Origin of the sequence: Prochlorococcus marinus CUG1435, assembly GCA_017644375.1 — a bacterium.
GTDB lineage: Bacteria > Cyanobacteriota > Cyanobacteriia > PCC-6307 > Cyanobiaceae > Prochlorococcus_A > Prochlorococcus_A marinus_AH.
Map to the genome: position 1 here is coordinate 458,008 of JAEPLP010000001.1, position 922,746 is coordinate 1,380,753.

The 922,746-nt window shown below is 31.7% G+C and carries 1015 protein-coding genes, 21 tRNA genes, 3 rRNA genes, 3 other RNA genes, 1 pseudogene and 1 riboswitch (2 of these 1044 cut by a window edge); of the genes and pseudogenes, 502 read left to right on the forward strand and 541 right to left on the reverse strand.

Translation table 11 applies throughout. The annotated features are described in order from the left end of the window. The 28 genes from rpsI to JJ844_02780 all read right to left on the reverse strand — a co-directional run. A protein-coding gene (gene rpsI / locus JJ844_02645) for a 30S ribosomal protein S9 (GenBank protein ID MBO6974576.1) crosses the window boundary here: on the reverse strand, positions 1–331 show its 5' portion. Its footprint begins 80 nt before the window's first position; 331 of the gene's 411 nt are visible here — the first part of the coding sequence; it begins with the start codon at positions 329–331; the stop codon falls past the left edge of the window. Between the two features lie 9 nt (positions 332–340). Further along, on the reverse strand, positions 341–772 hold the full coding sequence (rplM, locus tag JJ844_02650; protein MBO6974577.1) for a 50S ribosomal protein L13: 432 nt from the start codon (positions 770–772) through the stop codon (positions 341–343). Positions 773–887: 115 nt separating this feature from the next. After that, a complete protein-coding gene (truA, locus tag JJ844_02655) occupies positions 888–1,694 on the reverse strand; it encodes a tRNA pseudouridine(38-40) synthase TruA (GenBank protein MBO6974578.1) in 807 nt (268 codons plus the stop codon). A 37-nt stretch (positions 1,695–1,731) separates the two neighbouring features. Further along, positions 1,732–2,082 carry a 50S ribosomal protein L17 gene (gene rplQ / locus JJ844_02660; GenBank protein ID MBO6974579.1) on the reverse strand — a complete coding sequence of 117 codons (351 nt, stop codon included), beginning with the start codon at positions 2,080–2,082 and terminating at the stop codon, positions 1,732–1,734. Positions 2,083–2,096: 14 nt separating this feature from the next. Beyond that, positions 2,097–3,035, reverse strand: coding sequence for a DNA-directed RNA polymerase subunit alpha (locus tag JJ844_02665; protein MBO6974580.1), 939 nt, complete (start codon positions 3,033–3,035; stop codon positions 2,097–2,099). 52 nt (positions 3,036–3,087) lie between these two features. Continuing rightward, complete coding sequence (rpsK, locus tag JJ844_02670; GenBank protein ID MBO6974581.1) at positions 3,088–3,480, reverse strand: 30S ribosomal protein S11; 393 nt, start codon at positions 3,478–3,480, stop codon at positions 3,088–3,090. A 39-nt stretch (positions 3,481–3,519) separates the two neighbouring features. Further along, positions 3,520–3,885, reverse strand: coding sequence for a 30S ribosomal protein S13 (rpsM, locus tag JJ844_02675; GenBank protein MBO6974582.1), 366 nt, complete (start codon positions 3,883–3,885; stop codon positions 3,520–3,522). 40 nt (positions 3,886–3,925) lie between these two features. Beyond that, positions 3,926–4,042 (reverse strand): 50S ribosomal protein L36, encoded by a 117-nt coding sequence (rpmJ, locus tag JJ844_02680; protein MBO6974583.1) that lies wholly within the window; start codon positions 4,040–4,042, stop codon positions 3,926–3,928. Between the two features lie 45 nt (positions 4,043–4,087). Next, positions 4,088–4,636, reverse strand: coding sequence for an adenylate kinase (locus JJ844_02685; protein ID MBO6974584.1), 549 nt, complete (start codon positions 4,634–4,636; stop codon positions 4,088–4,090). Beyond that, positions 4,636–5,955 carry a preprotein translocase subunit SecY gene (gene secY, locus JJ844_02690; protein MBO6974585.1) on the reverse strand — a complete coding sequence of 440 codons (1,320 nt, stop codon included), beginning with the start codon at positions 5,953–5,955 and terminating at the stop codon, positions 4,636–4,638. The genes JJ844_02685 and secY overlap by 1 nt, the downstream gene beginning before the upstream one ends. A gap of 31 nt (positions 5,956–5,986) precedes the next feature. Then, the gene (locus JJ844_02695; GenBank protein ID MBO6974586.1) at positions 5,987–6,442 is read right to left on the reverse strand and encodes a 50S ribosomal protein L15; all 456 of its coding nucleotides are present in this window, start codon (positions 6,440–6,442) and stop codon (positions 5,987–5,989) included. Positions 6,443–6,447: 5 nt separating this feature from the next. Then, positions 6,448–7,068 carry a 30S ribosomal protein S5 gene (gene rpsE, locus JJ844_02700; protein ID MBO6974587.1) on the reverse strand — a complete coding sequence of 207 codons (621 nt, stop codon included), beginning with the start codon at positions 7,066–7,068 and terminating at the stop codon, positions 6,448–6,450. A gap of 15 nt (positions 7,069–7,083) precedes the next feature. Next, positions 7,084–7,452: a 50S ribosomal protein L18 gene (locus JJ844_02705; protein MBO6974588.1), complete on the reverse strand. Its 369-nt coding sequence runs from the start codon at positions 7,450–7,452 to the stop codon at positions 7,084–7,086. 14 nt (positions 7,453–7,466) lie between these two features. Next, positions 7,467–8,006: a 50S ribosomal protein L6 gene (gene rplF, locus JJ844_02710; GenBank protein ID MBO6974589.1), complete on the reverse strand. Its 540-nt coding sequence runs from the start codon at positions 8,004–8,006 to the stop codon at positions 7,467–7,469. 12 nt (positions 8,007–8,018) lie between these two features. Further along, positions 8,019–8,420 carry a 30S ribosomal protein S8 gene (gene rpsH / locus JJ844_02715; GenBank protein ID MBO6974590.1) on the reverse strand — a complete coding sequence of 134 codons (402 nt, stop codon included), beginning with the start codon at positions 8,418–8,420 and terminating at the stop codon, positions 8,019–8,021. 9 nt (positions 8,421–8,429) lie between these two features. Then, the gene (rplE, locus tag JJ844_02720; protein ID MBO6974591.1) at positions 8,430–8,969 is read right to left on the reverse strand and encodes a 50S ribosomal protein L5; all 540 of its coding nucleotides are present in this window, start codon (positions 8,967–8,969) and stop codon (positions 8,430–8,432) included. Positions 8,970–9,043: 74 nt separating this feature from the next. Then, complete coding sequence (locus JJ844_02725) at positions 9,044–9,400, reverse strand: 50S ribosomal protein L24 (protein MBO6974592.1); 357 nt, start codon at positions 9,398–9,400, stop codon at positions 9,044–9,046. Further along, positions 9,401–9,766: a 50S ribosomal protein L14 gene (gene rplN, locus JJ844_02730; protein MBO6974593.1), complete on the reverse strand. Its 366-nt coding sequence runs from the start codon at positions 9,764–9,766 to the stop codon at positions 9,401–9,403. Next, a complete protein-coding gene (gene rpsQ / locus JJ844_02735) occupies positions 9,763–10,029 on the reverse strand; it encodes a 30S ribosomal protein S17 (protein MBO6974594.1) in 267 nt (88 codons plus the stop codon). The genes rplN and rpsQ overlap by 4 nt, the downstream gene beginning before the upstream one ends. 9 nt (positions 10,030–10,038) lie before the next feature. Then, a complete protein-coding gene (locus tag JJ844_02740; protein MBO6974595.1) occupies positions 10,039–10,257 on the reverse strand; it encodes a 50S ribosomal protein L29 in 219 nt (72 codons plus the stop codon). Continuing rightward, positions 10,254–10,736 carry a 50S ribosomal protein L16 gene (gene rplP, locus JJ844_02745; GenBank protein ID MBO6974596.1) on the reverse strand — a complete coding sequence of 161 codons (483 nt, stop codon included), beginning with the start codon at positions 10,734–10,736 and terminating at the stop codon, positions 10,254–10,256. Before rplP ends, JJ844_02740 begins: the two co-directional genes overlap by 4 nt. Before the next feature lie 11 nt (positions 10,737–10,747). Further along, on the reverse strand, positions 10,748–11,479 hold the full coding sequence (gene rpsC / locus JJ844_02750) for a 30S ribosomal protein S3 (GenBank protein MBO6974597.1): 732 nt from the start codon (positions 11,477–11,479) through the stop codon (positions 10,748–10,750). Beyond that, positions 11,479–11,865: a 50S ribosomal protein L22 gene (rplV, locus tag JJ844_02755; protein ID MBO6974598.1), complete on the reverse strand. Its 387-nt coding sequence runs from the start codon at positions 11,863–11,865 to the stop codon at positions 11,479–11,481. Before rplV ends, rpsC begins: the two co-directional genes overlap by 1 nt. Next, positions 11,862–12,140 (reverse strand): 30S ribosomal protein S19, encoded by a 279-nt coding sequence (rpsS, locus tag JJ844_02760; protein MBO6974599.1) that lies wholly within the window; start codon positions 12,138–12,140, stop codon positions 11,862–11,864. Before rpsS ends, rplV begins: the two co-directional genes overlap by 4 nt. A gap of 37 nt (positions 12,141–12,177) precedes the next feature. Next, the gene (gene rplB / locus JJ844_02765; protein MBO6974600.1) at positions 12,178–13,041 is read right to left on the reverse strand and encodes a 50S ribosomal protein L2; all 864 of its coding nucleotides are present in this window, start codon (positions 13,039–13,041) and stop codon (positions 12,178–12,180) included. A 12-nt stretch (positions 13,042–13,053) separates the two neighbouring features. Further along, positions 13,054–13,356 (reverse strand): 50S ribosomal protein L23, encoded by a 303-nt coding sequence (locus JJ844_02770; GenBank protein ID MBO6974601.1) that lies wholly within the window; start codon positions 13,354–13,356, stop codon positions 13,054–13,056. Continuing rightward, on the reverse strand, positions 13,353–13,985 hold the full coding sequence (rplD, locus tag JJ844_02775) for a 50S ribosomal protein L4 (protein MBO6974602.1): 633 nt from the start codon (positions 13,983–13,985) through the stop codon (positions 13,353–13,355). Before rplD ends, JJ844_02770 begins: the two co-directional genes overlap by 4 nt. Then, positions 13,982–14,635: a 50S ribosomal protein L3 gene (locus JJ844_02780; protein ID MBO6974603.1), complete on the reverse strand. Its 654-nt coding sequence runs from the start codon at positions 14,633–14,635 to the stop codon at positions 13,982–13,984. Before JJ844_02780 ends, rplD begins: the two co-directional genes overlap by 4 nt. Positions 14,636–14,914: 279 nt before the next feature. Here JJ844_02780 and JJ844_02785 point away from each other — a divergent pair, with 279 nt between their 5' ends. The 5 genes from JJ844_02785 (at position 14,915) to recA (ending at position 18,572) form a co-directional block, all read left to right on the forward strand. Next, a complete protein-coding gene (locus tag JJ844_02785; protein ID MBO6974604.1) occupies positions 14,915–15,391 on the forward strand; it encodes an NAD(P)H-quinone oxidoreductase subunit N in 477 nt (158 codons plus the stop codon). Between the two features lie 5 nt (positions 15,392–15,396). Next, positions 15,397–16,404 (forward strand): Fe-S cluster containing protein, encoded by a 1,008-nt coding sequence (locus JJ844_02790; GenBank protein ID MBO6974605.1) that lies wholly within the window; start codon positions 15,397–15,399, stop codon positions 16,402–16,404. Between the two features lie 93 nt (positions 16,405–16,497). Then, a tRNA-Gln gene (locus tag JJ844_02795) sits at positions 16,498–16,569 on the forward strand. Positions 16,570–16,585: 16 nt separating this feature from the next. Beyond that, positions 16,586–17,362: an HAD family hydrolase gene (locus JJ844_02800; protein MBO6974606.1), complete on the forward strand. Its 777-nt coding sequence runs from the start codon at positions 16,586–16,588 to the stop codon at positions 17,360–17,362. 112 nt (positions 17,363–17,474) lie between these two features. After that, positions 17,475–18,572, forward strand: a complete 1,098-nt coding sequence (gene recA, locus JJ844_02805) for a recombinase RecA (GenBank protein ID MBO6974607.1) — start codon at positions 17,475–17,477, stop codon at positions 18,570–18,572. 2 nt (positions 18,573–18,574) lie between these two features. On the opposite strand, the gene JJ844_02810 is transcribed toward recA, so the two are convergent. Both JJ844_02810 and JJ844_02815 read right to left on the reverse strand, forming a co-directional pair. Then, positions 18,575–18,820 carry a DUF2839 domain-containing protein gene (locus JJ844_02810; protein MBO6974608.1) on the reverse strand — a complete coding sequence of 82 codons (246 nt, stop codon included), beginning with the start codon at positions 18,818–18,820 and terminating at the stop codon, positions 18,575–18,577. 29 nt (positions 18,821–18,849) lie between these two features. After that, entirely contained in the window at positions 18,850–20,298 is a 1,449-nt protein-coding gene (locus tag JJ844_02815) for a DNA helicase (GenBank protein MBO6974609.1), read from the reverse strand. Positions 20,299–20,393: 95 nt separating this feature from the next. Between JJ844_02815 and JJ844_02820 the strand changes: the two genes are divergently transcribed. After that, positions 20,394–21,233: a prephenate/arogenate dehydrogenase gene (locus tag JJ844_02820; GenBank protein MBO6974610.1), complete on the forward strand. Its 840-nt coding sequence runs from the start codon at positions 20,394–20,396 to the stop codon at positions 21,231–21,233. On the opposite strand, the gene crtD is transcribed toward JJ844_02820, so the two are convergent. Next, positions 21,223–22,728, reverse strand: coding sequence for a C-3',4' desaturase CrtD (gene crtD / locus JJ844_02825; protein MBO6974611.1), 1,506 nt, complete (start codon positions 22,726–22,728; stop codon positions 21,223–21,225). The two genes, JJ844_02820 and crtD, sit on opposite strands and share 11 nt — an antisense overlap. A gap of 4 nt (positions 22,729–22,732) precedes the next feature. On the opposite strand from crtD, the gene JJ844_02830 reads away from it, so the two are divergent. Beyond that, a complete protein-coding gene (locus JJ844_02830) occupies positions 22,733–23,611 on the forward strand; it encodes a fructosamine kinase family protein (GenBank protein ID MBO6974612.1) in 879 nt (292 codons plus the stop codon). A 7-nt stretch (positions 23,612–23,618) separates the two neighbouring features. Here JJ844_02830 and JJ844_02835 read toward each other — a convergent pair whose 3' ends face one another. Beyond that, positions 23,619–23,984, reverse strand: a complete 366-nt coding sequence (locus JJ844_02835) for a CAAD domain-containing protein (protein MBO6974613.1) — start codon at positions 23,982–23,984, stop codon at positions 23,619–23,621. A 286-nt stretch (positions 23,985–24,270) separates the two neighbouring features. Between JJ844_02835 and moeB the strand changes: the two genes are divergently transcribed. Then, positions 24,271–25,422, forward strand: coding sequence for a molybdopterin-synthase adenylyltransferase MoeB (gene moeB, locus JJ844_02840; GenBank protein MBO6974614.1), 1,152 nt, complete (start codon positions 24,271–24,273; stop codon positions 25,420–25,422). Positions 25,423–25,435: 13 nt separating this feature from the next. Here the strand turns inward: moeB and JJ844_02845 are convergent, their stop codons facing one another. Continuing rightward, positions 25,436–26,596: a cob(I)yrinic acid a,c-diamide adenosyltransferase gene (locus JJ844_02845; GenBank protein ID MBO6974615.1), complete on the reverse strand. Its 1,161-nt coding sequence runs from the start codon at positions 26,594–26,596 to the stop codon at positions 25,436–25,438. Positions 26,597–26,704: 108 nt separating this feature from the next. On the opposite strand from JJ844_02845, the gene larE reads away from it, so the two are divergent. Next, entirely contained in the window at positions 26,705–27,529 is an 825-nt protein-coding gene (gene larE / locus JJ844_02850) for an ATP-dependent sacrificial sulfur transferase LarE (protein ID MBO6974616.1), read from the forward strand. A gap of 15 nt (positions 27,530–27,544) precedes the next feature. Here larE and JJ844_02855 read toward each other — a convergent pair whose 3' ends face one another. Further along, positions 27,545–27,979, reverse strand: coding sequence for an adenosylmethionine decarboxylase (locus JJ844_02855; protein ID MBO6974617.1), 435 nt, complete (start codon positions 27,977–27,979; stop codon positions 27,545–27,547). Between the two features lie 51 nt (positions 27,980–28,030). After that, complete coding sequence (gene recF / locus JJ844_02860; GenBank protein MBO6974618.1) at positions 28,031–29,122, reverse strand: DNA replication/repair protein RecF; 1,092 nt, start codon at positions 29,120–29,122, stop codon at positions 28,031–28,033. A 77-nt stretch (positions 29,123–29,199) separates the two neighbouring features. Here recF and JJ844_02865 point away from each other — a divergent pair. Then, positions 29,200–29,273: transfer RNA gene (locus JJ844_02865), tRNA-Arg, on the forward strand. Between the two features lie 11 nt (positions 29,274–29,284). Here JJ844_02865 and JJ844_02870 read toward each other — a convergent pair. From JJ844_02870 to JJ844_02905, 8 genes are all read right to left on the reverse strand, one after another. Continuing rightward, a complete protein-coding gene (locus JJ844_02870; protein ID MBO6974619.1) occupies positions 29,285–29,731 on the reverse strand; it encodes an N-acetyltransferase in 447 nt (148 codons plus the stop codon). Positions 29,732–29,734: 3 nt separating this feature from the next. Beyond that, positions 29,735–32,704, reverse strand: coding sequence for a phosphoenolpyruvate carboxylase (gene ppc, locus JJ844_02875; protein MBO6974620.1), 2,970 nt, complete (start codon positions 32,702–32,704; stop codon positions 29,735–29,737). Between the two features lie 53 nt (positions 32,705–32,757). Beyond that, on the reverse strand, positions 32,758–33,876 hold the full coding sequence (gshA, locus tag JJ844_02880) for a glutamate--cysteine ligase (GenBank protein MBO6974621.1): 1,119 nt from the start codon (positions 33,874–33,876) through the stop codon (positions 32,758–32,760). Next, complete coding sequence (locus JJ844_02885; GenBank protein ID MBO6974622.1) at positions 33,877–35,397, reverse strand: anthranilate synthase component I family protein; 1,521 nt, start codon at positions 35,395–35,397, stop codon at positions 33,877–33,879. It abuts the gene before it with no gap. A 59-nt stretch (positions 35,398–35,456) separates the two neighbouring features. Next, entirely contained in the window at positions 35,457–35,879 is a 423-nt protein-coding gene (locus tag JJ844_02890) for a photosystem I reaction center subunit II (GenBank protein ID MBO6974623.1), read from the reverse strand. Positions 35,880–35,990: 111 nt separating this feature from the next. Next, a complete protein-coding gene (locus JJ844_02895; GenBank protein ID MBO6974624.1) occupies positions 35,991–37,355 on the reverse strand; it encodes a HAMP domain-containing histidine kinase in 1,365 nt (454 codons plus the stop codon). Next, positions 37,352–38,623, reverse strand: coding sequence for a rod shape-determining protein RodA (gene rodA, locus JJ844_02900; GenBank protein ID MBO6974625.1), 1,272 nt, complete (start codon positions 38,621–38,623; stop codon positions 37,352–37,354). Before rodA ends, JJ844_02895 begins: the two co-directional genes overlap by 4 nt. A gap of 3 nt (positions 38,624–38,626) precedes the next feature. After that, on the reverse strand, positions 38,627–39,697 hold the full coding sequence (locus tag JJ844_02905) for an Mrp/NBP35 family ATP-binding protein (GenBank protein ID MBO6974626.1): 1,071 nt from the start codon (positions 39,695–39,697) through the stop codon (positions 38,627–38,629). Positions 39,698–39,855: 158 nt separating this feature from the next. On the opposite strand from JJ844_02905, the gene hemF reads away from it, so the two are divergent. After that, a complete protein-coding gene (gene hemF, locus JJ844_02910) occupies positions 39,856–40,884 on the forward strand; it encodes an oxygen-dependent coproporphyrinogen oxidase (GenBank protein ID MBO6974627.1) in 1,029 nt (342 codons plus the stop codon). Between the two features lie 28 nt (positions 40,885–40,912). Here the strand turns inward: hemF and JJ844_02915 are convergent, their stop codons facing one another. After that, a complete protein-coding gene (locus JJ844_02915) occupies positions 40,913–41,470 on the reverse strand; it encodes a cofactor assembly of complex C subunit B (protein ID MBO6974628.1) in 558 nt (185 codons plus the stop codon). 164 nt (positions 41,471–41,634) lie between these two features. Here JJ844_02915 and JJ844_02920 point away from each other — a divergent pair, with 164 nt between their 5' ends. Next, complete coding sequence (locus tag JJ844_02920) at positions 41,635–42,270, forward strand: ribonuclease D (protein MBO6974629.1); 636 nt, start codon at positions 41,635–41,637, stop codon at positions 42,268–42,270. A gap of 3 nt (positions 42,271–42,273) precedes the next feature. Here JJ844_02920 and JJ844_02925 read toward each other — a convergent pair whose 3' ends face one another. Continuing rightward, on the reverse strand, positions 42,274–42,540 hold the full coding sequence (locus JJ844_02925) for a hypothetical protein (GenBank protein ID MBO6974630.1): 267 nt from the start codon (positions 42,538–42,540) through the stop codon (positions 42,274–42,276). 35 nt (positions 42,541–42,575) lie between these two features. Continuing rightward, positions 42,576–43,883 carry a hypothetical protein gene (locus JJ844_02930; GenBank protein ID MBO6974631.1) on the reverse strand — a complete coding sequence of 436 codons (1,308 nt, stop codon included), beginning with the start codon at positions 43,881–43,883 and terminating at the stop codon, positions 42,576–42,578. Here JJ844_02930 and JJ844_02935 point away from each other — a divergent pair. After that, a tRNA-Cys gene (locus tag JJ844_02935) sits at positions 43,848–43,918 on the forward strand. The genes JJ844_02930 and JJ844_02935 overlap by 36 nt on opposite strands. Before the next feature lie 201 nt (positions 43,919–44,119). Here JJ844_02935 and JJ844_02940 read toward each other — a convergent pair. From JJ844_02940 to JJ844_02950, 3 genes are all read right to left on the reverse strand, one after another. Further along, positions 44,120–44,287: a hypothetical protein gene (locus JJ844_02940; protein ID MBO6974632.1), complete on the reverse strand. Its 168-nt coding sequence runs from the start codon at positions 44,285–44,287 to the stop codon at positions 44,120–44,122. Next, complete coding sequence (locus JJ844_02945) at positions 44,274–44,918, reverse strand: histidine phosphotransferase (protein MBO6974633.1); 645 nt, start codon at positions 44,916–44,918, stop codon at positions 44,274–44,276. The genes JJ844_02940 and JJ844_02945 overlap by 14 nt, the downstream gene beginning before the upstream one ends. A gap of 136 nt (positions 44,919–45,054) precedes the next feature. Beyond that, positions 45,055–46,098 carry a phosphoribosylformylglycinamidine cyclo-ligase gene (locus JJ844_02950; protein ID MBO6974634.1) on the reverse strand — a complete coding sequence of 348 codons (1,044 nt, stop codon included), beginning with the start codon at positions 46,096–46,098 and terminating at the stop codon, positions 45,055–45,057. 97 nt (positions 46,099–46,195) lie between these two features. Here JJ844_02950 and JJ844_02955 point away from each other — a divergent pair, with 97 nt between their 5' ends. Next, the gene (locus tag JJ844_02955; GenBank protein ID MBO6974635.1) at positions 46,196–47,719 is read left to right on the forward strand and encodes a bifunctional pantoate--beta-alanine ligase/(d)CMP kinase; all 1,524 of its coding nucleotides are present in this window, start codon (positions 46,196–46,198) and stop codon (positions 47,717–47,719) included. Between the two features lie 11 nt (positions 47,720–47,730). On the opposite strand, the gene JJ844_02960 is transcribed toward JJ844_02955, so the two are convergent. Genes JJ844_02960 through JJ844_02980 form a run of 5 tightly spaced genes read right to left on the reverse strand, consistent with a single transcriptional unit; the run spans position 47,731 to position 50,915 of the window. Then, entirely contained in the window at positions 47,731–48,204 is a 474-nt protein-coding gene (locus tag JJ844_02960; GenBank protein MBO6974636.1) for a low molecular weight phosphotyrosine protein phosphatase, read from the reverse strand. A gap of 32 nt (positions 48,205–48,236) precedes the next feature. Continuing rightward, a complete protein-coding gene (locus tag JJ844_02965) occupies positions 48,237–48,998 on the reverse strand; it encodes a phycoerythrobilin:ferredoxin oxidoreductase (GenBank protein ID MBO6974637.1) in 762 nt (253 codons plus the stop codon). Next, positions 48,999–49,709 carry a 15,16-dihydrobiliverdin:ferredoxin oxidoreductase gene (locus JJ844_02970; GenBank protein MBO6974638.1) on the reverse strand — a complete coding sequence of 237 codons (711 nt, stop codon included), beginning with the start codon at positions 49,707–49,709 and terminating at the stop codon, positions 48,999–49,001. A 6-nt stretch (positions 49,710–49,715) separates the two neighbouring features. Continuing rightward, positions 49,716–50,426, reverse strand: coding sequence for a heme oxygenase (biliverdin-producing) (locus JJ844_02975; protein ID MBO6974639.1), 711 nt, complete (start codon positions 50,424–50,426; stop codon positions 49,716–49,718). A 57-nt stretch (positions 50,427–50,483) separates the two neighbouring features. Then, positions 50,484–50,915 (reverse strand): hypothetical protein, encoded by a 432-nt coding sequence (locus JJ844_02980; GenBank protein MBO6974640.1) that lies wholly within the window; start codon positions 50,913–50,915, stop codon positions 50,484–50,486. Between the two features lie 210 nt (positions 50,916–51,125). On the opposite strand from JJ844_02980, the gene JJ844_02985 reads away from it, so the two are divergent. Continuing rightward, a complete protein-coding gene (locus JJ844_02985; protein ID MBO6974641.1) occupies positions 51,126–52,550 on the forward strand; it encodes an NADP-dependent isocitrate dehydrogenase in 1,425 nt (474 codons plus the stop codon). Here the strand turns inward: JJ844_02985 and JJ844_02990 are convergent. The 4 genes from JJ844_02990 to JJ844_03005 are packed head-to-tail and all read right to left on the reverse strand — an operon-like array spanning position 52,547 to position 57,091. Beyond that, positions 52,547–53,902: a hypothetical protein gene (locus tag JJ844_02990; GenBank protein ID MBO6974642.1), complete on the reverse strand. Its 1,356-nt coding sequence runs from the start codon at positions 53,900–53,902 to the stop codon at positions 52,547–52,549. The genes JJ844_02985 and JJ844_02990 overlap by 4 nt on opposite strands. A gap of 13 nt (positions 53,903–53,915) precedes the next feature. Continuing rightward, positions 53,916–54,770: a galactose mutarotase gene (locus JJ844_02995; GenBank protein ID MBO6974643.1), complete on the reverse strand. Its 855-nt coding sequence runs from the start codon at positions 54,768–54,770 to the stop codon at positions 53,916–53,918. Between the two features lie 9 nt (positions 54,771–54,779). Continuing rightward, a complete protein-coding gene (locus tag JJ844_03000; protein MBO6974644.1) occupies positions 54,780–55,679 on the reverse strand; it encodes an alpha/beta fold hydrolase in 900 nt (299 codons plus the stop codon). Between the two features lie 44 nt (positions 55,680–55,723). Continuing rightward, positions 55,724–57,091, reverse strand: coding sequence for a cation:proton antiporter (locus tag JJ844_03005; protein ID MBO6974645.1), 1,368 nt, complete (start codon positions 57,089–57,091; stop codon positions 55,724–55,726). A 150-nt stretch (positions 57,092–57,241) separates the two neighbouring features. On the opposite strand from JJ844_03005, the gene JJ844_03010 reads away from it, so the two are divergent. Then, a complete protein-coding gene (locus JJ844_03010) occupies positions 57,242–59,788 on the forward strand; it encodes a glycogen/starch/alpha-glucan phosphorylase (GenBank protein MBO6974646.1) in 2,547 nt (848 codons plus the stop codon). Here JJ844_03010 and JJ844_03015 read toward each other — a convergent pair. The 3 genes from JJ844_03015 to JJ844_03025 form a co-directional block, all read right to left on the reverse strand. Further along, complete coding sequence (locus JJ844_03015) at positions 59,781–60,236, reverse strand: hypothetical protein (GenBank protein ID MBO6974647.1); 456 nt, start codon at positions 60,234–60,236, stop codon at positions 59,781–59,783. The two genes, JJ844_03010 and JJ844_03015, sit on opposite strands and share 8 nt — an antisense overlap. A gap of 31 nt (positions 60,237–60,267) precedes the next feature. After that, entirely contained in the window at positions 60,268–60,600 is a 333-nt protein-coding gene (locus tag JJ844_03020; GenBank protein ID MBO6974648.1) for a hypothetical protein, read from the reverse strand. Between the two features lie 78 nt (positions 60,601–60,678). Then, a tRNA-Arg gene (locus JJ844_03025) sits at positions 60,679–60,752 on the reverse strand. Positions 60,753–60,790: 38 nt separating this feature from the next. Between JJ844_03025 and rnpB the strand changes: the two genes are divergently transcribed. Both rnpB and JJ844_03035 read left to right on the forward strand, forming a co-directional pair. Then, positions 60,791–61,173: RNase P RNA component class A (rnpB, locus tag JJ844_03030), an RNA gene on the forward strand. A 22-nt stretch (positions 61,174–61,195) separates the two neighbouring features. Continuing rightward, entirely contained in the window at positions 61,196–61,945 is a 750-nt protein-coding gene (locus JJ844_03035) for a ribonuclease III (protein ID MBO6974649.1), read from the forward strand. A gap of 3 nt (positions 61,946–61,948) precedes the next feature. Here the strand turns inward: JJ844_03035 and JJ844_03040 are convergent, their stop codons facing one another. Then, positions 61,949–62,134: a DUF3252 domain-containing protein gene (locus JJ844_03040; protein MBO6974650.1), complete on the reverse strand. Its 186-nt coding sequence runs from the start codon at positions 62,132–62,134 to the stop codon at positions 61,949–61,951. A 24-nt stretch (positions 62,135–62,158) separates the two neighbouring features. Here JJ844_03040 and rimM point away from each other — a divergent pair, with 24 nt between their 5' ends. After that, positions 62,159–62,698 (forward strand): ribosome maturation factor RimM, encoded by a 540-nt coding sequence (gene rimM / locus JJ844_03045; protein MBO6974651.1) that lies wholly within the window; start codon positions 62,159–62,161, stop codon positions 62,696–62,698. Positions 62,699–62,721: 23 nt separating this feature from the next. Here rimM and glmS read toward each other — a convergent pair whose 3' ends face one another. Together glmS and psaC are read right to left on the reverse strand one after the other, a co-directional pair. Then, a complete protein-coding gene (gene glmS / locus JJ844_03050) occupies positions 62,722–64,617 on the reverse strand; it encodes a glutamine--fructose-6-phosphate transaminase (isomerizing) (GenBank protein ID MBO6974652.1) in 1,896 nt (631 codons plus the stop codon). 79 nt (positions 64,618–64,696) lie between these two features. Next, positions 64,697–64,942, reverse strand: coding sequence for a photosystem I iron-sulfur center protein PsaC (gene psaC, locus JJ844_03055; protein ID MBO6974653.1), 246 nt, complete (start codon positions 64,940–64,942; stop codon positions 64,697–64,699). A gap of 133 nt (positions 64,943–65,075) precedes the next feature. Between psaC and acpP the strand changes: the two genes are divergently transcribed. From acpP to tkt, 3 genes are read left to right on the forward strand one after another with little or no spacing between them, the layout of a single operon-like run. Further along, positions 65,076–65,315 carry an acyl carrier protein gene (gene acpP, locus JJ844_03060; protein ID MBO6974654.1) on the forward strand — a complete coding sequence of 80 codons (240 nt, stop codon included), beginning with the start codon at positions 65,076–65,078 and terminating at the stop codon, positions 65,313–65,315. Between the two features lie 6 nt (positions 65,316–65,321). Then, complete coding sequence (gene fabF, locus JJ844_03065) at positions 65,322–66,566, forward strand: beta-ketoacyl-ACP synthase II (GenBank protein MBO6974655.1); 1,245 nt, start codon at positions 65,322–65,324, stop codon at positions 66,564–66,566. Positions 66,567–66,609: 43 nt separating this feature from the next. Then, on the forward strand, positions 66,610–68,616 hold the full coding sequence (gene tkt, locus JJ844_03070) for a transketolase (protein ID MBO6974656.1): 2,007 nt from the start codon (positions 66,610–66,612) through the stop codon (positions 68,614–68,616). Between the two features lie 14 nt (positions 68,617–68,630). Here tkt and thiC read toward each other — a convergent pair whose 3' ends face one another. The 5 genes from thiC to ruvB all read right to left on the reverse strand — a co-directional run bounded on the left by thiC (position 68,631) and on the right by ruvB (position 73,430). Next, positions 68,631–70,001 carry a phosphomethylpyrimidine synthase ThiC gene (gene thiC / locus JJ844_03075; GenBank protein MBO6974657.1) on the reverse strand — a complete coding sequence of 457 codons (1,371 nt, stop codon included), beginning with the start codon at positions 69,999–70,001 and terminating at the stop codon, positions 68,631–68,633. Between the two features lie 34 nt (positions 70,002–70,035). Continuing rightward, a riboswitch (TPP riboswitch) is annotated at positions 70,036–70,134 on the reverse strand. Positions 70,135–70,196: 62 nt separating this feature from the next. Then, the gene (locus tag JJ844_03080; GenBank protein MBO6974658.1) at positions 70,197–70,412 is read right to left on the reverse strand and encodes a DUF3188 domain-containing protein; all 216 of its coding nucleotides are present in this window, start codon (positions 70,410–70,412) and stop codon (positions 70,197–70,199) included. Further along, a complete protein-coding gene (locus JJ844_03085; protein ID MBO6974659.1) occupies positions 70,412–71,593 on the reverse strand; it encodes an amidohydrolase in 1,182 nt (393 codons plus the stop codon). Before JJ844_03085 ends, JJ844_03080 begins: the two co-directional genes overlap by 1 nt. Before the next feature lie 3 nt (positions 71,594–71,596). Next, positions 71,597–72,385: a tetratricopeptide repeat protein gene (locus JJ844_03090; GenBank protein MBO6974660.1), complete on the reverse strand. Its 789-nt coding sequence runs from the start codon at positions 72,383–72,385 to the stop codon at positions 71,597–71,599. Next, on the reverse strand, positions 72,372–73,430 hold the full coding sequence (gene ruvB / locus JJ844_03095; GenBank protein MBO6974661.1) for a Holliday junction branch migration DNA helicase RuvB: 1,059 nt from the start codon (positions 73,428–73,430) through the stop codon (positions 72,372–72,374). The genes JJ844_03090 and ruvB overlap by 14 nt, the downstream gene beginning before the upstream one ends. Before the next feature lie 52 nt (positions 73,431–73,482). On the opposite strand from ruvB, the gene smpB reads away from it, so the two are divergent. Continuing rightward, positions 73,483–73,977, forward strand: coding sequence for an SsrA-binding protein SmpB (gene smpB, locus JJ844_03100; GenBank protein MBO6974662.1), 495 nt, complete (start codon positions 73,483–73,485; stop codon positions 73,975–73,977). 24 nt (positions 73,978–74,001) lie between these two features. Here smpB and JJ844_03105 read toward each other — a convergent pair whose 3' ends face one another. From JJ844_03105 to JJ844_03130, 6 genes are all read right to left on the reverse strand, one after another. Next, positions 74,002–74,250, reverse strand: coding sequence for a hypothetical protein (locus JJ844_03105; protein MBO6974663.1), 249 nt, complete (start codon positions 74,248–74,250; stop codon positions 74,002–74,004). Positions 74,251–74,279: 29 nt separating this feature from the next. Next, positions 74,280–75,818: a lysine--tRNA ligase gene (gene lysS / locus JJ844_03110; GenBank protein MBO6974664.1), complete on the reverse strand. Its 1,539-nt coding sequence runs from the start codon at positions 75,816–75,818 to the stop codon at positions 74,280–74,282. A 50-nt stretch (positions 75,819–75,868) separates the two neighbouring features. Then, the gene (locus JJ844_03115) at positions 75,869–76,615 is read right to left on the reverse strand and encodes a response regulator (protein ID MBO6974665.1); all 747 of its coding nucleotides are present in this window, start codon (positions 76,613–76,615) and stop codon (positions 75,869–75,871) included. Positions 76,616–76,774: 159 nt separating this feature from the next. Continuing rightward, positions 76,775–77,314, reverse strand: a complete 540-nt coding sequence (locus JJ844_03120; protein ID MBO6974666.1) for a hypothetical protein — start codon at positions 77,312–77,314, stop codon at positions 76,775–76,777. Continuing rightward, complete coding sequence (gene mreC, locus JJ844_03125; GenBank protein ID MBO6974667.1) at positions 77,314–78,063, reverse strand: rod shape-determining protein MreC; 750 nt, start codon at positions 78,061–78,063, stop codon at positions 77,314–77,316. The genes JJ844_03120 and mreC overlap by 1 nt, the downstream gene beginning before the upstream one ends. A 4-nt stretch (positions 78,064–78,067) precedes the next feature. Then, entirely contained in the window at positions 78,068–79,117 is a 1,050-nt protein-coding gene (locus JJ844_03130; GenBank protein MBO6974668.1) for a rod shape-determining protein, read from the reverse strand. A 136-nt stretch (positions 79,118–79,253) separates the two neighbouring features. On the opposite strand from JJ844_03130, the gene JJ844_03135 reads away from it, so the two are divergent. Further along, positions 79,254–79,625, forward strand: coding sequence for a single-stranded DNA-binding protein (locus JJ844_03135; GenBank protein ID MBO6974669.1), 372 nt, complete (start codon positions 79,254–79,256; stop codon positions 79,623–79,625). On the opposite strand, the gene JJ844_03140 is transcribed toward JJ844_03135, so the two are convergent. Together JJ844_03140 and JJ844_03145 are read right to left on the reverse strand one after the other, a co-directional pair. Beyond that, a complete protein-coding gene (locus JJ844_03140) occupies positions 79,622–80,278 on the reverse strand; it encodes a DedA family protein (protein ID MBO6974670.1) in 657 nt (218 codons plus the stop codon). The genes JJ844_03135 and JJ844_03140 overlap by 4 nt on opposite strands. A 2-nt stretch (positions 80,279–80,280) precedes the next feature. Next, on the reverse strand, positions 80,281–81,699 hold the full coding sequence (locus JJ844_03145; protein MBO6974671.1) for an adenosylhomocysteinase: 1,419 nt from the start codon (positions 81,697–81,699) through the stop codon (positions 80,281–80,283). 51 nt (positions 81,700–81,750) lie between these two features. Here JJ844_03145 and tsaE point away from each other — a divergent pair, with 51 nt between their 5' ends. Further along, entirely contained in the window at positions 81,751–82,188 is a 438-nt protein-coding gene (gene tsaE / locus JJ844_03150; protein MBO6974672.1) for a tRNA (adenosine(37)-N6)-threonylcarbamoyltransferase complex ATPase subunit type 1 TsaE, read from the forward strand. Here tsaE and JJ844_03155 read toward each other — a convergent pair. Beyond that, the gene (locus tag JJ844_03155; protein ID MBO6974673.1) at positions 82,146–83,144 is read right to left on the reverse strand and encodes a carbohydrate kinase; all 999 of its coding nucleotides are present in this window, start codon (positions 83,142–83,144) and stop codon (positions 82,146–82,148) included. The two genes, tsaE and JJ844_03155, sit on opposite strands and share 43 nt — an antisense overlap. 90 nt (positions 83,145–83,234) lie before the next feature. Between JJ844_03155 and JJ844_03160 the strand changes: the two genes are divergently transcribed. After that, positions 83,235–84,149, forward strand: coding sequence for an alpha/beta fold hydrolase (locus JJ844_03160; protein ID MBO6974674.1), 915 nt, complete (start codon positions 83,235–83,237; stop codon positions 84,147–84,149). Here JJ844_03160 and JJ844_03165 read toward each other — a convergent pair. The 5 genes from JJ844_03165 to gyrB all read right to left on the reverse strand — a co-directional run bounded on the left by JJ844_03165 (position 84,134) and on the right by gyrB (position 89,677). Then, positions 84,134–85,135 carry an RpoD/SigA family RNA polymerase sigma factor gene (locus JJ844_03165; GenBank protein ID MBO6974675.1) on the reverse strand — a complete coding sequence of 334 codons (1,002 nt, stop codon included), beginning with the start codon at positions 85,133–85,135 and terminating at the stop codon, positions 84,134–84,136. The genes JJ844_03160 and JJ844_03165 overlap by 16 nt on opposite strands. A 100-nt stretch (positions 85,136–85,235) precedes the next feature. Then, complete coding sequence (mgtE, locus tag JJ844_03170) at positions 85,236–86,642, reverse strand: magnesium transporter (protein ID MBO6974676.1); 1,407 nt, start codon at positions 86,640–86,642, stop codon at positions 85,236–85,238. A 369-nt stretch (positions 86,643–87,011) separates the two neighbouring features. Then, positions 87,012–87,380 carry a CrcB family protein gene (locus JJ844_03175; protein ID MBO6974677.1) on the reverse strand — a complete coding sequence of 123 codons (369 nt, stop codon included), beginning with the start codon at positions 87,378–87,380 and terminating at the stop codon, positions 87,012–87,014. 3 nt (positions 87,381–87,383) lie between these two features. Beyond that, complete coding sequence (locus tag JJ844_03180; protein ID MBO6974678.1) at positions 87,384–87,713, reverse strand: hypothetical protein; 330 nt, start codon at positions 87,711–87,713, stop codon at positions 87,384–87,386. Beyond that, positions 87,710–89,677: a DNA topoisomerase (ATP-hydrolyzing) subunit B gene (gene gyrB, locus JJ844_03185; GenBank protein ID MBO6974679.1), complete on the reverse strand. Its 1,968-nt coding sequence runs from the start codon at positions 89,675–89,677 to the stop codon at positions 87,710–87,712. The genes JJ844_03180 and gyrB overlap by 4 nt, the downstream gene beginning before the upstream one ends. A gap of 150 nt (positions 89,678–89,827) precedes the next feature. Here gyrB and miaA point away from each other — a divergent pair, with 150 nt between their 5' ends. The 4 genes from miaA to cysE all read left to right on the forward strand — a co-directional run bounded on the left by miaA (position 89,828) and on the right by cysE (position 93,155). Then, positions 89,828–90,727, forward strand: coding sequence for a tRNA (adenosine(37)-N6)-dimethylallyltransferase MiaA (miaA, locus tag JJ844_03190; GenBank protein ID MBO6974680.1), 900 nt, complete (start codon positions 89,828–89,830; stop codon positions 90,725–90,727). Positions 90,728–90,776: 49 nt separating this feature from the next. Continuing rightward, on the forward strand, positions 90,777–91,349 hold the full coding sequence (locus tag JJ844_03195; GenBank protein MBO6974681.1) for a translation initiation factor IF-3: 573 nt from the start codon (positions 90,777–90,779) through the stop codon (positions 91,347–91,349). Positions 91,350–91,428: 79 nt separating this feature from the next. Further along, on the forward strand, positions 91,429–92,415 hold the full coding sequence (locus JJ844_03200; GenBank protein ID MBO6974682.1) for a GntR family transcriptional regulator: 987 nt from the start codon (positions 91,429–91,431) through the stop codon (positions 92,413–92,415). Positions 92,416–92,417: 2 nt separating this feature from the next. Next, positions 92,418–93,155, forward strand: a complete 738-nt coding sequence (cysE, locus tag JJ844_03205) for a serine O-acetyltransferase (protein ID MBO6974683.1) — start codon at positions 92,418–92,420, stop codon at positions 93,153–93,155. Positions 93,156–93,163: 8 nt separating this feature from the next. Here cysE and secA read toward each other — a convergent pair whose 3' ends face one another. After that, positions 93,164–95,995: a preprotein translocase subunit SecA gene (gene secA, locus JJ844_03210; protein ID MBO6974684.1), complete on the reverse strand. Its 2,832-nt coding sequence runs from the start codon at positions 95,993–95,995 to the stop codon at positions 93,164–93,166. Positions 95,996–96,169: 174 nt separating this feature from the next. On the opposite strand from secA, the gene JJ844_03215 reads away from it, so the two are divergent. Then, positions 96,170–96,625: a GNAT family N-acetyltransferase gene (locus JJ844_03215; protein ID MBO6974685.1), complete on the forward strand. Its 456-nt coding sequence runs from the start codon at positions 96,170–96,172 to the stop codon at positions 96,623–96,625. A gap of 23 nt (positions 96,626–96,648) precedes the next feature. On the opposite strand, the gene JJ844_03220 is transcribed toward JJ844_03215, so the two are convergent. The 4 genes from JJ844_03220 to psbZ all read right to left on the reverse strand — a co-directional run bounded on the left by JJ844_03220 (position 96,649) and on the right by psbZ (position 97,983). Continuing rightward, positions 96,649–97,080 (reverse strand): nuclear transport factor 2 family protein, encoded by a 432-nt coding sequence (locus tag JJ844_03220; GenBank protein ID MBO6974686.1) that lies wholly within the window; start codon positions 97,078–97,080, stop codon positions 96,649–96,651. A gap of 45 nt (positions 97,081–97,125) precedes the next feature. After that, a tRNA-Gly gene (locus JJ844_03225) sits at positions 97,126–97,197 on the reverse strand. Between the two features lie 62 nt (positions 97,198–97,259). Beyond that, complete coding sequence (locus JJ844_03230) at positions 97,260–97,736, reverse strand: 6,7-dimethyl-8-ribityllumazine synthase (protein ID MBO6974687.1); 477 nt, start codon at positions 97,734–97,736, stop codon at positions 97,260–97,262. A gap of 49 nt (positions 97,737–97,785) precedes the next feature. Further along, positions 97,786–97,983: a photosystem II core protein PsbZ gene (gene psbZ, locus JJ844_03235; protein ID MBO6974688.1), complete on the reverse strand. Its 198-nt coding sequence runs from the start codon at positions 97,981–97,983 to the stop codon at positions 97,786–97,788. A 141-nt stretch (positions 97,984–98,124) separates the two neighbouring features. Between psbZ and mutS the strand changes: the two genes are divergently transcribed. Further along, entirely contained in the window at positions 98,125–100,866 is a 2,742-nt protein-coding gene (gene mutS / locus JJ844_03240; GenBank protein MBO6974689.1) for a DNA mismatch repair protein MutS, read from the forward strand. A gap of 31 nt (positions 100,867–100,897) precedes the next feature. Here mutS and JJ844_03245 read toward each other — a convergent pair whose 3' ends face one another. Beyond that, the gene (locus tag JJ844_03245) at positions 100,898–101,521 is read right to left on the reverse strand and encodes a precorrin-8X methylmutase (GenBank protein ID MBO6974690.1); all 624 of its coding nucleotides are present in this window, start codon (positions 101,519–101,521) and stop codon (positions 100,898–100,900) included. A gap of 58 nt (positions 101,522–101,579) precedes the next feature. Between JJ844_03245 and holA the strand changes: the two genes are divergently transcribed. Continuing rightward, complete coding sequence (gene holA, locus JJ844_03250; protein ID MBO6974691.1) at positions 101,580–102,581, forward strand: DNA polymerase III subunit delta; 1,002 nt, start codon at positions 101,580–101,582, stop codon at positions 102,579–102,581. Positions 102,582–102,620: 39 nt separating this feature from the next. After that, positions 102,621–104,381: an aspartate kinase gene (locus tag JJ844_03255; protein MBO6974692.1), complete on the forward strand. Its 1,761-nt coding sequence runs from the start codon at positions 102,621–102,623 to the stop codon at positions 104,379–104,381. A gap of 7 nt (positions 104,382–104,388) precedes the next feature. Here the strand turns inward: JJ844_03255 and uvrB are convergent, their stop codons facing one another. Both uvrB and JJ844_03265 read right to left on the reverse strand, forming a co-directional pair. After that, entirely contained in the window at positions 104,389–106,428 is a 2,040-nt protein-coding gene (gene uvrB / locus JJ844_03260) for an excinuclease ABC subunit UvrB (GenBank protein ID MBO6974693.1), read from the reverse strand. Between the two features lie 29 nt (positions 106,429–106,457). Further along, positions 106,458–107,234 carry a DUF561 domain-containing protein gene (locus JJ844_03265; protein MBO6974694.1) on the reverse strand — a complete coding sequence of 259 codons (777 nt, stop codon included), beginning with the start codon at positions 107,232–107,234 and terminating at the stop codon, positions 106,458–106,460. 85 nt (positions 107,235–107,319) lie between these two features. Between JJ844_03265 and tilS the strand changes: the two genes are divergently transcribed. After that, positions 107,320–108,330 carry a tRNA lysidine(34) synthetase TilS gene (gene tilS, locus JJ844_03270; protein MBO6974695.1) on the forward strand — a complete coding sequence of 337 codons (1,011 nt, stop codon included), beginning with the start codon at positions 107,320–107,322 and terminating at the stop codon, positions 108,328–108,330. Here the strand turns inward: tilS and JJ844_03275 are convergent. From JJ844_03275 to JJ844_03285, 3 genes are all read right to left on the reverse strand, one after another. After that, complete coding sequence (locus JJ844_03275; protein MBO6974696.1) at positions 108,327–110,312, reverse strand: ribonuclease J; 1,986 nt, start codon at positions 110,310–110,312, stop codon at positions 108,327–108,329. The two genes, tilS and JJ844_03275, sit on opposite strands and share 4 nt — an antisense overlap. Positions 110,313–110,392: 80 nt before the next feature. After that, positions 110,393–111,295, reverse strand: a complete 903-nt coding sequence (dapA, locus tag JJ844_03280; GenBank protein ID MBO6974697.1) for a 4-hydroxy-tetrahydrodipicolinate synthase — start codon at positions 111,293–111,295, stop codon at positions 110,393–110,395. Continuing rightward, a complete protein-coding gene (locus tag JJ844_03285; GenBank protein ID MBO6974698.1) occupies positions 111,292–112,323 on the reverse strand; it encodes an aspartate-semialdehyde dehydrogenase in 1,032 nt (343 codons plus the stop codon). The genes dapA and JJ844_03285 overlap by 4 nt, the downstream gene beginning before the upstream one ends. 124 nt (positions 112,324–112,447) lie before the next feature. Here JJ844_03285 and JJ844_03290 point away from each other — a divergent pair, with 124 nt between their 5' ends. The 4 genes from JJ844_03290 (at position 112,448) to JJ844_03305 (ending at position 117,880) form a co-directional block, all read left to right on the forward strand. Next, entirely contained in the window at positions 112,448–113,881 is a 1,434-nt protein-coding gene (locus JJ844_03290; GenBank protein ID MBO6974699.1) for a trigger factor, read from the forward strand. 101 nt (positions 113,882–113,982) lie between these two features. Further along, complete coding sequence (clpP, locus tag JJ844_03295) at positions 113,983–114,591, forward strand: ATP-dependent Clp endopeptidase proteolytic subunit ClpP (GenBank protein MBO6974700.1); 609 nt, start codon at positions 113,983–113,985, stop codon at positions 114,589–114,591. A 106-nt stretch (positions 114,592–114,697) separates the two neighbouring features. After that, entirely contained in the window at positions 114,698–116,065 is a 1,368-nt protein-coding gene (gene clpX, locus JJ844_03300; GenBank protein MBO6974701.1) for an ATP-dependent protease ATP-binding subunit ClpX, read from the forward strand. A gap of 57 nt (positions 116,066–116,122) precedes the next feature. Further along, complete coding sequence (locus tag JJ844_03305; GenBank protein MBO6974702.1) at positions 116,123–117,880, forward strand: DNA polymerase III subunit gamma/tau; 1,758 nt, start codon at positions 116,123–116,125, stop codon at positions 117,878–117,880. 1 nt (position 117,881) lies between these two features. On the opposite strand, the gene JJ844_03310 is transcribed toward JJ844_03305, so the two are convergent. Both JJ844_03310 and JJ844_03315 read right to left on the reverse strand, forming a co-directional pair. Further along, positions 117,882–119,183 (reverse strand): glycosyltransferase family 2 protein, encoded by a 1,302-nt coding sequence (locus JJ844_03310; protein MBO6974703.1) that lies wholly within the window; start codon positions 119,181–119,183, stop codon positions 117,882–117,884. Positions 119,184–119,209: 26 nt separating this feature from the next. Beyond that, the gene (locus JJ844_03315; GenBank protein MBO6974704.1) at positions 119,210–120,748 is read right to left on the reverse strand and encodes a SpoIID/LytB domain-containing protein; all 1,539 of its coding nucleotides are present in this window, start codon (positions 120,746–120,748) and stop codon (positions 119,210–119,212) included. Positions 120,749–120,839: 91 nt separating this feature from the next. On the opposite strand from JJ844_03315, the gene rpmI reads away from it, so the two are divergent. The 6 genes from rpmI (at position 120,840) to JJ844_03345 (ending at position 125,328) form a co-directional block, all read left to right on the forward strand. After that, the gene (gene rpmI, locus JJ844_03320; GenBank protein MBO6974705.1) at positions 120,840–121,037 is read left to right on the forward strand and encodes a 50S ribosomal protein L35; all 198 of its coding nucleotides are present in this window, start codon (positions 120,840–120,842) and stop codon (positions 121,035–121,037) included. Positions 121,038–121,065: 28 nt separating this feature from the next. After that, entirely contained in the window at positions 121,066–121,413 is a 348-nt protein-coding gene (rplT, locus tag JJ844_03325) for a 50S ribosomal protein L20 (protein MBO6974706.1), read from the forward strand. 36 nt (positions 121,414–121,449) lie between these two features. Then, a complete protein-coding gene (locus tag JJ844_03330) occupies positions 121,450–122,007 on the forward strand; it encodes a tetratricopeptide repeat protein (protein MBO6974707.1) in 558 nt (185 codons plus the stop codon). A gap of 2 nt (positions 122,008–122,009) precedes the next feature. Then, positions 122,010–122,804 (forward strand): thiazole synthase, encoded by a 795-nt coding sequence (locus JJ844_03335; protein ID MBO6974708.1) that lies wholly within the window; start codon positions 122,010–122,012, stop codon positions 122,802–122,804. Between the two features lie 169 nt (positions 122,805–122,973). Then, positions 122,974–124,167: an NAD-dependent epimerase/dehydratase family protein gene (locus JJ844_03340; GenBank protein MBO6974709.1), complete on the forward strand. Its 1,194-nt coding sequence runs from the start codon at positions 122,974–122,976 to the stop codon at positions 124,165–124,167. A gap of 27 nt (positions 124,168–124,194) precedes the next feature. After that, positions 124,195–125,328 (forward strand): glycosyltransferase family 1 protein, encoded by a 1,134-nt coding sequence (locus JJ844_03345; GenBank protein ID MBO6974710.1) that lies wholly within the window; start codon positions 124,195–124,197, stop codon positions 125,326–125,328. A 12-nt stretch (positions 125,329–125,340) separates the two neighbouring features. On the opposite strand, the gene JJ844_03350 is transcribed toward JJ844_03345, so the two are convergent. The 5 genes from JJ844_03350 to JJ844_03370 all read right to left on the reverse strand — a co-directional run bounded on the left by JJ844_03350 (position 125,341) and on the right by JJ844_03370 (position 131,076). Next, entirely contained in the window at positions 125,341–125,589 is a 249-nt protein-coding gene (locus tag JJ844_03350) for a hypothetical protein (protein ID MBO6974711.1), read from the reverse strand. Positions 125,590–125,719: 130 nt separating this feature from the next. Next, on the reverse strand, positions 125,720–128,629 hold the full coding sequence (gcvP, locus tag JJ844_03355; protein MBO6974712.1) for an aminomethyl-transferring glycine dehydrogenase: 2,910 nt from the start codon (positions 128,627–128,629) through the stop codon (positions 125,720–125,722). 45 nt (positions 128,630–128,674) lie between these two features. Then, positions 128,675–129,064: a glycine cleavage system protein GcvH gene (gcvH, locus tag JJ844_03360; protein ID MBO6974713.1), complete on the reverse strand. Its 390-nt coding sequence runs from the start codon at positions 129,062–129,064 to the stop codon at positions 128,675–128,677. Between the two features lie 2 nt (positions 129,065–129,066). Further along, a complete protein-coding gene (locus JJ844_03365) occupies positions 129,067–130,359 on the reverse strand; it encodes an aminotransferase class I/II-fold pyridoxal phosphate-dependent enzyme (protein MBO6974714.1) in 1,293 nt (430 codons plus the stop codon). Between the two features lie 18 nt (positions 130,360–130,377). Further along, entirely contained in the window at positions 130,378–131,076 is a 699-nt protein-coding gene (locus JJ844_03370; protein ID MBO6974715.1) for a hypothetical protein, read from the reverse strand. A 75-nt stretch (positions 131,077–131,151) separates the two neighbouring features. Here JJ844_03370 and JJ844_03375 point away from each other — a divergent pair, with 75 nt between their 5' ends. The 5 genes from JJ844_03375 to JJ844_03395 are packed head-to-tail and all read left to right on the forward strand — an operon-like array spanning position 131,152 to position 136,611. Further along, the gene (locus JJ844_03375; protein MBO6974716.1) at positions 131,152–132,090 is read left to right on the forward strand and encodes a fatty acid desaturase; all 939 of its coding nucleotides are present in this window, start codon (positions 131,152–131,154) and stop codon (positions 132,088–132,090) included. 20 nt (positions 132,091–132,110) lie between these two features. After that, positions 132,111–132,566, forward strand: a complete 456-nt coding sequence (rplI, locus tag JJ844_03380) for a 50S ribosomal protein L9 (protein ID MBO6974717.1) — start codon at positions 132,111–132,113, stop codon at positions 132,564–132,566. A gap of 58 nt (positions 132,567–132,624) precedes the next feature. Then, the gene (gene dnaB, locus JJ844_03385) at positions 132,625–134,007 is read left to right on the forward strand and encodes a replicative DNA helicase (protein MBO6974718.1); all 1,383 of its coding nucleotides are present in this window, start codon (positions 132,625–132,627) and stop codon (positions 134,005–134,007) included. 12 nt (positions 134,008–134,019) lie between these two features. Next, the gene (gene mnmG / locus JJ844_03390; GenBank protein MBO6974719.1) at positions 134,020–135,987 is read left to right on the forward strand and encodes a tRNA uridine-5-carboxymethylaminomethyl(34) synthesis enzyme MnmG; all 1,968 of its coding nucleotides are present in this window, start codon (positions 134,020–134,022) and stop codon (positions 135,985–135,987) included. 48 nt (positions 135,988–136,035) lie between these two features. After that, a complete protein-coding gene (locus tag JJ844_03395; protein ID MBO6974720.1) occupies positions 136,036–136,611 on the forward strand; it encodes a chorismate lyase in 576 nt (191 codons plus the stop codon). Here the strand turns inward: JJ844_03395 and JJ844_03400 are convergent. Together JJ844_03400 and JJ844_03405 are read right to left on the reverse strand one after the other, a co-directional pair. Beyond that, positions 136,591–137,154, reverse strand: coding sequence for an RNA helicase (locus JJ844_03400; GenBank protein ID MBO6974721.1), 564 nt, complete (start codon positions 137,152–137,154; stop codon positions 136,591–136,593). The two genes, JJ844_03395 and JJ844_03400, sit on opposite strands and share 21 nt — an antisense overlap. 84 nt (positions 137,155–137,238) lie before the next feature. Further along, complete coding sequence (locus JJ844_03405) at positions 137,239–137,766, reverse strand: SprT family zinc-dependent metalloprotease (protein MBO6974722.1); 528 nt, start codon at positions 137,764–137,766, stop codon at positions 137,239–137,241. Between the two features lie 85 nt (positions 137,767–137,851). Between JJ844_03405 and JJ844_03410 the strand changes: the two genes are divergently transcribed. From JJ844_03410 to JJ844_03420, 3 genes are all read left to right on the forward strand, one after another. Beyond that, positions 137,852–138,271: a hypothetical protein gene (locus JJ844_03410; protein MBO6974723.1), complete on the forward strand. Its 420-nt coding sequence runs from the start codon at positions 137,852–137,854 to the stop codon at positions 138,269–138,271. 24 nt (positions 138,272–138,295) lie between these two features. Further along, positions 138,296–139,609 (forward strand): ATP-dependent DNA ligase, encoded by a 1,314-nt coding sequence (locus JJ844_03415; GenBank protein MBO6974724.1) that lies wholly within the window; start codon positions 138,296–138,298, stop codon positions 139,607–139,609. Between the two features lie 117 nt (positions 139,610–139,726). Then, positions 139,727–139,879: a hypothetical protein gene (locus JJ844_03420; protein ID MBO6974725.1), complete on the forward strand. Its 153-nt coding sequence runs from the start codon at positions 139,727–139,729 to the stop codon at positions 139,877–139,879. Positions 139,880–139,883: 4 nt separating this feature from the next. Here the strand turns inward: JJ844_03420 and JJ844_03425 are convergent, their stop codons facing one another. The 4 genes from JJ844_03425 to JJ844_03440 all read right to left on the reverse strand — a co-directional run bounded on the left by JJ844_03425 (position 139,884) and on the right by JJ844_03440 (position 143,764). Next, positions 139,884–140,480, reverse strand: coding sequence for a TVP38/TMEM64 family protein (locus JJ844_03425; GenBank protein MBO6974726.1), 597 nt, complete (start codon positions 140,478–140,480; stop codon positions 139,884–139,886). Between the two features lie 2 nt (positions 140,481–140,482). Next, a complete protein-coding gene (locus JJ844_03430) occupies positions 140,483–143,239 on the reverse strand; it encodes a valine--tRNA ligase (protein MBO6974727.1) in 2,757 nt (918 codons plus the stop codon). Between the two features lie 96 nt (positions 143,240–143,335). Next, on the reverse strand, positions 143,336–143,722 hold the full coding sequence (locus tag JJ844_03435) for an AIR synthase (GenBank protein ID MBO6974728.1): 387 nt from the start codon (positions 143,720–143,722) through the stop codon (positions 143,336–143,338). After that, positions 143,693–143,764, reverse strand: a tRNA-Val gene (locus JJ844_03440). Before JJ844_03440 ends, JJ844_03435 begins: the two co-directional genes overlap by 30 nt. Before the next feature lie 100 nt (positions 143,765–143,864). Between JJ844_03440 and mazG the strand changes: the two genes are divergently transcribed. The 10 genes from mazG (at position 143,865) to JJ844_03490 (ending at position 154,665) form a co-directional block, all read left to right on the forward strand. Then, positions 143,865–144,719: a nucleoside triphosphate pyrophosphohydrolase gene (mazG, locus tag JJ844_03445; protein MBO6974729.1), complete on the forward strand. Its 855-nt coding sequence runs from the start codon at positions 143,865–143,867 to the stop codon at positions 144,717–144,719. Next, complete coding sequence (speE, locus tag JJ844_03450) at positions 144,716–145,567, forward strand: polyamine aminopropyltransferase (protein MBO6974730.1); 852 nt, start codon at positions 144,716–144,718, stop codon at positions 145,565–145,567. Before mazG ends, speE begins: the two co-directional genes overlap by 4 nt. Before the next feature lies 1 nt (position 145,568). After that, the gene (gene speB, locus JJ844_03455; protein MBO6974731.1) at positions 145,569–146,450 is read left to right on the forward strand and encodes an agmatinase; all 882 of its coding nucleotides are present in this window, start codon (positions 145,569–145,571) and stop codon (positions 146,448–146,450) included. A gap of 50 nt (positions 146,451–146,500) precedes the next feature. After that, positions 146,501–147,613 carry a glycine cleavage system aminomethyltransferase GcvT gene (gene gcvT / locus JJ844_03460; GenBank protein ID MBO6974732.1) on the forward strand — a complete coding sequence of 371 codons (1,113 nt, stop codon included), beginning with the start codon at positions 146,501–146,503 and terminating at the stop codon, positions 147,611–147,613. Positions 147,614–147,668: 55 nt separating this feature from the next. Next, on the forward strand, positions 147,669–149,465 hold the full coding sequence (aspS, locus tag JJ844_03465; protein ID MBO6974733.1) for an aspartate--tRNA ligase: 1,797 nt from the start codon (positions 147,669–147,671) through the stop codon (positions 149,463–149,465). Between the two features lie 75 nt (positions 149,466–149,540). Next, the gene (locus JJ844_03470; GenBank protein MBO6974734.1) at positions 149,541–151,151 is read left to right on the forward strand and encodes a CTP synthase; all 1,611 of its coding nucleotides are present in this window, start codon (positions 149,541–149,543) and stop codon (positions 151,149–151,151) included. Positions 151,152–151,175: 24 nt separating this feature from the next. Continuing rightward, a complete protein-coding gene (locus JJ844_03475; protein MBO6974735.1) occupies positions 151,176–151,847 on the forward strand; it encodes a 7-carboxy-7-deazaguanine synthase QueE in 672 nt (223 codons plus the stop codon). Positions 151,848–151,853: 6 nt separating this feature from the next. Next, a complete protein-coding gene (gene queC / locus JJ844_03480) occupies positions 151,854–152,528 on the forward strand; it encodes a 7-cyano-7-deazaguanine synthase QueC (GenBank protein ID MBO6974736.1) in 675 nt (224 codons plus the stop codon). After that, positions 152,525–153,841, forward strand: coding sequence for an anthranilate synthase component I family protein (locus JJ844_03485; protein ID MBO6974737.1), 1,317 nt, complete (start codon positions 152,525–152,527; stop codon positions 153,839–153,841). Before queC ends, JJ844_03485 begins: the two co-directional genes overlap by 4 nt. After that, positions 153,838–154,665 (forward strand): aminotransferase class IV, encoded by an 828-nt coding sequence (locus JJ844_03490; GenBank protein ID MBO6974738.1) that lies wholly within the window; start codon positions 153,838–153,840, stop codon positions 154,663–154,665. The genes JJ844_03485 and JJ844_03490 overlap by 4 nt, the downstream gene beginning before the upstream one ends. Here the strand turns inward: JJ844_03490 and cobA are convergent. After that, positions 154,638–155,441: a uroporphyrinogen-III C-methyltransferase gene (gene cobA / locus JJ844_03495; protein ID MBO6974739.1), complete on the reverse strand. Its 804-nt coding sequence runs from the start codon at positions 155,439–155,441 to the stop codon at positions 154,638–154,640. The two genes, JJ844_03490 and cobA, sit on opposite strands and share 28 nt — an antisense overlap. 57 nt (positions 155,442–155,498) lie before the next feature. On the opposite strand from cobA, the gene JJ844_03500 reads away from it, so the two are divergent. From JJ844_03500 to JJ844_03515, 4 genes are all read left to right on the forward strand, one after another. Beyond that, positions 155,499–156,767, forward strand: coding sequence for an MFS transporter (locus tag JJ844_03500; GenBank protein ID MBO6974740.1), 1,269 nt, complete (start codon positions 155,499–155,501; stop codon positions 156,765–156,767). Continuing rightward, complete coding sequence (gene ppk1, locus JJ844_03505) at positions 156,767–158,884, forward strand: polyphosphate kinase 1 (GenBank protein ID MBO6974741.1); 2,118 nt, start codon at positions 156,767–156,769, stop codon at positions 158,882–158,884. The genes JJ844_03500 and ppk1 overlap by 1 nt, the downstream gene beginning before the upstream one ends. Before the next feature lie 167 nt (positions 158,885–159,051). Continuing rightward, a complete protein-coding gene (locus tag JJ844_03510) occupies positions 159,052–160,068 on the forward strand; it encodes an RpoD/SigA family RNA polymerase sigma factor (protein ID MBO6974742.1) in 1,017 nt (338 codons plus the stop codon). A gap of 5 nt (positions 160,069–160,073) precedes the next feature. Continuing rightward, on the forward strand, positions 160,074–160,715 hold the full coding sequence (locus tag JJ844_03515) for a dolichol kinase (GenBank protein ID MBO6974743.1): 642 nt from the start codon (positions 160,074–160,076) through the stop codon (positions 160,713–160,715). Here JJ844_03515 and JJ844_03520 read toward each other — a convergent pair. Further along, entirely contained in the window at positions 160,708–161,775 is a 1,068-nt protein-coding gene (locus JJ844_03520; GenBank protein ID MBO6974744.1) for a 3-deoxy-7-phosphoheptulonate synthase, read from the reverse strand. The genes JJ844_03515 and JJ844_03520 overlap by 8 nt on opposite strands. Positions 161,776–161,872: 97 nt before the next feature. On the opposite strand from JJ844_03520, the gene acnB reads away from it, so the two are divergent. Together acnB and JJ844_03530 are read left to right on the forward strand one after the other, a co-directional pair. Further along, entirely contained in the window at positions 161,873–164,446 is a 2,574-nt protein-coding gene (gene acnB / locus JJ844_03525; protein ID MBO6974745.1) for a bifunctional aconitate hydratase 2/2-methylisocitrate dehydratase, read from the forward strand. Between the two features lie 9 nt (positions 164,447–164,455). Next, entirely contained in the window at positions 164,456–165,814 is a 1,359-nt protein-coding gene (locus JJ844_03530; protein ID MBO6974746.1) for a ClC family H(+)/Cl(-) exchange transporter, read from the forward strand. Positions 165,815–165,824: 10 nt separating this feature from the next. On the opposite strand, the gene purU is transcribed toward JJ844_03530, so the two are convergent. Continuing rightward, positions 165,825–166,679: a formyltetrahydrofolate deformylase gene (purU, locus tag JJ844_03535; GenBank protein MBO6974747.1), complete on the reverse strand. Its 855-nt coding sequence runs from the start codon at positions 166,677–166,679 to the stop codon at positions 165,825–165,827. A gap of 47 nt (positions 166,680–166,726) precedes the next feature. On the opposite strand from purU, the gene JJ844_03540 reads away from it, so the two are divergent. After that, positions 166,727–167,809, forward strand: a complete 1,083-nt coding sequence (locus JJ844_03540; protein ID MBO6974748.1) for an FAD-binding oxidoreductase — start codon at positions 166,727–166,729, stop codon at positions 167,807–167,809. Here the strand turns inward: JJ844_03540 and dnaK are convergent. Further along, positions 167,806–169,716, reverse strand: a complete 1,911-nt coding sequence (gene dnaK, locus JJ844_03545) for a molecular chaperone DnaK (GenBank protein MBO6974749.1) — start codon at positions 169,714–169,716, stop codon at positions 167,806–167,808. The genes JJ844_03540 and dnaK overlap by 4 nt on opposite strands. 117 nt (positions 169,717–169,833) lie before the next feature. On the opposite strand from dnaK, the gene JJ844_03550 reads away from it, so the two are divergent. Then, positions 169,834–170,715: a shikimate dehydrogenase gene (locus tag JJ844_03550; protein MBO6974750.1), complete on the forward strand. Its 882-nt coding sequence runs from the start codon at positions 169,834–169,836 to the stop codon at positions 170,713–170,715. Between the two features lie 83 nt (positions 170,716–170,798). Beyond that, positions 170,799–171,260, forward strand: coding sequence for a 30S ribosomal protein S6 (locus tag JJ844_03555; protein MBO6974751.1), 462 nt, complete (start codon positions 170,799–170,801; stop codon positions 171,258–171,260). A gap of 3 nt (positions 171,261–171,263) precedes the next feature. Here JJ844_03555 and JJ844_03560 read toward each other — a convergent pair whose 3' ends face one another. Beyond that, a complete protein-coding gene (locus JJ844_03560) occupies positions 171,264–172,478 on the reverse strand; it encodes an argininosuccinate synthase (GenBank protein MBO6974752.1) in 1,215 nt (404 codons plus the stop codon). Positions 172,479–172,762: 284 nt separating this feature from the next. Here JJ844_03560 and JJ844_03565 point away from each other — a divergent pair, with 284 nt between their 5' ends. From JJ844_03565 to JJ844_03575, 3 genes are read left to right on the forward strand one after another with little or no spacing between them, the layout of a single operon-like run. Beyond that, entirely contained in the window at positions 172,763–173,044 is a 282-nt protein-coding gene (locus JJ844_03565) for a DUF3134 domain-containing protein (GenBank protein ID MBO6974753.1), read from the forward strand. Continuing rightward, on the forward strand, positions 173,028–174,104 hold the full coding sequence (locus JJ844_03570; GenBank protein ID MBO6974754.1) for a phospho-N-acetylmuramoyl-pentapeptide-transferase: 1,077 nt from the start codon (positions 173,028–173,030) through the stop codon (positions 174,102–174,104). The genes JJ844_03565 and JJ844_03570 overlap by 17 nt, the downstream gene beginning before the upstream one ends. Before the next feature lie 11 nt (positions 174,105–174,115). Continuing rightward, entirely contained in the window at positions 174,116–174,361 is a 246-nt protein-coding gene (locus JJ844_03575; GenBank protein ID MBO6974755.1) for a hypothetical protein, read from the forward strand. On the opposite strand, the gene JJ844_03580 is transcribed toward JJ844_03575, so the two are convergent. From JJ844_03580 to JJ844_03590, 3 genes are all read right to left on the reverse strand, one after another. Then, positions 174,295–175,704 carry a glycosyltransferase gene (locus tag JJ844_03580; GenBank protein MBO6974756.1) on the reverse strand — a complete coding sequence of 470 codons (1,410 nt, stop codon included), beginning with the start codon at positions 175,702–175,704 and terminating at the stop codon, positions 174,295–174,297. The two genes, JJ844_03575 and JJ844_03580, sit on opposite strands and share 67 nt — an antisense overlap. 201 nt (positions 175,705–175,905) lie before the next feature. Beyond that, positions 175,906–178,809, reverse strand: a complete 2,904-nt coding sequence (gene uvrA / locus JJ844_03585) for an excinuclease ABC subunit UvrA (GenBank protein ID MBO6974757.1) — start codon at positions 178,807–178,809, stop codon at positions 175,906–175,908. 53 nt (positions 178,810–178,862) lie between these two features. Then, positions 178,863–180,539 (reverse strand): AAA family ATPase, encoded by a 1,677-nt coding sequence (locus JJ844_03590; protein MBO6974758.1) that lies wholly within the window; start codon positions 180,537–180,539, stop codon positions 178,863–178,865. A 68-nt stretch (positions 180,540–180,607) separates the two neighbouring features. Between JJ844_03590 and JJ844_03595 the strand changes: the two genes are divergently transcribed. The 7 genes from JJ844_03595 to purF all read left to right on the forward strand — a co-directional run bounded on the left by JJ844_03595 (position 180,608) and on the right by purF (position 190,203). Then, a complete protein-coding gene (locus JJ844_03595) occupies positions 180,608–182,464 on the forward strand; it encodes an AarF/ABC1/UbiB kinase family protein (GenBank protein MBO6974759.1) in 1,857 nt (618 codons plus the stop codon). Between the two features lies 1 nt (position 182,465). Beyond that, a complete protein-coding gene (locus JJ844_03600) occupies positions 182,466–183,038 on the forward strand; it encodes an alpha/beta hydrolase (GenBank protein MBO6974760.1) in 573 nt (190 codons plus the stop codon). 6 nt (positions 183,039–183,044) lie between these two features. Further along, the gene (locus JJ844_03605) at positions 183,045–184,148 is read left to right on the forward strand and encodes a threonine synthase (protein ID MBO6974761.1); all 1,104 of its coding nucleotides are present in this window, start codon (positions 183,045–183,047) and stop codon (positions 184,146–184,148) included. A gap of 337 nt (positions 184,149–184,485) precedes the next feature. After that, a complete protein-coding gene (locus JJ844_03610; GenBank protein ID MBO6974762.1) occupies positions 184,486–185,643 on the forward strand; it encodes a DNA polymerase III subunit beta in 1,158 nt (385 codons plus the stop codon). 1 nt (position 185,644) lies between these two features. Continuing rightward, a complete protein-coding gene (locus JJ844_03615) occupies positions 185,645–186,352 on the forward strand; it encodes a PRC-barrel domain containing protein (GenBank protein MBO6974763.1) in 708 nt (235 codons plus the stop codon). 3 nt (positions 186,353–186,355) lie between these two features. Next, complete coding sequence (gene purL, locus JJ844_03620) at positions 186,356–188,695, forward strand: phosphoribosylformylglycinamidine synthase subunit PurL (protein ID MBO6974764.1); 2,340 nt, start codon at positions 186,356–186,358, stop codon at positions 188,693–188,695. 47 nt (positions 188,696–188,742) lie between these two features. Beyond that, complete coding sequence (purF, locus tag JJ844_03625) at positions 188,743–190,203, forward strand: amidophosphoribosyltransferase (protein MBO6974765.1); 1,461 nt, start codon at positions 188,743–188,745, stop codon at positions 190,201–190,203. Here the strand turns inward: purF and JJ844_03630 are convergent. The 3 genes from JJ844_03630 to queG all read right to left on the reverse strand — a co-directional run bounded on the left by JJ844_03630 (position 190,200) and on the right by queG (position 194,535). After that, on the reverse strand, positions 190,200–192,641 hold the full coding sequence (locus JJ844_03630) for a DNA topoisomerase 4 subunit A (GenBank protein ID MBO6974766.1): 2,442 nt from the start codon (positions 192,639–192,641) through the stop codon (positions 190,200–190,202). The genes purF and JJ844_03630 overlap by 4 nt on opposite strands. A 77-nt stretch (positions 192,642–192,718) precedes the next feature. After that, on the reverse strand, positions 192,719–193,582 hold the full coding sequence (locus JJ844_03635; GenBank protein ID MBO6974767.1) for a pilus assembly protein TadD: 864 nt from the start codon (positions 193,580–193,582) through the stop codon (positions 192,719–192,721). Further along, complete coding sequence (gene queG / locus JJ844_03640; protein ID MBO6974768.1) at positions 193,579–194,535, reverse strand: tRNA epoxyqueuosine(34) reductase QueG; 957 nt, start codon at positions 194,533–194,535, stop codon at positions 193,579–193,581. The genes JJ844_03635 and queG overlap by 4 nt, the downstream gene beginning before the upstream one ends. 145 nt (positions 194,536–194,680) lie before the next feature. Between queG and JJ844_03645 the strand changes: the two genes are divergently transcribed. The 6 genes from JJ844_03645 to JJ844_03670 all read left to right on the forward strand — a co-directional run bounded on the left by JJ844_03645 (position 194,681) and on the right by JJ844_03670 (position 201,051). Beyond that, on the forward strand, positions 194,681–195,415 hold the full coding sequence (locus tag JJ844_03645) for a DUF502 domain-containing protein (GenBank protein MBO6974769.1): 735 nt from the start codon (positions 194,681–194,683) through the stop codon (positions 195,413–195,415). Between the two features lie 3 nt (positions 195,416–195,418). After that, positions 195,419–196,048: a transcription antitermination protein NusB gene (gene nusB, locus JJ844_03650; GenBank protein MBO6974770.1), complete on the forward strand. Its 630-nt coding sequence runs from the start codon at positions 195,419–195,421 to the stop codon at positions 196,046–196,048. A 57-nt stretch (positions 196,049–196,105) separates the two neighbouring features. Next, positions 196,106–197,485, forward strand: a complete 1,380-nt coding sequence (gene ftsY / locus JJ844_03655; GenBank protein MBO6974771.1) for a signal recognition particle-docking protein FtsY — start codon at positions 196,106–196,108, stop codon at positions 197,483–197,485. A 67-nt stretch (positions 197,486–197,552) separates the two neighbouring features. Beyond that, a complete protein-coding gene (locus JJ844_03660; protein MBO6974772.1) occupies positions 197,553–198,896 on the forward strand; it encodes a serine/threonine-protein phosphatase in 1,344 nt (447 codons plus the stop codon). Between the two features lie 61 nt (positions 198,897–198,957). Further along, positions 198,958–200,337 carry an argininosuccinate lyase gene (gene argH, locus JJ844_03665; GenBank protein ID MBO6974773.1) on the forward strand — a complete coding sequence of 460 codons (1,380 nt, stop codon included), beginning with the start codon at positions 198,958–198,960 and terminating at the stop codon, positions 200,335–200,337. Between the two features lie 111 nt (positions 200,338–200,448). Further along, complete coding sequence (locus JJ844_03670) at positions 200,449–201,051, forward strand: RNA-binding protein (protein MBO6974774.1); 603 nt, start codon at positions 200,449–200,451, stop codon at positions 201,049–201,051. Here JJ844_03670 and dusA read toward each other — a convergent pair. Continuing rightward, positions 201,048–202,052, reverse strand: coding sequence for a tRNA dihydrouridine(20/20a) synthase DusA (gene dusA / locus JJ844_03675; GenBank protein ID MBO6974775.1), 1,005 nt, complete (start codon positions 202,050–202,052; stop codon positions 201,048–201,050). The two genes, JJ844_03670 and dusA, sit on opposite strands and share 4 nt — an antisense overlap. Positions 202,053–202,075: 23 nt before the next feature. On the opposite strand from dusA, the gene msrB reads away from it, so the two are divergent. The 5 genes from msrB to rsgA all read left to right on the forward strand — a co-directional run bounded on the left by msrB (position 202,076) and on the right by rsgA (position 205,655). Further along, positions 202,076–202,570, forward strand: coding sequence for a peptide-methionine (R)-S-oxide reductase MsrB (msrB, locus tag JJ844_03680; GenBank protein MBO6974776.1), 495 nt, complete (start codon positions 202,076–202,078; stop codon positions 202,568–202,570). A gap of 74 nt (positions 202,571–202,644) precedes the next feature. Continuing rightward, positions 202,645–203,364: a nucleotide exchange factor GrpE gene (grpE, locus tag JJ844_03685; protein ID MBO6974777.1), complete on the forward strand. Its 720-nt coding sequence runs from the start codon at positions 202,645–202,647 to the stop codon at positions 203,362–203,364. Positions 203,365–203,393: 29 nt separating this feature from the next. Further along, positions 203,394–204,518 carry a molecular chaperone DnaJ gene (gene dnaJ / locus JJ844_03690; GenBank protein ID MBO6974778.1) on the forward strand — a complete coding sequence of 375 codons (1,125 nt, stop codon included), beginning with the start codon at positions 203,394–203,396 and terminating at the stop codon, positions 204,516–204,518. Beyond that, positions 204,518–204,748 carry a sulfurtransferase TusA family protein gene (locus tag JJ844_03695; GenBank protein MBO6974779.1) on the forward strand — a complete coding sequence of 77 codons (231 nt, stop codon included), beginning with the start codon at positions 204,518–204,520 and terminating at the stop codon, positions 204,746–204,748. The genes dnaJ and JJ844_03695 overlap by 1 nt, the downstream gene beginning before the upstream one ends. Continuing rightward, positions 204,738–205,655 carry a ribosome small subunit-dependent GTPase A gene (gene rsgA, locus JJ844_03700; protein MBO6974780.1) on the forward strand — a complete coding sequence of 306 codons (918 nt, stop codon included), beginning with the start codon at positions 204,738–204,740 and terminating at the stop codon, positions 205,653–205,655. Before JJ844_03695 ends, rsgA begins: the two co-directional genes overlap by 11 nt. Here the strand turns inward: rsgA and JJ844_03705 are convergent. From JJ844_03705 to murC, 3 genes are read right to left on the reverse strand one after another with little or no spacing between them, the layout of a single operon-like run. Next, complete coding sequence (locus JJ844_03705) at positions 205,621–205,971, reverse strand: YbaB/EbfC family nucleoid-associated protein (GenBank protein MBO6974781.1); 351 nt, start codon at positions 205,969–205,971, stop codon at positions 205,621–205,623. The two genes, rsgA and JJ844_03705, sit on opposite strands and share 35 nt — an antisense overlap. Before the next feature lie 17 nt (positions 205,972–205,988). Further along, entirely contained in the window at positions 205,989–206,882 is an 894-nt protein-coding gene (murB, locus tag JJ844_03710) for a UDP-N-acetylmuramate dehydrogenase (protein MBO6974782.1), read from the reverse strand. Between the two features lie 15 nt (positions 206,883–206,897). Continuing rightward, complete coding sequence (gene murC / locus JJ844_03715; GenBank protein MBO6974783.1) at positions 206,898–208,307, reverse strand: UDP-N-acetylmuramate--L-alanine ligase; 1,410 nt, start codon at positions 208,305–208,307, stop codon at positions 206,898–206,900. 194 nt (positions 208,308–208,501) lie between these two features. Here murC and gap point away from each other — a divergent pair, with 194 nt between their 5' ends. Further along, entirely contained in the window at positions 208,502–209,524 is a 1,023-nt protein-coding gene (gene gap / locus JJ844_03720; protein MBO6974784.1) for a type I glyceraldehyde-3-phosphate dehydrogenase, read from the forward strand. Here gap and thiL read toward each other — a convergent pair whose 3' ends face one another. Both thiL and JJ844_03730 read right to left on the reverse strand, forming a co-directional pair. Then, complete coding sequence (gene thiL / locus JJ844_03725) at positions 209,525–210,511, reverse strand: thiamine-phosphate kinase (GenBank protein ID MBO6974785.1); 987 nt, start codon at positions 210,509–210,511, stop codon at positions 209,525–209,527. Further along, positions 210,504–211,595, reverse strand: coding sequence for a peptidylprolyl isomerase (locus tag JJ844_03730; GenBank protein ID MBO6974786.1), 1,092 nt, complete (start codon positions 211,593–211,595; stop codon positions 210,504–210,506). The genes thiL and JJ844_03730 overlap by 8 nt, the downstream gene beginning before the upstream one ends. A gap of 43 nt (positions 211,596–211,638) precedes the next feature. Here JJ844_03730 and efp point away from each other — a divergent pair, with 43 nt between their 5' ends. Both efp and accB read left to right on the forward strand, forming a co-directional pair. After that, complete coding sequence (gene efp, locus JJ844_03735; GenBank protein ID MBO6974787.1) at positions 211,639–212,199, forward strand: elongation factor P; 561 nt, start codon at positions 211,639–211,641, stop codon at positions 212,197–212,199. Then, positions 212,199–212,705: an acetyl-CoA carboxylase biotin carboxyl carrier protein gene (gene accB / locus JJ844_03740; GenBank protein ID MBO6974788.1), complete on the forward strand. Its 507-nt coding sequence runs from the start codon at positions 212,199–212,201 to the stop codon at positions 212,703–212,705. The genes efp and accB overlap by 1 nt, the downstream gene beginning before the upstream one ends. Here accB and pdxA read toward each other — a convergent pair. After that, complete coding sequence (pdxA, locus tag JJ844_03745) at positions 212,682–213,716, reverse strand: 4-hydroxythreonine-4-phosphate dehydrogenase PdxA (GenBank protein MBO6974789.1); 1,035 nt, start codon at positions 213,714–213,716, stop codon at positions 212,682–212,684. The genes accB and pdxA overlap by 24 nt on opposite strands. A gap of 15 nt (positions 213,717–213,731) precedes the next feature. Further along, on the reverse strand, positions 213,732–214,628 hold the full coding sequence (locus JJ844_03750) for an NAD-dependent epimerase/dehydratase family protein (protein ID MBO6974790.1): 897 nt from the start codon (positions 214,626–214,628) through the stop codon (positions 213,732–213,734). A 32-nt stretch (positions 214,629–214,660) separates the two neighbouring features. On the opposite strand from JJ844_03750, the gene JJ844_03755 reads away from it, so the two are divergent. Next, on the forward strand, positions 214,661–214,891 hold the full coding sequence (locus tag JJ844_03755; protein ID MBO6974791.1) for a transcription factor TFIID: 231 nt from the start codon (positions 214,661–214,663) through the stop codon (positions 214,889–214,891). On the opposite strand, the gene JJ844_03760 is transcribed toward JJ844_03755, so the two are convergent. From JJ844_03760 to JJ844_03770, 3 genes are all read right to left on the reverse strand, one after another. After that, positions 214,892–215,290, reverse strand: a complete 399-nt coding sequence (locus JJ844_03760) for an HNH endonuclease (GenBank protein MBO6974792.1) — start codon at positions 215,288–215,290, stop codon at positions 214,892–214,894. Positions 215,291–215,437: 147 nt separating this feature from the next. Further along, a complete protein-coding gene (locus tag JJ844_03765; protein MBO6974793.1) occupies positions 215,438–215,887 on the reverse strand; it encodes a secretion system protein in 450 nt (149 codons plus the stop codon). A gap of 56 nt (positions 215,888–215,943) precedes the next feature. After that, positions 215,944–216,456 carry an AbrB family transcriptional regulator gene (locus JJ844_03770; GenBank protein ID MBO6974794.1) on the reverse strand — a complete coding sequence of 171 codons (513 nt, stop codon included), beginning with the start codon at positions 216,454–216,456 and terminating at the stop codon, positions 215,944–215,946. Positions 216,457–216,589: 133 nt separating this feature from the next. Between JJ844_03770 and JJ844_03775 the strand changes: the two genes are divergently transcribed. Beyond that, entirely contained in the window at positions 216,590–216,787 is a 198-nt protein-coding gene (locus JJ844_03775; GenBank protein ID MBO6974795.1) for a hypothetical protein, read from the forward strand. A gap of 1 nt (position 216,788) precedes the next feature. Here the strand turns inward: JJ844_03775 and JJ844_03780 are convergent, their stop codons facing one another. Next, complete coding sequence (locus JJ844_03780; protein ID MBO6974796.1) at positions 216,789–217,925, reverse strand: alanine--glyoxylate aminotransferase family protein; 1,137 nt, start codon at positions 217,923–217,925, stop codon at positions 216,789–216,791. A gap of 87 nt (positions 217,926–218,012) precedes the next feature. On the opposite strand from JJ844_03780, the gene JJ844_03785 reads away from it, so the two are divergent. The 10 genes from JJ844_03785 to mrdA all read left to right on the forward strand — a co-directional run bounded on the left by JJ844_03785 (position 218,013) and on the right by mrdA (position 229,636). Then, on the forward strand, positions 218,013–219,125 hold the full coding sequence (locus JJ844_03785; protein MBO6974797.1) for a cobalt-precorrin-5B (C(1))-methyltransferase: 1,113 nt from the start codon (positions 218,013–218,015) through the stop codon (positions 219,123–219,125). 53 nt (positions 219,126–219,178) lie between these two features. After that, positions 219,179–220,765, forward strand: a complete 1,587-nt coding sequence (gene guaA / locus JJ844_03790) for a glutamine-hydrolyzing GMP synthase (GenBank protein ID MBO6974798.1) — start codon at positions 219,179–219,181, stop codon at positions 220,763–220,765. Positions 220,766–220,964: 199 nt separating this feature from the next. Next, positions 220,965–221,669, forward strand: a complete 705-nt coding sequence (locus JJ844_03795) for a tetratricopeptide repeat protein (protein ID MBO6974799.1) — start codon at positions 220,965–220,967, stop codon at positions 221,667–221,669. 42 nt (positions 221,670–221,711) lie between these two features. Then, the gene (locus JJ844_03800; GenBank protein ID MBO6974800.1) at positions 221,712–222,284 is read left to right on the forward strand and encodes a hypothetical protein; all 573 of its coding nucleotides are present in this window, start codon (positions 221,712–221,714) and stop codon (positions 222,282–222,284) included. Between the two features lie 184 nt (positions 222,285–222,468). After that, a complete protein-coding gene (locus JJ844_03805; protein MBO6974801.1) occupies positions 222,469–223,476 on the forward strand; it encodes a tetratricopeptide repeat protein in 1,008 nt (335 codons plus the stop codon). 397 nt (positions 223,477–223,873) lie between these two features. Beyond that, on the forward strand, positions 223,874–224,383 hold the full coding sequence (locus JJ844_03810; protein ID MBO6974802.1) for a hypothetical protein: 510 nt from the start codon (positions 223,874–223,876) through the stop codon (positions 224,381–224,383). A gap of 353 nt (positions 224,384–224,736) precedes the next feature. Then, positions 224,737–225,576, forward strand: a complete 840-nt coding sequence (locus JJ844_03815; protein ID MBO6974803.1) for a hypothetical protein — start codon at positions 224,737–224,739, stop codon at positions 225,574–225,576. 599 nt (positions 225,577–226,175) lie between these two features. Then, complete coding sequence (locus tag JJ844_03820) at positions 226,176–226,889, forward strand: PD-(D/E)XK nuclease family protein (GenBank protein MBO6974804.1); 714 nt, start codon at positions 226,176–226,178, stop codon at positions 226,887–226,889. A gap of 78 nt (positions 226,890–226,967) precedes the next feature. Then, positions 226,968–227,567 carry a hypothetical protein gene (locus tag JJ844_03825; protein MBO6974805.1) on the forward strand — a complete coding sequence of 200 codons (600 nt, stop codon included), beginning with the start codon at positions 226,968–226,970 and terminating at the stop codon, positions 227,565–227,567. A 278-nt stretch (positions 227,568–227,845) separates the two neighbouring features. After that, a complete protein-coding gene (mrdA, locus tag JJ844_03830) occupies positions 227,846–229,636 on the forward strand; it encodes a penicillin-binding protein 2 (protein MBO6974806.1) in 1,791 nt (596 codons plus the stop codon). A gap of 23 nt (positions 229,637–229,659) precedes the next feature. On the opposite strand, the gene JJ844_03835 is transcribed toward mrdA, so the two are convergent. The 8 genes from JJ844_03835 to JJ844_03870 all read right to left on the reverse strand — a co-directional run bounded on the left by JJ844_03835 (position 229,660) and on the right by JJ844_03870 (position 239,595). After that, a complete protein-coding gene (locus JJ844_03835; GenBank protein ID MBO6974807.1) occupies positions 229,660–230,184 on the reverse strand; it encodes an NAD(P)H-dependent oxidoreductase in 525 nt (174 codons plus the stop codon). Between the two features lie 17 nt (positions 230,185–230,201). After that, positions 230,202–232,004, reverse strand: a complete 1,803-nt coding sequence (locus JJ844_03840) for a diflavin flavoprotein (GenBank protein ID MBO6974808.1) — start codon at positions 232,002–232,004, stop codon at positions 230,202–230,204. Positions 232,005–232,498: 494 nt separating this feature from the next. Next, positions 232,499–232,717: a hypothetical protein gene (locus tag JJ844_03845; protein ID MBO6974809.1), complete on the reverse strand. Its 219-nt coding sequence runs from the start codon at positions 232,715–232,717 to the stop codon at positions 232,499–232,501. After that, a complete protein-coding gene (locus tag JJ844_03850; protein MBO6974810.1) occupies positions 232,714–232,899 on the reverse strand; it encodes a hypothetical protein in 186 nt (61 codons plus the stop codon). Before JJ844_03850 ends, JJ844_03845 begins: the two co-directional genes overlap by 4 nt. Further along, positions 232,889–233,629 carry a hypothetical protein gene (locus JJ844_03855; protein ID MBO6974811.1) on the reverse strand — a complete coding sequence of 247 codons (741 nt, stop codon included), beginning with the start codon at positions 233,627–233,629 and terminating at the stop codon, positions 232,889–232,891. Before JJ844_03855 ends, JJ844_03850 begins: the two co-directional genes overlap by 11 nt. Before the next feature lie 674 nt (positions 233,630–234,303). Then, the gene (locus JJ844_03860) at positions 234,304–235,797 is read right to left on the reverse strand and encodes a ParB N-terminal domain-containing protein (GenBank protein ID MBO6974812.1); all 1,494 of its coding nucleotides are present in this window, start codon (positions 235,795–235,797) and stop codon (positions 234,304–234,306) included. Positions 235,798–236,030: 233 nt separating this feature from the next. Then, positions 236,031–237,224: a site-specific integrase gene (locus JJ844_03865; GenBank protein MBO6974813.1), complete on the reverse strand. Its 1,194-nt coding sequence runs from the start codon at positions 237,222–237,224 to the stop codon at positions 236,031–236,033. A gap of 595 nt (positions 237,225–237,819) precedes the next feature. Further along, the gene (locus JJ844_03870; protein ID MBO6974814.1) at positions 237,820–239,595 is read right to left on the reverse strand and encodes a diflavin flavoprotein; all 1,776 of its coding nucleotides are present in this window, start codon (positions 239,593–239,595) and stop codon (positions 237,820–237,822) included. Between the two features lie 119 nt (positions 239,596–239,714). Between JJ844_03870 and alaS the strand changes: the two genes are divergently transcribed. Beyond that, the gene (gene alaS, locus JJ844_03875) at positions 239,715–242,375 is read left to right on the forward strand and encodes an alanine--tRNA ligase (protein MBO6974815.1); all 2,661 of its coding nucleotides are present in this window, start codon (positions 239,715–239,717) and stop codon (positions 242,373–242,375) included. Here the strand turns inward: alaS and speA are convergent. Beyond that, the gene (speA, locus tag JJ844_03880) at positions 242,360–244,306 is read right to left on the reverse strand and encodes a biosynthetic arginine decarboxylase (GenBank protein MBO6974816.1); all 1,947 of its coding nucleotides are present in this window, start codon (positions 244,304–244,306) and stop codon (positions 242,360–242,362) included. The two genes, alaS and speA, sit on opposite strands and share 16 nt — an antisense overlap. Before the next feature lie 121 nt (positions 244,307–244,427). Between speA and ndk the strand changes: the two genes are divergently transcribed. Further along, positions 244,428–244,886 carry a nucleoside-diphosphate kinase gene (gene ndk / locus JJ844_03885; protein ID MBO6974817.1) on the forward strand — a complete coding sequence of 153 codons (459 nt, stop codon included), beginning with the start codon at positions 244,428–244,430 and terminating at the stop codon, positions 244,884–244,886. Between the two features lie 3 nt (positions 244,887–244,889). On the opposite strand, the gene thiO is transcribed toward ndk, so the two are convergent. Beyond that, on the reverse strand, positions 244,890–245,999 hold the full coding sequence (gene thiO / locus JJ844_03890) for a glycine oxidase ThiO (protein ID MBO6974818.1): 1,110 nt from the start codon (positions 245,997–245,999) through the stop codon (positions 244,890–244,892). Positions 246,000–246,078: 79 nt separating this feature from the next. Between thiO and gatB the strand changes: the two genes are divergently transcribed. Next, positions 246,079–247,551 (forward strand): Asp-tRNA(Asn)/Glu-tRNA(Gln) amidotransferase subunit GatB, encoded by a 1,473-nt coding sequence (gene gatB, locus JJ844_03895; GenBank protein MBO6974819.1) that lies wholly within the window; start codon positions 246,079–246,081, stop codon positions 247,549–247,551. A 4-nt stretch (positions 247,552–247,555) separates the two neighbouring features. Here the strand turns inward: gatB and JJ844_03900 are convergent, their stop codons facing one another. Continuing rightward, entirely contained in the window at positions 247,556–248,173 is a 618-nt protein-coding gene (locus JJ844_03900) for a dephospho-CoA kinase (protein MBO6974820.1), read from the reverse strand. A 75-nt stretch (positions 248,174–248,248) separates the two neighbouring features. On the opposite strand from JJ844_03900, the gene argJ reads away from it, so the two are divergent. Then, positions 248,249–249,487, forward strand: coding sequence for a bifunctional glutamate N-acetyltransferase/amino-acid acetyltransferase ArgJ (argJ, locus tag JJ844_03905; GenBank protein MBO6974821.1), 1,239 nt, complete (start codon positions 248,249–248,251; stop codon positions 249,485–249,487). A gap of 64 nt (positions 249,488–249,551) precedes the next feature. Here argJ and JJ844_03910 read toward each other — a convergent pair whose 3' ends face one another. Further along, positions 249,552–249,725: a hypothetical protein gene (locus JJ844_03910; protein ID MBO6974822.1), complete on the reverse strand. Its 174-nt coding sequence runs from the start codon at positions 249,723–249,725 to the stop codon at positions 249,552–249,554. A 273-nt stretch (positions 249,726–249,998) separates the two neighbouring features. Here JJ844_03910 and JJ844_03915 point away from each other — a divergent pair, with 273 nt between their 5' ends. Further along, positions 249,999–250,292, forward strand: a complete 294-nt coding sequence (locus JJ844_03915; protein MBO6974823.1) for an MTH1187 family thiamine-binding protein — start codon at positions 249,999–250,001, stop codon at positions 250,290–250,292. Positions 250,293–250,668: 376 nt separating this feature from the next. Continuing rightward, positions 250,669–250,986 (forward strand): hypothetical protein, encoded by a 318-nt coding sequence (locus tag JJ844_03920; protein MBO6974824.1) that lies wholly within the window; start codon positions 250,669–250,671, stop codon positions 250,984–250,986. Positions 250,987–251,158: 172 nt separating this feature from the next. Here JJ844_03920 and JJ844_03925 read toward each other — a convergent pair whose 3' ends face one another. Together JJ844_03925 and JJ844_03930 are read right to left on the reverse strand one after the other, a co-directional pair. After that, positions 251,159–251,398 carry a hypothetical protein gene (locus JJ844_03925; GenBank protein MBO6974825.1) on the reverse strand — a complete coding sequence of 80 codons (240 nt, stop codon included), beginning with the start codon at positions 251,396–251,398 and terminating at the stop codon, positions 251,159–251,161. Next, positions 251,332–252,003, reverse strand: coding sequence for an AAA family ATPase (locus JJ844_03930; protein ID MBO6974826.1), 672 nt, complete (start codon positions 252,001–252,003; stop codon positions 251,332–251,334). Before JJ844_03930 ends, JJ844_03925 begins: the two co-directional genes overlap by 67 nt. Before the next feature lie 150 nt (positions 252,004–252,153). On the opposite strand from JJ844_03930, the gene JJ844_03935 reads away from it, so the two are divergent. After that, a complete protein-coding gene (locus tag JJ844_03935) occupies positions 252,154–253,116 on the forward strand; it encodes an aldo/keto reductase (GenBank protein ID MBO6974827.1) in 963 nt (320 codons plus the stop codon). A gap of 309 nt (positions 253,117–253,425) precedes the next feature. On the opposite strand, the gene ssrA is transcribed toward JJ844_03935, so the two are convergent. Further along, positions 253,426–253,698: a transfer-messenger RNA gene (gene ssrA / locus JJ844_03940) on the reverse strand. A 46-nt stretch (positions 253,699–253,744) separates the two neighbouring features. Between ssrA and JJ844_03945 the strand changes: the two genes are divergently transcribed. Further along, positions 253,745–254,869, forward strand: a complete 1,125-nt coding sequence (locus JJ844_03945; GenBank protein ID MBO6974828.1) for a class I SAM-dependent RNA methyltransferase — start codon at positions 253,745–253,747, stop codon at positions 254,867–254,869. A gap of 1 nt (position 254,870) precedes the next feature. Here JJ844_03945 and JJ844_03950 read toward each other — a convergent pair whose 3' ends face one another. Then, positions 254,871–255,257 (reverse strand): phage holin family protein, encoded by a 387-nt coding sequence (locus tag JJ844_03950; protein ID MBO6974829.1) that lies wholly within the window; start codon positions 255,255–255,257, stop codon positions 254,871–254,873. A gap of 1 nt (position 255,258) precedes the next feature. Then, positions 255,259–255,720: a hypothetical protein gene (locus JJ844_03955; protein MBO6974830.1), complete on the reverse strand. Its 462-nt coding sequence runs from the start codon at positions 255,718–255,720 to the stop codon at positions 255,259–255,261. A gap of 190 nt (positions 255,721–255,910) precedes the next feature. Between JJ844_03955 and JJ844_03960 the strand changes: the two genes are divergently transcribed. From JJ844_03960 to JJ844_03975, 4 genes are all read left to right on the forward strand, one after another. Beyond that, the gene (locus tag JJ844_03960; GenBank protein ID MBO6974831.1) at positions 255,911–256,048 is read left to right on the forward strand and encodes a hypothetical protein; all 138 of its coding nucleotides are present in this window, start codon (positions 255,911–255,913) and stop codon (positions 256,046–256,048) included. An 84-nt stretch (positions 256,049–256,132) separates the two neighbouring features. Then, positions 256,133–256,495: a hypothetical protein gene (locus JJ844_03965; protein ID MBO6974832.1), complete on the forward strand. Its 363-nt coding sequence runs from the start codon at positions 256,133–256,135 to the stop codon at positions 256,493–256,495. Between the two features lie 83 nt (positions 256,496–256,578). Then, positions 256,579–260,163, forward strand: a complete 3,585-nt coding sequence (gene smc / locus JJ844_03970; GenBank protein MBO6974833.1) for a chromosome segregation protein SMC — start codon at positions 256,579–256,581, stop codon at positions 260,161–260,163. 45 nt (positions 260,164–260,208) lie between these two features. Continuing rightward, a complete protein-coding gene (locus tag JJ844_03975; GenBank protein ID MBO6974834.1) occupies positions 260,209–261,252 on the forward strand; it encodes a PRC-barrel domain-containing protein in 1,044 nt (347 codons plus the stop codon). A gap of 3 nt (positions 261,253–261,255) precedes the next feature. Here JJ844_03975 and JJ844_03980 read toward each other — a convergent pair whose 3' ends face one another. Further along, the gene (locus JJ844_03980) at positions 261,256–262,542 is read right to left on the reverse strand and encodes a glycosyl transferase (GenBank protein MBO6974835.1); all 1,287 of its coding nucleotides are present in this window, start codon (positions 262,540–262,542) and stop codon (positions 261,256–261,258) included. A 4-nt stretch (positions 262,543–262,546) separates the two neighbouring features. Beyond that, a tRNA-Leu gene (locus JJ844_03985) sits at positions 262,547–262,628 on the reverse strand. 261 nt (positions 262,629–262,889) lie between these two features. Between JJ844_03985 and accC the strand changes: the two genes are divergently transcribed. Next, complete coding sequence (gene accC, locus JJ844_03990; GenBank protein ID MBO6974836.1) at positions 262,890–264,239, forward strand: acetyl-CoA carboxylase biotin carboxylase subunit; 1,350 nt, start codon at positions 262,890–262,892, stop codon at positions 264,237–264,239. An 18-nt stretch (positions 264,240–264,257) separates the two neighbouring features. Here the strand turns inward: accC and JJ844_03995 are convergent, their stop codons facing one another. Continuing rightward, positions 264,258–264,563, reverse strand: a complete 306-nt coding sequence (locus JJ844_03995; GenBank protein ID MBO6974837.1) for a YggT family protein — start codon at positions 264,561–264,563, stop codon at positions 264,258–264,260. A gap of 90 nt (positions 264,564–264,653) precedes the next feature. Between JJ844_03995 and JJ844_04000 the strand changes: the two genes are divergently transcribed. Together JJ844_04000 and JJ844_04005 are read left to right on the forward strand one after the other, a co-directional pair. After that, positions 264,654–264,839, forward strand: a complete 186-nt coding sequence (locus tag JJ844_04000; protein MBO6974838.1) for a photosystem II reaction center X protein — start codon at positions 264,654–264,656, stop codon at positions 264,837–264,839. 79 nt (positions 264,840–264,918) lie between these two features. Continuing rightward, complete coding sequence (locus JJ844_04005; GenBank protein ID MBO6974839.1) at positions 264,919–265,851, forward strand: Ycf66 family protein; 933 nt, start codon at positions 264,919–264,921, stop codon at positions 265,849–265,851. Here the strand turns inward: JJ844_04005 and JJ844_04010 are convergent, their stop codons facing one another. Genes JJ844_04010 through def form a run of 5 tightly spaced genes read right to left on the reverse strand, consistent with a single transcriptional unit; the run spans position 265,852 to position 269,438 of the window. Then, the gene (locus JJ844_04010) at positions 265,852–266,127 is read right to left on the reverse strand and encodes a high light inducible protein (protein MBO6974840.1); all 276 of its coding nucleotides are present in this window, start codon (positions 266,125–266,127) and stop codon (positions 265,852–265,854) included. 8 nt (positions 266,128–266,135) lie between these two features. After that, on the reverse strand, positions 266,136–268,118 hold the full coding sequence (locus tag JJ844_04015; GenBank protein ID MBO6974841.1) for an ABC transporter ATP-binding protein/permease: 1,983 nt from the start codon (positions 268,116–268,118) through the stop codon (positions 266,136–266,138). A gap of 42 nt (positions 268,119–268,160) precedes the next feature. Beyond that, on the reverse strand, positions 268,161–268,439 hold the full coding sequence (locus JJ844_04020) for a hypothetical protein (protein ID MBO6974842.1): 279 nt from the start codon (positions 268,437–268,439) through the stop codon (positions 268,161–268,163). Between the two features lie 47 nt (positions 268,440–268,486). After that, a complete protein-coding gene (locus JJ844_04025; GenBank protein ID MBO6974843.1) occupies positions 268,487–268,828 on the reverse strand; it encodes a histidine triad nucleotide-binding protein in 342 nt (113 codons plus the stop codon). A gap of 4 nt (positions 268,829–268,832) precedes the next feature. Continuing rightward, on the reverse strand, positions 268,833–269,438 hold the full coding sequence (gene def / locus JJ844_04030; GenBank protein ID MBO6974844.1) for a peptide deformylase: 606 nt from the start codon (positions 269,436–269,438) through the stop codon (positions 268,833–268,835). 76 nt (positions 269,439–269,514) lie between these two features. Between def and JJ844_04035 the strand changes: the two genes are divergently transcribed. Next, positions 269,515–271,440: a S9 family peptidase gene (locus tag JJ844_04035; GenBank protein MBO6974845.1), complete on the forward strand. Its 1,926-nt coding sequence runs from the start codon at positions 269,515–269,517 to the stop codon at positions 271,438–271,440. On the opposite strand, the gene JJ844_04040 is transcribed toward JJ844_04035, so the two are convergent. From JJ844_04040 to sufB, 4 genes are read right to left on the reverse strand one after another with little or no spacing between them, the layout of a single operon-like run. Then, positions 271,437–272,690: a SufS family cysteine desulfurase gene (locus JJ844_04040; protein ID MBO6974846.1), complete on the reverse strand. Its 1,254-nt coding sequence runs from the start codon at positions 272,688–272,690 to the stop codon at positions 271,437–271,439. The genes JJ844_04035 and JJ844_04040 overlap by 4 nt on opposite strands. Beyond that, positions 272,690–273,907 carry a SufD family Fe-S cluster assembly protein gene (locus tag JJ844_04045; protein ID MBO6974847.1) on the reverse strand — a complete coding sequence of 406 codons (1,218 nt, stop codon included), beginning with the start codon at positions 273,905–273,907 and terminating at the stop codon, positions 272,690–272,692. Before JJ844_04045 ends, JJ844_04040 begins: the two co-directional genes overlap by 1 nt. 4 nt (positions 273,908–273,911) lie before the next feature. Then, positions 273,912–274,697, reverse strand: a complete 786-nt coding sequence (gene sufC / locus JJ844_04050) for a Fe-S cluster assembly ATPase SufC (GenBank protein MBO6974848.1) — start codon at positions 274,695–274,697, stop codon at positions 273,912–273,914. A 21-nt stretch (positions 274,698–274,718) separates the two neighbouring features. Continuing rightward, entirely contained in the window at positions 274,719–276,161 is a 1,443-nt protein-coding gene (gene sufB / locus JJ844_04055; GenBank protein MBO6974849.1) for a Fe-S cluster assembly protein SufB, read from the reverse strand. 96 nt (positions 276,162–276,257) lie between these two features. Here sufB and JJ844_04060 point away from each other — a divergent pair, with 96 nt between their 5' ends. The 5 genes from JJ844_04060 (at position 276,258) to JJ844_04080 (ending at position 281,157) form a co-directional block, all read left to right on the forward strand. Beyond that, positions 276,258–276,611 carry a hypothetical protein gene (locus tag JJ844_04060; protein MBO6974850.1) on the forward strand — a complete coding sequence of 118 codons (354 nt, stop codon included), beginning with the start codon at positions 276,258–276,260 and terminating at the stop codon, positions 276,609–276,611. A 269-nt stretch (positions 276,612–276,880) separates the two neighbouring features. Continuing rightward, complete coding sequence (locus JJ844_04065; protein ID MBO6974851.1) at positions 276,881–277,981, forward strand: DUF4912 domain-containing protein; 1,101 nt, start codon at positions 276,881–276,883, stop codon at positions 277,979–277,981. A gap of 12 nt (positions 277,982–277,993) precedes the next feature. Further along, entirely contained in the window at positions 277,994–278,164 is a 171-nt protein-coding gene (locus tag JJ844_04070) for a hypothetical protein (protein MBO6974852.1), read from the forward strand. Positions 278,165–278,196: 32 nt separating this feature from the next. Next, positions 278,197–279,834, forward strand: a complete 1,638-nt coding sequence (locus tag JJ844_04075; GenBank protein MBO6974853.1) for an alpha-D-glucose phosphate-specific phosphoglucomutase — start codon at positions 278,197–278,199, stop codon at positions 279,832–279,834. Positions 279,835–279,867: 33 nt separating this feature from the next. Continuing rightward, positions 279,868–281,157 carry an AAA family ATPase gene (locus tag JJ844_04080; GenBank protein MBO6974854.1) on the forward strand — a complete coding sequence of 430 codons (1,290 nt, stop codon included), beginning with the start codon at positions 279,868–279,870 and terminating at the stop codon, positions 281,155–281,157. Here the strand turns inward: JJ844_04080 and JJ844_04085 are convergent. Then, positions 281,154–281,810 (reverse strand): 4-phosphopantetheinyl transferase, encoded by a 657-nt coding sequence (locus tag JJ844_04085; GenBank protein ID MBO6974855.1) that lies wholly within the window; start codon positions 281,808–281,810, stop codon positions 281,154–281,156. The two genes, JJ844_04080 and JJ844_04085, sit on opposite strands and share 4 nt — an antisense overlap. Between JJ844_04085 and bcp the strand changes: the two genes are divergently transcribed. Continuing rightward, on the forward strand, positions 281,810–282,277 hold the full coding sequence (gene bcp / locus JJ844_04090; GenBank protein ID MBO6974856.1) for a thioredoxin-dependent thiol peroxidase: 468 nt from the start codon (positions 281,810–281,812) through the stop codon (positions 282,275–282,277). The two genes, JJ844_04085 and bcp, sit on opposite strands and share 1 nt — an antisense overlap. Here bcp and JJ844_04095 read toward each other — a convergent pair. Further along, on the reverse strand, positions 282,269–282,961 hold the full coding sequence (locus tag JJ844_04095; protein ID MBO6974857.1) for a type III pantothenate kinase: 693 nt from the start codon (positions 282,959–282,961) through the stop codon (positions 282,269–282,271). The two genes, bcp and JJ844_04095, sit on opposite strands and share 9 nt — an antisense overlap. Before the next feature lie 15 nt (positions 282,962–282,976). After that, a complete protein-coding gene (locus tag JJ844_04100) occupies positions 282,977–283,699 on the reverse strand; it encodes a phosphoadenylyl-sulfate reductase (protein MBO6974858.1) in 723 nt (240 codons plus the stop codon). Between the two features lie 95 nt (positions 283,700–283,794). On the opposite strand from JJ844_04100, the gene JJ844_04105 reads away from it, so the two are divergent. From JJ844_04105 to JJ844_04120, 4 genes are read left to right on the forward strand one after another with little or no spacing between them, the layout of a single operon-like run. Further along, positions 283,795–284,988: an FAD-dependent oxidoreductase gene (locus JJ844_04105; protein ID MBO6974859.1), complete on the forward strand. Its 1,194-nt coding sequence runs from the start codon at positions 283,795–283,797 to the stop codon at positions 284,986–284,988. Between the two features lie 49 nt (positions 284,989–285,037). After that, complete coding sequence (locus JJ844_04110; GenBank protein MBO6974860.1) at positions 285,038–286,846, forward strand: SLC13 family permease; 1,809 nt, start codon at positions 285,038–285,040, stop codon at positions 286,844–286,846. A gap of 5 nt (positions 286,847–286,851) precedes the next feature. Beyond that, positions 286,852–288,255 carry a potassium transporter TrkG gene (locus tag JJ844_04115; protein ID MBO6974861.1) on the forward strand — a complete coding sequence of 468 codons (1,404 nt, stop codon included), beginning with the start codon at positions 286,852–286,854 and terminating at the stop codon, positions 288,253–288,255. Positions 288,256–288,273: 18 nt separating this feature from the next. Continuing rightward, positions 288,274–288,978 carry a TrkA family potassium uptake protein gene (locus JJ844_04120; protein MBO6974862.1) on the forward strand — a complete coding sequence of 235 codons (705 nt, stop codon included), beginning with the start codon at positions 288,274–288,276 and terminating at the stop codon, positions 288,976–288,978. A gap of 5 nt (positions 288,979–288,983) precedes the next feature. Here JJ844_04120 and JJ844_04125 read toward each other — a convergent pair whose 3' ends face one another. Beyond that, positions 288,984–289,286 (reverse strand): hypothetical protein, encoded by a 303-nt coding sequence (locus tag JJ844_04125; GenBank protein MBO6974863.1) that lies wholly within the window; start codon positions 289,284–289,286, stop codon positions 288,984–288,986. A 117-nt stretch (positions 289,287–289,403) separates the two neighbouring features. Here JJ844_04125 and JJ844_04130 point away from each other — a divergent pair, with 117 nt between their 5' ends. Further along, positions 289,404–289,742, forward strand: a complete 339-nt coding sequence (locus JJ844_04130; protein ID MBO6974864.1) for a hypothetical protein — start codon at positions 289,404–289,406, stop codon at positions 289,740–289,742. Between the two features lie 34 nt (positions 289,743–289,776). Beyond that, positions 289,777–290,007: a hypothetical protein gene (locus tag JJ844_04135; GenBank protein ID MBO6974865.1), complete on the forward strand. Its 231-nt coding sequence runs from the start codon at positions 289,777–289,779 to the stop codon at positions 290,005–290,007. On the opposite strand, the gene JJ844_04140 is transcribed toward JJ844_04135, so the two are convergent. After that, positions 289,985–290,161, reverse strand: a complete 177-nt coding sequence (locus JJ844_04140) for a hypothetical protein (protein MBO6974866.1) — start codon at positions 290,159–290,161, stop codon at positions 289,985–289,987. The two genes, JJ844_04135 and JJ844_04140, sit on opposite strands and share 23 nt — an antisense overlap. Before the next feature lie 72 nt (positions 290,162–290,233). Between JJ844_04140 and JJ844_04145 the strand changes: the two genes are divergently transcribed. Both JJ844_04145 and JJ844_04150 read left to right on the forward strand, forming a co-directional pair. Continuing rightward, positions 290,234–291,853 carry an ABC-F family ATP-binding cassette domain-containing protein gene (locus tag JJ844_04145; GenBank protein MBO6974867.1) on the forward strand — a complete coding sequence of 540 codons (1,620 nt, stop codon included), beginning with the start codon at positions 290,234–290,236 and terminating at the stop codon, positions 291,851–291,853. A 118-nt stretch (positions 291,854–291,971) separates the two neighbouring features. Then, entirely contained in the window at positions 291,972–292,115 is a 144-nt protein-coding gene (locus tag JJ844_04150) for a hypothetical protein (GenBank protein MBO6974868.1), read from the forward strand. A gap of 5 nt (positions 292,116–292,120) precedes the next feature. Here JJ844_04150 and JJ844_04155 read toward each other — a convergent pair whose 3' ends face one another. Beyond that, positions 292,121–293,242 (reverse strand): trypsin-like peptidase domain-containing protein, encoded by a 1,122-nt coding sequence (locus JJ844_04155; protein MBO6974869.1) that lies wholly within the window; start codon positions 293,240–293,242, stop codon positions 292,121–292,123. Between the two features lie 161 nt (positions 293,243–293,403). Between JJ844_04155 and JJ844_04160 the strand changes: the two genes are divergently transcribed. The 3 genes from JJ844_04160 (at position 293,404) to JJ844_04170 (ending at position 294,291) form a co-directional block, all read left to right on the forward strand. After that, on the forward strand, positions 293,404–293,667 hold the full coding sequence (locus JJ844_04160; GenBank protein ID MBO6974870.1) for a DUF2973 domain-containing protein: 264 nt from the start codon (positions 293,404–293,406) through the stop codon (positions 293,665–293,667). Positions 293,668–293,691: 24 nt separating this feature from the next. Then, on the forward strand, positions 293,692–294,075 hold the full coding sequence (locus tag JJ844_04165; GenBank protein ID MBO6974871.1) for a hypothetical protein: 384 nt from the start codon (positions 293,692–293,694) through the stop codon (positions 294,073–294,075). A gap of 69 nt (positions 294,076–294,144) precedes the next feature. Continuing rightward, a complete protein-coding gene (locus JJ844_04170; protein ID MBO6974872.1) occupies positions 294,145–294,291 on the forward strand; it encodes a high light inducible protein in 147 nt (48 codons plus the stop codon). A gap of 4 nt (positions 294,292–294,295) precedes the next feature. On the opposite strand, the gene JJ844_04175 is transcribed toward JJ844_04170, so the two are convergent. The 5 genes from JJ844_04175 to JJ844_04195 all read right to left on the reverse strand — a co-directional run bounded on the left by JJ844_04175 (position 294,296) and on the right by JJ844_04195 (position 299,295). Beyond that, positions 294,296–294,637 carry a hypothetical protein gene (locus JJ844_04175; protein ID MBO6974873.1) on the reverse strand — a complete coding sequence of 114 codons (342 nt, stop codon included), beginning with the start codon at positions 294,635–294,637 and terminating at the stop codon, positions 294,296–294,298. 5 nt (positions 294,638–294,642) lie between these two features. Then, a complete protein-coding gene (locus tag JJ844_04180; GenBank protein MBO6974874.1) occupies positions 294,643–295,569 on the reverse strand; it encodes a YihY/virulence factor BrkB family protein in 927 nt (308 codons plus the stop codon). 90 nt (positions 295,570–295,659) lie between these two features. Further along, the gene (locus JJ844_04185) at positions 295,660–296,460 is read right to left on the reverse strand and encodes an inositol monophosphatase family protein (GenBank protein ID MBO6974875.1); all 801 of its coding nucleotides are present in this window, start codon (positions 296,458–296,460) and stop codon (positions 295,660–295,662) included. A gap of 2 nt (positions 296,461–296,462) precedes the next feature. Beyond that, entirely contained in the window at positions 296,463–297,890 is a 1,428-nt protein-coding gene (locus tag JJ844_04190; GenBank protein ID MBO6974876.1) for a TolC family protein, read from the reverse strand. A 25-nt stretch (positions 297,891–297,915) separates the two neighbouring features. Beyond that, positions 297,916–299,295, reverse strand: a complete 1,380-nt coding sequence (locus tag JJ844_04195; protein ID MBO6974877.1) for a TIGR03279 family radical SAM protein — start codon at positions 299,293–299,295, stop codon at positions 297,916–297,918. A gap of 178 nt (positions 299,296–299,473) precedes the next feature. Here JJ844_04195 and JJ844_04200 point away from each other — a divergent pair, with 178 nt between their 5' ends. Both JJ844_04200 and nadB read left to right on the forward strand, forming a co-directional pair. Beyond that, on the forward strand, positions 299,474–300,241 hold the full coding sequence (locus JJ844_04200; GenBank protein MBO6974878.1) for a DUF3120 domain-containing protein: 768 nt from the start codon (positions 299,474–299,476) through the stop codon (positions 300,239–300,241). Next, a complete protein-coding gene (nadB, locus tag JJ844_04205; protein ID MBO6974879.1) occupies positions 300,241–301,908 on the forward strand; it encodes an L-aspartate oxidase in 1,668 nt (555 codons plus the stop codon). Before JJ844_04200 ends, nadB begins: the two co-directional genes overlap by 1 nt. Here nadB and JJ844_04210 read toward each other — a convergent pair. Beyond that, positions 301,898–302,833: a thioredoxin gene (locus JJ844_04210; GenBank protein MBO6974880.1), complete on the reverse strand. Its 936-nt coding sequence runs from the start codon at positions 302,831–302,833 to the stop codon at positions 301,898–301,900. The two genes, nadB and JJ844_04210, sit on opposite strands and share 11 nt — an antisense overlap. 105 nt (positions 302,834–302,938) lie before the next feature. Here JJ844_04210 and rimO point away from each other — a divergent pair, with 105 nt between their 5' ends. Next, positions 302,939–304,303 carry a 30S ribosomal protein S12 methylthiotransferase RimO gene (gene rimO / locus JJ844_04215; GenBank protein MBO6974881.1) on the forward strand — a complete coding sequence of 455 codons (1,365 nt, stop codon included), beginning with the start codon at positions 302,939–302,941 and terminating at the stop codon, positions 304,301–304,303. A 5-nt stretch (positions 304,304–304,308) separates the two neighbouring features. Here rimO and JJ844_04220 read toward each other — a convergent pair whose 3' ends face one another. The 5 genes from JJ844_04220 to JJ844_04240 form a co-directional block, all read right to left on the reverse strand. After that, positions 304,309–304,401 carry a cytochrome B6 gene (locus JJ844_04220; protein MBO6974882.1) on the reverse strand — a complete coding sequence of 31 codons (93 nt, stop codon included), beginning with the start codon at positions 304,399–304,401 and terminating at the stop codon, positions 304,309–304,311. 64 nt (positions 304,402–304,465) lie between these two features. Beyond that, positions 304,466–304,852 carry a DUF4346 domain-containing protein gene (locus tag JJ844_04225; protein MBO6974883.1) on the reverse strand — a complete coding sequence of 129 codons (387 nt, stop codon included), beginning with the start codon at positions 304,850–304,852 and terminating at the stop codon, positions 304,466–304,468. A gap of 59 nt (positions 304,853–304,911) precedes the next feature. Then, the gene (locus JJ844_04230) at positions 304,912–306,066 is read right to left on the reverse strand and encodes an N-acetyltransferase (protein ID MBO6974884.1); all 1,155 of its coding nucleotides are present in this window, start codon (positions 306,064–306,066) and stop codon (positions 304,912–304,914) included. 17 nt (positions 306,067–306,083) lie between these two features. Then, entirely contained in the window at positions 306,084–306,734 is a 651-nt protein-coding gene (locus JJ844_04235; protein ID MBO6974885.1) for a dihydrofolate reductase family protein, read from the reverse strand. Next, positions 306,731–307,657: a 6-carboxytetrahydropterin synthase gene (locus tag JJ844_04240; protein MBO6974886.1), complete on the reverse strand. Its 927-nt coding sequence runs from the start codon at positions 307,655–307,657 to the stop codon at positions 306,731–306,733. The genes JJ844_04235 and JJ844_04240 overlap by 4 nt, the downstream gene beginning before the upstream one ends. 50 nt (positions 307,658–307,707) lie before the next feature. Here JJ844_04240 and JJ844_04245 point away from each other — a divergent pair, with 50 nt between their 5' ends. Continuing rightward, positions 307,708–308,265: a shikimate kinase gene (locus JJ844_04245; GenBank protein ID MBO6974887.1), complete on the forward strand. Its 558-nt coding sequence runs from the start codon at positions 307,708–307,710 to the stop codon at positions 308,263–308,265. Here JJ844_04245 and JJ844_04250 read toward each other — a convergent pair. Beyond that, on the reverse strand, positions 308,262–308,519 hold the full coding sequence (locus tag JJ844_04250) for a chlororespiratory reduction protein 7 (GenBank protein ID MBO6974888.1): 258 nt from the start codon (positions 308,517–308,519) through the stop codon (positions 308,262–308,264). The genes JJ844_04245 and JJ844_04250 overlap by 4 nt on opposite strands. Before the next feature lies 1 nt (position 308,520). On the opposite strand from JJ844_04250, the gene JJ844_04255 reads away from it, so the two are divergent. Next, entirely contained in the window at positions 308,521–309,228 is a 708-nt protein-coding gene (locus JJ844_04255; GenBank protein ID MBO6974889.1) for a POLO box duplicated region, read from the forward strand. Here JJ844_04255 and JJ844_04260 read toward each other — a convergent pair. Further along, the gene (locus JJ844_04260; protein MBO6974890.1) at positions 309,215–309,940 is read right to left on the reverse strand and encodes a glutathione S-transferase family protein; all 726 of its coding nucleotides are present in this window, start codon (positions 309,938–309,940) and stop codon (positions 309,215–309,217) included. The two genes, JJ844_04255 and JJ844_04260, sit on opposite strands and share 14 nt — an antisense overlap. A 54-nt stretch (positions 309,941–309,994) precedes the next feature. On the opposite strand from JJ844_04260, the gene JJ844_04265 reads away from it, so the two are divergent. The 3 genes from JJ844_04265 to JJ844_04275 are packed head-to-tail and all read left to right on the forward strand — an operon-like array spanning position 309,995 to position 311,380. Beyond that, the gene (locus tag JJ844_04265) at positions 309,995–310,204 is read left to right on the forward strand and encodes a DUF751 family protein (protein ID MBO6974891.1); all 210 of its coding nucleotides are present in this window, start codon (positions 309,995–309,997) and stop codon (positions 310,202–310,204) included. Next, a complete protein-coding gene (gene rbfA / locus JJ844_04270; protein ID MBO6974892.1) occupies positions 310,204–310,596 on the forward strand; it encodes a 30S ribosome-binding factor RbfA in 393 nt (130 codons plus the stop codon). The genes JJ844_04265 and rbfA overlap by 1 nt, the downstream gene beginning before the upstream one ends. After that, positions 310,583–311,380, forward strand: coding sequence for a uroporphyrinogen-III synthase (locus JJ844_04275; GenBank protein ID MBO6974893.1), 798 nt, complete (start codon positions 310,583–310,585; stop codon positions 311,378–311,380). The genes rbfA and JJ844_04275 overlap by 14 nt, the downstream gene beginning before the upstream one ends. Here JJ844_04275 and JJ844_04280 read toward each other — a convergent pair. Together JJ844_04280 and zds are read right to left on the reverse strand one after the other, a co-directional pair. Continuing rightward, positions 311,373–311,843 carry an SRPBCC family protein gene (locus JJ844_04280; protein MBO6974894.1) on the reverse strand — a complete coding sequence of 157 codons (471 nt, stop codon included), beginning with the start codon at positions 311,841–311,843 and terminating at the stop codon, positions 311,373–311,375. The genes JJ844_04275 and JJ844_04280 overlap by 8 nt on opposite strands. A 3-nt stretch (positions 311,844–311,846) precedes the next feature. After that, positions 311,847–313,301 carry a 9,9'-di-cis-zeta-carotene desaturase gene (gene zds, locus JJ844_04285; protein MBO6974895.1) on the reverse strand — a complete coding sequence of 485 codons (1,455 nt, stop codon included), beginning with the start codon at positions 313,299–313,301 and terminating at the stop codon, positions 311,847–311,849. A 99-nt stretch (positions 313,302–313,400) separates the two neighbouring features. Here zds and JJ844_04290 point away from each other — a divergent pair, with 99 nt between their 5' ends. From JJ844_04290 to JJ844_04305, 4 genes are read left to right on the forward strand one after another with little or no spacing between them, the layout of a single operon-like run. Further along, the gene (locus JJ844_04290; protein MBO6974896.1) at positions 313,401–313,793 is read left to right on the forward strand and encodes an iron-sulfur cluster assembly accessory protein; all 393 of its coding nucleotides are present in this window, start codon (positions 313,401–313,403) and stop codon (positions 313,791–313,793) included. A gap of 6 nt (positions 313,794–313,799) precedes the next feature. Then, positions 313,800–314,228 (forward strand): hypothetical protein, encoded by a 429-nt coding sequence (locus tag JJ844_04295; GenBank protein MBO6974897.1) that lies wholly within the window; start codon positions 313,800–313,802, stop codon positions 314,226–314,228. Position 314,229: 1 nt separating this feature from the next. Beyond that, positions 314,230–315,432 carry a hypothetical protein gene (locus JJ844_04300; protein MBO6974898.1) on the forward strand — a complete coding sequence of 401 codons (1,203 nt, stop codon included), beginning with the start codon at positions 314,230–314,232 and terminating at the stop codon, positions 315,430–315,432. After that, a complete protein-coding gene (locus tag JJ844_04305) occupies positions 315,425–315,694 on the forward strand; it encodes a hypothetical protein (protein MBO6974899.1) in 270 nt (89 codons plus the stop codon). The genes JJ844_04300 and JJ844_04305 overlap by 8 nt, the downstream gene beginning before the upstream one ends. On the opposite strand, the gene JJ844_04310 is transcribed toward JJ844_04305, so the two are convergent. Further along, complete coding sequence (locus JJ844_04310) at positions 315,645–316,571, reverse strand: TIGR01777 family oxidoreductase (GenBank protein ID MBO6974900.1); 927 nt, start codon at positions 316,569–316,571, stop codon at positions 315,645–315,647. The two genes, JJ844_04305 and JJ844_04310, sit on opposite strands and share 50 nt — an antisense overlap. Before the next feature lie 137 nt (positions 316,572–316,708). Here JJ844_04310 and JJ844_04315 point away from each other — a divergent pair, with 137 nt between their 5' ends. Continuing rightward, entirely contained in the window at positions 316,709–316,942 is a 234-nt protein-coding gene (locus tag JJ844_04315; GenBank protein ID MBO6974901.1) for an NAD(P)H-quinone oxidoreductase subunit O, read from the forward strand. Between the two features lie 28 nt (positions 316,943–316,970). Here the strand turns inward: JJ844_04315 and JJ844_04320 are convergent, their stop codons facing one another. Then, entirely contained in the window at positions 316,971–317,648 is a 678-nt protein-coding gene (locus JJ844_04320; GenBank protein MBO6974902.1) for a DnaJ domain-containing protein, read from the reverse strand. Between the two features lie 16 nt (positions 317,649–317,664). Next, positions 317,665–318,633 (reverse strand): cysteine synthase A, encoded by a 969-nt coding sequence (cysK, locus tag JJ844_04325; GenBank protein MBO6974903.1) that lies wholly within the window; start codon positions 318,631–318,633, stop codon positions 317,665–317,667. A 152-nt stretch (positions 318,634–318,785) separates the two neighbouring features. Between cysK (JJ844_04325) and JJ844_04330 the strand changes: the two genes are divergently transcribed. The 3 genes from JJ844_04330 to JJ844_04340 all read left to right on the forward strand — a co-directional run bounded on the left by JJ844_04330 (position 318,786) and on the right by JJ844_04340 (position 319,863). Beyond that, a complete protein-coding gene (locus JJ844_04330; GenBank protein ID MBO6974904.1) occupies positions 318,786–319,058 on the forward strand; it encodes a hypothetical protein in 273 nt (90 codons plus the stop codon). A 9-nt stretch (positions 319,059–319,067) separates the two neighbouring features. Further along, positions 319,068–319,742: an ABC transporter ATP-binding protein gene (locus tag JJ844_04335; protein MBO6974905.1), complete on the forward strand. Its 675-nt coding sequence runs from the start codon at positions 319,068–319,070 to the stop codon at positions 319,740–319,742. Between the two features lie 49 nt (positions 319,743–319,791). Next, positions 319,792–319,863 (forward strand) — tRNA-Asn (locus JJ844_04340). A 214-nt stretch (positions 319,864–320,077) separates the two neighbouring features. Here JJ844_04340 and JJ844_04345 read toward each other — a convergent pair. Next, entirely contained in the window at positions 320,078–320,437 is a 360-nt protein-coding gene (locus JJ844_04345) for a hypothetical protein (protein ID MBO6974906.1), read from the reverse strand. A 404-nt stretch (positions 320,438–320,841) separates the two neighbouring features. On the opposite strand from JJ844_04345, the gene JJ844_04350 reads away from it, so the two are divergent. Next, entirely contained in the window at positions 320,842–321,624 is a 783-nt protein-coding gene (locus tag JJ844_04350; protein ID MBO6974907.1) for a response regulator transcription factor, read from the forward strand. Here JJ844_04350 and JJ844_04355 read toward each other — a convergent pair. The 3 genes from JJ844_04355 to JJ844_04365 are packed head-to-tail and all read right to left on the reverse strand — an operon-like array spanning position 321,621 to position 325,518. Next, complete coding sequence (locus tag JJ844_04355) at positions 321,621–322,589, reverse strand: DNA polymerase III subunit delta' (GenBank protein ID MBO6974908.1); 969 nt, start codon at positions 322,587–322,589, stop codon at positions 321,621–321,623. The two genes, JJ844_04350 and JJ844_04355, sit on opposite strands and share 4 nt — an antisense overlap. Continuing rightward, positions 322,582–323,223, reverse strand: coding sequence for a dTMP kinase (locus JJ844_04360; protein MBO6974909.1), 642 nt, complete (start codon positions 323,221–323,223; stop codon positions 322,582–322,584). Before JJ844_04360 ends, JJ844_04355 begins: the two co-directional genes overlap by 8 nt. Further along, positions 323,224–325,518, reverse strand: a complete 2,295-nt coding sequence (locus tag JJ844_04365; GenBank protein MBO6974910.1) for a cation-translocating P-type ATPase — start codon at positions 325,516–325,518, stop codon at positions 323,224–323,226. A gap of 121 nt (positions 325,519–325,639) precedes the next feature. On the opposite strand from JJ844_04365, the gene JJ844_04370 reads away from it, so the two are divergent. Continuing rightward, entirely contained in the window at positions 325,640–326,161 is a 522-nt protein-coding gene (locus JJ844_04370) for a photosystem I assembly protein Ycf3 (protein ID MBO6974911.1), read from the forward strand. A 5-nt stretch (positions 326,162–326,166) separates the two neighbouring features. Here the strand turns inward: JJ844_04370 and radA are convergent, their stop codons facing one another. Further along, positions 326,167–327,519 (reverse strand): DNA repair protein RadA, encoded by a 1,353-nt coding sequence (gene radA / locus JJ844_04375; protein ID MBO6974912.1) that lies wholly within the window; start codon positions 327,517–327,519, stop codon positions 326,167–326,169. 108 nt (positions 327,520–327,627) lie between these two features. Here radA and JJ844_04380 point away from each other — a divergent pair, with 108 nt between their 5' ends. The 5 genes from JJ844_04380 to JJ844_04400 are packed head-to-tail and all read left to right on the forward strand — an operon-like array spanning position 327,628 to position 332,396. Beyond that, positions 327,628–328,374, forward strand: coding sequence for a response regulator transcription factor (locus tag JJ844_04380; GenBank protein ID MBO6974913.1), 747 nt, complete (start codon positions 327,628–327,630; stop codon positions 328,372–328,374). Then, a complete protein-coding gene (gene plsX / locus JJ844_04385; GenBank protein MBO6974914.1) occupies positions 328,375–329,793 on the forward strand; it encodes a phosphate acyltransferase PlsX in 1,419 nt (472 codons plus the stop codon). A 54-nt stretch (positions 329,794–329,847) separates the two neighbouring features. Beyond that, entirely contained in the window at positions 329,848–330,855 is a 1,008-nt protein-coding gene (locus tag JJ844_04390; GenBank protein MBO6974915.1) for a ketoacyl-ACP synthase III, read from the forward strand. Between the two features lie 18 nt (positions 330,856–330,873). Next, the gene (fabD, locus tag JJ844_04395) at positions 330,874–331,770 is read left to right on the forward strand and encodes an ACP S-malonyltransferase (GenBank protein MBO6974916.1); all 897 of its coding nucleotides are present in this window, start codon (positions 330,874–330,876) and stop codon (positions 331,768–331,770) included. Positions 331,771–331,775: 5 nt separating this feature from the next. Beyond that, positions 331,776–332,396, forward strand: coding sequence for a 1-acyl-sn-glycerol-3-phosphate acyltransferase (locus tag JJ844_04400; GenBank protein ID MBO6974917.1), 621 nt, complete (start codon positions 331,776–331,778; stop codon positions 332,394–332,396). A gap of 4 nt (positions 332,397–332,400) precedes the next feature. Here JJ844_04400 and JJ844_04405 read toward each other — a convergent pair whose 3' ends face one another. Together JJ844_04405 and JJ844_04410 are read right to left on the reverse strand one after the other, a co-directional pair. Further along, entirely contained in the window at positions 332,401–333,057 is a 657-nt protein-coding gene (locus JJ844_04405; protein MBO6974918.1) for a molecular chaperone, read from the reverse strand. 9 nt (positions 333,058–333,066) lie between these two features. After that, on the reverse strand, positions 333,067–333,318 hold the full coding sequence (locus JJ844_04410) for a Ycf34 family protein (GenBank protein ID MBO6974919.1): 252 nt from the start codon (positions 333,316–333,318) through the stop codon (positions 333,067–333,069). Between the two features lie 14 nt (positions 333,319–333,332). On the opposite strand from JJ844_04410, the gene JJ844_04415 reads away from it, so the two are divergent. After that, positions 333,333–334,550 (forward strand): CCA tRNA nucleotidyltransferase, encoded by a 1,218-nt coding sequence (locus JJ844_04415; protein MBO6974920.1) that lies wholly within the window; start codon positions 333,333–333,335, stop codon positions 334,548–334,550. A gap of 59 nt (positions 334,551–334,609) precedes the next feature. Then, entirely contained in the window at positions 334,610–335,029 is a 420-nt protein-coding gene (locus tag JJ844_04420) for an RNA-binding protein (GenBank protein ID MBO6974921.1), read from the forward strand. On the opposite strand, the gene JJ844_04425 is transcribed toward JJ844_04420, so the two are convergent. Both JJ844_04425 and pds read right to left on the reverse strand, forming a co-directional pair. Next, positions 335,030–335,938, reverse strand: coding sequence for a phytoene synthase (locus JJ844_04425; protein ID MBO6974922.1), 909 nt, complete (start codon positions 335,936–335,938; stop codon positions 335,030–335,032). Between the two features lie 40 nt (positions 335,939–335,978). After that, the gene (gene pds / locus JJ844_04430; GenBank protein ID MBO6974923.1) at positions 335,979–337,379 is read right to left on the reverse strand and encodes a 15-cis-phytoene desaturase; all 1,401 of its coding nucleotides are present in this window, start codon (positions 337,377–337,379) and stop codon (positions 335,979–335,981) included. A 90-nt stretch (positions 337,380–337,469) separates the two neighbouring features. Here pds and ndhM point away from each other — a divergent pair, with 90 nt between their 5' ends. Both ndhM and JJ844_04440 read left to right on the forward strand, forming a co-directional pair. Further along, positions 337,470–337,817, forward strand: coding sequence for an NAD(P)H-quinone oxidoreductase subunit M (gene ndhM, locus JJ844_04435; GenBank protein ID MBO6974924.1), 348 nt, complete (start codon positions 337,470–337,472; stop codon positions 337,815–337,817). After that, positions 337,814–338,437: a DUF3172 domain-containing protein gene (locus tag JJ844_04440; GenBank protein ID MBO6974925.1), complete on the forward strand. Its 624-nt coding sequence runs from the start codon at positions 337,814–337,816 to the stop codon at positions 338,435–338,437. Before ndhM ends, JJ844_04440 begins: the two co-directional genes overlap by 4 nt. A 6-nt stretch (positions 338,438–338,443) precedes the next feature. Here the strand turns inward: JJ844_04440 and JJ844_04445 are convergent, their stop codons facing one another. Then, entirely contained in the window at positions 338,444–339,388 is a 945-nt protein-coding gene (locus tag JJ844_04445) for a LysR family transcriptional regulator (protein ID MBO6974926.1), read from the reverse strand. 83 nt (positions 339,389–339,471) lie between these two features. Here JJ844_04445 and JJ844_04450 point away from each other — a divergent pair, with 83 nt between their 5' ends. From JJ844_04450 to JJ844_04470, 5 genes are all read left to right on the forward strand, one after another. Then, complete coding sequence (locus JJ844_04450) at positions 339,472–340,200, forward strand: hypothetical protein (protein MBO6974927.1); 729 nt, start codon at positions 339,472–339,474, stop codon at positions 340,198–340,200. Between the two features lie 33 nt (positions 340,201–340,233). Then, positions 340,234–342,255: an NAD(P)H-quinone oxidoreductase subunit 5 gene (locus JJ844_04455; protein MBO6974928.1), complete on the forward strand. Its 2,022-nt coding sequence runs from the start codon at positions 340,234–340,236 to the stop codon at positions 342,253–342,255. Between the two features lie 121 nt (positions 342,256–342,376). Beyond that, positions 342,377–343,981, forward strand: coding sequence for an NAD(P)H-quinone oxidoreductase subunit 4 (locus JJ844_04460; GenBank protein MBO6974929.1), 1,605 nt, complete (start codon positions 342,377–342,379; stop codon positions 343,979–343,981). A gap of 123 nt (positions 343,982–344,104) precedes the next feature. Then, entirely contained in the window at positions 344,105–344,926 is an 822-nt protein-coding gene (locus tag JJ844_04465) for a segregation/condensation protein A (GenBank protein MBO6974930.1), read from the forward strand. A 51-nt stretch (positions 344,927–344,977) separates the two neighbouring features. Further along, positions 344,978–346,156 carry an NDP-sugar synthase gene (locus JJ844_04470; protein MBO6974931.1) on the forward strand — a complete coding sequence of 393 codons (1,179 nt, stop codon included), beginning with the start codon at positions 344,978–344,980 and terminating at the stop codon, positions 346,154–346,156. Here JJ844_04470 and JJ844_04475 read toward each other — a convergent pair. Then, the gene (locus JJ844_04475; GenBank protein MBO6974932.1) at positions 346,140–347,030 is read right to left on the reverse strand and encodes a methylenetetrahydrofolate reductase; all 891 of its coding nucleotides are present in this window, start codon (positions 347,028–347,030) and stop codon (positions 346,140–346,142) included. The genes JJ844_04470 and JJ844_04475 overlap by 17 nt on opposite strands. Before the next feature lie 77 nt (positions 347,031–347,107). Here JJ844_04475 and JJ844_04480 point away from each other — a divergent pair, with 77 nt between their 5' ends. Continuing rightward, positions 347,108–347,386 (forward strand): helix-turn-helix transcriptional regulator, encoded by a 279-nt coding sequence (locus tag JJ844_04480; protein MBO6974933.1) that lies wholly within the window; start codon positions 347,108–347,110, stop codon positions 347,384–347,386. 242 nt (positions 347,387–347,628) lie between these two features. On the opposite strand, the gene JJ844_04485 is transcribed toward JJ844_04480, so the two are convergent. The 8 genes from JJ844_04485 to JJ844_04520 form a co-directional block, all read right to left on the reverse strand. Next, positions 347,629–348,096 carry an adenylate cyclase gene (locus tag JJ844_04485; protein MBO6974934.1) on the reverse strand — a complete coding sequence of 156 codons (468 nt, stop codon included), beginning with the start codon at positions 348,094–348,096 and terminating at the stop codon, positions 347,629–347,631. Further along, on the reverse strand, positions 348,097–349,008 hold the full coding sequence (locus JJ844_04490) for an NAD(+) kinase (protein ID MBO6974935.1): 912 nt from the start codon (positions 349,006–349,008) through the stop codon (positions 348,097–348,099). Between the two features lie 9 nt (positions 349,009–349,017). After that, complete coding sequence (nuoK, locus tag JJ844_04495; GenBank protein MBO6974936.1) at positions 349,018–349,338, reverse strand: NADH-quinone oxidoreductase subunit NuoK; 321 nt, start codon at positions 349,336–349,338, stop codon at positions 349,018–349,020. A gap of 17 nt (positions 349,339–349,355) precedes the next feature. Then, a complete protein-coding gene (locus JJ844_04500; protein ID MBO6974937.1) occupies positions 349,356–349,955 on the reverse strand; it encodes an NADH-quinone oxidoreductase subunit J in 600 nt (199 codons plus the stop codon). A 13-nt stretch (positions 349,956–349,968) separates the two neighbouring features. After that, positions 349,969–350,595, reverse strand: coding sequence for an NAD(P)H-quinone oxidoreductase subunit I (gene ndhI, locus JJ844_04505; protein MBO6974938.1), 627 nt, complete (start codon positions 350,593–350,595; stop codon positions 349,969–349,971). Between the two features lie 69 nt (positions 350,596–350,664). Beyond that, positions 350,665–351,783: an NADH-quinone oxidoreductase subunit NuoH gene (gene nuoH, locus JJ844_04510; protein MBO6974939.1), complete on the reverse strand. Its 1,119-nt coding sequence runs from the start codon at positions 351,781–351,783 to the stop codon at positions 350,665–350,667. Between the two features lie 75 nt (positions 351,784–351,858). Further along, positions 351,859–353,004, reverse strand: a complete 1,146-nt coding sequence (locus JJ844_04515; GenBank protein MBO6974940.1) for a citrate synthase — start codon at positions 353,002–353,004, stop codon at positions 351,859–351,861. Positions 353,005–353,128: 124 nt separating this feature from the next. Further along, entirely contained in the window at positions 353,129–354,589 is a 1,461-nt protein-coding gene (locus JJ844_04520; GenBank protein ID MBO6974941.1) for a hypothetical protein, read from the reverse strand. Positions 354,590–354,678: 89 nt separating this feature from the next. On the opposite strand from JJ844_04520, the gene JJ844_04525 reads away from it, so the two are divergent. Beyond that, a complete protein-coding gene (locus JJ844_04525) occupies positions 354,679–355,029 on the forward strand; it encodes a rhodanese (protein MBO6974942.1) in 351 nt (116 codons plus the stop codon). Here JJ844_04525 and trpB read toward each other — a convergent pair whose 3' ends face one another. Beyond that, positions 355,030–356,274: a tryptophan synthase subunit beta gene (gene trpB, locus JJ844_04530; protein MBO6974943.1), complete on the reverse strand. Its 1,245-nt coding sequence runs from the start codon at positions 356,272–356,274 to the stop codon at positions 355,030–355,032. A gap of 48 nt (positions 356,275–356,322) precedes the next feature. Here trpB and JJ844_04535 point away from each other — a divergent pair, with 48 nt between their 5' ends. Both JJ844_04535 and cysC read left to right on the forward strand, forming a co-directional pair. Then, a complete protein-coding gene (locus JJ844_04535) occupies positions 356,323–356,634 on the forward strand; it encodes a translation initiation factor SUI1 (GenBank protein MBO6974944.1) in 312 nt (103 codons plus the stop codon). Between the two features lie 42 nt (positions 356,635–356,676). Beyond that, a complete protein-coding gene (gene cysC, locus JJ844_04540; GenBank protein ID MBO6974945.1) occupies positions 356,677–357,300 on the forward strand; it encodes an adenylyl-sulfate kinase in 624 nt (207 codons plus the stop codon). Between the two features lie 14 nt (positions 357,301–357,314). On the opposite strand, the gene purE is transcribed toward cysC, so the two are convergent. Further along, complete coding sequence (purE, locus tag JJ844_04545; protein MBO6974946.1) at positions 357,315–357,806, reverse strand: 5-(carboxyamino)imidazole ribonucleotide mutase; 492 nt, start codon at positions 357,804–357,806, stop codon at positions 357,315–357,317. A 134-nt stretch (positions 357,807–357,940) separates the two neighbouring features. On the opposite strand from purE, the gene JJ844_04550 reads away from it, so the two are divergent. Further along, positions 357,941–358,642 carry a magnesium protoporphyrin IX methyltransferase gene (locus JJ844_04550; protein ID MBO6974947.1) on the forward strand — a complete coding sequence of 234 codons (702 nt, stop codon included), beginning with the start codon at positions 357,941–357,943 and terminating at the stop codon, positions 358,640–358,642. A gap of 1 nt (position 358,643) precedes the next feature. On the opposite strand, the gene JJ844_04555 is transcribed toward JJ844_04550, so the two are convergent. Continuing rightward, positions 358,644–359,372 (reverse strand): response regulator transcription factor, encoded by a 729-nt coding sequence (locus JJ844_04555; GenBank protein ID MBO6974948.1) that lies wholly within the window; start codon positions 359,370–359,372, stop codon positions 358,644–358,646. 59 nt (positions 359,373–359,431) lie between these two features. Between JJ844_04555 and JJ844_04560 the strand changes: the two genes are divergently transcribed. Beyond that, positions 359,432–360,577: a cysteine desulfurase gene (locus tag JJ844_04560; protein ID MBO6974949.1), complete on the forward strand. Its 1,146-nt coding sequence runs from the start codon at positions 359,432–359,434 to the stop codon at positions 360,575–360,577. A 13-nt stretch (positions 360,578–360,590) separates the two neighbouring features. Here JJ844_04560 and rsmH read toward each other — a convergent pair whose 3' ends face one another. Then, complete coding sequence (gene rsmH / locus JJ844_04565) at positions 360,591–361,493, reverse strand: 16S rRNA (cytosine(1402)-N(4))-methyltransferase RsmH (GenBank protein MBO6974950.1); 903 nt, start codon at positions 361,491–361,493, stop codon at positions 360,591–360,593. A 38-nt stretch (positions 361,494–361,531) separates the two neighbouring features. Between rsmH and JJ844_04570 the strand changes: the two genes are divergently transcribed. Both JJ844_04570 and JJ844_04575 read left to right on the forward strand, forming a co-directional pair. Continuing rightward, on the forward strand, positions 361,532–362,719 hold the full coding sequence (locus JJ844_04570; protein MBO6974951.1) for an NAD(P)H-quinone oxidoreductase subunit H: 1,188 nt from the start codon (positions 361,532–361,534) through the stop codon (positions 362,717–362,719). 9 nt (positions 362,720–362,728) lie between these two features. Continuing rightward, entirely contained in the window at positions 362,729–363,181 is a 453-nt protein-coding gene (locus tag JJ844_04575) for an acyl-CoA thioesterase (protein ID MBO6974952.1), read from the forward strand. Positions 363,182–363,184: 3 nt separating this feature from the next. Here JJ844_04575 and JJ844_04580 read toward each other — a convergent pair whose 3' ends face one another. From JJ844_04580 to JJ844_04590, 3 genes are read right to left on the reverse strand one after another with little or no spacing between them, the layout of a single operon-like run. Then, on the reverse strand, positions 363,185–364,396 hold the full coding sequence (locus tag JJ844_04580; GenBank protein MBO6974953.1) for an AMP-binding protein: 1,212 nt from the start codon (positions 364,394–364,396) through the stop codon (positions 363,185–363,187). Continuing rightward, on the reverse strand, positions 364,381–365,346 hold the full coding sequence (locus JJ844_04585) for an o-succinylbenzoate synthase (protein ID MBO6974954.1): 966 nt from the start codon (positions 365,344–365,346) through the stop codon (positions 364,381–364,383). Before JJ844_04585 ends, JJ844_04580 begins: the two co-directional genes overlap by 16 nt. Then, positions 365,343–366,260 carry a 2-carboxy-1,4-naphthoquinone phytyltransferase gene (locus JJ844_04590; protein ID MBO6974955.1) on the reverse strand — a complete coding sequence of 306 codons (918 nt, stop codon included), beginning with the start codon at positions 366,258–366,260 and terminating at the stop codon, positions 365,343–365,345. Before JJ844_04590 ends, JJ844_04585 begins: the two co-directional genes overlap by 4 nt. 100 nt (positions 366,261–366,360) lie before the next feature. Here JJ844_04590 and JJ844_04595 point away from each other — a divergent pair, with 100 nt between their 5' ends. After that, positions 366,361–367,773 (forward strand): chorismate-binding protein, encoded by a 1,413-nt coding sequence (locus JJ844_04595; protein MBO6974956.1) that lies wholly within the window; start codon positions 366,361–366,363, stop codon positions 367,771–367,773. Here JJ844_04595 and gshB read toward each other — a convergent pair. Further along, on the reverse strand, positions 367,766–368,689 hold the full coding sequence (gene gshB / locus JJ844_04600; protein ID MBO6974957.1) for a glutathione synthase: 924 nt from the start codon (positions 368,687–368,689) through the stop codon (positions 367,766–367,768). The genes JJ844_04595 and gshB overlap by 8 nt on opposite strands. Before the next feature lie 5 nt (positions 368,690–368,694). Next, positions 368,695–368,949 (reverse strand): glutaredoxin 3, encoded by a 255-nt coding sequence (gene grxC, locus JJ844_04605; protein ID MBO6974958.1) that lies wholly within the window; start codon positions 368,947–368,949, stop codon positions 368,695–368,697. Between the two features lie 76 nt (positions 368,950–369,025). Here grxC and prfB point away from each other — a divergent pair. The 6 genes from prfB to JJ844_04635 all read left to right on the forward strand — a co-directional run bounded on the left by prfB (position 369,026) and on the right by JJ844_04635 (position 372,651). Next, positions 369,026–370,148, forward strand: a protein-coding gene (gene prfB, locus JJ844_04610) for a peptide chain release factor 2 (GenBank protein MBO6974959.1) whose coding sequence is annotated in 2 segments (ribosomal slippage) — positions 369,026–369,100 and positions 369,102–370,148 — 1,122 coding nt in all. Because the reading frame shifts where the segments join, the coding sequence is not laid out codon by codon here. A gap of 3 nt (positions 370,149–370,151) precedes the next feature. Continuing rightward, positions 370,152–370,334, forward strand: coding sequence for a DUF3285 domain-containing protein (locus tag JJ844_04615; protein MBO6974960.1), 183 nt, complete (start codon positions 370,152–370,154; stop codon positions 370,332–370,334). A gap of 6 nt (positions 370,335–370,340) precedes the next feature. Then, complete coding sequence (gene ybeY / locus JJ844_04620) at positions 370,341–370,880, forward strand: rRNA maturation RNase YbeY (GenBank protein MBO6974961.1); 540 nt, start codon at positions 370,341–370,343, stop codon at positions 370,878–370,880. 6 nt (positions 370,881–370,886) lie between these two features. Continuing rightward, positions 370,887–371,306: a diacylglycerol kinase family protein gene (locus tag JJ844_04625; protein MBO6974962.1), complete on the forward strand. Its 420-nt coding sequence runs from the start codon at positions 370,887–370,889 to the stop codon at positions 371,304–371,306. A 2-nt stretch (positions 371,307–371,308) separates the two neighbouring features. Further along, positions 371,309–371,905 (forward strand): aminodeoxychorismate/anthranilate synthase component II, encoded by a 597-nt coding sequence (locus tag JJ844_04630; GenBank protein ID MBO6974963.1) that lies wholly within the window; start codon positions 371,309–371,311, stop codon positions 371,903–371,905. A 20-nt stretch (positions 371,906–371,925) separates the two neighbouring features. Further along, positions 371,926–372,651, forward strand: coding sequence for an MBL fold metallo-hydrolase (locus JJ844_04635; GenBank protein MBO6974964.1), 726 nt, complete (start codon positions 371,926–371,928; stop codon positions 372,649–372,651). Here JJ844_04635 and JJ844_04640 read toward each other — a convergent pair. From JJ844_04640 to mnmE, 4 genes are all read right to left on the reverse strand, one after another. Next, complete coding sequence (locus tag JJ844_04640) at positions 372,648–373,757, reverse strand: histidinol-phosphate aminotransferase family protein (GenBank protein ID MBO6974965.1); 1,110 nt, start codon at positions 373,755–373,757, stop codon at positions 372,648–372,650. The genes JJ844_04635 and JJ844_04640 overlap by 4 nt on opposite strands. Further along, entirely contained in the window at positions 373,757–375,571 is a 1,815-nt protein-coding gene (gene argS, locus JJ844_04645; GenBank protein ID MBO6974966.1) for an arginine--tRNA ligase, read from the reverse strand. Before argS ends, JJ844_04640 begins: the two co-directional genes overlap by 1 nt. A gap of 26 nt (positions 375,572–375,597) precedes the next feature. After that, positions 375,598–376,464 (reverse strand): carboxylating nicotinate-nucleotide diphosphorylase, encoded by an 867-nt coding sequence (gene nadC / locus JJ844_04650; GenBank protein ID MBO6974967.1) that lies wholly within the window; start codon positions 376,462–376,464, stop codon positions 375,598–375,600. A gap of 81 nt (positions 376,465–376,545) precedes the next feature. Further along, positions 376,546–377,928 carry a tRNA uridine-5-carboxymethylaminomethyl(34) synthesis GTPase MnmE gene (gene mnmE, locus JJ844_04655; GenBank protein MBO6974968.1) on the reverse strand — a complete coding sequence of 461 codons (1,383 nt, stop codon included), beginning with the start codon at positions 377,926–377,928 and terminating at the stop codon, positions 376,546–376,548. 61 nt (positions 377,929–377,989) lie between these two features. On the opposite strand from mnmE, the gene JJ844_04660 reads away from it, so the two are divergent. Then, on the forward strand, positions 377,990–378,430 hold the full coding sequence (locus JJ844_04660) for a DUF2062 domain-containing protein (GenBank protein MBO6974969.1): 441 nt from the start codon (positions 377,990–377,992) through the stop codon (positions 378,428–378,430). Positions 378,431–378,448: 18 nt separating this feature from the next. On the opposite strand, the gene JJ844_04665 is transcribed toward JJ844_04660, so the two are convergent. Then, on the reverse strand, positions 378,449–380,758 hold the full coding sequence (locus JJ844_04665) for a bifunctional (p)ppGpp synthetase/guanosine-3',5'-bis(diphosphate) 3'-pyrophosphohydrolase (protein ID MBO6974970.1): 2,310 nt from the start codon (positions 380,756–380,758) through the stop codon (positions 378,449–378,451). 54 nt (positions 380,759–380,812) lie between these two features. Between JJ844_04665 and JJ844_04670 the strand changes: the two genes are divergently transcribed. Next, positions 380,813–382,411: an ABC transporter ATP-binding protein gene (locus JJ844_04670; GenBank protein ID MBO6974971.1), complete on the forward strand. Its 1,599-nt coding sequence runs from the start codon at positions 380,813–380,815 to the stop codon at positions 382,409–382,411. Here the strand turns inward: JJ844_04670 and JJ844_04675 are convergent. After that, positions 382,404–383,363, reverse strand: a complete 960-nt coding sequence (locus tag JJ844_04675; GenBank protein ID MBO6974972.1) for an RluA family pseudouridine synthase — start codon at positions 383,361–383,363, stop codon at positions 382,404–382,406. The two genes, JJ844_04670 and JJ844_04675, sit on opposite strands and share 8 nt — an antisense overlap. Continuing rightward, entirely contained in the window at positions 383,354–384,226 is an 873-nt protein-coding gene (gene ylqF / locus JJ844_04680; protein ID MBO6974973.1) for a ribosome biogenesis GTPase YlqF, read from the reverse strand. The genes JJ844_04675 and ylqF overlap by 10 nt, the downstream gene beginning before the upstream one ends. Positions 384,227–384,439: 213 nt before the next feature. Between ylqF and JJ844_04685 the strand changes: the two genes are divergently transcribed. Beyond that, a complete protein-coding gene (locus JJ844_04685) occupies positions 384,440–385,648 on the forward strand; it encodes a phosphoglycerate kinase (GenBank protein MBO6974974.1) in 1,209 nt (402 codons plus the stop codon). A 1-nt stretch (position 385,649) separates the two neighbouring features. On the opposite strand, the gene JJ844_04690 is transcribed toward JJ844_04685, so the two are convergent. Then, positions 385,650–386,375 (reverse strand): hypothetical protein, encoded by a 726-nt coding sequence (locus JJ844_04690; GenBank protein ID MBO6974975.1) that lies wholly within the window; start codon positions 386,373–386,375, stop codon positions 385,650–385,652. A gap of 40 nt (positions 386,376–386,415) precedes the next feature. Between JJ844_04690 and JJ844_04695 the strand changes: the two genes are divergently transcribed. Further along, the gene (locus JJ844_04695; GenBank protein ID MBO6974976.1) at positions 386,416–387,507 is read left to right on the forward strand and encodes a UDP-N-acetylglucosamine--N-acetylmuramyl-(pentapeptide) pyrophosphoryl-undecaprenol N-acetylglucosamine transferase; all 1,092 of its coding nucleotides are present in this window, start codon (positions 386,416–386,418) and stop codon (positions 387,505–387,507) included. Here JJ844_04695 and JJ844_04700 read toward each other — a convergent pair. From JJ844_04700 to JJ844_04745, 10 genes are all read right to left on the reverse strand, one after another. After that, positions 387,486–388,571 carry an aminotransferase class I/II-fold pyridoxal phosphate-dependent enzyme gene (locus JJ844_04700; protein MBO6974977.1) on the reverse strand — a complete coding sequence of 362 codons (1,086 nt, stop codon included), beginning with the start codon at positions 388,569–388,571 and terminating at the stop codon, positions 387,486–387,488. The two genes, JJ844_04695 and JJ844_04700, sit on opposite strands and share 22 nt — an antisense overlap. A 55-nt stretch (positions 388,572–388,626) precedes the next feature. Next, complete coding sequence (locus tag JJ844_04705) at positions 388,627–389,796, reverse strand: quinone-dependent dihydroorotate dehydrogenase (GenBank protein MBO6974978.1); 1,170 nt, start codon at positions 389,794–389,796, stop codon at positions 388,627–388,629. Next, positions 389,793–390,521, reverse strand: coding sequence for a ribonuclease HI (gene rnhA / locus JJ844_04710; GenBank protein ID MBO6974979.1), 729 nt, complete (start codon positions 390,519–390,521; stop codon positions 389,793–389,795). The genes JJ844_04705 and rnhA overlap by 4 nt, the downstream gene beginning before the upstream one ends. A gap of 47 nt (positions 390,522–390,568) precedes the next feature. Continuing rightward, complete coding sequence (gene rplL, locus JJ844_04715) at positions 390,569–390,964, reverse strand: 50S ribosomal protein L7/L12 (protein ID MBO6974980.1); 396 nt, start codon at positions 390,962–390,964, stop codon at positions 390,569–390,571. Between the two features lie 28 nt (positions 390,965–390,992). Then, positions 390,993–391,520 carry a 50S ribosomal protein L10 gene (locus tag JJ844_04720; GenBank protein MBO6974981.1) on the reverse strand — a complete coding sequence of 176 codons (528 nt, stop codon included), beginning with the start codon at positions 391,518–391,520 and terminating at the stop codon, positions 390,993–390,995. A gap of 189 nt (positions 391,521–391,709) precedes the next feature. Beyond that, positions 391,710–392,417, reverse strand: a complete 708-nt coding sequence (rplA, locus tag JJ844_04725) for a 50S ribosomal protein L1 (protein MBO6974982.1) — start codon at positions 392,415–392,417, stop codon at positions 391,710–391,712. Positions 392,418–392,483: 66 nt separating this feature from the next. Beyond that, complete coding sequence (gene rplK / locus JJ844_04730; protein MBO6974983.1) at positions 392,484–392,909, reverse strand: 50S ribosomal protein L11; 426 nt, start codon at positions 392,907–392,909, stop codon at positions 392,484–392,486. A 67-nt stretch (positions 392,910–392,976) separates the two neighbouring features. After that, positions 392,977–393,588 (reverse strand): transcription termination/antitermination protein NusG, encoded by a 612-nt coding sequence (gene nusG, locus JJ844_04735; protein ID MBO6974984.1) that lies wholly within the window; start codon positions 393,586–393,588, stop codon positions 392,977–392,979. 53 nt (positions 393,589–393,641) lie between these two features. Further along, positions 393,642–393,884, reverse strand: a complete 243-nt coding sequence (secE, locus tag JJ844_04740) for a preprotein translocase subunit SecE (protein MBO6974985.1) — start codon at positions 393,882–393,884, stop codon at positions 393,642–393,644. A gap of 61 nt (positions 393,885–393,945) precedes the next feature. Next, the gene (locus JJ844_04745; protein MBO6974986.1) at positions 393,946–396,702 is read right to left on the reverse strand and encodes an AAA family ATPase; all 2,757 of its coding nucleotides are present in this window, start codon (positions 396,700–396,702) and stop codon (positions 393,946–393,948) included. Between the two features lie 258 nt (positions 396,703–396,960). On the opposite strand from JJ844_04745, the gene eno reads away from it, so the two are divergent. Beyond that, positions 396,961–398,253 (forward strand): phosphopyruvate hydratase, encoded by a 1,293-nt coding sequence (gene eno / locus JJ844_04750; protein ID MBO6974987.1) that lies wholly within the window; start codon positions 396,961–396,963, stop codon positions 398,251–398,253. A gap of 4 nt (positions 398,254–398,257) precedes the next feature. Here the strand turns inward: eno and JJ844_04755 are convergent, their stop codons facing one another. Next, positions 398,258–399,925, reverse strand: coding sequence for an AarF/ABC1/UbiB kinase family protein (locus JJ844_04755; protein ID MBO6974988.1), 1,668 nt, complete (start codon positions 399,923–399,925; stop codon positions 398,258–398,260). Further along, positions 399,922–400,239, reverse strand: coding sequence for a hypothetical protein (locus tag JJ844_04760; GenBank protein MBO6974989.1), 318 nt, complete (start codon positions 400,237–400,239; stop codon positions 399,922–399,924). Before JJ844_04760 ends, JJ844_04755 begins: the two co-directional genes overlap by 4 nt. A 252-nt stretch (positions 400,240–400,491) precedes the next feature. Between JJ844_04760 and JJ844_04765 the strand changes: the two genes are divergently transcribed. Further along, the gene (locus JJ844_04765; protein MBO6974990.1) at positions 400,492–401,448 is read left to right on the forward strand and encodes an FAD-dependent oxidoreductase; all 957 of its coding nucleotides are present in this window, start codon (positions 400,492–400,494) and stop codon (positions 401,446–401,448) included. A 20-nt stretch (positions 401,449–401,468) separates the two neighbouring features. Here the strand turns inward: JJ844_04765 and JJ844_04770 are convergent, their stop codons facing one another. The 3 genes from JJ844_04770 to JJ844_04780 are packed head-to-tail and all read right to left on the reverse strand — an operon-like array spanning position 401,469 to position 404,411. After that, positions 401,469–401,750: a transcriptional regulator gene (locus tag JJ844_04770; protein MBO6974991.1), complete on the reverse strand. Its 282-nt coding sequence runs from the start codon at positions 401,748–401,750 to the stop codon at positions 401,469–401,471. Positions 401,751–401,753: 3 nt separating this feature from the next. Beyond that, positions 401,754–402,752, reverse strand: a complete 999-nt coding sequence (locus JJ844_04775; GenBank protein MBO6974992.1) for a sodium-dependent bicarbonate transport family permease — start codon at positions 402,750–402,752, stop codon at positions 401,754–401,756. A 3-nt stretch (positions 402,753–402,755) separates the two neighbouring features. After that, on the reverse strand, positions 402,756–404,411 hold the full coding sequence (locus JJ844_04780; GenBank protein ID MBO6974993.1) for a SulP family inorganic anion transporter: 1,656 nt from the start codon (positions 404,409–404,411) through the stop codon (positions 402,756–402,758). A 222-nt stretch (positions 404,412–404,633) separates the two neighbouring features. Between JJ844_04780 and hemB the strand changes: the two genes are divergently transcribed. The 5 genes from hemB to JJ844_04805 all read left to right on the forward strand — a co-directional run bounded on the left by hemB (position 404,634) and on the right by JJ844_04805 (position 409,802). Further along, positions 404,634–405,635 carry a porphobilinogen synthase gene (gene hemB, locus JJ844_04785; protein ID MBO6974994.1) on the forward strand — a complete coding sequence of 334 codons (1,002 nt, stop codon included), beginning with the start codon at positions 404,634–404,636 and terminating at the stop codon, positions 405,633–405,635. 62 nt (positions 405,636–405,697) lie between these two features. Then, on the forward strand, positions 405,698–406,084 hold the full coding sequence (locus JJ844_04790) for a VOC family protein (GenBank protein MBO6974995.1): 387 nt from the start codon (positions 405,698–405,700) through the stop codon (positions 406,082–406,084). A 13-nt stretch (positions 406,085–406,097) separates the two neighbouring features. Further along, positions 406,098–408,509 carry an endonuclease MutS2 gene (locus tag JJ844_04795; protein ID MBO6974996.1) on the forward strand — a complete coding sequence of 804 codons (2,412 nt, stop codon included), beginning with the start codon at positions 406,098–406,100 and terminating at the stop codon, positions 408,507–408,509. Positions 408,510–408,549: 40 nt separating this feature from the next. Then, complete coding sequence (obgE, locus tag JJ844_04800) at positions 408,550–409,533, forward strand: GTPase ObgE (protein ID MBO6974997.1); 984 nt, start codon at positions 408,550–408,552, stop codon at positions 409,531–409,533. 86 nt (positions 409,534–409,619) lie between these two features. Next, on the forward strand, positions 409,620–409,802 hold the full coding sequence (locus tag JJ844_04805; protein ID MBO6974998.1) for a hypothetical protein: 183 nt from the start codon (positions 409,620–409,622) through the stop codon (positions 409,800–409,802). A 71-nt stretch (positions 409,803–409,873) separates the two neighbouring features. On the opposite strand, the gene JJ844_04810 is transcribed toward JJ844_04805, so the two are convergent. Next, positions 409,874–410,092, reverse strand: coding sequence for a hypothetical protein (locus JJ844_04810; protein ID MBO6974999.1), 219 nt, complete (start codon positions 410,090–410,092; stop codon positions 409,874–409,876). A gap of 127 nt (positions 410,093–410,219) precedes the next feature. Then, complete coding sequence (locus JJ844_04815; GenBank protein ID MBO6975000.1) at positions 410,220–411,164, reverse strand: glutathione S-transferase family protein; 945 nt, start codon at positions 411,162–411,164, stop codon at positions 410,220–410,222. 23 nt (positions 411,165–411,187) lie between these two features. On the opposite strand from JJ844_04815, the gene JJ844_04820 reads away from it, so the two are divergent. The 3 genes from JJ844_04820 to aroC all read left to right on the forward strand — a co-directional run bounded on the left by JJ844_04820 (position 411,188) and on the right by aroC (position 414,817). Beyond that, positions 411,188–412,093 carry an aspartoacylase gene (locus JJ844_04820; GenBank protein MBO6975001.1) on the forward strand — a complete coding sequence of 302 codons (906 nt, stop codon included), beginning with the start codon at positions 411,188–411,190 and terminating at the stop codon, positions 412,091–412,093. 435 nt (positions 412,094–412,528) lie between these two features. Next, positions 412,529–413,611, forward strand: a complete 1,083-nt coding sequence (gene psbA, locus JJ844_04825) for a photosystem II q(b) protein (protein ID MBO6975002.1) — start codon at positions 412,529–412,531, stop codon at positions 413,609–413,611. A 108-nt stretch (positions 413,612–413,719) separates the two neighbouring features. Then, entirely contained in the window at positions 413,720–414,817 is a 1,098-nt protein-coding gene (aroC, locus tag JJ844_04830) for a chorismate synthase (GenBank protein ID MBO6975003.1), read from the forward strand. Positions 414,818–414,851: 34 nt separating this feature from the next. Here aroC and JJ844_04835 read toward each other — a convergent pair whose 3' ends face one another. The 6 genes from JJ844_04835 to JJ844_04860 form a co-directional block, all read right to left on the reverse strand. Then, complete coding sequence (locus tag JJ844_04835; protein MBO6975004.1) at positions 414,852–415,478, reverse strand: bifunctional 4-hydroxy-2-oxoglutarate aldolase/2-dehydro-3-deoxy-phosphogluconate aldolase; 627 nt, start codon at positions 415,476–415,478, stop codon at positions 414,852–414,854. A gap of 20 nt (positions 415,479–415,498) precedes the next feature. After that, the gene (gene ftsH / locus JJ844_04840; GenBank protein MBO6975005.1) at positions 415,499–417,352 is read right to left on the reverse strand and encodes an ATP-dependent zinc metalloprotease FtsH; all 1,854 of its coding nucleotides are present in this window, start codon (positions 417,350–417,352) and stop codon (positions 415,499–415,501) included. Between the two features lie 46 nt (positions 417,353–417,398). Next, on the reverse strand, positions 417,399–418,574 hold the full coding sequence (gene sat, locus JJ844_04845; protein MBO6975006.1) for a sulfate adenylyltransferase: 1,176 nt from the start codon (positions 418,572–418,574) through the stop codon (positions 417,399–417,401). A 70-nt stretch (positions 418,575–418,644) separates the two neighbouring features. After that, a complete protein-coding gene (locus JJ844_04850) occupies positions 418,645–419,439 on the reverse strand; it encodes a photosystem II manganese-stabilizing polypeptide (GenBank protein ID MBO6975007.1) in 795 nt (264 codons plus the stop codon). Positions 419,440–419,664: 225 nt separating this feature from the next. Continuing rightward, complete coding sequence (coaBC, locus tag JJ844_04855) at positions 419,665–420,912, reverse strand: bifunctional phosphopantothenoylcysteine decarboxylase/phosphopantothenate--cysteine ligase CoaBC (GenBank protein ID MBO6975008.1); 1,248 nt, start codon at positions 420,910–420,912, stop codon at positions 419,665–419,667. Next, a complete protein-coding gene (locus tag JJ844_04860; protein ID MBO6975009.1) occupies positions 420,902–421,123 on the reverse strand; it encodes a DUF2555 domain-containing protein in 222 nt (73 codons plus the stop codon). The genes coaBC and JJ844_04860 overlap by 11 nt, the downstream gene beginning before the upstream one ends. Before the next feature lie 217 nt (positions 421,124–421,340). Between JJ844_04860 and JJ844_04865 the strand changes: the two genes are divergently transcribed. Together JJ844_04865 and JJ844_04870 are read left to right on the forward strand one after the other, a co-directional pair. Next, a complete protein-coding gene (locus JJ844_04865) occupies positions 421,341–421,541 on the forward strand; it encodes a hypothetical protein (protein ID MBO6975010.1) in 201 nt (66 codons plus the stop codon). Between the two features lie 11 nt (positions 421,542–421,552). Then, entirely contained in the window at positions 421,553–421,894 is a 342-nt protein-coding gene (locus JJ844_04870) for a DUF565 domain-containing protein (protein MBO6975011.1), read from the forward strand. 2 nt (positions 421,895–421,896) lie between these two features. Here the strand turns inward: JJ844_04870 and JJ844_04875 are convergent, their stop codons facing one another. After that, complete coding sequence (locus JJ844_04875; protein MBO6975012.1) at positions 421,897–422,913, reverse strand: aspartate carbamoyltransferase catalytic subunit; 1,017 nt, start codon at positions 422,911–422,913, stop codon at positions 421,897–421,899. A 21-nt stretch (positions 422,914–422,934) separates the two neighbouring features. Then, the gene (locus tag JJ844_04880; GenBank protein MBO6975013.1) at positions 422,935–423,519 is read right to left on the reverse strand and encodes a DNA-3-methyladenine glycosylase; all 585 of its coding nucleotides are present in this window, start codon (positions 423,517–423,519) and stop codon (positions 422,935–422,937) included. Positions 423,520–423,690: 171 nt separating this feature from the next. On the opposite strand from JJ844_04880, the gene gatC reads away from it, so the two are divergent. Beyond that, positions 423,691–423,984 (forward strand): Asp-tRNA(Asn)/Glu-tRNA(Gln) amidotransferase subunit GatC, encoded by a 294-nt coding sequence (gene gatC, locus JJ844_04885; GenBank protein MBO6975014.1) that lies wholly within the window; start codon positions 423,691–423,693, stop codon positions 423,982–423,984. Position 423,985: 1 nt separating this feature from the next. On the opposite strand, the gene JJ844_04890 is transcribed toward gatC, so the two are convergent. Beyond that, positions 423,986–424,849, reverse strand: a complete 864-nt coding sequence (locus JJ844_04890) for a fatty acid desaturase (protein MBO6975015.1) — start codon at positions 424,847–424,849, stop codon at positions 423,986–423,988. Positions 424,850–425,172: 323 nt separating this feature from the next. On the opposite strand from JJ844_04890, the gene JJ844_04895 reads away from it, so the two are divergent. From JJ844_04895 to ileS, 3 genes are all read left to right on the forward strand, one after another. Next, positions 425,173–425,254, forward strand: a tRNA-Leu gene (locus JJ844_04895). Positions 425,255–425,326: 72 nt separating this feature from the next. After that, positions 425,327–425,773 carry a hypothetical protein gene (locus tag JJ844_04900; protein MBO6975016.1) on the forward strand — a complete coding sequence of 149 codons (447 nt, stop codon included), beginning with the start codon at positions 425,327–425,329 and terminating at the stop codon, positions 425,771–425,773. A gap of 118 nt (positions 425,774–425,891) precedes the next feature. Beyond that, on the forward strand, positions 425,892–428,798 hold the full coding sequence (gene ileS, locus JJ844_04905) for an isoleucine--tRNA ligase (GenBank protein ID MBO6975017.1): 2,907 nt from the start codon (positions 425,892–425,894) through the stop codon (positions 428,796–428,798). Here ileS and JJ844_04910 read toward each other — a convergent pair. Together JJ844_04910 and JJ844_04915 are read right to left on the reverse strand one after the other, a co-directional pair. Beyond that, the gene (locus JJ844_04910) at positions 428,795–429,130 is read right to left on the reverse strand and encodes a hypothetical protein (GenBank protein MBO6975018.1); all 336 of its coding nucleotides are present in this window, start codon (positions 429,128–429,130) and stop codon (positions 428,795–428,797) included. The two genes, ileS and JJ844_04910, sit on opposite strands and share 4 nt — an antisense overlap. Beyond that, complete coding sequence (locus JJ844_04915; GenBank protein MBO6975019.1) at positions 429,090–429,713, reverse strand: DUF3177 family protein; 624 nt, start codon at positions 429,711–429,713, stop codon at positions 429,090–429,092. Before JJ844_04915 ends, JJ844_04910 begins: the two co-directional genes overlap by 41 nt. A gap of 120 nt (positions 429,714–429,833) precedes the next feature. Here JJ844_04915 and trmB point away from each other — a divergent pair, with 120 nt between their 5' ends. Next, positions 429,834–430,463: a tRNA (guanosine(46)-N7)-methyltransferase TrmB gene (gene trmB, locus JJ844_04920; protein ID MBO6975020.1), complete on the forward strand. Its 630-nt coding sequence runs from the start codon at positions 429,834–429,836 to the stop codon at positions 430,461–430,463. 7 nt (positions 430,464–430,470) lie between these two features. On the opposite strand, the gene glmM is transcribed toward trmB, so the two are convergent. Beyond that, the gene (gene glmM / locus JJ844_04925) at positions 430,471–431,823 is read right to left on the reverse strand and encodes a phosphoglucosamine mutase (protein MBO6975021.1); all 1,353 of its coding nucleotides are present in this window, start codon (positions 431,821–431,823) and stop codon (positions 430,471–430,473) included. A 135-nt stretch (positions 431,824–431,958) separates the two neighbouring features. Here glmM and JJ844_04930 point away from each other — a divergent pair, with 135 nt between their 5' ends. Further along, on the forward strand, positions 431,959–432,504 hold the full coding sequence (locus JJ844_04930; protein MBO6975022.1) for a thioredoxin fold domain-containing protein: 546 nt from the start codon (positions 431,959–431,961) through the stop codon (positions 432,502–432,504). Between the two features lie 3 nt (positions 432,505–432,507). Here the strand turns inward: JJ844_04930 and JJ844_04935 are convergent, their stop codons facing one another. Genes JJ844_04935 through JJ844_04945 form a run of 3 tightly spaced genes read right to left on the reverse strand, consistent with a single transcriptional unit; the run spans position 432,508 to position 434,321 of the window. Continuing rightward, positions 432,508–433,140 carry an FAD-dependent thymidylate synthase gene (locus JJ844_04935; GenBank protein MBO6975023.1) on the reverse strand — a complete coding sequence of 211 codons (633 nt, stop codon included), beginning with the start codon at positions 433,138–433,140 and terminating at the stop codon, positions 432,508–432,510. A gap of 1 nt (position 433,141) precedes the next feature. Next, on the reverse strand, positions 433,142–433,735 hold the full coding sequence (locus JJ844_04940) for a dCTP deaminase (protein MBO6975024.1): 594 nt from the start codon (positions 433,733–433,735) through the stop codon (positions 433,142–433,144). A 4-nt stretch (positions 433,736–433,739) separates the two neighbouring features. Further along, positions 433,740–434,321, reverse strand: a complete 582-nt coding sequence (locus tag JJ844_04945; protein ID MBO6975025.1) for a cob(I)yrinic acid a,c-diamide adenosyltransferase — start codon at positions 434,319–434,321, stop codon at positions 433,740–433,742. Between the two features lie 202 nt (positions 434,322–434,523). Between JJ844_04945 and ntcA the strand changes: the two genes are divergently transcribed. From ntcA to JJ844_04960, 3 genes are read left to right on the forward strand one after another with little or no spacing between them, the layout of a single operon-like run. Continuing rightward, the gene (ntcA, locus tag JJ844_04950; protein MBO6975026.1) at positions 434,524–435,258 is read left to right on the forward strand and encodes a global nitrogen regulator NtcA; all 735 of its coding nucleotides are present in this window, start codon (positions 434,524–434,526) and stop codon (positions 435,256–435,258) included. 39 nt (positions 435,259–435,297) lie between these two features. Further along, positions 435,298–436,257: a DUF3084 domain-containing protein gene (locus JJ844_04955; protein MBO6975027.1), complete on the forward strand. Its 960-nt coding sequence runs from the start codon at positions 435,298–435,300 to the stop codon at positions 436,255–436,257. 6 nt (positions 436,258–436,263) lie between these two features. Further along, on the forward strand, positions 436,264–436,701 hold the full coding sequence (locus JJ844_04960; GenBank protein ID MBO6975028.1) for a hypothetical protein: 438 nt from the start codon (positions 436,264–436,266) through the stop codon (positions 436,699–436,701). Here the strand turns inward: JJ844_04960 and JJ844_04965 are convergent. The 3 genes from JJ844_04965 to psbH form a co-directional block, all read right to left on the reverse strand. Further along, the gene (locus JJ844_04965; protein ID MBO6975029.1) at positions 436,682–436,939 is read right to left on the reverse strand and encodes a DUF3146 family protein; all 258 of its coding nucleotides are present in this window, start codon (positions 436,937–436,939) and stop codon (positions 436,682–436,684) included. The genes JJ844_04960 and JJ844_04965 overlap by 20 nt on opposite strands. Before the next feature lie 3 nt (positions 436,940–436,942). Then, the gene (locus JJ844_04970) at positions 436,943–437,545 is read right to left on the reverse strand and encodes an aminoacyl-tRNA hydrolase (protein ID MBO6975030.1); all 603 of its coding nucleotides are present in this window, start codon (positions 437,543–437,545) and stop codon (positions 436,943–436,945) included. 130 nt (positions 437,546–437,675) lie between these two features. Then, positions 437,676–437,876: a photosystem II reaction center protein PsbH gene (gene psbH, locus JJ844_04975; GenBank protein MBO6975031.1), complete on the reverse strand. Its 201-nt coding sequence runs from the start codon at positions 437,874–437,876 to the stop codon at positions 437,676–437,678. A gap of 80 nt (positions 437,877–437,956) precedes the next feature. Here psbH and psbN point away from each other — a divergent pair, with 80 nt between their 5' ends. The 3 genes from psbN to JJ844_04990 all read left to right on the forward strand — a co-directional run bounded on the left by psbN (position 437,957) and on the right by JJ844_04990 (position 440,373). Next, positions 437,957–438,109, forward strand: a complete 153-nt coding sequence (gene psbN, locus JJ844_04980; GenBank protein ID MBO6975032.1) for a photosystem II reaction center protein PsbN — start codon at positions 437,957–437,959, stop codon at positions 438,107–438,109. 107 nt (positions 438,110–438,216) lie between these two features. Further along, a complete protein-coding gene (locus JJ844_04985) occupies positions 438,217–438,345 on the forward strand; it encodes a photosystem II reaction center protein I (protein ID MBO6975033.1) in 129 nt (42 codons plus the stop codon). A gap of 18 nt (positions 438,346–438,363) precedes the next feature. Continuing rightward, entirely contained in the window at positions 438,364–440,373 is a 2,010-nt protein-coding gene (locus JJ844_04990; GenBank protein MBO6975034.1) for a DUF3769 domain-containing protein, read from the forward strand. Here JJ844_04990 and leuD read toward each other — a convergent pair whose 3' ends face one another. The 5 genes from leuD to JJ844_05015 form a co-directional block, all read right to left on the reverse strand. Then, entirely contained in the window at positions 440,374–440,997 is a 624-nt protein-coding gene (leuD, locus tag JJ844_04995; protein MBO6975035.1) for a 3-isopropylmalate dehydratase small subunit, read from the reverse strand. It lies immediately after the preceding gene. Next, positions 440,997–442,403 (reverse strand): 3-isopropylmalate dehydratase large subunit, encoded by a 1,407-nt coding sequence (gene leuC, locus JJ844_05000; GenBank protein MBO6975036.1) that lies wholly within the window; start codon positions 442,401–442,403, stop codon positions 440,997–440,999. Before leuC ends, leuD begins: the two co-directional genes overlap by 1 nt. Positions 442,404–442,416: 13 nt before the next feature. Next, entirely contained in the window at positions 442,417–443,691 is a 1,275-nt protein-coding gene (locus JJ844_05005; protein MBO6975037.1) for a competence/damage-inducible protein A, read from the reverse strand. Then, complete coding sequence (locus JJ844_05010; GenBank protein MBO6975038.1) at positions 443,688–444,959, reverse strand: serine hydroxymethyltransferase; 1,272 nt, start codon at positions 444,957–444,959, stop codon at positions 443,688–443,690. Before JJ844_05010 ends, JJ844_05005 begins: the two co-directional genes overlap by 4 nt. Positions 444,960–445,036: 77 nt before the next feature. Next, positions 445,037–445,110: transfer RNA gene (locus tag JJ844_05015), tRNA-Arg, on the reverse strand. Positions 445,111–445,196: 86 nt separating this feature from the next. Between JJ844_05015 and JJ844_05020 the strand changes: the two genes are divergently transcribed. Both JJ844_05020 and JJ844_05025 read left to right on the forward strand, forming a co-directional pair. Next, positions 445,197–445,448, forward strand: coding sequence for a hypothetical protein (locus JJ844_05020; GenBank protein MBO6975039.1), 252 nt, complete (start codon positions 445,197–445,199; stop codon positions 445,446–445,448). Positions 445,449–445,462: 14 nt separating this feature from the next. Next, positions 445,463–445,753: a DUF3181 family protein gene (locus JJ844_05025; protein MBO6975040.1), complete on the forward strand. Its 291-nt coding sequence runs from the start codon at positions 445,463–445,465 to the stop codon at positions 445,751–445,753. On the opposite strand, the gene murJ is transcribed toward JJ844_05025, so the two are convergent. Then, entirely contained in the window at positions 445,750–447,333 is a 1,584-nt protein-coding gene (murJ, locus tag JJ844_05030) for a murein biosynthesis integral membrane protein MurJ (GenBank protein ID MBO6975041.1), read from the reverse strand. The genes JJ844_05025 and murJ overlap by 4 nt on opposite strands. A 70-nt stretch (positions 447,334–447,403) precedes the next feature. Here murJ and sfsA point away from each other — a divergent pair, with 70 nt between their 5' ends. The 4 genes from sfsA to JJ844_05050 all read left to right on the forward strand — a co-directional run bounded on the left by sfsA (position 447,404) and on the right by JJ844_05050 (position 451,736). Then, positions 447,404–448,144, forward strand: coding sequence for a DNA/RNA nuclease SfsA (gene sfsA, locus JJ844_05035; protein ID MBO6975042.1), 741 nt, complete (start codon positions 447,404–447,406; stop codon positions 448,142–448,144). 180 nt (positions 448,145–448,324) lie between these two features. Further along, positions 448,325–449,785, forward strand: coding sequence for an ammonium transporter (gene amt / locus JJ844_05040; GenBank protein MBO6975043.1), 1,461 nt, complete (start codon positions 448,325–448,327; stop codon positions 449,783–449,785). Positions 449,786–449,874: 89 nt separating this feature from the next. Further along, positions 449,875–451,071, forward strand: a complete 1,197-nt coding sequence (locus tag JJ844_05045) for a 4-hydroxy-3-methylbut-2-enyl diphosphate reductase (GenBank protein ID MBO6975044.1) — start codon at positions 449,875–449,877, stop codon at positions 451,069–451,071. A 104-nt stretch (positions 451,072–451,175) separates the two neighbouring features. Beyond that, positions 451,176–451,736, forward strand: coding sequence for a DoxX family protein (locus JJ844_05050; protein ID MBO6975045.1), 561 nt, complete (start codon positions 451,176–451,178; stop codon positions 451,734–451,736). Position 451,737: 1 nt separating this feature from the next. Here the strand turns inward: JJ844_05050 and purH are convergent, their stop codons facing one another. Continuing rightward, a complete protein-coding gene (gene purH, locus JJ844_05055; GenBank protein ID MBO6975046.1) occupies positions 451,738–453,291 on the reverse strand; it encodes a bifunctional phosphoribosylaminoimidazolecarboxamide formyltransferase/IMP cyclohydrolase in 1,554 nt (517 codons plus the stop codon). Positions 453,292–453,324: 33 nt separating this feature from the next. Between purH and JJ844_05060 the strand changes: the two genes are divergently transcribed. Further along, positions 453,325–453,942 carry an esterase gene (locus JJ844_05060; GenBank protein ID MBO6975047.1) on the forward strand — a complete coding sequence of 206 codons (618 nt, stop codon included), beginning with the start codon at positions 453,325–453,327 and terminating at the stop codon, positions 453,940–453,942. Here JJ844_05060 and JJ844_05065 read toward each other — a convergent pair. After that, positions 453,939–454,307: a DUF3155 domain-containing protein gene (locus tag JJ844_05065; GenBank protein MBO6975048.1), complete on the reverse strand. Its 369-nt coding sequence runs from the start codon at positions 454,305–454,307 to the stop codon at positions 453,939–453,941. The two genes, JJ844_05060 and JJ844_05065, sit on opposite strands and share 4 nt — an antisense overlap. 252 nt (positions 454,308–454,559) lie before the next feature. Here JJ844_05065 and JJ844_05070 point away from each other — a divergent pair, with 252 nt between their 5' ends. Next, positions 454,560–455,696, forward strand: a complete 1,137-nt coding sequence (locus JJ844_05070; protein ID MBO6975049.1) for a sensor histidine kinase — start codon at positions 454,560–454,562, stop codon at positions 455,694–455,696. Here the strand turns inward: JJ844_05070 and JJ844_05075 are convergent. Then, entirely contained in the window at positions 455,674–456,414 is a 741-nt protein-coding gene (locus JJ844_05075; protein MBO6975050.1) for an adenosylcobinamide-GDP ribazoletransferase, read from the reverse strand. The genes JJ844_05070 and JJ844_05075 overlap by 23 nt on opposite strands. 98 nt (positions 456,415–456,512) lie before the next feature. Between JJ844_05075 and tgt the strand changes: the two genes are divergently transcribed. Then, entirely contained in the window at positions 456,513–457,631 is a 1,119-nt protein-coding gene (gene tgt / locus JJ844_05080; GenBank protein ID MBO6975051.1) for a tRNA guanosine(34) transglycosylase Tgt, read from the forward strand. A 33-nt stretch (positions 457,632–457,664) separates the two neighbouring features. Further along, complete coding sequence (locus tag JJ844_05085) at positions 457,665–457,805, forward strand: photosystem II reaction center protein K (GenBank protein MBO6975052.1); 141 nt, start codon at positions 457,665–457,667, stop codon at positions 457,803–457,805. A gap of 26 nt (positions 457,806–457,831) precedes the next feature. Here the strand turns inward: JJ844_05085 and JJ844_05090 are convergent, their stop codons facing one another. The 3 genes from JJ844_05090 to JJ844_05100 form a co-directional block, all read right to left on the reverse strand. Beyond that, on the reverse strand, positions 457,832–458,836 hold the full coding sequence (locus JJ844_05090) for a Gfo/Idh/MocA family oxidoreductase (GenBank protein MBO6975053.1): 1,005 nt from the start codon (positions 458,834–458,836) through the stop codon (positions 457,832–457,834). Between the two features lie 53 nt (positions 458,837–458,889). Beyond that, a complete protein-coding gene (locus tag JJ844_05095) occupies positions 458,890–460,152 on the reverse strand; it encodes an HlyC/CorC family transporter (protein MBO6975054.1) in 1,263 nt (420 codons plus the stop codon). Positions 460,153–460,170: 18 nt separating this feature from the next. After that, positions 460,171–460,243, reverse strand: a tRNA-Ile gene (locus tag JJ844_05100). A 141-nt stretch (positions 460,244–460,384) separates the two neighbouring features. Here JJ844_05100 and pyrE point away from each other — a divergent pair. Further along, positions 460,385–460,945 (forward strand): orotate phosphoribosyltransferase, encoded by a 561-nt coding sequence (pyrE, locus tag JJ844_05105; protein ID MBO6975055.1) that lies wholly within the window; start codon positions 460,385–460,387, stop codon positions 460,943–460,945. A 10-nt stretch (positions 460,946–460,955) separates the two neighbouring features. After that, positions 460,956–461,792, forward strand: a complete 837-nt coding sequence (locus tag JJ844_05110; GenBank protein ID MBO6975056.1) for a tRNA-modifying protein YgfZ — start codon at positions 460,956–460,958, stop codon at positions 461,790–461,792. On the opposite strand, the gene JJ844_05115 is transcribed toward JJ844_05110, so the two are convergent. Then, a complete protein-coding gene (locus tag JJ844_05115) occupies positions 461,778–463,193 on the reverse strand; it encodes a TM0106 family RecB-like putative nuclease (protein ID MBO6975057.1) in 1,416 nt (471 codons plus the stop codon). The two genes, JJ844_05110 and JJ844_05115, sit on opposite strands and share 15 nt — an antisense overlap. Positions 463,194–463,272: 79 nt before the next feature. On the opposite strand from JJ844_05115, the gene JJ844_05120 reads away from it, so the two are divergent. Together JJ844_05120 and rdgB (JJ844_05125) are read left to right on the forward strand one after the other, a co-directional pair. After that, positions 463,273–464,727 carry a phosphoglucomutase/phosphomannomutase family protein gene (locus JJ844_05120; GenBank protein ID MBO6975058.1) on the forward strand — a complete coding sequence of 485 codons (1,455 nt, stop codon included), beginning with the start codon at positions 463,273–463,275 and terminating at the stop codon, positions 464,725–464,727. A gap of 2 nt (positions 464,728–464,729) precedes the next feature. After that, the gene (gene rdgB, locus JJ844_05125; protein MBO6975059.1) at positions 464,730–465,305 is read left to right on the forward strand and encodes an RdgB/HAM1 family non-canonical purine NTP pyrophosphatase; all 576 of its coding nucleotides are present in this window, start codon (positions 464,730–464,732) and stop codon (positions 465,303–465,305) included. 2 nt (positions 465,306–465,307) lie between these two features. Here rdgB (JJ844_05125) and JJ844_05130 read toward each other — a convergent pair whose 3' ends face one another. The 3 genes from JJ844_05130 to fabI all read right to left on the reverse strand — a co-directional run bounded on the left by JJ844_05130 (position 465,308) and on the right by fabI (position 468,274). Beyond that, positions 465,308–466,792 (reverse strand): carotenoid oxygenase family protein, encoded by a 1,485-nt coding sequence (locus JJ844_05130; protein MBO6975060.1) that lies wholly within the window; start codon positions 466,790–466,792, stop codon positions 465,308–465,310. 67 nt (positions 466,793–466,859) lie between these two features. Continuing rightward, entirely contained in the window at positions 466,860–467,471 is a 612-nt protein-coding gene (gene hisB, locus JJ844_05135) for an imidazoleglycerol-phosphate dehydratase HisB (GenBank protein MBO6975061.1), read from the reverse strand. 20 nt (positions 467,472–467,491) lie between these two features. Further along, positions 467,492–468,274, reverse strand: coding sequence for an enoyl-ACP reductase FabI (fabI, locus tag JJ844_05140; GenBank protein MBO6975062.1), 783 nt, complete (start codon positions 468,272–468,274; stop codon positions 467,492–467,494). Positions 468,275–468,379: 105 nt separating this feature from the next. On the opposite strand from fabI, the gene JJ844_05145 reads away from it, so the two are divergent. Further along, a complete protein-coding gene (locus tag JJ844_05145) occupies positions 468,380–468,973 on the forward strand; it encodes a thioredoxin family protein (GenBank protein ID MBO6975063.1) in 594 nt (197 codons plus the stop codon). A 52-nt stretch (positions 468,974–469,025) separates the two neighbouring features. After that, positions 469,026–470,231, forward strand: a complete 1,206-nt coding sequence (locus JJ844_05150; GenBank protein ID MBO6975064.1) for a DegT/DnrJ/EryC1/StrS family aminotransferase — start codon at positions 469,026–469,028, stop codon at positions 470,229–470,231. Here JJ844_05150 and JJ844_05155 read toward each other — a convergent pair. From JJ844_05155 to folK, 3 genes are read right to left on the reverse strand one after another with little or no spacing between them, the layout of a single operon-like run. Next, positions 470,216–471,649 (reverse strand): deoxyribodipyrimidine photo-lyase, encoded by a 1,434-nt coding sequence (locus tag JJ844_05155; GenBank protein MBO6975065.1) that lies wholly within the window; start codon positions 471,647–471,649, stop codon positions 470,216–470,218. The genes JJ844_05150 and JJ844_05155 overlap by 16 nt on opposite strands. Beyond that, positions 471,646–472,209 (reverse strand): NUDIX hydrolase, encoded by a 564-nt coding sequence (locus JJ844_05160; GenBank protein MBO6975066.1) that lies wholly within the window; start codon positions 472,207–472,209, stop codon positions 471,646–471,648. Before JJ844_05160 ends, JJ844_05155 begins: the two co-directional genes overlap by 4 nt. Before the next feature lie 51 nt (positions 472,210–472,260). Then, the gene (gene folK, locus JJ844_05165; GenBank protein MBO6975067.1) at positions 472,261–472,824 is read right to left on the reverse strand and encodes a 2-amino-4-hydroxy-6-hydroxymethyldihydropteridine diphosphokinase; all 564 of its coding nucleotides are present in this window, start codon (positions 472,822–472,824) and stop codon (positions 472,261–472,263) included. A gap of 48 nt (positions 472,825–472,872) precedes the next feature. Here folK and bchD point away from each other — a divergent pair, with 48 nt between their 5' ends. Next, positions 472,873–475,056 (forward strand): magnesium chelatase ATPase subunit D, encoded by a 2,184-nt coding sequence (gene bchD / locus JJ844_05170; protein MBO6975068.1) that lies wholly within the window; start codon positions 472,873–472,875, stop codon positions 475,054–475,056. Between the two features lie 6 nt (positions 475,057–475,062). On the opposite strand, the gene JJ844_05175 is transcribed toward bchD, so the two are convergent. Together JJ844_05175 and JJ844_05180 are read right to left on the reverse strand one after the other, a co-directional pair. Next, entirely contained in the window at positions 475,063–475,908 is an 846-nt protein-coding gene (locus JJ844_05175) for an MCE family protein (GenBank protein MBO6975069.1), read from the reverse strand. A gap of 5 nt (positions 475,909–475,913) precedes the next feature. Continuing rightward, the gene (locus tag JJ844_05180; protein MBO6975070.1) at positions 475,914–476,699 is read right to left on the reverse strand and encodes an ATP-binding cassette domain-containing protein; all 786 of its coding nucleotides are present in this window, start codon (positions 476,697–476,699) and stop codon (positions 475,914–475,916) included. A gap of 132 nt (positions 476,700–476,831) precedes the next feature. Between JJ844_05180 and JJ844_05185 the strand changes: the two genes are divergently transcribed. Continuing rightward, on the forward strand, positions 476,832–478,214 hold the full coding sequence (locus tag JJ844_05185) for a YvcK family protein (GenBank protein ID MBO6975071.1): 1,383 nt from the start codon (positions 476,832–476,834) through the stop codon (positions 478,212–478,214). Here JJ844_05185 and JJ844_05190 read toward each other — a convergent pair whose 3' ends face one another. From JJ844_05190 to JJ844_05200, 3 genes are read right to left on the reverse strand one after another with little or no spacing between them, the layout of a single operon-like run. Next, complete coding sequence (locus JJ844_05190) at positions 478,215–478,745, reverse strand: NAD(P)H-quinone oxidoreductase subunit J (protein MBO6975072.1); 531 nt, start codon at positions 478,743–478,745, stop codon at positions 478,215–478,217. It lies immediately after the preceding gene. Next, complete coding sequence (locus JJ844_05195; GenBank protein MBO6975073.1) at positions 478,745–479,452, reverse strand: NADH dehydrogenase subunit K; 708 nt, start codon at positions 479,450–479,452, stop codon at positions 478,745–478,747. Before JJ844_05195 ends, JJ844_05190 begins: the two co-directional genes overlap by 1 nt. 31 nt (positions 479,453–479,483) lie before the next feature. After that, positions 479,484–479,846 carry an NAD(P)H-quinone oxidoreductase subunit 3 gene (locus JJ844_05200; protein ID MBO6975074.1) on the reverse strand — a complete coding sequence of 121 codons (363 nt, stop codon included), beginning with the start codon at positions 479,844–479,846 and terminating at the stop codon, positions 479,484–479,486. A gap of 77 nt (positions 479,847–479,923) precedes the next feature. Here JJ844_05200 and JJ844_05205 point away from each other — a divergent pair, with 77 nt between their 5' ends. The 6 genes from JJ844_05205 (at position 479,924) to JJ844_05230 (ending at position 482,250) form a co-directional block, all read left to right on the forward strand. Next, positions 479,924–480,352, forward strand: coding sequence for a rubredoxin (locus JJ844_05205; GenBank protein ID MBO6975075.1), 429 nt, complete (start codon positions 479,924–479,926; stop codon positions 480,350–480,352). Between the two features lie 9 nt (positions 480,353–480,361). Then, on the forward strand, positions 480,362–481,378 hold the full coding sequence (locus JJ844_05210) for a photosynthesis system II assembly factor Ycf48 (protein MBO6975076.1): 1,017 nt from the start codon (positions 480,362–480,364) through the stop codon (positions 481,376–481,378). 136 nt (positions 481,379–481,514) lie between these two features. Then, positions 481,515–481,763, forward strand: a complete 249-nt coding sequence (locus JJ844_05215; GenBank protein ID MBO6975077.1) for a cytochrome b559 subunit alpha — start codon at positions 481,515–481,517, stop codon at positions 481,761–481,763. Between the two features lie 2 nt (positions 481,764–481,765). Beyond that, on the forward strand, positions 481,766–481,912 hold the full coding sequence (locus JJ844_05220; protein ID MBO6975078.1) for a cytochrome b559 subunit beta: 147 nt from the start codon (positions 481,766–481,768) through the stop codon (positions 481,910–481,912). Between the two features lie 11 nt (positions 481,913–481,923). Beyond that, positions 481,924–482,043 carry a photosystem II reaction center protein L gene (locus JJ844_05225; GenBank protein MBO6975079.1) on the forward strand — a complete coding sequence of 40 codons (120 nt, stop codon included), beginning with the start codon at positions 481,924–481,926 and terminating at the stop codon, positions 482,041–482,043. Positions 482,044–482,052: 9 nt separating this feature from the next. Continuing rightward, positions 482,053–482,250: a photosystem II reaction center protein J gene (locus tag JJ844_05230; protein ID MBO6975080.1), complete on the forward strand. Its 198-nt coding sequence runs from the start codon at positions 482,053–482,055 to the stop codon at positions 482,248–482,250. A 42-nt stretch (positions 482,251–482,292) separates the two neighbouring features. Here the strand turns inward: JJ844_05230 and mtnP are convergent, their stop codons facing one another. Next, positions 482,293–483,186 carry an S-methyl-5'-thioadenosine phosphorylase gene (mtnP, locus tag JJ844_05235; protein ID MBO6975081.1) on the reverse strand — a complete coding sequence of 298 codons (894 nt, stop codon included), beginning with the start codon at positions 483,184–483,186 and terminating at the stop codon, positions 482,293–482,295. Between the two features lie 10 nt (positions 483,187–483,196). Here mtnP and selD point away from each other — a divergent pair, with 10 nt between their 5' ends. Next, on the forward strand, positions 483,197–485,368 hold the full coding sequence (gene selD, locus JJ844_05240; protein MBO6975082.1) for a selenide, water dikinase SelD: 2,172 nt from the start codon (positions 483,197–483,199) through the stop codon (positions 485,366–485,368). Here selD and JJ844_05245 read toward each other — a convergent pair whose 3' ends face one another. From JJ844_05245 to JJ844_05255, 3 genes are read right to left on the reverse strand one after another with little or no spacing between them, the layout of a single operon-like run. Beyond that, the gene (locus JJ844_05245) at positions 485,369–486,616 is read right to left on the reverse strand and encodes a CCA tRNA nucleotidyltransferase (protein MBO6975083.1); all 1,248 of its coding nucleotides are present in this window, start codon (positions 486,614–486,616) and stop codon (positions 485,369–485,371) included. A 5-nt stretch (positions 486,617–486,621) separates the two neighbouring features. Further along, positions 486,622–489,030, reverse strand: a complete 2,409-nt coding sequence (locus JJ844_05250; GenBank protein MBO6975084.1) for a UvrD-helicase domain-containing protein — start codon at positions 489,028–489,030, stop codon at positions 486,622–486,624. 22 nt (positions 489,031–489,052) lie between these two features. Continuing rightward, positions 489,053–489,259, reverse strand: a complete 207-nt coding sequence (locus tag JJ844_05255; GenBank protein ID MBO6975085.1) for a hypothetical protein — start codon at positions 489,257–489,259, stop codon at positions 489,053–489,055. A gap of 178 nt (positions 489,260–489,437) precedes the next feature. Here JJ844_05255 and JJ844_05260 point away from each other — a divergent pair, with 178 nt between their 5' ends. Next, entirely contained in the window at positions 489,438–489,950 is a 513-nt protein-coding gene (locus JJ844_05260; GenBank protein ID MBO6975086.1) for an R-phycoerythrin subunit beta, read from the forward strand. Here JJ844_05260 and JJ844_05265 read toward each other — a convergent pair. From JJ844_05265 to JJ844_05275, 3 genes are all read right to left on the reverse strand, one after another. After that, positions 489,934–490,485 (reverse strand): phycobiliprotein lyase, encoded by a 552-nt coding sequence (locus JJ844_05265; protein MBO6975087.1) that lies wholly within the window; start codon positions 490,483–490,485, stop codon positions 489,934–489,936. The genes JJ844_05260 and JJ844_05265 overlap by 17 nt on opposite strands. After that, entirely contained in the window at positions 490,460–490,639 is a 180-nt protein-coding gene (locus JJ844_05270) for a hypothetical protein (GenBank protein ID MBO6975088.1), read from the reverse strand. Before JJ844_05270 ends, JJ844_05265 begins: the two co-directional genes overlap by 26 nt. A 117-nt stretch (positions 490,640–490,756) precedes the next feature. Then, a complete protein-coding gene (locus tag JJ844_05275; GenBank protein MBO6975089.1) occupies positions 490,757–491,392 on the reverse strand; it encodes a VTT domain-containing protein in 636 nt (211 codons plus the stop codon). Positions 491,393–491,540: 148 nt separating this feature from the next. Between JJ844_05275 and JJ844_05280 the strand changes: the two genes are divergently transcribed. Next, the gene (locus JJ844_05280; GenBank protein ID MBO6975090.1) at positions 491,541–491,960 is read left to right on the forward strand and encodes a hypothetical protein; all 420 of its coding nucleotides are present in this window, start codon (positions 491,541–491,543) and stop codon (positions 491,958–491,960) included. 87 nt (positions 491,961–492,047) lie between these two features. Here the strand turns inward: JJ844_05280 and JJ844_05285 are convergent. The 7 genes from JJ844_05285 to psbB form a co-directional block, all read right to left on the reverse strand. After that, positions 492,048–492,120: transfer RNA gene (locus tag JJ844_05285), tRNA-Phe, on the reverse strand. Positions 492,121–492,212: 92 nt separating this feature from the next. Beyond that, entirely contained in the window at positions 492,213–493,442 is a 1,230-nt protein-coding gene (locus tag JJ844_05290) for a sugar kinase (GenBank protein ID MBO6975091.1), read from the reverse strand. A 13-nt stretch (positions 493,443–493,455) separates the two neighbouring features. Next, positions 493,456–494,697, reverse strand: coding sequence for a methionine adenosyltransferase (locus tag JJ844_05295; GenBank protein MBO6975092.1), 1,242 nt, complete (start codon positions 494,695–494,697; stop codon positions 493,456–493,458). A gap of 136 nt (positions 494,698–494,833) precedes the next feature. Further along, on the reverse strand, positions 494,834–495,925 hold the full coding sequence (locus JJ844_05300) for a 30S ribosomal protein S1 (GenBank protein MBO6975093.1): 1,092 nt from the start codon (positions 495,923–495,925) through the stop codon (positions 494,834–494,836). Between the two features lie 108 nt (positions 495,926–496,033). Then, positions 496,034–496,513, reverse strand: a complete 480-nt coding sequence (gene nrdR, locus JJ844_05305; GenBank protein MBO6975094.1) for a transcriptional repressor NrdR — start codon at positions 496,511–496,513, stop codon at positions 496,034–496,036. 98 nt (positions 496,514–496,611) lie between these two features. Continuing rightward, complete coding sequence (locus JJ844_05310; GenBank protein MBO6975095.1) at positions 496,612–496,710, reverse strand: photosystem II reaction center protein T; 99 nt, start codon at positions 496,708–496,710, stop codon at positions 496,612–496,614. A 23-nt stretch (positions 496,711–496,733) separates the two neighbouring features. Next, positions 496,734–498,257 carry a photosystem II chlorophyll-binding protein CP47 gene (psbB, locus tag JJ844_05315; GenBank protein ID MBO6975096.1) on the reverse strand — a complete coding sequence of 508 codons (1,524 nt, stop codon included), beginning with the start codon at positions 498,255–498,257 and terminating at the stop codon, positions 496,734–496,736. 223 nt (positions 498,258–498,480) lie between these two features. Here psbB and JJ844_05320 point away from each other — a divergent pair, with 223 nt between their 5' ends. From JJ844_05320 to JJ844_05335, 4 genes are all read left to right on the forward strand, one after another. Beyond that, entirely contained in the window at positions 498,481–498,843 is a 363-nt protein-coding gene (locus tag JJ844_05320; protein ID MBO6975097.1) for a (2Fe-2S)-binding protein, read from the forward strand. 102 nt (positions 498,844–498,945) lie between these two features. After that, complete coding sequence (psbM, locus tag JJ844_05325) at positions 498,946–499,098, forward strand: photosystem II reaction center protein PsbM (protein ID MBO6975098.1); 153 nt, start codon at positions 498,946–498,948, stop codon at positions 499,096–499,098. Positions 499,099–499,109: 11 nt separating this feature from the next. After that, positions 499,110–499,979, forward strand: a complete 870-nt coding sequence (gene prmC / locus JJ844_05330) for a peptide chain release factor N(5)-glutamine methyltransferase (GenBank protein MBO6975099.1) — start codon at positions 499,110–499,112, stop codon at positions 499,977–499,979. A 23-nt stretch (positions 499,980–500,002) separates the two neighbouring features. Continuing rightward, positions 500,003–500,584, forward strand: a complete 582-nt coding sequence (locus JJ844_05335; protein ID MBO6975100.1) for an L-threonylcarbamoyladenylate synthase — start codon at positions 500,003–500,005, stop codon at positions 500,582–500,584. Positions 500,585–500,762: 178 nt separating this feature from the next. On the opposite strand, the gene JJ844_05340 is transcribed toward JJ844_05335, so the two are convergent. The 6 genes from JJ844_05340 to JJ844_05365 form a co-directional block, all read right to left on the reverse strand. Then, a tRNA-Thr gene (locus JJ844_05340) sits at positions 500,763–500,834 on the reverse strand. Between the two features lie 65 nt (positions 500,835–500,899). Beyond that, positions 500,900–501,244: a cell division topological specificity factor MinE gene (gene minE, locus JJ844_05345; protein ID MBO6975101.1), complete on the reverse strand. Its 345-nt coding sequence runs from the start codon at positions 501,242–501,244 to the stop codon at positions 500,900–500,902. A gap of 1 nt (position 501,245) precedes the next feature. Then, the gene (minD, locus tag JJ844_05350) at positions 501,246–502,061 is read right to left on the reverse strand and encodes a septum site-determining protein MinD (GenBank protein MBO6975102.1); all 816 of its coding nucleotides are present in this window, start codon (positions 502,059–502,061) and stop codon (positions 501,246–501,248) included. A gap of 111 nt (positions 502,062–502,172) precedes the next feature. After that, positions 502,173–502,835 (reverse strand): septum site-determining protein MinC, encoded by a 663-nt coding sequence (locus tag JJ844_05355; GenBank protein ID MBO6975103.1) that lies wholly within the window; start codon positions 502,833–502,835, stop codon positions 502,173–502,175. A gap of 10 nt (positions 502,836–502,845) precedes the next feature. Beyond that, a complete protein-coding gene (locus JJ844_05360) occupies positions 502,846–504,102 on the reverse strand; it encodes an HD domain-containing protein (GenBank protein MBO6975104.1) in 1,257 nt (418 codons plus the stop codon). 37 nt (positions 504,103–504,139) lie between these two features. Next, the gene (locus JJ844_05365; GenBank protein MBO6975105.1) at positions 504,140–505,426 is read right to left on the reverse strand and encodes a peptidase S41; all 1,287 of its coding nucleotides are present in this window, start codon (positions 505,424–505,426) and stop codon (positions 504,140–504,142) included. Between the two features lie 71 nt (positions 505,427–505,497). Here JJ844_05365 and JJ844_05370 point away from each other — a divergent pair, with 71 nt between their 5' ends. Continuing rightward, the gene (locus JJ844_05370; GenBank protein ID MBO6975106.1) at positions 505,498–506,154 is read left to right on the forward strand and encodes a cytochrome b6; all 657 of its coding nucleotides are present in this window, start codon (positions 505,498–505,500) and stop codon (positions 506,152–506,154) included. Positions 506,155–506,188: 34 nt separating this feature from the next. Continuing rightward, positions 506,189–506,671, forward strand: coding sequence for a cytochrome b6-f complex subunit IV (locus tag JJ844_05375; GenBank protein MBO6975107.1), 483 nt, complete (start codon positions 506,189–506,191; stop codon positions 506,669–506,671). A 1-nt stretch (position 506,672) separates the two neighbouring features. On the opposite strand, the gene JJ844_05380 is transcribed toward JJ844_05375, so the two are convergent. Then, positions 506,673–508,112, reverse strand: coding sequence for a glycoside hydrolase 100 family protein (locus JJ844_05380; GenBank protein MBO6975108.1), 1,440 nt, complete (start codon positions 508,110–508,112; stop codon positions 506,673–506,675). Positions 508,113–508,722: 610 nt separating this feature from the next. Here JJ844_05380 and JJ844_05385 point away from each other — a divergent pair. The 5 genes from JJ844_05385 (at position 508,723) to rrf (ending at position 513,802) form a co-directional block, all read left to right on the forward strand. Next, positions 508,723–510,207: ribosomal RNA gene (locus JJ844_05385) — 16S ribosomal RNA — on the forward strand. Positions 510,208–510,330: 123 nt separating this feature from the next. Next, positions 510,331–510,404: transfer RNA gene (locus tag JJ844_05390), tRNA-Ile, on the forward strand. 12 nt (positions 510,405–510,416) lie between these two features. Then, a tRNA-Ala gene (locus JJ844_05395) sits at positions 510,417–510,489 on the forward strand. A gap of 256 nt (positions 510,490–510,745) precedes the next feature. Then, positions 510,746–513,621, forward strand: a 23S ribosomal RNA gene (locus tag JJ844_05400). Positions 513,622–513,685: 64 nt separating this feature from the next. Next, a 5S ribosomal RNA gene (gene rrf, locus JJ844_05405) occupies positions 513,686–513,802 on the forward strand. The 16S, 23S and 5S rRNA genes sit together here with 2 tRNA genes alongside, the layout of an rRNA operon. Positions 513,803–513,845: 43 nt before the next feature. On the opposite strand, the gene JJ844_05410 is transcribed toward rrf, so the two are convergent. The 4 genes from JJ844_05410 to JJ844_05425 all read right to left on the reverse strand — a co-directional run bounded on the left by JJ844_05410 (position 513,846) and on the right by JJ844_05425 (position 517,241). Next, entirely contained in the window at positions 513,846–514,727 is an 882-nt protein-coding gene (locus JJ844_05410) for a DNA-formamidopyrimidine glycosylase (GenBank protein MBO6975109.1), read from the reverse strand. A 4-nt stretch (positions 514,728–514,731) separates the two neighbouring features. Then, positions 514,732–514,941: a photosystem I reaction center subunit IV gene (locus JJ844_05415; protein ID MBO6975110.1), complete on the reverse strand. Its 210-nt coding sequence runs from the start codon at positions 514,939–514,941 to the stop codon at positions 514,732–514,734. An 80-nt stretch (positions 514,942–515,021) separates the two neighbouring features. Then, positions 515,022–515,777, reverse strand: coding sequence for a LysM peptidoglycan-binding domain-containing protein (locus JJ844_05420; protein MBO6975111.1), 756 nt, complete (start codon positions 515,775–515,777; stop codon positions 515,022–515,024). Between the two features lie 72 nt (positions 515,778–515,849). After that, positions 515,850–517,241: an aldehyde dehydrogenase family protein gene (locus JJ844_05425; GenBank protein ID MBO6975112.1), complete on the reverse strand. Its 1,392-nt coding sequence runs from the start codon at positions 517,239–517,241 to the stop codon at positions 515,850–515,852. A 157-nt stretch (positions 517,242–517,398) separates the two neighbouring features. Here JJ844_05425 and JJ844_05430 point away from each other — a divergent pair, with 157 nt between their 5' ends. Beyond that, complete coding sequence (locus tag JJ844_05430; GenBank protein ID MBO6975113.1) at positions 517,399–518,289, forward strand: GNAT family N-acetyltransferase; 891 nt, start codon at positions 517,399–517,401, stop codon at positions 518,287–518,289. A gap of 72 nt (positions 518,290–518,361) precedes the next feature. Here JJ844_05430 and JJ844_05435 read toward each other — a convergent pair whose 3' ends face one another. Then, a complete protein-coding gene (locus tag JJ844_05435) occupies positions 518,362–518,610 on the reverse strand; it encodes a DUF3104 domain-containing protein (GenBank protein ID MBO6975114.1) in 249 nt (82 codons plus the stop codon). A gap of 459 nt (positions 518,611–519,069) precedes the next feature. Continuing rightward, on the reverse strand, positions 519,070–519,207 hold the full coding sequence (locus JJ844_05440) for a hypothetical protein (GenBank protein MBO6975115.1): 138 nt from the start codon (positions 519,205–519,207) through the stop codon (positions 519,070–519,072). A gap of 356 nt (positions 519,208–519,563) precedes the next feature. Here JJ844_05440 and JJ844_05445 point away from each other — a divergent pair, with 356 nt between their 5' ends. Then, positions 519,564–519,998, forward strand: coding sequence for an NADH-quinone oxidoreductase (locus JJ844_05445; protein ID MBO6975116.1), 435 nt, complete (start codon positions 519,564–519,566; stop codon positions 519,996–519,998). On the opposite strand, the gene JJ844_05450 is transcribed toward JJ844_05445, so the two are convergent. Next, positions 519,995–520,504 carry a plastoquinol terminal oxidase gene (locus tag JJ844_05450; protein ID MBO6975117.1) on the reverse strand — a complete coding sequence of 170 codons (510 nt, stop codon included), beginning with the start codon at positions 520,502–520,504 and terminating at the stop codon, positions 519,995–519,997. The two genes, JJ844_05445 and JJ844_05450, sit on opposite strands and share 4 nt — an antisense overlap. A 153-nt stretch (positions 520,505–520,657) precedes the next feature. Here JJ844_05450 and JJ844_05455 point away from each other — a divergent pair, with 153 nt between their 5' ends. Next, on the forward strand, positions 520,658–520,798 hold the full coding sequence (locus JJ844_05455) for a hypothetical protein (GenBank protein MBO6975118.1): 141 nt from the start codon (positions 520,658–520,660) through the stop codon (positions 520,796–520,798). 283 nt (positions 520,799–521,081) lie between these two features. On the opposite strand, the gene JJ844_05460 is transcribed toward JJ844_05455, so the two are convergent. Then, positions 521,082–521,390: a hypothetical protein gene (locus tag JJ844_05460; GenBank protein ID MBO6975119.1), complete on the reverse strand. Its 309-nt coding sequence runs from the start codon at positions 521,388–521,390 to the stop codon at positions 521,082–521,084. A gap of 302 nt (positions 521,391–521,692) precedes the next feature. Between JJ844_05460 and JJ844_05465 the strand changes: the two genes are divergently transcribed. After that, positions 521,693–521,899, forward strand: coding sequence for a hypothetical protein (locus JJ844_05465; protein MBO6975120.1), 207 nt, complete (start codon positions 521,693–521,695; stop codon positions 521,897–521,899). A gap of 90 nt (positions 521,900–521,989) precedes the next feature. Beyond that, positions 521,990–522,280, forward strand: a complete 291-nt coding sequence (locus JJ844_05470) for a TIGR03894 family protein (protein ID MBO6975121.1) — start codon at positions 521,990–521,992, stop codon at positions 522,278–522,280. Between the two features lie 11 nt (positions 522,281–522,291). Here the strand turns inward: JJ844_05470 and JJ844_05475 are convergent, their stop codons facing one another. Then, positions 522,292–522,495, reverse strand: coding sequence for a hypothetical protein (locus JJ844_05475; GenBank protein MBO6975122.1), 204 nt, complete (start codon positions 522,493–522,495; stop codon positions 522,292–522,294). 116 nt (positions 522,496–522,611) lie between these two features. Beyond that, on the reverse strand, positions 522,612–524,141 hold the full coding sequence (locus JJ844_05480) for an NAD(P)/FAD-dependent oxidoreductase (protein MBO6975123.1): 1,530 nt from the start codon (positions 524,139–524,141) through the stop codon (positions 522,612–522,614). Between the two features lie 322 nt (positions 524,142–524,463). Between JJ844_05480 and JJ844_05485 the strand changes: the two genes are divergently transcribed. Beyond that, on the forward strand, positions 524,464–524,949 hold the full coding sequence (locus JJ844_05485; protein ID MBO6975124.1) for a hypothetical protein: 486 nt from the start codon (positions 524,464–524,466) through the stop codon (positions 524,947–524,949). 1 nt (position 524,950) lies between these two features. Here the strand turns inward: JJ844_05485 and JJ844_05490 are convergent, their stop codons facing one another. Further along, a complete protein-coding gene (locus JJ844_05490) occupies positions 524,951–525,166 on the reverse strand; it encodes a Nif11-like leader peptide family natural product precursor (GenBank protein ID MBO6975125.1) in 216 nt (71 codons plus the stop codon). Positions 525,167–525,257: 91 nt separating this feature from the next. On the opposite strand from JJ844_05490, the gene JJ844_05495 reads away from it, so the two are divergent. Further along, positions 525,258–525,575 (forward strand): hypothetical protein, encoded by a 318-nt coding sequence (locus tag JJ844_05495; protein MBO6975126.1) that lies wholly within the window; start codon positions 525,258–525,260, stop codon positions 525,573–525,575. Between the two features lies 1 nt (position 525,576). Here JJ844_05495 and JJ844_05500 read toward each other — a convergent pair whose 3' ends face one another. Continuing rightward, positions 525,577–525,969 carry a hypothetical protein gene (locus JJ844_05500; GenBank protein MBO6975127.1) on the reverse strand — a complete coding sequence of 131 codons (393 nt, stop codon included), beginning with the start codon at positions 525,967–525,969 and terminating at the stop codon, positions 525,577–525,579. A 4-nt stretch (positions 525,970–525,973) separates the two neighbouring features. After that, a complete protein-coding gene (locus tag JJ844_05505; protein ID MBO6975128.1) occupies positions 525,974–526,240 on the reverse strand; it encodes a TatA/E family twin arginine-targeting protein translocase in 267 nt (88 codons plus the stop codon). A 405-nt stretch (positions 526,241–526,645) separates the two neighbouring features. On the opposite strand from JJ844_05505, the gene JJ844_05510 reads away from it, so the two are divergent. The 3 genes from JJ844_05510 (at position 526,646) to JJ844_05520 (ending at position 527,975) form a co-directional block, all read left to right on the forward strand. Then, positions 526,646–526,885 carry a non-structural protein (NS2)-like protein gene (locus tag JJ844_05510; GenBank protein MBO6975129.1) on the forward strand — a complete coding sequence of 80 codons (240 nt, stop codon included), beginning with the start codon at positions 526,646–526,648 and terminating at the stop codon, positions 526,883–526,885. A 300-nt stretch (positions 526,886–527,185) separates the two neighbouring features. Continuing rightward, positions 527,186–527,635: a peroxiredoxin gene (locus tag JJ844_05515; protein ID MBO6975130.1), complete on the forward strand. Its 450-nt coding sequence runs from the start codon at positions 527,186–527,188 to the stop codon at positions 527,633–527,635. Positions 527,636–527,702: 67 nt separating this feature from the next. Then, entirely contained in the window at positions 527,703–527,975 is a 273-nt protein-coding gene (locus JJ844_05520; GenBank protein ID MBO6975131.1) for a DUF4090 family protein, read from the forward strand. Between the two features lie 98 nt (positions 527,976–528,073). On the opposite strand, the gene JJ844_05525 is transcribed toward JJ844_05520, so the two are convergent. After that, positions 528,074–528,418, reverse strand: coding sequence for a hypothetical protein (locus JJ844_05525; GenBank protein ID MBO6975132.1), 345 nt, complete (start codon positions 528,416–528,418; stop codon positions 528,074–528,076). Between the two features lie 229 nt (positions 528,419–528,647). After that, entirely contained in the window at positions 528,648–528,884 is a 237-nt protein-coding gene (locus JJ844_05530; protein ID MBO6975133.1) for a hypothetical protein, read from the reverse strand. 204 nt (positions 528,885–529,088) lie between these two features. On the opposite strand from JJ844_05530, the gene arfB reads away from it, so the two are divergent. Both arfB and JJ844_05540 read left to right on the forward strand, forming a co-directional pair. Continuing rightward, a complete protein-coding gene (gene arfB, locus JJ844_05535) occupies positions 529,089–529,517 on the forward strand; it encodes an aminoacyl-tRNA hydrolase (protein MBO6975134.1) in 429 nt (142 codons plus the stop codon). A gap of 72 nt (positions 529,518–529,589) precedes the next feature. Beyond that, positions 529,590–529,838 carry a DUF1651 domain-containing protein gene (locus JJ844_05540; protein ID MBO6975135.1) on the forward strand — a complete coding sequence of 83 codons (249 nt, stop codon included), beginning with the start codon at positions 529,590–529,592 and terminating at the stop codon, positions 529,836–529,838. Positions 529,839–530,092: 254 nt separating this feature from the next. On the opposite strand, the gene JJ844_05545 is transcribed toward JJ844_05540, so the two are convergent. Beyond that, complete coding sequence (locus tag JJ844_05545) at positions 530,093–530,953, reverse strand: CPBP family intramembrane metalloprotease (protein ID MBO6975136.1); 861 nt, start codon at positions 530,951–530,953, stop codon at positions 530,093–530,095. A gap of 17 nt (positions 530,954–530,970) precedes the next feature. Next, positions 530,971–531,168 carry a hypothetical protein gene (locus tag JJ844_05550; GenBank protein MBO6975137.1) on the reverse strand — a complete coding sequence of 66 codons (198 nt, stop codon included), beginning with the start codon at positions 531,166–531,168 and terminating at the stop codon, positions 530,971–530,973. Between the two features lie 377 nt (positions 531,169–531,545). On the opposite strand from JJ844_05550, the gene JJ844_05555 reads away from it, so the two are divergent. The 3 genes from JJ844_05555 (at position 531,546) to pip (ending at position 533,330) form a co-directional block, all read left to right on the forward strand. Then, positions 531,546–531,686 (forward strand): hypothetical protein, encoded by a 141-nt coding sequence (locus tag JJ844_05555; GenBank protein ID MBO6975138.1) that lies wholly within the window; start codon positions 531,546–531,548, stop codon positions 531,684–531,686. Between the two features lie 2 nt (positions 531,687–531,688). Continuing rightward, the gene (locus tag JJ844_05560) at positions 531,689–531,871 is read left to right on the forward strand and encodes a hypothetical protein (protein ID MBO6975139.1); all 183 of its coding nucleotides are present in this window, start codon (positions 531,689–531,691) and stop codon (positions 531,869–531,871) included. A 508-nt stretch (positions 531,872–532,379) separates the two neighbouring features. After that, positions 532,380–533,330, forward strand: a complete 951-nt coding sequence (pip, locus tag JJ844_05565) for a prolyl aminopeptidase (protein MBO6975140.1) — start codon at positions 532,380–532,382, stop codon at positions 533,328–533,330. 23 nt (positions 533,331–533,353) lie between these two features. Here the strand turns inward: pip and JJ844_05570 are convergent, their stop codons facing one another. Together JJ844_05570 and JJ844_05575 are read right to left on the reverse strand one after the other, a co-directional pair. Continuing rightward, positions 533,354–533,527, reverse strand: a complete 174-nt coding sequence (locus JJ844_05570) for a hypothetical protein (protein ID MBO6975141.1) — start codon at positions 533,525–533,527, stop codon at positions 533,354–533,356. Between the two features lie 127 nt (positions 533,528–533,654). Continuing rightward, positions 533,655–535,151, reverse strand: a complete 1,497-nt coding sequence (locus tag JJ844_05575) for a deoxyribodipyrimidine photo-lyase (GenBank protein ID MBO6975142.1) — start codon at positions 535,149–535,151, stop codon at positions 533,655–533,657. Positions 535,152–535,237: 86 nt separating this feature from the next. Here JJ844_05575 and JJ844_05580 point away from each other — a divergent pair, with 86 nt between their 5' ends. Both JJ844_05580 and thiD read left to right on the forward strand, forming a co-directional pair. Further along, positions 535,238–535,861, forward strand: a complete 624-nt coding sequence (locus JJ844_05580) for a TenA family protein (protein MBO6975143.1) — start codon at positions 535,238–535,240, stop codon at positions 535,859–535,861. Positions 535,862–535,910: 49 nt separating this feature from the next. Beyond that, positions 535,911–536,690 carry a bifunctional hydroxymethylpyrimidine kinase/phosphomethylpyrimidine kinase gene (gene thiD / locus JJ844_05585; GenBank protein ID MBO6975144.1) on the forward strand — a complete coding sequence of 260 codons (780 nt, stop codon included), beginning with the start codon at positions 535,911–535,913 and terminating at the stop codon, positions 536,688–536,690. Positions 536,691–536,708: 18 nt separating this feature from the next. On the opposite strand, the gene JJ844_05590 is transcribed toward thiD, so the two are convergent. After that, positions 536,709–536,894: a hypothetical protein gene (locus JJ844_05590; protein MBO6975145.1), complete on the reverse strand. Its 186-nt coding sequence runs from the start codon at positions 536,892–536,894 to the stop codon at positions 536,709–536,711. 182 nt (positions 536,895–537,076) lie between these two features. Here JJ844_05590 and JJ844_05595 point away from each other — a divergent pair, with 182 nt between their 5' ends. The 3 genes from JJ844_05595 to JJ844_05605 all read left to right on the forward strand — a co-directional run bounded on the left by JJ844_05595 (position 537,077) and on the right by JJ844_05605 (position 538,219). Further along, positions 537,077–537,220 carry a hypothetical protein gene (locus JJ844_05595; protein MBO6975146.1) on the forward strand — a complete coding sequence of 48 codons (144 nt, stop codon included), beginning with the start codon at positions 537,077–537,079 and terminating at the stop codon, positions 537,218–537,220. Between the two features lie 84 nt (positions 537,221–537,304). Further along, on the forward strand, positions 537,305–537,772 hold the full coding sequence (locus tag JJ844_05600; protein MBO6975147.1) for a cupin domain-containing protein: 468 nt from the start codon (positions 537,305–537,307) through the stop codon (positions 537,770–537,772). 69 nt (positions 537,773–537,841) lie between these two features. Next, on the forward strand, positions 537,842–538,219 hold the full coding sequence (locus JJ844_05605; GenBank protein MBO6975148.1) for a phosphoenolpyruvate carboxykinase: 378 nt from the start codon (positions 537,842–537,844) through the stop codon (positions 538,217–538,219). Between the two features lie 36 nt (positions 538,220–538,255). Here the strand turns inward: JJ844_05605 and JJ844_05610 are convergent, their stop codons facing one another. Continuing rightward, positions 538,256–538,438 carry a hypothetical protein gene (locus tag JJ844_05610; protein ID MBO6975149.1) on the reverse strand — a complete coding sequence of 61 codons (183 nt, stop codon included), beginning with the start codon at positions 538,436–538,438 and terminating at the stop codon, positions 538,256–538,258. A 171-nt stretch (positions 538,439–538,609) separates the two neighbouring features. On the opposite strand from JJ844_05610, the gene JJ844_05615 reads away from it, so the two are divergent. The 6 genes from JJ844_05615 to JJ844_05640 all read left to right on the forward strand — a co-directional run bounded on the left by JJ844_05615 (position 538,610) and on the right by JJ844_05640 (position 541,158). Continuing rightward, positions 538,610–538,930, forward strand: a complete 321-nt coding sequence (locus JJ844_05615; protein MBO6975150.1) for a DUF3303 domain-containing protein — start codon at positions 538,610–538,612, stop codon at positions 538,928–538,930. 51 nt (positions 538,931–538,981) lie between these two features. Beyond that, the gene (locus JJ844_05620) at positions 538,982–539,260 is read left to right on the forward strand and encodes a DUF3764 family protein (protein MBO6975151.1); all 279 of its coding nucleotides are present in this window, start codon (positions 538,982–538,984) and stop codon (positions 539,258–539,260) included. Between the two features lie 35 nt (positions 539,261–539,295). Further along, entirely contained in the window at positions 539,296–539,577 is a 282-nt protein-coding gene (locus JJ844_05625; GenBank protein ID MBO6975152.1) for a DUF3303 domain-containing protein, read from the forward strand. A gap of 31 nt (positions 539,578–539,608) precedes the next feature. Next, positions 539,609–539,866, forward strand: coding sequence for a DUF1651 domain-containing protein (locus JJ844_05630; GenBank protein ID MBO6975153.1), 258 nt, complete (start codon positions 539,609–539,611; stop codon positions 539,864–539,866). A 397-nt stretch (positions 539,867–540,263) separates the two neighbouring features. Next, positions 540,264–540,461, forward strand: a complete 198-nt coding sequence (locus JJ844_05635; protein ID MBO6975154.1) for a hypothetical protein — start codon at positions 540,264–540,266, stop codon at positions 540,459–540,461. Positions 540,462–540,843: 382 nt separating this feature from the next. Further along, a complete protein-coding gene (locus JJ844_05640; GenBank protein MBO6975155.1) occupies positions 540,844–541,158 on the forward strand; it encodes a hypothetical protein in 315 nt (104 codons plus the stop codon). Here the strand turns inward: JJ844_05640 and JJ844_05645 are convergent. From JJ844_05645 to JJ844_05665, 5 genes are all read right to left on the reverse strand, one after another. After that, positions 541,155–541,340, reverse strand: coding sequence for a hypothetical protein (locus tag JJ844_05645; protein MBO6975156.1), 186 nt, complete (start codon positions 541,338–541,340; stop codon positions 541,155–541,157). The two genes, JJ844_05640 and JJ844_05645, sit on opposite strands and share 4 nt — an antisense overlap. Before the next feature lie 27 nt (positions 541,341–541,367). Next, positions 541,368–541,505 (reverse strand): hypothetical protein, encoded by a 138-nt coding sequence (locus JJ844_05650; GenBank protein ID MBO6975157.1) that lies wholly within the window; start codon positions 541,503–541,505, stop codon positions 541,368–541,370. Between the two features lie 161 nt (positions 541,506–541,666). Then, entirely contained in the window at positions 541,667–541,831 is a 165-nt protein-coding gene (locus JJ844_05655) for a hypothetical protein (GenBank protein ID MBO6975158.1), read from the reverse strand. 88 nt (positions 541,832–541,919) lie between these two features. Continuing rightward, positions 541,920–541,991, reverse strand: a tRNA-Thr gene (locus JJ844_05660). Positions 541,992–542,001: 10 nt separating this feature from the next. After that, positions 542,002–542,083: transfer RNA gene (locus JJ844_05665), tRNA-Tyr, on the reverse strand. A gap of 102 nt (positions 542,084–542,185) precedes the next feature. Between JJ844_05665 and aroQ the strand changes: the two genes are divergently transcribed. The 10 genes from aroQ to proC all read left to right on the forward strand — a co-directional run bounded on the left by aroQ (position 542,186) and on the right by proC (position 549,324). Further along, positions 542,186–542,626, forward strand: coding sequence for a type II 3-dehydroquinate dehydratase (aroQ, locus tag JJ844_05670; GenBank protein MBO6975159.1), 441 nt, complete (start codon positions 542,186–542,188; stop codon positions 542,624–542,626). Further along, on the forward strand, positions 542,627–543,235 hold the full coding sequence (locus JJ844_05675) for a tRNA-(ms[2]io[6]A)-hydroxylase (GenBank protein MBO6975160.1): 609 nt from the start codon (positions 542,627–542,629) through the stop codon (positions 543,233–543,235). Positions 543,236–543,251: 16 nt separating this feature from the next. Continuing rightward, positions 543,252–544,007, forward strand: a complete 756-nt coding sequence (gene cobI / locus JJ844_05680) for a precorrin-2 C(20)-methyltransferase (GenBank protein ID MBO6975161.1) — start codon at positions 543,252–543,254, stop codon at positions 544,005–544,007. Beyond that, entirely contained in the window at positions 544,007–544,492 is a 486-nt protein-coding gene (locus tag JJ844_05685; GenBank protein MBO6975162.1) for a DUF1823 family protein, read from the forward strand. Before cobI ends, JJ844_05685 begins: the two co-directional genes overlap by 1 nt. A gap of 73 nt (positions 544,493–544,565) precedes the next feature. Beyond that, entirely contained in the window at positions 544,566–545,939 is a 1,374-nt protein-coding gene (der, locus tag JJ844_05690) for a ribosome biogenesis GTPase Der (protein MBO6975163.1), read from the forward strand. Beyond that, entirely contained in the window at positions 545,939–546,853 is a 915-nt protein-coding gene (locus tag JJ844_05695; GenBank protein MBO6975164.1) for an energy-coupling factor transporter transmembrane protein EcfT, read from the forward strand. Before der ends, JJ844_05695 begins: the two co-directional genes overlap by 1 nt. Before the next feature lie 18 nt (positions 546,854–546,871). Next, the gene (locus tag JJ844_05700; protein ID MBO6975165.1) at positions 546,872–547,138 is read left to right on the forward strand and encodes a PipX family protein; all 267 of its coding nucleotides are present in this window, start codon (positions 546,872–546,874) and stop codon (positions 547,136–547,138) included. A gap of 3 nt (positions 547,139–547,141) precedes the next feature. Then, positions 547,142–547,777 carry a YggS family pyridoxal phosphate-dependent enzyme gene (locus JJ844_05705; protein ID MBO6975166.1) on the forward strand — a complete coding sequence of 212 codons (636 nt, stop codon included), beginning with the start codon at positions 547,142–547,144 and terminating at the stop codon, positions 547,775–547,777. Between the two features lie 151 nt (positions 547,778–547,928). Continuing rightward, complete coding sequence (locus JJ844_05710) at positions 547,929–548,504, forward strand: cell division protein SepF (GenBank protein MBO6975167.1); 576 nt, start codon at positions 547,929–547,931, stop codon at positions 548,502–548,504. Positions 548,505–548,511: 7 nt separating this feature from the next. Then, positions 548,512–549,324, forward strand: a complete 813-nt coding sequence (proC, locus tag JJ844_05715; protein MBO6975168.1) for a pyrroline-5-carboxylate reductase — start codon at positions 548,512–548,514, stop codon at positions 549,322–549,324. A gap of 5 nt (positions 549,325–549,329) precedes the next feature. Here proC and JJ844_05720 read toward each other — a convergent pair whose 3' ends face one another. The 4 genes from JJ844_05720 to raiA form a co-directional block, all read right to left on the reverse strand. Continuing rightward, the gene (locus JJ844_05720; protein ID MBO6975169.1) at positions 549,330–550,487 is read right to left on the reverse strand and encodes a glycosyltransferase family 4 protein; all 1,158 of its coding nucleotides are present in this window, start codon (positions 550,485–550,487) and stop codon (positions 549,330–549,332) included. An 85-nt stretch (positions 550,488–550,572) separates the two neighbouring features. Beyond that, the gene (gene recO, locus JJ844_05725) at positions 550,573–551,358 is read right to left on the reverse strand and encodes a DNA repair protein RecO (protein MBO6975170.1); all 786 of its coding nucleotides are present in this window, start codon (positions 551,356–551,358) and stop codon (positions 550,573–550,575) included. Then, positions 551,359–552,018: a 2-deoxyribose-5-phosphate aldolase gene (locus JJ844_05730; GenBank protein ID MBO6975171.1), complete on the reverse strand. Its 660-nt coding sequence runs from the start codon at positions 552,016–552,018 to the stop codon at positions 551,359–551,361. Between the two features lie 7 nt (positions 552,019–552,025). Next, on the reverse strand, positions 552,026–552,610 hold the full coding sequence (gene raiA / locus JJ844_05735; GenBank protein ID MBO6975172.1) for a ribosome-associated translation inhibitor RaiA: 585 nt from the start codon (positions 552,608–552,610) through the stop codon (positions 552,026–552,028). Positions 552,611–552,654: 44 nt separating this feature from the next. On the opposite strand from raiA, the gene lipB reads away from it, so the two are divergent. The 5 genes from lipB to queA all read left to right on the forward strand — a co-directional run bounded on the left by lipB (position 552,655) and on the right by queA (position 558,475). Further along, on the forward strand, positions 552,655–553,305 hold the full coding sequence (lipB, locus tag JJ844_05740; GenBank protein ID MBO6975173.1) for a lipoyl(octanoyl) transferase LipB: 651 nt from the start codon (positions 552,655–552,657) through the stop codon (positions 553,303–553,305). A gap of 27 nt (positions 553,306–553,332) precedes the next feature. Further along, positions 553,333–555,276, forward strand: a complete 1,944-nt coding sequence (locus JJ844_05745) for an AMP-binding protein (GenBank protein ID MBO6975174.1) — start codon at positions 553,333–553,335, stop codon at positions 555,274–555,276. A gap of 38 nt (positions 555,277–555,314) precedes the next feature. Beyond that, on the forward strand, positions 555,315–555,758 hold the full coding sequence (locus tag JJ844_05750) for a YlqD family protein (GenBank protein MBO6975175.1): 444 nt from the start codon (positions 555,315–555,317) through the stop codon (positions 555,756–555,758). 218 nt (positions 555,759–555,976) lie between these two features. Then, a complete protein-coding gene (locus JJ844_05755) occupies positions 555,977–557,344 on the forward strand; it encodes a 2-oxo acid dehydrogenase subunit E2 (protein ID MBO6975176.1) in 1,368 nt (455 codons plus the stop codon). Positions 557,345–557,350: 6 nt separating this feature from the next. Further along, the gene (gene queA / locus JJ844_05760) at positions 557,351–558,475 is read left to right on the forward strand and encodes a tRNA preQ1(34) S-adenosylmethionine ribosyltransferase-isomerase QueA (GenBank protein MBO6975177.1); all 1,125 of its coding nucleotides are present in this window, start codon (positions 557,351–557,353) and stop codon (positions 558,473–558,475) included. A gap of 2 nt (positions 558,476–558,477) precedes the next feature. On the opposite strand, the gene cysK (JJ844_05765) is transcribed toward queA, so the two are convergent. The 4 genes from cysK (JJ844_05765) to rpsD all read right to left on the reverse strand — a co-directional run bounded on the left by cysK (JJ844_05765) (position 558,478) and on the right by rpsD (position 562,869). Then, complete coding sequence (gene cysK / locus JJ844_05765; protein ID MBO6975178.1) at positions 558,478–559,464, reverse strand: cysteine synthase A; 987 nt, start codon at positions 559,462–559,464, stop codon at positions 558,478–558,480. A gap of 84 nt (positions 559,465–559,548) precedes the next feature. After that, positions 559,549–561,018, reverse strand: coding sequence for a PLP-dependent transferase (locus tag JJ844_05770; protein MBO6975179.1), 1,470 nt, complete (start codon positions 561,016–561,018; stop codon positions 559,549–559,551). A 3-nt stretch (positions 561,019–561,021) separates the two neighbouring features. Further along, complete coding sequence (locus tag JJ844_05775; protein ID MBO6975180.1) at positions 561,022–562,185, reverse strand: PLP-dependent transferase; 1,164 nt, start codon at positions 562,183–562,185, stop codon at positions 561,022–561,024. 75 nt (positions 562,186–562,260) lie between these two features. After that, positions 562,261–562,869 (reverse strand): 30S ribosomal protein S4, encoded by a 609-nt coding sequence (gene rpsD / locus JJ844_05780; protein MBO6975181.1) that lies wholly within the window; start codon positions 562,867–562,869, stop codon positions 562,261–562,263. 95 nt (positions 562,870–562,964) lie between these two features. On the opposite strand from rpsD, the gene yidD reads away from it, so the two are divergent. The 4 genes from yidD (at position 562,965) to JJ844_05800 (ending at position 565,838) form a co-directional block, all read left to right on the forward strand. Continuing rightward, positions 562,965–563,201 carry a membrane protein insertion efficiency factor YidD gene (gene yidD, locus JJ844_05785; GenBank protein MBO6975182.1) on the forward strand — a complete coding sequence of 79 codons (237 nt, stop codon included), beginning with the start codon at positions 562,965–562,967 and terminating at the stop codon, positions 563,199–563,201. Between the two features lie 4 nt (positions 563,202–563,205). Continuing rightward, complete coding sequence (locus JJ844_05790; protein ID MBO6975183.1) at positions 563,206–563,508, forward strand: glutaredoxin family protein; 303 nt, start codon at positions 563,206–563,208, stop codon at positions 563,506–563,508. A gap of 9 nt (positions 563,509–563,517) precedes the next feature. Next, complete coding sequence (locus JJ844_05795) at positions 563,518–565,053, forward strand: UDP-N-acetylmuramoyl-L-alanyl-D-glutamate--2,6-diaminopimelate ligase (protein MBO6975184.1); 1,536 nt, start codon at positions 563,518–563,520, stop codon at positions 565,051–565,053. Between the two features lie 80 nt (positions 565,054–565,133). After that, positions 565,134–565,838, forward strand: a complete 705-nt coding sequence (locus JJ844_05800; protein MBO6975185.1) for an SDR family NAD(P)-dependent oxidoreductase — start codon at positions 565,134–565,136, stop codon at positions 565,836–565,838. Positions 565,839–565,868: 30 nt separating this feature from the next. Here the strand turns inward: JJ844_05800 and JJ844_05805 are convergent, their stop codons facing one another. The 3 genes from JJ844_05805 to JJ844_05815 all read right to left on the reverse strand — a co-directional run bounded on the left by JJ844_05805 (position 565,869) and on the right by JJ844_05815 (position 568,126). Next, the gene (locus JJ844_05805) at positions 565,869–567,044 is read right to left on the reverse strand and encodes an aminotransferase class V-fold PLP-dependent enzyme (protein ID MBO6975186.1); all 1,176 of its coding nucleotides are present in this window, start codon (positions 567,042–567,044) and stop codon (positions 565,869–565,871) included. 36 nt (positions 567,045–567,080) lie between these two features. Then, the gene (locus tag JJ844_05810; protein MBO6975187.1) at positions 567,081–567,875 is read right to left on the reverse strand and encodes a methyltransferase domain-containing protein; all 795 of its coding nucleotides are present in this window, start codon (positions 567,873–567,875) and stop codon (positions 567,081–567,083) included. A 77-nt stretch (positions 567,876–567,952) separates the two neighbouring features. Further along, positions 567,953–568,126, reverse strand: coding sequence for a DUF4278 domain-containing protein (locus JJ844_05815; GenBank protein MBO6975188.1), 174 nt, complete (start codon positions 568,124–568,126; stop codon positions 567,953–567,955). A 255-nt stretch (positions 568,127–568,381) separates the two neighbouring features. On the opposite strand from JJ844_05815, the gene JJ844_05820 reads away from it, so the two are divergent. Next, positions 568,382–568,639: a hypothetical protein gene (locus tag JJ844_05820; protein MBO6975189.1), complete on the forward strand. Its 258-nt coding sequence runs from the start codon at positions 568,382–568,384 to the stop codon at positions 568,637–568,639. 21 nt (positions 568,640–568,660) lie between these two features. Here the strand turns inward: JJ844_05820 and JJ844_05825 are convergent, their stop codons facing one another. After that, complete coding sequence (locus tag JJ844_05825) at positions 568,661–568,906, reverse strand: NifU family protein (GenBank protein MBO6975190.1); 246 nt, start codon at positions 568,904–568,906, stop codon at positions 568,661–568,663. Between the two features lie 70 nt (positions 568,907–568,976). Here JJ844_05825 and JJ844_05830 point away from each other — a divergent pair, with 70 nt between their 5' ends. The 3 genes from JJ844_05830 to JJ844_05840 all read left to right on the forward strand — a co-directional run bounded on the left by JJ844_05830 (position 568,977) and on the right by JJ844_05840 (position 573,261). Beyond that, positions 568,977–570,473, forward strand: a complete 1,497-nt coding sequence (locus JJ844_05830; GenBank protein MBO6975191.1) for a malate:quinone oxidoreductase — start codon at positions 568,977–568,979, stop codon at positions 570,471–570,473. Between the two features lie 55 nt (positions 570,474–570,528). Then, positions 570,529–572,337 (forward strand): elongation factor 4, encoded by a 1,809-nt coding sequence (gene lepA / locus JJ844_05835; protein MBO6975192.1) that lies wholly within the window; start codon positions 570,529–570,531, stop codon positions 572,335–572,337. A gap of 168 nt (positions 572,338–572,505) precedes the next feature. Next, entirely contained in the window at positions 572,506–573,261 is a 756-nt protein-coding gene (locus tag JJ844_05840) for an ABC transporter permease (protein MBO6975193.1), read from the forward strand. A gap of 2 nt (positions 573,262–573,263) precedes the next feature. On the opposite strand, the gene trmH is transcribed toward JJ844_05840, so the two are convergent. Beyond that, the gene (gene trmH, locus JJ844_05845) at positions 573,264–573,935 is read right to left on the reverse strand and encodes a tRNA (guanosine(18)-2'-O)-methyltransferase TrmH (GenBank protein MBO6975194.1); all 672 of its coding nucleotides are present in this window, start codon (positions 573,933–573,935) and stop codon (positions 573,264–573,266) included. Between the two features lie 95 nt (positions 573,936–574,030). Between trmH and JJ844_05850 the strand changes: the two genes are divergently transcribed. The 7 genes from JJ844_05850 to JJ844_05880 all read left to right on the forward strand — a co-directional run bounded on the left by JJ844_05850 (position 574,031) and on the right by JJ844_05880 (position 578,478). Then, positions 574,031–574,234, forward strand: a complete 204-nt coding sequence (locus JJ844_05850; GenBank protein MBO6975195.1) for a hypothetical protein — start codon at positions 574,031–574,033, stop codon at positions 574,232–574,234. A 177-nt stretch (positions 574,235–574,411) separates the two neighbouring features. Beyond that, positions 574,412–574,804, forward strand: a complete 393-nt coding sequence (locus JJ844_05855; protein ID MBO6975196.1) for a DUF393 domain-containing protein — start codon at positions 574,412–574,414, stop codon at positions 574,802–574,804. Positions 574,805–574,806: 2 nt separating this feature from the next. Continuing rightward, entirely contained in the window at positions 574,807–575,043 is a 237-nt protein-coding gene (locus JJ844_05860; GenBank protein MBO6975197.1) for a TIGR03643 family protein, read from the forward strand. Positions 575,044–575,046: 3 nt separating this feature from the next. Then, a complete protein-coding gene (locus JJ844_05865) occupies positions 575,047–575,178 on the forward strand; it encodes a DUF2256 domain-containing protein (GenBank protein ID MBO6975198.1) in 132 nt (43 codons plus the stop codon). Beyond that, positions 575,175–576,665: a cryptochrome/photolyase family protein gene (locus JJ844_05870; GenBank protein MBO6975199.1), complete on the forward strand. Its 1,491-nt coding sequence runs from the start codon at positions 575,175–575,177 to the stop codon at positions 576,663–576,665. The genes JJ844_05865 and JJ844_05870 overlap by 4 nt, the downstream gene beginning before the upstream one ends. A 104-nt stretch (positions 576,666–576,769) precedes the next feature. After that, positions 576,770–576,949, forward strand: a complete 180-nt coding sequence (locus JJ844_05875; GenBank protein ID MBO6975200.1) for a hypothetical protein — start codon at positions 576,770–576,772, stop codon at positions 576,947–576,949. 212 nt (positions 576,950–577,161) lie between these two features. After that, on the forward strand, positions 577,162–578,478 hold the full coding sequence (locus tag JJ844_05880; protein ID MBO6975201.1) for a 16S rRNA (cytosine(967)-C(5))-methyltransferase: 1,317 nt from the start codon (positions 577,162–577,164) through the stop codon (positions 578,476–578,478). A 14-nt stretch (positions 578,479–578,492) separates the two neighbouring features. Here the strand turns inward: JJ844_05880 and JJ844_05885 are convergent, their stop codons facing one another. From JJ844_05885 to JJ844_05895, 3 genes are read right to left on the reverse strand one after another with little or no spacing between them, the layout of a single operon-like run. Continuing rightward, a complete protein-coding gene (locus tag JJ844_05885; GenBank protein MBO6975202.1) occupies positions 578,493–580,256 on the reverse strand; it encodes a transglycosylase domain-containing protein in 1,764 nt (587 codons plus the stop codon). Between the two features lies 1 nt (position 580,257). After that, on the reverse strand, positions 580,258–581,205 hold the full coding sequence (chlG, locus tag JJ844_05890; GenBank protein ID MBO6975203.1) for a chlorophyll synthase ChlG: 948 nt from the start codon (positions 581,203–581,205) through the stop codon (positions 580,258–580,260). Between the two features lie 8 nt (positions 581,206–581,213). Beyond that, on the reverse strand, positions 581,214–581,438 hold the full coding sequence (locus tag JJ844_05895; GenBank protein ID MBO6975204.1) for a DUF2862 domain-containing protein: 225 nt from the start codon (positions 581,436–581,438) through the stop codon (positions 581,214–581,216). A gap of 59 nt (positions 581,439–581,497) precedes the next feature. Here JJ844_05895 and hisF point away from each other — a divergent pair, with 59 nt between their 5' ends. Both hisF and ubiE read left to right on the forward strand, forming a co-directional pair. Then, positions 581,498–582,268 (forward strand): imidazole glycerol phosphate synthase subunit HisF, encoded by a 771-nt coding sequence (gene hisF, locus JJ844_05900; protein MBO6975205.1) that lies wholly within the window; start codon positions 581,498–581,500, stop codon positions 582,266–582,268. 44 nt (positions 582,269–582,312) lie between these two features. Continuing rightward, positions 582,313–583,014, forward strand: a complete 702-nt coding sequence (gene ubiE / locus JJ844_05905; protein MBO6975206.1) for a bifunctional demethylmenaquinone methyltransferase/2-methoxy-6-polyprenyl-1,4-benzoquinol methylase UbiE — start codon at positions 582,313–582,315, stop codon at positions 583,012–583,014. 5 nt (positions 583,015–583,019) lie between these two features. Here the strand turns inward: ubiE and JJ844_05910 are convergent, their stop codons facing one another. Then, positions 583,020–583,481, reverse strand: coding sequence for a DUF721 domain-containing protein (locus JJ844_05910; GenBank protein ID MBO6975207.1), 462 nt, complete (start codon positions 583,479–583,481; stop codon positions 583,020–583,022). A 99-nt stretch (positions 583,482–583,580) separates the two neighbouring features. On the opposite strand from JJ844_05910, the gene JJ844_05915 reads away from it, so the two are divergent. Continuing rightward, positions 583,581–584,330, forward strand: coding sequence for a biotin--[acetyl-CoA-carboxylase] ligase (locus tag JJ844_05915; GenBank protein MBO6975208.1), 750 nt, complete (start codon positions 583,581–583,583; stop codon positions 584,328–584,330). A gap of 1 nt (position 584,331) precedes the next feature. On the opposite strand, the gene JJ844_05920 is transcribed toward JJ844_05915, so the two are convergent. Both JJ844_05920 and JJ844_05925 read right to left on the reverse strand, forming a co-directional pair. Then, positions 584,332–585,018 (reverse strand): ABC transporter ATP-binding protein, encoded by a 687-nt coding sequence (locus tag JJ844_05920; GenBank protein ID MBO6975209.1) that lies wholly within the window; start codon positions 585,016–585,018, stop codon positions 584,332–584,334. A gap of 16 nt (positions 585,019–585,034) precedes the next feature. Continuing rightward, positions 585,035–586,555 carry an NAD(P)H-quinone oxidoreductase subunit N gene (locus JJ844_05925; protein ID MBO6975210.1) on the reverse strand — a complete coding sequence of 507 codons (1,521 nt, stop codon included), beginning with the start codon at positions 586,553–586,555 and terminating at the stop codon, positions 585,035–585,037. Between the two features lie 175 nt (positions 586,556–586,730). Between JJ844_05925 and topA the strand changes: the two genes are divergently transcribed. From topA to JJ844_05950, 5 genes are read left to right on the forward strand one after another with little or no spacing between them, the layout of a single operon-like run. After that, positions 586,731–589,337, forward strand: coding sequence for a type I DNA topoisomerase (topA, locus tag JJ844_05930; GenBank protein MBO6975211.1), 2,607 nt, complete (start codon positions 586,731–586,733; stop codon positions 589,335–589,337). Between the two features lie 8 nt (positions 589,338–589,345). Further along, the gene (locus JJ844_05935; GenBank protein MBO6975212.1) at positions 589,346–589,942 is read left to right on the forward strand and encodes a hypothetical protein; all 597 of its coding nucleotides are present in this window, start codon (positions 589,346–589,348) and stop codon (positions 589,940–589,942) included. A gap of 27 nt (positions 589,943–589,969) precedes the next feature. Then, positions 589,970–590,608 carry a DUF2232 domain-containing protein gene (locus JJ844_05940; GenBank protein ID MBO6975213.1) on the forward strand — a complete coding sequence of 213 codons (639 nt, stop codon included), beginning with the start codon at positions 589,970–589,972 and terminating at the stop codon, positions 590,606–590,608. 11 nt (positions 590,609–590,619) lie between these two features. Then, entirely contained in the window at positions 590,620–591,777 is a 1,158-nt protein-coding gene (locus JJ844_05945; protein MBO6975214.1) for a TIGR00303 family protein, read from the forward strand. Continuing rightward, complete coding sequence (locus JJ844_05950; protein ID MBO6975215.1) at positions 591,778–592,776, forward strand: hypothetical protein; 999 nt, start codon at positions 591,778–591,780, stop codon at positions 592,774–592,776. Here JJ844_05950 and JJ844_05955 read toward each other — a convergent pair. After that, the gene (locus JJ844_05955; GenBank protein MBO6975216.1) at positions 592,765–593,907 is read right to left on the reverse strand and encodes an aldo/keto reductase; all 1,143 of its coding nucleotides are present in this window, start codon (positions 593,905–593,907) and stop codon (positions 592,765–592,767) included. The two genes, JJ844_05950 and JJ844_05955, sit on opposite strands and share 12 nt — an antisense overlap. Before the next feature lie 112 nt (positions 593,908–594,019). On the opposite strand from JJ844_05955, the gene JJ844_05960 reads away from it, so the two are divergent. Then, a complete protein-coding gene (locus tag JJ844_05960) occupies positions 594,020–594,673 on the forward strand; it encodes a riboflavin synthase (GenBank protein ID MBO6975217.1) in 654 nt (217 codons plus the stop codon). 9 nt (positions 594,674–594,682) lie between these two features. Here JJ844_05960 and JJ844_05965 read toward each other — a convergent pair whose 3' ends face one another. The 4 genes from JJ844_05965 to coxB all read right to left on the reverse strand — a co-directional run bounded on the left by JJ844_05965 (position 594,683) and on the right by coxB (position 598,169). Then, the gene (locus JJ844_05965) at positions 594,683–595,036 is read right to left on the reverse strand and encodes a transcriptional regulator (GenBank protein MBO6975218.1); all 354 of its coding nucleotides are present in this window, start codon (positions 595,034–595,036) and stop codon (positions 594,683–594,685) included. 98 nt (positions 595,037–595,134) lie between these two features. Then, entirely contained in the window at positions 595,135–595,737 is a 603-nt protein-coding gene (locus JJ844_05970) for a heme-copper oxidase subunit III (protein ID MBO6975219.1), read from the reverse strand. Positions 595,738–595,743: 6 nt separating this feature from the next. Continuing rightward, positions 595,744–597,369 (reverse strand): cytochrome c oxidase subunit I, encoded by a 1,626-nt coding sequence (gene ctaD / locus JJ844_05975; GenBank protein MBO6975220.1) that lies wholly within the window; start codon positions 597,367–597,369, stop codon positions 595,744–595,746. Then, on the reverse strand, positions 597,366–598,169 hold the full coding sequence (gene coxB / locus JJ844_05980; protein ID MBO6975221.1) for a cytochrome c oxidase subunit II: 804 nt from the start codon (positions 598,167–598,169) through the stop codon (positions 597,366–597,368). The genes ctaD and coxB overlap by 4 nt, the downstream gene beginning before the upstream one ends. 264 nt (positions 598,170–598,433) lie before the next feature. Between coxB and JJ844_05985 the strand changes: the two genes are divergently transcribed. The 5 genes and pseudogenes from JJ844_05985 (at position 598,434) to JJ844_06005 (ending at position 602,679) form a co-directional block, all read left to right on the forward strand. Then, positions 598,434–599,360, forward strand: coding sequence for a heme A synthase (locus JJ844_05985; GenBank protein MBO6975222.1), 927 nt, complete (start codon positions 598,434–598,436; stop codon positions 599,358–599,360). Next, positions 599,357–600,358 (forward strand): protoheme IX farnesyltransferase, encoded by a 1,002-nt coding sequence (locus JJ844_05990; GenBank protein ID MBO6975223.1) that lies wholly within the window; start codon positions 599,357–599,359, stop codon positions 600,356–600,358. Before JJ844_05985 ends, JJ844_05990 begins: the two co-directional genes overlap by 4 nt. A 39-nt stretch (positions 600,359–600,397) precedes the next feature. Then, positions 600,398–601,414, forward strand: a complete 1,017-nt coding sequence (locus JJ844_05995) for an ATP-binding cassette domain-containing protein (protein MBO6975224.1) — start codon at positions 600,398–600,400, stop codon at positions 601,412–601,414. Between the two features lie 46 nt (positions 601,415–601,460). After that, positions 601,461–602,285 carry an ABC transporter permease gene (locus tag JJ844_06000; protein ID MBO6975225.1) on the forward strand — a complete coding sequence of 275 codons (825 nt, stop codon included), beginning with the start codon at positions 601,461–601,463 and terminating at the stop codon, positions 602,283–602,285. A gap of 26 nt (positions 602,286–602,311) precedes the next feature. Further along, a pseudogene (locus JJ844_06005) lies at positions 602,312–602,679 on the forward strand (hypothetical protein). 4 nt (positions 602,680–602,683) lie between these two features. Here JJ844_06005 and groL read toward each other — a convergent pair. Next, positions 602,684–604,429: a chaperonin GroEL gene (groL, locus tag JJ844_06010; GenBank protein MBO6975226.1), complete on the reverse strand. Its 1,746-nt coding sequence runs from the start codon at positions 604,427–604,429 to the stop codon at positions 602,684–602,686. Positions 604,430–604,560: 131 nt separating this feature from the next. Here groL and JJ844_06015 point away from each other — a divergent pair, with 131 nt between their 5' ends. After that, positions 604,561–604,740: a hypothetical protein gene (locus tag JJ844_06015; GenBank protein ID MBO6975227.1), complete on the forward strand. Its 180-nt coding sequence runs from the start codon at positions 604,561–604,563 to the stop codon at positions 604,738–604,740. Here the strand turns inward: JJ844_06015 and fabG are convergent, their stop codons facing one another. After that, complete coding sequence (fabG, locus tag JJ844_06020; GenBank protein ID MBO6975228.1) at positions 604,741–605,490, reverse strand: 3-oxoacyl-[acyl-carrier-protein] reductase; 750 nt, start codon at positions 605,488–605,490, stop codon at positions 604,741–604,743. A 92-nt stretch (positions 605,491–605,582) separates the two neighbouring features. Here fabG and JJ844_06025 point away from each other — a divergent pair, with 92 nt between their 5' ends. Next, the gene (locus tag JJ844_06025) at positions 605,583–606,254 is read left to right on the forward strand and encodes a 2-C-methyl-D-erythritol 4-phosphate cytidylyltransferase (GenBank protein MBO6975229.1); all 672 of its coding nucleotides are present in this window, start codon (positions 605,583–605,585) and stop codon (positions 606,252–606,254) included. Here the strand turns inward: JJ844_06025 and JJ844_06030 are convergent, their stop codons facing one another. After that, on the reverse strand, positions 606,255–607,124 hold the full coding sequence (locus JJ844_06030) for an LD-carboxypeptidase (GenBank protein MBO6975230.1): 870 nt from the start codon (positions 607,122–607,124) through the stop codon (positions 606,255–606,257). 9 nt (positions 607,125–607,133) lie between these two features. Continuing rightward, positions 607,134–608,021: a 4-hydroxybenzoate polyprenyltransferase gene (locus tag JJ844_06035; GenBank protein ID MBO6975231.1), complete on the reverse strand. Its 888-nt coding sequence runs from the start codon at positions 608,019–608,021 to the stop codon at positions 607,134–607,136. A gap of 121 nt (positions 608,022–608,142) precedes the next feature. Between JJ844_06035 and JJ844_06040 the strand changes: the two genes are divergently transcribed. After that, a complete protein-coding gene (locus JJ844_06040) occupies positions 608,143–609,738 on the forward strand; it encodes a Ppx/GppA family phosphatase (GenBank protein MBO6975232.1) in 1,596 nt (531 codons plus the stop codon). On the opposite strand, the gene JJ844_06045 is transcribed toward JJ844_06040, so the two are convergent. The 5 genes from JJ844_06045 to JJ844_06065 are packed head-to-tail and all read right to left on the reverse strand — an operon-like array spanning position 609,731 to position 613,429. Next, the gene (locus tag JJ844_06045) at positions 609,731–610,225 is read right to left on the reverse strand and encodes a helix-turn-helix domain-containing protein (GenBank protein MBO6975233.1); all 495 of its coding nucleotides are present in this window, start codon (positions 610,223–610,225) and stop codon (positions 609,731–609,733) included. The two genes, JJ844_06040 and JJ844_06045, sit on opposite strands and share 8 nt — an antisense overlap. A 56-nt stretch (positions 610,226–610,281) precedes the next feature. After that, positions 610,282–611,037, reverse strand: coding sequence for a precorrin-4 C(11)-methyltransferase (cobM, locus tag JJ844_06050; protein ID MBO6975234.1), 756 nt, complete (start codon positions 611,035–611,037; stop codon positions 610,282–610,284). Next, positions 611,030–611,923: a prolipoprotein diacylglyceryl transferase gene (locus JJ844_06055; protein MBO6975235.1), complete on the reverse strand. Its 894-nt coding sequence runs from the start codon at positions 611,921–611,923 to the stop codon at positions 611,030–611,032. Before JJ844_06055 ends, cobM begins: the two co-directional genes overlap by 8 nt. A gap of 10 nt (positions 611,924–611,933) precedes the next feature. Next, positions 611,934–612,887, reverse strand: coding sequence for an apocytochrome f (locus JJ844_06060; GenBank protein MBO6975236.1), 954 nt, complete (start codon positions 612,885–612,887; stop codon positions 611,934–611,936). A 5-nt stretch (positions 612,888–612,892) separates the two neighbouring features. Continuing rightward, positions 612,893–613,429 (reverse strand): cytochrome b6-f complex iron-sulfur subunit, encoded by a 537-nt coding sequence (locus JJ844_06065; protein MBO6975237.1) that lies wholly within the window; start codon positions 613,427–613,429, stop codon positions 612,893–612,895. 123 nt (positions 613,430–613,552) lie between these two features. On the opposite strand from JJ844_06065, the gene JJ844_06070 reads away from it, so the two are divergent. Further along, on the forward strand, positions 613,553–613,870 hold the full coding sequence (locus JJ844_06070) for a DUF3067 family protein (protein ID MBO6975238.1): 318 nt from the start codon (positions 613,553–613,555) through the stop codon (positions 613,868–613,870). On the opposite strand, the gene tatC is transcribed toward JJ844_06070, so the two are convergent. From tatC to JJ844_06085, 3 genes are all read right to left on the reverse strand, one after another. Then, a complete protein-coding gene (gene tatC, locus JJ844_06075) occupies positions 613,839–614,597 on the reverse strand; it encodes a twin-arginine translocase subunit TatC (GenBank protein MBO6975239.1) in 759 nt (252 codons plus the stop codon). The two genes, JJ844_06070 and tatC, sit on opposite strands and share 32 nt — an antisense overlap. An 80-nt stretch (positions 614,598–614,677) precedes the next feature. Continuing rightward, positions 614,678–614,938 (reverse strand): hypothetical protein, encoded by a 261-nt coding sequence (locus JJ844_06080; protein MBO6975240.1) that lies wholly within the window; start codon positions 614,936–614,938, stop codon positions 614,678–614,680. A 29-nt stretch (positions 614,939–614,967) separates the two neighbouring features. Further along, entirely contained in the window at positions 614,968–616,668 is a 1,701-nt protein-coding gene (locus tag JJ844_06085; protein MBO6975241.1) for a DUF814 domain-containing protein, read from the reverse strand. A 74-nt stretch (positions 616,669–616,742) separates the two neighbouring features. On the opposite strand from JJ844_06085, the gene gmk reads away from it, so the two are divergent. After that, positions 616,743–617,297: a guanylate kinase gene (gene gmk / locus JJ844_06090; GenBank protein MBO6975242.1), complete on the forward strand. Its 555-nt coding sequence runs from the start codon at positions 616,743–616,745 to the stop codon at positions 617,295–617,297. A 14-nt stretch (positions 617,298–617,311) separates the two neighbouring features. Here the strand turns inward: gmk and psaJ are convergent, their stop codons facing one another. After that, on the reverse strand, positions 617,312–617,446 hold the full coding sequence (gene psaJ, locus JJ844_06095; protein ID MBO6975243.1) for a photosystem I reaction center subunit IX: 135 nt from the start codon (positions 617,444–617,446) through the stop codon (positions 617,312–617,314). Positions 617,447–617,474: 28 nt separating this feature from the next. Beyond that, a complete protein-coding gene (locus tag JJ844_06100; protein MBO6975244.1) occupies positions 617,475–618,029 on the reverse strand; it encodes a Photosystem I reaction center subunit III in 555 nt (184 codons plus the stop codon). A gap of 74 nt (positions 618,030–618,103) precedes the next feature. Here JJ844_06100 and tsaD point away from each other — a divergent pair, with 74 nt between their 5' ends. The 3 genes from tsaD to JJ844_06115 all read left to right on the forward strand — a co-directional run bounded on the left by tsaD (position 618,104) and on the right by JJ844_06115 (position 620,724). Further along, positions 618,104–619,174: a tRNA (adenosine(37)-N6)-threonylcarbamoyltransferase complex transferase subunit TsaD gene (tsaD, locus tag JJ844_06105; protein ID MBO6975245.1), complete on the forward strand. Its 1,071-nt coding sequence runs from the start codon at positions 618,104–618,106 to the stop codon at positions 619,172–619,174. Positions 619,175–619,179: 5 nt separating this feature from the next. Next, the gene (locus tag JJ844_06110) at positions 619,180–619,356 is read left to right on the forward strand and encodes a high light inducible protein (GenBank protein MBO6975246.1); all 177 of its coding nucleotides are present in this window, start codon (positions 619,180–619,182) and stop codon (positions 619,354–619,356) included. A 162-nt stretch (positions 619,357–619,518) separates the two neighbouring features. After that, positions 619,519–620,724: a cation:proton antiporter gene (locus tag JJ844_06115; protein ID MBO6975247.1), complete on the forward strand. Its 1,206-nt coding sequence runs from the start codon at positions 619,519–619,521 to the stop codon at positions 620,722–620,724. Here the strand turns inward: JJ844_06115 and JJ844_06120 are convergent, their stop codons facing one another. The 6 genes from JJ844_06120 to JJ844_06145 all read right to left on the reverse strand — a co-directional run bounded on the left by JJ844_06120 (position 620,725) and on the right by JJ844_06145 (position 623,563). Continuing rightward, entirely contained in the window at positions 620,725–622,155 is a 1,431-nt protein-coding gene (locus tag JJ844_06120) for a glutamate--tRNA ligase (GenBank protein MBO6975248.1), read from the reverse strand. Positions 622,156–622,172: 17 nt separating this feature from the next. Continuing rightward, a tRNA-Asp gene (locus tag JJ844_06125) sits at positions 622,173–622,246 on the reverse strand. A 149-nt stretch (positions 622,247–622,395) separates the two neighbouring features. Then, complete coding sequence (locus tag JJ844_06130) at positions 622,396–622,590, reverse strand: hypothetical protein (protein ID MBO6975249.1); 195 nt, start codon at positions 622,588–622,590, stop codon at positions 622,396–622,398. Between the two features lie 35 nt (positions 622,591–622,625). After that, positions 622,626–622,698 (reverse strand) — tRNA-Trp (locus tag JJ844_06135). A gap of 53 nt (positions 622,699–622,751) precedes the next feature. Further along, positions 622,752–623,090 carry a 50S ribosomal protein L19 gene (gene rplS / locus JJ844_06140; GenBank protein ID MBO6975250.1) on the reverse strand — a complete coding sequence of 113 codons (339 nt, stop codon included), beginning with the start codon at positions 623,088–623,090 and terminating at the stop codon, positions 622,752–622,754. A gap of 164 nt (positions 623,091–623,254) precedes the next feature. After that, on the reverse strand, positions 623,255–623,563 hold the full coding sequence (locus tag JJ844_06145) for a PepSY domain-containing protein (protein MBO6975251.1): 309 nt from the start codon (positions 623,561–623,563) through the stop codon (positions 623,255–623,257). 95 nt (positions 623,564–623,658) lie between these two features. Here JJ844_06145 and map point away from each other — a divergent pair, with 95 nt between their 5' ends. Continuing rightward, positions 623,659–624,498 carry a type I methionyl aminopeptidase gene (gene map, locus JJ844_06150; protein ID MBO6975252.1) on the forward strand — a complete coding sequence of 280 codons (840 nt, stop codon included), beginning with the start codon at positions 623,659–623,661 and terminating at the stop codon, positions 624,496–624,498. Positions 624,499–624,501: 3 nt separating this feature from the next. On the opposite strand, the gene JJ844_06155 is transcribed toward map, so the two are convergent. Next, the gene (locus tag JJ844_06155; GenBank protein MBO6975253.1) at positions 624,502–625,221 is read right to left on the reverse strand and encodes an NAD-dependent epimerase/dehydratase family protein; all 720 of its coding nucleotides are present in this window, start codon (positions 625,219–625,221) and stop codon (positions 624,502–624,504) included. Between the two features lie 149 nt (positions 625,222–625,370). Between JJ844_06155 and JJ844_06160 the strand changes: the two genes are divergently transcribed. The 5 genes from JJ844_06160 to JJ844_06180 all read left to right on the forward strand — a co-directional run bounded on the left by JJ844_06160 (position 625,371) and on the right by JJ844_06180 (position 628,731). Next, positions 625,371–626,480: a phosphotransacetylase family protein gene (locus JJ844_06160; GenBank protein MBO6975254.1), complete on the forward strand. Its 1,110-nt coding sequence runs from the start codon at positions 625,371–625,373 to the stop codon at positions 626,478–626,480. 25 nt (positions 626,481–626,505) lie between these two features. Then, positions 626,506–627,018, forward strand: a complete 513-nt coding sequence (locus tag JJ844_06165; protein MBO6975255.1) for a DNA recombination-mediator protein A — start codon at positions 626,506–626,508, stop codon at positions 627,016–627,018. A gap of 67 nt (positions 627,019–627,085) precedes the next feature. Further along, the gene (locus JJ844_06170; GenBank protein MBO6975256.1) at positions 627,086–627,583 is read left to right on the forward strand and encodes a YajQ family cyclic di-GMP-binding protein; all 498 of its coding nucleotides are present in this window, start codon (positions 627,086–627,088) and stop codon (positions 627,581–627,583) included. Positions 627,584–627,610: 27 nt separating this feature from the next. After that, entirely contained in the window at positions 627,611–627,817 is a 207-nt protein-coding gene (locus JJ844_06175; GenBank protein ID MBO6975257.1) for a hypothetical protein, read from the forward strand. Positions 627,818–627,927: 110 nt separating this feature from the next. After that, positions 627,928–628,731, forward strand: coding sequence for a prohibitin family protein (locus JJ844_06180; protein ID MBO6975258.1), 804 nt, complete (start codon positions 627,928–627,930; stop codon positions 628,729–628,731). Positions 628,732–628,767: 36 nt separating this feature from the next. On the opposite strand, the gene hemL is transcribed toward JJ844_06180, so the two are convergent. After that, positions 628,768–630,069, reverse strand: coding sequence for a glutamate-1-semialdehyde 2,1-aminomutase (gene hemL / locus JJ844_06185; GenBank protein ID MBO6975259.1), 1,302 nt, complete (start codon positions 630,067–630,069; stop codon positions 628,768–628,770). A gap of 229 nt (positions 630,070–630,298) precedes the next feature. Continuing rightward, complete coding sequence (gene xth / locus JJ844_06190) at positions 630,299–631,144, reverse strand: exodeoxyribonuclease III (protein MBO6975260.1); 846 nt, start codon at positions 631,142–631,144, stop codon at positions 630,299–630,301. Between the two features lie 72 nt (positions 631,145–631,216). On the opposite strand from xth, the gene JJ844_06195 reads away from it, so the two are divergent. The 4 genes from JJ844_06195 to JJ844_06210 are packed head-to-tail and all read left to right on the forward strand — an operon-like array spanning position 631,217 to position 634,374. Next, complete coding sequence (locus JJ844_06195) at positions 631,217–631,510, forward strand: hypothetical protein (GenBank protein ID MBO6975261.1); 294 nt, start codon at positions 631,217–631,219, stop codon at positions 631,508–631,510. Positions 631,511–631,541: 31 nt separating this feature from the next. Further along, positions 631,542–632,141: a hypothetical protein gene (locus JJ844_06200; protein ID MBO6975262.1), complete on the forward strand. Its 600-nt coding sequence runs from the start codon at positions 631,542–631,544 to the stop codon at positions 632,139–632,141. Positions 632,142–632,194: 53 nt separating this feature from the next. Further along, positions 632,195–633,421 (forward strand): nickel pincer cofactor biosynthesis protein LarC, encoded by a 1,227-nt coding sequence (gene larC, locus JJ844_06205; GenBank protein MBO6975263.1) that lies wholly within the window; start codon positions 632,195–632,197, stop codon positions 633,419–633,421. Further along, positions 633,418–634,374 carry a flippase-like domain-containing protein gene (locus tag JJ844_06210; GenBank protein MBO6975264.1) on the forward strand — a complete coding sequence of 319 codons (957 nt, stop codon included), beginning with the start codon at positions 633,418–633,420 and terminating at the stop codon, positions 634,372–634,374. Before larC ends, JJ844_06210 begins: the two co-directional genes overlap by 4 nt. Here JJ844_06210 and JJ844_06215 read toward each other — a convergent pair. The 4 genes from JJ844_06215 to JJ844_06230 are packed head-to-tail and all read right to left on the reverse strand — an operon-like array spanning position 634,371 to position 637,859. Next, positions 634,371–635,909 carry an iron ABC transporter permease gene (locus JJ844_06215; GenBank protein MBO6975265.1) on the reverse strand — a complete coding sequence of 513 codons (1,539 nt, stop codon included), beginning with the start codon at positions 635,907–635,909 and terminating at the stop codon, positions 634,371–634,373. The two genes, JJ844_06210 and JJ844_06215, sit on opposite strands and share 4 nt — an antisense overlap. Positions 635,910–635,937: 28 nt before the next feature. Beyond that, positions 635,938–637,047, reverse strand: a complete 1,110-nt coding sequence (locus tag JJ844_06220) for a GTP-binding protein (protein MBO6975266.1) — start codon at positions 637,045–637,047, stop codon at positions 635,938–635,940. A gap of 29 nt (positions 637,048–637,076) precedes the next feature. Next, positions 637,077–637,367, reverse strand: coding sequence for a 4a-hydroxytetrahydrobiopterin dehydratase (locus tag JJ844_06225; protein ID MBO6975267.1), 291 nt, complete (start codon positions 637,365–637,367; stop codon positions 637,077–637,079). Between the two features lie 36 nt (positions 637,368–637,403). Further along, the gene (locus JJ844_06230) at positions 637,404–637,859 is read right to left on the reverse strand and encodes a YjbQ family protein (protein MBO6975268.1); all 456 of its coding nucleotides are present in this window, start codon (positions 637,857–637,859) and stop codon (positions 637,404–637,406) included. Positions 637,860–637,967: 108 nt separating this feature from the next. Between JJ844_06230 and JJ844_06235 the strand changes: the two genes are divergently transcribed. Further along, complete coding sequence (locus JJ844_06235) at positions 637,968–639,473, forward strand: carboxypeptidase M32 (GenBank protein ID MBO6975269.1); 1,506 nt, start codon at positions 637,968–637,970, stop codon at positions 639,471–639,473. A 63-nt stretch (positions 639,474–639,536) separates the two neighbouring features. After that, complete coding sequence (locus tag JJ844_06240) at positions 639,537–640,124, forward strand: inorganic diphosphatase (protein ID MBO6975270.1); 588 nt, start codon at positions 639,537–639,539, stop codon at positions 640,122–640,124. Between the two features lie 6 nt (positions 640,125–640,130). On the opposite strand, the gene hemC is transcribed toward JJ844_06240, so the two are convergent. Beyond that, positions 640,131–641,081 carry a hydroxymethylbilane synthase gene (hemC, locus tag JJ844_06245; protein MBO6975271.1) on the reverse strand — a complete coding sequence of 317 codons (951 nt, stop codon included), beginning with the start codon at positions 641,079–641,081 and terminating at the stop codon, positions 640,131–640,133. 97 nt (positions 641,082–641,178) lie between these two features. After that, positions 641,179–642,360, reverse strand: a complete 1,182-nt coding sequence (gene rpoD / locus JJ844_06250; GenBank protein MBO6975272.1) for an RNA polymerase sigma factor RpoD — start codon at positions 642,358–642,360, stop codon at positions 641,179–641,181. Positions 642,361–642,680: 320 nt separating this feature from the next. Between rpoD and priA the strand changes: the two genes are divergently transcribed. Continuing rightward, positions 642,681–644,957 carry a primosomal protein N' gene (gene priA / locus JJ844_06255; GenBank protein MBO6975273.1) on the forward strand — a complete coding sequence of 759 codons (2,277 nt, stop codon included), beginning with the start codon at positions 642,681–642,683 and terminating at the stop codon, positions 644,955–644,957. Here priA and JJ844_06260 read toward each other — a convergent pair whose 3' ends face one another. The 3 genes from JJ844_06260 to JJ844_06270 form a co-directional block, all read right to left on the reverse strand. Beyond that, positions 644,958–646,067 (reverse strand): DUF3153 domain-containing protein, encoded by a 1,110-nt coding sequence (locus JJ844_06260; GenBank protein MBO6975274.1) that lies wholly within the window; start codon positions 646,065–646,067, stop codon positions 644,958–644,960. A gap of 3 nt (positions 646,068–646,070) precedes the next feature. Next, positions 646,071–646,922: an acetylglutamate kinase gene (argB, locus tag JJ844_06265; GenBank protein MBO6975275.1), complete on the reverse strand. Its 852-nt coding sequence runs from the start codon at positions 646,920–646,922 to the stop codon at positions 646,071–646,073. A 64-nt stretch (positions 646,923–646,986) separates the two neighbouring features. Continuing rightward, positions 646,987–647,517, reverse strand: coding sequence for a DUF2854 domain-containing protein (locus JJ844_06270; protein ID MBO6975276.1), 531 nt, complete (start codon positions 647,515–647,517; stop codon positions 646,987–646,989). Between the two features lie 42 nt (positions 647,518–647,559). Here JJ844_06270 and JJ844_06275 point away from each other — a divergent pair, with 42 nt between their 5' ends. Then, positions 647,560–647,742, forward strand: coding sequence for a hypothetical protein (locus tag JJ844_06275; protein ID MBO6975277.1), 183 nt, complete (start codon positions 647,560–647,562; stop codon positions 647,740–647,742). A 1-nt stretch (position 647,743) separates the two neighbouring features. Here JJ844_06275 and JJ844_06280 read toward each other — a convergent pair whose 3' ends face one another. Continuing rightward, a complete protein-coding gene (locus JJ844_06280) occupies positions 647,744–648,169 on the reverse strand; it encodes a single-stranded DNA-binding protein (GenBank protein MBO6975278.1) in 426 nt (141 codons plus the stop codon). A gap of 28 nt (positions 648,170–648,197) precedes the next feature. Here JJ844_06280 and cobK point away from each other — a divergent pair, with 28 nt between their 5' ends. Further along, positions 648,198–648,995 (forward strand): precorrin-6A reductase, encoded by a 798-nt coding sequence (gene cobK, locus JJ844_06285; protein ID MBO6975279.1) that lies wholly within the window; start codon positions 648,198–648,200, stop codon positions 648,993–648,995. A 13-nt stretch (positions 648,996–649,008) separates the two neighbouring features. After that, on the forward strand, positions 649,009–649,314 hold the full coding sequence (locus JJ844_06290; protein MBO6975280.1) for a divalent-cation tolerance protein CutA: 306 nt from the start codon (positions 649,009–649,011) through the stop codon (positions 649,312–649,314). A gap of 18 nt (positions 649,315–649,332) precedes the next feature. On the opposite strand, the gene JJ844_06295 is transcribed toward JJ844_06290, so the two are convergent. The 4 genes from JJ844_06295 to JJ844_06310 form a co-directional block, all read right to left on the reverse strand. Continuing rightward, positions 649,333–650,337 carry an adenosine kinase gene (locus JJ844_06295; GenBank protein MBO6975281.1) on the reverse strand — a complete coding sequence of 335 codons (1,005 nt, stop codon included), beginning with the start codon at positions 650,335–650,337 and terminating at the stop codon, positions 649,333–649,335. Positions 650,338–650,352: 15 nt separating this feature from the next. After that, positions 650,353–651,663, reverse strand: coding sequence for an adenylosuccinate synthase (locus JJ844_06300; GenBank protein ID MBO6975282.1), 1,311 nt, complete (start codon positions 651,661–651,663; stop codon positions 650,353–650,355). 81 nt (positions 651,664–651,744) lie between these two features. Beyond that, complete coding sequence (gene psb27 / locus JJ844_06305; protein MBO6975283.1) at positions 651,745–652,182, reverse strand: photosystem II protein Psb27; 438 nt, start codon at positions 652,180–652,182, stop codon at positions 651,745–651,747. Positions 652,183–652,206: 24 nt separating this feature from the next. Further along, a complete protein-coding gene (locus JJ844_06310; protein ID MBO6975284.1) occupies positions 652,207–654,009 on the reverse strand; it encodes a proline--tRNA ligase in 1,803 nt (600 codons plus the stop codon). Positions 654,010–654,183: 174 nt separating this feature from the next. Between JJ844_06310 and JJ844_06315 the strand changes: the two genes are divergently transcribed. The 5 genes from JJ844_06315 (at position 654,184) to lepB (JJ844_06335) (ending at position 656,471) form a co-directional block, all read left to right on the forward strand. Continuing rightward, a complete protein-coding gene (locus JJ844_06315; protein ID MBO6975285.1) occupies positions 654,184–654,534 on the forward strand; it encodes a resolvase in 351 nt (116 codons plus the stop codon). 98 nt (positions 654,535–654,632) lie between these two features. Further along, complete coding sequence (locus JJ844_06320) at positions 654,633–654,887, forward strand: hypothetical protein (GenBank protein ID MBO6975286.1); 255 nt, start codon at positions 654,633–654,635, stop codon at positions 654,885–654,887. Further along, the gene (locus tag JJ844_06325; protein MBO6975287.1) at positions 654,877–655,425 is read left to right on the forward strand and encodes an inorganic diphosphatase; all 549 of its coding nucleotides are present in this window, start codon (positions 654,877–654,879) and stop codon (positions 655,423–655,425) included. The genes JJ844_06320 and JJ844_06325 overlap by 11 nt, the downstream gene beginning before the upstream one ends. A 1-nt stretch (position 655,426) precedes the next feature. Beyond that, positions 655,427–655,783 (forward strand): Spx/MgsR family RNA polymerase-binding regulatory protein, encoded by a 357-nt coding sequence (locus tag JJ844_06330; protein MBO6975288.1) that lies wholly within the window; start codon positions 655,427–655,429, stop codon positions 655,781–655,783. A gap of 28 nt (positions 655,784–655,811) precedes the next feature. Continuing rightward, entirely contained in the window at positions 655,812–656,471 is a 660-nt protein-coding gene (gene lepB, locus JJ844_06335; protein ID MBO6975289.1) for a signal peptidase I, read from the forward strand. A 54-nt stretch (positions 656,472–656,525) separates the two neighbouring features. Here the strand turns inward: lepB (JJ844_06335) and JJ844_06340 are convergent, their stop codons facing one another. Continuing rightward, on the reverse strand, positions 656,526–657,854 hold the full coding sequence (locus tag JJ844_06340; GenBank protein MBO6975290.1) for a histidine phosphatase family protein: 1,329 nt from the start codon (positions 657,852–657,854) through the stop codon (positions 656,526–656,528). Positions 657,855–657,970: 116 nt separating this feature from the next. Here JJ844_06340 and JJ844_06345 point away from each other — a divergent pair, with 116 nt between their 5' ends. The 4 genes from JJ844_06345 to tal all read left to right on the forward strand — a co-directional run bounded on the left by JJ844_06345 (position 657,971) and on the right by tal (position 662,689). Then, positions 657,971–659,332 carry a CPBP family intramembrane metalloprotease gene (locus JJ844_06345; protein MBO6975291.1) on the forward strand — a complete coding sequence of 454 codons (1,362 nt, stop codon included), beginning with the start codon at positions 657,971–657,973 and terminating at the stop codon, positions 659,330–659,332. 85 nt (positions 659,333–659,417) lie between these two features. Further along, on the forward strand, positions 659,418–659,846 hold the full coding sequence (locus JJ844_06350) for a hypothetical protein (protein MBO6975292.1): 429 nt from the start codon (positions 659,418–659,420) through the stop codon (positions 659,844–659,846). Continuing rightward, entirely contained in the window at positions 659,846–661,597 is a 1,752-nt protein-coding gene (locus JJ844_06355; protein ID MBO6975293.1) for a penicillin-binding protein 2, read from the forward strand. Before JJ844_06350 ends, JJ844_06355 begins: the two co-directional genes overlap by 1 nt. A gap of 90 nt (positions 661,598–661,687) precedes the next feature. After that, on the forward strand, positions 661,688–662,689 hold the full coding sequence (gene tal, locus JJ844_06360; protein ID MBO6975294.1) for a transaldolase: 1,002 nt from the start codon (positions 661,688–661,690) through the stop codon (positions 662,687–662,689). A 24-nt stretch (positions 662,690–662,713) separates the two neighbouring features. Here tal and JJ844_06365 read toward each other — a convergent pair whose 3' ends face one another. From JJ844_06365 to JJ844_06385, 5 genes are all read right to left on the reverse strand, one after another. Then, positions 662,714–663,847 carry an NAD(P)/FAD-dependent oxidoreductase gene (locus JJ844_06365; GenBank protein MBO6975295.1) on the reverse strand — a complete coding sequence of 378 codons (1,134 nt, stop codon included), beginning with the start codon at positions 663,845–663,847 and terminating at the stop codon, positions 662,714–662,716. Further along, entirely contained in the window at positions 663,844–664,392 is a 549-nt protein-coding gene (gene frr, locus JJ844_06370; protein MBO6975296.1) for a ribosome recycling factor, read from the reverse strand. The genes JJ844_06365 and frr overlap by 4 nt, the downstream gene beginning before the upstream one ends. 23 nt (positions 664,393–664,415) lie before the next feature. Then, positions 664,416–665,120: a UMP kinase gene (locus JJ844_06375; GenBank protein ID MBO6975297.1), complete on the reverse strand. Its 705-nt coding sequence runs from the start codon at positions 665,118–665,120 to the stop codon at positions 664,416–664,418. A 126-nt stretch (positions 665,121–665,246) separates the two neighbouring features. After that, entirely contained in the window at positions 665,247–665,942 is a 696-nt protein-coding gene (gene cobO, locus JJ844_06380; protein MBO6975298.1) for a cob(I)yrinic acid a,c-diamide adenosyltransferase, read from the reverse strand. Positions 665,943–665,975: 33 nt separating this feature from the next. After that, positions 665,976–667,145, reverse strand: coding sequence for a site-specific integrase (locus tag JJ844_06385; protein MBO6975299.1), 1,170 nt, complete (start codon positions 667,143–667,145; stop codon positions 665,976–665,978). A 65-nt stretch (positions 667,146–667,210) separates the two neighbouring features. Here JJ844_06385 and JJ844_06390 point away from each other — a divergent pair, with 65 nt between their 5' ends. The 3 genes from JJ844_06390 to JJ844_06400 all read left to right on the forward strand — a co-directional run bounded on the left by JJ844_06390 (position 667,211) and on the right by JJ844_06400 (position 670,706). Then, positions 667,211–668,386 carry a ferrochelatase gene (locus tag JJ844_06390; protein MBO6975300.1) on the forward strand — a complete coding sequence of 392 codons (1,176 nt, stop codon included), beginning with the start codon at positions 667,211–667,213 and terminating at the stop codon, positions 668,384–668,386. A 137-nt stretch (positions 668,387–668,523) separates the two neighbouring features. Further along, on the forward strand, positions 668,524–670,287 hold the full coding sequence (ilvB, locus tag JJ844_06395) for a biosynthetic-type acetolactate synthase large subunit (GenBank protein ID MBO6975301.1): 1,764 nt from the start codon (positions 668,524–668,526) through the stop codon (positions 670,285–670,287). Positions 670,288–670,355: 68 nt separating this feature from the next. Beyond that, complete coding sequence (locus tag JJ844_06400; protein ID MBO6975302.1) at positions 670,356–670,706, forward strand: hypothetical protein; 351 nt, start codon at positions 670,356–670,358, stop codon at positions 670,704–670,706. A gap of 6 nt (positions 670,707–670,712) precedes the next feature. Here the strand turns inward: JJ844_06400 and pgeF are convergent, their stop codons facing one another. The 3 genes from pgeF to JJ844_06415 are packed head-to-tail and all read right to left on the reverse strand — an operon-like array spanning position 670,713 to position 673,622. Next, on the reverse strand, positions 670,713–671,459 hold the full coding sequence (pgeF, locus tag JJ844_06405) for a peptidoglycan editing factor PgeF (protein ID MBO6975303.1): 747 nt from the start codon (positions 671,457–671,459) through the stop codon (positions 670,713–670,715). A gap of 58 nt (positions 671,460–671,517) precedes the next feature. Beyond that, complete coding sequence (locus tag JJ844_06410; GenBank protein ID MBO6975304.1) at positions 671,518–672,423, reverse strand: Tab2/Atab2 family RNA-binding protein; 906 nt, start codon at positions 672,421–672,423, stop codon at positions 671,518–671,520. After that, a complete protein-coding gene (locus JJ844_06415) occupies positions 672,420–673,622 on the reverse strand; it encodes a S1 RNA-binding domain-containing protein (protein MBO6975305.1) in 1,203 nt (400 codons plus the stop codon). Before JJ844_06415 ends, JJ844_06410 begins: the two co-directional genes overlap by 4 nt. A 66-nt stretch (positions 673,623–673,688) precedes the next feature. On the opposite strand from JJ844_06415, the gene JJ844_06420 reads away from it, so the two are divergent. From JJ844_06420 to JJ844_06445, 6 genes are all read left to right on the forward strand, one after another. Beyond that, positions 673,689–674,483, forward strand: coding sequence for a creatininase family protein (locus JJ844_06420; GenBank protein MBO6975306.1), 795 nt, complete (start codon positions 673,689–673,691; stop codon positions 674,481–674,483). A gap of 112 nt (positions 674,484–674,595) precedes the next feature. After that, on the forward strand, positions 674,596–675,324 hold the full coding sequence (locus tag JJ844_06425) for an aldehyde oxygenase (deformylating) (protein MBO6975307.1): 729 nt from the start codon (positions 674,596–674,598) through the stop codon (positions 675,322–675,324). Between the two features lie 109 nt (positions 675,325–675,433). After that, the gene (locus JJ844_06430) at positions 675,434–676,474 is read left to right on the forward strand and encodes a long-chain acyl-[acyl-carrier-protein] reductase (GenBank protein ID MBO6975308.1); all 1,041 of its coding nucleotides are present in this window, start codon (positions 675,434–675,436) and stop codon (positions 676,472–676,474) included. Between the two features lie 3 nt (positions 676,475–676,477). Beyond that, a complete protein-coding gene (locus JJ844_06435; GenBank protein MBO6975309.1) occupies positions 676,478–677,485 on the forward strand; it encodes an acetyl-CoA carboxylase carboxyltransferase subunit alpha in 1,008 nt (335 codons plus the stop codon). Further along, positions 677,460–678,194 (forward strand): SDR family oxidoreductase, encoded by a 735-nt coding sequence (locus tag JJ844_06440; protein ID MBO6975310.1) that lies wholly within the window; start codon positions 677,460–677,462, stop codon positions 678,192–678,194. The genes JJ844_06435 and JJ844_06440 overlap by 26 nt, the downstream gene beginning before the upstream one ends. Before the next feature lie 153 nt (positions 678,195–678,347). Continuing rightward, a complete protein-coding gene (locus JJ844_06445; protein ID MBO6975311.1) occupies positions 678,348–679,088 on the forward strand; it encodes a GTP cyclohydrolase I in 741 nt (246 codons plus the stop codon). Here the strand turns inward: JJ844_06445 and JJ844_06450 are convergent. Continuing rightward, entirely contained in the window at positions 679,085–679,741 is a 657-nt protein-coding gene (locus tag JJ844_06450) for a phosphoribosylanthranilate isomerase (GenBank protein MBO6975312.1), read from the reverse strand. The genes JJ844_06445 and JJ844_06450 overlap by 4 nt on opposite strands. Before the next feature lie 55 nt (positions 679,742–679,796). Here JJ844_06450 and JJ844_06455 point away from each other — a divergent pair, with 55 nt between their 5' ends. Continuing rightward, positions 679,797–681,020: a site-2 protease family protein gene (locus JJ844_06455; protein MBO6975313.1), complete on the forward strand. Its 1,224-nt coding sequence runs from the start codon at positions 679,797–679,799 to the stop codon at positions 681,018–681,020. On the opposite strand, the gene JJ844_06460 is transcribed toward JJ844_06455, so the two are convergent. Then, complete coding sequence (locus JJ844_06460; GenBank protein MBO6975314.1) at positions 681,017–681,772, reverse strand: protein ligase; 756 nt, start codon at positions 681,770–681,772, stop codon at positions 681,017–681,019. The genes JJ844_06455 and JJ844_06460 overlap by 4 nt on opposite strands. Before the next feature lie 101 nt (positions 681,773–681,873). Between JJ844_06460 and JJ844_06465 the strand changes: the two genes are divergently transcribed. Beyond that, positions 681,874–681,978, forward strand: coding sequence for a photosystem I reaction center subunit XII (locus JJ844_06465; protein ID MBO6975315.1), 105 nt, complete (start codon positions 681,874–681,876; stop codon positions 681,976–681,978). Between the two features lie 482 nt (positions 681,979–682,460). Further along, positions 682,461–683,465, forward strand: coding sequence for a protochlorophyllide reductase (locus JJ844_06470; GenBank protein MBO6975316.1), 1,005 nt, complete (start codon positions 682,461–682,463; stop codon positions 683,463–683,465). A gap of 6 nt (positions 683,466–683,471) precedes the next feature. On the opposite strand, the gene JJ844_06475 is transcribed toward JJ844_06470, so the two are convergent. The 4 genes from JJ844_06475 to JJ844_06490 form a co-directional block, all read right to left on the reverse strand. Beyond that, positions 683,472–684,359, reverse strand: a complete 888-nt coding sequence (locus tag JJ844_06475) for a ferredoxin:protochlorophyllide reductase (ATP-dependent) iron-sulfur ATP-binding protein (GenBank protein ID MBO6975317.1) — start codon at positions 684,357–684,359, stop codon at positions 683,472–683,474. 190 nt (positions 684,360–684,549) lie between these two features. Next, on the reverse strand, positions 684,550–686,121 hold the full coding sequence (locus tag JJ844_06480; protein MBO6975318.1) for a ferredoxin:protochlorophyllide reductase (ATP-dependent) subunit B: 1,572 nt from the start codon (positions 686,119–686,121) through the stop codon (positions 684,550–684,552). A 5-nt stretch (positions 686,122–686,126) separates the two neighbouring features. Next, complete coding sequence (locus JJ844_06485) at positions 686,127–687,383, reverse strand: ferredoxin:protochlorophyllide reductase (ATP-dependent) subunit N (protein ID MBO6975319.1); 1,257 nt, start codon at positions 687,381–687,383, stop codon at positions 686,127–686,129. A 157-nt stretch (positions 687,384–687,540) separates the two neighbouring features. Beyond that, complete coding sequence (locus tag JJ844_06490; protein ID MBO6975320.1) at positions 687,541–687,909, reverse strand: hypothetical protein; 369 nt, start codon at positions 687,907–687,909, stop codon at positions 687,541–687,543. 97 nt (positions 687,910–688,006) lie between these two features. Here JJ844_06490 and JJ844_06495 point away from each other — a divergent pair, with 97 nt between their 5' ends. Then, the gene (locus tag JJ844_06495) at positions 688,007–688,777 is read left to right on the forward strand and encodes a BMC domain-containing protein (GenBank protein MBO6975321.1); all 771 of its coding nucleotides are present in this window, start codon (positions 688,007–688,009) and stop codon (positions 688,775–688,777) included. A gap of 7 nt (positions 688,778–688,784) precedes the next feature. Here JJ844_06495 and rdgB (JJ844_06500) read toward each other — a convergent pair whose 3' ends face one another. Then, a complete protein-coding gene (gene rdgB, locus JJ844_06500; protein MBO6975322.1) occupies positions 688,785–689,369 on the reverse strand; it encodes an RdgB/HAM1 family non-canonical purine NTP pyrophosphatase in 585 nt (194 codons plus the stop codon). A 327-nt stretch (positions 689,370–689,696) separates the two neighbouring features. Here rdgB (JJ844_06500) and JJ844_06505 point away from each other — a divergent pair, with 327 nt between their 5' ends. From JJ844_06505 to JJ844_06540, 8 genes are all read left to right on the forward strand, one after another. Continuing rightward, positions 689,697–690,008 carry a BMC domain-containing protein gene (locus JJ844_06505; GenBank protein MBO6975323.1) on the forward strand — a complete coding sequence of 104 codons (312 nt, stop codon included), beginning with the start codon at positions 689,697–689,699 and terminating at the stop codon, positions 690,006–690,008. Between the two features lie 69 nt (positions 690,009–690,077). After that, positions 690,078–691,493, forward strand: a complete 1,416-nt coding sequence (locus JJ844_06510) for a form I ribulose bisphosphate carboxylase large subunit (GenBank protein MBO6975324.1) — start codon at positions 690,078–690,080, stop codon at positions 691,491–691,493. Positions 691,494–691,582: 89 nt separating this feature from the next. Then, positions 691,583–691,924 carry a ribulose bisphosphate carboxylase small subunit gene (locus JJ844_06515; protein MBO6975325.1) on the forward strand — a complete coding sequence of 114 codons (342 nt, stop codon included), beginning with the start codon at positions 691,583–691,585 and terminating at the stop codon, positions 691,922–691,924. An 81-nt stretch (positions 691,925–692,005) separates the two neighbouring features. Next, positions 692,006–694,294 (forward strand): CsoS2 family carboxysome shell protein, encoded by a 2,289-nt coding sequence (locus JJ844_06520; protein MBO6975326.1) that lies wholly within the window; start codon positions 692,006–692,008, stop codon positions 694,292–694,294. A 7-nt stretch (positions 694,295–694,301) separates the two neighbouring features. After that, positions 694,302–695,831 carry a carboxysome shell carbonic anhydrase gene (locus tag JJ844_06525; protein ID MBO6975327.1) on the forward strand — a complete coding sequence of 510 codons (1,530 nt, stop codon included), beginning with the start codon at positions 694,302–694,304 and terminating at the stop codon, positions 695,829–695,831. Between the two features lie 2 nt (positions 695,832–695,833). Continuing rightward, on the forward strand, positions 695,834–696,085 hold the full coding sequence (locus tag JJ844_06530; GenBank protein MBO6975328.1) for a carboxysome peptide A: 252 nt from the start codon (positions 695,834–695,836) through the stop codon (positions 696,083–696,085). A gap of 18 nt (positions 696,086–696,103) precedes the next feature. Then, on the forward strand, positions 696,104–696,352 hold the full coding sequence (locus JJ844_06535) for a carboxysome peptide B (protein MBO6975329.1): 249 nt from the start codon (positions 696,104–696,106) through the stop codon (positions 696,350–696,352). Between the two features lie 74 nt (positions 696,353–696,426). Next, complete coding sequence (locus tag JJ844_06540) at positions 696,427–696,666, forward strand: 4a-hydroxytetrahydrobiopterin dehydratase (protein MBO6975330.1); 240 nt, start codon at positions 696,427–696,429, stop codon at positions 696,664–696,666. Between the two features lie 6 nt (positions 696,667–696,672). Here the strand turns inward: JJ844_06540 and JJ844_06545 are convergent, their stop codons facing one another. From JJ844_06545 to gloB, 3 genes are all read right to left on the reverse strand, one after another. Beyond that, positions 696,673–696,900, reverse strand: coding sequence for a DUF3136 domain-containing protein (locus JJ844_06545; protein ID MBO6975331.1), 228 nt, complete (start codon positions 696,898–696,900; stop codon positions 696,673–696,675). An 85-nt stretch (positions 696,901–696,985) separates the two neighbouring features. Next, positions 696,986–697,378: a RidA family protein gene (locus tag JJ844_06550; protein MBO6975332.1), complete on the reverse strand. Its 393-nt coding sequence runs from the start codon at positions 697,376–697,378 to the stop codon at positions 696,986–696,988. 24 nt (positions 697,379–697,402) lie between these two features. Continuing rightward, positions 697,403–698,143: a hydroxyacylglutathione hydrolase gene (gene gloB, locus JJ844_06555; protein MBO6975333.1), complete on the reverse strand. Its 741-nt coding sequence runs from the start codon at positions 698,141–698,143 to the stop codon at positions 697,403–697,405. A gap of 40 nt (positions 698,144–698,183) precedes the next feature. Between gloB and JJ844_06560 the strand changes: the two genes are divergently transcribed. Genes JJ844_06560 through JJ844_06570 form a run of 3 tightly spaced genes read left to right on the forward strand, consistent with a single transcriptional unit; the run spans position 698,184 to position 701,161 of the window. Further along, on the forward strand, positions 698,184–698,822 hold the full coding sequence (locus tag JJ844_06560) for an ATP phosphoribosyltransferase (GenBank protein MBO6975334.1): 639 nt from the start codon (positions 698,184–698,186) through the stop codon (positions 698,820–698,822). A 12-nt stretch (positions 698,823–698,834) separates the two neighbouring features. Continuing rightward, positions 698,835–700,631 (forward strand): ABC transporter ATP-binding protein, encoded by a 1,797-nt coding sequence (locus JJ844_06565; GenBank protein MBO6975335.1) that lies wholly within the window; start codon positions 698,835–698,837, stop codon positions 700,629–700,631. Next, positions 700,631–701,161 (forward strand): GNAT family N-acetyltransferase, encoded by a 531-nt coding sequence (locus tag JJ844_06570; GenBank protein ID MBO6975336.1) that lies wholly within the window; start codon positions 700,631–700,633, stop codon positions 701,159–701,161. The genes JJ844_06565 and JJ844_06570 overlap by 1 nt, the downstream gene beginning before the upstream one ends. Here JJ844_06570 and JJ844_06575 read toward each other — a convergent pair whose 3' ends face one another. Together JJ844_06575 and JJ844_06580 are read right to left on the reverse strand one after the other, a co-directional pair. After that, positions 701,162–701,845 carry a TIGR04283 family arsenosugar biosynthesis glycosyltransferase gene (locus JJ844_06575; protein MBO6975337.1) on the reverse strand — a complete coding sequence of 228 codons (684 nt, stop codon included), beginning with the start codon at positions 701,843–701,845 and terminating at the stop codon, positions 701,162–701,164. 5 nt (positions 701,846–701,850) lie between these two features. Next, positions 701,851–702,462 carry a TIGR04282 family arsenosugar biosynthesis glycosyltransferase gene (locus JJ844_06580; protein ID MBO6975338.1) on the reverse strand — a complete coding sequence of 204 codons (612 nt, stop codon included), beginning with the start codon at positions 702,460–702,462 and terminating at the stop codon, positions 701,851–701,853. 186 nt (positions 702,463–702,648) lie between these two features. Between JJ844_06580 and dnaA the strand changes: the two genes are divergently transcribed. Then, positions 702,649–704,043, forward strand: a complete 1,395-nt coding sequence (gene dnaA, locus JJ844_06585; GenBank protein MBO6975339.1) for a chromosomal replication initiator protein DnaA — start codon at positions 702,649–702,651, stop codon at positions 704,041–704,043. 8 nt (positions 704,044–704,051) lie between these two features. Here the strand turns inward: dnaA and JJ844_06590 are convergent, their stop codons facing one another. Continuing rightward, complete coding sequence (locus JJ844_06590; GenBank protein MBO6975340.1) at positions 704,052–705,281, reverse strand: glutathione S-transferase domain-containing protein; 1,230 nt, start codon at positions 705,279–705,281, stop codon at positions 704,052–704,054. 52 nt (positions 705,282–705,333) lie between these two features. On the opposite strand from JJ844_06590, the gene gorA reads away from it, so the two are divergent. Further along, the gene (gene gorA, locus JJ844_06595; GenBank protein ID MBO6975341.1) at positions 705,334–706,698 is read left to right on the forward strand and encodes a glutathione-disulfide reductase; all 1,365 of its coding nucleotides are present in this window, start codon (positions 705,334–705,336) and stop codon (positions 706,696–706,698) included. A gap of 2 nt (positions 706,699–706,700) precedes the next feature. Here gorA and JJ844_06600 read toward each other — a convergent pair whose 3' ends face one another. Beyond that, the gene (locus JJ844_06600) at positions 706,701–707,780 is read right to left on the reverse strand and encodes a calcium/sodium antiporter (protein MBO6975342.1); all 1,080 of its coding nucleotides are present in this window, start codon (positions 707,778–707,780) and stop codon (positions 706,701–706,703) included. 118 nt (positions 707,781–707,898) lie between these two features. On the opposite strand from JJ844_06600, the gene pyrC reads away from it, so the two are divergent. The 5 genes from pyrC (at position 707,899) to JJ844_06625 (ending at position 710,639) form a co-directional block, all read left to right on the forward strand. Beyond that, positions 707,899–708,948, forward strand: a complete 1,050-nt coding sequence (gene pyrC / locus JJ844_06605) for a dihydroorotase (protein ID MBO6975343.1) — start codon at positions 707,899–707,901, stop codon at positions 708,946–708,948. Positions 708,949–709,048: 100 nt separating this feature from the next. Then, positions 709,049–709,134: transfer RNA gene (locus JJ844_06610), tRNA-Leu, on the forward strand. Positions 709,135–709,212: 78 nt separating this feature from the next. Beyond that, on the forward strand, positions 709,213–709,446 hold the full coding sequence (locus JJ844_06615) for an NAD(P)H-quinone oxidoreductase subunit L (GenBank protein ID MBO6975344.1): 234 nt from the start codon (positions 709,213–709,215) through the stop codon (positions 709,444–709,446). A 4-nt stretch (positions 709,447–709,450) separates the two neighbouring features. Then, positions 709,451–709,771, forward strand: a complete 321-nt coding sequence (locus JJ844_06620; protein ID MBO6975345.1) for a DUF3007 family protein — start codon at positions 709,451–709,453, stop codon at positions 709,769–709,771. Between the two features lie 28 nt (positions 709,772–709,799). Further along, positions 709,800–710,639 (forward strand): tryptophan synthase subunit alpha, encoded by an 840-nt coding sequence (locus JJ844_06625; GenBank protein ID MBO6975346.1) that lies wholly within the window; start codon positions 709,800–709,802, stop codon positions 710,637–710,639. Between the two features lie 83 nt (positions 710,640–710,722). Here JJ844_06625 and JJ844_06630 read toward each other — a convergent pair whose 3' ends face one another. Further along, positions 710,723–711,091 carry an AbrB family transcriptional regulator gene (locus JJ844_06630; protein MBO6975347.1) on the reverse strand — a complete coding sequence of 123 codons (369 nt, stop codon included), beginning with the start codon at positions 711,089–711,091 and terminating at the stop codon, positions 710,723–710,725. A gap of 94 nt (positions 711,092–711,185) precedes the next feature. Here JJ844_06630 and JJ844_06635 point away from each other — a divergent pair, with 94 nt between their 5' ends. Beyond that, positions 711,186–711,455: a YciI family protein gene (locus JJ844_06635; GenBank protein ID MBO6975348.1), complete on the forward strand. Its 270-nt coding sequence runs from the start codon at positions 711,186–711,188 to the stop codon at positions 711,453–711,455. Positions 711,456–711,685: 230 nt separating this feature from the next. Here JJ844_06635 and JJ844_06640 read toward each other — a convergent pair whose 3' ends face one another. The 4 genes from JJ844_06640 to JJ844_06655 all read right to left on the reverse strand — a co-directional run bounded on the left by JJ844_06640 (position 711,686) and on the right by JJ844_06655 (position 714,169). Then, the gene (locus JJ844_06640) at positions 711,686–712,006 is read right to left on the reverse strand and encodes a hypothetical protein (protein ID MBO6975349.1); all 321 of its coding nucleotides are present in this window, start codon (positions 712,004–712,006) and stop codon (positions 711,686–711,688) included. After that, entirely contained in the window at positions 712,007–712,375 is a 369-nt protein-coding gene (locus JJ844_06645) for a DUF1232 domain-containing protein (protein ID MBO6975350.1), read from the reverse strand. 37 nt (positions 712,376–712,412) lie between these two features. Continuing rightward, complete coding sequence (locus JJ844_06650; GenBank protein ID MBO6975351.1) at positions 712,413–713,336, reverse strand: sigma-70 family RNA polymerase sigma factor; 924 nt, start codon at positions 713,334–713,336, stop codon at positions 712,413–712,415. Between the two features lie 173 nt (positions 713,337–713,509). Then, complete coding sequence (locus JJ844_06655) at positions 713,510–714,169, reverse strand: bifunctional phosphoribosyl-AMP cyclohydrolase/phosphoribosyl-ATP diphosphatase HisIE (GenBank protein ID MBO6975352.1); 660 nt, start codon at positions 714,167–714,169, stop codon at positions 713,510–713,512. 63 nt (positions 714,170–714,232) lie between these two features. Here JJ844_06655 and JJ844_06660 point away from each other — a divergent pair, with 63 nt between their 5' ends. Continuing rightward, positions 714,233–714,703 carry a 6-carboxytetrahydropterin synthase gene (locus tag JJ844_06660; protein ID MBO6975353.1) on the forward strand — a complete coding sequence of 157 codons (471 nt, stop codon included), beginning with the start codon at positions 714,233–714,235 and terminating at the stop codon, positions 714,701–714,703. A gap of 49 nt (positions 714,704–714,752) precedes the next feature. Here the strand turns inward: JJ844_06660 and JJ844_06665 are convergent, their stop codons facing one another. The 9 genes from JJ844_06665 to JJ844_06705 all read right to left on the reverse strand — a co-directional run bounded on the left by JJ844_06665 (position 714,753) and on the right by JJ844_06705 (position 725,052). Beyond that, positions 714,753–717,335 (reverse strand): AAA family ATPase, encoded by a 2,583-nt coding sequence (locus tag JJ844_06665; protein MBO6975354.1) that lies wholly within the window; start codon positions 717,333–717,335, stop codon positions 714,753–714,755. A gap of 66 nt (positions 717,336–717,401) precedes the next feature. After that, a complete protein-coding gene (locus JJ844_06670; GenBank protein ID MBO6975355.1) occupies positions 717,402–717,752 on the reverse strand; it encodes a plastocyanin in 351 nt (116 codons plus the stop codon). A gap of 59 nt (positions 717,753–717,811) precedes the next feature. Continuing rightward, a complete protein-coding gene (locus JJ844_06675) occupies positions 717,812–718,795 on the reverse strand; it encodes an NAD(P)-dependent oxidoreductase (protein MBO6975356.1) in 984 nt (327 codons plus the stop codon). 8 nt (positions 718,796–718,803) lie between these two features. Next, positions 718,804–719,844 carry a uroporphyrinogen decarboxylase gene (locus JJ844_06680; GenBank protein ID MBO6975357.1) on the reverse strand — a complete coding sequence of 347 codons (1,041 nt, stop codon included), beginning with the start codon at positions 719,842–719,844 and terminating at the stop codon, positions 718,804–718,806. Positions 719,845–719,962: 118 nt separating this feature from the next. After that, positions 719,963–722,227, reverse strand: coding sequence for a 1,4-alpha-glucan branching protein GlgB (gene glgB / locus JJ844_06685; GenBank protein MBO6975358.1), 2,265 nt, complete (start codon positions 722,225–722,227; stop codon positions 719,963–719,965). Positions 722,228–722,286: 59 nt separating this feature from the next. Continuing rightward, the gene (locus tag JJ844_06690; GenBank protein MBO6975359.1) at positions 722,287–723,861 is read right to left on the reverse strand and encodes a CocE/NonD family hydrolase; all 1,575 of its coding nucleotides are present in this window, start codon (positions 723,859–723,861) and stop codon (positions 722,287–722,289) included. A 7-nt stretch (positions 723,862–723,868) separates the two neighbouring features. Continuing rightward, the gene (locus JJ844_06695; GenBank protein MBO6975360.1) at positions 723,869–724,135 is read right to left on the reverse strand and encodes a hypothetical protein; all 267 of its coding nucleotides are present in this window, start codon (positions 724,133–724,135) and stop codon (positions 723,869–723,871) included. A 54-nt stretch (positions 724,136–724,189) separates the two neighbouring features. Further along, the gene (locus JJ844_06700) at positions 724,190–724,597 is read right to left on the reverse strand and encodes a DUF4332 domain-containing protein (GenBank protein ID MBO6975361.1); all 408 of its coding nucleotides are present in this window, start codon (positions 724,595–724,597) and stop codon (positions 724,190–724,192) included. 11 nt (positions 724,598–724,608) lie between these two features. Further along, positions 724,609–725,052, reverse strand: coding sequence for a hypothetical protein (locus tag JJ844_06705; protein MBO6975362.1), 444 nt, complete (start codon positions 725,050–725,052; stop codon positions 724,609–724,611). A gap of 115 nt (positions 725,053–725,167) precedes the next feature. On the opposite strand from JJ844_06705, the gene JJ844_06710 reads away from it, so the two are divergent. From JJ844_06710 to JJ844_06725, 4 genes are all read left to right on the forward strand, one after another. Beyond that, positions 725,168–729,070: a translocation/assembly module TamB domain-containing protein gene (locus JJ844_06710; protein MBO6975363.1), complete on the forward strand. Its 3,903-nt coding sequence runs from the start codon at positions 725,168–725,170 to the stop codon at positions 729,068–729,070. A 64-nt stretch (positions 729,071–729,134) separates the two neighbouring features. After that, entirely contained in the window at positions 729,135–730,445 is a 1,311-nt protein-coding gene (locus JJ844_06715; protein ID MBO6975364.1) for a glutamate-5-semialdehyde dehydrogenase, read from the forward strand. A gap of 11 nt (positions 730,446–730,456) precedes the next feature. After that, the gene (folB, locus tag JJ844_06720) at positions 730,457–730,819 is read left to right on the forward strand and encodes a dihydroneopterin aldolase (GenBank protein MBO6975365.1); all 363 of its coding nucleotides are present in this window, start codon (positions 730,457–730,459) and stop codon (positions 730,817–730,819) included. Between the two features lie 5 nt (positions 730,820–730,824). Next, positions 730,825–731,418 (forward strand): lipase, encoded by a 594-nt coding sequence (locus JJ844_06725; GenBank protein ID MBO6975366.1) that lies wholly within the window; start codon positions 730,825–730,827, stop codon positions 731,416–731,418. Here JJ844_06725 and JJ844_06730 read toward each other — a convergent pair. From JJ844_06730 to JJ844_06760, 7 genes are all read right to left on the reverse strand, one after another. Then, positions 731,411–733,498, reverse strand: a complete 2,088-nt coding sequence (locus tag JJ844_06730; protein ID MBO6975367.1) for a M3 family metallopeptidase — start codon at positions 733,496–733,498, stop codon at positions 731,411–731,413. The two genes, JJ844_06725 and JJ844_06730, sit on opposite strands and share 8 nt — an antisense overlap. A 13-nt stretch (positions 733,499–733,511) precedes the next feature. Continuing rightward, complete coding sequence (locus JJ844_06735) at positions 733,512–735,053, reverse strand: NAD(P)H-quinone oxidoreductase subunit 4 (GenBank protein ID MBO6975368.1); 1,542 nt, start codon at positions 735,051–735,053, stop codon at positions 733,512–733,514. A 79-nt stretch (positions 735,054–735,132) separates the two neighbouring features. Beyond that, positions 735,133–736,080, reverse strand: a complete 948-nt coding sequence (locus JJ844_06740) for a homoserine kinase (GenBank protein MBO6975369.1) — start codon at positions 736,078–736,080, stop codon at positions 735,133–735,135. A gap of 9 nt (positions 736,081–736,089) precedes the next feature. Continuing rightward, positions 736,090–737,124, reverse strand: coding sequence for a glucokinase (locus JJ844_06745; protein ID MBO6975370.1), 1,035 nt, complete (start codon positions 737,122–737,124; stop codon positions 736,090–736,092). Positions 737,125–737,134: 10 nt separating this feature from the next. After that, positions 737,135–739,051, reverse strand: coding sequence for a threonine--tRNA ligase (thrS, locus tag JJ844_06750; GenBank protein MBO6975371.1), 1,917 nt, complete (start codon positions 739,049–739,051; stop codon positions 737,135–737,137). Positions 739,052–739,054: 3 nt separating this feature from the next. Then, positions 739,055–740,071: a tryptophan--tRNA ligase gene (trpS, locus tag JJ844_06755; GenBank protein MBO6975372.1), complete on the reverse strand. Its 1,017-nt coding sequence runs from the start codon at positions 740,069–740,071 to the stop codon at positions 739,055–739,057. Beyond that, positions 740,061–740,483 (reverse strand): hypothetical protein, encoded by a 423-nt coding sequence (locus JJ844_06760; protein ID MBO6975373.1) that lies wholly within the window; start codon positions 740,481–740,483, stop codon positions 740,061–740,063. The genes trpS and JJ844_06760 overlap by 11 nt, the downstream gene beginning before the upstream one ends. Positions 740,484–740,647: 164 nt before the next feature. Between JJ844_06760 and JJ844_06765 the strand changes: the two genes are divergently transcribed. From JJ844_06765 to JJ844_06785, 5 genes are read left to right on the forward strand one after another with little or no spacing between them, the layout of a single operon-like run. Further along, complete coding sequence (locus JJ844_06765) at positions 740,648–741,982, forward strand: YcjF family protein (GenBank protein ID MBO6975374.1); 1,335 nt, start codon at positions 740,648–740,650, stop codon at positions 741,980–741,982. A 20-nt stretch (positions 741,983–742,002) separates the two neighbouring features. After that, on the forward strand, positions 742,003–742,902 hold the full coding sequence (locus JJ844_06770; GenBank protein ID MBO6975375.1) for a metal ABC transporter substrate-binding protein: 900 nt from the start codon (positions 742,003–742,005) through the stop codon (positions 742,900–742,902). Positions 742,903–742,905: 3 nt separating this feature from the next. After that, positions 742,906–743,670 (forward strand): metal ABC transporter ATP-binding protein, encoded by a 765-nt coding sequence (locus JJ844_06775; protein MBO6975376.1) that lies wholly within the window; start codon positions 742,906–742,908, stop codon positions 743,668–743,670. Between the two features lie 12 nt (positions 743,671–743,682). After that, a complete protein-coding gene (locus JJ844_06780; protein MBO6975377.1) occupies positions 743,683–744,558 on the forward strand; it encodes a metal ABC transporter permease in 876 nt (291 codons plus the stop codon). Continuing rightward, positions 744,552–745,724 (forward strand): DUF4336 domain-containing protein, encoded by a 1,173-nt coding sequence (locus tag JJ844_06785; GenBank protein MBO6975378.1) that lies wholly within the window; start codon positions 744,552–744,554, stop codon positions 745,722–745,724. The genes JJ844_06780 and JJ844_06785 overlap by 7 nt, the downstream gene beginning before the upstream one ends. A 6-nt stretch (positions 745,725–745,730) precedes the next feature. Here JJ844_06785 and JJ844_06790 read toward each other — a convergent pair whose 3' ends face one another. After that, the gene (locus tag JJ844_06790; protein ID MBO6975379.1) at positions 745,731–746,066 is read right to left on the reverse strand and encodes a DUF760 domain-containing protein; all 336 of its coding nucleotides are present in this window, start codon (positions 746,064–746,066) and stop codon (positions 745,731–745,733) included. 45 nt (positions 746,067–746,111) lie between these two features. Next, the gene (gene lepB, locus JJ844_06795) at positions 746,112–746,696 is read right to left on the reverse strand and encodes a signal peptidase I (protein MBO6975380.1); all 585 of its coding nucleotides are present in this window, start codon (positions 746,694–746,696) and stop codon (positions 746,112–746,114) included. A 50-nt stretch (positions 746,697–746,746) separates the two neighbouring features. On the opposite strand from lepB (JJ844_06795), the gene menD reads away from it, so the two are divergent. Genes menD through JJ844_06815 form a run of 4 tightly spaced genes read left to right on the forward strand, consistent with a single transcriptional unit; the run spans position 746,747 to position 752,275 of the window. Then, the gene (gene menD, locus JJ844_06800; GenBank protein MBO6975381.1) at positions 746,747–748,510 is read left to right on the forward strand and encodes a 2-succinyl-5-enolpyruvyl-6-hydroxy-3-cyclohexene-1-carboxylic-acid synthase; all 1,764 of its coding nucleotides are present in this window, start codon (positions 746,747–746,749) and stop codon (positions 748,508–748,510) included. Between the two features lie 35 nt (positions 748,511–748,545). Next, on the forward strand, positions 748,546–749,403 hold the full coding sequence (menB, locus tag JJ844_06805; protein MBO6975382.1) for a 1,4-dihydroxy-2-naphthoyl-CoA synthase: 858 nt from the start codon (positions 748,546–748,548) through the stop codon (positions 749,401–749,403). A gap of 35 nt (positions 749,404–749,438) precedes the next feature. Then, a complete protein-coding gene (glgA, locus tag JJ844_06810) occupies positions 749,439–750,890 on the forward strand; it encodes a glycogen synthase GlgA (GenBank protein ID MBO6975383.1) in 1,452 nt (483 codons plus the stop codon). An 11-nt stretch (positions 750,891–750,901) separates the two neighbouring features. Then, complete coding sequence (locus JJ844_06815; GenBank protein MBO6975384.1) at positions 750,902–752,275, forward strand: UDP-N-acetylmuramoyl-tripeptide--D-alanyl-D-alanine ligase; 1,374 nt, start codon at positions 750,902–750,904, stop codon at positions 752,273–752,275. A gap of 1 nt (position 752,276) precedes the next feature. On the opposite strand, the gene glmU is transcribed toward JJ844_06815, so the two are convergent. From glmU to aroA, 3 genes are read right to left on the reverse strand one after another with little or no spacing between them, the layout of a single operon-like run. Next, on the reverse strand, positions 752,277–753,623 hold the full coding sequence (glmU, locus tag JJ844_06820; protein ID MBO6975385.1) for a bifunctional UDP-N-acetylglucosamine diphosphorylase/glucosamine-1-phosphate N-acetyltransferase GlmU: 1,347 nt from the start codon (positions 753,621–753,623) through the stop codon (positions 752,277–752,279). Positions 753,624–753,646: 23 nt separating this feature from the next. Continuing rightward, positions 753,647–754,552 carry an SAM-dependent methyltransferase gene (locus JJ844_06825; GenBank protein MBO6975386.1) on the reverse strand — a complete coding sequence of 302 codons (906 nt, stop codon included), beginning with the start codon at positions 754,550–754,552 and terminating at the stop codon, positions 753,647–753,649. Positions 754,553–754,564: 12 nt separating this feature from the next. Then, positions 754,565–755,875, reverse strand: a complete 1,311-nt coding sequence (aroA, locus tag JJ844_06830) for a 3-phosphoshikimate 1-carboxyvinyltransferase (protein MBO6975387.1) — start codon at positions 755,873–755,875, stop codon at positions 754,565–754,567. Between the two features lie 132 nt (positions 755,876–756,007). Between aroA and JJ844_06835 the strand changes: the two genes are divergently transcribed. The 6 genes from JJ844_06835 (at position 756,008) to acs (ending at position 762,547) form a co-directional block, all read left to right on the forward strand. Beyond that, positions 756,008–756,736, forward strand: a complete 729-nt coding sequence (locus tag JJ844_06835; GenBank protein ID MBO6975388.1) for a 2-phosphosulfolactate phosphatase family protein — start codon at positions 756,008–756,010, stop codon at positions 756,734–756,736. A gap of 30 nt (positions 756,737–756,766) precedes the next feature. After that, positions 756,767–757,594: a carbon-nitrogen hydrolase family protein gene (locus JJ844_06840; GenBank protein ID MBO6975389.1), complete on the forward strand. Its 828-nt coding sequence runs from the start codon at positions 756,767–756,769 to the stop codon at positions 757,592–757,594. Then, positions 757,594–758,679 (forward strand): N-acetylmuramoyl-L-alanine amidase, encoded by a 1,086-nt coding sequence (locus JJ844_06845; GenBank protein MBO6975390.1) that lies wholly within the window; start codon positions 757,594–757,596, stop codon positions 758,677–758,679. The genes JJ844_06840 and JJ844_06845 overlap by 1 nt, the downstream gene beginning before the upstream one ends. Continuing rightward, positions 758,676–759,470, forward strand: a complete 795-nt coding sequence (murI, locus tag JJ844_06850; GenBank protein MBO6975391.1) for a glutamate racemase — start codon at positions 758,676–758,678, stop codon at positions 759,468–759,470. The genes JJ844_06845 and murI overlap by 4 nt, the downstream gene beginning before the upstream one ends. Before the next feature lie 27 nt (positions 759,471–759,497). Continuing rightward, positions 759,498–760,469, forward strand: coding sequence for a solanesyl diphosphate synthase (gene sds / locus JJ844_06855; protein MBO6975392.1), 972 nt, complete (start codon positions 759,498–759,500; stop codon positions 760,467–760,469). A gap of 95 nt (positions 760,470–760,564) precedes the next feature. Further along, positions 760,565–762,547, forward strand: coding sequence for an acetate--CoA ligase (gene acs / locus JJ844_06860; protein ID MBO6975393.1), 1,983 nt, complete (start codon positions 760,565–760,567; stop codon positions 762,545–762,547). Here the strand turns inward: acs and JJ844_06865 are convergent. Beyond that, positions 762,544–763,266 (reverse strand): DUF1350 family protein, encoded by a 723-nt coding sequence (locus tag JJ844_06865; GenBank protein MBO6975394.1) that lies wholly within the window; start codon positions 763,264–763,266, stop codon positions 762,544–762,546. The two genes, acs and JJ844_06865, sit on opposite strands and share 4 nt — an antisense overlap. 118 nt (positions 763,267–763,384) lie before the next feature. Between JJ844_06865 and JJ844_06870 the strand changes: the two genes are divergently transcribed. Beyond that, positions 763,385–764,164 (forward strand): 3'-5' exonuclease, encoded by a 780-nt coding sequence (locus JJ844_06870; protein ID MBO6975395.1) that lies wholly within the window; start codon positions 763,385–763,387, stop codon positions 764,162–764,164. 30 nt (positions 764,165–764,194) lie between these two features. Here JJ844_06870 and JJ844_06875 read toward each other — a convergent pair whose 3' ends face one another. Further along, entirely contained in the window at positions 764,195–764,617 is a 423-nt protein-coding gene (locus JJ844_06875) for a hypothetical protein (protein MBO6975396.1), read from the reverse strand. Positions 764,618–764,715: 98 nt separating this feature from the next. Between JJ844_06875 and JJ844_06880 the strand changes: the two genes are divergently transcribed. From JJ844_06880 to JJ844_06895, 4 genes are all read left to right on the forward strand, one after another. Then, on the forward strand, positions 764,716–766,008 hold the full coding sequence (locus JJ844_06880; GenBank protein ID MBO6975397.1) for a histidine--tRNA ligase: 1,293 nt from the start codon (positions 764,716–764,718) through the stop codon (positions 766,006–766,008). Continuing rightward, positions 765,999–766,280: a glycoprotein gene (locus tag JJ844_06885; protein MBO6975398.1), complete on the forward strand. Its 282-nt coding sequence runs from the start codon at positions 765,999–766,001 to the stop codon at positions 766,278–766,280. The genes JJ844_06880 and JJ844_06885 overlap by 10 nt, the downstream gene beginning before the upstream one ends. A 12-nt stretch (positions 766,281–766,292) precedes the next feature. Next, complete coding sequence (locus JJ844_06890) at positions 766,293–766,592, forward strand: TIGR02450 family Trp-rich protein (GenBank protein MBO6975399.1); 300 nt, start codon at positions 766,293–766,295, stop codon at positions 766,590–766,592. Between the two features lie 136 nt (positions 766,593–766,728). After that, positions 766,729–766,962: a hypothetical protein gene (locus JJ844_06895; protein ID MBO6975400.1), complete on the forward strand. Its 234-nt coding sequence runs from the start codon at positions 766,729–766,731 to the stop codon at positions 766,960–766,962. Between the two features lie 46 nt (positions 766,963–767,008). On the opposite strand, the gene JJ844_06900 is transcribed toward JJ844_06895, so the two are convergent. Next, on the reverse strand, positions 767,009–767,185 hold the full coding sequence (locus JJ844_06900; protein ID MBO6975401.1) for a hypothetical protein: 177 nt from the start codon (positions 767,183–767,185) through the stop codon (positions 767,009–767,011). A gap of 331 nt (positions 767,186–767,516) precedes the next feature. Here JJ844_06900 and JJ844_06905 point away from each other — a divergent pair, with 331 nt between their 5' ends. From JJ844_06905 to JJ844_06915, 3 genes are all read left to right on the forward strand, one after another. Beyond that, positions 767,517–768,575 (forward strand): chlorophyll a/b binding light-harvesting protein, encoded by a 1,059-nt coding sequence (locus JJ844_06905; protein ID MBO6975402.1) that lies wholly within the window; start codon positions 767,517–767,519, stop codon positions 768,573–768,575. Positions 768,576–768,668: 93 nt separating this feature from the next. Beyond that, positions 768,669–770,057 carry a sodium:solute symporter gene (locus JJ844_06910; protein MBO6975403.1) on the forward strand — a complete coding sequence of 463 codons (1,389 nt, stop codon included), beginning with the start codon at positions 768,669–768,671 and terminating at the stop codon, positions 770,055–770,057. A gap of 36 nt (positions 770,058–770,093) precedes the next feature. Continuing rightward, positions 770,094–770,351, forward strand: coding sequence for a hypothetical protein (locus JJ844_06915; protein ID MBO6975404.1), 258 nt, complete (start codon positions 770,094–770,096; stop codon positions 770,349–770,351). Here JJ844_06915 and JJ844_06920 read toward each other — a convergent pair. Next, complete coding sequence (locus tag JJ844_06920; GenBank protein MBO6975405.1) at positions 770,348–771,007, reverse strand: glutathione S-transferase; 660 nt, start codon at positions 771,005–771,007, stop codon at positions 770,348–770,350. The genes JJ844_06915 and JJ844_06920 overlap by 4 nt on opposite strands. A 74-nt stretch (positions 771,008–771,081) precedes the next feature. Here JJ844_06920 and JJ844_06925 point away from each other — a divergent pair, with 74 nt between their 5' ends. Then, on the forward strand, positions 771,082–771,624 hold the full coding sequence (locus JJ844_06925; GenBank protein MBO6975406.1) for a GIY-YIG nuclease family protein: 543 nt from the start codon (positions 771,082–771,084) through the stop codon (positions 771,622–771,624). Here JJ844_06925 and JJ844_06930 read toward each other — a convergent pair. Next, positions 771,621–772,328, reverse strand: coding sequence for an SDR family NAD(P)-dependent oxidoreductase (locus JJ844_06930; GenBank protein ID MBO6975407.1), 708 nt, complete (start codon positions 772,326–772,328; stop codon positions 771,621–771,623). The genes JJ844_06925 and JJ844_06930 overlap by 4 nt on opposite strands. A 7-nt stretch (positions 772,329–772,335) precedes the next feature. Further along, positions 772,336–773,619, reverse strand: a complete 1,284-nt coding sequence (locus tag JJ844_06935) for a lycopene cyclase family protein (GenBank protein ID MBO6975408.1) — start codon at positions 773,617–773,619, stop codon at positions 772,336–772,338. Positions 773,620–773,844: 225 nt separating this feature from the next. Here JJ844_06935 and JJ844_06940 point away from each other — a divergent pair, with 225 nt between their 5' ends. Beyond that, positions 773,845–774,846: an SDR family NAD(P)-dependent oxidoreductase gene (locus tag JJ844_06940; GenBank protein ID MBO6975409.1), complete on the forward strand. Its 1,002-nt coding sequence runs from the start codon at positions 773,845–773,847 to the stop codon at positions 774,844–774,846. On the opposite strand, the gene JJ844_06945 is transcribed toward JJ844_06940, so the two are convergent. Together JJ844_06945 and JJ844_06950 are read right to left on the reverse strand one after the other, a co-directional pair. Then, positions 774,817–775,848 carry a mechanosensitive ion channel gene (locus JJ844_06945; GenBank protein ID MBO6975410.1) on the reverse strand — a complete coding sequence of 344 codons (1,032 nt, stop codon included), beginning with the start codon at positions 775,846–775,848 and terminating at the stop codon, positions 774,817–774,819. The two genes, JJ844_06940 and JJ844_06945, sit on opposite strands and share 30 nt — an antisense overlap. Positions 775,849–775,926: 78 nt before the next feature. Next, positions 775,927–776,493 (reverse strand): hydrolase, encoded by a 567-nt coding sequence (locus JJ844_06950; GenBank protein MBO6975411.1) that lies wholly within the window; start codon positions 776,491–776,493, stop codon positions 775,927–775,929. A gap of 119 nt (positions 776,494–776,612) precedes the next feature. Here JJ844_06950 and JJ844_06955 point away from each other — a divergent pair, with 119 nt between their 5' ends. Continuing rightward, a complete protein-coding gene (locus tag JJ844_06955; GenBank protein MBO6975412.1) occupies positions 776,613–777,065 on the forward strand; it encodes a transcriptional repressor in 453 nt (150 codons plus the stop codon). 6 nt (positions 777,066–777,071) lie between these two features. On the opposite strand, the gene arsS is transcribed toward JJ844_06955, so the two are convergent. Together arsS and stpA are read right to left on the reverse strand one after the other, a co-directional pair. Continuing rightward, positions 777,072–778,004, reverse strand: a complete 933-nt coding sequence (arsS, locus tag JJ844_06960) for an arsenosugar biosynthesis radical SAM protein ArsS (protein MBO6975413.1) — start codon at positions 778,002–778,004, stop codon at positions 777,072–777,074. Between the two features lie 40 nt (positions 778,005–778,044). Further along, positions 778,045–779,265 (reverse strand): glucosylglycerol 3-phosphatase, encoded by a 1,221-nt coding sequence (gene stpA / locus JJ844_06965; GenBank protein MBO6975414.1) that lies wholly within the window; start codon positions 779,263–779,265, stop codon positions 778,045–778,047. 165 nt (positions 779,266–779,430) lie between these two features. Between stpA and JJ844_06970 the strand changes: the two genes are divergently transcribed. From JJ844_06970 to JJ844_06985, 4 genes are all read left to right on the forward strand, one after another. Further along, complete coding sequence (locus JJ844_06970) at positions 779,431–780,939, forward strand: hypothetical protein (protein ID MBO6975415.1); 1,509 nt, start codon at positions 779,431–779,433, stop codon at positions 780,937–780,939. A 91-nt stretch (positions 780,940–781,030) separates the two neighbouring features. Then, a complete protein-coding gene (locus tag JJ844_06975) occupies positions 781,031–781,690 on the forward strand; it encodes a hypothetical protein (protein ID MBO6975416.1) in 660 nt (219 codons plus the stop codon). 72 nt (positions 781,691–781,762) lie between these two features. Further along, on the forward strand, positions 781,763–783,091 hold the full coding sequence (locus JJ844_06980) for an O-acetylhomoserine aminocarboxypropyltransferase/cysteine synthase (GenBank protein ID MBO6975417.1): 1,329 nt from the start codon (positions 781,763–781,765) through the stop codon (positions 783,089–783,091). A 13-nt stretch (positions 783,092–783,104) separates the two neighbouring features. Next, on the forward strand, positions 783,105–783,995 hold the full coding sequence (locus tag JJ844_06985; protein MBO6975418.1) for a homoserine O-succinyltransferase: 891 nt from the start codon (positions 783,105–783,107) through the stop codon (positions 783,993–783,995). Between the two features lie 5 nt (positions 783,996–784,000). Here the strand turns inward: JJ844_06985 and JJ844_06990 are convergent, their stop codons facing one another. Then, on the reverse strand, positions 784,001–785,566 hold the full coding sequence (locus JJ844_06990) for a SulP family inorganic anion transporter (GenBank protein ID MBO6975419.1): 1,566 nt from the start codon (positions 785,564–785,566) through the stop codon (positions 784,001–784,003). 30 nt (positions 785,567–785,596) lie between these two features. Further along, complete coding sequence (locus JJ844_06995) at positions 785,597–786,871, reverse strand: FAD-binding protein (protein ID MBO6975420.1); 1,275 nt, start codon at positions 786,869–786,871, stop codon at positions 785,597–785,599. Here JJ844_06995 and JJ844_07000 point away from each other — a divergent pair. Together JJ844_07000 and JJ844_07005 are read left to right on the forward strand one after the other, a co-directional pair. Then, on the forward strand, positions 786,841–788,073 hold the full coding sequence (locus JJ844_07000) for a sirohydrochlorin chelatase (GenBank protein MBO6975421.1): 1,233 nt from the start codon (positions 786,841–786,843) through the stop codon (positions 788,071–788,073). The genes JJ844_06995 and JJ844_07000 overlap by 31 nt on opposite strands. A 352-nt stretch (positions 788,074–788,425) precedes the next feature. After that, positions 788,426–788,683 carry a DUF2811 domain-containing protein gene (locus JJ844_07005; GenBank protein ID MBO6975422.1) on the forward strand — a complete coding sequence of 86 codons (258 nt, stop codon included), beginning with the start codon at positions 788,426–788,428 and terminating at the stop codon, positions 788,681–788,683. On the opposite strand, the gene JJ844_07010 is transcribed toward JJ844_07005, so the two are convergent. Continuing rightward, on the reverse strand, positions 788,670–790,310 hold the full coding sequence (locus JJ844_07010) for a GMC family oxidoreductase (protein MBO6975423.1): 1,641 nt from the start codon (positions 790,308–790,310) through the stop codon (positions 788,670–788,672). The genes JJ844_07005 and JJ844_07010 overlap by 14 nt on opposite strands. A gap of 106 nt (positions 790,311–790,416) precedes the next feature. Between JJ844_07010 and JJ844_07015 the strand changes: the two genes are divergently transcribed. After that, complete coding sequence (locus JJ844_07015) at positions 790,417–790,890, forward strand: pentapeptide repeat-containing protein (protein ID MBO6975424.1); 474 nt, start codon at positions 790,417–790,419, stop codon at positions 790,888–790,890. Between the two features lie 2 nt (positions 790,891–790,892). Here the strand turns inward: JJ844_07015 and JJ844_07020 are convergent, their stop codons facing one another. The 3 genes from JJ844_07020 to gloA form a co-directional block, all read right to left on the reverse strand. Beyond that, positions 790,893–791,285 carry an LEM domain-containing protein gene (locus tag JJ844_07020; protein ID MBO6975425.1) on the reverse strand — a complete coding sequence of 131 codons (393 nt, stop codon included), beginning with the start codon at positions 791,283–791,285 and terminating at the stop codon, positions 790,893–790,895. 2 nt (positions 791,286–791,287) lie between these two features. Next, positions 791,288–791,785, reverse strand: coding sequence for a VHS domain-containing protein (locus JJ844_07025; GenBank protein ID MBO6975426.1), 498 nt, complete (start codon positions 791,783–791,785; stop codon positions 791,288–791,290). A 261-nt stretch (positions 791,786–792,046) separates the two neighbouring features. Then, positions 792,047–792,436: a lactoylglutathione lyase gene (gene gloA, locus JJ844_07030; protein MBO6975427.1), complete on the reverse strand. Its 390-nt coding sequence runs from the start codon at positions 792,434–792,436 to the stop codon at positions 792,047–792,049. A 133-nt stretch (positions 792,437–792,569) separates the two neighbouring features. Here gloA and JJ844_07035 point away from each other — a divergent pair, with 133 nt between their 5' ends. After that, entirely contained in the window at positions 792,570–793,004 is a 435-nt protein-coding gene (locus JJ844_07035) for a hypothetical protein (protein MBO6975428.1), read from the forward strand. A gap of 28 nt (positions 793,005–793,032) precedes the next feature. On the opposite strand, the gene JJ844_07040 is transcribed toward JJ844_07035, so the two are convergent. The 11 genes from JJ844_07040 to JJ844_07090 form a co-directional block, all read right to left on the reverse strand. Then, positions 793,033–793,362 (reverse strand): hypothetical protein, encoded by a 330-nt coding sequence (locus tag JJ844_07040; GenBank protein ID MBO6975429.1) that lies wholly within the window; start codon positions 793,360–793,362, stop codon positions 793,033–793,035. A gap of 7 nt (positions 793,363–793,369) precedes the next feature. Then, positions 793,370–793,954: a hypothetical protein gene (locus JJ844_07045; GenBank protein ID MBO6975430.1), complete on the reverse strand. Its 585-nt coding sequence runs from the start codon at positions 793,952–793,954 to the stop codon at positions 793,370–793,372. 52 nt (positions 793,955–794,006) lie between these two features. Then, complete coding sequence (locus tag JJ844_07050) at positions 794,007–794,207, reverse strand: hypothetical protein (protein ID MBO6975431.1); 201 nt, start codon at positions 794,205–794,207, stop codon at positions 794,007–794,009. 172 nt (positions 794,208–794,379) lie between these two features. Then, the gene (locus JJ844_07055; GenBank protein MBO6975432.1) at positions 794,380–795,060 is read right to left on the reverse strand and encodes a pectate lyase; all 681 of its coding nucleotides are present in this window, start codon (positions 795,058–795,060) and stop codon (positions 794,380–794,382) included. A 654-nt stretch (positions 795,061–795,714) separates the two neighbouring features. After that, positions 795,715–796,437, reverse strand: a complete 723-nt coding sequence (locus JJ844_07060; GenBank protein MBO6975433.1) for a hypothetical protein — start codon at positions 796,435–796,437, stop codon at positions 795,715–795,717. A gap of 265 nt (positions 796,438–796,702) precedes the next feature. Further along, on the reverse strand, positions 796,703–797,272 hold the full coding sequence (locus JJ844_07065) for a VTT domain-containing protein (protein ID MBO6975434.1): 570 nt from the start codon (positions 797,270–797,272) through the stop codon (positions 796,703–796,705). A 105-nt stretch (positions 797,273–797,377) separates the two neighbouring features. Beyond that, positions 797,378–797,464 (reverse strand) — tRNA-Ser (locus tag JJ844_07070). A gap of 118 nt (positions 797,465–797,582) precedes the next feature. After that, positions 797,583–798,578: a hypothetical protein gene (locus tag JJ844_07075; protein ID MBO6975435.1), complete on the reverse strand. Its 996-nt coding sequence runs from the start codon at positions 798,576–798,578 to the stop codon at positions 797,583–797,585. A 447-nt stretch (positions 798,579–799,025) separates the two neighbouring features. Then, on the reverse strand, positions 799,026–799,946 hold the full coding sequence (locus tag JJ844_07080) for a hypothetical protein (GenBank protein MBO6975436.1): 921 nt from the start codon (positions 799,944–799,946) through the stop codon (positions 799,026–799,028). Between the two features lie 147 nt (positions 799,947–800,093). Continuing rightward, positions 800,094–800,243: a hypothetical protein gene (locus tag JJ844_07085; protein MBO6975437.1), complete on the reverse strand. Its 150-nt coding sequence runs from the start codon at positions 800,241–800,243 to the stop codon at positions 800,094–800,096. Positions 800,244–800,377: 134 nt separating this feature from the next. Continuing rightward, positions 800,378–800,479, reverse strand: a complete 102-nt coding sequence (locus JJ844_07090; protein ID MBO6975438.1) for a DUF4278 domain-containing protein — start codon at positions 800,477–800,479, stop codon at positions 800,378–800,380. 306 nt (positions 800,480–800,785) lie between these two features. On the opposite strand from JJ844_07090, the gene JJ844_07095 reads away from it, so the two are divergent. After that, positions 800,786–800,980, forward strand: coding sequence for a hypothetical protein (locus tag JJ844_07095; protein MBO6975439.1), 195 nt, complete (start codon positions 800,786–800,788; stop codon positions 800,978–800,980). Here the strand turns inward: JJ844_07095 and JJ844_07100 are convergent. After that, complete coding sequence (locus tag JJ844_07100) at positions 800,977–801,243, reverse strand: RNA recognition motif-containing protein (GenBank protein ID MBO6975440.1); 267 nt, start codon at positions 801,241–801,243, stop codon at positions 800,977–800,979. The genes JJ844_07095 and JJ844_07100 overlap by 4 nt on opposite strands. A gap of 89 nt (positions 801,244–801,332) precedes the next feature. Then, entirely contained in the window at positions 801,333–803,666 is a 2,334-nt protein-coding gene (gene nrdJ, locus JJ844_07105) for a ribonucleoside-triphosphate reductase, adenosylcobalamin-dependent (protein MBO6975441.1), read from the reverse strand. Between the two features lie 134 nt (positions 803,667–803,800). Between nrdJ and JJ844_07110 the strand changes: the two genes are divergently transcribed. From JJ844_07110 to JJ844_07120, 3 genes are read left to right on the forward strand one after another with little or no spacing between them, the layout of a single operon-like run. Further along, positions 803,801–804,496 carry a methyltransferase domain-containing protein gene (locus tag JJ844_07110; protein ID MBO6975442.1) on the forward strand — a complete coding sequence of 232 codons (696 nt, stop codon included), beginning with the start codon at positions 803,801–803,803 and terminating at the stop codon, positions 804,494–804,496. Between the two features lie 31 nt (positions 804,497–804,527). Continuing rightward, positions 804,528–806,165, forward strand: coding sequence for a peptide chain release factor 3 (locus tag JJ844_07115; GenBank protein ID MBO6975443.1), 1,638 nt, complete (start codon positions 804,528–804,530; stop codon positions 806,163–806,165). Between the two features lie 51 nt (positions 806,166–806,216). Beyond that, on the forward strand, positions 806,217–806,891 hold the full coding sequence (locus JJ844_07120; GenBank protein ID MBO6975444.1) for a CPP1-like family protein: 675 nt from the start codon (positions 806,217–806,219) through the stop codon (positions 806,889–806,891). Here JJ844_07120 and hslO read toward each other — a convergent pair. Next, positions 806,886–807,794, reverse strand: a complete 909-nt coding sequence (hslO, locus tag JJ844_07125) for an Hsp33 family molecular chaperone HslO (protein ID MBO6975445.1) — start codon at positions 807,792–807,794, stop codon at positions 806,886–806,888. The genes JJ844_07120 and hslO overlap by 6 nt on opposite strands. Further along, entirely contained in the window at positions 807,784–808,431 is a 648-nt protein-coding gene (locus JJ844_07130; protein MBO6975446.1) for an ABC transporter ATP-binding protein, read from the reverse strand. The genes hslO and JJ844_07130 overlap by 11 nt, the downstream gene beginning before the upstream one ends. A gap of 84 nt (positions 808,432–808,515) precedes the next feature. Here JJ844_07130 and JJ844_07135 point away from each other — a divergent pair, with 84 nt between their 5' ends. Genes JJ844_07135 through JJ844_07145 form a run of 3 tightly spaced genes read left to right on the forward strand, consistent with a single transcriptional unit; the run spans position 808,516 to position 810,492 of the window. Beyond that, the gene (locus JJ844_07135) at positions 808,516–808,959 is read left to right on the forward strand and encodes a DUF3531 family protein (protein ID MBO6975447.1); all 444 of its coding nucleotides are present in this window, start codon (positions 808,516–808,518) and stop codon (positions 808,957–808,959) included. 9 nt (positions 808,960–808,968) lie between these two features. After that, entirely contained in the window at positions 808,969–809,742 is a 774-nt protein-coding gene (locus JJ844_07140; protein MBO6975448.1) for a 16S rRNA (uracil(1498)-N(3))-methyltransferase, read from the forward strand. Between the two features lie 6 nt (positions 809,743–809,748). Continuing rightward, positions 809,749–810,492 carry a TIGR00297 family protein gene (locus tag JJ844_07145; protein MBO6975449.1) on the forward strand — a complete coding sequence of 248 codons (744 nt, stop codon included), beginning with the start codon at positions 809,749–809,751 and terminating at the stop codon, positions 810,490–810,492. A 16-nt stretch (positions 810,493–810,508) separates the two neighbouring features. On the opposite strand, the gene JJ844_07150 is transcribed toward JJ844_07145, so the two are convergent. From JJ844_07150 to JJ844_07170, 5 genes are all read right to left on the reverse strand, one after another. Next, a complete protein-coding gene (locus JJ844_07150; protein MBO6975450.1) occupies positions 810,509–811,153 on the reverse strand; it encodes an arylesterase in 645 nt (214 codons plus the stop codon). 49 nt (positions 811,154–811,202) lie between these two features. Then, the gene (locus JJ844_07155; protein ID MBO6975451.1) at positions 811,203–812,330 is read right to left on the reverse strand and encodes a phosphonate ABC transporter; all 1,128 of its coding nucleotides are present in this window, start codon (positions 812,328–812,330) and stop codon (positions 811,203–811,205) included. Positions 812,331–812,706: 376 nt separating this feature from the next. Continuing rightward, positions 812,707–813,447 (reverse strand): ATP-binding cassette domain-containing protein, encoded by a 741-nt coding sequence (locus JJ844_07160; protein MBO6975452.1) that lies wholly within the window; start codon positions 813,445–813,447, stop codon positions 812,707–812,709. Continuing rightward, a complete protein-coding gene (locus JJ844_07165) occupies positions 813,444–814,337 on the reverse strand; it encodes a putative selenate ABC transporter substrate-binding protein (protein ID MBO6975453.1) in 894 nt (297 codons plus the stop codon). The genes JJ844_07160 and JJ844_07165 overlap by 4 nt, the downstream gene beginning before the upstream one ends. A 13-nt stretch (positions 814,338–814,350) precedes the next feature. Beyond that, on the reverse strand, positions 814,351–815,529 hold the full coding sequence (locus JJ844_07170; GenBank protein MBO6975454.1) for a pyridoxal phosphate-dependent aminotransferase: 1,179 nt from the start codon (positions 815,527–815,529) through the stop codon (positions 814,351–814,353). 161 nt (positions 815,530–815,690) lie between these two features. Between JJ844_07170 and JJ844_07175 the strand changes: the two genes are divergently transcribed. The 3 genes from JJ844_07175 to JJ844_07185 are packed head-to-tail and all read left to right on the forward strand — an operon-like array spanning position 815,691 to position 818,842. Beyond that, positions 815,691–816,194, forward strand: a complete 504-nt coding sequence (locus JJ844_07175) for a uracil-DNA glycosylase (protein ID MBO6975455.1) — start codon at positions 815,691–815,693, stop codon at positions 816,192–816,194. A 35-nt stretch (positions 816,195–816,229) separates the two neighbouring features. Next, a complete protein-coding gene (ispG, locus tag JJ844_07180; protein MBO6975456.1) occupies positions 816,230–817,447 on the forward strand; it encodes a (E)-4-hydroxy-3-methylbut-2-enyl-diphosphate synthase in 1,218 nt (405 codons plus the stop codon). Between the two features lie 60 nt (positions 817,448–817,507). After that, on the forward strand, positions 817,508–818,842 hold the full coding sequence (locus JJ844_07185; GenBank protein ID MBO6975457.1) for a PDZ domain-containing protein: 1,335 nt from the start codon (positions 817,508–817,510) through the stop codon (positions 818,840–818,842). Here JJ844_07185 and nadA read toward each other — a convergent pair. Next, positions 818,839–819,753: a quinolinate synthase NadA gene (gene nadA, locus JJ844_07190; GenBank protein ID MBO6975458.1), complete on the reverse strand. Its 915-nt coding sequence runs from the start codon at positions 819,751–819,753 to the stop codon at positions 818,839–818,841. The genes JJ844_07185 and nadA overlap by 4 nt on opposite strands. A gap of 124 nt (positions 819,754–819,877) precedes the next feature. On the opposite strand from nadA, the gene JJ844_07195 reads away from it, so the two are divergent. Beyond that, positions 819,878–820,696: a TIGR04168 family protein gene (locus JJ844_07195; GenBank protein ID MBO6975459.1), complete on the forward strand. Its 819-nt coding sequence runs from the start codon at positions 819,878–819,880 to the stop codon at positions 820,694–820,696. 19 nt (positions 820,697–820,715) lie between these two features. Here JJ844_07195 and JJ844_07200 read toward each other — a convergent pair whose 3' ends face one another. Then, a complete protein-coding gene (locus JJ844_07200; GenBank protein MBO6975460.1) occupies positions 820,716–821,513 on the reverse strand; it encodes a TPM domain-containing protein in 798 nt (265 codons plus the stop codon). A 31-nt stretch (positions 821,514–821,544) separates the two neighbouring features. Between JJ844_07200 and JJ844_07205 the strand changes: the two genes are divergently transcribed. Beyond that, entirely contained in the window at positions 821,545–822,735 is a 1,191-nt protein-coding gene (locus JJ844_07205) for an SAM-dependent methyltransferase (GenBank protein ID MBO6975461.1), read from the forward strand. Here JJ844_07205 and JJ844_07210 read toward each other — a convergent pair. Continuing rightward, a complete protein-coding gene (locus tag JJ844_07210) occupies positions 822,732–823,823 on the reverse strand; it encodes a 3-dehydroquinate synthase (protein ID MBO6975462.1) in 1,092 nt (363 codons plus the stop codon). The genes JJ844_07205 and JJ844_07210 overlap by 4 nt on opposite strands. A gap of 125 nt (positions 823,824–823,948) precedes the next feature. Between JJ844_07210 and JJ844_07215 the strand changes: the two genes are divergently transcribed. From JJ844_07215 to JJ844_07225, 3 genes are all read left to right on the forward strand, one after another. Further along, positions 823,949–825,139, forward strand: a complete 1,191-nt coding sequence (locus JJ844_07215; GenBank protein MBO6975463.1) for a 5-(carboxyamino)imidazole ribonucleotide synthase — start codon at positions 823,949–823,951, stop codon at positions 825,137–825,139. Positions 825,140–825,156: 17 nt separating this feature from the next. Next, a non-coding RNA gene (gene ssrS, locus JJ844_07220) (6S RNA) lies at positions 825,157–825,341 on the forward strand. A 131-nt stretch (positions 825,342–825,472) separates the two neighbouring features. Then, the gene (locus JJ844_07225) at positions 825,473–825,721 is read left to right on the forward strand and encodes a DUF1651 domain-containing protein (GenBank protein MBO6975464.1); all 249 of its coding nucleotides are present in this window, start codon (positions 825,473–825,475) and stop codon (positions 825,719–825,721) included. A 190-nt stretch (positions 825,722–825,911) separates the two neighbouring features. On the opposite strand, the gene JJ844_07230 is transcribed toward JJ844_07225, so the two are convergent. Beyond that, positions 825,912–826,193: a hypothetical protein gene (locus JJ844_07230; protein ID MBO6975465.1), complete on the reverse strand. Its 282-nt coding sequence runs from the start codon at positions 826,191–826,193 to the stop codon at positions 825,912–825,914. A 302-nt stretch (positions 826,194–826,495) separates the two neighbouring features. Between JJ844_07230 and JJ844_07235 the strand changes: the two genes are divergently transcribed. Genes JJ844_07235 through JJ844_07245 form a run of 3 tightly spaced genes read left to right on the forward strand, consistent with a single transcriptional unit; the run spans position 826,496 to position 827,074 of the window. After that, complete coding sequence (locus JJ844_07235) at positions 826,496–826,795, forward strand: DUF1651 domain-containing protein (protein ID MBO6975466.1); 300 nt, start codon at positions 826,496–826,498, stop codon at positions 826,793–826,795. Continuing rightward, positions 826,792–826,932, forward strand: coding sequence for a hypothetical protein (locus JJ844_07240; protein MBO6975467.1), 141 nt, complete (start codon positions 826,792–826,794; stop codon positions 826,930–826,932). Before JJ844_07235 ends, JJ844_07240 begins: the two co-directional genes overlap by 4 nt. Next, positions 826,922–827,074 carry a hypothetical protein gene (locus tag JJ844_07245; protein ID MBO6975468.1) on the forward strand — a complete coding sequence of 51 codons (153 nt, stop codon included), beginning with the start codon at positions 826,922–826,924 and terminating at the stop codon, positions 827,072–827,074. Before JJ844_07240 ends, JJ844_07245 begins: the two co-directional genes overlap by 11 nt. A 123-nt stretch (positions 827,075–827,197) precedes the next feature. On the opposite strand, the gene JJ844_07250 is transcribed toward JJ844_07245, so the two are convergent. The 4 genes from JJ844_07250 to JJ844_07265 form a co-directional block, all read right to left on the reverse strand. Then, a complete protein-coding gene (locus JJ844_07250) occupies positions 827,198–827,947 on the reverse strand; it encodes an NAD-dependent DNA ligase (GenBank protein MBO6975469.1) in 750 nt (249 codons plus the stop codon). Continuing rightward, the gene (locus JJ844_07255; GenBank protein MBO6975470.1) at positions 827,948–828,154 is read right to left on the reverse strand and encodes a hypothetical protein; all 207 of its coding nucleotides are present in this window, start codon (positions 828,152–828,154) and stop codon (positions 827,948–827,950) included. Between the two features lie 31 nt (positions 828,155–828,185). Beyond that, entirely contained in the window at positions 828,186–828,443 is a 258-nt protein-coding gene (locus tag JJ844_07260) for a Notch domain-containing protein (GenBank protein MBO6975471.1), read from the reverse strand. A gap of 69 nt (positions 828,444–828,512) precedes the next feature. Next, a complete protein-coding gene (locus JJ844_07265; GenBank protein ID MBO6975472.1) occupies positions 828,513–828,749 on the reverse strand; it encodes a hypothetical protein in 237 nt (78 codons plus the stop codon). Positions 828,750–828,941: 192 nt separating this feature from the next. Here JJ844_07265 and JJ844_07270 point away from each other — a divergent pair, with 192 nt between their 5' ends. Next, positions 828,942–829,232, forward strand: a complete 291-nt coding sequence (locus tag JJ844_07270) for a DUF1651 domain-containing protein (protein ID MBO6975473.1) — start codon at positions 828,942–828,944, stop codon at positions 829,230–829,232. Between the two features lie 2 nt (positions 829,233–829,234). Further along, positions 829,235–829,468, forward strand: a complete 234-nt coding sequence (locus JJ844_07275; GenBank protein ID MBO6975474.1) for a hypothetical protein — start codon at positions 829,235–829,237, stop codon at positions 829,466–829,468. Positions 829,469–829,964: 496 nt separating this feature from the next. On the opposite strand, the gene JJ844_07280 is transcribed toward JJ844_07275, so the two are convergent. The 8 genes from JJ844_07280 to JJ844_07315 form a co-directional block, all read right to left on the reverse strand. Then, entirely contained in the window at positions 829,965–830,147 is a 183-nt protein-coding gene (locus JJ844_07280) for a hypothetical protein (protein ID MBO6975475.1), read from the reverse strand. A 6-nt stretch (positions 830,148–830,153) separates the two neighbouring features. After that, the gene (locus JJ844_07285) at positions 830,154–830,351 is read right to left on the reverse strand and encodes a hypothetical protein (GenBank protein ID MBO6975476.1); all 198 of its coding nucleotides are present in this window, start codon (positions 830,349–830,351) and stop codon (positions 830,154–830,156) included. Positions 830,352–830,450: 99 nt separating this feature from the next. Continuing rightward, complete coding sequence (locus JJ844_07290; protein MBO6975477.1) at positions 830,451–830,705, reverse strand: high light inducible protein; 255 nt, start codon at positions 830,703–830,705, stop codon at positions 830,451–830,453. Positions 830,706–831,227: 522 nt separating this feature from the next. Continuing rightward, a complete protein-coding gene (locus tag JJ844_07295; protein MBO6975478.1) occupies positions 831,228–831,401 on the reverse strand; it encodes a hypothetical protein in 174 nt (57 codons plus the stop codon). Between the two features lie 99 nt (positions 831,402–831,500). Continuing rightward, positions 831,501–831,713, reverse strand: a complete 213-nt coding sequence (locus JJ844_07300; protein MBO6975479.1) for a TIGR02450 family Trp-rich protein — start codon at positions 831,711–831,713, stop codon at positions 831,501–831,503. Positions 831,714–831,895: 182 nt separating this feature from the next. Beyond that, on the reverse strand, positions 831,896–832,105 hold the full coding sequence (locus tag JJ844_07305; GenBank protein MBO6975480.1) for a hypothetical protein: 210 nt from the start codon (positions 832,103–832,105) through the stop codon (positions 831,896–831,898). 10 nt (positions 832,106–832,115) lie between these two features. Further along, complete coding sequence (locus JJ844_07310) at positions 832,116–832,286, reverse strand: hypothetical protein (protein ID MBO6975481.1); 171 nt, start codon at positions 832,284–832,286, stop codon at positions 832,116–832,118. A gap of 63 nt (positions 832,287–832,349) precedes the next feature. Further along, positions 832,350–832,556, reverse strand: coding sequence for a hypothetical protein (locus tag JJ844_07315; GenBank protein ID MBO6975482.1), 207 nt, complete (start codon positions 832,554–832,556; stop codon positions 832,350–832,352). 173 nt (positions 832,557–832,729) lie between these two features. Between JJ844_07315 and JJ844_07320 the strand changes: the two genes are divergently transcribed. Then, on the forward strand, positions 832,730–833,395 hold the full coding sequence (locus tag JJ844_07320; protein ID MBO6975483.1) for an SDR family oxidoreductase: 666 nt from the start codon (positions 832,730–832,732) through the stop codon (positions 833,393–833,395). Positions 833,396–833,496: 101 nt separating this feature from the next. Here the strand turns inward: JJ844_07320 and JJ844_07325 are convergent, their stop codons facing one another. The 4 genes from JJ844_07325 to JJ844_07340 form a co-directional block, all read right to left on the reverse strand. Further along, a complete protein-coding gene (locus tag JJ844_07325) occupies positions 833,497–833,637 on the reverse strand; it encodes a hypothetical protein (protein MBO6975484.1) in 141 nt (46 codons plus the stop codon). 291 nt (positions 833,638–833,928) lie between these two features. After that, entirely contained in the window at positions 833,929–834,183 is a 255-nt protein-coding gene (locus JJ844_07330; GenBank protein MBO6975485.1) for a hypothetical protein, read from the reverse strand. After that, positions 834,183–834,410 carry a hypothetical protein gene (locus JJ844_07335; GenBank protein MBO6975486.1) on the reverse strand — a complete coding sequence of 76 codons (228 nt, stop codon included), beginning with the start codon at positions 834,408–834,410 and terminating at the stop codon, positions 834,183–834,185. Before JJ844_07335 ends, JJ844_07330 begins: the two co-directional genes overlap by 1 nt. A gap of 263 nt (positions 834,411–834,673) precedes the next feature. Further along, positions 834,674–834,925 (reverse strand): molecular chaperone DnaJ, encoded by a 252-nt coding sequence (locus JJ844_07340; GenBank protein ID MBO6975487.1) that lies wholly within the window; start codon positions 834,923–834,925, stop codon positions 834,674–834,676. A gap of 947 nt (positions 834,926–835,872) precedes the next feature. Here JJ844_07340 and JJ844_07345 point away from each other — a divergent pair. Continuing rightward, on the forward strand, positions 835,873–836,109 hold the full coding sequence (locus JJ844_07345; protein ID MBO6975488.1) for a hypothetical protein: 237 nt from the start codon (positions 835,873–835,875) through the stop codon (positions 836,107–836,109). A 21-nt stretch (positions 836,110–836,130) separates the two neighbouring features. Continuing rightward, positions 836,131–836,373 (forward strand): hypothetical protein, encoded by a 243-nt coding sequence (locus tag JJ844_07350; protein ID MBO6975489.1) that lies wholly within the window; start codon positions 836,131–836,133, stop codon positions 836,371–836,373. 20 nt (positions 836,374–836,393) lie between these two features. Here JJ844_07350 and JJ844_07355 read toward each other — a convergent pair whose 3' ends face one another. Together JJ844_07355 and JJ844_07360 are read right to left on the reverse strand one after the other, a co-directional pair. Further along, positions 836,394–836,588 carry a hypothetical protein gene (locus JJ844_07355; protein MBO6975490.1) on the reverse strand — a complete coding sequence of 65 codons (195 nt, stop codon included), beginning with the start codon at positions 836,586–836,588 and terminating at the stop codon, positions 836,394–836,396. 95 nt (positions 836,589–836,683) lie between these two features. Continuing rightward, complete coding sequence (locus JJ844_07360; protein ID MBO6975491.1) at positions 836,684–836,995, reverse strand: DUF3303 domain-containing protein; 312 nt, start codon at positions 836,993–836,995, stop codon at positions 836,684–836,686. 283 nt (positions 836,996–837,278) lie between these two features. Here JJ844_07360 and JJ844_07365 point away from each other — a divergent pair, with 283 nt between their 5' ends. The 7 genes from JJ844_07365 to pstS all read left to right on the forward strand — a co-directional run bounded on the left by JJ844_07365 (position 837,279) and on the right by pstS (position 841,736). Continuing rightward, the gene (locus JJ844_07365; protein ID MBO6975492.1) at positions 837,279–837,662 is read left to right on the forward strand and encodes a DUP family protein; all 384 of its coding nucleotides are present in this window, start codon (positions 837,279–837,281) and stop codon (positions 837,660–837,662) included. Between the two features lie 96 nt (positions 837,663–837,758). Beyond that, positions 837,759–837,896 carry a hypothetical protein gene (locus JJ844_07370; protein MBO6975493.1) on the forward strand — a complete coding sequence of 46 codons (138 nt, stop codon included), beginning with the start codon at positions 837,759–837,761 and terminating at the stop codon, positions 837,894–837,896. Between the two features lie 123 nt (positions 837,897–838,019). Continuing rightward, positions 838,020–838,373 carry a DUF1499 domain-containing protein gene (locus JJ844_07375; protein MBO6975494.1) on the forward strand — a complete coding sequence of 118 codons (354 nt, stop codon included), beginning with the start codon at positions 838,020–838,022 and terminating at the stop codon, positions 838,371–838,373. Positions 838,374–838,765: 392 nt separating this feature from the next. Beyond that, a complete protein-coding gene (locus JJ844_07380; protein MBO6975495.1) occupies positions 838,766–839,821 on the forward strand; it encodes a potassium channel protein in 1,056 nt (351 codons plus the stop codon). Between the two features lie 54 nt (positions 839,822–839,875). Further along, entirely contained in the window at positions 839,876–840,229 is a 354-nt protein-coding gene (locus tag JJ844_07385) for a c-type cytochrome (protein MBO6975496.1), read from the forward strand. Then, positions 840,230–840,598, forward strand: coding sequence for a hypothetical protein (locus JJ844_07390; GenBank protein MBO6975497.1), 369 nt, complete (start codon positions 840,230–840,232; stop codon positions 840,596–840,598). It begins immediately after the preceding gene. A 166-nt stretch (positions 840,599–840,764) separates the two neighbouring features. Continuing rightward, complete coding sequence (gene pstS / locus JJ844_07395) at positions 840,765–841,736, forward strand: phosphate ABC transporter substrate-binding protein PstS (protein ID MBO6975498.1); 972 nt, start codon at positions 840,765–840,767, stop codon at positions 841,734–841,736. Here the strand turns inward: pstS and arsJ are convergent. Together arsJ and JJ844_07405 are read right to left on the reverse strand one after the other, a co-directional pair. Continuing rightward, positions 841,704–842,960 carry an organoarsenical effux MFS transporter ArsJ gene (arsJ, locus tag JJ844_07400; GenBank protein ID MBO6975499.1) on the reverse strand — a complete coding sequence of 419 codons (1,257 nt, stop codon included), beginning with the start codon at positions 842,958–842,960 and terminating at the stop codon, positions 841,704–841,706. The two genes, pstS and arsJ, sit on opposite strands and share 33 nt — an antisense overlap. A gap of 5 nt (positions 842,961–842,965) precedes the next feature. After that, positions 842,966–843,994: an ArsJ-associated glyceraldehyde-3-phosphate dehydrogenase gene (locus tag JJ844_07405; GenBank protein MBO6975500.1), complete on the reverse strand. Its 1,029-nt coding sequence runs from the start codon at positions 843,992–843,994 to the stop codon at positions 842,966–842,968. A gap of 164 nt (positions 843,995–844,158) precedes the next feature. On the opposite strand from JJ844_07405, the gene JJ844_07410 reads away from it, so the two are divergent. From JJ844_07410 to JJ844_07430, 5 genes are all read left to right on the forward strand, one after another. Next, positions 844,159–844,428 (forward strand): winged helix-turn-helix transcriptional regulator, encoded by a 270-nt coding sequence (locus JJ844_07410; GenBank protein ID MBO6975501.1) that lies wholly within the window; start codon positions 844,159–844,161, stop codon positions 844,426–844,428. 80 nt (positions 844,429–844,508) lie between these two features. Next, positions 844,509–845,456, forward strand: coding sequence for a phosphate ABC transporter permease subunit PstC (pstC, locus tag JJ844_07415; protein MBO6975502.1), 948 nt, complete (start codon positions 844,509–844,511; stop codon positions 845,454–845,456). Positions 845,457–845,462: 6 nt separating this feature from the next. Next, the gene (pstA, locus tag JJ844_07420; protein MBO6975503.1) at positions 845,463–846,356 is read left to right on the forward strand and encodes a phosphate ABC transporter permease PstA; all 894 of its coding nucleotides are present in this window, start codon (positions 845,463–845,465) and stop codon (positions 846,354–846,356) included. Then, positions 846,357–847,166, forward strand: coding sequence for a phosphate ABC transporter ATP-binding protein (locus JJ844_07425; protein ID MBO6975504.1), 810 nt, complete (start codon positions 846,357–846,359; stop codon positions 847,164–847,166). 393 nt (positions 847,167–847,559) lie between these two features. Then, the gene (locus JJ844_07430) at positions 847,560–847,706 is read left to right on the forward strand and encodes a hypothetical protein (GenBank protein ID MBO6975505.1); all 147 of its coding nucleotides are present in this window, start codon (positions 847,560–847,562) and stop codon (positions 847,704–847,706) included. A 184-nt stretch (positions 847,707–847,890) separates the two neighbouring features. On the opposite strand, the gene JJ844_07435 is transcribed toward JJ844_07430, so the two are convergent. From JJ844_07435 to JJ844_07475, 9 genes are all read right to left on the reverse strand, one after another. Then, a complete protein-coding gene (locus tag JJ844_07435) occupies positions 847,891–848,193 on the reverse strand; it encodes a hypothetical protein (GenBank protein MBO6975506.1) in 303 nt (100 codons plus the stop codon). 202 nt (positions 848,194–848,395) lie between these two features. Continuing rightward, positions 848,396–849,046: a ligase-associated DNA damage response endonuclease PdeM gene (gene pdeM / locus JJ844_07440; GenBank protein MBO6975507.1), complete on the reverse strand. Its 651-nt coding sequence runs from the start codon at positions 849,044–849,046 to the stop codon at positions 848,396–848,398. Further along, a complete protein-coding gene (locus tag JJ844_07445; protein MBO6975508.1) occupies positions 849,047–851,533 on the reverse strand; it encodes a ligase-associated DNA damage response DEXH box helicase in 2,487 nt (828 codons plus the stop codon). Beyond that, positions 851,530–853,170 (reverse strand): ATP-dependent DNA ligase, encoded by a 1,641-nt coding sequence (locus tag JJ844_07450; GenBank protein ID MBO6975509.1) that lies wholly within the window; start codon positions 853,168–853,170, stop codon positions 851,530–851,532. Before JJ844_07450 ends, JJ844_07445 begins: the two co-directional genes overlap by 4 nt. 2 nt (positions 853,171–853,172) lie before the next feature. Beyond that, a complete protein-coding gene (locus tag JJ844_07455) occupies positions 853,173–854,159 on the reverse strand; it encodes a ligase-associated DNA damage response exonuclease (GenBank protein MBO6975510.1) in 987 nt (328 codons plus the stop codon). A 35-nt stretch (positions 854,160–854,194) separates the two neighbouring features. Further along, entirely contained in the window at positions 854,195–854,608 is a 414-nt protein-coding gene (locus JJ844_07460) for a competence protein ComC (protein MBO6975511.1), read from the reverse strand. Positions 854,609–854,692: 84 nt separating this feature from the next. After that, on the reverse strand, positions 854,693–854,974 hold the full coding sequence (locus tag JJ844_07465; protein MBO6975512.1) for a translation initiation factor IF-2 N-terminal domain-containing protein: 282 nt from the start codon (positions 854,972–854,974) through the stop codon (positions 854,693–854,695). A gap of 99 nt (positions 854,975–855,073) precedes the next feature. Then, entirely contained in the window at positions 855,074–856,393 is a 1,320-nt protein-coding gene (locus tag JJ844_07470; protein MBO6975513.1) for a DUF2130 domain-containing protein, read from the reverse strand. Between the two features lie 140 nt (positions 856,394–856,533). Then, positions 856,534–856,902 (reverse strand): CopG family transcriptional regulator, encoded by a 369-nt coding sequence (locus JJ844_07475; protein ID MBO6975514.1) that lies wholly within the window; start codon positions 856,900–856,902, stop codon positions 856,534–856,536. 210 nt (positions 856,903–857,112) lie between these two features. Here JJ844_07475 and JJ844_07480 point away from each other — a divergent pair, with 210 nt between their 5' ends. Both JJ844_07480 and JJ844_07485 read left to right on the forward strand, forming a co-directional pair. Continuing rightward, on the forward strand, positions 857,113–857,316 hold the full coding sequence (locus tag JJ844_07480) for a hypothetical protein (GenBank protein ID MBO6975515.1): 204 nt from the start codon (positions 857,113–857,115) through the stop codon (positions 857,314–857,316). A gap of 362 nt (positions 857,317–857,678) precedes the next feature. After that, on the forward strand, positions 857,679–857,885 hold the full coding sequence (locus JJ844_07485) for a hypothetical protein (protein MBO6975516.1): 207 nt from the start codon (positions 857,679–857,681) through the stop codon (positions 857,883–857,885). A gap of 11 nt (positions 857,886–857,896) precedes the next feature. On the opposite strand, the gene JJ844_07490 is transcribed toward JJ844_07485, so the two are convergent. Continuing rightward, entirely contained in the window at positions 857,897–858,091 is a 195-nt protein-coding gene (locus tag JJ844_07490) for a hypothetical protein (GenBank protein ID MBO6975517.1), read from the reverse strand. 141 nt (positions 858,092–858,232) lie between these two features. Between JJ844_07490 and JJ844_07495 the strand changes: the two genes are divergently transcribed. Beyond that, positions 858,233–858,415 (forward strand): hypothetical protein, encoded by a 183-nt coding sequence (locus tag JJ844_07495; GenBank protein MBO6975518.1) that lies wholly within the window; start codon positions 858,233–858,235, stop codon positions 858,413–858,415. 310 nt (positions 858,416–858,725) lie between these two features. Here the strand turns inward: JJ844_07495 and JJ844_07500 are convergent, their stop codons facing one another. The 3 genes from JJ844_07500 to JJ844_07510 all read right to left on the reverse strand — a co-directional run bounded on the left by JJ844_07500 (position 858,726) and on the right by JJ844_07510 (position 859,803). Further along, a complete protein-coding gene (locus JJ844_07500; GenBank protein ID MBO6975519.1) occupies positions 858,726–859,076 on the reverse strand; it encodes an alpha-2-macroglobulin in 351 nt (116 codons plus the stop codon). A 41-nt stretch (positions 859,077–859,117) separates the two neighbouring features. Beyond that, positions 859,118–859,294: a hypothetical protein gene (locus tag JJ844_07505; protein ID MBO6975520.1), complete on the reverse strand. Its 177-nt coding sequence runs from the start codon at positions 859,292–859,294 to the stop codon at positions 859,118–859,120. Between the two features lie 77 nt (positions 859,295–859,371). Further along, entirely contained in the window at positions 859,372–859,803 is a 432-nt protein-coding gene (locus JJ844_07510; protein MBO6975521.1) for a hypothetical protein, read from the reverse strand. Positions 859,804–859,934: 131 nt separating this feature from the next. Here JJ844_07510 and JJ844_07515 point away from each other — a divergent pair, with 131 nt between their 5' ends. Continuing rightward, a complete protein-coding gene (locus JJ844_07515; GenBank protein MBO6975522.1) occupies positions 859,935–860,204 on the forward strand; it encodes a hypothetical protein in 270 nt (89 codons plus the stop codon). 1 nt (position 860,205) lies between these two features. Here the strand turns inward: JJ844_07515 and JJ844_07520 are convergent, their stop codons facing one another. Next, entirely contained in the window at positions 860,206–860,412 is a 207-nt protein-coding gene (locus JJ844_07520; protein MBO6975523.1) for a hypothetical protein, read from the reverse strand. Between the two features lie 30 nt (positions 860,413–860,442). Further along, complete coding sequence (locus JJ844_07525) at positions 860,443–860,718, reverse strand: hypothetical protein (GenBank protein ID MBO6975524.1); 276 nt, start codon at positions 860,716–860,718, stop codon at positions 860,443–860,445. Between the two features lie 119 nt (positions 860,719–860,837). Here JJ844_07525 and petN point away from each other — a divergent pair, with 119 nt between their 5' ends. Continuing rightward, positions 860,838–860,939: a cytochrome b6-f complex subunit PetN gene (gene petN / locus JJ844_07530; protein MBO6975525.1), complete on the forward strand. Its 102-nt coding sequence runs from the start codon at positions 860,838–860,840 to the stop codon at positions 860,937–860,939. A 143-nt stretch (positions 860,940–861,082) separates the two neighbouring features. On the opposite strand, the gene JJ844_07535 is transcribed toward petN, so the two are convergent. Then, entirely contained in the window at positions 861,083–861,733 is a 651-nt protein-coding gene (locus JJ844_07535; GenBank protein ID MBO6975526.1) for a photosystem II biogenesis protein Psp29, read from the reverse strand. Positions 861,734–861,765: 32 nt separating this feature from the next. Here JJ844_07535 and clpP (JJ844_07540) point away from each other — a divergent pair, with 32 nt between their 5' ends. After that, the gene (gene clpP / locus JJ844_07540) at positions 861,766–862,353 is read left to right on the forward strand and encodes an ATP-dependent Clp endopeptidase proteolytic subunit ClpP (protein MBO6975527.1); all 588 of its coding nucleotides are present in this window, start codon (positions 861,766–861,768) and stop codon (positions 862,351–862,353) included. On the opposite strand, the gene ftsH (JJ844_07545) is transcribed toward clpP (JJ844_07540), so the two are convergent. Continuing rightward, the gene (gene ftsH / locus JJ844_07545; GenBank protein MBO6975528.1) at positions 862,350–864,263 is read right to left on the reverse strand and encodes an ATP-dependent zinc metalloprotease FtsH; all 1,914 of its coding nucleotides are present in this window, start codon (positions 864,261–864,263) and stop codon (positions 862,350–862,352) included. The genes clpP (JJ844_07540) and ftsH (JJ844_07545) overlap by 4 nt on opposite strands. A 106-nt stretch (positions 864,264–864,369) precedes the next feature. Here ftsH (JJ844_07545) and JJ844_07550 point away from each other — a divergent pair, with 106 nt between their 5' ends. Continuing rightward, positions 864,370–864,579 (forward strand): DUF3148 domain-containing protein, encoded by a 210-nt coding sequence (locus JJ844_07550; GenBank protein ID MBO6975529.1) that lies wholly within the window; start codon positions 864,370–864,372, stop codon positions 864,577–864,579. A 1-nt stretch (position 864,580) separates the two neighbouring features. Here JJ844_07550 and JJ844_07555 read toward each other — a convergent pair whose 3' ends face one another. Then, positions 864,581–865,798: an insulinase family protein gene (locus JJ844_07555; protein MBO6975530.1), complete on the reverse strand. Its 1,218-nt coding sequence runs from the start codon at positions 865,796–865,798 to the stop codon at positions 864,581–864,583. After that, complete coding sequence (locus JJ844_07560) at positions 865,799–867,043, reverse strand: insulinase family protein (protein MBO6975531.1); 1,245 nt, start codon at positions 867,041–867,043, stop codon at positions 865,799–865,801. A 41-nt stretch (positions 867,044–867,084) separates the two neighbouring features. Here JJ844_07560 and JJ844_07565 point away from each other — a divergent pair, with 41 nt between their 5' ends. The 11 genes from JJ844_07565 (at position 867,085) to JJ844_07615 (ending at position 877,617) form a co-directional block, all read left to right on the forward strand. Continuing rightward, positions 867,085–867,810 carry a phycocyanobilin:ferredoxin oxidoreductase gene (locus JJ844_07565; protein MBO6975532.1) on the forward strand — a complete coding sequence of 242 codons (726 nt, stop codon included), beginning with the start codon at positions 867,085–867,087 and terminating at the stop codon, positions 867,808–867,810. Continuing rightward, a complete protein-coding gene (locus tag JJ844_07570) occupies positions 867,810–868,724 on the forward strand; it encodes an HlyD family efflux transporter periplasmic adaptor subunit (protein MBO6975533.1) in 915 nt (304 codons plus the stop codon). Before JJ844_07565 ends, JJ844_07570 begins: the two co-directional genes overlap by 1 nt. After that, positions 868,724–869,896 carry an FtsX-like permease family protein gene (locus JJ844_07575; GenBank protein MBO6975534.1) on the forward strand — a complete coding sequence of 391 codons (1,173 nt, stop codon included), beginning with the start codon at positions 868,724–868,726 and terminating at the stop codon, positions 869,894–869,896. The genes JJ844_07570 and JJ844_07575 overlap by 1 nt, the downstream gene beginning before the upstream one ends. Before the next feature lie 13 nt (positions 869,897–869,909). After that, positions 869,910–870,638, forward strand: coding sequence for a DevA family ABC transporter ATP-binding protein (locus JJ844_07580; protein MBO6975535.1), 729 nt, complete (start codon positions 869,910–869,912; stop codon positions 870,636–870,638). 18 nt (positions 870,639–870,656) lie between these two features. Next, positions 870,657–870,806 (forward strand): hypothetical protein, encoded by a 150-nt coding sequence (locus JJ844_07585; protein MBO6975536.1) that lies wholly within the window; start codon positions 870,657–870,659, stop codon positions 870,804–870,806. Positions 870,807–870,867: 61 nt separating this feature from the next. Next, a complete protein-coding gene (locus tag JJ844_07590) occupies positions 870,868–871,779 on the forward strand; it encodes a glycosyltransferase (GenBank protein MBO6975537.1) in 912 nt (303 codons plus the stop codon). A 129-nt stretch (positions 871,780–871,908) separates the two neighbouring features. Continuing rightward, positions 871,909–872,613, forward strand: coding sequence for a 30S ribosomal protein S2 (rpsB, locus tag JJ844_07595; GenBank protein MBO6975538.1), 705 nt, complete (start codon positions 871,909–871,911; stop codon positions 872,611–872,613). A 44-nt stretch (positions 872,614–872,657) separates the two neighbouring features. Then, the gene (tsf, locus tag JJ844_07600) at positions 872,658–873,314 is read left to right on the forward strand and encodes a translation elongation factor Ts (GenBank protein ID MBO6975539.1); all 657 of its coding nucleotides are present in this window, start codon (positions 872,658–872,660) and stop codon (positions 873,312–873,314) included. Next, complete coding sequence (locus JJ844_07605) at positions 873,250–874,398, forward strand: adenylate cyclase (protein ID MBO6975540.1); 1,149 nt, start codon at positions 873,250–873,252, stop codon at positions 874,396–874,398. The genes tsf and JJ844_07605 overlap by 65 nt, the downstream gene beginning before the upstream one ends. A gap of 21 nt (positions 874,399–874,419) precedes the next feature. Further along, positions 874,420–876,876, forward strand: coding sequence for an ATP-dependent DNA helicase RecG (recG, locus tag JJ844_07610; GenBank protein ID MBO6975541.1), 2,457 nt, complete (start codon positions 874,420–874,422; stop codon positions 876,874–876,876). A gap of 57 nt (positions 876,877–876,933) precedes the next feature. Next, the gene (locus JJ844_07615) at positions 876,934–877,617 is read left to right on the forward strand and encodes a D-Ala-D-Ala dipeptidase (GenBank protein MBO6975542.1); all 684 of its coding nucleotides are present in this window, start codon (positions 876,934–876,936) and stop codon (positions 877,615–877,617) included. 3 nt (positions 877,618–877,620) lie between these two features. Here the strand turns inward: JJ844_07615 and JJ844_07620 are convergent, their stop codons facing one another. Next, positions 877,621–879,408: an NADPH-dependent assimilatory sulfite reductase hemoprotein subunit gene (locus JJ844_07620; protein ID MBO6975543.1), complete on the reverse strand. Its 1,788-nt coding sequence runs from the start codon at positions 879,406–879,408 to the stop codon at positions 877,621–877,623. Between the two features lie 87 nt (positions 879,409–879,495). Between JJ844_07620 and JJ844_07625 the strand changes: the two genes are divergently transcribed. After that, positions 879,496–881,658 (forward strand): glycine--tRNA ligase subunit beta, encoded by a 2,163-nt coding sequence (locus tag JJ844_07625; GenBank protein MBO6975544.1) that lies wholly within the window; start codon positions 879,496–879,498, stop codon positions 881,656–881,658. Here JJ844_07625 and chlP read toward each other — a convergent pair. Continuing rightward, on the reverse strand, positions 881,639–882,979 hold the full coding sequence (chlP, locus tag JJ844_07630) for a geranylgeranyl reductase (protein MBO6975545.1): 1,341 nt from the start codon (positions 882,977–882,979) through the stop codon (positions 881,639–881,641). The genes JJ844_07625 and chlP overlap by 20 nt on opposite strands. 113 nt (positions 882,980–883,092) lie before the next feature. Between chlP and JJ844_07635 the strand changes: the two genes are divergently transcribed. From JJ844_07635 to ccsB, 5 genes are all read left to right on the forward strand, one after another. Beyond that, positions 883,093–883,806, forward strand: a complete 714-nt coding sequence (locus JJ844_07635; protein ID MBO6975546.1) for a D-alanyl-D-alanine carboxypeptidase family protein — start codon at positions 883,093–883,095, stop codon at positions 883,804–883,806. Positions 883,807–883,935: 129 nt separating this feature from the next. After that, positions 883,936–885,732 carry a translational GTPase TypA gene (typA, locus tag JJ844_07640; GenBank protein ID MBO6975547.1) on the forward strand — a complete coding sequence of 599 codons (1,797 nt, stop codon included), beginning with the start codon at positions 883,936–883,938 and terminating at the stop codon, positions 885,730–885,732. 8 nt (positions 885,733–885,740) lie between these two features. Next, positions 885,741–886,109, forward strand: a complete 369-nt coding sequence (locus JJ844_07645) for a DUF309 domain-containing protein (GenBank protein ID MBO6975548.1) — start codon at positions 885,741–885,743, stop codon at positions 886,107–886,109. Between the two features lie 92 nt (positions 886,110–886,201). Further along, complete coding sequence (gene lptB / locus JJ844_07650) at positions 886,202–886,930, forward strand: LPS export ABC transporter ATP-binding protein (GenBank protein MBO6975549.1); 729 nt, start codon at positions 886,202–886,204, stop codon at positions 886,928–886,930. A 112-nt stretch (positions 886,931–887,042) separates the two neighbouring features. Then, on the forward strand, positions 887,043–887,972 hold the full coding sequence (ccsB, locus tag JJ844_07655) for a c-type cytochrome biogenesis protein CcsB (GenBank protein MBO6975550.1): 930 nt from the start codon (positions 887,043–887,045) through the stop codon (positions 887,970–887,972). 22 nt (positions 887,973–887,994) lie between these two features. Here the strand turns inward: ccsB and rpe are convergent, their stop codons facing one another. Next, the gene (gene rpe / locus JJ844_07660; protein MBO6975551.1) at positions 887,995–888,753 is read right to left on the reverse strand and encodes a ribulose-phosphate 3-epimerase; all 759 of its coding nucleotides are present in this window, start codon (positions 888,751–888,753) and stop codon (positions 887,995–887,997) included. A gap of 187 nt (positions 888,754–888,940) precedes the next feature. On the opposite strand from rpe, the gene glpX reads away from it, so the two are divergent. From glpX to JJ844_07695, 7 genes are all read left to right on the forward strand, one after another. Continuing rightward, on the forward strand, positions 888,941–889,942 hold the full coding sequence (glpX, locus tag JJ844_07665; protein MBO6975552.1) for a class II fructose-bisphosphatase: 1,002 nt from the start codon (positions 888,941–888,943) through the stop codon (positions 889,940–889,942). An 18-nt stretch (positions 889,943–889,960) separates the two neighbouring features. Beyond that, positions 889,961–891,271, forward strand: coding sequence for a glutamyl-tRNA reductase (locus JJ844_07670; GenBank protein ID MBO6975553.1), 1,311 nt, complete (start codon positions 889,961–889,963; stop codon positions 891,269–891,271). Between the two features lie 130 nt (positions 891,272–891,401). Beyond that, complete coding sequence (locus tag JJ844_07675; GenBank protein MBO6975554.1) at positions 891,402–892,697, forward strand: glucose-1-phosphate adenylyltransferase; 1,296 nt, start codon at positions 891,402–891,404, stop codon at positions 892,695–892,697. Between the two features lie 94 nt (positions 892,698–892,791). Then, on the forward strand, positions 892,792–894,210 hold the full coding sequence (gndA, locus tag JJ844_07680; protein ID MBO6975555.1) for an NADP-dependent phosphogluconate dehydrogenase: 1,419 nt from the start codon (positions 892,792–892,794) through the stop codon (positions 894,208–894,210). Continuing rightward, on the forward strand, positions 894,198–894,935 hold the full coding sequence (gene pgl / locus JJ844_07685) for a 6-phosphogluconolactonase (GenBank protein ID MBO6975556.1): 738 nt from the start codon (positions 894,198–894,200) through the stop codon (positions 894,933–894,935). The genes gndA and pgl overlap by 13 nt, the downstream gene beginning before the upstream one ends. 30 nt (positions 894,936–894,965) lie before the next feature. After that, positions 894,966–895,514: a CIA30 family protein gene (locus tag JJ844_07690; protein MBO6975557.1), complete on the forward strand. Its 549-nt coding sequence runs from the start codon at positions 894,966–894,968 to the stop codon at positions 895,512–895,514. Then, complete coding sequence (locus tag JJ844_07695) at positions 895,504–895,890, forward strand: coat-like protein (protein MBO6975558.1); 387 nt, start codon at positions 895,504–895,506, stop codon at positions 895,888–895,890. Before JJ844_07690 ends, JJ844_07695 begins: the two co-directional genes overlap by 11 nt. Before the next feature lie 21 nt (positions 895,891–895,911). Here the strand turns inward: JJ844_07695 and ilvD are convergent, their stop codons facing one another. The 3 genes from ilvD to JJ844_07710 are packed head-to-tail and all read right to left on the reverse strand — an operon-like array spanning position 895,912 to position 898,546. Further along, positions 895,912–897,585 (reverse strand): dihydroxy-acid dehydratase, encoded by a 1,674-nt coding sequence (gene ilvD / locus JJ844_07700; GenBank protein ID MBO6975559.1) that lies wholly within the window; start codon positions 897,583–897,585, stop codon positions 895,912–895,914. A gap of 23 nt (positions 897,586–897,608) precedes the next feature. After that, complete coding sequence (locus tag JJ844_07705) at positions 897,609–897,899, reverse strand: hypothetical protein (protein MBO6975560.1); 291 nt, start codon at positions 897,897–897,899, stop codon at positions 897,609–897,611. A gap of 29 nt (positions 897,900–897,928) precedes the next feature. Then, positions 897,929–898,546, reverse strand: coding sequence for a uracil phosphoribosyltransferase (locus JJ844_07710; GenBank protein MBO6975561.1), 618 nt, complete (start codon positions 898,544–898,546; stop codon positions 897,929–897,931). A gap of 63 nt (positions 898,547–898,609) precedes the next feature. Between JJ844_07710 and JJ844_07715 the strand changes: the two genes are divergently transcribed. The 4 genes from JJ844_07715 to purQ all read left to right on the forward strand — a co-directional run bounded on the left by JJ844_07715 (position 898,610) and on the right by purQ (position 901,426). After that, positions 898,610–899,122 carry a pentapeptide repeat-containing protein gene (locus tag JJ844_07715; protein MBO6975562.1) on the forward strand — a complete coding sequence of 171 codons (513 nt, stop codon included), beginning with the start codon at positions 898,610–898,612 and terminating at the stop codon, positions 899,120–899,122. A gap of 9 nt (positions 899,123–899,131) precedes the next feature. Continuing rightward, positions 899,132–900,196 (forward strand): GTP-binding protein, encoded by a 1,065-nt coding sequence (locus JJ844_07720; protein ID MBO6975563.1) that lies wholly within the window; start codon positions 899,132–899,134, stop codon positions 900,194–900,196. Positions 900,197–900,504: 308 nt separating this feature from the next. After that, on the forward strand, positions 900,505–900,759 hold the full coding sequence (gene purS / locus JJ844_07725; GenBank protein ID MBO6975564.1) for a phosphoribosylformylglycinamidine synthase subunit PurS: 255 nt from the start codon (positions 900,505–900,507) through the stop codon (positions 900,757–900,759). A gap of 1 nt (position 900,760) precedes the next feature. Then, positions 900,761–901,426, forward strand: coding sequence for a phosphoribosylformylglycinamidine synthase subunit PurQ (gene purQ, locus JJ844_07730; protein ID MBO6975565.1), 666 nt, complete (start codon positions 900,761–900,763; stop codon positions 901,424–901,426). A gap of 48 nt (positions 901,427–901,474) precedes the next feature. Here the strand turns inward: purQ and JJ844_07735 are convergent, their stop codons facing one another. The 17 genes from JJ844_07735 to hisA form a co-directional block, all read right to left on the reverse strand. Beyond that, the gene (locus tag JJ844_07735) at positions 901,475–902,548 is read right to left on the reverse strand and encodes a fructose-bisphosphate aldolase class II (GenBank protein ID MBO6975566.1); all 1,074 of its coding nucleotides are present in this window, start codon (positions 902,546–902,548) and stop codon (positions 901,475–901,477) included. A gap of 149 nt (positions 902,549–902,697) precedes the next feature. Continuing rightward, positions 902,698–903,765, reverse strand: coding sequence for a fructose-bisphosphate aldolase class I (locus JJ844_07740; protein ID MBO6975567.1), 1,068 nt, complete (start codon positions 903,763–903,765; stop codon positions 902,698–902,700). A gap of 104 nt (positions 903,766–903,869) precedes the next feature. After that, positions 903,870–904,964 (reverse strand): Gfo/Idh/MocA family oxidoreductase, encoded by a 1,095-nt coding sequence (locus JJ844_07745; protein ID MBO6975568.1) that lies wholly within the window; start codon positions 904,962–904,964, stop codon positions 903,870–903,872. A gap of 2 nt (positions 904,965–904,966) precedes the next feature. Next, on the reverse strand, positions 904,967–905,359 hold the full coding sequence (locus tag JJ844_07750) for a hypothetical protein (GenBank protein ID MBO6975569.1): 393 nt from the start codon (positions 905,357–905,359) through the stop codon (positions 904,967–904,969). Between the two features lies 1 nt (position 905,360). Beyond that, positions 905,361–906,242: an acetyl-CoA carboxylase carboxyltransferase subunit beta gene (locus JJ844_07755; GenBank protein MBO6975570.1), complete on the reverse strand. Its 882-nt coding sequence runs from the start codon at positions 906,240–906,242 to the stop codon at positions 905,361–905,363. Between the two features lie 140 nt (positions 906,243–906,382). Then, complete coding sequence (locus JJ844_07760) at positions 906,383–907,279, reverse strand: phosphoribulokinase (GenBank protein MBO6975571.1); 897 nt, start codon at positions 907,277–907,279, stop codon at positions 906,383–906,385. An 88-nt stretch (positions 907,280–907,367) separates the two neighbouring features. Beyond that, on the reverse strand, positions 907,368–908,441 hold the full coding sequence (gene leuB, locus JJ844_07765; protein MBO6975572.1) for a 3-isopropylmalate dehydrogenase: 1,074 nt from the start codon (positions 908,439–908,441) through the stop codon (positions 907,368–907,370). 28 nt (positions 908,442–908,469) lie between these two features. Then, complete coding sequence (gene lpxD, locus JJ844_07770; GenBank protein ID MBO6975573.1) at positions 908,470–909,504, reverse strand: UDP-3-O-(3-hydroxymyristoyl)glucosamine N-acyltransferase; 1,035 nt, start codon at positions 909,502–909,504, stop codon at positions 908,470–908,472. A gap of 18 nt (positions 909,505–909,522) precedes the next feature. Continuing rightward, positions 909,523–910,605 carry a glutamate 5-kinase gene (proB, locus tag JJ844_07775; protein MBO6975574.1) on the reverse strand — a complete coding sequence of 361 codons (1,083 nt, stop codon included), beginning with the start codon at positions 910,603–910,605 and terminating at the stop codon, positions 909,523–909,525. After that, entirely contained in the window at positions 910,602–911,096 is a 495-nt protein-coding gene (locus tag JJ844_07780) for a YqeG family HAD IIIA-type phosphatase (protein MBO6975575.1), read from the reverse strand. The genes proB and JJ844_07780 overlap by 4 nt, the downstream gene beginning before the upstream one ends. A 5-nt stretch (positions 911,097–911,101) precedes the next feature. After that, positions 911,102–911,638 (reverse strand): DUF3727 domain-containing protein, encoded by a 537-nt coding sequence (locus JJ844_07785; GenBank protein MBO6975576.1) that lies wholly within the window; start codon positions 911,636–911,638, stop codon positions 911,102–911,104. Between the two features lie 25 nt (positions 911,639–911,663). Continuing rightward, positions 911,664–912,125 carry a Holliday junction resolvase RuvX gene (gene ruvX, locus JJ844_07790; GenBank protein MBO6975577.1) on the reverse strand — a complete coding sequence of 154 codons (462 nt, stop codon included), beginning with the start codon at positions 912,123–912,125 and terminating at the stop codon, positions 911,664–911,666. Continuing rightward, complete coding sequence (locus JJ844_07795) at positions 912,122–913,177, reverse strand: hypothetical protein (protein ID MBO6975578.1); 1,056 nt, start codon at positions 913,175–913,177, stop codon at positions 912,122–912,124. Before JJ844_07795 ends, ruvX begins: the two co-directional genes overlap by 4 nt. Continuing rightward, positions 913,178–914,344: a hypothetical protein gene (locus JJ844_07800; protein MBO6975579.1), complete on the reverse strand. Its 1,167-nt coding sequence runs from the start codon at positions 914,342–914,344 to the stop codon at positions 913,178–913,180. Positions 914,345–914,347: 3 nt separating this feature from the next. Next, positions 914,348–914,899 (reverse strand): thylakoid membrane photosystem I accumulation factor, encoded by a 552-nt coding sequence (locus JJ844_07805; protein MBO6975580.1) that lies wholly within the window; start codon positions 914,897–914,899, stop codon positions 914,348–914,350. Positions 914,900–914,913: 14 nt separating this feature from the next. Next, positions 914,914–916,530 carry a DUF3685 domain-containing protein gene (locus tag JJ844_07810; protein MBO6975581.1) on the reverse strand — a complete coding sequence of 539 codons (1,617 nt, stop codon included), beginning with the start codon at positions 916,528–916,530 and terminating at the stop codon, positions 914,914–914,916. Positions 916,531–916,610: 80 nt separating this feature from the next. Then, entirely contained in the window at positions 916,611–917,378 is a 768-nt protein-coding gene (hisA, locus tag JJ844_07815; protein MBO6975582.1) for a 1-(5-phosphoribosyl)-5-[(5-phosphoribosylamino)methylideneamino]imidazole-4-carboxamide isomerase, read from the reverse strand. A 92-nt stretch (positions 917,379–917,470) separates the two neighbouring features. On the opposite strand from hisA, the gene JJ844_07820 reads away from it, so the two are divergent. Continuing rightward, the gene (locus tag JJ844_07820) at positions 917,471–918,391 is read left to right on the forward strand and encodes an NAD-dependent epimerase/dehydratase family protein (protein MBO6975583.1); all 921 of its coding nucleotides are present in this window, start codon (positions 917,471–917,473) and stop codon (positions 918,389–918,391) included. Here the strand turns inward: JJ844_07820 and pgsA are convergent. Beyond that, positions 918,365–918,904 carry a CDP-diacylglycerol--glycerol-3-phosphate 3-phosphatidyltransferase gene (gene pgsA / locus JJ844_07825; protein MBO6975584.1) on the reverse strand — a complete coding sequence of 180 codons (540 nt, stop codon included), beginning with the start codon at positions 918,902–918,904 and terminating at the stop codon, positions 918,365–918,367. The genes JJ844_07820 and pgsA overlap by 27 nt on opposite strands. Before the next feature lie 183 nt (positions 918,905–919,087). On the opposite strand from pgsA, the gene JJ844_07830 reads away from it, so the two are divergent. Beyond that, on the forward strand, positions 919,088–919,699 hold the full coding sequence (locus JJ844_07830; protein ID MBO6975585.1) for a DUF296 domain-containing protein: 612 nt from the start codon (positions 919,088–919,090) through the stop codon (positions 919,697–919,699). A gap of 10 nt (positions 919,700–919,709) precedes the next feature. On the opposite strand, the gene JJ844_07835 is transcribed toward JJ844_07830, so the two are convergent. The 3 genes from JJ844_07835 to nth are packed head-to-tail and all read right to left on the reverse strand — an operon-like array spanning position 919,710 to position 921,274. After that, on the reverse strand, positions 919,710–919,898 hold the full coding sequence (locus tag JJ844_07835) for a hypothetical protein (GenBank protein MBO6975586.1): 189 nt from the start codon (positions 919,896–919,898) through the stop codon (positions 919,710–919,712). Between the two features lie 26 nt (positions 919,899–919,924). Continuing rightward, positions 919,925–920,584: an SDR family oxidoreductase gene (locus tag JJ844_07840; protein MBO6975587.1), complete on the reverse strand. Its 660-nt coding sequence runs from the start codon at positions 920,582–920,584 to the stop codon at positions 919,925–919,927. A gap of 36 nt (positions 920,585–920,620) precedes the next feature. Next, positions 920,621–921,274, reverse strand: a complete 654-nt coding sequence (gene nth, locus JJ844_07845; GenBank protein ID MBO6975588.1) for an endonuclease III — start codon at positions 921,272–921,274, stop codon at positions 920,621–920,623. A gap of 95 nt (positions 921,275–921,369) precedes the next feature. Between nth and JJ844_07850 the strand changes: the two genes are divergently transcribed. Further along, positions 921,370–922,428, forward strand: coding sequence for an ABC transporter ATP-binding protein (locus tag JJ844_07850; GenBank protein MBO6975589.1), 1,059 nt, complete (start codon positions 921,370–921,372; stop codon positions 922,426–922,428). Positions 922,429–922,671: 243 nt separating this feature from the next. Then, on the forward strand, positions 922,672–922,746 hold the beginning of the coding sequence (locus JJ844_07855) for a ferritin (GenBank protein ID MBO6975590.1). Its footprint extends 480 nt past the window's final position; the window shows 75 of its 555 coding nt (coding positions 1–75); it begins with the start codon at positions 922,672–922,674; its stop codon lies beyond the right edge, outside the window.

The following is a 922,746-nucleotide window of genomic DNA, read 5'->3' on the forward strand; positions in this document are numbered from 1 at the left end:
TGAGATGGCCTTCAGTTTTTAACGGTTTTCTATTGTCAGGAGATAATTCGCAAAGTGCTCTTGCTGCTCCTTGCTTTATAGCATCTGCTTGACCTGTCAATCCACCACCAAAGACATTTACCAGGATATCATAAGAATTTTCAAGTCCTAATGTTTGCAAAGGTGCTTTTATTGAATTTAAGTGCAAAGGGTTAAAGTTTAAGTAATCATCTCCAGAACGACCATTAATTTTTATTAGTCCATTTCCTGGAATCAAGCGAACTCTAGCTACTGAAGTTTTTCTTCTTCCAGTTCCCCAATACACAGCTTTGTTTTTTATTTGACTATTCATTTTGATAAATTAACTATTTAATAATACAGGATTCTGAGCAGCATGAGGATGATCAGCACCTTTATAAACTTTTAGTTTTTTAAATTGCTGTCTTCCTAAGGAGTTATGTGGCAGCATACCCTTAACAGCTTGCTCGATGATTCTTTCTGGAATTCTTTCTTGAAGAGACTCAAATTTTTCAATTTTCATACCTCCTGGTCTTCCAGAATGTCTCCTATACAACTTTTGTGATGCTTTTTTACCTGTTACCTCAACTTTTTCGGCATTTACTACAATGACAAAATCTCCAGTATCTAGATGAGGTGTAAATGTTGGTTTATTCTTACCTCTCAATACAGTTGCAATTTCTGTAGCAAGTCTACCAAGTGTCTTATCTTTTGCGTCAACTAAAAACCAATTCCTTTCAATGGTTTCTAAAGATGGAGTAATTGTTTTATTCATTTACCAAACTTATGCAAATAAATTTAAAGTTAGTTCTAAATTCTACCTTATTGGAGGAATATTAAACAACAGTTTTGAATGATTTATACATAAAATTCGCTTAATTAAACTTTACTTAAGAAAAACCCTTAATTAAAAATACAGGGAAGAAATCTTTGTTATTAATCTTTTTAAAAACATTTTCTTCATAAACAGCATTTACAAAACATAAACCCTTAGCTGGAGCAGATTCTTTAACATCATTTTTCTTTTTGTTTACCCATCTATCTGTAAAAATTTCTGGCGATATTTTTTTTTCTCCAACTAAAACTAATTGCCCAATAATTAAACGGACCATCCCATATAGAAAACCAGTAGCTTTAATATCAACAAAAATCAAATCTTCTACTCTTTTGATATCTATTTTTTTTATTTTTGTAATAGAGTTTGTTCTATTACTACCACTTTTCTGAAAAGCAAAAAAGTCATGTTCTCCTTCCATTTTCTTGGATGCAGATAACATTAAAACTTCATCTAATACTTTTTGATATCTATGCCATGACCAATTATTGATAAACAAGTTAGGGAATTTACTGTTATTAATGACATACCGATAATGTCTATACAATGCTGAATAGCATGCATGCCAACTATCTTTAACCTCAACTGATTCCAAGACCCTAATTGTTGAGGGTAAAAGACTATTTAAAACATCAGAATAACTATTTCCTGGAATAATACAATCAACATCAAAGTGTACTACTTGACCTGATGCATGAACCCCAGCATCAGTCCTACCTGCTGCAAAAGTCTTTACTGTATGATTTGTAATCTTTAAGAGAGCTCTATCTAAAATTTCTTGAACAGTAGTTGCATTTTCTTGTTTTTGCCAACCTGAATAATGAGATCCATCATATTGGATTAGTAAAGCTACCCTTTTCAAAAGTTATTTTTTAGCAAAAGCCTCTTTATTAACTAACTTAAACAAGTTCGATTATGGCCATCTGAGCATTATCACCTTTTCTAGATACAGTTCTGACTATTCGTGTATAACCACCATTTCTGTCTCCATATCTTTCCTTTGCTTTTTCAAATAATGAATGAACTAATTTCTTATCATAAATATAACCTATAGCCCTTCTCCTAGAGGCTAAACTTCCATCTTTAGCGAGTGAAATCATTCGTTCAGCTTCATTTCTTAAAGCTTTTGCCCTAGCTTTTGTTGTAGTTACTCTACCTTCCCTAATTAATTGTGTAGTTAAACCTCTTAGAAGTGCTTTCCTCTGGTCAGTAGGTTTACTTAATAATGGAATTCTAAGTTGGTGTCTCATAATCTTAAAAATGGTTAAACAGATGTTCTGCTTTGTGGGATAGAAATGCCGATGCGCTCAAGAGCCTCAATAACCTCATCTGCAGATTTAGAGCCAAAGTTCTTAATTTCAAGAAGATCTTCATAGCTGAAGCCCATTAAATCCGAAACTGAGTTAACTTGAGCCCTTTTCAAACAATTATATGCTCTAACGGACAAGTTTAGTTCCTCAAGAGGAATTTGGGCTTCAGGAGATGGTTCAGGTTCTTCAGGAATTTCCTCAACCATTGTGACAGTAGCGAGAGGTTGAAACAGTTCTATTAACTGATTTGCAGCTTCAGCAATAGCATCATCAGGGCTTGTTGAGCCATCTGTTACTACTTCCATTTTTAATCTTTCTCTTCCTGTTCCGCCTTCTGCTACAGCAGTTTCATCAATCGTAAAATTAACTCTTTTGACTGGCATAAATACAGCATCTATTTGAAGTAAATCAATAGCTGTTGTCTCTTCACTCTTACGGTCGACGGGTCTATATCCAACACCTCTTTCAACATGGATTTCCAACTCTAAGTTATGACCCTCCTGAATAGTCGCAATCGGTTTTTCACCATCAACAATTTCAACTTGAGAGGAGAATTGAATGTCATTCGCCTTGACATCCATTGGACCACTTGCTACTAACCTGCCGATTTCGAGCTCTGGATTAGAACTATTTATTGATAGTTGCTTACAATTGAGAAGGATATCTAAAACGTCTTCTCTAACTCCAGGAATAGTGGCATATTCATGATTAATCCCTGCTATTCTTACTGCAGTAACTGCACTCCCTTCAAGTCCTCCCATAAGGACTCTTCTAAGAGAATTACCCAAAGTTGTAGCTTGTCCCCTTTCTAGAGGGCCAATTAAAAAAGTTCCTGTTTGGGAGCGATCATCTGCTATTTGATGGTCGATTCTGTCAATCTGGTATTGCAACACGGAAAAAAATAAGGTTGAAAGTTTTTTGGGGGGGGTTGAGAATGTTTAAGATCTAAACTCTTCTTCGTTTAGGTCTTCTGCATCCATTATGAGGTAATGGAGTCACATCTCTTATAAGAGTTATTTCTAAACCAGCCACTTGTAAAGCTCTTATGGCCGTTTCCCTACCTGAACCTGGTCCTCTAACCAATACTTCTATTTGTCTCATGCCTTGATCAAGTGCTCTCCTAGCTGCAGCTTCAGCTGCTGTTTGGGCCGCAAACGGGGTGCCTTTACGAGCACCTTTAAATCCACTGGCACCTGCAGAAGACCAAGAAATTACATGACCAGAAGTGTCAGTAATTGAAACGATAGTGTTATTAAATGTGCTTTGAATATGTACCACACCATTTGGTACATTTCTTTTAGATTTCTTTGAACCTTGTTTTTTTACTGTAGCTGCCATGATGATTTAAAACTGGAGTAAGTGAGTAGATTTAGTTAATTATTTTTTTCTTCCAGCAACTGTTTTTCTTGAACCCCGCCTGGTTCTCGCATTAGTTCTAGTTCTTTGGCCTCGTACTGGAAGACTCATCCTATGCCTTCTTCCTCTGACACAACCAATATCTTGAAGACGTTTTAAGGCCATTCCCTCTTTTCTTCTCAAATCTCCTTCTAAAGTGAATTCCTCTGTAGCAACTCTAAGTTTTTGCACATCAGAATCTGAAAGATCTTTGACACGAATATCTGGGCTTACACCCGTGTTTGCAAGAATTAGCTTTGATCTTGTTAAACCAATTCCATAGACGTATGTAAGTGCAATTTCGACTCGCTTTTCGCGAGGTATGTCAATTCCTGCAATCCTGGCCACGTGTTTTGAGTAAGTAAAAGTTTGAATTAAGGGTTGAGTTTTAACCCTGACGCTGTTTATTTCGAGGTCTTTTCTTGTTAATAACAAAGATTTTACCTCTTCTCCTCACGATCTGATCGTCAGGACTAATTTTTTTAACTGAAGATCTGACCTTCATAAGGGTTTTACAAATAAAACGTTAATACTATATTCTACATCATCATCAAGCCATTTTTTGTTTGATATCAGAGGAAATGGTTTTTAAATCTCTATCTGCATCAATATATTTTAACAATGAAAGATCTTTAAAATATTGAATCAAAGGTTCTGTGGTTTTTTTATAAATATCAACTCTTTTTCTAATAGTCTCTTCAGTATCATCATTTCTCCCTCTCAGAAGCAAGCGCTTAATAAGAACTTCTTCTGGAATATCTAAGTAAAAAACAACTTCTAAAGGTTGATTTATTTCAATTAAGACCTCGTTCAACGAATTTGCTTGAGATAAATTTCTTGGGTAGCCATCAAGAATCCAACCTTTATTATCGTTATCTAAATTTTGCCTTACTATTTTTAGTACAAGTTCGTCGCTAACAAGCTCTCCTCGGTTAATAATATCCTTAACCTGTCTACCAAGGATAGAATCTATTTCGATTTCTTTTCTTAATAATTCTCCTGTAGAAAGGTGCAAGTAAGAGTTGGTTTGACTTAATAATTGAGCCTGAGTCCCTTTCCCTGCTCCAGGAGCACCTAAAAATAGTAAGTGTTTTTTCATTAATTATTAATTAGTCCCTCATACCTTTGAGAAATAACATAGGTTTGGATTTGCTTAGCAGTATCAATAGCTACACCCACGAGGATCAATAATGAGGTTGCACCTAAACCTTGAAAAGTCTGAACATTTGTTGCTCTTTCTACTGCAGCTGGGATTATAGCTACTGATCCCAGAAATAATCCTCCTAATAATGTCAACCTATTTTGTATGCCTGATAAGTAATTTGTCGTATTACTTCCAGGACGAACACCTGGTATTGCCACTCCTCCTTTCTTTAGATTTGATGCAACATCTACTGGATTAATAGTAAGTGAAGCATAGAAAAAGGAGAATCCCAAAATCAAGGAAAAGAATGTGAGAGCATATGGCCATGGATTTGAAGATCCAGGATTTAAACTACTAGCTAACTTTATTAAGACTGGATTACCAGTTACATTTGCAATTGTTATTGGTAAAAAAATTAAAGCAGATGCAAAGATAATAGGCATGACTCCTCCTGCATTTAATTTGAGAGGTAAATAACTTTGCCTTGTAGGAAGTAATGTTGCATTTCCAATTTGTCTTTTTGCACTAACAATAGGAATCCGTCTCGCTCCCTCCTGTACAAAAATTATGCCGACAATTGTCAGTAAAAAGACTCCAAGTAGAACTGCTATTCCTAAAACATCACCTCTATCCCCTGTTTGAGCTTTTTCAATAGTTGAACTTAGAGCCTTTGGCAAAGTAGCAACAATGTTTAAAAATATTACCAATGAAGCTCCTTGTCCAATCCCTTTCTCTGTAATAATTTCACTAAACCACATCACTAACATTGAGCCAGTAACTAAGGCAATAGATGTTTGTAAGACAAAAGTAGTTTCACTTATCCCCTGAATTGCATATTGTCTAAGGATTAAAGAAAAAATGATACTCTGCAAAAATCCCCAACCCAAAGAAACATATCTAGTTATTTGAGCAATTTTTCTTCTCCCCGCTTCTCCTTCATTTTTTTGTAAATCTTCAAGAACTGGCAATGAAGCTGTGAGAAGCTGAATAATAATTGATGCGTTGATAAAAGGAAGTATGCCTAATGCGAATATTCCTAGGGTTGAAATTCCTCCGCCAGTAAAAATATCTAAGAAACCTATTAATTGACCTCCTTGATCTATAAAACTTTTAAACGCAACCCTATCAATACCTGGCATAGGGATATAGATACCAAGCCTTACTAAAAGAAGAAGACCTAAAGTTGTTAAAACTCTGCTCCTTAACTCCTTATTTAAAAATAATTGGGAGAGTATTTCTGAAGCGCTAGGATTTCTACTTTTGTTTACAAACATTTTGATACTTTCCTAAATTTTAGTAAATTTATTAATTATTTATAAGCTCGCAAGATCCGCCTGCATCCTCAATTTTTTGTTTTGCAACTTTTGTGAATGCATGAGCTTGTACTGTCAATTTTACACTAACTTTCCCATTACCAAGAATTTTTAAAGGAAATTTTGGCTTAAAAATCAATCCTTTCTTGACTAGTGAATCAAGGTTAACAGTATCGTTATCTTTGAAATCGTTTAATTTATCTATATTTATTATGGAAAAATTCTTTTGATTAATTATTTCAAAGTGCTTTAATTTTGGAACTCTTCTATATAAAGGCATTTGGCCACCTTCAAAACCTGGACGTGTAGGTCTTCCAGAACGTGACTTTTGTCCTCTCATTCCAAAACCACATGAAGCACCCTGACCGGCCGCAATACCTCTTCCCTTTCTTAATTTTTTCTTTCTCGAACCAGAGTTTGATTTAAGTGTATTCAATGTTGAAGTCATAATTTTCAAGAATAGAGCTGTTCAAGTGAGATTCCTCTCTCCCTTGAAACAGATTTGTGTGTTCTTAATTGAGAAAGAGCCACCATAGCAGCTCTCGCATTATTCAAAGGTGTTTTACTACCTAATCTTTTTGCTAAGACATTTTTTATGCCCGCTAGTTCTAAAACTGTTCTTATTGAACCACCAGCGATTACACCAGTACCTGGAGCAGCTGGCCTAATCAGTACGTTAGCGGCACCATTTCTACCTTTAGATAAAGTTGGTATTGAATTATTTGGAGTTAAGGGAACCCTAACAAGATTCTTTTTGCCATCTGAAACTCCCTTTCTAACAGCACCAATCACATCTCCAGCTTTTCCAACTCCAACTCCAACTTGACCTTTCTCATTACCAACAATAACGATTGCCCTAAAACTCATTTTTTTTCCGCCTTTAACAGTTTTAGATACGCGTCTTATTTGAACAACCCTTTCTTGCCAATCAGAATCTCTTTCTAGATTTTTTGAATCACCTCTTCTATTTCTTTTTCGATCATTTCGATTATTCTTTTTTTGTTCCACAGGCATTGCCCCAGGAACGTTATCGTTCTTGGATTGAATTTCTTGTTTTATTGGAGTGTCAGTCATAGTAAAAATTAAGATTTAGAATTCAAGGCCAGCTTCACGAGCAGCGTCTGCAAGTGCCTTTACTCTGCCGTGATATAAATTACCTCCACGGTCAAAAATTACTTGCTTGATACCTTTTTTTATCGCTCTATTAGCTAGTAATTTTCCAACAATAGAAGAAGAGTTACAATCAGAGGGTAATTTCTCTGATTTTTCTCTGAGTTCTTTATCAACGGTTGAAGCTGAGCAAATAGTTTTCTGAGCACTATCATCTATAACCTGGGCATAAATATGATTATTAGAGCGGAAAACAGACAATCTTGGACGCGTTGCATCTCCAATTAAGAATCTTCTTAATCTTTTGTGTCTTTTTTGAGTTTGTAATTTTCTGGAAAGTTTGGTCATTTTTTTAAATGGAATTATTTTTTGCCAGATTTACCAGCTTTTCTGAGAATTCTCTCATCATGGTACTTAATTCCTTTACCTTTATATGGCTCTGGAGGTCTAATTGATCTGATTTTTGCTGCTTCATTGCCAACAATTTCCTTATCAATTCCAGATACAGTAACGTTTGTATTACTTTCAACCTTGTATGTTATACCATCAGGGGGGATCATTTCTACAGGATGACTATATCCTGCACTTACAACTAGATTTTTACCTTTTACTTGTGCTCTTGATCCAACGCCAACAATTTCTAGTTTCTTTGAAAAACCTTGAGTAACCCCTTCAACCATATTAGCGAGTAAGGCTCTACATAAACCATGTCTCTGCCTTGAATGTATTTTGGTGGTAGTAGGAATTACTACAACAGTATTATCTTTCTTATCAAAACTAACTCCCTCAGGCATGACACGTTTTAATTCACCCTTTGGGCCTTTTACTGTAACTTTTAATCCATCAAAATCAACTGTAACTTTCTCTGGAATAAGTACTGGTGTTTTTCCGATTCTTGACATGATTAATTCTCCTTAATAAACATAGCAGAGGACTTCGCCGCCAATGCCTTGCTTCCTAGCATCGCGATCACTCATGACGCCTTTAGAAGTTGATATTATGGCAACTCCAAGACCTCCAAGAACTTTTGGTAAACCCCTGGTATTTTTATAAATTCTCAAACCAGGTTTACTAACTCTTTGCATAGATCTAATAGTAGGGAATTTGTTTTTACCACTATATTTAAGGCCGAGTATTATTTGTGATTTATAACCTTCACCTTCCTCATTAATATCAGAAATGAACCCCTCTTTTTGAAGCACTTTAGCGATACTTAAGGACATTTTTGAACCTGGAATTGTTGTGGTTGTATGCTTTTTCTGACTCGCATTTCTAATTCGAGTAAGCATATCTGAAATAGGATCGTGATTTGACATAGTTTTAATTTAATTCTTACTAAAAGGCATTCCTAACTCTTGCAAAAGAGCTTTACCTTCTTGATCTGATTTTGCACTAGTGACAATAGTTATATCCATACCTCTTATTGAATCTATTTTATCAAAAGAGATTTCAGGAAAAATCAATTGTTCTTTCACTCCAACGGTGTAATTCCCTCTCCCATCAAAACTTTTTGGATTAACTCCTCTAAAGTCTCTTATTCTTGGTAAAGCTAGATTTATAAATCTCTCCAAAAAGGAATACATCCTGTCTCCTCTCAAAGTTACAGTACAACCAATCGGCATGCCCTCACGAATTTTAAAACCCGCAATAGCTTTTTTAGCCCTAGTTACTAAGGCCTTTTGTCCTGTAATTGTTGCCATTTCGTTTAAAGAGGCTTCTAAAGCTTTCGAATTTGAAGCTGCCTCACCAAGACCTCTGTTAACGTTGACTTTGACAACTTTAGGTACTTGATGAATATTTTTAAGACCAAGGTCTTTTAAAAGTTTTGGTCTAATTGATTCTTTGTAGCGATTTTTTAGAGTCATAATTTTTTGTTAATTCTGGTCTTTGTCAGAATTGATAAATTAGAAAAAGATGAAATCTGGTTTCTGATGAAAAATTAATCAATTACTTCACCAGTTTTCTTCAATCTTCTTTTCTTAACACCCTCTTTATCAATAAAGTATTCAATCTTACTTGTAAGATTTTTATCCTTTGAAAAGAACATCACATTTGATGCATGTAAGGATGCTTCTTCTGTAAGTATTCTTCCAGTTTCTCCTTCCTGAGTTGGTTTTACATGTTTAGTCCTTAGATTAATTCCCTTAACTACTACTCTATTTTCCAGAGGGATAGTTTTTAAAACCTCACCAGTTTTCCCTTTGTCCTTGCCATTAATTACTTTTACCAAATCTCCAGTTTTGATTCTCATTTTTATTCTCTGGAAATTTTTCTTTTGTTTTAATGAATCCAACATTTAAATCACCTCCGGAGCAAGAGAAACAATCTTTGTATAATTTTTATCCCGCAGTTCTCTAGCTACAGGACCAAAGACTCTAGTACCTTTTGGATTCTTATCTTCATTAATCAAAACTGCAGCATTATCATCAAATCTGATTGAATTACCAGTATTTCTTCTTAATGTTGCTTTAGTTCTGACTATAACAGCTTTAACAACTTCAGATTTCTTAACTCCCATGTTAGGAAGAGCATCTTTTACACTTGCTACGATTACATCCCCAACATGAGCATACCTTCTATTAGAACCTAAGACCCTAATACATTGGAGTCTTTTTGCTCCGCTATTATCAGCAACTGTTAAATAAGTTTCTTGTTGAATCATTTTTTAACCTCCTTAGCCTTACTTGTTTTATTGAGAATCTCTTCTATTGCCCATCTTTTATGAGCACTGAGAGGTCTAGTTTCTCTAATTTTAACTCGATCACCTAAAACACATGTATTTTCGGGATCATGCGCCTTGTATCGTGTAGTTCTACTTACAATTTTTTTATAAGTGGGATGAGGATATCTGTTAATAACAGCAACAACAACTGTTTTGTCCATTTTGTCACTGACAACAGTACCAATTCTTTCTTTAAGTGCCATAACTAATAATTAAGCAGAAGTAGTTTCAGAAGCAGATTGACTCTTACTAAGAGTTAGTAATTGCGCAACTTGTTTCTTGATGATTTTAAATTTATGAGTTTCATTGAGCTGTCTCGTAGCTTGCTTGAATCTCAAATCAAAAAGATCTTTTCGTAATTCGTTAATCTTTTCAGTAATTTGATCAGAATTTAATTTTTTAAATTCTTTAAAAGACTCAGTGTTTTTCATTTTTTAACCTCCTCTTGAGATTTTTTACTATTCTTTGTATTTTCTTGCGAGGAATCCTCTAGATTTTTATCAATGGAGATAAACTTAGTTTTTACAGGAAGTTTGTATTGAGCCAGGCGCATAGCTTCCTTTGCAATTTCCTCAGTGATATCCTCACCACCCATTTCAAAAAGTATTCTTCCAGGTTTCACAACTGCGACCCAAAACTCTGGATTACCTTTACCAGAACCCATTCTGGTTTCGGCAGGTCTCATGGTTACAGGTTTATCAGGAAATATTCTTATCCAGATTTGACCACCACGTTTGATATATCTTGTCATAGCTCTTCTACTAGCTTCAATCTGACGTGCAGTTACCCATCCACAGTCTTGAGCTTGAAGAGCAAATTGACCGAATGCAATAGTATTACCTTTTGAGGCTACCCCCCTCATTCTGCCTCTATGCTGTTTACGAAATTTAGTACGTTTTGGACTAAGCATTTTTATACCTCCTATGAATTCTCATTTGAACGATCCTCAAATTGCTGAGGTCTTCTACTAGCTTTCCTCTTAGGGCTAGCACCCACAGGGATAGTTTGTTCTTCTTTAGGAAGAACCTCACCTTTGAAAACCCAAACTTTAATGCCCAGAACCCCGTAAGTTGTATTTGCTTCACGTGTTGCATAGTCAATTTCAGCTCTAAGTGTGTGTAAAGGTACTCTACCTTCTCTAGTCCATTCAGTTCTAGCAATTTCAGCACCATTCAACCTTCCACCTACTTGAATTTTAAGACCTAAGACTCCAGCCCTTTGTGCCCTTTGTAAGGCCATCCTTATAGTTCTTCTAAAAGCGACTCTTTTTTCTAGTTGTTGCGCAATATATTCAGCTAGTAAAAAAGCATCAGCATCTACTCGTTCAACTTCAACAACGTTTATTCTAACTTGCCTTGTTCTATCCCCTATAGTTTTTTGAATACCAGATCTTAATTCTTCAATACCACTTCCTTGTCTTCCAACTATGACTCCTGGTCTTGCTGTTTTTAATTCAAGTTCCAGTTGGTCAGCTTTTCTAGCTATTAAAACATCGCTAATTCCTGCTGCTCCATATTTTTTCTGTATGAAACTGCGAATTTTAAAATCTTCTTGTAGAAGAATTGGATATGTCTTGGAAGTAGCAAACCACTTAGAGCGATGCTCTTGTGTAATTCCTAATCTAAGTCCAGAAGGATGTATTTTATGTCCCATTAGTTTTGTACCTCCGCATTAGTTTGAGTAGAAACAGATTCAACAGAAATACTGATGTGGCAAGTCTGTTTTTTAATTGAGAAAGCTCGACCTTGAGCTCTAGGCCTATACCTTTTCATCACAGGACCACTATTAGCCCATGCAGAGGAAATCACTAAGGTGGATGGATCCATTCCAAGGTTATGTTCTGCGTTAGCAACTGCAGATCTAAGAACTTTAGTAATAGGGTCTGTAGATCTGTAAGGCATAAATTCCAACATAATCAATGCATCTCTATAAGACCTACCTCTTATCTGATCCAAAACTCTTCTCACTTTAGAGGCTGATCCGCGAACATAATTCCCATGAGCAATGGCTTTTTTTGATGTTTCAGGTGTTTTTGTCATGATTTTGCTCCTTTCTTATCTCTTATATGACCTCGATAAGTGCGTGTAGGAGCAAATTCACCGAGTTTATGACCAATCATTTGTTCAGTAATAAATACTGGGATATGAGTCTTGCCATTATGTACGGCAATTGTGTGACCGATCATCAAAGGTAAAATCGTAGATGATCTCGACCAAGTTTTGATAACAGACTTGTCATTATCAGTATTTTGTTTTTCTACCTTCTTGAGCAAGCTATCTGCTACAAAAGGTCCTTTTTTTAGTGAACGTCCCATGATTATGTAATAGAAATTGAAATAGTTAATGAAGTAATCAAGAGTCTCTTCCTCCTCTACTCCTCTTAGAAACGCGACGACGTCTTCGAACTACTAATTTATTACTTGGTTTGTTCTTTTTACGTGTCTTTAATCCAAGAGCTGGTTTACCCCATGGAGTAACTGGGCCTGCTCTACCAATTGGTGCTTTTCCCTCTCCCCCTCCATGTGGATGATCACATGGGTTCATTACACTACCTCTTACTTGTGGCCTTCTTCCAAGCCATCTTCTTCTTCCAGCTTTACCTAAGCTAGTATTTCTTATTTCAGAATTACCAACTTCTCCAAGAGTTGCATAGCATTCTTTTCGTACAAGTCTTACCTCAGTAGATGGGAGTTTTAAAGCAACATAATCTCCCTCTTTTGCCATAACTTGCGCACTAGCTCCTGCAGATCTAACCATCTGAGCGCCTCTACCTGCATATAACTCAACACAATGAACACTAGATCCTAATGGCATAACAGAAAGTGGCATTGCATTTCCGTCTTCAATAGGAACGCTTTCTCCAGATATGACATTTTGTCCGACTTTTACTCCAGCTGGAGCAATAATATATCTTTTTTCCCCATCTTCGTAGAATAAAAGTGCAAGCCTTGCATTTCTATGAGGATCGTAGTGAATAGCTGCAACTTTAGCGTTGATATTTCTTTTATCTCTTCTAAAGTCAACTAATCTATATTGCCTTTTGTGACCACCTCCACGATGACGACAAGTGATAACACCACGATTATTCCTACCTTTAACTCTATGTTTTGGAACTATTAGTGATCTTTCAGGTTTTGCACTTGTGATTTCGCTAAAGTCAGTAACTACTCTTTGCCTAGTGCCAGGTGTATAAGGTTTAAATTTACGTATTGCCATAATTAAAACTCCTTAAGATTCTGGAAATAGTTGGATTTTGTCTCCTTCAGCAAGACGTACAATTGCCTTCTTGACCTGAGAACGTTTACCGGAAAATTTCCCGACTCTTCTTGTTCTCCTAGGAGGATTCATAGTGTTAACTCCTATGACTTTAACACTGAACAAGGCTTCAATAGCTGCCTTTATTTGTGGTTTAGCCGCTCTATGATCTACTTCGAAAGTATATTGGTTAAGATCTAGTGCATTTGTAGCCTTTTCAGTAATAACTGGCTTTCGTATTACATCGGCTAAACGAGAATCGAATAATTTACTCATGATGCATAAACCTCCTGAATTTTATCTATCGCTGATTGACCTATTACCAATTTATTGGCATTGAGAATATCAAATACATTTAATTGATCGGCGGCAATTAATTTTACTTTCTCAATATTATTAATGGATTTTTTTATAATATCGGAAGGACTATCAAGAATAACCAAAACTTTTTCAGTTTTTTGTATACCTAATCGAGCAAGGCCATTGATGATATCACTTGTTTTAGGCTGCTTTAAAGTAGATCCAAAGTCTTCAACAGCCTTCATATCAGATACTCTGGACATAAGAGCTGTTCTAAGAGCTAATCTACGTTCCTTACGATTCATATCAAGATTGTAAGAACGTGGCTTCGGTCCAAAAATAATTCCGCCACCAGGTCTTAAGGGTGTTCTTATTGATCCTTGACGAGCTCTTCCTGTACCTTTTTGTTTGTATGGCTTTCTACCGCCCCCTCGCACTTCAGATCTTGTCAAAGTTGAGGCTGTCCCTTGTCTTTTATTTGCTAGCTGTCTAAGGACTGCTCTATGGATTAAGTCTGCCGAAGAAGTTTCTTTAGCAACTGCTAAATCAAGAGTAACTTTGCCTGATTTTTTACCATCCCACTTTAAAGTTTCAAGTGATGTCATGATTTTTCACCTCCTTTTTTGCCTACAACATTATTTGGCTTAATGTTGACAATTGAGCCAGGCTTACCTGGAACAGAACCCTTTACTACAAGCAAATTCTTCTGATCATCAATTTTTAGAACTAACAATCCTTTGGTAGTTATCTGTTTTCCTCCATATCTTCCTGCCATTCTTTTCCCTGGATAAATTCTACCCGGAGTTGTTCCTGCCCCTGTAGATCCTGGTGCTCTATGGTTTTTTGAACCATGACTCATAGGACCTCTGCTAAAACCATGTCTTTTCTGGTAACCTGCAAAACCTCTACCCATAGATTTGCCACTGATATCAACTTTTTGACCAACCTCAAAGTTTTTTACAGTTATTTGTTTTCCGATTTCATAAGATGAAGTTTCTTCAACCCTATATTCTTTCAAATGCTTTAAAAGTTCTTCACCTGATTTCAATAAGTGTCCCTTTTCAGGTTTGCTTAAATGCTTCTCTTTGGATAAGCCATAACCTATCTGAACGGCGGTATAACCATCCAAAGCAGTTGTTTTCAATTGAGTGACGCGGCACGGACCAGCCTCTATAAGAGTAACTGGTACCGAATTACCTTTATCATCGAAAAGTTGGGACATGCCCAATTTCTTTCCTAAAATTCCGATAGACATAAGACTAAATAAGGCTAGCTCGTAATAATTTTTCAATTATCTAAACCTTCAGTTATTAAGGTAAAGTTAATAAAAAAACAATTAATAAGGTCGAGACTTATCTGAAATAATAGATAGTTTCTCTCGGGATAAACCCACCTGAGTTTTTTTAACGAAACGCTAAAAAATGTGAAATTTTCAGAGGCTCGGCTAGCTTGCGAGCTTAAAAATTCACTGAATCACAATTGTACATCATCAAGTACCATAAAATAAAATAAAATAGAAATAAAGGAAATTTTTATGCCATTACTTCTCTCAGGGAAAAAGTTTCATAACGATTTAAAAACTAACAAATGTCTCGCAATATTTGCTCCTCTCGAAGGTGGTTATGAAACTCGTCTTTTAAGGAGAATGAGGGCCAAAGGCTTTAAAACGTTTATAACTTCAGCAAGAGGGCTTGGAGATCCAGAAGTTTTCTTGCTCAAATTGCATGGCGTTAGACCACCTCACCTTGGTCATCAAAGTGTAGGAAGAAACGGAGCGCTTGGGGAAGTTCAACAAGTAATCCCACAAGCTTCTGAGTTATTTAATGAAAATGATAAAAATAAATTACTTTGGTTATTAGAAGGTCAAGTATTATCTCAATCTGAATTAGAGAGCTTAATAGAGATTTGCACTAACGATAATAAACTAACAATAGTTGTTGAAATGGGGGGTTCAAGAAAACTTGAATGGAAACCATTAAGTAATTATATTTTGGATGAATTTGAAAGTTAAATTGTTTGATTAAAACCAAGAATAAAAAAGATAAATGGATTAAGTTAATTTGTGGTGCCAGTAATGAAGATATTGTTGCCATAGAAGATTTATGTGCAATTTATACTGCTGCTGGTGTCGACTACATAGATGTTGCAGCAGAAGAATCTATAGTTTATGCAGCAAAAAAAGGAATCGATTGGGCAAAAAAAGTCTTTAAAAACTCCCCTGGATTAATGATAAGTATTAGTGATGGTAATGATATCCACTTTCGAAAAGCAAAATTTGATCCTTCAAAATGTCCCCCTAGTTGTCCAAGACCATGCGAAAAAGTATGCCCCACCTTTGCAATTGATAATTTCGGAATTAAAAAGAGTAAATGTTATGGATGTGGAAGATGTTTAAATAGTTGTCCTCTAAATCTAATTAGTGAATATGAATATAATTTGTCAAAAAATGATTTAGCATCAACACTTCAAAAAATAAGGCCTAATGCAGTAGAAATTCATACAGAAATCAATCGCCTAGATTCTTTTACAAAAGTTGTAAGTATCCTTAAAAATTGTGAAACTAAATTAGACAAGATATCTATTAGTTGTGGATTAAATCAATCTTTCAAAAAAGCCCAAGAGCCCGATGATCTTTTGAAAGCTCTTTGGGAAAGATATGAAATTCTGAATGAGCTAGATATTCCCCTTATTTGGCAACTAGATGGAAGGCCAATGTCTGGAGATCTTGCTCCTACAACAAGTAGAGATGCTGTTAAGTTGTTTGAAAAAATCGGTTCAGATCTTCCACCAGGATTAATTCAATTAGCAGGAGGAACAAATGAAAAAACTCATGAATTGTTGAATTCAAACAATCTCCCAGATGGAATAGCATTTGGAAGTGCTGCAAGAAAAATTATGCAGCCCCTTATTGAATTTGCTCACATAAATAACAAAAAACTCTATGAGTATCCTGAAATAATGGGTTTGGCGATCAAAAAAGCTCAGAAATTTCTAGAGCCATGGAAATCGAGCTCATTCAAATAATATTTTTATTTTTCAAAACTAGCGCCATATTATAAAAAATTTGTATTTTTTGGATAGAAAAAAATCTTTTCATGTATTAAGATGATATTTCAATGGGCCGTCGCCAAGTGGTAAGGCATCGGGTTTTGGTCTCGACATTCCTAGGTTCGAATCCTAGCGGCCCAGTTCTAATATTCAATTGGTGTCTTCTCAAAAAATTTTTCTATTTGATTTTGATGGAGTAATAGTTGATGGAATGCAAGAATATTGGCATAGTTCCTTGCTAGCCTGTGAAAGATATTTAAATTCACCCAACATCACTATTGATCCAAAACTTTATCAAGGTGTACCAAATTCTTTCAAAGAAATTAGGCCTTGGGTTAAATATGGTTGGGAAATGATTCTAATTGTTCACGAAATTATAAAAACAGAAAATCCATTAAAAAGTGATAATAAAGATGATTTCATTAATAATTATCATCAAAATTGCCAGAGGATATTAAATGAAAATTCCTGGATCGCAGAAGATATACAAAAAATGTTAGATAAGTCTCGCAAGTACCAAATTGATAAAGATTTAAAATCGTGGGTAAATTTACATAAACCCTTTTTTGAAATTATAAAATTTATGAAAGAATTAAATAGAAAAGGAATAAAAACTGGAGTTATAACAACAAAAGGTAAAATATTTGCAGAAAAAATTCTTAAACAATTAAATATTTTTCCAGAATTTATTTTTGGTTATGAATCAGGAACAAAAATCAAAATAGCTGAAAAACTTACACAAACTTATGAAATTTTAGGCTTTATAGAAGATAGAAAAAAAACTCTAATCGATATTAAACAAAATTCAGAAACTTCTCACATTCCATGCTTCCTAGCTGATTGGGGATATTTGAAAGAATCAGATAAAAATATGTTAAGTAATGAAATCAAATTATTAAAATTAGGAAACCTTGGAGAATTAGTTGCAATTTAAAGATAATCAGTTAGAGTACAGATGTACTATAGTTTGTAATTATGAAGTTTGGTTTAAATAAAAATTTCCAAATTTAGAATAATTACAAGAACTTTAACCGATAAATCAAACAATGAGCCTTGAAGAAAAGAAAAAAACTGAATCAAAAGAAAAAGACAAGGCATTAAGTCTTGTCTTAGGTCAAATAGAAAGAAATTTTGGACGAGGTTCAATAATGAGACTTGGTGACGCCTCAAGAATGAAAGTAGAAACAATATCTACTGGAGCGCTCACCTTAGATTTAGCATTAGGAGGAGGCTATCCAAAAGGAAGAGTAGTAGAAGTTTACGGACCAGAAAGTTCAGGAAAAACTACATTAACGCTTCACGCGATTGCGGAAGTCCAAAAAAATGGAGGAGTAGCTGCATTTGTAGATGCTGAGCATGCACTCGATCCAGTTTATGCGGCCTCTTTAGGTGTTGATGTTGAAAATTTGTTAGTTTCACAGCCAGATACTGGTGAAATGGCTCTAGAAATAGTTGACCAACTTATAAGATCGAGTGCGGTAGATCTTGTAGTTGTTGACTCGGTCGCAGCACTAACCCCAAGAGCCGAGATAGAAGGAGAGATGGGAGATCACGTTATTGGAAGCCAAGCAAGGCTAATGAGCCAAGCAATGAGGAAAATAACAGGAAATATTGGCAAATCTGGATGTACGGTAATATTCCTGAATCAATTACGCCTAAAAATTGGCGTTACATACGGCAACCCAGAAACAACCACAGGAGGTAATGCACTAAAATTTTACGCCTCAGTAAGACTTGATATCAGAAGAATTCAAACTCTTAAAAGAGGTACTGAGGAATATGGCATAAGAGCAAAAGTGAAAGTAGCAAAAAACAAAGTTGCACCACCATTTAGAATTGCAGAATTTGATATTCTCTTTGGGAAAGGTATTAGTACAACAGGATGCTTATTAGATTTAGCAGAAGAGACTAATATCATCATAAGGAGAGGTGCTTGGTATAGTTATGAAGGAGAAAATATTGGACAAGGAAGAGATAATACAATTATTTGGCTTGATCAAAACTTAGAAATCAGGAATAAAGTAGAATCTATGGTTAAAGAGAAATTAACAGAAGGAACTGAAGTCAGTTCTAATTCAATGAAAGCATTAAATAGCAATCCTGCTAATACAATCGCTGTTAATGATATAAAAACAGTAGCTTAGATTTATAAAGAATCAGCCAATGTCCACCACCCAGCAGCAGGGCCTATAAATCTCACTACAATCCATAAGATTACTAACCCTCCGATTCCAAACCAACTGGCCTTAATACTTAATTTAATTAGTTTATCTCTTTGATTGATTGTAAAGGGAAGCCATTCAAATAATCTTGGAGAATCATCAATTTTAGTTTTAGTATTATTTTTTTTTGGAGGTAACCCAAGTGTTTTACGTCTTTTTGCTTCTCCCATTTTTCTTTAGTTATTTACAAAATCATAACCTAATCAAAAGGTAGCATATAGTTAATTTGTTTTGAGGGTTGAATGTTTTGCAAAAGTAATCTTCCCCAGTTTCTTTTATTTGCTCTTCCATCTAGGATTATTAACTTACCTGAATTTCTTCTTAAAGGAGAAATAGATCTTTCAAGTTTAATTCTAGCTTGAGGAAGAAAGAAGTCTCTAAACCAATCTTGAGAAAGCTTCTTTTTATGCGAGACGGTAATTGCATTAATGGGATCTGACATATTCGGAATCGGAAGTAAAGGAATGATAATTTGTTCTGGAATTTGAATTAAATAAGAATACATAATCCACCAGTCAAAACTAGAGCAAAGGATTTCATTTCTACCTGAGGGAATTGTTTCTAGCAATACTCTCTTCCCGTAAGTAGAAGCTAATTCTGTAGCAAGATTAGTTTTTAAATCAATATCATCAGACAACACTAAAGTTAAACCCTTTCTAAAAAGTATTAACTTTTTGCATTTGTCCAAGATTGAATTGGTAAAAAGAGGATTATTAGGAAGCAACTGTTTAGAAGGTATATATAAAGAAATCTTTTTCTCTTCAAAATTACTCTTAAAATTAATAACCAAGTCAATATCTAAACTATGCTTTTTAAAATACATTTGGAAAAAATAATCTTTTCTCAATACTGATAAAAAAACAAATTTATTATTTGAAAAAAATTCCTTAATTTGAAAAAGTTCATCTATTGGCTGTAAATACAAATTCCAATCTAAATTTGTATCGTTTAACTTTACCCAGCATGCCCAACCTTGAGATAATGCTTTGTTGACGCTTAAAAATTTATCAGAAAAAAAAGAATTTTCATGAAAAAAATTTGACAAGAAACTAATTTCTTTTTCATCTAAATTAATATAACTATTTCCTAAGACCTTTCTCAAGAAGAACTTTTTCTTCAACGAATCATATACTTTTATAAATTTTTGATTGATTAATTCAAATTCTTTAAAATTTTTTGTCCAATCCTTTTTAAGTAAAGAAATCCTAAAATGGTCTTTTAAATCCTGTTTTATATCCTCAATTCCTGAATAAACTATTCGATGATTTCTAAGATTACGAGAATTGGGATCATTAAGAAAATTCTGGATAGTTATCAAGTGAACATGATGATTTGCAAAAATAAATTGATCATTTTTCAAAATAAAATTAAAACCTAGATTTTTCAATGAATCAATCTGAAATTGGGTTATAAATTGGATTTTTTCTTTAGATAAAATAAAAGTTGAATCCTCTTCCTTTAAAAATAAAGAAATCAAAATTGGAGGTAACCAATCATAGCTAGAGAAAATTTCTGAATTAATTAGATAGGTAGAATCATTTTCAATACATTTGGAAACTATCCTCCCAAAAGAATATATGTGCTCCCAATTAATAGTTTGATCTCTCAAAAAATTTTTCAAATATTGATGACTTAAAATTTCAAGCATTTATAATTAATTTAATTTCAAAAACATGCACAATTTATGAACCTAATATACAAAAAATTGGTATCAATAAAAGAGAGTCTTGAATTAATTAATTTATGAAAATTGGAATAGTAGGATTAGGATTAATTGGTGGTTCTTTAGGATTAAAACTCCAAAGTCTAAATCATACAATTTATGGAATAGCAAATAATGAATTTAATGAAAAAAAAGCTAAGGATAAAAAACTTGCAAATTTTGTTAGCTGTGATCTGAGCTTATTAAAAAAATGTGAGCTAATAATTTTGGCATTGCCTATCAAAGATTTGATCAGTCCTTCGCAACAATTAGTAGCATCAATACCTCAGCAAACAATATTAACTGATGTAGGGTCTGTAAAAGAACCAATTGTAAATACATGGGAAAATTCACATCCTCTATTTATTGGATCTCATCCAATGGCAGGCACAGAACAAAAAGGAGTTGATTCAGGTTTTGAAGGTCTTTTTAAAAATGCAAAATGGATTATTACCCCAACACAAAATAGTGATTTAAATTCAGTCAGAACTATTTCCGAGCTCATAAAATCAATGGATTGTGAAATTTGCCAAGCTTCGCCAAAAGAGCATGATGAAGCAGTATCTCTAATTTCTCATTTGCCTATATTTTTAGCTTCTGCCCTCATAGAAACTGCGCAAACAAAAAATAATCAATCTTTATTAGATCTCTCGCAAAAATTAGCTGCTACAGGATTTGCTGACACTTCGAGAGTTGGCGGAGGCAATGAACAACTAGGCCTAGATTTAGCTATTAATAATCAGATTAATGTTTTAAATTCCATAAATAATTTTAAAAATAAGCTGAATATACTGGAATCTCTTATTAAAGATAAAAATTGGGATTTACTTTCTAAAAAACTTGCTGAAGCAAGAGAAAACAGACAAAATTTTATAAACTAAAATTTTCTATACCTTTGGAAGCTAAAATTTGCCTTGAAACCATTAATGCAGACTGACTAACACCTGCAGTCCCCTCTCCTGGATAAATCGAATCTCCACATAACCATAAACCTTCAAAAGGTGTCCTACTTGATAATCCAAATAAACCAAAAATATCTGGATTTTGACCAAGCCCGCCTACTATTCCATTAGGTCTTTTTGTCCATCTTTCAAAGCCCAATGGAGTTGCTAATTCTCTATGTAGCCATTTTTCAGGATCAATATCAAATTGACTTTCCAATTCAAGGGATATTTTTTTCATGAAACCATTTTTTTTCTTTAAGTAAGTTTGTTTATCTAGATCAAACCAATCTTTAGTTTTGGTAAAGATACTGGCAATTAAAGTAACCTCACCTATTGGCGCTCTTCCATCACCATCATCACTAATTGATACAAATAACGAACAAAATTCTTTTGAAACAAATTGATAATGATTGGAGAATGTTTTTTTAATATGTTCCTTTTTTAATGCTGAATAAAAAACTACAGCTCCACTTGGATCAGGCAAATTATTAAGTCGATTTTTATAATTTTTTTTTCTTTCTAAAGGATCTTTCAAATGCTTGAGCAAAGATTGTGGAGGTGCGGTATAAATCACATCTTTTGCTTGATAAGTAAATGATTTTTTTTTCGAATTAGCAGATAGTTGCCAACACATATTTACTTCGTCAAAAGTTATAGAATTAACTTCTTGTCCAAAAATTAAATTAACTCCAGTTTTAATTAATGAACTTTCTAATGATTCACTTAAAGACTGCATAGATTTTTTAAGATGCCACAGACCATGCGGCTGTTGACACATCTGAAGAACAGTAGATCCATATAATGCTGCAGTACTATAAACGTCCTCTTGAGAATAAAGTTTTAGTTGAAGATTTAAGAACTTAATCAAGCGCTCATTCTTTGATAATCCACATATCCGCAATAAATCAAAAATAGTAGATTTAAGTAAGATACCTGTGACAAGGTTTGAAGGTACTAGTGCTTTGAGAAGTTGAGAAAAATCCCAAAAATTACTAATTGGCAATACTGGATTATTATTTGCAAATAACCAATTACTTTGATGTATTAGATTACAAAGATTCCAAAATCGACTACTTCCAGGAAACTGCATTTCTTGTTCAGCAATCCATTTACTTTTTTCATACCAAATAGATATTGGCTTTCGCCCATCCTTTAAATCGACAATGCAAGCAGGGTCTAAAATAGTGGCTTCAGGTGATGGAATATCTAAAAAATCAAAAATTCTTGAATGTATTCCTCCTTTCTCTAAACCTGCAACTTGAGTTGCGCCAACGTCAAAAATATAATTCTTTCTTTTAAAAGTACCTGCACATCCTCCTGATTGTGTATGAGATTCGATTAAAGTTACTGATAAACCTTGCTTTGATAAAATTGCTGCAGAAGTTAGTCCTGCTATACCAGCACCTACAACAACAACTTCAGACTTACTCATTAAAATGCAAAAATTATCACCTTTTGAAGTTAGCGAAATTTGTGATGAATTAGGTGAACATCATCCAAAAAATATTGAACAAGTATATGGAGGAGATATTCATAGTACATGGAAAATAGAATTTGCAAACAAAAAATTCTTTCTTAAAAGAAACGATAGGAACAAAAACTTTCTTGAATTTGAAAAATTTTGTTTACAAGATTTGAGAAAACATAGTAACCAAAAAAATTTAATTATTCCTGAAGTTATTAAATTTAAAACTTTTAAAAATGTAGAAATTCTCTTAATGGAATGGATAGATATGCAAAATTTTGATCAAAAAAATCTTGGGAAAGGTTTAGGAGAAATGCACTTAAATGCAACAGAATCTAATCCAAAAAATTTTGGGTATCCGATTGAGGGCTTTATAGGATTAACAAATCAGAAGAAAGGCTGGGAAAATAATTGGATAGATTGTTTTTTAAACTTACGAATAATCCCTCAATTATCAATTCTTAAATCAAATTTTTTAGACAAAGAAACCATAGATAAAGTTAAAGAAAAAATTAGATCAGAATTGTTGAATCATAAACCAATAAATACTCTTATTCATGGTGATTTGTGGTCAGGGAATGTAGGAATTGATAAAAGTTGTAGGGGAGTTATATTTGACCCAGCATCTTGGTGGGCAGATAATGAGGTAGATATAGCTATGACAAAACTATTTGGAAGTTTTAGAAGAGAATTTTATGATGAGTATCATAAAATTTTTCCAATAAGGAAAGGATTCGAAAAGAGGATAATTATTTATAATTTTTACCATATTTTAAATCACGCCAATATGTTTGGCGGATCATACTTCAACCAAGTAGAAAATTACGTTAAATCAATCCTCAAAATGTAATCTTGAATTATCCAAGATATGTTTTTTTAAGATTTTGCACCTTATCTAAAACAGCTTCACGATTTTCGCTAGTGCGTAGATTTTGCCAACTCCATTGACCCACAACGATTACACCAAGCAGTTCTAATAAACCAGGAAGAATTGGAAAAAAATTAATTGTGTCAATTACGACTTTTATAATAATTTGCGCAATAACAACAACAGCAATGATCCCTGCCGCTTTGCCATATTTACCCATCTGGGTCCAATCAACATTTCCAAGTGTTTCATTGACTTTACCCATCACATCAGAATACTTGTCTGAAAAGCTTTTAGTTTCTGAGCTTGTAGCGGAGCCGGAGTCTTGATTTGACTCTGGTGTGTTATCACTCATGAAATCAGTAATCTTAAATAATGACCAGACAATAACGGAAAAATCATCTATTTGCTACCTTTTTTTTAAGTGTAATTCCGAACCGACACATTTTGTATTTTTTTAAATGTCTTTATTATGTATGATGTTAGAAGAAAATTTTAAAAAAATTTTATTTATAAATTATTTTAGATATTAACTTGCAATAACAAAAAAATTCACAAATCCCACACGTAGCAAACCTTGTAAAGGTTATATTTTTTATTTTAATTATCATATCTTCATAAGACAAATTTGCGAAATAAAAATGACAACCTCAAATGATATCAAAATAAATTTCTTAAGCTCAGATGAACAAGAAAGATATCAAAAACATTTAACTCTCAAAGAAATAGGTTATGAAGGTCAAGTTAGGCTGAAAAACAGCTCTGTATTATGTATTGGAGCAGGTGGTCTTGGTTCATCTGTTTTGCTTTATCTGGCCGCGGCAGGAATTGGAAAAATTGGAATAGTTGATAATGATCACGTTGAAAAATCAAATCTCCAAAGACAGATAATTCATGAAACAAATACTATTGGTAATCTTAAAATTGATTCTGCTCGGGAAAGAATTAAAAACTTCAATCCTAATTGTAAATTATTAACATTTTCAGAGAGAATTAATCCTAAAAATGCTTTAAAAATTATTCAAGAGTTTGATGTTATTTGTGATTGCTCGGATAACTTTGGGACAAGATATTTAATAAATGATTCATGTCTGATACTTAATAAACCTCTTATCTTTGGAAGTGTTCAAGGCTTTGAAGGTCAAGTAAGTGTTTTTAATTTACATAAAAATAGTCCTAATTTAAGAGACTTGCTCCCAGAATCACCTTCAAAAAATACAGTCCCTAGTTGTTCAGAATACGGTGTAGTGGGTGTCTCAACTGGTTTAATAGGAATTCTTCAGGTTAATGAAATTATCAAAATCATTTTGAAAAAAGGTGAAATTTTAGATGGAAAGATTTTGATTTTTGATTTGTTAAATATGAATATGAAAAAATTACATTTAAAAAGTGATCAGCTAAATAAAAGAATAAAAAATCTGTCTGAGTTTAAGGAATTTTATTATAGCGATGAATATTGTGAGGAAAATAATGCAATCAACAGAATTAATGCAGAAGACTTTAATAGCTTATACAAATCAAAACCCAACAAAATTCTTTTAATTGATGTTAGGGAAGCTGAAGAATTTTCTAAATCTGCAATAGAAGGTTCTATATCAATTCCCTTAAGTCATTTGAACCAAGAATCTGATTTAAAATTTATTCAAAAAGAAAGTTTAAGTAAAGAAGTTTTCACTATATGTAAATCGGGCATGCGTTCTGAAAAAGCGTCAAGAATCTTATCTAAATTCAAAATTCAGTCAAGATCTATTGAGGGTGGGATTGAAAGGGTAAAAAAAATATTATGCAATTAATATTTAAAAATATTTAGTAATCTACACCTCTTTTCAAATCAACTCCAACATTTGCATAATGCTTATGACAAACCATTTCAGAGTAAACATCAGCAAGTTCAAAGTATGAAGGTTCATTTTTACATCTCCCAGTAATAACAACTTCTGTATCTGCTGGTTTTTTTAAGAGCGTTTGATGAATTGATTCCACAGGTAGAAGCTCTAAATCAACAGTTGGATTCAATTCGTCCAAAATAATTGTTTTATACAAACCTGACAAAATAGCAGCTTTAGCAATCTCCCATGCTCTTTCAGCTTCGACATAGTCGATTGGTTGTTGCTGGCCTCTCCATACGATCGCATCTCTTCCTGAGCGCAAATGATCTACTAAATGTGGGTAACTTTCTCTCAAAGCTTCAATAGCAGCATCTTCGGTATAACCATTACCACCTTTTAACCACTGCAATATCAAAACTCTATGACTTTTATCTTGAGATATTCCTTTACCAATAGCTTGAAGAGCCTTACCAAGTGCACTGGTGGATTTACCTTTCCCTTCACCTGTATAAATCTCAATTCCACCACTAGAACTACTTTGTCTACTTAGTTTTGATAGATCTCCTGGCAAACGTGGTCTCATTTCTGAATGGAGTTGAGATATTCGTACCAAAGAAGGAGGGGCTGCCCTGCCAGTAATAATTATTTCTAGTCCATCTGGACGATTTTGAAGAGAATCGACTACTTCCTTGATATCGAGCATTCCTAAATCAAGAACTGGATTCAATTCATCAAGTACAACCACTGAATACAGAGAGCTAGCAATTGCTCCTTTAGCAATATTCCAACCCCTCTCAGCTTCACCAACATCAAATTTTGTCACTTGTTCAGCATTAAAGAATTCCGATCTTCCTGTCCTTACATGATCAATTAAGTGTGGAAAGCCTCTTTGCAAAGCCTCTATAGCCGAATCCTCATCATATGACCTCTCAGGACCTTTTAAAAATCTTAGAAGTAAAACTCTTGACTGCCTTTTTTCACATATGCCTAATCCTATTGTCCTAAGAACTACTCCCAAAGCAGCCTGACTTTTACCCTTACCTTCCCCATCATAAATATGTAACTGACCTTTAGATCTCTCTTGACTATCACTTGCTGTGACAATTCCAATTCCTCTGTTTCTACTTGTATTCGTCAATTGAACAAAGTTAATAATTTTAATCTAAGATATAGGTAAGGATATTATTAAAAATTTAATAATAAATTCAACCTAACCATAGGTAATTTGAATATTAAAGTAAATAGCATGTTCAATCAACTAGAAATACTCTCTGATGAACAAAGTGAAAAGCTTTATACAATTAGAAGATACATTAAAAATCTTGAAAGTGTTTGTATTGCTTACTCTGGTGGAGTAGACAGCACATTAGTAGCATCATTAGCATTTGAGCAATTAGGAAGCAAAGCAATTGCAGTTACTGGTATTTCTCCTGCATTAGCAAATACTCTTCGCGAAGAAGCAAGAAGTCAAGCAAAATGGATTGGAGTGAAGCATTTAGAAATTAAAACATCAGAATTAGACCAGCCAGCTTATAGTGAAAACCCAATGGATAGATGCTTTGCATGCAAAAAAGAGCTTCACAAACATACAATATACTTATCTAAAAAACTTAATTACAAGACTGTACTAGATGGAGTCAATCTTGATGATCTTAGAGATTACAGGCCTGGTATAAAAGCCTCAAAAGAAGCAGGAGTTGTCTCTCCCCTCGCAAAATTTAAATTCTCAAAACAAGATATTAGGGATATATCAAGAGCATTAGGTTTTCCTTGGTGGGATAAACCTGCTCAACCTTGCTTATCATCAAGATTTCCTTATGGTAATGAAATAACTAGTAAGAGGTTAAAAATGGTTGAGAAAGCAGAAGAATATCTTAAAGAAGGAGGTTTATCAGAGGTTAGAGTGAGATGCCAAGGCTCAACTGCAAGAATAGAAATTCCTCAAGATGAATTAAAGAATTTTTTTTACAAATATAATTTTGATGAGTTAGTTCAATATTTTTCAAATTTAGGATTTAAATGCACAAGCTTAGATCTTGAAGGCTTAATAAGCGGAAAATTAAATAGGTAAACATAAAAATAGCATTTAAAAAATCGTTCTGATTTGTTTACAAACTGCTGCTGGGGGATTTCTCTCAATAACACGCAAAAAATGCTCTTCAGCATTCAAAATTTCAGTTAAATATTGACTTGCATGTTCTGGCATCATATTTTGGCCACATGTAAATATATCGACTGCAGAATAATTAGATTCAGGCCAAGTATGTATTGAAATATGGGATTCAGCTAGTAGTGCAATTGCTGTGACACCTTGAGGTTCAAATTTATTGCTTATCAAATTCAGAACTGTTGCATTCGCCAATTTTGCTGCCCTGTTCAATGTACAGCGTAAAAAAGATTCATCATTTAATTTTTCATAATTACATCCATAAAGTTCTAACAAAAGGTGTTTACTTTGATGACTTAATTTATGGTCATTACTAAACGAACTTAAAATTTGATTTTTTTTGGGAATTTCCATAAAAAAAACTTATATGACTATAAGATTAGCTGAAAATTGTGACTTTTAGAATTATAAATGAATCATTTGTGAAGAGCTCAAAAAAGACTGATTAAATTTATCTAAATGTGTTGCACTTATAAAACATTGACTATCTTTACCAACAGAATTTAGTAACAAATTTTGTCTAGTTATATCCAGCTCAGCCAAGACATCATCCAATATGAGTATCGGAGGAACATTTAATGTTTTACTTAATAAATCTAGTTCAGCCATCTTTAAAGCCAATATAAAAGTTCTTTGCTGACCGGAAGAACCATATTTCCTAATTGAAGTATTATTGATTAGAAACTCAATTTCATCACGATGAGGGCCAAAATTACATTTACCAGTCAATGCTTCGATTGAACGCTGATTGAATAGTTGATCTACTATTTTTTTACTAATAACTTCTTCTTCTTCTTCTTCAGGACTTATATCTTGTATCCCTGAAAGATAATTCATTGATATTTGCTCCTTAGATTTACTTAAGTGATTATGCCAATATTCAACATATGGTTTTATTTTTAATAAAGCCCTTCTTCTGCGTCTAAAAATTCGTGTGCTAATTATCGACATTTGTATATCAAAGCTATCAATAATGTCAGAAGATTGGTTATTTTGAAATCCTTCTGAACGCCAAAAATGACTTCTTTGTTTTAGTAGCCTGTTAAATCTACTAATTAACTCTATATATACTGGTTCAAGCTGAGATACAACTTTATCAATCCATATTCTTCGATAACTAGGTTCACTCCTAACAATATTTATATCATTAGAACAAAAACATACGCTACGAATATAGTGCTTTATTTCACTCTGCTTTTTCAAGATTGATTCATTGACATAAATTTTTTTAGGCCCTTTTCGAAACAAATTCAACTTTAAATCATCTCTAAAATCTATTTGGCATATAACTTCAGCCATATCACTATCATTTTCGATTAAATCTTTATCGCTTAATGCTCTATTAGATTTTAATTGACTTAAAAATTCAATTGATTCAAGTAAATTTGATTTGCCTATACCATTACAACCAAGCACAATTGCTCTCTGCTCTTTCAAGTCAATTTCAAAACTTTTATGGTTCCGAAAATTTTTTATTTTTAAATTATTTAAAAAAATTTTCTTTATGCATTCATTTATTAAATTAGCTAAATTTATAATATTTAGATTTTCTTTAAAGAAATTGAAAAATTAAAGGGCATGTAGCTCAGTTGGATAGAGCATCAGATTCCGGTTCTGAGAGTCGGGGGTTCGAATCCCTCCATGCTCGTAAAATATTTTTTAAAGTTTGTATCCCATGACTCGAATTCCATTTGGATCTAATATAAAGCCGCTTTCTTCTAGACTTTTGAACGAAGACACTGGTGCTTGTACAGAAATACTACATCCAGGCATTTCTCTATTTATTTTCTCGAGCGTCACTTGAAGCAATATTGAATAATAAAGTTGCTGATTATCGCCTGGTAATGCACTTAAATTCCATAAGTTAGCATTCAATCCTTTATCCGATGTAACCCTCACAAAGCCATATAATTTATTTTTTAATCGATTCTGTATGGTGAAAAAGAAATTACTTTTTTGTATAGCCTCAGTGAGAGGTTTTATTGGGAATGTCTCACAACCACAATTAGCTAAAAGTTTATTAACTCCTTTAGCTAATGGTATCTCAGTAGAGTTAACAAAATATCCTTTTGGAAGAACAAGTTTTTTTTTAGAAAAATATTGCAATTATCAACCTGTATTTCTCATGCCAGCTGCTATCCCATTAATAGTTAAAAGTGCCCCCCTTAATAGTTCACTTCTACTATAAGCTCTACTAGATTCATCTTTCTCAATAAGAAATTCACTAATTGGCGGTTGTCTAGTTTGGTCTCTTAATCTTCTTAAAAGTGAAACTTGCAAAAATCCCAATGGTATAATTGTCTTATTCCTCAAGCTTACTGATGACTTTAAGTCTCTATCTGATTCGAGGAGTTTATTTTTACCAGTAATTTCAAGTATTAGAGATTTTGTAAGATTATATTCTTTAGAAATTACTTCAAAAATAACATCAAAAGAATCTTTATTTTCTTTACTACCAAGAGTATCAACATAATACTTAGCAACTTCCAGATCCACCTTGGATAATGTCATTTCTACCTTGGATATGAGCATTCTGAAAAATGGCCATCTTTGGTGCAGAACTCTTAATAATTCAATTTGTTTTGGGTCTGAATTTAATTCAGTTGATAATGCAGTACCTACTCCGAACCAACTTGGCAAAAGAAATCGACTTTGTGTCCAACCAAACACCCAAGGAATAGCTCTTAAACTCGACAAATCTTTTGCACCTTTTTTTCTTCTCGCAGGCCTACTAGAAATTTGTAATTTACTTATTTCTTCTATTGGCGTAACCTCTTGAAAAAAATTTAACAAGTCAGGATTCTCATGGACTAATTTTCTATAGTGACACCTTGATGTTTCTGCCAGCCTAGACATTAATTGATTCCATTCAGGAGTGGCATCAAGTCTATTATTTACTAAACTATTTTGAATAACAGCAGTAGTAACAGTTTCTAGATTATACAAAGCCAGTTCTGGAAGACTATATTTTGAAGCTAAAACTTCACCTTGTTCTGTTATTTTTATTCGCCCTTTTAAAGTTCCACTTGGTTGGGCCAATATTGCTTGATAGGCTGGTCCACCTCCTCGACCAACTGAACCGCCTCTTCCATGAAAGAGCCTCAGCAATATATTATTTCTACTTGCAAGATTTTGAAGGGCTATTTGTGCTCTATGAATTTCCCAATTACTGGAAACAAAACCTGAATCTTTATTACTATCCGAATATCCAAGCATTAATTCTTGAAGAGGTTGAAAAGATTCTCCAACTTTTGGCAATAATGATCTATAAAAATCTAATTTAAAGAGCTTTTCCATTACTTCAGGTGCTCTTTTAAGGTCTTCGACAGTTTCAAAAAGAGGTACAACTAATAATTTTGACTTTTGCGAACTTTGCTCAAGAAGTCCCATTTCTTTTGCTAATAAAAGTACTTCAAGTAAATCAGAGGCACTATGGCTCATTGAAATTACATAAGAATGACAAATACGACTTCCAAATTCTTGCTGAAGTCTTTTAACCATTTTGAAAACCGAAAAGGTTTCTTCTGTAGTCTTTGTCCAGTTGACATCGGATGGAATTAAAGGCCTTTTTGTATTTAGCTCTTCTACAAGCCATTTCATTTTTTCTTCCTCAGACATTTGGTCATATGGCACTGATAAATCGAGATAATTTGTAAGCTCTTGCATAGCATCACTATGCCTTGTACTTTCTTGACGAATATCTAAACTTGCTAAAGAAAATCCAAAAATATGGACCTGAGTAAGTAAATTATTTACTGCTTCGCATGTTAAATCTGTACTGATAAGACTATTTTTTATCAATTCGAGATCATAGGTAAATTCATTAACTGATTTATAATATAAGCTATCAGTTTTATCTATATTTTTAGTATCAATTTCTCCCTCTAAGTCAAATTTCCAACCATTATCAGCTAATAAATTATTCCTTTCTTGTGTTAACCTCAGCTTCTCTAAAATATAACTTAATTTCAATCTGTAAGGTTCTGATCTATATCTTGTCGCTCTAGCTTCATAGATTTCTGGAAACTTCACCCTATCTGTTTCTAATGACTCTAATAAAGAAGAACTTACTTGACTCCATTGCATCGAGACACTTAATTGATCTCTAAGATTAGATGTTGCAATAATATATCTTTCCAACATCAACTGTCTTTGGTAGCAAGCAGTTCTCCATGTTATCTCAGGAGTGACCGAGGGGTTACCATCCCTATCGGAGCCTACCCAAGAACCGAAGTTACAAAAAGACTCAGATGGCATCTGAACATCTGGGTAGTTCTCGCTAAGTGCTTCAGCAATTCTGCCTCTCAATTGAGGCATCGCCTTAAACAAAACTTGCTGAAAATAATGCAAGGCGTAATCTACTTCATCTAAAACTGAAGGTTTGAATTGATGCAATTCATCTGTTCTCCACCAGAGTCTTACTTCTTCTTTTAATTGCGTTTTTAAAGAATATTTTTCTTCTATTGTTAAAAATTGCTCAGCCTGTATTTTTTTTAATAAATTTGCAACTCTAGTTTGCTTATGTCTAATAGTATGTCTCACTATCTCAGTAGGATGTGCAGTAAAAACTAAACGAATATCCATTTCCTGTAACAAAGCCTCTAATTTTCCTGGAGGTACATTTAATTTCCTCAGCCTATAAAATAATTCTCTAAAAGTTACTGGAGCATTTTGTCTAGCCAAAGCTGGGGCAAAAGGATCCAGATTATCTGGCGATTTTTGAACATTTTTATTGGTAAAGCTTTGAATATATCTATCTTCCTCCACTCTTTGCTCCAAAATATTAACTAGTTGAAAATATAATGAAAACGCCCTTGCTGCTGCAATTGATTCTGCCAAATCCATAGAATTGACAATATCAACAATTTCATTCTTAGAAGTTTTTGAACTATCACCATCAATTCGTTTTGAATAACTTAATTCTTTAAGCTGTATCAGCCTCTCTGCCTGATCTTCTGGGCATTCTTCTTTAAGCACAGATTCCCATAAATCCTCTATTAAAAGACGATTTTTATCAAGTGGATCATTATTACTTATTAGATCCACATTATTATTTTTTATCTGTTTAAAGGATTCCATATAATCATTATGTCATAAGTAAAAATGTTCAGATCAAATGTTTCTTTAAATAATCAAACATTCTCCTCTTCATTTTTGATCATATCTTCGATAGAGATTTTCATTATCTGCTCAATTGAAAGACCTTTTTCATATTGATTTATCCATTTCATAGATTGATTACCTTCTTCAAGTACCTTATAAATGGGTTTCAAAAGGTATTTCATATTAAATTTTTCTGCGGTGGATGATAAATCTGATAATAAGTTATATATCCATTCCCTACAAATTACTTTTTTGCCATCTTGCCAGTGAATTAACTCTGAATTAAGGCTATCTTTTGCAGCATTAATTTCATTTTGATCACATATTGCGGATAATTCATTCATAGAAAAAATACTCGAAGTCAAAGGATCTAAAGTATTTATATTTTCAAAAAGATTTAAAATCCTTAGTTCTAGCATTGCTGTTATCCCTAATAACAAATTAATATCATGGACGAAATCACATATTCTCAATTCCAAACGATCAAGAATTAAAGGCCTTCGGGGACCATTTGGTCGGATTGAAGACCAAAAATGTCTGATATTTTGCATATTTTTATTAGCTATATTTTCCTCGATCCAATCGATATAAGAATTATGATTTTCAAAAAAAGGGACTTTACTGGGTGTTTTGGGAAACTGCATCCATCTCTGAGAGTGATTTTCCGTAATTTTATTATTTAAAAAAGGTGAGCTAGCACTTATGGCTAGATACAAAGCAGCCTCAGATCTTATAAGCCTAATAGCGGCAAAAAGCTTATCTAAGTCATCTATTCCTATATTTATATGGACACTTGAAGTTGCAATAGATATCCCATAATTATCTTGTATAAATTGATGATAAACATTGTCAATTTCTGATCTTTGAAATTGAATATCGTGTTTAAAACAAAGTGTGGATGAAGGAATAATTGTTAACCCTTTTTTTTTTAGCCATTTTCTTAAATCTTTTCTTGGAGTTATTAATTTCTCGTATAACAACTCATAGTTTTTTTCAGGTTTTGTTATGTATTCAACATTTCTATTATCTGGCTCTTTTACAAAATTAGAAAAATCTTTTTCTATAGCAGCTGAAACACCAATATGAGAATTTAAAGTGCCTGTGAAAAGTTCTACTTCAAAACCCTTACAAAGATTAACTTTACTCATTTATTTATCCAAACATGCTAATGCTTTTAGTATCCCCTTAGCTTTGTTAATTGTCTCTTGATATTCATTTGCAGGAGAAGAATCAGCCACTATTCCAGCACCTGCCTGCACTGATACAGTATATTTTCCCTCTTTTGCGTGTTCAACTATCATAGTCCTTATTGTAATCGCCGTATTTAATGCGCCATTAATATCAATCGATCCGTAAACTCCAGCATAAGGTCCTCTAGCATCTTTTTCAAATTGTTTAATCAATTGCATTGCTCTTATTTTTGGTGCGCCAGTTACTGTTCCGGCTGGAAAACATGCCTTTAACAAATCCCATACATCAGAATTGTTTTTTAAGATTCCCTCAACTTCACTCACTATATGCATAACGTGTGAATATTTTTCAATAACCATTAAATCCTTGACCTCCACAGTACCAATTTCACAAACTCTGCCAAGATCATTTCTACCAAGATCAATTAGCATTACATGCTCAGCAATCTCTTTTGGATCTTTTAATAAATCCCTCTCTAATAGGAGATCTTGATCAAGATCACTGCCTCTAGGTCTTGTACCAGCTATTGGTCTTAAGCTTGCAACAATCTGATTATTTTTATTTTTTTCAGCTTTAACCATTACTTCAGGACTTGAACCTATCAGATACCATGAGCCAAAATCAAAGAATGACATGTATGGAGATGGATTAACCATCCTCAAACTTCTATACAAATTAAATGGATCATTATTGACTTGAGTTTGGAATCTTTGACTTATAACTATTTGGAAGATATCACCCTTTTTTATGTATTCTTTTGCAGAGAGAACTGCATCCTCAAAATCTTTTTTCTTCCAATTGCTTTCTAGATCTAAATTCAAATTCTCATTTTCATTCCAATCTAAAAACTCATTTTCTTTTAGAGGAACTCTCATTAAATTTCTTGTTTTCTGAATTTTGGAGATTGAGTTTAGATATAACTCTTCAATCGATGACTCAAGTGAAGAAGTTGTATCTACATAGACCACTGCTGTTATACATCTTTTTATTTGATCAAAAACAACTAACTGATCAAAAAACATCCATGAACCATAAGGTATATTGTTTTCTGGTATTTCATTTATTGGAACGCTTGGTTCTATTTGATTTATTAATTCATAACCCCAAGAGCCATATAACTGTCCAATTGATGGTAAGTCATTAAGCATGGTTGACTTATATTCCATTGTCCAACTTCTTAAAATGTCAAAAGGATCACCTTTATGTGTTTCAGTTTTGCCATTATTCCAAGTTCTAACTATTTCTTCTCCATAACAAACGGCCTCCCAAAGAGGTTTAGTAGCGACAATACTCCACCTACCCAAACTTTCCCCACCTTCAACAGATTCAAGAAAAACACCATGGGAATCTTTTGAGGATAATTTTAACCAAGTCGACAATGGAGTCTCTAAATCTGCTGGCCAAGTTTGAATAATAGGTATAAAATTTTTACCTTCTTTATAAGCCTTTAAAAAACTATCTTTGTTTGAGCTGATCATGTTAATAATGTCACCCCAAATTATAATTATTTTCTTCTTTTATATCAACTTTGAAGAAGTTAATCAAAAGTATTCTTAGTTGTAAATTTCAAACCAGCTGGATTAGGATTCTCACCTATTCTTCTCGGATTATGTCCTACTTTCTCTCTCCCTTCATTTACTTTTTCAGGGAAAACACCATCTTTGGGGTGTAAAAATTCAATATCACCACCTGGGAAAATTCGGTATATTTTGAAATCTTCAATTCTTGGTTTGAAGGCTCTTAATTGTGTCCCTAATGCAAGGCATTGTTCTTTTCTTGCAAAGTACATTATATTATCGCCTTCATGCATAATAGCCGCTCCACCGGTGGGCAATTCAAATGCTTGTTCCTTAGAACTTTTCCATACAATTGCATATTTTTCTTCGGTTTCTGCAGAGTTTAATAAACCCCCAGTGCTTCCTATATGCTTTGGAAATTGACCAACTAAAGTTTCAGTCATCCTTGATTTTAAGTTATTTCTAATAAGAAATTAGCATTCATATTTTGCAAAATTCGCAAATTACAGGAAATTTTCTACATTATTTAATATATGGAAAACTCTTTTCTCAATTTATTTTGAATCTGAAATCGGAAAAAATACTGTCAAACCTGTATCACGCCTTTGTGTGACACGCCCTCCTAAACTAGCTAACAACTTTTGAGTAGCATTTTGACTAAGTTGTAAACTACCTGTTTGAGGGTTCCAATTTAAAACAGGACCAATATCAGAACCGTTATCGTTTTTTAGAGTTTCTTTCTGATTACTTTCTAATTTTTGTACTTTTAATTGAAGTTTAAGTTTTTGGCCAGCTGGTCTTAATTCTAAAATTAACGTACTACCTTCTTTTAGTCCTCTAGTATTTTTATCAATTAATCCACTTAACATTAATTCTAATTTTTCAGAATCACTCAAAATTTGTGGAAGTTGATTAGGGATATCAATCTTTAAAGAAATACCACGTCGATTTAATTGTTTATTCCAAAAAGGAGAAAGTTTTTGAAAAATTTCAGCTAAATTAATTTTTGCCAAGTTATTTAATGACGGAACTTCATTACTGACTAATTCTGCTGCATTAAAGATTAGACCAAACCTATCAATTTGTTCATTACATTCATTATCTATTTGAATTAAACGATTTTTCATTGATTCGTCCATCTTATATTTTTTTAAAGTAGAACTTATGAGGGTTCTTATTGTTGCCAAAGGCGTTCTTACTTCATGAGATATTGCGCGCAATAATTTTGCTTCAGTTATTTGGAAATTTTTTTCATCATTTTCTAAAGAATTATGTATGTGATGATTTGGCGCAATATTTGCTAATTTTGCCGATAATTTTGGCCAAAATAATTTTTCAAATTGATTATTAATATTTAGGTTACCTAAATTATTTATTGCATTACGAAATTTTACTCCTTCCTCATGATTTTCTTGATTTAATTTTGCATGCATTAATTCAATTGAAAGTTTTAGGCTTTCCTCATCACACTTCATTAATAGAATTTTCTTATCTTTTTCTCCAACAATTGATAATATGCATTGAAAATTTGGGGTGATTATCATTAAAAAAGGTTCATAACCATCTTCTTGACAAAGATTTAAGACTTTATAATTACTAACTAAATCAAAATCTTTTTTTGTCTTATCTGAATTATTCACTGGTAAAAAACCTGCATTCTCATTTTGAAAGTATGGAAAACCCTCAGGAGACCAAAGCCATCCATGAAGTTGATTTAAAAATTTTTTATCATTAAAAGCTGGCAAAGGCGAGGCAACCCAAATCCCCCCATGTTTATAATTTTGAGATAGGAAATCTTTTTGAATAACTTCTAAAGAAGCCCACCACATTCTCCTGGATGAATCATCATCCAAATCTATATTTTGAACTCCTTTAATCAGAAGGTCTTGAATTTTTTTTATAGTTATTTGTGATTTCATAAACTTCTTAGTGATCTAGAACGTTTCAAAATAGATAAAACAAATCCAATAGATATAAAGTTTGTCACCAATGACGTTCGACCATAGCTCATAAAAGGAAGCGGAATTCCAGTTACTGGTCCTAATCCAATAGTCATAAATAAGTTAATAATTATTTGGAACAAAAAAGTTGAGGCTATCCCAATAACAATTAGAGATTCAAAGTTAGTCCTAGCAACTGTTGCAGTATTAATAAGTTTTTTAATCAAAAAAAAGAACAAAAATAAAACTATTATGCACCCCGCAAAACCCAATTCTTCGCCCAAAGCACTGAATATAAAATCAGTATGTTGTTCTGGTATAAATTGCAAATTAGTTAGCTTACCTTGTAGTAAACCAGTCCCAAATAATCCTCCAGAACCAATTGCAATTTTACTCTGTATCAAATGATATCCACCACCTAATGGATCTCTATTTGGATCTAAAAATAAAACTAATCTATCTTTTTGATATTCCTTTAAGCCATATTGCCACAAAATTGGTGTCAATTTTGCCACTAATAAATGGGACGAAATAGCGAGAGCAGAAAAAATAATTTTCTTATTCGAAGATCTATAAGCAAGATATCCTATAACTGGAATCCAGAAAATAAGAAGAGTTGGTAAGGTTAAATATAATACAGAAGTAATAATACAAAACACTAATATCAAAATCCATTCTATGGGCATTTGCGACCAATAGAGCATAACACCCGTTAAAACAAGTAAAACTAAAGAGGTACCTAAGTCCGGTTGAAAGAAAATTAATAACCAAGGAATAACTACTACTAATAATGGCAATACGAGATCTCTTATTTGTAAGATTATTTTTTTGTCGAGTACTAAAGCAAGAGTTAATACAGTACTTAGTTTAGCTACTTCTGAAGGCTGAAAAGAAACTAGGCCCAAGTTTAGCCATCTTTGAGCTCCAGAAACTGAGATCCCAAAAAAATAAATTAGTAATAAGGATATTAAAGTACATAAATAAAATGGAACCACATAATTCTTAATTCTCTCTAGTGGTATATAAGAAATAAAAAATGCTAAAAAATAACCTAAAAAACCAGTAAGGATATGATCTAAATAATTCGATACTAAAAAATCACCCTGAATACTTTTTATTAATAAACCTGAAATAATAACTAAAAACAGAGGAATTATAAGTACTGGAGAAAATAAAAAACCTCTATTAAAGTTGTCTTTTTTTGGTGAAAATCCTCTCTTATTTAATAAAGAAATTCTCCTATACATCAATTATCTATTAACAAATTGATTCTTAATTAATTGAGCTAAATTACCAAATGCAATAGAACTTTCTTTATTGGGCTGGCTTATTGATATTGGTACACCTTTATTACTTTCATCAACGAGAGGGATTTCAATAGGAATTTGGGCTAATAATGGCAAATCACTTTCTTTAGCTAATGTTTGTCCACCACCTTTACCAAAAATTTCATATTTTTTACTTGGCATATCTGGAGGAATAAATACTGACATATTTTCTATAATTCCCAGTAAAGGCACTCCGAGTTGTTTAAACATTGCTAATCCCCTCCTTGCATCTTGCAATGATACTTGTTGAGGAGTAGTGACAATAATAGCTCCAGAAATAGGCACAGATTGAGAAAGGGATATTTGAGCATCTCCTGTTCCTGGAGGCAAGTCAATAACCAAAAAATCAAGATTATTCCATTCAACTTGGTACAAAAATTGTCGGATAATACTATTAAGCATTGGTCCTCTCCATATAACTGGTTGACCTTCTTCTATAAGGAAACCCATTGATACCATTGAAATTCCATATTTATTTATTGGTATTAATCGTTGATCATTGCCACTTCCTTCTTTAACCTTTGGATTCTGTTCGGCAACTCCCATCATAGAGGGAGTGTTAGGTCCATATATATCGGCATCCAGCAAACCAGTTTTTAAGCCTAATTTAGCTAGAGAACAAGCTAGATTAACTGCAATGGTACTTTTTCCAACTCCACCTTTGCCACTGCTAACAGCAATAATATGTCGAATACCTTTAATATGTTGTAGTTCTGGCCCACTACTTTCTGTAGTAGATTCTGTTTTGGAAAAATTATTATCTATCTCTATTTGAACATCATCAATATCTTCAAAATCCAGTAATACTTTTCTAACCTCTTGCACAATTCTATCTCTCTGAGAATTTGCAAATGATGGTAATGATAATGTTACGATTACTCTCGGTATAGTTACTCTTACATTTTTAATCCAAGCCAATTCAATTACATTTTTCTTTGATCCAGCATCTAAAACTTTTTGTAAAGCAAAATTCGCATCTTCTATTGTGGTCATTAAATTTTTTAATATTTTGACGAGGTAGTCGACTATTTAAAAGATTAAGAACTATGTCGAACTATCAAATAATAGGCAATAAGGACCCCCTAAGAGAAATTATAAAGGGAAACTTATAATTAACCAAAAAATTTTTTTCTTCAAGATTTACTAAATACATGTTCAGAGAACCTCCTAAAAACTCCAGAGAAAAAACTAAAAATCTCTTATTAACTCTACAAGACAAAATTTGTTCAGGGCTTGAAAGTGTAGATGGGAAAGGAAAATTTATAGAAGAATCCTGGCTAAGAGACGAAGGTGGTGGTGGGAAATCAAGAGTATTGAAAGATGGTTCTATTTTTGAGCAAGCAGGAGTAAATTTTTCTGAAGTACAAGGGAAAGAATTACCTCAATCTATAATCTCTCAAAGGCCTGAAGCAAAAGGTCATGAATGGTTTGCTACAGGAACTTCTATGGTTTTGCATCCTAAGAATCCCTATATTCCTACAGTTCATCTGAATTATCGATACTTCGAAGCTGGTCCTGTTTGGTGGTTTGGAGGAGGTGCAGACTTAACCCCTTTTTATCCTTATCTTTCTGATGTGAGAAATTTTCATAACGAGCATAAAAAAGCTTGTGAGAAAGTTGATAAAAATTTGCACAAAGTTTTCAAACCATGGTGTGATGAATATTTCTTCTTGAAGCATAGAAATGAAGCTAGAGGCATAGGAGGTATTTTTTATGATTATCAAGATGGTTCAGGCAATATTTATAGAGGAAATAATCAAAATGGAGAGGCATCAAAAGCTTCGCAAAATTTTGGCAAATCTAATTTAAATTGGGATAATTTATTTTCTTTAGCGGAAAACTGTGGGCAGGCATTCCTTCCTTCATATTTACCCATTATAGAAAAACGAGCTGCTCAAACATATTCATCTAATGAAAGAGAATTCCAGCTATATCGAAGAGGTAGATATGTCGAATTCAATTTAGTTTGGGATAGAGGGACAATTTTTGGACTACAAACAAACGGTAGAACTGAATCAATATTAATGTCCTTACCGCCTTTAGCAAGATGGGAGTATGGATATAAAGCTAAAAAGGGATCTCGAGAGGAATTTCTCACATCAATTTTTACAAAACCCCAAGATTGGTTAAATGATAAAGAGTTAGAGAAATTCTGTTTGGAGAATAGTATCTTTGATTAAATATTAATGAATTACTTTCAAACTAACTTTAAATAGGAGTTTTGAATAAAGAACCGTCACTTTTCAATTGAAGTTTTTCTCCAAGTTCATTTTCTAAAGAGATTAATTCATCCCTATGCGCTTTTAATCTCATAAAAGTTGAATCATTTTCATTTTCGTTGATCAACCTTAATTCAAATTTCTCCTCTCTTGCTGATTTTTTAAAATAAACAATGCCAGACAAAGGGCCTCCAATTAATCCTAGAAGAATAGGCCACCAACCAAATTCAGGATATAGTTGAATTATTACTAATCCCAAAGCACAGGAACCAAAACCGCCAAGAAAACCTAAAAAAATTGCTAAAAATTTACTAGAAACAACTTGTCCCTTAAATATTAAAATTCTTTGTTCAAAATCTCCTCCCGTTTGCTTCCATCCCCTCAAATTAAGCCATTCACATAAACCATTTAAAACCTTAACTGGCTGCTGAGAAGATGAAATCTCAACGATGGTTGTTCTATCTTTACTAGAAGCCCTAAGAAAAAAAAATAATCCTATAGCCAAAAGAATTGTCAGCAATAATGTTGAATTTAAGGAATAGGACATTAAATAAATTTTTTCTAGTAACTTGAGAATAAAAATTAAAGTTACATCATATTATAATTTTTTAGATTTATTCTGTAAAATATTCCTATTAGATAAAAATTCTTAATTAAATAAAATCTAAAGTAATATTCTAAATCTAAAATTATTTTAAAAACTGATTAAAAATGACTATTGAAAATAAAAATATTGATCTTGTTCATAACGATTTAACAGCAGATTTATACAATCTTTATAAAAAATCATCCTACCTAGCTATTGACACTGAAGCAATGGGTTTAATTCATGGAAGAGATAGACTCTGTTTAGTACAAATATGCAATGAATTTAAAAGAACATCCTGTATAAAAATCGAAATTAATACATCTTCTTCACCTCATTTAAAAACACTTCTTGAAGATGACAAAATTACTAAAATTTTTCACTATGCAAGATTTGATGTGGCAGCTCTAAAATGCAATCTTGAAATTAATACAAAAAATATTTTTTGTACAAAAATTGCTAGTAAGTTGGCAAGAACTTATACAAATAGACACGGTTTAAAAGATTTAATTAGTGAATTGTTAGGCATAGAATTAGACAAAAGTTCACAAAGCAGTGATTGGGGTAGCAACGAAGATTTAACAAAAGATCAATTAGATTATGCAGCAAATGATGTTAAATATTTAATTGAAGCTATGCACAAATTAAAAGTTATTTTAGAAAGAGAGAATAGATATGAATTAGCTCAAAAATGTTTTGAAATAGTTTCTGTACATGCTGATTTAGACATACTAAAATTCTCAAATATATTTGAACATTAAAAATCAATCTTCAGTTAAAAAATTATCTTCATCATCAAGAGTTTCCATAAGCTTATCAAGTATTCTCGAAGAACTTAATTTATCTGCATCATTTCTTTCACAAATTTCTAAAATATTTTGAGCAACTTGTATTTTTTCTTGAATAGTTTTTGAGCCTTCTTTTGCAATTTGAATTTCTACTTTCTTTTTAGCAGAAGATAAGCTTATACTCATAAGTTTTGCAATCTCTGCGCAAATTTTTAGATATTGCCGATCATTTATTGGGTACATAAAAGAATTAATAATTAATACACTAGTGCCATTTACTAAGATAACAAATGGAGGTTTATGGAATCTACAATTTTCTTGCTTGCGCCAGAATAACCCATTCGTTTTTTGCCAATTTTTGCTTGTTCTAACCTATCAACTTTCTCATTCAAAAGTAAACTTAAACGTTCTAAAAGAATTTTTTTGTTCTTGCAAACTAAAACACTTCCTCCCAATAATCTTGATTGCCTTTTTGCAAATGATTTTGTAAATTGTGGTCCAGATCCTGGAAGAGAAAGAGATGGGATTCCAAGGCCAGCAATTTGCTCTGTAGCAGTTCCTGCATTAGACAAGCCAACTTCTGCCATATTGGCCCAAATATTGAATTTACCTTTTCCAATCACTATATATTGATTTTTCTTTTTCCATACTGCATCTTCATCAATTAGAAATTTAACCTTACTCTGTTTTATAAAACCATATTTATTTAAATAACTTTGTATTTGAATCACATTCGCATTAATGCTCAAAGGCAAAAGTATTACCAAATCCTTTGATAAATCAAAATCCTGCAAACAATCAAGAAAATTATCAAGATTTTTAAGTGCTTCAGGGTATCTACTTCCAACTAACAAAATAATCCTTTTAAAAGAAATAATATTTGATATCTTCTCATTTGTTGCATTAACAAAATCCATCATTGGATTACCCAAGTATTTTGCATCAATATTTTTTCTATTCAAATTATTGGCTGTGATTTTATCTCTCATAATTAAATTTTTACATCTTGGAGATTTCATTAAAAATATTTCCCATGGATCCCATTCGGAACCTTTAAACTTATGATACAAATCGCTTAAATCCCATCCGGGGCCGCTACTCCAAGTATGATCACTTTTGGGTGTTCCAATAAAACTAAATTCGCATTCTGAACTCCAAGCGTAAAGTAATGGCAAGAAATCGCCTACTGCGATTATTTTGCAGTTATGTTTTGACTTTTGTTTTACAAGTAAAAAATTCCTTAAATTATCAATTAAAAATCCTGCAAATAAATCAAGCAAAAATCCCTTTAGGCTTTGATTACTAAAACCTCCACTAGGCAGCTCTTTTAAATATCCTATTTTACGAAAATTCTTTGATTTTATGGAATTAAATACATCTCCATTTCCTACTAAAGGCAAAACTTCAATATTTTTATTTTTTATTTTTTTTAACAATCTTTTTATAATTTCCAATGCAATTACATCTTCTCCATGGCCATTGCATATAAATAATAGAGAATGAGACACCTTACTGTTAAGATCATAAAAAGATTTAATCGAATCTTTTACGGCGGCATGGCCAAGTGGTAAGGCAGAGGATTGCAAATCCTTTATCCCCAGTTCGAATCTGGGTGCCGCCTTCTTAAATTTTTTTAAACATTTAATTATGAAATCTTCTAAGAACTTCAATTTCAAATAAAGGGTAAAAAGTTTCAATTACTTATCTATATAAAAAAATCTTTTCTTTATTATTTGTAAATAATAACTTATATTAATTAATAAATAAAATTAATTGATTTAATAATTATTTTCATAAGATCATTTACATATATTTGACTGTTTTAGTAATCATTATCGGCTACACACATTCCTAAACATCTAACACCGTTTGATGAAGTCCTTTTGCAATGATTACATAAAATAGGATCTTTCTTTGAGTTAAGATTAATTTTTGCATTATTATGATCGTTTAAACTAATTAACTCTTGTGTTGAATCAAATAGAGCCATTCTTAGAATCACCATTAGATTCGATACTAACAACAAGTGAAGCATTTGTGTTGGAAGAGGGTAGATCCATGATTTTTACGGTTTCTTTGGGTTCATCAATAATTTGATTTTCTTCAGTACTTTCATCAACTGCACACGCTTCAAGAGCCTCTCGCAGTAATGAATCAAATGTAGCTCCAGGCAATCTATGTCTAGCAACCTCTAGAAAAGTTCTTGGTAACGATTCAGAAGCAGCATCTCTTAAGGCAGGATTATTCTTTCTATGTTCTTGTTCTTCTTCTATGGATTTAATAAACCTCAGTGTGACATCTCTTTTGGTAGAAGCTTTTATCAATGTATCGTTTTCAGGATTAATACTATTAGGCTCATTTTCAAGATCACTAAGCCTTTTTTCCAAACTATTTAAAACTTCATTAGCTTCTTTACTAATATGAGCTAGTTGACCATCAGACAAATTAGGTAAATCAGCGACAAAAACTTTCCCATGATCCCTTAGAGTTAAAAAAGTAGGTCTTGGACCTTGAGCCTGTCTACCATTAAATTCAGAATTATTAGCTATTGGTCGTTTTGGAGGAGTAGGGCCAGCTGAACTACGTCTACGTGTAATTCTTTGATTATTTGCAAAAGGCATTGAATAAAAGGTTAAATCTAAATACTTAAACTTCCGATATGATTCGGCTGTGATTTTATTATATTACACTTATCTTTTTCATTTGTGTATAAAAAATAATTTTTTAAAACTCATTTTAAAAAGTTGAAAGAAAAACTTAAGTTAATATTTCTGGCAAAAATTTACTAATTATTGAATCGTCTTTTCGAACTATCTTTCCAATCTCCCAACTATCTATATCATGATCTTTACAGATATTTAATATTGGATCCTTAAATTTTTTATCAATAATTAAACAAAATCCCACACCAAGATTAAAAGTATTCCAAAAATCTTTTTCAGGAATCGTTCCTTTCTCTTTTAAGAATTTAAATAAAATGGGTATATCCCAAGAATTGGTATCAATATAAGGAATAAAAACAGAAGGCATACATCTTGGTAGATTCTCTGGAATTCCTCCACCAGTAATATGAGACATTGCTTTAATTTCTATATTTTCTGATAAAATTTGGTTAATTATTTTATTGTAAATTTTTGTAGGTTTCAATAACTCATCATAAAAATTTAAGTGAGAAACTTTTTCAAATTCTTCATCTATTTGATTATTATTTTGAATTATTTTTCTTACTAAACTAAATCCGTTACTATGAACTCCATTACTTTTTAAAGCAATTATTAAGTCATTTTCAGATACTTTTTTACCATCAATAAGCTTATCCTCGTCAACTATTCCTACGCAAAATCCTGCAAGATCATACTTATTTTTTGAATAAAATCCTGGCATTTCAGCAGTTTCTCCACCGAGTAATGAACAGTTATTTTCTCCACAAGCATGTGCAATACCCTTTACAACATGCAATAATTGTCTCTTATCAAGCTTACCAGTAGCAATATAATCAAGAAAAAATAAAGGTTTTGCGCCGCTAGTAATAATATCATTCATGCACATAGCAACTAAATCTATACCAACCTCGAAGTGGAAGTTTTTACTTTGGGCTAATTCTAATTTTGTTCCAACACCATCAGTTCCTGAAACAAGAACTGGTTTTTTAAAAATATCGATTGGAATTCTAAACAAACCTCCGAACCCACCAATGCCCTCAATCACATTTGATGTATGAGTTCCTTCAACTGCCTGTTTAATTTCGGAAACAAATTCTCGCCCAGCTTCTATATCAACACCTGATGTTTTGTAATCCATTAAATAAAAATGATAGACTTTCCCTATATAGATATTCCTCTGAAGATTGCTTTTGTCCAGTAATTATTTATCAAATAGATTTATTTTTTAAAAACAAGTGAAGAAAGTTATCATAAGGAAAACTGAAGAAATAGAAAATTGGAGGAGAAATATAAATAGTGAAATTAACTTCATTCCAACAATGGGTAATCTTCATAATGGACATATAAAACTAATATCAACAGCAAAAAATGACAATTCTAATGTTAATTTAGTAAGTATTTTCATTAATCCACTTCAATTTGATAACAAGTTAGATTTAGAGAATTACCCTAAAACAATTGATAATGATATAAAAATCTCTTTTTCAAATGGCGCAGATGCCATCTTCATCCCAAGTAATGAAGATATATATCCACCGAATAATAAAAATATTAAATTCCTAAAAGCTCCCAAAGAATTATCTTCTGCATTATGTGGATTAAATCGAATTGGACATTTTGATGGCGTTTGTACAGTAGTTTATAGACTACTTAATCTCATCAAGCCAAAAAATCTTTACTTAGGAGAAAAAGATTGGCAACAACTTTTAATTTTAAAAAATCTTGTCCAAAGTAAAAAATTAAATGTTGCTATTAAATCTATTGCTACACAAAGAGATTTTGATGGGATTCCTTTAAGTTCACGAAATGTACATTTATCAAAAAACGAAAGAAAATTGATTAGTTTTTTTTCAAGTGAGTTGTTAGAGGCAAAAAAAATTTTTCAAAAAGAAAAAAAGATTAATTTAAACGAAATAATTAAAAAGCTATCAGCAAAAAAAATTACAATTGAATATTTGGAACATTTACATCCTCATACACTCCAAAAAGCAAGACTTGAGGATAATATTTCGTTACTTGCTGGTGCGGTAAGATGTAGAGAAACAAGATTAATTGATCACGTTTTTCTAATGAAAAGAAGACCAATTATTGCAATTGATGGTCCTGCAGGATCAGGTAAAAGTACTGTAACAAAGTTAATAGCGAAGAAACTTAAACTTTTATATTTAGACACTGGAGCAATGTATAGGGCATTGAGTTGGCTTATGATAAAAAAAAGTATTGATTATAAAAAAGAAAAAAAATTACAGAATATTCTTAAAGATATATCTATTGTTTTCAAGTCAAATACAAATTCACATCAGGATGTTTTTATTAATAACTACTGTGTTACTGAAGAAATTAGATCACAAGAGATAAGTTCCATTGTTTCTCAAATTTCTTCAATAAAAGAAGTAAGAAAATTCTTAGTAGAAGAACAAAGAAAAATTGGAGAATCAGGCGGGCTCGTGGCTGAGGGAAGAGATATAGGAACTACTGTTTTTCCTAATGCAGAACTTAAAATATTTTTAACTGCTAGCATCGATGAAAGGGCCAAAAGAAGGAAATCTGACGAACAAAGTAAAGACTCACAAGAAATAGATCTTGATACCTTAAAGCAACTTATCAAGAAAAGAGATTTTGAAGATTCCAATAGGGAAATTTCACCTCTAATAAAAGCTAATGATGCAATAGAAATTATTACGGATAGATATTCCATTAATGAGGTAGTAGATAAAATTATTGATCTTTATAATGACAAGATTCCTAAAGAGGCTTAGATCAAATAAATTCAAGAAATACTTCCCAAAAAACCGTTTACAGAGTCTTCTAAAATATCAAGGACATAGTCAAAGCCCTCATCACCTCCAAAATACGGGTCAGGAACTTCTTGCTCATGAAAAACTGATCTAAAATCTTGTATTTTTTTAATTGATGCAAAATCAGTTGAAGCTGTTCTATTTTTAAGATCATGTATATTTCTAAAATTTGAGTTATCCATAGCAAGAATATAGTTAAATTCGTCAAAATCTTTGCTAGTAATTTGACGAGCCCTGCTTAAGATATTTATATCTCTTCTTTCTGCCGCAATTCTCATCCTAGAGTCAGCTTTTTTCCCAATATGCCAACTCCCAGTTCCAGCAGAATCTACAATAAAGCTATCGGTTAATCCTTTCTTTTCAAGTAGACTTATAAAGATAGCTTCTGCTGCAGGAGACCTACAAATATTTCCCAAACATACAAAAAGAACAGAGATTTTTTTCATATGATTTCAAATTCCAATAAATTATAAGACTTTTAAGTAGTAAATAAAACTTCTTTAATTAAAGATTCAGTAAATTCTTTACCAAACAAACTCGACAACATTGGTCTCGCTGGATCATTATCTCTTCTATATTTTAAATAATTATTTTGACCATTTATTAATTCTTTTTGCAGTTCCATATTGGCTTCTTTGCTCTCGAAAAGAATTTCCAAATACAAATTAAGATATTCCTTAAATGAGGCATAAAGCTGATTAGCTATTAAAAAATCACTTCTTTCTTCTTTTGGTAATTTTGACCAGATTACTCCTGGAGAAAAAAATCTAGCTACATCACCAGACATTGTCTCAGCTAAAGGGAGTGATGAATGACAACGAGTTTTAAGTTCTATCAATTTTTTTAATAATTTATTACTATACTGATTTTCTATTTTTAATGAAGGCTGAAAGTCTAATACTAATAAATGACTATTAGGTAGAGAAACAAAATCTACTCCAAAAAATGGGACGTTATAAATAGTATTAGGAATAATTAAAAAATTCAAAACAGAATAATTTGGACTATTAATACATACTGCTCTTGCGAATTTAATTCTTTTTTTATGCGATACACCCCAAGTAAAGAGATTCACATTTTTTTTTGATTTTTTTGAACCATAAGTTGAATCTTTATAAGAATATTCCGAGGGTATTATTTTTTCTAAACAGTTATATTTACTTAAATTATTAGTTAAATATTTTAGAAAATTATGCCATCTCCAAGCTGGCCTATAAAAAATCGTATCTTGTATTAACATTCAATGAATAATCTCATTATTTAATGTGAAAAGAAATTTATTAATAAATTTTTTTGTCCATTTTTCTCCAAAAAAAGATTTAAACAATTTATCTGCAGGGTCTTTTTCAAAACTGTACTTATCATATTTAATTTGATTAATCTTTATTTCTTCTGTATTTAAAAATTCATTTACTGGATTGGATTTATAAATATTCAAATAATTATTTACAAATGAATGGAATATATTATTTAAATCTCTATCAAGATTTAATTTATTTCCTCTACATAAAATCACCCATGGTGAGAAATACTTTTTTGAATCATATATATTCTTCATTTTATTATTATCAAATGCAGAATATTTTTTCTTAATACTACCTAAACTTGAACAATATTTTTCAAGATACTTGCCCTGTTGAATTAAAGGTTGATAATCAAGTATTACTAATAACTTTTGAGAAGTTCCAAACCATAAAATATCAGCTCCTAAAATAGGCATTTCACTATCAAAGTTTGGATAGGCTACCGTATTTAATACTTGTAGTTTTTTGCCACCATCTAATCTTGTTATTCGCCACTTTCTATATTCGGGAGATGAAAAAAGCCAATTTTTAATAATATATTTTGCGTCTTCATTTTTATGTTCTTTGAATTCGCTAGATATTTGTACTTCATAACCATTTAATTCATCAATCTTGGTTTTAAGGAAATCAACTAATGAATCAAACATAAATTACTAAGTCTCGGTGCTTCCTTTCCTTACTTTTTTTGTAATGTAATTAAATACAATCTTCCCCAAAACAGCAATCAAGTTACCTTCAAGCTCCTTAAACATTTTCATATTGTAGGTAAAAGCTTGATTAGCTTCATCAATAATTTGATCAGCAGTCTTTTGATTTATTGGAAGTTGATTTAAAGTAAGGGAATATTCTTCCTTGAATTTCTTTTCATCAGCAATTAATTCAAACTCATAAAAATTTAAACCATCATTTCCCTGCAAATTTAATGCTTTTTTTGCGATCCTTTTCAAAATTTGTCCCCCAGATAAATCTCCTATGTAGCGTGTGTAGTGGTGACCAACCAATAGCTCTGGTGAATTTTTTGCCACCTCTCGGATTCTTTCAACATATTCTTTTGCTGAGTGAGAGATATTAATTTCGTTCTTCCAGTTTTCACCATAATAAAATTTAAGATCATTTATAAGAGTTTCTTTCCTGAATAATGATTTAAAACCTATAGGTTTTATTACCGGATGTTCCTCGTTGACCAGTCTTTCAATTTCTTCTTCCATAGCCTCATAAACAAAATATAAATCACTAATTAATTTTCTATAAGATTTTTTTTCAACAACTCCTTTTAAAAAACAAGCTACAAAGCCAGTATTTTCTGCCATAGTGTGGGATTTTTTTGTCCCTTCTCTTAATTGTCCTGCAAGAGCGACTGCCATATATTTTGAATTATTTTTGTAAGTGTATTTAATCTACAAGGAAAATACGTAAAACAGCTAATTTTTGTTACCAGCGGATGTTGTAGAGAATAACTTATAAAGTTCTTTACAAACCAAAAAAAGGTTATCTTTTTGTTCCTTTTGCGGTAGATGAGTGCCAGTCATTTCCCAATCACCGATGGTAGCCACTCTCCATCTCTCGGATGGGACAATCATACCTCGCATTATTATTCCCAACAATTTCGGAACTCTGTCATTATTATCATTATCAATTCTTAATTGTAAGAGTATTGCTCTACATTCAATAAGAGGACTCCAACCAGGAAAATGAAACGCAAAATCAATAGTATCTTGCATGGATTCATTATTTGAATTGTCCCAGGGACTAAAGTTTACGCTTGCATCTGGAAAATATTTCCTAAACAAAGCTGCAGTAGAAGCAATTTTATTAGCTATTTCAACATTTCTTACATTTGAACTCGCATTCATAAATAGCTGAGTGTTTTTTTGAAAATGACATAATTTGCTTTAACTTGCATATTAACTACTTTTTCTTTTAATAAAGATGTTGAAATGCTGATCAATAAAGTATTCCCTATTCACATTTGAATAATAAATTTCTAGGTTTTAAAGAAAATAACTCATCGCAAATTACAATACGGGGAACTTCAATGAGTTATCTTTTATTAATTCAATGCTATGCCAAAATTTGAAAAATTAATTTTACCTAATGAAGGCGAGATAATAACTTTTAATCAAGGCAATCCTAGTGTTCCTAATAATCCAATTGTCCCATTTATTAGGGGTGATGGTACTGGAGTTGATATTTGGCCTGCTACTCAAATCGTTCTTGATTCAGCGATTAAAAAAAGTTATGGAGATGAAAGAAAAATTAATTGGTTTAAAGTCTATGCAGGCGATGAAGCTTGCGAACTTTATGGAACATATAACTATCTACCTCAAGATACTATTGAAGCAATCAAACACTTTGGTGTAGCCATCAAAGGTCCTTTAACGACTCCCATCGGTGGAGGTATTAGATCTCTTAATGTTGCATTAAGGCAAATCTTTGATTTATATAGCTGTGTTAGACCATGTAAATATTATTCAGGAACTCCAAGCCCTCATAAAAATCCCCAAAATTTAGACGTTATTGTTTACAGAGAAAATACTGAGGATATCTATATGGGAATTGAATGGGAAGCGGAGGATAATAATTGTCTTGAATTAATTAATCACTTAAATAATGTTGTCATACCAAAAAGTAAAAATTTAAAAAATAGATCCATACCAAACGGATCAGGTATTGGAATAAAACCGGTGAGTAAATCTGGTAGCCAAAGGCATATTAGAAAAGCAATTGAACATGCTAAAAGATTATCAGGAAATAAAAGGCATGTGACTCTTGTACATAAAGGGAATATCATGAAATATACAGAAGGTGCATTTAGAGATTGGGGATATGAATTAGCAGTAAATGAATTTAGAGAAGATTGCATTACGGAAAGAGAGAGCTGGATTTTAGATAATATTCAGAAAAACCCAGAAATTACAATTGAAAATAATGCTCGAAAAATTGAACCAGGTTTTGACAAGCTTACAAATAACAAAAAAGCATTCATTTGCGAAGAAATTAAAGAAGTTATTGCATCAATATCAAATTCCCACGGAGATGGGAAATGGAGAGAACTTATTCTTGTTGATGATCGGATAGCTGATAGTATTTTCCAACAAATTCAAACTCGACCTCAAGAATATTCAATTCTTGCAACATTAAACCTTAATGGGGACTATGTTTCTGATGCAGCTGCAGCAATTGTTGGAGGCCTAGGTATGGCTCCCGGTGCGAATATTGGCGATAATGCAGCAATTTTCGAAGCTACACACGGTACCGCTCCAAAACATGCTGGCTTAAACAAGATTAATCCAGGCTCAGTAATTCTTAGTGGTGTAATGATGCTTGAATATTTTGGTTGGGATGAAGCAGCTAACTTGATTACTAACGGTTTAAGTAAGGCAATAGAACAAAAAAAGGTCACCTATGATCTCGCACGCTTAATGGAACCAAAAGTAGAACCCTTATCCTGCAGCAGTTTTGCTGCAGAAATTATATCAAATTTCTAATTGTAAAAATTATTTTTATTTTCAAAAACTTTCCAAATATTAACCAGTGAATCTTTAGTGCCAATGTTTCCAGGATGAGTAACAATTGGAAGTTTTGCGCCATTTTTTAGTTTGTAAGTCACCACTGAAATGCCTGTTAAAAGCTGTCCTTCAAGATAAACATAATCCGCATTAAGTCCTTTACTAAGAATCAAATTTGTTGTTATTCCACCTTTTGAAATCAAATATCCTATTTCATACTTCAAATCTGCGACTAATTCAGCAATAAAACAAGCAAGTAAATTATAAAAATTAAATAGTTCAGAAGAATCTAAAGACATAAATTTTCTTGAAGTAAACAAAACAGGAGTTTTTCCTTTCTCAAAAGAAAATCTAATTTCTTTCAAAAATTTATTTTTAAACAAATTCCTTCGCTTCTGATTATTATCGGATGAAATAATTTTCAAGAATTCAAAAACATCTAATTCAACTGGATTGCAATTACATTTCTCTAATAAATTATTTAATTGTATTGTTGAAAGTTCTACATATGATCCAACAATTATCAGTCCTGGAAGAAAACTCTTTTCTTTATTTCTTATTCTTAAATTAGAAAAAAATATTTCACTTTGAGAGACACTTTTTTTCTCAGAAATTGAACTTATAAAACTTGCTGCAGTTCGAAAAAGGAATTTTTTTTGTTTAATTAATTTTTTAATTACAAAAGAAAATTTTTTTAGTTGAGAATAATTTTCTACATCTACAACTACATGTTTATTATTCTTCAAATTCTTTAGTGTTTTAAAAACAATATTATTTTCTTCATCATTTAGCATTTCGATATCTGACAATAAAAGATTTTGAATATCTTCATAATTTATTTGAGATTTACTCTGCTGAAATAAAAGATCCTTGACATTACTTGTCTCATATCCAAAAATTTTATCTTTTGCATAAATTGTTTGACTAATAGGAGTTTTATCAACAAAATGAGATCCATTAATTGTTAATCTTTTACCCTCTATGAAAGCTGGAATATGAAAAGTAGCATCGAAAGGACCTAAGCAACTATTTAGAGAAATTGGCTCTAAAAAGTTATGTCCTCGAAGAGTAGAGTCTCCTCTACTTATAAAAATAATTTCTTCTTCATAGGCTTGAGAAGCAATTACAGTCTTAAGATTTTTGCAAATTTCCTCTATTGTTAATTTCGCATCATTTTCCGATAGTGACCTTGTATTAGCCAAAATAAAAAATAAATTAGATTTAGATTCAAAACCTTTTACTAAAGTTGAGCAGTCCCACTTAAGCATTAATAAGCAATCGTGAACAGTTTGAGAGCCTGTGGGATCATCATCTATAACAACAAATTTCATAAGTATTGCATAATTACTTAAGAGATTTTATTTGTATTGAGGCATTTAACCCTTTACTATCATTTGAAGGAATCATAATTTTTCTAAATCCATCAACAAAAGAATTTCGGGGACTAGTCCAAGGTTCGAGACATATCATTCTTCTTGGAGGATCACTCCAAATAACGCCTAGATCAAAAGGATATGGATGATTTAAAGTTACCTCTCTTTTAAAAATTTTATCTCGAAAAGAGCTTTTACCTGAAGTATACATAAGTAGATCAACTCCTAAATTAATTTTGTTTAATTCATCCAAAGTATTACTTATAGTATTTCTTTCTTGATCCTGACAATTAAGTGGATTATCAACAAACTCTAAATTTTTGAAATCTGAAATCTTAAAATAAGGATGCAAACCAAAATTTATAGGCATAGCAAAGTCTGTTTTATTATAAATTGTAATTTCAAATTCTAAACGGTTGATTTTTAAGGTGACTTCTATTTTTAGTTCAAAATCAAAAGGATAATATTTTTTGGTTTTTTCAGATGCATTTAAGAAAAAGCATAAAATTTTTCGATTTTCATTGAAGGAGTATTGCCATTGCAAATCCCTAGCGAAACCATGTTGTGGTAATTGCAAATAACCGTTTCCAAACACTGAACTAGAGGTATTGAGATTTCCACAAATTGGAAACAAGATTGGAATGCCTCCTCTAATACTTTTTGTTTTGTCCATAAATCTTTTTTCATCGAAATAAAGTATTTCATTACTATCCGAAACCCAATTTGTGATAACGCCTCCTCTTTCAGGACAAAATTTAATGTAATTATTTTTATCTAATTGAAAGACAAAAATTCCTTGTTCCTCATTAGATAATTCAAGTTTCACGATTATTACTTATAGAGAATCAACCCAATCCATAATATGCTGATTAACTAATTCAGGTATCTCATCATGAGGACAATGTCCTGCGTCAAGAATAATTTCTTTTGTATTCTTTGGTGTAAATTTTTTATATAGATTTCTTTTTTTTGGAGTGTTCATCCATGGATCTTTCCCTCCCCAAAGAAGTAATAATGGTGCATTTAATTTTGCGAATAGCTTATCCAACGGCAATCCCTGAGGACCTGATGGGTTAAATACACTTCTAAAAACATTAAAAGCTCCGAAATCTAGAGAAGGCTTCCTTATTGACTCAACTAAAAAATCATCAACATTTTTTTTATCAACATAAACTTGATTCAAAGTTTTTTTTATGTTTTTTGGATTTCTCATGTTCTCAAAAATCAAACGTTGAAGAACAATATTTTTCAAAAATATGCCGGCAACTGTTTCAATTGAAGTTTGCAACATATTCTTTTTGATAGTTTTTTCTTCACTAAAATATCCAGCAGCGTTAAGTAAGATCACTCCTGCGTTTAGCTCATTTAATTCTGCTCCAGCTGCTAATGAGGCATAACCACCTAACGAGTTTCCAACAATAATTGTAGGTTTTTTTATTTTTTCTTTTACATAAGCGATAACCTGATCTTTCCATAAAGATCCTGAGTATTCGACGTCTTGAGGCTTAGGACTTTTTCCAAAACCGATTAAATCCATAGCATGGACTTCGTATTTTGTACTCAAAACAGGAATATTAAATCTCCAATGATCCGTAGAAGCACCGAAACCATGAATTAATAAAATCGCGTATTCTTTTGATGTTTGTTCTGGTTTAGCTGAAACAGTGTGTATTGGGTAATTTAAAAAATTCCAGTCATAATTTACATCACCATTTATCAAAGCTGATTTTTCCATTTATTGAAAATCTTTTTGTTTTTTGATTCTAATAAACTTATTTCCTAAAGAAGACCCACAGGATCAGCTGCAACATCATCTGAAATTTTATTGCCATCATTTGGGGGCTTATCTTTTAGGACAATTCTCAATAGAACGGGTGCGAGAAATGTAGTTCCAATAACCATTAATAAAATAGCTGCTTCAAGAGAAGGAGTTAACAACTTAGCGCTTGTTCCTAATCCAAGGAAAATCAAACCAACCTCTCCTCTAGGCATCATACCCAAGCCTACAACTAATCTATTTGTAGGTTTATCACTTGAAAATACCCATCCGGCTGCAATTTTTCCAATAATCGCAACAACTAATAAAAATCCTGCAACTACAAGAGCTGATCTACTTGTTGGATCAAGTGGATTGATAACAGATAAATCCATTCCAGCTCCAACTAATACAAAGAAAATAGTTGCGAATAAGGAAACTAAAGGTAAAACAGATTGTTGTATTGCATGATTATTTTTAGAACTACTAAGAATCAATCCAGCTGCAAAAGCCCCTAAAGCTGCCTCCAATCCAATGGCTGTTGCCACGAAACAACACAATACAAGTATCACAAAAGAAGCTACCACCACGGCTCCAGGAGCCTTTAATCTATCTAATAACCAATCAAAACCTGGAGCAGCTGTTCTACTTAATGCAATAGCAGCAATAACAAACACTACAGCTGCTGCAACTAATTTAACAATAGGAGCAATTTCTAAAGTACCTCCTGCAGCAAGGGCGACTACAACTGCCAGAATAACAATCCCCAAAATATCGTCTAGAACTGCTGCACCAATAACAATCTGTCCTTCTCTAGTTTTCAAATATCCCAATTCACCGAAAACACTTGCAGTAATTCCTATACTTGTGGCTGTCATAGATGCTCCAGCAAAAACTGCTGGAATTAGATCTACTTGGAAAATAAACATTAATCCAAGAGTTCCAAACGCAAACGGTAAAATTACGCCAGCCATAGCAACAGTAAAAGCCTGAGCACCGACAGCTACCAATTCCTCTAACTCACTTTCTAAGCCTGTTAAAAATAAAAGTGCATATAAACCAAGTGTTGCTACTGCTTGGAGTGAGGGGAAGCTTTCGAAATAAACATCAGGTACTGCTTCTGGGGGGATTGACGCTAATGAACTAATTACATTTACAAGTCCTTCATTTAGTTCAGTTCCAGCTGAGGGCGGTATCAATAAATGAAATCCTGATGCTCCTATTACAACCCCTGCAAGAAGCTCACCTACAATCGTTGGCAAACTTAGTCTTACTAATACTTCTGCTAATGCTCTTGCTGCTAAAAAGATTAATAAAAATCTTATAACTCCGATCAATGTTTCAGCAACTTCTAAATCATGTGCACTTAATTCAGCAAGTAAAGAGTACATTTAAGTGTAAAAAATAAACTACATACTTGGAAGATAGTTTATTGAGGGCCCACTTTAAGAAATATGTAAGAAAAAAGCAAAAATACTCAACAAGTGTGGATCTGAAGTTACAACAAAGAAATTTTCTTAAAAATGGCTATTGTCTGTTATATGGCTAATCCAATGAATTCCAACGAACCCTTTGATCTGCGCTTGCCCACACCAGGTTGTTATTTAGATCCTGAGAAAGCTGGGATGGATTCAGATGCTGTTTTTCAAGGAATGACAGCCCATCTTTTCTACACTCTTGGAAAGTTAGCAACCTCTGCAAGTCCTCACGACTTGTATATGGCTTTGAGTTACGCAGTTAAAGATAGATTAATGACAAGATATTTAGCTAGCCAAGAAGTTATAAGAAAAAAACCACAAAAAACAGTCGCCTACTTATCAGCGGAATTTTTAATAGGCCCTCAATTAAGTAATAATCTTCTAAATCTTGGAATAACTCAAGAGGCAGAAGATGCCCTAAAGAGGTTTGGCATTGAATCATTGGCAACAATTCTTGAAGTTGAAGAGGAGCCCGGATTAGGAAATGGTGGACTTGGCAGACTTGCCGCTTGTTATATGGAATCATTAGCGTCTCTACAAGTTCCAGCAGTTGGTTATGGTATTAGATATGAATTTGGAATATTCAATCAGTTAATTAGAGATGGTTGGCAAGTTGAAGTAACTGACAAATGGTTAAAAGGTGGATGGCCATGGGAACTTCCACAACCAGACGAATCATGTTTTGTTGGTTTTGGAGGCAGAACTGAAAGTTATAGAGATGATAAAGGGAACTACAGATCAAGATGGATTCCCTCTGAACATGCTATTGGAGTACCTCATGATGTTCCAGTTTTAGGATACAGAGTAAATACATGTGACAGATTGAGATTATGGAGAGCTGATGCAACTGAAAGTTTTGACTTTTATGCATTCAATATTGGTGATTATTATGGTGCAGTAGAAGAAAAAGTGGCATCTGAAACACTTTCAAAAGTTCTATATCCAAATGATGGAACTGACGAAGGTAGAAGATTAAGACTCAAACAACAACACTTTTTTGTAAGTTGTTCTCTTCAAGATATGTTGAGAAGCCTTGAAAAAAGATCAATACCAATAACAGAATTCCCAAAGCATTGGACAGTCCAATTAAATGATACGCACCCTGCTATTGCAGTTGCAGAATTAATGCGACTTCTTATTGACCAATATCAAATCGGCTGGGATAAAGCTTGGAATATAACAACCTCCTCAGTTGCTTATACCAACCACACATTACTACCAGAAGCTTTAGAGAAGTGGGATTTAGGTTTATTTAACGATCTTCTTCCTCGTCATTTAGAAATTATTTATGAAATAAATTGGAGATTTCTACAGCAATTAAGACTTCGTTATCCTGGAGATGACAAGATCCTTCAAAAACTTTCAATAATTGATGAAGAAGGTTCCAAATCAGTGCGAATGGCCCACTTAGCTACAATTGGAGCCCATCATATAAATGGTGTCGCAGCTCTTCACTCAGATCTTATAAAAAGACAACTTCTGCCTGAATTCGCAGCATTATGGCCTGAAAAATTTACAAATGTAACTAATGGGGTTACTCCAAGAAGATGGGTTGCCTTATCTAATCCATCTTTATCTAACCTTCTTGAAGAAGAAGTTGGTCCAAATTGGATAACAAATATGGAACTTCTAAAGAAATTAGAAGAAAAAAAAGATGACAACAAATTTTTAGAAAAATTTGAAGAAACTAAGCTAAATGGCAAAAGAAAATTAGCTAGTTTTATCCATTCAAAAACTGGAATACTCGTAGACCCATCAAGTTTATTTGATGTTCAAGTAAAAAGAATACATCAATATAAAAGGCAACATTTAAATGCTCTTCAAATTATTGCTCAATATTTAAGAATCAAAAATGGTACAAACAAATATGAAGTACCAAGAACAATAATATTTGGAGGTAAAGCTGCACCAGGCTACTTTATGGCAAAGCTGATGATTCGATTCATAAATGGCATTGCTGATGTAGTCAATTCTGATCCAGATATGGAGGGTCTATTAAGAGTTGTTTTTCTTCCAGACTACAACGTTAAACTTGGTGAAATAGTTTATCCTGCTACGGATCTTTCAGAACAAATTTCAACTGCTGGAAAAGAAGCATCTGGAACTGGAAATATGAAATTTGCAATGAATGGAGCTTTAACTATTGGAACCTTAGATGGTGCTAATGTTGAATTGAGAGATCTAGTGAAAAAAGAGAATTTCTTCCTTTTTGGTAAAACTGAACGCGAAATTATGGACTTAAAAAATAATAATTACTCCCCCAAAACTTTTATTGATAAATGCCCAGAGCTCAAAGAGGTTATTCGCCTAATTGAAATAGGCCACTTTAGCAATGGGGATAAAGAATTATTTAAACCTTTATTAAACAGCCTTACAGGACATGACCCATTTTTTGTTATGGCTGACTTTGAAGATTACTTAAATAAGCAAGATGTGGTAAGTGAATGCTGGAATAATAAAAAATCTTGGAATAAAATGGCATTATTAAATACTGCTAGATCTGGATATTTTTCTTCAGATAGATCAATTAGAGAGTATTGTAAATCTATTTGGAAAGTATCTCCTATGCCTGTTGAAATTACTTGCGACGTGGAAGAATTAACTAATTAATATTTTTCTTATCTGGTGAATCTGGAGTTTGATGAAATAGTCTATTCAAAATCAATCTATCCATATTTAATGGGTCTGGAGCTAATTCATTTGCAATTTCTTTAAATTTTGATTCAATATTGTTTGAAATTTTTGTATCAAATATTCTTTCCATTAACGCTTCAATTGAATATAAATAGGCATTGACACTTTCCAGTTCATCTAAAGCTTCAGTAATTTCTGTATCAGAAATATGTTTTTCTTTTGTACTGGTATCTTCATTTGATTCTCTTTCAGATAATTCTCTCTGCAACTCATCAGTAACCTTAGTACAAAGAGTTCTAAAAGATTGAATGGATGCCCAATTCAATTCTTGTTGCTGCTTAAAAGTAGGAAATTCTCTAATTAGACGATCATGCTCTTTATAAAATCTCTGACAATCAGAGCATTGACATGGTTCTTCAGTCAAAAGAAAAAATAATTCTTTCTATATCATCTCACTATTTGGGCAAAATTGTAGGGCCATCCAATAATTCGTCATTTTCATCTAGTGAATCCGGACTTTCTGGCAAAGGTATCTCTATACTAGTAACCAAATTAATAACATCTCTTAGTCTCATAGAATCAGCAAACCATCCCATTGCCTGCTCTGCATCGCCTCTTTTTTCTGCATCATTTGCTTGATCTTCGTGAGCTTCCGCCAATAGAGCAAGCCAGCACAGACATCTTGCTTGAACTATTGAAAGATCTAAATCATTAGGTTGGGATTTGGAAATGCGTTCATGCTCTTGTTGAATTAGAAGCTTTAAACGCATATCATGCAACTTAGCCATAAAAGATTTATTACTAACTATACGCTAGCTAGAGAGTAGCAAATTTGCACACATACTACATATAGTTTTTTATTTTTACGGGACTGGCGGGAGTCGAACCCACGACCTACGGTTTAGGAAACCGTTGCTCTATCCTGCTGAGCTACAGCCCCAATAGATGATTTTTGGAGTATTAAGCATTATGCTAAATGAAAGCAGGAGAGGTAATCGCGAGAAAGTTTTATTTTGGAAACAAAATAAAACTTTCTTGAGGAAAGTCCGGGCTCCCACATGGTCAGGCTTGCTGGGTAATTCCCAGTGCGGGCAACCGTGAGGATAGTGCCACAGAAACATACCGCCTAATACTTTATGTATGGCAAGGGTGCAAGGGTGCGGTAAGAGCGCACCAGCAACATTGAGAAGTGTTGGCTAGGTAAACCCCGGCTGGGAGCAAGGCTTAGTAGATTTATGACCATTACACAATCTACTTATAAGCGCCGCTTGAGACTGTGAAGTAATTCCAGTTCTAGATAGATGATTACCCATCTTATAAATTAAGATGAACAGAACCCGGCTTATGACCTGCTTTCTAAATTGTTGTGATTATTCAAATCAGATGACAAATATAATTAACGCAAAGAGGATTAATCAAATAACTACTTTTTTAAAATCTTTAAATATTAAATCAAAAAGATTTTCTGAAATAATTAGTGCTCAAAATATTTCAATTATTCAAAATTTTAATCAAGCATTTATCCACTCTTCGGAGAACAAAATATTAAATTATGAAAAACTAGAATTTTTCGGAGATGCAGTTCTCAGATTAGCGGCTTCAAATTTTATTGAAAAAAAATATCCTCAAATGAGTGTTGGAGAAAGATCAGAGCTAAGAGCACAAATTGTAAGTGATGAATGGTTAACTAAATTAGGTGAAAAAATTGATATAGAAAAATTAATAATTAAAGGGCCTAAAGCTCTTGGTGATGAAAATTCAAAAAATACTATTATTGGTGAAGCTACAGAAGCTTTAATAGGTGCTGTTTACAAGTGCTTTAATTCCATTAGGGAAGTAAATCTTTGGTTAGATGATATTTGGGAAGAAGATTCAGAAATCTTTTTAAAAGCTCCATATAAATTCAAATCTAAAACAGTATTGCAAGAGTGGTGTCAAAGTAAAGGTTTCGATTTGCCAGTTTATAAAATAATAGAAGTCTCGAAGAAAAATGGGGACCCCAAAAGATTTTCTTGCGATATATTTATCGAAGGATTAAAAGAATCATCTGCATTCGGCAAGTCTCATAAACAAGCAGAAACAAATGCAGCTAGAGTTTTGATAGAAAAATTTATTACTACAGGTAAAATATAATTTTTATACTATTTCTAAATTGGTTAGCTGAAAAGTTATGAGTTTATCCCAATTTCCTCCTTCAAAAAGAACAGCTGCTCTCTTTTTTGTGACTCTTTGTACAAACCCTTTATATCCTCTATAAATAGAGTTGGTATCTTTTACAACAACAAAAGATCCAGGGAGAATGGGTTTAGTAGACAATTCCATAAAACACTCTTTCTAATACAATATATGATAAATAAAAATGAATGGTTGACTGTTGGATTAATAACATCATGTCATGGAATTAATGGACAGGTAAAGGTTAAATCTCTAAGTGATTTTGAAGAAAGATTTTTAAAACCGGGAATTAGATGGTTACAAAAAGAAAATGAAGCTCCTTCAAAAATAGAACTAATATCTGGTTTCAAACAGCCTGGTAAAGCAACCTTCATACTTAAGTTCCAAGGAATAAATACAAGAAATCATGCAGAACAACTGAAAAAATTTAAAATTCTTGTAAAAGCCGATAAACTACCCAAATTACAAAAGGAAGAATTCCACTTGTTAGAACTCGTAAATCTCGAGGTCAAGACTTTAGAAAATGATGAATTAAAAATAATTGGAAAAGTTCTCAATTTAGAAAATGAGAAAAATAATTTACTTGTCATTGAACTACTTAAAAATCAAAAAAAAGTTCTAGTACCATTTGTAAAAGAAATAGTACCAATAGTAGATATTAAAAACAATTTTCTTATTATCAAACCACCAAAAGGACTCTTAGAACTTTAAATTTTAAAATTGATAAAAAATAATCATTCAACAGTTACACTTTTAGCTAAATTTCTTGGTTGATCAACGTCAAGTCCTCTATGAGCTGCGATATGGTAACTCAATAACTGCAAAGGAATAATATTAAACAAAGGGGAAACCCATTCGTTGGAAAGAGGGATTGTCATTAAATAATCAAAAATTTCAGTTCCTTTACATTTTGGAGCAATCCCAATCAAATATGAGTCTCTAGCTTTTGCTTCTTGAGCGTTACTAATAACTTTATCAAAAACTTCACCAGGGGATGCAATAGAAATTACAGGTACTTTTTTATCTAACAAAGCTATAGGACCATGTTTCATTTCACCGGCAGGATATCCAGCGGCGTGAATATAACTAATTTCTTTTAACTTTAACGCTCCTTCAAGAGCAATAGGATAATTTATGCCTCTTCCTAAAAAAATAACATCTTTAATATTAAAAAAATCATGTGCTAGCTTTTCTGAAGATTTATTATGCTTTTCAAGAAGATCTTCTAGTAATTGAGGTAATTTTATAAGTTCAGATATTAATTTGCTTATTTCAACAGGACTTTGACTTCCTTTAATTTGGGCAAATTTTATAGCTAATCCATAAAAAGAAAGTAATTGTGCAAAAAAAGTTTTTGTTGCTGCAACTCCCACTTCTATTCCTGCACAGATATCAATTATATTTGAAACCTGTCTTCCTATCGAGCTCTCTTTTCTATTTGTTATTGCAATAAGATTAGGCTTATATCTTTTATCTTCAATTGAAGATCGCCTTTTAATTTCCATATCTATAGCAGCAATTGTGTCAGCAGTTTCTCCTGATTGAGTGACTCCAATAGTTAAGGTATTTGGCAACAATGGAGGTGGTGAATATCGAAATTCACTTGCATAAAATACATTTGTGGGGATACCTGAAAACTGTTCTAATAAAAAGCTACCAACCATTGCAGCATGTTTACTTGTACCACAAGCGATAATTTCTACTCTTTCAATTGATTCAAAAAATTTTGTATCAAAGGGATATTTGATTTGATATTGGTCATTTTCTAAGTTTTTAATTAAGTAATTTTCCAACCAGTTTTTTGCTGTCCCTGGCTGATCATATATCTCTTTTAACATGTAGTGTTTGAAATTCATCTTATCCATTGTTTGCTCTGAGACTTTTAAAGAAACTGGATTTCGATATTGTCTCTCGTTATTTGAGTCATATATCTCTATTCCAAGAGGAGTTAATAAAGCTATTTCCTCATCCTCCAAAGGCAAAATAATATTTGTAAAGTTTGCAATAGCTGGAGTATCACTCGCACAAATAAATTCACCTTCACCCAATCCAATAATCAAAGGTGCTTGTTTTCTAGCAACTACCAATGACGTTGGGGCTCCAGCCCATAAAACTGCCAAAGCATAAGATCCCTCTAAATCAGATATTACATTTCGAACAGCTACTAACAATGTTGAACCATTATTTTCAAGATTAAGTGTACTTAATGTGTTTAATTCTCTCTCAATAAGATGGGGTATGACCTCAGTATCTGTATCAGAATTAAATATGATACCTTCTTTCTCTAATTTAATTTTTAAATCTTGAAAATTTTCAATAATGCCGTTTTGAACAACAGCTATAGTGCCTGAACTATCAGTATGAGGATGAGCATTTTTAACTTCAGGTTTTCCATGAGTGGCCCAACGAGTATGACCAATCCCCACAGTGCCGAGTATATTTTTGTCTTTAAGATTACATATTAGATTTTTTAGTTTTCCCTTAGCTTTGTTACATGAAATAGAATTTGTTTCTGGATTAATGATCGCAACACCAGCAGAATCATAACCTCTATATTCAAGCTTTTCTAAACCATTCATTAATAATGGTAAGGCTTTTTTATAACCAGTAACAGCTACAATTCCGCACATACAGTCAATTTTTTTCAATTATATTGAAAAAAAATACGTATTTAACAAATTATGGACTGTCTTTAAAGTGCACTACAAATTAATAAGCTAAGCCCATACTCCTAGAAGTTTCATCTCCTAAATAGACACGTATACTTAAGAAATCTGTTGGACAAGCCGTTTCACATCGTTTGCAACCTACACAATCTTCAGTTCTAGGAGATGATGCAATTTGCCCGGCCTTACAGCCATCCCAAGGTACCATCTCTAAAACATCAAGTGGGCAAGCCCTCACACATTGGGTACATCCAATGCAAGTGTCATAAATTTTAACTGCGTGTGACATGTAAAAATTGTCTTTTGAACCTCGTTTTATAATACTATTGTCTTACAAAGAAATTAAAAAAATTAAGATATGCTTCACTCTTGTTAACTCTAGGGCATAAAATTATATAGATAATTAGTAATTTCCATAAACTATGTCACAAGAAATTCTCGAAAAAGTCTGTTCTATTGTTTCAGAACAATTAAGCGTTGAAGCAGGAGAAGTGAAATCAGATTCAAATTTTCAAAATGATTTAGGTGCAGATTCTTTAGACACCGTTGAACTCGTGATGGCTTTAGAAGAGGCATTTGATATTGAAATTCCTGATGAAGCAGCTGAAGGAATAGCGACTGTTGGCGATGCAGTAAAATTCATCGAAGAAAAAAAAGGTTAATAAAGAATGCCAAATTTCCATCGAGTAGTTATTACTGGTATCGGGGCAGTAACTCCAATTGGTAATAACATTGATGAATATTTAGTCGGTCTTCAAACAGGTACTAATGGGGTCTCAGATATTACTCTTTTTGATCCTGAACAACATCCCTGCAAATTTGCTGCAGAAGTAAAAAATCTTCAATCTGAAAATTTTATTGAAGCTAAAGAATCCAAAAGATGGGATCGTTTCTCCCAGTTTGGAGTTATTGCTGCAAAGCAAGCTTTTAATGATTCTGGACTTGAAATTACTGAAGCTAACGCATCAAGAATTGGAGTGATTATTGGTTCTGGAGTTGGAGGCTTACTAACTATGGAAAGTCAAGCTCAAATATTGAGTCATAAGGGACCTAAAAGAGTAAGTCCATTTACAGTCCCAATGATGATTCCAAACATGGCAACTGGATTGGCTGCGATCGCTTTGGGTGCAAAAGGACCAAGTTCCTCTGTTTCAACCGCTTGCGCTGCGGGATCAAATGCAATTGGTGATTCTTTTAGATTACTTCAACTTGGGAAAGCAGATGCAATGATCTGTGGAGGAGCTGAAGCAAGTATTACACCCCTTGGAGTAGCTGGTTTTGCTAGTGCAAAAGCTCTCTCTTTTAGAAATGACAGTCCTCAAACTGCAAGCAGACCTTTTGATGCTGAAAGAGATGGATTTGTTATTGGAGAGGGATCTGGAATTCTTGTTTTAGAAACTTTAGAAAATGCACAAAAAAGGAATGCAAGAATTTATGCAGAAATAATTGGATATGGAACAACATGTGATGCTCATCATATTACTGCTCCATCTCCAGGCGGGGTTGGAGGCGCCGAAGCTATCAAATTAGCAATTGAAGAAAGTTCTCTCAGCATTGAAAAAGTTGATTATATTAATGCACATGGAACAAGCACATCAGCTAATGATAAAAATGAAACTTCTGCAATTAAATCTATTTTTAAAGACAGATCTTACCTTATTCCTGTAAGCTCTACTAAGTCGATGACTGGTCATCTACTAGGAGGCTCAGGAGGTATAGAAGCTGTAGCTTGTATACTTTCTTTGACACATAATTTTATCCCTCCTACAATTAACTACGTCAATCCAGATCCTGAATGTGATCTTGATTATGTACCAAATAATGCAAGAGAAGCTCAAGTAGGAGTCGCTCTTTCTAATTCCTTCGGCTTTGGTGGTCACAATGTTTGCCTTGCTTTCAGCAAAATGAATTGAAGACAACCAATTCTTTATTTCCAACTTAACTTTTTTAAAAACAATGGTCGCTGCATCTGTTTCATTAGAATCACTTTGTGTAAATAGTATAAGAATGCTTGCTGTAGATGCAGTAAATAAATCTAATAGTGGACATCCTGGATTGCCAATGGGGTGTGCTCCTATGGGTTATGCATTATGGCAAAACATACTTAATCACAACCCCAATAACCCAAAATGGTTTAATAGAGATCGTTTTGTATTATCAGCTGGTCATGGCTGTATGCTTTTATATTCTTTGCTTCATTTGACAGGATATAAATCAGTTTCTATAGAAGATATTAAAGAATTTAGGCAATGGGGATCAAAAACCCCTGGACATCCAGAAACATTCGAAACTGAAGGTGTTGAAGTTACAGCTGGACCTCTTGGAGCTGGAATTTCAAATGCAGTTGGATTAGCAATAGCTGAAACTCACTTAGCAGCTAAATTCAATAAGCCTGATTGCAATATTGTTGATCACTATACTTACGTAATAATGGGTGATGGCTGTAATCAAGAAGGTATCGCATCAGAAGCTTGCTCATTAGCTGGTCATCTTAAGCTTGGAAAATTAATTGCACTCTATGACGATAATCAAATTACAATTGATGGACGAACTGACGTTTCTTTTACAGAAGATGTTTTAAAAAGATACGAAGCTTATGGATGGCATGTACAACATGTTGAAGATGGAAATCATGATGTTAAAGGAATTACTGAAGCTATCGAAAAAGCGAAATTAATTAAAGACAAACCTTCAATTATAAAAATTTCTACAACCATAGGTTATGGTTCTCCCAATAAATCTGATACCGCTGGAATTCATGGAGCAGCTGTTGGAGAAGAAGAAGCTAAATTAACTAGGGAGTTTCTTAATTGGGAATATCCTCCATTTGAAATACCAGATGAGGTATATAAACATTTTAGAAAATCAATAAACAAAGGCGAAAACTTAGAGAGAGAATGGGATTCTAAATTTGACGAATATCAAAAAAAATATCCCTCTGAAGGAGCCGAGTTAAACAGAATGTTAAAAGGCCAATTACCTGAGAATTGGGACTCTGATCTCCCCTCTTATACACCTGATGATAAAGGGTTAGCCACCAGAAAGCATTCACAAATATGTTTAGGTGCTTTAGGACCAAACCTGCCTGAATTAATTGGTGGATCAGCAGATTTAACTCACTCTAATTACACAGATATTAAAGGAGAAACTGGATCATTCCAACCTCATAGTCCTGAAAAAAGATATTTACATTTTGGAGTAAGAGAGCATGCAATGGCAGCTGTACTCAATGGTATTGCCTATCACAATAGTGGTCTTATTCCTTATGGTGGAACCTTCCTTGTCTTCGCCGATTATATGAGAGGTTCAATGAGGCTTTCAGCACTCAGCGAATTAGGAGTGATCTATGTTTTAACACATGATTCAATTGGTGTAGGAGAAGACGGCCCAACACATCAACCTATAGAAACTATACCTTCTCTTCGTGCCATGCCTAACATGCTAGTTTTCAGACCAGGAGATGGGAATGAGACGAGTGGATCTTATAAGCTTGCTATTCAAAATCGAAAAAGACCTTCTGCCCTTTGTTTAAGTAGACAAGGTATGCCAAATCAAGAAAATACTTCAATCGACAAAGTTGCTCTTGGAGGATATATAGTTTCCGATTGCGAAGGGACACCAGATCTAATATTTATTGGTACTGGAAGCGAATTGAATCTTTGCATTGAAGCAAGTAAGGAAATTTCAAGCTTAGGTAAAAAAATCAGAGTTGTTTCTATGCCTTGTGTCGAACTTTTCGAAGAGCAAGAAGACTCTTACAAAGAAAGTGTTTTACCTAGTAGTGTGAAAAAGAGAGTGGTAGTAGAAGCTGCTCATTCATTTGGTTGGCATAAATATACAGGTTTTGATGGGATTTGTATTACTATGGATAAGTTTGGTGCATCAGCACCTGGTGGAGAATGTATGAAAAATTTTGGATTTACAGTCGAAAACGTTATTAATAAGACGAAGGAAATTCTATAACTATTAATTGATAACTATACTGAAGTATTACATTCTTGAAGTTTATCTTTTAACTGATCAAGAGATTCATCAGAAATCTTTGAATTCATTGGACAATGCTTAGGGCCACACATTGAACAAAACTCAGCCTTTTTAAAGATTTCTTCAGGAAGTGTTTCATCATGGTACTGTTTTGCTCTTTCTGGATCTAGTGAAAGTTCGAATTGTTTATTCCAATCAAAGTTATACCTTGCATGACTAAGTTCATCATCTCTATCCCGAGCGCCAGCTCTATGTCGCGCTATATCTGCAGCGTGAGCAGCTATTTTATATGCAATTAATCCTTCTCTTACATCTTCTGCATTTGGGAGACCTAGATGTTCTTTTGGGGTTACATAACATAACATAGAAGTTCCATACCAACCTGCCATCGCAGCTCCAATAGCACTTGATATATGGTCATAACCAGGTGATATATCTGTCACTAATGGACCAAGCACATAAAAGGGCGCTTCTGAACATTCCTCCATTTGCTTTCTGACATTAAACTCAATTTGGTCCATAGGTACATGACCAGGACCCTCGACCATTACTTGAACATTATGTTCCCATGCTCTTCGAGTAAGTTCGCCTAAGGTCTTCAATTCAGCTAGCTGAGCATCATCAGAAGCATCATGCAAACATCCAGGTCTTAGTGAATCACCTAGAGAAAAAGTGCAATCATATTTTTTAAAAATCTCACAAATATCATCAAATCTCGTATAAAGTGGATTTTGCTTAAAATGATGCAACATCCATTGAGCTAAAATTCCTCCCCCTCTACTGACAATTCCAGTAATTCTTCCTTTGACTTTTGGCAAATGTTCTATTAACAGTCCAGCATGAATCGTTTGATAATCTACGCCCTGCTTGCAATGTTTTTCAATAATATGAAGAAAATCATCTTCTGTTAATCTATCTATTGAACCATGTACACTTTCTAAAGCTTGGTAAACAGGAACTGTTCCTATGGGAACAGGAGATTCATGAATTATTGCTTGCCTGACTTCATCTAGATTCACTCCTCCTGTCGAAAGATCCATAACAGTATCCGCCCCATATTTCACAGCTAGCTTGAGCTTCTCAACCTCTTCATTGATATCACTTGCATTAGGGGAAGCCCCAATATTTGCATTTACTTTGCATCTAGAAGCAATTCCTATAGACATCGGCTCAAGATTTAAATGATTAATATTAGCTGGAATGATTAATCTTCCTCTTGCTACTTCTTCCATTATTAAAGAGGCAGGTAGATTCTCCTTCTTAGCAACAAAATCCATTTCTTCAGTAATATGTCCGTTTCTGGCAAAGTTCATCTGAGTTACATTCTCTTTTCCAAGACGAGGCTTAATCCATGAACTTCTCATAATTTACAAAATTTTAAAAGTGTATTACTAAAGTTTGATCAAATCTCCACTTCCCTGCATCAGGATTAATGATTCAGGTTCAAAGGGTATGATCTCAGCTAAGTTTAATTTCTTAGCACCCCTAGTATTAATCTTATTAATAGCTCTTTTCTAAAAAATAGTCATCTTATATTGCGTAAAAATAAATAAAATTTTTTATTTAACTTTTTGAAAAGACTTTATTTTCTTTAAAATATTTTTCCTATCCAATCTTCTTCTTACATCTTTCTCCAAAATAATTGAAATCCCCATTAAACCAATAGGTAAATAAAAAATTTTCCTAGAATTATCCCTTAAGATCAAACCAGTAACAGATGTAAGGATCATAAAAGGAGCCACAAAAGACAAAATAAATCTTTTATCAATTCTCATTAATTAACTGTATTAACTATTTCTTTATTTAATTTTACTATGGATTCTGTTATAACTTTAATCCCAACAGTAATGGCTCTTTCATCTGGTTCAAATTTGGAACTATGTAATGGAGCGCATCTATTTGAACTAGAAACACCAAGCCTAAACATAGCCCCTGGAATCTCATTCAAGAATTCAGCGAAATCTTCAGCACCTAATGATGGTTTTTGTAATTCGATAACATTTTCTTGACCCAAAACCTTAATTCCGGAATCTCTGAGAACTCTATTGATTTCAGAATTATTATTAACTGGTGGAGTAATTTCTCTAAATATTACTTTTGCATCAGCTCCGCAACTATTAGCTATAGAAGTGATATTCTCGTTGAGCCAGTTACCAATATTCTTAAATAATTTTATATTAGTGCATCTAACTGTTCCAACTAAATTAACCTTTTCTGCAAGTACATTGAATGCATTGCCACCATTTATTTTTCCAAAAGTTATTACTACAGGATCTAGAGGATTTAATTTCCGTGTTATTAATTCTTGAATTCCCGAGATCACTTTAGAGGCCGCCCAAATAGCATCAACCCCTTCATGAGGTCTAGCACCATGGCCTGATTTCCCTTTGATCTCTACCTTAAGTTCTCCAGCAGCTGCAGTTAAACTTCCTTCTTTAATCCCAATAGTGCCTACAGGCAAATCGGGGTAGACATGAACCCCTAATATATTGGTTAAACCATGAGTTGCACCATCCTTAATCATCCATCTAGCTCCACTCGCAATTTCTTCAGCAGGCTGAAAAATTATCCTAATCCCGCAATTAAGTTTTAAATCCTTAATAATCTTTGCTACACCCAATCCAATCGATATATGTAAATCATGACCACATGCATGCATAACACCATCTATTTTTGAAGAAAAATTTAATTTAGTTTCCTCAAATATTGGTAAAGCATCCATATCCACTCTTAAGCCTATGATGCCTTTATCTAAGGGGCCGAAATCGGCTATAACTCCAGTTCTACCTACAGATTCTCTGACATTCCAACCAATATTTTTTAAAAAACCACTTATCAAAATAGCTGTTTGATGTTCAAGTCCACTTAATTCCGGATGTGCATGGATATGTCTTCTTAAGTTAATTAATTCATCATTAAACGAATCAATTCTTTTTAAAAACTGATCACTTTTCATTACTTACTTTAAATCGATAAAGTTCATCAAATCTTTAATTGGTTTTGGAGGCCATCTTCTTATTTTTTTCAACCATTCTTCATCACTATACCTAGGATCTAATTCAGTTACCGCTATCCAATTACTCTCAGCCATACCAGATTCACCCTTTGACCAATTCAAAGCTGTTAAAGCCGCCCTAGGATCTGCAAAAGTTGGATAACGTCTGATTAATTTTTTTAATTCTTTTTCAGATTCATCAATATTGCCAAGCTGGAAATCTGCTAAAGCCATACTTGACCTTGCCATGGCGAATCCAGGATTATATAAAGCAGCTTTTGAAAATAAGTCTCTTGCTTTTTCCCATTGTGATGTGGAACCTTCTACATTAGCTAAATTATATAATGCAGAGAAATTTTTACTATCTTGCGAAATTACAAACATATAATCTTTTTTTGCTTGCGACCATAGACCCAACGCTTCCTCTGCTATACCTCTGTTGATATAAGGATCTATTTCACTAGGATTTAAACTTATTGCCTTATTTTGATCATCTATCGAGCCATCTAAATCGCCCATTACAAGTCTTACATTTCCTCTATTACTCAAAGCTGCAGCATCATCAGGATAAGAATCTAGATAGTGATTCCATTCTTGTAAAGCGAGATTAAATTTTCCACTTGAACTTAAATCTAATGCATTTTTAAACAAATCCTCTCTGGAAGATAATGAATAACTTGGTGCGATATAAAAAATATTGAAAAAAACAAAAATTAATAAAATACAAACCTTAACTTTTTTAAAAGTTATCATTTCTTGAATCAATGTAATTTTTCCCTAAAGCAGTAAGTAATCTTCCTCGCGGAGTTCTAATGAGGAAACCAATTTGGATTAAATATGGTTCAACTACAAATTCTAACATTGAAGAATCATCACCCATTGCCGCTGCTATTGAATCGAGGCCAGTTGGAATAGGATTGTTTTGGTTTAGAAAAGATAAATATTTTCTATCTAAAGAATCCAATCCTTTTTCATCTATTTGATAAGAATTCAAAGCTTTTTTTATTAAATTCACAGAGATCACATTAGTTTTTTTGACAACTTGAGCATAATCTCTAACTCGTCTTAATAATCTCAAAGCAATTCTAGGAGTCCCTCGTGATATTTTTGCTAAATCGTAAGATGCTTCATCATCTAAATTAAGATTTATTAATCGAGAGAAATTAACAATGATTTTTTTTAATTCATCATATGTATAAAATTCAATTTTTTGAGTTATACCAAACCTATCTCGAAGAGGGGAACTAATTGCGGCTAATTTAGTTGTCGCTCCAATCAAAGTAAACCTAGGCAGATTGATTGTTCTGCATCGTGCTCCTCTATTAGCTCCCATCGTTAAATCAAGTCTAAAATCCTCCATTGCAGAATATAACAACTCTTCAGTTAACCTATTTAAGCGATGTATCTCATCGATAAACAAAATTTCGCCTTCTTTTAATCCAAGCAGTAATCCTACAATATCTCTAGGTCTTTCAATTGCAGGTGCAGTAGCTATCCTACATTTTGTATTCATTTCATGGGCTATCAAAAAAGCAAGGGTAGTCTTTCCTAAACCAGGCTGTCCATATAAAAGAATATGCTCTAACGGATCTTTTCTGTAAATTGATGCATCTATAGCTATTCTCAAAGAAGACTTAAGTTGTTCTTGGCCAATAAATTCTTGTAAAGTAACAGGGCGAGCTAAGTTTAGATTATTATTTCTTTTTTCTTCTGGAATAATTTTTGAATCAACTAGCCTAAGCTCTTTTTTCCTAAGAGAAAAGTCATTATCGCCAACATTAGAAGAAATTATTGCCATAATGAAAGGTTAATTGCATTTGTTCTAAGTAGAAAGATTTTTTACAACTAAAATGGCAAAAAATTCAAAAAAAGATCAAAATAATACTAAAAAAGAAAATAATTTTAAACGTCTAGCTGAGAATAGATATGCAAAATTTCAATATGCAATATCTGAAACAATTGAAGCTGGAATTGAACTTTTAGGAACTGAGGTAAAGTCTATTAGAGAAGGAAAAGCAAATTTAAGAGATGGGTACTGTTCATTCAGAGATGGTGAGATTTTATTATTAAATGTTCACATTTCACCACATAAAAATGTAGGTTCTTTTTTTAATCATGATCCATTAAGAAATAGAAAGTTGCTATTACATAAAAAAGAAATAATAAAACTGAAATCTAATACTGAAAAAAAAGGAATGACTATTGTTCCATTATCTCTTTATCTAAAAGGCTCATGGATAAAACTAACAATTGGAGTAGGTAAAGGGAAAAAATTACATGATAAACGTCAGGATGAAAAACAAAAAAGTATGAAAAAAGAAATTAACTCTGCCCTGAAAAGATAAAAATATTACGCAGACTTTTTGAAATTATGAATCCAAACTTACTGAACTTGGAGGAGGGGAAGGATCTGGATCTGCAATTAACATATGCTGTAAGACAGTTTCTGGTCTCTCACTATCTCTCCAGCGAATTTTATACGCAGGCATTTTTGTACCCCTACTTGTAGTTTGTTCTACTGGTTCCATAACCCATCCTCTTCTCGATCGGCCTTGAGGATTTCTTTTCACTACTGCATCCGCGTGTTTGAAACGGAAACCAACACGTTCACCACTCATTTAAAAAATTTCGTATTGGATCAATTAATCTATTTTACTTCATGCAAGGGTAATTTTTCATTTTTATTGGAAGTTATTTCTGGTTTTAACAATGGGAAAGGGATTACATCTCTAATTGATGGACTATTAGTAATCAACATTATCAATCTATCAATGCCTATGCCTAATCCTCCAGTAGGCGGCATGCCAATCTCCAAAGCATTTAAAAAGTCTTCATCGATACAATGAGCCTCAAAATCACCTTTATCTCTAAGAGATTGCTGCAATTGCATTCTTTCTCTTTGATCTACGGGATCTATCAACTCACTAAAAGCATTTGCTAGCTCTCGACCCACAATAAATAATTCGAATCTCTGCACCAATTCTTTATTATCAAGATGAGGCCTAGCTAAAGGAGAAATTTCAACAGGATAATCGATCACAAAAGTAGGCTCTATAAGTTTTGACTCTACTTTCTGTTCGAAAACCTCATTTAAAAGTCTTCCGATGGTATTAACTTTATTCGAAAATTCTACATTTATACTTTTAACAACCTGCTTTGCTTTTTGAAAATCTCCACTGAAAGAATCAAAATCAATTCCTGTATATTTTTTGACTATATCTTTCATAGATATTCTTGACCATGGATTAGAAAAATCAATTTCCTTATTTTGATAATTTATAACTAAAGTGCCGCATGTATTAACTAATATATCTTTAATCAATTCTTCTGTTAAATCCATCATATCGACATAATTAGAAAAAGCTTGATAGATTTCAACTGAGGTAAATTCTGGATTATGCTTTGTACTGATCCCCTCATTACGAAAGATTCTCCCTAATTCATAAACTTTCTCGAATCCTCCAACAACCATTCTTTTTAAATGTAATTCTGTAGCTATCCTTAAATAAAGAGGAATATCTAATGTATTGTGGTGAGTAATGAATGGTCTTGCTTCAGCACCACCTGCTTCAGATTGCAGAATAGGAGTCTCTATCTCTAAAAAATTTCTATTATCTAGCCATTGTCTTATAAAACTTATGCATTTTGCTCTTGTTTTAAAAACATTTTTTGATTGAGGATTAACTATCAAATCTAGATAACGTTGTCTATATCTTTTTTCAATATCAGTCAACCCATGCCACTTATCGGGTAAAGGCTGTAAAGATTTGGATAACATTTCCCATTTTTCAACCTTGATAGAAATCTCACCTTTATTAGTTTTTTTAATAGTTCCAAAGACACCTATCCAATCACCAATATCAACTAATTCTTTAATATCTTCAAAAGAAAGTAATTTTTGGTTTTCAAAATTACTATTAATAATCCTCTTATCTAGATAAAGCTGAATCTGACCTTCTTGATCACTGATTGTGAAAAAGGCAATTTTACCCATTACCCTTTTTGCCATTACTCTACCCGCAAAAGAAACACTGAAGTCTTCTTCTTGACCATTTTCTAAATAATCAAATTTATTAATAAGAAAATTAGAAGTATGGGAAACTTTGAAAGTTTCTGCGTAAGAAGCAAATCCTTTACTTATTAGTAAATTAGCTTTTTGTAGGCGGGCATCTCTTATTTCAGACAAAACTAAGTTTGATATATTTGTTTTATTTAATTAAAGTATCAGACTAAGGCTCAACTTGCCAGAGATGTTGCAGTTTCTCCAACTCTCTGAGATGCATAACCAATCCCTCGAACAGTTAATATTAATTCTGGATTTCTTGGATCGGGTTCCAATTTACCTCTTAGTCTAGCCACATAAACATCTACTACTCTCAAATCTGCAGCTCTTCTAGGGGGATAACCCCATAACTGCTCTAGGATTTCAGCTCGTGGAACAACTTTACCAGGTTCATCAAATAACAATTCAAGAAGGCTAAATTCGGTATAAGTGAGGCTAATCCTTTCTCCGGCTCTAGAAACTTGTCTGCGATTAGTATCAACAACTAAACTTCCAAATTTCATAACCCCCTTACCAGATGGAACCTCTTTAGTTTCCGTAACCGACACAGTAGGGCCCATTCTCCTCAATATAGTAGCAATTCTAGCTTCTAATTCTTTTGGGCTAAATGGCTTAGATAGGTAATCATCGGCACCTAAATCTAAACCTGCAACTCTCTCTGAAATCGCCTCAAGAGCAGTTAAAAATATTATAGGAACTACAGATTCAGCCCTAATTCTTCGGCAAACTGCAAATCCATCCATTTTGGGTAGCATTACATCAAGAACTATTAAGTCAGGAGAATCTCTATGAAAAGATTCAAGAGCTTCTTCGCCATTAGTGGCTGAAAAAACTTGATATCCTGCTAGTTGAAGTCTTGTAACTAAAACCTTCAAAACTGCTGGTTCATCATCAACAACTAAAATTCTTGCTTTTGACATAGTTAAAAAAGATTTCCAGATATTTCAAAGCAAAAATTTATTGCATTGAATATTTATACTAACAATTAAAAATATAACATTAGGAACCCTCTATGGGATAATCCCAAAATTTATAAAAATTTCAAATGATCTAATTATGTGAATTTTCTTGAACACTTTTTACTTCTTTGTAAAATTTATTATGGTACTTTTCTCTCTAGAAGATTTAAAAATTTTCAAAATTCGAGAGCAAATTAAAGGTGCAAATAAACCCGTAAGAAAAACTTCAGCGAGTATATTTTGAACACTAGGGATAAAGAGTAAAAAAGTACTATCTGAAAAATTTTTAAATAGAATCTGTATAAAATAAAAAGTTCCACACACAAAACTACCAATAGAACAAATTAAACCATACCTAAAATGATCCACCCAGAAGTTACTATTAAACTTTATTTTCCCAAACCAAATTCCACATAAAATTAAACCTGGGATTTGAGTAAAATTATTATCTAGAGTTATAGAATCTAAAATTAGACCCAAAAATAAACCAAATATTAGTCCATTAATTGATCCATTAATCATTGACCAAGGCAACAACCAAAATAAAGGCCAATATGGCTGATTACCTAAAAATCCAAGCCAATTAGGGTGCCATAGAAAAATAATTGGAACAAAAATGAAAACGATTATAGGAAATTTTTTTAAAAAAAAATTTCTCATTAAATTTTCAATTTTAAGATTTGCACCCAATCAATGACATGAGGTTTTGCAATAAGTGAAATCTTTGCTGTTTTTTTTGCTTTGAATGGTTTATCTATAGATTGAACGATACCAATAGGTATATTTGGAGGTAATAAAGAACTAGCTGGCGATGATGATACAAAATCTCCAACTTTTATCTCAGCATCTTTTGAATAAAGAATTAAGCTTGGATAATCATCTCCCAAACCGACCAATAATCCATTAATTTGAATTCTATCCAGCCATACGCCTACCTTACTTTCTGGAGAGGTTAATAAAGTTACCGAAGAAGTAAATAAAGACGTATTTTTAACTCTACCTAATAATCCACCAGGACCAATTACTGCACTTCCAATTTCCACTCCATCTTTTGAACCTTTATTAAGTATTATTTGTCTCCACCAACTACCTGTTTTTCTCGAAATAACTGCAGCTGAAATTTTGTCATTTTGTGATAAATCTTGAAGAGATAAAATTTGTCGTAATCTTATATTATCGTTTTTAAGAAGGTTTAATTTTATAAGGGATTCCTGGTCTATACTCTCAATAATAACTTCTTTTTGAAATTGACCAGGCCAAAAAGGCTTAGAAATAAAATAATAAAAATCCTTATAAATAGATCCCTTGGATATCCTTACTAAAACTAAAAATAAAAAAATTGAAAACAATAGCCAATTTTTCTTTTTATGCCACCAACGATTAGTAGAAATTCGTCGGATGTTTAACATAATATTAATCCCTTATCGCGTTCCTTATAAAGTCTGGAGTATCGACAACTTTTTTAAGTTTTTTAAAATCATCTAAGACCTCCCCGCAACCATTAACTACACATAGCAATGGGTTTTCAGCAATGTGAGTAAAAATTCCAGTTTCATCACTTAATAAATCATTAATGCCTCTTACTAAAGCGCCACCTCCTGCTAGCATTATTCCTCTATCAACAATATCTGCAGCAAGTTCAGGAGGGGTTCGCTCTAATGTTCTTTTTACAGCTTCAACTATTTCGCTGAGTGTATCAGCCATAGCTTCTCTAATTTCTCCTGCTGTCAAAGTTACTGACCTAGGAAGACCAGATAGAAGATGTAAACCTCTAACTTCTAAAGTAGTTTTATCGAAATCATCATCTGGAAATGCAGATCCAATTTTGATCTTAATATCTTCTGCAGTTCTCTCTCCAACTACCAAATTGTGAACTTTTTTAAGATATAAAGTAATTGATTCATTTATTTCGTCACCAGCTATTCGGACAGATTCACTCAATACTGTTCCACCCAAACTTAATACTGCAACCTCAGTAGTACCACCACCAATATCAACAATCATTGTTCCAATTGGATCTGTTACTGGTAAAGAGGCTCCTATTGCTGCTGCAACAGGTTCATCAATTAAGTGAACTTCTCTAGCTCCTGCTAATCCAGCTTCTCTTACTGCTCTTCTCTCGACACTGGTCACTCCACTTGGAATACCAATTACTATCCTAGGAGCTACTATACCTTTGCCTTCGTTACATTTTTGAATAAATGTTTTTATCATTTGCTCTGCCGCATCAAAATCTGCGATAACACCATCTCTTAACGGTCTTACAGCTCTTATATTGCCGGGTGTTCTTCCAAGCATTAACTTTGCCTCTTTACCGACAGCTAATGGAACTCCTTCTTCTAAATCCATAGCTACCACTGATGGCTCTTGTAAAACCACTCCCTTACCTGATACATGTATAAGCGTATTGGCGGTTCCCAAATCTATGCCAATGTCTCTAGAAAATTTAAATCTGTTAAAAATCACAATAAGAATTCTTTTTATAAATAATATATCTATTTTTTTGTCAAGCTCTCACAAATCTCTAATTTAGTTATGAATAGCACGCAAAACTTTGAGCATAAAATGAAAAGATGACTATTATTAAAAAAAAAAAATTATGCAAATTAACACTATTAACCTTGTGGGCAGAGCTGGTAGAGAGCCAGATGTTAGATATTTTGAATCAGGAAGTATCGTAGCGAATTTCAGTCTTGCAGTTAATAGAAGAAGTAGAGATGAAGAGCCAGACTGGTTTAATTTAGAAATATGGGGCAAACAAGCCCAAATAGCAGCAGATTACGTAAAAAAGGGATCCTTAATTGGAATAACAGGAAGCTTTAAAATTGATAGTTGGAAAGATAAAAATACTGGGGAAGACAGATATAAACCAGTTATTAGAGTCGACAGATTAAACTTACTAAGCTCACGAAAAGAATCTGAAAATAATCAGTATTCTGAAAACAGTAACTCAAGCGAAATACCCTTTTAGTTTCTATTTTTGTAAAATCTAATAAATAATTTTATTAAAAAATATAAGGAAATTAACATTAATATTGGCTTCACAACAAATTTGATTTGATCTAAATAAGTTTCAATGATTTGGTAATTTTCACCAAAAAAATAGCCAGCATAAGTGAGAAGCGTTACCCATATTAAGCTTCCTAATGAAGTCCAAATTAAAAATTTTCTTAAAGGCATAAGTTCTATGCCAGCAGGGACAGAAATTAAAGTTCTTATACCTGGGACTAATCTGCCCCAAAAAACTAAAGAAACCCCATATCTCTCAAACCACCATTTGCTTTTATTTAAATCATGCGAAGAAATTCCTAAATATTTTCCTTTTTTATCTAAAAACTTTGAAAGCCTTTTTTCATTTACTAATTTACCTAAGTAATACCAAGGCAAAGATCCTAAAATCGTTCCAAATAAACCCCAAAAAACTAAAATATAGAAATTTAATTTTTGTTGATAAACAAAAAACCCTCCTAATGGCATTATGATTTCCGAAGGTATTGGGGGTATTATATTTTCTAAAAACATAGCCAAACAAATAGTAAGGTATGCAATAGCTGTATTCTTTTCAACAGCCAAACTAATATAGTCTGGAATTGAAGTAAGAAAATTTACAAAAATCAAACTCAAATTTAATATCTATAAAGTTCTGGTTTATAGGGTCCTTCAATAGAAACATTAATATAATCAGCCTGTTCTTTAGTTAATTTTGTTAGTTTTGCACCAATTTTATCTAAATGTAATCTAGCTACCATCTCATCTAAATGTTTGGGTAAAACATAAACCTCCTTATCATACTTATCAGACTTATTAAAAAGTTCAATTTGAGCCAATACCTGATTCGTAAAGGAATTACTCATTACGAAGCTTGGATGTCCAGTGGCACAGCCTAAGTTGACTAATCTACCTTCAGCTAAAAGAATTATTTTATTACCAGTAGGCAAAGTAATGTGATCAACCTGTGGCTTAATATTTTCCCATGGATAATCTTTTAGTGAAGCCACGTCAATTTCATTATCGAAATGTCCAATATTACAAACTATGGCCTCATCCTTCATTTTGATAAGATTTTTATGTGTTATGACTTGGTAGTTACCGGTTGCTGTAACGAAAATATCTATATCTTCCACAACGTCATCTAATGTAACGACGCTATATCCCTCCATTGCCGCTTGAAGAGCACAAATTGGATCTACTTCGGCAACTTTTACTATTGCGCCTAATCCTCTTAATGATTGTGCTGAGCCTTTACCTACGTCTCCAAAACCCATTACTAAAGCAACTTTCCCAGCAATCATCACATCAGTCGCACGCTTTATACTGTCAACTAAAGATTCTCGGCAGCCATATAAATTATCAAATTTACTTTTGGTTACTGAATCATTAACGTTAATAGCAGGAAAAGGTAAAGCTTTTTGCTTTTGCAGTTGGTAAAGTCTCGCAACTCCCGTAGTAGTTTCTTCGGTAACACCAATGATATTACTTTTAATTCTAGAATAAAAGTTACTATCAGCTTTTAACTTAGACTTAATAGACTTGAATAAAGCGATTTCTTCTTCATTACTTGGTTTATCTAAAACAGACAAATCTTTTTCTGCCTTACTCCCTAATATCAACAAGCCAGTTGCGTCACCTCCGTCATCAAGAATCATATTTGGAGAATCTGAACCCCAATCAAGTATGTAATGGGTGTACTGCCAATATTCATCTAGAGTCTCACCTTTTTTTGCATATACAGGGATTCCTTGATCTGCAATAGCTGCAGCTGCATGATCTTGAGTTGAAAAAATATTGCATGAAGCCCATTTCACCATTGCGCCAAGATCAACTAACGTTTCTATTAAAACTGCTGTTTGAATTGTCATATGAAGACTTCCAGCTATTTTTGCACCCTTAAGTGGCTTCTCAGATTGATATTTTTCTCTAAGTGCCATTAATCCTGGCATTTCAGTTTCAGCAATTTTGATTTCTTTACGCCCAAATTCTGATAAAGAAATATCAGCAATTATCGAATTTGGAATAGTTGTTTTAACAGAATTCGCGATGACCATATCTAATGAATACTTTTTCTATTAAACTATAAATGATTTTTGTGTAATTTTGTGTTTGTTGAGAACTTAACAGAGACTTTAAATTTAGGGGAAAAACTATCACAAAAATTAAATCCACAATCAATTGTGTTATTACAAGGTCCTATTGGAGCAGGTAAGACTTCATTTGTTCAAGGCATTGCTAATGGATTATCTATCTCTGAGAATGTTACAAGCCCAACATTTGCTTTATCTCATCATTACAATTCCGGAAAAATTCCGCTAATCCATCTTGATTTATATAGGCTTGAAAATATTTCTTCAGCCAGAGAAGTTTTTTTTTCTGAAGAAGAAGAGGCATTACAAAAAAAAGCCATTTTGGTTATTGAATGGCCAGAATTAATAGAATCACTTATTGAAAATTTCTGGAAAATACAAATTAGTTACGCACAAAATTACGGGAGGCACTACGAGATAAGAGATCCTAAGAAATTTTTAACATTTTCATAATTTGGTTGTTGCTCGATTGCACCTTCACCAAGACAGGTTAATAATCCACAAACACTAGCGAATTTCACACAATCTTCTATCTCTAATTCATTTGAAGGATATCCAGAAGAAATAAATTTCGAAATTAAGCCAGCGAGAAAGGCATCGCCTGCACCAGTTGTGTCAACAATTGTTTGTGAATTAGGGATTATACTTTTACCTTCTAATCCATTGATATACCAGGTAACAGGGTTTTCTCCATCCGTTATTATTACATCTGGCCTTTTTGACATTTGTTGAGATATTAGCAAAGGATTTTCATGCTCAAAAAACAAAGTCGCTTCTTCCTTAGCAAGTTTTAAAACATCAGCATGATTTAAAAATTTTTTTATTAAAGTAACTCTCTCTGCTTTACTAATTTCTGATGAAAAAATTGAATAATCCCAAAAGACCTCTCTCCAATTCAAATCAATAATGATTTTTAATTCAAATTTCTTGGCCAGTTCTAAAAGGAAAAAAATAGTCTCTGCAGATTTTGGTGATGATAGTCCATTAGTCCCGGCAACCAAATATTTTGTTTCTAAAAAAAATTTCTCTAAATTTGGAAGTTCTTTTTCGATTAAATTCTTACTTAGAGCTTCATCAGCAAAGCATGAATGAGAACTTGATTGGAATCCTGAGAAAAAACGATCTCCAAATTGATCTCTTTCTACATTAACTACACGAGTAGATAAATCATTATCTAATTGCAAGAAATCTAGATTCACCTCCAATTTATTAAATTCCTTAATTAATTTTTTTCCAAAATTATCACTTCCCAAGCGTCCAATAAATATTGATTCTATTTTTAATTTTCTTAATGCACAAGCAACATTAGCCGGAGCTCCACCCAAAAAATCTGTAGATCCTTGATTTGACTTATTTCTGATACTGTCTATTAAAGCTTCTCCAATACATACTACTTTTGTCTTCTTCATAAAATAAAATCTTATTTCTTACTTAAGAATAATTAATCAAAAACGAATATTTTTTTTTTGAATTAAAGTTTAATTAATAACTTGTTAATAGTGTCTTTTTTAAAATCCGAAACTTGGAAATGGAAAAATTGGGAAATTTCATGGTCTCTATCAAGAAAATCTACTTTTGAAAATAATATAAACATTTTGTTAATACATGGTTTTGGGGCATCCAAAAAACATTGGAGACATAATCAAGATTTTCTCGGCAAAATTTCTAATTGCTACTCAATTGACTTACTAGGATTTGGAGAAAGTAGTCAGCCGACTGCGCTATTAAATTATGAAGCTTATAAAGAAAATTCAACTAAATATTCATTTGACTTATGGAGCAATCAAATATCAAAGTTTTGTTCAGATGTAATAGGATCTCCTGTTTATTTAATAGGAAACTCAATTGGTGGTGTGATTGCATTAAAAACAGCTGAAATTCTCAAAGAAAATTGTAAAGGTGTCATTTTGATTGATTGTGCTCAAAGAACTATGGATGATAAACGCTTAAAAAAAAGTGACATTTTAATGAATTTATTTAGGCCAATAATAAAAACGTTAGTTAGACAAAGATTAGTAAGCAATACACTATTTACAAGAGCTGCTAATCCAAAAGTTATAAAGAAAATACTTCAACAAGCTTACCCCTCAGGAAAAAATATTGATGAAGAATTAATTGAAATATTATATAGACCCTCTATAAGGAAAAACTCTAAGGAGGCGTTTCGTGGCTTTATTAACTTATTTAATGACTATCTTGCTACAGACCTTTTCGATAAGATTGATATTCCAATACAATTGATTTGGGGAGAAAAAGATCCTTGGGAATCTTTAAATGAGGCAAAAGATTGGAAGAGAAAATTCAAGAATATTAAACGATTAGATATTATTAAGGGCGCTGGTCATTGTCCACACGATGAAGAACCTGAAGAAACGAATAAGTTAATATGTGAATTCCTTCAAGAAACAAAATAAGCCTCTACATTATCACTCAATCTTCTTAAACCTCTTAATCCATCTCGTTCAAGGTTTCTTACTCGATCCCTACTAATTCCAAGAACCCTTCCTATGCCTGTAAGGGACATTGGCTCATCGCCGTCCATTCCATATCTCATTCTTAAAACTCTACATTGCAAATCTGGTAATTGATGCAAAAGAGAATGCAGATCGCCCCTCATACAATCCATTTCAATTTGTTCATCTGGCAAGTCCTCACCACCTGCAAGTAAATCTAATAAAACAGTGTCTTCACCATCACCAACTTTTGTTTCAAGACTAACTGGTTGTCCAGCTTTGCACATTAAATCTTTTACATCATCCTCAGGAAGCTCGACGTATTTAGCAAGTTCAGTTACTGTTGGTGTTCTAGACATTTCTTGACTTAACTCTCTTTGCCCTTTTTTCAATTTATTTAACATTTCGGTTATGTGAATTGGTAATCTGATTGCCCTACTTTTTTCGGCTATCGCTCTAGTAATACCTTGTCTAATCCACCAGTATGCATATGTTGAAAATTTGTAACCTCTGGCTGGATCAAACTTCTCAACTCCTCTGACCAAGCCAATCGTTCCCTCCTGGATCAAGTCTAATAGTTCCATGTTTCTTTTTGTATATTTTTTTGCAACACTTACAACCAATCTTAAATTTGCTGCAACCATTCTTTCTTTAGCCCTCTGTCCAGCTCTTAATCTTTTTTTGATTACAGAAGGGGATAAATTTAGTTTGTTTGATAATTCATCCACACTAGGCTTATCTCCTGTTAATTCGATAATTTCTAACTCTGCTCTCTCAACTTGCATATATTCCTGAACTTGCCTACCAAGAGTAATTTCTTGCTCGTGCGATAGTAATGGAACTCTACCAATATCTCTCAAGTAAGACCTAACAAGATCAACATCGTTGCTAGCTTTTAAACTTGATATAGTAGCCAATTTATTATCACTTATTGTTTCAGAAGACATGAAAGTTTGAAGTTGTTTTGTAAACAATACCATTAAGAAATGTAAAGTTAAACAAAAAAATCCACAAATTTAAAAAAATGAGAATAAATACCTAGTTAATTTAGATTAATTGTGAGCTTAATAGCCATTTTGCGGTACTTAAATAAATAAATACACCAGCAATGTCAGTTACTGTTGTTATAAAAGGAGAGGACATTAAGGCTGGATCCAATCTCATTCTGTCGAACAACAAAGGGAGGATGGCACCAGTTGTAGCCGCTAAAGTAGTTATGGAAATTAAACTTATCCCTACCGCTGAAGCTATTAAGGGACCTTCTCCTTGCCACCAAGCGAAAGGGAATACTACTAACATCATCAAAACTCCTAGAAGAGCTCCTGTTATTGCCTCTTTAATTACTGCCTTTATTGCACCAAGAGACTTCAATTTTTGAGTACTTAAACCTCTAATAACAACAGTTGAACTTTGAGCACCAACATTTCCCCCAGTTCCTATGAGCAATGGAATAAATGCTGCCAACAAAACAATTTCTTTTAATATTTGATCATTCATAGCTATAACTTTTGTTGTTAAACCATTTGCCAAAACCAAAATTAATAACCACAAAATTCTTCTTCGAGCTATTGTAAACAAACTACTTTGAAAGTAATCATCTTCATCTCCAGGTTGCACGGCACCGGCTGCGTAAATATCTCTTGTTGCTTCTTGCTCAATGACATCAATTAAATCATCAACAGTAACTATCCCAACAAGTCTTTTTTCTTTGTCAACCACTGGGAGTGCTAAAAAATCATATCTTTGGATTGCTCTTGCGACCTCTTCTTGATTAGTATTAGTAGAAATATTAACTACATCTTTTGTCATAACATCTCCAATTGGCCTAGTTGGATCAGCAGTCACAAGGTCTCTTAAAGAGAGAATACCTGTTAAGTGTCTTTCTTTATCTGTCACGTATAGACTATAGATTGTTTCTGTAAATGGAGCTCTTTTTCTGACTAAAGAGAGAGCCTCGGCTGCTGTTTGCATTTCTTTGAGATCTATGAATTCAGTTGTCATTAATCTCCCAGCTGTTTCGGGCTCATATCCAAGTAATTCAGCTGTTACTTTTCTTTCACCAGGACTAAGAGCAGATAAAAATTTTCGTACAACTTTTGCAGGTAATTCGTCAAAAAGTTGAACTCTATCATCAGGGGACATTTTTTCAACTATTTCTAATACTTCTCCTGAACGAAGTCTGTCTAATAAAGTTTGCTGAACTATGGGATCTAAATATTCATAAACCTCAATTGCCTCATTTTTCTTTAGTAATCTAAATGCTAATGCCTGCAATATTAATGGCAGACTACCTATAGCATCTGCAATATCAACAGGTTGAGAAGGTTCTAAAAGTAACTTTGCTTCATCATAATTTCCTGCAATAAGTAATTCTTCAAGTTGAATAGTAATATTTTCTCGATTACTTAAATCTGAGGATGAGGTTGTAATTGCTTCAAGATTATTTTCATTCATAAATATAATTTCCTTTCAAAGTAACAACACTATTATATGAATTTTAAGCAATTTTTCTACTTATCCAAAACCCAAAATACATTGTAAAAAGATTTAAGATGATAATAAAATTAAACCAAAATATAAATTCTAAAAAATCTCCTCGACTTAAAATTTCATATAAAAAATATATAAATCCGCTAAAAGATGTAAAGCACGAAAAAAAACCACTCAATATAATTATTTCTCTCGAGTAACTCAATTTTTTTGCAATAACAAAACCAAAAAACAAAGATCCAATTATTGAAACAATAAAATTATTATTAATCGATAGTCTTAGAAAAGTCGCAACATAACAAGCAAAAAAAAGATATAAGCAGTTTTGTATTTTCATTTTATAATTTGCATTAAATAATAACCTAAGTAAAAGCAAATAAAGGATAAAAATATAATCTCGATATAGTGAAAAAATAAACGTATTAATTTCCTTTGCTGCAATAAAACAAATAGTTGATAAATAAAAGAAGAAAATGTACTAAAACATCCTAAAAAACCAGTAAAAAAAAACAACAATAAATTATTATTATTCATATTCAAAGCTACTAAAATCCCCAAAAAAAACGAAGCTAAAAAATTAACTATTGAAGTATTTTGAATATTAAATCCCGTATTTATTTTTAAATTATTTAATATCAACAGTCTTAGTATTAAACCAAAAGTACTCCCAAATAAAACAATGCTTATTGAGTTAATATTCAAAATTTACATTTTTATCCAGCCTTTTTTTACCATAGTGGGATGGTCAAATAACTTATTTGAAGCAATTTCAACCCTAACCCAAATTTCATTTTTGTTGACTTTCCAATTTCGTAAAACTGATAGAGTTGTGCCAACATCTAGAATTAATAATTCTTTAGCGTAAATTGCCGGAGAAGAATAAAGAGAGGTATTAGTACTCAATATAATTTCTTTTGTATTATTAGAAAAATTATTTTGATTTAAACTTTTTTGAATTCCACCGGCAGGTAATGTAACAGGAGCAATTAATGCAAAAGTAATTAAGCAAAAATTCTTAAGAATATTATTCATCATATATCTAAAGTTGCCATATCTAATTTGCTACTATGCGTTTCAATAAATTCTCTTCTTGGTGCAACTTTATCTCCCATTAATATATTAAATATTCTGTCAGCTTCAAGTGCATCTTCAATTTCAACCCTTTTCATCATTCTAGTCTGAGGATTCATGGTTGTATCCCACAATTGTTTTGGCATCATCTCACCTAATCCTTTAAATCTTTGGATATTATAATTTGCATTTTCGCCAAACTCTTCAATTGTATCCTTTAATTGATTCTCGTTATAACAGTACTTATGATTCTTACCTCTTTCAACTTTATAAAGAGGTGGACAAGCAATATATATATAACCTTTTTCAACAAGTTCTCTTTGATATCTATAAAAAAATGTCAATAATAATGTTCTTATATGAGCACCATCAACATCTGCATCAGTCATAATTACAACCCTGTGATATCTCAAAGAGCTCACATCAAAGTCCTCACCTTTTATTCCTAATCCCAGAGCTGTTATTAATGACTGAATTTCTGTATTTTTATATATTTTAGTATCATCAGTTTTTTCTATATTAAGAATTTTCCCCCTAAGAGGCAAAATAGCCTGAAAATTTCTATCTCTTCCTTGTTTTGCAGAACCTCCAGCAGAATCTCCCTCAACTATATAAATTTCTGATTCTGAGGGATCTCTAGAACTACAATCTGCTAACTTTCCGGGCAGAGTTGAACTTTCAAGAACACTTTTTCTTCTAACTAATTCTCTAGCTCTTCTCGCAGCCTCTGCTGCGTTAAATGATTGAATTGCTTTTTCAAGAATCAAGTCTAAAATTCCAGGATTGAATTCCATATATTTTGTAAGAGCCTCACCAATAAGAGAATCAACAATTCCTCTGACTTCGGTATTTCCTAATTTTGTTTTTGTTTGTCCTTCAAATTCGGGATCAGGAACTTTTACAGATAAAACTACAGTCAAGCCCTCTCTAATATTTTCGCCAGCTAAATTTTTTTCAATATCTTTTCTTTTACCTCTCTTTTTTGCAAGATTGTTGAATGTTCTTGTCAAAACTGTTTTTAATCCTTCAATATGAGTTCCTCCATCAATAGTTCTAATATTATTTGCAAAACCTAAAATATTATCTGAATAAACGTCTGAACACCATTGCAAAGCCGCTTCTACGTAAACATTTTCCTTCTGTGAGTCAACATAAATTATCTCAGGATGAATAGACTCCTTTTCTGAATTCATGTATTGAACATATTCTTTAATACCTCCTTGATATAAGTAAATATCTTCTTTAAAAGAACCATCTGATAATTTATTTCTCTCATCTCTAAAAACAATTTTTAAACCACCATTAAGATAAGCTAATTCTCTTAGTCTATTTGAAAGAAGTGTATATTCAAATTCGGTTCCACCAGAAAAAATAGTTTTATCGGGTTTAAAGCAAATAGTAGTTCCTTTCTTGAACGGTTTAATAGACTGCTTTTTAGTTTGTAATGGACCAATAGATACACCTTTTTCAAATCTTTGATTGAACTCATTTCCATCCCTATAAACAGTCACATTAACCCACTCGCTCAAAGCATTAACCACTGATATTCCCACTCCATGTAAGCCGCCTGAAACTTTATAACCACCACTTCCGAATTTACCCCCTGCATGAAGCACGGTCAGCACAGTTTCTAAAGCATTCTTACCCGTCCTTGGATGGATATCTGTAGGGATACCTCTTCCATTATCAGAAATTGAAGCTGATCCATCAGCTCTAAGAATAATTTCTATATGATCACAATGTCCTGCAAGTGCTTCATCAACCGAATTATCAACAACTTCATATACTAGATGATGCAAACCTCTAGGGCCTGTAGAACCTATGTACATTCCAGGGCGTTTACGAACTGGCTCTAAACCTTCTAAAACCTGAATCTGTTCCGCACCATAATCATTTGAGATTTTATTAGATCTTTTGTCCTCACTCATTTAATATAAAAAAAAAACATTAAACTTTTAAATGTTATTTTTAAAAGTCTTTCATTAAATTTACCATCACAATAAGAGAAAGGCTCGAAGTCTATGAAAAATTTAATCACTTTCATTATATAACTAATAGATTTTTCTTCATTAATTTATATGACTTCCTATCCACCTAAGGTAATAGTTTTAATTGGACCTACAGCAAGTGGGAAAACAGAATTAGCTATTGAAATTGCGCAATATTTTAAAACTCGTATACATAACATTGATTCAAGACAAATTTATAAGTATATGGATGTTGGAACAGCAAAACCATCGAAGAATCAACAAAACAAAATAAAACATTTTTTAATAGACATTGAAGAGCCTATTAATCCAATTAATGTAAAACAATTTCAAGAAATTGCACAAAAATCAATAAAAAGGGAAATCAAACACAATTACCTCCCATTCCTAGTTGGCGGAAGTGGTTTGTATATGAACTCAATAACAAAAGGATTATTTGTGCCAGATGTTCCTCCACAAAATTATTTGAGAGATCAATTACAAGAACTTGGTCAGAAAGAATGTTGGGAGATTTTAAAAAATTGTGATCCAATCTCCACAAAAAAAATAAATTTTGCTGATCATATCAGAACAATAAGAGCTTTAGAAGTTTTTTATGTAACAGGAAAACCTTTATCAGCACAAAAAATTCAAAAACCCCCTAATTGGAAAATATTAGAACTTGGATTAGAAAGAGATAATTTAAAAGAAAGAATTTCACAAAGAACAAAAAATATGTTCACATCGGGAATTATTGACGAGACTAAACACTTGATTAGTCAATATGGATATGATTTGCCAATATTAGAAACTATTGGATACCGTGAAGCTAATGCTGTTTTAAAAAATTACTTAACAATTGATAAGGCGATTGAATTAACTACTACAAAAACAATCCAATTTGCTAAAAGACAAAAAACATGGTTTCGTAATAAAAATAATCCGATTTGGCTTAATAACAAAAACCTGCTAAAAGATGCAATAATTAAAATAGAGTCTTTTTTAAGCTAAATTTATCAATAAGAGATTTATTCAACAATCAATTTATTAACTGAACTGAATGCCACCACGCCCACGCTTTGACCGCCGCGCTCCTGTCAGAGAGCTCCCAAATATCAATGAAAGAATAAAATACACTCAATTAAGGGTTGTCGATTCAGATGGAAAGCAGTTAGGTGTAATCGATAGATTGAAAGCATTAGAAATAGCCTCTCAACGAGAACTGGATCTAGTTTTGGTAAGCGAAAAAGCAAATCCTCCTGTTTGTAGAATAATGGACTATGGAAAATATAAATTTGAACAAGAAAAGAAAGCAAAAGAAGCAAGAAAAAAATCTCATCAAACAGAAGTTAAAGAAGTAAAAATGAGATACAAAATCGACAAGCATGATTATGACGTAAGGATAGGTCAAGCTACTAAATTTTTAAAATCAGGAGATAAAGTAAAATGTACTGTTATCTTCAGAGGTAGAGAAATTCAACACTCAAATTTAGCTGAAACACTTCTTTTAAAAATGGCTAATGATTTAGAAGAACAATCAGAAGTACAACAAAAGCCAAAAAGAGAAGGTAGAAATATGATTATGTTTTTAAGCCCAAGAAAAACTCCTCTTATAAAAAAAGATGCAGGATAAGAAAATTATTATGGAAAAACTATGACGAATGTTAAAGTGTCACTATGAATAAAAATTAATTAGTTAGGAGTTTTCTAAAGTGAGATTCCATATTCAACAAGAAAGTGATATCCCAGCTTCGACACAACTATATAATCAAATTTGCTTTTCAATAGCAGCAAGACATTATCCTCCAGGTCACAGACTCCCAAGTACTAGGTTGCTCGCAATGCAAACCGGGCTTCATCGCAATACTATAAGCAAAGTTTACAGACAACTTGAAATTGATGGGGTTGTTGAAGCGATAGCTGGATCAGGTATCTATGTAAGGGATAATCTTAGTAAACGAGACTTTAAGAAATCAGTTTTCTTAAAAGAGAAAATAAGTAAACCGCCGGATCAAGAAGCGAAAAAAGCTATTGATAACTTCATAAATATTGGTTGCACCTTACAAGAAACAAGAGAAATATTAATCAATGAGATTGATTGGCGTATTAATTGCGGAACAAGAATAATAGTGAGCACACCTAGGGAAGACATAGGTGCTTCTATGTTAATAGCAGAAGACCTTTTTCCAAAAATTAATGTACCAGTCGAAGTTGTTCCAATGGAAGAATTAGAAAAAGTTTTGAGTAATTCCAATAATGGTACTATTGTCACGAGTAGATATTTTTTACAGCCTCTTGAAAAAATTGCAAAACAATTTGGAGTTAGAGCTATTGCAGTTGACTTGAGTGACTTTCAAAAGGAATTAAAAATTATCAAAGAATTAAGTACTGGAAGTTGTGTTGGCATTGTTAGTATTAGTCCTGGTTTATTAAGGGCAGCGGAAGTCATTATTCACAGCATGCGAGGTAATGAAGTAATTCTTATGACAGCAATCTCAGATAATCAAAGTAGATTAGTATCACTTTTAAAGGCTTCGAATCACATTGTCTGCGATGGCCCTAGTTTATCAGTTGTAGAAAACACATTATTAAAAAATCGATCTCAACTTATGAGGTTGCCTCAAATAATATGCGCTAAGAATTATTTGAGTGTCGAAACTATAAATCAATTAAAAAAAGAAATTGGAGTTATCGAGTAGACATGGTACTAAGAACTTTCAAATCTGATATAGAAATCATAAGGGAGAGAGATCCTGCTGCAAGAGGGATATTAGAAATTTTTCTTTGCTACCCAGGTTTTCAATCAATAGTTATTCATAGGTTGACACATAAATTATGGCAATTAAAAGTTCCTTTAATTCCCCGCTTGATTAGTCACCTAAATAGGTTAATAACAGGTATTGAAATCCATCCTGGGGCCAAAATTGGGAAAAAGGTTTTCATAGATCATGGAATGGGAGTTGTAATAGGTGAAACAGCTGAGATAGGAAATAATTGTCTTCTATATCAAGGCGTGACGTTAGGAGGTACTGGCAAAAGTCATGGGAAAAGACACCCAACCTTGATGGAGAATGTTGTAGTTGGAGCAGGTGCAAAAGTTCTGGGATCTATTACTGTAGGATCTAATACTCGTATTGGTGCTGGTTCAGTAGTTGTTCGTAATGTAGAAGGGAACAGCACTGTGGTTGGGGTACCTGGGAGAGTTGTGCATCAAAGTGGTGTCAAAGTAAACCCATTGGCTCATTCTGCTTTACCAGACGCAGAGGCAAATGTTATTAAAAATTTAATGGATAGAATAGACTTCCTTGAAAATGAAATTCTTAAATTGCAAAAAACTCTACAATGTATAGTTAACTCAGAATCTATAGATACCTCTAAACTCGGGAACGCACAAAACCTTAAAGACAAAGAAATTATTGAATTTCTTGGAGATGATTAAAACTTAATTTAACTTTTGTCATTCGTGTCAGTTTTAGGTTGAAACATAAACATTGAATAAATAACATTTCTTCTCATATTGGTCATCATTTCAAGAAACATGTCATATCCCTCATTTTTATATTCTATTAAAGGATCTTTTTGGCCATAACCTCTCAATCCAACTGATTCTCTCAAAGAATCCATCGATTGAAGATGTTCACGCCATAAATTATCAATTTGCTGCAAAATGAAAAATCTTTCAGCTTCTCTCATTAATCCTGGACGAATCTTTTCTATTTGTGATTCCTTTAAGTCATAAGCAATTCGCAACTGCTCTTGAAGATAGTTTTTTAATTCTTCTATTGACAATAAATTAACATCATCTGATTTAAGATCATCTAATAAATATACAAATTCTTTAACTTTAGAAATTAATTGATCAATATTCCATTCTTCAGGGGGGAGATCAGGATTAATATAAGCCTCTACAATTTCACTCATTGTTCTCTCTCCATATCCTATTACTTGCCTCTTTAAATCATCTCCTTGTAAAACTCTCAATCTTTCACTATATACAGCTTTTCTTTGATTATTCATGACCTCATCATATTCGAAAACTTGTTTTCTAATATCGTAATAATAGGTTTCAACTTTCTTTTGAGCACTTTCTAAAGACCTAGTAAGCATTCCTGATTCGATAGGCATATCTTCGTCAACCCTAAATGCATTCATTAGATTTGCTACCCTATCTCCTCCAAAAATTCTTAAAAGATTATCTTCCAAAGATAAGAAGAATCTAGTACTTCCAAGATCACCTTGTCTTCCAGCTCTACCTCTAAGCTGATTATCCACTCTTCTTGATTCATGTCTCTCAGTACCGATAACATGTAAACCGCCAGCCTCTCTTACTTTTTCCTCTTCATGAATCAAAACCTTTTCATATTCTTTCTTTACATCTGATAAAGATTCTCTCAAAAGCTTTATCATTTTATCTTCGGTTGGTGCTTTTTCTGAAGCTGTAGCTATTTTGTCATCTAGTTCTAAGACAGAAAGTTGTCTCTCTCCCCAATTTTCAACAAGTTTATTAGATAAAAAAGAAAGTTTATTTTCAATCTCTTCATCTAACTTGCAAGGAAATAGATTGGTTGATGAGCCTGCAATGTTTTTTTTCAAACTTGAGCCCACCTTTGAAGAAAAACCACCCTTAGATTTTGAAGTTCTTTGCTTAGGAATTGGTGGTTTATGCTCATTATCTGGCCTTACTAGTAAAGGAACTAAAATCTCTTTTAATTTAAGTCTTGCCATATAGTCACTATTACCGCCGAGAATTATATCTGTTCCCCTCCCAGCCATATTAGTGGCAATAGTAACAGCACCTGCTCTACCTGCCTGAGCAACAATTTCTGCTTCACGTTCAACATTCTCTGGCTTAGCATTCAACAAATTATGTGTAATTTTTTCCTCGGTTAATAGTGAACTTAGTAACTCACTTTTTTCGACACTTGTTGTGCCAACTAAAACAGGTCTTCCCTCTCTGTGTATTTGTGCAGTTTCTTTGGCAACTGCCTTCCATTTACCTATCTCAGTCTTAAATACTTGGTCAGACAAATCTTTTCTCTTTCTTACTTGATTCGTCGGAATGACTGTTGATTCTAATTTATAGGTTTTTTCAAATTCAACCTCCTCAGTTTTTGCAGTTCCTGTCATACCTGCTAGACCAGGATATAAGAGGAAAAAATTCTGATAAGTAATGGATGCTAATGTTTGAGTCTCGGGCTGAATTTTAAGATTCTCTTTTGCTTCTATAGCTTGATGTTGTCCGTCACTCCAACGCCTTCCTGGCATGACCCTGCCTGTAAATTCATCGACTATCACAGCCTCATCATTTCTAATAATGTAATTTACATCTTTAATAAATAATTCTTTGGCTTTTAAAGCATTAGTTATATAGTGTGCCCATGGATCTTGAGGATTGTATAAATCAACAACTCCCAAATACTCTTCACATTTAGCGAAACCTTGATCAGTTAATATACAACTTCTCTGCTTTTCATCAACTTCATAATCCCCTTCGGGATCAATCCCATCTTTACTTAATTCTTTTGCTTTAACTAATGCCAAAGCTAATTCTGAAGCTTTTTGATATTTTTCTTGGGGTCTTTCAACTTGACCAGAAATAATTAGAGGTGTTCTAGCTTCATCAATAAGTATTGAATCAACCTCATCAATCACGCAATAATTGAATTTTCTTTGCACCACTTCATTAATATCAGTAGACATATTATCCCTTAAATAATCGAATCCTAATTCGGAATTAGTGGCATAAGTGATATCACATTCATAATTTTTCTTTCTCTCAATTGGGCTCATATCTTGCTGAATCAAGCCAACTGATAAGCCCAAAAAACGATGAACTTGTCCCATCCATTCAGCATCTCTTCTAGCTAGATAATCATTTACAGTAACAACGTGAACCCCTTTTCCAGTTAAAGCATTTAAATAGCAAGGTAATGTTGCAACAAGAGTTTTACCTTCTCCAGTCTTCATCTCAGCAATTTGACACTCATGTAAAACCATCCCACCTATTAACTGAACATCAAAATGTCTCATATCAAGAACACGCTTACTGGCTTCCCTTACTATTGCAAAGGCTTTAGGAAGAAATTCTTCTAAGAGTACTTTTTGTTTTTTAAAGTCTAATTCTGATGAAATCTTTGATTTAAGATTTTGAGTTTCTTTTCTTAGCTCATCATCACTAAATTGAGAAATTTCTTCCTCTAAAAAATTTATCTCTTCCACTATTGGTTGATAGCGCTTTAACTTTCGTGTATTCGGGTCTCCCAACAAAAGTTTTAGCATAAGTCAAAGTCCTTAAAAAATTCATCTTATTACAAACATTATAAATTAGTGCGTTACAACAGAATGCAGAAAACTTTTATCTCTTTATTTTATAGAAATGATCGATTAAGGTATTTAGATTGAAATCAGAAAGATAAGCTTATTATCTTTCACTTTTCTAAACCTTTTTAACAAATGAAAGAAATATCTCTAATCAGCCACTCCAAGGGAGCTTTAGGGTTAAGGTTTTTTGGATTAGGTCCCAATCTCAAACCCACTAATGGATTAAATAAGCTACAAAAATTGCTAGATAATAATGCTTTCTGGGCAAAAAATAGAACAATTAATGATCTAAAAAAATGTCTTGCTAAAAGTGACGTTGTAATTAGCATTTGGGTTGGTAACGAAATAGTTGGTTTCGGCAGAGCTTTAACAGATGGGATTTATCGTGGGGTTCTTTGGGATATTGTTATAGATCAAAATCATCAAGGGAAAGGTTTTGGCAAATTAATTGTAAATAATCTTTTATCTTCAAAAGAAATTAAAAATACAAAGAAAATATATTTAATGACGACAGATAAAAAATTGTTTTATTCTCAAATGGATTTCAAAGAAGTTACCTCTCAAAATTTGTTAATTCGTGAAATATAAAGTTCTTTTCTATAGAAATTAAATCAAGAGACAAATTTACTATAAAGCCATCTTATAAAAGGACCTAAAATAGGAACTGGTCCAAAAGTGGGTCCGCAAAAATCAAAGTAATCTCTATGCTCTTTTATTAATCCATTTTCGCCAAATAATAAACGTGTAGTTCCAGGATAAATAAATTCTTTACCCATAATTTTTAAACCCATTGTCCATTCAACAAATCCACAATTTCCAGTGATGGAAATCGCATGAGTTTCTAAAAAAACATCATCACATCTTTTAACTAGCTTTTCTTGAGCTTTAATGTAAGAATCTAAGCCCTCTGTTTCCTGCGTTGGGTCTTCAAAAATAACATCTTCATTATAAAATTCAGCCCATTTTTGTTTTGTTGGTGCATCTATACCATAAGGTTTAGTAAATAATCCTTTTAAATCCTCAATAGAAATTACTCTTGTCATTACGAAATTATTATTACAAATACTTTAAGGGATACAAACATTAAAAGCGGATGAAGAGATTCGAACTCTCGACATTCTCCTTGGCAAGGAGATGCTCTACCACTGAGCTACATCCGCATAACTTTTCTATTTTATCCCAAAGAAGGGATCAATGATAGAAATAATTAAATTTTTTTCAATTAATTTAAATTTTTAATCAAAGATCCCATCTCAATTGCTTGTAAAGCATAATTCCAACCAAGATTATTTTTTATCCCTGCTCTTTCTAGAGCCTGCTGCATAGTATCAGTAGTCAAAACTCCAAAAATAATTGGAACATTATTTTCATATGATACCTTTGAAATACCTTTGCTCGCCTCAGATATAACTACATCATAGTGGGAAGTTTCCCCACGGATCACAGCCCCAAGAGCAATTACAGCATCATAACTCTTTTTTTTAGTGAGGGTTTTAGCTGCGATTGGTAATTCGAATGAACCAGGAACCCAAACTATATCTACTTGATTGCTTAATTCAGAAGTATCTAAACCATGTCTTTTTAAACAATCAAGACAACCAGATAAAATTTTATTAGTAATTAAATCATTAAATCTTGCTATTACAATCCCAACTTTTAAAGTAGATGCATTAGTAAAAGATCCCTCAAAAATAGCCATTAAATTTTACTTCGATATATTAATAGACTCTCACGAAAAGGTATTAAGTTCAAACTAATGAAGAAACAATTCCTGTAACAAAAACCAAGACAACCCAAACAGCAGCAATAGAATAAATTTTTCTCCTACTTTCTCGCTGCCCTTCTTCGGTAGAAGGTTGAGTCACATATAAAACGGGTACTCCAACTACCGCAATTAAAGAAGCAAATAATAGAGCATTTACGAAGAAAAAGTTAACAGCCTGCATAATTCAGTCTTAGGTTTCAAATTATTATAAATACTATAATCTCATGAAAATGAGAATTTTTAGAGAAAATTTACATACTTTAGCCACATTAAATGCAAAAAAAAATTTTCTACCTAATATCTATTTAGGAATTAAAAAAGTATGCAAGAAGATACGATAATTCAAAAGAATTTATTTGCGATTGGTAATGAAAATAATGAGCAAGAAGAAATAACAAAAATTCCAGAAGATTTATCTTGGGAAGATTTAAAAAAAGAATCGAAAAAAAGACCTAGACAAAGAAAAAATTCAAATAATTTAGTAAATAAATTCAAGACTAATTTAATTTCAAATAACAAAAATGTTTGCATTAATGAAAAATCTTATAGCTACAAAACAGTTTCAAAAATGAAATTAACTCCTGTAATGAAGCATTATGTAACTCTAAAAGAGAAAAATAAAGATAGGTTATTACTTTATAGATTAGGAGATTTTTTTGAATGTTTTTTTGAGGATGCTGTATTAATATCTAACCTTTTAGAAATAACACTTACCAGTAAAGATGCTGGCAAAGAGATTGGTAAGATCCCTATGGCAGGGGTTCCTTATCATGCAATGGAGAGATATTGTGCTGATTTAATTAAAAAAAATTATTCTGTGGTTATATGCGACCAATTAGAAAAAAGTTCTGGCAATTATGGGACTCCAATTAAAAGAGGAATAACGAGAATAATTACTCCTGGAACTGTAATTGAAGAGGGGATGTTGATAGCAAAAAAAAATAATTGGATTACTGCTATTTTCTTATCAGAAGAAAACTCAGATGAATCTTATGAATGGGGAATATCAAAAGCTGATGTAAGCACAGGAGAATTAATAACTTTAGAAGGTCAATCTCTGTCAAAACTATTTGATGAAATTATTAAATTAGATTCTTCAGAGATCATTGTAGGAAGCAATGAAGTAAGAAATTTATTAATTAAGGGAAATAGTCAAATAACATATACTGTCTCAGAGGAGACTAATTTTGGCATTAATGAAGCAAATTATCTAATAAAAAAATATTTCCAAATTGCAACCCTAGAAGGAATAGGACTTAAAAATTTAAACAATGCGACTAGATCTCTTGGAGGTTTATTAAATTATTTAGAAAAAATTAATCCTTCCAATTTAGATAAAGATTCTTCTGTAAAAATCTCATTAGACTTTCCACAAATTCAATTTGGTCACAACAAATTAATTATTGATTATCAAACTCAAAAAAACTTAGAAATCAAACATACACAACGCGAAAACAATTATGTAGGTTCGCTTCTATGGAGCATCGATAGAACTTATACTTGCATGGGTGCAAGGTGTTTAAGAAGGTGGATAGATTCACCACTATTAAACGTTAATGAAATTTATAAAAGACAAAATATAATTAAAAACTTTATTGAATCTAGACAATTACGTATAGATACCCAAAATTTACTTAGAGCAATGGGGGATTTAGAAAGACTTGCAGGTAGAGCTTGTGCAGGTCATGCAAGTCCTAGAGATTTAATTGCAATAGCGGAAGGTTTAAAAAAATTGCCTAGACTAAAATCTATAGTTGAATTATTTAAATATGATCTCCCAGATTGGACTGATCAATTAAAAAATATTGATGCAGGACTCTTAGAATTAGCTGACACTATAAGTTTTAAACTAATAGAAAATCCTCCTCTAAATATTAGTGAAGGAGGCATGATCCACGATGGTGTTGACAATATATTAGATGGTTTACGTAATTTAATGGATGATTACTCTGAGTGGCTAGATAAAGAGGAATTAAAAGAAAGAAAAATTAGCAAAATTTCAAACCTAAAAATTCAATTTCATAAAAATTTTGGTTACTACATTTCTATAAATAAATCAAAAGTTAATTTAGCTCCACAACATTGGATCAAAAGGCAAACACTTACTAATGAAGAAAGATATATCACTTCAGAAATTAAAAATAAAGAAAATAAAATTTTCCAAATAAAAAGTAGAGCTTCATCAAGAGAATATGAAATTTTCTGCGAATTAAGAAATATAGTTGCTCAAAAAACAAAACAAATCAGATCAATCGCAAAAGCTATAGCATCCCTTGATGCATTGCTTGGTTTATCAATTACTTCAGTAGAAAACAATTTTATAAAACCTTCATTAATACCAATAAATGATTCAATGAAAAAAAATAGTACAAAAATTATCGCAGGAAGAAATCCAATTGTAGAGCAATTGTTAAATGATAAAAAGTTTATAGCTAACGATATCTCCTTTGATGAGAATCAAAAATTAATTATATTAACCGGTCCCAATGCAAGCGGAAAAAGTTGTTTTATAAGACAACTTGGTTTAATACAAATTCTCGCACAAATTGGTAGCTTTGTTCCTGCTAAAAATGCTGACATCAAGATTGCAGATAGGATTTTTACAAGAATTGGGGCAGTTGATGATCAATCATCTGGACAATCAACATTTATGGTAGAAATGTCTGAAACTGCATCAATTCTCAATCAGGCAACTTTTAGCTCATTAGTTTTACTTGATGAGATAGGTAGAGGGACATCTACTTTTGATGGACTTTCAATAGCTTGGTCAGTAAGTGAATATCTTGCAAAAAAAATTCAATGTAATACTATTTTTGCAACGCACTATCATGAGCTTAATTATTTAAGTAATTCAAATAAAAATATACAAAATTTTCAAGTTTTAGTAGAACAAAATAACGATAAGCTAATTTTTAGTCACAGGATTGTCAAAGGGGGCTCAAACAAAAGCTACGGTATTGAAGCAGCTAAACTAGCAGGAGTTCCAAAAGAAGTTATAGAAAAAGCAAAATCAGTTTTAAATTCTTTAGAAGAAAATAATAAATTAAATTATGATATTCAGTAGATTTTTGACATTTTTATAAGATACATACTTTTTAAATAGTTTCCCTCAACAAGGCATTAACTGCAGCAGCTGCCATGGCAGCACCCCCTCTAGTTGAATTCAAAACTATTCTGGGAAGATCAGTAGAAATCAGTTTGTTTTTACTTTTCTCTACTCCAATAAATCCAACAGGCATTCCGATAATTAAACTAGGTAAATCTTTTGCATTCTCTAAAATATCAATTAAATAAATTAAAGCTGTAGGCGAACTGCCAATAACTACAATAGGTGATTTGCTTCCAGAATTTATAGCAGATAACTCCTTCCAACCTTCACTTAAGCCGTATGCAGTTTTAGTTAATTCTGCGTGCTTATTTTCTCCAAACCACATTCCCGCCGTGAATACTTTATTCCTATTAGTATTCTTTGCCATAGATTTTATAGCTGCTGCAGCCATATCAGTATCAGTTAAAATCGGAGCACCACTTTTAAGAGCCTTAAGCCCCTTTTCGCAAGCACCTTCACTAAAATTAATAAGATTTTGAACTGAAAAATCTCCTGAAGTATGAACTAATCTCTCTAAAACTTTTTTTTCTAAATAATTTAGATTATTAGATCCTAAATGAGATCTTATAAATCTGATGCTTTCCAAAAAAATTGGATGATCTATTACCATTAAATTTAATTTGTGTTAGAAGTAATCATAGTTAAAATATGGTTTTTATTGAGCGATTATGCCAATACAAATATTATGGGGTAATGATCTAAATGCTCAAAATACATTTATTCAAAAATTAATTGATAACGAAGTATCCAAAGAATGGAAGGAAATAAACGTAACTAATTTAAATGGAGATGATGATGAGCAAGTAAATAAAGCTTTTGATGAAGTTCTTACACCTCCTTTTGGAGATGGATACAGAATAGTTACATTGAAAAATAATCCAATTTTTACCGCAAAAAATGAAGATCTAAGAATTAAATTTGAAAAAATTCATGACAATATACCTCAAAATACTTATTTCATTTTACAAAATACAAAGAAACCAGACTCACGATTAAAGAGTACTAAATTTTTACAACAACTTATCAAAAATAATTTAGCCAAAGAAAAATCATTTTCTTTACCAGAAATCTGGGACTATGAGGGACAAAAAAGATTCTTAGAAAATGCTGCAAATGAAATGAATATTAAAATTGATAAAAATGCAACTGAATTAATTATTGATTCTGTTGGGAATGATAGCTTTAAATTAATAAATGAATTAGCTAAAGCAAAAACATACCTTTCTGCAGTATCAAGTGATTTGAATTCAAAACTTTTTCTCAAAAGTATTGATGTAGAAAAAATATTTAGTGATCATCAATCCAACATTTTCAAAATCATTGATCTTCTTTTACAAAAAAATATTAATGAAAGCCTCATTGAAATAAATTATTCATTACAGAAAGGAGAACCTCCTTTAAGACTAAATGCAGGTTTAATTAGTCAGATAAGGATTCATACAATTATAAAATTAGCAGTTAATTCAGCAAACGATAATGCAGAAAAGATTTGTAATCTTGCAGGTATTTCTAATCCAAAAAGAATTTTTTTTATTCGTAAAAAAGTCAAAAATGTATCTCAAGAATATTTAATAAATTTAATGAGTAATTTATTAGATATTGAATCATTACTAAAACAAGGTAATAATCCTATAAATGTTTTTACAGAGAAATTAATTAATTTAAGTTAACCAAATTATAAGTTTAAGAATTTACATTATGATTTAAGTATGGCTTTACTAGTAAAAAAATTTGGCGGTACTTCTGTCGGTGATATTAAAAAAATTAAAAATATTGCAAGTAGCATTTGTCAAAGTAAAGAAGCAGGAAATGAAATTGTCGTAGTTGTCTCTGCAATGGGGCAAACTACAGATGATTTAAATTGTTTAGCGGAATCAATTAGTAAAAATCCTAATCGAAGAGAATTGGATATGCTTCTCTCAACTGGAGAGCAAGTAACCATAGCTCTTCTCTCAATGGCATTAAATGAATACGGAATACCTGCAATTTCAATGACCGGTAGCCAAGTTGGAATTATTACTGAATCAATTCATGGGAAAGCAAGAATTCTGGATATTAAAACAGAAAGAATCCAAAATTATATAAATCAGGGTTTTGTAGTTGTAGTGGCTGGATTTCAAGGAACAACATTAAGTCATACGGGTTCAATGGAAATTACAACTTTGGGTAGAGGTGGTTCAGATACTTCCGCGGTAGCTTTATCAACAGCTTTAAGAGCTGAGACTTGCGAAATTTATACAGACGTTCCAGGGGTTCTTACTACTGATCCAAGGATTGTTCCTAATGCAAAACTCTTAGATGAAATTAGCTGCGAGGAAATGCTTGAACTTGCAAGCGTCGGTGCTTCAGTTCTGCATCCAAGAGCAGTAGAAATTGCTCGCAATTATGGAATTAAATTGTGTGTCAAATCAAGCCAAAGTGACTCCAGTGGTACTCTCCTAGAAAGTCAAATCCAACCTCTCCCGCTAAAAAGAGGAAGCTTAGAATTAACAAAAACAGTCAATAGTCTTGAAGTATTAGAAAACCAAGCAGTATTCAGTCTCTCAAATATTCCTGATAGGCCTGGGATTGCTGCGCAAATATTTGAAAAACTTTCAGAAGCAGGTATTAACGTAGATTTAATAATACAAGCGACAAATGATGGAAATAAAAACGATATTACATTTACTGTTGGTGAATTAGATGTAAAAAAGACTGCAGAACAATGTGAACTTATAACTAGTCAATTGGGGGGAGAATTTAACTTAAAAACCAACATGACTAAATTAAGTATTCAAGGAGCAGGCATTATGGGCAGACCTAGTGTTTCAGCTGATTTATTTGATACTTTATCTCAAGCGAATATAAATGTTAGGTTAATAGCTACTAGTGAAATTAAAGTCAGCTGTGTAATTGAAATTAATAATATACCAAAAGCTATTAGATTTGTTGCTGAGAAATTTAAGTTATCCGATACACAAATATTTGTTAATCCAATCAATGAAAAACAAGATCAACCTGAAGTAAGAGGAATTGCATTAGATAAAAACCAAGTTCAGGTAAGCTTTCGAAAATTGCCTGATCGTCCAGGTGTAGCAGCATCGATATGTTTAGCATTAGCTGAAAATAATTTACTTATAGATACTATTGTTCAGTCTGAAAGAATCTCCTCTTTAAAAAATAAGGATATTAGTCTTACAATGAATAAACAAGATAGAGAAAAAGCTAACTTAGTTTTTGAGGCCTTAACAAAAAAATTCCCCGGATCATACATTGAAGATGGCCCTGCTATAGCAAAAGTAAGTACTGTAGGAGCAGGAATGGCATTTAAGGTTGGGACGGCTGGAAAAATATTTAGAGCATTGGCTGACCAAAATATCAATATTGAAATGATTGCCACGAGTGAAATTAGGACTTCATGTATTGTCTTAGAAAAAGATTGTGACAAAGCAGTTAATGCTATTCATAATCATTTTGAATTAGAAAAATAAGTTCTTTTTAATTATTTCTTGCCAATTTTTGTCTTAATTTTTTGATTCTATCCCTCAAATTTGCTGCTTCTTCAAAATTTAACTCTTTTGCAGCGTCTTTCATTTTAATTTCTAACTTTTCTATTAAGTCAGGCAATTCTTCGAGCAAACATTGATTATCACTGGAACTGAGAATTGCATCAGTTTTGTTATTAACTATATTTATTAAATCTTTAGATAAACCCCCAGCATCTAGTTTTCTGGAAAGTTCTAGAAAAGATAATATTGAATTTTCTATTTTTTTGCCTGCAGGTTTTGGAGTAATACCATTGACTTGGTTATATTTTTTTTGAATGGTTCTTCTTCTTTCAGTTTCAGATATTGCTCTTTTCATTGAATCTGTGAAGTTATCTGCATAAAGCAAGGCAACACCTTCAACATGTCTAGCAGCTCTTCCTATTGTTTGAATCAATGACCTTTCTGCCCTCAGAAAACCCTCTTTATCAGCATCTAAAATGGCGACTAAGGATACTTCTGGAAGATCTAGTCCCTCTCTTAATAAATTAACTCCTACCAGAACATCATATTCGCCCATTCTAAGGTCTTGAATAATTTCAATTCTTTCAATTGAATGGATTTCGGAATGCAAATATCTAACTCTTACTTTATTTTCAGATAAAAAATCAGTTAGATCTTCAGCCATTCTCTTAGTAAGTGTTGTCACAAGCACTCTTTGATTCTTTTCAGCTCGAATTCTTATTTCAGATAACAGATCTTCTATTTGGCCTTCACTAGGTCTTACATCAATTACCGGGTCTAATACCCCAGTTGGTCTAATAACTTGCTCAATAAATTCACCATCACATTGATCTAATTCCCATTGACCAGGGGTTGCACTTATAAATAATGTCTGTTTTGATTTTTCCCAAAACTCTTCACATTTTAAAGGTCTATTATCGGCAGCACTTGGCAATCTAAAACCATGATCTATTAAAACTTTTTTTCTAGATTGATCACCGTTGTACATCGCATGAAGTTGAGGACATGTTACATGACTCTCATCAACTACCAACAGCCAATCTTTGGGAAAGTAATCTATTAAGCATTCTGGCGGTGACCCTTCCTCCCTACCTGATAAATGACGAGCATAATTCTCAACTCCATTACAATACCCAACCTCTTTAAGCATTTCTAAATCATATTTTGTACGTTGTTCTAGACGTTGAGCTTCTAATAATTTTCCTTCGTATGTAAATTTATCAAGTTGAGTTTTTAATTCACTTCTAATTGCACTTATTGCACTCTCAAGTCTTTCTTTTGGAGTCACAAAATGCTTCGCTGGGTAAACGCTAACTTGTTCCAAACTTTCAAGTATTTCTCCTGTAGTAGGGTCAACATATCTAATAGCCTCGACTTCATCACCAAATAACTCAATTCTTATTAATCTATCTTCATAAGCTGGACCGATTTCTAAAACATCACCTTTAATTCTGAATCTACCTCTAGTAATTTCAATATCATTTCTAGTATATTGATTTTCAACGAGAGACCTCAAAGAAGAACGAAGATTTATTGATTTTCCCACTTCAAATTTAACTGCAGCTTTTAAATACTCACTCGGTATTCCAAGACCATAAATACAACTTATTGAGGCTACAACAATTACATCTTTTCTTTCAAATAATGAGCGTGTTGCTGAATGCCTAAGCATATCTATTTCTTCATTAATTGAAGCAGTTTTGGCTATGTAAGTATCACTTACTGGTACATAAGCTTCAGGTTGATAATAATCGTAGTAAGAAATGAAGTACTCAACAGCATTTTTTGGAAAAAATTCCCTTAATTCATTACATAGTTGTGCAGCTAACGTTTTGTTATGGGCTAAAACAAGTGCTGGTCTTCCTGTTTGTTGAATTACATTGGCAATGGTAAATGTTTTACCAGTTCCAGTAGCTCCTAAAAGAGTCTGAAACTGTTTACCATTATTTACGCCTTTAACTAGTTTTTTAATAGCTTTTGGTTGATCTCCATTTGGTTCATAAGGAGCTTGAAGCTTATAATTGTTCATCAAGCTAATAGCTAAAGGTTGTTACTATACTAAGAAATTTTTTCTCCAATTATTGAATTTTTCAAAGATTCTTTTAAGCCCCTAACAACAGCAATCATTGATATTAAATCATCTAATTTATTCACCACAGATCCAACGCCAACTGCTGAGGCTCCAGAGGAGATTGCTAGTGGACAAGTTACTTGGCTTAATCCAGAGGCACTCATGATAGGTATATTCAGAGATTGTTTCTTAAATTCTTGATGAATAGCATAGGTAGCTGCAAGAGTTGGTACTGATTTTTCAAAAAAACCTTGAATTCCTGGAGAGTAAGGAGTAGAACTGGTACCACCTTCTGTTTGAATAATATCAACGCCTTCTTCCACTAGCTTTACAGCAAGATCAACTTGTTTATCAATAGGCATAGTATGAGGAACAGTTACTGATAAAGGAAAATTAGGCAATAAATCCCTCGTCTCTTTTGTAATGTTTAAAACTTTTTTATCTGAAAAATGAATACCTTTTTCATAAAAAGTATCGTAATTTCCTATCTCAATTAATGATGCTCCTGCTTTTACACAATCTTGAAAAGATCTAGGCACTACTGAACTAACACAAACGGGTAGTGTTGAATTCTTAAGTGCTAAATCAACGAGTTCAGGTTTACAAGCAATATCGACAAGATCTGCACCTCCTAATGAAGCAGCCTCAACAATTATTTTCACAGACTGAACATCGAAATTATTCAATCCTGAAATAACTTTGAGTAAGGATTTGCTTCTTAACTCTTCTTTGATTTTTTGTGGCAAAAGATTAATCAGACTCATTTACTTAATGAATTTATTACCTGATTGTGACATTGTTTTAGTAAAACAGTGCATTTTTTAAAAAATATTATCTGAGCAACACAAAATGACTGATAAAAAATTAAGTCAGAAAAATTGGTCATCATGGCATCATCAGCTTCATAAAGAGATTCTTACCAAAAAAATACTAATTCCCAAAGGATCGAATATTTTAATAAGTGTTTCGGGGGGTCAAGACTCAATGGCCTTATTAACCCTAATTAATGACCTAAAAAAACTACATAATTGGTCTATTAGTGTTTGGCATGGTGATCATCAGTGGCACGAAAAATCATCACTATATGCTCTTGAATTAAAAGATTATTGCGAAAATAAAAATATTTCATTCTCTTTTGATCAAGCAAATAAAGAAAGTATTTCTTCAGAAGAAAAAGCACGAGAATGGAGATATAAAAAATTATGTGAAAGAGCCAAAACTTTATTAAATAAAAACCAGCAAAAACATAATATTTATTTGTTAACTGGTCACACGAGTAGTGATAATGCAGAAACATTTATCCTCAATTTATCTAGAGGAAGCAATTTTGGAGGTCTGAGTAATATTGAGAGTAAAAGATTAATAGAAAATCAAATTTATTTAATAAGACCAATATTAATTTTCAGTAGGGAAGATACAAAACAATTGTGCAATGATATGAAGATACCAGTCTGGGAAGATCCTACAAATTCAGATCTTAAATTAAAAAGAAATTTAGTAAGAAAAAAAATTATTCCTACCTTAGAAGTAATCTATCCTGGTTGTTCTGAAAGGATAAATAATTTTTCCCAAAAAATGAGCAAATACAATAATGAACGTAATGATCTCAGTGAACTAGCGTATTTATATTGTAAAGATGTTAAAGGTATCGATAGGAATCTCCTAAATGGTATGTGTATTGAAGCGAGGTGCACAATTTTAAATAGATTTTTGAAAGAAATATCTGCAAAGCAATGTAGTTCTAAAAATCTGACAAAATTGGCAACTTCAATTTATAAAAAAAATAAAGGTCAAATTAATATGCAAAAGTTTTTAAAAATTGTTTGGGATAAAAACTATATAAATTTTGAAAAAAGTTAAGATGTTACAGCAGATCTTCTTCTTCTTGTTCTACCTTCAAATGAATCTTCTATAGCAGTCTCAGCCGATGGATTCTGTGAAACTTTTGGACTTTTTTGGGTATTTTGTGGGTTATTTGAACTATTAGGATGATTATTGTTTGATTTCTTATGGAAATTATTATTATTTCTATTTCTATTGGAGAAATTTTGCTCTTCGGTAATCTTTGGAATATAAGCACGAGTTCCACTTGGAGCAGGTTGAACTAAACACAAAATAAGTGGCTCAACTTGTAATTCTCTTCTCATTCTTCTCGATAAACCATTTTCAATTTCTCTTTGTACACCAATCCAATCTACTTCAAAATTATTCGGGCCAGTTTGTCTGGATAATTGTTTCCATCTATTTTCTAAGACCCAGCTTATTTCTCGTTCTGTCCACATAGACATTTTTCTTGGCTCTGCAGTAGTAATAACTCCTCTTAAATTAACTCTAGGAGGCGCAACCATCTTCCCATCTGTACTAATAGGAGCTAAAACAGTTACTACACCATCCCCAGCTAATTGCTGCCTTTCCTTTAATACTCGAGCATCTACTATACCATTTCGTGAGTTATCAAGCAGTTCAACACCGGCTTTTACAGGATCACCCTTTTGAATAGAATTAGGTGTTAACTCAACTACATCTCCATTTTCAATAATTAAGATATTGTCCTTTGGAACTCCCATGGTTTGTGCACTCTTCCCATGACAAACAAGCATTCTATGTTCTCCATGAACAGGAACAAAAAACTTGGGTTTTACGAGTGCCAACATTAACTTTTGATCTTCTTGAAAACCATGACCAGAAACATGAATATTCTCACCCTTTCCATAAACAACCTTTGCTCCGAGTTTCATTAATCTATCTATTGTATTAACAACAGAAATAGTATTACCAGGAATTGGGCTGGCTGAAAATATTACAGTATCAGTAGTCTTAAGACGAACATGCTGATGTTCACCACGAGAGATTCTGCTTAACGCTGCTAAGGGTTCTCCTTGACTACCCGTCATTAATAATAAGGTCTCTCTATCTGGCAAATCTCTAATTTGCTTGATAGGAACAAACAAATCATCTGGGCATTTCATATAACCAATATCTCTTGCCTTAGCAATAACATTTATCATCGATCTACCTAACAAACCGACCTTTCTTCCATGTTTCATGGCCAATTCTAGGATCATTGTCACTCTATGCACAGAACTAGCAAAAGTGGTAAGGATAACTCGTTCTTTTGCCTCTGCAATATGTTTTTCTAAAGAGGGATAGATAGTCTTCTCAGAAGGACAAAAACCTGGAACTTCGGCATTAGTAGAATCACTGAACATGCATAAAACACCCTTCTCTCCGTAATGCACCATTCTTTCAATATCAAATTGCTCTCCATCTACTGGCATATGATCAAACTTAAAATCTCCAGTGAAAATAATTGTGCCAACAGGTGTTGTAACTGCTAAAGAAAAGCTATCGCAAATAGAATGGGTATTTCGAATAAATTCAACAGAAAAATGTTGTCCTACTTTTACAACATCTCTTGGATTTACTGTCTGTATAGTTGTTCTATCAGATACCCCTGCTTCGTCCATTTTTCCTCTAAGCATTGACATTGCCAGTCTTGGGCCATAAATAATGGGAATATTAAAATGCTTTAGATGATGAGAAATACCTCCAATGTGATCTTCATGCCCATGAGTGACAATCATACCTTTTATTCTTCTTTGATTTTCTTTCAAAAAAGTTGTATCAGGCATAACAACGTTTACACCATGCATACCATCAGATGGGAAAGCTAGACCAGCATCAACAAGCATTAATTCATCACCATATTCAAAAACGCAAGTGTTTTTTCCTATTTCATGTAGTCCTCCAAGAGGTATTACTCGTAGAGCTGGCGTATTACTTTTAGATCTAGATGAATCATGAGTAGATCTATTTACAGTTGAATTTGTACTTGATTGCATAATTTTGAAATTTATGAAGGCCTGCTTGTAATCAAATAAGGTTTATTTAAATTTAATTATCAAGTTAAATATAATCCCTATTATAGGGAATTCAGGATAAAAGATAGTTGCTTTTTCATGTCATTGGTTAAAGGAGACAAGGGACTTCTAGGATTACCTACATCCCATCCCGATAACTCCAAAGCAGCCTTAATTGGAATTGGATTAGTAGTCATAAAGAGTGCTTTGAAAAGAGGCTGAAGTTTTTCATGAATAGCAAGAGCATTGGAAACCTTTCCACTTTGAAAAGAATGAATCATCTCTTTCAATTGCAATCCAACTAAATGACTTGCAACACTTACTACTCCTACAGCACCTACAGATAACATTGGAAGCAACAATGAATCGTCGCCACTATATACAGAGAGTTCGGAGCCACAAATAGCTCTTAGTTCTGTTACTTCTTCTATTCTACCGCTTGCAGCTTTAATACTGAGAATATTTGAGAAATCCATAAGTTTCTTCACAGTATCAGGTAATAAATTGCATCCAGTCCTGCCAGGAATGTTGTAGAGCATAAGAGGCAAATCCTTTGCAGATTTAGCAATAGAACTGAAATGTTTATAAAGACCTTCTTGAGGCGGCTTATTGTAATAAGGAACAACGACCAAAGCACCGTCGGCACCAGATTCGTAAGCTTTTTTTGTCGCTTCCACGGCTTCGCTTGTACAATTGCTACCAGTACCAACTATTACTTTACAGCTTGCATCCAAAGATCCTTTTACCGCAATAAATAAATCATGTTGTTCCGCCCATGAAAGAGTCGGAGATTCTCCAGTAGTACCGCACAACACAATTCCATCGGAACCGTTCTCAAAAAGATAATTTGAGAGTTTTATAGCTAGTTCATAATCTACATCTCCATTCTCAGTGAATGGAGTAACCATTGCAGTCAATATTCTTCCAAATAGGGGATTATTACACTCAGTTTTGTCTGTAATCATTTTTTTGGAATTAATAACTCAGCTATTTGAACAGCATTCAGAGCTGCTCCTTTTCTTATTTGATCTCCACATAACCATAATTCTAATCCATGAGGCTGACTTATATCAGTTCTTAGCCTGCCAACAGCAACATTATCCCTTCCCATAACATCATTTGGCATAGGAAACCTATTATTTTTGTAATCCTCAATAACTTCAATTCCAGGAGATTTTTTTAATTCTTCAAGAGCATCTTGAGGGTCAACTACATCGACAAATTCAATATTGATCGATTCAGAATGTGCTCTCAGTACTGGGACTCGAACACATGTAGCAGAGAGCTTTAAATCAGCAATATTTAATATTTTCCTTGTCTCATTAACCATTTTCATCTCTTCTTCGCAATAATTATTTGAAAGCATAGGGGAATTATGTAAAAACAAATTGAAAGCAAGGGAGTATGGCAAAACCTTACTTTTTTGAGGATTTCCTTGAAGATATTGTTCAGTTAAAAGTTTTAGTTCCTCCATCGCCAGTTGACCTGCACCACTGACAGATTGATATGTTGAGACAATAACTCTTTGAATAGTCGAAAGTTTGTTTAATGGAGCTAAAACTAATGTCAACAAAATGGTAGTGCAGTTTGGATTCGCTATTACCCCATCATGATTAAGTACGTCACTAGCATTAACTTCAGGGACTATAAGAGGAACGTTCTTATCTAATCTGAAAGCACTTGAATTATCTATCAGTAAAGCATTTTGATCAATAATGGTAGATAACCATTTTTTTGAAATACTTCCGCCAGCTGAAGCCAAAACTAAATCAAGATTCTTAAATTCTTCCTTAGTTGTTTTTTTTGTAACTAATTCTTCATCTTTCCAAATAATTTTTTTTCCTTCTGACCGTTCTGATGAAAGCAAGACCAATTCTGATATTGGGAAATCACGTTGTTCAAGAATTTTTAGCAATTCAGATCCCACAGCACCTGAAGAACCTAAAACAGCAACTTTTAATGGCCTATTAGGCAAATACGGAGATTTTCTCACACTTTAAAATGATTTTTATAAATAGATTGACTATTTTTTTTACTGTATCAAAAAATTAACTTTCAAGGAAATCACATAATGTGAAATAATTAAGATTCGGCTTATAGTAATAACTTAGAAAAACATGGCTAAAGATGCACTAGTAGTCAAAACAACTCCTCTGCCTCAAAGTAGAATTTCATTCGAATTAGAAATACCATCTGAGACATGCAAAACGTGTATAAATGAAACAATCAGTTCTATCAGTCGTTCGGCTAAAATTCCGGGATTTAGACTTGGCAAGATTCCTAAACAAGTCTTAATCCAAAGAATTGGCATCACACAATTACATGCTTCTGCTCTGGAAAAAATTATTGATAAATCATGGAAAGAAGCCTTAAAAGTAAAATCTATAGAGCCACTAAGTGAGCCAGAATTGGTAGATGGATTTGAATCTTTACTAGCAAAGTTTAGTCCTGAAAAATCACTTAAGGTTACTCTTCAAACTGATGTTGCTCCAGAATTAAAACTTAAAAAATCCAAAGGACTAAGTGTTGAAATATCAAAAACAAAGTTTGATCCTAACTCAATAGATGAAGCGCTAGAAAAATCTAGAAATCAGTTTGCAAACATTATTCCAGTTACCAATAGAGCAGCAAAATTAGGAGATATTGCTGTAGTTAGTTTCAAAGGAAAATATAAAGATTCTGGTAAAGAGATTGATGGGGGAACAAGTGAATCAATGGATCTTGAGTTAGAAAAGAACAAAATGATTCCCGGTTTCGTTGAAGGAATCGTAAAGATGAAAATTGGTGATACTAAAACACTTAACCTTAAATTTCCTGATGATTATTCTCATGAGGATTCAAGAGGCAAAGAAGCAATTTTTGAAGTAAATCTGAAAGATCTTAAGGAAAAAGAATTGCCTGAACTTAATGACGATTTTGCAAAACAGTCTGGCAACAAAGAATCATTAAAAGAGTTAAAGAAAGATATTGAAAAGCAACTTAAAGATAATTTTGAAAAAACTCAAAAAGATATCAAAATTGAAGCTTTATTAGATGCCTTAACAAACGAATTGGTTGCTGAAATTCCAAAATCTATGATTGATATAGAAGTTAGGAATAATATTGAACAAACCGCTCAAAGATTTGCTCAACAAGGTCTTGATGTAAAATCTACTTTCACTCCGGAATTAGTTAAGTCATTAGCAGAGTCCACAAGGCCTCAAGCTGAAAAAAATGTTCAAAGAAATTTAGCTTTAAAAGCATTAGCTGAAATAGAAAACATAAAAGTCGAGAAAGATGAAATTAATTTAAAAATGAAAGATTATGAAGATGCAATCTCTCAATCTTCAAAACAAATAGATATCAAAAGATTAACAGAAGTAGTAAGTAACGATCTACTCAAAGAAAAATTAATAATTTGGCTTGAAGAAAATTCTGAAGTCAAAGAAAAAACTACAAAAACTTCTAAAGCCACAAAAACCTCCAAAACATCAAAAGCCGCAAAAACTGCTGCTAAAACTACAGGAACTACAAAAACTACAAAAACTCAAAATAAAAAAGAAAAAAAATAATTTATGAAATTTCCTACTAATTAAACAAAAACCTCCTAAATTATTTATAAGACGAAAACTAATTTGTGAACTCAGAAAAAAAACATTTAATCCAAAGCTCAATAAGTTCTTACGAAAGTAATCATGAAACTATTGCCGCTGTTCCCACCGTTATAGAACAATCAGGTAGAGGAGAAAGAGCTTTTGATATATATTCAAGATTATTGAGGGAAAGAATAATTTTTTTAGGTACTGGAATTAATGATCAAGTATCTGACTCACTTGTTGCACAATTATTATTTCTTGAAGCTGAAGATCCCGAAAAAGACATACAAATATATATCAATTCTCCTGGAGGCTCAGTAACGGCAGGAATGGCCATTTATGATACCATGCAACAAATTTCGCCTGATGTAGTGACAATATGTTTTGGAGTAGCCGCAAGTATGGGGGCATTTCTACTTTCTGGAGGAGCAAAGGGGAAAAGATTGGCTTTACCTAATTCTAGGATTATGATTCATCAACCTCTGGGAGGTGCACAAGGTCAAGCAGTAGAGATTGAAATACAAGCTAAAGAAATACTTTTTCTCAAGAAAACATTAAATTCACTTTTAGCTGAACATACTGGTCAACCTTTAGAAAAAATTAATGAAGATACAGAAAGAGATTACTTTTTATCCCCCTCAGAAGCAGTCGAATATGGATTAATTGATAAAGTTATCAAAAAGTGACAAGGGGTTCTGATTTTTTAAGAATATGATGACGAATCGATATTTATGAGCAATCCTAGTGAATAGGGTAATATTTAACACCTTTCACTTTAAAAACTTATAATCGATGGCTAAATTCGACGCCCATCTTAAATGTTCATTTTGCGGGAAGTCACAAGACCAAGTCAGAAAGCTTATAGCTGGTCCTGGGGTTTATATATGTGATGAATGCATAGACCTTTGTAATGAGATTCTCGATGAAGAACTACTTGATAATCAAGCGAACACAAACAACTCTCCACAAGTAAAAAAGAAATTACCAACTGATAATCCAAAAAAATCTGTTCCTTTAGAATTAACCTCAATTCCTAAGCCATTAGAAATAAAAAGTTTTCTAGATAATCAAGTTGTTGGACAAGAATCTGCAAAAAAAATATTATCAGTAGCCGTATACAATCACTACAAGCGATTAGCTTGGAAAGTTAAAGAAGACAGTAAAAATAGCAATTCAACTGATTCACAAGCAACTAAATTACAAAAATCAAATATTTTACTCATCGGCCCTACTGGAAGTGGAAAAACATTATTGGCGCAAACTTTAGCAGAGTTTTTAGATGTTCCTTTTGCAGTAGCTGATGCAACGACTTTGACAGAAGCTGGATATGTTGGGGAGGATGTTGAAAACATACTTTTAAGACTTCTACAGAAATCAGAAATGAATGTAGAACTAGCTCAAAAAGGAATAATTTATATTGATGAAATAGATAAAATTGCTAGAAAAAGCGAGAATCCCTCAATTACTAGAGATGTCTCCGGTGAAGGGGTACAGCAAGCATTATTAAAAATGCTTGAAGGAACAATTGCTAATGTGCCACCTCAAGGCGGAAGAAAACATCCTTATCATGACTGCATCCAAATTGATACGAGTCAAATACTATTTATTTGTGGGGGAGCTTTTATAGGTTTAGAGGATATCGTTCAAAAGCGTATGGGTAAACACTCTATAGGATTTACCACCAATTCAGATCAAAACAAAGTTGATACAAAAAAAATAGTAGACCCAAGAGATTCCCTGAAAAATTTAGAATTAGATGACTTAGTGAAATATGGCCTAATTCCAGAATTTATTGGAAGAATTCCCGTTTGTGCTGTATTAGATCGTCTTACTAAAGAAACTTTAAAATCTATTTTGACTCAACCAAGAGATGCATTAGTAAAGCAATTCAAAACTTTGCTAAGTATGGATAATGTTGAATTATCATTTGAGCCTGATTCTGTTGAAGCGATAGCAAATGAAGCATACAAAAGAAAAACAGGTGCAAGAGCATTAAGATCAATAATTGAAGAGCTTATGCTAGACATAATGTACACTTTGCCTTCTGAAGAAAATGTAAAAGAATTCACAATTACGAAAAAAATGGTAGATAATTTATTCTCATCTAAAATTGTTAAACTACCTTCAGGATCAAAAAGAATCATTAAAGAGTCTGCATAAAATTAGAGTTTAATTTTTTTAATAGAATCCCTAATTTTTCTAATTAATGAAAAATAAATGCCAAATATACATAAGCCTTTTCATCAAAAATATAGACCAAACAACTTAGACGAACTGGTTGGGCAAAAATTTATATCCATTACACTCAAACAAGCTCTATTAACAAAAAAAATTGCTCCTGCATATCTTTTTAATGGTCCAAGAGGCACTGGGAAAACATCAAGTGCAAGAATATTTGCAAAATCTCTAAATTGCCAGGCATTCGACCAACCTACGATAACTCCTTGTTGTAAATGTGACTTATGTAGACAAATTACAGATGGGAGCGCTCTAGATATTATCGAGATTGATGCAGCATCAAATACAGGAGTAGAAAATATAAGAGAAATTATAGAAAGAGCGAGATTTGCACCTACTCTAGCGAGATGGAAAGTCTATGTAATTGATGAATGTCATATGCTTTCAACGGCAGCTTCAAATGCTTTACTAAAAACTATTGAAGAACCGCCCTCAAGAGTTGTATTTATACTTGCGACGACAAATCCTGAGAGAGTATTAAATACAATAAAAAGTAGATGCCAAAAGTTTGATTTTAGAAGAATAAGCCCTAGTGATATTTTTCAACATTTATCAGAAATCGCCGAAAAAGAATCCATTAAGTACGAAGTTCAGGCATTAAAAATGATTGCAAAAAGGTCTAATGGAGGTATGAGAGATGCACAAAGCCTCCTTGAACAATTGAATCTTTTTCCAGAGGGGATAACAATTAATAATATCCAAAACCTCCTAGGAGAAGTATCAGAAAGTGAATTAACAAATCTGATTAAATCATTGGTTGAGAAAAATCCAGAGTCATTAATTTACACCTGCAACAAATTATATGATGCCGGAAACGAACCTCTTCAAATAATTTTAGGATTATTGAATATAACAAGAGATCTACTATTACACACTACAAATAATAAATATTCAGATCTTTATTATACGTCTGATGAATTTCAAGATGAGTTAGATAAAATCTCAAAAACAATAAATAAATCAACAATAATTAATTGGCATAATAATCTGAGAAATATTGAATATCAAATCAAATCAAGTGATAATCCAAGGCTTTGGTTTGAAATACATTTAACTGGTCTTCTGGATAGTCAAGAGATAAATAGTTTTGAAAATAAACAAGAAAGTAAAAATAATGCGACTGAGGAGAAGCATGAAAGTAAAAAAAACATTCCTCTTAATAAAAAAAATATTTCAGATGAGATTCCAAAACCAAGTATCCAAGAAGAGATAACTCACAAGGAATTGATCGAAAAAAAAGACGAAAAATTAGAAAAATTTGAAGTTCTTGAAAAAGAAAGTATTGAAAATATTTCTGAAAATAACCAAAATAATCCTGGATCAAATTTAAAAGATATATGGGAATTAATTCTTTCTAAAGTAGAGTTACCATCAACAAGAATGTTACTTTCACAACAAGCCGAACTTGAAAGTTTTGATTCCGAGAAAATCACAATTGCGTTATCTCCAAACTGGGAAAATATGATAAAAAGCAGAAAAGTTATAATTGAAAATACTGTAAAAAAAATATTTGGAGATCAAATAATACTTAATTTTTCAACCAAACAATTAAATAAAAGTAACCCAACAAACACTCCAGAAAAAAACCAAAATGAAGAAAGTAATTTTCGACCAATAAAAAAAATAGAAACAAAAACTAATTCTTCAACAAAAATGCCTAACGAGGAATCTTATGATGATAGTCCAAAAAACTTAGCAAATTTTTTTAATGGAGAAATTATAGATCTTGATGAATAAACTAAACTCCAGTATGAAGAGTTTTTCGCCAAAGTATCTTTTTGGGAAAAATAGACATCTTTAAAGTTACCCAAGGGATTACTAAAAACCAATGTGATAAATAAAAAACCGATACTAATACCATCAAAAAATTGCTTTTTTGTAATACAGGTACTTCGCTTTTACAAGAAGAACCGTACCAAAAAGCAATTCCAGATAACATAAAAGCTGTGAATGAAATAAGCCAGTAAATTGGTGAATCTAATAAAGCAATACTGAAAACTAAATCAAAAATAGAAATGATTGGAAGTGCATATTGCAAGATGAAAAAGTAAGTTAAATCAAATTTCTGCAAATAATCAACTTTATTAGTAAATAATTGATCTCCATAATCAAAGAATCTTTGCAAACCCCCCTCTGCCCATCTTTGCCTTTGCGCTAATAAAGCATTTAAATTCTCAACTGCTTCCTCCATGACTGGAGGATCCCATAAAATTCCAATTCTAGATTTTGATAATAATAATCTTAAACTCAAATCAAGATCATCTGTAACTGTATCTTCATTAAAAGAACCACATGACAATAATATTTCTTTCTTAATTAATTGGCCATTTCCCCTTAATTCAGAAACTCCAGCAACTGATAATCTTCCATATTGAAAGATTGCATCCATAGCCATCTCCATGGACTGACAGGAAGTTAAAAAATTCTTACTTACATTTGTTACTGATTTTCTTAGTTGAACCGCAGACCAATCACCCTCTTCTACAAAGGTAAATAATCTAATCAAGGAATCTTGTTTTAATTCAGCATCAGCATCCAAAACTAATAACCATTCACCATGAGTAAACTTCAAAGCATAATTTAAAGCTCCTGACTTTCCTCCTCCTGCGTTTGGAGAACGACTTACGACTTTTAGCTTTTCATATTGTCTAGATAATCGATTTAAAATTAAAGGCGTCTTATCAGAACTGCCATCATCGATTATGTAGATATTTAATTTATTTGTTGGATAATCTAAGCTAAATAATCTTTCAACTAATCTCTCTATGACATTCTCTTCATCTCGAGCTGCGACTAGAATATCAAGTACAGGTAACTCTTTATTGCTAATTCTGCTGCCTAAAGTATTTGAAAAGTTGTTCCTTTTGAAATTTCTAGAAATAACTATTAAACCGTAAAAAACAATCACAAAAGAAAGAGTCAATATAATAAAGAAGAAATTTTCGATATAGTAAGCATGAGGAATAAAAGCTACTAAAAAACAGGCACTAAGAAATATAAACGACTTCAATCTTCGATTTTTATAAAAACCCTTACTCATAAAAGTAAATTTTTAATTACTTAACTTCATTGAGACAATATCTCAAATTTTTTCAGTTTTGCATCTCGATAGTAATGATTCAATATTTGTTCATAAGAGAATCCTAATTTAGCCATTTCAATTGCTCCTGACTGAGATAAACCTACACCATGACCGAAGCCTCCTCCTCTCAAAAGCCATAAATCATCATTTAATTTATTAATAGTAAACAAATTACTAGGTATAAAATTTAATACTCGTCGAATATCATCTTTAACAAGAAGAATAGATTTATTACCTTTATCCGTTTGTATTGCCAATTTTGTTACTCTGCCACTAGGGCCACGTTCAATAGAATTTAAATCCAAAACATCGTCATTAATATTTATAAGTTTGTTTTTAATTAACTTTTCTTTAATTTCAAGACTAGAAATTTTCTTATTCCACCGAAAAAGAGAATGATTATTCCCATAAAACTGTTCTTTATCAAAATCTAAAAATTTATTTAAATCAGATTTATTTGTAATTGGAAGTTTAAAAATTTTATTTAATGACTTAGAACCATCAATGATTGAATTGAAATAAGAATAATCGTGAATTTGCCAAGACTCGCCTGAAGTAGCAGATACTCCGCCATTAGAGCCATGGTAAAAAGCATTTATTGGTTGATTTTTGTAAGTGAGAATTAAATTTGAAGTTGCTTCTATAGCTTTTTGTACGTTTTTATTTGAAATTTTAGAAGGCTTATAAACTTGACATTGAGTGGTTATACATAAATGATATTTATCCATACTGAATCGATCAGAATTAAATATTGCCCAAGTTCTTGCTATAACTGCTTGTGCCTTGAGTGCTTCTAAAGGAGAATTCGGTCCAATTTCATATGGCAAAACACCTGCCAAATAGTCATCAAATTCAATTTTTTGAATTAATGTCCAAGTACCATATGAATCTTCTACTAAATAAAAATTTTTACCAAAATTGATACCATTTATTTTTATTTCATCTTGAGCGTAAATATTTATAGGTCCTTCGAGTTTCATAAAACTATATTCATTTTTGAGAACTGGAGTAATTTGAAAATTTTTTATTTTTCTAGAAATCTTATTTTTTAATTCAAACTCTGGCAGATTATCTTCAAATGGAATCCATACTTCCCAATTTTTTGGGTAAGCAACAGTCGTCTCAAATCCTTTATCTATTAGTTTATCTGCTTGTTTTTTTGCTGATTCATAGCTTGCAAAAGGACCAAAAATAATTCTTTCAATGATTTTTGGATTGTTGATAGGTTGATCAAACCAGGCTATATTAATTTGTTTTGATTTATGTTTGATACCGTTGGAAGATATTAGCTTTACAAAGCCTTTATCAGTTACAAAGTTAATATTCTTCTTCTTGGAAAAACTATCATTTTTTCCTCCAAGATATTGCTTTAAACCAATTAAAAATTTTCCTTTTTTAATTTCATTATTAAGTTCAATCTTTTGTAATTCTTCTCCTTTTATAATTGGAGTAAATTTAGTGTTTATAAATAAAAGAGAAATACATCCTAAAAATAAGTTTAAAAAGGCAAATTTAAGTTTCATAAGTTAAAAATTTCTTTATCAATTAAAAACTTTAATTTGCACCAATGCATATAAAGGTTTAGATTATCCTAATTAAACACATTTGACTTAAATGTCTAAACTAAAAACTCGTAAATCAGCTGCCAAAAGATTTAAAGCTACTGCGACGGGTAAATTCATGAGAAGAAGAGCTTTCCATAATCATCTACTTGATCATAAAAGCTCGAAATTAAAAAGACATCTATCAACAAAAGCCGTAGTTGATGAAAGAGATGCTGATAATGTAAGATTAATGATCCCATACGCATAAATTTTTAACCCATTTTCCTTAGATATTCATGGCACGCGTAAAAAGAGGCAACATAGCCAGAAAAAGAAGAAACAAAATCTTAAATCTTGCAAAAGGGTTTAGAGGTGGAAACAAAAATCTTTTCAGAACCGCTAATCAAAGAGTCATGAAAGCTCTTTGTAATGCTTACAGAGATAGAAGGAGAAGAAAAAGAGATTTCAGAAGACTTTGGATTTCTAGAATTAATGCATCAGCAAGAATAAATGGGACTAACTACAGCAAGTTAATAAATGGCATGAAAAATTCAGAAATTATCATTAATAGAAAAATGCTTGCTCAATTAGCCCTAAACGATCCAAAGTGTTTTGAAAAAATAGTTTCTTCCGTTAGTAAGTAGAAAAAAGAATATAATCTAGAAAAGTAATTATAAATAATGGAAATATCTTCCTTTCAATCTTATTTAATAATTCTTTTTATTGTATTAATAATAATTTCTATTTTTGTATTCAGACAATTTCTAAAAACAAGAAGTGAAGAATTAAATTTAGTGAAATTCGAGCAAAAAGGTTTAGATTCTCTCACTCAAGCTACCGAATTATATGAATTTGGGTCTATTCAGATAAAAAAAAGATTATATTCTGAAGCTACTAAAACTTTTTTAAAAGCAATTGAAAATTATGAAAATGAACCTGATGAAGCCAAAGCGATAATAAATAATGCTTTAGGATTTTCTTATGCTGCTCAAAATGAATTTAAGAAAGCAATTAAACACTACAAATCTGCAATAAAATCACTTCCAGAATATCCCATAGCCCTAAATAACCTCGCATCAGCGCAACAGCGTTTACTTGATTACGACTTGGCATATGAAACTTATCAAAAGGTTTTGGTGATAGATCCAAACAACCAAACTGCAATTAAAAAAAGTAAGGAGTTAGAAAAAAGAAACAATTATAAACCTTATAAAGGTATTAAAGATAAGGGATTTTAAATATGGAAAATTATTCTTCTTTACTAATTGGTGGAAAAAAATTTTCCAGTAGATTAATGGTTGGTACTGGCAAATACAAATCTACTAAAGATATGGTGGAAAGTTTGTCAAATTCTGAAACGGAAATTATAACCGTCGCTGTTAGAAGAATTAAAAATGATCAGACCGGAGAAAATTTACTCGAAAAGATCAACTGGGGAAAATACTGGATGCTTCCTAATACAGCTGGTTGTGTTAATTCTGATGAGGCAGTCAGAATAGCAATTTTAGGTAGAGAACTTGCAAAATTATCTGGTCAAGAAGAAAATAATTTTGTGAAGTTAGAAGTTATTCCTGACAAAAAGTATTTGCTGCCAGATCCAATAGAAACTCTTAAAGCAGCCGAAATTTTAATAAAAAAGGGTTTCGCTGTACTACCTTATATCAATGCAGATCCTATTCTTGCAAAAAGACTAGAAGAAATAGGTTGTGCAACTTTAATGCCATTGGGCTCGCCCATAGGCTCAGGGCAAGGTTTGTTAAATTTATCAAATATAAGGATAATTATTGAGAATGCAAATGTGCCAGTAATAATTGACGCAGGAATTGGGGTACCTAGTGAAGCTTCTCAAGCTATGGAAATTGGAGCTGATGGTGTTTTAATCAATAGTGCAATAGCACAAGCTGCAAATCCTCCTCTAATGGCTCAAGCGATAAACTATAGTGTGAAAGCTGGCAGGCAAGCTTTTCTGGCAGGAAGAATTAAAAAACAAGACTTTGCAGTAGCAAGTTCGCCAGAAAAAAACATATCTATCTAATTCTTAAATTGAGAAAAGTTTAAAAAGAAAGTAAAAATTTATTATTTGCTTTTATTTATCGTATTAAGAAAGAAGATTTGAAACTATTTACAATGTTTTTTCGCAAAGTGGAAGCACACTGTAGTAATTTAATAAATATATTATGAATCTTTTAATTCTGGAGTTCTGAGTGAAAGTTATTGTTCTAGGTGGAGATGGTTTTTGCGGTTGGCCTTGTGCGGTGAATTTAGCAGAGCAAAATCATGATGTTATTATTGTCGACAATTTAAGTCGTAGAAAAATTGATATTGATCTAGAGGTAGAATCTTTAACTCCAATTGCTTCGATAACAGAACGACTTTCTGCATGGGAAGAGATTGGGGGTAAGCCTATGAGATTTCTTAATATGGATATCTCTAAACAATATCAAAAATTGCTCAATTTGCTAATTGATGAAAAACCAGATTCTGTGATCCATTTTGCAGAACAAAGAGCAGCACCTTACTCGATGAAATCCAGTTTCACCAAAAGATATACAGTAGATAATAATGTTAATGGCACCCACAACCTTCTTGCTGCAATAGTAGAGAGTAATTTAGATATTCATGTTGTTCATTTAGGAACAATGGGGGTCTATGGGTATGGATCACATAGAGGTGCAACAATTCCAGAAGGTTATCTAAAAGTTGAAGTTCCACAACCAGATGGAAGCCGATTTGAAGAAGAAATATTACACCCGGCGAGTCCAGGTAGTGTTTACCATATGACTAAAACCTTAGATCAATTATTATTTCTTTACTACAACAAAAATGATCTTGTAAGGATTACTGATTTGCATCAAGGCATTGTTTGGGGAACAAATACAGAAGCAACTTTAAAAGATCCTAGATTGACAAACCGATTTGACTATGACGGAGATTATGGAACTGTTTTAAACAGATTTCTAATGCAAGCTGCAATTGGATATCCATTAAGTGTACATGGGACAGGCGGGCAAACAAGAGCATTTATACATATAAAAGACTCTGTAAAATGCGTACAACTTGCTCTTGAAAATCCTCCAAAATCTGGAGAAAGAGTCAAAATCTTTAATCAAATGACTGAGAGTCATCAAGTTGGAGAACTAGCTAAAAAAGTAGCTTCTCTAACAGGAGCTGATATTAATTATTTACCAAATCCAAGGAATGAAGCGGTAGAAAATGATCTAATTGTTGATAATAAATGTTTTATAGAATTAGGTTTAAACCCAACGACTCTTGATAATGGCTTATTAGAAGAAGTTGTTGAAGTTGCCAAAAAATACTCCAATAGATGTGATCTTAAGCGCATACCTTGTGTTTCATCCTGGACTAAAAAACAAGCTGAGGCAATAAAGACAAATTAAAATTTCTAAAATAGTTACCTTAAGAAAGTGAAAATTGCATTGTTTACTGAAACTTTTTTACCTAAAGTTGATGGCATAGTCACAAGACTGACTAAAACGATTGAATTTTTAATAAAAAATGGTGATGAAGTTATAATTTTTTGTCCAGAAGGGTGTCCAGAATCATATATGGGTGCAACTGTAGTTGGAGTTGCTGCAATGCCATTACCCTTATACCCAGAGTTAAAGCTTGGTTTACCGGGTCCTGCAGTCTCAGATAAGTTAGAAAAATTTAATCCAGATTTGATACATGTTGTTAATCCAGCTGTACTTGGCTTAGGTGGCATATGGTTAGCGAAAACTAATAATATTCCTTTAATTGCCAGTTACCATACTCATCTTCCAAAATATCTGGAACATTACGGTATGGGTATGTTAGAGCCACTTTTATGGGAATTACTTAAAGCAGCTCATAATCAAGCCTTGTTAAATTTATGTACTTCCACCGCTATGGTAAATGAGTTAAAAGATAAAGGTATTCAAAGGACTGCTCTATGGCAAAGGGGAGTAGATACTTTCAATTTCAGACCAGATTTGAGAAGTGAGAAAATGAGAAAAAAATTATTTGGGGAATATAACGACGCTAATTACTTATTAATTTATGTAGGAAGATTATCAGCAGAAAAACAAATTGAGAGAATTAAACCAGTCTTAGAAAGTATTCCTAATGCTTGCCTAGCACTTGTAGGTGACGGACCATATAGAAACCAGCTTGAAAAAATCTTCGAAAATACAAAGACTAATTTCATAGGATACTTATCTGGCGATGAACTTGCTAGCGCCTATGCCTCTGGAGATATATTTTTATTTCCATCTAGTACAGAAACACTTGGGTTAGTTTTGCTAGAAGCAATGGCAGCAGGATGTCCAGTTATCGGAGCCAACAAGGGGGGGATACCAGATATTATTAGCGATGGGATTAATGGTTGTTTATATGATCCTGATGAAAAAGATAATGGGGAACAAAGTTTGATTAAAGCGACAAAAAAAATTCTAGAAAATGAAGATAAAAGAGAAGTTATGAGAAAAGAGGCACGAAACGAAGCAGAAAAATGGGATTGGAATCAAGCAACACTACAACTGCAAAACTATTATGCAGATACTCTCAAAGAAATAGATTAAAATTAATCTTAATTATGCTACGTGTGGAGGCGTAGGATTATTATACGAACTTAAAGGAAGTATTAGAGTAGCGATATTTTGATTCTTTTCAGGCCTTTTTTTCTTAGAGAATTTTTTGCCAAAGGGTACTCTTATAACATTAGTTCCCTCAATGGAACAAATGTTTGAGTTATCTCCTGAAAAATTATTGCCAAAATTTGGTAAATCTACATTTTTAACTGGCAAGTGCTTAACATTACCAGATTTAAAATCTTTGGTCATAGCTTCAAATACCCCAAAAAAATTTGATGCTCGAATATTTTAATAAAAAAATTTAAAAAAATTCTATAAGAAAATATTAAATTTTTATTCTCACTGATAATAACTAAGTAAATATAAGGACGCTAGTCCTTTAAGCACATTTTTTTTCTTCGAAAATCTCGCCTTGATTTACATTGCAAGAACAGATTAAATTGCGATCGCCATATGCATTATTGATCCTAGAAACTGAAGACCAAAACTTAATAGACGTTGGCGTTTTATAAGGAAAAGAAGCTTTTTCTTTTGAATAAGGATAATGCCAATTATCAGCAATTAACTCTTTCAGCGTATGGGGAGCGTTACTTATTACATTATTATTCTTTAATGCAACATTTTTTTCTATTTCGCTGATTTCTTCTCCAATCAATAGCATAGCTTCGCAAAATCTATCCAATTCAACCAAACTTTCACTTTCAGTAGGCTCTATCATTACCGTCTCTGGAACAGGCCAACTTATAGTTGGGGCATGAAAACTATAATCTATTAATCGTTTAGCTAAATCATTTACGCTCAAACCAGTTTTGGATTTTAAATCCCTGAAATCTAAAATACATTCATGTGCGACAAAATTATTTTTTCCTTTATAAAGAATCTTAAATTTATGCTTTAAAGAATGCGCAATATAATTTGCAGATAAAATTGCATGCGCAGTTGCTTTCCTTAAACCACTAAGACCAGCCATTTTTATATACATCCAACTTATTGGAAGAATACTTGCACTCCCATGCTTGGCAGAAGATACGTAATTGGAGCTAATAGATAAATTATTATCCATTAAAGAATGAGTAGGAAGAAATTGGCTTAAAGTTTCTGATGCAGCAACTGGACCTACTCCTGGGCCACCACCTCCATGTGGAATGCAGAATGTTTTATGTAAATTCAAATGACAAACATCAACACCATAATTCCCCGGTTTACATAATCCAACCTGAGCGTTCAAATTTGCTCCATCTAAATAGACAAATCCTCCCACAGAGTGAATTAAATCACATATCTTTCTGATTTGTAATTCAAAAACTCCATGAGTAGAGGGATAAGTCAACATAAGAGCCCCTATTTGGTTATTAAATTTCTTGACCTTGATTGACAAATCTTCAAAATCAATATTTCCTTCGTCATCACATTCAACAGTTAAAACTTCAAAACCTGCCATAACTGCACTAGCAGGATTTGTTCCATGGGCACTTTTTGGAATTAAACATTTTTTTCTTGACAGTTCACCTTTTGATTCAAAATAAGAATTTATTGCCAATAAACCTGCAAACTCTCCTTGAGAGCCTGCATTTGGTTGAAAAGAAACTGATTTTAAACCAACAATCTCACTTATCCATTTTTCTAGGTCAGATATAATTTTTGAATAGCCTTTAGTTTGATCTCGTGGTGAAAAAGGATGAATGGAAGATAAATTAGCCCAAGAGACTGGATTTAACTCTGCTGCAGAATTTAATTTCATGGTACAGCTTCCCAATGGCATCATCCCATCTACCAAAGAAAAATCTTTTTCTGCAAGTCGGAATATATATCTCATTAATTCAGTTTCACTTTGGTAATTTGTGAATATATCTTGCTGCATCCATGCACTGGATCTCAAAGCTAAACTTTCAAGATGAAATTCTTTATCAAATTTTATTTGCTCTAAATCTTCTTCTTTTTCTATGAGGTTTGCTATGAAAGTCAAAATATCTTTTATTTCTTTTTCATTACTAAGCTCATCTAAAGAGATCCCAAAGCCAGTTGAATTTTCAATAGTTGATCCCAACGGCAAAATTCTTAAGTTATAGCCATTTTTTAGAGCTTCTTTATGGATCCTCTGGGAGTGCTCAGAATAAACATCAACACTATCAAATCTAATCCCATCAGGAATATCAAAACCCAAAGCAGCTAAACTTGATTCTAAATTTATTCTCAACTCAACTAATCTCTTAGCAATTTGGGTTAATCCGGAGGGTCCATGATAAATAGCATAAAAAGAAGAAATTATGGCTAACAAAGATTGAGCAGTGCAAATATTACTAGTGGCCTTTTCCCTTCGAATATGTTGCTCTCTTGTTTGCAATGCTAGTCTTAGAGACTTTTCTCCATTTTTAGATAGAGTTTGCCCAACAATTCTTCCGGGTATCAGCCTTTTATATTTTTCACTACAAGCAAAATATGCTGCATGGGGGCCACCAAAACCCAATGGAACTCCAAATCTTTGCATACTTCCCACTGCTACATCGACACCAAATTCAGAAATTGGTTTAATCAAAACTTGTGCTAGTGGATCAATACATGCCGTAACAATAATTTCTGATCTATGTGCTTGAGATATTAAGAATGTAGGATCATATAATTCTCCATTTTTACCAGGTAATTGCAACAACATTCCAAAAACATCATCATGATTAGGAAGGTTACTTTGAGTAAAGCGTTTTAAGGATATTCCCAAAGGTTTTGCTCTGGTTTGTAGAACATTAAAAGTATGATCAAAAACGTTTGACTCCACTAAGTACACTTTTGAAGATTTATTTTTTCTTGCAGCAAAACTCATGGCCATAGCTTCTGCAGCAGCAGTACCCTCATCCAACAAAGATGCATTGGCGACAGGGAATCCTGTTAGTTCACAAACAATAGTCTGAAAATTAAATAGAGCTTCTAATCTTCCTTGTGCAATTTCTGCTTGATATGGAGTATAAGACGTGTACCACCTTGGATTTTCAAGAACATGTCTTTGGATTACTTTAGGCATATGATTGTCATAATAACCAAGGCCTATAAGTGATCTCATTTTAGTATTTTTATTCGCAATCTCTTCTAATTCATTTAAGGCCTCAATTTCTGAACAACCTTGAGGCAATATTTCTGAAGATTTATCTTTAAGCTGAATATCTTCAGGAATAACTTGATTTATAAATTGATCAATATTGTTAAAACCAAGCTTGTTCAGCATGACTCTTTCATCATTATCTCCTAACCCAAGATGCCTATCTATAAACAAATCAGACCCAAATTTGGATGTCATATTAAAATATTTTTCTTTAAAATAGCTCTTTTTAAAAAGTTTGCCTTATTTTGGTACAACCTTTAATTGATATTCCTCAGAAGTCATCAAATCAGCAATCGATGCTTTTGATTCTGGTTTCAAAATTACTAACCAACCGTCTCCAATCGGATCATTCTGTAAAAGCTCAGGGTTCTCAATAACACTTTCATTTACAGATACTATTTCTCCTGAAAAAGGCAGATAGACTTCCTCTACGGCCTTAACTGATTCTATTGTTCCAAAAGTCTCGCCTTTCTCTAAAGTCGCCCCTTCATCAGCTAATTCAACAAAAACAATATCTCCTAATTGATCTATAGCGAATTCACTAACTCCAATTTTTAATAATCCATTTTCTTCCAAGACATATTCATGAGTATCAGCATAGTTGAGGTTGTCTGGAAACTTGTAAGACATGATTAAGTAGATAAAGGAAGTAGAGAATCCTTTGAAATTAATTTTTCCTCTAATAGTTCAGATAATAATCGAATTAATGCAATTTTGATGTGAGCTATGTGAGAACCACCTTGAACAAAAATATTGTAAGGATCTCTTAGAGGGGCATCAGCAGAAAATTCACTTGTACTACCTTCAATAAAAGTACCGCCTGCCATTAATAATTTGGAATCATATCCATCCATTGATGATGGAACAACATTCAGAAAAGAATCTACTGGTGAAGAATTTTGAAAAGATTGACAAACTTTTTGTACCAAATCAGGATTATTCAATCTTACTGACTGAATAAGATCAGATCTATAAGTTGCTGGCTCTGGTAAAACCTTAAATCCCAAATTTTTAAAGACTGCTGCAACCATATCAGCACCTTTTAGTGATTCGTGAACAATTTGTGGTGCTAAAAACAAACCCTGCAAAATTAATCTTCCTAGTCCAAAATTTATTCCTGCAGAAGAACCAATGCCTGGTGAGGTTAATCTAGAACATGCCATCTCAACCAACTCTGCATCTCCTGCAACGTACCCACCAGTTGGAACGATTGTTCCTCCTAAATTTTTAATCAATGATCCTGCAATTATATTTGCTCCTTTAGAAATTGGTTCACTATCTTCAACAAGCTCCCCATAACAGTTATCAACAAAACATATACAATTAGGATCAAGGGAATGAATAAGACTACAAATTTTCTGTATCTGATGATTCGTAAGAGACTTTCTCCAACTATATCCACAACTTTTTTGTATGAATACTAATTTGCATGTATTTTCTTCAAAAGAATGAACAATTTGTTCTTCAAAAGAATCAAAATTCTCGCAGATATTTATTTGCTTATATTCAATATCAAAATCTTTAAGTGAGCCTTTTCCTCCTCCCCTTATTCCTATGACTTCTTCTAACGTGTCATATGGTTGTCCTGTAAGAGATAACATTACATCTCCAGGTCGAAGTATTCCAAATAAGACAGAACTTATTGCATGCGTTCCACTTACAAATTGCATCCTTACAGCAGCCTTTTCAGCAAGAAACAATCTTGCAAAAACCGCATCAATTTTTTCTCTAGATATATCATCATGACCACTACCAGAAGATTGATTGAAATGACTAGTAGAAACTTTTTCTTCCTTAAAAATTGTCAAAATATTTTCTAATTTCTGGAAAACCTGATTAGACCTTTCTTGGAATACTTTACTTAAACTCTCTTCAACAGAAAGAACAGCGTTTTCAGCCAGTTTTAAGTTATTATCAAGAGTCATTTATTATGAAAATTCATGTTATTTTTTAGAAGCTAAATTTCTTAATTCTGCGAGGAAAGCATTAGGTCCTCTGCCCTGAAAATAAGAAAGTTTTTTTGAAGCCTCATATAAATCAAGAAGTTCTCCATCTAATTCTTCTGCCGTATAATCTCTGATTCCTGCAATTACCTCAGCAAAACGTTCTCTACGGGCAGATTTATTGACAGCATAGGCCTCCATTACCAGCATTTTACATGATCTCCAAGCCTTATTCTGACAAAAATGCACTGAAAGAGCATCACTTAAACCAGAGGCTTCTTCATCTTCTATGTACCAGTCAAAGGATGAAGGTAGAGGTTTTAATCCTGAAAATATCTCGAATAACTCCCCGGCCGACAATGGATCACCAGAATCATTTTTTAGGGGTAATGCAGACTCTTCCAAAGATTTCCATAACTCTGGGTAATCACTTTCAAAACGATCCCTGATTTTTTCAATGCCTTGATCAAGAATCGTATTAACTTGAGCTAAAGCAAGAAAAACTTCAGGGCCTGGCGAAGATAACTTCCCATTTCTAAGATTAGAAATTTGCGAATTATGAACTTTACCTAAATCAAGAACTTCTGAAAGTAATGGCAATACTCTGTGAGACCAACCATTTCTTTCATGCCAGAGGTGTATCAAATGAGCCATAGCCCTTCGACCTCTAGATAATTTATCGCGATATCCGAGACTCACAGATAATCAATCTTATCAATAGTATAGTATGATAATATTACATATCGGTAATTTTGAAAATAGTATTTCAATATCATGAATTCAGTAATTTTCCAAGAAACAGCAAAATTAAAAAAACCTGTTCCAACTGAAAAAGTTATAGAACTCTCAGAAAAATTACTGGAACCTTCCAGTCATTCAAAAAGATATCCTCCCAGACTACATAAAACGTGGGGGACAATAGTTTTTATGGTTGCCATACATATTCTTTCCCTTGTAGCTTTACAACCAAAATTTTGGAGTCTCCCTGCTGTCACTTCATTATTATTTTTTTACTGGGTAACTGCTTGTTTAGGAGTCACCCTTGGATATCACAGATTGTTATCACACAGATCGTTCGTTGTACCAAGATGGTTAGAAAGGTTTTTTGCTACCTGTGGAGCTATAAGTTGCCAGCATGGACCAATAGATTGGGTAGGTTTACATAGGCATCACCACTCTTTTTCAGATACTGAAGTAGATCATCACAATAGTAAAAAGGGGTTTTGGTGGAGTCATATGGGTTGGATGTTTAAAGACGTAGAAGCACTAAAAGCTGTTCCAAAACTAAGTGCAGATTTAATTAAGGATCCATACTATAGATTTTTAAATAAATATTTTTTACTCTTACAAATTCCTATTGGACTTTCTTTGTACGCAATAGGTCAAAAATTAGGAGTTGGAGGATGGGCTCTAGTCCTTTGGGGAATCCCATTGAGGCTTGTGGTTGTTTATCACGTAACTTGGCTAGTAAACTCCGCGACGCATTGTTGGGGTAAAGCACCATTTGAAAGTGGTGATTCATCTAAAAATAATGCGTGGGTTGCTGCATTAACCTTTGGAGAAGGTTGGCATAACAATCATCATGCATTTCCCAATTCTGCAAAACAAGGATTATTTAGAGGTCAGATAGATATAACATGGGAACATATTAAGATTCTTGCGAAATTTGGTCTTGCAAAAAAAGTAAAGTTACCCTCTAGGTCGTATTATTAACTATATTGTTTAATATTTTCATGGCTAAAAGAGTACAAGTCGCATTAACTGAATCAATCGCATCACTGGGTAAAGAAGGAGATCTAGTTGAAGTAGCACCTGGATACGCAAGAAATTTTCTATTACCTTATGGCAAGGCAATGAATGTAACACCAGCTGTCCTTAAACAAATTGAAAGGAAGAAAGAAAAAGAAAAAATCGCTGCTGATAAATTAAAGCAAGAAGCTTTAGATTTTCAAACTGCATTATCTACAATAGGTAGGTTCACTATCAAAAAACAGGTTGGAGAAGATGGTGTCCTTTTTGGAACAGTTACCAATGGTGATGTTGCCGAAGCGATAGAAGCGGCTACTAAAAAAGAAATTGATAGAAGAAACATTACTGTTCCTGATATTCATAATTTAGGTTCCTTTACTGCAAAAATAAAATTACATCCAGAAGTAAATGCAGAAGTAAATATTGAAGTAACAAGTTAATCAATTTGTTGCATTATTTTGAAAAGTAGCCAGAGTATATATCTAAGCAATTAAAGATATGGTTTCCGTACCTTTTCCAAATAATGGGCAAAATAAAAATTTTAAAAAGGATTTTAATAGTGAAAATGCTGGATTAGTTCCTCCTCAAAACGTTCAAGCAGAGGAAGCTGTTCTTGGTGGCATACTTCTTGATCCAGACGCGATCGGAAGAATTGCAGATTTAATTAAACCTGAAGCTTTTTATATAAATGCCCATCAAGAGATTTATAGAACAGCATTAATGTTGCATACCCAGGGAAAACCAACTGATTTAACATCAATGAGTGCTTGGTTAGCAGATAATGGATCACTAGAAAAAATTGGAGGGAATAGCAAACTTGTAGAGCTAGTTGAAAATGTTTCCTCTACAGCTTCTATAGAACAAGTTGCTAATTTAATTAACGACAAATTCATGAGAAGGCAACTTATTAGATCTGGGAATGAAGTGGTTCAACTAGGTTTTGATCAAACTCAAGATACTAATGAAGTTCTAGATAAAGCAGAGCAAAAAATATTTGAAATCAGTCAAGAAAAACCTTCAAAAGGTCTGACTCAAGCCGCTGAAATCCTTACAAGTACTTTCAATGAAATAGAGTCAAGATCATTAGGTACTTCAGTAGCTGGAATTCCAGTAAATTTCTATGATCTTGATGCAATGACTCAAGGTTTTCAAAGAAGTGATTTAATAATTGTTGCTGGTAGACCTTCAATGGGAAAAACTTCAATGGTTCTTAATCTGGCTAAAAATGTTGCACAATCTCAAGATTTACCTGTGTGTGTATTTAGCCTTGAAATGAGTAAAGAACAGTTGACATATAGACTACTTTCTATGGAAGTGGGAATCGAAAGTGGAAGGCTAAGAACAGGAAGATTACAGCAAGATGAATGGCCATTACTCGGAGAAGGTATCAATTCATTAGGTCAATTACCAATTTTTATAGATGACAAGCCTAACTTAAGTGTTCTAGAGATGAGATCTCTGTGCAGAAGATTAATAGCTGAACAAAAAAAAGAACTTGGATTAATTGTGATTGATTATCTGCAGTTGATGGAAGGATCAACCCCTGATAATAGAGTGCAAGAACTTTCACGAATAACGAGAGGTCTTAAAAGCATGGCCAGAGAATTAAAAGTACCAGTAGTAGCTTTATCTCAGCTTAGTAGAGGGGTTGAGTCTAGAACAAATAAAAGACCAATGTTAAGCGATCTAAGAGAATCAGGATCTATTGAACAAGACGCAGATCTAGTATTAATGATTTATAGAGATGAATACTATAATCCGGAGACTGAAGATAGAGGAATTACAGAAATCATTGTCACTAAACATAGAAATGGACCCGTAGGAACTGTTAAATTATTATTTGAACCTCAATTTACGAGATTTAGGAATTTAGCTAATTAAATCGCTCCTAAAATGCATGATAATCACTCAACAAATGAATCTTTTGACGTCATCGTTATTGGAGGAGGACATGCAGGATGCGAAGCAGCTATAACAACAGCAAAATTAGGATTTTCTACAGCCTTATTTACAATCAATTTAGATAGGATTGCCTGGCAACCTTGCAACCCTGCAGTTGGCGGGCCGGCAAAAAGTCAGTTGGTACATGAAGTTGATGCATTAGGTGGAATTATTGGTAAATTAGCTGATGAAACAGCTATACAAAAAAGAATATTAAATGCAAGTAGAGGCCCAGCTGTATGGGCATTAAGAGCTCAAACAGATAAAAGAGAATACTCAAAAAAGATGATTGAAATACTACAAAATACAGATAATTTATCTTTAAAAGAAGCAATGATTACTGAACTGGATATTGCAAAAACTGAAGAAATTGGATTGAACTCAAAAAAAATCTTTAAAAAAAGAATAAAAGGTGTAAGGACTTTCTTTGGTAGTTATTACTCAGCTAGATCAGTTATCATCACAGCTGGCACGTTCTTAGAAGGAAGAATATGGATAGGAAATAAATCAATGTCAGCTGGTAGGTCGGGCGAACAAGCAGCAAAAGGACTTACCCAAAATTTACACGAAATTGGTATCAAAACAGAACGTTTAAAAACAGGAACTCCAGCAAGAGTTGATAAAAGAAGTATCATTTTTGATGAATTAGATATACAACCAAGTACTGCAGCAGATAAATATTTTTCTTTTGACCCAGATATAAAAAATAATATGCCCCAAGTTAGTTGTCACATCACAAGAACAACTACCGAAACACATCAACTAATTCGAGACAATTTACATTTAACACCCATTTACGGCGGTTTTATTGATAGTAAGGGGCCAAGATATTGTCCTTCTATTGAAGATAAAATCGTTAAATTTGCTGATAAAGAATCACATCAAATTTTCTTAGAACCAGAAGGAATTAATACTCCTGAAATATATGTGCAAGGATTTTCTACAGGTTTACCCGAAAATATTCAATTAAAACTTTTAAGAACCTTACCGGGATTAAGTGAATGTAAAATGTTGCGTCCAGCATATGCTGTAGAGTATGACTATATACCTGCAACACAGCTCCAAACATCACTAGAAACGAAAGAAATTGAATATTTGTTTAGCGCCGGACAAATTAATGGGACTACTGGTTATGAAGAAGCAGCAGCACAAGGGTTAGTTGCAGGAGTCAATGCTACAAGAAAACTAAACAAAAAAGACCCAATAATCTTCACCAGAGAAAGCAGTTATATAGGAACAATGATCAATGATTTAATTACCAAAGATCTCAAAGAACCATACAGAGTTCTCACTAGCAGGAGTGAATATAGGTTGACCCTTAGAGGAGATAATGCAGATAGGCGATTAACCCCATTAGGTTATGAAATAGGGTTAATTGATGAGAAAAGATGGTCGGTCTATCAAGAAAAAATGAGACTCCTAGAAGAAGAGAAATTAAGATTAAAAAACACTCGATTAAAAAACACGGATGAAATATCAAAAAAACTAGAATTAGCCACGGGATCAAAAATCAAAGGCTCAATAACTTTGAAAGAACTCTTAAAAAGACCAAACTTTCATTATTCAGATTTAATTAAATATAATTTGACTGAAAAAAATATAGCTTCTTCAATACAAGAAGGTGTTGAAATAGATATTAAATACGAGGGTTACCTTAAAAGACAAAAAAACAACATTGAACAAATAAATCGTCAAAGCTGTAAATCTCTGCCTCTAGAAATAAATTATGAAAAGATAGATACATTATCTTTAGAAGCTAGAGAAAATTTGAATAAGATAAAGCCAAAAAATTTTGGTGATGCTTCAAAAATTCCTGGGGTTAGCAAAGCTGATTTAACTGCTTTACTTGTTTGGCTAAAAATAAGAGAGATAAAAAAAGATAAGGCAAATATTTTTGCTAAAAAAAAGTTATCATCTTAAAAGCACTCCGTCAGAGCACTGAATAATAAACTTTTTAACTCTCCAAAAATTTTATGGGAAGAAAAAGCCTCTAATTTTTTAGTGAAGAATTCACTACCAAAAATATCTGGTCCATGGAAATTAATGCTGCTTGGGGATGGAAGTCCAACTAGACATCTGCAGCTTTTAACTAATCAAGAGACAAAAATTAAATTAATTTCAATGCAATTAGATCCTCTATCCACTAAAGAAGGCCCTAAAGAATTGAATCAGTTAAAAGGCCCTTTAATTAGAAGACAGGTATGGATCAAAAGCAATAATAAAAACCTAGCATGGGCAGAAAGTTGGTGGAATGCAGATCAAGTGAATGAAAATTTAAAAGCCAAAGAAGAGCCAATTTGGAAGAATTTGACACAAGACAGATCAGAATTATTTAGAGAAGTTGATCGTATTTCACTTGTCAATGCAAAATGGTTAGAAGATCAATTTTGCTTTAAAGGTCCATTCTGGTCAAGAAATTACAGATTTTTTCGAGACAAAAAACCCTTAACAATTATAAGGGAGGTTTTCAATCCAAATTTAGAAACTTTACTGGGTTATTCAGGAATTAAAGAATTTACCAAACTATACTCTTCTTCTTCTTGATCTGGGAAGATTTCTTGATTTTGATTGAACTTGTTGGATTGATTGATCTCTCGAAGTATTATTCTCATTTTCTGAAGCTCTTTGCCATCTTTCAACCTTGAAATCCATTTCATCTGGCCAATCTTCATCCTTACTCTCTTTCAAATAGGGTAATTTTTTTTGCTCAGTTGTCTGTAAATTTTTTGGTTGCCTTAAAGATATTGCTTCTAAAGGTCTTTTTGAATACTTTGTAGTAGATTCATAAGAATTTGATTCTCTAGAAAATGTCTTAATATCGCTTTGATCATCATTAAAATTCTCATCATTCCAATCATCATTTTCTTCATCAAAAAATAAATCCACTTTTTTAGACACCCATCTTCCTACTTTTTTAACACTCTTACTTGTTATTCCTTGAAAATCTGAGTTCCTTCTTTTACCTGGCCTAGCACCAGATACTCCATCAACGAATTGTCTTCCAGTTTCAAAAATTTTATCAACTTGTTTATCAACAATATTTCTATCAAAACTATTTCTAAGATTTCTAATTCTCCTTGAATCCATAAATTATTGTTCTTTTTAAAATATAAATTACATTAAAAAAATAAATAATTCCAAAGATAGAAACAAAAACACATCTAATTATTTCTAATCAAACAAAATTAAACACTTTTTATTCCATGATCCATTGAAGAAATTTACACAACATTTTTTACAGGCTATATTCTTTATTCTTTTTCTGTAGAAAAATTTCTCACCACAATTTTGACAAGTTCCTATGTATTTTAATTCTCTCCTTTCAATAGGAAATGAGTGCCTTACAGAAATTTGAAAATTCTTCTCTTTCTCATTAATTTCATTCATCTTTTCTAAGAAATTTGGACCATGTATCTCATTTTTTTTTAATATCCTATCTACCCATGCATGAATCATTTCATGACATAAAGTACTGTTTATTTCACTATTAGATAATTTACTCAAAATAGGTTTCGATAAGATAATTTCAGAATCTACAAGACCATTAATTCTTTTTCTTTTATAAAAACCAGCAGTAGTTTTTAATCTATTATCACTCCATCTAACTTTTACTAATGGTTGATTATTAACCGCTAGAGAATTTTCAAAATATTGGCTATTAAATTTATGAAATAAAGGTAAAAGAGGAATTACAGGCATTATGGATTAAAATTAGTATTATTTTGACAAAAAAAGCCATCAAAAACGATTTCTTTTCTTAAAGTAATAAAAAACTTAAATCAACATGGATGCAACACTAGTTAAAGATATCGGAATTAAAGCATTATTAGTAGGCGGAGCTGTACTAGTTTCTTTTTGGACTTTTAATGCAGTCAAATTAGTTATAAGCGCCAGAGGAATTAATCCATTAGTGAGAAAGTTTTTTGATCAAATAGCTGCTGGCAGAATTGATGCAGCGTATGGTTTAACTACAAAAACTTATAAAACGCATGTGAAGCGCCAAGACTTTCTTAAATTTTTAGCTAGTTTAAACCTCAATAAATATAGAAATTTAAAATCAGGAAGACCTAGAGTCCAAGAAGATCAAATCATAATAACTTTGAATTTAAAATCAGAAGATAAACAAGATGAGCTCCCATTAGATTTTACTTTCGCAAAAACTGACAATGATTGGAAAATAGACAGAATAGCAAAAGTGAATTAATAATTTCTTGTGAGGCAAAAAGAATTGTTTAAAGAAGAGATAATAAATCAACTAGAATTACATCCAAGTAGATTAGATAAAGAGAAAATCATCTCAGAAGCAATGGAAGATGGTTTAGATGATTTTTTTGAGGGCATCCGTATGGCACTTGATCCATTGGTAACTTTTGGTGTAAAAATTGTTCCTGAAAAAGAGAATGAAAAAAGTCAAAATTTTTTATGGAAAGATTTTAGGGAATTAGCAAATAAGCTTATTCAAAGAGAGCTTACTGGTCACGCTGCTCGCGATGCAATTCTTACGGCTATGGAATCTGCCACAAAAGAAGAGTGGAATGGATTTTATAGACGAGTTTTAATTAAAGATCTTAGATGTGGTGTATCTGAAAAAACAATCAACAAGATAGCCAAGAAATTTCCCAAATATGCGATTCCTATTTTTTCTTGTCCTTTAGCTCATGACAGTGCAAATCATGAAAAAAAAATGATAGGAAAAAAGCAAATTGAAATCAAATTAGATGGTGTGCGCGTCTTAACTATTATTAGAAAAAATAAAGTAGAAATGTTTTCTCGTAATGGGAAACAATTCCATAATTTTGGTCATATTATCTCAGAAATAGAAAACGTCTTAAAAGAAGATCCTGCACCTCATGACTTAGTCCTAGATGGTGAAGTAATGAGCGCTAACTTTCAGGATTTAATGAAACAGGTTCATAGAAAAGATGGCAAACAAACAAAAGACGCAGTTCTACATCTATTTGACTTATGTCCCCTTGAAGACTTCCAAAAAGGGCGATGGAACACTAGTCAAACAGCAAGAAGTTTATTAGTAAAAGAATGGGTAGCTAAACATTCTTTACTTCTTAGACATATAAAAACACTTGACTGGGAAAATGTAGACCTCGACACCAATGAGGGACAGAAAAGATTTGTAGAGCTGAATAAATCTGCTGTGGAGGGTGGATATGAAGGAGTAATGATTAAAGATCCTGATGCAATGTATGAATGTAAAAGAACACACAGTTGGTTAAAAGCAAAACCTTTCATTGAAGTCACTTTAAAGGTTGTATCTGTTGAGGAAGGCACAGGTCGCAATAAAGGTAGACTAGGAGCTGTACTAGTAGAAGGTGAAGATGATGGGCATGAATACAGTCTTAGTTGTGGAAGCGGATTTAGTGATATCCAACGTGAAGAATATTGGTCAAAACGGAATCAACTGATTGGTCAACTTGTAGAAATCAGGGCTGATGCTAAAACTAAATCCAAGGATGCGGTGACTTTTAGTCTGAGGTTTCCTAGATTCAAATGCTTTAGAGGATTTAAAGCTGGAGAAAAAGTTTAAATTTTAAAAAATAGTATTCCACAAAGTAGTCTATGAAGAATGTGGTTTTTAAGTAAAAAAACTAAAAATCTTGTCTATAAAATGTAAGAATAATCATCAGGACTTTAAGAGAGACTTATGACAAAGAAAAAAGTTTTCAACTTCATAAAAACACCTTGTGGACAAGCAAAATATATCGAATTAGAAGCCAACAAAACTCTACTAGGTAAATTTAGGCTTTTGTGGTTTATCTTAATTGCATCTATTAGAGATTGGAATATTAAAGAGTAAATTCTTAGAATTTTTCAAAATATTCCCTGGAATATTTAGCTGAGAAATATACAACTAAAAAAGTTGAAATAATTCCAACAATAGTCATATATAAATTATTTGGTGATTGGACATTTTTTAGCTCCTGGATATTTTTTGCCAAACTACCTATTGAGCAATAAAGAAAAGTTCCTGGAATTATTCCAAAAAGACCAATAGCGAAATCTCGAAATTTAACATTATTCAAACCATAAAAATAATTAAGAATACTAAAAGGAAATATCGGAGATAATCTTGCTAAAAAAATTAATTTAAGTCCGCCTTTTTCTACTACTTTTTCCATAACACTTAATTTTGGATAACGACTAAAAAGATTTTTTAGCTTTTTTGCAAAAAAACTTTTTGATACAAAAAAAGCAACTGATGCTCCTAAGGAAGCGGAGAAAAAAACGATAATTGATCCTAAATATGAGCCATATAAAAAACCTGATAATAAAGATAACCAAGAAGCTGGGAGTATTAATAAAACAATTAAAATATAAATGCAAACAAACGAAAATATCCCAATTCCAGTATTAAAAAAAAAAGACAAATTATAAATATTTTCAAGAAATATATTCATTCTCAATTCAAAAGCTCGAGTTTTTTAGTAATTCTCTCCATTTGTACCGAACCCTCATTTAATTTAAATCTACATTCATCAACAATATCTTTTGGAGCCTTATCCACGAAATTTTTATTAGATAATCTCTTATTTAAATTATCTAATTCAATAGTCACCTTTTTTAAATCCTTTTTTAGCCTTTCCTGTAATGCATCTATATTTACAAAATCCTGAAAAGGTAAGTAAACCTCTAAATCACTAATTATCCCAGAAAAAGCTTTAGCAAACTCTTTTTTATCAACAGCATTAGGTTTAAAAATAAATACTTCAGAAGATTTAGTTAAGGTTTGAATATCATCAACTAAAATTTTTAGAAAATCAATCAATTCATCATTATCTGAAATCAAGTAAACAGGAACTTTTTCTGATGGCTTGAGACCTAATTCAGCTCTCAAATTTCTAATCAATCTAATAATTTCAAAGAGTTGTTGAAAGGAATTATCAAGCTTATTATCAACAAATTTATTTTCTTGGGTTGGCCATTTTTGAAGAGATAATAATTCTTTATCTGATTTAAGTTGCAGTACATGCCAAAGTTCTTCAGTAATGTGCGGCATAAAAGGATGAATCATCACCAAAATATCATTGAGCACTTTTATTAAAACCTTTTCAGATATTTGTCTATTATTAGTTTCTTTATTATTAAACCTTTGTTTAGCAAATTCTACATACCAGTCACAAAAATCATTCCACGTAAATTCATATAGAAGTTTCGCAGATTCTCCCAATTTATATTCTTTCAATAAAGAAGCGACTTTTATATTTACCTGATTCAATTTCGATAAAATCCACTTATCACATAACTCTAAAGAAGGTTCATCACTCTCATTAAGCGAATCATTATTGTTAGAAGTTTTATTAATTAACACAAATTTAGTTGCATTCCATAATTTATTCGCAAAATTTCTTGAAGCTTCAACAGTTGAAGAGGTATCTTTTTTTCTATCAAAATCAAGCCGGATATCTTGTCCAGCACCTGCAACTTCTCGAATTAAAGCAAATCGCAGAGCATCAGAACCATATTTATCAATTAATAGTATTGGATCAATACCATTACCTGAACTTTTACTCATTTTTTTATTGTTTTCATCTCGAACTAGACCATGAATATAAACATCCTTAAAAGGAATATTATTCGTGAAAGTATTCCCCATCATTGTCATTCTGGCCACCCAGAAGAAAATAATATCGAAACCAGTAACAAGAACATTATTTGGATACCATTTTTTAAAATCAGGATCATTTGTATTTGGCCAACCAAGAGTTGAGAAAGGCCATAAACCACTTGAAAACCATGTATCCAAAACATCTTTATCACGAACCAATTTAATATTTGATCCAAATTTTTTATTAGCTTCAATTAAGGCATCCTCTTCATTTCTTGCAACGATGTATGGAGTATTTTGTTCTATTGAGTCTTGAGCTTCATCTAAAACATACCAAGCTGGTATTTGGTGCCCCCACCACAATTGCCGACTAATACACCAATCATTAATATTCTCTAACCAATCCTTATAAACTTTCTCCCAGCGTGGAGGAATAAACGATGGTTTTTTTGAATAAATTTCATGAAGACATCCTTGTGATATATCATCCATTTTCAAAAACCATTGTGTTGACAATAAGGGTTCAATTGGCACCTTACCTCTATCAGAAAAAGGAACAGTATGTTTATAATCCTCTATCTTTGTCAAAAGGCCTAAGTTATCCAATTCTTTGATAATTTTCTTTCTAGCCTCATATCTATCTAAATTTTGAAAAATACCTGCATTAATATTTAAAGTTCCATCTTTGTTCATTACATTAATCTGTTTTAGATTATGCCTTTTTCCTATTGCGAAATCATTTGGATCATGGGCTGGAGTAACCTTCACACAACCCGTACCAAAATCTTTATCAACATGTGAATCAGCAATAATAGGTATTTCTCTATCAACGAAAGGAACTTTTACTTTGACACCAATAAATTCTTTATACCTATCATCATCAGGATTAACTGCCACAGCAGTATCACCCAAAAGAGTTTCTGGTCTTGTTGTTGCAACTTCTAAATACTTATCTAACTGTTCACCACTTTCAGAAATTAAAGGGTATTTAAAATGCCATAAATGACCATTTACTTCTTGCATTTCAACTTCAAGATCACTTACGGCAGATTGAGATTCAGGGCACCAATTAACCAAATATTCGCCTCTATAAATTAAATTCTTTCTATAGAGAATATTAAAAGCCTCAATAACTGCTTCATTTAATTTTTGATCAAGAGTAAATCTTTCTCTAGTCCAGTCAACTGAATATCCTATCCTTTTTAATTGAGAAACTATTCTTCCACCACTTTGTTCTTTCCAGTTCCATGCTCTTTTAAGAAATTCATCTCTTCCAATGTCCTCGCTTGTTTTGCCTTCACTTTTTAATTGTTTTTCGAGAATAGTTTGAACAGCTATTGAAGCATGATCAGTTCCCGGCAAACACAAAACATTCTTACCTAAAAGTCTTTGAAAACGTACTACAACATCTATCAAAGCCGTATTAAATGCATGCCCCATATGCAAAGATCCAGTTACATTTGGTGGCGGAATAACAACACAAAAAGGCTCCCCATCATCCTCAGGGTTAGGACTAAACGCCTTTAGACTTTCCCATTTTTCTTGCCACTTTTTCTCTACTTCAAAAGGTGAATAATTCTCTAAAGATAATTGATCATTCATCTCTGTCATGTGCAAATTTTATTTCAATAAACTTTTTATTTATTTTATCTTGAGAGCAGCTAATTATTGAAAATAATATTAGTTTGCAAAAAAGACACATCCATTCTACAAAAGTTTGAAACCAGAACCACAAGAACAACGTATTGCATTTTTTGGTGTTGAAATAAGAAATCCACCACCGCTCAAATCACCGTAATAATCTAATTTTAAATCTTTCAGTAAATTAAACTTTTTTACATCCGCGTATAAAGTTACTCCTTCAGTTCTTGAAATAGGGGATCCATTACATGTACCTGGCCTTAATTTAATATGCATCCATCCTTCAGAACAATTTTTATCCTTTACTAAATCAATCGACATTTCTCCAGGAGAACCTCCAAAAGAAGCTTGCCTAGATAGTTCTGAAGCAGCACTTTGACTGATTGAAAGATTGACGATCTCAGTCATTAGAAAAATAATAAATGGGCGATCCAGGGTTCGAACCAGGGACATCCTGCTTGTAAGGCAGGCGCTCTACCGCTGAGCTAATCGCCCTTATAATAAATCATTCTAATAGATGAAGTTGAAAAATTTATACTAAGTATTTAAATATTTCATGATTGAGGCAAAATTTAATTAATAAAATATATATCCTATGTCCTCAAACAATAGATATAAATTGGAAAACAATTCCGATTTAGAGACTATAAATAGTTTTAAAATCTTAATATCTAATATCAAAGCATTAAAAGATAAAACTTGGGGCTGCCCATGGCAGAAAATACAGTCTCATTTATCGTTGATCCCATTTTTATATGAAGAAAGTAATGAATTTATAGAGGCGATATATGAAAACAATGCAGATAACTTATGTGAGGAGTTAGGAGATCTTTTATTACAAGTAATGCTTCATGCTGAAATCGGTTACGAAGAAAAAGAATTTACACTAAATGATGTTATAAAAAATCTAAACAAGAAAATTATTTATAGACATCCATATATTTTTAACAAAAAAGAAAAAGTATCATTAAAAAAATCACAACAGATTTGGGTAAATATAAAAAATTTAGAAAAAGAAGCACCTCATATGAAATCTTCAATTAGTAGAAATTTAAATTTGAAAATTAAAAATTTACCGCCAACGGTTGGAACAGATAAAATCACAAATATCGTTAAAGAACATGGTTTCAAGTGGGAAAGTACTGATCAGATTTTTAAAAAGTTAGAAGAAGAAATTAATGAATTAAAGGAAGCAATTAAAAGTAAAAATGATTCAGAGATAAAAAATGAATTTGGGGATATTTACTTTACCCTTCTTAATCTCTCAAACTTTTTAAAGATTAATCCTGAATCAGCTCTTCAAAAAACTAATATAAAATTTTTAGACAGATTTTCAATCATCGAAGAGCATGCAGGAGATAATATTAAAAAACAAACTCCTAAAGACTTTCAACGGCTTTGGCAAATAGCCAAACAAAAACTGGCGAGAAAAATTCCTAAAAGCAAATGACAAATACTAAAACATGGATAGATGAATATCATAAAGGCTCAAGATTCGGCCTAAATGGAAAAATCCTAATTAAAAAAACCTCAAAATATCAAGAAATTATTGTTATTGAAAATGAATATTATGGTAAAGCTTTAATGTTAGATGGTTGCTGGATGACATCATTAAAAGACGAGAAATATTATCATGAGTGTCTTGTGCATCCTGCTTTAAGTAGCATTGACGAAAAATCTAATGTACTAATTATTGGCGGTGGTGACGGTGGTACTGTAAGAGAATGCATTAAATATTCTCAAATATCAAAAATTGATCTAGTAGAAATTGATGAGGAGGTAATCAAAATATCAAAAAAATTTCTAAAAGAAATTGGAGGCGAAGGATGGAATGACAAAAGATTAGAAATACATGTTGATGATGGCGTTAAATGGGTAAAAAAAACAAGAGATAATTTTTACGACGTTATATTTATAGATTGTTCAGATCCCTCAGAATTTTCAAATTTATTATTTTCAGATTCTTTTTATAAAGAATGTAAAAGAATACTTTCACCAGTTGGGATATTAGCAACGCAAAGCGAATCTCCTGAATCCTTCAAAAAGATTCACATAAATATTTTGAAAACCCTAAAAAATATATTTAAAGTTTCTGAAACTATGTATTCCTTTGTGCCTATATATCCAAGCGGGATTTGGAGTTGGACATTTGCTTCTTCAGAAGATCTAAATTTATCAAAGCAAAATTATGATGAAGTCGTAAAAATAGAAAAAGGATGTGAAATTTGGAATTTAAATTTTCAAAATGCAGCATTCAAAATGATGCCAAATAAAATTGTAAAAGAACTAAATTCATAAGATGACAAAAAATTTATTTGATAACGAAAATGCAATTTATATGGGAGCAAAAAGAAGTCCTGAGAATTGCTCAATTGGAATATTTGGAGTTAATTATGACGGGACATGTTCGTTTAAACCAGGAGCAAGATTTGGTCCAGAAGCAATTAGACAAGTTAGTACTTGTTTAGAAACGTATTGTCCAAAAATAAAAAAAGACTTAGAGGATATTATGTATGTTGATTTTGGATCAATACAAATTAATAAAAATGACTCAAAGTCCGTTATTGAATCGGTTAAATCAGCAACAAATTATTTAATTAGTAAACGCCTAAGTCCTATTATGCTTGGCGGCGAACACTCTATTACAAGAGGTGCTATTGAAGCATTAGTAAAAAAATATCCAGATTTGATATTGGTTCAACTTGATGCTCATGCAGATTTAAGAGAATCATATATAGGAAATGAACATAGTCATGCTTGTACTATGAAAAGATGCTTAGAAGTGCTACCTGAAAAGAAAATTTTGCAAGTAGGAATTAGAAGTGGGACCAAGGAAGAATTTGAAATTATGCATCACAACAACCAATTAGTTCACTTTTGTCCAGGCGAAAATGCAGATGATTTAAAACAAGCTCTTCTACCATACGCTAAGTCTCCAATCTATTTAACAATAGATTTAGATTGGTTTGATCCCAGTTTATTAGCAGGGACGGGCACTCCAGAACCGGGAGGATTTTTTTGGAATGATTTTGAAGAAATACTGAAAACTTTAAAAGGCCTTAGAATTGTAGCTTCAGATATTGTTGAATTATCTCCAGAAATTGATAAAAGCGGAGTAAGTAGCGTAGTGGCAGCCAAAGTACTTAGAAGCTTAATTTTGTCATTAGAAAATATGCAATAAAGAATTTCTAAACTACAGTGTAAAAATACAAAATAAAAACTAAATAATTCATGGATTTGCTAAAAAGTCCTCTTTATTCAAAATATGTTGAATCCAATGCAAAATTAGTGGATTTTGCAGGTTGGGAAATGCCCATATCATTTTCAGGATTAATTAAAGAGCATGAATCAGTTAGATCTTCAGCAGGATTATTTGATATTTCTCACATGGGTGTGATATCTGTTAGGGGAATCAATCCAAAGGATTATATTCAAAAATTTTTTCCTACTAATTTATACTCCTTTTCTAAAGGGCAGGGGCTTTATACAGTAATGCTCAATGATAAAGGAGGAATAATTGATGACTTAATAATTTATGACCTTGGTATACAAGAAAATGACATATCAGAATTATTGTTAATAGTTAATGCAAGTAGATATGAAGAAGATTTTCAGTGGATAAAGAATAATTTAAATAAATATGAAATTTCAATAACAAACTTTAAAAAAGACAAAGTACTTTTAGCACTACAGGGCAAAAACTCATTCGATTTATTTGAAGAATGGCTTGAATCTTCGATCTCACATATCCCTAACTTTGGATGCGAATATAAAATTTTTGAACATATTTCGCCTAAAGAAAAAATTTTCTTTTCAAAGACAGGATATACAGGAGAAAATGGTCTAGAAATACTTTTATCTAAAAAAGCAGCAACTAATTTATGGGATTTCTCAATTTCCAAAAATGTTGCACCTTGTGGTTTAGGAGCTAGAGATACTCTTAGACTTGAAGCAGGCATGCATCTTTATGGTCAAGACATAAATGAAGAAACTTCTCCATATGAAGCAGGGTTAGGTTGGCTAGTACATCTAGAAAATAATCACGAATTCTTCGGAAGAAGATTTCTTGAAGAGCAGTCAAGATTAGGTATTCAAAAAAAGTTAGTTGGTCTCTATATAGAAGGTAAAGCAATAGGAAGAAAAGGTTGCATAGTTTTTAAAGGTGAAGAAAATATTGGAACTATCACAAGCGGCAGTTGGTCTCCAACTAAACAACAAGCTATAGCTTTTGCATACATCAATACTGCGCATGCCTCAATAAATAATGAAGTGCAAATATTAATAAGAGGCAAAAAATTCAAAGGGGTTATAACAAAAAGAGCGTTTTATAAAAAAAATTATTAACTAAATTTACCCTTAAAGAATTATTATAAGTTATTGATAAATAAATCATACTTAGATGAGAAACAAAATTTGCAAAGAACTCAATAATACAGATATTGGTAAATTAGTTAATTTATGCGGATGGGTAGATAGAAGAAGAGATCATGGTGGTGTAATTTTTATTGATTTAAGAGACCATAGTGGATTCCTACAAATCACAATTAACCCCGATGATGGTGCAGATTTATTTAATCAAGCAGAAACTCTAAGAAATGAGACAGTAATAATGGTTAGCGGAATTATTAATGAAAGGCCCAAAGATTCCATAAATACAAATTTAAGTACTGGAGAGTTAGAGCTTAAGGTTAAAGATTTGCAAATTCTCAACCAAATTAAAAAAAACTTACCTTTTCCAGTATCTATACATGATTATGAAAATACAAAAGAGGAACTCAGATTAAAGTATAGATACCTTGATTTAAGAAGGGGAAAATTACTAGAAAATTTAAAAACAAGACATAAGATTATTAAAGTTGCAAGAGAATTTCTTGATAATTTTGGATTTACAGAAGTAGAGACCCCATTACTTACAAAATCAACTCCAGAAGGTGCTCGCGATTTTCTTGTTCCTGCACGTCTTTCAAATGGAGAATTTTTTGCTTTACCTCAATCCCCACAACTATTCAAACAACTTTTAATGGTTGGAGGCCTGGACAAGTATTATCAAATCGCAAAATGTTTCCGTGATGAAGACTTAAGAGCAGATAGACAACCAGAGTTTACTCAATTAGATATTGAGATGAGCTTTATTAGTGAAGAAGAAATAATTTCTTTTAATGAAAGTCTCATAAAAAAAATATGGAAAGAAGTGTTAAATATTAATTTTAATAATGCTTTTCCAAGAATGTCATGGCAGGCAGCAATGGATAATTACGGCACTGATAGACCAGATACTAGATATCAAATGTTATTAAAAGATTTAGGAGGAGTATTAGGTGATATTGGATTTAATATTTTCACCAAGGCAATTAAATCTGGAGGTTCTATAAAATCCATTACAGTCAAAGGAGGTAATTCAAGTATTAGCAACGTAAGAATTAAACCAGGAGGTGATATCTTCCAAGTAGCTCAAGATGCAGGAGCAGGTGGTTTGGCCTTTATAAGGGTCAAAGGAGATGAGCTTGAGACTATTGGGGCAATTAAAAATAATTTAAGTGAAGCGCATACAGCTGATATTTTAAAAATCACAGAAGCAAAAGATGGAGACTTAATCCTCTTAGGAGCTGGAGATAAACAAATTGTCAATCAGTCATTAGATAGGGTTAGACAATATATCGCAAAAGACTTAAATCTCATTGATAAAAGTAAATGGAATTTCTTATGGGTAACTGACTTCCCGATGTTTGAGAGAAATGAAGAGGAAAATAGATATGAAGCTTTACATCATCCTTTTTGTTCACCAAAAAATATAAAATCTAAAGATTCTGAAAACTTGAAAAAAGAAATTGAGAGCTCTACAGCAAATGCTTATGACTTAGTTCTTAATGGATTGGAGTTAGGAGGTGGCTCTTTACGTATTCATGAAGCTAACTTACAAAGAGAGGTTCTGAAAACGGTAGGACTTACTGATAAAGAGATTGATGAAAAATTTGGATTTTTAATAGAAGCCTTAGAAATGGGTGCTCCTCCTCATGGTGGGATTGCGTTTGGATTAGATCGAATTACCATGCTGATCATTGGTGCAGATTCAATCAGAGAAACCATTGCTTTTCCAAAAAATCAACAAGCAAAATGTCTTCTCACAAATGCACCTTCAAATGTCTCTGAATCACAATTAAAAGAATTAAATATTGAAATAACAATTGATGAATAAGAATATATATGGATGTTCTAAAAGTTTTTTGTTTAAATAAAATATAAGGAGGATGTGCTTAATTAAAAATATTTAATGTCAAAATTTGTATTTGTCACCGGGGGAGTAGTTTCTAGCATTGGTAAAGGAATTGTAGCTGCAAGCTTAGGAAGATTATTAAAGTCTAGGGGATACAGTGTTTCAATATTAAAACTAGATCCATATCTAAATGTTGATCCAGGCACGATGAGCCCTTTCCAACATGGAGAAGTATTTGTAACCGAAGATGGGGCTGAAACCGATCTAGATTTAGGTCACTATGAAAGATTCACTGATACTGCAATGACTAGGTTAAATAGTGTGACTACAGGATCTATCTATCAAGCAGTTATCAATAAAGAAAGAAGAGGTAGTTATGACGGTGGAACTGTGCAAGTAATACCTCACATAACGGGAGAAATAAGAGAAAGAATTCATAGAGTAGCCTCCAACAGTAATGCAGATATTATTATTACTGAAATTGGTGGAACAGTTGGTGATATTGAATCTCTACCTTTTTTAGAGGCAATAAGAGAATTCAAAAATGATGTCAATAGGAACGATGTTGCATACATACACGTAACATTACTTCCTTACATCAAAACCTCTGGCGAAATAAAAACTAAACCAACACAACATTCAGTTAAAGAATTAAGATCAATTGGAATTCAGCCAGATTTACTTGTATGCCGAAGTGATAAATCTATCAATGAAGCTCTTAAAAAGAAGCTTAGTGGTTTTTGCGGTGTGAGTATCAACTCTGTAATTGAAGCTTTAGACGCAGACAGTATTTATTCTGTACCTCTTTCTTTAAAAAAAGAAGGTTTATGTAAAGAAACCCTGAAGTATTTAGACCTTGAAGATAAAAAATGTGATTTGAAAAATTGGGAGCAACTAATACACAACCTAAGAAATCCTGGAGCTCCTATCAAAGTTGCTCTAGTGGGTAAATATATTGAACTTGGAGATGCATATTTATCCGTTGTTGAAGCTTTAAGACATGCATGCATTGAACAAAAGGCTTTATTAGATTTACATTGGGTAAGTGCTGAAATGATAGAAAAAAATTCAGCAGAAACTTACTTAAATGAGGTTGATGCAATTGTCGTACCCGGGGGATTTGGCAATAGAGGAGTAAATGGAAAAATTTCTGCTATAAAATTCGCAAGAGAAAATAAAATTCCCTTTTTAGGTTTGTGCCTTGGTATGCAATGTGCAGTTATAGAATGGGCCAGGAATATAGCTAATCTTCCAGATGCATCTAGTTCAGAACTAGACCCAAACACTCCCAATCCAGTGATACATTTATTACCAGAACAGGAAGATGTAGTTGATTTAGGTGGAACAATGAGACTTGGAGTCTATCCATGTAGATTGACAAAAAATACAACTGGAAAAAACTTATATGATGAGGATGTTATTTATGAGAGACATCGACATAGATATGAATTTAATAATTACTACAAACAAAGTTTTTTAGATTCTGGATACAAAATTAGTGGTACATCACCAGATGGCAGATTAGTTGAGTTAATTGAGTTAGAAAATCATCCTTACTTCTTAGCGTGTCAATATCATCCCGAGTTTTTATCACGACCTGGCAAACCTCATCCTTTATTTAAAGGTTTAATAAAAGCCTCTCAAGATAAGTTAACTCAATCAAATTAATATTCTTTATTTTTTTGAATGTAAATGACAAATTTTTTACCCTTAGTCGAACAATTTCATTCATTACAAGGTGAAGGTTATCACGCTGGAAAAAGTGCTTTTTTTGTAAGATTAGCCGGATGTAAAGTTGGATGTTCTTGGTGCGATACCAAGAATTCATGGGACGAGAAAAAACACCCTTCTATACCAATTGAAAAAATAATAGATCGCATAAAAATTGCTAGAGAAAAAGGAGCATCTTTTTGCGTTATTACAGGCGGAGAACCTTTACAACATAACTTGGATAATTTTTGCAAAGCCATAAAAAAAATGAAAATGGGAGAAGAAACAAAGCCAATGAAGATTCATATTGAGACAAGTGGAGTAAATTCGATTTCAGGAAGCTTTGACTGGATTACTTTATCTCCTAAAAGACACTCACCTCCAAAAAATTATTTTTTAAAAAACTGTAATGAAATCAAAATAATCATAAATGGAATAGAAGATATCGAATTTGCTATTCAAATAAAAAAAGAAACTTTAAAACAAGATCAACTCTCTAAAAGCGAAGATGGCTTAAAAAAAGAAAATAAAATTTTTTATTTACAGCCAGCATGGAACAATGCGAATGGTTTTTCTCTTGCTATTGATTTCGTAAAAAATAACCCCGATTGGAAATTGAGCCTTCAAACTCACAAATACTTAAAAATTAATTGAAATCATATGACTCTTAAAAATAAATCGATAGTAGTTTTATTATCTGGAGGTTTAGATTCTTCTACAGTTACTGGTATCGCAAAAAAATCTGAAGCTAAAATTTTTGGCCTTTCCTTTGACTACGGTCAACGTCATAAAAAAGAATTAAATTCCGCATCAATAATTGCAAAACACTTTGATATCGAAGAATTTAAAATCATTAAGCTTGACTTATCTTTATGGGGAGGCTCGTCATTAACTGATACTCAAAAAAATATTCCGATAGAAGGAGTACAAACTAATAAAATTCCTAATACTTATGTTCCTGGGAGAAATACTATATTTATTTCCGTTGCACTAAGTTATGCAGAAGCAATAGATGCTGATTTTATAGGATTAGGAGTTAATGCACTAGATTATTCTGGTTACCCAGATTGCAGACCTGACTACATTAAAAAATTTCAAGAATTAGCAGATTTAGCCAATAAAAGAGGAAGAGAAAATAATCCAATAAAACTTTGGACACCACTATTAGATTTAAATAAAGAGGAAATTATTAAATTAGCTTTTGATAATCATGTCCCTTTAGATAAAACATGGAGTTGTTATTCGGGTAATTCAAAACCATGCGGTAAGTGTGATAGCTGCAGAATTAGAAATGCAGCTTATGAAAAATGGCTTAATAACAAAAATAAAAAATGAAAATAAAAAAAATAATTCTAGAAAAATGGATAGATCCAGCACTGATTACGCATCATCTAACAAAAAAATTCGGAGATAAAGGATTAGCTTGGCTAGATAGTGATGGCAAAGAAAATGGGGAATGGTCAATAATAGGAATTAAACCTAAAAAAATAATCCAATCAAGAGATATCAATAACTTAGACAAAACTAATAATCCATTTAACAATTTAAAAAATATTGAAAAAGGATTTTGGATCGGATGGTTAAGTTATGAAGCTGGAGTTTATATAGAACCCAAAAATCCATGGCGAAAATCTAATATGGCAACTTTATGGATTGCATCATATGATCCAATCATTAAATGTAATCTAATAAAAAAAGAAATAATTATCGAAGGCACAAACTCATCTGAACTGATGAATTATAAAAATATAATCAACAATATAAAAAATATTGAAGAAGAAAATATTATTAAAACAAATTTGAATTTTGATTTTTCAAAAATAAATTTGGAAGAAATGGCTGAAACATTTCAGAAAAATATTCTAAAATTGAAAAAATTAATTTCCCTAGGGGATATATTTCAAGCAAACCTAACAACTAAATGCGAAATTAAATCTTCCAAAAACTATAATCCTCTAGATATTTATTTAAAAATAAGAAGGAAATTAAGAGCTCCCTTTGGAGGAATAATAATAAATAATGATAATTATAAAGAGGCTGTATTATCTACCTCGCCAGAAAGATTTATAAAAATAGATAATAAAAATTTTGTAGAATCAAGACCTATCAAAGGAACTAGATCCAGAGATAAGGATTTAAATCAAGACGCACTTAATGCTATCGATTTAATAACCAACGAAAAAGATAGAGCCGAAAATATTATGATTGTTGACCTAATAAGAAATGATTTAAGTAAAGTTTGCGAAACAGGAAGTATTATGGTGCCAGAAATATTAAAACTTGAAAGTTTCTTAAAAGTTCATCATCTAACTTCAGTAATCAGAGGCAAATTAAAAAAAGATAAAAACTGGATTGATTTACTAAAAGCTTGTTGGCCCGGGGGCTCTATAACTGGAGCACCTAAATTAAGATCATGCCAGAGACTTTTTGAATTAGAAGAATGTGAACGTGGACCATACTGTGGATCATTTTTGAAGCTTGACTGGAATGGAGAGTTTGACAGCAATATACTAATAAGATCATTTTTAATTAAAGACAAAAAAATCAATATATATGCTGGTTGCGGAATAGTTATTGACTCAAACCCTGAAGAGGAAACTAATGAACTAAAGTGGAAACTTTTACCGTTAATTGATTCACTAAGATGATTGAAACATTAGGCTGGCACAAGGATCAATGGTTGGATATTGATAGAATATTTATTGCTGCTAATAATAGAGGATTAAAATTTGCTGATGGTATATTTGAAACCATTTTGATAAAAGAAAACAAACCTATTCTTTTTGATGAACATCTGAAAAGGTTAGAAAAAAGTAGCAAGATTTTAAATATTAATCTCAAAATAAATAAATTAACTTTGAAACAACTTATTCACGATGGAATTAGAAAGTTATCGCTTGCAAATGATCAATTTGCTTCAGTAAGAATAAACTATAGTCGAGGAACTAATGAAGGTCGAACACTAACAATTGATAGCACTTCAGAGACAAAAGATTTGGATAATTTATGGCTTGAGTTCTATAGAATCAAACCAAATTTTAATCCGATAAACGTTTGCATTAGTCAAACGGAAGCAATAAATGAATTCAGTCTTATAAGTAAATGCAAAACATTTTCATATAATCAGGCAATACAAGTTTTGACAGAAGCTAATGAAAAATCATTTGATGATTCTATCCTTTTGAATACGTCAGGTGAACTTTGTTGTGGAAGTACATTTAATCTTCTAATTAAAAGAAATAATCAATGGATAACTCCTAGAAAAGAGAGCGGCTGTTTAGAGGGGATTATGGTTTCTAAAGCTTTAAAATTGAAAGTTGTAAAAGAAGAATTAATTCCTCCAGAATTTCAAAATGAAGACATAGTAGTTGCAATTAATAGCTTATCTTGCAGACAAATTAATCAAGTTAATGATTTAAAGTTTAAAACTAAATTCGATCCAATTTACTTTTGGGATTTATTGTATAGTTGAACTTTATTAATATCTGGTAAATAGACATCAGATACTTTAGTTATATTGTTGTTAACCTTAAATTGAACAATTTTTCCAATAATAATGATTGATGGAGCTAAAAATTCTTTATCTTTGATTTTATCTGGGAGATTATCTAATTTCTCTATCAAACATTTTTGATTTTTTAAAGTAGCTTCTTGAATAACAGCGCATTTAGTATTCTTATCCAAACCACCTATAATTAATTCTTGCACAATAAATTCAATATTTTTTATACCCATAAAAATTACTAAGCTATCTGATGATTTAGCTAAATCTCTCCAATTAACTGTCTTTTTTTCCTTATCTACACGCTCATGTCCAGTGACGAAAGTTACAGAACTCGCAGCATCTCTATGGGTTAGTGGAATACCAAAATACGTGGGGGCAGCTATCCCAGAAGTAATACCAGGAACTATTTCAACTGAAATGCCATTTTTTTCTAAAATCGATACCTCTTCACCACCCCTAGAAAAAACGAATGGATCTCCCCCTTTAAGCCTTACAACATTTTTGCCTTCTTTTGCTAATTTCAAAATAAGAGCATTAGTTTCAGCCTGAGGAACAGAACACTTTCCTGCTCTTTTGCCTACATGATAAATTTCTGTATTTTTTCCTGCCTCTTTTGTTATTTCATCTGGAATTAAAGCATCATGAACTAATGCATCACAATTTTTTATTAAACGTAATGCTTTTAGAGTTAAAAGCTCAGGATCACCAGGACCTGCCCCAACTAAATAAACAATACCAGGCACATAAATCTCCATTAACAAGTATGGTAATAAAAGTTAATCGCAATGAAGGTAAATATTGTGAAAGAAAGTTTATTGAAACCAAACAAAAAATTTACTCTCCTGAGTGCTTTTGTCACTCTTTTAAATGATCGATTAAGTGAAAGTATACTTTTACCCATTTTACCCTCTTTTGTTTTACTTTTTGACTCTAAAGCTAGTACATATGGCTTGTTATCATGCACCTACCAACTTGCACAATTTACAGCTTCCCCTTTTATTGGACTTATGAGTGATAGATACGGCAGAAGGCCTGTCACTCTTTTTTGTATTACAGGCTCAATAATTGGAATAGCCATACTATCTTTTACTGTTCTTTTTAATTGGTCCAATTCAATAGCCACTATCCCATTATTTTTATTATTCTTAGCGAGACTAATTGACGGATTAAGTGGAGGAACTGCAGCCACTGCAACAACAATTCTTGCAGATATTTCAAGTCCTGAAAAAAGAGCAAAAACATTTGGTCTTATTGGTGTAGCTTTTGGTTTAAGTTTTTTCTTAGGTAATATTTTCGTTGTAATATTTGCAAAAAATACAGATAATGACTTTATCATTCCAGTTTTAATAGCATCAATTATTCCAATAATAAATTTTCTTCTAGTTTTCTTTTACTTGCCAGAAACAAAACCAAATAATTCTTCAACTAAATCAAAAAATATTTTAAAAAACCCTTTAAAAGAGCTTTTTAAAGTATTCAAAGAAGAAAAGATTAAAAAATTATCATTAGCTTTTTTTATTTACTTTATTGCTTTTACTGGATTGACCAATATCCTAATATTTTTCCTTCAAGAATCTTTAAACTGGACGACCAAAGCATCAAGTGGAACTCTTGTTGTAGTAGGAATCATTGCAATTATCGTTCAGGGAGGATTCATTGGTCCTCTGGTAAAGCAATTTGGTGAAATGCGATTAACACTTATCGGATCAGGCTTCATTCTTGTGGCATGTGCACTTTTGATAACCGCTCCAAAAGAGAATGCAACAATAAATATTTATTCAGCTGTTTCATTTTTGGCCATTGGGGCAGGGTTAATTACACCCACCTTAAGAGCACTAATATCAAAGAAATTAGAAATTGATAAACAAGGCTCAATTTTAAGTAGCCTTCAGGGACTACAAAGTCTGGGAGGAGTTTTAGGAATTGCAATGGCGGGTAGGGTTTATGATAGTTTTGGTCCTAGATCACCTTTTATAGCTGGTTCCGTTATCTTACTTTTCATGATATACCTTATTGCAGAGGGTAAAAATAATAATTCTTTTAACAATCAAAAATCAAAAGTATTTTAATGAAAAGCCAGGCTGATGTTTTTATTAATAGAGAATTAAGTTGGATTGAATTCAATAAAAGAGTACTACTAACTGGTTTTGAAAAGAAGTACAAAATACTAGATAAAGTAAAATTTTGTTCAATTTTTAGCAATAATCTTGATGAATTTTTTATGGTAAGGGTAGCTTCTTTAAAGGCGCAAGTTGAAGCAGGTATTACTAAAAAAAGTATTGACGGACTTACTCCTAAAGAGCAATTAACAAGAATCAACAAAGAAGTAAAAAAATTAACTACTCTTCAAGAAAGCTATGTAAATAATGAATTAAATAATGAATTAAAAAAACAAGGTGTAATTTTAAAAAAATATAAGGATCTGAGTGAAAATCAAAGAAATTGGTGTAATAACTTCTTTACGTCATCTATTTTCCCTTTATTAACTCCATTAGTTGTTGATCCAGCACATCCATTCCCTTTTATAAGTAATTTAAGTCTAAATTTAGCTGCTTTAATAAGAGATGGGGAAGATTCTAAAAATCAGTTTGTTAGAGTAAAAATACCAACAAAAAATATAAATCGATTTATACAAATTCCCAATGAAATTATTCAACAAGGCGATGAAAATTCTTATTTTTTCATAAGTGTTGAAGATTTAATTGGAAATAATATAAATACTTTATTTAATGGAATGGAATGTATAAATTACTCTTTTTTTAGAGTAACGAGAGATGCAGATTTAGAATTAAAAGAACTTGAAGCTGATGATCTTCTTTTAGCCGTTGAACAAAGTTTGCAAAAGAGAAGATTAGGTGGAGACGTAGTTAGATTAGAAGTTGAATCAGATATACCAGCAAATATTCTAAAATTACTTATAGAAAGTATCTCAATACAAAAAGAATACATATACTTTTGCAAAAGTTTTTTAGGCCTTGACGATTTAAATCAGCTGACAAAAATTAATAGAGATGATTTAAAAGAAAATCTACTAATTGGGGAAACTCACCCACAATTAAAAAATTTAGATTTACCTTCAAACAAAAACCTCGATTCTATTTTCAATATACTGAGGAAAAAAAATATTCTTCTTCATCATCCATACGACTTATTTAAAACATCAGTTGAGGAATTTATAAATAAAGCTGCTGATGATCCACTTGTAATGGCTATAAAAATTACTTTATATAGAGTTTCCAAGGATTCGCCTATTATTGCAGCATTAATGAGAGCTGCAGAGAATGGGAAAGAGGTAATGACTCTTGTTGAACTAAAAGCAAGATTTGATGAAGACAATAATATTCAATGGGCAAAACAACTTGAACAAGCTGGAATTCATGTTGTATATGGAATCATAGGATTTAAAACACATACAAAAATAGCTTTAATAGTAAGAAAAGAAAAAGGACGATTAAGGAATTATTTTCATATTGGAACGGGAAATTATAACTCCAATACCTCAAGGTTTTATACAGATTTAGGATTACTTTCAACAGATCCTGATATTGCCTCAGATTTACTTGAGTTATTTAATTACTTATCAGGTTTTTCTAAACAAAAAAGTTATAAAAAATTATTAGTTTCTCCCTCATCGATGAGAGAGAAATTTATATTTCTCATAAAAAGAGAAATTCAAAATGCAGAGGAAGGCAAAAAAGCTGAAATAATTGCAAAAATGAATTCTTTAGTAGATCCAGAAATAATTAAACTTCTTTATTTAGCTTCTGATTCAGGTGTAAAAATTAATCTTATTATAAGAGGTATTTGTTGCTTATATCCCCAAAGAAAAAATCTAAGTGAAAATATTAAAGTGATAAGCATTATTGGCCATTTCCTTGAACACTCAAGAATTTTTTGGTTTTGCAATAATGGTGATCATGAAGTTTTCATTGGGAGTGCAGATTGGATGAGAAGAAACCTAGATAGAAGAATTGAAGCTGTTACTCCAATAGAAGATACTGAATTAAAATTTCACCTACAAGCTCTTTTGCAAACATATATTAAAGATGATTACTTTTCTTGGATAATGAAAGAAGATGGTTCTTACGAAAAATATGCAATAGATTCAGCTAAGAATCGTTCACAATTTGACCTCATAAAAAATAAAGAAAATATTGATTTTTATAACATTTACAAAAATACTTAATATTTTAAATTTTTTTTTATTTTTTTAAAAGCCTTTTATATCAATAGATTTCAAGGAATTAAGATAAAAAAAGAATTTTTTGTCTTTAAAGTTTCAAAGTAAAAGTAGTTTTTATTTCGATTTCAGTGCTAGTTTTTTAAAAAATCCACTATTAGGAGGCCAGGGTGATGGGGATCCCTCTGGAATCTGCAAAGAGCTCTTCAAATAATATTGATGAGCCTAGATTACCAAACACTTCGGGCAAAGCTCGTAAAACAAAATCCAGTCTAACTTCAAAACAAAGCCAAAAAAAATCTGGACGGATTGCTTCAGATTCTATTGGTCATTATCTAAGTAGTATTGGCAGAGTTCCTCTTCTGACACCAGCAGAGGAAATAGAGTTGGCTCATCATGTTCAAAACATGAAAAAATTGCTTCAAACTCCAGAATCTGAGAGAACTCAACGACATCATTATCAAATTAAGATAGGGAAAAAAGCTAGAGATAGGATGATGGCCGCTAATCTAAGACTTGTAGTTTCCGTTGCAAAAAAATACCAAAATCAAGGGCTAGAGTTACTAGACCTTGTCCAAGAAGGAGCTATTGGCCTGGAAAGAGCTGTAGATAAATTTGATCCTGCAATGGGATATAAGTTTTCAACTTATGCTTATTGGTGGATTAGACAAGGTATGACAAGGGCTATCGACAACAGTGCTAGGACAATACGTTTGCCTATTCACATCAGTGAAAAGCTATCTAAAATGAGAAGAGTATCTCGTGAGTTATCGCACAAATTTGGGCGACAACCTACTAGATTAGAAATGGCAACCGAAATGGGGATAGATCAAAAAGATTTAGAAGATTTAATTTCTCAAAGCGCTCCTTGTGCCTCTCTCGATGCCCACGCAAGAGGAGAAGAAGACAGAAGCACTCTTGGGGAACTTATACCTGATCCTAATTGTGAAGAACCTATGGAAGGCATGGATAGGACCATTCAAAAAGAACACTTAGGTACTTGGCTCTCACAGCTAAACGAAAGAGAACAAAAAATTATGAGGCTCAGATTTGGCCTAGATGGAGAAGAACCACTAACTCTCGCAGAGATTGGAAGACAAATAAATGTTTCACGCGAGCGAGTAAGGCAACTTGAAGCAAAAGCAATATTGAAACTTAGAGTAATGACAACTCATCAAAAAGCAGCCTAATCAAATTGCTAAAATACATAATAATTTTATTTTATTTATTTTCAATTTTTTTAATATCAACAATTTTTAAAAAAGATAATAAAGATAGCAGAGAAGTTGTTAGAAAAATAATACATATTGGCATAGGACCAGTAATACCAATTGCACAAATTTTAAAAATTAATCAAAATTCAGCTCTCATTTTTACAGGGCTTATTACTTTAATGGTTTTTATAAATTATAAATATAAAATATTTCCATCAATTGAAGATATTGAGAGAAAAAGTTATGGAACATTATTTTACTGCATTAGTTTATTTTTTTTAATTTTTCTTTTCTGGGAAAAAGATCCTTATTCATTAATTACTGGATTTTTTATAATGACGTTTGGAGATGGACTAGCTGGCTTAATAGGCAAAAGCTTTGACTCAAAGAACTGGATTTTTCTTAAACAAAAAAAATCATTGCTTGGTACTTTTACAATGTTTTTAGCAAGTTTAGTTGTAATTTTCTCATTAGGATACATTCAGCAAAATAGTTTTAATTTAAATTATTTTACAATAGCCTTTTTAGCCACTATTCTTGAACAATTTAGTGTTTTAGGAATAGATAACTTAATTGTTCCAATCACATCAGCCTTGTGTTTTAATTTTTTTATAACTAATTAACTGAGCTATACAAAATAGCAAGTAATTCTTTTGTAGTTTCTATATCTATGCATGCATCTGTAATGCTTCTGCCAAACTCAAGATCCTCTTTTTTTAAAAGTTTTTGATTACCTTCCTTAAGATGACTTTCGATCATAACTCCCAAAATATTTTTTTCACCATTATTGATTTGAGAAGCTATGTTTTTTAACACTTCTGACTGTTTTCGGAAATCCTTGTTGGAATTTCCATGACTACAATCAATCATTACTTTATAAGGAAGATTACATCGCTTTAGTTCAGAGGAAATTTTTTGAACATGATGACCTTCAAAATTTGGACCTTTTGAGCCTCCTCTTAAAACTATATGGCCATCTGGGTTTCCCGTAGTGTTAACAATAGAAGCCATTCCATTATCATTTACCCCTAAAAAATGGTGTGATCTTGAAGCTGACTGCATTGCATTTATTGCAGTATTAAAAGAGCCATCCGTTCCATTTTTAAAGCCAATGGGCATCGACAATCCAGATGCCATTTCCCTATGTGTTTGGCTTTCAGTAGTCCTCGCGCCTATGGCTGTCCAACTTATCAAATCAGCAATATATTGAGGAACAATTGGGTCTAGTAGTTCTGTGGCAGATGGTATTCCACGAGTTGCTAAATATGAAAGCAAACTTCTTGCCCTTCTTAAACCGGTATTAATATCATAAGAATTATCTAAATGTGGATCATTTATAAGTCCCTTCCAGCCAATAGTTGTTCTTGGTTTCTCAAAATAAACTCTCATTATTATTTCTAATTTATCTTGATAAATTTCTCGAAAATTTTGAATATATTTTGAATATTCTTTTGCCGCCTCTAGATCATGAATAGAACATGGACCAACAATGACTAAAAGTCTCTTATCATTTTGATGCAAAATATTTTGTATCGATCTTCTCGTTTTAGATACTGTACTAGCAGAGATATGTTCTAAAGGTATATCATTATGTAATCTGCTTGGAGGTATTAATGGACGTGTCTCAAGAACACGTAAATCTGATGTTTTTTCTAAAGCTGAATTATTTGATGATGTCGTCATTGATTAATTAAGAAATTTGAATATTTAAAAAAGCATTTATGAATACTCTCCTTTTCAATATTAAAAATAACAATAGATTAGGCATTAAACCTTACTAATGAAGAATTTGGAAACATTGCTAAAAGATTATGCAGATCACGTAGCGAAAAGAGCTGCCAAAGGTATACCACCTTTACCTTTAAATGCTAATCAAACAAATTGTGTTACAAAATTATTGGAACAAGATAGTAATTGTGATTCATCTCTCTTGCTTGATTTACTAATAAATAGAGTATCACCAGGAGTTGATGAGGCTGCATATGTAAAAGCAAGCTGGCTTACAGCTATTGTTAATTCAGAAAAATATTGCAAATTCATAAATCCTGAAAAAGCAATTGAAATACTAGGGACAATGATAGGAGGATATAATGTAAATTCTCTGGTCGAAATACTTAAAGGCGAAAATAGTTTACTTGCTAAGAAAGCCGCAGAAGTTTTAAAAAATATTATTCTTGTTTACGACTCAGCTAATGAGATTTATGAATTGTCTCGAAATAATATTTATGCAAAAGAGGTTATAAATAGTTGGGCAGATGCAGAATGGTTCAAAAATAAAAAAGTTTTAGAGAAAGAGATTACTTGCTTGGTATTTAAAGTTGACGGAGAAACAAACACAGACGACTTATCTCCTGCTGTACATGCCACAACACGTCCAGATATACCAATGCACGCATTAGCTATGTTGGAATTTAAAAACCCAGATGGACTAAAGATTCTAGAAAATTTAAAAAAACAAAATTTACCAATAGCTTATGTTGGAGATGTTGTTGGAACAGGTAGTTCTAGAAAATCTGCTATTAATTCACTCATCTGGCATATAGGCGAAGATATCCCTTTTGTTCCAAACAAAAAAACAGGTGGAATAATAATAGGCAGCAAAATAGCTCCTATTTTCTTTAATACTGCTCAAGATTCAGGAGCTTTACCTATAGAAGCTGACGTATCTAATATGAAAACTGGAGATACTCTTAAAATATATCCTTATGAAGGCATTATCAAAAAAATTGAAAAAAATTCAAATACTGAAGAATTAATAAGCAAGTTCGACTTATATCCATCAACTCTTACTGATGAGATTCAAGCTGGCGGCAGAATTAATCTTATGATTGGAAGATCTCTTACGGACAAAATTAGAAACAAATTAGACTATCAGGCGAGTGAAATATTTACCCGACCACAAAATCCAAAAGAAAGTAATTCTGGGTTTACTCAAGCTCAAAAAATAGTTGGAAAAGCATGCGGTCTAGATGGAGTCAGGCCAGGAATGACCTGTGAACCAATAATGACCACAGTTGGCAGCCAAGATACTACTGGACCAATGACTAGAGATGAACTAAAAGAACTCGCTTGTTTAGGATTCACTGCAGATTTAGTTATGCAAAGTTTTTGTCATACAGCTGCTTATCCTAAACCAGTTGATCTAGTTACCCATAAAGAACTGCCTGATTTTATATCCCAAAGAGGTGGAGTAGCCCTTAAACCTGGAGACGGCATCATTCATAGCTGGCTTAACAGAATGCTTCTCCCTGATACTGTTGGAACTGGTGGAGATAGTCATACAAGATTCCCTCTTGGCATTTCATTTCCTGGAGGCTCGGGCATTGTTGCCTTCGCGGCTGCAATAGGATCAATGCCATTAAATATGCCGGAATCTGTACTAGTTAAATTTACAGGAGAATTATTACCAGGAATTACTTTAAGAGATTTAGTAAATGCAATTCCTCTCTTTGCAATTAGAAAAGGACTCTTAACTGTTGAAAAAGCAAATAAAAAAAATATATTTAACGGGAAAATTATGGAAATTGAGGGATTACCTAACTTAAAACTTGAACAAGCTTTCGAACTTACTGATGCTACTGCAGAACGCTCATGCGCAGGTAGCACAATACTTTTATCTCAAGAAACTGTTCAAGAATACTTAAGAAGCAATATTTGCTTGCTAGAAAAAATGATTGAAAGCAATTATGAAGACTCAAAATCGATTTCAAGAAGAATAAATGATATGAAAAATTGGTTAAAAAAACCCTCATTAATTCAGCCAGACTCAAACGCTAAGTATGAAGAAACCATTGAGATTGATTTAGCAAAAGTAACACAACCAATAGTTGCCTGCCCTAACGATCCAGATAACGTCAAGGAAATAACGGATGTTGCCAATACAAATATTGACGAAGTTTTTATAGGTTCTTGTATGACAAATATTGGTCATTACAGAGCAGCTGCAAAAGTTCTTGAAGGTGTGCAAAATTTGAAAGCTAAATTATGGATTTGCCCACCGACAAAAATGGATGAAGAAACTTTAAAAACTGAAGGCTATTATAAAATATTTGAAAATTGTGGTGCAAGATTAGAGTTACCAGGCTGTTCTTTATGTATGGGAAATCAAGCCAGAGTAAACGAAGGATCTGTAGTATTTTCTACTAGTACAAGAAATTTTGACAATAGACTTGGGAAAAATGCGCAAGTATTTTTGGGGAGTGCTGAATTAGCAGCAGTTTGCGCACTTCTTGGAAAAATTCCTGAATTAGAAGAATATCAGGATATTACTAAAAATAAAATTAATCCATATTCAGATGAACTTTATCGTTATCTTCAATTTGATGAAATACACGATTTCAGTTTGTCAAAATGATCATGAATTATGCCAAACCTCATAAAAGAAAATATTCAAAAAACCAGTAATAATTCTTCTCGTAGTATCAAAAAATTATTAAGACAAAGATCTCTCGTCGTTGCATTTTCGCTTTTATTAACTGGTCTAGGAGCTTCAATTACGAGCATATTTTTTAAAACTGGAATCTACTTTTTTAATAATTGGAGATTAGCACTTTTAGACCAATTTCCATCTATTACAGTATTACCAATTTTTGGAGCTGTAGGAGGAGCAATTGCAGGATATTTAATAAAAAATATTGCACCTGCAGCAAAAGGTTCAGGTGTGTGTCAAATTATGGGTTTCTTAAGACATAAAAAAGTGCCAATGAATATAAAAGTAGGATTAGTAAAGCTCGTATCAGGAATTATTGCTATTGGCAGTGGATTCCCTTTGGGTCCAGAGGGGCCATCGGTTCAAATGGGAGGATCAGTTGCTTGGCAAATGGCTAAATGGCTCAAAGCTCCTACGGCTTTCAGAAGAGTGATAGTAGCAGCAGGTGGTGGTGCTGGAATAGCTGCAGTATTTAGCGCTCCTTTAGGAGGGTTTATTTATGCAATAGAAGAGCTATTAAACTCTGCTAGACCAGTAATTTTGCTTTTAGTAGTAGTTACAACTTTCATTGCAGATTCATCTGCTGATATTCTTCAAGCCTTGGGTTTAGATCCTAAAGCAGGAGGCTTTGATTTTAACCTCGGATTTCTGATTCAAAAAGAATATGACCCATCAGTTTTCTTCTTACCTATAGATTTTATTTACCTAGTTTTACTAGGAATAATTATTGGGATTTTTGCAGAACTATACAGCAAATATGTTTTGTTAATGCAAAATATTGGGAAAAAGTGGTATAAAAATAAATTTATTTTAAAAATGAGTATCTGTGGACTTATTTTGGGAAGTATCTATTCTTTTTTACCAAGTACATTTCATAATTTAGATGAATTACAGAAAATAATAGCTGAGCAAAATACAAGTATCGGAATTGCTTTGTTAGCAGTTTTAGTATTATTTATCACGACAGGTTTAGCTGCAGCATCTGGAGCTCCTGGAGGATTATTTTATCCAATGCTTACTTTGGGAGGATCAGTCGGACTCATAATGGGGAACTGGGTAGAAATTGCAACAGGACATGCACCTAGCACATACATTTTTGCCGGAATGGGAGCTTTTGTAGCAGGATGTTCGCGAACACCAATAACAGCTATGTTTTTAGCTTTTGCCTTAACAAAAAATTTATTGATAATGAAACCTGTCTTAATTAGCTGCATTGCTAGTTTTTTTATGGCAAGAGCTTTTAATGAAGAGTCAATTTATGAAAGACAAATACAAATAGAATTAGAAGACTAAGAAATTATCTTCAATCAAAAACAGCAGTTTTGCTGTTATAAACAAATACTTGATGATTTAAATGTAATCTAACTGCTCTTGCTAGAGCTATTCTCTCAATATCTCTTCCTTTTCTAATCAAATCATCTACTTCATCCCTATGACTTACATTAACTGTGCATTGCTCTATTATCGGACCATCATCAAGATCTTCAGTAACGTAGTGGGCTGTAGCACCGATCAATTTTACACCCCTCTTCCATGCTCGATGATATGGTTGCGCCCCCTTAAATGCGGGTAAGAAAGAATGATGAATATTTATAATTGAAGAAAACTTTTTTAAAAAAGAGTCGCTCAAAATTTGCATGTATTTGGCTAATACAACAAGATCAATTTCATATTCTTGTAGCAAATTTAAAAATTGATCTTCAACATCAGATTTATCATTATTAAAAGTATCAATATAGACAAATTGCGCATTAAAATCATTTGCAATAATTTCAAGATCAGAATGATTTGAAATTATTAACGGCACTTTCATTTTGAGTTCACCATTTCTTACTCGCCAAAGTAAATCAATCAAACAATGATTTTGTTTACTCACGAAAATAGCAACATTTGGAATCTCATCAGAATAGTTTACGTTAAATTTTCCATTTACTTCAGATGCAATTTTTTCAAATTCATCGTAAATTTGATCTCTATTAAAAGATGGATTTTTACTATCCCATTCGATTCGACTAAGAAACAAACCAGCATCTTGATCTGTATGATGATCAGAATGCTTTATATTGCCACCATAATTTGAAATCCAACTTGTAAGTAGACTTACAAGACCAGGTCTATCGGGACAAACAATTTTGAATATAATTGAAGGATGTTCCAAAAATCTTTAACTATTTAGTCAGGTAAGTGAGTATATCTAATATATCAATGAAAAGCTTAAAAGAAAATTTTCAAAAAACACACATAATTATTATTGGATCTGGAATCATTGGTAAATTTAACGCTCTAGAATTATCAGAATTAGGTTTCCAGGTAACCATTGTAGACCCTGCTCAACAAAAAAATAGTAGCAATGCAGCATTGGGCTTGCTAATGGGTAATATGTATTTAAAAAGAAAAGGAAGAAGTTGGACTTTAAGGAAAGAAAGCATAGAATTATGGCCAAAATGGATAGAGTTTCTAAGAGAATTTAATACTAAATTACAAATTACAAAGCCATTAATTCAACTTACTACAAATGAAGAAAAGTTTAAAAAACTTAAAAAATTCGTTAATGAAAATAATGATGAAAACTTAAAAATTTTAGAAAGAGACTCAACACTTATAAAGAATATAAAAAATACCTTCCAAATAAAAAATATAATGGGAATGATATCCCACAAAGATGGGAGGATAAATGCTTTTTCTTTACTACAGACATTAGATATATATCTAAAAATTAAAAAAGTTGCTTTTTTAGAAGATCAAATCATAGAAATTAGAAAATCAAAAAATCAATGGCTTTCTAAAACAAGAAACAACGAAGAAATCAAATCTGACATAGTTATTTTATGTAATTCTCTAAAAGCAGTCGATTTAATAGATAACCTATCTCACAACATCAAATTAAAACCTGTTTTGGGTCAAGCTATGGAAGTGAATATTAGCGATGCAGAAGTTAATTTTTTATCACTTCCAAAACAATTCAATATAAATGGTAAAAATATAATTCCAAAATCAAAAAATAAGCTTATAATTGGTTCAACTGATGAATATCGCACCAAGCCAGAAGACAATATATTCGAACAACTCACAGATTTTCTCGATAAAAAACCAAATTGGCTTACAAAAGATAAAATTTACAAAAAATGGTTTGGTATAAGGTCAAGACCTGATGGAGAACCATCACCAATTATGAGAAATTTGGAAGATGGCCTAATTGTATGTACAGGGTTTTACAAAAATGGATTTTTGCTTGCTCCAGCTTGCTCTAAATGGGTCGCTAATGAAATTAAGAATTACTTAACCTAATCTTTAGTTTCAGTAAAGTCAGCATCAATTACGTCATCACCGCCTTTTTCAGTTGAATCATTCTGATCAGGACCACCACCAGTTGGGCCAGATGTTGGTGGCTGATTGCCGGGTTGCTGATAAACAGATGACCCTACCGCATAAAGTTCTTGCTGGAGTTCTTCAAGAAGTTTTTTCATTGATTCATAATCTTCTTTTGAAGTTGCTTCTTTTAAAGCATTACTTTTTTCTTCGACTTTAGATTTTGCTGCAGCATCAATTTTGTCTCCAAGCTCACCAAGTTGCTTTTCTGTCTGATAAACAAGTGTTTCAGCTTGATTTTTTAAATCAATTTTTTCTCTTTTTTCTTTATCTGCAGATGCATTCGATTCAGCATCCTTTACCATTTTTTCTACTTCATTGTCAGATAAAGTAGAGGCACCAGTGATAGAAATACTTTGCTCTTTACCACTCCCTTTATCCTTAGCCGTAACGCTAAGAATACCATTTGCATCGATATCAAATGTAACTTCAATTTGAGGAACACCTCTTGGCGCTGAAGGTATACCATCCAATCTAAAAGTTCCTAAGCTTTTGTTGTCAGAAGCCATTTCTCTTTCGCCCTGCAAAACGTGTATTTCTACATTCGTTTGTCCATCTACAGCAGTTGAATATGTTTCAGACTTCTTCGTAGGCACTGTAGTATTTCGATTTATCATTTTTGTCATTACTCCCCCTAATGTCTCTACACCTAAAGAAAGTGGAGTAACGTCAAGCAACAATATATCCTTAACCTCTCCTGCTAAAACTCCTCCTTGAATTGCCGCTCCAACAGCTACTACCTCATCAGGATTAACAGTTTGATTTGGTTCTTTACCTATTATTTTTTTAACTAAATCTAGAACAGCAGGTATTCTTGATGAGCCTCCCACCATTACCACTTCATCAATTTCACTAGTAGAAATTTTTGCATCACTTATAGCTCTCTCAACTGGGGTCTTACACCTATCAATTAAGGAGGCTGCTAATTCCTCGAATTTTACCCTAGTTAAGTTCAAATCCAAATGTTTAGGACCTTCGGGCGTCGCTGTGATAAAAGGTAAATTTATTTCACTTTGAGTAGCATTTGAAAGCTCAATTTTTGCTTTCTCTGCAGCTTCAGTAAGTCTTTGTAAAGCTTGCTTATCCTGTCTAAGGTCAATTCCCTCATTTGATTTAAAAGTACTAGCTAAATGATCTACGATGCATCTATCAAAATCGTCACCACCTAAATGTGTATCTCCAGATGTAGACAAAACTTCAGTTACTCCATCTCCAGCTTCAATAACTGAAACATCAAATGTTCCTCCACCTAAGTCAAAAACAAGAATTTTTTCATTTTCTTTATCCAAACCATATGCTAAAGCTGCAGCAGTTGGCTCGTTAACAATCCTGAGGACTTCTAAACCAGCAATCTTTCCTGCATCTTTTGTAGCCTGTCTTTGAGAGTCATTAAAATAAGCTGGAACTGTAATTACAGCCTGTGTCACTTTTTCGCCAAGGTATTTACCTGCATCATCTGCTAACTTTCTTAAAACTTGAGAACTTACCTCTTCAGGAGAAAACTGCTTATCCAAAATAGGACACTTTAATTTGACGCTAGAACCCGATTTTTCAACAGAATAACTAACTTCTTTAGATTCTTCATTAACTTCATCCACTCTTCTACCAACAAAACGCTTTGCTGAATAAAAAGTGTTTTCAGGATTCATTACTGCTTGTCTTTTAGCAATTTGACCAACAAGCTGATCTTGATTTTTAGTATATGCAACAACTGATGGAGTAGTTCTGAAACCCTCAGCATTTGCTATTACAGTAGGTTTACCACCTTCCATTACTGCGACACAACTATTAGTTGTTCCTAAGTCGATTCCTACAACCTTACCCATGGGTAAATTCTCATATTTTATATTCTCCATAATCGGTCATCGGAGTCATTATTGTTACTCAAAGACGGGGTGTGGTTCCCGAACAGATCGTAATTTTTTTAAAAAAAATTTCTAAACATGATTACAAGTAAGACATCTTTTATTGCATTAATCGGCAATCCAATTAGCCACTCTTTGTCACCAATCATGCAAAATGCTGCTCTTCAATATTTAGGATTAGATTTAATTTATATTGCAATACCTTGTAAAAATGAAGATCTAGAAATAGTTCTCAATTCTTTGAAAAAAATTAATTGCAAGGGATTAAATATTACAATTCCCTTTAAGGAAAAAGTATTTGACCTTTGTAGTGAAATTTCACCTATTGCCAACCAGCTTAAGGCAATTAATACACTTAAATTAAATTCTAAAAAAGAATGGAGTGCAACTAATACAGATGTAGAAGGATTTATTTATCCATTAAAAAACTTAAATTTAAGAAACAAACAATCGATTGTACTAGGCTCTGGTGGAGCAGCGAGATCAGTTATACAAGGATTAATAAATTTGAATTTTTCAACAATTTCAGTAGTGTCACGCAACAAAAAATCATTAGATGACTTAACAAAAAATTTTGAAAGTCAAATTAAAATTAAGGGTTTGTTAAATAATGATGATAAGGCTAAGAATTTTATTGAAGAAGCAGATTTAATTGTAAATACCACACCAGTCGGAATGAAAATAGCTACAAATGAAACAAATGAATTACCATATGGAGAAATTTTTTGGAGATCCCTTAATGAGAAAACAATTGTTTATGATTTAATCTACAATCCTGCACCAACTGACTTATTAAAATTTAGCGCTAATAAAGGTTGCATGACTATCGATGGTTTACAAATGCTTGTTGCTCAAGGAATTCAATCATTATCCTTTTGGACTGATGGTTTAGAAGTACCTTTTCATATCATGAATAACGCTTTAAAAAAATATCTTAAAAAAAATAATGGTAATTTTTAAGAAATTGCCCATCATAATGTATGGTGAATAATGAACAGACGCTCATCGCATACATTTATGAGCCAAAGCCCTTGTCTGAAACTATGAACGATCAACAATCTTATTACGAAACAATGTACATCCTTCGCCCTGATATTGCGGAAGATGAAGTAACTAATCACATTAACAAATACAATAAACTTTTAGAAGAATTTGGCGGCACTATTGTAGATAGTCAAATGAGAGGCAAGAGAAGATTAGCCTATCAAATAGCAAAGCATAGAGAAGGTGTGTACGTTCAATTAAGTCATCAAGGTGACGGACAACATATTTTTAAAATTGAAAAAGCAATGAGACTGAGTGAAGATGTTATTAGATACATGACGGTTAAACAAGAAGGGCCTTTACCAACACCAAAAACTTCGAACAAGAGTACACCTCAGACAGATAACAAAGATAATCTAAAAGCCAAAGTAGAATCTAAAGAGGGTCAACCAGAAACAACTACTGAAACTTCAACTTCAGTAAAAGATAATACTGAAACCAATGAAAATGGAGAATCTTAAATGTTAATCATTAGTTTTTGAATTTAACTCGGCCCAAATTTTATTAGACATACCCCACATATAAATAAAACCCTCTGCTAAGGAATGATTAAACACATCTTCTCTACTGTAAGTTGCTAAATCTTCCCTATATAGAGAATTATTTTCAGATATTCTTCCAATGATTGTTGCATTCCCCTTATAAAGTCTAATCTTTACTCTTCCATTGACTGAAGTTTGAGTCGATGAAATAAATGCATCCAAACTATCTTTAAGAGGTCCAAACCAAAAACCTTGATAGACTAATTGACCCCATTTTTTTTCCACTGTTCCTTTAAAATCGATAACATCTGGGTTTAATGTAATGCTTTCTAATTCCTTGTGAGCTTTTATTAAAAGTAAGAGGCCAGGTGTTTCGTAAATCTCTCTACTTTTTATTCCTACTACTCGATCTTCAATCATATCAATTCTTCCAAAACCATGCTCGCCTGCAAGAAAATTAGCTTTTTTTATAATCTCTACAGGGGTTAAAGATTCATCATTAATTCCAACAGGAAACCCATTTTTAAAAATTATTTCTATATCTTGAGGAGTATCAGGTGATTTATCAATAGATGATGTCATTGCAAAAATATCTTCAGGCGCCTCTTGCATTGTGTCTTCTAATACGCCTGCTTCAATACTCCTACCGAGTAAATTAACATCTATTGAATATGGTGATTTTTTTGATACTGGTGCAGGAATTCCAAATTTTTCTCCATACAATATTGCCTCTTCTCTACTCATTTTCCATTCCCTTGCAGGAGTAATTATTTTCAAATCAGGACCTAAAGCATGAATTGCTAAATCAAATCGAACTTGATCATTCCCTTTACCAGTACATCCATGAGCGACTGCGTCAGCACTAAACTCTCGAGCAATATTTACTAGATTCTCTGCAATTAAAGGCCTAGCAAGAGCTGTAGATAAAGGATATTTATCTTGATATAATGCGTTTGCTCTAATGGCTGGGAAAGCATATCTCTCAACAAAACTATTAACTAAATTACCAACAATTGATTGAGATGCACCAGAATTTAATGCTTTTTGCCTAATAAGTTCTAAATCCTCCCCTTGTCCAAGATCAGCCACAAAAGTAACCACTTCTGAAATTCCATATTCATTCTTTAAATATGGAATACAAACGCTCGTATCTACGCCACCAGAATAAGCTAGTACAACTTTTTTTACCTGATGCATCTAAATTTGCTCCATAAATTTTAATTTTTGACTTAATTAAGAATTTGAAAACTTATTAAAAACTAATACTATTGTAACTAAAAGAGCTGGACCAAAAACTAGTAATAAGAGAAGAAAGTTATTAATTATTAAAACATCGGGATTCAAATATCCAAGAAGTTTTAATAATCCAGACAGCAACAAGGAAATTAAGCAGATAAAAAAGTATTTTAAATTTCCTTTATCAAACATAGTTTTTCGTGTGCATCATTATGTATTATCTTATATATAGAACATAATCTTTAATGGACTCAAATAAACTAAAACTTAGATTAGACGATATTTCTGAAGTTAACCCAGCTTTAACTTGCTATCACAGAGATGATCCAGCTCCTGTTTTGCCCCTAAGAGATGAACCTGATCTGCTATCTTGGCTTGAAAATACAGGAAGGCTGGTTGCTGAAAAAGAAGGAGATTCACAAGAGATTAGTACGATAGAGGAAGAAGAACTTTCAGCGCTAATGGGAGAGAAAGAAGATTATAAAACTGAAGAGGAACCTTCATTAGAGGATGATTGGGAAGATTAAAGAATTTAACTTTAAATCGTTATTAATATTAAATACTTTTGCTTTAATAGTTACTTCCTTTTTTTTTAAAAATTTTATTTTTATAGGAGTTTATACGTTATTTTTCTTTATTTCTTTATTCACAACAAAAAATGGTCTAAAGATAATCAAAAAATTAAATCTACTCCAAAATATTAGAACTGAAGGTCCTGCTAATCACTTTAGAAAAAGTGATACCCCAACAATGGGAGGAGTTTTCATGATTATCCCTCTTTTGATTTTTCTTTTAATAATTACTATCAATTTAGGTTCCCTAAAATTATTTCTTTTATTACTTACTATTTTTGGCTTTTTTATTACAGGCTTTTTAGATGATTATATAAGTATTAAAAACAAAAAAAACACCGGTTTAAAAACAAAAGAAAAATTTATACTTCAAAGTATCATCTCAATAATTTTTATATCTTTAGCCTATGAAAAAGATTTAATAAATCCACTTATCTCAGTATCTGAGTCCTGGGGAATAAACATGAATATTTTCATATTGCCCATTTCTTTTTTAGTTCTAGTTGGTATGAGTAATTCAGTTAATTTAACTGATGGATTAGATGGATTAGCAGCTGGGTGTAGTGGAATTGTTTTTTATGGATTAGGAACAGAAATTTTAATGAAGAATCAACAAGAGCTTATTATTTTCAGTATTTTATGTTATTCAATGTCAGGAATATGTTTAGGATTTCTCAAATACAATAGTTTTCCTGCAAAAATATTTATGGGTGACACAGGATCTTTAAGTATTGGTGCAATTTTAGGCTCTATAGCACTATTAACTAATAGCGTTTTTACCTTATCTATTTTTTCTGGAATCTTCATTGTTGAATCTTTATCAGTAATGATTCAAGTAGGGTTTTTTAAAATTACAAAAAAATTATTTCACAAAGGAAAACGTATTTTTTTAATGGCACCACTACACCACCATTTTGAACTAAAAGGAGTTAAAGAAAAAAAAATAGTTGAAAATTCTTGGAAAATCAACATTTTACTTGTAATTTTAGGTATAGTTTTAAAAGTCAATCTCTAAGAAAATTTGTTATGAGTTTTTTTACATGGAAAGATAACGGATTAACAAGTGACTGTTCAAGCCTTGATGCAATGGCATCTAGATTTGAAGAAACTGCAAACTTGATGAAGAAACTATCTAAAAAAGGATTTAAACTAAAGAAAACAAATAGCAATCAACTAATTCTTCACCCTGACCCTAAAGTATTTGATCAATGGGGTTTTATAAGTGAAGAACTTCCTTTTAAACAACTATGTTTGATATCAGACGAAGAATAACTTTTAAACTTTGATAACTCTTCAGTAAGTATTGATAAATAATTACGTACATGAGTATTCCAACTAAAATGCCTATTTACGCCCTCAATTCCATTTCTGCTCCATAATTTCCACTGATCATTATTAGAAATTCCTTTTTCAAGAATAAGTTTCAATTTATTAATATCATTAACATCTACTAAGAGTCCATTTTCACATTTCGACCGAATTTCCTTAGGACCACCATCGTCTGTTGATATTATTGGCAATCCACATGAAGAAGCTTCAAGAAGTGTTAAACCAAAAGGCTCCGTTAAAGCTGGATTAACAAATACACCTCCCCTGCTCGCAGCCCATCGATATATAGCAGGAATCTGACTTGGAAGATGCTTTTTTGGATAAGCTACCTTTCCGTACAAATTATATTTATCAATCGTTTCGAAAATATTATGAAATACCTCTTTTTGTTGAGGATCAAGTTTTGAAGTGCTATCTCGACAACCTAAAATCAAAATTAAATTAGTCTTCCGTTTTAATTTTTCAGATCTTCCATATGCCTCAATCAAAGAAGGAATATTTTTTCTTCGCACAGCTCTAGAAATAGTCAACAATGGCGGTTTTGAAGAATCTTTCAAAAAAGGTTTCATCATATTGTCAGTTTCAGCGGTCTCTGTTGTCGAATAAATATGATGAAACTTGTTATGATCAACTCCGGGAGGGATCACTCTAGCTTTGTGAGGTGAAAAAGAAGAATATTGGGAATATTGATAAACTGACTCTTGATTAGTACTGGTTACGATAATATCTGCGGACTTTAAAACTTTTTCTTCTGCATCAATTCTTGTACTTATAGAATAAAGTTTCTCTATTTGATTAGTTTTTAAACCAGTTTCAAGCAATTTCCTCTTTTTTTCTCTTCCTAAAGAATGACCAGTAAAAATAAGTGGAATATTTAAAGATTTACTTAGTTGAACGCCTACATATCCAGCGTCTGCATAATGTGCATGTATAAAATCAGGCTTTTTATTTTTTTTATAAAAAGAAATAAGGCTTTCAGTTAAATGATCTAAATGTGGCCAAAGCAATTCCTTTCTTAAATATTTATTAGGTCCAAATTTAAATCTTAAAATTCTAACTCCAGGTTCTACAAATTCTTCTTCTTGTGAATAATCATCGTCTACTTTAGAGTCGTTGATTAAACGAGTAACTAAATCTACTTGGTCAACATCTGAAGTATTAGCCAGACTTTTAACTAATTCTAATACGTATTGTGTTTGCCCACCTGTATCAGCATCCCTACCTAATTCAAGATTTCTAGAACGTATAAGACCATGTAAATGTAAATGTAAAAATTTAAACCTCATTCAGCAAATCCTCCGATCAACGGCCTTTAATACAAATAAGCTGAATTTCCTGAGAAAATATTAAGAAAGCATTATGATTTTAGATTTTTTTAATACAAAAATTTTTTAAAAAGCAGTAACAGACTAATCTTATAGCCCTCTAGTTAAGACTTTCGCGTTACTGAGATAATTGAAAATACAAAGAATTACAACAAGTATTTTTTACTTTAGAACCTTTTTAAGATATTTTGCTGTATGACTACTAGGATTTTTTGCGACATCCTCAGGAATACCTTCTGCAATAATTTCTCCTCCTTTATCCCCTCCATCAGGTCCTAAATCGATTATCCAATCCGAACATCTAATAACATCTAAATTATGTTCAATAACAATTACGGAGTTACCTTTATCTACCAAACGTTGTATCACATCCATTAATTTGTGAACATCATAAAAACTTAATCCTGTAGTTGGTTCATCAATCAAATATAAAGTTTTTCCAGTAGCCCTTTTTGATAATTCTGTAGCTAACTTAACTCTTTGAGCCTCTCCACCGGATAATGTGGGAGCTGGTTGACCTAATTTGACATATCCTAAGCCAACATCTACCAATGTAGATAATCTATCAGCAGCTTGAGGTATAGCAGAGAAAATTTCTGCAGCTTGTTCAACAGTCATCTCTAAAACATCAGATATATTAAAACCTTTATATTTAACTTGAAGTGTTTCCCTATTAAAACGAGCTCCTTTACATACTTCACATTGAACATACACATCAGGTAAAAAATTCATTTCGATAACGTTTACTCCTTGGCCTTTGCATGCTTCGCATCTTCCTCCTTTCACATTAAAACTAAACTGGCCAGCTTGATAACCCCTTGCTTTGGCTTCAACTGTAGCAGTAAATATCTGCCTTATGGGGTCAAAAGCACCTGTATAAGTAGCAGGATTTGATCTTGGTGTTCTCCCTATCGGAGATTGATCAATAACGATAACTTTATCAATTGCCTTTATACCCTTTAACTCTTCTACCCCTTGAGGAAAAGGAACTTTTAAACCTAGAGAATGGCACAATGCAGGGTGAAGCAATTCATTTATCAAAGTACTTTTCCCACTACCGCTAACACCAGTTACAGAAACTAATCTTCCCAAAGGAAATTCTACAGATATATTCTTTAAATTATTTTTAAAACAATTATTTAGAATTAAACTTTTTTTTACAGATGATCTACGTTCTTTTGGGGTCGGAATTGACTTCCTGCCACTGAGATAAGCCCCAGTTAATGATCTCTCAGATTTCAAGACATCTTGATAGGATCCTTTAGCAATAATTTCGCCACCATAAACCCCTGCCCCTGGGCCAATATCTACTAAATAATCTGCGGATTTCATAGTGTCCTCATCATGTTCAACGACAACCAAAGTATTTCCCAAGTCTCTTAAGTTTTTTAATGTTTCTAATAATCTGTCATTGTCTCTCTGATGTAAGCCAATACTAGGCTCATCTAATACATATAAAACACCAGTAAGGCCAGCACCTATTTGTGTAGCCAATCTAATACGCTGAGCCTCACCACCAGACAAAGTCATAGCTGGTCTATCTAACGTCAAATAATCTAAGCCTACATTAATTAAAAACTTCAAACGTAAACGAATCTCTTTTAAAACCAACTCACCTATTTGCTTTTGTTTTTCTGATAAAGATATATTTTCCTTATTAGGCTTAGCTAATCCCATAAGTCGTTCGACATGAATTAATGTATCAGAAACGCTTATAGAGGTTAAATCAGTTATGTTAAACGGACCAAGTTTGACTGCTAAAGCCTCAGGTCTTAATCTTTTTCCCGAACATGTCTTACAAGGTACTAATTCTAAATATTTTTCTAACTTTTGTTTAACTGATTCTCCATTAGCTTCATTCAATTGCCTTTCTAATATCGGTAAAATCCCTTCAAAAGGTCTTTCAAAACCGCTTGAAGTTTTAAAACGACTATCAGCTTGAATTAAAATTGGTTTATCTGATCCCGACAATAAAACTTTTTTTTGCAAATCACTTAAATCTTTCCAAGGAGTTTTTAATTCAAAACCATAAGCTTGTCCCACTGAATAAAGTAAAGAAAAATAATAAGTATTATCTTTTTCACTCCAAGGAGCTATTGCAGCATAAACAGGTAATGTTTTATCTGGTATAACTCTATCCGCAGTAAATTTTTTTAAATAACCAATCCCATGACAATCTGGACAAGCCCCGTATGGGCTATTAAAAGAAAATAATCTAGGAGAAAGTTCCTCAACAATAGAGCCATGTACAGGACATGCATAATTTTCTGAGTAAAGTTTTTCTCTTTCTAAGTTAGAAGGTAAGTTTTCTCCTTTTTTTGGAACAACTTCTACTATTGCCAAGCCATCGCCTCTTTTGAGGCAAGTTTGCAAAGAATCACTCAATCTTTCTTGTATTCCCTCTCTTGCAATTAATCTATCAACTACTACTTCAATATTATGAATTTGATTTTTATCTAATTCTATACTATCTGCAAGTTCTCTTACCTCCCCGTTGATTCTTACCCGGGCGAAGCCCTCAGCAGCTAGTCCACTAATTAATTTTGTATGAGTTCCTTTCTTCCCTCTTACAACAGGAGCCAACAATTGGTACCTTGTTCCTTCTGGCAATAAAAGAATTTGATCAACCATTTCGTCAATTGTTTGAGGGGCAATAGGAATACCACAGTGATGGCAATGCGGCTCACCAGCACGACCAAACAACAATCTTAAATAATCTTGTATCTCTGTTACTGTTCCAACTGTTGAACGAGGATTATGACTTGTAGATTTTTGATCTATTGAAATAGCAGGTGATAAACCCTCAATATTGTCGACATCTGGTTTATCTACTTGACCCAAAAATTGTCTTGCATATGCCGAAAGACTCTCAACATATCTTCTTTGACCTTCAGCAAAAATTGTATCAAAAGCTAAAGAACTTTTTCCACTTCCGCTTACACCTGTAAAGACTATAAATTTATTTCTAGGTAAGGAAAGATCAATATTTTTTAAATTATGCTGGCGTGCTCCTCTAATAATGATTGAATTATCTTCTTCAAAACTATTATTGATTTTTTTAACCATGTTTAAATCTATTTTTGATTTAAAAAGGCTATTATAATGGAATTTTTTTTATTTTACGCCGCTGTCCTATCAAGAAGTCTAGAAGCGTAATCATTTGCTTCTCCAAAACCTCCCCCAATGAGCTCTACTAACTCATTTTTTCTTTGTTTTTTTGTAGTCAACTTTGATATTGAAGTATAAGTTTTTCCATTGATTACATTTTTTTTCACTTTAAAATGAACAATACCTTCAGCAGCTAAAAATGGCTGATGTGTAATACATAAAACCTGTTGATCTTGGGAAATTTCTCTTATTAATTTAACCAAAGAAAATAAAGATTTACCACTTAAACCACTATCAATTTCATCTAAAAAGAAAGTATTTGGTTTTTTAGAAATACTAGATTTGATTGCTAATAAAAATCTTGACATTTCTCCACCAGAAATAACATCTGATAAAGGAGCAAGCTTCTGATCAGGATTGGCCGAAAACAAAAAATTTATATTGTCAATTCCATCGCCAGAAGGCTTACTTTCAGAAAATTGAATTGAAAAATTAGCATTTTCTAAACCTAAATTGCTTAACATATTCTTTACTGAATTTTGAAATTGTTTAGCAATTTTTTTTCTTTCACTTGATTGAATAAAAAATAAAGAATTTAGATTACTTTGTAAATTTTCAATTTGAGCTTTTATCTTGCAAATCTCTTTATCTTGATCATTTTGTTGAAAATATGTTCTTAATTGATCTCGCTTTTCAATTAATTGAGGTAGCTCCAATGAAAGAGTTCTCTCCAAATTTTTTAAAAAAAATAATCTTTTTTGTATTTCTGAAAGGTTAGATTCATTATTATCTAAGTCTTGTATATATGAGTTTAAAGAGAAAATTAAATCTTCAACAGAAGTTTGGATATCTAATAAATTTTCTCTAAAGTTTTGAATTTTTAAATCGAAATCTGCTATTTTATTTAAATTTTTTATAGATTGGTTTATTAAAGAAGCTACTGATGGTTGATCATGCCTGAAATTATTTAAATTTTCTAAAGAAGATTGAACTGAATTGTGTATTTCAAGATTATTTACAAGTTTATTTTCTAGTAACTCTAATTCTAGGATTTCCTGGCCGGATTCTAAATTAGCTTCCTCTAAAGTTTGCAATATTTGCTTAGTTAATAAGTTATTTTCTTCTTGCTTCTTAGAGGATTCTATTTTTTCATTCATTAAACCCTTTAAAACCTGACTTTCATCCCATAAATTTTTAATCTTTACACTTGTATCTCTCAATTCTTGCGAACATAGATCATCAATAATTAATCTTCTCTTGTCTTGAGAATCGAATATAAAAGTATCTGATTGTCCTGCGAAATCTATTAATAATAAGCGAAGTTCTTCTAATAATTTTTTATTAATTAATAATTCGTTGAGGCTAAATTTAGATAAAACTTTATTATTTTTTTTATAGGATATTCTTTTGATTTTTAAAACAGAATTGCTTTGAAAACCATTACTAATTAGCCAGTTATTGATTTGCAAAGAACAAGAAAATTTTGCCTCGATAGAACAATGATGTTTTCCTGGACGTATTAAGTGCTTTAAAGGTATATTAGTTCCACCAAATAAAACATTTAAGGAATCTAAAATTAGTGATTTCCCCGAACCAGAATCCCCAGTAATGATGTTCAAACCTTTTTCGAAATTAATTTCTATAATCTCTATTAAGGCAATGTTCTCTATTTTTAATTGTATAAGCATGATAAATCTTCCATATAAAAAAAATAACTTCTTTTTAAAAAAAATAAAGGTTTTAAATAAATAAAGACATGAAAGAAGACTTTACTGATTTTATTGAGGTGTCTGGGCTGTTGGATTATGATCCAGAAACAATATCTAAAATTTACAAAAGGAACCCAAAAAGACTTTTAAAAAGACTTTGGCAAACACTCATCCCTATTTTTGCTTATTTATTTTCTGTCGGCTGGGATAAATTAACAGGAAGATTGAAGAATAAAGCGAAGGCAAGATTTAGAGCAAAAGAATTAACAAATCTATTAGTAGAACTTGGACCAGCATTTGTTAAAGCAGGTCAAGCGTTATCAACAAGACCAGATATTATTCCAGGGGTTCTTCTGGAAGAATTATCTGAATTGCAAGATCAACTTCCAGGGTTTGATGGAAATAAAGCTATGGAATTAATAGAAGAAGATTTAGGATCTAAAATAGATAAAATATTTTTAGAAATTGATAAAGAACCAATTTCTGCTGCTTCTTTAGGGCAAGTTCATAAAGCCAAGATTAAGACTGGAGAGGTTGTAGCAGTTAAAGTTCAAAGACCAGGTTTGAGAGAACAAATAACTCTAGATCTCTACATAGTAAGAAATATTGCTTATTGGCTGAAAAACAATATTGGATTAATAAGAAGCGATCTTGTTGCATTAATTGATGAATTAGGCAAAAGAGTTTTTGAAGAGATGGATTATTTAAACGAAGCTGAAAATGCAGATAAATTCAGAAACATGCATAAACATAACCAAATGATTGCTGTACCAAAAATATACAAAGAAATAACATCCAGAAGAGTTTTGACGATGGAATGGATTGAAGGCACAAAATTAACCAACTTAGATGATGTAAAAAAATTAGGAATTGACCCCGACAAAATGATTGATATAGGCGTGCAATGCAGCTTAGAACAACTTTTAGAACATGGTTTTTTCCACGCCGACCCACATCCTGGGAATTTATTAGCTTTGAGAGATGGAAGATTATGTTACCTAGATTTTGGAATGATGAGCGAAGTATCCAGAGACTCTAGATCCGGTTTAATACAAGCTGTTGTTCATTTAGTAAATAAAAACTTCGATAAATTATCGCAAGATTTTGTAAAATTAGGATTTTTATCAGAAGAAGTTAATCTTGAACCCATAGTTCCAGCATTTCAAGATGTATTTATTAATGCCGTTGAACAAGGGGTTTCAAAAATGGATTTCAAAAGTGTCACAGACGACATGTCTGGAGTTATGTATAAATTTCCTTTCAGATTACCTCCATATTATGCATTAATAATTAGGTCATTATTAACACTAGAAGGAATTGCTTTGAGCGTTGACCCTAACTTTAAAATACTAGGTGCAGCTTATCCATATTTTGCAAGAAGATTGATGGAAGACCCTGATCCACAATTGAGAGAAAGTTTAAAAGAAATGCTTTTCGATAATAAAAAATTTAAGTGGGACCGTTTAGAAGATCTTCTTTCTAATGCTGCAAAGCAAACAAACCTTGATTTGGAAAAACTTTTAGATGAGGTAATAAATCTTCTTTTTTCTCCAAATGGAGGATTTCTAAGAAATGAAATAATTGAGAGCTTAACAAATCAAATAGATTTATTTGGTTTAAAAATTCTGAAAAATTTAAATAACTTCCTTCCAAGCTCTATTAAATTAAATATTACTAATGAAAATATAAGCTTAAGAGACCTTATAATGTTTATAGAGCCATTTAAAAACTTTTTAGAGATTATACAAAAAGTCCCTGGCTATTCTATTGATATTTTTCTAAAAAGAGTTCCACGACTTATTAGTGAACCTTATACGAAAGAAATGGGTTTAAAAATTGCACAAAACTTAACCGAAAAAGGAGTAGTAAGACTTGTGAAGATAGCGGCTGGTGCAAATATCTAAAATGAAGTTTACTAAGTTTTCAATAATTAAATTTATTTTAATTTTATTTAGTACTCTATTACTTTTTAATGTTTCAAAAGCTAACTCTGCTGAGGAAATTAAAATTACATACAACATATTTTCAAGGACCATTAAAGTAAATTCATTAAAAACTTTTGCGGAAGAAGGTTATGCTACAAAAAAATTAAAAAGAATTTTGAAAGCTACTGGATCTGAAGATAATGAAATTAGATCAGTATTAAATAAAAAATTTGAAATCCCTATTACCATTGCGAACAAATTAGTATATTCGGAAATAGGAAATATTTTTTTAACAAGACTTTCATCTATTATCCACCCTCCCAAAGCAGTTGATGAAAGGACAGGTATGTTAGCTCTCAGAGCAAGTGTAATTCAAGGTATTTATATAGGTAATGGAAAAATAGATCTCATAAAATTTTTTGAAGGATATCCAACTAAAACTATTATTTTAGATGTCAAAGCTTTGAGCAAAGTTATGAATAAAGTAGAATCGATTTCAGAATTATTAGACTTTTTCACTAATTCTCCTCTAGAAAAAATTAAAGCAGATTAAACGGCCATGGTGTTATTAAGTAGAATCAAAAATAAACTAGGTATAAACTACAGAAAGAAAAGATGGCCCGGTCTAATCGAAGCTTACAAACAATATCTTCCGGTTACAAAGAAAACTCCTATTATTTCCCTAAATGAGGGAAATACTCCACTAATTCTTAGTCACTCAATTAGCAATTTAATTGGAAATGGAACAAAAGTTTTTTTAAAATATGATGGTCTTAATCCTACAGGATCCTTTAAAGATCGAGGTATGACCATGGCAATTAGTAAAGCAAAAGAAGAAGGCCGTGAGGCTGTAATTTGTGCAAGTACTGGAAATACTTCTGCAGCTGCAGCCGCTTATGCTTCTAGAGGAGGATTAAAACCTTATGTTTTAATCCCAGAAGGATTTGTTGCACAAGGCAAACTTGCACAAGCTTTGATGTATGGAGCTGAAATAATATCCATAAATGGCAATTTTGATAAGGCTCTTGAAATTGTTAGAGATTTATCCTCTGAACATCCCATAGAACTTGTTAATTCTGTTAATCCATATCGAATACAAGGCCAAAAAACTGCTGCTTTTGAAATTATTGATGACTTAGGAATTACACCTGATTGGCTTTGTATACCAATGGGGAACGCAGGTAATATAACTGCTTATTGGATGGGATTTAGAGAATATTCGAAAACAAAAAGAAATTTAAAATTACCCATTATGATGGGATTTCAATCAGAAGGATCTGCTCCATTAGTACAAAATATAATAGTTAAGAATCCAGAAACAATTGCAACAGCAATAAGGATTGGGAATCCTGTAAATAGGGAAAAAGCAAAAAAAGTAAAAAAAGAGAGTAAAGGAGATTTTCAGTCAGTTACGGATGACGAAATAATAAATGCTTATAAAATCCTTGCCAAAGAAGGAGTTTTTTGTGAACCAGCAAGTGCAGCCTCAGTAGCGGGACTCATTAAAAATAAAAATAGAATTCAAAAAGAATCAACTATTGTTTGTGTCCTTACGGGAAATGGATTAAAAGATCCTGATTGTGCTATCAAAAATAATGATGCTGTATTTAGAAAAAATATTGAACCTTCATTAAAAAACATAACCAAAATATTAGGGTATTAAAATCCAATAAAATAAGTGTCTGTGGAAATCAAATAAAAACAAAACTTTTTTGTTAATAAAGCTATAAAAAGTAATATTTTTTGTTGAGTAGTTTTTTTAATTTTAAGTAAATTTCATTTTATTCAACAAGTAAACATTTTTTTCCACTTTCTAAATATTCATAAATTGAGTAAGTAAGGCTTTAAATCAAGAATTCCACATTTTCCACAGTTACTACTACTACTAAATATTTTTTTTTAATTTAAGTTTAGATATTAGAAAGAAAGAATAAAATAATTTATTGAATTTAATTTACGGAAAAAGTATATTGAATGTGTAAAAAAAATTCCAAATTCCAATGGAGATTATTTGTAATCAAAATGAGTTAAATAATGCTATTCAACTAGTAAGCAAAGCAGTTTCTTCAAGACCGACTCATCCAATTCTTGCAAATATACTTTTAACGGCTGATCAGGGAACAAATAAAATAAGTCTTACTGGGTTTGACCTTAATTTAGGAATTCAAACTTCATTTGATGGAACTGTTAAAAAGAGTGGGGCTATTACGATACCTTCAAAACTGTTATCTGAAATAGTGAATAAATTACCTAATGAGACACCTGTTTCGTTAGAAGTAAATGATGATTCAGAGAATATTTTAATAAAAAGTGATAGGGGATCTTTCAATCTTAAAGGAATACCTTCTGATGATTACCCTAATTTACCATTTGTTGAAAGTGGCACCTCTTTAAATATAGACCCTAGTTCTTTTTTGAAAGCTTTAAAAGCTACTATTTTTGCTAGTAGTAATGATGATTCTAAGCAATTACTTACAGGTGTGAATTTTACTTTTAAGCAAAATTATCTAGAGTCTGCTTCTACAGATGGTCATAGATTGGCAGTTGCATTAATTGGTAATGAAGAACATATTGAAAATAAAGATGATTCTCATTCAAATGAAAGTGATTTATCAGTAACTATTCCAACTAGATCTTTAAGAGAAATTGAAAAACTAGTATCTTTGAGAAGCTCAGAAAATTCAATCAAGTTATTCTATGACAAAGGTCAGGTAGTTTTTATTTCTTCAAATCAAATAATTACAACAAGAACCCTTGAAGGTATTTATCCTAATTATTCACAACTGATCCCTGATACTTTTTCTAATATTTTTAATTTTAATACAAAAAAATTAATTGATGCGTTAGAGAGAATTGCTGTTTTAGCTGATCAACAGAGCAGCGTCGTAAAAATTAAATTGAATAATGAGGATTTAGCTTTAATAAGTGCAGATGCACAAGATATTGGCAACGCGAATGAATCAATACCTGTTTCTTACTCTGGAGAAGATTTCGATATTGCATTTAATGTTAGATATCTTTTAGAGGGGTTAAAAGTTATTTCTTCTGAAAATGTTCTATTAAAGTGTAATCTTCCAACTACTCCTGCTGTGTTTGTTCCAGAAGATAATCTCAGTTCTTTTACTTATTTAGTTATGCCTGTTCAGGTTCGTTCTTAACTTGAAATTACCTAAAGAAATTTTATTAAGTGATTTACTACATTTTAGTGTTAAGGGAAATATGTCCCTTAATTATGGAATTGGTGAAAATGTTTGGATGCATCCTCCAGTCCATAGGATTTTAGGATGGTACTCTCGCCCTTCAAATTTTGATTTAAAACGAAATGTTTGGAGATTAAATCAAATCAGTCAAATAATAGACAATGATATTTATGTTAAGGGCGATCCAGCAATTTCTGATTTAGCAACTTTAAATAGGTTTCCAACTTTAATAGAAGCAAATCTGATAAATAAAAATGGCTCAAAAATTGGAGTTATTGCCGATTTTTTATTCGAAATAAAAACGGGGATAATAAAGCATTATTTAGTATCAAGATCTAACCCTAAGATTCCAGGTTCTAGTAGATGGAAATTAAAGATTGAAAATATTAATGATCAACAACCTGGTTTAGTATTTTGTGAAAGTAATTCTTTAGATGATTTATTTTTAATAAAATCAAGTCTCAAAAATGAATTCATGCAAAAAGGAAAAAAAATCATTGATAGATTTGATGACATGAAAAATATAGCTTCTAATAGATTAGAGGATTGGCTTGAAGAAGATGAAGATATTAACCAAAACTTAGATTTTAAACATAAAAGTTTTTATAATAACGATACAACATCAAGATCTTTTGTTGATAAAAAAGAAGATGACCCTTGGATCTAAAGAATGATAAATCTAGAAAATAATGATCTATATGATCTTAATAAAGCATTAAAATTTGAAAATTTAACAACCAATGATTACGAAGAAATTTGCAAAAGATTAAAAAGAAAACCAAATAGGACTGAACTAGGTATGTTTGGAGTTATGTGGTCTGAACATTGTTGTTATAGAAATTCAAAACCATTACTATCTAAGTTTCCTACTAAAGGAAAAAATGTTTTGGTTGGTCCTGGAGAGAATGCTGGCGTTATTGATGTTGGAAATAATCAAAAACTTGTTTTTAAAATTGAAAGTCATAATCATCCCTCAGCAATTGAACCTTTTCAAGGAGCTGCAACAGGAGTAGGAGGAATATTAAGAGATATTTTCACAATGGGTGCAAGACCAATCGCTGTTTTGAATTCATTGAGATTTGGAAATCTCGATAATCCATCAAATGTAGATTTGCTTCGAGGAGTTGTATCAGGAATTGCACATTATGGAAATTGTGTAGGTGTTCCTACTGTAGGAGGTGAAATTGATTTTGATGATAGCTATTCTGGCAATCCTCTTGTAAACGTAATGGCTCTAGGTCTGTTGGAGACTAATGAAATTGTTTGTTCTGGAGCTAAAAATGTAGGTTCGCCAGTACTATATGTTGGTAATACTACAGGCAGAGATGGTGTTGGCGGCGCTAGTTTTGCAAGTTCAGAACTAACTACTGATTCATTAGATGATAGACCTGCAGTGCAAGTAGGTGATCCATTTATTGAGAAAAGTCTCATAGAAGCCTGTTTAGATGCTTTTAAGACAGGAGATGTAATTGCAGCTCAAGATATGGGTGCAGCAGGCTTAACTTGCAGTACTGCAGAGATGGCTGCAAATGGGAATTTAGGTATATTTATTGATTTAGATTTAGTTCCCTCCAGAGAAGAGAACATGTCTCCATACCAATATTTATTATCTGAATCGCAAGAAAGAATGTTATTCGTCGTAAAGGAAGAAAAAATTAATTGCCTTATTGAAAAATTTAATAAATGGGGTTTATACGCAAATGTAATTGGCGAAGTAATAGAGACCAATGAGGTAATTGTTTCTCATAAAGATAAAATTATTGCTCAAATCCCTACTTCTGCTTTATCTGATGATACTCCAGTAAATATTAATAGTGTGATTAAAAATCCACCTGATGATTTGTTAAAGAAATGGGAATGGAATGAAAATACTCTACCAGCAATTAAAGAACAAAAAATTTTTTCATTGAAGGAAAAAAAGATTTTTTCTTACTCACAAATAATTTTAAAACTTCTCTCTAACCCATCAATAGCTTCTAAAAAATGGATTTACAAACAATATGACTCTCAAGTGCAGTCAAATACAGTTTTTAAACCCGGAAAATCAGATGCAGCAGTAATAAGACTAAGACAACAAAATGAAAAACATAAAAGCAAAGTATTTTCTGGTATTGCAGCTTCAGTTGACTGTAATAGTAGATGGGTTTCTCTTGATCCCTTTAGAGGTACTATCGCTGCAATTGCCGAATCTGCGAGAAACGTTAGTTGTGTTGGGGCTGAACCAGTTGCAATTACAAATAACTTGAATTTTTCCTCTCCTGAGACTGAAATAGGATATTGGCAACTTTCATCTTCATGTGATGCAATTACTGAAGCCTGTAAAGCTCTAGAAACTCCTGTTACAGGAGGAAATGTTTCCCTTTACAATGAATCAAAAAATGCAGATAATCAAATTACTCCCATTAATCCTACACCAGTTATTGGAATGGTTGGGAAGATAAATAATGTTGAAAAAGCTATAAGTAGTGAATGGAAAAAAATTGGTGATCAAATTTGGTTGATTGGTTCTCATAAATCAGAGAAAACAATCGCAGCTAGTTCTTATCTTGAGTATTTTCACGGAGAAATTACAGGTCGTCCACCAAAAATAGATTTACCGGATGAAAAGTTTTGTCAGACTTTTTTAAGACAAGCGATTTTAGACAGATTTGTAGTTTCATCTCATGATATTAGTGATGGGGGTTTAGCGATAGCTTTAGCAGAGTGTTGTATTTTGTCTGCAAAAGGTGCAACACTAGAATTAGAAACAGAATTTAATAGAGATGATAATTTACTTTTTGCAGAAGGAGGGTCTAGGATTATTTTCTCAATAGATAGAACGAAAGAAAAAGAATGGCTTAAATATTTAAAAAATAATCAAATAAATTCTCAATCAAGTGTATATTTAAAAAAAATAGGATATGTTTCAAATGAAACTTTTAAGATGAAGATTAAAGATAAAAATATTTGCAATATTAAGGTTGAGGAATTAACCGAAAAATTTAATAATAGTATTTCAAGTCACTTTTAAACATGAAAAATATTTACCAAACATCAATATTTTTAAGAACTTAAGTTATGTGCGGAATAGTTGGAATTGTTTCTTCAGATGATGTAAATCAACAAATATACGATAGCCTTTTGCTTCTGCAGCATAGAGGGCAAGACTCAACAGGTATAGCAACTATGGAAAATACTATCTTCCATATACATAAGGCCAAAGGTCAGGTTAATACCGCTTATAGGACGAGAGATATGAGGAATTTAATCGGCAAAACTGGATTGGGTCATGTTAGGTATGCAACAAAGGGATCTGCAGAGAGTGTAGAAGAAGCTCAACCTTTTTATGTGAATGCTCCTTATGGAATAGTTTTGATACATAATGGTAATTTGACTAATACTAGAGATTTAGAAAAACAATTGTTCAATATTGATAAGCGACATACAAATTCTTCAAGTGATACTGAAATGCTATTAAATGTATTAGCGACAGAATTACAAGAACAAATTCATAATCAAAAATTAGAACCTGATATTATTTTTGATGCAGTCAAATCTTTACATAAAAGAATTCAGGGATCATATGCTTCAATTGCACTAATTTCGGGACATGGTTTATTAGCATTCAGAGATCCTTATGGTATTAGACCTTTAGTAATAGGCAAAAGATTTTCATCAAATACAAAAAAAGAAGAGTGGATGGTTGCTAGCGAATCTCTAGTCCTTGAGAATAACGATTATCAAGTAGTAAGAGATGTAGATCCTGGAGAAGCTATTTTTATTAATATCAATGGAGAGTTTTTTTCTAAGCAATGCTCTGAAAATCCACTTTTATGTCCCTGTTCTTTTGAGTATGTTTATTTAGCAAGGCCAGATTCAATTATGAATGGAATTTCCGTTTATAAAGCTCGTTTAAAAATGGGAGATTATTTGTCTGAAACAATAAAAGAAACAATTAATTCTGGAGATATTGATGTTGTTATGCCTATTCCTGACTCTTCTCGACCTGCTGCTATGCAAGTTGCAAGACAATTAGGTATAGAGTACAGGGAAGGGTTTTTTAAAAATAGATATGTTGGTAGAACATTCATAATGCCTGGTCAGCAGAAACGTAAGAAATCTGTAAGACAAAAGTTAAATGCCATGAGTGCAGAGTTTAAAAATAAAAATGTATTAATTGTTGATGATTCGATTGTAAGAGGTACTACTTCAAAAGAAATTGTTCAGATGGCTAGGGATGCAGGAGCAAATAAAGTTTTTTTTACATCAGCAGCACCTCCTGTTCGTTTTCCGCATGTTTATGGAATTAATATGCCTAATAGAGATGAATTAATAGCTCATGACAAAACAATAAGTGAAATTGCTAATAAACTTGAAATTGATAACCTCGTATATCAAAGTGTTGAAAATTTACACAAATCCATAATAAGTGGTTCTAATGTTAAAGATTTAGAGATGAGTTGTTTTACTGGATCATACGTAACAGGAACAGTAAATCAAGAGTATTTAAATTGGGTTGAAAATGAATATAAATCTTAGTTGAGCAAATTTTTTATTCGAAAACAACTTTCAAGATGTTCTCCTTTGTCTAATTTTAAGAATTCAATTAAAAAATTTGTTTTATTAGCTTTGAAGTTTAATTTATCAAACTCTAACCTAGCTGATTTATTCTTATTTGTTTCAATATCAAGGAAATGATTGCTTGGCAAAATTTTGAGGAAGCAATCATTTTTAAGCTGAGTTTTTTCGTTTAAATAACCCAAACTGTATTCATTTGCAAAATAAATTTCATTACTATTTATACAAAAGATTTTTCCTTGTCTAGAAACTAAAAAAATATTTTCTCCATTTTGATATGGACAACAAGAAACAATCTTTTCAGTTGGTAAAAGTTTTGCAAGCATTAAACCTTGAGATTGTTTAGAAGTCGGTGCAAAAAATTTATTTGATAAATTAAATTTAAAAATTCTTCCTATTGAGGTTAGTATTATTAAATTTTTCTCTTCATTTGAAATAAATGAATCAATTGTTGTAATATTATTTTTTAATTTTGTAATTGAAAAAGATCTATTACTTTTAATCATATCTTTGTCAAATAAAACTTTTTTAAATCTTCCATCTGAATTCAATATACATAAATAATTTTTTATATCTTTTTTAATTGAATGAAAATTCAATATTTCATTTGGATCAATATTTCCAAGAACTTTATTATCTAATTTAAAGTCATTATTAATGTTTGATTCCCAATCAATGTGGAAAACTTTTCCTGTACAAGTGATTCCAATTATTTTTAAATTTTTATCAATATTGCATATAAATTTTTGTATATTTTTATTATCAATAATTTTATTACCATCTTCAAAAGATTTTTTATAATTATTAAAAATTATTTTTCGTAAATATAATCTGTTGTCTATACATATTTTAGTTTTCTTGTTGATAAACTCCTCTAATATCTGCTTATTAATTGTTTCTAATTCTTTATTTTGATTAATATTTTTAAGTAGTTTCGTTTTTCTTTTGACATTATATTTTTCCTTTAATATTATTAATTCTTCTTTAAGCAAGTCTAGTAATAATTTTCTTTCATTTAATAACTTTTGAAAATAATCTTTCTTTTCTTGCATTTTTTTTATGTCTTCATTTATTTGATTTCTTTCCAGAGTTGTTAATTTTTTTAATGGCATATCTAATACTGAAGTTGCTTGTTTTTCTCTTAAATAAAAATTTTCAATTAATTTTGATTTTGCTTCTCCAGGAGTTTCTGAGCTTTCAATAATCGCTATAACTTTTTTTATATCTTTAGTTGCTTTTGATAAACCTTCTAAGGTTTCTAGTTTTTCAATAGTATTTTTTAGAAAATAATTAGTTCTTTTTCTAATTGTTTCTTCTCTAAATTCAAGAAAATAGTTGAGATATTGCTTTAAGTTTAGTTGGACAGGTTTTCCTTTAATTAAAGCTAAAAATATTGCTCCAAAGTTTGTTTGTAGAGATGTTTTTTTATATAAATTTGAAATTACCAGTTCTGGATTAGAATCTTTTTTTAACTCTATTACAATTCTCATTCCATCTCTGTCACTCTCATCCCTGATATCTGAAATTCCATTAATTTTGTTTAAATTAACAAGTTCTGCTAGTTTTTCAATCCAACCTGCTTTGCTGATTTGATAAGGAAGCTCTGTTACGATTAGAGCCATTTTTTTATGTTTACCTTTGCCTAAATTTATTTCTTCAGTATTTATAACTCCTCTTATCGTTATTGATCCTTTGCCTGTATTGTAAAGTTCCTCTATAGATTCATCATAAATTAATTCGCCTCCTGTAGGAAAATCAGGCCCTTTAATAAAGTTAGTTAGTTTTTTATCATTTATATCTTTATTTTCAATTAAAGCTATTAGACCATCTACTATTTCTCCTAGGTTATGAGGCGGAATATTTGTTGCCATTCCAACTGCAATACCTGACGATCCGTTCAATAATAAAAATGGAAGTTGGGCTGGAAGAACATCGGGCTCTTTTTGCGAACCATCAAAGTTGTTTGAGAAATTTACTGTTTCTAATCCAATTTCCTCAAGAAATCCATCATGGGCTATTGGTGCTAGTCTGGTTTCGGTGTACCTCATTGCTGCGGGAGGATCATTATCTACAGATCCAAAATTGCCGTGACCGTCTAAAGAGGGATATTTAGTTGAAAAATTTTGCACTAGTCTCACTAGTGCGTCATATACTGCTTGATCTCCATGAGGATGATATTTTCCTAGCACATCTCCGACAACTCTCGCACACTTTCTAAATGGCCTGTCCGGTGTCAAGCCTAATTCATACATTGCGAATAATATCCTTCTTTGAACAGGTTTAAGGCCGTCTCTTGCGTCAGGAAGAGCACGTCCAACTATCACGCTCATTGCATACTCCAGATAAGATCGTTCCATTTCTTCTTGGAGTGAGATAGAAGTGAATTTTTTCTTATCCATTAGTGCTAAAAACCGAATATTTATTAATAAACTAAATTAAGACTAATAGGTAAACAAATATTTACCAGTATTCAAAATTAATAAGATGCATTTATTTTGGTTTTTGCCAATATTACATCCTTTTGAATTTGTTCATTTTGTAAAAGAATTTCAGTTGATGTTTGCAATTTTTCTCCCCATAACTGTTCTTTTCTGTAATCGTAATTAACATAGTTAGGATTCTTAACTAATGCCTTTTGGGCTAGTTGAAGCGCTAAGTTAATATCTTTGGTTCTCAAACATGTTGCAAGTCCAAGTAATGGTTCAGAATTTTCCTCAATTGATATTGCCTTTTCAAAAAGTTTGATTGATCGATTTATATTGTTTTTTTCGAAATAAGCTAATCCTTGATTATTTATTGCTTGCCAGAAATCAGGTTTAATTTTTATTGATTTATCAAATAACTCAATAGCTCCAAAGTAATTTTTTTCCATTAATAAAATATTTCCTAATTGAAAAATGGCTTTATGGTTACTTGGTTCAATCCTTAATCCTTTTTCTAAAGCGTTCTTTGCATTTTTTTGTTGTAAAAGCTGTAAATAAATATTACTTTTAGCAAAGTATATTTCACTAAGATTTGAATTAATCTTTTCTGCTTTATTTAAAGAAGTTAATGCTTTTTTGTATAGTTTGTTTGCTACCTGAACTTCAGATAAAATTAACCATAATTTTTCATTTGTTGAATTTATTTTTACAGCTAATTTTGCTAAGCTAAGGCTATCTTTAGCTAGTCCAAAATAAAGGAGTTGATATGCATTTTTTGCAATAGATAAACTTTCTTTTTGTAAATTTTTTTCCGTTGGGAAATAATAATGAGGAATTATTGATTGAACTTTCTCTACTGTCAAAAAGCAATAACTGATCAAAGAAAGGTATAGTATTTTTTTTAAAACTTTTTTCATATCTTAATTTTTTTATTGCTTAGAGTTGATTGTATGTTTCTTTTCCACATCCATGGTTTAATTCTCTTTAATGTAGTTCCTTGAAGGTTTTGTTCCCAGGTTTTATCATCCCAATTTAACGACTCAGTATTAAGATTTTGAATCCATTCCTTCGGGGTCGTTTCAAAAGTATTGTTGTATGGAACTGACTCATTCCAAGGGCATACATCTTGACAAATATCACATCCTGCAACCCATCCATTTAAATTTTCTTTGATTTTTTTTGGAATAGTTTTTTCTCTGCTTTCTATTGTGTGATATGCAATGCATAGATTTGATTGTATTACAAATGGTTCTACTATTGCTTTTGTGGGGCAATGTTCAATACATTTATCACATTTACCGCACAGTGGTTGGTGAGGCTTATCTGGTGCTAAATCTTTTGTAAGGATCAAAAAACCTAAAGTAAACCAAGAACCATTTTTTTTGTTTATCAAATTACTATTTTTACCAATCCAACCAAGTCCTGATTCCTCAGCCCATGCTTTTTCCAGAAGCGGTGAAGTGTCAACACATATTTTCCATTTGCAATCCGGAATTTCTAAGTTTATCCATTTGCCAATATTCTTTAATTTTTTGTAAATTACTTTGTGATAATCTTCTCCTTGACTAAATTTACCCACCTTTAAGAGATTGTTATTGTTGTTTGCTGAACTCATATAATTGAATCCAACACTTAGAACACTTTTAGCATTTTCAAGAAGTGAGCTTATGTTTTTTCTTCTTTCTGCTTCCATCCATTTCATTTCAGCATGATAGTTATTTGATAACCATCTTTCTAATGAATTAGTTCTTAATTTAATGCGCGAACTACCTGGAATTGAAGCAATTCCAGCTAATGAAAAACCTTCAAAAATTGCTCTTTCTTTTAATTTTGTGCTTATTTCTTTTTTGTCTTGAACGTTGTCGATCATTTCTCTATTATGTATATTATTTTTTTAAAAGTTATTTTTTCAGGAAAAAACTAATAAATAATTTTAATTTATTAAAAAAAAAATATCCTAACAAACTAAAAACAGTTAAATTATTAGTAAAGTTAATATAGAAAGAAAAGTTATTTTGGTTGAATCTAATCAAAATCAAGATTCGAACCTAGGATCTAGGCTTCAACAGGATCTAAAAAATGATCTCATAGCTGGCTTGTTAGTTGTAATACCTCTAGCAACAACCATCTGGCTGTCATCATTAGTTAGTAAATTTGTTCTAACATTGGTTACCTCTGTTCCTAAGCAATTAAATCCTTTCATTACCTTAAACCCTCTATTACAAGATTTAATTAATCTTACTTTAGGCTTAACTGTACCATTATTAGCCATTTTGCTTATAGGCTTGATGGCCAGAAATTTTGTAGGAAGATGGTTGTTAGAATTTGGTGAGGGAACCCTATCCAAAATTCCTGTAGCTGGTGCTGTTTATAAAACTCTTAAACAATTACTCGAAACTTTTTTGAGTAACAAATCTAATCGATTTAGGAGAGTTGTTTTAGTTGAATATCCGCGTGAGGGACTATATAGTGTAGGTTTTGTTACTGGTGATGTTGGACCATCTCTTCAGACAGAATTAGAAGAAAAGTTGTTAAGTGTTTTTATACCTACTGCACCAAACCCAACAACTGGTTGGTATACATTGGTTCCTGAGTCATCTGTTAAGGATTTGGATATTTCTGTTGAGGATGCTTTTAAAACAATAATTTCTGCTGGGATAGTTAATCCAGACGAAAAGAACAATAATACAAATCCAACTTTTTCAAAACTATTTTCTCAACTACGTGCTTCTACTAATTCGTCTTCGTAATTGATGTATAATAATAGATCTCTTTCTAGAGAATTATCTTTAATTTCTTTAGGCTTGATTAAAGATAAAGATGATTTCAAATTAAATAAATTTCAGATAGAAGAGATTATTGAATCCGCCTTAAATTCCTTAATCGATCATTGTAGAGAGGAACTAGACAATTGCGAATTAGATTTAGAAAATGCATCCCAAAAAATATTAGATAGTGAATTGCAAGAAGGAGTAGATTCTTCTTTTGCAAATGTTAGAGACGAGTTAAAAAAATCTCTCAAAAAAATTGAAACTGTAATGAATACACTCTCGGTCACTTTAGACTTTCCAAAACTAATAGTTTCTAGTGGACAAATTGATATTAGAGAAGATGTTAATCAAAGGATTAGCTATATAATTAATAATCTAACAATTATCGACTCTGATATTGATCAAGCAATGGATGGTTGGAGATTAAAAAGATTACCAAGAATTGATCGCGATATTTTAAGGTTAGCCTATGTTGATATTAATTTTCTGAGTACACCTGTTGCAGTTGCTTGTGATGAAGCAGTAAATTTAGCTAACAAATATAGTGATATTCAAGGGAGAAAATTTATAAATGGAGTTTTAAGGAGATTACAAACAATAAAATTGTCATGATTATTTGATATAAGTAAATAGTATTTTAGAATTTATAAATAATGTATAAAAATATCAATGACTAATGCTGAATCTGATAATTCTAGAGAATGGGCTGAACAAGCTTATGCACTTTTAAAAAAACGACAAGAAGAGCAAAAACAAGAATTACAAAAACAAGAAGAGCAAAAACAAGAATTACAAAAACAAGAAGAGCAAAAACAAGAATTACAAAAACAAGAAGAGCAAAAACAAGAAGAGCAAAAACAAGAATTACAAAAACAAGCAGAGCAAAAACAAGAAGAGCAAAAACAAGCAGAGCAAAAACAAGAAGAGCAAAAACAAGAAGAGCAAAAACAAGAAGAGCAAAAACAAGCTTTTATTAATATTACTAATAAAGAAAATCTTCTTGAAAAGCCTAAAACTATTGATGAACCTGAACTAGGGGAATTTGATGATAATTTTACTTGGTCAGCAATGGTATTAGCTGCGCAAGGAAAAAAGATAAATCAAATATCGATAGATGAAATTGATTGGTTAACTAAATTAAGAAGAGGCTTAGAAGAAACAAGAAAAGGTTTTGTTACTGAATTATTGGATAAATTGGGAGATGATCCGCTTACTCCAGAATCTCTAGATGATTTAGAGACCTTATTAATAAGAGCAGATGTTGGTATTGATTCAACTGATAAAGTTATAAGTTCTCTTAGAAAGAAATTAAACGAAGAAGTTGTCGGTGCAGAAGCAGGAATAAAATTTTTAAAGAAAGAATTAAAATTAATTATTGATAAACCAATAAAAAACTCAGGTACTGATCTTTTAGTTCCTAGAAAAGGGAAGTTAAATGTCTGGTTATTAGTAGGGGTAAATGGTGTAGGAAAGACTACCACACTAGGAAAATTAGCATATTTGTCATCAAGAAGTAATTTTAAAACCTTAATAGCTGCTGCTGATACTTTTAGAGCTGCGGCAGTAGAACAACTCGAAGTATGGGGTGATAGGAGTAATGTAGATGTCATATCCAATCAATCAAAAAATGCTGACCCAGCAGCAGTAGTTTTTGATGCAATCAATTCTGCAAAAAAAAGAAATATTGACTTATTACTTGTTGATACAGCAGGTAGATTGCAAACAAAAAATAATTTGATGGATGAATTATCAAAAATAAAAAAAATTATTGATAAAAATGTTCCCGATGCAATTGTTGAATCATTATTAGTTTTAGACGCAAGTCAAGGTCAAAATGGCTTAAAGCAGGCAAAAAGTTTTGCTAAATCAGCAAACTTAAGTGGAGCAATTATTACTAAATTAGATGGTACCTCTAGAGGGGGCGTCTCTTTAGCTGTATCTGAAGAGGTTAATTTGCCTATAAGATTTATTGGGGCTGGAGAAGGTATAAAAGATTTGAGACCTTTTAATAGTTATGAATTTGTGGAGGCAATGCTTGCTGATAAATAAATATTTAATTAAATTTTTTTAAAAATTTCAATTTAATGTTAAAACATATTTATCTAATAAATTTGTTGTGAACGATAATCAAATAGAGAAATTATTTTCAAATAAATTTATTCAAAAATTTTTAATTGATTATCCTACAGCCTCTCAAAAAAATAAAAATAAATTCGATGCACTTGCAATTTCTTTAGCATATTATCTAAAATCTTTTTCCAATGTTAATAAACTACTTGAATATATATGCTTAATTTTTAAACATATCTTTAGTGAAAAAATTATATTAATTATTCCTTTAAATCATAGGGGAGAAATATGGTATGAAAATATAAAAATCTCTGCTAAGAATGAATCTTTAGCAATGCAAGAAGAAATTAATAGTTTTTTTAATAAATTCAATTTTTCTAAAAATTTTAAAATTAAAGAAATTCTAACTTTTGAAAACGCTCTTAAAAATTATTTTAAAGAATATAAAATCACAACAGAAAAATTATTATCTAGAGGGAAGTGTAGAGGATTTATTTACATTTTTAGTAAAGATTTATCTGGCGAATCTATTACTGATGACTATAATTTTAATTTCATCCAAAATTGTCTAGCTGTTGGATTAGAAAATTATTGCTTAATAAAAACAAATAAAAACCATGAAAAGGTAGATAGAGAAATTTCTACAGGAGCTGAAATACAATCTCAATTACTTCCAGATTATTGTCCAATAATTTATGGTGTTGATATCGCTGCCCATTGTAGGCCTGCTCTGCAGTTAGGTGGAGATTATTATGACTTTATGTGTTTAAAGACAAATATCTCAGAAAAAAGAAAAGAAAAAGCTAGATGGGCCTTAGTAATAGGTGACGTTATGGGTAAAGGCATTCCTGCCGGCCTTCTTATGACCATGCTAAGAGGAATGTTACGTGCGGAGGTTCTTACAGGTTTACCACCAGATAGAATTTTGCATGATTTGAATCAATTGGCAATCAATGATTTAGATCTATCCCATAGATTTGTGACTTTATTTTACTCAGATTATGACCCTAGAACGCGAAAAATGAGATTCGCTAATGCAGCTCATAATCCTCCTTTACTTTGGAAAAGCTCAGATCAGCAAATTATTAGGTTAGATTCAGATGGATTTGTGCTTGGACTACAAAAAGATGCCGAATATAATTGTGGAGAAATCAAGCTTGATAAAAATGACTTAGTTCTTTATTACACAGATGGAGTAATAGATACCTCTAACTCTATAGGAGAAAGGTTTGATGAGGAAAGGTTAATTAAAACTCTTACAAAATTATGTAAGCAATCTTATACGTCTCAAGAAATATTAAATAAAATATTTAAAAAATTAGATGATTTTACAGGACAAAATAGACATTTAGAAGATGATGCATCTATGGTTATTTTTCAAATAAGGTAGTTTTTTTTGTCACCTATATAAAAAAATGCTTTATTAGAGATATCTAAAGTTACTTATTGATATGTCAAAAGTTTGGAGCAAAAGATTTGATAAGTCACTTAACCCTTTCATTGAAAAATTTAACGCTTCAATAGGATTTGATAAAAAGCTTGTATTGGAAGATTTAGATTGTTCTATTGCCCATGCAAAAATGCTTGGCAAAACAAAAGTTTTATCCTCTGCTGAAACTTCTCAGATTATTAATGGTCTAGAGAAAATAAAAGTTGACTATTCAGAGGGTAAGTTTTCCCCTAATCCACCTTCTGAAGATATTCACTACTGTATTGAAGAAAAACTAATTAGCATTATTGGTGAAACTGGAAAAAAATTACATACAGGCAGAAGTAGAAATGATCAGGTTGGTACAGATATAAGATTGTGGCTCAGAAAAGAGATTGATAAACTTGAAAATTTAATACTTGATTTGCAAAAATCTTTCTTCTATCTTGCTAAATCAAATATTTATACTTTAATTCCTGGATATACTCATATGCAAAGAGCACAACCATTATCTTTGGCTCATCATTTATTAGCTTACTTAGAAATGTTCCAAAGAGACCGTGAAAGATTTAAAGAAGTAAGAGCAAGAGTCAATACTTGTCCATTAGGAGCTGCAGCATTAGCTGGTACAAAAATAAAAATAGATCGGGACTTTACTGCTGCAGAATTGGGTTTTGAAAAGATTTACAAAAATAGTATTGATGCAGTAAGTGATAGAGATTTTTGTATAGAGTTTGTTTCTGCATCTGCCTTGGCAATGTCTCATTTGAGTAAGATTTCGGAAGAAATAATAATGTGGGTAACTGATGAATTTTCTTTTGCAAAATTAACAGACAAATGCGCTACAGGAAGTAGCTTAATGCCTCAGAAAAAAAATCCAGATGTTCCTGAATTGATAAGAGGTAAGACTGGAAGAGTATATGGACACCTACAAGCTTTGTTGACCATGGTTAAAGGGGTACCTCTTGCATATAACAAGGATTTTCAAGAAGATAAAGAACCAATATTTGATACTGCAGAGACTTTATCTTCTTGTATTAGAGCAATGACTATATTAATTAATGAGGGCATAGAATTTAATATTAAAAATTTAACTGATTCGGTAGAAAATGACTTTTCTAATGCTACTGATTTAGCAGATTACTTAGTTGGAAAAAATGTACCCTTTAGGAGCGCATATCAAGTAGTGGGTGAAATTGTTAAGTATTGCTCAGAGAGAAAAATTTTATTTAAGAATCTTAAAATTCATGAATTTAAAAAATTTCATCCTGAATTCGATGAGGATGTTTTTGCGGATCTTGAACCTTTTAATGTTGTTAAGTCAAGAATTAGTGAAGGTGGTACGGGTTTTGTCCAAGTAGAGAAGGAGGTAAATAATTGGCAAAAAAAATTATTACTTTGAATCTCAATTATTTTTCTACAACAAGGGTATGCTTTGAAGTAGAATATAAGAGTAAATTTAAAACTACAATTAGTAGTTTTAATTAGAAAAAATTTCTTTGTTGAGTTTAAAGTGAGTATTTTTGTTGGCAATTTGCCTTTCCGCGCAGAGCGTGAGGATGTTTTACAGTTATTTTCCCCTTATGGTGAAGTTTTAAATTGTTCTCTTCCTCTAGAAAGAGATACTGGAAGAAAAAGAGGATTTGCATTTGTTGAAATGGCTGATGAATCAATTGAATCAACAGCTATTAATGGCTTGCAGGGTGCAGAGCTTATGGGTAGACCTTTAAGAATTAATAAGGCAGAGCCAAGAGGATCTGGAGGATCTCGAAGAGGAGGAAGAGGTGGCTATGGCGGTGGAAATAATAGTGGTGGCTACGGTGGTGGAAATAATAGCGGTGGCTACGGTGGTGGAAATAATAGCGGTGGCTATGGCGGTGGAAATAATAGCGGCGGCTATGGGGGTGGCTATGGCGGTGGAAATAATAGTGGTGGCTACGGTGGTGGAAATAATAGCGGTGGCTATGGCGGTGGAAATAATAAATCCTCTGGAGCAGAAGGTTGGGAAGACAGAAGCTATGGGGACTCTTCTGAAAATTCTGAATATGAAAGTGGTAGGAGCAGGAGAAAAAGGGGAGTTTCTAATGCGAACAATACTTCAAGTGAGGAAAATTAGTAACCCATTTCTTCAAGCTTTTTCGTTATTTTAAGTAGATAATCAATGTCTAATTCTTTTTTTATAGATTTAATTGAAATTTGATTTCGCCATATTTTTGCCTTTGGAATACCCTCAACTAAATTTATAAGGTGTTTACAGATATCCCAAGATTTTCCTCCATTACTTAAATGTTTTTCAAGGTATGGAATTAATGAGAATATAATTTTTGATGCTGACTTGGGTTTTGTTTTAATTCCATAAATTTTTTGATCAATTTCAGACCATCTTAAGGGATGTTTATATACTGACCGTCCAATCATAACCCCATCAAAATCATTTAAGGCTTTTAATGATTCATCGATATTCGTGAAACCACCATTTATTTCTATTAATAATTCTGGATTTGATTTTTTTAATCTTTTTACTACATCGTAATTTAGTGGAGGTATGGTTCTATTTTGTTTTGGATTAAGACCTTTTAATATTGCTTTTCTTGCATGAACGGTAAATCTGTCTGCGCCAGCATTTGCTGTACATCTTACGAAATTATTTAAATCCGTGAAACTATCATGATTGTCTACACCGATTCTGTGTTTAATAGTAACTGGTAAATTGCAGTTGTTTTTTAAGGATTCTATGCATTTTGCTACTTTTTTAGGATCTTTCATGAGTGAAGCGCCAAAATTTCCAGAACAGACTTTTGAACTTGGACAACCAACATTAAAGTTGATTTCGTCATAACCCCAATCTTCTGCAATTCGGGCAGCTTCTTTAAGGATTTCAGGATTGTCCCCACCAAATTGAATTGATATCGGGTGTTCTTCATTATTAAAATTTAAAAATTTTTCTTTTCTATCCGTATAAATTAAACTTTGCGCCACAATCATTTCTGTATACAAGAGAGCTTCAGAACTTATTTTTCTCATGATCATTCTGAAATGTTTATCAGTACAATCCATCATTGGAGCAATACTTAATTTATGAATATTTTTAATAGAATTAATACTTAAGGAACTCATTATTTTTTATGTTATTTAAATATATGAATCAATTTCTATCAAGAAGAACTTTTATTTTAATTCCTACCATGTCAATTTTAAAAATAATTTTTAAGCCTATGCAAGTATTTGCTTCTTCGCTTGCTTCTAAAGATGATTGGAATTTATCAAAAGAAGAATGGAAATCCAGGCTTAGTCAAGAATCTTATTATATTTTGAGGGAGGAAGGCACTGAAAGAGCTTTTAGTAGTGAACTAAATAATGAAAAAAGAAAAGGGGTTTTTAATTGCGCAGGATGTGATTTGCCGCTTTTTCTCTCGGACAAAAAGTATGACAGTGGCACTGGTTGGCCAAGTTTTTGGAAACCAATTGAAGGATCAGTTGCAACAAAGGTCGATTTCAAATTAATTGTCCCAAGAACCGAATATCACTGTTCTAGATGCGGAGGTCATCAAGGGCATGTATTTAATGACGGGCCACTTCCTACAGGCAAAAGATACTGTAATAACGGCTTAGCATTAAGCTTTGTTCCTGATTAACGGTTTGTGCGGCCTTCCGCAACTTGTTTTGTGCATCACTTTATTGGAAAATAGTTTTATTAATTTTTAGAAAAATGATTGAAAATCAATCAGACAATATTGATATTAAAGAAAATGATGTTTCAAATCAGGATGATGCTCCTGATGATAATTCATCTTTTGAAGATGAAATAATAGAAAATGATGAATTATCTCCACAAAAAACAGAAGAAATAAATACTGAAGAATTAAAAAATACTATATCTATTAATGATGCAAGGTTAGAACAGTTAGAAAAAGAGCACGAAACATTAAAAAATCAATATGTAAGAATCTCAGCAGATTTTGATAATTTTAGAAAAAGGCAGTCTAGAGATCAAGACGATTTAAAAGTCCAACTTGTTTCTAAAACTTTAACTGCAATTCTCCCAATCGTTGATAATTTTGAAAGGGCAAGACAGCAACTTAAACCAGAAAGTGAAGAAGCTCAAACTCTTCATAGAAGTTATCAGGGATTATATAAACAATTAGTAGAAGTTTTAAAACAACAAGGGGTTGCACCGATGAGAGTTGTTGGTCAGCAATTTGATCCAAATTTACATGAAGCTGTATTAAGAGAGCCAAGTGAAGAGCTTAAAGAAGATTTTATTATCGAAGAATTGCAGCGAGGATATCATCTAGAGGGAAAAGTTTTGAGACATGCTTTGGTTAAAGTTTCTATGGGACCTGGCAAACAAAATTCACAAGAGGAAGTAGAAAAGGATAAAGTTGAAGAGGATATTGATTCAGGGGAAAATACTTCTGAAGATGTATAAATTCCAAATTTTTACTTGAGCTTTGTCTAATGGCTGATTTTTACCAAATACTTGGAGTTTCACGAGATGCTGATGCGGATACCTTAAAAAGGGCTTATAGAAAATTAGCAAGACAATATCATCCTGACGTTAATAAAGAACCTGGTGCTGAAGATAAATTTAAAGAAATTGGCAAAGCTTATGAAGCATTAGCTGATCCTGAAACTAGAGCTAGATATGATCAGTTTGGAGAGGCTGGTCTGGGAGGAGCAGCTGGAATGCCTGATATGGGCGATATGGGCGGGTTTGCAGATTTATTTGAAACCTTCTTTAATGGCTTTGGAGGACAAACTCCACAGGGTGGAAGAACTCAAAGAAGAGGTCCTCAGCAAGGAGATGATTTAAGATATGACCTTAATGTTGATTTTAAAGATGCAATATTTGGCCAACAGAGAGAAATTACAATTCCTCATCTTGAGACATGTGAAATCTGTAGGGGAACAGGTGCCAAACCAGGAACCGGACCAAAAAATTGCACAACTTGTGGAGGAAGTGGACAAGTTAGGAGAGCTACGAGAACACCATTTGGAAATTTCACACAAGTAGCTGAATGTCCTTCATGTAATGGAACTGGTCAAATAATCTCAGATCCATGTACAAGTTGTGGAGGTAATGGAGTAAAGCAAGTCAGAAAAAAATTACGAATTAATATTCCTGCAGGAGTTGATACTGGTACTAAATTACGTGTTTCAGGAGAAGGAAATGTTGGTTTGAAAGGAGGCCCACCTGGAGATCTTTATGTTTTTATAAAGGTCAAGAAGGATTCAAAATTGAAAAGAGAAGGTGTTACTATTTACTCAGAAATAGCTGTAAGTTATTTACAGGCTATTTTAGGAGATACTGTTGAAATTACTACCGTGGATGGTAATGTTAATCTAAAGATTCCTAGTGGTACGCAACCAAATACAACTCTCTCACTTGAGAATAAAGGTGTCCCTAGACTTGGTAATCCAGTTGCCAGAGGTAATCATGAAGTTCTAATTAAAGTAAAATTGCCAACTCGTATAACTGATGAAGAACGAGAGCTTTTAGAGGGTTTAGCTTCACAATATTCAGATAAAAATATCAATTCAAGTAGCGGACTTTTTAGTAAATTATTTGGTAAAGAATCTTAATGACTACTTTAAAGCATTTGGATCTTAAATTTGTTCCATGTCCTTTAAATGTCGTCAAGATCAAATTGGCTTTAGAGAAGTTATCCAAAAATGAACAACTTACTGTTGAATTAGATAAAGGTGAACCAGAAGAAATGGTATTAAAAAATTTAAAAGAGATGGGATATTTAATTAAACATATCAAAGAAAATGAAAAATTTATAAAGATAAAAATATTGAATGAAAACTAATAATAAACATTTAGGTTTAGTTACGAAAAAATTTAATGAATTTTATTTGGTTGACTTAAAAAATCAAGAAAACTTTGTAAATTATGACAGATTTTTATGTAAGGTGAAGAAGTCTATAAATTTTAAAGATCAATTAATTTATGTTGGAGACGAAGTAGTAATTGACAATATTGATAGAAAAAGCAAACGCGCATTAATTGCAACTCTAAAAAAAAGAAATAATTTATTAGTTAGACCGTCAGTTGCAAATATTTCTAATATTTATATTATTTTTTCCGTTGAAGAGCCAGAGTTAAATTTATCTCAAGTTAACCGTTTTTTGATATCAGCAGAATCGATGGGAGTTGAAGTGTCATTAGTTTTGACAAAATGTGACTTAATTTCAGATAAAAAAAGATGTTTTTTACTTGATAAATTTGAGGCATGGGGTTATCAACCAATAACTTTAAATTTAAGGAAATCTAATTACTTTAATAAGTTGTTAGCTGAGTTAAAGCAAAAAAAGTGTTCGATATTTATGGGCCCTTCCGGTGTCGGTAAAACTACTTTGCTTAATATGATAATTCCAGGCCTTCAAAATAATACAGCTCCAGTCTCTAAAAAAATTAAGAGAGGGAAAAATACTACTCGAAATGTTGAGTTATTTGCTTTATCAAATCAAAGCTACATTGTGGATACTCCAGGTTTTAATATGCAACCTCCTGAGGTTGATATTAGCTTGTTGCCAAATCTCTATCCGGAAATATATAAACAAGTCATCGATGAAGGAATTAGGTGTAAATTTCGCAACTGCTTACATTTGAATGATGAGGGATGTAATTTAAATAAATCCTTTGAAAGATATTCTTTTTATAAAGAAATGATCGAGTCTTCTAAGATTCACTATTATCAAAACCAGGAAGATTAAGGTTTAATCCTCCAGTCAAATCATTCATTCTTTCTTTCATAGTTGTAGTAGATAATTGATGAGCTTTTTGAATAGCTTGTAAAATGTTTTGCTCTATTGTTTCTTTATCTGAACTTAAAATATTTTCTTGCACTTCTACTTTTAAAGGAAGTTGGTTGCCACTTATCCAGACTTTTACCATTTCATCATCACTTTTTCCCTCAATCTCCATATTTTCAAGTTCATCTTGTAATTTTTGTGCATCTTGTTGAATTTGTTTAGCTTTTTTAAAAGCTTCTGTAAGTTGTCCAAAGTTAGGAAGTCCAAAACCCGCCATTTTAAAAAAAAGTTTCTTTAGTTAGGATAGTCAAAACCAATCATTCTTACTTCCGGTTGCAGATAAATACCTTTTTTTTGTAGTACTTTTTGTTGAATTACAGTTATTAATTCATAAATATCTTTTGAACTTGCTGAAGAAATGTTAATTATAAAATTTGAATGCATTGTAGAAATTTCTGCTCCACCAATTTTAAATCCCTTTAAACCTAAATCATCAATTAATTTTGCTGCATAACTATTTTCAGGATTTTTAAAGACACTGCCAAAACTTGGCAGGTGATATGGCTGGGTTTCTGTTTTAAATTTAAGGTTATTTTTGGTGGTTTGAATTAATTGTTCGAGATTACCATTTGGCTCAAAATTAAGCTTTGCACTAATAATTGCAAAATCATTATTTTGAAAAGAGCTAAATCTATACTCAAAAATGATATCTTTTTTTTCAATTTCACATGTTTCATTAGTTTTATTATTAATAACTTTCACTGAAATAAGATTTTTTGCTAGCGATAAATTACCTGTACCTGCATTCATATAAATTGCTCCCCCTAAAGTTCCTGGAATTCCGACAGCCCATTCTCCTCCTTTTAATCCATTTTTCGCAAGAGAATTAGATAGTGCGGGGAGCATTACACCTGCTTCTGCTTCAACAATTCCTGAATCTGGCTCTATGCTTAATGACTTCATTTTTTTTGTACATATAACTAAACCTTTTATGAAAATATTATTGATTAAAAGATTTGAACCAGCGCCAATTATTTGGCATCTGTGTTTGTTTAAATTAGCCCATTTTATTAGATACGAAAATTCGTCAATGTTTCTTGGCTCAGCAAAATATTCCGCTACTCCTCCCACTTTTATAGTTGTATAACTACTTAAATTACAGTTCTCGCAGAAAATCTTTTTATTCATAAATTAGTAATTTTTTTAATTGTTTTTTTCATTTAAAATTGACCAGAACTTATGACAATCACCTGCTCCCATATTTAAAATTAAATCTCCTTTTTGAGTTAATTCGTAAAAATTCTTTGTAATTTCATGATAATTTTTTATGTAGCTAACATTATTATTTTTTTTATAAATCAGATCAGTGATAATTTTAGAAGTAATTTTATCTTCGTTTCCTTCTCCTGCTCCATAAATACTGGTCACATAAATACAATCTGCTTTTGATAATTCTTCAGCGAATTCTTTAGTAAATTGCTTTACTCGAGAGTATCTATGGGGTTGAAATATGGCTATTAATCTGCTTTTTTGACATTCATTATTATGTTTTTGCTTAATAAATAATCTTCCTAACTTGATCGTCTCTTTTATTTCGTTTGGGTGATGTGCATAATCATCATATAAACGTCTTTCATCTATTTGACCTCTGAATTCAAATCTTTTTTTTGGTAGTTTGAGATATTTTATATTTTTCTTAATTTCTAAAAAATCTATACCTATCATTCTTGAAGCTGCTATTGAAGCAGTGATATTTGATAAATTGTGTAATCCTGGAATTGGAATATTTATAATACTTATAAAATTTCCATTTTCATAATATTTTCCAATCGTATGAGTTTCATTTATTTCAGTTGGGATCAAGGCGTAAGCGACATTCATGGGTGTTTTGTTTGACCACTTACTCTTAGAATAAAAATTATTCCGCGTGATTTCACAATCAAAATTAATTAATAATTTTTTAGAATTTTTAGCGAAATCTTTAAAAGAAGATATAACTTCCCCTAAATCAAAGAAATGATCACAATGGTCAAAATCAATGTTATTAATTATTCCGATATCAGATTTATATCTAATTATTGTGCCATCAGACTCATCGACTTCAGCTACTAAGAATTTTGTATTTTCTAAATGACAATTAGAATTGTAGATAGGAATTATTCCCCCAGTTATTGAAGAGGAATTGTGCGTACATAACTCAAGCAGTGTCGAAAGAAATGTACTGGTTGTTGTTTTCCCATGGCTGCCTGCCACGGCTAATGAAGTATAAGACTCCATTAATAATGCAAGAATCTCGGAACGATGTTTTACTGTTAAATTTTTTTCTCTACAGTACATTAATTCTTTATTTTCTGACTTAATTGCTGTGCTTACAACAAAATTAATCAATTTGTTGTTAAATTTCGAAGTTATAAATTCAATATTTTTTCCATTTTGAGAATTAAAGATAATTACACCTAATTTTTCTAATTTGTTAGTTTCATTGTTTTTAACCAAATCAGATCCTGAAACTGAATAACCTTTTTTCAGTAAACCCATTGCGATTGCTGACATTCCAATGCCACCAACTCCAATAAAATGAAAATGTTTTTTAGGGATTAATTCTTTATCCAATGTTTATCTTTTTCTTAAATTAAAATAACTTTAAAGTTAAATTTTGGTATTTTTTCTTAAAAAAAAATCATTTTTTTTCTTGAATTAATACAAAACTAGACTTATTTGCTTAATAAATCAAAAAAACCTTACGTTATTGCACAAAATTCAGTATGATCAGCAACTTAGGTTAATCTTTTCAGAAATTATTAGTTATGACTTTGCGTGTTGCAATTAACGGGTTTGGCAGAATTGGTCGAAACTTTATGCGTTGTTGGCTCAGTAGAGGTGCTTACACCAATATTGAAGTAGTTGGTATTAACGTAACATCAGATCCTAAGACCAATGCTCATCTATTAAAATACGACTCAGTCCTTGGTCAACTGGATGGTGTTGATATTCAATATACTGATGACACCTTTGTAATTAATAACAAGACAATCAAGTGTTTCTCTGATAGAAATCCATTGAATCTTCCCTGGAAAGACTGGGGTGTAGATTTAGTTATTGAATCAACTGGCGTTTTTAATACAGATGTTGGAGCAAGTAAGCACTTAGAGGTGGGAGCAAAAAAAGTTATTTTAACCGCTCCGGGTAAAGGTGATGGCGTTGGTACTTATGTAGTTGGAGTAAATGCCGATACATATAAGCATAAAAACTATGATATTTTGAGTAATGCTAGTTGTACTACCAACTGCTTAGCCCCAGTTGTAAAAGTTTTAGACCAAACTTTTGGGATTAATAAAGGCTTGATGACTACAATCCATAGTTATACAGGTGATCAAAGAATATTAGATAATAGTCATAGAGATTTAAGAAGAGCCAGAGCCGCTGCTACTAATATTGTTCCAACTTCTACAGGAGCTGCTAAAGCAGTTGCACTAGTTTACCCAGAAATGAAAGGCAAATTGACAGGAATCGCAATGAGGGTTCCTACACCTAATGTTTCCGCAGTGGATTTCGTTTTCGAATCTTCTAAATCTGTCACAAGCGAAGAAGTGAATAATGCGCTTAAGGAAGCATCTTTAGGTTCAATGAAGGGCGTTATTAAGTACGGTGACGAACCTTTAGTATCAAGCGATTATGCAGGTACTAATGAATCATCAATTGTAGATAGTGACCTTACTATGTGTATCGGAGATAATCTTGTGAAGGTTCTTGCATGGTATGACAACGAGTGGGGCTATAGCCAGAGGGTTGTAGACCTAGCAGAGATTGTTGCTAAAAATTGGGAATAATTAAAAGTGCTTAAAAGGTGTATTTTTTAATAATGCACCTTTTTTTTTATCTTGAAATTCTATTGATGCTTTACCATTAGCAAAATAGCCAATTTCGTTAATATTTTTATCTAGTCTAATTAAATTCGTTGCCCATTTTTTGGGTAATGAGAAAACTAATTCGTAATCTTCACCTCCAAAAAAATAATATTCATCCCATTTTTCTCCCTTTGGCCAATCTTTATCTTTGGGTATTTTTTCATAATTCAAAATTGCTTTACATTTGCTAGCGATTGCTAAATCCTGCACCGCTTGAAAAAGCCCATCACTGCTATCAGTACAACCTAATTTGTTTATTTTTTTATTGGAGCGAGTTTTAAGGAGATTTTTCAGAAAATATGGGTAAACTTTAGGGCGGCAAAAATGTTGGATGGACTTTTTGATTAATCTTTCATTAAGAGAAATATTATTATCGAAATTTATTTTACTTTGAATCATAAATCCTAATTTGCTAAGACCATGAATTCCTGTAGTTAAGATAATATCGCCTGGTTTACAGGCATTTCTTCGTAATTCAAGTTCACCTTGAATCCCAAAGGCTGTTATTGATATAGTTTTTTGATTTCCCTTTGAGCAATCTCCCCCAAGAATTATCCCACCATATTTTTTTAAAGCTTTATTTATTCCTTTATACAATTCTTCAACCCAAAACCATTCAGTTTTAGCAGGTAATATTAGGCTTATCGTAATACCTAAAGTTTTTTTACTACCACTAGATAATAAGTCAGAGATGTTGCTTACAACTGCTTTCCATCCAAGGTCTTTAGGGCAAATGATTAGGTCATTGAAATGAATATTTTCAACTAAAGAATCATTATTGATAAGTAAGTCATCATTTTTAGTTTTGATTAAAGCACAATCATCTGAAATTTGATTTTTAGGCATAAATTTTCTAAGCCTATTAATTAATTCCTTTTCTCCTATATTTTCTAATGTTTCTTTATGCATTTAATTTGAGGTTTTCAATCCCTTCTAAAACATTAATTGAGATTATTGTGTCATCTTTGGTTAGCTCTTCTAATACATCAAAACCATCTACTACATAACCAAAGGCAGCATTCCTTCCATCAATTAAATTTCGACCTGCTGGATTCAATTCTGCTTCATATAAAAAGAAGAAAAATTGCGATGAGCCATCATCAACTGCCGTATTTGAATGAGACCACCCTAGAGTTCCAAGAGTTGCGAAAGGTAATGTTGGTGTTTCAGTGTAAAAGCCTAAATCTTCAAAAGTTTGATTATAAAAAGTGTCCGTTTCATCAGGAATTCTAATTTCTAAAGGAACGTGACGTTCTTCATTTGTTACAGGATCTACGTAACCAATTGCTTCACCTAATGGATCGCCTGTTTGCAGAACAAAAAATTCTTCTGCTCTATTGATAGGTAAATCTTCGTAGAAATTTTTTGAAGATAAATCAATAAATGCCCCTGAGGTAAGAGGAGCGTTGTATCCATCTACAATTGCTTTCATGTCTCCTTTGGAGGTTTTTATATTAACTGTTGCTCTGCCAAGTAATCTTGGTAAGCTATCAAATTCTTCAGGAATAGAGTAAGGAAATTGACTTGGTAGAAAATATTCTTCTAATCCACCGATTTTATCTAAAGCCTCTTTTCGGGTAGCTATAAATGAGAACTTGTTTTTAGATTTAGCTTGATCTTGAAGAGTTTCAAGATTTTCTTTGAGCTCTAAAAAAGTTTTTTCAGCAATTTTCTTCTTATCACTTGGTAAATCTTGAATAATTTTATTTTGGTATTTTTTTAGTAAAGATTGACATTTTGTAACAGTTTTTGTTAGAGCAGGCCATCTTCCGCCTCGTACAAGGTCACTAGTGTCTTCTAATTTATGTTGAATTTCTTGCAATTCAACTTGCTTGATAGGCAGTGCGTTTCTAAGGATTGCATTAGGGTCTTTTACCGCATTTCCAGTGGGTAAATCAGCGAGAACTTGAGTCGGTTTAAAGAGAAAAACCTGTAAAATTCCGATTGTTAGAATTAATAAAAGTTTGTTCTGATTTGATAAGAATTTTTGCATAGCACTCTTGCAGGTTTATGATCCTTGGGGATGTAATACAGGAATGATTTCCAGTAACGATTTTCGCACAGGTACTACCATCGAACTAGATGGACAAGTTTGGCGTGTTGTAGAGTTTCTACATGTCAAGCCTGGTAAGGGTTCTGCTTTTGTGCGAACAAAATTAAAATCAGTTCAAAGCGGCAACGTGGTTGAAAAAACTTTTCGAGCCGGAGAATCAGTACAGCAGGCTATCCTTGAGAAGTCTAACCTGCAACACACTTATGTGGAGTCTGGAGATTATGTTTTTATGGATATGACAAGTTTTGAAGAGACAAGACTGTCCCCTGAACAAATCGGTAAAGGCGCAAAATATTTGAAAGAGGGAATGGAGGTTAATGTTATTTTCCATAATGGTAAAGTTTTAGAGGTAGAACTTCCCATATCTATTACCTTGAAAGTTACAGAGACCGATCCTGGAGTTAAAGGAGATACTGCTAGTGGGGGCACGAAACCCGCTATTCTAGAAACAGGTGCTCAAGTTATGGTTCCTTTATTTATTTCTGTTGGAGAAATGATTAAAGTTGATACTCGTAATGATAGTTATCTTGGAAGAGAAAATTAATTGCTATGAACTTAGATCATGAAGACTTAAATCGTTTAATAGAAAAAATCTCAAAAAGCGATTTTCAAGAATTTTCTTTGGAAGGAGAAGATTTTAAATTAGAAATAAAACGGAATTTATTTGATCAAAACCAACTTACTAAGAATTTAGTTTCTAATAGTTCATTTGAAAGGCAAACAAATGCTAATCAAAAATCTATAAGTGATAATGTCCCAATAATTAATGAGCCTGAAACGCCTCAGGTAGCTCCTCCAGGGCGTTCAGATCTTACAGATATTACTTCTCCTATGGTTGGGACGTTTTATAGAGCGGCTGCTCCAGGCGAGGAGCCGTTTGTTGAAGTGGGAAATAATATTAAGGTTGGTCAAACTATTTGTATTTTGGAAGCTATGAAATTAATGAATGAAATTGAATCTGAATTTGACGCTGAAATAGTAGAAATTTTAGTTGAAAATGGAACGCCTGTTGAATTTGGTCAAGTTTTAATGCGTGTCAAGCAGTCTTGAATTGTTAGTCATTTCAATTGCAGTTTTTATAGCCTCAATCATGCTTTGGCATTGTGCTACCCCCTTGCCAGCAATATCGAATCCTGTGCCATGATCTGGGGAGGTTCGTATGATAGGCAAACCTATTGTAGTGTTTACTGAATAATTAAGAGCTATAACCTTCATTGGTATTAAGCCTTGATCATGATACATAGCAAGAATGCCATCATGCTTCTCAGCATTTTTGTGTCTCCAAGCTTTGGCGGAAGAACTCCAACAGCTATCTGGTGATATAGGTCCCAATAATTTAATTTCACTATTCTTTTCATTCCAAGCAATCAAGGCATCATTAAGCCAGTTTTTTTCTTCATTACCCAAAATACCTTCTTCGCCAGCATGAGGATTCAATCCTGCAACTTTCAAAGTAGGTTTTTTAGTGTATTGAAAACAAAACTCTTTGAAAAGATCTAATTTAGTATGGATTAATTTTGTATCTAATTTTTTTGGAACCTCACTAAGTGCTATGTGGGTTGTAGCCAGTAAGGTGTTAAATCTCCAACCTGTAATTGGTGATTTAGCTGTAAATAACATTCCAACATTTTTTACTCCAAAAGATTTTGCTAAGACTTCTGTTTGGCCAGTGAAGTAATGACCAGCGAGTGACCATGATTTCTTACAAATCGGTCCAGTCACAAGTGCAGAATTTGGATGTTTTTTTACAATTTCAATTGCTTTTGTTAAGTAATAGAAACTGGAATCCCCATAACTTGATTTAGATTGATTATTGGATGATGAAATTTCTGAATCATTAATTTGTAAATTATTAGGATCTGCTAGGTTTCTTAAACCTAAAGATCTAAGATTTGTATATGTATTTTGTAAATTTTTTTTTGAACCAATTAATATAAAATCAACATTTTCTGGTATCTCAGAAGAACAAAGAGCTTTTAAAATAATTTCAGGTCCTACTCCAGACTCATCTCCTACGCTTAAAACTATTTTTGTCTTATTATTTGTACTTTGAAAATTCATAAAAGGTTTTAAAATTTATTTGTTTTTGTTAATTTCAATATTTAAAAAACAATTGTTCAAGCCTACTTTATAGTTTTTATAAATTAGTTTATATCCAAGTGTTTCGCACAATAGTTTATTGGAAACTCTTCTATTTTCCATCCAAAAGGATTGAGCAATAGGTGATAATTCTTTTTTTGCATCCTCAAATAAAATTGGCTTTGGCATTTTTAAGCCAAGAAGATCGTAGCAATATTGAATCACTTCCACCTGAGAACATGGTTCATCATCTGCAATATTAATAATTTGGTGATACTTTAAAGAGTCTTTATTTTGTAAAAGATAGATAATTGCATTTGCAATATCAGCTACATGAATTCTTGAAAATACTTGATCTTTTTTCGAAATAACGCGAATTTTTTGATTTCTTATCGCTTCAAAAGTGGATCTTCCAGGTCCATAAATACCAGGTAACCTAAAAATCTGAACGGGCAAACCAGATTCAATCCATTCTTTTTCGCAATTTAATCTTTTATGACTTCTGTTTTGAAAAGGCTGAGGTTGATTCATCTCTGAGACCCAATCACCTTTAGTATTCCCATATACTCCTGTGGTAGATAAATATCCAACCCATTCGAGGGATAGACTTTTTAGTTTGCTTTTAAGACTTCCCAGTACTGGATCGCTACCATTTTTGCCCGGAGGAATGCAACTAAGAATATGAGTGACACCATCAAAAATTCTTTCACTAGGAATGGAATTATTTTCACTATTAAAAACAAAACTATTTGGATCTTTCTTTTCAGATCTCGAACTTGTCAAAGCAATACAACCTAATTTTCTGATGGTTTTTGCAAAGAAACTACCGCTAAAACCGCATCCTAAGATTAAAAATTTACTTTTATTTTTTAGTGAGCTTGCGATATTCGTCATATTGCATTATGGTAGTACATATGTATTAATTAATGATGAAGACTGCTGTTAGAGCTGATTTAAAATCAAAATCTTTTTTCACTAGTAAAAGTTATGCTCGTCTGAACGAAAAAGAAATCAGTTTAGTTGATTTTAAATTCTACCAAAAACTATTTGTTGTTCTCATTTCTTTGTCTACAATTTTAATATTCCCAGAATCTCCAAGAGAATTGGAAAACATTTGTGAAAGTTATAATCCTAGAGATTTATGTAATGTTTGGTAGTCAAGCTGCTTTATATTTTGATTCATCTGATTCAGAATTAATATTTACGTTAAAATTAGGATTCGCCCATTGCAATAATCTTATTGCTAATCTTAAATCTCCTTCTAACCAAGCTCTTATAGCCATAGCTCTTCTAGGATCGTAAAATTTTTGTCTTCTATACCAATAAAAAGCATTTTTATCTGATTTATCTCCATTACAAGAAAGACATGCAGGCACACAGTTTTCTGTGGTGCTCAAGCCACCTTGGCTACGTGGTAAAACATGATCAATTGATTCAGATGGCTTTCCACAATATATACAACTTTTTCCTGTAAATCTATGAATTGACTTTCGCCATTGTCTCAATCTGAACTTAGGACATAAATCCTCTAAAAACACCGCATCATTAATATGCATTCAGACTATTTAATTAAATAAATAATGGCTTGAATATATTAAAAGTCAATATTATTTCTATTTTTTAGCCAAAATTCGTTCTTGAAAATATAATTTAGTGTTTTTAGATACAAATACAATTACTTCCTAGTTAAAAAACTTCAAGCTTTAATAACTGTATCTTTCAATTGTCTCATCTGAAAAATCTTCATTAGCTTTTTCTAATTCTTTTTCTAACCTTTTTCTCTTGTTTTCTTGTTTTTGAGCTTCTTTGTCTTTCTTTTCTTGTTCTTTTTGTAAATCCCTTAACAGTTTTCTATTTGGATGAAGTTTATCAAGGTATTCAACACAATAATTAAAGGTTTCTTTATCTCTTATCACTGATTCAGTTATTTGTGATGCTGCCTGTTTCGGTGAAACTTTGAAAATGCCTCCTTTTTGCTTTTTTATATATGTGTACGCTGCTTCCCAACTACTTTCATGATCATTTCCACCATCTCTCATAGTACAGAAAATTTCTGCACCAAATGTGCCAGCAATAACTTTATGTGATTGAAGTGATAGAGGAGAAATTATCCCGAGGGTTAAAAAAATTAATTTTTTTTTAAATCCTTGCATTTAATTTTTGCGTCCCATTTAAAAATATCTTTTATTGGCAATATGTCTATAGATATTTATGATTTTATTACTCCAAATAAGTTTAAGCATTTCACAACTAGAGGAAGAATTAAGAGCACAGTAATCAATCTTACTGCGTGCAGAGTTGCCACTGCAGCTCCTACTCCATATTCAGACCCTACGAGACTCATACCGCTTATACCTCCTGGTGCAGCACCTAGAATTGTTGTTATTACATCTATTTTGAGTAGTCTGCTTGTCCATAATCCAAGTGCTAATCCTGTAATAACTAAAGTAAAAGTTATTAAAATGGCTGGTCTCCATAGGCTTTGAAGATCAACGAGTGAATCTTTGGTTAACGATGTACCAATAACTGTTCCAATTCCAATTTCTAGTATTGTTCTTGTTCCAATTGGCCACTCTGCTACATCGACTTTGCCACTGATGCTAAGTATGCTTGCTCCAATTAAAGATCCTGCAAGTGGAGCTGCAGGTATACCTGTTTTTAGAGCTAAAGCTCCAAAAACTCCACCTGCGATTAGATAGTATATTAGGTTTATGTTTGGCATTAATTTAAATGATTATTGGACATAATATAAGAAAATTTTTTTTGTGCTTGAGTTTATAGTCAAATTATATTTTTGTTTTTCTCTCATTATGTCCCTTTTTGTTGGCATAATATTATGTAAAGCATGAATTCTTATGTCTTCACCAATTTCATACAAAGCTAATAGAATCCACGTTAAGAAAAAATTATCTTTTTTTGAGGGTGGCCACCAGCTTGAAAAATTAGAGTTTGCTCTAGCAATTGCTCAAACAAAGGGAGATGAAAAAAAATCAATAATTTTAAGAAAAAAGATTGTTGAATTAGGCGGAAATGTCGAAGAGCCAGGAACTTAACCTAATCTCCATAAAGATATCTAGATGCCACTAATAATGATTTACCAGCTTCTTGAGGTGTTATTTTCCCTAGATCTAGAAGTACATTACTTATAGCAGAAATTACCGTAATAATATCTCTATCATTTACGTAACCTAGATGACCGACTCTAAATATTTTGCCTTTTAAATGATCTTGGCCACCAGCGAGTAAGATATCAAATTTATTTTTTATTGTTTTTCTGAATTCTTCAGCATCCATCCCCTCCGTTTTTATCGCTGTAATTGAAGGGCTTAAATATTTTTCATCAGCAAATAATTTAAGATTTAAAGCCTTGATAGCATTGCTCATCGCCAATTTGTGTTTATTATGTCTCAGAAAAATGTTTTTTAAGCCTTCTTCTCTCATCATTTTTAAAGCTTCATCTAAAGCAAAAACTAAATTAACTGCTGGAGTATATGGATTACTATTGGTTAAAAGACTTTTTTTATAGGATTTTAAATTTAAATAAAATTTTGGTAAATTAGATTTTTCTGTAGCTTCCCATGCTTTTGGGCTCATTGATATAAAACTTAGACCTGGTGGTACCATGTATCCCTTCTGGGATCCAGAGGCAACGATATCTAAATGCCATTCATCTACAGGTACATTACAAGCACCAAGACTTGTGACGCAGTCAATAATAGATAATGCTGTTTTGTGTTCCCGAATATATGAGCTTATAGTTTCTAGATCATTAATTACACCTGTTGAGGTTTCGGAATGGGTTAAAATTACAGCTTTTATTTCTTTTTGTTTATCGTCTTCTAATAATTGTTTGAATTCTTCTGGATTAAGTGGAGTTCCCCATTCGGAATCAATTTTTATTACTTCTAACCCAAATTCCTGCGCAACTTTTACCCATCTTTCGCCAAATTTTCCATTTTCTCCACAAATTACCTTATCACCTTTACTTAAAGTATTTATTATTCCAGCTTCCATTGCGGCAGTCCCACTGCCGGTAATTGTTAGTACGTCATTTTGAGTTTGATGAAGCCATTGCAAATTTTTTGTAGTACTTTCTACGAGGTCTTGAAATTCTTTACTCCGATGGCCTATTGGATGCTTGCTTAATGCTTGTAAAACTTTTTCTGGGACTGGTGTAGGTCCAGGAATCATCAATGATAATTTTTGTTGTATGGCCACTTTTTATTAAATAGGTCATTCTTAGATTAGTTCTCATTAAATATTTTTCAATTACTTGATTTGAAAAAAGGATTTTCTTTACCTTTGTGGGTTGCTGGAGCTGCTAGGTCAGCATTAAAGAAACTTGTAGGGTTTCCATTTGATAATTATGAATTAATAAAAATTCCTAATGAAAAAAAAGACGTAAAAATAGAGATTCATTCTGTTGGTTTACTTAAAGGAGATTCTCATGCATTAGGAATTTCTTTTGCAAAGTCTGGCTTAGATCTTGACATTACACAAAACTTAGAAATATGGACGATAGTCTCTTTAGAAAAAATTCATTTAAATAATTCTTTTCAAACAAATCCAATAAATATTATTCCAGGATCTGGTGTGGGTATTAAAGAGAATACATCAGAGATATGTATGTCTGATTTTGCTAGAGAAGTTTTATATGAGAATTTATTGGATCTTATTCCAAAGGGTTTTAATTTGAATTTAGAAATTATTTTCCCAAATGGGGAGTTTTTGGCTGAAAGAACAAGTAATAAGTCATTTGGTATTGTGGATGGACTATCTATCATTGGAACTTCTGCGGAGACCTATTCGAGTGCTTCACCTGATCAATTAGAAGAGGCAAAAATTAGGCTAGCAAAGTTAACACAAAATGATTTTAAAGGGAAAGTTGTTTTTGTTATTGGCGAGAATGGCTTAAATTTGGCAAAAACTTGTAAAGTTAATTTGCCAATTATTAAAGTTGGCAACTGGATTGGGCCACTTATAGTTGATGCTGCAATAAAAAATGTTAAAACGGTAATTCTTTTTGGTTATCACGGAAAATTAATAAAATTAGCAGGCGGTATTTTTCATACACATAATCATTTAGCTGATGGTCGAATCGAGATTCTTGTTTATTTAGCCTTTAAAGAAAAAATACCACCTGAAATAATAGTCAAATTATCTTATTTTAATAATCTTGAAGATGCTTTATTATTTCTTGAAAAATTTAATCAATCTATAGCTGAAAAATTATTCCAAAACTTATCAAATACCATAGAAAAGCGTTCTATTGCTTATGTTAATAGGTATGTAAAAACTGATATGGATATTGCAGCAATTGTTTTTGATAGAAAAAGAAAAATAAGGTGGTCAGGAACTAAAGGTAATGATTATATTTCTTACTTTCAATGAGATAATTTTAGTTCGATTATGCTTTTGCAAATAAATTGAGCTAACTTTTATACATGAGTGAAAAATTTTTAAAAAAAGAACGAGATCCCTCAATATTGATTTTAGATTTCGGATCTCAATATTCAGAATTGATTGCAAGAAGAGTTAGAGAAACTAATGTTTTTTCTCTTGTAGTAAGTAACTGCATTTCAATTTATGATATTCATGTTTTTAATCCTAAAGGGATAATTTTGAGTGGAGGACCTAATTCTGTATACGATCAAAACGCTCCCAAATGCGATAAAAAAATTTTTGATTTAGGGATACCTATTCTTGGAATATGCTATGGCATGCAATTAATGGTCAAAGAACTTGGAGGATCTGTTACTTCAGCAACAAAAAAAGCTGAATATGGTAGGGCTCCAATAAATATAGATTTAGAAAGCGATCTCCTTTCTAATGTAAAAGATAAATCTATTATGTGGATGAGTCATGGGGATTCAATTAATTGTTTGCCTGATGGATTTAATAAAATAGCTCATACCGAGAACACACTTCATGCAGCAATTTCAAATGATATAAGAAAATTATTTGGAGTACAATTTCATCCTGAAGTTATTCATTCAGAGTATGGTATGACATTAATAAAAAATTTTGTTTATAAAATCTCTTGTTGTGCGCCAGATTGGACAACTGAAACATTTTTAGAAGAAACAATTCCTAAGATTAGAGAGCAAGTAGGTACTAAGAAAGTTTTGCTTGCCTTGTCGGGAGGAGTAGATTCGTCAACTCTTGCTTTTTTACTTAATAAAGCAATTGGGAATCAGCTTACATGTATGTTTATTGATCAAGGTTTCATGAGAAAAGGTGAACCTGAATTTTTAATGAATTTTTTTGATAAGAAATTTCACATAAAGGTTGAATATATTAACGCTAGGGAAAGGTTTATTAATAAATTAAATGGGATTACTGATCCAGAACAAAAAAGGAAAATTATTGGTGAAGAATTTATTAGGGTATTTGAAGAAGAAAGTAATAGATTGGGACCTTTTCAGTATTTAGCACAAGGTACTCTTTATCCTGATGTTATTGAAAGTGCTGGGACTAATATTGATCCCAAGACTGGCGAGAGAATTGCTGTAAAAATAAAGAGTCATCATAATGTCGGTGGATTACCAAAAGATTTGCAATTTAAATTAGTTGAACCATTAAGAAAACTTTTTAAGGATGAAGTACGAAAATTGGGTGCTGCTCTAGGTTTGCCTGATGAAATTATAAAAAGGCATCCATTTCCAGGACCAGGATTAGCTATAAGAATTTTGGGAGAAGTGACAAATGAAAAACTTAATTGCTTAAGAGATGCAGATTTTATAGTGAGAGAAGAAATTAAAAAAGCAGGTCTTTATAATGATATTTGGCAAGCTTTTGCAGTATTGTTACCAGTTAAAACTGTAGGAGTAATGGGTGATAAAAGGACTTATGCATGGCCAATAGTCTTACGTTGCGTATCTAGTGAAGATGGAATGACAGCTGACTGGTCAAAAATTCCTTTTCATATTTTGGAGAGAATTTCTAATAGAATTGTCAACGAAGTAGTTTTAGTCAATAGAGTTGTTTATGATATTACAAGCAAACCTCCTGGAACTATCGAGTGGGAATAAACAGATTTTAAGAACCTAGTTATAACTATAATTAATCGGTTTTGCACAAACATAATCTAAAAATCTAGTTACCTGATACCAAGGGTTTTCGCCCCTCTGTTTGTCACGGGTTTGTCACGAACCTAATTGACCGTCTCTTAAGAGAAATCGTAGAAAGTCTGTTTTCTCTACAGTTGGTATATTGATTAAAAGTAATTTTTTGATGAAAAAACGAACTGCTTTTATTGGGGCAATATTATCTTTAATTCCTCTTGGGCAACCTTTAATTATTAAAACTGGAGTTGCTGTATCTTCAGCAGGATTAAGTATTTTTGTTTCTGATAATTTATATGCAAGAGGTGCTTCTTATTATCTTAATCGTGCTTATGAAAAGGCAGAAAAAGGTAACTACTCAGGTGCAATTGCTGACTTTACAAGGGTGATAGAAATTAATCCAAAAGATGGAGGTGCATATTATGATCGTGGTGTGGCGAAACAAGCATTAAATGATTTTTATGGAGCAATATCTGATTACACAAGAGCAATAGAATTAAATCCATATGATTATGCAGCATATTACAACAGAGGTTTAGTTAAAGAAACAAAGGGCGATAACTATGGAGCAATATCTGATTACACAAGAGCAATAGAGATCAATTCAAAACTTGATAATGCATATTACAATCGTGGGATTGTTAAAAATAATTTAAAAGATTATTACGGGGCAATATCTGATTACACAAAAGCAATAGAAATTAATCCAACAAAACATGAAGCATACTCAAATCGTGGATTAAGTAAAGGATTGGGATTAAAGGATAAGAAAGGTGCTTGCGATGATTTTAAAAAAGCAGCATCTTTAGGAAATGATTTTCGAATAAGTTGGTTAAAGACTTCTGCAGGAAAATGGTGTAGAAATATGTAGTTTTTACTAAAGTTGGTTTATTGATGACAATTGAATTCTGAGATGCAAAAAACTCTTTTGATTATTTTTGGTTTTATGCCGACCTTTTGCTTTCTAGAGTATTTGAACAATACAAAATATAATTTTTCAATTTTTTCTCCACGGGTAAGAGCAGCAGAGAAATTTTCAACAAAAAAAATGAAGGAAAAAAGGGCAAATATTTACTTTAAAAATGCATTTAAAAAGTGGGAATCTGGAGATCTTAATGGTGCCTTATCAGATTATGATAAGGCGATTGAATTTTATCCTGATGCTTATGGTACATATTACAATCGTGGATTGGTCAATATTGAGTTAAAGAATTACTATCAAGCAATCACCGATTTTACTAATTCCCTTAATAAGAATTCAAAAAATGATGATGCCTATTATCAAAGAGGAGTTGTAAAAGAATGGGTAGGTGACATAAAAGGTGCATGCTTTGATATGGAAAAAGTTTTAGAAAATAGTTATGCAGAGAAATGGAATAATGACATAGCAAAATTAAAAAATTCTCGTTATGGTTCTGATCTGAAATTTGTTCAAAATAAGAGAGATATTAAGGTTAAAAATTGGATGAAAGAAAAATGTAATTAATTTTTTTTGAAACTTAAAATGTATTCTCTACAATTAGTTCATCTAATTAAAGGGATAAAGTATAAAGAATGGAAGTTTTCGGTTTTTCACGGGTTTGTCACGAACCTAATTGACCGTCTCTTATGAGAAATCCTATAAAGTCTGTTTTCACTAAACTTAGTATATTTAATAAAAGTCTTTTTAAATGAAAAAGAAAACTGCTTTTGTTGGTGCAATATTATCTTTAATGCCTATTGGGCAACCATTTTTAATTAAAATGGTTGGTAGTCTCTTAACTTCTGCAATCATTATTTCTCATACTGAAAAAGTTAATGCAGAAAGTGAAAAATTTTATTTAGATCGCGGAAAGAGTAAACAAGAAAAAGGAGACCACTTAGGAGCAATATCTGATTTTACAAAGGCAATAAAAATCAATCCTAATAATGAAATTAACTATATTAATCGTGGACTTTCTAAAGTTGATTTAGGCAATTATCAAGATGCTATTGATGATTTTACAAAGGCAATAAAAATCAATCCTAATAATGAAATTAACTATATTAATCGTGGACTTTCTAAAGTTGATTTAGGCAATTATCAAGATGCTATTGATGATTTTACAAAAGCACTAAAATTAAATCCTAAAAATCCATATGCTTATGGTTTTCGTGGACATTCTAAAAGTGATTTAAAAGACTATGAAGGAGCAATATCTGATTTTACAAAGGCAATAGAAATCAACCCAGGAAAAAAATATATTGGAGAAATATATTACAATCTAGGACTTTGTAAGTTTAATTTAAAAGACTATGAAGGAGCAATATCTGATTTTACAAAGGCAATAGAAGTTAATATTAAGAATAATTATTCACCATATGCATATTACAGTCGAGGACTTTCTAAGGTTAATTTAACAGACTATGAAGGAGCAATATCCGATTTTACGAAGGCGATAGAATTAGACCCTAAATATATGGATGCATTTTTCAACCGTGGACGTTCTAAAGGTCTTTTAAAAGACATTGAAGGAGCAATATCCGATTTTACGAAGGCGATAGAATTAAACCCTAAAGATAAAGATGCATATTTTCTTAGAGGTATAAGCAAGGATCGATTAGGAGATAAAACTGGTTCTTGTATTGATGGAAAGCAAGCATTATCTTTGGGATTACAAAAAAACGCAAAAAAATGGGTGGAAGAAAATTGTTTATAGAAATTTATTTGAAAATAAAAATGTATTCTCTACAATTAGTTCATCTAATTACAAAGAAAAATATAAAGAATGGAAGTCTTCGGTTTGTCACGGGTTTGTCACGAGAATTACCTTTTTAAAGAAGTCAATGATACCAACGACTTTGAAACATCAAAATTGGGTGGACCCATTGAGTGGGAATAAACGGATTTTAAGAACCCTGTTATAACTTGAATTTATCGGTTTTACGTGAGATTTAATCAAAATATTGGATAAGTCATTGCAGTGCTTTTGAGTGATAAAATCTAGTGCGGTTTTACGTGGGTTTTACGTAGCACCTTTTTGCTGTCTCTTAAGAGAAATCGTAGAAAGTCTGTTTTCTCTACAGTTGGTATATTGATTTAAAGTTTATTTTGATATGAAAAAACGAATTGCTTTTTTTGGGATCATATTATTTTTATTATCTTTTTCTTTCTCAAAAAATAAAGTTATTGCTAGTTCAAATTTTGATCAAAATTACTTAGCAGAATATCGCCCTATTCCAGGAATAAAGTACAGAAGAAATAAATGGTATAACAAAGGACTTAAGAAATTCCAAAATGGTGATTATCAAGATTCCATTGATATTTTTTCAAAATATATAAAAAAATATTCTTCAATTGAAGATTATGCTGCTTCAGTTTACTTTATGCTTGCTTTTAGTAAATCAAAAATAGGGGATCATGTTGGTGCGATTGCTGATTATACGAAAGCGATTCAAATGAATTTTGAATACCCTTCTGATGTCTATTTTAATAGAAGTCTTTCTAAAGAAATCTTAGGTGATATGAAAGGTGCATGTGCTGATGCAAAAAGAAGCGTTTCATTGGGATATCAAAGTAAGAATAATAATGAATGGATTAAAAATAATTGCAAAAGGTTTAAGTAAATAATGAAAATAAAAATGTATTCTCTACAAATAGTTCATATAATCACAAAGCAAAGTATAAAGAATGGAGTTCATAGGTTTTACGCGGGTTTTACGTGGAAAATTAATCCCTTAAAACCTAGTCATAGATTGAAAAATTTTTAAAGTTCTTATAGAGTGGGAATAGTTTCTAGGGGTTGATTTTTCGTGTTTATATATGCTCATCCAAGTTTTTTCGGTTTTAGAATATTATTGAATAATGTCTTTATAAGAAATCGTTGAGAATCAAATCAATCACCATTATCACCCTAATATCTCTGGTATCCTTCTCGATTGGATACAAAGGACGGGACTTTATCCGAAAAAATATATATATGCCTATAAGGTTATCACTAAGATTTGATCCGGACATAAGTCAATACAAAAAGTCCAACTGCCCAGAAAATCCCATAACTATTGCCATATTTGGTCAAAGCAATTCTGCTAACTATGTGAGAGTAAAAAGCGATGTAGTGATACCATCAAATTTATACCAATATGATTGGAAATCACAAAGTTGCTATCTCTATAAAGAACCACTTTTAGGTGCCAGTGGTACAAAAGGCAATGTCATAACATATACAGCAATCAAAATGGCAAATAATTCTAGGAAACCGATAGTGATTATTCCTTTTGGAGTCGGCGGGACTTCAGTATTGGAATGGGCATATGGAGATTTATCTCATCAGCACCAAATAGTTATGAAACGAATAAAAGAATCTGGGTTGTCCCCAATTATATTTTTGTGGCATCAAGGAGAAAGTGATTCCCAAACAATTTCAGTTTCTTTGGATGAAATAACAAAAGTACCATACTTTCAAAAATACTATAATCAAAAAGGAAACAGGAGAGGCATGATCCCTTTGACAGAAGATGTTTACTACAACGCATTGAAAAAAGTTGTTGGGTCAACATTCAAAAGTTATCCTCAAAGTTCATTTGGAATTGCTCTAGCAACACTTTGTCGAAATACACCATGGAATCCTGTAAGAAGTGCCCAGGCAAGAATCTCTCAAGATCTACCAAACACATTTATATCAGCAGACAGCGATAAGATTACTGGTTTTGATAAAAGACCTGGTAATTGTCACTTTTCCACTAAGGGGGCATCTGAGTTAGGGAATCTATATTATGAGTCAATAATCAAAGAAATAAAAAAGAATATAGGCACTTAGAACATTTCATAGATAAATCCCGTATCTTACCTTTATCACATATAAAATTCCTCGGAATAATATAAGTCTAACTCCTTTGTAATGCTATTCATTCTTGAGGGCGATTTCAAAGTTTTGTAGGTTAGGGAAGTTAGGTTTTTATTTCGCTTTTTAGTGTCATAAAGCATCCATCTGTCATACCAATCTTGACTGGGTTCATCATCAGCGAATTGCCTGTCTGCTAGTGGGTTGTTATAGACCAGATCTCTAATGAACCCCTTGAATGTTTTGACTTTCTTTAATTTCTTTATCGTAAGATAACTATTCCATCACACACACGTCACACACCAATTTACTTGTGATAGTATAAGTTCAACTCTTCTGTGATGCTAGTCACTTTCAAGGGTCAAAACATCGAATTTACCAATGGGACTACTGAGTGGGAGTGAAGGAAAATTTCTTTATTTTATCAAAAATGGAACCAATAGGTTTGTCATGGTTTTTTCACAGGATTTCTCACTTCATAGAAGTCAATGATATCAATGACTTTGAAGCGTCAAAATTGGGAGGAACCATTTAGTGGGAGTTAATTATCAAATTTTAAATTAGATTAAAACCTTGTGAGCGAGATTTTTAAATTAAGTCGATCTACTGTAGAGAAATATCTTAGTTGTCCAAGATGTTGTGTTCTTGATAAAAAATATCAAATTAAGCCACCATCATTACCATTTACCTTAAATATAGCTGTAGATAATTTATGTAAAAATGAATTTGATTATTATAGAAGAATTCAGAAGCCTCATCCGTTATTTATTGAATATGGTATTGATGCTGTTCCTTTCAAACACAAACATTTAGACATCTGGAGAAGTAATTTTAAGGGGATTCGGTATAAGTCAATTGAATATAATTATGATTTTGGCGGAGCTGTGGATGATATTTGGCAGAAAAAAAATGGTGAACTTATTATTGTTGATGTGAAAGCAACATCAAGAAATCATTTTGACTGGTCTGAGACTTTTAATAAATATGAATATGCAAAAGCTTATAAGAGACAATTGGAAATGTATCAGTGGTTATTTAAAAAAAACGGTTTTAAAGTTTCGAAAGAAGCATATCTTTTATATTTTAATGGGAGAAAAAATGAAGAGCTCTTTAATAATCAATTAAAATTTGATGTACATCTAATTAGATTAGATTGTTCTACAGAATGGGTAGAAAAAAAGGTAATTGAAACGGTTAATTTATTACGTTCAGACAAATTTCCTAAGCCTTCATCAAATTGTGAATATTGTAATTATTTAAAAATGCGATGGCAATTATCGAGAACTTAAAATTCATAGAATAATTTTATATTTCTGGAAAAATAGTAAAAAAAAGATAATCTTTAATTAGATTATTAATTTAGACTTTTGATAAAATTTAAAAATTCTGAAAGCAAGATAACCAATCATCTTCAACAAGATGTAGTCAAAGTTTCTGGTAAAACAATTTTTATTAATCCTTTTTTGTATTGGCGAAGATTTGACGAAAATACTAATAGATGGCTTCGAGAACCTGGTCAAATGTCAGAAGAGCAAATTCAACCTAATAGGAATCGCTTTTATCCAGAAATAGAGTGGGACGATTTAAGTCCTGAGCAAAAAATCATAAAAGATGCAACTGTGGAGATGTTTTTAAAAACTTTTGAATTGATAAGCACATTTCACCCTTATCTTAATTCTGGTCAACTATTAGAGGTTGAGAGAAAAATGACGATTATAAAAAAGATTCCTTTTGAAAAGTGGGTTACAAAATCTTTTGCCAAAAAAGCGAGGCTATTAGAAAATGAAAAAAGAAAATTTCAAAGAGAAAGGTTTTTCAGTAGCTGGAGGGAATGGTTTAGCCTTGAAAATACTAAACAAGCTATTGTGCCATTAATCGTTACGATATTTGTTTCATCATTTATTGGATGGTCTTTAGGTGTATCAAAGAATAGTTGTAATCCCTATTTTGAGCAAAATATAGACTAATTAAAATAATTTATTTATACTATTTCTTCAGAATCAAAATTAATATTAATATTATTTTGAAAAAGGAAATTTTTTATCTAAAATTATAATTAACATAATAATCACTTTAAAAAAATAAGTTTTATGAGTGAAAATTTGAATTCAGATAATTTTAAAAGTGATGATTTTGATTGTAATACCGAAGATAGTGACTACAATAATTTAATCATTAGACTTAAAGAAATTAAAAAAAAAATAGCTTTATTGGAAAAAACAATATTTAAATAAATCTTATATTTTTGATAAAACCAAGTCCTAATAAAAAACTTATTTCTTTAAAGAGACAACCTTTAGTCTTATTAATCTTTTCATCTATTTCGTTTTTATTAATTTTATTTAGATTAATTTTTTTACAAATTTTGAATTATGAATCTTTCAAAAAAATGTCAGATGAAAATAGGATTAGACTTATCTCTTCACAACCAATCCGAGGAAGAATACTTGATAAAAATGGATATGTTCTAGCAGATAGTAGAGTTAAATATTCTTTGATATTAAAGCCTCAATCTGTAAACAAAATTAATTGGGAAAAACACAAACAAAGTATTTCTGATTTGTTGAATCTTGATAGTAATGTAATTCAAAAAAAATATTTTGATGGTTTAAAAAATCAAAAACTTTTAGTCACTATTCTTGATGATCTAAATGTAGATCAATTGATCAAATTTAAGGAAAATGAAGATAATTTATTCAGTTTTGAAATAGCTACGAAATTAATTAGAAATTATCCTTACCAATCTGTTGCTGCTCACGTAATTGGTTATACTCAGCCAATCACTGAATCCGAATACAAATTTTTATCTAATAAGGGTTATAAATTAAATGACTTAATAGGACGAACTGGAATTGAATATGTTTACGAAGACTTTATAAGAGGTGAGTGGGGTGGAGAAATGGTTGAAGTAAATTCTGTAGGTAAATTCCAAAGATCATTGGGTATAAAACCTTCAATACAAGGTAACGATATTGAATTGACAATTGATATAAATTTACAATTAGTTGCTGAGAAAGTTCTTAAAGATAAAAAAGCTGGAGCGATAATAGTAATGGATCCAAGGAACGGTGCAATAAGAGCGATGTCAAGTAAACCTACTTTTGATTTAAATTTTTTTTCAAAGGATTTTAAACCTGAAAAAGAATATAATCAAATATTTAATTCTCCTGAAAAGCCACTTTTTAATAGAGCATTAAATGCTTATGATCCAGGAAGTGTTTGGAAAATTGTTACGGCTCTAGCGGGTTTAGAGAGTGGTAAATTCCCTAGAAATACCATGCTAGATACGAAACCATGTATTACATATGGCAGCCAATGCTTTAGGGAACATAATGATTTAGGTTTTGGAGTGATAGGTTATGAAGATGCTTTAAGAGTCTCTAGTAATACATTTTTTTATCAAGTCGGATATGGAGTAGGAGTTGATGAAATTTATGAGATCTCTAAAAAACTTGGCTTTAATTCTTTATCCGGAATTGAAATTTCTGAACAAGAAAATATTGGATTAGTAGCTAGTAGTGAATGGGCTAAACAAGGTAGAGGATGGGGCGAACCAGGAAGAACTCCTTGGGTTCCAGAAGATATTGCAAGCATGTCTATTGGACAATTTGTCGTTCAAGTTACTCCTATTCAAATAGCTAGAGCATATGCTGCGATTGCTAATGGAGGCTATTTAGTTACTCCTCATTTAACTAAAAAAGATGATGAAAATCTTTCAGATAAAAAACGTATGAAAATCGATATTGATCCAAATAATATTCAGTTGATCAAAAGCGGTCTTAGGAAAGTAGTAGATTCTGGCACAGGAGTATCAATGAATTATGGAGTTTCAAATTTACCTCCAGTTTCAGGTAAAACTGGAACTGCTGAAGATGGCGAAGGTGGATTAGATCATGCTTGGTTTGTTTGCTTTACTCCTTCTGAAAAAAGTGAGTTGCTTGTAGTCGCTTTTGCACAAAATACTCCTGGGGGAGGCTCTGTACATGCACTACCTATGGCAAGAGAAATTTTAAAAGTTTGGAATGAAAAAAAATGATATGAATTTTTTAGTTTTTAAACTTATGTTTTTAATCTTTTCATTTGGAAAAGTCTTTGAATAATATCTTCAATAGTATTGGTATCTATCGGTTTACTATATGAAGACAAAAGTTGTCTCCCTAATACTTGACTTCCTAAATGTACTAATTGAATGCGCAATGAAGTAAGTAGTTCTAATCCAATGCCACCAGAAAATGTTGCAATTGCAATTGGTTGGCCATTAAATAAATTCCTAAAGTCATCTCCGGAAATAGAAAGCCATGCTATGAAATTGGAAAGAATGGGAGGTATAGATCCATTATATTCAGGAGCACAAATCACCCACTTTTCTATTTTGAACATCTTTTTTTTTAATTTTTCTATTTCAACTGGAATGTTGTTTTTGTTATGAATTCGCGGATTAAATAATGGAATATCAAGAGTGGTAAGATCTAAAATCTCAGCACTTATTTCAAGTTCATTACTTTTTTCAAGAAATTTTTCAGAAAGTTCTAGATTTTTACCACAACTCGCTGCAATTATTATTAGATCTTTTGATTTAGTCATGTATTTGATAAATAAAATTAGTAGTTAGCACCAGTTTTGCGGTGATGAACTGCTGTCAGACTATCGGATTTTAGTATATTGCCGTGCCGTACTTCAGCGTATATAACCCAATGGTCACCACATTCCATTCTTTCTTTTACACATGCGTCTAACCATGCTAAAGATTCAGGAATTATTATTTGTTCATTTGGAGTCAATTTAATATCTAAATCTTTAAATCTATCTTCTCCAGGTGCAAATGGTTTTGTGAATCTTTTTAAAGGGCCCTTAAAATCTTTTTCACTTAAAATATTTAATGCGAATGAATCGCCAATTTGAAGAAGAGACTCGACCGATCTATCTTTGGCTACTGCAATACTTAATCCCGGTGGAGAAAAACTTGCTTGACTAACCCAAGAGGCAAGCATAGCTCCTTTGATATTATTCTCATCTTTTCCTTTAGAAGCAGTGAGAACACAAAGTGAGCCAATAACTCTTCCAAGTGCTTGTAATTTTGGATCCGTTTTACTTGTAATCATTCCTGTGTCTGATTTTCTAGATTTTTTCTTTGCTATTTTTATTATGTTTCTCCCAAAGTGAGTTCCAATTTCTTCTAGTTCTTTAATCTTGGGTTTATTAGGGCTGAATTTAATTCTTATGGGATCAAAACTAAACGAAAAGCCACCGTCTTTTAATTTTGACTCAAGTAAATCTATTGCTTCTCCACTCCAGCCAAAACTTCCAAAAATTCCTACTGGTTTATCTCTGTTACCTTCTGATAATAATGTTCCAAGTGCACTTACTATGGGTGTTGGCGCGTGACCGCCTAATGTGGGGGATCCGATTAAATATCCATCAGCATTTTGTATAGATTTTATAAGTACATCATTTGATGTAAATTCACAATTAATACTTTCAACTTCGACTGAAGTTCTATTTATCCCTTTAGCTAAAGCATCGCCTATAGAGGCTGTATTTCCATAGGCACTTGCATAAATTAAAGCAATCTTTGGATTATTTGTTGAGAGATTCTCACCCCATCTAATGTAGTCATTTAAAAAGCTTTTTAAGCTATATTCGATAGCTGGACCGTGAACTGGAGCAATAGTTTTAATTTCGTAATTAGAAATTTTTTCTGTTATTGACGCTACTTGATTGGACATTGGTGCCATCAGGCAATCATAAAAGTGTTTTCTATCATTTTCTGTACTAACTCGATTTGTCTCAGACCAAGCTTCAGATGCAATGTGTGCAGAGAAAATTTTTTCACTTAGAAGTATTTCTTGATTGCGTTCATAAACTATTAATCCTCCTGGCCAACGTGCTGTTGGAATAGGAATTAATTCTAGATAAATGTTATTTAATTTTAAATTAAGTTCTTTTTTGATTATGTTTACTTTAGGTAATTTAATTTCAATAAATTCTTCTAATTTAGGGTTTTTTTGATTCCAAAGTTCGGAAATAAGTTTAAAGCCAGGATTAGAGCAAATAATAGTTAAGTTTTGAAATTGATTACTAATATTTTTTATCGTATCTATAATCTGTGGATTGATATGTCCAGTAATGATGTTAATTTTATTTAATTTAAACTGATCCCAAAGAATTGATATTTCTTCATTTAACGAATTTAAATGTTGTTTTTCAGGTGGATGAATAATAAAAAGTTCTTCATTACTTCTAATTAAAAAAGTATTAAAAGAGGTCCCTTGCTCGAGGTTAAATTCAAGTTCAAATCTTTCTTTATTTTGATCAAGGAATCTGATACAAGAAAAATTTCCAGTAATTTCAAATTTTGATAAGTTTCGATTTTTTGAAAGTAAGCTTATATTAATGTCTGACATTTTTAGACTTATTTACTAATAGTGAATAGTGACTTTCCTGTCTACCACTGCTGCGATAAACACTTTCAACTCATTTTCAACTGACGACCTAAACATTTAACTGCTCTGTTGAACCATTCATAGTGCCTTTTAGTATACCTATAGATACTAGTTTTCGTAAGTATTTTGGGTGTGGTTTCTACTTTGGTTGGGTGAATGAATGAATCAGGTGAGGAAAAAAACTTCCATAGCATTTTCAACTAATGAAATGGTGAAGTAAACATGACAAATTTACTCAACCTTGAGAGTGCTTGAGTATATCCAAAATTTTTTTTATACCACTGCAATTCATTAATGCGTTTTCAATATCAGTTATAGGAAATTGCAGTTGTAGACTTGTTGTATGGAACCTTTTATAAACTGCAATTTGGTTACGAACACATTATACGTTTAAGGTCTGGTGGAGAAAGTACCAAGATCAAGGTTAGGTGCATAGCAGCTACTTCATACACTGCCTACTTTCTAAACCTTGTTCTATAGGTGTCTTCAATTAATTCTTCCAAGTAAACCTCTGGTCTAACTGCAGGTCTGTTGTTTCTTGCAAGTTCCTTTAGCATTGCTGCTACACCTTTGGTTATTCTAAAGTTTTCCATTGTTAGTATTGTTGGTATTGATTTAATGAGTGCTTCATTCCATTGCTTGAATGTAAGTCTCTGGTTGCGTTGCGGTGTCATTTAACCGCAACTAACTTATGAGTTCCATTTAGGACTTTTAGTCCTATTCGCATACTGTCTCTTCCAGTCTTTGCAGTAGTTTCATATCGTAAATTACTGGTTCTGTTTAATTCTTTTAGAACTGGTATGGACTGCTCGTCAAATGAAATGTTGACTGCAGGTTGTCTCTTGTTAAATTGCATTGTTTTTAGTAGGTGAAAGATAAATAGTCTTCAAGGGATATTGGACTGTTGGTTTGTGCCTGTTGTGTTTGATGTAGTGAATTAAAGTATTTTCAACTGGATTAGTTAGGTAGTCGTATAGGTTGTTTGGAGTGATTGGGTCTGTGTAGATATGTTGACCTGTTCCAACCTCTGTTACTCTAACTGCGTCCTTTATCCTCTTCTTATTGTTGGTATACCTTGGGTTATACAATTTCTGGATCATATCTTCTGCTTGAGTAGGTGTAAGCTTGTTTGGTGCTTTACCTTCACTATCTAAATGATGGTGCATACCGTAGATATACAAGTGCTGATGCTGATACTCCCAACCTTGCAATGAACCTTTGTAGAGATATTCTTTCTGTTTGTAGTCGTGTATCCCACATACCATTATTGGTATTTTTCTTTGGATAAGTTTAATTAGAATTTCTTGTGTGGGTATACCTTCTACAGACTTAATATCCCACTTGGAATACTTGTTCTTACCAGTTAAACAATAAAGCAATGTAAGGTATTGTTCTTTATACCTTTTGATAATTTCTTCATAGTAAGTTCTATTGTTGCTGATACTGATTAACATACCTCTCTCATATTTCTTGGTAGGGTATGTGTATGAATCAGGTAATGTTTGTTTCTCTTGTGTATCATATAATAACCTCTCTAAACCATTGAGGTCATTATAATCTTTAACTTTTTTACTTAATAGTTTCATAGTGTTCTTTAGATACAATAGAACCTATAGGCAAACCTCATAAATTAACCATAGATTATTATTTAAGACTGATAATATTGGAACAAGATAATGACTTGTATTTGCAATAATGCAACCGTTCTTTCTATTATTCAACCGTTTAGTATTACTTCGTTTGACTTCAGTAGAGTTTTATTTTCTATTTATATGAAATAATATTGCATATCATACCACAAGTTTCTCAAATCGTCAACCACTGCAGGGTTAGACCCACCTTTGATGATACATTAACCTCTCTTTATTGAACGGTAAAGTATATTTAATTAAGCATTTATTAATGGTATTAATTATTAATTACATAATATTATTGCATACAAATTAATAACATTTAGTGATGTGGTTTAGATGATTTAAGTTTAAGGTTAAGTGCATTGCATCTTGGTTACGCACGACCTATGAATCAGTCTGCAGGTTTAGTGCAAATAAAATTTCACTTATACACTACCTCGCAGAAACTCCGCATAGTTGGTGCGGTAATTCTGTCATGTTTACTAAACCAATAAAACTAAAGGACTGCAGTGACTGAAACAACTGTTGCGTTTGGATTTCTTGCGAGTGCTACTTTTCTTGCTTCTTCATAGTCAACTGCTCTTACTACCTCATCAAACACTTGACCTGCAACATACAGTTGAACTTTAATTTTCATACTTGAGAAAGATTAAATTAGTTTCCATTAACTTGATAGTAAACTTATTTTCAATACATCTCTGTAAGTTGTAATTCTGTAGTGTAGGTTTTAATTCATTTACGATTTTGTCGTGCAGTATTAAATTGTGCTTCCTCGCAATCATTTCAATATCAGTATCCATAGTTTTTAACCCTCCTTCACCTCTTCTTTGACTTCCCATTTTCATTATTATTGGGTGAAAGATTTTCTCTTCATAGTTACTTGGTTTGATTAGTCGTTTCATATTTCCCATCATTATGTCTATCTTCTTGTAGAAGTCTTCGTCAGTTTGATTGCATAGGTCTCTTGTATCATCAGTATATTTTTCAGCACCACCAATATAAGGAACATCATTTATGAAGCAGTCAATTATGTTAGAAGCTTCTTTATACTCAACCATCTCTACACCACAGGAATGGTGCAATGTTACGTCTTCTGGTTTAGCACCAATATGATTCACACAAGCATCTCTAATGCTTTCTAAATTATCTTTATTCAAGTCATATCCTATTATTCTGCGACCTTCTAATGCTGCTGCTATTAGATTGGTTCCTCTACCGCAGGTATTATCAACACATAAAAAATTTTCTTTTGTGTAATACCTAATGAACCATCTACTATGTTCGGGCAGCATTGTGTAGTTGGTAATTTCACTGGTTCCAAATAATGCTTTGCGTTTAGTCTTCCTCAACTTTTCATTATGTGAGACCAGTAAGCATAAGTCGTTTAGATGATCCTGTTTGCGACCAAACCGCATAATACTTTTAGGTGTCTGTAGTTCATCTCTAATTTTTTTATATTCTTCTTTCCATTCTCTTTTTTTATATTTTAAGTTTGCAAGTATCATTGCTCTCTTAAAAGTTTTTGCTTCACCTTCTACTAGCAGTCGTGCGACTTCTAATTGTATGTGTTTTGGTTGCTTTGTAAGTTTCACCATATCCATCATTCTTTCAGCAAACTTTGTTTCACCTAATATCTCTTGCACCTCTGGTTCTAAATTGTTTATTTGCTTCTTGTATGAGTAGATGCGTCTACTTATTCCAAGTTGTGCTGCAAGTTCACTGTTGGTAATTCCTTCACCTGAATATTGATTAGAACCTACTACTGCTTTGCGTCCAAGTTTAATTAATAACTGTTCTCTCAATACAATATGCTGTGCTTCTTGTATTGCGTTTAGTCTTTTACTGCAGAGGTTTTCTTCTACTTCAATTAGTTGATTTAATGTAGCATCAGGTTCTCTAACAACACACGGAACAGTTGGTCTCTCTAGGAGTTTCATTGCTCTATATCTGTGATTTCCACTGGTAAGGATATAATCTGATCCCCTAGAAGTGACTTGTAGAGGGTGTAATAAATCTATTTCTTTAATTGACTGTGCTATATCTTTGACCTTTCCTTCATCTACTTTGCGAAGTCTGTTAATGACTTTAATATCATCTATTGGAATGTTGATTGTCTGCATTAGTGTGACTTACTTTCTGGTTCGGTAAGTAGAAGCTTGTTTTCACTTCACCTTTTGCATAACAGGTTAGGTATGGAAAGCACCTTTTCAACAAATTATTAGGGTGTGGAAGTTTATTTCCATAGCACTTGCCTTGGTGGAGTTGAAATTTATTGTATACTTCACCACTGGTTAGGTATGTCGTAGCTTGGTTATGCACTACCTATGAATCAGGTGGAGTAACTCTGTCATGTTTACTCACCCATTCTTGTTGCTTTCAAGTATTCTTCATCTTTCCGTGGGTCATATGTTGCTTGTCTTCCAAGTCCTTTTGTAATGTCTCTACTACGCATCAATGTAGTGATGTGAGAGTATGTTTTCTCAATGTAGTTAAGTGAAGTTCCACAGTTCAATGCAATGTCGTAAATATCAACTCCTCTTTGTATTGCTTCAGTAATGTGATGGTGTCTAGCACAATAATTTGAGATATTACGACCATTCAAGTCAATTACTCCATCTCTTTCTGCACTTGCTAATACATTCCTTAACCTTTTAGTCCAAGCAACATCACTGGTTGGGATATTTTCATTTTTTGTTGTATCAGTCAACCTTGGGAACACATAACGATCACTTTTCTGGTCTACCTCTAATCCCATCTCTCTATACCATCTAATTAGTCTCTCTATCTGTTGTCCTATGGGTGCAATAATGTCTCTACTTCTACCTGTCTTGGAATTATCAGCAGGTATGTGAACTATTCTGTTGGTCTTTCTATCAAAGGCATTGTCGTTGGGATTTATAGTAATATGTCTCCACTTTAAGTTCAGTAATTCTTTGGTTCGGCAACCAGTGTAGTGGTGAATTGTATAGACCAGAGCATACACTCTGCGTTTGTAATACTCTCTCTTGCTAATGCCTTTCTCATTGCAATACTTGTAATTCATATACTTTGTAATTGCTGTAAACTCATCTGCTGTAATTACATCTTTGCGACTTCTGGTCTCTCTGTTTACCTTGAGATACTTAAACATAGGCATCTCATTTTCAGTGATATATTTTTTGTGCTTTGCTATATCTCTATACATTTTCTTCACTGCAGCAATGGTGTGATTGATTGTGTAGTTGTTGCGAGTGCTGATATTAGTATTTGCTTTCTTTGTCTTCTCTTTAATCCACATACCAAATGTAAGTCCAAGTTCAGTTGGTATTTCTTCAAGTTTTGTATTCATATGTCCGTTTTCTTTGATGTAGTCCTCCCAATATTTGATATGACTGCAGAGAGTATCAAACGATTGAGGTGTTATACCCATATGTGGAATATCCGTTAGTTCTTTCCGTCGTTCTTGTTGATACATTTGGATTAATTCTTTAGCAGTAATAGATTGTGGACGAACACCAAATGCTAGTCTGCCTTTCTTCTCTGCATATATTTTCTCTGCTTCAGTCATTGCAACTAATCTGTTAGTTGTTTTTAATGACTTGCTCCAATGCTTCTTTGTCTTTGGGTCGTAAATCCTAATGTAGTATCCTTTGGTCTTGGTTCTGTTGTCTCTGTAGATATAAACATCATTCCTATATTCATATACAAACTCTTTGTCTAAAAATACTTTGTTCTCTTCTGGTTCTGCGTCTTCTTGTTTCTTCTTATCATTCTTTTTAATAACATTCAGTGCATTTAACACTGAAAGTAGTTGCTCTACATCATATCCACCTTCGTCTACCAGATTTTTAATACCTTCAATATTCTTTAGGTCAATTTGATTGTCTGGTGGAACCATTTTTGGTTGTGTGTGTTGCAGCTTGGTTATGCACTACCTATGAATCAACGGTGTGGTGAAAGTGAAATTTTATTTGCACTTAAGGTGTGGTGAAATCAAAACAGATGGGGTCTTGTCCTTCACCTGAAATTGCATTCACAGAGCAACATAACCTCTGTTGTTACTATGAGTATACTATATTTTCAACTCATTTTCAACTCTGTATTTTACTGACTTTATTACTGGTATGACTGGGATTTGCTAGTGTTTTACTTAAAAGTAAACATTAATAGTGATTAGCAACTTTTCTGTGATGAACTGCTGTCTTGCATGATAAGTCAGAGACATTACCATTTTCAACAATTCCGTAAATTATCCAATGGTCTGGAGTTTCCAGTCTAGAACTAACTTTACAATCTAAAAACGCTAGTGAATCTGAGAGGACTGGTCCACCTTCTGCAATATTGCTAATTACATCTACATTTGCAAATCTATCAGCTCCGGGAGCAAATCTTTTTAAAAAATGTCTGAACATTTTTTGATAGTTATCCTCTCTCAAGATATTAACAACAAAACCTTTTCCAACTTGCATATATGATTCAATAGCTCTATCTTTTGCTACTGCAACTGTAATACCTGGTGGAGAAAAACTAGCTTGACTAACCCAACTTGCTACCATGGCACTTTGTCTAAATGTAGAACCTTCTCCTTGGCTCGCTGTAACGACATATAATCCTCCACTTAACCTACCCAAAGCTTTATCTAAATTGGAATCAAGACTCTTCATAGAGGCAATATTTTTCTTTTTATTAATCAATTGACCCAAGTCAGTTCCAGCTTCTTCGAATTGTTGATAAACAATTGGATCTGGAATTTTTTTAACTCTTAAAGGAGAGAAAGCCTCTTTTTGACCAAGTTCTCTTAATTTATTTGCTAAAGAATCTATTGGTTCATCATTTCCACCAAATGCATCATAGACAGCCGTAAATTGCTTTGATTTTAGGGCTGCAAATAAAGTACCAAGAGATTCTTTTAATTCATTATCTGAATCTACTGGCCATGTGGGTATGACTACTGCTTTTGATTCCGAAATTAAACTTGTTAATTCTTGGGGGTCAGAAGATCTTAAATCAATTAATTGAACCTGTGCATCTGCTTTACTTATTCCATGAGAAATCGCTTGACTTAGTCGATCACAATAACCATAGTCGCTTATATAGCAGACTGATACAAAATCATTACCTTTGCTTTTATTGCTACTCCATTCTAAATATTTTCCTTTCCAATAATTGACTTGATTATGAAGCAATGGCCCATGACCTACGGCTATTGTTTTTAATTCAGGTAGCTTATCTATTCTTTTAATTGCTTGCAGAACGCTTCTCGCGTTTGGACCCATTAGGCAATCGTAATAAAAACGAAAATCATCATATATTTCTTTTTGATTAGTATCAAAAAATTCATCAGAACAATAATGGAGTCCAAATGCATCACATGTGTAGAGAACATGAGTGCTGTGATCATATGAAAAAATTGTATCTGGCCAATGTAAATTTGGTGCACTTATAAATTCAATATTATGTTCTAAACCGCTACTAGGATTAGTTCCGAGATTTAAAAACTCTCCACTCTTGACCTCTAAACGCTTAAAGGGAATATGTATTTGGTCTTCAATAAATTTAAGGGCTAATTTGGATCCTACTACTGTGATATTTTGGTTTAATTCTAAAAGATTACCTATTAAACCAGAATGATCAGGTTCTGTATGGCTCGTAATTAGATAATCCACTTCTTGTGGATTTACATTTTTCAGTAGTTCTTCAAACCATAATTTTTCGAACTTTGCGTGACTGGTATCAATAATTGCAAGTTTTTCACCTTTAATTATAAAACTATTGTAGGTAGTTCCATTTCTTAAACCAAATTCAATATCAAATCTGCTGCGATCCCAATCCAAAGATCTTATGGCACATGAATCATCAGCGAAGTTTTGAGATTGAACTGACAACTTGTTGTTTATTTGTGCCAATTTAGAATTACTTGTCTGGGCAGAGGCTAGCATAGGACAAATCGCGTTATAGAATAACTCTAGTTATGTAGAATATAAATCCGCGTGATTATTTTTGCGAAATAACCGAAATTACGCTTTTCTTTAATTTTTGTTCTTTTTATTCTGGATAAATGACATCTCAACTAAGTAAAAAAATTGTTACTGGAGATGAGATAAGAGATGCTTTTTTAAAATTTTACAGTGAAAAATTACATAAAATCATTCCAAGTGCGTCTTTAATTCCAGATGATCCTACGGTTATGCTCACAATTGCTGGAATGCTACCTTTTAAACCAGTTTTTTTAGGTTTAAAAGAAAGACCATCCAAAAGGGCTACATCTAGCCAAAAGTGCATTAGAACAAATGATATAGAAAACGTTGGGGTTACAGCTAGACATCACACTTTTTTTGAAATGCTTGGTAATTTCTCTTTTGGAGATTATTTTAAACTAGAGGCAATTCAGTGGGCTTGGGAATTAGTTACAAATATTTATCAACTTTCGCCTGAAAATATAATTGTTAGTGTCTTTCACGAAGATGGAGAGTCTGCAAAAATTTGGAGAGATGAAATAGGTATTCATTCAGATAGGATAGTGAAACTAGGAGAGAAAGATAATTTTTGGTCCTCTGGGAAAACAGGTCCATGTGGACCTTGTTCAGAACTTTACTATGATTTTTATCCTGAAAAAGGTCTACAGAATATTGATTTAGAAGATGGAGATCGTTTTATTGAATTTTATAATCTTGTTTTTATGCAATATAATCGCGATTCTAATGGCAAATTGACAGATTTAAAATTTAAAAATATTGATACAGGAATGGGCCTTGAAAGGATGGCTCAAATATTGCAAAAAAAGCAAAATAATTATGAGACAGATTTAATTTTTCCTATCATTCAAAAAACTTGTGAGATTGCAAAAATTGATTATTTTTTGTCAAATGATAAAAACAAAATTTCTCTAAAAATTATTGGAGATCATACAAGAGCTGTTATTCATTTAATTTCTGATGGAGTATCAGCAAGTAATCTTGGAAGGGGTTATATATTAAGAAGGCTTATTAGAAGAATGGTCAGACATGGGAGATTATTAGGAATAACAAATGAATTTTTAACACATATTGCTACTGTCGGGATCAATTTAATGAAAAATAATTATCCTGATTTAAAAAATAACAATGATTTAATTTTGAGTGAGATAAAAATTGAAGAAGTAAGGTTTATGGAAACTCTCGAAAGGGGAGAGAAATTGCTAGATGATTTAATTACTTCAGGACAGAAATTAATTTCTGGTTTTAAAGCTTTTGAACTTTATGATACCTATGGATTTCCTCTAGAACTTACTGTAGAAATTGCTGAAGAAAATAGTATCAGTGTAGATGTAAAGGGTTTTGAAGAAGAAATGAATGCACAAAAAGAGAGAGCGAAAGCTGCTTCAAGTAATATTGATTTGACATTAGAGGGATCATTAGAGCGAGAAATAGATCTTTTTAACAAAACTGTTTTTAATGGATATGATTCACTTCTTTCGGAAGCTGAAATAAAGGGTATATTCTTGGATTCAACATTAGTTAAGCAAGCGAGTGAAGGTCAGAAAGTTTTAATTGTTCTTGATCAGACAACTTTTTATGGAGAATCTGGTGGTCAAGTTGGTGATATTGGAACGATATTTTCAAAAGAAGTAGAGGTCTTAGTTGATAATGTTATTCGAAAGAAAAATGTTTTTTTACATTATGGAACCATCAAAAAAGGAACATTAACTATTGGACAAAAAGTTAAGACTAATGTTAAATCCACTAATAGAGCTAAGGCTGCTGCAAATCATACAGCTACTCATTTATTGCAATCTGCTCTCAAATTAATTGTTGATGAAAGTGTTGGACAAAAAGGTTCATTAGTAGCCTTTAATAAATTAAGATTTGACTTTAATTCTTCTAATCCTATTTCTAAAGATCAAATTTCTAAGATTGAGAGTCTAGTCAACTCTTGGATTATGGAAAATCATATCTTAGAAATAAAAAATATGTCTAAGAGTGAGGCTCTTGAAAAAGGTGCAGTGGCAATGTTTGGAGAAAAATATGATGATGAAGTACGCGTTATTAATGTGCCAGGAGTTTCAATGGAACTTTGTGGTGGCACACATGTTAAAACTACCTCCGAACTAGGTTCTTTCAAAATAATTAGTGAGGAAGGAATCTCAGCTGGAGTAAGAAGAATCGAAGCATTATCAGGCCAATCAGCCTTCGACTATTTTAGTGAAAGAAATGCTTTAGTAAATCAACTAAGTGATTTCTTAAAAGCAAATCCCAGTCAACTTTTTGAAAGGGTTAATAATTTGCAAGCAGAGCTTATTAATAAAAATAAAGAGATACAAAAAATGAAAGATGAAATTGCATATTTTAAATACTCTTCTATAAAATCATCCGCAGAAATAGTAAATTCTTTTTCAATATTGGTAAATCAGATTGATGGCTTAGATGGTAATTCTTTGCAATCTGCAGCACTTAATTTAACTTCTTATTTAGGTAATAAAGCAATAGTGATTCTTGGAGGAATCCCAAATCTAGAAAATAAAAAGTTATTATTTGTAGTGTCTTTAGGTGATGATGCTGTAAAAATAGGATTGCATGCAGGTAAATTAATTAATGAGATAGCAAGAATTTGTTCGGGAGGTGGAGGAGGAAAGCCTAACTTTGCTCAAGCTGGTGCTAAAGATATTGATAGGTTAAGCGATGCTTTAGATTATGCTAAAAATCATTTGCAAAAAACATTAGAAAGTCATTCTGATAAATAACTACTTTTTCTGAGACTGATTTCGATTTGATCAATTAATTTCCTTGCCTCTTCAATAGTTAATTTTTTTTGATCAATTGCTGATTCAGTATTAATTCTTATAGATTCAACCAAAGAAGCTGAACTGTAATCCAATAATTGTAAAATTTCAGATTTACTGTCCTCTTTAATAATATTTTTGACCTTATAGGAATTATTTTGATTTATATCTATGTGCACAACGTTTGTATTGCCAAATAAATTGTGCAAGTTTCCTAGTGCTTCTTGATATGCTCCAGTCATAAAAATTCCAATTAAATAATCTTTATCTTGCTCTGGCTTATGTAAATTTAGTAATGATTTAATTTTTCCACCATCAATAAAATTATTTAGTTTCCCATCTGAATCACAAGTTAAATCTGCAAAGTTGCCCTTGCAGAACGGCTCTTCTAAGTGCCTATGTATTGGTACTATTGGAAAAATCTGATTGATTGCCCAGCTATCGGGAATAGATTTAAAGATAGATAAATTTGCATAATAAGTTGATGCAAGAGTTTCTGTAATTTCTGATAAATCAGGGTGATTGATTTCATCATTATTCAGGTTATTAGAAATTTCTTTTGCGCAAGCCCAGGTCAGTTCTTCGGCATAGGCTCGTTCTTCTAAACTTAAAAATCCTAATCTAAAGGCAGCTAAGCAATCTTCTTTAAACTTTTTTGCATCATTCCATAGTTCAATTATTTGAGATAAATTTATTTTTTTATTTTTAAGTTTTTTTAATTCATTGAAAGTTTCAAGTAAATTTGAAATGATTAATTGTTGATTTTTTTTATCAAAAATTTGTATTTTGGAACTGACATGGCTCGTTCCTAAGACATTAAAAATTAAAACTGAACAATGACTAATTATTGCCCTTCCACTTTCTGAGATTATGGTTGGATGCTTGATATTATTTAATACACATGCATCTTTAATAGTTGCAATTACATCGTTAGCATAATTTTGAAGAGAATAATTAGTGGAGGTGTTTGAGGAGGTTTTAGTTCCATCAAAATCTATCCCTAATCCCCCCCCTACGTCGATATATTGCATTGGGGCTCCTAGTTTGCATAGTTCAACATATATTTGACTGGCTTCTTGTAATGCGTCTTTGATCACAGTAATATCACTTATTTGACTTCCAATGTGAAAATGGAGTAATTTCATTTCGTTTATAAGATTTGCTTCTTTAAGTTCTTTGATTGTCGACATAATTTCTGGGATTGATAATCCAAATTTGGAATTATCTCCAATAGATTTGCCCCACCTTCCACTACTTTTACTTGATAACTTTGCTCTTATTCCTATCAATGGAGTCGCGTTAAGTTCTTGAACTGCGTGAATAATTCTTTTTACCTCATCTCGTTGTTCAATAACGATTATTGGATTTTTGCCGAGTTTTCTGGCCAAAGTAGCAATCTCAATATATTTTTTATCTTTATATCCGTTGCATATCAATAATGAATTTTGGTTTTCAAGAAGTGCAAGGCCAATTAGTAGTTCTGATTTACTTCCTACTTCTAAACCAAAATTCCATTGACTACCAAACTCTATTATCTTTTCCAATACATTTTTTTGTTGATTACATTTGACAGGAAAAACGCCTTGATAAATATTCTCATATTTGTAGGTTTTTATTGCTTTTAAAAAAGCATCATGAAGTGCAATTATTCGATCTTTCAAGATATCGTTAAATCTTATAATTAATGGAGGATTTATTTCTCTACTTTTAAGTTCTTTGACAAGCTTGAAAAGATCAATCTTATTTTCAGATTTTATATCTTTAATTACTGATATATTTCCTTTGGAATTTATTGAAAAATATTTATCCCCCCATTTGTCTATGTTGTAAGTCGAAATACTATCTTCAATAGTCCAAGTATTCTTTAATTTTTTCGGCTCAAAATTGGTCAATTTATGTTTTAGTGATTAATAAGTGTTTTTAAAATAACTCAAAACAATATCTTTTATTTTACTGATTACTTGCCAAGTTACCACCCAAAAGTTGAATATACATAGAGTGATTATTAACTAAATGACTAAAGAGAGAACTTTTATTGCAATTAAACCAGATGGAGTTCAAAGAGGATATGTTGCTGAGATTATTGGCAGATTTGAAAAAAAAGGATTTAAATTAGTTGGTTTAAAGCAATTAATCCCCTCAAAAGATCTTGCTCAAAATCACTATGGAGTACATAGAGAAAGACCCTTTTTTGTTGATTTAGTGGATTTTATTTCAAGCGGTCCTGTTGTAGCAATGGTATGGGAAGGCGAAGGAGTTATTTTAAGTGCTAGAAAACTAATAGGTGCAACAAAACCTCTTGAAGCGGAGCCTGGAACAATTAGAGGTGATTTAGCTATTGATATTGGGAGAAATATTATTCATGGTTCTGATGGAGAGGACACAGCAAAATTTGAAATTGATCTATGGTTTAACGAAGAGGAGTTATGTGAGTGGGAAACTTCTGATTCTAAATGGCGATCTGAAAATTAAAATTTAAATCTCAAATCTATATATACTGAATTTTTCTAAAAAGTTTTTTTCTATTTCTTTGAGACTTTTATTTAGAACTATTTTCAAAAGAAGATCACTTGTTATTGCAGAAAATAAAACTCCATTTCTGTAATGTCCTGTTGCTATAAAGAGGTTTTCAATTTTTGATTTTCCAATTATTGGTTTAAGATCTGGAGTGCAGGGTCTAAATCCCCACCAATGTTCCATTTGCGGCCAATTAATAGCCTCTGGTAATAAAGAGTGGATGCCTTCTTGCAGTTGTTTTATTCCATTAGGAGTATTACCCTGATTAAATTCTGAATCTTTTTCAACTGTCGCTCCAACGATAATAAGTCCATCATCACGAGGAACTAGATAAGTTTTTGGACCAAAAATAACTCTTTTCAAAAAATTTGTTGGACCTTGTATTGATAACATTTGTCCTTTTACAGGAAAGACTGGAATCTTATTAAAAATTTTTTTACTCCAAGCACCACTGCATATAATTGCTTTTTCGCAGTTAATTTTTTTTAGTTCCCCAGTGGCACATAAAACTGTTGCACCAGTAATTTTGTTTTTTTCCAATGTCAAATCCTTTACTTCTGATCCTTCTTGAAATTCGACTCCATGCAAGGAGCATGCTCTTTCAAGAGCACGCATTAGTCTTCTTCTGTTATCTATTTGACCATCTTGTTCAAAAAGTAAACCATGTTTCCAAATAGAATTTATTCCATTAATTTCTTTTTGAAGATCTTTTTGATTTAAATATTTTCCATATTCATAAGTGGGAAACTCTTCAAGATCTTTTTTATTTTTAAAAGGAACTACTATGCCACATTTTTTTAAACCGCATTTAACATTACTATCTTGTTCAATACTTTTTATCCATTTTGGAATTAGACTTTGACTTTCTTGGCCAAATTTTAGTAATTCATTTTCGAGCCCTTCTGCATGACTAGCTAGCATTCCTGCAGCAACAAATCCAGCTGATTCATTTCTGTTTTTGCTTAAAACTAAAACCTTGAAGTTATTTCTAGAAAATTCATAAGCAATAGATAAACCTACAAGTCCACCGCCAATAATTAATATTGAATTTTTTGTTTCTTTTGTCATTTAATAATTAATATTTTTATTTGTGTTTTGGTCCTCTTTTCCTTTATATCCAATAATATTAATAAAGAGACTTTTTATAATGAACAATTTGGAATCTTGGGAAGCTGTGATTGGTTTGGAAACTCATGTACAGCTTAATACGAAAAGTAAAATATTCACATCTGCTTCAACAGCTTTTGGTGATGCACCTAATACTCATATAGATCCTATAGTTTGTGGGTTACCAGGAACCCTTCCAGTTTTAAATGAGACTGTTCTTGAGTATGCTGTAAAAACTTCTTTAGCATTAAATCTAAATGTTGCAGAACATTGTAAATTCGATAGAAAACAATATTTTTATCCTGATTTGCCTAAAAATTATCAAATTTCACAATTTGATGAGCCACTAGCTGAAAATGGGTGGTTAGAGGTTGAAATAATTGAAAAAGGTAAAGAACCTTATATAAAAAAAATTGGTATAGAAAGGCTACATATGGAAGAGGACGCCGGAAAACTAGTCCATTCAGGTAGTGACAGATTAGCTGGTTCTAAGTATTCTTTAGTTGATTACAATCGTGCAGGAATAGCACTTTGTGAGATTGTAAGTAAACCAGATATTAGATCAGGTAAAGAGGCATCTGAATATGCTTCAGAGATTAGAAGAACAGTTAGATATCTAGGGGTATCAGACGGAAATATGCAAGAGGGTTCATTGCGCTGTGATGTTAATATTTCAGTCAGAAAAGGACCTAGTTCTCCTTTTGGTACCAAAGTGGAAATAAAGAATATGAATTCATTTTCTGCAATTCAAAAGGCTTGTGATTATGAAATAGCTAGACAAATAGAAGTTTATGAAAATGGAGGAAAAATTTTCCAAGAAACAAGGTTATGGGATGAAGCTAAGCAATTAACAAAAAGTATGAGAATGAAAGAAGGCAGCAGTGACTATAGATATTTTCCTGATCCTGATTTAGGACCAATTGAAATAACAAAAGCCCAACAAGAAATATGGTTAAAAGAACTTCCAGAATTACCTTCAAAGAAAAGAAATAAATATGTAAGTGAGTTTGGGTTATCTGCATATGATGCAAGGGTAATTTCTGATGAAATTAATATGGCAAACTTTTTTGAAGATACGGTAGCTAATGGTGCTGATGCCAAACTAGCTTCAAATTGGGTAACAAGTGATATTGTGGGTTATTTAAAAGCAAATAAACTTAGTTTTTCTGACTTAAAACTTAGTCCTGAAAATCTCGCTGAAATGATTAAGATGATTTCAAATAATACTATCAGTGGAAAAATTGCAAAAGAAATTTTGCCTGAATTAATTGAAAAAAATATTTCTCCGAAAAAGCTAGTAGAAGAAAAAGGGTTGTCTATGATATCTGATTCTTCAAGTATTTTACCAATAATTGATGAACTTTTAACTGACCATCCAGATGAGGTTCAAGCATTTAGAAATGGCAAAACTAAATTGCTTGGTTTTTTTGTTGGTCAACTTATGAAAAGAACAAAAGGTAAAGCTGACCCTAAACTTGCAAATAAACTGCTTGCAGAAAAATTGAATAGCTAAAGCTTCAAAGAAGCGCACTTATTGTCTTGATCCATTTATTTTGATTATCTGAATTATCTAAAATTATGTCAGAAAATTTTCTTTTTTCTTCAAAACTTAATTGAAGATTTATTGCGTCATATGCCTCTTTTTCGCTAATTTTATCTCTTGCGATAAGTCTTTTTTTTTGTAGTTCTTTAGGACATTTAACTAACCATATTTCAGTGCAAATATCTTCAAATTTTGCTTCAAATAATAATGGAATAACCAATACTATAGTTTGATTGTTTTTATATTGACTGCATTCTTCTATCATTTTTTCTTTAATTAATGGGTGAAGTAGTTTTTCAATCCATTCTTTACTTTCTGAATGTTTAAGAATAATGTTCCTTAAAAGTTTTCTGTTTATTGCCCTTTCTGAATTGTTCTTATTATCAATAATTTTATTTCCAAAATAATCTAAAATTTTCTCATATCCGTATGTGTTTGGTTTGATTAATTCTCTTGATAAATTATCTGCATCTAATATTGGAATGTTTGTATGTTTTCTAATGTAATTAGTTATGGTTGTCTTCCCACTGGCAATTCCTCCTGTTAAACCAATTCTTCTTTGGTTATTTTTTGATTTTTGAAGAATATCCATATAGTTAATAATAATCTAATTACCTGTTTCTTTAGTACTAAAGAGTAGTTAGTATGAATTAAAATACCAAAAAGTTTGAGTCAGTTAGATTCCAATTGGTCGTTAGTTGATGACTGTAAGTTAACACCCAAGGGCTTTCTTTTTGCTGGGATATCTGCTGGATTAAAATCTTCTAATAAAAAAGATTTAGCACTAATACTTGCTCCAGAAGGAAGTATTTTTAGTGGAATGTTTACCCAATCAATAGTTCGCGCTTCTTGTGTGGATATTTGTGAGGAAAGGATTAAAACAACTTCAGGTTTTGCACGAGCAATACTAATAAATTCTGGTCAAGCAAATGCATGTACAGGAAATCTTGGAGTTCAACATTTTCAAATTGCTACAAGAAGGATTGCGGAACTTTTAGGAATAAAAGAAGAAGAAGTTTTAATGTGCTCAACTGGTGTAATTGGCGTTCCAATACAAATAAATGATTTAGTAAAAAATTTACCAAATTTAATTAATGATTTAAGGGGTAATAATTTTCAAAATGCAGCAGAAGCAATTTTAACGACCGATTTGACTTTGAAAAAAGTCTTAATAGAGACGATTATTCAAGGTAGAAAAATCAAAATAGCAGGATTTGCAAAAGGTTCAGGAATGATTTACCCCAACATGGCTACAATGCTTGCTTTTCTAACTTGTGATGCTGGTATTGAAAAAGAAGAATGGGACAAAATGATTGCAATTGCAGTTAAAAAATCTTTTAATGCAATATCAGTTGATGGAGAGACAAGTACAAATGATTCTTTTGTTGGAATAAATGCCGGAGAGAAAATTGAAAAAAGGTTTCTCCCAATTATTCAAAAAGGGGTCGATATTGTTTGTCAAAACTTGGCAAAAAATATTGCAAGGGATGGAGAAGGAGCAAATTGTTTATTAGAAGTTTTGGTTCAAGGCGCAAAAAATACAGATGATGCAATTATTCTCGCGAAATCTATTTGTAATTCTGCCTTGGTAAAAACTGCGATACATGGTTGTGATCCGAATTGGGGACGAATTATTTCTGCTGCGGGCAATTCAGGAGTTAAATTTAATTTAAATGACGTTGATTTATTTATAGGTAATGCTCAGATTCTGGAAAAAGGCAAGTTGTATAAATATGATCCAGAAAAAGTCACAGACTATATTAAGTCCAGAATGAAAGGTACATATTTACTTGATGATATTGTAAAAATTATGATTAATCTAAATTCTGGCGAATCGCAAGGCACAGCTTGGGGGTGCGATCTTTCTAAAAAGTATGTTGAAATAAATAGCGAATATACGACTTAACGTTAAAACGTAGTTATATCAAAAGATTTGAAGATTATTACTAATTAAATTTAGTTGTACTAGGTTAAACATAACCGTTAACTATGGTTGGATGTTCTCTACATTCTTTCTCCCAAAAGTTTTGAAACTCAGGGGTGCATTTCTCAGGTTCTTTTGGGGTTTCGTTTAGATTTAATCCTGCATAATTAAACGCAGTTAAATATCTTGGAAGAATGTTAAATTGATTGAATAGTTTCATAAGACCTCCTAGATCTATATCTATATTGTCCTCCTATTAACTTGAAATTCATAGAGTATTATTACCCGAGTAAAAGTGCTTTATGGTTGTCACGACTATCTTTTCTCATTTACTAAGAGTAGAAATAATACAGGAGTCAAAAGCACTTCATCGACTTTGTGGACAGCGAGGTGTATACGACTCGAAGAGGGCAAATAAATGCCCTCTTACTTTATTTTTAGTAAACTTTTACTGATTCTCTTATGGTTAGATTTATCAAAATAGGAAAAAATTATGTTTGTAAGTATTGACTTATGCTTAGTCCCCATTGGAGTTGGAACTTCTCTATCTCCTTATATAAAAGAGTGTATTGAAGTTATCAAAAATGAAGGACTTAACTATGAATTCGGAGCGAATGGAACGGCAATAGAGGGAGATTGGGATAAAGTATTTGAATGTGTTAAAAAGTGTCATAAAAAAATTCATTCAAAAGGTGCGCCTAGAATTTATACAACAATGAAAGTAAATACAAGAACTGATAAAGAACAAAAATTCTTAGATAAAGTAAAAAGTGTTTTAGATAAATAATGGAAAAAGAACCAAATTACGATAGTGATGGATTAGATCCATCCGAAGAATATTTTAAAAAGAAGGAAAAAGGTAATGATGATGATACCTATTTTCCTCAAGAAGAATCAGAACCGCCACATTATTAAAAACTTGGAAATTTTTTGATATTCAATTTACATTAGAGGGTATAACTACCCTCTTTTTTAATGTCCATTAATACATTTCTTTTGCTGTTATTGGTGATTGCGAATTACACAAACTTATTTTTAAATATAAAAAAAAGAAAAACATGATTGGAAGGGTAAAGTTTTTGGATATCATCAAGAATTTTCATAAAAAGTAAACTATCACTTTAATATGAATTAAAGAGAAGAAAAACCATCCTTGATATTTAATGTTGCGACTTCTTCCACTACCGATTTTTATTGGCATTTATTTATTCTCTTACTGGAGATGTAGAAAAAATATTGCTGATAGTGATAAGCAACTAAAACCATGCATTGATTGGGCATATGTAAAAAATTTACCTCTCCCACCAAAACCTTCATTTATAGAGTTTTATATTGTTTATGTCTCTTCTTTTTTTAAATTTCCCTTTGGGGTAATTATTCAACAACTACCTTTCTCAAAGAAAGTAAGATACTACGAAAGAGAAATGAAATTAATATTTGATAAATGGAATTTAGAAAAAATTAAAAAAATAACTAACTAATTTATAAAAGTTATCACTCGGATATTGATTCAATTTAATTTGGACTTGTTTCAGAAAGCATGTTCTCTAGCTTACAGTTTGCTTACGGTTGTAAATTAGAAATTTAGTAATTACTTAATTTTTAATTACCATTTACACTTTGCTTACAATTGTATTGACTTACGGGGATATACTACTTAAGTTTTAGTAAATCTATTGGTAGATATTCATTTATATAAAGAAATAATATTGTTAAAGTTCCAATTACAGAACCTATAAAACCTCCAAAAAAATTAACTAATAATCCAGATTGTCTAATTATTGTCTCTTCGTTTTTTTCTTCAAAATCTTGATTGTCAACTACTTTTAAGCGCTTATTGGTTGTTGGTTGTTGATCTTGTTGGTGTCGGATGAGGGCTTCGAAATCAGGCATGGAATTTGTGAGGCAATAGAACAATAAGCAGACCAGCCCGTCATTCGACGAGGATCTGATCTACCTAAATCGTCTACAGCATCTAATACCGCACAGCCTAAAGCCTCTGCTTTATCGAAAGCTGAAAGTAAGGGTACAAAGGTATCAAATACATATAAACCAAAATTTTCTAGAGCTGCTTTCGCTTGTTGCGCTGCTTTTTGCTGTCTAAAATCAACTTTTACTATTACTACTGCATGATTAACTTTTAAGTTGCTTAATAATTTTGCTAGTTCAACAGTTAGTTCTACTGATCTTGCTTTTGCAGTGGTAGGCAAGAGAACTAAATCTGAACCATACGCTAAGTGTTTAAGTTCTTCTTGATCACTGCTAGCTTGCCCATCAGTTATTACGATTTCTGATGACCTTGATGCTTTAGCAGCTGAGCTGACAGGGAAAACTGGAAATGGGAGATTGCCTCTTGATGAGTAAGCTAATGCAGATCTATTCTTGTCGGCATCTACTATGCAAACTTCTTTACCTTCAGAATGCCAAACACTAGCGAGATGTATACTTGTGCAGGTTTTGGCAACTCCTCCTTTTTGCCCGCAAACAGTAATGAACAATTTTTTATTTTTATTTCTTTTACTTTGGTGAATAATTTCGGAATGTCAAGAGAAATTGATTTTTAATGATTTAAAACTTATTTTTTGAAATATTTTTAACAGGTCAATATTTTGAGATAACCTTGTAAAGTTCTTAATTTAAATAGGCTAGTGAAGAAAAGAATTGGATTAGGTACTTGGTCTTGGGGGAATAAGCTTTTTTGGAATTACAAATCTACAAAGGATGATGATTTACGTGAAACATATAATGAAGCATTAGAAAGAGGATTTGATCTAATTGATACTGCAGATTCTTACGGTACTGGGAATCTTCAGGGTAGAAGTGAATCATTGTTAGGTAAATTTTTACTAGATACTCCTTCTGAAAAGAAAAAAAGGATTCAAGTAGCAACTAAACTAGCACCTTATCCTTGGAGAATTGGGGATAAAGGTTTTAATAAACCTTTTTTAAAAAGTTTAGAAAGGCTAAAAAATAAATTAGACATAGTGCAACTGCATTGGTCAACTGCAAAATACAATCCTTGGCAAGAATTAGAACTGTTGAATAATCTTTGCGATTTAAAAGATCAAGGTTTTGATTTTCAAATTGGTTTATCAAACATAGGTCCCAAAAGGTTGAAGCAATTAATTTATTTCTTAGCAAAAAGAGATCAAAGGCCAAAAAGTGTTCAGATACAATTTTCTTTGCTTGCTCCCAATTTAAAAAAACAATATCAAGTAAAAAAAATTTGCGAAGAAAATAATATTGATTTCTTTGCTTATAGTCCTTTGTCTTTTGGAATACTTTGCATTGATCCAGATAAAGAAGAAAATAAAGAAAAAAGTTTTATTCGAAATGCTTTATTTGAAAACTATAAAAAACCAACATTTGAATTGAGGAGATGTCTAAAAAGGATTGCGAATCAAAGATCAGTTTCCCAAGCTCAAGTAGCAATTAATTGGTGTTGTTATCAAGGAACTATTCCACTCGTTGGAATGCGAAAAAAATCTCAAGTTATAGATGTATCCAATGTACTCAAGTGGAATTTAAATAAACATGAATTTAGAGAACTTCAGGAGGCTTCAAAAAATTGTTTTAAAAAAATGCCTGAAAATCCTTTTTCAAGTAATTAATTAAATTTTTAGATAGTAATATTCTTATTTTTCTTTATTTGACAACTACTATTCCAAAGTTCAGTAGGAAATTTTTTTCCAGTGAATCTAAGAACTTTTGGTTTGAGATTTATTAGCAAGTCATTTATGTTTTTATTAGGATCCATTTTGTAAGGGCGGAGTTTTTATTAAGATAAAATAATTTAAAATTAAACTTCTCAGTATTTATACTCATAAAAGAAAAAACAATCTTTTTAATACAAGCAATTGCACTAATATTTACTTGCAAGTAGATTATTTACTACAACTTCTTAGAAATTTTAAAAAGTGGAGTCCTTCCAGACTCCGTGCATCATTTGGTTGATAAGGCTGATATAACCCCATCTCCTTTAGGATCAAGCAGCAACTGGTGCTGTTTGACGGGAGAAACTAACTATTTTGTTAGCATTTGTGTTTTTGCTCTAACCGAGCCGGCTTCAGTCACCTTCCTTATGCCCCGTCGAAACCATTGCAACCCCAAAAATGGAGTTGAGCGGAATCGAACCGCTGTCCGAAACATCGGTTGAGATCACCTAGTCCAATTGGACATTTATATTCTGACAGGCAAAATGAGTATTGAATAGTTTTTTTATTAAATTTTTTCTCGTAAATGAATTTAGTTGCATCAGCTCCAGAGGGATTAGAAAAATATTTAGCTGAAGAAATTTTAAATTTAGGTGGATTTAATATTAATGTACATAAAAGATTCATTAATTTTGAATGTGATTATCCCACTTTTTATAGGGTTCATTTTTTTTCAAGATTAGCTTTTCGTTTTTATAGAGAAATTGCAACTTTTCCTTGCTATGATAAGAAATCTTTATATGAGGGTGTTAGAGATTCATTTGATTGGTTAAGATGGATCCACTGTGAAAAAACATTTAATGTTCAAGTAACTGGCAGAACATCTTCTTTGAGTCATACCCACTTTACTGCTCTTGAGGTTAAAAATTCCATAATAGATCTGCAACAGGCAGCATGGAACAAAAGATCAAATATTTCTTTAGATAATCCTGATTTTATAATTCATCTTCATTTAAATGATAATAGAGCAATTATAAGTCTCCAAAGTAGTTTAGAGAGTTTACACAAAAGAGGTTATAGACCTGCAGTTGGAAATGCTCCATTAAAAGAAAATTTAGCTTCTGGTTTGTTAAAGATGACTCAATGGAATGGCAAAGTCCCCTTAATTGATTTGATGTGCGGTTCGGGAACTTTTTTAATTGAAGCTGTTAACCAATATCTCGAAGTCCCAATAAATATTAGGCAAAAATATCTTTTTGAGAATTGGTTAGACTTTAGAAAAAATATTTATCTGAACGAGAAAAATAAAGCAAAAAATAAAATTATAAATTACGAAAAATTACCAAAAATTGTCGGTTGCGAGATAAGTAAAAAAGTTTATAAAGAAGCTCAAGTAAACATATCAATGGCAAACCTCAAAAATTATATTGAAATTATAAATAATGATTTTCTGGAACTTCAATTAAAATTCACGCCTGGGATTATTATATGTAATCCTCCATATGGCAAAAAATTGGGTGATGAAAATGAATTAATTAGTTTATATGAAGATATAGGAATCTTTTTAAAGAAGAACTTTTCAGGTTGGGAATTTTGGTTACTTAGTGGGAATCCAAAACTGACAAAACATTTGAAAATGAAATCTTCCGTGAAAATTCCTGTAAGTAATGGAGGTATTGATTGCCGATGGATAAAATATTTAATAAGGTAATTTATTTTTTGCCTAACACAGCTTTTGTTGTCTTTCCTAAACCTTCCAATGTTTGAGGAAGATAAGGTCCTTTGGATAATCTTCCTCCAAGCTTCAAACTTAAGCCTGCAAGAAATAAATCGATAAATATTATCAGTAGTAAATTATATTCAGTATTCCAGTTATTAAAGTTTGTCAGAAAAAGATAAAAAATAATGTGGATGCAAATTAGAACCAATAATAGTAGTGTACTTCCGATTGCCAAAAATATTCCACCACTGATTAATCTTCGTTTTTCTCTATCTACTTCTTGAAGAGCTATTCTTACATGCAAATCCATCACTGAACTTGCGATAGCTGAAATTCTTGAGGCGGTATTTGCAAAATTTTTATTTTTTGGTTTTTCCATATTATTTTCTTCCACTATTTAGTAGAGTTCCTATAAGCAACCCAATACCAGCAGCAATAGCAATAGATAATATTGGTTTTTTTCTAATAGGACTCTCTATCTTTGGTCTAAGTGTTTTATTAAGTTCCTCTAGTAATTCTTCTAACTGACTCTCTATAGGTTCAATTTTTTCTGATATTTCCCACTTATTTTCTCGGATTGAATCAATTATTTCAAATAGTTGGTGTTTTATTTTTAGTGAGGAGGTTCCAGTATGACTTGCTATTACGTCAGCTAAATCATCAATACTCCCTTTTGTGGCTTCTAGAGTTTGCTTAGCAATTGTAGGCCATTTTTCTTTTATTAAAGGTATTAAACTGTCAATTTTTTCAAGTAACCATTTCTCTGAAATAACCTCTTTTTCTGGAAGTTCAGAGTTATCTACTTTTTCTTCTATTTCTTTGGGAGTATGGTATGTCTCCATTGTTTAAACTTGATTATTTTAAGATTAGACCCTAATTTCTTAATTTGAAACCCTTATCTCAAAATTTGTGCGATTTATATGTAAAAAAAAAACATATCAAAGTTTATTTACATTTTATTTATCTACTCTGTTATGCAATAAGCTTTTGTTAAGCTATTACTGACTTTATTAAAATAGTTTAAATTTCATCATGGATATCACATTTGCATCATTAATTTTTGCATCTCGCACAATCCCAACAGATTTTGGATTAGTCGCTGCAGCCATCGCTGGAGCTGGAAGTTTGCTATTCATTGCTTTAAGATTCGTCCCTGATGCTAGTAATTAAATAACAGGCATTAACTTAAAATAAAATATACTTTTAACTCAATTTTGTTGTGAAAATAGATTTAATTCATTTATTAATTAGATAATGAGTAAATGGGTTCTACTTGAGCATAAAGTTTACTCAGGTAACTCTTTTGATATTCATTACGATTTTCTTCTTGAAAATAAATTGGATTGTCTAACTTGGAAGTTTTCAAAAATACCATTACTAAATCAAGTTTCTGTAGAAATTCTTAAACAGCCAAACCATAGACTTATATGGTTATCTAGGGAAGTTTTTGAACTTTCTGGAAATCGTGGTTTCGTGAAAAGAATAGATTGTGGAATATTTAAAAATGTTTCTGATGGTTCAGATGCGGACTGTTTTAAATTCATTTTGGACGGTCAAATCCTTGATGGTTTGTTTGAAATTTCGGGTAATTCTTGCAAATTAAGCAAAAAAAATTAATTTTCATTATATTTATTTTCGTAATATTTCTATTGAGATTTTTTGCAAATTAGTTATTCTTATTTAGCTATTGAGACTTAAGATTGGTACATATCAATCAGGTCGAGTTTGAAAATTTTAAATCTTTTGGGGGAAGTGTAAAAATTCCTCTTGAAGAAGGTTTCACAGTGGTTACTGGTCCTAACGGTTCTGGGAAAAGTAATATTTTAGATGGAATTTTATTTTGTTTAGGCTTAGCTAATAGTAGAGGGATGAGAGCAGAAAGATTACCAGATCTTATAAATAACTCTAAGGTTAAAGAAGGCAAATCATCCGAAACATTGGTATCGGTAAAATTTAATATTCAAGATTGGTCTCCTAGAGAGGATCTACCACCTTTGGAATTAGAAGAAGAAGAAATTTCTCTCAATAAGGGTCAAAAAGAGTGGGTAGTTTCGAGAAAATTAAGGCTTATGCCTGGTGGATCTTATGCTTCTACTTATACTTCCGATGGAAAACAATGTACTTTGCAACAAATACAGAAAATATTAAGGGATATTAGTGTTGATCCTGAGGGTAGCAACGTTGTTATGCAGGGAGATGTAACAAGAATAGTATCAATGAATAATAAGGAGAGAAGAAATCTTATCGATGAATTAGCAGGAGTAGCACTTTTTGATACAAGAATAGAACAAACTAATTTGAAATTAAATGATGTTTTTGAAAAGCAAGAAAAGTTTCAAATTTTGGAAAATGAATTGCAAGCTAGTAAAAATAAGCTTGAAAGAGAATGTGAAAAAGCAAAGAGATATAAAGAGTTAAAGGCAAAACTTCTTGAAATAAGGGAATTAGAAAAAGTGCTTATTTTTGATAAACAAGTTATGAATGTTGAATCTATAAAGAAAAAAGAAACTGAAATTCAGAAAAATAAAATATTATTTAATGAACAAAAAGAATCTATTAATAAGGAAATATTAGTTTTAGAGGATGCTTTGAAAATACTAGTTGCTGATCTTAAGGAGAAAGGAGAGGATACTTTAATCAAAGTGAATTCTGATATTGGAAGTATTAATTCTAACTTGCGAGAACTTGATAGGATATCAAGTTTAAATAAAGAAGAGGGCATTAAATTACAAAAGCAGAGAGATGAAATTGCAATATCGAAGAGGAATATCGAGTCAGAAAAGAAAAGCCAAGAAAATTTTGACGATAATTTTTTAAATAAATTAAACTCGCAAATTGATGATCTCACAAAAAAATATAAATCATCTAGAAAAAAACTGTCTGATGCAGCGGGAGAATCTGGAGAATTCTCAAAACAAAGTATTCAATTAAATGCAGAGCTTGAAAATATACAAAACAAAATTAATCCCTTGGAATTAAAAAAAAGGAAAGTTGAAGAAGAAACAATTCAAAATAATATACAAAAAGATGAAATATCATCACAAATCGAAGTTTTAGCTTTAGAAAAGCAGAATCTTTTGGATAGAAATAACCAAAAAAAAGAGACATCTGACGCTAAAAAAAATAACTTGGTAAGTAATAGTTCGGAAATTAATTCTTTAAATGATGAAATTGATTTATTAAATAAAACCAAATTAAGGTTGTACAACGAGCAATTAACACTTGAAAAGGATTTATCTAGATTTGAAAGTAGAAAAGAAGCTTTAAATGAATCAAGAGGTTCATATGCTCTCAGAATTCTTTTAGAGGCAGGGTTAGAGGGTATACATGGCTATGTAGCTCAACTTGGAGAAGTCAGTGAAAAAAATAGATATGCATTGGAGATTGCTGCAGGAAATAGACTTGGACAAATTGTTGTTGATAATGATCATATTGCAGCTAAAGCAATTGAAATTCTTAAAAAGAAGAAGGCGGGGAGATTAACTTTTTTACCTTTAAATAGAATTAAAAGTCAAAACAAGAATTATGCTACTTCAAGATTTGAAAATAATAGAGAGCCTGGATTTATTGATAAGGCTATTAATTTAATTACTTATGATGATGTTTATGCAAATGTTTTTAGATATGTTTTTGGAGATACCTTGGTCTTTTCAGACCTAGCTTCAGCTAGGTTATCTAAACAAAAAATTAGGTTGGTCACTTTGGGGGGTGAATTATTAGAGGCTAGTGGTGCAATTACAGGTGGCAGCAAGTTAAAGAAAGATTTAGCTTTTAGATTTGGAATTAATAATGATCTTGATGATTCTAGTCATATAAAAGAAAGATTATTGGTTATTTCAGAAGCTTTAAAAGAGTCAAATAATGATTTGATCATAAAAAATAATAAACTTAGTAAATTAAGTACTAATCGCAGTCAAATAATTGAAGACTGTGCCTCATTTAATAAAGAAATTGAAGTAAATAAAAATTCACTGAAGGTAGTAATCCAAAGAATTGAGGATTGTCAATCGAGATTAAAAAAACTAGTTATCGCTAATAACTTATTGGTTGAGGAGTTAGATCATTTAAAAAATAAATTGAAGCCTCTACATGATAAGTTGAATCAACTTCAGAATATTCTTCAGAAGAATTATGAAAAAAATCAAAAATCATCACTAATTACTTTTAATAATGATTTTAATAATCTTGATAAAAAACTTGAATTACTTATTGAAGAGAGAAATATCTTATTAGAGAAGAAGAACCAATGCGCTTTAAGTAAAGAACGTATTGATAATTCATTAAAAATTACATTGTTACAAGAAAAAAACTTGCAGGAATCTATCAAAAATCTTGCAATTTCTCATAATGAATGGATAGAAAAAAGAGATAAATTTAAAAAAGAGCTTTTAGTTCTTGATAAGCAAAAAAATTCTTTAGAGAAGGATTTAGGTTTATTGAGAAGGAAAAGAGATGAATTAAACGCTTCAATTTCAAATAAAAGGCAAGAACATAACAACTATCTTTTAAAGCTGGAATATCTAGAAAGAGATATGCAATCTCTAAAAGAAGAGCTTAGGAGCGAGAAAATAAAATTAGAAAATTTTAAAAAGGACCTACCTGATCCTTACCCGGAGTTTGGAGAATATAAAGGCAAGAGTCTTGAATATTTACAATCAGAAATCTCGATTATAAATGGACAATTACAAAGCTTAGAACCTGTTAATATGTTGGCTCTTGATGAATTAGAAGAATTGATTGAAAGATTAAATGGTTTAAGAGAAAAATTAGAAATTCTATCTAATGAAAGATCTGAATTATTGCTCAGAATAGAGACTGTATCTACTATGCGTCAAGAGGCTTTCATGCAAGCATTTGTAGAAGTTGATAAACATTTTAGAGATATCTTTGCCAATTTATCTGATGGCGATGGTTTTCTTCAACTTGAAAATCCAAATTCTCCTCTGGAAGGAGGCTTAACTTTAGTCGCTCATCCTAAGGGGAAAAATGTCAGGAGATTAGCATCTATGTCAGGTGGAGAAAAATCATTAACTGCTTTAAGCTTTTTATTTGCTTTGCAAAAATATAAACCTTCACCTTTTTACGCATTAGATGAGGTTGATAGTTTTTTAGATGGTATAAATGTTGAAAGGTTGTCAAAATTAATATCTAGTCAATCATCAAATGCTCAATTTATAGTTGTAAGTCATAGAAGGCCTATGATAAGTGCGTCTGAACGAACAATCGGTGTTGCGCAAGCAAAAGGTGCTAATACGCAAGTTGTTGGGTTACCAAATGCTGCATAAACACACTTTTTTAAATTTATACGTCAGAATGATAAAAAGGTATTTATGACTTTGTCTAACACATCTGCAAATAAGAATCGTCCTAATTCTGTTCCTAGTGAACGATTATGGTTAAGGTCGGAATTAATGGGAACACAAGTCATAACTACAGATACTGGAAGGCGCTTAGGTGTTGTTGGAGAGGTTGTTGTTGATATTGACAGAAGAGAGGTGGTCGCTTTAGGACTTAGAGATAACCCACTTACAAGATTTCTACCAGGTTTACCAAAATGGATGCCTTTAGAAAGCATAAAGCAAGTTGGAGATGTTATATTAGTCGACTCCTTAGATTCATTGAGTGACGGTTTTTCTCCAGAAAGATATGGAAAGGTAATTAATTGTCAAGTGATTACAGAATCTGGACAACCTTTAGGAAGGGTTCTTGGGTTTTCTTTTGATATTGAGACTGGGGATTTGATTTCTCTTGTTATAAGTGCAGTTGGGGTTCCTCTTTTAGGAGAGGGAGTTTTAAGTACTTGGGAAATTCCAGTTGAGGAAATAGTAAGTAGTGGTACGGACAGGATTATTGTTTATGAAGGTGCTGAAGAGAAATTGAATCAATTAAGTAGTGGACTACTTGAGAAACTTGGAGTGGGAGGTTCGTCTTGGGATGAAAGACAGACAAATGGATATTCAGCAAATCTTGTACCAGTTGAGAATCAGTTACTTTCTGGTTCAGAATCAGAAGTGCAAAATAATTTGGTGGAGGAATATGAAGAAGTTTTTGAACAAGATGATTATGAAGATGATTATGAAGATGAACTTGAATATGTTGAAATAAAGGGTTCTTCAGAGGAAATTAATAACAGAAAGAAGCTATATATCGATAATGATAATTCTGATCAGATCGAGAATCAAAATCGTTTAAATCAAATAGATGTAGAAAACAATATTGATTTTGAGCAAAAGAAACAATCAACTACTAATTTAGCTTCGAAAAGACCAATTCAAAATGCAACTGAAACGTTAGATATTGAACCACTAGATGAACAAAATTTAGTTAAAGATAATAAAAAATCAGAGAAGTTTGAAATTGATGATCCCTGGTAATGGTCAAAGTTTTTTTATTGAATTAACAATCATATAAGCAAGTTTTTTTGCGGCACCTTCATTGCCTCTTCCTTTATGTAGATTATCCCTTATGATTTCTAATTGATCTCTATTTTTAATAAGAAATAATGCTTCTCTTGCAATTTTTGTCGGCGAAATATTACCTATCCTTTCAGGAACAATCATTCTTTTAGCTTTAATATTTGGCCAAGCAAAAAACTTCTTTTTTTTAAAATAAAAATTTTTAATTATAAAAGCCAGGAATCGATTTATGAATGAAATTTTTCCAATTACCCCAAAAATACCATCCCAGGCATTCATCATATTTAAATGTTGAGTTGGTAAGACCACTAACATTGGAAGAGCAATTGCCGCTAGTTCTGCAGTATTTGCTCCTACAGTTGTAATTGCAAGATCACATTCTTTTAGTATTTCATAGCAAGGATGTTTCTTGATTAGGTAAATTTTTGTATTTTTTGATGTTTCGATTACATAATCAAAACAGGATTCTTTTAAGTTTTTAATTGTTTTGATTTTTGATGAGTAATATTTTGCAATTGGATTTTTGTCACTTTGAAAAAATAAATATTCACTTTTATTAGTGGTAGGGGCAATGGGAATTATGAAATTTATATTTTGGTTTTCTTTAGCTATATGATCTACAACTTCTAAGAAGAAAGGAATTCCAATAGAAAGCTTTGCTTTTTTAGAACCAGGAAACAATGCAATGTAATGTTTTTCTTTATTCTTTAATGATATTTCGCTATTCAGTTTGATATCTGCCATCAAATCGCCAATGATATCACATTTATATTTATATTTTTTAGGTATTGAATCTTTTACTTTTACATTCATAGCAGCAATTTTGTGCGTCCATTGAGGCCATCGTGAAATTCGTTCAGCATATGTGATATTTAAATAACCTAACCTTTTAGCTAATAAAATGCTCCAAAATTGATCCCCACCAAGGAAAATAACTACCCCTTTTTTTGGCCAATCAGCAAAAGAATGTGGTTTTATTAGTAATTTCCAAAAACTTTTGGATTTTGTAATTAATTCGAATTTATTCCATGAATTTGCAACTAAAAATTCTTTACCAGTGGCATTTGGGCAAGGAACTAGGACTAATCTAAGGATGAAATCGAGTTTATCGTCAATAAATAGTGATTTATTTATTTTTTCTAGCTCATTTACTACAGGATTTACCCATGTAGTTAATTCACCAGGACCATTGGATACTATAACTACTGCAACTGATTTTTTTTTCATTGCAGTTAAACCATAATATATTAAATGCGGACGGCGAGACTTGAACTCGCAAGGCCGAAGCCACACGCTCCTTAGACGTGCGCGTCTACCAATTCCGCCACATCCGCAAAGGGTTTTCAGCAACAAGGGGATGCCTAAACCTTAAAAATATCATACATTATTGGCTGAAATAAGGATGTAGTTTTAGAAGAGGTTTTTTGAATATGATGAATTATTTTTCTATTGCATAAAACAAATATTTATACATATATAACGTTCTAGGTTGTATTGTAAAAAATGTCCTCTGATCACTAAAAAAATTTTGTTAAATACTTTGGCAAAGAATTTTTATTTTAAGTCATTTTCATTTCTTCAATTTAATTTTCATAATGGTTGAAAAAGTTTTAATTGCTAATCGTGGAGAAATAGCTTTACGGATTGTCAGAAGTTGTAGAGAACTAGGTATTGCAACTGTTGCAATTTATAGCACTGTAGATAAAAAAGCATTGCATGTTCAGCTTGCTGACGAAGCGGTTTGTGTTGGAGATTCTTTAAGTAATAAGAGTTATTTAAATATTCCAAATATACTTGCTGCTGCTACTTCGAGAGGAGTTGATGCTATTCATCCTGGTTATGGATTTCTTGCTGAAAATGATAAATTTGCTGAGATGTGTAACGATCACGGCATAGTTTTTATTGGTCCATCTCCTAAAGCTATTAGATCTATGGGAGATAAATCTACAGCTAAAGAAACTATGGAAGCAGTGGGAGTTCCAACAGTTCCTGGTAGTAAAGGCTTGTTATCAAATGTTGATGAGGCTTATAAATTAGCAAATGAGATAGGCTATCCGGTAATTATTAAAGCGACTGCAGGAGGAGGTGGAAGAGGTATGAGGTTGGTTGAAAACTCTGATAATCTTGAAAAAATGTTTAAAGCAGCGCAAGGCGAAGCAGAAGCAGCTTTTGGAAATGATGGTTTATATATGGAGAAATTTATAAAGAAACCAAGACATGTAGAAGTTCAAATTTTGGCAGATAGGGCGGGTAATGTGATTCACTTAGGAGAGAGAGATTGTTCAGTTCAAAGAAGACATCAGAAGTTGTTAGAAGAGTCTCCTAGTCCTGCAATTAACCCGGAGCTAAGAAAAAAAATGGGAAATGCAGCTATTGCTGCTGCAAAAAGTATCGGTTACGAAGGAGCTGGTACAGTTGAATTTTTAGTTGATGATGATAATAATTTTTATTTTATGGAAATGAATACTAGGATTCAAGTTGAACATCCTGTTACGGAAATGGTTACGGGAGTTGATTTAATAGCTGAGCAAATAAAAATAGCGAGCGGAGCAAATTTGGAATTTAATCAGCATGATATCCACTTAAACGGTCATGCCATTGAATGTAGAATTAATGCTGAAGATCCTACGCATAATTTCAGACCATCACCTGGGAAAATAACTGGCTGGCTTCCTCCTGGAGGCCCTGGAGTAAGGGTGGATAGTCATGTTTATACAGGTTATGAAATACCTCCTTTTTATGACTCATTAATTGGGAAATTAATAGTCTGGGGTAAAGATCGTAATACTGCAATTAAACGCATGAATAGAGCTTTAAATGAATGTGCAGTAACCGGTATTCCTACAACAATTAACTTTCATCTAACCTTACTGAATAAATCTAAATTTAAGGAGGGTAAGATACATACTAAATATGTAGAAGAAGAATTATTGCCTAATTACTGAGAAATAATTAAATAATCCCTATGAAATATGTGTATGCAATGCAAGTTTTATAAGTCCTTGCTGACCAACTAAAATCTCTCTTAAAAAACTTATAACTCCAATCCAAATTACTGGTCCGACATCAACTCCTCCTATAGGGGGAATTAATTTTCTTGTTAAATTAAGAATAGAGCTTGATGGTATTGAAATTAATAACCATAAACCTTTACTTAAATCAATTTTTGGGTACCAAGTAAGAATTAACCTTATTAAGAAAACTACAGTTAGATATGAAAGAGAAATTCCTAAAATGACATCTAAAATTTCGAGAGAGTTTATAGGCAAGGAAATCACAATTATTTAATTCATCTTAATAAATAACCCATTAAAACGTATTTAATTCGTATTATAAATTGAGAATTTTAAATTTAAAAAGTGTTTCAAATCTCAAATTTATTAATAGCAGCAGATTTTTCTGCTGAAGTTGCAAATAATTCCGCAGTTGGAATGATAGGAAGTTTTATTGCTGCTGCTTTACTTATCGTTATTCCAGCTAGTGCATTTTTGATTTTTGTCAGCCAGAAAGATTCTCTCGATCGTACTTCTGCTGGAAGACGCTAGTTTTTGTAGAAGTTTTAAGTACACTATATATATAGGGTGATTTAAGTAACCCTTTAAAAATAAATTTTGGAGAAAGAATGTGGTCAATGCTAGTCTCAATTGGGCCAGTATTGTTGGTATTGTCCTAGCTGTATGTGGTGGAGGCCTGTATTTCTTAAGGTCTTTTAAACCTGCATTAGCAAGAGATTATGATGTTTTTTTCGCAGCTATAGGACTTTTATGCGGGGGAATATTATTTTTTCAAGGCTGGAGGTTAGATCCTATCCTTCAGTTTGGTCAGTTTTTATTAGCAGGAACCACAGTTTTTTTCGCATATGAAAGTGTGCGATTGAGAGGAGTGGCTACTGATCAAGCTAGAAGGTCATCTTATTTTGATGATGATTCTATTTCTGATGTACCTAGAAATTCTAGAGGACGATTTAATGATGATTACGATAGGTTTGAAGAAGCGGAAAGACCATCAAGAAGATTCAAACCTCAAGAAGATGAATTTGACGAAGATTATATGGATCGGAGATCTCGTAGGACCAATACTTCAAGAGCTATACCTTCTGCTGCTGCAAGTAGAAGCAGGTCTTCTACAGGAGAATCAAATCAGTTTGAAAATGACGAGCCTATAAGGAGAAGAAGAAGACAGACTTTAGAAGATAGAGCTAGTACTCAATCAGAACAGAATAACTTTGGTGAGAGACGTAACTTATCTCGTAATGAAGTTAAAACAGGATCAAGACCTAGAATGAGCCGGTCAGTTTCAAGACAAGATAATAGTTCTTCGCCTGATGATTCTTCTCCATTAAGAAAAAAACCGTCAAGATCTCCTATCAGGCAGCAAACTTCAACAGCTCAAGTAGAAGATGCTTCATTCAAAGATACTAATCAAGTCAAAAAAACTCGTGAGACGCGTAGAGCAAGTTCATCAGCTAGATCAAGTTCAAAAAATCAAAGTGGTAGATATACCGTTGGAACAAACAAAAAGAAACCTAGAGATAATAGTTCTAGATTTGATGATTAATTATAAGATTCCTGCCCATTTTAAAAACGATTGTTGACTAAATAATTCAATAAGTATTATTGCTAAGAATCCGATCATTGCAAATCTACCATTAGTTATTTCAGAGTAACTACCCCATCCGAATTTATATTTTTCGTCAATATTTTTTGATTCTTCATCTAATTGATTGTCTCCAGTGTTTTGATTGATGTAATTTTTATCTTTCTGCTTTTCTTTAGAACTCTCATTTTCTAAATTAGTTTCTTCTGAATTAGTTTGTTCTTCTTTCGAATTCATTTTTTTTGTTAATCCTTAAAATTATACTTATCAGACGTCAATAATTTCCAGTCTCCCTGTCCATTTAATTCTAAAATATTCTCGTGAAAATCTTTCAAGCTAGGTCTATGTCCAACACTAATAAGAGAAAGTTCTCTTTCCTTAAGTAAACCATATAGTTTTTTTTCAGTGTTAATATCTAAAGCACTTGTTGCTTCATCAAGTACTGCAAATCTTGGAGAATTTAGTAAGAGTCTTGCGAAAGCCAATCTTTGTTGCTCGCCTAAGGAAAGAATTCGTGGCCAATCTTGTTTGATATCAAGATTAGGATAACGATCAACTAAGGTTTTTAAATTTACTTCATGAAGTACAGAAGTAAGATGTTCATCACTAAATTTCTTGACTTCTGTGGGATAACATAATTGTTCTCTTAAAGAACCAAGTAGCATATATGGTTTTTGAGGTATGAATAATAATTCCCCAATTTTTGGTTTTTTAATTACTCCTTGATCGGGTTCCCATAAACCACTAATCATTCTTAGTAAAGATGTTTTTCCGCACCCAGATGGTCCCACTACCAAAAGTGATTGATTATTGTCGATGCTCAAATTTAAATTTTTAATTATTGTTTTATTTGATCCTGGAGGGCAAAGGTCAGCATTATTAATAAGAATTGATGGGTAATCTGAAATAACGTTTTGATTGCTTTTTGGGTTGGTTTGACTAATGGATTCAACTTTTGATTGGAATCCTTCTAATCTGCCAATACCAGCTGTAAATTTTGCAAGTTCTTCGATTTGATTAACAATGAAAAATAACGAACCTTCAACCATTCCAAATGCAAAGCTTGCCTGAATAAAGCGTCCATAATCAATATCACCTTTAAAGTAAGGGATTGCCATTATTAAATATGGAAAGAAATTTCCAGCATAATTAATGGATCTTCTCATGACGTCTATTATTACTCTCCAAATAATCAGTAAATTAAAGTTTCTAACCACTTCTCCTAAGCGTCTTTCAGTTTCACTTCGCTCAGGATTCTCCCCAGAGTAAAAGGCTATTGATTCAGCATTATCTCGAATATGTACTAAGCCATATCGAAAATCTGCTTCATATCTGAGTTGATCAAAGTCAATCTTTACAAGATTTTTTCCAGCAATTAAGAGGATAGAAGTTGCAAATGCGGCGTAACCAAATAAAGAAAAAGTAAGTGTTGTACTTATACTCCATAAAATAAGAATATTAAGTGAAAATGTAAGTAGTGCATCAAAAATACCTAATGTGAAAGAGAGACTTTGCCCGGTAAAAGCTCGGGTATCATCCGTGATTCTTTGATCGGGATTATCTACATCAGTTTGTTCTTCATCATTGGGATTTAACTGGTAATAAGCTTTATTTGTCATATAATCTTTGACTAAACTTTTAGAAAGCCATTCTCTCCAGATTATTCCTAACTTATATGTAAAAAATATTTGGGAAACACGTATTGGTAGAGCTACAGCGAAACAACAAGCGTAAATCCCCAATATCCGATAAAATCCATCTTCTTGTTTTTCTACCAAAGCATTCGTTAAATCTCTTGCGATGAAACCAATACCTGCATTTATTCCGTTTACAGCTAAAAGCATTAATACAATTATCGCGAGGAATAACCAATGTAACCATCTACGGTTTTTTAATTGACGTCTTAAGCTAAAAAAGCTACCTGATCCAATTAGAAATAAAGCAGAGAAAAGCAATCCCCAGCTTCCAGCCCAAATTGAATTGACAGTACTTACTACACCTCCGAAATACTTTTCAAGAAAAATTGGTTGAAAGCTTTCAAAAAAACTGATTATTCCTGTAAGACCTACAAGTACTACTCCACCAACACAAAATAAAAGAGAAATTAAAAGCCATATGAATTGGAATCCATTACATTGATCTATGGGAAGAAAAAATGGCTGAGATAACTTCCTTAATTTTTGTAATTGGTACAGAATTTTGGATTTATTATTAACTGCTTTATTCATTACTCTACTAGTGTTATGAAATAAATTATAACTTTTAGCAGTCTATTGACCAAAGCCAATAAATGAAAGTGCCCAGTCAGGTAAATTTAAGTAATTCAAGATTGTTGCATCAAATTCATGAACTTTTGGAAAAGATTTATCTAATGCCCACCATAGTAGAAAAGGTAAATTAAATAAAATTTGTAATTGCCATTTATAAGTTAAAACGTTCCAAATTTTTATTAACTTAGTTTTAAGCGAATCATCTAGCTCTTCCCAATTTTTTGAAATTAAATTGAATAAATTTTTAGATTCTGTATTTAAGGACTCTGGAGTATTCATTTTGTTTTTTATTTATTTATAACCCATTAATATTTCTTTCGAGAGTTTTAACCTGGGGGCCAATTCATTTTTCTTCCAGATAAAAAATGAATATGTAAATGAAAAACTGTTTGTCCCGATTCTGCTCCAGTATTAATTACTGTTCTCCAATTAGTTAAATTTCTTGATTTAGCTACTTTGCTACCAACAAAAAGTAAATGCCCTAATAAATTTGCATCTTCTTCAATACAATCTAATAAACTAATAATTGGCTTTTTTGGAATTACTAAAAAATGTACTGGTGCTTGCGCTTGGATATCATTAAATGCAATACAAAAATCATCTTCATAAAGCTTATCGCAGGGTATTTCTTCATTAATGATTTTTTGAAATATTGTAGTTTCAGTCATTAGATTAATTAATAGAAATTACGTCTTTTTCGTTGAATCCTTCCTTTATAAGTTCTTTGTTCAAATCATCTTTTGATGTAACTCTATCAACAAATAATATTCCGTTTAAGTGGTCCATTTCGTGTTGAATACACCTCGCCAGAAGTCCATCTGCTCTCATTTTACGTGGTCGCCCCATTTCATCTCTAAATTTTAATTTTATAGTTGATGGTCTCACTACATTCAAATATACGCCAGGTATACTTAGGCAGCCTTCTTCGTATGAATTAAGGGTTGTTCCAAAGTCTGTAATTTCTGGATTGATTAATATTAGAGGTTCTGCTGCTGAATCTTCAAAATTTACATCTATGACAAGAAGCTCTTTGTTGATACCAATTTGAGGTGCTGCAAGTCCGATTCCTTTAGCTGCGTACATGCTTTGAAGCATTTCTCTAGCAAGTTTTCTAATCGATTCGTCAACCTTAGTTATTCTTTTGGAATTTTGTCTTAATACATCATCACCAAGTTTATATATATCTAGAGATGGCTGACCTGTTTGTTCTTTTGCAATTTTTTCTAGGCTTCCATTAGTTCTTGACTTTTTTGCAAGTTGTGAAAAATGGTTTGCCACGTTAAAAAAGTTTTTAGATAAGAGTTTAGCTATAAAAATACTAGCACTTTAATTTACTTTCTTTATATTTTTTTAAATGAGTAATGTTGATAAGTTAAAAGTTAAGCAAATTGAATCTAAAAAAAATGCTTTCAAGGAATTAACTATTATTAGGGATACAATTTTTTGGATTGATGTTGTTGGTGAAGGTCAAAATGAAAATGCCATTTTTGCAAGACCATTTAATGTCAAAGAAGCTATTCCCCAGCAATTAACAAGTAAAAAATATATTATTAAAAATAATTTTCATGGATATGGTGGTAAATCTTATAAATGTGTAAACTTTAAAAATAATTTTTATTTGATATGGATAGATCAGATTACCAATGCAGTATGGTTTCAAATTTTTAAAAAGGCAGCGTCAACTGATAGAAGCCAAAATAAATATCTCGTTTCAGTTCAAGAACCTAATCAACTATCTAAATCAATTTATGGAAATTTTGATTCTTCATTTGTCATTTCTGAAAAAAATTTATTGTATGGAATTTGCGAAATAAATAATATAGATTATTTATTTTCATTAAATTTAAAAAAAACTAAACAAGATATTCATCTAATAAAAAAATTTAAAAATTTTGCTGGAGAATTATCTTCTAACAGATCTGCTAACTTACTTTCCTGGATAGAGTGGGATTCTCCATATATGCCTTGGGAGAAAAATGAGCTGTTTTTTGCTCAAATAGATCAAGATGGTGAGATACAAAAAATAAAAAAATTCTCAAATAAGCTGATAAATTCCAAAAAAAACGTTTCTTTTTTCCAACCCTATTGGCTAAATGAAACACATTTGGTATGTTCTGAAGATAGTTCTGGATGGTGGAACTTATTATTTTTAGATGTTAGTGAAATTGATAATATTTTTATTAAGAAAAGAGTAGAGAGAAATTTGATTGAATATGGAGCACCACAATGGGTCACTGGAATAACATTTTTTTCAGGGAATAAAAAAAATTTATTTTGTGTAGCAAAAAAAGAAAATAGTTTAATAGTGGAACAATATAAAGATCTTGAATTTGTTAAAGAATTTTCTACTCCTTTTACCTCAATTAGTGATTTCAGTGTTTTTCGGAAAAAAGTTGTTTTAAAGGGTTATGGATCTGATTTTTTGGGAATTGTATTTGAAATTGATTTTGCAAAAAAAGTTTTATCAAATTTTTCTGAGCACAAATATATTGATCATATGCAAGATTCTTCTAAACCTGAAACATTTTGGTTTAAAGGTTTTGAAGATAAATTAACTCATTGTTTTCTGTATAGACCGCTTGTTGAAAATTTTAGAAAGCCACCGCTCCTTGTTAGAGCACATAGCGGACCAACTTCATGTTTTGATGGATCATATAATTCTGAAGTTCAATATTGGACCTCAAAGGGATTTTTTATTGCAGAAGTCAATTATGGAGGATCATCAGGATTTGGCAAAGCATATAGAGAGAGGTTGAATTATAAATGGGGTATTGTTGATTCTTATGATTGCAAAGCACTAGCTCTTGAATTGATTAAATTAAATCAAGTTGATAGTGAAAAAGTAGTAATTTTTGGGAATAGTGCTGGTGGGTTAACTGCCCTGAATTGTTTATTATATGGTTCTATTTTTACAGCAGCAATTTGTAAATATCCTGTTATTGATTTGAAAGATATGCACTATAACACGCATAGGTTTGAAAAAGATTATTTAAATTCTTTGATAGGAAATTATGAAAAAAATCAAGATGAATATATAAATAGATCGCCAATAAGTCACATTAACGAAATAAAAAAACCCATCTTATTGTTTCATGGAAAAAAAGATACAGTTATTTCTTATAAACAAACTTTAAAAATTCAAGAAATTTTGATTCAGAACAATAAATATTCAGAAGTTATATTTTTTGAAAATGAAGGGCATGGGTTTAAAAACATTGAAAATAAAAAAGTAGTAATACAAAAATCTCAGCAATTTTTAAAAAATGCTTTAAATATTTAAGAATTGATTTTTAGAAAATCAATAGTATCTTTTAATTTTTCTATAAATATATCAATTTCTTCCTTATTTGTTGTGAAATTCATGCTAATTCTAGCCGTTGATTTAATTCCAATATATCTGTGAAGAGGTTGACAGCAATGATGCCCACTTCGGATGCAAATTCCTTTTGAATCAAGAATTTCAGCAATATCGTTTGAATGTATATTTTTTATATAAAAGGTGGCAAGTGATGCTCTTTCTGGATCTATCTCTGGCGATGGACCTATAATTTCAATATTTTCTATATGATTTAATTTCTCAAATAAATATTTAGTAATAGTCTTTTCATATTCATGAATTTCATTTAATCCAATACTATTTATATAATTAATAGCTTCTGCTAGACCTATTGCTTCTGCAATTGCTGGAGTTCCAGCTTCAAATTTATGTGGTAGCTCTGCCCAAGTACTTCTCTCTTCAAAAACATCTTGAATCATTTCTCCACCTCCAAATAGAGGAGGAATTTTTTCTAGGATTTCTTTTCTTGACCAGAGGAAGCCAATGCCTGTAGGACCGCAAAGTTTATGTCCTGATCCGGCTAAAAAATCTATATCAAGATCACTTACATCCATTTTTTGATGCGCTAAACTTTGACAAGCGTCTATTAATACTAAAGATCCTTTTTGTTTAGCTAGTGTAGTTATCTCTTTGATTGGATTACAGCAACCAAGAGTATTACTAACATGTACCAGGCTAACAAGCTTTGTTCTAGATGTTAGTTTTGATTTAAAATCGTCTATATCTAATTTTCCATCTTTATCTATACCTATAAATTTTAATTTGCATTTGTTTTTTGCTGCAATCATTTGCCATGGAACAATATTGCTATGATGCTCCATTATTGATAAGAGAATTTCATCGTTTTCTCTTAATGAATATTCTCCCCATGATCTAGCTGCTAGATTAATTGCTTCAGTAGCATTTCTTGTGAAAATAATTTCTTTTGCTGAATTCGCTTTTATATATTTGCTAATTAAATATCTTGCATTTTCAAATTCTTCTGTTGCTTTAGCACTTAATTGATGTGCTCCTCTATGTACATTGGCATTAAAGTTTCTATAATATTGATCAATTTTTTCTAAGACTTGTATTGGTTTTTGAGTGGTTGCAGCATGATCTAAATAAATGATTTGTTCATTACTTTTGAAGTTCTTGTTTAAAAGAGGAAAGTCTTTCTTAGTTATTTCAGGAATATTTTGAATCGTTTCCATTAAATCTCGTTTAAAAGTTTATCAAGCAAATCCCATCTATCTTTTGAAACGGGAATAAATGAAATTATTTCTTGAAAGTAAGAACTTAATTGTAGTTTATTTGCTTCTGGTAATGTGATCCCTCTTGTTCGCATATAAAAAAGTTCTTCTTCATTAAGTTGCGAAATTGTAGCTCCATGTTTACATTTGACATCATCAGCAATTATTTCTAATTGAGGTTTCGTATCTATTTGTGCGAGATTTGATAAAAGTAAATTTCTACTTAATTGGGAAGCATCAGTTCTCTGGGCAATTTTCGGTACTATAATTGAACCTTCAAATATTGCATGTGATTTATCGTCAGCAAGTGATTTGTTGATTTGATCTAGAAATCCATTTGGGCCATTAAAGTCTATTTTTGTATAAGTGGAAATTTGTTCATCTTTTTTGGTTATTTGCATACCTTTGATATTAGTTTTAGCGTTTCCTACAGATTGTTTAATACTAATTTCAAATCTTGCATAATTGAATTTGAAATGTAAGGAACCTAAGTTGTATTCGCTATTTTCTTGTTGAATTACATTGAGAGAATTTAGTAAATTTGATCTTTGTTCACCGTAAGAAACAATACCATGATTTACGGAACTATTTTCTTCTAATAAAAAAAAAGTTGACTGAGATAATGAAGAGTTTTCTTTTCCAAGATTTACCTGTAATAATTCTATATCGCAATTCTTTTCCAAAAATATTACTAGGGTTTTTGCGTTTAAAGAATTACTTAATGCATGACTAAAAATTTCAATAGGAGGGATTTTTGAACCATTTATTTTTAATCCCAATAAATTCTTTTTAGAACTTAAAGACAGATTTAGTAGGTCACTCCAATTTTCGTTTTGATCAAAAGAAGCTATCTGTTTTTTGATATATTGATTTAATTCATCCTCACTTAATTGCTGTATTGAATAATTTTCTTTTATTAATTTAATTTGGCAATTCTCACCAATTATTAACCGAATACTACTCTGAGAATTTTCTGGGTAAGGTATATCAAATTTTGAATTTTTTTCATTAAATGAATAGTCTAAAAAACTTGAAAATTTTGATTTATTAGAAAGTCTCCATAATTCACTTTTGGGATTAGGGAGGGGACTCGATTGTAATTTGTGAAGACAGATTTTTTGTATTTCTGTTTGAACGTTAGTTAATTTACTAGTTTTTATTTTTTCAATAATTTCCATTTATTTAAGTCTCTTTTACAAAGTTATCAGTCCATTCATAACCTTTTTTTTCTAGCTCTAAAGCAAGATCACTCCCACCAGTTTTTATGATTTGTCCGTCAGCCATAACGTGGACATAAGTTGGTTCAATTTCATCAAGCAATCGTTGGTAGTGAGTAATTAATATAATTCCAGTCTGTGCATTAGATATTTTTTTAATTCCTGATGCGACTATTCTAAGAGCATCAATATCTAGTCCAGAATCGGTCTCATCTAATATTGCTATTTTGGGCTCAAGTAAAGCCATTTGCAGGATTTCATTTCTTTTCTTTTCGCCACCAGAAAATCCTTGATTTACACTCCTTGATAGGAATGCATGATCCATTTTCACAAGTTCTAACTTTTCTTTAACTAATTCCTCAAAATCAAAAGTATCCAATTCTTCCTTGTTTAGGAATTTTCTTCTAGCATTCGTAGAAACTCTAAGAAACTCGAGATTACTAACGCCTGGAATTTCTATTGGATATTGGAAACCAAGGAAAATTCCTGATTGAGATCTTTCTTCAGGTTCTAAAGAGTTGATATTCTCACCTGAAAATTTTATGTCTCCATTTGTAATATTATACGAGGGATGTCCTGCAATGATTTTCGAAAGAGTACTTTTACCACATCCATTTCTTCCCATAATTGCATGTATTTCTCCAGGATAAACAGTTAGTGAAACCCCTTTCAAAATTGGAAGATTATCAGTAGATGCAAAGAGATTTTCAACTTCTAATATTGGATCTGATTCTTTCATTTTTGTTTGCATATCAGTTTAGAAATTGATTAATTAACCTACTGATCCCTCAAGTTTAAGTGCCAGTAACTTATCTGCTTCAGCAGCAAATTCCAAAGGTAATTGATTAAATACATCTCTGCAAAAACCACTAACCATCATAGAAACAGCTTCCTCAAATTCTATACCTCTGCTTTGGAGATAAAAAAGTTGATCTTCAGAGATTCTACATGTGCTTGCTTCATGCTCAATTTCAGAATTGGGTTGTTGAGATTTGATATAAGGGAATGTATTTGCAGAAGCTTGATCCCCTATTAACATTGAATCACATTGACTGTAATTTCTTGATCCTGCAGCTTTTGTTCCCATTTTGACAAGGCCTCTATAGCTATTGATTGAGTTACCTGCACTAATACCTTTGCTAACAATAGTTGATTTGGTTTTGGGGCCAATATGGATCATTTTTGTGCCGGTATCTGCTTGCTGAAGATTATTGGTGAGTGCTACTGAATAAAATTCCCCTACAGATTCTTCCCCTAAAAGGAGACAGCTAGGATATTTCCATGTGATTGCAGACCCTGTTTCAACTTGAGACCAACTAATTTTACTTCTCTTACCTAAACATTTTCCTCTCTTGGTGACAAAATTAAAAATTCCGCCAACACCTTCTTCATTACCAGCATACCAATTTTGCACTGTTGAATATTTTATTGAGGCATCGTCCAGGGCTATTAGTTCCACAACTGCCGCATGTAAGGTATTTGTATCAAACATTGGCGCTGTACAGCCTTCTAGATAACTTACAGAACTAGATTCTTCGGCAATTATTAGTGTTCTTTCGAATTGTCCAGAATCTCCACTATTGATTCTGAAGTAGGAAGATAGATCCATAGGACATTTAACACCCTTTGGGATATAAACAAAAGAACCATCACTAAAAACAGCAGAATTTAGTGCTGCAAAATAATTATCACTAGCTGGCACTACTGTACCTAAATATTTCTCAATTAAATCAGAGTGATTTTTTACTGCTTCACTGATTGAGCAAAATATAACCCCATGTTCAGCCAGTTCCTCTCTAAATGTTGTAGCTATAGAAACACTATCAAAGACTGCATCTACCGCTACATTTGTGAGTTTTTTCTGCTCAGTAAGAGGTATTCCCAATTTGTCGAAAGTCTCAAGAAGTTTGGGATCAACTTCATCTAAACTAGAAATTTTCTCTTTTTGTTTGGGAGCAGAATAATAAATAATATCTTGATAATCGATTTGTTTGTATCCCAATCCTGCCCAATCAGGTTCATCCATCTTTTGCCATTTTTTAAAGGCTTTTAATCTAAAATCAAGGAGATATTTTGGCTCTTCTTTTTTCTGTGAAATTAATTTTATGATTTCTTCATTAAGTCCCTTTGCTATTTTTTCAGTTTCAATATCCGTAACGAAACCATATTTGTAAGGCTCTTTTACTACATCTTTAACTAAATTTTCGTTGACCATGTTATCCAAAAATAACCTATTACAATTAGCTTTATATACTTTAACGAAATATACCCCCAATATTGAGTTTTTTTCCTTTATTAAAACTAAAAATTAATGTCTAATCATCTTGATCCCTTGGCAAACCCTTTAAACATTCAAACAATTAAGGAAATAGATAATCTTGATCTACCTATAATGCAGAAACACCATGTAAGAATACTCGCTCATTGCCTCCAGATTTTAAAAATTATCAATGTAGATGATAGTTTTGAATATCAAAATAAAAATCCTCTAAGGGAATGGTGTGATAATCAATCTAAGAAATTTAATGATAAAAAATTTAGTGATCTTTTGTATGAAAAATTAGAATCAACTTCAAAAAAATTAATTACTTTTTCAAAACAAATAGGTAAAGATATTGAGGATATGGAGATAGATGATCTAGTACTTCTAATTGAGGAATCCTAGATCACCTTCAAATTGATCCCGAAGAAAAAATATAATTTTGTTGAGTCGTTAACAAATTCAGGTAATAAAATTTAAAAAAAAAGAAAATTAATTTACATTTAAAAAAAACATGAAAATTAATTAAAGTCATTGATACCAATTGTTTTGACGATAAATAATTATTTCGAGAATTTTTGAGTAGTCAGAGGATCCTGACGACAGGCAAAAAAGACACACAATTTACAAAAAAAAAGAACATACTGATCCCAAACAAAAACGGAGATTTTAAAGTGCCTGAAGGGATCATGAATAAAGATCAATTACTCTCACTTACCCTCAGACAATTACGTCAAGAAGCAAGTAAATTATCAGTACCGCTTTACAGCCGTAAAACAAAGGCTGTTTTAGTTGACTTAATACTTAAATATCAGGAAAAATCTTCTAAGAAAACAAAAATAAGTTTATCAGAACCAGAATTTGAAGAAAATTTTGAGTCCAACACCTTAAATAGTAGTAAAGAAATTAAAACAAATGTAGTATTCCTACCCCGAGATCCAGATTGGGCTTATGTTTTTTGGCAAATTTCTGATGTAGATAGAGAAAAAGCACAATCTTTGGGAGCTAACAAATTATGCTTAAGGTTATTTGATGCATCTGGATCTGAAGGAAGCAACTTTAATCAAGGAACACTAAGGGAGATAGCAGTTGATAGTTATAGTACTGAGTGGTATTTGCCAATCCCACTTGCAGATAGAGACTACAAAGTTGAATTAGGTTATAAATATGGTTTTAACTGGATGTCATTGGCATTTTCTTCTATAAGCCATGTTCCTGGCTCTCATCCCTCTGAACAAATTCTTGATAAATTTGTACCTTTTAATTTGGATTCTACATCTGAGTCAATCCCTGATATTTCAAATCCTGTCGTTTCAGAACAAAATGGTATGCATGAAAGGTTATACCAAGCAGCAACTAACATTCCTCTAAGAAGAAAAGTCGGTTCTGAAGAATTTATGGAAAACGTAAATTCAACTAACCTTAATGATAATCTTACAGACTCAGGATCCGGTAAATGGTCATCAGGTTTAAATGATTCTGGAAGCGGAATTGTTAAAAATAGATCTTTTTGGCTCGTTGCTGATGCTGAATTAATTGTTTATGGAGCTACAGAGCCTTCTGCAAAACTGACAATAGGTGGAGAAGATGTACCCCTTGCTGCAGATGGTACTTTTAGAATTCAAGTTCCATTTAGAGATGGGACTCAAAAATATGATATAAAGGCTGTTGATGTATCTGGTGAGCAAGAAAAAAGTATATCAATGAAATTTGATAGAACTACACCACTTGACGATACTAATGAAAAAGACAATGCTGAGACTGAATGGTTTTAATAAATTAAATTAATGCTGAAAAAAATTGTAGCTTTTACTCCATTGTTTGGGGCATTAACCTTTCCACTAATAGTTCCAATCACAATTTCTAAACTTGGAGTTAACTATGGAATTCTTAGTGCATTATTAATTTCTTCATTATGGTTTATCGCTATGTTAAGAACCTCCGAAATGCCTCATTAATTTAGTTAGATTTTTGTAAGTTTCTTAAAAATATGTCTCAAGTTAATGTAATTAATATCAATTTTCCTTTTCTAGATCAAAAACCAGGAACTTCTGGTTTAAGAAAAAGTACTTTAAAGTTTCAGGAAGAACATTATTTAGAAATTTTTATTGAAGCAATCTTACAATCATTCGAAGATTTAAAAGGTTCAACATTAGTAGTTGGTGGTGATGGCAGATATGGGAATGTTGAAGCAATAGAAAAAATTGTTCAAATAAGTATTGCTCATAAAGTGCAAAAGATTATTGTTCCAAAATACGGTTTATTATCTACTCCTGCGACATCGCATTTAATTAGAAAAGAAAATGCTATTGGTGGAATTATTCTTTCTGCAAGCCATAATCCTGGTGGGATTGATGGCGACTTTGGCGTGAAATTGAATATCTCTAATGGAGGCCCAGCTCCTGAGATGATTACGAATAAGATTTTCAAGGCTTCTCAATTACTAACTAGTTATAAAATTTGTAAAATTCAATTACCTGATTTTAGTGAATATGGAACTTATGCTTACGGTGAAACTACCTTAGAAATTATTGATGGATTAAAAGATTATTCTAATTTGATGGAGAAAATTTTTGATTTTGATCAAATTAGTGATTTTTTAAAAAAAGATTTCTCTATAATCTTTGATGCAATGAATGCGGTTACAGGCCCATATGCAAAAAATATTTTTGTTAAAAAAATGGGACTTGCTCATGATTGTGTTATGAATGGTAACCCGTTAAAAGATTTTGGAGGTTTACATCCTGATCCTAATCTTACTTACGCATCCCACTTGGCTGATTTGTTACTAAATAAAAAATCTTATAGTTTTGGTGCTGCATGCGATGGAGATGGAGATAGGAATATGATTTTAGGAAGTGGATGTTTTGTAAATCCTAGTGATAGCCTCGCAGTTATCACTGCTAACACAAAATGTGTCCCTGGTTATAAAGATGGTATTACAGGTGTGGCACGATCCATGCCAACCAGCTCAGCAGTTGATAATGTTGCTCGAGCATTAAATATACCTTGTTTCGAGACACCTACTGGCTGGAAGTTTTTTGGAAATCTTTTAGATTCTAATTTAATTACTTTATGTGGAGAAGAAAGTTTCGGAACAGGTAGTAATCATGTGAGAGAGAAAGATGGACTATGGGCAGTTTTATATTGGTTACAAGTTTTAGCTGAGAAAAAATGTTCGGTAAGTGAATTGATGCAGAATCATTGGAAACAATTTGGTAGGAATTATTATTCAAGACATGATTATGAGGCAATCCCCTCAAATATTGCTAATCAAATCTTTGGTAATCTAACTTCTATGCTCGAAAATTTAAAAGGAAATAGTTTTGCTGGTCATTCAGTTACAGTTGCAGATAACTTTTCATATTTAGATCCAGTTGATAATTCCATAAGTGAAAATCAAGGTTTAAGATTGGTCCTTGATGATAATTCTCGAGTAATTGTGCGCCTTTCTGGAACTGGAACTAAGGGTGCAACATTAAGACTTTACTTTGAGAAATTTTTCGATCCTCAACAGAACCTTTCGTTAAATCCTCAGATCGCTTTGAAACCTCTAATAGATGATTTAGATGCTTTATTAAACATTTCAAAACTTACTCAAATGGAAACTCCTACAGTAATTACATAGAATTAAAAGTAATGATTTTTTGATTTTATTTATATGCATTCAGAAAATTTATTTACTAATTATTCTCAAATAGAAAATAATGCACCTTTGGCAGATAAATTAAGACCAAAGAATTTGGAAGATTTTTTTGGTCAACAACCAATCCTCAATGAGAATTCGCTTTTGAGAAGTGCAATATTAAACGATAAGATTAGTAATTTTATTTTTTCTGGCCCTCCTGGTGTTGGAAAAACTACTCTAATTGAAATTATTTCCTTTAATACGCGTTCAAAATTAATTAAGTTAAATGCAGTATTATCAAGTGTTAAAGAATTAAGAAATGAAATCGCTAATGCAAAAGATCGATTAATAAATTCAAAAAGAAAAACAATTTTATTTATCGATGAGGTTCATAGATTTACAGCAGTTCAGCAAGATGCTTTATTACCTTCAATAGAAAATGGAACTATAACTTTTATTGGTGCTACAACTGAAAACCCATTCTTTGCTGTTAATAAAGCGCTTGTTAGTAGGTCTCGTATTTTTACATTACTTCCTTTGTCAGAAAATGATTTGCAGAAAATAATACAAAAAGTTATAACTCATTATTCTAAAAAAAAAGATTCAAAAAAAGTTCATTTAACTCAAGATGCTATAAGTCATTTAGTTAAATTTTCTGGCGGTGATGCAAGAACATTAATCAATGCCCTAGAGATGGCCATAGAAACAACTGCTGAAAATGATGCAAAAGAAATCAACATTAATCTCTCAATAGCAGAGGATGCAATTCAAAAGAAAAATATTGTTTACGATAAAAATGGTCAAAATCATTACGATGTAATAAGTGCCTTTATTAAGTCCATAAGAGGTTCTGATCCAGATGCAACTTTATTCTGGCTTGCGAATATGATTGAGGCTGGTGAAGATCCTAATTTTATTTTTAGAAGACTTCTTATATCTGCCAGTGAAGATGTTGGAATAGCTGACCCTAATGCCATAGTAGTTGTACAATCCTGTTGTGATGCTTTTAATAGGGTTGGTTTTCCAGAAGGATTATATTTTTTAACGCAGGCTTCTTTATATTTAGCTATATCTCTAAAAAGTAATAGTACGAAAACTATTTTTAAAGCAATTGAAACAATCAAATCTACCAATGCTTTTGACGTTCCACTTCATTTAAAAAATAATTCTAATAGTTATGTTAATCCTCATAATTATCCAGGTAACTGGGTCGCACAAGAATATCTTCCCAAATCTTTAAGAGGTTTAAAAATATGGGAACCAAATAATAATGGATGGGAAAAAACTCAATATGAAGAACTTCTTAGAAGAAAAGAAAACTAAAATTTTTTCGAACAACAAATTATCTCATGATTAAAAGAAGTTTTTTCTTCGTAGGCTAAAGCAATAGTCCAATTATGGAAGTTAATCTTTGAATAATTTAAATGTATGTTTTTCTTCTTATGAATTAACTGTTTTGGCTTTTCAAAAAATTGCCAATGTTTAATGTCTTTAGCTAATCTTCCATGATCCCATTTTATAGCCGCTTCAACAGCACACCATTGATTTAATATCATATTTTTTGTCAAATAATAATTATGGTTTGATTTATTGGTATGAAAAAAATACTTTTCTGCAAATTTTATATGGTTAAAATCTCTATCAGTTCTCTCAATATCAATCCCTATTTTGCTTTTATGCCACACTATAGTAATGGCATCTTTACAATGGCTTAAACTGATATTTCCCATGCCAGAGGGTAAACTTGGAGGTTCTCCAGGATGAGCATTAATTGGAATTTCTAGAGGGTCTAAATCAAAAAGTGTTGAAAGTGATTGTCGTAAATAAGCTCTTGTTTCTAAAAAAATCTTTGATCTTGAACTTGTTAGTTTTTTTGCGGTTTTAATTTCTTCTACCGTTGCGACATCTTGCACACCTTTAACCTCATAAAACCAAATTTTTGGTATTTTATATTCATACTCATTTAATAATTTCAATGGCTCTTAAGGTTGGCGACAAAGCACCAGAATTTAAATTAAAAGATTCTTTTGAGAAAGAAGTTTCTCTTAGTGATTTTAAAGGTAAGAGAATAATACTATATTTTTATCCAAAAGATAATACTCCAGGATGTACTAAAGAAGCATGTAATTTTAAAGAGAATTGGGATTTACTCAAAAAAAATAATATTGTTGTGCTTGGTATTAGTAAAGATAACGCATCCTCTCATCAGAAGTTTATAGAAAAATTTAATTTACCTTTTATTCTTTTAACTGATCCTGAACCTTTTAAAGTTTCTTCTGATTACGATAGTTATGGACTGAAGAAATTCATGGGAAAAGAATATATGGGAATGATGAGAAATACTTTTTTGATCGATACTGATGGTAACATCGAAAAAATTTACTTAAAGGTAAAAGCAGCAATAATGGCTGATCATATAATTGCAGACCTTGGTTTAAGCTGATTTTTTTACGGACAGGTGGTGAATAATCATTCCCTCCATAACTAAATTAGGAGCAATAATAGTGTCTTTTTGAGTCTTTAGAGATTTTGCGAGTAATTGAGAGTCTCCTCCACAGATTATTAAAATATCTTTTGCGGGATTAAATAAACTATTAATCACGCTTGTAAGAGAGTTAATTACTCCTTTTAAAATTGCTTCTTCTGTATCAATTAAAAAATCTTTGATTGGAATATTATATTTTTTGGGAACTTTAAGATTGTTTGTATTTTGTTCCATTGATTTTAATTGTGTTAGAAAACCTGGAAGAAGTTGACCTCCAATAATAGATCCATTTGAATTTAATTTTGTTATTGATAATATTGTTCCAAAATCTGCAATTAGCAAATCTTTTTTGAAAGGGTTTTCAATAATTTTTAAAGCGGCAATACAGGCAAGAGCTCTATCAACTCCAAAATAATCAGGAAGATTTGATAACTTAATATCTTTAGTTTTTAATTCATTTTCTTTTTTCAGCAAAAAATTTGGTATTTTTCCTACAGAAGCCCAAATTAATTGATCAAGATCTATATTTTCGGGAACTTTTTGCTCTTTTTTGGTATGGAAGAATTTAGATTGATTTTTAGAATATTTTGCCCAATGAAGCCTACTATTCCCTACTAATAAAAAATTTATATCTGAGACCATTGTTCTATGATCAATTCAATTATTAGTGTGTATTCCACATTCTTGTTTAATCCCTCCAAATCTTGTATCTCTGCCCTTTGTCTTAATACCATCGGGACTGCTTGAATGCCAATCTCCTACAGAAGAATAACCTTTGATAAAAAGTGGATGTGCAGGTAAATTATTCTCTTCCATATAATAAAAAATATCTTTATTTGTCCAACTTAATAAAGGTCTTAAAGAGAGTCTTTGACGAATTACGTCTAAGAATTTCATTTTTTTTCTATTTTGTGTTTGACTTGATCTAACACCGCTTGCCCAGCAGAAAATATTATATTTTTCTAGACCATTTTCTAAAGGTTTTATCTTTCTCAATTCATGATACTTATCTAAATCACTCTCTTTATTTGTTTCCCAAAGTTTTCCATATTTGGCCTCCATTCTTGCTGGAGATAATTCACTTTGAAGAACTTCAACTTCTAAGGATAAACTATTAATAAGTTTTTCAGCATAATGATATGTTTCTGGAGGAAGGTAACCTGTATCTATCCAAAAAATTTTGATTTTTTTTTGTAGACGTAATTTTCTGACCATATTTAAAAGGACTGATGACTGTATACCAAAACTTGTTGTAATAGCAAATTGATTATCAAACTTTTTATAACCCCATGTAAGCATTTCTTGAGGCTTTATATCTACTAACTCTTGATTATATTTCCTCAAGTTGGTTTGAATATCTTTTTGGATTTTTTCAATCATTATTCAATTTGGTTATGAGTTTAATTTTATTTCGCTCAATTTAAAATTTATTCGTATAGTTTAATAATACATTTACGCATATCAATATTTCTCTAATGAAATCAATACAAAAACCAATAGTAATAGTTGGAGCAGGTTTTGCAGGTATGACATTTGCTTTGAATTTAAAGAATCTTAATCCTTCTTTACCAATTCTTGTGGTTGATTCTGAAACAAACTTTATATTTAAACCTTTAATGTACGAAGTTTTAAGTAAAGAAATAAGAAGTTGGGAAGCCACCCCAAAATTTGCAAATATTTTTTCTGATGCGGGCATAACTTTTTTAAGAAATTCTTTAACCAAGATTTCCTTTACAGAAAATATTCTTGAATTTAGTGACGATTTAAAATTAAGTTATCATTACCTTGTTATCTGTACAGGCTCTGTTCCAAATAGTTTTTTTATAAAAGGTGTAGATAAAAATTGTTATTTTTTTAATGACGTTCACGATCTAAATAAATTAAATTCTTTTTTAAAAAAATCACAAGATACTGCGTTGTATAAAAAGTTATTCATAGTTGGAGGTGGTCCCTCTGGTATCGAGTTGGCATGTAAAATTAAAGATTTATTTACAGACCAATTTGAAATTAATGTAATAGAAAAATCAAACGAAATCCTCAATAAAAACAAAATTTTTAATAGAGAACAAGCAGAGAAGGCATTAGAAAAAAGAAAAATCAACGTTCTTTTGAATTCCACAGTTAAAGAAGTCTCAGAAACTAAGATTAGTATTTCTAGTGAGGTTGGAATAACTTCTTTGGAAAAAGACATTGTTATATGGACTGCAGGCGTTAAACCTAATTTGTCTTACTTAGCAACTGATCAAATAACAAAAAAATTTGGACGAATTTTAGTAAATAACAATCTGCAAATAGAAAACTATGAAAACTGTTTTGCTATTGGCGATGTTTCAGTCATTGAAGGAATGGAGGATTTACCTATAACTGCTCAGGTCGCTATGCAGGAAGGAAATTATCTAGCTAATAATTTAGAACTTTTAATTCAAGGAAAGGATCCGTTACCCTTTGAATTTAAAGATAATGGTGAAATGATTAGTTTAGGAATAGGAGAAGCTTCAATTTCTGGCCTTGGGGTTACTTTATCTGGGAAATTGGCTTTTGAGGCGAGAAGACTTATATATGCTTCCAAGTTGCCTGATATTACTGAAAGCTTAAAATCTGCATCTTCATGGATATTCCAAAAAAAATCAATTTTTAAAAAGTTTCTGAAAAAAGATAATTTCAAGTAAACTTTTTTGAAATATTGTTTTTGGGTATATTGAGTTAAATAAGTTTCGTATGAATTTAATTGCAGTAGTTAGTAATAATTTTGATGCTTTCATAACGGTAGTTGTTTTAATAATGTCAATAATTTTATTTATTAAAAATACTATTGCACCAGAATTAACTGGTTTGTTATGTGTTGGAATATTTATAGCTACAGGGGTTCTTTCTCCTGAAAAAGCTTTAGCTGGATTTGGCAGCCCATCCTTAATTACCCTTATGGGTTTATTTGCAGTCTCTTCTGCATTATTTAAAAGTGGAGCTTTGGACAGAGTAAGAGAATTGATATCTTCTGAAAGTATTAGAACGCCAAGGAAATTAATTTCTTTAATAGCTTTTTTGATAGCTCCAATATCTGGAATTGTACCTAATACTCCAGTAGTAGCATCTTTGTTACCCCTAATTGAAGGTTGGTGTGAGCGAAGAAATATATCACCATCAAAAGTTTTATTACCTCTTTCTTTTGCTACTTTATTAGGTGGAACTCTGACATTATTAGGTAGCTCAGTAAATCTTCTTGTAAGTGATATTAGTCAACAATTAGGTTATGGAGCTTTGGAATTATTTAGTTTGACTTCAATCGGAATTCCTGTGTGGCTTATAGGCACAACCTATATGATTCTAGTTTCTGACATGCTTTTGCCGGATAGAGGGAGAGATAAGGAATTTATTAAAAATGGTGATATGAATATATACTTTACTGAAGTTACTATTCCCTCTACTTCAGAATTAGTTGGACAATCTGTCAGAAATAGTAGATTGCAAAGACGATTTGATGTTGATGTTCTGGAATTGCAAAGAAATGGAAAAGTTATTCTTCCTCCTTTGGCTGATAGAAAGATTGAACCAGATGATAGATTAATAATACGCGTTACAAGGGCAGACTTATTTAGGCTTCAGCAGGAACATACCATTCTGCTAGGCGAAAATAAAACATCTTTAGAAGGAGTAAATGTTTTCTCAGATGATGAAGGCACTAAAACCTTTGAAGCTCTTTTACCAGCTGGCTCAACTCTAGCTGGAGCAAGTTTGAGAGAATTAAGATTTAGGCAGCGTCATAATGCAACGGTTTTAGCACTAAGAAGAGGTCAACAAACTGTTCAGGAGAGATTAGGCCAAGCTGTTTTAAGGGCTGGAGATGTTTTATTATTGCAAGCACCTTTAGATTCAATAAGAGGTCTGCAAGCTAGTAATGATTTGCTTATTTTAGATCAATTCGAAGATGATTTACCTTTCTTGATAAAAAAACCTATATCGATTGCAATTGCAATAGGAATGGTGGTTTTGCCTTCGGTTTCTAATATTCCATTAGTAGGTTCAGTACTCTTAGCAGTCATTGCTATGGTTGCTTGTGGATGTTTAAGACCTGCAGAGATACAAAAATCAATTAGGTTAGACGTCATTTTATTGTTGGGATCCTTATCATGCTTTAGTGTGGCTATGCAAGTAACAGGATTAGCAGATTTAATTGCTGTTAATCTAAACTTTGCTCTTAATGGAATGCCTCTGTATTTTGCACTAGTCGTAATTTTTGTATCGACAGTTATTCTTACACAATTTATAAGTAATGCTGCTTCGGTTGCTTTGATTTTGCCTGTTGCTATTGAATTCTCAAATGTTATAGGGATTTCGCCAAGTGCTTTAATAATGCTTGTTTTATTTGGTGCAAGTCAATCTTTCTTGACTCCAATGGGTTATCAAACAAATTTAATGGTTTATGGTCCTGGAAGATATAGGTTTTTTGATATCGCAAAATATGGAGCTGGTTTAACACTTATAATGACACTATTAGTACCAGCATTGATAATTTTAAATTACGGATAAATAAAGTGAAATTAACTAGTAATGTTTATAAGTTAAAAGATGCTTACAAAAAGCTATCTGTGCCTCAATTTACTATTGTTACAGGCTTATTTATTATTTGCCTTGGAACTTTAATTTTGAGCTCTCCATTATGTTCATCTTCAAAGGTTGGCTTGTGGGAAGCATTTTTTACATCTACTTCTGCTATTACCGTAACTGGCTTAACCATAATAGATATTGGTGATGATTTAAATTTCTTTGGCCAGCTTTTCTTGGCTTTTATGCTTTTATCAGGTGGACTAGGATTAATGGCTATTACAACATTTTTACAGGGTTTTGTTGTAAAGGGGACAAAGCTAAGAACTAGATTAGACAAGGGCAAGACTCTAGATGAATTTGGAGTTGGAGGAATTGGTCGAACTTTTCAAAGCATTGCAATTACAGCGATGAGTATCATATCCTTGGGCGCAATTGTTTTATATGCTTTTGGATTTGTAGACATTCAAAATAATGGGGAAAGACTATGGTCCTCGATTTTTCACAGCATATCTGCATATAACAATGCAGGATTTTCTTTAAGTTCAAATAGTCTCCAAGACTATAGAACAAATTATTTGGTGAATAGTGTTTTTGTTTTTCTCATTGTTATGGGTGGATTGGGCTGGCGGGTTATTGATGATATTTGGAGTAATAAAAAAAATCTTTCTTATAAAAAATTAAGCCTTCATTCCAGACTAGTTATTAGGACAAGTTTGTCTCTAATATTATTTGGATCATTAGGATTCTTTATCACTGAATCATTGCTAAATAGTCAATTTTTTAATGATTTGAATTTGTTTGAACGGTTATTGTCATCAATTTTTGAGACAGTGAGTGCAAGAACTGCAGGCTTTACAAATTATCCAATATCCTTGAACTCTATATCAGATACTGGCTTATTGTTATTAATGACTTTGATGTTTATTGGAGCAAGTACTGGAGGTACTGGTGGAGGCATAAAAACAACTACTTTTATTGCTTTAATGGCTGCAACTAGATCAACTTTAAGAGGTCAGAAAGATGTAATTATTAGCAATAGATTAATTTCAGATAAAGTTATCCTAAAGGCAGTTGGAATCACAGTTGGATCTTTGCTTTTTGTTCTTTTAATGGCAATGTTGCTTAGTACAACAAATACGTTTGTTAAGAGAGAATCTTTCACATTCCTAGAAATTCTGTTCACTTGTATATCTGCATTTGCAACTGTTGGTTTTGATATTGGTTTAACTGCAAAATTAAATCATTTTGGTCAATTTATTCTTATTGTCGGTATGTTTGTGGGCAGACTTGGGATCCTTTTGCTTTTAAGTGCACTTTGGCAGGCTCTTTATAAGAGTAGAATAGATAGACAAAAGAGAATTGGCTATCCTAGGGCTGATCTTTATGTTTAGAATTGACTAAGTTTTATTATGGCTGATTGGTGGCAGTGGTCTCAAAAGAGAGAAAAAGAAGCACTCACTTTTGCAGTTGTCGGCGTTGGAAGATTTGGAACCGCAGTTTGCAGAGAACTTATAAGTAATGGTGCAGATGTTTTGGCTGCAGATTATTCAGAAAAAGCTATTGATGATTTAAGGCAATTAGAACCTTCAATAGAAGCAAGAGTTGTCGATTGTACTGATGAAGAGTCTATGAAGGAATCGGGAATACTTGAAATGAATACCGTTGTAGTGGGTATTAGTGAACCTATTGAAGCAAGTATAACTACAACACTTATCGCTAAAGATAGTGAGGGTAGCAAGGTGAAAAGAGTAATAGCGAGAGCAACTAGTGATTTGCACGAAAAAATGTTAAAAAGAGTGGGTGCAGATAAAGTTGTTTTCCCATCTAGGATGCAAGGAGAAAGATTAGGTTTAGAACTAGTAAGACCAAACCTAATCGAAAGATTGGAACTAGATAACCAAACTGGTATAGATGAAATAACTGTTCCAGAGGAATTTATTGGAAGATCTTTGAGAGATTTAAATTTGAGGAAAAATTATTTAGTAAATGTTCTTGCTGCAGGACCTGCTGAAGAGTTAACAGTTAATCCACCAGCAAAATATATTTTGGAAAGAGGAAATATTTTGGTAGTCATGGGTAAAACTGTAGATTTACAGAAATTGCCTCAAAATTAATTATTTTAATCAGATTTTTTATAGTATCTAATCCTTTGAGGAGCTCTTTTTAATCTTCTGACGCTTTGTTTCTCAAGTTCATCCCTAAATTTATCAGTATTTAAATTATTTTCTGAAACAGGTGATTTACTCTCTTTTTCGAAATATTTTTTTATACCCTCTTGTATTAACACTTTTGCCATATTACTTACTGTCCTAGATTCATTATCGGCCAAAATAGTTAATTGCTCACATATCAATTCTGGAAGAACTACTTGAATTCTGGGGGATTTAGGCTTCCCATTGGTTGAGTTTTGGCGGGTAGCCATGAGTCAAAGTTGATAACTGTTACTTATAAGTATACACAGTTAGTCAAGGATACTATCTTTGTGTATATTATTAGTAAGGAAATTTATGTCCGTATCAATTAATTGTTTTATTGTCCTATGAAAAATTCAAGAAAAATTGATTCTCCTAAAAGGTCGATAATTGATAAACCGAAAAAAAGATTAGTCAATTCTGATTCTCACGATAATGAAAATAGTGACGTTTTGGTATCAGCTGTAATTAGTCCATATTTGTTAACTCATCTTCACCATATTCTTCAGCAGTCTGAGTATTTTGCTCAAAAAGATGGCAGAAAATCTCATGCAGCTAACTTTGCGAAACTAAGAAAAGTTTTATGCCTAGACGCAAGAAGTATGGCAGATGCCTCTGCAAAAGAGATAAAAGATGTGGATAATGATTTATCTAATAATAAATATAATGAACAAAATGTAGCTTGAAGTAATAATCTATTAATAAATAGATTTTAAAAACATGTCCAGTAATGCTGAAAAGCTCTATAAGTTAATAGCCAACGATTCCAAAAAGAAACAAAGTTTGTTTATGACAGCCTTAACTAATCCTAAAAAAGCCTTAGATAAAATATGTGACATTGGCAACGAATTAAATATTTCTGTGACTAAGGAAGAGGTCATTAAATATTTGAGTACTATTGATGATGAGGCAACTAAAATGTGGTTAATTAAGGCTCGAGGAGGTCTTTAGGAAAAGGTTTCGAATAATTATTATTTGGATTAGGAATAGGTTTTATTCTTTTGTTGTAGCCACCTCCACCAGCCAAAGTCCAAAAAAACCAATAACTTGGAATTGCAAGGGCTGCAGCTATGAAAATCACTACAATTTGTTCAATTCTTTTCATGATTTAATTTTATTCCACAAAATATTTTTTAGTAAATAAGCCACAGATTTTGTAAATTCTATTTTTAAAACAGTGATTAGATTTGAAGGTGTAAGCAAAATTTATTCTACAGATGTTGTTTTAAAAAATATTAGTTGGGAGATTAAGAAAGGAGAAAAAGTTGGCTTAGTTGGTTCTAATGGTGCAGGTAAATCAACCCAATTTAAGATTTTAATTGGAGAGGAAGAGCAAACAAGTGGAACGATCATCAAAGAGGGAAATCCTAAAATTGCCCATTTAAAGCAAGAGTTTGATTGTAATTTGAATTTTTCAGTGAGACAGGAATTAGAAAGTTCTTTTAAAGATATACGAATTGTTGCCATTAAACTTTTAGAAATTGAGAATAAAATGAAATTGTTGGATATAAAAAAAAATTCCGATGAACTTGAAATATTTGTAAATCAACTCGCAAAATATCAAGCAAAATTTGAAGCTTTAGGTGGTTATAAAATGCAATCTGATGTAGAAAAAATATTACCAAAATTAGGCTTTTCTAAAGAAGATGGTGATAAATTAGTTGGCAATTTCTCAGGTGGTTGGCAGATGAAAGTTGCACTTGGAAAAATAATCTTACAAAAACCTGATTTACTTTTACTGGATGAACCAACCAATCATTTAGATTTAGAAACTATTTTTTGGTTGGAAGAATATCTATCATCGCTTAAAATTGCAGTTATAATAATCAGCCATGATAGATATTTCTTAGACAAATTATGTAAAAAAATAATTTTTGTAGATAGAGGAATATCTGAAACATATAATGGGAACTATTCTTTTTTTGTCGAACAGAAATCTTTGAATCAAGAATCGCAAAATAAGGCATATCAATTACAACAAAAAGAAATTGAGTTACAGAAGAGATATATAGATAGATTTAGAGCTAGTGCAACTAGAAGTTCTCAAGCAAAGAGTAGAGAAAAACAATTAAAAAAGATTTCTAAAATTGAGGCTCCCATAGCAAAATCAAAAAGTCCTGTTTTTAATTTTCCAGAGTGCCCTCGCTCAGGAAAATTAGTTCTAAATATCAAAAATTTGTCTCATAGTTTCGAGGATAAAATTCTTTTTTTAGATATTAATTTAAAGATTTCTTCTGGGGAGAAAATAGCAATATTGGGACCTAATGGCTGCGGCAAATCTACATTGCTGAAAATTATTATGAAAAAAATATCTCCTGAAATTGGAGAAATTAATCTTGGTAAACATAATATAATTACTAGCTATTATGAACAGAATCAGGCTGAAGCACTTTCACTTGATGAAAGGGTTATTGATTTAATATGTAATAAGTCTCCAGAATGGTCCCAAAAAAAAGTTAGAACATTTTTAGGGGGTTTTGGCTTTCAAAATGAAACTGTTTTTAAATATATTAAACAACTTAGCGGGGGAGAAAAGGCAAGATTAGCATTGGCGCTCATGATTATTAATCCTAGTAATTTCCTTCTTTTGGACGAGCCAACTAATCATTTGGATCTCCAATCTAAGGAAAACTTAGAATTAGCAATTAAAAATTATAAGGGATCATTATTAATAATTTCTCATGATAGGTATTTTATTTCAAAGGTTGCAAATAGAATTGTCGAAATTAAAGATTCAAAGTTATATTCTTATGAAGGTAACTACGAATATTTTTTAGACAAAAAATCAAAGTCATAAAAAATTTGTTTTTTTAATAAACTTTACATTTGGCTAAGCAAGATCACTTATTTTTCTTTACATAGCTCTGTGTAGTTGTCTAATCTTAAAAATACGAAAATTGATTTCCATAATTCACATGAAAAATTATGATTCCCAAGAAAAAAAGATTCAAATTTATGATCCTGTTGAAAGTTATTTTGAGTGCATTTCAACTTGCGATATAAAAGATGTTAATTGTATTTCTATATGTGTGGAACAACTTAAACAGAATGATGGTTGAAACTTTTATTTATTTTGTAGATTAGTAATATCAGTTGGTTTTACTCTTAATTTGATAAATTTATTTTTACGCTTCAATAATATATTTATTTGTTTATTAATACCATTTTTGTTAATTTGGCTTATAACATCCGAAGCTGTTTTAATCTCTTTATTACCAACTTTTATAAAAATGTCATTTACAAATATTCCACTTTTTTCAGCTGGACTATTAGGTACAACGTAACCAACTTTTACGGTATTATTATTTGTTTCAAAATTACTTTCATCTATTAGGCTCACTCCAATCATAGGATGTATAACTTTTCCATTATTTATTATTTGATAGGAAATTTCCTTAGCTTTATTAATTGGAATTGCAAAACTTAACCCCGCTCCTGGACCTGATCTGATCAAGGTATTAATACCAATTACTTCTCCGTTGCTATTTAATAGTGGACCGCCAGAATTTCCAGGATTAATAGCAGCATCTGTTTGAATAAGTTCCAGTTTTTTATCGTATATTCCTAATTGAGTTACATTTCTTTTTAGATTGCTAATAATACCAAGTGTAACTGTATTTTCTAATCCAAATGGATTTCCAACTGCGATTGCCCAATCACCAACTTTAATTTTTGTTGAATCACCTAATTTTGCTATTGGCCAAGGTCCTTTCCCTTCAATCTGAAGAATAGCTAAATCGGTAAATAAATCTTGACCTACTAGCGTTGCTTTAAATTTTTTACCGTTTGTTAAACCAACAATTACTTGATCCGATCCATTTACAACATGGGCGTTGGTCATTATGAGTCTATCTGCGAAAAAAAATCCACTTCCTTGGCTTTGCTCTATCCTAGGCCGATTGTCATCTGGTAAATCTAATCCAAAGAATCTTTCAAAATATGGGTCTAAAAATAATTGAGAATTTCTTGGAAATTTTCTTGCTTTAACATATCTCTTAGTTTCAATTGTTACTACAGAGGAACCTGTTTTTTCAACAGCTGCAGTTATAAAAGATTTGTTTGAATATAAATTAACTTCATTAATTTTTGGTTTACTTAATGGTTGAGATATGACTTTTGCAGGATATCTAAATCCCACTGTAGTTAATGAGGCGATTAGTAATAGCTTGTAGATGTCTCTTTTCAATTTTGATTTTTTATGTTCTTCGAAAAATTTAATACACAATATCAGTTTAACTACTAATTAAATTTATTGAATCTAGACAATAATTTAATAACGTAAAGTAGCTAAATTTCTTTTTTTCGGGCTATGATATTAAAAATATAACTAACTGTTTTATAAGATCGATGACAATTTTATTTCCAATAATATATTCTGCAGCCTTAACGTATTTAGTTTGGAAAGCTTTTAAAGTAATGTCTAATGGCTGGGGTATATCCGATAATAAAAATCAAAGATTGAGTACTTCCAGGTTTAAACAAAAAAAGTACACAATACATCCAGAACTTTTAGATAAATCAGGAAATATAACAGAAGAGGAACTACTAACAGTAAGATTTTCTAATGACAATGACTCTACATTAGAAGAAAAAGGTTCAACAACTGATTAATCAAAACTATATCTAAGGAAAAAATTGGAATTAAGAACAAAAATTGTCTCAGCGGTAATAAGATCACTCAAGTTGCCACCAAGGTTTCGTTTAAAAATGGTTAAAGAAGACCCAGTGCGACTTGAACTAAGTCTTACGCCTTCTTATGGTAAAAATCCAGTAATTGTTGGTATAGTTGAATCTTTAGACTTAGTCGCTCGAAGAGATAGAGAAGGTAGACTACCCAGAGATCTTCAAGGGACTTGGGACTGGACTGTAAGACATGGAAAAGTTAGTACTGGAGGTTGGAATCCTATGTTAAAAGAAGCATTACAAACAATGTTTGATACAGGATTGCCAGCCATTGTATTTGAGGAGTTAACTGGAGATGAGTATAGACCTGTTGATGGTGTAAGACATGTTAAATAAATAATTAATTATTTATCATAAATTATTCCTTAAAACGTTAAAATTATTAGATAGACAATCTAGTTAATTATGAATAATGACAATCAACCAAGATTTGGCTTCGTAAATTTCGCAGAAACTTGGAATGGCCGTATGGCAATGATGGGTATCTTGATTGGACTTGGTACTGAATTAATTACTGGACAAAGTATTCTTCGACAAATTGGAATAGGTTAGTATTTCACTTAATTTCTTCTGCTTTCACTTCAATGGTACTTTCACTAGGTTTTTTATCTAATTGATTTTTCTTACTTATATTCTCTAAATCTGCACCGCAATTCATGCAGGTTTCATTTAAACCTAATGATATTGCCCCACAATTACTGCATATATTAATTTTAGATTTGTAAGAGTTAAAACCTATAAACACTAAAACTAATAATAGAAGAGGAATTAAAAATAAAAGAAGCAGGATATTTCCAACAAAGCTAATAAAAAAGTTAAATCCAAAAATTGGAATAAAGATAAGTATTATTAAACAGTAGGTAAGAAGATCTTTATTAGCTTTAAGAAAATAATTCACCTTAGTTATCCTTTTCTATAATTTCTTTTTTTATTTACTAAAGACATCCTAGCAATAACAACGCTCCAGCACTGTCCAAAATATAAAATCACTCCTAATAGCCATACCCACAAAGTAAGTACGAGAAAACCTCCAATAAAACCATATGCTTGAAATCTTACACCAAGGGAGAGAATACTTTTACTTACTGCAAGGTTTAAAGTAGTTAGGCCAATTCCAATCAGAAAAGAGCCAGGCAAAAGTGGTTTTAAAGGAACTTTTCTACTAGGTAAAAGGGCCTGTAATAAAAGAGCCATTAAAGAAAAACCAATTAGGGGTATCGCAAATTGACCAACTTGTAATAGTGGCAACTTAAGTAATAAGTCAGCAATTAAATTATTAGATTTTGAAAGATTTTCTAAAACGTTACTTGGGATCATTCTTAAATTCGCACTAATCTGATCTAGTACCATTAAAAAACCTATAAAGAATACTATTAAAAAGGCTTCAACTCTATTTCGGAGAAACTTCGAAGCTTGGACTCTCCAAGCAGCGTTTACTTTTTTTGAAGGTAGTTCGTCTTCCCATAGCCTATCTGCACCTCTTTGAAGAGATAAATATGCATTGCCTGCCGTAAAAAGCAAGAACATAGCTCCTAGAATTCCTGCTCCAAAACCCTGTTCAATTAATTTAAATAAAGTTGTCTGAACCAATTCAATCACAGAATCGGGAACTATATCATTGGTTTGAAGAGTTTCTATTATTTTTTGGTCTAATCCTTCTTGTTTTCCTAGGAACCATGAAGCTATTGAAAGAGAAATTAGAAGGATGGGAAAAAATGATTGGAGTGTGTAGTATGCAAATGCAGCGCTTAAATCAACACAATCAGATTTACTCCATCGCTCACAAGCTTCCCATAAACTTTTCAGTATCCATGTTGAACTTCTTTGCATATTGATTTTCTTCAAATATTTATTTATTTACTTAATTTTTATTGTATCTAATTAAGAAATTTTTCAAGCAATTTTTTATTTATGATGCAACTATTTTTCTAATAATAAATTGCCCCATGGCTTTAAAATTTCAAATTTTTCTATAGATCTACAAGCAATTAATGGAAAATTTACATCGCTCAAGTCTTCTCCTGAAACTAAATTTAAAGGATCTGTTGCTAACCACTCTATAGAACAATTGAGTTCTTCTAATAGCAGCCAGGCTGCTGCAATATCCCATATCTTAGGGGTTGATTCTATCGCTCCGAAAGTTTGTCCCATTGCTACACTTGTAAGATTTAAACTCGATACACCTAAGAGTCTGATTTTGCCAGGAAATAATGAGTTTGGTTTTTTTTGTAAAATTTTTATTGATCTACTACATAAAGAAATGCAATCACTTTGACGATTATTTTGGCTAGGATCTACTTTATTGTTATTTAACCAAACCCCTTTACCTTTAATGGATACAAACTTTTTTTTCAATGTAGGAATTATTAAAAAAGAAGATTGTGGTTTACCATCAACGAACCTTGCTACAGATATAGACCAGTAAGGAATACCGGCAGCAAAATTTGTTGTCCCATCGAGTGGATCGACCACCCAGTAAGCTTTTGAATTTGGAATTAACTTTTGCCCTTCTTCACTAAGGACGCCTTCACCTGGAGCTATTGAAGCTAAGCCATCCACGATTGTTTTGTCACTCCATAAATCACAACTTGTTAGTAATGATCCGTCTGCTTTATTGCTAGCGCTAATATTACCAAAATCTTTTGTTTGACGTTGACTAACCAATTCAAATAAAGAATCTAATTCACGTAGTTGCTTATTAGTTAAATTTGGTGGATTCATCTTTATATATTGCAAATAGACTTTGTATCCTTAATTTTAGTATTTTTACTACCTAAACAATTTTTACTTTTATCAAGAAAAGTTAATGTTTCTAGTTCATCTATATTCAGATTGTAATTATATATTGCATTAATATTTTTTGATTTCGCATTACTTAATTCACTTTGCCTAACAAGCACATCTTTTAGAGTTGATATTCCGACATCATATCTAAGTCTGGAAAGCCTTACAGACTCTTTGCTAGATTCAATTTCTTTAAGAGAAGAGATTATTTTTTCTTCATTTAATTTAAGATTTAAATAGGCTTTACTAATACTTGTGGTTAAAACATTTTTTAGATTTTCATAAGCATATTTTTCGGATTCTGCATCTGCTATTTTGGATTTGTAGGAGTTCTTATTTTGTCCGCCATCAAAAATACTCCATGCAAAGTTAAGACTTATGGTATTTGTATAATTAGATCCAGATTTTTCAGAGTCGATATTAGTTGATAGAGAGTCACCCTTTGAAAATGTACTAGATAATGAATTACTGATATAGATATTTGGCTTATTTTGAGCTAAAAAGCTCTCTGCTTGGCTCATTTTGATTGATTTTTGAAGAATAAGGTTTTTTAAGGAAAGATTTTTATCCAAACCCTCATTGATATTCTTATTCAGTTTATGATTCCAAAACCCTATAAGATTTTGCTCTTTATTAGTTTTGAAATCTCCCTTAATATTAAGAATCTCTTTAAGAGAAATTTTATTAATTTCATGTTCTATTTTCTTTGCATTAAGTGATTGTTGATCTCGAGATAATTGAGCTTCTGCTTCAAGAACTTCAAATTTTGTACCAATTCCAGCATCTAGCTTCGCTTTAGCATTTTCTAAACTTGTAATTGATAAATCAAGTGTGAATTTTTTATTTTGTATATCTTGATATGATTTTTTGTATTTGTGGTATCTGATTCTTGCTTCTTGAATTAAATCTTTTTTCTTAATTTCATAATTATTTTCTGAAATTTTGTAATTTGTTTTGGCAATTTTAATTTCAGATCCTCTTAGTGGGGCAATTAAATCCCATTTGATATTCAAAGAGGGATTAGCCGTAAATTGAGATGTTTTTAAAGTAGGTGAATTGCTATTGTACTTTTTACCTGCGACATATTTTGGTAACCCACTGGCTTGAAAATCTAAGGATGGGTATCTTTTGGCAATTTGACTGGAAAGATTAAAGCTTGCAGAGGCTACTAGGTTTTGTAATGATTTTAATTCTTGATTATTTAATACAAGTTTTTCTATTTTTTGATAATCAACAAAAGTAATATTTGATTTTTCTTCTAAAATATTATCAATGTAATTTTTTGTTTCACTCGATAGAACATTAAAGGTATTCATACTGAGACTAAGCGGCAATAATAAGAAAGGATTTATTACTCTTCTAAGCATGTTTTATAGTTTCGAAAATATTCGATTAACCAATCAAAGTATTTATAATATCATTTGAATCATCAAGAACGTGAATTTTAGTATTTATTTGATTCTCAACTTCTTGAATATTTTTATCATCTAAAAATAAATCAGTGTTAATTTTTAACATAATAGACGGTATGTAAACAGCTTCTCCTAAATCTTTATCTTTCAGCCCGTAAATTAGATCTTCTCCAGTAAGAAGACCTGTAACAACTTGATCTTGACCCCAATAAACACTTGGCAAACCATATAAATTAATTGTTAATCCATTAATTAAGTTTAATTTTTTAACTGAAGGAATTAGGGCTTCATAAACTAACTTACCAACAATCCAACTAACTTTTTTTGGCTTTTTTACTTTTTGGGGTAAGTTTTGAGTCTTCTCTTTTAATGCTTCTAGAAAGTTTCTAATAGTCCCAACCCCATTAGATTCTTGTGGCATATTTTCGTAGGTTTTGTAACTAGGTAAATTTGTACCAGCAATTAAATACCATTCGTCTGCTAGCCAACAAAAACGAGTCCCAAGTGTAATTTGTAGAGAGTCTTGAATTCTCTCTACTTGTTTAATAGTTTTTTTTGCGTATTCTGGGCTTATAGATTTCAATCCATCATTTTCAGGTCTAAATTTTGTAAGTCCTACAGGAACTATTGCGACTGAAAGTACTGTTTGAGAGGTTTTTTTGTAGAATTCAGCAAGTTCCAAAATTGATTTCTCAAGAATATCACCATCATTTATATCTGGACAAACAACAATTTGAGCATGTATTTGAATAGAGTTTTTTTCAAACCAAGAAATTTGATCAAGTATCACTCCTGCTTTTTTATTTTTTAATAATTTTTCTCTTGTGGCGGGATCAGTAGCATGAACCGAAATAAAAAGTGGGGATAGTTTTTGTATAGCAATTCTTTCCCAGTCTTCTTTTTTTAAATTCGTAAGAGTTAAATAAGAGCCATATAGGAAACTTAATCTATAATCATCATCTTTTATATAAAGGCTTTTTCTTTTACCACTCGGCTGTTGATCAATAAAACAAAATGGACATCTATTATTGCATTGCTTGATTGAATCAAATAATGCATCTTTAAAATTTATACCTAAATTAACGTCTTGATCTTTTTCAATATTTATATTGTGAATCTCATGATTTTTATCTAAAACTGAGATGTCTAAAATTTCTTCATTAATCAGAATCTGATAATCAATTAAATCTCTTGGTTTTTTCCCATTAATACTAATAATTGAATCACCTGATTCAAATCCTATTTCTTCAGCAATAGAATTTGCTTCAATACTTTCAATCTCTGCAGGGTTTATTTTATAAGTAATATTAGGAACCAAAAGATCAATGGAATCTTCACTGTAATTAATTTCTTGCCACACAATTTAAGGCCAAATACTCTTATTTATCTTTATTCTAAACTTATATATGACTCAAAGTGTATTAAATACTTTTAAAAAACTAAATATAGGTTTGAAATTATGGCCCTTTTATTTATTAAAATGTGTCATTCGCAGTTTTCTAAAACACGATTTAGATTAATTAAAATAACCTTTTTCATTGAAAGAATTAATTACAAAAAATTTAGAATTAAAAGATAAATTCAACTATGAATCCAACAAGACAGTTGATTCATACGAAAATAGTTTCTTATCAAATCCTCTCTCTTTAAGATTGTGGTCTTCTTTTTTTGTAATTTTACCTATTTTTGTTCAAGCCCCTTGGGTTAGATTAGAACCAATAAGTGCTCTTTGTTTTACTTTTGTCATTGTCTTAGTGGCAATTGTTTTGAATCAGAAAGGATCTAATAAGTGGTTTATTGTCAGTTCATTATTACTTGGTATATCAGGTAGTTGGCTTGGTGGATGTTTGTTCTGGGGATGGTTAAGCCCATTTCCTATCCTACACATACCTGTTGAAGCTGTGGTTCTCCCATTAGCTTTAATTGGATTTGGTACTAATTGGAAAATAGGTTCAAGTTTTTATGTCTCTTCTTTATTTGGAACCGCAGTTACCGACATTACAATATTTTTAATCGGAATCATGGATCAATGGAGGCAGGTAATTACAGCAGATTCTGAAAATGCACCCATGATTCTTCAAAAAACTTCAGAGAGTCTTATTCAAATAAAATCATTATCTATTATCGTTTTTGTTGCTCTTATACTTTGGTTTATTTCAAAAGAAATTCTAGATTCTGGCACAAATAATACTACTAATGGTAAAGCACTCTTAGTTTCTGGTTACGTAATTCAAACGACATTAATTGTTGATGGTATTTTTATTGTTTTAGCAATTCTGCAACCAACTTTTAGTGGATTGGTTTAATGTTAAGACCTCCATTTTCGCAAGAACCGATACCAATAAATAATTGGGATGTAATCGTTATAGGCGCTGGAGCTGCTGGCCTTATGACTTGTCTTGAATTACCCTCAAATTTAAAAGTGCTTCTTTTAAATAGAAATACTAGTAAGATATCTTCCAGTAGATGGGCTCAAGGCGGAATTGCATCTGTTGTTAGACAAGATGATTCATTTGATCTGCATGCAGAGGATACTTTAAAAGCAGGTGATGGACTATGTGATTCTCAGGCTGTCGAAATGCTGGTTAAAGAAGCTCCAGGTTGTGTAGAAAGGTTACAGAATTTAGGGATGATTTTTGATCAAAGTTCTGATCAACTAGCTACTACTTTGGAAGCAGCCCATTCACGAAGAAGAGTCTTACATGTTAAAGATCGTACTGGACGAGCATTAGTTGAAGTTCTAGAAGATCATATTGAGAATCAAAAAAATATTCTTCACTGCAGGGGTGTAAGAGTAACTGAACTTCTCATTGAAAATAAAGAATGTAGAGGAGTTCAGGTTCTTGATGGAGCAAATTTATATTGGATCAAATCTAGAGCTGTTGTTTTAGCTACAGGTGGGGGTGGGCACTTATTTACAAATACAACAAATCCTGCTCAATCCTCTGGTGAAGGGATTGCTCTTGCATGGAAAGCAGGAGCTGCGATTGAAGATTTAGAGTTTGTGCAATTTCATCCAACAGCTTTAAAATTTTATGGTGCACCTTGCTTTTTAATATCTGAGGCACTTAGAGGGGAAGGAGCGATTTTAGTTGATAAAAATGGTGAAAGTCCAGTTAAAAATCTTGAAAATCGTGATCTAGCTACTAGAGATCAGGTAAGTAGAGCAATTATGAAGAATATGCATGATAATAATGTAGACCATGTTGGCTTAGATCTTCGGTATATTGACCCAGAAAAAATTGTAGAGCGCTTCCCCACGATCTTAAGTCGATGTCAGGATTATGGCGTTAACCCTTTAAATGAGGTTATTCCCGTAGCTCCTGCAGCTCATTATTGGATGGGAGGTGTTAAAACTGATCTAAATGCATCTTCAACAAGAAAAGGATTATATGCCGTTGGAGAAGTTGCTTCTACAGGTGTGCATGGTGCTAATAGACTGGCAAGTAATTCACTGATGGAGTGCCTTGTTTTCGCAAGAAAAATGTCTTCAATTGTTTTGAATGATTTTTCTAAAGTTGAAAAATTTGATAGATCATTTCAAGAGTTTGATATTGAAGATCCTAAAGAAAATCAGATTTCTATAATTGCTGAAAAAATTGATGAACTAAGAAAACTATGTTGGTTAAATTTAGGTGTATCTCGAAATAAGGTAAAAATGAGTAAATTTTTAAATTATATTCAAAATGATATAGATAAATTAAATAAAAATAATTTACTAAATAGTCTCGAAAAAATAAAATTTGATCAAAAAATAAAACTCAGTGAACGCAATAGAAGAGCATTAAATCTTTTACTTGATTTAAAGAATAGACAAATAACCACCCTAACTTTATTAAAAGCTTGTCTATTTAGAGAGGAAAGTAGAGGAGGTCATTATAGAGATGATTTCCCTGATAAAGATAAAATGTGGGAATGCCATACTAGACAACAGTTAGATCAAAAAATTCAAAAAAGATTTATTAAAAATTAAGATCTCCCTGATAGTCGGTTTTTGTTGCTAATTCATTTAAGTTACGCGTACCACTAATAATTTCTCCATTTATTTCCCAAGAAGGAAATCCACTGATTCCTTTCGTTTGGCATAGCTCATACTCATTATCTTTACCATCTTTAGCACACTCAACAACTTTTAATTCTTTAACTGCTTCCTTACCAAATAGTTGTTTCTGATCGTGGCAATGCGGGCACCAGTATGCACTATACATAACAATATTGTTTTCACTTAAAAATTTTGCAAACTTTACCTTCTGGGGAGAGCTTGAAGTGGTAATTATTGGCGATATATTTTCAGTGGGGTTTGCAACATCAATAGCATTAGAGGGGTCAACGTTTGTTGACCAAATTAGACCCCCCAGCAGGACACTAATGGCTACAATGAAACCTCTAAAAATCATAGGTTCTCTACTTTCGAACTTTGCTCCAATCATAGAAATAAAAAAAATAGAAAACGATAAAATTGCTGAAAGTATACAAAAAAAGCAATATGCTTGAATCTTAAAAAACATTATATTTATCAATAAAAAGCTAAATGTGGATGACGCACAAGAAATTAGAAATACTAACCACCATAAAAACTTATTGAGTTTTTCTTTTGGGGAAATTAAATTAAGCGAGAGTATTATTGTGATAACTAATATTGATAAATATGTTATAAATCCAGCTAATGAGAGAGGTATATTAAATTGATTATTTTCAAATAAAGTACCCCAAGGACTATTTAAAACTGTTTCACAACCATTTTTTATCCCTGGGCATGAAAGCGAAGTAAATAATCCCCAGTTTTTTAAAGTAATCGAACCTGTATCAACTATGCCTATAGTGCTAAGAATTGCGATTATGATTCTTGGCCATTTTAAATCTTTTTTATTTCTTCTGTTTAAAGTCTTGAGGGCCATGCAAAAAGAAAGTTTGTTATTTACATTATCTATCCTAATATTATCTTGGCATAAGAGTTATATCCGTAATGCTGATTAAATCTTTTAATTTTTATTTTTCAAGTTGTGAAACAAAATAGTCTCAATGTAAAAGAAAAAAAACTATCTAAGATTGCCTTCAGTCATGTTGGTTGTGAGAAAAATCTAGTTGATACTGAACATATGCAAGGCCTATTAGATAAGGAGGGTTATGAAGTTGACAGCAATATAAATGATGCAAATGTTGTTGTTGTAAATACTTGCAGTTTTATTGAAACAGCTAGAGAAGAATCTATTAGAAAAATTCTAGAATATACAAATCAAGGAAAAAAAGTAATAGTCGCAGGCTGTATGGCTCAGCATTTTAAAGATGAGCTTATAAAAGAAATCCCTGAAATAAAAGGTTTGGTTGGAACAGGAGATTATCAAAAGATAGCCAAGGTTTTAGACAGAGTAGAAAAAGGGGAAATCGGTAATGAAGTTTCAGAAATACCTGAATTTATTGCAGATGAGGAAATGCCTCGTTTTGTAGATAAAAATAAATTTGTTGCTTATCTTCGCATTGCTGAAGGCTGCAACTATAATTGCGCTTTTTGTATTATTCCTAAGTTGAGAGGTCCTCAAAGAAGTAGAACAATAGAATCTATAGTTTCAGAAGCCAAAAGTCTTGCAAAAAAGGGTATTCAAGAAATCATATTGATTAGTCAAATTACAACTAACTATGGTCAAGATATTTATGGAAAACCATTATTAGCAAAACTTTTGAATGAGCTTTCTAAAGTTCCAATTCCTTGGATAAGGATACATTATGCTTATCCAACAGGTTTAACTGATGAAGTTATTAGAGCTTTCAAAGATTCAAAGAATATAGTGCCTTACTTTGATTTGCCACTTCAGCATAGCCATCCAGATGTATTGAAGAGTATGAATAGACCTTGGCAAGCTTCTTTGAATGAATCAATTTTGGAGAAAATTAGAGAAGAAATTCCATCTGCCGTATTAAGAACTAGTCTCATTGTTGGTTTCCCAGGAGAAAAAAAAGAACATTTTGAACATCTTCTCGAATTTTTGGATAGGCATAAATTTGATCATGTGGGAGTGTTTATTTTTTCTCCTGAGGAAGGAACTGCAGCTTTTCATTTGCCAAATAAAGTATCTCTAGAGGTTGCAGAGGCAAGAAAAGATAACGTTATTACAGTGCAACAAAATATCTCTAAAGATAAAAATCAGAAATATGTTGGTTCAAAAATGAAGATTTTGGTAGAAAAAATATCAGACAATAACCAATTAATAGGTCGGTCCTACAATTTCGCTCCTGAAATTGACGGAACTGTAATTTTATCTGTTAAAGATAAAATTGATTTGAAAAATTATATTGGTAAATTTGTTGAAGCAAATATTTCTTTTGCTGATGAATATGATTTGTATGGAGAGACTATTAAAATTTTGTAGTTTTTTTAGATTAATTTAACTGCTCTTAAGAGCTTATCTAATGCGAAAGCAGCTCCAAAACCAAAACCAATAAAGGCAAAATAGAAAATGATGTTCATTAATTTTTTTATTTTTATTCAATTTAACATCAGATGAAAAGATTAGATTTTTTCGTTTAATTTCTTAATCTTGGATATAGGGTAATTTTTTGTATAAGCATTCTTCTGCTTTTTGTAGTTCCCGGCCTAAATATAGAGCATGGTCGAATCTGGTTATTAAGTCATTTCTTTCTTCAGTGATCAATATTCCAAGTTGTTTCGCACTAATACCTTTAAAAACTTCATTACTAACTCTTTTATTTTGAGAGTCGCATTTGATTGGTTCATTTGTTTCTGGGTCAAGCGCATAGCCTTCCTCATCGATGTTATTTAAAAAGTGCTCTAAAATTATTTTATTTTCTTCTAAATCTACTTTTATAATAAAATAACCATTTGGATCTAAGTCTATATAACGGTTGGATAGATTGTTATCAATCTTTATTTTTTCATCTAATCTTTTACTAGAATTCATCCTTAGAAGTTAATAAAAACTATATTACTAATATAATCTTTCGTAAAGCCAAATAATTTTTATTTAAAGGGTATAGATTTATTCTCAAATGCAATTTCCGTCTCTGTTTGTTTATTAACTTCATTTAGCCAAGGATAAATTATATTTTCCATATTTTTGTCAAACCACTTATGCAAGCTAATGGTGCTTTTTGCAAAAAAACCCCTCCGCCTTTTATGTTTACCACCTGCTCCAGGATCAAAAAAATGGATACTATTTTTTATTGCCCATTCAATTGGCTGGTAGTAACATAATTCAAAATGTAAATTAGAGATGTCTTCTTGACTACCCCAATATCTACCCCATAAGTTGTTTTTATTTTTAACGCACATCGACATAGCAAAAATATCATTTGAATCATTTTTTGATGCGCTAAAAAGTAAAAGATTTTTTTTATTATCAACAATTTTTTCGAAAAATGTAGATGTTAGATATTTACTTCCCCAAACTCCCCACCTTGAGCAATGCTGCTCATAAAAATTATGCATTTTTTTGAGGATTTCTTGGTTTATATCATCTTTATTAAAAATTTCTATTTTAATATCTTGTTTAGTAATTGATTTCCTTTCTTTTTTTATATTTTTTCTCTGATTAGAGTTAAATCTAGAAAGAAAATCATCAAACGTTTTTTCTCCATTACTCCTCCATTCACTGCTGGAATTTATCCATTCATAGTATCCCAAAGATTTAAGATGGTTGCTCCAACTCTCATCAACATATAAAAAATTACAACTTAAAATTTTGTTTGTAATCGCGAAGCTTTCGATATTGTTTATGAGTAAATTTGTAATTTCTTTCTTATCTTTATTTTTTTTATAAAGAAATTGATATCCATTTACAGGACTATAAGGACTCATTCCAATTAATTTAGGGTAATAATTTAAATTTAGCTCTTGAGCTAATCGTGCAAATGATTGATCAAAAATGAATTCTCCATAGCTATGATTTTTTAAAAAAAGTGGAGCAATTCCTAATATTTCTTCATTTTTATAAGCAACAAAATATAGAGGCTGCCAACCAGTTTCTCTTGAAACACTTTTTGATATTTCAAGGTTTTTAAGCCAAGTCCATTCATAAAATGGATTATTGATTTCATTTGCTAATTCATTCCAAATCTCCTTGGAGATTTCCTTAATTGACAATTTGACTTCAACTTTATCTATTCTTTGGTTCATTTATTACTGAATATATTTTAAATTTTTTTGTAATGAATATGTATTTCATTATTCATTAAATTTTTAATTGATTTTATTTCCCATTGTCTTTCGAGATTAAAAATAGCATTTGTTTGTTCTGGAGGGATCCATGTATATCTACCTCCAATAATTCGTGGAATTATTGTAATTTTTATATCTGTTATTAGATCCTCTTTTATAAATGAATTTATAAGTTTTGCGCCTCCTAAAAGAGCTAAATCATTTATCCCTTGTTTTTTGAGTGAAATTAAAGTTTTTTTCCATGAATCTTCGAAAAAGAGTTTTTTCTCGAATTCATTATTCGTCGAATTATCAACTTTATTTGTGCTTATTAGCCATCTTCTAATTGGTTGACGAAAGTATTTCCAATTACTGTTAAATTTTTTGCTATTTGAAGCAACTATAGAAATTGGTTGGCTTTTTGATATATGTAATTCGTCATTATCAGTGAAATTTTTAACTAGGTAAGTTGATTGATGAGCTTTTAAAGTACCTAAACCAAAAATGGTAGCGTCAACCATTGATAAGTTTTGATTTAATATTTTTTTATCTTCATCGCTTCCAAGATGCGATTCTCCACCTCCAGGAAATGCAATTCTCCCATCAAGACTTGATGCTATAACAATTATTACTCTTGGGATACTCAAGTTTGCGTGACTAAACTATTTTCAAATTTCAACTTCAATGAATTGGTTAACTTTTGATCAACATAAATTTCTGCAGCATTGTTTGGGCTCTCTTGGAGTCTTATTTTGTGTAATGTTGCACCAAGTTGATGTATTGGTTTTTTAAGAATATCAGAAATATATAAAGCTATATTTTCAGCAGTTGGAACACAATTATGGAAAAATTCGATGTCTTTATTAAGAAAAGTATGATCTAGTTGTTCAACAACTAAATCGTTAATTATCTCTTGGAGGGCAGATAAGTCGCAAACCATTCCTGTTCTTTTATCAATGTCTCCTTTTACAGTTATATCGACAAGATAGTTATGACCATGTCCATTAACTCTGGCACATTTCCCATATATTTTTTTATTTTCATCAAAGGATATCTCTTCTTTTGCAAGTCTATGAGCGGCTGCAAAATGAGTTTGTACTGTTAAAAATGCTTCCATGTTTTTTCCAAAATAATCTGCCCATAAATTTGGGTTTTCATAAAGTCTTAGACTTGTAAGAGGTAAATCATCCTTCAGACGACTCCAAATGACCTTTACTAATGCTTCAGTTGTGGGAAGTATACCCTCTTGATTATTAACATTAAATTCAGGCCAGACATCATTTAAAAAACGAAAATCTAATTGTCCAGTAACCTTATCTTTAATAGAGTGTTTTACATCAGAGAGATTAAGTACCATTCCATCAGAGTCTAGTTCTCCACCCATTGAAACAATAAGTTCATAATTATGACCATGACCTGGTGCAATACTGCACTTTCCAAAAAGAGATAAATTTTCTTCTTGGCTTTTTTCAGGAAGCCAATAACGGTGACTAGAACTAAAGCAGGCACGTCGAGTTATGACGCATTCACGTCCTTTGCCATGTAATGGTTTGGATTGTGTAGAAGTCATACTTGTCTGCGATAATACTATCTTAAGGTTTTAAATACGCTTTTGTCTTTATGGAACAATCCATTATTGAAAAAACAGTTAATACTATTAAAGGCAGAAGCATATTTTTAATAGGAATGATGGGCTCTGGTAAGTCACAAACAGGTTTGAAGCTGGCTGAATTATTAAAGTATAAATACATTGATTTAGATTCATTAATAGAGAAGTTGGCAAAAAAATCTATCAATCAAATTTTTAATGATGAAGGAGAAGATAATTTCCGTGAATTAGAAGCAAACTGCCTTAAAGAAACTATCAAAATTCCTTCATTAGTAATCTCAACTGGGGGAGGAATAGTTACCAAATCGGAAAACTGGGGAATCTTAAGACAGGGAATAATTGCTTGGATAGATCTTGATAAAGATATAGCAATTGAAAGATTGAAAAATGAAATTGAAAATAGGCCACTTCTTAAGGGAAAGAATCTAAAAGATCTATATATGAGCATTTTTCAATCTAGAGAAAATTTGTATTCTCAAGCAGATTTAAGAATTCAAGTAAAAAAAGAAAATATTGAAGAAGTTGCTATGAAAATAATTCATGCAATTCATAAAGAAATAATTAGTTAATCTGGTTCAATTCTTACTGCAAACCATTTGATAACGTATCCTAATTTTATTTCTAATTCATAAGTGCTTTCTAATAATTCTTCAAAAAATTCCTGATCAGGATCTTCTATATTTTGATATATTGTTTGTGTTTCTGTCTTACTAAGCCAATTCTTCAACCATAAAATTGCTTCTTGCTTTGATACAATTTTTTCTTTTGAATCTGGCTCTAATAATACATAATGATCTGATGCTCTTATTAGTGGATTTGACATAATGAAAATTCTTCTTGGATTAATTCTTTGCTTGATTTTTCAAGGAATTTTTTTAGAAAGTTCTTTTGCTTTAGTAGATTCTAACGTACGAGAGTTTTTGGAAAATCGTGTAAATCAATGGCCAGAATTATATTTGCCAAATTTTAAATTATCGGATACTACTAAGGATTTAATTTATCCTAAATGGTTTGAGGGGAATTGGCTTGTTACTTCTCAAGATATAGTAAATGATTCAGAAGAGCCAGTTATTTATGAAGTAAATTTCTTTAAGAATGATTCAGATTTAATTGTTGGTAATCGTGCAAAAAATTCTGAATCTATTGGAAAAGCAATATTTGGTGAAACCTTAATCAAGGTTGTAAATGATCCTCAATCTATTAATAATCAAATTACTTATTTAAAAGATGATTTTTATATCGATTCAAGAATTACAGGGAGAAATCAGATCCAAGATGATGATATTTTTTTCGCAGATGAGCTAGTTATACAAACAGCACATAAGCCAGGTGCTTCAAGGATTAATCAGGTAGAGACCATTAGTAAATTTCAAAAATGTTCCGAAGAAATATTGGAAGTTGATAATTCAATCAAACCATCAATTTGTGGAGTACAATATGTGGCTTCTTATGGTTCAAGAGTTGGTGATCCTTCTATTCATGCTATAAAAACAAATAAATATAAATTGAAGTTTGAATTTATTGAGAGTTAGCACTAAAAAGATATTCTTCTAAGTTGTTCCTCCAAATGAAAAGATTTTCTAAATAAGGGTTGTTTATGTATTCTTGGCACCCCTCTCCAGAAAGAATTGGTCCTGCAGACTTTGGAAATTTAAGAAGGGATAATTGAGCAGCAATTGAAATATCTGCAATTGATAAACTATCTCCAACTAAATATTTCTTGTTGATCAAAGATTTTGATAAAGCTTCGAGTAATTTTTGGAGTTCTAAATTATCTTTAGAAGACAAAACTACATTAGAAATTTTACTAAGATTTTCAAAAGGTAATTTATCAACAATACTTTTAACTGAAGAAGGTATTTCATCTGGAAGTAATGCAGTTCTTAGCTGTGGATTTTCTATTGCAGATTTTATTAAAGCTTTTCTACAAGTTGTAGCCATTGAAGTATCTGCCCAGTCTTCAATTAGTTTGCATTGTGCAAATAATATTGGGTCCTCAGGAAAGAGTGGATTGTTTTCATTTTTTTTATCTAGATATTCGCAAATAGTTGAAGAGTCATTAATAACTTGATCATTACTATCGACTATTACAGGTACTTGTTTTTGACCTGATAATTTAAAGATTTCAAATTGGCCTATTCCAGGTGTTACTTCTTCAACTCGATATTGTAGTTTTTTTGCATGAAGAGCCATTCTTGTTTTTAAACAAAAAGCACTATGCCTAAATTGATATAATGTAATCATGCTGTTTAATGTTTGTTAAAACTTAGCTAAAAAAGTAATCTATTTGTGGAGCTGATGGGCGAATTTTTCTCTAATGTTGCGAGATATCCAAAGTATTTGATATCCATAATTGTTGGGGGACTTGTTGCTTTGCTTGAACCTTTGTTCAAGAATAGATCAAATCCACTCACAATAGTGGGTTTGATATCTTCTGTCTTAAGTGCTTTCATAACTGTTTATTTTGTCTTGCAAGCGATGACAAACCCAATAAATTTACAACCATAATGCCAAATAATTACCGTCTTGCAAAAGTTTCTTCTCTTTTGAAAAAAGAAATAACCCTTATTTTGCAGAATGATTTGGAAAATGAACTTATTAAAGATTATTTCGTCAATATTTCTAAAATTGATTTATCAAGTGATTTGCAACACTGTAAAATTTACATAACTTCAACTGCTCAAGAGAAAGTGAGGAAAGAGATTGTGGCAAACTTGAATACTGCTAAAAGCGCTATAAGGCATAGTTTAGGAAAAAGAATAGAGATGAGAAGAGTTCCAGAGATCATTTTTAAAGACGATGTTGTTCTTGATAAAGGATTATCAGTCTTGAAACTTCTGGATGAATTAAAAAATAAAAATCAAAATAATCATGTTGAGGACAAGGATGCCAATAGTTGATCTACCCCTTGATCAAAGAAATATAATTATTACTCGATCAAAAGAAGGGATATTGGATATAAAAAAGATATTCACAAGCAAGGGCGCTAATGTATTTGATTTGCCTGCAATAAGTATTGGTGATCCTGATGATTTGAATCCTCTTGACGAAGCATTAAATCAAATAAATGATTTTCATTGGATTATTTTTTCCAGTAGTAATGGTATCAAATTTGTGGATAAGAGACTTAGATACTTTAATAGTTCGTTAAAAGAATGTTCTAAAAAAACAAAAATCGCCGTAGTCGGAGAAAAAACCTCAAAAACGCTTGATGATCTTGGGATTAAGGCTGATTTCATACCTCCAGAATTTGTTGCTGAAAGTTTAATTGATAATTTCCCAGTATCTGGTTATGGACTTAGAGTTTTTGTACCAAGAGTTCAAACAGGTGGTAGGGATTTAATTGCAGAGCAATTTAGAAAGGCTGGTTCTCGTGTATTTGATGTTGCTGCATATGAAACTAGATGTCCTGATTCAATTCCGGAAGAAACGATTGATATTATTTCTAATCGACAAGTCGATGCAATTATTTTCTCAAGTGGTAAAACCGTGGTAAATGCTGCTTTTTTATTAGAAAAAAAACTTGGTAAACAATGGTTAGAATATTTTGATCAAATTAAGTTACTAACTATTGGACCTCAGACAACAAAATTATGTAACAAGATTTTTGGAAGAGTTGATAGTCAGGCACAAAAATATACTTTTGAAGGACTACTAGATGTGGCAATTAATTTTTTTAGTTAGGAAAATTTTTTGTATAGTTCTTTTCAACTAAATCTTTGAACCTATCAATATTGGCCTGTAATTCGTTTGTGACCATTTTGCCTAAAATATTTTCTTCCATAAACCGTGCAATTATTTTTGGTAGTTCATAAGTTATAGCTAAATTTACAGTTGTGATTTGATCACTTTTACTTTCGAAAACTACTGATCCCTCAGTTGGTAAACCTCCTATAGATTTCCACTTAAGTTTGCTTTTTTCGACCCTTTCTGTAATTTGAGCTTTCCATTTGAACCTAAAGCCATTTGCAGCTAAAGTCCATTCTGTTAAATCTGGTAACGTATTAGTTTCTTCATCAACTGTTTTAACAGATTCAATCCAGCTCATCCAAAGTGACATTGAGTCTAAATCGCTCCATGTATTCCATACATTTTCAAGAGGCGCATTAACAACTGTTGTTACGTCATGTTTTAGCCAAGTACCCATTAATTAACTTACTGCAAGATTTTTTGCTAATTCTGCTTTCTTCTCTAAAATTGCAGCAGCAGCTAAATGACCACTCATTGTAGCTCCCTCCATGGAGTCTATGTAATCTTGTTTTGTGTAACTACCTGCCATAAAGAAATTAGATATAGATGTTTTTTGATCGGGTCTGAAAGGTTCCATACCGGGAGATTCTCTATAGAGTGATTGTGGAATCTGTACTACGTTACTCCAAAGCAATTTAAGGTTTTTTGAGGATGGGAATAGACGTCGAACCTCTTTATCTATTTCTTTTGTAATTCTTTCTGTAGATCTTCCCATCCATCTATCTCCGGGAGTTAAAACACATTGGAGAAGTGATCCCATATCTTTTTTTCTATAATCTGCTGGACTTGCTAATGCTAAATCAGCAAAACAACTGAAAGAAGCATCAGCAGAATAAAGGAGGTTATCTAGTCCAGTTGGTGTATTTCCAGTATTATCTTTTTGTAATTCAGTAACCCAACCGTCGTATCTTAATTGGATTGTGGCAACAGCAACTGCTCTAAGTTTTTTTAAACCTTCAAATTCTTTAAATTGATACCATTCTTTTGGAATGATTTTTTTTATTCCAGGAACATCACAGGCAGCTAGAAATTTATCTGCAAAAACTGTCTTTGTTCCTTCAGGGGAAGATATTTTTAACTGATTAACTACAAATGAGGAAGATTCTTTTTCATAAATAATTTCTTCTACCTTATGGTTAAGATGGATTATTGCCCCTTTTTTTGTGATGTAGTCGACTATAGGTTGAGTTAACCACTTATGAGGAGAACCTTTTAAAAGATTAAGTTTTGATGCTTCTGTTTTTGAAGCAAACATCATGAAGATAGTTAGCATGCATCTTGCTGAAATATCTTTGCAATTAATAAATCCCAAAGCATATGCGATAGGATCCCACATTCTTTCTAAACTTTTTTCACTTCCACCATGGTTTAAAAACCATTCTTTGAAACTAATTTTATCTAAATCTCTAATTATTTTCATTGCGCCTTCATAGTCTATCAATCCTCTAACTATTGGGCTTGTCCCTAAAGCTAAGGCATTTCTGAACTTATCTACCCAAGTAAGTTGTTCTGTCGTAAAAAAAGCTTTTAGTCCATTAAATGGAGCACCCAAAGGGAATCTGAAATCTAAGGATTTTAAATTACCACCATTATTAATAAATAGATGAGTATGATCTTTCGGGAGTAAATTGTCTAAAGCTCCCACTTTTTTCATTAATTTAAAAAGATTTGCATAATTGTAAAAAAATACATGTAAACCCATTTCTATATGGTTGCCATCCTTATCTTCCCAACTTCCGACTTTACCTCCCCAAAATGACCTGCTCTCGTAAATTTCTACATCATGACCTTCATCAACTAAATTAACCGCTGCTGTAAGACCAGCTAATCCAGAACCAACTATCGCAATTTTCACTTTTTCTTAAAATTATAACAAATCAAGTTTGGATTTTGTTTGTTCTATGCACCCTATCGATTAAGTTTTTATATTATGAATAGTAGGAAATTTTTGTTTATGGAAAATGTAGAACTTAAACAGGAAATTAAAAATTCCGATGATGGTAAAGGTATCTTAATTACGAATGATGCCATAGAGCAAATTTCAAATTTATTAAAAAGTCAAAGTGATAAAAAGGCACTTAGGGTAGGAGTAAGATCTGGTGGTTGTAGTGGGATGAGTTATACGATGGATTTTATAAGAGATAACGAAATAAATCCCGATGATAAAGTTTATGATTATTCATTAAAAGCTGATCAAAACTTTCAAGTTGTTTGTGATCCTAAAAGTCTTTTATACATATATGGTATGCAACTAGACTTTAGTAAGGAATTAATAGGAGGTGGCTTTAATTTTGTAAACCCCAATGCTTCCCAAACTTGTGGATGTGGAAGTTCTTTTGCAGTCTAAATAATAATGGATAAAGAAATTAATCCCATTGAAGAGGATTTTAATGCAGCTCTATCGAGATATAAAGCTGGACAAGATTTAATTCCTATTGTTCAAGACTTTCAAGAAATTATACAGCAAATACCAAATCATTTTGCTGCTTGGACTTGCTTGTCATGGCTTCAATTACTTTTGAAAAATAATCAAGAAGCTTTGGCAGCTGCCAGGCAAGCTGTTCGATTAAATCAGCAAGACCCACAAGCAAGAATGAATTTGTCTTTAGCTCTTTTGGCAACCAATAATAAAGGTGTTAGGGATCATATTGAGTTAATAAAAAAAATGTCTTTGATGATGCCCGATGTGAAAAGTGAGTTGAAAGAATCTGTTGAAGACGGATTAAGTAGATATCCAGATTGGCCTGAGTTAACCAAAGTTAAAAAATGGTTGGAATTTTAAATTGTTTAAAATTTTAATATTAAGTAATGGGCATGGAGAGGATCTATCTGGGAGTTTAATTGCTAAGCAATTCGTAAAAAGTGGTTATTCTGTTCACGCTTTGCCAATTGTTGGTAAAGGAAACCATTACGAAAAAGAAAAAATTAAGATTATTGGAAAAACTAAAGAATTTAGTACCGGAGGAATTGGCTATAATTCTTTTAAGGGAAGACTAACCGAGATATTTGGGGGAGAATTATTCTATCTTCTAAAAAGATTATATTTAACTTATAAAATAAGAAAAAAATATGATTACTTTTTTGTTGTTGGAGATATTGTTCCAGTTTTTTTTGCATGGATTTGTAAGAAAGATTTTTTTACATATCTAGTTGCTTATTCTAGTCATTATGAAGGGAAGTTAAAATTGCCATGGCCCTCTAAATTTTTCTTACTCTCAAAGAAGTCAAAAAAAATATATACCAGAGATTCCCTTACAGCAAATGATTTAACTTTTCAATTAAAGAAAAAAGTATCTTTTTTGGGAAATCCATTTATGGATAAGTTTTTTTCTAGAGATAAAAAACAAAATAAATCTGAATTTAGTATTGGATTATTTCCAGGTAGTAGATTCCCCGAGATGCTAGATAATTTTGTTTTGATTTTGGAGGTATTAGAGAAACTTTCAGATTTAAGATATTTTCAAAAAATTGAATTTAATTTTGCAATAGTTAATGCTTTATCTTCATCAAAAATAAAGGATATATTTAAAAATAGAAGATGGTTATATCTAGAAAAAATAAAAGAGAAGTATCTCTTGAAATTTAAATATAAATCTTTAGAAGTGAATATATATTGGAATAATTTTGACAAAATATTATTCAAAAGTAGATGCTGTATCAGTATGGCAGGAACGGCAACAGAGCAAGCGATTGGATTAGGTAAACCAGTTATCCAGATTGAGGGTAAAGGTCCACAATTTACAAAATCTTTTGCAGAAGCGCAAAGACGTTTGCTTGGAAAATATGTTTTTTGTGCCAGCAATTATAAAGATAAGAATGATCAAGTCAATCAGACAATAAAATTGATCGTACAAGTAATATATCTAATGAAGCTAAATAAGAAGTTTTTGATCACATGCAATGAAAATGCTAAAAAAAGACTAGGTGAAAACAAAGCTTGTCCTAGGATGGTTGAGGATATGAATATTGTTATAAAAAATGACTAAGGAAAATAATCAAAATAACTTTAAACAAATTATTGATAATTTGTTGTTAATAAACTTATTTACGGTGATTTTTTTTGCATTATTTTTTATTTTTGCAATCATCATGCAATTAAATGGGATATTTATTTTTATTAATTTTATTCATATAGTTTGGAATCCTATTGTAGTCCCATTAATAACAATTTTTATTATTGGTGCTTTAGTAAACGGTATTAATTCTTGGTGGAGGCGTAAATTGCTTTCTCAAGAAGAGGATATTTAAAATCATAATTTTTGAGTTTACTGCTTATTACTTTTTGTCCTTCTAATACAACTTTTGCTCCATCTCCCAACAATATTTTTAAAACTGCTCCAGGTACTGGAAGTAAATTAGGTCTATTCAGACATTTGCCTAAAGTCTGAGAAAAGTCTTTCATTAATACTGGATTTGGTGCAACAGCATTAAATACTCCTGCATACTTTTTATTAACTAATGCTTGGGTAATTAATGCACATAAATCACTTCTATGAATCCAACTCATCCATTGCTTACCATCTCCAATTGGTCCACCTAATCCAACTTTAAATATAGGGAGCATTTTTCCGAGTGCTCCACCATCTGCCTCTATTACAATTCCAATTCTAAAAATAACTAACCTTGAGAAAAATGGTTTTTCAGCAGCGACAGCTTCCCATTTTCTGCAAAGATTAGCTAAAAAGTCTTTTCCTCCAATACTATTTTCAGTGAATTCACAAGACAAACTTGTACCGTAATATCCTATTGCTGATCCATTTATGATGACTTTTGGGTTGATTTTGAAATTTTTAAGGGTCTTCATCATAAATTGAGTAGTCTTAATCCGACTATTTTCAATCTCCTGTTTTTGTGCAGAAGTCCATTTTTTTTCTGCTATGGGTTCTCCCATTAAGTTAATAATTCCCTCTATCTCTCTTAAAATATTTAGAAAATTTTCGTTATTCCAGTTTTTTTCTTGTGATAAATCTAATTGAAAAAATTTAAATTTATTGAAATTTAAATTTAGCTTTAATTGACTTATGGGTTTTCTACTAACAATATGTATTTCGTGATTCTCATTGAGCAGTGTTGGTACTAATTCTTTACCAACAAATCCAGTGCAGCCAAGTAGTAAAAGACGCATATTTCATAGATATTTCTCATTTAAGACTATTAAATTTTTTAGAAGTTTGTAATTATTATTCTCTTATCAATTTTTTTAAATATTTATCAAACAAGTTTTTGTATAATAAATTTCAAAATAACTTGGTTAACTTTATCATGACAGATTCAATTCCAATGAAACCTCTCAAGAAAGGAAGCTTGGTTTTTGTCGATAGGGAAAATTATATAAAAAGTATCGAGGCACTAGCCAGTGATAATGATCTACCTAATTATGTCTTTGAAGGTCCAGGAGAAATTCTTTCAGTCAAAGATGAATATGCTCAGGTTCGATGGCGCAGGCCTGTTCCAGATGTTTGGTTGAAATTAGATCAACTTAAAGAATATATTTAAGAAGTTTTATATTTAGAAATTTTTATATTTAAAAGTTTTTCTTTTTTTTCTCTATAGACATCTTTGATTGGATTCTTTTTGCTTCTTTGATCATTTCTTTACCACCAAATAAATAATCATCTACATATCCTTGTGTATATCTATCAAATTCTGATAGTGCCTCTTTAACTTGTGAAAAACAATGATACAGATCGAGGCCTAAAGCTGAAATAGAAATTGGAACAATTTTTTTATTATAAATTTTTTCAACTTTTTCTATTTTCTTTTGAGAAAGACTTATATAACTGCAAAAATTTTCCATTAGTTGATCATCATATGGATCTGCAGATAGTTCTTTTATTTCGTTGTTCAAAGGTTTAATTATTTGGCTAATTAATCTATTGATAGGAGTGAAAATTTCTTTAATCCATGTTTCAACTTCTTTATCTTTAATTGACGAATTATATTTTTTTGAATTAAATTTCTCTTCCCAATTTTCATTAAATGAATCAAATGATGAACTGGAAGAGAAAAAATTTCTATCATATTGTTCTTTTTTGATAGGGTCATTTAGTGTTTCCCAGGCATTTTGTATTGCAAGAAATCGTTCTTTTTTTCCGCCTGCATCAGGATGATGTTGCTTCACTAAAGAGCGATATGAAGATTTAATTTCACTTTTGGTTGCATTTTTTTTGAGGCCTAATTCTTCATATAAATTTTTTTCCATTTTTATAAATCAGTGATTAAAGATAACCATCTTTTCTGGCTTGAATTGAGGTATTCGATTCAAACATTGCTGTTGATAAATATCTTTCCCCAAAACTTGGAAGAATTACTATCAATCTTTTATTCATGAGTTCTTTCCTTTCCCCGATTTTTATTGTTGCTGCTAAAGCTGCACCACTGCTTACGCCTGATAAAAGACCTTCCAATCGAGCTAATAAACGCCCATAATAAAATGCTTCATCATCATCTATTTTTATAATTTCATCAATTAATTTAGTATTAAGAACTTTTGGCACGAACCCTGCTCCTATTCCTTGAATTGAATGAGAACCAGCTTTTTCTCCAGAAATCACAGCACTTTTTTTAGGCTCTACAGCATAAATTTTGCAATTTGGATTAACTTTTTTCAAAAAACGTGCGCAACCAGTAATTGTTCCTCCTGTACCTACTCCAGTAACTAGTCCATCTAAATTATTATTGGATTGAGACCAAATTTCTTGAGCTGTTGTTCTTTCATGAATATCTGGATTAGCAAAGTTTTCAAATTGATTAAATTGGTAACTATTTACAATGGTCGAAGACAATTCATTAGCCAAATCTAAAGCGCCTTTCATTCCTTCTTCCCCTGGGGTTAGCTGTAATTCAGCTCCATATGCTCTCAACATTGACCTTCTCTCAATACTCATTGTATCTGGCATAGTTAATATCAATTTATAGCCTTTAGCAGCAGCCACCATTGCTAATGCAATGCCAGTATTTCCACTTGTTGCTTCAATTAACGTTGTTTTATCTGGTGTTATCAATCCTTCTTCTTCCGCTTTACATAACATCGAATAAGCTATACGATCCTTCACGGATGCTGATGGATTAAAACTTTCTAGTTTGGCTATGATCTCTGGATAACAATTAAAGTACTTTCTTATTCGATTTAATTTAACTAAAGGGGTATTTCCAACCAGAGAAGTTATATCATTTGCTATTTCCATGAAATGATTATTTAAATTGCAAAAATAAATCTCCTATCCATATCTTAATTGTATTTAAAGATCTTTTATATAATTTTCTCAAAAGAATTTAATTTAAATAACTTTCTGCGTAAAAATATTTATTATTATAAAAGGTAGTTTTTATACTAATTATGTATTCGCTGGAACTCAGTCTGAGATATTCACCTTTTCCACTTTCAATTCAGAAGAAAGAATTTGAAGATGTTAAACGAATTTATGATGAAATAAAAAGTTCTATGAATGAGACTTTAGAATCCTCAAACTTGATTGAATTAAGGTGTGACAAAGTCCAAGATAAAGTAATTACTGTCAGGACTCAAGAAATTATTTCTGTACAGATGTATGAAAAATCATCAGTTGCAGGAGGAGCTAAAAGGCCAGGATTTTCTCTAAATATAGATTAGAAGAATTTAATGAGAGCTTCTTTTAAAAATGAAATACCTTATATAAAATTCAAAGATGTTTCTTTTGCATATCCCGGGAAAAAAGAGAATTTAATTTTTAAATGTAGCTTCTCAATAAAAAAACCTGGATTTTGGATGGTCGTAGGTAAAAACGGGAGCGGAAAAAGTACTCTTTTAAAATTAATTAATGGAATAATCAAACCCAAAAATGGCGTCATTGATTTAAAAGCAAATATTGGCATGGTGTTTCAAAACCCTGATCATCAAATATTGATGCCAAATTGCAGTAGTGAACTTCTAATAAATATTAATCAAAATTTAAGTAAAAATGAAATTAATAAAAAAATTGAATATGTGCTTGATCTGGTAGGAATGACTGGTTTTGAAAAAAGGCCAGTTCATACTTTAAGCGGTGGTCAAAAACAACGTCTTACTATTGCATGCGCTCTTATTAGTAATAGAGATTTTATTCTATTGGATGAACCGACAGCATTATTGGATCAAACCAGCCAATTAAAAGTTTTAAAAACTATTAAAAATCTAACAAGTGATCATAAAAAACCCTTAGCCGCCTTATGGATAACTCATCGTTATGAAGAATTAATTTATGCTGATGCAGTAGCTGAGTTGGAAAATGGTTTTTTATCTAGCTGGCAAGAACCATCAAAATTTCAATATAATTAACTTTTTTACTTGTCATAAGGCACTTTAAAGAGTTAAATTCATCTTATATTCCTCGGTAGCTCAGCGGTAGAGCGATCGACTGTTAATCGATTGGTCGCAGGTTCGAATCCCGCCCGGGGAGTTTATAAATTTCAAAAAGATATCTAAAGTCACCCTAATAAAGGTGACTTTTTATTTCTTTGAGCTCTTTTTTTAGAACAGTTATTAGAACAGTTGTTAGAACATTAACTAAATTCTTATATAGGCGAAAAAAGTTCATTGATTGACTATTATGTTTTTAAAATTAAGTCATATTTTTATTTTATATTTTGAGCTTTTAGGCCATTCAGCAAATTCTAGTCATCCCACATATCTTTTTTTTCTTGATCTAAATTATTTCTTCCTAATAATTCTATCCTTCGTTTTTGATAATCAATTTCTGTTTCAAGAGCGTTTTTCTCGTCAATGTATTTTGTTTGTATTTCTAATATAACTATCTCAAATTGTTCTCCAAAAAAATCTGACATCTCTCTCCATGCTTCCATTTCTTCTTCTTTGTCAATAGTGTCATTTATTTGATGAGAAATAATTTCTAGTACATATTGTTTAAGCTCTTGATGACTCATCGATTCAACTTTTTTTTGAATGTAAAGTTCTTTCAGTTTTTCTAGTTGTTTTTTTGATAGATCAGAATAGATAAATGACTTTTTTTTCATAAATACTTAATTTTTTATAAATATAGACAAAATGATTAGTTTAAACATTCAGAAGAAATCAAAAATCGTAAACTCAATTAAAGCCTTTTTGAGAGTCAAGAATCACTATATTAATTTAATTTTTAATTACTAACTATGGTAATCCAAATTAGATATTTTCTTTAAATCATGTCATCAATTTTTTATAATATTCCTCTGATTATTAAGAAAAAGTAAATAGAATCGAAAGAAATTGTAAAATTTATACTTTTAAAAAACTCGCAATTTCTCCCTAATTCACTGTCATTATTGAGTTAATTGATAAATCTGATTGATAAAATTGTTTACACTAATTCAGCAATCTTCATAAATTCTTGAGAGAATCATAATACTAAAACTTAACTTTAATTTAATAGTTCATAGATATGAAAATTTCAATCCTGTTAATTGAAGATGATCGTGATATGCGTGATTTGGTTGCTAGGCATTTAGAGCACTCTGGTTTCGATGTTCAAAAAGCTGAGGATGGTATTAAAGGACAAGCATTAGCTCTTCAATACTCCCCGGATTTAATTCTCTTGGATCTTATGTTGCCAAGTGTTGATGGATTAACTTTATGTCAGCGACTAAGAAGAGATGAAAGAACATCAAATATCCCAATTATGATGATAACTGCGTTAGGTGGCCTTAAAGATAAAGTGACTGGGTTTAATTCTGGAGCAGATGATTACATTACTAAACCATTTGATCTAGAAGAATTACATGTACGTATAAAAGCATTATTAAGAAGAAGTAATAGAGCACAATTGAATTCTAGTAACCAGCAAGAAATCTTAAATTATGGTCCATTAACCCTTGTTCCGGAAAGATTTGAAGCTATCTGGTTTGAATCTCCCGTTAGATTAACTCATCTTGAATTTGAATTGCTTCACTGTCTTTTGCAGAGGCATGGTCAAACTGTATCGCCAGCACTAATACTTAAAGAAGTATGGGGATATGAACCAGATGATGATATTGAGACAATAAGAGTCCATATTAGACACTTACGAACTAAGCTGGAACCTGATCCTCGTAAGCCTCTTTATATAAAAACTGTATATGGTGCTGGATATTGTCTCGAGTTACCTATTGGTTCTCAAGTGGAAACTGCTAGGCAAGAGTTTATTCATGCAAGAAATCCTGACTTGATAAATTCTGCAGTAGATTAATCTAATAAATTTTCCATTGAAATTTTTAAAAAAGCTATTTCCCATGCCAACCTTGGTTGTATGTTTTTTCTTAAGAGGTATTTTAAATTTTCAAGTTTTTTAATTAAACTAATATTTTTTGTTTTTCTCCACCAAATTGTTTGAATTAAATTTACTAAACAAATCTGTTGAGAAATTTCTAATTTTTCAGATATTAATTTAGATATTTCTAATATTTCCAGACTATTTTTAATTGGAGAATCCAATTTACTTATAATTTCATCTGAAAAATCATTCCAAATTTCAATATTTTTCAATAATTGATTTGGAGATCCATTCGCAGAGTTTATTAAATCTTCAAATTTTAATTTTGTATTTATCTTTAATTTAGAAGTATCTAAATATTCTTTTAAAATTGACTTTATTTGCTTACTAGAAATAGATCGAAATCTGACGATTTGACATCTTGAAATGATCGTATCTAAAAGAAGGTTTAATTTAGATGTTAGTAAAATAAAAATTCCGTTACTAGGTTCTTCTAAGGTTTTTAAAAGGCAATTTGAGGCTGCTTCGTTTAGTAGGTGTGCATCAATAATCAATACAATTTTTTTTTCTGAGTTTATTGATTTTTGACTAAGAAAAGTTTTGATATTACGTATTTGAGCAATTTTAATAATCTCAGATCCACTTTTTATTTTTTTTTCAAGATCGAAACTTCCTGAACTTTTTGTTAGCAAAAGAGAATCAGGTTCAATAATTAAAAAATCAGGATGGTTATTGTTTGCAATTCTCTCTTCAACATTTTCGCTCGGTGAAGACTGTTTGAAAATTTCTTTTATAAATTGAAGAGCAGTTTGCTTTTTGCCTAATCCTTCAGCACCATAAAATATATAACCATTAGCCAATGATTTGTTTTTAATTATGCTCTTAAGAAAGGTATTGGCTTCTTCATTCAAGAAGAAATTATTTTTTTTAAACTCAATCATTTTTTTTAGAAAAATTCTTTAGCAAAGTCTCTTTAATTTGATTAGAAATAGTTTTAATATTTTGTGAAGCAGATATTACTTTCCAGTTTTTTTGTTTGGCAATTAGTTTGAAGCCTTCATTTACTTTTTCTAAAAATCTAATACCTTCTGATTCTATTCTGTCTGGAATTTCATTTTTTCTTCGGAATAAGCTCTCTTCTGGAGAAATTTCTAAGAAGAAAGTGAGATCTGGAGATACTCCTTGACAAACAATAGATTCAATATTTTTGATTATTTCTAAATTTATATTTCTTCCATAACCTTGATAAGCCAGTGTGGAATCAGAAAATCTATCACTTATTACCCAATCATTGTTATTTAAAGCAGGTGAAATAATTTTGGAAACGTGTTCAGCTCTATCTGCTGAATAAAGCAATAATTCTGCAAGAGATGAAGGTTTGTTATTTTCATTATTATCAAGAATCAGTCCTCTAAGTTTTTTTCCTAAAAGACTGCCCCCAGGTTCTCTAGTTGTGATTAATTTAGACCCTTTCTTTATTAGACCACTATTAGGAAGCCATTTAGATAGTTCATCTATTTGGGTAGTTTTACCACATCCATCAATACCCTCAATAACGATAAATTTTCCTTTCATTTAATCCAAAGATAAAGCATTAATTACTACTGTAATAGAGCTAATAGCCATCAATAATGCTGCTATTGAGGGAGTAAGAAGAATACCGTATTTAGGGAATAAAATGCCGGCTGCTAATGGTATAGCTAGTAAGTTGTAACCAAAAGCCCATGTTAGATTTTGCTTTATTTTTCTTATAGTTTTTTTGGCAAGATTTAAAGCGTAGGGTAATCCATTTAGTTGATCTCCCATCAATACTACATCTGCATTTGCCTTGGCTATTTGAGTTCCTGATCCCACCGCAATTCCTAAGTCAGAAGATGCTAAGGCTGGGACATCATTAATACCATCACCAATCATTGCTACTTTATTATCAATTTTTAAATTTTCTATAGTCTTTAGCTTCATTTCAGGAAGAAGATCCCATTTTACTTCACTTTCTTTAAAACCAATTTTTTTTGCTAAAGCTAAAACTGTTTGTTTCCTATCTCCACTTAAAATATTAATTTTAAATTTGTTTTTTCTTAAATTTTGCACTGTTTTAATTGAATCATCTCTGAGTAAATCTCCTAGGAAGATAAAGCCCAATAACTTATCTTTTATACTTACTCCAATAATAGTGTTCGTTTTTGTCTCTTCATTTTCAATTACTTTTTTGGCATCACTATCAATGATTGTTCCTTTACTTAGTAGCCATTCAATATTTCCAATATTAATAGGTCCATCAATTGATTCTAGTTCTCCAGAAATACCTCGGCCTGAATGAGTGATAATTTTTTTTATTGGAAATAAACTTAAATTTTGTTTTTTTGCTTCTTGAATCAACGCATCTGCTATTGGATGTCTGCTTTCCTTTTCTAAGCTGGCAGCTATTCTTAATAAAAAAGAATGATCATCATAATTTTTATAATCTACGATGAATGGCTTACCTCTTGTTAATGTACCTGTCTTGTCAAAAATAATGTGATTAATTTTTGAAGCCATCTCTATTTTGTCCCCGCCTTTAAATAAAACGCCCTTTTTTGCTGCTTTACCTGATGCGACAGTTATTACAGTTGGGGTGGCTAAACCTAATGCACAAGGACAAGCTATTACTAAAACAGCAATTGACAATTGTATTGCTAAACTAAGAAAATTCTCAGCATTACTACCAAGCGAACTATGAAGTGTATGGCTTGAGTGAGTTATGAGTTGATGATTATGACTTAATAAATCTGGCCAAATGTTTCTTGCCCCCTTCCACCAAAAGAAGAAAGTTAAGGTAGCAAAAATAAGGACAAAGTAGGTAAATTTGCCTGCAATTTCATCGGCAATTCTTTGAATGCGAGGTTTTCTAGCGTTTACAGACTCAATAAGATTTACTAGTTTTGCAAGAGAAGAATCCCCTCCGACCTTTTGAACTTTAAGTCTAAGAGTTGAATTAAGATTTAAAGACCCACTAGATAGACTTTCGCCTTCTTTTACCTCGATAGGTTTGGATTCGCCAGTGATATGTGAAACATCAATATACGAATTACCTTGAGTAACAATGCAGTCAGCAGGCACTCTGTCTCCAGCTAAAACTTGAATCTCTTGATTTGGTCTTAAAGTGTTTACTCTTATTGATTTTATTTGATTATCTTCTGTGTAGATATTTGCCATTTCAGGTTGAAGATCTAATAACTCTCCAATAGATGAACCAGTTTGGTATCTTGCTCTTTCCTCTAAGAAACGCCCAATCAATATGAAGCCTAACAGCATAACTGGTTCATTAAAAAAACAAGGAAAACCAGTGTCAGGAAACATTAAGGATAGAAGACTTGTTATATACGCGCTAGTTACTCCAAGAGCTACTAGAGAATCCATATCAGGACGGTTCTTAAAAAATGATTTAAAACCATTAATAATTATTCCTCTTCCAGGAAATAATAGAGCTAATGTTGCTAATGAAGCGTGAAAAAATATATTACCTAATATCGGAAAATTTATATATCTTCCTTCTGCTAGATGACCTAAACCTGAAAATAATAAAAGTAATAAAGCAAAAGTTAGTTTTTTCCATTGATTATTCCAGCTCTTTTTTTTTTCTAATTCTGCTTTATTTATTTTTTTTGAAAAATCATTTATGTAAATCTTTGATGGGAAACCATTTTCTTTTAGATTTTCGAGAACTGCTTCTAGTTCTATATGTTTCTGGGTAATTTCAAAATATGCACTTTCAGTTAGTAAGTTAACAGAAACATTTTCAATACCATCAGAATTTTTTAATATTTTTTCAACAGTGCTCACACAACCTCCGCACTTCATTCCTGTAATGCTTAATTGAATGCTTTCCATATTTTTCGCGATTGAAGCAAATTAATGCTCTGCCTATTTTTTAATTATAATAATAATTGTAATAGACTTTTTAAATAGTTATTTTTTAAATTACTATATTAATTTTATTAGTTTTAGAGCGGTGCCTAGTAATCAAAACAGAGACAATTTTATTGATAAAGCTTTTACTGTAATTGCTGAATCTATTGTAAAAATAATGCCTATTGCAGAGAAAGAAAAAAAGGCATATATCTATTACAGAGATGGCTTAGCCGCACAAAATAATGGGGATTATTCGGAAGCATTAGAGTATTACAAAGAGAGTTTATTGCTTGAAGAAAATAAAATTGATAGGGGTGAGACTTTAAAAAATATGGCAATAATATATATGAGTAACGGAGAAGAGGATTTGTCTATTGAAACTTATGAAAAAGCACTAGTAGAAAATCCTAAACAGCCATCATGCCTCAAAAATATAGGTTTAATTTATGAAAAAAGGGGAAGATATGCTGAGCAAAATGGTGATTTAGATCAGAGAGATATTTGGTTTGATAAAGCTGCTGAAGTCTGGTCTAAAGCAGTTAGGTTATATCCAGGTGGGTATCTAGATATTGAGAATTGGTTGAAAAACTCAGGCAGAAGCTCAATTGATATGTACCTTTGATTTTTTTATTTTGATAAAGAATAATCAACTGCTTCTTTAATATTGGATATCTCTTTGATATTTATTAATTCTTGAAAATTATTATTTAGTTCCTCCTCTAGTTTTGGCACTACGATATTTTTAATTCCTAGTCTTACAGCTTCTTCTATCTTTATCCGGAGGTTATTCGATTTTCTAACTTGACCGCTCAAACCCAATTCCCCAATAAATGAGGTACTAGCCAAAGGAGGAATATTTTTCAAACTCGATAAAATTGATATTGCTACACCTAAGTCAGATGAGGGATCATTAATTTCAAAACCTCCACCAGTAGCTACATAACAATCAAACTCAGATAATTTTATCCCTACGTGTTTTTCAATGACAGCAAGAATTTGATGCAATCTATTTATGCTTATTCCAGTTGTAGTTCGTCTTGGGTTACTGTAGAAAGTTTTATTTACCAGTGCTTGTATATCAACTGCTAATGGCCGAGTGCCTTCATTTGTAATCGTAGTTGTTACACCTGAAATATTTTCTTTATTTGTAAAAATTGAACTTGGGTTTTTTATCTCACGTAAACCCTCTTCAAGCATTTCAAAAATTCCAATTTCAAAGGTCGATCCAAATCGATTTTTTATACTTCTTAGTAATCTATGAGATGAAATCTTATCTCCTTCAAAGTTTATTACTGTATCAACTAAATGTTCTAGAGTTTTAGGGCCAGCTAAAGCACCATCTTTAGTTACATGACCAATTATTAGAAGCGCTATATTATTATCTTTGGCTAGATTTTGCAACTCAGAAGAACATTCTCTAACTTGAGAAACAGATCCTGGAGAACTTTGCATTTCATGATTATGGATGGCTTGAATACTATCAATAATTGCGAAGCTTGGATTGACACATTTGATCTCTTCAATAATTAAAGATAAATTAGTTTCTGCAAAAATTTTTAAATCAATACTATTTTGATTTAATCTTTCCCATCTAATTTTTACTTGTTCTAGGGATTCTTCAGCAGTTATGTATAACACTTTTTCATTGAGAGATATTTTCCCTGCTGATTGAAGAACTAATGTGCTTTTACCTATACCTGGTTCTCCTCCGAGTAAAACAACAGATCCAGGTACAATTCCACCTCCAAGAACTCGATCGAATTCCCTAAAACCACTCGAAAATCTTAATATTTTTTTTGATGAGATCTCATGAAACGGTATAGATTTTTTACTATTTTTTTTCTCTTGATATTTAGAGGTCTTACTTTTTATTTCTTCAACAATGGAATTCCATGAGTTGCAATTAAGGCATTTCCCAAAGTATTGAGAAGTTTCGGCTCCGCAATTTTGACAAATAAAAGTCGATAATTTGCTAGACATTTAGTCTCAAAAAAAAAATAATGGATTCAAAATGCTTGGGATATTGCCCCTCTACAAGTTAGATTAGGTAAATAATAAATTCTCTTACTGATTAGCTAATAGAAACAAATGGCTCTATCTAGTCAAACTAAAGAAACAATCCTTGTCGCAGATGACGAGGCAAGTATTAGAAGAATTCTGGAGACCCGTCTCTCCATGATTGGCTACAAAGTTGTAACTGCATGTGATGGTAAAGAAGCACTAAAGTTATTTAAAGATTATGACCCTGATCTAGTAGTACTTGACGTTATGATGCCCAAGTTAGATGGTTATGGAGTTTGTCAAGAATTAAGGAAAGATTCTGATGTTCCAATTGTTATGTTAACCGCATTAGGAGATGTGGCAGATAGAATAACGGGTTTAGAATTAGGCGCTGATGATTATGTTGTTAAACCATTTAGTCCCAAGGAACTAGAAGCAAGAATAAGGTGTGTTCTTAGAAGAATCGACAAAGAACAAATCCCTGGTATGCCTAATTCTGGTTTAATTTTGGTTACTGATATAAAAATTGATACAAATCGAAGACAAGTTTTTAAGAGTGATGAGAGAATTAGATTAACTGGTATGGAATTTAGCCTCCTTGAGCTTTTGGTGAGTAGGTCAGGAGAACCATTTAGTAGGGGAGAGATTTTAAAAGAAGTTTGGGGATATACACCAGAAAGACATGTTGATACAAGAGTAGTCGATGTTCATATATCAAGATTAAGATCAAAACTGGAGGCTGATCCTGCAAATCCTGAATTGATATTAACAGCAAGAGGTACTGGGTATCTTTTTCAAAGAATTGTAGATATTTCTCCTTTTGATGGTAAGTAAATGGTGAAAGACACTGTACATAAAATTAACAAGTCAAGAGCTATTAGAAGATTAGTTATTTGGTATAAAAGAAACTCTGCTGTAACTTCAATAGTAGATACTGCGGCCAGTTCTGCAGTAACGGCTAGTAATGTAGCAGGTAACGTAGTTTCAAGTGCTGGATCTGTTGTAAGCACAGCTAGTAATGTCGCTAGTAATGTTGCGGGTAATGTTGCAGGTAATGTAGTTTCAAGTGCTGAATCTGTTGTGAATACTGCTAGCAGTGTAGTTTCAAACGCTAGTACATTAGCTAAAAATACACTACAGCCATTAGTTTTTGACCCATTAAAAAGATTACAAAATAGTGACAACCTTTTGAATAAGGTGGAAGACTCGCAATCTAGTAGGATTTGGATTGCAGTTGATGGTATGGGGGGAGATTTTGCACCTGGGCCAATTCTCGAGGGATGTCTTGAAGCGATAAGCAGATTCCCCATAAATATAAAGTTTGTTGGCAAAATTCAAAATGTTAAAAATGCAGCAGAAAAAATTGGTTTATTAGAATTACTAGAAAAAGAAATAGAAAATAATCGTCTTGAATTAATTGATAGTGGAGATCCTATTGGAATGAATGAAGAAGCCACTGCAGTAAGAAAGAAGAAAACCGCAAGTATAAATGTTGCAATGGATTTAATAAAAAATAATAAGGCACAAGCAGTTTACTCAGCGGGAAATTCAGGAGCAATGATGGCTTCTGCCATATTTAGAATTGGAAGATTAAAAGGGATTGAAAGACCCGCTATAGGCGCATTATTTCCTACAAGAGATCAAACTCGACCTGTATTAGTTTTAGATGTTGGTGCAAATACCGATTGTAAACCTTCTTATCTTCATCAGTTTGCCCTTCTAGGCAATATTTATGCAAAAGACGTCTTGCAGGTAAAAAACCCAAAAATTGGTCTTTTAAATATCGGAGAAGAAGAATGCAAAGGTAATGATTTATCTTTAAAAACATTTGAACTATTGTCTAATGAAAAAAGTTTTAATTTTGCAGGTAATTGTGAAGGTCGAGATGTATTATCAGGTAGTTTCGACGTAGTAGTTTGTGATGGTTTTACGGGAAATATATTATTAAAATTTCTTGAGTCTGTAGGAGGTGTTCTACTAGATATTTTGAGATCGGAGCTGCCAAGAGGTAGGCGTGGAAAAGTTGGTTCAGCTTTTTTAAAAAGTAATTTACTCAGAATTAAGAAAAGGTTAGATCATGCCGAACATGGTGGCGCCTTACTACTTGGGGTAAACGGCATTTGTGTGATAGGCCATGGAAGTAGTAAGTCTTTATCAGTAGTAAGCGCTCTACGTTTAGCTCACTCGGCAGTAAATCATAATGTTATGGAAAATTTAAATCAACTTCAAAAGCTTCAAGTTTTAAATTCTTAAAACATATTTCGTCTAATTTATGTTTGACTTATATAAGTAATTAAAAAAACTCTTTTGGAAGGAATAAAGCCTAATCAGATTGGAGTCTCATTTAAAGGAAGTGGAAGTTATGTACCCGATCAAATACTAACCAATCAAAAAATTAGTCAAAAGGTTGATACGAGTGATGAATGGATAAAATCTAGAACCGGTATTTCTGAGAGAAGAATTTCTGGCTCAGGAGATAACGTCGCTGAGATGGGTTATAAGGCTGCACTTACTGCAATTGAAATGGCTAATTGGGATATTAAAACAATTGATTTGATCATCCTAGCCACTTCTACCCCACATGACTTATTTGGTTCAGCGCCATCCATTCAAGCTAAATTAGGGGCTAATAATGCTGTAGCTTTCGATTTGACAGCGGCGTGTAGTGGTTTTTTATTCGCCTTAATAACAGCTTCTCAATTTCTAAAAGGAAGAAATTTCAAAAGGGCTCTTATTGTAGGAGCAGATCAATTATCAAGCTTTGTTGATTGGAATGATAGAAGAAGTTGCATTCTTTTTGGAGATGGTGCGGGTGCATTAGCAATTGAAGCCACAAGTGATTTTGATAATTTAGTTGGTTTTGATATGAGAACTGCCGGTGATAGAGGTTCTTTTCTAAATCTTCCATCAAAAAATTACAGGGATTCAATAATTGATAATATTGATTTTTTAAGTGGAGGTTTTTCTCCAATTCAAATGAATGGTCAGGAAGTTTATAAATTTGCAGTTAGAGAAGTTCCTATTATTCTTGAAGATTTGTTTAAAAAAATGAATTATACTTCTGATGAAGTTGATTGGCTTGTATTACATCAAGCTAATCAAAGAATTTTGGACTCTGTAGGAGATAGGTTAAAAATTCCAAGAGAAAAAATACTAAGTAATTTAGAAAAATATGGCAATACTTCGGCAGCCACAATTCCATTAATGATGGATGAGGCTATTAGAAATAACAGAATTAAACAAAATGATATTATTGCTATGAGTGGTTTTGGTGCTGGGCTAAGTTGGGGTGCAGCCCTGATTAAATGGGGTTAAAAACAAAATAAGAACATTATGACAGTTGCATGGGTATTCCCTGGACAGGGCTCACAAAAAATTGGAATGGCAAAACAGATTGAAAGTTTGCCCAATACTAAAGAGAGGTTTAGTTATGCCTCTGAGATATTTGAGAGAAATTTATTTGAAATTTGTGAGTCAAATTCTGACCAAATAAATCCAATTAATGATTTGAATAATACAAGAAATACACAAATTTGTCTTTTTTTAGTCGAATCTATTTTATTAGATGCATTAAAAGATAACAGTTTTAAACCAACTTATGTTGCTGGGCATAGTCTTGGAGAAATTACGGCACTATATTGTGCGGATGTTTTTTCATTCGAAGATTGTGTATCACTTATCAAAGTCAGATCTCAATTAATGGAAAATGCTGGAGAGGGATCTATGGCAGCAGTAATTGGTTTTGATAGAAATCAACTAGATTCATTAGTACAAAAAATTGATAATATCGTAATTGCTAATGATAATAGCTCTTCCCAAGTTGTCTTATCGGGATCTAATGAATCATTAGATAATTTATCGAGAGATATTTCTTGTAAAAGATTCCTGAAATTAAATGTTTCAGGAGCTTTTCATTCACCATTCATGAATGAGCCCTCAGCAAAATTTTCTAAGTATTTAAAAAATATTGAATTTAAAAATCCTTCATGTCCAGTTATAAGTAACTATAAACCTACACTGTGTAGCGATCCAGATGAGCTTCAAAATAGATTGGATAATCAAATGTGTAATGGGGTCAGATGGCGAGAAACTATGGATTTAATGGCAAAAGATCGTGATCTTCATATTGTTGAAATTGGCCCCTCTAATGTACTTAGCGGTTTAGTGAAAAGACATTTGAAGGATGTAAAAATTTCTCAAGTTTCATCGTCTGATCAAATAACTTATTAATTCTTATGATAAATGATATTTTTCAAAAATTAATTTATCAATTAGTAAGCAAACTATTCGTATTACCTATTTATAAATTGGTATTCAAAGGTCATTTGATAGGTAAAGAAAATATTCCCCAAAATGATTCTTTTATAATGGTTTCTAATCATGGTTCTTTACTAGACCCCCCTTTTTTAGGTCATGCTCTTAGACGTAATATATCTTTTATGGCTAAGGCAGAGCTCTTTCAAATTCCCATTCTTGGTTTTGTTATTAGGGCTTGTGGAGCGTATCCTGTAAAAAGGGGAATTGCTGATAAAAATACTATTAAAACAGCATGTGAAAAATTATCAAATAACAATTGTATTGGAATTTTCATTGATGGTACTCGTCAAAAAAATGGGCGAGTTAATAAGCCAAAAAAAGGAGCTGCATTAATAGCCTTCAAAAATCAAAAATTATTATTGCCAGTTGCAATAGTTAATTCACATAAACTAATAAGATTTAACTTCTGCATCCCTTTCTTTTCCAAAATAGTTATTAGAGTGGGAAAACCAGTTAAGCCACCGCAAAGTTCATCGAGAGATGATTTAAATTCTGTAACACTGCAACTTAAAGATAGTATTAACAATTTAATTGGATGAATATTTAGTTAATTGGAGAAATAGGGTAGAGAGGAAAAACTTGTTGCCATGAATTTACGTTTGTATTTAATAAATTTTTACTTGATAAATCTAATAATTCTCTTAAATCTTCTTCCTCCTTATGATTAGCTTCAAAAAAAAGATCATTAGTCTCTAATTCTTTAATAAATTTTGGTGAAACCGTTTCTCGAATGATTAGATCCATATTTTTTTCTTCGTCGTTATGAGAAATCTCATATTTGCCAGCAATAAATCCCTTTCGTTTTAATTTTTTGTAAATCCAGAATGATTGATTGTTTAAAAAAATATTATTTTGCGATGCAATTCTCTTTGCCATGATTTCAAATGAACTAAAACTTTCTAGAGGACAATTAAGTTGTTGTGAGATAGTTCTTGCTAAAACTACAATGAGTCTTGAAGCATTGAAATTCGCTGGCCCTATGCTTACAGAAATTTTATTGACTTTTTGTAAATTTTTTTTTGGAATAAATTTGTTAAATTCAATAATTAATTTGTTACATAGATCATTATCAAATTTATTTATGAAAAATTCATCAGATTTTTGGTTATTGTTTTTTCTGTATCCAAATCCAAAAGAATTGTCTGTACTATGAATCACTAATGTATGGTGACTTTCTTTTTGTTTGCAATTTTGTGTCATCTATTACCCTTAAACAGGTAATTCCATTCCTGGATTACATTTAGACCATTTACCAAATTCATTTGAAAAACTTTCACAAGATTGAACATCCCAATCAGTTTTATAATCTCCATTTTTATCTCTAACTAAATTGACATGAATGTATGGTTTTTTTGCTTTAAAATCAGGTACATCACAAATATTATCAACACCATGATTATTTTCAACATCATGATAAGTGATGCATCTATCAACCCACTTACAGTTGATGCAAATGCACATAATTAATAAATAAAATGAAAAGAAGTATTCTCACAGATCATACACTAATAATTGATGAATTAGAAGAAAGTATAAAATTTCATAATTGGAATTCTATCTTGGCTTTTCTACCTAATGGATCATATTTGGTTGGTGGTTATATAAGGGACATTATTTTGAGAAGGGTAACTGAAGATATAGACGTTGATATTGTGGTACCTTTAAATGCTATAGCAATTGGGAAAAAGATTGCAGATAATACTGGATCTAAATTTATAATTTTAGATAATAAAAGAGAAGTGGTGAGAATTGTTCTTAATAATATTTATATTGATATTGCTAATCAGGTTTCATCAACTATAGAGGGAGATTTGCGTTCTAGAGACTTTTCGATTAATTCCATTGCTTTTTTATTCGACAAGAAGTGTTTGTTTGATCCATTAAATGGCCTTAAAGATTTAGAGCTCTCTATTCTAAGAACATATTCAGAAATAAATTTACTAAATGATCCTTTACGAATCTTAAGATGTTTTCGATTTGTTTCAGAATTGAATTTAAAAATTGATGCCAATCTACTTACTTTTATAAAAAAAAATAAAGGTAAATTATATCTTGTAGCTAAAGAGAGGATTAATTATGAAATACAGAAAATAGTAAATGGGGCAAATGCTCTTGAGGCTGTCATCCTAGTAAGAAAAATTAATATATTTGGTTCTGATAATTTATATGAAGATTCCTTTTTTTTGGAATTGGAGCAAATTAATTATTCAGAACTTGATCAGGAAGAAAATGAGAAATTTTTGCCATTATTTTTTATTGCCCAAATTTTAGATGTTGTATCTCTAGAGAAACTTAAATTTACTAAAGTTGAAATTGCAAAAATTAAGTTACTCCGAAAATGGCACTTTTTTTTGAAGAACAAAAATATCGCTCAATTAAATGAATTAGATAGATTTAAATTACATCAAGAATTAGAGACGTTTTTCCCATCTTTTATCTTTTATTTGCCACAAAATTTGCGCTTCGAGTGGTTAAACAGATGGCGTGACAAGGAAGATAAATTATTTCATCCCTCAAATTTACTTAATGGTGATGTAATCAAAAAAAATTTCAATATAAAGGATGGTCCTATCTTAGGAGAGCTTTTACAGTTTCTTTCAAAGGAGCTTGCATATCAAAGGTTGAATAATTTTGATGAAGCTATTTATAAAGCAAAGCAATGGATTGAACAAAATGCGCCAAAATGTGATTAAATACACATAGCTTAGTTTTGTTTAGAAGTTCAGACTTCAAAATCATCTTTAAAAAATTTATGAGCATTCGCATTTACATTGGCAACTTACCACAAGGATTTAATCCAAAAGAATTTGATACGTTTTTGAAATCAGTTTCTGATTCGATTAGATTTAAAGCAGTTTTAGATAAGGAAACTAAAGAATGTAGGGGGTTTGGTTTCGCGACAACAAACAATGAAGAGAATGCTAATCTACTAATTCAAAAATTAAACGGTTTTGAATTCAATGGTTCTAAATTACGAGTAGAGCTATCTGAAAAGAAAGATTCTGCTTCAAATAAAAAAAATAGCGGGAACTTAAATAAGAATAAAAAGAGGAAAGATTTCAAGAAAATTGTCCATAGTGACGCCCCTAATCTTGAAGCTCCTGATCCAAGATGGGCAGGAGAACTATCAAAATTAAAAGATTTGTTAGCTAATCAGAAAACACCTGCTTAGTTATTTGATGCGAGAAATTAAAAAAGATATAGGAATCTCAAAAGCTTTCACTGAATTTTTTACAAAAGCTCTGTTATTAAAGACGTCGTAGTCTAACCTTTCAATAGAATCTAAGATTCCTCTATAAAGACGTAGAGATGTCCATACTGGCCATCTTGCGTCAGAAGACAACCACTTAATACCATCTTCAGACTTTTGAAACCAATCTCGAGCTCTTTTTAATTCAAAATTCATTAAAGCCCTCCACTGATTGTTGATTTCACCTTTGAGAAGTTCCTCTTCAGAATAATTAAACTTCTTAATATCTTCTTGAGGTAGATAAATTCTCCCTCTTTGTCTATCTTCTCCGACATCTCTTAATATGTTTGTTAGTTGGTTTGCTATACCTAAAGCTATAGCAGCTTCAGAGGGGTCAGGCTTGGCACTCCATGGGGCTGATGTATAAGCACTATCTATCCCCATAACATTTTGGGTCATTAAACCAACCGTCCCTGCGACTCTATAACAATAGAGTTTTAACTCATCAAAATTTTTGTATCTAAATTTATTAAGGTCCATCCTTTGACCTTCTATCATATCTAAATAAGGTTGAATACTTTGTGGATATTTTTCGATTGTATCGAATAGAACTGCATCTAATTCAGACTGAATATTGCCTTTAAACACGTTCTTTGTATTTTCTTCCCATGCATCTAAATTATCTGAAAGTTCATCTTGGGATTTGGTTGAAGCTTCCAAGCTATCCATTATTTCATCAGTTCTTCTACACCATACATAAATAGCCCAAATAGCTTTTCTTTTTTTTAATGGTAAAAGGAGCGTACCCAAGTAAAAGGTTTTAGCCCATTTTTGGGTTTCTTTTCGGCATATCTCGTATGCTTGATCAAGTTGAGAAATTGAATTTTTCAAAAAGGTTTAGATGAATTTTTAAATTACTGGAATGTAAATCTCATAAAGAAACATTTTGAGGAGTTTTGGAATACTCTTTATTAATTGATTCCGCGCATAATTTACCACTTAAAACAGCTCCTTCCATAGATGCTAAATATTTTTGCATAGTATAATCACCTGCTAAGAAGAAGTTTTTTATAGGAGATTTTTGACTAGGTCTGAACTCTTGGCATCCAGGAACTGCCTTATAAACAGATCTTGGAGTTTTGACTACTTTATATTTTCGTAAGTTTGTTTTATCGTCTCCCATGAAATGCGTTGGGAATAATTTTTTGAGTTCCTCCATAGTTGCATCAACAATATCTTGATCACTCCTATTTATCCAATCTTTTGCTGGGGCAAAAACCAATTCAAGCATTGATCTATTTGGATCTTCATATTCCTTGCAGGTGATACTCATATCTGCGTAAACACTGAGGAGAGGTGATCTGCTGAATAATAAATGATCAATATCTGTTAATTTTTTGTCAAACCATAGATGGATATTAATGACTGGCACACCATTTAAACCATCTAATTTAGAAAATGTATCTAAACCTTTCCATTGTTTAGGGATCATTAATTTGAAGAGATCTACAGGCATTGCACTTACATAAGCATCAGCCGTTAGCTCTTTCTTCTGGTTTTTATCTAAAGAGGCAACAGTAAAACTTTTAACAGTGCTGTCCTCATTTAGGTTGATTTGCCTTAATGGACTATTCATGTGAACTTCCCCACCACGAGCAGTAATATAATCAACCATTGGCTGGCATAGTCTTTCTGGAGGAGCTCCGTCAAGGAATGCCATTTTAGAACCATTTTTTTCTTGTAGAAATCTGTTTAATGCTGTTAATAAAACTGTAGATGATATTTCATCTGGTCCAATGAAATTAAGAGCTTTACTCATTGCTATAAAAACTTCATCATTAACTCTTTCGGGTATATTGTGCTCTTTTAGCCAATCTGTCCATGATTTTGTATCACATTTATCTAAGTACTTTTGGCCTCTCAGCATTGCAGGCACTAAACCTAATCCAAATAGAATCTTTTCATTCCATGAAAGCATATCGTTATTGCTCAGTATTGCTGATACACCATTAACTGGAGCAGGTATATCGGGAAAGTCGAATCTACTGTAAGTTCCAGGCTCTGATGGCTGATTAAAAATCATTGAATGACTTTTCCATTGAAGTCTGTCTTCAATATCTAGTTCCTTAAAAAGTTGCAACATATTTGGGTATGCTCCAAAAAATATATGTAACCCAGTTTCATACCAATCTCCATCTTCATCTTTCCATGCGGCAACTTTCCCACCTAAAACATCTCTGGCTTCAAGTACAATCGGAATGTGTCCATTATCGACTAAATATTTAGCACAAGATAAACCTGCTAAACCAGCTCCAGCAATTACAACACGCATTATTAAATCAAGAAATAAATTAACACTTACTAATAAGCTACATTAAAGTTAGAACATATTAGTTTTTTTCGTTGATTATTTCGTAAAATTATGGAAAAAATGCTTTTAAAATCGACTACTAGGCATGTAAGAATTTTTACTGCAGAAGTGGTAAATGAAGAATTAAAGTTTCATCCCAATAAACTAACTCTTGATTTAGATCCCGATAACGAATTTATTTGGAACAAAGATTCTTTAAACAGAATAAATGAAAAATTCAATGAATTAATAAAAGATAGAGCAGGGAAGGATTTAGATGATTATGAACTTCGAAAAATAGGATCAGAAATCGAAGGTTTAATAAAATTTTTGCTTCAAAATGGTCAGCTTAGTTATAACCCTGATTGTAGAGTAATGAATTATTCGATGGGTTTACCAAAGACTAATGAAGTACTGTGAATAGACCACCATCAAATAGAAGGCCAAGAAGAGGCTCAAATAGAGGTTATTATCCTCCAAATCCAAGGGATATGGATTCGTATGGTCAAAGAAGCAATAGATTGCCTGCTTCTTCTGAACAAAAGATCAACTTTAGTACAGGAACCATTGCCGTACTTGCTGGAGTATTAATTTTAGGAGTTGGTATCGGGAGCGCTATTACCAGTACAACCGATGGCGGGCAGGGAAATATAGCAAGTCAACAACAATTAGATATGGCGGTTCCAGACCCTGAATTTTGCAGGCAATGGGGAGCTAGTGCTTTTGTAATTGATGTTGAAATGTATACGACTCTAAATCCATCTACGAGTTTTGTAACGCAACCAGCTCTTCAGCCAGGGTGTGTGATTAGAAGAGAGAATTGGACAGTGTTACAAAAGCAGGGCGCAATTAGTAATGAGGATGTAAGAGAATGTAAGCAAAGAATGAATACTTTTGCTTATATTGGTTCCATAAGAGATAAGCCAATAGTTAAGTGCGTTTATCAGACTGATGTAAATGAAAATAAATTTATAATAAAAGGCGATGGACAAGCCGAAGACGGAGGTGTAGGTATTAACAAAGAAGCGATTCAATTCTGATGGAATTTATATTTGCCTTAACGGGCTTTCTAAACTAGCAAATTGCGGCAAAATATTTTTTTTAAAGACTTCTGATGCTCTTGATGTATATCTTGAGGGGTTAGTAATTAGTTTCAGCTCTCTTTTGACTTCGAGATCAGCAAGGTAAGCTTTGTGGATTGTTCCAGCTGATAATTCTCTTTCAATAGAAACGACTGGCAAAAAGGAAGCTCCTAAACCTGATTGAACTGCATTCTTTATTGCTTCAAGAGAGTTAAGTTCCATCTCAATTTTTAATCTTTGAATGTCAAGTCCAGAATCTTGAAGAAGTTTATCAACCACTTTTCTGGTAGTAGATTGAGAATCTAATGTCACAAAATTTAATTTGTATAAGTCTTCTTTTAAAAGTTCTTTTTTGGTAGAAAGTGGGTGTTTAGAAGGTAAAACAAGCGCTAATTCATCTGTTGCATAAGGAATAACTTGAAGTAAATTTTCTAAATCGTTCGGTAATTGTCCACCAATAATAGCTAAATCAATTTGTCCATTGGCAACACTCCATCCAGTTCTTCTAGTACTATGGACTTGAAGCTGAACAGATACATCAGGATATTTTTGTCTGAATAGTCCTATCATTCTTGGCATTAAATAAGTTCCTGTTGTTTGACTGGCTCCAATAACAAGGGTTCCACCTTTTAAGCTATTTAAATCTTCAATTGCTTTGCAAGCTTCATCGCATTGATTCAAAATGCGTTCGCAATACTCAAGTAGTAGTCTTCCTGCTTCAGTTAAGAGAGCTTTTCTACCACCTCTGTCAAAAATAGTGATTTCAAGTTGTTTTTCTAGATTTTGAATTTGTAAACTAACTGCAGGTTGGGTTACATATAAGAGATCTGCAGCTTTTTTAAAACTTCCTTGAGCTGCTATAGCTTTTAATATTCTTAATTGGTCGAGTGTAAAAGGTAATTCTGGCATCTATTATGCCTACAATTTCTTATAATTCTAATGCTTAGGAGCATTCTTGTTAAGAACAAAAATTATTTGAACAATTTAAATATATGGAGACTCATAAAACTTCCCTAATCATTTCACTTTTGATTTTGATTTTTGCGGTAATTCATAGTGGGGGAGCTGCTTTAAGAATCAAAGCAGAATCTATTATGGGTCCGAGATTATGGCGTTTATGTTTTGTTTTTTTAAGTTTGCCATCTGCAATTATCTTGATTAGTTATTTTTTGGCTCATAGATATGACGGAATTAGATTATGGAATTTACAGGGCAATAATTTTGTTTTTATAGTAGTTTGGTTCTTAACTGCAATAAGTTTTTTATTTTTATATCCCGCTACTTACAATTTGCTAGAAATTCCATCGGTTTTAAAACCTAAAGTTCGAATCTATGGAACTGGGATAATGCGAATCACGAGACATCCACAAGCATTTGGTCAGATAATTTGGTGTTTTGCTCATACTCTATGGATTGGTACTTCATTCACATTAGTAACTTCTATTGGCTTAGTTTTGCATCATCTTTTTGCAATCTGGCATGGGGATAAGAGATTAGCAAGTAGATTTGGAGAAGAGTTTGAAAAGTTTAGAAAAAGTACTTCTATAATCCCTTTTATGGCAATACTTGAAGGGAGGCAAGAATTTAAAATTAAAGAATTTTTTAAGTTATCTCAACTTGGTATATTGATTGCAATAGGAGTGCTTTGGTGGTCCCATCAGTATATAAATATTGCTGTTAAAACATTTAATTCATCATTTTTGTCGGAATTTTTCAATTGACAGTTTAAAATCAAACTATAAGTTTTTTAGAACATGCCTCAAGCTTCAGAAATTGCCTGGTTAATTCCTGTTTTCCCACTTATTGGAGCAGTGCTTTCTGGTTTAGGCCTAATAAGTATTAACAAGAAAATTAATAATTCCAGAGAAATTGTTTCTGTAGGTCTTATTTCGTGTGTTGGCATTTCTGCGGTAATTAGTTACAAAGCTCTTTTTGAACAAGTTAATGGTTATCAATCTGTAGAAAAATTATTTGTATGGGCTAGTGCTGGGGATTTTACAATCCCGATGGGTTTTGTCCTTGATCCTTTGGGGAGTGTAATGCTTGCTCTTGTAACGACTATAACTTTGCTGGTAATGATCTATTCTCACGGTTATATGTCGCATGACAAAGGTTATGTCAGATTTTTTACATATTTGGCATTATTTAGTAGTTCAATGATGGGATTAATCGTTAGTCCGAATTTATTAGAAATTTATGTTTTTTGGGAATTAGTTGGGATGTGTTCTTACTTGTTGGTTGGTTTTTGGTATGACAGGGATGGCGCTGCCCACGCTGCACAAAAAGCATTTGTTGTTAATAGAGTTGGAGATTTTGGATTATTACTAGGAATTCTTGGCCTATTTTGGGCAACAAATAGTTTTGATTTTAATGAAATAGCCACTGGAATTTCTCAATCAATATCTGACAATTCGATACCTATTTGGGCTGCTTTACTGCTTTGTTTTTTAGTTTTTTTAGGGCCAATGGCAAAATCTGCTCAGTTTCCTCTTCACGTGTGGTTGCCTGATGCGATGGAAGGCCCGACACCTATTTCTGCACTTATCCATGCCGCAACAATGGTTGCTGCAGGAATATTTCTTGTAGCAAGACTCCAACCTTTGTACTCAATATTCCCCTCTATTCAGTTCATTATTGCTTTAGTAGGCACCATTACTTGTTTTTTAGGAGCCTCTATAGCTTTGACCCAAATGGATTTAAAAAAAGGTTTAGCTTACAGCACAGTTTCTCAGCTTGGTTATATGATGCTTGCAATGGGTTGTGGAGCGCCAGTAGCAGGAATTTTTCATTTAGTGACTCATGCTTGTTTCAAAGCAATGCTATTTTTGGGATCTGGTTCAGTAATACATGCTATGGAAGAAGTAGTTGGCCATCAGCCTGTATTAGCTCAAGATATGAGATTAATGGGTGGTTTAAGAAAAAAAATGCCATATACATCAACAACATTTTTAATAGGTTGCGTAGCAATTAGCGGTATTCCACCATTGGCAGGTTTTTGGAGTAAAGATGAGATACTCGGAAATGCTTTTATATCATTTCCAGCTTTTTGGTTTATAGGACTTCTGACAGCTGGTATGACTGCTTTTTATATGTTTAGGCTTTATTTCTTGACATTTGAAGGAGATTTCAGAGGAGAGAATAAAGAATTGCAAAAAGAGCTTCTAATAGCCTCAAAAATAAACCAAGATGAAGAAAATGAAGAACTGCATGAAGAGCATGGCTCTATTCATGAGTCACCCTGGTCAATGACATTTCCCTTAGTATTTTTAGCTGTGCCGTCTCTAATTATCGGTTTTATGGGACTTCCATGGGATAGCAAAATTGCAAATCTACTAGATCCTGAAGAAGCAGAGACTGCTGCAAAAGCCTTTGAATTTAAAGAATTTTTGCCGTTAGCGATAGCCTCAGTTCTTATCGCTTTAGCTGGAATCATTATTGCTTATCAGGCATATTTTGTGAAAAAAATTAATTTGTCAGTTCTATTTGCCGAAAAGTTTCCTTCCATTAATCAATTTCTAGCCAATAAATGGTATCTAGATGATATTAATGAAAAACTTTTTGTTAAAGGTAGTAGAAAACTTGCTAGAGAAGTTTTAGAAGTTGATTCTAAAGTTGTTGATGGAGTCGTTAATCTCACAGGACTTGTAACTCTAGGTAGTGGAGAAGGTTTGAAATATTTTGAGACTGGTAGGGCTCAATTTTATGCCCTCATTGTTTTTGGAGGAGTTATTCTACTTGTCGCCATATTTGGTTTTCAGTCTCCTCCAGTAACTTAATTACAATTGTGTGTCTTCACTGTTCATTGGGGTGAAAAAATACAGATAATTTCTAGACTTTATTTAAGATAAATTTCTTATTAAATTGAGTACTTATTATTTTACACATTTTGCTACAGAAATCCTGGGAACTTTGGGAGCTGGATTATCTAATTTTCCTTGGTTATCTACCTCAATTTTGTTCCCAATTGGTAGTGCATTTGTGATCCCTTTTTTCCCAGATAAAGGAGATGGAAAAGAGGTGAGATGGTTCGCATTGGCTGTTGCATTAATCACTTTTTTAATAACTGTAGGCTCATATATAAATGGTTTTGATATTAATAATGAAAATGTTCAACTTAAAGAAAATATTAGTTGGCTCCCTGATTTAGGTCTTACTTGGTCTGTTGGTGCTGATGGCCTTTCTATGCCCTTAATATTATTAACTAGTTTTATAACTGCATTAGCAGTTTTAGCTGCGTGGCCTGTTAAGTTCAAACCAAAGTTATTTTTCTTTTTGATATTAGTGATGGATGGTGGTCAAATCGCTGTATTTGCAGTTCAAGATATGCTTTTATTCTTTCTAACTTGGGAACTTGAGTTAATACCGGTATATTTATTATTGGCAATATGGGGCGGAAAAAATAGACAATATGCAGCGACAAAATTCATTATTTATACAGCTGGTAGTTCTATATTTATCCTTCTAGCAGCATTGGCGATGGGTTTCTACGGTACAGAAATTCCCAACTTTGAATTTTCTCACTTGGCTTCTCAAGAATTCAGTCAAAAATTCCAAATACTCTGTTATGTGGGGCTTTTAATCGCTTTTGGAGTAAAACTACCAATAGTACCTCTTCATACTTGGCTGCCAGATGCTCATGGAGAGGCTACAGCTCCTGTCCATATGCTTCTAGCAGGAATTTTATTGAAGATGGGAGGATATGCTCTTTTAAGATTTAATGCACAATTATTACCTGTTGCTCATGCTCAATTTGCCCCTTTATTAATTGTATTAGGAGTAGTAAACATAATTTATGCTGCATTAACTTCTTTTGCTCAAAGAAATCTAAAAAGAAAAATTGCATATAGTTCAATAAGTCATATGGGTTTTGTTCTTATTGGAATAGGTAGTTTTAGTAGTCTCGGAACAAGCGGAGCAATGCTACAAATGGTTAGTCATGGATTAATTGGGGCTAGTTTATTTTTTCTTGTTGGAGCTACTTATGATAGAACAAAGACTCTTAAACTTGATGAAATGAGTGGTGTAGGACAAAAAATGAGAATTATGTTTGCTCTATGGACTGCTTGCTCCCTTGCTTCACTTGCTTTACCTGGTATGAGTGGATTTGTTTCCGAATTAATGGTATTTACAGGATTTGTTACCGATGAAGTTTATACGCTTCCATTTAGGATAGTTATGGCATCTCTAGCCGCTATTGGGGTAATACTTACTCCTATTTATCTACTCTCAATGTTGAGAGAAATTTTCTTTGGTAAAGAAAATCGTAAGTTAACCGAAGAACGAAAACTTATTGATGCTGAGCCTAGGGAAGTTTATATCATAGCTTGTTTACTTTTGCCGATAATTGGAATAGGTTTATATCCAAGATTAGTTACTGAAAGTTATCTTGCATCTATAAACAATTTAGTAGATAGAAATTTGTCTGCAGTTAAAGGAACTGTGAAAACAAATATTTTTGCAGGAACTAAAAAAAATGAGATCTTAAAGGCTCCAACATTATAAAAATTTTAATAAATGCAATATTATTTGGCATTAAATAAATAAGAAGATATCTTATTAGTAGATATTAGCTATTTAAAAATATCCTATTTTAACGCTATTGATAGACAACAATTAGCACCTAGATTGTTGATTAAGTTTCTTCAAGACGCTGCTGGGAAAGGTGATCTTGATCCATGGGATATTGATGTAATCAGCGTAATTGATAGTTTTTTAGAGCAATATTCGCATAGCTTCGAAAAAACTCCAAATAGTCAAATTTCATATCGTAAAGATTTATCAGAGACAAGTGAGGCATTTTTTGCGGCTTCAGTACTAGTTAATTTAAAGGCTCAGGTTTTGGAATCTGATGTTTTCAAAGAAAATGAACCAATTTTTGAAGATGATTTTGATTTAGATGAACAAGATTGGATTGCTCAAGAATTTGATATTCCAAAATATCCTGAAAAATACCTAAGGAGAAGATCTATAGCACAACCAATTCTTAAACGTACAACAACATTGGCAGAACTGGTAAGTCAACTAGAGTCTATTGCTGAAGTTATAGAGACCGAAGATCTTCTTCTAATGAAGAGAAAAAGAAATAAAAAATTTTCTGATAAGGCCTTAATTTCTCAAGTTAAATCTTTAGCACATCGCGAGAAACTACCAGAGACGACAAAAGAATTAGGCAAATTTATTGATGGTTGGGAAAAAGCTTTACAATGGACAGATTTTGAATATTTAGTTAAGAAATGGCAAACAGTTGTAAAAAATGATTTAGATAAAGATCGTCTTGGGGTCTTTTGGGCTTTGTTATTTTTATCTTCTCAAAATAAAATTGAAATTAAACAAATTAATTCCTTATATGGCCCAATTCAAATTAAAAGAATTATTCCTGATGGAGGATTAGCTCAATTGCCTATAGAAAATCTTGAGGTTACAGATACTTCACCTTCTGCTGCTTAGAACCTTATTAATATTAATAACGTATAATCTTTTAAAAGAGGTTTTGAATTTATGAAGGCAATGATACTTGCGGCAGGAAAAGGTACTCGTGTTCAGCCGATAACTCATATCATTCCGAAACCCATGATACCAATTTTACAAAAACCTGTAATGGAGTTTCTTTTAGAACTTTTAAAAGAGCATGGATTTAGAGAAATAATGGTTAACGTCTCTCACCTAGCTGAAGAAATTGAAAATTACTTTCGCGATGGTCAAAGATTTGGTGTGGAAATAGCATATAGTTTCGAAGGTAGAATTGAAGATGGAGAATTAATAGGCGATGCTTTAGGTTCAGCAGGAGGATTAAAAAAAATTCAAGATTTTCAAAATTTTTTTGATGAAACTTTTGTTGTACTTTGTGGTGATGCTTTAGTTGACCTAGATTTGACTGAAGCAGTTAAGAAACATAAGGAAAAGGGTGCCATTGCAAGTTTAATAACTAAAAAAGTAACTAGAGATCAAGTATCAAGTTATGGAGTGGTAGTTTCAGATGATAATGGTCGTATAAAGGCTTTTCAAGAAAAGCCATCTGTAGATAAAGCGTTAGGTGACTCTATTAATACGGGTATTTATCTTTTTGAACCTGAAATTTTTAATTACATACCATCAGGTGAAAAATTTGATATAGGTGCTGATCTCTTCCCTAAACTTGTTGAAATGGATTTGCCATTTTTTGCACTTCCAATGGATTTCGAATGGGTAGATATTGGAAAAGTTCCTGATTATTGGAGAGCTATTCGTAATGTATTAGAAGGTAAAGTAAGACAAGTTGAGATACCTGGCAAAGAAATTAAACCGGGAGTTTTTACGGGATTAAATGTTGCTGTGAATTGGGATGCGGTCGATATTACTGGTCCAGTATACATAGGAGGAATGACAAGAATAGAAGATGGCGCAACAATTATTGGACCTTCAATGATTGGCCCAAGTTGTTACATTTCTGAAGGTGCAACAATCGATAATTCAATAATTTTTGATTACTCCAAAATTGGTAAGGGTGTTCGACTTGTAGATAAATTAGTATTTGGCCGTTACTGTGTGGGCAAAAATGGAGACCACTTCGATTTGCAAGATGCATCTTTGGATTGGTTGATAACAGATTCCAGAAGATCTGATATGACCGAGCCATCTCCTCAGCAGAAGGCAATGGCAGAATTATTAGGTACTGATTTGATTAATATTCCAGATTAAGATCAGCTTTTCTAAGGATCTCAGGGATTAAGTGTTCAGTTTTAACTGCCATTAAATGAATCCCATTCGCTATGTTAAAAAAATCTTGAGCTTGTTCAGCTGCAATTTGAATACCCTCTTCTAAAGGATTCTTGGCATCTTTAAGACGATTTAATATGTTCTCAGGTATGTTTGCGCCTGGGACATATTTGTTTATAAAGAGAGCATTTTTATAAGACTTTAATAGAAATACACCTGCAATTACAGGAATCTCTAGTGGTTCAGCTATTTCTTTGCAAAAACTTATTAAATTTTCTTTTTCCATAACCATTTGAGTTTGAATGAATTGAGCTCCAGCCTTTTTTTTATTTCTAATTCTATTTTCTAAACTTCTTTTATTTTTGCAACTTGGATCAGCAGCAGCTCCTGCAAAAATAAATGTTTTTTTATCGGGCAGTTCTCCAAAAGTAGGATCAATTCCTTTATTAAAGGCTTGAATTTGTTGTAGCAATCTTACTGATTCAAACTGGTGTACCGCTTTAGCATCTTGTTGATCCCCAGCTTTCACTGAATCACCGGTAATACATAAGATGTTTTGAATTCCTAAGGCATTTGCTCCAAGAATGTCTGATTGTAAAGCAATTTTATTACGATCCCTGCAAGATATTTGCATTATTGGTTCTATCTCATTTTCCAGTAATAGTTTGGACATTGCTAGGCTACACATTCTCATTACAGCCCTACTTCCGTCGGTAATGTTAACAGCATGTACCTTATCTTTCAAAAGTTGTGCTATTTTAATAGATCTTAAGGGGTCTCCACCTCTAGGGGGCATTAATTCTGCCGTTATTACCTTGGATTTTTTTTCTAAAGTCTGCTGAAGTTTTGATTTCAATTGCTTTTGTTTCCTAATTGGTTAACAAGTGTAGTGGGATTGCTAAACTTAATTAATATAAAAAAGGAACTGTTTAAATGCAAATGGTTGAAGAAGAAGTAAACAACATTGATATGATGGGTCTCTCAACAAGAGAGATGGAAATCATCGATCTCGTAGCTGATGGGCTTACAAATCAAGAAATTGCAGTAAAACTAACTATTAGTAAAAGAACTGTTGATAATCATGTAAGTAATATGTTTACAAAAACCGGTTCTAAAAACAGAGTAGCACTTTTAAATTGGGCAATGGATAATGGAAAGATTTGTAGAGATGGATTTAATTGTTGTTCCCTTCCAGACTCTGATCAAGATTAGTAAACTTTACTTTTTTTGTATCTTTGGCTAAATCCATTAAACAATAATTTGTTGAACCCAATTCGAAGAGTTCAGCATATGCGATGCAGGCATCTTTGTCTGAATCAACAAATCTCAATATTCCTTCCTTGTCATAAAGACCATACATTTGAAGAAAAGAAAATCTTATAATAAAATATAAAGAAAATATAAAGGATAAGTGGTTCCTTTGACTAGTTATTTTTGAGAGTTGTCAAATACTTCTACTTCCATTCTGAAAAAGGTTTGTTAGACAGACTGAAATTAGAGTAATGTTTCAGTCCAGTTATTTCTTTTGATATGAATGATGGGAGAATAAAATCTTCCTCTTCTTCAGATAGTTCAATTTCGGCAATTTTCAGTGGATAATTATTTCCTTTGAAACAATCTATAATCCAAGATTTTTTTTCAAATTCTAAAAAAAATCTTTCTTTTTTTATTGTATTTGAAAGATTCGACATTATTGTTTCTCCATCTTTTTGTGGGATGGAGTATTCAAATTCAAAATTGGTAAAGCTTTCGATATGTTTTTTTAGTGCAATTTTAAAGTCTTTGCCTGTAAGCCTTATCCTAATAATCCAATCATCTAAACTTTTTGATAAGTATCCTTGCTCAATAAAAATTTTTTTAGTGATGAATGTTTTCCAATCATCATTTTTTATTAGAAAACGTCTTTCTATTTCAAGGGCCATTTAATTTTTCTGATTTTTAAGAGATAAATCTCCTTTCCAATCTAGTTTTTTTATTAAAGTATTGTAATAGCTAGTGCTCTTTTTAAACCTAATTATTTTGCAGGGTCTTTCCCCTTTTTTGAACTCACAATAATAAGTTTCCTTAATGGTCATACATTTTGAACCGTCTCTCCATAATTTAAGTTCACCTTCGCTTTTTTTTACAGGTTTAATGATTACCTTACTATTATTAGGTATTACAATCGGTCTACTTGCTAAACTCATTGGGCATATAGGGTTAATTATCATTGCATCTATACTAGGATGTACTATTGGACCACCCGCAGCCATGGAGTATGCTGTTGAACCAGTAGATGTACTTATAATTAATCCGTCACCTTTATATTCGTTTACTTTCTCATTATCTATTTCAATTTGTATTTGGTTGGTAGGAGAAATATCTTCTTCAACAGACTTAAAATAAAAATCATTTAATGCTACATAACTTTTTATGATTTTTTTGTCAGGACTTGATCCACTCATACAAACATCACAATTTAATCTATTACGAAAATCAATAATGTATTCTTCGTTTTCAAGAATTTCAATGAAAGATTTGTCAAATAAAAAATCTTTTTCTTGAGTAAGAAAACCCAAATTACCACCAATATTAATACTCAATAAAGGAATATCATAAGCTTTTAATGCATTTGCACATTTTAGAAAAGTTCCATCTCCACCAAGAACGATTCCAATATTCGGTTTAAATTCTAAATTATAAAGATATTTTTCAATTTGATCTTTGTGAAAATCGCTTTCAATTCTTATTGATTTAATATTTTTGGCTTTAAGAACTTCTTCACAAAATTTAGACGCCTCTTGAGCGATACTACTATTTGAACGATATACGATGAGCACTAATGAAAGTTTCATTTAATGCTTTTACCATTTTAATAAATTAAAGCTTTCCATATCTACAGTCACTCTATTCCTATAAAGAGATAACAGTATGGCTAATCCAACTGCTGCTTCTGCGGCAGCAACAGTAATCACAAAAATCGTAAAAACTTGTCCTTGAATTAAATTATTATCAATATAGGAAGAAAACGCCATCAAGTTTATATTTACCGCATTGAGCATTAATTCAATGCTCATAAGAACTCTAACTGCATTTCTGCTATTTAATAATCCCCAAATACCAATGCAGAAAAGTGCTGAGGATACTATCAAAAAAGCTTGAAGAGGGATTGATTCTAAATTCATAATAAAAAGTCGAAAGGTTAATTTTTATTTGTAAGTAATGGTTCTGGAGATTTTTCAATTAACTCTTGATCCACAGGTAGTCCTGTTGAAATATCTTTGCTCATTACATCTCTTCTAGCTAAAACGATAGCCCCAATCATTGCCATTAAAAGTAAAACTGAAGCTACTTCAAATGGGAGTAAATAATCACTAAATAGATGTTCACCAATTCTTACAGTTGATTCTTCTCCAATAGAGTTTTGAGGACTGGAAAGACTCCATACATTGGTTAAATCAACTCTTATTAAGAGACTTAGAAGAGTTAAACATATCGATGTTGATATAATTCTTCTCGATTTAATGTCATTGATAGGCTTTAAATCTTCTTTTTTATTGACAAGCATAATTGCAAAAATTATTAATACATTAACTGCACCCACATAAACTAAAACTTGTGCTGCAGCAACAAAACTTGCATTTAAAAGAAGATATAATCCTGCTACACTCATGAAAACTCCCCCAAGGAGAAAAGCTGAATAAACAATACTTTCGAGCAATACAACACCAAGGGCTCCAATAATGACAACTAAAGATAGAACTGTAAAACAAATTAATTGTGTTGTTATTGCGATGGACATAAATTAATAGAAATTAACTAGTTGGATTAGAAACTTTATCTTTATTTTCATTGGATTCAGGCCTCATCCAATCATAGACTTCTTCAGGTAATTTACCAACTCTAGTATCTGAAGCTGCAATTTCATGAGGGTCCATGTCACCTTTTGGGAGATAGGCAAGTTCTCTTAGAGGTTTAACTGATGGATCTGTTGTGACGTTTGTAGGTAGTCTACCAAGTGCTACATTATCGAAATTTAGATTATGTCTGTCGAAAGTAGCTAATTCATATTCTTCCGTCATTGATAGACAATTAGTTGGACAATATTCAACACAATTTCCGCAAAATATACAAACCCCAAAATCTATTGAATAATTTCGAAGTTCCTTTTTTTTGGTTTCTTTATTCATTACCCAATCAACTACTGGAAGATTGATGGGACATACTCTCACACAAACTTCGCAAGCAATACATTTATCGAATTCATAATGTATCCTTCCTCTATATCTTTCAGAAGGTATTAATTTTTCATAGGGATATTGAACAGTAACAGGTCTTCTTCGAAGATGATCAAAAGTTACCGATATACCATTGTATAAATATTTCCCAGCATTAAATGCTTCCTTGATATAGCTATTGATTTGTTGAAGGAAATTGTTCATTTTGAAAAATTTACTTTGTTACTTTTATATTAGTGGAATAATTTTAAATTTAAGTATTTTTACTTAAATTTAACCACCAAAGAATTGCGGAAAAGCAAGTTTTAATCCTGCAGTTATCAAAAGATTAGCAAGAGAAATTGGAAGAAGAAACTTCCATCCCAGATCTAAAAGTTGATCTATTCTTACTCTGGGAGTTGTCCAACGTAATAATATTGCAATGAAAACTAAAAGATATGCTTTTAATACAGTCATTACAATACCTATTGATGAAGTGAAAACCTGAATTAAGGGTGCATTAATTGGCAAATTAAGAATCTTAGCTATTAATTCAACGGGAATAGGAAACCCCCATCCTCCTAAATAAAGTATTGATACAAGTAATGCTGAAAGAATTAAATTTATATAACTTCCAAGGTAGAACAATGCAAATTTCATCCCAGCATATTCAGTTTGATATCCTGCAACTAATTCTTCTTCAGCTTCAGGTAAGTCAAATGGAAGTCTTTCGCATTCTGCAAGAGCACAAATCCAAAAAACTATAAAACCAACTGGTTGTCTCCAGATATTCCAACTTAGGATTCCAGCACCACTTTGTTGGTTAACGATGTCAATAGTACTGAGAGAATTTGTCATTAGTACAATAGCTAGTACAGATAAAGCTAAAGGTATTTCGTAACTTATTGATTGAGCTGCTGCTCTCAAACCTCCTAATAATGAATATTTATTGTTTGATGCATATCCGCTCATAAGAAGTCCAATTGGCTGGATACTGCTTAAAGCGATCCATAGGAAAATTCCAATACCAACGTTACTTATTAAAAGATTTTGTCCAAAAGGAACAATTAACCAGGAGAGAATAACTGGGACAAGAACTAATATAGGTCCTGCAGTAAAGAGAATTCCGTCCGCTTTAGCAGGAATAATATCTTCTTTAACAAGTAACTTAAGACCATCTGCAATTGGTTGGAGAACTCCAAGCGCTCCTGCATATTCGGGGCCGATTCTTTGTTGAGCTGCAGCAGATATTTTTCTTTCAAGCCAAACTGTTACTAAAACACCTACCACTGCCGCTACTAAAACTAAGAGCATAGGCAGGGGGAGCCAAATTATATGAGCAATTTCACTAGAAAGGCCAAAACCTTTTAAGAATTCATTAAAACTATATTCGAGATCTAATCCGTATTCCAAAATTTTTATGTTATTTACTTAATACATTAACTCTTCATAAACAATATGTGTGTTTTTTATGAAAAGCTGCAAATATTATTCTCTATTTTCTAGGCTTATCCAATCTCTTGGCGCTGAACCAGTATAGATTTGCGATGGTCTAAAAATTCTATTTGCTCCAAGTTGTTCTCTCCAATGAGCTAACCAACCAGCAACTCTAGAGATGGCAAAAATTGGAGTAAATAAATCACGAGGAATACCAAGTTTTCTATAAACAAGACCAGAATAAAAGTCTACGTTAGGGAATATACCCTTCGGTCCAAGTCTTGAGATTGCCTCTGCTTCTAGTGATTTAGCAACTTCATACATTTCATCTGCTCCAAACCTAATAAAAAGCTCTTCTGCCAGTTTTTGAAGAATAATAGCTCTTGGATCTTTGACTTTGTATTCTCTATGGCCGAAGCCCATTATCTTACTTTTATTTTTGATTGCGTTATCCAAAAAAGGACCTGCATTTTCTGGGGTTTTGATTTCCTCTAACATTGCAATTACGTCCTCATTGGCTCCTCCATGGAGAGGGCCAGCTAAGGTTCCTACTGCAGAGGCAATAACAGCATATGGGTCTGTAAGAGTGCTTGCTGTCACTCTAGCGCTAAATGTACTGGCGTTTAAACTATGTTCGGCATGTAGAATTAGACACCTATCAAAAACTTTTGCAGCTATAGGATCTTGTTCTTTTTCAGTCAGCATGTAAAGAAAATTTGATGAGTAAGTTAAATCATCTCTAGGTTGAATTGGGTCTTGTCCTTTTCTAATAAGTTGAAAAGCAGCAATCATTGTGGGTATTTTCGCTATTAGCCTTATGACTGCGTTGTAGATGTAATTAGGATCATCTATTGCCCTGCGCGAATAGAAGAGCCCCAAAGAAGCCGCGCTAGATTGGAGAGCATCCATAGGATGACCTGTAGCAGGGAAACATTTCATCATATCTCTGACTCTAAAACTTAACCTTCGATGCATCTGAACTTCTTGTTCAAAATCTCTAAGTTGAATAGCTGTGGGCAATTCACCCCAAATCAACAGGTATGCAGTTTCTAAAAAACTGCTTTTTTTGGATAGTTCCTCAATGGAGTAGCCTCTGTACAATAATTTACCTTTGTTGCCGTCAATATCACAGATAGATGAATTAGTAACTGGGACACCCTCTAATCCTGGTTTTAAAATTAGTTTTTTATTGTCCAATTGCTTAATTCAATATCAAATACTTATAGATTAAAGATAGTCAAATAATTTTTAATTAACCACAAGTTATTAACTTCACAAAAATTTCAAATGATTGTCTTTGAAGCTTATTTGAATAACTTTATTAAGGTATTTTTAAACTTGTTTCTGTATAAAGAATTGGATTTTTTTCTGGAATAGATTGACTTATGATTTCTAGATATTCTTCATTTGATATTTTTAAAATATTTCTAATAAGAAAATTAAGATCTTCCACATCAGGTAAACATTTAATTTTATTTGAATTTTCATCTTTGATATCAACTTTGGCAAAAAGAAAAGTAGATTTATCTTTATAACTTTTTAGGTTGAAAAATTTTTTTGAGATTGTTTCTAGTTTTTTACTATCTATTAAAAAATTACTTATGAATTGCAAACCTCCTGATTCTATTGAATAGATATTTTCAAAAGTAAATTGTTTTATTGCATCGTTTTTTTCTTCAAGAATATCTTTGGAGTATATTGAGTAAATATCTTCATTTTGTTTTAAGGTATATTTGTTGAAATCTTTTAGTTTTTTCAAAGTACTTAAATCAAATTGATTTTCAGTATTTTTTTCAAATGTAAAAAGCCAATCTTTTTTTGAATTGAGAATTAAAATGTTTTGATTGGTATTTTGGTTAAAATCTTCAAAAAAACTTTGTTCAAAATTATTTATAAAAGGTTTTAGATATTTTTCAAAATTCTTAATTTCAGTGAAAATTGAAACTTGAGGATTTTCTTTATGCTTATTTTCTTGATTTATAAACTTATCATAAGTAAGAATATCAATATTTTTTTTATTATTTAGTAAATATGATTTTAAAATTAAATGTTTATTTTTTAAATCAAATGTAGTAGCTATAATATCCTCATTTTTATTAGGAAAAATTTCTTTATCAAAAAATATACTTTCCCCAAATTTTTTTGTAAATAATATATTTTTTTGATTTTTGAGTCCAAAAAGTTCTCCATCATATTGAAATTCTTTTTCTTTAAAATTATTACTAGAGTTAATACTATTTTTGATCAATTTTTTATCTGATGAAGCAATTATATAATTATCTTCGGTTCGATATATATAGTTAAGGAAATTTATTTTGCTTTCTCTATTAATTGAAATTATCTCATCAATTTGATCAATTTTATTAGGCAAATTTAATAAATCGTCTATTGTTTTTTCTGGCTTAATTTTAAAAATAATCAAAATATCATCTTTAAGATTTTTATTATTTTCAAAAAATGAGATTATAAGTTCATTGTTATAGATATCTTCTAATTTATTGTTGCCAAGATCTATACCTAAGTAATTTAATATAGAGTCTTTTATTAAAACAAAGTCATCTTGGTTTGTTGAATTTTTATCTTTTTCATTATTATTAATAATATGAAAACTATCTAAACTTGAAATAAATAATAATTTATCATTTTTAGGCATATATCTTAAGATATTTAGTTGATCAATATTTGTACTTTGCTCCTTATTTTTATTAGTAGAAACTTTTTTAAAACCAAAAAAAAGTAATAAAGATAATAAAAGTATTATTGCTACTACTCTAAGTTTCATTATCAATGTTTATTTTTATTTTTAACAATAAACTTCCTACTGCAACTTAATTTATTAAATTGTAAATAACACATAATTTATCCTATAAATTGGGAAGTTATCCAAAATCTATAAATGCTTCTAGTCTCAATGATTGGTTTAATTCTGAGAAAGAAGATCCAGTTTTGATTGATGTAAGAGAACAGTCAGAGCTTGAAATAGCTCGTTTCTCAAAAAAATTTTTACATATACCAATTAGTAAAGTCACATCTAAATATGTAGAAGAAATATTTGCTGGTTTATTAGACAGAGAAATTGTAGTTACCTGTCATGCAGGAATAAGAAGTTATAACTTTTCTCAATGGTGCTTGGATAATAATATTGTGAGCGAAATATGGAATTTGGAGGAGGGTATTGATGGATGGAGTAGATATATTGACCCATCAATCCCAAGGTATTGATTAAATATCTAATGAAGATGCAACAGTATTAACATCTTTGTCACCTCTACCAGAGCAATTGATCACTATGTGAGTATCTTTTTCAAGAGTAGGGCATAATTTATCTAACCAAGCAAAGGCATGGGAAGTTTCAAGTGCAGGTATGATTCCTTCTAGTTCACTAACAAGTTTTAAAGCTTCTAAAGCTTCTTGATCCGTGACTGATCCATATTCTGCTCTACCTATATCTTTTAAATGGCTATGTTCAGGGCCTACTCCAGGGTAATCTAAACCTGCACTTATTGAGTGAGCTTCTTGTACTTGACCATTATCATCTTGCAAGAGAAGACTCATTGATCCATGCAAAATTCCAACTGACCCTTTAGTGATAGTGGCAGCATGTTTGTCAGTATCAACTCCGCTTCCTGCGGCTTCAACTCCAATAAGACGCACAGAAGTTTCTTTAACAAAAGGATGGAAAAGCCCCATTGCATTTGATCCCCCACCTACACAAGCAAGCAAAATATCGGGCAAAGATCCAAATGATTCCAAACATTGTTTTTTAGTTTCTTCGCCTATAACCGCATGAAAATCTCGCACAATCTTTGGGAAAGGGTGTGGGCCTGCAACAGATCCTAAAATGTAGTGTGTGGTTTCGACATTAGAAACCCAATCTCTAATGGCCTCACTAGTAGCATCCTTAAGTGTTGCAGTTCCAGAATTTACAACTTTAACTTCAGCTCCTAAAAGTTTCATTCTGAAAACGTTAAGAGATTGCCTTTTTATGTCTTCAGCACCCATGTAGATAATACATTTCAAGCCAAATCTCGCACAAACAGTAGCAGTAGCAACTCCATGCTGACCTGCTCCAGTTTCTGCAATTATTCTTTTTTTGCCCATTCTTATTGCCAATAAAGCTTGTCCAAGAGCATTATTAATTTTGTGAGCCCCAGTATGATTTAAATCTTCTCTTTTAAGCCATATTCTAGGAGTTGCTTGTTTATTTTTGTAATGTTCAGTAAGTCTTTTGGCTTCATAAAGTGGTGTTTCTCTTCCTACATAAGTCTTAAGTAGATGATTTAATTCTTCTACAAAAAGTTTATCTTTCCATGCATTAGATGCAGCGTCTTCAAGCTCAAAAAGAGCGGGCATTAGCGTTTCAGGAACGTATTGACCACCATATTTTCCAAATCTTCCCTCTTTGGAGGGTTGATTTAAATCGTCATTTTTATAGTTTTGATCTTTGCGAGAAAATGTACTTACCACTTTTTCTATAGAATAAGTATTAACTAACTATAGATTATATTGAAAATAATGGGAAAAAAGAATTGGATCGAATTTGATAATCAAGAAAAGAAATCTGAAGAAATAGCTAAGGTAGATAATTTAAATAAAAGATCAAAAATTAGTATCTTAAAACAAAAAAAAGGTAAAAAGGGCAAGACTATAACTTTAATTAGAGGTTTAGGCACTCAGGATGAAATTTTATTAAAAGAATTACTAAAAAAAATTAAAGTTTTTTGTGGGACTGGAGGAACATTAATTGATAGAAATATTCAGTTACAGGGTGATATGGTATCGAAATCAATTGAATTTCTTCGTAAAGAGGGATTTCATAATTTATGAAGCAAGGGTTAAGATAGGTTTTTAATTTTGATGAAGTAAAAAATGAAAGAACAAAATCAAACAAAGTCAGCCAATATAAAGTGGCACAACTTAACTATTGATAGAGAAAAGTTAGAGAAGATGAGAGGTCATAAAGGTATGGTTATCTGGTTTACAGGCTTATCTGGTTCTGGTAAAAGTACTTTGGCCAACGCTTTAAATGAAGTTTTACACTTAGATGGTTTTTCGACTTATGTGTTGGATGGAGATAATATTAGACACGGTTTATGTAAAGATCTTGGTTTTTCGGATGAAGATAGAGAAGAAAATATAAGAAGAATTGGCGAAGTTGCGAATTTATTTATGAATGCTGGGATAATAACTATTACAGCATTCGTTTCGCCATTTATTAGCGATAGAGATAAGGTGAGAAAAATTATTGGATCTAAGGATTTTATTGAAGTTTATTGTGCTGCTGATATCACAGTTTGCGAAAATAGGGATACTAAAGGTCTTTATAAGAAAGCTCGTTTGGGAGAAATTAAGGAATTCACAGGGATTTCTAGTCCATATGAAGCTCCTCTTAATCCCGAAATTGTTGTTGATACAGGTTCGTTAGATTTAAATGATTCCGTTGAAAAAATTATTAACTACCTTAAAAAAGAAAACTTTCTTAACAAGGCCTAATAGAAAATATTAGTTCATTTATTTTGAAGATAATTGTCAGGTCCAATATTTGATAACTTACTATTTTTAGTTCTTACCTGTGAATGTAGATTTTCTCTGAATTCTTTCAAATTTTTCTTTATGGATTCATCAAATAAACTGATCATCTCTATTGCCAATAATCCAGCATTCTGAGCTCCATTAATTGCAACAGTTGCAACTGGAATTCCAGCGGGCATTTGAACGATTGATAAAAGAGAGTCAATCCCCTTAAGTGTCTTACTCTCTACTGGTACGCCAATTACAGGAATGCAAGTTATGGATGCCAGCATTCCTGGAAGATGAGCAGCACCCCCAGCACCTGCAATTATTACTTTTATGTTTTCTGATTCTGCATTTTTTGCATATTCCATCATTTCAATAGGTGTTCGATGTGCAGAAAGTATACAAACTTCGATTTTTATTCCAAATTCTCTTAAAATATCAATGGCTGGTTTCAATGTTTTTAGATCTGAATCACTACCCATTACGACAGCAATTTTATAAATATCTTTAGAATTCAATTCTGACAAAATAACAAAACAATTCTTTCCTATAATGGCGTGCAATTAATTTGGCGCCAGTTAGTTAGTATAAAAAGAATAAATTTTCATAGAATGTTATGACGTCAAATAAGATTATCGAAAAAAGTGAAGTAAGAGAGTATTTTAATGGTACTGGCTTTGAAAGATGGAATAAAATTTATAGCAAATCTGATGAAATTAATACGGTTCAGAAAAATATTAGGAAAGGACATCAAAAAACTGTAGATGATGTAGTCTCATACATCAAAAATTATCCTGAACTAACAAAAAAAAGTTATTGTGATGCAGGCTGTGGTGTAGGAAGTCTTTCCATACCTTTATTAAGACTCGGTATAAAAGAATTACAGATGAGCGATATTTCTTCTGAAATGATTAAAGAAACAAAAAAACGCATTCATGAATTAGGTTTGAGTCAAAGTAAAATTAAATATGAAGTTTGTGATCTGGAAAAATTAAAAGGATTATTTCATGTTGTAGTTTGTTTGGATGTATTCATTCATTATCCTCAACCGGTCGCAGAAGAAATGGTTCAACATCTATGCGATTTAAGCAAAGAAAAACTAATCGTTAGCTTTGCTCCTTATACTCCAGTTCTTGCTGTTCTAAAAAATATTGGAAAATTATTTCCTGGGCCAAGTAAAACTACAAGGGCATATACATTGAAAGAAAAGGGTATTATTAATGCTGCTAAAGAAAAAGGATTTAAAGTTGTTAAAAAGAAATTAAATCAAGCTCCTTTTTATTTTTCAAAACTAATTGAATTCGAAAAAATTAAATAATCTATTTAACTAAATGATTTTCAAGTGCATAACGAACTAATTCTGTTCGGCTAGATGTACCTGTCTTGATAAAAAGTCTACTTACATATTTCTCAACATTTCTAATAGATGTTTCAAGCTTTCTAGCAATTTCCTTGTTCATCAGTCCTTCTGCTACTAGTTGAAGCACACTTGCTTCTCTAGGAGTAAAACTAGGAAGATTTATTTTATTTTCTGGATTAGTTTGGTTTTGGTCTGTGAGCATAGATTTTATTTCAGTAATTTGTTTTGCCATTTTGCTTACGTCAATATCTGCGAATCGTGCCGCTTCTTTTAATAGTCGTTCTTGTCTGTTGATTACATTTTTAACTCTTGCAGCTAATTCATCGGGATCGAAAGGTTTGGAAATATAATCATCAACTCCTGCAAGATAACCTTCTGTTCTGTCTAGGGTCATTCCTTTTGCAGTTAGAAAAATAACTGGAGTTCCTCCTAATTTTTCATCCTCTCTAATTTTTTCTAATAAATCATAACCGTTGGCTCGTGGCATCATAACATCGCTAATTATCAAATCGGGGAAAATTGTTTGAGCTTTTTCCCAACCATCCTCGCCATCAACTGCAATAAATATTTCAAAGCCTTCATCTTCTAGAAATGTTTTAACAGCTGTTCTTAAACCAGGCTCATCATCAACTAATAAAATTCTTGATTTTCTTACCGGTTCATTATTTATTTGATTAATTTCATTCATTTTTTAAATTCTTAAATTTGATTTTCTAGTAATAAACAGAATTTTATATACTAAACATAATGCTTTCAACTCCCATACTACTAGACTATCAATCTTCGACTCCTTGCTCTAAAGATGTTGTTGATTCTATGAAACCTTTTTGGAGTGAGATATTTTCTAACCCTGCAAGCAAATCTAATTTGGCGGGGATTAACGCAAGCGCTATATTGGAAGCCTCAAGAGAAAAAATAGAACAAAATTTATTTCTTAAGAATAAAAAAGTTATTTTTACAAGCGGGGCAACTGAATCTAATAATTTAGCCTTATTAGGTTTTGCTAGAAATTTCTATAAAAAAACTGGAAATTATGGACATATTATTACCTTAAAAACAGAGCATAAAGCTGTTTTGGAGCCCCTAAACCAATTAAAAAAAGAGGGATTTATGGTTACAGAAATTAACCCTGAGAAAGATGGCTTAATTTCAGAAGAAGAATTCAAAAAAAATATAAGAGAAGATACATTTCTGGTGAGTGTTATGTTGGCAAATAATGAAATAGGAGTTATCCAGCCTGTAGAGAATATTTCAAAGATTTGTAAATCGCGAGGAATAACTTTTCACTCTGATTTTGCACAATGTTTAGGTTACATCGAGTTAGACAATCTTTTATCAGATGTAAATATGATAACTATGAGTTCTCACAAAATATATGGTCCTAAAGGGATAGGACTTCTTTTGATTGATGAAGAAATGAATCTTGAGCCTTTAATTGTTGGAGGAGGTCAGGAATATGGTCTCAGGTCTGGTACATTACCTCTTCCTTTAGTAGTTGGCTTTGCTAAAGCAATTGAGATAGCTGTTTTTAATCAAAAAAATAATGCTGAGAAATTACTTTTGCATAGAAATACCCTTTTAGAGGGTTTGTTAGAAAATAATTCTGGTTTATTAATTAATGGCTCCATAGAAAAAAGATTACCTCACAATTTAAATTTGACTGTATTGGATTTAAACGGAGCAAAGTTTCATAAACTTTTAAAATCTAAAATAATTTGTTCTAGTGGATCTGCATGTAGTAATGGTGAACCATCTCATGTTTTATTAGCCTTAGGTAGATCTTTTAAAGAAGCAGAATCTTCAATAAGGTTAAGTATTGGATTAAGCACTAATTCAAAAGATATAAAAAAAGCAATTCATATTCTTACAAATACGATCAGATCATTACGCTAGAAATTATTGGCTCTTATTTTAATTGAGCAATTCTTAATTTTCCACTTCTAGCTCTTTTATTGAGTTCGACTTCTTGTTCGGAGGGAGTTATTGGCTTTTTTGTCAGGTTTTTTAGTCTTTGATCATTCTTAAAAGAATTTTTAACTAACCTATCCTCCAGGGAATGAAAACTAATAATAGAAATAATACCTCCTGGCAAAATCCATTCAGGGACAACTTGCAAAAATTTTTCTAATACTTCAATTTCTTTATTGACAGCAATTCTTAGTGCTTGAAATGTTCTTGTTGCTGGGTGTATTTTTTTATATCTTTGTTTTGGTGGAAAGCAGCCTGCAATAGAATAGGCTAATTCTTTTGTCCCAGAATATTTCCCATTTTCCTTTAAATCCATTTTTATTTTCCTAGCAATCTTTCTTGATAATCTCTCTTCTCCATATTTATAAATTAGGTTAGCTAGATCATTTTCATTTAAAGCCTCAATTAATTTCTCTGCATCAATCTCAAGAAAAGGATTCATGCGCATATCAAGCGGACCATCTTTTTGGAAACTAAATCCTCTTTTAGGGTCATCAATTTGGTTGCTATTTACTCCAAGATCTGCAATCACAAAAGAAACTTTTTCTTTTGGCATAAAATCCGCAAAATTTGTAGCCCTAATATCAAGCCTATTTTTAAATTCATCAAGTTTTTTTGATGCTGATTTTCTCGCGAATGGATCTTGATCAAGTCCAATTATATTTAAATCCGAATATTTTCTCAATAAATGATAAGAGTGCCCGCCTCCGCCTAAAGTAGCGTCTATTCCTTTAAGTTGGTTGTTATGGATTAATGGGTAATGCTCTAATGAGGCCATAATCTCATCTGTCATAACTGATTTATGATTGAAAAAAGATGAATCAGATAGGTCAGTTTGCATAACTTTCGACTAATATTTATTTAGAAGTTAAATTTCGAATGGCTCAGCTAGAGACTAGAACAGAACCAATGGTGGTCAATTTTGGCCCCCACCATCCCTCAATGCATGGGGTTTTAAGGTTAGTTGTAACTCTTGATGGTGAGAATGTCATTGATTGTGAGCCAGTAATTGGATATTTACATAGAGGAATGGAAAAGATAGCTGAAAATAGGACAAATGTAATGTATGTCCCTTATGTAAGCAGAATGGATTATGCAGCAGGAATGTTTTATGAAGCTATTGTAGTAAATGCTCCTGAAAGATTAGCTAATATTCCAGTTCCTAAAAGAGCTAGTTACATCAGAGTTCTAATGCTAGAACTCAATCGTATTGCTAATCATCTTTTGTGGCTCGGCCCCTTTTTAGCAGACGTAGGAGCTCAAACTCCATTTTTCTATATTTTTAGAGAAAGAGAAATGATATATGATCTCTGGGAAGCTGCTACTGGACAGAGGCTGATAAATAATAATTTCTTTAGGATAGGTGGTGTCGCATGTGATCTTCCATATGGATGGTTAGAAAAATGTATAGACTTTTGTGATTGGTTTGGACCTAAGATTGATGAATATGAGAAATTAATCACAAATAATCCAATTTTTAGAAAAAGAATTGAAGGTCTGGGAACAATAGAAAGAGACCAGGCAATTAATTGGTCTTTGTCTGGGCCAATGCTTAGAGCTTCTGGAGTTTCCTGGGATTTAAGGAAAGTCGATAGTTATGAATGTTATGACGATTTTGATTGGCAGATTGCTTCAGAAAAAGAAGGAGATTGTTATGCGAGATATCGAGTAAGAGTCGAAGAGATGAGACAATCACTAAGCATCATTCGCCAGGCCTGTAAAATGATTCCAGGAGGTCCAACAGAAAATTTGGAAGCTCAAAGAATGGCGACTGAAGATAAGAAAAGTGAAATATTTGGTATGGACTATCAATATGTAGCAAAGAAGGTTGCTCCAACTTTTAAAATTCCTAACGGAGAATTGTATACAAGATTAGAGTCCGGTAAAGGAGAAATAGGTGTATTTATTCAAGGAAATAATGAAGTTACCCCATGGAGATTTAAAATCAGAGCAGCTGATTTAAATAATCTGCAAATTTTACCTCATATTCTTAAAGGTGCCAAAATCGCCGATATTATGGCAATTCTTGGCTCAATAGATGTCATTATGGGATCTGTTGATAGATAAGTTCTTTAAATGAAACCCGCTGACTGGTTGATATTGCAGAAGAAGGTAAGATTTGGTGATTGTGATTCTGCAGGTGTAATTCATTTTCATAACTTATTAAAATGGTCGCACGAAGCTTGGGAAGAGAGTATCGAAATTTATGGGATTCCATATCAAGATATTTTTCCAGATTTTTCTATACGTAAAAGTCAAATTATTTTTCCCATAGTAAACTGCGAAGCAAACTTTCTTGCGCCTATAAAAATTGGAGATTTCTTAAAAGTAAAAATTGCCCCTCATAAAATTAATACACATTTGTTCCAAGTAAATAGCTTTTTTATAAAAAATGGAAATAAAGTAGCAGAAGGAAAAATAATACATTGTTCTATAGATGTTGATTCAAGAAATAAAATAGAACTTCCGGATCAATTAGAAAGATGGATAGAGGCTTCAAATGTAAGCACAAATTTAAAAGAATGCTAATTATTATTTTTTAAATTTATAGTTTATTTTTTCTGCACTGGTATTTTTTTTAATAATCCACTTTTCAGGTTTTTCATGTTTAGGCCAACTTTGAGAAAATTTTTTTAATAAATTTAATGAATTTTCAATATTTTTTTGATTTGTATGTTCTTTATATTCCACAATTATTTTAATTTTATTTCCCCATAATTTGTCGGACAATTTTGAAATATTGAATTTATTAATTGGGATATTTTCTTTCCTAATGAAATCATTTAATCGAGATTCAATTACTTTTGGAAAAACGATTTCTCCTCCTGAGTTAAAAGCGTTATCACTTCTTCCAAGAAAGTTTAAATATAAAGAATTATTTATTTGATTAATTTCACCTAAATCACCGGTTTGCCACCACCCATTTTTATTTTTGAAATTTTCAGTTTTTGAAGAGTCTATTATTTCGATTCCAATTCTGGCTGAATTTATTTCGATTAATCCTTGTGCGTTAATTCTTATTTTTGTATCAGGTAGTATTTCTCCAACATTTTCAAAACCCATTAAGAATTCTTTTGGTTTTAAACTAGTAACCATTGCCGCTGTCTCAGTTGAGCCGTAACAAGGTGCTAATTTTATTTTTTCTTGTATGCATTTTTCTGAAGTTTCTCCTGAAATTGAAGCTCCACCTACCCAAATTAGATCAAAAATTTTTAGCCAATTAATACCATCTTTTTGAGTTAAAAGTCTTTGTAATTGTGTAGGTACTAATGACGTAATCAAGTGTTTTTTGTTTTTTTTAGATTTAATTGTAAAACGTAAAAGTTCTCTAGTTTTTTTTATTAAATTTGGAGAAATATTAATACAATCACATCCCCAAGCTTGACTTCTAAAAATTGGCATTAATCCACTTATATGGTTCAGGGGTAAAGTATTTAAAATTAAGCAGTTTTGCAGTTCAAATCCTTGCTCTATTAGCCATTGACCTGATGTAGCTGCAGATAATTTAATATTATTCAAATGGTGAAAACATTGTCTCGGTTTTCCAGAACTTCCACTACTGTTTAAGATAATTGCTGGCCCATTTTCAGTGATTGAATCTAATACATCTGCGTCTTCATAATATTTGTTTTTTATATAAATAATTTTATTCTCTCTAATTTTTTTAAGAATTTTCTCTACAGATTGAGTTTCGTTATTTTCAACTTCAATAGTATGAATTTTATTTTTCATAGGAGATCCCATATCTTTTTTGCTTCATTTAAAAATAGAAACGAATTAGGGAAATTATTCATAGCTAAACCAGGAACTTTTGGAGTTGGTCCTTGTAATTGTAGAGACGATAAATGATAAAGCCATCTCTTCCCTATACCAGTTTCAAATGAGGTACTTATAGATATTAAAGCTTTTTTATTTTCTAATTCTCTTAAAAGCTTAACTGGATTTTTTTCTTGAGAAGGCCTTCGAATTTGCCAACCTTTCCACTCATCAATCAAAGTTGGAAATTTTAAAAGTGATTCGTCCAAGGCTATAGGGATTTTTTTGTTGAGTTCTGTCAGTCCATCAATATCATCAACACAGAGAGGTTGTTCTAACCAATCTATATTTTCGATATCCTTCAAAATATCAGCCCATCTATTAGCTATCTCTCTTCCCCAAGAACCATTAGCATCTATTCTTATCTTAATATTATTCCCTATTTGGCTTAAAATTTCTTCTAAAGTTGCTTCTTCCTCATAGTTATTTTTTAATGCTACTTTCCATTTTATGGTTACTGATTTTTCAATATTAGATTGTCTTTTTTTAATTTCATTTAGATCTGAAATTACATTTTCAGGATTTAATAGTATGGCTGTTTTATCAATTTCATCAAAGTAATAGTTTTCTTTAAAAATTATTCTTCCATTTATCTCAGCTAATGCAGAATTTATTGCAGATTGAATGCATGGGTGAAAAATATTTATTTGCTCAGATAAACTATTTACGTCTACATACTCAGGGATCATATCTAGTTGTTTCGCACACTTTTTTAAGTCTTCTTCTGGAAGTGGTGATACTTCTCCAAACCCAATGTTTTTATCATTGCTTGTTAATTTAATTATCCAACCCGATTTTGTAAAGTAAGTGGTTTTAGAATTTTTTACTTTGGTGGGTAACTTGAAGCTATAAGATTTTTTTTTAAATATTAAGTTCATTTATTAAGCAAGTAATTAAATATTAATCCTGTGATTAAGCCAAATCCATTAAGAGTTTGAAATTTTATTGCGACGAATTTGGAATTTTTTGTTGCAGAAGGTTTTTTATAGGAAGATTTTAATAAATTTATGAGTCTTATTGCTTGAGGAAAACTAATCAAATAAAGGATACAAAACACTGGAATAAATCCAGTAAATATAGTTAAAAGTTGAAAAATATATATTGTAAAAATTATCCAAGGTACAAATTGAGAACCTTTTTTTGCACCTAGGCGCACTAAAGGTGAATTTTTCCCATGCTTTTTATCTTCAGAAATTTGATGAAAATGAGAACAAAATAATACAAGAGTTGTTGCCAATGAAGGTCCTGAACCAAGTAATAAAGAAACTTTCCAGGGAATATCTTCGAAGTAAATATTATAAGGATTTAACGCAATTAAGACTGCAGAGTATGCAAAAGGTCCAAATGCAAGCCAGCATAATGGTTCTCCTAAACCTTGATAGCCAAATCTAAAAGGAGGTCCTTGATATAAATATCCTAAGAAGCAGCAAGATGCCACCAAAATCAAAATGTTTATACTTGTTGATACTGAAATAATTGAAATTATTAATAAACCAATAACTAAAGATGTATATGCAATAAATAAAATTATTTTTTTATTTTTTACAAGATTTACAATTGAATGGAATTTAAATTCATCGATTCCTGTTTCTGCGTCGAATAAATCATTAGTTAGGTTTTCCCAAAGTAATATAAAAATTGCAGCTAAAGTAAATGCAATTAAATTATAAACTTTTACCTTTTCATATTCATTGAGTGTATAAGCCCCTGTTATTAAAACCGGAAGTATGGCAACAGAATAAAGAGGCCATTTTATCGCTTGTTTCCATAATTTTTTTTTATCTTCTTCCATTTTTATTTACTCACAAAATTCGATCATTATTAAATGTAGTTTATAAATTGAGTTACATTTTTTACTTTATTGCATGATTTTTAGTTATTTTCAATAAGTAATGAAAAATGATTTAAACTTAACAGATTTTTTAAAAGATGTATTTTCTTCTTTCGATAAGAAAGTGGAAAATTCTGGATTAGTAAGTATTTGTGTTGAGATTCCTTGTATTGATTTATTACAAGTATATGAATTGTTTATAAATAAATATCCGTTTTCTTCATTTTGGGAGGAATCTAATGGTATTTCATATATTGCTTTTGAGAAATGTAAATATGTTACTTTGGATGGTCCAAAAAGATTTGAGTTGGCCAAGGAGTTTAATTCTGAAAATTTTAAAAATTTAATTAATTTAACTAATGAAACAAATAATTTTGCACTTTCAAAAATAATTTATTTATTTTCTTTTTCTGAAAACTTGAATAATAAGAATTTATCTTCTGATGTCCCTAGTTTGGAGGCTATCTTACCAAAAATATTAATTATTAAAAGTAATAAGAATTGCTGGTTAAGAATCAATGGTCATGTTGAGGGTAAATCATCATTAAGAACATTAATTGAAGAAATATGGACAATTAGAAATCAAGTTATTAATTCTGGCTCAGAATTAATAAAATCATCTTGCTTAAATACTAGTTTTGATTTACCAATTATTGATGATTTCTTGCACTCCTTAGAAACTTCTAATACAAGTTTGAAAAAAGTATTAAATAGAGGAATTCAATTAGTAGAAAAAGGTATTCTCGAAAAGATAGTTTTAGCGAATAGGATTAAAATAAAATTTAAAAATAAATTAGATTTAATAGAAATTTTAAAAAGATTAAAAAAGAATCATCCAAATACATGCAGATACGTTTGGAAAAGAAATAGTAAGGATACTTTATTTGGAGCATCTCCAGAAAAATTATTTTCTTTTACTAAACCTAATTTAACTTTGGAGGCTCTTGCTGGAACTATCTCTACTAAATCAAATTTTAATAAACTCCTAAAAAGTACTAAAGACTTAAAGGAACATAATTACGTAACACAATATTTGATTAAATGTTTAGAAGTTTCAAAAATAAAAAACTTTAAAAAAAGTGATATAAAGGTAAATTCATTTGGAGATATTTCTCATTTGCAAACACTCATTTTCTCTAAAGTTGAAAATATATGTCCTTTTGAATTGCTTAAAAACTTACATCCATCTCCTGCTGTTTGTGGTTACCCAAAAAATGCAGCATTGGATTGGATAAACACTCTTGAATCTTTTCCTAGAGGAAATTATGCTTCTCCAATGGGTTGGGTTGATTCATCAGGAAATGCTTCTTTTCTTTTAGCAATAAGAGGAGCTAGGTATGTTGAAGAAAATATTGAATTTACTGCGGGTTCAGGTATAGTTTCAGGCTCCGTTTTAGAGAAAGAAATGGATGAGATTAAATTAAAATTTGAATCTATAGTAAAACAAATATTTTTCGCTAAAAGTCCTAGATAATTTCCAATAATTTTTCAATAACTTCCTCTGAAACATTTTTATTGGATAAATTTTCTATTTCTCTTAAACCTGTTGGACTGGTTACATTAATCTCGCTAAGCATTCCATTTATTACATCAATACCTACAAAAAATAAACCCTCATCTTTGAAGTCTTGAGATAATTCTGAGCAGATACTTTTTTCTTTTTCTGTTAATAATGTTGGTTCAGCCTTTCCTCCCATCGCTAAATTACTCCTAAAATCGCCTCCTTGAGGAATCCTATTTATTGATCCAATTGCTTCACCGTTTACGATAATTATTCTTTTATCACCCTCTATGACTTCAGGAATAAATTTTTGCATCATAACGGGTAATTCTTCTTGAGAAGTGATTAATTCAATGATTGATTTAATACCTGGAGATTTTTTATTTATCCTTATAACACCTTGACCACCTTTTCCTCCAAGAGGTTTTATGACTACTTCATTATTTATATTTGCAAAATTAATAAGATCTTTTACCTTACTCGCAACTATTGTAGGTGCCATTAAGTGGCTGTATCTCAAAGCACCTAGCTTTTCATTCCATGCTCTTAACGATGAGGGTTTGTTGATTACTTTTACTCCTTTTCTTTCGGCAACTTCTAAAAGATGGGTTGCATATAAATAAGCCTCATTTACAGGAGGATCTTTTCTCATCCAAATGCAATTAAATTCGGCGAGAGGTATGCAATCATTATCTTTTAAAGAAATCCACGGATTTACTTCAACTTTGACGGAAGATGCCCATACTTCATCACCTCTAGCTTCAAGGTCCTGAGGAGTACAACTCCAGATTTCAATATTTTTTTTTGATGATGCTTGCATTAAAGCAGCAGTTGAATCTTTTAAGGGATTTATATTTTTTATTGGATCTATCACGAATAGAAATTTCATAAGATCTAGTTTATTAATGCGTCTAATTTATTTTCATTTTCTAATGTGTAGAGATCATCGCAGCCTCCGATACCCTCATTATCTATAAATATTTGTGGTAATGTTCTTCTACCATCAGCTCTTTCAATCATCAAAGCTCTGGCATCTTCGTCTCCATCTATTTTATATTCTGTAAAATTTATATTTTTTTTCTTGAGTAGTGATTTTGCTCGAATACAAAATGGGCAATATTGCCAAGTATAAATTTCAACTTTGGACATTTCTTTAAAATAATACTTAGTTTATACTATTAAACAAAAGTGCCTGTTAGATTATAAATAACGATTAAATTCTATTTTGATAGATATTACAGATTTCAAAAAAGATCTTTCGGAACTAACAGAGCGCCTGGGTAATGCTCAGGATTGTCTTTGACGTTCCAAGATTAAAAGCGAAAAGGAGAGAGTTAGAGCAAATTTCTGCTCAGCCTGAATTTTGGGAGAATCAAGAAGAAGCGAAAAAACAAATGTTAATCCTTGATGATGTGAAGGCACAACTTGAATTGTTGGATAAATGGAAAACTTTTGTTTCTGATGCTAATGCCTCTCTTGAGCTTTATTCTTTAGAACCAGAAGAGGAAATGATTTTGGAATCAAAGCAGGGATTAAAGAAATTAAGAGAGAATTTGGATAAATGGGAATTTGAAAGATTGTTATGTGGTGAATACGATAAAGAAGGAGCAGTAGTTTCTATAAACGCAGGTGCTGGTGGAACAGATGCTCAGGATTGGGTAGAGATCTTATTGAGAATGTATTCAAGATGGGCCGATAATAATCAAATGAGTTTAATTATCAATGAATTATCTCAAGGAGAAGAAGCAGGTATCAAAAGTGTAACTTTTGAAATTGAAGGAAAATATGCATACGGATATTTACAACATGAAAAAGGAACTCATAGATTAGTAAGAATTTCTCCTTTCAATGCTAATGGTAAAAGACAAACCAGCTTTGCTGGGGTGGAGGTCATGCCAAAATTAGATGACAATATTTCACTTGATATACCTGAAAAAGATTTAGAAATTACAACAAGTAGATCCGGTGGGGCTGGAGGACAAAATGTTAATAAAGTAGAAACAGCGGTGAGAATTGTTCATTTGCCTTCAGGGATTTCAGTAAGATGTACACAAGAAAGATCTCAATTACAAAATAAAGAAAAAGCTATGATACTTCTTAAGTCTAAACTACTAGTGATTGCTAAAGAACAACGAGCTGCAGAAGTCGCTGATATTAAAGGTGATATTGTGGAAGCTGCATGGGGCAATCAAATAAGAAATTATGTTTTCCATCCTTATCAAATGGTAAAAGATCTCAGGACTATGCAAGAGACTAACGACTTAGATAGCGTTTTAGATGGTGCACTTGAACCATTTATTCATGAATTATTACGCATGAATATTTCTTCTAATGAATCTATTGAATAACTAATGAAAAATAAAAACGAAAATATAGAAAAAAAAGTTTCTCCTCCAAGCTTTATAAAGCTTGCTATGCGGAATATGGTAAGGAAGGGTTCAAAAAGTATTTCTCATTTTTCAATAACCTTTCTAGTTTTAATTGGGATATTAGTACTTGTAGCCACAATAGGTAAGCCTAATATTCCTGTATAAGAATGTATGACAGAAAAAATTATTTCTGAAATAAATTTAGATTTGGTTTTTAAATGTAATGAATTTTCTCGATTTTCAAATAAGTTAAAAGATTCTAAAAATAAGCTTATCTTTGAATCGAATTTTTGGGAGAAAGTTTTTTTATCTTGGATAAAAATAATATTAAAAAAAGATGATAATAAATTGCCAACTTTCATTTTTAAAAAAAAATCTTTTTCATTAGGCTTACAGATAATATCTAATAAAGAAATTGCTTTTATGAACCAGAAGTGGATGCAAAAAAATGGACCAACTGATGTTCTATCTTTTCCAATCATTTCTGATGAAACTCTAAATAATTTAGATCATATAGAGTTGGGAGATATATTTATATCATTAGAGATAGCACTTGAGCAATCTTTTGAATATAAACATTCAGTCTATAAAGAAATGCTCTGGTTGGCTAGTCATGGATTTTTACATCTTTTGGGATGGGAACATAATAATGATCTTGATTTAGAAAATATGTTAAATTTTCAGGAATATTTAATTAAAAAATTAGATTAAAAATCTATGGACAAAAAAATAAACTCTCTAAAAAATAGAAAAGAATCATATAAAACTTCTAGTAATGTATTAAAAAGTTTTAAGTATGCTTTAAGTGGAATTAGTTACGTATTAAAAACTTCAAGAAATTTTAAAATTCAATTAATTTTTGCAGTTACAAGTTTAATAATTGGTTTTTTACTGAAAATTAGTCAAAGTAATTATGTAATTTTGATTGCTACAATTATGTCTGTTTTAATATTAGAAATATTAAACACATCTATTGAATCAATAGTTGATTTAGTAGTGAAAAAAGAATTTAGTAGTTTGGCTAAAATTTCAAAAGATACTTCTGCAGGAGCAGTGTTATTAGCTTCCATTAATTCTGTTATTATTGCAGTATATATTTTTGTTCCTAAAATTAAGTTTTTATTTGAATCTATATAAATATGTTTCTTGTTATTGATAATTACGATAGTTTTACATATAACCTTGTTCAATATTTAGGAGAACTTTCTGTTGAGCATGAAATAACTAGAGAATTAATAGTTAAAAGAAATGATGAAATTACTTTAGATGAAATTATCAAACTAAATCCTAGTGGCATCCTATTATCTCCAGGTCCTGGTAATCCAGATCAATCTGGAATTTGTATGCCAATACTAAAAAAATTATCTAAAAATATTCCGACATTAGGAGTTTGTTTAGGGCATCAAGCTTTGGCCCAAGCTTTTGGAGGTAAGGTTATAGTTGGGAAAGAACTTATGCATGGTAAGACATCCAAAATATTCCATAATCAAATAGGTTTGTTTGAAGATATCGAGACTCCATTTGTGGCGACTAGATATCATAGTCTTATAGTTGATTCAACTTCATTACCATCTTGTTTCGATATAACTGCTACGTTAGAAGACTCAACTATTATGGCTATTTCTCACAAAGACTATAAGCATTTACATGGAGTACAGTTTCATCCTGAAAGTGTATTGACGCAATTTGGTCATAAATTAATTAGTAATTTTCTAAAAATGGCTGAACAAAAGTAAAATATAAAAAAATTAATAATATGATTTCTCAAATTAAAAACATTTTCTTTTTTATATTATTTAGCTCTTTTTTACCTACATCATTATTGGCAAGGAATTTAGTAATAAAAAGTCTGGGACATAGTAGTTTCTTAATTAATAGTTCTGAAAAATCGATTCTTATAAATCCCTTTAAAGCAATAGGTTGTGCAAGCAATTTAAAAGAGCCAAAAGAAGTCAACGCAGATTTTATTTTGGCTAGTTCTAGGCTTCCAGATGAAGGATATAACCCTAATAATCAATTAATGTTTGTAGAGCCAGGAATCTATCAATTTGAGGATATTTTATTAAATGGAATTTCCGTGCCACATGACAGAGTAGATGGAAGAAGATTTGGGATGGCAACTGTCTGGAGTTGGGAGCAGAATGATCTTAAAATTGTTCATATGGGAGGCGCTGCTGGTGATATTGATATAAATAGTCAAATTATTATGTCTCGCCCAGATATCTTATTTATTTCGATTGGAGGAGGAATAAAATCTTACGATGGGGAAGAAGCTTCAAGAATAGTTAAGATCTTAAAACCAAATGTAGTTATTCCTGTTCACTTTGCTCGAGGTAAAAAAATTAACAAAAAATGTGATTTCTCAAATGCTGATTTGTTTATCGAAAATATGAAAAATTTTAAGGTAAAATATATTGAGAAAGATATTCAAATAAAACCTAAAAGTATCGATCAAAATACAATTTATATTTTTGGTAATTAATTTATTAAATCTAAGATCTTGTAATTGTCCCAGAAAAAAATCATTTGTTCTTTAGTTCCAATACTAACCCTTATTGAATTACCAATATCTTTTTTATTTTCCATACTTCTGATAAGAATACCTTTTTGTCTCATCTGTTGTATTAAAATTTTAGGATCTTTTTTGGGCCAAATTAAGAAATAATTACCACCATTAAAATGAGTTCTGATTTTTGTTGATTTAAATTTATTTAAAATCCATTCCCTTGCTTTTTTTACTTCTAAAACATAATTATCAATATATGATTTATCTTTAAGTGCTGCTAATGCTGCCGTTATAGCAAAGCTATTTACATCATATGGTCCTGTAACTTTATTAATGTAATTAATTAAATTTTTATTGCCAAAAGTAAAACCTATTCTTAAACCAGCTAAACCAGCTGTTTTTGATAGAGATTGGATTATTAGTATATTATTATTCTTTTCAAAATCTATCGATTCAAGAAGACTATCTCCATTAAATTTTTCATATAGTTCATCAACTATTATCAATGAATCTTTTTTGATATTTGCTAAGTTAATTATCTCTTGAGAACTTAAAACTGTTCCTGTCGGATTATTTGGATTACAAATAAATATTAACTTTGGATTATACTTTATAATTTTTTCACTAAATTCTTCGATGGGAAATAGAAAATTTTCTCCAATGTAAGAACAAGTTATTTTCTTCATTCCTCGCATTTCTGAACAAGGAGAATAGTAACCAAAAGTTGGATTCGTGGTTAGAAATATTTGATCTTTTTCTCCAAAGCAATCGAAGATTGCATTTATTGCTGCATCTGCTCCATTGAAAATTCCTATTTCATCATTATCAAATCTTCTTGAATCAAGATATTTATCACATAAAAATTTTTTTAATAAATTATATTCTGGATAAATTGAAATCTCATTTAATTTTATCGCTTGTAATGCCTCGAAAACTTTAGGACTTGGACCTAGAGTATTTTCATTAAAGTCTAGGCGGAGCAAATTTCTTCTATTTTCTAAAGGTGCAGAGTAAGACTGCATGTTTATTATTTCTTCTCTTGGTCTTGGGAAAAGATTATTTAATTGATCAAAATCATTCATTACATTCTTTCTAAAGTTTCAATTCCTAGAAGCTCTAAGCTTAATTTTAGTGTTTTTGCAGTTAGATCACATAAATTCAGTCTAGAAATTTTTATATATTTTTCTTCTTTGAGTATTGGAACTTGATCATAGAATCTATTAAAAGTCTGACATAGCTCAAATAGATAATTGCATAATCTATTTGGCATTAAGTCTTTTTCAATAGATATTATGACTTCATCGAACTTAAGTAATTTTCTGATAAGTTTCCACTCAGATTTATGTTCATAATTTTTATATTGAATATCTTTAGAGTCATAAACAAAATCATTTTTTCTTTTAATTCCTGCAATTCTTACAAGTGTATATAATAAATAAGGAGCAGTATTACCATTTAGGGAAAGCATTTTATCAAAACTAAATTGATAATTTGTAATTCTATTTTGGCTTAAATCTGCATACTTAACAGCTCCTAATCCAATTATTCTTGAAGTATTTTCAATAAAATCTTCTGTCTCATAACGATTTTCATCTTCTAATCTTTTCAATAAATCTTCTTTTGCTCTTCTAACTGCTTCTTTTAATAAATCTTTTAAACGTATTGTTTCACCTTCCCTTGTCTTTAGTTTTTTGCCATCAATTCCTTGAACTAAACCAAAAGGGACATGGTCTACTTGGCAATTCTCTGGGATCCATTTTGCTTTTTTTGCAACTTGAAAAACTCCAGCAAAATGATTTGCTTGTCCATGATCAGTTACATAAATAATTCTCGAAGCATCATCACCATTAGGAGGTTTATTGAATCTGTATCTTATAGCAGCTAGATCTGTTGTGGCATAGTTAAAACCCCCATCTTTTTTTTGAATAATTAGTGGTAAAGGTTTGCCTTCTTTATTATTCATCCCATCTAAAAATACACATTTTGCTCCTTGATCTTCTACTAATATTTTTTTTAAATTCAAATCCTCAATAACTGATTTTAAGAAGGGATTGTAAAAAGATTCACCTCTTTCTTCTATTTTTATTTTTAAATTTTTATAGATTTCATCAAATTCTTTTCTAGATTGATCACATAATAATTTCCAAGCTTTAATCGATTTAATATCTCCACTTTGTAACTTAACTACTTCCTCTCTAGATCTTTTTTGGAATTCATATTCATTATCAAATCTTTTTTTTGATTCTTTATAAAATTCAACTAAATCACTTATTTTAATTTTGCCTATCTCCTCTAAATCATTTGAATATAAATCTTTGAGCTGAGTAATAAGCATTCCAAATTGCGTTCCCCAATCGCCAACATGATTTAGTCTTAATACTTGATAACCTCTTAACTCGAAAATTCTGGATATTGAATCTCCTATTATTGTTGATCTTAAATGCCCTACATGCATTTCTTTAGCAATATTAGGACTAGAAAAATCTACAATGACTTTATTTGATAAGCCACTAACTAAATCTTTTTTAATTTGAGGTACTCCACCCCTTTGGCATTGAATATTTGATTTAATTTCATTTATTAGAACTTCATCCTTTAATTTTATATTTATAAATCCAGGTCCAGCTATTTCTAGACTCTTACATAATTTTGCTATGCTTTTATTTTTATTTAAAAGGTTAATAAAATCATTAGAAATATCTCTTGGATTCTTTTTATATATTTTAGATAAACTTAAACAAACATTACATTGATAATCACCAAATTCCTCTTTTGATGATTGTGTAATTAAATTTTTTCTAAGAATTTCGAATTCTCTTTCTTTATCATTTTTTTTTAGACTATCTAAAAGAGTTTGTTCGAAGTTATTTGTTAATTCTTTAAAAATGATTAGCATTATTTTTCAATTATTTATCTATATGATTAATTAATATAACGCATACTTAAATCAATCCAATTACTTTTGGTAATAGAAGAACTTGTTGAAATCAAATCAATACCTTTTATTAGATATTTACAAATTTCTTCAGGGTTTATTCCAGAAACTTCTATTATCAAATTTTTATTGACTTCTTTTTTTAAGCTATTAATTGATAAATCTCTTAATTCTTGAACACTTTTTTTGATTATTTCAGGACTAACTTCATCTAATAAGATACTATCCGCTCCCGCTAATACTGCTTCTTTTGCCTGTTCGATATTCTCAGCTTCAATTATGATATGAGTTGTAAAAGGCGAATTTATGCGAATTTTTTGTACTGCATTCTTAAGATTATCTGTCCATGCAATATGATTTTCTTTGATCATAGCAGCATCGTATAATCCCATTCTATGATTCACCCCACCTCCGCATTTGAATGCATATTTTTCAAATATTCTTAAGCCAGGAGTCGTTTTCCTAGTATCTGCTAATTTTATATTTGTGCCTTCTAATTTATCTATAAGATTCTTTGTATATGTTGATATTCCAGATAAATGCATTGCTATATTTAAGCTAATCCTTTCACTAGCGAGTAAACTCTTTGAAGGTCCATATATTTCTAGGAGTTTTTGATCTTTAACAAATTTATCTCCATCAGAGATATTAAATTTTGGACTGATTTTTAAATCAATTTTTCTAAAAATTTCTTTTATAATTTCAACCCCACAGAATATACCCTCTTCTTTTGCAATCCAATATGCATTACCATTCTCTTCCGTAATAGAGGGAATTGTAAGATCTCCCCTACCTATATCTTCATCGATCCAATTATCAATGATTTTACTTATTATTGGAGTATTTAAATCCACTAAACTAAAAATAATTAATTAATAAGAATTCTACTGAAGTTAGAGAATCAACTATATATCACTATGTAATTTAACTCAAATTTATTTACCAATACAAAACTTAGAAAAAATATTATCTAGAAGTTCCTCTGTTAATTCTTGACCAGTTATTTTAGATAAGTTTTGAATTCCATCTCTAAGTTCAATTGATAATAAATCAAATGGCAATTCATTTTTTATTATTTCATCAGTATCATTTAAATTAGATAGGCAAGCAGACAAATTTGTTAGATGTCTTTCGTTTAAAAATATATTGATATTTTCTACTTGTTTTAATTCGCATTTTTTTATGATTGTGTCTATCAATAATCTTTCACCATCATTATTCTTAATACTCATAAAAATTGTGTTTTTTAACTCATTTGAATTAATATTTTTGCAATCAATTAAATCTTTTTTATTGCCCAAAATAGTAATTAATTTTTCTTTGGGAATTTCTTGTATTATTTTTTTGTCTTCTTCATTAAATCCTTCTTCAAGACTATAAATATAAATTATAAAATCTGACTCTTTTATTTTTCCAAAACTTTTTTTAATCCCAATACTTTCAATTTGTTCATGAGTTTCTCTTATGCCAGCAGTATCAATTATTTTCATTGGAATATCATTAATAGTTAAATTAACTTCAATAACATCTCTAGTTGTTCCAGGAATATTAGTTACGATTGCTTTGTCTTTTTTTGCAAGCAAATTTAATAAAGAGCTTTTGCCAACATTTGTTTTACCTATAAGCGCAATGGATATTCCATTGTGAATATATGAATTTCTTTTTGCATTTTCTATTAGTAATTTTATTTTCTCTTTTACTTTTTTAATGTTTTTTAGATATTTGGTGTAATCAAAATCTGTGAAGTCTTCTTCAAAATCAACTCTCGCTTCTATTTCGCAAAGTTGATTTATAAGGTCATTTTTAATATCGTTAATTGTTTTCTTTATTTCTCCTTGAATCCCACTAAAAGCTAACTCTGCTGATCTTGTATTGCTTGCATTAATTAATTGATTAATCGACTCTGCTTGAGTAAGGTCTATTTTTCCATTAAGAAAAGCTCTTTGACTAAATTCTCCTGGGTTTGCAAGTCTAACTCTAGAATTACTAGATAATAATCTCTTTAGAACTTTATTCACTATGATAATTCCTCCATGGCAATGAAGTTCAACAACATCCTCTCCTGTGAAGCTATTTGGTGATTTCATTACTAAAATTAAAACCTCATCTATAAATTTATTTTGTTTATTTTCCTGAATAAAACCATGAAAAACTCTATGTGATTCCCATGCATATTTAGATTTAGTTTGAACAATCTTTTTGCAAGAATTTATTGATTCTTTCCCTGATACTCTTATTATCGCAACTCCTCCTTTCCCTATACTTATAGCTGAAGCAATTGCGGCTATCGTATCTTCTGTAGTAACTATCGAATCCATCTCTCGCTTTGTTATGGATAATTAAGTAAGATTATCAAGAATTTTGAAATTTTCTTTCTGAATGAGATTTAAAAGAGATATTACCTATAAGAAAATTCTATCATTATTTTGGAATCAGAATGGAAGTCCTTTCTTTAATGCTAAAGGTTTAGCTATAGGGGTATTTAGTGGCTGCTTTCCTTTTTTTGGGTTTCAGACTTTAATAGGAGTATTTTTTGCAAAAATAGCCAAGGGAAATATTGTTCTAGCAGCAATTGGTACCTGGATAAGCAACCCTTTTACTTATATTCCACTTTATTATTTTAACTATAAAGTTGGTTCGATTTTTTTAAATAATTCTTCTAATAAAATTCTTGAAAAAAGTTTAGTTATTGATGACTTATGGAAACAAGGTAGAATTTTTTCCCTAAAATTACTCTTAGGTTCATCTTGTGTAGGTATTATACTAGCTTTGATTTGCGGCAGTATTGTTTTCTTTATCCTCAAGGTAAAAAAAAAATAGATTGATCTGATTTTAAAATTAACTTTGTCCAACTCTAGCAATATCTAAAACATCTGCCATTGATTTAATTTGTTCAATTGTTTTGTGAAGTTGATTATAACTTTCAAGACCTACACAAAGATTTATAATAGCTGGCTTACCATAAGCAGTTTTAACATTGGCATCGCTAACGTTTATACCTTTATCAGATAACCGCATAAGAATATCTTTAAGAACTCCAACTCTATCAATTACTTCTATTCGTAGCTGAATTGGAAACTTATTATCGCCAGTTTTATTATCTTGATTCCAACCTACAGGTAATCTTCTCTCTATTGGAATTGGTATTACATTTTCACAATCTTCCCTATGTATAGTTATCCCATGGTTGCCGAGCGACACAGTTCCGATAATATCCTCGCCTGGGAGTGGGGTGCAGCATTTACCTATTCTGTAATCAAGACCTTCTATCCCGGAAATTGGCGATTTAGCTGCTCTATTAGATTGATTATTGGATAAATTGCTATTACTTTTAAGAGATTTTGCTATTTCAGAGTCAGAATCATTTTTTACATCTTCTGTCTGTAATTTTATTTCTTCTCTAAGTCTGTTTAATACTTGATGCAAAGTTAAACCACCAAAACCAAGAGATGCAAGAAGGTCTTCAGTAGTTTTTAAATTGCATCGATTTGCAACTTTTTTCATGGCTTCACTAGAAAGTAATGCTTCAAAACCGTTTCTACCTACTTCTTTTTCGAGTAAATCTCTACCTCTTTTAATAGTTTCATCTCGATGGCTTTTCTTATACCATTGGCGAATTCTATTTTTAGCAGTTGGCGTAACAACGAAGTTCAGCCAATCCAAGCTTGGAGTAGCATTATTACTTGTCAAAATTTCTATGAAATCACCATTTTGAAGTGCAGTAGATAATGGTGAAAGCTTTTCATTAATTCTTATTCCATTACAGTGATTTCCAACTTCAGAATGTATTCTATAGGCGAAATCTATCGCGGTAGATCCTTTCCTTAAACCAACAACATCTCCTTTTGGAGTGATCACAAATACTTCTTCATCAAATAAATCTTCTTTAATTGAAGCTAAATAATCATTATGATCCCTTTCATTACCTTCTTGTTGCCATTCTACTAATTGTCTTAGCCAATTAAATCTCTCGGCATTACTTTTAGCAGGAGAACCACCCTCTTTGTATTGCCAATGAGCGGCAATACCATATTCAGCAATTTGATGCATCGAAGTAGTTCTAATTTGAACTTCAATAGGTCGATGTCTTCCAATCACAGAAGTGTGTAAGGACTGGTATCCATTGGGTTTTGGTAATCCTATATAGTCTTTAAATCTACCGGGAATTGGTTTAAAAGTATCATGAACGACTGCTAAAGCTCGATAACAACTATCTGAATTGTCCACGATAATTCTTAGGGCAGCAACATCATAAATCTCGTGAAAATGCTTTTGTTGCCTTTCCATTTTGCTCCAGATGCCATAAAGATGTTTTGGCCTACCTGTTATTTCAAAATTTTTCAAGCCTGCTGAAACCAAGTTTTCCTTCATAAGATTCAAAGTTACTTTTAATCTTCTTTCTCTATCACTTCTTTTAACAGCGATTTGATCTTTAAGATCTAGATATTCTTTAGGCTCTAGGAATTTAAAAGCTAAATCTTCTAATTCCCATTTAAATCTGTTTATTCCTAGTCGATTAGCTAATGGTGCATAAATCTCTCTTGTTTCTCTCGCTATTCTTAGTTTTTTCTCATCATTTAGCCATTCAATTGTTCTCATGTTATGAAGTCGATCTGCAAGTTTTACTAAGACAACTCTGATATCGCTGGCCATAGCCAAAAACATTTTCCTAAGATTTTCAGCTTGTGCTTCAGTCCTGTTGTTAAAGTGAATGCCGCCTAATTTTGTTACGCCCTCTACAAGTATTTTTACTTCTAATCCAAAATTTGTTTCTATTTCGGATAAATCAATGCCAGTATCTTCAACAACATCATGTAAAAGGCCTGCGGCAATAACAGATGAACTAGCACCTATTTCTTTGAGGAGATTTGCAACAGCAACCGGGTGGATAATGTATGGCTCGCCGCTAGCACGGAATTGTCCATCATGAGCTTTATAAGCAAGTTTAAAAGCCTTTGCTATAAGGTTTTGATTCTCATCATTTTCTTTATTTGATTTTTCAAAATTATGAATATCTTTAAGAAGCCAATCGGGAATGTTTATTTGATAATTCAAAGATTCACTTTCATATTTTTTATTTTCAGGCAAAATAGTTTTGGAAACTTCAATTTCGTTTTTTTCTTTTGAATTTGCAGCTGCCTCGGACATTTTATATTGCTTTAGATGTATTTTATTTAGGTCTAGAAAAATTTGCTATAAATCATGGAAAAAAATAAAGAAAAAATTATTGTAGTTAAAAATCTTACTGTTAAATATGGTCTAAAACAGCAACCTATTATCAAAAATTTTAATTTGGAAATAGATAGTGGAGATCATTTGGCCATAATAGGACCTTCTGGATGTGGAAAGACCACTTTTGCAAAAACATTAGTAAATATATTGCCTGAAAAGGCCACTTCTAAAGGGTATCTATCGATTTCTAGTGTAGATCCTAGGAAAATAAATAACAAAGATGCACAATTATTTAGAAGAAATAATTTTGGATTTATTTATCAAGACTCTATAAAAAAACTTAATCCGCTAATGAGAGTTGGGGATCATTTACATGAATTATTTAAAACACATGATCAAACTAAATCATCTATAGCTATTAAAAAATTAGTAAGAGAAGTTTTTCAAAAAGTAGGAATTGAAGAAAGTAGACTTGATTCTTTCCCTCATCAATTTAGCGGTGGAATGAGACAGAGAGTTTCTATAGCAATGGCACTTGCTTTGAAACCTAAATTATTAATAGCTGATGAACCTACAACAAGCTTAGATACAAAAACAAGTTTTGAAATTATGCAAGAAATAATTCAACTATGTAATGAATTTGATACTACTTTAATTTTAATTAGTCATGATATTAATCTTGCAGCAAAGTGGTGTAAAAAAGTTGCAATAATTGAAAAGGGATCGATTGTTGAAAAAGGGAATATATTAGATATTTTTCAATCACCAAAATCAGATATCGGGAAAAAGTTAGTAAATGCTTCAAAAATAGTATTTGAACCAAATACAAAAAATATTGCTCGAGATCAGGTTGTTCTAGAGGTAAATAACCTAAGACATTGGTATAAATTAAATTCTTCAATTTTCATTAATAAATGGAATAAGGCTTTAAATGAAGTTAGTTTCAAGTTATATGAGAATGAGACTCTTGGAATTGTTGGTTCTTCAGGGAGCGGTAAAAGTACATTATGTAGGGCTTTAATTGGACTCATTAAAGTAAGAGGTGGTGAAATAAAAATTTATGATAAAAATCATGCATCCAAAAAAAATAAATCTTTTAAAAAGAATAATAATGTGCAAATAATTTTTCAAGATCCTTTTTCAAGTTTGAATCCGAAAATGACAATTAAAAATATTTTGGAAGATATATTTTTTATTCAAAAAATTTCAGATAAAAGAATAATCGAAAAAGAAATAAAATTAATGTTAAGAAATTTAAATCTTCCCTTAAATAATGCTTTTTTTAATTCTTATCCTAGCCAATTATCTGGTGGTCAATTGCAAAGAATTTCATTAGCCAGAGCGCTATTGTTGAAACCAAAAATTTTGATTTGTGATGAGAGCGTTAATATGTTGGATGCTTCAGTAAAAATAGAGATTCTTCAATTACTTAGATTCTTGCAAGAAAAAATGAATTTAACGATTATCTTTATTACTCATGATTTAGGTATTGCTAAAACATTTTGTGATAGGTTGTTAGTTATGAATCACGGAAAGATAGTTGATGAAGGAGAAAGTTCGACAATATTCACTAAAACTCAAAACACGTATACAAAATCGCTTCTAAATTCCTCTTTAAATCTTATTTAACTTTAAGAACACTTAGTAATTTTTGAAAATCTAATGGTAATTCTGATTCAAATATCATTTCTTTACCATTTATTGGATGTATAAGTCCAAGCTTAATGGCGTGCAAAGCTTGGCCATCTAATTTACATGGTAGTTTTTTACATCTCCCATATAACGGATCACCCACAATTGGATGATTAATGTGAGCGCAATGTACTCTTATTTGATGCGTTCGCCCCGTATCTAGTTTGAAACTCATTAATGAGTAATTGCCAAATCTTTCCACTAATTTCCAATAGGTACAGGCATACCTTCCTGAAGTTTCTTCAACTACTTTATATTTCAATCTATTTAATTTATCTCTGCCAATGTTTCCCACTATTTGGCCTTCTTCAGAATTAGGTGCTCCATGAATTACTGCAATATATTCGCGTGATGCTATTTTTTCTTTGATTTGTTTCTGGAGATTTACTAATGCCTCTTGACTTTTTGCAACCACCATACATCCGGAGGTATCTTTATCTAATCTGTGAACAATCCCAGGTCTTAGTTTCCCATTAATTCCAGGTAGATCTTTACAGTGAAAAAGTAATCCATTCACTAAAGTTCCAGATTTGTGTCCAGGGGCTGGATGAACAATTAGTCCTGATTGTTTATTAATTACAATGATGTGCTCGTCTTCAAAAAGGATATTTAAATCCATTTTTTCAGGTTTCAAATAAATAAGAGGTTCTGGAGGAGGCATCCATAATTGAATATTGTCGCCATTTTTTAATGGGGTCTTTGCTTTCGCGGTCTTATAGTTTACAAGTACTAAACCTGAATTTATAAAATGTTGAATTCTTGCTCTACTTTGTTCTGGCCTTTTACTTACCAACCATCTGTCTAGCCTCATAGGAAGAGGTAGCTCATAAATAATTTCTATAAGCTCACCTTCTCCAATACCGAAAGAATTTTGATTATTTAATTCCATAGTGGGACTTCTAAAGCAATTTTACCCAGCATTTGATTTCTATAATCTTCCAATAACTTATAAGACATTCTCCTTTTATCGCCTGAGGTATGTTTTGAAGCTGCTTCGTCGATCCAAGCAGAAGGACTCTTAAAGCCTTTGATAATATCAACTCCATATCTATTAGATATTTGTTCCACTGAGATATTTGCATTCTTATTATTGTTGAGAGTGGATATAATTTTGATAAATCCAATTGCGACACTCTCTATTTCATAAGCAGCTTCACCAATATCGTCACACAGTGCAAGATTAAGTGCTGATTTTTGATCTTCTAAATTTGGAGGTATAACACCAGGAGCATCTAGCAGATCTATACCACTTTCTAATTTTATCCATCTTAAATTACGAGTCACGCCTGCTTTCCTAGCGCTATCTACAACTCTTTTTTTCGCAATTCTATTAATTAATGCTGACTTTCCTACGTTTGGAAAACCAAGTGTAAGGGCTCTAATTGGCCTTATTCTCATACCTCTAGAAATCCTTCTATCATCAATCGAAGACCTAGAATCTTTGGCTGACTTACAAATTTCTTTAATCCCTATTCCTCTTTTAGCATCACACCAAAGAGGATATTGATCTTTAGCATTAAACCATTTATTCCAACTATTGATTGTAGTAGGGGAGATCATGTCTGATCTGTTAATAACAAGAATATGTTTTTTATTATTTATCCATTTATTTAAGTGTGGATGTCCTGTTGATAAAGGAATTCGTGCATCTCTAACTTCTATAACTAAATCTACTTTGTTGATAACTTCAGATAATTTCTTTTCTGCTTTTGCGATATGGCCTGGGTACCATTGGATTTTGGGTATGTCCACTTCAATAAATCAAATAAAATTTTGTATTCCTTTTAGTTTTTATAAGTTTCAAAAGTATCTACTTCTAAATTTTAGTATAAATTTAATGACTAAAAAATTTTTATAATCGTTAATTCTTAAAATTTATTAAGGCATAAGTAACAGTAACTACTTTTTAACCCAATAAGCCCAAATTAACGTTAGGGTCTTGAGATTATAAATTTAGCTTGTTTAATGTCAAAATTATCTCTTTCCAGTCTTGATAAGACACATTTAGAAGGAAAAAAAGTTCTTGTAAGAGTAGATTTTAATGTTCCATTAAATGAAGACGGTCAAATAACCGACGATACGCGTATTCGTGCAGCGATCCCAACTATTGAATATCTTATTAATCATTCTGCAAAAGTTATTTTAGCTGCTCATTTTGGTAGACCAAAGGGTCAGGTAAATGAAAAAATGAGATTAATTCCAGTAGCAGCAAGATTAAGTGAATTGTTGAGGCAAAATGTTGCTCTTACTAACAGTTGTATTGGTGATGAAGCAGTTGCAGAATCAAATAGCTTATCTAATGGAGATGTTCTTTTACTTGAAAATGTTCGTTTTTTTGGTGAAGAGGAAAAGAACGACTTGGAGTTTGCTAAAAAATTAGCATCACATGCAGATATGTATGTAAATGATGCTTTCGGTGCTGCTCATAGAGCTCATGCTTCAACTCAGGGTGTTACTAATTATTTAAGTCCCTCAGTAGCTGGCTTCCTTTTAGAAAAAGAATTGAAATACTTACAAGGAGCGATAGATGCCCCAAAGCGTCCATTGGCAGCAATAGTTGGAGGATCAAAGGTCAGTAGCAAAATAGGAGTGCTTGATTCTTTACTAGATAAGTGTGACAAAATTATGATTGGTGGAGGTATGATTTTTACTTTTTATAAAGCAAGAGGTCTAGATGTTGGAAAGAGCCTTGTAGAAGAAGACAAACTTGAGCTTGCCAAAGATTTAGAAGCAAAAGCAAAAGCAAAAGGGGTTGAATTATTATTACCTACTGATGTTGTTTTAGCTAATGAATTTTCTCCTGACGCCGAAAGTAAAATATCTCAAATTTATTCAATTAGTGGAGATTGGATGGGTCTCGATATTGGTCCAGATTCTATTAAAGTTTTTCAGAATGCTCTTGCAGAATGTAAGACAATAATTTGGAATGGTCCAATGGGAGTTTTCGAATTTGATAAATTTGCAGAAGGTACAAATGCAATAGCTACTACCCTTGCAGACTTAAGTGCTTTTTCTGAAGTTTGTACTATTATTGGTGGTGGAGATTCAGTCGCCGCTGTAGAGAAAGCAGGATTAGCTGAGAAAATGTCTCATATATCTACTGGAGGCGGAGCTAGTTTGGAACTTTTAGAAGGTAAAATTTTACCTGGTGTAGCTGCTTTAGACGACGCTTAAGCTATATTTTATCAACAATATCTATACTCTTTGTAAATGTAATCATCCCCTTGGGATGAGCTATGATTCCAGACCATATTTGTATCCCTGGCTTAGAAGGGGCTCGCGTCACTTTAAAAATTCCTCCCGTTGCTAATGGCTCTAATAATATGTCTTGTTCAAAAAATGAATTAACTTGATGAGGTTTTATACTACCTGCAATAATTATATCTTCAAGAGGTTTATTTAGAATGATATCAATATCATATTTTGAACCAGTAAGAACTTTATCAGGGATTTTAAAACTTATATCTATCTTATTACCATCATTTCTTATTGTCGTGAATAAATTTTTGATAATTCCTTGATCGATTTTCCCATTCACAATTGAAAATAAATAATCAAAATTGGATTCAAGTTTATGTATTTCTCCATTAACTATTTTTTCTCCCAAAACTTTTATTCGTAAAATATCTTTATTTCGAATGGTAGATTTTATTTTTTTAATCCTCCATTTGCTGTTAGGGAAATCATTAATAATCTTTGAAAATTGCTTTGGTATATTTTGATTCTCATCATCTCTAAAATTTTTTCTAATAAAAACTAAATCTCTCGAATTTAAAGAATTTTCTAGATTTTTAATAAAGTCACCTTTTAAAGTTTGCGTTATTGCTGAATAGGGAATAATGAGATAAATAAATAAGTAGAGAGGAACTCCTATATTTTTGAATAAGTTTAAATTCAACATTTTTTTTCAAGTTATTAACATTCTACTAATTTAGGGTTTTATGTCTAAAAAAAATAATTTATTAGTTGCAGCGAGTGGAACAGGGGGGCATATTTTCCCGGCTTTAGCAGTTTCTAAAGAAGCAGAAGATGAATGGAATATTCATTGGTTGGGAGTTCATCAAAGACTTGATGCAAATTTTATTCCTAAAAAATATAATTTGACGACTTTGAATTTAAAGACACCTAGAAAAAATATTTTTTTGTTTTATCAATATATAGAAATTTTAATGTCAACTTTCAAAATAATGCGTATTTTAAAAGAAAAAAAAATAAACTTAGTTTTTACTACTGGAGGTTATATATCAGCACCTACTATTATTGCTTCAAAACTTCTAAGGATACCAGTCATTATTCATGAATCAAATTTAATTCCAGGAATGGTCACACAGTATTTTGGTTTCTTGTGTAATTATGTTCTTTTAGGTTTTAAGAAAACAAATTCTTATTTAAGAAATTGCAAAACTATTTTTACTGGAACGCCTTTAAGACAGCAATTCTATAAATCTAATCCCTTGCCAGAATGGGTGCCAAAAGGAAAAGGACCTCTTTTAATTGTTATGGGAGGTAGTCAAGGAGCAAAAGCTATAAATCAAATTCTTTACGAATCTCTGGAATTTTTAATGAAAAAAAAGTTTCGAATAGTTCATATTATTGGTGAATGTAACAAATATACCTTTAATTTAAAAAATTCCAAAAATTATGTTCAAAAGAAATTTACTAATGAAATCGCAGGTTTAATTCAAAATTGTGATCTTGTAATATCGAGATCTGGTGCAGGAACAATAAATGAATTAATAGAGACTGAAAAACCTTCAATTTTAATTCCATTTCCTTATTCTAAAAATAATCATCAGGAGAAAAATGCAATGATTCTTGCCGAAAGTGGAGGCTCAGTTTTAATTAATCAAAATAATATCTCTAAAGAAGTTTTTGAAAAAACTCTAGAAAGAATTTTTAAAATAAAATTAAAAAACGGAAAAAATAACTACGAAATATTAGATCTCATGAAGAAGAATATGAAAAATAATAATAAAATGAATACTAAAAATAAGATCAAAAAATTTATTAATTATTTTTTAAAGGAATTTTGAATTTCATTACACAAAACAGTATTATTTTTCCTATTCTGCAAACTTATTCTTGCCCACTTGTCGTCAAGAAATTTAAAAGAATTACATTCTCTAAGCAATATACCCTTATTTTCTAGGTATTTTATATTTGGTGATAATGATGTTTTACTTTCTATTAAAAAAAAGTTGGTTGAAGAGTTATGAACTTTAAGGTTTTCTATTTTTGATAATTTTTTAGATACTCTCTCTCTTTCAATATTTATCCAGCGGTGAATCTGACTTGTCCATTTTTCATAGAATTTTTTATTATTTAGTAATTCAATTCCCGCTTTGATAGCAAAAGAATTTAAAGGCCAAGGGTCTCTATTGATTTTCCATTTCTTAAGTGTTGTCGAAGAGCCAACAACGTAACCTAATCTAAGACCTGGAATATTGAAGATTTTGGTTAAGCTTCTCAAGACTAATAAATTATCATATTTTTGAATTAATGGTATTAAAGATTCTTTGTCTCCATTCGGTGTTATCGATAAGAAAGCCTCATCACAAATTACTAATTTATATTTTTTTATAATTTTCTCTAATGAATACTTCCCCCATAATTGGCCGGTAGGGTTATGTGGATTTGTTATCCAAATAACATCACCTTTAGGATGAAGCGGAAATGATTGAGGAAAAACATTTTCCCAGTTTTTTGGTAATTCGTAATGAATGTAATTGCTATTCCAACAATTTAAAGATCTCTCATAATCAACAAAGCTTGGAGAGGGGATACAACTTATTCCAAATTTGGATGCTTCATACCCTGCCCAGGTTATTAGCTCAGAAGCTCCATTCCCAGGCAATATATTGTCTGGGTTTATCCTATGAAATTTACCAATTATTTCTCTCAAATCACTTAAGTTTCTCTCAGGGTAATATCTAAATCCAAGATTCTTAATTTCCTCATTTAATGAATCTATTAGTATCTGAGGAGGATCAAAGGGTACTAATGAGGCACTTGCGTCAATAATTTCAGAGGGTAATAAATTTAATTTCTTTGCTTTTGCATATACGTTTCCCCCATGTTTTAGGTTTGATGATTGCATGGTTAGTATTTTGTAATCATTAGGTTCCGGTTTATTCATTATTCATTTTCTTATTTTATTCAATCCATTTTAGATCTGATCCAATGGCCTCTTTTATATTTGATAATTTATGGATATTTAGTTGCTTGATAATTCCTTGGAGTATATCCGGTACTAATTGTGGACCCTTATATATCCATCCTGTATAAAGTTGAATTAATGATGCTCCAGAACAAATTCTTTCCCATGCTGACTCAGGACTATCTATTCCACCAACGCCAATTAAAATAATCTTTTTATCAATATTATGTATATGTTTGATTATTTGATTTGCTTTTTTTTGTAGAGGCCTTCCACTTAATCCTCCATCCTCTTCAGAAAGTAATAATCCGGTTTGCATGATCTTTCTATTTCCAAGACCTAATCTATCTATGCTGGTGTTAGTAGCAATTATTCCATCTATGTTTTCCTCGATTATTAATTGGCAAATATCTTCAATATCTTTAAAGCTTAGATCTGGTGCAATTTTGACAAATAATGGTGGACAACTGGGTAAGTTTTTAATTTCTTTAATAAGTTCTTTTAGAAGAATTGGATCTTGTAACTTTCTAAGTCCTTCAGTATTTGGAGAACTTACGTTGATTGCTGCATAATCACAATATGGAATTAATAATTTTAGAGAAGTTAAATAGTCATCTTGTGCTTGAGATAAATCTGTAATTTTAGACTTACCAAAATTTATCCCTAAACAAATATTATTTCTATTTTTTTTAAACTCAATTCCTTGTTCGACAAAGTTTTTAACTAGATTTTCAGCACCATAGTTATTGAAACCCATTCTATTTAATGCTGCCTCTTCTTCTGCTAATCTAAATAATCTTGGTTTGGGATTACCATTTTGAGGAAATTTAGTTACCGTACCAAGTTCGGCAAATCCAAAACCAAAATCTTTCCATATATTTGCGGCATTTCCATTTTTGTCAAAACCCGCAGCTAAACCAATTGGATTACAAAAATTTATTCCACATATGTTCTGAGTTAACCTTTTATCAACTACAGAAAATTCTTTATTTAGATTTTTGAAGATAGAAGAAACTACGGGCCAATTATATTTTCTTGAACTGAATGATAGGAGGCTAAGAGATAAATTTGTTAAGTATTCTGCATCAATTCCAGAGTCTTTTTTTAATACAGGGGTAATCAAGTTTTTATAAAGATTTTTAAATACCCCCTTTTGTAAATTCATAAAAAATCAGGATTCTTTTTTTCTATTATCCAATATTTTTTATCTTTAGGAATCAATCTCCAATTACGCCATTCAAAAAGTGAATATTGTTTTATCTTTAAGTGGTTTTCTTCACCTAATAAGGTGTCTAGTTCAGGTGAACTTAAAAGGTACTTTTTTTCTGCAAATTTTTTAATTAATTCATTGCGGGAAAATAATTCCTGAATTTCTGCAGGTGCATTTTTTTCAAAAAAATCAACAGAGGATTTTGCTTTTTTTAAGTTATTTTCTATAGATATACCTTTACTGTAATTAGTTGCAATTTTATCAACCCTATCATTTTGTTTATCCCCGCTATGACCTTTAACATATTCCATTATTAGGCCATTAATTCTTAATTGATCAATTTTTTGCCATAGATCAAGATTTTGAACTGGTTTTCCTGAACTTGTTTTCCATCCATTTCTCTTCCAATTAATAATCCATTTTGTATAACCCTCTATGACATATTTACTATCAGTTCTTAGTTTAAAGTTCTCTTTTAGTTGGTAGGTTTTTAATTTCTCAAGAGTTTTAATAGCCGCAGTGAGTTCCATTCTATTATTAGTAGTATTTTGCTCGGAACCACCTATTTCTAATTCGCTTTTATCGGCAAAAATTATTAAACCGCCCCAACCACCTGGGCCTGGATTACCACTGCAAGCTCCATCTGTTGCGGCTTCAATCGCAATACTATCACTATTCATAATTTTTGAAGCCGATATTAAGGTTATCGGCTTGAAAAAATGTACTCTTACTTAAGTGTAACTTTACCGCCAGCTTCTTCAATCTCTTTCTTTAAAGATTCAGCATCTGCTTTGGCAATTCCTTCTTTTACAGTTTTTGGTGCAGATTCAACAAGTGTTTTTGCATCGCCAAGACCTAGACCAGTTGCATTTCTTACAACCTTAAGGACTTTGATTTTTGCAGCTGCATCAAAGCTTTCGAGAACTACATCAAATTCAGTTTTCTCTTCAGCAGCGGCACCATCTCCATCACCGCCAGCTGCTCCTGGGGCTGCCATTACTACACCTGCAGAAGCTGCAGCAGATACTCCAAAAGCATCTTCAATTTGTTTGACGAGCTCAGATGCTTCTAAAAGTGATAGAGATTTTAATGATTCAAGAATTTCTTCAGTTTTTGCGGACATTTTCTTAAAGGTTAATTAGGGTTTGAATTTAAGATTCTGATTTTTCAGAATGTTGTTTAAGTGATCTTGCAAGCCCAGAAGGCACTTCATTGATAGAGATTGCAATTTTTGTTGCCACGCCATTTAGAGCGCCAGCAATTTTTGCCATCAATACTTCTTTAGATGGAAGACTTGCAATTTCTTTTATTTCAGAATTGCTAAGAAGTCTTCCTTCAAATAAAGCTCCTTTGGTCTCGGATTTTTTTGTGTCTTTTTGAAAAGATTGGATAGCTTTTACAGCACCACCAACATCTTCTTTAATTAAGACAAAAGCATTTGTTCCGGTCAGTAAAGATTCAAGATCGTTCCAATTACTATCTCCATCAATAGCTTTACGCATTAATGAATTTTTAGTAATTTTGCAAATGCCATTAGTTGTTTGCAATCTAGATCGCAAATCTGACATCTCTTTGATAGTTAAACCTTTATAGTCAAGAACTACAGCCATTTCCGAGTCGTTTAATAGAGATTTAATCTCAGTAACGATTTGTTGCTTATTCTCTAGTGTTCGGCCCATTGTTGTTTTTGGATCGTGATTTAGGGAGAGCAGGAAATGCGGCAAAGTCCTTTTAAAAGAGGCCGCTTTTATTAGATCCAAAAAGAAATAATTAAGACGAGTCCTCGGTAGGAATTAAAAATTTAGAAAAACTAAATTAACCTACTTTCTTTGGCCGTATTATTGCACTTTAAATTATACTACAAAGGGTTAACCTTCAGGTTGGTAATCTTGTACAGCATTTATGTCTAATTGAACTGAAGGCCCCATTGTTGAAGTCACATAAAATGTTTTCCAATACTTTCCTTTGGCTCCACTTGGTTTATTTTTATCAATTGATTCTTGTAAGGTTTTTAAGTTTTCAAATAGTGCCTCTTTTGTAAAACTTGCTTTTCCAAAGCGTACATGAACGATACCCGCTTTATCTGCTCTAAATTCGAGCTTACCAGCTTTGAATTCTTTAATGGCATTTGCAATATCGTTGGTTACTGTTCCAGCTTTAGGATTAGGCATTAAACCTCTAGGTCCTAAAACTCTTCCTAATTTTGCAACCTTTGGCATCATATCTGGAGTTGCTATAAGTAGATCGAACTCCATATTTCCTTTGTTTATGCTTTCCACAAGATCTTCCTCGCCAAATAAATCTGCACCAGCAGCCTTAGCTTTCGATACATTCTCACCGCTTGTAATTACTGCAATTTTGATACTTTGGCCAGTACCATGTGGTAATGCAACAGTGGTCCTTAATTGTTGATCAGTATATTTTGGATCAATACCTAAACGTATATGTGCTTCAATAGTTTCATCAAATTTTGCATTAGCATTTTCCTTGATAATACTAAGAGCTTCAAGAGGTGCATAAATGCGATCTTCTATCTTTGTTGATAGAGCCGCCATTCTTTTGGATAGTTTTTTCATAATAATATTGGGTGCAAACGGTTATTAACTAACCTCCCCTAAATAGTGAGAAATTTTGTATTGAACTCAATCAGTGATAGAGACGCCCATATTACGAGCAGTACCCTCAATTACTTTCATTGCTGATTCAACACTAGAACAGTTTAGATCAGGAAGCTTAGTTTTGGCTATTTCTTCTAATTGAGTTTTACTTATATTCCCAACAGAGCCTTTTGCGGATTCACCTGATCCTTTCTCTATACCAGCTGCTTTTGTTATTAAGACTGAAGCAGGAGGTGTTTTTGTGATGAAAGTAAAGCTTCTATCTTCAAAAACAGAAATCTCAACTGGAATTACAAAACCTGCTTTATCTTGTGTCCTTGCATTGTATTCTTTACAAAATGCCATGATATTAACACCATGTTGTCCTAAAGCTGGTCCTACAGGAGGAGCCGGATTTGCTTTGCCTGCTTGTAGAGCAAGCTTGATAACTGCAACAATTTTTTTTGCCATTAGATTAGAAAATTTAAGTTGAAGTAGAAAATCATAATTTTACTCGATAAACAAGAACATTTAGAAATTAATTTTGTTTATTGATTTGGGAGAATTCTAATTCTACAGGAGTCTCGCGCCCAAATATTGAAAGTAATGCTTTTAATTTATTTCTTTCCCCTGAAACTTCTATAACTTCTCCTTGGAAATCCTTGAATGGACCACTCGTTACTATGATTCTATCTTTTTCTTCAATATCTAACTTGATTACAGCTTTTTTCTCTGATGCGCGCTTAAAGATTCTATTAACTTCTTGTCTGGATAATGGTCGAGGTTTGATATGACCTCGCGATCTTCCGCTGCCTCTACCGTCTTCAGCACCAACAAAGTTAATTACATTTGGAGTACTTTTTACAGCCATCATTGTATCTTCATCCAAAATCATTCTTACGAGCACATAACCTGGGAAAACTTTTTCTTCAGTAGTTTGTCTGCTTCCATCTTTCTTTAATTTAATTCCAGGAGTTTGGGGAATTTCAATTTCAATGATTCGATTATTAACACCTAAAGTTACTGATCTCTGCTCAAGAGTCGCTTTTACTTTTTTTTCACAGCTTGATGCTACTTGAACTGCATACCATCTTGCGATGCTTGTATTTGCTTTTGAAGAAGCAAGGTTTGTAGTTAATTCATTACTCATTTTTTTATGGAAGCTTAATAAAGGTCTTTTTTAAATAGATATTCGGGACAAATTCAACCAAAAATTTGCGAGGCTGCCCATCCATAGAATCTGCTGACAGAAGCAATGGCTGCTGCAGAAAAAGATACCATAATTATAACTGCTACTGATTCGCTAAAAAGTTGTTGTTTGTTAGGCCATACGACAAGTTTAAGTTCATCGTAGGTAGATCTAAAAAAATTATTCTTTTTTTTAGGCTCTTCAATCTCAGGAGAATCCTTTTTTAGAGGTTCTTCATTAGTAGTAGGAGTTTTCACAAAATTTTTTTTGAAATTAAGCTTTCGCTTTAGTTATTATTTTAGCTTATTGATTTACTCCTCAGCTAGGTTTGAAAACGATCTCATCTTTTTTAGTGGGGTTAAGTTTAATTGCGATATTTTTTTTGTTTTTGAAGTTATCCTCTAAAAGTTTTGCAGCCAAGGGATTTTCTATTTGTCTTCTAAGTTCCCTGCTAAGTGGCCTAGCACCATATTCAGGTTCGAAAGAATCGTTTGCGATTTTATTAATAACTTTTTTGTCTATGGCGATATTTATATTCTGTTCAAGTAGCAGGTTTTTTAAATCTTCTGTTTGTAAAATAATTATTTTCTGAAGTTCATTAATAGATAATGGATCAAACTTTACTACCTCGTCAATTCTATTTAGAAATTCTGGTCTAAAAGTTGCAGACAATGTATTACTAATGATCTCATCTAGAGTTTGTTGACATATTTCTAACTTTCTATCACTTTTAGAAATCTTTTGTGAATACTCCAGTATAGATTTACCAGCTAGGTTGCTTGTCATAATGATTACGGTATTTTTGAAGTCTACAGTCCTTCCTTGAGAGTCCGTTAATCTTCCTTCATCTAAGACTTGTAAAAGGATATTAAAAACTTCTATATGTGCTTTTTCTATCTCATCAAGAAGTATTACTGAATAGGGTTTGCGTCTTACGGCTTCAGTTAATTGACCTCCCTCTTCATAACCAACATAACCTGGAGGAGCTCCCAAAAGTCGTGCAACGGCATTTTTTTCCATATATTCACTCATGTCTAATCTTAAAAGCGCGTCTTCTTCATCAAATAAAGCTGTTGCAAGAGATTTTGCTAATTCTGTTTTACCAACACCTGTGGGACCCATAAATAAAAAAGATCCGATAGGTCTTTTAGGACTTTTCATACCAACGCGAGCTCTTCTAATTGCAGCAGAAACAGCTTCTATAGCTTTTTCTTGTCCAATAACTTTTTCACTTAGTTCTGTTTCTAGATTGACTAATTTCTTACGTTCATTTGAAACTACTTTAGATATTGGAATACCTGTAATTTTTGAGACAACATCAGCAATATCATCAGGTTCAACTTGATATTTAAAAGGGAAATTTCTATTTTTCTTTATTTTATTAAAGTTCTCTTCAACTTTTTGTATATCATTCTCTATTTCACTTAACTCTTCTTCCAGCTTTTCTAAATAATCTAGATCATTTTCAATTTCGCGATTTGATTTTTCTTTAATTTGTTTGGTTAGCTTATCTTCTTCTTTCATTAAAATAGATAATTCCTCCATTTCTTCACGTAAATTGTTCCAATTTTCCAAAAGAACGTTCAATTTTGCCTCTGATTGTTTTCTATTACTAAATAGTTTTTCTTGAGCTTCGATATTTTCTCCTTGTAAATTATTCAATTTTTCATCAATAGTATTAATTTTGTTTTCTTGTTGGAGAATTATTGAAGGCATATTATTAGACTCGATTTTCAACTGTGCAGCTGCTTCATCAATTAAATCTATTGCACTATCAGGGAGACATTTATCGCTGATGTATCTGTCGGCCAATTTTGCAGAGTATTTTACAGCCTCTTCAGAAATTTTTATGCCATGATGTAATTCGTATTTCTTTTTGATCCCTTGTAATATTTTTGCGCTTAATTCTACTGAAGGTTCATTAACAGCTATCTTTTGAAAGCAATTATTTAATGCCTGATCTTTTTCAATAGTTTCACGAAATTTCTCAGGTGTTGTTGTACCGATACATCTAAGTTCTCCCTCAGCTAGTAGAGGTTTTAAGATATTACTGATGTCGGTAGAAGATCTGTTAGAACTTAATATTGAGTGAATTTCATCAATAAATAGAATCATTCCTTGGTTTGGATTATTTAGTTCCTGCATTATTAAGCTTAGTCTTTCCTCTAGTTGACCTCTAAATTTGGTCCCAGAAACTAATGCACCTAAGTCAAGTGAAATAATTTTTAAGTCCTTTAAAGTATCAGGAACTTTTTTGTCTACAATTAATTGAGCAAGTAATTTTGCAATTGAGGTTTTACCAACTCCAGGATTGCCAATAAGTATAGGGTTATTTTTGTTTCTTCTGCAGAGTACCCTCATTAAATTATTGATCTCATTTTCTCTTCCTAAAACGGGATCCAGTAAGCCTTTTTTAGCTGATTCTGTTAAATCTTTTCCATAAATTGAAAGAGCATTTTCATCTTTTCCAACTTGTTTTTTGGTTTCAATTTGAAGTTCACTTTTCGGTAATGGAACAATAGCTTTTTTCAATTTTTCTTCTTTAACTAAAGTTTCTTTGTCTGATTCAAAATTAGATTGATTATTTATTTCAATGACATTCCTATAATTAAAAGAATCTTTTGATTGATTAATATTTGGGTAAAACTTTAATTCTTCCTCTAATTTTTCCATTGAAAGGTTTCCTTCTTCAAAAACATAATTTCCAATTCTTAAATCTCTTCCAAGAGCAATTAGTAAATGAGGGATTTCTATTAATCTCGATCCCCATTGAGTTTTAATTTGATTCGCGTTATCTAATAAAATTTCTAAATCTTCTCCGATAGTAAAAATATCTGACTCATTTGTTGGTGTCTCTTCTAAAAAATCTTCTGTTATGTCTAAAACTGTATCTTGGTCGATTGATAATTTTTCAATGAAAGCAAAGAATTCACCTGATGTGAACAATGTATGAATTATGTGTTCAATATTAAATTCGCTATGATCCCATTTTTTTGCGGTTTCTTCCCCTAATAAAAGAAGGTTCCAGCTGATATCGCTAAATAGTTCAGGACTGGATGTAAGGGTTTCTCTCATAAACTATAAAACTACAGTTGATTATTAATATTCTAAATAGGATCTGCATTAATAATCATCCAATAATTTTCAAATTGTAAGATGAATTTTAAAAAAATTTTTTTGAGATGGGTTGCAATGACTTTGGAATTAATAAAAGTGTTAACTAATATCTAAACTGTTATGAAATAAAAAAATAATAATTATTTAACATATATATTTCAGATATTAGCCAAATAGTTCAGCTATTAATAGGATTTAAATAGTAATAATTAAATTGTGAAAGAAACTATTGATTTTCTTATTGATACTGTTGAAGCAAGGCAAGTCCTTGATTCAAGGGGTAATCCAACTGTAGAGGCAGAAGTATTCTTGGAATGTGGTGCAAGTGGTAGAGCAATTGTTCCCAGCGGAGCTAGCACTGGTGCTCATGAGGCACATGAATTAAGAGATGGTGGTTCGAAATATATGGGGAAAGGCGTTTTGAATGCTGTTAATAAAATTCATGAAACAATATCGCCGGCTTTATGTGGTTTGTCATCTTTAGATCAAACTGCAGTAGATAAATTAATGATTGAAATTGATGGAACTCCTAATAAGTCTAACCTTGGAGCAAATTCAATCCTTGCAGTAAGTCTTGCAACTGCTAGAGCATCAGCAAATGCTTTAGACATTCCCTTATATAGATATCTTGGAGATCCATTATCAAATCTTCTTCCAGTCCCATTGATGAATGTAATAAATGGTGGTGCTCATGCACCAAATAGTCTTGATTTTCAGGAATTTATGCTTGTCCCACATGGAGTTAATAATTTCAGTGAATCATTAAGAATGGGTACTGAAATTTTTCACTCATTAAAATCATTACTTGATCAAAAAGGTCTATCTACTGCTGTAGGCGATGAGGGTGGATTTGCCCCGAATTTGTCATCAAGCGAAGAGGCAGGGGACTTATTATTAGAAGCAATTCAAAAAGCCGGTTTTAAACCTGGTGAGCAGGTATCTTTAGCTTTAGATGCTGCTAGTACTGAATTTTATAGTGATGGTACTTATAAATATGAAGGGAAAAGTTTAAATAGTTCTGAAATGATTTCATATCTTTCAAGATTAGTTTCTAATTATCCAATAGTTTCAATAGAGGATGGTTTAGCTGAGGATGATTGGGAGGGTTGGTCAGAATTAAACAAAGAATTAGGAAATAAAGTTCAGCTTGTAGGTGATGATTTATTCGTTACTAATACAGAAAGGTTAAGGAAAGGGATTATGGAAAAATCTGCTAATTCAATTCTAATAAAGGTAAATCAAATTGGAACATTAACTGAAACTTTGGAAGCTATTGAGTTAGCTAAAATGTCTGGTTTCACAAGTGTTATTAGTCATAGAAGTGGTGAGACTGAAGATACAACAATTGCAGATTTATCTGTCGCAACAAGATCGGGTCAGATCAAGACAGGCTCTTTGAGCAGAAGTGAAAGGATTGCAAAATATAATAGGCTTTTAAAAATTGAGGAGGAATTAGGAAATCAAGCAAGATTCGCTGGAGCTTTAGGTTTAGGTCCCAAAAATATATAGTTTTTTAGCGCTTAAGTTTTTCTAAACGTGAGCCTTTTCTCATACTTAATTGGCACTTTATCCAGTCAATACTTATTGGTAGTGCAAAAAAAAGTGGCAATAATGCAAAATTATTTTGTTTATTGGTTACAAGTAAAGCAGACGCAATTGATAAGCTTCCTATAAGAATTGAATGGCCTAAAGTTTTTTGAGCAGTAAACATTTTTTTGAATTGCCTATCAGACTCTCCCATTCTTATTTGCAATTGTAAATCGCCCTGCTCTAATCTTTCTAAACTTTCATCTATTCTCTTGGGAATCCCAACAGCTTTTGATCCTAGTTCACCTACTTGCCTTCCAAATTGGTTAATTAAATCGTTGGGAGTTTGATTATTTGAAGTCATAAGTTCTATTAAATAAGGCTTGGTAACTGATACAAGGTTAAACCCTGGATCAAGCATTCTACCAACTCCTTCAAAAGTTGATAAAGCTCTCATCACAAAGATTAAATCTACTGGCAGTTGAAATGGTGTTTCATAAACAAGTTCGTATAAATCTCCAGATAATTTTTCGATAATATTTGGACTAAATGGAGGAGTTAAGGCTTCTTTAAGCATCAATCTGACTAATCTTCTGACTGGTCCTACATCTATATCTTTTGAAATTAGCCCAGCTTGTTGTAATTGAGTAACAAGTGATGAGGCGTCTCTAAGAGCAGCAGCCTTAACCATCCCCCCTAATCTTGTTTGAAGATTATTTGAGATATTGCCCATCATTCCAAAATCATAAAAAATCAATTTACCTTCATATGAAACTGCTAGATTCCCTGGATGAGGGTCTGCATGAAAAAAACCATAATTTACTAATTGTTTTAAATAGCTGATGGCACCTATTTCTGCAATCTTAGGTAAATCAATTTCTTGTGATTGTAATTTTTCTAAATCGCTTATTTTTGTGCCTTCTAAATAACTTAAACAAAGAACTTTTTCACTGCTCATATCCCAAATTACTTCAGGGACTTCAACATTTTCATCATCAAGAAATTGCTGTCTAAATCTTGCTGCATATTGTGCTTCACAATTAAAATCAAGCTCTTTCATGAGAACTTTCCTACACTCTCTAGCAATTTCAACCCAGTTTCTACCTCGACTCCAATTCTTGTTTTTCTGTAATAATCCTGCTATTTGCTGCATTATGCCCAAATCGATAATAAACAATTCTTTCAAATTGGGTCTTTGAACTTTAAATACTACTTTCTTACCATTTTTTAAAGTCGCTCTATGAACCTGAGCTAGTGATGCTGATCCAACCGGATCACATATTATTTGATCTATTTCATTAAACTTAGACCCTAGTTCATCTCTTATAGTTTCTTCAACTTGCGAAAATGAAAAATTAGGAACTTGATCCTGCAATTTAGACAATTCCTGTATCCAGGTATTAGGAATCAAATCAGGTCTCGCTGATAATAATTGTCCAATTTTAATAAATGCTGAACCAAGCTTTATTAATTGATTAGTAAACCACCTAGCTCTTTTAATTTGGACCCTACTTTTTTCATTGCTTTTAGTTCGGAGAATTGTAAATCTAATATTATCTATCCACAAAATTATTAAAAGTGAAATCAGAGTTATCCAAATAAGAAGGGCCCTCTTCAATTTTTTTAAACGATAATGAAAAATGTTATAGCTCATTTAATTTGATTATTTTTAGTTTTATTAAGGAGATCAATTTGCTTATTGATACCTTCAATTTCATTTAAAGCTTTTTTTATTTTGGAATCTTGATAAGTATTTGAGTACTCATTTTCTTGAATATTTTCCGCTTTTTCCATTCTTGAGGCTTCTTCGATTATGGATTCTTTCAAACTATCAAATTCTTTTTTGAGAATTTCTGGAGCATCTTGAGCAATATTTGTTGCTTCTTCAATTTTTTCAACTAATATCTCGCTTAATTTTTCGGTTACTTTCTTAATGGCAGCTTTTAAAAGGTAGTCAGAGTTGGTCATAAAAAATATATTGTTTCTTCGGCAATTGATTTTTCGATATGAACTAATAATAGATCAATAAAGAACATTTCACGTAACTGATCATTTTGATAATTAATTTTTTATGTTTTTCCTATGTAAGTTTGTTTCTATATTATGCTTTTTTCTTTTTTTTCTTCTAACTTATATCTATGTAAAGGTTAGTTATTTCATTAAAAATATCTTCTAACCAAGAACTCATCTAATTAACTACTAAAAAGGAGTTTTATTAAATTGGAAATCATTGAGTCAGATGTAGTTATTATCGGAGGAGGCCCGGCCGGATGTACTTGCGCACTTTATACATCTCGTTCAAACTTAAAAACAGTAATCTTAGATAAAAATCCCTCTGTTGGAGCCTTAGCAATAACCCATCAAATAGCTAATTATCCAGGTGTTCCGGTTGATATAAGTGGGGAGAAATTGCTTACTCTAATGAGAGAACAGGCTGTGCAATATGGTACAGACTATAGAAGAGCACAAGTATTTGGAATAGACACTAGTGGAGAATGGAAAATGGTTTATACACCTGAAGGCACTTTCAAAGCTAAAGCACTTGTACTTGCAAGTGGTGCAATGGGTAGGCCTGCATCATTTAAGGGCGAAGCGGATTTTCTTGGCAAAGGAGTAAGTTATTGTGCTACATGTGATGGGGCTTTTTATAAAAATAGAGAAGTTGCCGTTGTTGGAGTGAACAAGGAGGCAATTGAAGAGGCAACTGTCCTAACTAAATTTGCATCAACTGTACATTGGATTACATCAAGTGACCCTAAATCAGATAATGAAGAAGCTATGGAATTGATGGATAATTCAAATATAAAACATTGGAGTAGAACAAGATTATTGGAAATATTGGGTGATGAAATGGGTGTTAATGGGGTTGTTGTAAAAAATAAGCAAGAAGAAAATCCTATCAATTTAAATTTAGATGGAGTCTTTGTCTATATGAGTGGTTCAAAGCCGATTACTGATTTTTTAGGTGATCAAATTGCCTTAAAAGAAGATGGAGGAGTAATTGTGGATGACTTTATGTCTACAAACTCTGATGGAGTATGGGCTATTGGAGATATAAGAAATACACCATTTAAGCAAGCAGTCGTTGCGGCTTCTGATGGATGTATTGCTGCGATGTCAATTGATAGATATTTAAATAGTAGAAAAAATATAAGAGTAGATTGGATTCATTCTTAAAACAAAAATTTTAATTTTTTTTAAAGGGGTGTTGCTTCAGAAATATAAGCTACTCCTCCGTAGTAGCTTAAATCGTCCCTGATGTTATCTCTCATTTTATCTATCAATTCTTGCTCACAAAAAACAATTACATGAGCATTTGCTCCCAATCCTGTAAATTCCATATCTTCAGTAACAACTCTTTCAGGACCTCTGCCTGTAGCGTGTTTCATAACGGTATATCCAGGAACATTAGCTTTTTCTAATGTTTTAATGATTGCATCTAGTTCTCTTTCACTAAATATTAAGTCTAATCTTTTCATTTTTTATAGAGGGGAAAGTGGAATAATGGTATTTACTAAACTCATATATATTGGAATGCCAAGAACTATATTGAATGGGAAAGTTAGACCTAGTGTAGTTGAAATATAATAACTAGATTTAGCTTCTGGAACTGTCATCCTCATAGCTGCAGGAACTGCTAAATAAGAGGCGCTTGCACATAAAACCACAAATAAAAGTGCGTTGCCAGGTCCTAAAGATAAAAATCTTGCAACGAAAACACCAATAAATGCATTAAATAGAGGCATGAAAATAGCAAACCCAATCAAAAACGAACCCGCATTCTTCAATCTTGGTAATCTTTGAGCAGCGACTATTCCCATATCTAATAAGAAGAAGCATTCTGCTCCATAGAATAATTGTCCAGTAAAAGGCTCCATTTTTGTAATTCCTGAGGGATTACTGGAAGCAGTCAGAAATCCCACAATTAAGCTTGAAAGCAATAAATAAACTGATCCATTCAAAAGTGATTCGTGTAGTATTGCGCTTAGATGCATTTTTCTTGATTTTGGTCTATTTTTTGGAGCTGCAAATTTCACAAGTAATAATCCAACAATGATTGCAGGAGATTCCATTAAAGCTAAGGCGCCAACCATAAACCCATCAAAAGCTATTTTTTGACTTTCTAAAAAACTTTCTGCGGAAATAAATGTAACAGCACTAATCGAACCGTATGCTGCTGCTATTGCGGCTGAATTAAAGACATCAAACTTAAATCTTAAAATTAAAAATCCAATCAGAGGGATTACTAGTGACATCAGTATTGCAGCGCTTAAAGTAGGCAATACTTGATTTGTAAACCCACTTTTCTGTATCTCTATACCTCCTTTGAACCCAATAGCTAGGAGCAGATATAAGGAGAAAAGTTTAGGTAATGGAGCTGGTATTTCTAAATCAGATTTAAAGAATACTGATGTTGCTCCAATCAAAAAGAAAAGAACTGGCGGGGCTAATACATTTTGCAGAATTGGATCTATTTCCATAAATTACGAAGCTATTTCATTTAGAGCAGTTTCTAAAGCTTCTTTTCTTGTTTCAATAATCCCTTCAACTCCAAACTTAGCTAATCTATCTTTCACTTTTTCATTTGCACCAGCAACAAACGCTTTTCTGGAATTATTTTTTGCTTCTTGCATCATATCCTCTATTGCGAGAGTAGCCGTGACTCCAAGTCTTGGTACATCAGTGATATCTAATATCAAAACCTTGTAGTTTCTTACAAGCATCATTCTTTCAGATATTCCTTTAGCTGCTCCAAAACTAAGTGGTCCTTTTAGTCTAAATAACATTACTTCTCCTGAACATCTATCCAGAAGTGCTTTTTCATCAGCAGGCAATGCATTTTTTACTTGATCATTTTTTGATAAAGGATTATCCTCATCCATACCTTCTAGTTGAGTTTCGGTTATTGAATCAATAGTGAGCATATTTGCTATGAATACACCGACTAAAACTGCCCAAATTAAATCCCAAAAAACAGTCATTAAAAGTACCCCGTACATTACTACTGATGTTTTTAAAGATAATTTGTGAGCCCTCCTCAAGAATCCCCAATCAATAATATCTAGGCCTACTTTTATAAGAATTCCTGCTAGCAATGCAGTTGGTATTTGCTCAGCCAAAGGTCCAGCACCAACTAAAACTATCAACAATACAACTGAGTGAACCATACCAGAAATGGGAGTTGATCCTCCAGATTTAACATTTATAACTGTTCTCATGGTTGCTCCTGCTCCAGGTAAACCTGAAAACAGACCTGCTACAGCATTTCCTATTCCTTGACCAATAAGTTCTCTATCAGAATTATGTTTTGTTTGAGAGATATTGTCTGCTACTAGAGATGTCAGTAAGGAGTCAATAGCGCCAAGGACTGCTAGGACTAATCCTGCCTTGAAAATAATTGGGAAATATTGATTAAAACTTGGGAAATTTAAAGATGGAACTCCCCTCGGAATTTCTCCAATTCTATCAATAGATCCGTCTCCAAAAATTAAAATTGATATTGGAGTTACTATCAATAAGGCCAATAGAGGAGAAGGAACCCATTGACTTATTTTTCTAGGAGTTAGAAATACTATACCTAGAGTCATTATTGCCACTCCAATAGCAGCACCATTTGGCTGGAAATTTGAAAATACAGTAGATAAAGATTCGACTACCCCACCACGAGTGCTAATACCTAGTAATGGTCCAATCTGAAGTGCAATGATTATGACTCCAATACCAGACATAAATCCTGATACAACAGAATATGGAACTAAAGTAATATATTTTCCTAGTTTTAGAATCCCAAATAATATTTGCAGTAAGCCGCCAATGACTACCGCTGCCATCACTAAAGGTAAAATTTGTCCTGCAGAGAGATCTCTTGGAACCCCCACTGCTGCTAAGCCTGCTACTACGCCAGCAACAGTTACGCTCATTGGACCGGTAGGTCCACTAACCTGAGCAGGTGTTCCACCGAACAATGCTGCTAAAAAACCAACTACTACTGCCCCATATAGTCCATAAATTGCTCCGCCAGGTCCTAACGCAGCATTACCAAAAGCAAGAGCGAGAGGTAAAGCCACCACTGCGGCTGTGATCCCTCCTAGAATATCTCCTCTTACATTCTTTAGATGAAATCCATTAATTATTTTCAAAGATACTCTCCTTTAAATAAATACTTAACTAAAAGATATTATCTCTTTATGACGTACATTTGTGAAAAATGAAGTTTGTGCAAAATATTTTTGTAACTTTTTTTGCTTTTTTTAAATAAATTTTAGTTACTTTTCCTGAACAAAAGTAGTCTCTGATTGATTTATGTGCGAGGCAAGCGATTAATGTATTAGATAAATGTTTTTCAATTTAATAATATTCAAATGAATTCGATTATTCGTCCAAGAAGATTAAGAAGAACTGAGGCAATTAGAGAAATGGTTAGAGAAAACCATTTGGCGGCATCGGACTTTATCTATCCATTATTTATTCATGAAAAAGATTTTAAAGAGGAAATTTCCGCAATGCCCGGAATTTACAGATGGGATATTAATGGTTTATTGAAGGAGGTTACTAGGGCATGGGAATTGGGAATTAGATGTGTGGTTCTTTTCCCAAAAATTATCGATAGCTTAAAGACTGAAGATGGAGCAGAATGTTTTAATGAGGATGGTTTAATACCTAAAGCTATTCGAATATTAAAAAAAGAGATTCCAGGAATGGCAATAATGACAGATGTTGCCTTGGACCCTTACTCGTGTGATGGACATGATGGCTTAGTTGATGAAACTGGAAAAATATTGAATGATGAAACGATTGAAATTTTAAAAAAACAAGCTTTAACTCAAGCTAGAGCTGGAGCAGATTTTATTGGCCCTAGTGACATGATGGATGGGAGAGTTGGAGCAATTAGGACTGCTCTTGATAGTGAAGGATTTAGTGATGTAGGTATTATTAGTTATACAGCTAAATATTCATCTGCTTATTATGGTCCGTTTAGAACTGCTTTAGATTCGGCGCCTAGAGAAAATAGTAAGAAAGTAATTCCAGACAATAAGTCTACATATCAAATGGACCCTGCCAATTCAAAAGAAGCTTTAATTGAATCTGCACTGGATCAGTATGAAGGAGCTGATATTTTGATGGTAAAACCAGGAATTTCATATTTGGATATTGTTTATAGACTAAGCACATTTTCAAATAAGCCCATAGCCGCATACAACGTTAGTGGGGAGTATTCCATGGTAAAGTCTGCTGCTATGAAGAATTGGATTAACGAAAAAGATATTGTTTTAGAGACATTGCTTAGTTTTAAAAGAGCAGGAGCAAAATTAATACTCACTTATCATGCTTGTGATGCATCTCAATGGTTGCAGGATACTTAAAAACTCATTATTAACAAAAATTTGGTTTATTCTTAGATAAGTAATAAATTAATTGCTTTGTTTTGAAGTTTTCACAAGGAGTAAATAGGATTGGTCACATTGCACTTAGAGTAGAGAATCTCGAAAGGGCGAAATCTTTTTATATTAAGCTGGGTATGAATTTGGTTTGGGATGATAAAGATTGGTCTTATTTAGAGGCAGGTAAAGGGAAAGATGGCCTTGCGTTGTTAGGCCCTAGCTATAAAGCTGCGGGACCCCACTTTGCTTTTCATTTTGAAAATAAAAAAGAAGTGGAAAATATTCAAAATGATTTAAAAAATTCTGGTGTAAAAGTTGGTCCTTTACATGAGCATAGAGATGGAACAGCATCTTTTTATATGAAGGATACTGAAGGAAACTGGCTTGAGATGCTTTATGTTCCTCCTGAAGGGATTCAATCGAATGTTTGATTCTTTTTTTTGTATGCAAGAGAAAAGTTATTCTAAAAAATCATATTCAGATAACACCTTAGAAGAAGAATCTATAAACCTTTTAGAGTGGGATTCATTAAAAACTCATTTATCTTCATTCGCCTCAACGGAAATGGGTAAACGATCAATTTTAAGTTTTGTTATACCTTCAGAATACGAGGCATCTAAAAAACTTTTGAATGAAACTGTTGAAATTAATGAGCTAGAAAAAAATTTAGATAAATCAATTAGTTTTTCTGGTGTTTTTGATATTAGTAGAAATATTGAAATTTGTTCGAAGGGAGGTGTAATTTCATCTTCTGAATTGTTAGAAATAGCGAAAACAATTGCTGCAGCAAGAAATTTAAAAAAAATCTTAATAGATTTTGAACAAAGGCCTTATATTTCATCATTCACAAAAAATTTAACTGACCATCAGAATATCGAAACGATTTTTAAAAAAGGCATTGAATCGAATGGAAGGATTTCAGACAATGCTAGTAATGAACTATCTATTCTTAGAAAAGAATTTTTATCTAAGAAACTTGAAAGAAAAATATTAGTTGAGAAATTTATTCAAAAGAATTTAGCTTATTTGCAAGATACTACTATTGGAGATCGATATGGAAGGCCTGTTTTAGCAGTGAAAGTTAATTATGTAGATAAATTTAAAGGAATAATTCATGACTCTTCATCTTCAGGAAATACAGTATATTTTGAGCCTGAAAGTGTAGTAACTAAAGGTAATAAGATTGCTTCTTTAGAGGCTAGGATCACAGCAGAAGAATTTAAATTACTTAAGCAATGGTCTCAGGTTGTTAGTGATAATTCAAAAAATCTTATTGAAATGGCATCCATTTTATTAAGACTAGAAAATGCCCTAACTCGTTCAAGATATTCGAAATGGATTGGAGGTAAAACTCCTACATTTGAGAAAAATCCTATTATTTCTTTAATTGGTTTTTCTCATCCATTATTGATTTGGGAACATAAGAAAAAAGGAGCTCCCCCACCAGTAGCTGTCGATTTTTATATAAATAGAAATATTAAGGTTGTAGCTATTACAGGTCCAAATACTGGAGGTAAAACAGCAGCTTTAAAAGGTTTGGGCTTGTCTTTACTTATGGCTAGAGCAGGATTATTGATACCTTCAACTAATAATCCTATTATCCCTTTTTGTCCAAATATATATGTGGATATAGGGGATAATCAATCATTAGAAGAAAATTTATCTACCTTTAGTGGGCATATATCTCGCATAAAAGAGATATTAGATTCACTTGATGATAAGAAAGGATTATCAGTTGTTTTGTTAGATGAGATTGGATCTGGCACAGATCCTCTTGAAGGAAGTGCCCTTGCGATGGCTTTATTAAAAGAATTTGCAAATAAATCTGATATCACTTTGGCAACTACACATTATGGAGATATTAAGGCTTTAAAATATAACGACTCAAGATTTGAAAACGTATCAGTTGCCTTTGATGAAGAATCTTTGAAGCCAAAATATATACTTAACTGGGGTATTCCTGGGAGAAGTAATGCTTTGTCAATTTCAAAGAGAATTGGTCTCGATGAAAGCATACTCAATGAAGCTGCAAATTATCTAAAGCCAAAAGAAGTTGACAATATTAACAGTATTATTAAAGGACTTGAGGAAGAGAGGATTAAACAACAAAATTCTGCAGAAGCTGCTGCAGAATTGATTGCAAGGACTGAAATATTACATGATGAATTGAAGAGAAATTATGAATATCAAAAAATAAATGCTCAAAAAATCCAGGAAATTGAGAGGTCTAAATTATCAAAACATATCATATCCGCTAAAAAAGAGGTGATAGATTTGATTAAAAAATTAAGAGATAAAAATGTTAATGGAGAGGATACGAGAATTATTGGAAAAAGATTAAAGGAAATTGAGACGGAACATTTAACCCAAAAAAAATCTGAAAAGTCAATATCATGGGATCCTCAGATAGGCGATTTTGTAAAGATTAAAAGTCTAAATAGTAAGGGACAAATTGTAGATTTTGATAAAAAAGGTGGTTTCTATGAAATTAAATGTGGTTCATTTAGAAGCACATTATCTGTAAATGACTTTGAAGGTATTAATGGAGAAAAGCCTAATTTCAAAAGTTCAAAAATTGAAATCGAGTCTACAAGAGAAGATTTTTCTTTTTCTAAAATTAGAACGAGTAAAAATACAATAGACGTAAGAGGGTTAAGAGTTCATGAAGCCGAAATAATTATTGAGGAGAAAATTAGAAAATTTCATGGACCGTTATGGATTGTTCATGGAATTGGTACAGGGAAATTAAAAAAAGGACTAAGAAATTGGTTATCAGGTTTAAATTATGTTGATAAGATTGAAGATGCAGCCAACAACGAGGGTGGTCCTGGTTGCAGTATTGCGTGGATAAAATAAAATTTAAAATACCTAGAAAAAAATTTAATAAACGTATTAAGTGCAATTTATTGATCAAGCAAACATTATTCTTAAAGCTGGAAAAGGTGGAAATGGAATAGTTTCATTTAGAAGAGAAAAATTCGTTCCTGCTGGAGGGCCTTCGGGGGGAAATGGTGGCAGAGGGGGTTCAGTTATTTTGATGGCTGATAATAATCTTCAAACATTATTAGATTTCAAATTCAAACGTGAAATAATTGCTGAAGATGGATGCAAAGGAGGTCCTAATAAGAGATCAGGTGCTTCAGGTGAGGATACAATACTTAAGGTACCCTGCGGTACAGAAATAAGGGATATTAAAACCGGCATTATTTTAGGAGACTTAACTAAACATAAACAGAGTTTAACTATTGCCATTGGAGGAAGAGGTGGACATGGTAATGCTTACTATTTAAGTAATCAAAATAGAGCCCCAGAATCATTCACTGAAGGAAAAGATGGTGAGATATGGGAGGTTCAATTAGAACTAAAACTTCTTGCAGAGGTTGGGATTATAGGCCTTCCAAATGCTGGGAAAAGTACCTTGATTTCTGTTGTATCATCTGCCCGTCCAAAAATCGCAAATTATCCTTTCACAACTCTAATACCTAACTTAGGTGTAGTAAGAAAAATTGACGGGAATGGTTGCCTTTTTGCGGATATTCCTGGATTAATATCAGGGGCAGCTGATGGAGTAGGTTTAGGCCATGATTTTTTAAGGCATATCCAAAGAACGAAGATACTTGTTCACTTAATTGATGCAATTGCAGAAAATCCTTTACATGATTTTGAGATAATTGAGCAGGAATTAAAAAAATATGGAAAAGGTCTTTTAGATAAAGAGAGGATAATAGTATTGAATAAAATGGAGCTGGTAGATGATGATTATTTGAAAATAATTTCAAAAAAGTTAGAAGATTTATCTAAAAAGAAAGTTTTAGTTATTTCTTCATCTTTAAAAAAAGGTTTATCTTCACTGCTTTCTGAAGTATGGAAAAGGATCTAAGTTAAATTTAAAATTTTTTTGTAAAAAAAAACACTTGATTTAATAATGAAAATTAGTCATAAATAAGATACCTCTTTAAACAAAATATGAATTTCTATACTTGCTTTGATCAACAAGGAAAAATAATAGCTAGATGTCAAACCATTCAAGATATTGAGGTATTGAAGAAAATGGGAAGACCAATTGTAGAAGTCAAGGAAATGAAAAATGAAGAGTCGGTCGTATGTTCACTTACAGGAAGTCCATCCGACTTTAATAGAGATTACTAAATAGAATTAATAAATAAAAAAAAGGGCTTTTAGAGCCCTTTTTTATTGTCCATTATCTATCAAAAGAAAACTTAATCATCATAAACAAGACATTCTGGTTCGTCCGGGTTGGCATCGCAGAATAGTTCCAAAGCATTAGGGTCATGTTTATCATCTGGATGATGATCCTTATACTCTTCGAGTTCTTTTAGCTCTTCAGTTAAATGTCTGACCTTTGGAAGATTGCCCTCTGCTTTTGCAGATTCGATTTCCGATTGATCTTTTTGGATGTGTTCGTCAATGGATTTCATTTTAAGCTTTTCGTACTTTAGTAGACATACATAACATAGTTAATTTCTAATGAAATTGCATTATCTATGAACTAAATAAGTGTTCATTACAACATCATTTTTTTTTGAAATTGATTTATTTATTTTTTTAGGTCTCTACTTTCATTATTTCCATTAGCGAAGGTAAAACTGGGATTATTTGGTTTGGGTTTAAAGGGAATAAAGCTTTGTAGTAATCTTTTTTCCATTCATTGTCGAAGCATGTCCTATTTACGTTAGATAATTTAAAGAATTTTAATCTCCATTCAATAATCTTTTCAAAACTTGATAATTCTTCTTCAGTACATTTGAAAAGTTTGCTATATATCAATTCCCATCTTATAAGAGTTGGAAAAAGGTAAATATCTGCGTAGGTTAACTCTTCTCCAAATATCCAGCCCCCTTTATTTTTCTGTAATAAATTTTCAATTTCATTTATAGCTGCGAAAAGCTTTTTACTTGCTTTTTCGTAAGCTAACTGGTTTCTGGCGAAACCACATTTATATACGCCATCATTAATGCTTTTATTAATTAAATCTAAAAATTTTTGATTACCATCTTTAATACTTAATACCTTATATTTCGATTCACTTTTTATTGAATTGAGTAGTCTTATAATCTCTGAACTTTCATTAGACAGAATATTTACTTCATCTTTTACAAAGCTAATTAAAAGAGGTAATGTCGCTCTAAAAATAATCTTTTTATTAGCTTTTTTGTAAAGGTCTGAAAGTCTTATGCATCCCTTAATCTTTGTATTGAAAATCCATTCGCAATGCTCAACATCTGCCTTTAAAAAAATTACTTTAACTTTTTTAGATAAATCTTTTATTTCGTGTACAAGTAAAGTTCTTTGACACCATGGACAAGAATGACCTACTAATAAATAAATTTGTCCATTCTCATTATTAATATCGTATTCACCATTAATGGTTATACCTTTAGGTCTTTTATAATTACCATGTAAATCTGATGGCGCGAAGCCATTCATTAATTGGGTCCAAAACCAAAACCAGAATTTTCTGGAGGCCTTTATAAGGTATTTATTTTGCATAAAATTTTATTTTCAAAGAAAAAATGAATGTTCAGAGAATACTTATCGTTTCAGGCACTCATGGGAATGAAATTAATCCTGTTTGGGCTGTTAAGCAATTTAATAGGAAGGAAAATAGTTTAAATAATGGTATTAAGTATGAGTACATCATAGGTAATCCTGCTGCCTATGAAAAAGGTTGCAGATATATAGATGTAGATTTAAATAGATCTTTTAAAGAAAGTGAGAATTTTGATAAACATAATAATAGCTTTTATGAAATTAATAGAGCTAATTTTTTAGTAGATGAATTTGGAATTGACGGATCTAAACCCTGTCAAATTGCAATTGATTTGCACACTACTACTGCAAATATGGGAACAAGCATTGTTATGTATGGGAGGAGATCTAAAGATTTTTGTTTAGCTGCATTACTGCAGAACAAATTTGGATTGCCTATTTATTTGCACGAAAAAGATAAATCCCAAACAGGCTTTCTTGTAGAAGCTTGGCCATGTGGTTTAGTTATTGAAATAGGAGCTGTCGCACAAAATTTTTATGATCAAAATATTATAAATAGATTCTCTCTAATAATTAGCTCCCTAAGGGAAGAGATAGAAAAATTAAAAAATAAACTTATAGAACTTCCAAAGGATTTAGTGGTTCACGTTCATCAAGGGAGTATAGATTATCCAAGAGATGAAAAGGGAGATATTGATGGCATTATTCATCCTGAGAGAATAAACCAAGATTGGAAAATGATTAAAAAAGGAGATCCATTATTTCTGGATAGCCAAGGAATAATCCACAAATATGAACGGGACCAATTGATTTGGCCAGTTTTTATTGGAGAAGTTGCTTATAAGGAAAAAAAAATTGCCATGAGCTACACAAAAAAAGAAGTAATTTGTTCCAAAAAACAATGGGTTCAAGAGTTTGAATGTTTTTAAATTAAGAAACCGGAACAATAAATCGTTGAAAACTAATAAGGATTTTTTATTGTATAGATAAGTTTATTTAATATTTAATGCTTTAATTTTTTTTTCTAATTTTTAAACTTTAAAAACTTAAATTCTTTCACTCCAATATATAACAGCTCCAAAAGCCTCTAATTGCAGTCTTCTATGCTTAGCCTCTCTTAAGGAAACTACCTCTCTAGATCTTTTTCCATTAAGTAACCATTCGATTATTACCAAGTTGAATCCTCAATAACAAAGAAAATCTTAAGACATGGAAGTTATTTTCTCCTGTTTTCCAAAAAATAAGTTTACTTAAAGAAAAAATATTTACACATTTTTAGCGATTTTGGTCTAAAATCTTCAAAGCGGAATTTTATTTCCGTTTTTATTTACACGTCTCACTTTAGAGACATACTTTACGAACTCATGACAACTATTCAGCAGCAGCGTTCTTCGCTGTTAAAAGGTTGGCCACAGTTTTGTGAGTGGGTAACATCAACTAACAACAGAATTTATGTTGGTTGGTTCGGCGTCTTAATGATTCCATGCCTTCTTACAGCAGCGGCTTGCTTCATCGTTGCATTCATCGCAGCACCACCAGTAGACATCGACGGAATTAGAGAGCCAGTTGCTGGTTCATTCCTATACGGAAACAACATCATCTCAGGTGCAGTTGTTCCTTCATCTAACGCTATTGGTCTACACTTCTACCCAATTTGGGAAGCAGCTACTGTAGATGAGTGGTTATACAACGGTGGTCCTTACCAGCTTGTAATTTTCCACTTCCTAATCGGTATCTCAGCATACATGGGAAGACAGTGGGAGCTTTCATACCGTTTAGGTATGCGTCCTTGGATCTGTGTTGCATACTCTGCACCAGTTTCAGCAGCTTTCGCAGTATTCCTTGTATATCCATTCGGTCAAGGTTCATTCTCTGACGGAATGCCTCTAGGTATCTCTGGAACATTCAACTTCATGTTTGTTTTCCAGGCAGAGCACAACATTCTTATGCACCCATTCCACATGGCTGGTGTTGCTGGTATGTTCGGAGGATCTTTATTCTCAGCTATGCACGGTTCACTTGTTACTTCATCTCTAATAAGAGAAACAACTGAGACAGAGTCTCAGAACTATGGTTACAAGTTTGGACAAGAAGAAGAAACATACAACATCGTTGCAGCTCATGGCTACTTCGGTCGTTTGATCTTCCAATATGCAAGTTTCAACAACAGCAGAAGTCTTCACTTCTTCCTAGCTGTATTCCCAGTTGTTTGTGTATGGTTAACTTCAATGGGTATCTGCACAATGGCATTCAACCTTAACGGTTTCAACTTCAACCAGTCAGTTGTTGATGCAAACGGTAAGATTGTTCCTACATGGGGTGACGTTCTTAACAGAGCAAACCTAGGTATGGAAGTAATGCACGAGCGTAACGCTCACAACTTCCCACTTGATCTAGCAGCAGCTGAGTCTACAACAGTAGCTCTTTCAGCTCCAGCTATCGGTTAAGCTTAAAGTTCTTAAACTTACTAGCCCCCTTTTTGGGGGCTTTTTTTTGTTTAATTTTCAATTGGTTTCATATAATGTTTATATATAGATAAAACATTTCATATTTCTATGAGTAGTAGTTTTGGTAAAATTTTTCGTGTTAGTACTTTTGGAGAATCACATGGTGGTGCAGTAGGAGTTATCCTTGATGGATGTCCACCTAAGTTAAAAATAGATATAAATCTGATACAAAATGAATTAGATAGGCGCAGACCTGGCCAGAGTGACATTACAACACCCAGAAATGAAGAAGATAAAATTGAAATATTAAGTGGGATAAAGGAAGGCTTAACACTTGGAACTCCAATAGCGATGTTGGTAAGAAACAAGGATCAAAGACCAGGAGATTATGATAATTTGGAGCAAGTATTTAGACCTTCTCATGCAGATGGTACATATCATCTGAAATATGGAATTCAAGCAAGTTCTGGTGGTGGAAGAGCATCTGCAAGAGAAACAATTGGGCGAGTAGCTGCTGGTGCTGTAGCAAAACAATTATTAAAAAACTTCTGTAACACTGAAATACTATCTTGGGTAAAGCGTATACATGATATAGATTCTGATATAGATAAAGAAAAGATTTCTCTCAACAAAATAGATTCTAATATTGTTAGATGTCCTGATGAACAGGTATCAGCAGAAATGATCGAGAGAATTAAGGAATTAAAGCGTCAAGGAGACTCTTGTGGCGGTGTTATTGAATGTCTAGTTAGAAATGTCCCTTCTGGTCTTGGAATGCCTGTTTTTGATAAATTAGAAGCTGATTTAGCGAAGGCTTTGATGTCTTTGCCTGCTACGAAAGGCTTTGAAATAGGTTCGGGTTTCTCTGGAACTTATTTAAAAGGAAGCGAACATAATGACGCCTTCATTAAATCTGATGATATTAGGAAGTTAAGAACAATATCTAATAATTCAGGCGGTATACAGGGCGGAATAAGTAATGGCGAAAATATTGAGATGAAGATAGCTTTTAAACCTACAGCAACTATCGGTAAAGAACAGAAAACAGTAAATGCTGAAGGAAAAGAAGTTTTGATGAAAGCGAAAGGGAGACATGATCCATGCGTTCTTCCAAGAGCAGTTCCTATGGTTGATGCTATGGTAGCTCTAGTACTTGCTGATCATTTACTACTGAATCAAGCTCAATGTGGCTTAATCGATAATTAGTAGTTTTCTTAAATAAATTATATTTATCTTTGATTTAATTATTTTTGAGCCATTCATATATTTTTTGATCGAATTTTTTATTTATAATACCTTTATCCCCAATCACGATTGCTTTATATCCTAAAGATTTATAAGTTTTTACATCATTGATTGATAGGCCTCCAGCAGCAATGAAATCGATACTTTCAAAGTTGAGTATATTTATGGAACTAGCTTTACTTTTTATTGGATAAATTTTGATAATGTTGCAATTTAAAGTTATCGCTTCCTCAAGATCTTTTAAATTTTTAATTCCTGGAATTAATAAATAATTTTTTGACTTCGAATAATTGAAAAGATCTTTATCCCAGAATTTCATCATAGAAAAATTTAATCCAATTTTTAATGAATCTTCTATTGATTGTTTATTAACTATGGAGGCAGATCCTAAATTAATTCTTGGAAATTTGTGTTTGATTTCGGATACAAAATCCAACCACTTTTCGTTGTTTGACCAACTTATTTCAATATTCTTTAATCCTAATTTTACTAAGCCACCTAATTCTTCAAAAAATGAATTTCTTATATAAGTATTTGAGTAAATATTATCTTCGGGTTTTACGAGCAAAAAAAAAGATTCTTTTAGTTGCAAATCAGAAAAAGAATCTTCTTTAATATTCATTAAGTATTTATTTTTTTAAACTAGATATAATTCGCTACTTTAACTTCTGATCGATTAAGCAAATCTTGTATATCTTCAGTGTCTATAGTTTCTCTTTCAATTAGCATTTGAGCCATTTCGTCAAGAACAGTTCTATTATCGGATAATACTTTTGTAGCTCTCTTATAGGCAACATCAACAAGCTCTGAAACCTCTACATCAATTGTTGCAGCTGTGTCTTCAGAGAAGTCTCTTGTGGAACTCATATCTCTTCCAAGAAACATTCCACCTTGAGATTGACCTAGAGCGACTGGACCTATTTTGTCACTCATACCAAATTTAGTAATCATTTGTCTTGCTACATTTGCAACTTGTTGTAAATCATTAGAAGCGCCAGTTGTTACCTCTTCTTCCCCATAGACTATTTCTTCAGCAACTCTTCCACCAAGAGCTACAGCCATTTGATTTTGAAGGTAAGAACGTGAGTAAAGACCAGATTCCATTCTTTCTTCACTTGGAGTAAAGAAGGTTAAACCTCCAGCTTGACCTCTAGGAATTATTGAAACTTTGGCTACTGGATCGTAATCAGGCATTAATGCTCCAACGAGTGCATGACCAGCTTCGTGGTAAGCAACTAATTCTTTTTTCTTATCACTCATGACTCTATCTTTCTTTTCTGGGCCAGCCATAACTCTTTCAATGGCATCACCAACTTCATCATTACTTACTTTATCTAAATCTTTTCTAGCTGCTAATATTGCTGCTTCATTTAAAAGATTAGCTAAATCTGCACCAGTAAATCCTGGTGTTCTTCTAGCAACTTTATCTAAATCAACGTCTTTTGAAAGAGTTTTATCTTTAGCATGAACATTTAATATCTGTAATCTACCAGCGTAATCTGGTCTGTCTACTGTTACCTGTCTATCGAATCTTCCAGGTCGCATTAAAGCTGAATCTAAGACATCAGGTCTATTTGTAGCAGCAACTATTATTATTCCAGAATTACCTTCGAAACCATCCATTTCGGTTAGAAGTTGATTTAGTGTTTGTTCTCTTTCATCATTTCCTCCGCCCATACCTGCACCTCTTTGTCTTCCAACTGCATCTATTTCGTCAATGAACACTATACAAGGAGCATTCTTTTTGGCTTGTTCAAAAAGGTCTCTAACTCTGCTAGCTCCAACTCCTACAAACATCTCTACAAATTCTGAACCGGATATTGAGAAAAAAGGTACACCTGCTTCTCCAGCTACTGCTTTTGCTAGCAATGTTTTTCCTGTACCAGGAGGGCCAACGAGAAGAACTCCTTTTGGGATTTTTGCTCCGACTGCAGTAAATCTATCTGGGCTTTTAAGAAAATCTACAACTTCTGTGAGTTCTAATTTTGCACCTTCAACACCAGCAACATCTGAAAAGGTTACTTGTGTAGATGGTTCCATTTGTAGTCTGGCTTTGCTCTTGCCAAAACTCATTGCAGGGTTGCCACCTCCAGCGTTCCCGCTTTGAGATCTTCTGAAAAGAAAAAATAAGCCTCCAATTAAAAGTACTGGGAAAATCAAGCTGCTTACAGCTTGTTGCCATGGATTAGCTAATTTTGTGGGGGTTACAGCAATGTCTACATTATTTTCAGTTAGGATTTTTAATAAATCTTTGTCTGGGGCTAAATTGACCTCAGATCTGCTTCCATCATTTTCAACTACTTGAGCCGTCGCATTGTCTGGAGATATTAGTACTCTACTGATTTCTTTATCTTGAACTGCCTCTATAAAATCACTATATCTTAAGGTCTTTGTAGCATTTTCTGTACTAGGTTTATCAAATACAGAAGTACCAATGAAGATTACAGTAATAACAGCTAGAACATAAAGTCCTACGTTTCTCCAGCGTTTGTTCACGATAAATAATTTTTAATAATTACATGATACTAATAATAAAACATTATTAAGAGCGTCTAAGAACATCTACTACACTTTTGAATGCAAACCATTCAGGAATTGGTTCGCCACTCCTCAATTTCTTTCTAAATTCAGTACCACTAAGTTTCATGATTTCATAATTAAATTCTTTAGCTTCTTCAGCTGTAATATATCCTTTTTCCTTCGTATAAACTAAATTTTTTGAAGGAACAGTCTTCATCATCAATTCGTCTGCACATTTATTCGCAAAATTCTGGGCGTCATACGGGCCATAAAAATCTTCACCAGTTACTGATGACTTACAGCCAGCCATATCTCTACCGATAATAAAATGGGTGCAACCATAATTTCTCCTAATTATCATATGTTGAAGGGCTTCTCTTGGCCCTGCCATGTGCATTGAATAAGGTAAAAAAGCCCATTTTATTCTTTCATCAGATATTTCCTCTTCTAATTCTTTATACGTTAAATATCTAACTTTACCGGGGATATCATCTTGTTGAGTTGGCCCACAAGTTGGATGAACTAAAACAACTGAGTTAGAGGAGACATTATCAGAGAGTAAGGCATTAGTAAATAATTCATAATGTGCTCTATGAATTGGATTTCTGCATTGAAATGCAACTACATCATGATTTGATGGCAGTGTAGATCTAACTTCTTCTGGGGTTTTGCAGGGAAACTCTCTAATTGGTAGTTCGAAACCATAAATTCTTCCTCCTATATAAAATCTCCCTCTCTCATTAAAAATCATCTTAACAGCAGGATGATCTAGAGAATTAGTACCATAACAAAGTTCAGCTTCTAAGGATTTATCAGGCTCCCATTTAGAGCTAACTTCTAAAACGGCTATTTTTTGTTTTTTAAAAGTAAGCAATATTGTCTCTCCAGCTTTTACTTTTTCATTATTTGAATCAAATACAATAGGCAAGCCAAAAAGCAACCCGTTTGTGTTTCTATTATTTTTAATTACCGAATTGTAGTTATTCTCATCCATAAAACCTTCCAATGGAGAAAAAGCTCCAACCATCAAAAGTTCAACATCGCATGCATTTCTCTCGCTACATTCAAACTCATAAGTAACTTTAGAGATAAGATCATTTTTAAGGTTTCTATCTTTGATAATTAAATTTTTTAGTTCCCCTCCATAAGGCGGTATTAGTCCATTAGTATCTGGTTTAATTTTTTGTTGTAATTCCATTTTTTAAATTGATAAAGAAAAATTTTGAAAAAAAAAAGGGGGTTAAACCCCTTTTTTTCTTAAGTAGGATTTATGCCTTTCTTCCGTAAAGCTCGCCAATTATTTTCACATCAAGTGGATCCTTTGAACCCATATCTGTATCTGAAGGTTGGATAGCTTCAAAAGTACCAGCAAATTCGTCTGTGTCAGAATCTACATTGTTGATTGAAAGAGTAATAACTCCAGTACCGTTTACATCAACTTTAATATTTTCTTTTGCAAGTTCTTCGTCATCTCCTCCTAATGCAACTAAACCTTGAGCATATTCAACACCAGTATTTTTGGCTCTCGCCTTAGGATCTAGAAAATCACCAGTTCTGTAGTTAGGTGTAAATGTTGAACCACTAACCTCAGTACCTGGCTCAATAGATGAAGGTAAATCAGCCTTAAGATCTTTTGCTGAGAATGCAAATGGCACTTCTAAACCACCAGGGGTTAATACTGTAATAAGTTGAAAATCAATACCACCTTTTTCGGTGAAAGTTCCTGAATCTATATCTCCATAAACTTCTGTCACTGTGGTGTTATTTCTAGGACTAATAATTTTTGTAGAAACAAATTCTGCAGCTTTTCGTTTTGTCCCTGGCACTTTTACATATACTTCTGTTGGATGCATGCATATTCCTTTAAGGCTATCTCCATTTCCTAGAGATATTGATCCGACAAGAGATGAGTCTAATGTAGGGCAATCATTAGCTTTTCCTGTGTTAACAACATCTGTGAACTGTGCGTTTCCTCTTTCAGAAAAAGCAAATGATTTAACAGGTACGAAAGCAAAAGTTATACAGATTGAAATAACAAAAGCTAAGAAAGAACGAATTCTCATAATTAAAGTTGCAGTAAAGTTCTGTGACGATAGATTAAACGTCATCTAAATAGTTCAGTACGGATATTACAAGGAAAGGAAGATAAAAGATAGGACTTTTAAATCCTCGAAACAACCCGTAGCTTTTTAGATTTTAAAAAACTGGAATTATTTTAAGCTATCACATTATTTTTAATGATTAAGATTACAAAAAAATACAAATTAAAAAATTTTTTTTTATTTTTTTTATGAAATAATTTGGGTTATTAATTTATTTGCTAAGTCAATTTTTGATGTTTTGTTAATGTAGTGTTCATTATTGTTCGTATCGAAAAGCCAACCTTCATTTTGTGCCAAAAAGCCAAATCCTTGGCCTTCAAGATCAATTGGATTTGCGAATAGATAATCACAACCCTTTTGGATAATCTTTTCTTTAATTGTTATTCGTGCTTCTTGGATAGATCCTGTAAAAGCACAAAAGCCTATAAAAACTTGGTTATCTTTTTTTGATTTACTAATTGTTTTTAAAATATCTGGGACTAGCTCAAAGTTTTTATTCAAATGATCATTAATTTCATTTTTTGGTATTTTAGCTGAAGTTTCAGAGGTTAATTTGAAATCAGATACTGCTGCATTCATGAAAAAATAATCGCAATTTGATATTTCATTATTAAGTGTCTTAATTAAATCAACACTAGTTTCAATTGCATATCTTTTTATTCCATCAGTAAGATTCTTATCGATTTTCAGAGGCCCATGGACATATTTAACTTGTGCTCCTCTGAACCTAGCTACTTGAGAAAGAAGTAGGCCCATAGTTCCAGAACTTTTGTTAGTAATGTGTCTTGCCGCGTCAATTTTTTCTGAGGTGCACCCTCCAGTTATTAAAATTTTTTTATTGAGTAAATCTTTGCGATATTCATTTTGTTTATGTGAAGCTATAAAATCAAGAGCTAATTGAATTAGATCATTTGGAGGTATCTTACCGATGCCAATAGCATCACATGCTAGGAGGCCTTCACTTGGTTGCAAAGACAAAACATTTCCGTAATTCTGTAAATACTCATAATTTTTTTGGACGGCTTTATTTAGCCACATTTGCGTATTCATAGCTGGTGCAACAATAATTGGCTTTATATTTGCTATTAAGATGCTTGGGATTAATCCCTCTGCATTCCCAGTTACCCATTTTGCTAATGTTGTCGCTGTTAAAGGCGCGATGATTAAAATATCAGCCCAATTACCTAGTTCTATGTGAAGAGGTGTTGATTGATTATTGGACCATTGATCATTTTCTAAAATGCAAGGGTTTCTACTCAAGATAGAGAGAGAAAGCGGCTTTATTAATTTTTCTGCATTTTTAGATAAAACGCATCTTATTTCATAATTTTCTTTCGCTAATTGGCTAACTAATAATGGAATTCTTACAGCTGCAATACTCCCTGTTATTAATAAAAGAACCTTTATTTTGGTGTCATTAATTTTAGTTTTCATCGAAAGGTTCCTGATCGAGAAGATGGATATAATTAGTTGTTAATTCAGGTCTATTGATTGCAAGCGCCCTCAGTAAGTGCCAGTCTTTTAAACCATCAAATGGAGTATTATAGTTATCTTCCTCTAGCCTTTTAGCCAGCTCAAGGGTCATTTCTTCATCAAAAGAATTAACTAGTTCCGCACTTATTTGATTTTCAGAAATGAATTTCATATTGAGGCAAACAACATAATCTAATAATAAAGCCTCAAGTAATTATTTAAGATTGATACAAGCATTAAGTAAATATTTTCAAGGATATGGAAATTTCAATATTCATAAACTTCTCCAATTGTTGTTAGGTAATTTATCTTCATTCTCAATCATTAATATGCAATCTCTCCTTTTCAAAAATATTCTCTCTTAAGATATTAAAGTCATAATTCATATCATGTCGCAAACTAAAAGAGAGCAGGTCATTAGTCACATTCGCTATTTAAGACAAGAGCTCAGAGAAATGCATTTAGGAATAAAAGAAGATGATCTTTTCCCTGAACCTGGCGAGTTAAGGGGATTAATGGCTCAGTTGGAAGCATTGCTTGAATTAATAGAAGGAAATACTAAAATTCAATCAAACTCAGAAGCGGCTTAGTTTAATACAAAATGGTTGTTAAACCTCAAAAGACAAAATTTCAGCTAAAAATTGTGGAAAATATTCAGACATTAAGTATTTGGGCTAATAATCCATGGCGAAGATATTCAATTTCATTGATTACACTTTTAATTGGCTACTTTTTTGGGAGTTCTCTTGGTATGGTAAGTGCTGTTGTGGAGCTCATGGATCCTATCGCTGCGTTCTTATCAGTAGTTTTTATCGAGATCTTAATATTTCTAAGAAGAAATTTTAGATTTGAAAGGAAAAAGAAATTTTTAGTACTTTTAATAGATTCTTTAAGATTAGGATTATTTTATGGTTTCTTTACTGAAAGTCTTAAGTTGCTATAAATTTATTTGTTGTATTTTTGTAATAGATAAAGCAAAGCCATTCTTATAGGAATACCATTTGCAACTTGATTATTAATTAAGCAATTAGGATATTGATCTACTACCTTACTACTTATTTCAATATCTCTATTAATAGGACCAGGATGAAGAATTGGAATTTTTTTATTATTCAAGGATAATTTTTCTGGGGTTAAGCCATAATCCAAACTATATGAATCTATGCTACTTAGTAAATTCTCCATCATTCTTTCTTTTTGGAGTCTTAAAACAATAATCGCATCGGCGGTTTTTATTGATTCTTCCAATGATCTAGAAATTGTTATTGAACCTCTTGATTTAACAGGATCTTCTATTTGATTTGGTGCGGGTGTTTTTAAAAAATTGACAAATTCATCAGGTATTAATGTCTTTGGACCACATAAGATTATCTCTGCGCCGAATGCACTCAAAGCCCAAAGATTTGATCTGGCAACCCTTGAATGATTAACGTCTCCAATTATTAAAATTTTTTTGGAATTTAAAACCTCTGGATTCAGTGTTTTTTTGGAAAAGAATTTTATCAAAGTATAGATGTCAAGTAATCCTTGGCTAGGGTGACTATGTAATCCATCTCCCGCATTAAGAACGGAAGTCCTGGAATTTATAGCATCAAGTTTTTTAGCGATCTCAAAGGTTATGTAACTTGATGAATGTCTGATAACTAATGTATCCGCCCCCATAGCAGAATAAGTTATGGCTGTATCAATTATTGTTTCTCCTTTTGTTAAAGAGCTAGAGGATGGTGCAAATGTTTGGACATCAGCAGAAAGCCTTTTTGCTGCAAGCTCAAAACTATTTTTTGTTCTTGTACTAGCTTCAAAAAATAAAGACGTTACTAAAGTCCCCTGTAAAGCAGGTATCTTTCTCGTTCCTGCATTCTTTAGTGCGTCAAATCTATTAGCTAATTCAAATACTGACTCATAATCTTTAATTGAAAAATTAGCTAATGTATGAATATGTTTATGAGGCCAAATTTGCATTACGCTTAAAAAGATAAATGATTATTGAAATTTAGGTGTTCTGTCACCTTTTAATCTTTTACTTACACTCCCACTATTTTTAAGATACCAACGCCATTTTATATTTTTTGCCTTTGATATGCCAATTCTTGTAGTTTGAATAAGATCTTTTTCTTCTAGATTCCAGTCTCTTGGAGAAATCCATAAAGATTTGTTATTGAGGACTTCAAGTGAGTTAAATGAAATGTCTATACTGAACGCCTTAGTAACTAGGCCAGGTCCAGAAGCTAACCTTTCGTTCTTTTTAGAGATAAAAACTGATCTTATTAATACGCCACTCGCAAAATTTTCCTTATCTGTAACTATGTTTAAACAATGATGAATCCCATAAGATTTATAAATATAAAATGTCCCTGGTTTGCCAAATAATGATTTATTTGATTCAGTCATTTTGCGGTAGCCATGACAGGCCTCTTCTTCCTGTGAATAAGCTTCAGTTTCAACAATAACCCCTTTAACTTGATCTAAATTATTATTTTTTTTTATGAGGTAACAGCCTATCAAATCTGGTGCAACAAGTTTAGAGTGCCGATAAAAAAAATTTTTTGGAAATAAGTGTTTTTGTATTTTTCAAAATTAATCTAATATTACTTTTAGCTGAGAAAGATAATTTACGCCATTAATTTATATATTTACTTTCAATGAGATTTAAAAATTATTTTTTAATTATTCAAATTTAAAGAATTTATAGATAAGTGTTCTAAATAAACTATTATCTATTAAGAGGACATTAAAGTCATGACAAAAATAACTAAAGAGGAAGTGAAAAAAGTTGCGCATTTAGCAAGATTGGAACTGAACGAGGATGAAATTAATAATCACGCGGAACAACTAGAAAAGATATTGGAATATATAAAACAACTTCAAAAAATTGATACCAATGATGTGCCATGCACAACAAGAGCAATTGAGGTTACTAATGTTTTTAGAAAGGATGAAAGGAAAAATTCTGATTGCAAAGAAGAGCTTTTAGAATTGGGTCCATCTAGAGAAGATAAATACTATAAAGTGCCAAAAATTATGAGCGAATGATTTAGTTGCTTCCTATAAATGTTTTGTTGACAATCTTTAGTAAAAATTTTTTTATTTTATAGCCTGGATATAAATTTATGATTTTTCTTACCTTCCCCCTTTTTTTGCTATGGCTTCTTACACCTATTAGTAAATCATAAATAAAGTTAAAAATATCATCTTTACTTTCAAATATGCCAACTCTTTGAGGTGAGCCTTTCATATCGAGTAATGGCTTTGTTTTTTCATAGGCTACTTTGTATTCAAACCAGGGAATCGAAGGCCAAAGATGATGAATGAGATGGTAATTTTGACCCATTATTAATAGATTCATAAATTTGCTTGGATAAACTCGGGAATTTATCCATTTGTTTCTTGATCGAAAAGGTCTGTGTGGCAAATAATCAAAAAATATTCCTAAAGTAACACCTACCATTAATGCTGGTCCGAACCATAAATTATAAATTAGATTCATAAAGTCAAATTTTATGCCAGCTAAAATTATTGTAATGAAGATAGATCTTTCAATTCCCCATTGAAGTAATTCATATTTTCGCCAAAGTTTTCTTTGAAAGAAAAAAACTTCATGATAAAAAAATCTTGGAGCTATTAGCCAAATTGGACCAAAAGTACTAACGATGTGATCAGGATCATTTTTAGGATGATTTACATGAATATGGTGTTGTAGATGTACTCTTGTAAAAACTGGAAAACTAAATCCCAAAAGAATTGCTGATCCATGACCCATGGCTTGATTTATCCAAGGAACTGGGTGAGCAGCTTTGTGACAAGCATCATGAATCACAGTGCCTTCAATATGTAAAGCTAAAAAAGCTGTTGCTACAAGTAAAGGTAGAGGCCAAACACCCCTATACCATTGCCATATGCTAAGAAAAGCGAGGAAATATCCGCCAAAAAAAAGACCTAATGTTGGATTCCAGAAACTTGGCGGATCTACATAATTTTTTATCTCCTTTTGCCAATTAAAAGTTCTTGAAGAATTAGTAATTTTTGATGTATTTTTTTTGGTAAGGTTTGAAATCGTTTCTTATATTCTTTAACCAATATAACTAATATTTCTATATGATTGCATGCTTAGATCGGAAATTTTTTAAGGATATATTAAATTTAATTTTTATGTGTCAAATTAATCATCTTAAGTTAAAAATATTTTTAAAATAAACCTCTTTCAATTATTATTTTAATTAAGCGGTCGTGGCGGAATTGGTAGACGCGCGAGTTTTAGGTACTCGTATCTTCGGGTGTGGGAGTTCAAGTCTCCCCGACCGCACTTAAGGAAATTCTGATACTAAGTTTGTTTAACAACATCTACTTCTTATAATTAGATTAAATTCAGATTTTAATGAATAATTTATTAGTTTATTTGGGCTCTTTTTATATTATTACTGGGATTATATTTTTATTAGTACCTTTAATTTATCTTGAGTTAGGTAGAACAAAAGACCTATTAAAAGCTTTCTTGAATTTATTGATAGGTTTGATATTGATTCTCAAAAATAAAACTCTAGATGAATCTTTTGTTTTAATTTTCCTTTTTTTTACCGTACTAGCGGCTATTTATCTAGCAGAGATTTTTTCATTTAGATGGAATCAATTGACTGAGAAAGAAAAAAATAAATTAACTACCTTTCTGGAATTAAAAAATAATCTTTCAAAATTATTAGAGGCTTTTAATCTTGGCGTTAAGAATTTTACAAAATCTTTAAATTTTTTTAATTTTGATAATAATCAAAATATGAGCTCAAAAAAGTGGGTAAGAAATGCTAAAAATGATAATATAAAGACTTAAAAACAAATCATTTCGTTATTTAAAACATCCTAAAAAACTACAGTTCAATTAAAGAAGAATATAATAAATTAGATTTATTTAAACAATTCTTTGATCACCAATATACTTATATCGTCGTATGAAATCTCAAAATAACAAAGAACAAAAATCAGACTTTTCTTACAAAGAGACTTTAAATTTACTTAAAACTGATTTTTCAATGCGTGCTAATTCAGCTTTAAGAGAGCCTGAGATTCAGAAATTTTGGGCGGAAAATAATATTGATTTCGAATTAGGTTCAAAAAACACAGGAAAAACATTTACATTACATGATGGCCCACCTTATGCAAATGGAGCACTTCACATGGGTCATGCTCTTAACAAAGTTTTAAAAGATATTATAAATAAGTACAAAACATTGAAAGGTTATAAAGTTCACTATGTTCCAGGCTGGGACTGCCATGGTTTGCCTATTGAATTAAAAGTACTTCAGAATTTGAAGTCAGATGAAAGAAAGAATCTTAACACCTTAAATCTAAGAAAAAAGGCAACAGAATATGCATATATTCAAATTAATAATCAAATGGAGGGTTTCAAAAGGTGGGGCATATGGGGAAATTGGGATAACCCTTACTTAACTCTTAAGAAAAGTTATGAATCTGCTCAGATTGGAGTATTTGGGAAGATGTTTTTAAATGGATATATATATCGGGGTCTTAAACCTGTGCACTGGAGTCCAAGTTCGAGGACAGCATTAGCTGAAGCAGAACTAGAATATCCTGAAGAACATTATTCGAAAAGTATTTATGTTTCATTAAAAATTATAAAAGTATCTGATGAAATCCTTTTACAAATTTGTCAACAAAATCCCAATATCAAAAAGGATTTTTTTCTAAATAATTCTTTTATAACCATTTGGACTACTACCCCATGGACCATACCCGCAAATGAAGCAGTTGCAGTAAATCCAAAAATAAATTATGTCTTTGCTTGTGATGAAGAAAAAAGAATATACCTTTTTGCAAAAGAATTATTATCTGAAATTAGTAAGAAATTTAATAAAGATTTCAATATACTTTCGGAGGTTAAAGGCTTTAAATTAGAAAATATTGAATACCAACATCCTACTAAGAAAAAAAATTGCAGAATTGTAATGGGGGGAGATTATATTACTACAGAAGCTGGGACTGGAGTTGTGCATACCGCTCCTGGCCATGGTTTAGATGACTTTAATGTTGGACAAAAATACGATCTACCTACAACCTGTGTTGTTGATGAAAAAGGAAATTTAAATGAATATTCAGGACAATTCAAAGGTTCTAATGTTCTTAAAAACGCAAATGACTTAATTATTGAATATTTAAATCAAAAAAAATCTCTTCTATTAATAGAAAATTATAAGCATAGATATCCTTATGATTGGAGAACCAAAAAACCTACTATTTTTAGAGCAACAGAACAATGGTTTGCATCTGTAGAAGGTTTTAGATCTTCCGCATTAAAGGCAATAGAAGATGTTGAATGGATGCCAGCAACAGGCAAGAAAAGAATTTATTCTATGGTGGTTGGTAGAGGAGATTGGTGTATTTCTAGACAAAGATCGTGGGGGGTACCTATTCCAGTTTTTTATAAAAAAAATGGTAAAGAAATTCTCCTTAACAGCGAGATAATTAATCATATTCAAAAACTTTTTAGTGAACACGGAGCAGATATTTGGTGGGACTGGGAAGTTAAGAGCTTATTACCAGAAAAATATGTAAAAGAATCTGCTCTATGGGAAAAAGGTCAAGATACAATGGACGTTTGGTTCGATTCTGGATCTAGTTGGGCCGCAGTATGTGAACAAAGAAGTGAGTTGAAGTATCCGGCTGATCTTTATTTAGAAGGTTCAGATCAACATAGAGGTTGGTTCCAATCTTCTTTGCTTACATCTGTAGCTGTTAATAACAAACCACCATATAAAAAAGTTTTAACCCATGGTTTTGCACTTGATGAAAATGGGAGAAAAATGAGTAAATCTTTAGGTAACGTTGTTGATCCAAATATCATTATTGATGGAGGTAATAATAAAAAAACTGAACCTGCTTATGGTGCTGATGTTCTAAGGCTATGGGTAAGCTCGGTAGATTATTCAGTAGATGTTCCAATTGGTTCAAATATACTGAAACAGCTATCAGACGTTTATAGAAAAGTTCGTAATACAGCAAGATATCTTTTGGGGAATATCCATGATTATGATCCTAATATTGAAAGTTTTGAAATTAATCAATTGCCGTTATTAGATCAATGGATGTTAGGCAGATTATTTGAGGTTACAGAACAAATATCAAATGCTTATGAAAATTATGAATTTTCAAAATTTTTTCAAATTTTACAAAGTTTTTGTGTTGTAGATTTATCAAATTTCTATTTGGATATTGCAAAGGATAGGTTATACGTTAGTTCTAAATCTCAATTTAGGAGAAGATCATGTCAGTTTGTCATGTCTCAAGTTGTTGAAAATTTAGCTGTTCTTATTTCCCCAGTTCTTTGTCATATGGCTGAAGATATTTGGCAAAATATTCCATATCAAATTAAAGAAAAATCAGTTTTTGAGAGGGGATGGCCAACTTTTTCGCATTCATGGAAAAATGAAAATCTTAATGCGCACATTACAAATTTGCGAAATTTGAGAGTTGAAATTAATAAAGCTATAGAAGGATGCAGAAACAAACAAATAGTTGGCGCGGCTTTGGAAACAGAAGTGCATTATTTGCCTGAGGATAAAGTGGTAAAAGATTCCCTCACTTGGCTAAAAAAATTTGGTAATGAAGATGTAGATTTATTTAGAGATTGGCTTATCGTTTCAAAGTTTGAAGTTGTATCAAATTTGGTCGAGAATTCTCTAATTACTGATAAAAATGAATTCGGAAAAATTCAAATTCTTAAAGCAAAAGGTAAGAAATGTGATAGATGTTGGCATTATGAAAAAGAAACTTTTAATGGTATTCAAAATACAAATTTATGTCAGAGATGTTCGAGCATTATTAATCTTGAATTTAATTAAAACCAGTTTTTTTGATTTAAGAAGAAAAACGAGTCTTGATTTTCTCTGATAAAGTTATCTTCGCTTTCTATTAAGGGTGACTCATAAAGTTTAAAATTAGTAAGTGTATAATCAAATTCTATAACTTTTTTTTCTAAATCCATTTCAATTGGATGAGTAGTAGAGCTACTGAAACCTCTAAAAATAATTATTTCTAATTCTTCTTTGTGATTTTTTTTAATAATATAACCCTCTAGTTTAAGGATCCTGTTAGGTATCCCAGAGCTTATTCTTTCAAGACGATTAATTAGATCAATTTCTTCCATTTTCGGAGAAACAGGAGTTTCTTCCATTTTTAGGTAATTTAATTATTGACCATTGAATCAAGCCTAAAATATAAATTAATAATGAAAATAATCCTAAAAATTTTGCTAAGGGTTGAGTAAAGTTGGCCCCAAAGAAAAAATTAAATAGATTTTTGATGATCATCAAGAAATTTGAAGAAGGCTGAAGCCAAATTTCACACGCAGCTGAATTAATAAAAGAAAAGCATTTTAAGTTGTGTAAACTTTGAATTAAGAAATTGAGAGATATAAAAGTTAGAGACCATCTCCATACTTTTGTTGTTGTCACAAGGGTGTAGGACAAATCATATTCTTTTAACTCGTCATTAATATCGTTCCAAAACCAAACTGAGATTGTGATTAATAATGTTGAAATGTTTGTAACAACCAGCGCATAATTGTACTTACCTACAAGAAGTAAAAGGCTTATAAAAAATAAAAGGGATATTTTCCAATATATAGAAAGAAGCTTATTAACAGCTTTATGTCCTTTTTTTATTGACCAAAATGATAATGTAATAGGAATACCAATAAGGAAAATGAATGAAAGTTGAAAAGATAGCCAAACAGAAAGTTGATTAAGGACGTTCAAAACTTTTTCTTTTTAATACATAATTATTAAACATCAAACTGTCACTACTTAACTTATTATTGTCATAGTTATGAATATTACGCATTTTTGTATATTGCCTAGATTTAGCTTGATAAATTCATGAGACAGCATGTTAATCCTCTGAGTAAAAATTTTGATGAAATTGAGAGAATCCCCTCTTTGATTGAAATTTTTGATGATTCTAAATTAAATCTTCATTTAGATATAGGTTGTGCTTCTGGTGAATTTTTGTTCGATCTAGCTTTAGACAATTCTAATTGGAATTATTTAGGAATTGAGATCCGTGAGAAATTGGTTAAAACTGCTAAATGTAAAGCGAGAGAGAGAAATATTAAGAATTTACATTTTGTATTTGGAAATGCTTTTAATATATTGAATGATTTTCAAAGTAAAAATATTATCAATAAAATAAAAAGCATTTCCTTTAATTTTCCTGATCCATGGTTCAAGAAAAGACATTATAAAAGGCGTGTAATTCAGCCAGAGTTTATTGATATTCTTTCAAATTCAATGCAAACAGGGTCACTTATTTTTATTAAAACTGATGTAAAGGATTTATTCGAATATATGAATTCAACCATATCAAGTAATTTTAATTTTAGAAAAATAGATAAGGAGGAATTTAATTATTCAGAAAGTTATAATCCCAATCAAGTTCAAACTAATAGAGAAAAATATGTTTTTCTTAATGAACTTGATATTTTTGAGAATATTTATATGAAAATTTGAATAAAAATTAATTTTGAATTTTATCAATTGCCAAACTGAGTTTGTTCGTTATCTCACTTGATAAAAAATGAACTATCTTCTCATTTTTAGCTTCTACTAGGACTCGCATTAGGGGTTCAGTGCCGCTAGGTCTTATATAAATTCTACAATTATCAGAGTAGGTTGCCTGCAAATTTTCTATGGTTTGATCAATTAAACGTTTTGTTTTTGGGTTAATTTTTTGAATATTAAAATCTAAATTAATATTAGTTAGTTTCTGGGGAAAAGGCTCGAAACTACTTTTAAGCCAATCATGTAAGGTAATATTTTTCTTTTTACAGTACTTACAAATTTGAAGAGCAGTCAAAATTCCATCTCCAGAAAAATTATTTATTTTTGAAAGTATATGACCTGATTGTTCACCTCCTAAAACAGCGCCTTTTTCCTTAATTGCTTTATGCACGAATTTATCTCCTACATCAGTTCTATATAAATTTCCGCCAATCTTCTTCCAAGCCTTTTCAAGGCCTAAATTTGCCATTTGAGTGGATATTAGTAAATTCTTTGTAAGAATTTTTTGTTCCATAAGTTCTCTTCCCCAAAGAAAAAGGATATGATCTCCATCTAATACATTGCCTTTAGAATCTACCCCAATTACTCTATCGGCATCCCCATCAAAGCTAAATCCCATATCTGCAGGAGTTTCTCTTAATGCTTCTTTTAATGGTTTGAGGTTCGTAGAACCACAATTCATATTAATTTTTAAGCCATCTTTAGAGTTATTGATAACTCTTACGTCAGCCCCAATACTCTGAAAAATTTTTTTTGCGCAAATCGTAGCTGATCCATGGCATGTATCTAATATTATTTTCATACCGCTTAGATTTTCTCCACCCATAGTTTCAATAAGGCTTTGCATATAAATATCCATTAGCTCTGTATTTGTTTTTAAACAGATTTCTTTTTTATCAACTGATATATTTTGATTTGACTTTGCAATAAATGTTTGAATTTTATTTTCAAAACTTTTAGTAATTTTTTGACCATAATGGTCAAAAATTTTTATGCCATTATATTCGGGCGGATTATGACTGGCAGATATCATTAACCCACTTCCGAGTTTTTCTTGTTTGATTAAAAAAGGTATGGCTGGGGTAGGGCAGATTCCAAGATTTATAAAATTTTTACCACTTTCATTTATACCTTTTGTTAATCCTTGAAGCAAAATATCTCCACTAACCCTGGTATCTCTTCCAATTAATATTGGATTATTATTATCTAAATTCGAGCCTAGAGCATATCCAACTTTATAGGCTAGAGAATAAGTTATATCTTCATTAAATTTTCCTCTTATTCCATCAGTTCCAAAGATTGATTGCATAATTAGATTTCAGGAATTAAAAAATTTTTCATATTAATCAGTTATTATTTTATCAGTTAGTTAAAAGGTAAAACATTTAAATTCTCTATATTTGTTTAACTCATTTAAAATAAATAAACTTAATAAGTATTCATAATGGAATCTGAGGTTGGGGATTCACTTTTAAATAAACAAACAAAGGCGATACTTTTTTCCCTTGTTGCGATTGTTTTTTTCTTTTTGATTGTATTCAGGGGCCTATTTTTTCAATCTACTTACCTTCTTAAGAGTTTTGGAGAATTATCAGTTGATCCTGAAATAGCTTTTAAAAATAATAGGCCTACGTTTATTGAATTTTATGCCGAGTGGTGCGAAGTTTGTAAAGAAATGGCTCCACAAGTATCTGCTTTAAAAAAGGAATACGACAAAGATATTAATTTTGTTTTTTTAAATGTAGATAACAAAAAATGGGAAAACTATATCCGAAAATATGATGTAAATGGGATTCCTCAAGTTAATCTTTTTGATAGAAAAGGTAATTTAAAATCTACTTTTATTGGTAAACAAGAAGAATTAAAAATAAAACAATCCATTGATCTTTTAGGAAAAAATCAGGAATCTCAAAAGGAAATTGTTAATCTTGAATTTTCAGCAATCAAAGAAAATAAAAATATAGAAATTAACCCTCGGAGTCATAGCTAATTTTTACCAATCAAGAGATTTTGCCACAATTGGAAAACTTTCTTTGAAAATAGATTTGCAATTTTGGGCAATAGACTTGTGTTCTTTTTGTGTACCATGAGCTGATCTTAGATGTATGTAATGTATCCAAGATCTGCATGATCCAGACATGTAAATTCTCGTTGGAGTTGCTAATGGCAAAACAAATCTCGCACATTCTTTAGCTATTCCTTCAGCAAGTAGATCTTCATATAATTCTGAAGCTGCTTTGAAATGTGAAGCAATTTTTTCATTAAATCTTTTTTTTAAATCATCAGGAAGGTCAGGAATAGAATTTTGTCTATTTTTAAAATCTTGTCTTCTTAACTCTGGTAAAGGAATATTCCCTAGTTGAGAACTATCGGCATACCTCTGTGAGAATTCCTGAAAAGTAAATGATCTATGTCTTAAAATTTGAGCCGCAATTCCTCTGTTAGTTTCAATTTGTAGAGTCATAAATGACTGCTCAAAGACACTCCAATGCTCATTTTTAATACAGTAGCTCAATAATTTTGAATAATCTTCATTTTTTTGATTATTAGGATTGCTAACTCTTGCAATGTAAGCCATTGTTTTTTCTGCATCAGGAGTTAGTGAAATTAGTTCAACTTTACTCATTCTAGATCTTTGCTAAAGTTACTTTCTCTGGTTGGTTTTGGTATTTACCTTTTCTATCTTCATAAGTTGTTGAGCAAGGATCACCTTCAAAAAAGAGTAGTTGGCAGATACCTTCGTTAGCATAAATCCTGCAATCAGCGCCTGAACTATTACTAAACTCTAAAGTTAGGTGCCCTTCCCATCCGGCCTCGGCAGGTGTTGTATTAACTATAATTCCCAGTCTTGCGTATGTACTTTTACCTATGCAAATTACAGTTATGTTTTCTGGTACCTTCATTTTTTCTAAAGCTACACCTAAACCATAAGAGTGGGCAGGAAGAATAAAAAAATCTCCATCATCATCATGATGAAGGACAGTTTTTTCAAGATTATTGGGATTAAATTTTTTGGGATTCATAACCGTGCCAGGAATATGTCTAAAAATTAGAAATTCTTTTGAAGAAAGTCTTAAATCATAGCCATAAGAGGAACATCCGTAACTCAAAACTGGTTTTTGTTGATTATTAGGCTCCAGGTGTCTTACCAAATTAGATTGGAAAGGATTTATCATTCCTTCTGCTGCTTTTTGATTTATCCAGAGATCATTTTTTAGCATTGTTTTAAGAGCGTAGTTCTGTAATTTGGTTAGCCATTAATATTAGATCGTTAGGCATACTTGTTCCTGTTAGGATTACATCTCCTGATATAAATCGGTTTTCAAGTGTTGAAATCAAATCATCCTTATCGATAATCTTCATTTCAATAGCAAGAGAAATTTCATCAAGGATGATTTGATCATTTTCACCAGAAAGTAACTCTTTTTTGCAAAAATTCCATAATTCGAAAATTGATTCATGAATAGATTTTTTTAAATTTTTATTATTTTCAATTTCTTCAGAATTATATTGATCAAAGGAATGTGATGATCTTACCCAAGTTAAATTTCCACAAAGCTTTACTGAATTAGCAATCCCTTGGTTTTCTCCTCCTTTCATAAACTGTACTAAAAGTACTTTCCTACCAAAAGCAGCATTTCTTAGCGAGTCACTGATGATAGAGGAATAACTTCCTCTATGTGGAGACTGATAGATTTGTATTTGCCCGTTTTGTGTAAATCGTTTTACGTTTTTTTTGTTAACGTTACTTATTTCTAAAACATCAAGATTTCTTTTGGAATAATTGTTAGATGAGCTGATTACCATTATTTTAGATTTCTTTTCTACATGCAGTATAATTTGAATTCCATCACGCTGCATATAGTGTAATTTTACTTAAAAAAGACCATTGAAGCTTGAAAATAACGGAAAGAAGTAAATAGAGAAATTAAAAAAAATCGAAAAGTGTTACAGTTGATACAAGATATTTTAAGGTGCCTTCTTAAATTTTTTAATAGTTAATATATTTATGGTACCTCCTTCTCGCGGAATCAGCCGTTTTAGTTCGCAACAGTCTGGACAAGGTAAAATTAACTCTGTTGGAGAACGTTTCCCAATTAATAGAACTTTAATGGAAGTAATTAAAGGTCTAGAGGGCGCGAGCACAGAAATGGTTGAGAGATCTAAAACAATATTTTTTCCTGGCGATCCTGCTGAGAGAGTTTACTTAATAAGAAGAGGAGCAGTAAGGCTGTCAAGAGTTTATGAGTCAGGTGAAGAGATAACTGTTGCGCTTCTAAGAGAGAACAGCCTTTTTGGCGTTTTATCTCTTCTAACAGGCCATAGATCTGATCGTTTCTATCATGCCATTGCTTTTACAAGAGTTGAAATGATAACGGCACCTGCTAATTCTGTTTTAAGAGCAATAGAGGAAGATGCATCAGTTGGATTATTATTATTACAGGGCCTTTCAAGTAGGATTCTGCAAACGGAAACAATGATAGAAACTCTTACTCATAGAGATATGTCTTCACGTTTGGTAAGTTTTTTGATGGTTCTTTGTAGAGATTTTGGAGTTGCAAGTGAAAAAGGCATTACAATCGATTTGAGACTTTCACATCAAGCTATTGCTGAAGCAATTGGCTCAACAAGAGTAACTATTACAAGATTATTAGGCGATTTAAAGGATTCGGGACTCCTCACTATTGAAAGAAAAAAAATTACGGTATTTGACCCAATAGCTCTTGCAAAAAGATTTAATTGATTCATCATTGATTATGATGTAATCAATATATGAAAAAGCGTGGCTTGGGTTTTAATTGTTTTTTTGATATTACTCGGAGGATTAATTGCACCATTTGGGGATCTACTTGGTACAAAGATTGGTAAAGCAAGATTTAGTATCTTAAAATTAAGACCCAAGAAAACAGCAACAATTGTAACGATACTTACTGGAGGTTTTATTAGTTCTATATCTATAGGATTACTACTTTTGGTTAGTGAAGAATTTAGGCAAAGACTTTTTGTCGATATTCCTTTTTTACAACAAACTTTAGATGAAAGTAAAAAAGCTCTGATTCCTCTCAAAGAAGAAAGAAAAAAGCTTGAAAATAAGATTATTAATAAAGAAAAGGAATTAAATAAATTAAAAAGTGATATTAAAGAATTTAGAAGTGGCAATGTAGTTTTTAAAAGAGGCCAAACTTTATTTATTGCCAAGGTAGAATCTAATCCAGATATAAAATTAGATCTAGGAAAGATTTACAATAGCGCAGATAGATATGTAAGAAAAATTGTAATCCCTAGTAAAACTGAAATAAAAAATATCCTTTTGTGGAGAACAAGTGATATCTCTGAAATTGAAGAAGTCACCTCAAAAGGAGAGGATTGGATCATATTGATTAAATCAGCAACGAATGTTTTGAAAGGAGATAATTTTGTCTTTGTGTACCCAAAATTACTCCTAAATAAAATTATTGTAAGAAAAGGAGAAGTTCTTACTAGCGAAATTATTGAGAAAAAAGATCTTGATTATAAAAATATAAATTTAACAATTAAAACTTTATTGAGAAAAACAAGAGACAAAATTAAATTAAGAGGATCTATTGTTAACGAAATTACTACTAGAGGAGACTTTATTAAAAAAATTAAAGATTCTTTAAAGATTAATCAAGGCAATAAATATAAATTAGAGGTAGTTTCTTTAAAAGATAGTAAGACTGCTGACTCAATTATAGTCGAGTTGAATGTTTTAAAATTATGATCTTGTATGTTTAAATTATTATCAATAGATCCTGGGAAATTTAAATGTGGTTTAGTTTTAGCCGATAAAAGTGAAAAAAAAGTTTATAAAGCCGTAGTTCTTAAAAGTGAATTACTTGAAGATTATGTAAGGAATTTAAATACCTTTGAAGACATATCAAAAATTATCATTGGTAATGGCACAACCAGCAGACAGATTAAACAAAAACTGGGTTTTTTGGAAAAAGAAATAATATATTTTGAAGAAAAAAATACTTCTTATAGAGCCAAAGCAAGATATTTCGAACTTTTTCCAATTAGCGGTTTTAGGTTCTTAATTCCTAGGGAGGTATTTATTCTTAATAAAAATCTTGATGCATTGTCAGCTTTGATAATTTTAGAAGATTATTGTGAAATGAAGTTTAGTTTTGATCAAAATATAGATTTTAAAACTTGGCTGAAATAGTAAATTTATATTCGTTACCCGCTTCTAGTTCATAATCTTTTTTTAATAAAAATCTTAATAAAGCATCCTCAATTAATGCTCTTCCTAAAGGGGGGTTTACTAACAATGTGCCTTTATTAAAAAACCATGTAAAAGTCCATTTAAATTGACTAGCTTCAACAACTCCCTTGATTTGCTTTTTTGTGAAGCAATATTCCTTAACACTTAAATTTGCTATTGTTTCTGGTTTCGCCCGCATTTGTTAAATTTGGTTTTTATCAAAAGAATTTAATTCACTGATAATATATTCTTCCTTTTTAGTATTTATTTGTTCGAGGGACTCTATAACCTTCTTATATACTTTATCCAATATTGATTTTTCTTCTAAAGAAATATTGCCTAATACATGAGAAATTGTATTGAAACTATTTGTTCCTTTTATTAATGGAGGAGACCCAATACCAATTCTTATCCTGTTAAAGTTTTGAGTTTGCAATTGTTCAATGATACTTTTAAGACCATTATGTCCACCTGAGCTCCCTTTTTTTCTAAATCTTATTTTTCCAAGAGGAAGATCTTTATCATCGACTATTATATAGATCTGATTCAAATTTATTTTGTACCAATCAACTATTGCTCGGACAGCGTCACCACTATTATTCATGAAAGTATTTGGTAAAAATAACCTATAAGTTGAATCATTGATTTTAAATTCAGAGAAATAACTCTTAAGTTTATCCTTGAATAAAAAATGTGAACTATATTTTTCAGAAAGATTTTCAAGTAGTAAGAAACCAATATTATGTCTACTTTTGGAGTATTTTTTCCCCGGATTTCCCAACCCAATTAAATATATTTCATTCATGATGTATTTCTAAATCTCTTTTCATTGAGAATTATAGATAAACAAAAAATATAAGCTAAAAAGAAAGCATGAAAAGTTATTAAATAATATAGAAATAACTTAGTTAACTCTTTGAGATAATTTCAAAACTTTAGTTTCCATTCCAATCGACTGAGAATCCTTGTAGTAGAAGGGATTGGTTATAAATCTGTAAAAGAATGACTAAGAAGACCAAAAGTAATAGACCTATGACTGTCATAACAGGTACTGCTCCCCACCCGGGTACAACTTTACCTTGGCCTGAATTGCCAATAGCTTTTAAAAGACTTCCTAATGCTGTTTTTTGACCCATGTTGAAATCACAAAATCGAATATTATTTCGCTATTGTATAAGAACTTATACATAAATTGTTTACAAACTTATCAAAATTGATGCAAACTTTATCATCTGCTCCAGATCCTGCAGTTTCCATAGCAGTAACAATCCTGGCAATACTCTTAGCTTTAACTGGTTTTGGTCTTTGGACTGCATTTGGACCTAAAGCTGCAAAACTTACAGACCCATGGGATGATCACGATGATTAATTTCTCTTGAAGTATTTCAAAATTTTCCAAAAATACAAAAAGTAAACCTTTTACCATAAATTAAATATAAATTTAATAGGATATAAATCAGTCAGCACTCGAAATCTATGCTTGCCTTAAAAATTTCCGTTTACACTATCGTCTTTTTCTTTGTTGGAATCTTTCTTTTTGGATTTTTAGCAAGTGATCCTACTAGAACACCAAATAGAAAAGATTTAGAAAGTCCACAAGATTAATCAACTTATTAATTTAAATTGAATTCAGGAATATCAAAAAAATTTTTATTTTTTTCTTTCTTGTTTATCAATTTCATAGATCAATCAAAAGCTTCTTACTTTCATCAAATCAAAAATAACGAAAGATATAAATCTTCTCACATTTATTCTTCAAAAATACTTAATAACAAAAATTCATACAATTATTTAAAAAGTACCGATCATAATAATTTTGATTCTACTCTTTATGAAGAAAAATTTTTAAAGGAAAAATCAAAATCATTTATAGCAGACTTAAATAATAAGAAAGAAGAGTTAATTATTCAATCTGATAAACAATCTGACCAAAATAATGTTATTAATGCAAAAGGGAATGTATCTGTTTCATACAAAGGTAAACTTTTAAAAGCAGATAATTTAATTTACGATAAGTCAAATAAAAATATTACTGCTGAAGGAAATATAACTTTGATTTTTGGTGAGCAAATATTTAAGATGTCTAAATTAGAGTACAATCTTAAAAATGGGAAAGGGTATTTATCAGATGTAAACGGCTCCATAAATTCTGAAGTATTCCTAACTGACATTTCAGGAAATTTTGATAATTCAGATATTCAAAAGATTCATAACTTACTAAAATTAAAAAAAAAGGAGGTTTTGAATACTCCTGATAAGGTTCATAATTGGATTTTTTCTACAGAAAGAATCAGTATTGATGGAAATAAATGGAAAAGTAATAAAGCAATATTTTCTAATGATATCCTTGAATTTAAACAAGTAAAAATAGAGATTAATTCTTTGGAAGCTTATGCTTCAAGAGATCAACTAAGATTTAGATCTTCTTTAAATTATCTAGTTTTAGATAAAAATGTCTCAATCCCATTTTGGCTTGGTAATAGAGCCCTAACTAACTCTGAACAAGAAATTGATTCAAAAAGTAGTTGGACAATTGGTTATGACAAATTAGATAAAGATGGATTGTTTATTGGAAGAAAACTTAGTTCTATAAATTTAGATGATAATTTTATTATTGATTTAGAACCACAATTTTTATTTCAACGTTCAGTAAATGGAAATACAAAAAGTTTTGTAGGTAAAGGTGATTTAATAACTGGAGAAAAAGTAAAAAGAGATGTCGAATTTGCTGATTATTTTGGGTTTGAATCTCAAATAGGAGGGAAAGTTAATAATTGGAATTTGGAAATCAAAAATCAAATAAATACCTTTGATTTTAATAAATTCTCTGATGCAATTAGATTTAAATCTATTTTGAACAGAGAAATTAATCTCTTTAATGCTAAATGGGACAAAAGTTTTTACGGAGTTTATAGAGATCGAGTATGGAATGGTTCATTAGGGGAAGCTGAAATTTATACAGGATATGGTTCAAAATTAGAAAAAAAGCATACTTGGGAAGTGAATGGAATTACCAATACTGAAGTTTTATCTCTTGGTCTAGCATATTTAAAAGGAGAGGCGTTAAATAGCAAAAACTTGGTTGATAGTTTCAAAGGGAATTTGTTCTACTCCCTAGGTCAAAAAATTCCATTAAGCGTTGATAAATCTAGAAATAAAATTATTGATAGTTCCTATAAATATGTATATGAGCCAATTAAACAAGGACTAAGTTTCAATACAAGACTGACAGTATTATATTCTTTTTATGATGATGGAAAACATCAAGAATATTTTGGTTACGGTTTAGGTCCTGAACTGATTTTAGGCAATTTCAAATCTAAAGTCTTTGACTATACACGAATAAGTATTTTCCCTTTTTATAAATTGAATAACGGAGATAGTATTTTTAAATTTGATCAAATTGCTGACAAATTTACTATAGATATTGGTTTTGATCAACAACTCTTTGGACCAATTCTTCTTAAAAGTAGTGGAACATTAAACTTAGATAATGGTTCTGAAGATTATGGAGAATTTATAGATTCTACAATATCGGTAAATTGGAAAAAAAGATCTTTTGAATTTGGTATTTTTTATAAGCCACTTAATCAAGCAGGAGGTATTTCTTTTAGTCTCTATGGATTTAAATAGCTATAAAAAATTAGTATTAAATTTTATATAGGGTAATTGGTTAAATTTATTTTCTATTAAATTTTTATTATCAAGTAGTGTTGAAGTAGCATCCCATTCTCCTGATAAAAACATTTTTCTTGAGCTCTCTTTGATCTCAAGATTGAAATTTAAGTCTTTTGATTTTGCTAATGAATTTTTAAGATCAATTTCTAAAAGTAAAGATTGATTATTGCAATAGTTTTGTATTTCTTCTATGGATTTTTTAGGTAGCGTAAAACATGGAATTCCTATCGCAATACAGTTACTGTAAAAAATGTCGGCGAAACTCTCGCCTAGGATTGCTTTTATACCCCATCTCATAAGCGCTTGGGGGGCATGTTCTCTGCTGGAACCACATCCAAAATTGCTATTAACAACTAGTATTGAGGCATTTTTGTATTCCTCTAGATCAAAAGGATGATTTCCTTTAAAAGTTTTTCTATCGTCCTCAAAAACAGATTCACCCAATGAATCAAAGTTAACACACTTCAAAAAACGCGCTGGAATTATTCGATCTGTATCAATGTCATTTCCAATCAATGAGATACATTGCCCGTTAATATTTGAAATTTTTCCAATTGGCGGGGTGAAGTCTGATTTCATCAGTTTATAAATTCTCTAACGTCACTGACTTTGCCATTAATTGCAGCAGCAGCAACCATTGCTGGACTCATTAGCAGTGTTCTTCCACTGGGAGATCCTTGCCGACCCTTGAAATTTCTATTACTAGAACTAGCACTAACTTGATTACCTATTAGCTTATCTGAATTCATTGCTAAACACATTGAGCAGCCAGGCTCTCTCCATTGAAATCCAGAATCCTTAAATATCTGATCAAGACCTTCTTGTTTTGCTTTAGTGGCTACTTTTTCTGAACCTGGAACTGCAAATGCTTTGACATTCTTGGATACTTTTTTGCCTTTTAATACTTTAGCTGCAACTCTTAAGTCACTGATTCTTCCATTTGTGCAACTACCTATAAAACAAACGTCTACAGGAGTATCTTTTATTAATTGTCCAGGCTTGAAACTCATATATTCATAAGCCTCTTCTGCAACTAATTTATCATTTGGGGATAATTCATCTAAAAGAGGGATTTTTTGATTAATGCTTATACTTTGGCCGGGAGTAATCCCCCAGGTTACAGTTGGTTCTACCTTAGAAGCATCTAATTTAATTACGTCATCATAAATTGAATTTTCATCGCTTTTTAATGATTCCCACCATCTAAGCGCTCTATCCCAATGCTCATTTTTTGGAGCATATAATTTATTTTTAATGTAACTAAAGGTCTTTTCATCAGGGTTGATGTAGCCGCATCTTGCTCCTCCTTCAATAGACATATTACATATCGTCATCCTTTCTTCCATTGATAATTCATATATCGCAGGTCCTGCGAATTCATATGCAAAACCTACTCCTGCCTTTACACCGAGTTTATTAATTATATGAAGGACTAAATCCTTAGCATAAACACCCTTAGATAATTTATTGTCACACCAAATCTGCCTCACTTTCAATTTGTTCATGGCTAAGGTTTGGGTGGCAAGAACATCTCTTACTTGACTTGTACCTATACCAAAAGCAATTGACCCAAAAGCTCCATGAGTTGAAGTATGAGAATCTCCGCAAGCGATTGTCATTCCTGGCTGAGTTAGGCCTAATTCAGGTGCTACTACATGAACTATTCCTTGATTACCACTACCAATATTAAAAAATCTTATTTGATGTTCTAAGCAATTCTTCTCAAGTGTTTCAATCATCTGTTCAGCGAGATTATCTTTGAAAGGCCTGCTCTGATTATCTGTTGGTACAATATGATCAACAGTAGCAACAGTTCTATCAGGGAATTTTACTTTTAATTTTTTGTCCTTTAAAGCACCAAATGCTTGAGGACTCGTCACTTCATGGATAAGGTGAAGACCAATAAATAATTGATCAGATCCTCCAGGAAGACTCGAAACCTTATGTAAATCCCAAACTTTATCAAATAGGGTATCTTGACTCAATTTGTAAAAATAGTTACTTACTATTCGATAATAGGATTAATCGGAGGCTGTTCAAACACACATTTACACTTAGTCTTTGAATTTCTATTCGATTTCGTGTTGAGTTAAATAGTTTTTTTATATTAGTTATATGATTATTCGGTCCTGAAATGGAAATATAGACAAGTCCAACCGGTTTATCTTGACTGCCTCCGTTAGGACCAGCTATTCCACTAATTGCTATTGCCCAATCTGCTCCTAATTTCTCTTTTACATTAATTGCCATGGTCTCACAAACTTCTTCAGAAACAGCTCCATATTTTGTAAGTTTTTCTTTAGAAATATTTAATAATGAATTTTTTAGTTCATTACTATAGGAAACAATACTACCTTGAAAAACTTGAGATGAGCCTGATATTGAGGTTAGTGATGAAGATAGAAGGCCTCCGGTGCAGGATTCAGCAAAAACAATAGTTTCGTTCCTCTTGGTTAATTCTTTTATTAAAACGCTAGGAAGAGTATCGTTATCCTCTCCAAAAATAAATTTTGAAAAATCTTTTTTTAATTTTTCTTTAATAGGTTTAATTATATTTTTTGCTTCTAGGTCGTTCTTAGCTCGCGCGGTGATTCTTAGTTTAACCTCTCCTAAGTTTGCATATGGAGCAACGGTAGGGTTTTTAAGATTTAATAGATCATTAATTTTTTCAGCAACGCTTGATTCTCCAATACCCGCAAATTTAAGAGTATTTGAAAAAAAGGAATAATTATTTGAGAATTTGGTTTTAATGAAATTATACGCTGTCTCTTCCCACATAGTTTTCATTTCACTGGGTACTCCTGGGAAAGTAAGGATAGTAAAATCTTTTACTGGTTCCCAAATCATTCCTGGGGCAGTGCCCCTAGGGTTATTAATAATTTGAGCATTTTCTGGGAAGAAACATTGTTTCCTTAAGCTGGAGGAATCGTCCTTGAGCTTTGAGTTTGAAAGTTTTTGTTTAATTTCATCCCATAAGAGCGGTCTTTCAAAAAGAGATACATTAAAAGATTTGGCTATTGCTTCAATAGTTAAGTCATCTGGGGTGGGTCCCAAGCCACCAGTTGTAATTAGAAGATTACTTCTTTTCGATATTTCTTGAATTACTTTTATAATTCGATCACAATTATCACCGACAGTTGATTGCCTAAAGTGATTTAAGCCCAATTGAGATAACTGTTCAGAAATCCATTGAGCATTTGTATTGATAATATTTCCTAAGAGTAGCTCTGTTCCAATAGAAAGAATTTCAACTCCCTTGGAGTTAGGACTCATTTAATTGAAGCTTCCAGTTTGCCTTCATAAAGAGGAAAACGATTACATAAGATTAATACTCTTTCTTTACATTGACTTTCAATCAGTGAATCGTCTGGGTTAAGTAATCTATCAGCAATAATTTCGCCAACTTCAGCAAAAGCATCTTCATTAAAGCCTCTAGTAGTTAAAGCAGCAGTTCCCAACCTTAGTCCGCTGGTTACAAAAGGTGATTCAGGGTCAAATGGAACAGTATTTTTATTTGCAGTGATATTCACTTCACTAACAAGTAAGTCAGCAATCTTACCAGTCATATTGATACTTCTTAAATCGAGTAAAACAATATGGTTATCAGTGCCTCCACTAACGATATCAATACCTCTATTTATTAAAGTTGAAGCCAGAACTTTTGCATTTTTTATTACTTGTTGGGAATAATTAACGAAATCTGGCTGCAAGGCTTCTCCAAATGCAACTGCTTTAGCTGCAATTATATGTTCGAGGGGCCCACCCTGAGTTCCAGGGAAAACAGATTTATCAAATTTTTTTCCAAATTCTGCATCTTTACACAAGATAAGTCCCCCTCTAGGCCCTCTTAATGTTTTATGAGTAGTTGTTGTTACTACATCACAATATGGTATTGGATTTGGGTGAAGTTTACTTGCTACAAGACCGGCGATGTGTGCAATATCAGCCATTAAGAATGCACCAACTTCATCTGCAATATTTCTAAATGACTCAAAATCGATTGTTCTTGGATATGCAGAATATCCACATATGATTAATTTTGGTTTTGTTTCAAGTGCTATCTCTCTTATTTCATCAAAATCTAATTCACTAGTTTCTTTATTTACACCATAGTGAACTGCATTGAACCATTTACCACTCATATTTACTGGAGACCCATGAGTTAGGTGTCCACCATGAGATAAATCCATCCCCATGATTGTGTCGCCAGGTTTAAGTAGACTTAGGAAAACAGCAGCATTTGCCTGCGCTCCACTATGGGGTTGAACATTAGCCCAATTTGCATTAAATAATTTTTTGGCTCTCTGAATAGCTAATTCTTCGATTTCATCAACAAATTCACACCCCCCGTAATATCTTTTTTGGGGTAATCCCTCGGCGTATTTATTTGTAAGTACGGAACCTTGAGCCTGCATAACGGCAATTGATGCGAAATTTTCGCTTGCGATTAACTCAAGATGAGTTTCCTGCCTATTTTTTTCAGAGTTAATAAAATTCGATATTACTGGATCACTTTCTTTAAGATTTTGAAGGATATTCATTGAATTTGATAAGTAATACCCATAATATAGACGATATTTTTTAGAAAAATATAAAAAGAATATTTCAGAATTTTAAACGCGCCTGGAGAGATTCGAACTCCCGACACCCTGATCCGTAGTCAGGTGCTCTAATCCACTGAGCTACAGGCGCATAATTATGTAATATCTCTGTTTCAGGGTCTCTTAGTCAACTAGATTTCAGGTAAAATATCTATTATTAACAATCTAATTATTAATATGCCTATAAAGTGGTACGGAAATGGTAACTCAGAAGATCCTATCTATAAACATTTTTCTCGAATAGTAAATTTTGTTATTCACTGCATGATATTTACTGCGATTGTAAGTGGCACGTGGCTTTTAAAAGAGATTAAATATGAAATCAGCTATTTTAATAATTTTGCAATTGTCTGGTCAGTTCTTTTGGCCTCCCATTTACTTTTCGTAATTATAAAAAAACCTAAAGATACTTCAAAACAATCAACTTAAATAAATTTCTATTTATGGACTCTCAGATAAGTATAAGTGATCTGGAAAATGTTATTTCCGAAAAAATTTTTATAAAAATCGAAAAGTGGAATTTGTATCTTGGAGATGCTGGACTAGCTAGGCATCTTGCTATTGAATGTATCAGCAATAAAGATCAAGGCCCATTGGAGGCTGCAAAATTAAGTCTGAAAGCAATAAATGTAAAAGTAGGGGATGGTGTTAATAGTATTCCACTGATTAATTTAATCACTAATTCACAAATTCTAGAATTAGAAGAGATTTTGGAAAGTTTTTTTAAAAACTAAATCTCTTTTTTTGAAACTTTAAATTTATTTACTTTCAAGAATTTTGTAAGTAAAAAATAAATCACAAAAAAAGTTAGAGTTCCAAATATTAAATATAAAAATTCTGCAAAATTTGAATTGAAGTTATTCGTAGTTTGGAGAATAGTAAAACAAAGTGTGCTGTCTATAAATGCTGCTAATGACATGAGGCTAATTTTCCTCAATAAATCCAAGTTAGGTAAATGGATATCTTCATTTCCCAGATTAAAAGAAAGCAAAATACAGACTATAAGGTTGACTATTACTGAAGATAAAATTATTCCCACAACTCCAAAATTATATGGAGAAAGATTCCCAAAATTCTTAATTGGGGCACCAATTAAAAACCAATCAAAAAAAATGTTTAATATTATCCCTGCACATGAAGACTTAAAAGGGAAGTTAGTTTTCTCTATTGAATAGTAAGTTCTTATTAATAAATCTCTATAAAGATAAAAAGGTATTCCAACTGCATAAGCAATTAATATATTTTTTACTTTTAAAGCTGCTGAATAATCAAAAGATCCTCTTTGAAAAACTAATTGTACGATTTGATTATTGAATGTTATGAAAAATCCGGTTAAAAAAATAGCTGTCAAGAAACAGTACTCTATTCCTGATATCAATTCTTTTTGGAGACCTCTATCGTCTTTATTACTTCTCAATTTAGAGAATTTTGGAAGTAATGGCAAAATCAAAGAGTTAGATAATACGCCTAAGGGGGCTTGTATAAGAAAGTTTCCGTAAGCTAGTCCAGATGCCGCTCCTTGAAAACTTGAAGCAAAAAACATATCGATGAAAACATTAATTTGACTTAGACCTGATGAGATAGATGCTGGAATAATTAGTTTAAAAATACGCCTCTCTTCATTTTTAAATAAATTGGAGGTTGGCCTTAATCTCAAGAGACCAATTTTATTTATTTCCGAAATTTGAACAACAAACTGAATTAAAGTTCCTGTCAAAGTTGCAAATGCCAGTAATCCCGTATAAGTAAAGAAATTAGAAGATGTATTTTCTTGGTTGAAAATCCAACTAAATAAAATAAAAAAAATAATAGTTACGCTTGTTATTGCTGGACTTATACTTGATAAAAAGAATTTTCTTTGGGAATTTAAGGCGCCAAAGCTTAAACCTATGAAGCCGGATAAGGGGATGCAAGGTGTAAGTATTTGTAATTGGTAAGTGGCAATAGATTTAGCTTCGTAACTTAAATTCGGGGCCAATAAATCAATTAATAAACTGGAATTCGAGTAAATCAATATGGCTAAAATTAATAATAATATTGAAAGTTTTATGCTTACTTGAGTTAAAACAATCCCTCCATTTTTTTTGTTAAGCGGAGTTAAAACTGCAACGACTGCGTTATGCAATGGACCATTAATGCCCCCAATGATTATTAGCAAAAAACCAGGAATTATATATGCATAATTAAACGCGTCGTATGTTATACCAACCCCAAAAGCAGCAGCTATAAGTATTTGTCTTAAACATCCAGCTAATTTACTTAGACTAGTTCCAAACGAAATTGAAAAAACATTATTTTTTAAAAATGAATGCATTTGGATTCGTCTAAATTTTTCAACAAGTTTAAGTTTCAATTATATTTGATTTCAAACTAACGACATATTTATGAATGATCGGATAATTGATTTTGATCCATTAATTGAAGGGGTTTTAATTAAGAGGTATAAAAGGTTTCTCGCAGATATTGAATTAGAGAGTGGAGAGGTAGTAACTGCTCATTGCGCTAACACTGGCCCAATGAAGGGACTTTTGAGTGAGGGAGCAAAAGTAAGAATAAGTCTTTCCACTTCTCCAAAAAGAAAATTACCTTTTACTTGGGAACAGGTATGTGTTTCTAATGCAAAAAATGAGGAGGTTTGGGTAGGTATCAATACTCTATTTGCAAACAAGTTAATCAAAAAGGTTATAGAGAAAAATCTGCTAATAGAAATAATAGGTGAAATAGAGACAATTAAATCTGAAGTTCCTTATGGAAAAGATAAAAAAAGCAGAATTGACTTTTTTTTAACCCCAAAATCTTCAAATCCTGATAAACGTAACATTTACATAGAGGTTAAAAATACGACTTGGATTAAAGAAAATGTAGCTCTATTCCCAGATACAGTCACGAAAAGAGGCCAAAAACATCTCATTGAATTAAAGGAATTAATTCCTAAAAGTAAAAGTGTTTTAGTACTTTGTATGACGAGAAAAGACGCTTGTTTTTTTGCTCCTGGAGATGATGCAGATCCCTTATACGGCAGTCTTTTTAGAGATTCTCTTGGTGCAGGAATGATAACTATCCCATGTTCCTTTGAATTTCATAAAGACCATGTATCATGGAATGGAATTAAACCTTTAAAATAGCCAAAAAACTTGATATTTTGAAATCCAAAAAAAATAATTTTTAAATTTAACAAATAATTTTTTAAGGTGCAACTATAAAAATGGTATAAACAACTACTAGACACGGATAAGTTTTTTGAATAAATTTAAATTTGAAAGGAAACAGCACAAACTGTTTTTTTGCAGATCTAATTTTTTTTTATGACCACTGCTTTGCAAACGCCTCAAAGGCGCTCTAGGTCCAAACTTCAAGATGCAAGTCTTGTGAATGGACCTATGCTCCTTTTGAGGAGTATTCGAGGATTTAGTTCAAACCGCTCTATGTTGTGGCTTGCAACTGTTCCCCTAGCTTTGTTTGGTTTAGGTATTTTTAATCTTTCAGCTCACGCAGCTGATTTACCTGAGTTGAATGCAGCTTTTCTTGCTAACAATCTATGGCTTTTGATCGCTACTATTCTAGTGATCTTCATGAACGCCGGTTTCGCTATGGTTGAGGCAGGTATGTGCCGTTCTAAGAACGCTGTTAACATTCTTGCTAAAAACCTCTTTGTATTTGCTCTAGCTGTAACTTCTTATTGGTTTATCGGCTATTCATTAATGTACGGAGGAAGTGTTGCTGACGGCTGGCTTTATTTTGGCGGCTTATTTTTTGATCCAACAGTTACTGCAGATATGGTAACTGATGCTGGATTAGTCCCAACTGTTGATTTCTTGTTCCAGTCTGCTTTTGCAGGAACTGCAGCAACTATCGTTTCCGGTCTTGTTGCTGAAAGAGTTAAATTTGGAGAATTTGTTGTTTTTGCTGTTGTATTAACTGCATTTATATATCCAATTGCTGGTAGCTGGAAATGGAATGGTGGTTGGCTCGATTCATTAGGTTTTGTTGATTTTGCTGGTTCTTCAATTGTTCACTCAGTTGGAGCATGGGCAGGTCTTGTAGGAGCTATGCTTCTTGGACCAAGAATTGGCAAATACTCTGATGGGAAACCACAGGCTATGCCAGGACACAATATGGCTATAGCTACTTTAGGTGCATTAGTCCTATGGATAGGTTGGTACGGATTTAACCCCGGTTCTCAACTTGCTATGGATCAATGGGTTCCATATGTTGCTGTAACAACTACTTTGGCAGCAGCAGCTGGAGCTATTGGTGCAACTATTGTTTCAACATTAACTTCTGGTAAGCCTGATCTTACAATGATAATTAACGGAATCCTTGCTGGTTTGGTTAGTATCACTGCTGGTTGTGGTGATATGACTCTTGCTGGAGCCTGGTTCGCAGGACTAGTGGGAGGAATAATCGTTGTATTTTCTGTTGCAGCACTTGATGCCGCTGAGATCGATGATCCTGTAGGTGCATTCTCTGTTCACGGAGTTTGTGGTGTATGGGGTACTGTAGTTATCGGTCTTTGGGGTACAGCTGTACAAGGTGATGGAGCAGGTATGGGATTGTTCAATGGCGGAGGTATTACCCTTCTTCTAGTTCAAGCTCTTGGTGCCGCAGCTTATGCTATTTGGACACTAGTTACTTGCTGGATTGCCTGGTCTGTAATCGGAGGATTATTCGGAGGAATCCGAGTTTCTGAAGAGGAAGAGACTCAAGGCTTAGATATTGGAGAGCATGGAATGGAAGCATATCCAGACTTTGCATCTGCTAAATAATCTAACTGAAAATTGATTTAAGAAACCTGACTTATGTCAGGTTTCTTTTTTTTTTCGAAAAATTATTTAAAACGTTGTAGTATATAAAAATGGATACTCAAGCTTTTAGAAGATCTCTTCATCATTCTGATAGATACAATAGAAGGGGTTTCGATTCTCCAACAAAAAGAGCTCAAGCATTAGAAGAAGCTTACCAAAGTGATTTGATAAGTTCTATTAGGGATAATGGTTTTACTTACACTAAAGGCAGACTAAATATTAAGTTGGCCCAAGCCTTCGGTTTCTGTTGGGGAGTCGAAAGAGCTGTAGCAATGGCTTATGAAACTAGAAGACATTATCCAAATGAGAATATTTGGATAACAAACGAAATAATTCATAATCCCTCGGTTAATGATCATTTGAGAAAAATGAATGTAAAATTCATTTCAGCTAAAAATGGGATTAAAGATTTTTCTTTAGTTTCTAATGGAGATGTTGTTATACTCCCTGCTTTCGGAGCTACTGTTCAAGAAATGAAACTCTTGCATGAGAAAGGTTGTCATATCATTGATACAACTTGTCCATGGGTTTCTAAGGTTTGGCATACAGTTGAAAAACATAAAAAACATGTTTTCACATCTATTATTCATGGAAAATTTAAGCATGAAGAGACCCTTGCTACAAGTTCATTCGCTGGTAAATATTTAGTTGTACTTGATCTAGAAGAAGCAAACTACGTATCTGAATATATTTTGGGGCGAGGTAATAGGAATGAGTTTATGAACAAATTCGCTAAAGCTTTTTCTAATGGATTTGATCCTGATAAAGATTTAGATAGAGTGGGAGTTGCAAATCAGACAACTATGCTTAAGAGCGAGACTGAGGAAATTGGAAAGGTTTTTGAAAGAACGATGTTAAAAAAATTTGGACCAGAAAATTTGAATAGTCACTTTTTAGCTTTTAATACTATTTGTGATGCAACTGAAGAAAGACAAGATGCAATGTTCTCTTTGGTTGATGAAGACCTTGATATTCTTGTTGTTATAGGAGGCTTCAATTCTTCTAATACTACTCACTTGCAAGAAATAGCAATTACTAAAAATATTGCTTCTTTTCATATAGATACACCTGACAGGATATCAGTTAAAGAAAATTCAATTTTGCATAAACCACTAGGATCAGATCTAGAACTAAAAAATAATTTTATACCTAGTGGAAAAATTAATGTTGGAATTACTTCTGGTGCATCAACTCCTGATAAGGTTGTTGCAGATGTTATTGAAAAATTAATTGATATTGCTTCCTGAATTTATTATTTCATCTACAACTTTGCTTAGTTTTTTTAATTTATAAGTCAGATAATTCCAAAAGATCTACTTTATTAACTAGAATAATAAAAAATTAAAGAAGCATGGAAGACAAAGAACAAACTAATCAGGTTCAAACTGCAAGTATGAATAGAACTAAAGCTCCCCAAAAAGTTGAGGTTGTAGTTGCTAATTCATCTTCAGGGTCAGAGGTAAATATCCTTGGAGAACTATCAATTTTTGTTTTAAGAATCGGTTTTTGTGCTTTGATGATTCATCATGGTTTAGAGAAACTCCAAGATCCACAGGGTTTTGCTGAGTTTGTAGTTGGGAAGTACTTCCCATTTTTGCCAGGTGATCCTGTGATTTGGACTTTTGGTGCTGCGATTACTCAATTGGTATGTCCAGTAGGGTTGGCTTTAGGGATTTTTGCAAGGCTATCTTCTCTTGGTCTATTCTCAACAATGGCATTTGCGGTTTATTTTCATCTCTTGGATACTGGACTTGAAGGCTTTCCTCTGGCAGTGGTTGAAGGCCATAATTATGCCTTTGAATTATCATTTATATATGGAGCTATTTCTCTCTATTTCCTTTGCGCGGGACCTGGAAGGCTTTCTTTATTCAGAAAAACTAACAAGATCACATATTATCCAAAATCGACTTAACCTAATGCAAAAAATGCCTCTTTTGTGTAAATACCATTGAAATCCCCTTCGAATTACATATATCAATACTTTCTTGGTCTCTTAGACTCCCTCCTGGTTGGATTATAGATTTTATACCGTATTCATTTGCAAGTTCTACAGTATCTGCAAATGGGAAAAAACCATCACTGGCTAAGACAGCATCGGTACATAACTTTCCGCCTGCTTTTAATGAAATTTTTGCTGCTCCAACTCTATTCATTTGTCCAGCTCCAATACCAATAGTTTTTTGGTCTTTTGCAATAACGATGGCATTGGATTTAACGTGTTTACAAATTTTCCATGCAAAATCTAGATCTAAATTCATTTGATTACTAGGGGTTTTATTAGTTACTGAAATCCAATCTCCAGTTTTTTCTTCGTTATCATCGGTATCTTGAACTAGTAATCCTCCCATTATCGATTTAGTAGAAGTTTGATTTCTTTTTGGAAGTTGATTTTTTGAAATCTTTAAAATTCTTAAATTCTTTTTAATTTTTAGAATTTCTAAAGCTTCCTCATCAAAAGATGGAGCTACAACACACTCTAAGAAAATATCTTTGAGGTGAATTGCGGTCTCACTATCAATATGTGAATTAAAAGCAACTATTCCTCCAAATGCACTAACGGGGTCGCATTCTAAAGCATTCAAAAATGCCTGAGAAGCTGAATTACTTATAGAGGCACCACAAGGATTATTGTGTTTTAGAATAACAGAAGCAAACATTTCGTTTCTTAGTTCATCTTTTTCTGGGTAGCCAAATTCTAAAACTGTTGAAAGTGCCGACTCTAGATCTAATAGATTGTTATAACTTAAGTCTTTACCTTGTAATTGTTCTGCTGAGTTCCATCCAATGTTACTTAAACCATACCAAAAAGCTTTTTGATGTGGATTTTCCCCATATCTTAAGGTTTTGATTAGTGGATAAGATTCAATATATTTGGAAGATTGTAAACCTCTTTCTTTTCTTATCCAATTAGATATTGCAGCGTCATAGTCTGCTGTATGTTGAAAAGCTTCAAGGGCTAATTTTGCTTTATATGATTCCTTTAATTCACCTTTTTTACTTTCTTCAATAAAATTTTGATACTGACTAGGATCTACTAAAACGGAAACGTCTGTATGATTTTTAGCTGCAGAACGAATCATTGATGGACCTCCGATATCGATATTTTCAATAGCATCTTCCCATTTAGCTCCCTGATCTACAGTTTTTTTAAAAGGATATAAATTGACAACTACTAAGTCAATTAACTCAAGATTGTTAGCTTCTATATCTTTTTTATGTTCCTCGTCAGATCTTTTAGCTAATATTCCCCCGTGTATTTTTGGATGTAAAGTTTTAACTCTTCCTCCAAGAATTTCTGGAGAATTAGTAAAATCTGCAACTTTAATAACTGGAATTTTTGCTTCTATAAGATGTTTGGCAGTTCCTCCACTTGATAGGATTTTATAATTAAATTGCTCTACCAATTCCTTACAAAATGGGATTATATTTTTTTTATCAGAGACACTTACTAAAGCTAATGGTGACATTATGGAAAAGTTAACTTACTTAAGAATATAAACATGAAATATGCTATCAATCATGAATTTGTCTCGATTAGCTCTCAAACTGCAACTCATAGAATTATTTTGATGCATGGTTGGGGAGCTGATTCAGATGACCTTTTAACCTTTGGAAAGGAAATGACTGAAAAAATAAATCTTGATTTTGAGGTAATTTCTTTGAGGGCACCTGGATTACATCCAAGTGGTCAGGGAAGACAGTGGTATGCATTATATCCACATGATTGGAATGGAGCTCAGGTTGAAGTAAATAAACTTTTAGTTACATTAAAAAAATTTGATACTGATCAGATTCCACTAAGAAAAACAATTTTGTTGGGTTTCTCTCAGGGGGCGGCAATGGCAATTGATGCAGGATTTCAATTAAATTTTGGATTAATTGTTGCTTGTAGTGGTTATCCTCACCCCAATTGGATCCTTGGAGAAAAATGCTCACCATTGATTATTAGTCATGGTTTATTTGATGACGTCGTGCCTATAGATGCCTCTAGGACTATTTATGAAAAGGTAAAAAGTAAATCTTCTAAATTTTGCGAATTTTTAGAATTCGATGGATTTCATCAAATTGATTCAAATTTAATTAATTTTATAAGTTCAAATATAAGTAATATTTTTTAAACAAAAGCATATTCGTATTTTTCAATCTCTTCCCAATCATCTGCAGTAAGTTCTAGGCCTTCAAATATTTTTTCTTCACCAATTCCTTCAACTACAATTTTTAGTGATGGAAATAGAAAATGATTTTCTTCAGCGTATTGGGCGCTAAATAACCCTTTTTCTCCCCAAAAAAACCTATCAGTGGTATGTTCATTTCTTCTGACATTGAAAACTGAAGGCGCAGAGAGGCCATTTTCAGCTATGAATCTTCTTGCTGCTGTAACTGGTTTATGTTTGCCAGTTTCGATATGATAAATAGGTACATGTGCCATTACTCTTTGGCCAGCCAATCTTCTTCTGCTGATTCTTTTTCTTTTTTTTGACATTGATTGGTACTCCTGAAATTATTAATGAGATTAGTCTTATTTATTTTTACTAATCTTATATATGTGATTTTAAATTCACTTCAATTACATAGAGGACCCATCAACCCCTGATGTATCTTAAAATATGATTAAATATTCATATTTAAGGCTGGCTAAAGTCAGACCTCTTTATATATCTTAATACTTTTTTCATATTTTACAAGCCTTTTTTCAAGTTTTTTTTTTAAAAAATTTCTCAAATTTTCAATAATTATGAATCTTTCAAAAAAATTTGAAGAACTTATCACTAAACAGCTAGAAAGTTTTGGTTGCTCCATGGGCGTGACTAATTTAGTTATGTATCTTGCTTCAGCTAAGCAAGGAACTAAAGCATCTTTTGAGATGATTGGTCAATGGCCACAAATTGATAGGCTACTTACATCAATAGAAGATGATCCTTCATTAAAAGTTTCATCGCCAAATAGAAGATGGTACCCTCTTCAAGAAAACGATATTCTACTTGGTGTCCTTAGGGTGGAAACTGATTTGAAAGGTGGGAATTGGCCAATATCTCTTGACTCTAGATTAAAAGCGCTTTCAATATCTTTAGCTAAATGCGTCTCTATCGAATTAGAACGTCAAAATAAAAATCAAGAAATCAATTATTTAAAAAATCAAGTCAATGTCATAATCCATCAATTAAGGAATCCATTGGCTGCTATTAGGACATACGCAAAATTACTAATAAAAAGACTTGGTTCGGATGATGACTCTATTGAAATAGTCGAACGCATGATAAAAGAACAAAAACAAATTAATCAATATATGGATTCTTTTGCGCAATTAAATTCACCTATTCAACTTCCCCTAGAAATTGGAGAGGAAAGATTATTATTACCTCCAAATTTAGATAATAAAAAGGTAATAACTGTTCAGAGTTTATTGAGGCCAATATTAGAAAGGGGTAAAGCTAATGCGGACTTAGAGAATAGAGATTGGACTGAACCTTCTCTTTGGCCAGATTGGGCTTTATCGCCATTAAAGGCAAAATATGCTGTAATTGCCGAAATTGTGGCTAATTTATTAGAAAATGCTTTTAAATATGCCCAAAAAGATGCTGAAATTGGACTCGCAATTACGAGTAATGGACTTTTTATATTTGATGAAGGTAAGAAAATAACCAAAAATGAAAACGAGAAAATTTTTGAAAAAGGTTTTAGAGGATCTGCCGCTAAGAAGAAGGAAGGCACAGGTGTGGGTCTTTTTTTGGCGAGGAAATTAGCAAAACAAATTGGTGGAGATTTGAGATTGCTGGAAAATAACTCGATTGATAATACTGAGAAATTAAAAAATCTTAAGAAAAAAAATATTTTCTATTTAGAACTACCTATAAAAGAATTGCATGCATAAACAACATTGCAGTTTCAACTAGTACAACACTTGCACCGCAGGCATCTCCATTGAAGCCTCCAATTTTGTTACCCAGTATGTTTGGGATAAAACAGCTTAGAAAAATACCAATCAAAATAAGAATTAAAAATTTAATTAATATCGTTTGGGATGTAATTGAAACTAATTGGTATGCAATGAAAATTAAAAGAAAAATAATTGAGATCAAAGATTCTTTTTTAAATCCGTTCCAAAACTTTTTGTGGCTTATAGATTTTTTCTTATAACTAATATATTTGAACTTTTCTATAAAAAATAAATTTGAAAATCTTCCCCAAAATAAGCATATAGGTAAAACAAAAATTATTAGGTTTTGAATTTTCAGCATGCAAGCAACTTGAATTAAGGTTATAAAAACTAAAGCTTGAACGCCAAAGGACCCAACTTTACTATCTTTCATTGCTTTTAAACGTTTCTTTTTACCCGCAAAAATACCATCGAAAGTATCCATTAAACCATCAATGTGTAGACCACCAGTAATTAAATATCCTGAAGCCAAACAAATTAATGTAGATGCATAAATTGACCAAGAGTTTGTTCTTAAAAAAAGAAAAATAAAACTCTGTATAGTGCCAATAAAAAATCCTAAAGGCGGGGCAAATTGTGCAATATTTTTAAATTCAGGAATAATTAAAGGTATCTTTGGAAATGTCGTATAAAAAATCCAAGATCCTGCCAAATTTTTTATTAAATATTTTTTGATGAGATAAAAATAGATTCAATATTAAATAATAGGTTAGATTAATGAAAAAGGATCAAAAAATTTTATAAATTATCGTGTTTGAATTTGAAATTACATCGAATTGTAATAATACAGGGGCAAGAACTGGTATTTTTCATACACCAAATGGTCCGGTAAATACACCAAAATTTATGCCCGTGGGTACTTTGGCAACGGTAAAAGGAATTTCATCTAAGCAGTTAATCTCTACAGGGGCAGAAATGATTCTCTCAAATACCTTTCATCTTCATTTACAACCTGGAGAAAAACTAGTAAAAGAATCTGGCGGAATACATAAGTTCATGAATTGGCCTAAGCCTATTCTTACTGATTCAGGAGGATATCAAGTTTTTAGCTTGGCCAAATTAAATAATATTTCTGATAAAGGTGTGGAATTTAAAAATCCAAGAGATGGTAGTTATGTATTTTTATCACCTGAAAAAGTAATACAGATTCAAATGGATCTTGGATCGGATGTTGCGATGGCTTTTGATCATTGTCCTCCGCATACAGCTAATGAAAATGATATTGAGGACTCTTTGCAAAGAACTCATGCATGGTTGCAAAAATGTGTTGAGACTCATCAGAAATCTAATCAAGCATTATTCGGCATAGTTCAAGGTGGCAAGTATCCGAGACTGAGAGAATATAGCGCCAAATATACAAGTTCTTTTGACCTGCCTGGAATAGCAGTGGGAGGTGTAAGCGTTGGTGAGGCAGTCGAAGAAATACATAGTGTAATTAATTACGTCCCGAAATTCTTACCAATAAATAAACCAAGATATTTAATGGGAATTGGCTCTTTAAGAGAAATTTCTTTAGCTATTGCTAATGGATTCGATATATTTGACTGCGTTTTGCCTACAAGACTAGGAAGACATGGGACTGCATTTTTTAATGATGAAAGATTGAATTTGCGAAATGCTCGATTTAAAAATGACTTTTCTCCGATTGACAAAACTTGTAAATGCGAGACCTGTAAATCCTATTCTCGAGCATATTTGCATCATCTAATTAGAAATGACGAAATATTAGGCCTAACCCTCATAAGTTTGCATAATATTGCTCACTTAATAAGATTTACCAATTCAATTTCTACTGCAATTAGAGATAATTGTTTTACAAATGATTTCGCTCCTTGGAAAACATCCTCTATTGCTCACCATACGTGGTAACGTCTTATCATAAATAATTAAATTATTAAAAAGGTGCTCACTCTATTTAATACATTCGCTGAATTGCCTGAGGCTTACAAAGCCTTTGCTCCAACTGTTGATGTTCTTCCACTTATTCCTTTGTTTTTCTTTTTATTGGTATTTGTTTGGCAAGCTGCAGTTGGATTTAAATAAAATTCTTTTAGTTTAGATTGTTAGTATTAGAAGGGGTTTTCAAGTAAAATCGCATCTCCAGAATTATCTACAGCACTCTCTATAAAATCAGCAATTTTTAATGCTCTTGAGGCTTGCTCACCATCTACCTCAGGAGTTTCTTTTCCCTGAACGCATTTAAGAAAATGCTCCAGTTCTGCATAAAGAGGTTCTATGGAGGTTGTGCTAACTTCTTCAACATATCCATCATTTCTATAAACTAATTCTCCATGCTCTGCTGTGTATGATTCATGAGACTTTCGATGGATTTGTAAAGAGTGATTTAAGAAATCAGTTTCTACTAGACTGTTTTGGCAGTGAGCACTTAAATTTCTAATTTTTTTATGACTCATTTTGCTGGCAGTTAAGCTTGCAATAACATTATTTTTAAAAACTAAAGTAGCATTAACATAATCTATTAATCCTTCGCTATTTCTTCCTCCAACAGCTGCTAATTTTTGTATTTTTGAATTTACAAGCTCTAAAATAAGATCAATGTCATGAATCATTAAATCCATTACTACAGATACATCATTTGCTCTGTTTGCATGAGGACTATGCCTCCTCGCTTCTAAAACAACAATTTCTTCATTATTAACTATTTTATTTAATTCTCTAAAAGCAGGATTAAATCTTTCAATATGCCCAACTTGTAAAAGACATTTACTTGCATTAGCCGCCTCTATTAAGGATTTCGCTTCCAACTCATTAGCTGCAATTGGTTTTTCAATGAGAACGTTAATACCTTCATTTAGACAATCTAGTCCTACCTTATGATGAAGTAGTGTGGGTACAGCGATACAAATAGCATCAACTTTTGGAATTAAGTCCTTATAATTTCTGAACCATTCACATTGAAATTGCTCGATAGCTAATTTGCCTCTTTCTTCATTTGGGTCTGCAACTCCAATGAGATTTGCATCTTTGAGTAAACTTAATACTCGAGCATGATGCCATCCCATATTTCCTATACCTATGACTCCAACCTTTACGGGTAATGAGGTTGGTTTCATAACATTAAATCCATTTATTAAGTATTATCCTCCATAGGAAGCCACATTTAGCTTTAAGGAAGAATAATTTTAACACGATCAATTTTCGGACCTGACATAGAAATAACTTCAAATTTAATGTTATTGAAATCTAAAACGTCTCCAATTTTTGGAACCATTTGAAATTTTTCAAGTAGAAATCCAGCAAGGGTATAATAATCTGTACCCTCTGGAATAGAACATCCTAACTTTTTATTGATATCTATAATTTCTGATTTTCCAGTTATTGACCATTTTCTAGAGAAATTATCTAACATTTTCATATCTGAATAAATTCTACTATTTAGCATTTCTTCTCCAACTATTTCTCCATTTAGATCAGCTGCAGTTATGAGCCCCTCTGTTCCACCGTGTTCATCAACTACTAGTAAAAAAGGATTGTATTCTCTGACTATTGGTAATATTTCTGCTAATGAACTTGTTTCTATTATTTTTGTTACTGGTAATAGGAAGGGTTCCAATAATGTATCGGCTTGCATTTCTCCCTTTGATATTGGCTTAGCCAAATAACGCAAATCTAATACTCCTAATACATCATCTAGAGACTCATCAATAACGAAGAAGCGTGCATGTCGAGTTTTGTCTACTTGTTTCATGAGTTCTGAGAAGGTTATATTTTTTGGCAAAGTTACCATTTCAGATCGTGGAATCATTACTTCTTTTACCTGTGTATCTTTTAAAGCAAAAACTCCCTCAAGAATATTTTTTTCATCTGGTTTTAAACCTGTAACATTATCTGTTTCTATAAGAGTTTCTAATTCACTTGCTGATAAACCCGAATTTAAGGAATCCCATTTGTTATTTAAATTAAATAAACCTAAACAGGCGCTGGCAAAGAATTCAATAATCGTAACTATAGGTTGCATACCTTTTCTTACAGCATCAAATATGCTGGTTAACCTTAATGCTGCAGATTCTGGATTGTTGATTACAATTGCCTTAGGAATTAGTCCAGAAACAAGAGTAACTACTAAAACAATAAATAAAAATAGTACAAGATCATAAATTCTATTTGGCAAAATATTTTTTGTCCAATAATCATTCGCTACGCTATTGCTGAGCCATCCAATTGCAATCAACGAAATTGTTACTCCAAATTGAGAAGCAATTAAGGAAGATCTAAATCGCTTTTGAATTTTTAGAATTGAAAATGCTCCTTTCTTTTTTTCTTCTATTAGTCTTAAAACTTTGCTTGGCCTTATCAATAAAAAAGAAAGTTCACTCGCTGCGAAAAAAGCTGGGAAAAATAAAATAAATAAAAGTAGAGTTATTTTCATTCAATGACAAATGAATAATGGGGGTGGCGAGGATCGAACTCGCCTTAGCCAAATTATGAGTTTGGTGCATTCACCAGATTGCTACACCCCCAAGGGAATCGATGTAATTTCAATTACATTGAATTTCAATATACAATATAAAAATAATATTTCAAAAAATACCTCATTAGTAAGTTTTTGTGAGATTTCTTTTTTTTCTTCTAATCTTTAAATATAAATTAAACTTTAACTAATGGCTAATTTTTCGGAAAAGTATGATTTGAATAAAGCCAAATTACTAAGACTGTTAATTGAAAAATCCTATAAGCAAGGAAACTTCACTTTAGCTTCCGGTAAAAAAAGTAGTCATTATTTAAATTGTAAACCTGTTTCTTTAAATGGCGAAGGTCTCAACTTAATAAGTAATTTATTTTTTGATTTAAAAGACTCAAGGTCTAAGGCAGTAGCAGGAATGACATTAGGCGCAGATCCTCTAGTAAGTGGATTAATTGTAAAGGCAGCTTCTCAAGGTCAAAACCTTGATGGGTTAATAATTAGGAAAGAAATCAAAAGTTACGGCACCAAAGCTGGAATAGAGGGCCCTATATTAGAAGAAGCCACCTTGGTAACTGTCTTGGAGGATGTGGTTACAACTGCTGGTTCAGTTATAAAAGCTATAAAAAAGTTAAGAGAAAATGATTATGTTGTTGAGGAAGTTTTGTCTATAGTTGATAGGCAAGAAGGGGGATTAGAAGCCCTTAATGATGAAAATGTTAAATTGAAGAGTCTTTTTACAATAAAAGACTTTTTATGATTATTTCAAAATGCAAGATATAAAAAAAAAGTTTTGGCTTGAAAAATTTGATTGTTTTTCTATTACTGGAAAAGATGCCAGAAAATTTTTGAATGGAATAACAACTGGTAATATTCTTGATTCAGAAAATAAAGTTATCAAAACTTGTTGGTTAAATCCAAATGGGGTTCTAAGGGCATTAATTGAAATTATTTTTTTAGAAAGAAACTTAGAAGTAATTATCTTGGCGGGTAACACTAATGAAATAATTGATTTCTTTAATCTAATTATTTTTCCAGCGGACGATGTCCTTCTAAGTGAACCTTTCTTTGTAAATAGAATTCAGGAAATTGATGAATCTAGTTCATGGAGAACTTACAAGCCTATTTTCTTCAAAACAGAAGATGAAGAATTTGAAATATATAAAAATAAACTAAATTTACTAAATCCCAATGATTTAAAACTTTGGAAAATTAATCAGGCAATACCCTCATTAGAAATGGAAATAAACGGAAAAAATAATCCTCTTGAGCTTGGATTACAAGATCTTATAGATTTTAATAAAGGTTGTTATTTAGGACAAGAAACAATGTCCAAAATAAAAAATGTTTCTTCTTTAAAACAGGAAATAAGAATTTGGCAATCGTTTGAATCTAATTTGAATTTAGACGTAGAAGATAAAAATTTATATATAAATTCTGTCAAGGATATTTCTGTAGGCAAAATCACTAGTTTTTTTAAATCAGATTCTCAAATAAAAGGGTTAGCAATGATAAAAAGAAAATACTTAGAGGAAGGAAGTTATTTTTTTTCAGAAATTTTTGGAAAAATTATTATTAATAAATCTGTAGGATCAATTTTTCTTTAATTGATTTTTGATTAAATATTCTGCAATTTGTAGAGTAGCCAAACAATCATCTTTATTATATTCGATAATTTTTTTTAAAAATATTTCGTTTTCTGTAATTTGATATTGGATCCACCAATAAAGAGCTTTCGAGCCACTCACATTTTTCTGCATCCATTCAAATCCAAGCCAATTAGAAACAGTTTTTAAACTATAGTTTTTTAGCGGTAATATCCAAGACTTTCGTATTAAGGTATGTAAGTCTATAAATCTTGAGGCAAGTGAATCAATTTCTTCAAAACTAAAATTTAGGTTTTTAGCAATATTAATTATTGCTATCTTTTCAGTTTCTCCATAATGTAAAACTGGCCATTCCTTCTGTGAAGAAAGGATTTCAATAATTGTCATGTAAGATTCTCCTTTGTTGTTGAGATTTAAAATTGGTTTATAGATAAGATCTTCTTTTTTTGTAAATAAATTATTTATTTTTAAAAAACCATATAAAAAGTCATGCTTTTCATCTGGATTTGACTCAATATCAAATATATAAAATCCCGAACATGTTTTTTCTAGTAAATCGTTAGTATCATTTTTATTGGAAATGCGATATGGTTTCCCAGAAATATAAGCTTGTGCTTGCTTTACAAATAAGGACGCTTTTTCATGTTTTTGATCATTGAATTTAGATAATTTCTCTCCAAGTAGTTTTTCGCTATAAGAAGCTAATGTTTGGATATTAGATATTCGATTTTTTATGAGTAATATGGCCGTTTTGGATCCTATTCCATCTATATCTGTTAGATATCCATTTTCTTTTGCTTCTTTGTCACAAAATTTTTGCCATGAACAAATAGTACATTTTTTCCTATCTTGAGTTATTTCTGGCATAAATCCCTCCAAGCATTCATTCAAATTTAGAAAAACATTCAAAACTTTTTTTCTTAATTTTTTATTTAAATAGATTTCTTCAACATTAACCTTTTTATTACTACTTGAAATTACTAATCCTTTCTCAATTTTAGATTCTTGAAAAGATTCCAACAGCATAGAACTAAAAGCTAAGTCGAATAAATGTTCTTTAGTGGTTTTGTGGCCTAACTTATAAACAGCAGGTAAATATTTATATTTTCCCCATATACTTTTACCTTTAGTCTTTACAAGTAATTGTGGACGTATCTCTGCGTTAATATTTTGGATAAGATTCCCTTTGATTTTAAATCCAATTACCCCTTGATAGCCATTTTCACAGGCTTTTAATCCTGTGTATATTTCACTATTACAAAATTCAGAGAAAATTTGAAACTGATTAATTTTTTCTATAGCTTTATGAGGAGACCAAACTTCATAAGATTTTTTACCCTTAAAATCTAGCCATGCTTTTCTTTTGCATCTTGTAAAACTTTTTAAATGAAGAGAATTCAAATTATTTTTAAGGGCGGTTTTAAAATTTACTCATATAAATTAGTATAGATAATTAGAATAAATCAAGGAAATTTTAAATTTGACAGCTGACAAATTAGATAAGATAAAATTTGGAACTGATGGGTGGAGAGGAATTATTGGATTTGATTTTAATTTATCCAACCTTTCGAGAGTTGTTGTTGCTTCATGCCAGGAGTTGCATTATCAATACTATAAAGAAGTTAATTCAAAGAAAATTATTATTGGATATGATCGTAGATTTATGGCTTGTGAATTTGCCAAGCAAATAGTACCTTTTGTAAGAGGATGTGGTTTAGAACCGCTCTTATCTAATAGCTTTGTTACAACTCCCTCTTGTAGTTTCTATGCCAAAGAATTCAGATGTCTTGGAGCATTAGTAATTACAGCAAGTCATAATCCATATAATTGGCTAGGTCTGAAAATAAAGAGCTTTAACGGATGTTCTGTTGACGAATCTTTTACAAGTGAAATTGAAAAAAGATTAATGCTTGGAAATTCAATTGAAAAAGTAGATGGTGCTAATCAATTGGTAGATATTAAGAAATTTCATTTAGATAGAATAAAATCCCATTTTGATATTGACTTTATTTCCAGTAGATTGAAAAAAATGAAATTGAGAATTTTTGTAGATTCTATGCATGGTTCAGCTGCAAATTGTATGGCTGAGATTTTTGCTTCTAATGATCTAGAAGTTCTTTCAGAAATCAGGAAAGATTCTGATCCTTTTTTTGGAGGAAAACCTCCTGAACCTCTTTTAAATTATGTAGATGATCTAAATCAAATACTAAGGAAAAATTCAGCAAATGAAGAGAAAACTCTAGGAATTATATTTGATGGTGATGGTGACAGAATCGCGGCAATTGATGAAAAAGGAAGATACTCTAGCACTCAAGATTTAATCCCATACTTTATTAGCTATTTGGGCGAAATTAAAAATAATTCTTATCCAGTTTTAAAGACTGTTAGTGGTTCAGATATTATTAAGAATATTTCAGAGAGTCAAAATAGAGATGTTTTTGAACTTCCAGTTGGCTTTAAATATATTGCTGAAAAAATGATTAAAGAGAAAATATTTATTGGAGGAGAAGAATCTGGGGGAGTTGGTTTTGGTGACTTTATGCCTGAAAGAGATGCTGTATATGCAGCGATGGTTTTATTAAATGGAATTGCTGAAAAATCTCAATATTTATATGAAACCTTAGATGAAATTCAAGAAGATTTTGGACCAAGTTTTTATAAAAGAATTGATATTAAATTTCTAAATCAGTCAAAAAAAAATAACGTAAAAGAATTTATAATAAATAATATTCCTGAGAAGATTAATAATCACAAGTTAAAAAGTATCTCAAAGATTGATGGAATAAAGTTGAGAATTGATAAAAATTTTTGGCTTCTTTTTAGGTTTTCAGGAACGGAACCTCTATTAAGGTTATATTGTGAAGCACCAAAAGAATCTTATTTAGATGAGTTATTAGATTGGGGTCAAGTATTTATAAATTTGGCAGGAAAATAAGGATGAAAAATTTATATTTAGCGAGTAAGAATAAAGGTAAAATTGAAGAATATAAGAAATTACTTGCTGGAGTTAATTGTAAATTATTACTTCAGCCAGAATCATTAGAAGTTGAAGAGGATGGACTGACATTTAGAGATAATGCAATTAAAAAAGCGAGTGAAGTTTCGAGAAAAACAAATAATTTCTCAATAGCAGATGATTCAGGAATTTGTATCGAAGCACTAGATGGGAAGCCTGGCATTTACTCATCTAGATATGCAGAAAATGATCAGAAGAGAATTGAACGGGTTTTAAAAGAACTTGATGGAGTTCAAAACAGAAGTGCTTTCTTTATTGCCAATATTTGTGTTTGTTCACCAAATGGTGAAGTAATTATTGAATCTGAAGCCAAATGTCATGGCAATATTATCTTAAACCCAAGAGGAAAAGGTGGTTTTGGGTATGACCCAATTTTTGAGGAGATTTCTACCAGATTAACTTTCGCAGAAATGAATAATGATATTAAAGACTCTTGTAGTCATAGAGGTAAAGCATTAAAAGAAGTTATTCCAGATTTAATTGAAATTTTTTCTTAAATTCAATTAACCCAAGATCCATGAAGGCCATGAGGAATTGCAATGGGTAATTCATAAACAGCTAATTCTTTTAAGTCTTTTGCGTTTAAGATCACTAAATCGCTTCCTCTTCTTTCTCCGTTCCATAGAAGTATAAATAAAAATCCCTCATCTTCTTTTGAAGAGTTTTCTGATGGAACCATAATTGGTTCACTTACGAATCCACTTGGACCTGCTGACCAATAAGTCTCTTCCTTAGAAGTTAAATTTATTTTTTTTATTGCTTGAAGTGGAGCGTTACCCATCTTTTGAGATGTGCTTGCCATCCAACTAAAAGTTGTTGTTAATCCTAAGTTTTTAGGATTAACAACCGCAAATTCACAACATTGTTCGCTTAAAGTTTCAAGTTCACTAGTTTTTTTCTTTAGATCGATAATTGATCTTTTCAGTTTTCCTTCTGGATATTTATCAAAGTCAATATCCCTAAAATTTTCGTCTGGACCAACTGATGGGAAATCATCATAAAAAATACTATCTAATACGATTTTGGAATCTTTTTCAAATGCATTTACATGATGAAAAACGAATCCTTCTGGAGCATCTATTGTTAACGGTGGTTGACCTCTAAATAATCCACTTTCTCTGGGAATGATAAAAAACTTTGCCTTTTTATTTGGGTTTGACTTTAGACATTGTGCTGCTCCTCTTTGACCCATTACAAATGGAAGAGGATTGAAATCAATAGCATTCTGTAAAAATATTGCCCAATTAGTTGTAATTGCGAAATCATGAAGGAATGCAAAGCCATTAAAGGTATCTTTTCTGTCGAAAATAAGCTCTCCAGAATTTGTACCAGCATTATTAAATTCCATTAATCTAATGGTACTTTTTGGCCCGGTTTGTACTCCAAAAGTGACTAAAAGTTCTGAAGATGCATTTGAGTTTAGGTCTGTTTTGGGATGAGCACTGAACGCTTCGTTAGGCCCGAGTACACCTTTTAATGTTGTTAAACCAATAGTGTCAAGAGTATCAGGATCCAATGCATGTGGACCAGCTGCTTCCCATAATGCGAGAATTTCATCTCCTAATTTAACGACATGAGTATTAGCGATATTCTTAAATTTTAGATCTAATGCATTATTTATAATTCCGCCGCTTTTTTGGGTCCCGAAAACACCTCTATAAATAAATTTATTTATTTTTTCTTCTTCCAGATAACCTTTAGTTTTAACAAATCTATTTGTTAAGAATGGCTGACCATTTTCGAATTTTATGGATGTGATCATACCATCACCATCAAATGGATGATGAACCCATTGTCCTCCTCTCTTTAATATCCCTGGTCCATTTCTTAATAATGTTCCGTTTAAACTTTTAAGAATTTTCCCTCTGCTAATTATTAAAGGCTCATTGGTTAGCTCATTTTCTACATTTTGATACGCACTGGACCAGTCTTCTTTATTAAAACTTTTAATTTTATCAATTTTTTTATCTTGTAAATTAGTCACAACAAAATGATTTCTATATCTATCTTCTCCAAAAATCAACTAAATTGTGGCTGATTTGAAAAAATTCCTATTTTGTTGGATTTTCTAGCATGCCTTTACTGCTTGGAATTGAATCAGTTCTTCTCAGATCTATTTCGGTGGCCATTCTCATTGCTCTTGAAAAAGCTTTAAAGCAAGCCTCAACTATATGATGTGAATTACTACCTCGTATTTGATTAATATGCAGAGTAATACCGCTGTTATTTACAAAAGCAATAAAAAACTCTCTAACTAGTTCAGTATCATAGTTTCCTATTCTAGGAGCTTTTAATTGAAGATCATAAGATAGATGTGGTCTTCCAGAACAGTCTAAAGTGACTTGAACTAATGCTTCATCTAATGGGGCAAAGAAATGTCCAAATCTGCTTATTCCTTTTCTTTCTCCCAAAGCTTTTGAAAATGCTTTACCTAATGCGATTCCAACATCTTCATTTGTATGATGATCATCAATATGGGTATCTCCAATTGCTGTTATTTTTAAATCGAATAAACCATGACTTGATATTTGATGAAGCATATGGTCTAAGAATGGTATTCCGGTATCAATTTCAGAAATTCCATTGCCATCTATGTTTATAAATACAGAAATATCTGTTTCATTCGTTTTTCTTTTTATTTCAGATCGCCTTTGAGATGACATTTTTATGCAAAAAACTTAGTTTACATTCCATTAATGCAGTAACCCGCATCAACATAAATTGTTTGGCCTGAAATGCCGCTAGAGAGATCACTTAATAAAAAAGCAGCAGTATTACCTACTTCTGTTTGAGTGACTGTTCTGCGTAAAGGAGCCTTTTCTTCAACATTGTGAATCATATCTAAAATGCCACCTATAGCAGAACTCGCAAGTGTTCTTATAGGTCCAGCACTTATTGCGTTAACTCTGACTTGTTTTTCGGGACCAAGTTCTGCAGAAAGATATCTTACTGAAGCTTCTAAAGCTGCTTTAGCAACTCCCATCACGTTATAGTTAGGAATCGCCCTTTCTGAACCTAAATAAGTTAATGAGACAACTCCAGCACCATCACTAAAAAGTGGTTTTGCTGCTTTACATAAAGGTGCCAACGAATACGCACTTATATTAAGAGCCCTATCAAAACCCTCTGAAGTGGTAGCACTATAATCTCCAATCAATTCATCGCGTCCTGCAAATGCTAGGCAGTGAACTAATCCGTCAATTTGTCCCCAATTGTCTTTTATATTTTTAAAGATTTCTTCAATTTGAGCTGGATTTTGAACATCAAGAGGCAAAAATAACGATGGGTTTAAAGGTTCAGTTAGTTCTCTAACTTTAGACTCGAATCTTCCCTTATCATCAGGCAAATATGTGATGCCAAGTTCTGCGCCAGCTTTTGAAAGTTGTTGAGCGATACCCCATGCTATTGAACGATTGTTGGCAATCCCCGTAACAAGAATTTTTTTGCCAGTTAGATTTAGAAGCATTTTGTTTATTATTTCTATTATTCTCCTATATAAAAGTACCTATCTTTACGGATTACTGCAAAATATACAATAATTTTCAAATATCAAAGAATTTTTAGCTTGAACATGGTAAGAACAAATTCTATGGTTTTGGAATTAGGTTTTCAATTGCCGAATTTCGAAATGTTAAATGCCAATTCTTCAAAAAATGAATATTTTAATTCTCATAATCTAGATAATCGGCATTTACTTTTAATGTTTATTTGTGCCCATTGCCCATTTGTTAAATATATTGAGAATCAAATTTTCACCTTAAGTAAAGAAATTGAAAATACAGTTCAAACGATTGCAATTTCTAGTAATGATATTGTCACTCATCCTTCAGATTCTCCTAAAAATTTGAGATTACAAGCACAAACACAGGGATGGAGTTTTCCTTATCTATATGATGAAAATCAAAATTTTGCTAAGAAATTAAAAGCGGCTTGCACCCCAGATTTTTATCTTTTTTCAAATAATGGAGATGGTGATTTTTTATTGTATTATCATGGCCAATTAGACGATAGTAGACCAGGTAATAATATCCCTCTATCTGGAAAAGATTTGCGCTCTGCTGTAAAAGATTTGAATCAAGATAATTCTTATCCTTCAAATCAGATGCCTTCTTTAGGTTGCAATATAAAATGGACTCCTGGTAAAGAACCAAGTTGGTTTAAATGAATTAAAAAGTTTTTTACCCATAGAAATATGGTTTAGGGTTAATATATTTACTATGCAGATACCTCCATTTACTTTAAATAGGCAGTACCACGAAATTGGCTCAGAAATTGAGAGTGAGGTTTCTAAAGTTTTAAAGGGGGGGCAGTATATAGGAGGACAAGAAATTTCCAAATTTGAGGAGAGTTTTTCAAATCTGATTGGTGTTGAAAATACTATTGGATGTAATAGTGGAACTGATGCTTTAGTATTAGCTTTGCGCGCATTAGATATTGGTGTGGGTGATGAAGTTATTACCTCATCTTTTAGCTTTTTTGCAACTGCAGAGGCTATTAGTGTTGTTGGTGCTAATCCTGTTTTGGTAGATATAGATCCAGAAACTTATCTCATTAATACTGAACTAATAGAACAAGAAATAAATTCTAATACCAAGGCAATTATGCCAGTTCATTTATTTGGTAATGCAGTGAATATGACCTTAATAAAATCTTTGGCCAAGAAATATGACTTAAAAGTAATTGAAGATTGTGCTCAGGCAACATGCACAATGTGGGAAAATTCTAAAGTTGGTAGTATCGGTGATATAGGCTGTTTTAGCTTTTTTCCTACTAAAAATTTAGGAGCTGCTGGAGATGGTGGAGCAGTAACAACTTCAGATAAGAAGATTGCAAAAAAAATTAGAGAACTGGCTGTTCATGGCAGCCCAATAAGATATCATCATACCCAAATTGGATATAACAGCAGACTTGATACCATTCAAGCTGCCATATTAAACATTAAAATTAAATATATTTCTAAGTGGATTAATAATCGCCAAAAAATTGCTAATAATTACCTTGATTTATTAGAAAAAAATCCATTTATTAGTTTTCCAAAAATTAGCTCTGATTCAATTTCCCATTCTTGGAATCAATTTGTCATCAAGTTAAGAAACGATAAATATTTTTTAAATGAAGATTTTTCAAATTTATTTGATACTGACTGCAAAAAATACTATTCCTTAAGGAATTTGGTAAAACAACAACTTTTTGAAAAAGGTATTAATTCAATTATTTATTATCCAATTCCAATACACGCACAAATAGCTTATAAAAATAAAAAATTTTCTAGAACAAAACTTATTAATACAGAGAGAATTTGTACAGAAGTTCTTAGTCTTCCAATGTTTCCTGAAATTTCTTATGAAGAGCAAGTTTATATAGCAGAAAATTTAAATAAAGTTTTAAAGAATTGTATACAGGAAATTCAAATTTCAGCATAAAGTGATTTAAATAATCTTTGTTGTATGTTGTGATTGACAATAGGGCTTGAATAATTATTTTTTTCTAAATTAGATATCTCCCCATTTAATAATTCTGAATTTGACACTTTAGATAATTCAGGAATCCAATATTTTATATATTCGCAAATCGGATCAAATTTTTTTGCTTGGGTATATGGATTAAAAATTCTAAGTGGTTTTGGATCCATACCGCTACTGGCGCTCCACTGCCATCCCCCATTATTTGCAGCTAAGTCTCCATCAACCAAAGTCTCCATAAATTTTTTCTCGCCCATTTGCCAATTGCATATAAGATCTTTTACCAGAAATGAAGCGACTATCATCCTACATCTGTTATGCATCCAGCCAGTACTATTTAGTTGACGCATTGCAGCATCAACTATAGGTACTCCGGTCTCTCCCTTACTCCAATGCTGAAACCATTCATTATTGTTTTGCCATGGAAAGTGATCCCATTTTTTTCTATATGGACCTTTCTCTAGCTCTGGGAAATGGAATAAGCAATGTTGATAAAATTCACGCCAAACAAGTTCTTTTTGCCAAGTTTCAATTGATAGGTAATTTCCTTGATTTGCAAAATCTGAATTTAAATTTAATGTGGCGTTCCAAATTTTTCTAATGCTGATGGTGCCGAATCTTAGAGATGCACTTAGAAAAGATGTCCCATTATGGGAAGGAAAATCTCGTGCAGAATTATAAGAATATATTTTATTTTCGTTAATGAATTTTTCTAATAATGTTTCTGCAGCATTCTCTCCAGGTCTACATGGACAAATATTCGAACCAGGAAATTTGATATTTTTGATAAATTTCTCTAAAACCGAATCAGATGAATTTATTGTCTTATCTTTGAGTTTATTATCTATATCTTTAAACTGGAAACTAACTTTATCTTGTTCATATGAACCTAATAAATTCATTTTTGATTTAAGGTTTTTGTAAAAAGGTCCATAAACTGAATAAGGATTATTATTCCCTGAAAATATTTTTAAAGGTTCTACTAATAAGTGATCCCAAGTTTCAATAACTTGAATATTTTGTTCCTTTAAAAATTTTTTTATTTGTAAATCGCGATTAATCTCATAAGGTTCAATTGATCTATTCCAAAAAACAAATTTAGCATCTATTCTCTTTGCTAATTGAGGAATTATTAATACCGGATCTCCTTCTTCCATAACTAATCTACTACCCATTTTTTTCCAATTATTTCCTAATTCTTGAAGCGAATTTCCTAGAAACCAAGCTCTTGCACTTGCATTGAAATCGTGTGAGTAATTTTTATCAAATATATAAGTTGAAGTAATAGCATTTGATAATGAAAATGCTTTGATTAAAGCTTGATTATCAAATATTCTTAAATCCTTTCTATGCCAAAAAAGTATTCTAGGATTATTCATAATTTATCTAAAAATTGTTTAGCTCTAAACCAAGCCGTCACAGTTTTTGCGTCAAGAATTTCATCCCCACTAGAAATAAGATTATCTAGTTCGTCTGGGTCTAAAATTAATACTTCTATATCTTCATCTAAATCTCCCTTTACCTCGGAATTGAGTTTGTTTAATTCACGAGCTAAAAATAAATAAATTTCTTCATCTGCATAACCAGGAGCAGGGACAAGAGTTCCTATTTCATCCCATTTGTTTGCACTGAATCCAGTCTCTTCTTGTATTTCTCTTTGAATTGAATTAATAGGTGTTTCACCTATTTCTAATGTACCTGCTGGAAATTCTAGTAAATACCTTGAAACAGCAAATCTATATTGCCGAAGAATGATAACTTTATTGTCTTTTGTAATAGGTACGGCTAATGCTGCCCCAGGATGCTTAATGTATCCATATTCACCTTCATGACCATTTGGAAGCTCAATTCTATTTATTTCGAAACTAAATTTTTTTGACTTTAACTCAGATATCTTTTCTTTAAAAATGGATCTTCTTATAAGGTTTTTATTGCCCATAATTTTTAAATAAAAATACCCTAACAGTTATTTTTTGGTTTTGTAAATTATTCATATAGACCATTTTGGGTCATCAAACTTTTTGATTTTTTGGGTTCTACTTAAGATTTCAGATAGTGGCGTAATAACGAAATTCCGATTCATGAATCTAGGGTGAGGTAATGTTATTTCCTCGTCAACGGTATGAAAATCTTCCCACCAAAGAATATCTAAATCGAGACATCTTGATAGCCATTTCTTACCCTTAGGCGTCTTTTCTCTTCCGAAAAATCTCTCTAACTCTTTTAGCTTTTTTAAAAGTAATTTCGCCTTTTTATTTGATGGTTTTGGAAAACAATTACTTTTTATAAGCAATAGAGCATTTAAATAATTTGGCTGCCCATTCTCAACTCCATGAGGTAATGTCTCATAAATTGAAGACCAAAAAAAGTTTGCATGAAATTTTCTTTTCTCTTCTTTTTGTTTGTTGGAATTATCTCCCCATTCATATATTATTTCTTCTATTTTTGGTTTGCACATTAATAGTGACTCAAGAGGGCTTCCGAATTTACTATCAATATTTGCTCCGAGGGATATACATAGTCCATTTTTGATATTAAGATTTGATAATTCCACTACAAAAAACAAAGTTATTGGATAAATTCTATATCAGGCATTTTTAAATTGATTTTGAACCCCGAGTTACAAGAAAAAGGAGAAATAAAAGATTTGATGAAGTCAAAGGATTCTTTTAGAGCTTTCCCTTTGGCGGCAATTACAGGTCATAGTTTATTGAAGTTATCTTTGCTTTTAGCAGCAGTTGATCCAAGTTTAGGAGGAGTTATTATCGCTGGCGGAAGAGGTACTGGTAAGTCAGTATTAGCTAGGGGTTTGCATACTTTACTCCCTCCTATAGAAGTATTAGATAATGAATTTATACTGGAAAAGCTAACTAAGAGAAATAGTAATACTTCATTGAGACCTATTGGTAGGAACCTGAATCCAGATAAACCAGAAGAATGGGATATTAGTACTAATAAATTGTTGGAGGAGGTAATTGGAAGTGATTATTTGAATCAAATTGAGGAAATTCCAAAAAAAGTAAGAGAGGCTCCATTTATTCAAGTTCCCATTGGCATAACTGAAGACAGGCTTGTTGGATCAATTGACGTTGCTGCATCATTAAGTACTGGGGAACAAGTGTTTCAACCAGGAATTTTAGCAGAGGCTCATAGAGGTGTTCTTTATGTAGACGATATAAATTTATTGGATGATGGAATTGTAAATTTAATTCTTGAAGCCACAGGAAGAGAGAAAAATAATATTGAAAGAGATGGTTTAAGCCTTTCTCATCCTTGTAAGTCACTTTTAATAGCAACTTATAATCCTGAAGAAGGTGCTCTTAGAGATCATGTTTTAGATCGTTTTGCCATCGTGCTTTCCGCTGATCAATCTATTGATAATGCGCAAAGAGTTGAGATTACAAAATCTGTTTTATCGCACGCAGAAAATAACATTAAATTTTCAGAAAAATGGTCTGAAGAATCTGATAATTTATCCACTCAATTAATTTTGGCAAGGCAATGGTTAAAGGATGTCAAGATAACTAAAGAGCAAATAACCTATTTAGTGAATGAAGCTCTTAGAGGAGGAGTAGAAGGGCATAGGTCAGAATTATTTGCAGTAAAAGTAGCAAAGGCTAATGCAGCTCTTCGAGGCGATGAGAATGTAAATTCTGAAGACTTAAAAGTCGCAGTTAGGTTAGTTATTCTCCCACGAGCAATGCAAATTCCTCCAGAAGATGATGATATTCAACCCCCCCCTCCAGAGGACCAGAGTCCCCCACCGCCTCCTCAATCTAACGATGAAGAGTCTGAACCTGAGGCTAATGAAAATGATAATGAGCAAGACCAAGAAAAAGAAGAAGATAATTCTGATGGAGAAGAAGAATCTACTCCAGAAATACCTGAAGAATTCATATTAGATCCTGAAGCATGTATGGTTGATCCTGATTTATTGCTTTTTTCATCAGCTAAAGCAAAAGCAGGCAATAGCGGAAGTAGATCAGTAATATTCAGTGATAGTAGAGGAAGGTATGTGAAACCTATAATTCCAAGAGGTAAAGTTAAAAGAATTGCGGTTGATGCGACTTTGCGAGCTGCAGCTCCTTATCAAAAATCGAGAAGATTAAGGAACCCTAATAAATCAATAGTTATTGAAGAAAATGATTTTAGAGCCAAGCTTCTTCAAAAAAAGGCAGGGGCTTTAGTTATTTTTCTTGTTGACGCTAGTGGTTCTATGGCTCTTAATAGAATGCAAAGTGCAAAAGGTGCTGTAATCAGACTTTTGACTGAGGCATATGAGAATAGAGATGAAGTTGCTCTTATTCCCTTTAGAGGTAATCAGGCAGAAGTGCTTTTGCCTCCTACGAGGTCTATAACCGCAGCAAAAAGAAGACTAGAAACTATGCCTTGCGGAGGTGGATCACCTTTAGCTCATGGATTAACACAATCAGCGAAAGTAGCAAAAAATGCTCTTTCTACTGGAGACATAGGTCAAGTTATCGTTGTTGGGATTACTGATGGAAGAGGGAATGTTCCATTAGGATTATCTTTAGGACAAAATGAAGTTGAAGCAAAAGATAAAGGAAATGAAAATATCGATTTAAAACAAGAGGTTCTTGATATCGCAGCAAAATATCCAATGCTTGGGATAAAACTGTTGATAATTGATACTGAGAGGAAATTTATTGCAAGCGGCTTTGGTAAAGAACTAGCAGAGGCAGCTAAAGGTAAATATGTACAACTACCAAAAGCTTCAGATAAAGCAATCGCATCAATTGCTTTAAACGCTATAAATGAATTCTAATATTACTCATGGATAAATTTCGTTAAAGAATTTTGAAAGTCCAATCACTAAATCTCTTATAGATTTAGTTAATTTTTTATCCTTAATTAATTTGTCAAAATCATTACTCACATAATCTATTTTGCTGGAGATAGATTTTGCAGCATTAATTGTCATTTTGAGATCATTAAGAGTTTCCTCGTCATCTATGGTAGATAAAATGTTGTTCAAATGATTAGAAGCAATTGTAATTTCTTTTATCAAAGGTTCAATTCTTAAGATTTCTTGTTTTGATAAATAAATTAATTCATCAAGATTTTCTTGTGTTTGATCAAATTTGTCGATTGATCTAACGATGTTCTCAATTAGGTTTTCTTGATTTGATTCTTTTAGAAGTTGGCTTATTCTACTTGTTATATTTGAAAGGCTTGATAGTTGTTTCCCAGTGATAATATCTCCCTGACAAATAATTAATTTGGTATCACATTTTTGGGATATAGGCTTTTCTATGTTTTTAGGAATTATTTTTTCGCTAGTTTCTAAAGCTACTTGCACATCTCCTCCGAGGAAAGAATTCGTTACTACCCTTGCAAATGTTGGTCTAGTTAGAATAAGGTCAGGATTTTTCAAAACAATTTTTGCTTTAATTGATTCATTAGTAAATGAGATATCTTCCACTGCTCCTACTAAAATTCCTCTGTAAGTAACTGGAGATCTTTTAGATAGGCCGCTTGCATTATTGAATTCTGCAAATATATGCCAATTTTTTGAAGATATCCTTACGCCTCTAAGCCAGAAAGAAAAAAATGTAAATACTAAAATTCCTCCCAACAAGGAAAATCCAACTATTGAATCTTGTAAGCTTCTACGCATAATTTCTAAATGTCTTTGGGTTGCATTGGACCATCAAGTTTCCCATGCCTAAATTGAAATACATAAGGATCATGACTTTCTTTGAATTCGTTAATAGAACCTGCCCATCTAAATTTACCTCCGTAAAGCATTAAAACTTTATCTGAAGTCCTTTCTATAGTACTCAGAACATGGCTAACCACAATAGATGATCCTTTGGCTTTATCATTTGTTTTATTAATTAAATCTTCAATTCTTGATGAGGCAATAGGATCAAGACCAGCAGTCGGTTCATCAAAAAGTAATAAAGGTTTAGTCTTTTCCTCAATAGTTGGGTCTGTAATTAAAGCTCGAGCAAAACTTACTCTTTTTTGCATTCCTCCGCTTAATTCATTGGGAAGTTTATCCTCAATATTAAATAACCCTACCTCAGCCAAGCATTCACTTACTTTTTCATTAATCAATTTTTTAGATAGTTTTTTATTTCTTTTAAGTTGAAAACCTACATTCTCTTCAATAGTTAAAGATCCTAATAATGCTGGATTTTGAAAAACTAGTCTTACATCAGGAGGATTATTTTGATCAAGTCTTAGATATTTTTGTTTTTCACCAAATATTCTTAATTCTCCTTTGGTAGGTAAAATTAGGCCTGCTAGTATTTTTAAAATAGTTGATTTGCCTGAACCTGATGGACCAACAATAGCTAATTTCTCTCCTTCATTTAGTTCAAAATTTAGTTGATTAAGTACATTAATTTCCCCCCAACTTATCGAGAGGTTTTTTGTCAATACTGCATGCTTTGATTTTTTCAAAACCTAAATTAAAAAAGTCATTTCATTTTACATATTGCCTTTTTTTATAAATAAAAAAAGCATGTATGAATTTGATTTATAATGATTATATGTAGTTTTTAAATTCGAGAAAAATAATTTAAGAGGTTCTTAATGAATAAGCGAAAAAAAATAATAAGAAGATACTATAAGGATTTTAAAAAATCTAATTTTGTTTTAAAGAAAATTTTAAGAATCTTGAGTTGGCTTTTACCAGGATTGGTAATCAAAAGATGGATGATTACATCTGCAGTGGGATTCATTACTTCATTATTAGGCCTTGCAATTTGGGCAAATTTAAGACCTCTTTATTGGCTTATTGAAGTATTTATATGGATAATAAAGAGCTTAACTAGTATCTTGCCTGTTTCACTATTGGGGCCATTAATTTTTGTTGTTGGACTTTTATTAATCGGGATTGGACAAAATAGAAGTATTAATGCTATTCAAAAAGCGCTAGTTCCAGAAAAAAGTACTTTTTTAGTTGATGCATTAAGAGTTAAGAGTAAATTAAATAGAGGCCCCAATATTGTCGCGATTGGCGGTGGTACTGGCTTATCTACTTTATTGAAGGGATTAAAAAACTACAGCAGCAACATCACAGCAATTGTAACTGTCTCCGATGATGGAGGAAGTAGTGGAATTCTAAGAAAGCAATTAGGTGTCCAACCTCCTGGAGATATCAGAAATTGTTTGGCTGCTTTATCAAACGAAGAACCAATTTTAACTAGATTATTTCAATATAGATTTTCAGGAGGAAGTGGACTAGAAGGACATAGTTTTGGAAATCTCTTTTTGTCAGCTTTAACAACAATTACAGGTAGTTTAGAAAAAGCAGTACAAGCTTCTAGTAAGGTTTTAGCAGTACAGGGTCAGGTTTTACCTGCCACCAATGTTGATGTTATGTTATGGGCCGAATTAGAGGATGGTGAAAAAATTTTTGGCGAAAGCAAGATAAGCAAATCAAAAAAATTAATTTCTAGGATTGGTTACTTACCAGAAAATCCCTCGGCACTTCCTAGTGCCCTTGAATCTATAAAAGAAGCTGATTTAATTGTTCTTGGCCCAGGCAGTCTATACACTTCTTTATTGCCAAACTTGCTTGTACCAGAAATAGTTGATGCTTTATTGCAAAGTAATGCGCCGAAAATTTACATAAGTAATTTGATGACTCAGCCTGGAGAAACAGATGGACTTGACGTTTATCAACATATCAAATCAATAGAAAAACAACTATCAAATTTTGGAGTTAATGCTCGAATTTTTAACGCAATCTTATCTCAGATTAAATTTGAAAAGTCACCACTAGTAGAGTATTACGAAAGTAGGGGGGCCGAACCTGTTAAATGTAATAAAGAAAAATTATTATCTGAGGGTTATTATGTTTTGCAGGCACCTCTATATTCAAGAAGAATAACTCCAACTCTTAGACATGATCCTAGAAGACTTGCAAGAGCAGTTATGTTTATCTATCGCAAATTAAAAAAATTAAATTGATTAATAAGCATCCTGCAATTCATAGAAGTCTGGCTGAATATAATCTTTTCTCAATGGCCAACCTCTCCAATCTTCAGGCATTAAGAGCCTTTTCGGATTTGGATGGTCAATAAAATTTATTCCATACATGTCATAAGTTTCTCTTTCTTGCCAATCGCTCCCTTTAAAAATTTTATACAAACTAGGGATTGATAAATCAGAATCTCTTTTTAAAAAGACTTTTAATCTGACTTCTTTAATTTTTTCAATTATTTGTATGTCATCGACAGTTATAAAGTGATAGAAACTTACAAGGTTTTTACCTGGTCCTTCATCATAGCCACCTTGACATTGAAGATAGTTGAAACCGTAATTCTTTAAGGCAGATACTGCTTCATATAATTTGCTAGGTTCCACAGAAATGTTTTCAATTCCTATGTGATCATCAGATAAAGATTGATTTGGAATTCCATCTTTAGACAAAGATTGGCTTATAAACCCTTCTTTTTCTATTGAAGTATCTGAGGATGTGGCTGTACCGTCTTTTTCCATCAATCTTCTACAGGATTAATAATTTCAGTTTTTTCGGTATCTTCAGGTAATTCGGTTATTTTTTCTTTTGTGGAGGGGGTTATTACGTTAGCTGAAGTTTTGTTTAGATATTCACCTGTATTTTCAGAGAAAACGAGATTCATTTCATGATCAGATGTTATGTATCTGTGAGTTTGCTCTGTTTTTGTGCGCTCTAAAATTGATTCATTACCAACTTTTTTTCTTAATTTAATAACAGCATCAAAAATTGCTTCTGGTCTTGGTGGACATCCTGGAAGGTATAAATCAACTGGTATCAATTTATCAACTCCTCTTACAGCAGTTGTAGAATCTGCGCTGAACATTCCGCCTGTGATTGTGCAAGCACCCATGGCAATCACATATTTTGGTTCAGGCATTTGTTCATAAAGTCTTACAAGCGCGGGTGCCATCTTCATTGTTACTGTCCCTGCAACTATTATTAGATCTGCTTGCCGTGGTGAGCTTCTAGGTACTAATCCAAATCTATCAAAATCAAATCTTGATCCAATTAAGGCAGCAAATTCTATAAAACAACAAGCTGTTCCGTATAAGAGAGGCCATAGACTGCTTAGTCTGGCCCAATTATGAAGATCGTCTAAGCTTGTCAATATAATATTTTCGCTTAAATCTGTAGTAACTTGGGGTGCCCCAAGAGGGTTGCAAGTCCCTTCTCGAATTTCTCTTATTGCTTTTGGGGATAATTGTGGGTTCAATTTTTTAACTCCATTCTAAAGCACCTTTTCTCCATGCGTATGCTAAGGCAATAACAAGTATTGCTATGAAGATTAAAGCCTCAATAAAAGCTAATAAGCCTAATCTATTGAAGGCAACAGCCCAAGGATAAAGGAATACTGTCTCAACATCAAATATAACGAAAACCAAGGCAAACATGTAATAACGAATATTAAATTGAATCCATGCTCCCCCAATAGGCTCCATTCCAGATTCATATGTAAGTTTTCTTTCCCCTGTTCTGCCTTTTGGGGCAACGATGAGATTAGTAACTAGAGCTAATACTGGAACAGCTGCGGCAATTAGAAGAAAACCTAAAAAGTATTCATAGCCAGTTAATAAAAACATCTTAAAAAATTAATTTTGAATAAAAGTCGCTTAATTAAGCAAAATCTTTTAAAGTTCTTAAAGAACAATAATAAACCGTGAGTGAAAACATTCAACCAGCCTCTGAGGAAAACAAAATAGTTGAAGACTTTCAGAAAGAAGACCTTTCTGAAAACTCCACAGGAGTAAATGTTGAAAAACCTACTCTTAATTTAGAACAAAATAGATTCGAATGTAGAAGTTGTGGATACATTTATGATCCGTCTGAAGGAAATAAAAAATTAAACATACCTAAAAATACTCCTTTTTCAGAGTTAGATGGGAATACCTTCGCATGCCCTGTTTGTCGAGCTGGTAAAAATTTTTATAAGGATATAGGTCCTAAATCTAAACCTAGTGGTTTTGAAGAAAATTTAGTTTATGGGTTTGGTTTTAATAGTTTACCTCCTGGACAAAAAAACATATTGATTTTTGGAGGTCTGGCGTTTGCGGCTGCAATGTTTCTTTCTTTGTACTCTTTGCATTAATATATACAAATGAAAAAAATTATTACTAGTATTCCCAATCTTCTTTTATCAGTTCTTATTTGTTTTGTATTGAGCAGTTGTTCATCTACAGGAGTAAAGATGAGTGATAGCAGCCCTTGGAAAACAATTCAGTTTGAGGACCAGGCTAATGCTTTAGATGTTGATTTTATAGATGATAAAAATGGATTTTTAGTAGGTTCTAATAGACTTATTATGGAGTCTAATGATGGAGGTGAAACTTGGGAAAAAAGAAATTTAGATTTACCTAGTGAAGAGAACTTTCGTCTTCTAGATATAGATTTTAAAGGGGAAGAGGGATGGTTAATAGGTCAGCCTTCATTAGTTATGCATACACTTGATGCAGGAAAGAATTGGACACGCCTATCTCTTGGTAACAAATTACCAGGCCAACCATTTCTAATAACAACTGTCGATGCTGGTGTTGCAGAATTGGCCACCACTGCAGGTGCTATTTATGAAACATCAGATAGTGGCGAATCATGGAATGCAAAAGTTGTAGATGCATCTGGTTCTGGAGGTGTAAGAGATTTAAGAAGAACCAATAAAGGAGATTATGTCAGTGTAAGCAGTCTAGGTAATTTCTTTTCTACTTTGGAAAATGACAGTGATGCATGGATAGCTCATCAAAGAGCCAGTAGCAAAAGAGTTCAAAGTATTGGTTTTAATCCAGAAGGAAGTTTATGGATGCTTTCTAGAGGCGCAGAAATTAGATTTAATGAAGATACTAATGATCTAGAAAATTGGTCAAAGCCTATTATACCAATTCTTAATGGATACAATTATCTAGACATGGGGTGGGATCCAAATGGTGATATATGGGCTGGCGGGGGTAATGGAACTTTAATAGTAAGTAAAGATCAAGGAAAAACTTGGAATAAAGATCCTATTGCTTCTGAATTGCCTACAAACTACATTAAAATAGTTTTTCTCGATAAGGATGCTTTAGACAATCAAAAAGGATTTGTACTAGGCGAGCGTGGTTATATCCTTAAATGGAATAGCTAATTTTAAATAACTCGAGTTAATAGTAAAAAAAAAATTAATTTTTGAAAGATTTAGCAACTGTCTGTAACCAACCTGTTAATTTCTTCGCGAACTTATGATTTTACACTGTAAGATCATAAGGTAAACATTTGTGATTATGGCCGCAGGTTCAACGGGTGAACGCCCATTCTTTGAAATAATCACCAGTATTAGATACTGGATTATTCATGCAGTAACATTACCAGCTATCTTTATAGCAGGCTTCTTATTTGTATATACAGGCTTAGCCTACGATGCTTTCGGAACTCCTCGTCCAGATAGTTATTTCCAATCATCTGAATCTAAAGCACCTGTCGTAACACAAAGATATGAAGCTAAATCTCAACTAGATTTAAGAACAAAATAACAATGACTAATTCTCAAGCTCCAATGCAGGCTGCGGAAGTCCGCGTTTATCCTATATTTACTGTACGTTGGTTAGCAGTTCACGCTCTAGCTATTCCATCAGTATTCTTTTTAGGTTCCATTGCTGCTATGCAATTCGTAGCCCGATAAATTTAAAAATCATGCAAGTAAACGAAAATCCTAACAAAGTTCCAGTTGAACTTAATCGTACAAGCCTTTATTTAGGCTTACTATCAGTCTTTGTATTGGGAATTTTATTTTCCAGTTACTTTTTCAATTAAATTAAAACTATGAGTAAATTAAAAGGACCTGATGGAAGAATTCCAGATAGACTTCCCGACGGTAGACCAGCAGTTGCATGGGAAAGAAGATGGACTGAAGGAACTCTTCCTCTATGGCTTGTTGCTACAGCAGGTGGAATTGCAGTTATCTTCGTTTTAGGAATATTCTTCTATGGTTCATACCAAGGCGTTGGAGCTGGAGGCTAACAAATCCTTACCTGACCTGCTAATCACTAATATCAAATAAGCCTAATAAGAATCTGTAAATATCCCAAGTTTCTCTTTTGTAAGGCTTGGGATATTTTCTTTTTGGGTTATTAATCCATCTTTTAATGAAAAATGAGACTTGCTTTTTGGTCTTTCTTTTTCAATTAACTTAGCTACTTCAAATATTATTTTATTAGCCACTTCAGTATTTGATTTAAGATTATCCAAAACCATCTCTACAGAAACTTCTTGATGGGTTTGATGCCAGCAATCATAATCAGTAACCATAGATAACGAAGAGTAAGCTATTTCAGCTTCTTTAGCTAATCTTGCTTCTGTGTGGTTAGTCATTCCAATTATTGAACATCCCCAACTTCTATATAAATTAGATTCTGCTCTAGTGGAGAAAGCGGGACCTTCCATTGCTAGATAGGTACCCCCTCTATGCAATTGTCTACCGCCAGGAATATTTTTTTCTCCGATTTCACTTAATATACGTGATAAATTAGTGCAGAAGGGATCTCCCATGGTTACGTGTGCGACTGCTCCCTCGTTAAAGAAGGTTGCAGGTCTATTTTTTGTCCGGTCTATAAATTGATCTGGGACCACTATATCAAGTGGCCTTATCTGTTCTTGTAATGAACCAACCGCTGATGGAGCAATAATCCATCTTACTCCTATTGATCTTAGAGCCCAAATATTAGCTTTGTAAGGGATTTCAGAAGGATTTAATCTATGTGTTCTGCCATGTCTAGGAATGAATGCTATCTCTAGATTCCCAAGATTATATACTTTTATTGAATCAGAAGGTTTACCATAGGGAGTATCGATTTCTAGTTCTCTTAAGTAATCTATTTGATCCATTGAATAAAATCCACTTCCACCAATCACTCCTAATCTTGATTTTTCAATTGGTAATAAATGTTCTTTATTCATAGTGTTGTAAATGACTTTTAATCATCTGGTACTAATTGGAGGAGGACACTCAAATGTTTCTTTATTGAAGAAATGGTTAATGTTTCCGAAATTAATGCCAGAAATTCCTGTTTCAATTATATCCAGAGATTCTCATTTGGTTTATTCGGCAATGTTCCCATCGGTGATTTCAAAATCAATCGCTTTAGAAGAGAGTTTAATTGATATAAAATCTCTAGCAAAAAATGCAAAAGTATCTTTTATAGAAGAAGAAGTAACGGATATTGATTTCAATTTAAAGAAAATTGTTTTAGGTAAAAGACCTTCAGTTAATTATTCGAAGTTGGTGATTAATTATGGAAGTCAAACAATAATTCCAAAAGAATTTGAATCACTAGTTAAAAATCGAAATGCTTTTTCAATTAAACCTTTTTTAAGGGCTTATGAATCAATACTAAAAGAGGACATTTTTGATTCAGTTAATGAACTTCCATTTGTAATTGTTGGAAGTGGCCTTGCTGCAATTGAAGTATCATATGCTTTAAGAAAAAGATGGGGAGATAGAGCTTTAAAACTATTATGTGATTCAAGAAAAATTAATAATAAAATTCTAAAAAGTTTACGGAATTCCAATATTGATTTAGTTGAAAAACTTAATTTTGATCATGGCAAGATTCTGTTATGTACTGGAAATACATCTCCTTTATGGGTACAAAAAAAATTATTAGATTCGGATTCTCATGGCAGAATAATCACCAATCAGAATTTGCAGATAAAAAGTTTCTCTGGAATCTTTGCTGTCGGTGATTGTGCAGTTGTAGGTTCAGCAAAAAGACCAGCATCGGGAGTTTTTGCAGTAAAAGTTGTAAATACATTAGTCCAAAATCTAAAAAAAGATATACAAGGAAGATCATTAAAAAAGTGGTTTCCTCAGAAGATCGGATTGCAAATAGTAAATATATTTCCAAGTCATCATCCAAAGTCTTTTGCTATTTATCGCAATTTTGTTTTTGGCCCTTCTTTTCTTTTTTGGATTTTAAAGTATAAAATTGATCTCAACTTTATTAAAAAGTTCAGATCAAAAAGGTTAATTATGAAAAGTAGTGAAAAAAATATTTCGTTGAATGATTGCAGAGGATGTGCAGCTAAAATTCCTCAGTTTGTTTTGAATAAATCATTAATTAATTCTAATCTAAATTCTTTCGCCTCATCACCTGAAGATTCAGTTGAGATATATCAAAATGGTCAAGATATTATCTTGCAAAGTGTAGATGGATTTCCTGCTTTGGTAAGTGATCCTTGGCTTAATGCAAAAATTACTACTTTGCATGCTTGCTCAGATTTGTGGGCATGCGGAGCAAAACTTTCATCCGCGCAGGCTTTAATTTCATTACCAAAAGTTGAAAGGGAATTTCAGAGTTTCCTCTTTTCTCAATCACTTCAAGGTATTAAATCAACGGTTGAGGATCATGGAGGTGAATTACTTGGAGGCCATACTTTCGAGGCAAGAAGTTTAGTAAATAAACCTTATTCATTAGGAATAGATATTTCTTTAACAGTTCAAGGCATTTTAAAAAATGGAGCAAAACCATGGCTTAAATCTGGAATGAATATTGGAGATATTCTCATGATGTCTAAACCTCTGGGCGTTGGGATTTACTTTGCCGGTCAAATGCAAAATATTAATATGCTAGGTAGTTCTTCTGAAATAATTAATAATTTAGTAGAGAGTCAGCAATATTTGATTGATGAAATTTATCTTTTTCAAAATCAATTTAAAGAATCATTAGTCAATGCTGCGACAGACATTACTGGATATGGATTTATTGGACATCTTAAAGAAATGGTTGAATCATCTAATTTATATAGGCAAAGCAATAATCTTGAGCCACTAAAAGTTTTATTAGATTTATTTGCATTTAAAGCTTATCCTGGAGTATTTGATTTAATAAGAAAAGACGTTAAAAGTACTTTCTTTGAATCTAATAAAGAAATTTTTGACAAAATTTATAAAGTAAATAAGCAGAAAAGAATAATTAATTTTTTAAACGAAAATTCATTAGATCAAAAGACTTTTAACGAGAGAATATCATTACTATTAGATCCTCAAACATGTGGACCCTTGTTGATTAGTTGCAATCGTAAATATGAAAATGTTTTAAAGGATAAATGGTACAAGGTTGGAGAGGTTGTAAAAATGTAATTAATTTCTATTTAATTTGTCAATTTCCAAATATCTTAATCTTTTAATTTCCTTTCCCATCTCCTTCCCTGGGTCCCATCCTTCTTTTTTTAATGTTTCTCCATCTTTTTTTGATTTTATGAATTTGTAAATAAATAACCACTTAAATAATTTACGCCAGTATGGTCCTCCATCACAAATTAATAATTTGACTGTCTCATCATTAAGGTTTTTGTCCTCAATAAATTCTGTCCAACTTGATGGAGAAAAATGATTGAAATTTTTTTGGTTTGTATTTAATATCTTTTTGATGTTTATATAATCTTCTAATATTTTTATCTCAGTATTATTTATCAAAAATCTTTGACATGCTTTTTCTAAATCTTCTGAATCTTTTAATAAGTAAAGTATATGATTCCCTTTTAACTTCTTTATCCAATTTAGTCCTCTTAAAAATCTTTTATCGACTTTAATATTTTCATTTAAGATTGAGATAATTTTCCATTTATGAATTATCGAAATCACATTAGTCAAATTATCGTGTTTGCATATTTCAGCTAGTTCCATCCTTATTCGTATGCCTAGTGCAGGAGGGTAAATCATTTTCTGATGATTTTCTGAACTTTTCCATGGCCATTGTCTAACTGTTTCTTGAGATTGTTTAAGGGAATTATTTGAAATATTGAAATCTAACCTTGAAGCATATTTTGCACATCTAATTAATCTACTTGGATCATCTGAAATACTATTACTATGAAGTAAGTTTAATCTTTTACTTTTTATATCAGAAATCCCTCCATAAGGATCATATATTTTCCTTGTCGAGACCTCGAAGGCTATTGAATTTATAGTGAAATCTCTCCTCTTAAGATCCTCCTCAATAGTACTTTTATTTACTGTGGGATTTAAGCCTGGAGCAGAATAAATTTCTTTTCTTGCAGAAGCAATATCAATTTTATAGTTATTAATATTTATTTCTACAGTGTTGTATAAATTGAATTCCTTGATTAAACATAAATCTACATTTACAATATTTTTTTTTATAAATTTGGCAAGAGAAATAGAGGATCCTTCAATAACAAGATCAATATCTACAGGTTTAGAAAACGATTTTTTGTGGAATTTACTAATTAATAAATCTCTTAAATAACCGCCAACAAAAGCTACTTTAGTATTGTTATTAGATTCTATGTATTTAGCAATTAGGTTATATAGATTAAATGGAGTTTTTATTAATTCACTTTGGATGTAATCAGAGATATCGTTCATGAGTTTTAACTTACATAACGAATTGGAGCTAATCTGGGATCTAGAATTTTACTTCCTTTATCACCAAATTTTACTGCTAAAGATATTTTTTCCCCACTCCCAAAAATATGGATGATTTCACCTTTCCCAAACTTTGAGTGAATTAGCATATCTCCAACCATCCAGCTTTTTCCTTTACTAGGACCTGAATATAATTTCCTTACTGCATTTATTGGTTTGTTAACAAATTCATTTGGATTGTTTCGATCAACTCTAGTTAAACGATCAAGATGCCAATCTCTTCTAATTGAAGCACCACCAGTTTGTGGTAATTCGCCATCCATTAAATCTTCAGGTATTTCCGAAAGAAATATTGAAGGAATTGTTGCTTCACGCATTCCACCCCATAATCTTCTTTCTCTGGCATGACTTAAGAAAACTCTTTCTTTAGCTCTAGTAATACCTACATAGCATAATCTTCTTTCCTCTTCAAGAAGTGAGGGAGTATCTATTGATCTATGGCTAGGGAAGAGACCTTGTTCTAGCCCAGTGATAAAAACATTTTGAAATTCTAAACCTTTACTATTATGCAGAGTCATTAGAGTTACAGAGTTAGGATTATTTTTCTGCGTATCATTATCAGTTGTTAAGGCTGCTGTAGAAAGAAATCCCTCTACATCTCCACTTTCTGTTTCTTCTTCATATTGAGTAGCTGCATTAATTAGTTCTTGTAAGTTATTTCTTCTATCTTCAGATTCTTCAGTCCCACTAGAGAGCAAGTCACTTAAATAACCACTTTTTTCTAATATAAGTTGTAGTAGTTGAGCGGGACCTGAATTTTCTAGGTAACACAGTAGATCATTCATAATTTCAGTAAATTTATTAATTCTTTTTGATGATCGGCCTATTGTTTCTTCAAGACTTTGCTTATCATTAAGAACCTCCCATAATGGGATATTTAAACTATTAGATAGTTCATTCAGTTTTTGAATAGTAGTCTTACCAATCCCTCTTCTAGGGACATTTATGATGCGTAAAAGACTAACGTTATCTGAAGAATTAACCAGAACTTTCAAATATGCTATTGCATCTTTAATTTCTCTTCTATCATAAAAACGCAATCCTCCAAAAATTGTATAAGGAATGCGCCACCTTACAAGAGATTCTTCTAAAACTCTCGACTGAGCTCTGGTTCGATATAAAATTGCAAAATTTTTCCAAATTGGGTTTTGATTATAGTTGTTGAGTGATTTTATTTTATTGGTAATTGCTTCTGCCTCGGAAATTTCATCATCACAGCTGAGTAACGTTAAAAGTTCCCCTTTTTCTTTAGTAGCCTTTAAAACTTTGTCAATTCTTTCAGAGTTGTTTTCAATTAATGAGTTTGCAGCATCAAGGATATTGGAAGATGACCTATAATTTTCTTCTAATTTAATTAAAGATGATTTTGTATCGTCGTTGATTGAAGTTTTAAAATCTTCTTGAAAACCAATTAAAATTCTGAAGTCAGCTGCTCTGAAACTATAAATACTTTGATCAGCATCCCCAACTACAAAAATTGACCGATCTTCCCAATTGAAGAATTTTTTTGGTTCAGTATTCCCAACCGTAATTAATTTTATAAGTTCATATTGTGTTCTATTTGTATCTTGATATTCGTCAACTAAAATATGTTTAAATCTTTTGTGCCAGTAATCTCTGACTATATCATTTTGCCTCAATAAGAAAACAGGCAAAAGCAGAAGATCATCAAAGTCTAAAGAATTATTTTTTGAGAGCGAAATCCTATATCTCTTGTAGGCTTCTGCAACTGTTTTATCAAAATTATTATCTGCTTTTTCTAAAAGATCATTAGAAGTAAAGCATTGATTTTTAGCATTACTTATTAATCTTTTAATCTTTTTGGGATCATACCTTTTTGGGTCAAGATTCATATCTTGACTGATAATTTCTTTTACTAATGTTTGAGAATCTGTTTCATCATAAATTGAAAATTGTCTTGTCCATTTTAGGCCTTCTGGATCAGTATATTTTTCAATATCGTATCTCAGAAGTCTTGAAAATAAGGAATGGAAAGTACCGATCCAAAGGTTCTGAAGCCTCTCTTGGTTAACGTTTGCTCTTAATTGATTTTGCTCAATTTCTTTGAGAGTTGTCCAAGGCTGACCAAATTGATTAAAAGCTAATTCTTGGGCTAAAAGAACCTCTAATCTTGCTTTCATTTCTTTGGCAGCTTTGTTAGTGAAAGTGACAGCAAGAATGTTATAGGGATCTATAGAGTTACCCTCAATAAGATTTGCAATTCTGTGTGTAAGAGCCTTAGTTTTTCCGCTGCCTGCACCCGCTACAACTAATAGTGGTCCATAAACATGTTTTACTGCTTGAAGTTGTTGATTGTTTAGGGACTTAAAAAGGAAATTGTTGGTTTGAGGCACTTTTGGAAGGGTTTTTCAAAAATCAGACTTTACTTTGAGATTCGGATTCCATTTCTAGATCTTCTAACGCTTTTTTTAAATTTATAAGTTCATTATTGTTATTAATTATTTCTTCAAATTTATTTTGAGGCATCTTTAATTTCATACTTCTATCTAGAATTTCTTTTTCCAATCTCTTTTTATATGAGGAAATAAGTTTCTTAGATAATTTTAAATCCTGTTGATCCAAAATATTAATAAAAATGTAATTTTATATTAGCGGAAAAAAATTTTTTATTTGAATTATTTCAACTATCACTTTGGAATGAAGTTATTAATTAAGAAGCGTTGCGTTAAGTTTGAAATTGGATTGTTTTTACTAGCTTTGTATTATTCTTAAGATCGGTCTTTAAATTTTTACTTCAGGAATGTCAGTATCAAATAATAATCAACTATTGTCAGCCGATAAGAAATTAAATGATTTAAGCAATATAAAAGAATTTATTAATAGTGCAAACTCAAGATTAGATGCAATAACCTCAATAACCAATAATTCACATGCAATCGCAGCAGACGCTGTAACAGCAATGATTTGCGAAAATCAAGATTCACTTAATTCAAAAATATCTTTAAATACAACTAACAAGATGTCCGTTTGTTTAAGAGATGGAGAAATAATCCTAAGGATTGTTGCTTATCTTTTAATTTCTAATGACCAATCAGTTTTAGAAAAAAATTGTTTGAAGGATCTTAAAAATACTTATCTTGCTCTTGGAGTACCTTTAAGAAATGCAAGAAGGGTTTTTCAATTAATGCGAGATGCAACTATCTCTGATTTGAATTCAACAGTAAATAATATGCCTGGAAAAAAAGACTTTCTTCCTAAATTAATATCTGAAACTGAGTTTCAATTTGAAAGGATAATTACTCTTTTAAACTAGCTAAATTCCTTATCTCTGAAGTATGAGAAGTTTGTATAACTGAGTTATTTTCCAGATTTCTAATAGTAGAAAATCTGGATCTTACATGAGTGGATAAAAATGAAATTCTTTCTTCGGAAACTGTTGATTTATAAATAGTTTTAATGTGTAAATTATTTTGTTCATCAACAAAATAATTTGATGATGAAATAAAGGATTCTGTGTAACCTTTATTTCTTAAAACAATTCCTGAATTTTCATCTTTGGGTAAAAAAATCAGAATAGTTTCATCTCCCTCACTGATATCATCATTGTCCCAATCACTAATAGCTTGCCATTTTATAGAAATGGCTATGCTGTCTAGGTTTAAACTAAATTTATAATTTTTAAAAATTTCAACGACTTTTTTATTTTTTTTGTTGATATGTTTTATATATATTTTACTAGTTGAGTTTTCAAATTCCTGAAAAGCTAAAGTGTGAGTACTTCTAATAGATTTCCACTCTCCTATGCTTTTATCAATTAATTGATTAATTATTGTTAGGTTCTTCGTCAAGTTTATCTTCTACCGAATGATTTTCTGCTTTTTGTATCATTCTCACCATTGAATCCACCATTAATCTCTTTGCAGTAGTTACTTTTAATCCAGAAGGAGTAGTTGATATTTGTTCTCCAGGGCGATCATATGAAGTTGGTCTAAATGGAATCATCTAATAACTTTAAAAATTAATCGATTCCTATTCTTGCATGAATCATTATTTATATAGTTATTGTTTGCGAAAATGTCATATCTTTCTTCTTTGATTACAGAATTATCAACTGTTTTGTTATTTAGGCATTTTATTTTTTGCCAATCCTGAAATAGTCGCCAAAGCAAACATTCCCAATAGAGCAATCCCTAGAAATAATCCTGCTCCCTGGCTAACTCCAGCTCCTACTGCTACTAGTATAGAGTCACTGATTAGAAGACTTATTAATAATGCAGGAGTAAATATTTTCCAGCGAGTTCCTCCAATACCAATTGCGTAACTTAGAAAATCAAAAAGGCCAGTCATTAGTAGACCTGTCATAAGAAAGAAATTTTCTTCTAACTGGTTTTGATTGAAACTTTCAATCTTTTGCATTGCTTTCGGGCCTACTAAATTACGTACAGGAACCCGACCATAATTTCTTGCGATAAAGAAAGCAGCTTGGCAAAAAACGATATCAGAAAAGATTATTGTCATGTAACCTTTTTGAAATCCTAGTAATGAACCCGCTAGCAGAGAATAAGCTGAACTTGGAAGGGCAGGTAAAATAATACTTACTCCTCTGAGTATGAATATTCCAAAAGGAGCCCAAATCCCCATACTTTCTATTTTGTTCCTTAGAGGTTCAATCCCATAATTTTGGATTAAATAAATCAATACAACAAATATTGCTATAAAAAAAACTACTGAGAAAAATTTCTGTATTTTATTCATTACTTTTCTAATAAATTTATTGGAAGTAAATTCTTAATTTTAATATTTGATTCTATCTATAATAGAAATACTAATCAATAAAAATTTTTACAAATTTTTAATCTTTTATTTCCTACTAATAACAAATTTTTGTATTACATAAGTTGTCATGATTAATTCTAAGAATAAAGTTAATTCAATATTTTTTAGAAATTTCATTAATTTAGTCCTTTCGATTATCGTTTTCTTTTGTATTTCAATAAAAAAATCAGAAGTTTTGTCTCATGAATGGGTTGGAGTCCCTAAAAGTGAATACGGAGAGCAGTTATGGGATAGGCAAAGTATAAAAAGGAATGAGGATGGTTCTGTAAGAGTATTGAGTAAATTTATTCCCAAAACAAAAAGTGAAATTACTAAGGATATTCTCTATACAATGGATATAAATTGTTTTGAAAAATCATTTAGAGATGTTGATGTCTCAATAGATGAAACAAATAGTAATTTTAATGATTTAGCTAATTGGCAAGATCCAAATGGAGATAAACTGATTTTGGGTGTTATTGGTCAAGTCTGCAGAGTCGAAAACTAAAAATTTTAAGTTATAAAAAAACGAAAAAATAAAGAGTTCTCTATGATTTGAAAGTATAAAACCCTGTCAAAGACAGGGTTTTAAAGGTGCCAGGACCCAGATTTGAACTGGGGACACGGCGATTTTCAGTCGCCTGCTCTACCAACTGAGCTATCCCGGCTCTAACCTATATACTTTAAATTAAGATGTGTAGTTTGTGAAACCCTTTTAATTAAAAATTTTATATCTTCATCAAATATCTAAAAAAAACTTTTATTTTGAGTTCATAGCTAGCAAGGCTGTACCAAATGAAGTAGTTTTTTTACATGAAACTATTGGTATATTGATAATATTCTCTCTTATTTTTCTCCACTGAGGGTTTTTGGAACCTCCACCAATAGTAATAATTTTTTTTGGAAGTGAACCTGTTAGTTCGCCTAGCTTTTCCCATCCTTTCAATTCGATCTTAGCTAGACCCTCGAATAATGCATGTAAATAAAGTGAGTCGCTTACTGGCCTTGGACCAAGTATCGGCTTTAAATTAGAATCATTAACAGGAAATCTTTCTCCTTTACTATTAAGAGGTAAAAGATTTAAAGAAGTGTTTTTTGATGGATTTATTTGTCTACTGAGCTCTTTTATTTCTAAATCAGAGAAAAACTGCGACAATATACCACAGCCTGCGTTTGATGCTCCTCCACATATCCAATTACCATTTACTCTATGGTTTGTAATTCCTTGTTTTTTTATAGGATTATCAATAATTTTCTTAACTACAATAGTTGTTCCTAAAACTGTGAGACCATCTTCTTTGCCTAAACCTGCAGCTATTACACTTGCATTAGAGTCAGTAGTGCCTGAGATTAATATTAATTTCTTATTCAAGTTAAATCTCTCTGCTAAATCAAAATTCACTTGTCCAATAATTTTCCCACTTTTTATTATTTCAGGCAGGCATTTTCCCCATGAAGTATCGAGATAGCTTTTTGGCCATGATTTTTTTTTTAGATCCCAACCAAGTTTTAGATTATTACCTTCTTCTCCATAAGTCCAATCTTTTAAAAACCAACCAGTGATCCAATCAGATTGATGTCGTAAAAGTATATTTGTCCCATATTTATCTATTAGTTTTAATGCTTTAGCAAGACTACTGTATGGAGTTCGCAGATGATCTTCTCCAGAAGTTAATGATTCAATAAGGATCTTATGTTCATTACATGCTTGGTCATAAGATATTGCTTCTCCGATTGGCTCTCCTCGTAAATTTGATGCTGTTAAAGTTCCTGATGTGCCAGATATAGCCAATTTTTGAAGGTTACTTTTTACCTCAATAGGTAAACACCCTAAGAGTTTTTCACAAGAATTGATCCAAGAATTTGGATTTTTGAAGCTACATAAATAAGGAACTGAATTTGAATATACTAATTTCTTATGAAAATTTATTATGGATATTCTTGCGCCACTAGTTCCAAAATCTAATCCCCCATAAAAATTATCTGGCATAGAATAAATATTTTTATAAAAATACTTTGGAAGCCTCCGCTAATTGGGCTGCTTTTTCTTCTACTTTTTCCCAAGGGAGATCTAGATCTCTTCTGCCAAAATGTCCATAGGATGCAGTCTTTCTGAAAAATGTACCACCCAATCTTTGGGGTAGATTTCTTAGATCAAATTCTTTTATAATTGCTGCTGGTCTTAAGTCAAAGTACTTATTAATGAGCTCAGTCAAATTAGCTTGTGAAATAACGCCAGTATCAAAAGTTTCAACAAGAATGGAAATCGGTTTTGCAACTCCAATTGCATAACTTAATTGTACTTCTGCCTTTTTTGCTAATTTTGCCTTAACTATACTTTTAGCCACATAACGTGCTGCATAAGCAGCTGATCTATCCACTTTTGTGGGATCTTTACCAGAAAAAGCCCCTCCTCCGTGTCTTGCGTAACCCCCATAAGTATCTACTATAATTTTTCTTCCAGTAAGTCCGGCATCACCTTGAGGCCCCCCTACGACAAATTTGCCCGTGGGATTTACAAGAAATCTTGTTGTATGAATGTTTGGTTTTATTTCTAAATCTTCAGTAGCAGGAATTACAACATGCGTCCATAAATCTTCTTTTATTCTTTGACGAATTTCTTCTTCATTTGTCATACCATCTATCTCAGGATTATGTTGAGTTGAAATTAAAATGGTATTAATCGATAGTGGTACTCCATTTTTATAATCAATACTTACTTGAGTTTTACCATCAGGGAGTAGATAATTAAGCACGTTTTCATGCCTTACCTTAGAAAGTTGAATGGCTAATCTATGAGCCAAGCTAATCGGTAAGGGCATTAATTCAGGCGTCTCATCGCATGCATAGCCAAACATTATGCCTTGGTCGCCAGCACCGGTATTATCTTCCAAATCATCGTTAACATCATCTGCTTCGTTTACTCCTTGAGAAATATCTGGTGATTGCTCGTCAAGTGCTACTAAAACTGCACAACTATTTGCGTCAAAACCACCTGCTCTATAGCCCTCATATCCAATTTCTTTAATTACATTTCTAACAAGTTTTATATAATCGACTTTTGCTTTTGAAGTTATTTCTCCAGTAAGTAGACAAAGACCAGTGTTAACGACAGTTTCGCATGCAACTCTGCTTTCTGGATCTTCTGTCAATAAAGCGTCTAAAACAGCGTCACTAATTTGATCACATATTTTGTCAGGATGACCCTCAGTTACGGATTCTGAAGTGAAAATGAAATCACTCATTTACTAATAATTTTGGAATTAGGAAATATCCTAAATTAGATTATCGTTACAAATCAATTATTGTTAATTAAAAATACTTGTATAAGAATAATAAGGCTTAAGTTCTGATATTCGTGCACTAAATAAATAAGTGAAGTTATACTGTTTCAGATGAAGCTGAGGCGATCTCTTCGTTCTCGTCAGTTTGTTCAAATAACATTTGTTTATATTTAGCAGCCATTTCTTCAGCTTTACTAAAAACTTTTTGAGGGTCAGTTAGCATATCTCCTGGTTCAGGTTCAAGTGCTTTTGTAGACAATGAAATTCTTCCTCTTTCCGAATCAAGGTCAATGATCATAACTTTCATTTGGTCATTAACATTAAGAACATTATGTGGCGTCTCAATGTGTTCATGGCTGATCTCAGAAATGTGCAATAAACCACTAACTCCTCCAATATCGATAAAAGCTCCATACGGTTTAATACCTTTAACATTACCAACAACAACTTCGCCCACCTCAAGTCTATTCATTTTCTTCTCAACCAAAGCTCTTCTATGACTTAATACTAGTCTATTTCTCTCTTCATCAACTTCAAGAAATTTTAAAGGTAAGTACTCACCTTCTAAATCATCTTTAATTTTTCGTGCACTTATATGAGAGCCTGGGATGAAACCTCTAAGGCCTTCTACTCTTACAAGAGCCCCGCCTCTGTTTGTTGCAAAAACTTCAGAATAAATTGTTGCATCTTCTTTTTGGAGTTGTCTAACCCTTTCCCACGCTCTTTGATATTCAATTCTTCTAATGGAGAGGGCTAATTGGCCATCTTCATTTTCTTCGCTCATTATGAAGAATTCTCTACTTTCTGAAGGTTGTAAAACATCATTAAGTCCTTCAACTCTATTAATTGATACCTCCTGAACAGGCATAAAAGCAGCTGTTTTTGCCCCTATATCTATCATGGCACCTTTGGGCTCTAGAGCAAAAACTGTACCTTTAACTAAATCGCCTGGCTTAAAGTTATAGTCATACTTACCTAAAAGTGATGCAAATTCCTCTTGTGTAAATCCTGCGTTGTCAAAATCAGTATTTGTTCTGCTAGAAGAAGAATCTGCTGAAGGTATCTCGCTCTTCTCGAATGATAAATCTTCCTCATTTTGGGATGCTGAATCCTTATCTAAATCAGACGGATTTTTGATTTCTTGATCCTCAGAAATTTCTTTAATAGTTTGGGAAGAATTTTCGTTCATTTGTTGTATCGCAGACTACCTAAGGTAGTTAGAAAGGAATGCTATTAGCCTGCAAACCAATAGCAAAAGCATTTGTGTTATGTATTCTACACTTTAAGATGCTGAATTTTATGAAATTGATGCTAATTGGTTTTTTGAACCACTTTTTAGAGACTCAAGAGTTGAAATAAAATCTTTTACCCCATTAAATTTTCTGTAAACTGAGGCGTATCTTATATAGGCGACCTCGTTTTCTTTCCTAAGATTTTTAAGTATTAATTCTCCGATTTGTGAAGATTTAATATCTTTATTAGAGTCTTGAACGATTTGAGATTCAATCCCATCTACGAAATTAATAATTGCTTCACTACTGAAGTTAGTCTTTTCGCAAGCTCTTGAAATTCCAGTAAATAATTTTTGTTTATCGAATAATTCTCTACCCCCATCTTTTTTAATAACTGAAACAGGCATTGTTTCAACTCTTTCATAAGTTGTAAATCTAAAGCTGCAATTTAAACATTCTCTTCTTCTTCGAACACTTTTACCACTATCAGCAGATCTTGATTCCAAAACTCTGCTATCTGTGTTTTGACAGGTTGGACACTGCATGTAGTGAAATAAGGTGAACTGTAACTCTAATAGTAGAGTAAAATCCTAATTATGAAAAGTAAAAAAAAACCTCTTGTTAAAGAGGTTTTTTAATAACATCATTTTTTATCGAATTTAGGTGGATCTCTAAAGGCGACAGCAAAGAATAAAGTTACAACTGCAAGAGTTAAAATAAGAACGTATGCGAAAGCTTCCATAAGATTAAGTAATAAAGTTTAGTTTAAACCCTTCCTGGGATTCTTCTGGTGGTTTCGTCACCAAGTTTCTTGAATAAACCAAATTCAACTTGGTCGCCAATCTCAGCATCAATACCAGCAAAGGAATTTCTGTAAAGAGTCCTTGAAGCATGCCACCAGTGGCCAAACAAGAATAGCAATCCGAAACATAAATGTGCATATGTAAACCATGCTCTTGGTGAGCTTCGGAATACACCGTCAGATTTATAAGTCTCTCTGTCAAACTTGAATGCTTCTCCAAGTTGAGCCTTTCTAGCTAATCTTTTAACTACTGCAGGATCAGTAAATGTTTGTCCATTTAAATCTCCTCCATAGATAGTTGCAGTTATGCCAGTTTGTTCAAATGAATACTTTGCTTCAGCTCTTCTAAATGGAATATCTGCTCTAACATTACCTTCTTTATCTTCAAGTATAACTGGGAAGTTTTCAAAGAAATTAGGTATTCTTCTAACTTCTAATTCGTTACCTTCCTTGTCTTGGAAAGAAATGTGACCTTGCCAACCAGTTGGTAAGCCATCACCATTAACAAGAGCTCCAACTCTGAATAATCCTCCCTTTGCAGGACTGTTTCCAACATAATCATAGAAGGCTAACTTTTCTGGGATTGATGCATATGCCTCTTCTTTAGTGGCACCATCATCAATAGCAGCTTGGACCCTTCTGTTAATTTCAGTTTTGAAATATCCAGAGTCCCATTGATATCTGGTAGGACCAAATAACTCGACTGGAGTTGTTGCTGAACCGTACCACATTGTTCCAGAAACAACGAAAGATACAAATAGTACAGCAGCTAGAGCACTAGCAAGAACTCCTTCAAGACTTCCAAGTTTTAGTGCTCTATACAGCCTTTCTCCAGGTCTATTGGTTATGTGAAAAATACCTCCAATAATACCCATTAGTCCTGCCGCAATATGATTTGCAACTATTCCTCCTGGATTAAAAGGATTAAATCCTTCTACTCCCCATGAAGGGGCAACAGGCTCTACATGACCAGTTAAACCATAAGGATCTGAAACCCAAATCCCGACGTTTGCGCAATGAAAAGCTCCAAAACCAAAGCATGTTAGTCCAGCTAGAAGAAGGTGAATTCCGAATATTCTTGGCAAATCAAGAGCAGGCTCACCAGTTCTTGAATCTTCCCATAAATCTAAGTCCCAATATGTCCAGTGCCAAATAGAGGCCAGCATCAGTAGTCCACTAAACACTATGTGTGCCGCTGCAACCCCTTCAAAACTCCAGAATCCAGGATCAACTCCTGTAGCACCCGTAATATCCCATCCGTTCCAACTACTTGTGATGCCTAGTCTTGCCATAAAAGGCATAACGTACATTCCCTGTCTCCACATTGGATTAAGAACGGCATCAGAAGGATCAAAAATGGCTAATTCGTAAAGAGCCATAGAACCGGCCCAGCCGGCTAATAATGCAGTATGCATAAGATGCACAGCAAGTAGTCGACCTGGGTCATTAATAACTACTGTGTGAACTCGATACCAAGGCAATCCCATCGGTTAATTTCTAGTAACTATGCTGAATAAACAGCTAAACATCACGATAGTAAGGGTTTTTTAGTCTTTGAGGGATTTTTGTAAATAAATTTATTTTCTTGCAAAAATTGGGTAAATCAATAAGCAGAACAGGAGTTACAAGGAATTTTAAGCTAAAAATTGTTAATATTTTGGTCACAATTCTCAAAGTAAAACGCCAAAATAAGAAAAATAACTAAAAAAAATGGCAACTATCAGATTTATCCGTGAGGATTTAGAGGTTCAATGTAATCCTGGTGAGAATTTAAGAGAATTAGTAATGAAAGAGAATTTACAACTTTATGGATTAAAAGGAATTTTAGGAAATTGTGGCGGAGCAGGGCAATGCAGTACTTGTTTTATTTCAGTTGAAGGAGGAAGCAAAAATTCTTTAAGTCCTCTTACATCAGTTGAAGAAGAAAAACTTAAAAATAGACCAGAAAATTGGCGACTTGCATGCCAAACATTAGTTAAATCCTCTACAGTCATTTTAACAAAACCACAATCTCCACCTTCAAATTTTGAAGAACTTAAAAAAAATAGCGAAAATAAAAAATTACCTCGCTAATTGTTTAAGACTGTTAATTAGTTGATAAAAATTTGTTTATTTTTCCACTTTATTTCAAGTTATATGTCTATAGTCTTAATACCTAATAGAACTGTCAACTAAATGGAAACAACTAATTTCGGATTCGTAGCTAGCCTTTTATTTGTAGGGGTGCCTACAATATTCCTTATTGGTTTATTTATTTCTACTCAAGATGGCGAAAAATCAAGCTTCTACTCAGAATCTGGTAAAGGTAAGCTTGGCCCAAAACGCTAAAGCTTTTATAAATGCTAAGCATTTCTGTAAAAGAAATTTTATTTTGGAAAAAAACACAACTTTTTAAGGGTGGAGATCATGAATCTCTTGCTTTTTTACTTGATTCTGTAGGCGGTATATCAACCAGTGATCTAAACTCGCTTAGTATAAATCCTGATAGAAACTTATATTTAAAAAAAAACTTAGAATTTTTAGAGTCTGTTTGGGAAGATCATTTAACAAGATCTTCCCCGATTCAATACCTTTGCGGAATAACTTATTGGAGAGACTTAAAATTAAAAGTTACAAATAAAGTACTTATTCCCAGACCAGAGACGGAGATGATAGTAGATATTGTCTTCAATATATTTAATAGGAAGTCAGAGAAATTATTTTTTGCTGAATTAGGAACTGGATCAGGCGCTATAAGTATTGCGTTGGCATTGGCTTATCCATTTAGCGAAGGAGTGGCAACTGATATAGATCAAGACGCATTAGAAATAGCTACTAAAAATTATATAAATTCTTCCAAACAATCAAATTTGAAATTTTATTGTGGAAATTGGTGGTCACCTCTTGGAAATTTAAAAGGAAAATTAGACCTTGCTATTTCAAACCCGCCATATATTCCTAAAGATACTTATGAAAAATTACCCAAAGAAGTTAAAAATTTCGAACCTAAAGTTGCTTTATTAGGTGGTGAAGATGGATTAAAACACATTAGGGAAATAATACAAAAAGCACCAATATTTCTAAAAGAGAAGGGCTGGCTAATTTTAGAGAATCATTTTGATCAAGGCGAAAAAGTAAAACAACTTTTTATTAAAAATAAATTTACATCAATAGAAATTGTGAAAGATCTTTCAGGTATTGGTAGGTTTACCATTGGAAGATATAAATAAATTATTAAAAGTTTATGATCTAAATGAATTTAGTAGACTGCAAATCCGCTTTGAAGACTCTTAAAAGTGGTTTACCTATAATCTTCCCAACTGACACATTACCTGCGATTGGATGCTTGCCAAAATTTTCAAATATTATTTATGAGTTTAAAAAAAGGGATAGAGATAAACCCTTAATTCTTATGGGGTCAGAACATAAACAATTAATTGATTATGTTCACGAATCAGCTAAAGAAGATTACGAAAATATAGCTTCAAAATATTGGCCTGGAGCTCTGACAATGGTTATTCCTGCTTCAGAAAAGCAGACTACTATCCTCACAAGCAATGATCTTACCCTTGGGTTGAGGATTCCAAATTCATATATGGCTCAATCTCTCATGAGAGAAACAGGTCCATTGTTAACTTCAAGTGCAAATATTTCAGGTTTTAAAGGATCTATTACAGTTGAAGGTATTGCTCTAGACTTCCCTTCTGTAAAGATTTTGGGTCCTATCCCCTGGGGCAAAAGAAGTGGAAAAGCAAGTACTATAATATTTTGGAAGAAAAGTGGAGATTGGAGACTCATTAGAGAAGGAGAAGTATTAGTAAGGGAATTGTATTAATGTTTTTATTATTATTTTTTGTTTTATTGATTCAATTTTTTACTTATTGGATATTTGAACCCCTTGCATCTTTTTTAGAGTATGTTCTCGAGATAAGATTTTTTCCCATCATTGCTCTTGTAGGTTTAATCTTTTTATTTTCAGCAAAGAATATTAAACAGAATTAAATAAATCAAAATGCCGGCTAACAGATTTGAACTGATGACCTTCGCTTTACAAAAGCGCTGCTCTACCGCTGAGCTAAGCCGGCAATTTCTACATCTTACAATTAGGGAGGGTCAACTATCAGTATTTTTTTAGCTTTTTTTAAATTTATTACTTTTTGATATCTTTATCAGCTTTATCAGTTTTATCGGTTTTATTAGTTTTTTTGAATTTTATTTCTCCTGAGATAGTTCTTTTGATTGGTAAATTGGCAACTAATGCAGTCATTCTATCCTCAGTCTCTAAACTTACTGCTACCTCTTCAAAATCAATTTCAACATATTTAGCAACAACATCAAGAATCTCTTTCCTCATTTTATCTAAAAGATCAGTTGTTAAGGAACTCATGTCAACTCTGTCATGAGCAAGTACAAGTTGTAATCTTTCTCTAGCTGTATTTGCACTAGACGTTTCTCTGCCTAGTAATTTATTTATAAGATCTCTAAGAGTCATCATTTTAAAAAACCTTTGTTTGCATTAATCTCATGAATTTATCTTTCAGACTTTTGCCTTCTTTTTTAGGATCAATAATTGGTACGTCTTTATTTGTAAGTCTTTGAGAAACATTCAAATAACATTTTTTTGCAGGAGATCTGCCATCTGAAAGTGTCAGTGGCTCACCTCTATTTGTACTTATTATTACCTGTTCATCTTCTAAAACAATACCTAGCAATGGCAAAGAAAGGATCCCTTGAACATCTTCGATAGATAACATTTCTTGACTAGCCATCATGTTAGGGCGAACTCTATTGATTACAAGTTGGATAGGCTCAATATCTGAAGTATTAAGAATCCCTATTACTCTATCCGCATCCCGCACTGCGGATAATTCTGGGTTAGTAACAACAATAGCTTCTTTACATGCTGCAAGAGCATTTTTAAAGCCATCTTCTACACCAGCAGGACAATCCACCAAGACAAAATCAAAGTTCTCACTAAGTAGCTCACTAATTTTCTTCATATCTTCGGGCTTCATCCAATCCAACATCCTTGGATCTCCAGCAGGTAGAAGAGCAAGATTGGGTTCTTTTTTATGTCTAACCAATGCTTGGTCAAGGCGACAATTCTTGTCTAGAACATCTTGAGCTGTATATATGATGCGATTTTCTAATCCTAGAAGAAGATCTAAATTTCTTAAGCCAAAATCAGCATCTAATACAGCAGTTGTTGCTCCGCTATTAGCAAGTGCAATACCTAGGTTTGCAGTTAAAGTTGTTTTACCAACCCCTCCTTTGCCTGAACAAATTAATATTGTGCGAGTTTTCTTCCCCACGATTTTAAAGATTTTACAAATAATAAGGCCACTTGCAAAAAGTTAAATCTTTTAAAGATTAAGTAATTCTTAAATTTATCTAGTTTGAATTAATTTATTTCAAATGATTGATTAATTTTTATTTTCGATTATGTGTGGTTTGATAATTATCGTTTGTTTATCTATTAATGCAATTTCTGGATAACAATTTTTGGGCTTATCCTTTGGACCAATAGCTATCACATCTGCAATTCTTAATTGTAAAGGGTTTAGATAAAGCGATGCAATAGAGGCATTTTTATTTCCACTTTTCCCTGCGAATGCTATCCCTAGTAATTTGCCCCAAACGTAAATATTTTTCTTAGCGGAAACTATTGCTCCTGGATTAACGTCTCCAATAATACATAGGTTTCCATTTGAAGATATTCTTTCACCCGATCGTACCGTTCCTTGGTAAAGAATATCGTTTTTCTTTTTTGAATTGAATGATAGTAACTTATTTTTAATCTCTTGCTCTCTTATAAAAGCTGATTCTATTTTTAAAAATTTTCCGCTTATTATCGTATCTCTATTATTAGAGTAAATGCGTAAGGAACAAATATTAATTTTGTCAAAATGGTTTTTTAATTTTGCTAATTGATGAGAACTTATTGATTCATTGACTGCGAAAATTTTTACTTCTACAGGTTCCTTGATGGAAGAAAATCTTTTGATAGTTTCATGGATATTATCTAAATCTAATAAAGTAAAAATCTCTAAATATTTACTTTTTGTATTTTTTAAAACTATTTCCATTGAATTAAATCTAGGAATTGTTTTTCATTAATGAAATTTCATTTTTAATTTCATTTTTGATCACACCTGGATAAATAATTAAAGAGCTTTCCTCAGATCTCATTAAAGTTTTTATTAATGCAGAACTATTTTCTAATGCGCTTTGATAAGTGCCGTCCCATATTTTTAATGCATTATTAGATTCAAAACCTTTAAAAGACCTTTCCTTAATCCCGCAAAATAGTTCTGAATCGTAACCATTCTTTTCACATAATTTTGTGGCAAATGCAAGGATTTTTAATCTATTCATTTTACTTAGAGAACTTATGTCTGATGCCTTTAATAAATCCCTGTCAATAAACATTTTGCATAGTGTAGAAAGTGGCTCAAAAGATTCATCTTTCCATCTAATCAAATGATAATAAAAGGTAACATCATCATTTCTTATGAAATCATCAAAATTAACCTTTGAAGGTGAAAAAATCCATTTATATAAAGAATTATCTAACCAAATTTTCTTTTCATAATTATGTTTTATTGTGTGTAATATTTTCCCCAGAATCCATGTTGATATTTCGTTTATCTTGTGATTGTAGATTGTTCTATACATCAAGTTTCTGAGTACAAGGAAATGCTCAATAGCGATCACTCCTTTTGGTTTGATTCCGATATTCCCATCAGGTGAAAAGGTAAGACCTGAAATAATTCTTTCTAAATCTACTAACCCATAATTAGTACCTGTGTTGTAACTATCGCGTAAAAGATAATCGAGACGATCGCAATCTATCTCACTACTTATCAATGTTTTTAAAGGTTTTGAAAATAGTTGTTTTGTTTGAAATAATTCTCCAATTTTTCTCGGTAATTCGTTGTCATACTTTTTGAGGATTGAATTTATTGGAGAATATTTTGTAACTAAGTTTTCAGACCATTGTTCGTGATCATGCTTGAATATTGTTTCACTGGTATGGCTTAAAGGTCCATGACCTAAATCATGTAGTAGAGCTGCTCCATAAAGAACAAATTTATTTTCACAAAATGAAGATTTAATTGTAATTAATCTCTTATAAATTTTTCTAGCTATACAAAAAACACCAATTGAGTGAGTAAATCTACTCGACTCTGCACCATGAAAAACCAACGATGCCGCTCCTAGTTGTTTTATTCTTCTTAGTCTTTGAAAAGCAACTGTATCAATTAATTCCATAATCATTAATTCTTCTGGCTTTCCTGCATCAAATACTATTTCTTTATGAATCGGGTCATGAAAAATTCTTTTAATACTCATATTTTTTAAGATTTTTTATTTTCAATCTTTAGTTTTTTCAAGATTTAATTTCTTCATTGTTTAATACAACAGTTTGATTTGAAACTTCTTCTTTTTCTAGAAGCGTCCCCAGAAATAATTCTGCATTCCTCACCCATTTATCATCAGTGCTTCCATAATCACTTGTATCCGGGAGATCAAGTAATTTGTCAGGAGTCATACCTTGGCCTTGAATATTATTACCTTTGGGGGTTAAGTAACTAGCCACTGTTATAGCAATACCACTATCTTCTCCCAAACTTTTTAGGGATTGAATTAAACCTTTCCCATAAGTTTTTTCTCCCATAAGAATTGATCTTTCATTATCTTGTAGAGACCCAGCAAGTATTTCACTGGCACTCGCAGTACCTTTATTAACAAGAGTCACCATTGGTCCATCAAAAAATGTCTCCTTTTGAGAAATTATTGCATCTTTGATTCCATTTCTATTTTTTGTCTCTACAACAGGTTTCTCGCTTAATAATGAGTTTGCAACTGCTATACCTGAGCTTACTAGTCCACCTGAATTATTTCTAAGATCTAAAATTAACCCCTCCACCTCTTTCTCTTTTAACTCTTGAAGTGCCTCTTCAACTTTTTTGGGTACACTTTCGCTGAATTGAGTTATCCTTAAATATCCTATTGTGTGAGAATCGTCTCTTAATCTTTTTGTTCTAACTGGTCTGAGATCTACTGATCTTCTCTCTAAATCGACCTCTTTTATTTCTCCTGATTCCGAAGAGATTTCAACCAGAACTTTAGTCCCTGATTCACCTCTTAACTTAGAGGCAGTATTGGCAAGGCCTAATTCTTTGGATAAAATACCATCAACTTTTTCTATGTAGTCACCGCTAACTATCCCAGCCTCTTCGGCTGGAGATCCTCCAAGAGTTGAGATAACTTTAATTTTTTTGTCATCATCTTCTCCTAATTGGAGCCCAACCCCATTAATCTCACTTCCAAAATTACTTGATTTAAGTAGTTCATAATCTTTTGGTCGTAAAATTCTTGTATACGGATCTTCTAAAGGTCTTAACATGTCTTCAATTGCGGAATAAGCCTCTTCAGTTGTTTCAATTTGTTTCTGTAATGTTTTTTGTCTTATTCTCTTCCATTGTATTTCTTCAAACTTTTCTGGGTCATAGAAGCCCTCATTCACCAAGGTCCAAGCGTCTAGGACTAATTGCTTGCTATCACTGAGAGCATCCACTCTTTCTATCAGTAAAATATTGATAGAAAAAATTATGATCATTGATGCAGTGATCAAAGTTTTGAATGTTAAAAGTTTGTTAAAAGATGAATTCATTGGGTTAAGTGTTAACACCAAGTATAAGAATTTTAAGTAAGCTCTTTATATCAAAGCTAATTTTTTTTTGGATGGCGAATTCTTCATCTGTTTATGACTGGTTTCAAGAAAGACTTGAAATTCAAGACATAACTGACGACGTAACTTCCAAGTACGTACCCCCTCACGTAAATATTTTTTATTGTTTAGGTGGCATAACTTTAGTATGCTTCCTAATTCAATTTGCAACAGGTTTTGCAATGACTTTTTACTATAAGCCAACAGTTACTCAAGCTTATAGTTCAGTAAGTTATTTGATGACCGATGTAAGTTTTGGATGGCTAATAAGATCTGTTCATAGATGGAGTGCATCAATGATGGTTTTAATGTTAATCCTTCATGTTTTTAGGGTTTATCTTACTGGTGGATTCAAAAGACCTAGAGAATTAACTTGGGTTACAGGTGTTGTAATGGCAGTCATAACAGTAGCTTTTGGAGTGACAGGATATTCTTTGCCTTGGGATCAAGTAGGTTATTGGGCAGTTAAAATTGTTTCAGGTGTACCCGCTGCAATACCAGTAATCGGCGATTTTATGGTTGAACTGCTTAGAGGCGGAGAAAGTGTTGGGCAATCAACTCTTACAAGATTCTATAGCCTTCATACTTTTGTCTTACCATGGTCATTAGCAGTTTTCATGTTGATGCATTTTTTAATGATTCGTAAACAAGGTATTTCAGGACCTTTATAAACACTTACAATAAATTCATAACAGGATTTCTTCCATGTCTACCTTAAAAAAACCAGATCTATCCGATCCAAAATTAAGAGCTAAATTAGCCAAAGGTATGGGCCATAATTATTATGGTGAACCAGCTTGGCCGAATGACTTGTTATATATTTTTCCAGTAGTTATTTTAGGTACTATCGCCTGTGTGGTTGGATTGGCAGTTTTAGATCCTGCAATGCTAGGAGACAAAGCAAATCCATTTGCTACTCCACTAGAAATACTTCCTGAATGGTATCTCTACCCAGTTTTTCAAATACTTAGGGTAGTTCCTAATAAACTTTTGGGTATTGCGCTTCAAACATTAATTCCACTTGGATTGATGATTTTACCTTTTATTGAAAACGTTAATAAATTCTCTAACCCCTTTAGAAGACCGGTAGCGATGTCAGTTTTCTTATTTGGTACTTTTTTAACTATATATCTCGGGATTGGTGCTTGTTTACCTATTGATAAGTCTCTTACTTTGGGCTTGTTTTAGTCTAAATTTTAAACATATCTAGATCGTTATTTTCTTCTCTTAGAAAGTGGTTCATTAACAAAAATCCAACAATTGTCCAAGTTTGGTAAGTTCTTGATTGTTGACCTACCCAAGTACCAGTAGGCCCATCAAAATATTCAGCCCACTCTTGCTTGGGCAATTGATTAAGCTGGCACCAATATGATTCTTCTATAAGTGATTTCATTTCTTCCATAAGAATTACATCATCAGAAGCGTAATTTTTTTGATGTAAAAGAACAGCAGCACCAAAAAACCAAAGTAAACTCGGCCAATGACCACCATTGTGGTAACTCCAAGGCCAATTTTTTGGATCCGATCCAGTTTTATTTTGCCATTCTTCCACATCCATATGAGGATGACAAATTCTCATAGGCATTTGAGCCATTAAATGTTGTCTGTTATGTAAAACCAATCTAAAGAGAGCTCTTTGTTCTGCCGGGGGAAGTACTCCAAACATGCATGCTAAAGAATTGCCTAAACTATAAAATCGAAAGTCAGGTCTTCCTGTTCTAATATTTCCTATTAGATAGCCACCTCTATTCTCTAACCAATCTTGGAGCCATGAAGGAACTACTTGTGGTTGAACGTTAAATTCATTGAAATGTTGGTCATCCCCATACTGCTCAGTGGGCCTTCTTCTTAAAACTTGCATTGTTTGGCTTGTAACCCAATAGTGTTTTAAGAGAAAACTTCCTAAATCCTTAACCCATTGATTTGTAAGAATAAGTCTTTGATCTAACAGTCTACTAACATGATCTGCTCGACTTAATTCCATGAGATTTATACAACTTTTTAAACATCCATGAAGTAACACTTCAACTTCTAGAGGTGCTCCCCATACATCCATAGGTCTATCAATCATAAATGCGCAATCTGGAACAAAAAGTACTGGAGTTCCTTCAAATGTTGGATGTAGAACTAGGTCTAGTAAAAGTTGAATACCTCTTTGAACGCTTTGACTTTTCCCAAAGGCATAATCTCCACTTTTGTTAACATAATACCAACATAAAATGGGCCACCATAAACTTGCATCAGCCGAAGTAATTCTCCCAATAGATCTCTGACCGTAGTCTCCAATGAGCTTCCCTTTTTCTTCAACAAAACTAGTAGGAAATACCCCCCGAGTTTGATAATTAGTGCTTTGTAATTCAAGGCATACATTCAGGAACTTTTTGACAATTTCGTATCGTTTTTGAGTAATGAGGTAAATCATTACTGGAACGTTGTCTCTTAAGAATATTTCACCATAATTTAACTTTTTATTTTTTGTTGGGTGTTCTAGTGCCGCAACACTGCCTACTAGTTCGCCAGATATTTCAACTAAAGTCTTTTCGAAGTGTTTTTTTGCATTTGTTACAATTTTTTCCTCATCGGAACTTGGCCTTACTCTTAAATTTTTTTGACTAAATCTTTCTGCCATTTCATTTATATCCCTCTATTTCAGCCTAGTTGTTTAATGATACTTTGAACAAATAAAAAATTAATAAAAAATTTTTGTATAAAAGGTTGCACAATTACAGTTGAATGGTTTACTATTTTCTTCTGGGCAAAAATATTCTTTTTGCATTATTCAATCCAATTATCTTAAATCTTGTTTTTGGTAAAAGGATGAATTTTTTGGAGATTTGATTTCGGTCAGTATTTTCAGCCAGAAGAAGGGTTTTCCCTTCTAATGAGTTAATCAATTCTTGTTTAACTCGGCACCTAGAAAATTTAAAAACTTAGGAACTGATGCTTTTATTGCGTCAAAATCTTATCAAATTTAGATTTGGTAATTTTGAGATGTATTTGCAATAAAGGTGTGAGGTCCCGTCAAGAATATATAAATTGTTTTCAATTGCTAACTTTTAGTTTTTTGGAAACCAACGGATCTGAGATCTGGAAAGTCACTTTAGAAATATTTTTAATGTGCACTCAAAGTAATCCTTAATTATTTAAGGAGGCTGAACCTAAATAAATTAAGTCAATCTTATTTTTATTTGGAGAATGCAATTCATATTGAGTAGATTTATCTACAAAAGGATTTGAACACAACGGAGAGTTTGATCCTGGCTCAGGATGAACGCTGGCGGCGTGCTTAACACATGCAAGTCGAACGAACCTTCGGGTTAGTGGCGGACGGGTGAGTAACGCGTGAGAATCTGCCCTCAGGAGGGGGATAACGGTTGGAAACGACCGCTAATACCCCATATGCCTATTGGTGAAATGAATTTCGCCTGAGGATGAGCTCGCGTCTGATTAGCTTGTTGGTGAGGTAATGGCTCACCAAGGCTTCGATCAGTAGCTGGTCTGAGAGGATGATCAGCCACACTGGGACTGAGACACGGCCCAGACTCCTACGGGAGGCAGCAGTGGGGAATTTTCCGCAATGGGCGAAAGCCTGACGGAGCAACGCCGCGTGAGGGACGAAGGCCTCTGGGCTGTAAACCTCTTTTCTCAAGGAAGAAGATATGACGGTACTTGAGGAATAAGCCACGGCTAATTCCGTGCCAGCAGCCGCGGTAATACGGGAGTGGCAAGCGTTATCCGGAATTATTGGGCGTAAAGCGTCCGCAGGCGGCTTTTCAAGTCTGCTGTTAAAACGTGGAGCTTAACTCCATCATGGCAGTGGAAACTGAAAGGCTTGAGTATGGTAGGGGCAGAGGGAATTCCCGGTGTAGCGGTGAAATGCGTAGATATCGGGAAGAACACCAGTGGCGAAGGCGCTCTGCTGGGCCATTACTGACGCTCATGGACGAAAGCCAGGGGAGCGAAAGGGATTAGATACCCCTGTAGTCCTGGCCGTAAACGATGAACACTAGGTGTCGGGGGAATCGACCCCTTCGGTGTCGTAGCTAACGCGTTAAGTGTTCCGCCTGGGGAGTACGCACGCAAGTGTGAAACTCAAAGGAATTGACGGGGGCCCGCACAAGCGGTGGAGTATGTGGTTTAATTCGATGCAACGCGAAGAACCTTACCAGGGTTTGACATCCTGCGAACCTCTTAGAAATTTGAGGGTGCCTTCGGGAATGCAGTGACAGGTGGTGCATGGCTGTCGTCAGCTCGTGTCGTGAGATGTTGGGTTAAGTCCCGCAACGAGCGCAACCCACGTTTTTAGTTGCCAGCATTTAGTTGGGCACTCTAGAAAGACCGCCGGTGATAAACCGGAGGAAGGTGTGGATGACGTCAAGTCATCATGCCCCTTACACCCTGGGCTACACACGTACTACAATGCTACGGACAAAGGGCAGCAAACTCGCGAGAGCTAGCAAATCCCATAAACCGTGGCTCAGTTCAGATCGTAGGCTGCAACTCGCCTACGTGAAGTAGGAATCGCTAGTAATCGCAGGTCAGCATACTGCGGTGAATACGTTCCCGGGCCTTGTACACACCGCCCGTCACACCATGGAAGTTGGCCATGCCCGAAGTCGTTACTCCAACCCTTGTGGAGGAGGACGCCGAAGGTGGGGCTAATGACTGGGGTGAAGTCGTAACAAGGTAGCCGTACCGGAAGGTGCGGCTGGATCACCTCCTAACAGGGAGACAACAAAATGTTAAATATTAATTTTGTCACCTTAGGTCGATCGGTATCTCACATTCTTAGTTTATTAAGAATTTTATTTCCTAAGTTTTTCTAGGTCACACCCATTACTTTTCCTGGGCCATTAGCTCAGGTGGTTAGAGCGCACCCCTGATAAGGGTGAGGTCCCTGGTTCAAGTCCAGGATGGCCCATATCTCTATGTTGGGGGTATAGCTCAGTTGGTAGAGCGCCTGCTTTGCAAGCAGGATGTCAGCGGTTCGAGTCCGCTTACCTCCACTGATTTCCACCTCTTCCATATTTTTAGAAGGGAAATGTTTTGAGTGGTGATCAAATTCTGAACGAATCTAGCTTCCTAATTAAATTTATTAAGATGCTGGACTCATTGAATTTAATTCATTGTTTTCAGAGAACCTTGACAACTGCATAGATTATTTTTAAAGACAATAAGCATCTTTAACGATGCAGATTTTTATTTGTGCGAATGCACTAATAACAATTCTATTAAGCTGATGCTTCAATTTTTGAAGTTATTGGTCAAGCTACAAAGGGCTCACGGAGGATACCTAGGCACACAGAGGCGATGAAGGACGTGGTTACCTGCGATAAGTCTCGGGGAGTTGGAAGCACACTTTGATCCGGGAATTTCCGAATGGGGCAACCCCATGTACGGCCAACTGAATATATAGGTTGGTGCGAGCTAACCCAGCGAACTGAAACATCTTAGTAGCTGGAGGAAGAGAAAGTAAATAACGACTCCCTCAGTAGCGGCGAGCGAACGGGGAATAGCCCAAACCGATAGTCTTGACTATCGGGGTTGTGGGACAGCAATATGGATCAACAAGTCTAGAAGAAACGTTTGAATGGCGTGCCACAGAGGGTGAAAGCCCCGTAATCGAAAGATAAGTTGACCTAGCTGTATCCCGAGTAGCACGGAGCACGTGGAATTCCGTGTGAATCTGCGAGGACCACCTCGTAAGGCTAAGTACTACTGTGTGACCGATAGTGAAACAGTACCGCGAGGGAAAGGTGAAAAGAACCCCGGGAGGGGAGTGAAATAGAACATGAAACCGTGAGCTTACAAGCAATGGGAGCCCGACTAATCGGGTGACCGTGTGCCTGTTGAAGAATGAGCCGGCGACTTATAGGCACTGGCGGGTTAAACCGGAAATGGTGGAGCCACAGCGAAAGCGAGTCTGAATAGGGCGTTTGTCAGTGTTTATAGACCCGAACCCTGGTGATCTAACCATGGCCAGGATGAAGCTTGGGTGATACCAAGTGGAGGTCCGAACCGACTGAAGTTGAAAATTCAGCGGATGAGCTGTGGTTAGGGGTGAAATGCCAATCGAACCAGGAGCTAGCTGGTTCTCCCCGAAATACGTTGAGGCGTAGCGTCTAGTGCTCCAGCAGGGGGGTAAAGCAACCATTTCGGTGCGGGCTGCGAAAGCGGTACCAAATCGATATGAACTCTGAATACCCTGTGTGTAACTAGGCAGTCAGACTGTGGGGGATAAGCTCCATAGTCAAGAGGGAAACAGCCCAGACCGCCAGCTAAGGTCCCAAAATTAACGCTAAGTGATAAAGGAGGTGGGATTGCCCAGACAACCAGGAGGTTTGCCTAGAAGCAGCCATCCTCAAAGGAGTGCGTAATAGCTCACTGGTCGAGCGATCCTGCGCCGAAAATGAACGGGGCTAAGCGTTATACCGAAGCTGCGGATAAATTTATTTATGGTAGGGGAGCGTTCTATGTAGGGTGAAGCGTTAGCGTAAGCGGACGTGGACAGCATAGAAGTGAGAATGTCGGCTTGAGTAGCGAAAACATGGGTGAGAATCCCATGCCCCGAAACCCTAAGGGTTCCTCCGGCAGGCTCGTCCGCGGAGGGTTAGTCTGGACCTAAGGCGAGGCCGAAAGGCGTAGTCGATGGATAACAGGTCAATATTCCTGTACCAGATGTGTTTTGAGAAGGGGGACGGAGAAGGCTAACCAGGCCAGATGTTGGTTACTGGTTCAAGCGTTCGAGGCTTTGAGAGATGGAGAAAACATCTTGAGCTAAGGCGTGAGTACGAGCTGCTACGGCAGCGAAGTTGGTGATGTCATGCTTCCAAGAAAAGCCCTATACTCGTTAAGACACAAATGCCAGTACCCGAAACCGACACAGGTGGGGTGGTAGAGAATACCGAGGGGCGCGAGATAACTCTCTCTAAGGAACTCGGCAAAATGGCCCCGTAACTTCGGGAGAAGGGGTGCCAGCGAGAGCTGGTCGCAGTGAAGAGGCGCAAGCGACTGTTTACCAAAAACACAGGTCTCCGCTAAGTCGCAAGACGATGTATGGGGGCTGACACCTGCCCAGTGCCGGAAGGTTAAGGAAGCTGGTTAGCTTTTAGTGAAGCTGGCGACTGAAGCCCCGGTGAACGGCGGCCGTAACTATAACGGTCCTAAGGTAGCGAAATTCCTTGTCGGGTAAGTTCCGACCCGCACGAAAGGTGTAACGATTTGCGCGCTGTCTCGGAGAGAGGCTCGGCGAAATAGAATTGTCTGTGAAGATGCGGACTACATACACCCGGACAGAAAGACCCTATGAAGCTTTACTGTAGTTTGATATTGTGCTCGGGCTCTGAATGCGCAGAATAGGTGGGAGACGTTGAAATAGTGCTTGTGGGTACTATTGAGTCATCGGTGAGATACCACTCTTTTAGAGCTAGGGTTCTAACGCTTACCCGTTATCCGGGAAGCGGACAGTATCTGATGGGCAGTTTGACTGGGGCGGTCGCCTCCTAAAAGGTAACGGAGGCGCACAAAGGTTCCCTCAGGCTGGTTGGAAATCAGTCGTTGAGTGCAAAAGCAGAAGGGAGCTTGACTGTGAGACCTACAAGTCGAACAGGGACGAAAGTCGGTTTTAGTGATCCGACGGTTCTGCGTGGAAGGGCCGTCGCTCAACGGATAAAAGTTACTCTAGGGATAACAGGCTGATCTCCCCCAAGAGTTCACATCGACGGGGAGGTTTGGCACCTCGATGTCGGCTCATCGCAACCTGGGGCTGAAGTCGGTCCCAAGGGTTGGGCTGTTCGCCCATTAAAGCGGTACGCGAGCTGGGTTCAGAACGTCGTGAGACAGTTCGGTCCATATCCGGTGTATGCGCAGGAATATTGAGAGGATTTCTCCCTAGTACGAGAGGACCGGGAGGAACGCACCTCTGGTGTGCCAGTTATCGTGCCAACGGTAAACGCTGGGTAGCCATGTGCGGAGTGGATAACCGCTGAAAGCATCTAAGTGGGAAGCCCACCTCAAGATGAGTATTGCCATGGCTTAAGCCAGTAAGGTCACGGGAAGAACACCCGTTGATAGGCTCTACGTGGAAGCTTGGTAACAAGTGCAGCGGAGGAGTACTAATAGACCGAGGGCTTGACCAAATAAACTTAATTTATTGTTTTTAATTTATATAATTTTCTATGCAGTTCTCAAGGTTCAAACTATCCTGGTGTTCATGGCGACGTGGAACCACTCCGATCCATCTCGAACTCGGTTGTGAAACGCATCAGCGGCGAAAATATTTAGGGGGTAGCCCCTTGAGAAAATAGCTCAATGCCAGGTAAAAATATTTAAAAGGGCTTACTCTTAATGAGTAAGCCCTTTTTTATTTTTGGCATTTAGGACACCAATGTGTACTTCTTCCAGTAATTTTTTGCCTTTCAATTAAATTTCCACATTTACGACATTCTTTACCAGTTCTCCTATAAACATTTGTCTGTAAACCAAAATTTCCATTTTCTCCTTCCAAGTCTCTAAAATCACTAAATGTAGTTCCACCAGAACCTATACTTTTTTTTAATACAGTTACAATTGACTCTTTGAGCTTTATTAACTCGTTCTTCTTAATTGTTCGAGCTTCCCTAAAAGGTGAGATACCAGCCAAAAATAAACTTTCATCAGCATAAATATTGCCTATACCTGCCACTATTGTTTGATCTAATAGGATAGCTTTTATAGATTTTGTTCTTTTGGAAATAACATTTTTAAGGTAATTTGCATCAAAATCTTTTGAGAATGGTTCTGGTCCTAATGAACCTAATCCTTTGATTATTTTTTTAGGCGACAAGCCATCCTTGATCCACCACATTTGCCCAAAACTTCTTACGTCAATGTATCTCAGCTCATTATTTTTTCTATCCAAAAATCTTATTCTTGTGTGTTTACAAGGCTGAGTAGAGTTATTAATCAATTTGAAATATCCCGTCATTCTTAGATGAACCACAAGAAATCCGTTATTTTTTGTATATTTTTTCTGCGGAAATTTACCATCCTCATTTTCCAATTTTTTTAGTTCAGCTATTAAATACTTTCCTCTTCTGTCCCATTTATATAAAAGTGAATTATGAAGTCCTCCAATAAATTCTTCTAAGTTGGTAGGAAAAGCAACAGTTGAATCCCTAAATATTTCTACTTTTTTAATAATAAAATTATTAAGCTTTTGCTCTAACCCTCTGCGAACAGTCTCAACTTCAGGTAACTCAGGCAATTATTTAAGCTTTTTCTAATTCACTTTCAGCGAAATTATTTGTATTAGCACCACCATCAGTTCCGCTTATACCGGCATAATTTACTTTATCGAATCTAACTACACAATTATATTTAATACCTGATGTGTCAACTGAAGCCACTTTGCCTATCTCATTGTACCAATATGATTCTGGTCTTTTTACTCTTACGAGGTCTCCTCTTGAAATTGCCATTACTTTTAGTTTAACTTCTAAAACAATAACTCATCTTTAATAATGTTAGACAAATTATTCACACATATTAATTAAAAGTTCTAACAAAAATCATTTATTAAATTGTTTTCGAATTCTTCTTTAGCAGGCTCAGATCCCCTCCATTTTCTGCCTGGAATTCTTACATTTATTTCATTCGTATCGCAATTGATTGAAAGGATCAGTTTTTTATTTTCTTGATTTAGGACATTTAAAACTTTTCTATTTCTAATCTTTTTATATGATTTGTTTTGAATAATTATTGGACCATAAATTTGTTTATCTAACTCAAGTAATTCATTATTATTTTTACTTATTTGGTTATTTTCTGAACTAGTTGTTTTATTTTTGCTTAAGAAGAGCTTTTGCCCAACTTTTAAAGAATCTGGATTCATAAGATTATTAATTTCTATCAAATATCCCAATTCCAACTTATATTTGTTTGATATTTCAGTAAGATTTTCACCTATTTGAACAATATGATAATTACTTATTAAATCTGATTGTTTTTTTAAGTTATTGTTAGATTCAGAGATAATAAGATTTTGTCCAACATAGATATAATTTTCATTTTTTAATTTATTTAATTCAATAATTAAATCTTTATTGATTGAATAGAGTTTTGAAATACTCGAGATTGTATCACCAATTTTTACAATATGAATTTTTCTTATTTCAGTTTTATCCTCAGGCGTTAATTCTCTTTCAGAAATATTCTCAATTTTATTATTTCCTGAATCAATCTTTTCTACGGACTTTAATGATGAGTCATTAAAAAAATTAAGAAGGATTGCAATTACTAAAAATAATAATTTCATTAGCTTCATTGTTTATTTAAAGATAATCTCTTAATTTAAAATCGCTAGGTTTTTGAAAACAATTTAAGTAATTTAAATTTTAAAAATTAACTTTAAAAATTTCTTAACTCTTTCGTATGGGGGATAGCGAAAGTTCAAATCAAACAAAAAACTTTTGAAAGTAATAGATTTTTGATTTGAAAAATTTCGAAAACCTTCCTCTCCATGAAATTTACCAATACCACTTTGCCCAACCCCGCCAAAAGGTAAATTTGGTATCAGGACTGGTAACATAACATCATTTATACAGATAGTTCCTGAACTGGTTACTCTTGAGATTTGATTATGGATTTTTTTATTGCCTCCAAATAAGTAGATTGCCAATGGTTTCGAAGTTCGTCTAATCTGGTCCAAAGCAGATTCTTTATCATTAATTCCAATTACTGGAAGTAGTGAGCTGAATAGTTCTTTTTGCAAAATATCTGTTTCATCTAATTTAGTTTTCAAAATTGTAGGAGATATTTTTAACTTTTTCTTACTAAAAGTTCCGCCATATAAAATTCTTTTTTCTTTTTTAAATCGTTTGAGAATTTCTACAGTCGATGAAAATTGCTTCTTTTCTAATTTAGATAAGTTTTCGGAAATAATTGGATATTCTCCGTAAAAATTAACTATACATTGTTTTAATTTTTCTATGAAATTATTTTCAATTTGTTTATCTATAAAGATATGATTAGGAGCCATACATGATTGCCCAGAATTAAAAAATTTGCCCCAAACAATTCTTTTCGCAGCAACATCTAAATTTGCATTCTTGAAAATAATTACAGGATTTGTTCCGCTTAATTCAAGAGTTAATGGAGTTAAGTTTTTTGAAGCCAATTTCATAATAGATTTTCCTGTTTCGGTACTTCCTGTGAAAAATATATGGTCAAAATTTTGTTCAATTAATTTTATGGATTTTTTATAATCTCCCTCAACTGTAAGCAGGGCATCTTTTTGGAAATATTTCGAAGTAAGCTTTTTAATAAGTTTTGAGGTCGATGGGCATTTCTCTGAGGGTTTTATAACTGCAGTATTTCCTGCTGAGAAAATATTTACCAATGGCTTTAAAACGTAAAGTAATGGATAATTATATGGGCCAAGAATTAAAACACACCCAAGAGGTTCATAAATAACTTTTGAGGATGATGGAAATAGATAAAAAGGTGTATTAATCTTTTTGGGACGCATCCAAGAATTAAGTTTCTTTTTAATCAGTGAAATTTCTTCTTTTACTAAAAGTATTTCTGAAAGCCCTTCAATTTCAGATTTTCCTAAATCAATAAATAGTGATTTTATTATCTCTTTTTTATTCTCATCCAAAAGTCTAGAAACTATATTGATTTGTTTTATCCTCCATTTTATGTTTTCCGTTTTACCTGTAAGGACTGTATTTTTTAATTTATTGATATTTGCTAAATGAAATTTATCAGAAATTTTCATTTTATTCCTAATGAATAGTATTAAATATATCAGAGGATAAATTATTAATAACTAAATTTTTTAGCCACCTAAGCTAAGGTGAATAATTTTTAAGCAAGAATTAAGTTAGTTAATATTACCTTATAAAATTCTAATTTTTCTTAGTTAATATATCTTTATGAAGGGAAAATTTTCAATTAGATTGATATGTACAAATGAAATAAAAGAAATTACAAATTGGGCAAAGTTAGAAGGATTTTCGCCTGGAACCGATGATGTATCAATTTATAGAAATACAGATAAACAAGGTGTATGGGTCGGCTGCATCGACGATAAGCCCATAGGTTCAATTGCATGTATTAAATATAATTCCTCTTATGGTTTTATAGGTTTATTTATCGTAAAAAAAGAATTCCGAAATAATGGATATGGAGTGAGATTATGGAAACATGCCCTCGAATATTTAAAAAATGTTGATTGCATTGGTCTTGAGGCTGCTCCAGATAGATTGAATGATTACGCAAAGTGGGGGTTTAGAAAATCTTCCATTACAAATCGATGGAAATTAAATGGGTCTCAAGATTTGCCATTGAGAAATTTCTATAAAGATCAATTTCATTCTTTTAAAGTTGTCCCCGGTACTAAAATTTCCTCTGAAGCCGTTTTAATTTATGATGATCAAAGAGAACCTAGTCCTAGACCACATTTTCTAAATGACTGGTTGAAAAATTCTCATGGGAATGTCAGTGCAATTGTTGATAATAATGGGATGTGCCATGGATTTGGCAGGATAAGACCTTGTGTATTGGAGGATAATGAGCAAGGCTGGAGAATCGGACCTCTTTTAGCGGATACTCCACCACTTGCTGAATTGTTAATAAGGGAGTTAGTTGGTGATTTAGATGCCCAAATTTTATTGGATTGCTCTAATCTGAATCCATATGCAAATTATCTTTTATCAAGTTTGGGATTTGAGGAAATATCAAAAACTTACAGAATGTATAAAGGCATTCAACCTCCTTGCCCAATGAATCAAGTATACGGACTTGCCTGCTTGGAACTGGGATAATTCCCTTTAATGCGAGCATTTTGCCTTTTGTTTTTGTAATACTGAAGGAAGTTTTTTTCATTATCCATAAACTCAACTTTCAGAAGGTTTCAAAATTTTTTCTACAATATCCGCGTTGATTATAGTGATCTCTCCATTATCAATATTGGCAACTTGAAACAAGGTCCATGAATTTGGATTTCTAGCTCCTCCAATACAGTCGATAACTTGACCGATCCAATAATTTTTATTCTTTTCATTAGTATTTTCGCAATTTTCTTTTTTAATTGCGACATAATCACCAGGCCTAACGAAAAGAAACTCAGGAGTTGCTGAGCTCACAATAAATAGTTAATAGTATATATGTACTATAGCCAGTTATTGGTTTTGTTGCCGAACTTTGAGTTATTTAGCAAACTAGAAGTAATTCAAAAATAAAATGGAATCAACTGAAATTGCTATATTTTCAACATTATTGGGGTTAATTTTAGCTTTAACTGACGCTTATATAGAAAGAAATATTCCTGGATAATATTTCCAATTCATTTTTAAATTAAATAAGATTTAAGCTGGTCTAATATGTCGGCACGGTTGGAAACTAATTTTGTAAAAACTAAATATATCAACCCTCCCATTGCGAGTCTTCCGTTAATTTTCTCTAACTGTTTTAATTTTTTCAAAAATTACTCTTGCGGTTAGACAAAATTTAAAGGGTATAGAAAATAAAAAAGTATTGATTACTTCAAAATTAAAAAAAATTTTAAAAAATTATAGAAATATTATTTCAAACACGAATTAAATTCAAAGCCAAGCTTCTTTCATCTCAAGATAAAGTCTCTCGCTCTCGGCAGAATTAATTTTGCTTTCTGAATAGGATTGTTGCTGTTGCTGCTGTTGATTCTGAGTTGAGTTAGTATTAGAATTTTGGACTTCGCTCATTGGAGGGGCTTGATAATTGTGTTTATTCTCTCATATATAGAGCTTTATTTGTCAATTTAAATTCTTAAATTTTATTTAAATTTTTTTAGTTTGACTGTTTTTTTAAAGTTATTTCGCTACTTTAGTTCTCGCATATAGGAATTTAACTTCCCAATACACAATTCCTAGGAAGATAGCACTTGCAATAATAATTTCAGAAATTGCCAACATTTTATTTATCAATACTATCTTAATTTTGGTATCAATTTACACAGAATGCAATAGGTACTAATTACATTTAAGATTTTAAAAATCTTACTAAATAAAATAAAGCGTCAAAATAATATAAAATTTTAAGTTAGATACATATTATTTTCGTGGGTAATTTCATAAATTCAACAACTCTAATACCTTTAATACCTCTAATTACGGCTTTATTTATTTTTATTTTATTGGTGAGTTTTAACAGAACACTTAACAGGTTAACTAAACCAGTTACTGCACTGGTTGCATTATCTTTATTAAGCTCTGCTTTTATAAGCTCATTTGACTATGTTAGGAAAATAGAAGAAGAAAGAGTTATATCTGAGTTTTTTAAATTTTTTGAATCAACAAATTTAGTTATACATCTGAATTTATTAAATGAAAAAATTTTAATTTTCTTCTCTTTGATAATGATACTAGTAATTGGTTTATCTTTTTATAAATTACCTAGAAAAGAAGGGTATGTATCATTGATGATTAGCCTTGGATTAATATCTTCTTCGGTGATGATCTCAATATTACTAATAGATTTTTCAGCTCTAATCTAAACTTTAGTCAGCATTGACAAGGCTTCATTAAGTTCTTTTACATGATTTAATTCATCTTGAGCTATCGCTTTTATTTTTTGATCATTTGGATGATCTTTTAAATATTTGGAATAAGTTGCAAATGCATGTTCTTCAATTTTTATGTTGACATCATAAGCATTAGCTGGAGAGAGAAAATAGTAAAAAACCATGATCCAGTAATAAACAAGCACAAGGTGTCTCGCAAAAAATCTATCAATCCAGAACCTATCTCCTCCTCTTTTCTCCATTTCTTTAAGATGCTCAGTTTCGTTAATAGCTTGATAAAAATGTTCTTTCATTAAAATCATTGTTTTTTCATTTTTAATTCCTAAGGATTCTTTAAAATGAAGTACTGAAAGAAATGCAAAATAAGGTGATCTAGCTATGACTTCTAAAACCCAAAATCTTTGCAAATTTCTGCCAGAGTAAATGAAGTCTAAGAAGTTAACAGTACTATTCAAAATCAAAGAGTTTAATTTCTTCATACTTTTTGCTTTTCTTTAAGTATAATTACTCAGCCTCTAGAAAAGTACATTCTATTCAGTAATTAACCAAAATTTAATATTTATAGTCTAAAATTTTGTATTTCATTGAAATATTTTTTTTTCATGCATTAATTGGATAGATAAAAATTTTATATGACAAACACTGAAAAAATTGCAAATGCAAAAAAGAGGATTGATGAATTAGAAAAACTTATAAAATATTGGAATGATTCAGAACTGGGCAACACAAAAATAGTAAATTTTCCAAGTCAAATTGAAAATAAAGTGGCTTAGATATTGATACTTTAGGTTTTTAAGTTTTATGAATCTTTAGATATTTAATATCTTTGAGTATATAAATTTTTTTACCCGTAAATAAATAGAGCAATTAAACCTATTTTCAAAAACACTAGGTAAGAAATAATCTAAAAGAAAAATATATATATGAAAACCTTTTCAAAAGAGTATTTAATTCCTATTAAATTTTTACCATGGTTTTTTTGGGTTTTTATATCTTTAGCTAGTATATATTTGTGTAAAACAGCCTGGGTAAGTTAAGTATATCTATATCGTAAGACTAACTTCTTCTAAGCCAATCAGGAGCTCCGCCAAACCAGTCAGACAAATCGTCTTTATTTGGGTTGAAATGGTTTTCTTTGTCGATTCCATCTATACCAAGTGATTGTAAAAGATTATCAATTCCACCATCATTTTTTACCCCATTCCTCCTAAAACTGTTTGCTTTCTTTAACCAAAGAGAAATTGTCGAATTGTGCTGTGCAAATTTCTCAACATATATTCTTTCTTCTAAAGAAATTGATTTATCTTGGGCGATTCTTTTGATTATCCCCTGAATTTTTAATCTTTTTTGATTACTCAAAAGCATCTAAAATCAAATAACTTCTCCATTTATAGGAGCGATGATTTAAAAAATCTTGTCAATGTTTATTTCAACAAATTCACTGTTTTAAAAGGTTTTTAAGCAAGAAAAGTCTTAAGACACTAAAAAAAGGGATCAATTAGTTACGCATGATACTTTTATTTATTTATCAAACTTATAATTCCTACAAATTAGATAAAAAAAATCAATCCATTCTCAAAGACACTTTAAAATTAAGAAAAAATCGATCCAATTGTTGCATAATAGTATAACTGTACTATTATTAGTACAGATGTATTATTTAAGATATGAAAGTGATTTCTTCTTCTCCTTATGCTCCTTTTAATTCAAAAGAGTGGAATTTTCTAATAAGCAAAAATGTAAAGTTTGAAAATACTCCAATAAAGATTCAAAAAAAATTTTATAGAACTTCTACTCTAAAAAAGATTGAAAAAGATAAACTTTTGCAAGAGAAGATTGAATTGCACCAACAAATGCAACTTGTATTCGGATAGAAAAATATTAACTAACAATCTTTTTATTGAATATTATTTTACGAGATCCAATTTTTTGTTAGATTAGTAGAAATACAAGAAGGATTTAATTTGGCTGTTGATCGAGAACTTTTAAAAGAAGTTACCCAAGAACTTTGGAATACCGTAAAAAAACTAAGACCTGAAATAGATCGGCAAACTCGACTTCAATTAGTTTTAAAGGCCTTATTAACTATTGGAGATTTACCAGATCAAATGCAAGCTGCCATGGTAGTAGGTGTTTGCGCAGAAATGGATAAAAGTGATGTTGATAATGTTGAAACTAATTCACAAACTAAAGTTTCAGGCGGAGTTGATACTTCTACAGGCAGAAAAGTTGTTAGAAGAAGTTCAGCTAAATAAACCTTAAACGATCATCCTTTAATTTTCTTTGATTCGTTTTTATTAAGTCTATTGAATAGGTAATATGAAATTACAAGTAAGAGAGGAACGAATATTGAGTGTAAAGTCATCATTAATTCTGTTTGGCCCATTCCTATAAGATTTGACTCGTTTGGAAGTTGTTCTGACCAAGTGCCAACTAAATGCCAGGCTTGAGGAATTGATAAGAAAAACATATAAGAGCTATAAGTTAAGTTTATGTTCAGATAAAGATTATCATTATTGAACGTTTTTGCTTTCTTTATTCTTATTTCTTAACTAAGTATTTGTAGAGTTATAAAAAGAACTTGATTCATAAATTTATTTTCTTAAGAAGAGTTTTAAATTCTTTTTTACCAATAATTTTTTCAGCTGCGTAAGCGCCGCTTGCCGAAACAGCAGGAATTCCAATACCTGGAAATGTACTTGCACCGCAAGTAAATAAATTTTTCACTGGAGTTTTGCAGCCTGGGAAAAGACCTTTTGCTGCAGATAATGCAGGGCCGTAACTACCGCAATAGGTATTTGTGAATTTTTTATGAGTGATTGGGGTTCCTAGCATCTTTAAATCAATCCTTTCATCTATATCAGGGATGAATTTTCGCACTGCATTAAGGAATATTGAACATCTTTCTTCTTTCAAATTTCTATATTCTAGTTCCTTTGGATTTAGGTTTTCCCAAATTTCCCAAGGTTCATTTGCGGGAGTATATCCATGAAGAACATGTTTTCCTTCAGGGGCCATATTTTTATCTAAAACAGATGGGATTGAAAATACAGCTATATTTCTTTCTGCGGTTATACCTTTTTCCCAATTATCAACATGTATTGCATGTATTGGCAAATTTTCAAGACCATCAGCATCAAAACCTAGATGTATATGAAGGAAAGAATCACATTTATTAGGGTACAAAACTTTTGTATTCCATTTTTTTGAAATTTCATTTGGAATTAACTTTTTTAAATTCCAAACATCAGTATTCGTGACAACAGATTCACAAGTATAACTAGAACCATTATTAAGAGTTATACCTGTCGCTAAATTTTTATTGAAGTTAATTGTCTTTACTCTCGAAGAAAGAATTAATTCTCCTCCATTTTTTTTAAATCCATTAATTAAGGCTTTTACTATGGATTCACTACCTCCTTTGGGGTATTCAAGGTATGAATTTGGTTCAAACCATTCGTTAAATAAAGTAGCCATCGCAGCTGTATTTGTATCATGCATTGACATACCACTTATCAAAAAGCTCAATAAATCAACCCAATTTCTGAGAAAAGGATCCTCTAGATGATTATTAACTAAATTCCCAAAGCCTTTATTAATTTTTGGTATTTGATTGATATTAGGTAAAAATTTTGAGGTTAAATTTATTAGATCTAAGAAATTTATTGATTCGGGAGAAAATGAGAGTAAAGGTATTTCATTTATTATTTGGCTAAGAGGTTTTATTCCGGAAATAAATGATTCCCATTCTTTAACAGATTTCTCACCTCTTAAAGTTTTAATTGTTTGTTTAAAAGGTTCTTCCCCCACATCAAGATTAAAATTGCCTTCTGGGACAATTACTTGCCAACCTTTGTATTGAAATAGTTCAACTTCTTCATCAAGTAATTTGAGAATTTGCCCTAGGGGATTAGTTGTTGGCCATTTACCTATTCCACTCCACAATGAAGGACCTGATTCGAAAGTGTAACCTTTCCTTTTGAAACTGTGAGCAACACCTCCAGGCTGTGTATGAGCCTCACATATAAGAACTTTTTTGCCTGATAAAGCTAGAATTGAACCACAACATAATCCACCAATACCACTACCCACTATTACAACATCGTATTTGTCCATTGAATATTTACTTTACTCTTCTCTTAAAACTAATGAGTTTTAGACAAATGTATTAGTTGAAGTTGTAATACTTAGAACAACAGCAAGGAAAAATATGTAAGGAACAGCTTTTAGGGGTATGTAGCCTTGGCTTTTAGAGATGAAGTCCATTAATTTAATTACTTTATGTAAATATAATAACGAGATCTTGTTCCTTATGTGTGTCAAAAAAATGTTTTTTTGGAAATATATTGAAACAAAGAAATCTTTTTGGAGAGATTTTTTAACTTAAAACATTTTTTATGAAGTTATCTTAGTATTTATTCTTAGATTAAAATCTTTTATGAGACAATTTCCTGATATTAATGAGATAAAACTATTAGAAAAAAATTCCCAAAAAAATGGTAGCGGAATTGTATATGAGGAATTGTTAGGAATATGGAAGTTTAAGTATGTATGGGGAAAGGAGTCAGATGAAATCAAAAATATACCCAGTTCGATTCTCCAAGTATTGTCGGCAAGACTCGAATTGATAAGTAAAAAAAAAGAGGATCAAATAAATTATGAAATAAAAAATTCAATTAATTTCGGATTATTAAATATTACTTTTATAGGCAACGCAGAATTAAAAGGGATTAGACCTTTATTGGCTTTCTATTTTGAAGAATTGAAAATCAGTATTAGTAGTTTTCCTATATTCAATAAGGAATTAAAAAGACCAGAAGATAAAAAAATGCCTTTTTTCTCACTTGTAGGAATTAGCACTAAAGATAATTGGTTATGCGCTCGAGGCAGGGGCGGAGGGCTTGCAATATGGGTTAAGTCTTAATTTAGTGGTATTCTCCTGGATGATCTACCTTCCTTACGGTAACTTTATCAACTTTTTGTCCACTAAATCTTAAGAGATCATCTCCTGAAAAGTCATAACCTAAGCGTTGACCTATTAGGGCTACATCATCTGCTGTAGAGGATGTAGTAACCTGCTTTTTTAATTCTTCATCAGATTGCATCTTAATTAAAAATTTTCTTATTTCAGAAAAACTCATTACTAGAATTTGATTGATTGATGTTAAAGAAATTTATAAAATCTTTTTCTTAGCAAGAACAAGATAAATAGATAGTCATTATACTATTTTTATGACATACTTATTCCTCTATATAGTTGGCATAATTTTAATATGGTGGACATATCGTGTCGGTTGGCTTGAGGCGCTCAAAACAGTAGTTAAAGTTATAGTTCCCTCAGCGCTTATTATTTTATTTAACATAAAAGCCGGAAGATTACTTTTTAAAAGTCCTGTAGTTGGTTTATTAAGCGCTTTGCCTACCTCTATTTTTATTTTTAGAGGTTCATTGCCTTTAGTTAGTTATATAAATAACTGGATTGAAAATAAAATAAATAAGGATGATGATTCGGAAGTTATAGATACTGATTCTGTGCCTTTAGATGATTAATTTATTCAAATCCAAGAAATAATTCTTTGTGTACAACAAGAACATCAAATAAAGTTGTTCCATGAATAGGACTTAATGGGATTTTGTCTATATTCAATGCTTCTGCGCAAATTAAATGAGCATCCCATTTTGTATTGTGATCACTTATTTCAATTGACCACTCAACTACTTTTTTGAAATGATCTGGCATCTCCGAACCAATTTTTCTGCAAATTTGACATAGAACTGACAAAAGAGGAGGTTTTGATGGCCTTTTTAAATCTTTAATAAGACTAGGTTGTGTAAAAACACTTGTATAGCGGATGTAGTCTATCAATTCATATTCTTCTTTAGTAAGAGCTGCTTTATCTAATGCTCTTTCAAATTCGTCTATGGGGGTTATGGGCCTATCCAAGATATTATTTTTTGCTGTTTTCTGAATCTATTTTTTCTTGATTAATTTCATTGGTTTGATTGCTTTCTATAGATTTAGGAGATTCATCTTTATCTTCTTCATTCATAACTTGGTCGATTTCATTTTGAAATTCATTCGACGCTTTTTTAAGACTTTTCAAAGTTTTACCAAGCTGTTTTCCTAATTCTGGAAGCTTTTTTGGACCAAAAATTAGAAGAGCTAAGATAAGTATTACAGTAACTTCAGGCAAACCTACACCAAAAATATTCATAACTGATAACTATTTAACTTATTAGGAAATCTACTATTAAATATAGTCATATCATGTGAAAATTTCATTCTCGGACAGCTTTTTTAATATTAAAAAATTTTGGAAAATATTATTGTTATTAATACTCCTTTGAAGAAAACTAACCAAAGTAATTGATAATCACTCAATTTGAATTTTTTTTGGTACCAATTTATAAGAGTTTTATGTTTATCTATTAATTTTCTCATTTTCACCGAGACTATTTATTATTATCACTTATTTTATCTTAATTTCTTTTATTATTATTTTATAGAAACCCTAGATTCAACCCAAAATAGATCATTCTATTAAATTTTAATCTTTTTCTAAATTAATTTTTTTCTAAATTATTAAAACTATTCGCTAAATATTTACTATTTATAAAAAATGAAGTACTTATTTGTTGTTTTTTACCTTTTTTTTCTAAGTTATCCAGCTGAAGCTGTTACCACAAAGATGTTTAAAGTATTGGATACGTGTGCAAGATATCGACTCGGTGAGATAAATGCTAATGAGGCTATAGAAAAGCTAAAATTAAAATTAACGGATTCTTCCACTAGTCAGCCAAAGGACCTAGTAAAAAAATATTGCTCAGTATTTACTCCAAATGAAAAAATTGAATTTTAACCTTAGTAAGACATATTTAATTATTCTTTTTTGAATAATCTTTAGCTTTGTTTCGGATTTCTTTAACTTTTTTAAAATTAGTTATTTTTAAATTAAAAATAACTCCCAAAAAAAGAATAAGAAATAAAGAAATATAAATTATTAATTCCATATTATTGAATTAATAAATTCACCTTAGTTTATTTCAATAATTTTTTAGTATCTTTTAAAACAAAAAAACTGACTTTAATAGCAGTTATTTACTTTGCGGCCACAAAAAAAACATATTAACCTCTAATATGGAATTTTATAAGAACTGTTGTGCAAATTGGAGATAAAATTCCAGAATTTTCTTTATTGGATCAAAATGGAGTTAAAAGATCAAATAAGGGATTAAAAAATCCCCTCGTTTTGTTTTTTTATCCAAAAGATGATACGCCTGGTTGCACTATAGAAGTTTGCGGATTTAGAGATAAATATGACTTATTTAAAGTATTAGGAGCGCAAGTTTGGGGAGTAAGTAATGGAAGCACCTCAAGTCATTTGGCATTTGCTAATAAAAATAAATTACAATATCCACTACTTTGTGATACAAATGACTCTCTTAGGAAAACTTTTAAAGTCCCTAAAGTATTAGGCTTTATGGATGGTAGGGTAACTTACGTTATTGATCGCAAAGGGATAGTTAGACATATTTTTAGAGATTTATTGAATGGTCCTGAACACATTAAAGAGGCAATTAGAGTACTTAAAGAAATTCAAAATCAATAAATTATTATTCAAAGAATTTTAGATTAATAACTTTTGTTTTATTATTGTTTCAGCTGTTTTTAAATTTATGCAGAAAATGGGAATGCAGGCTGTTGATCTTGCTATTCAAAATGGAGTGGATCTTGACGGTACTCCAATCCCTAAAAAAATGCTAGATCTATACAATAAAATTATGGATGAGGAGAATAAAAGACAAAGGAGCGGTGTTAAAAAATCAATGAGAAATAGATGCGTCAAAACAGGTTCTAAGCATTTTGATAAAGAAACATTGAATCAATTATTAATAGACTCTGGATGGGAAGGTCTTAAAGAAAAGGAAATTTTATTTTTTTATAGTTAAAAAAATTTTTTATTTTAAAAAAATCATTTATGGTAATTATTTATTTAAATTAAGACCTGAGAACTAATTAAATATTTTTTTAGATTTAATTTTTTGAATTATCTAAACCATCCATTTTTTTTAGAGGAAATTATTTTCTCTTTTTCAGCTTTTGTTTTATTACTTGCTTTTTTGAAAGCCAAGTTGGCTTCTATAATTGTAACTATTGATATAAAAAAAAGACCAGAAATTCCAATTATTTGTTCAATTTGAGACGGTTCTAAATCTCCCTGTAAAAAAAAACCTAAAGCGAACCATGCAGTACTAGCAGTGATGGTAAAAAAGTAGGGTTTCCATCTTCTTTGATATAAGTAACCCGATCCTAAACCAGGAAGAAAATTTAAAAAAGATGCTATCCACCCTTTTGAAGATGCAAGTATTTCATCTCTTGATGGATAAGACATCTTAATTAGGTATTTATTAAATGTGAATTTATATAAGCAAAAGATATTGCTGCACAAATTACCCAGCTAAAGGGTAAGAACATTCTTATTTTTTCTTTATTATTATTCATCTTTTAATTATGGAAAATATTTTTAAAATCTGTGGATTTAATGGATTCCTTAAGATTAAAAGAATTAAAAAAGACGGTTAAAAACCGTCTTTGGAAAAAATAATTTCTCTAAAAATAAATTATTTATCTTTTGAAGCTGAGAGTACTTTAAGTTCTTTTTTTACTTCTTTTTCTCTCTCTTGAAGATGTTTTAGTTGAGCTTTAAAAGCATCTTCAAGTCTTACTTTTTGTTTTGTAATTTCATCAAGCTCTTCTTGATGTTGGTTTTTCTTTAACTCCTTCATTTCACTATCGGAAATAACATATACTGGGCGATATGAAGGTGTTTCAAAAAGAAGATCAAACATTGAATACATAAGTGACCTTTGAATTAGTACAAACTTAATATCTGATGATTCTTTGAAATATGAAAGGATAAATACCGAAGATATTGATACGGCAAATACACCGAATTTCGGTTTACCTAACTTAACCGCCCAGTATTTACCGATCAAATTTCAAGATATGTTTTAAAGTATTAAGGAAATGATTCTAAAGATCTAAATCAAAAAGAAATAAAAATGGATTTAAAAATTACTAAAACATTAGTAATACCATCCAACGAAATTAAGTGGAGATTTTCCAGATCCTCCGGTCCTGGAGGACAAAATGTAAATAAAATTGAAAGTAGAGTAGAGATTATTTTTAATTTAGAAGATTCCAAAGTATTAAATGATTATCAGAAAGAAATTCTTAAGAGAAACTTGAAAACCAAATTAGTGAATAATAGCTTACGTTTAGCGGTTCAAGAACACAGAAATCAATTATTAAATAGGCAGCTAGCTTTAATGAAATTTAGTTCAATCCTAAAAAATGCTTTAAATAAACCATTTAAATTAAGAAAATCTACACAACCCACTAAAGCATCACAAAAGAAAAGAGTTGAAGTTAAGAAAAAACGTGGCGAATTGAAAAAAAGTAGACAAAAAGAAAAAACTTATCAAATATGAATAAACTAAATAAATATTTTCCTCGCAGATTGCAATTAAACATGTGATAAATTTAATTTAATTTTTGGTTTATTGAATTCAACTAATGATTTCTGGTTAATAGACTCCAATTTTGTAGGAGTGATGCGTTTCTACAAAGATAATGATCATTCTGATAAATCTATTGATTATATGATTATTGAAGAAGGAATTATTATGGGAATACATGGAGAAAATCCTCCTTTGATGAAAACTAGAAAAAAAATTTTTATAGAAGAAGCGAGATTATTGTGGCAAAAATTGTTAAATGAAGGTTGGCAAAAAACTAATAAAAAATGGTGAGTAGATTTTACAAAAACTTTTTTAATTTCAGAAAATAAATGAACCTTTAGGGTATAGCCTGGAAATTTTTTCCTGTTGTAAATATTTCTTTTTTTTGATGTCGTTTTCATATCTTCTCAACATCATTAGATAGTTTGTAACTCCAAAAATTACTAAAAAGACAATAAATCTTATTCCTGCCTCAAAGTTCATATGAGAATTAAGCTTTATTTTAATCTGACAATTACTAATCAAAAATCAATCGGTATTTATATCTAATTAATACGTTTAGTAAAAATCTTTTTTGATCGTACTGTATAAAAAATACATAATAAAAGTAATATTAAAATTGCACTAAAGCTTCCGATTGGGTTTGGAATATTTTGCGTAAAAGGCCCTGCTAACAAAGAAGGTGTATTTTCTTTGAATTCTATTAATCCGTTATTTAATAAAAACCAAATACCCACTAGTCCTCCATGAATTCCTATGCAATTCCATAAAGAACCTTTATCTCTAATTTTTACTAATGATAGAAATATCCCAAGTAAAATAAATCCCAAACGTAATCCTACTATGTTCCAAAAGATCTCATTTGATAAATTATGAACGAAGCTAAAAATTATAGCTTGTAAAGCTATTGATATTTTTGTACCATATTCAAATTTTAATTCTTCTAGTAACCAGCCTCTAAAAATTATTTCCTCTGCGAATCCAACACCTAATCCCAGTAAAATAGAATTTAACAATATTATTGGCGAGAATTGACCTATCCAAGAAATATAATTTTTTTGCAATAGTGGTACCAGAATTAGAATTATTAAAACTAAAGCAAGTAAAATACCTTGAGAAAAATTGAAAAAGTTTTTCAAGAATTTGTCTTTTGTTATCCCAAGAATTATCCAAGCACTTGATTTATTTCGTTTGATATAAAACCAATATGGGAGTAAAAAGATAAAAAGTAAGAAAGTAATAATAGTACCAATTAAAGATAAATTATCTTTTTCAAAATTAAACAATAAAAGTGGCTGAGATAAAGCCCAGCCAATTCCATAAAGAATAGGAATAAAAAATATAGTGGATAAAAATCTTGGTCTTAAAAGAAAAAAACTTCTAATTAGTATCATTAAATTTTTCATTTTAGTTTGAATATTAATTAATCCCAGCCTTTGCCTTTTATTATTCTAACTAATTGTTCAAAAAGTTTTAGCTTTTTCTTTTTACTAAAATTTATGTTTTTTGAAAGATTAGATAAATCTTTATAAAATTGCCGAGTTATTTTATCTTCTTTATCACTAGGCCATAGTAAGTCTGAGCCCTCTTCATATTCTTCTTTAAATCTTTCTTTATTCAAATTTTTTTTATATCGTAATAATTTAAATTTTAGTTATTGCAAATGCTTAAAAGTGATGTTTATTAAATTTGTGTATTTATTTAAAATTTATGCTGATTAATCTTTCAACTTTAGTTTTTACATTATTATCTCCATTGCTTATTTTTGCAGTAATAGTATCGGTTTACTTATTTCATTAGGAAGTATTTACAAATAAACTTAATTAATTTAAGGGTGTATTATGCCTATTTTTTCTAATGCAAATGATAAAACTGCAATTACAGCCATTAGTGTTAAGATCTTGTTCTTTTTGATGAAATCCATAATGCATATTAATAATCTTTTTATTAAATTCTTATATAAAATAATAAATAACTAAAATTATTATAACAATTACAATGGAACCCATATATATAGGAGATTTAGTTCCCTCAATAGCTTCTTATAAAAAGATAATTGAAAAATATGATAAAGGTATAAAAGAAGGGGAATTTTATGAAGAACCTATTGGAGGAGATTTTAATTACCCTGATTGGTAAATATGCTTACTACAAAAATAAATTTTGCCTTGGCAGATTGGATTAGAGAGTGGCGTAAGTGCCGGGATAAGAATCCTTCTATAGATGAGTGTGTAAAATTTGTTCAGTGGAAATTGGAAGATTATAAACTTTCTGATAGTGATAAAAGAATAATTGAATCTATTTTGCTCTATGAATCTGAATAAATAAGGGATTATAGACTTTGATTTTTATATTTATCTATAAAAAACAAAGGATCATTAAAATCCTCTTACAAATTAAGAAAAAAGTAAATCAGCATATTTACGGATTTACTGAAAATATAAAAAGGAGTAATTTATAAATGTTGAGTTCGGAGGCAATCTAAATGATTGATAGTCCGCCTGAAATTTAGCAAATTCCAAAATATAGGAAGCGTATTCCTGAGAATGGGATTATTCGAAAATTAAAGTTCAATCAATTAGTCTGATAAGACTTCGCTTTATAATTACTAGCGACAATAGGGACTGAAATTATCGAGAGAAATCCCCGAGTTCACGTATTCTAGGTTTATGAGTAAATAGACTTTAAAATATGTAATTTTATATCCTGTTAGAAGGAAATCAAATATCAAAAAGGACTGTACCACCAGTCCTTTTTTTTTAATAAACTACTTCTAAACTAGACTTCTTTTTGGATAATATGGATTTATTAAGTGTTTAAAAATATTTCACAATGAAAGATCAAGTCTTGTTTCCTAAAATTGAAGTTCGTGAAAAGGGTTTTTTACAAGTAAGTAATATTCATAGGATTTATTGGGAAAGATCTGGCAATCCAAATGGTAAAAAAATACTAGTTATTCATGGAGGCCCAGGAGGAGGAAGTCAACCAAGATATAGAAGATACTTTGATCCAGATAAATTTGATATTATACAATTTGATCAAAGGGGTTGCGGTTCTTCAACTCCTTTCTCCGAATTAAAAGAAAATACGACTAATCATTTAGTTGATGATATTGAGAAATTAAGGATTCTATTAAAAATAGATAGTTGGCATTTGTTTGGTGGATCTTGGGGCTCAACACTTTCACTTATATATGCAATTAAAAATCCCCTAAGAGTTACGAGCTTAACTTTGAGAGGAATATTTTTATGTAGAAAGTTTGAATTATTGTGGTTCTATCAATATGGTGCAAGTGAGATATTCCCTGATGAATTTGAAGAATATATTTCTGTAATACCAAAAGAAGAAAGAAATGATTTAATAAGTTCTTTTTATAAATATCTAACATCTTCAGATGCAAATCTTAGATCAAAAGCAGCAGCAGCTTGGACAAAATGGGAACTCTCAACTAGTCATTTAATAAATAAAAAATTTGATTTTGATAAGTCTCAAGTTAATTCTTTTTCAGATGCCTTTGCAAGGATCGAATGTCATTATTTTATTAATAATATTTTCTTAGAAGATGATTTTATTTTGAAAAATATAAGAGCAATAGAATCGATTCCAACAAAAATAATTCAAGGGAGGTATGACGTTGTATGTCCTGTTAGGAGTGCTTGGGATCTAAATAAGAAATTAAAGAATTCTGAATTAATTATTGTTAATGATGCTGGTCATTCAATGAGTGAAAAAGGTATTACTATCGAATTAATAAAAGCTGCAAAAGGAATTCAAAATCTCTAAAAAAGATAATATTCCTTTAAAAATTAAAGGCCATTTTCTTCAATATTTTGTGCAATACTCCTAAGAAGTTCGACGATATCACAATCTTCGCATTGAGTATCTTCTTTAAGCAAAATGCACTCGTCTCTAATACTTACATTAGTACTCCACCATATACCTGAACTATTGGTATCGTCCCATTCAAATCTTTCAGACATAATTAATAAATTCTAATAAATACATTAAAGCTTGCATTACTTCATCGTGGATTTATATATTCAATTTCAAAATTTAAAAAACTTAACTTTTCACTAAAAAGAATCTGGAAATTTCTGACAATTAAATTTAGAAATCTAATTTCAGTTCGTATTGTATTTCCTTTTCTTTAGAAACAATTTTTTTATTACTTATATTTTTTCTAAGCCTTTTTCTAGAACCATGTTTTAAATAAATTTCTTTTGAGATATCCCAATATCCATCCTTTTTAGTGATTTCCTGAATTTTCTTCTTTGCAGTTTTAGTGCTATTTGGGATGTCAATTATTGGTCTTATGTAATTAATTTGTTCATATTCTTCTTTATTAAATCTAGATAATAGCCATGGTTCATGAATGAAATTAAGTGATATATCCTTTAATTCTGGTATCCATTTTTTTATAAATTTTCCTTGAGGATCATGATCTTTTCCCTGCTTAATAGGATTATAAATTCTATTGGTATTGATAGATGTAGTTCCAGATTGCATTTGGCATTGGTTCCAATGTATTCCAGGCTCATAATCTACAAATTTATTTGCTAATTCTGAACCTGAATCTTGCCATGGTAGCCATAAATTATAGCTAGCAAAAGACATTAACATAGCTCTCATCCTGAAGTTAATCCATCCATTGAAATTTAATGAGCGCATACATGCATCTATAAAAGGAAAGCCTGTATTACCTGAACTCCATGAATAAAGTAATTCATTATTTTTTTCTCTAATGTTTTTAAAAAAAGGATGGAATTCCCTAAACTCTAGTTCTGGTTCACTTTCAAGTTTCTGAATAAAATGACAATGCCAAGTTAATCTGCTTTTTAACATCCTGGAATTATTTTCTTTTGATATATTTGCCTTTTTAAAAATTTCTTTTAATGAAATGCATCCCCAACAAATATATGGGGATAGTCTTGTACAACTATCAAATGATTTTTCTGGGCTAGATATATCTTTTGAATAAGAATCTAATTTATTACTAAAGAAGTATTGCATTCTCTCTAAACCTTTCTTTCTTCCACCTTTCATTCTTCCTGGACAAGTTTCTTTTTTAAAGGTAAAAATTTCGTCTGAGGGTATTTCTCCAATATTAAAGTTAATAGAATTAATTCTTAATGGAGCTTTAAGTAAGTTTTTTTTGGAATTTTCTTGCCATTTTTTAGACCAATTATTCCTATCTAAATTCCCTCTAAAAACTGAAAATTGTAGAAATTCCTTCCAAATAATATTTTTTCTTAAAGCCCATTCTCTTACTTTTTGATCTCTTTTATAAGTAAGCCAATCGCCGGTTTCTTGATGGCTATATATACCTTTGATTTTAAATGTTGAACTAATTTCATCAAAAATATTAATAACATTCCCAGTCCTGATAATTAATGGTTGTCCAATCTCAGCAAGTGCATTTCTTAAATCTATTAAACTTTCTTTGCAAAATTGCCATTGTCTATCTGAATGAGTATTTTGTCTCCAAATATCTAACTCAATAATATAAATAGGTAAAATATCATTATCTTTTATAGCCTCGCAGAGAGCTTTATTATCAAAAATTCTTAAATCTTTCTTGAACCATAAGATATTTATTTCTTTCATAATTTTTTCTTTTAATCCTAGAAAAATAAGATTAAGTTTGTAGGTAAAAAATATAAAAAATTTTAGAATAACTAAAAATCAAAAAAATGAAAATAACAAAAAAACTTTGGGAGGATAATTATGAGATTGCTTTACTAAGTTTAAATACAAAATTTGTTCAAGGTTTACAGAATGGAAGTCTCCCTAAAAATATATTTCAAGAATATCTAGCTCAGGATTATTTCTTTTTAGAGACTTTTGCTAAGGCTTATGGTCTTGCTGTTTCCAAATCAAAAGATAAGTACTCAATAAGGAAGTTAAGTGAACTTTTAATGGGCGTTTCAGAGGAGTTAATACTTCATGAAACGTATGCAAAAGAATGGGATATTGATTTGTCTAATAACTATATAAAAAAAGCTACTAAAAATTATACAGATTTCCTTGATGAAACTTCCAAAAGACTTAGCTCCGTTGAAATAATGTTTGCAATGACTCCATGTATGCGACTTTATTCTTGGATAGGGAAAAGTTTGTATAAGGAGGATTTTGATATTAAATATAAAGAATGGATAATTACTTATTCTGATGAAAGCTTTGAAAAGCTAGCAGATTCACTTGAAAATCTTATTGAGACTAATAAAGAAACATATGATATTAATCAGGCCAAATATTTATACAGGAGAGCTATGGAATTGGAGTTAGATTTTTTTAATGCATATTCAGATTTCTGATTTAAATTAAAATTTATTTATAGTATTTTCAAAAACGATTTTATAAATTATGTATTCTAAAATTGCACTTTCAATAGGCGGTAGTGACTCCGGGGGTGGAGCAGGCATACAGGCTGACTTGAGAACTTTCATGGCCCTAAAAGTACATGGATGTTCTGTTATTTCATGTATTACCGCACAAAATAGTATAGAGGTTACATGCGTTCAACCAGTAGATAAGAATACTTTATTAAATCAGTTAGATACTTTATTTGCTGATTTTGGTATTGATGCCTTAAAAACTGGAATGTTATTAAATGAAAGTATAATTAATGATACTGCGTCAAAATTAAATACATACAAAATAACCAAAATTATTGACCCAGTAATGGTTACAAGAACTGGTTCTAAATTGCTGGAAGATTCTGCTATTAATGCTTATAAAAAACTCTTATTACCAATTGCTGATTTAGTAACTCCAAATATTTATGAAGCAAATCTACTTTCTGGTTTAGAAATAAGGAGCAAAGAAGATATCGAAAATTCAGCAAGAAAAATTATTGGTCTTGGAGCTAAAGCGGTACTTATAAAAGGTGGCGGTTTAAAAGATATGAAAGGGAAGGATTTCTTTCTTGACTTAAATGGTAGAAAAGAGTGGCTATTTAATAATTTTGTAAATACAAAAAATACCCACGGAAGCGGCTGTACTTTGAGTGCTGCTATTTGTGGTTACAAGGCTTTAGGTTTTGATCTATTCGATTCCATACAAAAAGCGAAATTATTTGTTGAGAAATCTTTAGATAATTCTTATAAAATAGGTTCTGGCCCTGGTCCCTTAGGCCATCATTAATTATTTATAGAAGTGGAGTTAGAACCACCATTTCCTGTAGGGCTTTTTTAAAAATAAGATTTCTTCAGTTTCCCATCCTCCCTCCAACCACTCAAGATGCTCAAGTAATAAAGATTCACTCTCCCTTTTGCTTAATTGCCCAATTCTATTAGCAATACCATCGAACCTTACTTTCATCAATTCCTCGATCTTGATGTTATTCATAGGTTAAATAATAAATTTTTTCTACTCTCACTCGTATATATTTTCTTGTCAACGATTTAATTTTATTTGTTTACTAGCTGTTCTTAAATATGTATTAAATACAACTTTTTAAAATAGATAGTAATTAAGACTTATTCACATAGATTTAATTAAAGACTAATTTATATAAAAATACTCTAACTATGAATAAAGAAGAAACAGCAAAGCAAAAAACTATTTTAAATGTAGGCTATTGTGAGACGACCTCTGAATGGCTCAATAGAATCATTACTGAACTGGCAGATGAAAATAAAAATTTTGTAGATTTGTCAGTTATTTGTGCTTAATTTTTTAGAAAATATAGTTTATTTTGATTTGTTTTCAGGTTCCTATATAAAATTAAGATGAATTTTTAAAGATATTTTTGTGATGTGAATCCTAATAAAAAAAACATAGAAATAATTAAACAATTCAATTTATCTCCTCATCCTGAGGGTGGATGGTTTAGAGAGGTAGTAAGGAGTGAGAATTCTCTAATAAGGGAAGATGGCCAAAGTAGAAACTTTATTACAGGAATTTATTATCTTTTGGAGAGAGATGCAAAAAGTGCTTGGCACAGAGTAAAAAATGCTGATGAAATTTGGATTTATCTAAGGGGCGATCCTCTAAATTTATGGTGCCTAGATAATGATAATAAGTTAATAAGAAATTTAATTTTAGATTCCAATAATCCAGTAGAAATGATCCCATCTGGATATTGGCAAGCTGCACAAAGTACAGGCGAATTTACTTTAGTGAGTTGTTGTGTTGGCCCGGGCTTTGATTTTAAGGATTTTGAATTACTCAGAAATACAAATCATACTTCTAGATTGGATAAAGCAATTAATGATCTTATTTGAGACATTTTTTGTTTGTATTTTTGAAATGATCCTCTAGATTTACAAGGCTATTCAATCAATCTATATTTAATGAATCAAAATTCTGTCAAAACAATTGGTATTAATGATGAACCAAGAAAAGATTCATACTTAGTAAATGTAAATCAGGCTGATGGATTAAAAGGCATCCTTACTAGGGATTTTGATGAATGGTCGAATTTTGATAGTTGGGAAAGTATTTCAGTTCAGCAATGGATTTTTTATAGAGCTTTGGAGGTTTTCAGCGGTAAGAAAATTGATATTCAATGCGATTGTTGTGAACATAATAATTTAATCCCAAATGATTTTGAAAATATTAAAAAAGAAAAATGTTTTGGTAAAAAAAGTGCTTACATGATTGAAAAAGTTGTAGATGAAATTGTATTAGCTAAGGCAAGAAGAGAAAGTGATGGAACATATTCTGCGTAAGATTCATAAATATTCATGGAGTGAAAAATCTTTTACTTACCAGTGAAAATTATCAGAAGAACCAATCGTTAAATTTCTAGTGGACATCTTGTGGAACTTAAAGTGTACCGAATCACTGAACTCCTTTTCATCTGAGTAATTCACAAGATCCAATGGGTCGACATTTTCGTCGAACCATGCATCATATTCAATATGGTTAGGTTCAGCAAAATAACTCATAGCCAATTAATAGCTATTAATAAACATATAAACGGTACATGCGCTACCAAATAAAGATTCTTTTTTCGCGAATTCATATTAGAAAAGGCTTAAAAATCTAAATTTAAAGATAATTTAAATGCTTTTTTAAATATGCTTTTTAAATTGAAATTACATTCATGATTCTTATTTATGGCTTATTATCACGTTCATGGACTTATTCCAGACGGAATTTCTCAATCCGAAGGTTACAAGATGTTTGAGCAGTATATTGCTTCCGGTGCACCTATGGATAATTTTGATGGATTTGAATTGGTAAGTAGATTCCATGCTCCTGAAACAGGAGAGGTTTTTGTGACCTTCAAGGCTGATAATCACTTGGCAATATCTCAACATTTTGGAGTGTGGAGAGCGAAATTTGGTCTTGATTGGAATATCACTGCTGTTTTAAATGATGATGAGGTTATTCAAAGAAACAAACAAGTTGCTGAAGCTGTTTCCGCAATGGGATAATTTAATTGATTGACAGTCGATCTAAAATAGGGAGCAACTAGCTGCTTTTTTATGTCTCTTGAAACTACCGTTTTCATATTCAAAATTAGCGTCCCTTTTGAGGAATGGGCTGCGGTTTATGACAGCGAAGAAAATATACAAATGAATAAAGAACGTGGAATTGTTTGCTTATATAAAGGTGTAAAGAAAGATGATCCAACCAGTGTAATTCTTATTGAACAGGGTGAGGAAGGCAAATCAATATCTATGTTTGAAGATCCAGCAGTGAAACCATTAATTGAGAGTGCAGGTCATATTTATGATTCGACTGTCATATCAAGTTACTTTTAAATTTAGACTCCTAAAATAAGATTAATTATTTATTTATGCTTTTTCTAATTTCTTATAAATTTAATGATGCAGCCTCCCAAGAGAAGGGATCCAAAATGTTAAAAGAATGGTATCTCAACGGAGGGCCACAAAATAGACCAGAGGGTTATGACGTTAAATCTTGGATTTTCTTACCTCAACATGGCAATGGTTACTCTGTTGTAGACGCTGATTCTTTAGAAACTATTTGGAAGCAGTGGAGTCCTTGGAGAGAATTATTGGAATTTACTATTGAACCTTGTGCAGATTTAGATCAAACAGTAGCTCTATATTGTTAATCAAACGCGTTCTATTTTTACTTTTTAATTAATGGCTAAATCTCATTGGTTGATTAATCCAAAAAGAACAGAAGTAAAAAGGTTTTTAAAAAATGAAAAGAGCGTAGATGGTGTTTTTGAGTATATGTTTGTAGATACTGGAAAGATAGTTGGTGTATTAGGGAAAGAACCCCCCTTAATGACAACTACAGTTTCTGTAGATATAGAATTAGCCAGAGAGATATATGAAAGATTAATCTCTCAGGGATGGATGAAAACTGAGGAAGTTTGGAATAAAAAAGTGAGATAAGTATGTTTGAAGACATTACTAAATAAAAAAATGAAACGTTTACTACTGATTCCTATATTTAAAAGTTTTAATAAAAATGCTTTTTTCTCATCACTTAATCAGAATACTTGTCCTGTTTATGATGCCGAAGAAATAAAAAACAAGAACAACAAGAAGCTATTAAAAAGTTATACCCATAAAAAAAGGGCGTTAGCTTCGCCCCAACTAAAAAGCGGGATAATCCCCATCACCCGGCCTTTTATAGAATCCTAGCACTATATATGGTGTTTGTAAGTATTAAAAATTTACTATTGATGGAGTTGTTTGTTTCTAATTAATTTGTCATTATGGAAATCCCCATCACTCAGGCTCGTGAGAGTCTTTTTTTTGTCTAGTTTTTTAATCAGATAATTCATTTATGCTTCTTACAAAACTTAAAGTTAAGGAAGATAAGGTTTCAGAATACTTAAAAATTGCAAATAAGACAAATAAGCCTTTTGAAGCTGAAGAACTTGGAATGCTCCATCATACTTTTGACCAAATTATTGAAGCCATGAATGGATTAGGAGCCCCATATAAGATCTATAAAACAAAATTAGGATATAGCAAAGTTTAGGAATAAGAGTATTAACTAATTTGTTCGACTAAATTATTAATAAGAATCTGAGTGCAAGCGGTAACCACAAGCATAGAAGAAGCATTAGTAAAAGAGTAATAGCATGGATATTTGGAATGTTATGCTTTTTTAAAATTTGTGTTTTCATAATTTATCTAGCCTTCTTAAGTTTGATTTCTCTTCTGATAAGCAACGCTATAACTACAACACACATGTTCATTAAAAATACGTCTAATGGCATTTAATAAAAAAGTCTCCACTCAATTAATAGCAAGATTATTGATGTGCGAATCAATAAATGATTACTACTGTTTATTGGCTTAATAAAATGAATTTAAAAATTAAATTTATGCTTAAATATCTCAGTTCTTTTAACTATTAAATGGCTTATTCAGAAACAAGGATAGTAATTGGTGGTCTAGCCCATGTACCTGTTCTTATTTTTATAGCTAATTTTATTAAAGGTAAGCTTGGAATTAAAACTGAAGAGGCAAAAGATACTGTAGTTAAAGAAGAGCCAGTAAAGATTAATGAGGTAAAAGATACCACAGTTAAAGAAGAAAAAGCAGAAGCTTTAAAGGAACTTTCAAATAAGTTGGACAGTATTGAACAGAAGGCTGATGAGGTTTATGAAAAGTTAAAGAAGAAAAAAAAAGATAATGAGAAGAAGAAAAAAAAGAAAAAAAAGAATAACTAAATTGAAATTCTATCAAGCATTAATATATCTCGAGCTTGGACTGTATCTCTCTTATCTTCATCTTCGGGATTTTTGTAAGATTTAATTTCAGCTTGTATTTTTTTCTTATAAACTCCTTTGATATAGTCAATTTCTCTTCTCTCTTTATTCAAGATTGAGAATGGTGATCTTTTTAGGTTCATAACTTTCTCCTAATAAATAAGTTTTGATCAGCTCCATTTTTTATCAGCTTTAACAAAGCTATCCAATGTTTGCTGATTCCTGATTTCTTCCTCAAGAAGTTCTTCTTCTGATCTTTCTTTAATCTCAGATTTATGATCTTCTTTTAGTGTGGATTTGGTAGACATTTGCTCATGATGGGCTACATCTATGTTCTAACTAGTTAGAGAGGCCATTCGACTAATAAATATGTACGGTTTGAGGTACTCCGTTATACGGATAAAGGATCAACAATTCAATTTGAATATGGGTATAGTATCAAAAATTAATTATTTAACTCGCATATATATTAATCAAAGGTTACTCCCTTTTTTACTGGTTCTTTTTTTATATCATCCATCGCATTTCTGATTTTGTTGTAATAAGCCAACTCTTCTGGATCATCAGAACCAAGACCATAATTCATGGTTGCTGCAATATATATTCTGTGCATACGGTATGAAGATAGTTTCATTACTGAATAAAACCTTTATCAAAGGTATCTGAATTTCAGGTAAAATGTTGAGCTATGAGATGCCAGCTATATCAATCAATTGCCCAAGTGCCCTCGTCGGGACTTGAACCCGAGACCTCTCCCTTACCAAGGGAGTGCTCTACCGCTGAGCTACAAGGGCAAATTTTAAGTGGGCCGGGTTGGATTTGAACCAACGTAGGCAGAGCCAGCGGATTTACAGTCCGCCCCCTTTAACCACTCGGGCACCGACCCCTACTATTTGAACTTATCAGTTAATGGACACTTTGTGTGAAATTGTTTTGGTTTTTTTGTTTCTTTCTAGATAGCATTTATAAAGAAAAGACTTTATTGATGATGAATATTTTATTGATAAATGGCCCAAATCTAAATCTCCTGGGCACTAGAGAACCTGAAATATATGGTAATAAAACACTGAGTGATATAGAAAAAGATTTAACTAAAGTTGCCAAAGAAAAAAGTATTAATCTTGAATGCTTTCAAAGTAATCATGAAGGAGAAATAGTAGATAAAATTCAGGATTCTGTAAAAAGTATCCAAGGTATTCTTATAAATGCTGGCGCTTTTACTCATACCTCGATTTCTATTCGTGATGCTTTAATTGGATCAAAAATTCCGTTTGTAGAGTTACATATTTCAAATATTTTCAGTAGAGAGGATTTTCGTAAAGAATCTTTTCTTACAGATAAAGCTATAGGAATTATTAGTGGATTCGGCATATTAAGCTATTCCTTAGCTCTTGAGGGAATCATTGGATATTTAAGTAGTAAAGATTAAATGCTAGTCAATTTTAAAAGGCCCACTTCTCAAATTAAATATTTATCATCATTTACCTCAGATGAGTGGATCAAACTCGCAATATCTAATCCGATAGATATTCTTATTGACCATGCTCATTGTGAAAGAAAAGCAGCAGGAGTAGCTATTCAATTGATGTTTAGATATCCATCAGAACCAAATCTGGCAGAAGTTCTAAGTCCAATAGCAAGAGAGGAATTAGAACATTTTGAAAAAATACTTTCTTTTTTAAAGGATCTTGGACATTCTCTTAAGTCCTTAAAACCGCCTCCATATGGAGCTAAATTGTCCAAGAATATAAGCAAGGAAGAGCCCAATAGAATGCTTGATAGTTTCTTAATAGCAGGACTTATTGAAGCAAGAAGTCATGAAAGATTAAGCTTGCTTGCTCTGAATTCTGAAGATAAATCGTTTCAATCCCTTTATGAGTCTCTCCTTGAGAGTGAGGCAAGACATTTTGGAGTTTACTGGAAACTAGCGCAAACTAAATTCTCTAAAAATCAAACTTTCAAAAGGTTAGAGGAATTGTCTGAAATTGAGTCATTAATACTGGCTAAAACTTTTATGATGCCAAGGGTACATAGCTAAAGTTAATAAAATAAAAATGATAATAAAAAAGTTCTTAAGTTTACTTAATCGATATAAAACTGATTTGCCAACATTCACCATCGTTGGTGTAGGCCCTGGAGATCCATCGCTTTTAACAATTGCTGCTGTAGATGCTATAAAAAAAGCGAAAGTTATAGTTTTTCCAATATCGGATGATAATAAAAAGAGTTTCGCTGCAGAAATAGTCAAAAAATACACCAAATTTAAAAAAAATATACCTATTATCTTTCCAATGGCTAGGCAGGATTTTGATCCTGATGAAATATGGTCTAAAGCAGTAGAAAAAATTGTGAAATTTATAAAAAATGGTGAATCAGTTGTTTTGCTTTGTCTAGGAGATACCTCAATATTTGCAAGTTCTTCTTATATTTTGAGGCTAATAAAGCATAATTATCCAGAAATCAATACCAAAACCATACCTGGTATTTCTTCGCTATCAGCAACAGCAGCTTTGAATGATTTTGATCTAGTTAAAAAAGGCGAGACTTTAATAATCAAAGAGTGTCCCTCTTCCAATTCAGAATTAACATCCCTAATTAAGGAAAGTAGAGAAAATAAAACGGTCTTGGCCATTATGAAAATTGGGAAACGATGGAATTTAGTTAGGGAAACTTTAAAAAAAGAGGATATTATCAAAAAATCATTAATTGCTTTGAGTGTTGGTACGCCTGATCAAATTATTCAATATGCCTCTCAGTATAATAAGGACTTTATGCCTTATTTTTCTTTAATTTTAATAAGGTTCGATTAATGCATAAAAAAGAAAAATTCCTTGAAAATCAATTTACATGGCCAATATGTAAAGAATTATTATTTCTTGTTCTTGAAGATAAGGTTACTGATCTTTTTGTCTGTGAATTGGTTTGGGAAAGACTTTTTTATATTAAAGAAAAAACTTCAAATAATTGGGTTTCTAGTGCATTAACTCCTATTTATTGGTCAGAAAGCTTTGTACAGGCTCCTCAATTTATTTCAGAACGATTAGCATCAATTCATTTGACTCGATCTATCCCAAAGAATCATAAGCAGGGATTGAAAAATTTTCTTAATTTTAAAGGTTATAAAATTAATGAACTATATCCAAGAAGAACTAGAAGAGCTACCGCAGTAAATTGGCTAATTTATTGGGCTATAGAAAATGATTGTTTTTCAAATGATAATAATGTTATTCCAAGTCCGATTTCACCCCCTGCAAATCCATCAAAAGGACATTTTGGTGATCCAGAAATCAAATGATTTTTTTGAGGAAGGTAAATGATTCTATTAAAGGTATAGTTGTAAAAGGTACTATTTTCTTTGGAGAGAAGAATTGATTCTTCCCACAATAGCAATTATCGGAAGACCTAACGTTGGGAAATCAACCTTGGTGAATCGGCTTTGCCAAAGTAATGATGCAATAGTCTTTGATAAACCTGGTGTTACAAGAGATAGAACCTATCAAAATGCCACATGGGGAGGTAAGGAATTTCAAATAGTTGATACTGGAGGTTTAGTTTTTGATGATGATAGTGAATTTCTTCCAGAGATAAGAACGCAAGTTTTCTTGGCTCTAGAAGAGGCTTCACTGGCTTTGTTTGTAGTAGATGGAAATCAAGGTGTTACTGATGGTGATTTATCAATAGCAAAATGGTTAAGGAAATCAAACTGTAAAACAATTGTTGCTGTCAATAAATGTGAATCAACTACTCTTGGAATCTCTTTAGCTTCAGAGTTCTGGAAATTAGGATTGGGAGAACCCTGCCCAGTTTCAGCTATTCATGGTTCAGGCACTGGCGATCTTTTAGATCTAGTTATTGACGAACTTCCTGAAAAAAATATTCAAGATCAAGAAGAAAAGATAATGATGTCAATTATTGGTAGGCCAAATGTTGGTAAATCTAGTTTGTTAAATTCAATATCAGGAGAAAAAAGAGCAATTGTTAGTGATATCAGTGGGACGACAACTGATTCAATTGATACCCTCATTAAAAAAGGAGATAATCAATGGAAAATTGTTGATACTGCAGGGATTAGAAGAAAGAAAAATGTTAAATATGGGACTGAATTCTTTGGCATTAATAGGGCTTTTAAATCTATTGATAGAAGTGATGTTTGTGTATTGGTTATAGATGCTGTAGATGGAGTAACTGATCAAGACCAGAAGTTGGCAGGAAGAATAGAAGAACAAGGAAGAGCTTGTATAATTGTTGTAAATAAATGGGATCTTGTTGAAAAAAATAGTTCAACAATATATCAGGTAGAAAAAGAACTAAGATCTAAACTTTATTTTTTACACTGGTCAAAAATGATTTTTATATCTGCAAAAACTGGACAAAGAGTTGATAATATTTTTGATCATGCTCTAAATGCTGTAAATCAACATAGAAGAAGAGTTACAACATCTGTGGTTAATGAAGTTCTTAAAGAGTCTATTAGTTGGAAAAGTCCTCCAACGAAAAGAAGCGGAAAGCAAGGCAGGCTTTATTACGGTACTCAAGTAAAAAATAAACCTCCCACTTTTACTCTTTTTGTAAACGATCCTAAATTATTTGGAATAACTTACAGAAGATATATTGAAAAACAAATTAGATTAAATTTAGGTTTTGAAGGCACACCTCTAATTTTACTTTGGAGAGGAAAACAGCAAAGAGCATTACATAAAGAAGTCGAAAGGGAAAATATTGAGTTAATTCAAAAAGATTAATGAATATACTTACCAAATTTTCTGTAGGTCAATACGTTTATGGCAATAGAAGTTGGTTAAGAATTGTAGATAGTAGATTAAAAATAATTATTGTATTGATATTTTTAATCACACCAATTTGGGCAGGCCCAATATGGCGATTGAGTTTAGTGAGTTGTTTACTATTAATTACTTTTTTAAGTTTATTGCCATCTAGAGTATGGTGGAGATCATTATTTATTCTCTCATGCTTGTCTTTATTAATAGGATTTATATCTATAGTTGCTTCTTCTGATATTCAATCTGTTGATAGCGTTATAAGAAATCCGAACGAGTTGCAAGTGGTTGTAGAAAACTATAAAAAATGGAATATTCTGCAAATTCCTTCTCATAAAATATGGTTTATAAATTTTGGTCCCTATAACTTATCAAGAAAAGCTTTTGAACTAGGAATAAAAACCTCCACTTTGATATTTACCGTTATTCATAGTGTTAATTTAATGCTATTAACTACATTACAAGAAGATATTGTGTGGGGATTAAGTTGGTTTTTCTATCCATTAAAAAGAATTGGATTACCAATAAACAAGTGGCTTTTTCAGTTATTAATTGCATTACGTTTTATTCCCTTAGTACAGGAAGAATTTCAAAATATGATTAAATCAGTATCAGTTAGATCAATAAATTTTCGAAATTTAGGATTAAAGAAATCCTTAAATGTTTTATTAATTTTACTGGAAAGGTTATTTAAAAATATTTTTCTAAGAATTGATCAAGGAGCAGAATCATTGCTCTCTAAGAAAAAAATAAATATAAAAACAAATAGATTTAAAACTTTTTCTCCTTCAACATCTCTTACTGTAATTGTTAATACATTATCGATATGTTTTATTTGCATAGCAATTTTTCTTAGAAAACTGTATGGTGCATTATAAATAACATAAAATTTTAGTTTGAGTTCAGAGCGTTATTTAAACCACCCAACATTTGGAATGTTGTATCAGGTTTCTCCTGGAAACGATGGGAGAGACATATATGCTACTTTGTATGCTCAAAAAATGTTTTTTTTGGTTGAAATTAGACAGAGAGAAGTTTTTTTTGAAGTTATACCTTATTTAGATGCTCGTAATCAGGCAGAATTAAATCTTCAAAGAGCCAGAAGGACAGGTTCTGAAGATTTGTCCAAATGGGATAATTTATTCACACAAACTTTTTTATAAAATGTGAACCCCTCAAACTATTTAAAAATAAAAAATAAAATCCCATCTAATGTAAATATTCTTGCTGTAAGTAAAGGATTTAAAAGTCAAGAAATCAAGACTATTCAAAATTTTGGTCAGAATGATTTTGGTGAGAGTAAGTTTCAAGAGGCTTTTGAGAAGCAACTAATACTGAAAGACCTTAAACAAATAAATTGGCACTTTATTGGACGAATACAAAGTAATAAAATAAGAAAGATAGTGCAAAATTTTAAATATATTCATTCAGTAGATTCATTTCAAAAGTTGCAAAAGATTTCTAACATTTCATATGAAGAGAAAAAAAATCCATCAATAATGTTACAGGTTAAGTTAAGTGATGACCCTACTAAAGGAGGTTTTAATCCTGAATTTTTAATATTAAAGTGGAGAGAAATAAAAAAATTGAAAAATATAACATTGACCGGATTGATGACTATTAATCCAAGAGGACTTAGCTCTAAAGAAAACTCAGAATTGTTCAAGAAATGTCGATCCCTAGCCGATTCACTGCAACTTCCAGATTGTTCTATGGGAATGTCAGGTGATTGGGAAGAGGCTATTGATGCAGGGTCAACTTGGTTAAGATTAGGATCGTTAATTTTTGGAAATAGATTCTAAGATAGTTTTTTTTTATAAAAATCTTATATAGAAAACTTGCAGTACACAACAACTAACGTTATTTAAGTATAGGTAGTTTATTCATTTAAAAAATGAATCTATTACTTAAGGTTTTCAAACCTTAGTAATCAATTACAAGAGGATTTAAAAGGTGTCACTTATTTCTAGATTAAAGGCAGTTGTTGCAGGCGATGAGTATCTCGATGATGATTTTGATGACTTAGATTATGCGACTGAGGATGAATTGAATGACATTAACGATTTTAAACAAAATCAAAGAAATTCAAATGTACTTGCAAATTCAAATCCATTCGATTTTATGAATAATAATAGATCGTCGAAAGTAGTTGGAATGCCTGGGATCTCGAATACATCTTCAGAAGTTAGCTTAATGGAACCAAGGAGTTTCGATGAGATGCCTCAAGCTATACAAGCATTAAGAGAGAGAAAAACTGTAATCCTTAATTTAACTATGATGGATCCCGATCAGGCTCAAAGAGCGGTTGATTTTATAGCGGGTGGAACATATGCAATTGATGGTCATCAAGAGAGAGTTGGTGAAAGTATTTTTCTTTTTGCGCCAAGTTGTGTAAATGTAACTAGTTCTTCCCCAGAAGAAGCTTCTCCTTCTTCTACGCCTTTAGAAAATACACCACAATATAGTTTGGGTAAAAATACTACTCCTGAACCAGCATGGGGTAATTCTAAAATAAGCGCTTTTTCATGATTAATCTGTGACTGATAAAATTGCGATTATTGGTTTTGGGAATATTGCAAAAGCTATAATAACGCCTCTATTAGATAAAAAATTAATTCAGCCAGAGAATCTTTTTTGCGTAGTAAATTCAGAAAAAAGTTATGAAAATATAAAAAAAAATTATAAATATAATGTAAACGTTTATAAATCAGGTACTAAAGAGTCATCAATAATTTGGGATTGTCAATATAAACTTCTTTCTATAAAACCTCAACAATTTAATTATATAACTGAGGCCAATACTATAAAAAACGAGGATAATTTAATAGTTTCAATTCTTGCGGGAGTCTCCATAAATAAACTTAATCAAAAGTTTCCCAACCATAAATGTGTGAGGGTGGTTACAAATATTCCAATAATTATTGGAAAAGGTCTAACAGGAATTGCTTGGGGTGGAGAAATTACAAAAGATCAGAAACAATTTACAAAAAAATTATTTGAAAATACTAGTAAGATTTATGAATTTACTGAAGATTACCTAGATATATTTTTAGCCTTAACTTCATCAGGACCTGCAATTATTGCTTTGATTATAGAGGCTTTAAGTGATGGAGGATTGAGTGGTGGATTACCAAAAATACTTTCAGAGGAACTTGTTATGGAAATGATATTAGGGACTACAAGTCTCATAAAAGAAAATAAACTAACTACTTCTGAGCTTAAGAATTTAGTAACCTCTCCAGGTGGAACAACTATTGCTGCTTTAAGGGTTTTAGAAAAAAAGAGTGTAAGGTCTGCATTAATTGAATCAATAGTTTCAGCTAGTAATCGAAGTAAAGAGTTTCGTTAGGTTTTTCAATTATCTTTTAAATTCATATAAACTTTTTCAAGTGAATTTATATTTTTAGCAATTGTGTATCTCTCAAGTATACGTTCTCTAGCTTTTTCTCCAAGATCTTTTGTAAATGAAGGGTGCTCTATAAGAATTGGGATTATAGTTTTTAATTGTGCAGCCACATTATCAGTTGAAATTACTATTCCTGCTCCGTTATCTAAAACCTCACCATCAGCTCCGGCATCTGTAGCTACACAAGCAGTACCTGCAGACATTGCCTCTAAAAGTGATAATGATAAACCTTCTACTAAGCTTGGTAAGAAAAATACTTCTGCTATTTGCATTATTGCTATCCTAGTTTCTAAATCTAATTCGGCACCCCACCAAATCAATTTCTCATTACCAAGGTTAGAAAAACTATTCTCAAGTGTTGGCTTCATTGGTCCATCCCCAACAATAACTAATTTGCAATTTTGAGTTTTTGTTTGGCGCCAAGAACGTAAAAGTGCCTCGATATTTTTCTCATTTGCAATCCTTCCCATGTATAAGAAGATTCTTTCATTTCCAAGTTTGTTTTTTACCTGATCATATTTTTTACTTTTTTTGCAAAAAGGTCTCCAAATATTTTCGTCAACACCGTTTGGAATAATTATTTGTTTTTCTTTAGGTACTCCTAATTTCTCAAGAACATTTTTTTGAGGTTCAGAAAAAATAATTATTTTATCGAACTTTGCTAAAGAGGGAGCATAAAGTTGATATGTTAATTGTTGAGTGCTCGCAGTTAGATTTCTATTTTTTGCATCAAATGGTGGATGGAATGTTCCTATAAGAGGAACATTGATTTCATTACAAAGCTCTGGAAGTCTAAAGTCTAAAGGAGATAAAGTTAGGCTTGCATGTACTATGTCAGGTTTTAATCTTTCCAATGATAGCCTTAGCTCTTTTTCTGCCCTTGGTGAGGGTATTGTATAAACTTGAGATTTAATTAAATATGGGAGACTTACATCAGGATCATTTGCAAGAAATAATGGTTTTGATGAATTTGAACTAGAGGGATTGTCGAAATGAATAAAACTAATTTTATGCCCCCTGGCCTTCAATTCCTGAGTAGTTGAATTACCGTAAGTTACATTTCCACAAAAAGGGGATTTTTTTCCCAACCAGGCAATATGAACCACATTAATTGAATTAACTATTTATTAAGTTAACAGGCAAAGACGCCATGATCATATTTTTTTAATTTTTTAATGCTTCATGAAAATGCTAACTATATATTTCCCTCAACATTTTTAGTGAAGATAGCTCCTTCTCTAATTGAGTAGAGATCCATGTCTCAATAATGAATAATGTTTTAAGCCAGACTTTTTTGGGACCCAACAACTCTCCATTAGATTTTATTGGTAATTCTGGGAAAAGAAGTCTCTGTAATAGAGCAACTTCAGATGCATTTATTTTTAGATTACTTTGAGGATCTTCTATGGATGAAAACCCTTCCATTGGTAAAAAATAACAACTCCATTCCCAATTTCCTATAGGTGGAATAATAGGTTCTCCAGTTTTACAACAATGATGAATTGGTAAATTAATACCCCCGATGGCTAATAGATGGATTAAAGATTGAATACTCATTGAGAGCATTTTAATATCTTCTTCTTGAGACTCTTTAAATAAATAAATCCTATCAAGATGTGCAAGAACGCAAGATAAATAGTCTTGTTGCTTGTCATTATTACCTACTAATAAAAATGTTAATTCAGTTATTGCTTGCGCGGCTGCAAGACATTCAATATTTTTTCCTAGACCAGAATAGCTTTTTAATATTTTAATTTGACGTACAGATTTAAGATTTCTTTTTCCAAAAATCTGCAGACTTAAATATGTTAATGGAGTTGCTGCAGCAAGACTACTTTTTGGACGCCTAGCACCAGGTACCGCTAATCGAACAATCCCTCTCTCATCTGTAAGAACAGTAATTAATCTATCATTCTCGCCTAATGGAGAAGCCTTAATACAGAGACCTTTTAGTCTGCACTCACCAGAACCTGACATTTAAATTAAGTTAACTTCTTCAAAAATTTCACAAAAATTAGAAGTTCCAATGCAAGTAATTCCATTATCAAACAAATTAATAACTTGCGTCAGTTTTTTTATGCCACCTACAACTTTGATGTGATTTTGATAGCCTGTTATTTTTAGTATTTCGTGGACATCATTAGATGTAGGAGGAGATCCAAACCCGTCCCCGAATTGAAAATTTTTTATTCCTAATTCCAAACATATTTCTATCGCATTAATAAAAACTTCTTCTTGTAGTTTTGATTTATTTATGATTATTGAAACTGGTAATCCAGATAATTTAACTTGTTCAATTTCAGCGGCAAAAGTTTCTAAATTTCTTTTGGATAAATTAATAAAGTTTGGGATATATTCAATTCCTTTTGCACCGTTATCTTTTGCAAAACAAACTAATTCTTCAATAAATGAAACTGGTACATCTGCTAAAGGGTAAGAAATAAGTGCGTTTATATCCGCACTGTAATGACCCAAGCAGTTTTTAAGATCAGTTAAATAATTTAGTGAAGTAGAAATATTTTTGATATTGTATTTTCTTATTAAATCGCAATTCACACAGAAATCTTCCCATGATAAATAAGGGTTAATAATAATCGCATGAATTTTCTCGTTTAATTCATATTCAATATTGGGCATTTAAAACTTATTTAGATTGAATCAGTCCATAACCTCCATGATTCCTTTTATATATAACTTGAAGTTCATTATTTTTCTTGTTTCGAAAAACATAAAAATCATGATCAATTAGATCTAATTGTTTTCTTGCTTCGTCTGATGAAATTGGAGTCATTTCAAAGTATTTATTTTTTATAGATGGCTCAGGCAGACTTGCTTCAGTTCCTTCTTTAAAAAAATCTTTATCTAAAAAATTTGATTCCATACTTTCAATTGGTAAAGAATCTTTATTTTTAAATTGTTTATTATGAATTGTTTTATTGTTTCTTTCTTTGTATTTGCGTAATTTTCTACAAAGTTTATTTGAAACTAAATCAATGCTTGAGTATAGATTTTCAGTTTTTTCTTCAGCTCTAATTACGGTACCATTTGCAAAAATAGTAACTTCTGCAGTTTGGAACGAGACTCTTGGATTCTTTTCAATTGAAAGGTGTATGTCAGCTTCTTTAACGATATCCTTATAGTGATGTGTTGCTTTTTCTATCTTTGCCTCAGTATATTCTTTTAATGCTCCAGTGAGCTCAAGATTCTTTCCATGGATTAAAATTTTCATAACAAATCTAAAAATATTTACTTACTTTCTAAATCTACTTAAATATGGATAATAGAACAGCAATAATTAAACAACCTGATAATATTTCTTCTTTTAATGATGTTTATAAATTACAAAAAGAATATCAGGAGGCATTGATTTTAGATAATTCTAACCCTGATTTTATTTGGATAGGGGAGCATCAACTCTGTTATACATTAGGGAGAGGATCTAATTACGATAATTTACTATTTTCTCTAAATGATGCTAAATATGATGTTTTTAAGATTGATAGAGGTGGTGAGGTAACTTGTCATATGCCAGGACAATTAGTAACGTATTTGGTTTTAGATTTGAAAAATTTTAATAAAGATTTAAATTGGTACTTAAGAAAAATTGAAGAAATTATTATCAAAATCCTTGGAGCTTTTAATATAGATTGTCACTCTAGAAAAGGGTTTACTGGTGTTTGGATAGGAAATAAGAAAATCGCATCAATTGGAATTGGGTGTAAAAGATGGATTACGATTAATGGATTTTCAATCAATATTGACTGCGAATTAGAAAACTTTAATAAGATTGTTCCTTGCGGAATAGAAAATTGTCTTATGGCAAATATGATTGATTACAACAAAAATCTAAATATTCAAGAAGTCAAGAGAATTGTTAAAAAAATCATTCAGGAAGAATTTAATTTTGATTTTGTATCAAAATAGAAATTAAAATTTTAAAATCAATTTAATATGGGTGATTTAGCGTATTGGCCTTCAGCCAAAACTTTTTCTAAAAAAGATAAATTCGCAAAAAAAAGAGATTTTATTAAGAAACTGTATCATATTGATCAAATTTGGGAAAAATTAAAATTTAAATGTGGTGATACTTTAGCCGTTTGCGATTTAAGAGGTAAATACAAAGAAAAATTTTCTTATTCTGAGCTGGCTGATTTAATAACAAAAGTCTCCTTTTCTTTTAAAAATTATGGCTTAGAAAAAGGAGAAGTAGTTACTGTGATATCCGAAAATTCTCCAAGATGGCTAGTAGTTGATCAAGGCTTAATGCGTTTAGGAGCTATAAATGCAGTGCGAGGTGTTAATTCTCCTTCAGTAGAATTAGAATATATTATTGAGCACTCTAATTCAGTAGGTCTAATAGTTCAATCTAAGGAGATCTGGCTAAAGTTAAACAATAAAGAAGAATTAAAAAAAAGACTGAAATTTATAATCAATCTAGAAGATGAACAATTTGAAAATTTAATAAGTTGGAATCAATTTATAACTGCAGCAGAAAAAGAAAATTCAAAAAATAATAATCTTGAAAAATCTAATCCAAAAATTGATGATGTTGCTACTATTCTTTACACTTCTGGGACAACAGGAAAACCTAAAGGTGTCCCCTTAACCCATGCAAATTTCTTACACCAAATAGTCAATTTAGCCTATATCGCTGATCCAGAAACTGGGACCTCTGTATTAAGCGTGTTGCCTATCTGGCATTCTTATGAGAGGAGTGCTGAATACTTCTTTTTTTCATGTGGTTGTTCTCAATACTATACAATTCCAAAATTTCTGAAAGATGATATTACAAAAATAAAACCTGTTGTCATGGCTACTGTACCAAGACTATGGGAGGCAATACATGATGGTTTTTTTCAGGCGTTGAAAAAAATGCCTTCCAAAAAGCAAAAACTTATTAAGTATTTGATAAGTAATAGTTCGGTTTTCAAAAGAAGTCTTAGAAAGATAAGAAATATAGACATAAATCAAATAACTTTTAAATCAAAAATCCCCTTACTGGGTTCTGTTATTAGCCGATATCCTTTACATACATTGTCTACTATTTTTTTATGGCCGAATATTCTTAGACAACTATGCGGAGAAAAACTGAAATTTCCCATTAATGGTGGAGGTGCATTGCCAGAACATGTAGATCTTTTTTTTGAATCTTTAGGTGTAGATGTTTTGGTGGGATATGGACTCACAGAAACTAGTCCAGTATTAACTTGTAGGAGAAGAGAATTAAATGTTAGAGGATCATCTGGGCAGCCTCTATCATTTACTGAAATCAAAATAGTGAATGATGATAAAAAAAAGATTCTGAAGTTCAGAGAAGTCGGGAAAATTCTTGTTAGGGGGCCGCAAGTAATGAAAGGTTATCTTAATAATGAAATAGCTACAAATGATGTTTTATCCAAGGATGGTTGGTTTGATACTGGTGATTTAGGTTTTCTAATACCAAATGGTTCTCTCTTTATAACAGGAAGAGCCAAGGATACAATAGTGCTATCAAGTGGTGAAAATATAGAACCGAATCCGCTAGAGACTGAAATTCTTAGTTCTGAATTTATTAATCAGATTCAATTAGTAGGACAAGATAAGAAATGTTTAACAGCCCTTGTGGTTCCAAATGTCGAATTGGTTAAAAGCAAGTTTTTGGAAGAAGACCTTTCAAAATTAAACCTGAATAAGAAAATTGGTACATTTTTCAAATCACAAATTAATAATTTTCTTAAAAGTCGATTAGGAGCAAGATCAGAAGAACAAATATTAGATTGTTATTTTGTTGATGCCTTTACTCTAGAAAATGGGTTATTAACACAAACTTTTAAACAAAAAAGAAAAGAAATAGAAAAAAAGTATTCATTACAAATAGAAAATATGTATGAAAACAAATTTAGTAAGAAAATTTGATTTGTTCTATCTATATTGAAAAGGTAATTTAATTTTTTATGGAAACAAAAAACTCAATATCTATAAAGCGCTCAATAGCTATTAAAGCTGTAGTTACACCAACTTGGAAGGAAGATGCTGAAAAAGAATTAAGTAAAGCAATTTCAAACATTGATCAGCAATTATCGCAACTGGAGCAAGAGGGGCAGCAAATAGTAAATAATATTAGATCCCAATCGGTTAATCCCTTAGATCCAAGGGTTCAAGAACAGGTTAGTCAGGTGCAACAACAAGTCGCAGCAAAACGAAATGAAATTGAAGAACAAAAAAGAAATCTTCTTCAACAACAGAGTCAAGTTCGCGAATTAAAAATGGACGAAATTGTTGATCAAGGGCAAGTGGATAGTTTCTGTGATGTCAATGTGGGAGACAATCTTATTGAAAAAATGCAAGTATCGATTACGGTTAAAGATGGAGTTATTCAATCTATAGATAATAATTAAAGAGAAGATTTAGTATTTTTGATAAATATAAGTAAATCTTAATTTCGAAAATTTTTAAATTCTAATCGATCTAAATTATTACTTTCTTAAGTTTTAAGAGTTCCCACTGTGAACATGATTTCGTATAATTAAAACAAGAGTTTAAAGGGTTCTTAACCATAAAAACTTTAGGAAGTTTGGTAGAAATCCCTTGAAACTTATGCAATAACAATTTTCTTATGTCTCACGAAATATTCATGCCTGCCTTGAGTTCTACTATGACGGAGGGCAAGATTGTGGAATGGTTGAAAAATCCAGGAGATAAAGTTGAAAGAGGTGAATCTGTCTTGGTTGTTGAATCTGACAAGGCAGATATGGATGTTGAATCTTTTCAAGATGGATATCTTGCGGCTGTTTTAATGCCTGCTGGCAGCACTGCACCAGTAGGAGAGACTATCGGTCTTATTGTAGAAAATGAGGATGAGATAGCTTCTGTTCAAGAACAAAATAAAGGAAATCAACCCGAAGTTTCTAGTTCGGATCAACTTGAATTGGTAAGCAATAAAACTGAAGAAAAACCTGTAGTTCAAAGTGAAATTGTTGAAAAACAAGAAAAAGAAGTCGTATTAATGAGTGAAAAGGCAGCCTCATCTTTTAATAGTGATCAAATAAATGCTGCTACGAGTAATGTTTCTTCGAGGGTGATTGCATCTCCAAGAGCTAAAAAACTTGCCTCTCAAATGGGTGTTGATTTAGCAAAGGTTCATGGATCCGGACCTCACGGAAGGATTCAAGCCGATGATATTTTAAAAGCTAATGGCCAACCAGTCTCTATACCATGGATAGGTGAAGGTAGTTCTCCAGCAAGTATACCTGTTGCAAATTTGGGAGTTGAAAGTAAACCAGAAACTTCAGGAAATAGTTTTGGTAATCCCGGAGAAACAGTTCAATTTAATACTCTTCAAAAAGCGGTAAATAAAAATATGGAATCTAGTTTAGATGTGCCATGTTTTAGGGTGGGTTATTCCATTAACACAGATAAATTAGATAATTTCTACAAAAAAGTAAAACAGAACGGAGTTACTATGACTGCTTTACTAGTAAAGGCAGTTGCAAAGACACTAAAGAAACATCCTCAAGTTAACTCAAGTTTTTCAGAGAATGGAATTTCTTATCCAGAAAATATAAATATTGCTGTTGCTGTTGCGATGGAAGATGGTGGACTAATAACTCCAGTTTTAAAAGAACCATGCAATACTGATTTATTTGAATTGTCTAGGGAATGGAAAGATCTCGTAAAAAGATCAAGATCAAAACAATTAGAACCTGATGAATACTCAACGGGAACCTTCACTTTATCTAACCTTGGGATGTTTGGAGTTGATAGATTTGACGCAATTCTTCCTCCAGGTACAGGTGCTATTTTAGCCATAGCATCATCGAAACCAACCGTTGTTGCTAATAGTGATGGTTCAATATCTGTTAAAAAAATAATGCAAGTAAATCTAACAGCTGATCATAGAGTGATCTACGGAGCTGATGGAGCTTCATTCTTAAAAGACTTGGCTTCCCTAATTGAAGATGAGCCAGAGACTCTTGTCTCCTAAATTTAATTGATTTCTCAAATTAATAATGAAGAAAGAGATTATAAGCTTGAAGCTTATGATTATTTACTTGATCCTTCATTAATTGCTAGTAAACCCTCTGCAATTAGGCATGAATCAAGATTGATGATAGTTAGAAATAGTTTTTTAGAAGAAGACTGTTTAACTAATAAATTTACCAAGAATCTTTTAGATGAATTTAGAGAAGGGGATCTTGTCATTGTAAATAATACTAAAGTTATGAAAGCTAGGTTAAAGGTTGAATTAGAAAGTAAGACATTAGTAGAATTATTAGTTTTAGAAAGATCCCATGAATGTGTTTGGTTATGTTTGGCAAAGCCAGCAAAAAAGTTAAAAATAAATAGAAAATTAAAATTAAAATCTCCATTAGCACAAGATATTAATTTGATTGTTGATGGAGTTGATGAAGAAACTGGAGGGAGATTTATTAAATTTCCGGAAAATATAACTTGTCTCAATTCAATGAATGAACTTCTTGATAAATACGGGGAAATCCCTCTTCCTCCTTATATAAAAAATTCCGAAGAAGAATTTTTTCATGAGAAAAGTTATCAAACTGAGTATGCAACAAATCCGGGGGCAGTTGCTGCACCAACAGCTGGTTTACACTTAAGCAAAAGTCTTATTTCCAATCTAAAAAAAAAAGGCGTAATAATCTTACCGATAACTTTGCACGTGGGTTATGGAACATTCAAACCAATTGATCAAGAAGATTTAAGTAACTTAAAACTTCACAAAGAATGGGTAAGTGTTAATAAGGAAGTAGTGGAAGAAATAAAAAGAATAAAGAAAACAGATAGAAAAATAATTGCTATTGGCACAACTAGCGTAAGAGCTCTTGAAAGTTGTTATTCTCACGAAATTAATGACTTTATTCCCATAGCTAAATACGTAGATTTAGTAATTAAGCCAGGTTATAAATTTAAGGTAGTTGATGGATTATTAACTAATTTTCATCTCCCTAAAAGTTCATTATTACTTTTAGTAAGTGCAATGATTGGTAGAGAAAGATTATTAGATCTATATAAAAAAGCCATAAAAGAAAAATTTAGATTCTTCTCTTATGGCGATGCGATGTATATTTCACCAGATTCACTACTGGAGAAAAAATAGATTTAGGCTTTGACTGGTTCTTGAATGATTCCGCTTGGAACTTCAGTAAACATAATTGATGATAAATACCTCTCTGCTAAATCAGGTAGAACAACTACAATTGTCTTCCCAGCATATTCATCTTGTTCAGCTAATCTAACAGCAGCGGCAGCGGCAGCCCCACAAGATATTCCTACTAATAGACCTTCCTCTTTAGCTAACCTAAGAGCCATCTCAATTGATTCGTCATTTGTTACTTGTTCAACCTTATCAACAATTGATAAGTCAAGGTTCTTAGGAATAAATCCTGCTCCAATTCCTTGGATTTTATGTGGTCCGGATTTAACCTCTTCTCCATTCATTGTCTGTGTAATAACAGGACTGTGTGATGGTTCTACAGCTACAGAAGTAATATTTTTGCCCTTCTCTTGCTTAATGTATCTTGAAACTCCTGTAATTGTGCCGCCAGTTCCAACCCCTGCAACTAGGACATCAATTTCACCATCGCAATCATCCCAGATTTCTGGTCCAGTAGTTTTGAAATGAATTTCAGGGTTTGCTGGATTATCAAATTGACCTGGCATGAAATATTGAGAAGGATTACTTTCTGCAATTTCTTTAGCCTTAGCTATTGCTCCAGGCATACCTTTAGATGCCTCTGTTAAAACAATTTCAGCGCCCAACACCGCCATAACCCTTCTTCTTTCAATTGACATGGATTCTGGCATTGTAAGGATCAGTTTATAACCTCTTGCTGAAGCAGTAAAAGCTAGAGCAATTCCTGTATTTCCAGAAGTTGGCTCAACAATAGTTTTGTCTTTTGTGAGTTTCCCACTTTTCTCTGCATCCCATATCATGTTTGCGCCGATCCTACATTTGACACTGTAAGCGGGGTTTCTACCTTCAATTTTTGCAAGTACTGTAGCTTTCGCGTTTTTAGTAACTGATTTTAATTTTACTAATGGAGTGTTTCCAATAGCAAAACTGTTGTCTTCATAAATTTTTGCCATTTATATATTGAGAAAATATATATTAATACTAACTATTATTCAGAAAAAAAGTATATAAGTTTCTATACGGTAAATACTAGGAATTTAGAAATTATTTAGTGCTTCAGAAAAGGTTTTCCATAATTGATCTTGGTCTTCTAATCCAACTGATACTCTAATAAGGTGCGAGGGTATACCAAAACTTTCAGCCCAATCCAACTCGTCATAATGAGCTAGTAAAACGTAAGGACAAACTAGAGTAAATTTTGTACCTAAACTAGGTCCTTTAGACACTTTTAGAGAATCATAAAATTTTTTAGCTTTGTTCAATCCTCCATTTAATTCAAACGATAATAAGCAGCCGTATCCCCCATTAGAAGTAAGTAAAGAATTAAAATTTGGACAATTTTCAGGATGGAAAATATTTTTAATCTCGCTATGAGTCTCTAATCTTTTTTTTAATTCTAAACATGCTTTATTTTGTTCAAAAACTCTTTGATTTACATCTCTACTAACTTTCTCTAGATAAACTATATCTCCATCGGAAAGTATTGGAATATTAATCTCGTTTAATGCATTTCTAAAGTGATCAATCCATTTGCTTTTTGGATTTAGTATTAATGATCCCGCAAGAATATCACCACTACCTGAAAAAATTTTTGTAAGTGAAGTAAAAACTATATCTGCATGTTCTATGGAATTTATATTTAAATTCGAACCAATTGTATCGTCAACAATTAACGGAATATTTAGCTTTTTTGCAATTTTTGAAATTTTTTTAATGTTTACACATTTGAGCATTGGATTACTTGGAAGTTCAATAATTAATGCTGATGGATTTATTCTTTTGATTTCTAATTCAATATCCGCGCAATTTTCTTCTGTAATTAACTTTGCTCCGTGAAAGATTTTCATTGGTAATTTAAGTACATCTACATATGGAAAACCAACTTGGAGTGTTGGTTTAGCTGGAAATAATTTATATATAATTTCTAATGATGTATGCAATGCAGACATTCCAGATGAAGTTAAGTGAATATCATTAGAGTCAATTTTTGTAGATTTAGAAATTCTATTTTTTATTGTTTGAGAACATTCATTTACGTAAGATTTTGGAGGGCAATCTTCAAGACCTAGTTCTATAGCGGCAGCTCTTGAAGATAGACCAAGACCAGTATGTTGCCAAAAATATTTTGCATAAATACTTCCTTCTTTTTCAGTTATTAAGAAAGCTAAATTATTTCTTTTTTCTATAAACGAGAATTGTTCAGAAGTATTTCTATCAATGTATTTTTTAGCTTTAAAAGCTATGCTTTCATTAGGATACGGCCAGATACTTTTATTGTTGTAGTAATTTTGCTCTTTTACTTTTTCGCATAATCTTTTCACTATGGGGTTTAGCCCGAATCGTGGGTAAATGGACTTCAATAAATTCATGCATTCTTGATCTTTTTCCTCGTAATTTATTACATCATTCCAAGTTGGTAATGCTACAGAAACGGCATGAATACTATCAGGAATTGCATATCCCAACTCTAAATTTTTCCATATAGGTTTTTTAAGTAAATCTCTCAATTTTCAGAATTTATTTAAAGCAAATAAAATGTCCGAGATTAAATCGTTTGTATCTTCACATCCAATTGATAATCTTACAAGAGCATCATCTATCCCTAGTAGAGTTTTTGTTTTGTCATCAACAGAAGCATGAGTCATCGTTGCAGGGTGACAAATTAAACTTTCAACTCCTCCAAGGCTTTCTGCTAGAGAGAAATATTTGAGAGATTTGCAAAATTTAAAAGTATCCTCTTTATTTAAATTTAATTTTAGGGTAATCATTGAACCTCCAGATTTCATTTGCGATTTTGCTAAATTAAATTGCGGATGTTCTTGATTAAAAGGGTAAATTATTTTACTAATAATTTTATGATTACCTAATTCTTCAGAAATAAATTCTGCACTTTTAGTTTGTTGTTCGATTCTTAAAGGAAGAGTTTTTACTCCTCTCGTAATGAGCCAACTATCAAAAGGAGATGGTTGAAGCCCGAGAGCTTTTTGAGAGAAAAGCATCTTACTATTCCATTCCTCATTATTTGTCAGTACTGCTCCGCCAAGTGCGTCACTATGTCCATTAATGAATTTTGTGGTGCTTATAACCGATAGTGTTGCACCAAGGTCCAATGGTTTTTGAATAAGCGCTGTAGAAAATGTGTTGTCTACAACTACTGGTATTTCGAGTTTATTCGCTTCATCACAAATCGCCTTAATATCAAGTACCTTCAAAAGTGGATTAGTTGGACTTTCTAGCCATATCAAGGTTGGCTCGAAGTTTGAAATCTTTTTGATATTATTTTCGTTTGTAAAATCTGTGTATAAAACTTCTAGTCCAAATTTCTTGAAAACTTTTTCGAACATCCTCACCGTACAACCATAGAGATTTGACTCGCAGAGTATCTTGTCACCTGATTTTAGTGTTGAAGAAATTGCAGTTACCGCGCTAATTCCAGATCCAAAAACTGTACAGTATTTAGAGTCTTCTATTGATTTAAGTATGTTTTCTAGAATTCTAAAGTTTGGATTGCCTGATCTGGTGTAGTCGAAATTATCTTTATTTCCATGCTTGAAAGTAGATGTAGAAAAAATAGGAGGCATAACGCATCCAGTGTCTTCTGCAAATGTTTCCCCATGGTGAATAGATAGGGTCTTAAAACCTGGCTTTTTGATATTATTTTCCTTATTTCCCATTATTTTTAAAAATAAGAATTAAATTAAATCTCTCTTTTTTAAAAGATAGATTTAATAATCCAAAGAAAAGTAGTATTAAACTTTTCTTGAATAATATTCAACAACTAGTAGTTCGTTTATTTCAAGAGCAACCCACTCTCTATCGCATTTCCCATTTATTTTTCCCGTTAATTTAGGTTTGTCTAAATCAAGATGAGGTGGGACATTTGCTAAACCAGGGAATTCTATATTACCTTCTACAAGTTTTTTGCTTGCTTTGTTTTCTTTAATTCCGATTACATCGCCTGATTTGCATTGATAACCCGCAATATCAAGAACCTTTCCATTAACGGTTATATGGCCATGATTTACTAATTGTCTTGAGCCTGGGATTGTACCTCCAAAACCTAATCTAAAACAAACATTATCAAGTCTGTTTTCTAAAAGTCTTAGAAGGTTAGTTCCCGTAGATCCTTCTTGAGCTCTAGCTTTTTTTACATAACGTACTAGTTGTTTTTCAGAAACTCCATAATTAAATCTAAGTTTCTGCTTTTCTTCTAGACGAATTGCATATTCTGATCGCTTGCGACGGGCTTGGCCGTGCTGACCTGGAGGATTAGACTTCTTTGAAGCTTTCCTGGTGAGACCTGGTAGTTCTCCCAAGCGACGCGTAACCCTTAATCTGGGGCCGCGGTATCTTGACATAATTTTAAATTAAATAGAAATTTGCAATAAATTGGATAATTGATTAAATTCAATTAAACTAATTACTACTGGAAATACTATTTTACATCATCAAAGTGTTCAAAACTATTAATAGATCAATTACTTCTATACTTCTTTTTATGATTTCTTTTTATCAAAAGTGGTTTTCACCTTTTTTCGGACCAAGATGCAGATTTATTCCAAGTTGCAGCTCTTATGGATATGAGGCAATTACTAGACATGGTCCTTGGAAGGGAGGGTGGTTAACTTTAAGAAGATTGAGCAAATGCCATCCTTTAACTCCCTGTGGATGTGATCCTGTGCCTGACTAAATGAATGAAAATATTTATTTTTGTTAGGCAGGGATGTTGCCTTTGTGATTCATTAAAAAACAAACTGGCAAAAATAAATCTTAATGAGTTATTCCCTAATCTAGAGGAGCTTAAAGAAATTGATATTGATAGGATCGATTTATATAAAGATAAATATAAAAAATATGATTTTGAAGTACCTGTTATTGCTGTTGAAGGAATTAGATCCGAGGAGATTATAGAATTGCCTCGCATTTCTCCAAGATTAAAAGATGATCAATTAAAGAATTGGTTTCAAAAAAATATTAGTACCATTCTGGAGAAATAATTTTTTTATATGAGATCTATAAAATTACATAAACTTTTAGATTTGGTAGGAATTATTCCTTCATTAGATTTAATCGATCATGAAATCAATAATATTTCTTTTAACTCTAAAGAAGTACAAAAAGGAACTTTATTTTTAGGTATGCCTGGTTTAAATGTTGATGGAGGAAAATATTGTATTGAGGCAATTGAAAATGGCGCTGAGGCTGCCATTATTGGGTCTGCTGCAAAAGAGAAAATTGGATCTATTGATCGAGAAAGGATTTTGGTTATAGAGGATAATTTAGATTATATTTTTGGTCAAATAGTCGCTGAGTTTTGGAATAGGCCTTCAAGAAAACTTAAACTTATTGGTGTTACGGGTACTAATGGAAAAACGACAATTACTTTTTTATTGGAATATCTTTTAAAAAAATTAGGAAAAAAGACTGCATTATTTGGGACCTTGCTCAATAGATGGCCTGGCTTCTCAGAGGTGGCTACTCATACAACTGATTTCGCCGATAAACTTCAAAAGAAATTAAATGCTGCTGTTGAGGCAGAATCTGAATTCGCGATATTAGAGGTAAGTTCTCATTCTATTGCTCAAAACAGGATATCAGGATGCGAATTTGAGGCGGCTATTTTTACTAATTTAACTCAAGATCATCTTGATTATCACTCAGATATGGAATCATATTTTCATACAAAAAGAAAATTATTTTTCCCACCTTACTTAAAAGAAAAAGATGGAATTTGTGTATTAAATCATGATGACCATTGGATATCTAAATTGTCATCTGATCTTGAAAAAAGATCTTTATTAGTCTCTACAAAAATTACTGAAAGTGAATTTGAAAAAGATGATTTTTTTTTCGTAACAGATAAAAAATTTACTGAAAGTGGTTCCACCTGTATATTTCATACACCTAGTGAAAAAATTCAACTTTTTGTTCCACTTATCGGTGAATTTAATTTAATGAATGCTATTCAAGCAATAACAATTTTGTATAAACTTAATTTTTCTTTAAAAGATCTATCAAAGTTAATACAATCTTTCCCTGGCGCTCCTGGGAGAATGGAGAAAATACAAATTGATAATGATGTCGTTTTAAGATCACTTCCAACAGTAATTGTTGATTATGCCCACACTCCTGATGGATTAAAAAAAGTTTTGCAATCAATTAAAAAACTTTGTGAAGGGAAACTCATAACTGTTTTTGGCTGTGGCGGAGATCGAGACCGTAGTAAAAGGCCTTTAATGGGATCAATAGCTGAAGAGTTTTCTGATCAACTTTTTATAACTTCAGATAATCCAAGATCAGAAGAACCCCAAAAGATAGTAAATGATATTTTGATGGGTATAAAAAAAAGAGAAAAAATAACAATTGAGATTGATAGATTTAAAGCAATAAATGAATCTATTAAATTTGCCAATAAAGAAGATATAGTTTTAATTGCAGGAAAAGGACATGAAGACTACCAAATTCTCAATGATAAAGTTATTAATTTTGATGATAGAAAAATAGCTTATAAATTATTAAAAGAAAAAAGTAAATTACAATAAATTTCCTAATCAAATCAGAAAGATCTTTACGCAAATCACAAGAAAAGTTTCTTAGAATCAAGATAGTTATTTTTAAAAAAATGAAAGGCTTAGCCTTAGTTGTAGGCGCAGGAGGGATTGGAACACAACTAGCTAAAGATCTGAATGAAAGTGAAAAAGATTTAGATGTTGTATTGTGTGGAAGAAAAAGTGAATTTAATTCTTTTTGGGAATTAGACATAGAGGATTCTCAATCTCTTTTGCAATTGAAAAATAAAATATCAAATCATCCTTCAAAATTAAGACTAGTTATTAACGCTACAGGGAGACTTCATAGTGATTCTCTTCAACCAGAAAAAAGATTACAACATCTTGATAAAAAAAATATGATGGAAAGTTTTTCAATAAATGCTTTTTCTCCTATTTTATTAGCTAAAACTATTGAAGAATTTATACCAAAAGATTTTGATTTTAATTTTGCAAGTATAAGTGCAAGAGTGGGAAGTATTGGAGATAATCAAACTGGAGGATGGTATTCATATAGAGCTGCAAAATCTGCCCAAAATCAATTTTTTAAATCTTTAAGTATTGAGTGGGCTAGACGTTTCCCAAAGGCTACTATTACACTTCTTCATCCAGGAACAGTAGATACTGATTTATCTAGACCTTTTCATAAATTTGTTCCAGAACATAAATTATTTAGTAAAGAAAAATCATCCCAATTTTTGATCAATATTATTAAGAATCAAACTCCAGAATCTACTGGAAAATTTATTGCATGGGACAGCTCGGAGATACCTTGGTAAATTAAACTTTATCTTTATATCAATAGATTTTTAATTCAATATTTTTTTTATTTCTTTAGAAAGTACATCAATCTCAGCTTCTGTAGTCATTTGATGTACACATGCTCTAAACCATTTTGGATCTTCTAAAACTCTAATCCAAATTTTCTTTTCTCCAAGTTTCTTAACAAATTTATCCTTATCTTCAATATTTTCGATATTAAAACTAACTATCCCATTTAAGTATTTTTTTTCTAAAACTAATTCAACTCCGTTTAATTGATTTAATTCATCCCAAAGTTTCTCACTTAATCTTTTTATATTTTTTCTCTTTTCTTTTTCATTGCAGTCTTTATCCAAAAGATCTAAAGAATTACGCAGCCCTGCAAGTAAAGGAATACAAGAGGTAGCTACTTCAAACTTCCTTGCATCATCATGAAAAAGATTATCTGAAGGCTCATAAATGCCTTGCTCTTTTTTTAATGATTTCCAACCAATTATTGTTGGATCTGTTTCATGAATAAATCTATCTGAGACATAAATGGCTCCAAGTCCTTCTGGTCCGCATGCCCATTTATGAGAAGTTATTGAATATAAATCAGAATAAAAAACTTCTTCTTCAATTTTTATGTGTCCAAAGGTTTGAGCACCATCAACCAGTAGATAAGAGTTTTCTCGATTATTTTTTAATTCGATAGAAATTTGTTTTAAAGGAATTTTATATCCAAAGTTCCATAAGATATGAGAAATAATAAGGATCTTGGTCTTACTATTTAGATTTTTCAAAATCTCTAAAATTATAGTTTCGTCGTTTAGATTTTTAATTTTTTGGATTGGCAAGATTTTGAATATTAATTTATTTCTTCTGCAAAATTCTCGACTTGCAGCCACTATTCCAGGATGTTCACAGTCACTTATTAACAACTCTTCTCCCTCTTCTACTTTTATTCCCCAAAAGGGCAAAATCATACCGGAAGAGATATTTTCGGTTAAAGCTACATTCTTTGAATTGACACCTAATTTTTGCGCAATGAGTCTTTTTGTAGTCAATATTTCTTTGTAAATAAAAGGCCACATATCATTGGTAAATGGTCCTAAATCTTGGATAATTTCCCAAGTTTTAACTATTGCTTCTAGAGAAGATTTTGGTAATGGTCCTTGACCACCATAGTTGAAATAATACTTATTTTTTAAAGCGGGTATTTGATCTCTTAGATTATTTCTCATAGAAATTTATATTATATTTTCAACTCTTGAATTTTTTTAAATATTGCCCACTAAAGTTACTGTCCTAAATTCAATATCCTCAATTACTTTCCAAGGTTCAGCACTCCTTTCTGCAAATTTTAAATTTTTAAATCCTAGTTCTTTAAAATCACTTATAAACTCTGGCTCATACCATGCACCACTAATACATCCTGTCCATAGATCATGATCATTTTGCAATCTTAAAGGAACTTTTTTGTTAGAGACGATATCGCTAATTGCAATTCTTCCATCATCGTTTAAAACTCTTTTTATGTTATTTAGAAGTTTATTTCTAGATTCTGGACTTACCAAGTTTAAAACGCAATTACTTAAAATAATATCTACTGATTTATCTGCGATTAATGGATTTAAATCTTTATCTAATTCATCAAGTTTTTCAATTGAACCTTTTAGAAATTCTGTATTGTTGAAACCTATATTTTTTGTAACTTCTTTAGATGCTGATCTAGATAAAGAAAGCATGTCAGGATTCTGATCAACTCCAATAACTTTCCCTTCTTTCCCCACAATTTGGGCACAAATAAAAGCATTTTTGCCGCTACCACTTCCAAGATCTAAGACTATATCATTTTTTTGAACATATTTTGTTGGATCACCACACCCATAGTCTCTTTCTATAACCTCTTGAGGAATTGCTTCAAGTAAAACGGGATTAAACCCAACTGGTGTACAAAGACAACTTTCTTTTTCTTGTGCGGCTGAGCCATATCTTTCTTGAATCGCATCTTTATGATCGAATTGATTAGGTGCTTTATTCGATGTGTTTGTATTACAGCAACTTTCAGACATATTTTTTAAAGGACTCTTGATAAATATAGCCAAAAAAAAAGCCCCTGAAAAAAGGGCTTTTAATTTGTTTAATTAAATTATTTAGTGTAATTAACACCTCTGTAATTTAATTCTGCTTTTTCATTACTTGAAGAAGCGTCATCCATTCTATTGGTGTATACGTTTCTTCTGTAGGTAAGTTCAACAAGTTGCTTTTTAGCAGCTTCTTTGTTTTGAACGTAGTTTTTACCTCTGTAAGTTAAAGTAGTCATGTTTCGATGTGACAACACGGCCATCCCCCGTTCCATGGTATGACTCGAACTGCGCCCTCAAGTGAGGGTGAACGAAAAAGTAGCGATTGCTACCAAATTATTATAAGCGTATTTTCCTAGGGATGTCTAGCTTTTACAAATAGAAACGAAGATTTAATATTTTTTTAATTATTATCTTAGGTAAATTTTTTTATAAATAGTCTCTAGAAAGGATTATGTTTATATTTGGTTTAATCTTCATGTAACTATTTATTTATGACAGGTTTTTTATATTTCTTGGGTAATACTTTAAGGTGGCCAGTCCTTAAGCCAAAAGAATTTTTTTCCTTACATGCGTATTTTTCAATTATTTATTTGATAACTTTTACTCTTAGTAAATATGATGTAAGCCAATCAAATTTTGTTTTTACTCTAGGGATTCTTGCACCTCTTTTAATCGCTATTGGGCAAGGACTTCCAATTGATTGCCTTGATATGGAATCTTCTTTGATGAAGGAATTAAAAACTAAGTAATATTTTTTTAGTTAGAAATTTTTATAAAACCTGAACAACCTCGCTTATTTCAGGAATCATTTCTTTTAACTTTCTTTCAATACCCATTTTTAAAGTCATAGTACTACTTGGGCAACTACCACATGCCCCTTGAAGTCTTACTTTGACTATTGGACCATCTATTTCTGCAATCTCTACATTACCTCCATCAGATATTAAAAAAGGTCTAAGCTCGTCAAGAACTTTTTCTACATTTTCGTTTGTCAGCGAGAGTGTTTCAGTACTCATAATTTTGGATTAACTTTATAATAAGCCTAGAAAGAAATTTGATTTATTGCAAAAAAGATAATTTTCTGTTGTGACTGAATTTAAAAATCCCACAAATGACAATAGCTACTTTGATGCAGTCCTAGTAGGAGCAGGGATAATGAGCAGTACTTTAGCTCTCCTAATCTCAGAAGCTTTACCAGATATAAAGTTCCTTATAATAGAAAAATTAAATGCTCCAGGAAGTGAAAGCACTGGTGCTTTTAATAATGCAGGCACAGGACATGCGGCTAATTGCGAATTAAACTATACCCCTTTAGATGAAAAAGGAAATATAAAAATAGATAAAGCGCTCTCAATAAATCGTTCTTTTGAAAGATCTATGTCTTTATGGGCTTCATTATATGAAGCAGGGAAAATTGATATTAAAAAGTTTTTAAAATTTATTCCTCATATTAGCTTTGTGTCTGGTCAGGATAATATTTCCTTTTTAAAAAAAAGGTTTCAGAAAATGAACGAAAATCCTGAATTTATTGATATGGAATTTTCTACATCTTTTGATGAAGTTTCATCATGGGCTCCTCTAATAACAAAAGATAGGAATCCATTTACTAAAATTGCTGCTACCAGAATAGCTAGAGGAACAGATATTAATTTTGAGGCCCTCACAAAAGAATATCTGTCATTAGTTTCTCAAAATAAAAATGTTGAAATTAGATATAAAACAGAATTAGTAGATTTAAAGAAAATTGATAAAAAAAAATGGGAACTAGAAATTAGTTCAGAAGGTAGAAAAACTTCAATTAGAACTGGCTATGTTTTTCTTGGTGCTGGTGGAAAAACAATTAATTATTTGCAAAAATCGAAAATTCCAGAAGCAAAGATTTATGGTGGATTTCCTGTTAGTGGAAAATGGCTTATTTGCGAGAAAAAAGATCTAACAGAAAAACATAACTCAAAAGTTTATGGTAAGGCTGATCTTGGATCGCCACCAATGTCTGTGCCTCATTTAGATACTAGATGGATTGATAATAAAAAATTTCTTTTATATGGACCTTTTGCTGGATTTACAACAAAATTTCTAAAGCAAAGTTCATACTTTGACTTATTTAGTTCAATTAAGAAGAATAATATTTTTTCTATGTTAGACGTTGGTTTCAAGAATAACGATTTAATTAATTACCTAATATCACAATCATTAAAGAACCATAACTCAAGAGTTGAGAATTTAAAGAATATGATGCCATCAGCTAATCCTTCTGATTGGTATTTAAAGAATGCTGGTCAACGAGTCCAAATAATTAAGAAAACTGAAGGTGGTGGTTCTTTGAAATTTGGAACGGAGATTGTAAATTCATCTGATGGATCATTATCTGCTTTGCTAGGAGCTTCGCCGGGCGCAAGTACTGCGGTTTCAATTATGGTTGAGGTTTTAGAAAAATCTGTTTTATTTTTAAACGATAAGCATAATCTTCAGAAAAAAATAAATGACTTAGTTTATCCAGAACTATCAGTCTCTGAAAATAACAGTACCTTCATAAAAGACATCAAAAAAAGAAATAATTCCATTTTTGGTTTCCATCCATAATTCTAATTAGCTAGTATTAATCAAGATGTAATAAGAGGAGAATTTTTATTTCTATATGACTGATATATCGGTATCAAAAATTAGAAATTTCTGCATAATCGCTCATATTGATCATGGTAAATCTACCCTTGCAGATAGGTTACTCCAAGATACTGGCACTGTGCAGCAAAGGGATATGCAAGAGCAATTTTTAGACAGTATGGATCTCGAAAGGGAGAGAGGAATTACTATCAAGTTACAAGCCGCTAGGATGAAATATAAAGCTGAAGATTCTCAAGAATATGTTTTGAACTTAATAGATACTCCAGGGCATGTTGATTTCTCTTATGAGGTTAGTAGATCTCTTCAAGCTTGTGAAGGCGCTTTACTAGTTGTTGATGCAAGTCAAGGAGTAGAAGCTCAAACCTTAGCTAATGTTTACCTTGCCTTAGAAAATAATCTTGAAATAATTCCTGTTTTAAATAAAGTTGATTTACCAGGTGCTGATGCTGAAAAAATAAAACAAGAAATAGAGGAAATTATTGGTCTTGATACATCTAATGCAATAAATTGTTCAGCAAAAACTGGAGTTGGCATTAAAGATATTTTAGAAGCAATCGTAAGAAGAGTACCTCCTCCTCAAGATGAAATTGAACTTCCTACAAAGGCACTCATTTTTGATTCTTATTATGATCCCTACAGAGGGGTTATTGTTTATTTCAGGGTGATATCTGGGTTTCTTAATAAGAGAGAAAAGATATTATTGATGGCGAGTAAAAAAAATTATGAACTAGATGAGATAGGAATAATGGCACCTGATCAGCAGCAAGTTGATGAATTACATGCAGGAGAAGTTGGTTATTTAGCTGCTTCTATAAAATCAGTTGCTGATGCGAGAGTGGGAGATACGATTACTCTTTTAAATTCACCTGCAAATGATCCTTTGCCTGGTTATAAGACAGCAAATCCTATGGTTTTTTGTGGCTTATTCCCGACTGATGCTGATCAATTCCCAGATCTAAGAGTATCTCTTGAAAAATTACAATTATCTGATGCAGCTTTAAAATATGAGCCCGAAACCAGTAGCGCAATGGGATTCGGATTTAGGTGCGGATTCCTTGGACTTCTTCATATGGAGATTGTTCAAGAAAGATTAGAAAGAGAATATGACTTGGATCTAATTGTAACGGCACCATCAGTTATCTATAAGGTTAATTTAAATCAGCAGGAACATATCTTTATTGATAATCCTTCTACAATTCCTGACCCACAACTTAGAGAATCAATAGAAGAGCCTTATGTGAAAATGGAAATTTATGCTCCCAATGAATTTAATGGAACACTAATGGGTTTATGTCAGGAAAGAAGAGGAGTATTTCTAGATATGAAATACATAACAACAGATCGAGTTACTTTAATTTATGAAATTCCATTAGCAGAAGTAGTTACAGATTTCTTTGATCAAATGAAAAGTAGAACCCAAGGTTATGCATCTATGGAATATTATTTGATTGGCTATAAAAAGAATGATCTCGTTAGATTAGATGTTCTGATAAATTCAGAAAGAGCAGATCCATTAACTTCTATTGTTCATAAAGATAAGGCTTATGGAATTGGTAGATGTTTAGTCGAGAAATTAAAAGAACTAATTCCAAAACAACAATTTAAAATACCTATTCAAGCATCAATCGGCAGCAGGATTATCGCAAGTGAAAGTATCAGTGCATTGCGAAAAGATGTTTTATCTAAATGTTATGGAGGAGATATTTCTAGGAAAAAGAAACTTTTAAAGAAGCAAGCCAAAGGTAAAAAGAGGATGAAGGCAATGGGTAAAGTTGAAGTCCCTCAAGAAGCTTTTATGGCAGTCCTGAAATTAAACCAGTAATTTTTTAAAATTTAAAATTTATAGCTATTTATTTTTTAAAGAATTGGGTATATTTCAGTCATATCTGTAAAAAAGATTTTGGATATTAACTCATTTAATCGTGTCGGCGCAAATATAAGAAAAGCTGGATTTCTAATTGTCCTTTTTTATCTTCTTGTTGTTTTAATAATGAAATTTTTAGAGGCCAATAATTTTTTTGGTAATTCATTTTCAACGTTAAGCAATGATATCTTTGCCCCTCCTTCGCTTAATCATTTCTGCGGCACAGATAGACTAGGAAGAGATGTTTGTTTAAGAACTTTACAAGGATCATCCTTAGCTATAGAAGTTGTATTCTTAGCTATTCTTTTTTCATTAAGTTTGGGCTTGCCATTGGGATTATTAAGTGGATATTTGGGTGGTTTTTTTGATAAATGCTTATCACTAATAATGGATACTATTTTTTCAATACCTGTAATTTTACTTTCAGTTGTTGTTGCCTTTGTATTGGGTAAGGGTATCCTTAACGCAGCTTTGGCATTGTGTATTGTTTACTCTCCTCAATATTTTAGATTAATCAGAAATCAGACAATATTGGTTAAATCCGAAACTTATGTGGAGGCAGCTCAGGTTTCAGGAGCTGATGTTAAAACAATTATTTTTAAATATATTCTCCCAAATGTAATAACACCTTTACCCATTTTGCTTACCCTAAATGCTGCGGATGCTGTTTTGGTATTAGGAAGTTTAGGATTTTTAGGTCTTGGTGTTCCTGCAGATGTCCCAGAGTGGGGAAGTGATTTAAATCTTGCTCTTGCTGCTTTACCTACAGGCATATGGTGGACGGCTTTATTCCCAGGTTTGGCAATGTTTTTTTTAGTTTTAGGTCTTTCTTTTATAGGAGAGGATCTTGAAGAAATTTTTGATAGTCAAAATTCTGAATAAATTTAGTTATCTGTCATAGGATCAAGTTCTCCTTGATCATTTAACTTTGGATATTCTTTAGCTGATTTTTGATAAACCGCAGCTAATTCTGGGTAACACCATTCAAAAAGTGTTTTTTTATATTCATCTATATTTAAACCTTCTCCATTAGCGGGCAATATACCTTTATTTTTTCTTTGGCGAATAGCTTCAAATAATAATATGGAAGCAGCAACTGAAACATTCAGGGATTGAACCATACCTCTCATAGGTATAAAAATTGATTGATCAACCATTGATATAAGTTCATTACTTAGTCCCCATTTTTCTGCTCCTAAAACAAAACATGTATTTTGAGAATAATCAAAATTTCTATAATCTATTGATTCACTATTTAGAGTCGTTCCATATAATTTAAAACCCTTATTCTTTAGATCAGATATTGCTGTGATAGTGTTTTCATGATTATTTAGTTTTACCCATTTTTGACTGCCTTGAGCAGTACTATTGAAAGTCTTAACGGCATTCGTTTTGCTAATAAAATTTGCTTCGAAAACTCCTGCTGCATCACACGTCCTTAATATCGCGGATAGATTGTGTGGTTTGTTTACATCCTCAACCAAAACAGTCAAGTTTTTCATTCGGCAATCTAAAACACTTTTGATTCGTTCAAATCTTCTTGGCAAAATTGACATTTATAATTTTTCTCACTTTTAAATTATATTCACAAAATTTTGATTATCTATTAAATCTATTGGTTTATAATATTTTGGTAGTTTGAATTAAATCAATGGCATACATAGAATGGGACTATACAGTAATAACAAGTATGGTAGAAAAACAAGGGTGGGATTTACCTGATCGTGAATCGGAAGAATGGAATAAATTTAACGATGAATTAGGAGAAAAAATGAGAGGTGTTGGACTTGTTTTTGAAAAATATTGTACATTTACTCCTGACGTAGGAGAGGGTGTTCATCTTTTAGATGACTGATCATAGTAAGTTTTAAACCATTGAAGTATCCCTTTATCAATGGTTTATTAATTTATAAGATAATGTAATTTTATTAAAATAGAACCGGCAATTATTAAGGCTTTATAAAGCTTGTAGAGTAAAAAAAATTTTATATCCCACAAAAAAGTTTTTTAATTTCTATATTTGTATAAAAATATGAAAAAAAAATTAACCTTTTTATTCGACGGTGGCTGTCCACTTTGTTTAAGAGAAACAAATTTTCTAAAAAAGAGAGATATCTCAAATCAGATTTCATTTATAGATATTAATAGTAAGGATTACGATCACAATCTTTTTATGGGCATCTCATATTCAGAAGCTATGTCAAACTTGCATGGGATTATGGAAAATGATGAAATTATTAGGGGACTAGATGTGATTGCATATTCTTATGAATTAGTTGGTTTAGGTTGGGTTTATTATCCCTTGAAGATTAAATTCTTATCTCCCATATTAAGACTGGTTTACAGATATTGGGCAAAATACAGACTTCAAATTACAGGTAGATCAGATATTGAAAAACTTTGTACCTCCCAATGTGAACAATAAATATGGAAAATATCGATATAGACAGAATAATAGAAATGTGTTGGGAAGATAGAACACCGTTTGAAGCTATAAAGTATCAATTTGGTTTAAAAGAAGAAGATGCGATAAAAATTATGCGTCAAAACCTTAAACCCAAATCCTTCAAAGTCTGGAGAAAGAGAGTTTCGGGAAGAAATACAAAACATATGGCGCTTAAAGATTCAACTAGATTTAAATCTACTCATAAAAGAAAACTATAGATTTTGAAAAATCTCTCTACCAAAACTTGTCCTGTTTGTAATAGGCCATTCGAATGGCGTAAAAAATGGAAAAGCTGTTGGGATGAGGTTATCTACTGTTCAAAAAGATGCAGTAACAGGAAATCGCAAAGATGAAACAAGTATCAATTATTTTTCCGAATCAACTTTTTAGAGAAAGCCCAATCTTAAAAATAAATTGTGAAATTTTTATTTTGGAAGACTCATTATTTTTTGGAAATGATAAATTTCATAAATTAATTAACCACAAAAATAAGTTAGTTTTTCATAGAGCTTCTATGCTTGCTTATAAAAAATATTTAGAAATATCTGGCTTTAAAGTTTTATATATCGAAAACAAGAAAAATATTTCTACAGTTGATTACTTATCGGAATTTATTAAAAATAAATATCAAAAAATCAATCTCATTGACCCCCATGATTTTTTAATAATGAAGAGGATTAATAATTTTGTTGAAAGTAATAATTTAGCTTTAAATCTTTTGCCTTCTCCTATGTTTATGAGTAGTGAAGATTTAAAAGAGTTATTTGTATCAAATACAAAAAAACCTCTTATGGGGAGATTTTACGAGAATCAAAGAAAGAGCCAAAAGATATTAGTTAATTCGGATGATACACCTGAAGGTGGTAAATGGAGTTTCGATGAAATGAACAGAAAAAAATTACCAAAAAAAATTAATATACCTGATACTCCTAAATTAAAAAAAAATAAATTTGTAGTTAATGCAGAAAGGTCATTAGCCAATTTTGATATTGAGTTTATTGGAGAAAGTAATAACTTTTTATATCCAACTAATTTTGATGAGGCAGATGAATGGTTAAATTATTTTTTTAAACATAGATTTTTCTTATTTGGAGATTATGAGGATGCTATTTCTAGAGAAAATTCTTTTTTATGGCATAGTTTACTTTCTCCTCTTCTAAATAGCGGCTTATTAACTCCAGATGTAGTAGTAAATAAAGCATTACTTTTTGCAAAAAATAATAATGTTTCTATTAATTCTTTAGAGGGTTTTATTCGTCAAATTATTGGATGGAGAGAATTTATTTGTCTAGTCTATAAAAAGTATGGAACAAAGATGCGAAACAGTAATTTTTGGAATTTTGAAAATAAGCCAATTCCAGAATCTTTTTATCAAGGAAATACAGGAATTGAACCAGTAGACGTTGTTATAAAAAATATTATTAAATATGGTTATTGTCACCACATTGAAAGGTTAATGATTATTGGTAACTTCATGCTTCTATGTAGAATTCACCCCAATCAAGTTTATAAATGGTTTATGGAAATGTTTATTGATTCCTACGATTGGGTTATGGTCCCAAATGTTTACGGAATGAGTCAGTTTAGTGATGGAGGTATCTTTTCAACAAAACCATATATATCAAGCTCTAATTATGTTAAAAAAATGTCTAATTTTAAAAGTGGCCCCTGGTGTGAAATATGGGATGGCTTATTTTGGAAATTTATTAAAGATAATGAAAGCTTTTTTAGAAAGCAATATCGCCTGGCAATGTTAACGAGAAATCTCGATAAAATGTCAGAGGAAAAATTAAATAATCACTTAGAAACAGCCGATAAATTTTTAAGAGATATTCAATAAATTAATAGTGATAACCTACAGTTGCTTTTGAAAAATTAAAAGAATATTATATTATTACGAAATATTACAGACCGATGTTATTTTAAATTAGATTTAACCAAAAAATGAGTATTGGAATACTTTTTTTGAAAAGTAATTTGACTGGTATCATCACTTTTTCTGAATTAGATTGGATAACAACCCATCAATCTAATTTTTCAAGGTTAGAGGAATCTATAGCCATCAAGCTAGGAAGAATGCTTGATGCAGGCTTTATAAATATAGGATGCCGATTGAATACCTGATTAAGTTTTATTTTATTAATGAAGTATAAAGAAGAGAAAAAATTATTTTTTCGGGAAAAAATTCATTCTTTAAATATCTTTCTTTTTTTAGGATTTAATTTGACACTTATATCAATCTTGGGTTTTATTTGGTTCAATTCCTCAATAGAAAAAGTAGTTTAAATTTTTAAATTTTTTGTATATTAAAGTTATCTTTAAAATAAATTTATATTTTGAGCATAGGATATTTGCAAAGGAAAGCAGCTTGGGAAATTTTATTAAAAGTTAGTAATGGTGATTTTTCTGATCATGCTCTTGATAAGGTTTTAAAAAATTATCAATTTAATCCTCTTGATATTGCTTTTATTACTGAATTATCTTTTGGATGTATAAGGTATAGAAAATTTCTTGATCTTTGGGTGGATCATACATCAAAAATAACTCATAAAAAGCAGCCTCCAAAATTAAGATGGCTTTTACATATAGGTTTATATCAACTATTGAAAATGGATAAAATTCCATTTCCTGCAGCTATTTCAACCACTGTAGAAGTAGCAAAACAAACAGATTTAAAGGGTTTAGCAGGAACTGTTAATGCGATATTGAGAAATGCATCTAGGAAATTAAAAGATGAAATTTTTCCAAAATTATCTTCTGATAAAAAAGAAAGAATCTCATATCTAGAGTCATTGCCATTATGGCTTGTAAATGATCTTTATGAATGGTTAGGCAATAGCAAGGGTGAAAATATTGTTAAAGCATTTAATAAAAAACCTTCAATTGATTTAAGAATTAATCCACTAAAAACTGATTTAGATGAATTTCTGAAAGTACTTCATAAAAATAAAATTGATGCAGAAATTATTAATGAATTAAATAATGGAATTACTTTAAAATCTAATCCAAGATCTATTAAAAATTTACCAGGATATAGTGATGGACTTTGGACAATTCAAGATAGATCTTCTCAGTGGATAGCCCCTCTTTTAAATCCAAAAGAAGGTGAAAAGATTTTAGATGCTTGTGCAGCGCCAGGAAGTAAGTCTACCCACCTAGCAGAATTAGCAAATGACAATGCTGAAATCCTTGCTGTAGACAGATCAGCAAAAAGATTGAAAATACTGCAATCAAATTTAGAAAGATTAAATTTGAAATCTGTTAATACCCTTCAGGCTGATGCTGCGAATTTGATTGAATTAAATCCTAAGTTTATATCCTATTTTGATAAAATTTTATTAGATGCTCCCTGTTCTGGCATTGGAACTCTTTCCAGGAATCCAGATTCTAGATGGTCTTTAAGTAAAGAAAAAATAAAATCTTTAACTTTATTGCAGGAAAAACTATTAGAAAATATTTTTCCTCTTTTAAAAAAAGCTGGAACTTTAGTTTATTCAACTTGTACTATCTGTCCTGATGAAAATAATTTATTAATTGAGAGATTTATTGAAAAAAACGAAGTTTTAAAGTTGGTTAGCCAAAAGCAAATTTTACCTAGCTTAGACTATCCTGGTGATGGATTTTATTCTGCAATAATTTCTTATAAATCTTAAAAATGAAATTTATTTTAAATCGGGATTTTATAAATTTCAGATATAAATTTTTTCCATAAATAAGCTGCATTTCCACTAGATAATTCAGATTCTTTGTTATCGTCGTAACCTATCCAGACACCTGTTGTAAGATTATCAATTGAACCAATAAACCAGAGATCTTTATTTCCATCTGATGTTCCTGTTTTTCCATAAATTTGCTTCCCATTTATAGAAGCTGCTTTTGAAGTGCCTTCATTTACAGATTTTTCAAGAAGTTTATTTATTTTCTTGTTTACTTTTAAATCTAATATTTTCTTGGAAATAGATTTGTTTTCCCAAATAGATTGCCTATTAAAAGATTCTATTTTTTCTAAGATGTTAGGGCTTTGTATATTCCCATTATTATTTATTGCAGAATATGCATTTGTAATGTTAAGGAGATTATCTCCATAGGAACCAATAGCCAATGATGGGAATTCCTCGAATTTTTGCTCATAACCTAGACCAAAAGAATTAGCTAGATTAATAATATTTTTTAAACCGATTTTTTTTGTTATTGATATTGGAACTATATTGGATGAACTTTTAAAAGATTCAATCAAAGATATTGAACCTCTATACTCTTTGGAAAAATTTTTTGGGCAATAACCCTCCCAGCATTTTGGCAAGTCTTCAAATTTATCACTTAATTTTATCCCTTCTATTAATGCAGCAGCATAAGGAATTATTTTAAAAGTAGAACCTAAAGGTCTTACAGACGAAATCACTCTATTATATTCATTAATTGATGGATTTCTGCTTGTTATCATCGTCCTGATTAGTCCGGTGTTTGATTCGATTGATAAAAGAGCAATTTCGAGTTCTTTAGGTACAACATATCTTGAAATTTTTTGGGCTTTATCTTGCCAATCTTTAATGATAGAAGATTTAATCCTTAAAAACTTATAATCATTTTTATTTTCAATTTTTTTATCTGTTTCCTCAAGAATAAAATTTATTAGTAATTTATCATCTAAAAAATTAGAAGCTGTTTGATAATTTAAATTTAATTTCTCTTTAATAGCCTTATTCTTATTTTCAAGAGAAATATATCCATCAACATACATTGATTCAAGAACTTTATTTCTATTTTTAATAGCTAGTTTTATATTTTGATAAGGTGAATAAATTGATGGAGCTGGAGCTAATCCTGCAATTAATGCGATCTCAGATAATGTCAATTCTTCTATAAGTTTTCCAAAATAAACTTGGGAAGCCTCGTTAACCCCGTATGCGCCTGATCCTAAATAAATATTATTTAAATATAATTTTAAAATTTGATTTTTGTCATATCTAAATTCAAGTATGAGGGATATAAATATTTCTTTGATTTTCCTTTGAAAACTTAAGTCATTATTTAGAAAAAGTAATCTAGAAACTTGTTGAGTTATCGTACTTCCTCCCTCTTTTACATAACCACTTCTAATATTTTGAAAAAGTGCACGTGAAATACTTTTTAAATCTATTCCGTTATGTTTATAAAATCTTTTATCTTCAGAAGATATAAAAGCATGTTTTAAAAAAAGTGGAATTTTATTTTGACTATTATCTATTTCAAATTTGCGGCTTAATTTGCTTAGTATCTTATTATCAGAAGATAATATTAAATAAGAATAATTGGTTGAGCGAGATCTTTTATTTTTAGATATGTCAAAATTTAATGTAGTAATTATTAGACTATATATATAAAAGGATATTCCAGAAAAAATTAATATTGGAATTATTAAAACAATAGATTTAGATTTAATCTTTTGCACCCTAAGCAACTAAAAAACTATGTCCTATCGCTAAAGCTGTGACTAACATCCCAGTGATAAGAAAGGGTTGGGCACTTGCTTGATATTTGACATCAAACTTTAGAGGATCTCTTAGTAACCACATATCTTGAAATGTAATTTGTGGAATTACCAATAAAACTAAAATTACAGAGGCTAAATGTTGACCAATAATGACTAACACTACAACCATCGCTAATTGAAAAATGTCGATTAGTCCTGCACTAATTCTACTTGCATTTTTAATTCCAAATACTACTGGTAACGAATTCAAGCCTAGCTTTGAGTCTCCTTCAACGCTTTTGAAATCATTAATAACAGCAATACCAAGTCCAGAGAGGCTGTAAGCAAGTGTTAGTAATGCCGTCACAAAAGTTAATTTCCCAAACAAGGCTTGTCCTGCCCACCAAGGTAAAGCTATATATGATGCGCCTAATGCATAATTCCCTAGCCAACCATTTTGTTTTAATTTAAGGGGCGGAGCAGAATATATATAACTAACAAAAGATCCTCCTAATGCTAAAAGTAAGACGGAGGGAAATTTATGTTGAGCATATAAATCTAATAGATAAGCAACTAATAAGCCTGCAATAAGTAATACCCAGATTTGAATTTTTACATCTTTAATTGAAATTTTTCCAGAAGGAATTGGTCTGTTTGGTTCGTTAATTGCGTCAATTTCTTTATCAAAAAAATCATTTATGGTTTGTGTATAACCTGCCAGAAGTGGTCCACTCATTAACATGCATGCCAGTGAAGCTAAAACATTACTAAATGTCCATTCAAAATTTCCACTTGCAGCTGCACCACAAATAACACCCCATATCAAAGGGATCCAAGTAATTGGCTTCATTAACTGTATTCGGAGCTTCCATATACTTGAAGTTTCAGAGGCGCCCTTAATTCCTAATAGTTGTTTTGGATCATTCACTTTACTCTTTAACCTTTCTCAATTTCTTCTGGGAAAAACCAGTTTTGCTCACCATTCTGAAATTTTGCGGTGATTCCAATACTCCTGCCATCTGTCATTTTATAGCCTGTTATTACGGCTTTAGGATTAGAGGATATTTGATCAATTAATTTCGCTGGTAGTCTATCTTTTACTTTGTTAATGTTAATTTTGATTTTACTACCGATTTTGGGTAATAATTTTGTTTCAGCCATAAGAGGTAAAATGGAAGCTATTATGCAAGATTAACAGCATTTGGACAATTTTTACTAAAATGGTAGCTCTTCGTTTAATTCCTTGTTTAGATGTCGCCAATGGCAGAGTGGTTAAAGGTGTAAATTTTGTTAACTTAAGAGACTCAGGCGATCCTGTTGAATTAGCTTGTAGGTATTCTGATGAAGGCGCAGATGAATTAGTATTTTTAGATATTAGAGCAAGTGTTGAAAATAGGAATACATTAGTTGACCTTGTTTCTAGGACAGCAAAATCAGTCAAAATCCCTTTTACTGTAGGTGGAGGTATAGATTCTGTTTCTTCTATTAATGATCTTTTAAGAGCGGGAGCGGATAAAGTGAGTTTGAATTCCTCAGCTGTTAGAAATCCTGAATTAATTGCTAAAAGTTCTAGTGAATTTGGTAATCAATGCATCGTAATAGCAATTGATGCTAGAAGAAAAGTTAACAAGGTTGATGAATGGGAGGTATATGTAAAAGGTGGGCGAGACAATACTGGAATAGATGTATTAAGTTGGGCAAAAAAAGTTGAGGAATTAGGCGCAGGGGAAATTTTACTAACTTCAATGGATGGTGATGGAACTCAGAATGGATATGATTTAAATTTGACAGAATCCGTTGCTAAGATTGTTGACATTCCAGTAATTGCTTCAGGAGGAGCAGGCTCTTTAGAAGATATCTATGATGTTTTCAAAGAAGGCAGGGCATCAGCAGCACTTTTAGCATCATTACTTCATGATAAGAAACTTACTTTACAAGAAATAAAAGCTTTCCTCCTCGAAAAAAATCTTCCAATTAGACCATATGAATAAAAATTTAAATTTATCCCAAAAAGAAATTACTTTAAAGTTAAAAAATGAAATTCACAAAAACTATCGAAGTCAAAAATATATTTAATAAGATTTCTTATAAATATGACTTTTTAAATAATCTATTAAGTTTTGGTCTGCACAGATTATGGAAAAGAAAATTAGTTAACTTATTGGAACCTTTAAATGGTGAAGATTGGGCTGATTTATGCTGTGGAACTGGAGATTTAGCATTCTTAATTTCTGAAAGAGTTAGTCCAATGGGCTCAATTACAGGGATTGATAGTGCAGAGGATATCTTAAATATTGCAAAGAAAAAATCAGAACTAAAAAACAATAAATTTATTAAATGGGAAATTAAAGATGTTTTAGAAATAAATGATTATTCAAAAAATTTTGATGGGATTTGTATGTCATATGGACTAAGAAACTTGAATAATGTTGAAGAAGGAATAAAAAAAGTTTTTTATCTTTTGAAGGATAAAGGAAGGGCAGGATTCCTGGATTTTAATCACTCAACAAAAAATTCTTTATCAAATATTTTTCAGAAAATTTATTTGAAATTTATTGTAGTAACCATTTCGCGGCTTTTTGATTTAGGTCCAGAGTACGCATATATTGAAAAAAGTATTAGAAATTTTCCAAAGAAAAATGAGCTTATAAACATTGCTAAGGAAGTTGGATTTGTAAAAGCTGAATATAGAACTATTTTGGGCGGGCAAATGGGAATACTAATTTTAAATAAATAAAGAATTTAGTTATTTTTTTTTCTCCAACAAAAAGAACACTTCCCCCATCTTTTAATTTCGCCCTCAGGAGTTGGGGCATTACAGAGAGTACAAATGCACATATTATTTTGATGGATTCTGCTTGGATGTTTTGCCCAAACTACCTTTGCATTAGTAGCTTTAATAATTTTATTTTTAATTTCATAATTTTGTATTATTTTTATTTCATTCAAAGTTATCCCAATTTTCTCGATTCTCTCTTTTAATTTATGCTTGTTATAGATTAAGGCTTGGCGCCACTGTGGATGATTTACTGCAATAGTAAGTATTTTGTTTTCAATATTTAATGGTTTGCATTCTTGAAATAGCTCCAAACCGATTAAGTTCTTCCAGTTTTCGTTGATTTTAGAAAGTTTATCTAAGTCACCCCATGATTTTTTGAAATTATCAAGACAATTTTTTAATGGATCTGGATACCTTCTATTCACTATTGGCAAATACTTTTTGTCCAATTTGTAAAATTTACTTATTAAGACTAAAGTTAGTCTAATCTTCAAAAAGATGCTTGTTGTTTTAATAAAGAATTTGTGAAAGTTATTGGATCTGCAGCTAAGACAGTTTTTTATTTAAAAAAGATTCAGGGTCAATATCCAAGTTGGAGACTTCTTTACAAAATAAAATGTAAAAGTACCGAAAATGAGCTAACAAACTTACTTGGATATTCTGAAATAAAGAAAAATCAGCCAGTAGCGATAATCGCAAGAGAACAATTCTCAGGGTTTGGCCAAAACTCAAAAACTTGGGTTTCTCCAAAAGGCGGGATTTGGTTAAGTGCAGCTTATCCAATATTCTCAAAAGAATTTGCAAGTCAAATATTTAATTTGTCTTTAGGTGTCAAGATATGTGAAATGCTTAGACAAGAGAATGTAGATGTTTGTTTGAAATGGCCAAATGATATTTTTTTTGGTTCAAAAAAGTTGATTGGATTTTTACCAAGGGTGATAACTAGAGGCAAAGAAATTATCTATGTAAGAATCGGACTTGGTATGAATGTCTTAAATTACACTCCATCAGAGGGTATTTCATTATCAAAAATACTTCAAACTAAGAATATTAATCAACATTATTGGACAGCTAAAGTTCTTAAAGCTTTTCATGATTCAATTGAATGTAATAAGAAGAAAGAATATGTGATTGAATCTGCAAATAAGTTTCTTTCCAAAAGTTTTTTACCTAGTGGTTATTGTCCTAATACATGGAAAATTAAAGATATTGATTTAAATGGGAATTTAAGAATTGAAAATGAAACTCAACTTAAGTTAATTAGAAGGTTTTAAATTAATTAACTTTTAATTCAACTATTCTTCCATCCTTGAATTTGGCTATTTTTTTTGCTCGATTTGCAACTTCATCTTCGTGTGTAACTAAAACTATAGTAATTCCAGATTCATGCAGTTTGTCAAAAAGATCTAATACATCTTCAGTAGTTTTTGAATCTAGTGCTCCAGTAGGTTCGTCTGCTAACAAAATTGCAGGGTTATTTATAATAGCCCTCGCAATTGCAACTCTTTGTTGTTGACCTCCGGATAGTTGGTTTGGGCGATTATTCATTCTTTCTGAAAGGCCAACTTTTTTTAAGGCATTTTTACCTCGTTCTAATCTTTGCTCAGGCTCAATACCAGCATAAATCATAGGCAAAGTTACGTTTTCAAGGGCAGTTGCATCTGAAAGAAGATGAAATTGTTGAAAAACGAAGCCTAATTTTTGGTTACGTATTTCCGCGAGCTCATCATCGGATAAGTTCTCAACAGGAATACCATTTAATTTATAAATACCTTCAGATGGTCTATCTAGACATCCAATAATATTCATAGCTGTACTTTTGCCTGAGCCACTAGCTCCCATTACAGCTAAATAATCACCTTTATAAATTTCTAAGTTTATGTTGTCTAAGGCTTTAACAGTTAGATCCTCTTTCCCATATGTTTTAGATAAATTTTCTAAACTAGCGACTTTCTTAGACATTTATTGAAGACTTCTTCTAGGAAATATTGTTTGCTGTTGCAATAATATCTTTTAAGAAAGGAGTCTCTGAAACTGCTGTATTAGCTAATTTAAAAAGAGGATTAGATAGAATTCCTCCAAGAGCGGTTACCGCTACGCAAGTATAAAGCGCAATTCTTAAGGGAGGTAATCCTACAATTCCCCAGTTTATTTCAGGATATGATTTGACTATTTCAGAAGCTTCTTGTGGCTCTTTAACCACCATCATTTTGATCACTGAAATATAGTAATAGATAGATATAACTGAAGTTACTAATCCAACGATTACTAGTAGATATTGATGATTTGCCCAACCTGCAAAGAACAAATAGATCTTTCCAAAAAATCCTAACATTGGAGGTAAACCTCCAAGAGATAGGAGACAAAGGCTTAAACCTAATGTGATGAGAGGATCTTTTTGATAAAGTCCAGAGTAATCAATAATTCTGTCAGAACCAGTTCTTAGTGAGAAGAGTATTACACATGAAAATGCTCCCAGATTCATAAATAAATATGCAGCCAAATATAAAACAGCGGCTGATAAACCATCTTGTGTCCCAGATACTATTCCGATCATTACAAATCCTGCTTGTCCAATAGAACTGTAAGCTAACATCCTTTTCATTGAGGTTTGAGCTAGCGCTACAACATTTCCTAGAGCCATGCTCAAGATGGCCAAAATAGTAAATAATAGTTTCCATTCTTCATCGAATGAAGAGAAAGTAGTGCTTAATATTCTTATCGCAAAAGCAAAACCTGCTGTCTTTGAACCGACGGATAAAAAAGCAACTACAGGTGTAGGTGATCCTTCATAAACATCAGGAGTCCATTGATGAAAGGGAACTGCAGCAATTTTAAAAGCAACAGTTGATAAGACAAATACGAGAGCTAGAGAAGTGATGAAGGAGGGTTTATTTATAATCTCTAAACCAATAGTTGTTAAGTTTGTTGAACCACTTAATCCATAAAGAAAAGAGGAGCCATACAAATAGACAGCAGCAGCAGCTGACCCAACAAGCAAGTATTTTAAAGCTGCTTCTGAACTTCTTGGATCTCTCTTGAGATAACCAGAAAGTAAATAGCTCGCTACAGATAAAGTCTCAAGTGATATAAATACACTAATAAGGTCAGTGGATCCACACAAAAGCATTGCTCCAAGAGTTGCCGAAAGAACTATCGCTGCGAACTCCCCAATAGGGCTTCCACTTTGTTCTGTGTAACGCCAGCTAATAAGTAAAGAAACTAAAGTTGATAAAGCTATTATTGCTCTAAATGCGATTGCTAAATTATCTGAATTAAAGGAACCTAGAAATGCACTATTTACTGGATCAGTCCATTGCAAGGCTAAACTTAAAAGAGAGCTACCAATTGATAAATAGCAAATTATTGGTGCCCACTTTGATGCAGTTTTTTCTCCTGCCAAATCTACAAGAAGTGTCCCAACAATGCCTAGTAAGATAAAAGCCTCTGGAATAATGGCTTGAGCATTTAGATTAATTGTAAAGATTTCGTTGGGCACTTTATTAAATAGGATTAAATAAGATGATTGATTGTAATGGTCAAAGAGTTAATCTTAACTTGATTATAATTTGTGGGTATGATTTTTGAAATTTTCAAGAGAAATTACTTGAAAAAGTTTCAAATAATCATAATATGCCCTAACTGAACAAAAACACCAATTTTTGAAATAAACCTTGGATCACACACTTGTTATTGTTGAAAGTCCCACCAAAGCAAAAACTATAAGAAAGTTTTTGCCTTCTAATTATGAAGTTCTTGCTTCAATGGGACATGTAAGAGATCTTCCAAAAGGGGCGGCTGAAATCCCTGCTGCAGTTAAAAAGGAAAAATGGTCAAGGATTGGAGTAAATACAACGGAAGATTTTGAACCACTTTACATAGTTCCTAAAGATAAGAAAAAGGTTGTTAAAGAGCTGAAAGATGCTTTGAAAGGTGCTACCCAACTATTACTGGCAACTGATGAAGATAGAGAGGGAGAGAGTATTAGTTGGCATCTCCTGCAAATACTTAAGCCTAAAATACCAACTAAGAGAATGGTTTTTCATGAAATTACAAAAAAGGCAATTAATAAAGCTTTAGACCAAACAAGAGAAATTGATATGGAACTTGTTCAGGCACAAGAAACAAGAAGAATCTTGGACAGGCTTTTTGGATATGAATTATCTCCTTTACTTTGGAAGAAGGTAGCTCCCCGATTATCTGCGGGTCGTGTTCAATCAGTTTCTGTTAGACTTCTTGTTAGAAGAGAGAGAGAAAGAAGATCTTTTAAAAAAGCTAGTTACTGGGGGATTAAAGCTTCCCTAGTAAAAGATAATGTTACTTTCGAAACGAAATTATTCAGTTTAAACGGACAAAGAATTTCTAATGGTACCGATTTCGATGAACAGACCGGTAAATTAAAACCAGGAAATAAATCTCTAATAATTGGAGAAGAAAAAGTAAATGATTTATTGAAGACTTTTTCTTCAGAAGATTGGGTAGTCTCAAAAATTGAAAAAAAACCATCCACTCGTAAGCCAGTTCCTCCATTTACAACAAGTACATTGCAACAAGAAGCAAACAGAAAGCTTCGTTTGTCTGCAAGGGAAACTATGAGATGTGCACAAGGACTTTATGAGAGAGGTTTTATAACATATATGAGGACTGATTCAGTTCATCTCTCCGAACAAGCTATAAGAGCTGCTAGAGAATGTGTCAGTTCTATGTACGGAAAAGAATATTTATCTAATTCACCAAGACAATTCAATTCAACTGCAAGAAATGCTCAAGAAGCACACGAAGCTATTAGGCCGGCAGGTGAGGTATTTAAAACACCAAAGGAAACTAATCTGACTGGTAGAGACTTATCTCTTTACGATTTAATTTGGAAAAGAACTGTAGCTAGTCAAATGGCGGAAGCTAGGCTAACAATGATTAATGCTGAAATTAGTGTGGGGGATGGATTATTTAAATCGAGCGGCAAAAGTATTGATTTCGCAGGATTCTTCAGAGCTTATGTCGAGGGAAGTGATGACCCGAGTTCATCCCTTGAACAGCAAGAAATTATTCTCCCAAACCTAACAACTGGAACAAGTATTGAAGTTACTAATAAGGAATCTACTTTTCATGAAACCAAACCGCCAGCTAGATATACAGAGGCTGCATTAGTTAAAGTTCTTGAAAAAGAAGGAATTGGAAGACCCTCTACCTATGCAAGCATTATTGGGACAATTGTTGATAGAGGTTATGCAAATTTATCTTCAAATACTTTGGCGCCAACTTTTACAGCTTTTGCGGTTACTGCTCTATTAGAAGAACATTTTCCTGATCTGGTTGATACTACTTTTACGGCTAAAATGGAGTCTTCATTGGATGAAATATCTTCAGGCAATCTTGAGTGGCTACCATACCTAGAGACTTTCTACAAAGGCAAAAATGGCCTAGAGGTAAAAGTTCAGAAAACAGAGGGTGATATTGATGGTAAGGCTTATAGACAAGTTGATTTCGAAGACCTGCCTTGCGTAGTCAGAATAGGTTCTAACGGCCCTTGGCTAGAGGGTATAAAAATTGATGAATCTGGTAATGAAATTCAGGCTAAAGGTAATCTTCCAATGGATATAACTCCTGGAGATTTAGACATTAAGCAAGTTGATCAAATTTTAAGTGGCCCATCAGATCTTGGAACTGATCCAAAAACTGGGGAAAAAGTCTTTTTAAGATTTGGTCCTTATGGACCTTACGTTCAATTGGGAAATAATGATCAAGATAAAGCTAAACCTAGAAGAGCTTCATTACCCAAAGAGTTGAAAACTGATGATCTAACTCTAGATGAGGCTCTTGTACTATTAAGTTTGCCTAGATTGTTAGGAGTTCATCCTGAAGGAGGTTTTGTTGAGGCTGATAGAGGAAGATTTGGACCATATATTAAATGGATTAAAAATGAAAATGAATCTGAAAACAGATCATTAAAGAAAGAGGATGATGTTTTTACAGTTGATATAAAAAGAGCATTAGAAATTCTTGCGATGCCAAAAATGGGTAGAGGCGGTCAAGAGGTAATTAAAGACTTTGGAAAACCGAAAGAATTTAAAGAAAAAATCCAAATATTAAATGGAAGATATGGGGTCTATTTAAAATGTGGCAAAACTAATGTTTCGATTCCCAAAGATACTGACTTAGAAAAATTTACTATAGATGATGCCGTTTCTCTTTTAGAAGAAAAACTAAAAGATAAAAAAGCCTCTATTTTAAAAAAAACAAAAATAAGTAATAAAAAAACTATAAGTAAGAAGAAAAGTTAGAAATAAATATGATTTTTAAAAAAAAAGAATTTTTTTTATTAATTTTTTTAATTTTCTTGCAATCATGTTCTGGAGGGAGGATTGGAAATTTTCTTGAAAGTAGTTTTAATGATTTAGAAAAAACAAGACAAAATGAAAATTTACAAAATAATTTAGTAAATAAAAAACTTTTATTAAGAGAAAACAAAGAAATTGATTATAAAAAAAATACAAAAATAAAAAAAGTGCAAGAGTCAAAAAATACTTTAGAAAATAAAAAGAATACAAATTTAGAAAAAGAAAACAAAGAAATTGATGACAAAAAAAATAAAAAAATTAAAATAGCAGAAAATATAGAAAATCTAGAAGATCCTAAAAATTTTCAAAAAAATAAAAAGGATATAAATTTGCAAAAGATAACAAAACAAAAAAATAACACAATTAAAAAAATTTCAAAAAAAAGAAAAAATGAGCTTCAATCTTACAAAATAATATTCATCCTAAAAGATGTAGATCCAAAAGATCCCACGGAAGAGTTAAGTTCCATATTAAGTAATTATGAGGTAAATTTTGAAATAGAAAAGATTGAACGTATCTTAGATTCGCAAAAATTAAAGTATGAATAAAAATTAATTAAAAATATTCAAAAAAAAATGAAAATAACAACAAAAACTGAAGCATTAAATATTGTTGAGACCTCATATTTAGCTTCTCTTTCGTCTTTATTATGGGTAGCACTATATTATTTGCCAATTGGAGGAGCTTTATTAAGGTTGATTTTACCCCTTCCAATTATTTTGTTGCACTTAAGAAGAGGAACGAAAATTGCATTGGAAGGACTCTTAATACAATTTCTACTTTTATTCATAATTATGGGTCCTGTTAGAGGAACTTTATTTTTATTTCCTTATGGGATCTTGGCTTTTTGGTTGGGGTGGTGTTGGTTTAAAGAAAAGAGTTGGGGACTTAGTTTAACTTTAGGAGTTATTATTGGAACCCTTGGCTTCTTACTACGCGTAATAGCATTATCTACATTGGTTGGGGATAATCTTTGGGTCTTAATTACTAGAGCGAGTTATGGTCTAATAGAAAAGTTAATTGGATTATTTAATTTACCTCTATATCCCTCAATTTTGAGTATCCAATTAGGTGCAATTTTATTAATAATTTTTCAAGAAATAGTTTATGTTTTAACTGTACATATAGTTGCCTATTCTTTGTTTCCTAGATTTAAATTAACTATCCCAGATCCTCCAAGATTATTGAATAGCTTAATTGATCTAAATAATTGAAAAAAGTAAGAATGTACAGTACAGAATTAGGGATAAATTTTTTTGGTAATGAATCCAATAAAAAAAATAAACTTAATAAGATAGAAATAATGAAAAAGAATATAAATAATTTCAAAATATTTCTTGTAATTGCAGGCACTAATACATCTCAAATTCAAGGAATTTCTGCTGCAGGTATTAATGCAAAATCAAGGAAAAAAACTGCGCTGGCAGATGCCGAATTTTTGCTTAAAGGTGCTTCTAAAGATCATAAATATAAATTGCCTCTACTCAATGCAGGAGTAACTCCTGCCCTAATAAGTCATGTTTGTTCAAAACTTATAAATATTTATCCAGTCATTGTTCCTCTCGGAATAGGAGTAAAGCCTTATTTTAATCATTTGGTTGTAGAAGATAGAGATTTGGGCCCATCAAATTGTCTTACTACTGGTAGATCTATGTCCAAAGAGAGAGTTATAAATCTCTATGAAAGAGGTCTTGCGATAGGAAAATCATCAAAACAACCAATCTTAATTTCTGAATCTGTACCAGGGGGTACCACAACTGCTCAGGCAGTAATGGAAGCTTTTGGTTTGCGAGTCTCTAATTTAGTAGGGAGTAGTTTATTTAAAGCTCCAAGAGAACTCAGAAGAAAAGTAGTGCAAAAAGGACTTTTAAGCGCAAATCTCAAAACTGATTTTGACTCTTTTGATGTTGTTGCAGCAGTAGGTGATCCTTTCCAAGCTTTCTCAATGGGTCTATTAATTGGTGCCAGATTAGCAAGCCAACCTGTCATATTGTCTGGCGGAAGTCAGATGATAGCTCTCATTGTGCTTGCATTAGAATTTTTAGATGTAAAAAATAAAGATGACTTTATTGAAGATGTTTTTATTGCGACAACTGGTTGGCTTTTAAAAGATAATTCTCTAAATGATTTATTAAATCTAATTAATGAAAAATATGAAGTCAAATTATTAGGTTTAGCAAGTCCTTTAAATTTTAAATCATCAATATACAAAGAATTGAAAGATTATGAATTAGGTCATGTAAAAGAAGGTGTAGGTGCTGGTGGAATATCATTGCTTGCTTTTTTATATGGATTTAAAAATAGAGAAATAGTTTCATTGTGTCAACAAAATCTGGAAATGATGAAGTACCTAGGTCAAATTTCTTTAGAGAAGGATTGCTGAATGTTTTCAAAATTTGCAACCAGAAGAGAATTTTTAAATTGTGGTAAGCTTTCGCTTTTATTTCTCTTGAACTCATGCAGTAATCCTAATAATAAAGTAAAAATTGCACTTCAAAATTCTTTTTATCCAGAATCTTTTAAAGATATGATTCCAAAAGATTGGAAGCAGGAAAAATTTAATTTTGAAAGTATCCAGCTACAAAAAAATAGAAACACAATTTTTAATTCTGACTTTACTTTAATAAATGATGGATGGATTACTAGTATAGATTTTGCAGAGTTCGAAAAAATAAATGAATATCCACTCATCGAAAATTTGGATAAGAGATCGATAGATTTTTTGGGAAGTTTTAATAATAATCAGAGAAGTAAATTATTTCCTATTGGTGTGGTACCTTATGCAATCATCATAAAAAATAATAAAGAATTAATAAATTCTGCCAAAAATTCTTGGGATTTTCTTCTTAATAAAAAATTAACTGGAAAAATTATTTTTCCGCAAAGTCCCAGAATAATATTGTCAATTGCTCAAAAAATTAATTCATCTAATTCTTTAAAAAAACTTAAAAGCCAAGCGATGTTATTTGATGATAAAAATATGCTCAATTGGTTGATTAATTCTGACGCTTGTGTCGCAATAGTTCCTTACAGCCTATGCTCAAAATATTTAAAAATAGATCCAAGGCTTTCTTTAGTTTTCCCAAGCAAAGGAGTACCATTGATGTGGCATTTTTTACTTAGTAGATCAAATCTAAATAATACAATCTTAATCGAATGGATTAAATCTTTAGAAAATAAATCAATAGTTGATAAATTAGTAAGCCAGGGTTGGTATCTGCCATTCAGTAGTAATTATTTGCAAAGTAAATATAACTCTGAGACATACACCAAATCAGGCCCTTCTAAGAAATGTTGGGATAATAGTTGGTCTTTCCCTGTACTTACAAATGAACAAAAAATTAATCTTGAAAATGACTGGGATGAATCTTTAACCCCATAATCTTTTTTTAGGACTTTCAATTAATAAGTTATGGGTTTGCTTTAATAAATTTGGTATATCTAATTTACTAGGACATTTAGGAACGCATTCATTACATTCTTGACAAAAGGAGGCATTTTTTTCTTCCCACCAGTGGCCAGCTTTTCCTATTAAATTGTATCTTTCTTTTGAAAATTCTAATTGACCATAACCAACAGATATATTCCTTAAACGAAGTATTTCTGGAATAGGTATTTCATTTGGGCATGGAAGACAAAATCTGCATTGTTCACATTTTGTTGAGCTTAATCTTTGATTAGCCACTTCCTCAATTTTATTGAGAGCTCTTTTTTCAGGTGCTGTTAGCCTTTCGTAAGAGTTTCTAAGTTTATGAGCAAATTCAAAATCTTTTTTGTTTGTAGCCCCCAAGGATAAAGTCGTAATGCCTTTTGCTAAAAGAAATCGATAAGCTAATTCTAATGGATGAAAGGGCTTAGAGGCCTCTAACAAAATATCACTTGGAGAATATAATCTACCGCCTTTATCAGCGGGCGATATTGCTAATACTCCCATACCTTTTTTAATAGCTTGCTCTGCCAAAGTAAGTTTGGATTGATCTAAGTAATGTAAATGTAGACTACAAAAACTAAAAACTTCACAGTTAATTGCTTCTTTAATTAGTGAATAACTTCCATGTGAACTAAAACCAACTTGATCAACTAGTTCGTTCTCAAGTATCCACAATATGAATTTCTTACCTTCTCCCGCTAGAACCCAATCTAGATGTTTTTTTAAGTTAAGTCCATGAATTGCAAGATTATTAATTTTCTCGCGATTTAAATTTTTAAGGGAATTTTTAAAATTCTTTTTTAAAAAGTTAAAATCACCCTTTGGTAAAACTTTGGTAGTAATCACCCAGTTTTTTTCGGATATGTTGTCTTCTAATGCTAGTTTTTTTATTGAATTTCCAATAAGTGATTCAGCATCACCATAAGAAGGCGCTGTTTCAATGTGGTTGATTCCTACATGGTATGCATTTTTTAATATGCCATACATTTTTTCGAGACTTTCAGTTGCTCGCATTGTCCCTAAAGTGAATAAGCTCACTTTCGCCCCTCTACCAAATGATCTTTTTTGTGAATTAATAATCATCTAAATATAATCAGTTTTTTTTTATTTACTCTTTAATTTATTTATAGTTGAAAATGATTTAAAGTAAATTAAAGTAAATACAAAATTTTGCAAAAATATTTTTCTTAAAGCTATGTTTACAGGAATAATTCAATCAATTGGAAAACTAAAACAAGAAAAAAATATTTTAGAAATTGAAATTCTCGATAACTTATTTGATATAACAATCGGCGACAGCATAGCTGTTGATGGAATTTGTTTGACAGTTAAAGAGATTTTTCAAAATAAATTTACTGTTGATGTTAGTGAGGAAACATTAAAAAAAACAACTTTAGGAGTTAAGTCGAACCTGAATCAGATTGTTAATTTGGAACCCGCTCTTAGGGTGTCTGACCGTCTAGGAGGGCATATAGTCAGCGGACATGTTGATGGCCTTGGAACGGTCGAGAATATAGAAAAATTAGAGAAATCTTGGCTTTTATCAATAAAGTGGAAAAATAATAATTTTTCAAGATACGTAGTAAATAAAGGGAGTATTTGTGTAAATGGTATAAGTCTTACGATTGCCAAATATGAGCAGGAAGGAGAAATATTTACTATTGCGATAATTCCTCATACTTGGCATAACACAAATCTGAATAAATTAAATGTTGGTGAAAGCGTAAACCTTGAGGCAGATGCACTAATTAAATATGTAGAGAAATTACTTTTGTTTAATAAAAATAGTAAAGAAGATTTGTCTTCAAATAATCTTTCTTCGGAGTGGCTTAAAGAAAACGGTTGGTAAAATATATTTTTAATCTAATGGAATCAGATAAATTGTTTTTGACTCTTTTTTTAGATCGATTTTAAATTCCTGACCAGGCTCTAGACCTAATTTTTTGGTGTAGGCATGACCAATTAAAAGGTTCCCATTACCATGAACTTTAGTTTTGAATTCTGCCTGTCTGCCTCTAGAAGCTCTATTACCATTTTTCCCCTGACGACCATTTCCTATTTTGTAACCCTTAGCTTCTATAAGCGCTTTGTAAAAACTTTTTCTTAAGACTCTACCGCTTGGACCAACGTATCCACAGCCTTTGGCTATCTCATCCTCAGATTGTTTACTTAATAATTTTGCTTTCTCAAGAAGTTCTTTTCCTTCTAGCATTATCTAACAAATTTCTAATTATATATTCTTACTAAAAAGGAGAACTGTGGCAATATAAATTAATAAAAAATATATTTAATTTTTAAAATTTAGTTTTTTTATAAAAGATACAAAATAATAAATAAAATAACCCATATTCCATCTACAAAATGCCAGTACAATTCAACAGCTTCCAAAGGGAACATATTTTGACTAGTTAATCTTCCGCCCTTGATTCTCGATTGCCAAGCAATAATTAAAATCATTAAAGTGCCTAAAGTGACATGTAATCCATGAAAACCAGTAAGAGCATAAAAAGTACTTGCAAATAAATTATCGGTTAATCCAAAAGGTAAATGAAAATATTCAAATAATTGACATATTAAAAATATAATTCCAAGAAAAGCAGTAAAAAATAACCATTTTTGGGATTCAGAGTTTTTATCTTTTAAAAGTGCTTTTCCTGCTTTATGGAAAGTTGCACTACTAACAAGTAACAAAATTGTATTGAGTGTAGGTATTGGTAGTTCTAATTCATAAATAGCACCATCAGGTAATGGATTTACTGCTTTATAAGTTAAATAAGCAGCAAAGAATCCAGCAAAAGTCATTCCGTCCGCAATTAGGAAAGTTATAAGACCAAACATTCTGAAGTCATCATGTGTTTCAGTGGCTTCAGAATTATTTTTTTGAAGTTCTTTTGAGCTATCTAGAGTTGTCATATGATTTTATTTTTTTTCAGAAATTTCTTTACCATAACCATATGGTTCTTCAACTAATGGAGCTTCTCCCTCCCAATTTTCAACTGGAGGTGGAGAAGATGTTAACCATTCAGGTGTAAGAGCATTCCAAGGGTTATCTCCAGCATCTTTTTCATTTCTCACACTAAGGAATACATTAATTAAAAAAGGAATTGTACTTATAGCCATCAAAAGAGCCCCAAGACTACTTATTTGATTAACGAACTGGAATTGAGGATCATATTCTGCAACTCTTCTTGGCATTCCATTTAAACCAAGCCAATGTTGAGGAGCAAAGCACAAGTTAAATCCAATAAAGGTAATGATAAAATGTAAAATTCCTAATTTTTCATTGAGCATTTTCCCAGTTACTTTAGGGAACCAATGATAAATTGAAGAGAAAATAATAAAAACAGTCCCTCCATAAACTATGTAATGAAAATGGGCTACAACGAAATAGGTATCATGTACGTGAATATCGAAAGGTACCTGTGCCAAAGCAACTCCTGTGATACCTCCAAAAACAAAATTTATAATAAATCCGCAAGAGAATAACATTGCACTATTGACGGAAATTTTACCTCCCCATAATGTTGCAACCCAATTGAAAAATTTTATACCTGTTGGAACAGCAATAAATGCCGTGGCAATAGTAAAGAACAATCTCATCCAAGGGGGCGTTCCACTCGTAAACATGTGATGAGCCCAAACAACTAAACCTAAAACTACTATCCCCATTATTGAAAAAACCATTGTTGTATATCCAAAAAGTGGTTTTCTAGCATGTACAGGAAGTATTTCACTAACTAAACCAAAGGCAGGAAGAACCATAATGTATACAGCTGGATGAGAATAAAACCAAAATAAATGCTGATAAACTACAACATTGCCTCCCAAGACAGGATTGAAAAACCCTGTATTAGCGATGATATCGAAGCTAAGTAGAATTAAAGTGCCCGCCAATACCGGAGTTGACAAAACAACTAATATACTCGTTCCAAGCATTGCCCAACAGTACATTGGCAATTGCATAAGTTTTAATCCTGGCCTTCTTAATTTGATAATGGTCGCGATAAAGTTTATTCCACCAAATATAGAGCTGCCTCCAAGTAATAGAACACTCAGAATCCAAATAATTTGTCCCGATTGAGGAGTAGTTATGCTCAAAGGTGGATAAGCAGTCCATCCAGCCTGAGCAGCACCATCAACAAAATAGCTTGCTACCAGCATCAAACCTGAAGGAGGAATTAACCAAAAAGCTACTGCATTTAATCTTGGGAATGCCATATCTCTCGCACCTACATAAAATGGAATTAAATAATTTCCAAAAGCACCATTTACTACGGGCACTATCCAAAGGAATATCATTATTGTTCCATGTAGGGTTAAAACTTGGTTATAAACATCCCTTGGCATAAAATCAGACATTGGACTAGCTAGTTCAATTCTTATAGCACTCGCTAAGGTTCCGCCTATTAAATAGAAAAGAAAACCGCAGATCAGATATTGTATCCCAATTACTTTATGATCAAGGCTAAAACTAAAGTACCTAAGCCAGCCTTTAGGTTGAAGACTTTCATTATTAGTTTTTTGTGGATCAATTGATATTGTCATAAATTTACCTCTGGTTTTTTATTTTTGTTAAACCATTCGTTGTAATCAGATTCTTCTTCAACAATTATCGAGGCTCTCATTCCTCCATGATATGGGCCACATAATTCTGCACAAATTATCGGATATTTTCCTACTTTTGTAGGAGTGAAATTTAAGATAGTCGGTTGTCCGGGAATAATATCCTGCTTAATTCTGAACTCTGGTACCCAAAAAGCATGAATGACATCTTTGGATTCCATTTTCATTGATACTTTTTGATCAACAGGAACGTGTAGTTCTCCTGATATGAAATTGCCCTTGGGATAATTGAATAGAAATGCAAATTGCATAGCTGAAACTTCAATTGATAAATTATTTATTGCTATTTCATTATCAGAAGTTTGACTTATTCCAGCCCATATTTTTTCAGTGTTAGAATTCATCATTTCATGGTTATGATTTAGTTCTTTCATCCCTCCCATTCGATCGTAGATGTTGTAGCTATATAGACCTATTAGTAAAACAATTATTGAAGGGATAATTGTCCATACAATTTCTAAGCTTAAATTTCCCTCTAAAGCTATGCCATCGCCTATCTGATCATTTCTTTTCCTAAATTTAAATAAGCTATAAATAACTGCTATTGTCATTCCTATAAAAATAATTAATCCAATAATGAAAAGAATTTTAAAAAGTTCATCGTAAATTGGTGCATTAATACTTGCTTCCGCTGGGAGCAAATTTACATTAAAACCAATCCAAAAAGATATAGCAAAAACGAGGGAAATAATTAGTATTAAATAAATGGTTTTATTTAACAATTGATTCCTTGAGAATTTGTATTTATATCCTCAAGATATTCAATTTTTTTAATCCTGCATCCTTTGTTAAAAGAAAAACATTTAAATTCACAACTTCTTAAGATTTATGAAATAAAAGGCGTATTATTAATAACTTTTTAGAGTTAATTGTCAGGGAAAAAAGATTAAATTACTAAATTATTTTTTAAATTTAACATATTAATTTTTAATTAATGTTTGGTTTTTGAATCTAATTTATTATGCAAAATAATAGGTTTTATCCATTTGATTAATAACCAATTATATAAATCAAAATATCTGACAATTTTTAAAAGGTTGGGAAGCCATAGTGTACTCGCACTCATCGCACTAATCGTAATTGGAGGTGCTACGAGAGTAATGGAGGCGGGACTTGCCTGCCCAGACTGGCCATTGTGTTATGGATCTTTTTTGCCTTTTAATCATATGAATTTAAGAGTATTTCTAGAGTGGTTTCATCGTCTAGATGCTTTTCTGGTTGGAATATTAATTCTTTTCAAATTTGCCCTTTCAATAATTTGGAAAAATGAAATTCCAAATTGGTTACCTAAAACTTATTCATTATTGCTGTTTCTGGTTATTGTCCAAGGATCTTTTGGAGCTTTAACAGTAATAAACTTGCTTGATTCATATACAGTTACTGGCCATCTTTTAATAGCTTTTCTACTTCTCATTACAACAATTTCAATAAATCAAAATTTAGAAAAAGACGACATAGAAGAGCCATTAATTTGGTGGAGATTATTATTGTTTGTTCCTCTTTTACTTACTCTGATTCAATCTTTTATTGGAGTTAGGCTCTCATCAACTTGGTCAGCACATATTTGCTTATCTTTTAATAATCAATGTCTAATGCTAAATACTCATAAATTATTTGCTTTTCCAATTGCTTTTTCAATTCTATTGATTATTGCTACTGCAATTTATAAGAGAAATTTGCTTAATGAAAATTGGAAATATCTCTCAGCACTTATTTTTCTCTTATTTTCCCAAATTGTTTTGGGTGTTTTAAGTCTTAAAACAAATTTGAATGAACCTTTTTTTATTATCGGTCATCAACTTAACGCCTCTTTATTTATTGCGATATTAACAACATTAATTTTTAGAAATCCTTTTACCAAAAAAGGCCTAGACCACTCTCTTAATTCTCAAATAGTTGGTTTCAATTCATGAACAGTAGTAACTTAGAAAACTTGAACTATAAATCTTCAATTAGGGATGAAGTTGTACCTTCAAGAAAAAAAATAACTTTGCCGCCTTGGCTTGAAGTAGCAAAACCCAGATTAATCCCACTTTTACTGGCAACCACTTTGGGAGGAATGGCTTTAACAGAGGAATGGCCTTTGTCTTCACCGAAACTTATCTGTACTTTAGGAGGCGGAGCTTTGGCAGCAGCTGCAGCAGGAGCTCTTAATTGCTTGTGGGAAATGGAATTAGACAAGAGGATGATAAGAACTAGCAAAAGAGCCTTGCCAGCAGGAAAGTTGTCATCTGAGACTGTATTTTTAGCTGCTGTATCATGTACTTTGGCAGCCTCTATGCTTTTAGTAAGTGGTGTAAATTATTTAGCTGCGGGATTAACTCTTCTTGGTTTATTTAGCTACGTAATTTTATATACAGTTATTTTGAAACCTCGTACAACAAAAAATATTGTTTTCGGAGGAGTTGCTGGTGCGATACCACCTTTAGTTGGAGCATCTGCTGCCACAGGGCATGTAGGTCTTAGTGGTTGGTGGTTGTTTGGTTTAGTAATGTTATGGACTCCAGCACATTTCTGGGCACTTGCAATTTTGTTGAAGGATGATTACGCATCTGTTGGTATTCCTATGCTCCCCTCTGTTAAAGGATCTGTTTTTACTGCTAAAGCAATTTCTCGTTACGGATGGGCAACAGTTTTAATGAGTATTATGGGAGTTTTTGCTTTACCTGAAGGGGGGCTCTTATACGGAATTATGTTATTGCCATTTAATGGAAGACTTTTGCAATTAATAAATGAATTAAAGAAATCTCCTGATGATCTTTCAAGAGCAAAGTCTCTTTTTAGGTGGTCTATTCTCTATATGTTTGGTATTTGTCTTTTGTTATTAATTTCCAGAACCCAACTATCCGTGGAATTTGAGCAGCAATCAATGCAAATATTTTTCTCTATAGTGTCCCTGCTTAGTAATTAAATTAGATGTAAAATGTTTTTTAAGTAAAAAGTAGATTTGATGAATTATATAAAAGTCAAAGGGCTCTCAAAATCTTATTCAGATATCAAGGCATTAAAAAATTTATCGATGGAAATTGAAGCTGGCACGTTGTTCGGAATACTAGGCCCAAATGGTGCTGGTAAATCAACACTAATAAAAATACTCGCTACTTTAATAGAGCCTGATAGTGGAGAAGTTTTTATAAATAATATTAATCTAATAAAAAATTCAAGGAAAATTCGAGAATTAATTGGTTATGTTGCCCAGGACATCTCACTTGATAAAATATTAACTGGACGAGAGCTTTTGGATTTTCAATCAGATTTATATCACATCAACAAAAACAAAAAATTTGAAAGGATAAAGAAATTAATAGATCAATTAGAAATGAATGATTGGATTGATCGTAAGTGTGGAACTTATTCAGGGGGAATGAAAAGAAGAATAGATCTGGCAGCTGGACTTTTACATTTGCCCAAATTATTAATATTGGATGAACCTACAGTTGGTTTAGATATTGAAAGTAGGAACATTATATGGCAACTTTTGAAAGATTTGAGAAATAGTGGGATGACTATTATTTTAAGCAGTCACTATCTTGATGAAATAGATAAATTGGCAGACAAATTAGTGATAATTGATGATGGAAGAGTTATAGCACAAGGGGCTCCTGCAGAACTCAAAAATAAATTAGGAGGGGATAGAGTAACTTTGAAAGTAAGAGAATTTAGTAATCAGGAAGAAGCAAAAAATATATGTCAGATTTTATCTTCAATAGATGGAATTAGTCAGATCATTATCAATGAAGCGCAAGGCTTCTCTATAAATTTCGTAGCAGATAAGGAAAAAGATTTACTTACGAAGCTCAAAGTGGAATTAGCCTTCTCAAAGTTTGAAATTTTTTCTCTTACCCAAAGTCAGCCAAGCTTGGACGATGTATATCTTCAGGCAACCGGGAAAACTTTATTGGATGCCGAAATTTCTATGGCAGGGAAAAGAGACCTTAAAAAAGAATCAAAGCAATCAATGCGATAAAAAATTTTTGTTAACTAACTATAATGAATACTAATTACTACTAATTATGGAATTGAAAAATTATAATTTATTTTTTTTATATCAAGAAACATTTGCCCTAACAAAAAGATTATTTATTCAATTAAAAAGAAGACCATCAACTCTTTTAGCTGGAATATTACAACCCATAATTTGGCTTTTTTTATTTGGGGCATTATTCTCTAAAGCTCCTGAAGATTTTTTACCAGGAGTTGATTCTTATGGAAATTTTTTAGGAGCAGGACTTATTGTATTTACTGCTTTTAGCGGAGCCCTTAACTCTGGTCTTCCTTTAATGTTTGATAGAGAGTTTGGATTTCTTAATAGATTACTTGTAGCTCCTTTAACTAGTAGATTATCCATAGTTTTATCTTCTTTTTTTTACATAACAATCCTGAGCTTTGTTCAGAGTATTGTAATAATGATTGTTTCATATATTTTGGGTTATGGATGGCCCAACTTATATGGTTTAGGGATTGTGTTTACAACACTCATCCTATTAGTTCTGTTTGTGACATCAATAAGTTTATGTTTAGCGTTTGTTTTGCCGGGACATATTGAATTAATCGCTCTTATATTTGTAATAAACTTACCTCTTCTTTTTGCCAGTACTGCTTTAGCTCCAATATCTTTCATGCCAAATTGGCTTGGGTGGTTAGCTTCATTAAATCCATTAACTTTTGCGATTGAACCTATTAGGACTGCTTATACACAAACTATGGATTTAGAATTAGTGGCTTTACATGCCCCATATGGTGATTTAACTTGTAAGAGTTGTATATCAATTTTATTTTCTTTAACAGTTTTTTCTTTGATTATTATAAGACCTCTTTTAAATAGAAAGTTGAGTTAAAAATTTATGGTTTTTAAAATCATCTAATAGAAGTTTTTCAAAAGGCTTTTTACAAAATAATTTTTTGCTTGATGAAAATATTCTTTTTAAATGGGCCCATAGATTTGGGATTGATTCTTTAAATGATTTGATAATCAATAGTTCAGTACCAAAAGAAAATCAGCATGAACAAGAAAATCAAGAAAAAACTAAACTTGAATTATCAAAAACTTTTGAAAAATATAGAAGAATGAAATTGGAATTAAATTTTCTTGAAACTTTTAGCATTAATGGAATATTTAGCAAAGATCAAAACTATAATGATATAAAAGAATTTCTGATACCCAGAGACTACCACTGTCTTAGTATTAAAAATTTAGGAAGGTGGATTAATAACGATAAAAAAGCAAGTTAAATCTTTACATCATTCCTGGCATACCCATGCCACCCATTCCTGGCATACCCATGCCACCCATTCCTGGCATTCCCATGCCACCCATTCCTGGCATTCCCATGCCACCCATTCCTGGCATTCCCATACCACCCATGCCTCCCATTGGATCTCCACCCGGTACTCCAGGGGCCGCTGCTTCAGGCTCTGGAATGTCAGCCATTGCAACTTCTGTTGTGAGGAGCATAGCTGCAATAGATACTGAATCTTGAAGAGCTAATCTTATTACTTTGGTTGGATCTAATATTCCTGAATCTTTTAAATCCTCATATTTCCCTGAATTAGCATTAAAGCCTTTTTTAAGTCTTTTAATTTCAGCGACAACTACATCACCGTTAAAACCAGCATTTTTTGCTATTTGTTTGGTAGGTTCCAAAAGAGCTTCTTTAACTATATTTATCCCTGTTCTTAAATCATCCGAAGATGATTCGCTTAAATTTAAAAGGTCATCTGATATTTCAATTAAAGTTTGTCCTCCTCCAGAAACAACACCCTCTTCAATAGCAGCTTTTGTAGCATTAAGGGAATCTTCGATTCTCAACTTTTTATACTTCATCTCTGTTTCTGTAGCTGCTCCTACTTTGATAAGAGCTACTCCTCCGGCTAGTTTGGCTATCCTTTCATTGATTTTATCCTGATCATATTCTGATTCAGTTATATCGACTTCTCTCTTTAATTTCTCTACTCGGGCTTTAACTAAATCTTTAGTGTCTTCGAAGGCAACAATTGTAGTTTTATCCTTTGTGATAGTTATTTTTTTTGCTTTTCCTAAATCATTTATCGAGACTTTATCAAGTGTCATCGATTTATCTTCGCTAATTAACTTAGCCCCTGTAAGAATTGCAATATCCTCTAGGGCAGCTTTTCTTCTCTCACCAAATAATGGAGCTCTCACGGAAGCAACATTTAAGACCCCACTATTCTTATTTAAAACCAGAGTGGTTAAAGCCTCTCCTTCAATATCTTCAGCAAGAATTAGAAAGGGTGAGCCTGACTTCTGAATTTCTTCAAGTATTGGAACTAGATCAACTAAAGTTGAGATTTTTTGATCAGTTATTAATATTTTAGGGTTTTCAAGTTCACAAACTTGTCTTTCTTGGTCTGTTACGAAATATGGAGAACTATAACCTCTATCAAAAGACATTCCCTCAGTTATATCTAATTCTGTTTCCAGTGATTGAGATTCTTCAACAGTTATTACACCATCTGAAGTAACAATATCCATCGCTTTAGAAATTATAGATCCAATTTCTTCATCACCTCCAGCACTGACTGTTGCAACTTTTTGGATATCAGAACCACTTAACGAAATACTTTTAGAACTTAATTTTTCTAAGACAAAAGTCAGGCCTGTTTCCATACCTTTTTTTAACTCCATAGGATTGGCACCAGAAGCAATATTTTTTAATCCCTCTTGAACCATCTTCTGAGTCAGAATGGTTGCTGTTGTTGTTCCATCCCCAGCACTCTCTTTTGTCTTGGATGCAACTTGTTCTATTAATTTCGCACCTAAATTAGAAATAGGGTTTTCAATCTCGATCTCTTTAGCAACTGTAGATCCATCTCTTACTATATCTGGCGAACCAAATTTCTTTTCTATTACAACGTTTTTTGCTTTTGGCCCAATAGTAACCTTTACTGCATTTGCTACGAAATTCACACCTTTTTCTAGCGCTTCTCTTGATTCATTAGAAAAACTTAACTGTTTAGCCATGTTTATTTGATCTTTAATCTTATTCTAATCTCCCATAGAATCATTTTTTAGGGATATTTAATTAAGTGGGGAAAGCCGAATTTCTTTTAATGAGACATACAAATTAACTAAAATAAGAGTATCTTTAAGTTATGGAAGAAACAAATAATCTTATTTTTACTCTTACCGCAATCCTCGCGATTGCTATGACACTAATATACTTTCCTTTAAGATTTTTCTTGACATTAACTGCTAGAAGTCGAAGACTAAAACTTTTACAAAAAATCAGAAGATTAAGAGATGAATTGGGCCAGCCCTATCAAGGTACATAATTAAATACTCATACCTCCGTCAATACTGATTGTTTGCCCCGTAATGTAACTGCCTGCATCACTTGAAACTAAGAATGACACTAAGTTTGCAATTTGCGTACAACTTCCTAATTTCCCTAAAGGGATAACTTTAAGAATCTCCTCAGTATTAAGTTTTTCAGTCATCTCTGTTTCTATAAAACCTGGAGCTATTGCATTTACGTTTATACCTCTTGAGGCAAATTCTTTAGCGCAAGTTTTGGTAAATCCAATAACTCCGGCTTTGGCGGCAGAATAATTTGCTTGCCCTGGATTACCAATTATTCCAACAACAGATGAAATATTTACGATGCTACCACTTCTTTTTTTCATCATAAATTTTGAAGCATATTTTGTGCAAAGAAAAACTCCTTTTAAGTTTGTATTTAGTACGTCATCCCATTGTTCCGATTTCATTCTCATCAATAGTCCATCTCTAGTAATACCAGCATTGTTAATGAGGATATCAATGGTTCCATTAATTTTGATTATTTCTTCAAAAGCTAAACTGACAGAATCCTCTTTTGAAACATCAAATTTTAATTTATGAGCTTTACCTCCCGAATTTTTTATTGAATTTACAACTTCTTCAGCTTTTTCATCAGAAGAAGAGTAATTAATAAAAACTTCTGCTCCTAAGCGGCTTAGTTCTAAAGCAATTTCTTTACCAATCCCTCTGCTAGCTCCAGTGATTAAAGCAACTTTGCCTGATAATGAATCTGTATTGGACATTATGAAATTTTATAATTTTCAATCGTAGTACTATTTGTGTAAAGATATTGCTTTTATTTATAATTGTCTAGAAAATATTAAGACCTTCTATTGTGCACTTTTTAATACCAGCTGCAGGAAGCGGCAGCAGAATGAAAGCTGGAAAAAATAAATTACTCATTGATTTAGAGGGAGAGTCTTTGATTTATTGGACACTTAAATCTGTATTTTCTGCAAGCTCAACAAATTGGGTTGGAATAATTGGACAACCGAAAGATAAAAATTTATTATTAAATTCAGTAAAGAATTTTGCTCATAAAGTTCATTGGATTAATGGTGGTGACACCAGACAAAAGTCAGTTTTTAATGGTTTAAAAGCGTTACCAAATGATGCTGAAAAAGTTTTAATACATGATGGTGCTAGATGTCTTATTAAACCTGAATTAATAGACCTTTGTGCCAAGCAATTAGATGAAAATGAAGCTGTAATTTTGGCTACTAAGGTAACTGACACAATAAAGATTGTTGATAATGAAGGTTTTATTCAAGAAACACCAGATAGAAATTATTTATGGGCAGCGCAAACTCCTCAGGGCTTTTTAGTAGATAGATTAAAAAAAGCTCATAGCATGGCAATTAATAAAAACTGGAAAGTCACAGATGATGCCTCACTATTCGAAATGCTTAATTGGAAAGTTAAGATTATTGAAGGGACTTATTCAAATATAAAAATTACATCCCCTATAGATTTGAAAATAGCAAAACTTTTTGTGAAGAACCCCTAGTTAGAAAGGAGTATCGATACTAAGAATGCCATCATCACCATTTAAGGTGGCTTCGTATCCTAAAGGAATGCAAGCATTTCCAGATATGTGGCCTACTGGGAGGTCAAAAAGAATAGGAAAATCAAACTCCTGGAGTCTTTCAATAATGCAGTTTTTTAGTAAATCTTTCCATTCAAGGTCGCAGGAATCATTAGAAAAACTTCCGAATCCAATACCAGCAATTTCAGTCAGTGTTTTAGTCATTCTGAGGTAAGTCAACATGCGATCAATTTTATAAATATCTTCATTAATATCTTCAAAAATTATTATTTTTCGTTTGCAATCTGGAAAGTGATTAGTACCAATTAAAAAAGTAGCAATAGTTAAGTTAGAAACGATAATTTCTCCTTTAGCTTTCCCACCTCTTAAAGGAATTCCTCTTATGTCATCAACATATCCCTCAAAAAGTAAATTTCTTAATCTCTCAAGACTCCAATCTGGCTCTTTGAAAAGGCCAGTAACCATTGGCCCATGAATAGAACCAATAAATCCTTGAGAATATTTAGATAGTAATAAAGAACAAGTATCTGAGAATCCAAGCATTAAACCATGCTGCCAAGAAGGTTCTTTTTCTAATAGTCTTGCTGAACCCCAGCCTCCTTTCGCAAAAATGATTAGCTTACTATTTTGTGATTTTTCTAATTCTTCAAATCTAGTTAGATCATCACCTGCAAAATAACCAAATTTTTTTGATAGAGAATTATTTTCATTAATTTCCAAGCCCCAGTTTTTTAAAATTTCTATACCTTTTTGAAAATTTTCGTCTTCATCAATAAAGGAACCTGGAGCTAAAATATCTATTAGATCACCTTTTTTTAATCTAATAACCATATTTAGAATTCATGAGGCAATAATAATTCCCAATAAAAGGACTCCTCCATAAATTGATTGATTTTTGAAGTGCTTCCCAATGTTCTTTATTGATTGCTTTTCCTCTGGAAATACTTTCAGTATATCCCTCTGCATTAAAATTGACGTTGTAAGCCAAATTGGCCAAAAAATAAAATCCATTTGATTAATTAATCCGCATAATGCGAGAAAACTGGAAGTTAAAAAATAACAAATTTGAATAGTTATTCTTGTACTTTCCTGGAGATTAATAGCGGAACTATTTATTCCAATTTTGATATCATATTTTTTATCTGCTAAAGCATAAATCGTGTCAAAGCCAAAAGTCCAAAAAATGGTAGCTAGCCAGCAAAATAATAAAACAATACTATTTAGATTGCCTTCATTTGCGGCCCAGGGAATTAAAACAGCAAAACCCCAACATATTGATAAGATTAATTGAGGATATTTAAACCATCTTTTAGCAGAAGGATAAATTAAAATAATGGGTAAAGCTAAAAAAGCAAGTGAAATGGAAAGAGTTCTTCCAGGTTGAGGAAGTGACAAAGTTAAAAAGAAGCTACATAAAATTAAAAAGAAAAGAATTGAATAAGCTGTTTTTAGACCGATTTTATTTGCAGCTAGAGGTCTATTTTTTGTCCTAAAAACTCTTTGATCAATTTTTTTGTCCCAAATATCATTAATCACGCAGCCTAATCCACTTACTAGTACTCCTCCCACGATTATTCTTAGCAACATTAAAAGTGTTGGATTAGCATCTGGGGTTAAATATAAGCTCCATCCAGCAGGAATAAGTAAGATCATTCTTCCAGTAGGCTTATTCCACCTTAATAATTCAAAAAAAGTACTTAATTTAATTTGTCGATTTTTATTTTGCATATAACCTATTGTATATTTCATAACTTAAATAATCTTACTAGGATTAAATGATTTCTATTATTTAATAATCAATCTTGGGTATATTTATTAATGGATTAAAGATATCTGCATCCTATAAAAAATGATACAGAAACAAGATTTAAGATATTTTCAAGAAAAGCAAATTTTAGTAGCTTCCATTGATATTGGAACTAACTCTACACATCTCTTAGTAGCAGAAATTAATCTAGAATTAAAATCATTTTCAATAAAATTCACTGATAAATCAACCACTCGTCTTGGAGAAAGAGATGAGGAGGGTAATCTTACTGAAGAATCAATCCAAAGAGCATTAGTTACTCTTAAGCGATTTAGGGAATATTGTGAAAGTAATGGAGTAAAACAAATAGTAACAGCAGCAACAAGTGCAGTTAGGGAATCTCCAAACGGTCAAGATTTTATTAGAAGAGTTCTTGATGAAACTGATATTCAAATAGAAATGATAAGTGGTTCTGAGGAAGCCAGATTAATTTACCTTGGTGTTCTTTCTGGAATGTCTTTTGAAGATCAGTCTTTTGTAATCATAGATATTGGAGGAGGATCTACAGAATTAATACTTGCAGATAAAAAAGACGCTATAGCTCTTACCAGTTCGAGGATTGGTGCGGTAAGACTTAAAAATGATTTTTTAAATAAAGAGTCTATATCTTCAGAAAGATCGAGTTTTCTAACAACTTTTATTAAAGGATCCTTAGAACCATCTGTTCGAAAAATAAAGAGTAGATCTAAGGGAGATAAGCCTTTATCCATGATTGCAACCAGTGGCACTGCAACCTCATTAGGAAATTTGATTTCAGATGATTTGGGAGAATCTAAGCAAAAGTTGCATGGTTATAAATTTAAAAGGGAAAATTTACAAAATGTATTGGAAAAACTAATTAAATTGCCAGTTTCGGAAATCAAGAAAATACCTTCATTAAGTGAGAGAAGAGCAGAAATAATTATTCCAGGAGCATTGATACTAAATAGCGCAATGGAGATGTTGAACTTTAATGAATTAATAATAAGTGAGAGGGCACTTCGAGAGGGTTTGGTTGTAGATTGGATGCTTCGTAAAGGGATAATTAAAAACGAGTTAAATATTCAAAGCAATATTAGAAAAACAACTATAGTTCATCAGGCCAGAAAGTTTGGAGTAGATAATACAAGAGTTGAGAAAGTTGTTGATATTGCCTTTCAAATCTATGATCAGACTAAAAATATCTTTCATAGCGATAATGACCCTAAAGCTAAAGAACTTCTTTGGGCAGCTTCTAATCTTTACAATTGTGGGAAATACGTGAATGTTGGTTCATATCACAAACACTCTTGGTATTTAATAAAAAATTGTGAGTTGTTGGGATATTCTGAAGCAGAAACAAATATTATTGCTTCAATTGCTAGATACCACAGAAAGACTCTACCCAAGAAAAGACATGAGTCTTGGCAAAATTTAATATCCAAAGAAGATAAAACATTAGTTCTTGAAATGTCATTAATCCTGAGACTAGCATCATCTCTTGATCAAAGACCTGACAAGGTGATCTCCTCTGTTCAAATAAAATTGCAGCAAAATATTCTTACATTTGAACTTCTACCTTTAAATAGAAACCAGGATCTTCTTCTTGAAAAATGGAACTTAGGATTATGCCGTAATGCAATAAAAGAACTAAAGAATTTGGATTTAAAAATTATTTAGTTTTTTTAATAAGTTCTTGTTTTGGAGTTTGATTTTGAGAAGAGTCTGAAAATAAATTGAAAATTAAAGACGAGGCGATTAGTCCGAGAAAGCCTGAAATTAAAATAAATATTAGGAACCCTACTGGATTAAGATTATTAGATTGCCTAGATTTGTAATTTTTTTTTGAGACTTCTTCAACTATTTCTTCAATTTTCACTTCTTTCCTCTCCGTCTTGAATTCATTCATTATAAATTCTGTATCAAGTTTGAGCTTCTGTGAAATTCGTCTAATCATTGCTTTGACAAATACTTTTTCAGGTAGCTTTTCTTCATTACCTTCTTCTATGGCTCCAAGTTGATGAGATCCGATTTTTAAATCAGAAGCTAATTCTTCAATAGATTGATTTCTACTTAACCTAGCCTCTTTAATAAAATTTCCAATTCTCTTTAAAGAAGAGTTTTCTCCTTTATTGTTGTTTCCCGCAACAGATTCTATTTCTTTCAAAGCAAATTAATTTTTACTAATTATAGTAATTAATATTTTTCTATCAACTTTTAAAACTATTTATTCCTAAAGAGATGCTTATAAGATGGATTATAAAGATTAGATCTTTTTTTAGAATTACTAATTGCTGGGCTAATTATGTAAATGGTTGTTCTAATTAGTTTTTTCTCAATAGAAAATTTTTCCATATCTTTTAATTCTATTAATGATGTCCAACCATCATCCCAAGATACTCTAAATCCAACAATCACTTTAGTCTCTGGAGGGTAAAACTCTAGTAAAGTTTCTTGAGACCTTTTCACATGCCTAGCACTTAGATATAGACATATAGAGGAATTGTGTTTCGCAAGATCTGTCAGAGATTCTTTTTCGGGCATCCCTGTTCGCCCTCCTGCCCTAGTTAATATTATTGTTTGCGTTACGTCAGGGATGGTTAACTCAGCTTCATGATATGCTGCAGCAACTTGAAAAGCACTTACTCCAGGAACAACCTCGATTTCAATTTTTTCGTTTTTTAAAATGTCGATTTGCTCTCTAATTGCTCCAAAAAGGCAAGGGTCTCCATCATGCAACCTAACAACAGTTTTCCCTGCCTTAAATTTTTCTATCATAATTGAGGTGATTTGCTCTAGGTTAAGTGAACTCGTTTTTATTTTTTCAGAACCTTCTTTAGCAGAATCTAAAATTTTTTCAGGAATTAGAGAATCAGTCCAAATAATGACATCTGCAATTTTTATCTTTTTTAGTGCTTTTAAAGTTAATAATTCTGGATCGCCTGGACCAGCACCAATAAAGGATATTTTGTTATCCATTCTTTCTATTTTTCCCACTATATGTTCTCAATCTTAAAAAAAATATTCCAATTAATCCAGAAGAAAATAGAAAAATACTTATAAATTGAGCCATTCTTATACCGCCATCACAGAAAGGTGGAAGTCCACCAATGCATAGTGGGTCAGTTCTTAAACCTTCAATCCAGAATCTTCCAAAGCTATAACTTATTAAATAAAGACAGCTAATAAAGCCAGGCCTGAAAAAATCTGTTTTATTTTGTTTATTAAAGGTAATAATAAGGAGGATGAAAATTAAAAAATTCCACAATGACTCATAGAGAAATGTAGGATGAAAAAATTCATAATTAATAAATTCTAAAGGCCTATTTTGGATAGGTATAAATAATTTCCAAGGCAAATTTGTAGGAACTCCAAAGGCTTCATTATTGAAAAAATTTCCCCACCTTCCTATTGATTGTCCAAGAATAATCGAGGGTATTAATATATCTATAAAAGTTTTTAAATTAATTTTTTTTGACTTACAGAAATAGATAATAGATATTAATCCTCCAATTAGACCTCCATGTATTGCTATGCCTCCTTCCCAAACTGCAAGAAAAGAAGGTATTTGAATGATGTTATTGAATAGTTCAAAAGAAGTAAAAAAGTTCTCTCCGCTATATTGCCTCCACTCAAAAATTACGTAATAAGCTCTAGCTCCAATTATTGAAGAGATTATTAATGATGGAAGTATTTCACTAATGTACTCTGGGTTAATATTTCTTGCCTTTGCTAGTTTTTTAGAGACAAATAGGCCTATTAAAACTGAAACCGAAATAAGAAGTCCGTACCATCTAATAGTTATAAATCCTAAATTTAAAAAAGTTTCTCCTGGAGATTGTATAAAAGCTTGAAGTATAAGCATTTAGAGAAAGTTAGATACCCTCTGCTGCTTGCACTTTTTCTACTTGTTTTTTCTTTAATACTAAAAGTATTTGTGTTAGGCCTACACCAATGAAGAATGCAATCAATCCAATAACTCTATAAGGGCTCTGAAGTACAACCTCAGCATCTAATTGCCCAAAGCCACCAACGTTGGGATCATTAGTAAGAGGGTCGCCTACATTAATTTTGTCTTGAGCTTTTACGATAAGTTGAGGACCAACAGGCACTGCTTCAGTAGTTATTTCACCATTATCGTTTTCTATATTGACTTGATAGCTCCCATCTTCAATTGTTTCTATTGAATTTATAGTTCCTGCGGTGGAAGAAGTAAATACTACATTATTGCTCTTGTCTCCAGTTGGATATACCTGACCTCTACCTCTATTGCCTCCAATGTGTAACGAGTATTTCCCATAGTGATATTCTTTATTAGTGGATGGGTCAGGGGAAAGTACAGGGAAAACGATTTCTTTATTGGTATCCCCAGGTAAAGGTCCCACAATAATGATATTATCTTTCTCTTCACTGTAGTTAGTGAAATAAACCCCTTCTGTCTCCTCTTTTATTTCTTCGGTCCATCTTTCTTGAGGAGCAAGTTTAAAGCCATCAGGCAGCATTACAACAGCACCAACTTGTAATGGGACTTCTGAACCATCAGCCCCTATCTCTTTTAAATCATTTTTGTAAGGTATTTTGACTACAGCTTTGAAAACACTGTCTGCTCCAACAGATTGTGGAACCTCTGCAATTGTAGGCATCTGAGCTAGATGACAATTTGCACAGACTATCTTACCTGTGGCTTCTCTTGGGGATTCGTAGTTTTGCTGAGCCCAAAATGGATAAGCAAAACTCATCTCTGGATAAAATACAATGCTTGCAATGAAAAGCAGAGTACAGATAAATAAACTTGTTTTTTTCATGATTTGATTTTTAAGACCTTTCATTTTTTTTATGCCCACCATGGATTTTCATTAGTTCTAAAGTCAGTTTCTGACCATTGTTTGACGAGCACAGCATCATCTTCAATATCAACATGAGCTAGAGCTAAAGATAAAGGCGCAGGCCCTCTTACTACCTTCCCGTTAGTATCGTACTGGCTGCCATGACAAGGACATATAAATTTATTGGCACCACTATCCCATGGAACAACACAACCTAAATGAGTACAAATTGCATTTAAACCAAATTCTCCTATTTCCCCACCGTCATTAACTATTAAATAAGTTGGATCTCCCTTTAGACCCTGAACTAGACTTCTGTCTCCTGCTTGATGGGTAGCTAACCAACCTGTCTTAGTTATTGGATTCCCTAATTCATCTTTAGCAGAAGTTCCACCTCCACCACCGCCTGCTCTTAAAGGCATGAAATAATTCGCTACAGGGTAAAGGGCTCCTAAAGCCACACCAGTTGCAGTACCAAATGTAAGAAGATTCATAAATTGCCTTCGACCCATAGAAGGGACATCATTGGAACTTAATTGAGTCATTCGCTACTTGGTTCTGTTATTTATTAGTTATTATGAATCAGATTGTTCAATTTCTGTTGCAAATAGATAGGACTTTTAATAATTTAAAGTAAAAGTTTAGGAAGTCTTAATTAATTGATTTAAATGAACCCGTTGCTAGTAGATGAAGTCATACATTATTTGATTCATCGCTGGGGGAAAAAATATGATTTTAGACTCTTTAGGAGAGGAAAATTCGTTTATTTTCAAATGATGTGGGGATTTCTTGGACAGGAATCTTTCCCTTTAAGTGAAGATGAATATAAAAAATCGATAGCTGATAAAATCGAGATTTTAAATAGATGTGGATATTCAGAAGAAGTAAGGGAATGGCTAAAGAAAGTCAATGCTAAGCCAAGGTTAGGTAGAGCTGTCAGCTTGCAATTAGATCTTAATGAGAAGATGAAAGAGTTTTTGACTTAAGATTTTCTGATAAGTAAGTTAATCCAGTACCCACAAAAAATAAAAACACAATCGATATAGATAGCAATGACATCGTTAATGGATCTGTTGAAGGGGTAATCACTGCAGATAATATTGCGGAGGAAATTACAACTATCTTCCAATTCGAAATCATTTTTTCTGTTGTGATTATTCCAAGAGAACCAAGAATAAATTGTAATACTGGCAATTGAAAAGCTATTGCAGTGCTGGACATTAATAGGAGAACAAAATCAAAATATCTTTCTATGGACCAAGTTGGTTCAACAATATCAGCACCGAAACTAATGAAGAAATTTATTGCTGCAGGGACTAATATCCACCATGAAAAAATTAATCCTAAAAAAAATAGAAGACCTGAACCAAAAACTGCAGGCAAGATAAGGCTTTTTTCTTGTTTTGTTAAACCAGGAGAAATGAATAATATTATTTGATAAAAAATATAAGGCATAGAAACTATTAATCCGCTGTATCCTGCTACTTTAATAGCGACAAATAAAAACTCTCCTGGAGCAAGTTGTAGTAAATGAATATCACCTGCTGGAATTTCTAAAAAAGATATTAATGGCTTTATGATGAGAAAACTAAAGAATATTGAAATTAGTATTGAGTAAATTGAGTTTAGTATCCTTTGACGAAGCTCCTCTAAATGATCACTAAAAGTCATCGAATCTGATGATTTTTTTTCACTTTGACCTGTTCCTCTCATTATTATTTGATAAAAATTGTGTAAGAAAAAGGTTTAAAACTACTATTGTCAAAGTCCAATTTATTTTTCGATAAACTTAATTATTTGCTTAATTTAGGATTTGTTGGATCTGGTAATAAGAAAGGAGGAGCATCATTTAAGGATGATTCACCATAAGTTTCATATTCTCTGTATCCACCCATTTTCCCATTTGTTTTCATTAAAGCACTTACGAAGGCAAGTAGTAAGAAAACAGTAGGAGCTCCAATTATTAATGCAGCACCAAATAGATATCCAACAATAAATTCTGGAAAACTATGATTTCCTAAAAATTCATGAGTGCCTAAAAGAAAATCAAACATTTAGATTTAAAAATTTTTTATATTATAAACTAAATTACTGTTTTAAAATTTTTTTTAATGTAATCTTCTCCTCTTGTAGGATTTCCCCAAATAATTTCTCCATTTTTAAAGGAAACGCAACCCGGTCCTCCGTTTTTGATTTTTTGCAAATCTTTAATTTTTACTAAATTAATTGGAACTTTAATGTTTCTTTTTGCCTTACTAAATAAAGCAGCTAAATCTGCAGCTATTTGAAGATCTTGTTCAGATGCTACTTGAGATGAAGACTTCAAAACTACATGACTGCCTGGTGATTCCTGTGCATGAAACCATAAATCGCCTTTTTTTGAGAACTTAAAGCTTATTAAGTCATTTTGCCTCATATTTCGCCCTACCTGAAGCTTTAATCCTGTGGGAGTGTCAACTTGAATTGGTGAAGACTCTATCTCATATGTACTTTTCTGATCTTCTCTTTGCTTCTTGATATTGATATTAAACTCGTTACAAATTTCTTCCATAATTTCTTCAAGCAGTTTGATTCTCATAAAAAGTCTTTCATGATTTAAAGAATTTAAATTTTCTAGAAGCGTAGTGAATTCGTCTAATCTCTCTATATTTGTTTTGTAAATATTTAGTCTTTCTTTAATTAATTCTCTAGATCTCTTTAGTTTTTTTGATTTTTTATATAGTTTTTGTCCCTTTATAATGTCTTGTTTTTTAATTTCATGTGAAGAGAATATATTATCAGCTTTTTCTTTATATATCTCGTAGTTTTCTGATTTTGTAAGAAGATCATATTGAATATTTAAATTCTTTTTCTCAGTATTAGTCTGTTTAAAAATTATCCCTTCAATTTTTTTTTCCAATAATTCAAGTTTTTTTTGTTTCAGATGATAATCATAATAATTCTCTAAGCTTGTGCATAAATCTATTTTATTTTCGCAATTAATTTCCTTATCGAAAAACCAAACGCAATAAAAATCTTTGTTGAATGTAGAAAAGTTAAAGTTATTATTTTTAAACCGATTTATCCAAATCTTCCAATTTTTAAATATCTCCTTTAAGTCTGAATCGCTAATGAAATCTATATTTTTTCCCATTATTTCCGGATTGTCAGTTTTGCTAACAACCTCTAATTGTTTTGTGAGGATAGGGCTTACTCCTTGGTAGGTATTTATTAAACTGAATTTCAAAGACTCAGGTACTGTTGAAATTGATTCTTTCCATGACTGAAAAGACTCATCTTCTCTAGGTTGTTTTTTAAGATTTACTGGAGGGTTAACATAAATTGATCCTGTTGATATTGTTCTAAAACTAGATTGGTTTGATTTAATTTGTTTACCAACTGCGATGATTTTATGTTTATTATCCAAATAAAAAATATTACTATGCTTTCCCATTAACTCAAAAATTAAATACTTACTAATTTCATCTCCAGGTTTTTTTGCAAAACCAAATTTTATGACTCTTTCGAAATCATCTTGATCAATCGAAATTAAAGCCATATATCTTAATCCGTATCTTATTTGTTTAGAAAGTGTACTTTCTCTTCCAATTTTTTCCGGCTTATTTATTTTTAGAATTCTAGGAGATTCACCATTCCATGAAACTTCCAACCAAGTTTGACAATTAACTCCTCTGAAACATAATTGAATTGTATTAGGCTCTGGTTGTTGGGCAGTCTCAAACTTTGTAGGTAAGATGTTCTTTGTCAAATAATGCAAGACAGATCTAATAGATGTAATATCCATTATCTGTGGAACACCTTTTTGCATTATTCCTTTTTTTATTCACAAGACGTTTATTTTACTGTAAAAAATTTAATATGAAAAATCAAAGAAAACTTATTATCCTCACTGGACCCAGCGGGGTGGGTAAAGGAACAGTTGTTAAAGAAATATTAGGTAAAGAAAAAAATTTTTGGCTTTCAATATCTGCAACTACTAGAGAACCTAGAGAGGGAGAGAAGGACGGAGAAAATTATTATTTCTTAAACCAAGAAAAGTTTAAAGAAATGATTGAACAAAACCTTTTCCTTGAATGGGCTCAATTTGCTGGAAACTACTATGGAACGCCTTTGTCTTCTGTTAATGAGAAAATAAAAAAGGGATTTACCGTACTACTTGAAATTGAAGTAGAGGGTGCAAGGCAAATAAAAAATAAGTTTCCTAATTCACAGTCAATATTTTTACTTCCTCCGGATAAAGAAGAGTTAGAGAGAAGAATAAGAAATAGAGGTACAGAAAAAGAAGAGGCAATTAAAAAAAGACTCTCAAGGGCTAATTATGAGATTTCAGTATCAAATGAATTTGATTTTGCATTAACAAATCACAATGTTGATGAAACAGCAAAAAAAATAATCAAGTTAATAAAAACTTGATTATTTTCTATTTATCAACTCATTGGATGGAATAATAAATCAGGAAAAAACCTATTAAATTCGATAATTATTCCAGCTGTAAGGCTTAGCCAAATTGCTGCCACTACTGGAGCAGATCTAACAAATTTTGTGTTTAGAATTTTGAACATTTGTTTTTATAAAAGTTTTTTTAGATGTTTAGCGAGGACCATTAAGTGTAATATTATTGTCTTTTTCTCTTAAATCCCCATTTCTGCCTTGTTTATTAGCAAGAAGAGGCCATTGTGCACCTTTTATAAGACATTTTCTGGCTAAGTCAAGATCAATAATGATCTCAAGATCTGCTGGATTCTTAGTCTTTTTTGATTCAATTAAATACTCTCTCCCAGACCAGCCTATAATCCCAGCAATGTAAATGAATAATACTCCTGGAATAAGTAAATCTCCCTCATGGCCTCTATTTAAAAGAGCTCCCCATGGCTCAAGTGGAGGTCCAATAATTAAATGTGGAAGACCATCATCTCCGCATGATGCTTTTCCATACCTTTCAAATCTTGCTATATCTTTTTGAGTAGTTGCAGAATTTGCTCTTTCAATGAATTTAGGGTTTTCAGAGCATTTTGTGAGTGCTGTTGCAGTGAATTCTGTGCTAGCTCTGTCTGCGTTTAAGGCAGGGCCATTTGCAGCTAGAGCAGATGTAGTAATTCCAAGGAACAGAAAAACCGAGGTTATGATTGAAAAAAAGAATTTCATAAGTTGCAATCTTTAATTCCTTATAGTGTGTTATGTAAGAAATTAATATTAAAATAGAACAAGTTGAATCAAATATGGGTAAAGTTTTAGCTATTGAAACAAGTTGTGATGAGACCTCTGTCTCAATTGTTTCTAATATTGGCGATACTTTCAAAATACATTCAAATATAATTGCATCTCAAATTGAAGATCATTCAAAATGGGGAGGAGTTGTTCCCGAATTAGCAGCTAGAAAGCATTTAGAATTATTACCTTTTGTTTTAGAAAAGGCTTTAAAAGAATCAAAAATCAGAATTGAGGAAATTGATTATATTGCATCAACTGTAGCTCCTGGATTGGTTGGGTGTCTAAGAGTTGGATCTATAACTGCGAGATCACTTTGTATGTTACATTCAAAGCCATTTTTGGGAATTCATCATTTAGAGGGACATTTATCTTCAATTTTATTTTCAGAAAACTATCCAAAGAAATCTTTTCTTACATTACTTGTTAGCGGCGGACATACTGAATTGATAAAAGTTGATGATAGAAGAGGTATGCATAGACTTGGAAAAAGTTTTGATGATGCAGCTGGAGAAGCCTTTGATAAAGTTGGAAGATTATTAGGTCTTAGTTATCCGGGAGGACCGGCAATTGAAAAGATCGCTAAAAATGGGGATCCCTTCAAATTTAATTTACCAAAATGTAGGATTTCTGATAGAAAAGGTGGGTATCTTAAATATGATTTCTCTTTTAGTGGTCTAAAAACTGCAGTTCTAAGATTAGTCGAAAAAATAAAATTAGGTGGTGAGATCGTCCCAGTTCCTGATGTTGCTGCAAGTTTTGAGAGAGTAGTGGCAGAGGTCTTGGTAGAGAGAACTATAAGATGTGCAGAAGATCATAACTTGGAAGATGTTGTTGTGGTTGGTGGAGTGGCTGCTAATAATACATTAAGAAAAATGATGATTAGGAAAGCAAATGAAAAATCTATTAAAGTTCATTTAGCTCCCCTTAATCTTTGTACAGATAATGCGGCGATGATTGGAGCAGCGGCGTTGTTCAGGATCAAATTTAAGGATTATTCAAGTTCCCTTAAATTAGGTGTCACAGGAAGACTATCAATTGAACAAGCAAATACCCTTTACGAAGAAAATCCTCCTTTCTAACTCCAATGAACAAACAACCTAAATTCGAGATTAAAGAGACAAAAAACTTTGTTGATAAAAAGGAACTGAATTTGTGGAAAAGAGGTTTTACCCCTCAAGCTGAAATATGGAATGGAAGAATGGCAACTGTTGGTATAGGAATAATTTTTATTATTATTGCTTTAATAAGCCAATTTTCTTAATAAAAATCAAATTCATATACTTAAAAGTGATTTGAAGCAATTTAATAAATTTAGTTTTGTTCGGATGAATAATTAAATTAAAAAGTATTGTATTTATTGGACTTGCATAAAGATTATTGATTTAATCAAAATAATTAATATTTTTACTATTTATAATTATATATGACGCCTGAAAGGCTTGGATTACTTTGGGGAATAACTGTATTTGCAGGTGCTTGTGCTCGATTATTTTCTTCTTTTACGGGATTCCCAAGTGTTGTTATTTTATTAGTTTCTGGATTATTTATTGGCAGATCAGGTTTAGGACTTGTTGAGCCTTTAGATCTTGGACAAGGACTTGAAACTATCGTAGGGCTTTTAGTCTGTTTGGTTCTATTTGAAGGGGGGCTAAATTTAAAATTGCCTGAGGGGAATATAAGAAATACTGTTTTGAAAATCTCATTGGTTAGACTTTTTATTTCATTATCAGCTGGAATTTTTATTGCTCATTGGTTGGCAGGCCTTTCATGGCAAGTTGCAGGAATATATAGTGCCATAGTTTTAGCTACTGGACCAACAGTTGTCTCTCCATTAGTTGAACAAATAAAATTAGCTTCCCCATTGTCGGATGTTCTAAAAGCTGAGGGGTTGTTACTTGAACCAATTGGTGCAGTGCTAGCATTGTTACTTTTAGAACTGACTTTGGGGGATCTGCGCGGGATTAATGATGTATTTATTGCATTAATGCAAAGATTAGGGGGCGGAGTTGTAATTGGATTAAGTGCTGGTTGGTTGCTATCAGAAATTTTAAAAAAAATAAAAAATGAAGCATCATTTGGTATAGAGCTTCAAGTTACCCTTGGATTTATTTTTCTTGTTTATGGAACTTGCGAATATTTTTTGCCAGAATCAGGCTTGCCTGCCTCTGTTGCAGCGGGTTTTATTGTAGGTAAAAGAGAAGTAATAGATAAAGAGAGATTGGATAATCTAATAGGTGAATTAGCTCAATTAGCAATAACAGTTCTTTTCCCTCTTTTGGCAGCTGACGTTTCTTGGGGTGAATTAAGTCCGCTAGGTTGGGGAGGGATTGTTTGCGTTTTTATGTTGATGGTAATTGTCCGTCCTATCTCTATCTGGATAGCAACAATGGGAAGAGAATTAGACTTGAAAGAAAAAGTATTTTTAGCCTGGTTAGCCCCAAGAGGTATTGTTACTGCAGCGGTGGCCTCTCTTTTTTCTATAAGATTAGAACAGGCTGGTATTCTTGGTGCTGGACGTCTTCAAGGTTTAGTGTTTCTTACTATATTAATGACAGTAGGAATACAGGGTCTTACAGCAAAACCTTTAGCGAGTCGACTTGAATTAGGCCAAAAAAATAATTTTGATTGATTAAAGACATCTTTCAATTCGAGTTCTATCAGTTTTAGTCTCTGCGAAAAGCTCCCAACTTTGAATTAAATCTGGCCCACTGAGAGATCCAAAAAAGGCTACTCTTAATGATTTCATTAATATTCCTTTTTTAATATTATGCTTTTTTGAGATTTCGTTTATTATTTCTTTGACGTTCTCTTTGTTTAGTTTTATAGTATTTTTCTCAATTAAATAATTTAAGATTAGTTTTAAAGATAATTTGCTTTCCCGGTTTTCAAGAAAATCTTGACCTTCTTTTTGAATAGTAGGTATTAAGAAAAATGGTTTTGATTGATCAATTGAATCTTTTAAAAGAGTCATAGAGTCTCTAATCAAAATTAATAATTTATTAGCCCATTCTTGAGATGGCGGCTCCCACCCATTGTCATCCCAGTATTTTCTAATGATCTCAATCAACTTTGTTGTTTCCATATTTTTTATATATTGAGAATTAATCCAGTTGAGTTTTTCCCAACTAAATTTGGCTCCAGCTTTATTTATTTCTGATAAGTCAAAAATTTCAGATATCTCTTCAAGTGAAAGTATTTCTCTTTCGGCAGATTTTGGAGACCAACCTAAGAATGCCATATAGTTCGATAGGGCCTCAGGTAAATATCCCATTTCTCTAAATTCGTCGATTGAAGTAACGCAATCTCTCTTAGATAATTTTTTCCCTTCGCTATTTAGTATTAAAGGTGTATGCGAAAAAGTTGGTAAATTAAAATTTAATGCTTTATAAATCAATATTTGTTTTGCAGTGTTCGAGATATGGTCTTCACCCCTTACAACGTGAGTAATATTCATGAAATTATCATCAACTACAACTGCAAGATTATACAAAGGATCACCAATCTCATATCCCTCAGCCCTTCTTGATAAAACCAAATCACCGCCCAAATCCTTCCCTTGCCATTTGATTTCGCCTCTTATCTGATCTACCCATTTTATATCAATTTTTTCATCAATCTTAAATCTTATTACTGAAGTCCGCCCTTGGGATATGAATGTTTCTATTTCTTCTTTTGAAAGACTTCTGTGTCTATTATCATGCTTTGGAGGTAATCCTTTCTTTTTTTGTTCTTCTCTCAATTCAGATATTTCATCTTCTGAGGTAAAGCACCTATATGCAGCTCCACATTCCAATAGTTTTTTGATATAACTTTTGTGAATCGAAATTCGGTCACTTTGCTTTATAGGTTCTTCATCCCATTTAAGTCCAAGCCATTTCAAGCCCTCTAATATATTTTTTGTATATTCAGATTTAGATCGAATAAAATCTGTATCTTCTATTCTGATGAGAAATTTTCCACCTATTTTTTGTGCATACAACCAATTGAATAGTGCTGTTCGCGCTGTCCCAATATGAAATAAACCCGTTGGACTCGGCGCTAGTCTTAAACGTTTTTCCAAATTTCTTTTAGAAAAAACGGGACCGACGGGATTCGAACCCGCAACTTCCGCCGTGACAGGGCGGTGCTCTAACCAGTTGAACTACGGTCCCAGAGTTTTGTTCTAAATTTATTTAGAACTTCATTCTTAAAATTATCAGATCATAATACTTAATTTATGAGGTTGTAATAAAAAAAGTTTATTAATTTGAGGATTTACAAAAATAATTAGTTTTTTAACTGCCTTAGTGTAAACAAATATTTATTTTTGAGGTCTAAAACCAGCAGGTTCTATCAACCTAACTTGATTTCCTCTAGCAGTAAATTCTCTGCCTTGGTCACTTTGTACGACAACTCTTCCACCAGATTTAACTCTGATAACTCTTGCACGAACCCATCCTAAAGCTGCTGATTCGAGGACTTTAACTACGTCCCCAGGTTGAAGATCTAACTCCATCTTATGAAAAAATGATTTACATAATGTTGATCAAACGCGTCGTGGAGGACTTGAACCCCCGACATCAGGTTTTGGAGACCTGCGTTCTACCAACTGAACTAACGACGCATTTAAATGATTATAAGCGTCTTTGTGACCAATAAGTTGATTAATTTACAACTTTATCGATCAAAGCGTTGTTTTACGCGAGTAGCTTTTCCTACTCTATCTCTCAGATAGAATAACTTAGCTCTTCTTACTTTACCTCTACGTTCAACTTTTAGAGAGGCAACCTGTGGACTATGTAGCATAAATACTCTTTCAACACCTATACCCTGAAAAATTCTTCTAACTGTAATAGTTTGGTTAATTCCTCCATGTCTTTTTGCTATGACAACGCCTTCATAGGGTTGGACTCTTTCTTTATTACCTTCTGTAATTTTCACTCCAACTTTAACAGTGTCCCCAACATATATTTCAGGTAATTCTTTTTTTAATTGTTCTTTTTCAAATTCCTCAATAAGATTGGATGCACTTAAGGTTTGCGTAGTTTCAGAAACCGTATTTTTTTCTTTTTGTTCAACTGCTACATCGACTGATGCGTCAGCTTTAATACCGGTTTCTAAATCCTTCTCTTGTTTCTCTTTGGCCATTTTGGTCATTATTGTCCTACAAGTTCTATATCTTAACCTTTTGACTCGCCTTTAGTAACCTTTTTGGTAAATGAAATTGTTTTTGAAAACATTTGGAATCCTGTGACGAGCATCCATAAAACTCCAAGGGAATTCAATATTACGTATATAAGTTCTCCATTATCTCCAAGCCATTCGCCCTCATGGAGAGACATTAACCAATGAACTTGTTCTCTAGAGTAACCCAGTAAATCTTTGGAAACCCTATAAAGAAGGCCAGTTATTGAAGATATAAATAATGGAAGAAAAATCCAGGGCGCCAAAGCCTTATGAAATTGCCTAGAATTAAATAAAGTTTTCATTTTCGTTTCTTTCCCATTGTTATTGATAGATTTAAGGTAGCCAAGATCATAAAGGCTATTTTGAAGATATTTACCTATTACTATTATTTATTCCAATGAGACATTTTGCAGATCTTTTGTTAAATAAAAATAATTCCAAAGCTAATGATCAAGTTCCTTTTATACAGAGGAGAAGAGGAATCGAAATAAAGTCTTCACGTGAAATAAATTTGATGAAAAAATCTAGCAGAATTGTAGCCACTGTTTTAAGAGAAATTAATGACTTAATTAAACCTGGAATGAGTACAAAAGATTTAGATGATTTTGCAGAAAAGAGGATAAAAAGTTTTGGTGCTGTGCCTAGTTTCAAGGGCTACCATGGATTCCCTTCCAGTATTTGTTCTAGTATTAATAATGAGGTTGTCCACGGTATTCCAAGTAAAAATAAAATAATTAAAAATGGTGACTTGGTTAAAATTGATACAGGGGCATATTTAGATGGTTTCCATGGAGATAGTTGTATATCAATTTGCGTAGGAGAAGTTAGTCCAAAGGCTCAAAAACTTAGTGATATAGCTTTTAAAGCATTGTATGCGGGGCTTTCGAAAATCAAGGCAGGGAATACACTTCTAGATGTGGCTGGGGAAATCGAAGACGTTGTTGTAAAAAATGGCTTTAGTGTTGTAGAAGATTATACAGGTCATGGAGTTGGACGAAATCTTCATGAAGAACCATCGGTATTTAATTTCAGGACCAAAGAATTGCCTAATGTCGTCCTTCGCGAAGGGATGACATTAGCGGTGGAACCTATTGTTAATGAAGGGACTAAATTTTGTAAAACATTAAATGATAGATGGACCGTAATAACAAATGATGGAAAATTATCGGCTCAATGGGAGCATACAATAGTTGTTTTAAAAGATGGTATTGAAATATTGACAGATAGAGATTTCTAGAAACTAAGATTTGTACCTATAGATAATTTGGCAATATAAAAAATTAAAGAATTCTTTCAGTGGGAAAAGTAAATATGTCAAAGGGTTTGGACTAATTATTATTAAATAATTTTTTGAGTTGGCAAAATCATAAATTTTTTTTGAAACAAATTTTGGACTCATTATTCCGATAGGATTTAGTTCTGATTTAAAAGGCCCTAAAATGATCTTCTTTATTATTAATTTTTTCTTGGTGTTTTTGTCTAGAAGATTTTTTTTGAAAGAAACTAATTGACCAATAAGAGATTTACTAATCTCATATGACGGATTTAGGGCCGGTAATAGTTCTGCTTCAGATGTGTTTATCCAAATTTCTTTTTTTATTAGTGAATCACTGGTTAGAGCAATATCTTCAAATAAATTTAAAATTTTGAATTTGCTTAATGCATTTATTTCTATTGAATTTTCATAATTAGCATTTTCTCTACTCAGATTATAAATTCCATGGTTCAAAATTAAAATATCTATTTTTTTTAGATGCTTTTTTAATTTAGATTCTTTCCCACATTCCCATTTAATCCATTCATTAGGAGATTCAAGATCTACCTCAGATCCAGTTTTACTATGAGTAAATCCAATCACTTTATATCCTTTTTGACGAAATAATTTCGTTAATTCTCTTCCTAGCGTTCCAGAAGCTCCTGTAATTCCGATAGTTTTTTCTTTTTTAATAGAATTTATCATTTTTCTAATTTTGATAAAATATTAAAGGACTAAAATTAATTTACCTAAAAAATATTTATGTATTTATTTGATTAAAACTCATAAATAAATATTTGTTTAGTTCTAAAAAAAATATTATCTTAAACCTATGGATAAATAATTTACTAATTATGAGCGATATATTGTTAATTGGTTCATGTGAGCCATTTAGTGGTAAGTCTGCATTGGTTCTTGGGATAGCAAAAAGACTTTTACAGGAGAAAAAAAAAGTACGCATTGGTAAACCATTAGCAACATGTATCGAACTTACTAATTTACCTTCAATGTCTTATGAAGGATTAATAGACGATGATGTTAAGTTTATTGGGTCTACATTAAATATTGAAGAGAAGAATTTAATTTCTTCAGTAGGATTATTGGATAATATATCAGCTGAAAAAAGAATATCTAATAAAGATTTACTACCAGGAAAAGGTTTTGATCAAATTGAGGGATTGGTTAATGATGATTTTGAAGGATTGAATATTCTTGAAGCGGCTGGAAGTCTTCATGAAGGAATGATCTATGGCTTAAGTCTCCCACAACTAGCTGAAAGTTTAAATGCGAAAGTCTTAATTGTGAATTTATGGGAAGATTGTAAAAGCGTAGATGCATTACTTGATGCGAAAAAACAATTAGGAAAGCATTTGGCTGGAGTGGTTTTGAATGCTGTTTTGCCTCAGGAAGTCGAAAAAGTTAAAAATGAAATTATACCTTCTCTAAAAGATCTGAATATTGAAGTATTTGGAGTCATGCCTAAATCACCATTACTAAGAAGTGTAACTGTCGGTGAACTCGTAAGACGACTAAATGCCCGTGTAATTTGTTGTCCTGAAAAAGATCAATTACTTGTTGAGACATTAAGTATTGGTGCAATGGGAGTAAATTCTGCAATGGAATTTTTTAGAAGAAGAAGAAATATGGCTGTGGTTACTGGAGCTGATAGAACTGATATCCAACTTGCGGCTTTGGAAGCTTCGACTCAATGTCTTATTTTAACTGGCTTGGGAGAACCTTTATCCCAATTGATTCATAGAGCAGAAGAATTGGAGGTGCCAATTTTAAAGGTGGAATTAGACACTCTTGCTTCTGTAGAAATTATTGAACAAGCTTTTGGGCATGTAAGGATACATGAATCAATCAAAGCTTCTTATGCAGTTCAATTAGTGCAGGATCATGTGAATCTCAAAAGAATTCTTGAAAAGATAGATTTTCCCTGCAATTTTTCAGATAAATGCTAATTTCAAATATAGAAACAATTTTATTTTGAGTCGCTCTTTAGATCTACCAGCAACTGAAGGTGTTGATGCCTTAGCTCAAGAACTTGCAAAACTCCAGGATAATGGAAAAAGAAGGATTGCTTTTTTGGGCAGTAGACATGTACCAGTTGTTGATATCCACTTGATCGAGTTAATAGCAAGATCGTTAGCAGAGGAAGGACATAATATTCTCACATCAGGATCTCAAGGAGTAAATGCTGCTGTTATACGAGCTGTTTTAGATATTAACCCATCATTATTGACTGTTTTATTGCCACAAAGTCTTGATAGACAAATCCCCGAAATCAAAGAACAACTTGAGAGGGTTATGCACTTAGTTGAAAAAAGTGAAAATGATGAATTGCCTTTGCCACTAGCGAGCAGCCTTTGTAATCAAGAAATTATTACAAGGTGCGATCAATTAATTTGTTTTGCATTTCACGATAGTGAAACCTTACTAAACAGTTGTAGATGTGCAGAAGAAATGGGCAAAGTGGTTAGCCTGTTATTTTTTGATTAAATAAACTCATCCTTATTTATTTCAATACAAATTATGCTAATAATAGTCTTGAATTTAAAAATTTACTATGGCAGAAAGTTTTTCATTTGATGTAGTCTCTGATTTCGAAAGACAGGAATTAGTTAATAGTTTAGATCAAGTAAAAAGGGAAATTTCTCAACGTTATGATCTGAAAGGAACTGACACAGTAGTTGATTTAGATAAAGAAAATATTTTTATAACGACTAATAGTGAACTTACCCTAAATGCTGTCAATGACATAATCAGACAAAAGGCAATAAAAAGAGACTTATCTTTAAAAATTTTCGAGTATGGTCAAATTGAAATAGTGAGTGGTAATAGGGTGAAACAAACAATTCTATTAAAACAGGGAATCAAACAAGAAATAGCCAAAAAAATCAGTAAAAATATTAGAGATCAAATAAAAAAAATCAATGTCAGCATTAATGGAGAAACACTAAGAGTTTCTAGTAAAAGTAAAAATGATCTTCAATTAGCAATTAAGCTTGTTGGTGAATTGGAAGAATCTTTGGATATTCCCCTAAAGGCAAATAACTTTAGATAAAATCTTCAATAAATATATCAAAATAATATGGCAGATTATCCAGAATCACTTATTAAAACGTTATTTTTAAAGGTCAAAGAATATCCTCGTTTTTCATATGGAGAAGTTGAAAAATATTGTTGGATGGCAGTGCATGAGCATAAGCATGGTGTGTTGCCCTCTGAATATGATATTAGAGAGATAGATGAGAATCTTTTTTTACGACTGTTGCAAGAATTTAAACAAAATATCTAAAATAATATTTATTTCCCTTTTTACAATTATTAAAAAAATATATTAATTAAATGCCTTATTAATGCACTAATTAATTAGATTAAATATGATTGATTAAAAGTAAAAATTAAATGTCAACATCCTTTAAAAATGTCACTCCGACTGGTCCCGGGGGGACAGCAACACTCTTAATTGTATTGTCTTTTACTGGCTTTCTTTTGCTCACTCAGTCTCTCTTTGTTGTGCCCTCTGGACAGGTTGCAGTAGTAACAACATTAGGGAAAGTAAGTGGTCCTTCTAGAAGAGCTGGTCTAAATTTTAAACTGCCATTTATTCAATCTGTATATCCGTTCGATATTAAAACTCAAGTTCAACCTGAAAAATTTGAAACTTTAACAAAGGATCTTCAAGTTATTAGAGCTACAGCTACTGTAAAATATTCAGTTAAACCAAATGAAGCAGGGAGGATTTTTGCCACTATTGCTAGTAGAAATAGTGATGTTTATCAAAAAATTGTTCAGCCATCTTTACTAAAAGCTCTTAAGTCAGTCTTCTCTCAATATGAGCTGGAAACAATAGCTACAGAATTTGCGGTTATTTCTGAAAAAGTTGGAGATACCGTTGCAAAAGAACTCAATTCTTTTGATTATGTAGATGTTAAAAGTTTGGATCTTACTGGACTAGAGATTGCTGAAGAATATAGAGCTGCTATAGAACAAAAACAAATAGCTGGTCAACAATTATTAAGAGCAAAAACAGAAGTGGAAATTGCTGAGCAAGAGGCTCTTAGATATGAAACCTTAAATAGAAGTCTTGATGATCAGGTTCTTTTCAAATTATTTCTTGACAAGTGGGATGGTAGCACTCAAGTCGTACCAGGCTTACCAGGTTCAGAGGGAGGCTCTCCTCCAGTAATAGTTGGTGGTAGAAGATAATATAAATTTATCTTTTTTTTTAATAAATAAAAAATTTTAGTTTTTTAAGGCGCAAAAAGATTGATCAAATGCCTCGATAGTCTTCTCAATTTCTTCTTCGCCATGTGCCAAGGAAGTGAAGCCAGCTTCAAAAGGACTTGGAGCTAGGTAAATTCCTCTTTGTAACATCTCTCTATGCAACTTACCGAATAGTTCGGCGTCATTTGTTTTTGCTTCATCAAAGTTTCTTACTGGCCCCTCACATAAGAAAAATCCAAACATAGCGCTTACATTCCCACCGTAAATTGCAATTCCATTACTTTCTGCAGACTGAAGTATCCCTTCAGTTAACCTAGAAGTTATTGCATCTAATTTTTCATAGGTGCCTTCTTGTTTGAGTAGCTCGAGGGTTTTTATACCAGCAGTCATTGCTAGTGGGTTTCCGCTTAAAGTACCTGCCTGATAGACCGGACCTGAAGGAGCAACCATTGACATTATTTCTTTCTTACCTCCATAAGCTCCGACAGGAAGACCTCCACCAATAACTTTCCCTAGAGTAGTTAAGTCAGGAATAACTCCAAACTTTTCTTGAGCACCACCATAACTGATTCTGAAACCGGTCATGACCTCATCAAAAACTAATAAGGATCCATTCTCAGTGGTTAATTCTCTTAACCCCTCCAAGAAACCTGGCTCAGGAGTAATAAAGCCGGCATTACCTACAATTGGCTCAAGAATTACCCCAGAAATGGCATCAGGATTTTCGGAAAATAATTTTTTAACTGCTTCTAGATCATTATAAGGTGCAGTTAGTGTATTAGCAGTTGTTGTGCGTGGAACTCCTGGAGAATCTGGCAATCCTAAAGTAGCCACTCCTGATCCGGCCTTAACCAAAAACATATCTGCATGGCCGTGATAGCATCCGTCAAATTTAATAACTTTATCTCTTCCAGTAAATGCTCTCATTAGCCTTAAAACAGCCATGCAAGCTTCAGTCCCGCTATTAACAAATCTGACCATTTCTACTGATGGGACGGCATCTATAACCATCTCAGCAAGTTTATTTTCTAAAATACATGGAGCTCCAAAGCTGGTACCTTTTTCAATTGCTTCTTGTAATGCTGTTGTCACTTCAGGATGAGCATGTCCGCATATGGCAGGTCCCCAACTACCTATATAGTCAATATATCTATTTCCATCGATATCCCAGGCGAAAGGGCCTTTAACTCTATCAAACACAATTGGCTGTCCGCCTACAGACTTAAAAGCTCTTACAGGAGAACTTACTCCTCCAGGCATTAATTCTTGGGCTGCGGAGAAAACTTCTTCTGATTGGGTGCAATTTAATATGTTAGTCACAGTTTAAATAAATGAAGCTTTAAGAAAATAATCAGTCATGTTCTAAATTAGAAATAACTAAAAATTTTGTCAATCAATTTTGAAATTCTACATTATGACATTTATATTGCGTTTGTTTGGATTGTAAATTATTAATTTTTAGAAAATGATAAAAACAATTTAATATTTACCTTGATAGCTCTCTATTAATAAGCGTTTTCAGGCCTGAAATGAAAATCATCTAATTTGTTTATATTTCGAAAAAATTATCCTCTTCCTCAAAAAAATCTATATTTGTGTCATCTAAGTTTAGATTTATCATTACCGGGGCATGATCACTTGGTCGTAGATTTGCTCTAGGTAAGCTGTCTATTACACAGTTTTTAAGGTTTGATGATAGTTCTTTACTGATGTAAATATGGTCTATCCTCCAACCTTTATTTAATTCATATGCATTATTACGGTAATCCCACCAACTCCAATGACCAGTATTTTTTTCAAAAATCCTAAATGTATCTATTAGTCTCCCTTTCAGTACATTCCTTAGAGCATTTCTCTCAATCTCAGATGCCATTATTCCCCCTTCATATTTCTTTGGATCATGAATATCTAAGTTAGATGGAGCAATATTAAAATCGCCCATCAGACAAATAAACCCTCCTTTTTTTTCTTGTTCATCCAATAAAGAAGCTAAACAATTTAACCAATTAATTTTGTACTCAAACTTTTCTGACTCTAGTGAAGATCCATTAGGAACATATACATTTATGATTTTAATACCATTAATATCAGCAGAAATTAATCGTTTTTGATCTCTGAAGATTTCAATATCTTGGTCAGAGTTTTTACAACCGTAAAATCCTTTTTTAATATTTTCGGCTTTAATTTTAGAAATAATTGCAACGCCGTTGTAGGACTTTTGTCCGTAAACCTCTACCGAATAGCCTAATTTTTCAAAAGGTTCAGTCGGAAAACTATCATCTACTACTTTTGTTTCCTGTAAACATAGAATATCTGGATTGACCTGATTAATCCAATCTATTATTTGTGAAAGTCTGGTTCTAATAGAGTTAACATTCCAAGTTGCTATTAACAAATTTCTACTAAATTATGTAAAATTAAGTTAGCAAAAAACTTTGGCCATTAAGGAATTTTGAAATTTAATAAAATGAATAAGTATTTTTTTAAAAACTTTTCTAAACCAATACTTATAATTATGGTCTCTTTGCTTTCGATCCCTTTTAAAAGTGATTTCCTTAATGCAGAATATTTATTTGATGAATTGAAAATCGATACCTCAACGAAATCAAAAGAAGATGGGTCTGCTATTCCAACAAATCCATTTGAACTTGTTGAAATGATTAGGAGAAAAAATAGTTTGAATGATGCGACTAATCCCTCTGATGCAATTGATGATGCGTTAAAGTCTTTTAATAGTTTGGAGGGAAAACAAGAAATTTAATAAGATCAATTTCAATTTTTAAATCTTTAATATGTTCAAAAATCCTATTCCACAAGTTACTGATCCATTTCAATACAGAGCTATTGGTATTGTGAATGGAAAGTTTACGCCTCATGATAGTGAGCAGTTAAATAGAGGCTTGATAACTGATAATGAAGGCGAAAAAATTGAAACAGTAGTACTAGGTAAAGCATTATCACTTTTAAAAAAGCATATTGATTTAAATAAAAATTATTACTGGGTTGTTTATCCAAAGAATAAAAATACTCAAAACTTGCATTTACAGGTTGCAGGTATCTGGGATCCTGTACTACTTAACGATTTACCAAAGAATTCGTCAAAAATTAACTTCTCTAAATTATTGGAAGAATTAGATTTAAAAGATAATTATTTTTCTGTTAGAGGAGAGCTAGTTTTTGTCAATAAATCAAAAAAAGAAATCGTTATTAAGATCTGTTCTACTTCAAAAATAAAGAATTTAAAAAATAAAAATTTTAAGTTAGTCATAAAAGGTGAGCTTTCTCTCGAACTTCTCAATAATTTTCTAGGTTTAGATGTCCATAGAGATGGTAATTCTTTGAAATTACTTAATTACGAAGTTATTGGCAAAAATCTTTCTAAAAATAATTAGAATGTAAAATTGATATTTATCCCAATTCTTATCAACCAAGAAATCTAAGATTTATGGAAGATGTTTTAATTGAATGTTCACCAGGAATCTCTGGGGATATGTTATTAGGAGCTTTTTATGACTTAGGTGTTCCTAAACAAGTTATTGAACAACCACTTATTGATCTTGGATTAAAGGATCTCTATCATCTAGAGTTTAAAGAATCGAAAAGCTCTTCAATCCGAGGGATAAGTGTGAAGGTTGAGACTATTAGTCGCAGTCCTTTCAAAAGAACTTGGAGAAGCATTAAAGAACTTATTTCAAATGGTCACTTAGAAGATAAATTAAAGCAGAAAATTTATGAGGTATTTGAATCTTTAGCAAATGCAGAAGGAAAAGTTCATGGCATCAAATCTGAGGATGTTCATTTTCATGAAATTGGGGCTATCGATTCATTAGTGGATATCGTAGGAGTATGTGCTGCATTTAATTACCTAAATCCTAAAAAGATTTATTGCAATGAACCTATGTTAGGGAAGGGCTTCGTTCAAACTGAACATGGGAGATTATCCGTACCCCCTCCTGCTGTAATAGAGTTAATAAGGCAAAGAAATATTAAGGTTTTATCAAGTTTTGACTCAATAGAGGGTGAACTATCGACACCAACGGGCATTGCTTTACTTTCTAATTTTGTCCAAAATCTGCAACCCCCATCAAAATATTCTGTTAACTCTTATGGAGTAGGCATTGGCAACAAAAAATTTCCATTTGCTAATTTGGTGAGAGTTTATAAAATTGCTTCATTTGATGATTATTCTATTTATAAACAAATTAATCCAAAGTTCGAAGAGATATCTGTACAAGAAGCCTGGATTGATGACCAAACACCTGAAGATATATGCAATTTTGTAGAGAAACTGAGAATTGAAGGTGCTTACGACGTTTCTTATCAAGCTATCAATATGAAAAAAAATAGAATTGGATTCTCTATTCAAGTAATCTTGCCAATAGAGAAAAAAGAATTTTTTAGGCAGCTATGGTTTGATTATTCCAATACTATTGGAGTTCGTGAAAGGATCCAATCAAGGTGGATATTACTTAGAAGGAGAGGAGAATGTTCAACGACTTTTGGAAATATAAAAGTTAAACAGACTATGAAACCAGATGGATCAATAACTATGAAGCCTGAAAATGACGAAGTTATAAGATTAAAACTAGAGCATAAAATATCAACTGAAGAAATAAGAAAAATAATAAAAGATTCCAGTAAAAAATTTCAAGCATTTGAAGACTGGAAATGAGATTCAATTTAAGTAGTCAATCATATTGGAAATTTCTAAAAAAATTTAATTTTGGAATTTTAAAGAGTACTTTCTTTATTTCAAGCTTGTTATATTTTTGCATCTATTTTTTTTATAATATTGATCAAATTACTTTTGATATTAATTTAGAAAAAAATGGAATTAATTTATTTTTATCATTTTTATTTTGTGTTTTAAGTATTTACCTGAACGCATATGGATGGAAATATATTGTTAAATGGTTTGGGAAAGAATTTAAAAGTAATAATCTAGTTTCTTTTTATGTCTTAACTAATATTCTAAAATACGTTCCTGGAGGGATTTGGCATTTTGTTGAAAGATTTAATTTTATAAAAAAAATAAGTAATCCCCAGATTGCTTTGTATTCGACACTTATAGAACCTTATTTTATGTTGAGTGGATCTTTTCTCTTGGCATCGCTGGGATTAATTTTTTCACCACTTTATTCTTTTTTAATTTTTCCTTTAGTATTCTTAAATAGGAAATTAATTTATTTTATCTTAAAAAGATTAAGAACCCTTAAGGGAAAAGTATTTGAGGTTTTGAGACTTCAAAATTTAAATGGCCAATTTGAAGAGAGAACAAATATAATCTCTTTTTTTCCTAGTAGAGCTTTATTGCTTGAAATTGGATTTGTTTTATCTAAATTTGTTGGGTTTTATTTTTGCTTAAATACTTTTTATCAAAGTAATACTTTGGACATCATATTTTTATTAGTAATCTTTTCTTTGTCATGGTCTTTAGGATTGGTAGTCCCAACAGCTCCAGGAGGAGTTGGTGTTTTTGAAGCCTGCCTTCTTTTTCTTGTGGGCAGAAATATCCCACAGAATGCAATTTTTGTTTGCTTAATTTATTTTAGAATTATATCTACATCGGCAGATTTGTTGTTAAGCTTCCCTTTTTTAATTAGAAAAATTTTTAAAAGAATTTAGTTTTTTTTCTCTAAACTTGGTATTAATGTAATTGATGCAATAAGGCCCAGAATCATGATAAAAATAGCTGGTAATATTGCTTCTACCATTCTTTCATCTCCAGCATATTGATATATTCGAACAGATAATGTATCGAAATCGAATGGTCTTAAAATAAATGTTATGGGTAATTCTTTTATCGTGTCTACAAAAACTAAAAGTGATCCGACAAAGATTGGTCCTTGGAGTAAAGGCAGATGAATTTTTTTGATGATTCCCAGCCAATTCTCTCCTAAACCAAGTGCAGCTTCATCAAGACCAGGAGAAATCCTCTCAAGACTTGAATCAATAGAACCCTTAGAAATAGTTAGAAATCGGACAAGATAACCCCAGATTAGTAAGCAAATAGCAATGAAGTTTAATTTTGAAGAAGAAACGCTTATTAAAGATAAAGCTAAAACTGTACCTGGTATTGCGTAACCTATCCCCGCAAGGTTTGTTATTAGTTCTAGAAATAAGTTTTTATTTGGACGTCTAGCTAAGGAAATTATTAACGAGAATAGCATTGTTATTAATGCTGTAAAAAATCCTAAACTAATAGTCCTAAATGATAGGTTGAGTAATTCTAAAGACAACCCTTTATGAATTTGATCGATATTTAGCAGAACCCAAAAAAAAGGAATTCCAAAAGAGAAAATTGGAGGGAATAAGGATATGATTATTGCCAAAAAAGCTCGATTTTTTTTTAATTCCCACCCTTGAGAATCTTTTGATGCAGGATTTTCACTCCACCTCTTTGATTTTCTTCGCGAGAATTTTTCAAAAATAATTAAAGTAAAAATTATTGACAAGGCTACCAATGATAGTCCAATAGCACTTTTTGGATCACCCTCAATTATCCAATTTTCGGCTATACCTGTAGAAATACTTGGAATATTTAATAATGCAAATGTACCTAACTCATTCATTACTTCCATACACATTAAACTTATTCCTGTTATCAATGCTGGCATCGCCATTGGGAAAGCTATTTTAAAGAAGCTCCTCCATGGCCCAACTCCTAATCCTCTACTAGCATTTATTTGATTAATACCAAATTTATTAAAACTTTCATTTGCAAGAATGAATACATATGGATACGTAGAAATCGAAAGTATTAAAACCCCCCACCATAAACCAGTTACCTGATACCCAAAAATACTTCCTAAATCCTGTAAAACAGCTGTTATTAGATATGCTGGGGCAGCTAATGGAACTAGCTGAAAGATACGAAGAATTTTTCTGAACTTAAAATCGCAATTTGAAAGTAACCATCCATTTATTGTTCCCAAGCCTCCCCCAAATAAACTTGTCAGTGCTAAAACTTTTAGAGTTCCTAATACCTCTTCTCCTCCAGCAATACCCAATGAAAAATTTCCACTTAAAACATATTGAATTCCCTCAAGAAGAAAATTGCATATTGGAATGATTACTAATATTGAAACAATAACCGATATGGTAAAAAGAAGTTTTAATTCGTTTACTGCTTTTTTAAATCCTTTAATTAGTATTTTCAAAAATTAATTAAACCCTAATATGTATACTCTAATCTGTACTAAATCTACACGATGAGAGTTGCTTCTTAATAGTTTGATGATCTAAGTCTTTCCCAATTAAAACTATCTTGTTAGATTTTTCTTTTGTCCATTCTTCATCATCTAGAGAAAATCGTTTTCCGGATAGGTGAAAAATGTGTTTTCTTTCACTCTCCATAAACCATAATATTCCTTTTGCCCTAAATACATTTTGTGAGATTTGATTATCTAAGAAATATTGAAACTTCCTTAGGGAAAATGGTTCAAATGTCTCATAAGAAACTGATGTAAAACCATCTATATTATTGATCAAATCGTGTGAATGAGAGGAGTGATCGTGTGAATGAGAGGAGTGATCGTGTGAGTGAGAGGAGTGATCGTGTGAGTGAGAGGAGTGATCGTGTGAATGAGAGGAGTGATCGTGTGAGTGAGAGGAGTGATCGTGTGAATGAGAGGAGTGATCGTGTGAATTGTCTTTTACATCTTCTTTATCCTTATCGAATTGAAAAGTATCTGTTTCAAATAGACCTACACTCATTATTGTTTGTAATCCAACTTCACTATTTGTTGATCTCAATATCCTTGGTTCTTTTTTTATTTTATTTATAAATTTTTCGACTTTTTTTAATTGTACTTCGTTGACTAAATCACATTTATTTAGGAGAAGGATATCTCCGTATAAAATCTGAGAATAGGCGACACTTGTATTATTAATTTCAAAATCAAAATTTTCTCCATCAATGACAGTGATGATTGAATCTAATCTTACTTTTTCCCGAAGATCTCCAGCTGCAAAAGTCATGGCTACTGGTAATGGATCTGCAAGCCCAGTAGTTTCCACAATCAAATAGTCTAATTTTTCAGCTCTTTCTAAAACTTTGGATACGGTATTTAATAATTCGCCATTGATAGAGCAACATATACATCCATTATTTAATTCGATCATATCTTCTGAGCCTTCTATTATTAAGTCATTATCTATTCCTATCTCTCCAAATTCATTAACCAAAACAGCTGTTTTAAGACCTACTTGATTTTTTAAAATATGATTTAGAAGTGTAGTTTTGCCAGAACCTAAAAATCCACTAATAATAGTAACTGGCAATAAATTTTTAGACATTTTGAATAGTTGAAAACAAGTTTATATTTTTATTGATCGAAAATTTTGTTAATTTCCGAAGCTAATGTTTGATCCAGATTCGTAATGCCTCCTAGATCATGTGTATTTAATTTAATTATTACTTTTGCATACACATTCTCCCAGTTAGGATGATGATTATATTTTTCACAGATTAAAGCAACCTTAGTCATAAAAGCAAAGGCTTCAATAAAATTAGCGAAGTTGAATTCTCTTTGGATTTGTTTAGATTTAATTTCCCAGCCAGGTATTTTGACAACTAATTCATTCAATTCTTCATCTTGCAAAATGTAGGGTTCCATTAAATAAGAAATCTGACTTATTACATTATAGATATCTTACTTTTTCTCACCAATTATATGTACATTAATGATTCTTTCCTTTTGATCAAATCGATGTTCCCATAAATAAACTGCTTGCCATGTGCCAAGCATAATTTTCCCGTCTTGAAAACTCAAAGATAAACAAGTGTTTGTTAGTGATGTTTTAATATGTGCTGGCATATCGTCAGCCCCTTCTTGATAATGTTTATAGGATATTTCTTCTCTATTTTTTGATAAGGTTAGGTAGGAATCATAGGGAACTATCGATTGCATATACTGTTTTAGGTCCCTCAGTACATTTGGATCTGCGTTCTCATTAATAGTTAAACTGCAACTTGTATGAAGTGAAGTTAAATTTAAAATTCCGGAATGAAAATTATTTTTTTTAACACATAAATTTAAATCATATGTGATATCAATAAAACCCTCGCCATGGGTAATGAATTTTAATTTTGAAAATATTTGTTCCATATAAGTTAAAACTTAATTAATCAATATCCTATTATGGATAAAAATGCATGTTTTACTGCAGACATTAAAATTTTTATCTTAAGATAAATTTAATTTCCATTTAAATCTTTGGCTGAAACTCATTGGAATAAACTGGGTGCTTACCTTAAAGAAACACAAATATTAGGTTCAATCCAAAATACACTTTATTGGGATCAGAATACTGGAATGCCAAAGAAAGGTGCTTCTTGGAGGTCTGAACAACTCACTTATATTGCAAAAGTATTGCATGAAAGAAATTCTTCCGAGGAATTTTCTAATTTAATACAATCTGCTAAAAATGAACTAGCAGATATTGAACGAAATTCCGATAATCAACTTTTCATAAAAGATAAAGAAAGAAATATTAGTCTTTTATTGAAGGAATTTAATAGAGAAAGAAATTTAGATCCTAAATTAGTTGAGTCTCTAGCAAAGGCAAAATCTAAAGGGTATGAAAGCTGGCAAGAAGCTAAGGAAAAATCAGATTTTAAAATTTTTCTTCCTTTCTTTGAAGAATTAGTTAAATTGCGGATTGAAGAGGCAAAACAAACATCAGATCAATATTCACCATGGGAAACTTTAGCCCAACCCTTTGAGCCTGAATTAACTTTAAAGTGGCTGAATAAAATGTTTCAGCCTTTGAAAGACACTCTCCCAGAGTTGATTAGAGGGATTAATAAATCTAAGAAATATCACTGGGATTTGAGTCCAGAATCTCAACATAATTTATGTTCTCAATTACTTGATGAGTTTGGGAGAGATAAAGATCTAGTTGTTGTTGGTAAATCTCCCCATCCTTTTTCGATTACGTTAGGGCCTAATGATTTCAGGATTACGACAAGAATTGTTGAAGGTGAACCATTATCAAGCTTTCTAGCAACTGCTCATGAGTGGGGGCATTCTATTTATGAGCAGGGTTTGCCATCTCAAAGTCATCAATGGTTTGCTTGGCCTTTAGGTCAAGCAACCTCTATGGGTATTCATGAAAGTCAATCTTTATTTTGGGAAAATAGAATAGTTAAATCCAAATCTTTTTCAAAAAGATTTTTTAACAAATTTGTTTCGGCTGGATGTTCTCTTAATAATTATTTAGAACTATGGAAATCGATTAATCATTTGGAAGCAGGATTAAATAGGGTTGAAGCGGATGAATTGACTTATGGCTTACACATATTAATAAGAACCGAACTTGAAATAGATTTAATTGAAAGAGGGTTACCTGCTGAAGATATTCCAAAAGAATGGAATAAAAGATATGATGAACTCCTAGGAATTAAACCCTCTAATGATTCAGAAGGTTGTCTTCAAGATGTTCATTGGAGTGAAGGGGCTTTTGGATATTTCCCCTCATATTTGTTAGGACATGTTATAAGTGCGCAAATATCTTCTCAAATGGAAAGAGACATAGGTTTGATTGACAACTTAATTGAAAATGGTGAATATCAAAAGATCATCTTTTGGTTAAAAAATAATATACATAAATATGGTAGATCAGTTAATTGTATGGAGTTGGTAAGAGCTGTAACTAATGAAGAACTATCGCCAAACTATTTTATTAATCATTTAAGGTCTAAAATAAATGATTTTTGCTGAAACATTACTTTTAAAGAATTTGGTTAGGTGTGAGGATGTAAGATAAACAAAAATAATTTCTTGATGGCAAATCTAAATCAGCCCCCAAGCAGGGTTACTCCAAATTTATTGCACATACTAAATGCTTTCACTGATAGCTCAAATACAATAATAAACACTATTGTTGAATTGAACTCCAATACCATAAATAAATATGAATTAATTACAGAAACGGGCCATCTTAAACTTGATAGGGTAGGTTATTCATCACTTGCTTATCCTTTTGCTTATGGATGTATTCCAAGGACATGGGATGAAGATGGAGATCCGCTTGATGTAGAAATTGTTGGTGTAACTGAGCCATTGATACCCGGATCTATTGTGGAAGCAAGGATTATTGGGTTGATGAAATTTGATGATGGTGGAGAGGTCGATGATAAGGTAATAGCGGTTCTCGCAGATGATAAAAGAATGGATCATATCTCAAGTTATGAAGAACTTGGAGATCATTGGTTAAAAGAAACAATGTATTATTGGGAGCACTACAAAGATCTAAAAAAACCAGGAACATGTACTGTCAATGGTTTTTTTGGGATAGAAGAAGCTGTTAAAGTGATTAATGATTGTGAAGAGAGATACAAAAAAGAAATTGATCCTAAGTTAGTAAATTAACTAATTTTATTTTTCTCTAAATTTTTCAAATATTTCGCTTAGTATTTTTTCGGCACCTTGCTGCTTTAATTTTTTAGCTAGTTCTTTGCCTACTTCTTCGGGATCATTAATATTGCCAATATATTGATCTTTAATAAGCCTTTCTCCATCAAGAGATGCAACCATACCAGTAAGGCAAAGTTGTTCATTCTGAATTTTACTATTCACACCTATTGGTACTTGGCATCCACCTTCAAGCTCTCTTAAAAAAGCCCTTTCTGCTAGACATCTTTGACTGGTGGGTTTATCTTCTAAGGTATTTATAATTTCTAAAACTTTTTTATCATCAGATTTGCATTCAATGCCTAGTGCTCCTTGGCCAACGGCATGAAGGGAAACTTCACTTGGGATAATCTGGTGAATTCTTGATTCAAAGCCTAATCTCTTTAAACCAGCGGCTGCAAGAATTATACAATCAAATTCTCCTGCATCTAATTTTTCAATTCTTGTAATAACATTTCCCCTGATATCTTTGAAAACAAGATGAGGGTACTTATTTCTTAATTGTGCAAGTCTTCTTAGGGAGCTTGTTCCAACAATCGAACCTTCAGGTAAGTTTTCTAATTTATAACAGTCATTTTTTTTGTTTACTACTAAAGCATCTGCAGGATCCTCCCTTTTTGTAATGCATCCTAATTTAAGGCCATTAGGCAAATTGGTTGGTAGATCTTTTAAAGAATGTACTGCTATATCTGCATGGCCTACGAGCATTTGTGCTTCAAGTTCTTTTGTAAATAAGCCTTTGTCGCCTATTTTTGCTAAGGCTACATCAAGGATTTTGTCACCTTGAGTTGCCATAGCTTCTATGGATACCTCTAAATTGGGAATATTCCTTTCTAGTTGATCTTTAACCCATAAAGTTTGAACCATTGCTAGCTTACTTCTTCTACTAGCTATTTTTAGCTTAAAATTAGTCATTAAATATTATTTTGAGTTTGAATTAAAAATTAAGTCGAATTTATTTTAAGCTATTATTTTGCCAGTTTTTAAAGCTAATTATTATACTTAACTTTTTTTATTTTATATATTCTTTTAAAACCCCATTTCGATTTGGATGTCTAAGTTTTCTTAGGGCTTTTGCCTCTATTTGTCTAATTCTTTCTCTCGTCACATCAAAAATCTGGCCAATTTCTTCAAGAGTTTTCATTCTTCCATCATCAATTCCATATCTCAATCTGAGAACATCTCTTTCTCTTGGACTAAGAGTGGCTAATACTCCTTCCAAATCTTCTCTTAGTAAAGTTTTAGAAACATCTTGCTCTGGATTTTCTATATCAGCCTCTATAAAGTCTCCTAGTCTTGAGTCTTCTTCTTTCCCTATTGGAGTTTCTAAAGAAATAGGAAGTTGCGCACTTTTAGCTATAAATCTTAATTTTTCGATTGTCATTTCCATACTTTCAGCGATTTCTTCTTCAGTAGGTTTCCTCCCAAATTCTTGGCTAAGAACTTTTGTGGTTTTTTTAATTCTGGATATTGTCTCGTATAAGTGAACTGGCAATCTAATAGTTCTACTTTGATCCGCAATTGCTCTTGTAATGGCTTGGCGAATCCACCAAGTTGCATAAGTGGAGAACTTATAACCTTTTTCATGGTCGAATTTTTCAGCTGCCCTAATTAGACCCAAACTTCCTTCTTGGATTAAATCTTGAAATGATAAACCTCTGTTCATATATTTTTTAGCAATGGAAACAACTAATCTTAAATTTGATTGAACCATTTTTTCTTTAGCTCTCCGCCCTAAGAGAAGTCTTCTTCTAAATTTGGGAAGAGGCATATCTATTAACTCGGCCCATTCTCTTACAGATGGGAAATGTCCTTTTTCTGACTCATATTGAGTTGCTAGCTCTTCTAATTGGAGTAAGTCAGCAATTTTTCTTGCAAGCTCAATTTCTTCATCTGGTCTTAAAAGTCTAATTCTTCCAATTTCTTGGAGATAAACTCTTATTGAATCTTCAGTGTAGATACCTTTTGGCCCAAGTTTTATATTCCCGAGACCTTTATCTTCTTCAGAATCACTAAATTCATTATTGTTATTTTCAATATTGCTTTCGTTTAACTCAGCAGATGTCTGTAAAGTTTGATTATTTTTATTACTATCTTCTTCAACTACTGTTTCTAAATTTGTATTCATTTTTTTATTGATCTTTTTTTTTGAACTAGGCTTGGAATTCTTTGATTCTGCTGCGACTGGACACATAATTGACTCCTTTCTACGGTGAATTTAACTAGATAAAATTTTATTTAGGGCTAATTTGAACATTTAGTAGTAAAGTCCCCTCAATGTTTAAAAAACTTTTCAAAAAATGAGAATAAGAAAAGTTTTTTAAATTGTTGAAAAATTTAAATAGTGCTATAGATTACCTAAAGTAAAAAGTCTTGGGATTTCTCAGACAGGCAGATCATTTTTGAATTTTCATTAAATGATCAGAGCTTCATGTCTCCCTTAAGAACAGGATACTTACAATGTGCAAAAAACACTTTGTGGAATGTTCAACAATCCAATACTAAGAAAAAGTTTTGAAGCCGGCAAGTAATCAGTTATTAAATATCTCCTATAAATTGGAAATTTTGCTTGATATAGGTAGTAGTAATGAAAGCTTTTACTATTTAGATGGTAATAATCTTGGAGCAGAAGTTGGAGATATTGTAAGTGTGAGACTAAGGGGGAGATTATTGAATGGGTTGGTGATCTCCAAAAAAGACTTTTCGAGAATCAATAATGATGAATCAAATATTGCTGGAGGAAAAAGCATAAGATATTTGTTTGTTGAAAGTATTTTGCAGAAAAAAATAATTGATGAATCTTGGAGAGAATTGATAGACTCACTAGCCTCTTTTTATATGGTTAGTAATTTAAAAATGTTTAAAACTGCTTTTCCTCCTGGCTGGATTGGTAAATATAAAAATTTCTCTAAAGGTTTAAAAGATCAAATATGGATTGAAACAAAAAAAGAATTTGATATTGAGAAAAATGGATTAACCAAAAAAGAATTTTTTTTAATGGATACTTTATCTAAAAAAGGTAATTGGCAAAGTGAATTAATAAAGTCTGGTTTTAATTACACTCTAATTAACTCAATGGTCAGTAAAAATTATCTTCTTAAATCTAAAAGAAAAAAAAATATAAATAGTAAATTAAATTCCTTTTTTAAAGATCATATCGCAACGAAAAAACCAAATCTTACAAATGAGCAAAAAATTGCATTTCAAGAATATCAAATAATGAAACCAGGAGATGCATTACTTCTTTGGGGCGAAACAGGTTCAGGTAAAACAGAAGTGTATATGAGAATTGCTGAAGATCAATTTCTTAAGAAAAAAAGTTGTTTGATATTAGCCCCAGAAATCGGATTAATTCCACAACTTATTGATAGGTTTAGTAGGCGATTTAATAATATTGTTTACGAATATCATAGTAATTGTTCTCCCGATCATAGAACTTTAGTTTGGAAGAAAATTATTAATGCTAATGAACCTTTAATAGTAATAGGTACAAGGTCGGCAGTTTTTCTTCCAATCAAAAATATGGGAGTAATAATAATGGATGAAGAACATGATGTTTCTTATAAGCAAGATAGTCCCATGCCTTGCTATGACGCAAGAGAGATTGCTATTGAAATAGTAAAAAGGAATTCTGCAAAGTTAATTTTTGGGAGTGCAACCCCATCAATGAAGACTTGGAAAAAGTGTATTTTTGAAAGGAATTTTAAATTGGTAAGAATGATTCAAAGGATATCCAGTAATGAGACTCCTGAAATAAAAATTATTGATATGCGGGATGAGTTCAAGAATGGAAATATGAAAATTTTTTCCAATGAATTATTACAATTGCTTCCTCAACTATGCTTAAAAAAAGAGCAAGCAATAATTTTGATCCCTAGGAGGGGGCATAGTGGATTTTTAAGTTGTAGAAATTGCGGATATTTAATAAATTGCCCAAACTGTGACGTCCCTTTATCAGTTCATCTCGGAGCACAAGGAAAAAAATGGTTAAGGTGTCATTGGTGTGATCATAAATCAAGATTGATCAATCGTTGCCCAGATTGTCATTCAACTGCTTTCAAACCTTTTGGAATTGGTACGCAAAGGGTAATAGAGTTTTTAAATGAAGAATTTCCTGACTTAAGAGTACTTCGCTTTGATAGAGATACAACTTCAGGAAAGGATGGTCATAGAGATATTCTTTCAAAGTTTTCTAAAGGTGATGCTGATATTCTTGTCGGTACTCAGATGTTGGCAAAAGGTATTGACATCCCCAATATTACTCTTTCAGTAGTTATTGCAGCGGATGGGTTGCTTCATCGCCCAGATATTTCAGCAGAAGAAAAATCATTACAATTATTTTTGCAAGTAGCAGGAAGGGCCGGAAGGGCACAAAAAAAAGGGAAAGTAATTTTTCAAACATATAAACCTAACCACCCGGTGATTTCGTATCTTCAAAAAAGAGATTATGAAAGATTCTTAATTGAAAACTCCAGATTGAGAAAGGATGCTAATTTATTTCCATTTTGCACAATTTGCCTACTTAAATTATCAGGTGAAAATTATGAATTAACTGAGTCAATTGCAATAAAATTAGCAAAATATCTACTCAGTTTTTGTGAGAAAAAGAATTGGAAATTAATTGGTCCTGCCCCTAGTTTAATAGCTAAAGTCGGTAAAAAATTTAGATGGCAGATATTAATACATGGTCCTGAAGGAACAAAGATACCTTTACCTGATAGATCAATATTATGGAAACTTATTCCAAAAAATGTTTTTTTAACAATAGATGTTAATCCAGCAGAGTTGTAATTACTTTGATGGAAGTTGAGGTAAATCTGAACCTAATTTAAATCTATAGAATCTTAATAAATAAGCCAATATTATAATTATTAAAATAATAGATATCCCAATCAAGAGTTTGTTAGAGCTCCAGAAAGAAAATTCAAGACTATTTATCTGCCCTTGAGTTAAATCCCAAATTATTAGATTTTTTATGATTTCTAAATTTGAATTATTGTTGTCGGTAAGGATAGCTTTATTAGGGTGAATAATTTTGAAAATGAGTTCTAAATTATCAATGCCTTTAATAGAATTTAGATCCAAATCTAATCTGTAAAAGTATTTTTTAAAAAAAATGAAGTTTTTTTGAGTAGTATTAATTTCTATATTTGTTGATTCTCCCGCTAACTCTCCAGCTGTATTTTGGGTAATTTTAAGAACTTGCTTTGTATCCTCTAAATTGAGATTTTTATGTTTCAAAGAAAAGGTTGATTCGTCTTGTTCAATTTCTGCGTCAGGAAAAATATCTTTCATCTTCTCTTCAAATTTTAATTGCCAAGGAAATTTCTTTATGTATTTACTCTCTATCACTAAATTATTAGTTATTGAATCAAGTTCACTAAGATCAAGGGTATCCTCAATTTTTACGCAGCCACTTAAAAGTGGAATTAATAATAATAGTATTAAAAAAATGATCAGTGAAAAGCCTTTCTGAAAGGGTTTTGTTTCACCAGTTGGTGTGTCAGTTACATTAATAAATTTTTTTTTCTTCAATACTTCTCTTTTTTTGCGCAGTGAGTTAAGAGATTTTTTATTTAGTGATGGGTCGCTTTCAAACTGTACGTTCCAATTTTCTGGCTTTTTAATGTCAGGAGAGTCTATAACTTCCATCAAATATTTTGCATTTTCTCTCGTCTTATTATCGTAAGATTTTAGAAGTTCTTTACAAAACCTTTTAGCCTCATCCCTTTTATTGATACCACATAGAGCAGTAATTAAGATTGTTCTTAAATTTACTCCCTCTTTGCTTGATAAAGGAAATGATTCGATTATGGACAAAAGAAATTCAATGCAATAGTGATATTCACCTTTAGCTAAAGCAAGTTCTACTTTTTCTAAAACTTGCTCATAAGTTTTCATGGGTTAGGCGACTATCATTGTACCTATTCCTGAATTTGTAAAAATCTCAAGAAGTAATGAATGTTCTATCCGTCCATCAATTATGTGAGCTGCTTTGACTCCTTGGGCTAAAGCTCTTATACAGCATTCTGTCTTTGGAATCATACCTTCAGTCACAATTTTTTTATCAATAAAATCTCTTGCCTCTTTGAGATTAGTTTTTTCAACAAGACTATTTTTGTTATCTTTTTCTTTTAAAATACCTTGAGTATCAGTAAGAAGAATAAGTTTTTCTGCATTTATTGCAGCAGCAATTTCTCCAGCAACAAAATCTGCATTAATGTTATGGGAAATACCCTCCAAGGTTGATCCAATGCTAGAAATAATTGGGATGTATCCTTTAGAAATAAGAGGATCTAATATTTCAGGATTGATTTTTGTAACCTCTCCCACTAACCCATGGCTACCATCTCCTAGTTCTCTAGATTGAATTAAGTTGCCATCAAGACCTGATATTCCCACAGCTAAGGATCCAGTTTTATTAATCCCTTTTACAATTTGTTTGTTAACTCTACCCATTAGAACCATCTCGACAATTTCCATTGTTTTTTGGTCAGTAATTCTTAATCCATTTTCGAATTTTGGAGATATTTCTAATTTCTTTAGCCAATTATTAATCTCTGGTCCACCTCCATGAATTACTATCGGACAAACCCCAACTGTTGATAAAAGTGCAATGTCTCTAAAAAAAGCATTTTTTAAATTATCATTCTCCATAACAGAACCACCATACTTGATAACAATTTTTCTACCTGAGAAACTTTGTATATATGGAAGTGCTTCGCTTAATATTGATACTCTTTGAGAATCATTCATTATTAAAATTCATTAAAACTTGATTGAATTGAGAAATTAGGTTTTTACAAATATATCCCTATATTCAATAAAAGAGAATAAAATCAAATTCTTTTTTATTATCGTCGATAATAAATTCTGATTCAAGACCTTTGACGAAAAACCTATTTAATCTTTCTTGTTTTTCAATCCATTTGTCTAGAGGGACAGCGTTTAACTCGAAACGCATTCTGAGACCATTTTTTTCTTCCTTTGTAATTTCTTCTATTTCTTTTAATTGAGGGGGGTTATCCTCGTCCCACAAATTTAAAGATTCTAATGACGATTCAAGATGAGCTTTTATCCCATACCTCCATCTTGTAACATCTTTAACTAATGCTGTTAGTTCTTTTGGTCTATTAAATTTATTTGTCGCAAAATTTGTCTTGTCAAATAACTTTACAGGAGGTATTTCGGAAGTCTTTAAGCCTAAGCCAATTAGGAAAATAGGTACTCCATAAAAAAAAGTAGGTACACTTAAATTCACTGAGTCTGTAAAATAAGCAGTCATTCCAACAAAAGCTAATATACCCCCAGCGGTTACGATTAAGTTTCCAGGTGATAAGTATTTCTTCATTTGGATTTAGTAGAATGAGTTTTAAATGGGCTAACAAGTATTATGCAAGATCCTAATACTGCAAATCAAGGAGATTTAATTTTTAAACTTGATCAAGACAGAGCATGGCTACTAGAAAATCTTGATAAGGGTAAATGGCCAGAAATCAGAAGCGAACTTGCCTCGCTTGAAAGAAAAATAAGCAAATTAATTATAAGTGTTCAAGAAAATAATGTTGATATTTGATTTAAAAAGGTATTTCGTCTACTTCAGGTACTAAAGGTGAACTATCCCAACTAGATTTCTTGGCGGTTTCTTTATTTTCAAATGACTCATTATTTTCTTTTTGATCAGACTTAATAACATCAACTGGCGATATTTTATGAATTTTTGAAGCTGTTAGTTCTGGTTGTTTTTCTTTCGTTCCGTCTTTTCTAGTGACAGAATTCATCTTTAGACGTCCCTCAATAACAATATTTTGCCCCTCCTTTAGTTCATCTACCATTTCTTGGGCAATATTTCCCCATCCTATGATCTTGAGATCTCTGGTTGGATCTTCACTACGTAATCCTTTAAAATTAACAATCATTTCTGCAATTGGAGTTTGGTTTTCTTTGGTAAACCTCATTTGGGGAGCGCTATTAATGACCGCCTGAATTAAACAATGATTCATTACTTACTATTTAATTAAAGACATACTGATGCAGAATCAAGGAAATTGCTATAAAAATGTTTGGATCCTATCAGGAACTTCGGATGGACCTGTAATAGCTAATAAGCTTCTTAAACTTAATTATTCAGTCTTTGCAAGTGTTTTAACTTATAAAGCAGGGCAAGCTTATATTGAAAATCCAAAGTTACATATCATTACGGGGAAATTAAATAATAAAGATCAAATAATTAATTTCATAAATAAAAATAAAATCACATGCGTTGTCGATGCTACTCATCCGTTTGCCGTAATAATTTCTAAAAATCTTAATAATGCATGTAAAGAAATTAATACCCCTATTTTACTATTTGAGAGGAAATCTCTAATAAATAACACTAATAATTTTTTTTATATTGATAATTTAAAGGATATAAATAATGTTGATATAGAAAATAAGAATATTCTTCTTGCAATAGGATCAAGATTCCTTAACGATACAGCTAGTTATTATATGAATTGTAAAGCAAATGTATTTGCAAGGGTCCTTCCAACTTATGAAAGTATAACTAAAGCTTTTGGATCATGTATTAAAAATTCAAACATAGCGATACTTGAACCGAGTAAAAATAATGAAAAAATTTTAGAAAAAAAACTTTGTGATTTTTGGGATATAGATTATGTTCTATGCAGAGAATCTGGAAGTTATTCTCAGAAAAACTGGGAGAGTATAGTTTCTGGAAGTAAGATGAAGTTATTTTTGGTTAAAAGGCCGAAAGTTAAAAATGATTATTCATACTCTTTTGATCAATATCACAATTTGATAAATCACATAATTAAAAAATATTGATGTTTAATTCATTATGGAAGTATTAGTTATGATCACAACTGAATCAAGTAACGCAAATGCTTTGCGAATGGCTAAATTACTAATACAAAATAAACTTGCAGCTTGTGTTTCGATAAAGCAAATTTTTTCAATTTATAAGTGGGGTGATGATATTGAAGAAACTAAAGAGTTTGAAATCACAATAAAAAGTAAACTAGAATTTAAAGATTGTTTAATTGATTTCGTGAATAAAAATTCCACATATGATGTCCCTCAGATTATTTACAAAAAATACCATGCTGAGATGAAATATTATGATTGGTTGAATAAGACTATTTGATTAATCTATTTTATTAATCTATTTTATTAACTCTTTAAGATCTATATCCGATCTGGATCCTAATTGCGTAATTATATGCCCAGCACAAATTGAACCTAACTCTCCGCATTGTTTGAGGGAATAATTATTTATTAATCCATGGATAAATCCTCCCGCATAGATATCTCCAGCTCCTGTAGTATCAATGACTTTTCCTTTATTGATTGACATAATTACTTCAATGTCATTTTTGTTAATTATGAGAGAACCATTGCTACCAAGAGTCACCACGACTAATTCACATAGTGAAGAGAGGTCTCCTTGGCAGTTTGCTAATTTATCCTTTTTGAATAAACTTAAAACCTCCGATTCGTTACAAAAAACAATATCTACATATTCATCAATTAATTGCAAGAAACTCTCTCGATGCCTATCTACACAAAATGAATCAGACAATGAAAGGATTATCTTCGTATTAGATTGTTTTGCAATTTGAGCGGCTTTAAGAAAAGCATTTTTAGCTAATTCGCTGTCCCATAAATAACCCTCTAAATATAAGTATTTACTTTCTTTAAGCACACTAAAATCAATGTCTTTTTGTTCAAATTCTATAGATGCTCCTAGGTAAGTGCACATAGTTCTTTGAGCATCAGGTGTAATCAAAATAATTGAATGAGCTGTTGAGGCGCCTTCATTAGTGGGTGGAGTATTAAAAATAGTTTTACTTTTTTTTATGTCAGAAGAAAAGAAATCCCCAAATTGATCATTCTTAACCCTTCCAATAAACTGCACATCATTACCTAATTCTGCTAAACATACAATCGTATTTGCTGATGACCCCCCTGATACTTGTTTGATCACTTTGCAATTTTCTAACAATTTCTGAGATTCATAAGAATTAATAAGATTCATTGATCCTTTCTCTAAATTATTTATCTCAAGAAACTCATCTTCAATATTTACAATAATATCTACTATTGCATTGCCCAGACCAATGAGATCAACCTTTTTATTATGTTCAGAATGTCTAAAGGATTCCTTCATTAATTTGGAAGTAAATTACCTTAGAAGTGCTCTTTTAGGCCCATGAATTGGGTCTTCAATTACTATAGTTTGATCTCTATTTGCCCCCAATGAGACAATGGCAATTGGAACCTCCATTAATTCAGCTAAAAATCTGAGATAATTCATAGCATTCTCTGGGAGATCAGATAGTTTTCTGCAATCTGCAGTTGAGCATTGCCAACCTTTTAATTTTTTGAAGATCGGCTTACATTTTTTTAAGTCATCTGAATTTGTTGGAAAATAGTCTATTTCCTCACCATCTAAGTCATATGCAATGCAAACTTGAATCTCATCTAATTCATCTAATACATCTAGTTTTGTAACTGCTAAACAATCAAGTCCATTTACAGATACGGCATATTTACCAATAACTCCATCAAACCAACCACATCTCCTTCTCCTCCCAGTAGTGGTTCCAAATTCACTGCCTCTATCGCAAAGTTGATCATTAATACTTCCCTGTAATTCCGTTGGAAATGGACCCTCACCAACTCTTGTCGTGTAAGCTTTGGCAACTCCGATTACTCTATCAATTAAAGTGGGACCAACTCCAGCTCCAATACATGCCCCTCCAGATATAGGATTTGATGATGTGACAAAAGGATATGTCCCATGATCTAAGTCAAGTAGAGTACCTTGAGCACCTTCAAATAGAATATTCTTCTTATTTTTTGAGGCTGCATGAATAGTTCTTGTACAGTCAACAACATGCTTTGATAATCTTTCTCCATAGTCGAGATATTCTTCAACAATTTCTTCTAATTTAAGTGGTTTAATTCCATAGATTCTTTCTAGTAGACCATTTTTTTCTCTCAATGGAATTTCGATTACATCATTCAGCCTTTCCTTAGTTAGCAAATCTCTTACTCTAATTCCATTTCTTTGGGATTTATCAGCATATGTTGGTCCAATCCCCCGACCTGTAGTCCCTATCTTATTTGAACCCCTATCAGCTTCCATTGCTTCATCTAATATTCGGTGGTAAGGCATAGTTACATGTGATGTAGATGAAATTTTTAATCCTGAGATATCAATTCCATTTTCAATCAACATATCAATTTCTTTTAGTAGGATTTTTGGATCTACAACTGTTCCTGATCCAATTAAGCAAGTAGTATTTTTATAAAGTATCCCTGAAGGTATTAAATGTAATTTTAAGACTTTATCATCTACAACTATAGTATGCCCTGCATTTACTCCCCCTTGGTAACGTACGACAACGTCAGCCGAACGACTAAGTAAATCGGTTATTTTACCTTTTCCTTCGTCACCCCATTGGGCTCCGATTACAACAACATTAGCCAATTTTAGAAGAGCATTATTTTTGTGAGAATATTTAATATATTCAAAAATCTTGGTTTACTTTTAAAAAGTAAATGAATTGTATCAACTTTCTCTGAGAACCATTTTTTCAGCAAGAGAAAATTCTTTTGTTAAACGCTCCTTAAGCTTATCTGGTAAAGGTCTACTTGCAAAGTTTTTGTAATGGCCTGCCATTGCATTTAGTGCTGTTTGCATGGTGGTAAACGATTGAGTTTTGTTAACCATACCTCTGTTTCTATATCTAGAAATATAGTCAGTTATGAGTGTAAGAGCTTCACTTCTTACTTCATCTTTATTTGGAGAATCTTTTGGAGTATCAACAGCTATTTGTAGTGTTTTAACAACTGAAATTGTATCTTTTGCGTAATCACCTGTCATTGAGGTTTTAACAGCTATAGAAGGGGAACTAAACAGTGTAAAAATAAGAACCAAAGAAAGTGCAAAACATATAGCTTTAGTAAGATTTTTAAAAATTAATTCTGATGTCCATTTCAATAACATAACTAAGCTCCAAAAAATTTAGCCTTAAGATTTTTTATTGTACATTATTTCTGATTCGGAAATAAATAATTCCAACAATTTATCAGTACTAATTGTTAATTTAGTATTTTTTGTTCTGCATATAAGTTCTACTTCTTTGTTAATAGAATCTCGACCAATAATTATCTGAAAAGGAATTCCAATTAATTCTGCATCTTTAAATTTCACGCCTGCCCTATCTTCCCTATCATCAAGAAGAACGTCAATTTTATTAGTTAAAAAATTTTTATATATTTGCTCAGTAAGTTCTCTTTGAGTCGGATCTTTTAGGTTTGTTGGAATAATAATCACTTCAAAGGGCGAAATCTGGATTGGCCAACAAATTCCCTTTTGATCATGATTCTGTTCAATTGCAGCTTGAGCTATTCTTGTTACTCCAATTCCATAACAACCCATCCACAAATTTTTTAATTGACCATCCTTATCTGAAAATTTAGCATTTAATTTTTCACTATATTTTTGACCTAGTTGGAAAATATGCCCAATTTCTATACCTTTTTTTTCGTTAAGTTCCTCATTATCATCAATTTTTATTTTATCTCCTTTTTTAGCATTCCTGATATCCTCAATTAGGTAGTCTGTTGAAGAAAAAGAAAATTCCTGAAAAACCTTGTGGAAATCAACTTTATTTGCGCCGCTTATAAATTTTGAAAGACTACTTGCAGAATGATCTATTATTCTGGTCCATTTCTTGTCCCAATTAGAACTCTCTTTAATAGTTTGATTGTCTAGGTCTGGACCTATAAAACCTAAAGGAAAATTAACCAGGTTTTTTTCGATGATGTTTTTGTCTTCAATCTTCTTAAGGTTAAGGAGGTTGAAAGTATGAAGTCTATTTATTAAGTTAAAAAGCTTTACTTCATTTATATGTTGATCGCCTCTTATGCATGCAAGAATTGGCACCTCCAATTTATCTTCAAACTTTGCCAGGAATAATACGACCTTAATAATCTGAGTTGGGTCTAAATTGTTATTTGCGCAAACTTCGATGATTGTTTTTTGTTGAGGTGTTTCTATGTACCCTGAAATATTTTCTTTTAACGGAATTGGCTGTGAGGGTATTGAAATAGCTTTTTCTATATTTGCGGCGTAAGAACCGCTTTTGGTAAATAAGATGGAATCTTCACCAACATCTGCAGTAACCATAAATTCTTTGGAGGATGCTCCGCCAATGGCCCCGCTATCCGCTTCAACTCCTACTGTCTCTAGTCCACAAGATTTAAAAATATTTTCATAAGCATCGCCCACCTTTTCATAGAAAGAAGCAAGATCGTTTTCTGAAGAATGAAAAGAATAACCATCTTTCATTATAAATTCTCTACTTCTCATCAATCCAAACCTTGGCCTTATTTCATCTCTAAATTTTGTCTGAATTTGATAAAAACATTGAGGTAATTGCTTATAGGATTTGATGGTCTCTGATGCAATACTCGTGATTACCTCTTCGTGAGTTGGAGCTAACCCAAATTCTTTACCTTGTCTATCTTTGAGATTAAACATTATTCCTTCCCCTGCGGTATATCCTTCCCACCTTTCACTTTTTCTCCATAAATCTGCAGGATGAAGTTGGGGTAATAGTAATTTTGTACAGCCAATGCTATTAAGTTCTCTCTCTATTATTGCGGATATTTTTTCAATTACTCTAAGCATTATTGGCATGTATGCATAAATGCCACTGTTAACTCTGCGAATATACCCAGCTTTTAAAAGTAATTGATGTGAAATAATCTCAGCTTCAGAAGGTGTGTCACGAAGTGTCCCCAGAGGAAATGAGGTTGTCACGCGCATACAAAAAAATCCTTAATAATATTTAATTTTATCAATTAAGATGAAAAAATAATTTAAAGTGTCTTGAGTCCCTCAACGCTGCTAGTCTAAAAATATTGTTTCTGCTAACTTCTTCAGTAATGAAGTTCAGATTCTTTTAAAAGTTCATTACTACTAAAACATTTTCTTAAGTTTATGGAAAATATAGATTCTAATATTTCTAGCGAAGAAGAATTAGTAGGTATCGATGAAGTTCAAAAATTCCTTAACAGATCAAGAGCTTCTGTCTATAGGTATACAAATACAGATTTAAGAAATCTAAACCCTAGCTTTAATCCAAGAAAATTAAATCCCGAATTTAGAACTGATCAAAAAGATCCCTTAAGATTCCATCCTAATGAAGTAGCAAGATTTGCAAAAGATATTTTAAGAATTAAGGAAGTTACTGTAGAGGTTTTTAATACACCTTCCTCCGCTGCTCAGAATATAATGGTGCAAATATTAGACGAACTAAAATCTATTAGGTCTTTGCTTGACAAAGAATAATTAGAAACTCAATTAAGAATGTTTTGATTTATTGACATTAAGAATGTAGTATTAAAGGTGTTCAATTATCTCCTTAACCTTTACCAATTTAAGAGTTCTTGAGTTATACGAAATCAAAGCACTCAATAAAAAGTAAATCAAGCGAAGATTCTTCCCTTGGTGCTGTTCAAAGTGAATTTGAAAGAGATGATGATGACCCCTTAAGTATAAGGAGTATATCTATAACATCTTTAGGTATTATTTTGGCTGTTTTGACAATTTTATTACCTTCAATCAGTATTTTTATTGGTAGATCTTCCTCTCAAGAAAAAGAGGTAATTTTTAATCAGGATTTTAAAAAAGATGGATCTTAGTTCGATACCTCCATCTCCAATGAAGGGAATAGTTAATATAGTTGTTGAAATACCTGCAGGCAGTAGGAATAAATATGAATATTGTTCAGAAGCAGGAATAATGGCACTAGATCGAGTATTGCATTCTTCAGTGAGGTATCCATTTGATTATGGTTTCATACCAAACACTCTTGCTGATGATGGAGCTCCTCTTGATGCGATGGTGATAATGGACGAACCTACTTTTGCCGGCTGCTTAATAAAAGCTAGACCTATTGGAGTTTTAGACATGCATGATTGTGGTGCATATGATGGAAAACTTTTATGTGTGCCAATGGCTAATGCGAGACAGGCCAATATAGTAAGTATTAATCAAATTGCTCCTAATCAGCTTGAGGATGTTGCTGAATTTTTTAGAACAAGTAAAGGACTTGATGGAAGAACAGTTCAAATTGATGGCTGGAGGGATTTTGATGCAGTTGAAAATTTATTAAAAACTTGTACTCCCCTAAAGAAGAAAAACTTTAAAGTACTAAAGAAAGCAACCTTTAGAAAGTAAATTGAAAAAAATAATTTTTTATAGTTATTTAAAATGCTCTACTTGCATAAAAGCTGCAAAGTGGCTTAAAAGCAGAGATTTCGAATTCCAATTAATTGATATTGTAAAAGAACCGCCACTTGTTAATTATTTAAATCTAGCTTTAGAACAATACTCTGATGAGAAGAAAAGGATTTTTAATACAAGAGGTAAAGCTTTTAAAACTCTCAATCTTGATATTTATGGCTTGTCAAGGGAAGAAATTATTCAACTTCTTTTGGGTGATGGCAAATTAATAAAAAGACCATTTTTGATTTACGAGGGGAAAAAAGTAATATTAGGTTTTAACGAAATTGAATATGCCAAACATCTTATATAAGGTTAGAAATCAAAACTTCATTAATTTTATGCATATTTCTATGAAAAGTTTTTTAAAAGAATGGGGCCTACTAATTCTATTAACTTTTTTTGTTTCTTCTTGTAGATCTTTTCTGGCAGAACCACGTTATATCCCTTCTGGTTCAATGCTTCCAGAATTACAAATAAAAGATAGGCTAATTATTGAAAAATTTTCTCTAAGAAACTCTTTACCAAAAAGAGGAGATATTGTTGTTTTTAACTCACCCTACTCCTTTGACGAAAAATTAATTTCATCAAGATCTAAGCCTCTACCAAAAAAAAGATATTGTTTTTTTATGAGTTTTCCTCCAATATCGTTTATTCCTGGTTTGAGGGATCAAGCTTGCGATGCATATATTAAAAGAGTGGTGGCACTTCCAGGAGAAATTGTGAGTATAAACACGAAGGGTGAATTATTAATAAATAATAAATTAATTCCTGAACCTTATGTCTCTTACAAGTGCTCATTATCCCTCTTTAATAAATGTGGTAAATTTGAAAATATAAAAGTTCCTGAAGATCATTTTTTAGTTCTAGGCGATAATAGGTCAAATAGCTGGGATGGTAGATATTGGCCTGGAAGTAAATTTCTTCATAAAAAGGAGATAATTGGTAAAGCATATTTCAGATTTTGGCCTCTTAGTCAAGTTGGCTTTTTCAATAAATAAACCGCTTTTTCTGCATCTGACTTTATCAAAATAAATTTTAAAAAAGGTTTTAATTTAAAGTGCTCCTGAAGCAGTTGAATCAATTATTCCTCCTAGGTGGGTTGTAATGTTTAGAGCGCTAATCACAGGGGGCTTATTGGGATCATTAAAAAGGTCAATTATCGTTATGCCACCATTACCTTGTTTAATCATCCAAATATTTGAATAATTAATGCCAAGGATGTTGCAAATTAGAGTTTTGTTAACTGCATCATGTGCAACTAGAAGGCTTAGATCATTATCCTTTTGAGATGAACAAATTTTGTTAAAAGCTTCTACGGATCTCTCTGATACATCTTTTATAGATTCACCTTCGGGCATTATTACTTCTTCAGGTTTATCATGCCATTTTTTTAGTAAATCAGGCCACTGTTCTTTTATTTCTGTTTCCAGTTTACCCTCCCATAATCCGTGACTAATTTCTACAAGTGAATCTATTCTTTCTATTTTTAAATCTTTGCTATTTTGAAGGATTATTTGTGCAGTCTCATAAGGTCTATGCATTGAACTTGAAAATGCCTTATTGAAAGAAATATTTTTCAAATATTCGAAAGTCTTTCTAGCTTGATCTTTTCCATTTTCATTTAAAGGGATATCAATTTGGCCTTGAAATCTACCTTCTTTGTTCCAGTTAGTCTCACCATGTCTTATTAGAAATATTCTGGAATCTCCAATTTTATTTGGAATATTTTTATTAAGATGGGAAGTTTGATTTAAGCATTCAATTTGAGTCTTAAAAGAGTTATCTTTCCTTGAAATATTGAGTATCGAGAAAGAAGCATTTTCTAATCTTATTTTTCTAAAACCTTGCTTAGGCTTTCCTAATAAAAAGAGTATTAAACATCTGAGAATCGCATTATGTCCAACAACTAAAATATTTACATCATCTTTGTCTAGATAAATTTTAAAAATATCTTCTACAAAATTTGTTGCTTGAACAAATAACTCTTGAATTGGTTTATAAGTTTTATTGTCATTTCTTTTTAAAATAAGGTTTTCTGGATCATTTTTCCAGATAGGGTAAATTTCTGGAAATTTCTTTTTTATTTCATCAATGTTCAGACCAGACCATTCACTAAGATCTACCTCTAGCAAATTATCGTCGAATACAATATTTTGTTCTTTATTGAAGGTCTTTTTAATTGTTTTTGCAGTCTCGGCAGCTCTCACAAGTGGGGAGGAATAGATTTTATCGAATTTTATTTTTGATAATGCTTTTCCTGCTTTTCGAGCTTGTTCGTATCCTTCGTCAGTTAATAATGAATCGTCTGTTCTTCCCTGAATTAATCCTTTTGCATTGAAACTGCTTAGTCCATGCCTAACTAAAACTAATCTTATCGCCATTATATAAATTTGAAAATTAAGATGATTTAATCATCTCATGGCGTGATTAAAATAGATACATAAATATAAGGAAATTAAATGATAACTAACTTTAGTTTTCAAGAATATAATGAGTTATGATCCTTAAAAATATTTCTAATTCAAAACTCACTTTAGCTTTTATTTCTATCGTCATAACTTTTTTTGTATGGCAACAAGGCTTAAGAGATAGTTTAAATAGACCATCTGTCTCATTTGATATTAGTCAAAAAGAGCAAGAAATTGCTGAATTATCTGTCCAATCAATACCTGTAAATCTTAAAAATTTTTTTATTATTGATGATCCTGTTGATCAAATAAATAAATCACTCTCAAATGTTTCATTTGAAGAGTTAACAGAAAGAAATAAATTAATTCGAATAATTACTTCAGAATCAAATGATCCTACAATCTATAAAAATATATCCAAAGATTTTGAAAATAAAAACTTTAAATTTCTCATTGATGAGATAGAAAAAAAATCTAATAATAATTCATATAAAGCAAATTCTGATAAATTTGATTTATTTAAAGATGATAGATTTTTATATCACCTTTTAAGCCGGAAATTTGATTTTGACGATAGTGCATTAATAACAAAATCATTTTCAAGAAAAATGTTTTTAAAAATATTAGCCATAAGACTGATACCACTTTTAACAATACTTATTGGCTCTATTCTGGCATTAAAAATAACATGGACAACCATATCTTTGAAAAAGTTTGGTTGGAAAGAAATTAAATCCTTAGATTTAGAATTAATAGATATGGTTTTATTAATTGCAGGTGGATTTGTTGTTTTAGGAGAAGTAATATCACCTTTGTTTTCTATCAGTTTGGTTGAACTTTTTTCAAAAAATATCTCATATGAATTGTCTCAATCTTTAAAAATTTTCTTTGGATATCTTTTTATGGCTATTCCGCCATTATGGATAGTTTATTATCAAATTAAATCTTTGAATGGTGAATTTATTTTTAAAAAGGATTATTTACAGTTCAATTTCTTGCCAATAAAATATGCAATTTTTCAAGGAATTAAAGGTTGGTTAACAATTGTTCCTTTTGTTTTGTTGATCTCTTTAATTATGAATAGTCTGATCGATAATCAAAACGGTAGTAACCCTTTGCTGGAAATTGTTCTTAATAATAATAATTACTTATCATTTTTTCTATTATTTGTTACGACAACTATGTTAGCGCCTTTATTTGAAGAGATTATATTTCGCGGTATTTTACTACCGACTCTTTCAAGAGATTTTGGAGTAATTTCGGGCATCATAGTTTCAGCTTTTATCTTTGCATTAGCCCATTTAAGTTTGGGAGAAATGCCGCCATTATTTGTTCTAGGGATTGGATTAGCAATTACAAGAATTGCTTCAGGGAGTTTGTTTTCCTCAGTGATTATGCATTCTTTATGGAATGGATTGACTTTCTTAAATTTGTTCTTATTGAGGACATAAAGAATTTAATTTTTTACTTGCGAATTAAACAAAAAGATGTTTATTTAATTAATAACACTTCTTTTATTTAAAAAATAAACCATAGATGAAACCTTATGGGAATCAACTTAACTTAACAAAAAAAGTTTCATATGAAAGTAAAAAAAATTCTGAAAAAATATCCATAATTAATCTCAAATTAATACATCAAGTTTTCGACACTATTAATATCTCTCTTTTGGTATTAATTTTCACCTTTTTTTTCTTGTCTGTTAATAGTCAAAGAAAATGGTCAAATACATATAAAAACTTATCTAAAACAAGAGCTATCAATAATAATATGATTGATTTTATTTCTAAAATTGAGGAATTTTACATTAGTGAACTTGAGTCTATTAATACTTATAGAAAAACTAAACCTAAAGATTTAATCTATCTAGATAAACTTCCAGAAAAAAAAGAAAGTTTATTTAAGAAAAATTTAAGTAGTTTCCTTGAAGGTTTAAGTAATAGCAAATATCAAAGAGGATATTGATGAAAAAATATAAAAAAATTGTTCGTTTAGCATCCCTTGATCAAAGAAGATTTAAATTTCTATATATTTTTAGCTTACTCTTAATATTTTGTTTGTTTGGTAGGTTAGTTAAATTGCAAGTCTTTAACGCCTCTGATTTGCAAAGGAAAGCTAGATTAATTCAGTCTTCTAAAACTAATGCCTTAAAAAAAAGGAGAGCGATTGTTGATAGAAATAATAGACTAATTGCTTATGATAAACCGCTCTATAAATTATGGGCCCATCCAAAATATTTTAATTTTCCTGGTGATTCAATTAACAGAGTTCGCAGTATTGAAGAAGTTACAGAAAAATTGTCACCTATCTTGGATATAAATGGTGAAATACTCTTGAGTAAATTTAATAATAAAATAAGTGGTATCAAGCTTTTGGATAAAATTTCCGAAGAAAAGGCAGAAAAGATTAAAAACCTTCAAATAAGCGGACTTGATTTGTTTAAATATTCGCAGAGATATTATCCACAAGGGGAGATTTACTCTAATCTTGTCGGTTTTGTTAATGATGAGAATATAGCTTCAGCAGGTTTAGAGCTTCATTTAGATAATCAAATTAAAGTTTTTAATAAAAGTAATTTTATAAAAATAGGAGGAGATGGAACACCTTTACCGGATAATTCAGCTCCAGGTGATTTTATTTCTGATTACAAAAAATTAGGCCTGACTATAGATTCAAAATTACAGAAAGCGTCATTCAATTCATTATCAAAGCAAGTAAGCAAATGGAAAGCAAAGAAGGGATTCGCCATAGTTATGGACGTTAATGATGGTCGGATTCTCTCCTTAGTTGCAGTCCCGTCGTACGATCCAAATAAATTTTGGCAGTATGATTCTGAACTTTTTAGGGGTTGGTATTCTCAAGATTTATTTGAGCCTGGATCAACTTTTAAACCTATTAATCTTGCCTTAGCTTTAGAAGAAAAAGTAATCCAGAAAGATGGAGTAGTTGAAGATATTGGAAAAATTAATGTTGGAGGATGGACACTTTCAAATTGGGATAAAAAAGGTAATGGATATATTGACTATCCAAAAGTTTTGCAGGTTTCAAGCAATGTTGGGATGGTAAAAATAATGCAAAATTTAGACCCCACAATTTATTGGGATTGGCTCAAAAATTTAGGTATAAATAAAAATTTAGAGACTGACTTATTTGAATCAACTGCTGGCCAGCTTAAAAGAAAAGATTTATTTGTAAATCAATCAATTGAGCCTGCCGTAACTTCTTTTGGTAAAGGGTTTTCAATCTCGCCACTTAAATTGCTTCAACTTCATGCAGCTCTGGCAAATGGAGGGTTTGAAGTAACTCCTCATGTAACCTCAACCTTCAAGGAAAGATTTAATAAAAATCCAAAAAAACAATTTTTTTCACAAGAGGTTTCTGAAACTGTTCTTGAATGGATGGAGAGCGTAGTTGATAAAGGTAGTGGATCTGGAGTGAAAATCGAGGGTTATAGGATTGCTGGAAAAACAGGCACTTCTCAAAAAGCCTTAAATGGTTCGTACACAAGCAAAAAAGTTTGTAGTTTTATTGCGACCTTACCAGTTAATGATCCAAAATATGCTGTACTTGTAGTCGTTGATGAGCCATCTAAATCATATGCATATGGTTCAACTGTTGCTGTACCAGTTGCGAAAGAAATTATCGAGAGTTTGATTGTAATTGAAAAGATACCTCCCAAAATTAAAGATCATGGAATGATTGTTAAAAAACCATAAAATTTTCCAATTTTATAAATATTTAGTTCATTATCTGATGATTTCATCAGGAATAAAAGCTAGTTTATATGTATACATGATTATCTGGATATGAAATCAATTTTAGAACAATTGTCCTCAATGACTATTGTTGTTGCTGATACTGGAGATTTAGATTCAATAAAAAAGTTTCAACCAAGGGACGCCACCACTAATCCATCGCTGATACTTGCTGCTGCCAAGAATCCTGATTATGTGAAACTAATTGATAAAGCCTTAGAAAGTTCAGAAAATTCATTGCCCAAAGGATTCTCGGAAATTGAATTAATCAAAGAAACTGTTGACCAAGTTTCAGTATTTTTTGGAAAAGAAATATTGAAAATTATTTCAGGGCGGGTATCTACAGAAGTTGATGCAAGACTGAGCTTTGACACCGAAGCTACGGTAGAAAAAGCGAGAAAATTGATCAATCTTTACAAAAATTTTGGAATTGAAAAGGAAAGAATTTTGATTAAGATTGCTGCAACTTGGGAGGGAATTAAGGCAGCTGAAATTTTGGAAAAAGAGGGTATTAAGTGCAACTTAACTTTACTTTTTAACTTCTGCCAAGCGGTAACTTGTGCCAATGCAAAGATAACTCTAATTTCTCCATTCGTTGGCCGTATATTAGATTGGCATAAAGCAAAAACTGGTAAAACTAGTTTTGTTGGTGCTGAAGACCCTGGTGTTATTTCGGTTACACAAATATACAAGTACTTTAAAGAAAAGGGATTTAAGACAGAAGTAATGGGAGCGAGTTTTAGAAATCTTGATGAAATAAAAGAATTAGCAGGTTGCGATCTTTTAACAATCGCACCAAAATTTCTTGAGGAACTGAAAAAAGAAAAAGGAGAGTTAGTTAGAAAATTAGATGTAAGTACCCAAATCAATAATTCTATTGACTACGAATTTGAAGAAAAAGATTTCAGATTAAGTATGTTAGAAGATCAAATGGCAAGTGAAAAGCTTAGTGAAGGTATCACTGGATTCAGTAAGGCTATAGAAGAATTGGAAGAGCTGCTAATAAAGAGATATTCAGAGATTAAAAATCATAAGTTGATTTCTACTAACTAAATTTAATTTTAATTTAAAAAAGAATTAAGTCGCATTTTTTGTTAAAAGTCTTCTGATAACTCTTTTTGCAATATCTTCATAACTCATTTCTCCTGATAATATTTGGGCAATACGTTTAGGTGCTGTTTTTCTTTTGACACCTAATTTATATCCAGTTCTGGGAAATCTATAAAATACTTGGGCTATTCTCCTGCCCCAGGCCATTGATTTCCCCCAAATGTTATTAATTTTTTTCGTATAAAGATTTAAATCATCCACTTTTCCTGAAAGGCACTGATCTATGTATTCTGCAGCATAAAAACTGCTAATTAAAGATGGTCTAATTCCTTCAGCTAAAAATGGATCACATAAAGATGCTGCATCTCCAACCGCTAAAACTTTGTCACCATTAATTGAGTGGAAGCCATTCCATATTCTCAGTTTCTTACTAATTGTTTTATGAGGAAAATCATCAAAACCGAAGCTTCTGATTACTTGTTTATTTATAGCCTGATTTTCTAGAAGACCATTATTTATAAAAGTACCTAAACCAATATTTAAGCTTTCTTTTAGGGGGAATGCCCATGCAAAACCATATTTTATAAATCCAAATTCAAATCTAACTGCATCTTTAGGTATTTCACCTAACCCTTTTAATCTTAATGAGATTGTGTTGGCAAATTTCGGTTTTCTTGGCCCTAAATTGAAAAAACTCGCCCATTTCGATTGTGAACCATCTGCAATTACTAGAAATTCTGCAATATATTTTTTTTTGTTATTGCAAGAAATTTCCCATTTCTCATTTTTTTTTGTGATTTTTTCTATCAATAATGGTTTTATTATTTGAACTCCATTACTCAAGGATTCATCAAGTAATAATTGATCAAGTTTCTCTCTTTTGATAATCCAAAATGGCGATTCACCGGAAAGATCAGCAATTACATTGTCTGAAGCTTTCCATCTGAATTCAACATTCTTAATTTTTGATTCAATGGAATCTGTAATGTCCAGAGGGAGAAATTTTTGCATTGAAGATGCCATCCCCCCAGCACATGGTTTGTAATCTTGGAATTTTTCTTTTTCAATAATTAAAACTGAATATCCTTTTTTTGATAGGTTAAGAGCTGTAGAAGATCCTGATAAACCTCCACCAATTATTACGACGTCAAATCCTTTCAAACTTTTAAAATTTCCGTCTCTTTTTCAGACAATTTAGTTTCTATTAGAGTAATAAATTTATCAGTAATTTTTTGAATTTCAGCTTGATTATCTCTCGATTCGTCGATAGAAATAAGACCATCTTTTTCGTCTTTTTTTTCTTTGTCAACAGCATCTCTTCTAATATTCCTCAAAGCTACTTTTCCTTCTTCTGCATATTTGGAGGCTAATTTACAAAATTCCTTTCTTCTTTCCTCTGTTAAGGGAGGAACATTTATTCTTATTACTTTCCCATCATTATTTGGAGTAATACCTAAATCGCTCATTGAAATAGATTTTTCTATCGCTTGTAAACATGAAATATCGAACGGTTGTATTGAAATCGTTTGCGAATCAACAGTACTTATTGAGGCGAGAGATTTGATTGGAGTTTCTGCACCATAGTACTCAACACTTATCCTGTCTAGAAGTGAGGCATTAGCTCTGCCAGTTCTTATAGTATTAAAGTTTCTTTGAGTGGCTTCAATACTTTTATTCATATTTTCTTGAATTTCTTGTGCTTTCATAATAAAAAAATTTTTAATAAGCTTTAACTAATTAATGAACCTATTGGTTCCCCGGCAACAGCTTTGGAAATGTTCCCTTTTTTGAATATATCAAATACCATAATGGGAATATTATTGTCTTTGCAAAGCGCAATTGCAGTACTGTCCATTACTGCAATTTCATCACTAAGAACTTGCTGATAACTAAGAGTAGAAAATTTCTTTGCATCTTGAAATTTATTGGGATCACAATTATATACTCCATCAACTTTGGTAGCCTTCATGACAACTTCAGCATTAATCTCTGCTGCTCTAAGAGCAGCTGTAGTGTCAGTTGTAAAAAATGGGTTTCCGCATCCACCTCCGAAAACCACAACCCTTCCTTTTTCTAGGTGTCTCATGGCTCTTCTTCTAATATAAGGTTCCGCAATTTCTTGCATTTCTATTGCAGTTTGAACTCTAGTTGCTACTCCTACCCTTTCCAAGCCATCTTGAAGTGAAATGGCATTCATTACTGTTGCTAGCATTCCAACATAATCAGCCGTTGCTCTATCCATACCATCTGCAGACCCTTTAAGACCTCTAAAAATATTCCCACCTCCAACAACTATTGCAAGTTGTACATTATTTTCGACTACTTTTGAAACGTCTTCTGCAATTGACTGAACAATAGCAGGATCGATGCCATAAGGTTTTTCACCCATTAGTGCTTCACCACTAAGTTTTAAAAGAACTCTTTTGTAAGTCATTCAATAATCATACTTTTAAGACCTTAGCAAGTAAATGTACCGAATTTATTTTTTGTTCAGATATTGCTTGCGTCTTTAAACATTTCTAAACTTGCCTAAAGAGTATTAAATTAAAATTTGTTTTAACTAGAACTCAACGCACTTTTGCGCTTTTATTCCTTGTTCTTTGAAAGGATGTCTTATAATTGCCATCTCTGTAACTAGATCAGCGTAATTGATAATTGAATCAGATGCTCCTCTTCCAGTTAAAACAACATGATTTTTTCTATTATTTAAGCTTTTTAAAAAGGTAATTATTTCTTCTGAAGCAAGATAGCCAAGTTTTGTGGCTATATTAACTTCATCAAGTATTATAAGTTTATAAGCTTCATTCATGATATATTTTTTGGCCAGTTCCCAAGCTTCCTGAACTAATTTTTCATCCCTAATCCTATCTTGCGTCTCCCAAGTAAATCCCTCTCCTAATGAATGCCAAGATATGTTTGAAGACAAATTTTTAAGTGCCTTTTCTTCTCCGGTATTCCAACCTCCTTTAATAAATTGAATTATTGCCACTTTATAACCGTGCCCTATGGTTCTCAAGGCCATACCTAAAGCTGCAGTTGTTTTACCTTTACCATTCCCAGTAAAGACTATTAATAATCCTTTTTTCGTTTTTCTGATTCGCAGTCTTTCAGCTTGAATATCTTTTCTTTGTTGCATCCTTCTTTTATATAAGCTCTCATCGCTCTCTGGGGATATTTTGCCTCCCATGCCAAGCTCTTTAGCTTGACTATCAAGATTAAATATTTTTTTCTCGGAAGGGAAAGGTTCTTCTTGCATAAAACTATAATTTTATTAAGTAATTATAAATCTTTAAATACTTTTAGATCTCTTAACTTTTAAAAGAGCATTATTAACGGCTTGTTGTTGATCTCTTTTAGTAATCCAGTGGTGATAAGTTTGAGTATGTAGACTAACCGAATGACCCATCATTCTCGCAGCTACAGTATCAGGTAAATCATAAAAGATTGTTCTAACTGCCCAGGCATGCCTGAGATCGTAAGGTTTTATTTGTAAAGAGTAGCGCTTAAACTGGTCTGTAATTTTCTTTCCAATTTTCTGTAAGGTTGTAATCTTAAGATCATTATTAATATTTGGTAGTAGCTCTGGATTTTCACCAAGTTTTGATAATTCGAACTTTTCTACCCATTCAGGATGGAATGGCCAAACTTGATGCTCGCCTGTTTTAGTCGTAGGTAAAACTCTAATAATTTTGTCTCCAAAACTAGTTAGAGAACTTAAATCACAAAAAAATACTTCATGATTTCTCAATCCATATGTTGCCATTAAACCAAAAACAAATTTCCAAGATTTGTTTGGTATCTTCTCCCAAAGTTTCTCTATCACTTCGTCAGTTGGGAGATCCCTAAATCCTGCTTTATTTAAACCATATCCTTTAGAATTTAATTTCCAATCATCTGGAAGTTTAATTTCCAAAAACTTAGCTAAAACACTTAAAGAAGTCGCGCATTGTTTTCTACTTCTGCTTCCTTCTTGATAACTTTCAAGTGTTTTTTGAAATATTTTTTCTAAATCTTCACCAACACATTCATTATAAAAATTGAGGATTCTTTTCATATAAGGTTTGTAAGAACTTCTCCAAGTAGTTTTTCTTGTGCTGCTTAAATATTCACTTTTACTTTCTTTAAAAAAAAATTCCTCAAATTGATTTAATCTATCTGGAAATTTAAAATCATTTTTTAATTCTTTTTTATTGGTGTTAACTATCCAATTAATCCAGTCAAATTGATTTAATTCCAATTGTAAATTGATTAATTGTAATTTTTTCTTGGCTTCCTCTAATCCATATATATCAGCATTCAAACCAAGAGATATTCTCTGAATTTTAAAGTTGCTCTTATCTTCTTTTGAAGGTAATGAACCTCTAATATTCAGTTTCGCTCCTCTTTTTTCAATTCTTAGTTTGCTGCCTTGAGTTGCAAATTTATCATTGACATTATTTATTTCCTGAATTACGTTCATTAACTTATATAATTGTCCTTATAATGACGTTTTTAATGTTGAATTTCAATCTCCATAAATTTTAAATGGATAAAGTAGGCGTCTTACTAATGAATTTAGGAGGGCCTGAACGTATTAATGATGTAGGTCCATTCTTATATAATCTTTTTTCTGATCCAGAGATAATCAGGACCCCTTTTCCTGCTTTTCAGAAACCTTTAGCTTGGTTAATTAGTACGCTTAGAAGTACTACTTCTCAACAAGCTTATCTCTCTATAGGCGGCGGTTCTCCTATAAGAAGGATAACTGAACAACAAGCAAGAGAATTGCAATCTAAATTAAGGGATAAAGGGTTGAATGCTACTACCTATATAGCTATGAGGTATTGGCACCCTTTTACAGAATCAGCAATAGCTGATATGAAAGCAGATGGTATAGATCAAATTGTTGTATTACCTTTGTATCCACATTTTTCTATCAGTACAAGTGGTTCAAGCTTCAGGGAACTAAAAAAATTACGTGATTCTGATAGTGATTTTAAGAAAATTCCTATGAGATGTATAAGAAGTTGGTTCAGTCAAGCAGGTTATTTAAAGTCAATGGTTGAATTGATTTCCGAACAAATTTCACTTTGTGAATCACCTTCTAATGCTCATATATTTTTTACTGCTCATGGAGTTCCTAAGAGTTATGTAGAGGAAGCTGGAGACCCATATAAACAACAAATTGAGGATTGTTCTTTATTGATAATAGATGAGTTGGAAAAATATTTAGGTCATAGCAATTCTTATACACTTTCTTATCAAAGTAGAGTTGGCCCAGTTGAATGGTTGAAGCCTTACACAGAAGAAGTGTTAGAAGATCTTGGAAGGTCTAAAGTCAATGATTTGATTGTTGTCCCCATAAGTTTTGTTGGAGAGCATATTGAAACATTGCAAGAAATTGATATTGAATATAAAGAAATCGCTGAAAAAGCTGGTATAAAAAACTTTCGCAGGGTTAAGGCTTTAAATACTCATCCTACTTTTATTGAGGGTCTTAGTGATCTGGTATTTTCTTGTTTGGAAGGACCTCTTGTTAATATTGAAGAGGCTTCGCAGTTGCCTGAAAAAGTTAAACTTTATCCTCAAGAGAAATGGCAATGGGGTTGGAATAATAGTTCTGAGGTTTGGAATGGGAGAGTTGCCATGATAGTTTTTCTCATACTTTTTATTGAACTCATTTCAGGTTCTGGTCCATTACATAGTTTAGGAATTTTATAAAGATAAATTTATTATTTTTCTTATAAAATTGGAATTTATTGAAAAATTTCTAAATACATTTCTGACATTACATTTCTAAATTAGGCAAAAGTTTTTGATTAAGTTTAAAATTTATAATAATTATTGGATTTTCTTTAGTGACTCTTACTTCGAGATCCTTTTTAAAGGATGGCTCAAAAAATGAACAACCAGTTTGGATAACTGGTGCAGATGCACTAATGGATTCTCTAAAAATTCATGGGGTAAAGGTTATATTTGGATATCCTGGAGGTGCCATATTACCAATATATGATGCGGTTCATAAGGCAGAGCAAGATGGTTGGTTAAAGCACTATATGGTGAGACATGAACAGGGTGGTTCTCATGCGGCTGATGGATATGCAAGATCTACAGGTGAAGTAGGAGTATGTTTTGGAACCTCAGGCCCAGGTGCCACAAATTTGGTTACTGGAATTGCAACTGCTCAAATGGATTCAGTTCCTCTTGTAGTGGTTACAGGTCAAGTTCCAAGACCTGCTATTGGGACTGATGCTTTCCAAGAAACAGACATTTTTGGCATAACTCTTCCAATAGTTAAACACTCATGGGTAATAAGGGATCCTTCAGACATCGCGAAGGTAGTTTCAGAAGCTTTTTTTATTGCCTCTTCTGGTAGACCAGGCCCTGTTTTGATTGATGTACCCAAGGATGTAGGTCAAGAATTCTTTAATTACCAAAGAGTTTTGCCTGGTGAAATTATTCCAAAGGGATTTAAAAGAAATGGAGATATAAATGATTGTGATATCAAAAAAGCAATTAAATTAATAGAGGAGTCTGAAAGACCTCTTCTTTATGTTGGTGGTGGTGCAATATCTTCAGGAGCTCATGATGAAATAAGAACTTTAGCGAATAATTATCACATACCAGTAACTACAACCTTAATGGGAAAGGGTGCTTTTGATGAAAAAGATAACTTATCAGTTGGGATGCTAGGCATGCACGGAACTGCTTACGCAAACTTTGCAGTTACAGAATGTGATCTTTTAGTAGCTATTGGAGCTAGATTTGATGATAGGGTGACAGGAAAATTAGATACTTTTGCTCCTAAGGCAAAGGTCATTCATATAGATATTGACCCAGCAGAAGTTAATAAAAATAGACGTGTCGATGTTGCAATTGTCTCTGACGTTTCAAAAGCTGTTCGTAAAATTAATGAAAAATTTCTTAATAATAAATCTGCTTTTAAGACAAAGAACTGGTTAGAAAAAATAGATTTTTGGAAAAAGAAACATCCTTTGTATGAACCGCCTGAAGAAGGAGAAATTTATCCTCAGGAAGTTCTTTTGAAAGTTAAGGAACTTTCACCGGAAGCTTATGTAACTACAGATGTGGGACAGCATCAGATGTGGGCTGCTCAATATCTTAGGAATTCCCCAAGAAAATGGATCAGTAGTGCAGGATTAGGAACTATGGGTTTTGGATTGCCAGCGGCAATTGGAGTGAAGGCAGCCTTACCTAATTCAGATGTAATTTGTATAGCCGGAGATGCAAGTGTTTTAATGAATATTCAAGAATTAGGTACTTTGTCACATTATGGTTTAAAGGTAAAGTTGATCATCATTAATAATCGCTGGCAAGGGATGGTAAGGCAATGGCAAGAAAGTTTTTATAATGAAAGGTATTCCTCCTCGGATATGAGTTGTGGTGAACCTGATTTCGTAAAACTTGCTGAGTCTTTCGGAGTCAAGGGATATCTAATTTCTGATAGAGAAAATCTACAGAATGAATTGCAACATGCGTTAGATCATGACGGACCTGCCTTGATTAATATTCTTGTTAGAAGAGGTGAGAATTGTTATCCAATGGTACCTCCCGGGAAAAGTAATGCTCAAATGGTTGGATATGTTAATTGTGAAGACTAATTTTTTTTTTAAATTCGACATTTTAAAAAATTAAACTTAAAATAATCAAAAATTTAGATATTTCTGAATTGAAAAATTTATCAAAAATTTTAATTATAATCTGCTTGATTGTTCTCAGCCCTGTAATGGTTGATTCGGCTGAAATTCTTCAAATTAAAAGTTCAGATACTATTTTGGTTGGGGACCAAAATAGGAATTTAACCATTGGATTATTTTGTGTAGATGTAAATGAAAATGATGAGATAGAAGCCATTAATATACTTAAGACTGAGTTCCCAAGGGGAAGCAAAGTAAAAATAAAACCTTTTGGTTTTAAAGAGAATTTATTGTTAGCCAAAGTTTTTAATATTAAAGGTTCAAAGGAGATGACCGAATTATTAGTCGCTAATGACTTAACTAGTGAAATTTGTCCTAGTTAACTATCTCTATGAGCAAATAAAGTTCCATTGCCTCGAGGTTGTTTTGCTCCTTCTCCAGGAATTAAATTCACTTTTTAATTTGTAAGTACATAAATTTGAGATGTTTATATTTGTTTTAGGAATGTTCTCATTTAAAAGTTGTCTATAAGCAGATCTTTTAAGATCAAGTTTGTTTAAATTTTCCTTTTTTAAGTGATTTGAATCACAAAAATAAAAATCTTTTTCAGTGTTGGTCAAATTTACCGTTATTTTTTTGTTTTCGGTCTTTCTATAAAATTCTTTGAGTGTCATTTTATCAACTAGATAATTTTCCTTCGATATCGAGGGCCCTATCGCAACAAGTAAGTCATCTCTACATGTCCCTAAATTATCAAAAATTTTAACCAAATTTTTTATTATTTTTTTTTCTAAACCTTTTCTTCCACAATGCAAGGCTGCTACATTTCTTGTCCTTTTATCGGCAAAAAATATTGGCATGCAATCAGCTGTGTAAATCCATAAGTTTTGATTGAATTTATCACCTACAAGACCATCTGCATCAGTCTTACTTACTTCTTGCGAATTTGATCCAAAAACTACCATATTACTGTGAATTTGATTAGGAATACAATTTATGTAATTTTCATTAAAGTGATTACCTAATAGTTGAAGAAATTCCTTAGAGCTAGACTTCGTAAAGTATGCATGTTTGAAATTATATTTACTAAGAATAGGTGATAAATAATACTCAAACTTTTTGTTTTGAACAAAAATTTCAGCTTTCGAGAAATATATTTCTTTGTAAGGAATAGTTCCTGCTCCCAAACTGAATTTATGAAATTAATTCAATATCTCTCAAGATCCAGAATCCTGCAAATTTTTCAATGTATGGGGTCGACTGTATGGAAATGAATTGATAACCAAAAGAATTTTTTTTATTCTCTAAAAACTTCTTACTTAAAATGTTTGCATCTTTTTCTGGTAAATCTGTTACGAGCCACTTATCGTCTTCTGAAGCTTCTAGGATGAGTTGATTCTTTCTTATAGCCAATTTAATAGGCTCTAAACAACTGAACCAAGCTGAAAGTGCTAGAGATCTATCTTTGCTAAAAAGTCTTAATCCTGGCACTAAATTATTATCATACAAGTCTTTCTTAATTGGGAAAATATCTCCAAATTCCATAGGCCAATTTTCTGCTGATTTTAATTCGCCAATAGATATTTCAGAGATAGTTAAAGCATCACCTCTCACTGCTTCTGGTAAAGGTTTAGGGGAGTTTTCCATTTTGGAAGTGAAATTAGGAGCTAGTACCCCTCTTACATAACCTTTTTCCTTTGGATAAATCTCTTTTTCAAGGAATTCGATTCTATCGAATAAATCGTAAGTTCTTCTACTAACAAGAGCCTCAATACTTGTAGCCTCAAGAGATTTCTTAATGATAGATTTCATTGACGATCTCCAAAACCTAACTATTGAGGGTTTTGCCCAGCCTTCTTTTTTTGCATCATTAATTGCTTCATTTAGTGCCTTTGTAAGCCATACTGAATTAACTTCGTTAGCAGGGCATTTTTTATTCCAAAGAAAAATATTTTCTGTCTTATAACTTCTTTTAGAACAAATAATTAACTCCCATCTTTTTTTTCCATTTGATTCAATAATTGGTCTCGAGTAAAAGTCTAATTCCCAATCTGAAATTTTTAATTCAAGACTTGGTTCTGTTTTATTATTGATACTCATTTATCTTGTTCTTTTTTATCAAAGAGTGCTTTGGTTTTTAGTGCTCTATCTGTAGCTTCTTGCATAACTTTTTGCTTATCAATAATTAATTCTCCGGCAGAGTTTTCTAGGAGTGCTGTATTAAGACCAATGCGCCCTTTTTCGAGATCAATTTCAGATATTAAAGCTTTTATAATTTCCCCTTCTCTAAAAATTTCTCGTAAAGAACGAATCGATCCATTTGTTAGTGAAGATTGATGAAGAAGTCCACTAGCCCCTCCTAAATCAATAAAGAATCCATATGGTTTTACTGCTAAAACTTCCCCTTCAATTAATTGACCCAATTCTAGACTTGTAAGTTTAGAGACTAATGATGCTTTCTTTTCAGAAAGAACTAATTTTCTTGATTCTGGATTCACCTCAAGAAAGGCTACTTTTAAAGTTTTGCCAACAAAAGATTGATGATCTTGACCATTTTCAAGTTGGGATCTTGGGATGAATCCTCTTAATCCATCCACATCACACGTAAGCCCACCTCTATTAAAACCATTAATTAAAACGTCAATTAATTCACCATTTTTTGCGGAACTTGATACTTTCTCCCAACTTTGCCTGAGAATTAATGCCCGAGCGCTCACTGTTACCATCCCATCAGCATTTTGTTCCCTGATAACCAAAACTTCCATTTCAAGGCCAATAGAAAATTTTTCTTTAAAGTTTGTTATGACGCCTAACCCACATTCTTTTTTGGGCATATAACCAGGTGCTTTTCCACCAATATCAATATATAGTCCATCACTTTCGATCGCTATAACCTTCCCTGAAATTGTTTCTCCTGTAGCCCCAATCGGCTCATTTGCATTTAAAGCCTCTAAAAAAGCACTTTCGTCAAAATCGAATTCATCAACTGTTCTTTCTAATTGTAAATCTGTACTTTGCTCAGAAAAATTAAGGGGTCTATTTAAATTTTGTTGTGAAATATCAAAATTCTTAGTGTTTTCATTACTATCCTCAATTTCTTTTACTGAATCATCTTTAAATATTTGAGGTTTGGTAGCAATATTTTCTCTTTTAATTTCTTCTTGCGAATTGGTTTGCTCATTAGTTATCTCTTGAGATTCTTTTTGAGTATCTTTCTTGCTTATATGAAGTACCTGAAGAGGTTTTTTACTGCCCTTTTGTTGGATATTATCTTGGGTATTTTTATTATTGACTCCCATCGTAGGTAAAATAAGAATAATTAATTATTAACATACTCTAAATGTTAGTACTCAAAATTAAAATTAATGAATTTTAAACCAATACCTAATAAATTCGAATATTTAAATTGGCAAGAAATTGAGAGTATTGCAAAAGATAAAAGATCAACAGTGATTTGGCCATTCGGTGCTGTTGAGCAACATGGACCGCATTTGCCTCTTGCTACAGATAGTATTTTTGTTGATGAAATCATTAGCGAAGTTTTTAAATTATTCTCTCCAGATATTCCATTAAAAAAACTTCCAACTCAATATATTGGTTTTTCTCCTGAACATAAGGGTTTTGCAGGTACAATTTCACTTTCCTCGAATTTAATAACCTCAATGATTAAGGAAGTTGGAGGTCAATTATCTGAAATGGGTTTTAAAAGATTGATAATGATTAATGGGCATGGAGGTCAAATCTCACTTCTAAACACAGCTGCAAGAGAGCTAAGAAGTTTCGCACCTGGGATGGCAGTTTTCCCTTGTTTCTTATGGAGTGGTGTTAATGGACTAAATGAATTGTTAACAAAAACGGAGATAGAGGATGGATTGCATGCTTCTTTAGCTGAGACAAGTTTGATGCTTGCTCTAAAACCAGAATTAGTAGGTGATGAACGTCCAAATGAGGGTATTAAAGGTCAGATCCCAGAAGGCTGGAGTCTAGAGGGTAATGCGCCTACTGCTTGGCTTACCGACGACTTCAGTAAATCAGGTGTTATAGGCGATAGCAGAGGAGCAAATGAGTCTTTAGGAAAAAATTTAAAGGAATTATTGATTAATCATTGGTTCAAATTGATTATGAATCTGATGCAATCAGATTGGCCAAACAATTCTTAAATAAGTCATTAGTAAAAAATGTGACTTAACAATTGAAACTATTTTCATGATATTTAAATAAACTCTCTATAATAATGTAATATTCATGCATAATGAGCTAAAGACTACCGACATGCAAACTCTAGAATCAAATAAAAAAGCTATTGAAGAATCGACTAATCCTATTTCTCTGGATTTACCCGATTTCACTACAGATTCTTACAAGGATGCATACAGCAGAATAAATGCAATTGTTATAGAGGGAGAGCAAGAGGCTCATGATAATTACATTTCAATAGCAACTTTAATTCCAAATGAGTTAGAGGAGTTAACTAAATTGGCGAGAATGGAAATGAAGCATAAAAAAGGCTTCACTGCATGTGGAAGAAATTTAGGTGTAGTAGCTGATATGGAATTTGCTAAAAAATTCTTTTCTAAATTACATGGTAATTTTCAAGTTGCTCTTGAAAAAGGAAATTTAACGACCTGTCTTTTAATACAAGCCATCTTAATTGAAGCATTTGCAATTTCTGCTTATAACGTCTACATAAGAGTTGCGGATCCTTTTGCAAAAAAAATAACAGAGGGAGTGGTTAAAGATGAATATCTTCATTTAAATTATGGTCAAGAGTGGCTTAAAGAGAATTTATCTACTTGTAAAGAGGAATTAATGGAAGCTAATAAGGTTAATCTTCCGTTAATTAAAAAGATGTTAGATGAAGTAGCAGATGACGCATCAGTTTTAGCTATGGACAGAGAAGAATTAATGGAAGAATTTATGATTGCGTATCAAGATACATTGATGGAAATAGGTCTAGATAATAGAGAAATTGCAAGAATGGCTATGGCAGCTATCGTCTAATTATATTTCTAATTAATTAAGTCTTTTTAATAATTAATCAATCCTATTTAAGTAGTTACCTCTGTGCTATTGTTCATAACATCGTATAGAAACCATTTATAAATTTTAAATGTTTGGGTTAATAGGCCACTCAACCAGTTTTGAAGATGCAAAAAGAAAAGCTTCGATGTTAGGCTTTGATCATATTGCTGATGGCGACTTGGATGTTTGGTGTACTGCTCCTCCTCAGCTTGTTGAAAATGTAGAAGTTAAGAGTGCTACTGGAATATCTATTGAAGGTTCTTATATAGATTCGTGCTTTGTTCCTGAAATGCTTTCTAGGTTTAAAACGGCTAGAAGAAAAGTACTAAATGCTATGGAACTAGCTCAGAAAAAAGGGATTAACATTACCGCTTTAGGAGGATTTACTTCTATTATTTTTGAAAATTTTAATCTTCTACAGCATAAACAAATTAGAAATACTTCATTAGAGTGGGAAAGGTTTACTACAGGCAATACTCACACCGCCTGGGTTATTTGTAAGCAACTAGAAATAAATGCTCCTCGCATTGGAATTGATCTTAAAAAAGCAACCGTTGCTGTAATTGGTGCTACAGGTGACATTGGTAGTGCTGTATGTAGGTGGCTTATCAATAAAACTGGGATTTCAGAACTTCTTATGGTAGCAAGACAACAAGAACCATTAGCTCTGCTACAGAAAGAGTTAGATGGTGGCACCATCACAAGTTTAGATGAGGCATTGCCTCAGGCGGATATTGTTGTATGGGTTGCAAGCATGCCTAAAACTATAGAAATTAACACTGATAATTTGAGAAAACCATGTTTAATGATTGATGGCGGATACCCAAAAAATCTTGATGAGAAATTTCAGGGTGAAAATATTCATGTTTTAAAAGGGGGTATAGTAGAGTTTTTTAATGATATAGGTTGGAATATGATGGAACTTGCAGAAATGCAAAACCCTCAGAGAGAGATGTTTGCTTGCTTTGCAGAAGCTATGATTTTAGAATTTGAAAAGTGTCATACGAACTTTAGTTGGGGAAGAAATAATATTTCTCTTGAAAAGATGGAATTTATTGGAGCAGCTTCTTTAAAACATGGGTTTTCTGCTATTGGACTTGATAAACACCCTAAAGTATTGACTGTCTGAATTATGGCTAAACGTTACCTTCTTGATTTTGAAAAGCCTCTTGTTGAACTTGAGAAGCAGATAGAGCAAATTAAAGAATTAGCTCGAGATTCAGAAGTTGATGTTAGTCAACAGCTTCTACAGCTTGAGACCTTAGCTGCCAGGAGAAGAGAAGAAATATTTAAATCTCTAACTCCTGCGCAAAAGATACAGGTGGCTAGACATCCTCAAAGACCCAGCACTCTGGATTTTGTTCAAATGTTTTGTGATGACTGGATTGAATTACATGGAGACAGAAACGGAGGCGATGATATGGCACTAATTGGAGGAATAGGTTCAATAAATAATAGACCAGTGTTGATGTTAGGGCATCAGAAAGGAAGGGACACCAAAGAAAATGTAGTAAGAAACTTTGGGATGGCCAAACCAGGAGGTTACAGAAAAGCTCTTAGATTAATGCAGCATGCAAATAGATTTTCCTTGCCAATTCTGACATTTATTGATACTCCTGGAGCTTATGCTGGTTTAAAAGCTGAAGAACAGGGGCAAGGGGAGGCAATTGCAAGAAACCTAAGAGAGATGTTTGGAATGCAAGTCCCAATCGTGGCTACTGTCATTGGAGAAGGCGGTTCAGGAGGTGCACTTGGAATAGGTGTTGCCGATAAGTTACTAATGTTTGAACACAGTGTATATACAGTTGCTAGTCCAGAAGCATGTGCATCAATTTTGTGGAGAGATGCTGCAAAAGCGCCAGAAGCTGCATCAGCACTTAAGATTACAGGTAAAGATTTACTTAAATTGGGGATAATAGATGAAGTATTACCAGAACCTTCTGGGGGAAATAATTGGGCTCCTTTAGAAGCAGGCAATACACTAAAGAAGGCTATCGAGAAGCACCTTAATGCATTGCTAGAAATGACTAAAGATGAACTCATTGAGGAAAGATATAAAAAATTTAGGGTTCTAGGTAAATTTATCGAAGCAAATAATATTGAAGAGATTTATAGTGAAGTTCCTCAAAAAACTGAATAAATTGAAATTAGCTTTTATAACTGGCGCTACAAAAGGTATTGGTAGATCTACCGCAATTACTTTCGCAAATGCAGGCTGGGATTTAATTTTACTTTCCAGGAATATGGATTTAATGGAGAAACTTAAGGCTGAACTATTAACTACTAGATCAAAAATTAGTCTGGTTAAATGTGATTTATCTAATCCTCAAGAAATAGAATATTGTGTTAAACGGGCAATTGAGAAATATGGTTGCCCTTCAGTCTTGATAAATAATGCCGGCTGTGCATTCAATGGGTCCTTAGTTGAAATGAATCTAGGTCAATGGGAACAAACTATTCAAATAAATCTCACAAGTATTTTTCAAATTTGTCGCTCAGTCATTCCTCAAATGAGAAAAAATGGTGGTTTAGTTATTAATGTTAGTAGTCATGCCTCTTATAATGCATTCCCCCAATGGGGAGCTTATTGTGTTTCAAAATCTGCACTAGGGATGTTTACTAAATGCTTGAGGGAAGAAGAAAGATCTAATTCAATAAGAGCGTGTACAATAACTCTTGGTTCAGTAAATACTCCTCTTTGGGACTCCGAGTCAATTAATTCTGATTTTGATAGAACTTCTATGCTCTCCCCAAGCGAGGTATCAAATACTATTTTATATATGGCTCAAAAACCTGAATCACAATTGATAGAGGACTTGACTTTGATGCCTTCTGGTGGAGCCTTTTAAACATTCTGTTTATCTGATTAATCCTAAAATAGTGATTTTTTTTAGTGCTTTTTGAACCCGATTGAACAAGAGAATGTGATATAGTAGATTAGCAATTAAGCTTTTGGAAGATACAGTTAATCAAGTTGTATACAATTTTCTGTTTAGAATTTTATGACCTCTACATTACCCAACGATAATATTAGAAACTTTGACGACCAGATTACTAATAAACTAATTTCTGAAATTATAAGAGACAGAATTAAGAATTCTGGTACAAGATTTAGTGCTAACGATAATATTTCTGATTTTATAAATCCTGGTGAATTAGAAATTTTAGAAAAAGAAGTAGCCTCAAGAGTTAAAGACTTACTAAAGTCCCTCGTAATTGATGTTGAGAATGACCATAATACTCAAGAAACTGCTGAAAGAGTCTCAAAAATGTATCTAAATGAAGTTTTTAAAGGTAGATATCATGAACAACCTAAAGTTACAAGTTTCCCTAATGACAAGAATCTTGATGAAATCTATACAGTTGGTCCAATTTCTGTAAGATCTGCATGTTCACATCATTTAGTTCCAATTCTAGGAGAGTGTTGGATAGGTATTAAACCTGGAAATAAAGTTATAGGGCTTTCAAAATTTGCTAGGGTTGCTGATTGGGTTTTTTCAAGACCCCATATTCAGGAAGAAGCTGTAATGATTCTTGCAGATGAAATCGAAAAACTGTGTGAACCTAAAGGTTTAGGTATTATTGTAAAGGCCCAACATTATTGTATGAAGTGGAGGGGAGTTAAAGAACCAAATACAAGTATGATTAATTCTGTAGTAAGAGGTGATTTCAGGCACGATTTAAGTTTAAAACAAGAATTTTTTGAGCTTGTAAAACAGCAGTCCGCTACTAATAATTACTAATTTCTTTTTAAAAACTTAAATAGTTCCTCTGTTTTTTTTATATCTTTAAAACCTGGGGATGTTTCAATACTGCTAGAAATGTCTAGTCCATTTGGTTTGACTTCATTTAAAATTTCATCAATCCATTTAATTGATATTCCACCTGCTAACCACCAAGGTTTGGTAAATTGCAGATTCTTTAGATAAGTAGATTTTATTTTTTCCCCTGAACCTCCATAAGTTTTTTCATTCCAAGAATCAAGTAGTATTGCATCTACAAAATCTTCAAAAGGTTTTATTTTATCCAAGTCTTGTTTTGTTTTTATCCTGAAAGCCTTCCATATGCCAATATTTGGAATTTTTTCTCTTATTTTTTTGCAGTAATCAATATCTTCATCTCCATGTAATTGAATGATAGTTTCACTTGGGTTGCCTAAGAAGTCTTTGATAATTAAATCTATAGGACAATTTTGGACAACGGTTACTCTATCGATTTTTGGATAAAAGCTTTCCAAGGTTTTAAATATTTTTTTCTTAATTTCAGCTGAGACATACCTAGGGGACTCCTCAACCGAAATAATGCCTATAGCATTCGCTCCTAATTTAGCGACTTGAATAGCTTGTTCTTCAGACGTTAGTCCACAAATTTTAACTAGAGGATTAGTCTTGGGCATATCATTATCCTGCGTGTAAAATTGATATTATTGCTAAATATAGCGGAGATTATTTTTGAGAAGTTGGCAAATTTTTAAAATGTGGGGAATTCCCTTCAAAATTCATCCCTATTGGTTTGTTATTCTCTTTTTATTCTCATGGAGCATAAGTAATCAGGTCAATTTATCTTCTAGCGATATATACAATACTAAAGAAGCTTGGATTATAGGGGTTTTGACTTCTTTTTTCTTATTATCTTCTATTATTTCCCATGAGGTTTTACATACCTTTGTTTCCTTAAATCAGGGTGTAAAAATAAAGAAAATTACTTTTTATTTTCTCGGAGCAATTTTACAAATAGATAAGTATTGTCAAACGGCTATAGGTAATATAAAAATCGCAATTGTTAGACCCCTATTATGTTTCGCTACAGCATTTATCCTACTTTTAATTAGTAATTATAATGCATCTCAAGACATAATATCTATCAATATTATTTCTAGAGTAGGTATATTAAATTTATTCTTAGGTTTCTTAAATTTGATTCCTATAGGTTCTTTAGATGGAGGAAATTTATTAAAAAGCATTATTTGGTATTTCTCAGGTAGTAAAAACAAAGGAAGAAAATTTCTCAACAAAGTAAATTTATCTTTATCTTTTTTAGTTCTCATATTTGGGATAATTTGTTTGTTTAGATTTAACTTTTACTATGGTTTTATTCTTTCTTTTTTAGGATTATTTGGAGTTAATTCTTCAAAGTCAGAAAGTCAATTTTTTAAAATTGAAAACATACTAAAATTTAGTAAAGTTTCTGAGCTTAAATTAAAGCCTTTAAGAAAAATTGAATTCGATTCTAATTTCTCACAATTAAATACTTCAATAAAGAATAAAAAAGATGCATCAGATAAATATTTTTTTGTTACGAATAATGGAAGATGGACTGGTTTTGTTGATGTGACAATCTTAAAAAAAGTATCCATAAAAAAATGGGATCGCAAATTTGTTGGAGATTTTAAGAAGCCAATCGATAGTTTTGTTAGTGTATATAATGACGATAAATTATGGAAAACTATAGAGAAAATTGAAGAAACAAGAGAAGGTTTTTTATTGGTTCTCAATGCTGCAAATATCCCTTTAGGGATAATTGATAGGTCTAAAATTGGAAACTTCGTATTGAATAAATTAGGATTTAATTTGCCATCTGAGATTGTCAACAAATTAAATTACAAAAATCAATATCCGTTGGGAATTCAATTGCCAAAAATTATTAATTCAATGAAGCAGAAAGGAGATCTTTAAGAATCTGTGTCACAATAATTTTTAATATTTTTATTATCTATTACTATATTTGTGAACTTTATATTTGATTTATTCTCCAAGAATGAATTTCTTAAATGCTGAACTATTTCATCATTTGTTAGGTCTATATTCATTTTTGGTGGAGCTTCTTCTTTAAATAATTTGAACCATAAATCTTTTGAAGGATTTGTTTGAATCTCTCCATGTTGAAGGAATGCACCTTTTTTACGAAATTGAGCACTTCCTATTCTCTTAAAACCATCTTGATCAACTAAATCAGAAATCAATGAAGTCCCAAAACAATTTGTTTTAATGCGTGATTTTCTTGAATTACCATATTGCAATTTTAGACCTAATTCTCTAAAACTTTTAATTAACCAATTATTAACCATTTCATAACTTAAGATTTTATAGTAAGTTTTTTTAAATGTTAATGCATACGTTATGCCTCCTGAATGCAAAACAGCTCCCCCCCCAGAGGGACGTCTGACAATATTAACTTCTCCTTTTGATAATAAATTTTTCCAATGAACAGGAATTTCCTTTTGGTGATATCCAATTGAAATCCAATCCCCAGTCCAATAGTAGAAGCGCAATGTGAGAATTATTTCAGGATTCGAATTTGTCTGATCTAAAGATTTTAAATCTAAAGCCATTTGATCAAATCCAGGCAAATTATTTGTCGAAAAAATTAAAGCCTGATTTTCTATTCCCAAAATTAACTTTGTAGTTTTATTTATGATAATTTTCAATAAATTTTTTCTTTCAATTTGTTAATTACGTAACATCATTTTGTAATAGTGTTTCAAATTCCCTCTTTTCAGAGGAGAATATAGGAAATATTTTTTTTAACATGGAGCCAACTCAAACAATAAATCTAATTGCATTAAGCCTCATAGTAGTTATGCATGCAGGAGTTTTAGCACTAAGACTAGGAATTAGTTTAGGTAGGAACTAAAATCTATTAGTAAAATTTAAAATTATAAGGTAATAATATAATGAGACTAAATTGATTTATTCAATAAAAATATCAATTTCCAAATGTGTCAAAATCTTTTTATAAAAATAGTATTGTTTACAAAAATTATCTAGGGTCTAGATTTATAAAAAGACAGCAGAAACAGTATAATTCTGTGTCTTTAATTTTTTTAATTATAAAATTTTGCTTTTCCCTTTTAGCAATAATAAGCTTGATTAAACTAGGCTATAGCTCAAAAGTAAGGCTGACCAGATTAAGGGAAATTCAAGACTCATTCTCATATGAAAAATATAGATTTAATGTTTTAACAAATAAGTTTGATGATTTATTTTCATCTGAAGGTGAGCAAAGATTTATGAAGGATCAGGATCAGATAATTTCTAGGGACATTATCAGAGTAATATGGCGTTGATAAGGATGATCTTGAATCATTCTTTTCATTTTCTATTAACTTTTTTCTAGTGAGTAAGAACATTAAGGGTTTAGTCCTAATAACAGGAACAACTTCAGGAGTTGGATTAAATACTCTAAAACCTCTATTAAGATTTGGATGGGAGGTTATAGCGGTTAATCGATCAAATAAAAGAGCTACAAAAATAGCTGAGGAATTCTTGACAGAAGAGGAAATTAAAAATGTTAACTTTATAGAAATAGATCTTTCTAACTTGGATGATGTGAGAAAAGGTTGCAAAGAAATATTAGAAAGATTTAAAAAACCAATAAATTCTCTTATTTGTAATGCGGCAGTTTATAAGCCGAGACTAAAGAGACCTGAAAGATCTCCTCAGGGTTTTGAAAACTCTATGGCAGTAAATCATTTTGGTCATTTTCTTATGATAAACCTTCTTATCGAAAATATTTTATCTTCAGAAAGAGAAATTGTTTTAAATGGCAAATCTACGGTATTCAAGCCGAGAATAACAGTATTGGGGACTGTTACGGCTAATTATTCAGAACTTGGAGGAAGGATCCCGATCCCTGCTCCAGCTGATTTGGGAGATTTATCTGGATTTAAAAATGGTTTTTTATCTCCAATAAGTATGGCAAATGGAAAGAAATTCAAACCTGGCAAGGCTTATAAGGATAGTAAACTTTGTAATATGGTAACCGTTCAGGAATTATCAAAAAGATATCCTGAAGAGAAAATTATTGTAAATTCTCTATATCCTGGATGTGTTGCTGATACAAAACTTTTTAGAGATACTCCTTGGTTATTTAGATTCCTTTTCCCGATCTTTCAAAAATTCATAACAAAAGGATATGTTTCACAAAGATTGGCAGGGGAGAGGGTCGCTCAAGTGGCAACTTATAAAGAATTTGCTAAACCATCAGTCCATTGGAGCTGGGGTAATCGACAAAAAACTGGTAGAAAAGCTTTTTCTCAAAAGTTGTCAAAAAGAATAATTGATACGAAGACTTCTAAACAAACTTATGATCTAACAAGCAAATTGGTTGGATTAGATTAATTTAGACTAATCAAATCCTAGTAAATCAAAAATTTCTCTATCTTTAAGCGGATTTCCTTCTAAAGGTTCTACGTTTGTAAGCATATTTTGGGCAAGAGATAAATATTCATTTTGAACTTCAATAACATCTTCAGTTGGTTCCATTTCAAAAATAGTACATTTTTTTAGCCTTGATCTTCTGATGGCGTCGACATCTTTAAAATGAGCCATAGTTTTTAAACCTGTTCTTTCATTGAATTTATCAATTTGGTCTGTATCTTTTGATCTATTGGCGACTACCCCACCTAATCTCACTTTATAATTTTTTGCTTTTGCTTTGATTGCTGAGACTATTCTATTCATGGCGAATATTGAATCAAAGTCATTAGCAGTAACAATTAGACAGTAATTTGCATGTTGCAATGGAGCTGCAAATCCACCACAAACAACGTCTCCAAGGACATCAAAAATAACAACGTCAGTATCTTCTAATAAGTGATGTTCTTTTAATAACTTAACTGTTTGCCCGGTTACATATCCTCCGCACCCTGTCCCAGCAGGAGGGCCTCCGCTTTCGACGCACATTACTCCATTAAAACCTTCAAACATAAAATCAGTTGGCCTCAATTCTTCGCTATGAAAATCTACCTCTTCGAGAATATCTATAACTGTAGGAACCATTTTGTGCGTCAAAGTGAAGGTACTATCGTGTTTGGGATCACATCCAATTTGAAGAACCTTTTTACCTAACTTTGAGAATGCTGCAGAAAGGTTTGATGATGTAGTTGATTTTCCGATACCACCCTTCCCATACACGGCAATCACTAAAGCCCCTTCTTCGATATTTATTTTTGGATCTTGCTTTACTTGAACACTTCCTTCTCCATCAGGAGGTCTGTTTATAGTACTTGTCATTTAAAGCTTAAAACACATTATTATTTATATTCTTGCAGCGTAGATACACATGAAATATATTTCTAAACAAATATTTATTTAATTGTATTAAAAGTGGGTAATATGTTCTTATAACTGAATTTTTAGGATTAAATCTTTTAGATTATGAGTGAAAATACTCATGACTTAATTATAATTTACTAGTACAAATTTAACTGAAATATGCTTTAGCATCGTAAAGAGTTTCATCGCTTATCTCTGGAATTCCTCTCAAGATTGCGTATTTTTCAGTATTTGTTTTAACTTTACCTCTTACAAAAAATGGAACTTTTGTTAATTCAGCTCTACCAGATTCAGTCCAGATAATTCCTTCTTTACTATTTTTTTCTTTTTTCTCCTCAGAATTTAAAATGTTATTTGTGTTTGTCGCTGTATGCCCTAAATGGCTTTGATGACCATCAACAAACTCAAAGTCATGTTTGAACATATCAATAAGATGCTCTTCTAAGCCCATCATTAGGGGATGTACCCAGTCATCAAAAATCACATTTGCTCCTTCCCATCCCATTTGAGGGCTATATCTTGCAGGAACATCTTGAACATGCATTGGAGTACTAATTACTGAGCATGGAATTCCGAGTCTTTTTGCACTATGCCTTTCCATTTGGGTCCCTAAAACTAGTTCAGGGGCGGTCTTTTTCATGGCATCTTCCACTTCTAGATAATTGTTAGTTATCAGAGCTTCTACATTTAGATCTTTTGCAGTAGCTCTTACTTGCCTAGCCATCTCCCTGCTGTATGTTCCAAGACCCACTACTTCAAAACCCAATTCTTCCTTAGCAATTTTGGCTGCTGCAATTGCATGTGTTCCATCACCAAAAATAAAAACTCTTTTACCAGTTAGATAATTAGAGTCAACTGATTTTGAGTACCAAGGAAGTTTTGATTTATTTTCTAATTCTTCTTTATTCGTTAAAGGAAGATCTAATTTTTCATGAACTTCATTTATAAATTCAATTGTATTTTTTATTCCAATAGGAATAGTATTCGTATATTCCATTCCAAAGTTCCGTTTAAGCCACTCACATGAAGCTTCAGCAATTTCTTGATAAAGACAGATATTAATTTCAGCATCAATTAGTCTTTCAATATCATCAGGACTAGCACCTAATGGAGCAACTACGTTTGTATCTATACCTTGTTCCGAAAGGATGCGTTGGATTTCGATTACATCATCTCTGCATCTAAATCCTAGTAATGAAGGGCCAAGTATATTAACTTTTGGTCTCCTACCTAATTCCCTCCACCTAAGGGGATTTATTTTGTCTGAAGAACTTACTTTTTCTTTTAAAAGGGTTCTTGTTAGTTGATAAAAGGTTTCTGAGGCCCCCCAATTTTCTTTCTTGCTATAAGCAGGTAATTCAAGATTAACAATCGGCATATCAAACCCCATCCCTTTTGCAAGTGCTCCAGGTTGGTCTTGGATAAGTTCTGCTGTACAACTTTCTCCGACTAAAAGAGTTTTGGGTTTGAATCGTTCAACCGCTTCCTTAATATTTTTCTTCACTAATTCTGCTGTATCGCCTCCAAGGTCTCTAGCCTGAAAAGTTGTATAAGTTACTGGAGGCCTTTGCCCCCTCCTCTCGATCATGGTAAAGAGAAGATCTGCATATGTATCTCCTTGGGGGGCATGAAGCACATAATGAATGTCTTTCATTGACGAGGCAATTCTCATAGCACCAACATGTGGTGGTCCTTCATACGTCCAAAGAGTTAATTCCATAGTTTTTAATGCGTTACTAAAGTTTTTGAAGTTAGTATTTGATTTCTTTTTAAAGGTTTGGAGAAGAGACCAGCCAAATCTGCGGCTTGATCAATTCCATGAATTGGACTGAATACCATTTCTATTGACCACTTAGTACTAATCCCCTCCGCCTCAAGTGGGTTAGCTAAACCCATGCCACAAACTACTAAGTCTGGATTAGATTCTCTCACTCGATCTAATTGTTTTTCTACATGTTGCCCTTCAACAATTTTTGTATTATCAGGTAATAAATTAATCTCCTCTTTCATTAAATCCTTATTTAGGTAAGGAGTACCTACCTCTATAAGATCCATTTCGCATTCATTATGCAAGAATCTTGCCAAAGATATCTCTAGTTGCGATTCAGGAAGAAGGAATAATCTTTTCCCCTTGAGTATTTCTTTGTGTGAATCAAGAGCAAGTTTTGCTCTATTGATTAAAGGCGAAATTATTTCATGAACTTTAAGTTCACTAATGTTGAAAGCTTTGGCAGCAGCTAAAAACCATTTTGTACTGCCTTCGATACCTAGAGGAAATGGAGCTGAAATTATTTCACAACCCCGATGTTTGAGGTCTCGTACCGTATCACTTAAATAAGGCTGAGTTAATAATACTTTTGTATTTTTGCCAATCTTTGGTAATTCTGTTGATTGCCGTGGTGGAAAGCTCTCAATATTTGAAATTCCTAAATTTCTAAAAATCTTTTTAAACCTATCCTCTACATTATTTGCGAGAGTCCCAACCAATAATAATTTTTCCTCATTTGATGACTCCATTAATGGAATTAAAGCTTTTAAGGCGCCATCCTCGCCTTGGGTAAAAGTTGTTTCTATCCCACTGCCAGAGTAATTAACGAATCTTACTTGACCTAAAAATCTTTTATTTAATTTCTCTGCGACAGTTGCAAGATCTAGTTTAATTACTTCACTTGGACAAGATCCAACTAGAAAAAGAGTTTTTATTTCTGGTCTTCTTGCAATAAGATCATTAACCACTCGATCTAATTCTTCATGAGCGTCAGCAAGACCAGCTAGATCTTTTTCTTCAAGAATAGCCGTCCCAAATCTTGGTTCAGCAAAAATCATAACTCCAGCAGCGCTCTGAATTAAATGAGCACATGTCCTTGAACCTACTACCAGAAAAAACGCATCAGGCATTCTTCTGTGGAGCCAAACTATTGAAGTTAAACCGCAAAAAACTTCTCTCGGTCCAGTTTCCTTGTTAAATTCAACTTTACTCATTAAAAATTTTCAAGAGCTTATATTTCAAGCTTGCATAAACTTTTTAATTTAAGAAAGTAATTAATAAGTTCTCTTACAAAATGAACACATTTAAAAAACTTATATGAATGTTTAAATACTTAAATGGGAATTATGAAAAAAACTTTTTGGGCGTATTTTAATTTCTGTAGAAGGAATTTCCTTGACTTGTTTTTGAGATTTTCCATACATTTCTAGCTATTTTCGTTGCTAATAATCCTGCTCTTTCTAACTTAGATTTTCCGGGCTTTGCTCCAATTAAAGCTGTCACTTCTGAAGTGGTTAAAGGAGCTCCAGTATTTATAGCTAATTGCGTTAACTCCAATCTATCTCTAAGGTTCTTAAGATTTACCTTCTCGATTTTATCTTCTTCTAACCAACTAAAAGATGGATCTTTCTGAGATAATTTTTGCATCAAGCTTAGGCTGACTAATCCAAGAGTTTGATCAGGAGTTAATTCTTTTTCAGTGCCAGAAACATTTGGTTCTTTTTTTTGAGAAGTTCCCATAAAAATGCATATCTTTTACTTGAAGTTATCGTTTTGTGGGAAGCATGCAAGTAAATTTAATGGAAAAAATGAACCATTATCCGTTATAGTCGCGTGAATGGAACCAACTTCTAGTTTAAACAGAGGGGAACGAAAGAAAGGGAGTTCTCTTGTCACAGGATCTGAGGTGCAATCTCAGGCTAGTGGTGCAAGCTGTTTTATTACAACTGACTCAGAAAAGTCTTTGGTATCCAGACAAGCAAGTCAAGTAGAACAAATTGAGTTAAGAACATATGTTTTTTTAGATTCTCTTCAGCCTCAATTGGCGGCATATATGGGAACTGTTAGTAGAGGTTTTTTACCAATCCCTGGAGATTCATGCCTATGGATGGAAGTTTCACCTGGGATGGCCGTGCATAGAGTCACTGATATTGCCTTAAAGGCTAGTAATGTAAGGCTTGGACAGATGATCGTTGAAAGAGCATTTGGTTCTCTTGCTCTTTACCATAAAGATCAAAGTACTGTTTTGCATTCCGGGGATGTTGTTCTAGATGCTATTGGTAGTGAAGTTAGAAAAAGAACCAAACCTTCAACGAGTTGGACAGAAGTTATTCGAGCAATTACTCCAGATCATGCTGTTTTAATTAATAGACAAAACAGAAGTGGATCAATGATTCAATCTGGAATGAGCATGTTTATATTAGAAACTGAACCAGCTGGGTATGTCTTAAAAGCAGCAAATGAAGCAGAAAAAGCATCAAATATAACTGTTGTTGATGTAAAGGCAGTTGGCGCTTTCGGTAGATTAACTCTCGCTGGGAAAGAAGGAGATGTAGAAGAAGCAGCGGCCGCTGCTATAAGAGCAATTGATGAAATTTCAAATTATTGATAATTTTCTAATTTAAACCAATTTCTTTTTTGAGGTAAGGGGACATAATTTTGGCAGCTTTACCTCTACTACCTAATTTATTTAATTGTGATTGTGAGAGCTCACCGTAAACACAGTTAGACTCTTTTACCCAAAAAATAGATTCGAATTCCCCGTTTGGATATTTGGGGTTCTTAAGAATTTCTCCCCAGCATATTCCTGTTGTATCTTTAACTAAGTTTCCTGAGGGATCGCACAAAACCATACAACTTATAAATCTTGCACTCCTATAAGGACTATCAGAAAGTTCATTAATTAATTTTTTAATTTTCTCATCATTAGTTTTGGCATATCGAGCAGAATAAATTCCTGGCCGACCATCTAAAACATCTACTTCAAGACCCGAGTCATCAGCTAATGCCCAAGTTTTAGTCTCTAAAGCAGCTGCTTTTGCTTTTAGAAGTGCATTCTCAAAATATGTGTTTCCAGTCTCTTCGACATTTAAATATTCTGGTTGCTTCTGAACCTTTAAAGACAAAACATCCAGCATCTCTGAAATTTCAGATACTTTTCTTTGATTGCCACTAGCAATAGTTAGAACTGGAAGGTTCAAAATAACAAATAAATTTATTGTGAATATTATCTTACTTCAAAGCTTGATACGGAGACAGGAAAGGTTGAACATTCCACACCTGTGTAGACAGGGCCTGCCTCGTACGGAAATAACATAATGTAAATTTTTTCTTAACACAACAGTATGTTTTGATGCACTAACTAATTTGCATAAGTATTGACATATCAATAGTACCAAGGGTGATAAGTTTAACTTATGAATGATAGAAAAAACATTAATGGAGATTTTGTCGAAAACGCTTGACTTATAAGTACTTAATGAAGCATTCTTCGAATTGAACATTCCACATTTAGTATTTAGTAGACAATGGCTACAGAAACAATGGGTATCGCTCTCGGCATGATCGAGACACGCGGACTTGTACCTGCAATCGAAGCAGCAGACGCAATGACAAAGGCAGCAGAAGTTCGCCTTATTGGTCGTGAATTCGTAGGTGGCGGTTATGTCACAGTATTAGTTAGAGGCGAAACAGGCGCAGTTAACGCAGCTGTAAGAGCTGGTGCTGATGCTTGTGAAAGAGTTGGTGACGGTTTAGTTGCAGCTCACATTATTGCTCGTCCTCATAGAGAAGTTGAACCTGCTCTTGGTAACGGTGAATTTCTTGGTCAAAAGGACTAATTAAGTAACGCAAAATTTGTAAATTTTGCACAATAATTATTTTCCCTACACAGACCTAAATTTATCCTTATGAGTAAGAAGTATGATGCAGGGGTAAAGGAGTACAGAGATACCTACTGGACTCCTGAATATGTACCCCTAGACACCGATTTATTAGCCTGTTTCAAATGTACAGGTCAAGAAGGTGTTCCCAGAGAAGAAGTTGCAGCAGCTGTTGCCGCTGAATCTTCAACAGGTACTTGGTCAACAGTTTGGTCCGAGTTACTTACAGATTTAGAATTTTATAAAGGACGTTGTTATCGAATCGAAGACGTTCCTGGAGATCCTGAAGCTTTTTATGCTTTTATTGCATATCCTTTAGATCTTTTTGAAGAAGGTTCTATTACAAACGTATTAACATCTCTAGTAGGAAACGTTTTTGGATTTAAAGCTCTAAGACACTTACGTCTAGAAGATATTAGATTCCCAATCGCTTTCATCAAAACTTGCGGCGGTCCACCAAATGGAATCGTAGTTGAAAGAGATCGTCTAAACAAATATGGAAGACCTCTTCTTGGTTGTACCATTAAACCTAAATTAGGATTGTCTGGTAAAAACTATGGTCGAGTTGTATATGAGTGCCTTAGAGGTGGTCTTGATTTAACGAAGGATGACGAGAATATAAACTCTCAGCCATTCCAACGTTGGAGAGAAAGATTTGAGTTTGTTGCAGAAGCAGTTAAACTTGCTCAACGAGAAACTGGAGAAGTTAAAGGTCACTATCTAAACTGTACTGCTAACACTCCTGAAGAACTCTACGAAAGAGCTGAATTTGCAAAAGAGCTAGATATGCCAATCATCATGCATGATTATATAACTGGTGGTTTTACTGCAAATACTGGATTAGCAAACTGGTGTCGTAAAAATGGCATGCTTCTTCATATTCATAGAGCGATGCATGCTGTTATTGATAGACATCCAAAACACGGTATCCATTTCAGGGTTCTAGCAAAATGTTTGAGACTCTCCGGAGGAGATCAATTACATACTGGAACAGTTGTTGGAAAACTAGAAGGTGATCGTCAAACAACTCTTGGTTACATAGACAACTTAAGAGAGTCATTTGTTCCTGAAGATAGATCAAGAGGTAACTTCTTTGATCAAGATTGGGGTTCAATGCCAGGAGTATTTGCCGTCGCATCAGGTGGTATTCACGTATGGCATATGCCTGCACTCTTAGCAATTTTTGGAGATGATTCTTGTCTTCAGTTCGGTGGAGGAACACATGGTCATCCATGGGGTTCAGCCGCTGGAGCTGCAGCTAACAGAGTTGCTTTAGAAGCTTGTGTAAAAGCACGTAATGCTGGTCGCGAAATCGAAAAAGAGAGTAGAGACATTCTTATGGAAGCTGCTAAGCATAGTCCTGAATTAGCTATTGCTCTAGAAACTTGGAAGGAAATTAAGTTTGAGTTTGACACTGTCGACAAGCTTGATGTTCAGGGTTAACTCAAGTTTCGGAATTGAGGAGATTTATTCTCCTCAAACTTATTAAAATCTCGTTTTTACGAGTAATTTCATTCACATTTTGATTAATTATGCCTTTCCAGAGCACAGTAAGCGACTATCAAACAGTTGCAACCCTGGAAACATTCGGTTTTTTACCACCGATGACCCAGGAAGAAATATATGACCAAATTGCGTACATAATTGCTCAAGGTTGGAGTCCTGTTATTGAGCATGTTCATCCTAGTGGATGTATGCAAACTTATTGGTCTTATTGGAAACTCCCATTTTTTGGGGAAAAAGATCTTAACTTGATCGTGAGCGAATTAGAGGCATGCCATAGAGCATACCCTGATCATCATGTAAGAATCATCGGATACGATGCTTACACTCAAAGTCAAGGAACAGCTTTTGTAGTTTTCCAAGGACGTTAAAGCTACTTATCGTAGTTAATATCTTTCTCCAAAAAAATGTTTTGGAGAAAGTTTTTCAAAAGAGTTTCACATTTGAAGATTATGTCAAAAAAAACCAGTAGAGAGATTGCACTAGAAAGAAGAAAGGCGATGAGTGATAGCGGTAAAAAAGCCGCTGCTTATTCTTCAACTACCAAAGATAGAGTTCGATCTTCTCAAGATATACAGATTTCTGGGACTCAGTCTTCTCATAATAATATTTCTAAACCAGCTACAAAACATATTCCAAAAACTCAAGTAAACAGAAATTCTTCAACAACTTTATCTAGTAAAGAGTTAGTAATAGAGAGAAGAAAAGCAATGTCTACCCATGGGAAATCAGCTATAACTTCATCTGATAGAACCCGTACTGATGTTAAAAAAGAAAGTCCTGTAAACACAGTTAAAACTACCACAAGCGAAAATCAAGAAGTTCAAAATTCACATAATACAGAAATTAAAACATCAAAACCAAACGTTAAAAGAAGAATTAATCAGAAGAGAAAGCCTATTACCAATACAAGTAGAGATATTGTTTTAGCGAGAAGAGAAGCTCAATCTAAACATGGTAAATCAGCAACTAAACAAAATACTAGTGCCGCTTCCTTAGCTAGAAGGGGAGACCCAGATTTAAGTAGTAGAGAAATTTCTCAGAGAGTGAGAGAGCTAAGAAGTAAAACTGGTGCCACAGGCAAAAAAGGTAATGGTAAATGTAGACCATGTGGTCCAAATAAAAATGGTGCCAAACAAAATATTGCAGATGCTAGCTGGAAAGTTGGTAAAAGTGAAACTGATTCAGGTCAAATAGTTACTGGAACTCAAGCTAATAGATCTGTAAAAACTACAGGTAATGAAGCAAGTACATGCAGAACTGTAACTGGTACCCAATATATGGGATCAGAAGTTATTGATCAATTTTGTCAAGATAGACCAAGTTATAAACAACCACTTAGATCTACTGTTACCTCTACAACATCAGGTAATAAAGTAACTGGAAATGAAGTTGGTAGATCTGATAGTGTTACAGGCGATGAGCCAGGAACTTGTAAAAACCTTACAGGTACTGAATATGTATCTTCTAATCAGTCGCAGAAGTATTGTGGTGATGTCCCAAAAAATCCTTCAAAGGTTAAACACAGCACTACAACCGATGGATTAAAAGTATCTGGATCACTTCCTGGTAGATCAACCCTAGTTACTGGAGATGAATCAGGTTCTGGACAACAATTAACTGGAGATCAATATCTTGGCTCTGAGCCAAATCCAAAAGGTAAAGCATTTGAAAAAGTAGGCAGTTACAACACTCTTAATGGGAATAATGTAACTGGTACAGGGGTTGGAAGATCAGACCATATGACAGGCAATGAACATGGGAGTTGTAAGAATGTAACTGGCGATGAGTACATAGGATCTCAACAATATGAGAAGTTTTGCGGTTCAAAACCAAAACCAGAAGCCAGAAAAGTAGGTTTAAGCCTTTCTTCAAAGTCAAATTTAATAAGCGGCACTATGACAGGAAGATCAGAAATAGTAACTGGAGATGAACCAGGTTCATGCAAAGTGTTAACAGGAACACCATACGCAGGCTTAGATCAGATTAATGAAAATTGTAGTACTGAGATTTCAGAAGATATGAAATCCCGAGCAACAGTTAATTCTGGAAATAATTCAAATGCCAGACTTACAGGACAGCAACCAGGAATTGGCGGAGTAATGACAGGTGCTAAGAAAGGTGCTTGTAAAAATCTAACAGGTACTCCCTATGTTGGTGGAGATCAGCTCTCACAAGCTTGTGATAATCCTCCACATGATGCGGCTTATGCGAATCCGGAAAAGTCGGCAGCTAACTCTTGGAACGAATTCTCTGTTAAATCTCCATCAAGAGATAAATATTCTGAAAAAAATACTCAAGGAGTTACAGGTAATGAATATGAAAATGGTTCAAAGGTAACAGGGCCTTTTGATATGGCAGTTGATAAGGTCACTGGCACTGAAAAATTTAGATTTGAACCGAATAAAAATATTACTTATAAACAAAAAATGGAAATTGAAGAGGCAGACCGTGCTGCAAAAACACCAGAAAAAAGAGTCGCATCAAGGATTACTGGTGAAGGTCAATCAGTAGGAAACGTAACTGGTGATGATTGGGATCGCGGCGATAAGGTAACAGGTACAGAGGGAGCTTCTTCTAGAAAGAGAAATCCATCAAGAGCAGGATTCATGAGCGCAATGCCCCCTATGGATGTTAAAAGAAATGAGGAAACAGAAAAACCAGATTTCTTGATAACTGGATCTAGTGGAAATACTCGTGAAGGACAACTTGTTACCTTTTCAGGTGGTGCAAGAGGTTAAGTAAATAATGCCTTTAAGAGGACTGGCTAAAGCCAAGAACTTCACATTGGGGCCAACAGCTCCAATGAAAACTTTTACTGAAAATGTCCATACACAAAGTAAAGAATCAAATAATTTCCGAAATTCTGGAAAGTCTCATAAATTAACCAATAATATCCAAAATGAAAATCTATTTAGGTATGAAAGCAAAATAAAAAGTGATTTTGATGAAATTGTTCCAACTCTCAAGGAAATTGCTCGAATTCAACATCACGAAGATTTTATAAATAAGGCACAGAAAATATCAAGAAAAAATTTGGGAATAGATTTACCCCTACATGTATTAGATAAATCTTGGGTTAAACCTCTTGATATGAGAGCTTTATATGCATGGTGTGCTTTCAAACAGCATGAGAAACTAAGCGACAATTTTTTTAACAATGATCCACTTGAAGGTGCCGCTGGAAGTAGGGATGCGGAAGACTTTGAAAAATTCCTCTTAGATTGTGGAATACATTTACTTGATATAACTCCTTGTTCAGATGGAAGATTAGCTCATTCAGTTGCTTATGTAATGAGAATACCTTTTAGTTCAGTAAGAAGAAGATCCCATGCTGGAGCACTGTTTGATATTGAAAATACCGTTAATCGATGGGTAAAAACTGAACATAAAAGATATAGAGAGAATGTTCCTAATGAAGCTCATAAAGATACCAGGTACTTAAAAGTTGTAACTTATCACTTTAGTTCAGTAGATCCTTTGCATCAGGGATGCGCAGCTCATGGGAGTAATGACGAGTTAGCTGCAGCAGAAGGTAGAAATAAATTATATGCTTTCAAAGAGGCTGTAGAGAATAGCTTTTGCTGCGGAGCTTCTGTGGATTTAATGTTAATTGGACTTGATACAGACACTGATTCATTAAAAATACATTTATCAACTAGCGATGGCGCTATAGATTTAGAAAAAACTATTTCTACATTAGAAATTTATAATTCAACAATAAATTTCTCAAGAGAGGATGCAGAAAGAGAAATTTGCCAGACAATTTCTAAGCAATCTTCAAAAGATAAACTCAGTGGACTGGAAAAATTTACGTATAAATTAATTGTCAATAATATTTCTCAAATTGATTATGTTAAGAGTTTTCATAATGGTTCTTATGAAGATATTGGACATGCAGAGAGGTTTATTGGAGTAGGTATAGGTTTCAAAGAAGTACATCTCAGGAATTTAACTTATTTTGCTCATTTAGATACAGTCGAAGAAGGGGCTCCAGATTTAGATGTAGGAGTGAAGATTTTTACTGGATTAAATGTTTCTCAAGATCTACCTATTCCGGTAGTAATAAGATTTGATTACTCTGGAAAAGTCCCCGGCGCAAAAGAGAGGGCAATAAATGATTGTGAAAGAGTTAATAATGCGATATCAATTAGATATAAAAATTTAGTTGATCAAGGGTTGTTACACACTTGCTCTACTATTAGAGATAGGGACAACATTCATTCCGCCCAAATTATTGGAATGTCTTTAGATAAAAAAACAGAGGAGGCTCACTAATTATGTTAATTTGCAAGGTTGTAAAACCACTTGTTTCTACCAATAGGATTCCTGGTTTTGAACATAAACATCTGCAGGTTGTATTAGATGGTTCTTCAAGTAAAGTTGCAGTTGATGCTGTTGGCTGTAAGCCAGGAGATTGGGTTATTTGTGTTGGAAGTTCTGCAGCTAGGGAAGCAGCGGGAAGTAAATCATATCCAAGCGATTTAACGATTGTTGGAATAATTGATCATTGGGATCCTGACAAGTCATAAAAAAGGAGGATATAAATTGTGGAAATTATGAAGGTACTTGGAAGGATGGTATGCACTCAAAGAGTCGCTGGCTTAGGTCATATGAATTTACGAATTTTAGAAAATAATAAAGGAAAGAAAGTAGTTGCTGTTGATCCAGTTGGAGCAAGAGAAGGTAACTGGGTTTTTACTTCTAGTGGCTCTGCCGCTAGATTTGCATGCCCTAATCCAGAAGTTCAAACCGATTTAACAATTGGAGGTATTATTGATTATTGGGAGATTGACTAAAAATTTTAACTTCAAAAATTTATTGAGAAACTTTATTAAAGGTATAGTGTAATTAGTCTTGAATAAATAATTTAATGTGGAATGAAAGAGAATCACCTTTGAGGATTGAAAAAAGATTTGAATTTAAACAGTACTCAAAAATTAGTAAATTCATGGAGAAAATTGAGAAATTATGTAAAGAAAGAGATATCTATCCAAATATCAGCTTCGGTAAGACTTTTGTAAGTCTTTCAATTTTTTTAGATAATAAAGAAATATCAGACATGGAAAAAGACTTTTCAAAGGATATTGATAAATATTATTTAGAAGATTAGTCCTTTTTAATAACTATTTGGCTTTGCAATATCTCTTTTGATTAAGGCCATTAAATATGTTGGGGCTTTATATCTACCAGGTAGACATCTATTTAAAGTTTCGAGATGACTCCAACACACTGTCTTTTCTATATCTTTAACTGAGTTACCTTTTAGAATTAATAGTCTAAGAGCTTTGCAAAATAAAGGATAACCTGCTTCTAGTTCATCTATATTTAGCTTTGCTGCTGACATAGATCAAAGATGAATTATCAACTAATAATCTATACAAATATGGTGCAAAATTGGTTTATATTTCAAATTTCTCAATAATTAGAAATTAATCTAGAAATGCGACGCAATCTATCTCAACTAAAACTCCTTTTGGTAAAGATGAAACTTCCACACAGGCCCTTGCAGGAGGATTCTCTACATTGAAAAAATCACTATATATTTTATTGACAATTTGAAAATTACTTAAGTCAGTTAAGTAAATTGTCGTTTTTATTACATCCTCTATTTTTGCTCCACCAGCTTTAAGAACTGCTGCGAGATTTTTTAAAACTTGAATAGTTTCCTTCTCAATATCACCTAAACATGTTATCTCATTTAAAGCTGGGTCTATAGCAATTTGACCAGAACAATAGATAAAATTCCCAGCTTTTATTGCTTGATTATAAGGTCCGACTGGATCTGGAGCATTTGATGTTTTAATTACTTGTTTTGAGGACATTTATTTAAGAAGATACCTATCTATTTAAACCCATAAATCTTTATTTGCTCTTAGAAAAGTAAATTCTTCTAAATTTTTTGCTCTTAAGAAAAGATTTATTTTCATCTCTTCATCAAGTAAAAATGGAATTGTCAATTCATTAAGAGAAAGTTTTTCTTCAACTTCCGAAAGTTTATTTTTTATATCTTGATCTTTAGGCTTGAGATTCAATGCCCACAAAATATTTGACTTAGTATATTCATGTGCACAATATATAAGAGTATTTTTTGGTAAAGATTTGATTCTTTCTAGTGAAGAATACATTTGTTGATAAGTTCCTTCAAAAATCCTTCCACAGCCTCCAGAAAATAATGTATCACCTATAAAAAGAATAGGATTTTTCCCATTCAAAAAGAAGGCAATATGTGAGCTTGTATGCCCTAATACTTCAATTATTTTTACTTCTTCACCTAAAATATTCAAAGTTTCTCCATCTTCTACAGATACATTTTGAAAAGGTATTCGTTTTTTTTCTCTTGAGGATGCAATCACCTTTACTTTTGGCCATCTTTCAATAAGAGACTTCGTCCCTCCAATATGGTCTGAATGATGATGAGTTTGCAAAATAGCTTTTAAGTGAAAATTATTTTCATCTATATATTTAATTACTGGTTCGTGAACAGATGGATCTACAACAACAACGGATTTATCTTTTACCCACAACCAAATGACATTGTCATTTAAAACTCTGAGTCCGATTATATTGGAAGCTTTATTAAATTCCATTGTTAACTTAGAATGAAGAATCCTTGGAAGAAATTGATCTATGTTTACTATAGCTTTACCAAAAGGAGCTCTGTTAAAAGATTCAATTTCAACTTTTAAAAGAGCTGGGTTAGATTTCGCAGATGCGTTGGACGAAAATAATAGATCATTAACCTTTGAATCAAATTGCAAACGGGCAAAAGCTTTATTAGTAAGAAATGGAGATGTGCCTGTTTATGTAAGTTATGGTCAGGCTGATTTGGGTATTGTTGGGTATGACGTTTTACGGGAATCTGAATTAAAAGTCGCAAAGTTATTAGATTTAGGATTTGGTGGTTGTCATATGTCGTTGGCGGTTAAGAAAAATAGCAATTATTCAAAACCAACTGATCTTCCAGCGAATTGTAAAGTAGCAAGTAAATTTACAAAAACAGCAAGAGCTTATTTTGAAGAATTAAATATTCCTGTAGAAATAGTTCATTTGACAGGATCAGTCGAGCTTGGTCCTATTACAGGTATGGCAGAGGCAATAGTTGATTTGGTGGCAACAGGAAAGACTCTTAAAGAGAATGGTTTAATAAAAATAGATGATCTTTATTATTCGACTGCAAGACTAATTGGAAATCCATTGTCTATGAGGTTAGATGATAATCATCTCAGAGATACTATTTTATCAATAGAATCAACTAATGCTTTATAGAAGATTAGCTAAATGTTTTTTAAAGATTTTAGAAGGATTAAAAAGTTAGGTAAATATTTTACTAAAGATAAAAAAACAATCTATCTAATCTTGATAGTTTTGTTACCTGTCTCTTTCTCTGGAGCTATTCAACCTTTATTAGTTGGTCAAGCAATTACTATTCTAAAGAACGAAACTACAGATGTTTGGCTGAGTAAAACTTTCTTTGGGCAGTCAATAAATGCCATAATCTTAACTTTATTTATAACTGTATTATTAAGATTAGTTCTGCAGGGATACCAAACTTACAATATCCAAGCAGTGGGACAACGTTTGACAGCAAGAATAAGAAGAGAACTTTTTGATCATTCAATATCTTTATCTCTTAAGTATCACGATAAAATGCCTGTTGGGAAATTACTAACGAGATTAACAAATGATGTTGATGCTTTAGCCGAGGTCTTTGGTAGTGGGGCAGTTGGAGTCATTGCTGACTTCGTCAGTCTGATAGTAATTTCTTTGACAATGCTGTCAATTGATCGAGGGCTTGCCATTTTATTACTTTTGACTCAAATCCCAGTTTCATATTTTATTATTTGGCTTCAAAAACGTTATAGAAGAGCAAATTATCAAGTAAGGGAAGAATTGTCTCAACTTAACTCTGATTTTCAAGAGAATCTTCAAGGTTTAGAAGTCGTTCAGATGTTCAGAAGAGAGGCTTTTAATAGTAAGAAATTTTCCAAAACTGGAGTTGCTTATAAGAAAGCAGTTAATGGAACAATATTTTATGACAGTAGTATTTCGGCATTTATAGAATGGATTTCTCTTGCTGCAGTTTCCTTAGTTTTGGCAGTTGGAGGTTATCTCGTTACTTCTGGAAATATTGGTTTAGGAACATTAACAACTTTTATTTTATATTCCCAAAGACTTTTTGAACCTCTACGGCAGCTTGCAGAAAGATTTACTCAAATACAAGGAGGTTTAACAGCTGTAGAAAGAATAAATGAATTATTGGATGAAGAAATACAGATTAAGGACTCTACTTCCGCAAAACATTTTTTAGAAAATGTGAAAAATGTAAATAAAAAATTTAAGGGCAAAATTGAGTTCAAGAATGTTAATTTTTTCTACAATGAGGGAGAGCACATCATAAAGAATTTATCGTTCAGGATCAATCCTGGAGAGCATGTAGCTTTTGTAGGGCCAACTGGTTCAGGTAAGACCACAATAATAAGACTATTATGTAGATTGTATGAGCCTCAATCAGGCCAAATATTAATCGACGACATAGATATCAAAGATATTCCTATTGCAATTCTTAGAAATATGTTGGGAGTAGTTTTGCAAGACACCTTTATCTTTAGTGGAAATGTTGCAGATAATTTAAAATTAAATTCCAATATAGACAATCTTGAATTAAAAAATCTTTGTAACGAATTAGGGTTAGATAATTTGTTAAAAAAATTACCAGAAGGTTTGAACACCTTTTTAAGAGAAAGAGGGGGAAATCTCTCTTCTGGAGAGAGACAACTTCTTTCAGTAGCTCGAGTAGCGATTAGAAATCCTGTTGTTTTAATAATGGACGAAGCAACAGCGTTTATGGATCCCTCTACAGAGGCTACTTTGCAGAAAGATCTTGAGAGAATTCTGTCAAAAAGAACAGCATTAGTAATAGCTCACAGATTAGCAACTATTGAAAGTTCTGATAAGATTTTAGTCTTGAAAGGGGGATCATTAGTTGAAGAGGGAACCCATAGTGAATTGAGACTTAAAAAGGGTTTATATTTTCAGCTCTCTGAGCTTCAACAAAATGGATTCGTGAATTTTTAATGATTTTTAGAAACCAAGGATCGTTAATAAAAAAAACAAATACTATATCAAGGAATGATCTGATAGATCTCTATGGTTTAAATTCTTGTGAGTTCACTCAAACAAATAAAGAAGAAATATTTATATGTAGTAAAAATAAAGATTTAGATCTAATAGAACTTGATCAACTTTTGCAAACTGTTGGTTGGAGCAGAAGACCTATAAGGAGGGTAAAAAGAGCTTTAGATTTCAGTATTTTGGTGGTTGGGTTATGGCGTCATGATGATAAATTCCCCAGACTAGTAGGATTTGCACGATGCACTGGCGATGGAATTCTAGAAGCAACAGTCTGGGATGTGGCTATTAACCCTGTCTATCAAGGACTTGGATTAGGGAAAGAGTTAATGAAATATGTCCTAAAAGAATTGAAAAGTATTGGAATTTTTAAAGTAACCCTTTTTGCTGATGCTGAAGTAGTTTCATTTTATAAAAGACAAGGTTGGATATTAGAACCTAGAGGCTCTAAATGTGCTTTTTGGTATGCAAATTAATCATTTTTTGTAGTAATCAGAATATATAGATTTTAACGATTCACCTTTTAACCATCTTCTTCTAAAGTGCCAGTTCTTAATTGCTTGAAAAAAAATATTAGTTCTTTCCCATTTTCTTGAATTTATAAAAATTGGTAAATTTAATTGTTTTAAATAATTTTTTTTGTTTAATCTCCTTATAAAATCTACATCTTCCATCAAAGGTATCTTCCTAAAACCATTATTCTTAAAATAGGTAGTTCTATGAATTATTAAACCTTGATCACCATACGGTTGTTTAAAAAATCTACTTCTACAATTCACGAGAATTTCGAGGACTCTATAAATTATCTTTTTGTTATTAATTTTGAATTCAAAATAGTAGATACTATTCTTATTTCCCTTTAAAAATGAATTTATTTTTTTATACCAATCATGAGTTAATCTTGTGTCTGCATGTAAAAAAATGAGCCACTCTCCTTTTGAATTTTTGGCTCCAATATCTAATTGCAAACCTCGATTCCTTTCTTTGGATATACATACTTTAGCTCCATAAATATTTGCTATATCAATAGTTTTATCTTCACTTCCACAATCAACAATTATGATTTCGACCTCTTTCTGAATACTTGATAAGTCTGAAAGCAATAATGGTAAATTATTAGCCTCATTAATTGTTGGAATGATAATTGAGATTTTAGACAAGTCGGTTACTTTCTATTTTCAATATCAATAATTGTATCTATATCAATTTTTTTATCTAAAAACTTATATTTTAATTTTGTAGAAGCAAAATTATCAATTGTATTCTGTAGAACATTTTCTGTCCCCCACTTTATGTTGATAAAAGGTAAATATAAATGCGATGACATTATTTTTTCTGATAAACCAATAAGCCAATATCCTCCATCATTAGATGGTCCTAAAATAAGATCATTTTGTTGGAGCTCTTTTAGAGTATTCAATAAATCTTGATGGCATAAATCTGGAAGGTCAGTACCAATAAAAATAATATTTTTGATCTTATGTCTTGCACAAAATTTTTTGTTGATAATTATTTGCCGTTTCATTTTTTCTCCCAAGCAGCCTTTCCCCTGTAAATTAAATTTTTTGATACCTAATGCTCTAGTCCATCTTCTACAGTTACTTACACCCAGACCAGATATAGCAATAGAAATATCAATTAGTTTATTTTCTTGGAGAAATTTTGCGACTGAAATAGTATGTTTGGTCATTACACTTTGAACCTTTGCAGAATTACTTTTTCCTATATCTTTAGATAATCTTGTTTTGCATCTTCCAAAACCATGCCATTTTGCCATGATAATAAGTAATGCTTTATCCAATAATTTAGTGCGATTAAAATAATTATATGCCTAAAAAAAATAAATATTTTTATAAATTTGTATGATGCTTTGTTAAGTAATTTTAAATTTGTCGTGATCTTGTGATTTCCTAATGGCCAATTATTAAATTCCAACTAGATTAATAATCTAGAGAATAAAATTTTGCAAGCAATTAATCCTATTTGGGCGGAAGTTCAACAATCACTTCAAAAAACTTTAAGTAAGCCTTCATTTGAGACATGGATAAGGCCTGCTAAATTTAATTGTTTTGAAAATGGCTTATTAACCTTAATTGCTCCAAATACATTTTCAAGTGATTGGTTAAGAAAGAACTATTGTCAAACTATCGAAAAGGCTGCAACAGAAATATGCGGCCATGATGTAAAAGTTGTTTTTAAATCGGAAACAAATATTAACAGCGATTCAACAAATAAAGAGTACCTAGATGAACAGATCGTGAATCAAAAAACAAAATCATTTTCTAATAATACTTTAGATATTTCTTCAAAAAATCGATCTAAAAATCCCAACGGTCTAAATTTGCGCTACGTTTTTAAAAGATTTGTAGTAGGTCCAAATAGTAGGTTGGCTCATGCCGCTGCTTTGGCAGTTGCCGAATCACCTGGAAGAGAATTTAATCCATTATTTATTTGTGGTGGAGTAGGTCTCGGTAAAACTCATTTAATGCAAGCAATAGGCCATTATCGAGTAGAAATAGATCCAGAAGCAAAAGTTAAATATGTATCTACAGAGACTTTTACTAATGATGTTATTAGTGGTATTCGAAGAGATGGAATGACAGCCATTCGAGACAAATATAGAAATGTAGATTTGATTTTAATAGACGATATACAGTTCTTAGAAGGCAAAGAGTATACACAAGAGGAATTCTTTCATACTTTTAACGCTCTTCACGAATCAGGAAGTCAAATAGTTATTGCAAGCGATAGACCTCCAAATCAATTGTCGGGAATTCAAGAGAGATTAATTTCTAGGTTCTCAATGGGTATGACCGCTGATATTCAACCACCTGATCTTGAGACGAGGACAGCCATCCTTCAAAAAAAGGCAGAGCAAGAGAAGATGAGCCTTCCAAGAGATTTAATTCAATTTATAGCAGGAAGATTCACTTCGAATATTCGAGAATTGGAAGGAGCATTTACTAGAGCTGTTGCATTTGCATCAATAACTGGCTTGCCAATGACAGTCCAATCAATTGCTCCAATGCTTGATCCGAATAGTGTAGGAGTAGTTGTTACTCCAAAACAAGTTATTAATAAAGTGTCAGATTTTTTTAAAGTTTCTACTGATGAATTGATTAGTTCAAGCAGGAGAAAACCAGTAAGTCAAGCTAGGCAAATAGGCATGTATCTTATGCGACATGGAACGGATCTAAGCTTACCAAGAATTGGAGATGAGTTTGGGGGCAAAGATCATACAACAGTTATGTATGCTATTGAACAAGTTGAAAAAAAATTGTCTATTGATCCTAATATCGCAAGTCAAGTTCAAAAAATAAGAGATTTACTTCAAATAGATTCAAGAAAAAATTTATAGTTTCAACATTAACTAGAAGCAAAATTTCTAGGATCTTGATCATATCTATGCCTGAAAGGTATCTTATCTATCTCATTGATATCACTACGTGATTCAATTTTATTTAATGATTGTCTTAATAACCTTGCCGAAATAATTGGCATATCTCTTGGAACTGAGATTCTATTTTTTAAGTATCTTAGGGAGATTCCTGAAAGTTTTTTAGGGATTATTACTTCACCTGTGATCATATGGGTTAATGCTGATCTCAATGATTCCTCAAATGATTCTTTATTGTATGGGTTTACTTTTAGTAAATTTTCTTTATGCTTTATCACTCTATCAAGAGCAATTTTAGCGAAATATTTTGAATCATAATTTTTGTTTAATTCATAATTACCTAGACCCTCTCCAGTATCTATAAGCTCAGAGAAAATAATCTGTTGTTTATTGCTTTCTTTATAACATCCACCCATTTGAGGAGGTAAATCATGAGAGTGAGTATGAAAATCTCCTTGAGTGCCTCTATAAACACTTGTCCCTTCAAAAAGGGTAAGCCAGTTATCTACATAACGGTAATTAGATCTTAAATTAAACCCTTTATAGTAAATCAATGATGCATTTATTCTCTCCATATAGGGAATAAAAATTATATCTCCAACACCAGGCTCTATATCACCCGTATTAGATACTGATGGATCAATAAAACCTGATTTTGATCTACTTAAGATTTCATCGAGTTTTGAAATGGATTCTTTAAAACTTTTTTTTCTAAAAGAGTTATCTATAAAATTAAAGCTTTCTCGGCAGAGCCAACTACACCAAGATCTGAAAATTTCTCTTTCTAATTCTCGAATTTTGATAAGGTGACTAGATGTTAAAAAAGATCCAAGTGCTCCAAATTCATTTTCTAAAAAAGCAATGATATCGTCACTTTCAGTTATAACTTGCCCTTTAACTTCAATTGCAGGTAATTTCCCCGATCTGACTTTTTCAAGGAACCAACTTTCTTTTTGACCGTAGCAAAACATATTTATTTTTTTGACTCTGTATGGAATTCTCTTGAATTCAAGCCATAACCATATCTTCTGACAGTAAGGACACCAAGAATGCCTATCCCTATAGAGGGTAACTAAAACATCATTTTCACTGTGCCCAAATAATCTTAAATTTGCGTAGGAATTATTTATACCATGGACTCTATCAAGATCTTCAACTTCAAATTTATTTAAATCATTCCATGTCAAAATCCCATTCATTATTTGAATTAAAGCTATAAACTAACGTTATAATAATTGATTTAAAAAAGTCTTGGAATTTGAATTTGATTTAATTGTTGTTGGCGCTGGATCTGGAGGACTCGCGGCGGCTAAACGTGCGGCTAGTTATGGTGCAAAAGTCGCAATCATAGAAGTAAATCAAATAGGAGGAACTTGCGTGATAAGGGGATGTGTCCCAAAGAAATTGATGGTTTATGCAGCAAAAAGTAAAAAAAATATGGATTCTTCTGAAGGATATGGATTAAAAAATGAAGGTATTAATTTTGAATCAAATATTCTATTAAAGAATGTTAGAGAGGAGGTTTCTAGACTAAGTAATTTACATAGAAATTCTTTAAAAAAATTGAATGTGACTGTTTTTGAGGGCTTAGGAAGATTTACTACTCAAAATGAATTAGAAATTATTTGTCCAAAAACGAAGAAAATTAAAAATAAAATAAGTTCAAAAAAAATTCTTATTTCAGTTGGAGGTAAACCAAAGAAATTAAATATTCCTGGAGTAGATTTGGCATGGACTAGTGATGATATTTTTGAATTAGAAAAGTTTCCCGAATCAATATTAATAGTAGGAGGAGGATATATTGCTTGTGAATTTGCTTCTATTTTCAGAAATTTAGGTACTAGAGTAACTCAATTAATTAGAGGTCAACATTTACTTAATGGTTTTGATGAGGATCTTTCTTCATGCTTAGTGGAATCACCTACTTTTACTGAAATCAATATAATCTCCAATACTCAATTAAAGTCTATAAACAGAGTAAATGGAAATCTGGAATCTATTCTGGACTCGGGGGATAAACTCCTAACTAGTAATATCCTTATTGCTACAGGAAGAGAACCAAATCTTTTGCCTTTAAATTTAGATTTTTTAAATCTAAAGATGGATGGCCTATATTTAGATGTTGATGAATTTAATCAAACAAGCAACTCAAACATTTTTGCAGTTGGCGATATCATAAATAAACCAAACTTAACTCCAGTAGCAATAGAGCAAGGGAGAGTTTTTTCGGATAATTTTTTTAATGATCAAAAAAGAAAAGTAAATTATGAATATATTCCTAAGGCCGTCTTTACTATTCCAGAAATTTCAACAGTTGGCTTAAGTGAGAAAAGAGCTAAAGAGATTTACTCTGAAAAAAATATAAAAATTTTCAAATGCAAATTTACCCCTATGTCTAATACCTTTAAAAAGAATAAATCAAAATGTATGTTGAAGATTGTAGTTCATAAGCTGACTGACAAAGTCCTGGGATGTCATATGTTTGGTGAAACATCATCTGAGATTATTCAAATGGCATCAATTTCATTAAATGCAGGGATAACAAAAAAAGACTTTGATATTACTATGGCTTTGCACCCAACTATCTCAGAAGAATTTGTAACTATGTATGGATAAAATTATGAATTAGAAAATTTTAATTTTTCTTGGATAATCAGAAACACTACAAGCAAAGCAAAGTAAATAAACAAACCTATTCTTAATACAGAAAGGAAGTTAAATCCATTTAGGAAAAGTATCTTATCGAGAATGTAGAAAATATAAAGATTAAGCAAAATAAATCCTTCAATTCTGGTGATTTTCCCTTTGCTCCAGAAAATTGGTAAGCAGGCAAAGGTAGTTAAAACCATAAAAGGTAAGTCAACTTTTATTAGACTTTGTTCAATTACTAAACCTTTAAATCCTGAAAAAATACTGCAACTTCCCAGGATTAGAAGTTGATTGAGCAAATTGCTTCCAATTACATTCCCAATCGCAAGATCTGTTTTGCCTTTAAATGCAGCAATTATTGAAGTTACTAATTCCGGTAAAGATGTCCCAGTTGCGACGATAGTTAAACCAATAACAATTTCATTGACACCCAAAAGAGTAGCAAGCGTTTGAGAACCATTTACTAAAATATTTGAACCAAAGCTTAAAAGAAATATTCCCAATATTAACTTTAGTAAAAGATTAATCTTTCCTTTATAGTTATCTTGTAATTCTTCTATCTCTGGTTCAGCATCTTTTGTCTCCTCTCCTTTCTCATTGATAGTTTTGATTTCCCATATTGTATTTAAGATTAAACAAAATATTAGAAAAACCCCAGCTTGTAATGTTAATAAGCCTGTTGATGACATAGCCCAAACTGCACAAGAAATTGCCATTAAAAGAGGCACATCTCTTCTGACTATTCTGCTTTTTACTTTAAGGGGTGTTATCAATGAGCTTATACCCAAAACAACGAGAACATTAAAAATATTGCTTCCAATTACATTGCTAGCCGCAAGCGAATCACTCCCTTTTAAAATTGAACTTAAACTTACCAATAACTCAGGAGAGCTTGTTCCAAGAGAAACAACGGTTAAACCAATTACTATTTGAGGTATTCCTAAAATTAAAGATAAAAATATGGCTCCTTGAATAAAGAACTCTCCTCCAGCAAAAAGTAGAACTACGCCTAAAACTATTTCTATTATTGGAAATAAAAAATCACTCATATTTAGGCTTTTATTTAGATAATAAAAATTTTCATAATTGTTTAATAACTATCCTCGAATATCTATAATTTATTGTCAATTTTAAATTGCTGTTAAAATTGATTAAATAGAAAAAATTTTGAAGACTTTAACCATAATAAAACCTGATGATTGGCATTTACACTTAAGGGAAGGTCTTGTATTAAAAAATATCATTCATTTTACTTCAGAATATTTTGGAAGAGCTATCGTTATGCCGAATACTAAAACTCCAATTACATCTGTTGAAAGCGCTACCTCTTACAAAAAATCTATTTTTGAAGCTTTACCAGAAAGTTCTAAGTTTGAACCATTAATGACAATGTATCTTACAGATGAGACTGATAAAGCAGAACTAATAAATGGTTTCAAAAATAATATCTTTTTCGCAGCAAAATTATACCCTGCTAATGCGACAACAAATTCCAGTCATGGAGTTAAGAAAATAGAAAATCTATATAAGATTTTCGAATCAATGCAAGATAATGGAATTCCTCTTTTGATTCACGGGGAAGTGACTGATTCTGAAGTAGATGTATTCGATAGAGAAGAAGTTTTTATAGATAAAGAACTCTCTCAAATAACTAAAAGATTTCCAAAATTAAAAATCGTTTTAGAACATATAACAACCTCTTATGCAGTTGATTTTGTTCAAGAAAATAATATTGGAGCTACTATCACTCCCCATCATTTGCATATAAACAGAAATGCAATGTTTTTTGGAGGCTTAAATAGTGATTTTTACTGCTTGCCAGTTGCTAAGAGGGAAAATAATAGACTCGCTTTAAGGAGAGCTGCAACAAGTGGAAAAAAATGTTTTTTCTTGGGAACTGACTCTGCTCCACACCTTAGGAATTGGAAGGCTTTTTGTGGATGTGCTGGCATTTTTAATTCGCCAGTAGCAATAGAAAGCTATCTAACAGTATTCGAAGAAGAAGATGCTTTAGATAATTTTGAAAAGTTTGCAAGTTTAAATGGCCCTAATTTTTATAATGTTTCCCCAAATAAAGAAAAATTAAAATTAGTTTCTAGACCTAATAAAATTAAAGAATTTATTGATGTCGTTGAAGAAGAAACTATTGTCGGACAAATAAAACCATTTCATGCAGGCGAAATTTTACAATGGCAAGTAGAAGGGATAGTAAATTAAAAAATTAGATTTAATCTGACAATTAAAAGTGTAAATATTCCAATTTTTCTTGGTTAAATGGGTTGCTTTCGGCTACGATAAAAAAGCGCAAATTCCTTTTGGGAGTGTGGCGGAATTGGTAGACGCGCCGGACTTAAAATCCGTCGAGCGATTTAGCTCGTGGGGGTTCAAGTCCCCCCACTCCCATTATTTAATTATTTATTTTTAGTTCTGACGATAACTTCCAATAGTTGTTATGTTTTAACTAAGAAAACACAAATCAAAATGGAAAGTTTTTTTAATAATTCATTCGCTACTTTAATTGCCTATATTGGAATTATTTCTACCTATTTATTGGTTATTCCATTATTTCTGTTTTACTGGATGAATAATAGATGGAATATTATGGGCAAATTTGAAAGATTAGGAATTTATGGCCTTGTATTTCTTTTCTTCCCAGGTTTAATTTTATTTTCTCCATTTTTAAATCTCAGACTAAGAGGAAGCGGTAAAGGGTAAATAATTGACTAAAGGTAAAGTTATACAAATAGGATTATTTATTTCATTTATAGGATTAATTAGTTATAAATTTGCACCGCAAATTGGTATCGACAATCTTACCGCTACTACACTCTCAAGTTGTATTTTGATTTTGATTGTTATTACATGGGTAACATCTTATGTTTATAGAGTTGTAAATGGAAAAATGACTTTCATGGAACAAAGGAAGCGTTATAGAAAAGAGTATGAAAAAGTTGTTAATGATAAACTAGAAACCAAATTCAATGCATTATCAAAGAAAGAGCAGCAAAAACTAATGGAAGATTTGGAGAAAAATCCATAAATTTTTCATAGAAAAAATTAAAAAAATCATGAAAGATAACAAAATGCAAATTACTAAAAATGAGTCTTTATCTAAGGTAGATGAGAAGTTTTGTGAGTTAAAAAATAATAAAAAATTAGCTTTGATGCCCTTTATAATGGCTGGAGATCCCAATATTGAAATAACTTCTGAGATCTTATTAAAGTTACAAGAAAATGGAGCTGACCTAATTGAATTAGGTATCCCTTACAGTGATCCACTTGCAGACGGACCTGTTATTCAAGTGGCTGCCTCTCGCGCCTTAAAGTCAGGTACTAACCCAAGAAAAGTAATTAAACTTTTAGACTCTTTAAAAGGTAAATTAAATATTCCCATCATCCTTTTTTCTTACCTAAATCCATTACTATGTTTTGGCTTCGAAAAGTTTTGTGAGATTTCATCTAATGCTGGAGTTTCTGGACTAATAGTTCCTGATCTACCTCTGGAGGAAGCTTATAAATTTTCCAAAATAGTTAGTAACTATTCTATGGACCTGATTTTATTGGTTGCTCCAACTACTCCTTTTGAAAGAATGAAACAAATATCAAATCATACAAAAGGCTTTACTTATTTAGTTAGTGTTACGGGCGTCACCGGGGAGAGAAACGAGATGGAAAATAGAGTAGAAAATCTTATTGCTAAATTAAAAGAAGTAAACACTAATCCAATTGCGGTTGGTTTTGGCATATCCACCCCTGAACATGTGAGTAAAGTGCGTGAATGGGGAGCAGATGGAGTAATTATTGGTAGTGCATTTGTAAAACGAATATCTAGTTCAAGTGGGAAAAATGTTGTCGATAATGTTGGCAAATTTTGTAAGGATATGCGTTTAGCTGCTGATCAAAAATAAATTATTTTACTAGAGAATAATATGATTAAAAAAATTAGATTAAGGGATTTATAGACTAATTATTAAAAATAATTTTATTATCTTTAGTGATCTTTGGTAGGTAATAAGCTTATTATTTTACCTTTCTTTTTAAACTTGATTTCAAAATTATCACCTGCTTTTAGGTCTAGAAGTGTTGTGTATGCTTTGCCAATTAAGAGATTACCATTCCCCTGGACAGTAGCTATGTAGCTCAATTTCCTTCCCCCTTTGCCAATTCCACCCGTTTCGCCCTCGCTGCTACTTTTATATCCTTGAGCTTCAGCAATAGCCTTATAATATGCATTATAGTTTTTTCTTTTCTTACCATTTTTGGATTTAGAAAAATATCCACAAGCTAGGACTCTTTCTGATTCACTTACACCTTTAAGTTCCTTAGTTTTTGCGATTAATTCACTTCCAGTTAGCTTCATAAATAATAAATAACAGCTACCAGAATAACATAGCAATTTGTGAGTAATATATGCAATTATTGATTATGTTTTATTCTATTAATTATCTTTAAAAATGGAAAAATTTGTAGTTTTTGGTGAGTACTGTAAAGATGTAATGATTAAAAGAAAACCTTTTCGCGATCAACATCTTAATAGACTTAAAAAATTAAAAGATCGCGATATTCTTGTTACATTAGGGCCAACAAAATGTACCAAATATTTGTTTGGAATTTTTAATGCTAATGATGTGAAGGAGTTGAAAAATCTTATTGAGGAGGACATATATTGGGAAAAAGGTATATGGATTAATTATGATATTTATCCATGGATTCAGGCATTTTGAATATGATTTACGAAAATATTTAAGTAATTATTAATTATTAATTGAAAAAAATTAATTTAAATGAAAACACATAATATTTTTGCTTTAATAATATAGTTATTTATCATATTTAGGATTTAACACTATATTTAGTTAATAGTTAGTTTTAAGAGGTTATTTTATTTTTAAATAAAAAATAATGTTTTAAATATTATTTTAAATATTATTTTAAATATTATTTTAAATATTATTTATTCGCTAATATCTTCATTTATCTGGTTTACTAATGAGTCGATATCTAATTGATTATATGGAGGTGTTTCTTTTGTTCCTCGATAATCATTATTGATATTGTTTAACCATTTTTGCTCAATCAAAATAAGATTTTTTGCAATATTGAAGATGCCGCCTTTTTTATATAATTCTTTAATTTTGAGAATAATCTCAGAGGTTCTGCTAGATTTAATGTCTAATTCATTTGCTAAGTCTTTTTGGGAAAATCCATGAGATTTTAACCATTCTTTAATGAATGAGATGAGTTCTTTTTCTTCCTGTATAGATAATTTACTCATTCAATAAAAAGGAAATAACTTATTAAGCTTATTCTCTGCTCTTGCTCTTATTGAAGGAGTCATGTATTTGCTCCATATGCTGAGTACCGCTGTTAGGGCTACAAAATCATCACTAAAACCAACTAAAGGCATAAAGTCGGGGAAAAGATCAAATGGCATAATTAAATAGGCTAACGCAGCCATTAATGAAACTCTTACTTGTGCTGGAGTATAAGGATCTAAAGCCATCTCTAAAACTTCTAAGGCAGGTTTGGCAATTGTTCTTCCTGCTTTAATAAGAATTTTGATAATGATATTTTCATCAAATGTTGAACTCTCTAAAACTTCTGCATCATAGATTTTTTCTTGGCTTTTGTAATTCTCTTTCATCCTTATAAATGAAATTTAAATATTTTTAATAGAAATTTTAGCTAATACTATCAACTAATCCATTCTGTATTCCTGCTTTTCTAAGTTTTCTTAAAGCACGTTGAACAACTTGTCGGCAATATTCCCTGCTACAACTCATGTGTCTTGCAACTTCAGCTAAGGTTCTCCATTCATTTGAGCCGTCTAAACCAAATCTTAAGCTTACTATCTTTCTTTCCTTCTCAGTTAAATTTGCTTTATCTAATAATTTCCAAGCCGAGGCTGTCCTTTCGGCTAATTCCGCTAACTCCATTGGAGCAACCTGATCACTCGGAAGGATGTCAACTAACTCTGAAGGATCTGATTTTGATTTAACGGTACCTTGGAGACTAACAGTGATGCTTCTCAATTCACATGAAAGGAGTTCGTCAATTTCCTCTTTAGTTATTTTCAATTCTTCAGCTAGCTCATCACTACTTGGAGGAATACCCTTAAGTTGCATAAGCTTTGACTTCGCTGACCTTAGTTTTGTAAGTTTTTCATTAATATTAACTGGGATCCTAATCGTTCTACTTTGAGTTGACAATGCTCTATTTAAACCTTGCCTAATCCACCAATAAGCATAGGTAGAAAATCTATGTCCTCTAGACGGATCATATTTTTCTACTGCCCTTGTAAGACCCAATGTCCCCTCCTGAATTAAGTCCAGTAATTCTAATCCTTTCCCTTGGTATCTCTTGGCAAGGTTGACAACTAGTCGTAGGTTAGCTGTTATCATTTCGTTTTTAGCTTTTTCACCAATTTTGATCTTTTTTCTTTCAGCTTCAGAATATTCACAGGCAGGGCCTTTCCCTCCGGCCTCTTGACATCTATTAACAAGCACAACCATTTCTTGGACTTTTCTGCCCATAGTGAGTTCTCTTTCAGGAGTCAAAAGTTGATGACGACCTATTTCACCAAGAAAATCGCTTAATGAACTCACGATTTACCTCATTGTCGATATATTTAACTTATAGTTAATTCAGTAATAAGCCATACATGTAATAATTAATTAATAATTAATTAATAATTAATTAATAATTATTAATTGGTTGATTAACATTTTTTTTTTTAATATTTAGTTAAAAAAAATTATAAATTCTAGATTTTAATTATTTAGTTTTTTCTTCTTGATTCAAGAACAGCAAGTACATCTCTCCACTCAATACCTTTATACATAAGGGCTACTTGCAGATGATAAATTAAATCGGCAGCTTCATTTGAGATTGAATTTTTATCATTATCTTTGCAAGCCATTATAAATTCTGCGGATTCCTCTCCTATTTTTTTCAAAATAGTATTACTGCCTTTTGTTAATAAATGATTTGTGTAACTTTTTTCTGATGGATTTGTTGATCTTTCGTGAATTGTATTGAATAATTCAGAGCAGATATTTGAGAAGGGAGTTGTTTTTTTCTCTTTTTTATCATTTTTATTAATTTGAATTTCGTTGAAAAAACAACTTTTTTCCCCAGTGTGACATGCTCCTGAACCATTTTGTTCAATCAAGAGGATTAGTGCATCATTATCGCAGTCAAATCTTATCTCCTTAAGTATTTGGGTACTTCCACTTGTAGCTCCTTTTCTCCAAATTTCCGATCTCGATCTACTCCAGTAATGAACGTTTTTGGTTTCAAGTGTCATTTTTAAAGATTCTTTGTTCATCCAAGCAAGCATAAGAATTGATCCGTCAAGCCAATCTTGTGCTATTGCAGGGATTAATCCATAATTATCAAAGCGTAGATCTTCTATCGAAAAATTAGTTGAATAAGTCATTATGTTCGTTATGTTAAATCCTATTCAATGTGTTTTATTAAAAATTATCCTAACAGTTAATTGATGTATATTCATTCTCTGAAATTTTCATGCAGCAAAAGTTACGAGGATTTTCCCTGTTCACATAGGCAATGGCGCCATAAAGGCCACTGCAGATTTGTGCATGGATATTCCAGATCATTCACCTTTTGGTTCGCTGCAAAAAAATTAGACCTAAATGGTTTTGTTGTGGATTTTTCAAGTCTAAAGCCCCTAGAAAATAGACTAAAGGAGCAGTTTGACCATACTTTTTTAATAAATAAAGATGACCCTTTGTTGAATTACTGGGAAAGATTACATGACTTAGATGCTTTAGATCTGAGAATTATGGATAATGTGGGAATGGAGTTCACTTCTGAATTGATTTGGAGATGGGCTAATGAATACTTACAGGATAAGGATAAGGGCAGAACATGTTGTTGGAAAACAGAATCAAAAGAAAATAAATCTAATAGAGCAAGCTATCAGGAAATTCCTGATTGGTTCAAATCTTAGATTAAATTTGTTAAATTTTAAGCCATATAGAATTTTTTAATTTAGATTTTTAATCAACAATTATCTCTCCATTAACTAGATAAATATTAATCTCGTCTTTTTTTAGGTAATTATTATTCAATATATTGTTTGAAATTTTTGTCTCAATTTGTTTTTGAATAATTCTTTTTAAGGGCCTTGCACCATAGGTATGATCGAAACTATTTTCGACCAGTTGGTTAATTGCCTCATCCGTGATTTTGAATTTTAAGTTTTTTTTGTTAAGTCTTTTTTCTAAATTGTGAAGCTGGATTTTTGCAATTTCTTTTATGTCATTTAATTCTAAATTATTAAAAATAACTATTTCATCAAGTCGATTTAAAAACTCAGGCTTGAAAAATTTTTTGAGTTCATTATCTACAACTTTTTTAATTTCATTTTCATCTTCTTTTCTAACTGATAAATCATTTATTGATTGACTTCCTAAATTACTTGTGAGAACAATAATTGAATTTTTGAAATTGATTGTTCGACCTTGACCATCAGTAATGATTCCATCATCAAGTACCTGTAAGAGAATATCTACGATATCTTTGTGAGCTTTCTCTATTTCGTCTAAAAGTATCAATGAATAGGGATTTTTTCGTACAGCTTCTGTTAGTTGTCCTCCTGATTCAAAACCTAAATATCCAGGAGGCGCACCTATGATTTTGCTAACGGAATGCTTTTCCATATATTCAGACATATCAAGTCTTGTAATTGAAGAATTTGAATCAAATATAATTTTTGCTGTTACTTTACTTAGCTCTGTTTTCCCAACACCAGTTGGACCTAAAAAAAGGAAACTGGCTAATGGTTTGTTTGGATCATTTAGCCCAGTCCTTGATCTCTTAATGGAATCTGCAACAGCCCTAATTGCGTTATCTTGACCAATAATTTTTTCCTTAAGGATCGACTCGAGGCTTAAAAGCCTATCTTTTTCTGACTGGTTTAAGTTTTGTACAGGAATAGAAGTCCATTTTGATACAACTTCTGCAATATCATCGAAAGTCACCTCTTGCCTTAAAAGACTCGTCTCTCCTTTTTTGTAGGAATTAACGAGGGATTCACTTTTTTCTTTCAATTTTTTTTGTAAAGAATTTAAAGTTCCAAACTCTAATTCTGCTGCTTTGTTGAGGTCAAAACTCCTTTTGGCTTGTTCTATTTGTAGTTGAATCGATTCAATTTCTTCTTTTATGGTGCTAATCTCGTCAATTTCATCTTTTTCTTTTTTCCATTGAGCGCCTAATTCTGCCTGTCTATTTTTGAGTAATATAAGTTCATTATTGATTTTTTTTAATCTTTCTACTGAAAAATCATCTGTTTCTCTTTTTAGAGATAATTTTTCCATCTCAAACTGTAAAACTTTTCGATCAATTTCATCAATTTCTTCAGGCTTGGAAGTTATAACCATATTTAATCTTGAGGCTGCTTCATCTATTAGATCTATTGCTTTGTCAGGAAGAAACCTATCGTTAATGTATCTTTCGCTAAGGGTGGCAGCTGCAACCAAAGCATTATCGGAAATCCTCACACTATGATGAACTTCGTATCTTTCCCTCAGTCCTCTTAATATTGATACAGTATCATCTATTGAAGGAGAATCAATTTTTATTTTCTGAAATCTTCGTTCTAGAGCAGGATCTTTTTCTATATTTTGTTTATGTTCATTAATTGTTGTAGCACCAATACATCTAAGTTCTCCTCTTGCAAGCATTGGTTTTAATAGGTTGCTTGCATCTAAAGAACCTCCACTAGCGCCTGCACCAACTACTGTATGAATTTCATCAATAAAAAGAATGATCTTACCTTCCGATTCCTTTACTTTCTTTAGGACATTTTTTATCCTTTCTTCAAATTCTCCACGATATTTTGCCCCAGCGATAAGTGAACCCATATCTAATGAAATTAGTTTTCTATTTTGTAGTGCAGAAGGTACATCAGCATTAATAATTCTTTGAGCCAAACCTTCAACTATGGCTGTTTTACCAACCCCAGCTTCTCCAATAAGAACGGGATTATTTTTTGTTCTTCTACTTAGTATTTGAATTGTTCTTCTAATTTCTTCATCCCTTCCAATAACAGGATCTAAGATCCCATCTCTTGCTGATTGGGTTAGATCAACACCATATTTATCTAAAGACTCATTAGCAGTATCAAATTTATTTTTTATTGCTGGATCTGACTTCATTTTCTTAATAATTTCAAGAAATTCTGGAATACTTTTTTGATTTAAAATTTTAAATCCATATTTTTTATCATAGGTGAAACCGTAAATTAAGTGTTCTGTTGATATCACTACATCATCTAAAGTATTTTTAATATCATTCGCTTTTAAAAATATTTTGTAAAGAGAATCACCAATATATAAATTATCTTGTTTATTTTTCATTTTTGCCTTCGCATTTAATGAAGAAATTATTTCTCTCTCAAGATCATTGGAATTCACATTATTTTCTTTTAAGATCTTATTTGTAAGGTTATCTTGTTGTAATAAAGCGAATAATAAATTATCTGAGTCTACGTCTTGTTGATGATTTTTATAAGCAATTTCTTTGGCATAAATAAAATAGTTCCAAGCTGAATTTGCAAATTCGCTTGGAACTATTTTCATTAATCAAAACTTGGGTATGGCTGTAATAGATATTAAGTTAAAAAGAATATTTAAATTTTAGAAAATTTATTCAACAATAACTTTACCTACCATTCCAGCACCTCTATGCGGCTCGCAATAGTAATCATAAGTTCCTGCTGTATCGAATGTTTCTTCCCAAGACTCTCCTGGAGCAAAAGCTAGGTCTGCATGACTTAATTCTTCATGTCCATCAAAAACAGCATTGTGAGGGGCAAGTTTGTTATTGACGAATTTAACTGTATCACCAGCACTAATGGTTACTGTACTAGGTTCAAATGCAAGCATTCCAGCATCCGTACCAAGTTTTACTTCAACAGTCTTAGCTGAAACTGATGAAATACCTAAACCTAGAGTTAAAACTATTGCGAATAACCCTGCGAAGATTGAGCGTAACATAATTTAAATTTACATATTTATATATATTACAAGGCTTTGGGAACCTAACCGTGAGAATCTTAATTGTTATTACAGCTTGGTAACTTAGATAATCTTAAAATATCATTCAGTGACTTGGCATAACTTTTAAGTTTGAAAGTCTCAGGATTTGTGATAGAGACATGATTAAAGTCATATTTTTTGATACTGAAGCTATCCCAAGGGGTAGTTTGAATGGGGAGAATTCTTAATAATATTTTTAGAATTTTCTTAGTAACGGGTATCGCAAAATATCGTCTCATATTATTTCTTTCTAAAAGTGTAATGATGGCATCGTCAATTGAAATAAATTTCTGACCTAGCACAAATTTTCTAAAGCCTCTGTATTGATCTTCTTTATGATTTTTAATTAGAAACCCACAAATTTGAGCAATATCATTTGCGTGTATAAAGTGAAATTTAGAATCAAGTTTTAAAAATCTTGCTAACCAAAGCCATTTTTCAATTTCTTTCAATCCACTAGTTAAATAACTCACAGGATATTTACTTTTTTGGCCAAGATTTCCTCCAAAAACCAAGGTAGGGAAAACAGCGAATGTTTTTTCTGCGTATGAGCTTTCTCTCAGTCTTTGGAAACATTCGTATTTTGTTTGTATGTATTCTGTTCCATAAATTAGTGATTCCCTCATTAATTCTGTTTTGGTATCTAAAATGCTGGCTGTTGAAAAATAAATAATCTTTTCTAACTTTTTAATATCAAGCATTTCAAGTAATTCTTCGAAAGCTTTAATATTTACTTCATAGGCTCTTATTGGATCTCCCCAAGCTGTTGCAGTATGTATTAGGTAATTAATTTGACTGATTTCCTTTTTATATTTATTACATTCCCTGATATCGCACACTAATAACTTGACTTTTTTATTTTTTTGAATAGAAATTGGTAACTTACTTTTATCACGCACCATAAGATAAAGCCTGAATTTTGTGTTTTTTAAAAACCAATAAACTAAGTATTGGCCAACACATCCATTTGCTCCAGTTATTAATAATTTTTTATATGCCAAGACTTTGACTAGTAAGTGAGTTTCTTCCCATGTTCAAAAAATGTTTGAGCATTTTCTTCTGGAGTCCCAGGTAAAATACCATGACCAAGATTAAGAATATATTTCCTGTCTTTAATTTTATTGAAAGTATTATCTATCCTTTCTTTTATTGATTCTTTGTTCCCAAATAAAATGCCAGGATCAACATTACCTTGAATTCCTATGCTACTAGGGATTCTTTTACAAGCCTCTTTAATGTCTACTGTCCAGTCTAATGAGATTATATCTACCCCAGTTTTTGCCATTCTCTCTATTACGCCGGCACTTCCTGAAATGTAAAGAATTATTGGTGTTTCAGGGTATGCTGCTTTCACAATATCAACAACTTTTTTTTGATAGGGCCCAGCAAAGATATCGTAATCTTGTGGGCTTAGTTGGCCTGCCCATGAATCAAAAATTTGTACTACTTGCGCTCCAGATTTTATTTGATATTTAAGATATTCACCAATAGACTTTGCAAAATGATCAAGAAGTTTATGAAGTAAATCTGGTTCATTAAAAGCCATCGATTTTATTAAAGAATAATTTTTACTGCTTTTACCTTCTACTACATATGCAGCAAGAGTCCAAGGTGCGCCAACAAAACCTAAAACAGTTGCCTCATTATTCACATCTTTTTTTAGTGAAGAAAGAACTTGCCCCACAAAACTTAAACTCTCACTTGGATTTAATTCTTTTAAATTTTCTATCTGGTTAAGAGTTCTTATTGGGTCCTCAATTATTGGACCTTTACTTTCTATTATCTCAAAATTTATTCCCATCCCAGGAAGAGGTGTAAGAATATCTGAAAAAAGGATTACACCATCCGGTTTGAAAGCATTAAAAGGCTGCATTGAAATCTCATATGAAAGTTCTGGATTTTCAGACCTCTCTCTAAAGCTTGGGTAGCGCTCCCTTAAATCTCTATAGATTTTCATATATCTTCCTGCTTGCCTCATCATCCATACTGGAGGCCTATTTACTTTTTTGCCTAATGCGGCAGAAAGTAGTAGTGGTAAATTTTCACCCATTTTTCAATTAGATATGTTTTAAAAAAATTAAAATTCCAACTTAAAAATCTTACAATGTAAAGCAGAGCAAAATGGTTATATGAACATTTATATGAAGCACTAAGTTAAATGAGCCTTCTTATTTTTTTGATTGATGTTTGAAGATACTCACGCTTAATGGGGGCAAAGAGAGTTCTAGTGCATTTTGATAATCATGAATATTGTAATTTATAGTTTCTTTGCCGCCCATATTCCCCTTGTTACTGCCTCCGTATCTAGAGCCATCTGAATTAAATATTTCTTTATAGAATCCATCTAAAGGAACCCCTACTTTGTATGAGTCATGTGTATTAGGTGTAAAGTTAGCAACAACAACAAGCCACTCATTGGTGTCGTTTTCTCTTCTCATGAAACTTATAACTGAATTAGATTTGTCATTACAATCAATCCACTGGAATCCATAGGGATCAAAGTCATTTTTCCATAACGCAGGTTCTTTTTTATAAAGTGAATTTAAATCATCAACCAAGTTTCTGATTCCTTTATGAGGTTCAAATGCCAGTAGATCCCATTGAAGATCATCCCAAACATTCCATTCTTGTCTTTGTCCAAATTCCATTCCCATGAATATTGTTTTTTTACCAGGATGGGTCCACATATAAGTTAGTAAAGCTCGAGTATTTGCATATTTCTTCCAATCGTCACCAGGCATTTTATGTAAAAGATGACTTTTCCCATGGACAACCTCATCATGACTGAGAGCAAGCATAAAGTTCTCCGTATAGTTATATGTTATTGAGAAAGTCACACTATTTTGATGGAATTGTCTGAACCAAGGATCTATCTCAAAATAATCAAGCATATCGTGCATCCAGCCCATATTCCATTTTAAATTAAACCCTAATCCTCCCATGTCCGTTGGTTTGGTTACCATTGGCCAAGTTGTTGATTCTTCTGCGATAGAAAGTGCACCAGGGAAATGTTGGAAGAGTACATGATTAGCTTGTTGAAGAAATTTAACGGCCTCTATATTTTCATTCCCACCATTCTCATTAGGTATCCATTCTCCATCTGGGCGCAGATAGTCTCTATAAAGCATGGAAGCTACAGCATCTACACGTATGCCATCAATGTGAAATTCTTCAAACCAATATACTAGGTTGGCTACTAGAAAATTTCTTACTTCGTTTCTGCTGTAATTAAAGATTAAAGTTCCCCATTCTTTGTGCTCACCAATGCGTGAATCCCCATGTTCATAAAGATGACAACCATCAAAAAATGCTAAACCATGCTTGTCTTTTGGGAAATGACCAGGTACCCAATCAAGAATTACACCTATGCCCTCTTCATGACATTTATTTACAAATTCTCTAAATTCATTTGGAGTACCAAATCTACTTGTTGGTGCATACCAGCCTGTTACCTGATATCCCCAAGAACCATCGAAAGGATGTTCAGATATTGGCATTAGTTCAATATGAGTGAATCCTCTTTCTTTTACGTAAGGGATGAGTTTTTCGGTTAATTCTGGATAGGTTAATAATCTTGTTCCAGGCTTTAAATCGGCTGCAGGGACTGGGTCTCTTGGTTCACCATTTTCTTCGAGATATTTATTATCTGTTGATTCATGGAGCCAACTTCCTAAATGCATTTCATAAACTGAAATTGGCTTGTTAATTTGACTAGAAGAATCTCTATTTGAAATCCAAGAACTATCACTCCAATCAAAGTTTTTCAATTTTGAAACTATTGAACCATTTTGAGGTCTGATTTCATGAAGGAAACCATATGGATCGGCTTTTTCATAAATATGACCTTGTTGAGTTCTTATTTCATATTTATATGTGTCTCCCTCTTTTATTGTTGGCAAGAATAGTTCCCAAATTCCTCCTAATCTTTTTTGCATTGGATGATGTCTTCCATCCCAAGAATTTATATCTCCAATTATCGAGATTGATTTTGCATTAGGAGCCCAAATGCAGAACATTACACCTTTTTGATTCTTATTTTCAATGAGATGTGCTCCCATTTTTTCCCAAATATGATGATGATTACCTTCTGCAAAGAGATGCCTATCAACTTCTCCCATCCACTCTTCTCTATATGACCAAGGGTCACTTTGTGTATGTGTGATCCCTCCTCTTGAAATATTTATTTCGTAATCAGAATTTGGATTTTCAGGCAGGATTGCTTCAAAAAGCCATTTATGGTTTATGCACTCTGCTTTGTAGATATTATTTTTAAAATTTACTTTAACTTCTTCCGCTTCAGGCATCCATACCCTTATTACCCACTGCTCTTCAAAATAATGAGGACCTAATATTTTTAATGGATTATCATTGCAACAATTTTCTAGGTTGATAGCTTCTGATTTAATCCAGTCTGCTTGAATTGTCTCGATCATGACTGGTGGATGTTAAGGATTTATAATATCAAATGATTAACCAAAAATATAATTATTTATTAAAAAAAAGGGTTCATTTTCATAAATGTTTTATTAAGAAGAAAACTTAGAGTAATAATTCTATGATTTGCTGAAGGTGCCCCAATATTTTCCTCCCCAAATCCAGGATTAACTCCAATAGCGGGGTAAGCTGCTGCAGATATAGATAAGCGAAGCTTGCTACCTTTAATTAAACAAATATTTGTTGGCTGCATTGTTATTTGATAAAGGCATTCTTCATTTATTTTGGAGTTTTTAACCCTTAAAAAGCCAGTTGAAAATTGATTCACCTTCTCATAACCTTTTTCAATTAGAGATAAAGCAAGGCAGATATCGAAATTGGGCTGATCACTTTTTACTTGGATATCTAATGTGGGAACACCTGTTAGATATTGATCTTCTTTAAAAGAATTGGTTTGAAAAACACCTACATCCAAGCGTTTATCAATAATATTTCTATTAAACTTTCCAGGATTTGGACCTAGATGGCCCCCGTCAGATGGAGTGGGTCTCCAGGGGTCATTAACAATTGTGAACCATCCTGAACCTTTTGAATTTATGATAAGACTTCCATCTTCAACCTCTACATTTGCTGCTCCATCGCTTTTAAGGCCAAAAATAAATTCAGGGTGAAATTTATTATCTAATTCTTCCCATTTATTTAATGAAATATTCCATATTTTTTTTTCTATTTTTTGGTCCTTGAAATTAAAATCTTCATCTGATTTTAAATGTTTATCAAAAAATTTTAATAAAGATTCTTGTGATCCCTTCCACCAATTTAGGTGTGTCGCGTTTCCAATAATGATCTCTGGACTACCACCAGCTTCTTTAGATTTTTTATAAAGATCAAAGGCTCCTCTTAAATGTGGATCCCAAATTCCTCCAATAATTAAAATAGGTTGTTTAATCCATGATGAAATTGGTTTAAATTCTTCAAAGGGTCGAACATTATTTAAATTTTTAAGCCATTCCAAAACAAAGCTATTAGGATCATATTTTTTTAAAATATCAACTCCTTCCCTTAAATAACTTTTATTTTCTAAGGCTATTCTTATTTTTTCCCACTCAGACAAATTATTTTCTCTTTTCATTTTTAGTGCTGCAATTTGAAGTCCCCATGCAATATTGTTATGCCACCAATATGCTCCTCCATCTGAGCACCAATGATCTTTAATATTCATCCCAGTCATTGCCGGTGATAAACAATCGGGCGGCTTTGAATTTAATTCACCAGTTAGTTGAGTAAATCCTTGATATGAAAAACCATATAAGCCAAGTTTTCCATTACATTCTTTTAAAGACCTTACCCATTCATGAGTTTCTGAAGTATCACTTGCTTCTTGAGAAAAACCATTAAAAACTCCTTCAGAAGCACCCATTCCTCTAACATCCTGAATTATCACCATATACCCTTTGGAAGCCCACCATTCAGGGTGTGAATAAGTAATTGTTGAAGCTATTTCCCTGCCATAAGGTTGTCTCATTAATAATGCTGGCCATGGCCCATCTCCATTAGGCAACCAAATCCTTGATATGAGCCTGACTCCATCTCTAAGTACTAGAGATTTGTCAAGCCATCTTGAACTATACATTTAAGCTTTATGTGATATCTGGACAGTGCAGTCCTATAACGTAAATAGAAAAGATCTCAGCATTAACGGGAGTTAATTTATTTCTCTCTGAGACATAATTTATAGCTTCTTCATCACTTGCCGATTTGCCTTGTGCATTTAGCTCTCTAAATTTATTGCATATATTCTTTGCTTCGCCTGGATTCTTTTTTACACTTTCTAGTAAGTTTGATTGACTAAAAACAGGGTACAAAGAGTTGGAAAACAAAAATAATAAAAATAAAAAAGATTTCATTACTTACAACTTTTTTTAAATTCTACATTAAAAAATTATTTTTAATCAAGATTTTTAATTAGATCTGTAGAATTCATTGGCTCTATTAATCCATTTTTTTAAGAGAATAAGAGTTATATCTGTCTCAGTTTTCACTCGTAGATTTCTTTCTAGTCGGCCAATTTTGCGTACTAATTCGTAAGGAGTAGATATTGATAATGATTTAGTTGAACTAACACCACAATGTAAAAGTAGATATGCTTGCGGTGGGGAAATTCCAATTTCTTTTTTAAAAAGAGCAATAGCCCTAATTTTCTTTAGATTATTTAAAGAACATATTGGAGATTTTTTTTGAATCTCATTTAAATCTAAGTCTGACATATTACTAAGTCTTTCAAGGTCAGTTAGTTTATTTTGAATAAAAAAAGATTTCTCATGTCTAAAGTTAGATGGCAAAAAATCTAAAAATGGTTTGCTTTCCATTATTTTAAAGATTAATTCATTTTGACATTTTTCTGAATTTCTCCAATTACTACTGGTTTACTTACACCATCTGAAATTTTTTCAAGTTTCCTTATCTTTATTTTTACGTTCGCACCCGACCTGCTACCTTTTCTGAGGTTTTCCGAAAGTTGTTCTAAAGTTGGTTCAATAGAATCTTCTGGGAAGTCATCATCTGCTTTAGCAATAATTAAATCGAACCCATTGTCATAAACGATTGGGAGATATTTTGCATCTTGGATTACAACTTTTTCAGTATAACTTTGTATAAATGCCCAACTGCTTAAAGAAAGTAGAAATGAGAAAATGGTTGCTCCGATTATTCGAAATTTAAAACCAAAATTAAATATAAAAGCTGCTAAAGTGGAAATTAAGAGGATTATTCCAAATAATCCAAAAATTTTGGGGGTGTTCTCTAATAGTTCAAAAAAAGACATTTAGTGGCTTTGACCGGATTAATTTCTTATATTTTGTAAGCCTACTCTATTTTTGGGTTCTAACTTGAAAAAAATTAGATCTCTAAATTTATTTAAAAAAATTCTTTCAATAGGGATACTCTTGCCCTCGGGTTTTTATGGCACCTTTTTATTTAATAACCTTTTAAGAGAAAATTTTGATTCTAGAAAATCGCAAATAGAAAAAAGTATTGAAAACTTATTAGATAAAAATGTTGATTTGGGTGATTATTCTGGAATCAGATTTTTAGGTTTTTCTTTAGGGTATTCTAAAATTATTGATAAAGAAAATATAAATTCTTTAGTCGAAGCAGAGAATTTATATGTAGGTATTATGCCTATACAATCACTTTTAAATCGAAAGTGGGTTATAAAAATAAAGCCTCAGAAAGCTAAAATTAATCTTGAAGAAGATTTTTTTAAAAGTGATAAACTAAATATCAAAAGGCAAGAAACGAACAAACCAAAATTAAATTATGATTTAGTATTCAACTTTAATAAATATGCAAATCTGAGTGTCGATAATTTAGGATTGATAACTAAAGTAAAGGGTAATTTTATTTATAGGTCTATTAATAATGAGATTATAGGGAATATAAAATCAAAATTTGATGAAAAAGGGTTATTAAAATTTAAATTTAATACAAAGCTAAATCAAGATTTTTTAGGGCTTGAAGTCTTTTCAAGTGGATTAAATCTCGAAGGCTCAAAATATATTATTAGGAATAGAAAAATTGAATTTAAAAATGGTAATTTAAAATCTAACTTTAAATTTTATAAGTCATCAAATCAAATATTTTGTAGAGGAAAACTTGCCTTTACAAATTTAGATATAAAACCGGATGGCTTCTCAGAGAACTTAAGTTCAGATTTAATTGGATTCATTTGTAAAGACAAAAATTTAATAGGAAATTCAAAAAATCTTAATTATGGTTCTTTAACATCAAATTTTAATTTAAATGTTCCATTTAATAAAAGTTTTAATAATATTGATTTAGAAGGAAGTGTTGGTTATAAAGAAAGACCAAAACCAGACCTTAATTTAAAGGGAAGTATTACTTATTGGTTAGATAAAAGAGGTATTAATTTTGGAGAAATCGATTCTAGTTTTACTTTAAATAGAACTCAATTAGCAAATTTAAATGTTTTCCAAAAAAATGGGATAGGTGGTTTCATTAAAGCTTCCGGAGAATTAAAAGGAAAAATTAATGATCCTGATATTGCTTTTAAATTCAATATTGCGGATACTCAATATAAAGGGATTCGTATTAGAGAGACATGGGAGGGAGATTTTAAAAATGACAAAAATAAATATTTTTTAAATATAAAAAATAAATATTATTCCACAATTCCTACATTCCTATCGGTTAATTTTGACTCTAGGCTTAAATTAGATAGATTGACTTTTAGTAGAGTTTTTAACTCTGATAAGGGCAGTATAGGGGTAGTTAAAGAGAAGAATAGCTACATTTGGAAAGCTGAAAATTTTCCAATTGATGAGCTTGAATTGTCCTTAAGGAAAAATCAATTCAGTAGAATTTACGGAATTATTAATGGTGCGGGATCAATAGCTTTAGACCAGTCTTATCTTGATGGAAGACTTGCTTTAAGTTTAGGTAAATATAGAAATATAAAGTTAGCGAATTCATTATTTGATTTCAGATTAAAAGATAATTATTTTTATGTAAATTCATCATTGTATCCAATTGATGGTGGAATAATTGAATTCGTGTATGACTCAAAAAATAATAATTTAGTGAATTTAGATTTTAATAATATAAGTACCAGTTGGACAATATTAACAGCAGTTGATATTTTTAATTTTGAAAATAAAAAAGTTTTACCGATAAGTAAATTTAATGTTTTGGATGATTTGGAAATAAATAAAAAAAATAATTCTTTTAAAGATTGGATAGATTTTAAAAATAAGATTAATGCGAATAATATTAAATCTGAGGATAAGTTTAACTTGCAAAAATATTTAAGTAAATTTAAAAGTAGATATAATGGAAGAGTAATTGTTCAGGGAGATAAACCACTCAACTATAATTTAAATGCAAAATTAAATGGATATTTTAATGTTTCTAGAGAAGATTATGAAAGTAATTATGACAAATTTTCTATTGATTTAGAAGGAGGGTTATTAAGAGGTGATGGTTCCTTAAAAATTAAAAAACTTCCCATAAGTGTGGCAAATATCTTTTTAAATCAACCAAGAGATTTTCAAGGTGGGCTGGATATGAATTTATTTTATAATTTGGATAAAAAATCTTTCGAGAGTAAAATTTTATCCAATAATTTATTAATAAAAAATAACAAATTGGTAATTGATAATGGATCAATTAATTTAAATAATTCTATTTTTAAAATTGATTTCCCATTCTTTATCAATGAATCTAAAATTCCAATATCCATTAAAGGTTCAATTCCAATAAAAGATGAAGAAAATTTAGATTTAAGATTGAGTGGAAATGAGAAATTTATTGATTTATTAGATATTTTTGCCGGTGAATACTTTACTTTTAAAAGAGGTGATTTTAATCTTGGAGTAATTATAAAAGGTACTTTAAATAAACCTTTATTGAATGGATTTGTTGTAATTAAAGATTCTGAAATTGAAGTTTATAACAATTTAATCAAAGATATTAACGGCAGGATTATTTTTGATTTTGATTATTTAGAGATTGATGGGAAACTGGAAGCAAAAGGAAAAGATTCTGGAAATATTTTTATAGAGGGGACTTTGCCTTTTTATAATAAGAAAAATACGGGTAAAGAAAATATTAATTTGGAAACAAAAGAATTTTCTTTAAAAACAGATAATTTTAGTTCTAAATTAGATTCAAAATTGGATTTAAGTGGATCATTTGAAAGTCCTGTATTGAGTGGCAAACTTGCACTTAATAATGGATTTATTGACTTTATTCGCACAAATAAAAATAATAAAATAAATAAAAATATTAATCGAAAAGAGGATCAACCCATATGGCCAGAACTATTTTGGGATCGCAAGGGTTTTTTGGCAATAGTTTCAAATGAAACAATCTTGAATTCAGTTCTTTTAGGAGAAACTTTGCCTAATTATTTGGATAATTTGAGTTTTAATAATCTTATATTAAAACTTGGACCAGAATTTAAACTTCAATTTTCAGAAAGTATTCAAGTTTATTTAGACACGCTATTAGATCTTAATATCAATGGTGAGGTAGGAAAAGATTTGAGCGCTAGGGGACTTATTAATCTTGAAAAAGGTAGAGCTAATCTTTATACAACTCCTTTTAAACTTGATAAAAATCAAGATAATTATATTTTATTTGCAGAAAGAAGTGGTGTTGTACCATATATAAAATTCTCTCTAGTAAGTAAAGTTCCAGACTCTATAATTCCTATCAGAGAAAATAATCAGGACCCAAATATTTCAGGAGATCTTGACTCTGATGCAAGCTCCAATGGCATTGGTACTTTTGGAATTGGTAATACTAGGCTTATAAAAATTGAAGCTTCTTATGAAGGTTTTCTAGATCAATTATCTTTTGAAGATGAAAATAAACGAATCCAATTAAGAAGTACTCCAAGTTATAATCGGTCACAAATTATTGGTTTAATTGGAGGTAACGCTGCTAATTTAATAAATAGATCTTTTATTTCTCAAATCAATAATGCGGATGCTTTTAGTGAGAGATTTCAGCTGTCTTTATATCCAGCCTTAATAGAAAATAATGATTCTTTAAATAATATTTTTTCTAATGAAAATTTGGATATAGAAAGTGATGGACAATCATCTTCTAATGAGGAATTTTCTTCTCAAGCTTGGGTTGCTGAACTAGGTCTTGATATTACTGATGCAATAAATTTTTCCTTTCAAACCGTTCCAGGAAGAGATGACATTTCACCTACAGGAATTTTGACTTTTCAGGCTAATCCAAACTTAGAATTATTAGGTTCTTATGATTCTGATGGGGGCTGGAGAAGTCAAGTTCAATTGTTTTTTAGGTATTAAGTTATAAAGAAAGTTTAAAGAATCCTGAATTTGAATTATTATTAAATGAATTTTAAAAAAATGTATGACCAATATCTTTGAAGTTCCTCAACCGAGTAATGATCTTCTAGAAAAAGCTAATCAAGTGCGATTGGCTACAATAAAAATAAGCCAGACTGAGAATCACAAAAGAATTAAAGCTTTAAATTCTATGGCTGATTCTCTTAAAAAAAGTACCAAAGAAATTTTAGAAGCAAATAATGAGGACTATATAAATGCAGAAAAGAAAGGAATTTCAAACGCTTTACTCTCTAGATTAAAGTTATCAAAAGAAAAATTAGATTCAGGGATTGAAGGAGTAAAAAAAGTTGGAGACTTGGCTGATCCTGTAAATCAAGTTCAACTCAAAAGAGAGCTTTCAAAGGGATTGATCTTAGAGAGAAAAACTGTTCCTATAGGGGTAATTGGGGTCATTTTTGAATCAAGGCCAGATGCTGTTATGCAGATTAGTTCTCTAGCAATAAGATCAGGTAATGGAGTAATTCTAAAGGGCGGTAGTGAAGCAAATTTAACAAATAATGCAATAGTTAAAGCATTACAAGAGGGTTTATGTGAATCAGGTCTTGATGAAAATGCAATATGCTTACTTACTAGCAGAAAAGATAGTATGTCCATGTTAAATCTTGAGAAATATATTAATTTAATAATTCCTAGAGGAAGTAATGAATTAGTTAAATTTATTCAGGAGAATACAAGAATTCCTGTATTAGGCCATGCTGATGGAATATGCCATCTGTTTATAGATAATGAGGCAAATCTTGAGATGGCTTTATCAGTAGCTTTGGACAGTAAAATTCAATATCCTGCAGCATGTAATGCTATTGAAACTTTATTAGTTCATAAAGAAATTGCACCAGTTTTTCTAGAAAGGGCAATCCCATTGTTTAATTCTCATGATGTTAAATTAATTGGAGATAAAAGATCAGTTGCCTTAGGGTTAAAATATGAAGCTAGTCTAGAAGACTGGCAAACTGAATATTTAGATTTAATTTTATCGATAAAAATAGTTGATGATCTTGAGGATGCAATTACTCATATCCAAAAATTTAGTTCAAAACATACAGATGGAATAATTACTGAAAACTTAAATACTGCTGATAAATTTATGAATATAGTTGATAGTGCAGGGGTTTTTCACAATTGCTCTACTAGGTTTGCAGATGGATTTAGGTATGGATTCGGAGCGGAAGTTGGAATATCTACTCAAACTTTGCCGCCAAGAGGACCTGTTGGCCTAGAGGGTTTAGTTACATATAAGTATTTCCTAAAAGGAGGTGGGAATATAGTTGATGATTTTTCATCTGGAAAGGCTAACTATACACATAAGGATCTTTAAATTTTCTGAGGATGGAAACTTTTTTAAAAATTGAGAATATTAAACTTTGGGCAAGAGTTGGTGTTCTTGATGAAGAAAGGCAATTAGGACAATTATTTAGTTTGGATTTATTTTTGTGGACTGATTTTGAAATGTGTACTGTAAATGATGATATTAAAAAAACAGTTGATTATTCAAAATTAGTTAAAATTTTGAAAGATCAAGCAAGGAAAATATATTGTTTCACAATTGAAAAATACTCAAATGAAATTTTAGAAATTATTGATGAGGAATTTAAGCTCTCTAAAATTAAAATTGTTTTAACAAAATGCAATCCCCCAATCACTGGTTTTGATGGGAAGGTTTCAATAGTAAGAATTCTTGAAAATAATTAATTGTATTGAAAAAAAGAAATCCCATTATATTGATTCATGGACTTTGGAATAGTTCAAGTATTTTTTCTTTAATCACCTCAAAACTTGATGATATAGGAATTGAATATTTTGCCCCAACTCTAGAACATTCATATGGAATGACTTCAATTATTGATTTGACCAATAAATTAAACGAACTAATTTTAGAGAAATATGGATTAGAAACAGAATTAGATATTTTAGGTTTCTCCATGGGAGGGATAATTGGTAGGTATTGGATTCAAAAATTTTTCGGTTTTAAAAGAACAGGAAGATTTATATCTATAGGTTCCCCTCACAAAGGAACATTAATAGCTCAATTAGTCCCTAAATATCCTTTTAGAGGAATATCAGAAATGAAAATAAATAGTAAGTTGTTAAAAGAACTTGCAAATAATGATTTTTACCTTAACGATATAGAGTGTGTAAATTTCTTTACTTATTGGGATCTAATGGTTTTCCCTGGCTGGTGGACAAATTTAGATTCTGGGAAAAAAATATCAGTAAAAGTATACAAACATAGAAATCTTGTAAGAAATAAATCTGCGGTTGGCAAAATAATTGATGAAATTATCAAGTAGCTCCAGATAGACCCAAGTGTCTTATTAATGGATCTGTTTGTGGCTCCCTGCCTCTGAATAATTTGAATATATCTAATGGAGGCAAGCTTCCACCCAGGCTAAGTATTGTATCTTTGAATTTCTTCCCAATTAACTTTATATCTTCAGGATTTTCTAGACCAGCTTCTTCAAACATAGAAAAAGCATCAGCACTTAGAACCTCAGCCCATTTATAGGAGTAATATCCTGCAGAATATCCGCCTGCAAAGATATGACTAAAACAACAAAGGAATTGATCTTCTTGAATAGGAGCAATTACAGTAGTTTGCGTTGCAATTTCTCTTCTTATTTCATCTGCTGTTTTACTTTCGTTTTTATCGATATTGCTATGCAATCTGAGATCTGTAATTGCAAAATGTAGTTGTCTAAGAGTAGCCATTCCACAATTAAAAGTTCTATTCTTTAGGAGCTTTTCAAAATTATCATCGGATAAGTTTTCTCCTGTTTTATAGTGCTTAGCAATATTCAAAAGTGTATTTTTATGGAAGCACCAGTTTTCCATAAATTGACTTGGAAGTTCGACAGCATCCCATTCGACATTATTGATTCCGGCTGCTTGAGGAAGATTTACAGTAGTAAGCATGTGTTGAAGACCATGACCAAATTCATGGAAAAGTGTCTGAACTTCTTCAAAGCTCATCAAACTAGGTTTATCTTTTGATGGTGGAGTCTGATTACAAACTAGATAAGCTACAGGAAGGGTCTTTTTTCCAACATTATTTTTATTCAAACATTCATCCATCCAAGCCCCTCCTCTCTTTGACTCAGGTCGCGAATATGGATCGAGGTAAAAAGATGCTATTTTCTTATCTTCTTTATTGAGGATATTAAAAAATAAGACGTCATCATTCCATAGAGGAGCCTCATTGGTCGCTTCAACTACTTTAATTTCAAAAAGCTTTTCACTTAACTTAAATAAACCTTTCAAAACATCATTTAGTGGGAACCAAGGTCTCAAAGACTCTTGATCCAAATTGAGCTTTTCCTTTCTAAGAAGTTCAGACCAATAACTAATATCCCATGGCTCAATATTCTGCGATTTTGGAAACCCATTAGCTTTAGAAAACTTATCTAACGTTTCTAATTCAATTTTTGCAGTTTTGAATGCTGGTTCTCTCAATTCTTCTAAAAGGTTTTCAACATTTTTAATTTCTTTCGCCATTTTTGTTGACAAACTTAGTTCTGCCCAACTTTTATAACCGAGAAGATTAGCCTGTTTAGTTCTAAGAGATAATATCTCTTCAATGATTTGAGAGTTATTTTTTTCTCCTTGTGACGCCCTACCAACGAATGCCTTATATAGTTTCTCTCTAAGGTTACGGTCGGTGGCATAAGTCATAAATGAAGTATAAGTTGGTATATCTAGACTTAACTTCCAAGGTCCATTTTTAATATCAACTTTTTCATCTTTATTTAAGTGATTGTGAGCAGAAATTGCCATCAATTCAAGAACTCTTTCAGGAAGACCATTGACTTCAGATTTTTTATTTAATATTAAAAACCATTTATTAGTGGCATCAAGAACATTATTGCTGAAGTCTGTTGATAACTTTCCAAGCTTTTCTGAAATATTGTTGAATTCTTCTTGATCATTTTTTTGTAGTGAAATTCCTCTATGTTGCATCTCAAGAATTTCTTTATCTAAAATTCTGTTTTTGATTTGATCAAAATTATTAGTTTCTTTAAGCTTGACTAAAGTATTGTAAATTATTTTACTTTGTCCGAATTTATTACTAAGGCTAATAATCTTGGGAAGAAATTTTGAATAGATATCTCTAAGCCTTTCAGAATTATTTACAGCATTTAGATGATTAATTACTCCCCAACTCCATCTAAGAATTTCATTTACTTCATTCAAAGGATTAATCACTTTATCCCAATCTAGATCATTTTGAATTAAATAATTAGATAAATTTTTCTCTATGTTTTTAAAGTCTTCAGTTATCTCTTCTAGTACTTCTGGAAATTGCTTATTTATGTTTTCGGGAGTAAATTTTTTAAATTCTGGTAATTCTCCATATTTAAAAATTGAGGTATCCATTTATTAAAATAATTTAATTAACTAAAGTTGGAATTAACCCTACTAATTTAGCTAAAGTAAGTTGATGACTGAGAGCGTTGGTTGAAGATTCGTATAGATTTATGGCTATTTTCGGCCAGAAACCTATCACCAAAGTAGGCAACAATAAACTGAAACCAATCGTCAATTCTCTGCCGTTCATCTCTTTAACTGTAGCTAGTGCAGGAATTCTAGGGCCAAAGAATACTCTTCTACACATTGATAAAAGATATATTGGTGTTAGAACTAAACCTATAGCTGCAATAAGAATCGTTATTGATCTAAAGATAGAACTGAAGCCTTCTTGACTAGTGATTCCTAAAAATACAGTTATTTCACTTATAAAACCGCTCATCCCAGGTAGTGCTAAAGAGGCCAAAGAGCTTGCTAAGAAAAAAGCAAAAGTTATTGGCAATACCTTTGCTAAACCGCCCATATTTGGAATGGAAAGAGTATTTGTTCGTTCATAAAATGAACCCGTAACAAAAAACATTGCTGCAGCAATAAGTCCATGGCTGATCATTTGAAGCATTGCTCCGCTTATTCCTAAAGCGTCCACTGCTCCGATCCCTAAGAGAACGAAGCCCATATGACTTACTGAGCTACATGCAATTCTCCTTTTGACATTATCTTGTGCGAATGCATTTAGCGCTCCGTATATTATATTAATGATTCCAAGGATGATTAATGCAGGTGCAATTTGTAGATGTACTTCAGGTAATATTTGAACATTGAATCTTAATAGAGCGTAGCCTCCCATCTTTAAAAGTATTCCAGCAAGCAGCATTGATACTGGTGCATTTGCTTCTCCATGAGCATCCGGTAACCAGGTATGTAACGGAAAGATCGGAAGTTTTACTCCAAAACCAATTAAAAAACCCAGATAAGATAATAATGCTAAACTGCCCGTTACATGCTTGTTGGTCAAGTCGGTAATATTTAAAGTAAAAGTATCACCACTTAGGGCAAGCGCTAAACCACTTACGAGTATTAATAAAGAAGCTAAGGCAGTGTAAAGAATAAATTTTGTGGCTGCATATAGTTTCTTTTTCCCTCCCCAAATAGCGATAAGGAGATAAACTGGCACTAATTCAAGTTCCCAGGCCAGGAAAAATAATAGGAAATCTTGAGAAAGGAAAACTAATGATTGAGCTGATGCTTGGACTAATAAAAGGGCAAAATATAAATTAGATTTTTTCTTGATTTTCCAGCTTGCTGCGGCAGATAAAAATGTAATTAACCCACTTAAAGCTACTAAAGGAGCAGATAAACCATCTACGCCAAGAGACCACTCTAAGCCTATTGATGGTAACCAAGAAGCTCTTTCTACCAGCTGCAAAGAGCTATCTGTAGTATTAAATTTTTGGAAAAGGACTCCAATTATAAGTAAAAAATCTATAAATAAAAAACTTAATGATATATTTCTAGGAAGTAAGTTATCTTCTCCTTCCTTCGAACTCAAGAAAGGCATTATTAATGCCCCAATTAAAGGCAGTAAAACAATAGATGATAGCCAAGGAAAAGATTCTAAATTCATTTATGGAATGAATAATTTTTTTATTCTAGTTGAAGTTGTACTAGCTTGAGACTATAACATTAAAAATGCCTAAGTAAAACTACTTACCAGAGATAGTGCTAAATTGACTGCCTGTTGTTTGAACGTTTAAGAACGGTGCTCTGCTAGCTACACCTGACTTCTCCCATGCTTTCACCATGGCTTGACTAACGTTTTTACCATTTTCTTTTTTACACAAAGCTAAGATACTTGGCCCGGCCCCACTAATTGCGCATCCTAGAGCGCCTGCATTTAGTGCGGCATCTTTAACTTCTAATCCACCCTTAATAAGTTTCCATCTGTAAGGTTCATGTAACTTATCAAACATTCCCTCTTTTATAAGTTCCGTATTACCTGCTTTTAAGCCGTTTAGTAATAAAGTAAGTGCCCCCATATTTGTAACTGCATCAGATATGGGTACATTCTTGGGCATAACCTTTCTTGCTTCACTTGTGCTTAGACGAATTGCAGGTATTGCTACAACAGCTTTAATTGAATCGTGCCAATCACATCTAATGATTCTCCATCTTTGAGAAGAAGACCTGGCTGTCAAGCAAAGCCCACCCAGAAGAGAGGGAACTACATTATCAGGATGACCTTCTATATCAATGGCAAGTTCAAGGAGTTTTTCTTTGGACAATGGAGAGTTCATTATTGCATTTGCTCCGATTAATCCAGCAACTATTGCTGTAGCACTACTTCCAAGACCGCGTGCAGGTGGCACGGCCAACTTAACTCTTGCTTCAAGTGCAAAAGGATCCTTATTTGCGCTCTCCCATACTTTCTGAGCTGCTCTAAAAACTAAGTTTTCAGGTCCTCCTCTTAAATGATTACCATCTGTACTTTCCATTATTAAATCAAATCTATCTCCACCACCTTCAATTCTTGTAAAAATAAACTCATTATACAAATCTAATGCTGCTCCAAGGCAATCGAATCCAGGCCCTAAATTTGCAGTTGTGGAAGGCACTGTTACCCTTATTTTTTTACCTACTTCAGGAATAGACATTTTTTGTTTTTAAGTTTTTAAAAGCATTTTTGCTCTGCAGGCTGCACTAAAAAGTCCAAACTCTTCATCTAAAATTACTTTTACAGGTATTGTTTTAAGAATATCTTTTAATCTTCCCTTGTCGAAAAATTGTTTTAAAAATAAGTCTGATTTAAAGTTTTTGAAATGTTTTGATGCTGTCCCTCCAGAAATCCATAATCCACCAAAGCACAATTCTTGAAGAGCAACATCTCCCAATAAAGAGGCATAAGCACCTAACCAAATCCTCTCAACTTCAATCATTAGCTGATCACCTTCTTTAGAAAGATTACAAATTTTTTCAGGTAGTTCTTTTCTCGCAGCATCAAAAATTTTATTTTTTTTTAAATATTGTTGTAGAGGATGGTTTTGGGCATCAGGTTTGCTTAGTCTCCATTCGGCAATTCTTGATAAACCAGTACCGCTAATAATTCTTTCACAAGATATCCTGTCAACTTTTAGGTAATTTTTAAGCCAAATTTTTAAATCCCATTCTAATTTTGACTTTGGGGAGTACTCAACATGACCACCTTCACTAGCTAAAACTTTTATCTTTTTCCCTGATATTATTCCTCTTGCAACCCCCAAGCCAGTCCCCGCTCCAACAATGGCATGCAAATCATTATTAGCGCCTTCAGAATTTGATCCATTTTGGATAGTAGAATATTGATTTTTTTTTAAAAAAGGTATTCCATAAATTTGTACAGCGAAATCATTTATTAGCTCGCAGCTTTTAAAATTAAATTTGTTCTGTAAAGCATTTCCAGAAATATTCCATGACAAGTTAATGATTTTTGCGTTGTTTTTAGACAAAGGACCAGCTACGGCAAAACAGGCAGAAGAAGGATGTGTAATATTCTTGCATTCTTTTTTGAGAAAATCTTCTAGGATTTGTTCAAAAGAACCCCAATCAGACGATATATATTTTTTTTTGAATATTAACTTAGGCGAATTATTATTTATTTCTTTTTCGAAAATTCCTAATAGAACTTTTGTACCTCCTAAATCACAAGCGAGAAAATTCATATATTAATAATTATTCTGTTCTCCCTTTTTTTTCAATTAATTCATCCATTAATTTGAAAAGATTTGGTAAATTGAAAATTCCTAAATTTTTTCCATTCAAGGCTCTTAAGGCGACTGAATCAATTTCCTCTTCTTTATCACCAATAACTGCAATTAAAGGAACTCTCCCGAGAGTTGCCTCCCGTATTTTGTATCCTATTTTTTCATTTCTAATATCAACTTTTGATCGGTAACCATTATTATTTATTAATTCATTAAACCTTAAACATTTTTCAATATTTCTATCAGTAATGCTTAATAGAATTATTTGATAAGGCGCAAGCCAAATTGGGAATTTTGCCTCATATTGTTCAATTAAGATTCCTATAAATCTTTCAAAGGAGCCTAAAATCGCTCTATGCAGCATAACTGGATTTCTTTTTTCATTATCAATATCTATATAAGTTGCATCCAATCTAATAGGCATTGAGAAATCAACCTGAATAGTTCCGCATTGCCAAACTCTATTAAGACAATCCTTTAACGAGAATTCTATTTTTGGACCATAAAAAGCACCTTCTCCAGGTTGTAATTCCCATTTTAGATTCTTATTATCGAGAGCTTTGGTAAGAGCCTCTTCTGATTTATCCCAAATATCTTCACTACCTACCCTTTTTTCAGGACGAGTTGATAATTTGATAATGATTTCATCAAAACCAAAAGTTTTATAAACCTCGAAAACAAGATCTATAAAAGTAGATACCTCTTCTTGAATTTGCTTTTCTGTGCAGAATATGTGTGCATCATCTTGGGTAAAGTTTCTTACTCTCATTAAGCCATGTAGTGCACCAGAGGGCTCGTTTCTGTGACAAGAACCAAATTCGGCAAGACGAATAGGTAAATCTTTATAACTTTTTAAACCTTGATTAAATACTTGAATATGGCATGGACAATTCATTGGTTTAATTGCATATGTTCGATTTTCTGATGCAGTAGTGAACATATCGTCTCTAAATTTTTCCCAATGACCGGATTTTTCCCAAAGAGATTTATCAACAGCTTGTGGGGTTTTTATTTCTGAATAATCATTTTTTTCGAGTATTTCTCTTATGTACTTTTCCAGTACTTTGTATATTGTCCATCCATTTGGATGCCAAAAAATCATTCCTGGAGATTCTTCTTGTATATGAAATAGTGAATGTTTTTTACCAAGTTTTCTATGATCTCTTTTTTCCGCTTCTTCAATTCTTGTTAAGTAGTCATTGAGTTCTTTTTCTTTTGCCCATGCAGTTCCATATATTCTCTGTAATGATTCATTCTCGCTATTACCTCTCCAATATGAACCTGATAATTTAAGTAATTTAAAGTGTCTCAAATGTCTTGTGTTAGGAACGTGAGGCCCTCTACACATGTCGATGTATTCTTCGTGCTTGTATAAATTGATGAGACCTTCTTCAGGAATTTCTTCAATTATTCTCAATTTAAAAGTCTCATCTCTTTCTTTAAAAGTTTTAATTGCCTCTTCTTTAGAAACTTGTAAAATTTCAACGTCATAGTTTGTTTTTATTAATTTATTAATTCTATTTTCGATTTTTATTAAATCTTCAGGAGTAAATCTGTATTCAGAGAAAATATCGTAATAAAAACCATCTTCAATTACAGGCCCAATCGCCATTTTAATATCAGAGTAAATTTGTTTAACTGCATGGCCAATCAGGTGAGCGAAGGAATGTCTTATTATTTCAATTCCTTCTTTATCTTTTGATGTGATGATTACAACTTTGGAATCTTTATTTATAGGAATTGTTGCATCAAGAAGAACATCATTTACTTTCCCAGCAATTGTTGCTTTAGCTAATCCGGCGCCTATACTCTGGGCAATTTCTAGAATTGTTACAGATTTTTCGAAAACCTTTTTTGAACCATCAGGCAAGGTAATTATTGGCATAATTTATTTCTCCATTTCAAAGAATCCCAATTTTGATTTAACTCTTTTTAAAGTTTGATTAGCTAAATCCTCAGCTTTTTCCTTCCCTTCATCAAGGATTTTATTTAATTGATAGGGATCATTAATTAATAATTTATATTTTTTTTGAATAGGTTCTAATGATTCAATAAGTTGTTCAGTGATTAATTTTTTAAATGTCCCCCATCCAGTTTCTGAGAATTCCTTCTCACATTGAGAAATTTCTTTGCCAGATAATATTGAATAAATCATCAAAAGATTTTTAGATTCTGGTCTCTCAGGGTTGTTAAATTCTATTCCAATAGAACTGTCACTTTTTGCTCTTTTTATTTTTTTTGTGATTATTTCAGGAGCATCTAATAAGTTAATACGACTGCCCTCATTAGGATCACTTTTGCTCATCTTTTTTGAACCATCAATTAAACTCATTATTTTTGATCCATTCTTCATGATTATTGGTTGAGGGATTTTTAAAATATTTTTATCCTTACTAAATCTGGCATTAATTCTCTGTTGTGCAATATCTCTGGCAAGTTCAAGATGTTGTTTTTGATCCTCACCTACTGGTACAAAGTCAGCGTCATATAGAAGAATATCTGCAGCCATCAGGATCGGATAGTCAAATAACCCAATGGATACATTATTTCCCTGTTGGATGGATTTTTCTTTGAATTGAATCATTCTTTCCATCCAATTTATTGGGGTCATGCAATTTAATATCCAACAAAGTTCTGAATGTGCAGAAATCTGACTTTGGACAAAAATTGAGCATATATTGGGATCTATGCCACAAGCGACGTACAAAGCTGCAGTAGAGATAGTGTTCTGAGATAATTCTTTAGGATTATATGAAGCTGTGATTGCGTGCAAATCAACTACACATAGAAATGTTTCATATTGCTCTTGAAGCGTAACCCAATTATTTATGGCCCCAAGCCAATTCCCAATATGTAAATCACCAGTTGGTTGAACTCCCGAAAGAATTCTTTTTTTATTTGCCATCCTCTTCTACTTCGTTAGATTGGATCTCTTCAGTTGATGTACTTTTTACAGGTCTTGCAAAAGGGTCAGGGACTGTTTTTGCCTTTTCTTCATAAAGGTTTTGTGATTCTCTATTCGGAGAAGAGTTTTTATTATTTTTTGCATATTCTGTGATTGATTTAATCAATTTTTCGTCTTTGATCATTTCGCTAAGTGTTCTGACAGAGAAACCTAGAACTGCAACGGTAGATCTTAATTGAAAGGTCTCTTGTATTGATTTAACAGCTTTCATTTCGTTATCACTTAATCTTATGCGGAATCCTCCTCCATCTCTTCTGCCGCCCGATCTATTTCTGAAATTAGATCTTTCATTGTTAGAACGACCTCTGTAACTTTCTTGTTCAGGATTATTGCTGAAATTTGAATTCGACATCTTAATGTTTCTAGTGTTATTTAAATAGTCTATTAACTTAGCATCTTGTTATGCAACAAGTCTTTTTAAAAGCCTAATTTCTTATCTTTTGATTAAAGACTTATGAAATTTTGCTTTTCTCATTCACAACTTGCATTAAAATAAAAGTAGAAAAAAAAAGTATTGTGTTTGATATCAGTAAAGGCAACCTTTTAAAGGATTTTGTAAGGTTTCCAAAAAAAAATCTTTTTTTTATTTTATTATTATTAGGTTTTGGGGAATGGTTTGTCAGTGACCTAATTCATTTTGCAGGCGGCTCAATAGGATTTTTTGCGTTGTGTTTGGGCGGATATTTTTACTTGAAGAATGATAAGCCTAAATTTAATGAGCCAAATAATTTAGATGGTTGGATAAATCTATGTAATGAAGATTTAAATTTTTTTGAAGAACTTGAAGAAAAAAATGAATTAGAAAAACAGAATTTTAAAAGACAAAAGATACTTGAATCGATTCTTAATAGATGTGAAAAAGAAAAAATAAGTTGTATTGGACAAAAAGATTATCAAAGTTGTCATTCTGTTTTGAAAAGTCATTTTAAAGCAGATAAGTTTGACTTTGATTTATTCGAAAAACTGCCTAAATACAATTCATCTCAAGTTATTCCAGAAGAAGCTTTAAAGAGTGATGCAATTTTGTATTTTATAACCTTGCCTTTGTCGGCAAATGATTTTTTGTGGCTAGAAAAGTTCCCAAAAAATATGCCAATCTGGTTGGTGGCTTTAATTTCAAACGAAATAGAATCCAAAAATCAGATAGAAGACCTAAAGTCCCAAATTTCAATTAATTTTATAAATAAAATCATTACTTTTGATGCGAAAAAGAATGAAATAACAAATATTCCTTTTTCGTTAAGGAAGTTTTTCATAAGTTCATCTAAAAATATTGAAAATACAAAAAAGAGACTCTTGAAAGAACTTCATGTTGCCTGGCAATCTGAAATTGAAGTGATAAGAAGAATGCAGTTAAAAAGTATACAGAGAAAAAATCAAATTCTTGTTGCGACGACTGTTTTCTTATCTCCTATCCCATCGATTGATGTTATGGCAATGACAGTACTAAATTCATTAATGATTAAAGAAATTAAGTCTATATGGGGATGTAATTGGTCTCCTGAAATTTTAGATAAAGTATCTAAAGAGATTTTAAAGACTGCAATTGCTCAGGGAGTTATTGAATGGAGTGGGCAGACTCTAATTGGTATTACAAAATTACATGGACCAAATTGGCTTGTTTCGGGAACATTTCAGGCTGTTAGTGCTGCTTATTTAACAAGAGTAGTATCAAGTTCTTTGGCTGATTTTATGGCAATAACAAAAGGAGTGGAAGAACCTGATTTGGATTTTATAAAGAAAAATTCTGAAATAATTGTTGAAAAAGCTTTTGAAAAAGAAAAAATAAATTGGCAAGGATTTATTTCTGATCTTAGAAAACCACTTATGAAACTATCTTTTAGTTCATAATCTAAAGATGAAAGTCAATTATGAGAAAAAATATTCTTTTTTTAACTTTGTTACTTCTGCTTTCTCTTGCTTCAGGTTCATGTAAGAGAGTATCAAATAAAAATGAAAGTAAAGAAGTAATACTTGCAAGTTTCACTGTTTTGGCTGACATAATTAGCAATGTTGCTAAAGATGAGTTTATTGTTAGATCAATAACGAAACCTGGAGTTGAAGTTCATGGCTATCAACCAACTCCAAGCGATTTGGTAAATGCCTCTAGTGCTTTTGTTTTTATTGATAATGGTTTTGGATTTGAATTATGGGCTGAAAAATTTGTTTCTAATTTAAAAGTTAGAAGAATTACTGTTGCGGAAGATTTAGATCCTATTTTTATCAGTGAAGATTTTTATAAAGGAAAACCCAATCCTCATGCCTGGATTTCTCCAAAAAGAGGGATCCTATACGTTGATATTCTGGTGGATTCTTTATCAGAATTGAGGCCATCCAAAAGAATATTATTTGAAGAAAATGGAAAAATTTATAAAGATAAACTCTCTAAATTAGATAAAGAATTCTCACTTTTTATTAATAACTTAAATAAAGACAGGAGGTATCTAGTAAGTTGTGAAGGTGCTTTTTCATATTTAACAAATGATTATGGATTAGAGGAAGTTTATTTGTGGCCAGTAAATGCTGAGAGTCAAATTACTCCCAAAAGAATGACAAGAACAATCTCACTAGTTAAAGAAAAAAATGTCCCATCTGTATTTTGCGAAAGTACTGTAAGTAACGAATCTCAAATGGTTGTTGCAAATGAAACTGGGGCTAATTTTGGAGGAAATCTTTTTGTTGATTCATTATCTGATGATAGTGGTCCTGCTAGTTCCTACATAAAAATGCTTGAGCATAATTTGGATTTAATAAAAAAAGGGCTTTTTTGAATTATGGAATCAATCAATTATCAAAATTTTAGGATTGATGCAGAGAATATTTGTGTGGATTACAACGGTAAGGTGGCTTTGTATGATGCTAATTTAAGATTGAAACCTGGCCAGATTTGTGGGTTAGTAGGAATGAACGGGGCTGGTAAAACAACCTTTTTTAATGCTTTAACTGGCTTTGTAAACATTTCAAAGGGAAAAATTAGAATAAATGGAGAGTCTGTAAGATCTGCTCAAAAAGATCAGACAATTGCTTATGTTCCTCAGAATGAGGGAATTGATAGTCAATTTCCAATAAGTGTTTGGGATGTGGTGATGATGGGAAGATATGGTTCGATGAATATTTTTAGGTCTCCTAGAGAGTCTGATGTTCAGGCGGTCAAAGATGCTATTGAGAGAGTTGATCTTACTGATCATTTATCTACACCTATTGGAAACTTATCTGGAGGTCAGAGGAAACGAACTTTTTTAGCTAGAGCAATTGCTCAAAGAGCGTCAATATTACTTCTTGATGAGCCTTTTTCAGGTGTTGATATAAGAACTGAAAAACTTATCTCAGAATTATTTATTCAATTTAAAAATGAGGGGAAAACTATATTATTATCAACGCACGATATGATTCATGTCCGTGAATTTTGTGATTTGGTTCTTTTAATAAATAAAACTGTTGTAGCTTACGGCGAGACCTCTGAAGTGTTTACCCCTGAAAATATTACAACCACTTTTGGAGGGATCTCACCTAATTTCTTGTTTGGACCTGAATCCTAAATTTAAAATTATATGGAGCTCTGTTCTTTTTTAACTTTAGATTCATTCATAACAGAACCTTTGACTCATGAATTCATGAGAAAAGCACTTCTTATGAGTTCATTAGTTGCAGCTGTTTGTGGTTTTCTTTCAAGTTATTTGACTCTTAAAGGATGGGCTTTAATGGGAGATGCTGTGTCACATTCGGTAATGCCTGGTGTTGTGGTGGCTTATGCATTAGGTCTTCCTTTCTCATTAGGGGCATTTATTTTCGGAGTTGGTTCTGTAGCATTGATAGGTTTTATTAAGCAGAAATCTAGAGTTAAGGAAGATACTGTTATTGGGTTGGTATTTACCGGATTTTTCGCTCTTGGAATCGTATTAGTTTCTAAAATAAAAAGTAATATTGATCTGCATTCTATACTTTTTGGTAGTCCATTAGGAATATCACTTTCAGATGTAAAACAAACTATATTCATTTCTTTATTAGTAGTAATCCTTTTATCGATTTTTAGAAAAGATTTAATGCTTTATTGCTTTGATCCTAGGCATGCAAAAACAGTTGGGATTAACGTATTTTTTCTTCATTATTTACTCCTCACATGCTTGTCTTTGGCAGCTGTTGTGGGCTTGCAGTCTGTTGGAATTATTTTGGTAGTTGCAATGTTGATTACACCAGGGGCTACAGCATATTTACTTACGGATAAGTTTGATAATATGACACTAATTTCAGTATTAAGTGCAATTTTTTCAAGTCTGATAGGAATCTATGTTAGTTTTTGGTTTGATCTTGAAACAGGTGGATCAATTGTCCTGGCACAAACTTTTATATTTTTATTTGCTTTTTTATTTGCTCCAAGATACGGAATATTTAAGTTAAAGAAATTATTTACTGGGTATAAATTATAGTGGTGGAAGAAACTTTAAATAAAAAGTGGAATTGGTGGCCATTATTCCCTTTATATCCTTATGGATATAAGAAAACAATTTTAAGAGAGTTAATTCCTAATCAAATATGGTCTTTGGAACAAATACAGGGGCTTTATTATGTTGCGGTTCCAATAAGAATGACGGTAATAAAGGTTGATAATGGATTGATGCTAATAAATCCACTGCCACCGACAAAAGAATTAATAAATGAGTTGGAAAAATTAATTGCGATTCACGGCAACGTAAAAACAATAATTCTACCGAGTGCCTCTGGACTAGAACATAAAATCGGATTGCCTGCTCTTTCAAGAATTTTTAAAGATGCAGAAATTTGGCTTTGTCCTGGACAATGGAGTTTCCCCATAAATCTACCAATAGATTTTTTAGGAATTCCATCAAAAAGATCAAGAATACTGTTTGAGGAAGGTACTCCACATAAAAACTCCTTTAAATGGTCTTCATTAGGCCCACTGAATTTAGGACTTGGAAGATATCAGGAGATAAGCTGTTTCCATTATCCTACGAAAACTCTTCATGTAACGGATGCAATAGTTGGAATAGACTCTACACCACCTGAGATATTTGATTTTGATCCAACTCCACTTCTTTTCCATGCTAGAGAGAGAGGAGATCAACCTTTAATTGACTCCATAGAACAAAGAAAAAAAGGCTGGAAAAGATTAGTCTTATTTTCATCTTTTTTGAAACCAGGTAAATTAAATATTCCACCTTTAAAAAAAATATTTAAGTATTCTTTCAAAAAAGATCTTAGAAATTGGAGATCTCATTTCGGTATCTATCCCTTTTTATGGGAGGAAGATTGGGAATCCTCTCTTGTAGAAATAATGGGTAAAGATACTCCTAAGATTCAAATCGCACCAGTTTTACAAAAATTAATTTTTCCGCGTTCAAAAGAAGTTTTACTTAAGTGGTTAGAAAATATAAAGTCTCTTGAAGATATGGAATATTTAATCCCAGCTCATTTTACGGCGCCTATAAAATTTACAACAGATGATTGTCAAAAATTAATTAATGAAATTAATTCCCAAAAGTGGGACAAACTTCCTGAGGATAATAAATTCTTGATGGGTTTATATAAAAAGTTGTTTGAACTAGGAATAATTCCTGAAGAAGTAAATCTTTAAAAAATATTATTCTTCTATAGACATGTTTTCATCATTTTTAAGAGTTTGTTCCAGCTCTTTTCTTTGCTCCATTTGTCTTAAGAAATATCCTGTCATCATTGCAGAAGATAATAAATTAGCAATGTTGTCTTTTGAAGATGTTATTTTTACATCAAATTGATCTGAAGGAAGCATTCCAAGTAGACCTTGAACGTTATGTCTAATAATTTCTTGAATATCTTCACTAGCTGATTTTGCTACTCTTTGCAATACTTCTGGAGATTGTTTTTGTAAATATTGGATTAAATCATTCTCATCGTTCGGATCATTATTTTCAGTAGCAAGAAATTCTGGATTAAACATTTCTACAACTTCAGTATATAAGAACCCTACAACATCACGTACCCATTAATTTAATTTATTAAGGGCAGGGAACCGAATAGGTCCAATTTTATTAAACGGCCAATATCTAAAAATAGCTTTACCAATAACCTTTTCATAGGGTAAAAACCCCCAAATATGTGAGTCCATACTGTTATTTCTATTATCTCCCATCACCCATAATGACTCTTCTGGGACAATAAAAGGCCCTATTGAATAATTAATATTCTTGTCAAAAACGTAATTTTTTTGAGCGATATCATTTAAGTAAAGGTTACCATCTCTTACTTCTACCTTGTCTCCAGGTATTCCAATGACTCTCTTTATTAGTGCAGTATCAGCTTTATAACCAGCATTAATTAATTGTTCTGGAACGTTAAAAACAACTATTTCATTTTTTAATGTTGAAAGATTTGATTTGGATGTGATTTTGGGGGTTACTTTCTCAACAAGAATTTTATCTTGTATTTGAAGAGTTGGAAGCATTGAACCGGATGGAATCCATCTTGGCTCAATAACCTGCCATCGTATAATTAAAGCTATAGATAACCAGATTAAAAGATTTTTTAAATCCTTTAATATTGAATTTCTTTTTTCTTGAGTTGTAGACATGTTTTATTTAATTCAGTTATAAGGAAAATCCCAAAGCATTTATATAAATTATGACATCATCTATTGAATGCAAAAATTTTCTTAGAAGTTTACAACTTTTGAATCTTCTTATAAAAATAGGAGTTCAAAATTTAATAGTATGTCCTGGTAGTAGATCAGCACCTTTAGCTATAGCTGCGGGAGAATTAAATAAATTAGGACTGGTAAATATTTTTAATTCAATAGATGAAAGATCTGCGGGATTCCACTCTCTTGGGATTTCTGCTGCATCAGGTAATCTTTCTTTAGTTATTACCACTTCCGGAACAGCCGTAAGCAACTTATTACCAGCAGCAGTTGAGGCAGACCGATCTTGTAAAGGTATTATATTTCTTACTGCTGATAGACCCTTGAGATTAAAAGATTGTGGGGCTAATCAAACAGTAAATCAAGAAGATTTTTTGAGTTCAGTCTGCAGAAAAGTTTTAAGTACAAATCTAAATGGACTCCATGAAACGCAAGATAATGAAATCTTAAATTTAGTACGAATTACTGAGAAACAAATATCAACCTACCCTGGTCCTATTCATTTAAATATTCCTATTGACAAGCCTTTGGATATTTCATTTTTAAATAAAAAAAATGTTTTAGAGGTTTTTGAGAGAATTTATTTAAAGAAAAAATATGTCTTTCAGGAACTTGAAATAAAGTCTGATAAAAACAAATTTTTAGAAATTTCAAAGAGTTTAAATCTAAATGAATCTGGCATTATTTTGGTAGGTCCTTATCAAGGTTCAATAAATGACTTATCTTCTTTTAATAAATCTTTAGAACAATTACAAGAAATTACTGGTTGGCCAATTTTCGCTGATCCTATTTCAGGCGTTTATTCTTATTTGAGAGGTTTAGTTGTGAATTGGGAATTAGTCTTAAGAAAAAATAAGAATTTAATAAATTGTCATCAACTTTTGAGGCTTGGTCCTATGTCATCCTCAATTGATTTGGAGAAGTTTTTAACAACCTTCGAAGGAATACAAATTCTTATAAAAGAAAAAAACTACAGAAAATTGGACCCTATAAAAAAATCATTTGAATATGATTTTGGGCTATCAAATTTTACTACTCTTTTATTAGAAGAATTATCAATTCACGAAAAAAACAAAAAGGCGCTTACTCCGTTAGCTATAGATCTAATTGAGGAAGGTGAGGAAATAAAAGAAATTTTAAAAGATAAAATTACATGTGATAATCAAATTACTGAATATAAGCTTGCAAACCTTGTTCCAAAAATTTGGCCAGCTGAAAATCCAATAATGCTTTCCGCGAGTAGCCCTATTAGAGATTGGCTTACATTTTCTGAGAATGCTACTTTAACAAGAAATTGTTTCAGCTTTCGAGGCGCTTCCGGAATAGACGGTACTTTATCCCTAGCATTAGGAATTGCTAGAATCAAAAAGCCTCTACTTCTAGTAACCGGAGATTTGGCTTTTATTCATGATATAAACGGCTGGCTGATTGAAAATTCAATCGAATTGAATTTAACAATTCTTCTTATAAATAATAATGGAGGAAATATATTTAATCGTATTTATAAAAAAAATTTAAAAGAAGATGAATTAAAAAAACTATTTCTTATGCCTAAAGAAATAAACTGGTCAAAACTCGCAGAGACCTATGAAGTAAACTTTAAAAATGCGGCAAATTTTAAAAAATTAAGAGAGGCATTCGATTGGAGCATTTCTATCCAGAAATCTGTAATAATTAAAGTTGATATTGATCCAGAAAATGAAATTTTTGAAAAAAATGCCCTGCTAAAAAAAATAATTGGCAGTTAAATTTATTATTTTCTATCTTTGAATAATTAGGATTCATGAAAGTATTACCTGGTAAAACAACTTTAAATTGGTCAGAATGCAAATCTTATAAGGATATATTGTTTCATAAATCAGATGAGGGAATTGCGAGAATTGCAATTAATAGGCCTGAAAAAAGAAATGCATTTAGGCCACAAACTGTCGATGAACTAATTAACGCATTTAATATCGTAAGAAATGATGAAACTATTGGAGTAGTTCTCTTTACAGGTGCGGGACCTGATAAGAAAGGGATTTATTCTTTTTGCTCTGGAGGTGATCAGAGTGTAAGAGGTGAAAATGGATATAAAAATGATGAAGGGAAGCAGAGATTAAATGTACTTGAACTTCAAAGATTAATAAGAAGTTTACCTAAAGTGGTTATTGCCTTAGTTCCTGGTTTTGCAATTGGAGGAGGACAGGTACTTCATTTGATTTGTGATCTCAGTATCGCCTCTGAAAATGCAATATTTGGTCAAACTGGACCAAAAGTTGGTAGTTTTGATGCAGGATTTGGATCTAGTTATTTGGCAAGACTTGTTGGTCAAAGAAAAGCAAAAGAAATTTGGTTTTTATGTAGAAAATATAATTCCAAGGAAGCTCTTAGGATGGGCTTGATAAATGCAATTACAAAGATTGAAGAATTAGAAGCTGAGGGTGTAATCTGGGCAAGAGAGATTTTACGAAATAGTCCAACTGCTATTCGTATTCTTAAAGCTTCATTCAATGCTGAGAATGATGGGATTGCGGGTATTCAAGAATTATCTGGATACACAACTCAATTATTTTATTCGACTGATGAAGCTCAAGAAGGTAGAAATGCCTTTCTTGAAAAGCGTCCACCAGATTTTTCTGACTATAAGTGGACACCCTAGTTTATTTTTCAAAAGAACTTTTTAAATAATTATCAATGAGAATTCTTCTTGCCGCTGCTGAATGTGCTCCAATGATCAAAGTTGGAGGTATGGGAGATGTGGTTGGTTCGTTACCACCATCTTTGATAAAACTTGGTCACGATGTGAGGGTAATAATTCCAGGATATGGGAAATTGTGGAGTCTTTTAGAGGTATCAAACGAACCAGTCTTTAGAGCAAATACAATGGGCGCTGATTTCGCGGTATATGAAGCAAAACATCCCATTCATAATTATGTGATTTACCTGGTAGGCCATCCAACATTTGACTCTGACCAAATATATGGAGGCGAAAATGAGGACTGGCGCTTTACATTTTTTGCTAGTGCCACTGCAGAATTTGCCTGGAATTGTTGGAAACCACAAGTTCTCCATTGCCATGATTGGCACACTGGAATGATTCCTGTGTGGATGCATCAGGACCCCGAAATTAGTACTGTCTTCACAATTCATAATTTAAAATATCAAGGCCCTTGGAGATGGAAACTAGAAAAAATGACTTGGTGTCCTTGGTATATGCATGGAGACCACACAATGGCTGCGGCAATGTTGTATGCAGATAGAGTAAATGCTGTTTCTCCGACTTATGCAGATGAAATTAAAACCCATGAATACGGGGAAAGCCTTGAAGGATTACTTAATTACATCTCAGGTAAATTAAGGGGAATTCTTAATGGCATAGATCTTGATGAATGGAATCCAGCCAAAGATCCAGTTTTACCTGCAAAATTTACTATTAAGAATTTAGAAAATAGACAAGAAAATAAGAAAATTCTACAGAGAGAAATGGGTCTTGAAGTTAATACTAAAAAATATCTTTTAGGTATGGTTAGTAGGTTAGTTGATCAGAAAGGGGTTGACTTACTTTTACAAGTTTCAAGAAGACTTTTAGCCTATACAGATTCTCAAATAGCTGTTTTAGGGACAGGAGATAGATATTTAGAGTCTGGATTATGGCAACTGGCATTAGATTACCCAGGAAGATTTTCAGTATTCCTTACCTATGATGATTCTTTATCAAGGCTTATCTATGGTGGCTCTGATGCATTCTTAATGCCAAGTAGATTCGAACCTTGTGGTATTAGCCAACTTCTTGCTATGAGATATGGCTCTATCCCAATAGTGAGGAGGGTTGGAGGCTTAGTTGATACAGTTTTGCCTCATGACCCAGAAAATAATAGTGGAACAGGTTTTTGCTTTGATCGCTTTGAACCTATAGATTTCTATACTTCTTTAGTAAGGTCTTGGGAGGCCTTTAGGCATAAAGATAGCTGGGAATCTCTCCAAAAAAGAGCTATGAGCCAAGAGTTTAGTTGGCAAAGATCAGCTCTCGAATACGAAATTATGTATAAGGATGTTTGCGGACTAAAAGAACCATCCCCAGATGTTGCTGAAGTTGAAAAATTCTCATATGGACAATCAGCCGATCCATCTTTAAAAAAAGTATGATTTAATTTTTAATGGAATTTTCATTATTAGAATTGAACAATGTTTTGGGTGATATTAAAAATCTAAGTGAGGGGAATAAAGATTTTTTGAGTTTTAAAAATATAAGTATTGATAGTAGAACTTTATTGAAAAATGATCTTTTTATAGCTATCAAGGGTAAAAATTTTGACGGACATAGTTTTCTTACTGATGTTTTGAATAAGGGAGCCAAATCAGTAGTAATTAAAAAAGGGATGCAGAAATTACTTCCTAATAATTTTCCTTACTGGGTAGTAAATGACACTTTAGAGGCATTTCAAAAATTAGCATTGCTAAAAAGAAAAAAATTAAATATCCCGTTGATTGCAATAACTGGATCAGTGGGTAAAACAACAACAAAAGAAATGATAGGTGAAGTTTTAAAGAAAATTGGAAGAATTAAACTATCTCATGCCAATTTCAATAATGAGATTGGAGTTGGTCTGACTATTCTCGCTACAGATATAGAAGATAAGGTTTTGGTCCTTGAGATGGGAATGAGAGGTCTTGGACAGATTGAAAATTTATCTAAATATAGTGAACCCGATATTGCAGTTATTACAAAGATAGGTACAGCCCATATTGGATTGTTAGGCTCGAAAAAGAATATTACTTATGCAAAGTGTGAAATTAGTAAGTTTTTAAATCCAAAAGGAGTTGTAATAATCCCAGCAAATGATGCATTTCTAGAAGCAACATTAAAAGAATACTGGGAAGGGAGAGTAATAAAAGTAGAATTATTAAATATAGAAAATCAAAATAAGAATTTTAAGAAAGATGAAAATTTGCGAGGATTTTATAATCCATCTAATAAAACGATTTTGATAGAAGAAAATATCTTTGAAATTTCATTTGACGGATTTCACAATGCTTCAAATTTCTTATTCGCTTATGCAGTTGCTAAAGAGCTAGGTATTAATTTTGCAAGTTTTAATAAGTTTAATTTTACAAGTTTAGAAGGAAGAAATAAAATTCTTAAATCAGTTAAAACTACAATATATGATGAATCATATAATGCCTCGCCAGAATCAGTAAAAGCATGTATTGAAAACCTTCTAGAAAAACCTAAAAATCATTTTTTTATATTTGGAAGTATGCAAGAATTGGGTGGGGAATCTGAAAAATACCATAAAGAAATATTCAACTTAATTAATAATTCTGATATAAAAAAATGTTTATTTATTTGCGATAAAAAAAATAATAATCTTTACTTTAATTATCTAAAAGATAAGAAAAAATTTTTAGTTTTAAATAATATTAAAGACATCCCTAGTTCGATCAACAATTCTACTAAAAAAGGTGATTCGATTCTTATTAAAGGGAGCAGATATTGGCAGCTTGAAAAAATTATTGACCTAATTGATTAGGTTATGTTTTCTTTTCCCAATTCTCTATATTTACTTGCTTTGTTCTTGATATCACTAATGAATTATCTTTGGAGTCTTTGGTGATCACTGAACCAGCTCCTGTTGTTACGGATTCCCCAAGATTAATGGGAGCTACAAAAACTGTATTTGCACCAATACTGGAATTCTTTCCAATTTTTGTTTGATGTTTTTTCTGACCATCAAAATTTGCGGTAATGGTACCTGCCCCTATATTTGTAGATCTTCCAATAATAGAATCGCCAATATAGCTAAGATGGTTTACTTTGGATTCTTCCTCTAATTGACTATTTTTTATTTCAACAAAATTCCCGATTTTACTAAGAGAGGATATTTTTGATTTAGGTCTTATATGACTGTATGGACCAATTTTTATATGATCCATTATCTGAGAATCATATACAGTAGAATTTGAGATTTCACAATTAATTCCAACACTAGAATTTTCAATAAAAGTATTTGGTCCAATAACGCAATTTCTGCAAATTTTAGTTCTTCCTCTTATATGAGTATTAGCCTCAATAATTACATCCTGACCAATTTCTGCTTCTTCGCTGATTGAACAACTTGCTTTATTTAAGAAAGTTACGCCATTAAGCATATGCTTTTCTTTTATTGAATGTTGAAAAATTTCTTCGCATTTTGACAGTTGAATTCTGTTATTAATTCCCTGAAGCTCTCCATTATCCTCTACCTCTATGCCTAAAGAATTCTTTAGCAAAGATACTGTATCTGTTAAGTAGATTTCTTTTTGACTATTATTGCTTTGTAAGAAACCTATTATCTTTGATAAATTATCCCAGTTAAAACAGTAAATACCGGCATTTACTAAGGAATTTTGTTTTTCTTGATTATTACAATCTTTTTCTTCAACAATTCTTTCTATAAAACCTCCTTTCAAAAAAACTCTGCCATACCCATGTGGATTTTTTTTCTTTGTAGTTATTAAAGAAACATCAGCATTCTTTAAGTCATGTAATTTTAAAAGCCTATTTAGAGTTTCAGTCTTAATAAGGGGCACGTCCCCATTAAGTACCAAGAGCTTCCCTTCATTTTTTTCTGCCTCTCTAGTGAGCACTTGAATAGCATGTCCAGTTCCTAATTGAGGTTCCTGTATAACAAAATGAATATTTTTATTGTTTGGAATTGACTCTTGTACTTCTTTTGATTTGTGTCCAGTAATTATAAAAATTTGATCAGGATTTAGTTCCACACAAGAATCAATCACTCTCTGTAAAAGACTTTTCCCAGAAATTTTATGTAAAACCTTTGGTAATGAGCTAGCCATTCTAGTGCCCTTACCTGCAGCCAATATCGCAACGCTTAACATATTTTTTTTAAATATACATAAATCTAACTCCTCAAGGCCGACTTCGCCATTCTCCACTTCTTTCTCCATTCCTTGGTAGATAAAAGATTTGAGAATAATTGCTCATCTAATCTTTTATTAATAATATCTTTTTTACTTGAGTTGAAATCTTGATCCCTATAAGGAATACTTGCTTTAGTTAATAGATGTTCCTCTTCCATGACAGATAAATTTTCGAAATTAAGATTGGGTTTCAATTTGTTCTTATCAAATTTTGCTACTGCTACAGTTCCTTGACTCCAAAAAGTTCTTTGATTAAAACTTGGTTTAATAGAAAAAATTTCTAACCCAAGATTTCTCAATGTTTTTCTCACTGCCGCTGAAGAAGAATAAGTAATTAAATAACCCTGAGATTTGAGCCTTTGAGTTACTTTAGATAAAAATTCAATTGTCCAAACTTGTGGGCATTTTTGAGGAGAAAAACCATCTAGATAAATTAGGTCGAATTTATTGGCTGAAGGAATAATATTAATTTTTTCTCTAGCATCACCCCACAAAATCCTACATTTAAAAAATTGATCTTCAAAGTAATTTTTTCTGTAAAGTGATTCAAATATTTTTTTAACTTGTGGATCCCATAATTTCTCGAAAGATTTATTTTTTATTGCATATTCAAGAGGCTTTTTATCAATTTCCAAAGCATACAAATTCAAATAAGATTTTTGTTTAATTAATTCATCCAATAAAGAAGCGGAATTGTATCCTAAGCCAAAACATATATCCAAAACATCAAGAGATTTGCCCCGAAATCTTTGCAAATCGGAAGGTGCTGTAAACTTTAGTTTTGTTTCCTCTAATGCTCCTGATAAGTTATGGAAATTTTCTTGAAAAAATTTACTTCTTAAAGAGTAACTGCCATCTTTTGTTAAAACTTCTATTAATTCAGACAAAAACTTTTTAGGTTAGTAAGTTAGTGTGGCAAGGTCTTCCCAAAAAGCAGGATATGAAACGCTAGCTGCATCTGCTCTTATTATTTTCGAGGTACCTTTAGCAAGAAGTGAAGCGATAGCAAGACTCATCGATACTCTGTGATCTGTCTCACTGTCTACCTCTGCAGAATGAAATTTTGATTCACCATTAATAATTAATCCATCATCTTTTTCTGTTATTTCAGCACCAAATTTGCGCAACTGTCTTGCCATGACCTTTAAACGGTCTGTTTCCTTTACTCTTAATTCCTGTGCATCCTTAATTTCAGAAACTCCATTACAAAAACATGCCGCTACTGTAAGGATAGGAATTTCATCAATAAGTTTTGGGAGAATATCACCTTCAATAGTGAATGAACTTAACTTGTTTGCAGTCTTTACTCTAATAGATCCAATAGGTTCACCTGCGATTATAGATTTATCTAATATCTCATAATTGCATCCCATAAAATCCATTACATTTAATATCCCTGTCCTAGTAGGATTCAATCCGACATTCTTAATTAAAACCTCTGAATTCGGTACAATAGATGCAGCAATCATCCAAAAGGATGCAGAGCTTATGTCTCCTGGTATTAATATTTTCTGACCAATTAATTTACTACCTGACTTTATTACAACATTTCTTCCTAATTCTCCTCTGATACATATGTCTGCCCCAAATGCTTTTAACATTCTTTCGGTATGATCTCTTGAAGATGCTGGCTCAATTACTGATGTGGTCCCAGAAGCTTTGAGGCCAGCCAATAATATTGCGGACTTTACTTGCGCACTTGCTACGGGCGTTCCAATAATGCATCCTTTAAGCTTGTTTCCATTAATTGATATTGGAGCTTTGTTGCTTAGCTCTCTACCAAAAATTTTTCCACCCATTAAAGATAATGGTTTACCTACTCTCCCCATTGGCCTCTCATTAAGAGAATTGTCCCCCGTTAAAATAAAATTTTTTCCTTCTTGACCGGCCAGCAATCCCATTAATAATCTCATGGTGGTTCCCGAATTTCCGCAATTAAGAATTTCTTGAGGCTCTTTTATTCCATCAAGACCCAAGCCTGAAATAGTAAAGGTCTTATCTTTTTTAATTTCTGGTATGTTTACACCTAATTTTCTAAGACAATCAGCAGTTGAAAGTGGATCTTCTGAGTGTAAAAATCCTTCAATGGTAGTTTCACCCTCAGCAATACTTCCTATTATCAAAGCTCTATGAGAGATCGATTTGTCTCCAGGAACTTTTATTTTTCCTCTTAAATTAACTCCACCCTTTATTTTGCGGATATTGTTCATTTTTAAATCAAAACTTGATAGAGTTTTTATAAATACAAATTAGATATATATTATCAATAAGTTTGTTTTTTAAAAAAAAATTTTCAAAGTAAGTTACTGTTTTCTATAATAAAACCAGAAAAGGATCTGATCATTAATCTTACTTATTATCACGTTGCAAATGATGTTCCAGAAATAAGTCCTGATGTCGCAGTGGTTATTGATGTTTTAAGAGCAACTACCACAATTTCCTGGGCTTTAAAAAATGGAGCTGACTCAATACAAGTTTTTGCAGATTTAGTTTTATTGAAAGAAACTGCTATTCAGTGGAAAGCAGATGAAAGATTATTGCTTGGAGAGAGAGGCGGTAAGAAAATTGATGGGTTTGATTTAGGTAATTCTCCTTTGTCAGTTACAAAAAAAGTTGTTAATGGTAAGAGATTATTTATGAGTACTACAAACGGGACTAAATCATTGCAAAAAGTTCAGAATGCAAAAAATTTATTTGCTATGGGACTCCCAAATAGGCGTGCAGTTGCAGAAAAAATTATTTCACTAAAGAGTGAAAATGTTTTAATACTTGGTAGTGGTTGGGAAGGCTCTTATTCACTTGAGGATTCCTTGGCTGCTGGTGCTTTGGCCTCATACTTGGTAGCAAAATGTGATTTTGAAGTTAATATTCTTAATGATGAATTACAAGCTGCGTTGGCACTCTGGGATTTTTGGAAAAATGATATTTTGAAATGCTTAAAAACAGCAACCCATGGCAAAAGATTGACAAGTCTTGGAGATTATGAGGAAGATTTTAAATGTTGCTCAGAACTTGATTGCTTGGATATAGTTCCTGTTCAAGTTCAAAGAGGTGTGCTTCGTGCCTCATGAGTAACGAATTAGTTCATTAGGAGTTAAGTTTTGACTGATTTTTTGGTAGCTGCATTACAAATTACTAGTACATCAAATGTTGAAGCGAATTTTGCTGAAGCAGAAGAACAGATTGAATTGGCCGCTATAAGAGGTGCTGAGTTAATAGGATTGCCAGAGAATTTTGCTTTTTTAGGAGAAGATAAAGAAAAACTTAGATTGGCGTCTGAATTATCAATTAAGTGTGCAAATTTCCTCAAAACTATATCTCAAAGATACCAAGTGTTTCTTTTGGGAGGAGGGTATCCTGTTCCTGCTGGCGATGACAGTCATACTTTTAATAGGTCAGCACTATTTGGAAAAGATGGACAGGTTTTGGCAAAATACGACAAAATTCACTTATTTGATGTTGATTTGCCAGATGGAAATTTATATAAGGAGTCATCAACTATTTTATCTGGGGAGGAGTATCCACCTGTTGTTGATGTCCCCGGCTTATGCAAAATAGGATTATCTATTTGTTACGACGTTAGATTTCCTGAACTTTATAGATATTTGTCTTCTAATGGTGCAGAGCTAATCATGATTCCCGCAGCTTTTACAGCATTTACAGGGAAAGATCATTGGCAAATCCTATTACAAGCAAGAGCGATTGAGAACACAGCATATGTAGTTGCTCCAGCCCAAACTGGAATTCATTATGGGATAAGGCAAAGTCATGGTCATGCAATGGTAATTGACCCTTGGGGCACAGTTTTATCTGATGCTGGAAAAACGCAGGGGGCGGCAATTGCACCGGCCGATAAAGAAAGAGTAAAAAAAATTAGGGAGCAGATGCCAAGCCTTAAACATAGAAAAAAAGAATTGTTTTCGAACTAATGATGAAGTTTTTAAACAATAGACTTATTCGTTATTTATCTGTTTTTTTATTTTTAAATTCTGGAACCTTCCCTGTTAAAGCTTCAAGCGCTTTGGCGGCATGGGAGTTGAAAACTAACGGGGTTTTAGAATTAAGAACCAAATCAAATACTAATTTAAAAGCATACTTTCAGAAGGCTAACCAAATATATGGTGATAGATTCTGGATAGATTTCCCTGGAGAATTAAAAAATCCTAGGAAATTAAAAGGTAATGGCCCTATAAAAGAGATTAGATTAGGTAAACCAAATTATGGTAAAACCAGATTGGTTATTGAATTTAGAGATGAAACTTATTTGAAGCCTTTGACCTGGCGAATGGTTGGTTTAGATCAGAATAGGTGGAGAATTAAATTATTTTCACCAAGATATTCATTTAAGAAGATTGGCGAAGGAGTAATTGAAAGAAAAACGAGGAAAATTAATTCATATCAAAACCCTATTCATATGAGAAAAAAGGTTAATGATTACTTAAAATTGCCAAACGTAAAACAAAATAAATTTTCAGTTGTTATTGATCCTGGACATGGCGGTCCTGATCCAGGAGCAATAGGTATTAGTGGAATTAGGGAAACAGATGTTGTGCTTGAGGTCTCCAAAATAGTTCAAAAGTTATTATCTGAGAAAGGTGTAAAAGTAAGATTAACTAGAAAAAATGAGGTTGATTTGGATTTATCCCCAAGAGTTTCCTTTGCTAACAATTCTGATGCGGATATATTTGTAAGCATTCACGCGAATGCCTCAAGAGGGAAAAGGAGAGATATTAACGGTTTAGAAACCTTTTACTTTAGAGGTTGGAAAGGCAGATTACTTGCAAAAAGAATTCAAAAACAAATTCTAAGAGTTTCTCCGGGCAGTCCTGATCGAGGAGTTAAACAAGGTAGATTTTATGTAATTAAAAACACTAGGATGCCTGCAGTTCTTGTGGAAATTGGATTTTTAACCGGAAGACTAGATGCAAGAAGATTAGAAAAAACTTCACACCGTAGAAGAATAGCTTATGCAATTACAAAAGGCATCCTTGAATATCTTATTAAAGTAGGGTGAATCTTAAAGTAGGTATATTCGATAGCGGGGTTGGTGGTTTTACTATCCTTAATTCTTTACTAAAAACACGTAAAGACGTTGAAGTTTTTTATTTGGCTGATAGAAAAAGAATACCTTTTGGTAATAAAAACTTTGAAGAGATAAGGATTATTGCAAAAGAGATTTGCACCTTTTTTGAAAACAAGAATTTGGATGCGCTTTTAATAGCTTGTAATACTACAAATGCATGTGCACTTGATATTCTAGAAAAAAATTTAAGAGTCCCTTGTTTTGACCTTATAAACTCAGTATCGGAAATAGTTGATAAACAAATAATAGGCGTCATAGCAACACAAACAACAGTACGGTCTTCTTATTACAAAAATGCTATAAGTTCAAAAAAAGAGAAAACGAAAATATTTCAGCAAGAATGTCCTGAATTTGTTCCGGAAATTGAAAAAGAAAAGCTAAATTTTAGTAACTTAAATTATCTTTCAGATTTGTACCTGAAACCATTACTAAATAAAAATATTGAAGAATTAATACTTGGATGCAGCCATTATCCCTTAATTTATGATTTTTTGCGAAAAAAATTAGACTCAAAAATCAAAATTATCGATCCTTCGGAAGCGTTAATAAAAAAATTTAATGAAACCTTTGATATTCCAAAAAATTACCGCTATGAGAGCCTTTCTTATGAAAATGTAAAATTCTTTGTTACTTCAGAAAGAGATGAGTTTTCCAATAAAGTAAAGTTTTGGCTTGGAATTAATAAAGAAATTAGTTTGGTTAACCTCCGAAGTAATGTTTGATTCCTTAAGATATAGAAGAGGTCAATCATGAATACAGTAACAGAGCTACTACAACCAGTTGAAAATGATCTTGATGATCTTATTTTAGAACTGAAAAATCTAATAGGAGCTGGTCACCCAATTCTTCAAGCCGCAGCAGAACACCTTTTTAGTGCTGGGGGGAAAAGGTTGAGACCAGGTATAGTTTTATTAATTTCAAAAGCTATATCTCCTGAATTTTGTTTGACAAGCAAACATAAAAGGCTTGCTGAAATAACTGAGATGATTCATACAGCCTCATTAGTCCATGATGATGTTGTTGATGAGGCGTCAACAAGAAGAGGAGTAGATACAGTTCATAGCAGATTTAATACCAGAGTAGCTGTTTTGGCGGGTGACTTTTTATTCGCTCAAGCAAGTTGGCACCTAGCAAATCTTGACAATGTAAATGTGGTTAAATTACTTAGTAGAGTAATAATGGATTTAGCAGAGGGTGAAATAAAACAAAATTTAAATAGATTTGATTCGGCTCAATCTTTTTCCAAATACATCAACAAAAGTTATTGTAAAACAGCATCATTAATAGCCAATAGTTGTAAAGCAGCTGGAGTCTTGAGTGGGATTAATGACAAAAACTTAACCTCGTTATACGATTTTGGCAAAAATATTGGTTTAGCATTCCAGGTTGTAGATGACATTCTTGACTTTACCGGAAATGATAAACAACTTGGAAAACCTGCTGTAAGTGATCTTGCTAGTGGTTATCTTACCGCCCCAGTTTTATATGCCCTAGAAGAAAATAAAAAATTGTCAGTTCTTATAAACAGAGAACTTGCTGAAAAAGATGATTTAGATGATGCTCTTAATATCATCATGAACTCTAAAGCTATTGAAAGTTCCAGAAAATTAGCTGAGGATTTTGCAATGGTTTCTAAAGAAGCTATAGTCTGGCTTCCTGATTCAGAATATAAAAGAGCTTTAATGGCTCTTCCAGAATTTGTTCTAAGCCGTATTTATTAGATCTATTAGAAATAAAAATTTTGAGCTAAATTAATATTAAAATTTTTGAAAACCTTAATTTTTTCGATTAAATTTATTAAGCATAGATTTATTTAATGTCATTAGATAAAAAAAATTCAATCAATAACATACTTGAAGAAAAGAGAATTTTCCCTCCACCAGAAAAATTTGCAGAAAACTCAAATATTAGTACTCAAGAAGAATTACTCAATCTAAAAAAACAAGCATCGGATAATCCTATTCAATTTTGGGAATCTTTCGCAAAATCTGAATTAGATTGGTTTGAACCATTTCAAACTGTATTAGATAACGAAAATGCGCCCTTTTTTAAATGGTTCAAAGAAGGGAAACTTAATATTACATATAATTGCTTAGACAGACACATTAAGAGAGGGCTTGGAGGTAAAACTGCACTTATATGGGAAGGTGAGCCTGGGGATAGCAAAAAATATACTTATGAAGGACTTCTAAAAGAGGTATGTAAAGCAGCTAATGCATTAAAAGCAATTGGTATAAAAAAAGGAGATTTGGTATGTATTTATATGCCTATGATTCCTGAAGCTATGTTTGCGATGTTAGCTTGTGCAAGAATTGGCGCACCTCATTCGGTTGTTTTTGGAGGGTTTTCTTCAGAAGCTTTAAAAGATAGGTTAATTGATGGAAACGCAAGATTTGTTATTACTGCTGATGGTGGCTTTAGAAAAGATAAAGTGATTGAACTTAAGCAAGCAGTTGATGCGGCAATTGAAAGTGGGGCAGATAAAGTTGTTGAAAAAGTTGTTGTTGTTCAACGAACAAAAAAAAATATTTCGATGGTTGATGATAGAGATTTTTGGTGGCACGAATTATTAAAAGATCAAGAAGATCAGTGTGAACCAGAAATAATGAATAGCGAAGATAGACTTTTTATTCTTTATACTTCAGGCTCTACTGGAAAGCCCAAAGGGGTAGTTCACACTACAGGTGGTTACAATCTTTGGTCCCATTTAACATTTAAATGGATTTTTGATTTGAAAGATGACGATATTTACTGGTGTACTGCTGATGTTGGTTGGATTACAGGGCATAGTTACATAGTTTATGGGCCTTTATCTAATGGTGCTACAACCTTAATGTATGAGGGAGTGCCAAGACCCTCAAATTTAGGGGCTTTTTGGGAAATTGTTCAAAAATATAAGGTTTCTATTTTTTATACTGCACCGACTGCAATAAGAGCATTTATGAAGTCTGGGCGTGAAATCCCTGATAAATATAATCTTGAGAGTCTCAGACTTTTGGGCACAGTTGGAGAACCAATTAATCCTGAAGCATGGATGTGGTACAAGGATGTTATTGGTAAAAATAAATGCCCTATTGTTGATACTTGGTGGCAAACTGAGACTGGTGGTGTGATGATAAGTCCCTTACCTGGGGTAGTTGCTACAAAGCCAGGTTCCGCTACTTTTCCACTGCCGGGAATCGAAGTTGAAATCGTCGATAAGAATGGAGATAAGGTTAAGGAGAACGAGGGTGGCTATTTAATTATTAAGAAACCATGGCCAGGAATGATGAGAACAATTCACGGAAACTCAGAGAGATATTTGGAGAGTTATTGGGAATATATTTCCTTTAAAGGAGAAAAAAATGTTTATTTTGCGGGAGATGGAGCACGGATTGATGAAGATGGATATATATGGATTATGGGAAGAGTTGATGATGTCATAAGTGTTTCAGGACATCGGTTAGGAACAATGGAAATAGAATCTGCGTTGGTAAGTCATAAATCAGTTGCAGAGTCTGCAGTAGTTGGCAAAAAAGATGAATTAAAAGGTGAAGTTATAGTTGCTTTTGTATCTCTAGAGAAAGACGTGAAAAGTTCTTCAGAATTAGTAGAGAATTTAAAGAAACATGTTGTTAATGAAATTGGAATTATCGCAAAGCCTGAAAAAATTATAATTTCAGACTCCCTTCCGAAAACACGTAGTGGAAAAATTATGAGGCGAATCTTAAGATCTTTGGCTGCTGGTGAAAAAATTAGTGGTGATATAAGCACTCTCGAAGATAGTTCTGTTTTGGAAAAGCTGAAAGAATTATCCTAATCAGATTCATCAATTAAATTGGAAATTTTTTTTATAGTATTTCTTTTGAATTCATCATCGGCCCAGTCTCCTAAAAAATTTTCTCTTATTCCTGCGCTTGCAATTATAGTGTGTGTACCTTTTAGCATTATCCCCCTAGAATTATCTTCTTTTCTTGCTTTCAGACAAGAAAATAATTTATCTGTTTGATCTAATTCGTCTGAGTTGAATTTTATTAGGAAGTTATTTTTTTGGTTATATGTTTTTTCAATTAATCGCAAAGTTCTTTCAGGGCTTGGACTGAATTCACTATTGAATTCTAATTTTTGAGAAATTTGTTTCAATAATGGAATTGATTTGTTGGCACTGAAGTTATTAAAACTAATTGATATGAATTTTTCGCAATTTCTTCCACCATCAGGGGAAATAAGATGAAGTTTGCAGCCTAGGCTATGACCAATTCTTATTGAAGGAATTGGTGCTCCAATTCTCTTAGATAAAGATATTCGACAATTCTTGAAATCCCTCCATGCTTTAATAGCAAGTTGTTGGTGATCAAATTGAGGAGTATATTTATATGCATGTACTGCATAGTTTTTATTAATTAAACTCTCTATAAATCTTTTATAAGTGAAATCTGGTTTAGAGGCTAGATAACTTCCACCAATAAATTCCACAATTTTTTTAGGATTTGAAGGCCAATAACAAAAATTGTTAAATTGATATTTTGTAAAAGTCATATTTAATAAACTAAGCAGTGTTTCAAAGATTATTTTCTAATCATATTTCTTAACTTATATTAATTTAAGAGAAATTTTTATTAAATGCGTCAAGATAAATGAAAGTGTTTTCAGCTAATTGGAACTATCTAACAAAAAAGAATTAAATCAATTGGATATTCTTCAGTATCAAGTTACCAGTGATACCTCTGAAGAAAGTGTTGCTAATCAAAATAAAAAAATTGAAAAAGTTTTAATACTTGATACTGAAACAACAGGTTTGGACGAAAATAAAGATGAAGTGATAGAGATAGGTTGTATTTTGTTTGATGTATCTTTCAAGTGCGTGCTTTCACAGGTTTCATTTTTATTCCCTGTTAATAATAATGAAGCCGAACATGTTAATGGTATTTCTGCTGAAGTAACTAATATCTCTCAACCATGGGAAGATGGATTGAATTTCTTTCTGAAACTTGTTGATTGTTCGGATTTTATTGTCGCGCATAATGTAGAGTTTGATAAGAAATGGTTTGGAAAAGGAAGATTACCTAAACTTAATAAAAAATGGATATGCAGTTTAGAGGATATTAATTGGTCCTTTCAAAAATCACTAAAAAATAGACCCTCAGTAACTGATCTTGCTTTATCTTTTTCAATACCAGTTTGGAATTTACATAGAGCTTTATCTGATTGCTTTTACATATCTGAGGTCTTCAAAAAATGCGATAATTTAGAGCAACTTTTACTTAAAGCTACCGAACCGAGGTTTTTATACAAGGCGCTTATTAGTTACGAAGAAAGATCTTTAGCTAAAAATGCTGGGTTCAGATGGAATAGTCCTGTGCAAGGAGCTTGGTCAAGAAAATTAACTACTGATGAGGCAAAAAATCTTGATTTTAGAGTAGAAATTTTGAATTAATATTCAATAAATTTTTGACCAAGAAAATATCTAGTGCATCTGACAGGGCATCCATTTTTTACCCATTTTATGTGCTCCAATACATCCGTATTTTGCGGCAGCCTTTTCAGCTTCTTGTTTGGTTTTAAAAAGATCTGACATTATATTTTCTTTGCTCGAATTTGGAATTTGTTTGGAATGATTATGATGATTGTCATGAGAATTAGGTGAATACTCCCATATTCCCATTGTTGTTACCCCAGCAGAGATAATTCCCATCCCAACTACTGATAAATTGACTATTCCCATTGCTACTGCACCAAAAGAGAATACACCCATTGGAACTACTCCAATACTTATTACTCCCATTGGCACTATTCCTACCGAAACTATACCAAGGGGTGCTATTCCAAAAGCAATTTTTTTTGGTTTTGTACCGCAATGCAGAGTCTCTTTATTTTTTTTAATTTCCAATAGTTTTTCTAAATGTTAAATTAAAATTGTCCCACAAAACAAACAATTAAAGATTAATTCTTACTTGAATTAAAAATTTTGAATTATTTTCTAGAACTTTGAATAACTTAAAAAATCTTAGAGGAACGGTAGATTTGCTGCCTGATCAATTAATAAAGTGGCAAAACGTTGAGAAAATTGTATTGGAGCAGCTTGCAAGAGCATCTATCAATGAAATAAGAACACCAATACTAGAAATGACCGAATTATTTATAAGAGGAATTGGTGAAGGAACAGATGTTGTCAGTAAGGAAATGTATACATTTATTGATAGAGGGGAGAGATCCTGCACTCTTAGGCCTGAAGGAACCGCATCCGTTGCAAGAGCATTAATACAAAATGGAATGTTGTCTAATCATCCTCTACAAAAACTTTGGTATATGGGGCCTATGTTTCGATATGAAAGACCTCAAGCAGGTAGGCAAAGACAGTTTCATCAGTTAGGTGTTGAGTTTATAGGATATGATTCAGTTAGAAGTGATGTTGAAATTATTGCTTTAGCTTGGGATATCTTAGGTAAATTAGGAATAAAAGAACTTAATCTTGAAATAAATACTTTGGGCGATCTTGATGATAGATTAAATTTTCAAAATTCCTTTTTAAAATGGCTAGAAATAAATAAAAATTCTCTAGATTTAGATTCTCAGAATAGGATTACTAAAAATCCCTTAAGGATTTTGGACTCTAAGAATATTCAAACACAAAAAGCTCTAAAGAATGCGCCAAGATTATTTAATTTTTTATCTGAAAAAAGTCTTAAAAGATATTCAAACTTAAAGAAAAATTTAGAGGTTTTAAAAATACCTTATGTGGAAAATTTTAATCTTGTAAGAGGTTTAGATTACTACACCCATACAGCTTTTGAGATTACTAGTGGGGATCTAGGCTCCCAAGCTACAGTTTGCGGAGGAGGAAGATATGACGATCTAATAAAACAAATGGGAGGGCCAAATACCCCTGCAATTGGTTTCGCTATTGGTTTAGAAAGATTAATTTTACTCGCAGGAAAAGAGCTTGAAATTCCAAGAAATACTGATATTTATATCATTAATCAAGGCTTAGTTGCTGAACCATTAGCAATGGATTTATCTAGAAAATTAAGAAATTATGATTTGTTAGTTGAGTTAGATTTAAGCGGAGCCTCATTCTCTAAGCAATTTAAAAAGGCTAATAAACTAAAGTCTAAAAGTATTATTGTTATTGGTGATGATGAGGCAGTTAAAGGAAAATTTATTATAAGGCTCTTTGATCAATCAGGTAATAGGAACCAAGAAGAGCTTATATCCTTTGGTAATGATATTAAATTAGAAAAGTGGATAAAAAATAACTTACTTGTAAAGAGATGTTCTTGAAGATAGTGATAATTTTTGTTTTCATATTAATATTTTCTAATTTAAAAAATTTTCTTAAATTAATTAGAAAACAAAAAGTTTCTAAGTCTAAAAAAATAACAACTTTCAATAAGAAGAACCTTAATAATTGGATGAAATTAACTAAAAAAGAAAGATATAACTTATCAAAACAAGATTCTGTTCATTATATGGATAGAAGAAAACTTTTATTAGAAGAAATTAGAAATGAATATAAGAAGATATCAAGAAAAAAATCTGAGGGGGAACATTAAGAAAAAATAATTATGGAAAATTACTGGACTTCTAATAAAACCATAAATGGATTAAGACATTTTGTTTTATTAAATGAGACTATAGAAAAAGGGAATATTAGTTTTTTAATGGTTTCTGTCCTTGATTCTGGAATTAACTTAAAAACTACTTACGAAGAATTAATAAATAGTGGAAATTGGCACAAGGGTTGGATCAATCTTTCAAAGCATCAATCGATTACAGAAGAATACGTAAAATATAAATCAATCAATAAAGGGGAGGATATCGATGAGATTTTCATTAATGAAGATTCTATATTTAATATTTCTTAATTTGATATAAATCTTTCAAATCTCTTTTCTTTGTTAATACTAGGTTTTTTATTAATTAATAATTATTTAAAAGTTTTACCCCTTTCAAAAAAATAAAATTAACGTTATCAAGGATTAATAATATTTACTTAATTCAATGTTAGGGGATATGTGGAACTCATCAGAGCTTGCCGCGGAAAAACTGGGAATAACTGAAATTAAACTTTCCTTCTTACGTGAAAATGGAATACTCAAGCCTGGAATTCATTGGAAAAGCTCTCCACTCGGTCAGAGAAAACCTTGGAACCCTAAAGCGCTTTATAACATAAAAATGTGTAGAAAAATAATCAATAAATTTTATTTTGAAGAAAACTATGATGTTGCGGCCTGAAATTAATATGAATTTTGAAGAATAATTTGAAAAATATATAAAATCTTTATTCGATCAGATTTTCATCCTGACATTCAATCAGAGTGTTTTGCAAAGTTGGATATAAGTTAATCATATTTATGTATTGTTTTGATTTTCTGTAGGATTTTGCAGCCTTTTTGTAATGAACTTCCGATTTCATTACTAGTGAAAATTTTCTAGAAGACTCTTGAGAAGTAGTCATAATATTAGATGTCTTATTCTATATTTAATAATTGTTTGAAAATGAGGCAATAACTATCATGGTTTAATGAAACAAAATATCGTTTAATGTCAGCAAAATGAAATTTATTTAACTTATTTGAATCTAAAAATACTGGTTTATTTGATAGAGCACGTATTTCTAAGAATAATTTTTCTTCATTAAATCTACCTTTTTTGCTATTGGATTATCTTGATAAAGGTTTCTTGTTTAAGAAGAGTTAGAATTACTAACCTTTACAATTTTGTTATGAATTCAACTGTTTGGTGAAATATAAAGTATTCTCAAAACGTTTAAGCTAATCAATTCCTAAATGCAAACCTATGGAAATCCAGATACTACCTATGGATGGTGGGCTGGTAATTCAGGTGTAGCAAATCGCTCAGGAAAATTCATTGCTGCTCATGTAGCTCATGCAGGATTAATTGTTTTCTGGGCGGGTGCATTCACCCTTTTTGAACTTTCACGATTTGACCCCAGTGTCCCAATGGGTCATCAACCTCTAATCGTTCTTCCTCATTTAGCAACTCTTGGAATAGGGTTTGATGCTAATGGCGTTGCGATGGGAGATACTAAACCTGTTCTAGCGATAGCAATAGTTCACTTAGTTTCTTCTATGGTTTTAGCAGCAGGCGGACTTTTACACTCTTTACTTCTTCCTGGAAATCTAGAAGATTCCGATGTAGCAAGAGCTAGAAAATTCAATATTGAATGGGATAATCCAGACAAATTGACATTTATTCTTGGTCACCATCTAATTATTCTTGGTTTCGCAGTTATCGCTTTTGTTGAATGGGCAAGAGTGCATGGAATTTATGATCCAGCTATTGGTTCTGTAAGACAGGTTGAGTATGAATTAAATTTAGCCAAAATTTGGAATCACCAAACAGATTTTTTAACTATTGATAGCCTTGAGGAAGTAATGGGAGGCCATGCTTTTCTTGCTTTCGTTGAGATCACTGGTGGAGCTTGGCATATTGCTACTAAGCAAGTTGGTGAATATACCAAATTTAAAGGTAAAGGACTTCTTTCTGCAGAAGCTGTTCTTTCATGGTCATTAGCTGGAATAGGCTGGATGGCCATTATTGCAGCCTTCTGGAGTGCAGCTAACACAACAGTTTATCCAACTGAATTCTTTGGTGAACCACTTGAATTGAAGTTTAGTATTTCTCCTTATTGGGTAGATACTGTTGATCTTCCTGATGGTGAGTACACTTCAAGGGCATGGTTAGCAAATGTTCATTACTATTTTGGATTCTTCTTTATTCAAGGTCATCTATGGCACGCTTTAAGAGCCCTAGGCTTTGATTTCAAGAGAGTTACAAATGCTATCAGTAATATTGATAGTGCAACAGTTACTCTTAAAGATTAATTTTCAAATTTTCTTACCAATATCAAAAGGCTCCTCTTAACGGGGCCTTTTTTATTTGAAAAATTTTGTTTATTAATTTAGATTTAGAAATATATGTTTTTGAAATCATTGAATATTTTTTCGATACAGAATAAAGATATTTTTTCAAATTCTCTATTGATAAGTTTTTTGGGATTATTAATTATATTTTTTTTGTTGATTTTTGGGAGAAAATTTAAACTAGCTGTTCAACTCGAGAGATTTGGATTACCGATAGCAGTTATATCAGGAATTTTAGGTATATCTATAGGCCCATTTGGAGCTATACACTTTTTGCCAAAAGAAACAATCAATGTTTGGAGTAATTTTCCTACTCCTCTTTTATCATTAGTCTTCGCAACTTTAATGATGGGAAGACCTATCCCGAATATAAATGGTTTAGTTAAACCAATTTTTAATCAATTTCTATTAGCTCTTTCACTAGGTTTCGGACAATTTTTTGTCGGTGGACTTGTTGTTAAATATTTTCTGCCTCCATCTATGAATGCAAATCCTCTAATGGGTTGTTTAATAGAGGTAGGTTTTGAGGGTGGTCATGGAGCTGCATCAATAATTGGTGAGAGTTTTAATAAACTAGGTTTCCCAAATGGTTTAGATCTTGGTTTGGCTATGGCAACAATGGGTCTTTTATCTTCTTCAATTTTGGGCAGCATATTTATTTTTCTTGGAAGAACTTTAGGTCTTTCAGATACTGAGGAAATTCTTGAACAAAAAGATAATCTAAAGGGAAAAAATAATACAGGAATTTTTGCGGATTTAAGAATTTTTATAATAAATCTTGGATTCTCTGGTTTGGCAATTTCTTTTGGTGTTTTGCTACTTAAATTTTTAAGGTATATTTCAAGTTCTTTTGGAGATTTTTCGAAGGAAATTATTTTTTCATTACCAGTATTCCCTTTTATCCTTATAGGTTCGCTCCTTATTAGATATATTTTAGAGAAAACCAAAAATACAGAATTTATTTCAAATATTCTGCAAAGGGAGATTGGTATTTTATCCACAGACTTATTGATTTTTACAGCTATGGCGAGTTTAGATATTGCAGTTGTTTTTGATAATTGGATACTTATCTTAGTGTTTACTTTTTTTGGTTTATTTTGGAATTTAATCTGCATTGCTTATTTCGCATACTTTATTTTTGATGATTATTGGTTTGAAAAAAGCTTGATAGAGTTTGGAAATTCTACAGGTGTAGTAGCTTCTGGGTTACTTCTTTTAAGGCTTGCAGATCCTAAAAATATTTCTAAGACTTTACCAATTTTTACGTCAAAACAGCTTTTCGCTCAGTTAATTCTATCTGGGGGACTATTCACAGTTCTTGCACCATTAATGATTTCTAAAATTGGGTTAGATTTTTGGACAGAAATTTGTGCCCTACTTACATTCGCAATTCTTCTTATTGCATTGATTTTTAATAAAGTAGAGATGAAAAAGTTTCAATAAGAACCCTAGAATGGTAATAGCCACAAATTTATTTTAATGTCATTTACTCCCTACGATATTCCACCTCAAGAAAATAAAGGGAAGTGGTTTAGGAGTCATTTACTCGGAAGGGAAATCGAACTTGGTGAATTGTATAGTCTTGGATCAAATGATTTAGATTTGCTTATGGCGGAGACTGCGGAAATTAGAAGCGATCTTGATTTTAAGGAAAAAAATATAGGCAAATTTAGGACTGCAGGATATTTTTTGGAGTTAGCAAGAATAATTGAGAAAAGGAAGTTGTTGGAAAGTTAATTAGATGGGAAATAATTCCTTCTAGAATATGGTTCCCATATTTCGTATTTATACATTAAGGATTTAAATTCTTTATTTTTCTCAAATGAATCTAACCAGTTTTTTATGGAGGATTCGAAATAATTTGTTCTTTTTTGACTTTCACAAGCGATTCTAAATTGTCTTACAAAAGGCCAAATAGACCAATCAGCGATTGTGGGGTTGTCTCCAAAAAAGTATTTGTTTTCTGCTAGAAGTTCGTTCCATCTTTTTATGAATTTAATTGAATTTTTGAAATGAAATTCTTCATCACTATTCTTATATCTTGTGGCATATTTAAATCGATCTAAATGATATTTGAATTCATTATCGTTTTCATTAATTATTTCAAAAATATCTTTCTTTTTGTTCTCAGGAAAATAAGTTAATTTGATGTTTTCCTTTTTTGACTCCGAGAGAGCCCATAGGATGATTTCAAGACTTTCTTCAATAACTTCTCTATTCTTTTTTATAAGTATTGGAACCGTTTTTGTCTTTGAATTATTTAAAAAATCTAGAGGTTTATTTTTTAAATCAATTTCTCTTATCTCTACTTTTATTTCACAAATTAACAGGGCCCACCTTGCGCGAATTGCATATGGACATCTTCGAAATGAATACAAAATATCGTTTTTCATATTGTAAAAACTTTTAATTTCCCTAATTCTTTTAGTATTATCTAATTAGGAACAGTATTAATTTTACAACGCAAATGTCGGGATATGTTTACCTTATAAGAGTAGGAGACCTTTACAGGATTGGTAAAACGGATAATCTTGAAAAGAAAATCAAGAAATTAAAGCCAGATGAATTATTAACATCAATTATGACAAAGGAGCCAGAAACTCTTGAAGCAAGATTACTAAGAAAATATAAGTCGCAAAGAATTCCTGAAACTGGTTATTTAAAGCTTTCAAAAAGACAAATTAGAGAATGTAAAAAGCAATTTGAATTAAAGGGTAGCTTACCTCACACTTTAGATGCTGAAGTTTCCATAACTCTATTTGCATCTTTTCTATTGTTTTCATTAAGTTCCTTTGTTTTTAATTATTTAAATTTTGGATTTGTAAAATCTATATCTTATTCTTTCGGAATGGCATCTTTACCAATGGTTATATTATTTATTACAGGTAGTTTTGGCGGATACTTCTCTGAAGATTTATCACTTTTTTCATTGTTAACTAATCGAATAAAAGGTTTATTTATTGCAATTGCAATGCTTTCAATGGCTTACTTAATTTTCAATTTAGGTTAATTTTCATAATTACAATTTAAGGCAATTTCAAATGGAACTGATTGGGTAGGTAACTTTAGAATAGTTGAGCATATTTCAGCAATATCTTCAGGTTGTGTCATGCTTAATTTGTCTAAGGTAGAGATATTTTGAGCCATTTTTGTATTTACCCAGCTAGGGCAAATTGCTGAAATCCTTATATTTTTATCCCAACCTTTGTTTTTCATAGTTTGGCATAATCCCATCAAAGCAAACTTTGAAGAAGAATAAGCGGCTAGATCGCCTTTAGATCTTTTCCCACTCATTGAAACTAAAACAATAATTCTTCCTCTGCCTGAGGTACATAAATGATCCCAGGAAAGCCTACATAAATTCCAAATTGCCAAAAAATTAACATTTAATGTATTTAAAATATCTTCTTCATCACCATCTTTGTACAAGAAAGGAACTTTCGATAATACTCCAGAACAATTTATTACTGAATCAAATCCTCCAAATTCATCTAAGGTATTCTTTATCCAATTTTCTGCTGTAATTTTTTTTAATGCATCATAGTGGTTGATTATAATTTTCCCTTCGGGCCAATTTTTTGGATCAATTGCGCTTCCTTTTAATGATTTTAAATCTCTTATGCCAACACTAATTCTATTACCTTCTTTTAATTCTTTATGAGCAATATTTAGTCCAATACCTCTATTTGCTCCACTTATTAGTATGGTTCTCATTTTTAAACTATATGTTTGGAAATATTATCCTAAGTAACATTTTAAATTCTCTTCCATGCATAATCATAAGACCTTTCTTTACACTCCATGGAGCCTTTATAAACATTATGCACATCGCATATACAATCTCTTTTAAGGAAAGAGTATCAGTTAGAAAACCATACCATTGATTTTTAGGTAGTTGGAAAAAACTGCCAAAAAATTCTCTCAATAGTTTCTCATCAAACCTCATGAGTTTTTCTAATCCAAATTGGTAAAGTGATTTCTTTCTAATTAATTCTTTTGACCACAGGGTTTCCCAACCTTTTCTAGCAATATGATAGGTACTTAGATTTTTGTTTTTAATTGCTTCTGAAACTGCCTTAGCGACAAGTGGAGCTCTTCTTAAAACATTACCAATTAAATATCCAGATGCAGGATGTACCATTGAAGCAGCACCACCATATCCAAGTATTTGTTGTTTGAAATCTGGGATTGGCATATTCATAGGGAGAAATAAGCCAAGCTCTTCATGTTGCATGCTTGTGATTGATATATTTCGATAAGAAAGCCTCTTCTCTAGTCTCTCTTTTAAATTTTCCATTGTTAGAGGATTTACTAAACCAAGAGATGTCTCTTCGAGAAAATATTTCCCATCCCCCATATCCATGGCATAAAGAAAAGTCGGCGGTTCTTTTTTTTGCTCATCGTTAAGATGGTCATTTCTATAGTCCATTAATACAAACTGACCCTTCTTAAGTGGAGGTTTACTAAAATTACCTACTATCCCATAACAAGTTTGGACTGCTAAGGGACCACACGATTTTAATTTAAGAAAAACAGGATCGTATCCTGTGGCATCTACTACTAATCTTGCAGAGTAAGTCTTGCCATCTTTTGTAGTTACTGTACTTTTGTATTTTTCAAAATGTATTTTGTTTGCAAAGCCTTGATGCCATTTAATAAAAGACTTATTGCATTCATTAAACCAATAATTGTGGAGTTTCTTCTTATCAAATAGTCCATAATCTAGTGAATGTTCTGTGGCTTTATTCTCGTCGTCCTGCTCTTCTAAAGCACCATGCCCAAAAAAACTTACGGTATTCTTCCATCTATATTCAAGTAAATCCTGAAGCCCGAGTTGATCAACTTCTTCCCCCCAAATGCCATAAGTGTTTGGCCATGGTTCATCTGGTCCATTTGGAGAAAGCACTTCAACATCTAATTTTTCCTTCCCCAAAGCTGAGGCAATTGCCATACCTGCAGGCCCTGCACCCAAAACAAGAACATCTGGCATATTTTCTTTTGACATTAAATATAAATCTTATGATTAAAGAAATTTACGTGACAAATTATAACTTCTGCGCTTTGGGTTATATATTTCATCCAATGCTTGTAATGAGAGTAGATTTTATAATAATCAAATTACTCAATTACTAGTGACTAAGTTTTCAGTGTTTTAACAATAATTTATAAGATTACAAAATAAAAAATACTTATAAAATTTTTTATTATAAAAAAATATATAGCAAGTTAAATGATTAAAAATAAAAATATTTTAATTACAGGAGGTAATTCAGGTATAGGGCTTTTTGCCATCATTAATTTACTAAAGACGAAAAATAATTTATACGTTGTAATAAAATCTGAATTAAGAAAGAAAGAATTTCTCAAAACAATTGAGAAATATTTTGACAAAAATTATATCAGTAAATATTTAAATATTATTGAAAATTGTGATCTTTCAAATCTTAAGAATATTAAAAAAATTAAGGATTACTTTATTAGTAAAAAGATTTTCTTAAATGTGGTTGTTTTAAATGCAGGATTGCAATACACGGGTTCTTTTTACCCTAAAGTATCAAAACAAGGTATAGAACTAACTTTTGCAGTTAATCATCTTGCACATTTTTATTTAGTGAACATCTTAAAAGATTTAATTAGAGATCAAGAAGAATCCAGGATCATTATTACATCATCAGATGTTCACGACCCCAAAAGTTCAGGTGGCAATATAGGAAAGAAAGCGGGACTTAATAACCTAGTTGATTTTAGAAAAAAAGTAACTGGGCAATTTTTAAATTTTAATGCTGATCAAGCTTATAAAAATAGTAAGTTATGTAATATTTTGTTTGCTAAAGAACTTGAAAAAAAATTAAAAATTTCCTCTAGTAAAATTTCTGTAATTACTTGGGCTCCAGGTCTAGTAATACCAAATGATGATCTCGGTTTTTTTAGATATAGTAAGCATTTTAATCTCTTTGGATATTTAATTTTTTCTAAAGCTGCAAAAAATATTTTAGGAATTTCTGAAAGTATAGAAAATGCTGGTGAGATACTTTCTGAAATTGTTTTTGATTCAAAGTTAAATAATATTGGTTACGTCCATTTAAGTAATAAACTTATATCTTTTAAAAAACATAAATTAGTTGAAAGTAAGGTTAGTGATGAGGCAAATAATTCTGATTTGGCTTCAAAACTCTGGGTTTTAAGTGAAGAGATTTGTAGATCATTTGGCTTTGTTACTTTCAATATTTAAGGTTTGTGTTGGGAATGCAAACTCTATATTATTAATTGCAAATTCCTCAATAATTCTTAAATTTATAGATTGTTGAGCTTCCATTGCAGCGAGATAATTATTTGTTGGGATGTAATAAACAAGTTCGAAATTAAGACTAAAGTCGCCGAAATCTGTGAAATGACATCTATCAAAAGACGCATCTTTTGTCTCTTCAACTATTTTTTTAATTATTATGGGAATCAATTTCATAAGTTTTGGAGAGGTTTCATAAACAACTCCCAATTTATGCACTAACCTCCTTTTTTCCATTTGTGCGTAATTTGAAATTATTCCATTTGTTAGGGCGCTATTGCTCATTACTATTACTTCTCCATTAATACTTCTTATCCTTGAGGATCGTACTCCAACTCTCTCAACCATTCCGAGTACTCCATCAGATTTTATAAACTCTCCTTTTTGAAAAGGTTTATCAAGCAAAATTGTTATATATTCAAAAAACTCCTGAACTGGATCTTTCAAAGCTAATCCTGCTCCAATACCTCCTGCACTGAGTAAAGCCCAAATAGCAGTCATTTGAACACCTATATTTTGTAAGAAAAATATTGAGCCAACAGTCCATGTTAATGCTTTTATCAATGGAGTTAGTGAAGATACCATTGAACTAATTGAAGAATCATTAATTTTCGAGGTCGATTCTGTTAAAGATCTTATTAAAACTTTGTTGAGAGCTTTTATGATGATAATTAATATAAATAATTGCAAAATATTCAACAAGATAGAGATGAAAGTTACTTCATCAGCAAAAAAATAGTCAATTGAAAAATAAAATGAGAGGAGGAAACCTATAGGTTTTATAACTCCAGATATCACCTCAAAAATAAAATCATCGAAATTTGTTTTTGTTCTTTTGGAAATCTTTTTAAAAAAAATTTTTGAAAGTTTAGAAATTATTATCGATAATAAAGTTCCAATAAAAAAAATAGATATTGCTAGAAGGAAGTTTTCAGTAACTAATTTCATATTCAAATAAACCCTTAAAATTTATCTCTAATAAAATTTTAAATTATCTCTAAACAACAAGCCAGTCTTTATTTTTCTTTAACTCATTATTATATTTCTAATTTCTTTAAATTCTTTTCTATCCGCAGTCTTGCATAATTCAAAAATTATTGACTCAGTTGTTGTTAAGGTCGCCCCACTTCGAGTCATTCTTTGTAATGCTATTTCATGATCTATCCTATTTCGACTTCCCATGGCATCTGATATGAGAATGATTTCAAATCCTTTTTGTAAACAATCTAAGACTGTTTGTTGAATACAAATATGCGTTTCGATCCCACAAACTATCAAATTAGTAATTTTCTTATCTTTAAGTTCTTTTAAAAAATCTTCTAATTTAGCTAGGCTAAATTCCATTTTTTCAAATTTTCTAAATTCTGCTATGGATGATAATTCAGGTATGGTTACTCCCAATTTGAGTGGGTTTTGTTCAGATATAAATATGTTTTCTTCTAAAATTTGGTAAGCATTTATTAGCTTTTTAATGTTTTTGATTATTGAATCCTTATTAAAAATTGGTCTTATTATTTTTTCCTGAATATCAATAATTAGCAAGGCGTTGACTTTCGATGATAACTTATCAGAAGAGATTTCTTGATCATTCATCAGTTAAATATAAAGATATATTTAACATAATATTTTGAAGAACTTTAGTAAACATTTTAAATCAAAAAGTTGTTTTACTCTCATCTAGAGTTATTATTGAGAATAGCCATGGGTTAATTTTGTCATTTTCCTCGCAATACAAAGTCATTACATCGCCTCTTAGTGATGGATTACATAAAGATGGGAAGAGGTTAACTCCTCAGAGGCTCAAGGTTCTTAATTTATTTGAAAATATTGGCTCTGGAAAGCATCTTAGTGCTGAAGAGGTTCATGAAAAGTTAGTTAAAACAAGCTCCAAAGTTTCACTAGCAACAATTTATAGAACTTTAAGACTTTTAGTCCAAATGGGTTTGCTTCATGAATTAGAACTAAGTGAGGGTGGACACAGATATGAATTGCTTAGTAATGACACACCGGATCATCATCATTTGATTTGTATTAGGTGTGGAAGAACAGAAGAATTTGAAAACGATGAAGTTTTAGAAGCAGGCAAAGTTGCAGCAAAAGTTAATGGTTTTAAACTAATTGAATCCTCTTTAAATGTAAGAGCTATTTGTCCTAATTGCATTTAGTAGGTTTTAACTCAAAGTCCCTCCACAACTTGACCCTGCACCTGCAGTGCAAGCAAAACAATGTTCTTTTACAGCTACCCCGTAGTCAAAAGTAAATGATTCATCCAATAGATCAAAAAGTGTATTCGGTCCTTTATTCTCTCGAAAATTTATCTGTTGGTTAAAGTCACAATCATAAATTTCTCCTAGCCAATTTACACTAATTGTCTTTTTACACATGAGATTTTCTAAATTTTTTGCATTAAAATTTTCTTTTAGTAATTTGTAATAAGTATTTAGTTTTCCTTCTCTTCTAAGAGATTCTTCATATCTATTTATTGGCATATTAGTTATTGTGTATAAACTATTAAAAACGATATTGTATTTCTCTAAAAGTATTTTTTTGTAATCCTTCTCCAATATGTCTTGAGAAGGAGGGAGAATTGGGCTTACAGGATTGTAAACAAGATTTAATTGTAGTCCATTTTCTTTCTTTCCATAGCCTAAATCATTAAGAATTTTTATGGCATTAATACTTTTTTCAAAAACCCCAAAACCCCTTTGAGAATCAACATTATTTTTTTCATAACACGGTAGCGAAGCAGTAACTATCACTTTATTCTTGGCAAGAAATTGAGGAATATCTTCATAACCTTCTTCAAAGAAAATTGTCAAATTGCATCTATCAATAATATCAACTTGTTTTGTGCTCAGACTGGTTATTAGGTTTTTAAATTCTGGGTGGAGTTCTGGCGCACCACCTGTAATATCTAAAGTCTTGATTTTGTATTTTTCAATTACCTTTGGGATAAGAGATATCATTTCTTTAGACATCTTTTCAGTCCTTAGGGGACTCGAATTGACATGACAATGATTACAAGCCTGATTGCATTTATAACCTATGTTAATTTGCAATGTTTCTATAGGTTCTTTATATATTGAGGGAAATTTTTCTTTCATAAATCTATTATTTATAAATTGTCATTTGAAAATTAAAAAGTCAACTATTTTTTTTAAAGTTTGATCTTTTATTAGCAAGTTCAATAAACCAACTTATGTATTCTTTGGGACCATTTTTAAAAACTATGTCAAACTTTAAGTTGTCATTAACATCACTGATCCCTGTTAAACCAGTTTTTTTTGTAGAGGGTCTTTCAACCTCGCCAGAACTACTATCTACAAAAATTATTTTATTCTTAATCCCAAATTCATTACCTAATATTTGTATGAATTCTAGAAAAGACCTATCACTTCCTCCTCTTAAAAAACTTTTTTCATCATTATTTTTTTTTGATGTGACTGTGTCACCAACTCCTACAATCAAAGGCATATCTTCTTTTTGAATAGATCTTTTGCATAAGTCAATTTTTTCCGTAACAGAATTTGGAGAGTTTCTAAAATTAAAATTTCTTCCAAAAGGAGCTTTACCAGTTTTATCTGCAATATATTTATTTAAAAGAAATAAAACTCCAGAATCTTTAACTGCTCCTTTAATAAGTAATTGTATGTCTGTTGATCCGATATCATCTTGAGAAGAGAGTTTAATTATTTCTCTACCATTTTTATTACCTAAATTTGGTGAAATATGAAGGAAAAATGAGTTTTTGAGGCCTTCTGATTCAGCTTTTAAGATGATTTCATTCATCATTTTTTCAAAACTAATTTGAATAAGCTTTCTTTTATCAGAATCTTTGTGAACTAAATCAAATAGACTATTGAAATTAATCGTTGGTGAGAAGCGTGTTTCACATATTGATTTTACTGCGTGAAAATTGATATCTTCTTGGCTAAGTTCAGGAAAAATATTCTTAACTATAAAATTAAATTTTGGTCTTATTAAACTTGGTACTTTAGATAAAAAAGTTAGTTCTTTTTCTGAGACTCCTTCAAAACTTATTTTACCTTTGTTGTCTTGATACTCTACTCCACAGGCTGCTAAACCTCTTAAATATAGTTCTTTGTTTTTAGCCTCAGTAGTGCTCTTTAAACTTCTTTCTATTATTCTGTTAACCCCTCTTGGACCTTCATGTTCCCCGCAAGTTAAAACAAAGAATTCCTCGGCAAACTCTTTTACTGCATAGATATATTTTGGTTCTAATTTTCTAGTCATTGGATCTTTAACTAAAGGGATACAAACCCCATCAATATCTTGAATAATTAAGATATTTTTAGAAGAAATTAATTGTTTTTGTGCCTTTAAATTACTTGCTATATGTTCCATATTTATAATTATTTATCTTTTAATTTAATTTTCATTTTTCATAAAAATTATAAATTAAAAAATTCAATATTTATAATAAATAATTTGCTATGGTCAAGAATTGCTTTAATGTAGAAAAATATTGGTATGGGTAAGAAATTAAAAAATTATCAAGAATTTCCAAAAATGAAGAATAATTTCATAGAAAACATAAATGATAAAAAATATTTTTATTCATTGATTGAAGATATAGAGAATAGCAAAGTTGGATTTTACAGCGTTGGTTTATATCCTGCATCTTTAGCATATAACTGTGCTATGCATGGAAATTCAAAAAATATTCTCTTAGCTCCTAGGGAAGATAGAGATTTGTTAGGCGCTTTCTCAAATGATGTTCTTTCTGATATGGATAATGAGACTGTTGAAAAGATTAAGAGAATGGGACATCCTACATCAGAAGGAATAAGAAAGTCTTTTGATCTAAAAGATCTTCTCTTGAGATGCGAAATAGTTATTCTTGCTTCAAATAGTAATCATATACAAGATGATGTTAAACATGCTTTAGAACTAAGAAAAAGTTTAAAAAGAGAAAATGTGGTTCTTGGATGTCTAGTCGGTTCTTTTTGCATTGATAATGAGAGTAAAAAACCTATTATTCTCTGTAATAAATATCCAAATTTAGCTTTTTTTACAGGATTTCATCGTCACGGGGCCTTACGAAATCCTAATGATAGTTTTACTGCAAATTTCTGCCATCCTGATGCTCTAACTGCTTTAATAGGAGCTCGTATTTTGAATCAATTGTCACCGAAAATTCAAGTTTCTCCTGGAGTTCATAATATTGAATGTCAATATATAAAATCAATAAAAAACATCTCATCCATATTTGCAGGTTTTATAAATAACTTTCATTCCGATAAGCCAGGAATGTTACCTAGTATTAATACGATATTATTGACTCAATGTTTAGATCAGGCCGCTTCTGTATCATTACAAGTTAGGAAAGAAAATAAATTAGAGAACAAATATCTTTCATTAAAAGAACTTGGTTATGGTGAAGAAATAATTAGTGCAAAGGAAATAATTAATGACAAATCTTGTGAAAAAGGAGATTATACTTTCTCTCAGTTAAATGCTGTTAAGGCTGACGTCTTAGGGAGCATGACACTACCAACGGAAGGAAAACCAACAAGGAATTTTCAGGCAGGACAAGTTTTATCAGATATGCTTTTACAACTCAAAAGATGTCCAAAAGATGTCTCAGAATTTGTAGATTGGTGTAACAAATACTCTCTCAGTCAAGGAGGTTTAGAAGGTCTAAAATCCTTAAAATTTTGGCCAGACATTTATAAAAAATTCAAAATTAAAAATAATAACTGTTCAATGATTAATATGATTTATTTATGCTTTAATGCTAATTCAGAAGAAAAAAAAGAAATTTATAAGGTTTTAATTAGTTCAGAAGAAATCACTAATTTTTGCCAAGAATCTGTGAAATCTGAATTATCTTTAGAATTAAATGAAAAATTAAAAGGAGATTATCTTTTTAATGATATTGAAATGTTTTACAAGAAATTTTTTATTGACAAAGAGGAAAATGATCTTAAAAATCATGATTCTAGTAATCAAATTTCTAAAAAAAATCCAAGTTTTATTAATGTATTAAAAATAATAAATAATTATTTTAATAATTGATTATTTGTTGAGTTTACAAAAAACTAAGTTTTTCATTTATTTACTAATCTTGATTGCAGGGTTAGAATTATTATGGTTTTAAAAGGTTTTTTTGAAAAAGGAATTATCACATCGTTCTCATGAACTGAAAGCTCTTGGTTGGAATCAAGAAGATTTAACAAGATACGAAGATTTATGGGACTATAGTCAAAGATGGGGATTAATAAATTTAGAAAGGGAAGACAGACAGTTTTTAAAGAAAGCAGAAAAGTTACTCCCAAAGATTCAAAATAAAAAGATATCAGTTAAAAAAAATATTGAAGAAAAATCATATTATTTATGGTTAAATTTTTACCTAGATGAAATTAATATTTTTAGTAATTCTAATCTCCCAAAAAATAAACATGGTGTTTGGACACTCTTAATTGAAGAAGAAATAAAACTTCTTAAGGAATTACAACCAGTTATGGGTCTTCCAGATACTTTAAAAGCCAAGAATCTATTCGAAAATAGAAAACAGCTCATAAATAAAGCGTTTAGCGAATTTGACGCTAAAAATAACGATAAGGTTTTCAACTTTGATGAGGTTTTAAACAACTCTGAAAAAGATGTTGGTAAGAATTGGAAATCAATTACTGAAAAAGATCCTGAGGCTAATAAAACTTTTCCAATAATTGAATCTGCAAATATTGAGAAACTCAGATCTGCGATAAAAGAGGATTTGAGTATATATATGAAAGATAATTACCCCTCATTAAAAAAGGATTTATAAATATTTATTTTTTTTTTGTTTTTTTTTTGGACTTTTCTAAGTTAAATAGATAATAGGATTATTTAAAAAATTTTGAGCAACCAAAAGTTCGAGACACTTCAATTACATGCAGGCCAAGTGCCTGATCCAACTACAAATTCTAGAGCAGTACCCATTTATCAAACTAGTTCATATGTCTTTGATAATGCAGAGCATGGAGCTAATCTTTTTGGATTAAAAGAATTTGGAAATATTTATACTCGACTTATGAACCCCACCACAGATGTCTTCGAAAAAAGAATGGCAGCTTTGGAGGGAGGAATGGCAGCACTTGCGACATCCTCAGGACAAGCTGCTCAATTCTTGGCAATTGTGAACTGCATGACAGCAGGAGATAATTTTGTCTCTACATCTTTTCTATATGGTGGGACCTACAATCAATTTAAAGTACAATTTCCAAGATTAGGAATAGAAGTTAAATTTGCAGATGGTGATAGTATCGATAGTTTTAGAAATAAAATTGATGATAAAACCAAAGCAATATATGTCGAATCAATGGGAAATCCTCGGTTCAACATTCCAGATTTTGATGGACTTTCTGCTTTAGCAAAGGAAAATGGAATTCCTTTAATAGTTGATAATACCCTTGGTGCTGGTGGTGCTTTAATAAGACCAATTGATTTTGGAGCCGATGTTGTTGTAGAAAGTGCAACGAAATGGATCGGTGGACATGGAACAAGTATCGGAGGGGTTATTGTTGATGCCGGAACCTTTGACTGGGGAAATGGTAAATTCCCACTAATGAGTGAGCCAAGCGCTGCTTATCATGGGCTCGTTCATTGGGACGCTTTTGGTTTTGGTAGTGATATCTGCAAATCTTTGGGAGTACCTGATAATAGAAATATAGCTTTTGCGTTAAGAGCAAGACTTGAATGCCTGAGAGACTGGGGATCAGCTCAAAGTCCTTTTAATTCGTTTTTGTTATTGCAGGGTCTGGAAACTTTAAGTTTAAGAATAGAAAGACAAACTTCTAATGCTCTTGAATTAGCAAAATGGTTGGATTCTAATTCTAATGTAAGTAGTGTTAATTACCCAGGCCTAGAATCTGATCCATATTACTCAAGTGCCAAAAAATACACTACTGGAAGAGGAATGGGTTGCATGCTTATGTTCTCTCTTAATGGGGGGTATGAAAATGCAGTAAAATTTATTGATTCCTTAAAATTAGCGAGCCACCTTGCTAACGTGGGGGATTCAAAAACATTAGTAATTCATCCTGCTTCAACAACTCATCAGCAATTATCTGAAGAAGAACAATTATCTGCAGGTGTTACTCCTACGATGGTAAGAGTTTCTGTAGGAATTGAGCATATTGATGATATAAAAGCAGATTTCGAACAAGCACTTTCACAAATCACATAGGAAAGGAGATTTATTGGCTTTAATAATTCCTAGTAACTATCACAAGATTAGTGATGTTGAGAAAAATCACATATCTTGGATTGAACCAGAATTGGCAAAAAGACAGGATATACGTCCTCTTAGGATTGGTATTTTAAATATTATGCCTCTTGGCAAGCAGTATGAATTTAACTTACTACATCCACTTGGTTTATCTCCTCTTCAAATTGAGCCAGTTTGGATAAAGCTTGAAACTCACTCTTATAAAACTTGGGATCTTAATCATCTAAATAATCTATACATAACTTGGGAAGAAGCAAATAATCCAGAACTGTTAGATGGAATCATTATTACTGGAGCACCTATTGAGCACCTAGCCTTTGAGGAGGTTAAGTATTGGGATGAATTTGTAAAAATTGTAAATGAAGCCAGAAATTCTTGTGCGAGTACTCTTGGATTATGTTGGGCGGGCTTTGCGCTGGCTTATTTAGCAGGGGTTGATAAGCAAGTTTTTGATAGGAAATTATTTGGGGTATTCCCTTTAAAAAGTCTTGTTCCTGGACACCCATTGATGGGTACACAAGATGATGAATTTATATGTCCTCAAAGTAGATTTGCTGGATTACCAGATTTGGAAATGGAGAAGGCCCAAAAAGAAGGGAGATTGAATTTGTTGGCTTATGGAGAAAACGTCGGATATACAATATTTGAATCTAATGATCAAAAACAACTTATGCATTTAGGTCATCCTGAATATACGGTGCATAGAATTATTAGTGAAATTGAAAGAGACAAAGAAAAGGGAGATGTTCCTCCTCCTAAAAATTTTGATCTAAATAGTTCAAAAACCGCTTGGAGATCCCATAGGAATTTGCTTTTTCAGCAATGGCTTTGGTTTTGTTATCAACAAGTTAGTCTTAATTAACTTTTTTAATGAGCGCTTTCTATACCACCTAGTCTTTCAAATAAGTTAAGACTTTCTTTATTTAATCCTACAATTTCAACTTTAGAGCCACCATTCTGGAATTTTCTAATAATTTGCTCAAGAGCAACAACGCCACTTTGATCCCAAATATGAGCTGAAGACATATCAATTACAATATTTTCAGGATGTTCATGAATATCAAATCCTTGTAAAAAATAAATTTTACTTACAAAAAATAACTGTCCTTTTACTTTGTAGGTAATCAAATTATTTTCTTTAGCTCTTGAGACAGTTATAACTTTTGCGACTTTTCTGCTGAAAAGAATTGCAGCTAATGCAACTCCTGCAATAACTCCAAGCGCAAGGTTATGAGGTTTTGTAAGCATTGTAACTGCAAATGTCATAAGCATTACTGCAGTATCGCTTTTAGGTATCTTTCTAATATTTTTTAATCCATTTATATCTGCTGTACTTATTGCGATTGTTATCATGATTGCTACTAAAGCAGCCATTGGTATTGCTCCAATCCAAGACTTCAAGAGGATAATCATAATTAGTAAAGATATACCTGAGGAGAGGGTTGATAATCTAGATTTGCCACCATTTTCAGTATTCATAACAGATTGCCCTACTAATGCACATCCTGCCATCCCACCAAATAAGGATGCCACAATATTCGCGATACCCTGTCCTCTTGCTTCTTTATTTTTATTAGAACTTGTATCAGTTACATCGTCTAAAATATCTTGAGTTAAAAAGGTTTCCATTAAACCCACGAGAGATATTGCTAGTGAGGTCGGTAAAATTATTCCTAATGTTTCAAGACTAAAAGGTACTTTCCCATTTTCTATTGATCCAAAAGGGAGAGAAATACTTGGTAATCCATCAGGTAATTTACCCAAATCACTAACTGTTGGGACATCTAGATTAAAGAATATGCTTATAAGAGTAATTACTACTATTGCGATAAGTTGAGATGGGACTACTTTTGTGATTTTTGGAAGCCCATAGATAATTACTAATCCCAGGATTACAAGAATCCAAACTACTGGAATCTGAGAGTTAATTGGATATTGACTGATAGTTTGTTCAACTAATCCTTTTGATTCTTTAATACCTATTCCTAACTGAGGTAGTTGTGCTTGAAATATTAAAAGTGCCAATGCATTTACAAATCCACTTAATACTCCTGTTGGGACGAATCGCATTTGGTAGGCAAGTCTTAAATATCCCCAAAGAATTTGGAATATTCCAGTTAATATTCCTGCTGCAATAAGATATGGGACTCCTAATCCAGGAGCTTGTGATTCTCCATAAGCAACAAGTCCAGTCATTAAAAGAGCTGTTGAACCTGTGGCTGAAGTGATCATCCCCCTTCTTCCTCCAACAATCGCAATTGTTATAGATAAGCAAAATGCACCAAAAAGGCCAACTTTAGGATCTACACCAGCTATACCTGAAAAAGCAATTGCTTCTGGGATCATTGCAAAAGCAACAACTAAGCCAGAGAGTATATTTGACTTTGGATCATCTAACCAATTTTTAGATAAATATCTTGAGAAATTTGACATTTTAAGTTTATTTATAATTAAGAAGTTACCTCATAGAGGAGGCAAAATACCTTGTGGGTCAAAAATATTCTTTAAAGTTTTTAATTCGTTCACTCTATTTCCAAAGGCTAATGTAATTTCTTCTTCATGAGAATTCAAATGATTATGCAATTGGGCTAAGTGAATATTTGGATAAAACCTTTTTAGCTTGCTCCATGATTTATAAATCCATTCCAGAGCGACTTCTTTTTCTTGAAGATCATTTTTTTTCCATGATGCATATATCCATGGTTTCCAAGTACTTTTTCTATGAACAAAAAAGCTTGCTCCATGATTTAACTTTTTAGTTTTGCCACCTAATTGTTGAGAAGCAATATAACAGGAATTATTAGGTTTACTATCCATTATTTCACTCAAACATTTTATAAAAATTGGGATATCATTTTTTAAATCTTCTCCAAGAAGACTAATTACCTCAGAATGGTTATTTGCATTTAGCTCATATAAATTCAATTCCTTTGGAAAAAAATTAATTTTGTTAAAGTTTTCATAAATTTGTTTTTCTAGAGCAGGAAATTTGTCTAGAAGCATTAAGTTTTCTTCTGTTCTTTTATCTTCTAAATTACTGAGTTCAGCAAAAATATATATATAAATTTTTTGAGCATAAATCCATTGAAGACTAATATTTTCTGGAAATTCCTCTGATAGTTTTATTATTTCTGAAAGTTCATTTAGATTTACAAATCCTTCAATAACCTTTATTGGATTAGATTGGATAGTTTTAAGTTCTATTTCGGTAATAATTGAAAAGAAGGGTGCTGCGCCTTTAATTGCTTCCCAAATCAATTGTTCTTCTGGATTTATTTGATTTTTTTTTAAAGAGATAAATGTGCCATTTCCCAAGAAACCTTTTATTGATTCAATATTATCAATTGCTAATCCGTAAGCTCTACTGAGCGGGCTTACTCCACCAGTGAGTATATAGCCTGCTCCAGGAAGTTTAGAAAGTCCGATTGGAAAACTTCGATTATGTTTTTGTAAATGATTTACTAGATCCCCCATTATTACTCCACCTCCAATTGTTACTAAATTGGTTTTTCTATCTAGGTGAACTTTGTTGTAATTTTTTCTTAGATCAAGAGTTGTAAAACCATTTTTTGCACAGCTAGAGGTTGTACCTCCACTACATACGCAAAGGTGCTCGAATTCTTCATTAGAATATTTATCCTCATAAAATAAGGACTCATCAACGTCATAAATTAATTTCTTTAATTTTGCATCTTTTGAGTTGATATTTGGAACTTCAAGCAAACTATTATTTTTCACTACATGATAATGTTCTTTACTATTATGGTATAAGTAATAACTTGATTTTGGATAATTTAGATTCGAAGTTAAATAATCAAGTCGCGATACTTATCTGTGGACACGGGAGCAGAAATAAACTAGCCATTACTGAATTTCAAGAATTAACTAAGTTTATCCAACAAAGATATCCAAATTTTTTGGTTGAATATGGTTTCTTAGAATTCGCTAAACCTTCACTTGTTGATGCTCTAGACAAATTAAAAGATCTTTCTATAAAAAAAGTAATTGCAATACCCGCAATGCTTTTCGCTGCTGGCCATGTGAAAAATGATATACCTAGCTTGCTTATGAATTATTCAAGTAAAACAGGTATTGAAATAATTTATGGAAGAGAATTAGGTATTAATAATTTAATGATTAGTGCAGCTTGTGAAAGAGTTAAAGATGTATTTAAACAAAATAATACTCTCAAACCTGAAGAATCATTATTAGTTGTTGTTGGTAGAGGTTCTTCTGACCCAGATGCGAATTCCAATGTTTCAAAAATTACGAGAATGATCGTAGAAGGTATTGGTTTAGGGTGGGGGGAAACAGTCTTTTCTGGGGTAACTTTCCCTCTAGTTGAACCTGGCTTGAAAAATGTTGTGAGACTTGGTTATAAAAATATAATAATTTTTCCTTATTTCCTTTTCTCAGGTGTCCTTGTCACAAGAATAAAAAGGCAAAGTGATTTAGTTGCTATTAATAATCCAAATATTTCATTTATACATGCAAAATATCTTTCGTCACAATCTTATGTGGTCGACACTTTTATAGAAAGGATTGAGGAGATTCTTAATGACGAAGGTAATAATTTTATGAATTGCTCAACTTGTAAATATAGATCAAATTTATTTGGCTTTGAAAAAGAAGTTGGAATGGTACAAGAAAGTCATCATGACCATGTAGAGGGCTTGGGTATCAGTTGTGATTTATGTGATCCTGAATGTAATGGTGCTTGTGAAACACAAAATCAAATCCCAACTCATAACCAAGAAAAATCAAACTCAAGAGGAGGAGATAACTTAGAACATGAACATGTAGAGGCTCATCAACATGAACATAATCACTATCACCATCACCATAGTATTTATCCAAACTCAAAACACCCTTTAGGACCTGTCACGCTTCGCTTGCCTAATGAAGACCAAATCTTAAGAAAATCCGTTGAAAATCAATGAATCACCTGTCTCTTTCTTGACTAAGTCTTAATAGACTCAGTATATATAAGTATTCTTAATGTAAAATTCAGAAAGTATTTTGAGCTAGATTTTCCACAATTTACAGGTTGTTTTCCACGTCCAAATCCACATTGGATTAGAGATGCCAGCATTTTTAAAAAAAAACAGGACTTCAACATTATTGTTGACTTTTTTTTAAGAACTATTCAATTTCCTTATTTAAAGAGGCAGTTTTTTAAAAAAACAATTTATAGCATGAGTCTCATTTGATAATAGGAAAAGTTTCATGACAGATATTTTTTGATTTTTTTGGAAAAAAATATCATTATAGTTATGTTGAAAATATAAATTTATGGATCAAATCAGCCAATCAAATTTAACTAAAAAGAAACTCATAGAGTGTTCTTCAAAAAAAGTCTCATTAGAAACAGAGCTTTCAGAAACTCTTTATAACACTATGAAAGATTTCGTATTAAGTAATCCAACTTGGGATCAATATAAGCTTATAAATTCAGCATTAGCAACTTTTCTCGTTCAAAACGGATGTACAGATAATTCTGTCTCAGAAATTTATTTAAATCAATTATTTACACCTTCTAAGTCCTTTTAATATTTAAACATGCTCTTCTACTCAAGGCCATCATTGTAAGTGTGGGGCTTTGCCAAGATGATGTGGGCCAGCATGCTCCATCTAGTACGAGTACATTCTTACATCTCCATAATCGATTAAATTTATCAACTACGCTATTTTCTTCATTCAACCCCATTGGTGCTCCCCCTACCTCATGAATGTAATATCCAGGAGGAGGAGGACCATCTGAAAGTGCGATCAAATTTTTTGTAATTAAACTCCCTAATGGGATATTCATTAGTTCATTAATATTTTTTATTTCTCCATTTGCAGCTTTGATTGATTTTCGTATTGTATTTTCCATATGTTTAGCCATGTTTAACTCGTTTTCGCTCCATTCGAATTCAATGTTTGGAATTGGGACACCCCATTCATCTGTTTTTCTTGAGAGAGAAACTGAGTTTTTCTCTCTAGGAAGGACTTCACCATGGGCTATGAGAAAACCAATGGATGTGTTTGTATCTTTTTGCAAAAATTTAGGAATCCCTAATCTATCAATTGCTCCCCAGATTCCATAACCTCTATGGAAATTTATGTCGTCAATCTTGGGTAAATTTGAACCGAATGGAATAAAGAAGCTGCCTGCTCCAGAAAGATCGGGAAGATTATCTAATGGTTTTCCTGAGTTTTTTGATTTTGGGACTGAAAAAAATCTACAGATAGATATATGGTCCATAAGGTATTTACCTAATTTTCCAGAATTATCTTTAAAACCTGAGGAGTTTGATTTATATTCTGAGTTCAGAAGTATTCTGAGTGTTGAAATTGTTGATGCGCAAAGGAGGATTAAATCACAATTTAATTCTTTTTTGCATCCATTTTCTAAGTTTACGATCGTTAGTTTTGATGCAAGCTCTGTTAGCTTGTTAATCTCAAAAGACTCTACTAGATAATTAGAGATTATTTGTACATTTCCAGTATCCAAAGCTTTTTTAAAAGTGCTTCCTATACTTGAGGATTTGGGCCATTCTTTATCTTTTACTGATGAATTACGATCAAAGCCTCTTGATTGGATAAATGGATAGTTTAATTTCGATTTAACTTTGCTTCCGAAAACTTTTTCGCTTTCTGTAAGAGGTATTTCACCAATATATTTACCGTTTGGGACTTCCTTAATATCATCCTTTCTTCCATAGATTCCACAGAAACTTTCAATAAAATCATAGTGAGGGGATAATTCATCGTATGAAATAGGCCAGTTTGGTCCGAATCCGTCTTTTTTTGCGGGTTGAAAATCTTCTGAAGAAAGTCTTAATGTTATGCCTCCCCAAGTTAATGATCTTCCCCCATATTGTTTACCTTGAGTCCAAAGAAAGGGCTTTTTCTTGGGGAAGTCATAAGGATGTTTCAATTCATTTGAATATAAGTCAGGATTATTTTTCCAATAACCCGGATGTTGGCGTTGATTGGCATGTTTTTTTGTTAAAACTCCTGATAATCTTTTTAATGTATTTTTGGGCTCATAATTACTAGCCTCAAGCCTTTTAATTTTTGGTCCGGCTTCTATTACTAAAACTTTTATCCCCTGTTCTGCCAATGTAAGTGCTGCTATTCCTCCTGTAGCGCCAGAACCCACAACAATTGCATCATAAGGACTTATATCCAAAACCTTGTTCATGATTGATTATTTCAATAAATATAGCATTCAGTAAATAATTAATTTTTAGATTTCAGCTTAAGAAGTTAGAATTTGTTGAAATACTATTCAAAAAATGAGATTTATAATTTTAACTGTTTTAATGATTGTTATAACTCTCCCTTCTAAAAGCTTTGCTGCATTGGATTATGGTAAACAATCCTTGGTAGGAGCAGATTTTTCTGGATCCGATTTAAAAGGAGCAACTTTCTATTTGACAGATTTACAAGACGCAAATTTATCAGATTGTGAGCTCCAAAATGCTACTCTTTATGGAGCAAAACTCAAAGATACCAATTTAAGTAATTCCAATTTAAGAGAAGTAACATTAGATTCAGCTGTTTTAGATGGAACAGATTTATCAAATACTAACTTAGAGGATTCTTTTGCTTATAGTACACAGTTTGAAAATGTAAAAATCCAAGGTGCAGACTTCACAAATGTTTTTCTGCCAAAAGATATTGTTAGGAAATTTTGTGAAAGTGCCTCTGGTACTAATCCATTCACAAATAGAGAAACTAGAGAGACTTTGGAGTGTGATTACATCTAAATTTATGCACATAAAAGTTCTTTTTTAATTTTTCTTTGTTTATAAAGTGATCTTCCAATAGGCCAACCTAATATAGACAAGTGTCTCATTAAAGAAATTGAGTATTCGAAATAAAGATTGTCTGAATATTTGATACCAAGTTCTTTTATAGTGGTAATTAATAAAAATAGATCTTTCTTGTTGCCTTTTTTCATATCTAATAAGATTGATGCCTCACTAGATATTTTTTTTTCTAGAACCTTTTCATTTTCAGCAAAACCAACTTTAAGTGAATTAAATTCATCATTGTAAAGAGTATAAATTATTCCATCTTTGAATTTATCTGTAGAAGTATCTACTTTAAAACTTGATGATATCAATGTTTTGTATCCTTTTATGATTTTTCTGTTATTCATAATTATTTGATTTCATTTTGAGCTATTTCGTATTTCTCCAATAGATTGTTTATTTCTGCTAGTGCGATCCTCTTTTGACAGGCGGAGTCATATCTATTTACTGCTACAGAAGGTATTGAACCTTTGCTTTTCATTTCCCTTATTCCAGTTTCTAAACACTGAAAAGCAACACTCGAAAGATCCCGACCTTCTGCTGCAGCCCAAACTTTTAAAAGATAAGTAAGATTTGATGGAACTGAGATCTGTACTTTGTTTGAATTTGAAGTATTTAATGCAATATCATCGAGACTAATTTCTTTAGAGGAAATAGTTTCTTTAACTTTTTTCTTCAAAACTTTTACTTGGCTTGTAGCGTCCTCTTTATTCTTGACTTTTTGTTCTATTTCAAATAACTCCTCTTCAGAGTTAATTAAAGCTTCTAATGCCCATTTAGCATCATCTTTTGTAATGGCAGTTCTCTCAAGCCATTCATCTCTTATCTTTGACCAATTACTAGGCATAAACCTTATACGATACTTATATAATAAGTTAATCTAAATAGATTGTCTACAAATTCTAAATAGAATTAATATAGATTATAAATTTAAATTCTTCTCTTTATCTTGCCTTATTTTAGAAATGATGTTATTTATCAATTAAAACTTTAGAATTAATCCAATATATATGTATTTTTCCCCTTAATTGCAAAAAAAAATTATTAGATAATTCAATCTTTTTTTAATTTTTTTGATCTGTTTATTAAATTAAAAAGTTCTGAGCTTTTAATCTCTCTCAATAAGTTCAATTTTATATCCATCAGGATCCTCAACAAAAGCCAAGAGAGTATTACTGTTTTTCATCGTTTTAGGTTTAGTTGTTATTTTACAGCCATTATTTTCTAATCCTTGGCAAATAAGATGAATATCTTTTACTCCAATAGCTATATGACCGTATTTATCTCCAAGCTCATAGTCTTCTGAATTTTTGTCCCAGTTATAAGTTAATTCAATTACTGTATTTTCTTTCTCTGAACCATAGCCAACAAATGCCAAAGTGAATTTTCCATGAGGGTAATCCTTCTTTCTTAATAAATTCATTCCTAATCTATTGACATAGAAATCAATGGATTTATCTAAATCTCCAACTCTCAACATAGTATGTAGGATACGCATTTTGACTTATGAACATTAATCAATTATCTAATATTGAATAGCTATCTGCCAAAGTTGATATTTTAGAGATTAAGTGTTTAATTGAGTTCAGAAAAAGTAGGTTAAGATATTAGTACTAAATTTCAATGATATATTGAATCAGATTTTCCAAAGACTCTCATCAGCATTTTTGTATACTTTGCCTTTAAAGGCATCAATACCTTTTGGATATTATTTGTTTTATAAATATTCTTTTTTAAAAATACTATTATTATTAACTTTTCCAATAGCAATAATTGAAAAATCTTTGCCTTTTGGGAGTTTTCTTTTATTTATAGTTTTGTTTGTAGGATTATCAAGAAATCCAAAAGTTCCCTATTTCGTAAGATATAACGCATGCCAAGCCTTACTTATTGATATTGCTTTGATAATAATTTCATATCTCTTGAGAATATTTCCGATAGTTGAATTAGGTTCAATTATTTTTATATTTACACTGTGTATTTTTATTTATTCGATTTCTCAATGTATTTATGGAGTTGAACCTGAAATACCATTTATTAGTAAATCTGTAAGAATGCAAATTTGAAAGGTTAATTATATGAACTATTGACTTTTTAGCATTCATTGAGAATTGATTCCCATCTTTGTTGACTTGCCTTTATAGCTTGCATTGGTGGATTAGTCCCATCTATTTCAAAAGCTTTAATTAATGATTTATTAGCTAATAGGCCTAATCTTGCTGCCTCTCTTTGCCTTGAACATACTTTTTGTCTTGATCCCTGTTTTAGATTATTTTCAATTTCTTTAAGAATTTGGCTAGCTTCATTCGATTTAGAATAAAAATCATTCATATATACATCAAGTGCAGTATCCGCAAGAATTTTAACTGGAGAGATTATTGTGATAAAGAACACTATAAAGCTTGTAAATATAAATGATTTCATAGGAATCCTAAGTAAAATTTTTGCTTGATTTTTTCAATATAAGATAAAAGATAAGGACGCTTATTGATCCAGATGGGCCTATAAAAATGTGCCAAAATTGATCACCACTTGTTGCGAGATTTTTTCCAAAGTATGTTGTAAAAACAATTCCAAACATTGGGTAAAGGATTAAGAGCCAATCTTTAAAAGTTCTTTGCCAATTAATTATTAGAAAAATACTTAGAATAGCTTGAAAAAAAAGAGTAATAGTTTTATCAAATAAAAAATATGAGACTATTGAACATAAAGAAATGCAAAAGTTAGTTATTTGAATAAACTTATTTTTTATAACTGATATTGATAAACATGTTAGGCCTAAAGATAGGAATGAATAAAATAACCAATTAAATAAAGAGGAATGATCTACATAAATCCAAGATGTTTTAGTATGGTCTATCATTTCAAAAATTGAGGCTAATCCTAAAAAAATAAAACCAAAAGGTATTAATTTGTTCCCACTTATATGTTTGAATTTATTGATCGATTTTATCCCTAATACTATTGGAATGACCGTTGCTTGGAAATGGACTAGAAATAAAATTGGAAAAAACAAAATAAATCCTTTACTCAATTATTCTAAAAATTAAATATAAAAAAATTCAACGCTAATTAAGGAGAGACAAGTACCATTGTCCTACTACTATAATCAATACTGTAAGAACGAAAGGAAAAGCCGGATATTTTGTTTGGAAATTAGCAGGTGGCCATGGTGACCAAGATATCAATCTTGCCTGAGGATCATTAGAAGAAATTAATTTTTTTGGTTTTGAGGACTTAGTAGTATTATTTGCGAATCCCTTGGACATTATGTTTGATTTAAAAATAAATAATAACAAGAATAAAAAAGAAGAGTGTAAAAATACTAATTGATTTTTTTTATTAGGGATTTATTCCTGCCAATTATTTTACGTGAAAGTTTATGCTGAGCTTGTTTTTTATAGAAGTAATTTTGAATTAAACAAATTAAGTTTTTTAAAATTATTGAGAATTTACTTTAAAAAGTAATTTGAAGTTATTCCAAAAATGTAAAAATATACCAGTTGAAAGTAAAAATTCATAAATTTCTAAATCGTTTCTTATGTGTTCAACTGTAGAAGCCCATGATATCTCGTAATAAAAAATATATAACGCTGTTATCAAGAAAAATAAACTCAATTTTTTGTTGGGGATTGAATTCAAATATGGCCATTTTCTCCAACCTATCCAACCAAATAAAATGCAAATTGCAATCAAAATAGGATCAAGAAAGAAATCATGGAAAAATGGAAGATTATGTAAATTAGTTTCACTTTGAATACTTATTTCTGTTAGAGAATTAATTGAAAAACCTGTGATTCTCTCTCCCCAACTTATTTCCTCAGCAGCAACGATGAAGCAAAAGGCGCTGAGAATTAACCAAATAAACGAATTTATTGTATTTTTAGTTTTACTTTTGAAATAGATTAAAACACCAAATATTGATGAAATTAAGTATTCAAAAAACTGAAGCCATTCCAAAGGACCGTCTTCAATTTTTAATAAGTCAAACCACGTTAAACCTATAATATCCTCCCCATATGGAAAAATATATACAAATCCGTAAATAAAAAGAAGGTAATAAATGGGGAATAAATTTACCTCTGGAGAGATCTCACCCCATGGAGTTTTAATTAATTTCAAATTTAAATGAATATTTTATTAAAAATATTGTATAACAATTCAGAAAAGAGATAATTAAGAAAATATCTTTCTATATACAAAAGTATTTTACGAGTCAAAAATAATTAATAAAAAATGTATTTTATTATGCACTTTGGATAATAAAAAAAAGTGAAAAATAATATGAGTAAGCTCCTACTAATGAATAGACAAATATAATTTTGTTTTTCATATCCGATGATGCAATAAAGTAGCTTCCGATAGAGAAAGGCATAACGGGGAATGTACGTATGATTAAAATAAAAATTGGTTTAAAAGTAATATTTTCAAGAATATGCTTTAGTCGATGATTTCTAATATTTTTTATGAAAGGAATATTTTTTGAAAATATTAAATTTGTTTTTCTGAGTAATAGGATTTGGACAATTCCTAAAATAGATAGAATTGGTGCAAAAGTAATAATATATTTGATCCCGAAAAATTTTATCAATATTAAGTCAAATACAATGGATAACGGTAGTCCTAAAAATATAGAAATAATATTAATTAGTGCTAAATATCTGTATTCGATATTTATTATCAAGTGCTCAAAATTATCGTTATGTTTAAGAAAAAAAGCTAATAAATAAATGCTTGCATAAAAAATAATAAATTTAAATATTGTTGATTTGAAATTTAAATTTTTTCTATACATATTAAATTAAATATCCCCATATTTTTGTCGAAGAAGAATCTTTCAAATTTTCTTATAATTCTAATTAACTTACCAATCCTTGTATTGAAAGAATGTCCCCCACTTAATAAATAAGAAAATGGCATCATGTTCTTTTTTTTAATTATAGAAAACATAGGAAATAATTTTTTGAATTTTTCATAATCCCTTTCAAAAATTATCCAGGAGAGTGCTTGATTTGAGTCTAACAAGGGATCTCTCGATTGAAATTCCCATCCAATTTGTTTTATGTCAAAGGGTTCGTGTCCTACAAATTTGTAGACCAATCTACTCCAGTAATTATTACTTGGTTCAATCATTATTATTCTCCCTCCAGACAAAAGAGACTTTTCTGCTGATTTCAAAAATAATTCAGGGTCGCTTATGTGATGAAAAACATTAACCAAGATTAAATTGGATACTTTATTCTCAAAGTTTTTCCCTATATCCATTGCATTAATTTTGAAATCAGTATTTGAATTTAAAAAAATATCTGTTTTTTTAATGCTTTTATTAACCTGATCTATAAAACTTGCACCGCATCCTAATTCAATATTAATACCATCTATTTTAGAAAGAGACTTTGAAATAAGTTCATACCATTCCCTGTAAAGAAAACCTAAAGCTCTATTTGACTTTTCAAAACCAATTCTATCTTTTGTAATAACTTCACCTTGATTTGGCATGTTTTTGTTAAAGTTCAGGAAATATTTTTTAAAAATTTGAAATGAGTCATAACTTTTAAAGGGTTCTCAAGATTAATTGTGGGATTTTACCTATTGGAAGAAGAAGGTGTGGTTTTAAACAATTGTATGAAATCCTTACATTCACGTTAATTTCCAAATTTAATTGTAACTTAGTAATATAATGAATAATTTTACATTTCAGGGAATATTTGTAACCGAAATGTATTTACTTATGATTTCTATTAATTGTTTATAAAATATAATTCTATTTGACGATATTCCCTATACGGCTAATTAAATTGAATCTCTTAAATAATTTCACAATAATCCTTACAAATAAGAAAGCAATTGATGTGATAGATATAATTGACAAGAATTTGACAATTGACAAATCTATTCCAAATTCAATCAGTATTTGTGATAAGAAATCGACTTTAGTTGCAAAGTAAAAATAAAGTAATTGCCAAGGAAGAATTGCAATATTATTGATTATAAATGTTTTTTTCAAAGGGAAATTAATAAATCCTAAGAAGATATTTAATATTCTCGTGACAAATAAATTAGACAATCTAATTAATAAAATGTCTTTTGTTTTTATTAATTTGTATTTTCTTTTTACCTTAGAAATTTTGTTTCCTAAATTAAAAAGATTGATTTTTTTATTTCTTAATAAACTACCTAAATAGTAATGAATAAAAATTTTTAGATTTGAAGCTACTGTTACAATGACAAATCCATCAACGAAACCGTACTTGGAGTAGTAATAGATTGTTAAAGGAAGAGTAGGGAAAGGTGTTAGTGAGACTAAACAAATTATTAATATTGCATATATCATTGGCTCTTAAAAAATGAGTGATAATTTCACAAAAGAATAAGAAAAGTTAGATGATTCATTCTAAATAATGTTCTGGAAATTAAATTAGTCTCATTTTATGAAAAACGGAGGGGGTGGGATTCGAACCCACGGTGCCCTTGCAGACACGCTAGTTTTCAAGACTAGAGCCTTAAACCACTCGACCACCCCTCCAGGGTTAAATATTTAGTTTTAACTTTTCAAGTATATCAAAAGATGGTTTGATCTTTTAATCTTGTTCGGAACTTGATTTCTAGTTTTCTTACAAATTAAATCTATAACTAAAACGAAATTATTTTTTTGATCCCATAGTTACCATAGTCCTGTAACTTCTAACCGTTAATAGGTACAAATCGATTAAGGAATTTTCTAATTCATAATTATCTATACCTGCAGCTTTTTTCTCTTCTAAGGTTGGTTGCTTTCCTGTCAGCGCATATTTTTCAGATAATTTTCTGGCAATTTTATCATAATCTTTAAAATATAAACCTGCAGCTTTTAACTCTTCAACTAAAGATTCATATTTCTTTTTAAATTCGTTATCTTTTTTTATTACCTCAGTTGTCTCGACTACTGGATTATCTAATTGGTCCCAAAGCCCAAGGATGTAAACTACATTATCTATATTGAAATTGAGAAAATCGTCTATTTTTTTTTGTAAGTTTTTAAGAACTTGTATTTTTGAATTAATCTCATCATACTTTTTAAACCTGTCATCGATACTTTTTGCATTATAGTTTTTAAATTCGTCCTCTAGTTTTACTATTTTTGCTGAAATCTTTGATATAGAGGCAATAGCTAATTTTGCAGTAAATTTTTTGGTTTTATCCTTTAGCCCCTCCGTCATACGAGGCCCCACATCATCTAATTTAGAAATATCTATTTTAACTTTTGGCTTTGCATCCTGAGTTTCTTGAGTCATTGGAGCTAGTGTATTAGGATCGCCACCCATATTTTCCAGTATTGGAGTGAAGTAATCCGGATCAAGCCTTATTATTTTTTTCTCCCATTTCTCAATTTTTTTATCTATTTTTTCGGTAGATTCACCTCTTGCTTCAGCCTCTGCTTTTTTACTTTTAAAATAGCGTAAACTTTTTTCTGCTTTCTTTAGATTATTTTCTCTCTTCTTTTGAATACTCGTACCACTACTTGGACCACCGCAATCACTGCCAGCAAGTAAAAGATTATTATTACTTTTCTCATATAAGTCAAAAATGGCCGAATCAACGTTTGAAGTAATAAAAAGAGAACCTAGAAATAAAGGAAATAAAAGATTTCTTTTTCTCATGAAATTTATATATACATGAAAGTATTATTACTTCGTATAAAAATCTTTGCCATTATTTACTTCCATCCAAAATTCTGAATTTAGAGCCTAAAGACCACTTATAGGAGTCCACTTTTTTAAATATCTCTTAGATCGCTTGCAAATAATTATGTGTAATTTGATGTCTAAAGACTAGAGCCTTAAACCACTCGACCACACCTCCAGGGTTAAATATTTCATTTTAACTTTTCAATTATATCGAAAGATGGTTTGATCTTTTAATCTTTTTCGGAACTTCAATTCTAGTTTTCTTACAAATGAAATCTAAAACTAAACCGCAATTATCTTTTAGCTCCCATTCTTGTTATGTTCCTAAATTGTCTACATCAATCCATTCATACCCAAACCTACAATATAGAGAATATTATTTTTCTAATAATTAAAAAAAAATACTAAGGATTTGTTTTTTTAAAATTTTTCCTCGTTAAAAATACAAAAATCTTCAATTGGGAAAGATGAATCAAAAATTATGTCACCATCTGCAAAATAGTCGTACAAATCTTGACAGCCTTGATTAACGTTACCACTAAGAATTGCAGTAGTAGCAACTAAAGTTTTAATTGAATCTCTTTTTTCTGTTTTTTTATAACCTGAAGCTGCCTTTCTCAAGGATTTATTAGAGTTTTCGTAATCATCAAGATAGTAATAATTTATAGCTAATAATTCATGATGATAGTGATCTTCTGAAGAATTAACTTCATTTTTATTCAATGAACTTTCAAGAGATTTAATTGCTAACTTGTGGTAAGTTTCTGCTCTAGCTTCATTACCATCTTCTTGAGAATCTAATGCTGCTGTAGTGAAATTAAATGATCTAGGTGAAAGTCCCAGTAGTTCAACATATAATCCATCTTCATTGTTATATTCCCCAGACTCTTTTCTTCTTTTATTCTCTTCAGCAATACGTTTATAAGGTTCCCATATTTCTTGCATCATTGAATCAGTTTTCTTCTTTATCTTGGACAATTTCTCTCTATCTAAATTTTTAAAATTCTCAGGGGGTTTCACTCTTTCTTTCTTCGGTGTAAGTTGGTTTATTTTTTTTATATATTTCTCAATTTTTTTATCTATTTCTTCAGTAGATTCACCTTTTAATTCAGCCTCTACTTTTTTACTCTTAAAATACTGTAAACTTTTTTCTGCTCTCTTTAGATTATTTTCTCTTTTCTTTTGAACGCTCGTACCACCACTTGGACCACCGCAATCACTTCCGGCAATTAAGATATTATTATTACGTTTCTCATATAAGTCAAAAACGGCTGAATCAACGTTTGAAGCAATAAAAAGAGAACCTAAAAATAAAGGAAATAAAAGATTTCTTTTTCTCATGAATTTTTTTCTTTAATTCATATATTACTCAATAAAATATTATTAGCATTCAAATATTCTCACCTTAAAATTTATTTCAAAAATAAATTTATAAAAAAAATTAAGAATTTATAATTATCTTTTAAGGTTATTACTTTAAAAATTCAATTATCCAAAATTTACATTCTCTTGAAATAAACCAAATAAGTTGTTACCAACTATGGCAGCGATTATTAAAACGAAGGCAACTATGGCGAAAAGAGCACTTACATCTTTTATGTCATAAGGAGCTTTAAATAAAGGTTTCTGGTCTGCCATAGTTATCAAATATATAAATGCAATTAAATCATATTTGTTTAATGTTTGTGAGAAGTATTAAGTGATTTTTTTGGATTGATTTTGGACATTAAAAAAGCCACTAAAAGTGGCTTTTTTATTTTTGGTTAAATGAACTAGCTTGTATAAGCTTTGCCTCTGTAAGTTAGTTCGTTATGCTGCTTCTTAGCTGCTTCTTTGTTTTGGACGTACTTTTGTCCTCTGTAAATTAGAGTCATTTTTTAAGCTCCGGTTTCGCTTAAGTCCCCGTTCCATGGCTTAAGTCGATTTGCGGCTTGCTAAACGCAAGTTGAACGTTTTGGTAGCGGTTGCTACAAATTTATAATAACATCCAAGAAAATTGTTTGTCTAGATCTTTAATAAATAAACTTAATATATTAATCACAGATTCGGTTTCTACTAGAAATATTTATAAATTATCCTTATGTAATTCCTTGCAGGTTACATTTTGTTCGTTTTTGAGAAGTATTTTTTATTTAATGAACTTTTAAATGTAAAATTTTTAAGATTATAAAATTTGTTTTATGTTTTCTAGAAGCAAAAAACCTACAGTAAAAAAATCTGCAATAGTTGAAGAGACTCCATTATTTGCTCAATTACTACCATTCGCAAATAGAATGAATGATAAGGTTCAATTAGTAAATGCTTTAGCTTTTACTTTTATTATGGGATTCTCAATTTTTGGCATTGCTCTGTGGAAACTTTCAGGGCTTACTTAATTATTTAATTTTTGCAAAGCATTAATTTTTGATTCTTTGTTTTTGATTATTGTTACTAACCACTTAGAGGCAAGTCCCCTGGATATTGATCTATTTTTTAGGAATCTACATATATATATGTGTAGATTTTTTTCATTTTTGGAGTTAAATTTTTCTTCAAAGTCTAATATTTCTTCTTCGGAGGTCCTTTTTCTTAGCTCATCAACTAAAGCATGACTAGAGGAATCATTAAATAAGTTCCCAATATTTAAGCTTAATGTCATAAGTAATTTATGTCCCTATTAAAGAGGTAGCCATAAATTAAATTTTTAAAAACTAATTTCTATTTTTTATTTACAAATAATTTAAAAATTTAATCTTTCGGTTTAGCTAGAGGAAGCAGACACTTATCTGAATCACAACCTGCAGGACCAGCTTCAGATAGTTCTCCTACATCATATTTATTGAGAGCATCGAAGAAGTCATTATTAACTTTCCTCTCAATAACTTTATTTTGCAATGATATATATTCCTTTTTACTTATTGGTTCAAAAGGCAATCTCGGGAAAGTTGCGTTGGCACTAAACCGAGCTAGTAATGCTGCTGAAATATATCCTTCATTATTTTCTATTGCATTATGAATAGCTTTCGCTAAATCCTCGATTTCATTTTCTCTAAATTCAACTGTTGCGGAGGTGTTATGTTCTGTGTAAAACTTCTGTACCTGCATATAAAAATCAAATTGGGCTAATGCTGAGAAATTATTAATGTCTATTTGGTCCGCGCCCTCTATATTTGCCCAGCTAACTTCTGTAGGGATTTCAACTAACCATTCTGTACATCTTGGATCAAATGGATTATCAAGTAAGCACCCATTTTCATCTTTATCAGATTGAGATGGTACAACTGAGTAACCATAATCCATGCAAGCTAAAGCGATAGGATCATTTTTTCTGAAAGTTATTCTTCTAATGAATCTTTGAGCTTTTGGCGGATGCCATCCTGGAGCTGCTCCCGTTAGAAGACTTTTAGTTCCAGCTGGCTGAACTGTTGTACATCTATTTGGTCTCCTTAGATTATGCTTATCACAATATTCCCATACAGTTTCTTTTACTATTTTTCTCCAAGAATCTAAGAATTTAGCTTCCTTTTCTTTGAAGGCCTTCCCTTCTTCGCTATTAGGCCTTCCTGCTTCCCACCATTTCAACCATGGCGTCCCAAAGGCATGGACACAAAAATCAAATAATCCAGTGAAACTTACTCCTACAATAGGATCATATTCCCTACTTTTTCTGTAACGCTCAACTTCAAATTCATGATTAAGTAAGCATGCTACAGAGAGAGCGGCTGCTTTAAAAGCTTTTTTTTGCTCTTCAAAATTTCCCGGATCAATCTGATTTAAATGAACTTCAGCCAAATTGCAGTGGAAATCATTTCCCAAGATCTCTCCACAAGGGTTAAGTCCATATCGGCTCATCCTGTGGTCTAACTCTTCTTCTGAAAAAGGACCATAACTACTATTTATCCAATTTCTCGCTTCATCCTTGCCTTGTTCTGAGTAGATTTCAATAAATTCCTTTCTCAATTCATTATCTTTGAGAATATCTGCATTTGACCTTGCGATTGCTTCTGGAGCAAATTGAATAGCTCCCTCACCTGAATGGAATTGTTTTGTTACTGCATCCAAAACAGTTTGGTAAGTAGGTTTTGTATGGTAAACCCTAGTATGATTGGCCATCCTGAGGGCATCTTTTTCAGGATCTATTCTCCAATTACCATTTTCATCTTGACTCCATAAATTTTCTTTTGCTGATGCTGCTTCCTTATCATCTGAAGAAAATTGTCTCATGCCAGCACTTCTTCTTATATTCCCAGCAACTATGGTTACTGCAGCTTCATCAATTAATAAACAACACTCTACTGTACTTAATTTCCTGCCAATTGCCTTTCCAAGAAGTGATGCGACTCTAGAGTAAAGATCTTTCAATTTGATAGGATTTGCCATGCCACCAAAACCTTTTAATGATTCTCCAGCAGGCCTGATATCTTCCAAATCAATATAAACATCAATTTCTCTTTCAAGACTCTCGTTACTTGATGCCTCAAGAAGATATTTATAGCTATCTACCCATCCTCTTCTGCTATCTCCAACTTTGATATGAAGATCTTTTCCTTTGACTTCTAATGATGACTTTTCTTCTCTTTGATCTTTAGGAGTTATTCCAACTTCACTGACTGATTTAATATTTATTTTGTTAATTACCGTAGGAAGATTATTTATAAAATGAGGCTCAATTATTGCACCTGTTCCACATCCCATCATTGCTAAGTCCATCATTAATGCGAAGGCTTCCCAATCAATTAAGTTTGTTGAGGTACAGTTGTATGCTCCTGAGAAATTTTGGTTCTTATTAATCCAAGGGGTTCCACCTATCCATAACCATCTTCCTGAGGGTTGGGCTTTTTGGTTACTTTGCATCTCTCTCATTAGAATTAGTTCTTCTTCAGAAAGTTTTCCTAATTCTTTTAATCCCGATAAATTCCTTTCGCCTACTTCGCTCCAGTTCTCCCTTTTGCCAGATGTAGTTTTTCTACTATAAGATCTGAAAAAAACTGGATAAGCAGCTGGCGCAGTCTTTGGAAAATCATCTTTCTTTAGATTATTGGAATTGCTCTCCGAAGAAGCTTTATTTGGTGCAATAGTCACGATAAAAAAAACGTATGTAAATAACCCGTACTGGAAGAATAACTCTACCTGTGGCGTCTGCAACTATTCTTACCACTATTTAACGGTTTGTGTAGAATTATGTTTAATATGAAATCTTTGTTTCAAGAAAGGATATGGAAAGAGTCCCCGAACCTGAATTAATGGAAGAAAAAAAGCAGGTCATTTCTTATGACGAAGCTGATTTTTCAGAAGGGGAAGTTAATCTAATTAATCAAATAAATCAATATCTTTTGAAAAAAAATATTTCTTTAGGTGAAAAAGATTTAATAGTTGATTTAGGATGCGGCCCAGGAAATATTTCTGAGAAGTTAGCAATAAAATGGCCTAATACTGAGGTCGTAGGAATAGATGGTTCTAAAGAGATGATTTTGAGAGCAGAATATAATAAAAGTATTTCTACTAGTCAAAAAAAATTAAAAAATTTACGCTACATTTGTTCTGACATAAAAGACATTAAATCGAATAATTTCTTACTTAAAAAAAGGATTAGTTTGCTTGTAAGCAATAGTTTGATACATCACATTACTAATCTTGAGGATTTCTTCAACACCATAAGAAGTTTGTCTAGTGTTTTCACTGTAAATTTTCACAAGGATTTAAAAAGGCCATTAGATGAAAAGTCAGCTTTAGAACTCAAAGCACAATGTTCAAAAAAATATAACGAGATTTTAACAAATGATTATTATGCATCTTTAAGAGCTTCTTATACTTTTAAAGAGTTAAAAAAATTCACTTTAGAGAATGATCTATCCTCTTTAGATGTGTTTGAAGAAGGTGATAATTATTTAATAGTCTATGGTAATGTTTAAGAACTAATTGAAAGGTGCTTATATTATATAAATGAGCTTAGGTACAAAAATTCTAAATAATAAAGAAATACTGGATGCGGTAAATAAAAGAAGAAATTTTGCTATTATTTCCCATCCAGATGCTGGGAAAACGACTCTTACTGAAAAGCTTCTTTTGTATGGAGGCGCCATTCAACAGGCAGGAGCCGTGAAAGCTAGGGGTAATCAGAGAAAAGCTACCTCAGACTGGATGGAACTTGAGAAACAAAGAGGTATTTCTATTACCTCAACTGTATTGCAATTTGAATATGAAAGATCAGTAATCAATCTATTAGATACACCAGGACACCAAGATTTTTCTGAAGATACTTATAGAACATTAGCTGCTGCTGATAATGCAGTTATGTTGGAAGATGCTGCTAAAGGACTAGAACCTCAAACCAGAAAATTGTTTGAAGTTTGCAAGATGCGAAAAATACCAATATTTACTTTCATAAATAAAATGGATAGACCAGGAAGAGATCCATTTTCTTTACTAGATGAAATTGAATCAGAACTTGGACTAAATACTTTACCTATTAACTGGCCAATTGGGAGTGGTGAGGAATTTAGAGGGGTTATTGATAGATTTTCGAGGGAGGTTATTTTATTTGATAAAGCCTTGAGAGGGAAACAATCGAATGAGAAAAGATTAAGTCTTGAAGATAAAGAGCTATCAAAATACGTAGAGAGAGATTTACTCGAAAACTCACTTGAAGAATTGGAGGTCCTTGATGAGGCAGGATCGAAATTTGAAACAGAAAAAGTCTTTAATGGCTCTTTAACCCCAGTTTTCTTTGGATCTGCTATGACAAATTTTGGAGTAAGACCATTTTTAGATAGTTTTTTAAAAATGGCACAAAAACCAACTTCAAGAAATAGTAATAAAGGGGATATTGAACCTGCAAGCGATGAATTTAGTGGATTTGTTTTTAAGCTGCAGGCAAATATGGATCCAAAGCACAGAGATAGGGTTGCTTTTATAAGAGTTTGTAGTGGCAAATTTGAAAAGGATATGTCAGTTAAACATTCCAGAACTGGGAAAACAATCAGATTATCAAGACCACAAAAAATATTTGGGCAAGATAGAGAAGTAGTTGATGATGCCTATCCTGGAGATGTTATTGGTTTAAATAATCCGGGTATGTTTTCTATTGGAGATACTCTTTATACTGGTGCGCATCTGGAATATGAGGGCATACCATCCTTTAGTCCTGAAATATTCAGCTGGCTAAGAAATCCAAATCCCTCAGCATTTAAAAACTTTAGAAAGGGTGTTAATGAACTTCGAGAAGAAGGTGCTGTTCAGATTCTTTATGACTTTGATGAGAGCAAAAGAGACCCTATACTCGCAGCTGTTGGTCAATTGCAGTTGGAGGTAGTAACTCACAGATTAAAAAGTGAATATGGTGTTGATGCAAATCTTGAAGCAATGCCATATCAATTGGCTAGATGGATTTCTGATGGATGGCCAGCCATTGAAAAACTAGGCAGAATATTTAATTGTAAAATAGTTAAAGATTGTTGGAATAGGCCAGTTATTCTTTTCAAAAATGAGTGGAATCTAAATCAATTTGTTGAAGACAATAATCAATTAAATTTAAACAAAGTTGCTCCTGTTGTTAGTGGAGTCGAACCAATTGTTTTATAAAGTCTTAATGGATTATAAAATTAGTTAATCTGTAAGTATTGGTAAAAAATTTTGGATTCAAACAATAGTAAAAACAATAACGAAAAATCACCTTATGAAATTTTAGGTGTAAAAGAAGGCGCTGCTTTTGAAGATATTCAGAAGGCTAGAGATATTAAAGTTAAAGAGGCTGGTGAAGATTTAATTTTAAAAGCGAAAATAGAATCCTCTTTTGATCAATTACTCATGGGTAGTTTGAAAGCCAGGCAATCAGGAAATGTAAGCTATGAAGCTGTGAGTGCCTCAAAAAAAGAAAAACAAATTAATCAATTTACTAATAATAAATTCCCACTTCTTTCTAAGATAAAAAATTTAAATAATAACTCTAACAATTCAAGTCAATATAGTCTGCCAAAAATAACTACCCCCTCATTTGATAATCTTTCAATAAAAATATCTGTTGGGCTATTATTTTTAATTTTATTATTTATCAGTCCAGACTCTAATAATAGACTTTTACTCTCTATCTCAACATTAATACTTACCTATACTCAAATTAAATCAGGGAAAAGATTTATAGGTTCTCTGGGTTGGAGTGTTACCTTTCTCTCGATAGGATTAATATTTGGTGGATTGCTTGAAAATAATTCTTTCATTCAGGAAGTATCAAACAACTCTTTATCAATACAAAAAATTCAAAGTATTCCGGCCATGGTTATTTTATGGCTAGGCGTAATTTTTTTATGATTGATTTTCTACTATAGATTTAATTTCTTCATAATTTATAAGATATTTATTTTTACAAAATTCACAAACCAACTCTGCTTTGCCATCTTTCTTGAGGATGTCCTCTAACTCGCTCTTATCAAGCATTTTCATCGCGTTTAAACTTCTTTGTTTGGAACACTTGCATTTAAAACTCACTTCTTGAGAACGAGCTTTTTCAGAGATTGATTTATCGTCAATATCGGGAAATATATTTCTAATTAAATCAAGAAGGTTATCTTTAGACTTAAATAGATCTTCGCTGAAAGAATTAATTTCTTTGCATCTTTCTTCAAGTAGTGAGACTAGCAGAGGGTCAGTATCTTTTTTAGGTAAAACTTGAGCTAATAAGCCACCACTGCAAATAACACTTTTATTTTGAATTTTTTCTCCAATAAATACAGCAGAGGGAGTTTGCTCTGAATGATACAAATATGAAGCTAAGTCTTCAGCAATATTTCCATTTACTAATTCAACAGTGCTTGTAAAGGGTTCTCCAAATCCACTATCTCTAATTACATTTAAATATCCTGTACCTAATGCTTTTGTAAAATCAAAAGAATATTTATTATTATCTATTTTGACTAGGTCCAATTCTAAATTAGGATCCCCTACATAACCCCTAACTTTCCCGTCTCTACCTGCATCAACTAGTAATCCCTTCAAAGGTCCGTCAGATCTAACTCTTAAAGTGACTCTCCCATGCATTATTTTCATTGAGCTTGCTAAAAGCAGTGAAGCACTAAATGCTCTGCCTAAGATACAGGTGGTTAAGTAAGAAAGGCCATGTCTTTTTTTTGCTTCTAAAGAAGATTCTGTTGTTAAGACCGCAACTAATCTTATTCCTCCATTGGCTGCAGTAGCCCGAACTATCCTATCCTGCATGATTTTCTTTCATAAAATTTTTGATTTTCCCTTTTTCCAAGAATAATATCCTAGAAGGAATTCCCTCAAATAAGGCAGGTTCATGAGTAACAATAATAATTGTATTTTTATTTTTTAAATCAAGAATTAAATTCTTCACATCATTTCTCATTGAATAGTCTAATCCAGCAGTTGGTTCATCAAGTAAAAGAATTGAGGGGTTTCTAAGAAGTTGAACTGCTACAGCTAACCGCCTTTGTTGTCCGCCACTTAGCTGTTCTGGCGGTTGAGTCAGATTAATTTTTTTCAAACCAACTTTATTTAAAACTATTTCTATATTTTTTTCTCTTAAAGATTTATGGCCTATTTTTAATTCTTTACCAATGGTTGTACCTATAAAGTATCTTTCAGGAAATTGGAATACTACTCCACAAAACCATCTTCTTTGTCTAGAAGACAAAATTTTATTCTTCCAAGTAATTTTTCCCTTTTGCGGATTTGTTAATCCGCTTATTATTTCGAGTAGTGTTGTTTTCCCAGAACCACTATTGCCGCAAATTAAAATGATTTCATTTTCATGAACTTTTAAATTTAAATTGTCTATTATTTTTCTTTCACCAGTTTGGGGTTGATAAGATATTTCTTTTAAATCAAGCATTATTAATTAAGTTGTAGGTATGAATTTGAATCTAGTAATAACTTACTTATAATAGCTGTAGATCTTAAAAAGATATTAGTCAATATGAATATTATTTTTAGGGAAGTTGATCCTTTTAATTGTTGGATATGGATCAGGTTTTCAGAATCACCGACTCAAGACGAAAAAAATTATTTAGATGGTGTTTTTGATAGTTGGTACGTTTTAGGAAGGTTAGGTGGATTTAATTCTGAAAATATGCAAACTCATGAAGAGGGTTCCGATCTAAGTTGGATGTCCTATGATAATGACCAAAAAAATGCATCTCTTCCAGCCTTAATGCATAATTTAGGAATTATGGAATATCAAAATCTTTGGGGAAGATGTTGGGTTGATTTTGGAACTTCAGACTCCATTTCAATAGATATATTAATTAATTCTTTGAATGAGATATCAAATAATTATGTAAAAATTGAAGAGTTAATTATTGGGGGTGAAAATAATGATTGGACAGTTGAAGAACATGAAGATTTAGTTTTCAAAGATTAAGTGTTTTAGATGGAAGACTTAACAAGATTAATTATTTCCCATGAAAGAATTGAAAATATTAAGAACAATAATTTAGAACTTTCTAAAGAAGAGGCTCATTATTTAAATAAAGTAATGAGGATAAAAAATGGTAAAAAAATATTTATAGCTAACGGAGAGGGTTCATTATGGAAAGCTATAAAAGTTAAAAATGATTGCTTAGAAATAATTAAATCAAAAAAACCTTACTTATCTCAAGAACAAGAAATTCACTTATTAGGAATAGCTGTTGTTATACCAAAAAGTGGTTTTGAGGATATTTTAAAAATGTGTACTGAAATAGGAATTGATTATATACAGCCATTATTTTCAGAAAGACAGGTAAACAAAAATTTAAATTTTTCTAGAAAACTTTTGAGATGGAATTTAATTATCAATGAAGCTGTTGAGCAAAGTGAGAGATTATGGAAACCATTTATTTTAAATGGAATGGATATTATTGAATGGCTAAAAAGTAGAGATAATCAAGAAAGAGTTTCAATTTCTATAACTAGAGAAGAAACACTATATGACTTAAATCAATGGTTAAGAAAACAACAAGAATTTGTAAATAAAAAAGGAGGTATTTTTTGGAATGTAATTGGTCCTGAAGGAGGTTGGTCCGCTAAAGAAATTGATTTTTTTAAAAAAAATAATATTACCTTTGTTAAGCTTTCCGAAACTATCTTGAGAACTTCAACAGCTAGTATTAACGCATCATCAATTCTAAATCAGTGGAGAATTGATTTGAAATTAAAGAATTAGATAAATATGGATTTAATTAGAAATCAATTTTTTATAGGTTTTTGCATTAATTTTATTTTGATTTATATATTTTGCAGGATTCCTTTGATGACAAAAAGTGGTTGGGTAAGTGCAGGAATCTTAGGAACAATTTTGTGGGGATGTTTGTCTTGGCAGGGATGGATGGCAGTTGTAATTTATTTATTATTTGGATCTCTCGTTACCAAAATAGGTTTTAAATTTAAAAAAGAACAAGGAATTGCTGAAAAAAGAGGCGGGAGGAGAGGTCCTGAGAATGTATGGGGCTCAGCAGCTACAGGATTATTTCTTGCCATTATGACCAAATTTAATGCTGCCAATGTAGTGATGTTTAAAGTAGGTTTTGCTGCAAGCTTTGCTGCAAAGTTGGCGGATACTTTTGGCAGCGAAATTGGAAAAAGATATGGTAAAGACACATACTTAATTACTTCACTTAAAAAGGTGGATAGGGGAACTGAAGGAGGAATAAGTATAGAAGGAACATTAGCTAGTGTTTTGGGATCAATATTTATGGCTTTTATAATGCTTCGGCTATCAATTATTTCTACAAAATATCATTTTATAGTTGTTGTAGTTTCAGGATTCTTGGCAACACTCTCTGAAAGTATTATTGGTGCTAAATATCAAAACAAATATAAATTAAGTAATGAATTGGTAAATGCTATTCAGACAAGTATTGCTTCTGTTTTTGCTATCTTTGCCCTTATTTTATATTCATATTTTTTAAATTAATAATATTTGGAAAGACCTAAGATTCCTTCCATTTTGTAAGAATCTCCCAGCTTTTAAGTCTTTGGAAAAGCCAGAAATGACCTTCGGAATTTAGATGAATTCCATCATGCGTAATCCAATTTTTACTCCTTTTATCAGAGTACATTTCTCTAAAAGTAGGAAGAAATGGGACATTCTGATTGAGGCATACTTCCTCCATTCTCCTTTCATAAGAATTACAAAAATCATTTGAGTACCATAGACATCCTGCGAAAGGCATTTTGCTTTCGTCAACTGGTGTCAAACCAATAACAAATACATTTGTTTGAGATTTCATTTCATTAATTAGCCTCTCTAATCCATATTCAAATCCATCTATATCTAATTGATGCCTTCCATTTATCTGACCAATTGCTGCAGTGTCGTTAAGACCTACATTTAGTAGGATTGCTTTAGGTTTATTTCTTCTCGTTTCTCCTCTAGATGACCATTCTTTTTCCCATCTAGATGAAACTTTTTCTATCCCATCTCCCCTAACGCCAAGTTGATAAATAACTGGCCCATTTTGGTTGTTGCACCAATCTTTTCTAAGCCTCTCACACCATCCGCCACCCTCATTATCTCCCCATCCATAAACTGAGCTATCTCCAATTACAACTAGCTGTTTTGGTAAACTAATCACTATAACCGGAAAAAAATAATTACTTGATTTAACAAATTATCCTTACAAATCAAGTTAAACTATTTTTGATTTTACCATTTATTAATTCGCCAACTATTGCAATGGAGCTATAAGCTATCAAAACTATGGTGACTTCTTGCCATGCGAAGGAACTTAGTGATTCTTGCAATTGCCAACCTAGACCAACACTTCCAATGACACCAACAATTGCAGTTTCTCTAATAATGATGTCAGATCTATAAGCGCAATATGCTAAGTAACTTTTTGCTTGTTGAGAAAATAAACCTAAAAGCCAACTAGTCTTTTTTGAGATTCCTAGAGATTTCATTGCAATATAATTTCTCCTATCTTGGGTTTCTAGATTTGTAAAAAGTAATTTGCTTGTAATACCAGCGTTGTGAAGACCTAATGTTAAAGCTGCTAAAGATAAAGAAGGATTATTAAAAGTTAATAGAGTTAGAAGTATTACAGGTGTAGGTATTAAACGTAACAAAAATGCAAAAATTTTTATAAAAATTTTAGAACTATTGTTGTTAAAAATTCCTATTACTAATGGAGGTAAACTAATTGCGATTCCTGTTGATAAAAGACTTAAAATTATTGTTTCTAATATAACTTTCAAGAAATCAAATAATCCTAAATCTGAGCTTGATTTAAATAGAGAACTAATAGAATTAAAATTTTCAAAATTATTCAAAATAAAATAAAGAAAATATGGAAAAGAAAATAAAATTGTTATGAAAAAAACTGCAATGAAAAAAATAGATAGGATTTTATTTGTAGTATTAAATTTTATTTTTTTGAATATTAATCCGGAAAGAATTATCAAAATTGCTAAGGACCATAAATAAGTCCATAACTCTCTAAAATTCAAAGTTTGGAAAGATAAAAAAATACTGGTACCTATTCCTCCAATCCCAAAAAGTCCTAAAATCACCGTACTTCTTATTGAACATTCTAATCGATATAAACCAAAGTTTTTAAATGTATTTATTATTGGATTCCATCCTATAGTTAATAAAGAAGAAAATTTAGGTGCATTTATTTGATTTATAGATTCAAAACTTTTGTAGTCAATAGTTTCTAATTGTTCTGCAAAAACTTTTGAATTTACAGCAATATAAGGTATACATATAGCTATTATTCCTATCGAAAAATTTATTCCATATATTTGCATTAATATTATTCCCCAAACCACTTCGTGTATAGATCTAATTATTGTTAGAAAAAACCTTATTATGCGATAGAAAAAATTTGGAATATTAAAGATTTTATAAAAAATATTTGAGGAAATTATTCCAAAAATTGCTCCAAAAATAATACTTACTAACCAACTAAAAAAACCAATTAAAATAGTTTCATTTAATCGCTTAATTACGGTAATAATAATTTCATTATCGATCTTGGGATTAAATGCAGAAATTAAGAATTCTTGGAATAATTTAAATCCTCCAAAATGAATATTGTTTATTAATTGATACCCTAGAGGTATGCATACCAAAATTGGAAGAAAAGATAATGAGGTATAGTTTAATTTTAATTTGTTCAACTAATTAATATATTTTGTCTAAATGAAGCTTCTTTAAGTTATTTCTTTTAATATTGAAAAAAATTTTACCATCCCTTATTCCAATAACTTTATCGAAATCGTTCAGCAAATCTAATCTATGTAATGCAACTAATGCGGTCTTTGGGGATATTTTTGTGTTATTTTTATCTCCATTTTCTAGCAGAAGGTTTTTAATTGTTGTTATTAATTTGGGATCTAAATTATTAAAAGGCTCATCTGCAAGTAATATATTTGATCCTTGAATTAATGATCTAGCTATAGCCACCCTTTGTTTTTGCCCCCCAGATAGTTTTCCGATTTTTTTGTCGTAAATAGAATTATGAAGTCTACATAATTGCATATATTTATGTGCCTTCTTAAAAGAACTTATATTTAGCAAATTTTTAAAAGCGAAATAAAAATTGTTTTCCGCTAGTAGTCCACAATTAACATTTTGTTCTGCAGAGAGATCTTCTATTAATCTTAAATCTTGCCAAATAGTTGTTATCTTACTTTTCTGCTTTCTATCTAATTCCTCGAAACTTTTACTGAATAATTTAACCTCACCATGAGTTGGCTTGATAGTGCCATTAAGAACGGATATAAGTGTAGTTTTTCCTGAACCGCTTTTACCTAAAAGTGCAATCTTCTCCCCTGAATTTATTTTCAAATTAACTTTATTAAGAATCAGATTATTTTTGTATTTATAAGATATATTTTTTAATTCTAAGAGAGTATTATTCATCTAATTTTATTCAATTTCCTCCCTATTTCCTCTATATTTTTATACTGTTTTGCTTCTGCATTTATAAATCTTTTTGCATTGAACATATCTAAAACCTTTTTATGTGATTTTTGATTTATATCTAAATTTAGAATTACTGATTTAAGTTCTTTTGTAAACCCTTCACCGAATCTATTTTCAAGATCCCCTTGAGCAATCCAATGATAGTCAACATATTCTGGGGTGATCCAGAATAATTCTAAATTACTTGTTCTTTTGGGATTATTTTTAAGAGTGTTTTCCCAAACTTGTTTATTTAAAGCTCCAGCATCAAATGCCCCACTATTAACTAAAGCTATAGTGGCATCATGACTCCCACTAAAACCTGCTTTTTTCCCTTTGAAGTGTTTAATTTCTAGCCCTGCTCGATTTAAAAAATATTCTGGCATTAATCTTCCAGAAGTTGAGTTTTCAGAGCCAAAAGTAAATCTCAAATTCTTTAGTTTTTTAAGTTCTTTAATGTTTGAAATTGGGTTAAGTTCTAAATTTTTGTTTACTATAAAAACAGTTTTAAATTCCTTATCGATATCTCTTTGAGCTATGACAATTGAATTAGGAGTTTGTAGTCTGGCTTGAACTCCTGATAAACCGCCAAACCAAACTAAATCTAAATCTTTAGTTCTAAATCCAGTTACTGCTGCAACATAATTAATAACAGGAATGTATTTAACTTCTACATCAAGTTGTTTGGATAATTCTTTTGAAAATAAATTAAATCTTTTGTCCAAAACATCTTGGTTTTGATCAGGTATTGCTCCAACTTTTAAAACTTTAGGATTTGAAAATACAGGTGATGAAAAAATAGAAAATAATAGAGATGAACTTAGTAGGAAATTTTTTAAATTAAACATAACTTGGTTTCAATTAATAGTTTTCAGATATTGCTTTTTCAATTCTTTCTAGTCCATCTTTTATTTTGATCTCTGAAGCTGCACAAGATATCCTAATACATTGATCAGCCCCAAAAGCTTTTCCGGGTACGACAACTAAACCGTAATCTTGAAGAGCTTTATTGCAGAAATCAATAGAAGTAATTGAGGAATTAGGTAATTTTGGAAATGCATAAAATGCTCCTTTAGGTTCTTCAATATAAATCCCATTTATATTCTTAAGGCCTTCATAAAGAAGACTTCTTCTTTGATCATAATGGCTATTTATCTTTGTGAAGAACTCATTATTAATTTTTAAAGCTTCTAAAGCACCTTTTTGAACAAAAGAACAAACATTACTTGTACTTTGACTTTGTAATGCTGAGGATGCTTTGATTACATCTTTGTGACCTACTAAATAACCTATCCTCCAGCCAGTCATAGCCCATCCTTTCGCAAACCCATTTATCATAAAAATCCTATCTTTTAAGTCATTTGCTAGTGAGGATAAACTGTAGTGTTTAAATTCTTTTTTATGGATTAGTTCGTAAATCTCATCAGAAAGAATATTGATGTTGGGATTTTCTCTAGCTAAATCGGCAATCTGCAATAATTCTTCCTTTGACATAACTCTTCCAGTAGGGTTATTAGGAGAATTGATAATTATAAATTTAGTTTTTGGAGAGATTTTAGACTTCAAATCTTCTATATTTATTTTGAATCCATCTTCTGCAGAAGAATTTGTAAAAATTGGCTTCCCACCCGCCAATCTAACTATCTGGGGATAACTTAACCAATATGGAGAAGGAATAATAACTTCGTCTCCAGTATTTAAAAAGACTTGGAAAAGATTATATATTGCTTGCTTAGCACCATTCGTGACCATTACATTTTCAAATTCATAATTTAAATCGTTTTGAATTTGAAGTTTATTTGCAATTGCTTTTCGGAGATCTAAATTCCCTGCTGCGGGACCGTACTTTGTGAATCCATCAAATATAGCTTTACTTGTAGCCTCTATAACTTCTTTGGGGGCATCAAAATCAGGTTCTCCTGCACTTAAATTGCAAATATCTACTCCTTCTGCAGATAATTGATTTGCTTTAGCACTTATCTGCAATGTAAGAGAAGGCTCAATTGAAAGTGCCCTATCAGATAAATTAACTTGAATCATTGACTTATGACTTTTCAAATATGACTTTTAATAAAGACAAATGCATAAATTAAGAATAAATAAAACTATCACATTATGGTTTAATTTAGTTCATTTTCTTAATCTATTTTATTTTCATGTTTTGAGTTCTTAAGATAAATATATTTAAAGTTTTATTTTCGGTGAAAAGGTTAGTAATTGGGAGAGGAAGTGTATTTGCAGATTTATTAATAATTGGTGAGGCACCTGGAGCACAGGAAGATTTAGAAGGAAAACCTTATGTAGGTAAATCTGGTAAGCTATTAAACGAATTATTAATACAAGCTGGGATTGACTATAAGAAGGATGTTTATTTTTGTAATGTAATTAAATGTCGTCCACCAAATAATAGAAAACCCACTGCTAGAGAAATTAATATTCATAAACCTTGGATATTACAGCAAATAAAGCTAGTTGATCCAAAATTTATATTACTTACTGGTTCAACTGCTATGAGAGCTATTTTAGAAGTTAAAGATCCTATAAGTAATTTAAGAGGTCGATGGATTAAAAAAGATGGGAGAGAAATTATGGTAATTTTTCATCCATCTTATTTGTTGAGATTTCCTTCAAAAGAAATCAATAAACCTTACCATCTAACTTTGAAAGACCTTGAGAATGTAAGTGGTAAACTATATGCCGTATAATTTAGTGAAATCCTTTTTGAATATCAAGAATTTTAATGTCATTAACTCAATCAAAAGAGGTTAATAGTCTCTCCAAAAGATATTCAACTCATATTGAGAGAAGGATAACTAGAACAGTAATGGTAGGTGATGTAGCTATTGGAAGTGATTATCCAGTAAGAGTTCAATCGATGATAAATGAAGATACGATGGATGTCGAGAATGCTTACTTAGCTATCAAAAGACTTCATGATGTGGGTTGTGAAATAGTAAGGTTGACTGTCCCTTCCTTAGCACATGCCAAAGCGGTAGGAGATATAAAAGCAAAATTACTAGAAAATAATATAAATACCCCCTTGGTGGCTGATGTTCACCATAATGGTATGAAAATTGCAATGGAAGTTGCAAAACATGTCGATAAAGTAAGAATTAATCCTGGATTGTTTGTTTTTGAAAAATCAGACCCTACAAGAACTGAATATACAGATGAGGAATTTGAAACTATTAAGCAAACAATACTTAAAAGATTTACCCCTTTAGTTGAAGTTTTAAAGGCTGAAAACAAAGCTCTAAGGATTGGAGTTAATCATGGGTCTCTATCTGAGAGGATGCTTTTTACTTATGGTGATACGCCATTGGGAATGACAGAATCTGCGATGGAGTTCGTCAAAATTTGTGATGAGCTTGATTTTCATAACATAATTATTTCTATGAAAGCTTCTAGAGCTCCGGTTATGATGGCAGCTTACAGAATGATTGCAGATAGGCTTGACTCAGAAGGATATAACTATCCCTTACATTTAGGAGTGACCGAAGCTGGTGATGGTGATTATGGAAGGATTAAAAGTACTGCTGGAATTGGAACGCTTTTAGCAGAGGGATTAGGAGATACCATCAGGGTTTCCTTAACAGAAGCCCCAGAGAAGGAAATTCCAGTGTGCTATTCAATTTTGCAATCTTTAGGATTAAGAAAAACAATGGTTGAATACATCAGTTGCCCTAGTTGTGGGAGAACACTTTTCAATCTAGAAGAAGTTGTTGATAAAGTTAGGAACGCCACCTCACATTTAACGGGTCTGGATATAGCAATAATGGGATGTATTGTTAATGGGCCAGGAGAAATGGCAGATGCTGATTATGGTTATGTTGGGAAAGGTAAAGGAACTATTGCCTTATATAGAAGGAAAGAAGAGATAAAAAGAGTACCTGAAGATGAGGGGGTTAATGCTTTAATCCAACTTATTAAAGATGATGGGAAGTGGATTGATCCTTAAGGATTTGTCAAATTTTGAACATATATATAAATTCTTTTTATAATGTAAAAAATAAATTCTTTGAAGTTAAAAAAATTGCTTAAAAAAAACTTTATAATTTTATTTGCGACAAGCTTTTCAGCGATTTTTTGTAATAATTTTGCAGAAGCAACAGTTTTAAATAATAGTTATAAAGAAGTAATTGATCATGTTTGGCAAATTGTATATAGAGATTTTCTTGATTCAAGTGGTAAATTCCAAAAGTCAAATTGGATTAAGATAAGAAAAGAATTTTTATCAAAAACATACTCAGATAGTAATGAAGCATATGACGCGATTAGAGATATGCTATCGAACTTAGATGATTCTTATACAAGATTTTTAGAACCAAAGGAATTTAATCAAATGAGAATAGATACTTCTGGAGAATTAACTGGAGTTGGTATTCAAATTGTTAAAGATAAAGAATCTGATGTTTTAATTATTATTTCCCCTATAGAGGACACACCTGCTTTTAATGCTGGAATTAAGGCTCAAGACAAAATCTTATCTATAGATGATATTTCTACGAAAGGGATGAATATAGATGATGCCGTGAAATTAATAAGAGGACAAAGAGGTACTAAAGTAAAGCTTGAAATTCTTAGAGGTTCTAAAACTTTTTTTAAGGTTTTATCAAGAGAAAAGATTGAAATAAAAACTGTTTCAAGTAAAGTCAATGAAACCAAAAATGGCTTACTAATTGGTTATGTAAGGATTAAACAATTTAACGCAAATGCATCCAGAGAGACCAGAGAAGCTATTAAGAATTTAGAAACAAAAAAAGTCGCAGGATATGTTCTTGACTTAAGAAGTAATCCTGGAGGTTTATTAGAATCAAGTATTGATATCTCTAGGCACTTCATTAACAAAGGAGTAATAGTTAGTACCTTGAGTAAAGATGGTTTAAAAGAAACAAAAAGAGGAAATGGTCAGGCTCTAACAAAAAAACCTTTAGTTGTCCTAGTTAATGAGGGATCAGCCAGTGCTAGTGAAATAGTTTCTGGTGCAATAAAAGATAATAAAAGAGGAAAATTAGTAGGGAAAAAAACTTTTGGAAAAGGTCTAGTTCAATCTATGAGAACTTTAGTTGATGGTTCTGGGTTAACTGTTACGGTAGCAAAGTATTTAACTCCGAACGGTACTGATATAAATAAATCTGGAATTGCTCCAGATATTGAAGTAAAAATGAATATCAACCCTATTCTTCAAAGAGAGATTGGAACTAGAAAAGATAAACAATATAAAGCAGGCGAAAAAGAGCTCATTAATATAATTAAAAGGAAAAATCAGATAGGCCAGTTTAACCCTGCTACTACAAATCTGAATGCATTCCTAAAAATTAAGAAGGGAAAAGAATTGTTTTCATTAAATTAATTACTCATATCCAACATTCTCTTTATTGGTATATAGGCTTTTTTTATAATTTCTGGGTCAAGTTCGATAGAAGGGGAATTATGTTTCAAGCAATCGAGGATTTTTTTTAAAGTATTTAATTTCATATATGGACACTCATTACATTTACAACCTTCTATATCTGGTACTTCAATAAAAATTTTGTTAGGTTGTTTCTTCTTCATTTGATGTATGATTCCGGGTTCAGTTAATACCATGAAGGTTGTCGATGGATCTTTACTTACGAAATCAAGCAGTTTACTTGTTGATCCAATAAAGTCCGATAGAAGTAGTAAATTTTGACTACATTCAGGATGAGCAATTACTTTTGATCCTGGATTCTGGTATTTTAGTTTTAGTAGTGCTTCTTCACTAAATGATTCATGAACAATACAGCTGCCAGGCCATAATTTAAGATCTCTTCCTGAATTTTTTTGTACCCATCTCCCAAGATTCTGATCTGGTGCAAATATTATCTTTTTATCTTCAGGTATCTTTTTAATTAACGAGACTGCATTACTGCTTGTACATATCAGATCACTTTGAGCTTTTACTTCCGCAGTACAATTGATATAACTTACGACATAGTGATCTGGATTTTCTTCCCTGAACTTTTGAAATTTATCTGAGGGACAATCGTCTGCTAATGAGCATCCTGCGTCAATATCTGGTAATAGGACTGTTTTATTAGGGCTAAGTATTTTTGCGGTTTCGGCCATAAAGTGCACACCGCAAAAAATTATTATATCTGCATTATTATTTGCAGCTTTCCTAGATAGATCTAATGAATCGCCAATAAAATCTGCAATTTCCTGAATCTCTGGAGCTTGATAATAGTGCGCAAGAATAATTGCATTAGCTTTTTTGCAACGCTCCTTTATTTCAGAAATCAAATCCTCTTCATTTTGAACTGATTTCTGTTTTGAAGTAGAAGTTATACTGATCAGGATTTAGAATATCTCTAAATAGATTATATGCCTTTAAACAGAAAAAATTCTGACAAATTTAAAAATTGCTATTGTTGGTGACTGTCATGGTCAATGGTCTGAACTAGACTTGAAAGTTTTATCGATTATCAATCCAAATATTGTTTTATTTGTTGGTGATATTTCTGATGGGAGTGTCAAAATAATTAAAAAAATCAATGAGATCAAAATTCCTACTTTTGTGATTTTAGGAAATCATGATAGAGGGAAAGATTCCACAGGGGAAACTCTCTCAAAGCAGATACGTGTTCTTGGTGAAAAATATTGTGCATGGGATTTAAAAGTTTTTAATAATCAAATAAATTTATTGTCTGCTAGACCATGTAGTTCTGGCGGCGGCTATTATCTTTCCAAAGAAGTTAAAGGTGTTTATGGACCTATCACCGAACAAGATTCAATAAATAAAATTATCAAATGTTCGGAAAAGGCTTTAGAAGATATACCTTTAATAATTATGTCTCATGCTGGCCCCTCGGGTTTAGGCTCAGAACCTAAAAGCATTTGTGGGAAAGACTGGAAATTACCCTCATTAGATTGGGGAGATAGAGATTTGTCTGTGGCTATTTCTCAAATACAAAAGAAAAGAAAAGTTGATCTTGTAATTTTTGGTCATATGCACAACCGACTTAAAAGAAATCTTGGTTTAAGAGAAATGTTTAAAATTGATAGGAAAGGAACAATTTATTTCAATACTGCTTTGGTGCCAAGATATAAAACTGATGAAGATGGGAAATTACTAATTAACTTTTCATGGATTGAGTTTAAAAAAAAGGGATTAAGTCATGTTTCTCATCGATGGTATTCAGAGTCTGGTGAAATTCGTGAAGAAGATAAATTTTTTGAGGATTAGATATTTTTTTGTTTATATTTTAATTATTTTTGGGCTTTTCATATCTTGAAAATAATGTTTGAGACAAGATATAACCCGCAATTCCTGCAGCTGTAAAAGCTAAACCATTTTTAAATAAAGGTAATAAATCATTTGTTCTGGATATTATCGGTGCCAAACCAAAGATTCCAAATAACATTCCCCATAAAGGAGAAAGAAGAGCTAAAAATCCAATTGATATGATTTGACCTTCTTTTCTTGGAGCAGATGCAAAACCTGCTACTAAACCTCCAAGAATCGATGTACATAAAGTCCAGATATATTGCTCTTTGGGTAGGCCAGGGACAACTTGGCATCCTCCTCTTTCCAGGCAAATCTTTACTGAATCAATTGCATCTAATACTGCACCATCCTCACCGTGATCTTTAACATAGTATTGGTTGCCAAATCTTGTTTGAAGTTCAACCCAAAATAACCTTGGCATAAAATTAAAATAAGCCTCTCCGACGTTAAAGTTCAGCAAATTTCCCCCTCTAGGATCCGCAACTATCAACAAACTTGTCTCATCTAAATCCCAATAGTCCTTTATTGCACTACCAGGAGAACTTTCAAACTGAGATAAATATTTAATTTTCCAACCACTTTCAATTTCTAGATTATTGAGCTTTTCCTCTAAAGATTTTTTCTGATTAGGGCTTAATGTTTTAGCTAAATCAATTACTGGTGTTTTTTCTTCTGGTAAGAGATTTGGATTATTTATAGCGAAAACGGGTTTATGTGAAATTAAAACTAATATAGATAGAAATATTCCTAATAAATAGTTAATCTTTGAAGGCATAAATAAGTTCTTTCTTTTTATATTTTCGCTGATGAATAGCTTACCCGCGAATAATCCAGATTGGTTAGTAAAAAAAATAATAAAAATGGGTGGGACTATAAGTTTTTATGATTTTATGAATTTCGCATTAAACGATCCTATTAATGGTTATTACGGCAGCGGTAAAGCTGAGTTAGGCGTTCGAGGAGATTTTGTCACATCACCCTCTTTATCTGATGATTTTGCTTTTTTGGTTGGTAAACAAATAGAAGATTGGTTGATTCAGTTCAAAAATAGTTTTTTATCTAATCAGAAATTAGCTGTAATTGAATTTGGAGCAGGAGATGGAAGCTTTATGAGTGGATTAATTAAATATTTTTTAGAAAATAACAAGAATTTTTTGGAAGGAGTTTCTTTTGTAGTTATTGAACCTAATGAAGGGATGGTAGAAAAACAAAAAAATAAATTGAAGGGATTTTTAAACCTAGGTATTGATATTTTATGGAAACGTTTGGAAGAAGTAGAAGAAAATAATATAAATGGAATAGTTCTTGCAAATGAGGTTTTAGATGCTTTGCCAGTAGAAAGAATAACCTTTTCAAAAGGAAAATTACTACGACAAGTAGTTTCTATAGACAAAAAATCTCATAAATTATTTTTTGATGAAATGCCAATTACAAGTGAATTGGAAAAAAGTATTGCACTTGCTAAAAGTGAGTTGGGAATCACTATTCCGCCTGAAGATGCTATTGAAGGATGGACGACAGAATGGCATATAGATAACTCAAAATGGTTAAAAGCTATTTATGGAAAAATTAATAATGGTATTTTATTGATAATTGATTACGCTAAAGAAGCTAAAAAATACTACACCTCTAAGAATTCTGATGGTACTATAGTTTCTTATGAAAATCAAAAAATGAAGAATGATGTCTTGGATTCTCCTGGGAATTGCGATTTAACATCTCATGTGTGCATAGAAACTTTAATTAATGATGCTGAGACTCTTGGATTTGATACTGTTGGGATAACTAAACAAGGAGAGGCTTTGTTGGCACTTGGATTGGCAGAGAGACTTTACGGGATTCAGAAAGAATTTAAGGAGGATTTATCAAATGCCCTTTTAAGAAGAGAGGCATTACTCAGACTCGTTGATCCTGTTTGTTTAGGTGATTTTAAGTGGTTTGTCTTTAAAAAGCTTAATGAGAAGAAAATGAATATAAATTCAACCTGTTTGCGTTAAGAAAAAAACTTTAAAAATAATGAATCTTCTACGTCATCATATATATCAACAGCACCAATTTCTTTCGGTAATATAAATCTCATTTTGCCATCACGAACTTTCTTGTCGCCCATAAGTATTGTTAGGACCTCTTCGTTATTTATTTTAGGGATCTCGGTAGGAAGATCGTAACTCTTCAAAAGATTCCTCTGTCTCTCTAATTCTTCTTTAGACCATAACCCTTTCTCAATTGCTATTTTCCCCGCAATATTCATACCAATTGATATTGCCTCACCATGTAGAAATTTGCCGTATCCACATAAATTTTCAATAACGTGACCAAAAGAATGACCATAATTCAATATTGCTCTAACACCATTTTCATGTTCGTCTTGCGAAACAATATGAGACTTTGTTTTTATTGAACTATCAATTATTTTAATTAGATATTCATTCTCGAGATTTATAAGCTCATTCTTGTTTTTTTCAATTTCTAAGTATTCGAAAAGTTTTTTATCTCTTATTACTCCGTATTTTATTACTTCGGCCATGCCGGCACTAAATTCTCTTTTGGGCAAACTTTTCAAAGTTTCTGGATCAATAAAAACTGCTTTAGGTTGATTGAACGCTCCAATTAAATTCTTACCTTTTGGATGATTTACTCCTGTTTTACCTCCCACAGATGAATCAACCATTGATAATAATGTTGTTGGAATCTGAATATATTCGATGCCTCTCAGCCAAGTCGCAGCTGCGAAACCACTTACATCTCCAACAATTCCTCCTCCAAGGGCAATAATTATTGAATTTCTATCTAAGCCAAATTCAAATGCCACATCATATATTTCACTTAAGGTTTTTAAGTTTTTATATGATTCTCCAGCCTTGATAAGGAATATTTTGGCCTGAAATTTATTATCTTTTAAATTATTTAAAAATTTTTCTCCATACAAATTTGATATTTCTTCATTTGAAATCACAAGTATTTTTCTATTCTTTGTTATTCCAATTTTTAAAAGTTCTTCGCTAATATTATTCAGTATCCCTGCTTCTAGAGTTACTTCGTATGACTTATCACCTAATGGGACTAATATTTTTCTCTTATTCACAATTGATTACCTAGTTAAAATTTAAAAATATTTGGTATTAAATACTTTATATATTAGCAAAATCTAAGCTCAAGATCCTTAAAAATTCAGTTGTTAAGAATTAGAAATGGTAATAAAATCATGCTATGAGTTTTAAAAAAAATATAAAAGATATTAAGAAAAATTATTCCCTAGGAATAATTGGAGGTGGTCAACTGGCATTGATGTTAACCGAGGCAGCAAAAAAAAGAGATTTAGAAGTATGTGTGCAAACAAAATCTTGTGATGATCCTGCTGGTTCAAAAGCAGATCATGTCATACAAGCTGATCCTTTAAAGATAAGAGGTAATAAATCATTAATTAATGAGTGTGAAAAAATAATTTTTGAAAATGAATGGATAAAAATTGATAAATTAAATTTAATTGACAATAAAGATATTTTTGTTCCAAGCCTTAATGCAATTAAGCCATTAGTAGATAGGTTTTCTCAAAAAAAATTAATAGACAGAATGAATATTCCCTGCCCAAAATGGATAAGTATTGAAGATTTTAAAAATCTCTCGGAAGAGGAAATCAATAATTGGACTTTTCCTTTAATGGCAAAATCCAATAAAGGTGGATATGACGGTAAAGGGAACAAAAAAATAAAAACAAAAGAAGAGTTAGATTCTTTTTTAACAGATAATATTTCTAATGAATGGTTAATAGAAGAATGGATAGAGTATGAAAAAGAACTAGCTCTTGTTGGTTCGAGAGATAGGACTGGTAAGATAAGATTCTTTCCAATAGTTGAGACGTTCCAATCAAACCATGTATGTGATTGGGTTCTTGCACCTGGATCAAATGAATATGATTTGAACTTATTTGCAATAAATATTTTCTCTTCAATAGTCAATGAACTTAATTACGTTGGAGTTTTAGCTATTGAATTCTTTTATGGAGATAATGGTCTTTTAATTAATGAAATAGCTCCTAGAACACATAACTCAGCTCATTTCTCAATTGAAGCTTGCACTTCAAGTCAGTTTGATCAATATGTTTGCATTTCTTCTGAGATAATGCCACCTGAAATTAAAATGAACTGTGAAGGTGCAATTATGATAAATCTACTGGGGTTAAAAAAGAATTTCCCAATCTCAATGGAAACCAGAATTAAAATGTTATCTGAAATTGAGGGTTCTAATATTCATTGTTATGGCAAATCTCGCGAAATTCTGGGAAGAAAAATGGCTCACATCACATTTTTATTAAATGGTAAAACGCATTCAGAAAGATATGATGAAGCTCAAATTTTATTAACTATGGTAAGAGACATTTGGCCATCTCCAAATGCATAAAAAAATAAGTTAGAGTTAGAATACTGGATCTTTGGTTAAGTTCTTCTTTATGTGCTCTGATCTGACTCTCTTTCGACATGAGGAGACTGTCGTGATGCGGTAGTAAACCGATCTTGTAATCGGAAACGAAAGCCCACTTTGAATCCTCTTCTGGCTTTTCCAGGTCGATGCAGCAGAGAACTGACGGGGATCCGGTGTTACCTATCAAACTCCTTTTTATCAAAGGCTTTTGGTAGGTATTTTTTTTCTCATAATTTGTGGTGCATTACCAGCGTGCAGGACCAAATTGAAGTACCAAATGCAGGAACTTTTTAGTAATCTTTAACAACATTAATGGAAGAATTTACTTTGATAAATAAGCAAAGAAATCGAATAAAAGTATTTAAACCATTTGAGGATATTTCCATACCATCTCCTTCAATAGATGCGATGATGGTTAGTTATGGCTGTGTATATAAAAGGAGTAGTAAACCAGTAATGAAGGGTTCAAGAGTTGAAACTGTTGAAGCAGCTAGAGAAGAATATGAAAAATTATTAGAAGAGGGCTGGAAGAAAACTTCTATATTCAATAGCTATTTTTAGTAATTAATTAATTTTCTTTTTCCATCTCTTGTTTCTACTCTATTTATTCTTAACCCTATAAAAGCAGCCCAAATAACTGCAAATAAAATTGGTAAAAAAATGATAGCAAGTTTCATCATTGTTTTAATCCTGTTATTTGCTCAAAAGAATAACCTCTAAATTAATAGGAAAAAATAGGTACTTTATCTAATTAAGCAGCATCATATTCATCCCAATCTTCAAGCTCTCTCACAAATCTTTTATCTAATAAGTAATTGTCTATAAGCTCTGCTGCCATCACTATCTCAGCAGCATTTTTAGATAGTTCTTGTGGATCTTTGTCTAATAAGTAATTGTCTATAAGCTCTAGATTGTACTCGTTTTCTTTAATTGGTTTATCGCTTTCTAGTAGCTTTCTTATTTGTGTGAATACAAGCTCTTGATCGTATCCACTTTCTCTAATTTCTTTCAACATTTCGTCTGGAATTTGCATAATCGTCAACCCCTATGTGAAAGTTTTTTAGAGCAAATTAGAGCCTATATACTCATACTTACGAAAAAATAAGGAAAAAGCAAGAAAAGAATATAAGCAGTTGTTGGAGGAGGGGTCGAGCAACAAAGACATTTGGGCTTTGGTGGCTTGGAACTCTTGAGCAGATTAAAAGAGGTAGATGATCATATCATTTCTTATTCATCAAATTTATTTTTGATGAGTGTAAATAATTTGTTTGCCAAAATACTTGACGATCCATTTCTAATGTATTTATATTAATAGTACACATGTATTACTAAGTAATGACTTTAGGAGGAGCTAATGTTTGGACTAATTTTTCTTACGGTTATCGTAATGAGTCCCCAAGTGGTTGGTTGCTTAGCCCAGACCGCAGCAGATTAATTTTATTCATAAGGAATAAAAAATCTCCAAGAAATAGTATGAGAATTTTTGCTCATACATATTATGCAAATGATCTTGGTGAGCCAATGGCAATTAAATCATCCACTCAAATGTATTTGGATAATGCTTGGGATAAATGGCATGACCTTCAATTAGAGGGTTGGACTTTTGAAGAACTTGAATTACCTGAATCTGTATGACTAACTTAAATCCAATCAAAAAGAAATTATCAAAAGTAGATAGAAAGATATCTATGCAAGACTCATCAAAATTATTAGCAGAATTTTTTAATGGTGTTGTCATTGAACTTGATGAAGAATATAAATATGACTCATAAAGAATTGATAGATCAAGTTTCCGCAAATTTATTTAAACAAAGTGGAAAGTTAGAAAGCAGAAGATCTTGGTTGGCAATGAGAAATTATCTTGAACAATTAGATATCGAACAACTTAAATCCATGCTTAAGGACCACGGATGATTTAAAAACTTTATTTAGTTTTTATTTTTTTCTTAATTCTCAGAAAACCGTAAGTTGCAAAGCCAACCAAAAACATATCCAAGTAGATATGCCAAGTAGGAAAAATCTGGTGTATTAATTCCATTAACGTTTTATTGCCACTTGCCAATAAGGATAATCTAAATTTGATTTTTCTCTAATCAATTGTAATTTTCTAGAATTTATTTTTACTACTATTCCATCTGTTGGATATTTACTAAAAAGCTTCCCTTCTAGCCATTGTTTTCTAAATACTTCAACTTGGGTCGTAAAGTTGCATGAAATATCCTGAGGGATCGTGAAGCCAAGCTTTGAAAGACTCCTTTTGGACTCATATTGGTTAAGTGTTGAATTAAGTATTTGAAATGCGCAGAAGCTAAGACTTTCAGAAAATCCTTCTTTAGCTCTTAGAAATCCAGAAGCGATTCTCTGGGAGATATTTGGACTTTGGTTGGGTGCATATAATTCACCTCTAACTTGAAGAACTCCTCGTAAAGGGAGCTTATTGGGAATATCTTGGACTTTAATAAGTTTACTAGTAACGTCTGCTCCTTTTCTTGAAATTGCTTTCTCCAAGGTTCCATCCCTATATTGCAAAGCAACAGCACAACCATCAATTTTTGGTTCAATTAATAATCTGGTATCTACCAATAATCCTTTCAAAAATTCATCTATTGAATCCTTTTGTAATGAAGGTAAAACTAGTTTATTTTTCTTTTTAAAGTAATCACAATTAGGGTTTGTTCTTAATAAATTTTTTTCAAGTTGGTCAAACTGCTTATCAGATATTAAAGCATTACCATTTCTATAATTATCGTCATACCATTCAATTCGTTCTTCTAAATAAGTCTTCATTTAATACGATGGTTTAAGTTTTTGGTCAGATATCCAACTTGGTTTATCTATAATCCATTTTTCTCTATCTTCATATTTAACAGTCCATAAAAGAAATGAAGAAATTTCTTTTAGAGTTATGCCAATCAAATATCTTGTTTTTGGACTTATTGATATAAATCCAAATAATAATATTAATAAAATAAGTTTAAACATACCTTTAATCATTTAAAAACTCAGCGTAATTTTTGCGAACTTTTTAATTAATGCAATTCTTATAACCTTCAATCTTTGCTAGTTCATCAATATTCAAACCTGTTTCTTCCAGCAAAGTTTCTCCTATATCGTCCTTATTAAATTTTGTTAAAGCTCCTTTTGTAGAGTACTTAATACATTGGTTTTTGTATTTTGCTTCTTTAACAACAGGAGATAAATAAAAACCAAACAAGATGATAAAAGCCCCATAGGTTACAACTTTTCTATGGTTTTTCCACCATTCATAAAATTTATTGGACACGAAAAATAAATGACTATTTTCTATTTTAAATTGATTGTCAACAAATTACTTTAGAAATTTAAGGATTGGTTAATTTATTGTTTTTTCATTAATAGATTTAACCCAAGAATAATATCTTGATTTTCTAATCCTTTGCTCTCTCGAGACTAATCTATCCGCAGATTCTAGGGGTGATTCTCCTTTCTCAACTTTTGTTGTAATAGAAATACCAAAACCTATTGCTTCAATTTTTGCAATGCCACCCTCTAAAAAAAATAAAAAAGTCCAACCTTTGTTCCATCCTAAATAGAAGGGATTTCGATACATTGCATTCTTTTGGAGATACTCTTTAAATAATATTTTCATTTTCACGGAGTTACTTGTATTCACTATTACCAAATAAGAAGTTTACGACTGATTATTTCTGGAAAGTAATTTTAGTATTTAAATAATTACTAGAGGAATACTTGACGCCTACGAGTAGTACATTTATATTAATAGTACAACTGTATTATCCTCATGACTTCAGGAGTCGCTAATGTTCGGACTTATTTTTATCGTGGCAGCTTTATTGACCCCCCAACTGGCTGGTTGTTTAACAAAAAAAGTGGTTTATTAATTTTTTTTGAGAGTTATAAGAAATCTGTATCTAATAACTTAAAAGTATATACTCATCTTTTCTACGCAAATGAATTAGGTGAACCAGCCCAAATTAAAAATTCAAGACTTCATTCTATTGAGTGTGCTTGTGAAACATGGAATGAATTAATTTCAGGAGGTTGGCAAATTGTTACTAATAAATTCCAGTAATCATGATCAAGGTAAATCCTTCAAAATGGGAATATCTAAAAGAATCTACCCTAAAACGAAAACGAACAAAGATTTGTATTACTTGCAATCACTTTCGCTACAGCACCACAGAAACTTTTGCTACTATCTTGATCTGTCCAAAATACGAAAAACGCATACCTCAGGGTGATCATTTACTTAAAGGCTGTGAGTATTGGCAAAAAAATAGGACGATATTTTCTCCTGAAGCATCTTAATTATTCTCTTATTAAACTTCTTTAGGTAGAGATATTTAATTATGTAAACAAAGCATTATTTTATACAACTTAAAAAATTCTTTTTAAGTAATTTTGAAGCATGATTCAATTCTACTTTTCCATATTTTTATTAGTTGTGCTTACATTTTTTGCACTTTTATTAGATGCACCAGAATTGGCATCTTTAATTCAAACATTTTAGAAAATAATAAATCAGCATTTTTACTGATTTACTTTCTTAATAAGTAAGGCGTAGGTTTAATTTGTTGAATAGGAGGGATCTAATGATTGACAGTCCACCAGAGGAGTTAGATTATAAAATTTAAATCTAGATAAAACTAATGCTAAATCTGGAATGAATCTTCTATTCGAGATTCATTCCTTTTTAATTTCTTTCTAAAAAATGTAAATTATAAATATTAAATTTTAAAAGTAAAAAATCTCTTCATATTAAAATGATTTGAGGCCTAAGTCTCTTCTTAGATAGTGGCTAACTTTACCTGAATCCAAAACCAGTTTTTTGATCTTCTTTTTCTTCCCATTCACTAATTATTAGTTTTAGTAAACTTTTAAGTTCTGAATTCGAAGCATCAGTATCTTTTTGAAGATTTATACAAATGTTTTTTATTTCCTCAAGAGCATTATCAATTAAGATTGTTTTTTGATCTGGATTAGCCATAGAATTTTAAAATGCTCCATTACAGTTGAACCCACTGCAGTTAATAATCCTAAAAATATTCATTACAAAGTTGTGGAATCTTTCATCATAAAAAAATGCCCAGGTTGTAAATATAGCAAAACCAGAGACAGCAAAAGCAGCATATTGAAGCCAATGTATTCCATAGCTATCCAATCCATTTTTATCAAAATCAGAATTACTCAATTGCTTTTTTACTTATAATAAAAATTTTTTTTTAAAAAGGAGAGTTTGTTTTGAACGAGAGATTTATTTTTTTCTATAAGACCTAAATGTATTGATAATTTAAATAAAACCAGGTATTATCCACCCAAAAAAACCGTAGTTTATTATCAAAGCTAAAAAGCCAATCATAGCTAATCTCCCATTTGTTATTTCGGCATTCTTCCAAAATTTTCCCATGTAGTTTTTATTTTTTTTCGAATTTTTATCTATCAAATAATTTGGTTCTAAAGGTTCCTGCAACCTTTTTATGGCGTATAAAGAGAATTGAATTGTAATTGCGATAATAACAACTATAAAACTAGTAAGTGCATCCATTTTTAGATTCCATATGTGATCAATTAGTAAGCCAAAAAGTAAATGACATTTGTATGTATCAAACATTCCTCATTTCTGCTTAATTGACAGAGGAAAACTTAACTTGAATTATTAATTAATGTAACATATTTAAAAAAAATTAGTATGAATTCTTACTTTTTCTTTGGATTTCACATTTTTAAGGACTTAACTGTTACATTTATGTGTCATTAATACCCTGAGACTAGTCTTAATTAAATTACAGAATAAGCTTCAGTTTTAAATTTAAATCAGATAAAATTTTGAAAAGTTTTAATAAGGAATATATTTTTAATGTTATTTATTTAAAATATTTTTAATAACTAGAAAATATTATTTTTGTTTGATTTCCGGAAGGTAGAATTTATTGCCTAATGTGTAACCAATTGACATCAGTACGAACCCAATAAGTTGAGGTAAATGAGAATTTGCTAGAGAGATTTTTTCAATCATTTCTCAATCCATAAATATTTATATTACAAAAAAATTTTAAATACTGTAAGTCTATTTTCTTTTTGATTCTTTAATCTCCCCGGATTTTTTTAGTGAATTAACAAGTCTTTCATTTTCTGTTTTTAAATTTTCTAATGCAGATTTTGTGAATTGTTCTTTGGCCTCAAATTTTGCTGAACTTATAACTTTTTTATTAGGGAGTTTTTTCTTCGGTTCTGACTTCATATTAAACAGCAATTTAAGAAATTTTAGAAGTTATTCTTTTTGAGTTAGGTATTATTTTTTACAGTTTTCTGGTTAATAATATTTGTTTACATAGTCAAATTAATCTTTATCTTTTGGGAGCCTTAACCATCCAGTAGTCCATTCTGATTTTAGTTTTGCCCATGAGATCCTTTTAATATCTTTTTTATTTTTGGTAGGAAAAATATCAACCCATCTATCTTCATTTTTCCCACCATAAGCATTAACTTGAAAATGCCTATTACCATTAATAGTTTTTGGTGCTGTCCAACACAAAGTAGGAGGCCATTTCATGAGAACTTTTTAAAAGTTAAAAAAACTAAAGGTTGCTTTGCCCAGTTAAAACTAAACCATAATATGCAATCGTACCAAGGATAAGTACGATTCCTAGTATTCTAATAATCATGATTTAATATTTTTAAATTCAAATTATATTAGAGAAATTTTATAAATTTGCGTTGAAGATTTAATATTTTCTAATTTTTCCTTTTTTTATTTCTAACTATGGAGTGGCAAGATTCAGGATGCCATTCATTCTGAATCTTGCCAATAAAATCATAAATAAATGAATCGGGACATCCAGTTTTTTTTTGAAGTTCTGAAAGTTCTTCTTTAATGAATTCATATACACTCGTTATTACTCCTAAATTTTCTTCTTGGGAGGGAGCCCATTTTTTATTCTTCATTAATATTTTTTTAATTGTTTTCCACAATATCGTAATAGGTTATGTCTCCATAATCAGCATCTGAACAACATAAATCTCCATATAGTTCCTCTAACAAATCGTAAGCATCTGAATACTTATCAAAACTTTGATCTGTTAATTCGTCATCTTTCCCATCAATTCTAATTATTTTGTAGGTCATATTTTACTTAGATGCAAAAGTATTTTTTTTTTCATTCATTAGATCATCTTATAAATAAAAATCTTATTTAGGAGTATTAGTTGGGTAAAGCTTCTGAATTTTATTTTTCTGAATTTCTATTTTTCTTCTTTCATATTTTTTTTCCATTATTTTTCTGATAAATAATTGTGGTATAAGCCAAACTAACGCAATAGCTATAGCCATGAAAGCAGGATTTCTCCATGTTAACCTAATAATCTCTTGTATAAATTCTTGATTGAAAATTTCCATACATTAAATTTTGATAATAAAAATATCTTTGCTTTCTTTTATAAATCTTTTAAATTTCATAACTCATCATAACCTTAAAAAATCTAATAAGGAGTTTTATAAATTTTTTCTTTTTCTAGTTCGTTTTCTTTTATATTTGGATTTAGATTAATTTTTTATTTTTTAGTTTAGAGATGTCGACTTATCTAATTACAGGATCTAATAGGGGTATTGGATTAGAACTATGTAGGCAAATTCATAAGAGGGGAGATAATGTAATTGCAACGTGTAGGAAAGCTTCAAAAGAACTTATAGATTTAGGAGTGAGAATTGAAGAGGATATAGAAATTTCTTCTGATGAGTCGATAACAAATTTGTGTAAAAAACTATCTGGAATTAATTTAGATTGCTTAATTCATAATGCAGGAATTTATGAATTTAATTCTTTCGAAAACTTAGATAAAAAAAGTATTTTGCGGCAATTTGAAGTTAATGCATTGAGCCCAATATGTATGACCCAATCACTTAAACACCTTTTAAAAAGATCTTCTAAAGTTGCTTTTATCACAAGTAGAATGGGATCTATTGAAGATAATTTATCTGGAAGTTCTTATGGTTACAGGATGTCTAAGGTAGCCTTGTCAATGGCAGCAAAATCACTTTCTATAGATTTATCAAGAGATGATATTTGTGTAGCTATTTTGCATCCTGGGTTAGTGTGTACAAGAATGACTGGTTTTACAAGAAATGGAATTAGTCCTGAAGAATCAGCAAATGGCCTTTTAAAACGTATTGATTCTTTAAATAAAAATAACTCGGGTACGTTTTGGCATGCCAACGGAGAAGTTTTGCCTTGGTAATATCTATATTTTTATTTTTAAGAGGTTTATATCGTTAATTTGTTAAAAAACTTTTAAGTTTTTAACGAATTTCTTTCCTCGTTTCATTCTTTTAGTTATGTTTAAAAAAACATTAGTAAAGGAGGTGATTCATTGTCGTATCTACCGAAAAATGCGGTTATCAAAGGGGCCGTGAATTCAATATCTTCATCACATTCATCGGTCTCTTTTTCTTTGATTAAGAAAAAAGGTTTTATAATCAATAGATTTATATAAATCAGTTACTTAATAATTTAAAGCTCTGCATCTCATGAAGTTGTAGAGCTTTTTTTATGAATTTGAATAGTATTTCAAAATTTACTCTATCTTTTTTGGCCGAAGTAAATTAAAGCTAAAAAAGATAAAGTGCTTACCAAAGCGATTAAGTACCACCCAGTTGAGGAGTTGCTAGTTACTTCGTTCATTTATTTTGATTTATCGGAGGAATTGATTATTTGAGTGAAAATCACAATTGATATCATTAAAAAAACTAAAAGGATGGAAGTTACGTTCATTTATAGAAAAATGCTAATTAACAAAAAGATTATTCCTAGAACTACCGTAACAATTGCTCCATCTACTAATAAGTCTTTCCATGTATAACTTTTAAGCATCCTTGTTTTATCTTCTTCACTCATAAGGTTCTTTAACCACGTCCAATCTAAAAGCTGTGTCAATGCAACAACAAAAATTAAATGACCAAACAAAATACCAATTAGATCAATTCTAGAAATATCTTTAGTGAGACTTGTAATAATAAAAAAGTCCATTAGCTTTTTTCTTGATTAGATAAGGCACCACCTTCTTCTTTGTATTTTTCCCAAGCTTCGCTTATTTTTGCTTTAGAGAAATTTTGTTTTCCCTCAGAGAATTTACTTTTGAGGGTTTTTAAACTATTAGTCAGTTCTTTTTTCGTTGGTTCATCAAGAAAGTTTGATGTTAATTTCCATAAATACCAGCTACTAGCTAGAAGGAGAATTAATCCGAGTAATTGCATATTAGTTTTTTACCATCCTACAACCTTTCAAATGGTTTCGATAATTTAGTTTATTTAATACCTGCAGAAATTTTTTTGATCTAAATAAAAATTAAAATTTTAACCAGTGAAAAAATATTCTATCCAGCAGCCATATAGTTAGACCTCCTTCCAGGAAAGCCAACCAATACATCCCATAATCAGAAAATCCCATTTGTTCTTTTACTGTTTTAATTAATTTTTTATGCGCTTGAATGAGATCTTTCATGAACAATCAAATTTTTTTAAACCTGTTGAATTTCTTTAATTAAAAAACCCTTCCCGTAGCAAGATAGACATGTTTTAGTCTCATCTAGTGAAATTCTTAGAAAACCTGCTCCATTACATCTAAAGCAATTTACTTTAGTGTTTGAATAGATTTTTGATTTAATTTTAGCAGCACGATTTAAGTAAAAAACAGTTTCTTTACGGCCGTTTGCTTTCACAGCTTTGTTTAAAAGCTTTTTATAATTGAATTTAAGTTCTTGGATATTCATCTTTTAAGGAAAATATCATGCAAATACAGGAAAAAAAGAACGTTTTAATAAATGAAAAATATGGATTTCCCGTTTATATTTCTAAACCTATCTCCTGCTGAGATTTGAATAATATAACTAGGATTTGTTTTATATGTTTGGTATAAAGAGTATTAATTTGTATATTTAATAGAAATTTTATATTTGATAAACTTAAGCTTTTTGTGTGATCATTAAGAAAGTATTATTTTCTCTCAGTAAGGAGGTTTTAGAATTTATTGCTTAAAAAAGTTTTTTAAGTTCTAGTAGATCATCCAGCCTTCTTGAGGTTTTTAACTAAAAAATCATTTTCATTAGTAAGAACTTCGAGCTTAGATTTTTCCAACTCTTTTTTGATTTCGGGATTTAAATCCTTTTTTGTCTCGTTTAAATTCATAGGATTAATACAGAAAATTATTTAAAGACATTCGAAATCATAGTGATCCCAAAAAAAAATTGTGGATAGTTTTTACTCTAAAGAAGATAATATTTTATTTTGCACATAGAAATTCAAATTAAATCAACATATTGTGGAAAACCCTGTTGAAAAACGCTTAAAAAGTGGATAACTCTTCGGGAGCATTCCCAAAACAAGCTTTTCTGGAAAAAATTTTAAGTATTAATACTTCATCAAAAAAAATAAAATATAGTTTAAAAAGTATCATAATCTGTTGTTATAACTGTGGGATCATTACTTTTAAAAAAAGATAAAATATCTATACCAGAAGCTCATGTTGATAAAAAATTAAACAAGTTTTTTCTTCATCATGTATCAAATTGAAAATTAAAGTGAAGAAAAATCAATCTAAACTTGAAATTTTTAATTTTTGTCATAGCTGATTAAAAATTGTTTAATTCGGTTTTCTCTATGGCAATACTTCCCAAACGCAAGATTAATCAAATAGGTTTGTATAAGTTAAATATTAAAAATGACAGAAGAAAAAAAGGATTCAAAAAAATGTTCTGGAAGGAAAAACATTATGTTTGCCTATGGTTTTATACAACTGGGTTCTAGTTTCGTATCGGCAATAGCTTTAGCTGCAATCGCTTTTGGATTCTGTTCAGTAAAAAAGGAATCTAAACTTTTTAATAAATGTGTTGCAGAAATAATTGAAGTTGGTGGCACCAATTCTGAGGCCGTAAGGTATTGCAATGGAGGCAATTAAAACCCCTCTCAGATTAATTAAATGGATTCAACTTGTGATTTGATTATTGATTCTTTAAAAGAAGAGCCAATTGGAGAAACTGATCATTTTATTTGGTTCATAACAGTTATTGGTATTGTTGCCCTATTTAAAAAAGATGAGAACTTTGAAACTTATAGTTTGAACGTCGAAATTGAGGCAAATAAAATTTCTTTGGATATAAGCAAGGAAGAAAAAGATTATCTCAAAATAAAAGAGAGACGACTTTTCTTGTTTTATTCATAATCAAGGATTTAGTTCTTGATTTAGTAGGATGGCTCGAGATTAAAGGCCGGCTCCATAATATTGTTTTCGCTAACTAATTCGTAGGTTAGCTCTTTATTTAGGGCATTTATATAAGATGTATAAAGTTTTCCCCAAACAAATTCAAATTCATCTTTACTTAAATTCTTGAAAAGAATTTCTCCTTTGAAGTAAATGTGATAAGAATCATTCATCATGGAAAATTAATCTTACCCTTTTTAACGCAGTGAAATATGTATGTAGTATTAGGTGCTACTAAAAAGAAATTTATATTTAGAAATTAGAAAAACTTTTAGACTATCCGTGTATTCATTTTTTGTTTTTTGAATAATCCGACTGTCTCATCAAGATCCATGCAAGGCTGAATACTAATATCCATTAACCTTCTCCAAGGATGCCATTGCTTCCAAATTGTCTCAAGAGAATCTGCACTTACTACAGAATGTCCAATCCCATTCTGAACCATAAAAATCCAAGAATGAACCTCATAGTTTTCAGGTCGGTTTTGGGGCCCACCTGATTCGTACCAATTAATTAGCATTTCTGCCCCTTCTTCTTGATCCTCGCCATCTGTAAATTCATAGGAAATCAAATACCTTTGCATATAGATTATTATTAAAATCTCTAAACTATTTTAACTCTAGATTTAGATATTGCCTCCCAATTTAATTAATGCTATGAAGTTTATAGAAGTTTTTGTTTTAAATGAACGAAAGATTTGGGAAAGTTAAGAAGAACATCTTAACTAATTTATCTTTTATAAATAAGACAATCTTGAAGTATTTTCAAAACCATGATCTGTTCGTATAGTTCAAGTTAAGAGATAAAATTTGATACTTTTTAAAATACCTTAAATTGGTTCCCATGTTTATGATTGGCAGACTTTAATGAAAAATAAAAAGGTTGGTAGTGATCCAATTGATAATTTAGAGTACGAAAAAGTTCTAGAAGAAGAAATAATTAATTCATACGAAAGTAAATTTCTGAAAGATACTCAAGCAGACAAAAAAAAGACCAAATTTTACAGACTTAAAAGAACTCCATTAGAAATACTAAATAGGACATTTTTCTTTTTCTTTATTGGAAGTTTTCTTTTCTCTTTGTTTTTAGCTTATTCAGAAAGTAAGTTATGGTTCATACTTTATGTAATAAGTGCATTGTCATGTGTTTTCTATACTCCTAATAGAAAAGCACTTAAAGAATTAATAGCAGCTTGGCCAAATATAGAGGATCTCATTAAAGGAAGGAGTTTGTGGAGAAAAGGCAAGTAAATAGATTATGAAACCATTAAATTCATTTAAAAAGTGGTTATTAAATATTCTTGTGCCATACATTGAGGGGACCAACAAGAAGAAAGAGGATAAAAAATGAGTTTAATAAAGGTTGGAATTATTGTTGAAATTTTTTTGTTTGTGGGAGTTTTTTTATGGGTTAGGAAACTAACTAGTAAAGAAGGTAGGCAACCATCTCTATCAAAAAAAACAATTAAAAATCTCAAATTTTAGAATTTTGATCACAAAATAAGGAATCTTTATAAAGAGAGCAAATTTATGGGAAAATTCTTTACTTTTTTCCTCTCACTTTGTGTATGAAATCAGTTAGAACATCTATATCGTTTTTTAAAAAATATGGTTTCCTCCATTCAAGGTCTTGCTCCAATAACTAATCCATTAAATAGTGTCTTAATAGAAAAGAAACTAATAAATGTTGATCAAAAGTTCATTCAACTTGTCTCTCTAGCAGAAGGATTACCTCGTACAGAAGTCATCGAAAGTGGAAGGAATTATTGGAGAGGTGTTTGTAGAAGCTTAATTTTTAGATTTCCTGATGACCTTGAAATTTTAAAGCTTGATGTAAGAAGTTATGTAGATAGATCAAAAGGAATCATTCAAATAAGATCTGCAGCAAGATTAGGTCAATCAGATTTAGGCGTTAATCTAAGAAGAGTGGAATACTTGTTTAATCAATTAGAGAAATTTTAATTAATCTGTTTTTTATAAATTTAAGGTTCTTTTTACTAAATAGTTGTGCTTTAATTCATAAGAATATTTGAATTGCCATGGTAAAGATAATCTTAGTTGGAATAATTGTCGCGCTTGTATATTCTCAACCTGACCTTCGTCTTACAGTAGCTGATTGGTTAAAAGCAGCTTCTGATTTTCTAATTGAATCGGTACAAGTAAAACCTTGAATTAATTTTTAATGAAGCATTAAATAAGACCTGAAACAGTAATCATTTGTTTAATGCATACAGCTACGAAAATAAATATTATTATTCTGCTTAATATGTATTTCACTTAAACAAATAAATAGTTTTAGGAACATAATAGAAAATTTTTTTGAAATTTTTGAATAGTTAACGATAATAAGGGATATGAAGCTTAGATTATTTGAGTTCTATTTTATTAAAGACTATTTAAGGCCTTGGTTTGGTCTTATTTATTCTTTATTCTTTCTGTTTTTCTTAGGCGCAATTGGCTATCGAATAACGGAGGGATGGGAATGGAGTGATTGCTTATGGATGGTTCTGATCACGATAACCACAATTGGTTTTGGAGAAGTTCAACCTTTAAGTCCTGAAGGCAGGATCGTAACTGTTTTAGTAATCGTTGGCGGATTGATCTTTATTCAATTTACCTTTCAAAAAGCTGTTAGATTATTCGAATCCGGCTATTTTCAAAGAGTAAACGAATTACGTTTTAAAAGACTTCTTAGAAAAATGGAAAATCATGTAATTTTGTGTGGATATGGGAGGGTAGGTCAGGAAATATCTAACCAAATAAAGACGCAAAATATTCCAATTATTGTGGTTGAGAGCGATGAAGATAGAAAAAAGATTGCTGAAGAAAATGGTTTAGAAGTTCTTTGTGCTGATGCAACTCTTGATGAGACGTTAAAACTGGCAGGATTAGAAAAATGCAAAAGTTTGGTTGTTACTTTGCCCAATGATGCTGCTAATTTATATGTGGTTTTAAGCGCTAAAGGGATAAGAAGTTCAATAAGAGTAATTGCAAGAGCAGGAACTGAAGAAGCTGCAAGTAAGTTGAGATTAGCCGGAGCAAGTATAGTTGTAAGCCCCTATATCGCAGCAGGAAGAGCAATGGCATCAATGGCTTTAAGACCAATAGCTATTGACTTCCTTGATCTTCTAGCAGGAAGTGAATGTGAAATTGAAGAATTTGAATTAAGTAATGATATTAGTCTTTTTGAAACAGCAAAGAAAAGATCACTTTCTGAACTTGGAATAGGAAAAAAAAGTGGGGCTAAAATTTTGGCTATAAAAGAGAACGAAAAATTATTTACCAACCCTGGAGGTAATTTCATACTTCAGCCAGGTCAGGTATTAATAGCATTTGGTAGTAAAGAACAATTAAATATTTTGAACGGTTTATTAGGAAATCTTGTTGTAGCAGTAGAGTTATTAAAGTAGATAGATTAAGATTCAGAATTAATTGCTAAGTTGATTGTGGGTGGAATAAACAAAATGAAAATATTTAAATTTCTATTTGTAATTCCTGTAATAACTTTAATAATTATTTTTCAAACCTCTTTGCATAATAGATATCTAATGGCTTCTGATATTAGAGATGGAGAAGCAATTTTTAGAAATGTATGCGCAGGCTGCCATGTAAAAGGTGGATCAGTTGTTCTTAAAGGATCTAAATCGTTAAGACTTTCCGACCTTGAAAAAAGAGGAATTGCAGATATAAATTCAATAACAAAAATTGCTAATAATGGGATTGGTTTTATGAAAGGTTATAAAAATAAATTGAAGGATGGAGAGGATAAGGTTCTTGCAGAATGGATTATTCAAAATGCAGAAAAGGGTTGGGAATAAATGAAAAGCGTATTTCTTGCATCGTTTTTATTTCTATTAGCTGAATTTTCTTTTGCTGAGGAATTAACTAATTACACAATTACATCTGATTCTCAAATAAATACTTTAGAAGGAGATTTAGAGGCTAAAGGAAATGTAGTCATTAAGAGTAATAGTGGTAACTTTGAGGCTTATTCGGACAAACTTTCTTTTGACAAGGATGATAAATCTCTAAAACTTATTGGGAATGTTTTTGTTAAAAATTTAGAGTCTGAGGGAATTGCAATTGAAGAAACATCTGGAGATGAGTTGACCATATTTACTGAAACAGGAATTTTTGAAATCAAATCTCAAAATAAAAACAGAGTAACAACAAAAATTAAATTCTAAATAAAGAGTCAATATTTAATTGAAATTTAAATTGCTAGCTGAGCTATTAAAATTGATATATCAAGAATTATTGATTATATCAAAATATTTTGATGTATTTCTTAACCTTTGCTTTTGGCTTTATGTTTGATGCTATAAATGAATTGTCTTCAACCATAACGATGTCATGAGCATTTTTAAGAAAGCTCTCATTATTTCTTCTGCTATCTCATTAGTTTTCTCTCCAGCAGCGATTGCTTCAAAAAGATTGAGCGGAGCTGGTGCTTCATTTCCCTCAAAAATTTATACCAGGTGGTTTTTTGACTTAGCTAAATCTGGAGGCCCAAGAGTTAATTATCAAGCAGTTGGTTCTGGGTCTGGCAGAAAGGCCTTTATAGATGAAACTGTAAATTTTGGTGCATCAGATGATCCTATGAAAGATTCTGATATAGAGAAAGTTACTAGAGGGCTTGTTCAAATACCTATGGTAGGAGGCACAATTGCATTCGGATATAACTATGACTGCGACTTGAAACTAACACAAGAACAAGCTGTTCAAGTTGCATTGGGAATGATAAAAAATTGGAAGGAATTAGGATGCAAGTCAGGTAAATTAACTTGGGCTCATCGTTCTGATGGTTCAGGTACTACTAAAGCTTTTACAAATTCTATGGAGGCTTTTTCTAAAACTTGGAACCTTGGTACTGGTAAATCTGTTAAATGGCCTGCAGGAGTAGGAGCTAAAGGCAATTCTGGTGTGGCCGGTGTTATACAAAATACTCCAGGTGCAATTGGTTATGTAAACCAGTCATACATTAAAGGTAATGTTAAGGCTGCTGCACTTCAAAATCTTTCTGGTGAATTCGTTACTCCCAATACTGAGTCAGGAGCAATAGCTTTAAATGGAATAAATCTTGATGAAAACTTGGCTGGTAAAAATCCGAATCCTACTGCTAAAGGAGCTTATCCAATAGCAACCTTGACTTGGATACTCGCTTATGAAAAAGGTAACGGCAGGAATACTAAGGCAATTCAAGATACGTTCTATAAATTGCTAAGTGATGAATACCAATCAAAAGCTCCTGCTTTAGGCTTCGTTCCTTTAAAAGGGGAAATTCTAAAAAAATCAATCGATGCTGTTGGAAGAATAGGAAGGTAATTTAGAACTAGTAAGCCATGCAATAAAAATCAAGGCAGTTGAAGCATATAAACAATATTGAAGACCAAGAGTGGCATTTCTGCCTAGCATAAATAATAAGCCAGATAGTAAGGTTCCTAACAATCTTCCAGCTGCATTAGCCATATAGTAATAACCAACATTTAAACTTACTTTTTCATTATCTGAATAAGCCAAAATTAAGTACGAATGAGTAGAAGAATTCATTGCAAAAATAAAGCCAAATATTATTAATCCAATTACAATTACAGGTCCTAATGATTTATCACCGTTTAAAGCTAAAGCAATAAATAATGGAATAACTGTCAAGATAAGTCCCCAAAATTGGACGGTTGTTTTTGTTGGGCTAGTTTTTTTTCTCCATACTTTTCTAAGTAATGGAGCTAATACTTGAAAAAATCCGTAGATTATTATCCATCCACCCAAGAAAAGACCAATTTTTAAATAATCCCATCCAAAAGAAATATCTAAAAACACAGGAAGTGCAACTACAAACCAGACATCTCTTGCTCCAAATAAGAAAAATCTAGCGCTTGAGAGAATATTTATACCTTGAGACTTGGAAAAAAGGTCTTTAAAAACAGGTTTTCTTTTCATTTTCCCTGAATCTTTAGGAAGACACAAAGTTAAAAAGAATGCGAGACACAGACCTAAACCCATTATTTCAACAGCATTATTAAAGCCTAATATCTTATATAAAAGTCCACCTAAGAAGAAACCAACCCCCTTAAGCGCATTTTTAGATCCTGTTAAAATTGAAACCCACTTAAATAATTGTTTTTGACTATTTTGATTATTTTCTTCTGAACTGGTAACTATTGATTTAACTGCACTTTTTGCACTCATTTTATTTAGATCTTTTGCTACCCCACTGAGCGCTTGAGCCAACATAACGTATGCGACGCTAAAGATTACTGGCCAATTATCTTTGACAGGAATCAACATGAAAAGAGCAATAATTTGCAGAATTGTTCCTATCCATAAAGTAAGCCTTAAACCATATCTTGCTCCTATCCAGCCACCATAAAGGTTTGTAATTATTCCAAAAAACTCATAGAAAAGAAAAAGTAAAGCAATTTGCAGGGTTGAATAACCTAGTGCATGAAAGTGGCCAACAACTAATATTCTTAATGCCCCATCAGTAAGCGTAAATGCCCAATAGTTCGCTGTGACGACACTATATTGTTGAAGACTAGATAATTTCATAAAAACTAAAATTTTTTTTCTTTTTCAATTACAAAAGAAGTCAAATCTGCAAGTCTGCAACTATATCCCCACTCATTGTCATACCAAGCATAAACCTTTAATAAATTTGAATTCACAACCATCGTTGATAGTCCATCTATTATGCAACTTCTAGAGTCATTTAAGTAATCTGCAGATACTAAAGGCTTCTCCTCATACCCAAGAATTCCTTTTAAGTATGTTTCTGATGCTTTTTTAAAAGCATTATTTACTTGCTTTTCAGTTACTTCATTATTCAATTCAAAAACTGCATCGGTTAAAGAGGCGTTTAAAAGAGGAACCCTTACTGCATGTCCATTTAGTTTGCCTTTTAGTTCAGGAAAAATTTCGGCAATTGCTTTGGCCGATCCAGTCGTAGTTGGAATTAAGCTTTGTATGCATCCTCTTGCTCTTCTTAAGTCACCTTTGTATAAATCTACTGGAACTTGCGTATTTGTAACATCATGAATAGTTGTAATAGCTCCATGTTTAATTGAAAAATTTTCATTAACAACTTTTACGATGGGAGCTAAGCAATTAGTAGTACATGATGCTGCGGTAATTAACTTATGTTTATCAGCTTTATAAAGGGAATGATTAATTCCATAAACAATATTAAGTGCTTGTTCACTTCCCACAATGCCTTTGACAGGGCAGGCAACAATGACTTTTTTTACTCCAAGAGAATCAAAATATGAATTTAAGTCTTGTGGAGTTTTGTTTTTCCCCGTGCATTCCAAAATAAGATCAACCGAAGATTTATCCCATGGAACATCAAGATAGTCCTTTTTTGATGTAAAGGAAATTTTTTTTCCTTCAATTATTATTTCGTCTTTATTCGAAATAATATTTTTATTCCATCTGCCATGAATAGAATCAAATTCTAATAAGTGAGATGCGGCTAAGGAATCTCCTCCTGTTTCATTTATATGAGTTATTTCTATATCTTTCCTTTGCCACAAGATTCTTAAAGCCAGCCTCCCAATTCGCCCAAATCCGTTAATTCCAATTTTCATGAAACATCTTAAACCTGACTAATTATATATCAAAAATATTTGATATATCAATAATGTTTGATATGTGAAATTATATTTTTTTAGGTTAATATTAAAAAATCAATTATCTCTAGGCCTTGTTAGAGCAACTTAAAAAGATTAATAGTGCGCAGTTTGTTGGGATAATGGAATCTCTTTCTGATCCAATTAGAATAAATATTCTTGAATTAATGATGAATGGAGAGATATGTGTTTGCGACATAGTAAAAGTTACTGGATTGTCCCAATCGAAAATTTCTTATCATATAAAAATTCTTAAAGATTCAGGCCTGATCAGTGACAGACAAGAAGGTAGATGGGTCTATTACAAATTAGATTTAGAAGTATTATCAGATATTCAAAATTGGATGGGTAACTTAATTCAGTCATCAAAGAATAAGAGGAATTGTAAATAATCAAATATCAAAATTTTTTGATTTTTTTGAAAGTCTTTTTGCTCATTTAGTAGTAGATTTATAGAGATATTCTTTTTTTAATGGAAGAGAAATTAACTCTTTTCAAGAATCGTAAAAGATTCGGTATCGAAAAAAATATAGATATTATCTTCAAGAATACTGCCCTAGTCTTGTCTAGTTTCGTAGCAATAATACTTTTAGGAATTATTTTAGTAGTCTTTTTTCAGTCATTTGAATCCTTTTCAAGGTATGGATTGAAGTTTCTCGTAACCTCTGAATGGAATCCAGTAAAAGATGAATACGGAGCTTTTACTGCAATATATGGCACATTAGTAACCTCATTTCTTTCGTTATTAATAACTATCCCTTTGGGCGTTGGAACTGCAATATTTATTACAGAGGACTTTGTCCCGAAAGTTTTTAGAGAAATAATAGGTTCTTTTGTTGAATTATTAGCAGCAATTCCATCAGTTGTATTGGGACTTTGGGCAATATTTGTAATGGAACCTTTTTTTAGAGCCTTTTTTGTCTTTTTGCATAATTTCTTTGGTTGGATACCTTTATTTAGTACAGAACCTACAGGCAGGAATTCTTTGTTAGCGATATTGATTTTAGTAGTAATGCTTTTGCCAATAGTGACTTCCATTGCAAGGGATTCACTTAATCAGGTTCCTAAAAAACTAAGAAATGCAGCATATGGAATTGGAGCAAGTAGATGGAAAACAATATTTTCAGTAATTTTGCCGGCAGCATTATCAGGAATTATGGCAGGAGTTCTATTGGCTTTAGGTAGGGCAATGGGAGAAACAATGGCTGTGACAATGATTATTGGTAATTCAAATGCATTTAGTTGGTCTCTATTATCTCCTGGATATACCATTTCCTCCATGCTCGCAAACCAGTTTGGTGAGGCTGATGGAAGTCAGGTTTCATCACTGTTTTATGCGGCTTTTGTACTGATGATCCTTTCTTTAGTAGTAAATATCTTTGCGCAGTGGCTAGTCAAGAAATTTAGTCTCAAATATTAGATAATTATGAATTCACTTTATTACCAGAAAAGATTATCAAGAAATATAGGAGATAAATTCTTTACTTCTTTATCAGTAATTTGTGCATTGATCGCAATACTCCCTTTGATTTTTCTGGTGACTTATATTCTCATCAAAGGTGGATCCCAAATTACACCCGAACTATTTACTTTAGAACCAAATCCCCCTGGAGATGATTTAGATGCAGGTGGTATTAATCCTGCATTGATCGGGACATTAATAATAACTACTATTGCTTCAATTATTGCCATACCAGTAGGTGTTGGCGGTGGCATATATCTAGCTGAGTATTCTAAAGGGGGTGCTTTTTCAAGGTTTATAAGATTTGGTGTAAATGTTTTAGCTGGAGTTCCTTCAATAATTGCAGGTGTATTTATTTATGCCTTAATAGTTTCTACAAAGATCTTATTTGGAAGTATGTACAGTGGTTTGGCTGGAGGAATGGCGCTCTCAATATTGATGTTGCCAACTGTGATAAAGACGACTGATGAAGGTTTAAAGTTAGTGCCAAACGAATTAAGATATGCCTCTCTTGGTGTTGGAGCAAGTATGTATACCACCATATTGAAAGTTACTTTGCCCTCTGCATTTAGGTCTATTGCTACTGGCGTTGTACTTGGAATCGCTAGAGCAGCAGGCGAAACAGCACCTTTGATATTTACTGCTTTATTCTCTTACTACTACATAACAGGCTTTGGGGACTTGTTTTATGAGATGGGTTCTTTGGCTGTATTGATATACAACTTTGCACTTGAACCTTATGATGCACAGAATAAATTAGCCTGGGCAGCTTCCTTTATTCTTGTTTTGTCGATACTATCAGTAAATATATTTTCAAGGATATTAGCCGCTTTTACTGAGAAAACTAAGAGAGTATAAATGATTAAAACTAATAAAAAAATACCAAAGAATATCATTTTATCTCTTGAAAACGTATCTATTAGCTATGGAACTTTTGAAGCTGTAAGAAATGTTTTTTGTAACTTTAAAAAAGGAAATATAACCTCCCTTATTGGCCCTTCAGGTTGTGGTAAATCAACTGTTCTTAGATCTTTAAATAGGATGAACGATTTAATTCCTAATTGTTCACTAAAAGGCACTGTACTGTTTGATGGAACTAATATTTACGATAAAAGAGTAGATCCAGTCGAAGTAAGAAGAAGAATTGGAATGGTTTTTCAACAACCTAATCCTTTTCCTAAATCTATCTACGAAAATATTGCATTTGGAGCAAGAATTAATGGCTTTACTGGAGATATGGATGAGTTAGTTGAAAGTTCGCTTAGAAAAGCTGCTTTATGGGACGAATGTAAGGATAAATTAAATGACAGTGGTTACTCTTTATCTGGTGGACAGCAACAAAGATTATGTATTGCTCGAACGATTGCTATTGAACCTGAAATAATTCTAATGGATGAGCCATGCTCAGCTTTAGATCCAATCTCTACCTTAAAAATAGAAGAGACTATGCATGAACTTAAGAAGAATTACACAATAATAATCGTTACCCATAATATGCAACAGGCATTAAGAGTAAGTGATATGACTGCATTTTTTAATGCTATTGAATATGAAGATGGGGATGGAGGAAAGGTTGGTTATCTTGCCGAGTTTAATTCTACAAAGAAAATTTTTAACTCTCCAAAAGAAAAAACTACTCAGGAATACATATCTGGTAAATTTGGTTAATGTTTAATTTTTACCTTTAAAAGAAATATTTTTACTTTCATGAAAGCTAAGGGGTAGACAAACAGTATAAATACCTATATAGTTATTTCGAATTAGTAAGTTCATCTTTGAAAAACTATCCTTTTCTACCTTTCTTGATTTTTGCAGGGGCTCTAATAACAACTGCAACAATAGGATTGCCTGTATTTACTTCATAATTTAAAAGTATTTCTATTTCAGGTAATCTTATGTTTTCAATAATAAATAAAGAATTAATTGGAAGTCCTAATAAAACATCAATAAATGGTAATTTATTTGACTTTATTAAAAAAAGAGAGAATATGAATTTGTGTGGGAGTGAAAATCTGTATCAAAACCATTTTAAAAAATGGTTTATTTCTAATTTTATTTATCATGGATAAAACTAAAGAACAGTTAGAAAAATTAAGAGAAGTAGCAGAGGCATCTCTTACAAAAACCGACGAACTACAGAAAGTTCTTGCTCAAATCGAAGCTTTAATGTCCAGAGAAGAATCACAAACTTTATCAAAGAAGAAATAATTATTTAAAAAAATAATTTTAGGTTTTGTACTTTTAATTACACCTATACAATTCCATCGAAGTTATTAATTGGTTATGCAGAACCCGTTCCAAAGTTTTCTGTTAGGTCTCGAGGTCTTACCTTCTTTAAGTAAAAGACCCCTTTCATTTGTTTATTTATATTATATTTTTATAACATGCTTATTTAGTTGATTAGTTTATGGACTTCTTTCAAACAGACATTTACATCGAATGATTCAGTATTTACAACTTCTAATCCTGTTTTTTCTGTAACTTTAACAGTCGCATTGCATTCGTCTTGTTTAAGAGCCATGTAACTTGGCTTTTTATTATTTATATCTTCTTCAATTTTAGATTTACTATCTTCTTTATATTGCTGCATTACAAGTGTTAGGGCCTCAATTTCAACGGAAAAATTCTCATTTGCTCTTGTCTCAAATGAAATAATAAGAAATGGAAATAAAATCAAGCCTATTAATTTTTTCATTTCTATAAAATGTGTTTATTTTTTTTATAACGTGAATTCTTTGCTAAAGGAAGGGTCATTAGCTTTATAAATTTTTTATTATCTATTTTTCTCGCAAAATAGAATCTTAGATTAAAACTAATTGATAAAAAAACTAATCGAGACTTTTAAGTATAAATTGGTATATCTAAAAGAAAATTTTAGTCACTTCAATAGAATTTTTTTAAGATTTTATTTCAATAATTTCTTCTTCAGAAACAATTGCCCATTTTTTAAATGACTTTTTGCAGGGATATCCGCCTGTTAAGTCTCCAAATGCAGGCAAAAATAAAGTATTTTTATTCTTATCCATTGCAAAGCACCTAAAAGATAATTTATCTCCATTGCCTTTTAAATAGATTTTTGGATGATAATGTCCACAAATATTCAAGGTTTTATTGTTTTCTAACTTAACTGGCTCATGGCTAAATGTAATATTTTTAGATTTTCTAATGTCAAAAATTTTTATATTTTTAATATCACAACCTACATCATGATTTCCGAGGATGAGTTCAACTTTAGTTTTTAGTAGCTTAGGAAGATCCTCAACTTTTTTTTGCAGAGTTTTATCTATTGAATATTTGCTGTGGAATAAATCTCCCAATATTATTAACTTTTCAGGACTATATCTTTTTACTATTTTTTTTATTCTTGCGAAATTATTTTTATCTGAATTATTGGTAAGAGGTATTCCATTTTGCTGAAAATACTCAGCTTTTCCAAGATGAATATCGCATATTAACAACTCTTTAGTTTCCGGTAGATATAAAGCTCTTGAAGGTAGCATCTCTAACAATGTATCTTCCCAACTAAATTTAAAAGAATTTTTTTTCATTTAATCACTATATTTTTTTATAAGTTTTTCTACTCTTTTTTCTATTGGTTCATTGCTTAAAGTATTTTTAAGTCTTTCAACTAATAAAGGGAAAGCAAAAGGAGTTGGAGTTTTTATCTCGTTTAATAGAATTTTTAACTTTTTTAATCTTTCTAATGATTTAGATATTTTTTTATTTTCTAATTGATATTCTCTAACTTCTTGATGCGATTGTTTTATTAAAAGATGGCCTTCTTCATATTTAGTAAAGACATCGTAGAAAAGACTTGAACTTATTTGAAGTTGAGAGGAAGTTTTTGTTTTGGTTGGATTATTTTGATTTACAAGTCCACTTATTTGGGCAATATTTTTAAATCTACGTTTTGTTAATTCTGAAAAATTAATTGCATTTTCTAGATCTTCTTCTAATTTTTTGTTATTAAAAAAGTAATCAGCTTCTTTTTTTATTATGGAAAAATCATAATCTTCTGCTGTAGTTAAGCTGAATCCAAAATCATTAGCAGTAATACTAAATGTAGATTGTTTTAATTTTGCCAATCTCAAAGCCCATAAAAATGCAATTCCTTCATTTACAAATTTGCCATCAAGTGTAAAAACAAAAAGATTTGATAAATCCTTGGTTTTATATATTTCTATAAGAAATTCATCTTTCTTTGGAATATTTGAAAGAACCTTTTGTTTCTTCAATATTGGACGTAATGAATTAAGTTCAGGATTTAAGTAATCACAATTTTCTAATTCATTGCATATATCTATTTCTTTTCTCAAACTTTCACAAAGTAGATCAGAAATTGCCATTTGACCTCCAACCCATGCAGGAATTAGAGAACTTTTTGTTGTTGATTTTTTAACGTATAAAATCATATCTCTTATTCTTACAAATTGAAGCATTTTGCCGGCAAAGTAAAATGTATCGCCAGGGTTTAATTTTGAAGCAAAATTCTCCTCTAAATTACCTAAAGATTTACCTTTCATATATTTGACATTCACAAATTTGTCACTTGTAATTGTCCCAATATTGAACTTATGCATTCTTATTAAAGATTTGTCTTTTACAAAATATTTAAAGTTTTCACTATTATTTTGTGATTCTTCTTTAACTATCTTTTTATATTTTGGGTATGCTTTAAGACATTTCCCTCCATATTCTAAAAAGTCAAGACACCAATTCCAATCTTGATCTTTTAAGTTTCTATAACTCCAGCAATTTTTAATTCTTTCTTTCTCAATTTTCGGATCAAAGCCATTCCCACATGCCAAACTTATTAGATGTTGTAGAAGGACATCATAAGATAATTCAGGAAGTCTAATTTCCTCAGATATACCGCTTTTTATTATTCTTCTCATTGCACTAATCTCTAATAACTCTAAAGAATTAGTAGGCATAAAAATTATTTTTGATTTTCCACCTGGTCTATGAGCACTTCTTCCCGCTCTTTGGATAAGTCTAGCTAAATTCTTTGCACTACCAATTTGAACTATTTGATCTACAGGTTGGAAGTCAACTCCCAAATCTAAGGAGCTGGTGCAGACTACCCATTTTATTAATCCGTCTTTAACCCCTTCTTCAACTCTTTTTCTATCTTCTTTATCCAGGGAGCCGTGATGAAGTGCAATTTTGTCTTCCATCTCTGGGAGAAAAAATTTAAGACATTGGTACCATCTTTCAGATTGATTTCTCGTATTGGTGAATAATAAGGTGCTTTTATTTTTATCTAGGATTTTTAATAGTGAAGAATGACTTCTAATCCCAAGATGCCCACTCCATGGAAAGGTAGTTTCCTCTTCTGGTAAAACACTTAAAATTTCGATCTCTTTTTGAATATTTGTACTTATAATTTTGGGTTTCACAGCGCTCATACCAACTATTGCTCTTGCTGCTTCTTCAATATTTCCAATAGTTGCAGACATTGCCCAAATTTGTAAATTTTTTATATTACCTCTTAGCCAACTTAAAGATAACTCGCATTGGTTTCCTCTTTTACTACCCATCAATTCATGCCATTCGTCAATAATTATTGATGCCAACTCCTTGAACAGACTATTAGATTCTTTATTAGAAAGTAAAAGAGATAAAGACTCTGGAGTTGTTATAAGAATATTAGGTGGATTAACTAGTTGCTTTTTCTTTTCATAAGGGGTTGTATCCCCGTTCCTAATTTCAACAGTGATTTCTTTATTAAAATGTAAAGCGGCTAATTGTATGGAATTTTTAAGATCTCTACTTAGTGCTTTTAAAGGAGTTATTAATAATATTTGTACACTTTTATTATTTTTGGGGTCTTCTATCTGTGATAAAGGTCCCATTAATGCAGCGTAAGTCTTGCCACATCCAGTAGGAACTTGTATTATTCCGTTTTCCCCATTTAAAAATGCTTTCCAAGATTCTACTTGGTAGGGTAATGGCTCCCATCCATTTGAGAAGAAAAACTGTTTAATTTTAGAAATTAAATAATTTGGTTTACTATTTTGCATAATATTTTTCATGATATTTTTTTCATCAGTTCATAAGCATTCTCTAGGCTATCTGCATCATTTATTTTTTTATCTTTTCTCCATTTTGTTATTCTTGGAAATCTTACTGCTATGCCAGACTTATGACGTTTTGAAATTTGTATTTTCTCAAAAGATATTTCGAATACCATTTCTGGTTTTAACGATCTAACAGGACCAAATTTTTCTATTGTATTTTTCCTTATCCATTTATCTAGCTCTTTAATCTCAATATTCGTTAAACCAGAATATGCACTTGCAAATTTAATTAATTCTTGGTCTTTCCATAATGCAAAACTGTAATCTGTATATAAACCAGCTCTTCTACCGCTACCCCCCTTAGCATAAATTAGAACAGCATCCAGTTGCATAGGATCAACTTTATATTTCCACCAAATACCTTTTTTTCTACCAGAGGAGTATATAGAAGTCTTTTTCTTAATTATTAGTCCTTCAGTATTATTTTCTCGAGATTTTTCTTTATAAGCTAAAGCATCAGGCCAATCTTTAGGGAAGATTAAATCACATATTTTGAAAATATCAGAGATATTATTCTCATTTTTATTTTGCCATTTTGAAAAATATTTTTCTAACTCAATTCTTCTATTTTCTAATTTAATTTCTCTTATATCTTTTCCATTTATCTCTAAAAGATCATAAGCAATAAAAATAATTGGATATTTTATTTGGATTGATCTAGTAGGAGATTTTCTATTTATTCTTTTTTGAAGTAAAGAAAAATCAAAGGGAATTTGTTCTTTAAAATGCCAAACTAATAATTCCCCATCAAGAACAAAATCATCTTTTATGTGCGACATTTTCTCTACTAATTCTGGGAAAGATTCATTGACTAATTCTTGTCCTCTTGTCCATAAAGAAACATTCCCTGACCTTTTAATTAATTGCATCCTTATACCGTCGTATTTCCATTCAAATTGAAAATCATTTATTGAATGTTTGAAGATTTTGTCTTCAATAGTATTTGCTAGAAGAAATGGAAATGGTTTGGAATTTAACTCTTGAAGATTGATATTCTTATTAATTAAAAATTGATATGAATCAATTGAAGGATTGAAATTACCCATCAACCTATGAGAAATAATTTCTTCATCAATATTAATTAGTTTTGATATTGATTTTGTAATTAATCCTATAGAGACTCCTACTCTAAAAGTGCCTGTAAGAATTTTATTGAAAATTAAATGGTAATCTTCAGGTAATCTTTCCCAAATATTTTTAATTTGTAAATTTTTCTCAGCTTCATTAAGTTTTGATAACTCAGGTATTGTTTTGCTTAGTAATTCATTGAGACTTATATTTGATAATTTTTTATTTCTGGAAGTAGTTTTATTTTTAAGTAATAACGTTATTACTTCAGCAGAATCACCAACTTTTAAATAACAGGTATCAATTAACCATTGAGGATATTCATATATTTGAGAAAAAAGATTTTTTAAATATTGTCCACTTATAAATCTCTTATTACTTTTTCCAGTTAATAAATATATTGCCCATGAATTATCTATTGGTTCATTTGATAAAAAATATCTTTTTAAAACTTCAATTTTATTATTTGTACTATTAATTGAATCTAGATCGCAAAATAATTCTGAAAACTTTTTTAAGCTCATATTTATTTACCGAATAAAAGGACATTTATTGATTCCTTTTCAATTAAATATTTACTTAAGGCTTCACTATCTCCATGATGAAAAAATACATTTTTTGCTTCAGATTTTTTTACTACTTCCAGAATTCCATCCCAATCCGCATGATCAGAGATTGCGAATCCTTTATCATATCCTGATCTTTTTCTTAGAGCTCTTATTGACATCCATCCACTTGCGAAAGCTGTTTGAATATTTTTGAAATTTTTTAGATAAGAGCCCTTACTTAAAGATGGTGGTAATAATATTAGACTTCCTTTAAGTTCATCTATCTTTTTTTTATTTTCAATTTTTATAGTATCTTTAATATTAATTCCAAGTTCCCTATAAATATTGTTCATTTTATGAATACTGTCATGTGAATAAATATTGCCTTTAAAATTTGTTTGACTAATTTCGTTTATCAATCTCTGAGCTTTACCAAGTGAATAGCAGAAAAGTAAAGAAGTTTTTTCTGGTGAATTAGTTATCCATTTTGAAATATCATTTGCTATTTTATTTGATTCATCCCACTTAAATATTGGCAAACCAAAAGTACATTCGCTTATTAAATAATCAGTTTTAACTATTTCATATTGTTTGCAAGTCTTATCTTTTTGAAGCTTAAAGTCACCTGAAATTAGCCATTTTTCTTCAGCAAAAATAAACCTTATTTGACTAGATCCAAGGATGTGGCCTGATGGATGAAAAGAAATATTAATGCCATTTATCTTAAATTCTTCTCCATATTCAAAAGTCTTAATTTTGATATTATCTTCAACTCTTTCTCTAAGAAGTATCGCAGTTTCCTTAGTAGAAATATATTCTTCACATCCAAATGTAAAGTGATCAAAATGAGCATGAGTTATTAATGCCTTTTTTACTGGCTTGTTTGGATCAATCCAAATATCAGCAAGTTCACAATAAAGACTTCCATCTTTATATCTAATTAAATATTCTTGATTAGTTTTCAAAACTACATCTCTTACAGTGAAGTTAATTTAGCTAATTATGCCCAAGCTTGTTTTGATAAAGCTATGGCTGAAATTGTTAGTAAAGAAATAACTACAAATTTGTTGCTCCAATTAATCATGAATGAACTAATTTTGTAAAAAAAAACTCTATTAGATGGCACAATATTTCTTTGATTCAGGATGTAATGATTTTCACTATTTTTTAAGTAATTTAAATTTTTAATCTCATTTATCAATTTAGATTCGCAAGTTGAGAGTTGTTCTACTTGATTTAATAACTCAATATCTTCTGGTCTTAATAAAGAATTTAATTCTTTAATTTGACTTTCGTTTTTCACAAGAAATTCATTAACTATCTCATCTGTTCCTAATCCCTTCTTTAAATTTAGAAGAATATCATCTCTTTCCCAGGATTTTTCAAGAGAATTTAAAATTTTAGTTATGCTCATTTTAAGTATTTTTACTTATGATAAATTATTATATTTTTCTTCTGTGGCTTATTCCTTTAAGTAATTAGAAAAAATTATTTTTATTTAAGATTTACGAATAAGTCTGTTTGCAAAATATTTTATTTTAACCTTTTCTTTGATTTTTTTAGAACTGCTTTTGGTTTTAACTTTATTTAAATTGATCACTTCATCAGAAACATTTTTGCCCGTTTCAAAATAACTTTTAATTTTTTCTAATTCTTCTTCATTTAATCTTTTTGTGGCACCTTTTGCGTTGATTCCAAGTTTCTTGCAGGCTAATAATATTCTATTACTTTCGACATTAAGATCTTTGGCAATATTGAAAATGGGAGTGTTGATAGACATTATTTTCTTTACTATGTAATTTATTATTTATAGTATATTTATAATTTAGAAATTAAATATATTTTTAACTATTATTAATTTCAAAAATTTTTTGTTTAGTTAGGCCACTTCATCTTCGAAATTATTTAAATCATTGAACTTTTTTTTCATGGTTGGGTTATTTTTCGTTAATTTCTTTACTGTTAAATCTTGAGATTTGCTATCAGCTGATAGAAGATGTTTTTTTGAGAGAATTAAAGCCTCTTTGGTTTTTTGTAAGTGAGTTATTGATTTATCAATTTCTGAAATTGCATCATTAAATCTATCTTGGGCCAGTGCAACATTTTTGCCAACGGCATTTTTAAATTGCTCAAGAGTACTTTCAAAATTAGTTATGTCATAATTCTCGCGTTTCATTAAATCAATTTGAGATTTGTATTTTAAGGTTTCCATAGATGCATTTCTTAATAGAGAAATAATAGGTAAGAAAAATTGCGGCCTTATGACATACATCTTTGGAAATCTATGAGAAACATCTACTATGCCTGCATTATATAGTTCACTATCTGGTTCTAAAAGCGAAACGAGTACCGCATATTCACAAGATTTTTGCCTTCTATCTTTATCTAATTCTTTTAAAAAATCTTCGTTTTTTCTTTTATTAGTTCCATTTAAACTTTCATTCTTCATCTCAAACATTATAGATACGACTTCAGTTTTATTCTCATCAAATTCTCTGAATATATAGTCTCCTTTACTTCCAGAAGTGGCATCATTATCCTTTTCGAAATATGAGTTTTTAAACGCAGTAGCACGATTCAGGTTAAATTGAGTTTCGCAATGGATTTCTAAAGTTTCCCCTACCATCTTTGTCGATAATCTAGATTTCATTTCTCTCAACTCCTGAATAGTCAGGTCTCTTTCACTAATTTTGCTTTTAAACTTTTCTTCAATTAGTTTTTCGTTAATTGAATGTTCAAGCCTCATTTTTTCAATGGAATTTGTTAATGATGAGTTCTCTTTTTCTAAATTGGTTACAGCTTCACTGACTTTGTTTTTTAAAGATAATTCTGAAATTAAAGCCTGGTTTTTAATTTCATCCTTTAAATTGATTAATTCATTATTTAGTGAATTAATTTTATTTGTTGCTTGATTTTTTAAATCATTAATAGCAATTGTTTTCTTTTCTTCAGCAATATGTAATTTAGATTCAAGAGCTTGGACTTCATTTTCTTTAATGCGGTTCTGCTCAATTAACTGTATTTTCAATTCTTTCTTTAAAATTTCCAAAGCTTTTTTATTATCCTCTTCAGCCAATAGAAGTCTCTCTTTTATTTGTTTATTAAATTCTTCGTCTTTTATTTGAAGAAGTATTTCTTCAAAGCTGCTGGGGTCGATTCGGAAAGTTTTGCCGCATGAGGGGCATTTAATATCTTTCATTTTTAATTACAAAATTATTTTTTGAAAGGATTTAATATTCAAATTATTTAAAAAGAATATTCTTCTTAACTAAGAATAAACAATGATTCAATGTATTGCATTAAAAAAAATTAAATAGATTAATAATTACTAAGTGGGTATTAAATTAATCCAGATTCTTTAAGAATATTAATTTTATTAGCTAATTCAATATCTGCAGATGATATTGACCGATCTAATGTTTTGTGAGAAGAAACAGTGTAACCACTATCATCAACAAATTCATCTTCAGCATCTTTCAAATGCATATTCTTAATTTGAGGATCTTTGTAAATATCAGATTTGGATAAATTAGATTTATTAATATTGCTGTATCCAAAATTTGCAATTCCTCTAGCATCTAATGCTTCCTCAACTAATATTCCAACAACTTTAGATCTACTTATAGATTCACTTTTGGATATTTCATCAATAATTTCAAGTACCCTTTTTCTAGGAAGATATCCTATCCTTTTAACTTTAATTTCCATGATTTCAATATATGCCATTATTGTAACACTTCTGTCAAATTAAATCTGATCTTAATTGATAACGCTTATTAGAAGTTAAGTCATTGAAACCTTTTTTGGTAACTAAAATTGAGGTTTTTCTCTAAATTGGTAAATAGTTTTTTCGTTTTTAATTACTCTGTTAAGATTCTGTTAAAATTTTGAGATCTATATAATTAAATCTTAAATCATATGAAAGATAAACTTTATGACAATGCAGACAGCTTCGCAATGTCATTTGATGAAGAATGGAAAAATATTGATTGTGAGGATCTGCAATTAAAGATAGAACAAGTATTTGAACTCTTATCTGATCATCCTTTTTTAGTTTCTAATCCAGAAAATGCAAGAAAAATGGCTGAATTTAGGATTTTTTCATTGAAGAAATTTCAATAATTATTTTTATTTTTTTAAACAAAAATTTAAGTTTAATCTTCAGTGATTTTTATTTAAATTGGGGAATTAAAAAATCCCTTGGTATATAAAAAAATTAATATACCTATTATTGGACCTATTCCAAAGATAAAAAGAACTAATTTTGCAGAATTTTTTGTTTGCCCCAGTTCTTGAGTTTTTTTATTTAATTTACTTTGAAATTTTTTGGATTTTTTCTTTTTCATGAATGATATAATACTATATCGGAACTTTCAAAAAAATTAATCTGATCCAATATCTCAAAATTCTTTATGGATTAAATCAAATTTATTCAGAAATATTAAAAACACAATAATGTATAATGTTATTAATAAAAAGCAAATATGAGTGCAACTAAGAGAGAGGAAGTTTGTTCTCACCTAAGATATATAAGGCAAGAGCTTAGAGAGATGCATCAAATGCTTATAAAAGAAGATTTGATGCCTGATTTAAATGAAGCTAAAGAAGTTCATGCGCAATTAGATGCTTTACTGTCTTTATTATCAGATAAAAGAGTTAAGGAGATAAAAAATCAATTTGGAAATTTTTAATTAAAGATAAATTATAAATAATTAGTGGTTGATTCTATTTTTTTGCGATTATCGTGCATCTGCTCCAGCTTATTATAAATTTCTTTAATTTGGATTTGGATTAGATCAGTTGAATTTATATTGCTTAAAGCATCCATAGCCATTAATAAACTTTCTTTTGCTTCAATCAAATGTCTACATTCTTTACTGCCTGCTTCGTATGACATAGTATTTTTAAAAATCTAATTATCACAAATATATAGAAAATTGTTCCGTATTGTTTGATACTCTTATCAAATGAAAGGTTATTATTGTTATTTAGAATACAGAAGTGGTAATTAATTTTACTAAAATTGGGAAAAACAAAGATGCAAGAAAATTCCAAAGATTATGAATTCTGTATTAAGGTTGCTTTAGATAACGCGAAGAAAAGAATTAAACAATTAGATAATTCTGATAAAAAGTGCATTTTAGAAGAATATAAGGAATGGATGAATGAGGGTTTAAATAAACATACAATCTTACTTCTCAGAGAAGATCCAATTATCTAAAAATGATTTAAATGATATTTTTTAATTTTTTGCACTCGAAGTAACCTTAAATAAAAAATAAAGGCTTAAAATAAAAGTAATTATGAGGGTAACTGTTAAAGGAGAAAAACTATACATGAATATCTCTATATGTCTTTTAAACTATAACAGTTTTTATTACTATAACTTCAAATCAGCTTTCTTTAAGAAGTGAAAAAACAAATTGCTTTAAATTTCCTTTTTCTAAAATTATTTCTTTAGATTTGTAGCTTTTTAATTTCTTGAAGATTAAATCAATTAAATATTCTGCTTTTTTATCCATGAAATTAAGTTATTTCTCTAATAAATAAATTTTTTCTTCACCAATTTTATCTGGCTTTGTTATTTTGCATCCCTTATCCTTTTCCATATCACAATCTTTGGTGGCGGGAACTGATTTCCAGGTACAAATTTTTTCTTGAGAATCTTCCTTTAATATAGTCCATCCATCATCTAAATATTTTGAGATTCCATCCTCTCCACATGAAAACTTTAATTCAATTCTTTTCTTTTCTGGATTAATACTATCATTTTGATTTTCTTCAGAATTAATTATTGGATATTTTTTATCATTTGAGGTACTACATGAACTTATGAAAATTACAATTAAAAGTAATTGTGCAAATTGTTTTATCCTTTCCATTTTTAATTTTTTCATCATTATAAGTCGCATTAAATTATAGTTTATTTTGATTCTATTATTTTTAATAGTTGATCCATTTTGTTCATCAATTCTTTTATATCATCCGGCTGGGGTAACAATAATTCTTCAGTAACTTCTAAATGCATTTTCTTTAAGTTTTGTCTTAAATCTTTTAAATGCAATTTTATGTTTTCTTTCTTTTGTTTTATATCAGTCATAGTATTAAATTATAAATTTACTTAAATTTGAAAGATCCATTATAGTATTTTATAGGTTAAAAAAAATAATTAAAAATTTAATTTTTTAAATTTTCAAGTTCATATAATTCTTTTCCTCCATAACAAAAATTTGTAGATAACATTCTTAATTCACTTTTTTTGATTCCGATTACATTTTTATTTTTAATAATATAATTTTTAGAACTAGCTTCGCAATCTAATTTATTTTTAGCATGTTTAATAACTGGGAAAAAATATGCCAATGAAATAAATACAAACAAAAATGTTATTAATGTCTTTTTATCATTTTTAATTAATTCTTTGGCTCCCTTTTTAACTTTTAATATTTTTATAAGTAATTTATCTGGCAATCCTATTTGAACAAATAATAACTCTACCCACCAAGGAAGATCTTTCTTTTTCTTAGAATTTTGGCTAGTAATCATTTTTTCCCCTTGATAATTTTGGTTTCTAAAATCTTTGCGATTACTTTTTTCATTTTTATTCATATCATCTACTAATTTATTCGGAATATAGAGGTTTTATTTTGATTTGGAAACTATATTTTTATTTTATAAGTTTTAATTTAATTTATCTATTAATTTTAGTATTCTTAATCTGTAGTTAAATAAAATTTTATATGGCAAAAAAGAGAAGGAAGTTAAATAAGGATTTTGAGAGGAAAATATATTCATCAAAAAAAAATGTCGAATTAGTATTGGCAAAAATTTTTGATATTGATGATGAAGATATACAAAAAGAATATGTTAGCGCGTTCAAAAAAGTTGTTTCATTTTATGATGAAATAAAAGAAGATTATGAAGAAAAAGGATTTAATGATAATTCAGAAGAACTCCTTACAAACTATAAAAAAGCTTTTAATCTTTTTGAATCAGAGTTCGAAATTTAAATCACCTCTTATATTTTATTACTGGTATTTCTATTAATTCACCCTTCTCTAGACTAGATCTTTTCTCTTGCAAATTTTTTATACATTCTGATACCCTTTTCTCCTTAGTACAAATTTTTTTAATTTGGTAATTAGTAAGTGAGTATGATGCACCACTATATATAATCAAAGTGAATAAAAATAAAGATAAATTTAATGCTAATTTCATTGCCTTTTGCTTATGGATACTAACTCACTTTTACTTATTATAGATATCTATGATCCGTTTTAATTCATCTTTGCTTAAGTCTGTTGAAATAAATACTTCTTGGGCTGTTTTACCCTTTCTCGCTATTGCTTTGTATCCGTTTATAGTTTTAACTGATAATCTTATGATTAATTTAGAAGTTCTTCCTCTTACTCTTGATATCGTAGCAGGAGTAATTGTTTTGATATTATTTTTCGATGCTAACTTCTTCAGTATTGGAATTAAACCCTCTATGTTTGTACTGTGATTTAATACTAACCTTCCCAATTTAATTAATTTTTTTTTAATTCTATTTACAAAAATTTGTTTCTGAGAAATTAACTTTAAAGAAGAAAAGAAAAAAAATTTTGAAGTTCTGTTATATTATCTAAAGTAATAAAAATCTAATGATTTATCAAATAGGTTGGGCTGCATTAGCTGCAATTTTTACTTTTTCAATTGCAATGGTTGTTTGGGGAAGAAATGGCGATGGTTCTATTGATGTATGATCTCATTTTTAAATTATGAAGTCTTTTTTAATAAATTTCTTATTTTTACGTCTTTCGTTCTACTAATATTTATAACTATCGCTGTAATTTACATATCTTATGTGTCCTGGAAAGATAGAAAAAGGTTAAAAAAATAGATTCTATTATTGATTTTTTTTCTTATCCTTTATTCTAAGTTCTTCGATTAATTCTTTGGCTTGTTCCATTTTTGAAATACTGCTTTTGTAAATTCCAATATCTTTTTCAGCTTTTTGAGGAGATAATCCTAATTTTTCAAAATAGTCAGAGATCATCTTATTAATCTCAGATTCTTCTTTTTCTTTAAAATCTTGCGAATTTGAAATTAATATGTACATTCCTAAGTTCAATACCCTTGATGGATAAAGTTTGGAATTGCTTTTTTCTATTAATAATTTCAATATATCTTTTAATGACTTATCCCTAAATTCCTTCTGAGATTTTTGAGAGATTTCCTTAATTTCCTTTGCTTCAAAATTGGTTGAACTGCATAAAGATTCAAAAAGAAGATCTAAATGTTTCTCAGGTTTGTATCCTTTCGTTAGTTCTTTGAATGTTTCGGTGAGGCCAACGCAAAAAAGATAATCTTGTGAAAATTCATTTTGATGTTTTAAAAGATTTAGTTCGACAAGCATTTCATCAACTATCCTTTTATATAAACCTGGAATAACGAAAGGGAATTGTTCATGAAACAACATTTTGCTATCTGAAACAGTCAGTTTTTCTTTCAATTTTTTATATGTAAACCTTAATAAGGTTAGCGTATGTTGACTCAATTTCGTTAATATCTAATAAACAGATAATTATTATGATCCCTTTAGTTTTAGAAGAATCCGGCGGTGGTGAGAGAGTCTTTGATATTTATTCCAGATTATTGAGAGAAAGGATAATCTTTTTAGGAGAACAAGTTACTAGTGAAACTGCAAACAGAATTGTTGCTCAATTATTATTTCTAGAAGCAGAGGACCCTGATAAAGACATATATATGTATATAAATTCACCTGGAGGATCTGTTTACGATGGTTTAGGTATATTCGATACGATGCAACATGTTAAGCCCGATATTCATACAGTTTGTGTGGGGCTTGCAGCTAGTATGGGAGCTTTTTTATTGGCGGCAGGGACAAAAGGTAAAAGAAGCAGCCTTAGACATTCAAGAATAATGATTCATCAACCACTTGGAGGAGCTAGAGGACAAGCCAGTGACATCAGAATTCAGGCAGATGAAATTTTATTTTTAAAAGAACGTCTTAATACTGAGTTGTCAGAAAGAACTGGTAAGGATTTTGAAACAATAAAAGAGGATACAGATAGAGATTTTTATATGTCTCCAAATGAAGCTGTTGAGTATGGATTGATAGATTTAGTTCTTGATAAAAAACCCATAAGAGTTTAACTCAATAATTGTGGCGTTCTTTCTTTCTCAGGAATCGAGGTGAATTTCGATAAGATATTCGTAAATTCTTCACCATCTAACGTTTCTTTTTCAATTAATAAATCAACGATTTTATCCATAGCTTCTCTATTTTTACTTACTATAGAATAAGTTTCTTTATAACATTCCTTAACCATTACTCTTACACTTTCGTCGATTTGTTTGGAGATTGAATCAGAAACTTCACTTCTGGTCATCAAATCTCTCCCAACAAAAACTTCTTGATTGCCACCTTCTAGAGCTATGGGCCCTAGATTACTCATTCCAAATCTCGTTACCATTTGGCGTGCCATAGAAGCAACTTGTTGAAAATCTCCACCAGCACCTGTTGTTATTTCACCTTTTCCAAAAACGACATCCTCTGCAGCTCGTCCTCCTAACGCACCCATTATCCTTGCTTTTAATTGCGCTCTACTCACAAGTGTTTGTTCATCATCAGGGGTGAACCAAGTTAATCCTTTAGCTTGACCTCTAGGAATTACAGTTACTTTTTGAACAGGATCGTGAGCTTTAACTAGAGAACCAATAAGAGCATGCCCGACTTCATGATAAGCAATTAATCTTTTGCTTCTCCCGTCTGTTAGTGGAGAGCCCTCCATGCCAGCTACAATTCTATCTACAGAGTCATCAATTTCAGAGATACTTATAGAGTCTTTTCTTCTTCTGGCCGTTAAGATCGCTGCCTCATTAAGTAAGTTTGCTAAATCTGCACCAGTAAAACCAGGTGTTCTTCTCGCAATGCTTTCAAGTGTTAAGTCCTCTTGAAGTTTCTTATTTCTCGCATGAACCTCAAGTATTGAAAGTCTACCTTTGATGTCTGGAGCGTCAACTGTTACTTGCCTGTCGAATCTACCTGGTCTCATTAGAGCAGAGTCAAGGACATCAGGTCTATTTGTGGCTGCAATTATTATTATTCCACTGTTACCTTCGAATCCATCCATTTCAGTAAGTAATTGGTTGAGAGTTTGTTCTCTTTCATCATTACCTCCACCAATACCAGCACCTCTTTGTCTTCCTACCGCATCTATTTCATCAATAAAAATTAAACATGGACTATTTTCTTTGGCTCTTTTAAAAAGATCTCTAACTCTACTTGCACCGACACCAACAAACATTTCAACAAACTCAGAACCTGATAAGGAGAAGAATGGAACCCCTGCTTCTCCAGCAATCGCTTTTGCCAGGAGGGTTTTACCAGTTCCAGGAGGCCCTACTAATAAAACACCTTTAGGAATTCTTGCCCCAACAGAAGTAAATTTTTCTGGTTTTTTTAGAAAAGTGACAACCTCTTGTAAATCCTGTTTTGCTTCGTTTACTCCAGCTACATCGTCGAAAACAACGCCTGTTTCAGCTTCCATAGCAAATCTGGCCTTTGTTTTCCCAAATTGCATTGCTTGTCCAGGACCTCCAGGCATGCCATTCGATCTCCTTGCCAATAAAATCAAACCTCCGATTAAAATAGCTGGGAAAAGTAAATTACCAAAAATACCTAGTGCAGGAGGGGCTGTTTTAACTGGATGAACATCAAAACTAATTCCTTCATCTTTTAGAATGTTTATAAGTTCTGGCGTTAAGCCTGGAAGATCTACTCGCAATCTTTGAACTTTATTATCTAAATCAGAATCAATTGTCTCTATAACAGCATTTCTCCCTCCCTCGAAAATATCAACTGATGTAACCCTTCCTGAATTAATGTAATCTAAAAATCTACCATAACTAACTCTTGCTACTGCAGAATTTCTCGGTGCAATAGTAGTCCCATTTGATTTGAGTGAATCAACATTGCTAGAGGATAAAAATTGATAGGACAGCGCAATTACTAAAAGTATCGGTAAAGCCCATAAAATTAATGTTTTAAATTTCTGATTCATTAATTTGTAGAAAATTTATTCTAGGATTCTAGAATGATTCAGTGCATTTCGTTGATATTTTGTCTAATTTTATGCTTATATTACTCTTGAAGGTATTTGATTATTGATGAAATTTGAGATCAAAGATAAGGTAAAGTTGATTGCACCAGTTTCATACTTAAAGACTTCAGATAATATGCCGATGTTAAGACCACCCGATTTAGTGGCAATAGATGAAATTGGAGAAATCCTATCAATAAAATCTCCAGATATTGTTGAAGTAAAGTTTAGAAGAGGTTCATTCTTACTTGATATCGATAAGATTGAGAAAATTTAATTTAAAAGTTTTTCATCCATCTTTTAGAAATTTCTAAACATATTTCCTTATTACCAGAAATACTCAAAAATGGTTTAGTTAAATACTTACTAGTTAATTTAAAAATGTCTGAAGAAGATATTTCGTCTATTTTGGAATTTAAATCGATTTCCGAAATAGGCAATAACCCATAGCTTATTAGTTGTATATTTCGTTGTAAAATTTCATCTAATGATTGATTTCCTAAGAGAAAAGAACCTTTTAGCTTTTCTTTCGCTAAATATATTTCAGCATCAATTAAGGGATTTAAAAGTAAATCTTTCCATAAAGTTGATAAAAGTTCAAAAGCAAAAAGGGCTTTTTTGTTTGATACTGATAAATAAATTAAAAATGGAGCATTCCCACTCCTAACAGGATAATAAACTCCTAAATCGTAAGTGATTCCATTTTTTTCCCTAAAAAGTTTAAATAAAGCAGCGCTCATTCCATAAGATAAATATGACTCCAAAACCTTAAGAGGCAAATATTCACTACTTCTTCGAGAGCAAGTTTGGTTACCCACCATTATTATTGTTTGATTTGAATTATTATTATTGAAATCAAATCTATTATTAGGACTTAACTCGTGATTTATAGGTCTTGATGTTTCTTCAAAGGCTTTTTTTTCTAATGTTTCTATACTTTCTCCATTTATTTTTATATTATTTGAAATTAAATACTTATCACGACTTTTGAAATTTTTAAACTCAAGCAAAACATCTTCATAGGTAATCTTTGAGACATCATTTTCATTGCCATTTGTATTAAAGGCATAAGGATGATTTAAATAAACAATACTTTTCCATTTTTCAAAACATATATTAAATGGATTCTCTTTATCTTTTTTTATAAAATTGATTGAGGATTTTTTTACTTTTTGAAATTCAGTTTCTAAGAGAGTTGGTTTATTAATTATTAAATCTAATAAAGGGAATAATTCACTGAAATGTTCATTTAGGGATTTAATGCTTATTGAAATACCATCTTCAAATACTTCTTGATGTAATTCTGCTCCATAGGACTCAATATACCCCGAAAGAGCGAAATTATTAAAACCCTCACATCCTCTTGTAAGTAATGAACTGAGGATCTTGTTTATACCTTTTTTGCCAGTACTATCCACATTACTGCCTCCTTTAATCCAAATTGAAGCTGCTGAAAAGTTCCTTTTTTTATTATCTAAAAAATATCTTTTTAACATTTACCAAGGGGATGCAATTAAAGTGAATTTTTCTCCGTGGATATATTCTGTTATCTCTTTGAAGTTATCCAAGTCATTCCAATATTTTAAATGACTTTCTAAATTATTAATTGAAGATTTTCTCCCCCAAAGAAGTTCATTTCCAAAGAATGAAGAAAGTTGTGTAGATGTCTCCAAATTAAAGATATAATTACTTTTCACAATATTTATTGCTTTTTTTATTTCTTCCAAAGTCAAGACTTTACAATTTGATATCTCATCTATTGTTTTATTAATTTGTTTTTCTACTAAATCAATATCTTTAGACTCGCAACTTGCTTCTATTATAAATAATCCTCCTAATTCTCCAGCATTTACATCCACATATACTGATTCAACAAGATTACTATCTTCTTTTAAAGTTTTAACTAATCTGCTGTTTCTTCCAACAGAGAGGATTGATGCTAATATCTCGAGTCCAATAATATTTTTTTGATCATTTAGGTTTGGGATAAACCAAGCCATAAATATTCTTGAAAACTCTAAATTATCAAACTTAATTGACTCTTTACCATTCCTGATTTTTAAAGGAGGTTTATTTTTTGGATTTATTAAATTTGGATTTTTATTTATGCCAGATAAATCACTTTTTTCAAAAATTTTATAAATTTCTTCAGAGAGATTCCCAGCAATTGCAATACAAATTTTTTCGGTAGTGTAATGTTTGCTATGAAATTTCACAAGGTCATTTATCTCCAAGTTTTTAATACTATGTTCAGTTCCCAGAATCGAATTGGCATAACTCGGACTTAGCCAAACTCTTTTCAAAAAATAATTAAATAATCTTTCTTCAGGTTGATCATTTTGTTGTTTTATTTCATCAATAACTACGCCTTTTTCTTTTATAAATTCATCAGGATTAAAATCTGGAGCAACAACAATATTTGTCAAAAGAGCAAGTGATTCTTTAAAGTTACTGGGTGGAACTAAGACATGGTAATGTACATCATCATAACCTGTTGAAGCGTTACTTAATCCGCCTAGTGACTCAATTTTATGGTCAAACTCACCTGGCATTATTTTGTTAGATCCCTTAAAAATCATATGTTCTAGAAAATGAGCAGTGCCATTTTTATCAACATCCTCAAATGAAGAACCAGCTTTGCACCAAATGTCAATGCTTATAAGCGGCAATTCTTTATTATCCACAAACACACATCTAGTTTTGCTTGAATGGGTGTAGTAATTTACATTTCCTACGTTCATTTCGGTTCTCTACTTAAATTCTATTTTGGTACTTTTTAGCCTTGTTGTCTGAATCTTTAACTAAAACAAAAATAACTGATCCTCTTATTTTGGACTTATTACAAAATGTTAGAGATCATAGATGCATGCTTGAGGACCTTCAGACTATAAAAATTGATCCAAATCTAACTAACATAATATCTAACGAAATAGGCAGAGAAGTTTATATTGAAAATGAATTTCATAAAGCAAAAGGATTTAGAAAGTTACATATAGAAGTAGCAGAATTTTCAAAGAATCTTAAGATATTACATTGTGTCTTTTTCCCTGATCCAAAGTTTGATATACCAATTTTTGGGATGGATTTGGTAGAAGTAAATGATATTGTTTCTGCTGCAATTGTTGATTTATCCCCTGCATCACAAAACCAAGGCTTGAAATATGAAAAACTACTTTCGGTAGTTGATAAAAGTTCTTTTACCTCTTTGAGAGAGATTCCTAAATGGGGGGCGATTTTTTCTAAGAATGTATTTTTTGCTTCCTTAAAAAGTAAATCTGAAAAAAATGATTTTTGTAGAGTTGTTGATCAATACCTCTCTATTTTGATCAAATTAAGTAAAAAAGCTAAACCGGAAGTTAATGAGGAAATTATCCAAGAAAGAATAGATTTTCAAAAAAATTATTGTGTTCAACAAATGAAAAATGAAAAAACTAGTATGGTGCTTCTAAAATATTTTGATGAAAAATGGGTCAATAATTATATAAAAAAAGTACTCTTTGATTTTTAATGAAATTAAAAAAATTTAAAAATTTATTTATTTATTTTTTATTATTTACACCAATATCTCTTGGGGTCATTTCCTGTTCTGGAAATAATAAATCTAGTTCAAAATTTAAAGAGGAAATAACTTCAGATTTCATCCCTCCCATTACAGCTGTTGCCGCACTAGGTCAACTTTCTCCTTCGGGAGAGATTAGGCAATTGGATGCTCCCATAAGTCAGTTTGGCTCTTCCCCCCGAATTGTCGAAATTTTAGTAAATGAAGGAGATTTCGTAAAAAAAGGTGATATCCTGGCAATTTTTGAAAATGGAGAAAAATTAATTGCTGATCTTGAAAGAAATGAAAATCTTATTAAAACTATTAACGATGAAATTTCCCTCAAGAAAGATCAAATTGAGAGGTATGAGTTAGCTTTGAAAAAAGATGCATATTCTTTTGTAGAGTTTTCACAGAGAAAAGATGAATTATTAAAATTGCAAAAACAAAAAATAAACCTTATTGGAGATCAAAAAAATATCATGATAGATCTATTTAATTCAAAACTAAGGAGCCCAATTGATGGTTTTATCCTTGGAATAAATGCGAGAGTTGGTGAGAGACCTACAAATGAAGGGATTTTGGATATTGGTTCTAGTCAAAAGATGGAAGCTTTGATAGAGGTTTATGAATCTGACATCGATAGAGTCTTTATTTCTCAAAATGTTGAATTGATTAGTGAGAATGGCGGTTTCCAAAAAAATCTTAAGGGAAAGGTGATTAGGATTAGTCCTCAGGTAAAACAAAGAAAAGTTTTGTCGACTGACCCAACTGGAGATGCTGATTCGCGAATTATCGAGGTGCTAGTAAAACTAGATCAAGATTCTATAGATATCGTTCAAAACTATGCAGGAATGAAAGTAATTGCAAAATTTATTCCCTAATGAGTTTTTCTTTTTTAAAATTTAGAAAAATACCATTGGCTTGGTTGTTGTTAACTAGGCAACCATTAAGGTTAGCAGTTGCCATAGCTGGAATCAGTTTTGCAGGTATTTTGATGTTTATGCAATTAGGTTTTAGAGATGGTTTATTTGACACGAGCGTAACTATTCATAAACTTCTAGATGCCGATCTTGTTTTGATAAGTCCTAGATCAAAAAGTTCTATAAGCATGAGTGGATTCCCAAAAAGAAGGTTAATCCAAACTCTTGCAGTAGAAAATGTCGAAAAAACTACCCCCGTTAATCTAAATTATTTACTTTGGAGAAATCCCGAAAATCTTAAAACTAGATCAATACTTGCATTAGGTTTTAATCCCTCCGATTCACTTCTTTTAGATGACGGATTCTCAAAGAAAGCTTATAAATTGAGAAATCCATCTAGAGTTCTTTTTGACAAACTATCTAGACCTGAATTTGGACCGATTGAAGAATGGTTCTTATCTGAAAAAAAAGTTGAGACTGAGGTTGCTGGAAAAAGAGTAATTGTTGAAGGCCTTGTGGAGTTGGGACCATCTTTTGGTGCAGATGGTAATTTGATAACTAGTCGAGAAACCTTCTTAAGACTTTTTCCTGCTAATCCTCCTGGCAGTATAGAAATTGGTTTGGTTAAGCTAAAAAAAGGATCTGATCCTGAATTGATTTCAAAGATATTAAACAACTCACTCCCAAATGATGTTAGGGTTCTTACAAAAAAACAATTTATAGAATTTGAGAAGAATTATTGGAAAAATAGTACTGCAATAGGTTTTATATTTAGTCTGGGAGCTTTGATGGGTTTCGTTGTAGGGTGTGTGGTCGTTTATCAAATTCTTTATAGTGATGTTACAGATCACCTCCCAGAGTACGCCACCTTGTTGGCAATGGGGTATAGACTTAAGTCCCTTTTCTTTGTCGTAGCTAGAGAAGGGTTTTTATTGGCATTGTTTGGTTATTTACCTGCTTATTTCTCTGGCCAGATTCTTTACTCAGTCATAAGAAGTTCTACTAAACTACCAATAATAATGGATGCAGATAAAACTATTTTAATTTTCGTATTAGTTTTAGTTATGTGTATGGGGTCAGCCGCTGTTGCGATGCGTAAATTAGTTGACGCTGATCCTGCCGAAATTTTTTAATAATAAAAATTAAATGGTTAAAGTTACTAAATCAGAAAAAAATGTTAAAAACCTAAAAACAGTCTCAATAAATAATTTGAGTCACTTTTATGGAAAAAATGAGAATAAGAAACAAGTTCTTAATGATGTAAATTTAAATATTGATAAAGGAGAGTTGGTTCTTTTAAAAGGACCTTCTGGATGTGGTAAAACGACTCTATTAACATTAATTGGTGCCTTGAGAACATGTCAAAGTGGAGATTTAACTGTATTAAATAATCAGTTAAATGGAGCATCAAGGAAAACGCGTCAGATTCTTAGAAGAAGTATTGGAATGATTTTTCAAGGTCACAATCTTCTGAGATGTTTGACAGCAGAACAAAATGTTCAGATGGGCGCCGATTTAATAAAAGGCTTAACATATTTGCAAAGACGTGAAATAGCACGGAATTGGTTGTCAGCAGTAGGATTAGAAGAGCATCATAAAAAATTGCCAAATGACTTATCTGGTGGGCAGAAACAGAGAGTGGCAATTGCTCGAGCTTTATCTGCCAAACCAAAACTTTTATTGGCTGATGAGCCTACTTCTGCTTTAGATAGCGTCACAGGAAGAGAAATAGTAACCCTTTTAAGAAAACTAGCTAAAGAGCAAAATTGTTCTGTACTTATGGTGACGCATGATCCAAGAATTTCTGATATGGCTGATAGGATATTAAATATGGAAGATGGTAAAATTTATGGTGCTCATAGTGAGCTAATATAAATAAAAGTCAAAAATTTCATGTCTAAGAGAAGGAATCTAAAAAAAGAAAAGCAGGAACGTAATCGAGCGTATGCTAGAAAATTCAAAAAACGGAAATTAAGATCTGATGGAAGACCAGATGGTGGAAATGTTACAGGCACAGTAAACAATGGCGGTGCAGCTGATTAGGGTATATCTTTTTTTTTAATCTTTTGGAGTCCAATATATTATGCATATTTAAGACATGATCATGAATGTAAGTATTGTTATACCGACTTACAATAGATTACCTATATTAAAAAAATGTCTCTTTGCGCTTGAGAATCAAAAATTAAATACAAATATCAGTGCTTATGAAGTAATAGTAGTTGATGATGGATCAACTGATGGTACAACTGCATGGATAAATAAAAACAAAACTAATCTCCCACACGTTATTTTATTTCAGCAAGAACATGGAGGGCCTGCACTTGGAAGAAATTTAGGAGTAATTAAATCAAAATATGAAATTATTATATTTATTGATAGTGATCTTATCGTTTTAGAAAACTTTATAAATTGTCACGTTGAAAAATTGCTTGCCTCTTGGAGAAAAAATGATAAAAAATGTTTTACCTATGGCTCGGTAGTCAATACATCTAATTTTCTAAATCCTCAGAGTGAAAAATATAAATTAATGGATACTTCTTTTGCTTACTTCGCTACTGGGAATGTTGCGATATCAAAAGAATTGATTCTAAGTGTCGGATTATTTGATACCTCTTTTAGTCTTTACGGTTGGGAGGATTTAGAACTTGGAGAAAGATTAAAAAAAATTGGGACAAAATTAATTAAATGTCCAAATGCAGTAGGTTTTCATTGGCATCCGCCATTTAATTGCGAACAAATAGATTCACTAATAGGTCAAGAAAAAGAGAGAGCAAAAATGGCTTTAGTGTTTTATAAGAAACATCCAAATTTAAGGGTCAGATTTATGATTCAATTAACTCCTCTTCATAACTTAATTTGGCAAATTCTTTGCTTGGGGGGATTAATCAGTGTTGATAGAATCCTTCCTTTATTAAGATTCCTAGTAAATATTAGAAGAAATAGACTCGCACTTGAGATATTTAGGATACCTCTAAATATGATTTACATTAAACAGTTAACCAAATCAAGATAAAAAACTTTTAGAAATACACATCACTTGCTAGAATTGTTGAAATTAAATCCACACATCTGACAGTTTCGGGTGAATTATCAATATTAATTCCCCGTCAGATGGAGGCTAACCCGAAACCCCTTTTAAATTATGGCTGTTGTATCACTATCAGAAATGATGGAAGCTGGTGCTCATTTTGGGCATCAAACTAGACGTTGGAATCCCAAGATGTCTAAGTATATATATTGCGCAAGAAATGGAGTTCATATTATTGATCTTGTAAAAACGGCATTGTGTATGAACAATGCATATAAATGGACTAGAAACGCAGCAAAAAGTGGTAAAAGGTTCCTATTTGTCGGCACAAAAAAACAAGCATCAGATGTAGTAGCTCAGGAAGCTACACGCTGTGGAGCTGCATATGTAAATCAAAGATGGCTTGGAGGGATGTTGACTAATTGGACAACAATGAAAGCTAGGATTGAAAGATTAAAGGATCTAGAAAGAATGGAAAGTAGTGGTTCGATAGCAATGAGGCCTAAAAAAGAAGCTGCAGTATTAAGGAGAGAACTTGAAAGATTACAAAAATACTTAGGTGGACTTAAGGGCATGAGAAGATTACCAGATGTAGTTGTTTTGGTTGATCAGAGAAGAGAATCTAATGCAGTACTAGAAGCTAGAAAATTAGATATCTCACTCGTATCAATGTTGGATACAAACTGCGATCCGGATTTGTGTGAAGTTCCAATTCCTTGTAATGATGATGCCGTTAGATCTGTGCAACTTATTTTAGGAAGACTTGCAGATGCCATAAATGAGGGTAGAAAAGGCTCTAATGCAGAAAGAAAAAATTAAATTTCAATTTAAAACTTACTATTCACTATTTTTTATTACTTCAAATGGGAAACATTACAGCAAAACTTGTAAAAGATCTTAGAGACAAGACTGGCGCAGGAATGATGGACTGCAAAAAAGCACTTAACGAAACTGACGGAAATGTAGATAAAGCTTTGGAATGGTTAAGAAAAAAAGGCATAGCTAGTGCTGAAAAGAAATCTGGAAGAGTGGCGGCCGAAGGGTCAATTGGTAGTTATATACATACTGGATCAAGAGTGGGAGTTTTACTAGAGTTAAATTGTGAAACTGATTTCGTTGCAAGAGGTGATATATTCCAATCTCTTGTGAAGGATGTCTCAATGCAAGTAGCAGCCTGCCCAAATGTTGAGTATGTATCAATTGATGAAATACCAGAAGATGTTGTGGAAAAAGAAAAGCAGATTGAAATGGGTAGGGATGATTTATCAGGCAAACCAGAACAAATTAAAGAAAAAATAGTTGAAGGGAGAATAGCAAAAAGACTTAATGAACTAGTTTTGCTTTCACAACCTTATATTAAAGATAGTTCTCTAACAGTTGAGGATCTTGTTAAACAAGCAGCTGCAAAAATTGGGGAAAATATTAAAGTTAGACGCTTTACAAGATATACATTAGGTGAAGGTATTGAAAAAAATCAGATGGACTTCGCTGAAGAGGTTGCATCAATGCAATCAAACTAGTCACTTGAATGATTTGAATAACTTCAATAATTATATAGATAAAATTAATTCTCAATTAGAGAGAGCAGACATACAAAAAAGAATTTTAACTAGAAATATCTATAGGGAATATGAACTTTATCTTAATCTCGTAAGAGATCTACTTTACATCTCTGTAGAAAAAGGTATTAACCAAATATATAGTTATCCAACAATTAATGATAATTTTTTAAATGAAAATGAATTCTGTAGTCTCTTTGAAAAAAAAATAAGTAAATTGATATTTACGAATTTGCCCTTATTAACAATAGAACAATTAAAAATAAATGAAATTGAACAAAATAAAAATAAGAGAATTAATTTAACTATTTTTGATGGTTCCACAAAAACAAAGGATGATCAAAAAGAAAAATTTCAAGATGAAGATGGTTTTCAATTCAAAGAACCAACTCATTTTCACATAAGTAAAGATTTTTCAAACACTTCTGAATATTATCAACCTCATAATTATGAGAAATTCGTATCGCTTGATTTAGATAATAACGATCATGATAATTATTTATCCAACAACAATATTTTTGAAAACTTAGGAGTTGAAAAACAATTTATTTCCTCCCTACTTGAATTAATAGGAGAAGAAAAGGTTGAAAAAACAAGACATTCAGAAAAAGATAATATCAACCAAACGGATAATTCACCAAAAAATCATATTCTTAAAAATTTTGATTTAATAGAAAAATCATTGGAAAATTTACTTTTGAATCTTTCATATAATATTAACCAAGAATTATTTAAGGCAAATCTTATAAAAAAGATGATATCTAAAGATTCCTTTGAGTACTTAGTAGACAAAAAATTAAATATAAAACATCCACATCCTTTTGTTATTAATTTCGAATTAAACTTGAATCGGTCATCATTAAACGACAATAATTTTACAAGTATTATTTTCTTCAATATATCTACTGTTGAGTTAGAGTTTAAAAATCTAAATCTTTCTATTCAAAGGAATAAAATAAATGAGCTAAAAAATCAATTTCAGCGTTTGATTAAAAAAGAGATATATTGGAGGCAAAAAGATATAACTTTGAATAAGATACGTTGAAAAAATAACTCTTTTTCAAATGTGACTATTATTGGGAATAATAATAAATTAATTAAAGATTGGATAAGAACTCTTCAAAAGTCTCTAACTATTGAAACTGAAAATAAATTTATTAACACTCTAGGAAGAGAAAAATATTTTAATGATTATTTGCATCAATCATTGAAAAGACTAGATAATCTAAATCTCACAGACGAATATTTGAGGATATTTTATGAATTTTCTAAGAAATATAATGAATATAATAAATTAGATGAAAATCAAAGAAAAAGGTTAATTATAGATACAAGAAAAAATCTTTATAAACTAGGCAAAACTCTAGAAAATGAAGGTTCTAATGATATTTCTAATAAAGTTTTTCTGAATAATGCTGATTCAAGTTTGTCTTTTGATTCAGATATTTCATTAATAAAAAATGTAGGAAAAGTTTATAAAAATAAGCTTAATGAATTAGGGATATTTCATATAAAAGATCTAATTAATTATTTCCCACGAACATATCTAGACTATACGAATAGAGTCAAGATAATAAATTTAAAACCAGAAAATTTATACACCTGCATCGGAAACGTTAAAAGATTTTATATTCATAAGAGTAAAAAAAATAGCAATTTATCAATAATGAATATTATAGTTTCTGATGATTCGTCTTCAATAAAGGTTACAAAATTTTTTTTAGGAAGAAGATTTAGATCTTACTCCTTCTTCACATCTCAAAAATCTTTGTATATTCCTGGAACCAAATTAGCAATTTCCGGTAAGGTCAAATTGACAGAGTATGGCAAAACTTTTGTAGATCCGCAGATTGAGATTCTTAAGGATAACAATGATAATTTTAATTTCTCAGGAAAAATATTACCTTTATATTCATTAGGTGATGCATTATCAAATATGAGTTTTATAAAACTTATGAAAAAGGTACTAATTTATGCAAAGCAATATCCAGAAATTTTAAATAAAAAACAACTTGATTCATTATCTTTATTATCAAAAGGAGAGTCTTTGATTAATATTCATTTCCCACCAACTCAACAGGCACTTATTGAGTCAAAAAAACGTTTGGTTTTTGATGAGTTATTCCTACTTCAAATAAAGTTCCTACTTAGAAAACGAAAGACTAATAAAAATTTAACTTCCCAACAATTACCTCAAAAGAAATCTTTATTAAAAGAATTTTTAAATACTTTTCCTTTTGCATTAACAAAATCACAAGAAAATGTTTTAAATGAAATTAAGAAAGATTTATCTAATCCCGAACCAATGTCTAGATTGCTTCAGGGAGATGTGGGAAGCGGTAAAACTATAATTGCAATAGCGTCTCTTTTACTAGTCATTGAAAAAAACCTGCAAGGTGCATTTATGGTCCCAACTGAGGTATTGGCAGAACAGCATTATAAAAATTTATTAAAATATTTGAATCCCCTTTTAGTTTCTGTTGAACTACTTACTGGGAACACTCCTCAAAAAAAGAGAAAAGAAATTTTCTCTAATTTGAACAATGGATTAGTTGATATCCTCGTAGGTACTCATGCATTATTTGAGGATAAAGTAATCTTTAATTCATTAGGCATGGTAGTAATTGATGAACAACATAGGTTTGGAGTTACTCAAAGAAATAGATTACTAAATAAAGGAGAAAATACTAACTTGTTATCAATGACAGCAACACCAATTCCAAGAACTCTTGCGCTTTCTATTTATGGTGATTTAGATGTGAGTCAAATTACAGAACTCCCTCCTGGGAGAGTTCCCATAACAACAAAAATAATTTCAGAAGACGATTTAACTAACTTGTTCAAGATTGTTGATGATGAGATTAATAAGGGAAAGCAAGCTTATGTGATTTTGCCACTTATAGAAGATTCAGAAAAAATGAATTTAAGCTCTGCAAAGAAAACATTCAAACATTTATCAGAAGAGGTCTTTTTTAACAAAAAAGTTGGATTATTACATGGCAAATTAAGTTCACAAGAAAAGAATGAAGTAATTAATTCTTTTTTAAAGAATGAAATTAATATATTGGTTTCAACCACAGTAATTGAGGTTGGTATTGATGTGCCTAACGCCACAATTATGATTATTTATAATTCGGACAGATTTGGGTTGTCCCAGCTACATCAATTAAGGGGTAGAGTCGGGAGAGGATCAACAAAATCCTTTTGTTATCTGGTAACCCCCGATAAAAATGGATTAGAAAATAAACGACTTTGTGTTTTGCAAAAATCTAATGATGGCTTTTATATTGCTGAAAAAGACTTGGAGCTTAGAGGACCAGGCCAGATTTTAGGATATAGACAATCCGGATTGCCTGATTTTGTACTGGATAATTTACCTAATAATAAATTTCTTATTGAAAAGGCTCGTGAAGAGGCTATTAAGATTGTTAGTGATGATCCTGATTTAAAAGAAAATATTGTTTTAAGGAATATACTTATTGATAATTCTGATAATAAATTCATTCATGATTTCTTAAATTGAAAACTATCATTGTAATTTTTGATATATATGCCACTATAAATCAAGTGCAAATTTCAATTGAAAATTTGGAATAAAATACCAATTAAAGATAATGGAGATAAATTAATAGCTATACCTAGCTGTCTAAAGTTTTTAGAACCCCACCCTTACTCTCATTTAGGAGCGCCTTACAAAGATAAAACCTCTATTTGGAAATTAAGAGAGGAAGTCGTTAATAGATTATTAAAAGTAAATGATTATTTAATATCAAAGAGTAGTTTTAACCTTTTAATTTATGACAGTTGGCGACCTTTAGAAGTCCAGGAATTTATGTTTAAAAGAGCATTTTTATTAGAGTGTGAAAAATCCAATATTGATATTTCTTTTGAACATATAAAATCTTATCCATCCATTTTAAAAAAAGTTGAAAAATTTTGGGCATATCCTTCTTATGACACTAGGTGTCCTCCCCCTCATTCAACTGGGGGTGCATTGGATGTTTGCTTATCAGAAAAAGACGGAAATCTTGTTGGAATGGGAAGCATGGTTGATCAAATGGATGAAACATCAAATCCTTATTTTTATGCCAACATAAAGAATAAAGACGCAATTACTTGGAATAGTAGAAGAAACTTATTAAGGGAAATTATGACTAAATTCGGATTTGCTCAACATCCTAATGAATGGTGGCATTTTAGTTATGGTGATCAATTATGGGCTTGGAAAAATAAAAAAGCAAATGCCCTTTATGGAAAAATTTAAATTCTATTGGTTTTCATTTAGTAAATTCAATATATAATTTTCATCTTGAGTATTTATGAAATCTCCGAAGTCCAAATCCAAATTACTCTTCCATTTATCAAATAGTGGTTGAAGAGTTTTTTCTAAATCGTTAAGTTCCATTCTTTGTAAAAATGGTTTAGCAAGCCTTTGTAGATTTTTACTTCCCCCCAACCATAATTGGTATTTGTTTTGCCCACTTCCAACAAGTGCTAATTCTGCCATATAAGGCCTGGTACATCCATTCGGACATCCTGTCATTCTGAATAAAATTGTCTTTTGTATTTTTAGATCTAATAGTAAATTTTCAATCCTTTTTAGTACATCAGGTAATATTCTTTCAGCTTCAGTCATTGCAAGACCACAAAGTGGTAAAGCTGGACAAGCTAAAGCGTGTCTTTTTATTTCATTAATATTTTCTAAATTTTCGTATCCAATTTTTGATAGAGATTTTTGAATTTCACCTTTGTTTATATTGGCGATATTACAAAGTAAAATATCTTGATTAGGTGTGAGTCTTAAATCTAAATTATATTTTTTAACAATACTTGTGATAGTACTCTTCTTCTCTCCAGATAATCTCCCTGATAATAATGGTAAACCCACAAAATGGGAGGTTTTATTTTGTTTATGCCAACCTAGGTAATCAATAAGAACTTTATCAGGTTCTTTTCTGATTTTTTTAATTTCTTTTTTGAAATACCTATCAGAAAGTATCTTTTTGAACCATTTAATACCTTTTCTATGAAGAAGATATTTCATTCTCGAATTTTTCCTTGATTTTCTATCACCATAATCTCTTTGAATAGCCACAATGCTTTGTATTAATTCATAAACATCAGGTTCTTCAACATATCCAAGTGGATCAGCAATTCTGGCAAAGGTCTCCTCATTATTATGTGTGCGACCCATACCACCTCCAACATAGAAGTTGCATCCTTCTAAGTTCCCATCTTTAGAAGTAAAGGCAACTATTCCTATGTCATTGGTAAGAAGATCAACAGAATTGTCCCCAGGAACTGTCACGGCACATTTGAATTTTCTTGGTAAATAAGTTGATCCATAAAGAGGCTCATCTTTTATCCCACTAAAAACATTATCTTTAAATTGGAGTTTCCTAATTGCTTCAATATCTTTGTCAGGCTTTATGGTGTACTCTAAATCGCCATCAGCCCAAAGCTCTAAAAAAGTGCCTTGGCCAGCCATTGGTGTAAGAAGATCTGCAACTTTTTTTGCCAATGCTCTTGCAATATTATAGTCTGGCGAATCAAATGGAGCCGCAGGGGCCATAACGTTTCTATTTATGTCACCACATGCAGCTAATGTCGAGCCCATTGAATTAACTATTGTTTGAATTACTTCCTTTAGGTTCTCCTTTCTGATTCCATGCATTTGAAAGGCTTGTCTTGTAGTGGCCCTAAGTGTTCCATTACCTAGTTTGTCAGATAATGCGTCTAATGCTAAAAATAATTTCCCAGGGACTTCACCGCCCGGATTTCTTAACCTAAGCATCATTTGCCAATCTTTACTTTTGCCCGGTCTCCTATTTTCCCTATTATCTTGTTGATAACTACCATGAAATTTTAATAACTGAACTGCATCATTAGTAAAATGATCACTTTCATTGACTAATTCCGTAGCAAGTGGTTCCTTAAGAAATTGACTACTTTTTTTGAAATTTTCAAATTTAGAAACTTCTAGTCCATTTGCTAAACAAACAGTCTCTTCCTTTGCAGAATCTTTTTTCTTTTTTACTTTCTCAACCTTGATCAAAGGACCAAAACATATCTCTTTTTATACATTAGCGAAAAGCTTATTTAACTGGTAGTAAATTATAGTAAGTGAAGTCATATTTTTTTCTTGTCTAAATATTTACTTGAGATAGGAACAGAAGAGTTGCCCGCAAAATTTTCTCATTCTGTTCTAGAGCAATTTAAATCTCTAATAGAATTTGAATTGGATAAAAAGTTAATCAAATTCGAACATTTAGTTGTTACTTCCACACCAAGGAGGATAGTGCTTCTTATTGAAGGTTTAGTTGATTATGCAGAAGATAAGATAATAGAAAGAAAAGGGCCTAAAGCAAATTCAGCTTATTTAAATGGATGTCCTACTAATGCTGCTTTAGGATTTGCTAATAGCTTAGATATAGATGTAGGTGAGCTAGAAATAAAAAATACACAAAAGGGTGATTTTGTATTTGGGAAGAAAATTGAGAAAGGTCTATCAACAAAAATTTCTTTGTCTTCGATTATCCCAAAATTAGTCAAAAGTCTTCAAGGCCCTCGATTTATGAGATGGGGGGCTGGGAATATAAAATTTTCAAGACCTATAAGGTGGATTGCCTCTATTTATAATGATGAAATTCTTGATTTTGAATTTGATGAATGTGATCCAAAGATCAATATAAGTAATAAAACAAAAGGGCATAGGCTAATCAATGATGTTTTAGAAGTTAAGAATCTTGATGACTTTTTTGAATTATTGAAACGAAATAGAGTAATGGCTATTAGAAATGAAAGAAAAGAAAAAATTGAAAGTTTAATAAATCAGGCATCCAAATTTTTAAATCTGAAACCTGACCTTTCAGAAGGATTACTAAATGAACTAACTGATTTAGTTGAATGGCCAGACTTAATTATTGGTAAATTTAGTGAAGAATTTCTTGATCTTCCGGTTGAAGTTCTCTCAACAGTCATGAAAAATCATCAGAGATACGTTCCTCTACTATTGAAAAACGAAAGTTTTACCAAACTAGATTTAAGCTCTGAAAAAAATATTAGTACAACTTTCTGCGTTATTTCAAATGGTCTTGAAGAATCAAATAATAATATTGCCAAAGGTAATGAGAAAGTATTAAGGGCAAGGTTTTCAGATGCAAAATTTTTCGTAGAAAGTGATAAAATAGTGTCTTCAATTGATAGAAATGAAAAGCTTAAATCTGTTTCATATTTGAAAGGACTTGGAAATATATTTCAGAGGGTAGAAAGGATAGAGGAAGTTACAAAAAAAATTCTTAAATTTTTAAATGATAAGTCTTTAGAAGAAAAAAAAATAATAGAAGCGGCTAAATACTGTAAAAACGACTTATGTAGCGAAATTGTTTTCGAATTCCCTGAGCTGCAAGGAATTATGGGTGGTAAATATCTTAAATATGAGGGATTTAGTGAGGATGTTTGCTTGGCTGTCGCGGAACATTATTTACCTTCTTTTTATAAAGATGATTTGCCATCCACAAAATATGGTGCAATAGTTTCCATAGCAGATAAGGTCGAAACTTTAATAAGTATATTTATTTCTGGTAAACGTCCCAGTGGATCATCTGATCCTTATGCTTTAAGAAGAAATTTGAATGGAGTGATTAAAATAATTTGGGATTATGAACTTGATTTACCTTTAGATAAATTATTCAACGAACTTATTGATTTTTGGAAAATCGTATTTCCAAATTTAAACTTCTCAAGAGAAACAGTATTTAATGATTTAAATGAATTTTTAGTTCAGAGAATCGTTAGTCATCTAGAAGAAATATCACTAAGTAAGGAATTAATAAAGGCCGTTTGCTCTTCTGATGAATTATCTCAAAAAAGAGTATTGAATATTGTCGATCTTAAAAATAGGATTAAATCTATTATCAATTTTAACGAAAAGGATAATTTTGTTGAAATCCAGAAGGTAATTACTAGGGTAAGCAAATTAGCAAATAATAGTGATCTTTCAAGAGACGTTCTCTCAACAAGAGATTATGTAAATACAAAACTTTTTGAAAAAGAGTGTGAATTGAAAGTTTTTGAATTTATTGGAGAATTAGAAAAACTTTTTTCAGAAAGTTATTGCAATTATTTGGAACTTTTAAATTTGTTTGAGATTAATGTAAACACTATCGAGGATTTATTTGATAATGAAAAGGGCGTTCTAATAATGTCAGAGGATTTAAAAATAAGAAATAATAGACTCAATTTGTTGAGCTTAATTAGAAATTATTCTCTAAAAATAGCCGACTTTACACTTTTGAACTCTTAACTTTAATTCCTCCCTTTATTGAATAATTTTCTAGCATTTTTTCTACTTCTTTATTTTCCCTAACAGCACTATCAACGGGTTTATATTTTAAAGGTGCTAGGGCTTTCCCTCTTAAAATCGAACCAAGTGTAAGCATTGTAATTTTAAGTTGCTGTAATGGTTTCATGGATACAACTCTTTTGTATAAGTAACTATCAAAAGTAAGTCTTTGAACATCCATATCATCACACATCTCAACAAAGGCTTCTCTAGCAGAATCATTTCTGTAGAAAATATTTTGAAGGATTTCTAGCACCTTATAAGTTGTACCATATTTTTTATCCCATTTTTTAAGATAGTTTTTTAAATCTTGTTCTGATGGAATTACTTGACCATTTTTTGATGCTTCAACAATTTCTTCAGCACACATTCTTCCGCTTTTTGCAGCAAAATAAATACCCTCTCCAGAACTTTTTGTAACATAACCTGCTGCATCACCAACTAATGCCATTCTCCCAACTACCCTTCTTGGCCTTGGATGCTCTGGAATAGGGTGAGCTTCTACCTTTATTACTTCACCATTAACAAGTCTTTTCTTTGCCCTATTTCTTACACCCTCTTGAAGTCCTTTGATTAATGACTGATTCTTTTGCATGGTTCCAGTGCCCACGGCAACATGATCATATTTAGGAAATACCCACCCATAAAAATCAGGAGAAACATCAGTTCCGACATACATTTCAGCAAGATCTTCGTAGTAACTCATTTCTTCTTTAGGCAATTTAATTCTTTCCTGAAATGCTATAGCAACTTTGTAATCACCTGCATCCATTGCTTTTGCGACTCTGCTATTGGCTCCATCAGCTCCGATTAAAAGGTCAACAGTAAGCTCTTTGAGTTCCCCTTTTTTATCTCCATTCGTAAAATCTGAGTAGGAAAGCTTATAGGGCCCTTGATTATTATCCCCTGTATCAATAGAAGTAACTAATCCATTTATTAATGTAGCTCCAAGATCTGATGCTCTGTTGCGCATAAAAGCATCCATAACTTCTCTTCTACACATCCCAATAAATTCATTATCACTTTTCCCATAAACTCTATCTAAACTTATATCTACTTCTCTATTTGATGGAGATATCATTCTCATATGCCTTACTTTTCTATCAATAATTGACTCAGGTAAATCAAATTCTTCTACCATGCAAAGTGGAATTGCTCCTCCACATGGTTTCGCATTATCTAATTTTCTCTCGAAGAGCCAAGTTTTTATTCCCGCTTTAGCTAGTATTTCTGCCGCACATGAACCACTTGGACCTCCACCGATAACAGCTACCCTCAACATATGAAAAAAAATAAATACTGTATATAAAAACTACATCTTTTTTGCTTATAAAAGTGCATTTCTTAAAATAATAGTTAATATCGAAATATCTTTTCCAAATTCAATTCAAAATATTGGAACTAAACAAAGATATTGATCATTTTGATTTACCTGTTGCCAAAAGAAATTACTTAAATAAGTCTAATTCAATACAACTTAAAAAATTATTAATATTTTCTCCATTTCTTTTCCTTCTTTTTTCTTTAACTTCATTGCGATTGCTTAGAAATATGGAACAAGAATCATTTAGAAATCAAAATTATCAGGCTGAGATAAACGACAACTATAGAATTTTGGGCCATTTACCCTATAAAGAAATTCCAAAGAATAAACTAGTTTTAATTGAGCCAAATATTGAAGTTCATATTGATATGCGTGATTCTCTTTTGAAAATGAGAGAAGAAGCAAAAAAGGATGGAATATATTTGATTTTCTTGAGTGGTTATAGATCAATAAATTTGCAAAACGATATTTTTTATTCTTTAAAATCCATCAGGAATCAAGAGGCGTCAGAAAGAGCAAGAGTTTCAGCACCTCCAGGTTATTCTGAGCATAGTACCGGTTTCGCAATTGATATTGGTGATGCAACTCAAAGAGAAACGGACTTTGAGACAGAATTTGAAAATACTAATGCCTTTAGATGGTTAAAAAAGAATGCAGCAAAGTTTCATTTTAAGTTGTCTTTCAACAAAAATAATAAATACATTGATTACGAACCCTGGCATTGGAGATATGAGGGATCGATTGAAGCTTTAAAAGTTTTTGAAACTTCAAATAGAGAACTATGAACTCAATTGATTAATTAAATTATTCAATATGGTTATGTTTTTCAACGTCTTTGAGAGAAAATATTCATAATAAGCATTCTTTGAGTTAGCCTTAATTAAGCAAATCTACTATTTATATAAATTTCATAAATGTCATCTTCAATAAAAGAAATTAGGAATGTTGCAATTATTGCCCACGTTGATCATGGGAAGACAACTCTTGTAGATGCATTGTTATCTCAATCAGGAATATTCAGAGACAATGAAGTTATTCCTACATGTGTAATGGACTCTAATGATCTTGAAAGAGAAAGAGGAATAACAATACTCTCAAAAAATACTGCAGTTAACTTTAAAGACACCAGAATTAATATTATAGATACACCTGGACATGCTGATTTTGGAGGGGAAGTCGAGAGGGTCTTAGGAATGGTTGATGGTTGTTTGCTTATTGTTGATGCAAACGAGGGACCAATGCCCCAAACAAGATTTGTTTTAAAAAAAGCATTAGAAAAAGGACTTAGGCCTATAGTCTTCGTGAATAAAATTGATAGACCAAGAGTAGTTCCAGAAATAGCAGTTGATAAGGTTCTTGATTTGTTTTTAGAATTAGGCGCTGATGATGATCAATGCGATTTCCCTTATCTTTTTGGAAGCGGCCTATCTGGTTTCGCAAAAGAAGAGATGGAATCTAGTAGTGAAAATATGATGCCTCTTTTTGAGGCTATTATCAGACATGTCCCACCTCCAGTCGGTGATTCAAATAAACCCCTTCAGCTACAAATAACTACTTTGGATTATTCTGATTTTCTAGGCAGAATTGTGATTGGGAAAATTCATAATGGAACTATAAAAAATGGTCAACAAGCTAGTTTAATAAAAGAAAATGGAAAAACTATAAAAGGAAAAATCAGTAAATTATTAGGATTTGAAGGGTTACAAAGAATTGATATAAATGAAGCATTCGCTGGTGATATTGTTGCTGTTTCGGGTTTCGATGATGTGAATATTGGTGAGACCATAGCATGTCCCGATTCTCCTCAACCTCTCCCATTAATCAAAGTTGATGAACCCACCTTAAATATGACTTTTGTTGTCAATGATTCCCCGTTTGCGGGTAAAGAAGGGAAATTTGTTACTAGTAGACAATTAAAAAATAGATTGGAGAGGGAACTTTTAACAAATGTTGCCCTTAGGGTTGAAGAAACCGATTCGCCTGACAGGTTTTCTGTTTCAGGAAGAGGTGAATTACATCTAGGTATTTTGATCGAAACCATGAGAAGAGAGGGTTTTGAGTTTCAAATCTCACAACCTCAAGTGATTTTTAGAGAAATTGATAATGTTGAATGTGAGCCTATAGAGACTTTAGTTTTGGATGTGCCTGAAGTGTCGGTTGGTTCATGTATAGAAAAACTTGGATCAAGAAAGGCGGAGATGAAAAATATGCAGACAAGTTCAGATGGGAGAACTCAATTAGAATTTCTTGTGCCATCAAGAGGGCTAATTGGATTTCGTGGTGAATTTGTTCGGATAACTAGAGGTGAAGGTATCATGAGTCACTCTTTTTATGAATATAAACCCAAAACAGGAGATTTTGAAACTAGAAGGAATGGAGTTCTTATAGCTTTTGAGGAAGGTGTAGCCACTTTTTATGCTTTAAAGAATGCTGAAGATAGGGGGGTTTATTTTATTAAACCTGGTGTTAAAGTTTACAAGGGAATGATAATTGGGGAGAATAATAGACCTCAAGATCTTGAGTTAAATATATGTAAAACTAAACAGTTGACTAATATGAGGTCTGCAGGGGCTGAAGAGCTTGATACTTTGCAGTCACCTGTTGATATTACTCTTGAAAGAGCGCTCGAATATATTGGTCCTGATGAAATGCTTGAAGTTACGCCAGATTCAATAAGAATGAGAAAAATAAATAAGAAAAAGTACAAATAATTATTTTGATGAATAAAGAAAGTACAAAAAGTTTTGAAGATGCACTTTTTATTGCTTTAAATCTTTTTAACAATCATCAATGGTATGAGGCCCATGATGCTTTTGAGGAAATTTGGAATACTGTTGATGGTGATGAAAGACAAGTCATTCAGGGAATTTTACAAGTATCAGTCTCGCAGTTTCACTTAAGTAAGGGTAATTTGAATGGTGCTACTATCTTGCTTGGAGAAGGTTTAGGTAGAATAAAAACTAGAACTAAGATTAATTTAGGAATTGATCTTGAATCTTTTTGCCGATGTTTGGAAAATCTATTGAGGAAATTACAATACAAAGAAATTTTAAATGAGAACGACAAACCTTTTTTAAACCCTCTTTGATTAATATGAGTTTACAATTCTTTTTGATTAAATTTTTGCTTTCGATATTATTTTTCTCAAAAAAATAATATCGAAAATCTTTTTAAACGAAGATGAACCTAAAAATTCAAAATGTATCACTCACAATCAAGGGAAGATCGATAGTACATGATGTTTCCATAACTGTAAATCCAGGAGAGGTTGTTGGCTTGATGGGGCCTAATGGTGCTGGGAAAACTACCACTTTTAATATCGCAGTTGGAAATCTAAAACCTGATAAAGGTGAAATTTTAATGAATGGTAAAAATATAACTAATCTTCCACTAGCAATTAGATCAAGACTTGGGTTGGGTTATTTAACTCAGGAGGCAAGTATATTTCGTGATCTCACTGTTAAAGAAAATATAGATTTGGCTTTGAAGAATTCATCTTATAGTCGAGTATTAATTAGAAATAGAAGAGAACAGTTAATTAATGAATTTAATTTGAATAATTTCGTAGATAATTATGGTTATCAACTTTCAGGAGGCGAGAGAAGGAGGTGTGAGATCGCGAGAGCTCTTTCTGTTGGGAGAAAAGGGCCTAAATATTTATTATTAGACGAACCGTTTGCAGGGATTGATCCCTTAGCTGTTAATGATCTAAAGAAACTAATTCTTAAATTAAGTGTTAACGGGGTAGGAATTCTTATTACAGACCATAATGTCAGAGAAACCCTTTTAATTACCAATAAGTCTTATGTCTTAAGTGAAGGAAAAATTTTAGATTATGGATCATCAATTGAATTGGCAGATAGCCCAATAGTCAAGAAATATTATCTAGGCGAGAATTTCAAACTTTGAAATTCCTTTGCAAAATAAATTAAAAATTATTTATTAAATATTTACTCATGTGAGAGTAATTTAAATTATTATTTTATTGTTATGAAATATTAAAGCTGAATAAATTCTATATATGATTTTAGATGATCTTTTTAAAAATTTAATATATGACCCGGTCTCTGTGCTAGGGCTTTTAGTATTTTATATCTTGTTAGTTAATTTACCAATATCTTTAGGGGCAGTTTTCCAAAAAAAGTCCTCTTTTACTTTAAGAATATTTACTATCCTAGTAAATCTATCCATAACATTACAATTACTTTTTAGGTGGTCAATTTCTGGACATTTCCCAATTAGCAATTTGTATGAATCTCTTTATTTCCTTGTTTGGGGGATCTCATTAGGACAACTATTGATTGAAAGGGAATACCAATCTCCAATAATTCCCTCAATAGCTATTCCCGTTCAGTTGTTGACTGTGGCTTTTGCCTGTTTTGTTTTGCCTGATGACTTAAAATTATCATCCAACTTGGTCCCAGCTTTAAGATCTAGTTGGTTAGTGATGCATGTCAGTGTCGTAATGCTTAGTTATGCGGCACTAATAATAGGTTCTTTACTTTCGGCTTCCGTTTTGTTCGTTAATAAAAATAAACCGCTGCAAATTAGAAGTAGTTCTACAGGTATAGGAGGGTTCAAAATTCCTCATAACAACCCTATAAATGATTTGGTTGATCCTATTGAATTTTCTCATGCAGAAGAATTAGATACACTAAGTTATCGTTCTATATTGATAGGCTTTGTTCTTCTTACTCTCGGGTTGATCTCTGGTGCAGTTTGGGCAAATGAGGCATGGGGTACATGGTGGAGTTGGGATCCAAAAGAAACTTGGGCTTTTATCTCATGGTTATTCTATGCCGCTTATTTGCATATGAGAATAAGTAAAGGTTGGCAAGGAAGAAAACCAGCATTATTAGCAACCTCAGGTTTTGTGGTGGTCTTAGTATGCTACTTAGGAGTTAATTTTTTAGGAATAGGTTTACACAGTTACGGCTGGATATTTGGGTAACTTGTTAATCTCGCAGAAAATTTTATTGAGGTTCTGAAAGCACCTTCCCATTCTGTGCTTCTTGTGCAACTTTTCTCAAGTCATCACAACCCTCTTTTAATGTTGGGTAAGCAAACATTCCACTACCTGCAATAAAGCAATTAGCACCAGCATCAGCACATTGTGAAATAGTCCAATTTGCTTTTATGCCGCCATCAACTTCAATGTCTACATTTAAATTTTTCTCAATAATAAAGTTTCTTATTTTCCTGATTTTATTAAGCATTGTTGGTATATAAGCTTGTCCGCCAAAACCTGGATTGACAGTCATAACCAAAACATGATCAACCATATCCATAATATTTTCAATCATTTCAAATGGAGTATGAGGATTTAACGCAACAGAAGGGGATCCGCCTAAGTCTCTTATTTTCCCAAGAACTCTATGCAGATGAATATTTGCTTCGGCATGAGCTATTACTACACCTGGCTCACCATTTACTCCTTTTGTAGCGTTTACATAAGATTCAAGCATAGTTTCACAATTGTATTGGCTAACCATTAATTGGGTTTCAAAAGGGACATTGCAATATTTTCTGCATGCAGCAATCATTTCAGGACCGAAAGTAAGATTTGGAACAAAATTTCCATCCATTACATCAAATTGAATTCTGTCAACTCCAGCTTCCTCAAGTTCCTTAACACATGCCCCCATATTTGCCCAATCTGCAGGTAAAACAGAAGGAATTATTTGGATTGGTCTATTAACACCAGCTAAATTTTTTTGATTTGACTCAGTCATTTAATTTTTAAAATATTTAATAAAGATACTATATTTAGTTGTTTATTCCTAATTTCAAGTCACGGCCTGATAAAGTAACAGCTGTAAAGAGTTAAAAAAGCTTATTAGCATAATAATTCTCAAAAAAAATGTCATTTTTTATGAGATCATACTCAAAACCTTTTAGAAAATCCTCAAAAATTTAATTGTGAATCAAACATTAATTCAAGAAATTCTCGAAGTCGTCGAGCAAGCAGCAATTGCCTCAGCAAAACTTACAGGACTTGGTCAAAAAGATGAAGCTGATGCTGCAGCTGTCGAAGCAATGAGATTGCGAATGGGCAAAATTGAAATGAAAGGAAAAATTGTTATAGGTGAAGGTGAAAGAGATGAAGCACCAATGCTGTATATAGGTGAAGAGGTTGGAAGTGGAAGTGGACCAGGGGTTGATTTTGCAGTAGATCCTTGTGAAGGAACTAACCTTTGTGCAAATAATCAAAGAGGCTCTATGGCAGTTTTAGCTGCCTCTGATACTGGCGGTCTTTTTAATGCTCCTGATTTTTATATGAATAAATTAGCAGCTCCCCCTGCTGCAAAAGGAAAAGTAGATATTAGAAATTCTGCAACTGAAAACTTGAAGATACTCAGTGATTGTTTGGATCTTTCTATAGATGAACTTACTGTTGTTGTTATGGATAGAACCAGACATAAAGATTTAATTAAAGAGATTCGAGGGTGTGGTGCAAAAGTACAACCAATCTCTGATGGTGATGTTCAAGCCGCTATTGCATGTGGTTTTGCAGGTACTGGAACACATTGCTTGATGGGTATAGGAGCTGCTCCAGAAGGTGTTATTTCGGCTGCTGCAATGAGAGCTCTAGGGGGCCACTTTCAAGGACAATTAGTTTATGATCCAGCAATTGCTCAAACTTCTGAATGGGCTGATTATACAAAAGAAGGAAATATTAAACGTCTTAATGAAATGGGAATAACTGATATAGATAAAATCTATGAAGCTAACGAATTGGCCTCGGGAGAAAATGTTGTTTTTGCTGGTAGTGGAATAACTGATGGATTATTATTTGACGGAGTTAAATTTGAAAGGGATTGTGTTAGAACAAGCAGCCTAGTAATTAGTACATTAGATAGTACTGCAAGATTCACAAATACTGTCCATATAAAAGATGGTGCTAAGAGTATCAGCCTTTAAAAATTCACTTTTAATTTTATGCATATTGTTGTCGTCGGACTAAGTCATCGCACGGCACCTGTCGAAGTGCGTGAGAAGTTAAGTATTCCTGACCAATCAATAACAGAATCGTTGAAAGCATTAAAAGCTTTCTCTGACGTGTTGGAGGTGTCAATTTTAAGTACTTGTAATAGGTTAGAAATATATGCGTTAGTAAAAGATAAAAATACTGGTATTTCATCTATTAAAGAATTTATATCAGATTATTCAGGAATTATCTTTGAAGATTTAAATCCACATCTATTTTGCTTTAGACAAGAAGATGCAGTTTTACATTTGATGAAAGTTTCGGCAGGACTCGACAGCCTCGTACTAGGCGAAGGACAAATCCTTTCGCAGGTAAAAAAAATGATGAGATTGGGTCAAGAGAATCAGTCTACTGGGCCTATTCTTAATAGATTATTAACTCAATCTGTTAGTACAGGTAAGAAAGTTAGATCTGAAACAAATTTAGGAACCGGAGCTGTATCAATAAGTTCAGCAGCAGTAGAACTTGCTCAATTGAAAATTGGACAAGAAAAGGGGTTTGATAATCTCGTTAGTTTGGAATCAGAGAAGGTTCTTGTAGTTGGAGCCGGACGAATGAGTAGGCTTTTAATAACGCACTTGAAATCAAAAGGTTGTAATAAGCTCATTCTTGTTAATAGAAATATTGATAGAGCATTAAATCTTGCGAAAGACTTCCCGGACTTAGAAATTTTTTGTAAAGGGTTAAATGAATTGGATGAAAATATATCAATATCTTCTCTTGTTTTCACTAGTACAGCCTCAGAAGTACCGATAATTGATCTCGCTAAAATTGAAAAATTAAATTTGAATAATAAACTTAAATTTATTGATATTGGAGTGCCGAGAAATATATCTAATGATGTTAAACAGCATCAGTTTGTAAAATCATTTGATGTAGATGACCTACAAGAGGTCGTTTCAAGAAATCAAGAATTTAGGCAGAAAATTGCAAAAGAAGCAGAATCTTTAGTTGAAGAAGAAAGAATCATTTTTCTAGAGTGGTGGGCAAGTTTAGAGGCCGTTCCAGTCATTAATAAACTTCGATCTGATTTAGAGTTAATAAGAAAAGAGGAATTGCAAAAAGCACTTAGTAGAATGGGCCCAGATTTCTCTGCAAGAGAAAGAAAAGTTGTGGAAGCTTTGACTAAAGGAATTATCAATAAAATACTTCATACACCTGTTACTAAGTTGAGAAGTCCTCAATCAAGAGAGGAAAGACAAGCTTCTTTAAAAATTGTTGAAAAATTGTTTTCTTTGGAGGATGAGGATAAAAAGAGCTAAATTTTTCTTATTTATATTAAGTTTTTCTAGTGATTTAATGAAATACCTTCGTAAACTGACCATTACTGTTTCTAAATTTACCCATAATCAGTTACTTTAGTTAGTTGTATCTCTACCTCCATTAGATTGAATGAAGCGTGTGTTAGCCATCATCCTCGGAGGAGGAAAAGGTTCTAGACTTTACCCTTTAACAAAAATGAGGGCGAAGCCTGCTGTGCCATTAGCAGGTAAGTATCGTTTAATTGATATCCCAATTAGTAATTGTATTAATTCAGGCATAGAAAAAATGTACGTATTGACTCAGTTCAATAGTGCATCTCTAAATAGACATATAGGAAGAACCTATAATTTAAATGGTCCCTTTGGTCAGGGATTTGTGGAAGTTTTAGCTGCGCAACAGACTCCTGATAGCCCAAAGTGGTTTGAAGGTACTGCTGATGCTGTAAGAAAATACCAATGGTTATTTCAAGAATGGGATGTGGACGAATATTTAATATTGTCAGGTGATCAACTGTATAGAATGGATTACAGTTTATTTGTGCAACATCATAGAGATAATGGAGCTGATTTAACTGTAGCAGCTTTACCAGTTGATGAAGCCCAAGCAGAAGGTTTTGGCCTCATGAGAACAGATGATTTAGGAAATATAAAAGAATTCAGTGAAAAACCTACTGGAGAGAAGTTGAAGGCAATGGCAGTAGATACTTCAAAATTTGGATTAAGTATTGAGTCGGCCGCAGAAAAACCCTACCTTGCCTCTATGGGTATTTATGTATTTAGTAGAAATACTCTTTTCGATCTTCTAAATAAATTTCCTAGTTATACCGATTTTGGTAAGGACATAATTCCTGAATCACTTAAAAGAGGCGATACTCTCAAAAGTTATGTATTCGATGATTATTGGGAAGATATCGGAACCATTGGTGCGTTCTTTGAGTCAAACCTTGCATTAACTGAGCAACCAAAACCTCCATTTAGTTTTTATGATGAGAAATTTCCAATATATACAAGACCTAGATTTCTCCCCCCTTCTAAACTTGTAGATGCTCAAATTACTGATTCAATAGTCTGTGAAGGTACAATCTTGAAGTCTTGTAGTATTTTGCATTGTGTTTTGGGTGTAAGAAGCAGGATTGAAAGTGATTCTGTTCTTGAGGATACTCTTGTAATGGGTGCTGATTTCTTTGAATCGCCTGAAGAGAGGATTGAATTGAGAAAAGGAGGCGGAACACCTCTTGGAGTTGGTGAAGGAACTACTGTAAAAAGAGCAATTCTTGATAAGAATACAAGAATTGGTGATAATGTCGTGATCATTAATAAAGATCGAGTAGAAGAAGCCGATAAGCCAGAATTGGGCTTCTACATAAGAAATGGAATTGTTGTAGTAGTTAAAAATGCAACTATTGCAAATGGAACTGTTATTTAAATCTTTTCGATCATTTTTCGCTGACATAAGTATTTTTTTTGAGCAATTTTGTTGAGTTGTAGGCAAACTATATTTATTGAGTTTTTTAATTTTTATGTCCAAGGCACATTTTGGTTTAATAGGTCTTGGTGTTATGGGCGAAAATTTAGTTCTTAACGCAGAGAGAAACGGATTTTCGAGTGTAGTTTTTAATAGAACCTACTCAAAAACTGAAGAATTTTTACAAGGTCGGGGCTTTGGGAAGAATATAGAGGGTGCTGAAACTCTTCAAGAATTTGTTAATAAGCTAGAGAGGCCTAGAAGAATTCTAATGATGGTAAAAGCTGGGCCCGCAACAGATGCTGTTATAGATAATATTTCTGGATATCTCGAGGAAGGAGATTTATTAATAGATGGCGGTAATTCTCAATTTAAAGATACAGAAAGAAGGGTAAATACTCTTGAAAGTAAAAGTTTTGGATACATTGGAATGGGAGTCTCAGGTGGTGCCAAAGGAGCTCTTGAAGGGCCAAGTATGATGCCTGGTGGTACTAAAGCTTCATATGATGCAATAGAAAGCTTATTAACAAAAATGGCTGCCAAAGTTGAAGACGGACCATGTGTTGCATATGTTGGGCCAGGAGGCTCAGGTCATTTTGTTAAAACTGTTCATAACGGAATTGAATATGGAATTGAACAAATACTTGCAGAAGCTTATGACCTTATGAAGAGAGTTAAAGGTATGAACGGTCAGCAAATGTCAGAGGTATTTGGTATTTGGAATAATACTGATGAATTAGCTTCTTATCTTGTTGAGATAACAGAGATTTGTCTAAATACAAAAGATGAGATAACTGGGGATGATGTCGTGGAAAAAATATTAGATAAAGCTGGCCAGAAAGGTACAGGGTTATGGACTGTTGTAAGTGCTCTAGAACTGGGGGTATCAGTCCCAACTATTTACGCATCTTTAAATGCAAGAGTAATGAGTTCTTTAAAAGAGCAACGTAGTGAAATTGAAAAAACTATTCCATATAAAGAGATAGAAGATTTTGATTTAGGAAATATATCAGATGGAATGAAACCTTTATTTGATGCTGTAGTCCTTGCCACAATTGCTAGCTATGCCCAGGGTATGGACATTTTAAGAGAAGCATCTAAAGTATATAACTATGGTTTGAATATGCCGTCCATTGCTCAAATATGGAAAGGTGGTTGCATAATTAGATCAAAATTATTAAGTAAAATTCAAGATGCTTATAACAAAAATCCTAATCTAAAAAATTTATTTTTTGATGATTGGTTCAATAATGAAATTGCGACAAGATTAGATAACTTGGCTAAAGTTGTTTCCTTATCCACAAAAGCTGGTATTCCAGTCCCATGTCTATCCAGTACCTTAGATTATTTGAATAGTTATAGAACCAATAGACTTCCTCAGAACCTTGTTCAGGCAATGAGAGACTGTTTTGGCTCTCATACATATGAAAGAATTGATAAGGAAGGTAGTTTTCATACAGAATGGATGAAATGATTGAAAAGGTTAAAAATGGATATACACTTAACATTTACAAAGACAAGTTAGAGCTATCTACAGAGGTTTTTAAGTTTATTGAAAGTCACATTATTCATACTTTAAAAAAGAAAGACAGGTTCAAATTTTGTGTAAGTGGAGGTTCAACTCCTAAATCTGTCTATAAGCTTTTATCAAAAAGTGATCTTAGATGGGATATGGTTGATGTCTTTTTAGGGGATGAAAGATGTGTTGATCCAAATTCAGAATTGAGTAACTCGTTAATGTTAAAGAATTCATTGTTAACTAATTTTGGATCTAAAGCCTTTTTTTATGAAATTTTCAATGATTTAAATGCTGATGATGAAGCTACAAAAAATCAATTTATTTCTAAACTATTTGAGAAATGCGGATCAAACCCTCCAACTTTTGATTTAACATTATTAGGTCTTGGAGACGATGGTCATACAGCCTCACTATTCCCTTATCAAAAAAATAATAATGTAGATGATTTTGTTATTTTTAATGAAGGTAAAGGTTTAAAAAGAATTTCATTAACTCCAAAGGTTCTTTCAGCTTCTTCAAAGATAGTATTTTTAGTTAGTGGAGCTTCTAAAAGAATTGCTCTTGAGAGGTTATTAGATGAAAAAGAGCCACCAGATAGAACACCATCGAAATTAATAAAATCTATTAATCAAATTTCAATATTTTGTGATCAGGAATCAGCAAAAGAATTAGAAATTTAGTTAAAGTCTATTAATAGTTTAAATTATTTAATGAGTAAGAAAAAATTTTTATTCCAGAAAAAGGAGTTCGATGGTTGGAAAACATTAAACGATACTGTTATGGGCGGATCAAGTTCAGCTTTTTGTGAAATTTCAAATTCGGGTTTGATATTAATGGGTAATATTGTCGAGAAATCAGGAGGATTTGTTAGTTGTAGATCGTCTATATATAAACCTTCTTTAAACGTATCTGAGTATTCATCCTTTGAATTAAATATTGATGGACAAGGAAGAACTTTTAAATTTGCTGTCGCTTGTGAAGATGATCTACTAGGACTGACCGAATTTATTCCAGGTGGACTTAGATGGATTAAATCATTCCCAACAAAAAAATTCGGGACAACAAATGTTCAAATTCCTTTTAGTGAGTTAAAACCTTCAGTAAGAGCTAATAAAGTACGTTTTCCATTTAAATTCAAGCCATCTAAAATTAAAAGATTGCAACTACTACACTCCAAGTTCGGTGATGATGGATTACTTAACAATAAGTTTAAAGATGGTTCCATAAAAGTTTTAATTAAATCAATAAGTGTTATTTGAAAATCCACCTAAAAATATAGAGAGCTTAATCGCTAAGTCAGCAGATTTAACAAATAAACCTTTTGTTCATTCTGTAGTAAAAATAAATGGTGAATACGAATTCGAAGATGAAGATATTGATTTAACAGTTAATATCTTATGTCGAGATAAAGAAGGTAAAAGATTAGAAATTCATGATCTTGAATTAGAACTTTTTAAATCAAATAAAGAGTTGGTTTTAGTAATTTCTAAGCTTAACTTCCCTGATGAACCAATATTATGGTGTGGAGTTAAAACATTATGGATGGATAGCAATAATGGGAAAAAATGCAACTCACCAAAATACAGCGCTAGATTGGAAAATTTAGCAAATAGGATAAAAAGTTTTTTTGATTAAGAAAATAAAATTTGAACTGATTTATAAATCAGTAACAGCCCCTAAACTTGATGTGCTTACGATTCTCGAATATTTTGAAAGAATTCCTCTTTTGTATTTTTGAATAGGTTTTACCCAATCTTTTTTTCTTTTTTCTAATTCTTCGTCAGATAAATCAACTTCAATTAGTTGTTTTACAGCATCTACTGTAATTAAATCACCTTGTTTTATTAGAGCAATATTTCCTCCTACAGCAGCCTCCGGAGCTATGTGACCCACAACAAGACCATAGGTGCCCCCGCTAAATCTGCCATCGGTAATTAAAGCCACCTTCTCTCCTAATCCTTGACCAACAATCGCAGATGTTGGAGCTAACATTTCTCTCATGCCTGGACCTCCTACAGGACCTTCGTTTCTAATAACAACAACATCACCAGCTTTGATATCGTTATTTAATATCGATTTTAAACAATCCTCTTCACTTTCAAAAATCTTTGCGGGACCTGTTAATACAGGGTTTTTTACTCCGCTAATTTTGGCTACAGAACCTTCGCTCGCTAAGTTACCTTTTAATATCGCTAGATGTCCTTTTTTATAAAGAGGGTCATCTATGTCTCTTATGACATTTTGATTTGTTGGAGGCTTATCTGGAATATTCTGTAAGTATTCTGAGATGGTTTTGCCTTCAATGTTTTTGCAATCGCCATGAATTAATCCTGCATTCAAAAGTATTTTCATTACTTGTGGAATCCCACCTGCCTTATGAAGATCCACCGTCACATATTTACCACTCGGTTTAAGGTCACAAATAACGGGTACTTTTTGTCTGATTCTCTCAAAATCATTAATGTTGATATCTATACCTGCAGTATTCGCAATAGCTAAGATGTGCAATACCGCATTTGTTGATCCTCCAATTGCCATAATTACTGATATCGCATTTTCAAATGCTTTCTTTGTCATTAGGTCTAGAGGTCTTATATCTTTTTCTATCGCGGAGACTAATATCTCAGCACTTTTTTCTGCACTTAGTTCTTTTTCAAGATCTTCAGCAGCCATAGTGGAACTGTGAGGAAGACTTAACCCTAATACTTCAATAACCGCAGACATTGTATTAGCTGTAAACATTCCTCCACAGCTACCAGCACCAGGAATACAATTTTTCTCAACTTGGATTAGCCTTTCTTCATTAATTTTGCCTGATGTTAATTGTCCAACAGCTTCAAATGCACTAACAACAGTAAGATCTTCTCCATGCAATTTCCCAGGCTTTATTGTCCCTCCATAAATGAAAATTGAGGGAATATTCATTCTTGCAATCGCAATCATGGCACCCGGCATATTTTTATCACATCCACCTATAGCAAGTACTCCATCCATACTCTGAGCATTGCATGCTGTTTCAATTGAATCAGCAATAACTTCTCTTGAAACTAGAGAATATTTCATGCCCTCTGTTCCCATAGAAATGCCATCACTTACTGTTATAGTCCCAAACATCTGAGGCGTCCCACCTGATCTTTTTATTGACTCTTCAGCTTTTAGAGCTAACTTGTTTAAACCCATATTGCATGGTGTTATGGTGCTGTATCCATTTGCAACTCCAATAATAGGTTTATTAAAATCTTCATCATTAAATCCAACAGCTCTTAACATCGATCTGTTAGGGGATCTTTGCACACCTTGGGTTATTGCAGATGATCTGAGTTTATTCATGTTATTTGAGAACCTTTTTTATTTTATTGCCCCAACTCTTCAAGTTGCTTCCTAACATCAGCAATTGCAGAATTAAGTTGCTCAACTTTCTTCTCCAGATTCTCTCCTTCAACTTCATTTATATTTTCATTTGAATCAATCGCTTCTGAGCCGTCTTGAATTCTGGAGGAATACATCATTGCTTTTTGTTTTTTTTCCTCCTTTCTTTTGTCTGCTTCGGATATTAACCACCAAGCTAGACCTGCTGCTCCAATAAAAGCACCGCTTATTAATGATAAAAGATTATTTGAAGACGAATCTCTGTATTCAGACATTGGTAAAATATTTACTCCTATATTCTATATTAGTTCTTATCTTGAAATATAGTACTTAAACGCGATAGAGGATTCCCAATACCAGGGACTAATAATTGTGTTTTTTCGTCTTCCTCATCTATGCAAGAAGTGTAAATTACCTGATTAGGGAGTAATTTCGCAATTTCATTTAACCCTTTATTTGAGCAAATAGCTGTTATTAAAAGAATCCTATTTGAATCAACACCTAATTCCTTTAATTTAATTAAAGTTTCTAATGTTGCTGATTTTGTTGTTATTTGTTCTGAATAAAATATAACTCCTTCATTTGATTCAATAGTTTTAGGAAGTTCTCCTAATGAGAGGGTTGAGTTAGGAATTACTTCTTTAGATCCAAACCAAAGAGATAGCCCTTCGGGCAACATTGCGAGCACTTTTATTGGATAATTATTATTAATAAAGAATCCATCTGCGTTTCCATTGTCAGTATTTACTATTTCTTTTTTATATGGCAGCCAATTACGTAATGCTTCATATGTAAGCCATTTCCCTAATTGCTCATATCCTGTTGAGTACAAAATATTTGGAGTATTTTTTTCTCGCAATATTGAAAGCCAATGTTTTATTAATGGATGAGGAGGAACAATAACCTTTAGTGACATTGCCATATATTTTCCTTTAAGATACTCTTACAAACTTTAAATACTTAAGTTCTAAAATACAGTCTTATTATGATTAAATCAATTGTTTTCCCCTCACTAAAGAATGCATTAATTACTTTGTTATTCGTTGGGATTTTATTTTTTAATTCTGTAAATTCTGCATGGGCTAAAAGACCTCCTGAGATTAGAAACCAGCAAGAACTTAATTTAGAGCCAGATATGCATGGTCAAGACTTAAGCGGTAACGAATACGTTAAGTTTGATTTGAATGGGTTTAATTTCAGTGAAAGTAATTTAGAAGGGGCGGTGTTCAATAATAGTAAATTGCAAAACTCAAATTTTACTGGAGCAAATTTAAGAGATGCACTAGCTTATGCAACAGACTTTACTGATGCTGATCTTTCGGATGTTAATTTTACTAATGCTTTATTAATGGAGAGTAATTTTGAAGGTGCAAAAATAGATGGTGCAGATTTTACTGATGCTGTTCTTAGTCGTACACAACAAAAACAATTATGTGCGATTGCTAATGGCACAAATAGTTCTACAGGAGAGAGTACAGAATATAGCTTAGGTTGTTAATCATCAAAGATGAAAAAAAAAATTCCAGTTATTGTTGTTTCGGGATTTCTTGGTTCAGGTAAAACAACTTTTCTAAGGTATCTATTAACAGAGAGTAATAAAAAATTTGGTTTAATAATTAATGAATTTGGTGATGTTGGAATCGACGGTGATTTGATTAAAAGTTGTGATAAATGTGATGAATCTGAAGACGACTGCGTTATTGAATTAAACAATGGATGTTTATGTTGTACTGTTCAAGATGATTTTGTTCCATCAATAAAAGCTCTCCTAGAATTTAATCCTCCTATCGAATCAATAATTATCGAAACAAGTGGCTTGGCACTACCAATTCCCTTAATTCAAGCACTTAACTGGCCTGAGATTAGGTCTTCTATCTATCTTGATGTAGTTGTTGGCATTGTTAATGGAGAATCAATGCTTAATGGTTCACCAATTAATGATTTAAATAAAATAACAAAACAATATAATGAAACAGATAAAATTGATCACAACGCTACTATAGATGAACTTTTTGAGGAGCAACTAGAAGTTTCTGATATCGTTTTAGTCTCAAGATCAGATATCTTAAATGATGATCAGTTTGACGTTGTAAAAAATAAAATTCAAGGAATTCTATACTCATCTACACCAGTCCTTAAATCCAAGAATGGCAAAATTGATTTAAATTATCTATTTGACTTTAATTTTAAAAAAGAGACTTATAAAGAATTTTTAATGGAAGAACATGACCATAATCATGTTGAGCTTGTAACAGATTCATTTAAATTAAATTATTTCCTTGAAAAAAATGACTTTGAAAAGGAGATGTCAAAAATCTTGGATGAATTAAACATTCTTCGAATAAAAGGACGTATTTGGATACCAAACAAATCATTGCCTTTACAAATACAAATTGTTGGAAAGAAAATTAATACTTGGTTTGAAGAAGCTCCAGATGATTGTTGGAGACCAAATGATAATGCTGGGCTTGAATTAGTAATAATTTCCTTTGATGAAAAATCTATAAAAAATTTCAGTAGAAAAATTAAAGAGAAATTTAAGATTTTATGTGACCCAAAAATAGCAATTTGACTTTATAGTTAGCTGTCGGGATACTAACTACAGTAGACAGCCCAAGATGAAAAATCCAAAAATTACCTTAAAACAAATAATCTCTGACGACGTTACATCAATTGATAAAATAAAATGTTCAAAATGTGGAGGGGCAGGAAATTTTAAAACACATGAAAATTCAAGGAGAACTTGTTTAGTTTGTTTTGGTAGAGGCTACATAAACATTTAATAACTCAGAAAACCTTAAGGTAAAAATATTAGTTTATTAATCAATAGTTCTTTTTATTAAAATTTAAACTAATCTTCTATTAGAAATTAATTTTTAATTGGACCAATTTGCTGTAAAAGTTTTTGTAAGACTAAGACCCTCAGTTTTAGATCCAGCAGGGGAAGCTACCAAATCTGCTTCTATAAAACTTGGAGCCGAGGGAATAAAATCATTACGTATAGGAAAAATGATTGAGGTAAAAATAGAAGGTAATGGTGAAAACGAAGTAAGAGAAAAAATTGATTTATTGTGTGATAGGTTATTCGCAAATACTGTTATTGAAGATTATGAGTATTCACTAGAAAAATTATAAGATGGATAATTTTACTGTAGGAGTTGTTGTCTTCCCTGGTTCTAATTGTGATCGTGATGTTTCATGGGCATTGGAAGGTTGTTTAGACATAAGAACAAAATACTTGTGGCATGAGTCTTCAGATTTAGGCGATGTAGATGCAATAGTTTTACCCGGAGGATTTAGCTATGGTGATTATTTAAGATGCGGAGCAATAGCGAGATTCTCTCCATTAATAAATGCTTTAGATGACTTTGTGAAAAGTGGAAGAAGAGTTTTAGGAATTTGTAATGGGTTCCAAATTTTGACTGAATCAGGCTTTTTGCCTGGTGCCCTTACTGCAAATAAAAATCTTAATTTCATCTGTGATGATGTTGAACTTGATATTGTTTCTTCAAAAGGAGGTTGGTTTAATGATGGAGGTGAAAAACAAACTATTAAGTTACCCATAGCGCATGGGGAAGGAAGATATCATTGTGATTCTGATACTTTAAAAAAACTTTTAGATCATGAATTGATCGCTTTGAGATATAAAAATAATCCTAATGGATCCTCATTCGACATAGCAGGTATAACTAATGAAAAGGGTAATGTTCTAGGTTTAATGCCTCATCCAGAGCGAGCATGTGACGAGACAATTGGTGGGACTGATGGTCTCTTTACATTAAAATCATTAATATTGAAATAAAAAAGACCCCCAATTTTGGAGGTCTTTTTTATTTGATTTGGGAAGAAATTAAACATTAACTTTTACTTTTGGATCTAAATCACCTTTTGCGTAAAGATCAGCAAAGTAATTTGTGCTGTTTTGTTTGATCTTACTTGCTTGACCTTCGCACCAGAACTGCTTGTATCTATCAAGACAAACTTGCTTCATATATTTTCTAGCAGGTTTGTTGAAATGTCTTGGGTCAAAGTTTGCCTTATCAGCAAATGCTGCCTCTCTAACCGCGGCAGTGAAAGCAAGTCTGTTATCGGTATCAATGTTGACTTTCCTAACACCATTTCTTATTCCTTCTTGAATCTCTTCAACAGGAACACCATATGTTTGAGGGATTTCACCACCATATTTATTAATGATATCCAACCATTCCTGAGGCACTGAACTAGATCCGTGCATTACAAGATGTGTATTTGGAAGTGCTTTATGTATCTCAGCAATTCTACTTATTGCAAGAACTTCTCCTGTTGGCTTCCTTGTGAATTTATATGCACCATGACTTGTACCTATCGCAATTGCTAATGCATCAACTTTTGTTTTGGCAACAAAATCTGCCGCTTCTTCAGGATCAGTCAAAAGCATATCTGTAGAAAGTTCACCTTCAAATCCATGACCATCTTCTGCCTCACCCTTTCCTGTTTCTAATGAACCTAAGCAACCCAACTCTCCTTCAACACTAACTCCAACTGAATGAGCAAAATCTACTACTTTTTTAGTAACTGCAACATTATATTCGTAACTAGCGGGCGTTTTTGCATCTGCCTCTAGAGAACCATCCATCATTACTGATGTGAAGCCATTTATTGCTGCTGAATAGCATGTTGATGGCTCATTACCATGGTCTTGGTGCATTACCACAGGGATATTAGGATATGTTTCTGTGGCAGCAATGATTAGATGACGTAGGAAAATTTCTCCTGCGTAATTTCTTGCCCCTCTTGAAGCTTGGAGGATTACAGGACTATCAGTTTCATATGCTGCTTCCATGATTGCTTGAACTTGCTCAAGATTATTAACATTGAAAGCTGGAATACCGTAACCATTCTCAGCAGCGTGATCTAAAAGTAGTCTTAGTGGAACGAGGGCCATAATTAAAATTAGTTAAATGCTCTATGTAAAACATATGTTTCCGCGAGTTTAGTATAAAGAGGTATCAAATGTCACGTCATTAGATATACAAAATACCAAATTCAAGAAACTAATTTTATGAACCAGGGTATATTTTTAGAATTTTTTGGTTAATAAGTGTAGCCTGCTACAAACAATTGCTCATCAGATGAAGGTTGAGATCCAGCTACATAGGCACCTTTTGAAGCTTCAGAGTTTGCTTGAGCTCTTGCTATTAATGCTTTTTGACCACCTTCAATATCGCTTCCTTTCCAGGCTTTTAAGCATGAGTGCTGTAATGCTCTTCCATAGGAGAACGAAATATTCCATAAAGCTTTCCTGTAAAGAGTGTTCATATTATTTAAGTAAACAGAAGCAGCTTCTTCGCTTAACCCTCCTGATAAGAAAACTATTCCAGGAACAGATGCAGGAACGCATCTTTCCATAGTTCTGATTGTCATTTCAGCAACTTTCATAGGATCAGCCTTTGTTGGACAATCTGCTCCATTAACAGTCATAGATGGTTTTAATAGAGTTCCTTCTAGAAAAACTCCATTTGCTTGACAGGCAATATAAACCTGCTTTATTACTTCTTCTTGGACTTCAGCAGTTTTTTCAATAGTATGATCACCGTCCATTAAGATTTCAGGTTCAATAATTGGCACTAAACCAGATTCTTGAACTGATCTTGCATACCTCGCTAATCCCCAAGCATTCTCTTGAATTGATAGTTTTGAAGGACAACCATCATTTGTAATCTGCAGAACTGCTCTCCACTTTGCAAATCTTGCGCCTTGTTCATAATATTTTGCTGCTCTTTCAACTAACCCATCCAGGCCAGAACAAAAAGTTTCTACATCTCCTGCTCCCGGGAGTGGATTTAGACCTTTATCGACCTTTATACCTGGAATAATACCTAAATCATTTAGTTTTTTAACCATTGACTCACCATCTTGGTGATTCTGATAAAGAGTTTCTTCGAAGAGGATTGCTCCACTTATGTATTTCCCAAGATCTTTTGTTGTAAAAAGCATTCCTCTATAAGCTTTCCTATTGTCTTCAGTATTCTCAACACCAATTCCAGCGAGTCTTTTCCCTACTGTTTTAGTGGATTCATCTACTGCTAATATCCCTTTTCCTTTAGAAGCTAATAATTGAGCATTTTTTTTAAGCTCATTTTTGTAATAATTTAAAGCCATTCTTTAATAAATTTAATTCATTTGATTTTTCCAGAATATGAATAAAAAATAAAATTAATCTAATACTTTTTCGGGTGATAATTGCTACTTATGAATGTATAACCTTAAATTTTAATCCTTAATCCACTTTTCGATGATTCTCTTATGGCTTCGCAAACTTTATGACTGGCAAGTCCCTCGCATAAGCCTGGAATAATGGGTGTTTTATTTAAGATACTCTCAGCCCATAAATTTTGAATTCTCAAAACTGGAGCTATCCTCCCATCAGTCCATGTTTTTTCAAAATTAAAACTTGCGTCTGCAGTTAGATTTTGTATTTTATTTTCTTTGTTTGAATATTTCAAATTAAAGCCATGTACGTAATCTTTTTGGTTCTCGCTTTTGAGAATAAGTGAGCCTTCGCTTCCATATATTTCTAAACTAAATCCTCTACCGTTTTTAGAAATCGATGATAAAGAAACCTGACATGGAATTAGATTGGAGCTGTAGTTTGATATTTCTATATTAGCGAGACAAACATCCTCGCTAGTAACATCATTTAAATCAGATGAATTAGGTAAAGGTCTTTTTTTTATTGATGTTGCTAACTTACCAGATACATTTATTGATTCTCCAAAAAACCAATTCAACATGTCGAATGCGTGAGTACCTAAGGCACCAATAACTCCTCCTCCTTTCTCTTCCACGGAATACCAATTCCAGGCTCTTTTAGGATCGGACCTACTGCCCATTAACCAATCCAATTTGACTAAATATATATCTCCTAAAATATTTCCATCAATAAGTTTTTTTGTCTGAAGAAAAAGGGGTACTGCTCTATATTCGAAATCAACACATACGCTTAAGTTATTAATTAAAGATATTCTATGAAGCTCTTCAATTTCAGAGGAGGATATTGAAACGGGTTTTTCTAGTAATAAATTTTTATTATTCTCAAGTGCCTTTTTTGCTAATTTAAATCTTGATTCAGGAGGGGTAGCGATTATAATTCCATCAATTTCTGGAGATTTAATTAAGTCTTCCCAATCATGAAAAAATTTTAAACCCGTTTCTTCTTCTAATATCGATTTTTGCCTTTTCTCGTAATGATAAATAGCTACAGGAGTTAAATAATCCGACTCTTTTAATGCCTCTAAATGAACTTTTTTACCAAACCCTACTCCTGCGAGTGCTATTTTTAATTTATTTTTAGTATTCATTTTTATCCATTAAAAAACTCTGAACAGCTATTTTCAATAACAACATCTATTAGTTCATCATTATTAGAAGTTTGCCATTTTGAATTAAATTGAGGTATTCCATTTATCGAAGTATCTTTGAACTTTTTTTCATCGCAATTAATTCTCATTACGTAAAGCGATAACTCTTCATCATCATCAGAATTAGTTGGATTTTTAAAGAACTTTGTTAAGACACTTATTTCACCATTCGGAAGCAGTTTGATACTGCCTTTATCAAGCCATTCTTTCCCTTTATTATTCTCTTTTAGGAGGACCCAGTCAACATTGCCTATCCCGTAAGAATATGAGGCAAAATTTAAAATAAAAAATAAAAGGCTTAGAGAAAAATAAAAGAAATTTGAAAAAATTTTCATTTTATATATTTGCTTTTGAAAGTTCTTTAACACCATGAATTTTTAGAATTTTAGTCAGAGTATCCTTCAGATCTTTCCTTTTAACTATTACATCAACAAAACCATGCTCAAGTAGATATTCAGCTGTTTGAAAATTATCGGGTAATTTTTCTCTTAATGTTTGTTCTATAACCCTTCTTCCAGCAAATCCAATAAGAGCTTTAGGTTCTGCCAAAATTAAATCACCTAACATTGCAAAGCTTGCTGTTACCCCCCCAGTGGTTGGATGAGTTAATAACGGCATATATAGTAGATTTTTTTCTTTATGTTTTTTTAATGCTCCAGATATTTTTGCCATTTGCATGAGACTTAACATGCCTTCTTGCATCCTGGCTCCTCCTGATGCGCAAACAATAAGGATTGGAAAATTTTCTAAAGTTGCTCTCTCAATTATCCTTGTAATTTTTTCACCAACTACTGAACCCATGGATCCTCCCATAAATCTAAAATCCATAACAGCTAATGCTAAAGGCATTGAATTTACAGAACAAATACCTGTTACGACTCCGTCTCTTAAACCTGTACCTGCTTGACTTTCTTTAATACGATCAGCATATGATCTTCTATCTTTAAAACCTAAAGGATCTGTGGGACTTAGTGAACTATCAAACTCTTCGAATGAATTTTTGTCAGCAATTATATTTATCCTTTCATCGCTATTAATCCTATTGTGGTGTCCACAATTGCTACAAACATTGAAATTTGAAATTAGGTCTTTTCTATAGGCTACTTGCGAACATTCTGAACATTTAACCCACAAACCATCTCCCTCATCAGTATCTTGCGAAACTTTTCCAACAAATTGATCTTTACGCCTTGCGGCAAACCAGTCGATTAATGACACAATTTTAGCTTTTTTTTCTATTTAAATCCAAACAAGGTACTTTTATCAAGAAAGATATATAAAAATTAGAGATTTTTAGATTAGAAACTCCTCAAAATTAAAAAAGATAATTATTTGAGTTGATAATCGAAAATTAATTGTTATTTATTTTTCTCCTCAATCATTTTATGAATTATTGGAGTAAGAATTAGTTCCATTGCGAACCCCATTTTTCCACCATTTACAACGATACTTGTTGGACTTGACATAAATGAATCGTTAATCATGCCAAGCAAGTATTGAAAATCAATCCCCCATTTTTCTCTCGCCCCTTTCCTGAAATGTATGATTACAAAACTTTCATCAGGAGTTGGGATATTTCTGCAAATGAAGGGATTGGAAGTGTCAATTGTGGGAATTCTTTGGAAGTTAATATCGGTTTTGCTGAATTGTGGACAAATGTGATTTATATAATCAGGCATTCTTCTCAATATAGTATCCACAATTGTTTCTGCTGAGTAACCTCTTTCTGCATTATCTCTATGGATTTTTTGAATCCACTCTAAATTTGTAATCGGGACAACACCAACAAGTAAATCAGCATAAGATGCCACATCGTAGCCATCACCTTCTACTCCTCCATGCAAACCTTCATAAAAAAGTACGTCTGTTCCCTCAGGAATATCTTCCCAAGGAGTAAATTGCCCAGGTTCTAAGGATGTCCCAAGTCTTGTATTATGCTCTTCTGCTTCTTCAAGACTATGTAGATAATATCTTTTCTTTCCTCCTCCAGTTTCACCATAGATTTTAAAAAGTTCTTCTAGCTTGTCAAAAAGATTAGCCTCTGGACCAAAGTGAGAAAAATTTTCACCTTTTGAAAGAGCCTCTGCCATAGCTTTTTTCATAGGCATTCTTTCAAACCTGTGGTAACTATCACCTTCTACAACTGCGGGAACAATATCTTCTCTGGCAAAAATATGCTCAAAGGCTCTTTTTACTGTACTTGTTCCTGCTCCTGAAGATCCTGTTACAGCGACTACTGGATGACGTTTTGACATTTTTTAAAAACAATATTTAATGATTCTGACAGGTCATATGCCAACTTTATGTTTTACTTGAAAATATTTTTTTATTTATTAATTTTTTTTATATTTCTTCTATTATTTTATCTCCGATTTCACTACAAGATAAAACTTCAGAAGACTCATCAGCTAAATCGGCTGTTCTAAATCCGTTTGATAATACTTTATCAATAGCAGTTTCTAAATTTTCTGCCGCTTTTTCTTCTTTTAATCCAATTTTTAACATCATGGAAGCAGATAAAAGCATTGCAATAGGATTTGCAATATTTTTACCGGCTATATCAGGAGCTGATCCATGAACAGGTTCAAAAACTCCTGGACCATTGTTGTTTAGAGAAGCAGATGGAAGCATACCAATAGAGCCAGTTAACATTGCAGCTAAATCGCTTAAAATATCACCAAATAAATTACTAGTTAAAATCACATCAAATTGACTAGGATCTCTAACTAACTGCATTGCTGCATTATCAACGTACATATTGCTGAGAGATATATTTTTATCTTTTGAGGTGATATTTAAAACTGTATCTCTCCACAATTGACTAACCTCAAGAACGTTTGATTTATCAACAGAACATATTTTTTTATTTCTTTGGTTAGCAATTTTTATTGCAATTTCTGTTATTCTCTCTATTTCGGCCGAATCATAAACCATCGTATTGAAAGCTTTTGGGATTTTTGTATTTGTTATATGGCCTCTTGGTTTTCCAAAATAAATACCCCCTATTAATTCTCTTACAACAATAAGATCTACATTCTCAACGATTTCTTTTTTTAACGTACTTGCATCTAATAGAGATTTTCTTATTTTGACAGGCCTTATATTTGCGAAAAGGTTTAGAGCAGATCTTAACTTTAATAATCCACTTTCTGGTCTAAATTCTCTTTCAAGAGAGTCATATTTAATATCTCCAACACATGCTAAAAGTACAGCATCACTTTTTTTGCATTGATCTAGTGTCTCATCTGGAGCAGGAGTCCCATGTTTTTCAAAAGCTATCCCCCCAAATAATTTTTCAATTATCTCAATCTCAAAATTATGATTTTTTGAAAGCTTTTTTAAAACTTTTTTTGAAACTTCTGATATCTCTGGTCCAATTCCATCACCTGACAATAGAACAATCTTATATTTCTTCATTTAAATTTTTGTTTAATAGAACAATAAATTATTGCTTGTCTAATTGTCTAAGTTTTTTTGCTAATTCTGGTAATTTTTTAAAAATACTTGAACTCCTTAGCCATGATTTATTTCCCATCGCTGGGAAACCACTAATTACCTTGCCATCTTCTATGTCACAATGGATCCCGCATTTTGAACTGGCTATGACATTATTCCCAACTTTAACTCTATTATTAACTCCTACTTGCCCTGCCAAGATAACACCATCTCCAATATTTGCTCCTCCAGCGATACCAACTTGAGCTGCAAATGCGCAATTCTTACCAATCTTAACCCCATGACCTATTTGTACTAAATTATCCAACTTTGTTCCTACATCAATAAAAGTAAATCCTACTGCGGGCCTATCAATACAACAATTCGTTCCAATTTCTACAAAACTCATTATTTTAACACCACCTTTTTGAGGCATTTTTATCCATTTACCATCTTTAGGAATAAAACCAAATCCCTCTGATCCAATAACAGAATTTGAATTAATTACACAATTATTTTTTAAAGTGGTGTTTTCGTAAATAACACAATTTGGATGAATTATATTATTATCTCCTATTCGGACATTGCCTAAAATTGATGTGCCAGGAAGAATATGATTATTGTCACCAATTACAGTATTTGCTCCAATAAAGACATTTGGTCCAATATGGCAATCTGCTCCAATTATTGCTGTTTTATCAATAACTGCTGAATCGTGAATTCCTGGTTTGAAATTAATAGTTTTATATAAACAATTCAATACTTCTGCAAATGCAATTCTTGGATTTTTAACGATTATGTTTGATATGTTGAGTTTCTTAAGGGTACTAACGATTTCATCGTTGTTAGAAGTTATTATTGCTGATGCTTTAGTTTGATCTAATTTTTCTTTGAGAATATTATTTTCTTCTAAAAAAGATATTTGATGGTTAACTGCAGCATCAAATGAGGCAGCATTATCTATATGTAAATCTTCAAAAATATTGGCACTAATAAAATTTGAATTTCCTTTTTTTATTAGATCAACTAAATCACTTAAAAGCATTTTTCAGTTTTAATTTTTCTAGGAGAGAGCAAGAACATTCCTGTGCACGACAATTATCGAGGAGTTGTTATTTTCTTTATTATTCAAGATACTTCTTAATTTGTCGCTACTTATTGATACTAAACCTTTTGCAACTTCTTTATCATTTGTATTTACGATTTTAACTGCCTGATTAACCGTAAAGTTTCCCTCTACATTATTAACACCAACCGCTAAAACTGAGGCACCTTTTTTTTTAATTGCAAAAGAAGCTCCATCATCTAAAGTGATTTTCCCTACTGTTTGAATTGCATGTGAAAGCCAACTTTTTTTGTTTCCTATAGGCTTTTCCACTGGATAAAATAAAGTTCCAATTTTATTATCATAAAAAATTTCAATTAAGTTTTTTTTATTAGTTCCATCAACTAGTTGAACTTCAACTCCTCCTTTTGTGGCTATTTCTGCAGATATTAGTTTTGTAGAAATTCCTCCTGTTCCCCATTCATTATTTGAGTTTTGAATATTTTTATCTTTAATCTCTTTTAATTCACTATTATGAACTTCTTTAATAGGGTGAGCATCTTTACTATTACGCGGATCTTTTGAGTACAGATTTTCAATATCGGTTAGTAAAATAAGCTTGTTAGCGTTTATAGCTAAGGCAACTAAGGCAGAGAGGGTATCATTATCTCCATATTTAAGCTCTTCATTTGCTACAGTATCATTCTCATTTACTATCGGAATAACATTTAAATCGATTAATTTTTTTAAAGTTTTTGAAGCGTTATTGAAGGATTCTCGTGAATTGAAATCAGCTTTCGTGATCAAAATTTGAGCAATATTGTGACCTAATTTATTAAATACTTTATCGTATAAAGACATTAAATTAACTTGACCTACTGCAGCTGTAGCTTGAAGGGTACTTAAATCATTTGGTCTGGTTTTAATATTTAATTTTCGGCAACCTAATCCAACGGCTCCACTCGTTACTAAAATTAATTTATTTCCATTTGAGAGAAAATTTGTAAAGGATCTACAAAGAGTTTCAATAACTTCTTCAGTAGATGTTTCCTCTGTTCCTCTTAAAATACTAGTCCCAATTTTTATAACCCAAGTTTTCATTTGATAAAATGAGAAATTAATTTTTCTATTGTTAAAGTTAAATTAACTTTTATAGGCAATCCATCTTTCTTTAATTTCTTAACTAATATTGTTTTTATATTACATCTATTCCCAACAGCAATATCTGTAAAAATCCTGTCGCCAATAATTGCTATATTTTTTGGCTTGCTGCCAATTTCTTTGATAGCAGACAAAGTTACTTTTTTTCTTGGTTTTGATGCTTTGTATTTATATTTTAAATTTAATTCTTTCGCTATTTTCGCGATTCTTTTTTTTGATGGATTATTACTTATTAAATATAAGGAGAAAAGTTTTTTAGATTCTCTGATCCAATTTTTTACATCTCTTGGGATTATATTTGATTTTCTATTTACTAGAGTTCCATCCACATCTAGTAATAAAGAATGAATTTCTTTTTTTTGTAACTCAGATTGAGAAATCGCATATATTGGCAAATTTGAATCCCAATTGACTTTTAGGATAGATCTCATTTATTTTATCTACTATTTTTTTCAATCTCAGTTTCAATCAATGGTTGAATTTTATCGAACTCATCATCTTCCACTAATAAGGCACCTTTTTCTTTTAATTTACCCACAATGAAGAAAGGATCTAGTGGAATATATAAGCCATATTCTTGGTCGAAAAGATTAAAGTTAACAAGCAATTCATAACTCTCACTATCATCATCGACGTAATCTTCTTCTAATTCATCGTAAATTGGTTCTTCAAGTTCACCTGATACCGTTAATGTTACTGCTGATCTGATAAGTCTTAAATCATGTTCTTGAAGGACTGCCTCAGCATTTTTTAGTATTTGTTCATTTTTATCTATTTTCTCAATTAGTTCAGGTTCATCTTTTTCATTAATCTTGAAAAGACTTACTGGAGTATCAACTGGTGTTAATAAAGCATATTCTTGTCCTTCAACACTTACTAATTGTTCAAGATAACAAAATAGCTCGTTTCCATTTGAGTCATTTAATATTAGTGACTGGGCATTATGATTATCATTTGAGTTGTTTTCTTTCATTTAAAATTACCTATTCTTTATAATACTAATATTTTATCTTACGATTTCCAGCTAATTCTTCTAATTCAGGACCTTCTTCGATCCATTGTTCAAGTATTATTCTCGCTGAAAAACTATCAATCAATCCTGATTTATCTTTTTTAATTCCAAATCTATTTGAAGATTCCCAAGTTGAACTATGTTCGTTGACGTAAGAAAATGGAAGATTTAATTCATTTGAAAGTAACTGACCGTAATTTTTACAGTCAATAGCTTGAGGGGTCATTTTACCTTCTGCATCAAGTGGAAGACCAACAATAAAACCACACAAATTAAATTCATTTATATGATTTCTAATAATTTTAAGCTCTTGATTATTTTTAAACCTTTTTACTGCTGGAAGAATGTTTGATGTTATGCATAGGGGATCACAATAAGCCAATCCTATTCTTTTGGTGCCTACATCTAAACTCAAAATTGACCTAGGTTTGGGTTTGCAAAATTTCACTTTGTTTTTAATGGAGAAGGAGATGGATATGGATTCCCTTGTGGACCTAATTTTTCAAAGATTGATTCTAAAGATTGGTTTATTTTATTTACTTGTTTGGCTTCATTCTTAACTATTGTGTTCCTGATAAGAATAATTTCTTGATTTTTTTCTTTAAGTTCACATTCTTCGAGAAAAAGATTTAATTGAGAATTCTCTTTATAGGTTTTTAGATACGAAACAGGAGATTTTTTAAAAAATCTTTTTATAAATTCTTTTAAAATAGAGTTGAATCTCTTGTCCCAATATTTACTTATAGTTAAAGTATAAATTTCTTCATTTTGATAATTTATATCTTTTAAGATTGTACATAAAACAGAATTTTCATATATTAAGGCACCACTTTTAGAGTTCATTCTTTTAAGAATATCGTCTTGATCAAAATCTAAAATATTTCTTATTAGGGGCGATTGATTTGATCTTATGAAATTCACTATTTTTAGTATATTTTGTTGAGTAATGTTTTGGAATTCTCTTATTAATTCATATTCTTGGGCATTTTGTTTTATTGATTTATTTAGATCGCAGCCATCCCAAAGTATTATCTCTCCTAACGGTTGAAAGCCTAATTCTCTTGAGGTTGATATGAGGTCAACATTTTTTATATCAGCGTTAATTATCCAACTTGCAGTTTTGATGTCTTTTATTGAGATAGATTTTTTTATCAATCCTAAAGTTAATTGTTTATCTGTTAGAGAACACTCACTGCTAATTAACTTGGGGTTAGATATTTTTAAGCAAGTCTCTTTTTTGTTTAAAGGAAAAATATTCAAATAACCAATTATTTCGTTTCCTGATATAGCAATTATGCATTTATTTTTATTTTTCTTAAGATTATTTAAAAAACTTTTTAAGTCATCAAAGGTATTAATAATGGCCATCTTTAAGAACCAATTATTCAATTCCTTATTTTTCATATCTATTAAAAGGTTAATGTGCCGTATATGGAGTTCTTCATAAGTTACATCCATTCCTCTTTTAGATTGAAAAGAATTAGAGGTATCTTTTTTCATTTACATTTTTTCTCTTATTAACACTATAGGAGTTTTTTCATCTCCATTGCCAGCTGGATTAGATATTAAATTTCTTTTGAGAATTTTATTAACTCTTTTATTTGAACTGGCTAAAATTTTTACACCTCCAAGATCATTAACATCGACAACTGCAACATCTATATTTAGATATTTCGAAACCTCCTTACAAAATAAATCTGCATTAAGAGGACCCATTACTATACTTTTGTCGTAAGGTGTGACTGTACCACTTATATCATCAATGAGAGATGATTCTGAACCAGTTAATCTATAAAACATTCCTTTGATACCAATCAATTTAAAAATAAATCCAACAATTAATGCAAAGGTTATTCTTGACACTCCAATTCTATTTATTAATAATTGCATGCCGCAAGCTGTCGCGAGACTGCTTGTGGGGTGAAAAAAATAACATAAAGCTTTCGAAAATAGACTATATTCTAAATTCTGAGGGGAAATATATCTATTTTGCATTATCGCAAGTGGACTCTCACCTATTGTTAAAATGTCGTTTTTTTCTACCATTCCTTTACAGTATTCAATCACAGTATTGACTGGATCATCAAGGCAACCGAGTAAATCAGTTTTTATAGCAAAAGCATTATATTTATTATTTAATGGTATTTCAAAAACTTCTTTCGGTCTTTGTTTTTGACCATCTAAATTAATTAACAAACAATCCTTTTTATTTGAAATACCAAAATGTCCATAATTTTCCCAAAACACTTTTAACCATAGATATTTTATTTTTTTTCTGAAATTGTTATTGCTAAATTTATAGATGATTTTTATAAATAATTCTGAATTTGCCTTGATAATTTTTGTAGGCCAATAATTATTTAGATTTTTGAATTTATTTTTATCATATATATAAATATCTTCTTGATAGTTTAAGTTTTGACAAAATTCATTCCCTTTACTTTTAAAAAAATCCAATTCAAATTTTATATTAGTTACCATTGTCTCTTTGGTTTTACTTTTATTAGATATTTTTAAATCAATAATTAATTCGTTTAAACCATCTTTTTTTTTGATTTTGTAATTTATAGGTACCAGATTTAATTTTGATTTGGGAGAGTTTTTGATATATAAATCTGAAAGAATTAAAAAAATTAAAAGAACTAAGAGGATATTTATTAATATCATTTTTTAATTAATTTTTGTTTGTATTTTTTTTTCAGAAATGATACTATTGTATTCATTAAAACTTTCTACAGAAAATTCCGTATCTTTTATATCAATTCCTTTTAAATCTCCTATAACTTTGTTTAATTCATCGATATTAATCATTCCATTTTGATCATATTTAACTTCACCATCATTGTTAATAATAATGGTTTGTGGAATTAAACCGTTCCAATAATAATTAGGTTCATTTCTTAGTTCAGACTTTTCTTTATTTTGTAATTCATCAGTAGTTAGAGCAATAATATCTATATTATTTCTCCATATCAAATCTAAACCAGATATTATTGGAGCCATAGCTTTACTATCTGAGCTATCGTCAAGATAAAAAAATAAAACTGCGACTCTTTTATTTTTTAATGATTCCTGAAGAGTTGTCTGTGGAGGAACTATAGCCCCATTGCCTGCGTATATAGGAAAGATGTTGCCATCGTAACTATTAGAATCTCTAGAGGCATTTGCTTTATATGGACTTAAGAAAATAAATGCTATTAGGATCCATTGAATTATTTTCATTAAAGTTTAAAAACTTACTTTGAACTTGATCTTCCTAATCCTTGAAGGATCCCTTTACCCACTAAACCGATAGCTTTGCCAACGACCTTTGTAAGGAAAGTTACGAAAAGATTACCGATATATTTTACCGCAACTTCTAACTGCGGTGCTACGGCATCTCTTATCTCAACTAACAATGTAACTTGTTTTTGTAGCCATTCTAGATTCTCTAATTCTTTCTCTCTATTTTCATTTTTAAAGTAACGGGTAAATTTTTTATCGATAATATCAATATATTCTCGTTTACTCTCATACAAGTAGATAGGCATATAAATATAGTCATGCCAGCGATTGTAGTTATTAATATTATTTCTAAATCTTTCAAAATTTCTTGTTGATTGTAATTCGGGATTGATAAGTACAGTTCTTAATTCAGGCCAATAAGAACAAATATTAAAGATTTCAGAAGCTAATAAATTACAGTTTCTTATTATCCAATTTGAAATTATATTTTCAAGGATCAAAAACGATTCTGTTTCATATAAAGGGAGTAATCTTCCATCATAGTCAAGAGCTTCATTTTTAATAATTGGCTCAATAAACATTATTGATTCATGTGATTCTTTATCTATCTCTTCGCAACTAACCTCACTATAAATAAAATCATTTATTGAAATAGATTCGCTTCCTTTTTTTAATCGAAAATAGCTGTCTGTGATATTTGAAATTGTATTAACTTTTAGTTCTTTTATAAGAGAATTTAAATCATCTTTAAAATTATTTTCCTTATAGTTTTCCTTAATATTTTTTACTAAATTATCTAACTCATCTAACATTTTGCAAATTAGTCGTGAAATGAATTTTTTCTTTATCCCAGAGAGAATTATTGATGAATTATTAAATTCAACCTCTAAGTTAATTGCGCTATACCTTTCTTTTAGTCTATCTAAAATTAAATTCCATATTTCTGTAGTGTTTTTATCTTTAATGAATACAGTGTTCTTATTTTCAAGATTAATTTTATTTTCAGTGTAAAGTGCCTCTGTATAAAGTTCTAGCGAATCACCCCATAAAAAAATTAGAAAAGATTTTGCAGTAATAAGTTCTCTTAATCTTCCTTTTAAAATAAATTTATAAAATTCTGGTGTTGAATCAGAGTTGACATATTTGAATATATAATTAATTTCAGAATCTATTTGTTTAAGACCTGAAGTTAGAATTTTTTGACTAAAAGAGAGAGGCTTATTTTTGTTTAATTGAACGCGGGAATTATTTTCAATATCAAATACCCTGCCTCCCTTTAAAATGGTATGAATAGATTCAAGAACTTTTTCTGCGCTGGGATTTAAAAGAAAACCTTCAGCATTTAATGACGGAGGGGTATTTGTTTCATAAACAAGTTCGCCAGAGAAAACTATAAGAAACTTTGACTCATCATATCTTTCTCTTGATTTTAATAATTCTAACCTTATAAGATCTTCTGATTGGAAATTAAGAACATTCCATATAACTAAATCTGGAGTTTTATCAACTTTTCCATTATTAAAATTAATGTCTAAATTTTGGTCTAGTGATGTTAACTTAAGCGATAAAGATTCTGCTATTAAGCTTGGAGCAATGATCAATATCGATTTTTTTGAAATTAATTCCAAGACTAGATTTCTTATCTCTTATACAAAATTAACTAACAATTACTGCAAATACCACCCTTAAATCAATTTTTATAATCTATTTAAGCGTAGTAATTTCTGTTTAAATCAAAGTCATTTAATCTCTCTGATGACAATACATTATTCGCTTCTTTTATCGTGAATTTATTTTCATATAGAGCTTTACCTACAATTACTCCAAAGAGTCCAGAATTTTCAAATTTTACTAACGATAATAAATCAGAAATTGAACCAACACCTCCTGAGGCTATTACTGGAATATCTGTAATTTCAAGTATGCTTTTTATGAATTCTTCGTTTGTTCCTTCTAAAGTTCCATCTGTATTTATATCTGTAACAATAAAACTAGCAATTTTAAATGCAGAAAATTCCTTTACTAGATCTGTGGCAAAAATATTAGACTGCTCAAGCCAACCTCTTGTACTAACTTTTCCATCTTTTGCATCTATACCTACAATTATCCTTCCAGGAAATTTATTTGATAAGTCTTTAACTAATTCTCTATTTTCTATTGCAGAGGTCCCCATGATAACTTTCTCAATACCATAAGAAAATAATTGTTCTATCCTTTCTTGAGACCTTATCCCCCCACCTATTTGAATAGGTATGTTAACTGTTTTTGCAATCTTTTTTATTGATTTATCGTTGGATGGGGATCCAGTTTTTGCCGCATCCAAATCAACTATATGTATGTATTTTGCCCCTTCGCTTTCCCAAAATTTAGCTTGCTCATGAGGCTCTTTGGTGAAGTCTTTTCTTATATTAAAGTCACCTTTAAAAAGCCTTACACACTTACCATTCATTAAATCAATTGCTGGTATTAGGTCCATAGAATCATCCTTTTCATTAATTACTTATTAGTAGTACTATTCAATATGTAATTCTATTTAAGATTACTACTTCAGTTAAATATTTTTTGAATATGAAAATTCTTGTAATGGGTGGCACTAGATTTGTTGGCAAGTCTTTGGTTGGAAAGTTATTAAGTAAAAATTATGATATTGATATTTTCACGAGAGGTAATAAAAGTAATCCTGAAAAAACAAATTTAATTAAGGGTGATAGAAATAGTTTAGAAGATATCGTCAGGCTAAGAAATAAAAAGTATGATGTTGTTTATGATATTTCTGGAAGAGAGTTAGAACAAACCAAACTTCTCATAGAAAATCTCGATAACTCTTTCCAGAGATATATATATGTCAGCTCTGCAGGTGTTTATAAAGATAGTTGTGAACTACCCTTATCGGAAGTTGATCCAATTGATCCAGATAGTAGGCACAAAGGAAAGTTTGAGACAGAAAATTGGTTAAAAAACCAAAAAATTCCTTTTACAAGTTTTAGACCTACTTATATCTATGGACCAGGAAATTACAATAAAATTGAAAATTGGTTTTTTGAAAGGTTATTTACTAAAAAATCTATACCAATACCTGGTGACGGGTCTTTAATTACTCAGCTAGGCCATGTTTCTGATCTAACTGATGTAATGATTAGGTGCATGAATTTTGAAAATTCTAAAAATAATATTTACAACTGTTCAGGTGAAAAAGGTGTAACAATCAAGGGTTTAATTTATTTTTGTGCGAATGTTCTTGGATTAAAGCAAAATGAGATTTCTTTAAGAAAATTTGATTATCAAAAATTAGATCCTAAATCTCGAAAGGGATTTCCAATTAGATTAAATCATTATCAGACTGATATTTCTAAGATTAAACGAGATTTGGAGTGGGTTCCAAATTTTGATTTACTTAAAGGTTTAAAGGATAGTTTTGTGAAAGATTTTAATAATAAAAGGAGTGATGAGTTTGATGAAAATTCAGATCATATTCTTTTTAATTCTTAAATAGCCTAATAAAGTCACAAAAGTCAGGATGAATCCTAACCAATAAAAAATTAAAGCCAAATTATTCAATAAGCTTATTTTTAATGGTGTAAAGAAGATGATAACTGAAATAAAAAAGAAAAATGTTTTAAATTTACCCAACATAGATGCAGGTAAACCGTCTTTTGTAGAGTTTCTTAGGCTAGAGATAATTAATTCTCTAAATAAAATTAATGACAAAGACCAAAAGGGTATTATATTATTTTTACAAAGGAATGTTAAAGGAATTAAATAGAATACTTTATCGCTTAAGGGATCAAGGATTGTTCCTAATCTGGTTTTAAGATTAAATTTCCTTGCAATTAAACCGTCAAAATAATCAGTTAAAACTCCAATAATAATCAATATAAAGACATAAAAAGGTCTGTTAATTTCTAAAAAAAGTATTAATGGAAATACAAGGAAAAGGCGAGATATTGATAATAAGTTGGGAATATTCAATGCCAAATTTTTAAGATTTTTTCTTAATAACAAATTATTTTTTGTATATAAAAAATATATTACACTCTCAACAAGCTTAAAGTTTTAGTGAAAATTTAAATGTTTTTTAATACTATTTTCTAAAATTTTATCTAAATCTGATTCCTAAAGATTATAAACTCAACTTCTCTTTATGATTGATGATGTTTTATATTACAAAATTATTCCTTATATCTAATGCAGCCTCATAGCCTAAAGCTATCTCCAGAATCTGATTTGATAAATTCAATTAAAGAATATTCTTTATCGAATAATTTATACGGGTATGTTTCTGGAGTGGTTGGTAATCTTAGAACAGTTTGTATTCAATGCCCAGGAAATCAAGAGATAAATAAATTTGAGGGAAATCTAGAGATAGTTTCTTTAAATGGACATTTTAATAAAGGAGATGTTCATTTACATTTGAGTTTTGCAGATGAGGGATGTAATGTCTTTGGCGGGCATCTTGAACAGGGATGTATTGTAAAAAAAGGTACTGATATATTATTACTTTCTTTTGAACAAAAAATTATTAATATCTCAAGTAATGATTTAATAAAAAATGAATCACGTGTAAAAGCATATATTTTAAAGGATTGTCCTTGGTCTAAAAGAGCAATTAGGTTGCTTAATTCTTTATCTATCCCTCATGAAGTTATTTTAATAGACAATGATAAGAGCTTTCAAAAGATAATGTCTCAAAGTAGCCATAATACTTTCCCTCAAATATTTTTGGATAATAAATTTTTTGGAGGATATGATGAACTTTCAGAACAAGCAAAATTGGATCACTTAAGTTCATTTAAGTAATCTAAATTCTTTAACTTCCACGATTAGTAAGCTTTTCAGCAACTAATTCGTCCTCTAACTGCTTTATTAATCTTGATACAAGACTTTGAAATTCTGGTTGACAGCCTTTAAATGCAGCTTTATGTCTTATTGGCTCATTTCTAGTTCTTAAATCAGTAAGCATTAATTGTAATGCGTCAATTTTGGGATTTATCTTCATAGTTTTATTTTATATACTTACATCTTTTAAATCATTTGCATAGCTTTTTTAAAAGATATCTTTTTATTATCATTTGAACTTGTTACTTCTATTAATTTATTTATTGATTCTTTGTTTTTTAAAGAATCCATGCAACATTGTGCTACTAATCTTCTTGGGATTGATCCATTAATTTGAGTATTCTCCTTTGAATAATTTATATTTTCTGATTTAATATCTTCATTCTCCTTTAATCCTCCAGGTCTAATTATAGTCCATTCGAAATTTGAATTTCGTAGAGAGTCTTCACCTATTTTCTTCCAAATAAGAATTAAACCAAATAAGTTTAATGGGTGAAATAACTTTCCAGTACAGAGTGAACTTATTAATATAACTCTTTTGATACCGACTCTTTTGCAACTTTCCAATTGCCTGTATACCCCTAATGCATCAACCTTTGCAGGACCGGTTAAATCTAATGATGCTCTAGCACCAGTAGCAATTACCAAAGCGTCAATATCTTTAAATGCTTTATCAAGTTCTTTCTTATTATCTAACGAAACTCTGATTGTTTCTAAACTCTTTAGACCTTCTGAAACTTTTGAATTCTTTCTAATAATTTGCCTAACTTTATATCCTTTCTTAACTGCCTCTTCAGAAATTCTATAACCTGTTTTCCCTGATGCACCAGTAATCGCTATTTTCATGATTTAAAAAACTAATAAAATTATTATATTAATTTCTTAGGGTTTTTTACATATAAATTTCTTTTTTCTTCTTGGGTAAAGAGTACGACATAAGTAACATTTTGTTCCATCACAGCCTCTTGCTGTGCAGTATTCTCTGCCATAAAAAATTATTTGTAAATGCAAGGTATTCCAATCATTAACGGGGAATATTTTTTTTAGGTCTTTTTCTGTTTGGACTACGCTATCTCCATTTGAAAGACCCCATCTTTGTGACAACCTGTGTATGTGAGTATCTACTGGGAATGAGGGAATTTTAAACACTTGAGACATTACAACTGATGCTGTTTTATGACCTACCCCTGGAAGAGATTCAAGTTTCTCAAAAGAATCTGGGACCATACCATTATGCTTCTCAATCAATAGTTTAGATAAGTTATAGATGTTCTTTGATTTTTGATTAGATAGACCTAAAAATTTTATGTATTCATAAATGCCTTTAATACCAAGCTTCATCATCTTTTCTGGATTATCTGCAACCTTAAATAAGCTTTTTGTTAATTCATTAACTTTTTTATCTGTTGATTGAGCGCTTAAAACTACGGCAACTAGAAGTGTATATGCATTTGTATGATCAAGTGGTATTGGAGGCGATGGATATAGCTTTTTAAGTTCATTTCTTATTATTTCTGCTCTTTCTGACTTTCTCATTAAATTTAACAATTGAATGGTGTATAAAATTATACAAGAGTTATTTTAGGTGAATATTTTCTGCTAATTTAAAATATTTAAATAAGAAGAACTTAGTGAAAAATGATGCGTTAATAATTGATGATCTGCATCATAAATATGATAAGCGAGAATATTCAAATTGGATATTAAACGAAATTAACTTGAAAATTGAAAATGGCGAATTGTTAGGTTTGCTTGGTCCTTCTGGTTGCGGAAAAACTACTCTTTTGAGATTAATCGCGGGATTCGAGTATCCCTCTAAAGGGAGAATATCTCTGAATGATAAGGAAATTTCAACCAGGAAAAAAATTCTTAGTCCTGAGAAAAGAAATATTGGTATGGTTTTTCAAGACTATGCACTTTTCCCTCACTTAACTGTTTTGGAAAATGTAATGTTTGGTTTGAAAAACAAAAAAAACAGATCTAGAGTTGATTATTTACTAAATGTTGTTGGTCTTGATAGTTTTGTTGGAAGGTACCCACATGAATTGTCTGGAGGCCAAAAACAAAGACTCGCAATTGCGAGAGCTCTTGCACCAGGTACAAATTTTATTTTATTAGATGAACCTTTTTGTAGTCTTGATATGCATGTCAAACTAAAATTGAGAAGTGAACTCCCTAATATTCTAAAAGGTTGTAATGCAAGCGGATTGATGGTTACTCATGATCCGGAAGAAGCTATGTCAATTTGTGACAAAGTCGCCGTTATGAATGAAGGGAAAATTCATCAAATTGATACACCAATTAACCTTCTAAATAATCCTAAGACCATATTTGTTAGTAGTTTTATTTTGGGTAATAATATTATTAATCTCAAAAAAAATGGTAATTCATATATTTCTTGTTTAGGTGAAATAAATAATTCAGGCTTTTTGAAAAATACTAGCATCAAAAGCATGTCGATTTCGCCTAAATTTATTTCAATTAAAAGATCAGAATCTGGCAATGCGAATGTAATATCTAAAGAATTTCTTGGAGAATATCTTATCTATAAAGTATCTATTAACGAAAACATATTGAGGGTTAGAACTAATATTAATAATCTCTTAAATAATGGTGATAAATGTTCTCTATCTATAAATAAAAATAGTTACTATTTTTTATATCCTGGTGCACATAAGGTATATTTATAAACTTTATTTATAAGCAATTACACTTGCCACCCTTCCAATTAGAACATTTTTTCTTTTTACATTTCTTTTTTTTATTTAAATATATTTTATTAGTTAATAGCAGTTCAGAAAAACTGTACTCTAAATTCATTTATAGTATTGCGATTGATTTTCATTATCATATTATTTAATTTATTTTAAAGGATTAATTAATTACTAATTTATACAAAATGTTGTATTATTTATGTAGTTTCTTTTTTGAAAATGAATGAAAATAATTTAAAAACAAAGAAATTAATTAATTTTGGTCCATCTGGAAGAGCTGTTGCTCAACCTATA

Excerpts from the sequence above, each read along its gene's own strand:
- rplM (MBO6974577.1), bottom strand. The coding sequence starts at position 772 with ATGAATAAAACAATTACTCCATCTTTAGAAACCATTGAAAGGAATTGG.
- rplQ (MBO6974579.1), bottom strand. The coding sequence starts at position 2,082 with ATGAGACACCAACTTAGAATTCCATTATTAAGTAAACCTACTGACCAG.
- rpsK (MBO6974581.1), bottom strand. The coding sequence starts at position 3,480 with ATGGCAGCTACAGTAAAAAAACAAGGTTCAAAGAAATCTAAAAGAAAT.
- rpmJ (MBO6974583.1), bottom strand. The coding sequence starts at position 4,042 with ATGAAGGTCAGATCTTCAGTTAAAAAAATTAGTCCTGACGATCAGATC.
- JJ844_02685 (MBO6974584.1), bottom strand. The coding sequence starts at position 4,636 with ATGAAAAAACACTTACTATTTTTAGGTGCTCCTGGAGCAGGGAAAGGG.
- secY (MBO6974585.1), bottom strand. The coding sequence starts at position 5,955 with ATGTTTGTAAACAAAAGTAGAAATCCTAGCGCTTCAGAAATACTCTCC.
- JJ844_02695 (MBO6974586.1), bottom strand. The coding sequence starts at position 6,442 with ATGACTTCAACATTGAATACACTTAAATCAAACTCTGGTTCGAGAAAG.
- rpsE (MBO6974587.1), bottom strand. The coding sequence starts at position 7,068 with ATGACTGACACTCCAATAAAACAAGAAATTCAATCCAAGAACGATAAC.
- JJ844_02705 (MBO6974588.1), bottom strand. The coding sequence starts at position 7,452 with ATGACCAAACTTTCCAGAAAATTACAAACTCAAAAAAGACACAAAAGA.
- rplF (MBO6974589.1), bottom strand. The coding sequence starts at position 8,006 with ATGTCAAGAATCGGAAAAACACCAGTACTTATTCCAGAGAAAGTTACA.
- rpsH (MBO6974590.1), bottom strand. The coding sequence starts at position 8,420 with ATGTCAAATCACGATCCTATTTCAGATATGCTTACTCGAATTAGAAAT.
- rplE (MBO6974591.1), bottom strand. The coding sequence starts at position 8,969 with ATGACTCTAAAAAATCGCTACAAAGAATCAATTAGACCAAAACTTTTA.
- JJ844_02725 (MBO6974592.1), bottom strand. The coding sequence starts at position 9,400 with ATGTTGGATTCATTAAAACAAAAGAAAAATTTCCAGAGAATAAAAATG.
- rplN (MBO6974593.1), bottom strand. The coding sequence starts at position 9,766 with ATGATTCAACAAGAAACTTATTTAACAGTTGCTGATAATAGCGGAGCA.
- rpsQ (MBO6974594.1), bottom strand. The coding sequence starts at position 10,029 with ATGGCACTTAAAGAAAGAATTGGTACTGTTGTCAGTGACAAAATGGAC.
- JJ844_02740 (MBO6974595.1), bottom strand. The coding sequence starts at position 10,257 with ATGAAAAACACTGAGTCTTTTAAAGAATTTAAAAAATTAAATTCTGAT.
- rplP (MBO6974596.1), bottom strand. The coding sequence starts at position 10,736 with ATGCTTAGTCCAAAACGTACTAAATTTCGTAAACAGCATAGAGGCAGA.
- rpsC (MBO6974597.1), bottom strand. The coding sequence starts at position 11,479 with ATGGGACATAAAATACATCCTTCTGGACTTAGATTAGGAATTACACAA.
- rplV (MBO6974598.1), bottom strand. The coding sequence starts at position 11,865 with ATGACAAAAACACCTGAAACATCAAAAAAAGCCATTGCTCATGGGAAT.
- rpsS (MBO6974599.1), bottom strand. The coding sequence starts at position 12,140 with ATGGGACGTTCACTAAAAAAAGGACCTTTTGTAGCAGATAGCTTGCTC.
- rplB (MBO6974600.1), bottom strand. The coding sequence starts at position 13,041 with ATGGCAATACGTAAATTTAAACCTTATACACCTGGCACTAGGCAAAGA.
- JJ844_02770 (MBO6974601.1), bottom strand. The coding sequence starts at position 13,356 with ATGAGTAAATTATTCGATTCTCGTTTAGCCGATGTAATACGAAAGCCA.
- rplD (MBO6974602.1), bottom strand. The coding sequence starts at position 13,985 with ATGACATCACTTGAAACTTTAAAGTGGGATGGTAAAAAATCAGGCAAA.
- JJ844_02780 (MBO6974603.1), bottom strand. The coding sequence starts at position 14,635 with ATGTCTATCGGAATTTTAGGAAAGAAATTGGGCATGTCCCAACTTTTC.
- JJ844_02785 (MBO6974604.1), top strand. The coding sequence starts at position 14,915 with ATGCCATTACTTCTCTCAGGGAAAAAGTTTCATAACGATTTAAAAACT.
- recA (MBO6974607.1), top strand. The coding sequence starts at position 17,475 with ATGAGCCTTGAAGAAAAGAAAAAAACTGAATCAAAAGAAAAAGACAAG.
- JJ844_02810 (MBO6974608.1), bottom strand. The coding sequence starts at position 18,820 with ATGGGAGAAGCAAAAAGACGTAAAACACTTGGGTTACCTCCAAAAAAA.
- JJ844_02815 (MBO6974609.1), bottom strand. The coding sequence starts at position 20,298 with ATGCTTGAAATTTTAAGTCATCAATATTTGAAAAATTTTTTGAGAGAT.
- JJ844_02820 (MBO6974610.1), top strand. The coding sequence starts at position 20,394 with ATGAAAATTGGAATAGTAGGATTAGGATTAATTGGTGGTTCTTTAGGA.
- crtD (MBO6974611.1), bottom strand. The coding sequence starts at position 22,728 with ATGAGTAAGTCTGAAGTTGTTGTTGTAGGTGCTGGTATAGCAGGACTA.
- JJ844_02830 (MBO6974612.1), top strand. The coding sequence starts at position 22,733 with ATGCAAAAATTATCACCTTTTGAAGTTAGCGAAATTTGTGATGAATTA.
- JJ844_02835 (MBO6974613.1), bottom strand. The coding sequence starts at position 23,984 with ATGAGTGATAACACACCAGAGTCAAATCAAGACTCCGGCTCCGCTACA.
- moeB (MBO6974614.1), top strand. The coding sequence starts at position 24,271 with ATGACAACCTCAAATGATATCAAAATAAATTTCTTAAGCTCAGATGAA.
- larE (MBO6974616.1), top strand. The coding sequence starts at position 26,705 with ATGTTCAATCAACTAGAAATACTCTCTGATGAACAAAGTGAAAAGCTT.
- JJ844_02855 (MBO6974617.1), bottom strand. The coding sequence starts at position 27,979 with ATGGAAATTCCCAAAAAAAATCAAATTTTAAGTTCGTTTAGTAATGAC.
- ppc (MBO6974620.1), bottom strand. The coding sequence starts at position 32,704 with ATGGAATCCTTTAAACAGATAAAAAATAATAATGTGGATCTAATAAGT.
- gshA (MBO6974621.1), bottom strand. The coding sequence starts at position 33,876 with ATGAGTAAAGTTAATCTTTGTAAGGGTTTTGAAGTAGAACTTTTCACA.
- JJ844_02885 (MBO6974622.1), bottom strand. The coding sequence starts at position 35,397 with ATGATCAGCTCAAACAAAGATAGTTTTTTAAAGGCTTATAAAGAAGGT.
- JJ844_02890 (MBO6974623.1), bottom strand. The coding sequence starts at position 35,879 with ATGACTGAAACTTTAGTTGGTCAATTTCCAAAGCATATAGGAAGCACT.
- JJ844_02895 (MBO6974624.1), bottom strand. The coding sequence starts at position 37,355 with ATGAAATCACAAATAACTATAAAAAAAATTCAAGACCTTCTGATTAAA.
- rodA (MBO6974625.1), bottom strand. The coding sequence starts at position 38,623 with ATGTATAGGAGAATTTCTTTATTAAATAAGAGAGGATTTTCACCAAAA.
- JJ844_02905 (MBO6974626.1), bottom strand. The coding sequence starts at position 39,697 with ATGACCACAATAGAAGATGCGAATTTTGCTTTACAAAAAGTTTTAGAT.
- hemF (MBO6974627.1), top strand. The coding sequence starts at position 39,856 with ATGTTCAGAGAACCTCCTAAAAACTCCAGAGAAAAAACTAAAAATCTC.
- JJ844_02915 (MBO6974628.1), bottom strand. The coding sequence starts at position 41,470 with ATGTCCTATTCCTTAAATTCAACATTATTGCTGACAATTCTTTTGGCT.
- JJ844_02920 (MBO6974629.1), top strand. The coding sequence starts at position 41,635 with ATGACTATTGAAAATAAAAATATTGATCTTGTTCATAACGATTTAACA.
- JJ844_02925 (MBO6974630.1), bottom strand. The coding sequence starts at position 42,540 with ATGTACCCAATAAATGATCGGCAATATCTAAAAATTTGCGCAGAGATT.
- JJ844_02940 (MBO6974632.1), bottom strand. The coding sequence starts at position 44,287 with ATGGCTCTATTTGATTCAACACAAGAGTTAATTAGTTTAAACGATCAT.
- JJ844_02945 (MBO6974633.1), bottom strand. The coding sequence starts at position 44,918 with ATGCCTTTTGCAAATAATCAAAGAATTACACGTAGACGTAGTTCAGCT.
- JJ844_02950 (MBO6974634.1), bottom strand. The coding sequence starts at position 46,098 with ATGGATTACAAAACATCAGGTGTTGATATAGAAGCTGGGCGAGAATTT.
- JJ844_02960 (MBO6974636.1), bottom strand. The coding sequence starts at position 48,204 with ATGAAAAAAATCTCTGTTCTTTTTGTATGTTTGGGAAATATTTGTAGG.
- JJ844_02965 (MBO6974637.1), bottom strand. The coding sequence starts at position 48,998 with ATGTTAATACAAGATACGATTTTTTATAGGCCAGCTTGGAGATGGCAT.
- JJ844_02970 (MBO6974638.1), bottom strand. The coding sequence starts at position 49,709 with ATGTTTGATTCATTAGTTGATTTCCTTAAAACCAAGATTGATGAATTA.
- JJ844_02975 (MBO6974639.1), bottom strand. The coding sequence starts at position 50,426 with ATGGCAGTCGCTCTTGCAGGACAATTAAGAGAAGGGACAAAAAAATCC.
- JJ844_02980 (MBO6974640.1), bottom strand. The coding sequence starts at position 50,915 with ATGAATGCGAGTTCAAATGTAAGAAATGTTGAAATAGCTAATAAAATT.
- JJ844_02985 (MBO6974641.1), top strand. The coding sequence starts at position 51,126 with ATGCCAAAATTTGAAAAATTAATTTTACCTAATGAAGGCGAGATAATA.
- JJ844_02990 (MBO6974642.1), bottom strand. The coding sequence starts at position 53,902 with ATGAAATTTGTTGTTATAGATGATGATCCCACAGGCTCTCAAACTGTT.
- JJ844_03000 (MBO6974644.1), bottom strand. The coding sequence starts at position 55,679 with ATGGAAAAATCAGCTTTGATAAATGGTGATGTAAATTATGACTGGAAT.
- JJ844_03005 (MBO6974645.1), bottom strand. The coding sequence starts at position 57,091 with ATGTACTCTTTACTTGCTGAATTAAGTGCACATGATTTAGAAGTTGCT.
- JJ844_03010 (MBO6974646.1), top strand. The coding sequence starts at position 57,242 with ATGGCTAATCCAATGAATTCCAACGAACCCTTTGATCTGCGCTTGCCC.
- JJ844_03020 (MBO6974648.1), bottom strand. The coding sequence starts at position 60,600 with ATGGCTAAGTTGCATGATATGCGTTTAAAGCTTCTAATTCAACAAGAG.
- JJ844_03035 (MBO6974649.1), top strand. The coding sequence starts at position 61,196 with ATGACAAATATAATTAACGCAAAGAGGATTAATCAAATAACTACTTTT.
- JJ844_03040 (MBO6974650.1), bottom strand. The coding sequence starts at position 62,134 with ATGGAATTGTCTACTAAACCCATTCTCCCTGGATCTTTTGTTGTTGTA.
- rimM (MBO6974651.1), top strand. The coding sequence starts at position 62,159 with ATGATAAATAAAAATGAATGGTTGACTGTTGGATTAATAACATCATGT.
- glmS (MBO6974652.1), bottom strand. The coding sequence starts at position 64,617 with ATGTGCGGAATTGTAGCTGTTACTGGTTATAAAAAAGCCTTACCATTA.
- psaC (MBO6974653.1), bottom strand. The coding sequence starts at position 64,942 with ATGTCACACGCAGTTAAAATTTATGACACTTGCATTGGATGTACCCAA.
- acpP (MBO6974654.1), top strand. The coding sequence starts at position 65,076 with ATGTCACAAGAAATTCTCGAAAAAGTCTGTTCTATTGTTTCAGAACAA.
- fabF (MBO6974655.1), top strand. The coding sequence starts at position 65,322 with ATGCCAAATTTCCATCGAGTAGTTATTACTGGTATCGGGGCAGTAACT.
- tkt (MBO6974656.1), top strand. The coding sequence starts at position 66,610 with ATGGTCGCTGCATCTGTTTCATTAGAATCACTTTGTGTAAATAGTATA.
- thiC (MBO6974657.1), bottom strand. The coding sequence starts at position 70,001 with ATGAGAAGTTCATGGATTAAGCCTCGTCTTGGAAAAGAGAATGTAACT.
- JJ844_03080 (MBO6974658.1), bottom strand. The coding sequence starts at position 70,412 with ATGAGAATTGATAAAAGATTTATTTTGTCTTTTGTGGCTCCTTTTATG.
- JJ844_03085 (MBO6974659.1), bottom strand. The coding sequence starts at position 71,593 with ATGAAAAGTGATCAGTTTTTAAAAAGAATTGATTCGTTTAATGATGAA.
- JJ844_03090 (MBO6974660.1), bottom strand. The coding sequence starts at position 72,385 with ATGATAACTTTTAAAAAAGTTAAGGTTTGTATTTTATTAATTTTTGTT.
- ruvB (MBO6974661.1), bottom strand. The coding sequence starts at position 73,430 with ATGGCAATAATTTCTTCTAATGTTGGCGATAATGACTTTTCTCTTAGG.
- smpB (MBO6974662.1), top strand. The coding sequence starts at position 73,483 with ATGGCAAAAAATTCAAAAAAAGATCAAAATAATACTAAAAAAGAAAAT.
- JJ844_03105 (MBO6974663.1), bottom strand. The coding sequence starts at position 74,250 with ATGAGTGGTGAACGTGTTGGTTTCCGTTTCAAACACGCGGATGCAGTA.
- JJ844_03115 (MBO6974665.1), bottom strand. The coding sequence starts at position 76,615 with ATGTCAAAAGCAAGAATTTTAGTTGTTGATGATGAACCAGCAGTTTTG.
- JJ844_03120 (MBO6974666.1), bottom strand. The coding sequence starts at position 77,314 with ATGAGAAATTTTTTTTTAAAAAAATTTCCTATAATCGTTTTCATTTTT.
- mreC (MBO6974667.1), bottom strand. The coding sequence starts at position 78,063 with ATGTTAAACATCCGACGAATTTCTACTAATCGTTGGTGGCATAAAAAG.
- JJ844_03135 (MBO6974669.1), top strand. The coding sequence starts at position 79,254 with ATGCAAATTAACACTATTAACCTTGTGGGCAGAGCTGGTAGAGAGCCA.
- JJ844_03145 (MBO6974671.1), bottom strand. The coding sequence starts at position 81,699 with ATGGTCATCGCGAATTCTGTTAAAACAACTATTCCAAATTCGATAATT.
- JJ844_03155 (MBO6974673.1), bottom strand. The coding sequence starts at position 83,144 with ATGAAGAAGACAAAAGTAGTATGTATTGGAGAAGCTTTAATAGACAGT.
- JJ844_03165 (MBO6974675.1), bottom strand. The coding sequence starts at position 85,135 with ATGTCTTCTGAAACAATAAGTGATAATAAATTGGCTACTATATCAAGT.
- mgtE (MBO6974676.1), bottom strand. The coding sequence starts at position 86,642 with ATGAATGAAAATAATCTTGAAGCAATTACAACCTCATCCTCAGATTTA.
- JJ844_03180 (MBO6974678.1), bottom strand. The coding sequence starts at position 87,713 with ATGATGAATAATATTCTTAAGAATTTTTGCTTAATTACTTTTGCATTA.
- gyrB (MBO6974679.1), bottom strand. The coding sequence starts at position 89,677 with ATGAGTGAGGACAAAAGATCTAATAAAATCTCAAATGATTATGGTGCG.
- miaA (MBO6974680.1), top strand. The coding sequence starts at position 89,828 with ATGACTTCCTATCCACCTAAGGTAATAGTTTTAATTGGACCTACAGCA.
- JJ844_03195 (MBO6974681.1), top strand. The coding sequence starts at position 90,777 with ATGCCACCACGCCCACGCTTTGACCGCCGCGCTCCTGTCAGAGAGCTC.
- cysE (MBO6974683.1), top strand. The coding sequence starts at position 92,418 with ATGGTACTAAGAACTTTCAAATCTGATATAGAAATCATAAGGGAGAGA.
- secA (MBO6974684.1), bottom strand. The coding sequence starts at position 95,995 with ATGCTAAAACTTTTGTTGGGAGACCCGAATACACGAAAGTTAAAGCGC.
- JJ844_03215 (MBO6974685.1), top strand. The coding sequence starts at position 96,170 with ATGAAAGAAATATCTCTAATCAGCCACTCCAAGGGAGCTTTAGGGTTA.
- JJ844_03220 (MBO6974686.1), bottom strand. The coding sequence starts at position 97,080 with ATGACAAGAGTAATTTCTATTGAGGATTTAAAAGGATTATTTACTAAA.
- JJ844_03230 (MBO6974687.1), bottom strand. The coding sequence starts at position 97,736 with ATGGCTATTTTTGAGGGATCTTTTACTAATGCATCTACTTTAAAAGTT.
- psbZ (MBO6974688.1), bottom strand. The coding sequence starts at position 97,983 with ATGCAGGCTGTTAACTTTTTCTTCGTAAATGCTCTATTATTTGCTTCT.
- mutS (MBO6974689.1), top strand. The coding sequence starts at position 98,125 with ATGCAAGAAGATACGATAATTCAAAAGAATTTATTTGCGATTGGTAAT.
- JJ844_03245 (MBO6974690.1), bottom strand. The coding sequence starts at position 101,521 with ATGGTAATAGATCATCCAATTTTTTTGGAAAGCATCAGATTTATAAGA.
- holA (MBO6974691.1), top strand. The coding sequence starts at position 101,580 with ATGCCAATACAAATATTATGGGGTAATGATCTAAATGCTCAAAATACA.
- JJ844_03255 (MBO6974692.1), top strand. The coding sequence starts at position 102,621 with ATGGCTTTACTAGTAAAAAAATTTGGCGGTACTTCTGTCGGTGATATT.
- uvrB (MBO6974693.1), bottom strand. The coding sequence starts at position 106,428 with ATGAACAATTATAAGCTTCAAGCTCCTTATGAACCAAATGGAGATCAA.
- JJ844_03265 (MBO6974694.1), bottom strand. The coding sequence starts at position 107,234 with ATGAGTCTGATTAATCTTTTGCCACAAAAAATCAAAGAAGAGTTAAGA.
- tilS (MBO6974695.1), top strand. The coding sequence starts at position 107,320 with ATGACTGATAAAAAATTAAGTCAGAAAAATTGGTCATCATGGCATCAT.
- JJ844_03275 (MBO6974696.1), bottom strand. The coding sequence starts at position 110,312 with ATGCAATCAAGTACAAATTCAACTGTAAATAGATCTACTCATGATTCA.
- dapA (MBO6974697.1), bottom strand. The coding sequence starts at position 111,295 with ATGATTACAGACAAAACTGAGTGTAATAATCCCCTATTTGGAAGAATA.
- JJ844_03290 (MBO6974699.1), top strand. The coding sequence starts at position 112,448 with ATGGCTAAAGATGCACTAGTAGTCAAAACAACTCCTCTGCCTCAAAGT.
- clpX (MBO6974701.1), top strand. The coding sequence starts at position 114,698 with ATGGCTAAATTCGACGCCCATCTTAAATGTTCATTTTGCGGGAAGTCA.
- JJ844_03305 (MBO6974702.1), top strand. The coding sequence starts at position 116,123 with ATGCCAAATATACATAAGCCTTTTCATCAAAAATATAGACCAAACAAC.
- JJ844_03310 (MBO6974703.1), bottom strand. The coding sequence starts at position 119,183 with ATGAGTAAGGGTTTTTATAAAAATCGAAGATTGAAGTCGTTTATATTT.
- JJ844_03315 (MBO6974704.1), bottom strand. The coding sequence starts at position 120,748 with ATGAAACTTAAATTTGCCTTTTTAAACTTATTTTTAGGATGTATTTCT.
- rpmI (MBO6974705.1), top strand. The coding sequence starts at position 120,840 with ATGTCTAAACTAAAAACTCGTAAATCAGCTGCCAAAAGATTTAAAGCT.
- rplT (MBO6974706.1), top strand. The coding sequence starts at position 121,066 with ATGGCACGCGTAAAAAGAGGCAACATAGCCAGAAAAAGAAGAAACAAA.
- JJ844_03330 (MBO6974707.1), top strand. The coding sequence starts at position 121,450 with ATGGAAATATCTTCCTTTCAATCTTATTTAATAATTCTTTTTATTGTA.
- JJ844_03335 (MBO6974708.1), top strand. The coding sequence starts at position 122,010 with ATGGAAAATTATTCTTCTTTACTAATTGGTGGAAAAAAATTTTCCAGT.
- JJ844_03350 (MBO6974711.1), bottom strand. The coding sequence starts at position 125,589 with ATGACCAAAGATTTTAAATCTGGTAATGTTAAGCACTTGCCAGTTAAA.
- gcvP (MBO6974712.1), bottom strand. The coding sequence starts at position 128,629 with ATGACATCCAAATTTGGGTCTGATTTGTTTATAGATAGGCATCTTGGG.
- gcvH (MBO6974713.1), bottom strand. The coding sequence starts at position 129,064 with ATGTCTTACAAGTTTCCAGACAACCTCAACTATGCTGATACTCATGAA.
- JJ844_03365 (MBO6974714.1), bottom strand. The coding sequence starts at position 130,359 with ATGACTCTTGATAATAACTTAAAACTGGCTGAAAACGCTGTTCTTTCT.
- JJ844_03375 (MBO6974716.1), top strand. The coding sequence starts at position 131,152 with ATGAATTCAGTAATTTTCCAAGAAACAGCAAAATTAAAAAAACCTGTT.
- rplI (MBO6974717.1), top strand. The coding sequence starts at position 132,111 with ATGGCTAAAAGAGTACAAGTCGCATTAACTGAATCAATCGCATCACTG.
- dnaB (MBO6974718.1), top strand. The coding sequence starts at position 132,625 with ATGGTTTCCGTACCTTTTCCAAATAATGGGCAAAATAAAAATTTTAAA.
- mnmG (MBO6974719.1), top strand. The coding sequence starts at position 134,020 with ATGCATGATAATCACTCAACAAATGAATCTTTTGACGTCATCGTTATT.
- JJ844_03400 (MBO6974721.1), bottom strand. The coding sequence starts at position 137,154 with ATGGATTCAAGGAGAATTAGAAATCTTAGAAATAGTTTTGATAGAAAT.
- JJ844_03405 (MBO6974722.1), bottom strand. The coding sequence starts at position 137,766 with ATGCCTGTAATTCCTCTTTTACCTTTATTTCATAAATTTAATAGCCAA.
- JJ844_03410 (MBO6974723.1), top strand. The coding sequence starts at position 137,852 with ATGGATGCAACACTAGTTAAAGATATCGGAATTAAAGCATTATTAGTA.
- JJ844_03420 (MBO6974725.1), top strand. The coding sequence starts at position 139,727 with ATGACAAAGAAAAAAGTTTTCAACTTCATAAAAACACCTTGTGGACAA.
- JJ844_03425 (MBO6974726.1), bottom strand. The coding sequence starts at position 140,480 with ATGAATATATTTCTTGAAAATATTTATAATTTGTCTTTTTTTTTTAAT.
- JJ844_03430 (MBO6974727.1), bottom strand. The coding sequence starts at position 143,239 with ATGACAGAGATGAATGATCAATTATCTTTAGAGAATTATTCACCTTTT.
- JJ844_03435 (MBO6974728.1), bottom strand. The coding sequence starts at position 143,722 with ATGTCCCTGGTTCGAACCCTGGATCGCCCATTTATTATTTTTCTAATG.
- mazG (MBO6974729.1), top strand. The coding sequence starts at position 143,865 with ATGTCCTCAAACAATAGATATAAATTGGAAAACAATTCCGATTTAGAG.
- speE (MBO6974730.1), top strand. The coding sequence starts at position 144,716 with ATGACAAATACTAAAACATGGATAGATGAATATCATAAAGGCTCAAGA.
- speB (MBO6974731.1), top strand. The coding sequence starts at position 145,569 with ATGACAAAAAATTTATTTGATAACGAAAATGCAATTTATATGGGAGCA.
- gcvT (MBO6974732.1), top strand. The coding sequence starts at position 146,501 with ATGGATTTGCTAAAAAGTCCTCTTTATTCAAAATATGTTGAATCCAAT.
- aspS (MBO6974733.1), top strand. The coding sequence starts at position 147,669 with ATGAGAAACAAAATTTGCAAAGAACTCAATAATACAGATATTGGTAAA.
- JJ844_03470 (MBO6974734.1), top strand. The coding sequence starts at position 149,541 with ATGTCAAAATTTGTATTTGTCACCGGGGGAGTAGTTTCTAGCATTGGT.
- JJ844_03475 (MBO6974735.1), top strand. The coding sequence starts at position 151,176 with ATGACAAATTTTTTACCCTTAGTCGAACAATTTCATTCATTACAAGGT.
- queC (MBO6974736.1), top strand. The coding sequence starts at position 151,854 with ATGACTCTTAAAAATAAATCGATAGTAGTTTTATTATCTGGAGGTTTA.
- JJ844_03485 (MBO6974737.1), top strand. The coding sequence starts at position 152,525 with ATGAAAATAAAAAAAATAATTCTAGAAAAATGGATAGATCCAGCACTG.
- JJ844_03490 (MBO6974738.1), top strand. The coding sequence starts at position 153,838 with ATGATTGAAACATTAGGCTGGCACAAGGATCAATGGTTGGATATTGAT.
- ppk1 (MBO6974741.1), top strand. The coding sequence starts at position 156,767 with ATGAAAAGCCAGGCTGATGTTTTTATTAATAGAGAATTAAGTTGGATT.
- JJ844_03510 (MBO6974742.1), top strand. The coding sequence starts at position 159,052 with ATGGGGATCCCTCTGGAATCTGCAAAGAGCTCTTCAAATAATATTGAT.
- JJ844_03520 (MBO6974744.1), bottom strand. The coding sequence starts at position 161,775 with ATGACGACATCATCAAATAATTCAGCTTTAGAAAAAACATCAGATTTA.
- acnB (MBO6974745.1), top strand. The coding sequence starts at position 161,873 with ATGAAGAATTTGGAAACATTGCTAAAAGATTATGCAGATCACGTAGCG.
- JJ844_03530 (MBO6974746.1), top strand. The coding sequence starts at position 164,456 with ATGCCAAACCTCATAAAAGAAAATATTCAAAAAACCAGTAATAATTCT.
- JJ844_03540 (MBO6974748.1), top strand. The coding sequence starts at position 166,727 with ATGAAAAGCTTAAAAGAAAATTTTCAAAAAACACACATAATTATTATT.
- dnaK (MBO6974749.1), bottom strand. The coding sequence starts at position 169,716 with ATGGGTAAGGTTGTAGGAATCGACTTAGGAACAACTAATAGTTGTGTC.
- JJ844_03550 (MBO6974750.1), top strand. The coding sequence starts at position 169,834 with ATGATTACAAGTAAGACATCTTTTATTGCATTAATCGGCAATCCAATT.
- JJ844_03555 (MBO6974751.1), top strand. The coding sequence starts at position 170,799 with ATGAACGATCAACAATCTTATTACGAAACAATGTACATCCTTCGCCCT.
- JJ844_03560 (MBO6974752.1), bottom strand. The coding sequence starts at position 172,478 with ATGCATCAGGTAAAAAAAGTTGTACTAGCTTATTCTGGTGGCGTAGAT.
- JJ844_03565 (MBO6974753.1), top strand. The coding sequence starts at position 172,763 with ATGGACTCAAATAAACTAAAACTTAGATTAGACGATATTTCTGAAGTT.
- JJ844_03570 (MBO6974754.1), top strand. The coding sequence starts at position 173,028 with ATGATTGGGAAGATTAAAGAATTTAACTTTAAATCGTTATTAATATTA.
- JJ844_03575 (MBO6974755.1), top strand. The coding sequence starts at position 174,116 with ATGAGTTTTTTTACATGGAAAGATAACGGATTAACAAGTGACTGTTCA.
- JJ844_03580 (MBO6974756.1), bottom strand. The coding sequence starts at position 175,704 with ATGAGGTTTAAATTTTTACATTTACATTTACATGGTCTTATACGTTCT.
- uvrA (MBO6974757.1), bottom strand. The coding sequence starts at position 178,809 with ATGGTTAAAAAAATCAATAATAGTTTTGAAGAAGATAATTCAATCATT.
- JJ844_03590 (MBO6974758.1), bottom strand. The coding sequence starts at position 180,539 with ATGCTTATACAATTAAAAATAGAGAACATTGCCTTAATAGAGATTATA.
- JJ844_03595 (MBO6974759.1), top strand. The coding sequence starts at position 180,608 with ATGAAAGAAGACTTTACTGATTTTATTGAGGTGTCTGGGCTGTTGGAT.
- JJ844_03600 (MBO6974760.1), top strand. The coding sequence starts at position 182,466 with ATGAAGTTTACTAAGTTTTCAATAATTAAATTTATTTTAATTTTATTT.
- JJ844_03605 (MBO6974761.1), top strand. The coding sequence starts at position 183,045 with ATGGTGTTATTAAGTAGAATCAAAAATAAACTAGGTATAAACTACAGA.
- JJ844_03610 (MBO6974762.1), top strand. The coding sequence starts at position 184,486 with ATGGAGATTATTTGTAATCAAAATGAGTTAAATAATGCTATTCAACTA.
- purL (MBO6974764.1), top strand. The coding sequence starts at position 186,356 with ATGATAAATCTAGAAAATAATGATCTATATGATCTTAATAAAGCATTA.
- purF (MBO6974765.1), top strand. The coding sequence starts at position 188,743 with ATGTGCGGAATAGTTGGAATTGTTTCTTCAGATGATGTAAATCAACAA.
- JJ844_03630 (MBO6974766.1), bottom strand. The coding sequence starts at position 192,641 with ATGGATAAGAAAAAATTCACTTCTATCTCACTCCAAGAAGAAATGGAA.
- JJ844_03635 (MBO6974767.1), bottom strand. The coding sequence starts at position 193,582 with ATGAAAAAAGTTTTAAAAAAAATACTATACCTTTCTTTGATCAGTTAT.
- queG (MBO6974768.1), bottom strand. The coding sequence starts at position 194,535 with ATGATCGACAACGTTCAAGACAAAAAAGAAATAAGCACAAAATTAAAA.
- nusB (MBO6974770.1), top strand. The coding sequence starts at position 195,419 with ATGTATAATAATAGATCTCTTTCTAGAGAATTATCTTTAATTTCTTTA.
- ftsY (MBO6974771.1), top strand. The coding sequence starts at position 196,106 with ATGACTAATGCTGAATCTGATAATTCTAGAGAATGGGCTGAACAAGCT.
- argH (MBO6974773.1), top strand. The coding sequence starts at position 198,958 with ATGTCAAAAGTTTGGAGCAAAAGATTTGATAAGTCACTTAACCCTTTC.
- dusA (MBO6974775.1), bottom strand. The coding sequence starts at position 202,052 with ATGAGTTCCTTAAGTATTAATTCTATTAAAAATATTCATAAATTAAGT.
- msrB (MBO6974776.1), top strand. The coding sequence starts at position 202,076 with ATGAATCAATTTCTATCAAGAAGAACTTTTATTTTAATTCCTACCATG.
- grpE (MBO6974777.1), top strand. The coding sequence starts at position 202,645 with ATGATTGAAAATCAATCAGACAATATTGATATTAAAGAAAATGATGTT.
- dnaJ (MBO6974778.1), top strand. The coding sequence starts at position 203,394 with ATGGCTGATTTTTACCAAATACTTGGAGTTTCACGAGATGCTGATGCG.
- JJ844_03695 (MBO6974779.1), top strand. The coding sequence starts at position 204,518 with ATGACTACTTTAAAGCATTTGGATCTTAAATTTGTTCCATGTCCTTTA.
- rsgA (MBO6974780.1), top strand. The coding sequence starts at position 204,738 with ATGAAAACTAATAATAAACATTTAGGTTTAGTTACGAAAAAATTTAAT.
- JJ844_03705 (MBO6974781.1), bottom strand. The coding sequence starts at position 205,971 with ATGGCGGGTTTTGGACTTCCTAACTTTGGACAACTTACAGAAGCTTTT.
- murB (MBO6974782.1), bottom strand. The coding sequence starts at position 206,882 with ATGAATAAAAAGATTTTCTGCGAGAACTGTAATTTAAGTAGTTATACA.
- gap (MBO6974784.1), top strand. The coding sequence starts at position 208,502 with ATGACTTTGCGTGTTGCAATTAACGGGTTTGGCAGAATTGGTCGAAAC.
- thiL (MBO6974785.1), bottom strand. The coding sequence starts at position 210,511 with ATGCATAAAGAAACATTAGAAAATATAGGAGAAAAGGAATTAATTAAT.
- JJ844_03730 (MBO6974786.1), bottom strand. The coding sequence starts at position 211,595 with ATGCAAAAATTCTTATCAAATCAGAACAAACTTTTATTAATTCTAACA.
- efp (MBO6974787.1), top strand. The coding sequence starts at position 211,639 with ATGATTTCCAGTAACGATTTTCGCACAGGTACTACCATCGAACTAGAT.
- pdxA (MBO6974789.1), bottom strand. The coding sequence starts at position 213,716 with ATGAATTTTCAAAGTACAAATAATAAGACAAAAATAGTTTTAAGCGTA.
- JJ844_03750 (MBO6974790.1), bottom strand. The coding sequence starts at position 214,628 with ATGACGAATATCGCAAGCTCACTAAAAAATAAAAGTAAATTTTTAATC.
- JJ844_03755 (MBO6974791.1), top strand. The coding sequence starts at position 214,661 with ATGATGAAGACTGCTGTTAGAGCTGATTTAAAATCAAAATCTTTTTTC.
- JJ844_03760 (MBO6974792.1), bottom strand. The coding sequence starts at position 215,290 with ATGCATATTAATGATGCGGTGTTTTTAGAGGATTTATGTCCTAAGTTC.
- JJ844_03765 (MBO6974793.1), bottom strand. The coding sequence starts at position 215,887 with ATGCAAGGATTTAAAAAAAAATTAATTTTTTTAACCCTCGGGATAATT.
- JJ844_03770 (MBO6974794.1), bottom strand. The coding sequence starts at position 216,456 with ATGCCAAACATAAACCTAATATACTATCTAATCGCAGGTGGAGTTTTT.
- JJ844_03775 (MBO6974795.1), top strand. The coding sequence starts at position 216,590 with ATGTCTTCACCAATTTCATACAAAGCTAATAGAATCCACGTTAAGAAA.
- JJ844_03780 (MBO6974796.1), bottom strand. The coding sequence starts at position 217,925 with ATGATTCCTGGACCTACACCAGTCCCAGAAAAAGTTTTACAAGCATTA.
- guaA (MBO6974798.1), top strand. The coding sequence starts at position 219,179 with ATGAGTGAAAAATTTTTAAAAAAAGAACGAGATCCCTCAATATTGATT.
- JJ844_03800 (MBO6974800.1), top strand. The coding sequence starts at position 221,712 with ATGCAAAAAACTCTTTTGATTATTTTTGGTTTTATGCCGACCTTTTGC.
- JJ844_03805 (MBO6974801.1), top strand. The coding sequence starts at position 222,469 with ATGAAAAAGAAAACTGCTTTTGTTGGTGCAATATTATCTTTAATGCCT.
- JJ844_03810 (MBO6974802.1), top strand. The coding sequence starts at position 223,874 with ATGAAAAAACGAATTGCTTTTTTTGGGATCATATTATTTTTATTATCT.
- JJ844_03815 (MBO6974803.1), top strand. The coding sequence starts at position 224,737 with ATGCCTATAAGGTTATCACTAAGATTTGATCCGGACATAAGTCAATAC.
- JJ844_03835 (MBO6974807.1), bottom strand. The coding sequence starts at position 230,184 with ATGACTAAATCAAAAGATCTAATAATAATTGCAGCGAGTTGTGGTAAA.
- JJ844_03840 (MBO6974808.1), bottom strand. The coding sequence starts at position 232,004 with ATGTCAGACATTAATATAAGCTTACTTTCAAAAAATCGAAACTTATCA.
- JJ844_03845 (MBO6974809.1), bottom strand. The coding sequence starts at position 232,717 with ATGACACCGCAACGCAACCAGAGACTTACATTCAAGCAATGGAATGAA.
- JJ844_03850 (MBO6974810.1), bottom strand. The coding sequence starts at position 232,899 with ATGCAATTTAACAAGAGACAACCTGCAGTCAACATTTCATTTGACGAG.
- JJ844_03855 (MBO6974811.1), bottom strand. The coding sequence starts at position 233,629 with ATGAAACTATTAAGTAAAAAAGTTAAAGATTATAATGACCTCAATGGT.
- JJ844_03860 (MBO6974812.1), bottom strand. The coding sequence starts at position 235,797 with ATGCAGACAATCAACATTCCAATAGATGATATTAAAGTCATTAACAGA.
- JJ844_03865 (MBO6974813.1), bottom strand. The coding sequence starts at position 237,224 with ATGACTGAAGCAGAGAAAATATATGCAGAGAAGAAAGGCAGACTAGCA.
- JJ844_03870 (MBO6974814.1), bottom strand. The coding sequence starts at position 239,595 with ATGCTAGCCTCTGCCCAGACAAGTAATTCTAAATTGGCACAAATAAAC.
- alaS (MBO6974815.1), top strand. The coding sequence starts at position 239,715 with ATGACATCTCAACTAAGTAAAAAAATTGTTACTGGAGATGAGATAAGA.
- ndk (MBO6974817.1), top strand. The coding sequence starts at position 244,428 with ATGACTAAAGAGAGAACTTTTATTGCAATTAAACCAGATGGAGTTCAA.
- thiO (MBO6974818.1), bottom strand. The coding sequence starts at position 245,999 with ATGACAAAAGAAACAAAAAATTCAATATTAATTATTGGCGGTGGACTT.
- gatB (MBO6974819.1), top strand. The coding sequence starts at position 246,079 with ATGAACAATTTGGAATCTTGGGAAGCTGTGATTGGTTTGGAAACTCAT.
- JJ844_03900 (MBO6974820.1), bottom strand. The coding sequence starts at position 248,173 with ATGGATATTCTTCAAAAATCAAAAAATAACCAAAGAAGAATTGGTTTA.
- JJ844_03910 (MBO6974822.1), bottom strand. The coding sequence starts at position 249,725 with ATGAAACTATTCAATCAATTTAACATTCTTCCAAGATATTTAACTGCG.
- JJ844_03915 (MBO6974823.1), top strand. The coding sequence starts at position 249,999 with ATGTTTGTAAGTATTGACTTATGCTTAGTCCCCATTGGAGTTGGAACT.
- JJ844_03920 (MBO6974824.1), top strand. The coding sequence starts at position 250,669 with ATGTTGCGACTTCTTCCACTACCGATTTTTATTGGCATTTATTTATTC.
- JJ844_03925 (MBO6974825.1), bottom strand. The coding sequence starts at position 251,398 with ATGCCTGATTTCGAAGCCCTCATCCGACACCAACAAGATCAACAACCA.
- JJ844_03945 (MBO6974828.1), top strand. The coding sequence starts at position 253,745 with ATGAATTTAGTTGCATCAGCTCCAGAGGGATTAGAAAAATATTTAGCT.
- JJ844_03950 (MBO6974829.1), bottom strand. The coding sequence starts at position 255,257 with ATGGAAAAACCAAAAAATAAAAATTTTGCAAATACCGCCTCAAGAATT.
- JJ844_03955 (MBO6974830.1), bottom strand. The coding sequence starts at position 255,720 with ATGGAGACATACCATACTCCCAAAGAAATAGAAGAAAAAGTAGATAAC.
- JJ844_03960 (MBO6974831.1), top strand. The coding sequence starts at position 255,911 with ATGGATATCACATTTGCATCATTAATTTTTGCATCTCGCACAATCCCA.
- JJ844_03965 (MBO6974832.1), top strand. The coding sequence starts at position 256,133 with ATGAGTAAATGGGTTCTACTTGAGCATAAAGTTTACTCAGGTAACTCT.
- JJ844_03975 (MBO6974834.1), top strand. The coding sequence starts at position 260,209 with ATGACTTTGTCTAACACATCTGCAAATAAGAATCGTCCTAATTCTGTT.
- accC (MBO6974836.1), top strand. The coding sequence starts at position 262,890 with ATGGTTGAAAAAGTTTTAATTGCTAATCGTGGAGAAATAGCTTTACGG.
- JJ844_04010 (MBO6974840.1), bottom strand. The coding sequence starts at position 266,127 with ATGAATTCGAAAGAAGAACAAACTAATTCAGAAGAAACTAATTTAGAA.
- JJ844_04015 (MBO6974841.1), bottom strand. The coding sequence starts at position 268,118 with ATGAATAAAGCAGTTAATAATAAATCCAAAATTCTGTACCAATTACAA.
- JJ844_04020 (MBO6974842.1), bottom strand. The coding sequence starts at position 268,439 with ATGAATACTCCAGAGTCCTTAAATACAGAATCTAAAAATTTATTCAAT.
- JJ844_04025 (MBO6974843.1), bottom strand. The coding sequence starts at position 268,828 with ATGACTGAAACTACAATATTTCAAAAAATCATTAATGAAGAAATACCC.
- JJ844_04035 (MBO6974845.1), top strand. The coding sequence starts at position 269,515 with ATGAGTAATGTTGATAAGTTAAAAGTTAAGCAAATTGAATCTAAAAAA.
- JJ844_04040 (MBO6974846.1), bottom strand. The coding sequence starts at position 272,690 with ATGGAAACGATTCAAAATATTCCTGAAATAACTAAGAAAGACTTTCCT.
- JJ844_04045 (MBO6974847.1), bottom strand. The coding sequence starts at position 273,907 with ATGGAAATTATTGAAAAAATAAAAACTAGTAAATTAACTAACGTTCAA.
- sufC (MBO6974848.1), bottom strand. The coding sequence starts at position 274,697 with ATGCAAACAAAAATGAAAGAATCAGATCCAATATTAGAAGTTGAAAAT.
- sufB (MBO6974849.1), bottom strand. The coding sequence starts at position 276,161 with ATGGTCAACGAAAATTTAGTTAAAGATGTAGTAAAAGAGCCTTACAAA.
- JJ844_04060 (MBO6974850.1), top strand. The coding sequence starts at position 276,258 with ATGTCTAATCATCTTGATCCCTTGGCAAACCCTTTAAACATTCAAACA.
- JJ844_04070 (MBO6974852.1), top strand. The coding sequence starts at position 277,994 with ATGCTGAAAAAAATTGTAGCTTTTACTCCATTGTTTGGGGCATTAACC.
- JJ844_04075 (MBO6974853.1), top strand. The coding sequence starts at position 278,197 with ATGTCTCAAGTTAATGTAATTAATATCAATTTTCCTTTTCTAGATCAA.
- JJ844_04080 (MBO6974854.1), top strand. The coding sequence starts at position 279,868 with ATGCATTCAGAAAATTTATTTACTAATTATTCTCAAATAGAAAATAAT.
- bcp (MBO6974856.1), top strand. The coding sequence starts at position 281,810 with ATGGCTCTTAAGGTTGGCGACAAAGCACCAGAATTTAAATTAAAAGAT.
- JJ844_04095 (MBO6974857.1), bottom strand. The coding sequence starts at position 282,961 with ATGGTCTCAGATATAAATTTTTTATTAGTAGGGAATAGTAGGCTTCAT.
- JJ844_04100 (MBO6974858.1), bottom strand. The coding sequence starts at position 283,699 with ATGATTGAAAAAATCCAAAAAGATATTCAAACCAACTTGAGGAAATAT.
- JJ844_04105 (MBO6974859.1), top strand. The coding sequence starts at position 283,795 with ATGAAATCAATACAAAAACCAATAGTAATAGTTGGAGCAGGTTTTGCA.
- JJ844_04110 (MBO6974860.1), top strand. The coding sequence starts at position 285,038 with ATGAATTTAATTGCAGTAGTTAGTAATAATTTTGATGCTTTCATAACG.
- JJ844_04120 (MBO6974862.1), top strand. The coding sequence starts at position 288,274 with ATGGCTGATTGGTGGCAGTGGTCTCAAAAGAGAGAAAAAGAAGCACTC.
- JJ844_04125 (MBO6974863.1), bottom strand. The coding sequence starts at position 289,286 with ATGGCTACCCGCCAAAACTCAACCAATGGGAAGCCTAAATCCCCCAGA.
- JJ844_04130 (MBO6974864.1), top strand. The coding sequence starts at position 289,404 with ATGAAAAATTCAAGAAAAATTGATTCTCCTAAAAGGTCGATAATTGAT.
- JJ844_04135 (MBO6974865.1), top strand. The coding sequence starts at position 289,777 with ATGTCCAGTAATGCTGAAAAGCTCTATAAGTTAATAGCCAACGATTCC.
- JJ844_04140 (MBO6974866.1), bottom strand. The coding sequence starts at position 290,161 with ATGAAAAGAATTGAACAAATTGTAGTGATTTTCATAGCTGCAGCCCTT.
- JJ844_04150 (MBO6974868.1), top strand. The coding sequence starts at position 291,972 with ATGAAAAATTATGATTCCCAAGAAAAAAAGATTCAAATTTATGATCCT.
- JJ844_04160 (MBO6974870.1), top strand. The coding sequence starts at position 293,404 with ATGACAATTTTATTTCCAATAATATATTCTGCAGCCTTAACGTATTTA.
- JJ844_04170 (MBO6974872.1), top strand. The coding sequence starts at position 294,145 with ATGAATAATGACAATCAACCAAGATTTGGCTTCGTAAATTTCGCAGAA.
- JJ844_04180 (MBO6974874.1), bottom strand. The coding sequence starts at position 295,569 with ATGCAAAGAAGTTCAACATGGATACTGAAAAGTTTATGGGAAGCTTGT.
- JJ844_04185 (MBO6974875.1), bottom strand. The coding sequence starts at position 296,460 with ATGAATCCACCAAATTTAACTAATAAGCAACTACGTGAATTAGATTCT.
- JJ844_04190 (MBO6974876.1), bottom strand. The coding sequence starts at position 297,890 with ATGCTTAGAAGAGTAATAAATCCTTTCTTATTATTGCCGCTTAGTCTC.
- nadB (MBO6974879.1), top strand. The coding sequence starts at position 300,241 with ATGTTAAGACCTCCATTTTCGCAAGAACCGATACCAATAAATAATTGG.
- JJ844_04210 (MBO6974880.1), bottom strand. The coding sequence starts at position 302,833 with ATGGCCCTCAAGACTTTAAACAGAAGAAATAAAAAAGATTTAAAATGG.
- JJ844_04220 (MBO6974882.1), bottom strand. The coding sequence starts at position 304,401 with ATGAACATCATTTTCTATTTTGCCTTTATTGGTTTTGGTTTTGGAGCT.
- JJ844_04225 (MBO6974883.1), bottom strand. The coding sequence starts at position 304,852 with ATGAATTCTAGTAAAAGATTAGATGAAAAAATAAAGATTGATAACAAT.
- JJ844_04230 (MBO6974884.1), bottom strand. The coding sequence starts at position 306,066 with ATGAACCAAAGAATAGATAAAGTTGAAGTCAAATTGTCAATTAAGGAA.
- JJ844_04240 (MBO6974886.1), bottom strand. The coding sequence starts at position 307,657 with ATGACTTCTACACAATCCAAACCATTACATGGCAAAGGACGTGAATGC.
- JJ844_04245 (MBO6974887.1), top strand. The coding sequence starts at position 307,708 with ATGGAACAATCCATTATTGAAAAAACAGTTAATACTATTAAAGGCAGA.
- JJ844_04250 (MBO6974888.1), bottom strand. The coding sequence starts at position 308,519 with ATGTCAAATCCACTAATAAGAGCATCAGATCATTATGTATTATTAGAG.
- JJ844_04255 (MBO6974889.1), top strand. The coding sequence starts at position 308,521 with ATGAAAATTCTTCTTGGATTAATTCTTTGCTTGATTTTTCAAGGAATT.
- JJ844_04260 (MBO6974890.1), bottom strand. The coding sequence starts at position 309,940 with ATGATTACATTATATCAATTTAGGCATAGTGCTTTTTGTTTAAAAACA.
- JJ844_04265 (MBO6974891.1), top strand. The coding sequence starts at position 309,995 with ATGGGCGAATTTTTCTCTAATGTTGCGAGATATCCAAAGTATTTGATA.
- rbfA (MBO6974892.1), top strand. The coding sequence starts at position 310,204 with ATGCCAAATAATTACCGTCTTGCAAAAGTTTCTTCTCTTTTGAAAAAA.
- JJ844_04275 (MBO6974893.1), top strand. The coding sequence starts at position 310,583 with ATGCCAATAGTTGATCTACCCCTTGATCAAAGAAATATAATTATTACT.
- JJ844_04280 (MBO6974894.1), bottom strand. The coding sequence starts at position 311,843 with ATGGGTACTTGGCTAAAACATGACGTAACAACAGTTGTTAATGCGCCT.
- JJ844_04290 (MBO6974896.1), top strand. The coding sequence starts at position 313,401 with ATGGAAAATGTAGAACTTAAACAGGAAATTAAAAATTCCGATGATGGT.
- JJ844_04295 (MBO6974897.1), top strand. The coding sequence starts at position 313,800 with ATGGATAAAGAAATTAATCCCATTGAAGAGGATTTTAATGCAGCTCTA.
- JJ844_04305 (MBO6974899.1), top strand. The coding sequence starts at position 315,425 with ATGACTAAGGAAAATAATCAAAATAACTTTAAACAAATTATTGATAAT.
- JJ844_04310 (MBO6974900.1), bottom strand. The coding sequence starts at position 316,571 with ATGCGTCTTTTACTACTTGGCTGCACTGGATTTGTTGGTAAAGAATTA.
- JJ844_04315 (MBO6974901.1), top strand. The coding sequence starts at position 316,709 with ATGACAGATTCAATTCCAATGAAACCTCTCAAGAAAGGAAGCTTGGTT.
- JJ844_04320 (MBO6974902.1), bottom strand. The coding sequence starts at position 317,648 with ATGGAAAAAAATTTATATGAAGAATTAGGCCTCAAAAAAAATGCAACC.
- cysK (MBO6974903.1), bottom strand. The coding sequence starts at position 318,633 with ATGGAAATAGCAAATGATATAACTTCTCTGGTTGGAAATACCCCTTTA.
- JJ844_04330 (MBO6974904.1), top strand. The coding sequence starts at position 318,786 with ATGTATTCGCTGGAACTCAGTCTGAGATATTCACCTTTTCCACTTTCA.
- JJ844_04335 (MBO6974905.1), top strand. The coding sequence starts at position 319,068 with ATGAGAGCTTCTTTTAAAAATGAAATACCTTATATAAAATTCAAAGAT.
- JJ844_04345 (MBO6974906.1), bottom strand. The coding sequence starts at position 320,437 with ATGAAAAAAAAGTCATTTATCTATTCTGATCTATCAAAAAAACAACTA.
- JJ844_04350 (MBO6974907.1), top strand. The coding sequence starts at position 320,842 with ATGAAAATTTCAATCCTGTTAATTGAAGATGATCGTGATATGCGTGAT.
- JJ844_04355 (MBO6974908.1), bottom strand. The coding sequence starts at position 322,589 with ATGATTGAGTTTAAAAAAAATAATTTCTTCTTGAATGAAGAAGCCAAT.
- JJ844_04360 (MBO6974909.1), bottom strand. The coding sequence starts at position 323,223 with ATGAAAGGAAAATTTATCGTTATTGAGGGTATTGATGGATGTGGTAAA.
- JJ844_04365 (MBO6974910.1), bottom strand. The coding sequence starts at position 325,518 with ATGGAAAGCATTCAATTAAGCATTACAGGAATGAAGTGCGGAGGTTGT.
- radA (MBO6974912.1), bottom strand. The coding sequence starts at position 327,519 with ATGTCTAGCAAATTATCGACTTTTATTTGTCAAAATTGCGGAGCCGAA.
- JJ844_04380 (MBO6974913.1), top strand. The coding sequence starts at position 327,628 with ATGGCTCTATCTAGTCAAACTAAAGAAACAATCCTTGTCGCAGATGAC.
- plsX (MBO6974914.1), top strand. The coding sequence starts at position 328,375 with ATGGTGAAAGACACTGTACATAAAATTAACAAGTCAAGAGCTATTAGA.
- fabD (MBO6974916.1), top strand. The coding sequence starts at position 330,874 with ATGACAGTTGCATGGGTATTCCCTGGACAGGGCTCACAAAAAATTGGA.
- JJ844_04400 (MBO6974917.1), top strand. The coding sequence starts at position 331,776 with ATGATAAATGATATTTTTCAAAAATTAATTTATCAATTAGTAAGCAAA.
- JJ844_04405 (MBO6974918.1), bottom strand. The coding sequence starts at position 333,057 with ATGACACAAAATTGCAAACAAAAAGAAAGTCACCATACATTAGTGATT.
- JJ844_04410 (MBO6974919.1), bottom strand. The coding sequence starts at position 333,318 with ATGTGCATTTGCATCAACTGTAAGTGGGTTGATAGATGCATCACTTAT.
- JJ844_04415 (MBO6974920.1), top strand. The coding sequence starts at position 333,333 with ATGAAAAGAAGTATTCTCACAGATCATACACTAATAATTGATGAATTA.
- JJ844_04420 (MBO6974921.1), top strand. The coding sequence starts at position 334,610 with ATGAGCATTCGCATTTACATTGGCAACTTACCACAAGGATTTAATCCA.
- pds (MBO6974923.1), bottom strand. The coding sequence starts at position 337,379 with ATGCGTGTTGTAATTGCTGGAGCTGGTTTAGCAGGTTTATCTTGTGCT.
- ndhM (MBO6974924.1), top strand. The coding sequence starts at position 337,470 with ATGGAAAAAATGCTTTTAAAATCGACTACTAGGCATGTAAGAATTTTT.
- JJ844_04445 (MBO6974926.1), bottom strand. The coding sequence starts at position 339,388 with ATGCCAGAATTACCTTTTACACTCGACCAATTAAGAATATTAAAAGCT.
- JJ844_04450 (MBO6974927.1), top strand. The coding sequence starts at position 339,472 with ATGGAGACTCATAAAACTTCCCTAATCATTTCACTTTTGATTTTGATT.
- JJ844_04455 (MBO6974928.1), top strand. The coding sequence starts at position 340,234 with ATGCCTCAAGCTTCAGAAATTGCCTGGTTAATTCCTGTTTTCCCACTT.
- JJ844_04470 (MBO6974931.1), top strand. The coding sequence starts at position 344,978 with ATGAAGGCAATGATACTTGCGGCAGGAAAAGGTACTCGTGTTCAGCCG.
- JJ844_04480 (MBO6974933.1), top strand. The coding sequence starts at position 347,108 with ATGCAAATGGTTGAAGAAGAAGTAAACAACATTGATATGATGGGTCTC.
- JJ844_04485 (MBO6974934.1), bottom strand. The coding sequence starts at position 348,096 with ATGGCCCTTGAAATAGAAAGACGTTTTCTAATAAAAAATGATGATTGG.
- JJ844_04490 (MBO6974935.1), bottom strand. The coding sequence starts at position 349,008 with ATGAAACTTTCATTAGTGCTCATCGTATATCGTTCAAATAGTAGTATC.
- nuoK (MBO6974936.1), bottom strand. The coding sequence starts at position 349,338 with ATGAATTTAGAATCAATCCCTCTTCAAGCTTTTTTGATAGTATCCTCA.
- JJ844_04500 (MBO6974937.1), bottom strand. The coding sequence starts at position 349,955 with ATGTCCATCGCAATAACAACACAATTAATTTGTTTTACAGTTCTATCT.
- ndhI (MBO6974938.1), bottom strand. The coding sequence starts at position 350,595 with ATGAACAATTTCCTTCAACAAATCAATAGCTATATCAAGGAAGCATTT.
- JJ844_04520 (MBO6974941.1), bottom strand. The coding sequence starts at position 354,589 with ATGAAACTTAGAGTAGTAGCAATAATACTTTTATTATCTTTATTACTT.
- JJ844_04535 (MBO6974944.1), top strand. The coding sequence starts at position 356,323 with ATGGGAAAAAAGAATTGGATCGAATTTGATAATCAAGAAAAGAAATCT.
- cysC (MBO6974945.1), top strand. The coding sequence starts at position 356,677 with ATGAAAGAACAAAATCAAACAAAGTCAGCCAATATAAAGTGGCACAAC.
- purE (MBO6974946.1), bottom strand. The coding sequence starts at position 357,806 with ATGGGTAGTGATTCAGATCTAAAAACATTGAAACCAGCCATTGATATT.
- JJ844_04550 (MBO6974947.1), top strand. The coding sequence starts at position 357,941 with ATGACGTCAAATAAGATTATCGAAAAAAGTGAAGTAAGAGAGTATTTT.
- JJ844_04555 (MBO6974948.1), bottom strand. The coding sequence starts at position 359,372 with ATGAATGAAATTAATCAAATAAATAATGAACCGGTAAGAAAATCAAGA.
- JJ844_04560 (MBO6974949.1), top strand. The coding sequence starts at position 359,432 with ATGCTTTCAACTCCCATACTACTAGACTATCAATCTTCGACTCCTTGC.
- rsmH (MBO6974950.1), bottom strand. The coding sequence starts at position 361,493 with ATGCAAACTGACCTATCTGATTCATCTTTTTTCAATCATAAATCAGTT.
- JJ844_04570 (MBO6974951.1), top strand. The coding sequence starts at position 361,532 with ATGGCTCAGCTAGAGACTAGAACAGAACCAATGGTGGTCAATTTTGGC.
- JJ844_04575 (MBO6974952.1), top strand. The coding sequence starts at position 362,729 with ATGAAACCCGCTGACTGGTTGATATTGCAGAAGAAGGTAAGATTTGGT.
- JJ844_04580 (MBO6974953.1), bottom strand. The coding sequence starts at position 364,396 with ATGGGATCTCCTATGAAAAATAAAATTCATACTATTGAAGTTGAAAAT.
- JJ844_04585 (MBO6974954.1), bottom strand. The coding sequence starts at position 365,346 with ATGAACTTAATATTTAAAAAAAAATCTTATAGCTTCAAGTTACCCACC.
- JJ844_04590 (MBO6974955.1), bottom strand. The coding sequence starts at position 366,260 with ATGGAAGAAGATAAAAAAAAATTATGGAAACAAGCGATAAAATGGCCT.
- JJ844_04595 (MBO6974956.1), top strand. The coding sequence starts at position 366,361 with ATGAAAAATGATTTAAACTTAACAGATTTTTTAAAAGATGTATTTTCT.
- gshB (MBO6974957.1), bottom strand. The coding sequence starts at position 368,689 with ATGAAATTTCTATTCGTGATAGATCCAATAAAAAATATAAATCCCTTA.
- grxC (MBO6974958.1), bottom strand. The coding sequence starts at position 368,949 with ATGTCCAAAGTTGAAATTTATACTTGGCAATATTGCCCATTTTGTATT.
- JJ844_04615 (MBO6974960.1), top strand. The coding sequence starts at position 370,152 with ATGAAAAATAAAAACGAAAATATAGAAAAAAAAGTTTCTCCTCCAAGC.
- ybeY (MBO6974961.1), top strand. The coding sequence starts at position 370,341 with ATGACAGAAAAAATTATTTCTGAAATAAATTTAGATTTGGTTTTTAAA.
- JJ844_04625 (MBO6974962.1), top strand. The coding sequence starts at position 370,887 with ATGGACAAAAAAATAAACTCTCTAAAAAATAGAAAAGAATCATATAAA.
- JJ844_04630 (MBO6974963.1), top strand. The coding sequence starts at position 371,309 with ATGTTTCTTGTTATTGATAATTACGATAGTTTTACATATAACCTTGTT.
- JJ844_04635 (MBO6974964.1), top strand. The coding sequence starts at position 371,926 with ATGATTTCTCAAATTAAAAACATTTTCTTTTTTATATTATTTAGCTCT.
- JJ844_04640 (MBO6974965.1), bottom strand. The coding sequence starts at position 373,757 with ATGAATGATTTTGATCAATTAAATAATCTTTTCCCAAGACCAAGAGAA.
- argS (MBO6974966.1), bottom strand. The coding sequence starts at position 375,571 with ATGCTAATCATTTTTAAAGAATTAACAAATAACTTCGAACAAACTCTT.
- mnmE (MBO6974968.1), bottom strand. The coding sequence starts at position 377,928 with ATGGATTCGATAGTTACTACAGAAGATACGATAGCCGCAATTGCTTCA.
- JJ844_04660 (MBO6974969.1), top strand. The coding sequence starts at position 377,990 with ATGAGATTTAAAAGAGATATTACCTATAAGAAAATTCTATCATTATTT.
- JJ844_04665 (MBO6974970.1), bottom strand. The coding sequence starts at position 380,758 with ATGTCCGAGGCAGCTGCAAATTCAAAAGAAAAAAACGAAATTGAAGTT.
- JJ844_04670 (MBO6974971.1), top strand. The coding sequence starts at position 380,813 with ATGGAAAAAAATAAAGAAAAAATTATTGTAGTTAAAAATCTTACTGTT.
- JJ844_04675 (MBO6974972.1), bottom strand. The coding sequence starts at position 383,363 with ATGGAATTAAATAATCAAAATTCTTTCGGTATTGGAGAAGGTGAGCTT.
- JJ844_04685 (MBO6974974.1), top strand. The coding sequence starts at position 384,440 with ATGTCAAAATTATCTCTTTCCAGTCTTGATAAGACACATTTAGAAGGA.
- JJ844_04690 (MBO6974975.1), bottom strand. The coding sequence starts at position 386,375 with ATGTTGAATTTAAACTTATTCAAAAATATAGGAGTTCCTCTCTACTTA.
- JJ844_04695 (MBO6974976.1), top strand. The coding sequence starts at position 386,416 with ATGTCTAAAAAAAATAATTTATTAGTTGCAGCGAGTGGAACAGGGGGG.
- JJ844_04700 (MBO6974977.1), bottom strand. The coding sequence starts at position 388,571 with ATGCAATCATCAAACCTAAAACATGGGGGAAACGTATATGCAAAAGCA.
- JJ844_04705 (MBO6974978.1), bottom strand. The coding sequence starts at position 389,796 with ATGAATTTACAAAAGGGGGTATTTAAAAATCTTTATAAAAACTTGATT.
- rnhA (MBO6974979.1), bottom strand. The coding sequence starts at position 390,521 with ATGAATAGTGATAGTATTGCGATTGAAGCCGCAACAGATGGAGCTTGC.
- rplL (MBO6974980.1), bottom strand. The coding sequence starts at position 390,964 with ATGTCCGCAAAAACTGAAGAAATTCTTGAATCATTAAAATCTCTATCA.
- JJ844_04720 (MBO6974981.1), bottom strand. The coding sequence starts at position 391,520 with ATGGGCCGAACACTAGAGAATAAGCAACAAATCGTTACTGAGATTAAA.
- rplA (MBO6974982.1), bottom strand. The coding sequence starts at position 392,417 with ATGAAAAAACTATCCAAAAGAATGGCGGCTCTATCAACAAAGATAGAA.
- rplK (MBO6974983.1), bottom strand. The coding sequence starts at position 392,909 with ATGGCAAAAAAAATTGTTGCAGTTATCAAGCTTGCTCTACAAGCAGGC.
- nusG (MBO6974984.1), bottom strand. The coding sequence starts at position 393,588 with ATGAGTAATGAATTAACTACAAACCTTGCTTCTTCAAAAGCAAATACA.
- JJ844_04745 (MBO6974986.1), bottom strand. The coding sequence starts at position 396,702 with ATGAGAGAAACCCTTACATCCAGTCCTGAACTATTTAGCGATATCAGC.
- JJ844_04755 (MBO6974988.1), bottom strand. The coding sequence starts at position 399,925 with ATGAGCTATAACATTTTTCATTATCGTTTAAAAAAATTGAAGAGGGCC.
- JJ844_04760 (MBO6974989.1), bottom strand. The coding sequence starts at position 400,239 with ATGACCAACTCTGACTACCTTTTAAAAGCTGCCATTAAGAAAGTAACC.
- JJ844_04770 (MBO6974991.1), bottom strand. The coding sequence starts at position 401,750 with ATGAAAAGATTAGACTTAATATTTAGTGAAAGAGAACTAGATGCAATC.
- JJ844_04775 (MBO6974992.1), bottom strand. The coding sequence starts at position 402,752 with ATGGAAATAGATCCAATTCTGCAAAATGTATTAGCCCCGCCAGTTCTT.
- hemB (MBO6974994.1), top strand. The coding sequence starts at position 404,634 with ATGAATTCGATTATTCGTCCAAGAAGATTAAGAAGAACTGAGGCAATT.
- JJ844_04795 (MBO6974996.1), top strand. The coding sequence starts at position 406,098 with ATGCAAGAGAAAAGTTATTCTAAAAAATCATATTCAGATAACACCTTA.
- JJ844_04805 (MBO6974998.1), top strand. The coding sequence starts at position 409,620 with ATGAATTTCTATACTTGCTTTGATCAACAAGGAAAAATAATAGCTAGA.
- JJ844_04810 (MBO6974999.1), bottom strand. The coding sequence starts at position 410,092 with ATGAAATCCATTGACGAACACATCCAAAAAGATCAATCGGAAATCGAA.
- JJ844_04815 (MBO6975000.1), bottom strand. The coding sequence starts at position 411,164 with ATGCAAAATAAATACCTTATAAAGGCCTCCAGAAAATTCTGGTTTTGG.
- JJ844_04820 (MBO6975001.1), top strand. The coding sequence starts at position 411,188 with ATGAATGTTCAGAGAATACTTATCGTTTCAGGCACTCATGGGAATGAA.
- psbA (MBO6975002.1), top strand. The coding sequence starts at position 412,529 with ATGACAACTATTCAGCAGCAGCGTTCTTCGCTGTTAAAAGGTTGGCCA.
- aroC (MBO6975003.1), top strand. The coding sequence starts at position 413,720 with ATGAGTAGTAGTTTTGGTAAAATTTTTCGTGTTAGTACTTTTGGAGAA.
- JJ844_04835 (MBO6975004.1), bottom strand. The coding sequence starts at position 415,478 with ATGAATATTAAAGAAGATTCTTTTTCTGATTTGCAACTAAAAGAATCT.
- sat (MBO6975006.1), bottom strand. The coding sequence starts at position 418,574 with ATGGAATTACAACAAAAAATTAAACCAGATACTAATGGACTAATACCG.
- JJ844_04850 (MBO6975007.1), bottom strand. The coding sequence starts at position 419,439 with ATGAGAATTCGTTCTTTCTTAGCTTTTGTTATTTCAATCTGTATAACT.
- coaBC (MBO6975008.1), bottom strand. The coding sequence starts at position 420,912 with ATGAAAACTAAAATTAATGACACCAAAATAAAGGTTCTTTTATTAATA.
- JJ844_04860 (MBO6975009.1), bottom strand. The coding sequence starts at position 421,123 with ATGAAATTCATTTCTGAAAATCAAATAAGTGCGGAACTAGTTAATTCT.
- JJ844_04865 (MBO6975010.1), top strand. The coding sequence starts at position 421,341 with ATGTCGCAAACTAAAAGAGAGCAGGTCATTAGTCACATTCGCTATTTA.
- JJ844_04870 (MBO6975011.1), top strand. The coding sequence starts at position 421,553 with ATGGTTGTTAAACCTCAAAAGACAAAATTTCAGCTAAAAATTGTGGAA.
- JJ844_04875 (MBO6975012.1), bottom strand. The coding sequence starts at position 422,913 with ATGCAAATTTGGCCTCATAAACATATTCATACATTAGCTAATTTTTCA.
- gatC (MBO6975014.1), top strand. The coding sequence starts at position 423,691 with ATGACAAAAATAACTAAAGAGGAAGTGAAAAAAGTTGCGCATTTAGCA.
- JJ844_04900 (MBO6975016.1), top strand. The coding sequence starts at position 425,327 with ATGAATAATTTATTAGTTTATTTGGGCTCTTTTTATATTATTACTGGG.
- ileS (MBO6975017.1), top strand. The coding sequence starts at position 425,892 with ATGAAATCTCAAAATAACAAAGAACAAAAATCAGACTTTTCTTACAAA.
- JJ844_04910 (MBO6975018.1), bottom strand. The coding sequence starts at position 429,130 with ATGGAAGAAACTCCTGTTTCTCCGAAAATGGAAGAAATTGATCTAATT.
- trmB (MBO6975020.1), top strand. The coding sequence starts at position 429,834 with ATGAGACAGCATGTTAATCCTCTGAGTAAAAATTTTGATGAAATTGAG.
- glmM (MBO6975021.1), bottom strand. The coding sequence starts at position 431,823 with ATGCAATCAATCTTTGGAACTGATGGAATAAGAGGAAAATTTAATGAA.
- JJ844_04930 (MBO6975022.1), top strand. The coding sequence starts at position 431,959 with ATGGAATCTGAGGTTGGGGATTCACTTTTAAATAAACAAACAAAGGCG.
- JJ844_04935 (MBO6975023.1), bottom strand. The coding sequence starts at position 433,140 with ATGAGTAAAGTTGAACTAATTTCACTAACTCCTGATGCAGAAAAAACA.
- JJ844_04940 (MBO6975024.1), bottom strand. The coding sequence starts at position 433,735 with ATGCTAAAAAATGATCTCTGGATAAATCAAAAAGCAGCAGAAGGAATG.
- JJ844_04945 (MBO6975025.1), bottom strand. The coding sequence starts at position 434,321 with ATGGTAATCAGCTCATCTAACAATTATTCCAAAAGAAATCTTGATGTT.
- ntcA (MBO6975026.1), top strand. The coding sequence starts at position 434,524 with ATGGTACCTCCTTCTCGCGGAATCAGCCGTTTTAGTTCGCAACAGTCT.
- JJ844_04960 (MBO6975028.1), top strand. The coding sequence starts at position 436,264 with ATGTTTAAATTATTATCAATAGATCCTGGGAAATTTAAATGTGGTTTA.
- JJ844_04965 (MBO6975029.1), bottom strand. The coding sequence starts at position 436,939 with ATGCGGGCGAAACCAGAAACAATAGCAAATTTAAGTGTTAAGGAATAT.
- JJ844_04970 (MBO6975030.1), bottom strand. The coding sequence starts at position 437,545 with ATGAATGAAATATATTTAATTGGGTTGGGAAATCCGGGGAAAAAATAC.
- psbH (MBO6975031.1), bottom strand. The coding sequence starts at position 437,876 with ATGGGTCAAAAAACAGCATTAGGAAGTCTTTTAAAAGCTATTGGCAAT.
- psbN (MBO6975032.1), top strand. The coding sequence starts at position 437,957 with ATGCAAACTTTATCATCTGCTCCAGATCCTGCAGTTTCCATAGCAGTA.
- JJ844_04985 (MBO6975033.1), top strand. The coding sequence starts at position 438,217 with ATGCTTGCCTTAAAAATTTCCGTTTACACTATCGTCTTTTTCTTTGTT.
- leuD (MBO6975035.1), bottom strand. The coding sequence starts at position 440,997 with ATGAAATCAGACTTCACCCCGCCAATTGGAAAAATTTCAAATATTAAC.
- JJ844_05005 (MBO6975037.1), bottom strand. The coding sequence starts at position 443,691 with ATGAGTCCTAACTCCAAGGGAGTTGAAATTCTTTCTATTGGAACAGAG.
- JJ844_05010 (MBO6975038.1), bottom strand. The coding sequence starts at position 444,959 with ATGAATATCCTTCAAAATCTTAAAGAAAGTGATCCAGTAATATCGAAT.
- JJ844_05020 (MBO6975039.1), top strand. The coding sequence starts at position 445,197 with ATGCCTATAAAGTGGTACGGAAATGGTAACTCAGAAGATCCTATCTAT.
- JJ844_05025 (MBO6975040.1), top strand. The coding sequence starts at position 445,463 with ATGGACTCTCAGATAAGTATAAGTGATCTGGAAAATGTTATTTCCGAA.
- murJ (MBO6975041.1), bottom strand. The coding sequence starts at position 447,333 with ATGCATTCATTTTTAAAAAATAATGTTTTTTCAATTTCGTTTGGAACT.
- sfsA (MBO6975042.1), top strand. The coding sequence starts at position 447,404 with ATGAATGATCGGATAATTGATTTTGATCCATTAATTGAAGGGGTTTTA.
- amt (MBO6975043.1), top strand. The coding sequence starts at position 448,325 with ATGACCACTGCTTTGCAAACGCCTCAAAGGCGCTCTAGGTCCAAACTT.
- JJ844_05045 (MBO6975044.1), top strand. The coding sequence starts at position 449,875 with ATGGATACTCAAGCTTTTAGAAGATCTCTTCATCATTCTGATAGATAC.
- JJ844_05050 (MBO6975045.1), top strand. The coding sequence starts at position 451,176 with ATGGAAGACAAAGAACAAACTAATCAGGTTCAAACTGCAAGTATGAAT.
- purH (MBO6975046.1), bottom strand. The coding sequence starts at position 453,291 with ATGTCACCATTAGCTTTAGTAAGTGTCTCTGATAAAAAAAATATAATC.
- JJ844_05060 (MBO6975047.1), top strand. The coding sequence starts at position 453,325 with ATGAAATATGCTATCAATCATGAATTTGTCTCGATTAGCTCTCAAACT.
- JJ844_05065 (MBO6975048.1), bottom strand. The coding sequence starts at position 454,307 with ATGTCAAAAAAAAGAAAAAGAATCAGCAGAAGAAGATTGGCTGGCCAA.
- JJ844_05070 (MBO6975049.1), top strand. The coding sequence starts at position 454,560 with ATGAATCTTTCAAAAAAATTTGAAGAACTTATCACTAAACAGCTAGAA.
- JJ844_05090 (MBO6975053.1), bottom strand. The coding sequence starts at position 458,836 with ATGAAACCAACCTCATTACCCGTAAAGGTTGGAGTCATAGGTATAGGA.
- JJ844_05095 (MBO6975054.1), bottom strand. The coding sequence starts at position 460,152 with ATGAAAATAACTCTACTTTTATTTATTTTATTTTTCCCAGCTTTTTTC.
- pyrE (MBO6975055.1), top strand. The coding sequence starts at position 460,385 with ATGGCTAATTTTTCGGAAAAGTATGATTTGAATAAAGCCAAATTACTA.
- JJ844_05110 (MBO6975056.1), top strand. The coding sequence starts at position 460,956 with ATGCAAGATATAAAAAAAAAGTTTTGGCTTGAAAAATTTGATTGTTTT.
- rdgB (MBO6975059.1), top strand. The coding sequence starts at position 464,730 with ATGAAAAATTTATATTTAGCGAGTAAGAATAAAGGTAAAATTGAAGAA.
- hisB (MBO6975061.1), bottom strand. The coding sequence starts at position 467,471 with ATGTCATCTCAAAGGCGATCTGAAATAAAAAGAAAAACGAATGAAACA.
- fabI (MBO6975062.1), bottom strand. The coding sequence starts at position 468,274 with ATGCTTCTAAATCTAACTGGCAAAAAAATTCTTGTTACGGGGATTGCC.
- JJ844_05145 (MBO6975063.1), top strand. The coding sequence starts at position 468,380 with ATGGTAAGAACAAATTCTATGGTTTTGGAATTAGGTTTTCAATTGCCG.
- JJ844_05150 (MBO6975064.1), top strand. The coding sequence starts at position 469,026 with ATGCAGATACCTCCATTTACTTTAAATAGGCAGTACCACGAAATTGGC.
- JJ844_05155 (MBO6975065.1), bottom strand. The coding sequence starts at position 471,649 with ATGAATAATCCTAGAATACTTTTTTGGCATAGAAAGGATTTAAGAATA.
- JJ844_05160 (MBO6975066.1), bottom strand. The coding sequence starts at position 472,209 with ATGGGCAATAAAAACCTTATAAGAAGATCCATTTTTAAAGAAAAGATA.
- JJ844_05175 (MBO6975069.1), bottom strand. The coding sequence starts at position 475,908 with ATGCGTAGAAGCTTACAAGATTCAATAGTTGGATTTTCCTTGTTGGGA.
- JJ844_05185 (MBO6975071.1), top strand. The coding sequence starts at position 476,832 with ATGAATAAGCGAAAAAAAATAATAAGAAGATACTATAAGGATTTTAAA.
- JJ844_05190 (MBO6975072.1), bottom strand. The coding sequence starts at position 478,745 with ATGGAAAAAGACGGTACAGCCACATCCTCAGATACTTCAATAGAAAAA.
- JJ844_05200 (MBO6975074.1), bottom strand. The coding sequence starts at position 479,846 with ATGTTTTTATTAACTGGCTATGAATACTTTTTAGGTTTTCTTCTAATT.
- JJ844_05210 (MBO6975076.1), top strand. The coding sequence starts at position 480,362 with ATGAAAAAAATTATTACTAGTATTCCCAATCTTCTTTTATCAGTTCTT.
- JJ844_05215 (MBO6975077.1), top strand. The coding sequence starts at position 481,515 with ATGGCCGCAGGTTCAACGGGTGAACGCCCATTCTTTGAAATAATCACC.
- JJ844_05220 (MBO6975078.1), top strand. The coding sequence starts at position 481,766 with ATGACTAATTCTCAAGCTCCAATGCAGGCTGCGGAAGTCCGCGTTTAT.
- JJ844_05225 (MBO6975079.1), top strand. The coding sequence starts at position 481,924 with ATGCAAGTAAACGAAAATCCTAACAAAGTTCCAGTTGAACTTAATCGT.
- JJ844_05230 (MBO6975080.1), top strand. The coding sequence starts at position 482,053 with ATGAGTAAATTAAAAGGACCTGATGGAAGAATTCCAGATAGACTTCCC.
- mtnP (MBO6975081.1), bottom strand. The coding sequence starts at position 483,186 with ATGAATAAAGAACATTTATTACCAATTGAAAAATCAAGATTAGGAGTG.
- selD (MBO6975082.1), top strand. The coding sequence starts at position 483,197 with ATGACTTTTAATCATCTGGTACTAATTGGAGGAGGACACTCAAATGTT.
- JJ844_05245 (MBO6975083.1), bottom strand. The coding sequence starts at position 486,616 with ATGAACGATATCTCTGATTACATCCAAAGTGAATTAATAAAAACTCCA.
- JJ844_05260 (MBO6975086.1), top strand. The coding sequence starts at position 489,438 with ATGTCAGTATCAAATAATAATCAACTATTGTCAGCCGATAAGAAATTA.
- JJ844_05270 (MBO6975088.1), bottom strand. The coding sequence starts at position 490,639 with ATGATTCCATTTAGACCAACTTCATATGATCGCCCTGGAGAACAAATA.
- JJ844_05275 (MBO6975089.1), bottom strand. The coding sequence starts at position 491,392 with ATGAATAAAATACAGAAATTTTTCTCAGTAGTTTTTTTTATAGCAATA.
- JJ844_05280 (MBO6975090.1), top strand. The coding sequence starts at position 491,541 with ATGATTAATTCTAAGAATAAAGTTAATTCAATATTTTTTAGAAATTTC.
- JJ844_05290 (MBO6975091.1), bottom strand. The coding sequence starts at position 493,442 with ATGCCAGATAATTTTTATGGGGGATTAGATTTTGGAACTAGTGGCGCA.
- JJ844_05295 (MBO6975092.1), bottom strand. The coding sequence starts at position 494,697 with ATGAGTGATTTCATTTTCACTTCAGAATCCGTAACTGAGGGTCATCCT.
- JJ844_05300 (MBO6975093.1), bottom strand. The coding sequence starts at position 495,925 with ATGAACGAAAATTCTTCCCAAACTATTAAAGAAATTTCTGAGGATCAA.
- nrdR (MBO6975094.1), bottom strand. The coding sequence starts at position 496,513 with ATGCAGTGTCCAACCTGTCAAAACACAGATAGCAGAGTTTTGGAATCA.
- JJ844_05310 (MBO6975095.1), bottom strand. The coding sequence starts at position 496,710 with ATGGAAGCTTTCGCATACGTTCTTATTTTAACTCTTGCAGTTGTAACT.
- psbB (MBO6975096.1), bottom strand. The coding sequence starts at position 498,257 with ATGGGATTGCCTTGGTATCGAGTTCACACAGTAGTTATTAATGACCCA.
- JJ844_05320 (MBO6975097.1), top strand. The coding sequence starts at position 498,481 with ATGGCAACTATCAGATTTATCCGTGAGGATTTAGAGGTTCAATGTAAT.
- psbM (MBO6975098.1), top strand. The coding sequence starts at position 498,946 with ATGGAAACAACTAATTTCGGATTCGTAGCTAGCCTTTTATTTGTAGGG.
- prmC (MBO6975099.1), top strand. The coding sequence starts at position 499,110 with ATGCTAAGCATTTCTGTAAAAGAAATTTTATTTTGGAAAAAAACACAA.
- JJ844_05335 (MBO6975100.1), top strand. The coding sequence starts at position 500,003 with ATGAATTTAGTAGACTGCAAATCCGCTTTGAAGACTCTTAAAAGTGGT.
- minE (MBO6975101.1), bottom strand. The coding sequence starts at position 501,244 with ATGATGACTCTTAGAGATCTTATAAATAAATTACTAGGCAGAGAAACG.
- JJ844_05355 (MBO6975103.1), bottom strand. The coding sequence starts at position 502,835 with ATGGAAATAGTTTTAAAAAATACAAAAAGTAAATATTTAGAGATTTTT.
- JJ844_05360 (MBO6975104.1), bottom strand. The coding sequence starts at position 504,102 with ATGAGTATTAAAAGAATTTTTCATGACCCGATTCATAAAGAAATAGTA.
- JJ844_05365 (MBO6975105.1), bottom strand. The coding sequence starts at position 505,426 with ATGAATTCATCTTTTAACAAACTTTTAACATTCAAAACTTTGATCACT.
- JJ844_05370 (MBO6975106.1), top strand. The coding sequence starts at position 505,498 with ATGGCGAATTCTTCATCTGTTTATGACTGGTTTCAAGAAAGACTTGAA.
- JJ844_05375 (MBO6975107.1), top strand. The coding sequence starts at position 506,189 with ATGTCTACCTTAAAAAAACCAGATCTATCCGATCCAAAATTAAGAGCT.
- JJ844_05380 (MBO6975108.1), bottom strand. The coding sequence starts at position 508,112 with ATGGCAGAAAGATTTAGTCAAAAAAATTTAAGAGTAAGGCCAAGTTCC.
- JJ844_05415 (MBO6975110.1), bottom strand. The coding sequence starts at position 514,941 with ATGGCAATTTCAAGAGGAGACCTCGTAAGAGTAAAAAGACCAGAATCA.
- JJ844_05420 (MBO6975111.1), bottom strand. The coding sequence starts at position 515,777 with ATGAAATTATTATTTTTAGTAATTGCAATCCTTCTTAATTTTTTTAAT.
- JJ844_05425 (MBO6975112.1), bottom strand. The coding sequence starts at position 517,241 with ATGAAAATTTCTGATAAATTTCATTTAGCAAATATCAATAAATTAAAA.
- JJ844_05430 (MBO6975113.1), top strand. The coding sequence starts at position 517,399 with ATGAAGGGAAAATTTTCAATTAGATTGATATGTACAAATGAAATAAAA.
- JJ844_05440 (MBO6975115.1), bottom strand. The coding sequence starts at position 519,207 with ATGAGCGAAGTCCAAAATTCTAATACTAACTCAACTCAGAATCAACAG.
- JJ844_05450 (MBO6975117.1), bottom strand. The coding sequence starts at position 520,504 with ATGAAGAAATTAAACTCTTTGATTTTGAATAGTACTGTTAACTTCTTA.
- JJ844_05455 (MBO6975118.1), top strand. The coding sequence starts at position 520,658 with ATGACAAACACTGAAAAAATTGCAAATGCAAAAAAGAGGATTGATGAA.
- JJ844_05460 (MBO6975119.1), bottom strand. The coding sequence starts at position 521,390 with ATGCTTTTGAGTAATCAAAAAAGATTAAAAATTCAGGGGATAATCAAA.
- JJ844_05465 (MBO6975120.1), top strand. The coding sequence starts at position 521,693 with ATGAAAGTGATTTCTTCTTCTCCTTATGCTCCTTTTAATTCAAAAGAG.
- JJ844_05475 (MBO6975122.1), bottom strand. The coding sequence starts at position 522,495 with ATGTTTTTCTTATCAATTCCTCAAGCCTGGCATTTAGTTGGCACTTGG.
- JJ844_05480 (MBO6975123.1), bottom strand. The coding sequence starts at position 524,141 with ATGGACAAATACGATGTTGTAATAGTGGGTAGTGGTATTGGTGGATTA.
- JJ844_05485 (MBO6975124.1), top strand. The coding sequence starts at position 524,464 with ATGAGACAATTTCCTGATATTAATGAGATAAAACTATTAGAAAAAAAT.
- JJ844_05490 (MBO6975125.1), bottom strand. The coding sequence starts at position 525,166 with ATGAGTTTTTCTGAAATAAGAAAATTTTTAATTAAGATGCAATCTGAT.
- JJ844_05495 (MBO6975126.1), top strand. The coding sequence starts at position 525,258 with ATGACATACTTATTCCTCTATATAGTTGGCATAATTTTAATATGGTGG.
- JJ844_05505 (MBO6975128.1), bottom strand. The coding sequence starts at position 526,240 with ATGAATATTTTTGGTGTAGGTTTGCCTGAAGTTACTGTAATACTTATC.
- JJ844_05510 (MBO6975129.1), top strand. The coding sequence starts at position 526,646 with ATGAAGTACTTATTTGTTGTTTTTTACCTTTTTTTTCTAAGTTATCCA.
- JJ844_05520 (MBO6975131.1), top strand. The coding sequence starts at position 527,703 with ATGCAGAAAATGGGAATGCAGGCTGTTGATCTTGCTATTCAAAATGGA.
- JJ844_05525 (MBO6975132.1), bottom strand. The coding sequence starts at position 528,418 with ATGTCTTATCCATCAAGAGATGAAATACTTGCATCTTCAAAAGGGTGG.
- JJ844_05530 (MBO6975133.1), bottom strand. The coding sequence starts at position 528,884 with ATGTATTCAATGTTTGATCTTCTTTTTGAAACACCTTCATATCGCCCA.
- arfB (MBO6975134.1), top strand. The coding sequence starts at position 529,089 with ATGGATTTAAAAATTACTAAAACATTAGTAATACCATCCAACGAAATT.
- JJ844_05545 (MBO6975136.1), bottom strand. The coding sequence starts at position 530,953 with ATGAAAAATTTAATGATACTAATTAGAAGTTTTTTTCTTTTAAGACCA.
- JJ844_05555 (MBO6975138.1), top strand. The coding sequence starts at position 531,546 with ATGGAACCCATATATATAGGAGATTTAGTTCCCTCAATAGCTTCTTAT.
- JJ844_05560 (MBO6975139.1), top strand. The coding sequence starts at position 531,689 with ATGCTTACTACAAAAATAAATTTTGCCTTGGCAGATTGGATTAGAGAG.
- pip (MBO6975140.1), top strand. The coding sequence starts at position 532,380 with ATGAAAGATCAAGTCTTGTTTCCTAAAATTGAAGTTCGTGAAAAGGGT.
- JJ844_05570 (MBO6975141.1), bottom strand. The coding sequence starts at position 533,527 with ATGTCTGAAAGATTTGAATGGGACGATACCAATAGTTCAGGTATATGG.
- JJ844_05575 (MBO6975142.1), bottom strand. The coding sequence starts at position 535,151 with ATGAAAGAAATAAATATCTTATGGTTCAAGAAAGATTTAAGAATTTTT.
- JJ844_05580 (MBO6975143.1), top strand. The coding sequence starts at position 535,238 with ATGAAAATAACAAAAAAACTTTGGGAGGATAATTATGAGATTGCTTTA.
- thiD (MBO6975144.1), top strand. The coding sequence starts at position 535,911 with ATGTATTCTAAAATTGCACTTTCAATAGGCGGTAGTGACTCCGGGGGT.
- JJ844_05590 (MBO6975145.1), bottom strand. The coding sequence starts at position 536,894 with ATGAATAACATCAAGATCGAGGAATTGATGAAAGTAAGGTTCGATGGT.
- JJ844_05595 (MBO6975146.1), top strand. The coding sequence starts at position 537,077 with ATGAATAAAGAAGAAACAGCAAAGCAAAAAACTATTTTAAATGTAGGC.
- JJ844_05605 (MBO6975148.1), top strand. The coding sequence starts at position 537,842 with ATGAATCAAAATTCTGTCAAAACAATTGGTATTAATGATGAACCAAGA.
- JJ844_05610 (MBO6975149.1), bottom strand. The coding sequence starts at position 538,438 with ATGAGTTATTTTGCTGAACCTAACCATATTGAATATGATGCATGGTTC.
- JJ844_05615 (MBO6975150.1), top strand. The coding sequence starts at position 538,610 with ATGGCTTATTATCACGTTCATGGACTTATTCCAGACGGAATTTCTCAA.
- JJ844_05620 (MBO6975151.1), top strand. The coding sequence starts at position 538,982 with ATGTCTCTTGAAACTACCGTTTTCATATTCAAAATTAGCGTCCCTTTT.
- JJ844_05625 (MBO6975152.1), top strand. The coding sequence starts at position 539,296 with ATGCTTTTTCTAATTTCTTATAAATTTAATGATGCAGCCTCCCAAGAG.
- JJ844_05630 (MBO6975153.1), top strand. The coding sequence starts at position 539,609 with ATGGCTAAATCTCATTGGTTGATTAATCCAAAAAGAACAGAAGTAAAA.
- JJ844_05635 (MBO6975154.1), top strand. The coding sequence starts at position 540,264 with ATGCTTCTTACAAAACTTAAAGTTAAGGAAGATAAGGTTTCAGAATAC.
- JJ844_05640 (MBO6975155.1), top strand. The coding sequence starts at position 540,844 with ATGGCTTATTCAGAAACAAGGATAGTAATTGGTGGTCTAGCCCATGTA.
- JJ844_05645 (MBO6975156.1), bottom strand. The coding sequence starts at position 541,340 with ATGAACCTAAAAAGATCACCATTCTCAATCTTGAATAAAGAGAGAAGA.
- JJ844_05650 (MBO6975157.1), bottom strand. The coding sequence starts at position 541,505 with ATGTCTACCAAATCCACACTAAAAGAAGATCATAAATCTGAGATTAAA.
- JJ844_05655 (MBO6975158.1), bottom strand. The coding sequence starts at position 541,831 with ATGAAACTATCTTCATACCGTATGCACAGAATATATATTGCAGCAACC.
- aroQ (MBO6975159.1), top strand. The coding sequence starts at position 542,186 with ATGAATATTTTATTGATAAATGGCCCAAATCTAAATCTCCTGGGCACT.
- JJ844_05675 (MBO6975160.1), top strand. The coding sequence starts at position 542,627 with ATGCTAGTCAATTTTAAAAGGCCCACTTCTCAAATTAAATATTTATCA.
- cobI (MBO6975161.1), top strand. The coding sequence starts at position 543,252 with ATGATAATAAAAAAGTTCTTAAGTTTACTTAATCGATATAAAACTGAT.
- JJ844_05685 (MBO6975162.1), top strand. The coding sequence starts at position 544,007 with ATGCATAAAAAAGAAAAATTCCTTGAAAATCAATTTACATGGCCAATA.
- JJ844_05695 (MBO6975164.1), top strand. The coding sequence starts at position 545,939 with ATGAATATACTTACCAAATTTTCTGTAGGTCAATACGTTTATGGCAAT.
- recO (MBO6975170.1), bottom strand. The coding sequence starts at position 551,358 with ATGTCAGGTTCTGGTGAGTGCAGACTAAAAGGTCTCTGTATTAAGGCT.
- JJ844_05730 (MBO6975171.1), bottom strand. The coding sequence starts at position 552,018 with ATGCCCAATATTGAATATGAATTAAACGAGAAAATTCATGCGATTATT.
- raiA (MBO6975172.1), bottom strand. The coding sequence starts at position 552,610 with ATGAAAATTTTAATCCATGGAAAGAATCTTGAGCTCACTGGAGCATTA.
- lipB (MBO6975173.1), top strand. The coding sequence starts at position 552,655 with ATGGATAATAGAACAGCAATAATTAAACAACCTGATAATATTTCTTCT.
- JJ844_05745 (MBO6975174.1), top strand. The coding sequence starts at position 553,333 with ATGGGTGATTTAGCGTATTGGCCTTCAGCCAAAACTTTTTCTAAAAAA.
- JJ844_05750 (MBO6975175.1), top strand. The coding sequence starts at position 555,315 with ATGGAAACAAAAAACTCAATATCTATAAAGCGCTCAATAGCTATTAAA.
- JJ844_05755 (MBO6975176.1), top strand. The coding sequence starts at position 555,977 with ATGTCTCACGAAATATTCATGCCTGCCTTGAGTTCTACTATGACGGAG.
- cysK (MBO6975178.1), bottom strand. The coding sequence starts at position 559,464 with ATGGCAAAAATTTATGAAGACAACAGTTTTGCTATTGGAAACACTCCA.
- JJ844_05775 (MBO6975180.1), bottom strand. The coding sequence starts at position 562,185 with ATGGGAAATAAGGAAAATAATATCAAAAAGCCAGGTTTTAAGACCCTA.
- rpsD (MBO6975181.1), bottom strand. The coding sequence starts at position 562,869 with ATGTCAAGATACCGCGGCCCCAGATTAAGGGTTACGCGTCGCTTGGGA.
- JJ844_05790 (MBO6975183.1), top strand. The coding sequence starts at position 563,206 with ATGAAAATATTTATTTTTGTTAGGCAGGGATGTTGCCTTTGTGATTCA.
- JJ844_05795 (MBO6975184.1), top strand. The coding sequence starts at position 563,518 with ATGAGATCTATAAAATTACATAAACTTTTAGATTTGGTAGGAATTATT.
- JJ844_05800 (MBO6975185.1), top strand. The coding sequence starts at position 565,134 with ATGAAAGGCTTAGCCTTAGTTGTAGGCGCAGGAGGGATTGGAACACAA.
- JJ844_05805 (MBO6975186.1), bottom strand. The coding sequence starts at position 567,044 with ATGAGAAATAATCTAAGAGATCAAATACCCGCTTTAAAAAATAAGTAT.
- JJ844_05810 (MBO6975187.1), bottom strand. The coding sequence starts at position 567,875 with ATGTCTGAAAGTTGCTGTAATACAAACACATCGAATAAAGCACCTAAT.
- JJ844_05815 (MBO6975188.1), bottom strand. The coding sequence starts at position 568,126 with ATGACTACTTTAACTTACAGAGGTAAAAACTACGTTCAAAACAAAGAA.
- JJ844_05820 (MBO6975189.1), top strand. The coding sequence starts at position 568,382 with ATGACAGGTTTTTTATATTTCTTGGGTAATACTTTAAGGTGGCCAGTC.
- JJ844_05825 (MBO6975190.1), bottom strand. The coding sequence starts at position 568,906 with ATGAGTACTGAAACACTCTCGCTGACAAACGAAAATGTAGAAAAAGTT.
- lepA (MBO6975192.1), top strand. The coding sequence starts at position 570,529 with ATGACTGATATATCGGTATCAAAAATTAGAAATTTCTGCATAATCGCT.
- JJ844_05840 (MBO6975193.1), top strand. The coding sequence starts at position 572,506 with ATGAAATTTTTAGAGGCCAATAATTTTTTTGGTAATTCATTTTCAACG.
- trmH (MBO6975194.1), bottom strand. The coding sequence starts at position 573,935 with ATGTCAATTTTGCCAAGAAGATTTGAACGAATCAAAAGTGTTTTAGAT.
- JJ844_05850 (MBO6975195.1), top strand. The coding sequence starts at position 574,031 with ATGGCATACATAGAATGGGACTATACAGTAATAACAAGTATGGTAGAA.
- JJ844_05855 (MBO6975196.1), top strand. The coding sequence starts at position 574,412 with ATGAAAAAAAAATTAACCTTTTTATTCGACGGTGGCTGTCCACTTTGT.
- JJ844_05860 (MBO6975197.1), top strand. The coding sequence starts at position 574,807 with ATGGAAAATATCGATATAGACAGAATAATAGAAATGTGTTGGGAAGAT.
- JJ844_05870 (MBO6975199.1), top strand. The coding sequence starts at position 575,175 with ATGAAACAAGTATCAATTATTTTTCCGAATCAACTTTTTAGAGAAAGC.
- JJ844_05875 (MBO6975200.1), top strand. The coding sequence starts at position 576,770 with ATGAGTATTGGAATACTTTTTTTGAAAAGTAATTTGACTGGTATCATC.
- JJ844_05895 (MBO6975204.1), bottom strand. The coding sequence starts at position 581,438 with ATGGCTGAAACAAAATTATTACCCAAAATCGGTAGTAAAATCAAAATT.
- hisF (MBO6975205.1), top strand. The coding sequence starts at position 581,498 with ATGGTAGCTCTTCGTTTAATTCCTTGTTTAGATGTCGCCAATGGCAGA.
- ubiE (MBO6975206.1), top strand. The coding sequence starts at position 582,313 with ATGAAATTCACAAAAACTATCGAAGTCAAAAATATATTTAATAAGATT.
- JJ844_05920 (MBO6975209.1), bottom strand. The coding sequence starts at position 585,018 with ATGTCTAAGAAAGTCGCTAGTTTAGAAAATTTATCTAAAACATATGGG.
- JJ844_05935 (MBO6975212.1), top strand. The coding sequence starts at position 589,346 with ATGATTTTTAAAAAAAAAGAATTTTTTTTATTAATTTTTTTAATTTTC.
- JJ844_05940 (MBO6975213.1), top strand. The coding sequence starts at position 589,970 with ATGAAAATAACAACAAAAACTGAAGCATTAAATATTGTTGAGACCTCA.
- JJ844_05945 (MBO6975214.1), top strand. The coding sequence starts at position 590,620 with ATGTACAGTACAGAATTAGGGATAAATTTTTTTGGTAATGAATCCAAT.
- JJ844_05950 (MBO6975215.1), top strand. The coding sequence starts at position 591,778 with ATGTTTTCAAAATTTGCAACCAGAAGAGAATTTTTAAATTGTGGTAAG.
- JJ844_05955 (MBO6975216.1), bottom strand. The coding sequence starts at position 593,907 with ATGATTATTAATTCACAAAAAAGATCATTTGGTAGAGGGGCGAAAGTG.
- JJ844_05960 (MBO6975217.1), top strand. The coding sequence starts at position 594,020 with ATGTTTACAGGAATAATTCAATCAATTGGAAAACTAAAACAAGAAAAA.
- JJ844_05965 (MBO6975218.1), bottom strand. The coding sequence starts at position 595,036 with ATGCTAGAAGGAAAAGAACTTCTTGAGAAAGCAAAATTATTAAGTAAA.
- JJ844_05970 (MBO6975219.1), bottom strand. The coding sequence starts at position 595,737 with ATGACAACTCTAGATAGCTCAAAAGAACTTCAAAAAAATAATTCTGAA.
- ctaD (MBO6975220.1), bottom strand. The coding sequence starts at position 597,369 with ATGACAATATCAATTGATCCACAAAAAACTAATAATGAAAGTCTTCAA.
- JJ844_05990 (MBO6975223.1), top strand. The coding sequence starts at position 599,357 with ATGAACAGTAGTAACTTAGAAAACTTGAACTATAAATCTTCAATTAGG.
- JJ844_05995 (MBO6975224.1), top strand. The coding sequence starts at position 600,398 with ATGAATTATATAAAAGTCAAAGGGCTCTCAAAATCTTATTCAGATATC.
- JJ844_06000 (MBO6975225.1), top strand. The coding sequence starts at position 601,461 with ATGGAATTGAAAAATTATAATTTATTTTTTTTATATCAAGAAACATTT.
- groL (MBO6975226.1), bottom strand. The coding sequence starts at position 604,429 with ATGGCTAAACAGTTAAGTTTTTCTAATGAATCAAGAGAAGCGCTAGAA.
- JJ844_06015 (MBO6975227.1), top strand. The coding sequence starts at position 604,561 with ATGGAAGAAACAAATAATCTTATTTTTACTCTTACCGCAATCCTCGCG.
- fabG (MBO6975228.1), bottom strand. The coding sequence starts at position 605,490 with ATGTCCAATACAGATTCATTATCAGGCAAAGTTGCTTTAATCACTGGA.
- JJ844_06030 (MBO6975230.1), bottom strand. The coding sequence starts at position 607,124 with ATGGTTATTAGATTAAAAAAAGGTGATCTAATAGATATTTTAGCTCCA.
- JJ844_06035 (MBO6975231.1), bottom strand. The coding sequence starts at position 608,021 with ATGCAAAATAAAAATCGACAAATTAAATTAAGTACTTTTTTTGAATTA.
- JJ844_06040 (MBO6975232.1), top strand. The coding sequence starts at position 608,143 with ATGATACAGAAACAAGATTTAAGATATTTTCAAGAAAAGCAAATTTTA.
- cobM (MBO6975234.1), bottom strand. The coding sequence starts at position 611,037 with ATGGATAACAAAATATCCTTTATTGGTGCTGGTCCAGGCGATCCAGAA.
- JJ844_06055 (MBO6975235.1), bottom strand. The coding sequence starts at position 611,923 with ATGCTTATACTTCAAGCTTTTATACAATCTCCAGGAGAAACTTTTTTA.
- JJ844_06060 (MBO6975236.1), bottom strand. The coding sequence starts at position 612,887 with ATGAAAGGTCTTAAAAATCAAATCATGAAAAAAACAAGTTTATTTATC.
- JJ844_06065 (MBO6975237.1), bottom strand. The coding sequence starts at position 613,429 with ATGACTCAATTAAGTTCCAATGATGTCCCTTCTATGGGTCGAAGGCAA.
- JJ844_06070 (MBO6975238.1), top strand. The coding sequence starts at position 613,553 with ATGAACCCGTTGCTAGTAGATGAAGTCATACATTATTTGATTCATCGC.
- tatC (MBO6975239.1), bottom strand. The coding sequence starts at position 614,597 with ATGAGAGGAACAGGTCAAAGTGAAAAAAAATCATCAGATTCGATGACT.
- JJ844_06080 (MBO6975240.1), bottom strand. The coding sequence starts at position 614,938 with ATGTTTGATTTTCTTTTAGGCACTCATGAATTTTTAGGAAATCATAGT.
- JJ844_06085 (MBO6975241.1), bottom strand. The coding sequence starts at position 616,668 with ATGGATATTACATCTATTAGATCTGTCTTGCATTATTTGACAAAGAAC.
- gmk (MBO6975242.1), top strand. The coding sequence starts at position 616,743 with ATGAAAAATCAAAGAAAACTTATTATCCTCACTGGACCCAGCGGGGTG.
- psaJ (MBO6975243.1), bottom strand. The coding sequence starts at position 617,446 with ATGTTCAAAATTCTAAACACAAAATTTGTTAGATCTGCTCCAGTAGTG.
- JJ844_06100 (MBO6975244.1), bottom strand. The coding sequence starts at position 618,029 with ATGAAATTCTTTTTTTCAATCATAACCTCGGTTTTTCTGTTCCTTGGA.
- tsaD (MBO6975245.1), top strand. The coding sequence starts at position 618,104 with ATGGGTAAAGTTTTAGCTATTGAAACAAGTTGTGATGAGACCTCTGTC.
- JJ844_06110 (MBO6975246.1), top strand. The coding sequence starts at position 619,180 with ATGAACAAACAACCTAAATTCGAGATTAAAGAGACAAAAAACTTTGTT.
- JJ844_06115 (MBO6975247.1), top strand. The coding sequence starts at position 619,519 with ATGACGCCTGAAAGGCTTGGATTACTTTGGGGAATAACTGTATTTGCA.
- JJ844_06130 (MBO6975249.1), bottom strand. The coding sequence starts at position 622,590 with ATGGAGTTAGATCTTCAACCTGGGGACGTAGTTAAAGTCCTCGAATCA.
- JJ844_06145 (MBO6975251.1), bottom strand. The coding sequence starts at position 623,563 with ATGAAAACTTTATTTAATTCTAGGCAATTTCATAAGGCTTTGGCGCCC.
- map (MBO6975252.1), top strand. The coding sequence starts at position 623,659 with ATGAGACATTTTGCAGATCTTTTGTTAAATAAAAATAATTCCAAAGCT.
- JJ844_06155 (MBO6975253.1), bottom strand. The coding sequence starts at position 625,221 with ATGATAAATTCTATTAAAAAAGAAAAAACTATCGGAATTACAGGAGCT.
- JJ844_06160 (MBO6975254.1), top strand. The coding sequence starts at position 625,371 with ATGAGCGATATATTGTTAATTGGTTCATGTGAGCCATTTAGTGGTAAG.
- JJ844_06170 (MBO6975256.1), top strand. The coding sequence starts at position 627,086 with ATGGCAGAAAGTTTTTCATTTGATGTAGTCTCTGATTTCGAAAGACAG.
- JJ844_06175 (MBO6975257.1), top strand. The coding sequence starts at position 627,611 with ATGGCAGATTATCCAGAATCACTTATTAAAACGTTATTTTTAAAGGTC.
- JJ844_06180 (MBO6975258.1), top strand. The coding sequence starts at position 627,928 with ATGTCAACATCCTTTAAAAATGTCACTCCGACTGGTCCCGGGGGGACA.
- JJ844_06195 (MBO6975261.1), top strand. The coding sequence starts at position 631,217 with ATGAATAAGTATTTTTTTAAAAACTTTTCTAAACCAATACTTATAATT.
- JJ844_06200 (MBO6975262.1), top strand. The coding sequence starts at position 631,542 with ATGTTCAAAAATCCTATTCCACAAGTTACTGATCCATTTCAATACAGA.
- larC (MBO6975263.1), top strand. The coding sequence starts at position 632,195 with ATGGAAGATGTTTTAATTGAATGTTCACCAGGAATCTCTGGGGATATG.
- JJ844_06210 (MBO6975264.1), top strand. The coding sequence starts at position 633,418 with ATGAGATTCAATTTAAGTAGTCAATCATATTGGAAATTTCTAAAAAAA.
- JJ844_06220 (MBO6975266.1), bottom strand. The coding sequence starts at position 637,047 with ATGTCTAAAAATTTATTGCCAGTTACTATTATTAGTGGATTTTTAGGT.
- JJ844_06225 (MBO6975267.1), bottom strand. The coding sequence starts at position 637,367 with ATGGAACCCTACATTTTGCAAGATGAAGAATTGAATGAATTAGTTGTC.
- JJ844_06230 (MBO6975268.1), bottom strand. The coding sequence starts at position 637,859 with ATGGAACAAATATTTTCAAAATTAAAATTCATTACCCATGGCGAGGGT.
- JJ844_06240 (MBO6975270.1), top strand. The coding sequence starts at position 639,537 with ATGGCAAATCTAAATCAGCCCCCAAGCAGGGTTACTCCAAATTTATTG.
- hemC (MBO6975271.1), bottom strand. The coding sequence starts at position 641,081 with ATGACTAATTTTAAGCTAAAAATAGCTAGTAGAAGAAGTAAGCTAGCA.
- rpoD (MBO6975272.1), bottom strand. The coding sequence starts at position 642,360 with ATGTGTCCAGTCGCAGCAGAATCAAAGAATTCCAAGCCTAGTTCAAAA.
- JJ844_06260 (MBO6975274.1), bottom strand. The coding sequence starts at position 646,067 with ATGAAAACTTATGAGCAAGTTTTAGAAAAAGTAGAACTTGCTTTAGCT.
- argB (MBO6975275.1), bottom strand. The coding sequence starts at position 646,922 with ATGAATGATTCTCAAAGAGTATCAATATTAAGCGAAGCACTTCCATAT.
- JJ844_06270 (MBO6975276.1), bottom strand. The coding sequence starts at position 647,517 with ATGAAGAAATACTTATCACCTGGAAACTTAATCGTAACCGCTGGGGGT.
- JJ844_06275 (MBO6975277.1), top strand. The coding sequence starts at position 647,560 with ATGCAAGATCCTAATACTGCAAATCAAGGAGATTTAATTTTTAAACTT.
- JJ844_06280 (MBO6975278.1), bottom strand. The coding sequence starts at position 648,169 with ATGAATCATTGTTTAATTCAGGCGGTCATTAATAGCGCTCCCCAAATG.
- cobK (MBO6975279.1), top strand. The coding sequence starts at position 648,198 with ATGCAGAATCAAGGAAATTGCTATAAAAATGTTTGGATCCTATCAGGA.
- JJ844_06290 (MBO6975280.1), top strand. The coding sequence starts at position 649,009 with ATGGAAGTATTAGTTATGATCACAACTGAATCAAGTAACGCAAATGCT.
- JJ844_06295 (MBO6975281.1), bottom strand. The coding sequence starts at position 650,337 with ATGAAGGAATCCTTTAGACATTCTGAACATAATAAAAAGGTTGATCTC.
- psb27 (MBO6975283.1), bottom strand. The coding sequence starts at position 652,182 with ATGTTATTGAAATGGACATCAGAATTAATTTTTAAAAATCTTACTAAA.
- JJ844_06310 (MBO6975284.1), bottom strand. The coding sequence starts at position 654,009 with ATGCGCGTGACAACCTCATTTCCTCTGGGGACACTTCGTGACACACCT.
- JJ844_06315 (MBO6975285.1), top strand. The coding sequence starts at position 654,184 with ATGGAAAATATAGATTCTAATATTTCTAGCGAAGAAGAATTAGTAGGT.
- JJ844_06325 (MBO6975287.1), top strand. The coding sequence starts at position 654,877 with ATGGATCTTAGTTCGATACCTCCATCTCCAATGAAGGGAATAGTTAAT.
- lepB (MBO6975289.1), top strand. The coding sequence starts at position 655,812 with ATGCATATTTCTATGAAAAGTTTTTTAAAAGAATGGGGCCTACTAATT.
- JJ844_06340 (MBO6975290.1), bottom strand. The coding sequence starts at position 657,854 with ATGGCGATAAGATTAGTTTTAGTTAGGCATGGACTAAGCAGTTTCAAT.
- JJ844_06345 (MBO6975291.1), top strand. The coding sequence starts at position 657,971 with ATGATCCTTAAAAATATTTCTAATTCAAAACTCACTTTAGCTTTTATT.
- JJ844_06350 (MBO6975292.1), top strand. The coding sequence starts at position 659,418 with ATGAAACCTTATGGGAATCAACTTAACTTAACAAAAAAAGTTTCATAT.
- JJ844_06355 (MBO6975293.1), top strand. The coding sequence starts at position 659,846 with ATGAAAAAATATAAAAAAATTGTTCGTTTAGCATCCCTTGATCAAAGA.
- tal (MBO6975294.1), top strand. The coding sequence starts at position 661,688 with ATGAAATCAATTTTAGAACAATTGTCCTCAATGACTATTGTTGTTGCT.
- frr (MBO6975296.1), bottom strand. The coding sequence starts at position 664,392 with ATGAAAGCACAAGAAATTCAAGAAAATATGAATAAAAGTATTGAAGCC.
- JJ844_06375 (MBO6975297.1), bottom strand. The coding sequence starts at position 665,120 with ATGACTTACAAAAGAGTTCTTTTAAAACTTAGTGGTGAAGCACTAATG.
- cobO (MBO6975298.1), bottom strand. The coding sequence starts at position 665,942 with ATGCAAGAAGAACCTTTCCCTTCCGAGAAAAAAATATTTAATCTTGAT.
- JJ844_06385 (MBO6975299.1), bottom strand. The coding sequence starts at position 667,145 with ATGAACGTAATTCAGGAAATAAATAATGTCAATGATAAATTTGCAACT.
- JJ844_06390 (MBO6975300.1), top strand. The coding sequence starts at position 667,211 with ATGGATAAAGTAGGCGTCTTACTAATGAATTTAGGAGGGCCTGAACGT.
- JJ844_06410 (MBO6975304.1), bottom strand. The coding sequence starts at position 672,423 with ATGAGTATCAATAATAAAACAGAACCAAGTCTTGAATTAAAAATTTCA.
- JJ844_06415 (MBO6975305.1), bottom strand. The coding sequence starts at position 673,622 with ATGGGAGTCAATAATAAAAATACCCAAGATAATATCCAACAAAAGGGC.
- JJ844_06420 (MBO6975306.1), top strand. The coding sequence starts at position 673,689 with ATGAATTTTAAACCAATACCTAATAAATTCGAATATTTAAATTGGCAA.
- JJ844_06425 (MBO6975307.1), top strand. The coding sequence starts at position 674,596 with ATGCAAACTCTAGAATCAAATAAAAAAGCTATTGAAGAATCGACTAAT.
- JJ844_06430 (MBO6975308.1), top strand. The coding sequence starts at position 675,434 with ATGTTTGGGTTAATAGGCCACTCAACCAGTTTTGAAGATGCAAAAAGA.
- JJ844_06435 (MBO6975309.1), top strand. The coding sequence starts at position 676,478 with ATGGCTAAACGTTACCTTCTTGATTTTGAAAAGCCTCTTGTTGAACTT.
- JJ844_06445 (MBO6975311.1), top strand. The coding sequence starts at position 678,348 with ATGACCTCTACATTACCCAACGATAATATTAGAAACTTTGACGACCAG.
- JJ844_06450 (MBO6975312.1), bottom strand. The coding sequence starts at position 679,741 with ATGCCCAAGACTAATCCTCTAGTTAAAATTTGTGGACTAACGTCTGAA.
- JJ844_06465 (MBO6975315.1), top strand. The coding sequence starts at position 681,874 with ATGGAGCCAACTCAAACAATAAATCTAATTGCATTAAGCCTCATAGTA.
- JJ844_06475 (MBO6975317.1), bottom strand. The coding sequence starts at position 684,359 with ATGACAAGTACTATAAACAGACCTCCTGATGGAGAAGGAAGTGTTCAA.
- JJ844_06480 (MBO6975318.1), bottom strand. The coding sequence starts at position 686,121 with ATGGAATTAACTCTTTGGACGTATGAAGGACCACCACATGTTGGTGCT.
- JJ844_06485 (MBO6975319.1), bottom strand. The coding sequence starts at position 687,383 with ATGAGTAAAGTTGAATTTAACAAGGAAACTGGACCGAGAGAAGTTTTT.
- JJ844_06490 (MBO6975320.1), bottom strand. The coding sequence starts at position 687,909 with ATGGGAACTTCTCAAAAAAAAGAACCAAATGTTTCTGGCACTGAAAAA.
- JJ844_06495 (MBO6975321.1), top strand. The coding sequence starts at position 688,007 with ATGGAACCAACTTCTAGTTTAAACAGAGGGGAACGAAAGAAAGGGAGT.
- JJ844_06505 (MBO6975323.1), top strand. The coding sequence starts at position 689,697 with ATGGCTACAGAAACAATGGGTATCGCTCTCGGCATGATCGAGACACGC.
- JJ844_06510 (MBO6975324.1), top strand. The coding sequence starts at position 690,078 with ATGAGTAAGAAGTATGATGCAGGGGTAAAGGAGTACAGAGATACCTAC.
- JJ844_06515 (MBO6975325.1), top strand. The coding sequence starts at position 691,583 with ATGCCTTTCCAGAGCACAGTAAGCGACTATCAAACAGTTGCAACCCTG.
- JJ844_06520 (MBO6975326.1), top strand. The coding sequence starts at position 692,006 with ATGTCAAAAAAAACCAGTAGAGAGATTGCACTAGAAAGAAGAAAGGCG.
- JJ844_06525 (MBO6975327.1), top strand. The coding sequence starts at position 694,302 with ATGCCTTTAAGAGGACTGGCTAAAGCCAAGAACTTCACATTGGGGCCA.
- JJ844_06530 (MBO6975328.1), top strand. The coding sequence starts at position 695,834 with ATGTTAATTTGCAAGGTTGTAAAACCACTTGTTTCTACCAATAGGATT.
- JJ844_06540 (MBO6975330.1), top strand. The coding sequence starts at position 696,427 with ATGTGGAATGAAAGAGAATCACCTTTGAGGATTGAAAAAAGATTTGAA.
- JJ844_06545 (MBO6975331.1), bottom strand. The coding sequence starts at position 696,900 with ATGTCAGCAGCAAAGCTAAATATAGATGAACTAGAAGCAGGTTATCCT.
- JJ844_06550 (MBO6975332.1), bottom strand. The coding sequence starts at position 697,378 with ATGTCCTCAAAACAAGTAATTAAAACATCAAATGCTCCAGATCCAGTC.
- gloB (MBO6975333.1), bottom strand. The coding sequence starts at position 698,143 with ATGGAATTTAATAAAGCTTCCAATATAATCGGACTCAGAGTTTTAAAT.
- JJ844_06560 (MBO6975334.1), top strand. The coding sequence starts at position 698,184 with ATGTTTACTATAGCTTTACCAAAAGGAGCTCTGTTAAAAGATTCAATT.
- JJ844_06565 (MBO6975335.1), top strand. The coding sequence starts at position 698,835 with ATGTTTTTTAAAGATTTTAGAAGGATTAAAAAGTTAGGTAAATATTTT.
- JJ844_06570 (MBO6975336.1), top strand. The coding sequence starts at position 700,631 with ATGATTTTTAGAAACCAAGGATCGTTAATAAAAAAAACAAATACTATA.
- JJ844_06580 (MBO6975338.1), bottom strand. The coding sequence starts at position 702,462 with ATGGCAAAATGGCATGGTTTTGGAAGATGCAAAACAAGATTATCTAAA.
- JJ844_06590 (MBO6975340.1), bottom strand. The coding sequence starts at position 705,281 with ATGAATGGGATTTTGACATGGAATGATTTAAATAAATTTGAAGTTGAA.
- JJ844_06600 (MBO6975342.1), bottom strand. The coding sequence starts at position 707,780 with ATGAGTGATTTTTTATTTCCAATAATAGAAATAGTTTTAGGCGTAGTT.
- JJ844_06615 (MBO6975344.1), top strand. The coding sequence starts at position 709,213 with ATGGAAAGTTTTTTTAATAATTCATTCGCTACTTTAATTGCCTATATT.
- JJ844_06625 (MBO6975346.1), top strand. The coding sequence starts at position 709,800 with ATGAAAGATAACAAAATGCAAATTACTAAAAATGAGTCTTTATCTAAG.
- JJ844_06630 (MBO6975347.1), bottom strand. The coding sequence starts at position 711,091 with ATGAAGCTAACTGGAAGTGAATTAATCGCAAAAACTAAGGAACTTAAA.
- JJ844_06635 (MBO6975348.1), top strand. The coding sequence starts at position 711,186 with ATGGAAAAATTTGTAGTTTTTGGTGAGTACTGTAAAGATGTAATGATT.
- JJ844_06640 (MBO6975349.1), bottom strand. The coding sequence starts at position 712,006 with ATGAGTAAATTATCTATACAGGAAGAAAAAGAACTCATCTCATTCATT.
- JJ844_06645 (MBO6975350.1), bottom strand. The coding sequence starts at position 712,375 with ATGAAAGAGAATTACAAAAGCCAAGAAAAAATCTATGATGCAGAAGTT.
- JJ844_06655 (MBO6975352.1), bottom strand. The coding sequence starts at position 714,169 with ATGACTTATTCAACTAATTTTTCGATAGAAGATCTACGCTTTGATAAT.
- JJ844_06660 (MBO6975353.1), top strand. The coding sequence starts at position 714,233 with ATGTATATTCATTCTCTGAAATTTTCATGCAGCAAAAGTTACGAGGAT.
- JJ844_06665 (MBO6975354.1), bottom strand. The coding sequence starts at position 717,335 with ATGAAAATAGTTCCAAGCGAATTTGCAAATTCAGCTTGGAACTATTTT.
- JJ844_06670 (MBO6975355.1), bottom strand. The coding sequence starts at position 717,752 with ATGTTACGCTCAATCTTCGCAGGGTTATTCGCAATAGTTTTAACTCTA.
- JJ844_06680 (MBO6975357.1), bottom strand. The coding sequence starts at position 719,844 with ATGGGTGAAAATTTACCACTACTACTTTCTGCCGCATTAGGCAAAAAA.
- glgB (MBO6975358.1), bottom strand. The coding sequence starts at position 722,227 with ATGATCGAGACAATTCAAGCAGACTGGATTAAATCAGAAGCTATCAAC.
- JJ844_06690 (MBO6975359.1), bottom strand. The coding sequence starts at position 723,861 with ATGTATAGTTCAAGATGGCTTGACAAATCTCTAGTACTTAGAGATGGA.
- JJ844_06695 (MBO6975360.1), bottom strand. The coding sequence starts at position 724,135 with ATGAAATCTTTTTTATTTTTATTATTTTTGTTTTCCAACTCTTTGTAC.
- JJ844_06700 (MBO6975361.1), bottom strand. The coding sequence starts at position 724,597 with ATGGAAAGCAAACCATTTTTAGATTTTTTGCCATCTAACTTTAGACAT.
- JJ844_06705 (MBO6975362.1), bottom strand. The coding sequence starts at position 725,052 with ATGTCTTTTTTTGAACTATTAGAGAACACCCCCAAAATTTTTGGATTA.
- JJ844_06715 (MBO6975364.1), top strand. The coding sequence starts at position 729,135 with ATGACCAATATCTTTGAAGTTCCTCAACCGAGTAATGATCTTCTAGAA.
- folB (MBO6975365.1), top strand. The coding sequence starts at position 730,457 with ATGGAAACTTTTTTAAAAATTGAGAATATTAAACTTTGGGCAAGAGTT.
- JJ844_06730 (MBO6975367.1), bottom strand. The coding sequence starts at position 733,498 with ATGGATACCTCAATTTTTAAATATGGAGAATTACCAGAATTTAAAAAA.
- JJ844_06735 (MBO6975368.1), bottom strand. The coding sequence starts at position 735,053 with ATGAATTTAGAATCTTTTCCTTGGCTATCATCTATTGTTTTACTGCCT.
- JJ844_06740 (MBO6975369.1), bottom strand. The coding sequence starts at position 736,080 with ATGTCTATTCCTGAAGTAGGTAAAAAAATAAGGGTAACAGTGCCTTCC.
- JJ844_06745 (MBO6975370.1), bottom strand. The coding sequence starts at position 737,124 with ATGAATTTTCTCGCTTGTGATTTAGGAGGTACAAAAGTTCTATTAGGA.
- thrS (MBO6975371.1), bottom strand. The coding sequence starts at position 739,051 with ATGCCAATAATTACCTTGCCTGATGGTTCAAAAAAGGTTTTCGAAAAA.
- trpS (MBO6975372.1), bottom strand. The coding sequence starts at position 740,071 with ATGGCAAATAAAAAAAGAATTCTTTCGGGAGTTCAACCAACTGGTGAT.
- JJ844_06760 (MBO6975373.1), bottom strand. The coding sequence starts at position 740,483 with ATGTCGAATTCAAATTTCAGCAATAATCCTGAACAAGAAAGTTACAGA.
- JJ844_06770 (MBO6975375.1), top strand. The coding sequence starts at position 742,003 with ATGAGAAAAAATATTCTTTTTTTAACTTTGTTACTTCTGCTTTCTCTT.
- JJ844_06775 (MBO6975376.1), top strand. The coding sequence starts at position 742,906 with ATGGAATCAATCAATTATCAAAATTTTAGGATTGATGCAGAGAATATT.
- JJ844_06780 (MBO6975377.1), top strand. The coding sequence starts at position 743,683 with ATGGAGCTCTGTTCTTTTTTAACTTTAGATTCATTCATAACAGAACCT.
- JJ844_06790 (MBO6975379.1), bottom strand. The coding sequence starts at position 746,066 with ATGTTTAATCCAGAATTTCTTGCTACTGAAAATAATGATCCGAACGAT.
- lepB (MBO6975380.1), bottom strand. The coding sequence starts at position 746,696 with ATGTCTACAACTCAAGAAAAAAGAAATTCAATATTAAAGGATTTAAAA.
- menD (MBO6975381.1), top strand. The coding sequence starts at position 746,747 with ATGACATCATCTATTGAATGCAAAAATTTTCTTAGAAGTTTACAACTT.
- menB (MBO6975382.1), top strand. The coding sequence starts at position 748,546 with ATGAAAGTATTACCTGGTAAAACAACTTTAAATTGGTCAGAATGCAAA.
- glgA (MBO6975383.1), top strand. The coding sequence starts at position 749,439 with ATGAGAATTCTTCTTGCCGCTGCTGAATGTGCTCCAATGATCAAAGTT.
- JJ844_06815 (MBO6975384.1), top strand. The coding sequence starts at position 750,902 with ATGGAATTTTCATTATTAGAATTGAACAATGTTTTGGGTGATATTAAA.
- glmU (MBO6975385.1), bottom strand. The coding sequence starts at position 753,623 with ATGTTAAGCGTTGCGATATTGGCTGCAGGTAAGGGCACTAGAATGGCT.
- aroA (MBO6975387.1), bottom strand. The coding sequence starts at position 755,875 with ATGAACAATATCCGCAAAATAAAGGGTGGAGTTAATTTAAGAGGAAAA.
- JJ844_06845 (MBO6975390.1), top strand. The coding sequence starts at position 757,594 with ATGATGAAGTTTTTAAACAATAGACTTATTCGTTATTTATCTGTTTTT.
- sds (MBO6975392.1), top strand. The coding sequence starts at position 759,498 with ATGAATACAGTAACAGAGCTACTACAACCAGTTGAAAATGATCTTGAT.
- acs (MBO6975393.1), top strand. The coding sequence starts at position 760,565 with ATGTCATTAGATAAAAAAAATTCAATCAATAACATACTTGAAGAAAAG.
- JJ844_06865 (MBO6975394.1), bottom strand. The coding sequence starts at position 763,266 with ATGACTTTTACAAAATATCAATTTAACAATTTTTGTTATTGGCCTTCA.
- JJ844_06885 (MBO6975398.1), top strand. The coding sequence starts at position 765,999 with ATGTTCTTGAAGATAGTGATAATTTTTGTTTTCATATTAATATTTTCT.
- JJ844_06890 (MBO6975399.1), top strand. The coding sequence starts at position 766,293 with ATGGAAAATTACTGGACTTCTAATAAAACCATAAATGGATTAAGACAT.
- JJ844_06895 (MBO6975400.1), top strand. The coding sequence starts at position 766,729 with ATGTTAGGGGATATGTGGAACTCATCAGAGCTTGCCGCGGAAAAACTG.
- JJ844_06900 (MBO6975401.1), bottom strand. The coding sequence starts at position 767,185 with ATGACTACTTCTCAAGAGTCTTCTAGAAAATTTTCACTAGTAATGAAA.
- JJ844_06905 (MBO6975402.1), top strand. The coding sequence starts at position 767,517 with ATGCAAACCTATGGAAATCCAGATACTACCTATGGATGGTGGGCTGGT.
- JJ844_06910 (MBO6975403.1), top strand. The coding sequence starts at position 768,669 with ATGTTTTTGAAATCATTGAATATTTTTTCGATACAGAATAAAGATATT.
- JJ844_06915 (MBO6975404.1), top strand. The coding sequence starts at position 770,094 with ATGTCATTTACTCCCTACGATATTCCACCTCAAGAAAATAAAGGGAAG.
- JJ844_06920 (MBO6975405.1), bottom strand. The coding sequence starts at position 771,007 with ATGAAAAACGATATTTTGTATTCATTTCGAAGATGTCCATATGCAATT.
- JJ844_06925 (MBO6975406.1), top strand. The coding sequence starts at position 771,082 with ATGTCGGGATATGTTTACCTTATAAGAGTAGGAGACCTTTACAGGATT.
- JJ844_06930 (MBO6975407.1), bottom strand. The coding sequence starts at position 772,328 with ATGAGAACCATACTAATAAGTGGAGCAAATAGAGGTATTGGACTAAAT.
- JJ844_06935 (MBO6975408.1), bottom strand. The coding sequence starts at position 773,619 with ATGTCAAAAGAAAATATGCCAGATGTTCTTGTTTTGGGTGCAGGGCCT.
- JJ844_06940 (MBO6975409.1), top strand. The coding sequence starts at position 773,845 with ATGATTAAAAATAAAAATATTTTAATTACAGGAGGTAATTCAGGTATA.
- JJ844_06945 (MBO6975410.1), bottom strand. The coding sequence starts at position 775,848 with ATGAAATTAGTTACTGAAAACTTCCTTCTAGCAATATCTATTTTTTTT.
- JJ844_06950 (MBO6975411.1), bottom strand. The coding sequence starts at position 776,493 with ATGAATGATCAAGAAATCTCTTCTGATAAGTTATCATCGAAAGTCAAC.
- arsS (MBO6975413.1), bottom strand. The coding sequence starts at position 778,004 with ATGAAAGAAAAATTTCCCTCAATATATAAAGAACCTATAGAAACATTG.
- stpA (MBO6975414.1), bottom strand. The coding sequence starts at position 779,265 with ATGGAACATATAGCAAGTAATTTAAAGGCACAAAAACAATTAATTTCT.
- JJ844_06970 (MBO6975415.1), top strand. The coding sequence starts at position 779,431 with ATGAAGAATAATTTCATAGAAAACATAAATGATAAAAAATATTTTTAT.
- JJ844_06990 (MBO6975419.1), bottom strand. The coding sequence starts at position 785,566 with ATGTCAAATTTCTCAAGATATTTATCTAAAAATTGGTTAGATGATCCA.
- JJ844_07005 (MBO6975422.1), top strand. The coding sequence starts at position 788,426 with ATGGATCAAATCAGCCAATCAAATTTAACTAAAAAGAAACTCATAGAG.
- JJ844_07015 (MBO6975424.1), top strand. The coding sequence starts at position 790,417 with ATGAGATTTATAATTTTAACTGTTTTAATGATTGTTATAACTCTCCCT.
- JJ844_07020 (MBO6975425.1), bottom strand. The coding sequence starts at position 791,285 with ATGAATAACAGAAAAATCATAAAAGGATACAAAACATTGATATCATCA.
- JJ844_07025 (MBO6975426.1), bottom strand. The coding sequence starts at position 791,785 with ATGCCTAGTAATTGGTCAAAGATAAGAGATGAATGGCTTGAGAGAACT.
- gloA (MBO6975427.1), bottom strand. The coding sequence starts at position 792,436 with ATGCGTATCCTACATACTATGTTGAGAGTTGGAGATTTAGATAAATCC.
- JJ844_07040 (MBO6975429.1), bottom strand. The coding sequence starts at position 793,362 with ATGAAATCATTTATATTTACAAGCTTTATAGTGTTCTTTATCACAATA.
- JJ844_07050 (MBO6975431.1), bottom strand. The coding sequence starts at position 794,207 with ATGTCCAAGGGATTCGCAAATAATACTACTAAGTCCTCAAAACCAAAA.
- JJ844_07060 (MBO6975433.1), bottom strand. The coding sequence starts at position 796,437 with ATGCCAAATCAAGGTGAAGTTATTACAAAAGATAGAATTGGTTTTGAA.
- JJ844_07065 (MBO6975434.1), bottom strand. The coding sequence starts at position 797,272 with ATGATATATGCAATATTAATAATTTGTTTAGTCTCACTAACACCTTTC.
- JJ844_07075 (MBO6975435.1), bottom strand. The coding sequence starts at position 798,578 with ATGAGAAAAAGAAATCTTTTATTTCCTTTATTTCTAGGTTCTCTTTTT.
- JJ844_07080 (MBO6975436.1), bottom strand. The coding sequence starts at position 799,946 with ATGAGAAAAAGAAATCTTTTATTTCCTTTATTTTTAGGTTCTCTTTTT.
- JJ844_07085 (MBO6975437.1), bottom strand. The coding sequence starts at position 800,243 with ATGGCAGACCAGAAACCTTTATTTAAAGCTCCTTATGACATAAAAGAT.
- JJ844_07090 (MBO6975438.1), bottom strand. The coding sequence starts at position 800,479 with ATGACTCTAATTTACAGAGGACAAAAGTACGTCCAAAACAAAGAAGCA.
- JJ844_07095 (MBO6975439.1), top strand. The coding sequence starts at position 800,786 with ATGTTTTCTAGAAGCAAAAAACCTACAGTAAAAAAATCTGCAATAGTT.
- JJ844_07100 (MBO6975440.1), bottom strand. The coding sequence starts at position 801,243 with ATGACATTAAGCTTAAATATTGGGAACTTATTTAATGATTCCTCTAGT.
- JJ844_07110 (MBO6975442.1), top strand. The coding sequence starts at position 803,801 with ATGGAAAGAGTCCCCGAACCTGAATTAATGGAAGAAAAAAAGCAGGTC.
- JJ844_07115 (MBO6975443.1), top strand. The coding sequence starts at position 804,528 with ATGAGCTTAGGTACAAAAATTCTAAATAATAAAGAAATACTGGATGCG.
- hslO (MBO6975445.1), bottom strand. The coding sequence starts at position 807,794 with ATGCAGGATAGGATAGTTCGGGCTACTGCAGCCAATGGAGGAATAAGA.
- JJ844_07130 (MBO6975446.1), bottom strand. The coding sequence starts at position 808,431 with ATGCTTGATTTAAAAGAAATATCTTATCAACCCCAAACTGGTGAAAGA.
- JJ844_07135 (MBO6975447.1), top strand. The coding sequence starts at position 808,516 with ATGAATATTATTTTTAGGGAAGTTGATCCTTTTAATTGTTGGATATGG.
- JJ844_07140 (MBO6975448.1), top strand. The coding sequence starts at position 808,969 with ATGGAAGACTTAACAAGATTAATTATTTCCCATGAAAGAATTGAAAAT.
- JJ844_07145 (MBO6975449.1), top strand. The coding sequence starts at position 809,749 with ATGGATTTAATTAGAAATCAATTTTTTATAGGTTTTTGCATTAATTTT.
- JJ844_07155 (MBO6975451.1), bottom strand. The coding sequence starts at position 812,330 with ATGCAAATATATGGAATAAATTTTTCGATAGGAATAATAGCTATATGT.
- JJ844_07160 (MBO6975452.1), bottom strand. The coding sequence starts at position 813,447 with ATGAATAATACTCTCTTAGAATTAAAAAATATATCTTATAAATACAAA.
- JJ844_07165 (MBO6975453.1), bottom strand. The coding sequence starts at position 814,337 with ATGTTTAATTTAAAAAATTTCCTACTAAGTTCATCTCTATTATTTTCT.
- JJ844_07170 (MBO6975454.1), bottom strand. The coding sequence starts at position 815,529 with ATGATTCAAGTTAATTTATCTGATAGGGCACTTTCAATTGAGCCTTCT.
- ispG (MBO6975456.1), top strand. The coding sequence starts at position 816,230 with ATGTCATTAACTCAATCAAAAGAGGTTAATAGTCTCTCCAAAAGATAT.
- JJ844_07200 (MBO6975460.1), bottom strand. The coding sequence starts at position 821,513 with ATGCCTTCAAAGATTAACTATTTATTAGGAATATTTCTATCTATATTA.
- JJ844_07205 (MBO6975461.1), top strand. The coding sequence starts at position 821,545 with ATGAATAGCTTACCCGCGAATAATCCAGATTGGTTAGTAAAAAAAATA.
- JJ844_07215 (MBO6975463.1), top strand. The coding sequence starts at position 823,949 with ATGAGTTTTAAAAAAAATATAAAAGATATTAAGAAAAATTATTCCCTA.
- JJ844_07225 (MBO6975464.1), top strand. The coding sequence starts at position 825,473 with ATGGAAGAATTTACTTTGATAAATAAGCAAAGAAATCGAATAAAAGTA.
- JJ844_07230 (MBO6975465.1), bottom strand. The coding sequence starts at position 826,193 with ATGCAAATTCCAGACGAAATGTTGAAAGAAATTAGAGAAAGTGGATAC.
- JJ844_07235 (MBO6975466.1), top strand. The coding sequence starts at position 826,496 with ATGACTTTAGGAGGAGCTAATGTTTGGACTAATTTTTCTTACGGTTAT.
- JJ844_07240 (MBO6975467.1), top strand. The coding sequence starts at position 826,792 with ATGACTAACTTAAATCCAATCAAAAAGAAATTATCAAAAGTAGATAGA.
- JJ844_07245 (MBO6975468.1), top strand. The coding sequence starts at position 826,922 with ATGACTCATAAAGAATTGATAGATCAAGTTTCCGCAAATTTATTTAAA.
- JJ844_07250 (MBO6975469.1), bottom strand. The coding sequence starts at position 827,947 with ATGAAGACTTATTTAGAAGAACGAATTGAATGGTATGACGATAATTAT.
- JJ844_07255 (MBO6975470.1), bottom strand. The coding sequence starts at position 828,154 with ATGATTAAAGGTATGTTTAAACTTATTTTATTAATATTATTATTTGGA.
- JJ844_07265 (MBO6975472.1), bottom strand. The coding sequence starts at position 828,749 with ATGTATCGAAATCCCTTCTATTTAGGATGGAACAAAGGTTGGACTTTT.
- JJ844_07270 (MBO6975473.1), top strand. The coding sequence starts at position 828,942 with ATGACTTCAGGAGTCGCTAATGTTCGGACTTATTTTTATCGTGGCAGC.
- JJ844_07275 (MBO6975474.1), top strand. The coding sequence starts at position 829,235 with ATGATCAAGGTAAATCCTTCAAAATGGGAATATCTAAAAGAATCTACC.
- JJ844_07280 (MBO6975475.1), bottom strand. The coding sequence starts at position 830,147 with ATGGCTAATCCAGATCAAAAAACAATCTTAATTGATAATGCTCTTGAG.
- JJ844_07290 (MBO6975477.1), bottom strand. The coding sequence starts at position 830,705 with ATGGATGCACTTACTAGTTTTATAGTTGTTATTATCGCAATTACAATT.
- JJ844_07295 (MBO6975478.1), bottom strand. The coding sequence starts at position 831,401 with ATGAAGTCAGAACCGAAGAAAAAACTCCCTAATAAAAAAGTTATAAGT.
- JJ844_07300 (MBO6975479.1), bottom strand. The coding sequence starts at position 831,713 with ATGAAATGGCCTCCTACTTTGTGTTGGACAGCACCAAAAACTATTAAT.
- JJ844_07305 (MBO6975480.1), bottom strand. The coding sequence starts at position 832,105 with ATGAAGAATAAAAAATGGGCTCCCTCCCAAGAAGAAAATTTAGGAGTA.
- JJ844_07310 (MBO6975481.1), bottom strand. The coding sequence starts at position 832,286 with ATGACCTACAAAATAATTAGAATTGATGGGAAAGATGACGAATTAACA.
- JJ844_07315 (MBO6975482.1), bottom strand. The coding sequence starts at position 832,556 with ATGGAAATTTTCAATCAAGAATTTATACAAGAGATTATTAGGTTAACA.
- JJ844_07320 (MBO6975483.1), top strand. The coding sequence starts at position 832,730 with ATGTCGACTTATCTAATTACAGGATCTAATAGGGGTATTGGATTAGAA.
- JJ844_07330 (MBO6975485.1), bottom strand. The coding sequence starts at position 834,183 with ATGGACTTTTTTATTATTACAAGTCTCACTAAAGATATTTCTAGAATT.
- JJ844_07335 (MBO6975486.1), bottom strand. The coding sequence starts at position 834,410 with ATGCAATTACTCGGATTAATTCTCCTTCTAGCTAGTAGCTGGTATTTA.
- JJ844_07340 (MBO6975487.1), bottom strand. The coding sequence starts at position 834,925 with ATGAATATCCAAGAACTTAAATTCAATTATAAAAAGCTTTTAAACAAA.
- JJ844_07345 (MBO6975488.1), top strand. The coding sequence starts at position 835,873 with ATGACAGAAGAAAAAAAGGATTCAAAAAAATGTTCTGGAAGGAAAAAC.
- JJ844_07350 (MBO6975489.1), top strand. The coding sequence starts at position 836,131 with ATGGATTCAACTTGTGATTTGATTATTGATTCTTTAAAAGAAGAGCCA.
- JJ844_07355 (MBO6975490.1), bottom strand. The coding sequence starts at position 836,588 with ATGATGAATGATTCTTATCACATTTACTTCAAAGGAGAAATTCTTTTC.
- JJ844_07360 (MBO6975491.1), bottom strand. The coding sequence starts at position 836,995 with ATGCAAAGGTATTTGATTTCCTATGAATTTACAGATGGCGAGGATCAA.
- JJ844_07365 (MBO6975492.1), top strand. The coding sequence starts at position 837,279 with ATGAAAAATAAAAAGGTTGGTAGTGATCCAATTGATAATTTAGAGTAC.
- JJ844_07370 (MBO6975493.1), top strand. The coding sequence starts at position 837,759 with ATGAGTTTAATAAAGGTTGGAATTATTGTTGAAATTTTTTTGTTTGTG.
- JJ844_07375 (MBO6975494.1), top strand. The coding sequence starts at position 838,020 with ATGGTTTCCTCCATTCAAGGTCTTGCTCCAATAACTAATCCATTAAAT.
- JJ844_07380 (MBO6975495.1), top strand. The coding sequence starts at position 838,766 with ATGAAGCTTAGATTATTTGAGTTCTATTTTATTAAAGACTATTTAAGG.
- JJ844_07385 (MBO6975496.1), top strand. The coding sequence starts at position 839,876 with ATGAAAATATTTAAATTTCTATTTGTAATTCCTGTAATAACTTTAATA.
- JJ844_07390 (MBO6975497.1), top strand. The coding sequence starts at position 840,230 with ATGAAAAGCGTATTTCTTGCATCGTTTTTATTTCTATTAGCTGAATTT.
- pstS (MBO6975498.1), top strand. The coding sequence starts at position 840,765 with ATGAGCATTTTTAAGAAAGCTCTCATTATTTCTTCTGCTATCTCATTA.
- arsJ (MBO6975499.1), bottom strand. The coding sequence starts at position 842,960 with ATGAAATTATCTAGTCTTCAACAATATAGTGTCGTCACAGCGAACTAT.
- JJ844_07405 (MBO6975500.1), bottom strand. The coding sequence starts at position 843,994 with ATGAAAATTGGAATTAACGGATTTGGGCGAATTGGGAGGCTGGCTTTA.
- JJ844_07410 (MBO6975501.1), top strand. The coding sequence starts at position 844,159 with ATGGAATCTCTTTCTGATCCAATTAGAATAAATATTCTTGAATTAATG.
- pstC (MBO6975502.1), top strand. The coding sequence starts at position 844,509 with ATGGAAGAGAAATTAACTCTTTTCAAGAATCGTAAAAGATTCGGTATC.
- pstA (MBO6975503.1), top strand. The coding sequence starts at position 845,463 with ATGAATTCACTTTATTACCAGAAAAGATTATCAAGAAATATAGGAGAT.
- JJ844_07425 (MBO6975504.1), top strand. The coding sequence starts at position 846,357 with ATGATTAAAACTAATAAAAAAATACCAAAGAATATCATTTTATCTCTT.
- JJ844_07430 (MBO6975505.1), top strand. The coding sequence starts at position 847,560 with ATGGATAAAACTAAAGAACAGTTAGAAAAATTAAGAGAAGTAGCAGAG.
- JJ844_07435 (MBO6975506.1), bottom strand. The coding sequence starts at position 848,193 with ATGAAAAAATTAATAGGCTTGATTTTATTTCCATTTCTTATTATTTCA.
- pdeM (MBO6975507.1), bottom strand. The coding sequence starts at position 849,046 with ATGAAAAAAAATTCTTTTAAATTTAGTTGGGAAGATACATTGTTAGAG.
- JJ844_07445 (MBO6975508.1), bottom strand. The coding sequence starts at position 851,533 with ATGAAAAATATTATGCAAAATAGTAAACCAAATTATTTAATTTCTAAA.
- JJ844_07450 (MBO6975509.1), bottom strand. The coding sequence starts at position 853,170 with ATGAGCTTAAAAAAGTTTTCAGAATTATTTTGCGATCTAGATTCAATT.
- JJ844_07460 (MBO6975511.1), bottom strand. The coding sequence starts at position 854,608 with ATGAGCATAACTAAAATTTTAAATTCTCTTGAAAAATCCTGGGAAAGA.
- JJ844_07465 (MBO6975512.1), bottom strand. The coding sequence starts at position 854,974 with ATGTCTATCAACACTCCCATTTTCAATATTGCCAAAGATCTTAATGTC.
- JJ844_07470 (MBO6975513.1), bottom strand. The coding sequence starts at position 856,393 with ATGAAAGATATTAAATGCCCCTCATGCGGCAAAACTTTCCGAATCGAC.
- JJ844_07475 (MBO6975514.1), bottom strand. The coding sequence starts at position 856,902 with ATGGAAATTAAAGTTAAAAGGATAGGATATCTTCCTAGAAAAAGGGTA.
- JJ844_07480 (MBO6975515.1), top strand. The coding sequence starts at position 857,113 with ATGAAAGATAAACTTTATGACAATGCAGACAGCTTCGCAATGTCATTT.
- JJ844_07485 (MBO6975516.1), top strand. The coding sequence starts at position 857,679 with ATGAGTGCAACTAAGAGAGAGGAAGTTTGTTCTCACCTAAGATATATA.
- JJ844_07490 (MBO6975517.1), bottom strand. The coding sequence starts at position 858,091 with ATGTCATACGAAGCAGGCAGTAAAGAATGTAGACATTTGATTGAAGCA.
- JJ844_07495 (MBO6975518.1), top strand. The coding sequence starts at position 858,233 with ATGCAAGAAAATTCCAAAGATTATGAATTCTGTATTAAGGTTGCTTTA.
- JJ844_07500 (MBO6975519.1), bottom strand. The coding sequence starts at position 859,076 with ATGGAAAGGATAAAACAATTTGCACAATTACTTTTAATTGTAATTTTC.
- JJ844_07505 (MBO6975520.1), bottom strand. The coding sequence starts at position 859,294 with ATGACTGATATAAAACAAAAGAAAGAAAACATAAAATTGCATTTAAAA.
- JJ844_07510 (MBO6975521.1), bottom strand. The coding sequence starts at position 859,803 with ATGAATAAAAATGAAAAAAGTAATCGCAAAGATTTTAGAAACCAAAAT.
- JJ844_07515 (MBO6975522.1), top strand. The coding sequence starts at position 859,935 with ATGGCAAAAAAGAGAAGGAAGTTAAATAAGGATTTTGAGAGGAAAATA.
- JJ844_07520 (MBO6975523.1), bottom strand. The coding sequence starts at position 860,412 with ATGAAATTAGCATTAAATTTATCTTTATTTTTATTCACTTTGATTATA.
- petN (MBO6975525.1), top strand. The coding sequence starts at position 860,838 with ATGATTTATCAAATAGGTTGGGCTGCATTAGCTGCAATTTTTACTTTT.
- clpP (MBO6975527.1), top strand. The coding sequence starts at position 861,766 with ATGATCCCTTTAGTTTTAGAAGAATCCGGCGGTGGTGAGAGAGTCTTT.
- ftsH (MBO6975528.1), bottom strand. The coding sequence starts at position 864,263 with ATGAATCAGAAATTTAAAACATTAATTTTATGGGCTTTACCGATACTT.
- JJ844_07550 (MBO6975529.1), top strand. The coding sequence starts at position 864,370 with ATGAAATTTGAGATCAAAGATAAGGTAAAGTTGATTGCACCAGTTTCA.
- JJ844_07555 (MBO6975530.1), bottom strand. The coding sequence starts at position 865,798 with ATGTTAAAAAGATATTTTTTAGATAATAAAAAAAGGAACTTTTCAGCA.
- JJ844_07560 (MBO6975531.1), bottom strand. The coding sequence starts at position 867,043 with ATGAACGTAGGAAATGTAAATTACTACACCCATTCAAGCAAAACTAGA.
- JJ844_07570 (MBO6975533.1), top strand. The coding sequence starts at position 867,810 with ATGAAATTAAAAAAATTTAAAAATTTATTTATTTATTTTTTATTATTT.
- JJ844_07575 (MBO6975534.1), top strand. The coding sequence starts at position 868,724 with ATGAGTTTTTCTTTTTTAAAATTTAGAAAAATACCATTGGCTTGGTTG.
- JJ844_07580 (MBO6975535.1), top strand. The coding sequence starts at position 869,910 with ATGGTTAAAGTTACTAAATCAGAAAAAAATGTTAAAAACCTAAAAACA.
- JJ844_07585 (MBO6975536.1), top strand. The coding sequence starts at position 870,657 with ATGTCTAAGAGAAGGAATCTAAAAAAAGAAAAGCAGGAACGTAATCGA.
- JJ844_07590 (MBO6975537.1), top strand. The coding sequence starts at position 870,868 with ATGAATGTAAGTATTGTTATACCGACTTACAATAGATTACCTATATTA.
- rpsB (MBO6975538.1), top strand. The coding sequence starts at position 871,909 with ATGGCTGTTGTATCACTATCAGAAATGATGGAAGCTGGTGCTCATTTT.
- tsf (MBO6975539.1), top strand. The coding sequence starts at position 872,658 with ATGGGAAACATTACAGCAAAACTTGTAAAAGATCTTAGAGACAAGACT.
- chlP (MBO6975545.1), bottom strand. The coding sequence starts at position 882,979 with ATGTTGAGGGTAGCTGTTATCGGTGGAGGTCCAAGTGGTTCATGTGCG.
- typA (MBO6975547.1), top strand. The coding sequence starts at position 883,936 with ATGTCATCTTCAATAAAAGAAATTAGGAATGTTGCAATTATTGCCCAC.
- JJ844_07645 (MBO6975548.1), top strand. The coding sequence starts at position 885,741 with ATGAATAAAGAAAGTACAAAAAGTTTTGAAGATGCACTTTTTATTGCT.
- lptB (MBO6975549.1), top strand. The coding sequence starts at position 886,202 with ATGAACCTAAAAATTCAAAATGTATCACTCACAATCAAGGGAAGATCG.
- ccsB (MBO6975550.1), top strand. The coding sequence starts at position 887,043 with ATGATTTTAGATGATCTTTTTAAAAATTTAATATATGACCCGGTCTCT.
- rpe (MBO6975551.1), bottom strand. The coding sequence starts at position 888,753 with ATGACTGAGTCAAATCAAAAAAATTTAGCTGGTGTTAATAGACCAATC.
- JJ844_07670 (MBO6975553.1), top strand. The coding sequence starts at position 889,961 with ATGCATATTGTTGTCGTCGGACTAAGTCATCGCACGGCACCTGTCGAA.
- JJ844_07675 (MBO6975554.1), top strand. The coding sequence starts at position 891,402 with ATGAAGCGTGTGTTAGCCATCATCCTCGGAGGAGGAAAAGGTTCTAGA.
- gndA (MBO6975555.1), top strand. The coding sequence starts at position 892,792 with ATGTCCAAGGCACATTTTGGTTTAATAGGTCTTGGTGTTATGGGCGAA.
- pgl (MBO6975556.1), top strand. The coding sequence starts at position 894,198 with ATGGATGAAATGATTGAAAAGGTTAAAAATGGATATACACTTAACATT.
- JJ844_07690 (MBO6975557.1), top strand. The coding sequence starts at position 894,966 with ATGAGTAAGAAAAAATTTTTATTCCAGAAAAAGGAGTTCGATGGTTGG.
- ilvD (MBO6975559.1), bottom strand. The coding sequence starts at position 897,585 with ATGAATAAACTCAGATCATCTGCAATAACCCAAGGTGTGCAAAGATCC.
- JJ844_07705 (MBO6975560.1), bottom strand. The coding sequence starts at position 897,899 with ATGTCTGAATACAGAGATTCGTCTTCAAATAATCTTTTATCATTAATA.
- JJ844_07710 (MBO6975561.1), bottom strand. The coding sequence starts at position 898,546 with ATGGCAATGTCACTAAAGGTTATTGTTCCTCCTCATCCATTAATAAAA.
- JJ844_07715 (MBO6975562.1), top strand. The coding sequence starts at position 898,610 with ATGATTAAATCAATTGTTTTCCCCTCACTAAAGAATGCATTAATTACT.
- JJ844_07720 (MBO6975563.1), top strand. The coding sequence starts at position 899,132 with ATGAAAAAAAAAATTCCAGTTATTGTTGTTTCGGGATTTCTTGGTTCA.
- purQ (MBO6975565.1), top strand. The coding sequence starts at position 900,761 with ATGGATAATTTTACTGTAGGAGTTGTTGTCTTCCCTGGTTCTAATTGT.
- JJ844_07735 (MBO6975566.1), bottom strand. The coding sequence starts at position 902,548 with ATGGCCCTCGTTCCACTAAGACTACTTTTAGATCACGCTGCTGAGAAT.
- JJ844_07740 (MBO6975567.1), bottom strand. The coding sequence starts at position 903,765 with ATGGCTTTAAATTATTACAAAAATGAGCTTAAAAAAAATGCTCAATTA.
- JJ844_07745 (MBO6975568.1), bottom strand. The coding sequence starts at position 904,964 with ATGAATACTAAAAATAAATTAAAAATAGCACTCGCAGGAGTAGGGTTT.
- JJ844_07750 (MBO6975569.1), bottom strand. The coding sequence starts at position 905,359 with ATGAAAATTTTTTCAAATTTCTTTTATTTTTCTCTAAGCCTTTTATTT.
- JJ844_07760 (MBO6975571.1), bottom strand. The coding sequence starts at position 907,279 with ATGTCAAAACGTCATCCAGTAGTCGCTGTAACAGGATCTTCAGGAGCA.
- leuB (MBO6975572.1), bottom strand. The coding sequence starts at position 908,441 with ATGAAGAAATATAAGATTGTTCTATTGTCAGGTGATGGAATTGGACCA.
- lpxD (MBO6975573.1), bottom strand. The coding sequence starts at position 909,504 with ATGCTTTTAAGTGATTTAGTTGATCTAATAAAAAAAGGAAATTCAAAT.
- proB (MBO6975574.1), bottom strand. The coding sequence starts at position 910,605 with ATGAAAACTTGGGTTATAAAAATTGGGACTAGTATTTTAAGAGGAACA.
- JJ844_07780 (MBO6975575.1), bottom strand. The coding sequence starts at position 911,096 with ATGAGATCTATCCTAAAAGTCAATTGGGATTCAAATTTGCCAATATAT.
- JJ844_07785 (MBO6975576.1), bottom strand. The coding sequence starts at position 911,638 with ATGAAAGAAAACAACTCAAATGATAATCATAATGCCCAGTCACTAATA.
- JJ844_07795 (MBO6975578.1), bottom strand. The coding sequence starts at position 913,177 with ATGAAAAAAGATACCTCTAATTCTTTTCAATCTAAAAGAGGAATGGAT.
- JJ844_07800 (MBO6975579.1), bottom strand. The coding sequence starts at position 914,344 with ATGATATTAATAAATATCCTCTTAGTTCTTTTAATTTTTTTAATTCTT.
- JJ844_07805 (MBO6975580.1), bottom strand. The coding sequence starts at position 914,899 with ATGAAAATAATTCAATGGATCCTAATAGCATTTATTTTCTTAAGTCCA.
- hisA (MBO6975582.1), bottom strand. The coding sequence starts at position 917,378 with ATGGACCTAATACCAGCAATTGATTTAATGAATGGTAAGTGTGTAAGG.
- JJ844_07820 (MBO6975583.1), top strand. The coding sequence starts at position 917,471 with ATGAAAATTCTTGTAATGGGTGGCACTAGATTTGTTGGCAAGTCTTTG.
- JJ844_07830 (MBO6975585.1), top strand. The coding sequence starts at position 919,088 with ATGCAGCCTCATAGCCTAAAGCTATCTCCAGAATCTGATTTGATAAAT.
- JJ844_07835 (MBO6975586.1), bottom strand. The coding sequence starts at position 919,898 with ATGAAGATAAATCCCAAAATTGACGCATTACAATTAATGCTTACTGAT.
- JJ844_07840 (MBO6975587.1), bottom strand. The coding sequence starts at position 920,584 with ATGAAAATAGCGATTACTGGTGCATCAGGGAAAACAGGTTATAGAATT.
- nth (MBO6975588.1), bottom strand. The coding sequence starts at position 921,274 with ATGAGAAAGTCAGAAAGAGCAGAAATAATAAGAAATGAACTTAAAAAG.